The following is a 906620-nucleotide window of genomic DNA, read 5'->3' on the forward strand; positions in this document are numbered from 1 at the left end:
GCGGTGTGAGCAACGGCGGCGTGGACAACTTCAGCCGCTGCCAAGGCGGTGCGGGCAACCCCAACCACGCCGGGCCGTATCGACAACCTCGGCCATGCGGGCAGCGTCGAAAACCGCAGCGGAGCCGGGCAGTGCCGACAATCTCAGCCGCGCAGGCGGTTCAAGATGTGGTCCCGATCGTTGATGTACAAGCAATCCTTCACCGGCAAGTCGAAGGAGTTCAGCAGCTTTTCGAAGTCCGACAGCTCGTCCGGGGTCAGTGGCAGTTCGGCGACGGTGATGTGGGCCGCCAGTGCATCTGTCAGTTCTTCCCACTCACCCGACCACTGGAGGCTGCGGTAGTGGGTCAGCTCGGGCGGGGCGAGACGGTCGGCGAGCAGGCTCAGGAGGCTGTCGATGAAGTAGCTGATGCGGTTCTCGGCGGCGTCGGCGACGGTGGGGTTCGCCGGGTCGCGCGCGGCGTCCGGGTTGCGGACCACACCGAGGCCCGCGATCGGGTATCCCGTGTGGACAAAACCTTCGCCGTCGACCAGCACCACGACCTGGACGCCGTAGCGTTCGCCGGCGCAGCGCCAGCGGCCGTTGTACTGGCGGGCCCTCGGCTCGCCCGGGTCGTTCGCGACGTCCTTGACGACCGCGATGATCTGCTCGTCGCTCCAGCCGGGCGGGAACTCGCTGGTCGCCCTGCGCCCGGTGCCCGGTGCGTGTCCGCCGCCCACCTGAGCTCCTCTCGTCCGGGAGGAGCGTAACGCCCCGCGCCCGGCTCAGCCGATCAGCGAGAGCACCACGATCCCGGCCGCCAGCAGGTCCGGGCCCCGGAACAGCTGCCGCGCCAGGTTCGCGGGCAGGGGACCGGCCGGGGTGTCCACGAAACCCGCGCTGCTGTAGTCAACCGGCTTGCGCGTCACCGTCCGCAGCACCGCCAGCACGGCCACCGGCACCATCACCCACGCCAGCCCCGACACGGACGTGCCCAGCGCCAGCAGCCCCGCCCCGAGCAGCGCGGACCAGACCACGGCGACCACCACCAGCGCCACGCCGTGCGTCAGCACCAGCTCCAGGTCGGACGAGCCCAGCCACCGCCGACGGCCCGGGTTGCGCCACAGCACGCCCAGCCCGGCGCCGAACGGCGTCAGCGCGACGTACGCGCCGAGCCCCACCAGCACCGCGCCCGGCAGCGTCGGCACCGCGACGTGGCCGACCGACACGGCGAGCGCCACCAGCAGCAGCGCACCCAGGTACCGCGACCGGCCGACGACGCCCGCCCAGGCCAGCCGCAACGCCGACGGGTGGCGCAGCGACCACGAGCCCGCCGGCGCCGACTCCGGCAGCATCATCATCGGGTCGAGGAAGGTGACCGCGACCGAGCGCAGCACCCGCGCGTTCCAGCCGTCGAGCAGCACCGCGCGGCCCACCCGCGTCACCGGCCCGCCGCCGAACGCCAGCGCCACCGCGCACAGCAGCACCGCGCCGCCGACGTACTGCACCGGCGACGGCCCGAGGCGCGCCGCCGCGATCGCGACCCCCGCGACCGCCAGCACCAGCGGGCCCGCCGTGTCGACCCGCAACGCGGTGCGCCGCGCCGTCGCGAAGACCAGCACCGCGCTCCCCACGATCAACGCGAACCCCGCGCGCCACAGGTCCGCCCCGCCGCCGCCGACGGCCAGCATCAGCGCGGCCAGGTAGGCGACCACCGCGACGAACCCGGTCAGCGCGCCCGCGAACCGCGCCGCCACCACGCGGCGGCGGTCGACGCGGGCGAAGTCCATCCAAGTCAGCTCGGCCGGCTCGGCCCACACGAAGCCGCGGCGAAGCAGGCTGCGCCAGCCCACCGCGCAGCACAGCAGGACCAGGCCCAGCACCGCCGGATAGTCCACAGGGGACTGTCCGAAGAGGACCCGATGCCACGACGCCGTGCGGAAGAACGCGGTGAACAGGAAGCCGCCACCGAAGATCAGCACAAACGTGGCGCTGTCGCCGCTGAACACCCCGCCGAACCGCTTGCGGCCGGGCACCCGCTGGCGGACGCCGAGGCTCACCACAGTTCGAGCACGCTGTCGGCCGCGTCCAGCAACGGCTGGTGGTGCGTGGCCACCACCACGGCCGCGCCCGCCGCGGTCGACCGGCCGATCAGGTCCACCAGCCACTCCTTGCCCGCCGTGTCCAGCGCGCGCTCCGGCTCGTCGAGCAGGAGCACCCGGTGTGGACGCGCGGTGACGCCAAGCAGGAGCAGCCGCCGCCGCTGGCCCGCGGAAAAGTGCCCGGCCGTGACGCGGGCGCGCTCGCCGAGGCCGGCGTCGGCCAGCAGCGCGTCGAAGTCGCCGAGGTCCTCGCCGAACGAGCCGGCCAGCAGCTCCAGGTGCTGCACCGGGGTCAGCTCGGCGAAGAAGTCCGAGTCGTCGAACAGCACGGACACCTTGCGGCGGAAGTCGAGACTGCGCTCGTCCGGCTTCCGGCCGTCGATCCGCACTCGCCCGCGCTGCGGCTCCTGCATGCCGTACAGGCACCGCATCAACGTCGACTTGCCGACGCCGTTGGGCCCGACGAGCACCGCGCACTCACCGGGGTCGACCGAGAAGTCGAGGTCGTCGAGCAGCCAGAGGTCACCCGCCTTCACACCGATGCCGCGAGCGTCGATCATCGGCCGCGCAGCAGCTCGACGACGGGCGCGAACGCCTCCAGATGGGGCTCCAGCACCGTGTAGTACGAGATCCCGAACCGCTCGCGGTGCGCCACCAACAGGTCCGCGATCTCCTCCGCGGTGCCGATCAGCACCGTCGGCGAGCCGGCCAGCTCCGCCACGCCCGGCGCGCCGGGGATGCGCTCGTGCAGCTCTTCCAGCGCCCGCTGCCGGTCGTCCCGCACGTCCACGAAGTGCACGAGGAGGTTGAACTCCACCTGGCCCGCCCGGTCGCCCAGCTTGGCGGTGACGAAGCGGACCCGCTCCTCGACCTCGTCCGGGGTCGCCGGCACGAACACCCCGTCGGCCGGGGGCTTCGTGGTGCCGGTGAACGCGACGATGTCGGCGTGCTCGGCGGCGAGGGTGAGCATCCGGTCGCCGTTGCCGCCGATCAGCAGCGGCGGGCCGCCCGGGTTCACGGGCGCGGGCTGGTGCCCGGGGTCGGCGTAGAGCCGCTTCAGCTCCTTGATCGTGTGCTCGAGGTGGTCGACGCGCCGGCCGGGGCTGGGGAACTCCAGGCCGGCCGCCTCGAACTCCGCCTGCACGTACCCCGCGCCGAGGCCCAGCTCCAGCCGTCCGCCGACGAACCGGTCGGTGCCCGTGACCTCGCGCGCGAGCAGCGCCGGCCGGTGGAAGCCGACGTTGAGCACAAAGGTGTTCAACCGGACCCGGCTGGTCGCCTCGCCGGCGAGCACCAGCGCCGGGAACGGCGGCGCCATGCCCAGGTGGTCGGCCACACTCAGCACGTCGTAGCCGAGCTCTTCGACGCGGCGGCACTTCGCCACCCAAGCGTCACGCGAGTCCGGCAGCAGCATGTTCACGCCGAACCTGAACGGTTTAGCCCCCGAAGCAGTCATGACCCCACGCTACCGACCAGGTCCGAGGAGTTTCCCGCCCGGCGCACCAAGCTGATCCGAAAGCCGTCAAGGCCTCCTTACCCGCGTCGGACGCGGGTAAGGAGGCCTTAACGGACTTTCTCGGCCCGGAGTCAGCCCAGACGCTGGGCCAGCGCGTCGAGCTCGTCGCGCAGCGAGGTCGGGACCTCGCCGATCTTCTCGAACCACTCCTCGATCAGCGGCAGCTCCTCGCGCCACTCGGCCGGGTCCACGGCCAGCGCGGCCTGGATGTCCTCGGCCGGCTCGGTCAGGCCCTCGGTGTCGAGGTCGGCGGCGGTCGGCACGAAGCCGATCGGCGTCTCGACCGCGTTGCCGCGGCCCTCGACCCGGTCGATGACCCACTTGAGCACGCGCGAGTTCTCGCCGAAGCCCGGCCACAGGAACCGGCCGTCGTCGCCGCGGCGGAACCAGTTGACGTAGAAGATCTTCGGCAGCTTGTTCGCGTCGGCGTTCTTGCCCAGCGTCAGCCAGTGCTTGAAGTAGTCACCGGCGTGGTAGCCGAGGAACGGCAGCATGGCCATCGGGTCGCGGCGCACGTTGCCGACGGCGCCGGCCGCGGCCGCCGTGGTCTCCGACGACATCGTGGCGCCCATGAACACGCCGTGCTGCCAGTCGCGGGCCTCGTTCACCAGCGGCACGGTGGTCTTGCGGCGGCCGCCGAACAGGATCGCCGAGATCGGCACGCCCTTCGGGTCGTCCCACTCCGGCGCGAGGATCGGGCACTGCGACATCGGCGTGCAGTAGCGCGAGTTCGGGTGCGCCGCCTTCTCCGCGGAGTCCGGCGTCCAGTCCTGGTGCTTCCACGAGATGGCGTGCTCGGGCTTGTTCTCCATGCCCTCCCACCAGATGTCCCCGTCGTCGGTCAGCGCGACGTTGGTGAACACGGTGTTGCCCTGCTCGATGGTGCGCATGGCGTTCGGGTTGGTGTGCCAGTCGGTGCCCGGCGCAACGCCGAAGAAGCCGAACTCGGGGTTGACCGCGTACAGCCGGCCGTCTTCGCCGAAACGCATCCACGCGATGTCGTCGCCGAGGGTTTCGGCGCGCCAGCCCGGAATGGTCGGCTGCAGCATCGCGAGGTTGGTCTTGCCGCAGGCGCTCGGGAACGCCGCCGCGACGTAGTGGACCTCGTCCTGCGGCGAGATCAGCTTGAGGATCAGCATGTGCTCGGCGAGCCAGCCCTCGTCGCGCGCCATCACCGAGGCGATGCGCAGCGAGTAGCACTTCTTGCCCAGCAACGAGTTTCCGCCGTAACCCGAGCCGTAGCTCCAGATCGCGCGCTCTTCGGGGAAGTGCGAAATGTACTTCGTCTCGTTGCACGGCCAGGCGACGTCCTTCTGGCCCGGCTCGAGCGGCGCGCCGACGGAATGCAGCGCGGGCACGAATTCGCGCTCGGCGCCGTCCGGTCCGACGAACTTTTCGAGCGCGGCCCGGCCGGCGCGCGTCATCACACGCATCGACGCCACGACGTAGGCGAAATCGGTGATTTCCACACCCAGCTTGGGATTCTCATCGCTGAGCGGGCCCATGCAGAACGGGATCACGTACATCGTGCGGCCCCGCATCGAGCCGCGGTACAGCTCGGTCATGGTGGCCTTCATCTCGGCCGGGTCGGTCCAGTTGTTCGTCGGGCCAGCGTCCTCCGGCCGCGCCGAACAGATGAAGGTGCGGTCCTCGACCCTGGCGACGTCACCGGGGTCGGAAGTGGCCCAGTAGGAGTTCGGCTTGGCCTTCAGCTGCACGAAGGTGCCGGCCTCGACCAGTTCGTCGTTGATCCTGGCGGCCTCTTCGTCGGACCCGTCGACCCACACCACGCGGTCCGGGGTGGTCAGATCGGCGACCTCCCGGACCCAGGACAGCACGCCACTGTGCGTCGTCGGCGCGGTGTCCAGTCCGGGGATGGCGACTGCGGTCATCTCTACTCCTGACTTCCGACGACAAAAGAGCCCACACCTCGAACGACTGTGTTCAGGTGCGGGCTTCATTGCCGGCGACCGAATGGCTTCGCACACCGGCGGCGGACCGGTGTGCGGGTTTTTGGGATTCCTCGACTGTAGCCGGATGACCGGCAGGTAACCGAGAGCTGACCTGTCGGTTCTCTCACAAGAACGATAAGGGAATCGATTCAGTTGTCACTGGATCGGCCCATAACCGAAAATCTTTTCGAGTGGCCTGAGTCGCAATCGTGGCCGAAGGGCGTCTCGCCGGAAACGCGAAGGGGCCCGGCGACGCTGACGCGTGCCGGGCCCGGTGTGATGCAGGTTACTGATGGGTCAGTTGGGGCTGATCCACTGGCCGGTGCCGGAGTCGATCTTCGCGACGCCGTTGAGCAGCTGGGTGCCGTCGCCGCCCCAGGCGTGGTCGCCCGCGGGGTCGGCGGCCACCGGGTCGGGGGCCGTGGCGCCGTTGCCGCCGTCGGCCTCGGTCCACTGGCCGGTGCCGGTGTGGTCGAACGTGGTGGTGGTGCCGTCGGCGTCGATCTGCACCGCGATGTCGGCCTCGCCGTCGCCGTTGGTGTCGGTGAACGCGATCGTGCCGCCGGACTTGGTGTCGACGACCGCGGTGTCGTTGTGGCCGTCGTGGTCGGTGTCGATGGTGGCGACGCCGGCGTCGACCTCGCCGTCGGGCAGGTCGGCGTGGATGTGGCCGCTCGTCGAGTCGTCCTGGCCGTGCGAGTCGGTGCCGCCGGGGTGGCCGCCACCCGACTCGACCCACGAGCCGCTCGCCTCGTCGTACACGGCCTGGTCCACGACGTGGCCGGTCGAGTCGAGCACCGCGTAGTGGTCGGCGGTGCCGTCGTGGTCGCTGTCGATGAACGCCTGCGCGGTGCCGTCGTCGTGCTCGACGATCGCGGTGTCGGACACCCCGTCCTGGTCGGTGTCGTAGTTGACCTCGGCCTGGTACTCCTGGCCGTCGACGTGGACCGTCATCGCGTCGGTGCCGCCGGCGTCGGTGTCGGTGCCGCCACTCTCGTCGACCCACATGGGAAAAGCCCCCTTTTACGACCGGGTCTCACCGGCTGCTTCGTTGTCGAACGGTATGACTCACGTTAGGCCGGTTCGGTTCCCGACCACAACCTGATCACGCCGTTGCCGAAGCCGCGTCACGCAGCGCGCGGATGCGGCTGAGCAGGGATTCGGCCCGGTCGCGGCCCTCGGTGGCGTCCCGGAGCCGCTTGGCGACGACGGCGATCTTCTTGGCCCGCTCCTGCGCGCCCATCTTGATCGTCTTGTCGACCTCTTTCAGCTCGGCCTCGATGGATTCGATGCGCCGGGTGAGGGCCTCGTCGAGCGCCATGGACAGCTGCTGTTCCGCCTCGATGAGCTGTTCGGCGACGAGCTGGTCGAGCGTCGAGCGGGCGTCGGCGATGGCCTCGACCAGCCATTGCTTCATGTGCTGCTTGTCGGCCGCGTGTTTGCGGGTGCGGGCCATCCACCAGCCCGCGCCGAGGCCGATGATGATCGTCGCGGGCAGCACCACCGGGTTGAGGATGGCGACGCCGGCCAGCGGGAGCGCGGCGATCTTGGCCCCGCCGACGCCACCCGAGATGCCCATGAAAACGAGCAGTTTGTCCTCGGCCGTCGGCGGCTTCTTGTCCGGCGGGCGCAGCACCACGGGCGGTCCGCCGGCCCGCGCGAACTGCGCGCGGATCACGTCCAGCTCCTCGGCGGAAAACAGCTCCGACAACGCCACGTTCGTGACGTGGTTGAGGCGCTGGGAAAGCAGCATGGAGATCCGCTGCGACGTCGTCTGCAGCGCGATGTCCACCTGCTGCGGCAACGCGGCCAGCTCGTCCCGCTTCGCGGCATCGATGCGCTGGCGGAAGTGCGTCTGCGCGTCCCGCATCTCGCGGCTGCTCTCGTGGCCGACCTCGACCCGGGTGCGCTGCACCTCGCCGCGCAGCTTGAGCTGCCAGCCGCGGGTCGACGTGCGGCGCTCGGCCTGCAGCTGGTCACGGCGTTCGCGCAGCTGCTCCGCCTCGGCCTCGCCCGCGGACAGCGCGCGGCTCTCCGCCTGCAGCTTCGCCTTGATCCCGCCGAGCGCGCTGGAGAGCGCCCGCAGCGTGTTGGCCTCGGCGAGCATGGCCGAACGGCCGACGAGCAGCTCCTGCAGCGCGACCTGCACCGTCGCGATGCCGGACTTCTCCCGCAGCATCGCGGCCACCTGCTCGTTCGGCGCCTTCGCGGCCGTCTCGAACACGCGGGCCGACACGGGGTGGAAGACGGCGTCGGCGAACCTCGGCGCGTGCTGGGCCAGCAGCTGCTTGTCGGCCTCCAGGATCTCCCGCCAGCCGCGGAACATGTCCACCTTGGCCAGCACGAACACCACGGTTTCGACGCGGTCGCCGACGTCGCGGAGGAACTGCAGCTCGGTGGAGGTGAACGGCGCCGACGCGTCGACCACGAACACCAGCGCCGTCGCGCCTGCCGCAGCTTCCTTGGCCAGCTCGCCGTGCAGCGAGTCCAGCCCGCCGACACCCGGTGTGTCGACGACCGTCACGCGCTCCAGCAGCGGCACCGGGCCGCTGACCTCGACGTAACGCGGCGGGATCTGCCCGGCCGGCAGCTCGTGCGTCGCGGAAACCCAGTTCACCAGCTCACGCAGGTCGATCGGCACGGACGCGAGCTGGCCGGGGTAACAGGCCGACGCGCCCCAGGCCCCGGCGTGCTCGAACACCAGGTACGTGGCGGTGGCGACGTCAGCGTCCACAGGGGACAGTCCCGGCATCCCGAGCAGGGCGTTGACCAGTGAGCTCTTGCCCCGGTTGGTCTCGCCGACCACCACCACGGACGGCTTCTTCGGCCGCGCCCGGCGGACCTCGTCGACCCATTTGGCGGCCTGCGGATCGGCCTCGCGGACGACGGTCGTCAGCTGCTCACGCGCGGCCTGGACCTGCGCGGGCAGGGTGGGCGCGGTCATGAGACGCGCTTCGCGTAGACAGTGACGATCGGCGCGCGCAGCAGGCGCTCGTGATCGGCGAACCCGGTCACCTCGGTCTCGGCGACGACGCCGTCGAGCGCCGGGTCTTCGGTCGTGACCGCGCCGCCCGCCTCGTGCCGGGCCGGGTCGAAGCGCTCGCCGTCCGGGCGCAGCGCGGTGACGCCGATGCCGGCCAGCCCGTGCTCCAGCCGCTCGACCACTCCACCGCTGCGGGCGCGGTCCAGCGCGTAGAGGCAGAGCTGGATGAGGGCCTGGCGGTCGGCCAACGCTCGCTTGAGTTCGTCACTCGGGGCAGCTACGACATCCACACCGGTGTTCGACGCAGCCTCCTCGGCCCGGGTTCCCTCGGCGTCGACAGCGTCAGTGTCGTCGGCGGAATCGACTTCCTTGTTGCGAAACCAAGCCAAAACCCTCACCCCTGGTCGTCCACTGAGCCGCCCGGACGGCCCGGCGGGATTCCACCAGTCTGGGGCAGATCGCCGCCACTCGGGGGCGAAACGGGACAAAGGAGCCGCTCCAGCAGCAGCCGCAGCACCGTCTGCTCGTGGTCGACGTCGAGCCCGGGGTCGAGGCTGGCCCGCGACAGCAGCGCGTCGACGAGCGCGAAGATCCAGTTGCCCGCATCCTCGGACGCCAGCACCGGGTCGAGCCGTCCAGCCGCGACCCCGCGGGCCACGAGTTCGGTGAGCCCGACGCGCATCTGGTCGTCGTTGGCCCGGATCAGCGCCGCGAACTCGGGGTCACGCGCGGCCTGGGCGGCCGCTTCGAGCACGAGCCGGACGATGCCGGGGACGACCAGCGGCTCGGCCAGCCGCTCGACCACCAAACGCACGGCCGCCCACGGGTCGTCGAGCGCGGCCGCGGCGGCGAGCAGCTCGGCGTTGTCCTGGGTGTCCTCGGTGAAGATGCCGACGAACACGGCTCGCTTGGTGGGGAAGTAGTGGAACAGGCTGCCCGAGCTGATCCCGGCCGCGCGGCAGATGGCCGCGGTGGAGGTCTTCTCGAAGCCTTCGCGTGCGAAGCAGCCCGCGGCCGCGTCGAGGATGGCGCGGCGCTTCGCGGCGTGCTTCGCCGGGTCGACCGTCCTCATCGCTCGGGCGGGGGCTCGTCGAGCCACGGGTGGCCGTGACCGGTGAACGCCGCCGCCAGCTCACCGCGGTCGAGGTCGGTGCTCTCGCGGGCGATCTCGCGCTCGCCGGTGCCGAGCAGCACGAGCTTCTTGCCGTCGAGGAAAACGGCCGTCAGCTCCGCGTCGATCCGGCGGCGGTGCCCGGCGCGCTCCAGCGTGACGCGGGTGGGCGAGACCGTGACCACCAGCCGGTCGCGCGCCCAGACCACGGCGAACGCCATGCCCAGCACGACGCCGACGGCCAGCGCGCCGAGCAGTCGCCACGGCTGTTCCGCACCCGCGAGCAGCCGGAACGGCCCCTGCACCGGGAACCAGGCGAGCGACGCCACCCAGCCGGACAGCGCCTGCACCAGCCAGCCGAGCAGTGCGCCGGCCACGGGGCAGACGATCCAGGACCCGCGGCGCACCCAGGTCGGCTCGTCGAGCACGGTTTCCATGGCCACCATTATTAGACCGTGTGCTCGGTTTATCAAAAAACGACCAAGGAATCCCCAGGTGCAAGCGTTTGCGGGAAGCTCAGGCGAGCTCGCGGATCACCGCGCGCATGGCCGCTTCAAGCGCCGGCGGGTCCTCGGCGAAGCGGGACGAAACGAGGATCTGGTCCTCGGCCGTGCGGGTCCAGATCCGGCCCGCGACGGAGATCTCGATGACCGACAGCCGGAACGGGTGAGCGCGGCGGCCGAGGTCCACCTCCGTCTCGCGGACGAGCTGGCCCATCCGGTCACCGGCCAGGATGTGGCGGCGGTAGAAGCCGGGCGCGGACAGCGGCGCGCCGTCTCGCAGTCCCGAGCCGCGCGCGGCGGCGAAGTGCCGCGACGCCGCGGGAGCGAAGTGCTGGACGGCGAGGTCGATCGCCGAACCGTCGCCCGGCACGGGACGGCGTAAGCGGGTTCGCGGCGTGCGGGGACCGGGCTCGCTCCGCCCGCGCAGCGCCGTCAGGAGGTCGGTCCACCAGCCGGACCACTGCGCCTGCACCTCGGCCCGGTTGATGGCGGGCGGGATGTGCACCGGCACCGCGGGCTCCACCGGAGGCAGCACCTGGCCGTCGTCGACCGAGAGCGCGAGCACATCGCGGAGGTACAACGCGAGGTCGATCTGATGCTCGCTCCCCCAGGACGCCCGCCACGAAGTGGTGTTCTCCAGTTGCACGAAATCCACCCTACGCCGAAAACGGCCGGGGCTTCGTCGGCTCGGCTACTCGCGGATCTGTTGCCAGATCAGGAAATAAGCCCGGTGGACGACGTGCGCGACGCGGCTCTGCGCGGGCGTCGCGCCGAACGACGCGAAGGATCGCCACCAGCCGGCTCGCTCCAGCGCGTGCGCGGCGAGCTCCGTCCGCGCCGCGCCCGGAAGGCCGAGCTGCGCGCCGATGTCGGCGTTGCTGCCGACACGCAGCACCTCCTCCGACAGGTCCTCCGGCATGTCGACGGCGCCGGAAGCGACGAGCGTCAGCGCCTCCAGCAGCCGCAGCGCGTGCGCCTCCGGCTTGGCGAGCAGGACCTCGATGGCGTCGTGCACCCGTTGCCGCTCGCCCGCGTCGCCGGACGCGTGCGCCAGCGCGGTCACGGACGCGAGCGCGGCCGCGGCCTTGATCCCGTCGGCGCGCGCGGCGAAGACGATGGAGAGCCGCTGGCGCACGGCGTCCAGGCCGGACGCGTCGAGCAGCGTCCGCCGCAGCGCGCCCGCGGTGATGGCCGACTCGGCGCGGATCGCGTCGACCGCGCACCGGACGCCGAACAGGTCCAGCTTCTCCAGCAGCCGCAACCGGATGCCGGAGGGCACGTCGCACTCCCAGCTGGTGAAGATGTCGGCCGAGATCAGCATCGTTTCGAGGACGTCGTCGTCCAGTTCGGAGAGCTGGCGCAGCGCCTCGGCGTCGGCGGAGGTGAAGCCGCCGGACTCCGCGGACTCGGCCATCAGGCCGATCACCGGCAGCACGTCGGCCACCCGCGGCTTGAGCGTGCTGGCCTGCTTCTCCGCGAGCATCGTCGCGGCCTTCCAGACGTCGCCGCCGGAGCCCTCCACGGACTCCGCGACGATCGTGTCCGCCTTGTTCAGCACGGCGATCGCGTTGACCGGGCCCGCTTCGCGGCTCGCGGTGGCGGCGGTGAACGCGGCGAGCGCCTGCTGGTCGTCGGCGCGCACGCCCTGCGTCACGACGTATAAGACGGCCTCCGCGCCCGCGACGGCGTTTCGCGAGGTGTCGTCCAGCTCGTTGGAATCCTCGCCGTCACCGCCCTGTTTGGCGGCGCCCAGCAACAGCTCGGTGCGCGAGACGGACGCGGCGTCGAGCGAGCCGAGGCCCGGGGTGTCGATCACCGTCATGCCCTGCAGCACGGCGTTGGTCAGGTACGCCTCGAGGTGCGAGACCTCGCTGATGTCCACGCCCAGCTCGGCCGGGATCGACCCGTCGGCGGCGAAGGGCAGCACCTGCTTGCGGCCGTCGGTGAAAACGACCTCGACGCGGTCCACCGTGCCGTACTGGAACCGGGTGACGAGCCGGGTGCACTCGCCGACGTCGGTGGGCGCGACCCGGCGCCCGATCAGCGCGTTGACCAGCGTCGACTTACCCGACTTGATCCGCCCGGCGACGGCCACCTGCAACGGCGCGCCCAGCCGGCGCAGCACCTCGGCGAACCCCGCGGCCGTGCGCGGGGAGACCTGCGACTGCAGCCGGTGGCACAGGTTGGCCACCGACATCGACAGCGGGCCCGCGAGGCGCCCCTGCTCCGCCGCTGCCGTCACGGCCCCCTCCAGACTGGTCTTTTCGGTAAGTCCGCCGACGAATCGTGCCATGCCGGTCATCCTCGGGTCGCACCGAAGGTGCTACCGGCGGGCGACGCGCCGTGGCCCCGCGCCGACTTAGGGTTGAAGCGTGCGAAGGCTGAGTTTGTGGATGCGTGCCCACCCGATAGCGGGGGACACGCTGCTCGCCGTGATCTTGGGCCTGATCGACTTCCTCCTCTTCCTGAGCGGCGCGCTGTCCGAGGGCGGCTTGCAGCCGCAGCCGTGGTTCGTCGTGATCCCGGTCGACGCGCTGATGGTGGCGCCGCTGGCGTTCCGCCGGAAGAGCCCGTTGTGGTCGGCGTACGCGATCCTGCTGATCAGCGTCGCGCACACCACGCTTCAGCTCGGCATCTCGGGCGTCGCGGCGCTGGCGATGAGCCTGTACACGATCGTCGTGTACGTCGGGCGCAAGCAGGGGCTGATCTACCTCGGCGCGCTCATCGTGCTGAACACCGTGCAGATGCTCACCGACCAGAGCAGCACGTGGTTCGGCGAGACGCTGTTCACGCTCTTCGGCCTCGCGCTGTGCTGGACGCTCGGCGAGTTCGTCGGCGCGCGGCGGGCGTACGACGAAGAGGTGGAAGCGCGCCTGCACCTGCTGGAGACCGAGCGTGACCAGGCCACGCGGATCGCCGTCGCCGAGGAACGGGGCCGGATCGCGCGCGAGCTGCACGACGTCGTCGCGCACTCGGTGAGCGTGATGGTGGTGCAGGCCGACGGCGCTTCGCTCGCGCTGCCCACGAACCCCGACCTGGCCGGCCGCGCACTGCAGACGATCTCCGAGACCGGCCGCGGCGCGCTGGGCGAGCTGCGGCGGCTGCTCGACGTGCTGCGCAACGACGACGGCGACGGCGAGCCCCGCGTCCCGCAGCCGGACGCGAGCGCGCTCGCCGAGCTGACCGAGCGGATGCGCGCGGCCGGCGTGCCGGTGGAGCTGGAAGTGGACGACGACCTGGCCGACCTGCCCGCCGGCGTTTCGCTCGGGCTGTACCGGATCGTCCAGGAATCGCTGACGAACACGCTCAAGCACGCGGGCACGGGCGCGCGCGCCGAGGTGCGCGTGCGCCGAAACGGCGAGACGGTGGAGGTGCTCGTCCTCGACGACGGCGCCGGGCGGGCGAAACAGCTTGAGGGGGCCTCGGCCCATGCCGGGTCGTCGAAGAAGACACCGCGGCTGGCCGTCGCGGGAGGGAATGGGCTGATCGGGATGCGGGAGCGCGCGAACGTGTACGGCGGAACGCTGGAGGTGGGCCCCGCGCCCGCCGGTGGGTGGCAGGTCCGGGCGGTCCTGCCGGTTAGGTTGGCGCCGTGATCCGGGTAGTGGTCGTCGACGACCAGGAACTGATGCGCGTCGGGTTCCGGATGGTGCTGGGCGCGCAGGCCGACATCGACGTGGTGGGCGAGGCCGGCGACGGCGCGCAGGCCATCCGGATGGCCGCGGAGCTGCGCCCGGACGTCGTGCTGATGGACGTCCGCATGCCTGTGCTCGACGGGGTGGAGGCGACGAAGCAGATCGTCGCGGCCGGCACCGCGCGGGTGCTGGTGATGACGACGTTCGACCTGGACGAGTACGTCTATTCGGCGCTGCAGGGCGGCGCGTCGGGGTTCCTGCTCAAGGACACGCAGCCGGACCACCTGGTGTCGGCCCTGCGCGCGGTGGCTTCCGGCGACGCCGTGGTCTCGCCGTCGGTCACGCGCCGCCTGCTGGACCGCTTCGTCGGCACGGGCGGTTCCCCGGTCCGCGACGCGCGCGAGCTGGACGTGCTGACCGACCGCGAACGCGAAGTCCTCGTGCTGATCGCGAAGGGCATGTCGAACCTGGAGATCGCCGAGTCCCTGTTCCTTTCGGAAGCCACGGTGAAAACGCACGTCGGCCGTATTCTGGCGAAGCTCGACCTGCGGGACCGGGTGCAGGCCGTGGTGCTGGCGTACGAGACCGGGCTGGCCCGGCCGGGGCTCGCCTGAGCGCAGGCGGTCCACATCGGACGACCGTGGTTCGTCAATCGGGAACCAGGGAGATTTCAGGGTCGGCTCAGGGGTTTCACCGATCGCGCGGGCACCGTCGACACGATTGGGTACTACTCAAGTCGGGTGCCTGGTTAGACCCACAGGATGACGCCAAGACCGGTCCCGCTGAGTCACGATGGTCACGGTAAGAGAGCACCAGGGTGAACGGCAACCGGCCGTTACAGAGGGAGCAGGGATGATCGAGGCATCAGGTCTCACCAAGCGCTACGGCAACACAGTCGCGGTGAACAACCTGTCGTTCGGGGTGGCTACGGGGAAGGTCACCGGCTTCCTTGGCCCGAACGGCGCCGGCAAGTCCACCACCATGCGCATGATCCTGGGCCTGGACAACCCGACCTCGGGCCAGGTCACCATCGGCGGCAAGCGCTACCACGAGCTGAAGGACCCGTTGCGGACCGTCGGCGCGCTGCTGGACGCGAAGTGGGTGCACCCGAACCGCTCCGCCCGCTCGCACCTGGCGTGGATGGCGAAGTCCAACCGGATCCCGACGTCGCGCGTGGAAGAAGTGCTCGACACCGTCGGCCTCACCAGCGTCGCGGACAAGCGCGCCGGCGGGTTCTCGCTCGGCATGTCGCAGCGCCTCGGCATCGCCGCCGCGCTGCTGGGCGACCCCGAGGTGCTGCTGTTCGACGAGCCGGTGAACGGCCTGGACCCCGAGGGCATCCTCTGGATCCGCAAGTTCATGCACCGGCTGGCCGAAGACGGCCGCACGGTCTTCGTCTCCAGCCACCTGCTGTCGGAGATGGCGCTGACCGCGAGCGACCTCATCGTGATCGGCAAGGGGCAGCTGATCGCGCAGTCCACCACGGAGGAATTCGTGGCGCGCGCCGCCGAAAACACCGTGAAGGTGCGGTCGCCGCAGCTTCCGGCGCTGCGCGAGCAGCTCGTCCGCGCCAGCGCACAGGTCACCGACTCCGGCAACGCGCTCATCGTGTCCGGAATGGACAGTGACAAGATCGGCGAGGTCGCGGCGTCGGCGAACATCGTGCTCCACGAGCTGAGCCCGCAGACGGGCTCGCTGGAGCAGGCCTTCATGCAGATCACCGGCGACTCCGTCGAGTACCACACCGGGCTCGAGGCCGAAGCGCAGCAAGCCTTCCAGCCCAACGCCCGCTGACCACTCTTTCTCCTAGGAATCAGACCCATGACTCTGCTCGCGGTTGAACGCATCAAGCTCTTCACCACCCGCTCGCCGTGGTGGTGCGCCCTCATCGCCATCGTCCTCACCGCCGGCTTCTCCGCGCTCATCGCGAGCGCCGCGCCGGCGAGCGAGGCGATCGACGTGTCCACCACCCAGGCCGGCTACCAGTTCGGCGTCGCCGTGATCATGGTGCTGGCCGCGCTGTCGGTGACCACGGAGTACCGCTTCGGCACCATCCGCACCACGTTCCAGGCCGTGCCGCACCGCGGTTCGGTGCTCACCGCCAAGGCCGCCGTCGTCGGGCTGCTCGCACTGGTGATCGGCGAGGTCGGCGCGTTCGGCGCCTGGGCACTCGGCTACGCCATCCGCCCGTCGTCCGAGCTCGTGCTCGACAGCGGCGGCAAGTGGATCAACGTGGCCGGCGTCGGTGTGCTGTTCGCGCTGGCCGCGGTGATCGCGGTGGCCGTCGGCATCCTGATCCGGCACAGCGCCGGCGCCATCGCGCTGCTGCTGATCTACGTGCTGGCCGTGGAGAACCTGGTCACGCTGATCCCGACCATCGGCCCGAAGATCCACCACTGGCTGCCGTTCAACGTCGCCGACAAGTTCCTCCACGGCGCGGCGGCGTCGGGGCAGCCGGGCGGGGCGTCCTCGGACGCGGTGCTCTCGCAGGGCTGGTCGCTCGCCTACTTCGCCGCCTTCGCGGTGGTGCTGATGGCCATCGCCATCGGAGTCGCGAAGAAGCGCGACGCCTGAAGACCCACCACTCAGTAGACCCACACAGGGAGGTTCGCACCCGGGCCAGGCGGGGGCCGGGAGCCGGTGCGAACAGGGGAAAAAGGGGATAAAGGAAAATCCGGGTCGCCGATTTCGGGGGGCGACCCGGATTTCCTTCATACCGGTAGAGTTCGCGCGAAGCGGGAGGGGAGCGCGCGTGCTCGAAGCGAGAGGGCTCACGAAGTCCTACGGCGACACCATGGCGGTGAACGATCTGACGTTCACCGCCGAGACCGGCCGGGTGACCGGGTTCCTCGGCCCGAACGGCGCCGGCAAGTCCACCACGATGCGGCTGCTGCTCGGCCTCGACACCCCGACGGCGGGCACCGCGCACATCGACGGCCGGCCGTACCGGGAGTTGCGTGATCCACTCCGGACGGTCGGCGCGCTGCTCGACGCCACCTGGCGCCACCCCGGCCGCACCGCGCGCTCGCACCTGCGCTGGCTCGCGGCCACCAACGGCCTGCCGGACCGCCGCGCGGACGAGGTGCTGGCGCTGGTCGGGCTCGATTCGGTGGCCAAGAAGCGCGCGGGGGAGTTCTCCCTCGGCATGCTCCAGCGGCTCGGCATCGCGACCACCCTGCTCGGCGACCCGAAGGTGCTGCTGTTCGACGAGCCGGTGAACGGCCTCGACCCCGAGGGCGTCCAGTGGATCCGGCAGCTGATGCACGCGCTCGCCGCCGAGGGCCGCACCGTGTTCGTCTCCAGCCACCTGCTGCCGGAGATGGAGCAGACGGCGCAGGACCTCGTGGTGATCGGCCGCGGCCGGCTGATCTTCCAGGGCACGATGAAGGACTTCGTGGCGCGCGCCGGCTCCCGCGGCGTGCGCGTGCGCACCCCGCACGCCGACGCCCTGCGGACCGCGCTGCGTGAGCGCGGCGCGGAGTTCACCGAGGAGCCCGGCTCCTTCACCGTGTCCACATTGGACAGTGACGCGCTGGGCGAGCTGGCCTTCAAGGCCGGCGCCACCCTGCACGAGCTGAGCCCGCTCACCGGATCGCTGGAGCAGGCGTACCTGGAGCTGACCGGCGACGCGACCGAGTTCACCACCGGGGGACCGCGATGAACGTCCTGCGCGCCGAGCGCATCAAGCTCTTCAGCACCCGCGCGCCGTGGTGGTGCAGCCTGCTCGCGGTGGCCGCGCCACTGGGCTTCACCCTGCTGTTCTTCCTGCTGACCGGCGCGGAGATCACCGCGAACGTCGGCAACACCCAGCTCGCCACCGGCATCGGCCGCACGGTCGCGCTGGTGCTGGCGGTGCTCGCCGCGACGTCGGACTCCAGCTGGGGCACGCTGCGGCTGACGTTCCAGGCCGTGCCGAAGCGCGTGCCGGCGCTGCTCGCCAAGGGCGCGGTGGTCTTCCTGCTGTGCGCGCTGCTCGGGCTGCTCGCCGGGGCCGGCTCGTGGGGACTGGCCGCGCTCGCGCGCCCGGACGCCGACCTGGCGCTGCACAGCGCGGAAGACTGGCGGCTGGTGCTCGGCCAGACGGTGACCTTCGCGCTCACCGGCCTGCTCGGCGTCGGCGTCGGACTGCTGTTGCGGAGCACGGCACTCGCGCTGACGCTCGTGCTCGTGTGGACCCAGCTCGTCGAAGGGCTGGTGCTGCTGATCCCGAAGGTCGGCGTCGACATCTACCAGTGGCTGCCGTTCTACGCGGCTTCGCAGTTCGCCGGTGGGGATTTCACGCGATCCGCGCTCAAGCTGTCCCCGCCTCTCGGACCTTGGGGCTATCTCGCGTATTTCGCCGCGATCTGCGTGGTTTTCTTCGCGGCCGGGGTGATCACCACGGATCGCCGCGACGCCTGATCATGCGGCATGCACGTGCAATCCGCTTGTACATCCGGCAAACGGATTAAGACCACGTTAAGAGGCTGTGGCTTCTCTCACAGGAAGCAGACATAATGTCAAAGTCCCCAGGATATTCAGAAGTAGAGCGCGAACCCGTCTCAGCTCCCCGGAGGTGAACCTTGACGGTGGACGCTGGTCAGGGACTGGTGAGTCCCATCCCGTCGGCCCGCAACGAAGCGGCACCCCAACCCCGGCTCGAGCCGATGCTGGACCTTGAGTGGTCGCAGGCGATCGAGCTGCCGCGATTCGCCCTGCCGGCAGACCGGCCCGGCGATCTTCGCCAGGCGTGGGTGCATCGTGCGGCCGAGGACGTCGTACTGGCGCTGTACCGCAGAGCGAGCGGCCTCGAAGGCCCGCTGCCCGCTCCGTGGTGGCTACGCGCCGTCGCAAGCGGCCGGCTCGAATCGCGGGAGCTGGGCTTCCGCATCGAGGACCGCATCGCGCAGCTGCTCGGCCGGCGGCCGGGCTGGGAGTTCGTCCCGTGGGCCGCCGACGGTGAGTCCGGGTACTGGGAGTTCATGCCGTCCGAACGCGGCAAGTCCGGCCACTCGATCCCGACGACCGTGGTGAACACCGACCGCCACGGCGGCTGGATCGACGTGCTGCCCGCGCACTCCGGCACCACGCCGGAGCCGATCCCGGTCGCCGGCCTGGCCGGTCTGCGCTCCCGGCTCGGGGAGTTCGAAGCGGTCCGCTAGTCGCCTCCGCCTGTACCAATCCGGCCGAAAAGCAGGCACCGGCCAACCGTCAGCCGACAGCGCAGGCCGGTTGCCGTGACTGTCGGGCGGATTGGTACCGACCAGCACCGTATCTTGGTGCGGGTGGAGAACCAAGACCAGCCACGACTGCGCAGCGTGGTCAGTTACGTCAAACGCGGCGGTCGGATGACCGTCGGCCAGCAGCGCGCCTGGGACGAGCTCTGGCCGCGGCTGGGCCGCACGGTCACCGACCTGACGCCGGGACCGGTGGACTTCGGCGCGTGGTTCGGCCGTGCGGCGCCGGTGCTGCTGGAGATCGGCTCGGGCATGGGCGAGACCACGTCGCAGCTCGCGGCCGCCGCGCCGGAGCTGAACTACGTGGCCGCCGAGGTGTACGAGCCGGGGCTCGGCCAGCTGATGCTGCGCGCGGAGAAGCTCGGGCTGGAGAACCTGCGCCTGATGCACGGCGACGCGGTGATCCTGCTGACCGAGCACGTCGAGCCGGGCACACTCGACGGCGTCCGGCTGTTCTTCCCCGATCCCTGGCCGAAGAAGAAGCACCACAAGCGACGGATCGTGCAGCCCGCGTTCGTCGCTCTCGTCGCGTCGCGGCTCAAGCCCGGCGGCACCTTCCACCTGGCGACGGACTGGGAGAACTACGCCGAGCAGATGCGCGAGGTGTGCTCCGGCGAGCCCGCGCTGCGCAACCGGCACGCCGCCGAGCCGGGCGGCTGGGCCCCGCGGCCGGACTGGCGGCCGGTGACCAAGTTCGAGCAGCGCGCCGACGTCGAGGGCCGCGAATCACACGACCTGATCTTCGAGAAGCGCTGACGGTTCTCCGGAAACAGGCAGAGGGCCGTCGCCGGGTTCCCCAACCCGGCGACGGCCCTCTGCCCTGACACCCCCGTCCGCCCCGGCCCCGAACCGGCGGCGGACCCCTTTCCCCTGTACCCCCGCGCCCGCCCCGGCCCGAACCCGGACGGACGACGTCTCCTACTCGTCGGCCAGCGGTTCCGCCTGCACCCGCTTGAGCGCCGGCGTGCAGACCGAGGCCCCGAGCAGGGCCACCCCGATCCCGAGCACCACCGGGGCGAGGAGCCACGGGCTGAGCACCACCTCGTTGGGCCTGACCGTGCTGAACAGCCCCATCCCGACCAGCACGCCGACCACCCCGGCGCCGATCGTGGCGACCAGCGCGGGCAGCGCGGCCTCCATCCGCAGGGCCCGTGACAGCACCCGCACCGGCGTGCCCGCCGCGATCAGCGCGCCGAACGTCCGGCGCCGGTCCATCACCGAGCCCGCCGTGGCGACCGCGGCACTGCAGCCCGCGAGCACCCCCGCGGCGATCAGGCCGATCACGGTGACCCGGCGCAGGTCGTCCAGCTGGGTCTGCTGACCGCCGAGGTGCAGGTTCCGGCTGCCGATGTCGATGCCGACCGCGGCCGACGCCAGTGCGGTGCGCACGATCTCGCGGTTCGCGTCCGTGGTCGGCGCGATCACCGAGGTGAACTTGGGCGTCACCCCGGCCGGCAGTGAGGACGGGTCGAGCACGTACGATCCGTCGGTGGACTTGTTCTCGTCGTAGGCCTTCATCGGCACGGTGCCGAGCGGCCGGCCGGGCCCGTCCGGCTCACCGACCACGGTGAAACCGGAAGTGTCCATTTTGTACGGTGCGTACAGGCCGGTGCCCTCGGCGCAGTCGGCCGCGGTGATCCCGAGCCGGGTGAGCCGCGAGGCGTCCGAGCAGGTCATCACGAAGGCCCGTTCCGCGGTCTGGTTCCGGCCGGAGCCCTGCGTGAGGTACACGGTGTCGACCGCCAGCGCGCGCTCCTGCTGGCCGTACCGGGCCAGCGAGGCGTTCGCCTGGTCCACCACGGTCCTCGCCTGCTCCGAGGTGGTGTCGGCGTACAGCACGGAGTCGGCGAACGGCCGCCCGCCGCCGGCGAGGGAGTCGAACGAGGGCAGCAGCGTCAGCGCCATCGAGCCGGTGAACACCGCGAGCACGATCCCGGCCGAAGCGCGGTACGCGCCCTTCGGGTCGTCCCGCAGCCGGCGCCCGGCCAGCAGCGACGAGGGCCGTCGCCAGATCCGCACGAACGTGCCGCCGACCGCCGAAGTCACCCACGGGCCGACCACCATCGCGGAGCCGACCAGCAGCAGCAGGCCGAACAGCACCATGGTGGTGCCGCTGTCGCTGCTTCCCGCGTTCATCACCGCGTAGAGGAAGAACGCGCCCGCGATCGGCAGGGCGAGCAGCCGCCACCAGCGCAGTGGCTTGACCTCGTGGCCGCCGGTGGCGAACAGCGGGTTGCGCAGCACCCGGCGCAGGCCGAGCACGCCGGCGAGCACCACCAAGGCCGGGATGGCGAGCACGATGAACACGGTCAGCCCGATCGGCAGGCTGAAGTCCGCGGCCAGCCAGGTGCCGCCGGCCCATGGGACGAAGGTCGCCAGCCCGTGCAGCGCCGGGCTGATCCCCAGCCCGAGCACCGCGCCGATCCCGGCCGACAGCACGGTCTCGCCCGCGACCATCGACATCACCTGGCCCGGCGTCGCGCCGGCGAGGCGGAGCGCGGCGAGGCGTCGTTCACGCCGGGCCGCGGTGAGCCGCGCCGAGGACGCGACCAGCACCAGGCTCGGCACGAGCAGCACGATGATGCCGACCCAGGACAGCAGCGTCAGCAGTCCGTCGGGCTGCGCCTGCCGGGTGGGGAAGGCGCTGACCGGCCGCATGCTGTTCTTGCCCGCGCCGTCCGCGCCGGCGCCCGGGTTGTGCCCGACAAACGCGACGAGCTGTTCCGGGTACTTCAGGGCCTGCTCGCCGAGCGCGGCGACCGGGCGGCCGAAGCGGTCGCCGAGCTGGTCGGCCGGAGTGGTGTTGAGCAGCCGGCCCAGCTGGGGCGAGACGAGCACCTCGCCCGGCCCCGGCAGCTGCGGGATCCCCGGCGGCAGCTTCAGGCCCGCGGTGTCGCCGGCGGGCGCGACGTCGACGCGGGTGATTTCCTTGCCGTTGAAGTAATCCGTGGTGTTGCCGACCGACAGGACCGGCTTGCCGTCGGGGTTGTACTGGTAGGCGTTCTGCCATTCGGCGCGCTGTTCACGGATCTGCGTCGCGTACGGCAGCGAGGCGAGCAGCAGCACGAGCCCGGTCGCGACCGCGACGCCGAGTGCGGTGAGGATCGCCGAGGTGCGGGTCCGCCGGTCGACGCGGAGCACGCGCAGGGCGAGCTGGAGGGAGTTCATGCCACGAGCCCGCCGTTGGTCTGCAGAGCGGCGATCAGGCCGTCGCGGATGGCCACGGTCTTGGGCATCGACTCGGCCAGCTCACGGTCGTGCGTCACCACCAGCACGGCCGCGCCGGACTCACGGGCGGCGCCGAGCAGGGCGTTCATGGTCTCGTGGCCGGTCCGGCTGTCGAGCGCGCCGGTCGGCTCGTCGGCGAAGATCACCTTCGGCCGGTGCGTGAGCGCCCTGGCGATGGCGACGCGCTGGGCCTCGCCGCCGGACAGCTCGCCGGGGCGGCGGCCCTCCTTGCCGCCCAGGCCGAGGCGGGCCAGCCACTCGCGGCCGGCCTCGATCGACTCGCGCCGTCCGCGGCCCGCGAGCAGCGACGGCAGCGCCACGTTCTCCTCCGCCGTCAGCTCGGCGACGAGCATGCCGGACTGGAACACGAAGCCGAACTCGGTGCGCCGCAGCTCGCTGCGCTTCTTCTCGCCGAGCTGGTCGATCCGCTGGCCGGCCAGGTGGATCTCACCGCTGTCGGCACGCAGGATGCCGGCCAGCACGTGCAGCAGCGAGGTCTTGCCGGAGCCGGACGGGCCCACGATGGCGACCGCGTCCCCGGCCATGATGTCGATGTCGACACCGGCCAGCGCGTACTGGCCGCCGTACCGCTTCACCAGACCGCGGCCCGACAACACCGGGCCGGAAGTCCACTGTGGATTGCTCATCCGGGGCTCTCCTCGTGACAGCTTCGAGTTCGTTGCGATGAGCTTCACGGATCGGCCCCGGTGTCCACTTCGGGCAGACGGCCAGTCCGGCCGCCCCCGGCATCGGCCGATCGGCCGATGCGGCTCGAACCACCTGGCCAAGGTGCGGGTGCCCCCGGATCCTCTACCGTTCTGCTGTGTCCGAAGACCCGTCTCGCAGCCAAGCCCTCTACGCGCGCGCCGTCGAACTGGTGCGCCGGCTCGGCATGCCCGTGGTCGTGCTGCTCTGCGCGCTGGTCTTCGACCTGCTGTTCCTGACGAACGCGGCCCTCGACTACTCCGGCCCGCGCGGCGTGGACTTCGAGCTGCTGCCCGGCATCTTCGCGATGGCGGCCTGCGCGCTGTGGGCCCGGCGGCGCGCGGCCGTCGCGGCGGCGGCCGGCTCGGTCGCGCTGGTGTTCTTCACCTTCTTCATCCATTACCTGCACGCGCCGGCGTACTCGAGCGTGCTGCCGTACCTGTCCATCACCGAGGTGGTGGCCGGGGTCGAGCTGGTCTACTACGCCGCCCGCCGCGCCCGCCCCGGCGTCGCGTTCGCCATGATCACCGCCCTTGTGGTGGGCGCGCTGACCTCGGTCTTCGGCCGCTCCCCGTACGGCCACCTGACCGACACGTCGCTGGTGCAGGCGATGCTGTTCGGCGTGGTGCTGCTGGGCACGGCCGTGCTCATCGGCACCGCCGGCCGGACCCGCACCGGGCCACGCGAACAACGGTTGCGCCGGATCCGGCGGCTCAACGAACTGGTCCGGGGCCAGTGGCCGATGATCGGCCTGCTCGCGTTCGCGCTGCTGGTCGAGTTCGCCTTCACCTACGGCAGCGGGGCCCGCGGCTTCCCGATCCTGCTCTGCTCGCTCGCGGCCGCGGTGATCGCCGTGCTCTCCCCGCGGCGTCCGGCCGCGGCGGTGCTCGGCGTGGCCGGCGTGCTGATGCTGTCCACCCTGGTCACCCCGTTCCTCCGGCTGGGCACGGACTACCAACTGCTGGGCGGGGTGGCGGCGGCCCAGGTCGTGGCCGGCCTCGGGGTGGTGATCAACCTGGTCCGGGCCGTCCCGCTGGCTCGGGCGTGGACCCGGATCGCGACGCTGTCCGCGGTGGTCGCGGTCGCGGCGGTGGTGAACTCGGTCCGCACCCATACCCCCCAGCTGCAGATGAGGCCCGAGGCGCTGTCGCCCTTGGCCATCATCGCGGTGCTGCTGCTGGGCATCGCCATCGCGATCGGCCTGTTCCTGCGCTCCCGCGACTCCGAGCGCAGCCAGGTGATGAAGTCCGCCGTCACCGATGCGCAGACGGCCGAGCGGATGGCGCTGGCGCGTGAGCTGCACGACGTGGTCGCCCACCACGTGACCGGCATCGTGGTGCAGGCGCAGGCCGCGCGGATGGTCGGGGAGAAGACCCCCCAGCTCGCGGTCGACGCGATGGGCCGGATCGAGGACGCCGGCGTCGAGGCGCTCGCGGCGATGCGGCGGCTGGTGCGCAGCATGCGCGGGGACGCCCCGTCCGGCTCGACCGAGTTCAGCGAGCAGGCCACCACCGACCTGGCCGCCGACCTGAAGCGACTGGTCGAGAGCGGCAGCCACGGCGTGCCCACGTCGCTGAGCCTCGACCTGCCGCCGGACCTGCCGCACGAGGTCGGCCGCTCGGCGCTGCGGCTGATCCAGGAGTCGCTGACGAACGTCGGCAAACACGCGGCCGGCGTCACGGAGGCGCTGGTGCGGGCCGAGGTCGTCGGCAAGGAGCTGCATATCCGGGTGATGGACGACGGCCGGGAGCAGGTGGACCGACCGGCCGGCGGGTCGGGCGGCTACGGTCTGGTCGGCATGCGCGAGCGCGTCGCCCTGTTGCACGGGCGGCTCACCACGGGGCGCGGGCCGGACGGCGGCTGGCGCGTGGAGGCGTGGCTGCCACTCGAGGCGAACGGGGATGAGGACGAGTGATCCGGGTACTGATCGCGGACGACCAGGAGATGGTGCGGATGGGCTTCCGCATGATCCTGGACGCCCAGGACGACATCGAGGTGGTGGCGGACGTCGCCGACGGGGTGTCGGCGGTGTCCCGGGCCCGCGAGCTGCGACCGGACGTCTGCCTGCTCGACATCCGCATGCCCGGCCTCGACGGCCTGGAGGTGACGCGCCAGCTCGCCGGCCCGGACGTCACCGACCCGCTGAAGGTCGTCGTTGTGACGACCTTCGACCTCGACGAGTACGTGCACACCGCGCTGCGCAACGGCGCGAGCGGCTTCCTGCTCAAGGACGCGGGCCCGGCGCTGCTGATCGAGGCGATCCGCGCGGCCGAGCGCGGCGACGCGCTGGTGTCGCCGCAGATCACCGTCCGGCTGCTGAAGCACTTCGACGGCGGGACCAGACGACGCGACATCGCGCCGCCGTCGGAACCGCTGACCGCGCGGGAGCTGGACGTGGTCAAGGCCGCGGCGCGGGGCCTGACCAACACCGAGATCGGCGCCGAGCTGTACCTGTCGCTCTCGACGGTGAAAACGCACCTGGCCTCGGTGCAGGGCAAGGTCGGCGCGCGCAACCGGGTCGAGATCGCCGCCTGGGCCTGGCGTAGCGGAGTGGCCGACTGAAGGCGTCGCGGGTGTTAATTCCGGCGGGAAGCGACGTAAACACTCACCGGCCTTGTTGCCGAGGGTGAGTGGGACGTCCGTACTATCTTCGCATGTCTAGCCGTTTCCTCGCCCCCGTCGTCCTGCCCGCCGACCCCGCCTGCTCCATGCTGCGTGACGCCGTTGTCGACGTCGACGACAGCGGCCGGATCACGCACGTGGGCCCGGAGTCCTCGGCGCCGGAGTTCACCGGCGAGGTGACCCGGCTGAGCGGAATCCTGCTGCCCGGCTTGGTGAACACCCACGCGCACAGCCCGATGACGCTGCTGCGCGGGATGGGCGGCGACCTGCCGCTGCTGCGCTGGCTGCGCGAGATCATCTGGCCGACCGAGGCGAAGCTGCGCCCGGAGAACGTGCGCACCGGCATGCTGCTGGGCTCGGTGGAGATGCTGCGCCACGGCGTCACCACCAGCGCGGAGATGTACTTCGAGAGCGAGCAGCTCGTCGACGCGGTGCTCACCACCGGCGGGCGCGTGCTCGTCGCGCCGGCGGTGATGGAGCTGCCGGGCATGGACTGGCGGGCCTCGCTGACGGCGATCGAGCGCTGGATCGACGCCGACGGCCTGCGTTTCGGCCCGGGCGAGCGGATCGAGCTCGGCTACGGCCCGCACTCGGCCTACATGCTGAGCCCCGAGGGGCTGCGCGCCACCGCGGAGTCGGCCGCCGCGCGCGGCGCGCTCGTGCAGATCCACGTGGCGGAGGCCGCGTCGGAGGACCTCGAGCAGCGCAAGGAGTACGGCTCCGTGCCGAAGCTGCTCGACTCGCTGGGCCTGCTGAACGGGCGGACGCTCGCCGCGCACGCCATCCACCTGTCCGACGAGGACATCGCCCTGTTCGCCGCCCGCGGCACCGGCATGGCGCACTGCCCCGGCTCGAACGCGAAGCTGGCGTCCGGCATCGCGCGGATCAAGGAGCTGCGCGACGCGGGTGTCGCCGTCGGCCTCGGCACGGACGGCCCGGCCTCCAACGACGACATCGACCTGTGGGAGGAGCTGCAGCTCACGGCGATGCTCGCCCGCCTGGCCACCGGCGACTCCACGGTGCTGACCTCCGCCGACGCCTTCCTGCTGGCCACCCGCGGCGGCGCGGACGCGCTGGGCCGCGACGACATCGGCGTGCTGGAGCCGGGCCGCTGGGCCGACCTGGTCCACGTCGACCTGGACGACCCGGCCTTCGCCGCCGGCCTCGACGTGCCCGACGAGCAGCTGCTGTCCAACCTGGTGTGGGCCGCGGGGTCGCGGCGGGTCCGCGACGTCTGGGTCGCGGGCGAGCAGGTGGTCGCCGACGCCGAGCCGACCCGCGTGGACCGCGCGAAGGTCCAGGCCGACGTCGCCGAGACCGCCGCGCGGCTGCGCGCCTGAGCCACGCCTCCCGCCTCGCGCGCCGTGCCCTGAAGGCCACCATGAGGGACCTACATGCCCTCAAGGTGGCCTTCAGGGCCGGCCACTGACGCGGAACAGGGATCAGCGGGGGCGGAGGACCAGCTCGGTGAGGTGCGCGTCCGGGCTGGCCGAAACGGCCGTCACCACGGCGGTCGCCACGGAATCCGGGCGGAGGTACTTCGCCGGGTCGTACTCGCCGCCCTCGTGCGCGACGACGCCCTGCTGCATCTCCGTGTCGGTGCGCCCGGGGTAGATCGAGGTGACGCGCAGGCCGTTCGGGCCCTCCTCCTCGCGCAGGGTGTCGGCGAAGGCGCGCGCGGCGAATTTGCTTGCGGCGTAAGGGCCCCAGCCCGCGCGGGCGCTGCGGCCGGCACCTGAGTTGATCACCACGACGTGGCCGCGGGCGGCGCGCAGCGCGGGCAGCAGCAGCCGCGTCAGCTCGGCCACCGCGACGACGTTGACCTCGAAGTTCGCCCGCCAGACGTCCGCGGGCGAGTCCGCGACCGCGCCCAGTTGCGCGGCGCCGGCGGAGTGGACGAGCACGTCCAGCCCGACGATCCGGCTCGTGGCCTCGGCCAGCGCGCCGGGGTCGGTGAGGTCGACGGGCCACGGCTGCGCGCCCGGCAGCTCGGCGGCCACCTTCGCGAGCGCCACCTCGTCGCGGCCGCCGAGCAGCAGCCGGTGGGTGGGCGCGAGCTGGTGGGCGACGGCCGCGCCGATGCCGCGGGAAGCGCCCGTGACCAGGGCGAGCGGAAGATCGGTCATACCGCCACGGTATGCGTCAGCAGGCGGCCGCCGCGCGGGGGTCGCGGTCGAAGCGGATCTGCGTGCGTCCGGCCGCGCCGGTGAAATTGTCGACAAAGCGACTGAACGTCAGCGGGGTGCGGGTCGAGGCGAGCACGTCCTGGACGTCCGGGCAGCGCAGCGCCGTTCGCGCGGCATCGATTTCGGCCGGGTCGAAGACGTGCGGCTGCCCGTCGGTGGCGACGTCGCCGCGGCCCGCGTCGGCGATCTCCCACGACGCGACCAGCCACTTCGAGTGCCCCGGCCGGCCGCCGGGGATCGAGACGGAGTGGGCGGCGAGATCGCTGGCGAGGCCGTAGCCGTCGTGGATGCGCACGTCGAGGGATACGAGGTTGCTGATCGCGCCCATGCTGTCCGCGGCCATGGTCACGTACGGGCGATCGGTCGGGAAGGCGTACCAGCGCTTCTCGTCGTAGCTGTACACGAGCACGGCCGGCGCGCGCGTGGCGTCGACGGTCCCCACCGCAGCGCGCATCACCGGCTGGCCGAGGAAGTCCGACGCGAGCACGGGGTGCGCGTTGCCGGTGTCCCAGGACCAGTACGCGCGCTCGTCGGTGACGCCGGTGGAGAGGTGCTCGTTCGCGTAAGGCACCCGCAGCCACCCCGCCGCGGCCACGGCCCAGACGGCGACGGCGGTCAGCAGCGCCGCCGTCTGCCGGGTGAGGGGGACCGCCATTACGGGCAGCAGCAAGGAAAAGAGGGCGGGCAGCAGCATGCGGCCGTGCATGAAGTCCCCGCCGACGCGGACGACGTACACGGTCAGCAGCACCGCCGCGAGCACGGGCGCGAGCGTGAGGATCCGAGACCTGCGTGTCAGTGCCGCCGCGACCGCGAGCAGGACCAGCGGCAGCCAGAGGTAGTACGGGGTGACCAGGTCGAGCAGGTAGTCGAAGCCGCGCGCCCAGTTGGCGTTGCCGGCTTCCTTGGCGAGCGCGGTGTTCGGGACGAGCAGGCCGTAGTAGCCCATCCGGAAGACCTCGTACGCGAGCGGCAGCACCAGCCCGGCGCCGAGCCAGGCCGCGCCCCGCCGCACTCCCGGCCGCCGCAGCAGCATCAGCGCGGCGAACGCGACGATGCTGAACAACGCCAGGTCCGGCCGCACCAGCGGGCCGAGCCCGAGCACCACCGCGGTCGCGACGGGCGCCTTGCCCCGCACCAGCAGCCACCAGGTCAGCCCGATCCACAGCAGCGCCAGCCCGGTTTCCAGGCCCGACGTGGCGAAGTCCCGGAACGGCGGCAGCGCGCAGACCACCAGTCCGCCGGCCGGCACCACGGTCGCGCCGCCGTACAGCCGGCGCGCGCCGTCCAGTCCGAAGAACAGCCCGCCGACCGCGCAGACCAGCCCGAGCACAACGGCCAGCCATTCCAGTGCGCCGCCGGTGATCCCGCCCGCCCCGGCGAGCAGCCATGTCCACAGTGGACTGGTGCTGGCCTCGACCCGCTCGCCGACGTTGAACACCGGCCCGTGGCCGGCCAGGATCTGCCGCACGGTCCGCAGCACCAGCAGCCCGTCGTCGCTCATCCAGCGTCGGCGCCACGCCAGCGCGGCGTACAGCGCGAGGGTGGCGACGATGGCGACCCAGACCCAGGTCGACGGACGGCGGTAGCGGGGAACGGACGGCTCCGCGGCGGACGTGTCGACCGTTGATGCCGCGGTCATCGGTTCCGCCGGCCCCCTCCTGCGCCCTGGTCCCGCCGCAGGTGGGCGGGGTGCGTCCAGGCTCAGTCTAAGGCGACGGCGTCGGTGGCGGCACCGCCGTTGACGACGGCGGGGGAGGCGGCGGAGGCGTGGACGACGACGGTGGCGGCGGGGCCGGGGGCTCCGGCGGGGCCAGGCCCAGGTCGACGTCCGGGTCCTCCCGGTGCTCGCCGCCCAGGGTGAACGCCGCGGTACAGCCGGTGGCCGGGTCGGCGTCGGAGTCCTTCGCCGGGTCGCCCGCGGCGCGGGTGGTCACCGTGAGGCCGTCCGGGAGCTGGCTGACGTCGAAGCAGACCTGGTACGTGCCGTCCTTGAGCTTGTCGAACAGGTAACTGCCGTCGTCGGCGCTCTTGCCGCTGGCCACCGTGCCGCCGGCGCCGTCCTTGAGGGTGACCGGAATGCCGCCGACGCCCGGCTCGCCGTCGTCCTGCAGGCCGTTGCGGTTCAGGTCGCGCCAGACGCGGTCGCCGATCTTGTCGATCAGCGGCAGCGGGGTGACGGTGATGGTGGCCGTGGCCTTCTGGTCGCCCAGCTTGCCGCCGGCCGACATGACACCCGAGACCGTGGCGGTGCTGACGTGGCCGTTGTCGTTCTCCGCGAGGTTCGGGTGGTCGCAGGCCAGCACCTTGGACGCGCCCGCGTCGAGGCCGAACGCCGGCGGCAGCCCGGTGCACCACGGGTCCTTCACCAGCAGGCCGGTGAGCGCCACGCTGCCGCTGTTCGCCACCGTGACGCGGTAGTGCGCGGTGGACCCGGCGGGCACGGTCGCGGACGGGCCCCACTCGCCGTTCGCCGGGTTCTGCACCTCTTCCTTCACGGTGTACGCCGCGAGCTGCACGTTCACGCAGTCCCACATCACCCAGTTGCGGTTCGTGGTGGCGAAGAAGGCGACCGACGCCGTGCCGTCCGGCGCCGCCGTGGCCGGGAAGTCCTGGCGCGCCAGCTTGTTGTCGGACGCGACGTCGTGCGTGACGTCCTGCGCCTTCTCCAGCACGGTGCGCCCGGCCGAGTCGCTGAAGCGCAGACCGGTCGACTGCTCGTTGCCGCGATCGGCCAGCGCGGTGGCGACGGTGCCGGTCCAGACGGACAGCGAATACAGCCCGCCCGGCGTGTACGGAACCTTCTGGCCGGCCGAGCTGACGCGTCCGTCCGGTGTCTGGATCTGCGCCTTCAGGTGCCCGTCGACCGCGAGCGTGCCGTCCGTGACGAGTTTCGGCAGTTTGTCCGGCGGGGTGCTGCGCGGCACCGGCGCGGCGGGCGTGAACAGGTAGTCCTGCGGCGCGCCGCCGGGCGCGGAAACCTGCTCCACGCTGGGGTTCGGCGCGATCCCGCCGCAGGCCGGGGACCCCGCGGCCGGCGCCGAGCCGGGGAGGAACACGACGAGCGCCCCGGCCAGCACCACCGTGCTGGCCGAAGCGCCCGCCGACCGTCCGATCACGACCTTTTGTGCCCGCCTCATCCCGCGAAGCTATTACCCGGCGCCGACCGCGGCCGACCCGCGGAGCTGGGCTTCACTCCAAAGAGTCAGCGCACGTCAAAGAGATCAGCGCACGCCGATCCGCCCGACGAGGCCGAAGCGGCCCTTCTTCCACACCGAGACGATCGCGGGCCGGGGCTGCGCGGTGCCGCCGTCGGGCCAGTGCGAAGCCGGGTTCGCCGAGCTGGCCGCGTTCTCACCCGGGTGCTGCACGGCGACGAGCACCAGGTGGTCGGTCACCACCGGGCCGCACGTCTCCGCGCCGACCGGCACGGACAGGAACTGCTTGACGTGCCCGCGTTCCGGGCCCTCGACGGGCACGGAGAACAGGCCGTCGTTCGCACCGAGGGTGTTGCCGTCGGTGGAGATCCACAGGTTGCCGTGACGGTCGAACGCGACGTTGTCCGGGCAGGAGATCGGGCTGACCTGGTCCTTCGGGAAGCCGCCGAAGTAGGTGTCGGCGGTCGCCGGGTCGCCGCAGACCAGCAGCAGCCGCCAGGAGAACCGCGTGGACGCCGCGTCCCCGCGCGCCTCCTCCCACTCCAGCACGTGGCCGTTTTTGTTGGCGTTGCGGGGATTCACCTCGTCGGCCGCTGCCTTGCCCGCCGCGCCGCGGTCGGTGTTGTTGGTCAGCGCGGCGTAGATCCGGCCGTTGACGGGGTTGGGCTCGATGTCCTCGGGCCGGTCCATCTTCGTCGCGCCCGCCTTGTCCGCGGCCTGCCGCGTGAAGACGTACACCTCCTCGGCCGTGAACCCGTCCACAAAGGACCTGTCGCCGGCGGCGAGCGGGATCCACTCGCCCGCGCCGTCGAACTCGTCGTCGTCGGGGAGCCGGCCGGTGCCGTCGATCTGGCCCGGGCTGTCGCCGGTGAACTTGGCGACGTAGAGCGTGCCGTCGTCCAGCAGCGCCGAGTTGTGCCGTCGGGCCAGCGCGCTCGAGCCCTTCTTGTACTTGCCCTTGGAGACGAACTTGTAGATGTACTCGAACCGCTCGTCGTCGCCGGAGTAGACGGCGACGCGGCCGTCGGCGGTGATCTTGACGTTCGCGGCCTCGTGTTTGAACCGGCCGAGCGCGGTGTGCTTGACCGGCGTCGAATGGGGGTCGTGCGGGTCGATCTCCACGACCCAGCCGAAGCGGTTGGGCTCGTTCGGCTCACGCGGGACGTCCCAGCGCCGGTCGAACCGCTCCCACTTGCGGGTGCTCTCGCCGGTGCCGATCAGGTAGCGCTTGAGCCGCGTGGCCTGTTCCGGGTCGGTCACCCGGTCCGCGTTGGCGAAGTACTGGTGGAAGTTCTCCTCGCCGGAAAGCACGGTGCCCCAAGGAGTCACGCCGCCGGAGCAGTTGTTCTGCGTGCCGCGCACCTTCCGCCCCGACGGGTCCGCCGACGTCTTCAGGTACTTCGACCCGGCCGCCGGGCCGCGGACCTCGAAGACGGTGTCGAGCGTGATGCGCCGGTTCAGCGGGCTCGGCGTGGTCCGCAGCGCGCCGCCGATCGGGTCGCGCTGCGTCTGGACGACGGACAGTCCGTGCGCCGCCCAGGCGATCTTCACCTGCTCCTCGGTCGGGTTCGCCGGGTCGTACTGGTCGGCCGGGAACAGGTGCACCTCGGTGGTGTACTCGTGGTTGACCACCAGCAGGTTCCGCAGCCCCAGCGGGTCCTGCGGGATCAGGCCGACGAAGTCGTTGTTGTAGCCGAACTGCTTCGCCTGCGCGGCCGCGGTCTGCCCGCGGTAGTCGAACTTCGGCGCGCCCGGCACGACGGCGTCGCCCCAGCGGATCACCACGTGCTGGTCGTAACCCTCGGGCACGCTCACCCGGTCCAGCTTGTTCGGCGGCACGGGCGTGAAGTCGGTGCCGGGCACCGGGCGTCCGCCTCGGGACGGCGACAGCGGGGTCGGAGCCGAGGGCGCGGCGGCGGCCGTCCCGGACAGCGCGGCGAACCCGCCGGCCGCGGCCGCCATCACCGCGCCCGCCTTGAACACCCCACGGCGCGAGACCACGTTCTTCACGACGTCGCCGAAGTACTCGTTGCCCGTGGGGTTCGGCGCCTCATGGGCACAGGCGTTGCCGCAGCGGTACTCGCAGGTGATGGGGGAACGGCCGCCGTCGTGCGCGGCGAAAAGGGGCAGCAGCCGCCCGGGCTCCAGGGACACAGGGCCTCCAGGTCAGTGTGGTGGGAACGAAGCGACCGTAAACGGCGAAACCCGACCAAACCGGACCAGAAGGTGAACAGAAGGTGTATTAACGGCAATCAGGACGAATACGAAGATCGCCCCCGGACGGACAGTCCAGGGGCGATCGCCGAGCGTCAGCGCCAGGTCAGAACTCCTCGTCGCCGACGAGCGCGGCCTCCTTCGGCACCACGTGCGGGTCGGCCTTCTTCTCCCGCAGCGAGAGCAGCACCGCGGCGATCACGCAGAGCACCGCCGCGACGACAAACGGGCCCTGCTCCCAGCCGAGCCAGTCGGCGATGTGCCCGACGAGCGTGGCCGCGACCGCGCCGCCGAACCAGCGGCAGAAGTTGTACCCCGCGCTGGCGACCGGGCGCGGCGCGTCGCTGATGGACATCGCGGTGCCGGTGAACAGCGTGTTCAGCAGGCCGGAGACCAGCCCGGACAGGATGATCCCGACCACGGCCACCGTCTTGTCCGGGATGGCCAGCACCAGCATCAGCACCGTGTAGCCGACCACGGCGAGCGCGGCCGCGTGCCGTTCGCCGAACCGCGCGGCGAGCTTCGGCGCCAGCGCCACGCCGGCGACCGCGACGCACAGGCCCCAGCCGCAGAAGATCAGCCCGATGGCGATCGCGCTCCAGCCCAGCACGAACGGCGACCAGGCCAGCACCGTGAAGAACGCCGCGGTGTACAGCGCCGACGCCAGCGAGGTCCGGAGCAGGCCCGGGTGCTTCAGCGCGCGGATCGGGTCGAGCAGCTTGATCGGCGGCCGCTTCTCGTGCGAGTCGCTCTTCAGGAAGATCGAGCACAGCACGAGCGCGCCGGCCATCAGCACGGCGGTGCCGACAAACGGGCCGCGCCACGAGATCGTGCCGAGCAGGGCGCCCAGCAGCGGGCCGACGGAGAGGCCGACGCCGAGCGCCGCCTCGTACAACAGGATCGCGCCGCCCTGGCCACCCGTCGCCGCGCCGACGATCACCGAGAGCGCGGTGGCGATGAAGAAAGCGTTGCCAAGGCCCCAAACCGCGCGCAGCCCGACGAGCTGCTCGATCGAGCCCGCGGCCGCGCACAGGGCGGTGGCCGCGACGATCAGCGTCAGGCCGACCAGCACGGTGCGCTTGGCGCCGAAGCGCGCGGACATCGAGCCGGTGAACAGCATCGCGATCACCTGCACGCCCAGATACGACGTGAACAGCAGCGTGACCTGGGACGGCGTCGCGTCCAGCCCCTTGGCGATGGACAGCAGGATGGGGTCGACCAGACCGATGCCCATGAACGCGATGACCGCGGCGAACGCGGTGATCCACACCTGCTTGGGCTGGCCCTTGACCGCGTCCAGCAGGCTCGAGTGGTGCTCAGCGCTCATCGCGGATCAGTTCCTCCTTCGGGTTTTCACGGTGGAAGTCGCGGATCAGCTTCGTGAGGGCGGGGAGGGCGGCTTCGATCGCGGCGCGGTCCGCGTCGTCCAGGCCGAGCAGGCGCTCACGCAACTGCTCCTCACGAGCGGCGACCAGCTCGGCGTAGAACCGCCGGCCCTCGTCGGTGGCCTCCGCGAGCACGGCCCGCCCGTCGTCCGGGTCCGGACGGCGGCTCACCATGCCGAGCCGCTCGAGCCGTCCGACGACGTCGGTCATCGACGGCATCCGCACGCCTTCGAGCCGCGCCAGGCGGCTCATCCGGCTGGGCCCGCCGCCGACCAGCTCGGCCAGCACCGAACCCTGTGTCAGGGTCAGCACCTGCGGCGTCTCGCGGCGGACCAGGTAGTACAGCCGGAAGACGACCGGGCGGAGCCGTCGCGCGAGGTCGACGATCGGGGAAGTCACTTAGCTATGCTAACAAATTTAGTTAGGGTGGCGAAGTAATTCCACTCACAGGCTAGGCTGCCGCCCATGGACGCGGTGATCTTCGACCTCGACGGCGTGCTGGTGGACTCCGAGCGGACCTGGGACGAGGTGCGCCGCGCGGTCGTCGCCGAGCACGGCGGCACCTGGCTTCCCGAGGCGACGCGGGCGCAGCAGGGCATGAGCACGCCGGAGTGGGCTTCGTACCTGGTGGACTCGCTCGGCGCGCGGCTGACGCCGGAAGAGATCGCTCGCGTGGTGGTCGAGGAGATGGCCAAGCGGTACGCCTCAGGCCCGCCGGTCATCAACGGCGCGGCGGACGCCGTCCGCGCGGTCGCCGCACGCCGGCCGGTCGCGATCGCCAGCTCGTCGCCGCCCGTGCTGATCCGCGCCTTCGTGGACGCGTGCGACCTGGCGGAGCTGGTCCCGGTCGCGGTGTCGAGCGAAGAAGTCGGCGCTGGAAAACCCGCGCCAGATGTCTATTTGCGCGCCGCGTCGCTGCTGGGCGTCGCCCCGGAAACCTGCGCCGCCGTGGAGGACACGACAAACGGCCTGCGTTCCGCCCTCGCGGCGGGCATGGCCGTGTACGCGGTGCCGAACCCGCACTTCCCGCCGGACCCGGCGGTGCTCGCGAAAGCGACCGCGGTGGTCACCGACATCCGGGACCTACCTGCCACCCTCGGCGGCTGAACGCAAAGCAGCAAAGCCCTGAAGGCCACCATGAGGGACGTATATGCCCTCATGGTGGCCTTCAGGGACCAAAAGCAGCGGAGCGTCAGCGCTCCAGCTCACCGCTGATGAACTTGTCCACGGCGTCGCGGGCGGTGGAGTCGTCGTACTGCTCCGGCGGCGACTTCATGAAGTACGAGGAAGCCGACAGGATCGGGCCGCCGATGCCGCGGTCCAGCGCGATCTTCGCGGCGCGCACGGCGTCGATGATGATGCCCGCGGAGTTCGGCGAGTCCCAGACCTCGAGCTTGTACTCCAGGTTCAGCGGGACGTCACCGAAGGCGCGGCCCTCGAGGCGGACGTAGGCCCACTTGCGGTCGTCGAGCCACTGCACGTAGTCCGACGGTCCGATGTGGACATTGCCCTTGCCGAGCTCGCGGTCGATCTGCGACGTGACGGACTGGGTCTTCGAGATCTTCTTCGACTCGAGCCGCTCCAGCTCCTTCATGTTCAGGAAGTCCATGTTCCCGCCCACGTTGAGCTGCATCGTGCGGTCGAGCTGCACGCCGCGGTCCTCGAACAGCTTCGCCAGCACGCGGTGCGTGATGGTGGCGCCGACCTGGGACTTGATGTCGTCGCCGACGATCGGGACGCCCGCGTCGGTGAACTTCTTCGCCCACTCCGGGTCCGAAGCGATGAAGACCGGCAGCGCGTTCACGAACGCCACACCGGCGTCGATCGCGGCCTGCGCGTAGAACTTGTCGGCCTCTTCGGAGCCGACGGGCAGGTAAGAGACGAGCACGTCGACGCGCGCCTCGCGCAGCGCCGCGACGAAGTCGACCGGCGTCTCGTCGGACTCCTCGATCGTCTCGCGGTAGAAGCGGCCGAGGCCGTCGTAGGTGTGCCCGCGCTGCACCGTGACGCCCAGCGGCGGCACGTCGGCGATCTTGATCGTGTTGTTCTCGCTGGCGAAGATGGCCTCCGAGAGGTCGCGGCCGACCTTCTTCGCGTCCACGTCGAACGCGGCGACGAACTCGATGTCACGCACGTGGTACTCGCCGAACTGGACGTGCATCAAACCGGGCACGCGCGTGCCGGGATCCGCTTCGCGGTAGTACTGAACACCCTGGACCAGCGACGAGGCGCAGTTGCCGACGCCCACGATGGCCACCCGAACGCGGCGGTTCTCGCCCATGCCGGTTTCTCCTTAATCCGTTCCTTCAATGCAGGTCTGCCGCCACGCTGCGGCCCGATCGGCGCGCCCTACTCCTGCGGGTCACGCTGCTCGGCTTGTTCGTGCGCGATCAGCTCGTTGAGCCAGCGCACCTCCCGCTCGCTGGTCTCCAGCCCCAGCCGGTGCAGCTCGCGGGTGTAGCGGTCGATCTTCTCCTCGGCTCGGCCCAGCGCGTCGCGCAAACCCTCACGACGCTCCTCCACGCGGCGGCGCCGGCCCTCCAGGATGCGCATCCTGACGTCAGCCGGTGTCCGCGAGAAGAACGCGAGGTGGACGCCGAACCCCTCGTCGTCCCAGGTCGTCGGACCCGCGTCGCCGAGCAGCTCCGCGAACCGCTCCTTGCCCTCGGCGGTGAGCTTGTAGACGCGGCGGCCGCGCCGGGACCAGGCCCGGTCGTCCGCCTCGTCCAGCTCCTCGACGAGGTAGCCGGCCCGCAGCAACCGACGCAGGGTCGGGTACAGCGAGCCGTACGAGAACGTCCGGAGTGTCCCGAGCGTCTCGTGCAAACGCTTGCGCAGCACGTACCCGTGCATGGGCGCCTCGTGCAGCAACCCGAGGATCGCGAGCTCGAGCACTCCGCACCCCCTCACGGGAACAAACCACGACCGCCGACGTTGGCCTCAACGTCGATCGGCTCGGTAAACCTACTGGGCAACTATATCGCGCCGATACATCGAAGTGGCGGAACTAACCCCCGTTCGAGGTCAGAGCGGGGCGAAATTCATCAGACAGTTATGGAATCACCGGCGTGTCCGACCGATCGCCGACGGTGGCCTCGTGCAGGGGGCACCACGCACACAGCAAGAGCCCGTACTCTGTCCTTCGTGCGAAACCAGCGGCAGGTCGTGGACTACGCCTTACAGCGCAGAGCGCTGCTGGCCGGCGTCCGCTCCGGGCGCGTCGGCGACCATGAGGTGTGCGACGCGACCCCGTACCTGCTCCGCGCGGCGAAGTTCCACGGCAGGCCGGAAGAGCGGGCCTGCCCGATGTGCCGCCGGACGCCGCTGACCCTGGTGTCCTGGGTCTACGGCGACGAGCTCAAGCACGTCTCGGGATCGGCGAGGACACCCGACGAGCTGACCCGCATGGCGGGGATGTTCGGCGAGTTCACCGTCTACGACGTGGAAGTGTGCCGGACGTGCCACTGGAATCACCTGGTCCTGTCCTACGTCCTCGGCACGGCTGAGCCCCAGCCCACCCGGCCGCGAAGGACCGCGGGCCAGTGACGAGTACCACAACCGCTGCAGAGCGCAGGGCGGCGTGTCCCCGGACGCCGGCCTGGGAGGCCCATTCGTGACCGACGATCGCAACCGCTCCTGGCCCGGCCAGGAGCCAGATGCACCTCGCCGTGCCCAATGGCCGGGCGAAGACCCCGGTCCCGCCTGGCCGGGCGAGGACGCCCCCCGTCGTCCCCGGGCCCCCCAGAACCCGCCCCGCGGCAACGGCGCTCCCCGCCGTCCGGCCGCGAACGGCGGCGGTCCCGACTGGCCGAACGGCGACGAACCGCAGTGGCCCGGGTCCGACGAGGCCCCGCGCCGCCAGCCGCCGCAGCGTCCCCCGGCCCCGCCGGACGGGCGGACCCAGTCCGGCATGCCCGCGCGCCGCCAGCCGCCGCCACCCCCTGGCAACCGCCCGCCGGGCCCGAACGGCCAGACGCAGGGCTTCCGCCAGGCGCCACCGCCGGGTCAGGGCCCCGGCGGCCCGGGTGGTCAGGGCCCCGGCGGCCCGTCCGGCCCGCACCGCCGTCCGCCGCAGGGGGGACGGCCCGCGCCGCTGCCGCCCCCACCGGCCTACCAGGACCCGGCCTACCCGGACCGCGAGCCGCAGCTGATCACGCACGCGGTGCACGACGGCACCAACGACGCCTTCGGCTACGACCCGTACGACGATCGCTATGACGACCGGTACGACGAAGACCACCAGTACGCGCAGTACGCCGACGACGAGGACTTCGAGGACGAGCCGGAGCTCGACGAGGACGGCAACCCGATCAAGCCGCCGCTGACGCCGAAGCAGCGCAAGAAACGCCGCTGGAAGATCATCCGGCGCGTCCTCTACGCCATGTTCGGCCTGTTCGTGGTGGTTCCGGCGATCGCGTTCGTCATCACGTACTTCTCGGTGAAGGTTCCTTCCCCGCAGGACGTCAAGGCGTTGCAGAGCCAGCCGATCACCTTCCTGTACGCCAACAACACGGTGATGGGCCGCAACATCCCCGAGGGCGGCGACCGCGAGCTGCTGCAGCCGAACCAGGTGCCGGACGTGGTGAAGCACGCTGTGTACTCGGCGGAGGACGCCACCTTCGAGACCAACTCCGGGTTCAACGTCATGGCCATCGCGCGGTCGGCGTTCAACCAGGTCACCGGCGGCACCGGCGGTGGCTCGACGATCTCGCAGCAGTACATCAAGCAGGCCACGGCGAACGACGCGCCCACGCTGACCCGTAAGTGGACCGAGCTGGCGAAGTCGTTCAAGCTCAACAACACGACGTCCAAGTCGGACATCATCACCGGCTACCTCAACATCGTCTACTTCGGACGCGGCGCGAACGGCATCGCCGCGGCGTCGAAGGCGTACTACGGCAAGGACGTCGCCCAGCTCAACCCGTCGGAGGCCGCGCTGCTCGCGGGCCTGATCCAGGGGCCGAGCAAGTCGGAGGACCAGACCTACGCCAAGAAGCGCTGGACCTATGTGCTCGACCAGATGGTGCAGAACCACTGGCTCTCGCAGGCCGACCGCGCCGCCGCGACCTTCCCGACGCTGATCCCGAAGGGCTCGCAGAAGGAGAAGGACAACGCCACGCTGGACTACCACATCCAGCAGCGGATCCTGGCCGAGCTGGCGGCCAAGGGCTACGACGAGGACAAGCTGTACGCCTCGGGCGCGAAGATCTACACCACGATCGACCCGGCCGCGCAGAACCTGGCGGCCCAGTCCGTGCAGGACAACATGAAGGGCCAGACCGACCCGGACTTGCTGGGAGCGCTGGTCGCCGTCGACCCGAGAACGGGCGGGGTGATCGCCTACTACGGCGGCCCGTCCACGGTGAAGGACAGCAACGGCAAGGACCAGGTGGCCACGGACTGGGCGAACACGCCACAGAACCCGGGTTCGTCGATGAAGCCCTACGACCTCACCGCGTTCCTCAAGATGGGCAAGGGCCTCGGCGAGGTGTTCGACGGGACCAACTACCGGACGCTCGGCGGCCGCGTCGTCCGCAACGCGGGTGAGAGTTCCAGCTGCGGCCCGCAGTGCACGGTCAAGAAGGCCATGGAGGTCTCGGCCAACACCGTGTTCTACGACATGGTGCTGAACGTGACCCACCCGGCGCCGGTCGCGGCGGCCGCGAAGGAGGCCGGCGTCCAGGCGGCCCCGAACGGCAAGGCCCGGCTGGGCATCAACGACGCCAACATCGCGCTCGGCGGTGGTGAGACGGCTCTGACCCCGGAGGACCAGGCCGCGGGCTACTCGAGCTTCGCCTCCGGCGGCGTCCGGCACCAGCAGCACTTCGTCGCGAAGCTGACGAACGCCCAGGACGAGGTGGAGTTCGACGAGACCACCGACCAGGGCAAGCCGGCGTTCGACTCCGACGCGCAGAAGAGCCAGCAGATCGCGGGCAACGTCACCGACGCGCTCGGCCCCGTGATCAAGGAGTCGAACCTGAAGTGCCCGACGGGGCACGAGTGCGCCGGCAAGACCGGTACGCAGCAGTTCGACCCGACCGGGAAGAACGTGCCGAAGTCGTACAACGAGCGCAACGCCCAGACCTGGATGGTGGGCTACACACCGTCCATCTCGGTCGCGGTGTGGGTCGGCGGTGACGGCAACAAGCCGTTGCACGACAAGAACGACAAGCCGATCTTCGGTAAGACGATCGCCGGTCCGACGTGGCAGGACTTCATGACGGACTACCTCAAGGACAAGCCGGCGGAGAAGTTCGACAAGGTCCAGCCGATCGGCAAGGACGCGGACACGGTGGTCCCGTCGACCACGCAGAGCAGCCGGGTGGCGACGACCACCGACTCCCCGCCGCCGAGCGAACCCTCGACGTCCACCTCGGCGCCCTCGACGTCCGCGACCAAGAGCGAGACCACGTCCCCGACCCGTCCGACGTGGTTCGGCGGTGGTGGCAATCCCGTCCCGCCGGGCGGCGGCGGCAACGGACTCGGGGCCGGTGGCAAGCCACCGAGAGGCCCGACCGGGTAGCGCCCGGGCTTTGACCTGCGAAGGCTCCCCCTCTTCTCGTTGGAGGGGGAGCCTTCGCACGTCCGGGGCCGGTGACGCCGCAGTGTGTGCGATCGGGCACACATCGGAAGAGTCGCGCGGGTGAGTGAACCTGCCCCCATCGACGCGCGTCCTCTCCAGGAGAGGGGCACTGCGCCCGCAGCACGCCCGAATCCTGACGGAGGATCCGCACGTGAACGACGACCGCACCCGATCGTGGCCCGACCGGGATCCGGACCCGCGGCGTCAGCCCCCCGCCGGAGGCCAGGGAACGCCGCCCTGGGCCCGTAATCCGGGCGGGCACCCCCAGAACCCGCCGCCGCGGAACCCGGGCCCCCGGCCGCCGCGGGCGCAGCCGAACCGGCCCGAAGCGCAGCCGAACCGGCCCGGCACCCCGCCGCCCGGCTTCCGGCAGCCGCCGCCGGGCGGCCGCCGTCCCGGGCCGCCGCCGCAGGGGCCGCGCCGCGAGCCCGAGCTGATGACCCACCACGTGCACAACGGCACGGTGGACTACAACCGGGACTACAACGGCGCGGCGGACTACGACCCGCTGGACCCCGACGACGTCTACCCCGAAGAGCCGGAACTCGACGCCAAGGGCAGACCGGTCCTCACGCCCGCGCAGCGCAAGAAGCGCCGCTGGAAGATCATCCGGCGCTCGCTGTACGCGTTTGTCGGCCTGTTCATCGTGATCCCGGCGATCGCGTTCGTGATCACCTACTTCGCCGTCGACGTGCCATCGCCGCAAAGCGTTGCCCAGACGCAGAACCAGGCCGTGACCTACCTCTACGCCGACGGCAGCGCGATGGGCAAGGACGTGCCCTCCGGCGGCAACCGGCAGATCCTTACCCCGCAACAGATCCCGGACGTCGTGAAGCACGCGGTGATCGCGACGGAGGACTCGTCGTTCGAGACCAACTCCGGCTTCGACGTCACGGGCATCCTGCGCGCGGTCTACAACCAGGTGACCGCCGGCACCGGTGGTGGCTCCACGATCTCGCAGCAGTACATCAAGAAGGCCACGGACAACGACGCGCCCACGCTCACCCGCAAGTGGACCGAGCTGGCCAAGTCCTTCAAGATGAACCAGACGTACGAAAAACAGGACATCATCACCGCGTACCTGAACATCATCTACTTCGGACGCGGGGCGTACGGGATCGGCGCGGCGTCTCAGGCCTTCTTCCACAAGGACGTCAGCCAGCTCGACTACTCCCAGGCGGCGCTGCTCGCGGGCCTGATCCAGCAGCCCGGCCGAGCGGATAACCCGAAGGTGGCCACCGCCCGCTGGAACACGGCGCTCGACCGCATGCTGGAGAACCACTACATCACCCAGGCGCAGCGCTCGAGCGCGCAGTTCCCGACGCCGATCCCGCTGGCGGACTCGAAGGGCGACTCCGGCGCGCCGTACCAGTTCATCTCCGACCAGGTGAAGGACGAGATGGCCCAGCACGGGATCCCGCCCGAGAAGTACTACTCCGGCGGCTACACCGTGCAGACCACGATCGACAAGAAGGCGCAGGACGCGGCCCAGCAGGCGGCGACCGACGCGTTGAAGGACCAGGTGGACGACCGCCTGCTCGACGCGCTGGTGGCGATCGACCCGAAGACCGGCGGCGTGCTGGCCTACTACGGCGGCCCGGTGACCATCGACGTGAACGGCCAGAAGCAGGCCGCGCGAGACTGGGCGGACACCCCGCAGAACCCGGGCTCGTCGATGAAGGCGTACGACCTCACCGCGTTCCTCAAGATGGGCAGGGGAATCAACTCGACGTTCGACGGGACGAACAACCGGGTGTTCGACGGCCGCAAGGTCCGCAACGCCGGCCCGAGCAGCAGCTGTTCGGACCACTGCACGGTCTCCGAGGCGATGATGCGCTCGGCGAACACGGTGTTCTACGACATGGTCCTGAACGTCACCCACCAGGTCCCGGTGCAGCAAGCCGCGCAGGAGGCCGGCGTCCGCCTCACCAGTGACGGCGGCAAGTCCGAGATCTCCACCAAGGACAACAACATCTCCCTCGGCGGTGGCGACACCCGGATCACCCCGGCCGACATGGCGGCGGGCTACTCGACGTTCGCGGCGAACGGCGTCCAGCGCGACCGGCACTTCGTGCTCAAGGTGACGAACGCGCAGAACGAGATCGCCTACGAAGCCGCTCCGAGCGCGGGCAAGCCGGCGTTCGCGAGCAACGATGCGGGTCTGAGCAAGCAGATCGCGGGCAACGTGACCAAGGCGTTGAAGCCGGTGATCGACTTCTCGCACCTGAAGTGCCCGTCGGGCCACGAGTGCGCCGGCAAGACCGGCACGCAGCAGCACACGAAGCGCGCGAGCGAGCCGGCCTGGTCCGCCGACGCGAACGCGCAGACCTGGATGGTCGGCTACACCCCGTCGGTCTCGGTGGCGGCCTGGGTCGGCGCGGACGGCGACCAGAACCTGCACGGCAAGGGCAACTCGCCGATCTTCGGCTCCACGATCGCGGGCCCGATGTGGCAGAAGTTCATGAACACCTACCTCGCGGGCAAACCGAGCGAGAAGTTCGACGACGTGCCCCTCATCGGAGACGCCGCGCCGCCGTCCGAGGGCGCGTCCGACACCGCCACCCCGCCGCCGGACGAGGGCGACGGGAACGGACCGACCGGCAACCCGGACAGCCCGGACAACCACTCCACGGGTGACCCGAACGAGAGCAACAACCCGTCCCAGCCCGCGCACACCCCGAAGCCCCCGAAACACAGCCAGACCAACGGCCCGCCCGACACGGGAGGACCGCCTGACCCCGGCAACGAATAGGCAGAAAGGCGCCCCCACCGGAATTTCCGGTGGGGGCGCCTTTCTGCGAGGAAGCCGTGGTCCCGGCGCTGGGGGTGGGTCACCAGGACCACGGCCGGTACTGGGTCAGCCGTCGGACAGGCTGATCACGCGGGCCTCCGCGGCCGAGCGGTGCGCGGCCTCGATCACGCGCAGGGTCGCGACGGCGCTCGCCGGGTCGACCGGGAAGGCCGCCTCGCCGCGCAGGGCGTCTCGGACCTGGGCGTAGAAATCCTGGTAGCGGCCGACCTCGGTGGGCACGGTTTCGGTGCCGTCGTCGACGCCGAGCGTGCCCGCGTCGGCGGCCGGTTCGACGCCCCAGCCCTCGTCGCCGGGGCGGAGGCCGGCCTTGATCTGGGGCTCCTGCACGTCGAGGCCGTACTTGGTGAACGTCGCGTGGTCGCCCAGCAGGCGGAAGCGCGGGTTGCGCGTCGCGGCGAGCGCGGAGGCCCACAGGTGCGAGCGGACGCCGTTGGTGTGGTGCAGCGCGACGAACACGTCGTCGTCCACGGCCACGCCGGGGCGGCGGCGGTCGGCCTCCGCGTACACCTCGGCGACCGGCCCGAACAGCTGCACCGCCTGGTCGACGATGTGCGCGCCCAGGTCGTAGAGCAGGCCACCGGCTTCGGCGGGGTCGCCGAACTCGCGCCAGTTGTCCTTGACCTTCGGCACCCAGCGGTCGTAACGCGACTCGAAGCGGAAGACGTCGCCGAGGCGGCCGGACTCGATCACCTTGCGCACGGTCAGGAAGTCCGAGTCCCAGCGGCGGTTCTGGAACACCGTCAGCCCGACGCCCTTGGCCTTCGCCGCGGCGACGACCTGCGACGCCTCGGCGGCGGTCGGCGCGAACGGCTTGTCCACCACCACGGGCAGGCCCAGCTCGATCGCGCGCAGGGCGAGCGGCACGTGCGTCCGGTTCGGGGTGCTGACCACCACCAGGTCCAGCTCACCCGCGCGGGCGAAAAACTCGTCCGGGCCGGGAATCACCTCGGCCCGCGGGTACTCGGCCTGGGCCTGCGCGGCCCGTTCCGGGTTCGAGGTGACGATCGCCGCCGGCGCCAAACCCGGGGTCGCCGCCACGAGCGGCGCGTGGAAGACGCGGCCGCCGATGCCGTAGCCGAGGATCCCCACTCGTAAGTCATCAGCCATGCCGCCTATTAAACAACACTGTTGCGAAACTAGCCACCTCTGCGAAGATCACCGCATGACGGAAACCGGGGTCAACCTGCGCGGGCTGCGCCAGCTCAACAGAACGTTGCTGCTCGGCCACATTCTGCGCTCCGGCGGCCTCAGCCGGGTGGAACTCGCCGAACGCAGTGGGCTGACTCAGCAGGCCGTGTCGAAAATCGTCGCCGACCTGCTCGAGACGGAGCTGCTGGACGTCGAGCGCCAGCCGTCCACGCGCGTCGGCAAGCCGCGCACGCTGCTGCGCATCCGGCCGTCGGCGCGGTGCGCCCTCGGCGCCCAGCTGGACCGCGACGAGTTCCGCATGCTGCGCACCGACCTGGCCGGTGGCGTCGAGGACGTCGTGGAGGGCCCGCTGCCCGTCGGCTTCACCCCCGAGCAGGCCGTCACCGCGCTCGCCGGCGCGGCGCGCGAGCTGCTCGCCGACGTCGACCCGGCGCGGGTGCTGGGCCTCGGCGTCGGCGCGGTTGGCCCCCTCGACCACCTCGAGGGCCGCGTCCGCGACGCGACGAACATGCCCGGCTGGCACGACGTTCCCCTGCGTGACCTGCTGGCCGAGCGCACCGGCCTGCCCGTGACGCTCGACAAGAACACCAATTCCGCGGCCTTCGCCCACGCCTGGCCGGAAAACGCTCCGAGCACCACGGCCGTGGTGCTCGTGGGCACCGGCATCGGCGTCGGGCTGCTGGTCGACGGGCGCGTCTACCGCGGGCCGCGCACGAACGCCGGTGAGTTCGGCCACACCACGATTTCCTACGAAGGCCCGCGCTGCGCGTGCGGCCGGCGCGGCTGCGTCGAGGTCATGCACAACTCGGCGGCCACCACGGAGGAGGCCGCGCGGCTGCTCGGCATCGGGCTCGCCGACCTGGTCCAGGTGCTCGACCTGGAGCGCATCGTGCTGTTCGGCCGCGCCGTGCGCGCCGCCCCGGAGGTCTACCGCGACACCGTCGCCGGTGAGCTGCGCGAACTGCTGCCGGTGCCGCACTGGCAGCGGATCGACGTCGAGCTGAGCACCTTGAGCGAGGACGCCGTGGCCCTGGGTGGGGCATTCGAGGTGCTTGCCGGGTTCTACGAAACGCCGAAATGACAGGCTGCTGACCTGCATACCGATAACATCCGCGGCGTGCCCGACCAAGCCACCGACGAAGAGCCGGACGCGGCTCCCCGCACGCTGACCCCAGCCGAGCGGATAGTGCCCAGCTGGACCGACCCGCTGGCGGCCGCGGCGACGAGACCCCTGGGCGGCCCGCTCGGCGAGCACGCCGCGGTCGGCAGGCACTGGTTCTGGTCACCACAGCGCGTCGGCCTCGCGGTCGCGATGCTGGCGCTGGTGATCTGCTGGTTCGGCAAGGCCTCGTGCATCCAGCAGTACACCGACTCCAGCGGCGCCAACCAGCTCGACTGGCGGGCCGGGCGCCCGTTCGTCGCGATGTGCTACTCCGACATCGTCCCGCTCTACAGCTCCGAGCGGCTGAACGACCCGCACACGTTCCCGTACGTCTCCTCGTGGAAAGAGGACACGCAGACGGCGGAGAACCAGACCCGGTACATGGAGTACCCGGTGGTCAGCGGGCTCTTCCAATGGGTCAACGCGAAGCTGGCGGCGGGCTGGCTCTCGGTCGCCGACTCCGGCTGGCTGCCGGGCGCGCTGCCGGTGGCGATCTACTTCAACATCTCCGCGTTCTGGCTCGCGCTCGCCTGGCTGGTCACGGTGTGGGCGACGGGCCGCACGATGAAACGCCGGCCGTGGGACGCGTTGCTGGTGGCGGCCTCACCGCTGGTGTTCGTGCACGCGTTCACGAACTTCGACGCCATCGCCACGGCCTTCACCGCCGCCGGCCTGCTCGCCTGGTCGCGCAGACGCCCGGAGGTGGCCGGCGTGCTGCTCGGCCTCGGCGCGGCCACGAAGCTGTACCCGCTGCTGTTGCTCGGGGTCCTCTTCGTGCTCTGCCTACGCGCGGGGAAGCTGCGCGCGTGGGGTAAAACGGCGCTGTTCACCGTGCTCGCCTGGCTGGTCGTGAACGTCCCGTTCATCCTCGTCGCGACCCGCGGCTGGTGGGAGTTCTTCCGGCTCAACACGCTGCGGCCGATGGACCCGGACTCGCTCTACAACGCCTTCTCCTACGCCACCGGCTGGACCGGCTTCGACGGCTTGCTCCAAAAAGGACAGACGCCGGTGTGGCTCGACGCCGTGGTCGCGGCGCTGTTCCTGGCCTGCTGCGCGGGAATCGCGTACATCGGCCTGACCGCCCCGCGGCGGCCGCGGCTCGGGCAGCTCGCGTTCCTCGTGGTGGCGGCGTTCCTGCTGACGAACAAGGTGTGGAGCCCGCAGTACTCGCTGTGGCTGGTGCCGCTGGCGGTGCTCGCGATCCCGCGCTGGCGCCTGCTGCTCGGCTGGATGGTGATCGACGCGCTGGTCTGGGCGCCGCGGATGTTCTACTACCTCGGCACCGACCACAAGGGACTGCCGGAGGGCTGGTTCCTGGGCACGGTGGTCGTGCGCGACCTCGCCGTCATCGGCCTGTGCGTGCTGGTGATCCGCGAGGTCTACCGCCCCCGCACCGACCTCGTCCGCCTCTCCGGCGACGACGACCCGGCCGGCGGCGTCCTGGAACGCACCCGCGACCGCGTACGGCTGCCGGGGTTCCGCAGCCCCTCACGCGCCGCGCACGCCGCACCCCCGCGAACCTGAAAGGCCGTTAAGGCCTCCTTACCCGCGTCCCACGCGGGTAAGGAGGCCTTAACGGCCTTTGCCTCAGCTGGCGTGTTTGCGCAGGTAGGCGATGTCCGCGGCCTGCCCGTCGCCCGGGGTCTCGACCACCACGGGGGCGCCGGCCTGGCGCGCGACCTCCGCGAGCAGCTCGGGTTCGATCGTGCCGTCGCCGTCGACCACGTTGGCGTGACGGTCGCGGTTGGAGCCGAACTCGTCGCGGGAGTTGTTGAGGTGCACCAGGTCGATGCGGCCGGTGATGGCCTTGACCTTCTCGACGGCGTCGGCCAGGTCCCAGCCCGCGGCGTAGGCGTGGCAGGTGTCGAAGCAGAAGCCCGCGCCGAACTCGCCGACCTGGTCCCAGAGCCGCGCGATCACGTCGAGCTCGCGGGTCATCGCGTTGTCGCCGCCCGCGGTGTTCTCGATCAGGATCGGCACGGCGAAGCCGCCCTTTTCGGCCTCGCGCTCGAACAGCTTGCGCCAGTTGGCCAAACCCGCCTCGACGTCGTCCCCGGCGGTGACGTGACCGCCGTGCACGATGAGCCCCTTCGCGCCGATCTCGGCCGCGCCGGAAGCGTGCTGCGTGACGTTCTTACGGGATGGGATGCGAATGCGGTTGTTCAGCGACGCGACGTTGATCAGATAGGGCGCGTGGATGAACACCTCGACGGGCGCCGCCTTGATCGCCTCGCCGTGCGGATGCGGCTTCGGCGCCTTCCATCCTTGCGGGTCAGAGAGGAAAAACTGGACGACCTCGGCTTCTCGCTCGGCGACGGCGGTGAGCGGATCGTCGTCACGGACATGGGCGCCAATCTTCATGCGAGCACGCTACCCCCGAGTGAATCCTCACCTGACGCCCCAGTTCGTCACGCTCGTGGAGTAGCGTGAGCGCGTTCCGTGATCCAGCTCGGGCCGACGGAGGGCTTGTATGGGGAAGAACGCCGCCCGGATCACCGCGTTGGGGATCGCCGCCGCGGTACCGGTCCTGTCCGCCGCGATCGCACTGCCGGGGACGGCAGCCGCGGACACCAGCCCCACGGTCGGCGGCGACTGCCCGGCCACCCTGCAGAACGGCAAGCCCGGCCAGGGCCTGACCGTCGATGCGGGCGCCCCGCTCAACGCGCCGAACCGGCTCACCGTCGGCCTCGACTCGAAGTCGAAGCAGGCCGACGGCCAGAACAACCTGCTGAACCTGCCGGTCGGTGACACCGTCCGCGCGCTGGGCGTCGGCGAGGTCCCGGTCGTGGGCGACGCGGCGAGCAACACCGTCTGCCCGCTGGTGCAGGGCGCGGCCAACGGCGTCGGCAACACCACGCAGGGGCTGCTCGGCAATGTCCAGGGCACGCCCCCCGGTGGCACCCCGCCGGGCACACCCCCGGGTGGTTCACCCCCCGGCACGCCGCCGGGCGGTTCACCGGGCAACCCGAACCCCGGGGGCAGCAGCCTCGACCCGGTGGCCACCGGCCCCGGCGACGTGCTGTCCGGCCTCGACTCCATCTCGGGTGTCTTCACCAACGCCGCGATGCTGCCCGCCAGCTTCGTCCAGGCGCCGGTGATCACCCAGGTCATCCCCGGCAAGGTGCCGGACCAGCCGCCGACGGTCGACGAGAAGAAGTCCGGCAGCGCGCAGGCCCTGCCCGCCGTGGCGCCGCCGGCGCGGCTGCCGATGCTGATCGCGGTGCTCGCGCTGGCGATCGTCGCCGCGGCGCTGGTGCGCGCGTGGCTGCGCCGCAAGCCCGCCTGATCCAGCTTTCCCGTTCACCACGAGTGACGCCCGCTTCCACCCGAATGCCTGACATCGGTGGCTGAGCGGGCGTCACTCGTTTTCGTTACCGTCGTTGTCCTGGGAAGAGAGTTCGGCGGGATGCGGCGAAGGGGTCGACGACCATGCAGCATCGAACACGGAGGGCCACCGCGGTGGGGGCCGCCGCCTTCGTACTGGCGGGCTCGGCCGTTTTCGCCGCTCCCGGCACCGCTTCAGCGGACACCGTCACCGCGAAATGCGGGGACACCGTCACGGTCAAGCCCGGCGACGTCGTTTCCACACCCTTCGGCTTGAAGACCGTGACGGACGGACTGACCAGCCTCGTCGGCGGACTGCTCGGCGGGCTGTGCCAGGTCACCGTGAAGGTGGTCGACACCGTGGTCGCGCCGGTTCCGGTGCTCGGCGCCCCGGCCGCGAGCGCGGTCAACCAGGCGGTCCAGGGCACCACCAACGGACTCAGCAAGTCCACCGGCGACCTCGGCAACGCGCTCAGCGGCGGCAAGGCCGCGCCGCAGAACCCCGGCCCCGGCGGCAGCCCGCAGCAGCCGCCGAACGGTGGCGCTCCGCAGGGTGGCGCACCCGCGGGTCAGAGCCCGATTCCGGGAGTGAACAGCCCGCTGCTGCCGTCGTCCGGCGGCGGCGGCGGGGCCGGCCCGCTCTCGACGCTGTTCCCGAACTTCACCAGCCTGCCCTTCGGCTACAGCACCGGTTACGCGCCGATGCGCGACTACAGCAACATCCCGATGGCGATGGCCGGCCTGTTCAGCCCGTCGCCCGCGCTGCGGTACGGCAGCCAGATCCCGGGTTACCAGCCGCAGTACGGCCTCTCGAATCCGGCCGGCCCGGCGTCGGGCAGCGCGGGTGTGCAGAACGCCGGGCAGGCCGAGGCGTTACCGACCGACGGCAACTCTCACACGAACGGGTTGGACTGGCCCATGCTGGTGGCCGTTCTGGCACTCTCCGGAGTCAGCGCCGGCCTGGTCCGGACCTGGGTACTCCGCCGAATGGCCGCTTCTGCTTAGGCCGACCCGCCAGTATCTTTTGCAGGTCCCGGTCGTTATTCCTGTGACAATGGCCGACGCCCCGGACCTTGGAGGACCAAGCTCGTGAGAACACGGCTCGTGCGGAAGACCCCCACCTGGCAGAGAACCCGTCGAGCACTGACTGTCACCGCTCTGGCCGCCCTGGTGACCGGCGGCGCGTTCCTCGGCTCCGGCACCGCCTCGGCGGCGACCACGCTGGCCGGCACCTGCAAGGGTTCGGTGAGCGGCAGCATGGGCGACAGCGTCGCGCTGCCGGGCGCTGCCGTGAAGGACGTCGTCCGCCAGGCCGCGCAGGAGCAGGTCAGCCTCTTCAACTTCCTCACCGTGTGGCCGGACGCGCTGGCGAACACCATCGCCGGCAAGGGAAACCTCGACGTCGGCCAGATCCCGGACTCCGCGGGCGGCACCATCGGCGGCGACGCGATCGGCACGGCCGTGTCCACCGCGTTGAAGGGCTCTAGCGGCCTCGGCATCACCAGCGGCACCCAGAACCAGGTGCTGACCGCGATCAAGAACAAGGTCGCGTCGGCCTGCACACTGACCACGCTCGCCACGAACTACACGGCGCCGTCGTCCTCGACGCCGACCAGCGGCCCGTCGAACGGCTCGTCCTCGAACCCGGGCACCGGCGGCGCCCCGCTCGCCAACCTCGTCCCGGGCAGCAACGGCGGCACCGCGCCGCAGCGCGACTACAACGGCATCCCCACCGCGACGCCGGGCACGGCGATCGCCCCCGGCATCCGCTACCCGGCCAACGGCACCCTGCCCGGTGACGCCTCGGCCCCGCAGCAGCAGATGAACAGCCAGGGCCAGGGCCCGGACATCCGCAACGCCGGGAACGCCCAGTCGCTCGCGACGCCGGGCAGCGCGAGCGAAGTCCAGCTGCCGATGCTGCTCGCGGTGATCGTGCTCGCCGGCGTGACGGCGGGGCTGGTGCGCACCTGGGTGCTGCGCCGGGCCTCCTGACGCCGCCTGGCCCACCCGCCGCGCGGGACTGTCGGTACCCCCGCGTACGCTTACCTGCGGCAAACCCTCCTGCTACGGACAGTCCGTGGCCGCGAGCCCATAGGAGGTGAGTGGTTATGTCACGCCATTACGAGGTAATGGTCATCCTGGACCCCACGCTCGACGAGCGCACGGTGGCCCCCACGCTGGACAACTTCCTCAACGTGATCCGCACTTCGGGCGGAAGCGTCGAGAAGGTTGACGTCTGGGGCCGTCGGCGCCTTTCGTACGAGATCAAGAAGCACGCCGAGGGCATCTACGCGCTGCTGGACCTGAACTCCGACGCGGACGCCGTCAAGGAGCTCGACCGTCAGCTGTCGCTGCAGGAAACCGTCCTGCGCACCAAGGTCATGCGCCGCGAGGTCAAGCGCGCCGCGGCCAAGCCTGTTGCTGCTGCCGCGGCCCCCGCTGCCGCTGCCCCTGCTGCCGCCAAGGCCTGATCCGAAGGGACGCCATCCGTGGCTGGAGACACCGTCATCACGGTGATCGGGAACCTGACTTCCGACCCGGAACTGCGCTTCACCCCGTCCGGTGCGGCGGTCGCGAACTTCACCGTCGCGTCCACCCCGCGCACCCTCGACCGCCAGTCGGGCGAGTGGAAGGACGGCGAGGCGCTGTTCCTGCGCTGCAACATCTGGCGCCAGGCGGCTGAGAACGTCGCCGAGTCGCTGACCCGTGGTGCCCGCGTGGTCGTGCAGGGCCGGCTCAAGCAGCGGTCCTTCGAGACCAAGGAAGGCGAGAAGCGCACCGTCGTCGAGCTCGAAGTCGACGAAATCGGGCCCTCGCTGCGCTACGCCACGGCGAAGGTCAACAAGGTCAGCCGCGGTGGCGGTGGCGGCGGTGACTTCGGCGGTGGCGGCGGCGGCAACCGCGGTGGCGGAGGCGGCGCGCCCGCCGACGACCCGTGGGGCTCCGCTCCTCCCGCAGGTGGCGGCGGCGGCGGTTTCGCCGACGAGCCCCCGTTCTGATCTCGTATTCATTACCCCAAGATTTGATTCCAGGAGTAGACAGTGGCCAAGCCACCCATCCGTAAGCCCAAGAAGAAGGTCTGCGTTTTCTGCAAGGCCGAGAAGAAGGGCCGCCCGGAGCTGATCGACTACAAGGACACCAACCTGCTGCGGAAGTACATCTCCGACCGCGGCAAGATCCGTGCCCGTCGCGTCACCGGCAACTGCAGCCAGCACCAGCGGGACATCGCCATCGCGGTGAAGAACTCGCGCGAGATGGCCCTGCTTCCCTACACCTCGACTGCCCGCTGAGGAGGCTCGTCATGGCGAAGATCATTCTCACCACGGACGTGGCGAACCTCGGCGGCCCCGGCGACATCGTCGAGGTCAAGGACGGCTACGCCCGCAACTACCTGCTGCCCCGCGGCTACGCGATCGCGTCCAGCAAGGGTGCCGAGAAGAACGTGCGCACCATCAAGCGCGCACAGGAGTCCCGGCGCATCCGCGACCTCGACCACGCCAAGGAAATCAAGGCGACGCTCGAGGGTCTCGGCGCGATCCCGCTGACCGGCAAGGCGGCGGAGGGCTCGAAGAAGCTCTTCGGCTCCATCACGGCCGGCGAGATCGTCGACGCGATCAAGGCCGCCGGCGGCCCGCTGCTCGACAAGCGCGTCCTGGAGCTGCGCGACCACATCAAGACGGTCGGCAAGCACTCCGTCGGCGCCCGCCTCCACCCGGACGTCAAGGTCGACGTCCGCCTCGAGGTCAAGGCCGTCGCTAACTGACGCCTGCTCCACGGTTCGAAAGCGGGGCGCTCCCCAACTACAGGGGGCGCCCCGCTTTCGCGTTTCGGCTGGTCCACCATCACAGCAGGAGAACAGGGGATTCCCCGTGCGCATTTCCCGCACCGTGCAGCTGACCGGCTCCGCACTCGGCGCCCTCTGCCTGCTCACCGCCTGCGGCGGCTCGTCGAACCCTTCGCCGTCCCCAAGCCCGAGCAGCACTTCGTCGGCCGACGGACCGAAGGTGCCCGCCCCTCTGCCCACCCAGGCCCTGCTCACCGACCCGTGCAGCATCCTGACCAGCGCGGAAGCAACCCAGGTCGGCCTTCGCTCGCCCGGCAAGAAAGACGACACGAGCAACCTGGTCAGCTGCACCTGGAAGGCCACGCAGACAGAACAGAACCAAATCGCGCTGACGCCTCTGCCGCAGAACACCGGCGGCATCAGCGACATCTACACCAAGAAGACCGGCGCTGCGTACTTCGAGCCCGTCGACATCAACGGCTACCCGGCCGTATACACCGACATCCAGGACGCGCGCGCCGACGGCAGCTGCACGCTCTGGGTCGGCATCACCGACCAACTCGCGGTCTCCGTGATCCCGAACATCGGGGTCGGCGCGAACAAAACTGACCCGTGCGGTGTCGCGAAAAGGTTCGCGACCGCGATGATCACGCACCTGAAGTCGTGATCACCACGAGCCCACGAACCTCGAGAGAAGCGCACGTCCTGGGGAATGGCGCCAACACCGTCGACATCGACACCCAGGCCGTCGCGAACTGACGCCGTTCCGCCGTCGAAAGCGGGGCGCTCCCTCTTCAGGGCGCCCCGCTTTTGTTGCTCCCCGGAGCTCCCAAACCGGCAGCGGGGCCAGCCACGCTGGGTTAGCATCCGAGTCGCTTCAGTACAGAATGAGGGGATTCCCCGTGCGCATTTCCCGCACCGTACAGCTCACCAGCGCCGCACTCGGCGCCCTGTGCCTGCTCACCGCCTGCGGCAGCAAGACCGACAGCGCCAACAAGCCGTCCGCGGCGCCCGCTCCGTCAAGCGCCGACGTGGCCGCGAACCTCAAGGTCCCAGCCCCACTGCCCACCGGCGATCTGCTCTCGAATCCTTGCGCGGTCATTGCACCCAGCCAGTTCGAGGCGCTCGGATTCGCCGGCGCGGGGACGAAGTCGGACAGCGCCGGCAACCCGAGCGTCGGACCGGACTGCCGTTGGGTATCCAAGAAGAACGACGGCAACCTCCTTTTCGCCGGCTCGTTGCCGGGGAACAAGAACGGCATCAGCGACATCTACGCCGGCAAGGCGCACGCCGCGTACTTCGAGCCCGTGACTGTTGCCGGGTATCCGGGCGTCTTCAGCGATATCCGCGACGGGCGTCCCTCGGGGAACTGCACGATCTTCGTCGGGATCACCGACCAGCTCGCCGCATCGGTCAACGCCCAGATCGCCTCGGAGGACGCCAAGTCGAACACCTGCGCTATCGCGCAGAACGTCGCGGAAGCGATGATCCAACATCTGAAGGGCGCAGCATGACCATCGCCCGGGAGTCGCACTGCTTCCGCGTTCACCCGTTCGGGTGCTTAACCAAGCGGCCGACCCTGGCTTTCCGTACTTTCCGAACCGCCAGCGGGAACCAACCGCGTTGAGTTACCATCCAAGTTGCTGATCTCGCCAATTGGGGAGCGGGAAGTAGCTAAGGGGGTCTTGGACCATGGCCGAAGTGCCACCACCAGCACCGATCCAGGTCGGCGGTTACGGCCCGGCCGGCGGGTACAAGTTCAGTGCGGACGAGGTCGACTCGGTCATCACGAAGTGGCAGGACCTTCTCGACAACCTCAATGATGACCTCGCGAACGCCCGGGTCATCGCCACTGTCAAGCGGCCGGCCGACGAGCCCGCCAGCAACGACTTCATCGACAAGGGTGCCAACCCGTCCGGGCAGACCCTGCTCGACCAGCACCACAAGATGGTTCAGTACGTGAACAACTACATCACCGCTCTCAAGGCTGCCAAGAACAAGATCACCGTGACCGAACAAGAGAACCGCGATTCCCTCGGCAAAAAAGGTTAAGGAGCCTGAGCTACCTCATGTTGCCCCGCACCGTCCGGCTCACTGCTGCGACCGTCGCTGCCCTCGGCCTGCTTACCGCCTGCGGTGGCGGCAACGGCGGCTCCGAGAGCCCTTCGCCGTCCCAGAGCCCGAGCAGCAGCTCGTCGGGCGCCGGGCCGAAGGTACCGGCGCCGCTACCCACCCAGGCTCTGCTCACCGACCCGTGCAGCACCCTGACCGCCGCGGAAGCGGCCCAGATCAGCCTTCGCTCGCCCGGCACTAATCGCAGCACGAGCGCCATACCCGGCTGCACCTGGAAGTACACACAGACAGAGCAGGACCAGATCGCGCTGAAAGCACTGCCGCAGAACACCGGTGGCATCAGCGACATCTACAGCAACAAGCCAAACTCCGTGTACTTCGAGCCCGTCGACATCAACGGCTACCCGGGCGTGTTCACCGACATCCAGGACGCCCGCACCGAAGGAAGTTGCACGCTCTGGGTCGGCGTCACCGATCAGCTGGCGGTCTCCGTGATCCCGAGCATCGGGGTCGGCAAGAGCGACCCGTGCGGGATCGCGAAGAATTTCGCGATCGCGATGATCGCACACCTGAAGTCGTGATCACCATGAGCCCAAGAGCCTCGGAAGGAGTGGCACATCATGGGGAATGATGCCAACACCGTCGGCAAGGAACTGAAGTACGCCGCGGCTGGTGCAGGGGTTGGTGCCGCCGTGGGGTCGGTCGTTCCGGTCCTCGGCACTGCGGTCGGCGCCGGCGTAGGCGCCCTCGCCGGCAGCCTGGTCGGTCTGTTCAGCGGCGGTCCGGAAGCGCAGAACGCCGAAGCGAACGTCGGCGGGCGGTCGATTGACGCCAGGACGATCTGGGAGAAGATCAATCCCGGCAACTCGCAGTCCCTCGACCAGGGTGTGGCCGCGGCCGGCACGCTGCAGCAGGTGCATGCCGACCGCGTCACACAGATCGACCAGCTCAACAAGAACATGGACGCCGCCTGGCAGGGTGGTGGTGCGACCGCCGCACAGGCTGGCGCGCACCCGCTCGGTATCTGGCTGGACGCCTCGGCCGGCAACCTTCAGAAGAGCCACACGTACCTGAACACGCAGGTCGAGAGCTTCGGCACCGTGCACAAGAGCGTGCAGGAGATCGCGAAGGACCCGCCGTCCGCGGGGTTCCTGGACGGGGTCAACCCGTTCAGCGACAAGGACGACCAGATCAACAAGTACAACGAGGTCGGCAAGGCCAACGTCCAGGCCTACACGAACTACTACAACGCCAGCGGCACCAACGCCGGCGGGCTGCCGCAGTACCAAGCGTGGACAGGCAACAACCTGTCGAACCCCCCGGGTGGCGGCGGCAAGTTCCCCGGCGGCCCCGGCAGCGGCGGTGGCGGTGGGTTCAACGGGGCCGGCGGCGGAGGTGGCGGCGGGAGCTTCACCCCGCCCAACATCGGGAACACGCCGCCGAAGTTCGACACCAAGGTGCCGACCGGCAACCTGCCCAACGGGCCGGGCCACATCGGTGACCCGACCTCGAACCTGCCCACCGGTTACACCCCGGGATCGGACACCACGTCGGCGTCGAGCTACGTGCCTCCGTCCCTTGACCCGAGCAGCTTCGGCCCCGGTGGCGGCTCGAGCTTCGGGCCGGGCGGTGGCGGCGGCGGTGGCTTCGGCCCCGGTGGCGGCGGAGCCGGCTCGGGCTCGGGCATCGGCGGAATGGCCGGCTTCGGGCCAGGCGGGTTCGGCGGCGGCGGTGCGATGACCGGGGCCGGCGGTGGCGCCGGAGTCGGTGAGGGCGGAGCCGGTGGCATCCGTGGCGGTGCCGCGGGCGGCGGCACGGCCGGCCGGGCCGGTGCGTCCGGCATGGGCGGCATGGGCGGCGGCGGCAAGGGCGGCAAGGGCCCCGGCGACGAGGACCACGAGACCAAGTACCTCGTCGAGGAAGACCCCAACGAGCTGTTCGGCTCCGATGAGCTGACCGTTCCTCCTGTCATCGGTGAATGAGGCCTGGAAACGTGATCACTCTGGACCGCCCCACCAAGTTCACCGTCCCGACGCTGCTCAACCTGATCAAGCGCCGGGGCGGTGAAGCGCACCAGACGTTCTCCGACGTGCCGACCTTCTACGACGAGACCGCCGAGCGCGCGCTCGACCAGCAGGTCAACGCCGTCCTGACCGAGAACGGCCTGATGGGCGCGCGCGGGATGGACCGGGACCTGCTGAGCCTCGTCGAGTCGATCTCGCACCCGCAGCTGGAGTACTACGGCTGGTTCGACGGGGAGTTCGAGGACGGCAGCCCGGCGAACTACTCCGTGCTCGTCGGCAGTGGCAGCGGCGGCGGGTTCGGCCTGATCAAGATCGCGGGCGAGGACACCGTGACGGTCCAGCGGCAGCGTCCCGACCTGCTGCTGCAGACCTTCCTCGACATGATCCCGCAGGGCCGGGGCGCCACCGGGCAGCCGCTGGTGACCAGCAAGGCCGAGTTCGAGAGCGGCCGGGCCGCGTCCGCGGAGGACGAGACCCAGCGCTCGATCATGCGGTCCGCGCCGGGGCGGGGCGAGCAGCTCTCGCCGCTCAAGGAGATGCAGCGCATCCTCAAGGCGCCGCGGACCGGGGCCGGCAGCCTGTACGTCGCGGCGCGGCCGAACGGGGGCCGGCGGCGCCGGAGCCCGCGGCCGCTCAACTTCATCGACGTGAGCGAAGGCCGCTGGCTGATGGAGGAACGCCCGGGGCGGGACGACTCGCTCGTGGTGTTCACGCCGGGCACCCCGCAGGTGATCGGGGAGCGGATCCGGAACGCGCAGAGCGCGTTGGGCTGACCTGACAGCACTACGCCGGGTGGGGTTTCCGCCGTGCCAAGTCAAAATGGCCGGCGGGTGAACCCCACCCGGTTTTCGTGCCCGGCGCCCCCTGCGGGGTTCCTACCTGCGGCTTCTCACTCAGCGGTTACGCAGCGCAGCGGGACGGCCGGTGCTGCCGCCCCCCGTCGTCCGTTCAGCCCACCGTGTCATGGCTCTACGCTCCGTAGCATTCATCCACAGGCGGCTGAACCGGGTCAGTCGCGACACGCCGAACGACGCGCCGGGCGCGACACGCCGGACGAGTTTCGACAAAGTTCTCCACAGTCTCTGCACAGGGCTTGACCTGCGGTTCTGTTCAAGCCGATCAGCCTTGTCCCCAACTTGTCCACAGCACATCGGCTACCTGTGACTGGTTGCCCCCAGTCATCCACAAGTTGTCCACAGGACGGTCAACACCCGGAATTGCATTGCTCCTAATGAGGGATCTAGCGTTCGCTGTCGCCCAGTACTCACGGTGGCGCCCGGCGTGGCAGTCCATCGGCGAGAGGGACGCCGTACATCATCAGGAGGGGTTCGGCGGACGACTGGGAAAGCCGGGGAGGATCCGGCATAATCGAACTGGTGTTCGCATGACTCGGGTTTCGACGCGCGGGTCGGTGCAGGGCGGTTCGACACATGACCTGTTCGAGAAGTGACGTGTGAGCCGGCCGGGTTGCGGTCGGCCGAGGAGGTGTCCGGGGCGGTGGCGGTGACCGACGACCGCGGTCCGGCGTACGCGGAGTCCGACCCGGGTCCGAGCGACCCCGGGTCCGGCGGCTTCGACCGCCAGCCGCCGCAGGACCTCGCGGCCGAGCAGTCGGTGCTGGGCGGCATGCTGCTGTCGAAGGACGCGATCGCCGACGTCATCGAGGCGCTCGGCCCCGGCGACTTCTACCGGCCCGCGCACCAGGCGGTGTACGACTGCATCCTCGACCTCTACGGCCGCGGCGAGCCCGCCGACCCGATCACGGTGTCGGCTGAGCTGGAACGGCGGGGCGAGCTCGGCCGCGTCGGCGGCGCGCCGTACCTGCACACGCTGATCGCGACTGTCCCCACCGCGGCCAACGCCGGTTACTACGCCGAGATCGTCTCCGAGAAGGCGGTGCTGCGCCGGCTCGTCGAGGCTGGCACGCGGATCGTGCAGTACGGCTACGGCGCGGCGGCCGCCGACGGCGCCAACATCGACGAGGTCGTCGACCGCGCGCAGGCCGCGATCTACGACGTCACCGAGCGGCGCACGAGTGAGGACTACGTCGCGCTCGAAGACCTGCTGCAGCCGACCATGGACGAGATCGACGCGATCGCCTCCCGCGGCGGCCAGTCACAGGGCATCCCGACCGGGTTCGCCGACTTCGACGAGCTGACGAACGGCCTGCACCCCGGCCAGATGATCATCGTCGCGGCCCGTCCCGGTGTCGGCAAGTCGACACTGGGCCTGGACTTCGTCCGCTCGGCGTCCATCAAGCACGGCCTGACCAGCGTCATCTTCTCGCTGGAAATGAGCCGGACCGAGATCGTCATGCGCATGCTCTCGGCCGAGGCCAAGATCCGCCTCGCCGACATGCGCGGTGGCAAGATGTCCGACGACGACTGGACCCGGCTGGCCCGGCGGATGAGCGAGGTCTCCGAGGCGCCGCTGTTCGTCGACGACTCGCCGAACATGACGATGATGGAGATCCGCGCGAAGGCCCGGCGGCTCAAGCAGCGGCACGACCTCAAGCTCGTGATCGTCGACTACCTGCAGCTGATGACGTCGGGCAAGCGCGTCGAGTCGCGGCAGCAGGAGGTCTCGGAGTTCTCGCGGCAGCTCAAGCTGCTGGCGAAGGAGATCGAGGTACCGGTGATCGCGATCTCCCAGCTGAACCGTGGTCCGGAACAGCGCACCGACAAGAAGCCGATGCTGTCCGACCTGCGTGAGTCCGGCTCGCTGGAGCAGGACGCGGACATCGTCATCCTGATCAACCGCCCGGACGCCTGGGAGCGCGACGACCCCCGCGCCGGCGAGGCGGACCTGATCCTGGCGAAGCACCGTGCCGGCCCGACCAGCACGATCGTCGTCGCGCACCAGCTGCACTACAGCCGCTTCGTCGACCTCGCGCACGACTAACTCGATCAGCACCGGCCCGAGGGCCAGGCCCATCCCCACGTCTTCAACCGCGATGAGCCGCAGGCGCCGCCACAGGTGCTGGGCGACGTCCGCCGAGGTTGTGTACATCTCGTAGGCGGCGACGGCGAGGGCGGGCAACCATTCCAGTGCCGCCGTGAATCAGGCCTTCTCGAGTTGATCGGCGAGGTCGGCCAGGCCGTCGGCGTGCCAGTCGAATCGGTCCGAGGAGGTAGGTGGGTCGCCGATGGGGCGGGCGACGTAGGCGGTGCGGAGGCCGAGGCCCTGCGCGCCACGCAGGTCCCAGGCGTGGGCGGCGACCATCAACAGCCGTTCCGGCGGCCTTCCGGAGACGGTGACGGCCAGTTGGTAGACCGCCGGGTCCGGCTTGTAGGTCTGGGCCTCTTCCGCGGAAAGGGCCTGGTGCCAGCGCAGTCCGGCGTGGGCGTTGAGTCCCAGTAGCGCGGTCCGGCTCGCGTTGGAGAGGCCGATCAGCGGGAACCGCTCGGCGAGCCGGGCGAGCCCGGCCACGGTGTCGGGCCACGGCGGGAGCCGGCGGCCGGACCGGGCCAGCGCCGCCACCGCGGCCGGATCGTCGGCCCCGGCCGCGTCGGCGATTAGCCGGGCCGCTTCCTCTTCGAGGACGTCGCTGGGGAGGTAGGGCCGGTCGCCGCCGAGGATGCGCTGTTGTTCGCGGTCGATGTGCCGCTGCCACACCAGCAAAAGCTGCTCGACCCGGGCGTCGTCGAGTGACGGGTCCAGGTTCCGGATGCCGGCGCGGATCCCGGCAGGCTCGTCGACGAGCGTGCCGAGCACGTCGAACACAACGGCATCGATGTCCGGCATGGCGAGGTCTCCCGAACGGCGCAGGGGGCTCACTTCGGCCGAGTGAGAGCTAAAGCGACTGTCAGCCGAACGTAGGGGAGGGCTCTCGAACGGCGCAAGCGCGGCGCGACCACCGGCCGGGGAATATCCCGGACCCGGCCGATGTCGCGTACTCTGATAGTTGAAGTTTCAAATATTGGAGGCAACGATGGCGACAACGCCGGTCCTATACCTCAGCCACGGTGCGCCGCCACTCGCCGACGACACGACGTGGACCCGGCAGCTGGCGAGCTGGTCCGCGAACCTGCAGCGGCCGAAGGCGATCCTCGTTGTTTCGGCGCACTGGGAAGAGGCGCCGCTGACGCTCGGGGCGACCACCACCGTCCCGCTGGTCTACGACTTCGGGGGCTTCCCCGAGCGCTACTACCAGGTCAAGTACGCCGCGCCCGGCGCGCCCGAGCTGGCCGTCCAGGTCCGGAAGCTGTTGCACTCCACCACAACGCCGGTGCACGACGCGCCGGAGCGCGGGCTGGACCACGGCGCGTACGTGCCGCTCGTCGAGATGTACCCCGGCGCCGACATCCCGGTGCTGCAGATCTCGATGCCCTCGCTCGACCCGCAGGTGCTCTTCGACGTCGGCCGCAAGCTCGCGCCGCTGCGTGACGAGGGCGTGCTGATCATCGGCAGCGGCTTCTTCACGCACAACCTCAGCGCCCTGCGCCAGGTCGACGGCACCGGCGGCACGCCGCCGCAGTGGTCCGCCGAGTTCGACCAATGGGGCGACGAAGTGGTGCGCGCCGGCGACGTCGACGCGCTGCTCGACTTCCGGCACAAGGCCCCGGCCGCCGCCGTCGCGCACCCGCGGATCGAGCACTTCGCGCCGCTCTTCGTCTCGCTCGGCGCCAGTTCCACCGAGGGCTCGGGCCGCACCGTGATCGACGGGTTCTGGTACGGCCTCGCGAAGCGCTCACTCGAATTTTCCTGAGCGGACAAGGAAACAGGCCCAGAAGCTGGCTGCTTCTGGGCCCGTTCCGGGTCTAGCTAGTTGTTCACTTCTTGAAGAAGCCGGTCACCTTCGCGGCCAGCTTCTGGATCGCGCCCAGGGGCGACGAGTCCATGCCGGCCAGCGCCGGAACCTGCGCGGCCGGCAGGGCCGGGACGCCGGGCAGGGCCGGGAGACCCGCGGTCGGCAGCGCGGGCAGGCCCGCGGCCGGCAGGGCCGGGACACCGGGCAGAGCCGGCAGCGCGGGCAGACCGGCGGCCGGCACCTGGGCCGGCATCGTGGTCGGCACGCCCGGCAGGGCCGGGAGCGCCGTCACGGCGGGCAGCTGGCTCAGCGTCGGCAGCGAGGCCTTCACCGGCAGCTGAGCCGGGACCGCCGGCAGGGTCGGCAGGGTCGAGGCGTCGGACCGCCCGGGGGTGCCGGGCAGGGCCGGAACACCCGGCAGGCCCGGCAGCGCCGGCGCGTGCACGCCGTTGCCCAGACCGGTCAGCGACGGGAGCGCACCCGCACCCTTGAGCTGCTGCAGCTGCTCCAGCGCGGAAAGCCCGCTGACCTGCGGCAGGTCGGCGCGCTCCGCACCCGGGATGGGCAGCATGGACATCGCCGGCAGCTGCGGCATCGCGGAACCGCCGGACAGCGCCGGGAGGCCCTGCGACAGGTTCGGCAGCGCCGGGAGCTGGTCAACGGCCATCTCGTCGCCGAGCGGCGCGTCGAGCGAAGGCTCCGTCAGATCGGTGGAGTCGGTCCCCTCCGAGGTCGCGGTGCCCAGCAGCGCCAGCGGAACACCGAAGACGGGCACGTCGACCGGCAGGGCGTGGTAGAAGTCGTAGCCGGACAGCGCACTGCCGTCACCATCGGTGGTGGGGGTGCCCCCGTTGGTGGCGGTGATCATGTTGTCGCCTACAGCGTGCGACACACCGGCCGCGCTGACCGCGTCGTCCGTCACGTAAGGCACCGCGGTGATCGGGAAGTCGATGAGGTCGCCCGAAACGGCGCCTTCGACGCCCGACGTGGTGTCGTCACCGGCGGTCGTCGCCGAGGTGCTGTTGGTGGCGTCCGAAGAGGACACCCCCGCGGCCGAAACCGAGTCACCGATGACCTGCGCCACCGGCTCCGCGTCCGCACCGACGATGTTGCCGGCGACCGCGCCTGCGTCACCGTTGGTCAGGGAGCTGCCGCCCGCGGTCGAGGTGATGTCGTTGGTGCCGCCACCGTGGCCCAGCGCCGCACCCGCGATGCCGGCACCGAACGGGGTGACTGCGCCGCCGATCGGCGCCTTCACGATGTTGCCGGCGATGCCGCCGCCCTTACCGTCGGTGCTGGCGTCGCCGCCGGCCTTCGAGTCGGTCAGGTTGTCGGCCCAGCCGGTGCCGATGCCGCCGACGGCGCCACCGATGCCGTGGCCCTGCACGGGCAGCGAGACCGGGGCCTCGACGATGTTGCCCGCGCCGGCGCCGTTCGGGCCGCTCGCGTGCACGTCGCCGCCGGCGCCCGAGGTGGTGTCGGTCGAGGCCTTGCCGTGGCCCTGGCCCAGCAGCGCGGCACCGGTGCCGAACACCTGCACCGGGAGCGACGCCGGGACGGTGCCCAGGTTCGAGCTCAGGAAGCCGTTGTCGTCGGCGGTGTTCCCGCCGCCGCCGCCCTGGACGACCTTGGTCTCGTGCGCCTCGGCCGAGCCCTGGCCGATGAACGAGCCACCGACGCCGAACACCTCGGCGGGCACGCCGACCGGCACCTGGACGATGTTGCCCGACCCGGAGGAGTCGTTGCCCTGGCTGCCGTCGTAACCGCCGGCCGTGACGGTCTTGTCCTCGTTGGCCGTGCCCGACGCGTTGCCGATGTGGCTGGCGCCGATGCCGTAGACCTCGGGCGCGCCCGCGGCCTGGGTGTTGACGACGTTGGCGCCGAGCACGGAGCCGTTGCCGCGGGTGTAGCTGCCGTTGCCGGCGTTCGCGTCGACGGTGTTGTCGCACGCGGCGTGGGAGTTGCCGATGTAGGTCGCGCCGACACCGCAGACGTCGACCGGGAGGGCGACGGCGGGGTCGACCACGTTGGCCGAGCCGGCCGCGTTGTCACCGGAGGTCTTGACGAAGCCGCCCGAGTCCACCGTGCTGGAGGTCGCGCCGACCGTGCTGTCGCGGTCGATGGCCTGGCCGGTGGTGGCGTTGCCGATCCACGAGGCGGCCACGTCGGCGACGTTGGCGACCGGGCTGAGCTGCGCCGCGGCGGCGGTGCCGGCCAGGAACGAGTTGTCCCCGTCGGTCTCGATGTAGGTCGGCGTGCCGGCCAGGCTGCCCGGCCGCTTGTCGCCGGCCTTCGCGTCGGCCGAGGAGTTCGACGCCGTGTCGGCGTCCGAGCCCCACACGCCACCGGCGTTGCCGTTGAACTTCACCGGCAGCGCGATGGGGGCGCCCACCACGTTGCCCGTGCCGGCGCCGCCCTTGCCATTGCTCTTGATCGAGCCACCGGAAGTGGCGGAGGTGTCAGCGGCGTACGAGCTGTACGCGTTGCCGAGCAGGTACGAGATCGCGTTGCCGGTCACCTGGACCGGGGTGGCGAACTGGCCCGCGACGACGTTGCCGGACAGGCCGGAGCCCTTGCCGGTGGTGTCGATGTTGCCGGTCTCGGACGCGCTCTGGGTGGCCGAGCCGCCGTGCACCGCGCCGCTGCCGCCGGCCACGCCGACGCCGTTGCCGGCGAGCTGCACGGGCAGGGCCCAGTCCAGCGCCACGACGTTGCCCGCGAGGCCGGAGTTCTTACCGTCGGTCGCGATGTCCTGGTTGTGCGACCAGCTCTGGTCGTGCGAGGTGCCGTCGACGTGCGCGTCGCCGATCACGCCGACCGCGTTGTCCACGACCTGGATCGGGACGACGACGTCGCCGGAGACCTTGTTGCCCTTGAGGGCGTCGTTGGTCGGCGTGAGCTGCCGCGGCGCGTCGGCCTTCGGCAGGCTGTCCGTCAGGTTGGCCGCGCCTGCGGGCGACTTCGCCGAAGCGAGCGCGTCCTTGACGGCGGAGGTGACCGGCTTGGTGCTGATCACACTGTGGTAGCTGGGGACGTTCAGCTGCCCGAGGGGGGTGCCGATCGCGTTGTTAGCCGCATCGAGAGGAACGGTGGCGTTCAGGTCGAGCGGGGAGGCCGGGGTGTCAGGGTTGACGTTCTCGTCGGCCGAGGCGATGCCGGTGCCCAGCATCAACAACCCACCCGTGACCAACGCGGTCTGGAGTCCGCGCTTTGCCCAGGTCTGCATGGGGTTTTTCTCCTTCATTTCGGGTTCCCTTGCGGGCTTATGGGGGTGCGCTCGTGCGATCTCGCACAGTGAGCAGCGCACCGGAGGGGGTGGTGCGGCGGCGGGCGCGGAAAGTGCGCACGCGAGAAACCCGCGGGTTCAGTCGGTGACGCCGGGCCGGCACGCGAAAAGGTGCCTGGCTTCAGGGCGCGTCAACGACCCCGCGGGTGAGGTGAATCAGTCAGGAGTGACGCCGGGCTGGTTGCCCGGGCTGAGCGGCGTGTGCCGCACACCGGCGCGGGTCGAACCCGCCACGGCGCTGTCGACGGCCGCGGTGACCCACGAGGGGACACCGAAGTTCAGGACGTCGAGGTGGCCACCGGGGGCGGTGCTGCCGCCGCCGGGGACAGTCGGGATGCTCGGGGGAGCCATCGGAAGCTGCCCCGGGGACAGCGGCGCCGGCGGCAGGTTGTGGTGGTCCCCGTGCGAGGAGGCACCAGTGCTGTCGACCGGGACGTCGAAACGCGGGAGGCCCGAGAGCGGGAACATCGCGCGAACGGCGTCGGTGGTGGAAACCGCGGCTGCGCCGAGGTTCTGCGCCGGGTCACCGGTGATCCCGGTGGCGGCGGAGTCGGGGGCCGCGGGCTCGACCGGCGGGACCGGGAGCGCGGGCAGGTCGACCAGCTTGCCGTTCTGGCCCGGCTCGAGCAGGTCCAGGACCTTGCGGCCGAAGTCCTGCGTCTCGGGCGACGGGGTGACGGCCTGCTCGATGACCTGGCGGGTGTCCTCCGGCTTGCGCGCGATGTGCTCGGCCGCGCCGAGGGTGCGCTGCACCGGGTGGAGGACGGCCTCCTGGCCGAGGTCGGTGACGGCGTCGCTGACGCGGCCGGACACCTCGTGGTCGGCGGCGGTCCGGACCTGGTCGGTGTGCGGGCCGCCGATGTGGTCACGCGGGTCGAGCGGGCAGATCGGGCGCGAGGTGCCGGGCTCGGACCACGTGGTGGCGTCCTGCTCGCAGGCACTCACGGAGTTGACCGCGCCGACCGCGGCACCGGCGACCTCGCCGGTGAAGTCCGAAACGCCGTGGGTGACGTCGCCGAGGTTCGCGACCGTGGCGTCGGTGACCGGCGTGACGCTGGCGCTGACCCCGCCGGCTTCGATGCTGTTGGTGTCGGCGGACGCGGCGGCGGAGGAGACGGCCCACGCGGCGGCGGTCGCTGCCACGGCACCACCGAGCACGAGGAGCGCACGCGAAGCGAGACGGCCGACGCGCATCGCGTCCCGTCCCTCGTTCGCCGCGTTCATCACTCGTGCTTCTCCTCAACTGGGTCCCACCGGTGGTTGCGGAACCGAGACAACCAGCAGCTACCGCCGCCGCGCACCCTTGACACGGCTTGATGCCACCATCGTGTGAACAACACAGAGTGTGTTCGACTCTCACGAAAAGTGATCGGCACTGGCGGGGCCGGGTTACTCCGGAGTCGGTCTGTCAAGCGTCCTATCGGGCGAAGCGCGGAACGCGCCGATGCCCGGACGTCGCCGTTTCGCCCGGAATTGTCGGTGGGACCGATACGGTTGATCTCGTGAGCCAGACTGGGCGCGAACGGCGCGAACAACCGTTTCTCACCGAAGAGACCGACGTCACCGGACTGATCCCGCGCGGCCTGCGCGTCGGGGCGGCGCTGGCGTGGCGGTTCATCGTCGTGATCGCCGCGTTGTACGCGGTCGTCTGGCTGATGGGCTACCTCTCCGCGGTGGTCATCCCGGTCTCGATCGCGCTGCTGCTCTCGGCGCTGATGGCGCCGGCCGTGTCGAAGCTCGTGGCCTGGCGGTTCCCGCGCGGGCTCGCGACGGGGATCGTGCTGATCGCCGGCCTGGCCGTGCTGGGCGGGCTGCTCACGTTTGTCATCACGCAGTTCTCCAGCGGCCTCCCGCAGCTGCAGGAGCAGCTCAACAACAGCCTGAACCAGATCAAGGACTGGCTGATCAACGGGCCGCTGCACCTGCGCCAGGAGCAGATCCAGGACTTCATCAACCAGGCGATCGGCTTCATCCAGAACAACCAGTCGTCGCTCACCACCACGGCGCTGACCACGGCCGGCACGATCGGCGAGATCCTCACCGGCTTCGTGCTCGTACTGTTCGTCACGATCTTCTTCCTGGCCGGCGGCGAGCACATCTACTCGTTCCTGGTGCGCGGCGTGCCGGCGCGCGTGCGCAAGCGCGTCGACGTCGCCGGGCGGCGCGGGTTCGCGTCGCTGGTCAGCTACATCCGCGCGACGGCCGCGGTGGCGGTGGTCGACGCGGTCGGCATCGGCATCGGCCTGTGGATCGTCGGCGTGCCGCTGGTGATCCCGCTGGCGACGCTGGTGTTCCTCGGCGCGTTCATCCCGATCATCGGCGCCGTGCTCGCCGGCGGGGTCGCGGTGCTGATCGCGCTGGTCACCAAGAGCTTCATCGGCGCGGTCATCGTGCTGGCCATCGTGATCGGCGTGATGCAGCTGGAGAGCCACATCCTGCAGCCGCTGCTGCTCGGGCGCGCCGTGCGGCTGCACCCGCTGGCCGTGGTGCTGGCGATCGCCACCGGGCTGGTGGCCGCGGGGATCGCGGGCGCGCTGCTCGCCGTGCCGCTGCTCGCCGTGCTCAACGCCGGCATCCGCTCGCTGCTGCACGAGCACGACCCGGATCCGGCGACCGTCGACGCGCTGCACTCCCAGGCCGCTCAGCCCAACGACGCCAAACCTGGCCCGGACGACAAGGCCGAGGCGACGGCCCGCGGCGAAAAGGACAACGAGAAGAAGTGACCTCGCCGGCCACCCGTGACCCGGCGACCCCGCTGTGGCGCGCGGTCGTGCTGCTGCGGGTGCTCACCTGGTTCTTCGCGCTGGCCGTGGTCATCGGGCACCGCGCCGAGTTCGAACGGCCCTGGCTCGCGTGGGCGGTGGTCGCCGCGATGGGCGTCTGGTCGCTGGCCACCAGCGTCGCGTACTGGCGCGCGTCGAGCCGGTGGACCTGGCTCGTGGTGCTGGACGTCGTGGTCACCACGGCGCTGATGCTCACCTCGCCGCTGATCCTGTCCCCCGCGCAGTACGCGGCGGCGACCCCGCTGATCACCACGGTATGGGCGGCCGCCGGGCCGCTGGCGGCGGCGACGCGGTTCGGGGCGGGCGGCGGTGTGCTGGCCGGGCTCGTGGTCACCGTCGGCACCGGCTTCGCGCGGGAAAAGCTGGACCTCGACGTCGCCCGCGACGGTGTGCTGCTGTGCGCGAGCGGGCTGCTGATCGGCATGGCGGCCACGACGGCACGGCGTTCGGCGGAAGCGCTCGCGCGCGCGTTGCGCACCGAAGCCGCCACGGCGGAGCGAGAACGGCTCGCGCGCTCGATCCACGACAGCGTGCTCCAGGTCCTCGCGCGTGTACGGCGGCGCGGCCTCGAGGTCGGCGGCGAAGCGGCGGAGCTGGCGAAACTGGCTGGGGAGCAAGAGATCGCGTTGCGCGCGCTCGTCACGACGGAGCCGACGTGGGCGAGCGCGGGCGGTGGCGGCGGCTTCTCGGACCTGCGGTCGGCGCTGCAGCTGCTGGCCACGTCGTCGGTACAGGTTTCGACGCCCGCGGGCACCGTCGACCTGGCGACACACGTCACCGAGGAGCTGGTGGCCGTCACGCGCGAGGCACTGTCCAATGTGGAGAAACACGCGGGGCCGGACGCGCACGCCTGGGTCCTGCTGGAGGACCTCGGCACGGAGGTGGTCGTGAGCATCCGCGACGACGGCCCCGGAATTCCCGCCGGACGGTTGGAACGCGCGGCCGGGCTGGGGCATCTGGGTGTGGTGGAGTCCATCAGGGGGAGGGTGCGCGATCTCGGCGGGACCGCGGCCCTGGAGACCGCTCCGGGCAACGGCACGGAGTGGGAAGTGCGGGTGCCGAGCACAACGAGGGGCGAACGATGACGGACGGCACGATCACGGTGATGGTCGTCGACGACCACCCGATCTGGCGCGACGGCGTGGCGCGCGACCTGGCCGAAAACGGCTTCGACGTGCGGGCCACCGCGGCCGACGCGCCCGCGGCCGTCCGGATCGCGCGCACGGTGCGGCCGTCGGTGGTGCTGATGGACCTCAACCTCGGCGGGACGTCCGGGGTCGCGGCGACGCGCGAGATCACGACGGCGCTGCCGGAGACGAAGGTGCTTGTGCTCTCGGCCAGCGGCGAGCACAGCGACGTGCTGGAGGCGGTGAAGGCGGGCGCGTCCGGCTACCTGGTGAAGTCGGCGTCGGTGGCGGAGCTGGTGGACGCCGTCCACCGCACGGCCGCCGGCGACCCGGTGTTCACGGCGGGGCTGGCCGGCCTGGTGCTGGGCGAGTACCGGCGGATGGCCGACGCGCCCGATGGCGGCGCCGAGCCGCCGCGCCTGACCGAGCGCGAGACGGACGTGCTGCGGCTCGTCGCGAAGGGGCTCACCGCGCGCCAGATCGCGGAGCGACTGGTCCTCTCGCACCGGACGGTGGAGAACCACGTGCAGTCGACGCTGCGGAAGCTCCAGCTGCACAACCGCGTCGAGCTGGCGCGGTACGCGATCGAGCACGGGCTCGACGAAGACTGAAGTTCAGGACGTTTCAGGAAGTCGAGACGCCCGGGAACTGCTGGGCGTCGGGGATCTTCGCCGCGCCCAGCCGCCACGCGGGCTCGCCGGGGTGCCAGGCCGCGACAACACCGTCGTCCAGGATCAGGTCGCCGTTCGGGGACCAGTCGAGGCCGGACTTCTTGAGGTGCGTAGTCGTGTAAGGCATCGACGGCGCCTGCAGCCAGGTGAGGTCGCCGAGGTCGAGCAGCCACAGGTCGCGGGTCTGGATGTCGGTGCTGTGCCAGGAGGGCGTGCCGAAGTCGACGGCGGCGAGGGTGCCGTCGCGGTTCGGCAGCACGTACGGCGTCGACTGCACCAGCGGCGGCGCGACTTTGGCGCTGTGGCCGTCGCGCAGGTCGACGACGGTGAGTTCGGTGAGGCCGTCGAGGATGAGCCGGTCGCCGGTGGCCGCGAGGATCCGCGGGGCCTGCTGCACGGAACGGCCGGTGGCGGGGTCGATCAGCACGTCGACCGTCTCGGCGGTGCCGTTGTCCACGGTGATCAGCAGCCCGTGCGAGGTCTCCTGCCGGACGATCGTGCGGCAGCTGGCCACGGTGCCGGGGCCGAGCGCGCCGCCGGCGAGCGAAACGTGCTGGAGACGGCAGTTGCCGGGGCTGTCCTGGCGGATCAGCCACACGCTGTCGCTGTCCGCGCCGGGGGCGACGCTGAACGCCCGGCCGAGCGAAACCGGCGTGGTGGCCGGGCCGGTGTAGGCGTAGACCTCGTCGGGGTCGCAGGTGTTGCCCTGGCACTCGGGCGCGGTCTGGATGACGGGTGTGTGGCCGACGCGCTGCACGCCGACCAGCCGATTCCCGCCGGGGAGGCCGGGCACGCTGCCCTTCGCGCCGGTGTCGCCGTCGAACACGGTCGGCGGGGACGTCGCGAGCAGCAGCTGCACGTCGATCCGGGCAGGCCCGCCGTCCAGGCCGGTGGGCGGGGGCTCGGTGGGCCTGGTCGGCTCGGTCGACGAGCTCGGGGCCGGGGCGGGTGCGGGAGTCCCGTTCGTGCAGGCGGCCAGGAGGAGGCCCGCCGCGGCGAGGGCGGCGCCGGCACGAATTACGGGTCTGTTCAGGGTTTTTCCCCGATCTGGCTGGCGAATTCGAGTTCTACCATCAAGACCATGGGTGAGGAAGAGACAACTACCGCGGAGACGGCGACCGAGACCAAGCCGTTGACCGCGCGCGACATCCGGGTCTCCGACGACGAGCGCGAGCACGTCGTCGGCGTGCTCCAGAAGGCGATCGGGCTCGGCATGCTCAACCTCGACGAGTTCACCGAGCGCACCGACCGCGCGCTGGCGTCCCGCACCCGTGGCGAGCTGAACGCCGTGCTGGCCGACCTGCCCGGCCTCACGCACCCGGAGGCCGCGCCGCCTCCGTACGCGGCGCCGGACATGCCCTCGTACACCCGCTCGTACGCGCCGGGCCAGCGGATGGAGCTGAACGCGAAGTACTCGTCGCTGCACCGCGCCGGCCCGTGGGAGGTCCCGGCGGCGCTGCTGGTGCGCAACAAGTACGGCAGCACGAAGCTGGACTTCACGGAGGCCCGCACGTCGACCCCGGTGGTCGAAATCGAGCTGGACTCGAAGTGGGGCTCGGTGGAGATCGTCATCCCGCCCACCGCCGCCGTCGACTACAACTCGATCACCGAGATCAAGTTCGGCTCCCTCGACGACAAAACCGGCAGCAACGGCCGCGCGGGCACCCCGCGTTACGTCCTCACCGGCCGCGTCCACGGAGGCGCGCTGGTCATCCGGAACCCTAGGCGGGGCTTCTTCGGCTGATCAGCGTCGCGGTGCCGGGCCCGCCTCCATCCGTCGGGCGGGTCCGGCTCCGTTCTCAGCTGATCGCGTCGGCCACCGCTGCGCGCGCCGCGGCCGGGGTGGCGGCGGACAGGGCCGCGGCAGCCAGTGACTGGGCTTCGGCCAGGGTCACGGACGCCAGGCTCGCGCCGACGGACCTGATCGCCGGGGCGTTCATCGACACGCTGGTCAGGCCGAGGCCGGCCAGTACCAAGGCCAGGCGCGGGTCGCCGGCCGCCTCGCCGCAGACGCCGGCCGGCTTGGCCGTGGCGGTGGCCGCGTCGCCGATCAGCTTCAGCAGGCGGAGCAGGGCCGGCTGCCACGGGTCGTTCAGCTTGGCCACCGCGCCGAGCTGACGGTCGGCCGCGAAGGTGTACTGGGCCAGGTCGTTGGTGCCGACGGACACGAAGTCCACGGCGTCCAGGATTTCCCGCGCCGCCAACGCCGCGGCCGGGATCTCGATCATCACGCCCGCGCGGGTGAGGCCGGCGGCGCGGGCGCGCTCGGCGAACCAGGCCGCCTCGTCCGCCGTCGCGACCATCGGGGCCATCACCGAAACCACCGCGCCCGAGTCCTCGGCCGCGCCGGCGATCGCCGCCAGCTGACGGTCCAGCACCTCCGGCCGGTCGAACGCCACCCGCAGGCCGCGGACGCCCAGCGCCGGGTTCGGCTCGACCTCCGGCGACAGGAACGCGAGCGGCTTGTCCGCGCCGGCGTCCAGCGTGCGGACGATGACGGGCTTGCCGCGGAACGGCGAAAGCACCGCGGTGTAGGCCTTGCGCTGCTCGTCGACGGTCGGCTCGGCCGAGGCGTCGAGGTAGCAGAACTCCGTGCGGAACAGGCCGACGCCCTCGGCGCCCGCGTCCGCGGCGGCCTGCGCGTCGGCAGGGGAGCCGACGTTGCCGTAGACCTTTACGACGTGGCCGTCGGCGGTCGCGCCCGTGCCGTTCCACTCCGCCGGGCCCGCGGCGACGGCGGTGACCACGGGCGCCTTCGGGTCGGCGACCTCGACGACGCCGGTGTCACCGTCGACGGCGAGCGCCGGCGCGTCCAGCTCCAGCAGCCCGCGGACGGCGACCACGGCCGGGATGCCGAGCGCGCGGGCCAGGATCGCGGTGTGGCTCGTCGGCCCGCCCTCCTCGGTGACCAGCGCGAGCACCTTCGCCGGGTTGAGGCCCGCGGTGTCGGCGGGCGCCAGGTCACGGGCGACGAGCACGCTCGGCGACGTCAGCTCCGGCACGCCCGGCGGGGCGATGCCGAGCAGCTCGGCCACGAGCCGGTCACGCACGTCGCGGACGTCGCGCACCCGCTCGGCCATGTAGCCGCCCGCCGCGGCGAGCGCTTCGGCGAACCCTTCGGCGGCCTGGTAGACGGCGCGAGCCGCGGGCAGGTTCTGCGCCGTCACCAGCTGTTGGGCCTGCGTGGCCAGCGCCGGGTCGGCGGCCATCGCGGCGGTCGTGATGAGGATCGTGGCGGCCTCGCCCTCGGCGGTCTCAGCCTGTGCCTCCAGTCGCGCGGCGACGGCCGCGGCAGCGGGCTCGATCCGCGCGGCCTCCGCGGCCGGGTCAGCCGGCGCGGGAGTGCTCGCGGGTTCGCCGAGCGGCTCGGCGACACGCACGACGGGACCGCTCGCGCGCCCCGGGCTCACAGCGACCCCGGTCAGCGACGAAACGGCGGGGTTGTTGGTCACGGTGACTCCGGCTGACTCGGTGGTCGCGGCGGGCTGGCCCGAGGCGGCGGTGCCCGTGAGGGTCTCAGACATGGTCTAGACCATAGCTCAGATACGTCTCGATATCTCGCGGCGCCGCACACAACCCGCGTGACCGCACCCGCTCCAGCACCGGACGCACCTCCTCGTGCCACCACGCCTCGGCCAGCTGTTCCCGGCTGGACAGCGGGCGGCCGTGCAGAGTCTGCCGGAATCCCCAGGCCTCCGCCGAGTCCGCGAGGCGGAACCAATCGGCCGGGTCGTCGAGCCAGAGGCCGAGGCGAAGGTCGTCGGCGAGCGGCACGCGTTCGAGGAACAGCCGCTCGGCCGTCTTCGACGGCAAGTCCGCCACCGTGAGGCAGCGCAGCGCCCAGGCCACGGTGCAGATCCGGCGCACGCTGGCGCGCACCGTCGTCGATCCCCGGGCGCGGGCCAGCGCCACGCGATGGTGGCCGTCCTCCACGAAGTACATGTCGCCCAGCCGCACGAGCCGCACCGGCGGCAGGTCCGCCGACGTGCGCGCCAGCGCCTCCCACCGCTCCCGCAGCGCGCGGTTGCGCGGCCGGAACTGGCGGTCGAAGTCGCCGCCGCGGGCGACGGTGCCGACCACGCCCTCCAGCGGGGCGTCGCACACGCCCTCGTCGGACTCGGACTGCCGGCCCAGCGCCGCCAGCGTCTCCGACAACGACATGATGGCCAGCGCGTCGGGACGCCGTGCGTCCGCGACCGCCTTCAGCTGGGCGGCGTACCCCCGCCACCAGGCCGAACCGAACGAATCGCCCACGTGAACGACAACACGGGGCCGCCGTGGGTCATTCCAGCTCGTCGGGAGTCGGGTACGACGGCTGCGCGCCGTGTCGCGTGACGCTCACGGCCGCGACCTTCACCGCCCGCTTCGCCGCGTCGACGAGCGTCGCGCCCTCCGCAAGCGACGCGGCCAGCGCGCCCGCGAAGGCGTCCCCGGCGCCCGTGGTGTCGACGGCATTGACCTTCGGCGACGCGACCTCCGTCGAGCTGTCCGCCTCGACGACCACCGCGCCCTTCGCGCCGAGGGTCACGACGGCCGCCCGCGGCCCCAGCTCAAGCAGCTTGCGCGGGTCGGCCCCCTCGGTACCGAGCAGGTACGCGGCCTCGTGCTCGTTGACGAGCAGAACGTCCAGCGCGCCCAACGTTTCGCGCGAGACCTCGGCGGCGGGCGACAGGTTGAGCAGCACGCGGACGCCCTTCGCGCTCGCGCGCGCGACGGCGTGCTCGACAGTCGGCAACGGCACCTCGAGCGAGGTGACCATGACGCGCACGCCATCGAGGGCGTCGTCGGTGATGTCGCCGGGCTCCAGCGCGGAATTGGCGCCAGGGGAGACGAGGATGGAGTTCTCGCCGTCGGGGGTCACGGTGATGTAGGCGATGCCGGTCGGCCGCCCGACGGTGCGGACGTGCTCGGTCGCGACGCCCGCGCCGGCGAGCGAATCACGCAGCAGCCGGCCGTACGGGTCGTCGCCGACGGCGCCCAGCAACGCGACGTCCGCGCCCAGCCGCCCGGCCGCGACGGCCGTGTTCGCGCCCTTTCCACCGGCCGACAGCGCGGTGTCGCCGCCCAGCACCGTCTCGCCGCCTCCGGGGCGGCGGTCGACCGGCACGACCAGGTCGGCGTTGGCGGATCCCACGACCAGAACGGCGGCACTCATGGCGGTTACTCTCCCACGGACGCCTGGTCACGCTGGTCAAGGCCGGTGCGTCGGCAAAAGTGAAGGTTTTTGTAACTTATCTCGCGCCGGGTGCGACAATCAGGCGAGCAGCGGACAACCCGTCACTCGATCGGGGGATAGAACTCCCCCAGGCGTCACTTCTGACACGGGCTCCGCTCTTGTGGTGCGTCACTGTCCTCGAGACCAGTGGCGTTGCCCCGACCGGAAGCGCACCGGAGAGGGCATCGGGTCGCCGGCGCCGATCACGTAGCCCCCCGAGTGATCGGCGTCGGCGGCGCCCCGTTTCCCTGGGTCGCCGCCCGGCCGCGGCACAAGCCGGGCAGTTCTCCGGCCGCGTTGGTACCGAAATGAGTGTTCCGACCACCTAGAATGTCCGGATGAGCAGCCCCACGCGAAGGGGCCGCGCGCGAGCGGCTACCGAGCAGGACATCCGCCGCACCGCCCGTAAGCTCCTGGTGGACCACGGCCCGGACGCGGTCACCCTGCGCGCTATCGCCCGCGAGCTGGGCATCACCGCGCCGGCTCTCTACCGCTACTACGAGTCCCGCGACGACCTGGTGGAGAGCCTCCGCCTCGACGTCTGCGCCGACCTGGCGGCCGAGCTGGCCGTGGACATCGCCGACCTGCCGGACGACGGCATGCTGCAGCTGTTCGCCATCTGCAAGGGCTTCCGGCGCTGGGCGCTGACGCACACCAAGGAGTTCACGCTGGTGTTCGCGTCGCCGACGGGCGGGGTCGGCACCACCGCGGGCAGCGCGCTGCACCGCCTCGACGAGCCGTTCGGCCGGATCTTCCTCGCCGCCGCCGGGCAGGTGCTGGCCATCCACGACCTGGTGATGCCGCCGAACGACGTGGTCCCGCCCGAGCTCCGCGACGACCTCACCGCGTTCCAGGGGGAGCTGCTCACGGTGCTGGCGGAGTCCGGGCGGGCCATCGCGCCGGAGAAGCTGGACCTGGGCCTGACCTACCTGATGATCCAGTTCTGGGCTCGGCTCTACGGGCACGTCACGCTCGAGGTGTTCGGCAACTACCCGATCCCCGTTTCGAAGCCGGACGTGCTGTTCGAGGCGATGCTGGCCGACCTCGCCCGCGACGTCGGCCTCGACGCGGGTTAGGCCGCGTGCCCGCCGTCGACCGAAAGGGTCGCGGCGGTGACGTACGCGCTGGCCGGGTCCGCGAGGTACGCGACGGCCGCCGCGACCTCCTCGGGTGAGCCGTAACGGCCGACGGCGGTGAAGGACCCCTGGTCGGCCGCGTATGGGCCGTCGGCTGGGTTCAGGTCCGTGTCGATCGGGCCGGGGTGCACGAGGTTGACCGTGACGCCGCGGGGCGCCAGCTCGCGCGCGAGCGCCTTGGTCAGCCCGATCATCGCCGACTTGCTCACCGCGTACAGCACCATCCCCGGCCCGGGCACGCGGTCGGTGACGCAGCTGCCGATCGTGATCACGCGCCCGCCCTCGCCGAGGTGCGCGGCGGCGGCCTTCGACGCGGCGAACACCCCGCGGACGTTCACCGCCAGCACGCGGTCGACGTCGTCCTGCGTGGTTTCTTCGCGGGGCGCGACGAAGCCCACCCCGGCGTTGTTGACCAGCACGTCAAGCCGCCCGAACTCGGCGACGGTGGCCGCCACCGCCGCCTCCACGGCCGCCGTGTCGGCGTTGTCCGCCTGGATGGCGAGTGCCCTTTGGCCGCGGCTCTTGATCCGTTCGACCACGTCGGCCGCTCGCCGCTCGTTGGCGGTGTACGTGAGCACCACGTCGGCCCCGTCCTCGGCGAGCCGCACCGCCGTGGCCGCACCGATGCCCCGGCTGCCGCCCGTCACCAGAGCCACCTTGCCGTCGAGGGTCATCTGCAGTTCTCCTTCGCTGAAGCCGTTTTCCTGATGGCTCCATCGAATCGGCCTGGATGCGGCGACGCTGGCGTCTTTCCGTCTTGGCATTGGCCGGGGTGCCCCGGGGGGTTCCCGGGTTGGGGGGTGCGGAGGTGTGTCGGGATCAGCCGACGGGCCGGTCAGCGGTGACGGAACGGGCTTGTGATCGAGGCCGCCGGGAGGGAAGCTGATCGGCGGCCTCCCGCCCGGGCGGCTACCGCTCGGACTGCGCCAGCACACGCAGTCCCCGGCCTAGAACCGGCGAACTCGCGGCGAACCTGGGTTGCGGGCGCTGGTGCAGGGCATGCCCGATGCGAAGCACAGCCCCGCCAGACAGCCCCCGCCAGACAGCCCCCGCCAGACAGCCCCCGCCCTCCTCGGGGGGCGTCCCATGCCCAGTCTATCGGCGGGGCCCGACGGGGCCGGGGAAAAGCGGAGCGGGAGCGGTAGTTGTCCACAACGGAGGGTGGCTGTGGACAGCTGGCTGGCAGCGTTGGCGGAAGGCCCGAAAACAGCGAAGGCGGCCCGGAGACGGCGAAGGCCGCCCCGGGGAGTTCCCGGGACGGCCTTCGGCGCAGGTACCGCGTTACAGCACGATGTTGACCAGGCGACCCGGCACGACGATCACCTTGCGCGGCGTCTTGTCGCCGACCAGTGCGGCGACCTTCTCGTCGGCCAGTGCGGCGGACTGGACGGCCTCGTTCGTGGCGTCGGCGGGCACCGTGACGCGCGAGCGGACCTTGCCGTTGACCTGGATCGGGTACTCGACCGAGTCCTCGACCAGGTACTTCTCCTCCACCACCGGGAACGGGCCGTGCACCAGCGAGTCGACGTGGCCCAGCCGGTGCCACAGCTCCTCGGCGATGTGCGGGGCCAGCGGGGCCAGCAGCAGCACCAGCGGCTCCGCCACCTCGCGCGGGGTCGCCGCCGCCGAGCCGTACACCTTGGTCAGGTGGTTGTTCAGCTCGATCAGCTTCGCGCCCGCCGTGTTGAAGCGCATCTCCGCGTAGTCCTCGCGGACGCCGGCGATGGTGCGGTGCAACAGCTTGCGGTCGGCCTCCGACGCATCGTCCGCGGTGACCCGCAGCTCGCCCGTCTGCTCGTCGACCACCAGCCGCCACAGCCGCTGCAGGAACCGCTGCGCGCCGACGACGTCCTTGGTCGCCCAGGGGCGGGACATGTCCATCGGGCCCATGGACATCTCGTACATCCGGAAGGTGTCCGCGCCGTAGTTGTCCGAAATCTCGTCGGGCGTGACGGCGTTCTTCAGGCTCTTGCCCATCTTCCCGTACTCCTGGTTGACCTCCTCGTCACCCAGGAAGAACTTGCCGTCGCGCTCCACGACCTCCTCGGCCGGCACGTAGACGCCGCGCTGGTCGGTGTAGGCGTACGCCTCGATGTAGCCCTGGTTGAACAGGCGGCGGTACGGCTCCTTCGACGACACGTGGCCCAGGTCGTACAGCACCTTGTGCCAGAAGCGGGAGTACAGCAGGTGCAGCACCGCGTGCTCGACGCCGCCGACGTACAGGTCGACGCCGCCCGGGTCGTCGACGCCGTGCTCGGCCGGGCGCGGGCCCATCCAGTAGGCCTCGTTCTCCGGCGCGCAGAACACGTCCTTGCTGTCCGGGTCGACGTAGCGCAGCTGGTACCAGCACGAGCCCGCCCACTGCGGCATCACGTTGGTGTCGCGGCGGTACTTCTTCGGGCCGTCGCCCAGGTCCAGCGTGACGTCGACCCAGTCGGTGGCGCGCGACAGCGGCGGCGACGGCTCGGAGTCGGCGTCGTCCGGGTCGAAGGTCTTCGGCGAGTAGTCGTCGACCTCCGGCAGCACCACGGGCAGCTGGTCCTCGGGCAGCGCGATCGGCAGGCCGGACTCGTCGTAGACGATCGGGAACGGCTCACCCCAGTAGCGCTGGCGGGCGAACAGCCAGTCGCGCAGCTTGTACTGCACGGTGCCCTCGCCGTGGCCGTGCTCCTCCAGCCAGGCGATGATCGTCTTCTTGGCGTCGGCCACGCCCATGCCGTCCAGGCTGACCGTGTCGTTCGCCGAGTTGATCGCCGCGCCGTCGCCGGTGAACGCCTCGCCGTCGAAACCGGGGCCGGGGTCGACGGTGCGGACGATCTCCAGCTCGAACTTCTTGGCGAAGTCGTAGTCGCGCTGGTCCTGCGCGGGCACGGCCATGATCGCGCCGGTGCCGTAGCCCATCAGCACGTAGTCGCCGACGAAGACCGGGATTTCCTTGCCGTTCACCGGGTTCACCGCGTACGTGCCGGTGAAGACGCCCGTCTTGTCCTTGTTCTCCTGGCGGTCCAGGTCGGACTTGCGGGCGGTGGCCGCGCGGTACCCGGCGATGGCGTCGGCCGGCGTCTTGGCGCCGCCGGTCCAGCTCTCCGGGTGCTCGCCCGGCCACTCGGCGGCGGTCAGCTTGCCGACCAGCGGGTGCTCGGGCGCGATCACCATGTAGGTGGCGCCGAACAGCGTGTCCGGCCGGGTGGTGAAGACCTCGATCTTCTCGTCACCGGCGGCGAACGCGACGCGGGCGCCCTGCGAGCGGCCGACCCAGTTGCGCTGCATGGACTTGACCTTGTCCGGCCAGTCCAGCAGGTCCAGGTCGTCGACCAGGCGGTCGGAGTACGCGGTGATCCGCATCATCCACTGGCGCAGGCTCTTGCGGAACACCGGGAAGTTGCCGCGGTCGCTGCGGCCGTCCGCGGTCACCTCCTCGTTCGCGACGACGGTGCCCAGGCCAGGGGCCCAGTTCACCGGCGCCTCGGAGATGTAGACCAGGCGGTGGTCGTCGATCACCTTGCGCCGCTCGACGTCGCTCAGCTCGGCCCACGGCCGGCCGTCCGGCGTCGGGCGCTCGCCGGACGCGAACGCCTTCTCCAGCTCCTCGATCGGCCGCGCCTTCCGGGCGTCGGTGTCGTAGTAGGAGTTGAAGATCTGCAGGAAGATCCACTGGGTCCACTTGTAGTAGTCCGGGTCGATCGTCTCGATCGACCGGCGCTCGTCGTGGCCCAGGCCCAGCCGCTTCAGCTGGCGCCGCATCGTGACGATGTTCGCCTCGGTGGTGGTGCGCGGGTGCGTGCCGGTCTGCACGGCGTACTGCTCCGCGGGCAGGCCGAACGCGTCGTAGCCCAGCGTGTGCAGGACGTTGCGCCCGATCATCCGGTGGTAGCGGGCGTAGACGTCGGTGCCGATGTAGCCCAGCGGGTGCCCGACGTGCAGGCCCGAGCCGGACGGGTACGGGAACATGTCCTGCACGAACAGCTTGTCCGACGGCACCGGCTCGCCCTCGGCCGCGAGCGGGCCGGTGGGGTTCGGCGCGTGGTAGGTGCCGTGGTCGGACCAGTAGTCCTGCCAGCGCTGCTCGATCTGCCCGGCCAGCTCCGCGGTGTAGCGGTGCGGCGGGGCCTTCTCGGTGCCGGGCACAGCGTCTGCCGGCGCCGGCGTTTCCGCCGCGCCGGCCGCCGGGGCCGGAGTTTCCGTGGACCCTGTCATCGCCGTTTTCCTCCGTGTCGAGCCACTCCAGAAACAACTCGACCCCCCAAGCCCGAAGGCGTGAGGGGTCGCCGCGCCGGCCGTGGCCTTGGTGGCCTGGTCAGCGCGGCAGGCTAAGGAGCAGCCGAGCCGTGTTCATACACATATCTTAACGCCCTGGTCAAAGCCGTTCTGACGGGACCGCCAAAGCGATCACCTGCGTCACCTGCGTGTCGGAGAAGTTGTTGTCGCTCACCATGACCAGGCTGCGCTCGCCGTCCGGCAGCGCCGGGCCCCAGGTCATGCCCTCCACGTTGTCCACAGTGGACAGCGGATAGTCGGCCAGGTCGAGCAGCAGCTTCTTATTCACCGGCTGGACGCCCTTGGCCGAGGCCAGCGACTTGACGTTCAGGATGTTCGTCGCGCCGCGGGTGTCGATCTCGTAGATCCGGATCTTGTTCCCGACACCGGTGACGAACGAGCGCTCCATCATCAGGTACTTCGTCGGGTCGGCCTGGTTCACCGCGAGCATCGAGGAGACGCCGGTGGTGGCGAACGCGGTGGGTGGCACCGGGCCGGCGAACAGCTTTTCCTGCGGGTACGCGTACTGCGCGAGCACCGGGCCGGTGCGGGCCTGCAGCGTGATCCGCGAAAGCGCGCCGGACGTGGTGGTCGGCTCCGGGCCGTCCTGCAGCAGCGGGCCCTCGACCTCGCTGGCGAGCAGGGTGCCGAACGCGGCGTAGCTCAGGCCCTCGAGCACCAGGTTCTGCCGCGGCCCGGCGCCGGGGGTCATCTTCTCGTTCGCGGGGATCGGCAGGTCGCGGACGTATTTCCCGTCCCGGCGCGCCTGGCGGATCGACGGGTCGATCAGCGTCGGCGGGGTGGTCGCGGTGCGCTCGCCCTCCTGCGACCACACGTAGTCGCCGGTCCACGGGTCGACGCGCAGCTCTTCGGGGTCGATCGTCTGCTCGTTCTGCGGCGCGGCGGGGTCGTTCTTCGCGAGCGGCGGGTACGGCGTGCCGTCCGGGCGCAGCAGCGGGTGAGTGGCGGTGAAGGTGACGGGCCCGAGGTGGTGGGCATCGACGTCGAACTTCGCCGTGTAGAACCGCGCCGGGTTGATAGCCGAGCGGTCGTCGCAGATCAGGGCGTAACCGCCGGTCCTCGGGTCGTAGTCGACCGAGGACAGGCCGCCGACCGTGGTGCCCTGGAACGGCAGCGCGTTCGGCACGATCTGCTCGCCGATCAGGCGGATGGGCCGAGCGTGACTCTCCGTGGCGCCCGCGGACGGGGCCGCGGCCAGCAGGGAGAGCGGGAGTCCCCCGATCAGGGCAGCGGTGAGCACTCGGCGTCGCGTAGGTGAAGACATGGCCTGTAGCACAGCGGATGAGGGTATCCGCCAGGTTGCCAGGACGTCACGCTTATCCTCGTGGGGTGTTCGCTATCGCGCTCGTCCCGATCGTGCTGGGTGTTGTCGTCGGCTGGGGTGGCTTCCTCGGCTTCCGCGAGCGGCTGACCCGGGAAAGCGGTACCGGTGTCCGCACGGCGGCCTCGCTGCGCAGTGAGGCCGCGTTCAAGCTGGCCAACCGCATCGCCGGGCTGCCGACGCTGGCCGGCGGCGCGGTGGCTGTCGTCGCCGGGCTCGCGGGGCTCGCGATGCCGACCACGGCCGGGCTGATCGCCGCCGCGTTCGTCGGCGTGCTGGGCCTGCTCGCGATGGTGGTCGGCGGCGGGGTGCTCGGCGCCCGCGCGGCGCTGACCGTGCCGGCCCCGGCTCCGGCCGCGCCCGCCGGCTGCAGCGGTTGTGCCTGCGGCGCCGGTGGCTGTGGGGTGTTCAAGAAGGACTCGTGAGTGTTTATGACGGTTAGAACCGTCATAAACACTCACGAGTCAGTTCCGCTGCAGGTCGCCCGGGTGGGTGGCCAGCAACGCGATCGGCACGCCCTGGCGGCGCAGCACCTGGCCCCACAGGTCACGGTTCGGCGAGGCCAGGATGTCGCTCGGCAGTGCGGGCACGATGACCCAGTCGTCCCGCTCGATCTCGCCCGCGAGCTGCCCCGAGTCCCAGCCCGCGTACCCGGCGAACACGCGCACGCCGCGCACCTTCGGCACGAGCACCTCGGGATCGGTGTCGAGGTCGACCAGCGCCACCGGCCCTCGGACGGCGATCACGCCGGGCACGCTCGCCGCCGTCTCGCCCGTGCGCAGCGCCGCCAGGCACAGCGCGGTCTTCTTCTCCACCGGCCCGCCGACGAAAACCGACTGCGGTTCCGCGACGTGCCCGCCCCAAGTGGGCAGCACGTCGTGCACGGGCACGTCGCTCGGGCGGTTCAGCACCACCCCGAGCGTGCCTTCGTCGCGGTGGTCGATGACGAACACCACGGTGCGCTTGAAGTTCGGGTCGAACATCGTGGGGGCGGCGACCAGGAGCGTTCCCGGTTCTACCTCGGCGTCCGCTGGCACGCCCGCCATGATCCCACCTCCGGCTCGGAGAAAACCCGGCGGCTGGGGAACACCAGTCCCACCCGCCCCGTTGAACACAGTGGCCGGCGCACTCCGTGTCCCCCGGGCTCACTGAAGAACCGCCTTTGTGGAATACCGTTCGGCTGGAGCCACACTGCGCCAAGCCGCCGAGAGGCGACCAAGTGCGCCGGCCGCCACCTGCTCGCGGAGCACCGCTTCGCCGCAGTCGCACTTGGTGTGTCAACCGGGGGCCGGACCCCCACCGGTGCGCCGGCCGCTTACCTGTTCGCGGACTTACTCGCGGACCCCCCAAAGCACCTTCTGAGCAGCATGCCCGGATGACTACGCTGACCGCGTGACGATCAGCGGCGGGGCGACGACGGAGCGGATCGGGCCGAGGCTCCTGCTCCGCGACCCCGAATTCCGCCGTCTGCTGTACACGCGCTTCGCCGCGCAGTGGGGGGACGGGGTTTACCGCGCCGGGCTGGCGGGGGCCGTGCTGTTCAACCCCGAGCGCGGCGCCGACCCGCTGGCCATCGCCGAGGGGTTCGCGGCGCTGCTGCTGCCGTACTCGATCGTCGGGCCGTTCGCGGGGGCCCTGCTCGATCGCTGGGACCGGCGGAAAGTACTGGTGTTCGCGAACGTGCTGCGCGCCGTCGCGATCCTGGCGTCGGCCGCCGCGGTCGGGACGGGCCTCAGCGGCACCGGGCTGTTCTCACTCGCCCTGCTGGCCGAGGGCACGTCACGCTTCATCGGCTCCGGTCTGTCGGCCTCGCTGCCGCACGTCGTGCCCGCTTCGAGCGTGGTTTCGGCGAACGCCTTCGTAACGACGCTGGGCTCCGGGATGGCCGTGGTCGGCGGCGGCTGCGCCATCCTGCTGCGCTCCGTGTTCGGCGCGGGTGACGTCGGCTCGGCCGAGACGACGGCGTTCGCCGTGCTGGGCGCGCTGGTGTCCGCGCTGATCGCCCGGAGGTTCGGCCGCGGCGTGCTCGGGCCGACGGTGGTCGACGAGCCGCCGAACCCGTTCCTCGCCGTCGCCCGCGGCCTCGCGGACGGTGCGCGGCACGCCTGGCGCGCACCGAGCGTGACGGCCGGCTTCATCGCGCTCTTCGCCCACCGCGCGGCTTACGGCATCTCGCTGCTGGTCACCGTGCTGCTGATGCGCAACTACTTCGTGGACGACGGGGTCTTCCGGGCCGGCCTGCCCGGGCTCGGCCAGATGGTGGCGCTCGCCGGGGTGGGCATCCTCGTCGCCGGGCTGTGCACGGCGCGGCTGATCCGCGGGCTCGGCCGGCTCCGCGCGATCCTCGGCGCACTGGTCGTGGCGGCGATCGCGCAGTCCGCGCTCGGCCTGCCGATGCTGCTGCCGCTCGCGCTCATCGCGTCGTTCCTGATCACGGGCGCGGGCCAGGTGCTGAAGCTCGGTGTCGACTCGTCGATCCAGCTCGACGTCGCCGACGAGGCCCGCGGCCGCGTCTTCGCCCTCTACGACACGCTCTTCAACATCACGCAGGTGGCGGCCGTGGCGGTCGGCGCGGTGTTCGTGCCGGTCACCGGGTACTCGCCGGGCTTGATGGTGGCGGCCACGATTTGCTACGTGCTGGGCGGCGCCGGTTACGTCCTCGCGCGGCGGCGCGCCACGCCGAGCTGATTCGCTGCCGCAAACCGTTGGGCCGAACGGGGACTGTCATCAGTCCATTGGCATTAGGGTGACGCATGACCCGGCCGGGTGAACTCCGGCGAGTTCAACCACCACGGGGGGGCCACCGTGAGCACCACCGGCGACGATCGCGCCCGCCTCGAAGTCGCTCCTGCCGTGCTGACGTCGCCGGACGGGCTGGTCCGGGCCACCGTCGGCGCGGGCGGCACGCTCGGGAAGCTCGAGTTCGCCCCCGACGCCTTCGAGCGCACCTCTCCGGCGCAGCTCGCGTACACCGTCCAGGCCTTGGTGCAGCAGCTCGCCGAGGCCCCGCTCACCGAAGCGTTGCCGCACCAGACGCCGGCCCCGCGACCCACGCCGCGGCGCGTGCGTCCGCGTGGCGCCGTGCCCCAGAACCGCCGCCGCGGCTTCTGAGCCCGCATGTCCCGGATGCGTTGATTCACGTGGAACAAACCCTCGCCGCGGACGAGCAGCGGGCCCTGCTCGTCGAGATCGGCAAGCTGATCCGCGCCCACCAGCCCGACCCCGCCGGTCCGGCCGGAGTCGGGTTCGCACAGGTCGGCGCCCACACCGAGGTACGGCTGCGCAACACGACGGCCGGGCCGGAGCTGACCGAACGGTTCAGCGCGCTGCGCACCGGGATGTACCAGCAGGGCCGCGGCACCTGGCTGCAGTCGCGCTTCGTCCTCGCACCCGACGCGACCTTCGATTTCGACTTCTTCACCGACGACGACCCCCAGTGGACGACGCCGCCCGACGCCGAGGCGTACGCCGACGAGCTGGCCACGTTCCCCCGCGACGACGCGCACATCCCCGACTGGTGGCGGCTGCGCGCGGGGCTCCCGCTCGGCGTCGCGTTCCGCCGCGCCCGTCCGGCCGAGGCGGGGGAGGAGCGAGAGCCGCTGCCGGACGACGAGCTGCCGCTGGTGCTGCAGTACCTCGAACGCGAGCCGCTCGTCGGCGACGAGCACCGCACGGACGGCACGTGGCTCTGGCCCGAGACCGTGCCCCAGCAGCTTCGCGCCGGCGTCGCGCCCGAGGCCGCGCTGGTCGCGCACATCCGGTCGCTGGGCTTCCAGCCGCCGTACGTGGAGCACCTGGTCCGCCGCACCGCCGAGGCCGACCTGCTCGGGAATCCACGGCCCCGGCCGGGGCCCGCCGACGTGCGGCGGACCGGCGGCGACGACGCGGCCGAGCTGGAGACCGTCGCGGACCCCGAACTGACCGACGACCAGCTGCTCGAGGTGCTGGTACGGCGGCTCGACTCGTTCGGCGTCTGGCCGCAGGCCTACCGGATCGGCCCCCGTGAGCCGGGGAAGTGGTGCCTCGAATCGGCCGGCCACGGCTGGACGGTGACGTCCGCGACCGGCGTCGAACAGCGCTTCGCGCACCTGGCCAGCGCCGCCCAGCAGCTGCTCGGCGGCCTGCTGCTGCACCCCGCCCGCATGACCGCCGGGCGGGAGACGCCGCTGGAGACCGCCCGCGTGCTCGACGACTGGCCGATCCAGGCCGCCCCGGGTGACCCTCCCCTCACCCTGCTCCGCAACAAGAGACTCACCCGGTTGGCGGAAGGTACCGTCGTGCTGCGTTTCGGTGAGGAACCCGGGAACCTGGTACATCACGGCGAGGTACGGTTCGTTACGACGTCACTGCCACTCGAACGAGAGCGAGTGGCCCGCACTTATCGGCTCCGGCGATCACTCCACGTGATCACCGGGGTCACTGTGCCCTGGGCGAACCTGCCGGGCGGGGCCGTGGCGTACGTGCTGCCGAAGCCGATCTCGGAGCACGAGTCCGACGGAAGCCTGGAGAGGATCGAGTAGGTGGAAGCGGCGGAAGCGATGGAGAAGGTCGGGAACTGGCTGCGCGCTGTGCACGGTCCCGAAGTCGTGGGCCCCGGCGGACTCCGGGTGGACCACGACCAAGTGCTGCGTATCCCCGAAGGCTGGTCGATCCCCTACAACACCGTCGCGTTCCTCGACGACGGCCGCCCGGAGAAGGAGCTGTTCCCGCCGCCGTCGGTGGTCGTGCGCGAGCCGGACGGCGAGCTGCGCCAGGCGCACCCGCACCCGGGCGGGCTGAGCATCCCGGTCGCGTTCCCCGGCCAGGAGAGCTGGCGCGAGGTCGTGGACCCGGAGTACGTGAAGGCCGGGCTGGGTGAGCTGGGCGTGCCGCTGCAGGCCGTCGCGGGCTGGGTGAAGGTCGACAACGAGGGCCACCAGACCGGCGACGAGCGCGAGAACCCCGAGTACAAGGCCGGCCCGATCCGCCGTGGCTACCCGAAGCCGGAGAACACGCTGGAGACGCTGCTGGCGTTCGCGAGCGTCGGCTGGCTGACGCGCGAGCAGCTGCTGATCGGGCTGCTGCGCTGCGAGGTCTTCGTGCCGCTCGACCCCGAAAGCGGCTCCACCGACCGCTTCTACTTCTCCGAGGAGCGCAACGAGCTCAAGGTGTTCAGCGCGACCCGGCACTTCCCGCCGCGCGAGCACGCCTGGTGGCGCGTGGACCTGGCCACGCTGGCCGAGTTCGAGCACCCGCCGAACCTGGTGATCAACGGCGGCCCGGCGACGTTCGAGGACGTCACGGGTGACGAGCTGGCCGCGATCGCGAAGCGGTTCCCTCGCCACGAGCCGCGGATCGACCGCAACGGCCGCTGCCCGGAGGCCGAGGAGGACCTGGAGCGGCTGGCCCGCGACACGGCGACGCGGATGGGCCTCGAAGAGCCCGTGCCGCCGCCGCTGGGCGCCGCGGAGCGGGCACGGAGACATGGCTTCGAGCTGACCGCCGAAGAGTGCCAGAAGACCGTGCTCGGCGAATCGTGGCTGCGGCGGATGGCCCAGCCGGAAGCGCCCCGGAGCAAGCCGAACGACCTGCGCGCCAACGGCCTCGCGCCGTCCTGGGACAACACCGGGCAGCTGGTGCCGCGGCTGGACACGTTCGGCAAATACCACGAGCAAGAGCTCGAAGACTTCCGCTTCGGCTGGCAGCGCGTCACGGGCGCGTACGTCGGCTTCGCGCTCGGCGAGGCGCTGGGCATGGCCGTCGACCGGCTGCGGCTGGACGAGATCGTCACCCAGTTCGGCCCCGACGGCGTCGACGACCTGCCGGTGGCCTTCGACCAGCCGGGCCGCGTCGGCTCGCTGACGCAACGGCTGCTGTTCTACACCGAGGCCGTGATCCGCAGCCCGCACCGCGAGCAGCCCGAGTCGCGTGACGTCGAAAAGCTCTTCCCGGGAGTGGTGCGCGGCGCGCTGATGCGCTGGCTGCACACGCAGGGCGCGCCCTACGAAGAACCCGACGGCTGGCTGGTGAAGGTGCCGGAGCTGCACGTCCGCCGCACGGCCGAGGACACCGAGCTGAACGCGTACCACGCGCTGGTGACCGGATCGCCGGGCGCGGTGCCGATGTCGGGCCCGATGGCGCTGATCGCCGCGCTGCCCGCGGTGCTCACCATGGCCGGCCCGGGAACCGGCTTCAGCGGCGGCGTCCAGCAGGCCGTGCGCGACCTCGTCGGCGTCACGCACCCGCACGACGAAGACCTCACCGTGGCGACGTACCTGGCGTGGCTGTTCGAGTCGGCGCTGACGAAAGAGGCGTTCAGCTACCCCGTCTGGAACCTCTCGCGCGAGATCCTGACCGAGCACAACACCACGTTCGTCAACGGCCCGGAATGGGCGCCGGTGAAGGCGATGGTCGCGGAGTCGGTCCCGTTCTTCGGCGAGCACGGCCTCCCGGACCTGCGCATGCCCGAGCTGATCGGCGACGGCCAGGGCACGCTGTCGGTGCTCGGCCGCGCGTTCGCCGCGCTGTCCGGCTTCGAGAACTACCCGGAGCAGGCGATGCTGCGCGCGGTCAACCACTCCGGCCGCAGCGCGCTGACCGGCGCGATCGCCGGCGCGCTGCTCGGCGCCAGGGCCGGTGTGCCCGGGCTGCCGCAGAAGTGGGTCGACCAGCTGGAGCTGCGCCACCTGATCGAGCAGATCTCGTCCGACGCGCTGTGGCACTTCGACCGCGATTCGGCACTGAGCCGGCTCGGCGACCAGTGGGTGCAGCGGTATCCGCGTCACTGACCGGCCCGGGAATCGCACGGTCCCCGAGACGCCGGCGGTGACACTGAGCAAGATGGGCGGCATGGAGGCACACCGGCTGCGTGGCAGCCTGCTCGCCGGGGCGATCGGCGACGCGCTCGGCGCGCGCGTCGAGTTCGACTCGATGGACCGGATCCGGGAGATCGCCGGGCCGGCCGGGATCACCGGCTTCCTCTCCGCGTACGGCGGCGAAGGGCGCTTCACCGACGACACGCAGATGACGCTGTTCACGCTCGAAGCCCTGGTCCGCGCCCACGCGCAGCGGCGCCGGGCGCCCGGGCTGACCTGCTTCGGCGAGCTGGAGGCGTACGGCCGGTCCGGCATTCGCGGCGGCGTCGACCGGCCGGTGAACAACTCCAAGGGCTGCGGCGCCGCTGCTAATCCGACCGAAAGTAGGCGGACACGGGCTGCAGCCGGCCCGCTCGTAGCAACCCGTTTCCGCCGTGGCTGCGGTCGGATTAGCAGCGAACAGCACAGTATGCGTGTCGCGCCCGTCGCTCTGTGGTCCGACGACTTGTCGGAGGTGTTCGGGCTCGCGGCCGAGGCCGCGGCGCTGACCCACGGTCACCCAAGCGGGTATTTGTCGGCCGGCACCTTCGCGGTGATCGTGCACGAACTGCTGCTGGGCAAGCCATTGCTCGACGCCGTGGGGACCGCGCGCGCCGAGCTGGTGCGCCACCCCGGCCACGAGGAGGCCGACGCCGCGCTGGAGCAGGCACTGGCGGCGCCGGGACCCGACACCGCGGCCCCCGCCGAGCCGGAGCGGCTCGAAGCGCTGGGGCGGGGCGACTCCGGGGAAACGGCGCTCGCGATGTCCGTCTACGTGGCCCTGACCACCGAAGACGCCGAATCCGCCTTGCTCGCGGCCGTGAACCACGGCGGCGACAGCGATTCCACGGGCTCGGTCTGCGGCAACCTCGTCGGCGCGATGTACGGCGAGGACGCGCTGCCGCCCGGCTGGCTGGACCGGCTGGAGCTGCGCGAGGTCATCACGGAGCTGGCGGACGACGCCGTCGCCGAGTTCGGGCCGGACGCGCCGTCCGATGACCGATGGTCCAGTCTTTACCCGGTCGACTAAATTCTTTCCGGGTGACCGAAGGGGATGGGGAGGAACCGACGTGCGCTACCGGGTCGAAGCGGCGGAACGCCCGGACGGGTTGTACGCGACGCTGGAGGGCCGCACGCTCGCGGCGGAGCGGTCGACCACCGACGGCACGCTGCTGCTGTCGCTGCTGCCGGACGACGAGGACACGCCCGAGGGCTTCGACCGGGAGCACGAAGGCCGTCCGGCCCGGGTGGTCCTCGCGAGCGAGGTCCCGGCGACGTTCAGCTTGACGACGTACTGCGAGTACGACGACGAGCTGTTCGAGGTCGCCCCGGGTGACCAGACCGAGCTGACGCTGCGGTGGACGCAGCACGATCCCGTGCGCGCCGCCCAGCTCGGCCTCACCGACTTCTCGGTGACCGTGCCCGCGAAGCAGCTCACGGCGCTCTGGCAGACCCGCCGGGATTACAGCACCGAGGCACGCCACGAAGCCGAAAGCGACCAGAGCAAGCTGCTGCGCGCCATCGGCCGCACACTGCGCGCGGTGCCTGGCGGCTGGACGCGCGTCGGCGCGCAGTTCCGTCAGGTCGGGGACTACTCGGAGCTGGAGGTCCGCGCCATCGGCGACGAGAACGGGCCGGTGTCCGTGTCGCTGCCCGCGCCGCCGCGGCTGACGGCGCTGTTCGCCCAGCTGCGCGCCGCGATGTACCTGCCGGACAGCGGCACCTGGTTCCAGGGCACGTTCACGCTGGACACGGAGGCGCAGTTCGACTTCGACTTCGACGCCGACCAGGAGCCCGTGTGGCGCCTCCCGCCGAACAACAGCGGCCTTCCGACGTCCCAGCCGTACGCGTTGGAGCTGGCGAACTTCCCGCGCCCGCCGAAGCAGCTGCCCGAGTGGCTGGCCGCGAAGGCCGAGACGCCGCTTGACCTCACCTTCCGCCAGGCCCGGGTGGTCGACGCCCACAACGAGGGCGAGCGGCCCGTGGTCAACCGCCCGCCGGTGCCGCCGGACCAGGTCCGCGGTGTGCTCGACTACCTGTTCCGCGCGCCTGTCGCGATGCACCGGCCGGCGCCGCAGCCGGACATCTTCGCGCCCGGCGCACCGCCGGACGTGCCGCAGGCCTTCCACACCGACGGCGCCTGGATCTGGCCCGCCGCCGTGCCGCACTACCTGCGCAAGTACGGCGTGCCGCCGGAGCCGGAGCTGGTGGAGCACATCCGCGCGGCCGGGTTCCGGCCGCCGTTCGTGCGTGAGCTGGTGCGCGCCACGGCGGAGGCCGACGTGCTCGGCCAGCCGCGGCCCCACCGCTCCGAAGCCGACCTGCCCGACGACACGGCGCTGGCCCGCGCGGCGCGTGACGGCGACCCGGGCCGTCCGCTGCGCGCCGCCGAGACGCTCACGCTGCTGCAGCAACGGCTGATGGAGCACGGCGTGCCCGCGTCCGCCTACCGCATCGGCGCGAACGAGGTGCCCGCCGACGACGTCTGGACGCTGCGCCGAGCCGACGACCGCTGGGAGATCTCGCGCCCGCCGTCGACGGAGCCGGTGGCCTTTCCGAACCTGGCCGAAGCCGCGCGGTACCTGCTCGGCACGCTGCTGATGCTGCCGCCGCGCGCGGCCGACGAGTCCGACCAGCCGGCGGACTGGCCGATCCTCCCGCTGCGGGGCGAGCCGCCGTTGAACTTCTACCGCGGCAAGCGGCTGATCGTGCTCCCCGCGGGCACGACCGTGCAGCGCTACGGCGACGAGACCGGCAACCTCGTGCACTCGGAGTCCGCGCGGTTCGAGGAGACCTCGCTGACCCCCGCACGGGAGCGGGAACGGCAGCAGTACCGGGTTCAGCGGGCGCTGCGTGTGCTCACCGGCGTCACCACGCCGTGGGGCCCGATGCCCGGCGGCGCCGTCGCGTACCTGCTGCCGCGCCCGATCGCGCAGCACGTGGAGGCCGGGGCGCTATCCCGCGTGTGAACCGCTGGCGGTGATCAGGACCGCGGGCGACCACCAGTAGTCGGCGAGGGGTTCGACGGTGACGTCGGTGAAGCCGGCGTCGGTGAGCTGCGCCGACCAGCCCGCGGCGGGCTGCTCCCAGTTCGTGCGCTGCGCACCGGCGGCGACGCCGAGCAGCACGGGCATGAGAAAGCCTTGTGCGACAAGGGAAGCGTCCTCGCCGTATTCCGCGACGCCGCGTTCGTACCGCGCGGCCAGCGAGCTGAGGTGTTCCGGCGAACCTTCGACCAGCTCCGGGACGTCGAACTCCGCCAGCAGCAGCGTCCCGGTGCGGGGGCGCAGCGTGCGGAGGACCTCGGCGCGGTCGGCCGGCGGGATGGACTGCAGCGCGAACGTCGACTGCGCAAGGTTCCACGTGGAACCACGCGCGGCCAGGAAGTCCTGGGCCGTCGCCTCGAACCGGTTGACGCCGGGAACGTCCACAGCGGACAGCAGCCCGGCCGACGGCTCCACCAGGTCGACCCGCGACGGCCGGAACGACGCCTGCGCCAGCGCCGCGACCACGGCCAGGCCGTCACCACAACCCAAGTCCAGCAAGGATTCCGGGCGCAGCTTGTCGTACCGCGTGGCCAGCTCGGCGCTCAGCCGCCGGTACAGCCCGACGTTGCCGCCGCCCCGGATGAACGTGGTGAAGGCGCGCGGCTGGTCGTACACCGGGCCGGAGCCGTCGGTGGCGAGGTACGCGGAAAGCTCAGCGCCCAGCGGGGAATCGGCGCGGGCGGCCAGGGTCGCGGCGCGGGCGTGGTCCCCGGCGCGGTAGGCGGCCAGTGCGTCGGCGAGGAAGTCGGTCACACCGCCGTGTTTAGCAGGTCAGGGTTGAGAATGGCCAGGGCTAGAAGGGCACCCACAACGTCACCCGAGTGCCGTTGCCGGGGGTCGACTCCACCAGCGACGTGCCGCCGACCTCGGCCAGCCGCGCGGTGATCGACTCGCTGATGCCGAAGCCCGCCGGGCGCGTCTCGGTGCTGAAGCCGGTGCCGTGGTCGCGCGTGATCACGGCGATGCCGCCGTCGCGCTCCTCCACCCGGACCACGACTTTGTCGGTCTCCGCGTGTTTCATCGTGTTGCGCAGGGCCTCGCGCACGGCGTCGCGGATCGCGATCTGCCGGACCTCCGACAGCGTGTCGTCGTCCAGCTCGGAGATCACCAGCTGGGCGCGCAGGCCGTCGCGCGCCATCTCCGCGGCCAGCGAGGCGAGCTTCTCACCCAACGGCCGCGCGCCCTCCTCGGCCCGCTGTGCGGCGGCCGTCTCGATGGTCTGCCGCAGCTCCATCGCCTGCGCGCGGGCCAGCCGCTGCACCTCGACGAGCCGCTCCCGGGAGTCACCGGCCCCGCCGAGCGAGATCGCCTCCAGCGTCTGCAACACGGTGTCGTGCAGCATCCGGTGCTGCTGCGCGCGCTCGGCGAGCCGTCCGTTGCGGATGCCGTACGCCAGCGCGAGCCGCGTGCCGAGGCCCAGCAGGATCAGCCCGCCGATCCCGGTGAACAGGACGCCGAACATCGTCGGGTAGAGCGACCAGGCCTGCGTGAAGTCGGCCGAGCCGCTGTTCAGCCAGTCCGACAGCAGCCGGACGGGCAGGCTCAGCACGGCCAGGCCGATGCCCGCCGGGATGCCGACGGCGAGCGTGAGCAGCGCGATGTCCCCGAGCAGGTGTTTCTCGGCGACACCGAGCGCGTCGTGGAACACCGCCGACGGCACGCTCAGGCCGATGACCAGCTGGAACGCCACCGTGATGACCAGGTCGGCGATCAGCAGCCGCGCCGCCTGGCCGCCGCGGAACGGGGCCCGGCGCAGCATCCAGAACATGCCGAACGCGCTCATCACCACCGAGCACAGCGCGACCAGCCCCACCGGCAGCGCGCCCTGGGACCCGTGCGCCACCACGAAGGCGCCGAACGCGCCGGGCACCGCGACGATCCGGTAGGCCAGCGGCACCAGCACCACGTACCGCGCGGCCCGCAGCAGCAGGCCGTCGTTGTACCTCGCGTCGATCGGGCCGGCCATGCGGGAAATCCGCTTCAGCGCCCGGACCGGGGTGGGGTCGGCGATCTCGTCGGTGAGCCCGGTGGTCGCCGTCGCCAGCGCGGGCGTGCCGCGTCGCAGCAGGGTGACGAGAAAGCTCGCACTGCGTTCCGACCGGCCTTCGGACGCCTGCGCCGCCATCGATCTCCCCCGATCGGAGCGCGCCCCCGACGGCACACCCGGGGCAGCGAGTATTCCCCGTCACCGGGCATCCCATCCAGGGGCCGAACGGGGAAACCGGCCAATTCGCGATCACGAATTCGACTCGTGTTCCCCGAGGGCGCGCTCCGGCCACCCCAGGGTGATCAGCCGTGTCCGGAGCGCGAGATCAGTCCCCGGCGGTGAGCCCCTCGGCGGCGGCCCAGCGCTTCAGCTCGGCCACGGCCTCGTCGTGGTCCAGCGGGCCGCGGTCGAGGCGCAGCTCCTTGAGGAACTTCCACGCGCGGCCGACGTCCGGGCCCGGCTTGAGGCCGAGCAGCCGCATGATCTCGTTGCCGTCGAGGTCGGGGCGGACCCGGTCCAGGTCCTCCTGCTCCTTCAGCCGCGCGATGCGCACCTCGAGGTCGTCGTACGTCGCCTGCAGCGCGGCCGCCTTCTTGCGGTTGCGCGTGGTCGAGTCGGCGCGGACGAGCTTGTGCAGCCGGGTCAGCAGGTCGCCGGCGTCGGTGACGTAGCGGCGCACGGCCGAATCGGTCCACTCGCCGTTCGCGTAACCGTGGAACCGCAGGTGGAGGAACACGAGCTGGGAAACCGCCTCGACGATCTCCTTGGAGTACTTCAGCGCGCGCAAACGCTTGCGCGCCATCCGCGCGCCGACCACCTCGTGGTGGTGGAAGGTCACGCCGCCACCCGGCTGGAACTCGCGGGTGTCCGGCTTGCCCGCGTCGTGCAGCAGCGCCGCGAGCCGCAGCACCAGGTCCGGCTCCGACTTCGGCTCGTGGGTCTTCTCCAGCTCGATCGCCTGCGCGAGCACGGTGAGCGAGTGCTGGTAGACGTCCTTGTGCTGGTGGTGCTCGTCGATCGTCAGCCGCATACCGGGCAGCTCGGGCAGCACGTGGTCGGCCAGGCCGGTGTCCACCAGCAGCTCCAGGCCGGGGCGCGGGTCGTCGGCGAGCAGCAGCTTCGACAGCTCCGCCTGCACCCGCTCGGCCGTGATCCGGGTGATCTCGCTCGCCATCGACGTCATCGCCTCGACCACCCGCGGTGCGGGAACGAAGCCCAGCTGTGCGGAGAACCGGGCCGCGCGCAGCATCCGCAGCGGGTCGTCGGCGAACGACTCCTGCGGCGTCGCGGGGGTGTCCAGCACCTTCAGCCGCAACGCGTCGAGGCCGCCGTGCGGGTCGATGAACGTCTTGGCGGCCAGGTCGATCGCCATCGCGTTGACGGTGAAATCGCGCCTGAGCAGGTCACCCTCGATGCTGTCGCCGAAGGTGACCTGGGGGTTTCGGCCCACGCGGTCGTAACTGTCGGCGCGGAACGTGGTGATCTCGAGCGTCATGCCCTTCTTCGTCACCCCGACGGTGCCGAAGGCGATGCCGACGTCCCACACCGCGTCGCCCCACTCGCTGACGATCTGCAGCACGCGGTCGGGCCGCGCGTCGGTGGTGAAGTCGAGGTCGGCCGACAGCCGGCCGAGCATCGCGTCACGCACGCTGCCGCCGACCAGGTACAGCCGGTGGCCGGCGCGGGCGAAGCGCTCCGCCAGCTCATCGGCCAAGGGGGACACACGCATCAGTTCCGTCACCGCGTTCTGCTGGGCGACCAGGTTGTTCACTTCGATCCCACCACGGACGTGGCGCCACTACTACGGGCACCGTCGGACACGGACACGGAGAGCCAGCGTACCTGGGCAACCGTTTGCTCTAGCATCGCAGCATGCCTGGATCTGCCGGCCGCGCCGGAGCGCCCAAGCCGCGTCGGCGGCGGCGGCGCCAGCGCGGCAGGCGGCTGACCACCGTCGACGAGACTTCGGCCGGCGGACTGGTCGTCGACCCGGACCGTGAGCATGCCGCGCTGATCGGGCGGCTCGACCGGCACGGCAAACTGCTCTGGTCGTTGCCGAAGGGCCACATCGAGGACGGTGAGACGGTGGAGCAGACCGCGATGCGCGAGGTGAAGGAAGAAACGGGCATCTCCGCGCGGGTCCTGCGTCCGCTGGGCACCATCGACTACTGGTTCGTGGCCGAACGACGCCGGGTGCACAAGACCGTGCACCACTTCCTGCTCGAGTCGACGGGTGGTGAGCTCTCGGACGAGGACGTCGAGGTCACCGAGGTCGCCTGGGTCCCGCTGGCCGAGCTGGAGCACACTCTCGCCTATTCGGACGAGCGCAAGCTGGTCCGCAAGGCCAAAGAACTTTTCGCGCACGACGACCGCGCTTGAGAGGGAGCACCCGAGTGAAGCGGCCGGCCGCCTTCTTCCTGTCCCTGCTGTTCCTCGCAGTGGCCGCCCTGTACGGCGCGCCCGCGCAGGCGCAGGACGAGCCGAGCCCGGAGCCCCCGCGGCTGCGGATCGACCTCGCCCAGCTGAACCCCCGCGTCGTCACCAGTGCCTCGACGACGCTCTCGGTGTCCGGCACCGTGACCAACATCGGCGACCGCCGGATCTCGCGCCCGCAGGCGCGGCTGCAGGTCGGCGAGCGGCTGGCCAGCGACCGCGCGATGTCGGGCGTGCTGGCGGGCGAGCCGATCCAGGACACCCCGCTGACGGACTTCAGCACGCTCGCCGACTCGCTCGAGCCGGGCCAGAACGCCCGCTTCGACATCCAGGTCCCGCTCACCGGCAAGCTGGCCCGTCCCGGTGTGTACCCGATGCTGGTGAACGTCAACGGCACCCCGGAGTTCGGCGGCGCCGCGCGGCTCGCCGCCGTCAGCCTGCTGATGCCGGTGCTCTCGGCGCCGGGGGGAAAATCGGCTCCGCCGGTGTCCAAGCACGCGAACGTCAGCGTGCTCTGGCCGATCACCGACAGCTCGCCGCACGTCCTCTCGCAGCCCTACGGCGGCCAGCTGACTCTCTCCGACGACACGCTGGAGAGGGAGCTGAAGCCGAACGGGCGGCTGTACTCCCTGGTCTCCGCCGCGCGGGCGGCCCAGGAGAACGACCCCCACGTCCGTGACTCGCTGTGCTTCGCGATCGACCCGGACCTGCTGCGGACCGTCGACGCGATGACCCGCGGCTACCTCGTCGGCGGCGCGCAGGGCCAGAACGCCGCCGCGGCGAGTGACTGGCTGTCGTCGCTGCGTGCGCTGGTCAAGGACCGCTGCGTGGTCACCCTGCCGTTCGCCGACGCCGACCTCACCACCCTCGGCAAGGTGCACTCCGCCACCGGGGCCGACCCGAACCTGCTCCAGGCCGCGCTGGGCGGCGCCGCGACGATCCGGCAGCTGCTCAGCGTCCAGCCGCAGGAGGGCGTGCTGTGGCCGGACGGGACGCCGGACGCGCAGGCGCTCACCGCGATGGCCGGCGCCGGCTTCAGCACGGTGCTCGCGGACGGCTCGAAGCTGCAGTCCAAGACCCCGGTCACCGGCGCCGTCACCCTGTCGCCCGGTGGGCTGCGCGCCCAGCCGATCGACGGGCTGATCGCGAGCGCGATGACCGGCGCCCCGCCGAACCCGCAGGCCCCGACCACGGTCGGCGCGGCCTCCCAGCCCGCGATCTCCGGGCAGAACGGCCTGGCCGCGATCGCGTACGAAGCGGGGCTGGGCCGAGCGGACGCGAAGGCGAACGCCCGGCTGCTGGTCGCGCCGCCGCGCCGCTGGGCCGCGCCGGTGTCCGAGCTGACCACGTTCCTGGGCCAGCTCGGCACCTTCCTCGGCGACGGGATAGCCACGGGCACGCCGCTGACGTCGCAGCTGCAGGCCGACCCGACGGGCACCGCCTCGCTGTCGACCGGCAACCGGGACCAGCCCGCCGCGACCGGCGACTCGGACACGCTGGCGGCCCTCGACACGCAGGCCTCCGGGCTGCTGTCGGCCATGCAGATGGACACCCGGTCGCGGGTGCAGCCGCAGGACATCGTGGCGCCGGTGCGTGACGCGATCGTGCGCGGCGCGTCGACGGCGTGGCAGTCGGCCGCGCCCGGCGCCGCGGTGGCGAACGCGAACGCCGAACTCGGCGCGATCCGCGGCCAGGTGACCGTGGAGCAGCCGAAGCAGACGATCGCGCTGGCGTCGGGCTCGTCGCCGCTGCCGGTGTCCGTGAGCAACGACCTGCCGGTGGGCATCACCGCGCAGATCGCGCTGCAGAACAACATCGGCATCCGGCCGCCGGCCGCGCAGAACCGGTTCTTCCCGGCCAAGGGCAGCACGAACGAGTACCTGCAGATCGAGGCCCTGCGCGCCGGCCTGCTCAGCGTCGATGTGTCGTTGACCACTCCCGCGGGCACCTCGTTCGGCTCGACCGCTCGGTTCGAGCTGACCTCGACGGAGTACGGCCCGATCACGATCATCATCACCGTCGTGGCCGGGTGCGCGCTGCTGCTGCTGGCGTCGCGCCGCATCTACCGGCGGATCAAGGAGAGCCGCAAGGAGAACAACGAGGCGGCCTGAGTTTCCGGGCCTTGTCTTCGGGGGACCGAGTGCTTCCGCCCGTTCCCGATTACCCTGGGTCGACCGCTGCCACAATGGCAGGGACCCCGAGTACCGAGGATTGGGCACGCGTTGGACAAAGAGCCGGGCTTACCACCCGAGCGTGCGAGCCGTCCCCGGCGCGAGGGTGCGCCACCGCGGCGCGACGAGCGGGGTGAACCGCCGCGCCGCCGTCGCCAGCCGCCGCCACAGGGCCAGCCGCCGCCGGAACGCAGGCAGCCGCCACCCGCCAACGGGCGGACGCGGCGGATGCCCGTGCCCGACGAGCGGCCGCAGCGCCGGGTCCCGCCACCGCCACCACCGCCGCAGGGCCGTCAGGGCGCGCCGCCGCGCAAGCCGGCCGGACCGCCGCCCACCCGTCGCCAGCAAGTACCCCCGCCGCCCCCGCCTCAGCAGGGGCGGCCGCCGTTGCCGCAGCCGTCCGGGCCGATGCCGTCGGGTCCGCTGCCACAGCCGTCCGGGCCGATGCCGTCCGGTCCGATCCCGCAGCAGCCGCCGGTCTCGGGGCCGCCGTCCGGACCTCAGCAGATCCCGCCCGGCCCGATGCCGCCGACGCACCGCGGCCGCGGCCCGCGCCCGGGCACGCCGATCCGGCCGTGGCAGGAAGAGGCCCTTCGCGACCCGGAGGCGACGCGGTTCATCCCGCGCACCGCCGGCGTCCCGATGGCCGCCTCGCGCTGGCCGACCGCCGACCCGGACGTGTTGCGCCCGTACGACGCGCTGGCCACGCAGGTCATGCCGCGGATCAAGGACGCGCCGCTGGTGCGTCCGTCCGGGCCCGCGACGACCGGCGAACAGCCGGTCGCCCCGGCGAAGGCGCCGTCACTCGCGAAGGCGAGTGGGCGGATGGCGATCGCCTCGCTGATCAGCCGCATCACCGGCTTCCTGTGGAAGCTGCTGCTGGTGGCGGCGATCGGCGCCGGCATCTCGAACGACTCGTTCAACGTCGCGAACACGATGCCGAACATCATCTTCGAGCTGCTCATGGGCGGTGTGCTCGCCAGCGTGGTGGTGCCGCTGCTGGTGCGCTCGCAGGACGACGAAGACGGCGGTGAGGCCTACACCCAGCGGCTGCTCACGGTCGCGGTCTCGCTGCTGCTGATCGGCACGGTGGTCGCGGTGATCGCCGCGCCGGCGTTCACCTCGCTGTACGTCGACTCCTCCGGCAAGGCCAGCCCGCAGCTGACCACGGCGTTCGCCTACCTGCTGCTGCCCGAGATCTTCTTCTACGGGGTGTTCGCGCTGCTGTCGGCGGTGCTGAACGCGAAGCAGATCTTCGGCCCCACGGCGTGGGCGCCGGTGGTCAACAACATGGTGGTCATCTTCACGATCCTGGTCGTGTGGATCATGCCGGGGCAGATCGACGAGGCACACCCGTCGATCACCGACCCGAAGGTGCTCACGCTGGGCCTCGGCGTGACCGCGGGCATCGTGGCGCAGGCGTTCATGCTGATCCCGCCGCTGCTGCGGTCCGGCTTCCGGCCGAGGTGGCGCTGGGGTATCGACCGGCGGATGAAGGAGTTCGGCGGGCTGGCGCTGTGGATCGTCGGCTACGTCGCGGTGAGCCAGGTCGGCTACACCATCACCACCCGGGTCCTGACCAGGGGCACGCCCGGCGGTGTCACCGCGTACAGCAACGCGTGGCTGCTGTTCCAGCTGCCCTACGGCGTCATCGGCGTCTCGCTGCTCACGGCGATCATGCCGCGGATGAGCCGCGCGGCCGCCGACGGCGACACCAAGAAGCTGATCGGCGACCTGTCCTACGCGTCGCGGATCTCCACGGTGATGCTCGTGCCGATCTCGGCGGTGATGACCATCGTCGGCTCGTCGATCGGCGTGGCGCTGTTCACCTTCGGCAAGGGCTCGCTGGAGAGCGCGGAGCGGCTCGGCGAGGCGCTGGCCATCTCGGCGTTCGCGCTGCTGCCGTACGCGCTGGTGATGCTGCAGATGCGCGTGTTCTACGCGATGAAGGACGCCCGCACACCGACGTTGATCATGATCGTGATGACGCTGGTCAAGGTGCCGCTGCTGTACCTGTGCCCGGTCGTGCTGTCGCCGGACAACATCGTGCTGGGCGTGATGATGGTCAACGCGCTGACGTTCGTGGTCGGCGCGGTCCTCGGCCAGGTGTGGCTGTGGGTGACGCTGGGCAACCTGCGGAGCAAGCGGGTGATCGGGGTGATCCTCTTCACGGTCGTCGCGAGTGTGCTCGGCGTGGCCGCGGCGTGGCTCGTGGGGCAGATCGTGCCCGACTCGATGGGGGTGACTTTGCACGCCTGGATCAAGTTGTTGCTGCAAGGGATCGTCGGCATCGGCGTCTCGTTCGGCGTGCTCATGGCGCTGAAGGTCGAGGAGCTGGTACCCGCCTCGTCCAGAATCACCCGTTTGATCAAGCGCGGGTAACGATTGATTCACGAATGACGACGCTTCCCCCAGACCTGATCCGGGTACCCTCGGTCCGGGAGCGCGACGCGGGAGAGAAGCGGTGGACACGAGACGGAGCGAACAGGCAGGGGAGGCCAGCCGGTCGGGCATACGTGCCCAGGGCGGCTCGCTGGCCCCGGGCCGGGTCGTCGGCGACGGCCGGTACCGCCTGCTCGCGCAGTTCGGGGTGGACGAACGAGCCGCCGCGCACCTGTGGCGGGCACGCGATGGACAGCTGAAACGAGACGTCGCGCTGACCTTGCTGGTCGGCGACCCGGCGGACCCGGAGGCCGCGAGGCTGGCCCGGCGGACGCTGGAGCGCGCGGCGCACGCGTCGAAGTTCGGCCACGGCGGGGTCGCCAGGGTCCTCGACGTGCTGAGCCTCGGCAGCGGGGTCACCTCGAGCGAAGGGCTGCTCGGCGTCGTCGTGGCGGAGTGGACCAAGGGCAGTGACCTGGTCGACCTCGTCGCGCAGCGGCCGGTGGCGCCCGCCGCGGCCGCGCGGATGGTGCAGGCGCTCGCCGAAGCGGTGGAGCACGCGCACCAGAACGGCCTGGTCCTCGGCCTCGACCACCCCCAGCGCCTGCGGCTCACGCCGAACGGCGCGTTGAAGCTCGCGTTCCCCGGCCCGCTGCCGGAGGCGACGCTGCGCGACGACGTCAAGGCGCTCGGCGCGGTCCTTTACCTGCTGCTCACCGGCCGTTGGGCATTGCCGGGCGGGCCGCCCGCGATCCCCGCGGCGCCGCTGACCCCGCAGGGCCTGGTCGTGCCGCCGCGCACGCTGGTGCCCGCGGTGCCGCCGGAGCTGTCCTCGCTGGCCGTCCGCACGATCGAGGACGGTGGCAACGGCGGCATCCGGACCAGCTCGGCGATCCTGCGCGTACTCGGTCAGGTCGCCGACGAGGAGGAGCGCACCCAGCTGATCAAGGCGGTCGGTGACGGCGACGAAGCGCCGGCCGACGGCACGCTCTGGACCACGAAGAAGCCGGTGAAGGACGTCGCACGGCGGCGGAAGCTGGCGTTCGGCGTCACCGTGCTGGTGGTCGCCACCGTGGTGATCCTGGCCTGGGGCGGGCTGATGCTGATCAACCTGTTCCAGGGCGACTCGAAGGCCACCGGCCCGACGATCAACGTGGCGGCGCCGCCGACCAGCCAGAGCGCCGCGCCACCGGCGAACTCGGGCGCCCCGCCGTCCTCGCCGGCCCAGCCGAAGATCGGCGACCCGGTCACCCCGAAGTCGGCCACCGTCTACAACCCCGAAGGCTCGGGCGACAACCCCGGGCGGGCGAAGAACACCATCGACGGCGATCCCGGCACGACCTGGCGCACGGACCAGTACCAGCAGCAGCTGCCGGTGCTGAAGCCCGGCGTCGGCATCGTGGTCTCGTTCGACGACGCGGTGAACCTGGCGCAGGTGAAGATCACCGCCGACAGCCCGGGCACGAAGGTCGAGATCCGGTCCGCGGACAGCAAGAACCCGAAGCTCGAGGACACCAAGGTGGTCGGCTCCGGCGATCTGAACGGGACCGACACCACCATCACGCTCCAGCAGCCGACGCAGGGCCAGTACTTCGTCGTCTGGATCACCCAGCTGGGTGACGACAGCGACGGCGGCTTCATCAGCCAGATCGGGGACCTGAGCTTCCTGCCTGCGGGGTGACGCTCCTTACCCACTCAGTAGGCTCTCCCGGGTGACGGCTGCAGCTCCCACGGATGCTGATCTCATAGCGGCGCACGCCGCCGGGGATCCGCATGCGTTCAGTGAACTGGTCCGGCGACATCGGGACCGCCTCTGGGCGGTCGCGCTGCGGACGCTGCGGGATCCGGAAGAGGCCTCGGACGCGCTGCAGGAGGCGTTCATCTCGGCCTTCCGCGCGGCGGGCAACTTCCGCGCCGAGTCCCAGGTGACCACCTGGCTGCACCGGATCGTCGTCAACGCCTGCCTCGACCGCATCCGGCGACGGCAGGCCCGGCCCACCGTCCCGCTGCCCGAAACCGGCTTCAACGAGCCGGCGTCACCGCGCGACTCGATGGCGGAGAAGGAGACGAGCCTGCTCGTCCGCGCCGCGCTGGAGCAACTGCCCGAGGACCAGCGCGCACCGATCCTGCTCGTCGACGTCGAGGGTTATTCGGTGGCCGAGACGGCGAAGATGCTCGGCATCGCCGAGGGCACCGTGAAGAGCCGATGTGCCAGGGGGCGCGGGAAACTCGCGAAGGTTCTCGGGCATCTGCGGAACCCCGATGCGCACGAAGGCGTCCCAACTAACGAAAGCAAACGCAAGCGCGCCACTTCGGAGGGGTCCCGGAGTGCCGGGCGGGCCAACGGCTCGCCGGGGAACGGGGAGGGACGATGACGGACGAAAGTCGGGGGGTCGGCGGAGCCGCCGGCCCGCCCTGGTCTGTCGACCTGCTCGCCGACCTCCACGCGGGCGTCCTGACCGAGCCCGAGGCCGCCGAGCTGTGGCCCCGGGTGAACAACGACCCCGAAGCGCTCGCGGTCATCGAGGCGCTGGAGGCCACCACGGCCGACCTGGCGTCGCTCACGCTGGAGCCCGCCCCGCCGATGCCCGCCGAGTACGCGGCCCGGCTGGACGCGGCGCTGGCGGCGGAGGCCTCCGCCCGGCAGGCCGCCTCGTTTCCCGTCGCCACCCCGATCCCGGCGGCGGCACCGGCAGCTCCGGCGGCAGGCGACGCGCCCGTGGTGGACCTCGCGGCCGCACGGCGGAAGCGCAACCGGCGGCTCGGCTGGGGCGCCGGGGTGCTGACCGCGGCCGCTGCGGCGATCGTCGTGGTAGCGGTCACGGTGCCCGGCACCTCGCAGGAAACCGGGACCGGCGTGGCGGCACCCGCGCCGTCCGGGCCGTCCGTCAGCGGCGACGGCAACGGCGCTGAGGCCCTGCTGGGCGGCGCCATGGGCGTCCGCGACTTCGGCCCGCTCCAGGACGAGAAGCGGCTCGACGCGTGTGTCTCCGCGGCCGGGCTGGACCCGAACGTGCGCCCGGCGGGCATCCGGCCGGTGAACGTCGACGGCAAGGCCGGCGTGCTCGTCTTCTACACCACGGGCAAGATCGCGCAGTACCGGATCGTGGCCTTCGGCGCCGACTGCGGACCCGGCAGTCCCGACAAGCTGTTCGACAAGATCGTCGGGAAGAAATAGCCGCTGGTCGGGGCCGGTAATGGTTCGGTAAGTAGTGGGCGTCACCGTCGGGAACACCGCCACCTACGATCGTGTTGAGCCTGATGCATAGGTCACTACGAGCGGAGGTCCACGGGTGGTTGCCGAGGAAATCAGGAACCTGATCGTCGTCGGGTCTGGTCCTGCCGGTTACACCGCCGCGGTCTACGCGGCACGCGCACAGCTCGAACCGCTGGTCTTCGAGGGCACGCAGTTCGGCGGCGCGCTGATGACCACCACGGAGGTCGAGAACTTCCCCGGCTTCCGCGAAGGCATCCAGGGGCCGGACCTGATGGAGGAAATGCGCAAGCAGGCCGAGCGCTTCGGCGCCGAGCTGCGCGCGGAGGACGTCGAGTCGCTGGAGCTGACGGGTGACGTCAAGTACGTCGTCGCGAACGGCAAGCGCTACGCGGCCCGCGCGGTGGTCCTCGCCATGGGTGCGGCCGCGCGCTACCTCAACGTGCCGGGTGAGCAGGACCTGCTCGGCCGCGGTGTGTCGGCCTGTGCGACGTGCGACGGCTTCTTCTTCCGTGACCACGACATCGTGGTGGCCGGCGGCGGCGACTCCGCGATGGAGGAGGCGACCTTCCTGACGAAGTTCGCCAAGTCCGTCACCATCGTGCACCGCCGCGACGAGTTCCGGGCGTCGAAGATCATGCTCGAGCGCGCCCGCGCGAACGAGAAGATCAAGTGGCAGCTGAACTCCCAGGTCACCGGCGTCGAGGGTGACGGCAAGGTCCAGGGCGTCACGGTCAAGGACACCAGGACCGGCGACGAGCGGACGCTGGACGTCACCGGCTTCTTCGTCGCGATCGGCCACGATCCGCGCAGCGCGCTGGTGCAGGGCCAGGTCGACGTCGACGAGGACGGCTACGTCGTCACGCAGGGGCGTACTTCTTACACGAACGTGCCCGGCGTGTTCGCGGCCGGCGACCTGGTGGACCGCACCTACCGGCAGGCCATCACAGCGGCCGGCTCCGGCTGCAGCGCCGCCATCGACGCGGAACGATGGCTGGCGGAGCACGGTGACGCCGACGCCCACGAGGCCCCTGAACTGGTCGGCGGCGGCTACGGCCCCGGCGCCCACTGACTTTTCCCGACCACTCGAAGGAGAACCCGATGACCAACACGGTGAAGGTGACGGACAAGTCGTTCGTCGACGACGTCCTGACCAGCGACAAGCCGGTCCTGGTGGACTTCTGGGCCACCTGGTGCGGCCCGTGCAAGATGGTCGCCCCGGTGCTCGAGGAGATCGCGGCCGAGAACGGCGAGAAGATCACCGTCGCCAAGCTCGACATCGACGAGAACCCGAACACGGCGCGTGACTACCAGGTGATGTCGATCCCGACGCTGATCCTGTTCCAGGGCGGCAAGCCGGTGAAGCAGATCGTCGGCGCCAAGCCGAAGGCCGCGCTGCTGTCGGACCTGTCGGACGTGCTCTGAACAAGCGCACGCTGTCCAGTCGCTGAGAACCCGGGCCTGCGGTGATTCACCCGCGGGCCCGGGTTCTCGCACGTTCGGGCAAGGTGTCCGTGGCCATGATCACGCAGGTGCACGGCGTGTCCCCGGGCGTGAACCACGTTCGGGGGCTTGCCGCACAGACTGGGCCTGCGCGCTCACCGAGAGTTCACAGGGCACAATAGGTGCCTGGGCTTACCACCCATCCAGGTTTCTGTTTCGCATCGAGCTGGTTTCGGTGCCCTAGGAAGAGCGAGGAGTGCATGCGGGTACTCCGCCGCGGTGACACCGGTCCGGACGTCGCCGAGATCAGGGCGATCTTCGCCGGGATGGAACTGCTCCCTGCGGTCACCGAGACCGAGCAGTACGAGACCTTCGACGTGGCTGTCGAGCAGGCCGTTCGGGCCTTCCAGCAGCGGCGTGGGCTGATCACCGACGGTGTCGTGGGCCCCGCGACGTTCCAGGCGCTCAAGGGCGCCAGCTATCACCTCGGGAGCCGTCCGCTGGCGCACATGATGTCCTCGCCCGTGCAGGGTGACGACGTCTTCGCGCTGCAGGAGCGGCTCACCGAGCTGGGCTTCGACGCCGGCCGCCCGGACGGGCACTTCGGCCCGCAGACGGAGCGCGCACTGAAGACGTTCCAGCGCGACATGCGCCTGAACTCCGACGGAATCTGCGGCCCGGCCACGATCCGTGAGCTGCACCGCCTGTCGTCGCCGCGCGCCCGCGGTGGCCGCCCGGTCTTCCTGCGCGAGCAGGAGCAGGTCCGCCGCGCCGGCCCCCGGCTGCGCGGCAAGCGCATCGTGATCGACCCCGGCCACGGCGGCGAGGACCTCGGCGTGGTCGCCGGCGGCCTGCGTGAGGCGGACATCGCGTGGGACCTCGCGCGCCGGCTCGAAGGACGCATGCAGGCGACGGGCATGGAGGCGCTGATCTCCCGCGGCCCGAACCACAGCCCCACGGACTTCGAACGCGCCCGCTTCGCCAACGACGCCGGCGCGGACCTGTTCCTGTCCCTGCACAACGACGGCAACCCGTCGCCGCGCGCGCAGGGTGTGGCCAGCTTCCACTTCGGCACGGGCAACGGCACCACCTCCACGGTGGGTGAGCTGCTGGCGGGCTTCATCCAGCGCGAGGTCGCGGCCCGCACGGGCCTGCGCGACTGCCGCACGCACTACAAGACGTGGGAGATCTTCACCCGCACCCGCTGCCCGGCCGTCCGCGTGGAAATCGGCTACCTCACCAACCCGGACGACGCCCGCAACCTGGGCGACCCCGCCTTCCGCGACATCGTCGCCGAGGGCATCCTCATCGCGGTGAAACGCCTGTACCTCCTGGGTGAAGGCGACCAGCCCACGGGCACCTTCACCTTCGCCGACGTCCTGGCCCACGAACTCGCCAAGGCCGAGTAGCGGCTGTTCCTCGCCCGTTCGGTCGGCTTCGGCTTCGGCTTCGGCTTCGGCTTCGGCCAACCCTGCTGCTTGGCTCTTTGCGTCGGGTGCCCTCGGCCAAGATCTGCCGACACAGTTTGACCATGCGCCGCGCGGCCAGCCTCCTGTCCGAGCATGTCCTGCTACTGGTCCGGGCTTCTGCCCGGCCAGTGCGGTCCTGACCTGGGCTGCCCGACTCAGCCGCCCGAGCGGTCCGGCACCCGGAACCTGCTCCGACCGCCTGCCCCCGCGATCCGATCGGTTAGGCGGACGTTGACACCCCGCTGAGACTGCCGTTCGCACGTCGCTTGAACTTGCCCGTTCGCCTCCGCACTTGAACAGTCGTTCGCACCTCACTTGGCAGACGCACGCTCCGCGTACAGAAGTGCGTCCCTCCGCCGCGCGATCCCGCCGCCGTACAAGACCTCCGCCATCGGATCCGCTCCGGTGTGCGACCCGCTCCAGCTTGATCCGGTCCTCCAGCGGTACCCGGGAATCTCCCGCCACCCCTCCGCCAAGCCCGTGGACGTCCTGCCCGCTCCCAAACTCCCCGGCACTCCGAGCCGGACATCGTCGCAGCCGCTCAACCCCCTGACACCCAACCCGGCTCTCCTACTACCTCAGCCACCACCCACCCGGCTCGCCTGACCGCCCCGCCTAACCAGCCGCCCTCGCCCAACCAGCATCACCGGTCACCTAGCCGCACCGGTCACCCAGCGTCACACCCACAACCGGCCCCACCAACGATCCACCGCCCACCAAACCCCCAGCCGGCCACCACTCCACGAGAGCAACCCGCCGCCCCACCCTCTCGCCCCATCCCAACGCCACGCGACCTCACCTCACCCCACCCCCAGCAGACAACCCACCTACGCCCCACCAGTCACACACGCCACTCCACAACCAGAGTCCCCGGTCCGTTTCCGTCGCCCTCAGCGCCGCCACAACCCGTTGCGCTCGCTCCCCACCAGACCCACCACACCTTGGGGCAGCCCCCGCCCTCCTCGGGGGGCGTCCCCAGATCCAGTCTAGTCATCCACAGGTTTTCCACGGCCTCTATCAGCAATCTGTGGATAACTCGGCACTTCTTCCACAGTTGTGCACAGCGTCCGGAATCGGATCTTTCCGGCAGGGGCGGGCGTGCTAGAGAGGGTGGGGGTGCTGGTCGGAGGAGGGTGGCGGCGGGTGTCGAAATGGGGGAGGTGGTGTCGACGTCCTGTGTGTGCAGGAGACAGGAGGAGGCGTGATGGGCGGGACGAAGCTGACCTCGGGCGAGGCCGTGCGGAAGGCGACCGGGCTGAGCTGGGACGAGTGGGGCGAGGTGCTCGACGCCTGGGGCGCGCGAGAGCGAAGCCACGGCGAGATCGTGAAATGGCTCATGACCGAGCGTGGTCTCGGCAGCTGGTGGGCGCAGACAGTGACCGTCGAGTACGAGCGGGCGCGGGGATTGCGGACGCCCGGCAGTGGGCGCGACGGCCTCTACACCGTGAGCGCGAGCAAGACGGTCGGCGCGTCCGTCGAGGAGCTGTTCCGGGCCGTCACCGACCCCGGGCTGCGCGAGGGCTGGCTGCCGGACGGTCTGCTCACCGAGCGGACCACACAACCGCACCGCTCAGCCCGGTTCGACTGGGGTGACGGCACCACCAGAGTCAACATCGGATTTGTCGACAAAGGGACACGGGCGCAGATCGCCCTCGCCCACGAGCGCCTCCCTGACCAGGAGACGGCCGACCAGACCAAGCAGTACTGGCGGGACCGCCTCACCCGGCTCAAGCAGCTGCTCGAAGGCTGATCAGGCGCGCCCGAGGCTCGGCTCGGCCGTGGTGATCGTCACCTGGCCGAGCAGCCGCTCCAGCGCCGCCTCGACGTCTTCCTTCCAGCTGATCGCCGAGCGCAGCTCGAGGCGCAGCCGCGGCCACTTCGAGTGCGGGCGGACGGTCTTGAAGCCCACGCTCTGCAGGAACGCCGCCGGCAGCACGCACGTGTGCTGGTCCATCGGGTCGGCTTCATCCGGCCTCGCGTCGCCGAAGGCCTCGATCGCGCGGACGCCGCGTTTGGTCAGGTCCTTCGCAACGGCCTGGACCAGCATGCGGCCGAGTCCGCCGCCGCGGAACTCGGGGAGCACCTGGAACGCCGTGAGGAGCACGGCGTCGGCGCTGGGCGGCGACGTGGGGAAGGCCAGTGAACGCGGGACGGCGTTCGGCGGCGCGTACAGCACGAACCCGACCGGCAGCGTGTCGCTGTAGACGATGCGGCCGCAGGAGCCCCACTCCAGCAGCACGCTGGAGACCCAGGCCTCCTTCTCGACCTCCGTGGAGCCGAACTCCTCGGCCTGCGCCTTCAGATGCGGCGCCAGCTCCCAGTACACGCACTGACGGCAGCCCTTGGGCAGGTGCTCCAGGTTGTCCAGGGTGACGCCCACGACGCGACGCGACACCTGAAACCTCCTGAAAGCCTCACCCGACAACTCACCACCGGCCTCTTCACCCGCGCGAGCGCAGGCAGTACCGGAAGAGCCTCACCGAGGATAAGCCGATGTGACGAGCGCCGGAAGAGCGGGGACCGCGAAGAGGCCGCGGTTACACTCGATGGATCTACCAGCAGGTACCACCGAGCCCTCCAGGTTGCCGTCGATGACCGAGAATCGCCCCGCCAAGCCGCAAGCCGGCCGCCACAACCTCGACCCGCACCTCGACCGGTACGCCGCGCGCACCGCGGGGATGACCGCTTCGGAGATCCGAGCGCTCTTCGCGGTGGCCAGCCGGCCCGAGGTGGTCTCCCTGGCCGGCGGGATGCCGAACCTCGCGGCGCTTCCGCTGGACACGCTGTCGACGCAGGTCGGCGAGATCATCGCCGAAGAGGGGCTCGTCGCGCTCCAGTACGGCTCCGCGCACGGCGTGCCGGCGTTGCGGGACCAGATCTGCGAAGTGATGGCGATCGAGGGCATCAAGGCGCACCCGGACGACGTCGTCGTTACCGTCGGCTCCCAGATGGGCCTGGACATGGTGACGCGGCTGTTCTGCGACCCGGGCGACGTCGTGATCGCGGAAGGCCCGTCGTACGTCGGCGCGCTCGGCTCGTTCTCCGCGTACCAGGCGAAGGTCGTGCACGTCGCGATGGACGACCAAGGGCTCGTGCCCGAGGGGCTGCGCGAGGCTCTGCAGCACGCCGAGAAGGTCGGCCAGCGCGTCAAGTTCCTTTACACCATCCCGAATTTCCACAATCCCGCCGGCGTCACGCTCGCGCTGGAGCGGCGCGCGGAGATCGTGGAGATCTGCCGCGAGCACGGCGTGCTGATCGTCGAGGACAACCCGTACGGCCTGCTCGGCTTCGACGGCCAGACCTACCCGGCGCTGCGCTCGATCGACCCCGACAACGTCGTGTACCTCGGTTCGTTCTCGAAGACGTTCGCCTCCGGCCTGCGCGTCGGCTGGGTCCTCGCGCCGCACGCGGTGCGCGAAAAGCTCGTGCTGGCAGCGGAATCCGCGACACTGTGCCCGCCGACGTTCAACCAGATGATCGTCTCGCGCTACCTCGCGACGCACGACTGGAAGGGCCAGGTCAAGAAGTTCCGGGAGAACTACCGCGAGCGGCGCGACGCGATGCTGTCCGCGCTGCACCAGTACCTGCCCCCCGGCTGCTCCTGGACGAACCCCGACGGCGGCTTCTACGTGTGGGTCACCGTGCCTGAAGGTGTTGACACCAAAGCAATGTTGCCCCGCGCTGTCACCGCGCGCGTGGCGTACGCGTCGGGCACCGGCTTCTACGCGGACGGCTTCGGCTCGCGCCAGATGCGGCTGTCGTACTGCTACCCGACGCCGGAGCGCATCCGCGAGGGCGTGCGGCGGCTCGCCGCGGTGCTGGAGTCCGAAATGGACCTCGGCCGCACTTTCGGTAGCGTGAAGGCGCGCACCATCCCGGGGTCAGAAACCCCGTCTCCGGACACGGTCTGACCGACCGCAGGTCCACCCACAGCTAAGGAGTTCCCACGGTGGTCGACCGTACCGTTGCCGTGCTCGCCGGCGGGCTTTCCCACGAACGCGACGTCTCCCTCCGCTCCGGCCGCCGGCTTTCGGCCGCGCTGCGCACCGAGGGGCTGACGGTCGAGGAGTGGGACACCGACGCCGGGCTGCTGGAGCGGCTGCGGACGCAGCGGCCCGACGCCGTGGTCGTCGCGCTGCACGGCGGCGAGGGCGAGAACGGCTCGGTGCAGACCGTGCTGGAGATGCTCGACGTGCCGTTCGTCGGCACCAGCTCCCAGGGCTGCCGCCGCGCGTGGGACAAGCCCACCGCCAAGGCCTTCGTGCAGCAGGCCGGCTTCTCGACGCCGGACTGGATCGTCCTGCCGCACAGCACTTTCCGCGAGCTCGGCGCGCAGTCGGTGCTCGACGCGATGGTGGAGCGGCTCGGCCTGCCCCTGATCCTCAAGCCGGACCAGGGCGGCTCGGCGCTCGGCACCCAGGTGGTCCGCGAGGCGGCGGAACTGCCTGCGGCGATGGTCGGCTGCTTCGCTTACGGCGACACCGTGCTCGCGGAACGGTTGGTGGACGGCGTCGAGGTGGCCGTGACGGTCGTCGAGGGGGAGAACGGGGCCGAGGCCCTGCCCGCGGTCGAGATCGTGCCAGAGAGCGGCGTCTACGACTACACCGCGCGCTACACGGCGGGGCTGACGGACTTCTTCACGCCGGCGCGGATCTCCGACGAAGCCTCGAAGGCAGTCAGCGAACTCGCGGTCGCCGCGCACCAGTGGCTCGGCCTCCGGGACATCTCACGCACCGACGCCGTGGTCATGTCCGACGGCACGGTGCAGTTCCTCGAAGTGAACCTGTCGCCGGGGCTCACCGAGACCTCGACCGTGCCGATGGCGGTGGAGGCCGCGGGGAAGTCGCTCGGCTCGGTGTTCGCCGAACTCATCACCCGCGCCGTCACCCGCGCCAGCTGACTCCCGGCCGTCGCCGCCCGCCCAGAGCGGCGGCGAACCGACCGGCTCTCGATGATCACCCAGGGTGCTGTCGGACGTCCCGGTAAGCAATCATCACCGTGACGAAACGACCCTGGGTGATCCCTAGTCGGTTTCCTCTGTCCGATTCGCCGTTTTTTCACCCGCGTCCGCATCGATCAGCGCGACGATGCGTTCGAGGTCGTCCACCGAGCCGAACTCGAGCACGATGCGTCCCTTGCGCCGGCCGAGGTCCACTTTCACGCGGGTGTCGAACCGGTCGGACAGCCGGTTGGCGAGTTCCTGCAACCCCGGCGCCTGGATCGGCTTGCGGGCAGCGGGCTTGGGCTTGGCCGGCTTCTCGCTCTTCTTCAGCGTGACGGCTTCCTCGGTCGCGCGGACCGACATGCCCTCCGCGATGATCCGCGCCGCCAGCTCTTCCTGACTCTCGGGATCCTCGAGGGAGAGCAGCGCCCGCGCGTGCCCGGCCGACAGCACACCCGCGGCGACGCGACGCTGGACAGGGAGGGGCAGCTTGAGGAGCCGGATCGTGTTGGTGATGACGGGGCGGCTCCGGCCGATCCGTCCGGCCAGCTCCTCGTGCGTCACCGCGAACTCGTCGAGCAGCTGCTGGTACGCGGCCGCCTCCTCGAGCGGGTTCAGCTGGACGCGGTGGATGTTCTCCAGCAACGCGTCGCGCAGCATGGACTCGTCGGCGGTCTGCCGGACGATCGCCGGGATCGCCTCCAGCTCGGCCTGCTGCGACGCGCGCAGGCGCCGCTCACCCATGACGAGCTCGTACTCGTTCTCACCGAGCTCGCGCACGACGATCGGCTGCATGAGCCCGAACTCGCGGATGGAGTGCTCGAGCTCGCTCAGCGCTTCTTCGTCGAAGACCTGACGGGGCTGCTTCGGGTTCGGCTTGATCGAGCCCACGGGGATCTCTCGATACACCGCACCGGCGACCTCGCCACCGACGGGCGTCACCGCTTCGTTCGCCGGGAACCAACCCTTGTCGTCGCGCCCCGCCTTCTCGGCCGGGGCACCGCCTTCGCCGGCGGAGGGCGCCGACGGGCCGGCCGTGGTGGCCGGCCCGGTCGGGATCAGGGCCGCGAGCCCGCGCCCCAGCCCTCCTCTGCGCTCAGTCATGCGCTATTGCTCCTTCCTTCGCTCGCACCACGTTCCGCGATCTCCTTCGCCGCGTCGAGGTAGCTCATCGCGCCACGTGAACCGGGGTCGTAGGAGAGCACGGTCTGGCCGTACCCGGGCGCCTCCGACACCTTCACGCTGCGGGGGATGACGGTCTTCAGCACAGTGTCGCCGAAGTGGTTCCGGACCTCGTTGGTCACCTGGTCGGCCAGCTTGGTGCGGCCGTCGTACATGGTGAGCAGGATCGTGGACACGAGGAGCTCGCGGTTGAGGTGCTGCTGCACGAGCTCGATGTTGCTCAGCAGCTGCCCCAGACCTTCCAGCGCGTAGTACTCGCACTGGATCGGGATGAGCACCTCCTGCGCGGCGACCATCGCGTTGACGGTGAGGAGGCCGAGCGACGGCGGGCAGTCGATGAAGACGTAGTCGACGCCGATCTGGTCGAGCACCTCGTCCGACAGCGCCTCCTTCAGACGTGTCTCGCGGCTCGCCATGGAGACGAGCTCGATCTCCGCACCGGCGAGGTCGATGGTCGCGGGGACGCAGAAGAGGTTGGGCGACTGCTCGCTGGTGGCGGCCGCCTCCGCGAGCGACACCTCGCCGATGAGCACCTCGTAGATCGACGGCGTCCCGGAACGGTGCTCGATGTCGAGCGCCGTGCTGGCGTTGCCCTGGGGGTCGAGGTCGATCACCAACGTCTTGAGTCCGTGCACAGCGAGCGCGGCGGCGAGGTTCACCGTGCTCGTGGTCTTGCCGACGCCGCCCTTCTGGTTGGCGACCGTCAGCACGCGTCGCCGGGTGGGTCGGGGGAGTGAGCCTTCCTTCGGGTGCAGGACGCTGGCGGCTCGGACGGCTTCTTCGGCGATCGGCGTCCAGCCCAACTCGTGGCCGGTGCTCGCAGGGTCGGACGGTGGGGGATTCACCTGTCTCGACACCTCCTCTGTGTAGACGATTCGGTGGCGTTCGAACCGCGTTGTTTCACGTGGAACGCCGCGGCTGGTTCTCGTGCGCTAGCTCCGCCTGCCTCGTGACCGGGACGGCTTCGATGGCAGGCGGCGGATCATCACGACCGTGCTGGGGACCTCGAGTACTGCTTTGCCGCACTCAGCGAGTTCCGGATCGGCACCGCCCGCCTTACGTACGGCGTCGCGATCCCGCTCGATCTCCTCTCCCGCGCTGGCGCCCTTGAGCGCGACCAGACGGCCCTCGGGACGAACCAACGGAAGACACCAGCCCGCGAGGCGAGCGAGGGGAGCAACTGCGCGAGCGGTGACGATGTCGGCGCCACCCAGCTGTTCGCGCACGGACCGCTCCTCCGCCCGTCCACGGACGACGGTGATCGGGAGTTCCAGCTTCTCGGCGACCTCGGCCAGCCAGTCAACCCGGCGGGCCATCGGTTCAAGGAGAACGATAGCGAGGTCCGGTCGGGCGATCGCCAGCGGCACGCCTGGAAGGCCGGCCCCCGATCCGACGTCGACCACGCTGGCGCCTTCGGGGATCTGCTCGCCGATGACGGCGGAGTTCAGCACGTGCCGATCCCACAGCCGTTCGACCTCGCGCGGCCCGATCAACCCACGCTCGACTCCGTGGGTCGTCAGCAGATCGACATAGCCGGCGGCTTGGTCGACGCGATCTCCGAACACTGCCGCCGCCGCGGTCCGCACCGTCCCGGTGGCGCCGTCCAAGCTCACTACACCCACTCCTCGATCCGCGCGTTTCACGTGAAACGCGCTCGTTTGATTGTCCCCGATGCCGAGCCCAAATCGAGCCGACAGACCGCAACTGTGGACAACTCCACTCAGGTGCTCCGCCCTGTGGGCAACCGGGCGCCGGTTTCACGTGAAACGCGGTCGGCGACGGCGAGACCGGATGGGCGCGTTTCACGTGAAACGCCACGCTTGTAATTCGCTCAGCGACGCCGACCTCGCGAACGGTCCGGGCGTCTACTTCCGAGGGGCAGCGTTGCGGAGACGCTCCGGCGGCCCGAGCGGCGAGACAGCGCCCGTAAACACGTGGGCATGAGACTTGGGGGAGTCGTACGGTGTGAACGCATCGGCGGGCAGTCGGTAGGCGAAGAGGTGAACCGCGCGCATCCTGTCGAGCCAGGCGTACTCGATCGCGTGCATCCGCGTCGCACCACCCGGACCGAGGATGCTCGCCATCAACGGCCCGGGCGCATGCCTCAGTTCCAGTCGCGTCACCCGCTGAGGGGTCGGCGTTCCAGCACAGCCGGACACAAACGAAGCGGCCCGCCGGACGAGTGTCCAGCGGGCCGCTTCGGCTCAGTGCTCAGTTCTCAGTGAAACAGGAAGGCGTCAGCCCTCCGGGAAGATCACCACACGACGCTTCGGGTCCTCGCCCTCGCTCTCGCTCGTGACGCCCTCGACGGTCGCGACCGCGTCGTGCACCACCTTGCGCTCGAACGGGCTCATGGGCTGCAACCGCACGCGCTCGCCGCTCGAGAGCACCGACTCGGCCGTGGAGCGGCCGAGCTCGCGGAGCTCCTCGCGACGGTCCGCGCGCCAGCCCGCGATGTCCAGCATGAGGCGGCTACGCGAGCCGGTCTCCTGCTGGACGGCGAGGCGGGTCAGCTCCTGCAGCGACTCGAGCACGGTGCCGCGCGGCCCGACGAGCTTCTCCAGGTCCTCACCGCCGTCGATGCTCACGATCGCGCGACCGGCCTCGACGTCGAGGTCGATGTCCCCGTCGTAGTCGAGCAGGTCCAGCAGGCGCTCCAGGTAGTCGCCGGCGATGTCACCCTCCTGTACGAGGGAGTCGTCGGCACCTCCCTGCTTCTCCGCGGGGGCGGCGGCAGTCTCGGCCACGCCCGCGTCATCCTGATCGGCTTCGATCGTGTCGACCGTCTCCGACATCATTCGTCTCCTCTCCGAACCGGATCGACGTCAGCGACGCTTCCGGCCCGACTTCCTGTTCGAGTCCTTGAGGAGCCCCGGCACCCCGGTGCCGTTCTCCTTCGATCCGTTCTGAGCCGGCTGCTTCTCCGGCTCGGACGGGGTGGTCGTGTTCTCCGGTGTGGCGGACGGCTTGCTCTCGACGCCGCCGGAGGACGAGGACGTCTGCGCGAAACCGTGGGCAGAGCCCGCCTTGGTCACCTTGCCCTGCTGCCCGCTGCCGGACGACTGGTTCTTCTTCTGCTGGACCGGCTTCTGCCCGACCTTCGGCGCGGTCGGCTTCTGGCCCGGCTTCGGGCCGAGCGACGCGCGCTTCTCGGCGGCTTCCTCCTTGCGAGCCTTCTCTTCCTTGTCGATCTTCGTGTAGACGAGGCGCTGCTGCATCAGGGTCCAGCCGTTGTTCGCCAGCCAGTAGAAGAGCAGGCCGAGCGGGAACAGCGCACCGAACACGAGCACACCGAGCGGGAAGACGTACATGGTCAGCTTGTTCATGATCGCGGTCTGCGAGGTGGCCGACGCGGCGTTCTGCCGGGCGACCGAGTGCCGCGCAGTGAGGTGCGTGGCGATGGCCGCGACGATCATCAGGGGCAGCGCGACCGGCAGCACGTTCCAGTGCCAGCCGCTGCCGGCGACTCCACCGCTCACGACGCCGACGCCGTTGTTCACGGCCTCGCCGAGGTTGACCCCGAACAGCTTCGCGCTGACGTAGGAGTGGACGTCGGACTGGCTGAAGAAGTAGTTCTCCGTCTTCGCGCCACCGCCGGCGGGCGGGATGGTGAACGCGCGGAGCACGTGGTTCAGGCCGATGAACACCGGGATCTGGAGAAGCATCGGAAGGCAGCTGCCGAGCGGGTTGACGCCGTGCTCGCGCTGGAGCTTCTGCATCTCCTGCGCCTGGCGCTGCCGGTCGTTCGCGTACTTCTTCTGGACCTTCTTCATCTCCGGCGCGAAGTCCTGCATCTTCTTCATCGACCGGACCTGGTTCACGAACGGCTTGAACATGATGCCGCGGACGGTGAACGTCAGGAAGATGATGCCGAGGATCCAGGAGATGGCCGAGGCGTCGCCGAACGCGAAGCCGAAGACCTTGTGCCAACACCACAAGATGAAGGACACGGGGTAGTAGATGAAATCGAGCACTGAGCTACTCCTCGATCGGTGTTTCAGGCATGCGGTGTCGCCACGAGAACTTCTCGGGGACCGGGTCGCGGCCGGGTGGCGTCCACGGGCCGCAGCGGAGCAGCCGGCGCAGCGCGAGGTAGGAGCCGCGGCCGGCGCCGTGCCGGGTCAGGGCTTCGACTGCGTACGCGCTGCAGCTCGGGTAGAAGCGACAGGCCGGCGGCAAGAAGGGGGAGATCGCCTTGCGATAGAACTTGATGGGAAGGAGCAGCACCCAGGCGACCGGGCCGGGGCGGGCCTCCGGGGCCCGCACCTCGGGTTCCTCGGGTGCCTCGCTGGCGTCGTGCTCGGGAGTGGCTTGCATTGCCGTTACACCGCTGATCCGTGGTCGGGGGCCGTGTCCTGCTGACGCGGCTGCCGGGGAGCACCGTCCCCGGCCGGACGACGGTGCGGCGCGAGACCGAGCCGGCGCAACGCCGCGTCGAGGTCGGCGCCGAGCTCCGCACTGGAAGCGGACGCCGCCGGAGGTAATGCCCGTACCACCAACGAGCTGCCGGGGGGCAGTGTTCCGAGCCGCGCGGAAACGAGATGCCGCAGCCGCCGGGAGACGCGGTGGCGGACCACCGAGTTCCCGACGGCCTTGCTCACCACAAAACCCGCCCTGACCGCATCGGGTGCGGCCTCGGACGGGTCCGTGGTCAACGCATGGACGACGAGATGACGCCTGCCTGCCCGGGACCCCCGGCGAAGGACGACCCGGAAGTCCTCACTCCGCCGCAGACGTGCGGCAACGGGCAGCACGGCGCGCCTCGACGAGCCGGATCAGGCGGACAGAGCGCCGCGGCCCTTGCGACGGCGGGCCGCCAGGATGGACCGGCCCGCACGAGTCCGCATGCGGAGGCGGAAACCGTGGACCCGGGCGCGTCGGCGGTTGTTCGGCTGGAAGGTGCGCTTACCCTTGCTCACTGCTTCTCCTGATGTGTCGGCCGTCGGGCGACGGATTTTCGGCCGTCTACCGGCATGTCGTGCGGTCGCACGGCAGTCTCTGGTGTCTCCTACCAACGTGTGGCCTCGTCACGACGAGCGACGACGTACGTGGGCACGCGAAACGCGCCCGTCGCTTACGGGAGACCTTACGAGGGTACGCACCCCGGTCGAGAGCCGTGAAGGCACCCCTCCGCCACGCACCGCGACCAGGCCTGGCCCGGGCCTTCCAGCACGCCCCGGCACCGAATGGCAACACGCCGTACAGCGTGAAATGCTTGCGCGCGACGACGCCTTGTGGCAGCGAGCGGGGCTTGTTAGCGTGCCTCTCTCGGGTCACCGGACGAGGTGGCGGCGGGATCACTGCCAGGGTGTGGAGGCACCCGGGGCGAACGTCGAACCCGCACGTGGCGTGGCCGCGGGCCGCCGTACATTAGTGCACAGCTGTGGACAACTATGTGGATATTCGCTGTGCCCGCGCGCAGGTCGGTCCAAGATGACGTCCGAGGGAGAGTTCCGGGCGTGTTTGGGGTGACTTCGCCGTCCACGCCGCCGAGGGGAGGGGAGCCAGACAGGTGTCCGAGCACCAGCACAATCTAGGTGTCATCTGGGAGCAGGTGGTGCGGGAGCTGTCGAACGGCACCCTGTCGCCGCAGCAGCGGGCCTGGATGCGCGTCACCCGGCCGATCGGCCTGCTCGACGGCACCGCTCTGCTGGCCGCCCCCAGCGACTTCGCGAAGGAAGCGATCGAACGCGGACTGCGCGGCGCGATCACCGACGCGCTGTCCCGCCGCCTCGGCCGCACCGTCTCACTCGCAGTGAAGGTCGACAGCACCGAAGCCGTCGCTCCGGCGCCCGCGCCCCGGTACGCCCCGTCACCCGCGAGAGTGGAAAACGGCCGGCCCGAGAACGGCAACGGCCACCTCGAGAACAGCAGGCACGAGAACCGCGCCGGGCAGCTGGCCGAGCCGTCGCGCCCGGCCTTCGACGGCAACGGCATGATGCCCGCGGCCGGCGCCGCGCGGCCCGCGCCGCCGCAGCAGATGTCCGCCGGGCAGCAGCTGTCCGCCGAGGACTCCGACGACACGGATGAAGAAGTGGACGAAGAGGGCGACGCCCTCGCCGCCGTGCACGAGATCTGGCCGTCCTTCTCCGGGCAGCCGACCGCCGGGCAGCCGTACACCGCGCCCGCGCAGCCGCAGACGTCGAAGACGAAGCTGAACGAGAAGTACACCTTCGACACGTTTGTCATCGGCGCGTCGAACCGCTTCGCGCACGCCGCCGCGTTCGCCGTCGCCGAAGCGCCGGCCCGCGCGTACAACCCGCTGTTCATCTGGGGCGAGTCCGGGCTCGGCAAGACGCACCTGCTGCACGCCGTCGGGCACTACGCGCAGCGGCTGTTCCCCGGCATGCGCGTGCGGTACGTGTCGACCGAAGAGTTCACGAACGACTTCATCAACTCGCTGCGAGACGACCGCAAGGTCGCCTTCCAGCGCCGCTACCGCGACATCGACATCCTGCTCGTGGACGACATCCAGTTCCTGGAGGGCAAGGAAGGCACCCAGGAGGAGTTCTTCCACACCTTCAACACGCTGCACAACGCGAACAAGCAGATCGTCGTCTCCTCCGACCGGCCGCCCAAGCGGCTGGAGACGCTGGAGGACCGGCTGCGGACGCGGTTCGAGTGGGGCCTGATCACCGACATCCAGCCGCCGGAGCTCGAAACCCGCATCGCCATCCTGCGCAAGAAGGCCGCGCAGGACCGGCTCGCGGTGCCCGGCGAGGTGCTGGAGTTCATCGCGTCGCGGGTCGAGGCGAACATCCGCGAGCTGGAGGGCGCGCTGATCCGCGTCACGGCGTTCGCCTCGCTGAACCAGCAGGCAGTCGACATCGGCCTGGCCGAGATCGTGCTGCGCGACCTGATCCCGGACTCCCACGCCCCGGAGATCACGGCGCCGACCATCATGGGCGTCACGGCGGAGTTCTTCGATGTCACGCTCGACGACCTCTGCGGCCCGGGCAAGACGAAGGCGCTCGCCACCGCCCGCCAGATCTCGATGTACCTCTGCCGCGAGCTGACCGACATGTCGCTGCCGAAGATCGGCCAGACCTTCGGCGGCCGCGACCACACCACCGTGATGCACGCGGACAAGAAGATCCGCAAGGAGATGGCGGAGCGCCGCCGTATCTACGACCAGGTGCAGGAGCTGACGTCGCGCATCAAGCAGCGCGCCCGCCAGTAGCCGCTTTCCCGAATCTCCGCTGAGCCGCGCGCGAGGCGTCACCGTCCACTGGGGCGGGGACGGCATGCGCGCGGCTTTGTCGTTTCGGCCCCAGTCGTTTCGGCCCCAGTCTCTTAGGCCAGTCCCTCGCGAGCCGGTGTCTCTTCAGGTCGTCGCCTCTTCAGTCCGGTGTCGTTTCCCTTACCAAACAACACTTCGCCGCGTACGCGGGTCCCACGTGGACGAAGGCGCCCGAAGCAGCGAAGCAAACGGCTGTGCTGTCGGCCACGTACACCCGCGTACGCAGGAATCCTCAAACCCATTGATACACAAGGGGTTTTCCCCACCCTGTGTGCAGTTTGCCCACAGCCCCAACGAGTTCTCAGCCTGCGACGACGCCGAATCCGTCCACACCCCGCCCACACTGAATCCACAGACTGTCCACAGGGTTGTCCACGTTGATTCCACAGGTTGCCCACACGTGATCCACATGCACCGCCCGTCACTCGCCAGAGCGAATCGGAGGGCCGCCGAGACCCACAGAGCCTGGGTACAACTCGGCTCACAGCTGGGGATAACCATGGGGACAACTAGGCCCGATTGTGGACAGATCGGCCATCGCCCGAAACCATCCACGGGTGGCCCGAGCTGTCCACGGATCCACCACCAGGGCTCTCCACACCCCCGCGCGTACCCCGACCTGCGCGAACGAGCTCCATCCACACAATCCACAGCCCCTATTACTGTCACTGCCCTTAGATCTTTTTAAGAAGAGAACAGAACAAAAACAGGCGATGGACGAAGTTGGGGACAACCGGCGAACGCTGTCGTCTTGTCGACAAACGCAAGGGGAGGCCGAGGTGACGGCAACCCCGGCGACGGCCTAACGTGGATGTCTGCACCTGGTCCGAACCCCGCGCCGACCCCGGTACGGGATCCGGGCCAGACCGGTGGGGACCCGGTCGCGCGGTACTCATGGGCCGGTACCCCGTCGACCCTTCACGAGCCGAGGGGCTCGGCTGTCGAAAGGATGCGCGCATGAAGATCCGCGTCGAGCGCGACGGGCTCGCCGACGCCGTCGCCTGGGTGGCCAGAAGCCTCCCGTCCCGGCCTCCGGTGCCGGTCCTGGGCGGTGTGCTGCTCGACGCAGGCGCGGACGGGGAGAGCGACGCGCTCACGGTGTCCGGCTTCGACTACGAGGTGTCCGCCACGGTGGGCGTCCCGGCGACGATCGCCGACGGCGGCCGCCTGCTGGTGTCCGGCCGGCTGCTGGCCGACATCACCAAGGCGCTGCCCGCGCAGCCGGTGGAGATCTCCGTCGACGGCTCCCGCGCGACGATCACCTGTGGCAGCGCCCGCTTCAGCCTCCCGACCATGCCGGTCGAGGACTACCCGCAGCTGCCGGCCCAGCCCGCGTTCGCCGGTGAGCTCACCGGCGACGTCTTCGGCCAGGCCGTGACGCAGGTGGTCACCGCGGCGGGCAAGGACGACACGCTCCCGATGCTGACCGGCATGCGGCTGGAGATCTCCGGCAGCACGCTGACGCTGGTGGCCACCGACCGCTTCCGCCTCGCCATGCGCGAGTTCACCTGGAAGCCCACCGAGGGCCTGGCCGACGCCGCGGTGCTTGTCCCGGCGCGCACGCTGGCCGAGGCCGCGAAGACGCTCGGCAGCGCCGGCAGCACGGTCAAGCTCGCGCTCGCCAGTGGCGAGGGCCTGCTCGGCCTGTCCGGCAACGGCCGGTACACGACCACCCGCCTGCTCGACGCGGAGTTCCCGCCGTACCGGCAGCTGCTGCCGGCCAGCCACACCTCCCGCGCGGTCATCGACGTCTCCGCGCTCGCCGAGTCGATCAAGCGCGTGTCGCTGGTCGCCGAGCGCGGCACGCAGGTGCGGCTCGAATTCGCCGACGGCTCGCTGCGGCTGTCCGCCGGCGGCGACGACGAGGGCAGCGCCGAAGAGGAGCTGCAGGTCGACTACGAGGGCGAGCCGGTGACCATCGCCTTCAACCCGGGTTACCTCGTCGACGGCCTCGGCGCGCTGCACAGCGATCGCGCCGAGCTGACGTTCACCACCCCGAACCGGCCGGCGCTGATCAAGCCCGCCGACGCCGAGGGCAACGTCGTCCCCGGCTACCTGTACCTGCTGATGCCGGTCCGGCTGCCCGGCTGACCCGGGCGTCCACACCGCGGATTTTCGTTACTACCTAAGGGGATCTCATGGTTCAGCTCGGTCTCGTCGGCCTGGGCAAGATGGGCTTCAACATGCGCGAGCGGCTGCGTGCCGCCGGGCACGAGGTGGTCGGCTACGACCGCAACCCGGACGTCAGCGACTCCGACTCGCTCGCCGACCTGGTGTCCAAACTGGACGGTCCGAGGACAGTCTGGATCATGGTCCCCGCGGGTGACGCGACCCGGCAGACCATCGTCGAGCTCGGCGCGCTGCTGTCCGAGGGCGACATGGTGATCGACGGCGGCAACTCGAAGTTCACCGACGACAAGCTGAACGCCGACCTGCTCGCGGCCAAGAACATCGGCTACCTCGACTGCGGCGTCTCCGGCGGTGTCTGGGGCAAGGACAACGGTTACGGCCTGATGGTGGGCGGCGCCGCGACCGAGGTCACCCGCGCGATGCCGATCTTCGACGCGCTCCGCCCGGAGGGCCCGCGCGAGGAAGGCTTCTCGCACGCCGGCTCCGTCGGCGCCGGCCACTACGCGAAGATGATCCACAACGGCATCGAGTACGGCATCATGCAGGCCTATGCCGAGGGCTTCGAGCTGCTGGAGGCCTCGAACGTCGTCGACGACGTGCCGGCCGTGATCAAGGGCTGGCAGCGCGGCACCGTGGTCCGCTCCTGGCTGCTCGACCTGCTGGTCCGCGCGCTGGACGAGGACCCGGACCTGGATGACCTCGAGGGCTACGTCGAGGACTCCGGCGAGGGCCGCTGGACGCTGGAGGAGGCCGTGAACCACGCGGTGCCGGCGCCGGTGCTCTCCGCCGCGCTGTTCGCCCGGTTCTCCTCGCGGCAGAAGGACTCCGCGGCGATGCGCGCCGTCGCCGCGCTGCGCAACCAGTTCGGCGGCCACGCGGTGAAGAAGGCCGGGAGCTAGCTCCCGGCCCGGTCCCCGCTCGTGTATCTGCGACATCTCCAGGTCACCGACTTCCGGTCCTGGCCGCAGGCCGACCTCGCCCTCGAACCGGGGCCGGTTGTGCTCGTCGGCCAGAACGGCCGGGGGAAGACGAACCTGCTCGAGGCGATCGGCTACGTCGCGACCCTGGGCTCGCACCGGGTCGCGACGGACGCGCCGCTCATCCGGCACGGCTGTGAACGCGCGCTCGTCCGGGTCGCCGTGGTCAACGAAGACCGCGAGCTGACGGTCGAGCTCGAGATCACGCCGGGCCGGGCCAACCGCGCGCGCGTCAACCGCGGCGCGGTCGGCAAGCCGCGTGACGTGCTCGGGATCCTGCGCACGGTGCTGTTCTCCCCGGAGGACCTGGCGCTCGTGCGCGGCGACCCGGGTGAGCGGCGGCGGTTCATGGACGAGCTGCTGGTGCTGCGCGCGCCGCGGTACGCCGGCGTCCGCGCCGACTACGAGAAGGTGCTGAAGCAGCGCAACGCCCTGCTCAAGACCGCCGGCAAGCGCCGGACCGGCCGCGAGGACCCGTACGCGCTGTCGACGCTCGAGGTCTGGGACGACCACCTCTCGGTGGCCGGCGCCGCGCTGCTCGCGGCGCGGCTGAACCTGATCGCCGACCTCGGCCCGTACGCGGCCGACGCCTACATGGGCGTCGCGCCGGACTCTCGGCCCGCGAAGATCGCGTACAAGTCTTCGCTCGGCGAAGCGCTGCCGCCGTCGTACGGCGTGGCCGGCGGCGAGCGGGCCGACCAGGAGGTGCTGCGGGAGCTGCTGCTCAAGGCGTTGGCCGACGTCCGGAAGAACGAGCTGGAACGCGGGATCAGCCTGGTCGGGCCGCACCGTGACGAGCTGGACCTGATCCTCGGCGACATGCCGGCGAAGGGTTACGCGAGCCACGGCGAGTCCTGGTCGTTCGCGCTAGCGCTGCGGCTCGGGAGTTACGAGCTCCTGCGTGGCGAAGCCGGCGAACCGGTGCTTCTGCTGGATGATGTGTTCGCGGAGCTGGACCGCAAGCGGCGGGCCCGGCTCGCGGAGGTCGCGGCGGGCGCCGAGCAGGTGCTCATCACGGCGGCGGTCGACGAGGACGTGCCCACCGAACTGGCCGGATGCCGGTTCGTCGTGGCTGATGGCGAGGTCACCCGTGCCTGAAGGACCCGTCGGCAAGATCAAACTGGCGACGCGGAGTGACCGCGGCCACAGCAGTTACCCACCAATCTGGGGACAAACCTGTGGACAGTGTGGATAAACCCGTGAACGGGTTATCGCCGCGCGTGACCAACCGGCCAGATGGGGGCCTTGACACCCCCCACGCGGGCAGTCACCCACGTGGGGAGGCGACCTCTGCCACGGAGCGTGACAACGGCGCTGGGCCGAACGAGCGGGGGCCTGCGACGGGGCGGTCGGCATCGGGGGAACAGTCCACAGGTTCGGTGGGCGGGGGCCCGGCAGACGGGGGTGCGGACGGGGGCCCGGCGGGGCTGTTCGCGCTCGACTTGCCCGCGACTGTCGACCGGCTCGGGGCACTCGACCGGCCCGGGACTCCTGACTTGCCCGGGACCGGCCGGACATCCGCGGCTTCGGCAACACCGTCGACAGAACTTCCGACGCCGCCTTCGGCCGGTGCCGCCGCGTGGCCGCGTTCGATCGGCCGGGCTCGCGGTGGTCCGGCCCAGGGTGGTCAAGGGCAGGGTGGTCAGGCTGAGCGTGGCCAGAAGTGGGGCGGCCGGTCTTCCGGTACGCGGTCACGGACCAGCGGTCAGGCGGGCAACAGCCAGGCGTCCGACGGCCGGACGGGCTACGGGCGATCCGCGGCCAACCGGAGCGCAAGCAGCTGGAACGCGCGCGGCCAGAGCCGGGCGAACGGGGCCGCCGCCAACCCCGGCCCGAACGGCCAGAACACCGCCAGCCCGAACGGTCAGAATGCAGGCGGCCAGGGGTCGGCTGGTCAGGGCCCGGCCAGCGAGCGTCGGGCCAACCGCGGTGCGGCCGACCAGCCCACCACCAACAACCAGCCCACCGCCGATGAGCCGGCCACCGGCCGGACCTCCGGCCGGGACCTCGCGCACGCCGCGCTCGAGGCGGCCAAGGCGAAGGCCAAGGAGCGGGGCGCCCCGCCGAACCTGCGCCGTGGGCGGATCACCGGCGGCGGTGGTGGCCAGAACCCGCGCCGGCGACGGTGGTCCGGCTCGGGTGCGGACGCGCGCGACCCGCAGCCGCTCGGCCGGCTCGTCTCGCGGCTGATCTCCGACAGCGGCTGGCAGGACACCATGACGAACGCGCGGGTGTTCGGCCAGTGGGCCCGGCTCGTCGGGGAGGACGTCGCCGAGCACGCCCAGCCGGTGGCGCTCACGGACGGCGAGCTGACCGTGCGCGCGAGTTCCACGGCGTGGGCCACGCAGCTGCGTTTGCTACAGGGGAAGTTGTTGGCGAAGATCGCTGCGGGCGTCGGCCACGGCGTCGTCAAGCGCATGCGGATCCAGGGCCCGACCGCTCCGAGCTGGCGGAAAGGGCCCCGTCACGTGCCGGGGCGCGGGCCTCGTGACACGTACGGCTGACCCGGGTTGCGAGTCGGCGGGTGAGTTCCCCGAGAACCGCGTCAAGCCGGTCCGGATACGAGATGACTCGCCTTCGGGCGATTTCGCGCGTCTGTGACGCACTGAGGGGTGTCCTTGCCGCATGTCAGCGTACGTGGCCAAGTACACTGGACGGGTAGCGAGCGTCCGCTCGGGCGAGACGAGGAGAAACAACGCCGGTGACCGAGAACAAGAGCGAGTACAACGCGTCGTCCATCACCGTGCTCGAAGGCCTCGAAGCGGTCCGCAAACGTCCTGGCATGTACATCGGTTCCACCGGTGAACGCGGTCTCCACCACCTGGTCCAGGAGGTGGTGGACAACTCCGTGGACGAGGCGATGGCGGGTTACGCCACCAAGGTCGAGGTTACCCTCCTGGCCGACGGCGGGGTGCGGGTCGTCGACGACGGCCGCGGCATCCCGGTGGACATGCACCCCAAGGAGAAGAAGCCGACCCTCGAGGTCGTGCTCACCATCCTGCACGCGGGCGGCAAGTTCGACAGCGACTCCTACGCGGTGTCCGGCGGCCTGCACGGCGTCGGCGTCTCGGTGGTGAACGCGCTGTCGACGAGGCTTCTCGCGGAGATCAAGGTCGGCGGCCGGAGCTGGCGCCAGCTCTACACCGACCAGATCGCCGGTGAGCTGGAGGACCTCGGCCCCGCCGAGGGCACCGGCACCACGATCACCTTCTGGGCCGACTCGGGCATCTTCGAGACGACCACGTACAACTTCGAGACGATCTCCCGTCGGCTGCAGGAGATGGCGTTCCTGAACAAGGGCCTCACCCTGTCGCTGCGCGACGAGCGTGTCGCCGACGAGGAGACCGAGCAGGACGCCCAGGGCAAGCAGGCCCGCGTCAAGGAGAAGGTCTACTGCTACCCCGGCGGACTCGAGGACTTCGTCCGGCACATCAACGCCAGCAAGGACCCGATCCACGAGAGCGTGATCTCCTTCGACGCCAAGGGCCCCGGCCTCGAGGTCGAGGTCGCGATGCAGTGGAACAACGGGTTCACGCCGTCGGTGTACACGTTCGCCAACACGATCAACACGATCGAGGGCGGCACGCACGAGGAGGGCTTCCGCGCGGCGCTCACGCGCGTGGTCAACTCCTACGCGCGCGACAAGAAGCTGCTCAAGGAGAAGGACGCGAACCTCACCGGTGACGACGTCCGCGAGGGCCTCGCCGCGATCGTCTCCATCAAGCTGGCCGAGCCGCAGTTCGAGGGGCAGACCAAGACCAAGCTGGGCAACAGCGAGGCCAAGACGTTCGTGCAGCAGCAGTCGAACGAGTGGCTCGCCGACTGGTTCGAGCGCAATCCGTCCGAGTCGAAGACGATCATCAACAAGTCGATCTCCTCGGCGCAGGCGCGGATGGCCGCGCGCAAGGCCCGTGACCTGGTCCGCCGCAAGGGCGCGCTGGAGATCGGCGGCCTGCCCGGCAAGCTGAAGGACTGCCGCTCCACCAACCCGGCCGAGTGCGAGCTCTACATCGTGGAGGGCGACTCGGCCGGCGGCTCCGCCAAGGAAGGCCGCGACTCGATGTACCAGGCGATCCTGCCGATCCGCGGCAAGATCATCAACGTCGAGAAGGCCCGCATCGACCGCGTCCTCAAGAACACCGAGGTCCAGTCGCTGATCACCGCGCTGGGCACCGGCATCCACGACGACTTCGACCTGGCGAAGCTGCGCTACCACAAGATCGTGCTGATGGCGGACGCCGACGTCGACGGCCAGCACATCACCACGCTGCTGCTCACGCTGCTGTTCCGCTTCATGACGCCGCTGATCGAGCACGGCCACGTCTTCCTCTCGCGGCCGCCGCTGTACAAGATCAAGTGGCCGCGCCAGGAGCCGGAGTACGCCTACTCCGACAAGGAGCGCGACGCCGTCATCCAGGCCGGGGTCGAGGCCGGCCGCCGGCTGCCGAAGGACGACGCGATCCAGCGTTACAAGGGTCTCGGCGAGATGAACGCCGAGGAGCTGTGGGAGACCACGATGGACCCGGCCAACCGTCTGCTGGGCCAGGTCACCCTCGACGACGCGGCGCAGGCCGACGAGCTGTTCTCCGTGCTGATGGGCGAGGACGTCGAAGCGCGCCGCTCGTTCATCACCCGCAACGCCAAGGACGTTCGCTTCCTGGACGTGTAGCCGTCCGCCTCAACCGCCACCCCAGGACTTTCCACCGAGAAGGAACCCATGACGGAAACCTTGCCGCCGGCGCCGGACCACGACCGGATCGAGCCGGTCGACATCCAGCACGAGATGCAGCGGTCCTACATCGACTACGCGATGAGCGTGATCGTGTCGCGGGCGCTGCCGGACGTGCGAGACGGTCTCAAGCCGGTGCACCGCCGGGTGCTCTACTCCATGTTCGACTCCGGCTTCCGCCCGGACCGCGGGTACAACAAGTGCTCGCGCGTGGTCGGCGACGTCATGGGCAACTACCACCCGCACGGTGACTCGGCGATCTACGACGCGCTGGTGCGCCTGGCGCAGCCGTGGTCGATGCGCTACCCGCTGATCGACGGGCAGGGCAACTTCGGTTCGCCGGGCAACGACCCCGCCGCCGCCATGCGGTACACGGAGTCGCGCCTCGCGCCGTTGGCGATGCAGATGCTGGCGGACATCGAAGAAGACACCGTCGACTTCTCCGACAACTACGACGGCCGTACGCAGGAGCCGGACGTGCTGCCGGCGCGGTTCCCGAACCTGCTGGTCAACGGCGGTTCCGGGATCGCGGTCGGCATGGCGACCAACATCCCGCCGCACAACCTGCGCGAGGTCGCTTCCGGCGTCGTGTGGGCGCTGGAGAACTACGAGTCCTCCGACGACGAGCTGCTGGCCGCGTTGCTCGTGCGCATCAAGGGCCCGGACTTCCCGACCAAGGCGATGATCCTGGGCACCTCCGGCATCGAGGACGCCTACCGCACCGGCCGCGGCTCGGTGCGCATGCGCGCCGTGGTCGAGGTCGAGGAGGACGCGAAGGGGCGCACCACGCTCGTCGTGTCCGAGCTGCCGTACCAGGTGAACCCGGACAACCTCGTCGAGAACATCGCGCACCTGGTGCGCGACGGCAAGCTCACGGGCATCGCCGACATCGCGGACGAGTCCAACAGCCGGTCCGGCATGCGGATCGTGATCACGCTCAAGCGCGACGCGGTGGCGAAGGTCGTGCTGAACAACCTGTTCAAGCACACCCAGCTGCAGCAGAACTTCGGCGTGAACATGCTGGCGCTGGTCGACCAGGTGCCGCGCACGCTGCGGCTGGACCAGATGATCCGGCACTACGTGACGCACCAGGTCGAGGTCATCGTCCGGCGGACCCGGTTCCGCCTGCGCAAGGCCGAGGAGCGGGCCCACATCCTGCGTGGCCTGGTCAAGGCGCTGGACCTGCTCGACGAGGTGATCGCCCTGATCCGGCGCTCGCCCTCGGCCGACGAGGCCCGGCCGGCCCTGATGGAGCTGCTGGACGTCGACGAGATCCAGGCCACCGCGATCCTCGACATGCAGCTGCGCCGCCTGGCCGCCCTCGAGCGCCAGCGCATCATCGACCAGCTGGCCGAGATCGAGCTGGAGATCGCGGACCTCAAGGACATCCTGGAGAAGCCGGAGCGCCAGCGCTCGATCATCCGCGAAGAGCTGATGGAGATCGTCGACAAGTACGGCGACGACCGGCGCACGAAGATCATCCCGTTCGACGGCGAGGTGTCGGTCGAGGACCTGATCGCGGTCGAAGACGTGGTGGTCACCATCACCCGCACCGGCTACGCCAAGCGCACCAAGACCGACCTCTACCGCTCGCAGAAGCGCGGCGGCAAGGGTGTGCAGGGCGCCACGCTGAAACAGGACGACATCGTCCAGCACTTCTTCGTCTGCTCCACGCACGACTGGATCCTGTTCTTCACGAACAAGGGCCGCGTCTACCGCACCAAGGCCTACGACCTGCCCGAGGCGAACCGGAACGCGCGCGGCCAGCATGTGGCCAACCTCATGGCGTTCCAGCCGGACGAGAAGATCGCCCAGGTCATCGAGATCCCGAACTACGAGGTGGCGCCGTACCTGGTGCTCGCCACGAAGCGCGGCCTGGTGAAGAAGACCAAGCTCACCGACTTCGACTCCAACCGCGCCGGCGGCCTCATCGCCGTCAACCTGCGCGAGGGCGACGAGCTGATGGGCGCGGTGCTGGCGGCGGCGGAGGACGACCTGCTGCTGGTTTCGGCGGAAGGCCAGTCGATCCGCTTCCACGCCACCGACGAGGCGCTGCGGCCGATGGGCCGGGCGACGTCCGGCGTGCTCGGCATGCGCTTCAACGACGGTGACGAACTGCTCGGCATCAGCGTCGTCAAGCCGGACAAGTTCCTGCTCGTCGCGACCGACGGCGGGTACGCCAAGCGGACGCCGATCGAGGACTACCCGGTGCAGGGCCGCGGCGGCAAGGGTGTGCTCACCATTCAGCACGACCGCAAACGTGGCAGGCTGGTGGGGGCACTCATCGTCGACTTCGACGACGAGCTGTACGCCATCACGTCGAGCGGCGGGGTCATCCGCACGCCGGCGCGCGACGTGCGGAAGGCCGGTCGGCAGACCAAGGGGGTGCGCCTGATGAATCTGGGCGACGGAACCACTCTTCTCGCGGTCGCACGCAACGCCGACGAGGGTTCGGACGTCGCCAGTGATGGCGAGGAATCCGCGGACGTGGAGACCCCCGACGTCATCGACGGCGAGGTGGTCACCACGCCCGAGGAGACCGAGGCAGAAGACGGCACGGCGCCGGAGCAGTGAGCGGCGCCCCACGCACGGGTAAGGACTGACTCTTCGTGACACCATCCGAGAAGGCCGACGGCGCGTCGGCAACCCCTCCGTGGCAGCGGACCGCCAAGGACGGTGGCGGTGACTCCGAGGCCACGGTCTCGACCGGGATCGCCACCGAGGGTGTGGTCTACTCGGATCATGAGCAGGACGGACCGCGCGTGAGCGAGAGCGAATACCCGGTGGTGACCGGCACGGCGGCGCCCCGCCTGTTCGGCGGGGCTTCGGGTCCGGTGCAGCCCGAGCCGGCGGAGGACATCCCGTCGGCCGGGCGCAGCCGTCCCACCCCCAGCGCGCTGCGCCGCCCGGGCCGCGGCCCCCGGCGCGCCAGCCTGCAGATCAAGCGCTTCGACCCCTGGTCGGTGCTGAAGCTGGCGCTGGTGCTCGGCGTCGCGATGTTCTTCGTGTGGATGGTCGCCGTCGGCGTCCTCTACACGGTGCTCGACGGCATGGGCGTGTGGGACAAGCTGAACGGCACCTACTCGTCCCTGGTCGGCGGCGAGGGCGCCAACGCGTCCTCGGAGCCGCTGATCAGCGCCAGCCGCGTGTTCGGCATCGCCGCCATCCTCGGCGCGATCAACATCGTGCTGGTGTCCGCGCTGGCCACCGTGAGCGCCTTCATCTACAACGTGTCGGCGGACCTCGCGGGCGGCCTCGAGGTAACCCTGTCGGAGCGGGAGTAACCCGGTTACCGGACCCGAAAACGGGTCCGGTAAAGTTCTCCCCGTTCGACGGGCCCATAGCTCAGGTGGTTAGAGCGCTTCGCTGATAACGAAGAGGTCCCAGGTTCAAGTCCTGGTGGGCCCACCCGGTTGACCCGGTCATGTTTGCTGAGAAGCGCAAACGTGACCGGGTGTTTTTCGTTTCTGGGGGCCGAGCCCCCAGACCCCCACGGTGCGGTCGGTGACGGGACCAGCGTGGGCGGCATGGGGCGCGGAGTGTCGGTGCCTGAGGTGAGGGCATGGGGCGCGGAGTGTCGGTGCCTGAGGTGAGGGCATGGGGCGCGGAGTGTCGGTGCCTGAGGTGAGGGCATGGGGCGCGGAGCGCCTGCGCCCTGGCTAGGTGGGCTGGGTCGGCATAGGGCGCGGAGCGCCTTGGCCTGATGGACGGGGGGCGGATCAGTGGCGTCATCGACTGGTCCGACTTGTGCGTCGGCGGGCGAGAGCGGGCGTGGCATCGGCTGGGGCCGTGGTTCGAGGTGGTTTACGGCGTCGCGACGGGCCGGGCCGAGTTGGTCGCTTCGGGGCTCGAGGGGTGCGGAAACGGCTGTAGGTATGGGTCAGCCCTGCCGGGAAGAGAAGTGCCGGCAGGGCTGAGTTGTGCACGGTCGGCGCGCGCACGGTCGCCTCTCGGCGGAGGGCGCGACGCGGTTCCAGCCGAACGGAACTCCGCGAAGGCAAAGGTGTGAGCCCGGGGGACACGGTGGGCGCACCGACCAGGGGGTTCAACTATCCGGCCGGTGCCGGTATTCCAGTCTCGGAGTGACGCGCGTCGCCCTTGGTTCCACGTGGAACCAAGGGGCTGGGAACCGGCGGGTCCGGCGCTCGGCGAGTGCAGTAGCATCGTGGGGTAACTAAGCAAGTCGGAGAAGGGGGCTTCAGGTGAAGAAGCTGTTGGCACTCGCGGTCGTCGCGGGCGGCGTTCTGTTTGTCGTCAAGCGCAACAAGGCGGCCAAGGCCGAGGCTGACCTGTGGCGTGAAGCCACGGCTCCCACGGGCCCGATCTCGGCGAACGGCACCACGCCGGCCAAGGCCACGGACGCCTCGCGTAACTGATCTTCGGACGGGCGGCATCCCGCCGCCCGTACCCGGGGCTGTAGCTCAATTGGTAGAGCACCGCCTTTGCAAGGCGGGGGTCAGGGGTTCGATTCCCCTCAGCTCCACCCCAGGGTTGTCACTAGAACCCTTGCCCGTGTGAACGCCGGTGAGCACGAGCGCAACGTCGGAAGTTAAAAGGCCATCCGCCGAGCGGGTGGCCTTTTTGCTGCGTCCACGCGGGGACTGGACACTCCCTCGTGCTCACCGGCAACCGCTCAACCGTCGGCCGGCCGCTGTTCTGACGACCGGTCATGGCCTTGGGGGTGGTGATCTGGCGCAAGGAACTGCGAACGCACTATACGGTCCCACTATCGCTGGGATCATTTCTCGATGATGGTGGGCGACGCTGTATATCGGCGGATGATCAAGGCGCCTTTTTGGTCGTTGTCCCAGGTCAGCGGCTTGATATACCTGCCATCGCGGCCCTCGGATTCGGTACTGGAAGGCATTTGAACGGTCGGTCTGGGTGGTATGTTCGTTATCTGGAGGTCGTGTTGTTGCTACCTTCTCGTCTTTTATTCTTAGGATTCGAAATGGCGCGGCTACCCTCTCGCAGGGTTGACAAACGCGCGATCTTATTGTAACATCCATTATGCGAGGGGGAGTCGCTTGAGTTAAATGCTTCAGGCAGCGCGCGACTCTGGGGAGTCTTGGGGGATTCTGAATGGGAATCGACACGTATCTCGAGTGCCATGTGATCTTCTCCGGCCAGGTATCTGGTCGCCGGGAATGACGAGAATTGTGCACTGAGGCTTAGTCGATCACTGCGCCGACCGTCGTCTATGGCGGGGCGCAAGGGAAATCCGATGGCGGCTGTCCACCGTGAAGACGTTGTCAGCACGGGACATTCGCTGCGGTAAGCGGCCGCCTCGATGATTTGTGCTGTGGACACATCGGCCAGGCCGCGAGGCCTTATTTCGCGCTGGCCGCGATGAGTAACCCGTGATGCGCCGTCACCAGGGAGTTCGAGCAATCCTCCCGGTGCGGCGGTCTGGATCCGACACACATTGACAATGCGAAGGTCGGTAACACACATGCCAAGAAAACTCCGACGTCCTGCCGGCGCCGGTCTACGGCTGCCCGGCGCGCGTACACCGGGAGGCCGGCCGTGACCGGCGACGCGATCGACACCTGGCTTCGGCCGATGCGCCCGGTTCTCGATCCCGCCGGCGAGGCCGACTGGGACCAGCTGGCCGCTATGGCGACCGAGCTGGACTCGGTGCTCGCCGCACACCCCATTGACCTGCCGGACGGGGTCGAGCGCTCCCGTCGGCTCAAGGCCGTCCGGCTGGCGATGGTCGAACGCGGCTTCCTGGACACGATGACCCACTCGCCGCTGTACGGGGTTCTGGCGCAGTTCGTCTGCGGCTACCGGGACATCGACCTGCGCGACGCGGTGACCCTCGGCCACGGCCGGCTGATCGACCAGCACGGACACCCCGCGCTTCGCGACCGCTGGGGATCGCGCATGGCGGCCGGTGAGCTCGTCGGCCTCGCCACGACCGAACCGCACGGCGGTTCCCGTACCGTCGCAGCGCGCACCCGCGCCACGGTCGGCCCGGACGGGACCTGGCTGGTCAGCGGCCGCAAGAAGTGGATCAGCCGGCTCACCGAGGCCGCGGTGTTCGTCGTGTTCTTCCAGGACCCGGACGGCAACCTGGTCGCCGCGGCGATCGACGCCGCCGATCCGGGCGTGTCTCGCGAGCAGCTGTCGCCGGCGGGCCTCGCCGGGTGGACCTGGGGCGTTCTCGACCTCGACGCCGTGCCGGTCGATCCGGACCGGGATGTCCTGCTCGGTCACGGAATGTCCTTGCTGCGCAAGCATTTCACCGCCTACCGGCCACTGGTGACCGCCACCGCGCTCGGCGGTGCCGCAGCCGTGTTCGACACCGCCAACGCCCATCTCAGGCACCGGCAGGCCAGCGGGGACTTCGCCCGGCTGCGCGACACCGCCCTGGTCACCTTCGGCCGGACCCACGCCCAGCTGACGACCGCGCTGCTGGGCACCGCCGTGGCCGCGCAGCTGGCCGGCACCGGGTTCGACCGGGCCGAGCAGTGGGGCTGGGAGCTGAAGGCGCACGGCGTCGACACCGCCCACCAGGCGGCCACCGAGCTCGCGCAACTGCTCGGGGCCTTCGGGTACCAGGCCGACTCGCCGATCGCCAAAGCCCGCCGTGACCTGGGCGCGCTGCTGATCGCCGACGGAATCCACGACACCCTCTACCGCAGCGCCGGCAAACACCACACGACTCGGCCGCCGGCGATAACCGAGCCCCGGCAACAGCCGGTGGCCATGCCGGTGTGACCACCCGCGACAGCCGGATTCACGCGATCACGTTCTCATCACCCAAGGAGATCAAGGGCACCATGCACCAGTTCCTCAACATCAAGAAGTCCGTGAGCATCTGTACCGACTTCTGGGACGTCACCAAGGAGTCAGGCCTGTTCGGCATCCCCGTCGCCGGACTCGGCGACGGCAGGCACCGCGTGCTCGCCGACGGCCACGAGTTCGTCAACATGTCGTCCTACTCCTACCTCGGGCTCGACACGCACCCACGACTGGTCCGGGCCGCGGCCGACGCAGTGCTCGCCGAAGGAGCTCTCAACACCTCGTCCTCACGCATGCGGCTCCGGTTCGGCGTGCTCGAGGACGCCGAGGCCGCGTTGTCGGAGCTGTTCGATGTCGAGGCAGTCACCGTCAACTCCTGTGCCACCGCGGCCTGGACGGCCTTGCCGCTGGTCGCCTCGGGCCTGTTCACCGACGGCGTCCCGCCGCTGATGGTGTTCGACAAGCACGCGCACTTCTGCCTGAACGCGATGAAGCCGAATGTGGCGGACGAGGCCGAGATCGTCACGATCCGGCACAACGACGTCGAAGCACTGGAAGACCTGTGCAAGCAGCACCGGCAGGTCGCGTACGTGACCGACGGCGTGTACAGCACCGGCGGCCAGGCCCCGATCGCCGAATTGCTGCGCCTGCAGGAGAAGTACGGCCTGTTCCTGCTCCTCGACGAGGCGCACAGCATCTCGACCGTCGGGAAGCACGGGCGCGGCGTCGTGCTGGAGGCGATGGGTGAGATCAACGACCGCACGGTGATCATCACGTCGTTGAACAAGGGTTTCGGCGCCTCCGGCGGGGCGATTTTCCTCGGTCGCCGCGGTTCGAAGGAGCGGGTCGACATCGCCCAGCGCAGCGCCGCCCCGCTGATGTGGTCGCAGCGGATCAACACCGCGGGCCTCGGCGCCGTGCTCGCGTCGGCCGAACTGCACCGCTCCGCCGAGCTGATCGAGCTGCAGAACCGGCTGCAGGCCAACATCACCCTGTTCGACAGCCTGGTCGAGACCGGTGAGCGCGGTGACGGCCTGCCGATCCGGTTCGTGGAGGTGGGCTCCGAGGCCGGGACCGTCACGCTCGCTCAGGACCTGCAGCGCGCCGGCTTCTTCGTGCCGCCGATCTTCTTCCCGATCATCGGCCGTGGCAAGGCGGGCTTGCGGGTGATGCTGCGCGCGAACATGTCGACCACGGAGATCGAGGAGTTCTGCCAGCTGGTCAACACTCTGCGCGATCGCGAGCCGGTCGCCGCGGGTACGGGGGAATGAAGCCGACCCTGATGCTCGTCGGTGGCGCCCGCCCACTCCTGGCCTTCAGCGTGGACCTGACCGAGGCGGTGCTCGCGCAAGCTGCCGCCCGCGGGGTCCGCACGCTGGTCACCAGCACCGCCTCGGACCTCGCGGCCATGCCGTCGATCGTGGCCTCGGCCGACGAGGCCGCGGCCGTGGGGTTCACCGAGCCGGGAGAGACCGCGGAGTGGGCGCGGCGTCGCGTCGCGGCGGGCGAGCACATCGTGGCGGTGCTCGCCCAGCTGGAGATGGCCCAGGTCGCGGCGGCCGAGACGGCGGAGGCCGTCGGGGCACCGGGCAACGCCCCGGAGGTGATCCGCCGGATCCGCACCAAGGACGCCTGCCGGGCGGCGCTGGCCGCGGCGGGATTCGCCCAGCCCGCCGTCCGGCTGTGCGCGAGCGCGGCCGACGCGGCGGGCTTCCTGCGGGAGACCGCGGGACCGTGGATCGTCAAACCACGCGACGCCATGGGCAGCACCGGCGTCAGCCAGATCTCCTCGGCCGACGACCTGCCCGCGGCGCTGGCGCTGCTGCCCGACGCCGGCACGTTCCTGGTCGAGGAGTTCGTGTCCGGGCCGGAGTTCAGCGTCGAGGGGATCTTCCAGCGCGGCCGGCCCAGGATCCTGGCCGTCACCGCGAAGGAGACGGTCCCACCGCCGTTCTTCGTCGAAACCGCGCACACCCTGCCCGCGGATCTACCCGAGCCCCGGCGCCGGGAGATCGACGAAACGGTGTCCGCCGCGCTGCTCGCCCTCGGGCTGCGCAGCGGTGCCTTCCACGCCGAGATCTGGCTGACGCCGACCGGCGTCGTGCTCGGCGAGGTGCACAGCCGTTTCGGCGGCGACTGGATCCACAAGATGCTCGAGTACGCCATTCCCGGTATCGAGCTCTTCGGGCTGATCATCGACGACCTGCTCGGCCTGCCGCAGACACCCGGCCCGCTCGAGCCGACCCGCGGCGCGGCGGTGCGCTACCTGACCCCGCCGCCGGGCCAGGTCGTCACGATCGAGGGCTGGGACGAGGTCCTCGCTCACCCGGCAGTACTGCACGCGGAGCTCTCGGCCGGGCCCGGCACCGATATCCCGCCGCTGCACCGCTCCGGCGACCGGGTCGGGCTGATCGTCGTCGGTGCGCGGACCTCGACGCTGGCGCGCGAACTCGCCGAGGAGCTGGCTTCCTCGGTCCGGTTCGTCACCACGTCCGATGAAGCCATGGTCAAGGGTTCGGCAGGCGCATGATCCTGGACACCCGCCTGCGCCGATGGACCGCGCACGTACTCCCGAAGAGCGGTGGCCGCCCGGCCCGGTTGCTCGCGTTCGCCACGTTGGTGAGCACAACCGGTTACGGCGTCTACCTCACCGCGGGAGTTCTGTACTTCACCAACGCGGTGCATCTGCCGACGGCCCAGGTGGGTATCGGCCTGACCATCGCGGGGGCGGTGTCGCTGGCGGCGGGGATACCGTTCGGTCACCTGGCCGACCGGCGCAGCGCGACCACGGTCTACTCGGTGACGCTGGGGCTGGGCATGGTGTCGATGGCCGGCCTGTGCCTCGCGCACGACTTCTGGACATTCCTGGCTTTCGCGAGCCTCGGCGCCGTCGCGCAGACCGCGGGACAGGCCGCGCGCGGCCCGCTCGTGCAGGAGTACGGCGGGGAGCGGCCCGCCGAATTCCGCGGATACCTGCGCGCGATCACCAACGTCGGCGTCTCGCTCGGGGCGCTGCTCGCGGGCTGGGGGGTCGCGGTCGACACCAGCTACGCGTACCTGCTGCTGATCGGGGGCAGCGCGGTTTCGTATGCGGCATCGGCGATGCTCGTGCTGTTCCTGCCCCGCATCACGCCGAAGCCCGTGCGCACCGGAGCGCGATGGGTGGCATTGCGGGACCGTCCCTACCTCGTGCTGACCTTGCTGGACGGCTTGATGGCGATCCAGTACCGCGTGCTGACCGCGGCCGTGCCGCTGTGGCTGGTGGACCGGATCCTGGCGCCGAAGTGGTCGGTCTCGGTGGTGATGCTGGTCAACACCGCCATTGTCATTCTTTTCCAAGTGCGGGCCAGCCGCGGCGTCACCACCCCGGTACTGGGCGGCCGGGCGTTCCGCCGCGCGGGCTTCGCCTTCCTGATCGCCGCCGTGATGATCTCCTTCATGGCGGAAACTCCCGTATGGCTCGCCATGGTGCTGCTGCCGATCGCGGTGATCATCCATACCGTCGGCGAGATCTGGCAGGCCGCGGGCGGCTTCGAGCTGTCCTTCGCGTTGGCTCCGCGACATGCGGTCGGCCAGTATCAGGGGCTGTTCGGCATGGGCCTCGGTCTGGGCGTCACTCTTGGTCCCGCCCTGCTGATCACCTTGTGCATCGGGTGGGGCGTCCCGGGATGGTGGGTCGTCGGCGCCCTCTTCGCGCTGACCGGTCTGGCCGTTCCCCCGGTCATCCGGTGGGCCGAACGCGACCGCCCACACCTGCGAGCCGGGACCGGGGAGGTCAGCGGAACAGCCTGAACGCCGCCCTGACCTCCTCGACGAACGCGGCCGGTTGTTCCAGTGCGGGAAAGTGCCCGCCCTGGTCGAGTTCGTGCCAGTAACGCAGATCCGGAAATTGCGGCTCCGCCAGCCGCCGCGACGGCTGGTAGTAGTCCGCCGGGAAAACCGAACACCCGACCGGTACCGGGACCGGCGTCTCCTTGCCGGCGCCGGCAAAGCTTTCCCAGTAGAGCCGCGCGGCCGAAGCGCCGGTCGCGGGCAGCCAGTACATCAGGAGGTTGTCGATGAGCTCGTCGTTGGTGAACGCGGTGCCCGGGTCACCGCCGCAGTCGCTCCACGCCTCGAACTTGTCGGTGAGCCAGGCGGCGAGCGCGGCCGGCGAGTCGGTCAGGCCGTAGCCGATGCTCTGCGGCCGGGTCGTGTGCACGGCGGCGTATGCCGATCCCTCGGCACGGTGCCGGGACAGTCGTTCCAGCGCCGAACGCTCCCGGTCGGTGAGATCGTCGGTGTTGTCCGGTACCGGGAACGGCACCATGTTCAGGTGGATGCCGATGAGGTTGTCCGGATGCCGCCGGCCCAGCGTCATGGTGATCCGGGCACCCCAGTCGCCGCCCTGTGCGCCGTAACGCGGGTAGCCGAGTTTGCGGATCAGCTCATCCCAGGTGTCCGCGATCCGCTCGGTGCCCCAACCGGTCCGCGTGGGTTTTCCGCTGAACCCGTATCCCGGCAGGGACGGGCACACCACGTGGAACGCGTCTGCCGCGCTGCCGCCGAACGCGACCGGGTCGGTGAGCGGGCCGACGACCTTGTGGAACTCGCGCACCGAGCCGGGCCAGCCGTGCGTGATCAGCAGCGGCACCGCGTCCGGGTGCGGTGAGCGGACGTGCAGGAAATGGATGCGCAGCCCGTTGAGCTCGGTGGTGAACTGCGGGAAGCGGTTCAGCCTTTCCTGTGCGGCCGGCCAGTCGTATTCGGTCAGCCAGTACTTGCACAGCTCACGAACGTAGGCCAGCGGTGTGCCCTGTGACCAGTCGTCGACGGTTTCCGTTTCGGGCCATCGAGTCAGGCGCAGCCGATCGCGGGTGTCGGCCACTGCTGTTTCCGGGATGTTCACCCGGAACGGGACGATGTCGCCGGGCGGTGCGGTCATGGGCTCAAAGCTACTTGATGCGAATGGTGGGCGCGAGCACAAAAACGAACATGGACACTTCGCCGGAACCCGCTATACAGTCGGGAAAATGCGAACAGCGAGACTGCACGGGATCGTGGACCTGCGGGTCGGGGACGAACCGGCGCCGACCGCGGGCGCGGGGGAAAGCTTGGTACGGGTGGCCGCGGTGGGGATCTGCGGGTCGGATCTGCACTGGTACGAAGACGGTGCGATCGGCGACGCCGAACTCGAAATACCGGTCGTCCCAGGACATGAAGGGGCGGGCGAGATCGTGTCCGGGCCGCGCCGGGGGGAGCGGGTCGCGATCGATCCGGCGATCCCCTGCGAGAAGTGCCGGGCGTGCCGCGACGGTGCGCAGAACCTCTGCTACGAAATAGTGTTCTCCGGGCACGGCCGGACCGACGGAATGCTGCGCGAAGTCATGCCGTGGCCATCGAATCGGCTGCATCCGTTGCCCGACAGCGTATCCGACGCGGCCGGCGCGATGTTGGAGCCGCTCGGCGTCGCACTGTGGTCGGTGGACATCGGCCGCCTTCCCTTCGGTGGCTCGGCCGCGGTCGTCGGCTGCGGACCGGTCGGCCTGCTGCTGATCCAGTTGCTGCGTGCCGCCGGCGCGTCCAGGCTGATCGCGGTCGAGCCACTGCCGCACCGACGGGACGCCGCGGCCACCTGGGGCGCCGACGAAGTCCTCGACCCGGCCGAGGATTTTTCCGCGTGCGGGGTGGATGTGGCGTTCGAGATGGCCGGCAACGACGACGCCGTGCGCATCGCGATGGAGTCGGTACGACCGGGTGGGCGGGTGGTGCTCGGCGGTATTCCCGGCTCGGACACGACCACGTTCCGTGCTTCGGTCGCCCGCGGAAAAGAGTTGACAATCGCGATGGTGCGCCGAATGGGTGAGGTCTACCCGCGCACCATCGACTTGGCCGCACGCGGCGTTATCGCGTTGGATCCATTGGTGTCTTTCCGGTTCTCAATGGCGCAAGCACCGGAGGCGTTCGAGGTCGCGCAACAGCGTACTGGTCTGAAAGTCCTCATCACCCCTTGATTTCCGGGGCAGATGGGACAATTCGCCGACGGCGGCGGGAGTTTTACCGTCACGCGGTCTTGACCTTCGGGAGTACCGGCCCTAGCCTCGAATTACCACTGATCCGCGTTCGCGGCGAGAAACACGGCAACGGAGCCGAGCACCTTTCCGTCATCCACTTCAGATCATCCGGAAGCCGCCGCGGCTGAGTGGTGTTTCAGCCTGTCCGCATCGGCGTTGAGGGACGCCGGCCCAGATGGACGTGGGGTCGTCCGCTGGGCGCGAGATTCAGGTAGTCGGCAGCCCGGCCAGGGTTGCCTCGACTTGGGGGAAGCATGTCCACGTTGGTGGCGAGCGACAAAACGGCGGAACCGATAGCGATCATCGGCATGGCGTGCCGGTACCCGGGAGGACTGGCATCGCCCGAGGAACTCTGGGAATTCCTCGCGACCGGCTCGACCGCCATCACCGATTTTCCCGACGACCGGGGCTGGGATCTCGACCGGCTCCGCTCGGATCCCGGTCAGGCCGGGTCCAGTTCGGTGCAGCGCGGCGGCTTCCTGGAGGCGGCCGAATTCGATGCCGGGTTCTTCGGCATCTCGCCGCGCGAGGCCCGGGCCATGCATCCTGAGCAGCGCGTCCTGCTCGAGGTGTCGTGGGAGGCGTGCGAACGCGCCATGCTGGACCCGCGCTCGTTGACCGGCACGAACACCGGCGTTTTCGCGGCCCGGCTGTCGACCGACTACGGGCCGCCGATGCATCTGGCGCCGGAAGGCTCGGCGGGGCTGATGCTCACCGGGAACATCCCCAGCGCGATCAGCGGCCGGATCGCGTACACGCTGGGTGTGGTCGGGCCCGCGATCACGGTCGACACCGCGTCCTCCGGTTCGCTGGTCGCGATTCACCTTGCCGTGCAAGCACTTCGCGCCGGCGACTGTGATCTCGCGCTGGCCGGCGGCGTCTCGATCATGCCCACTCCAGGGTTCTTCACCGAATTCACCAGGCAGCACGGGCTCAGCCCGGACGGCCGGGCGAAGCCGTTTTCCGCGGACGCGGACGGCACGGTCTGGTCCGAAGGCGCGGGCATGATCATGCTGGCCCGGCTGTCGGACGCGCACGCGAACGGGCATCGGGTGCTCGCGGTGATCCGCGGTTCGGCGATCAATTCCGATGGCGCGACCGAAGGTCTCACGGTGCCCAGCGCGGCCGCGCAGGAACGGCTGATCGTGCGCGCGCTGGCCAACTCCGGTCTGTCCGCGGCCGAGGTCGACGCGGTGGAAGCGCACGGATCGGGGACGACGGCCGGTGACCGGGCCGAGGCGTCGGCACTGGTCGCGACCTACGGGGCCGACCGGCCGGCCGGACGGCCGTTGCTGGTCGGCAGCGCGAAGTCGAACCTCGGCCACGCACAGGCCGCCGCCGGGGTGGCCGGCGTGATCAAGACGGTCATGGCGTTGCGGCACGCGGTGCTGCCCGGATTGGCGAACTTCTCCTCGCCCTCGACCGAAGTGGATTGGGCCGCGGGCGGGGTGTCGCCGCTGGCGAAGGCAGCGGCCTGGCCGCGTGGGAACCGGCCGCGCCGCGCCGGAGTGTCCTCGTTCGGCGTGGCCGGCACGAACGCGCACGTGATCATCGAAGAAGCCGGCGAACAAGCATCGGCGGCGGACGGTTCCGGGGTGGCCGGTGTGCTGCCCTTCGTGGTGTCCGCGCGCAGCGAAGCCGGATTACGGGCGCAGGCAACCGGATTGGTCGCGGTCGCCGAGGCGGAGCGGCCGGAGAACGTCGGGTTCTCGCTGGCGGTGACCCGGTCGCGGTTCGATCACCGGGCCGTGGTGCTGGGGCGCGGGCGGGCCGAACTGGTGCCCGGCCTGATCCGGCTGTCCCGGGGGGAATCGTCGCCGCAGGTGGTGCGCGGGACGGCCTGGGCGGAGGCCAAACCGGTCTTCGTGTTTCCCGGTCAGGGCGGGCAATGGCCGGCCATGGCGGCGGAGCTGGCGCGGTCGTCGCCGGTGTTCGCCAAATGCCTTGCCGAATGCGGCGAGGCGCTCGCGCCGTACGTGCCGTGGTCGCTGGAGGACGTGCTGGCGGGGGTGCCGGGCGCGCCCGGGCTCGACCGGGTGGACGTGGTGCAGCCGGTGCTGTGGGCGGTGATGGTGTCGCTGGCGCAGGTGTGGCGCGATTTCGGCGTCGAGCCGGCCGCGGTGGTGGGCCATTCGCAGGGTGAGATCGCGGCGGCGTGCGTGGCCGGTGCGTTGTCGTTGAACGACGGCGCGCGGGTGGTCGCCCGACGCAGCCAGGCGGTGGTGCCGCTGTCCGGCAGCGGAGCCATGCTGTCGCTGGGGCTGGACGCCGAGCAGGCGCGCACGCGGATGGCGCGCTGGGGCAGCCGGCTGTCGGTCGCCGCGGTCAACGGGCCCGGCTCGGTGGTGGTGTCCGGGCAACCGGATGCGATCGCCGAGTTGCAGGCCGAGTGCGAGGCCGCGGACATCCGGGCCCGCACCGTCAACGCGGACTACGCGTCGCACAGCAGCCAGGTCGAACCGGTCAAGGACGAGCTGCTGGACGCGTTGGCCCCGGTGGGGCCGCGGTCCGGCGTGGTGCCGATGATCTCGACGGTGACCGGTGAATTCATCCGTCACGAACAGCTCGACGCCGGGTACTGGTGGCGCAATCTGCGTCAGACGGTCGAGTTCGAGGCGGCCTCGCGCACCCTGCTGGCCACTGGCCACCACGTGTTCATCGAGATCAGCCCGCATCCGGTCCTGGCCTTCGGGCTGGAAGGAACGATCGAGGCCGCGGACGCGAGTGCCGTGGTGGTCGGCACCTTGCGGCGCGACGACGGCGGCCTCGACCGCATGCTGACCTCCGTGGCCCAGGCGCACGTGCACGGTGTTCCGGTCGAGTGGGGTGGCTGTTTCACCCCGGCCTCGGCGCACCGGGTCGCGTTGCCGACGTATCCGTTCGAGCGCAAGCGCTACTGGCTCACCGCACCCGGCCTGCCGGCGGTCGACGAAGCTCCTGAGCTGCCGGCCGCGAGCAGTGAGCCGATCACGGCCCCGGCCGATGTGCGGGAGCTGCTCTCCGGCGAGATCGCCGTCGTGCTCGGCCTGGAATCGTCGATCCCGATCGCGGCCGACCTTTCCTTCAAGGCACTGGGATTCGAGTCGATGACCAGTGTCGAACTGCGCAACCGGCTGCGCGCCGCGACCGGGCTCCGGCTGCCGGCCACCCTGCTCTACGACTATCCGTCACCGCGTGCGCTCACGGACTACCTGCTCGCCGAGCTGGACCCGGACCAGCCCGGCCCGGCCGACCACGACGAGGCCGTCGTGCCCGCCGCGCGCTCGTTCGACGACATGGACGGCGCTGAACTCGTCCGGATGGCGTTGCGTACCAAGCGTTCGAACAACCTCGGCTGACCGGCGCGCTCAGCCCGCGCCCGCGCAGTCCTGCCATGAACACCTGTTGGGGGAACAGTGAACACGTCTGTTGACGAGCTGGTCGAGGCACTACGCGAGTCGTTGAAGGAGAACGAGCGGCTCAACGCGCAGCTCACCGAGCCGATCGCGATCATCGGGATGGCCTGCCGATTCCCCGGTGGGGTGCGCTCGCCGCAGGACCTGTGGGACCTGGTGGCGGCCGAGGGCGACGCGATCGGGCCCTTCCCGGTCGACCGCGGCTGGGACATCGATCGCCTCTACCACCCCGATCCGGACCACCCCGGCACCACCTACGTGCGCGAGGGCGGCTTCCTGCACGACGCCGCCGACTTCGACGCCGCGTTCTTCGGGATCACGCCGCGCGAGGCGGCCGCGATCAACCCGCAGCAGCGGCTGCTGCTGGAATGCGCGTGGGAGTCCTGCGAGCGGGCCGGGATCGACCCGGCCACGCTGGCCGGCAGCCGCACCGGTGTGTTCGCCGGGGTGATCTACCAGGACTACAGCCTCCCGTTGTCCTCCCCGCCGGACGACGCCGAGGGGTACCTGCTGACCGGGGAGCTGGGCAGCGTCGCGTCCGGCCGGATCGCCTACACCCTCGGCTTGCAGGGACCGGCGATCACCCTCGACACGGCCTGCTCCTCGTCGCTGGTCGCGCTGCACTCGGCGGCCGACTCGCTGCGCCGCGGCGAGTGTTCGCTCGCGTTCGCGGGCGGCGCGACCGTGATGTGCCGGCCGCGGGTGATCACCGAGATGTCCAAGCAGGGCGGGCTGGCCCCGGACGGCCGCTCCAAACCGTTCTCCGACACCGCGGACGGCGCGGGCTGGGGCGAGGGCGTCGGCATGCTCATGCTGGAGCGGCTCTCCGACGCCAAGGCGAACGGGCACCGGGTGCTCGCCGTGGTCCGTGGCTCCGCGGTCAACTCCGATGGCGCGAGCAACGGCCTGACCGCGCCCAACGGGCCCTCGCAGCAACGGGTCATCCGCGACGCGTTGCGCGCGGCCGGCCTCGCGCCCGCCGACGTGGACGCGGTCGAGGCGCACGGCACCGGCACCACACTGGGCGACCCGATCGAAGCAGGCGCGCTCATCGCGACCTATGGCGTCGATCGCCCCGCGGACGCTCCGCTGTGGGTGGGCAGCGTCAAGTCGAACATCGGTCATCCGCAGGCCGCGGCGGGCGTGGCCGGGGTGATCAAGATGGTGCTCGCGCTGCACCACGAAACCCTGCCCGCGCTGGTGCACTTCTCCGCGCCGTCACGGCATGTGGACTGGGCGGCGAGCGGGGTCGAGCCGCTGGCGAAGCAGCGGGCCTGGCCGCGCGGCGACCGGCCACGGCGGTGCGGGGTCTCCTCGTTCGGGATCAGCGGGACCAACGCGCACGTGATCGTGGAAGAGGCGCCGGGGGAAACGCCGGAGACCGAGGACGCGGGCGAGATCGGCGTGCTGCCCTGGGTGCTCTCCGCGCGTAGCGAGGCCGGCCTGCGCGACCAGGCGACGCAGCTGATCCCGTACGCGGAAACCGCGCGACCGCAGGACATCGGGTTCTCGCTCGCGGCCACCCGGTCGCGGTTCGACCACCGTGCGGTGATCGTGGGTTCGGGGCGGGACGAGCTGATCTCCGGGCTGGCCACGCTCGCGCAGGGCGAATCGGCCGCACAACTGGTGCGCGGGACCGCGTGGGCCGAGCCACGGCCGGTGTTCGTGTTCCCCGGCCAAGGCGGCCAGTGGCTGGGCATGGCAACGGCTCTGGCCGAATCGTCCCCGGTGTTCGCGCAATCGCTTGCGGAGTGCGGTGAAGCACTGGCCCCGCACGTGTCCTGGTCGCTGTCGGAGGTACTGGCGGGCGCGCCGAGCCTGGACCGGGTCGACGTGGTGCAACCGGTGCTGTGGGCGGTGATGGTGTCGTTGGCCCGGGTGTGGCAGGACCACGGCGTGACGCCGGCCGCCGTCGTGGGCCACTCGCAGGGCGAGATCGCTGCGGCCTGTGTCGCGGGCTCGCTGTCGCTTGTGGACGGAGCGCGGATCGTCGCGGTGCGCAGCCGGATGCTGCTGCCGTTGTCGGGCAGTGGCGCCATGATCGGGCTGGGACTGGGCGCGGCGGCGGCCCGTGAACGGATCGCGCGCTGGGGCAGCCGGCTGTCGGTGGCCGCGGTCAACGGCGCGGAGTCGGTGACCGTGTCCGGTGCGCCGCAGGCGGTCGCCGAGCTGGCGGCCGAGTGCGAGGCAGCGGGTATCCGCGCCCGCGTCATCAACGTCGACTACGCGTCGCACAGCGACCGGGTGGACCCGATCGAACTCGAACTGCTCGACGCGCTCGGTGAGCTCCGGCCGCGGCCGGGATCGGTGCCGATGATCTCGACGGTCACCGGCGAACTCGTCGACCACCGGGAACTCGACGCGCGGTACTGGTGGCGCAATCTGCGCAGCCCGGTCGAATTCGAAGCGGCGACGGCCACCCTGCTCGGCTCCGGCCACCACGTGTTCATCGAGATCAGTCCGCACCCGGTGCTCGCGTTCGGCCTGGAAGGCACCATCGAGGCGACCGGTGCCGCCGCCACGGTCGTGCCGACGCTGCGCCGCGACGACGGCGGCCTCGACCGGCTGACGGTTTCACTGGCCCAGGCACACGTGCACGGCGTGCCGGTCGACTGGAACGCCGGTTTCGCCCCGGCCCGGCCGCGGCCCGTCGCGCTGCCCACCTACCCGTTCCAGGGCCGGCGGTACTGGCTGGACGAGGCGCCGCGCACCGAGCCTGCCGATCTCGCCGCGGCCGGGCTGGAACGCCCGGCGCATCCGCTGATCGGTGCCGGTGTGCAGCTCGCGGACGTGGACGGGCACCTGTTCACCGCCCGCCTTTCGCTGGACGCCTTGCCGTGGCTGGCCGATCACGCGGTCGGCGACGAGGTGGTGCTGCCCGGCACCGCCATCCTGGAACTGGCGTTGCGGGCCGGGGAGCAGGTGGGCGCCGAATGGGTGGACGAGCTGGTGCTCGAAGCCCCGCTGGTGCTGCCCGCCGACGACCCCGTCCAGGTCCAGGTGACCGTGGGCGCCGTTGACGAGCAGGGCACCCGCCGGGTCAGCGTGCACTCCCGCCTCGGTGGCATCGGCGACTGGACCCGGCATGCGACCGGCGTGCTGTCCCCTTCGTGGGAGCCGCCGGAGGACGAGTTCGCCGTCGAATGGCCGCCGCCGGGCGCCGAGCCGGTGGACGTCGACGCCGTCTACGACCTGGCCGAGCGGGCCGGGCTGAACTACGGCCCGGTCTTCCGCGGCCTGCGGCGGTTGTGGCGGCGCGGAGCGGAATTCTTCGCGGAAGCCCGCCTGCCCGAACCGGCCGCCTCGGATGCCGCGGACTACGGCCTGCATCCCGCCCTCACCGACGCGGTCTTGCACGGCTGCCTCGCCGCCATGGCGAGCAAGGACGCGGTGCTCCCGTTCACCTGGACCGGCGTCGGGCTCTACGAACTCGGTGCCGGCGCGGTCCGCGCGCACATCAAGCCCATCGGTGACGCCGAATTCAGCGTCGAACTGGCCGACGAGCACGGCATCGCGGTCGGCCGGATCGGCGCGCTGGCCTTCCGGCCGGCCGGGTCGCTGCTGCGCGGGACCACGCAGTCGCTGTTCGCGGTTCGCTGGACCTCGCTCGCCCTGCCCGCCGACGCCCGGCCCGGCCGGCAGCCGGACCTGCTGGACGTCCCGCCGTCCGCCGGTACCGACCTGGCCCGGTCCACTGTCGGCAACGTCCGCCAGGTGCTCTCCCGGATCAGGGAGTGGCTGGGCGCCAACGCGGACGCGTCGACTCGGCTCGCGGTGATCACGCACCGCGCGGTCGGCACCATGCCCGAGGAGGACGTCGCCGATCTGGCCGGCGCCTCGGTGTGGGGCCTGGTGCGGACCGCTCAGGCCGAGTACCCGGGCCGGTTCGTCCTGGTCGACACCGACGACGAAGCGTCCTCGGTCGCCGTGCTGCCGCTGGCGTTGGCGACCGCGGAGGACCAGATCGCCATCCGTGACGGTCACCTGAGCACACCGAGGATCGGCCCGCTGCGCACGGAGCAGGCAAGCGTGCCGCCGGCCGGCCCGGACCGGACCGTGCTGATCACCGGTGGCACCGGCGGACTCGGCGGCCGGCTCGCCCGGCATCTCGTCGCCGAGCACGGCATCCGGCACCTGGTGCTGGCCGGCCGGCGCGGCGAGAGCGCGCCAGGCGCCCGTGAACTCGTCGCCGAGCTGGCCGGACTCGGGGCGTCCGCGCGGATCGAGGCCTGCGACGTCGCCGACTACGACGCGGTTTCCGCACTGCTGAACAGCATTCCCGCCGACCGGCCGCTCGGCGCGGTCGTGCACGCGGCCGGCGTGCTGGACGACGGGACCATCGAAACGCTCACCGACGCGCAGATCGAACGCGTCCTGCGCGCCAAAGTGGACGGTGCGGTGAACCTGCACCGGCTGACCGGCGATCGCGAGCTGTCCGCGTTCATCGTGTATTCGTCGGTGGCGGGTGTGCTCGGCACGCCTGGCCAGGCCAACTACGCCGCGGGCAACGCCTTCCTGGACGCGCTGGTGCACCACCGCCGGGCGCACGGCCGGCCGGGCAGCTCGCTGGCCTGGGGGCCGTGGGAGGTCGAGACCGGCATGACCGAGGGCCTGACCGACGTGGACCACGCCCGGCTCGGCCGGTGGGGGCTGCTGCCGCTGGACGCTCAGGACGGCAACGCGCTGTTCGACGCGGCCACCGCGGCCGGCAGCGCACTGGCGATTCTCTGCCGGATCCAGCCGGCCAGGGCACTGGACGCCGCGCTGGTGCCGGCGATGTTGCGCGACATGGCCCGGGACGCGGGACGCTTGCGCAAGGCCAAGAGCACGGTGAAGGCGGACGACAGCGGGCAGGAACGCGAGCGGCTGCGCGCGTTGCTCATCGGCCTGCCCACCGAGCAGCGCGAGGCCGAACTGGTCCGGATCATCGCCCAGCACGCGGCCCAGGTGGCGAACCTCGCCTCGGCCGAGGAGGTCGCCCCGGATCTGCCGCTGATGTCGCTCGGCTTCGACTCACTGGCATCGCTGGAGCTGCGCAACCGGCTCGTGCACCAGCTCGGGTTGACCGGGCTGCTGTCCACCAACGCCGTCTACCAGACCCCGACGCCCAACGGGCTCGCCGCCCGGATCGCCGCGATCCTGGTCGATGAGGGCGAAACACCGGTGCCGGCCGAGGAAACGCCGTCCGCGCAGGTCCGGCTGGCCGAGGACATCGTGCCCGCCGCGGTGCTCGCCCCGGCCGGGCTGGCCGGGGCCGAGCATCTGTTCGTCATCGGCGCGACCGGCTTCTTCGGCGCGTTCCTGCTGCGCGAACTGCTCGACCGGACCTCGGCCACCGTGCACTGCCTGGTCACCGAAACCGAAGGCGTGGAACAGCTGCGCGACACCCTGCGCCGCTACCGGCTCCGGGACGACGACGTGCCCGGTCGCCTTGTCGCGGTGCCCGGCGATCCGGCCGCGCCCCGGCTCGGCCTGACCGAGCCGGCGTTCGACGCGTTGGCCCGCACCGCCGAGGGCGTCTTCGACTGTGGCGCGGACGGTGGCCGGACCGAGGACGTGCTGCGGCTGGCCGCACTGCACCGGACGGTGCCGCTGCACCAGGTCGCGGCGCCACTCGGGGAGGGGCCGGCCGAGCTTGCCCGTGAACGCGGACTGCCCGTTTCGACCTACCGGCTCGCCCGGTTGTTCGGCCACCGCGAGAGCGGCGCCTGCCGGACCGACGAGCTGCTCTGGCAGGTCGTGCGGGGCTGCGTCCAAGCCGGATCGGCACCACTGACCGAGCTGACCAGCAACGTCATCCCGATCGACTACGCGGCGGCGGCCGTTGCCGCACTGGCTTGCGACGGGCGGTCGGCCGTCGGCGAGTTCCGGCTGTCCCATCCGGACCGGGTGGCGTTCGCCTCGGTCGTCGCCGCCCTCACCGACCGCGGCTACGGGCTGGCGGAGCTGCCCGAGGGCCTGTGGGCCGACATCGTGGGCAGCGACCCGGACAACGCCGCTTACCCGGTGCTCGACGCGTTCACCGAGCTCACCGGCACCCCCGACGACAGCGACGACAGCTCGGCGACCCGGGAGGCACTCGCCTCGGTCGGCGTGTCCTGCCCACCGGTCACCGCCGGGATGCTCGCCGCGACCGTCGACTACTTCATCGAGACCGGCTACCTGCCGGCTCCCTAGGAGGCTGCCAACCGATGACCGGCAACTACCACCTCGCCCAGGCCAACATCCTCTACGCGGTCGACTCGCTGAAGTCGGAGACCCTGGCCAGCTTCCACGAGCTGGCCCTGGTCGTCGACAAACTGGCCCGCGAGTCACCGGGATTCGTCTTCCGCCTCGAGTCCCTCTTCGACCTGCCCGTGGACCCGTACATGCTCAACGTCTCGGTGTGGGAGAGCCTGGAAGCGTTGCGCGAGTTTACCTATCGAGGCGAGCACGCCGATTCCCTCAAGACCCGCAGGCAATGGTTCAAGCCGCCGCGCGGTGCCCCTTCGGTGCTGTGGTGGTTGCCCGCGGGCCACCTGCCCGACGTCGACGAGAGCATGGCCCGGCTCGGCCTGCTCAACGCCAAGGGCGCGACCGCGGACGCCTTCACCTTCCGGCGCTCCTTCCCGCCTCCACTGTCCTGAAAGGACTATCGATGCCTGCTGACGAGGCGCTGAGCGCGTTCCGCGAGTTCGCCCGCGCCACGCTGCTCGGCCACGACGCCGAGTTCGACTCCGGCGCGGAACCGCCGTTGGCGCTGTACCGGCCGTTGCACGAGCAGGGGCTGCTGAACTGGTGGCTGCCCGCAGAATACGGGGGAGCGGGCCTGAGCCTGGCCGACAGCGTCGACATCGTTTCCGAGCTGGCCTACGCGGACGCCGGCTCGGCCTTCACGCTGCTGATCTCCATCCTCGGCAGCTCCATGGTGTCGCTCTACGGCTCGCCGGAACTGAAGAAGGAGTTCCTCACCGCGATGACCCGCGACGGCGGTTATGCCGCGGCGCTGGGCAGCGAGCGGGACGCGGGCAGCGAGCTGATCAACCTCACCACCAAGCTGACCCGGCGCGGCGACGACGTGGTGCTCACCGGCGAGAAGATGTTCTCCACCAACTCCGGTTTCGCCGATTACCTGGTCGTGTTCGCCAAGTCCGAGGGGGAGGGCGAGCGGGCCGCCGGCTACCACGCCGTCCTGGTCCCCCGCGACACACCGGGCGCTCGCGTGGTCAAGCGGTGGGACATGATCGGCCTGCGCTCGGCCGGCACCTATCAGGTGTCCTTCACCGACTGCGTGGTGCCCGCCGGCAACGTGCTGAACGGTCCCGGCCTCAAGATCATCGAGGTCGGCCTCAACTCCAGCCGGATCCTGATCGGCGCCATCGCGCTCGGCGTGTCAAGGCGGATCCGCGACGTCTGCCTCGATTACGCGATCCGGAAACCGCTGGCCGGCCACAAGCTCGTCGAGAACGCGGTTTTCGCGAGCAAGCTGGGCCAGATGGAGATGCAGATCGAGGTCATGCGCAACCAGTGCCTCGCGGCCGCGCGCGACTACGACGACGTCATGGCGACGCCGGACCCGCCTGCCGAGTTCCTCCGGCGCGGCGCGCTGCGCTCCTCGTTGACCACCAAGATGTTCTGCGGCCAGACCGGCTGGCAGATCGCGACCGTGGGCTCGGAGATGTTCGGCGGCCTCGGCTACACCACCGAGCTGCCCATCGCCAAGTACCTGCGCGACATCCGGGCGGTGACCATCGTCGAGGCCGGCGATGACGTCCTGCGTGAATTGGTTTTCCGGCGGTTCGTACTCCCGCCCAATCGACGAATCTGAGGTGGGGAGCATGGGACAGCGATCGCTGAAGAAACCGTCGCCGTGGCTGCAGCACGCGGTCGGCACCCAGCCGGCCAAGGCCTGCCTGGTCTGCGTCCCGCCGGCGGGTGGCGCCGCCAGCGCGTACTGGACCTGGACGCAATGGCTGCCGGACAACGTGGATCTGCTCGTGGTGCAACCGCCGGGCCGGGAAGACCGCTACGCCGAGCCGGCCGGCTGGACGCTCGACCAGCTGCGTGAGGCGTTCACGCACGCGCTGCCCGAACTGCCGGACCTGCCCTACGTGGTGCTGGGCCACAGCATGGGCAGCTTGATCGGCACGCACATCGCGACCTGGCTGGCGCCGCAGCGGGAGGTGCGGCGCCTGATCGTCAGCTCGTACCGGCCCGACCCGAGCGAGAGCCGCTTCTCCCGGGTCTTCCCCCAAGGCACGATCGAGGCGATCGACCTGGCCCAGTTCGCCGAGCTGAGCGGGATCGGCGTGCCGGAATGGCAGGGCCTCCCCGAGGATTTCCGGGCACCGCTGATCCAGCGGTGGTTCGCGGACCTGGCGCTGTCCGCGGAACTGCCGGTCCCGGCCGGGCCGGTGCTGGACTGTCCGGTGACCGCGTGGTGCGGCGACCGCGATCTGATGGCCGAAGGCGAACTGGCGGCCTGGTCGGACCTGACCGCGGGCGATTGCGAGATCCAGTCGTGGACCGGCGGCCACGACTACATCTTCGCCCGGCCGTCGCCGGTGCGGGGCCGGCTGGTCGAGCTCGTCGCATGAGGTCAGCGGGCGGCGAGCGAGGGGTGGTAGCCGCGCCGGTACTGGGTGGGCGAGAGCCCGAACTCCCGGGCGAAATGCACGCGGAGGTTGGGGGCCGAGCCCAGCCCGCTCTGCGCGGCGACCAGGTCGATCGGCAGCTCGGTGCTCTCCAGCAGTTCGCACGCCCGCGCCAGCCGCTGGACGATGAGCCAGCGGCCGGGTGTGCTGCCCAGCTCCGCCTGGAACCGGCGGATCAGGGTGCGGACCGAAACCCCCGCCCGGGCCGCGATGTCGCCGACACCGATCGGCTGGTCCAGCCGCGCCGTCACCCAGTCCAGCACTTCGCCGAGGCCAGAACCGCTGCGCGGCAACGACATCGGCAGTTCCCGGTACTGCGCCTGCCCACCGGCCCGATGCGGCGGCATGATCATCCGGCGCGCCACGGCATTGGCGGCGCCCGCACCGAGATCCTCGCGCAGCAGGTGCAGGCACAGGTCGATGCCTGCCATCAGCCCCGCGCTGGTGAGCACGTCCGGATCGTGCGTGTAGAGGATGTTCGGGTCCACCGTCACCGCGGGGAACCGGCCGGCCAGGATGGCCGCGTGCTCCCAATGGCAGGTGGCTGTCCGGCCGTCGAGCACCCCGGCCGCGGCGAGCACAAAAGCGCCCGAGCACAACGAGACCATCCGGGCGCCGCGGGCGTGGGCGGCACGCACCGCGGCCAGTGCCGCGGCCGGTGGATCGCCGTGCACGTCTCCTGTTCCCGGGACGACAACGGTGTCCGCGGTCACCAGATCGTCGAGCCCGTGGGTGGCGCGCGAGCCGAAAACCCCGGCCGGGTCGTGGTGGTCGAACCAGGCCCGCAGACCCACCACGGCGCCCGCGCCGTCGATGGCGCACAGCCGCAGGTCGTACCAGTCGGCCGCATGCCGCTCCGGCGGGGTGCCGAACGCCTGGCAGGCGATCGCGACCTCGATCGCGGCCTGCCGGTCCAGCAGCAACACGGCCACGGTGCCCGGAACTCTGCTCATGGCACAAAATTATCGAATGACGGCGAACGCGCCACTCGTTGTGCTCAGCGCGGCTCGGTACGGTGATCGAACATGACAGCCCACCTCCCGGAGTCGTCCGCCCTCGCCCCGGCCGACCCCAGACGATGGCGGATCCTCGCGGTCGCGTCGGCCGCGCAGTTCCTCGCCATCCTGGACCTGTTCGCGGTCAACGTCGCCTTCCCCGCGCTGGAAAGAACCTTCACCGGCGCCAACTTCGCCGACGTGTCCTGGGTGCTCAACGCTTACACGATCGTGCTCGCGGCCGTGCTGGTCCCGGCAGGCCGGCTGGCCGACGACATCGGCCGCAAACGCGCGTTCCTGGTCGGCATGACGTTGTTCGGGCTGGCCTCGCTGGGCTGCGCCGTCGCCCCGACGCTGCCCGTGCTGATCGCGGCGCGGGTGGTGCAGGCAGTGGCCGGCGCGATCCTCATCCCGACCTCGCTGGGTCTCGCGCTGCCCGCGTTCCCGAAGCACGAACACGCCAAGGTGATGGGCGTCTGGACCGCGGTCGCCGCGGCCGGCGCCGGATCCGGCCCGGTGGTCGGCGGGCTGCTGCTGGCCGCGGGCTGGCGGTGGATCTTCCTGATCAACATTCCGGTCGTCGTGGTCGCGGTGCTGGCCGGCCGCCGGGTGCTGCCGCCGTCCCCGCGCGGCGTCCGCAAACGCCTTGACCTGCTCGGCGCGGCGCTGGTCCTGTTCACCACCGCCGGCCTGACCACCGTGTTCACCCAGGCCTCGGTGTGGGGATACGGATCCCCGGCGGTCCTCGGGTGCGCGCTGGCGACCGTCGTACTGGCTGTGCTGACCGTGCGCCACCTGCGCCGCGCCCCCGATCCGGTGATCAGCTTCGAACTGTTCCGGCATCGCCGCTTCAGCGTCGCCATCAGCGGTATTTTCCTGTACTACCTGGCGTTCGCCGCGATGATCCTGGCCGCCACCCTGTTCCTCACCGGCCGCTGGCACTACTCGGTGGTGGCCGCCGCGTTGAGCATCGCCCCGATGCCGGCCAGCACCATGCTGACCGCGCTGTTCTCCGGCCGGATCGTCGCCCGCTTCGGCGCCCGGACCTCGGCCGCGCTGGGCGGCCTCGCCCTCGCGGCGGGCTGCGGCTGGTGGGCGCTCACCGCCACGGACCGCCCGCAGTACCTCGTCGTTTTCCTGCCCGGCGCGATCCTCGCCGGGATCAGCACCGCGCTGTTGCAGCCGCCGCTGTTCGGTGCGGCGGCCACTCTGCCGCCGAACCGGACCTCGCTGGCCACTGCCGCGCTGATGATGTCCCGGCAAATCTCTTCAGCGCTGGGGATCGCGGTGCTCACCGCGATCCTCGGCGCGCAGGCACTGCCCGGCTTCCGGACCGCCTGGCTGGCCATGTCCGGAGCGGCGTTGGCCAGCGCGGTCCTCAGCACCCGATTCCGCGACAGCCCGGGCGGCGCGGTGTCGTCACCATGACGACGCTCAGAATTCGATCCGCACCACCGAGGCGGGCTTGACGATCCCGGCCGGGTTCGGCGGCGCGGACGCCGTTGACCCCCGGGTACGGGATGGAGAACGTCTGCGTCAGGTGGACTGCCTGCTCCGGGTCCGTGCCGGGCGTCATCGATTCGTGCCGTAGCCAGACCTTGGCCGTCCCCGCCAGGCCGTCCTCACTCAGGTCGACCCGCCAGATCAGGCCGGCCGCGCAGTCGGCGATCAGGATGACGCCGGGCGCGAGGAGGCAGCTGCCGTTGAGGCCGGCCGCGTGGGATTCGAAGGTCAGCACCCGGGTCCGGTTCACCGGCGCACCGGGAGTCCAGCCGCGTTCGGTCGGTCATTCTCACCTGTCACCTTTCCAGGTTGGGCCGGACGCGGCGCCAAGTCCAACGAAGGTTTCCGATAGCGCGGATCTGTCTCGAAGATGAGTGGCGGCCTCAGCCGTTCGACGCCAGGTGCCGCTCGACCAGGTGCTGGAACGCCTGAGCCGCGGCCCCGGGAGCGGGCTCCGCGGGCGTCGCGAGTGAGATGGGCCAGTCGAAGTCGGCGCCGGTAACGGACAGCGTGGCCAGGTCGTCGTCCGGCGGCAGGACCACGCGGCGCTGAACGCTCGATCAGTCACGGCGCGGTTGCCATAGCCGAGCGGGAATTCGACAAAAGATTCGTCGGTCAGCTCGGCGATTTCCACTTCATTTCGGCCGGCGAGTGGATGATCGCGCGGAACAACAAGATCCAATGGGGTGGAGGCGAGATTCCACAGGCGCACGCCGGCCGGCTGCGGTCCGGGAATCGAAACGAACGCCAGGTCGAGCCGGCCCTCGGTCAGTGCCGCGACGAGCCCTGGCGATCCACTACCGACAATTGCGAGCCGGACGGACACTGCGGGGTGCTCGCGGTGGAACTGTCCCACCAAAGCGGGCAGGTCGATCAGACCGAGTGAGCTCATGGTCGATGCGCAGCGTGCCACGAATCCCACCGGTGACTTCGTGCACGGCCTCACGCGCGTCCCGGGCGGCCTCCAATGTCGCGCGTGCCTTCGGCAGCAATTGCTGCCCGGCGTCGGTGAGCCTGATCTGCCGGGTGGTGCGCAGCAGGAGTGGCGTTTCCAACTCCCGTTCCAACGACGCGATCGTCGCCGGCACCGCGGACTGGACGATGTGCAACCGGGCTGCGGCGCGGGTGAAGCTGGATTCCTCCACGACGGCGACGAAGCACTCCAACTGGCGCAGCTCCATGCGCCGATTGTCGCAGAAGGCATCGCCGTCGCCCGGGTAGAAGCCGAGGACGGGCTCGTGCGGGTGAAGCAGCCCGGATGACCGAACTGTTCAAGACACCCGCCCCGCCTGCGTGTCACCGTGAACCCGTGACTGTGAACCTGAACGCCGCCGCCTCCTTCCTCGCCACGCACGCCCGGGTGCTCGACCGGCGGCGGTTCCAACTGCTGACCGGGGAAGCGAAGCCGCAGGCCGTGCTCGCGGCCGTCGAGGGATATCGGAACGCCGACGGCGGGTACGGCTGGGGGCTCGAGCCCGATCTGCGCGCGCCGGAGAGCCAGCCGGGTGGGGCGCTGCACGCGTTGGAGGTCTTCGAGGAGGTCGCGCCGACGGCCACGCCGCTCGCGGCCGAGCTGTGCGACTGGCTGGAGTCCGTTTCGCTGCCGGGCGGCGGGCTGCCGTTCGCGTTCCCCGTGGCCGACCCCGCCGGGTGTGCTCCGTTCTGGACGCAGTCGGCGCCGACGTTCTCCTTGCAGAGCACGGCTTTTGTCGCCGGCACGGCACTGCGGGTCGGCGCGCGCGACCAGGCCGTCGCGAAGCACCCGTGGCTGACCGCGGCGACGGACACCTGCCTCGAAGCCATCCGGCGGGTGGACAGCGCGCCGCACGCCATCGAGCTGTCGTTCGCGATCCGGTTCCTCGACGCGGCCCACGCCACCCGCCCGGAGGCGGACGAACTGCTCGACCACCTCGGCAAGTTCCTGCCCGACAGCGGAATCCTCCACGTCGCGGGCGGGGCGGACGACGAGTTCATGCGCCCACTCGACTTCGCCCCGGCGCCCGGACCGGCCCGGAAGCTCTTCGACCGCAAAGCCGTCGAAAGCGAGCTCGACGACCTCGAAGCGCGGCAACAGGACGACGGCGGCTGGCCCGTCGTGTTCGCCAGCTACTCACCCGCGGCCACGCTCGAATGGCGCGGCTACGCCACCGTCAGCGCGATCTCGGTGCTCAGGGCCAACTCCCGCGTCAACTGGTGAATCTGGCTTAGGCTGGGCGCATGGGCTGGCCGATAAAGCGGGTCGACCTGGGCGTCGTCGAGTACGAGCGGGCGGCCCGGGACATGCGGGAGTGGGTCGCGGAGCGGCAGGACGGCCGGGTGGACGACCGGCTGTTCCTGCTCAGCCATCCACCGGTGGTGACGTACGGGCCGCAGACCCGGCCCGAAGAGCTGCCGCCGGAGACGGCCGGACTGCCGGCCATCGCCGTCGACCGCGGTGGGTACGCCACCTACCACGGGCCTGGCCAGCTCGTCGGCTACCTGGTGCTCGACGTGCGCGAGCGCGGGCCCGTCGACATCGTGCGCTGGCTGGAGAACGGGCTGGTCGACGCGCTCGCGGACCTCGGGTTCGCGACCGTCCGCCGGGACACGCCGAAGGGCGGGGCCAGTCTCGTCGGCGTGTGGACGCCGGACGGGCGCAAGCTGGTGTCCATCGGCATGCGCATCCGCGGCGGCGTGACGAGCCACGGGTTCGCGCTGAACGTGGACCCGGACATGGCGGCGTTCCACGCGTTCACCGCCTGCCGGCTCGCCGACGTCACCATGGTGTCGCTGCGGGAAATCGCGCTGGAGCAAGGAAAACCGGTGCCCCGTGACGCCGAGGTGCGCGACGCCGTGGCGGCCGCGCTGTGCTGAGGCCGCTGCCGCAGGACGGCCACGTGCACACCGAGTGGTCCTGGGACACCGTCACCGGCTCGATGGCGCGCTCGTGCGAGCGGGCGCTGGAACTCGGCCTGCCGTCGCTGGCCTTCACCGAGCACGCCGACCTCACGCCGTGGCTGATCCCCGAGCCGATCCGGCCGCACCTGCCTGAGCACTTCCACGTGCGGCTGCGGCCCGACGGCGTGCTGGAGCCGCCGGACCTCGACGTCGAGGGCTACCTGGCGTGTGTGCAGGAGTGCCGCGAACGGTTTCCTGACCTGCGGATTCTGTCCGGCGTTGAGCTGAGCGAGCCGCACTGGCACCGCGACCGCGCCGACGCGCTCCTGGCGGCGCACGACTTCGAGCGGGTGCTCGGCTCGGTGCACTCACTGCCGGACGGCGAGCACCACCACGAGCTGAGCGTGATCTCCGAGCGCCCGCCCGCCGACGTGATGCGCGCGTACCTCACCGAGGTGCTCGACCTCGTCGAGTCCACGGCGGACTTCGCCGTGCTGGCCCACATCGACTACGGAGTGCGTTCGTGGCCCGCCGAAAAGCCGCCGTTCGCGGCGGCGGACTTCGAGGAGGAGTTCCGCACCGTGCTGCGTGCCCTCGCCGACAGCGGGCGAGTGCTGGAGGTCAACACGAAGGTCCCGCTGCCACGGGAAATCGTGCGCTGGTGGTTCGACCTCGGCGGTGGGGCCGTGGCGTTCGGCAGCGACGCGCACGAGCCGGGCCTGGTGGGCCACGGTTTCGCGGACGCGGCCGCCCTCGTCGAGTCGTGCGGTTTCCACCCGGGACGCACCCCGCACGACTTCTGGAGCCGGCGCGGCTGAAGCGTCACGGCCAGAGGCGCTCGCGCGTCCAGCCTCCGTCTTCGCGCCGGTAGCGGAGACGGAGGTGACGGCGGTCGTGGCTCGCTTGCCAGAACTCGACGACGGCGGGCACGACGAGGTAACGCGTCCACGCTTCCGGTGCGACGCCCGGGTTTTCCTCGACCCAGCGCTCGGCCGCGGCGGCCGCCTCGGTGAGCTTCGCCGGGTCGGTGAGGACCTCCGACTGGTGACCGATGAAGGCCTCGACGCGCGAAGCGGGCGGGCGCGCGAGGAAGTCTTCGTCGGAGACTTCGCGCGTGGCCGGTGTGACGGTGCCGCGCACGCGAACCTGGCGGCCGCGGCCCGGCCAGAAGAACGTCAGCGCGGCGCGGGGGTTTTCGGTGAGCTGGTGGCCTTTCGGGCTTTCCGAGCTGGTCGCGACGGCCCAGCCGTCCGGGCCGACGTCCTTGAGGATGACCACGCGCGCGTCCGGCGCACCGTCGTCATCCACTGTGGACAGCGTGACGGCGTGCGGGGCCAGCACGTGTTCGCCGGCCTCGGTGAGCCAGGCCAGGAAGAGGTCTTCCGGGGTGTCCGGCGCCGTGTCCGGGTCGAACCCGGGGAGTTCGGCCGGGAAGGACTGCCAGCCGCGCAACGAAACCATGTCACTGACCGTACGGGGGACGCCCCGGCGGCGGGTAGTGCGGCGGCTGCGGCCCGGGCGGCCCCGCGGCCGGCGGCGGCGCGGTCTGCGGCTGCTCGCCGGACGGGATCGACTGGCCGGGGAAACCACCGGGGCCAGGCTGCGGACCGCCGGGCTGGCCGGGCGGAACCTGCTGCTGCCCCGCGTAACCCCCCGGCGCCCCAGCCTGTGCCGGATACCCGCCGGGCATCTGACTCGCCTGCCACTGCAGCTGCTGGTAGGCCTCCATCGGCTCCGGGAAACAGAACTGCAGCTTCGCGTTCACCGCGCCGTGCATGGCGGCGCCCCACAGCTTGCCGCCGATCCAGGCGTAGCGCGGGCCGGTGGGGTCGATCGCGACCATGCGGGTCTCGCCGCCGAACTGGTTGGTCGTCTTGGCCGCGGCGAGCTGGGCGGCGTCCGGGTACACGCGGCCGACGAGGCCGGCGATGACCACCGAGGCGGCCGTCCAGCCGACGGTGCCCTGCACGTTCGCGCGGGCGTGCTGGGTGGCCAGCCCGGTGAACTGGAGCAGCGTCTGCGCGGTGATCTCCGGGTACGCGGCGGCCACCACGCAGTAGTTCATCGTGGAGAGCATGATCGACTCGGTGAAGAGCCCGACCACGGCCGTGGCCGGGCCGATCTGGACGGTGTTCAGCCACCCGCCGCTGCGCTGGACGCGCTCGGCCACCACCTGCAGGTACTGCTCCGGCGTGAGCAACTCTCCCGACCTCCCGAAATGGCGTCACCGCCCGGATATCGTCGCACGGTCCGCGCCGGACGCGTCCTGGACCTCTTCGGCCTTCACTCCCGTGTGACCGGACATGATTGACTGTGCCCGCCATGCGACGAATCCTCGTTCTCGCGCCCGCCCTGGTGCTCTTCGCCGGCTGCGGAGCGTCGACCCAGATTTCGGGCACGCCCGCGCCCGCTCCCGCCGCGGCGACCGGCTCGTCGGCGGCGGGCCTGCCGCCCGACCCGAAGCCCGCGAAGACGGCCGATTGCCCGTACCTGGACAGCCTGGCGGTGGAGGACGCGAACGGCCAGCACGTGTCGAAGGTCCGGGTGTCGGACGACGAGCCTCACCCCGCGTGCTTCTTCTACCGGCCCGACGGGAACCTGCAGCTCACCGTGCAGGTGTACGTCGGCAAGGCGGACGTGGCGACGGCGCTGGTCAACAAGGTCGCGCCGATCGACTCGTCCAACCCGGCTTCCGACCCCGCGGGGTGGAAGGGCGGCTACCAGCCCTCCGGTGACGGGGTGGTGTACGCGGTCTCGAAAGGGGACGCCGCTGTCATCGTGACGAGTAACCAGAAGCAGAGCATCAAGGCACGCAAAGTGGCGAAAAATGCTATCGCTGCCCTGAAGCTCTGAGTAGTGGCCTCCACACGGGTGAGTGAAGTTGATCTTGTATTACCCTGTGCGTCACGCGCAGGCCTGGAGCACTCGCGCGGGCGGGTGCCCGTCCGGCACCACATGCACTTCGCCATTCGACGACAAGGACAAGATTCGTGGCTGACACCCTCAAGGAAATCCTGCTCGACTCCAGCCGTCGCCCGACGGTCGTGACCGACCTCGAAGGCCTCGTGGACGCCGAGGTGTCCGACAAGGGCGGGGTCTCCGGCGCTGTTGTGAAGACCGGCTTCGCCGCGGTCAAGAAGATCAAGCCGGGCATCATCCCCGCCGCGGTCAACACGCTGCTGGACGACTTCGCCGGTGCGCTCGAGCCCTTCTACGGCGACTTCAAGGCCAAGGGCGGCAACGACTTCGGTGCCTACCTGACCAGCCGCTCGGACGAGGCCTCCGACGCGCTGCTGACCGTCACGGACAGCCGTGCGGACAGCAGCAGCCGCGACAGCATCAAGAAGGTCTACTCGAAGCTGCGCCCGAACGGCAAGAAGAACGTCGAGGAGGCGCTGCCCCGCCTCGGCCAGCTGATCGACAAGCACGCCGCCGCGGTCTGATCGACCTGAGCGAACGCGAGAAGGCCCCGGGAGCGATCCCGGGGCCTTCTTCGCGGGTGGGTCAGTTCTTCTTCTCGGCCGGGGTGCTCGGCGCCTTGCCGTTCGCCGCCGGGGACGGCTTGGCCTCGGCGGCGGGCTTGGCGACCGGCTTGGCCGGGGGTGCCGGCGGCGTCGCCTTCGGCGGTGCCGGGGCGACCGGCGGCTCCTGCTGACGCGACTTCAGCACGACCGCGGTGCCGACGGCGACCGCGCCGAGGCCGAGCAGCCACGGCCAGCGACGACGCTTGCGGGTGCCCTTGGCCGCGGACTTCGCCTCGACCAGTGCCGCGCGGAAGTCCTTCTTCGCGCTCTTGAAGTCCTTCTTGCCGCGGCGCTTCGACTCGCCCGCGGACTTGGCCGCCTTGATGGCCGCCTTCTTCGCCTTGCGACCGGGCTTCTTCAGCTCGGCGACGCGGGCCAGCGCCTCCTTGCGTGCCGCGGCGGAGCTCTTCTTGAGCTCCTTGCGGGTCAGCTCGGTCTTCTTCGCCAGCTTCTTGCGTGCCCGGCGGCTCTGCTTCGCGAACTCCTCGGCACCGGCTTCCGCGGCCTTCGCGGCCGCCTCTGCCCCCGCCTTGCCCGCTTCGGTGGCTCGCTTGCGCAGGCCGAGCGCGCCGGACTTCACCGACTCGCCCACCGAATCTGCGGCCCGGGTCATGGCCTTCACCTCATCAATCGTTGTGGTACTGCTCTGTTGCCTGCAACCTATCGTGCCCTTTTTCCCGGCGTAACGCTGTGTCTTCCCCGTTCGGGAATCGCCGAAACCTCGGAAAAGGGCCTCTTCCTGCAGTCGGACGCGTCACACCGGCCGGGCGAGTACCCCTGAACCCCCCAAATGTGCGAAGGGGTGGCACCATGGCGGCGTGACTGAAAGCGCCCGTAAGGCCACCCTGCACACCAATCAGGGTGACATCCACGTGAACCTGCTCCCCGACCACGCGCCGAAGACGGTCGCGAACTTCGTGGGGCTGGCTGACGGCTCCAAGGAGTACACGCAGCCGAACGCGCAGGGGACGAACTCCGGCCCCTTCTACGACGGCTCGATCTTCCACCGGGTCATCGACGGCTTCATGCTCCAGGGCGGGGACCCGACCGGCACCGGCCGCGGCGGCCCCGGCTACAAGTTCGGCGACGAGTTCCACCCGGAGCTGCAGTTCAACAAGCCGTACCTGCTGGCGATGGCGAACGCCGGGCCCGGCACCAACGGCTCGCAGTTCTTCATCACCGTCGCGCCGACGACGCACCTGAACTTCAAGCACACGATCTTCGGCGAGGTGGCGGACCAGGAGTCCCGCAACGTCGTCGACGCGATCGGGCGCGCGGCGACCGGCCCGGCGGACCGTCCGCTGTCCGACATCGTCATCGAGAAGATCACCGTCGAGGCCTGAGGCCCGGCCCGGAGGGATTTCGGTAGGTTGGTGGCATCGTGAACCAACCGCCGAATCCCTCCGCCTACCCCCAGGCGCCGCAGCCCGGGTGCTGGTGGCACCCGAACCGCCCGACCGGCTTGAGCTGCTCGCGCTGCGGGCGTCCGGCCTGCCCGGACTGCCTGCGCGAGGCCGCCGTCGGCTTCCAGTGCACCGACTGCGTGCAGACGGGCACCCAGCAGCAGCGTCAGCAGCACCGCTCGTACCAGGACTCCGGCATGAGCGCCCGCACCATCGCGGGCGCGCGCCCGTCGAACTCCGTGGTGGTCACCACCACGCTGCTCGCGGTGAACGTGCTGATCTTCCTGATCACCGTGGTCCAGGCGAAGAGCCTGTTCGACAACGGCAACTCCCAGCTGTCCGCGCTCGGTGAACTCTGGACCTACCCCACGCTCGGCGGCGGCGAGTGGTGGCGGATCTTCGCTTCCGGCTTCCTGCACTACGGGCCCATCCACATCGCGGCGAACATGTTTTCGCTGTGGATGATGGGCCGCGCGCTGGAGCAGGTGTTCGGCCGGACGCGCTATATCGCGCTGTACTTCATCTCGATGCTCGGCGCGTCCACTTCAGTGCTGTTGTTCGACGCGCCCAACCGGCCGTCCGCAGGCGCTTCGGGCGCGCTGTTCGGGCTGATGGGCTGCTACGCGGTCATCGTGCTGAAGCTCAAGCTGAACCCGTCCGGCCTGCTGATCACGCTGGCGCTCAACGCCTACATCACGTTCTCGATCCCGAACATCTCGATCCTCGCCCACGTCGGCGGCCTGGTCACGGGTGCGCTGGTCGCCGTCGCGTTCCTGTACGCGCCGGCCCGCAACCGCACGCGCTGGCAGGTGACCGGGGCGGTGATCCTGGTGGTCGCGTTCATCGGCCTGCTGGTCTACCGCGGCGCGCAGATACCGTCGCTCGACTGCCAGCTCTCGATGGTGCGCGGCGTCCAGTCGTACGTCTGCGGCTAGAGCTCGCCGCGCAGGGCGCTGAGGACGTCCATCACGTCACGGGGGTCCTCGCCGAGGTCGAGGCGCCCGAAGATGTACAGCTGGTCGCCGTGCTCCAGCTCCAGCGTCACGCCGTCGCGGCCCATCCGGCGGGTGGTGCGCAGCCGGGTCGTGGTCTGGGCCCAGGGCAGCCGGTGCGTGCCGCCGAGCGTGCGGGCCACCAGGCCCTCGGCGTCGACGGCCAGGCGCGGCCGCACGAGGCTCCAGTGCCCGGCGAACCCGCCGACGGCCAGCACCGCGACGCCCATGAGCACCGCGCCCTTGCCGTCGCCGAAGACAGCGTCCGTCGCCGCGCCCACCAGAAGGAGGGCGGCGACGGCCCAGGCCAGTACCACAAGAGCCCGACGCGGCGCCCACGAGGTGGGGTAGTTATCCACAGAGGTTATCCACACTGGGGATGAGTCACACCGGTGTAATTCGGTGTCAAGCCGCCGTCCGGAGTAATGGTCAGCGCCACCGCATCGTCATGAGCAGGCCGACGATCATCGCGGCGAAGCCGATCGCGAAGTTCCAGTTGCCCAGGTCGTTGAGAAACGGAATCTTGGGACCGGCGATGTAGTTCACGATGAGCCAGAGCAGCCCGATCACCATGAGGCCGAACATGACGATCTTGTAGAACAGGTTCGACGGGCCCGCAGCCTTGACCTTCACCGGCGTACGGCGATCGGCAGGCGGGGTGTACGCGGTCTTCTTGCGGACCTTGGACTTCGGCATCGTGTTCCTCGCGTGCTGTTCGGGCTCTCCTGGTGGCGGTGCCTGATCCGCGGGGTTCCCCGCTGTCGGGTTGCGCAACCAGCGCCACGTGGACACGTTAACGTAAACGACGGCTCCAGAGCACTGGGCGGGAGCGGTCGGATTTCCGGACTGTGACAATAGCGCCACCTAGCGTTCCGCGCGGGGTGCGGCGCTGGGTGCGAGAGGAGCTTGCGTGGGAACGCAGGATTGGCCGGGCGAAGATCGGCGTCGGCACTCCGGGCCCGGGCCCGAAGGCCAGGGACGACGCCGGCCGCCCAGCCCCGACGGCGCCGGCAGACCCCGCAGGCAGCCCCCCGGTGAACCACCGCCGAGAACCCCGCCGTCCGGCTCACGGCAGCCGGGGGCCCAGCGGCCCGGTGCGCCCGGCGAGCCCCCGCGCCGGCAGCCCGATCCGCGGAGATCACCCGATCAGACCAGGGGTGGCCGGCCCGTCGACCCGAACCGGCCGCGGCCGGTGAGCGGTTCGAACCAGGCGCGACCAGGTGATGACCCCGACCGGACCCGGTCGATCGACGACCCGAACCGGGCGCGGCCGACCGAGCAGCTGCGCCGTCCCGGCACCGGCCCGGACCCGCGCCGCCGCCCGTCGCGGCCCAGCCTGGCGAACCAGGAGACCGAGGTCTTCGAGGCCGTCAAGCCCGGCGGCACGGCGTTGAAGGAGAAGCCGGAGCCCACGCCGCTCGGCAAGGGCGGCGTCGCGATCCGGACCGCGGGCGAGGTGCTGATCACCCTCGGCCTGATCGTCCTGTTGTTCATGGTTTACGAGGTTTACGTCACCGACCTGTTCTCGGCGGAGAAGCAGTCGGTCGCCAGCGACCAGCTCCAGGGCGACTGGGCGAAGGACCGCACGCTGCACCCCGAGCTGGTGGACGGCAAGGCGTTCGCCCGGATCCACATCCCCAGCTTCGGCGCGGACTTCAACTTCACCATCCAGGAGGGCACCGGCGAGGACTCGCTCGCCGTCGGCCCCGGCCACTACAAGGGCACGGCGCTGCCCGGCGAGCCCGGCAACTTCGGCATCGCCGGCCACCGCGTCGGCAAGGGCGCGCCGTTCAACGACCTGGACAACCTGAGCTCGTGCGACCAGATCGTGATCGAGACGGCGACCGACTTCTTCATCTACAAGGTGCTGCCCTACGACGACGAGATGAGCGGCTGGACCAGCGGCAAGGGTGCGCAGCCCGAGTGCAAGGGCGTCCCGACGCTGCGCGACTCCAGCATCGCGGGCGGCGGCGCGTACGACGAGACGTTCGGCCGCAAGGTGGTGCTGCCCAGCCAGGGTGACGCCGTGAACCCGGTGCCGTACAAGCCGTCCGACGTGCTGCCCAAGGCGCAGGAGGCCTCGCTGCTCACGCTCACCACGTGCCACCCGCAGTTCTCGGCGAAGCAGCGGCTGATCATCACGTCCGTGCTCACCCAGCAGGTGCCGAAGTCGCAGGTCTCGGACTACACGAAGCTGCTCGAGAAGATCGGCGGTGCCTCCTGATGTACGGCTGGATCTGGCGGCACCTGCCCGGCCCGTTCGCGGCGAAGCTGACGCTCGCCGTGGTGCTGGTGCTGGGCGTGGTCGCGTTGCTGATGTTCGTGATCTTCCCGTGGATCGACCCGCTGCTGTGGTTCAACGAAGTAGCGGTCAACAACTGAGGTTCGGCGTCTTCCTGGTCTCCGGGCGGTTCCCGGGGCAGGAGGACGCCGACGTGCTGCGCCGGACCGTCCGCGCCGCGGAGGCCGCCGAGGCGGCGGGGTTCGACGACGTGTGGCTCGCGGAGCACCACTTCATGCCTTACGGCGTCTGCCCGTCGGCCGTCACGCTCGCCGGGCACGTGCTGGGCCGGACGTCGCGCATCGACGTCGGCACGGCGGTGAGCGTGCTGTCCACGACGCACCCGGTGGCGCTGGCGGAGCAGTGGTCGATGCTCGACGCCGTCTCCGGCGGGCGGCTGCGCGTCGGCGTCGGGCGCGGTGGGCCGTGGCAGGACCTGGAGGTGTTCGGCACCGGGCTGGCGCGGTACGAGACCGGCTTCGCCGAGTCGCTGGACCTGCTGCTGTCGGCGATGGCCGGCGGTGACGTGCGCGCGGATGGCGAGCACTTCGCGTTCCGGGAGGTGCCGTTCGTGCCACGGCCCGAGCGTCGGCCGCGGCTGGTCGTCGCCTGCGGCGGCCCGGGCTCCGACGCGGTGCGGCTGGCCGCCGAGCGCGGGCTGCCGATGCTGCTGGGCCTGCACGCGGACGACGCGGAGAAGGTCGCCACGGTCGAGGCTTACGGCGCGCCCGCGGAACACGTCTCGACGGTGCTGTGCCAGGTCGGCGAGGACGCCGCCGACGTGGTGCGGCGGACGCTGCCCGGCTGGCTCGAAGACGGCCTCGGCGCGCACGTGACGGTGGACGGCAGGCCCGGCCCGTCGCGCGACCCCGGCGCGTACACCGAGCGGCTGTGCGCGATTCATCCCGTCGGCGACCCGGGTCACTGCGTGGAGACGCTGGAAACGAGCCTCCGGCGCACCGGCGTCTCCCACGTGGTGATGTTCGTGGAGGCGTCCGGCACGCCGGAGGGCACGTGCGAAAACATCGCGCGGATCGGCGCCGAGGTGCTGCCCGCGCTACGGCGTCAGCCGCCCGTCAGCAGTCCCGGAGCTCCGGGCTCTGATTGAGCAGCTGGCCGCGGGCCGAGACGAACGCGCGGTAGCGGTCGCCGTCCAGCTCGGACGAGCGGAACACGGCCACGCGGTGGCAGTTCTGGAAGGCCAGCTTGACGCCGAAGTGCCGCTCCAAGCCGCCGCGGATGGCGTCGGAGGCCAGTGCCCGCAGCAGTTGCCCGCGAGCGGTCTCGTCCGGTGGCGGCGTCTCGTTGTCGGCGAACCCGTCCGCGGCGCCGTCGGCCTCGGCGATCACGCCGGTGATCACCTCCCACGCGTAGGGCAGGGACTCCCGCACGCAGGCCACGAACTCCGCGTCGGAGACCTCCCCGCGCTCGGCCTTTTCCAGCAGCGCGGGCGATACGTCCAAAGACAAGAGAACCTCCATGGTCAGTGGGTCCTTCTCTGGCTACCGCCCGGGGTGTCCACGCCACAAGAGAAAACGATGTTCATCACCACTTCGGTGGACTACTCCCACCGGAACAGCCGTACCGCCAGCGCCGTTCCGCCGAGCGCGAACAGGGCCAGCACGGCGAACTGCAGCGGCTGAACGCCGTTGCCCACCCACGCGTCCTGCAGCGGCTGCGTGCCCGGCGGGACGTACGCGCCGATCCGCTGGACCACGGCGGGCAGCAGCGGCCGGGGCAGGTAGACGCCGCCGAGGAACATGATCGGGAAGTACACGAGCATCGCGAGCCCGCCGGCGCCCTTGCTCGTGCGGGCGATCGACGCGGCGACCAGGCCGAGCGCGAACACCGAGACGAGCCCGAGCACCAGCGTGACGAGGAAGGTCAGCGGGTGGCGCGGCATCGGCACGGCGTACACGGCGTGGCCGGCCACCAGCAGGACCAAGATGCCCGCGAGCGCCACCACGGCGTGGATGACGAGCTGGGCGAGCAGCAGGTACGACGGTGGCACGGGTGTGGTGGCGAGCCGGCGCAGCACGCCCTGCTCGCGGTAGGCGGCGACGGCGCCGGGGATGACCTGCAGCCCGAGCATCGCGATCGAGATGACCACGAGCGAAGGCACCCACAGGTCGACGAAGCGGTAGCCGCCGGTCACGGCGCTCGGCTGCGTGAAGCCGGGGATGAGTCCGACAGCCAGCAGCACCACGGTGGGCAGCAGCACACCGAGGATCGCCCACATCGGCGTGCGGAGGAACAGCTTCGTCTCGGTGGTGACGAGCCTGGTGAACGTGCGCATGATCAGCTCCTGGTTCTCAGTCGCGGCCGGTGAGGGTGACGAACGCGTCGTCCAAAGTGGACTTGCCGGTGGTGCCGCGAAGCTCGGCGGGCGTGCCGGTGGCGACCACCCGGCCGGCGTCGAAGACCGCGACGCGGTCGCACAGCCGCTCGGCCTCGTCCATGAAGTGGGTGACGAGCAGGACGGTCACGCCGCTGTCGCGCACTCCTTCGACGAGCTTCCAGGTGTCGCGGCGGGCGTGCGGGTCGAGGCCCGTGGTGAGCTCGTCGAGGATGGCGACCTCGGGCTCGCCGATCAGCGCGAGCGCGATGGACACCCGCTGCTTGAGCCCGCCGGACAGCCGGCCGAAGTACGTGCGCTGGTGGTCCTCCAGCGCGAGCCGCCGCAGCAGGCCGTCGACGTCCGCGGGGTGCGGGTAGAACGACGCGAACAGCTCAAGCGCCTCGCGTACCCGCAGCTTCTCGGGCAGCCGGCTTTCCTGCAGCTGGACGCCCACGCGCCGGCGCAGCTCGTCGCGATCGTGCGCCGGGTCGAGGCCGAGCACCGAGATCGTGCCGGCGTCGGCGGTGCGCAATCCCTGCAGGCATTCGACGGTGGTGGTCTTCCCGGCGCCGTTGGTGCCGAGGATCCCGAAGACCTCGCCGCGCTCGACGGTGAACGAAACCCCGTCGACCGCGACCCGGTCCCCGTACCGCTTGGTCAGCTCGGTGACTTCGATGAGTGGCATGCGGAAAACGCTAGAAGCGCGCGGCGGCAGGCAGAATGGCCGTGAAACCCCAGCTTGGGTGGGGTTTCGGTGCCTTGGGGGTGGGGCTGGGCCCACCCCGGCCAGGCGGCTCGGGCTACTGCGCTTCGCCTCCCCGGGCGGTCAGACTGAACCCGTGGGAGGAGGGGCGCCGATGACGTATCCGACGGCGGTGCGGCGGGCGTTCGCGCTGGCCGGGCTCGCGCTGATGAGCTGGTTCGACGTGCTGGTGGAGCTGCTCGCGTTCGCGCTGCTGTGCGTCGGCCTGGTCTTCTTCCTGCCCTCGGCCATCCTGTGGGCGCGCGGGCGGTCTCGGCGGACCCGGGCGCTGGCCGGGTCGTGGTGCGGAGTCGAGGTCCCGGACCCTTACCGGCCGGAGCCGCCGGAGCCGGTGCGGGAGCGCGACGGCTGGTACCGCGACGGGAACCAGCTGTTCAAACGGTCGTGGTGGATCCGGGTGAACCGGCGGATCAACTGGGTGATGGACGACGCCGCGGTCGGGCGGGAACTGCAGTGGCAGCTGGTCAACCCGGTCGCCGGGCTGGTGCTCGTGGTGGCCACGGTGCTGTCCGGCCCACGCGCGCTGCGGGGTTACGGCCGGTGGACGCGCTGGTGGCTGGGGCCCCGCGCGGCGCGGCTGCGGGCCGGGTGGCGCCACCGGCACTCCGAGTCGCTCGGCCACCAGATCGGGATCTTCGTGCTGGGCCTGATCCACCTCGTGCTGGCGTGCGCGCAGCTCGTGGCGCTGGTGCTGCCGTTCTTCCCGGCGCTGGTGGTGGCGAGCCGGACGGTGCCTGACACCGCCCGCCGGGAAATCCACAACTGGACGGGTGTGCGGATCCCCCGGCCGTACCTGCCGCCCCCGCCACTGCCTGTCCCGCGGGCCGACGGGCTGTTCCAGGTGGGGAAACAGCTGTACGAGGAGCCGTGGTGGCCGGTGCAGCGGGCGCGGTTCCGGTGGATCACGCGCGACCCCGCGACCTGGCGTGACCTCGCCGCGGCGGTGCTGGTGCCGGTCGTTTCGGCGGTGCTGCTGATTCCCACGGTGGTGCTGACGTTCTGGGGGATCGGCGGACTGGCGGCGCTGTGGGCGGGCCGGTTCATCAGCGGCTGGCCGGCGGCGCAGCAGGCGTCGGCGCACTACTTCGAGGTGATCGGCCTCCCGGTGGTCACGAGCCTGGGTCCGGCGCTCGCGGTCACCCCGGTGGCGTTGGCAGCACTGGTGCTCGGCCTGGCGCCGACGACCTGGCTCGCGCGGCAGCAAGCGAGGTTCGCCCGGCTGGTGCTCGGCCCGACGGAGGCGATCCGGCTGGCGCAGCGCGTACGGCGGCTGGACCAGACCCGCTCCGACGTCACCGTGGCGCAGGCCGCCGAGCTGCGGCGGATCGAGCGAGACCTGCACGACGGGATCCAGTCGCGGCTCGTGGCGATGGGCATGAAGCTGGGCGCGGTGGAGGCGCTGATCGACAGTGACCCGGCGGCGGCGAAGAAGCTGGCGGCCGACCTGCGGGCCGCGTCGGCGGAGGCGTTGACGGAGCTGCGGGTGCTGGTGCGCGGGATCCACCCGCCCGTGCTTTCGGAGCGAGGCCTGCTGGACGCCGTGCGCGCGGTGGCGCTGGACAGCCCGTTGAAAGCCGAGGTCACGGGCTCGCTGGCGGGCCGCGTCGAGGAGCCGGTGGAGGCGTGCGCGTACTTCGCGGTGTGCGAACTCCTTGGCAACGCGGCGAAACACGGGGCGGCCCGGCGGGTCACGATCTCGCTGGAGCACGGCGACGGGCTGCTGCGCGTCACGGTCACCGACGACGGCAAGGGCGGCGCGGACGCCGCGCGCGGCTCGGGACTGCGGGGAATCGAGCGCCGGCTGGGTGCATTCGACGGTACGTTGACGCTCACCAGCCCGCTGGGCGGCCCGACCGAGGCGATCGTGGAGGTTCCGTGTCAGCTCGACCCCGAACCGTCGTCGCCGAAGACCAGTACCTCCTCCGAGACGGCCTGACGCACCTGCTCACCGCGCACGGCTTCGACGTCGTCGCCGCGGTGGGCTCGGGCCCGGAACTGGCGGCCGCGCTCCGGGAGCACCGGCCGGATGTGTCTATTGTGGACGTCCGCATGCCGCCGACGAACACCGACGAGGGACTGCAGGTGGCGCTGGCGGCCCGGCGCGAGAGCCCGGGCCTGCCGATCCTGGTGCTGTCGCAGCACGTCGAGCAGCTGTACGCGCGCGAACTGCTGGCCGACGGCACCGGCGCCGTCGGCTACCTGCTGAAGGACCGGGTGTTCAACGCCGCCGACTTCATCGACGCGGTCCGCCGCGTCGCCGCCGGCGGCACGGCCATGGACCCCGAGGTGATCGCCAAACTGGTGGCGGGCAACGCTTCCGACCCACTGGCCGCGCTGACCCCGCGCGAACGCGAGGTGCTCGCGCTGATGGCGGAGGGCTGCTCCAACGCCGCCGTCGCCGCCCGCCTCCACTTCAGCGAAGGCGCGGTCGGCAAACACACGGCGAACATCTTCGCGAAGCTCGGCATCGCCGCCTCGGACGACACCAACCGCCGGGTGCTGGCCGTGCTCGCCTACCTCTCGGCCGGCTGAGACTCGTGAGTGTTTATGACGGTTCTAACCGTCATAAACACTCACGAGCAGGTCAGTCCCGCGAGACTCGGATCATCTCGTCGCGCTCCACGACCTTGATGCGCTCGCGGCCGTGGGGCTCGCCGAGTGACTTCTCGTGCGCGTCCAGCTTCGCCCAGCCGTCCCAGGTGGTGAACGGGATGCCGCGGGTGGCGAGGAAGTCGAGGATCGCGTCGGGGGAGCTGTACTTCGGGGTCGCCAGGGTGTCGGCGTCGGCCAGCAGGCTGGCGACGGTCTCGGCGGCGTCGCCCTTCGTGTGGCCGATCAGGCCGATCGGGCCGCGCTTGATCCAGCCCGTGACGTAGACGCCCGGCAGCTGGTTCTCGTCCAGGTCCAGCACCCGGCCGGCCTGGTTCGGCACCACGCCGGCGACGTGGTCGAACGGGACCTCCGGCAGGTGCGTCGACAGGTAGCCCACCGCGCGGTACACGGCCTGCACGTCCCAGTCGTGGAATTCGCCGGTGCCGCGGACGCCGCCGTCGCCGGTGTACTCCGTGCGCTCGGTGCGGAGGCCGGTCACGCGGCCGTCCTCGCCGAGCACCTCGGCCGGCGAGTGGAAGAAGTGCAGGTGCAGCCGCTTCGGCCGGGTGCCTTCGTCGCGGATTGCCCACTCCTGCAACGTTTTCACCACCATGTCGATCTGCTTCGACGCGCGCAGTGCCGCGACGCTGCCCTCGTCGAACTCGATGTCCTCGGGGTGGACGATCACCTCGACGTTCGGCGAGTGGTCCAGCTCGCGCAGCTCCAGCGGGGTGAACTTCGCCTGCGCCGGGCCGCGGCGGCCGAACACGTGCACGTCGGTGACCGGGCTGGCCTTGAGGCCCTCGTAGACGTTCGCCGGGATGTCGGTGGTCAGCAGCTCGTCGGCGGTCTTCGCGAGGATGCGGGCGACGTCCAGCGCCACGTTGCCGACGCCGAGCACCGCGACCGAGGTCGCCTCCAGCGGCCAGGTGCGGGGCACGTCGGGGTGGCCGTCGTACCAGGAGACGAAGTCGGCGGCGCCGTGGCTGCCGTCGAGGTCGACGCCGGGGATGTCCAGTTGACGGTCGGCCATCGCGCCGGTGGAGAAGATCACCGCGTCGTAGAACTCGCGCAGCTCGTCGAGCTTGATGTCGGTGCCGTAGTCGATGTTGCCGAGCAGGCGGATGTTCGGGCGGTCCAGCACCTTGTGCAGCGCGGTCACGATGCCCTTGATCCGCGGGTGGTCGGGGGCCACGCCGTAGCGGATCAGTCCGAACGGCGCGGGCATGCGTTCGAACAGGTCGATCGTTACAGATCCTGCGCTGTCGGAGGACTTGTCCAGGATGTCGGCGGCGTAGATGCCGGCGGGACCAGCGCCCACCACGGCCACGCGAAGAGATCGGCTCACGTTGGCCACGGTAAGTTAGGTTGCCCTAACTTTCACTGTGATCTGGCGTACGGTCCAGCAGGTGGGAGCCGCTAAGCTGGGGCGCATGCGTGTACTCGTCGTCGACAACTACGACAGCTTCGTCTACAACCTCGTGCAGTACCTGGCCCAGCTCGGCGCCGACTGCACGGTGTGGCGTAACGACGTGGTCGACCTCGAGCGCGTCCCCGAGTTCGACGCGGTGCTCGTCTCGCCCGGCCCGGGCACGCCCGAGCGCGCCGGCCAGAGCATCGACGTGATCGCGAAGTGCGCCGAGACGCGCACGCCCATGCTCGGCGTCTGCCTCGGTCACCAGGCCCTCGGTGTGCACTTCGGCGCCACTGTGGACCGTGCGCCGGAGCTGTTGCACGGCAAGACCAGCCAGGTCCACCACACCGGCGCCGGCGTGCTCGCCGGGCTGCCGGACGGGTTCACGGCCACCCGCTACCACTCGCTCACCGTGCTGCCGGAGACGATCCCCGAGGACGTCTTCGAGATCACCGGCCGCACCGAGTCCGGTGTGGTGATGGGCATGCGCCACCGCTCGCTGCCGCTGGAGGGGGTGCAGTTCCACCCCGAGTCCGTGCTCACCCAGGGCGGGCACCGGATGCTCGCCACCTGGCTGGCTTCGGTCGGGCACCCGGTCGAGCCTGCGCTGGTCGACGACCTGGAGCGCGCCACCCAGGCGTTGCAGAAGGCCGCCGCTGCGTGATGACCCCGCTGCTCCGGCTCGCTGGGGTCGGCAAGCGGTACGGCGGCGGCGAGCCGGTGCTCGACGGTGTCGACCTGGCGGTGCCCGCGGGCCGGGTGATCGGGATCCTCGGCGCGAACGGGTCGGGCAAGTCCACCCTGCTGCGGATCATGGCGGGCGTCTCGCGCGCGAGCACCGGCGTCGTCGAGGGCCGGCCGTCCATCGGCTACCTGCCGGACCGGTTCCCGGGCGGGCAGCGGCTCAGCGCGCGGGCGTACCTGCGGCACATGGCGCGGATCCGCGGACTGGCCGACTTGTCGGCAATCGACCCGCTGCTGGAGCGGCTCGCGCTGGTCGGCGGCCCGGACGCGCAGCTGCGCACGCTGTCGAAGGGCAACGCGCAGAAGGTCGGCCTCGCCCAGGCGGTGCTGCCACGGCCGGACCTGCTGATCCTCGACGAGCCGTGGTCCGGGCTCGACGTCAGCACCCACGCGGTGCTGGGCGAGCTGGTGGCGGAGACGCGGGCGCGCGGCGCGAGCGTCGTGTTCACCGATCACCGGCCGGACGTGGTGCGTGAGTACGCCGACGACGTGCACCGGATCGAGCGCGGCCGGCTCACCCCGGTGGTCGCCGCTTCCGCCGGGCCGGCGACTCGGATCGTGCTGTCCGGCCCCGGCGGCGACTGGGCCGGCGAGCCGGGGGTGCTGCACGCCGTCTCGGACGGGGCGCAGGTGGTGCTGACCGTGGACGCGACCAGTGCCGACGCCCTGTTGCTGCGCGCGCTTTCGGACGGCTGGTCGGTTCGGGAGGTGGCGCCGTGCTCGCCGTGAGCCGCTACTACCTGGCACTGCTGGGGCATTCGCAGCGTTACCTGCCGGCGCTGCTGGCGTACCTCGCGCTGTGCGTGATCCTCTACTCCGACCCGAGCTCCCCGGTCCTGCCGCTGTACGGCGTCAGCGGCGGCGCGCTGGTGGTGGTGGCCTGCTGGCTGACGATCGCATTGCTGGACATCGAGGACCCGGTGCAGGTTCTCGTCACGCTGAGCAACGCCGGCGGCCGCCGGGCGACCATCGGCGGCGCGCTGCTGGCGGTGTCCGGCTGTTCGGCGGTGCTCACGCTGATCACGCTCGCCTGGTCGGTGGTCAAGCCGTGGCAGCTGCACTGGGGAGCGCTGGGCGCCGGCCTGCTGACCCACCTGGCCTGCGCGTTGCTGGGCATCGCGATCGGGCTGCCGTGCTCGCGGCTGCTGGTGTCGCGGATCGGCTGGACGGTGCTCGCGGCCGTCCTCGTGCTCGGCCTGGTGCTGCTCGGCAAGTGGGTGCCGCTGGTGCACCCCTTGCTGCACGCGCTCACCGACGGTGAGGCCTACGGCGGCCCGCTCGCGTTGGCCGTCGTCACGTCGGTGGTGGCGGTGCTGGTCAGCGCGACGGTGGTCGGCCGGCTCGCGACCCATCGGGCCTGAACCGGGCACTCCCCATTCCGGTGAATCTGCAAATTGCAGCTGGCAATATCCGGTTTGCATGTTTCCTTCGAGAGGTCATCAGGGCTACTGTCGCTGACCTCATGCCACCGAAACCAGCAGCAGTCTCCTGCTGCGGAAAGAACCCGCGGCGCCGGCGGAGGCAAGTGCCGGCGCCGCGGGTGATCCCTGAACCACCGGCTCCCACCGATCCCCGTGACGCGCCCTCGGGTTCGGTGGGGGCCGGTGCCCCGGCCGCGTGGCGCGATCGCCCGGCCCGGCTCAAGCCGGTCCCACCAGGGAGTAATCTGCAATTTGCAGCCAGCAATCGAGTGCTGAAGTCTTCCTCACAGGCGGCGGGTCGGTTACCCTCGCGCCGTCTGTTCGGGCCCGTGAGGGGAGAGCCGTGACGGCTGGGATCGCCGCGATCACCGTGGGCGGATCAGGGGACGAGCTGCAACAGCTGGCGTCCTGGTTGCGCACCGAGGACGAGCTGAGAGATCGGGTACGGCTGGCCGAACGGCCCGTCGCGGCCGACGGCGACGCCGTGGTGGTGCTGGTGAGCAGCCGCTCCGTGGCGACGCTGTGCCGGTCCCTGTTCGGCTGGGTGCGCAGGCGGCGCGGGGACCAGCAGGTCTGGCTCAAGGTGAAACGCTCCGGCGCCGTCGAGGAGCTCGACCTCGACTGCGGCACCGGCAGCGACGCCGACGCGGTGCTCGCCAGCGTTCGCGGGTTTCTCGACCAGCCGTAGCCGACAACCGGCGGGCCGGCCGTGGCCCGGTCTGGAAGTCCTTACCCACCAACGAAAAAGGGGCCCGCACGGCGAACCGTGCGGGCCCCTTCACGTTACGGACGGCCCGGCGGCCATCCCGGCGGGCTGCCGTTGCCGGTCGGGATCAGCGGCGTGGTCGAAGGGCTGCTGCCGCCGTTGTCGGCCTTGATGGACAGCACGACGGACTGGTCGGCCGCGATGGTCGAGCCGGCCGTCGGGTTCGTCTTCACCACCGTGTTCGGGTCGCCGCTGCCGGAGTTGACCGTCTGGGTCTGGACGGTGCCGTGCCAGCCAAGGCCCTGCAGGGTCTGGGTGGCCTGGTCCTCGGTCTGGCCCTTCAGGTCCGGCATCTTGAGCTGCTGCACGCCCCTGGACACGGTGAGGGCGACCGTGCTGTTCGCCGGCAGGTTGCCGCCATTGGGCTGCTGGCCGATGACCTGGTCCTTCGGCTGGGTCGAATCCTGGTCCGTCCTGGTGACCTTGAAACCGGCGTTCTGGAGCTGGGTCCTGGCCGAGTCGTAGGTCTGGCCGACCACGTTCGGCACCTGCTTCTGGGCCTGCTGCGTGCCGATCGTGATCGACACCGAGCTGCCCTTCGGAGCCGAGGAGTTCGCGGTCGGCGTCTGCAGCACGACCTTGTCGACGTCGTTCGGGTCGGTGACGGGCTGGGTGTTGGTGTCCCCCAGCGTGAGGCCGCTGTCCTTGAGCTTCTGCTCGGCGTCCGCCTTGGACAGGCCCTTCAGGTCGGGCACCGGCGTGGACCCGGGGCTGACGCCGACCGTCAGCTTGATCGGCGTGCTGGTCGACACGCTCGCGCCGACCGCCGGGTCGATCGCGAGGACCTGGCCGACCTGGTCGTCGGTGCAGCTCAGCTGGCCGGGCTGCGCCGGGAGCCCGCAGGGGACCTGGGTCTGCGGGCCGTACGTCTGGAAGCCCTGGTCGGTCAGCGAGCTCTTCGCCGCGAGCACCGTCTGGTGCAGCACCGGGGGGATGGTGGCGGTCTTGTTGGTGTCCTTGAAGGCATCGTTCAGCCACAGGATCAGCAGCACCACGCCCACCAGGAGCACCGCCGCGACCACGCCGAAGATGATGCGGCGACGGCGCTTGGCGCGCGGGTCCTCGTCCGGATCGTCGGCGTACTCCTCGTAACGCTGGGGCTGGCGCCGGTCGGTGTTCATCACCTGGGTGCGCTCGTCCTCGGACATCACCATCGGCGCCGACGGGCGCTGGCCCGAGAGCGTGCGCACGAGGTCGGAGCGCATCTCGGCGGCCGACTGGTACCGGTTGGCCGGGCCCTTGGCCAGTGCCTTCAGCACCACCGCGTCCAGCTCGGGCGTCACCGCCGGGTTGACCGACGACGGCGGGTTCGGGTCCTCCCGCACGTGCTGGTATGCCACCGCGACCGGGGAGTCGCCCGTGAACGGCGGCTCGCCGGTGATCAGCTCGTACAGCACGCAGCCGGCCGCGTAGACGTCCGAACGGGCGTCCACCGCTTCGCCGCGCGCCTGTTCCGGGGAGAGGTACTGCGCGGTGCCGATCACGGCCGCGGTCTGCGTCATGGCCGACTGGCCGTCGTGCATGGCGCGCGCGATGCCGAAGTCCATCACCTTGACGGCGCCGTTCTTCGTGATCATCACGTTCGCCGGCTTGACGTCGCGGTGGACGATGCCGTGGCGATGGGAGAAGTCCAGCGCGGCGCAGACGTCGGCCATGACCTCCATCGCCCGCTTCTGCGACATCGGGCCCTCGGTCTTGACGATGTCGCGCAGCGTCCGGCCTTCGACGAACTCCATCACGATGTAGGGCAGCGCCCCGACGTCGGTGCTCGCCTCGCCCGTGTCGTAGACGGCGACGATCGCCGGGTGGTTCAGCGCGGCCGCGTTCTGCGCCTCACGACGGAACCGCTCCTGGAACTGCGGGTCGCGAGCCAGGTCCGCGCGTAGGACCTTGATCGCCACTTCCCGGCCCAGACGCACGTCGTGTCCGTGATGGACCTCGGACATACCTCCGTAGCCGAGCGTGTCGCCCAGCTCGTACCTATTGGAGAGCAGTCTGGGTGTGCTCATCTCTGTGTGCCGTTCCATTCCGTCCAAGGTGTGGTCATGATGCCTTGTTGGCTCTGCTTCTCGCCCGGCCCCGCGCCGACTGTGGTCGATCCCGCGGGACCGCCGGTCGGCTGAAGCGCGGCCGGCGCCGGTCTGCCTGGCGACGGTTCACTCGTGTCCACGCTTCCCGCCGACTGACCGTTGCCCCGGCTCACCACTCTCGCGATGAAGAAGGCCCCGGCCGCCAGCACCGCGATGACCAGCACCGCGAGCAGAACCCACCAGCCCCACTGACTCCGCCGCCGCGGCACGTGCTGCTGTTGCGGCGGCGCGCCCGGCGTCAGTGGCGGGAGCGCGGGGTGGGAACCAGGACCGATGGGTGTCATGGGGGCCGCGAGGTTCACGGGGTTCGGCCCGGATCCCGGCGCGGCGTGCGGCGGCAGGCCCGGCAGCACCTGGCCGGCCGCGTACGCGGCGTTCACCAGCCCCACCGGCGTCGGCAGGGGGCGCCCGCCACGGACGGCGGCGACCGCGTTCGCGAACTCGCCGCCACTGGCGTACCGCTGCCTCGGGTCCTTCACCAGGGTCGCCTCGATCAGCGCGCGCGTGCCCGGCGGGACGTCCGGCGGCAGCGGCGGCGCGAGGTCGCGGATGTGCATCATCGCGACGGTCACGGCGTTCTCGGACAGGAACGGCCGGTGCCCGGAAAGGCATTCGTACCCGCACACGGCGAGGGAGTAGACGTCGCTGGCCGGCTCGGCGTCGTGGCCGAGCGCCTGCTCCGGGGCGATGTAGTGGGCGGTGCCCATCACCATGCCCGACCGCGTGACGGGTGCGGCGTCGGCCGCCTTGGCCACGCCGAAGTCGGTGATCTTCACCTGCCCGGCCGGGGTGACCAGGATGTTGCCCGGCTTGACATCGCGGTGCACCAAGCCTTGTTCGTGCGCGGCCTGCAGCGCGTTACCGGCCTGCTCGAGGAGGTCGAGGGTGTAGTCGGCGGAGAGGCGGCCGTGCTTGGCCAGAATGCCCGCGAGCGGGTCGCCCTCCACGAACTCCATCACCAGGTACGCGATGGAGAGGTCTTCGTCGACCGTCTCGCCGTAGTCGTGCACCGCGGCGATACCGGAGTGGTTGAGCGATGCCGTCATCCGTGCTTCGGTGCGGAAACGGTGCAGGAACTCGGCGTCGCCGGAGAGCTCGGCCTTCAGCACCTTCACCGCGACGACCCGGTCGAGCCGGGTGTCGCTGGCCTGCCAGACCTCGCCCATCCCGCCGACGGCGATCCGGTTCGTCAGCTTGTAGCGCTCGGCCAGCAGCTGACCCGAGGACAGCATCCGCTATCCACCCCCGAGGTGTGCGGCGATCGCGGCCCGGCCGATTTCGGCGGCGACGGAGCCACCGGTGGCGGCGAGGCCGCGGTTGCCACCGCTCTCGACGATGACGGAGACGGCGATCTGCGGGTTGTCCGACGGCGCGAACGCGGTGTACCAGGCGTGCGGCGGGGTGTTCTTCGAGTCGGTGCCGTGCTCGGCGGTGCCGGTCTTCGACGCGATCTTCAGCGCCGGGTCCTTGCCGCCGCCGGCGGTGAAGCTCTCCGAGTCGATCATCATGTCGGTCATGATCTTGGCGTTCGCCGCGGTCAGGGCGGGCGTGCCGGTCAGCTCCTCCGGATCCGTGTCCTCGATCGTGGACAGGTCCGGTGCCAGGATCGACTGCACGAGCTGCGGCTTCATCGCCATGCCGCCGTTGGCCACGGTGGCGGAGAGGATGCAGTCCTGCAGCGGGGTGATCCGGACGTCGCGCTGGCCGATGCCGCTCTGGTAGAGCGCGCCCTGCGAGTCGAGCGCGCCGACGGTGGACGTCGCCACCTTCATCGGCACGGTCAGGCCGGTCTGGCCGATGCCGAAGTTGGCCGCGGTCGCCTTCATCTTGTCCGCGCCCAGCTGGCCGGCGAACGTCGCGAACGGCACGTTGCACGAGTGCGCCAGCGCCGCCTTGAACGTGTTGCCGGGGCAGGTCTCGCCGCCGTAGTTCTCCAGCGTGGTGCTGGTGCCGGGCAGCGTCACGTTCGGCGCGTTGGACACCGGGGTGTCCGGGCCGATCCCGTCCGCCAGCGCGGCCGAGCCGGTGACCAGCTTGAACGTCGACCCCGGCGGGTAGGTCTCCGAGATCGCCCGGTTCAGCATCGGGTTCTTGGGGTCCTTGGAGTACTGCTCGTACGCCGTGGTCTGGTCCTGCGTGTGCACCGCGAGCTTGTTCGGGTCGTACGACGGCGTGGACACCATGGCGAGGATGCGGCCGGTCTTCGGCTCCATCGCGACGACGGCACCGGTGTAGTTGTGCTGCGTCATCAGGTCGTAGGCGGCCTTCTGCACCTTCGGGTCGATGGTCAGCTTCACGTTGCCGCCGCGCGGGTCGCGGCCGGTGATCATGTCGGACAGCCGGCGCACGAACAGCCGCGGGTCGGAGCCGTTGAGCACGTCGTCCTCGGTGCGCTCCAGGCCGCCCGCGCCGTAGTTGATCGAGTAGAACCCGGTGACCGGCGCGTACATCGGGCCGTCGGTGTAGGTGCGGGTGAACTTGAACTTGTCGTTCGAGGCCTGCACACCGGCGAGCACGGTGCCGTCCGGCGCCACGATCTGGCCGCGCTGGCGCGAGTACTCGTCGTAGAGCACGCGCTGGTTGCGGGAGTCGGTGCGGTAGTCGTCCGCCTTGACCACCTGGATGTAGGTGTCGTTGGCCAGGAGCAGGACGATCATCACGAGCATCGCCATGCCGACCTTGCGCAGCGGCGTGTTCACGACTTGCTCCCGTCACCGTTGATGAGGCCGTCGGCCGTCGGGCGCTGCACCATCACGGTGTGCGCCTCGGCGAGCGGGGCCTGGGGCTGCGGCTGCGGTTTCGGGCGTGCGGCCGGACGGCGCGCCGCGTCCGAGATCCGTAACAGCAGGGCGACGAGGATGTAGTTCGCCAGCAGCGAAGAACCGCCCTGGGACAGGAAGGGCGCGGTGATGCCGGTCTCCGGGATCAGGGCCGTGACGCCGCCGACGACCACGAAGATCTGCATGACCATGGTGAAGGCGAGGCCGCCGCCGAGCAGCTTGCCGAACGTGTCCCGCACGGCCAGCGCGCTGCGCATGCCCCGCATCGCGAGCAGCAAGTACAGCATCAGCACCGCGGCGAGGCCGATGAAGCCCAGCTCCTCGCCGATCGACGCGGTGATGAAGTCGCTGTTCGCCTCCGGCACGATGTCCGGGCGGCCGGCGCCGAGCCCGGTGCCGCCGACCCCGCCCGTGCCGAGGCCGAACAAGCCCTGCGCCAGCTGGTACGAGCCGCCCTTGGCGTCGTACCGCGGGCCCAGCGGGTCCAAGAAGTTCTCCACCCGCTGCTGCACGTGGGTGAAGAGGTTGTAGGCGATCACACAGCCCGCCGCGAAGAAGCTCAGGCCGACCACGACCCAGATCACGCGCTCGGTCGCGACGTAGAGCATGACCAGGATGACGCAGAAGTACAGCAGCGAGGTGCCGAGATCCTTTTCGAACACCAGGATGCCGACGCTGGCCACCGCCGCGATGAGGATCGGGCCGAGGTCACGCGCGCGCGGCAGCTCCACCCCGAGGAACTTCTTGCCCGCCACCATGAACAGATCGCGTTTCGACACCAGGAACGAGGCGAAGAAGATCATCAGCAGGATCTTCGCGAACTCACCGGGCTGGATCGAGAACAGGCCGGGGAGCAGGATCCACACCTTCGCGCCGTTGACCTCGGAGAGACTGGCGGGCAGCAGCGCGGGCAGCGCCAGCGCGAAGATGCCGAGCAGACCCGCGGTGTAGCCGTACCGGGTCAGGGTGCGGTGGTCCCTGACCACGATCAGCACGACCACGAACAGCACCAGCGAGATGACCGTGTACAGCACCTGGTTGCTGACCGCCGGGCTGAAGGGTTTGCCCGCCTGCAGCGCCTTCTCGGCCTGGGCCAGGTCGATGCGGTGGATCATCACCAGCCCGATGCCGTTCAGCAGCGCGACGCACGGCAGCAGCACCGGGTCGGCGTAGGGCGCCCAACGGCGCACGGCGAGGTGCGCGACGGTCAGGATGGCGAGGTAGGAGAGCCCGAGCCACAGGATCGAGAGCGTCAGCTCCTGCTCCTGGTTGGCCTCCACGATCACCAGGGCGAGGGTGACGATGAAAACGGCGAAGGCCAGCAGCAGCAACTCGGTGCCGCGCCGCGTCGGCAGTTCCCGCGGCGGGTTCGTCATGAACTGGGCGGACATCGGGTCGGCCACCGGCTGGCCCATCAGTTACCGCCCCCTGTCGGCGCCGTACTCGACGTCGAGCAGTCCCTCCCCGCAGGCTGGTTCGCCGACGCCGACGTGCTGCCGGCCGGGGCCGACGCGGAGGTGCTCGGCGAGGGCGGGCCGCCGGGTGCCGTCGGCACCCCCGAGGTCGAGCCGCCCGGCGTGACCGGCTTGCAGTCGGTCAGCTGTTTGTTCAGGCGCAGGAAGTCGTCGATGTACTTGCGCGCGTCGTCCAGGCTCTCGCGCTTGACGCCGTTGCGCACCGCGATGCGCGCGTCCTCCTGCAGGGCCGGGACGCGCAGCTTGTCCGTGCACAGCTGGCCCGGCGGGCACGAGCCCTGCTCGAACGTGTGCAGCTGGATGCCGAGGATGCTGCCGGGGACGCCGCGGTAGATCACGACCTCCTCGTCCTGTCCTTCGCCGACGTAGTACTGGCTCAGCACGAAGTACCGGGTCGCGATCGCGGCCGCGGCCAGCACGACCAGCACCACGACCACGCCGACCAGCCAGCGGAACCGCTTGCGGCGCTTGGCCTTCGGGTCCTCTTCGAGCTGCTGCGGCTCGGTCCGCTGCGGCGGGGGCGGCTGGGTCAGCGCCCGTGCGCGTGCGGCGGGCGAGTCGCCCTGGTGCCGCTCGTCGCTGCCGTCGCCCGCGGCGCCGCCCACGATCGGGGCGTCGTCGCCGAAGTCGACGTCGACCACGTCGGCGATGATCACGGTGACGTTGTCCGTGCCACCGCCTTTGAGCGCGAGCTCGATCATCCGGTCCGCGCAGTCCTGCGGGTCCTTGATCTGCACGGCCTCGGCCATGGTCTCGTCGGAGACCATGCCGGACAGGCCGTCGGAGCAGATGAGGTACCGGTCACCGGCGCGCGCCTCGCGCACGGTCAGGCTCGGTTCCACCTCGTGGCCGGTCAGCGCCTTGAGCAGCAGCGACCGCTGGGGGTGCACCGCCGCCTCTTCTGGCGTGATGCGGCCCTGTTCCAGCAGCTCGTTCACGAAGCTGTCGTCACGGGTTATCTGCGCGAATTGCCCCCCGCGCAGCAGATAAGCGCGGGAGTCGCCGACGTGCACCACCCCGAGGCGGGTGCCGGCGAACAGGACGGCGGTGAGCGTGGTGCCCATGCCGTCCAGGTCTGGGTCCTGGGAGACGAGTTCGGCGATGGCGCCATTGCCGTTCGACACCGCCTCCCGGAGCTGGGCGAGCAGGTCGTCGCCCGGCTCGTCGTCGTCGAGGGGGGCGAGCGAGGCGATGACGACCTTGCTGGCCACCTCACCGGCCGCGTGGCCGCCCATTCCATCGGCGAGCGCGAGCAGGCGGGGGCCGGCGTACACGGAGTCCTGGTTGTTCGAACGAACCAGGCCACGGTCGCTGCGGGCTGCGTAGCGGAGGACGAGAGTCATGGGCGAAGCTCGATCACCGTCTTGCCGATCCGGATGGGGACTCCGAGCGGGACCCGGAGGGGTGCAGTGACCTTAGCCCGGTCGAGGTAGGTCCCGTTCGTCGAGCCCAGATCTTCCACGTACCAATCCTCACCGCGCAGGGCGATCCGGGCATGCCGGGTCGACGCGTAGTCGTCGTCGAGCACCAGCGTCGAGTCGTCAGCACGGCCGATCAGGATCGGCCGCCCGTCGAGCGCGATGCGGGTGCCGGTCAGCGCGCCGTGGGTCACGAGCAGCTGTTGCGGGGCCTTGCTGCCCCGCGGCTTCTTCTCTTTGTTGCGGCGAAAAGTCGGCACCTGGACCCGCAGGCCCGAAGCGGCGTACAGGTCCGAGCGGACGACCCGCAGTGCGGCGAACACGAAGAGCCAGAGCAGCACGAGAAAGCCCACTCTGGTGAGTTGAACGACCAGCTCTGGCACTTGTTGTGTCCGCTCCCGACTCTGCCTGCAAGCCGCGGTGCGCGCGCACCGCGGATCCCCCCGCAAGACAATTCTGCGGGAACCCCGTCACCGTCCTGTGGTCAGCCCTGGGTTCGGAACACCAGGGACGAGTGGCCTACTCGGATCACGTCGCCGTCGGCGAGCTGCCAGGTCTGCACCGGAGTGCCGTTCACCGTGGTCCCGTTGGTGGAACCGATGTCGGCGAGCGTGGCGCTCTGGCCGTCCCAGGTGATCTCCAGATGACGGCGCGAAACCCCGGTGTCAGGCAGCCGGAAGTCCGCGTCCTGGCCCCGGCCCACCACGTTCCCGCCCTGCTTGAGCGAGTAGGTGCGGTTGGAGCCGTCGTCGAGCTGCAGGCTCGCCGCCAGTGCGCGGCCCGCCGCGGGAGCACCCGGCTGGCCGTAGCCGCCCTGCTGGGCGTACGGGTCCGCGGCCGGCTGGCCGTACGCCGCCTGCTGGCCGTACTGGTCGTAGCCGCCCTGCTGGGGCTGGCCGTACTGGTCGTAACCGGGCTGCTGCTGGCCGTAACCCTGCTGGTCATAACCGCCCTGCTGGGGCTGGCCGTAACCCTGCTGGTCGTAGCCGCCGCCCTGGGGCTGCTGGCCGTAACCTTGCTGGTCGTAGCCGGGCTGCTGCTGGCCATAGCCCTGGTCGTAGCCGCCCTGCTGGGGCTGCTGGCCGTAACCCTGGTCGTAACCGGGCTGCTGCTGACCGCCCGTCTGGGGCTGGCCGTACTGGTCATAGCCGGGCTGCTGCTGGCCGTAACCCTGCTGGTCATAGCCGCCCTGCTGGCCGTAACCCTGGTCGTACCCGGGCTGCTGGCCACCCTGCTGTCCGTAGCCGTACTGGCCCTGCTGGCCGTACGGGTCACCCTGGTCGTGTTGGCCGTAGCCGGGGGGCTGGCTCATTGCTGGGTCTCCTGCGTTGCTGGGTCGTGCCGACCGTGACGAGCCACCGGCCCCACTCGCGCGGGCGTCGGGATCGACGGACGAACGGGTCTTGAACTGTCCAGTATGCAGCGCCTCGTTGCGCTCAAGTGATACGACGACGTCACCATAGGTGTCCCAGCCGTGCTCGGCGAGGTGTTCCGCCACGGCTTTCGCGAGAACCCCGGTGACCCGCTGCTCGTCTCCGGCCATGCGTTCATGGTCAGCTTGCCCCAAGGACACGATGTAGTGATTCGGGGCGAGCTGCCGACCGCCTGCCAGCTCACGAACGTTCTCCTCGCCTTCTCTCTCGAGCGCGACCGCCACTTCCTGCGTGACGACGTTGCCACCGAACATGCGCGCGAAGGTATTCCCCACGAGGTTCTCGAGTCGCCTGTCGAAGCGCTCTACGCGACCCACCGGGGACTACCTCCTCACACGTGTGCTTCCGCCCCGATCCTATCCGGGGGAGGAAGCCTCGACACGGCCCCCGCTGAAACCCGTGAAAACCGGCTGCTAAGCTTTGCTGGCTGTCAGAGAGAAGCAACTCGGGCGAGTGGCGGAATGGCAGACGCGCACGGTTCAGGTCCGTGTGTCCGAAAGGACGTGAGGGTTCAACTCCCTCCTCGCCCACTTGTGGTCAGAGGCCCCTTCCGCTAGCGCGGAGGGGGCCTCTTCCGTGTGGGAGGGAGTTCATTGCTTCCGGGGGCGAGTTACTGGGCTCCGCCAAGCTGGGGGCGCTGAACCTGCGCGGTGACCGGGGTCACTTTTGGTTCTTAGCTTCTGGCTTGAGATCGGGGCTTAAGGGCTTCAGAGGGTGACCGCGGGCGGTAGGGTCGTCGTCACTCATTGGTGACGAGGGGGTTTTGTGGGCGAGGGGACGCACAACCAGATCGAGAGGGTTGAGGGTGGCGTCGTCGTGCAAGCGGGGACGGTCAGGGACCTCTACTTCAACCTGCCGTTGCCGCCGCCGGTCGTTACACCGCATGAGTTGCCGCCGGTTGTTCGGCAGCTTGTCGGGCGGGACCCGGAGATCGCCTGGTGTGTTGAGCGGCGTGACGCACCCGTGCTTCTGGTGACCGGGTTGTCTGGGGTCGGACGCCGCGCGCTGGTCCGCCATCGCGCTGCGGAGCTTGAGGTACAGCACACGGGTGGCGCGCTGTACCTCGACTACAACTCGGTTCGCTCCGGCGGGGAAGAGCTCGTGTCCTCGGCGTTGCGTCGGCTGCTGCGTGGCCTGGGCGTGCAGGACGACGTGATGCCCCGTGACGATGAGCTGCCGGCCTGGTACCGGAGCACGACCGCCGGACGTCCCAAGCTGCTGGTAGTGATCGAGAACGCGCGTGAGGCCGAACAGATAGTCAAAGCGTTGCCCGCCGGCCGGGGCAGCACGGTCCTCGTCGCCGGCGCTGTCGAGACGCTCGTCGACGTGACCGAGCTCGGCGGCGAGGTGATCAGGCTGAAGCCGCTGGACGACGACCACGCGGCGGAGCTTTTCCGATCCCGCGCTGGCCTGGACGTCGCCATTGACGACGAGTCCTTGCGCGAGGTGCTCGCGCACTGCGGCGGACTGCCTCTGGCCCTGAAACAGGCGGCGAACCTCCTGGCGGCAGGGCGGGTCCTGACGTCGGCCGAACTCGTGGAGAGGCTGGGACAGTCTCGTGCGGAACTGACGCGGCGCGATGAGGGTTTCGCCAAGGGGGAGTCGGTGTTCGAGACCAGTTACCAGGAATTGCCCGAGCCGGGGCGGCGGGTCTACCGGTTGCTCGGGATCTATCCTCTGCTCGACTTCGACGTCCGGGCGGTCGGCCTGCTCGCGGGACTGGATCAGGACGGGGCCAGGAGGCTGCTCGGGGACCTGGTCTCTGCCCAGGTCCTGGACCGTGATGGCGAGCGTTACCGCATGCATCCCCTGGTCCACGACCACGCCGAGGTGTGCGCACGGCAATCCGGTGTCGAAGAGGAAACGGCTGCGCTGCGGCGCGTCATCCTCGGGTTGCGGGACCTCGCGTACCACGCCGACGTGGCCGTGCTGGGTCAGAATCGCCTACGTTTCACCACCGTCCCGACGACCACCGGTCCGTTCTCGGACAAAGGCGAGGCGCTCGCGTGGTTCGAGACCGAGCAGCAGACCCTTCGCGAGCTGCAGGCGAAAGCGGTCGAACTCGGCCTGCTCGATGCCGCCTGGCAGATCGCCGAGGCGTCCACCGCTTACTACTTCAACCGGCGCCGGTACCTGGAGTGGATGGAGATCGGGGAACGAGGGATCGCCGCCGCCCGCCTCACCGGGCACATCGAGGCCGAGGCGCGGCTGCTGAGCACTGGCTCCCGTGCACAGTGCGACCTGGGGCTCCTCGACGCGGCCCGCGAGGCGGTTACGCGGGCAGCAGAGCTCGCCGACCGGTCAGGGCATCCGGTGCTCCGCGCTTCGGTCCGTGAGTTCGTCGGCCGGTTTCACGACCGGGCCGGGGAGCCGGTACTCGCGCAGGAGGCCTACCGCCGGTCGATCGAGCTCAATGACCAGGCGGTCGAACCGCGGGGCACGGCGCTGGCGCGGATGTTCCTCGGCCTGTCGCTGTCGGGAAGAAACGGGTTGGTCGAGCTGGAACGGGCTCATCGGTGGTTCGAGGAAAACAATGACTCCCGGATGGCCGTTCGGGCGCTGGCCGCCATCGGCTTGACCCGGGTCCGGCTCGGACTGCCGCAGGGGATCGACGCCCTGTCGGCTGCGGCGGACGCGATGGCGGTGGCGGGTTACTTCTCGTACGAGGCCGAGGTGCGCGAGCAACTGCGTGAGTTCCTGGCCGAGGCGGACCCGGAACGTGCCCGGCGGGAACTCGGCCGAGCTGTGGAGCTCTACCGGCGGCTGGGCAGCCCGAAGGCCGATGCCCTGGAAGCTGAACTGGACTGATCTGGTCAGTACTGGAGCTCTACAGCGGCTGTTGCGGCGCCGAGGTGTAGTTGGACAGTTCGGTTACTGCACGGTCCGGAGCGCAGGATGGCGTACGCAGTCGATGCGAGCGCCGGGACATCTGCGGATCCGGTGACGGCCAGCCCCACCCCGTCCGCTGTCACGGCCACACAGCCACCGGGGACTGCGGCCGCGGCGAGAACACATCCCGGGTGGCGGCGAAGCGCCTCGGCGCACCAGCCCGACGGGTCGTCGCCGTTCGCCGACCGGGTCAGCACGGTCGCGATGCCGAGCCGGCCGATATCCCGCTCGCCTTCGTCGACTACGAGGTGGCGTAGGTCTGCCGCTGCGCGCTCCGCTTCGGGCCGCCAGCGCTCGACTGACCGGGCGAACCGTTGGAGAGTCAGGGAATCCTGCCCGTTGAACACGGGGTAGGCGGTGAACGCGGTGACGGGTGTCTTCTGGCTGGCCGGGTCGGCCGCGCGGAACGTGGTCACAGGACCGAGCTCCAAGTCGAGCAGCCGGTAGACCAAGGTGTGCAGCGCTGCTGTGGCGCCGTCAGTGTTCTCAAACGTCCTCGATGCCAGTTCTTTCTGCCACGGTGCAGTTTCCGCGGCGTCGAGCTGGGTGCGTAGTGGTTCGCTGCGGTGGAGGCGCTGGGCGCGTTCTCCGAGCATCGCGGCACTCGTCCCGGGTACGCTTTCTTCGCCGAAGGTCCCGAGCAGTACTGGTTTTTCGCTGGCTGCAGCCAGGAACGTGACCGACCCGTGGTCGCCGATGACCAGGTCGGCGGCGACCAGCGCCGCCTGCCAGCCGAGTTCGGGCGGCAGCAGGAGCAGGCCCGCGTCCTCCGCGGCGGCGAACCACGCATGCAACTGGAACGGTCGGTACCGGGCCCAGATGTTGGGGTGCAGCACGAGCCCGCCTGCGTACTCGTCGTGGGGAAGGGCGGCGAGCAGCTCCGCGGGAAGCCGCGGCCGGCGGGCGATCAGGGACTGGGTGCCCCAGGTCGAGGTCACCAGGGCGAACCGTCGGTCGCCGATGCCGAGCACTCGACGGTAATGCTCGCGGTGCCCTGCGCTGGCCAGCAACTGCTCGAACTGTGGGTCGCCGATCACCACGGTGCGCCCGGCCGCGGCCGGACTGGCCGCGAGCAGCTGGTTCTCCTGGTTAGAGTGCGATACCGCCATCAGCACCCGCCCGGTCCTCAGAGCGTGTTCGGGAACCAGACCTGAGATTCGCATACCGGACGTCGAGGAATCGGGCACGTATTTGTGGAACCCGACTCCGTGCGGCAACACGAGGACAGGTCCGTCGATGTGCTCGAAATTTATGTTCTCACTGGCAGATACGGCGAGTGTGTAACGAGTTCCGGGCAATTCCCGCCACGGGATAACGTGTGCACCCGCGAGTATCAGCAACTCCTCGGTGCCTCGGCTGAACTGTGAGCCGGGATCGACAGTGAACACGAAGCGCAACCGCAGGTCATCGCGAAACGAAGCGAAAACGTCGAGCAGTCGAATCGCCGAAGTCCAGGTTCTCGCCACCCCGAGAACGACTGTGGAACCAAAGGTCTCCCATTTGCTGCTTTGCTGCTTTGCTGCTTTGCTGCTTTGCTGCTTTGCTGCTTTGCTGCTTTGCTGCTTTGCTGCTTTGCTGCTTTGCTGCTTTGCTGCTTTGCTGCTCAAATCATTTTACCATTTATCGATCCGGCGAAGGGTGTCGAGTGCATGTTATCTGGTCGGTTCGGGTGAACATACCTGCACGGAGGGTGATCTAGCCGATAGACTGGTCAGTCGGGGTAGGGAGGCGATGTCATGGACGAAGTGGGGCACCACAACTCCTTCGACGGGGAAGCCGACATGGTGTTTCAGGCTCGTGACGTCCAGAATGTCCACAACAACTGGATGACGCCGGTCCGAGCCGTGCCGCCGCCCCATCAGGTCCCGGCTCCGCGGCCGCACTGCTACGGGCACGAGCGCCAGATGCGCGAGGTCACACAGTATGCGGACACGGGGGACGCCTCGCCGGTGATCGCCGTCATACGTGGTGAGCCGGGTAGCGGTCGATCGACGTTTTGTCACCGATGGGTGCATGAGCACCGCGACCGTTTTCCGGACGGCGACTATCTGGTGACGCTCGGAGGCCAGGACGTTACCGGGGTGCTCGCCGGTTTGTTGGAGTCCGTGGGGTACGACTCCGAACGTCTGCCTGCCGGTCTGGAGGCACGCTCGGCGATGTGGCGCAGCCGGAGCCACGGTAAGCGCCTCGCCCTCGTGATCGACGATGCGCTTACCGCGGACGAGGTTGAGGCGTTGCTTCCCGGCGCTGGTGGATCCGTGGTCCTTGTGGTCGAGGCCGGGCGAGTGGCCCGGCTGGTCGCTCAGCACGCGGCGCGGATGGTTCTGCTGACCCCGCTGAGCACTGAGGCTGTGTACGCGATGCTGGCGGAACAGATCGGGGTGACCCGGATCGCTGCCGAGCCCGATGCGGCAGCTGAGTTCGTTCGGATCTGCGATGGTTCGGTCGGCGCATTGACTGTGCTCGGCACGACGTTCGCGGACTTCCCGGACCGGAGCCTGCGTAGGCTGGTGCGCTGGCTTGAAACCCACACTGACCTGCTAACTCTCCGACACGAGGTCGCCTACGGCCGTTTCACGGAGGATGCTCAGGCCTGTTATCGCGTGTTGGGTGCTCACACCGGTGACGGCGACGTCGCGGTGAAGACTCTCGCGATCGTGCTGGGAATGTCGGAGGAGTCCGCGCAAGAGGCGGTGGAGTGCCTGCAGCGGGCGGGGCTCGTGCGGGAAAGTCGTGAGGGACGTGTCCTGATGACTGGCCTGGCGGCCAGACACGCGTGTTCAAAAGCCGGCGGCGTGTGGAGGCCGCTGGTCGCGTTCTACGCCACGAGAGGTCTTGCCGCCGCGGAGCGGGTGCTGCCGCGTGGGTGGGCGGCGCAGCTCTGGTCGGGACGAGGCGCTGACATGGTCGAATTGACCGCCGCCGAGGCGTTGGAATGGCTAATAGTCGAACACCACAACCTGGTGGCAGCGTCCGACGTGGCGTTCCGTGCCGAGTGGCACGAAGAGGTGTGCCGGTTGGCGCTCGCGATGTGGCCGATGCGCCTGCGCGGTGCTCGACCAGCCGAGATGGCGCTTGTAAGTGAACATGCAGCCGTTGCTGCGCGGGAGTGGTCCTCGAAGCTGGCAATGGCGGTTACCGGGATGCAGCAGGGTTTCAGCGCCATGCAGCTGCGGAACTGGCCACTTGCCACGGAGCTGTTCCTGAAAGCCGCGGAGGATGCGAAGTCGGCCGGCTCGGACCAGGCTTACGCATCCGCTGTTGAATCGCTTGGGTTGGCGCTTGTCGAGCAAGGTCGCATGACCGAGGCGGTCGTCTTCCTCAAGGAGAACCTCGAACTCGCCGAGCGACTCTCTGATTCCCGCCGTCTTGCCTTGGCAAGGTTCCACCTCGCCAAGGTGTCGTCACCCGCCCTGGCGTTCAAGCTGTTGGACAGCGCTGCCGACGGCCTTGGTCACGAGCCGGGTAATCGCGTGAAGATCACTCTGTGGCGGGGAAAGAAAGCGATCGAGGCGGGAGAACTCGACACAGCGATGTCGGCGTTGATCGAGGTCTCGGCACTCGCGGTCGGCGACTGGCATTCCGAACGCATCGCCGCCAGCTGGGCCATGGCCGAGGTCGCGTGGCTTCGCGGGGACGTGGTCGCGGCCCGGGCACACGCCCAGGACGCGTTAAGTGTCTGCGTGCTCCGCGGGTTCGAAGCGGAAGCCGAAGAGATCAGGCGGTGGCTGGCGACGCTGCCCTGAGCCGGTGTGCCGGTTCAGCGGAGAGCGCGGCCGGGGTCGACCACGGTGACTTTTACCGAACTGCTGGTCTTTGACGTCGTGAGGAGGAAGTCCTCCAGCGAAGCCGCTGCCCCATTGGAGGCGCGGTGGTGCAGTACTGATGGAACTGCTTCTGCGGGGCCATCCGTGAGGTACTGAACGAGCGTGCCGCCACGGTTGCCCGCGAGCCAGCCGTGCTGAACGGGGCACACGGCCCAGAGCGCGCCGGGTAGCGCCCGCAGGGTCGCGGCGATCCACTGCTCAGGGGCTAGGGTCGCCGGACCGACCACGACGTGCGCCCGTTCGAGGAGCGTCAGATCTGAGTCGAGCACCGAAACGACCAGGTGCGCATCGTCCGGGTAGCTGTGGCTCCCTGCCGCGCTGCGCTCTACGTGGGTACCGGTCACGCGGATCCGCTGCGCGCTCGGGTTCCCTATCTGGACCTGCGGTATGGGCAAGGCGTTCGTGGTCGAGGGATGCGGTGGGGGAGGGAAACCGAGGACCTCATAGCCGATGTCGCGAAGCAATTCCGCGGATTTGCCGGGGGCGCTCGAGGCCAGTGCGGTGATATGGCTGTAGTCCTGGCCTCTTGTGATCACCTGCTCTATCTGGTCGGCCAGGTTGTCGGGCGAGAGGCGTGGCGCGCTGTGAAGGAGACCGGCTATCGGCGATGCCGGATCGACAGTGTCCTCGGGGGCTGCGGCGAGGAGAATCGGCGTGCCGAGACAGGCGGAGTAGAAGGTCACGGAGCCGTGGTCGCCGATCGTCACGTCGGCTGCGACCAGGGCCGGCTGCCAGAGCTTCTCGTCGGGCAGAACCAGTACTCCGGCGCGCCGGCTTTCTGCGAGCCACGTCTCCAACTGCCAGCGGAAGTGGCCTTGCCCGATGTTGGGGTGCAATGCCAGGACGATTCGATACGCGTCCGGATCGAGAGTGCTCCCGATCCTCCGAGGTAGGTCGGGGTCATGTCCGAAGAGCGACTCCGGGCCCCAGGTCGAAGACAGGACGACCAGTCGTTGGCCTGGCTGGACGCCGAACGCCTGCCGATAGGTTTCCCGAAGGGGCAGGTTGGCTTGCAGCCGATCGAGAATCGGGTCTCCCGCGACCACGGCACGCTCCGCCGCAGGTGGGCAGGCAAGCCGAAGGCGGTGGAGTTGCTCTTCGTGTGAGAGCACCACGTGGGTCGGCACGACCTGACCCTCGTGCATCAACCACGGGGTAGAGAGACCGAATACCACATTCTGATTTTCGGCGGCCAGATATTTATTGTAACCCATTCCGTGCGGCACCACCGTCAACGGCGCGCGCAATTCATGCAAGTCCCCGCCGTAACTCGCGGCCAGAGCCCAGTCGAATTCGGTCCGGATCGCTTCCGGCCAGGGTAGGAGGGGGATGCCGCGGGCGGAGAGGAATTCCTCGGTGCCGCGGGTGAAGGCGCTGGAGCCCGGGCAGGTGAACACGGTCTGGATCCGCGGGTCACCGGCGAAGAGGCTCAGCACGTCGAGCAGGCGGGTGGCGGCGGTGACGTTGTGGACGACCGCCAGCAGGGTCCGTTCCGTGGATACGGTGCGCCAGCGCGGCGGCACGGGGATCGACGGAGAGGGCACGGAGAGCAATCCTAGCGATTGCTCTCCGTGCGGCTCACAAACTGATGTTGCCGTGTACGTCACGTAGCTGGACGACCTTGGCCCCTTCGGCCACGGTGCCGACATGGTTGTTCACACTGCCGCCGCGAGCGTCCTGGTGGACCTCGAACTCGGCGTGCAGGGCGGTTCCGAACGCCGGGTCCGCGCGGGTTTCCACGTCCAGGCGTTCGGCGAGGGCCGCGATCGTCGCCGGGTCCTCGGGCTTGGCCGCTTCCAGGGTCGCGACCGCCTTCTTGTCACCGGAGAACTTGCGCTTGACCAGTTCGTACAGGCCAGTCGCGGCCTTCGTCGCCAACGTCGTGGCGATGGCGGTCAAGATCGGCTCGGGCATCTGCGCTCCTCGGGTCGACGGCTCCCGTCCACGGTACTCACTTCGTGTGGTCGGCGATCCAGTCCGCGATGACGTCGACGCGGCCGGTGAGCTCCGCGCTGGCGTGCGGGCAGTCGGGGCCGGTGATCTCGACGGCGAAGAGCTGCCCGCCCGAGCCCGACGGGACGAAGTAGGGCGCGCCGGCGTCGTAGGTGCACGCGCTGGTCGTGGTGGCCGGGCTGACCCCCTTGACGCCGACGGTGGTCGGGGCGACGTTGGCGACCTGGACCGTGCCCTGCTGCAGCTTCGTCGACGGCGCCGGGTTCTTCGCCGTGGTGCTGCCCCAGCCGGCCAGGGTGAGGCTCTGCCCGACGCCCGGGACCAGGCGGTTCACCGTGAGCGGGGTGACGCCGGTGGCCGGGCTGTCGAGGTGGGCCAGCGCGGTGTCGTTGACGCTGGACTGCAGGACCTCGGTCACCTTGCGCGTGACACCCGGCTCCTTCGCCTCGTCGACCAGCCCGAGCGTCACGTTCGTGGGATAGGGCACCGGGCCGGACACGCGGTTGTGGTTCACGTCGTGGAAGCAGTGGCCGTTGGTGAGGATCCACTGCGGGGCGACGAGCGAGCCGGAGCAGAAGCTCGAGTAGGTGCTGCCGTCCGGGCGCGGGATGCTCGGCATGGCCAGCTTCGCGGTGAAGCCGAACTGGCCGGGCGGGACGTCGGAGCCGTTCGCGACGGCCAGCGCCGGCGCGGCGGTGAGGAGGGGCAGGAGGGCTGCTGCGGTGACTGCGGCGCGAACGCGCATTAGGTCCCTTCGTCCGGGCCACCGGCGGGACGCCGATGATCGGCCCTCCACGCTAACCATGTCCGGCGAAGTGAGGAATTCCCTTGTCGGGCGAAAGAAAACGGGCCTCGCGGAATACGCGAGGCCCGTTCGTGTACTTGACTTTCACGCCGTGTGCGCGGCGATCCAATCGGCGATCACGTCGGCGCGAGCCGTCGTCTCCGGGGTCGAGTGGGGGCAGTCCGGGCCGTCCGACTCGACCGACACGAGCTGGCCGCTGGTCTCGTTGGGGACGAAGTACGGCGCGCCCGAGTCGTACAGGCAGGCGCTGGTCGTGTTCTTCGGCGCGACGCCGATCACGCCGATCGTGGTGGCGTCGACCTGGCTGACCGCCATCGAGCCCTGCTGCATCTTCGTGGACGGCTTCGCGTCCGTCGAGCTCAGGCTGCCCCAGCCCGCGAGCGTCACGCTCTGCCCGGCCGTCGGCGCGTCGCGCTGGACGGTCAGCGGGGTGATGCCGGTGACCGGGCTGTCGAGCTTCGCGAGCGAAATGTCGTTGGTGCCGGCCTGAAGCACGTCGGTGACGTTGCGCGTGACGCCGAGCCCGTCGCCCTGCACGGTGGTGCCGAGCAACACCGACGTCGCGTACGGGACCGGCCCGGAGATCGGCTTGCGGTTGACATCGTGGAAGCAGTGCCCGGCCGTGATGATCCACTGAGGAGCGATCAGGGCGCCGGAGCACGCGCTGTCGTAGTGGGATCCGTCCGGCTTCGGGATGTTCGTCATCGTCAGCTTCGCCGCGAACTGGAACTGACCCTGTGGCACGTCGGAACCGTCGGCCACCGCCGACGCCGGCAGTGCGGTGGCGAGGGCGCCCGCGGTACACGCGAGCGCCATGACGGCTGCGGAAAGCACAGCACGAACGCGCATTTATTCCCCTACAAGTGGTATGGCCGGTGTTTACCGGGACCTTAGCGGGAAAGCGCGTTCACCCGAAAGTGTTCGGCCGCCGGGTTGCCCGATTGGCCATCCCGGCGGCCGGTGAAGCGGTCGGCAGTGCTCAGTTGACGTCGACGAGGTCGACCACGAAGACCAGGGTCTCGTTGGGCTTGATGACGCCGCCCGCGCCGCGTTCGCCATAGGCGAGGTGCGGGGGGATCACGAGCCGGCGGCGGCCGCCGATCTTCATCCCGGCCACCCCCTGGTCCCAGCCGGGGATGACCTGGCCGGCGCCGAGCGCGAAACGCAGCGGCTCGCCGCGGTTCCACGAAGCGTCGAATTCAGCGCCAGTGGAGTGCGAGACGCCGACGTAGTGGACGCTCACCGCACTGCCGGGCTGGGCTTCGGTGCCGTCGCCGACGGTGAGGTCGGTGATCTCGAGTTCGGCCGGCGCGGGGCCGTCCGGGCGGTCGATTTCGGGCTTTTCCAAGGTCATGGCGATCACCGTACCTACGGGCTGTGAGCTGCGCCGATCGGACTACGCCCAAAGGTTGGTTAAACGCGAAAAGTCTTCACAAATGTGTCTACCCGCCGGTAGCGTGCGCCGGGTCACCCTGGGGGATCCTCGTGGACGGAGTACGGGCATGCGACGACGCATCCGCATCCTGACCGTGGCGGCTCTGGCCGTCCTCACGGCAGGTCTGACCCAGGCGGTGGCCGGCGTCCCGCCCGCCACCGCGGCGCTACCGGGCAACGACTACTGCGCCGGCCAGTGCAACGACATCCTGCCGCCCGGTGAGAACGGCAGCGCGACGCTCGCGGAGATCCTCGCCAACAAGGCGCTGGGCACCCAGCCGGGCCACGCCGACGACCAGCTCGGCAAGTACGCCGACCTGGCCGGCGGCTACAAGACGCTGACCACGGACACGATCGGCAAGTTCTTCAACGACTCGTCGTTCGGCGTCCCCGCCGACCAGGTGGCCAGCACGCTGCAGCCGCGCTCCGACGTGACCATCACGCGGGACAAGGCCACCGGCGTCCCCCACATCCAGGGCACCACACGCTCCGGCACGGAGTTCGGCGCCGGGTACGCGGCCGGGCAGGACCGCTTGTGGCTGATGGACATCATGCGCCGCGTCGGCCGCGGCCAGCTGACCTCGTACGCCGGGGGAGCGCCCGCGAACCGCGAGCTCGAGCAGTCCTTCTTCTCCGCCGCGCCGTACACGGAGCCGGAGCTGCAGGCGCAGATCGACGCCGCCGCTGCCAGCGGCCCGCGCGGCAAGCAGGGGCTGGCCGATGCGCAGGCGTACATCGACGGGATCAACAAGTACATCACCGACTCCCACAATGGCCGCTACTTCCCGGGTGAGTACGTGCTCACCGGGCACGTCGACGCGATCACCAACGCCGGCACCATCGACCCGTTCAAGCTGACCGACCTGGTCGTGCTCGCGTCCGTGGTCGGCGCCCAGTTCGGCGCCGGCGGCGGCGGCGAGGTGCAGAACGCGGTCGCGAAGCTCGCGCTGCAGGAGAAGTACGGCGTCGAGCAGGGCGAAAAGGTGTGGCAGAGCCTGCGCGCGGCGGACGACCCCGAGGCCGTCAAGACGCTGCACGACGGGCAGACCTTCGACTACGGCATGACACCCGCGAACCCGCAGGGCTCCGCGCTGCCGGACAAGGGCTCGGTGACGAACCAGCAGCTCGTGTACGACCCCACCGGCTCGGCCTCCTCGGCGACGCCGGCGAAGGTCGACGTCCCCGCGCCGAAGGACCAGGAAGCCGCGCGCGGGATGTTCGACAACGGCGTGCTGCCGGGCGACATGATGACGGACAAGCACGGCATGTCCAACGCGCTCGTGGTGTCGGGTTCGAAGACGGCGAGCGGGCACCCGGTGGCCGTGTTCGGCCCGCAGACCGGGTACTTCGCGCCGCAGCTGCTCATGCTGCAGGAACTGCAGGGCCCGGGGATCAGCGCGCGCGGCGCCTCGTTCGCCGGCATCAGCATGTACGTGCTGCTCGGCCGTGGCCAGGACTACTCGTGGAGCGCGACCACGTCGGCGCAGGACATCATCGACACGTTCGCGCTGCCGCTGTGCGACCCGAGCGGCAAACCGGCCACAAAGGACTCGAACTACTACGTCTACCAGGGCCAGTGCCTGCCGATGGACACCGTGGAGCGTAAGAACTCCTGGACGCCGACGCTGGCCGACGGCACCGCGGCCGGTTCGTACACCTTGCGCAGCTATCGCACGAAGTACGGTCCGGTGACCAGCCGCGCGACGGTCGGCGGCAAACCGGTGGCGTACACGTCGCTGCGGTCCTCGTACTTCCACGAGGTGGACTCGCTGATCGGCTTCCAGGAGTTCAACGACCCGGACTTCATCCACTCCGCGTCGGACTTCGAGAAGGCCGCGAACGACGTGAACTTCACCTTCAACTGGTTCTACGCCGACTCGAAGGACGTCGCGTACTTCAACTCGGGCGCGAACCCGGTGCGCAATCCCACGGTGGACCCGATGATGCCGGTGTGGGGTGACAAGGGCTACGACTGGCAGGGCTGGAAGCCGGACGGCAACGTCGCGAACTACACGCCGATGGCGCAGCACCCGCAGTCGATCAACCAGGACTACTACATCAGCTGGAACAACGCGCAGGCCAAGGGCTACGCGTCCGGCGGCGCCGACAAGTCCGCCGTGTACCGCGCCGATCTGCTCGACTCGCGGGTGAAGGGGCTGATCTCCAGCGGCACCAAGGTGACGCGGACGAACCTGACCCAGGCCATGGAGGACGCGGCGCTGGCCGACCTGCGGGCGGAGAAGGTCCTGCCGTTGCTGCTGCAGGTGCTCGACAAGGCGCCGCTCACCGGCGCGTCGGCCGACGCCGAGGCGAAGCTGAAAACCTGGATGGCCAACGGGCATCAGCGCGTCGAGTCGTCGCCGGGCAGCAAGGCCTACACCGACGCCGACGCGATCCGGATCATGGACGCGTGGTGGCCGCTGCTGGTCACGAACGAGTTCAAGCCCGCCATGGGCGACGACGCGTTCACCGCGATGACCAACGTGCTGCAGATCAACGAAAGCCCGTCCGGGTTCCAGAACGAGACGCCGGGCAAGCACGTCGGGCAGCCGCACCAGGGCTCGTCGTTCCAGCACGGCTGGTGGGGCTACGTCAGCAAGGACATCCGCACGGTGCTCGGCCAGCCGGTCGCCGGTCCGCTGGGCGCGACCTTCTGCGGCGGCGGGAACCTGGACGCCTGCCGCACCGCGCTCGTCGACTCGCTGACGGCGGCCGCGGCGCAGCCCGCGAACACCGTCTACCCGGGTGACGCGGACTGCTCGGCCGGCGACCAGTGGTGCGCCGACAGTGTCATCCAGCGTCCGCTGGGCGGCATCACGCACGGCAAGATCAGCACGCAGAACCGCCCGACGTTCCAGCAGGTCGTCGAGTACCCGGCCCACCGCGGCGACAACGTGTCGAACCTCGCCGCGGGCAAGCCGGTCTCCGCGACCAGCGCCGAAACGGGCTTCTACAGCTCGCCCGCCTCGAACGCCGTCGACGGCAACCCCGCCACCCGCTGGGCCAGCGACTGGAGCGACAACCAGTCGATCACCGTCGACCTCGGTTCGGTGCAGCAGGTGTCGCGGGTGGTGCTGTCGTGGGAATCGGCCTACGCGAAGGGCTACAAGGTGCAGCTCTCCGCGGACGGCGAGTCCTGGCGTGACGCCGCGGCCGTGACGGACGGCAACGGCGGCGCGGACAACGTGTCCTTCGCGCCGTCGGACGCCCGCTTCGTCCGCCTCGCGGGCGTGCAGCGGGGGACCAAGTACGGGTACTCGCTGTACGAATTCGAGGTCTACGCACACTGAATCGCCGTTAAGGACTCCTTGCCTACCTTGAAGGTAGGTAAGGAGTCCTTAACGGCGTCACTGGAGAGCTAGGCGCGGGTGGACCAGAACGGATCGCGGCCGATGAAGGCGATCATCCTGGTCTGGACGTCGCTGTCCGCCGGCACCTCGACGCGGGGGCCGTACTGGCCCGACGAGCGCAGGACGTCCTCCATCTCGGCCATCCCGCCGAGGATGGCGGCGCAGAAGTCCGGGTCGAGCCGGTCGTCCTGGCCGGTCGCGCGGGCCAGGTCCCAGGTGTGCATGAAGACGTCGGTTGTGTAGAACTGGTCGATCGCGCCGGGCAGCGGCAGAGCGCCGATGTGCGGGTTGACGAGCTTGCGGCCGGCCGACCCGGGGTCGTCCAGCAACGCCTGCACGCCCTCGCTGTGCACCCGCCACGCGGCGACCGGGTCCTCGTCCACCGGCGGGCCCTTGGGCAGTTCGATTCCCGCACCCGCCGAGAGGAACGCGGGGAACCACTCGACCAGGTGCCGCACGACATCACGCGCCGCCCAGCCGTCGACCGGCGATGGCGCGTCCCAGGTCCGCGCGCCGCGGACGCGATCGGTGAAGCGGCCGGCCACCTGACGGTGCCGTTCGGCCGGCTGGTCGGACAGTGCTCTCTCAGACCGTGCCATCTCAGACTGTGCCATCGCTCAACATCCCGTCCAGCTTCGCGTAACCCTCGTTGATGCCGACCTCCATGCCGGAGCGCAGGATCCCGTCACGGCCCTCGATACTGTCCACAAGGGACTGCGTGCGCAGGCGGGTGTGCCCGTCGCCGAGGTCCTCGAACCACATCGTCTCCAGCGCGACGCCCTCGGGCTCGCCCTCGTACGTGAAGGTCTGCACGATCCGGTCCGGCCGCACGTCGTGGAAGCAGCCGTGGAAGCCGTACTCCCCACCGCGGACGATCGAGACGTAACGCCAGCTGCCGCCGGTGCGAGCGTCCCACTTCTCGATCAGCGTGGTCGTGTTGTCGGGGCCGACCCACTTCGCGAACAACTCGGGGTCCGTGTGGGCACGGAAGAGGCGCTCAGGCGTCGTCGCGAAGTCGCGCGCCATCCGGATCACCGGCAGGCTCGGGTCGGCCTCGATCCGGGCTTCGACGATCTTGTTCATGGTGGTCTCCTTCCAGTTCCGCCAGTACGGCGTCGAGGCGGCGGTAGCGCTGTTCGAACCGCCGGCGGTAGCGCTCGACCCAGCGGTCCATCAGGTCGAACACCTGGGCTTCAAGGCGCACCGGCCGGGGCTGTGGGCCCGGTGGCCTGCTGACGAGCCCGGCGTCCTCGAGCACCCGCAGGTGCTTGTAGACCGCCTGCAGCGAGATCCGGTACGGCTCGGCCAGCTGGCTCACGGTCGCGTCGCCGTCGGCCAGCCGGGCCACCATGTCGCGCCTCGTCGGGTCCGCCAGCGCGGCGAAGGTCTGGGACAGCGGATCCGCGGTCATCTTCGATCTCTTTCAACTCATCGGTTGAAACGACCCTAGACGGTCGGCGCCCGAGTTTCAATCTCCTGGTTGAAAGTTACGGTGAGCGTCATGGACGACTGGACCCCGCGCACCCTCGCGATCGCGGCCGGGCGGCCGCACGGCCCCGGCGAGCCGCTGAACACGCCGATCGTCGCGACCAGCACGTTTCAGGCCGGCGGTGACTCCGTGTACGCGCGGTCGGACGGGACCGCGACGTGGGCGGCGCTCGAGGAGGCCGTCGGCGCGCTTGAAGGCGGGCGCGCGTTCGCGTTCGCGTCCGGGGTGGCGACGTTGTCCGCGGTGCTGGACGCCCTGCCCGTCGGGGCGCGCGTGGTGGTCCCGACCTTCAGCTACGCCGTCACGCGCGGGGCCCTGCAGCACGCGCAGAAACTCGGCCGGCTCACCGTCACCGAGCTCGAGCCCACCGACACCCAGGCGTGGATCGACTCCGGCGCCGACCTGTTGTGGCTCGAATCGCCGACAAACCCGACGCTCGACGTGATGGACATCGAGGCCATCGCGAAGGCGGCGCGGGGGCGGGTTGTCGTCGACAACACCTTCGCGACGCCGTTGCACCAGCAGCCGTTGAAGCTGGGCGCGGACATCGTGGTGCACAGCGCCACGAAGCTGATCGGCGGGCACAGCGACCTGCTTCTCGGCATCGCCGTGGCGAAGGAAGACGCCGTGGCCGAAGAGCTGCACGGTGCTCGTACACGCGGCGGCTCCACGCCGGGCGCGCTGGAGGCGTGGCTCGCGTTGCGCGGTCTGCGGACGCTGCACGTGCGGCTCGCCGAGCAGGAGAAAACCGCCGCGCTGCTGGTGTCCCGGCTCGCGGAACACCCTGTTGTCACCAAGGTCCGCTATCCCGGCTTCGGGATGATGGCCGCGTTCGAGCTGGCCGACGCCGAGGCCGCCGGCCGGGTGTGCGCGTCGGTCCGGCTGATCCGCTCCGCGACGAGTCTCGGCGGGGTGGAAAGCCTGGTGGAACGACGCGCGTGGCTGCCAGGCGAGGAACGCGTGCCCGCCGGGCTGATCCGGTTGAGCGTCGGGCTGGAGGACCCGGAAGACCTCTGGCGCGATCTACTGTCGGCGCTGGGCTGAATTCCGCCAACAATTCACCGCTATTCGCCGATAGCCCGGAAACTGTTACAGTAGAGGTACGTAAGCGGGTTTTTCCCCGCACCGGACCAGTTCATCGGCAGGTCGACGGCGTTCGTTACCGGCTTTTACGGTGCGTTTAATCACTGGTCTAAACGTTTCCTCTGGGGCCCGTTCCTCCGGCAGGATCAGCGGGCGCGGTGGGGGTCATCGCGCATTCTTCCAGGGGAGACCATCTTGAAGAAGACGCTGGGCAGACTCGCGGGCGCCGTGCTCGCGGGCGCCCTGATCAGCCTTGCAGTCACGCCTTCGGCGCTGGCGCAGGACAACCCGACGACGGTGTCGACGACCTCCGAGGCCGCCCCGCCGACGTCGGACGCGCCGGCCACGGGCGCGCCGGCTTCCGGCTCGCCGGCCACCGGCCAGTCCACTTCGGACACCCCGACCAGCGCGGGACAGCCGACGGACACCGGCACGCCGACGGGCAAGCCGACCGGCAGCACCGGGCCCACCGGCACCGGTGAGCCCACGAAGCCGACCACCTCGTCTCCGGAGACCACCACGCCGGAGGAGCCTTACGAGGACGACATCGCCTACGGCATCGACCTCGACGGCGGCCAGGGCATCTTCGTGATCGCCTGCGCCGCGGGCGAGCCGACCGGCGTTTCGTCGCACGACTTCGACCTCGTCGAGGGCCCGCACCAGGACGAGACCGACGGCCGTTACTGGGCGTGGCTGGTGAAGCGCCACGACGGTGCTTCGTTCGACGCCGGCAACATCACCGCGTTCTGGACCTGCGGTGGCGACAAGGGCGGCGAGCAGCCGGTCCCGCCGGCGGGCGGCGCCGGCGCGGGTTCCGCGGGCACCACGGGTGGCCACGGTGACTCGCAGGTCAAGTACGCCCCCAAGGGCGGCATCGAGACCGGCTTCGGCGGCACGGCCGCCTGATGACCAGGAAGTACGGGCAGGGCGTCGCGATCGCGGGCGCCCTGCTCCTTTCCCTCACGCTGAGCGGCTGTGGCTCGGACGACCCGGCGCCCGCCGCGAAGCCCGCGGCGTCGGTGCCGGTGACCAAGCCGTTCGTCGGGCTGCGGCCGACTTCGGTCGAGATCCCGAAGATCGGCGCGAAGTCGTCGCTGATCACCGTGCTGCCCAACAAGGACGGGCAGATCTCGGTGCCGTCGGTGAAGACGCCGATGCAGGCTGCCTGGTACCGCCTCTCGCCCGTGCCGGGTGAGGTCGGGCCCGCGATCGTGCTCGGGCACGTCGACGGCAACCACCAGCCGGGCATCTTCTACAAGCTCAAGGACGTCAACCCCGGGGACGAGGTCGACGTCGAGCGCAGCGACGGCAAGAAGCTGAAGTTCGTGGTGGACCACAAGGACGAGGTCCCCAAGGACACCTTCCCGACGCAGGCGGTGTTCGGCAACGCCGACAAGCCGCAGCTGCGCCTGATCACCTGCGGCGGCGTGTTCGACCACGCCGAGCACAGCTACAAGGACAACATCGTGGTCTACGCGAACCTCGTCTCCTAAGTGCTCGTGAGTGTTTATGACGGTTAGAACCGTCATAAACACTCACGAGTCAGAGCAGGGGCGTGAGCAGGACGCGCCGGTCTTCCGGCACGTACTCCACGTAGTTGTCGTACAGAGCCTGACGCGCGAGCCGCGCCGCCGACGCACCGTCGGCGGCGCGGACCGCTTCCAGCACCTCCGCGTGGTGCCGCAGCCAGGTGTCCATCAGCGACGTCCGGTCGGGCGCGTGGGAGAGCTTGTCCTCGATCAGCTCCAGCACCACCCCGCGCACCACCTCGCCGCTCACCACCAGCAGCGGGTTGCGTGACGTGCGGGCGATGGCGTCGTGGAACGCGACGTCCGCGCGGCTGAACTCCGCGTAGCCGTCGGCCGCGGCCATCGCCGCCAGCGCTTCATCCAAAGTGGACAGATCGGCGTCCGTGCGCAGCTGGGCCGCGAGCAGGTGCGAGGAACCGTCCAGCACCATGCGGAACTGCAGCAGCTCCGCCAGCCCGACGTGCTCGGCGCGCGCGAGCCGGTGCATCGACCGCTGCAGCGCGCCCGGCGAGGCCGCCAGCACCTCCGGCCCGCGCGGATCGCCGGGCCGCGACCGGATCAGCTCGGCCGCCTGCAGCACCCGCAGTGCCTCCCGCACCGTCGACCGCCCGACGCCGAACTGTGTCATCAGTTCGCGCTCACCGGGCAGCCGCTCACCGGGTTTGAGGCGCCCGCTGTACACGGCCTCCTCGATCTGCGCCACGATCCGCTCATACGCGTGAACGGGCGCTACCGGCTCGAACTGCATCCCTTGACCTCGGCGTCGTCTGGTGCGAACCTCTGGGCTACTGGTCAGACCAGTGTACTTTGCGGGAGGCGGAATGAAAGCCCGGATTCCGGTGGTGGCCCTGGCGCTGCTGCTAGTGGCGTCCGGCTGCTCGGCCGGGTCCAGCGCGAGTGTGGCGAGCGGCCCCGACACGCTGTCGGTCGGCTTCACGGCCGAGCCCGCGAGCTTCGACTTCACCCACGCGGACGGCGCCGCCATCCCGCAAGCCCTGCTCTACAACGTCTACGAAGGCCTGGTGAAGCTCGACGCGAGTGGTCACGTCGTGCCGCTGCTCGCGAAGTCGTGGACCATCAGCCCGGACCGGAAGACCTACGACTTCCAGCTCCAGCCCGGGGTGAAGTTCAGCAACGGCGCGCCGTTCACCGCCTCGGACGTCAAGTTCTCGCTGCAACGCGTGAAGACCGACTGGACGATCTCGGTCAAGTCCGCGATGGACGTGGTCGACCACGTGGACGCCGTCTCGCCCGACCACGCGCGGGTGGTGCTCTCGAAACCCAGCAACGGCTGGCTGTTCAGCCTGACCAGCCGGATCGGCGCGATGTTCAGCCCCACCGGCGTCGGCGACCTGGCGAACAAGCCGGTCGGCACCGGGCCGTACGAGGTGGCCGCCCGGCGGCGCGGCGACTCCATCGTGCTGCAGGAGAACCCGGCGTACTGGGGCCGGAAACCCGCGTACCGCACGGTGGTGCTCAAGTACATCGCCGACCCGACCGCGCTCGACAACGCGCTGCTCAGCAACGGCATCGACGTGATCTCCTCGCTCACCTCGGCCGACTCGATCCCGCAGTTCCAGGGCGACAACCGGTTCACCGTCGTGCAGGGCACCACGAACAGCGAGGTCACGCTGGCGTTCAACAACAAGCGCGCGCCGCTGAACGACACCCGCGTGCGCCAGGCGCTGACCTACGCGATCGACCGGAAAGCCGTGCTGGACCTGGTCTTCAGCGGCCGCGGCACGCTGATCGGCAGCATGGTCCCGCCGACCGACCCGTGGTACGAGGACCTGTCGAAGGTCTACCCGTACGACCCGGCGAAGGCGAGGCAGCTGCTCGCGCAGGCCGGCGTGAAGAACCTCGACCTGCGGCTGCGGATCCCGAACCTGCCGTACGCGGTGTCGGCCGCGCAGGTCGTCCAGTCGCAGCTGACCGAGGTCGGCGTGCGGACCACGATCGAGACGCTCGACTTCCCGGCCGTGTGGCTCAAGCAGGTGTTCACCGACCACGACTACGACCTGTCGATCGTCCAGCACGTCGAGGCCCGCGACATCACCACGTTCGGCAAGCCGTCGTACTACTGGGGCTACGACAGCAGACGTGTCCAGCAGCTGCTCGCCGAGGCCGACAGCGGCACGACGGAACAGCAGGTCGCTGACATGAAGCAGGTGGCGCGCCAGCTCAACACGGACGCCGCGGCGGACTGGCTTTTCCTCTACCCCAACGTGATCGTCGCGAAGGACAAGGTGACGGGCTTCGCGCAGAACCAGGTCAGCGAGTCCTTCGACCTCACCGGATTGAGGCCGCGATGACCGTGAAGGTGCTCCGGCGCGTGGCGATCCTCGTGGTCAGCCTCTTCGTCGCGTCGATCGTGGTGTTCCTGTTCATGGCCGTGCTGCCCGGCGACCCCGCGCAGGTGGCGCTCGGCGTCAACGCGACGCCGGAGCTGCTGGCGAAGACGCGCGCGGAGTTCGGCATCGACCAGCCGCTGGTCACGCAGTACCTGCGCTGGATCGGCGGGGTGCTGCACGGCGACTTCGGCCGCTCGTACGTGACGCGCGATGCGATCGGGCCGCAGCTGCTCGACCGCCTCGGCGTGACGCTGTGGCTGGTCGGCGCGGGCATGCTGGTGGCGCTGGTGATCGCCGTCCCGGCGGGCACGTTCGCGGCCGTCCGGCACCGGAAGCCCAGCGGCGCGGGCGTTTCCGGGCTGTCACAGATCGGCGTGGCGATCCCCGCGTTCCTCGCCGGGATCATCCTGGTGCAGATCTTCGCCGTGCAGCTGCGCTGGCTGCCGAGCGGCGGGTGGACGCCGCCGGACCAGGACGTCGGCGAGTTCCTGCGCGGGCTCGTGCTGCCCGCGTTGTCGCTCGGCCTGGTGCAGGGCGCGGTGCTCACGCGGTACGTCCGCTCGGCCGTGCTCGACACGCTCGGCCAGGACTACCTGCGCACCGCGCGGTCCAAGGGCCTGCTGCCGGGGCAGGCGCTGTTCCGGCACGGGCTGCGCAACGCGTCGGTCCCGGTCGTCACGGTGCTCGGCCTGCAGCTGGCGACGCTGCTGATCGGCGCGGTGGTGGTGGAGCGCGTGTTCGTGCTGCCGGGGCTGGGCAGCCTGCTGCTCGACGCCGTCTCCTCGCGCGACCTGCTCACCGTGCAGGGGATCGTGCTGGTGCTCGTGGCCGGGGTGCTGCTGGTGAACTTCGTGGTGGACGTCCTCTACACGGTGCTCGACCCGAGGCTGCGGGGCTCGTGATGAAAACACGCAACGGGAACCTGGTGGTCGGCGGCGTGCTGGTGGCGCTGGTGGTGCTGGCCGCGCTGGTGTCGTTCGCCTGGACGCCGTACGACCCGGTGCAGGTCGACGCGCCGGACCGGCTGCTCGGCTTCAGCGGCTCGCACCTGTTCGGCACCGACAAGTTCGGCCGGGACGTGTTCAGCCAGCTCATGGTCGGCGCGCGCACCACGCTGTACGTCGGGGTGGTGGCGGTCGGCATCGCCGCGGTGATCGGGACGCCGCTGGGCGTGCTGGCGGGCTTGGCGCCGCGCTGGCTCGGCGAGTTCGTGATGCGCGTGAACGACCTGGTGCTCGCGTTTCCCGCGCTGCTGCTGGCGATCATGTTCGGCGCGGTGTTCGGCGCCGACACGCTCACGGCCATGGTGGCGATCGGCATCGCGACCATCCCCTCGTTCGCCCGGATCGCGCGGTCCGGGACGCTGCAGGTGGGCAGTAGCGAGTACGTGCTGGCGGCGCGCTCGGCCGGCCGGTCGCGGCTGAACATCGCCGTGCGCCACGTGCTGCCGAACATCTCCGGGCTGCTGATCGTGCAGGCGTCGGTGTCGTTCGCGATCGCCGTGCTGGCCGAGGCGGCGCTGTCGTTCCTCGGCTTCGGCACCCGGCCGCCGACGCCGTCGTGGGGCCGGATGCTGCAGGAGTCGCAGGAGCTGCTCACCGTGCACCCGCGGCTCGCGCTCGTGCCCGGTATCGCGATCGCGGTCGCCGTGCTGGGGTTCAACCTCCTCGGCGACGGCCTGCGCGACCGCCTCGACCCGCGATTGGCGGTCCGGGCATGACGCTGGCGGTGGAGCACCTGCGGGTCGCGGACCTGGTGCGCGACGTGTCGTTCGAGATCGGCGCCGGCGAGCGCGTCGGGCTGATCGGCGAGTCCGGCTCCGGGAAGTCGCTCACCGCGCTGTCGGTGATGGGGCTGCTGCCGGACGAGCTGGCCGCGTCCGGTTCGGTGCGGCTGAACGGGAAAGAGCTGCTGGGAGCGTCCGAAAAGGATCTTTCCCGGCTGCGCGGCAACGGGCTGTCGATGGTCTTCCAGGAGCCGATGACGGCGCTGAACCCGGTGATGCGCGTCGGACGGCAGGTCACCGAGCCGTTCCGGGTGCACGGCCGCCGCGGCCGGTCCGCCGAGGAGCTGCTGGCCGCCGTCGGGCTGCCCGGCACCGCACGCGCGTACCCGCACCAGCTCTCCGGCGGGCAGCGGCAGCGGGTGGTGCTCGCGATGGCGCTGGCCACCGACCCGTCGCTGCTGATCTGCGACGAGCCGACCACGGCGCTCGACGTCACCGTGCAGGCCCAGATCCTTGCCCTGATCCGGAGTTCGCTGCCCGCCGAGAGCGCGCTGCTGTTCATCACGCACGACCTCGCGGTGGTCGCGTCGGTCTGCGAGCGGGTGCTGGTGATGCTGGACGGCGAGATCGTCGAGCACGGTTCCACGCGCTCGGTGTTGACGGCGCCTCAACACGAGTACACGCGGCGACTGCTGGCTGCTTCGGACCTGGAGGCACGGCGATGAGCGTGTTGATCGAGGTCCGTGACCTGGAACGGCGGTATGCCCGCCGCGACGTCCACGCGTTGCGCGGGGTGAGCTTCGACGTCGAGGCCGGTCAACGGTTCGGCGTCGTCGGCGAGTCGGGCTCGGGGAAGTCCACCCTGGTCCGGCTGCTGGCCGCGCTGGACCGGCCGACCGCGGGCACGGTGTCGTTCCAGGGCCGCCGGATCGACGACCAGCCCGAGCGACGGCTGGGGTTTCTGCGGTCGGAGCTGCAGATCGTCTTCCAGGACCCGATGGGCTCGCTGGACCCGCGGATGCGGATCCGCGACATCGTCTCCGAGCCGCTCGGCCGTCGTGACCCCGCGCGCGTCGCGGAGCTGCTCGACGCCGTCGGCCTGCCTGCCGACGCGGCCATGCGGTACCCGCACCAGTTCTCCGGCGGGCAGCGGCAGCGGATCTCGATCGCCCGCGCGCTCGCGCCGAGCCCGCGCGTGCTGGTCGCGGACGAGCCGGTGAGCGCGCTGGACGTCTCCGTGCGCGCGCAGATCCTCGACCTGCTGGCGCGGCTGGTGGCGGAGTACTCGCTGACGCTGGTGTTCGTGTCCCACGACCTCGGCGTGGTGCGGCACGTGTGCGACCGCGTGGCGGTGATGCGCCGCGGCGAAATCGTCGAGATCGGCGACGTGGAGGAGGTCTACGAAGCGCCGAAGCACGAGTACACCCGCGAGCTGCTGGCGGCCGCGCCGAACCTGCGCGCCGAGCTGGCCCGGCTGAGAGGAGACAACGATGTCTGAGTACCCCGAAGGCCTGCCGATCGGCTCCGGCTGGGTGTCCACAGTGGATCATGCGGACGTCGTGTTCCCTTATGACGGCAGCGTGATCGGCTCCGCGCCCGTCGGCACGGTTTCGTTGGCCTCGAAGGCGATCGACGAGGCGGTGGCGGTGAAGCGGGAGGTGGCGGCGTTGCCGTCGCGGACCCGGAGGGCGCTGCTGAACGACGTCGCTCTTGCGTTGCGCTCCCGTAGTGAAGAGTTCGAACAGCTGCTGGTCCTGGAGACCGGGAAGCCGCTGGTGGACTGCCGGGTCGAGGTCGCGCGCACGATCGTCACGTGGGAGGCCGCGGCCGAAGAGGTGTCGCGGCTGCACGGCGAGACGGTGCCGCTGGACCTGCTGCCGTCGGGCGACGGACTGGTCGGGTTCTGGAAGCGCAAGCCGATCGGCGTGGTCGTCGGGATCGCCGGGTTCAACTACCCGCTGCTGCTGGCGTCGCACAAGATCGCGCCGGCCATCGCGGCCGGCTGCCCGGTGGTCGTCAAGCCGGCGCCGCAGACGCCGCTCGCCACGCTCTGGCTGGTGCACCTGGTCCGGTGCGCGAGCCCGGTGCCGTCGATGGTGCAGCTGGTGACCGGTGACGCGGCGGTCGGCTCCGCGCTGGTGACCGACCGGCGGGTCGGCGCGGTGTCGTTCACCGGCTCGGCGGCCGTGGGGCACCGGATCGCGCGCGACGCGGCGCCCACGAAAACGCTGCTGGAGCTGGGCTCCAACGCCGCGCTGGTGGTCGCGGAGGACGCGGATCTCGACGCGGCGGCGGACGCCGTGTTACGCGGCGGGTTCTACGCGTCCGGCCAGGCCTGCATCTCGGTGCAGCGGGTGCTGGTGGTGTCGTCGGTCGCCGAGGAGTTCACCGCGAAGGTGCTCGCGCGGCTCGGCGAGGTGGTCACCGGCGATCCGCGGCTGTCCGACACGCGGGTGTCCGCGCTGATCGACCGCCGCTCGACCGAGCGGGCGCTGGAGTGGGTCGACAAAGCGACCGCCGCGGGCGCGCGCGTGCTGGCCGGCGGTTCTGTGGCCGACGGGGTGCTGGCGCCGACTGTGCTCGCGGACGTGCCCGACGGCGTCGAGTGCTGGGACGAGGAAGTCTTCGCCCCGGTGGTCTGCCTGCGCACGGTGTCCGATGTGGACGAAGCGTTCGCGGCCGTCAACGCGTCGCGCTACGGGCTGCACGCCGCCGTTTTCAGCCGTTCGCTTCGCACTGCTTTCCGAGCACTGGACGAGCTGGAGGTGGGTGGGGTGATCGTGAACGAGGTGCCGGGGTTCCGGTCCGACACGATGCCGTACGGCGGGGTCAAGGACTCCGGCATCGGGCGTGAGGGGCCGCGGTTCGCGGTCGAAGAGCTGACCGTGACGCGGATGGCGGTGCTGCGGCCGTGACGGACTACACGAACCTGTTCCGGCTGGACGGCCGCCGGGCCGTGGTGCTGGGCGGCGGCAGCGGGATCGGCCGCGAGGCCGCGCGGGCGCTGGCGGCGCACGGCGCTCACGTGGTCTGCGCGGACCGTGATGTCGAGGCCGCCCGCGAGACCGGCGTCGCCGAGGCGTACGAGATCGACCTGCTGGACCCCGGCGCGGTGGCGCGGGCAGCGTCGGATCTGGGCGAGCTGGACATCGTGGTGCTGACGGCCGCGATGAACGTGCGCAAGCGGTTGCTGGACTACACCCGCGAGGAGTTCGACCGCGTCCTGGCGCTGAATCTTGGGGCGACGTTCGAGGTCGTCCGCGCGTTCGGCGCGGGGATGGTGCGGCGCGGGCGAGGGAGCATCATCGGCTTTTCCTCGATCCGCGGCACCACCGTCGAGCCGGGCCAGGGACCGTACGCGGCGACGAAGGCCGGTCTCGTGCAGCTGTTCCGGACGGCCGCGGCGGAATTCGGGCCGTCGGGCGTGCGCGTGAACGCGATCGCGCCGGGTGTCGTCGAGACGCCGCTGACCGCGCAGATCAAGGCGAGCCCGGACTGGTACGACGCGTACGCGACGAAGGGCGCGCTCGGCCGCTGGGCGCGCGCGGACGAGCTGGCCGGCGCCGTCGTGTACCTCGCTTCGGACGCTTCGACGTTTGTCACGGGCTCAGTTCTGGCTGTCGACGGGGGCTGGACCGCGGTCGACGGCCGCTTCGACCCGCCCGCTTCCTGAATGTTTCGTGTAATCGGAGGTTTGCCTGATGACCGAGTTGGCTGATCTGACCGCTGTCGAGCTGGTGGCGGGCTACCGCGCCGGGACGCTGTCGCCAGTTGAGGTGACTGAAGCCGTCCTCGCGCGTGTCGAGGCGCGAGAGCCGGAGCTGCGCGCGTTGTACGCGTACGACGCTTCGTCGGCGCGCGAAGCCGCGAAGGCGTCCGAGGCGCGTTGGCAGGCGGGCGAGCCGCTGGGCCCGATCGACGGCGTTCCGTTGACACTGAAGGAAAACATCGCGACCCGCGGCACCGCCGTGCCGTTGGGGACGGCCGCGACCACGTTGACGCCGGCGCCGGCAGACGCCCCGGCGGCGGCGCGCGTGCGCGAGTCCGGCGGCGTCCTGCTGGCCAAGACGACCATGCCGGACTTCGGGATGCTGACGTCCGGCCTGTCGAGCTTCCACCCGGCGACGCGGAACCCGTGGGACCTCTCGCGCACGCCGGGCGGCTCCAGCGCGGGCGCCGCCGCCGCGGCCGCCGCGGGCTACGGGCCGCTGCACGTCGGCACGGACATCGGCGGCTCGATCCGCCTGCCCGCCGGCTGGTGCGGCCTGGTCGGGCTGAAGCCGAGCTTCGGCCGGGTGCCGGTGGCCCCGCCGTTCCTCGGCCGGGTGGCCGGGCCGCTGACCAGGACTGTCGCGGACACCGCGCTGCTGATGGGCGTGCTGTCGGCGCCGGACCCGCGTGATCACCTGAGCCTGCCATTCGAGCCGCTCGACTGGTCGGTAGCGGATTCACGGCTCGACGGCCTGCGCGTCGGCCTGCAGCTGGACCCGGGCGTCGGCCTGCCGGTGGAGCCGGACATCCTCGAGGCGGTGACGGCCGCCGCGCACGTGTTCGAGGCCGCGGGCGCCGTCGTCGAGCCGGTGGCGCCGTTCCTGCGCCGCGAACTGCTGGACGGCCTGGACACGTTCTTGCGCGTGCGGGCTTGGTCGGACATGTCGGCGTTGCCGGAGTCCCGACGCGCTCAGGTCTTGCCTTACATCGCGCAGTGGGCGGCCGGCGGCGCGGAGGTGTCCGGAGTGGACACTTACCGCGGCTTCGCCTGCATCGACGCGACCAGCGTCGAAACCCTGCGCGCCACCGCCCCGTACGACCTCGTGCTGTCCCCGGTCTGCGCCGTCTCGGCCCCACCGTCGGACTGGGCCTCGCCGACCAACGACCCGGCGCGGCCGTTCGAGCACATCTCGTTCACCGTGCCGTACAACATGTCGGGCCAGCCCGCGGTGTCCCTGAACTGCGGTTATACCCGCGAGGGGCAGCCCATCGGACTCCAGATCGCAGGGCCCCGCTTCGCCGACGTGGCGGTTCTGCGGGCGGCTGCGGCGTTTGAGGGGCTGCGGCCGGCGCAGCGGGAGTGGCCGGTCAGCTGATCTGCTCAGCTCGCCTGTCGAGGTGGACGAGCCACTCGTCCAGGTGCGGACACTCGGCGCGAAGCGCTTCGATGCCGAGATCGGCGAGGGCGAGCGGGCCGTCGTTCGTCTTCGAGTAGACCTCGCAGTACTTCAACAGCCGCTTCGACGGTGCGGTGTCCGGGCTGTCGTTCACCAGCTCGGGTCCGCCCGCGGCGCGGACGTCGTCTCGTAGGCGCTCGGTCAGGCCGGGCACCGGCAGGATCCAGCCGAGTTGCTCGGCCGCCGCGAAAACCCAGGTTTCGAGTTCGTGCAGGATCAGATGCGGGACGAACCGGGGGTCCGCGATCGTGGCCGACAACGCGGCCTCGACGTGTTCCACGCGCCGGCTCGCAGTGCCTTCCGGCCGGGAGGCCATGCCCGGGCTGTCGGCCGGGAACGCGTAGTAGTCGAACAGGGTCGTCAGCACGTGCAGATCGGTGTTGCCCAGCAAGAGCTTGATGTCCCGCTCGAGTTTCGCCCAGCTGCTCACGCCGCCTTTGTGGCTGGCGCCGGAGGCCGGTCGTTTGGTGGCCACGATCGACTGCGTCACCGTCCAGCCGCGATCCCGTAGATGCGGCTCCAGCACATTGTTGACGACGATCTCCTCGGTCTGCCCTTCGACGAGGAGATGCAGCCGGCGGTACCCGGTGTTCATGCCCGGCCGGAGTCCTCTCGGGTCGGACGGCCGCCGAGCAGGTTCTTCTCCCACAGCTCACCGAGCGAGTACTCGGACAGCCAGGTCTGCAGGGTGTCGAGGTCCGGCCGGCTGAACTCCGACGCCCCGTCCTTGCGTTCGACGACGATCAGCTGGTCCACATCGAACTGGTTCATCAGGGTCACGGACTGGGTCGCGATCAGGACCTGACTCCGCGCGGCCGCCTGCGTGAGCAGCCCGGCCAGCTGCACGATCGCGAACGGGTGGAGGCCGAGCTCCGGCTCGTCGAGCACGACCAGGGCGGGCAGGTCGGGCTGCAGCAGCAGGGTCGCCAGGCAGATGAACCGGAGTGTGCCGTCGGAGAGCTGGTTGGCGGAGAAGACGGCGTCGGAGTCCTGCTGGCGCCAACGGAGCCGGACCCGATCCGACTTCTCGGGCTGTAGCACGAATTCCCGGAAGAACGGGGCCACCAGTTTGACGGCGCCCACGATCCGCCGATAGGCGGCCTGCTCGGCGGGCTCGTCGCTGTCCTGGAGCCGGAGCAGGTACGCGGCCAAATTGCCCGCGTCCTTGCCGAGGGCGAGGTTGTCCGCCGTCGGGACCAGCCGCTTGACCGGGGCGTCGGCGCTGGTGTCGTGGAAGTGGAAGACCTTGCAACCTTCGAGCAACTCGATGACGTGGGAGGCGATCCGCCCGGGCTGCTCCGCCGCTTCGGCCGAGAGCTTCGATTCCCGGTGTCCCCGCCCGAGCACGTGGTTGTAGGGACGGTCGTAGCCCTCCGCTTGGAAGTAGGTCACTTCCTGCTCGAAGATCAGCTCGTCGTTCGCCGCGGGAACCAGGCTGGCCTCGTACGAATTCGGGTCCGCGTCCAGTTCGAGGTGGATCCGGGCGGCGGAGTCGCCATTGTTGAGCAAGGCCGAGGCGCCGCCGTTGAGCCCGACGAACAGCCCCAGCTCACTGTCCACGATCCGGCCCAGCAGTTCGAGCGCCTGCACGAAGTTGCTCTTACCGGCGCCGTTCGCGCCGACCAGGATGTTGAGCCGGCCGAGGTCGACGGTCGCCGAACGGATCGAGGTGAACCCCTCGATCCGGATCTGCTTGAGCGGCTGTCTGGCCATGGCCCCACCTTACGGCGGACCACCGACATCCGCGTCGCACCAGGACTCGTGAGTGTTTATGACGGTTAGAACCGTCATAAACACTCACGAGTCAGTAGGGCCGACCGCCTCCGCCAGTGCGAGCACCCGCCGAGCGTTCTCCACATGGAGGTTCTCGATCATCCGCCCGTCCACGGTCACCACGCCGCGGCCGGCGGCGCGGGCTTCGTCGAAGGCCGCGATGATGCGCTGGGACCGGTCGATCTCCTCGGCGGACGGGGCGAACACCCGGTTGCACGGTTCGAGCTGCGACGGGTGGATCAGGGTCTTGCCGTCGAAGCCGTACTCGCGGCCCTGCCGGCATTCGGCCTCGAAGCCGGCCAGGTCCTTCACGTCGTTGTAGACGCCGTCGAGGATCACCTTGCCGGTGGCGCGCGCGGCGAGCAGGCACAGCGAAAGTCCCCCCAGCAGCGGGCCGCGGCCGGGGACGAACTCGGCGTGCAGCTCCTTCGCCAGGTCGTTCGTGCCCATCACCAGCACGGTCAGCCGCTCCGAGGCCGCCGCGATCTCCGCGGCGCGCAGCATCGCGACGGGGGTCTCGAGCATCGCCCAGATCTTCGTGTGGTCCGGGGCGCCGCCGAGTTCCAGCGCGCGCTCGATGTTGTGCACCTCGCTCGCCGAGTTCACCTTCGGCACCACCACGGCGGCCGGTCCGGCGGCGGCCGCGGCGCGCAGGTCCGCGTCGTGCCACTCGGTTTCCAGGCCGTTGACGCGGATGGTCACCTCGCGCTTGCCATAGTCACCGGAAGCCGCGGCCGCGCACACACGGGAACGCGCCGCTTCCTTGGCGTCCGGGGCGACGGCGTCCTCGAGATCGAGGATCAGCGCGTCGGCGGGCAGCGTCTTGGCCTTCTCCAGCGCGCGCTCGTTCGCGCCCGGCATGTAGAGCACGGACCGCCGGGGCTGCAGGGACGTCATGACTGGGACTCCTTCGTTGCGGCGTCGTACGCGGCGGCCAGCTCGGGGTCGTCGGCCGCCAGTTCGTCGGCCAGCTCCGAGACCACGCGGCACTGCTTCACCGAGGCGTCGTCCTGCATCTTGCCGTCGATCATCACCGCGCCCGTGCCGTCGCCCATCTCGGCGATCACGCGCCGGGCCCAGGCCACATCGGACGGAGACGGCGAGAACACCCGCTTCGCGATGTCGATCTGCACCGGGTGCAGGCTCCACGCGCCGACGCAGCCGAGCAGGAACGCGTTGCGGAACTGGTCCTCGCACGCCACCACGTCGCGGATGTCCCCGAACGGCCCGTAGTACGGCAGGATCCCGTGCATCGCGCACGCGTCGACCATCCGTGCGACGGTGTAGTGCCACAGGTCCTGCTGGTAGGTCGTGCGGCCCGCGGTCAGGTCCTCGCCCACCGGGTCCGTGCGCACCAGGTAGCCGGGGTGGCCGCCGCCGACGCGCGTGGTCTTCATCCGGCGGCTGGCCGCCAGGTCGGCCGGGCCCAGCGAGATGCCCTGCATGCGGGGGCTGGCGCCGGCGATCTCCTCGACGCATCCCACGCCGCTCGCCGTCTCCAGGATCGCGTGCACCAGCAGCGGCTTCGTCAGCCCCGCGCGCGCCTCCAGCTGGGCCAGCAGCCGGTCGACGTAGTGGATGTCCTGCGCGCCCTCGACCTTCGGCACCATGATCACGTCGAGCTTGTCGCCGATCTCGCCGACCAGCGTGACCAGGTCGTCGAGCACCCACGGCGAGTCGAGGCTGTTCACGCGCGTCCACAGCTGCGTGCGGCCGAAGTCGGTGGCCTTCGCGATCGAGACGAGCCCGGCGCGCGCGGCCTCCTTGCGGTCGGCGCGCACGGCGTCCTCGAGATTGCCGAGCAGGACGTCGACCTTCTTCGCGAGGTCCGGCACCTTCGCGGCCATCTTCTCGTTGCCGGGATCGAAGAAGTGGATCATGCGCGACGGGCGGACCGGGATCTGCCGCGGCGGTTCGGGCGCCCCGAGGGCGAGCGGGGCGAAGAAGTCCTTCGGCGAGCGCATCGTTGGTCCTCCCGGGCCGTAACTTGACCGACGGGTAACCCTAAACCCGGGCACCCGGAGCGCGCTGCGGCGAAGCTCACCGTCGATCGGGTGGCAACCGCGCTACCTGCGGCGTCCACTGTGGAACCGCTCTCGGTTGGGCCGAACGGTCTAACCCGCTGGACCCTTTGCCACGCTGGGGAACTCCACCACTGGTAGCCGCTCGGCGGCGGTCCGTAACGCCACTCACCTTCGTCTCACTCGGTTGGCCGCACGGTCGGGCTGAAGTCGGACGACCGCCCGCCGACCGGTCACCGACCGCTGAGCGCCGCCGATCGCAGTCACTACCGCTACCCGAAGACCCCGCGCCGCCGCACTGGTAGTCAGGTCATGTGCCGGTTTCACCAGGCACGCAGGGGTACAGGTTGTTGAAGGAGGCGGACTCGTGGCGGCTACACCTCAGAACACCGAGAGCTCGACGGTCGCCGGTGGCGCGAAGCGCAGCCGGTCGATGCCGAGCCGGGTGGTGCCGCCGATCGAGCTCCCCGCGAGCGTCGAGGAGCTGGCGCACAAGGCCGCGGCCCTGCTGGGCTGGAACGGCGTGGTGCTGCCGGCGACGACACTGCTCGGCCGCAAGGTCAGCATCGTCGCCAAGCTCCGTACCGACGTGCACGCGGAGCGGATCGCGATGGGTGTCGGTCCCGTCTCGGACCGCGCCACCGTCGACACCTGGACCTGGCCAGAGCTGGCCGCGACCGCACCCGCGCCGGCCGCCGAGATCATCGGTGTCCTCGCGGTCGCACGGCACTGGCGGACCGCGATGGCCTCAGCGGTTCCGTTCGCACGTTACGGCGAGGCCGCGATGGTTCTGCCATCGCCAGCCGTACTGACGGAGGACTACGTCGCGAACTGCCTGCCGCGTTCCCGCGCGTACGGCCTCGCGATCGTGACCGCCGACCCCAATGCCATGATCGACCTCGACCTCGAGGGCCACAACGAGCGCATGCTGCTCGACGAGGACCCGGTGTCGCGCTGGGTCAACGAGATGGCCTACGACCAGCTGTTGCGCGTCTCCGAGACGGCTCCGGCCGCCGAATGAGCTGTCCGGCGGCTGGGTCCTGATCGGACTAGTCTCGGGATCATGCGAGTCGTCATTGCCGGTGGACACGGTCAGATCGCCCTTCGCCTCGAAAAGCTGCTGAGCGAACGGGGTGATCGGGCCGCCGGGATCGTCCGCAACCCGGACCACGAGCCCGACCTGACCGCGGTCGGCGCCGAGACCGTGGTGCTCGACCTCGAGAAGTCCGATGTGGACGCCGTGGCCGCGGTGCTCGACGGGGCCGACGCGGCGGTGTTCGCCGCCGGCGCCGGTCCGGGCAGCGGCGAGGCGCGCAAGGACACCGTCGACCGTGGCGCTGCGGCGCTTTTCGCGGAGGCCGCCGAGCGCGCGGGCGTCCGCCGGTTCATCCAGGTCGGCTCCATGGGCGCGGACAACGCCGACGCCCCCGGCCTCGACCCGACATTCGCCACCTACCTCCGGGCCAAGAAGGCCGCCGAGGACGACCTGCGCGGCCGTGACCTCGACTGGACCATCCTGCGTCCCGGCGGGCTCACCAACGAATCGGGCACCGGGCTGGTCAAGATCGCCGACCACACCGGCCGGGGCAGCGTGCCGCGAGAGGACGTCGCCGCCACGCTGGTCGGCCTGCTCGACGCACCCGCCACCGCGCGCCGGACGCTGGAGCTGATCTCCGGCGAGGCCTCCGTCGCCGAGGCGATCTCGGCCGTATGACCTGGTCCTCCTAGGATGACCTCGGCATCGGCGGACAACGCGAAACGGGGAAAGTCCTTGCGGGACATCGCGGTTTTCAGTGGTAGCGCCCATCCCGAGCTGGCGGCGGAGATCTGCACCCACCTGGGCGTGCCGCTGTACCCCGTCCAGGTCGACCGGTTCGCCAACGACTGTCTCCAGGTCCAGCTGCAGGCCAACTGCCGGGAGCGGGACGTCTTCCTGATCCAGCCGCTGGTCACGCCGGTGCAGGAGAACCTCGTCGAGCTGATGCTGATGCTCGACGCCGCGCGGGGCGCTTCGGCCGCGCGCACCACCGTCGTCATGCCGCACTACGCGTACGCGCGTTCCGACAAGAAGGACGCGCCGCGGATCTCCATCGGCGGCCGGCTCGTCGCCGACCTGATGGTCACGGCGGGGGCGAACCGCGTGCTGGCGATGACCCTGCACTCGCCGCAGGTCCACGGCTTCTTCAGCGTGCCCGTCGACCACTTGCACGCGCTGAACGAGCTGGCGCGGCACTTCCGCCAGTACGACCTCTCCAACACCACCGTCGTGTCGCCCGACCTGGGCAACGCCAAGGAGGCGGCGCACTTCGCGCGGCTGCTCGGCGTGCAGGTCGCGGCCGGGGCGAAGCAGCGTTACGCCGACGACCGCGTCCAGATCACGTCGGTGATCGGCGAGATCACCGGCCGGGACCTGATCGTGCTCGACGACGAGATCGCGCGGGGCAGCACCGTGCTGGAGCTGCTCGACCGGCTGCGGGAGCTGAAGCCGCGCTCGATCCGCGTCGCCTGCACCCACGGGCTGTTCGCCGACAAGGCGCTGGACCGGATCGGCAGCCAGGAGGACGTGCTCGAGATCGTCTGCACCAACACGGTGCCGGTGCCGGTCGAGGAGCGCACCGACAAGCTGCGGATCCTCTCGATCGCGCCGGCCATGGCCGAGGCGATGCGGCGGATCCACAACGGCGAGTCGGTCAGCTCGCTGTTCGAGCCCGTCTGATCAGCGGCCCAGCACCCGGTCCAGGTAGGTGTTGGTGAAGGTCCCGGTCGGGTCGGTTTCCTTGCGCACGGCCAGGAAATCGTCGAAGCGCGGGTAACGCGTGCGCAGCGCGGCGGCGTCGAGGTCGTGCATCTTGCCCCAGTGCGGGCGGCCGCCGACCTGGGCGACGATCGCCGCGAAGCCGTCGAAGTACTCGCGGTAGGGCATGCCGAGGAACTGGTGGATGGCGATGTAGGCGGAGTCGCGGCCGTTCGCCGTGGAGAGCCAGATGTCGTCGGCGGCGGCGACCCGCACCTCCACCGGGAACATCACGGGATTCTCCAGCCGCGGCACGAGCGCGCGCAGCTCGGCGAGCACGTCGTGCAGTGACTCGCGCGGGATCGCGTACTCGGACTCCACGAACCGCACGCCGCGGTGCGTCACGAAGACGCGGTGCGAGAGGTCGCTGTAATCGCGCGCCGAAAGCACCTGCGCCGCGAACCCGCCGAGCGGCTGCACGAGCTTGGGCACGGCGCGGCCGAGCCGGCAGATGCCGCCGAACGCGATGTTCTCCGTCAGTTCGTAGTCCACGAACTGCTTGAGCCTCGACAACGGCTTGCGCTCGGCGTCCAGCGGCAGCCGGTTGTTGCGCTTGACCAGCGCGTTCTTGCCGTAGGGGAACCAGTAGAACTCGAAGTGGTCGTTCGCCTCGGCGAACTCGTCGAAGCCTTCGAGCACCTGCTCCAGCGGCTCCGGCCGCTCCTGCGCGGATAACACGAACGAGGGTTCACACTGCAGGGTGACGCTGGTGATCACGCCGAGGGCGCCGAGACCGACACGGGCGGCGTTGAAGAGGTCCGGCCGCTCGTCCGCGGAGCAGGTGACGACGGAGCCGTCGGCGAGCACCAGCTGGAGCGCGGTGATCTGCGTCGAGATGCCGCCGAAGCGCGCGCCGGTGCCGTGGGTGCCGGTCGAAATCGCGCCGGCGACGGTCTGCGCGTCGATGTCGCCGAGGTTCGTCATGGCGAGGCCGAGCGCGTCGAGTTCGGCGTTGAGCTGCTTGAGCGTGGTGCCGGCGCGGACCGTGACGCGGTGCGTGGCGAGGTCGGCCTGCTCGATCCCGGTCAGGTGCCGGAGGTCGAGCGCGTCGTGCTCGGCGACGGCGATCGCCGTGAAGGAGTGGCCGCTGCCCCACGGGCGGACGCGGCGGCCGGCGTCGGTGACGCCGCTGACGACGTCGGCGACCTCGGTTGTGCTGCGGGGCTGATGCACCCGCTGCGGAGAGGCCTTCGCCGTGCCGGCCCAGTTGCTCCACGGAGTCATCTGCGCACCTGTTCGTCCGGAGGTGTGTGCCCATACGGTAGTTGCCGAAACAGTAAGTGAATAGTATTCGCGTTTCAAGCCTTATTGTCGTACCGTAAGGAGGGTGACCACCTCTCCCAACGGGTACGACCTCGCGACGAAGGACCTCGATCCGCCGTTCGCGATCGTCGACCTGGACGCGTTCGACGCGAACGCCGATGACCTGCTGCGCCGCGCGGCCGGCAAGCCGATCCGGGTGGTCAGCAAGTCGGTGCGCTGCCGGGCCCTGCTCGACCGGGTGCTCGCGCGCGACGGCTTCGAGGGCCTGATGTGCTACTCGCTGGCCGAGGCCGTGTGGCACGCGGAGCAGGGCACGACGGACGACATCGTCGTCGCGTACCCGACGGCGGACCACGGTGCGCTGCGCCGCCTCGCCGCGAACGACGCGGCCCGCGCGGCGATCACGATCATGGTCGACTCGGCCGCGCACCTGGACCTGGTCGACGCGGCGCTCGGCCACGGGCACCCGGACATCCGCGTGTGCCTGGAGCTGGACGCGTCGTGGCGGCCCCTGCCCGGCGTGCACGTCGGGACCCGGCGCTCGCCGTTGTTCACCGTGAAACAAGCGGTCGCGTTCGCGCGTGAAGTGGTGAAGCGGCCGGGTTTTGTGCTCGCGGGCGTGATGGCGTACGAGGGTCAGATCGCGGGCCTGGGCGACAACGCGGGCAGCAGCCTGAACAACGCGGTGATCGCGTGGATGCATCGCCACTCGGCCGCCGAGCTGGCGCGTCGTCGTGGCGCCGTGGTGCGCGCGGTGCGTGAGGTCGCGGACATCGAGTTCGTCAACGGCGGCGGCACCGGCAGCATCGAGACGACGGGCGCGGAGGACGTCGTCACGGAGATCGCCGCGGGCTCGGGCCTGCTGGCCCCCACGCTGTTCGACGGGTACTCCCGCTTCCACCCGCGCCCCTCGGCGCTGTTCGCGCTGCCGGTGGTCCGCCGCCCCGCGCGCGACGTCGCCACGCTGTTTTCGGGCGGCTACATCGCTTCCGGCCCGACGGGCCCTTCGCGCGTGCCGTCGCCGTACCTGCCGGCCGGCCTGAAGCTGCTGGGCTTCGAGGGCGCCGGCGAGGTCCAGACCCCGGTCTCGGGAGCGGCCGCGCGCACTCTGCGCCTGGGCGACCGGGTGTGGCTACGCCACGCGAAGGCGGGCGAGCTGGCGGAGCGCTTCACGCACTACCACCTGGTGACGGACAACCAGGTCGACCAGACCGTGCCGACCTACCGGGGCGAGCAGCAGAACTTCGGCTGAGGAACATACGGCCGGGATAAGGAAATCTCCTTACGCCGCCAGAAAGACCGATCCGGCTTACTGATCATGACCGCGGACGGCGGTCAGCGCAGTCAGACGGAAAGGAACTTCCCATGTCTTCGGCTCTTCGCAGGATGGCCCTCATCGTCGCCGGCACGGCCGTGATGGTCGGTATCGGCACCGGCTCGGCCTTCGCCGCCACCGGTGGCCACCCCACCGGCGGTCCCACTGGCGGCCACCCCACCGGCCGTCCGCCGGTGGCCTGCTCGATCACCGAGCCGGTTCCCCCGGGCACGCCGGGCGTTCCGGCTCAGCCGATCCAGACCGCTCCGACCAAGCCGGTTCCCCCGGGCACGCCGGGCATTCCGGCTCAGCCGGTCGACTGCTGGATCATCACCACGCCGGTCCTGCCCGGCGCTCCGAGCGGGCCGGCCACGCCGATCGGCCGGCACAAGTAGGAAAACCGGCATGGCTCAGGGGTACCGGGATCATTCCGGTACCCCTGAGCCATGCGTTGTCACTCCCCGAACTTGCTCGCCAGGTAGCCCTTCACCACGTCCTTGGCCTCGGCCACGATCCGCTCGTCGCCCTGGGGGTCGCGGCGGAAGGCGAGTTTCAGGAGGGCGTCCGCGGTCTCGTTGGCGATCGCGATGGCGAACCGCAGCTCTTCGGGCGAGCTGTCGACCTGCACGCTGAGGATTTCCACCAGCGAGTCGACGATCACGGAGTTGTTGTCCCGCTCCTCGTCGAGCAGCTGGAGGTCGATCACGTCACCGAAGTGGACCTTCGAAAACCCGGGGATCTCCCGGTGCATCTGCAGGTAGATGTCCAGCACGGAGTCGACGATGTTCCACCAGTGCTCCGGGCTCAGCTCCTTGAGCCGCTCGTTCACGGCGGCCACGAAACGCTCCAGGTTCCGCTGCGTGAGCGCCTGCACGACTGCCCGTTTGTCGGGGAAGAACTGGTACAGCGAACCGACCGCGACGCTGGCACGCTTCGCGATGAGGGTGGTCGTCAGCGCGTCGTAGCCGAGCTCGTCGATGAGCTCCGCGCTGGCGTCCAGCATCTGCTCCACTCGCTTGGCGCTGCGCTGCTGCACGGGCTTGCGCCGCAGCGGTGTGGGCTCCGCCTGAGTCTCGGACACTGTCGTTCCTCGGTCTTTCTCGCTCTGCTGACGCTCCCCGTTCCGCCAGCGGCGGCGGAACCACTCGTCTGATCTGGGACTTTAGCGCCCTTGCGGGCTTCCCTCTTGACGAGTGACGACCTAACATATGAGAACTTTTCATGTTCACCCGGCCAGGTGGCCGGACGAGAAAGGTGCGTGTGCCGGTGGACTACCCGACCTTCCCGCCCGACTTCCTATGGGGTGTTTCGACCTCGGCGTTCCAGATCGAGGGGGCCACGGCCGAAGGCGGCCGCGGACCGTCCATCTGGGACACCTTCACCGCGACCGACGGCAAGATCGCGCGCGGTGAGGACGCCAAGGTAGCGGCGGACCACTATCACCGCTACTCCGAAGACATCGCGCTGATGGGCGAACTCGGCGTCGGCGCCTACCGGCTGTCCATCGCGTGGCCGCGGATCCAGCCCGAGGGCACCGGGAAGCCGAACGCGGAGGGCCTCGCCTTCTACGACAAGCTCCTCGACGAGGTCTGCGCGGCCGGTGTCGCCCCCGTTGTCACGCTGTACCACTGGGACACCCCACAACCCATCGAGGACGCCGGCGGCTGGCTCGCGCGCGACACGGCCGAGCGCTTCGGCGAGTACGCCGCGATCGTGGGCGAGCGTTTCGCCGATCGCGTGAAGCTGTGGATCCCGCTCAACGAGCCGATGGTCATGTCGATCTACGGCTACGGCATCGGCGAGTACGCGCCCGGCCAGTTCCTGCTGCTCGACGCGTTGCCCACCGCGCACCACCAGAACCTTGCCCACGGCCGCGCCGTGCAGGCACTCCGGGCCGCCGGCGCCACGGGCATCGGCACGGCCAACAACCACTCGCCCGTCTGGACCGTCACCGAAGGCGCCGAAACCGAGGCCGACCGCGAGGCCGCCGTCTGGCTCGACGCGCTGCTGAACCGCACCTTCGCCGACCCCGTGCTGCTCGGCAGTTACCCCGAGCAGGTCCACCCGCACCTGCCCGCGAACTTCGCCGACGACCTGGCCGACATCGCCCAGCCGCTCGACTTCTACGGCGTCAACTACTACGAGCCGCAGGGCGTCGCGGCACCCGGCGAGGGGAATCCCCTTCCCTTCGAACTCCGCCCGGTCGAGGGTTACCCGATGACCACCAACGACTCGCCGATCGTCCCGCAGGGACTGCGCGAGCTGCTGGTGTCCTTCCAGGACCGGTACCAGCAGCAGCTCCCGCCGATCCACATCACGGAGAACGGCTGCAGCTTCGACGACGAGCCCGGTGCGGACGGACTGGTCCACGACGCCGAGCGCATCGAATTCCTGGACAACCACCTGCGCGCCGTCCGCGAGGCGATGGACGCCGGCGTCGACGTCCGCGGGTACTTCGTCTGGTCCCTGCTCGACAACTTCGAGTGGTCCAAGGGGTACGCGCCCCGCTTCGGCCTGGTGCACGTGGACTACGAGACCCAGCGCCGCACCCCGAAGGACTCCTTCGCCTGGTACCGAAAGCTGGTCCGACATGAGTGACACGACCGCCGCCACCGGGGTCCCCGAGGCGCTCGCCGAGCCGGTCGTGCGCGTCCGCCCCGGCTGGATGAGCCTGCTGTTCTTCGCGAACATCGCGCTGTGGCTCGGCGTCTACGCGCCGATCCAGGTCTTGCTGCCGCAGCAGGCGGAGCTGCTCGACGCGGCGAACAAGGAGGCCGTGTTCGGCATCGTGACCGGCATCGGCGCGCTGATGGCGCTGATCGCGAACCCGGCCATCGGGCTGCTGTCCGACCGCACGTGCTCACGCTTCGGCCGGCGCCACCCGTGGACCGTGGCCGGCGCCGTGATCGCCGCGGCCGGGCTGCTCGTGCTCGCGGTGGCGCCGAACATCGCGCTGATGACCGTCGGCTGGTGCCTGGTGCAGGCGGGGCTCAACGGCATGCTCGCGACGCTCATGTCCGGCATCGCCGACCGCGTGCCGGTGGGCCAGCGCGCGCAGGTGGGCGGCCTGGTCGGCATCGCGCAGATGCTCGGCACGGTGCTGGGCGCCGTGGTCGTCGTCGTGATGCTGGACCTCGCCGGGCTGCCGCTCGGGTACTCCGCCTGCGCCGTGATCGTGCTCGGCGGCGCGGCGGTCTTTGTGCTCCGGACGCCGGACGCGCGCCTGCCCGTCGCGTACCGGCCCAGCGGGAACGTCAAAGAGATCATGGCGAACCTCTGGGTCTCGCCGCGCCGTCACCCGGACTTCGCGTGGGCGTGGGCCTGCCACTTCATGATCAACCTCGGCAACGCGTTCGGGACGCTCTACCTGCTGTTCTTCCTCAAGGACGCGGTGCACTACCCGGACCCGGACAGCGGGCTGCTGATCATGATGGGCCTCTACGGCGCCGCGCTGGTGGTCGGCGCCGTGCTCGCCGGGCACTTCTCCGACAAGTCCGGGCGCCGCAAGCCGTACGTGCTGGTGTCCTCGGGCGTGATGGCCGTCGCGGCGCTGCTGCTGGTGGTGTGGCAGACCTGGCCGGTGGCGCTCATCGCGTCGCCGCTGCTCGGCGTCGGGTTCGGCATCTACATGGCGGTGGCGCTGGCGATGCTGACTCAGGTGCTGCCGACCGCGCAGGACCGCGCGAAGGACCTGGGCGTGGTGAACATCGCGAACGCGCTGCCGCAGGTGGTGGCGCCGCTTCTGACCACGCTGATCCTGGAGTGGCTCGGCGGCTATCCGGCTCTGTTCGCGGCGGCGGCCCTCGCGACGCTGCTGGCCGGGGCGCTCGTCACGCGGGTGAGAGCGGTTCAGTAATCACCAATTGGGGAAATGACGGAAGTGGAACCGCGGACCGGTGCCGGTCGGGGGAGGGGAGTGCAACGGCACCGGTCCGCGGAGTCGGGGGTCGCAGCCAGCGGCTTCGCCAGGCTTCGATGATCTTCAACCTAGCGGCGGTTTACGCCGTTCGCTAGAGCCTGCGGAGATAATTTTCGATTAATCGCGCAGAGTTTGGGGTACCGGGGACTGGTTCGTCACGCTCGGGGGGACGGACGAACCAGCCCTCGGTTGGGCGAGAGTGCCGCGGCGGCCGGCTCGATGGGGCAATCGGCCTGGCCACGCGCTCGCCGGTCTTGGGGGTCAGGCCGTGACGGCCCGCGGGTTGACCAGAGCGTGCCTGCCGGTGGTCTCGGCGGGGCTCGGCTGGCCGGCCCGGCGCGTCTGGCCGGGCAGGGGGCTGGTGCGACGGGCGGCCCGCCGGTCGTCTGCGGACATCGCGGCCTGCTGCGGGGCGAGGCCGCCGGCCACCAGGTGCTCGTGGGCGACCTGCCAGACCGAGCACGGCGCCTTGCAGCGGTGCCAGCGGGTGGAGCAGGTCGGGCAGTCGCCGCGCTCGTCCGGATCGTGCGCCTGCAGCATCGAGCGCCAGGCTTCGGTCAGGCGGGGGAGTTCGGAGCGGGCCACCGAGACGAGCGACTGGGCGTCGGCGCGGGTGGCCAGGTCGGACAGCATGTCGAGGCGTTCCCAGACCGCATTGCGGAGGACCTGCCCGAGTACCTGATCCATGGAGAGCTCACCGTTACCTTTCCGCCATTTTGGCGGCTTCGTTGAGTGCGGCCCTGAGCTGGCCGAGCTGACCGGACGTGAGCCGGGCCGTCTCGCCGGGGGGCGAGACGACGACGACCTGGTTGTCCTCGACGAACACCGTCACCGCGCGCTCGCGGCTGATGAGGTCGCCGCACTGCACGCGCCACACCAGCTGTCCGCCCTCGTAGTGACGGACGCCCACGGTGCGGGGGTCGGCCGCGGCGGACGGGGTGACCGGACGGGTCACCGTGGCGACTCCCTGGCCTCCCGCGGGGCCGGGCCGCACGGGGCGCATCGCGGTCCCGGCATGTCCTCCTGCGAGCGAGTCCACGAACTCCACTGGCCCTCCACCGCTCTCTCGTCCGTGTGCACCTTGCGGGATGCACATCCACGTCGTCGCTGTAGCTCGGTTTCCGTAGCTCTCCGTGATCGCGGCCGGTATCCGGTCGGTCACGGAGATCTGACAACTACAGTGAGGTGAAAGCGAGTGCGATAGAAGGTCGAAACCGCGTCATAGCGGTGACCGGGCGGGGTTCCACGGTAAGCGGTCAGCGGACTTCGGCCCTGCCGATCAGACCCTCTGACCGCTCGTTTCCCATGGTTCTCACGGTGTGCTTAGGCTGTTTTCGACGCCCGACGGATGGTGAGGGGTCGCAATGGACGCCAGTACTGGCGGCAACGGATCCGGTGCCGGCAACCCGGTGCCCCCGGATGCCTGGGAGCAGGCCGATATGCGCGCAGCGCTGGCCGCCCGGGAGGTCAGCGCCGTGTACCGGCTGTTGCGCAAGCACGGTGTTTCGCAGCGGCAGATCGCCGCGATGACCGGCCAATCGCAGTCCGAGGTGTCGGAGATCCTCAAGGGTCGGCAGGTCATGGCCTACGACGTGCTCACGAGAATCGCCGACGGCCTGGGTGTCCCCCGTGGATACATGGGTCTCGCGTACGACGAGACCACGGCGATACGGGTCGTCGGTTCGTCCGGCGGCCGGCAGGCTGAGGAGGACGAGTCCGTGAAGCGACGGAGGTTCCTCGCGCACGCCGCCCAGGTCACGATGGGTGCGGCGGTGTTCGGTCCGGAATCAGGGACGTGGTCGTCGGGCCCGGCGCGGACGCCGGCTCCCGGGCGCATCGGCATGACCGACGTGCGCCAGGTGGAGGCGGCGACCAGAGCGTTGCGCGCCCTCGATTACCAGTACGGCGGCGGTTTCTGCCGTGACGCCGTGGTGGCGCAGCTGTCCTGGGGACAGCAGATGCTGGAGTCGAATTCGACCGAGCTGGTGAAGTCCCGCCTGTTCGTCGCGCTCGCCGACCTGCACAGCCTGGCCGGCTGGACCTCGTTCGACACCGGGCTGATGGACTCCGCCCGCGGGCACTTCGCGAACGCGCTCGACCTGGCCAAACAGGGCGACAGCCACCCGCTGGTGGCCAACGTGCTGTACCGGATGGGCCGCGTCTACCTGCACCAGGACGCGGCGAACGACGCGCTGAAGCTGTTCCAGCTCGGCCAGATCGCGGCGCAGGAGTCGGGTTCGGAGCTGGCCGTCGCCGTGCTCTGTGCCAACGAGGCCTGGGCCTACGCGATGATGGGCAACGAGGATCAGGCGATGAAGCTGCTCGGCCGGAGCAAGGACGAGTTCGCCCGCGCCGACACCGTGAACGCCGAGTCCTGGGTCAAGTTCTTCAACGAGACCGACGTCTACGCGATGACCGGCACCGTGCACACCGTGCTGGCGCAGAAGAACGTCGAGCACACGAAGTACGCGATCCCGGCACTGACCAGGGCCGTCGAGTCCTACACCGACGACATGGCCCGCAGCAAGGCGTTCATGCTGAGCGCGCTCGCCACGAACCACCTGCTGGACGGCGACATCGACCACGGCGTCAAGGTCGGCGGCAAGGCCATCGACTGCGCGGAGAGCATCAAGTCGGAGCGGGTCAAGGACCGGATGCGCCCGCTGCAGGCGGAGGCCGAGCGGCGACGCAACAACGTCGACGCCCGTGACCTGGCCGACCGGCTCAAGATCTTCTACGCCGCCTGAGGCCGACGAGTCCCACCGAGCCCTTTGTGGACGGCCGGTTCACCTCAGCCAAGCTGCGCGAAGTGCTGGCCGAAACGTGTGCCCTGCTCGGGCTCGACCCGGCTGGCGCGCGGCTGCTGCGGTTCACCAACAACGCGGTGTACGCGCTGGTCACGGCCCCGGTGGTGGTCCGGATCGTCGGCTCGACGCGGCTGCGGCACCGGGTGCACACGGTCGTCCGCGTCGCCGAGCACTTCGCCCGCCACGGCATCCCCGCGATCCGGCTGCTGGACGACGTCGATCAGCCGCTGCACGTCGGCGAACACCTGGTCACGGTGTGGCGGGAGGTGCCGTCGGTGGGGCGGCCGGCCTCGCCCGCGGACCTCGCCGACCTGCTGCGCCGGGTCCACGCGCTGCCGCCGCCCGAAGGCCTCGCCGAGTGGGCGCCGTTCGACGCGGTGCGGGCGCGGGTGTCCGACGCGGAGGAGCTGTCCGACGGCGACCGGCGGTTCCTGCTGGAGCGCTGCGCCGAGGTCGAGGCGGCCCTTGACGACCTGGACTTCCCGCTGGACAGCGGCTTCGTCCACGGTGACGCGTACCCCGGCAACGTCATCCCCGGCCCGGACGGCCCGGTGCTGTGCGACTTCGACTCCTCGTGCGTCGGCCCGCCCGAGTGGGACCTGACGCCGCTGGCCGTCGGCCGCGAGCGGTTCGGGGACCCGCCGAGCGGTTACCAGGAGTTCTCCCGGGCCTACGGCTTCGACGTGACGGCCTGGCCGGGGTTCTCCGTACTGCGCGCCGTGCGGGAGCTGAAACTGACCACCAGCGTGCTGCCGATCCTGCGCAGTCACCCGCAGGTCGCCGCGGAGCTGCACCGGCGCCTGGACGACCTCCGCCACGGCCGGACGGACGTCCGGTGGTCCCGCTACCGCTGAGCGGTACCGGGGCTCGACCTGGGCGTCGGCCGTGCCCCGATGATCGGGATCGAGTGACCTGAGACACATGCCTGGGATTTTGCACGTGCATTCGCCGCCTGCAGTTGACCGCTTGTCGCATGCCTGGTGACCGCTGACCAGGTGCGTCTCCGAGTAGAAAATTCGGCCCAACGGGTCGCCTCGGATGGATTACTGCTAATCCCACAGTGCAAATTGCAGCTACACGACGTCACTACCAGCCGTTTTGTCACCCGGCGACGACCGGCGAATCACTTGAAGGAATTCAGGAGACGGTGACGGGGGCCCGCGTCAGTACCACCGCGAAGCCGAACGCCAGGCCCATCACCGTCACCTCGAGCGTCGCCCAGGAAGCGATCGCCGTGCGGTTGTGGCGCAGGATCTGCGGCATCAGCCGCCAGCGCAGGTGCGCGCCGAGCAGCGCGATCACGCCCGTGCACAGCAGCTTGAGCAGCATCAGCTGGCCGTACGGCGTGGTGAAGACGCCGGCCCAGAAGCCGATGGTGGGGTTCGCGAGGATCTCGACGATGCCGTTGAACAGGCCGGTGACGGCCGAGATGACCAGGCAGAGCGTGGCCAGCTTCGAGAACCGGGGGAGCGCGTACGCGAGGAGCGTGCGGTTCGAAGCGAGCAGCACGGTCATCGCGGCGAGGCCGCCGCACCAGGCGACCGCGCTCATCACGTGCAGCTCCATCGAGATCATCGTGTAGTCGTGGTAGCTCCAGTTCGACGCGTGGCCGGTCACGGGCAGCGGCAGCAGCGCGAACATGCCGACGCCGACGCGCACCTCGGCCGGCACCTTTTCGCCGTGGCGCAGCGCGACGAAACCGAGCACGGCGTGCAGCAGCGCCAGCACCGCGACGATCACCAGCGCCTTCCCGGCGCCGACCTCGGCGATGTACGTGCCGATGTCGGCCGCCGTCAGCGTCGGCGAGCCGGGCTTGTACTCGGCGGTCTGGAGGATGAGCGCCACCACCGCGCTGGCCGACCAGACCAGCGCGGCGGCGACGGCGGCGGGACGCGCCCGCCGCATCACCGGTTCGGTGAGGTTCGGCCGGTCGTAGCCGACCAGCACGGACAGCAGCGCCAGCCCGATCGTGGCGACCGCCGCCAGGTCCAGCAGCACCCGCACGATCGGGATGGCGGTCGAGACCACCGCGCTGGGCTCCACCACACCCGGGATGGGCGCGGAAGCCGTCAGCGCGACGCCGATCAGGGCGCCCAGCAGCCCCGCCGTGACCACGCAGAGCAGCGTGATCCAGCGGACGTTCGTGGTGGTCTCAGCCTGTGTCACTGCTTCGTCTTCTCCTGACCCGGCTCCCGCCCGCCCGTGCGGAGCGCGACGGTGAGGCCGATCGCGAGCAGGACCACCGCGCCGGCGATCCAGACCCAGATCGGGATTCCCGTCGATGAGGAGGCCGTCGACGAGGACGAGCCGGCGGCCGCGGGCGCGCCGGCGGCCTTCGCCGCGTCGACGCTCGCCGGGGTGCCGGTGCCCGCGGCGGTGAGCGTGAACGGGATCTCGCCCGAGACCGGGTGCCCGTCGGCCGACAGGATCCGGTAGCCGACGGTGTACTTGCCCGCCGGGCCGAGCGGCCGCAGCGGAGCGCTGATCACGTTGTTCTGCACGGTCACCGGACCCTCGGCCCACTGGCCGCCGCTGGGACCGGTCACCGCGATCTGGTTGACGTCGGCGTTCTGCACGTACTGGTCGAAGGTCAGCGTGATCTTCGACGGCCCGGTGGCGACGGACGCGCCGTTCGCCGGGTCCGAGCTGATCAGCACGTTGTGCGCCAGCGCCGGGGTGGCCGTGCCCAGCAGGGCCACCCCGGTGATCGCCAGCGCGAGGAGCGCTTTCCGCATTACTCGTTTCCCTCGGTCTTTCCGGGCGCCGCGGCGGCGGGCCGGCGCGAGCGCAGGACCGCGCCCGCCCCGACACCGAGCCCGAGCGCCCCGACGATGAGTCCGGCGCCGCCGAGCCAGCGGGCCGTGGTGTCCGAAGTGGACGGTGCCGCTTCGGCGTCATTGGTGGTGGCCGTCATGGCGGCGTGGTCACCTTCGCCGCTCGCCGCGGCGAGCTTGACGACCGGTGCCGGGTGTTCGGGCTCCTCGCCGTTCGCGGGCGTCGGCTGGTTCCACTGGACCACCTTGCCGTCTTCGTAGGTCTGGATGGCGGGGAACTCGAGCTGGTCGACGTTCGACGGCAGCGGCCCGGCGCTGATCTCGAACTCCTGGAACTCGGCGGAGCCCGCGGCGATCTTGCTGCCGGGCTGCGCGGTCCAGACCACCTTGGTGACGGCCTTGGTGATCTTCGTGCCGGACGCCGTGGTCACCGGCTGCGCCAGCGGCGACGAGGTGACCTCCGCGGTCCAGCCGGGGATCGGCTTGGTGCGCAGGCTGCCGATGCCGTACTCCGGCTTGAGGTCGACCTCGACCTTGATGGTGCCGGCGTTGGCCTCTTCGTTGGGGACGCGGAAGAAGATCGCGCCGTAACCGCCCTTGGTGGGCTGCGCGCCGTAGACGTTCGCGGTGACGTGGGCCGACGCGATGCCCGCGCCGAGCAGGCCGGCGGCGCCGACGGTGGCGGCGAGCACTCCGGCGCGCTTGAAGACGTGGTGACGGGACACAACTGCTCCTGAACAGGATCATCCGGCGGACAACGGGGGTCCGCCGTGAAAAGGGTTGGGGGATCTGGGGTTCAGGAGAAGACGGGCGGGCCGCGACGGCCGTGGACACGCCTCAGCTCGAGGCGCGGCAACGCGACGGCCCGGGCGGGCCGCGGCGGAAGCGGGGCCGGCGCCGCGGCGGGCACCGGGAGCGCCCGCGCGAGCAGCGGCAGGAACGCGCGCACGACGTGCAGCACGGTGAGCAGCATCCGGTCGGCCCGCGCCAGCAGCAGTGCGGTGAGCAGGGTGGCGACGGCGTGGGACGCGGTCATCGCCCAGCCGCCCGACCAGCCGGTGGCCGGCGGCATTTCGTGGGCGGCGAGGACGGTGAGCACGAGGTGCATCACCAGCTGCCCGGCGCCGAGGACCACGACGGTGGCGACCGGGCCGCGGGCCTTGCCGGCGACCGCGGTGGCCGTCCAGCCGAGCAGGCCGGTCAGCAGCAGGGTCAGCGCGGCGTCCGGGACGCCGCCGTCGGCGACCGCGTGCGCGGTCACGGCGAGTGTGCCGGAGCTGACCGCGAGCAGCCCACCACGGACAGCGGCGAGCGCGCCGCGGGGCCGGGTCGGTGAGCTCACCGGGGCAGCTTATCGACACGACACCTGGTGATCGAGCGCTCTCGCCAGGTGAGCAGTGGCCGGGCCAAACTGTGACCGTGAGTGCGCGAATGCCTTCGCAGGATTACGAATTTCGGTGAGATGGCCGGTCATCTCAAATCGTTGCCCTTTTCGAACGAAAAGACCTTCACGATCCGGAGAAACCCGTGGAAAACGGTGGTGGCGGGTGTCGAAAACCGGCCCCACGAACGCGTGGAAACCGATTTCGATCAGGTAAAACACCCCGGCCAGGGCTGTTGCGCCGGTTGCCGATCGTCTCGGGATGCGGAACGGTGGTCGGACCAACAGCACAAGGGAGGTTTCAACCGCATTCGTTTCGGGTAGTCACCCAGCCGGTTGATGAGCTACTCCGAACGGGTGATTTCGGGGGTCCTCACATGCGGCAGGAGAACGAATACGGATGAACCTCTTCGAGTACATCTCGGACCGGGCGAGCAAGCTGTGGCTGGAGGCCTACCTCCACACCAGCATGGTGGTGCAGTGCACGATTCTCGCCGCGATCCTCGGCGTGCTGATCGGCATCGCCGTGTACCGCAGCCCGATCGGCGCGGCGCTGGCCACGGCGCTGGCCAGCACGATCCTCACGGTCCCTTCTTTCGCCCTCCTGGGGCTGCTGATCCCGCTCTCCGGGCTCGGCTCCACCACCGCGGTCATCGCGCTGGTGCTCTACGGCCTGCTGCCGATCGTGCGGAACACGATCGTCGGGCTCGACGGCGTCGACCCCGCGATCACCGATGCCGCCCGCGGCATCGGCATGGGCCGGATCAGCGTGCTGACGCGCGTCGAGCTGCGGCTCGCCTGGCCCGCGATCCTCACCGGCATGCGGGTTTCCACCCAGATGCTGATGGGCATCGCGGTGATCGCCGCGTACGCGAAGGGCCCCGGCCTCGGTGCCGAGGTCTTCTCCGGGCTGACCAACGCGGGCAGCGCGAACTCTCTGAACCAGGCCCTCACCGGCACCGTCGGCGTTGTGATCCTCGCGCTCATCCTCGACGGCATCTATGTCCTGATCAAGCGATTCACCATCTCGAGGGGTGTCCGTGGCTGAGCACGATGAGGTTTCCGGCGTCGAGATCGAACTCGAACACGTCACCAAGAGGTACCCCGGCACCCGCGAGGCGGCCGTTGATGACTTCTCGATGGTCGTGCCCGCGGGCAAGATCGTGGTCTTCGTCGGCCCGTCCGGCTGTGGCAAGACCACCACGATGCGGATGATCAACCGGCTGATCGAGCCGACGTCCGGGCGCATCACCATCGGCGGTGACGACGCGCTGAAGCTCGACGTCGACACGCTGCGCCGCCGGATCGGCTACGCGATCCAGCAGGCCGGGCTGTTCCCGCACTTCACCGTCGCGCAGAACATCGGCGTGGTGCCGGGTCTGCTGGGCTGGGACAAGAAGAAGGTCACCAGCCGGGTCGAGGAGATGATGGACCTGGTCGGGCTCGACCCGGCCGACTTCCGCGACCGCTTCCCGCGCCAGCTCTCCGGCGGGCAGCAGCAGCGGGTCGGGGTCGCCCGCGCGCTCGCGGCGGACCCGCCGGTGCTGCTGATGGACGAGCCGTTCGGCGCCGTCGACCCGATCACCCGCGGCAACCTGCAGGACGAGCTGCTGCGCCTGCAGACCGAGCTGAAGAAGACGATCGTGTTCGTCACGCACGACTTCGACGAGGCCGTGAAGCTCGGCGACAAGATCGCGGTGCTCGGCAACCAGTCGACGATCCTGCAGTACGACACCCCGGACGCGATCCTGGCCAACCCGGCCGACGACACCGTGGCCGGCTTCGTCGGCGCGGGCGCCTCGCTCAAGCAGCTGACGCTGCTGCGGGTCCGCGACGTCGAGCTGAAGCAGGACGCGCTGACGGCGGGCCTCGACGAGTCGCCGGCGGAAGTCGCGAAGCAGCTCGACGCGCAGCGCAGGCACTTCGTGCTGGTCCTCGACGCGCGCCGTCGTCCGACCCGCTGGGTGCACCGCCGCCAGCTGGCGGCGGCCACCTCGCTGGCCACCGCGGGCAAGCCGCTGCGCGACATCGTCAGCCTGCAGTCCACGCTCCAGGACGCGCTCGAGGCGATGCTCGCCGAAGGCGGCTCGGTGCCGGTCACCGGCGCGCGGGGCGAGTTCGCCGGCACGATCGAGCTGGACACCGTCATCTCGACGATCCAGCAGCTGCGCGAGGAGCACGCCGACGACCACACCGAGGAGGCTTCGGTATGACGGCAGTCGTCGACACGGGCTTCAGCACCGAATCCGGCTCGCGCCGCGCTGAGCGGATCCGGTTGCTCGCCCAGCCGATCGCCGTCCTCGTGATCGTCGCGGTGACGCTGATCTGGGTGTTCGCGAGCGGGCTCACCGCCACCGAGAAGGAGACGCTGAACGCGTCTTCGCTGTTCACCGCGCTGGGCGACCACCTGCTGATGACGATCGTCGTCACGGCGATCGTGGTGCTGGTGGCGGTGCCGCTCGGGGTCATGGTGACGCGGCCGTGGGCGAAGTGGCTGGCGCCGTTCTTCCTGGCCATCGCGAACATCGGCCAGGCCGCGCCCGCGCTGGGTGTGCTGGTGCTGTGGTTCATCTTCACCGGCGCGGTCGGCGGGCTGTGGGTCGCGGCGCTGCCGCTGGCCTTCTACTCGCTGCTGCCGGTGCTGCGGAACACGATGGTGGGCCTGCAGCAGGTGGACCCGTCGCTGGTCGACGCCGGCCGCGGCATCGGCATGTCGGCCTCGAAGGTGCTGTGGCGCGTCGAGTTCCCGCTGGCGATCCCGCTGATCCTGGCCGGCCTGCGCACCGCGCTCGTGCTGGCGGTGGGCACCGCGACGTTCGGCATGTTCGTCAACGCCGGCGGCTTCGGCCTGCTGATCGACACCGGCTACAAGCTGAACCTCACCAAGGTGCTGATCACCGGTTCGGTGCTGGCCGTCGCGCTGGCGCTGCTGGTCGACTGGCTGGGCGCGGTGGCGGAACAGTACTTCGGACCGAAGGGACTCCGCTGATGCACGTCCTCAAGAAGGCGGGCGCGCTGGCCGGGGCCGCCTTGCTCGCCGGGACGCTCTCGGCGTGCGGCCTCGACATCAACACGTCGGTGCCTTACACGATCGAGCCCGGTTCGATCCAGCCCATCCCGGCGCTGGCCGGCCAGCGGGTGGTGGTGGGGTCGAAGGACTTCACCGAGAACATCATCCTCGGCTACATGGCGGAGATGGCGCTCAGCGCGGCCGGCGCGGACATCGTCGACCTGACCGACATCAAGGGGTCGAACTCGTCGCGGCAGGCGCTGCTCAACGGGCAGACCGACGTGACGTGGGAGTACACCGGCACCGGCTGGATCAACTACCAGGGCAACGAGCTGCCGGTGCCCGGCGGGGAGAAGGCGCAGTACGAGGCGACCGCGAAGGCGGACGCGGAGAAGAACGGCGTCACCTGGCTGAACTACTCGCCGCTGAACGACCAGTACGCCTTCGCCACCACTGCGGCGTACGCCGCGAAGAACAACCTGAAGACCACCAGCGACCTGGCGAACTTCCTGAAGCAGAAGCCGGACCAGGCCCGGTTCTGCCTGGAGACGGAGTTCACCAGCCGCCAGGACGGCTTCCCGGCCGCGGTCAAGGCATACGGCTTCCAGAACCCGAAGATCGAGAACTTCGGCATCGGCACCATCTACTCGGCCGTGTCCAACGGGACCTGCCCGGTCGGCGAGGTGTTCACCACCGACGGCCGGATCTCCGGGCTCAACCTGAAGGTGCTGGAGGACGACAAGAAGGCGTTCCCGCAGTACAACGCCGCCGTGACGATGCGGACCGACTTCCTCAACGCGCACCCGGAGATCCGGGGCCCGCTGGAGAAGGTGACCGCGGCGATCGACAACGTGCAGATGGTCGAGCTGTGCAAGCAGGTGGACGTGGACGGCAAGGACGCCGGCACGGTCGCGCACGACTGGATGCTCAAGAAGGGCTTCATCAAGTAGCCGCGCCCGCCTCCCGGCGCCCGGCCGGCCCGATTACTGAGCAATGCTAAGTTGTTGGGGAGATCAAATCCGGGACGCTGGGAGGCGCGAGCGTGACCAAGCTGGAGATCATCGTGGCGAGCACTCGCCCGGGGCGGGTGGGCCTGCCCGTGGCGAAGTGGTTCGAGGGCGAGGCGAAGACCCACGGTGGTTTCGACGAGGTCGAGATCGTCGACCTGGCCGAGGTGAACCTGCCGTTCTTCAACGAGGCCAAGCACCCGCGCCTGCGTGAGTACGAGCACCAGCACACCAAGGACTGGAGCGCGAAGGTCGCCGAGGCGGACGCGTTCGCGTTCGTGATGCCGGAGTACAACCACGGCTTCAACGCCGAGCTGAAGAACGCGCTCGACTACCTGCACCACGAGTGGCTGTACAAGGCCGCCGGGCTGGTCAGCTACGGCGGCGTCGCGGCGGGCACGCGGGCCACTCAGATGATCAAGCCGGTGCTCGCCGTGCTGCGGATGACCACCGTCGCCGAGGCCGTGTCGATCCCGTTCGTGCAGCAGTTCCTCGAAGACGGCGTGATCGTGCCGAACGACGTGATGACCACGGCGGTGAAGGCGATGCTGGACGAGCTGGTGCGGGTGGCGGAGACGCTGAAGCCGCTGCGCAAGGACTCCTGAGACAGTGCGCCCCAATGTGGCGTTCGGTGCGTCCAACGCACCGAACGCCACATTGGGTGCGTTGAGCGCAACCAACGCCACATTGGGGCGCTTCGACGGTCCGGCCCTCGCGCGTCAGACGCCGAGCCGGTGCAGCAGCTGTTCCTCCAGCCGGTCCAGCTCGCCGGCGACCGCGTGGTGCGCCGCCTTGCGCCGGGCCGCGGGCATGCGCTCGGCCGCCCGGACCGTGGCGGACAGCTGTTCCAGCGTGCCCTGGGTCTCGTCGGCGAACTTCGTGTCCGCGGCCGAGGACTTCGACGACTTCCGCAGCTCGGCCAGCCCCTGCACGAGCCCGGCGATCCGGGCGTGCAGCGCGGCCCCCCGGCCGGTGTACTCGCCGAGCTGGTCGACGGCGACGCCGAGCTTGCGCGCCTGGTACCGGTCGTACAGCTCCCGGGCCGCGCCCGCCGCGCGAACGGCATACGGCGCCACCACCGGCAGCACCGCCGGGCCCAGCACCTTGGCCACCGCGATCGCGTTCTTCGCCTTCTTCGGGGTGACTCGAGCTTCACCCGCGTCCTGCTTGGCCTTGCGCGCCATGGCCCACCTCCTGCGACTCGTCGGGCTTGAACTTACTGGTCCCCGTGGTGGCGGGCATGTCGGCTCGCAGGAGTGCGGGCAGGTCGGCTCGGGACAGCGGAACTAGAGTGATCAGTATGGGTAACGAGGTGCTGCTCGACGCGGGCGCCGTCAGCCGGTGCCGGCGCCGCGTGCACCTGGAGCACGACCCGGCCATGCGGGAGGTCCCGCTGCCGCCGCCGGATCCGACCGCGCAGCAGCGGATCGACGACGCCACGGCGCACCGCGAGGAGATCCTGCGCCGGCTCGTCGAGGCCACCGGGCCGGACGCGACGTGGGCCCGTATCGCGCGGGACCGGCCGGCCGCCGAGCGGGTGCGGCTCACCGAGCAGGCGTTCGCCGACGGCGTCCAGTACATCTGGGGCGGGCTGCTGCCCGCCGACTCGATCGAGCACCGGCGCGGTGGCGTCGACCTGCTCGTGCGCGCCGGCACCGGGTACGTGCCGGTGCTGGTGGTGCGGCACCGGATCACCGACCGCGGCTCCGGCGCGCCGACCACCGTGATGACCGACCTCGACCCGGCGCACCGCGGGCCGGACGACGCGCGCAAGGTCCGCTCGCAGCCGCGTGACCAGCTGCGGCTCGCGCACCTGCGCCGGATGCTGCAGACCCACGGCCGCGCCGAGGCCGGCCGCGCGATGGGCGGCGTGATCGGGCTCGACGCCGACGTTGTCGTCTGGCACGACCTCACCGCGGGCACCTGGCCGGGCGGGCGCAGCGCGATGAACGAGTACGACGCCCGGTTCGCCGACCGCCTCGCCGTCGCCACCGCGGCCGCGACCGGCGACGAGCCGCTGGCCATGCCGTCGCGCGTGCTGGAGTGCCGGCGCTGCCCGTACTGGCCGACGTGCGAGGTGCTGCTCACCGAGACCCGCGACGTCAGCCTCGTCGTCCGCGGCGAGGACGCCACCGAGCTGCGCAAGGCCGGCGTGTCCACTGTGGACAACCTGGCCGCGCTGGACCCGGTCGACGACGCGCCGCCGATGAACTGGACCGGCGGCACCTTCGCCGACGCCATCATGCTGGCGCGCGCTTGGCTCGCCGACCTCACCATGGTCCGCCGCACGCCCGAGGTCGAAGTGGCGCGCGCGGACGTCGAGGTCGACGTCGACATGGAGAGCTTCGGCGACGCGGGCGCGTACCTGTGGGGCACGCTGCTGTCCGGCGCCGACATCGGGCTGCCGCGCGGCTACCGCGCCTTCGCGACCTGGGACCCGCTGCCGACGACGGACGAGGCGCGCTCGTTCGCGGAGTTCTGGGCGTGGTTCACCGACGTCCGCGAGCGCACGCTGGCGGCCGGGCTGACCTTCCGCGCGTACTGCTACAACGCGCTGGCGGAGAACCGCTGGCTGTTCGGCTCGGTGGAGCGCTTCGGGGATCACCCCGGCGTCCCGTCGCGCAAGGCGGTTCAGTCCTTTGTGGATTCTGACGAGTGGGTGGACCTGTTCCGCAGCGTCACCGACCAGTTCCTGTGCTCGCGCGGTAAGGGCCTCAAGGTGGTCGCGCCCGTCGCGGGCTTCACCTGGCGCGACCCGGAGGCCGGCGGTGAGGCGTCGATGCGCTGGTACCGCGACGCCGTCGGCATGGACGGCGAGCTGCCCGACGACGCCCAGCGCGAGCGGCTGCTGCGCTACAACGAGGACGACGTCCTGGCCACGAAGGCGCTGCGCGAGTGGATGTCGGACCGCGCGCAGGCTGAAGTGCCGTACATGCTCGACCTGTAGGCCTCGTTTGCGTATACTCGTGGACGAGTACTCGTCTACGAGGAATGGTGCTGGTGAAACGACGCAAGGTCGGCAACATGCTGGGCCTCGCCGTGTTGTCCGCCCTGCTCGAGCGGCCGATGCACCCGTACGAAATGGCCACCGTGCTGCGGGAACGCGGCAAGGACGGCGATATGAAGATCAAGTGGGGCTCGCTCTACACGGTGGTCGGCAACCTGGAGAAGCACGGTTTCGTCGAGGCCGTGGAGAGCGTGCGCGAAGGTGCGCGGCCCGAGCGCACGATCTACCGGCTCACCGACGCCGGCCGGGCCGAGCTGGAGGACTGGGTCCGCGAGCTGCTGGGCGAGCCCGACTTCGAGCCGCCGAAGTTCCGGGCCGGGCTGTCGCTGTTGCCCGCGCTCGGGCCGGACACGGTGGCGGAGCTGCTGGGCACCCGGCTGGGCGCGCTGGAGGAGCGGCTGCTCACCCGCGCCGAGGCGCTCGACGGCTACCGCGCCGAGGTGCCCCGGCTGATGCTGGTGGAGGCCGAGTACGAGCTGGCCCTGCTGCGCGCGGAGGCGGACTGGGTCCGCGCGCTGCTGCACGACCTGACCACCGGCGCGATGCCGGGGATCGACGCGTGGCGGCACTTCCGGGAGACGGGGCAGCTGCCGGAAGACTTGGGCGCCTTCGCTGAAGGGGGCCGGGAGTGAATCTGGCTGCTTGTGCCGAAGGGGACCGGGAGTAGCTGGAAGGCTCGGCCGACTTCATCGAGGGGCCGGGAGTAGCCAGAAGACCTGGCCACCTTCTCTGAAGGGGCGGGAGTAGCCGGAAAGCCCGGCCGCCTTCGTCGAGGGGCCCGGAGTAGCTGGAAGGTCTGTCCGCCCTCGCAGGGTGGGCCAGGCGTAGCCGGAAGGCCCGGCCGCCCTCGCAGAGAGGCGGCGAGCTGCTGGAAGACCGCCCCCTTCGCTGAAGGAGGCGCGAGTAGCCAGAAGACCTGTCCGCCTCAGCCGAAGGGGCCAGGCGTAGCCGGAACACCTGCCCGCCTTCGCAGAGCGGCCAAGGCGTAGCCGGAAGACCTGTCCGCCTTCACCGAAGGAGGCGGGGAGTAAAGGCCGGCCCCGGCGGCGATGCTGGCACATCGTCACCGGGACCGGGAAACCCTCGAACCGTTCCGCGCGAGCGAACCCGGCCCTGGGGCTGCACACACAGGATACGGGGGGCACCTCGCGGGGACCGGTTCGCACCGATCACCGAAACGGGGAGTCACCCATGGGGAACACCGGAGTCAGACACCACCGCACCAAACTGCTGCCGGAGATGGAAGGGCCGGTCGCGCGGGCGTACGCGCGCGGCCGCAACACTGCTCCGCAGCTCGCGTTCTGCCGCCGCGTGGCTGGCGAGATCACCACCGGCCTGCCCGACGGCGCCGCCGTGCTCGAAGTGGCGCCGGGGCCGGGCTACTTCGCCGTGGAGATGGCGCGGCTGGGCTTCGCCGTCACGGGGCTCGACGTGAGCCGCACGTTTGTCGGGCTGGCGCGGGAGTACGCGCGGGCCGAGGGGGTGGCCGTCGAGTTCCGTCAGGGTGACGTGGCCGCGATGCCCTTCGCTGACGGCTCGTTCGACTTCCTGATCTGCCAGGCCGCGTTCAAGAACTTCGCGCGGCCCGTGGCGGCGCTCGACGAGATGCACCGCGTGCTGCGTCCCGGCGGCGTCGCGGTGGTGCAGGACATGAGCAAGGAGGCGACGCACGCCCAGATCGAGGCCGAGGTCGCGGCCATGGCGCTGGGCAAGGTGGCCGCGTTCACCACCCGGCAAACGCTCGGCGGGCTGCGGCGGCGGGCCTACACGCCCGCACAGTTCACGGCGACGGTGGCCGAAAGCGCCTTCCGGACGTGCACCGTGATCACCGAGGGCATGGGCCTCGAGGTCCGGCTGACCCGGGCGGCCTGACCCCGCGAGGGGATCGCGACACACGCGGTCCCCTCGCGGGCGGGTCAGCGCGGGGCCATGCGCAGCGAGCCGTCCATGCGGACGACCTCGCCGTTGAGGTAGTCGTGGTCGATCAGCGAGAGGGCGAGCTGGGCGTACTCGTCCGGGCGGGCGAGGCGCTTCGGGAAGGGCACGCCCGCGGACAGCGTCGCGCGGAACTCGTCGCTCACCGTCGCCAGCATGGGGGTGTCGACGATGCCCGGCGCGATCGTCAGCACCCGGATGCCGGACGTCGACAGGTCGCGCGCCGCCGGGAGGGTCAGGCCGACCACCCCGCCCTTGGACGAGGAGTACGCGACCTGGCCGATCTGGCCGTCGAAGGCCGCGATGGAGGCGGTGTTGATGATGACGCCGCGCGCGTCGTCGGCCAGCGGCTCGGTCGCGGCGACGGCCTCGGCGGCGATGGTCAGCACGTTGAACGTGCCGATCAGGTTGATCTGGATGACCTTCGCGTACAGCGCCAGGTCGTGGCGGCCCTTCTTCGACAGGATCCGCGCGGACGGCCCGATCCCGGCGCAGTTGACCACGATCCGCAGCGGCACGCCCGAGCCCGCCGCGGTGTCCACCGCGGCCTGGACCTGCTCGGGGTCGGTCACGTCGGCCTCGACGTAGGTGACGCCCTCGACCGGCTCGGCCTTCTCGATCGAGCCCGCGAGGTCCAGCGCGAACACCCGCGCGCCCTTCGCGGCGAGGGCCTTGGCGGTCGCGCCGCCCAGGCCGGAGGCACCGCCCGTGACGAGCGCTGCGGTGTCGGTGATCTGCATCTTCTGCCCTTCTCCTGACTCACGGGCGCGGCCGGCGCACCGTCCGGCCCAGGTTAACGCTCGTTCGCATCGGGGGCGCGTGTGCTGCCTCACCCGGCCTGCTTCCGCACTGTCGCGCGGAGTATTCGGCAGCGCCCACTTCCGTTAGCGCGGTCGTCAACTCCGGCTGTCACCTTCGGCAGCATGAGCGCAGCTCGGATCGTGGTGGTGGGGACGGGGTACGTCGGATTGACCACGGGGGCATGTCTCGCGAGCCTGGGGCATCGCGTCACCTGCGTGGACGTGGACGAGGCGAAGATCTCGCGCCTGTCCGCCGGCAGAGTGGACATTCTCGAACCGGGGCTGGCCGACCTGGTCGTCCGGGGGATCAGTACCGGACGGCTGTCGTTCGTGGTCGGCGCGCGGGCCGCCGTGCGCGAGGCCGACGGGGTTTTCCTTTGTGTGCCAACGCCGATGGGCGCGGGCGGCTCGGCCGACCTGCGCGCGGTGGAGGCGGTGACGAACGAGATCGGCGACGTGCTGCCGCCCGGCTGCGCGCTGATCACCAAGTCGACCGTGCCGGTGGGCACGTCGAAGCGGATCCGCGCGATGCTGGGCCGCGCGGACGTGCCCGTGGTGTCGAACCCGGAGTTCCTGCGCGAGGGCACGGCGGTGGCCGACTTCCTCGGCCCGGACCGGATCGTCGTCGGCTCCGACGACCGCGCCGCCGCCCGCTGGGTCGGCGACCTCTACGGCGACCTCGCCGCGCCCGTTGTCGTCTCCGACGCGGCGAGCGCCGAGCTGGTGAAGTACGCGGCCAACTGCTTCCTCGCGCTGAAACTGTCCTATGTGAACTCGATCGCCGAGCTGTGCGAGCGGCTCGGCGCGGACATCGACCTCGTCACCGAGGGCATGGGCTACGACCGGCGCATCGGCCGCTCGTTCCTCAAGCCCGGCCCCGGCTGGGGCGGCTCGTGCCTGCCGAAGGACACCAGCGCGCTGGTGAAGGTGGCCGAGTCCGTGAACTACGACTTCCGGATGCTCACCTCGGCCATCGACGAGAACATCGCCCAGCGCGACCGGATCGTCGCGAAGATCGCCGGCGCCTGCGGCGGAAACCTGGCCGGCGCCCGGATCGGACTGCTGGGCCTGGCGTTCAAGGCCGGCACCAACGACCTGCGCGACTCGCCCGCGCTGGCCGTCGCGTCCGTGCTCGGCGCGCTCGGCGCGGAGCTCACGGCGTTCGACCCGGCCGTCGACACCGGCATCGACGGGATGACCGTGGTCGACGACCCGTACCAGGTCGCGAAGGACGCCGACGTGATCGTGGTGCTCACCGAATGGGACGAGTTCCGCCGGCTCGACTGGAGCGTGATGGCGGACGCGATGGAGGGCGACGACGTCGTCGACACCCGCAACCTGCTGGACCCGCAACGGATCCTGGACGCCGGGCTGTCCTGGCAGGGTGTCGGCCGCCCGCGCGCGACGCGGCCGAAATCCCTGGCGAAGTCGGGGCGGCGCTGACTAGGCTCCAGGGGCGGCATCGCGTGTCGGTCACCGGCTGGGTGAGACATGGAGGTGCCGAGATGCCTTGTGGAGGCATTGTTCGTGTCAGTTTCCGTCGAGTTGAACCATCTGATCGTCCCGTCCCGTGACAACCGGGAGTCCGCCGAATTCCTCGCCCGTCTGCTGGGGCTCGAGACCGGTGAGGAATGGGGGCCCTTCATCCCCGTCCACGTCGGCAACGGCGTGCGGCTGGACTTCGCGTCCGTCCCGCCGGAGGACCTGCGCCTGCAGCACTACTGCTTCCTGATCCCGGAGGCCGATTTCGACGCGTTTTTCGCGCGGCTGAAGGAAACCGGCGTGACCTACCACGCCGATCCGCATGGGCAGCAGCCCAGCGAGATCAACCACAACTACGGTGGCCACGGCGTCTACTTCCTGGATCCGGGCGGTAACGGTTTGGAAGTGATCACGCAGCCGTACGAGCCGGAGCGGAAGCGGCCCGAGCGCTGGTAAACGCTCGTGAGTGTTTATGCCGGTTAGAACCGTCATAAACACTCACGAGTCCTGCAGTGAAGCCCACCCGCCGCCGGCGGCGAGCAGGGACCGGACCCCCGTCACGTGGTCGGCGAAACCCGCCAGGTCGGCGTGCAGCAGGGCGGCCCGTTCGGCGTCCAGCGGCGTCGTGTCGTCGCGCCAGAGCTCCAGCGTCCAGTTCGACGCCAGGAAGATCGAGCGGACCAGGCCGGCGACGCCGGAGTCGGTCGGGCCGCCGGCGCGCTGGTACGTCGCGAGGATTTCGTCGCAGGTGCCGAAGAGGCGGTCCAGGCCGCGGACGGCGTCGGCGGGGGTGCCGTCCCAGTCGGGGCCCGGCCAGCTGCCCGAGCCGAGTTCCAGCCACAGCCGCCATCCGGCGGTGAGCTCGGCGTCGTCGCTTGGCGTCCAGTGCCCGGCCATGGACCGAGTGTGCGCCCCGGCGGCGCGGAAATCCCCCGGGGCGAGGTTCATCTCACTCGCTTGGCTGCTCCCACAGCCCGAACTCGATGCCCTGGTTGTCGACGCAGTCCGCGCTCAACCCGTACGGCTGCCGCGCCGCCTCGCCCGCGGTCCCGCCGTGCTCGCGGACGCGGGTGAGCGCGGCGGCCAGGTCGTCCACGGCGTACATCACCTTCCAGCCCGTCTGGCGCCCCGGGCCGCCCCAGAGCCCGCCCATCAGGCCGGCACCTTGGACGCCCCAGCCGCCTTCGACCCGGCCCGGCGAGAACTGCCAGCCGAGCACGGCGCCGTAGAACTCCTTCGCTGGCTCGGCCGCCGGGACCTGGAAGGTGAAGTAACCCGCTTCGCCGTGGCGTACGGGCGGCGAAGCGGCGTGAGTGGCCGGCGCGGCCTGCCCGAGGAGCCATCGCTGGCCGTACGGGTCCTTGATCGTCCCGCCGAGGCCGTAACCGCGGTCCTCGACCGGGCGCAGCAGCTCCGCGCCCCGCTCGACGGCCAGGCGCGCGGACTCCCGCACGTTCGCCACCTCGACGCGGATCAGCGGCCCGCCGACCGGTGCGACGACGTTGCCCAGCTCGGGGAACTCCTCGGCCAGCATCAGCACGCTGTCGCCGATGGCCAGCTCGGCGTGCCCGACCCGGCCGTCGTCCATCAGGATCGGGTCGGACCGCCGTCGCGCGCCGAAGACCTCGACGTAGAAGTCGAGCGCGGCCCGGGCGTCGGTCACGACGAGGTACGGCGCGAGCGCGTGGACCTTGGCGTCGGCGGGGGTTTCGGTGGTGGTCATCTCGGCTCCGTTCAGGATCAGGCGACTGAGGTGGTCGCGCAGTTCCGCGGCGAACGCCGGATCGGGGCCGACCGGCGCCGAGGGCCGGCGAAGCGCGTCGAACGGCTCAGGCATCGCGACCCTCCTTCTCCTGGTAGCCGCGCCGGAACGCGGCCTTGGCGCGGGTCAGCAGCCCTTCCGTGGCGTGGACCGTGCGGCCGAGGTGCTCGGCGACACCCGCGACCGGCAGGCCGTCGACGTAACGGAGGGTCAACGCCGCCCGGTGGGGCACGGCGAGCGACTCGAGCACCTGCCGCGCGCGCAGGGCGTCGAGCCGCTCGTCCCACGGGTCGCTGACGTCGGGCTCGGAGTCGTGCACCAGCCGCAGTCCCCGGTCCTCGCGCTCCCGGCGCCGCCAGTGGTCGGCGAGCTTGTGCCGGGCCACGCCGATCAGCCACGCGACGCTCACCGCGGGCGCGTCGTCCTTGCGACAGGCGGCGACCGCGCCGAGGAACGTCTCGGACGTCAGCTCCTCGGCCAGCGTGCGGTCGCCGCACCTCGAGAGCAGGTACCCGTAGACCTCCGGCAGCGCGGTCTCGTAGAGCCCGAGCAGCGCGAAGGCCGGGTCCGGTCGCACCCGAGGTTCCGTCACACCCTCATCGTCGTCCGGCGGCCGGGTTTTCCGCCGGGTGAGTTTTCAGCGCGGGTCGGGCAGCTTGCGCGCCAGCGCCGTGACCACGATCGCCAGCACCGCCAGCAGGCCGATGACCAGCACGAACGCGCCTTCGAAGCCGAACGACCCGGACGTGCTCAGCCCGGCGAACAGGCTGCCGAACACCGCCACGCCCAGTGCCAGCGAGGTCTGCTGGGTCGTGGTCAGCACGCCGCCGCCGACGCCCGCCAGGTCGGTGGGCACGCGAGACAGCACGATGCGGAACAGCGTGGTCGACGCCATGCCGTTGCCCACACCGATCAGCACCATCGCGGGCGCCAGGTCCCAGACGGACAGGTCCGGCCAGGCCAGCAGCGCCGAGCCCGCCAGCACCAGCAGGCCGAGCGTCAGCACCGCGCCGCCGATGGCCACCATCTTCTGCCCGTACCGGGTCACCAGGCGGCTGCTGACCAGCGACGTCGTGAAGTACGCGACGGCCATCGGGGTCAGTGCCAGCCCGGAGCCGAGCGGGCCGAGGTGCAGGCCGTCCTGCAGCGTCATCGCGTAGACGAACATGAACGAGCCGAAGCCGCAGAAGAACGGCACCGCGACCATCAGCCCGTGGCGCACGCTCGCCGTCCGCACCAGCGAAGGCGGCAGCAGCGGCATCCCGCCGCGCCGCTGGAGCCGCATCTCGACGCGGACGAACGCGAAGGCGGCGAACGGGAACAGCACCAGCAGCGCGATCGTCCACCACGGCCAGCCGAGCGCGCGGCCCTCCATGATCGGGATCAGCAACGACAGCAGGGAAACGGCCAGCAGCGCGGTGCCCCAGCGGTCGATGCCCAGCGGGTTCGCGGCGCGGCTGTCCGGCACCGTGCGCCGGGCGATGATCAGCCCGACGATGCCGATCGGCACGTTCACCAGGAAGATCGGCCGCCAGCTCGTGCCCCACAGGTCCGCGGCCACGAGCGCGCCGCCGAACAGCTGGCCGACCACGGTGGAGATGCCGCCCGTCGCGCCGAACAGGCCGAGCGCGCGCGAGCGGCGTTCGCCCTTGGTGCCCGCCTGGATGATCGACAGGACCTGCGGCAGCAGCAGCGCCGACGCCGCACCCTGCGCGGCGCGGGCGAGCACCAGCGTCGTCGCGTTCGGGGCGATGCCGCAGACCAGCGAGGTGATGGTGAACAGCGTGAGGCCGAGCAGGAAGAGCCGGCGCCGGCCGAAGGTGTCGCCCAGCCGTCCGCCGAGGACCAGCAGCACGGCGTACGCGATGCCGTACGCCGCCACCACCAGCTCCAGCGTGGAGGCGGACGTGTGCAGGTCCTCGTTGATGGTCGGCAGGGCGACGTTGACGATGAAGAAGTCGATGATCGGGAGCGCTGCCCCCAGCAGCACGGTGACCAGGCCGGCAGGGGTGAGGCCCGGCCTGGCAGGGGCGCCGGCGGCGACGGTGGTCGTTGCCGGCACGGTGGTTGTCGCGGTCATGAGTACCACGATCCGGCCGTTTCCAACCTGGTACCAGGTGCGGTCTTATCCTGGTAGTGCGACTACCTGGTAATAGGCTACGGGCTGTGCTTACCTAGTACCATGACCAGCGCCGTAGAAGAACGCCTGCGCCGGGACGAGCTCGGCGCGTTCCTGCGCAGCCGCCGCGCGCGCATCACCCCCGAGCAGGTCGGGCTGCCCCTCGGCGGCCGCCGCCGGACGCCGGGACTGCGCCGCGAGGAGGTCGCGCAGCTCGCCGGGGTCGGGGTCACCTGGTACACGTGGCTGGAGCAGGGCCGCGACATCAACGCGTCCGAGCAGGTGCTCGCCGCCATCTCCCGCACGCTGCGCCTCGACCCACACGAGCACCTGCACCTGTTCACGCTGGCCGGCGCGCCGGAGCCGCCGTCGGAGAAGCACTGCAACGCCGTCACCCCGGCGATGCGGATGATGATGGCGAAGCTGGAGCCGTACCCGGTGGTCGTGCGCAACGCGCGCTGCGACCTGCTGGGCTACAACCGCGGCTACACCTGGCTGATGGGCGAGGTCGACGACATCCCGTTCGAGGACCGCAACACGATGGTCCAGTGCCTGCTGAACCCGCGGTGGCGTGAGCGGATGCTCGACTGGGAGACGAACGTGCCGCGCGTGATCGCGTCGTTCCGCGCCGTGATGGCCGAGCACGTGGCCGAGAACTCGTGGAAGAGCCTGGTCAAGCGGCTGAAGGCGGAGTCGCCGATGTTCGCGCGGCTGTGGGACCGGCACGACGTGAACCCGGAGCCCATCCGCACCAAGCGGTACCTGCACCCCGAGGCGGGCCTGCTGAAGTTCAACTTCACCTACCTCTACCTCGGCCGCCGCTCGGAGATCACCATGTCGACCTACACCCCGGCCGACGAGGAGACGGCGGCGAAGCTCCCGCTGTTCTTCGACTGAAGTACCGCGCACGGCGGCCACCGGGAAGCCGCTTGCGAACGGACGCGCCCAGCGGCCGGGCCCGGTAGTTTTCTGCAGCATGAGGCAGGACCGGTGGCGGGCGCGGAACCCGTGGTTCGGACGGGTGTTCCGGACCGCGCTGGTGCTCGCCGTGGTGCTGGGCGCCAGCAGCGCCGCCGCCCGCTGGCAGCCGGGCGCGCCCCGGCTGGGCCCCGCCGGCTTCGCCTGGCTGGCCGCGACGGCGCTGACCTTGCTGCTGGTCCACAAGTTCCCGTTGACGCTGTTCGTGGCCACCTCCGCCTCGGTGTACGCGTACTACGCGGTGGGCGAGCCCAACGGGCCGGTGCTCGTGGTTCCGGCGATCGCGCTGTTCATGCTCACGCGCAAGCGCGGGCCGATGACCGCCGGGATCACCGCGGCGGTCGTGCTGCTCGCCGCGTACGCCGCGTTCGCGATCACCCACCGGACTTTCGCCGTCAACGCGGGCGCCGGGATCGCCGTGCTGTGGTCGGCCGCGGTGATCGGCGTCGGCACGGCTGTGCGCTACCAGTTCGCGGTGATCACGGCGCGGCGCGCGCAGGCCGACGAGCACCGGCACCGGATGGCCGAGCAGGAGCGGCTGCTGATCGCGCGCGAGGTGCACGACGTCGTCGCGCACAGCCTGGCGATGATCAACGTGCAGGCGGGCGTCGCGGCGCACGTCGCCGACCGTCGCCCGGAGCAGGCGAAAGAGGCGCTGCTCAACATCAAGGCGGCCAGCGCTTCGGCGCTCAACGACCTGCGGGCGACGCTGGCTGTGCTGCGTTCAGGGGAGGACAAGGCGCCCGCGCCCAGCCTCGCGCAGATCGACGAGCTGCTGGACCACGCGCGCGCCGCGGGCCTGCAGGTCGAGCTGCACGGCGAGGCCGGGGAGCTGCCCGCACCGGTCGACGGCGCCGCGTACCGGATCCTGCAGGAGTCGCTGACCAACGTCGTCCGGCACGCCGAGAACGCCGGGCGGGTCGACGTCCGCCTGGAGCGGCGGCCCGGGGCGCTGGCGCTGACCGTGCGGGACGACGGCCGCGGCACCGCGGAGCCGACGCCCGGCCACGGGCTGCGCGGGATGCGCGAGCGCGCGGCGGCGCTGGGCGGAAAAGTCGAAGCCGGGGTCACCGGCGACGGGTTCGAGGTGCGGGCCGAGCTGCCCGTCGAGGGGGACGGATGACGATCCGCGTGCTGCTGGCCGACGACCAGGTCCTGGTCCGGGCCGGGTTCCGGGTGCTGCTGGAGACCGAGGACGGGTTCGAGGTCGTCGGCGAGGCCGGTGACGGCGAGCAGGCCGTCGCGCTCGCCGCCGAGCACCGGCCGGACATCGTGGTGATGGACGTCCGGATGCCCGGCACCGACGGCCTCGCCGCCACCCGCCGGATCACCGCCGACCCGGAGCTGGCCGGGGTGAAAGTGCTGGTGCTGACCACGTTCGACGTCGACGAGTACGTCTACGAGGCCCTGCGCTCCGGCGCCAGCGGGTTCCTGCTGAAGGACACCGAGCCGGTCGAGCTGCTGCGCGCGTTGCACGTGATCGCCAAGGGCGAGGCGCTGCTGGCGCCGACCGTGACGCGCCGCCTGATCGCCGAGTTCGTCGGACGGCCGGAGCACCGGCGCGTCGACCCGTCCGCCGTCCGCGAGGTCACCGACCGCGAACGCGAGGTGCTGGCGCTGGTCGCGGGCGGCCTCTCGAACGATGAGATCGCCGCCCACCTGGTGATTTCCACCGCGACCGCGCGCACCCACGTGAGCCGGATCATGACGAAGATCGGGGCGCGGGACCGGGCTCAGCTGGTCGTGCTGGCGTACGAATCGGGTCTGGTCACGCCCAGGGGCCACTAGCCCGAAGGTGTGAGTTACGCCGTGTCAGTGAACGCCGTCCCACCTTCGGACGCCTTAACGGCAGAGCATCGGTTACTCACCGAGGCGTTCGGCGGAAGGAGCTCCCATGGCGTGGGAGATCGTCGTGGTCGCCGCGCTGGCCGTGGTCTTCCTGGTCAGAGTGGTGCTGCAGCTCAAGCGGGGCTGAGCGGCGCCGCGGCGCGGGACGCCGGACGCGCGGTTCCGCGGGGCGGTCCTCATCCGGCTCCCGGGGCGGCCGCGGCGGGGCGACCGCCTTGATGATCGCGGTGTGCTGCTCGTCGTTCTGCGGCCTCGGCCTGGGCTTCGGGGCCGGACGGCTGCCGGTGCCCGGGGCGTCCAGCAGACTGCCCGTGACCGAGCCGTCGGTGCCCGAACCACCGGACCGCGGCGGCTGCGGCGGCGGGGACGGCTTGGCCGGCGGGGACGTGGGCCGCCGGTCCGAGGCGAGCGGGCGCTCGTCGACGCGCGGGATCTCGATGGTGATCTCGCTGCTCACCTTGATCGGCGCGGGCTTCGATCGGTGCGACAGCTTCCGCGCCAGCGTGTGACTCGGCCGCTCCACGAACCGGTAGCTCAGCTCGACCACGCCGAACACCGCCGGGATCACGATCACCAGCGCGAGCGGCAGCGGCATCAGGGGCCGCAGCAGCTGCAGCAGCACGAAGGACACGAGCATGTGCAGCAGGTAGATCGAGTAGCTGCGCTCCGACACCAGCGTCCAGAACTTCCGCTGCTTCAGCTTCGGCTCGGCGAACATGCCCATCAGGAAGCACAGCACGGCGAAGGCCATCGACAGGTTGTACGAGTCGTCGATCCGCCCGACGTTGATGATGTCCGCCAGCACGTACAGCGACCACGCGGCGGCGCCGTACGCCGCGCCCGTCCACAGCGGGATCTTCTTCGACGTGGTGGCCCAGATGATCTGGCCGATCACCATCACCGGCAGGTACGAGACGTTGACCCCGAACAGCGAGTACGACGGGCCGAGCTGCGAGCGGCTCATCATCACCACGAAGATGAACGTGAGCTCCACCGCGATCGCCAGCCACACCCACCGGCGCAGCAGCGGCAGCATCGCCATCAGCAGCAGGTAGAAGATGACCTCGACGATCATCGTCCACGCCACCGGCACCAGCACGATCTGCGGGTAGATGATGTAGTTGATCAGCGTGGTGTTGGTCAGGATGGTGAGCGGGGTCAGCTCCTGCGACTGCCCGGTGGACGGCGGGTGCAGGTTCACGGCCAGCAGCAGCGCGGTCAGCAGCACCACGAACAGCATGGGCGCGTACACGCGGATGAAGCGGTTCAGGGCGAACCGCGCCTGGCCCTGGCGCAGGGCGATCGGCGTCACGACGAATCCGCTGACCAGGAAGAAGAACGGCACCGCGATCTGGCCGATGCCCTGCTTCGCCATGTGCATCGGGTCGCTCGTGAGCGCCTCGATGAAGCTGACGTAAGGCGCGTTCTCACCCTTGGCGATCACCCAGGGGTGAGCGATGTGGCTGTAGAACACGAGCAGGGCGCCGAGGCCACGGCCGATGTCGATGAAGACGATGCGGGTCTTCTTCTGTTCAGCAGGTGGCTGCTCAACCAGCGCGACCACCCCCGTCTGCTCGGCCGACTACCCCGACAAGGGTAGCGCCCTGCTCCGGACGCGGTGGCCGGTCCCCGAAATATCCCGGAATCGGCAAATGGCCCACGACGACGGTCTGGCCTCGGGTTATGTGCCGTCCAGGTACGATCGGGAGGAGTTTCGTCCGCTTTCACCCGAGCAGTTCAGGAGTCCGGCGAGCGTGCAGCCGTCCACCCTCGACGTCACCGTCGAGCGCCCCACGATCGCCACCGTTGTCCGGCCGGCACTCCCCGCCATCGGGTTGTACGTGCTTTTCCAACTGCTCGCGTTCGGCGTGCTGTGGCTGCTGAGCTGGAAGGCGGGGGTCTCGCCCGGGCGCTTCGTCGGCGCGTTCGACGGCAACTGGTTCCTATCTGTGGCCGAGCACGGTTACACCCAGCCCGTGACGCTCGGCGTGGACGGCGTGCCGGTGGAGAACAGCCTGGCGTTCTTCCCGCTGTACCCGGCATTGGTGGCATTGCTCGCGCTGGTCGGGATTCCGGCGGTGGCCGGCGCGCTGATCGTCACGCTGCTCGCCGGCTGCGCGGCAGCGTGGGGACTGTTCGTGCTGGGTCGCGACCTGGCCGGCCTGCGCGTGGGCACGCTGCTGGCCGTGCTGTGGTCGATCGGGCCCGGCTCGACCGTGCTGCACCTGGCGTACTCGGAGTCGCTGCTGGTCGCCTTCGTGGCGTGGACACTGGTGGCGGTGTCCCGGCGGCAATGGCTGCTCACGGGCGGGCTGGCGAGCTTCGCCGGACTCACCCGCGCCGGTGCCGGCGCGCTGCTGGTGGCCGTCGGTATTGCGGCGATCGTTGCGATCGTCCGCCGTCAGGACAGCTGGCGCCCCTGGGCCGGCGCCTTGCTGGCACCGCTCGGACTGGTTGGCTACCTCGCGTACATCGCCGTGCGCACCGGCCGCGTCGACGGTTGGTTCTGGCTCCAGCAGGCCTGGCACATGAGCTTCGACTTCGGAAGTTTCACGTGGATCCAAGCCTGGGAGGGCCTGACCGCCAACACGTCGAGCTGGATCACCGTGACCGCGCTCATCGTGCTGGGCGCGGTCGCCCTCCAGCTGTGGACCTGGTGCACCCGGATGCCCCTGCCGTGGCAGGTCTACGGCACGATCACGGTGCTCATCGCGCTCGGCTCGTCCAACTTCTTCCAGACCCGGGCCCGGTACCTATTGCCGGCGTTTGTGCTCACGGTCCCGCTCGCACTGCTGCTCGCGAAGCTGCCGAACCGCGCGCTCGCGGTGGTGCTGCCCGCCGGAGCACTGGTCAGCGCCTGGTACGGCGCCTTCCTGATGGCGATCGTGCACCTGAACCCGTAGGGCTCAGGCCCCCGGCGAGAGCCACAGCGTGGCAAAGGCCTTCTCGTCGGCACGGGCGGCCGCGATCAGGTCCACATCGGACAGTCCTTCGACGGACACGCCCGAATCGCCGACGATCTTCGGCGTGTAGCCCAGCGCGCGGTAGCCCGCCAGCACGGTCATCGGGTCGTCGCCGAGTTCCGTGATGGCCGACGGGTCGAACTCGCACACGACGTGCGGGCGGTCGCGGCGCAGCACCGAGTCCAGGCCGGCCAGCGCGCGGTGGTCGCGGCCCTGCAGGTCGACCTTCACCAGGCCGATCCGCTGCGCCGTCACCTCCGGCAGGGAATCCAGCCGCACGGCCGGGACCGCGATGCCGGGGCCGTCCGCGCTGACCCGGTTGTCGCCGCTGTTGCCGGCGGTGGCCTGCGTCAGGTGCACCGTGCCGGGTGCGTCCCAGGCGGCCGACTCGACGACGGTCACCAGCTCGGCCGCGCTGCTCGGCAGGTTGGCCGCGACGTTGCGGCGCAGGTACTCGGCGTTCACCGGGTCCGCCTCGACGGCGACCACCCTGGTCAGCTCCGGCGTCGCGCGCAGCAGGCGCAGCGTGTGGTATCCGACGTGCGCGCCGACGTCCAAGAACGCGCCCGAAGCCAGCGACGCCATCAGCCGCGCCTCGCTGTCTTCCCAGGACCGGTGGAAGACGATCCACGGCAGCATGACCTCGTCGACCGGCATGAGCAGCGCGCCGACGTCGCACGGGACCACGTCGGCACCGCGCGGCACCGGGGCGTGCGCGAGCCGGGCGGCGTCACGCATCGCGCCGACGTCGAGGGCCACCCGTTGGATGGCCTTCTCGTCGGCGTCCAGGCGCTCGTCGCGTGAGCTGAACATCTTGTGCACCGACGCGGTGGTCGCCTCGAGGTCCGCGCCGAAGCCGCCGTAGCCCTCGGAAAGCTTCACGATGTCGCCTTCGAGGTTGCGCAGCGCCAGCTCGGTGTCCGGGCCGCGGCGGCGAAGGTCCTCGACGGTGTCGCGCATCGCGTCGACCCGATCGCCGAGCTTCTCGCCATGGCCGCGGGACACGTCGGCCACGCGGCGGGAGTCGGCGAGGCCGCTCTCCAGCGCCTCGATCCGGGCCAGCAGCCGCTGGTTGCTCTCCTCGGCGCCGGCCAGCAGCGCGCCCATCACCTTGCGCTGGTGCACGTCGTAGTGGTCGATCGCGCGCAGCACGGCCTTGCGCAGCGCGGGCGCCAGCGGCAGTCGCGACGGCGCGGCCGCCTCCGGCCGCCAGTGCAGGGCCTGCGCGGCCTCGTGCAGCGGGGCGATCGGGTGCGGCGGCGCGGGCTGGCCGGCGTGCTTGCCCGCCTGCCACGCGTGGTGCGCGTTCTCCAGCTCGGCCCGCATCCACTCGGCCGCGGTGGCCATCGAGCGTTCGCGCAGGATGTACTCGCGCGCCTGCTTTCCGCGCTTCGCGGCCTCGGCCGGGTTGTCCGCGACCTCGCGCATCGCGGTGGCTGCCGCGTCGAGATCGGGCTCCGCCCACACCGCGGTTTCGTGGTACGGGTAGTTGCCCTTGCCCACCGGCACCAGCTGGTACGGCACGGGCCAGCCCGTGGTGGCGTCGAGGAATTCGCGGGTGCTCGAGTAGTCCGTGGAGATCACCGGCATCGCGCGCGCCATCGCCTCCGCGACGGTCAGGCCGAAGCCCTCGCTGCGGTGCAGGGACACGTAACAGGTGCTGCGCTCGTAGAGGTCGTGCAGCTCGGCCACGGTCAGGTAGGTCTCGATCAGCTCCACCCGGTCGTCGCCCACCACGGCGGCGCGCAGCCGCTCGGCGGCCGACGGGTGCATCTTCGCGTTGATCGCCTTGACCGTCAGCCGCACGTCGTCCCGGCCGGGGAACGCGCGCTGGAACGCTTCGACGGCGCCCCAAGGGTTCTTCCGCTCCGCGACGCTGTTGAAGTCGAACGCGAACAGGAACCGCACCGGCTCGCCCTGCTCCCGCGCGGGCGGCGACGGCTCACCCGGGTCGCGCACCGGCACCGGGATGGTCTTCACCGGGATCGGCGAGTGCTCGGCGATGGCGCGGCGGCAGAAGTCGCTGACCGTCCAGACCTCGTCGAGCATGCCGAACGCCTCGTGCTGCCACTCGGGGAAGTCCTCGAGCTCCCACGCCCACAGCCCGATCCGGTAGCGCCCGGCGCCGACCTCGGGGTGGTTGGTCAGGATCACGCGCGTCTGGTCGGCGTTCACGGCCAGGATGCTGAGCGGGAACCGCGGGTCGCCGACGGTCGCGGGCCGCTCGATGCCCGTGCGGTTCGACACCGCCTTCTCTTCGAGGACCGAGACCACCGGCACGCCGCCGTCCTCGATCGCCTCGAGCACGATCCGGCCCATCTCGCCGAGGCCCAGCTCCGCGGTCAGGTAGCCGAGCAGGTTCACGCCGAACTCGTCGGACGGCGGGCGGGTCGCCGCGCGCTCGCCGGGCAGCGCCCACTCGGGCAGCCCGGCCTCGTTGACGCCGGAGCCCGCGCACCAGAAGCGGAAGTTCTCCGCGTCGGCGCCGTACGGGTGCGGGAACGCCATCTGCAGGTCGATCCGCGACGCCCAGATCGCGTGCGTCAGCCGGTTCAGCCCCGCGGCGGCCTGCGCCTGGTCTTCGGGCGTGGCCAGCCACTCGCGCAGGGCGAGGCCGCCGTCTTCGCCGTACGCGTGCGGCGGGAGGGGCTTGTCCTTGCGTTCGGCCTTGATCCAGCCCTCGCGGAACAGCCGGCGGGCGAGCTTCGGCACCTCGGTGCCGTCGCGGAAGTTCTTGAAGCCGTAAGGGATCGAGTCCAGCGACTCGGCGTAACCCGCTTCGCGCAGCTTGGCGCCGTAGGAGTCGCAGACGGCGCGCAGCTCGGCGTTGTGCGAGAGCAGCACCCGCGGCTTGCGCGCGCAGTGGAAGCTGAGCAGCCACGGCTTCTCCGGCCGGTAGCCGCTGAAGTGGAAGAAGCGCAGCTTCGCGCCGCCCGCGGTGAGCGTGCCGTCGGCCTCGCGGGCGATCGGGCGCTCGTGCAGGTTCCAGTAGGCGACGTCGTAGCCCGGGTCGGTGAGCACGTGGTTGCGGAACAGCGCCGGGACCTGGTCCACCCAGCGCTGGTCGGTGAACAGCTGAAGCTCGGGCGCCACGATCGCGTCGTGGCGCAGGCGGCCGGCCCAGAAGTCCAGGAACGGCCCGGCGCCCGGCCCCACCCCGATGAACCCGAGGTTGAAGATGCCGGTGCCCATGATCACCGCGTCGTCCGGCTCCAGCCCGTCCTGCGGCAGCGGGTTCAGGAAGTGCGGCGCGAGCACGATGTCGTGCGCCAGCGCCAGCTCCGCGACCTCGGGGATCGGCGCGAACAGCTCGATGTCCGGGTCGAGGTAGATCGCGACCTCGGTCTGCTCGAGCAGCTCGCGCAGCAGATACGGCTTGACCGAGGTGGCCAGCTCGGTGACCGAGTACGCCGTGGCCATGCGCAGGTAGTCGGCCTCGTCGATGCCGAACGCGGCCGGCCCGACCACCCGCGTGCCGTCGTCGAGGACGGTCACCTCGTCCCGCGGCGCGTCGATCACCGCGATCACGAACCGGCCGTCCGGGTGCTGCGCCAGGTACGACTTGGCCAGCACGCGCGCCGCGGGAACGTAGTTCCGCGCGACGATCGTGCAGGCGGTGCTGCCCGGCTCAGCCATTGGCGGGCAGGGCGGTGAGCTGCGCGTTCAGTGCCGAGATGAAGTCCGTCTTGGCCTGGCTGAGGCTGCCGGGGCCGGACGCCTCGATACGGACGATCACCTTGTCATGCGCGTAGTGCCCACGGGCCTGGGCCGACTGGCCGTCCTTCTGGTCGATCGTGGTGGCGTACACCCCGTCCGGCGCGGTGGAGTCGCGCTTCGCGCCGTTGGTCACCTGGATCTGCTCCAGCTTCTCGGCCGCGGTCTTCGCCGCGTTCGCGCTGCTGGCCTGGGCGAGGAACAGCGTGATGCGGTCGCCGTTGTCCAGGTGGTAGACGACGAACTTGACCTTGCTCGCGCCCGCCGACTGGTAGGCCGCCAGCTCCTGCGGGTTCAGGTACTTCAGGCCGTCGACCTGGCTGAACGAGGTGATGTCGTCGTGCGTCTCGGCCCGGCCGGGCATGGCTCCGAGGGCCATCGGGTCCGGCGGCTTCGGCGCGCTGGACGAGGCCGGCTGCTGCGTCGGGCCGGCGGTGGGCTGCCCGCCGCCGCTCCCGCTGTCCCGGCCCCAGAGCCAGTAGGCGCCGAACGCGATCGCGGCCAGCACCACCACAACGCCGACGATCGCGCCGACCTTCTTGCCGTTGCCGCCCTTTTTGGGCTTGTCGCTGAAGAACTCCGGGCCCTGGCGGACTCCCCAGTCGGAGTCACTGCCGCCGCCACCCAGGTCGTTGCCGCCGCCCCACGGGGGGCTCTGGTCGCCTTCGGGCGCGTTCCACGGAGCCTGCTGCGACTGCGGGAACCCGGCGGGCGGCGACTGCGGCGGGGTCTGCGGGAAACCACCCGCCGGCGAGTACTGCGGCTGCGGCGGCTGCTGCTGCGGCTGCACGTACTCGGTGCGGTTCACGTCGGCGTGCGGCGTCTGTTGCTGCTGCTGTTGCCACGAGACGGCCTGCGTGCGCTCCGCGCTCTGGTCACCGACCGGCTGCGGGGGCATGGGGGGCTGCTGGGCGGGCGGCTGCGGAATCCCGTGCGGCGGGCTGACCGGTGCGATCACCTGGGTCGAGTCCGCGCTCGTGGGTCCCTGCTGCTGCGGCGGTGGGTCCTGCTGGCCGACGGCCGAGGACAGCACTTGGTCACGCCGGATCCGGTAATCGTCCGCGGACAGCCGCCCCGACGCGAGCTCCTCGTCCAGCCGGCGCAGCTCCTCCTGCCAGGACACCAGGGCCCCCCTTATCTGTCGGCAAGGCGACGTCAGTGCGTCACCGCGACCCGATGTGTGTGACGACGTGGACATTGTGCACGGCAGCGGCCTCGCGCGACCCCGCGGGTCGCCTTCCGGCCCGGCCGCGAGCTGCGGTTCGTCAGCCGGCGGGCAGGGCCGCGGCCACCTTCGAGCGGATCTGCTCGATCCGGGACCGGAGGGCCACCGCGTCACCGGCCAGTGGCTGGGACGCGCCGATGCCGATCGCGACCGGGCCGGAGGTGTACCAGAACGCGAGCACCCGGCCGGCCGGGCTGCTGCCGGAGTAGAGGAGGTCGGTCGCGGCGGGCCCGAGCGAGGCGCTGTCGAAGCCGCCCGCGACCAGGTTTCCCTGCAGGCCCTTCACGAGCTGTTCGGCCTGCGCCGACGACCCGGTGGGCACCGCGAGCAGGACCGTCCCGTTGTCGGCCTGCTCGGCGTCGGCGTACGAGCGGTAGACGACCTCGGTGGCGCTCGCGGTCTTCATCAGGTCGGCGTCGGCCTGCGAGACGGCCTTCAGCTCGACGGCCTTGTCGAGCGACATCGTGGAGTTGTCCTGGCTCGGCTTCCCGGGCAGCGCCGGCAGCTTGTCCTCCAGCGTGGCCGACGGGTCAGCGGAGCCCGACGGCGAAGGCACGGGCGGCGCCGAAACGGAGTCCGCGCTGCCCCGCTGGTCCGGCTTGCTGCCGATGTACCAGGTGAGCCCGACGATCAGCGCCAGCGCGAGCAGCACCCCGAGCGAGAGGAACAGCCACGTCGGCTTTTTCCGCCGCGGCGGCGCTTCCTCCCACAGCTGGCGCAGCTCGGGCGTCGGCTGCTTGTCGAGGTGGTCGCCGGAGATGTTGAGGTAGTCGGTGGGGTTCACGTCGGCCGGGCTGGGCGCCGTGGTCCGCCGGCTGGTGTGGAAGTCGCCGACCGCCTTGGGCTCCCAGCCCGGGGTCTGGCCGGCCGATCCCTTCGACGCCCGGAACCCCTTGGCGGGCTTGGGCGGCTTCGGCGGCTTGGCCGCCTTTGACGACTTGGCCGGCTTCCCGTCGTCCGACGGCTGCTCCCCGGCTGCTTCCCCGGCGCCCGGTTGCACGGGATGCCAGGTCGGTTGCTGGCCATACGGTTGTTGCACAGTTGGTTGCTGCACAGTTGGTTGCTGCACAGTCGGTTGCTGCACAGTCGGTTGCTGCGCGGTCGGCTGCGGGGTTGCCGATTGCGGGATGGCCGGCAGCTGCGTGGTCTGCTCCTGTGCGGACGGTTGTGCGGCGGCCGGTGGCCAGACGGCCGGTTGCTGGGTGGCGGGGTTGGCGCTGGACCAGGTCCCCGGGGTGGTCGCGCTGCTCGCGCCTGCCGCGCCCGCGGTGCCGAACGCACCCGCCGCATTCGCAGCACCCGCGGCCCCAAATGCACCTTGCCCACCCGTGGAACCTGCCGCACCTGCCGCACCCGCCGCACCTGTTGCGCCGGACGTGCTGGTCGGGACGGTGGTACCGGACGCATCCGCCGCGCCCGCCGCACCGGACGTGTCCGCGTTGGCCGTGGCGGAGCCATCGGTCGCGCCGGCGGTGCCTTCCGCTCCGGTCATGTGGTCCGCCTCGTTTCGGGCTGCAGTGGTCGCAGTGGTCATGGTGACCGTCGGGTCCGAGCTCTCGGCCCAGCGGGCCGTCTCGGCGGGGACAGTCGCGGCCGAGCCCTGCCCAGCAGGACCACTCTGCCCAGCAGGACCACTCTGCCCAGCAGGACCACTCTGCCCAGCAGGACCACTCTGCCCGGCTGGACCACTCTGCCCGGCTGGACCAGCGGAACCGTTCGCAGCACTCGGGCCACTCGTCCACCGGACCGGCGCCTCGCCCTTCCACCGGCCCGCGGCCGGCCCGGCGATGGGCCACACGCCGGCGTTGCCGGGGCCTGTGGGCCGCAGCGGGGAGGCGACCGGGGAGGCCGCGCCGCCGCCGGAGGCCTCCGCCAGCAGCTCTTCCCGCTTGCGACGGTGTTCGGCATGGCCGATCCGGCCGGCGGACAGATCGGCGTCCAGTCGGCGGAGCTCTTCCTGCCAGCTCATCAAGCAACCCCCTGCCACCGGTTCGGGCGATAGTGTTTCATGTCGCTGGGCCTGCGGAGGTTCCGGTTTGATCGACTTCCCGGGCGAGATCATTACGCGCGGATCGCGCCACGTCCAGGGTGGGGTCCGCTCCGTAGGATCGGTGTATGTCGTCCGCCCGCGGTGAGCTCGCCGCTCTGGCCGTTGACCGGCTCGCCGGCCGGGCCGTGAAGTCCGGTGACCTGGTCGACGCCGGGCACCGCGCGCTGGTCGAGGGCGTGGACTCGCCGTCGCTGCCGGAGCTGGCCCGGCTCGGCCACGACGACGACGGCGCGCCGGACGTGTTCGCCCGCGTCGTCCACGAGCTGGGCATCGAGCTGCCGGCCGACGCGACAGCGGCGCGCTGGCAGCTGCTCGGCGAAGGCCTCGGCGCGATGGTGCGCGGCGAGGCGACACCGTCGAAGACCAGCCGTCCCTTCGCGGAGTTCGACCGCCTGTTGGGCCATCCGGGTGTACTTCGTGAACTCGTCCGCTGGTTCGCGATGCTCGACTCCTGGATCGCCACCGACGTCACGCCGGTCAGCTTCTGTGAGCAGCAGATCCTCGAACAGGCCCGGCTCGTGCTCGCGGGACCGTGGCCGCCCGTCACCCGTTGAGACGCAAAAACTGTCGTACGTATGTTCTAAAATGGGCAGTGTCCAGGGGAGATGCGCCCGAGCCACGGGCGTCATCGAGGAGTACCGAGGAGTTCGGAGTCCGACGAGCTCGGACCGGAAGGCGGCTGCCATGCCTGTTGCAGGATCGGCCTACATCACCCTGCCCACGTTCGTCGGGTACAGCGCGAGTTCGGGTCCCTCGCGCTCGTCGTTCGTGCGTCGCCAGCGGAAGTTGTACGAGGACCCGGCGCGGGCCGCGTTCAACTACTACCGGCGGGCGGCGAACGCGGTCCGCGCCGGCCGCGCCGCGAGGCAGGACGAGGTGGCGATGCGCTCGCTCGTCCACAACGCCGACGACCGCACGCGCCCGCACTACACCGCCATCGCCGAGGGCTGGCTGCGTTACCTCGGCCGCCGCGACCCGAAGCTGATCGAGGTCGGGCGGGCGCGGATCCCGCTCGGCGAGCTGGAGGTGGGCGTCAGCCCGCAGCTCGGCCTGCGCAAGAGCAACGGCCACCGGTACGCCACCTGGCTGTACTTCAAGGAGGAGCCGCTGAGCCGGGACGCTGCGCAGCTCGCGCTGTGGCTGCTGGCCCAGGGCATGCCGGACATCCTGCCGGGCGGCGAGCCGCTGGTCGTGGACGTCCGCCGGGCCAAGGAGTTCACGCTCACGGCGCGCGACCGCGAGCGGCTGCGGCCGTGGGCGCGCAGCGAGGCGTCGGCGTTCATGACGCTGTGGGAGGCGGCCTGAGGTTGATCGACAACGACAGTCGGTTCGTGCCGCCGACCGGCCGCGCCCATGCGGGACACCCGCGCCCGGGGGTGCGCCAGGAGGCCGTGTGAGCTGATCTTCGCCCGGGGCGTGCGGGGGTTTTCCCGTGCGCCCCGGGTGCCCGCCGGGGCCGTCACGGAGCGCGACCACGTACCGTCACTGTTCGAACGCGCCGTGGCGAAGATCGGCTGCACACGGCCACTGCGAAAGAACGCACCCGGTCGGGTGACGGATTCGCGGTGGGCCCGGCTGGACTGGACATTCGGGGCGTCGGACACGAAGCTTTCCCGCAGTCTTCATCCCGGCCGATAACCCCGAGGTCGCACAAGTGAACGCAGCAGCCTGGGAGCCGCTCTCGCGAGTGGCCGACGAGCCCGCCTGGTACTGGGTCTACAACAAGCTCGGCTTCTGGCCGAGCACCTTCGCACACGACTGGCCCGGCTTCCGCGAGCCCGCGCCGTCCCGGACCTGGGACCTTTCGGCGGGCGACTACGACCGCGGGTCGGCGGAGTTCCGGCTCGGCCCGTACACGGTCGACGAGCCGGAGATCGCCAGGATCGTGCTGGCGGCGCTGAAGGACTCCGTCGGGCCGGACGACTGGCTGTGGGTCCTGCACTGGCAGCACCAGTCGTTCAAGTTCTGGCCGCACCGCATGGCAGAGGGCGCCGCCTGGCCGGTCCCGGTCTTCCCGCGCGGCGACTACCACCTGTTCCTCGCCGAGGACTTCAGTTACGGCACCCTCGGCCACCCGTGGGAACGCACCCTCTGCGCGTTTGGCGAAAAGCTCCTCCCCGCCGTCGAACGCCATGGCGAGGGCGTGTTGACCAACGTCCTGCGCCGTGACGGCTCGCCCAGCGCGCTGGCCCGCTGACGACCCGGCCGACGGCGCGAAGATCAAGTGCGCCGGCCCGGCGAGGCCACCGGCCGGGCGCGGTGCACCGGAGCATTGGCGCAGCTAGCGGCGCTGCTACCTTCTGCGGGTGTTCGAATACCACGGCTGGGTGACCATCGCCGCCACCACAAGCGGCGACGACGACGCGGCGCTGCTCGAACGTCTCATCGAGCGGGTCCACCGGGCCATCCGCGACAGCGACGCACTCGACCTCGTCGACCTGCGCTGGAGCGCCGGCCTGCCGATGCTCCACCTCGGCGGCTTCGACAAGCACGGTGGCGGCATCGCCCCCGAACTGCTCAAGACCTTCTCCCGCGTCGGCGAACTCGCGCCGGGCTCCTACGGCCTCCTCCACGTCTGGGACGACCAGGATCCCGACCACGACAACGAGTTCCGCGTCTACCGCATGGCCCGCGGCCAGGTCACCGAGCACCCCGACACGCACCTGACCCCGGTCGCGCCCACGGTCCTGGACGTCTACGAACTCTGACCTGAACGCCGTCAAGGACTCCTTACCCGCGTACAACGCAGGTAAGGAGTCCTTGACGGAATCGGCTGGAGCTAGTGGTGCTTCGGCGTCTGCGGCCGGTGGCCGGGCTCCTGGCGCGGCGGCTTCTGGCCCGTGCCGGGGAAGGTCGGGGCCGGCAGGTTCGCCGCCTCGTAGCGGGAAAGCGTGAGCGGGCCGCTCGTGTCCGGCAGCGTCGGCGGCTGGGCCTTGTGGTCGTCGAAGCGGAAGGCCGACGTGAGGTCGCCGAAGGTGTGGCGGCGCCAGTCCGAGATGTTGGGCTCGGCCACGCCCGTCACCTTCTCCAGGAACTGCAGGGTCGACGTGTGGTCGAACGTCTCGCTGCACACCCAGCCGCCTGCGGTCCACGGCGAGATGACGATCGCCGGGACGCGGTAGCCCCCGCCGACGGAGAGGCCGTTGCCCTTCGTGCCGCCCGGCGAGGTCTTGGTGACGAACTCGTGCGGCGTGCCCGGCGCCGGGACCGGCGGGATGACGTGGTCGAACAGGCCGTCGTTCTCGTCGTAGTTGAGGATGAACGCCGTCTTCGCCCAGACATCCGGGTTGGACGCGATCGCGTCGATCTTCGACGCCACGAACGCCGCGCCCTCGGCGGGTGTGTAGTCCGGGTGCTCCGACGCCGTCGAGGTGCAGATGATCCACGACACCGTCGGCAGCTTGTCGTTGCGCGCGTCGTATTCGAACTGGCCCTCGGGACGGTGGGTGAGGCCGTTGACCGCGAGCGGCGAGTCCGCCGGGGCGTTCTTGAAGTTCGCGAAGTTCTCCAGCATGTTGCAGCCGTAGGTGTCGCTCTGCTCGTACACCTTCCAGCTCACGCCGGCCGCCTGCAGCCGCTCCGCGTAGGTGGTCCAGGTGTAGCCGCCGGCCGGGGCGTTGTTGTCCAGGATCGGGCCGCCGTGCTCGCCGTCCGGGTCGACCGTGCCGGTCATCCACATCATCCGGTTCGGCCAGGTCGGGCCGAGCACCGAGCAGTGGTAGGCGTCGCAGATCGTGAACGCCTCCGCCAGCGCGAACTGGAACGGCAGGTCGGCGCGGGTGTGGTAGCCCATCACGTACGGGCCGTTCTTGCCGTCGGCCTTGCGGTGCGCCGGCAGCCAGCTGTCCATCTTGCCGCCGTTGAGCGCGTCGTGCTGCACCTGCCAGGCGTGCGAGGTGGACGGGATCTTCTGCGCGCTGGTGGCGTGGGTGTCGAGGTGGAACGGCAGCGCGTAGCCGGCCGGGTTCTGGCTGTCCGGCTGGTAGAAGACGGGCTTGCCGTTCGGCAGCTTGGCGGCGTGCGGGTCGTTGAACCCGCGGACGCCGGACAGCGTCCCGAAGTAGTGGTCGAACGACCGGTTCTCCTGCATCAGCAGCACGACGTGCTCGATGTCCTTGAGCGATCCGTGCTTGGGGGCGCCCTGGGCCAGTGCTTTCTGGACGCTGGGCGGGAGCAGCGTGGCCGCGGCGGCTGTGGCGGCGGCCCCGGCGGCAGAGCCGAGAAGACGGCGGCGAGTCAGTTCGGTCATGGCTGTCACCCTCGTTGCGCTCCGGTCATTCGGAAAGGGCTGTCGGGGGGAACGAACAGGGAACACACGGTGAAAACCTCGGCCGAACCGGCCGATCCCGGAGGAACCGGCCGGTCCGGTGCGGGCGGCTCGGTCAGAACGTGACGTCCGCGCACTGGTAGAAGGCGTTACCGGTGTCCGCGATGTCCCAGACCCCGACGATCATGTGCCGCCCCGACTTGCCCGAAGGCAGCGTTCCGGTGTGCGCCACGCTCGTCGGCGGCTGCTTCCCGTTGTAGGGCACGCTGAGGAACGGGGTGAGGTCGAGCTGCGCCCGGGTCAGCGGCGCGGTCGGGTCCCAGCCGTCCTTCGTGACGAAGTAGCGGAAGGACGTCGTGGCGTGGGCGGCGGTGAGCGTCCACTTGAAGGTGTAAGTGCCGCCGCTGGTCAGCTGGACGGTCGGCCAGGTGCCGCCGCGCATGTCGTCGAGCTGCGCGAATCTGTCGATGCCGGCGGAGCAGATCTGGCCGTCCGCGGGCCCGGCGTCGGGGAAGCCCTTGGGCCCCTCCGTGCTCTGCGGCTCGTACTGGATGTCGCCGCAGTCGCTGACGACGTCGATCGAACAGTTGTACGCGCGGCTCGGTGGCGCCGTCGTATAGCCGTGCCCCCACGCGACACCGGTCCACACCAGCGGAAGGGCGAGGGCGCCGACCATGGCCACCAGAACCTTCTTCGTACGCATGTGACTCCTCTCACAGAGTGTGTCACAGAGTGTGAACCCATCCAGCAATGGTTCAGACCACTAAACGCCGCAACCCGAGACGCAATCCGCTACCCCCACCCGGCCCCATCCACTACCCCAACCGCCACCCCAGCGGGACAACTCACCCAAACCGGCTCAACACTTCGCGCGCTGCAGGAAAGAGGAGGGCGAGGGCGAGGATGACAACACCCACCCACGCTGGTTCGGACACCGCTCGCACCGTGGGGGCCGGGGCTACGACACTCACCCGTGCTGGTTCGGCACCGTCCGCACCGTGGGGGTCCGGGGGCTCGGCCCCCGGGAGATATGGCGAAGGGGACCATGTTCGCGCTTTTTGCGAACATGGTCCCCTCTACCCCGAGCGGATGACGGGATTCGAACCCGCGACCCTCACCTTGGCAAGGTGATGCGCTACCAGCTGCGCTACATCCGCGTGCACCGCTGCTTGCTCAGTGCGTGAGAACACTCTATACGGCGGGTCTTCTGCCACTTTCAGGGGGCCCGGCCTGCGGATCGGTGTGACTCGACCCGGTGCTTCGGTGTCACATCGGGCGTACAAGGGGTGACGACGGGCTTTTCCCTCCGTATGGTGTCCCCATTCGACCGAACGGTGATTCCTTCGGGGGAGGAGGTGCCTTGCCGGATGACCGAGCTGGGCACGGCGCCGCCACCAGCGGCCTCGGAATCCGACGAGCAGGCACTGTTGCAGCGGCTCCGCAGCGGCGAGGACGCCGCGTTCGGGGAGTTGTTCGAGCTGCACGCGGCCGCGGTACGCAGACTCGCGCAGAGTCTCGCCTCCGACCGGTCCGAGGCCGAAGACATCACGGCCGAGACTTTCTTCCGGGTGCTGCAGGCGTTGCGCCGTGGCGCGGGTCCGCGCGACTACGTGCGGGCGTACCTGCTGACCGTCGCCCGGCGGGTGTCGTGGGAGTGGCATGGTGCGCGCCGCGACGTCCCGGTCACTGACGACGAGCTGACTTTCCGCGCCGGCGCTGGTGCGGACACGCACGCGCGCACCGCGGAGCACAGCCTGATCACCACGGCGTTCACCAGCTTGCCCGAGCGGTGGCGGACGGTGCTGTGGCAGACCGAGGTCGAGGGCGAGCAGCCCGCCATGGTCGCCCCGCACTTCGGCCTGAGCGCGAACGCGACGGCGGCGCTGGCCCGCCGCGCCCGGCAGGGGCTGCGTGCCGCGTACCTGCAGGCGCACCTTTCCGTGAACCAGGGGCCGGATTCGTGCCGCGCCGTCGTGGAGAAGCTGGGCGGGTTCACCGCCGGCAGTGTCACCGGCGCCGAGGCCGAGCGGATCAAGGCCCACCTGCTGGGCTGTCCTTCCTGCCGTTCGACGCAGGACGAGCTGCGTGACGTCTGTTCTTCGCTGCGCGCGCACGCCGGGGTGCTGGTGCTCGCCCTGCCCGCGCTGGCCGGCGGGCTCGGCGGCGCGACCGGGCTGGCCGCGACCGTGAAGAGCGTGTTGTTCGGTTCCAAGGTGAAGGTCGGCCTCGCGCTGGTCTCGGCGGCTGCCGCCGGGGTAGTCGGGGTGACCGCGGGGCCGGTGGTCTTCGGCACGCACCCGATGCAGAACGTCGGGCTGGGCGGTGGCGCGCCGGAGCTGGCGCTGCAGCCGCCCGCGTCGCGCGTCCAGCCGCCGCCGCAGGTCCAGCAGGGTCCGCGCATCGTCACCGGCGAGCTGCAGGGCACGGCCCGGCCGCAGCACCAGCATCTGGCCGGCTACCACGGCGAGACCGGGGCCGAGCTGGGCGCCAACGCCGTGCCGAACGCGCCAGCCGGGATCGGGTCGTCGGTTCCCGGCCAGTCATCGTCCGACGGCTCGCCGCGTGACGACTTGCCCGGCGGCACGCACTCGACCGTGAACTCGACGATGAGCACCGAGAGCTCGACCGACCCGCGCGTGGACACCCAGACGGATCAGCCCAGCTCGAGCGACACGGGCTGCGACGGCGAGCCGACGCTCCACAGCACGTGGGCGCCGCCGCCGGCGGACTACCTGCCGCCGAGCTACGAGCCGCCGTCGGTGACGACCACGCCGACGCCTACGGGCACCTCGACGTCAGCGGAGGACTCGACGCCGGCGAAGTCCACGCAGTCCTCGGATTCCTCGTCGGATTCGTCGGATTCTTCGGGCACCGAGAAGAAGTCGACGTGGCACTCGGAGGCCGTGAGTTCCCAGACCTCGGGAAGCACTACCTCGGAAGATGTCACCGGTTCGGCCGATTCCGATTCGTCCGCAACTCCCTGAGCAGCGGAAACCGGGCAAACCTCTCGCCACGCTACGTGACCACCTCGCGCCGCGGGGCCCCGTCACGGTAGCGTTGCCTTAGTTCGAGCGTCGCCCGGGAGGCAACAGGATGAACCGGCTGGTGCGCGGCGAGGACGGCCGCGACTGGGTGGTCCGTGCCCAGATGGAATGGCGTGCGCCGGTCACGGCGGACGATTTCGAACACGATGTCGCGGGGACTTACGGCCCGGGGATCGCGATGATCGTGGTGACCGCGTTCCTCGCGGTGGTGCTCGTGGTGTGGACGCCGGAACAGGTCCGGGTCCCCGCGTGGGTGTTCCTGGCCCTGGTGCTGATCCTGCTGTTCTTCCCGCTGCGCTGGATCCTGCGGCGGCCGTGGACGGTGGTCGCCGAGACCGAGGGCGACGTCACCGGTGACCGGCCGTCGGAGCGCTGGGTCGGCACGATCCGGGGCATGTTCACGGTGACCGGCGAGGTCAAGCGGATCTCGAAGACGATCCAGAAGCACTCGCTGCCGGACTTCGAAGGACCGCTGCACCCGGTCGAATAGCACCTGGCTCGAACGGCCGCCGCGGGAGAGACTGGTGGCATGCCCGAGTTGCCCGAGGTCGAAGCACTGGCTCATCACCTGCGCGAGAACGCCGTGGGCGCCACCGTGTTCCGGCTCGACGTCGCCTCGCTCAGCGTCCTGAAGACGGCGATGCCGCCGTACACCGACCTGCACGGCCGTGAGATCACCGGCGCGACGCGGCACGGCAAGCACCTCGACGTGGTCCTCGGCGACCTGCACCTGGTCGTCCACCTGGCGCGCGCGGGCTGGCTGCGCTGGTCGGACCAGCTGGCGCCGGCGCCGTTGAAGCCGGGCAAGGGGCCGATCTCGCTGCGGGTGCACCTGGAGTCCGCGACCGGCCCGGGGTTCGACCTCACCGAGGCCGGCACGAAAAAGGGCCTCGCCGTGTGGGTGGTGAAGGACCCGGGCGAGGTGGCGAGCGTCGCGCGCCTCGGCCCGGACGCGCTGGCGCTCGACGCGTCCCAGCTGCGTGAGCTGTTCGCGGGCAAGGGCACGCGGCTGAAGTGGGCGCTCACCGACCAGTCGCTCATCGCGGGCATCGGCAACGCCTACTCCGACGAGATCATGCACAAGGCCAAGCTCTCCCCGTACGCCACGGTCGGCAAGCTCGACGAGGGCACGCTGGAGACGCTGGCCGCCGCCATCCACGACATCGAGAGCGACGCCGTCGAACGCTCGGTGGGCCAGAAGGCGGCCCGGCTCAAGGGCGAGAAGCGCTCGGGCCTGCGGGTGCACGCCCGCACCGGCCTGCCCTGCCCGGTCTGCGGCGACACCATCCGCGAGATCTCCTTCGCCGACAAGTCCTTCCAGTACTGCGCGACCTGCCAGACGGGCGGGAAGCCGCTCGCGGACCGCCGGATGTCGCGGCTGCTGAAGTAACACCGGGCCGGCCGCCGCCGAATCCCCGCACGAGATCACCGGCCGCGAGGGACCCGTCATGCCCGAAACGATCACCTGCCACTGCTGCGGTCAGACCCTGCCCGCCGACAACCTGGCCTGGAACTTCGCCTGGCCCGACCCGATCGCGGAGCTGTCGGAGGCCGGGCGGAAGCGCACGCTGAAGTTCAGCTCCGACGCGTTCCTCTTCAGCCAGGACCACGGCGCGGCCGTCCGCGTCATCCTGCCGATCGGCCTGGAGGACGGCCGCACGTCGACCCTCGGCGTCTGGCTCGGCCTCGCCCCCGAAGACGGCCAGCGCGTGAACGACGCCGCGCGCGCCGGCGGCGACGCCTGGGTCGGCTTCACGTTCGGCGGCCACCTGCTCAACGAGGTGCGGCCGTGGGACACCTACTTCGCGGAGCTCACCGTCGTCGCGTTCGAGAACTGGGGCGTTCCGCGCGTCACGGAGAGCACCAGCCCGGTCGTGCGGCGCCTGCTCGCCGAGCCGCAGCCCGTGGAGCCGTTCCTGCGTGAACGCATCCACGACTCGGCGCCGAGGCCGAAGCGGCCGTGGTGGAAACGAGCTGGTCACCGCCAGTGACCGTGCGCTACCCGGCCGGGGATCGGTAGGGTTTGCCCACCCTCGGTCGTCAGATCCGGACAGAAAGTGGGGGAGCAGGCCTTGCACCCGGTCGGTCGAGCGCAGAGCATGGACGTCGTGTCCGCCTTCCCGTACGCGCAGGTCGTCCCGTGGGTCTTCGTCGGCCTGCTGACGGCCGCGGTCCTCGTGCTGCTCTTCCGCGTGCGCCGGCCCAAGGGCGTGATCCAGGACGCTGTGCTGCAGGCCGTGCACCGGATGTCGAAAGCGACGCCGAACCTGCGCGCCGGGCTCGACGAAGAGGCCGCGAACCGGATGACGGCGGAGCTGCTCGAGGTGCTCGACTGCCTCGCCGTCGGCATCACCGACAGTGAGGGCACGTTGCTCTCCTGGGCGGGCGAGGCCACCGAGCACTACTTCGACCTCGTCGAGGACATCGGCACCGCGCTGCGCAAGCACCGCCGCGCCGTCGCCGACCACAACCGGATGCCGTGCAACCACCGCGGCACCTGCAAGATGAAAACCGCCGCGATCGTGCCGATACTGGTCGAAGGCGAGGCCGAGGCGACGCTGATCGTCGTCGGGCGCACGCGGGGCAAGCTCGTGCAGATGGCCGAGGCCGTCGGGCAGTTCGTCTGCACGCAGTTCGAGCTGGCGCGGCTCGAAGAGTCCCGGAACCAGTTGCAGCAGGCCGAGATCAAGGCCCTGCGCGCGCAGATCTCGCCGCACTTCGTCTACAACGCGCTGAACACGATCTCCGCGCTGATCCGCACCGACCCGGAAGAAGCCCGGGAGCTGCTGCAGGACTTCGCGGACTTCACGCGCTATTCGTTCCGCACCTCCGGCATGTACACCACGCTGGCCGAGGAGCTGCGCAACATCGACCGCTACCTGACCATCGAGAACGCCCGCTTCGGCGGCCGGCTCGAGGTCCGGATGAAGATCGCGCCCGAGGTGCTGAGCGTGGTCGTGCCGTTCCTGATCATCCAGCCGCTGGTGGAGAACGCCGTGAAGCACGGGCTCGCCAGCAAGCCGAGCGGCGGCTGCGTCACCGTGATCGCGCACGACCACGGCATGGAGGCGCTGATCAGCGTCGAGGACGACGGCATCGGCATGGACCCGCGCCAGCTCACCGACCTGAAGAACGCGCACCGCACCGGCGCCCACGTCGGCCTCGGCAACATCAACCAGCGCATGCGCCAGGTCTTCGGCGAGGACTACGCGCTCACCGTCGACACCGCGCCCGGCGCGGGCATGAAGGTGACGCTGCGGGTGCCGAAGTTCAAGCTCGGCGTCCGCCCGAACATGCCGGACTACTCGGCCGACGTGCCGCAGCAGGGCGGCGCCGACGAGGACGACTCCGTCGAGCACAACGGTGTGAACGGATCGCGCTCGGGCATGCTGCCCGCCCTCTGACCCAGCCCGCTCGTGAGTGTTGAGGACGGTTCTAACCGTCCTCAACACTCACGAGGTGGCTAGCCTGGCGGGATGAGCGTTACCGACAAGCTGACCTCCCGCCTGCCCGTGCTCGGTGACCGGGGTGAGCGCAAGGACGTGGTCGCCGTGGTGAAGCTGCACGGTGTGATCACGCCTTCGCCCTCGCCGCTGGCGCGTGGCTCGATCAACCTCGCCACCGTCGAGACGGCGCTGACCAGGGCGTTCGGCTACGACCGGCTCAAGGCCGTGGCGCTGCTGATCAACTCGCCGGGTGGCGCGCCGACGCAGTCCGGGCTGGTCGCGGAGCGGATCCGCCAGCTCGCGGACGAGAAGAACGTGCCCGTGCTCGCCTTCGCCGAGGACGTCGCGGCGTCCGGCGGCTACTGGCTGGCCTGCGCGGCCGACGAGATTTTCGCGCACCGCACGTCGATGGTCGGCTCCATCGGCGTGATCAGCGGCGGGTTCGGCTTCACCGGCCTGCTCGAGCGCTTCGGCATCGAGCGGCGGCTGCACACGGCGGGCGCGAACAAGTCGCGGCTCGACCCGTTCAGCCCGGAGAAGCCCGAGGACGTCGAGTGGCTGAAGAAGATGCACGGCCAGCTCCACGACCTGTTCGTCGACTGGGTCAAGGAGCGCCGCGGCGACCGGCTGGACGCCGCCGAGGACCTGTTCACCGGTGACGTCTGGCTCGGGCAGAAGGCGCTGGACCTCGGCCTGATCGACGGGCTCGGCTCGCTGCGCCAGATCATCGGCGAGCGGTACCCGGACGCCGAGATCTCCGTGGCGGAGCCGAAGAAGCCGCTGCTCGCGCGGCTCGGCATCGGCGCGCCCGCGGCGGCGACCGCGCTGCTGGACGCCGTGACCACCAAGGCCGCCTGGTCCCGGTTCGGCCTCTGAGGCGACTGCCACTCCGGTTCCCCCGGCCTCCCGTTCCCCGGTTTGCGCGAGGCCGGGGAGCCGTTGGCCCTTGCCTGCTTAAGTGAATTGGCGCTAGCTTATGTGAATCAACGCTAGGGAGGCGCCGTGAACCAGCAGGCACGCGTCGTCGGGGCCGGGATGGTCCCGTTCACCACGCCGCGCCACAGCGAGCCGTACGACGTGCTGGGGGAGCGGGCCGTCCGCGCCGCCCTCGACGACGCCGGCCTGGAGTACGAGCAGCTGCAGCAGGCGTACACCGGTTACGTCTACGGGGATTCGACGTCCGGGCAGGCCGCGCTCTACCGCGTCGGCCAGACCGGGCTGCCCGTGGTGAACGTGAACAACAACTGCTCGACCGGCTCGACCGCGCTGTGGCTCGCGCGCCAGGCGATCGAGTCCGGCGCCGCGGATTGCGTGCTGGCGCTGGGTTTCGAGCAGATGCAGCGCGGCGCGCTCACGGCCCAGTACACCGACCGCCCGACGCTTTTCGACCGGTTCGACGCGCTCGCCGCCCGCGTCCGCCCGCTGGAGCCGGACGCGCCGAAGGCCGCGCAGTACTTCGGCGCCGCGGGCGCGGAGTACGCCGAGCGGTACGGCACCGCGCCCGAGACGTTCGCGAAGATCACCGTGAAGTCCCGCGCGCACGCCGCCGCGAACCCGTACGCCGTGTTCCGCGAGCCGCTGACCATCGAGGAAGTGCTGGCGTCGCCGCACATCGCCGGGCCGCTGACCCGCCTGCAGTGCTGCCCGCCGACCTGCGGGGCCGCCGCCGTGGTCCTGACCAGCGCGGACTTCGCGCGCCGGAACGGGCTCGACGCGTCGGTCGCCGTCCGCGCGCAGGCGATGGCCACCGACCTGCCGTCGACGAACGCCGCGGAGAGCATGTTCGCGATCGTCGGCTACGAGATGACCAAGGCGGCCGCGGCGCAGGTGTACGAGGACGCCGGCGTCGACCCGGGCGACGTGCGGGTGGTGGAGCTGCACGACTGCTTCACCGCCAACGAGCTGCTGTCGTACGAGGCGCTCGGCCTCACTCCCGAGGGCACGGCCGAGAAGTTCGTGCTGGCCGGCGACAACACTTACGGCGGTCGTGTGGTGACGAACCCGTCCGGCGGCCTGCTGTCGAAGGGCCACCCGCTCGGCGCGACCGGCCTGGCGCAGGCTGTCGAGCTGGTCTGGCAGCTGCGCGGGCAGGCCGGCGATCGCCAGGTGGACGGCGTGAATCTCGCGCTGCAGCACAACATCGGCCTCGGCGGCGCGGCCGTCGTCACGCTGTACGAAAAGGCCGGCCGGTGATCGACGCCGCGGCCGTGGGCCGCGAGCTGCCGCCGGTCACCGTCACGGTCGACGCCGGGCGGCTGCGGTTCTTCGCTGAGGCGACCGGCGGCGAGGCGACAGAGACCGTGCCGCCGACGTTCCTTTTCGGTCTCGAACTGGAGCGGCCCGACCCGTTCGACTGGCTCGCCGACCTCGGCGTCGACCTGCGCAACGTGCTGCACGGCGAGCAGAAGTTCGTCTACCACTCGCCGGCCCGCGCGGGCGACACCCTCGTGCTGAGCCCGCGGATCACCGATATCTACGCCAAAAAGGGCGGCGCGCTGCAGTTCGTCGTCAAGGAGACGGCCGTGACGCGCGCGGACGGCGGCGCCGTCGCGGACCTCACCAGCGTGATCGTGGTGCGGGAGGCGCGGTGAACGTCGGCACGCAGCTTCCACCGCTCAAAGCCTCGCCCATCTCCCGGACCACACTCGCGCTGTTCGCGGGCGCCTCCGGGGACCACAACCCGATCCACCTCGACCTCGACGTCGCGCGCTCCGCCGGCCTCGAAGACGTCTTCGCCCACGGCATGCTCTCCATGGCCTACCTCGGGCGGCTGCTCACGGACTGGGTGCCGCAGGAGCGGATCCGGTCGTTCGCCGTGCGGTTCGCCGCGATCACGCCGGTGCACGGCGAGCCCGTGTGCACCGGCGTCGTCACGGCGGTGCGCGACGGCGAGGCCACGGTCGAGCTGACCGTCCGGCTCGCGGACGGCACCACCACGTTGACCGGCGAAGCGGTCATCGCGACGGAAGGGCACTGATGGGCAAGCTGGACGGGAAGGTCGCGCTGGTCTCCGGCTCGGGCCGCGGCATCGGCCGGGAGATCGCGCTCAAGCTGGCCGGCGACGGCGCGGCCGTGGTGGTGAACGACCTCGACGACGGCCCGGCGAAGGAAACCGTTGCCGCCATTGAGGAATCCGGCGGCCGCGCGCTCGCCTGCACCGGCAGCGTCACCGAGACGGGCTTCGCCGAGCGCTTCGTGCAGACGGCCGTCGACGGCTTCGGCGGCCTCGACGTGATCGTCAACAACGCCGGCTACACCTGGGATTCGGTGGTCCAGAAGATGACCGACGAGCAGTGGGACGCGATCCTCGACGTGCACCTCAAGGCGCCGTTCCGCATCCTGCGCGCGGCCCAGCCGGTGATCTCGGCGGCGGTGAAGCGCGCGAAGTCCGACGGCGGGCCCGTGCCGTGCCGCAAGGTCGTGAACATCTCCTCGATCGCCGGGCTCGACGGCAACGCCGGCCAGGCGAACTACGCGGCCGCCAAGGCGGGCGTCACGGGGCTGACGAAAACGCTGGCCAAGGAGTGGGGCCGCTACAACGTCACCGTCAACACTGTCGCGTTCGGACTGATCCGCACGCGGCTCACCGAGACCAGCGCAGACACCGGCGGCACGATCGACGTCCAGGGCCGGGAGATCCGCGTCGGCGTGAACCCGGACCTGCTGGCTCAGCTGGAGCAGTCCGTCCCGCTCGGCCGCGCGGGCACGCCCGCCGAGGCGGCCGGCGCGGTCTACCTGTTGTGCCAACCCGAATCCGACTACGTCAGCGGCCAGACGCTCGTCTGTGCCGGAGGGTTCTGAACCGCAAAGGAGCGGCCATGTACCTCACGCAGACGTTGCACCAGGCCCTGCAGCAGCGCCCGGACCAGCCGATGACGGTGTTCGGCGACCGCGTGCGCACGGTCGCCGAGGTGGCGGACCGCGTGGCCCGGCTGGCCGGCGCGCTGCGCGGGCTGGGCATCGATTCCGGCGACCGCGTCGCCATCCTCTCCCTCAACTCGGACCGCTACCACGAGTACCTGCTGGCCACGCCGTGGGCGGACGCGGTGCTGAACCCGGTCAACGTCCGGTGGAGCGCCGCGGAGATCGCGTACGCGCTGGAGGAGTCCGAGACGCGGATCCTGCTCGTGGACGACACCTTCGTCCCGATGGTCCCGCAGCTGCGGGAGAAGTTCCCCGGACTGTCCACAGTGGTCCATCTCGGCGACGGCGCCGCGCCCGGCGGGATGCTCTCCTACGAGGAGCTGATCGCCGCCGCCGAGCCCATCGAGGACGCCCGGCGCGGCGGCGACGAGCTGCTCGGCCTCTACTACACCGGCGGCACCACGGGCACCCCCAAGGGCGTGATGCTCAGCCACCGCAACCTGTTCACGTCCGCGATCGGCAGCCTCGCCACCGGCACGTTCCACACGCCGGGCGGACGGTTGCTGCACTCCGCGCCGATGTTCCACCTGGCCGACGGCGCGTCGTGGGCCTCGGGCCAGCTGGTCGGCGCGACGCAGGTGATGGTCCCGTCGTTCACGCCGATCGGCGTGCTCGAAGCCATCAGCCGCGAGCAGATCACCGACGCGCTGCTGGTGCCCACCATGATCCAGCTGCTCGTGGACCACCCCGACGCGCCGAAGTACGACCTGTCTTCGATGAAACACGTGGTCTACGGCGCGTCGCCGATCTCCGAGGCGGTGCTGGAACGCGCGCGCAAGACGTTCCCGGACGCGGAGTTCACCCAGGCGTACGGGATGACGGAGCTTTCGCCCGTCGCCACGCTGCTGCTGCCAGCCGACCACGAGAACCCGTCGCTGCGCCGTTCCGCCGGACGGGCCGCGCCGCACTCCGAAGTGCGGATCGTCGACCCGGACGACAACGAGGTGCCGCGCCACACCGTCGGCGAGGTGGTCAGCCGCGGCGACCACGTGATGCTCGGCTACTGGAACCGCCCCGAGGAGACGGCGACCGTGTTGCGCGGCGGCTGGATGCACACCGGCGACGGCGGCTACATGGACGAGAACGGCTACGTCTTCGTGGTCGACCGGATCAAGGACATGATCGTCTCCGGCGGCGAGAACGTGTACTCCGCCGAGGTGGAGAACGCGCTGGCCAAGCATCCGGCGGTGGCCGCGTGCGCGGTGATCGGCGTGCCCGACGACCGGTGGGGCGAGCGCGTGCACGCCGTGGTCGTGCTGCTGGACGGGCAGCGGGCCGACGACGCCGAGCTGCGTGACTTCTGCCGGGAGGCGATCGCCGGGTACAAGGTGCCGCGTAGTTTCGAGTTCGCCGAGGCGCTGCCCATGTCGGGCGCGGGCAAGATCCTCAAGCGGGAGCTGCGCCGGCAGCACTGGGGCGAGCGCAAGCAGGTGAACTGAGGACTCGTGAGTGTTTATGACGGTTCTAACCGTCATAAACACTCACGAGTCCGGAGCGCTGGAGGAGAACCATGGCCGTGCCGACCTCGCCCCCGAGGGGGACCAGGCCGCGCAACCGCCGCGCGCTGATCGTCGCGGCGGCCGGGGACCTGTTCGTGCGCGACGGCTATTCGCGGGTGGCGATGAGCGACATCGCCGAGGCCGTCGCGATCGGGCCGTCCGCGCTGTACCGGCACTTCCGGGGTAAGCAGGAGCTGCTCGGGGCCGTGGTGCTCGACGCGTTCACCACCATCCGCGAGGCGGTCGACGGCTCGGCCGACGTCTGCGGCACGCTCGCCGACACCGTCCTCGACCACCGCGGCCTCGGCGTGCTGTGGCAGCGCGAATGCCGGCACCTGGACCCGGACGAGCGGGAGAAGCTGGTCGCGCCGCTCGTCGGCCTGGCCTCCTGGCTCGCGGGCGTGCTGCGCGACCGGCGGCGCGAGCTGACGGCCGAGGAGTCGGGCCTGCTGGCGTGGACCGTGCTCGGCGCGTTGATGAGCGTCTCGTTCCAGCGCGTGGAGCTGCCGCGTGAGGAGTACGTGGGCCTGCTGCGGGAGGTGGTCACGGCCGTGGTCGACGTGGACCTGTCCGGAGCGCCGGCCGCGGTGGCTTCAGCGGCTGTGGTCTCGGCGAGCTCCGGCCCTGATTCGGACTCCCGCCGCGAGGTGCTGCTCGACGCCGCGATCCGGCTGTTCGCCGAGCGCGGGTTCGACGGCGTCGCGATCGAGGAGATCGGCGCGGCCGCGGGCATCGCCGGCCCGAGCATCTACCACCACTTCGCGAGCAAGCACGAGCTGCTGCTCACCGCGATGCTCGACGGCGCCGAGCAGCTCAACCTCGGGCTGGCGAAGGCGCTCGAACAGCCTTCGCCGGACGCCGCGCTACGGGAGCTGCTCGGCTCGTACGTCGGCTACTCCCTGACACACCACGCTGTCGTCGAGGTGCTCGTGGCGGAGGTGGCGCACGCGCCCGAGCGTCACCGGATGCGGCAGGCACAGCACGACTACATCGCCGCGTGGGTGCGGCTGCTGCGCGAAACCCGTCCTGACATGGGGCCGCAGGAGGCGCGCGTACGCGTGCAGGCCGTGCTGACGGTGGTCAACGACGTGAGCCGGACCCCGCACCTGCGCGCACTGCCCGGGATCGACGGGCGCCTGCGCACACTCGGGGTAACTCTGTTGGCCCTGTGAACCGTGCTGAGCGCGTGACCGTGCTTCGGGCAAAGGGGTCGTTCGCGGACCACTTCGGGGCAGATGCCCGGGGCGGGACTGGACATTGCACTCGGCAATGGGCAGGATGCGATTCACTGTGAGTGCTCACGACGACACCCGGAAGCTCATCGTCCTGGCGGTGGACGACGAGCCGAACGGCCTGGCCATGCTGACCGAACGTCTCGAGAACAACCCGTACGTCGCCCGGGTCTTCAAGGCGCTGGACGCCTCCGACGCGCTGCGCCTGTTCTCGCACGACGACCCGGAACTGGTGGCCCGGCGCGCCCAGGGCCGCCCGACCGTCGACGCTGTGTTCGCCGACATCGATATGCCCGGTCTGTCCGGGATGGAGATGTCGCGCGTGATCACGGCGATGACCCCGTCGCCGGTGCTGGTGTTCGTCACCGGCCACGCCGAGGAGGCCGTGAACGCGTTCGACCTCGGCGCCGTCGACTACGTGCTCAAGCCGTTCCAGCAGGACCGGCTCGACCGCGCGGTCGCCCGCGTGCGCGAGAAGCTGACCGTGGCCGCCGGCCCGCCGCCCGGGCAGGGGCCGGGCGAGCCGGTGAAGAACGACGACGAGGTGATCCCCGTCGAGCTCGCGGGCACCACGAAGCTGATCCCGCGCTCGTCGGTCCGCTGGGTGGAGGCGCAGGGCGACTACGCCCGGCTGTTCACCACCGAGGGCAGCCACCTGGTCCGCATCCCGCTCGCCCAGCTCGAGGAACGCTGGGAGAAAGCCGGGTTCGTCCGGATCCACCGGTCGTTCCTGGTCGCGCTGCCGCTGATCACGGAGCTGCGCATGGGGCAGGGCGGCTACCAGGTCGTGATCGGCAACGAGGAGAAGGTGCTGCCGGTCAGCCGGCGGCACACCCGCGCGCTGAAGGACCGGCTGGTCGGCTCCGGCCGGGGCGGCTAGCCCCCGATCGTGGCCCCGTCCGAAGACCCCTACCACCGGCTCGCGAACGGCGTCCGCAAACCGGACCCGACGCTGGGCCGGAAGCCGGACGACCGCGCCGTCGTCGAGTCGGTGCCGCCCGCGCCCGAGCCGTTGCGCCCGGCCGAGCCCGCCCACGAACGGCCGAAACGCCAGCGCGTGGTCCTCGCGGACTCCCGCGCCTCGTCCGGCCGGATGCAGGCGCGGATGGAGCTGGAGGAGCAGACCAGCTGGGGAAAGCTGCTGGTCCGCGACCTGGTGAAGGTGCAGCTGCGGACGTCGGTGCTGCTCGCGCTGTTCGTGGTCGCGGCGCTCGGCGCGCTGCCGGTGCTGTTCTACGCGCTGCCGTCGTTCTCGCGGTTCACGGTCATCGGCATCCCGATCCCGTGGCTGCTGCTGGGCGTCCTGCCGTTCCCGTTCCTCTTCGCCGTCGGCCTCTGGTACAACCGGTTGGCCGAACGGCACGAACGCGACTTCGTCGACATGATCGAAAACTGAGCGCAGGGACCGGAAAGCCCCGGTAGCGGGCATGACCGGACCACGCGCACGTGCGAGGATTCGAGCCGTGCAGCTGAACCCGTGGGCCTTGACCGGCGTAGTGCTGGTCGCTTTGGCGACCTACTACCTCGGGCACCGCTCCTCGCGTTCGGCCACCACCACCCACGACTTCCTCGTCGCCCGCCGCACGGTGCGCTCGCGCCGCAACGCCGCCGCCATCTCGGGCGAGTACCTGTCCGCGGCGTCGTTCCTCGGCGTCGCCGGGATCGTGCTCAAGGAGGGCGTCGACGCGACCTGGTACCCGATCGGCTTCACCGCCGGGTACCTCGCGCTGATGCTGTTCGTCGCCGCGCCGCTGCGCCGCTCGGGCGCGTACACGCTGCCGGACTTCGTCGAGGCGCGGCTGGGCTCGATCGGGCTGCGCCGGTTCTCGACGGCGTTCGTGGTGTTCATCGGGATCCTGTACATGGTCCCGCAGCTGCAGGGCGCCGGGCTGACGCTCGCCTCGATCCTGCCCGTGCCGATGTGGGCCGGCGCGGTCGTGGTGACGGTGCTGGTCGCGGTCAACGTGATGGCGGGCGGCATGCGCGCGATCACCGTCGTGCAGGCGTTCCAGTACTGGCTCAAGCTGTTCGCGATCTCGGTGCCGACGTTCGTGCTGTGCCTGGTCTTCTTCACCGGCGGCGGCCCCGCCGGCGTGCGCTCGCTGGGCGCGCCCGCGCCGCCGGTGTTCACCGCGGACACCAAGGTCTCGGTGCAGGCCGACGTCACCGTGAAGGTGACCACGGAGACGTACTTCCACGCCTACGGCCGCATCGACGACGGCCCGGCGGGCGGGGTGGCGCGCTGGTCGCCGCTGGTCCCGCACAAGGTCTCCGAGGGCACCACGCTGGAGTTCGCGGCGGGCACCCCGGTGCCGGTGATCAGCGACGCGGCCGCGTCGAACGACGCCTGGCTGCACCCGGCGTCCGGCAACCTCACCGACCTGCTGCAGACGTACTCGCTGATCTTCGCGCTGTTCCTCGGCACCATGGGCCTGCCGCACGTGCTGGTCCGCTTCTACACCAACCCGGACGGCAAGGCCGCGCGCCGCACCACCGTGCACGTGCTGCTGTTGCTGGGCCTGTTCTACCTCTTTCCGACGATGCTGGGCGCGCTGTCGCGGATGTACGTGCCGCAGCTGCTGGTCACCGGCAACGCCGACGCGGCGGTGCTGATGCTGCCCACGGCGCTGTTGCCCGGCGTGTCCGGGCAGATCCTCGCGGCGGTCGTGGCGGCGGGCGCGTTCGCGGCGTTCCTGTCCAGCTCCTCGGGGCTGCTGGTGAGCGTGTCCGGCGTGGTGTCGACGGACCTGCTTCCCGGGCGGGTCAAGGACTTCCGGGTCGGCACGGCGATCGTCGCGGTGTGCCCGCTGGCGCTGGTGTTCCTGCTGCGCACGGAGGACATCTCGCTGTCGATCGGGATGACGTTCGCGCTCGCCGCGTCGACGTTCAGCCCGCTGCTGCTGCTCGGCGTCTGGTGGCGCAAGCTCAGCTGGCCGGGCGCGCTCGCCGGGATGGTGGTCGGCGGCGGGCTGGTGCTGGCCGCGCTGGGCATCAACATCGCGAGCGAGTACACCGGCAACTGGGCGCCCTGGTACACGATCCAGCCGGCGCTGATCACCGTGCCGGCGGCGTTCCTGACAACGTACGTGGTGAGCCGGCTGACCCGGTACGGGCGGCCGGAGCTGGTCAACGACATCATGCTGCGGCTGCACGCGCCGGACCCGCTCGGCCTGATGCAGGACCGCGCCGTCGCCCGGTTCGGCCAGGCGGACGACAAGGCGAGGGCCGCGCGCGGGCGTCACCGCAAGTAGTGGTTTTCGTGATTCACCTGATGCGACCAGGCGGGGTAGGCCTTCCGGGGCGGAAAATCTCCTCATGCCGGATGAGGACACCGAGCCGGAGCCGGACTGGGAGCAGATCCAGGCCAGTCCGGAGTTCGCCCTGCTCCGCCGTCAGGTGCGCGCGTTCGTGTTCCCGATGGCGGCGCTGTTCCTCGGCTGGTACCTGCTGTATGTGCTGCTGGCGGCGTATGCGCACGGGTTCATGAGCATCCGGTTGTGGGGCCAGGTGACGGTCGGGCTGGTGATGGGGCTGCTGCAGTTCGTGTCGACGTTCCTGATCACCTGGCTGTACGTCCGCTACGCCGCTCGCCGCCTGGACCCGCTGGCCGGCCGCATCCGCGCCGACGCCGAGCTGCACTGATCCGGTTCCTCACACGCGCGCAACGCCTGGACATGGCAGCATGGAACCGTGGTGAGCCCTGCTGAACTGCCGACCGCCGAGGTCCGTGACCTGCCGAAGGACGTCGTGACCCTGCTGGACGTCCGCGAGGACGACGAATGGGCCGCCGGCCACGCCCCCGGCGCCAAACACATCCCGCTCGGCGAGCTCCCCACCCGAGTCGCCGAACTCGCCGAACTCCCCGACGACCAGCCCGTGTACGTCATCTGCCACACCGGCGTCCGCTCCGCCCGCGCGGCCGCCTGGCTGAACGCCACCGGCTGGGACGCGGTCAACGTCGCCGGCGGCATGGACTCCTGGGCCCGCGAAGGCCGCCCCATGACCACCGACCTCCCCGACACGACCCCCAAAGTCCTCTGACGTATGCACCCAGGCCAGCCCCCCCACCCCGACCACGCGCCCGCGCCGGACCCCGCCCGCCAGGACCCCCGGCCGGGTTCGCGGGGGACCGGCAGTTCGGCTGCTGGTGATGGTGGGGCTGTTGGCGGCGTTGGGGCTGCCGGCGGCGCCGATGGTGCTGGGGCCGGTTTGCCGGAGCAGTCCGCTTCGGCGGGTGGTGGCTTTGTTGCCGTTGGTTCAGCTCCTGCCGGTTCTCCCGGTCCACCTGCTCCGGCTGCCGCCCCCCGCTCAGCCCCGCGACCCACCCAGCCCGACTCCGACCCGCATGGCTGGGTCCCAGGCTTCACCCAGCACCCAGCGGCGCCGAACGGCTACCCAGCCACCCCGGTCGCCCCGGTCGCCCCGGTTGCTCCAGGTCAGCCGGGTCCGTCCGGCCAGTACCCGGGCGCCTTCCCGACGATGCACCCCGCACAGGTCGCCGCCGCATCCGGCTATACCTCGGCGCCCGGTCACCCTGCGCACCCCGGTAACTCGGCTGCGTCTGCCTACAACCCCGCATCGCCCCAAAACCACTCCGGCGACCCCACCGCCGCGCCCGGCTACGCCCCCGCGCCCGGCTACCCCGCGTACTCCGGCGCCCCCGCCGCGCAGCCGGTCCCGTTCACCTCGGCGCCGCACCAGCCCGTCTACCGCCAGCCGGCGCAGCCGCCCGCCCGGCCGCGGGCCGATCCGTTCTCCCCCGGCCACCCGTCGGCGAGGCCGCCGCGGGCGCGCTTGCGCTGGGTCGCGTCGCCGCCGCCGGGGGCGTGGCCGCGGCGGCGGGCGGTGGCCGTCGAGCCGTACAGCGGGCCGCCGTCGTACCCCGTGCCCCCGCGCTGGGGCTTCCCGAACCTCGTGTGGCGCCGCCCGACGGCCGTGCCCGGCACAGCGTCCAGCGAGGTGCGGCCCATCGACCGCATCCCGGTCCTCGCACGGAGCCTTGGCACGATCCTGTGGACGTTCGCGGTGCTGGCCGTCGTGGCCGCGGGCTCGGAGATCTGGCGGTACGTCCTGCTGGTCCAGAGCCGTGATTCCGCGTTGAACACGTCCGTCGTCGCGTACTCCGACGCCGTCGTCGTCACCGCGGGGCTGCTCACCACGATCCTGTCGCTGCTGCCGGCGGGCCTGTCGGTGTGGTGGCTGCTCGTCGCACGCCACGCCGCCGCCGACGAATCCGGCGACGACCCGCCGCGGCCCGTCTGGCAGGTACTCGTGGGGGTGCTGGTGCCGGTGGCGAACCTGCCGCTCGCGCTCTCCGTGGTCGGCGAACTGGAGCACGCCGTGCTGCGCCGTCCGCGAGACGCCCGCCCGAAACCGTCGCGGCTCGTGCTCGCCTGGTGGGGCGCCTGGCTGGTGAACTGGATCTTGCTCGCCGTGACGATCGTCTGGCGGCTCCGCCCGGGCGTCCAGGCGATGGCCGACAGCGTCGTCCTCGTCGCGATCACCGATCTCACCGCCGCTGGGCTGGCGATCATCACGTGGCTGCTGGTCCGCCGCTTCTCCCACCTCTTGATGCCCATCGCGCCAGACCGCCTCCGCAACCTGCGCGTTCTCAAGATCGACGGCGCCCCGGAGCCCGAGCTGCACACCACCCGCCCGGTCGGCGCAGCTCGCTAGGTCGGACCTAGTCCGGGTCCGCGCTTCTCCACAGTTTTCCCGACGTTCGCCCCTTTGAGCTGTGCACTATCCGCTTGGGCTGACCCGTTAGGTCGGACCCAACCCGTCCACCCGGAGCTGTTGTTGGGTCGGACCCAACTTCCGCCTACGTGGCGCTGTCGGCTGGGTTGGACCCAAACCCACCCATGCCGCGCTGCCGGTTGGGTCGGACCTAAGCCCGCCCACGCGGTGCCGTCCGCTGGGTCGCACCCACCTCCTGCCGTGCACTGACCGGCCGCCACAGTGTCCGAGCAGCTGGCCGTGAGTAGGTCAGACCGCCCCCAGCGCGGGCTCCAGCTGGTCGAACGCCTTCTTCGCCGACTTCCGCACCCGCGCCACGAGGTCCGCGGCGTCCGCAAAGGTCAGGTCCCAGACGTCGTCGAACAGCAGCCGCAGCACCGACGTCAGGTGCGCCGCCGCCGCGCGCGGCAGGATGTCGCCGCGCGGATCGCGGTCCAGTAGGGCGGCGGAGAGTTCCCGTTCGCGGTCGAGGTGCATCTCCGCGAGCGCCGACACCAGCCGCTCGCTGTCCCGGATCATCCGCACGAATGCGACGTCCGCGAAGCCCAACAGCGCGCTTCGCTCGTCGAGCGCCGCGAAAAACCCGTCGCGAATCGCCTCGAACGCCGTCCCCGACGGCCGCTGCCGCACCAGCTCGGCCGGCCACACCACGAACTCCGCACGGATGTCGAAGACCAGGTCCTCCTTCCTCGCGAAGTGGTTGGTCACCGTCATCTTGGCGACGCGCGCCGCCTCCGCGACCTCGGCGATCGTCACCACGTCGAACCCGCGATCGATGAACAGCCGCGTCGCCACGTGCGAGATGTTCTGCCTGGTCTCTTGCTTCTTCTGCTCTCTGAGTCCTGTGCTCATGCCGCCATCTTACTAGGTTCGACCTAATTTTGTGCTTGACCTAGTAAATGGGTTCGACCTAATCTCAGGTCCGACCTAATGAACTGGGGGTTCAGATGACCACTCGTCGCGCCGACGCTCACCTGTGGCGCCTGGGCGGTGTGCTGATCATGGGCGCGGTGCTGTCGATCCTCGACGCGACGATCGTCTCCGTCGGGATCGGCTCGATCGCCCACGACCTGGGTAGCTCGATCACCACGGTGCAGTGGGTTTCGAGCGCCTACCTGCTGGCCGCGTCGCTCACGATCCCGCTGTCCGGTTGGCTCACGGACCGCTTCGGCGGCAAGAACGTCTGGGTCGGTGCGGTCGCGTTGTTCACCGCGGGCACGTTGTTGTGCGGTTTCGCGTGGTCGGCGCCGGCGCTGATCCTGTTCCGCGTCCTGCACGGGCTGGGCGGCGGGCTGATGCAGCCGGTCGGCCAGGCACTGTTCGCGCAGGCCGCGGGGCCGAAGCTGGGCCGGATGATCGGCGTAATCACGTTGCCGGCCACCGTGGCGCCCGTCCTCGGCCCGCTACTCGGCGGCGTGCTGGTGCAGGGCCTCGGCTGGCGGTGGCTGTTCTTCGGCATCGTGCCGCTCGGCGTCGCCACGCTCGTCCTCGCGCTCCGTCTCCTGCCATCGGCCGAACCGATCGAGACTCACGAGCTGGCCCGCGTCGGCGCTCGCGATCCGGCTGTACCGGCGGGATCGGCTGTGGATGTGCACGCGGGGCGGGCAGTGTCGGCGGCATCGGCTGTGGATGTGAAACCGGGACAGGTGGCGTCGGCGGGATCGGCCGTTCAGACGGGATCGGCTGCGTCGGCGGGCTCGGCTGTGACTGTGGGACCGGCTGTGCAGGTGAGACCGGCCATGTCGGCGGGGCCGGATGCGACCCAATGCGAGGTCAGGCGCGATCCGCTCGACGTCCGTGGCCTGCTGCTCCTCTCGCCCGGCCTCGGCGCACTCGGCTACGGCCTGGGTGACGGTAGCGGCGTCTTCGCGATCGTTGGTGCCGTTCTCCTCGTTGCATACGGTCTGTATGCGCGAACCGCCCGTGCCCCGCTGCTTGACCTGAAGTTGTTTTCCCACAAGGAATTCGCCGTCGCGAGTGCGAGCACGTTCCTGCTCGGCGCGTCGCTGTACAGCTCGATGCTGCTGCTCCCGCTGTACTACGAGCAGGTCGAGCACACGAGCGCCCTCACTGCCGGGCTGCTGCTCGCACCGCAGGCGTTCGGTTCGGCTGTGGTGTTGCTCGCGGGTGGCAAGCTGCTCGTTAGGTTCGGCCCACGCACGATGATGCTGGCTGGTGTCGGGCTGTCGCTGCTGGGGACGATCGCGTTCACACAGCTCGGAGATGGGCCGAGCCCACTGTTACTCGCGATGTCACTGCTGGTCCGTGGGCTGGGCCTCGGCGCGACGACCACGCCCGGCATGACGATGCTCTACAGCTCCCTCGACCGCAGCCGCATCCCACGCGCGGCGAGCGCGATCAACGTCGTCAACCGCATCGGCGGGTCGTTGGGGACCGCGCTCCTTGTCGCGGTCCTGCACTCCGAGCCGGGCGGCGCCGGCGCGTTCGGCACCACGTTCACCTGGGCGCTCGGGCTCTCCGTGCTGAGCCTCGTGCCCGCCGTCTTCTTCCCGAAGGGAGTGCGGAAATGACCCTCCGCCTGTTGTCCGTCCACGCCCATCCCGACGACGAGTCCAGCAAGGGCGCGGCCACCCTGGCCCGCTACGCCGCCGAGGGCGTCGACGTACTGGTCGCCACCTGTACCGGCGGTGAACGCGGCGATGTGCTCAACCCAGCGTTGGACCGGCCCGAGGTGTGGGCGGACCTGACTGCCGTCCGCCGCCGCGAGATGGCCGCGGCGGCGGAGATTCTCGGTGTGCGCCAACGGTTCCTCGGCCATGTCGACTCCGGCCTCCGCGAGCCGCTTCCGGACGGCTGCTTCGCGCGACTGTCCATTGAGGACGCGATGCGGCCGTTGGTGGAATTGATGCGCGAGTTCCGTCCACAGGTGGTGATCACTTATGACGAAACGGGAGGTTATCCACACCCCGACCACATCCGGACCCACGAGGTCACGCGCGCGGCCTTCGAGGCTGTGGGCAACGGCGAGCCGCGCAAGCTGTACTACCAGGCCACCCTCAGCCGCGCGTGGTTCCAGGCGATGCACGACGCGACGCTGGCGGCAGGCCAGGAGTCCCTGATGGGCCCGGTCCTCGAGGAACTACCGCCGACCGACGGGCTGGCGGTCACGACGAAGATCCGTTGCGAGCAGTACTTCGACGTCCGTGACCAGGCCCTGCGCGCCCACGTCAGCCAGTCCGACCCGGCTCACCCGTTCTTCGCCCACTCCCGGGATGTCGAACGCGCCACCTGGCCTTTCGAGGACTACCACCTGGCGGCCACGAACGTCCCCACCACACCGGGCATCGAGGACGACCTGTTCGACGGAATCCGCTGACCCACACCTCGGTGCCGGGGACGGTGCCCGCACGTCCCCGACAGCCAGGTGAACGGCAGCCGCGGGCTGTGACGGCTGTGGGCAGGGCCGCCGCGGATCTAGCTGATGCAGGGCCTGGTGCTGTGGGTCCGAGCGACCGGACAGCTGCACGCCTAACTGTCGTGAGCCGAGTTGTCATGGACTGAGCTGCTCCGGACTGAGCTGCTTCGGACCGAGCTGTCACGGGCTGAGCTGCCGCGGACTGATCCGGGGCGGATCGAGCTGTCCCCACCCAACTGCCGCGGCCCCCACAGCCGCACGCCCGACACCCGCGGAAGCTTGTCGTCTCAGATGGTTACCGGCAGGGTTCGCAGGCCGCGGATGACGAATTCCGGGCGGAGCTCAGGGGTGGACGCCAGGCGAAGGCCCGGGAGCCGCGTGGTCAGGGCCGTCAGCGCGGCCGCGATCTCCACCCGGGCCAGTGGGGCGCCGATGCAGTAGTGGATGCCCATCCCGAAGCCGAGGTGGGCGTTGGGCGTGCGGCCGATGTCCAGGACGTCCGGCTCGTCGAACACCTTCGGGTCGCGCGCGGCCGCGCCCAGGAGCGCGCCGATCTTCCGGCCGCGCGGCACGCGGAAGCCGGCGATCTCGACGTCCTCCGTCGCGGTGCGTTCGAAGAGTTGCAGTGGCGCGTCGAAGCGGATCAGTTCCTCGACGCAGGTGTCCAGCAGCGTCGGGTCGTCCAGCAGCCGCTCCCACTGCGCGCGGTGGGTGAGGAGTGCGGTGACGCCGTTGCCGATCACATTGACCGTCGCCTCGTGGCCCGCCATGAGCAGCAGGACGGCGGTGGCCACGACTTCGTCCGGGCTCAGTTCGCTGGCCATCAGGTCGGCGACGATGCCGCGCGGCGTGCCTCGGACCACGTCGCGCAGGTACTCGACGAAGTCGGCGGCGGCCTGCTCCGCGGCGTCACGGCCGGGCTCGGGCAGGCCGTATTCGTACATCTTGACGATGGCGTTGCTCCAGGCCACCAGCCGCGGCCCGTCGTCCGCCGGGATGCCGAGCAGCTCCGCAATCACCGCGACCGGCAGGGGCTGGGCGAGGTGTTCGAGCAGGTCAGCCTCGCCGTCGGCGGCGATTTTGCCCGCCAGCTCCTCCACCATCGCCTCCGCGACGCGCGCCACCATCGGCCGCAGCCGCTGAACGTGGCCGCGGCCGAACTCGCCGGCGATCACGCGCCGTAGCCGCGTGTGGGCGGGGGGCTCGTTCTCCAGCAGGGAGTTGCGATGCAGGAGGTTGAAGGACGCGAAGCGCTCCAGCGGCTGCGCGTCCGTCCAGATCCGGCCCAGCCCGCGGTGCCGCAACACGGCGGAGGACGCGGTGTGCGACACCGTGATCGCTATGTCGAGCCCATCGTGCCGGTGCACCTCGCCCTCGGCGCGCAGCGCGGCGAACGCGGGGTACGGGTCGGCGAGGAACGCGGGATCGCGGGGGTCGAACACCAGCCGACTCTAACCCGGACGCCCCGCCGGGCCGCCGCTTCGATAGCGTCTGGCACCGAGCTTTTAGGAGGCTGAAGTGGGCAAGGGCGCGCGTAAGAAGGGTCCCAAGCAGGACCGCGTTCCGAAGGTGCGCGACGTCTTCGTCGGGCAGCCCTTCGAGGGACTGGCCGCGGAGCCGGAGCTGATCGCGCTGCGCGAGTTTGTCCCGTCGGCCACGGCGAAGCTGACGCTCGCCGACGGCGGCGACGTCACGCTCGGCACGGTGCTCCCGATGGCGGCCGCGGCGTTCGTCCGCTCCGACGGTGAGCGATTCCTCGGCCTCCAGGTGCAGACGCGCTCGTCGGACATCAGCCGTGACCTCGGCCGTTCGCTGCGCTGGCTGCTCTCCGCCGAGCCGGGTGACGTGCTGTCCGTCCCGGACACGACGACGCCCACCGACCCGGACGAGCACAACCGCCTCCAGGACCTCCTCACCCCCAGCGCCGAGCTCGAGGTGACTATCCACAGCGACTTCGCGTGGTGGCTGCCGGAGGACGCGGACGCCACGGGTGACGTCGCGGTCTCGCTGGAGCGCGCGAACGCCGCCATCATGCCCACCGACCGCCTCGGCGCCGGCGCCTACTGGGTGCTCGCCGGCGAGAAGGCGCACCTGCGCTGGGTCCGTCCCGAGCCGGAGAACCTACTGCTGCAAGCGCTTGCGCGCCTCTCGGCCGCGGGCACGCTGGGCCTTGGTGAGGGCACCCGGTACGCCGGTTCGTTCCGCGCCCACGGCCTGCTCGTCCCGGTCTGGGACCTCGACCCCGAGGCGCACGCCCGTGAGTGGAACGAGCCCAAGGACCAGCTCGGCGCACGGCTGGACGAGTCCCTCAAGTCGCTCGACGCCGAGCCCCTGAACGCCACCGAGCGCCGCGCCCGCGACGGCCTGATCGGGCGGCAGCTCACCATTCGCTGACCTTGTCGCCGAGGTTTTGTCGCCGAACCGCCGCCCGCTGACCATCGGGCGGCGGTTCGGTCGCCTGGACGGCAGGCCAGCATCCTGCACACGGGAGCGTGCGGTTGGCCGGGGCCGGTCGGGTCTGTGGGCTGGATGGCTCGCCAGCGGTGGCCGGATCAGGTGTCGAACAGCCCGGCAGCGCGGCGGCCCGGCAGCCCGGTTGGCTGGGCACCGCGGTGGGATGCGATTAGGCCCGACCTAACGACCCGCGCGGCCTGTGGAAGCTCGGCATCAAATCCTGGGTCCGTCCTAACGAAACGACCGGACCACCACCAACCCATGACCGTCTAGTAGGTCGGTCCTAACGAGCCCGCGGTGCCATCCACAGCTGTGGAAGTTCCGGTCGCGAACTTCCCCAAGCCACCCGGGCGAACGCTGGGCGGGAATCACGTTCCGTCGAGGGACTCGGCGGTGGCACGATCGGTGGCGTGATCCTGCACATCTGCTCCCGCGACGAGTGGGCCGCCGTTCCCGAGGGTGGCCTGTACACCGCGCCCTCACTCGACGAAGTGGGCTTCATCCACTGCTCCGACCTCGGCACGGTCGGCCTGCCGGCCAACGCGATCTACCGCGGCCGCACCGACCTCCTGCTGCTGGAGGTCGACCCGGCGAAGGTCGGTGCGCCCGTCCGATGGGAGGACGGGGTCCCGCCGCACCCCGAGGGGATCTTGTTCCCGCACGTCTACGGGCCCCTCCCGAGAAACGCTGTGGTCTCGGTACACGATTACCCACCCGATGGGGACGGAACACTGAAGCTGCCCAAGTCGCTCGCTGTGCGCTGATCCGGCTTCGCTCTTCACCTCGGCCGTCGCCCCGCGAAGCGGTGACGGCGGCCGGACAACCTGTTGGGGGAGCCATGCGTGTTGGGGAAGACGAGGACTCGACGCGCTGCGAGGCTTTCCCTGGAGGTGGCGATACGGTGACGGCAGCGGCACCTGCCATCTCGGGGGCAGAGACGACGTGGGCGGCCGGCAGTCGAGGGAGTCCTGTGGCCGTGCCTGTGGAATTCACCGACTTCGGTGAGTTCGTGCAGGCCACCCTCCCTGGTCTGCTCCGCTACGGCCACGCGCTCACCGGTAACCCGCACGACGCGGCGGACCTGGTGCAGACGGTGCTGGAGAAGATCGGCGCGCGCTGGTCGTACGTTCAGCAGAAGACGGGCGACCCGCTCGCGTACGTCCGGCGTTCGATGGCGAACGCGCACGTCAGCCGATGGAGACGGACGCGGCGCGAGAACCTCGTCGCCGACCTGCCGGAGACCGCGCCGCACCCGGCCGCGGACCCGTTCGAGCACGAGCCGCTCTGGCAGGCGTTGCGAAATCTGCCGCCGAGGCAACGCGCGGTGATGGTGCTGCGTTACTACGAGGGGCTCTCCGAAGTGGAGATCGCCGAGGCACTGGGCGTCAGCCAGGGCACGGTGAAGAGCCAGGCCAGCAAGGCCATCGCGTCACTGCGGGTGAAACTCAAGCAAGGGGAAGGGAGCGAAGCGGGTTGAACGAGTCCGAGGACGAGCTGGAGCAGCGGCTTCGCGCCCTGTTCGCCGACGAGCGGCTGGGCGTCGAGCCCACGGCCGACGCCGGCCCCGCCATCGTCGCGGGCGCCCGGCGGCGCCGGCAGCGGCAGCGCGTGCTGATGGCGTCGACCGGCGCGGTCTGCGCGCTGGGGCTCGTGGCGGGCGGGCTGACCGTGTTCCGCCTCCACGCCCAGGACAACACGGCCCAGATAGTCGCGTCACAGCCGACGGTCGGCGACGCGCCGGTGTTGACGCCGACGCCAGAGTCCCCATCGAGCACGCCGATTGCCGCCGACCCGCCGCCGCCCGCGCCGCCGTCGGAGGAGATCCACACGTCGACCAAGGCGAGGCAGCCGTCGCGGCCCGGGGCGCCGACCCACGCCGACCCGCCCGCGAAAGTCACCACCGGCTCGCTGCTGACCGCCGACGGGCTCGGCGGCCTCAAGCTCGGGATGACCGAGACCCAGCTCGCTGATCAAGGCATCACGCTCACCAACGCGAAGCAGACCTCCAACTGCACGTACTACGACGTCCAGGGCGCGGGGGTCCCCGCGGCCACTGCGCTGGTCTCGCCGTCGAGCGGCGTGGTCGTGGTCAAGCCCGACGGCGCCGCGCACACCCCCGAGGGGGTCGGCTCCGGCTCGTCCAAGGACGACGTCCTCGCCAGCTACCCCGGAACATCCGTGCAGTCCGGTGGGTTGGTCTCACCGGTAGGTGGCGACGGTTCGTACGTCTTCACATTGAGTGACGACGGCGCCGTAGCGAGCATCGACCTCCGCAGTGCGAACCAGGACTGCGCCGGCTGATCCCGGCGCTGAAGACGAACCCGGGCTGTCCACAGGGGGAGAGCCCGGGTTCTTTCTGTCCACAGGTGGACAACAAGAAGCCCGGGTTGTCCACAGATGGGGACAACCCGGGCTTCTCGGGTGCTCGGGCTGGTTACAGCGCGCCGCCTGCGACCGGGGGCATGCCCGCGTCCGCGCCGGCGTCGCCGACGGACTCGCGGTGCAGGAACTTCTCGATTTCGTACACGTTGTCACCCGCGCGCCGCGCGACGGTGAGCAGCGTGGACATCTGCGAGATCTCCTCGACCTGCTCCTTGAGGAACCACTGCGTGAACTGCTCGCTGATGTAGTCCTCTTCGGCTCGCGCGGCCTTCGCCAGCGCGGAGATGTCGGCCGCGACCTCCTTCTCCTGCGCCAGTGCGAGCTCGATCAGCTCGATGGGCGAGGAGAAATCGTTGCGGACGTCGCCGGTGCCGGGGATCTCGAGGTGGTGGTCCCGGTCCAGCATGTACTGGACGAGCGCCATCGCGTGGTTCCGCTCTTCGACCGACTGCTTGTAGAAGTGCTTCGCGAGCTGCGGCAGGTCCTCGTTGTCGAACCAGACCGCGAGCGCGATGTACTGCTGGGAGGCGTTGAACTCGTTGTGGATTTGCGCCTGGAGCAGTTCGTAGAACTTCGAGCGCGGTTCTTTCTTCGTGACGGCCATGGCTACGACGGTACGACAGATCACTAATTATTTCCACTTTTCCCTGGTGATCTCCACCCTATTAGGGTTACCATTCCTAAAGAAAGACAGACTTATTTTGGTTAGCCTTCCCTTAATAAGTTTTCATCATTTAGGGAAGGCTAACTTCGCCTTTATATCGTGTCGCGCAGTACTGGGCAGGACATGCATCGCGGCCCGCCGCGACCGGAGCCCAGCTCGGACCCGGCGATCGGCAGCACCTCGATTCCCGCGGCCATCAGGCGTTCGTTCGTCTCGGCGTTGCGCTCGTATCCGACGACCACGCCGGGTGCCAGCGCGAGCGTGTTGTTGCCGTCGTCCCATTGTTCGCGTTCCGCGGTCACTGGGTCGAGCCCAGTGTCGATGACGCGCAGCCGGTCGATGCCCATCGCCTCCGCGGCCGCGCTGAGGAACGGTGCGGGGCCGGCCACCTTCACGCCGCCGTCGCCGGTCGGGCGCAGGGTGAACGCCTTGAGCGAGTCGCGTGCCAGCGGGTACATCACCACCGCGTCGGCGGCGACCATCGTGCACACCGTGTCCAGGTGCATCGTCGCGCGCGACTGCTCGATCGGCACCGCCAGCACGGTGTGCGCGATGCCGTCCGCGAACACCGACCGTGCGAGCGATTCCGCGCCCGCGGCCGTCGTCCGCTCGCCGACGCCGATGGCGAGCACGCCGGGGGCCAGCAGCATCACGTCGCCGCCCTCGATGGGCGCCGAGTGCGCGCCGTACGCGCGGGCCGCGTGCCGGAAGCGCGGGTGGTAGGCGTAGACGAGGTCGAGCACGGCCGTTTCGCGGCGCCGCGCCGGCATGGTCAGCGACGAGATCGCCACGCGGTCGCCGATCCACGCCGACGAGTCGCGCGTGAACAGCAGGTTCGGCAGCGGGTCGACGGCGAAGTCGCGCGGGTCGTGCATCATCCGCACCAGCGACGCGCCCTCGGCGGACGGCAGTTCCTCGAACGTCATGCCGGCCATCAGCACCTCGGCGAGGGTGTCCGCGTCGACACTCGTTAGGTGCGACCTAACGGAATCCGCGAGGTCGCCGCCCAGCCGGCGGTCATCCACAGCCGCGTGCACACCCGCGGTGTGCGCGCGCTGGTCCTCCAGCGCCGTGCGCAGCGAGTCGGCGAGAAGCAGCACTTCGACGCCGCGGCCGCGCAGCACCTCCGCGAACGCGTCGTGCTCCTGTTGTGCGCGATCCACCCACGGGATGGAGTCGAAGAGGAGCTGGTCATTGTTGCGGGGCGTCAGCCTTTTGAGCTCGTTTCCCGGCCGGTGCAGCAGAACCGCACGGAGAGGTCCGACTTCGCTGTCCACCCTGGGTGGTGCCGTTTCGTCGATCACCAGCCGAGCCTAATGAGCGCGGGTCAGGGGAGCCAGGAGATGTGGCCCTTCAGCAGCGAATACCCGACGAACGACACCACGTCGAAAAGCGTGTGCGCGGCGACGAGCGGCCACAGCCGGTTCGTCTTCTGCCACACGCGGCCGAACACCAGGCCCATGACGAGGTTCCCGACGAACCCGCCGAAGCCCTGGTACAGGTGGTACGAACCGCGCAGCACGGCGGCGCCGAACAGGGAGGCGTTCTCGCGGACGCCGAGCTGGCGCAGCCGCGTCAACAGGTAGCCGATCACGAGCACCTCCTCGGCGAAGGCGTTGCCGAACGCGGAAAGCGTCAGCGCGATCGGGCGCCACCACGTGTCGCCCAAAGTGGACGGTTGGACCGCGAGGCTGAAACCCAGGTGGTAGGAGAGGAAGTACAGGCCCAGACCGGGAATCCCGATCACGGCGGCGATCCCGAGCGTCACGAGCGTGTCGAAGCCGGGTGAGCGCCGGTCGAGGCCGAGGTCGCGGACCTTCAGCCCGGCGCGCCACAGCAGGTACAGGCCGAGCCCGCCCCAGCCGATGAGCTGCAGGGCGTTCAGCAACTGCTGGAGCAGGTCCAACAGACTCGCGGCGGCCTGTGGGACGTTGAGCTGAGCCTGCTGCTGCGCGAGTGGCGTGGGCCGCAGCAGAGAGTCCACAAGGGACAGCAGGCTGCGCGCACCGGAGAGGCCGAGCGTGATGCCGAAGACGAGCACCAGCTCGAACTTGACTGTGCGGCGTTCCTTCGCGTCCGTGATCGGCTTCGGGAACGCCGGCGCCACGGGCAGCAGCCAGGATCGCAGGCCCGATCGCTCTGTGGTGCTCATGCGCGCACGCTACCTTCGGGGTATGCCGAGGACTATCGCCACCAACACGAAAGTCGACCGCGACGCGCTGGTCGAGTTCCTGAAGACGCGCCACCACGCGATCCTGACGACCCGGCGAGCCGACGGGAGCCCCCAGCTCTCGCCCCTCACCTGCGGCGTCGACGACCAGGGCCGGCTCGTGGTCGCGACCTACCCGAAGCGGGCCAAAGTGGTCAACATCCGCCGCGAGCCCCAGGTCTCCGTCTGTGTGCTCTCCGACGAGTGGAACGGTCCTTGGGTCCAGCTCGACGGCACCGCCGAGGTGATCGACCTGCCCGACGCCGTCGAGCCACTCGTCGACTACTTCCGCAGCATTTCGGGCGAGCACCCGAACTGGGACGAGTACCGCGAAGCCATGCGCAAACAGGGCAAGAGCCTCATCCGCGTCACGATCGACCGGTGGGGCCCCATCGCGACGGGCGGTTTCCCGCCCGAGCTGGCTGACGACTGATCCGGCGCCGGCCGGGTCGGCGCCGTGGCCGGGGTCGGCACCTCCTGTACGCGGGAGCGTGCCGTATGTGGACCGGCGCTCGCTGCAGGTGCCTGGGTGCGGCCCCACTCGGATGCCTGGATGTGGCCCGACGCGGAACTGGAGTCAGCGTCGATGGGTCCGGGCTACTGACCCAGTGTCCGTTGTCCACCTGTGGATGGCCCAGCCGCGTCCCCAAATGGACAACTCAGACTGGTCCACAGGTGGACAACTCCAGGCGGGCAACTCACGGTCATCCCCATGTGGATCGGTTGCGGTGATCCCCATGTGGATGGTTCAGAGCTGTCCACCTGTTGATGGCTCGTGACTGTCCACAAGTGGACAAGTCGGCCGTTCGATCCTGACCGCTCGGCTGCAGTTGGTAGTGCGGCGGGCCGTGGTTGGCGAAGCGGCTGGTGTCAGTCGCCGCGTTGTTGCCGGAGGAACGGGCAGCCGACCAGGCGGCGGAGCTCGGCCGCCAGCTGGGGTGGGCTGTCGACGGACTTGGAGAACGCCAGCCGGACGTCGTGGTCGCCGGTGTCGGCCTCGATGCGGAGGCGCAGGCCGAAACGGTCCAGGCCGAGTGGCCGGATGCGACCGCCGCGCAGGCCGGCGGGCAGGTGCTGGGCGAGCTGCTCGACGACGTCGGAGTGGTCGCTCTCCAGGTGGCGCAGCCAGTCGGCCTCGTAGTCGTGGAACGGGTCCGGCGGGGCGGCGCTGAACATGTGCGGCCGCAGCGAGTGCGTGCCCTCCGCGTCGGCCAGTACCAGGGAGGCCGGTGTGAGTCGCAGCAACGTCATGCCGTGGCCGACGTCTAGTAGCCGGTGGTCCGGCCGCTGCTCGGCGATCGAGACGGCGCGGGCGCGCGCCGAGACCGCCGTCAGAGGCCGGAGCCACCCGGTTATCCACAGCAGTCCGCGGATCGGCTCCCGCAGGTCCACCGGGGCGTGGTCGGCGAGCTCGACCATGACGGCGAGCTCGCCGCGCTGAGCCTGCCGGGACGTGCGCACCATGGGGTGCTCGTCCGGCAGAAGAATGCTGACGCTGCCGCTGTGGTGCACGTGGTGCAGCACGGGGACGACGCGTTCGGCCTCGCAGTCGGAGCGGTGCTGGGTCGGCATGATCGTCGCCGGCCCGTTCCGCGTCGCGATCGTCTTGGCCCGTTCCGCGGGGTTGGGCGCGGGTGGACGGCGGACGGATGTCGGAGCCTCGGTCACAGGGTCACCTCCTACTTAGGTGAGCCTAACCTGAATTCTGCCGTGTTGGGAAGGGGCGCGCGGTAACGCCACCCTCGCATCGGCCGAATAGAGGGTGACCTGCGCCAACGCTGAGGGGGAGCCGTGACCGTCAGGCCGGAATCGGAACGTGTCCACGCCTGGGAGCCCGACCCGGCGGTGCCGGCCGGAGCGCTGCCGTTGTTCGGCGAATTCATGGTGAAGGTCCGCCGGCGCGCGGTCGGGGAGACAGTCTTCGCGGCGCTGCTCACGCTCGGCGGGGTCGCACTGTTCTTCGGCGACGTCGGGATCGTCACGCCGATCTTCGTTGTCGTCATCTTCGGTGCTTACCTGGCACTCGGTGTGTACAACCTCGTGGTCTCCCTGTGGATGAAGCCGCTCCTCAAGGCGCGGTTCGAACTCGTCGAGTGCACGCCGGATGCCGCGTTCGCCGCCGGGAGCACGATCGGGGTACGCCTGCCCGACGGCCGCTGGCTCCGGACCAAACTCCCCGAGGGGATGCGCCTTCAGCTCTTCGGCCAGCGCCGGCTGTGGCTGCTGCGCCTCGGGGACCGGGCAGTGGTGACGGTGCCAGGTGTCCTGCTCGTGCGATCGGGGCGGATCCAGGATGAGCCCATCCCCGATGCACAGCCTCTGCCCGTCGCGTCGGTGGAGCCGACTTCGCCACGGCTCGACCCAGTGCTGGCCGCACACCGGCGGGACGCCGCTCGTTTGATGGCGTGGTTCGCCGTGGCGATCCTCGTCGTCTTCGTGTGGGCAGCCTGGTCCGGCGTGGGCTTCGCCCTCGACACGCCCTTGGCCGCCATCCCGGCCGGGGTGGTCTTGATCGGCCTTGCCCTGGCCGCGCTGCCGATCGTCGGCTCCATCATCCTGATGCGCCGGCCGTTGCCGCACGACACGTGGACCGAGCTGAGGGTGGTCCTCGACGGTCCGATCCAGGTCAGCGGCCGTGGCGTGGCTCGCTTCCGGGGACACACCACGCTGCCCGACGGTCGGCCGATCGCCTTCCGGGGGCCCAGGGTTCCCCTGTCGGTGGTCGTCAACGTCGCCGCCACGGGACAGCTGTGGACAGCTGGGTTGCCCCGACCCGGCAAGGGCGCGGTGGCCGGCGTGCCCGGCCACGCGGTTTACGGCGTCGTCCGGTTCGGCTGACACGATCGGTTCGGCTGACAGGACTGGGTTGGCTGACAGGACTGGGTTGGCTGACGGGATCGGGTTGGTCGACGGGATCGGGTCGGCGAGGTGTGCTGGGCCTGTGGATGGCTCGCTGGGTTGGACCTAGCGAATCGTTGAGCCCGCTCGGCACTTCGGAGTGATCAGTAACGGCGATTCAGCTCAGCGAACGCCAGACCTTGCCCGCCCGCGGCCGCTGGCCGTGCGACTTCAGCCTGCTCGCCCGGCCCGTCTGCGGGCCTCAGCCCGAGTGTCTTGAAGCGCCGCGGCTTCAGCGGCTGGTTCGGCGCGAGCGCGCCACGGTCCTCCGGCACCGCCGTGGCGTCGACGATGGCCATCGGCAGGCCCCGTGGTTCAGCAGCAGCAGCGCGGAGTCGGCCGAGAAGCCCTCGAACGCCCGTCAGCTCCTCGGCGTAGAGGCTGGTGGAAGGCAGTGTGCCGCTTCTGCTGGATCTCGCCGTCAGTACGGCATCCGCACCTCCCGGAGGAGAGATCAAGGAGCGCCGAAAAGTGTCCGCAGAGCGAACGATTTTGTCCTGTTGTCGTACGCTACTAGCGTGTCAGTCGTGTCAAGCGCTGTGGAACTCACGCCCCCCGGCCCCCGTGGAATTCCTCCCCTGTTCGCGCGGCTAGTCGACGACTCGGCGCTCTTCCCGCCCGCCGACTCCGCCATGCCTGAAGCCCTCCGCGCGCACTTCGCGTCGAGGACCGGTGAACATGCTGGTGTACTGGGGGTTTTCCTCTGTCAGGCCTCGCGGCTGCCGGAGCTGATCACCGAGCTGATCAAGATCAAGCCGAAGGAGCCGCTGCCACTGTCGCTGATCATCGACACCGGGCTCGGCGGCGTCCCGAAGGCCCTCTCGATCGTCGAATCGCGCGACGAGCTGCTGTCCCTGCGGATGGTGGAGATGCCCGCGCCGTCGGACGTCGACGAGGTGTGGCTGGAGCGGGTCTCCGAGTTCGTGCCCGAGGACGTGATCCGCGTCGTCGAGCCACGGCGCGGCGTCGGCTGGCTGGACGGCGTGCGCAAGGTGATCGAGCACGGCAGCTGGCCGAAGATCCGCTGCGGCGGCCAGGCGGGCGAGAACTTCCCGAGCGTCGACGAGGTCGCGGACTTCCTGTCCGTGGTCAGCAGCGCGCCCGGCGCGTCGTTCAAGGCCACGAACAGCCTGCACCGCGCCGTCCGGCACACGGACCCGGACAGCGGCTTCACGCATCACGGCTTCCTGAACCTGATCGTCGCGTCCGGGCGCTGCCTCTCGGGTGGTGACGTCCGCGCGGCGCTGGAGTCGACGGACGGGCAGGCGCTGGCGGACGAGGCGCGTGGGCTTTCCGAGCCGGCCGCGAAGGCCGTGCGAGAGCTCTTCGCGTCCTACGCGGCGGCTTCGTTCGACGAGCCGGTCGCCGACCTGGGTGAGCTCGAACTGCTGTGACCTTCGAGCTGCTGTGACGAGGGAGGGGTCGCTGACCCTCGACCGTGGGCTGGCGCTGCTGCAGGCAGTGGCCGACGCGGGCGAGGAGGCGGCGACCATCTCCGAGCTGGCCGTGTCGATCGGTGCCAGCCGCGCGGCCGTCTACCGGCTGCTGGTGCCGTTGTCCGAGCGCGGCCTGATCTGGCGTGACGGCACGAAGGTGCGGCTCGGCGTCGGCCTGCTGCGGCTGGCCGGGCAGGTGCTGCCGCAGCTGCGCGAGGCGGCGCGGCCCGTGCTGCGCGAGCTGGCGGAGAAGGTGGGCGCCACCGCGCACCTGACCGTGGCGCAGGGCGATCTGGCGCAGGCCGTGGCCGTGGTGGAGCCGTCGTGGACCAGCTACCACGTCGCGTACCGCGTGGGCAGCAGGCACGCGCTCAACGCGGGTGCGGCGGGCCGGGCGATGGGGCTGCGGCCGGGCGGCGACGGCTGGGTCAGCTCCACGGGTGAGCTGCAGGCCGGCGCGTCCGGCGTCGCGGCGCCGGTGCGCGGCGTGCCGGGGCTGCGGGCGAGCATCGGCGTGGTGTCGTTGGAGCCGCTGGCCGCCGCTGAGGTGGGCCCGCAGGTGCTCGCGGCGGCCGGAACACTGGCCGCGGTGCTCCGGACGGACGCTTAGCTTTTGCGCGCTGAAGCAGGGGGTTGTGGTGAAGGTGCCGAGTGAACTTGTCGGGTGCGAGGTGCGCCGGACGTCGTTCGACTACCAGGTCCGGCTCATGCTGGTCGACCAGCCGGAGCCGGCCGGCGAGCCGCGGGTCGACGCGGAGCTGGTGATCGAGACGGCGTTCGTGCTGCGTGACGCCGACGGCGTGAGCCACGAGCTGGAGCCGGGCAGCGGTCCGGCGCTGGCACCGGTGCTGGCGCTGTTCGGCCAGACCGTGAGCGAGCTGGCGGTGCCCGAGGAGGGCACGCTGACGATCACGTTCGACGGCGGGGCGCGGCTGAGCGTCGGGCCGGACCGGCAGTACGAGTCGTGGGGGCTGACCGGGCGCGGCGTCGACCCGATCCTGGTGGGACCGGCCTAACGCTTCGACGCCGCCAGCAGCGGCCGCACCATCGTGACCAGCAGCGCGAGGTCCACGGTGAACAGCAGCCGCTCGAACAGCCCGAGCGTCACTTCCTGCCGTGCCGGGCCGGTGATCAGCGTGAACACGAAGCCGCCGAGCACGATCAGCACGCTGGCGAAGCTCGCGACGGCGAGGCGCCGGATCGTCGTGCGCCGCGGCTCCCACGGGCAGGTTTCGCGCGCGGGCCGCGTGAGCAGCCACGCGGCCGCCGGCAGCGCGATGAACGCGATGAGCGCGGCGACGTTGTGCAGCTGGCCGTCGAACGAGCGCGCCTGGCCGTCGGGATCGACGGGGACAGTCGCGCAGATCGTCAGGCCCGCGCACCACACGCCGAGCAGCGCGACGACGGCCGGGGACCGGCGGGCCTTCACCAGGCCGACCAGCAGCGCCAGCGAGCCCAGCGCGAGCGCGAGGCACATCGCGCTGAACAGCGGCGCGGCCGAGCGTCCGCCGAGGTGGCCGTAGACGTACTCCGACAGCGTCTGCCACACCGGGCTGACCTGCGCGGACAGCCTCAGGTGCAGGTCGGTCGCGATCACCACCGCGACGGCGATCCCGGCGACCGCGAGCCGGCCGTGCACGGGGGACACGGTGGCGCGGGCGGTCGCGGAAGTCGCGGCGGTCGCGGGGTTCGGCATCGGGCTGGCTCCGGGTGCTCATGGCGAAGCCAGAGGCCGTTAACCTCGTGCTCGCTTGGTGGTTCCCGGAAGGCTACCTGGACGCCCTGTGAAGTGGCTGTGGTCGTTCGCCGGTCAGAAGGCCAGCTGCGCGACGGCGAACAGCGCGAAACCGGCGAACACGAACCCGGCGACGCGCTGGATCAGCTTGGGCCGGATGCGGTCGCGGATCTTCGCGCCGATGAACACGGCGAGCCCGGCCACGGAGACCAGCGCGACGAACGCGCCCACGCCCACGGCGAACGGGTTGCCCAGCCGCGCGGCGAGGCCCGCGGTGGCCAGCTGCGACGCGTCGCCCCACTCGGCGGCGAAGAGCACGCCGAACGACGTCAGCGCGGAGCGGAGGAAGGACAGCTGCGGGCCCTTGCGCGAAGCGTCGCTGCCCGCTTCGTCGGCTTCGCTGAATCCCTCACGCAGGAGCATGAAGGACCCGATGCCGAACATCCCGGCCACCAGCAACGAAACCGCGAGGTCCGGGAGAAGCGTCAGAACGCTGCCGAACGCGACGGCGATCACGCATTGCAGCGCGAACGCCACGCACACCCCGGCGAACACCGGCCAGGCGCGGAAACGGGTGGTGAGCACCAGCGTCGCGACAAGGGTCTTGTCCGGCAGCTCCACTGCCAGGACCAGGCCAAACGCGCTGAGCAACGCTACAAGAGCGGGAGACATAGTTGGTGTGCACCCCTTTCACTGCAACGATAAAGGAGCGTTCAGGAAAGGCGCAATCTTATGGGTTTCGCGAATTGCCCGGTAAGGGCTGCTGAATAGTGGTTGCCGGGGTTCCTGATTATTTTTTTCGGCATGCCGAATTTCGGTTAGGGCTGCGGTACGGTGCGGGTCATGCCTGCAGACCACGTGGTCGTCGTGACCACCGTCGACTCCGAAGCCGCCGCCCGGACGCTCGCCGCGAGCGCCGTCGAAGCCCGCCTCGCCGCCTGTGCACAGATCGTCGGCCCCATCACGAGCGTCTTCCGCTGGGAGGGTGAGGTGCGCACCGAGGCGGAGTGGCGCGTCGAGTGCAAGACCGCGGGCGACCGCGCGGGCGCGCTGGAGGAGTTCCTGAACGTGCGGCACACCTACGACGTCCCGGAGATCGTCGTGACGCCCGTCGTCGGCGGCAGCCCGGCCTACCTGTCCTGGCTGGTCGAAGGTACCCGATGACCCGTTCGGGTACTAAGTGGACACTTCCGCCGCTGGGCCGGGGTGGCCGGCGTTTCCGGCCGGGAACCGCTGGCGCTGCGGGAATTCGACGGGCCGAGGCGCACGTCACGTCCGCGGTGGCCTGGTTCAGGACGTAGGTCCCGGATTGTTCGGGACGTGGTGAACTGGCCGCCGCCGGAGCGCGGGAGTTAGCTCGGATACGTGGATGTCCTTGAGCTCGCGCGGTGGCAGTTCGGCATCACCACCGTCTATCACTTCCTGATGGTCCCGCTGACCATCGGCCTCTCGGTGCTCGTCGCGGCGATGCAGACCGCGTGGGTGCGTACCGGCGAACTGCGGCACCTGAAGATGACGAAGTTCTGGGGGAAGCTGCTGCTGGTCAACTTCGCCATGGGCGTGGTGACCGGCATCGTGCAGGAGTTCCAGTTCGGGATGAGCTGGAGCGCCTACTCCCGCTTCGTCGGCGACGTGTTCGGCGCGCCGCTGGCGATGGAGGGGCTGGTCGCGTTCTTCGTGGAGTCGACCTTCCTCGGCCTGTGGATATTCGGGTGGGACCGGCTGCCGAAGAAGGTCCACCTGGCGTGCGCGTGGGCGTTCTCGCTCGCGACGATGGCCTCGGCCTACTTCATCCTGGCCGCCAACTCGTGGATGCAGCACCCCGTCGGCGTCGAGTTCGTCAACGGCAAGCCGACGATGAACTCCATCGGCGCGGTGCTGACGAACAACACGGCGCTGGCCGCGATCCCGCACACGCTGGCGGGCGCGTTCTCGGTGGCGGCGGCGTTCCTGGTCGGTGTCGCGGGCTGGCACCTGTGGCGGCGTCGCGATTCGTCGGACGAGCACCGCGCGGTCTGGCGCTCGTCGCTGCGGCTCGGCGGCTGGATCGGCGTGGTGGCGTTCGCGGTCCTGGCCATCACCGGGGACACACAGGGCAAGCTGATGTTCGAGCAGCAGCCGATGAAGATGGCGTCGGCCGAGGCGTTGTGCCACACCGAGGCTCCGGCGAGCTTCTCGATCCTGGCGATCGGCGACGTCGCGGGCGCGAACTGCGAGGACGTCAAGACGTTCACCGTGCCGGCGCTGCTGTCGTTCCTCGCCCACAACGACTTCTCCACCGAGGTCAAGGGTGTGGAAAACCTGGTGGGCGAGTACCAGGCGAAGTACGGGGCCAACTACCCGGACGACCCGGACCTGGGCCCGCTGGCCGGCAAGCCGATCGACTACGTCCCCAACCTGCCCGTCACGTACTGGGGTTTCCGCGCCATGATCGGCTTCGGCGCGATCTCCGCTGGCATCGGCCTGCTGGCCCTGTGGCTCACCCGCCGCGGCCGGATCCCGGGCGGGCGCTGGTTCCCGCTCATGGTGCTGGGCGGCATCGCGACGCCGTTCATCGGCAACAGCGCGGGCTGGATCTTCACGGAGATGGGCCGCCAGCCGTTTGTCGTCGCCCCCAACCCGAGCGGCGTCGAGGGCATGTGGATGTTCACGGCGGAGGCGGTTTCGAAGCTTTCGGTGGGCGAGGTGTGGACGTCGCTGATCTCGCTGACCGCCCTCTACCTGGTCCTTGGCGTCGTCGAGCTCTACCTGATGCGCAAGTACGTCCGGGGCGGCGTCGACGCCGTGATGCCCCCGCCCCGGCCACCCGATCAGGACGCGGACTCCGATGACGACACCCTTTCGTTCGCGTACTGAGGCGGTGAACCGGATGTGGACGACCGATCGGGGCGACGGACGAGTCGGCCCCGCGCAAGCCGCCAAATGGTCAACCCAGCGTGTTCGGACAGTCACCTTCCCGAGTTACCCACAGTCGGTCTGTGGACAACTCGGCCAGGTGTGGATAACTCAGGGCCACCGTCATGGGTCCGTGCTAACGGGAGGTGAACAGCGATGACACTCGAGACGGTCTGGTTCGCGGTCATCGCCGCGTTCTGGCTGGGGTACCTGTTCCTCGAGGGGTTCGACTTCGGCGTCGGGATGCTGCTGCCGGTGCTCGGGCGGGACAACACCGAGCGGCGGGTCATGGTCAACACCATCGGGCCGGTGTGGGACGGCAACGAGGTCTGGCTGATCGTCGCCGCGGGAGCCACCTTCGCGGCGTTCCCCGGGTGGTACGCGTCGCTGTTCTCGGGGGCCTACCTGCCCCTTCTCCTCGTGCTGCTCGCGCTCATCGGCCGTGGCGTGGCGTTCGAGTACCGCGGCAAGGTCGACTCCGAGCGCTGGCGCCGCACCTGGGACCGCGTGATCATGATCGGTTCGTGGGTCCCGCCGCTCGGCGTCGGGCTGCTGCTCTCGACGACTGTGCTCGGCCTACCGCTCGACGCGGCCGGCAACCGCGTCGGCACACCGTTCGAGTCGGTTCGCTGGGACACGGTGCTGGGCGCGCTCGCCGTCGCCGGGTTCTCGCTGGTGCACGGCGCCACGTTCCTCTCCCTCAAGACGTCCGGTGAGCTGCGCGAACGCGCCCGCCTGCTGGCGATGAAGATGCTGCCGGTCGCGTTGCTGCCGATGGTCGCCTTCCTGGTGGTCGTCCAATTGCGCGAGGGCTCGCTGTGGACACTGCTGACGCTTGTGGTCAGCGTCCTGGCCACAATCGTCGCGTGGCTGCGGCTGCGCGCCGACCGTGACGGGCAGGCGTTCGCCGCGCTCGGCGTGGTCATCGCGGCGGCCGCGGTGACGTTCTTCGGCGCGCTCTACCCGGACGTCCTGCCTTCCACCCTCGACCCGGCGAACTCGCTGACCGTCGCCAACGCGTCGGCGAGCCCGTACGCGCTGACGGTGATCAGCTGGGTCGCCGCCTTCGGCGCGCCGGCCGTGCTGATCTACCAAGGCTGGACCTACTGGGTCTTCCGCAAGCGCATCGGCGTCGAGCACATCCCGGCGGTGCACGCACCATGACCAGGCTTCCCGGCCGCGCACCCCTTTCCGCCACGCGGTCCACAATGGACCCGGTGCGGCCGGGCAAGGGTCCGCTCGGCGCGCTCCCGGCTCTCGGGCCGGCCGCGCGCCGAGCACTGATCCTGGTCGCGGTCCTGTCTCTGGTCAACGCTGCTTTCCTGGTGGCGCAAGCGTTCCTGCTGGCGGACGTCTTGGCGTCCGTTGTCTCCACCGGGATCGGGGGCCGCACCGTCCAGCTGGCCGTCCTGTTCGCGCTGGTCGCGGGCCGGGCGCTGACCGGCTGGGCGGTGCGGGTGGTCTCCGCGCGGGCGGCCGCCACCGCGCAGCAGGACCTGCGCGCCCGCGTCGTCGACCACGCGTTGCGGCTCGGCCCGGAATGGCTCGCCCGGAGCGGCCATGGCGAACTCACCACCCTCGTCACCCGTGGCCTGGACGCGCTCGACGCGTACTTCCGCGAGTACCTGCCGGCCCTGGTCACCGCCGCGGTGGTCCCGCTCGCGGCGGGTGCGGCGATCCTGTGGACAGACTGGCCGTCGGCGCTGATCGTCGCTGGGACCGTCCCACTTTTGCCGATGTTCGCGATCCTGGTGGGCAAATACACCGCCGACCGGGTGGCGGGCGCGACCGACGCGGTCCACCGGATGTCCGGGCGGCTGCTCGAACTCGTGCGCGCGCTGCCGGTGCTGGCCGCGTTCCGCCGGGCGGAGGCGCAGGCCGAGACCGTGCGCAAACTGTCCGAACGGCACCGTCGCGCCACACTGAAGACGCTGCGGGTCGCGTTCTCCTCGGCGTTTGTGCTGGAGCTGGCTGCGACGCTCTCGGTCGCGCTCGTCGCGGTGGTGATCGGCGTCCGGCTGGTGTCGGGCTCGCTGCCGCTGGCCATCGGGCTGGGTGTGCTGATCCTTGTGCCCGAGTGCTACCAGCCGTTGCGGGCCGTCGGCGCGGCGTTCCACTCCAGCGAGGACGGGGTGGAGGCGGTGCGCCGGGTCACGGCCGTGCTCGCCGAACCTGTCCACAGCCAGGGGAACCAGATTGCACCCTGTGGATCACTCGTTGTGTCGGACCTAAGCGTCGCGCGCCGGGGTGGGTTCGCACCCGACGGCGAAACGTTCTCGGTGCGCCGTGGCGAAACGGTCTGGCTGCGCGCACCGAGCGGCGGCGGCAAGTCGACGACACTGGCCACGCTGCTGGGTTTTGTGCCTGCGTATGACGGATCCGTGGCGATCGGCGGCGCTGGACTGGGCGTTGGTGAGTTGGGTGCCGCTGAGCTGCGCACTGGTGAGCCGGGCGCTGTCGAGCTGGCGGATGCCGACCTTGAGCGCTGGCGTCGTGACGTCGCGTGGGTGCCGCAGTCGCCCGTGTTCAGTGGCGGCACGGTGCGGGAGGAGCTGGCCGCAGCCGGGGCGGAGATCGACGGCGTGCTCGGTGAGCTGGGGCTCGACGGCCTCGCGGACCGCCCCGTCGACCGGCTTTCCCTGGGACAGCGGCAGCGGGTGGCGGTCGCGCGGGCGCTGCTGAAGGTCCGTTCGGGAGCGTGGCTGCTCCTGCTCGACGAGCCGACAGCGCACCTCGACGAGGCGAACGCCGCGCGGGTTCTGGACGCTGTCCAGCGCGCGGTGGACGGCGGGGCGGCGGCGGTCATCGCGGCGCACGAGCGGACGGCGGCGCTGGACGTCGTCGAAGAAGCCTTGCCGCGCAACGAATCTCCGGCCGTTCGAGACTCTTCGCGCCGGCCCCTCGCCTGGCGCCTCCTGCTGGACCGGCGGTTGTTCACCGGCGCGGCGCTCGGCGCGGTCGCGTTGCTGGCGGGGGTCGCGCTGACGGCGACGTCCGGCTGGCTGATCGCGACGGCGTCGCTGCAGCCGCCGATCCTCACGCTGACCGTGGCCGTGGTCGGGGTGCGCGCGTTCGGGCTCGGCCGCGCCGGGCTGCGGTACGCGGAGCGGCTCGTCACGCATGACGCGGCGTTCCGGATCGCCGGGCGGCTGCGTGTGCGGTTGTGGGAGTCGCTCGTCCGGCTCGGTCCGGCGCGTGGCCTCGGCGCGGGCGAGGGTCAGCGGCGGCTGGTGGCGGACGTCGACACGGTCCGCGACCTGCTGCCGCGCGTGGTGTCGCCGCCGATCGTCGTCGGGCTGGTGGCCGTGGGTGCGATCGTGGTGCAGACGTGGGTGCTGCCGTCGGCGGGGCTGGTGCTGGCGGGGGCCGTGGTGCTGGGGCTGTTGGCGCCGGCGGTCGCGCTGCGCGTTGAGCGGCGGGCGACTTCGGCACTCGCGGCGGGCCGTCGTGACGTGGCCGCGCGGGTGCTGGTGCTGTTCTCGTCGGCGGCCGAGCAACTGGCGTACGGCACGGCGTCCGCGCGCCGCCGGGACCTGGCTTCCCTCGACGAGCGCCTTGCGTCGGACACCCGGCGGCAGGCTTTCGGCGCGGGCGCGGGCGACGCTGTCATCGTCCTGGCCACGGGCGCGGCGGCGGTGGTGAGCACGATGCTGGCCGGCCAGGCCGTCGCGACGGGGCGGCTGCCGGGCGTGCTGGCGCCGCTGCTGGCGTTGGTGCCGTTGGCGCTCGCGGAGGTTCTCGCGCTGCTTCCCCCCGCTGCCGCCCATTGGGACACCTTGCGCCGGGCGCGTTTGCGGCTCGCGGAGGTGGTGGCCGCTGACTCGCTGGACTCGTCGGGTGTGGCTTTGCCGGGGGTTTCGGGGTCTGTGGGTGGTGGGCTGCGTTCGGTGGGGGCTTCGGCGGTTGGGGTTGTGGCTGCTGGCTCGCCGGATGTGGCTTTGCTGGGCGGTGGGGTTTCGGGGTCTGTGGGTGGTGGGCTGCGCTCGGATGGGGCTTTGACGGCCGGGGTGGTGGCCGCTGACTCGTCGGATGTGGCTTTGCTGCGAGGTGAGGGTTCGAAGCCGGGAGACTGCGGGCTGTGCACGGATGCGGCCACGACGGCCGGGGTCGCGGTCGGTGTTCGGGTGCGGGGAGCGGCGTTCGGGTGGCCTGGTGGGGATGCGGTGCTTCGCGGGGTCGACCTGGAGGTCGCGGCGGGGGGTTACGTGGCGGTGGTCGGGGCCAGTGGGGCGGGGAAGTCGACGTTGGTGGCGGCTCTGCTCGGGTTTTTGGCGCCGCGTGAGGGAGACGTTGTGGTGCCGGAGCGGGTGGCGTGGGCGCCGCAGGAGCCGATGCTTGTTTCGACGACCGTCGCGGAAAACCTGCGGCTCGCGGATCCCATCGCGACGGAGGCGGAGCTGCGTCGTGTGCTGGAGCTGGCCGAGCTGGGTGACCTCGACCCCTCGACGATGCTCGACAGTGCCGGCGCCGGGTTGTCCGGCGGGCAGGCACAGCGCGTCGCGCTGGCGCGGGCGTTGCTGGCGGCTCCCGCGGCGGACCTCGTCCTGCTCGACGAGCCCACCGCGCACCTCGACGAGCCGACCGCCCGCGCGCTGCGCACCACCCTGCGCACGGAGCTTGCCGGCCGCACCGTCGTGCACGTCACGCACACCGCGGAGGAGGCTCGCACCGCCGACGTCGTCTACGAAGTCCGCGACGGCCGGGTCATCCGCCGCGACACGGACGCGATCGGTGCCGCCGGTCGGGATGCCGATGGGGCTCGGGAGGGTCGACTCGGCACCGATGGTGAACGTGGTGCTGATCCGGCTGCCGACGTGACTGGTGTTGCCGGTCGGGATGCCGGTGAGGTTCGGGAGGGTCGGCGCGGCACGGATGGTGAACGTGGTGTCGATCTGGCCGCCGATGCGACTGGTGTTGCTGCTCGGGAGGTCGGTGAGGTTCTGGAGGGTCGGCGCGGCACCGATGACGAACGTGGTGCTGATCCGGCTGCCGACGTGACTGGTGTTGCCGGTCAGGATGTCAGTGAGGCTCGGGATGACCGGCGTGGGACCGAGGGGGACCGCGGCGCTGGCCGGATTGCCGATGCAGCCCGCGGCACTGGGGCTCACGACACCCGAAGCGGTGCCGATGAGGAACGTGGCACCGGACGGGATGGGGCCCAGGTTGCCGAGAATGCCGGGGTGGGTTGGTGACCATCACGATTCCGGGTCGCGGGGCGGGCCTCACGCTAGGGTCGGTACTGCTCATGGACCCGACTCTTGCCGCGCGCGCACTGTCCGCCGCCACCGAGATCACCAGCACCGCGCTTTCCGGGGACGACCCCGAGGCGGTGCTGGACACCGTCGTGGCGCGAGCCGCCGAACTCGCGGACGCTGACCTCGGCCTTGCCATGGTCAGCGCCGATGACGGCCGCGTGGTGGTCGAGGCCGCGCACGACGTCAGCGGTGCCGAAGACGCGCTGCGCGGACTGACCCTGCCCGCCGACTCCGCCGCCGGCCGCGTCGCGCGTGGGGGCGAGCCCGTGGCCAGCGACAACTTCCTCGTCGACCCGCGGACCGCGCCGTACGTGCCCGACGAACTCCGCGGATACGGCCCGTTTGCCGCCGCGCCCTTCGGCTCCGGCGGACGCGTGCTGGGCGCGCTCACCGTGTACCGGCGGCAGGGGCGTGAACCGTTTTCCGCGGGCACCGTCGAGATGCTTGCGGCGTTCGCCGCGCAGGCGGGCGTGGTGCTCGCGCTCGCGGAGGGCGCCAACGCACGCCATCGCGTCACGCTCTACCAGGAACGTGAGCGCATCGCCCGCGAGCTGCACGACGTGATCGTGCAGCGGCTTTACGGCGCCGGCATGCAGCTCGACCGCGTCCGCCGGAACATGCGCAAGCGCTTCGCCCAGGCCGACGGCGCGCGGCTTTCGGACGCCATCGATCAGCTGGACCAGACCATCGAGGAGATCCGCGGCACCGTCCGCGCGCTCCGTTCGCCCGAGCCACGGCACGACACCGGCACACCCGCCGATCTCGCCGAGTCAGCGCGGGGCGAAGTCCGGATCGCCGGTGAGCTGCTCGGCTACCCGCCGACCCTCGAGCTCTCCGGCGAGTTCGCGGACGTCCCCGCTGTTCCCGCCGATCACATCCGCGCGGCTCTGCGCGAGGCACTGTCCAATGTGGTCAGACATTCGGGCGCGAGCGAGACGCGCGTTTCCCTCACGCGCGACGCCGAGGGTGTGAAGCTCCGCGTGCGCGACAACGGCTCCGGCGTTCCTCAGGGCGTCGCCACCCGAGGTCTGCGACACCTCGCCGAGCGCGCCGACGCAGCGGGCGGGAAGTTCTTCATCAACTCCTCGCCGAGCCTGGGCACACTCGTCGCCTTTGATCTTCCCTTGGACTAAGCCGTGCCCGGCATGGCCACAACGTTTCCGGCTCGCGCTTCCAACGGCTCTAGCCTTCACGCGTCATGTGAGGCGCTCCTTTCTCTTCGACGGTCGGCGCCAGCGTCCCGTGGTTTCGAACCGATCCCCAGTACGGCGAGCGGGGAGGCCCGCCGTTCATCTGGTGAAGATGATATCGGGAAATCGAACATGTATTCGACTCTCGAACGAGTGAAGTTGGGGCCTCCGACCGGCCCGAACCGTGGCGGTCGGTGACGGAGGACGGTCGTCGATCGGCCACTCGGTCGGTTTCGCGGCCGACGTTCACGGACCGTGACGCCCCTCACCTTCGCTGCTAGCGTGGGCGGCACGACTCGGGAGGGGGCCGTCCGTGGCTGACGACACACTGCAGGCAGAACTCGTCAAGCAGAGTGTCGCGCTGGCGTTCACCGTCGGCGGCAAGGTGGCCGAGTACCTGTGGGCCAAGGTGACCAAGCGTTTCCGGGACGACCCGGTGGCGCTGGAGAAGGCCGTCCGGCGGCTGTTGGAGAAGAACCCCGACGCCGCCCGTGAGCTGCGGGAACTCATTGACGCCGAGCTGCCGAACGACCGTGCCAAGCCGCGGATCGCCGTGTACTCACCGCACTTCGTCGACCGGGTCGCGACGTGGCAGCAACTGCGCGGCACCACCGGAACCGCCGTGCTCTCCGGCCCGCCCGGCATCGGGAAAACCGCGCTGGCACAGCACTTCGCGCAACACACCGGCACGTCGTACCCGGACGGCGCGCTCCTCGTCGACCTCGCCGACTTCCGCGATGGGCCCGGAATGCCGTTGGGGCGCAACCGGATCAAGGCCGCGGTGCTGGTGCGGCTGGGCGTCGACCTGATCAGCGCGTCCGACGAGGACCTCGCCGCCCAGTACGAAACGGTGCTCGCGTCGATGCGGCTGCTGCTCGTTTTCGACAACGCCGAGGGCGTCGAGGACCTCCGCGGACTCGTCCCGCCGGCGCCGATGAGCCTGGTGCTGGCGCTGACCGCGGGTCCGGCCGACGATTTCGTGTTCGAGTTCGCCCAGCACGTTCCGCTCGGGCAACTGGAGCCCGGTAGCGACCGGCAGCTGCTCGAGGCGCTCTGCGGGACCGAGGTCGTGCGGCCGGATCCTGAAGGCGCGCAAGAACTTCTGGCCCACTGTGATCGTTTTCCGGCAGTGCTCGTCGCGGCGGCGCATCTGGTTCGCAGGCGGGCGGGGCTCGTCGCGGAGCCGCTGCGGGCCGTCGCCGCGGAGCTGCGTGACGGTGGGTCGCTCGGCAAGGTGAGCCAGGGTTTCGACGAGGTGTTCGCCGGGCTTCCCGCGGAGTCGGCGGAACTCTGCCGATTGCTCACGGTGTTTCCCGGCCCGAGCTTCACGCCCGCGACAGCCGCGGCGATCGCCGGACGGCCGGAAGTCCTGTCGGAGCTTGCCGACCTGCGGGCGCAGGTCCTCTTGACTACTGACCCGGACGGTCGGCTGCGGCTCGGGAACCAGGCGCGCCAGGCCGTGCAACGGGCCGGGGACACGAGCGGTACCGAGGACGCGTTCGCGCGGCTCGTCGACTTCTACCGCGACTGGGCGGTGCAGGCTGACGTCAAGCCGCGGTTGTGGCTGTATGAGCGTCAGTTGCCGCCGAACGCGGCGAAGGCCGTCTTCCCCGGACAGCCGGTGGACTGGCTCGCCGCGGAGCTGCCGACGTTGCGGGCGTTGGCGCGGCCGGCGTTCGAGCGTGGTTTGCACGTCCAGCTCACGCAGGTCTGCGGGGCGTTGGAGATCGTCGGGCTGCACCGCGGGTTTCACCGCGAGTTGCTCGAAATCGAGGAGCAGGGCGCGTTAGCGGCGGAAGCGATGCAGGACCATGCGCTGTTGGCGCGGATCCTCAGCCAGCGGGCGCGGCTGTTCTCGCTGATGGGTGAGTTCGAGCGGGCCGCGCCCGAGTTCGACCGCGCTGAGGCGGCGCTGGCGAAAGTCGCCGAGCCGGGCTCGGTGGTCAACCGGCAACTGCGGGCTTCGGTGTCCGAGTTCCGCGGGCTGTTCCATCGTGAGCAGGGGCAGTTCGACGCGTCGGCGCGGTGGTTCGGCGAGGCGCTCGTGATCAGCCGCGGCCTCGGTGAGCCTGGGCGGCGAGGGCGTGGCCTGCACGCGCGGATGCTGGCGAACGTGCTGCTGCTGCTGCGGGGCGGCGACGTGGCTGAGGTCCGGGGCCTGCTGACCGAGGCCGAAGAGTGTGCGGATCGTGACCGTGACCTCGCGCAGGTTCGGCTCGTCCAGGCGAAGCTGCTGATCCGCGAGGGCCGGCCGCAGCAGGCGGTGGACCTCCTCCACGAGGCTTGGCGGCTGGCCAACGCGGCCGGCAGCAACCAGTACGACCTCGAGATCGCCGAAGCCCTCGGCGACGCCGAATGGCGCTCGGCCCGGCCGGAGGCGGCGCGGCAGCACTGGCTCGGCGTGTGGCAGCGGTACTCGGCGGCCGGGCATCCGGCGCGGGGGCGGGTTTACGGGAAGCTGCTTTACGGGGTTCGGTGAGGTTTTCGGGGTGGCTGCTGGGGTTGGTGGCGGGGCTGGTGGGGTTGGCGGGGTTGGTCGGCTGCGAGATTCGGTGGCCGGTTGACCGGTTGCGCTGGGCCGAGGGGCGACTGGGGTAGCTGCCGCTGTGCTGGGTTGAGAGTCGGCTGGGTGGCGCGGTTGGTGCTCGGCTGACAGCTGGCTGGGCGCATGGCTGCATCGGGGCAGGAGTCGATCGGGTGGCGGGTCGCTGTGCTGGCCCGGTCAAGCGATGGCTGCAGTTGCGGCGGGTTCGAATCGGCTGCGCGGAATTGCGCTGGCTGCTGGGCGGGGGCGTGGTGCCGCGACTGTGTTGGCCGCGTGGCGAGGTGGTGGTGATGCAGGCTGCATCGGTTGCTGGGCGGAGGCGCGGGACGTGGCTGTGTTAGCGGCAACGGCGTTGAGTGGAACGGCGTGGTGGTGGCGGTCCACGTAGGCGGCGGCTGGGCTGGGGTGAGTGAGGTCGGTCGGCGGAGACAGGGCGCGCGGCAGTCGAGGAGCGGGGCGTCGGCGGCCGGAGAGCAGGGTGTCGGCAGCCGGAGAGCGGGACGTCAGCGGGTGGAGAGCGGGACATCGGCGGGCGGGGAGCGGGACATCGGCGGGCGGGGAGCGGGACGTCGGCGGGCGGAGAGCAGGCGCCGGCGTGCGGGCGTTGGCGGGTGGGGATGGTGGTCGGCCAGGGGAGGCACGGCTCCCGCGCGTGGGAGTGGCGTTAGGTGGCTTCGGCGGTGATCAGGCGGTTGCCGAGGCGGAAGTGCAGGTTTGTCAGGGGGAGTTTTCGCATCGCGTGCCAGTAGGCGGCTGAGGCGACGGTCAGTGGGTCGACGTCGGGGGGAGCGCTGAGGGTTGTCGTGGTGCCGTCTTCTGTGCGGACTAGGCAGCGGCCTGGGGCGGTGGCGGCGATCAGGCGGGCGTTCGGGCGGCGGCGGGCTGTCTCGGCCGCCCAGGTGGGGAAGTCGTCCGTCCGGTCCCTGTGGATGACGGCGGCGCCTTCCAAATCGGCGAGTGTGGACAACTCGGCATGCGCGACCACGTGAGCACCGGGCAGGGGGTCACCGTTGTGGGGGACCGCGGCCGGGAAGCGGGTGATGGCCAGTGTGGTGCCCTCGTTGTGGATACTTACGCGGAACGTCGCCGGCCGCTGGACCTGTGGAGCGGGGTCTTCCACAGGTGGAAAAACGGCCGGCCGTGCCGGTTCCGATAGGCCGAGCATGGTGTACAGCAGCGGCCTGAGAATCTCCGCGCACTTGCCCGGGTACTCCACAGCCTGTTCGGCGACGCCGGGGACAGGGCCGGCCGCGATTGCGGCGCTGATCTGGCTCATTAGGTCGGACCTAACCAGCCGCGGGGCCTTCGTGAGCAGTTCCGCGAGCGGAGAGCCGGTCACCACGGTGTCCGAGACCGGGCTGCCGATGATCACCGGGACGCCGGCCGCCGTCGCGTAGAGGGGCATCGAGCCGCAGTCGGAGACCACGCAGTCGGCGGAGAGCAGCGTCGCCTGCCAGCCGTGCTGGGGCGGGATCACTGTGAGGCCGCCGCGGATCGCCGCGGCCAGGGCGGCCCGGACCTGGAACGGGCTGTGCGCCGACCAGACCGCAGGGTGCAGCACCAGGCTCACGCGGTACTCGTCCAGCGGCAGCTCGGCCAGAAAACGTTGTGGCACAAGGTGATCGGCGCCGATCAGGGAGTCCGGGCCCCACGTCGACGCGAGCACCACGTGGGTGCGCGAGTCCACGCCGAGCAGCCGCCGGAAGTGCGGTACTCGATGGGCGCTGGCCAGCATGCGGTCGTGGCACGGGTCGCCGATGACAACGGTGGGCGGGGCGTTCCCGTCGAGGTGGCGCAGCTGGTTGCCGTGCGAGAGCCCGAGCCGCAAGCGCTCGCCGCGTAACCGCGACGGGTTCAGGCCGGACACGATCTCCGTGCGCGGGTAGTACTTCTGGTGCCCGATCCCGTGCGGGATCAGCAGCACCGGCGACGGCAGCTTGGCGAGGTCGTCGTTCTCACTCGCCGCGATCGCTAGGTCGAACCCAGGTTTGACGGCCTGCGCCCACGGCACGATGTTTGTCCCCAGGCTGTGGAGGAATTCCGGCAGCCCGGCGCTGAAAATCGCTGGGTTCCGCCCATCGAAGGTGAAGGAGGGCTGGACGCGAGGGTCGTCCTCGAACAGCGACAGCACGTCCAGCAAGCGCGTCACGGTGGTGACTGTCCGCGCGACCACCAGCACGCGTCGCTCGACACCGAAGGTCTGCCAGGCCGGATCCATCGAAAACGACGGGGGGGGGGTGCGTATCTCCGGCATCACTTGCCGCGGCGGGCGATCCAGGCGGCGGCCTGGGTACGACGTTGCATGCCGAGCTTGGCGAGGACCGAGGTGACGTAGTTCTTGACCGTCTTCTCGGCCAGGAAGAGGCGCTCGGCGATCTCGCGGTTGGACATGCCCTGCCCGATGAGCTCCAGCACGTCGCGCTCGCGGTCGGTGAGGGCGGCGAGGTCGTCCGTGGGCGGGTGGCGGAGCTTGTCCAGCACGCGGGCGGTGCTGAGCGGGTCGAGCAGGGAGCGGCCGGCGGCGACCTCGCGCACGGCGTTGACCACGTCCTGGCCCCGCACCTGCTTGAGCAGGTAACCCGACGCGCCCGCCATGATCGCGCCGACCATGGCCTCCTCGTCGTCGAACGCGGTGAGCATGAGGCAGGCCGGCGGGCTGGGCTTGGACCGCAGCTCGCGGCACAGGGTGATGCCGTCGCCGTCGCCGAGGCGGACGTCCACCACGGCCACGTCCGGCTCGACGTGCATCGCCACCGCCAGCGCCTCTTCGACGCTGCCAGCCTCGGCGACGACCTCGATGTCGGTCTCGTCGCCGAGGAGGTCGCGCAGGCCGCGGCGGACCAGTTCGTGGTCGTCGACGAGCAGCACCTGGATCGGCATACCGCCAGGTTACGGGGTGTGCGAGCGGCGCGGCCGCCCTCCGTGCCCGACGCCACGGGCGCGCGGCGTCGGGCACCCGGCGGGCGTGGGTGAAAAATCACCGGATATACCCGATCGGGTGGACGGATCGCCATTTCCGGGAACGGTGAGCATTTTCCGGGAAATCGCCCGTAACGGTCTCCTGGGAATCGCGATATGAACCACGCATCGCCTCCATTTTCCCTCGAAAGGACCACTCCGTTGTCCTCATTTCGTCGTGCCTGCGGCATGGCTGCCGTCGTCGCCGGGCTCACTTTGATCGCGCCGGTCCAGGTGGCATTCGCGCAGGTGGGAGACAAGAACTGCAGCGACTTCGACTACCAGGAGGACGCGCAGGCCGTGCTCGACCAGGACAAGTCCGACCCGAACGGCCTGGATTCCGACCACGACGGCGTGGCGTGTGAATCGCTGCCGCACCGGCCCGCTCAGAGCACTACGCCGACGTCTTCGCAGAATCCGTCGCAGGGCGGTACCAGCACTTCGGTGACAATTCCGGAAACGTCCACGACCACTTCCACCCGGGCCCCGGTGGAGACTGCGCCTCAGGTGAAGGTGAAGCCCGTCGGCGGGGTCGCGACCGGCGGCGGAGAGCCGGACGAGGGTGACGGCGGCTTCCTCATCGGGGCCGGTGTCCTGCTCGCGGCGAGCGCATCCGGCGCGATGGTGCTGTACCTGCGCCGCCGTCCGAGCTGATGCGGGTCCGCGCGCTCCTGGTGGGCGCCTTCCTCGCCGTGGCGGTGGCGGCGCTGCTGATCGTCGCGTTCCTCCAGGCGCCGTCCCCGACGGACGGTGTGCAGCCGGTCCTCGCGACGGGCGGGCCGCCGACGTCCGTGACCGCGCCGACGCCGTCGGCCACGCGGCTGCCGGTCGCGAAAGTGCAGACGCCGTCGGAACCGGCGGCGCTCGAGATCCCGGCGATCGGCGTGCGCGTCGACCATCTCGTCGAGCTGGGCCTGACCTCCGACGGCGCCCTCGAGGTGCCGAAGGACGCGCTGACCGCCGGCTGGTTCACCGGCGGCCCCGCGCCCGGCCAGGTCGGCCCCGCGGTGGTGGCGGCGCACGTCGACTACCGCAAGGTGCCCGGGGTTTTCTTCCGCCTCAAGGACATGCGCTCCGGCGAGCAGGTCGTGGTCAACCGCGAGGACCGCACGAGCGCCGTGTTCACCGTGTACCGCGTCGACCGCTACCCGAAGTCGCAGTTCCCGACCGACCGCGTCTACGGCGACACCCCGACCCCCGAACTGCGCCTGATCACCTGCGGCGGCGACTTCGACCACTCGACCGGGAACTACCGCGACAATGTCGTGGTTTACGCGCGGCTCGCGCAGGCTTATCTCACTACCTCGTGACCGGAAAATGCGTTTCCGGATCGAGATCAACAGCCTCCGAATGGGTGGTTACTCTCGCGTACCCGAGACAAAGCAGCCTGAGGTGACGATCTTCGAACCCGGTGATGGGTGAGGGTGGCATCCAGCGATCCTCTTCCGTCCAGCTCGCCTTTCTGGCATGCTGCAAGGCTCGTCGCAGAACGGCGGGCCCTGCGCTGCAGGTCCGAAAACCGTTCTGTCGAGGGGAAAATGCGGTATGACCGCGCACATCGATCCGCTGCGACTCCAGCTGGTCGCGGCCCAGGCCGATAAGTGGCGAAATCGGCTGATCGACGTCAGCCCGACCAATACCATGGTGGTCTTCAAGAACACCAAAACCGGCAGTCTAGATCTGGCTGGGGCCGAGGAAGGTCCGCTTGCCGCGTTGACCGGCGGCGGCAAGGCAACGTTGCGCACCCTGTTCACCGATCCCGATCGGCACCGGGCCGCGTGCGCCAGTGCGCAGAGCCTCGCCCGACGGCTGCTGCTGTTCGAGGAGGAGCAGGGGGTCGAGGTCGGCCGGATCGCGCTGGGGTTCGTGCTGACCAGTCCGCGGCAGCACAAGGGGACCAAACCGCTGCCGGCACTGCGTGCCCCCCTTCTGCTCCGGCCCATGACCTTGAAACCGCGGACGGCGGCCGAGAGCGACTTCACCGTCGAAGCGGGAGAGGACGTCGAGGTCAACCCGGTGTTGCTCTTCGTCCTCAACGAGTACTACGGCGTCTCGGTGGACCCGGATGAGTTCGCCGCGCACGTCGAGACCGTGCTGGCCACCGAGAGCGGGCACGCCGCCCGGGTCGAGGCCGTGTTCCAGCAGCTCACCGCCGTCGCGGCCGCGCAGAACGTGGAACTCGCCTTGGAACCCGCTGTGGTGCTGGGTGCGTTCAACTACGTAAAGCTGCCGATGGTCGAAGACCTGGCCAATGCGACTGAGCTGCTGGCCGAACACGACCTCATCGCCGCGATCGCCGGGTTCGCGCCGGCTTCGGAGGCACTCGCGGGCGAGGGAAACGGCTTCGTGCCTCCGTCGGTGGACGAGCTGCGCCCCGTCGACGAGTTCCTCGTGCAGGACGCGGACTCTTCGCAACACAGGGCGGTCATGACCGCGCTCTCCGGCCAGCACGTGTTCATCGAAGGACCGCCGGGTACCGGCAAGAGCCAGACGATCGCCAATATCATCGCCGGGGCAGCGGCCACGGGTAAAAAGGTCCTGTTCGTCGCCGAGAAACGGGCCGCCATCGAGGCGGTGCTGAATCGTCTCGCCGACGTCCAGCTCGATGGCCTTGTCCTCGATCTACACCAGCGGAAGATCAGCAAACGCGACGTGGCGAAGCAACTTGCTGACAGCCTTGACACGCTCTCGAAGCAGCCGCCGGTCGAAGTGGAGCAGTTGCACGCCCGCCTTACCGGGGCCCGGCAGCGGCTGCTGGACCAGTCGCGTGAGCTGCACGCCGTGCGCGAGCCGTGGGGGCTCAGCGCCTTCCAGGTTCGTGACCGCCTGCTGGCGCTCCCTCCTGGCCCCCGGATCAAGAGCCCCTTCCGCAACCGGCACCTGCGGGCCCTTGACCGGAACGTGGTTGGACGGCTGGAGCAGGAGTTACGTGACTTCTTCGAGCTCGGCGGTCCGCGACTGTTGCGTGACGAGACGCCGTGGTCCAAGGCCGACGTCCGGACCGAGGACGATGTCCGCCGGGTGCTGCACGAGCTGGACCAGCTTGCGGACAAGACCCTGAAGCAGGGGCAGGACGGGATGCACGGGCTGCTGAACCAAACCGGCCTCGCCGCTCCGCGCGACATCGCCGGCTGGCAGGACGTGCTGGAACTGCTGGACCACGTCTCGTCCAGCGTGCGGGCTTTCGGGCCGGACATCTTCGGTGAGCAGCTGAACAAGTTCTGTTACGCGACCGCCGACCGGGGGATCCGCGCCCACTACCCGCAGCAGCTGCCATGGAAAGAGCGACGCGCGCTGGTCAAACAAGTGCGCGCGATGTCGACGAACGGTGTCAAGAAGAAGCCCGAGCTGTACGCGCATCTCATGAGGATTGCCGCTCAGCGTGACCAATGGCGGCATCTCGGCGGATACCAGACGCAACCGTCCCACGTGATGGGGCTGGACAAGGTGATGGCGGACTACGCCGAGCTGCGGCGGCAGCTGGCGGCTGTCGCGCTCTCGGCGCGTCGGCCGGAGCTGGAGAACGGCTCGGCGCTGGAGGTTGGGCAGCGGCTGGAAGAGCTGCGTGATGACCAGGACATGTTGTTCCGGATGCCAGGGCTGATCAGCCTGCTCGACGGATTCCGCCGGCTGGGGTTGGAAGAGCTGCTCCAGAAGATGGCCGATGACGGGTTTACCTCTGCCCAGGCGTGGGCCGTTTTCGAGTGGAACTGGCTCTCGTCGATCGAAGACGAGCTGAAGACGACCGTGCCCGAGCTCGCGCAGTTCGTGGCCGAACGGCAGGCTCGCGCGGCGGAGGAGTTCCGGGCGGGTGACGTCGAGCATCGGCGGACTTCGGCCGCGCGAGTGCGCCGTGCCGTCGCCCGCCAAGTGAAGGCCGCCAAGGACAGCTACCCCGACCAAGCACAGATCCTCAAGAAGCAGGCGAGCCTCAAGACCCGGCACATGCCGACGCGAAAACTCGTCGAGCAGGCTTCTGACGTTCTGCTGGCACTGCGGCCGTGCTGGGCGATGTCCCCGTTGGTGGTGAGCAGGATGCTGCCGGCCGAGCGGCTCTTCGACGTGGTCGTCTTCGACGAGGCGAGCCAGATCCGCCCGCACGACGCGATCACCTCGATCATGCGGGGCGACAAGCTCGTCGTCGCCGGCGACGAGAAACAGCTGCCGCCGTCGAACTTCTTCGACCGGGCAGTGACAGACGACGACGAGGATCAGGAATTCGACGGGGAACTGTCGGACTTCGAGTCCATCTTGACCGCGTTGCGCTCGCTCATGCCCCAGCCCGTGATGCTGAGCTGGCACTACCGCAGTGCCGACGAACGGCTGATCGCGTTCTCCAACCGGGAGATCTACCGCAATGGCCTGGTCACCTTTCCCGGCGCTCGTCAGGAGAGCCCGGTGACTCTGGAGGTGGTCCACGGTGAGGCGTCGCCCGGGCAGAACGGGTCGTCGCCGGCCGAGGTCGACCGGGTGGTCGAGCTGATCCTCCAGCACGCGCGGGAGCGGCCGGAGGAAAGCCTCGGAGTGATCACGCCCAGCATGAAACACCAGGCACGGCTGGACCGCGCTCTGCGTGAGGCGCGAAAGTCGAATTCCGACCTTGACCGGTTCTTCTCCAGCGAGGTCGAGCTGGGACGGCGGTTCTTCGTGAAGAATCTGGAGAACGTACAGGGCGACGAGCGGGACGCGATCATCTTGAGCGTCGGGGTCGCCCGGGACGCGGCCGGGAAGATCAACTACACGGCTTTCGGCATTTTGAACCACCAGGGCAGTGAGCGCCGCCTGAACGTCGCCGTGACCCGGGCGAAGCGCCGGATGACGGTGGTGGCCTCGTTCACGGCGGCCGACCTCAGGCCGTCCGACCGGGTGACAGGTACCGAGCTGCTGCGCAGGTACCTGGACTTCGCCGAGCAGCACGGTTCGATCGACGTGGTCGGCCACTCTGTCCAAACCGAGCTGAACGGCTTCGAGCGCGCGATCGAAGCTGCGCTGCGAGGGCGTGGTGTGCCAGTCCATCCGCAGTGGGGCTTCTCCGGCTACCGGATCGACTTCGCGCTGGCGCATCGTGACGACCCTGGCCGGATGGTGCTCGCCGTCGAGGCGGACGGGCACAGCTACCACAGTTCGCAGAGCGCACGTGATCGTGACCGCCTTCGACAGGCGCACCTGGAGAAGCTGGGGTGGCGGTTCCACCGGCTGTGGTCCTCGGCGTGGTTCGCCGACCCCATGGGCGAGACCGATCGGATCGTCTCGGCGTGGGAGAAGGCGATGGCCGATGCCGACGCCGAGCCGACGCTCCCAGTTCCAGCCGCACCGGCTCCCGCCCTCGCCCCCGCTGCGACGGCCGCGGTGGAGCGAGGGCCGAGGCCCCGCGTTCCGTACGGGCTGGGGATCCAGGAGTACACGGAGCGGCAGCTCATCGAGACCTGCCGGTGGCTGATGACCGACGGTCTACTGCTCGACCAGGACGAGCGCCTGCACCAAGCCATGGCCGAGCTCGGCTTCCAGCGCAAGGGGCCGGTGATCGTCAGGCAGCTCACCCGGGCGATCGAAATCGCTCAGGACCTCGCGGACAAGGAGGAGGACTGATGTTCCAGCTGGATTCCCGGACGGCCGAGCGGCTGGCCGAGGTGATAGTCGACATGGGCGGTCCATATGAGCGCAAGGGCTACCAGCTCACGCAGCTGTTGACGAGCGCCGGATGGACTGATCCGCCCGAGTACGACGGTTCCCCGCGAATCCCGTGGCTGTGCGAGCAGTTGGAGGAGCGGCGGGAGAACCGCGTGGAGATCGAGCGGCTCCTGTGCCGGGTGTGTGATCCGATCGAGTACGACGAAGGACCTGTTGTAGCCGAGGAATTCCGCCTCGTGGTGAACGAAAAGATCGCGCCGGAAGGCCTGGTCGTCACCTACGTGTCCGGTCGGCCGGTGATCGGCCGCCTCGGGCCGGACGGGAAGCAGCCGACGTTCTCCGAGCCCGCGGACTTCCGCCGGCGGCTGGAAGGGCTGCTGTCGGACTCGTCGACCGTCGACCTGCTGATGGGCAGGGTCGAGGAGACCCGCATCTGCGAGACCGGCGGCGCCTACACGATGGCGGTCATCGGGATCGGCAGTATCGTCGAAGGCCTTCTGCTCGAGCTGCTCCTGGAACGGGACGATGAGCTGAGGACGAAGGGATTCCCGGACAACCGGGACCCGGCCGGGCAGCGCCGGAAGAACGCCAGCCGGGTCACCTTGGAGCAGTTGATCGACACAGCCCATGGGAAGGACTGGATTCAGCTGGACGCCGCAACCTTCGTCCACAACGTCCGCGATTTTCGCAACTTCGTGCATCCGCGTAAAGAGCTGGCGGAGCGACCACGATTCGACCGCGACAGTGTGATGTTGTGCTGGGCGCCGGTCCATGCGCTGCTGAACGATCTTGAAGAGAACGTGCCCGCGAGATCCTGAGAATCAGCGAGGTGGTGCGACCGGATTTCCGATCGCACCACCTAGCATCGTCACTTTTCGCAAGCCACGCCGTCGCCGTCGCGGTCCAGTTTTCGGCTGTAGCCGGGTTGTCCGGCGTAGAGCGGATCGGCATGTGCTGCTCGGACCGCGGTGCAGTTCTTGTAGTAGACGGACGAGGAATTGTCGGGCGCCGGGGCCTGCTCTTCGGTGGGGGCTGGGGCGGGCGCCGCCTTCTCGGGTGCGGGGGCGGGTGCGGGTGCTGGGGCAGCCGGGGGCGCGGGCGGGGCGGGCGTCGGCGCGTCGATCGTGCCGTTGCAGGGCGCGGCCCAGAGGCCGACGGCGGTCTGGCTGGCGGTGTTTTGCAGCGCTTGCAGTGACGTCGAGACGGCGTCGGCGGCGTACTTGGCGAAGCCGCCGGAGATCGCCGCGGTCGCGTAGTCGGAGCCGTCGAGCAGGGCCAACGCCACGCCGGAAGCGGTGTCGGTGGTCAGCTTGACCGGAGCGCCGACGAGTTTTGCGGTCGCCCAGGTCAGCGTCTCCGCTGCGTAACAGTTGTTCCCGGTCGCGACGGTGACACCGAGGACGTGCACCGTGCGGTGGGTCCCGTCGCTGGCCGCGAGTTCGACGGTGGCGCCGTCGGTCACCTTGTCGACGGTGAACGTGACCGGTGGCGGCGGGGCGGCCGGCGAGGACGAGGTCGTGGCCGGCGCTTGCGGGGCCGCGAGCGGCTGCGTCGGCGTTTGGGGGGCCTTGCCGAAGATCGCGCCGAGGACGAACAGGACCACGAAAACGCCGAGAGTGGCCATCAGCCACTTCGGAAAACGCCGCCAGGGGCGGGCCGCGGGAGCAGGGGTCGGGTGCATTCGGGAATTCCTCGTTCCTCAATTTCGATCTTGTGAGGATATTTTCGCGGGAAAACCCCGCCGCGTTACGGCGATGACGTGCAGCTGACGTGAAACTGTCCACTGTCACTCGAACGGTCCTGGTTTATCGTCACAGGAGCGTCACGGATTTCGAAACCGGTGGAAATGATGTCACATTCGCCGGGCCGCAGACGATCTTCATCCGAACCCCCTCCGGCAGAAAGTGCGCAGGTCATGGCCGAGTTGATCGAATTATTGCCGCTCACGCGAGACGGACGGGTGTCTGCGCGCGAAGCCGACTTCACCGCGATCGACGTGAAGACCACGGGCCTGCACACGGGCCGCGTCGTCGAACTCGGGGTGGTGCGCGTCCGCGCCGACGGGACGGTGCGCGGCGAGCTGTCGACGCTCGTCTCGCCGGGGTGCGCGCTGCCGCCCGGGCCGCACCGGATCAATGGGGACGAGCTGGCCATGGCGCCGTCGTTCGGTGACGTGCTCGGACCGTTGCTCGACCTGTGCCGCGGCGCCGTGATCGTGGCGCACGACCTCCCGTCGACGTTGGGGTTCCTCGCCGCGGAAGGCGCGCGGCTGGGTGTCCGGCTGCCGGTGCTGCCTGGGGTTTCGACGATGCGCGCGGCGCAGGAGGTGGTGCGCCTGCCGAACTACCGGCTGGGCACGATCGCGCGGGCGCTCGGCATCGGCGACTACCCGCCGTACCTCGCGTTGGCGTCGGCTCGGGTCTGCGCGCGGGTGGTGACCGCGCTCGTCGGCGCGCACGGTCTGGGCTTCACGGCGCCGCCGAAGTTCCCGGAGCTGCCGCGGTTCGCGGCCGGCGGCCGGATTCTCGGCCGCCCGGACGTCGATGTCGTCGAGAACGGCTGGATGTCCGGGGTGGTCGACCGGGTCGTCGCCGAGCCTTCGGACTCGACGGTGGCGCAGGCGTATCTGGACTTGCTCGCGGAGTCCGTCGGCGACCAGCACCTGTCGGGCGAGGAGGTGTGGGCGCTGGCCGGACTCGCGGCCGACGCCGGGATGAGCGAGCCGGACGTCCGGCGCATCCACCACGGTTTTGTGTCCGCCCTCCGCGCGGTCGCGGAGGCGGACGGCGTGGTGACGACGGCGGAGGACCGCGAGCTGCACCAGGTCGCGGCGGCACTCGGCGTCCCGGAGGTCGTCGACGGCCTCCGCCCCACGGCTTCCGGGAGGGTGACGCGCGTGCTGGTCCTCGGCACGACGGCGGCGGCGGACCGGCTGCGCGCTCGCGTGCTCGCCGAGGGGGTGCAGCTGGCGAAGAAGCTGACGGCCTCGGTTACGCACCTCGCGCACGACGACAGCGTGTCGCCGGCTGAGCCGCGGTTGGCGCGGGCTGTCGGGCTGGGGGCTGAGGTGGTGGCGGTCGGGGCGGCGACGGTCGCGCTGGGGTTTGAGCCGGGGGCTGGGACTTGGGCGGCGCGGGATTTGCGGGGCGAGCCTGAGTTGGGAGCGGCGGGAGTCCTGGGGGCTGAGCCGGTGGTGGCGCGGGCTTCGGAGGGCGGACCGGTGTGGCCGGTGGCGGATCCGACGGAGGCGGCGCGACGGGCGGATTCGATGGAGGTGACACGGTCGGAGGAGGAGATGCTGCCGTGGGAGGAGGCACGGCCGTGGGAAGAGATGCGGCCGCGGGAGGTGACACGGCCGGAGGAGGAGATGCGGCCGCGGGAGGAAATGCGGCCGCAGGAGGAGGCACGGCCGCGGGAGGAAACGCGACCTCAGGAGGAGACGCGCCAGTTCGCCCCAGTGGCTGTTCCCGCGCCCCGCGGCGAGCCCGTTCCTGGCGAGGTCGCCGGCGCCGCGGTCCCACGTCCGGCACCGCGCAGCACCGCACCGCGTTCCAACGGACCGGTGGCCGCTGATCCTCCGCCCGCCGGTCTCGCGGCCGTGCCGGCGAAGGGCCCAGCGCAGGTGGCGTCGACGGTGGCCGGCCGGGTCATGATGGGAATCGGGCTGCTGCTGATGTTCATCACCGTCGCCGCGATGTTCGGTGGGGCGGCGGTGGGTGCGGGGATCTTCCTTGCCGTCATCGGGATCGGCCTGCTGGTCGGGGGCTGGCTGGTGGGGGAGAAGGGGCAGCGGCCGTCCGTGGGCGCCTGAACGCCGGTCACTTCTCCAGCGGCGGGAAACGGGTCTCGTTGCGGTCGATCTTCGCGTTGGCCGCGGCGAGGAGGTCGATGCCCAGCGAGTCGGCGAGGCTGACCAGGTAGAGGGTGACGTCGGCGATTTCGTCCTGGACGTTGAACTCCATGGCCGGGTCGGTGCGCCAGGCGGCGGCCTCTTCCGGCGTCAGCCACTGGAACAGGGAGATCAGCTCACCCACTTCGCCGGACAGCGCCATGACGAGATTCTTCGGGGTGTGGAACGATTCCCAGTCGCGGGCGGCGGCGAAGTCGCGCAGGCGCTGGATGAGGTCTTCGAGGTTCACCGGGACTGACTATCACGCCGGTCACGCACCGCTGCCGGCCGCATATCCGCAGGCCCGGCGCTGGTCACCCGCGGTGCGCGGCTACTCCGGAAAGAGCACGCAGTTGGCCCACACGCACGACAGAGGCCATACGGCAGACTGGTCCGCGTGACTGCTCCCCCGGATCTGCGCCCCTACCTGCGTACCTTGGACGCGGAGACGCTGGCGGAGCTGCTCTACGACCAGGCTCAGCGTGACCCTGAGTTACGGCATTCACTCGAACTGCGAGCCGCCACCCAATCCGGTGACGTCACGGAGGCGCACCGCCTGCTCGACACCGCGGTGTCCGACGGCAACATGGAGTACACCGCGAAGGTCGGCGCAGTGCTGGACACGCTGCAACGGCTGCTCGACGCCGGCAGCCGCGCGGACCTGGCCCCGCTGGCGCGCCGCACGGTCGACGACATCGGCGAGATGCTGGAGCAGTCCGGGGACCCGTCGGGCGATCTCGGCGACCGGCTGGAGCGCGCCGTCGAGTTGTACGCCCGCGCGTGCGTCGCGCGGCCGCCGGATCCCGACCAGCTGGCCGACTGGATCCTCGAGGCGGAGTTCGACGGCCTCGGCCGCCCGGCGATCGAGCTGGCCGAATTCGCGAAAGCGTTGGGAGACCGTGGACTCGACCGGATCAAGTCCACTGTGGACGATGTCGTCGCGGTCGGCGCCACCGGATACCGACGCGACGTCGCGGAGCGGCTGCTGGAGGAGCTGGCCGAGGTTCGCGGGGACGTCGACGGGCTCGTCGCCATCTTGTCCGCGAAGCCGCCGCGGGTGGACGTCAGCCTGAAGATCGTGCGTGTGCTTCGCGCGGCCGGACGGCATAGCGAGGCCATCGCTCACGCCGCGCGAGCGCTCACGCCGCACAAGGCGCCCGCGCCGCCGGAGCCCGAGGACGAGACGGTTGCCTTGCGCCGCAAGGAGTTCAACGCCGAGCCGGGGCAGGTCACGTACATCGCGTTGCGGGACGCGTCGGTCGAGGCCGGTGTCTGGTCCGTACAGCGTGTCGGCGCGTTGAAGCAGCTTCGCGAGCGCGCGGGCGAGAACGATGAAGGCGCCGAAGAGCTGGCGCGCGCTCTGCTCGCCGAAGGACGGCCGGACGAGGCGTGGCGCGCGTGCGTCCGCTTCGGCGGCTCGCTGGACCTGCGCGTCGAGCTGGCCGCGCTGCGCGAAGCCGAGCACCCGGCCGAGACGATCCCTGTCTACCGGACCCAGGTCGAGCGGCTGATCGAGCAGAAGGACCCACAGTCCTACCGCGAAGCGGCGAAGCACCTGAAGAAGCTGCGGACGCTCCACAAGCGTGCCGGGACGGCGGAGGAGTTCACCGGGTACCTGGCCGATCTGGTGGCCGTGCACCGGCGTAAGACGCGGCTGATCGCCGAGGTGCGCGCGGCCCGGATCGCGCTGCCCAAGCCCCGTAGCCAGCCCGCCGCGGACTCGCTGACCAGCTGAAACCCCGGGCTCGCGCCGATCGCCCGTGCGGAACCACATGCGGGCCCGCCGCGACCAAGCTCCCGCGAGTCCGCGCCGGTGCCCTCGATGCAACGATGTTCGGCATGAGCCCGGTGAGTCGCGCCCGCAAGAAGAACCCGCAGCCCGCAGCGCACAGCGTGAACGGCCTGTTCAAGGACGTCCTCCGGGACTTCTCCGGACTGGCGGCCGAGCCCGGCCCGTTCGACGTCGAGCTGCTCGCGTCCGAGGTGCTCGGGCAGTGGTGGGACCTGGCGATCGAGGGTGACGCCGAGGGCGGCGAGCAGCTGGGGCTGGAGCTGATCGCGTTCGCGCAGCGCAAGATCACGCCCGGGGCGGCGGCGCTGCTGGCCGCGTTGAAGGTCGTCGCGGAGACCGATGAGGAGCGCACGGCGGCGGCCGACGCGCTCGGCGTGGTGCTGGGCCGCGGCATTCCGGAGCCGGAGTGGGCGGCGTCGGTCGGCCAGGTGACGGTCGGCGAGTGCTGGCTCACCGGCGACGTCTACGGCGACGAGTCCTCGCTGCTGTGCGTGTTCTCTCGTGGCGACGCGACGCTGGGGCTGTTGGCGCTGCTGGACTTCACCGAACGCGGCCGCGTGCGCGACCTCGTGGTCATCGACGCGCCGATCGAGGTGCTGACCGAGATGCGCGCGCAGGCCGCGGAGGACGCGGAGCTGGTGGTGCTGGAGAAGATCGAGCCCGCGGACGCGCACCGCCTGCTCGTCGACGGCATCGCCGAGACCGACGGGATGGAGGAGCCCGAGGTCGGCGCGGACTACGCGCGGTTCCACGCCATCGCGCTGACCTGGTGCCGGGCGCTGCCCGAGCCGTCGGCGTCGCCGTCGGTGGAGGAGTGGACTCCCGAGCAGCGTGAGGCGGCCGTGGACGAGTTCCTCGCGGCGTCCGGGCTGGAGGAGCGGGAGATCGCGCGGCTGCTCGTGGACCACGGGTGCGGCACCGAGCCCGCGAACCCACTGCGCGTCGGGCCGGAGAAGCTGGCGCGGTTCCTCGAGGCGCTGCTCGGCGGCGAGTACGAGCTGGAGGACGAGGACGCACTGGCGCCGGTGGTGCTGGCGTGGGCCGCGTGGGCGGGCGCGCGGGACGGGCGGTCGGAGGTCGCGGTGGCGGCGCTGGTCGCGGACGTCACCGAGTATCTGGAGGAGTACCTCGCCGAGGAGCCGGACGAGGACGAGCCGAACGACTACCTCGACGGCACCGAGTCCCCGGAGGAGGTGCTGGCCGTTGTCGAGCGTCGCCGCTTCGCGGTGCCTTCGCTGGACACAGTGATCGGCGACGAGGAGCTGACCGACCTCGACCCTGGCGACCCGGAGCAGCGCCGTCTGCTGGTGATCGGCGAGCACCCGGAGTACCACGAGTCACTGGCGGACGACTCCTTCGACGGCGAGCCGCGGCTGCACCTGGCGCTGAAGACGACGCTGGTGGACCAGCTCTGGGACGACTCCCCCGAGGAGGTCTGGCCGGCGGCGCTGCGGCTGGCCGAGCGGGGCCTGTCGCGCGACGAGGTGCTGGGGGAACTGGTCGCGGTCCTGGAAGGACAGCTGGAGGAGACCGGGGAAGACCGGCTGGACTACGACCTGGACGGGTACCGGGAGGCGTTGGAGCAGGTCTGACTCGTGAGTGGCGATGACGGTTAGAACCGTCATCGCCACTCACGAGTCCTTCACGGACTCGGCCGGACGGGGGCGGCGGCCTTGGAGCGGCGCTCTTGCAGGGCCTCGTCGAAGTCGACTACGAGGGTGCCGGCCGCCATGGCCACCAGCAGGGTCAGGCCGAGTACTGCGCCGATCCAAGTCAGGACGATGGTGAGCATTGTGGCCTCCTCCCCAGGTCAGAGTGGATTACTGGTGAGTTCAGGGTCGCTTTCGCGAGGCTGTGCCGGTATCGGCCAACCGGTTAGGAAAGCCCTGGCCGATCGGCCGATCGGCCAGCCCAGGGTGACCCGGCGACGGCCGTGTGAGTGAACCGAGGGCTTCAGAGCTTGCGGAGCCGGACGCGGTTGATGGTGTGGTCCGCGTCCTTGCGCAGCACCAAAGTCGCCCGGGGACGGGTCGGCTTGATGTTCTCCATCAGGTTCGGCTCGTTGATCGTGCTCCACAGGTGCCGGGCCTCTTCGCGGGCCTCGTCGTCGGGCAGGCCGGCGAAGTGGTGGAAGTGCGACGCCGGGTCCGAGAACGCCGTGTGGCGCAGCTTCAGGAAGCGCTCCACGTACCAGCGCTCGATGTCATCGGTGTGGGCGTCGACGTAGATGGAGAAGTCGAACAGGTCCGAAACGGTCAGCCGCGGGCCGGGCTGCAGGACGTTCAGGCCCTCGATGATCAGGATGTCCGGACGCTCCACCACCTGCTCCTGACCAGGCAGGATGTCGTACGCGAGGTGCGAGTACACCGGTGCCGACACGTGCTCGGCGCCAGACTTCACCTCGGTGACGAACCGCAGCAGCGCGCGCCGGTCGTAGCTCTCCGGGAAGCCCTTGCGGTGCATGATGCCGCGCCGGGTCAGCTCGGTGCGCGGGTACAGGAAGCCGTCCGTGGTCACCAGGTCCACGCGCGGGTGATCCGGCCAGCGGGCGAGCAGCGTGCGCAGGATGCGGGCCGTGGTCGACTTGCCGACCGCGACGCTGCCCGCGATGCCGATCACGAACGGGACCTTCGTGCCGCGGCAGTCCTCGCCGAGGAACGTGGTGGTGGCTTCGTACAGTTGCTGGCGCGCCTTCACCTGCAGGTTGATCAGCCTCGAAAGCGGCAGGTAGACCTCCGCGACCTCGGCCAGGTCGACCTGCTCGCCGAGCCCGCGCAATCGCACGAGCTCGTCGGCGGTCAGCGGCAGTGGCGTCGAACTGCGCAGCTCACGCCACTGCTCCCGGTGAAGCTCGACGTAAGGGCTGAGTTCACGGACCCGGGTCATCGCACACTCCTCGGCCGTCGCCTGCGCTGGCTCCGTTAAATGCTCTTCCAACGGTAGGGCCAACCGCACGTGAAAGCGCTGTGATGTGATGCACGCGCCCCTATCCTGCGGCCAGCGAAGATCACTGAACGTGACGACGACGGCCGAAGGCTTCCTCCCACGCCGCGGCCACCTGGCGCGCGCACGCGGCCGGTGAGACGCCGCCGAAGCCGGTGCCGAGGCCCGGCATCGCGATGGTGGTGACGTGGTCGCGGACGGGCCCGGTATCGAGCTGCCCGTGGCGCCACTGGAGGAACACCGCGCGTGCCGCCAGGTAGGGGTGGACGGTGTCGGCGGGCAGCGTCTCGCCGGGCTCGCGCATCGTCGGCGCGCTGATCAGCCAGGCCGGCTCGGCCTCGCCGGTCGGGACGATCACGGACTCGCCGATCGGCAGTTCCCCGCCGTACGAAGCCAGAACCGCGCTGCGGACGCTCTGCTCCACACCGGGGAACGCCCGCGCGTAGACCGCGTCGATCCCGCCGCGCATCCAGCCGTACGAGTTCGCCGGGCTGACCACGGCCTGGGCGACGACGTCGAGCACCGAGCCGCGGTGCACCCGGACCCGGCCGCCATGGTCGGCGACGGTGGAGAGGGCCTCGGTCCACGCGGCGGCAAGCGGTTCATCGACGGCGCACAACACCAGTTCCGGCGCCCGCGGCGAGGCCGGCGGACCGAAGTCCTCGCGCCCGGTGTGTGTGCCCGATTCGGCGGTCACGCTTCTAGCATGGCAAAAAACGCCACCCGGCGTAACCGGTTGGCGTACCGGCTGTCCGAGTGAAAGTCGCCACGTGCGGGGTAAGTAGCCTGACGGGGTGTTGCGGATCGCGTACTTCGGCCCCCAGGGCACATTCACGGAACAGGCCGCTCGGGCGCTCGCGCCCGGTGAGGACCTGGCCCCCTACGAGACGGTCCGGCTCGCGCTCGCGGCCGTGCGCGAAGGCGCCGCCGACGCGGCCTGCGTGCCGATCGAGAACTCCGTCGAGGGCGTCGTGCCGACGACGCTCGACGGGCTCAGCGACGGCGAGCCGCTGGTCGCGGTGGCCGAGACGATCCTGCCCATCCACTTCAGCGTGCTGACCCGGCCGGGCGGCGGCGAGGTCAAGACCGTCGCCAGCCACCCGCACGCGCTCGCGCAGGTGCGCGACTGGCTGGAGGCGAACCTGCCGGGCGCGACTGCGGTGGCGTCGTCCTCCACGGCGGGCGCGGCCGTCGGCGTGGTGAACGGCGACTTCGACGCGGCCGTCTGCGCGCCCGTCGCCGCCGAGCACTACCCGCTGGAGGTGCTGGCCACGGGCGTCGCGGACGTCCAGGACGCGCAGACGCGTTTCCTCATGGTCCGCCGGCCCGGCGAGCTGCCCGCCCCGACCGGCGCGGACCGGACGTCGATCGTCGCGGCGGCCGTGAACCGCACCGGCACGCTGGCCGAGCTGCTCGCGGAGCTGGCCGGCCGCAGCATCAACCTCACCCGCCTCGACGCGCGCCCGACGCGTAACAACTTCGGCGAGTACCGCTTCTTCATCGACTTCGAGGGCCACGTCGCCGAGCCTCGGATCGTCGACGCGATGGCCGCCCTGCGCCGTCGCTGCCACGTGCGGTTCCTCGGTTCGCACCCGCGTGCCGACGAGGTTGTGGCGACCATCGAGCCGGGTGCCGGCAACCAGGATTTCGTCGACGCGCAGGCCTGGGCCGACGCTGTGGTGAAGGGAGAGGGCGCGTGAGGCTGCTGCTGGTCCGTCATGGTCAGACGTCCGGGAACACGCGGGGCGCGCTGGACACGGCGTTGCCCGGTCCGCCGCTCACCGAGCTGGGGCAGGAGCAGGCGCGGGTGCTCGCCGAACGGCTGGGCGGCGAGCCGATCGTGGCCGTGTACGCGTCGCAGGCCACGCGCGCGCAGCAGACGGCCGCGCCGCTGGCCGAGGTGCTGGGCCTGGAAGTGCAGGTGATCGAGGGCGTCAAGGAGGTCGCCGCCGGTGACCTCGAGGACCACACCGACCGCGAGTCGATCGAGCTGTACATGAAGACCGTCCGCCGCTGGACGCTCGGTGACCTGGACGCGCGGATCCCCGGCGGCGAGTCGGGCGCGGAGGTCCGCAACCGCATGCTCCACGCGGCCGGCGAGCTGCGCGCGAAGCACGAAGACGGCGACCCGGACGCCATCGTCGTCCTGGTCAGCCACGGCGGGGCGATCCGGCTGGGCTCGGAGTGGCTCGCGTCGAACGTGCCGGCCGACCTCGCGAACAGCGCGCTGATCCCGAACACCGCCTTCGTCGAGCTGCTCGCCGAGCCGGACGGTGGCTGGCGCTGCCTGAGCTGGGTCGACACGCCGCTGTAAGGGCTCGTGAGTGGCGATGACGGTTCTAACCGTCATTCCCACTCACGAGTCATTGAACGGGTGGGCCGCCACCGCCTGTTGTAAATTCGCCGTGTGCTGCCACGCTCAGTCAGAAAATCCCGCCCTGACCGGCTTCCGTCATGTGACGAATTCACGGTCCCGGCGCAACCCGGCGCCGTGGCCACACGTCCACTGAACAGTGGTCACCCAGCACAGGGAGGCGAGTGAAATGGCAAGCATCAAGAAACCACGGATTTCCCTGGTTTTCCTTTCCGCGGCAGGCGCGTCCGCCGCACTACTGCTCTCCGCTTGTGGTGGCGGCACGACAACCGCGTCCAGCAACACGACCAGCTCCGAGCCGTCGTCGAGCGCTTCGCCCGCCACCACGGCCAGTTCGAGCCCGTCCACTCCGGGCAGCTCGTCCGGCACGCCGGCGCCGAATCCGGGCCCGGCCCCGGACAACGGCCTGTGCAAGGCCGGCGACGTCTCGCTTTCGCTCGGCCAGGGCGACGCGGGCGCCGGTTCCAGCTACCGGCCGCTGGACATCAAGAACACCAGCGGCAAGCCGTGCACCATCCAGGGTTTCCCCGGCATCTCCTACGTCGGCGGCGAAAACGGGCAGCAGATCGGCCCGCCGGCGTTCCGCGCCGGTGAGAAGGGCGAGGCGATCAAGCTGAACCCTGGCCAGTCCGCGGCCGCCGACATCCAGTTCGTCAACGTGCAGAACTTCGATCCGGCGACGTGCAAGCCGACCCCGGTCAAGGGCCTGCGCGTGTACCTGCCGCAGGAGACCGCGTCGAAGTTCCTGGCCGACCCCGGCACGGGCTGCGCCGCCGCCAAACTGCCCGGCGACCAGCTCAGCGTGAAGACGGTCCACCGCGCCTGAGGCTCAGCCGCGCGCGCAGAGCTGCTGCACGGTGACGATGGCGGCCTGCCCGGCGACGCTGTCGAACCGGCTGGTCAGCACCATCCGGTTCACGGTGCCGAGGCTCTGCGCCAGCGGCTGGTACCGGCCGTCGGAGTCGGCGGCCGCCTGCGCGAGTTCGAAGGCGGCCGTGACCCGGTGGACGGAGTCGTCGGAGACGCGGGTGAAGGCGGCGGCGTCGTAACCGCCGGTCGTGTCGGGCAGCCGGCCCGCCCGGTGCAGGCTCTGGCAGGCCGCCAGCGCGTCGTCGTTCGCGCCGCCGCGCTGGCCGGACAGGGCCCAGAGCAGGCCGAGCACGCAGCAGCCGAGGATGAAGCCGGCGACGGCGGCCAGCACCAGCGGCCGACGCGTCCGGGAGGCTTCCCGCTCGAGGTCTTCGGCCGGTCTGTCGTCGTTCGGCAGCGGTGGGGTGTCGAGTGTGGTCATCGCGTACCTCCGCCGGCCGGGTGATGTGCTATTCCAGCACCAAAGCCGGTCGAATTCACTGGTCGAGCGCTATTACCGGCCGCGATGAGGCCGTTTCGTCATCGATCGGGAACCGGCGCAGCGAAGCCGCCGCGAAGACCGTGACGGCCAGCAGCGCGACGCCGGACGCGGTGAAGGTCCGGCCCGCCGAGCCGAGCGCCTCCGTGAGCAGGCCGCCGAGCAGGGCGCCGACCGGGATCACGCCCCAGACGACCGTCCGCCACACCCCGAGCACGCGGCCCAGCAGCTCACCGGGGACCAGCGTGTGGCGCGCCGTCGCGAGCACGACGTTCACCGCCACCATCGCGGCCGCGAACAGCCCGAACAGCAACGCGGCAGCCACCGGCTGCCGCGTCAGGCCCATCCCGCCGAAGCCGGCGGCGCAGCACAGCACCCCGCCGACCAGCACCGCCCGCCGGCTGGAGCGGCGGACCAGTCTCGGGGCGAAGGCGGCCCCGCCCAGCCCGCCGATGCCGCCCACGAAGGCGAACAGCCCGAAGGTCGCGTCGGACAGCCGGAGGTCATCGAGCGCGTACAGGACGAGCTGCGCCTGTGCCAGTTCGCTGAGCAGGCTGAGCAGCCCGGCGACCGCGAGCAGCCGCAGCATCAGCGGGCTCCCCCGTAGCCAGCGGATGCCGTCCGCGAGGTCGCTGCGGAAGCGCGTCGGCTCGGCCTGCCTCGGCCGGTAGGTCCCGCCGAGGCCGAGCAGCACGGCGGCGGCGATCGCGAAGCCGGCCGAGTTGAGCAGGAACGGGAAGGTGGCGAAGAGCGCGAAGGCGGTGCTGCCGACCGGCCCCCCGAGGAACGTCTGGCCGACGATCTCGCACGCCTGGAGCTTGCTGTTGGCGCCCTCCAGGTCGCCGTCGCCGACGACGGCGGGGATGAGCGCGTTCGCCGCGCTGTCGGCGACCGTCTCGGCCGTCCCGATGAGCAGGGCGGCGACGTAGACGAGCCAGATGCTGACCGTGCCCGCCGCGACGAGCACCGCGACCGAGCCGCCGATCGCCGCGCGCGCGACGTTCGCGATCACCATCGCCCGCCGCCGGTCGACCCGGTCCACCAGCGCCCCCGCGACCACGGCGAACAGCAGCCACGGCAGGAACTGCACGGCCGACAGCCCGGCGATCAGCACCGGGTCGTGGGTCAGCGTGGTGGCGAGCAGGGGGAACGCGACCTTGCCGACGCCGTCCCCGAGGTTGGACACCGCGCTCGACGACAGCAGCCACCTCAGCCTGATATCAGCGCGCGCTCGGCCCATGGCGGTACCTCACTGGAGTCAGGTCATGACTGCTAGTGAGATTGTAAGCCGTATTTCACCGTTCAGTGATCGACTAGTCACGATTGGTGATAAATCTGTGCCCGGACGGCCACGAGCCGGCGGAAAGCGGAAATCCCGCGTTCCGTAGTGAGGGTTCCTCAGCCCCAGCCGAGGTCGTGGAGGCGCTGGTCGTCGATGCCGAAGTGGTGGCCCAGCTCGTGCATCACGGTGATGAGGACCTCTTCGACGACCTCGGGCTCCGAGTCGCACATGCCCAGTATCGGGCGGCGGTAGATGGAGATGCGGTCCGGGAGGACGCCGCCGTAGTCGGAGGTCCGCTCGGTCAGCGCGATGCCGTGGTACAGCCCGAGGATGTCCGGCGCTTCGTCGTTGTACTCCTCGACCAGCACGACCACGTTGTCCATCGCCTCGGCGAACTGGGCGGGCACCTGGTCCAGCGCCTCCGAGACCAGCTCCTCGAAGCGGGCCCGGGTCATCTCGACGGGCACCGGCTATCCGTTCCCGGTGGGGCTGGGCGGCGCCGACGGCGAGCCCGACGAGGCCGGCGCCTTCGAAGCGTCCTTGACGCTGCCGGTCACCGCCTGGAAGCCGCTGTTGTCGGCCAGGGTGGCCGCGGCCTTGCAGTTCACCTTCGTGGAACCGGCGTCCCAGCTCTCCTGCTCACGCAGGTCCCAGCCGAGGATCAGCTTCTTCTGGCTGAGGTCGGCGCCGCCGGTGTAGTCCTTCGCGGCGTCGGCGCACGCGGTGTCGAGCCAGGCGGTCTGGTCCTTCTGGCTCGGGTAGCCGTCCTTGAACTTCGAGGCCAGGTCCAGCGTCGCGATGATCTCGTACGAGTGCGGGCGGCTGCAGTCGATCGGGTCGCCGATGCCCTTGCCGGCCAGCGCCAGGCAGGTGCCCGGCGCCCAGACCAGCGACTGGTCCTGGTCCTTGGCCGCCCCGGTGGTCGGCTGCAGGCCGCCGCCAGGGCCCGTCCACTGCAGGCCGCAGCGCAGCTGACGGTCGCCCTCGCCCCACTGGTCGGAGGTCGGGCGCAACAGGTTCGTGGTGAGCTTGCCGTACGGGTCGAGCCCGTGGCCGAGGTACGGGCGGACGTCGGCGTTGCACTTCTCCTGCGCGATCTGCTGCCACTGGTCGAGGCTCGGGAACGGCGCTTCGGCGTTGAACTGCGCGCCGATGTCGATCGAGCTCGTCACCTCGAACAGGTGCGGCTGGGCGCAGGGCACCGTGTGTGCGTCCGACGCGTCGGACGCGGTCCAGGTCAGGCAGTTGCCAGGCGGCGCGTGGAAGGCCTCTTCGGCCGCGGCGTTGAGCTTGCCCTCGCCCCCGCCGGCCCCCCCGGCGAGCCCGTCGCTCCAGGAGAACGTGACACTGAGGGCGAGCGCGATGATGGCGCCCAGGAACACCCCGGCCATGACCACACGAGTGCTCAAGGTCTGCAGGGGCGGACGGAACCGCTGGGCGTCGGGAGGCATCGGTACCCATGATGCCCGCGCCGCACGAGCCGTGCGCGTCCCGGGTCGATAGTCTGGACATGGTTTCGCGGTGCGGGGGATTACGGAGCGCAGATGACGCAGGACGACAACGTGGGGCAGCAGCCACCCGAAGAGCCGGCTCAGCGCGGCTCGATGAGGTTCCAGGACGGGAGCACGCAGCCGCGTGAGCCGTCGCTGGCCGAGCAACGCGCCCGTCGGCAGGCCATCGCCGACCAGGAGCGCGAGGAACAGGAAGCGCAGGTCGCGGCCGTCGCCGCCGGCCGCAAGGCGGCGACCAAGCGCAAGATCCTGATCGGCAGCGGCGTCACCGTCGGCCTGGTCGGGCTCGTGGCCACCTTCTACACGGTCGCGAAGCCGAGCGAGACCACCGCGGTCTGCACCGACGCGAGCGGGGTTGTCGTCCAGAACGACGACCTCTGCGACGAGAACTACGTCACCAGCCACGGCGGCCACGTCAGCGGCGGGTTCATGTTCATCCCGATCTATGGCGGCGGCTTCTCCCAGTACCGCTACAACTACGGCGGCAGCGGCACCGTCGGCCAGCACGTGTCCGGCGGCTCGTTCAGCGCGCCGTCCGGCAACACCAACGTCTCGACCAAGTCGGGCAAGTCCGTGCAGCGCGGCGGCTTCGGCATCAGCGGCAAGAGCGGTACGTCCGGCGGCACGGGTGGCACGGGCGGCACCGGCAAGAGCGGGGGCTCGTAGGTGTACCGGGATCGCAGCGAACCGCGCCGGGACTGGCAGCGGACCGTCGAGGACCAGGGGCTGGTCTACGGCACCCCGGCCAGGGACGGGGCCGGCAAGGCGCGCCCGTACTGGGACGAGTCCGTGCACTACGTGTTCGACATGGACGAGGTCCTCTCGCTGGAGGCCGACGTCGAGCTGCTGCACTCCATGTGCCTGGAGGCCGTGGACACCGTCGTGACCACCGAGGGCTACCAGCGGTTCGGCATCCCGGAGTGGGTCTGGCCGCACATCGCCGAGTCGTGGAAGCGGCAGGACCCGCACGTCTACGGCCGCTTCGACCTGCGTTACGACGGCAAGTCGCCGGCCAAGCTGCTGGAGTACAACGCGGACACGCCCACCACGCTGCTCGAGGCTTCGGTGCTGCAGTGGCACTGGAAGACCGACGTGTTCGCGGCCGACGACCAGTGGAACTCCATCCACGAGAAGCTGGTCGACCGCTGGCGCGTGATCGGCGACAAGCTGCCGTCGAACGAGCTGCACTTCACCTGGTCCTCGGCCGACCCGAGCGGCGAGGACCACGTCACCACCGCGTACCTGCAGGAGACCGCCGCCGAGGCCGGGCTCGACACCGTGGGGCTGTCGATCGAGGAGATCGGCTGGGACCCGGTGCTCAAGCGCTTCGTGGACCTCGCGGAGGCGCAGATGTCCACGGTCGTGAAGCTCTACCCGTGGGAGTGGGTGGTCGACGAGGAGTTCGGCCGCTTCGCCGTGGAGACGATGCCGCGGACGCTGTGGGTCGAGCCGCTGTGGAAGATGCTGCTGTCGAACAAGGCGCTGCTGGCGGTCCTGTGGGAGAACTACCCCGGGCACCCGAACCTGCTGCCCGCGTTCACCGACGACCCCGGCCTGCTCACGGAGTACGTGCGCAAGCCGAAGCTGGGCCGTGAGGGCGCGAACGTGCAGATCGTCGCCACCGGCTACGAGACCCAGACCGACGGCGTCTACGGCGCCGAAGGCTACGTCTACCAGGCGTTCGACCCGCTGCCGGAGTTCGACGGCTACCGGCCGGCGCTGGGCGCGTGGATCGTCGGGGACGAATCGGCCGGGCTGGGCATCCGCGAGACGAGCGGGCTGGTGACGGACGACGGTGCGGCATTTGTCCCGCATCGCATCCCGGAGTCGTGATAGAACCCTGCGTGAGCGGGCTTCCTGCCTGATCTGCACGTTTCGTTCCGACCGCTTCGGGAGATCCTGTGACCGCGACCCTTGCGCTGTCCGACACGTTCGGCTCCGACCTCGTGCGGGGGATCGGCGCGATCCTGCTGTACGGCGTCGTCGGCCTGCTGCTGATGTTCGCCGGCTTCTACGCGATCGACTGGACCACGCCGGGCAAGCTGTCGCAGCTGGTCACGCGCGGCCTGCCGAACGCGGTGATCGTGACCGCGTCCGGGCTGCTCTCGATGGCGTTCATCGTGGTGGTGGCGATCTTCAACTCCGCCAGCGACCTCACCGAGGGCCTGATCACCTCGCTGGTCTACGGCCTGATCGGCATCGTCGTCCAGGTGGTCGCCGTGCGGCTGCTGGAGTGGGCGACGCGGATCGACGTGGGCTCGACCATCGAGAGCGAGAAGTTCGCGCCCGCGAGCATCGTGGTGGCGGCCGCGCACATCGGCCTCGGCCTCGTGGTCGCCGTCGGTATCTCCTGAGCGTGGCCGGGCGGTCCCGTTCCCACTAGCGTGGACACGTGCGACTGCTCAGGACACCGGAAGACCGGTTCACGGACCTGCCCGAGTTCCCCTACGAGCCGCAGTACACGGAGCTGGCCGACCCGCACGGCGGGCTGATCAGAGTGGGCCACGTCGAGGCGGGGCCGGCCGACGGTCCGCCGGTGCTCCTCCTGCACGGCGAGCCGAGCTGGTCGTACCTGTACCGGAAGATGCTGCCGGTGCTGGCCGACGCCGGGCTGCGCGCGATCGCGCCGGACCTGGTCGGCTTCGGCCGGTCCGACAAGCCCGGTGACATCGTTGACCACAGCTACGCGCGGCACGTCGGCTGGATGCGCGCGTTCGCGTTCGAGGCCCTGGACCTGCACGACGTCACGCTCGTCGGGCAGGACTGGGGCGGGCTGATCGGCCTGCGGCTGCTGGCCGAGCACCCGGACCGGTTCGCCGGGTTCGTCGCCGCCAACACCGGCCTGCCCACGGGCGACACGGACATGCCCGAGGTGTGGCACTCGTTCCGGCTGGCCGTGGAGAACGCGCAGGTCTTCGACACCGGCCGGTTCATCCAGTCCGGCTCCCGCACGAAGCTGACGGACGAGGTGAAGGCCGCCTACGACGCGCCGTTCCCGAACGAGATGTACAAGGCCGGCCCGCGCGCGATGCCCGGGCTGGTGCCGACCCGTCCGGACGACCCGGCGTCGGAGGCCAACCGCGCGGCTTGGCAGAAGCTGACCGAGCTGGATGTGCCGTTCCTGTGCGCGTTTTCGGACTCGGATCCGATCACCGGTGCGATGGCGCCGATTCTGCAGCGCGCCATGCCGGGGGCGGCGGGGCTGTCGCATCCGACGATCGTTGGGGCTGGGCACTTTTTGCAGGAGGACGCGGGCGAGGAGCTGGCGGAGCACGTGGCTCGGTTCGTGCGGCGGTGAGCTGAGCAGCCCCCGTTTTCCACGCTACCGGGGTGGGGTGACAGTTCTCGGTGGTCGGCGCTGGTGAATGCCGTTAAGGCCTCCTTACCCGCGTCGGACGCGGGTAAGGAGGCCTTAACGGCAACTCGGGTCAGGCCAGGGCGGCGTGGGTGGCGGCCAGCGAGTCGACCAGGATGTCGAGGCCTTCCTGGGCCTCGGCTTCGGTGAGGGTCATCGGCGGGCCGAGGCGCAGGACGTTGCCGTGCAGGCCGCCCTTGCCGATGAGCAGGCCGCGCTGGCGGGTTTCCTCCAGCATTCGCGACGCCGCGCGCACGCTCGGCGTGGTGGTGCCCGGCTCGACCAGTTCGACGCCGATCATCAGGCCCTTGCCGCGGACGTCGCCGACGATGGGGTTCGCCGTCGCGCGCAGGCCGGACAGCAGCTGGTCGCCGCGGGCGGCGCAGTTGGCCTGCAGGTCGTGGTCGCTGATGTAGTCCAGCACGGCGGTCGCGCCCGCCATCGAGACCGGGTTGCCGCCGAACGTCGAGAACGACTGGGCCTGGAAGCAGTCCATCACGTCGCCGCGCGCCACCACGCCGCCGATCGCGAGCCCGTTGCCGAGGCCCTTGGCGAACGTCATCATGTCCGGCACCACGTCGTGCGCCTGGATGCCCCAGAAGTGCTCGCCGGTGCGGCCCCAGCCGGTCTGGACCTCGTCCGAGATGAAGAGGATGCCGTACGAGTCCAGCACCTCCTTCATGGCCTTGAACAGCCCGTCCGGCGGCAGGCTGAACCCGCCGACGCCCTGGATCGGCTCGGCGATCAGGCACGCGACGTCGCCGGCCGTGGCGATCTGCAGCACATCAACGAGATCGGCCACGCACGCGTCGATGTAGGCGGAGTCGGAGAGGTCCTTGAACGGGCTGCGGTAGCGGTAGCCGCCGTGCACGTAGTTCACCTTCACCGGGCTCAGCGCCGACGCCGACCAGCCGCGGTTGCCGGTGATCGCGACGGTGCCGAACGAGCGGCCGTGGTAGGAGTTGCGCATCGCCAGCACCTGGTTGCTGCGGCGGAACTGCGTGGCGAGCATCAGCGCGGTGTCGTTGGCCTCGCTGCCGGAGCTGGTGAAGAACACCTTGGCGTCGGGGATGCCCGAGAGCTTCGCGATCCGCTCGGCCAGCTCCACCTGCGAGCGGATCAGGTACAGCGTGGACGTGTGCAGCACGCCGGTGTCGAGCTGCTTGCGCACGGCGTCGCCGATCTCCGCGACGTCGTAGCCCATCGAGTTGGTCAGGACGCCGGCGAAGAAGTCGAGGTAGGTGCGGCCGTTCGAATCGGTCATCCGGCGGTCCTGCGCGTGCACGATCTCGAGCGGCTCTTCGTAGAGCAGCGACATCCACGACGGCAGTACCGCCTGGTGGCGCGCGAGCAGGTCGTCGGTCATGTCGTTCTCTCCGTCCGTTGCGGCCTCTGGCGAGTATGCGGAGCCGGGGAAACGGGCGACAACGATCAGACTGTCGGCTTGTGCGGAGGCGCCCGCACAGTGTGTACGGGAAACTGCGTCGAAGGGGCAGCTGGCCTGCGACTACCCTCATGCCCGTGATTGATCCCAGGACTCTGCGTGAAGACCCGGAAGGCGTGCGCGCGTCGCAGCGTGCCCGTGGCGAGGACGAAGGGGTGGTCGACAAGCTGCTCGGCTTCGACTCCCGGCGCCGCTCCGCGATCGCGAACGCCGACAAGCTGCGGGCCGAGCAGAAGTCCGTGAGCAAGCTCGTGCCGAAGGCGCCGCCGGAAGAGAAGGCCGAGCTGCTCACGCGCGCGAAGGACCTATCGGCCCAGGTGAAGGCCGCCGAGGTCGAGCAGAACGAGGCGTCGGAGGAGTTCGACCAGCTCTTCCGGACGGTGCCGAACCTGGTGCACCCGGAGGCGCCGATCGGCGGCGAGGACGACTTCACCGTGCTGAAGACCGTCGGCGAGCCGAGGAAGTTCGACTTCACCCCGCTGGACCACCTCGAGTTGATGGAGGGCCTCGGCGCCGTCGACATGGAGCGCGGCGCGAAGGTGTCGGGCTCGCGGTTCTACTTCCTCTCGGGCGTCGGCGCGCAGCTGCAGCTCGGGCTGCTGAACATGGCCATCGCGCAGGCGCTGGAAAACGGCTTCACGCCGATGATCACGCCCTCGCTGGTGCGCCCGGAGATCATGGCCGGCACCGGTTTCCTGGGCGCGCACGCGTCGGAGGTCTACCGCCTGCGCGACGACGACCTGTACCTCGTCGGCACCTCGGAGGTCCCGCTCGCGGGCTTCCACGCCGACGAGATCCTCGACCTCGGCGACGGCGCGCGCCGCTACGCCGGCTGGTCGTCCTGCTACCGGCGCGAGGCCGGCTCGTACGGCAAGGACACCCGCGGCATCATCCGCGTGCACCAGTTCGACAAGGTGGAGATGTTCGTCTACACCAAGCCGGAGGACGCGGAGGCCGAGCACGCCCGGCTGCTCGGCTGGGAGGAGCAGATGCTGGCCAAGATCGACGTCCCGTACCGGGTCATCGACACGGCCACCGGCGACCTCGGCACGTCCGCCCACCGCAAGTTCGACTGCGAGGCCTGGGTCCCGACGCAGGAGACCTACCGCGAGCTGACGTCGACCTCGAACTGCACCACCTTCCAGGCCCGCCGCCTCTCCGTCCGCTACCGCGGCGAGAACGGCAAGCCCCAGATCGCGGCCACGCTGAACGGCACCCTCGCGACCACCCGCTGGATCGTGGCGATCATGGAGAACCACCAGCAGCAGGACGGTTCCGTGCTGGTGCCGGAGGCGCTGCGCCCGTTCGTCGGCGGGCGTGAGGTGCTGGAGCCGGTGAAGAAGCGCTAGCTCGTTGGACTTGAGCTTCGGCTTCGGCCGGGGGAAGGGGCCTGCTCGGCTTTGTGCGCACGGAGCGCGCTTTGGCCTGAGCGGGCCCCTTCTTCAGTTTTGCCCGGCAGACGGCCCGAGTGCTCGAGCTGGAGTGACGAGTCGAGCAGGAAGACCCGATAGCGAACTCCCTCGCGCGACATCACGCCGAGAGTGTCGGCGACTACGAGATCGATGTCCGACCACTGGTCCTCGACTACACCGGTATTGCTATTTGGGCTGAGCCGCGCAGAACTGGTCGTGGGCCGGCAGTTGCCCGTTGACGAGATAGCCGGTCACCGCGTCGCTCGCGCAGGTGTTGTCCGGCCCGACCAGGTAGACGCCGTGGCCGCCGGCGTCGACGGTGACCATGCGGGCCCGGTTGCCGAAGGCCGCGCGGGTCTTCAGGGCCCCGGCCAGTGGCGTGGCCGGATCGCGCAGGTTCTGCATCATCAGGACGTTCGACGGGCCGTGGCCGGTGATCCGCACCTTCGGCTCGACCGGCTTCGACGGCCAGTAGGCGCACGGCCCGACGTTGGACCCGACCGCGCCGAACATCGGGTAGAGCGCTCGGTCGACGGCGACGTTGAGCTGGTATTCGGGCAGTGACGTCGGCCAGCTCGAGTCACCACAGGTCACGTAGAAGTTGCTGGAAATGGTGTTGTCGTTGCCCACGGCCGGCGCGGCCGGCGCGTCACTCGGCTGCTCCGGCGCCGGAGGCTGCGTCGGATCAACTCCCACCAGGAAGTTCACCATGCGGCCGAAGGCCTTGTTGTTGTACAGCAGGCTGAAGCTGACCAGGCGGAAGGCCGCCCCGTCCAGTCCGGGCACCGGATGGCGGTCGTACAGGTCCGCCAGCTGGTTGAACTTCGCGGTCACCTGAGCCGGCGTGGAGCCGAGCTGGTGGCCGGGCTGCGCGGCGGCGTACTCGGCGAAGTCCGGGAACCGCTGCTGGAAACCGGGGCCCCACAGCCGCATGGCGTCGTAGTCCATGCCGCCCGGGCCGAGGCTGCTGTCGAGGATGATCCGGTCGCTGCGCTGGGGGAACAGCGTGGTGTACACCGCGCCCAGGTAGGTGCCGTAGGAGTAGCCGTCGTAGGAGATCTTCGGCTCGCCCAGCGCTTCGCGGATCTGGTCCAGGTCGCGCGCGGTGTTCGCCGTTGTCACGTACGGGAGCATCCAGGCCGAGGATGAGGTCGCGCACTGCTGGGCGATGGCCTTGGCGTCCCCGGACTGCTTGACGACGTCCGCCGCGTCGCGTGCGTACGGCGGGATGTTTCCTCTTACCTGCTGCGCCTGGGTCAGGTCGCAGGTCACCGGCGTGCTGTGGCCGACACCGCGCGGGTCGAACCCGATGATGTCGTAGGAGTCGAGCACGCTCTGCGGCAGTTTCGCGCCCCCGGTCGGGCCGTCGCGCAGGTCGGCCGGCCACTCCAGCCCGGTTTCGCCCGGCCCGCCCTGGTTGACCAGCAGCACGCCGTGGCGTTTCGCCGGGGTTTTGCTCGCCAGGAGGGAGATCGCGACGTCGATCTGCTGCCCGTCCGGATGGCGGTAGTCGAGCGGAACCTCGATGGTCGAGCACATCAAGCCGGGTTTGGTGACGTCGGCGGGGCACGCGCCCCACCGCACCGGCGCCGGGTCCGGCGTGGCGGCGCTCGCCACACCCGCCGTCGCCGAGACCACCGCCATGGCGGCCAGGGTCATGGACAGAACTGTTCGCAAAGGAATCTTCTCCTCGAATCCGATCAGGCCGGATGCCTGCGTCTCACCAGACCACCGCGGAACCGGGCCGCCCCCTGCCATCTGTCACGGGGCGTGATCCACAGCGGTGGTTTCCGCTGATGAGCCGGTGCGCCGCCGTTCGGCCCAGTAGGGTGCGGGCCGAACGGGAGGAACATCGATGGGGTTCAGGGGAGTCCGCGCGGGTTTGACGGTGGCGGCCGCGGCCGTGCTGCTCGCGGGGTGCACGGTGACGGTCGGGGGCACGGCCGCGCCGTTGCCGGGGCAGGGGCCGGTCAAGCGGGTCGTCGACCCGTGCACGCTGCTGGACCCGCAGCAGGTCGACGCGCTCGGCTACCAGGCGCCCGGCCACGGCGTCCCCGCGAGCGAGGCGCAGCGCGCGCCCGCGATGTGCCTGTGGCACAACAAGGACGACGCCCCGGAATCGGTGATCCTGAACGTCGGCTGGGCGGTCGACCAGACCCTCGACAACTACCTGCAGGGCGCCGTCGTCAAGGCCCCGCCGGTCAAGCTGGGCGGGCTCGACTGGACGCGTTACGGCGCGTTCATCCCCGGCAGCTGCGACCTGTACACCACGCTCGGCGCGAAGTCGTTCGCCTTCGTGAGCGTCTCGTTCAAGGACGAGGACAAGGCCTGCGACCTGGCGAAGCTCGCGGTCCCGCAGATCGCCGCGCGGCTGCCGGGCGGGCAGCCGGCCCCGCCGATCAGCCCGGCGTCACCGTCCACATCGGCCGCGCCGAGCGGGCCGCTCGCGACGCTCGACCCGTGCACCCTGCTCAAGCCCGAGCAGGCCGCGCAGCTGAAAATGGAGACGACGGGCCAGAAGGACACCTCCGAGACCCCCACCCCCAACGTCACCTACTGCCTCTGGAAGGACACCGACGGGGACCGCGGCCAGAAGGCGTTCGAGGTCTGGCTCGGCCCCGACGTCCCCGTGTCGAAGTGGGTCGGCATGGACGTGCCGCCCGTCGAGCAGGTCGACGCCGGCGGCCGCAAGTGGTCGGTCTTCGGCAACTTCAACGACTCCGGCGGCGTGAACTGCGCCGCCGGGCTGGCCCTCACGGACACCACGTCGATCCAGATCGTCAGCGGTTACCTGGACGACCCCGGCAAGTCCTGCGACGCCGTCAAGGCGGGCATTCCGCTGGTCACCGCGAACCTGCCCGCCTGACGCGTCAGCCGGCGAGCGCGACGCTCCGGCGCGGCGCCGGCGGCACGTAACGCGCGGCCGGGATGTTCGGCGGCGCGGTCCGGACGGGCTGCGGAGCCGGAACCGCGGAACGAGCCGGGGCCGGGGCCGGGGCCAAAGCCGGGGCCGAAACCCGGACGGGAGCCGAAACCGGGACCCGCGCCGGAGCCGGGCGCTGGAGGTCGACATCGACCGCGACCTCCTCGCCGCCGATCTCGCGGGTGATCCAGGGACCGGACTCCACCAGCACGGCGAGGGTCTTCGTGTCGAGCCCGTTGATCCGGGCGCGGTACCAGCCGTCGTCGGGCAGGTTCCCCATCCGGCCCGCCAGCCGGTCCTTGATCGACTTGAGCCGCGCGAACAGCGTCTCGGTGAGGGCCTGGCGGTCGTGCCCGCCGGCCAGCCCGGCGCGGACGCGGTCCTCGATGCCGCGCGGCACGCCGTTCTCGTCGGGCATCAGCATGGTGGTCCAGGCGCGCGACTTCTCGCGGTACTGCAGCTGCTGCATCAGGCCCTCGTGCGCGGCGAAGTCCGCGGCGCGGAACGAGCGGCCGGACCAGCGGGCCTTGAGGTTCGCGGCCAGCGACTGCACGCTCTTGACCCCGGTGTTGAGGCCGCGGCCGGGCCAGAAGTGCAGCGAGTTGGCGGCGTCGCCGAGCAGGAAGCCGAACGTGGTGGGCGCGAGCTGCGCGGTGAACTTCGGGTTCTGCGTCATGCCCAGCTTGAACGTTGTGATGCCCACGACGTCCGCCAGCCCGACACCGAAGAACTTGATGCCGTCGGCGATCCGCGGCCACAGGAACGAGAGCGTGTCCACCGACGGCTTGAACACGGACTTGTGCCGGTCGCAGACGAACTTGTCGCCGTCCGGGCGCATGGTGCAGCCGAACTTGCCGATGCACTCGACCGGGCCGTTCTCGCCGTAGGCCACGAGTTCGGAGGCCTCCTCGGCGGTGAGGCGCATGTTGATGAAGCCGCCGCCGAGCGAGTTGAACAGGAAGCGGTTCTGGCACACCGTCAGCGGCACGGTGAACTCGTCCGGCAGCTTCGCCTTCACGCGGATGCCGAGCACGGTCTCGTCCAGCGGCGCGCCGTTCACGGAGTAGAGGTCGCGGCTCGACGAGCCGAACGCCTCCTTGAGGTCATCGCGGGTCTTGGAGCGGGCGCCGTCGCAGATGGCGAGCACGTCGACGTCGCTCCAGGAACCGGGCTGGGCGTAGGGCTCGGGGACGAGCTCGATGCCGTAGACGTCCTGCGCCATCTCCAGCAGGCAGTCCTCGATCCAGCGGATCTTGATGTTGCGCGGGCGGCCGCGGTGCGCGGGGGAGTCGGGGCCCAGCGGCCACATCTCGGAGAAGTTGCCGGCGGTGAACAGGCGCTGCCGCATCAGCTGCGGCAGCTGGCCCCACACGTTGCTCTGCAGCGTGACGACCTGCTCGCGGCGGTTGTTGCCCTCTTCCTGGCCGCGCCAGACGACGCGGTTGCCGCGCCGGGTCCAGCGCCGGTCGAAGACGCGGATCTTGGCCTGCTCGCCCATCAGCGAGCGCAGCGTGCACGCGAAGATCAGCCCGACCGGCCCGCCGCCGGCGACGTCGACCCGCAGCGGCTTCGTCGCGCCGGCCCGCTGGACCAGCTTCACCACACGGCCCATGTCCTGTCCGGGCAACGACTTCACCGACTGCCGGTTCTGCTGCGGCAGAACAAGCTTCATCGTCGCGTCGAAGTGTGAGCCGTTGTGGTTCATGTCCCCGGACCTCCCGTGTGCTTCCTCGCCTCGGCCATCACACGGGGCCGGGTGCGCGGGCGGTTCACCGTTTCCCGGAAAAAACTTGGAAAGATCTTTTTGCGCAGGTAGCAGGCCTAAGCCGAGACCTGGTCCGCGATGTGCCGGGCGATTTCGAGCGCGCTCGTCGCCGCCGGGGACGGGGCGTTGAGGACGTGCACCTGGTCCCGGGCGGTCTCGATGAGGAAGTCGTCGACGAGGGAGCCGTCGGGGCGCAGGGCCTGGGCTCGCACGCCCGAGCCGTGGCGGACGATGTCGTGTTCGGTGACCGCGGGGACGAGGCGCGCGAGGCTGGCGGCGAAGCGCTTCTTCGAGAACGAGCGCAACACTTCCTCCAGCCCGGTCGGGTACGCGTACTTCTTCGCGAGCCGCCAGGCGCCGGGGAAACGGGCGACGTCGGCGAGGTCCTTCGGGGAGACGTCGGCCCAGCGGTAGCCCTCGCGCCGCAGGGCGAGGACGGCGTTCGGGCCCGCGTGCACGCTGCCGTCGAGCATCCGCGTGAGGTGGACGCCGAGGAACGGCAGCGTCGGGTCCGGCACCGGGTAGATCAGGCCGCGCACGAGGTGCCGGCGCTCGGGCTTGAGCTCGTAGTACTCGCCGCGGAACGGCACGATACGGGCGCTGGGCGTCAGGCCGGCCAGCTCGGCGACGCGGTCGGACTGCAGGCCCGCGCAGTTCACCAGCGCGTCGGCGTGCAGCACCTCGGTGCCGGTGGCGACCTCGACCCCGCCGTGGCGGCCGGGGCGGATGCCGAGCGCGGGGGTGTTCAGCCGCAGGTCGGCGTCGGCCTCGTCGAGCAGGCGGACGAGCGCGGCGCAGACGCCCGCGTAGTCGATGATTCCCGTCGACTCCACGCGCAGCGCGCCGACGCACGCCACCTCGGGCTCGTACTCACGGGCTTCGGCGGGCGACACCTGCTTGGCCGGAACGCCGTTGGCCTCCGCGCGTTCGGCAAGCGTGGCCAACGCCGGCAGCTCGGCGGCTTCGGTGGCCACCACGAGCTTCCCGCAGACCTCGACGGGCACGCCGTACTGCCGGGCGAAGTCCACAATGGACCGGTTGCCGGCCACGGACATGCGCGCCTTGAACGAGCCGGGCTTGTAGTACAGGCCGGCGTGGACGACGTTCGAGTTGTGCCCGGTCTGGTGCGCCGCCCAGCGGCTCTCCTTTTCGAGCACCGTGACGTCCTGCCCGCGTTTCGACAGCTCCCAGGCCACGGCCAGGCCGACGATTCCCCCACCGATCACCACGACGTTCCGCACGGTCGGAAAGGCTACGCGACGGGGTCCGCGGGCGCGTAACCTAACGATTGTCAGGTTGATCTGGTAGCGTACCTAACCGATGTCAGGTAAGCGGTTGACCAGGGAAGAACGCCGGGCGCGCATCCTCACGGCGGCGGCCGGCGTGTTCGCCTCGACGGGGTACGCGGCGGCGGGGATGCGTGAGGTCGCGGCCGCCGCCGGCATCAGCACACCGGTGCTGTACGACCATTTCCCGGCGAAGGCCGACCTCTACGCGAGCCTGCTGGAGTCCGAAGTGGACAGCCTGCTGGCCGGCTGGGCGGAGCTGCCGTCGGCCGCCGGCGCGGAGGAACTGCTGCACACCCGCGTCGCCGCGATCTTCGCCTGGATCGAGGCACACGAGCAGGGCTGGCGGATGGTCTTCGCGGAGACTCCGGCCGACCCGGCCGTCGCGGAGGTGCACCGCCAAGGCCAGCAGCGGGCGACCGAGCAGCTCACCACGGTGTTCCGCCTGGTCCCGCGCCTGGACCTGACCGCGCGCCTGTCCCGCGAGCGCGCCGACGCCGTGCTGGCCGAAGCGTGCAAGAGCGCACTGAACGCCATCGCGCGCTGGTGGTGGTCGAACCGCGACGTGTCCCGTGAGGACGTCGTGGCCCTGACCGTCGACCTCCTCTGGCGCGGCCTGCGAGACCTGATCCGGGAGGACGTATGAAGGTCACCGAGCGCTACCGCCAGGCCGCCGAAACCGGCGACGTGGACCTGGCCATGACCACCTTCGCCCCCGACGCCGTGCTGCACTCCCCGCTGACGGGCCGAGTGCGCTTCACCGGCCACGCGGAACTGCGCCCGTTGATCGAAGTCGCTTACAGCCACCTGAAAAACGTGCGCTTCCACACCGATCTGGGCGACGAAGAGACCCGTGTGGTCATCTACACCGCCCAGATCGGCGACGAGCCGGTCGAGGAAGCCGCACTCCTGCGCCTGGCAAACGACCGGATCACCGAAGCCACCCTCTACGTCCGCCCGCTCCCCGGCCTGGTCACCCTCATGTCCGCCTTCGGCCCCGACATCGCCCGCCGTAACCGCCGCCCCGCCGCCGCCCGTTTCCTGGCCTTGGCGACAAAACCGTTACGCGCCATGGTCCGCGCCGGCGACCGGCACGCGGTCCCCCTGGCCGCGCCCCGCCGCTGACCCCTACACCAGCGCCGGCTCTTCAACGGCGACGTCGGGGTCTTCGAGCACCTTCGGCACCCCTCGCAACGTCACCCAGGCCACGCCCGCCACCACGACCATCAACGCGGCCGCCCCCAGCATCGTCACCTGCATCCCGCCGAGAAACGCCTCCCGCGCGCTCTGCAGCAGCGCATCTCCACCGGGCACCTGAGCCGCGATCTGCACCGCCCCGCCCAGCGTCTCCCTGGCCGAGTCCGCCGCCGTCGAAGAAAGCCCGCCCGGCAGCACCAGGTCCTGCCGGTACAGCGAGCCCAGCACACTCCCCAGCACCGCGATCCCCAGCGCGCCACCGAGTTCCGTGGCCGTCTCGGAAATCGCCGACGCCGCGCCGGCCCGCTCCTTGGACACCACCCCCAGCACCGTGTCCGTGGCGACGGTCAGCACCAGCGCGAGCCCGACCCCGAAGACCGCCATCGTCACGACCAGGTACGGATATCCGGTGCCGGCGTCCACCTGGCTGTACAGCGCGAAGCCGAGCGCGGAGGCGGCACAGCCGAGCGTGACCGTGCCGGCGCGGCCGAGCACCTTGATCAGCACCCCGCCGAGCACTCCGCCGACCATCGCGCCGCCCATGCCGGGCAGCCCCGCGAGCCCGGACTTCAACGGGGGCCAGCCGAGGACGAGCTGGAAGTACTGCGTGATCATCACCGAAACGGCCAGCTGCGCGAACATCGCCAGCATGGTGGTCCCGATCGTCGCGGAGAACGCGCGGTTGCCGAACAGCTTGAGGTCCATCAGCGGCTCGCGCAGCCGCGGCTGCCGCAGCAGGAACGCCAGCAGACAGCCGATGCCGACGACAGCGGCGGCGTAGACGTCCCAGTGGTCCAGGCCCTTGTACGCGATTTCCTTGATCGTGTAGACGACGCCGAGGATCCCGACGAGCGACAGCCCGACGCTGAGCGGGTCGATCCGCCCCGGCCGCGGGTTGCGCGACTCCGGCAGCACGGCCAGCCCCGCGACGATCAGCACGATGACCACGGGCACGTTGACCAGGAACACCGAGCCCCACCAGAAGTGGTCCAGCAGCGCGCCGCCGACCAGCGGCCCGAGCCCGAAGCCGAGGATCGTCAGCCCGCTGGACACGCCGATCGCGGCGGTGCGCTCCTTGCCGGTGAAGGTGTTGCGCAGGATCGAGAGCGTGGACGGCATCAGCGTCGCCGCGCTCATGCCGAGCAGCACGCGCAACGCGATGAGCATTTCGGCGTTCGGCGCGTACGCGGTGGCCACCGAGACGAGCCCGAACACCGCCGCGCCGCCCAGCAGCAACCGCTTGCGCCCGATCCGGTCCCCGACGTTGCCCATCGTGATCAGCAGCCCGGCCAGCGCGAACCCGTAGCCGTCGGCGATCCACAGCGCCTGCGTCGTGCTGGGGTGCAGCGCCTCCGACAGCGCCGGGATGGCCAGGTGCAGCACCGTCATGTCAACGGCGATGAGGATCTGCGTGAGGATGCAGACGCCGATGATGCCGGCTTTCCGTCCCCTGGTGAGTGTGGTCATGGCCCCTCCGTAGGTCGTGATGGCCACGACACTGGCGGGCCCCGCTGACGGCCGGCGCACGGTTCACGCACAGCGGCGCTTACAACAGAGGCGCCTACGACAGCGGCATTCGCGTCACGGAGCCGGTTCGATGCCGGCCGCGGCCAGGGCCATCTGCGCGGTCAGCGCCCGCCCGGCCGCGTACTTCGCCGCGAAGTCCGGGCCCAGCTGAGCCCGTGCGGCGGCGGTGACCTGCGCGACGTCGGGCTGGCCGACCATCTCCGTGCCGCGCACGGCAACCGCCGCGCCCAGCAGCAACGCGGTCTCCTCGGGCCGGCCCTCCAGCAGTACCGCGCCGGCGACGCCCTCCAGCGCCGCGGCCAGCACCATGCTGTCGCGCCACTGGCTGGCCGCCGCCACGGCGTCACGCATCAGGGCCCTGGCCTGGGCCGGGTGGCCGTCCGCCATGGCGATCCAGCCGAGCTCGACCGTCGCCGCCGCGCGGGTCGCGGCCACCGAGTACGAGCCGCTGGTGCACTCCGCCAGCGCGCGGTCGGCCAGCGAGCGCGCCGTCGCCAGGTCGCCGGTGCGGCGGGCGAGACCGGCCAGCCCGACGTACGCCGACGCGCGCGTCTCGGGCATGCCGGAACGGCGCGCGAGCGAGATCGTCAGCTCGTAGTCCGCGCGGGCGCCCGCGACGTCACCGCGCAGCGACCGGCTGTCGGCGCGGCGGCAGAGCAGGTCGGCGTAGTCGTCGGCGGCGCCGAGCTGCTGCATCAGGCCCATCGACTCGGTCATGGCCACCAGTGCCTCGTCGTGCCGGCCGCTCCAGGTGAGCATCTGCGAGAGGTGGTCGAGCGTCATCGAAAGTCCCCATCGCTCGCCCAGCTCGCGGTAGCGCGCCTCGCCTTCGCGCAGGCTCCGCTCGGCCGTCTCGAGGTCGCCCATGAGCATCGAGCGCAGGCCGAGGCCCATCGGCAGCAGCGCGTTGCTCCACGGGTCGCCGTGCGCCATCAGCCGGCTGCGCACGTACAGCTCCGAGTCGTCGGCGGGCGGGCCGACCACCACGCCCATCAGCATGCTCAGCATCGGATGCCTTGGCGCCCAGGACATATTCGCCGCGTAATCCTCCACAAGGGACAGATACGGTGCGGTCGTGTCCGGACCGGGCCCGCCGGACATGGCGTTCAGCACGCACAAGAGGAACTCCTCGGCGTACTCCCGCGGCGGCTCCGGCCCACAGCGCTTCACGATCTCCAGCGACAGCATCGCGCCCTCGTAGCGCCGCCCCCGCATCCACCAGTACGTCGCCAGCGCGGCCGTGAGCCGGAACGCCGTGGGCAGGTCCTCCTCGGTCGCCCAGCGCAGGGCGGCGACGAGGTTGTCGTACTCGGCGTCGAGCCGCTCCAGCCAGTCCAGCTGCTCGGCCGTGCGCAGCTTCGGGTCCGCCTCCTCGGCCAGCCGCAGGAACACGAGCGCGTGGGCCCGGTGCAGCTGCGCGGTTTCGCCCGCGCCGGTGAGCTTTTCGGCGCAGAACGCGCGGATCGTCTCCAGCATCCGGTACCGGTTGCCGGACGCCTCCACCAGCGACTTGTCCGCCAGGCCCGGCAACAGGTCGACGGCGTCGGGCACCCCGCACACCTCCTCGGCCGCGGCCAGTGTCGCGCCGCCGGGGAACACGGTGAGCCGGCGCGCGAGGCGGCGTTCGTCGTCGTCCAGCAGCTCCCAGCTCCACTCGACGACGCCGCGCAGCGAGCGGTGCCGTGCCTCCGCCGTCCGGCTGCCGCGCGCGAGCAGGCGGAACCGGTCGTCGAGGCGGGCGGCGATCTCGCCGACGGGCAGCGTCCGGACCCGCGCGGCGGCCAGCTCCAGCGCCAGCGGGAGGCCGTCGAGCGCGGCGCAGATGTGCTGGACGTCGCCGATCGTGCCGTCGTCAACGCGGAACGCTGGGTCGCTCGCTGCGGCCCGGTCCGCGAACAGCCGCACGGCCGGGTAACCGAGCGATTCCGCCGCCGGAGTGCCCGGCGGCGGCACGGCGAGCCGGGGCACGGGCGCCAGCTGCTCACCGGTGATGCCGAGCGGCTCCCGGCTCGTCGTGAGCACCCGCAGGCCCGGGCACGCGGGCAGCAGGCGCGCGAGCAGCCGGGCGGCGGCGTCGACGACGTGCTCGCAGTTGTCGAGCACCAGCAGCGGGGCGCGGTCGCGCAGGGCCGCGACCAGCCGGTCCACCGGGTCCTGGCCGACCGTGCCACGCAGTGGTGACGCGCCTTCGCGCAGGCCGAGCGCGCTGAGTACGGCCTGGACCACGTCACCCGCGACGTGCGGCGCCAGCGCCACGAACGTCACCGGCACCGCGCCGGTCGCCGCGACCTCCACGGCCAGCCGCGTCTTGCCGGTGCCGCCGGGGCCCAGCAGCGTGACGAGCCGGGCGTGCCGCAGCAGCTCGGTGACCTGCTGCAGCTCGCCGTCGCGGCCGACGAAGCTGGTCAGCTGCGCGGGCAGCGCCGACTCGGTTTTCACCGGCTCGCTCCGCAGGGCGGCCAGGTGCGCCTCGGCCAGCTCGGGCCCGGGGTCGGCGCCGAGTTCGTCGGCCAGCGTCCGGCGGGCGTCCTCGAACGCGGCCAGCGCCTCCGCGGACCGGCCCGCCGCCTGCAGGGCCCGCACGAGCTGTGCGCGCGGCCGCTCCCTCAACGGCTGCTCGGCGACGGTGGTGCGCAGCTCATCGAGCACGCCCGCCGCCCGGCCGAGCGCGATCTCGGCGTCCACGCGGTCGGCGGCGACGTCCGCGCGCAGCTCTTCGAGCCGCGTCGCCTGCGTCGCCGCGAAGGGCGCTTCGGTGACGTCGGCGAACGCGGGCCCGCGCCACAGCGCGAGCGCTTCGCCGAGCAGGTCACTCGCGCGAGTGGCGTCACCCGCGGCCAGCTCGCGCCGCCCGTCGACGGCCAGCCGCTCGAACCGGTGAACGTCGACGTCCTCGGGATCCACCACCAGCCGGTAGCCGGCGGCGGTGAACTCGACCGGCGCCACGGTCTTCAGCGCGCCCCGCAGCCGCGAGACCTGCGACTGCAGCGCGTTGGCCGCGCCGTCCGGCGGGTCCTCGCCGTACATGCCGTCGATCAGCCGCTCGGCGGCCACGAACCGCCCCGCGTCCACGGCGAGCAGGGCCAGCAGCGCCCGCACCCGCGGCCCGCCGACGGAGACCGCGCCACCCGGCGGCTCCCAGGCCGTGACCGCCCCCAGCACCCCGATCCGCATGCGGCCCACCCTAGGCCGGGCCCCGCCGCCAGCGCCCCAATGTGGCGTTGGTTGCGCTCAACGCACCCAATGTGGCGTTCGGTGCGTCAGACGCACCGAACGCCACATTGGGGCGCTGGTTACCGGCAGGTTTCGTCCCCGGCCCATGGCCGCGATCGCGCCTATATACACTTCGGCGCGACTCGACGCAACGGAGGGGAACGGGGCGCTGCCTCCTTCACCCCACCGGCGCAGCGGCCCGCAAGGCTCAGGAGAGGTATGTCTGACGTCCAGGAACCCGTGCTGCTCGGCAAGCCGACGGTCGGCGAAGAGGAGCTGGCCGCGGTCGCCGAGGTCTTCCGGTCGGGCTGGCTCGCCGGTGCCGGGCCCGCCTGCCGCCGGTTCGAGAAGCGGTTCGCCCAGCTCACCGGCACCGCGCACGCGCTGACCACCAGCAACTGCGGCTCGGCCCTGTTCCTCGGCCTCAAGGTGCTCGGCGTGCAGCCCGGCGACGAGGTGATCGTCGGCGACTACACGTTCCCCGCGACCGGCCACGCCGTGCTGCAGGCCGGCGCGAAGCCGGTGTTCGCCGACGTCCGCCCGGACGTCTGGAGCGCCGACCCGGCCGCCGTCGAAGCGCTGGTCACGCCGCGGACGGTCGGCATTCTCGCGGTCGACGTGGCCGGCCAACCGGGGGACTTCGACGAGTACCGGGCCATCGCCGACAAGCACGGCCTCTGGCTGTTCGAGGACGCCGCCTGCGCGGCCGGCGCCACCTACCGGACGCGCCCGGCCGGCAGCCTCGCCGACCTCGCCGCGTTCTCCTTCCACGGCCGCAAGGGCATCACCGCGGGGGAGGGCGGCGCGCTCGTCTCGAACCGCGAGGACCTGATCGCCCACGCCCGCAAGCTGCACACCTACGGCATCGAGCCCGCCATCACCCGCGAAGGCTCCGGCGCGCTGCCGATCCCGGAGTTCCACGAGCTGGGGTACAACTTCCGGCTCTCGGACATCCAGGCCGCGATCATGGGCGTCCAGCTCGACCGCCTGCCGGACCTGCTGGCCGCCCGCCGTTCCGTGGCCAAGCGGTACCACGAGGCGTTCGCCGACCTCGGCGCGCTGACCGTGCCCGTCGAGCTGCCCGACCGCGAGCACCCGTGGCAGGCGTACCTGCTCACGGTCGCGCCGGAGGTCAGCCGGGACGCACTGGCGCTCCGCATTCGCGAGCAGGGCGTGCAGTGCAACTTCGGCACGTACGCCTCCCACCTGCAGCCGGTGTACGGCTCCCAGCCGCCGCTGCCCGTGTCCGCCGACGCCTTCCGGCGCCAGCTGGCCGTCCCGATGCACGCCGAGCTGACCGACGCCGAGGTCGAGCGCGTCGTGACGACCGTCCGCGAAGCCGTGCTGGCACTGTCGTGAACAAGGCAGCCGTGAACGCCGAAGACACCGCCGAACAAGGAGAGACCGCGACCATGTCCGAGAAAAAGGTGTTCTTCACCGGCGGCGGCGGGTTCATCGCCGCGCACGTCATCCCGCTGCTGCTGGACGGCGGTTACACCGTCCGGATCTTCGACAACATGACCCGTGGCGACCGCGCGCGCGTCAACGAGTTCGTCGCCACCGGCAAGGTCGAGCTGGTCGAGAAGGACGTTCGCTACGGCGGCGCCGTGCGTGAGGCCATCCGCGGCTGCACCCACGTGGTCCACTTCGCCACGGTGTCGATCAACAAGTCGATCGCCGACCCGCACGAGTCGGTCGACATCAACATGTCCGGCAACCACAACGTGTTCGCCGCGGCCGCCGAGGAGGGCGTCGAGCGCCTCGTGTTCGCGTCCACCGCCTCGGTCTACGGCGAGCCGAAGCGGCTGCCGATGCACGAGGACGACGAGCTGCGCCCGCTCACGCCGTACTGCATCACCAAGCGCGCGGGCGAGGACCTGCTCGGCTTCTACGAGCGCACCAAGGGCCTGTCCTGGAACGCGCTGCGCTTCTTCAACGTGTACGGCCCCGGCCAGAAGATCGAGGCCTACTACACGTCCGTGATCAACCACTTCATCCAGCGCCTGCGCGCGGGCCGGCCGCCGGTGATCGACGGCCGCGGCGACCAGTCGATGGACTTCGTGCACGTCACCGACCTGGCGCGCTCGGTCGTCGCCGCGCTCGAGTCGGAGCAGGCCAACCTGCCGATCAACATCGGCACGGGCATCGACACCTCCGTCGCCACGCTGGCGAAGATCCTGATCGAGGCCGTCGGCGTCGAGGTGGAGCCGCAGTTCAACGAGCGTGACGTGCTGGTGTCGCGCCGGGCCGCGGACATCACCCGGGCCCGAGAGGTGCTCGGCTGGGAGCCGCAGATCACCGTTGAAGAGGGCATGCGCGCCTTGGTGAGGGACTCCGAGTGAGTGCCACCGCGGGCCCTGCCCAAGGACGTGCGATGCGCATCGCGGTGGTGAACAACTTCTTCCCGCCCCGCGTGGGCGGGAGCGCGCACATGTCGGCCTCGCTGGCCGGCGAGTTCGCGGCGGCCGGGCACGAGGTGCTGGCCATCACGGCGGCGTACGGCGACGCGCCGGCCGACGAGGAGTGCGACGGCTATCGCGTGGTCCGGCTGCCGGCCGTGAAGATGCCGCAGCTGGGCCTTTCGATCGACTTCGACATGAGCTTCGCGTCGCTGCGGCCGGGCAACTGGCGGCGGCTGTTCCGGCTGCTCGACGAGTTCAAGCCGGACGCGATCCACCTGCACGGCCAGTTCTTCGACCTGTCCTGGCTGGCCGGGGTCTACGCGCGCCGCCGCGGCCTGCCTGTGCTGCTGACCATCCACACGCTGCTGATCAGCGACAACAAGGCGTACGGCGGCGTTTTCCGCGCTTTGGACGCGCTGCTGGTCAAGCCGGTGCTCCGCTACATTCGGCCGCGTTACGTCATCCTCGACAAGCTGGGCGTCGACTATTGCGTCGAGCGGTACGGCACCAGCGACGAGAACTCCGAGTACTTCCCGATCGCCGTCGACACCGGGCACTTCGCGAAGCCGGTGACGAAGGACGTGCGCGCGGAACTGGAGGTCGGGGACGCGCCGCTGATCGTCTCGCTCGGGCACGTGATCCCGCTGCGCAACCGGCTGCCGCTGGTCGAGGCGCTGCCGGCGGTCGTGGCCAAGCACCCGGACGTGCGCGTGGTCGTGGTCGGGCGGGTGTACCACGACGCGTTCCTGAAGCGGGCGGAAGAGCTGGGCGTGGCCGACCGGCTGATCGTCACCGGCGCCGTGCCGAAGGAAGACGTGCCGGCGTACTTCGCGGCCGCGGACATCGTGACGCACGACCTCAACGGCGGCTGTGGCACGGCTTCGCTGGAGGCGATGCTGTCCGGCACGGCCACGATCGCGTCGGTCACCGAGGACAACTACCCCGGCATCGAGCTGCGCAACGGCGAGAACATCCTGCTCGTGCGCCCGGATGATGCCGAGGCCGTGGCGGAGACCGTGATCGGCCTGCTGGACGACCCGGCCGCCCGCGCGGCGATCGCGGCCCGCGAGAGCGCGATGGTGCGGGCGAACTTCGGCCTGGACGTGGTCGCGGAGGAACACCTGCGGGTGTTCACGAAACTGGTGGCGGACAACGATGTTCTTCGATGACGAGCGCAGCGCCCGGCTGCGCCCGCAGATCCTCAACGAGGTCGTTTCGCAGTACCTGAACGACTCCGAGCGGGCGGCGTTCTACGGCCTGCCGGAATCGACCAGGATCCGCGAGCGGGCCAAGATCATCAGCCAGGAGAACCTGAAGCTGGGCGAGCACTGCTGGATCGGCGAGGGCGCGGTCCTCGACGCCAGCGGCGGCCTGGAGATCGGCGAGCACACCAGCATCGGGCTGAACACGCTGATCTTCACCCACTCCAGCTGGCTGTCGAACATGACGCTGCAGAACCACTCGGGCAGCGACCTGATCGAGCGCAAGCCCGTGAAGATCGGGAAGGGCTGCTTCATCGGCGGCCTGGTGGTGATCATGGCCGGCGTGACGATCGGCGACTTCGCGACCGTGCAGCCGAACTCGGTGGTGGCGAAGGACGTCCCGCCGCGCACCCTGGTCGCCGGCAACCCCGCGCGGGTGTTCCAGCGGTACGACGAGGAGTACATCCAGTCCGAAGTGGAGCGTGTCCGCGCGGAGAACGCCCGCCGCCGCGCCCTTTCCGACGACCCATCCGGCTGGGGCTCACCGTCGGGAGACTTCTCGGACTAGCGGTTGCGGATGGCGACACCGACGCTGTGGCCGGTCGCTGGAAGCGAGGAGGGGTTCGATGAAGGTCCTCGAATGGCCACGCCGGCTCCTGACGTTGGAGGACTGGGCGGAGCTGCCGGAGACCTCGGAGTTCCACATCGAGGTCCTTGAAGGAGTGCTCTCGGTGGCGCCGCGGCCGCCGGTGCTGCACCAGAGAGTCGCCGTGCGGCTCGCGTACCTGCTCGACCGGCAGTCGCCGGACGAGTGGGCCGCGTTCCACGGGGTCGAGATGCTGGTGTCGGCCGTGCCACTGACGGTTCGGGTGCCCGACGTGCTCGTGGTTCCGGCCGCGGTCATCCAGGACAACCTCGCGCGCTTCGACGCCGCCGACGTTCTCCTGGTCATCGAGGTGCTCTCCGAAGGCACTAAGCGCACCGACCGCGTCACCAAGCTCTTCGAGTACGCCGAAGCGGGTATCGAGCACTACTGGATCGTCGACCTCGACCCGCCGGTCCGCCTGATCACCTATCGTCTTGTCGACGGTGAATACCACGCCAGTTCCGGGCCGTCCTACCGGACGTCGAGATCGGGGGTAAGCGGGTGGCCCGCAGCGACGACGAGTTCGTCGAGTTCGTCCAGGCCTCTTCGTCGCGGCTGACGCATGCCGCGTACCTGATCACCGGGGATCGGCACCAGGCGGAGGACGCCGCGCAGACCGCGTTCGCCCGGACGTACGCCGCGTGGGGGCGGGTGCGGCGCAAGGATGCCTACGCGTACGCGCGCACCGTGCTGGTCAACCACGTCATCGACGGGTGGCGGCGGCCGTTGAAGGAGTACGCCGCCGAGGAGGTGCCCGAGCGGCCGGGCGCGCAGGACGTCGCGCAGACCGTCACGCAGCGGGCCTGGCTCACCGCCGCGCTGGCGCGGCTCACCGCCCGCGAACGCGCCGTGGTGGTGCTCCGGCACTTCTTCGACCTTTCGGAGGCCGACGTCGCCTCGGAACTGGGCGTTTCGGTAGGTACCGTCAAGAGCACGAACTCGCGCGCGCTCGCCAAGCTGCGCGTCGACGACGGGCCGGCGGACGCGCTGATCGGAGGGAACGGGCGGTGAACGATCTCGACCGGCTGAAGTCGGCACTGAACGAGGCCCCGCCGGAGCCGTTCGCCGCCCCGGACCTCACCCGCATCATGGCCGACGGCACGCGCATCCGGCGGCGACGGCGCCTGCTCACCGGCGCCGGGGCGGCCGCCGCGGTGGTGGCCGTGGTCGCGGTGGTCTTCGGGGCCGTCCAGCTGCGCTCGGGCCCGCAACCGCAGCCGGCGCCGGTGGCCGCCGCGCCCAGCACCGTGGGCCCGGCCAGCACCGTCCCGCCCACCACTGCCCCGGAGAAGGCGCAGGTCACGCCGCTCGGCGACATCGTCTCGCTCGGCGTCAAGCAGGGGACCGGCGAGCTGGTCCTCTACGCCATCAAGATCGACGAGCCGCAGGCGCTGCCCGGGGTCGGCTTCGGGCTCATGCTCGCGATCCGCGACGGCAGCGGCCTGCACCCGGTGTACGACGCCAACGAGGTCAACGGCGCCGACCGCTCGTTCGGCTTCCACGCGACGTCCGGCGGCCTCATCGCCGGTGCCGACGTGGCGCAGGTGGCGGTGCCGGTGCTCGGCTACTTCGCCGGCCCCGCGGGGCGCATCACCAGCACCGTCCGCGGAAAGCCGGTGGAGGCGCACCTGGCCAAGTGGAGCGAGGACCCGAACGTGGTGTTCTTCTGGTTCGACCCGGTGCAGGTGCCGTCCGCCGATGTGCTGACCCCGTTGGTCGCCTACACCGCCGGCGGCACCCGCCTCACCAAGTGATCAGGCCGCGGCCTGCGTGAGCACCTGCGCCACCACGTGGTGCGACGGCAGGATCAGCTCCCGCTCGACCTCGGCGTCGACCTTGCCCTCGAGCAGGTCCACGAAGCGGTCCAGCTGCGTGGCCAGCGGCTCGCGCGCGGTGATCAGCTCGGGGATCTCGATCACGGTCTGCTGCCGGTAGCCGAGGCCGTCCGGCGTGACGGAGTCGTGCGAGATGTGCCGGTAGATCGTCACGTCCCGGCGGAGCAGGTCGACCTCGATCAGCCGGTCCAGTTCGGACACCACGACCGAGCGCACCTTCCGCTGCCCCAGCCGCGAGGCCGACACGGTGGCCAGTCCGGTGGGGAAGGACAGCACCGTCTCGATGGTGTCCTCCGCACCTTCCACGGACTGCGGGTGGAAGTAGCCGGCGCCGGACGTGACGCGCGAAGGCGTCGCGCCGCCGAAGAACTGGATGGCCAGGTCGACGTCGTGCACCAGCAGGTCCCACGCCACGCCGGTCTTGATGCGCGGGGCGTACGGGCCGTGCCGGCGCGCCATCAGGTGGATCGGCTCGTTCACCAGCGCCCGCGCGGTCATCACCGCGGGGTTGTAGCGCTCCAGCAGCCCGCACATCAGCGGGACGTCCTGCTTCGCCGACAGCGCCACGATCTCGCGTGAGAGCTCCAGGCTGTTGCACACCGGCTTCTCGACCAGCAGCGGCTTGCCCTGGCCCAGGATCTCCTGCGCCAGCTCGTAATGCGCCTCGGTGGCCGACGCCAGCACCACAGCGTCCACATCGGACAGTGAGCCGATCTCGGGCGTCCACTGCGTCTCATAGCGCTCGGCGACGGCGCGGCCCGCCTCCTCGCGCGGGTCGATCACGCGGGTCAGCTCCACGCGTTCGTTCCCGGCGAGCACGCGCGCGTGCAGCGAGCCCATGTTGCCCGTGCCGATGAGGGCGATGCGGTGGGTCATGCGCCGAGTACCTCGCGAACCGTTTCGATGACCTTGTCCACGTCGGACTCGGTCAGGTGGGGGTGGACCGGCAGGGAGAGCGCCTGTGCGGCGACCGCGCCGGCCACCGGGAAGTCCTCGACCCGCGCGTCCGGGACCAGAGGGTGACCCTGGTAGCACTCGTAGTCGAAGACGATCTTCGGGTAGTACACGCCGTTGCCGATGCCACGCGCGGTCAGCGCGGCGGCGAGCTCGTCGCGCGAGAGCATCGCGTGCGGGCCGACCAGCACGGTGTACTGGTGCCACACGTGCTCGCGGCCCGGCAGCACCCGCGGGGTGTCGAGGCCCGGCGTTCCGGCGAGGCCTTCCGAGAGCCGCTTCGCGTTCGCCTGACGGGCGGCGGTCAGCTGGTCGAGCTTCTCCAGCTGCGGGATGCCGACGGCCGCGTGCAGGTCCGTCATCCGGTAGTTGTGCCCGGCCATCTCGTACTGATAGCGGGCGCGCATGCCCTGGTTGCGCAGCACGCGCAGCTTGTCGGCGAGCTCGTCGTCGTCGGTGGTGATCACGCCGCCCTCGGCGGTGGTCACGTTCTTCGTCGCGTACAGCGAGAAGCAGCCGATGCCGTACGAGCCGGCGGCGCGGCCCTCGAACGAGGCGCCGACGGCCTGGGCCGAGTCCTCGATGATCTTCAGGTGCCGCTCGGCCGCGATCGGGGCGAGCTTGCCCATGTCGGCGGTCTGGCCGTAGAGGTGCACCGGCATGAGCACCTTGGTCCGGTCGGTGACGGCGGCCGTCACGGCGTCCGGGTCCAGCGCGAAGTCGTCGCGGCGGATGTCGGCGAACCGCACGGTGGCGCCGGCTTCCAGAATGGCGTTCAGCGTGGCGACGAACGTGAACGGCGAGGTGATCACCTCGTCCCCCGGCTCCAGGTCCAGCGCCTGCAGCGACGCGACCAGAGCGGTGGTGCCGTTGTTCACGGCGATGGCGTGCTTCGTGCCCGCGACGTGCGCGAAGGCGTCTTCGAAGCGTTTGACCATCGGCCCCTGTGCGATGGCGCCGGATCGCAGCACCTCGACGACGAGGTCCTCCGCGTCACGGACGTCGACCACGGTAATGGGGATCATCGGCAGTCTCTCCCGGCAGGTGATTTCGGTGCGTCCGGTACAGTGAGCCGCCGGTTCTGCGTCCGGCCGCCCTGCATGAACGCGGGCCACACGTTACCGGGCGCGCCAGCACGCCCAATACCCAGCCGTCGACGAATGGATACCCGCCCGTGGTCAACCGGATCCACCCCACCGCGGTGATCGGCGAAGGCGTCGAAATCGGCGACGACAACGTGATCGGGCCGTACACGGTGATCGTCGGGCCGACCCGCGTCGGCGACGGCAACTGGATCGGCCCGCACGTCACGATCGGCACCCCCGGCGAGGACCGCGGCCGCGAGCACCCGGCCGGCTGGGAGCAGGCGCCGGTCGGCGACCCGGAGCGCGACGGCCACGGCGTCGTGATCGGCAGCCGCAACCGGATCCGCGAGTACTCCACCGTCCACCAGGGCACCTGGCGCACCACCACGCTCGGCAACGACGGGTACTACCTGCGCGGTAGCCACATCGCGCACGACTGCCTGGTCGGCGACGCCGTGACGATCGCGTCCAACGTGATCACCGGCGGGCACTGCCACATCTGGGACGGCGCGAACCTCGGCATGGGCACGGTGCTGCACCAGCGGGTGGTGATCGGCCCCGGCGCGATGGTCGGCATGAGCTCGGCCGTGCGGCGCGAGGTGGGCGCGTTCACGATCGCCGTCGGCAACCCGGCGCGCGTCACCGGCGTCAACGTGGTGGGGCTGTCCCGCCGCGGCCTGGACGAGGCCACCATCGAGGCTCTCGGGCCGTGGCTCAAGGGTAAGGCGGGTCTCCCGGAGGACGGGCTGGCCGACCGGCTGCCCGGCGACCTCTCTACCTTGGTCAAGGCGTGGGACGCCCGCCCGCGCGAAGAGCATTAGGAGCTGTAGTTATGTCGGATGTGGCCCCCAAGCTGCGCGCGGTCTTCGTAGAGGCACTGGACCTCGACGGTGACGTGGATGTCGAGAACCTCAAGTACCGCGACATCGAGGCGTGGGACTCCGTCGGCCACATGGCGCTGATCGCGGCCGTCGAGGACGAGTTCGACGTCGAGTTCGACACCGACCAGGTGATCGACATGTCGAGCTTCAAGGTCGCCGTCGACATGGTGATCGAGCTGCAGTCGAAGAATGACTGATCTGGCCGGACGCGTCGCGCTCGTCACCGGCGGCACGCGCGGGATCGGCCTGGCCACCGTGCGCGCGCTGGTCGAAGCGGGCGCGACGGTCGTGCTGACCGGCCGCGACGAGGCCCGCGCGAAGGAGGCCGCCACCGCGGCCGGCGCGGCGGCCGGGCTGGCCCTCGACGTCACGGACGCGAAGGCCGTCTCCACTGTGGTCCGCGGCGTCGCCAAGGAGCACGGCCGGCTGGACGTCGTGGTGGCGAACGCCGGGATCATGGACGACGCGCTGCTCGGCATGATCCGCGAGGACGCCGTCTCCGCGACTTTGGACACCAACGTCGCCGGCACGCTGCACACCGTCCAGGCCGCGGCGCGGGCGATGATGCGGAAGAAAACCGGCTCCATTGTGGTCCTCGCCTCCATCGTCGGCGAGTACGGAAGCTCCGGTCAGACCCTGTACGCGGCGTCGAAGGCCGCGGTGGCGAACATCGCGCGCTCGGCCGCGAAGGAACTCGGCCGCTCGGGGATCCGCGTGAACGCGGTGGCGCCCGGCGTGATCGAGACCGATCTCACGGCGGGCCTCTCCGAAGAGGCCGTCGCCGACAACGTGAAGAAGACCCCGCTCGGGCGGCTCGGCCGGCCCGAGGACGTGGCGAAGACGATCCGGTTCCTGGTGAGCGACGAGGCGTCGTTCGTCACCGGCCAGGTGCTGGGCATCGACGGAGGCTTGGTGCTGTGAAGGACTCGTGAGTGTTTAGGACGGTTAGAACCGGCATAAACACTCACAAGGCTTTCGGCGAGGAGATGGTGTGACGTTGTTGGCAGAGGGTGCGCGGCTGGTCGAGGCGGCCGGGGGCCGCACGCTGGCGGGCCTGGAGCTGGACCAGGAAGTCAAGCGCGCCGGCGAGGCGCTGGCCGAGCTGCCCGCCGGGGTGCTGTTCGCGCGGATGTCGGTGGACCTCGACAGCGTGCTGACCTACCTCGGCGCGTTCGAGGCGGGCCGCGCGATCGCCCTGATCGACCCGGCGCTCGACGCCGACGTGCTCGCCGGGCTGATCACCCGCTTCCGGCCCGGCGCCGTGCTGTCCGCGCCCGAAACGCCCGCGCCGTCCGGCTACACGGCGTCCGGCGCGCACTGGGTGCGTGACTCCGCCGAGGGCGTCGAGCCGCACCCCGACCTGGCCGTGCTGCTCCCGACCAGCGGGTCGACCGGGAACCCGAAGCTCGTCCGGCTTTCGCGGAACGCGATGCTGGCCAACGCCGAGGCCATCGCCGAGGTGCTGGACATCACCGCCGACGAGGTCGCGCCGACCTGCCTGCCGCTGCACTACAGCTACGGCCTGTCGGTGCTGAACTCGCACCTGGTGCGTGGCGCGACCGTGGTGGTCGAGGCCTCCGGCGTGCTGGGCCGCGGGTTCTGGGACGCGGTGACCACGTACGGCGTCACGTCGCTGGCCGGTGTGCCCTACCACTACGAAATGCTGCGGCGGCTCAAGTTCGACCCCGCGAAGTACCCGACGCTGCGCACGCTGACGCAGGCCGGCGGCAAGCTGCGCGACGAGCTGGTGGCCGAGTTCAACGACAAGATGCGCGCGGTCGGCGGCCGGATGTACGTGATGTACGGCCAGACCGAGGCCGCCCCCCGGATGACCACGGTGCCCGCCGAGCGGCTCGCCGAAAAGCTCGGCTCCGCCGGTCCCGCCCTGCCCGGCGGCGCGTTCTCCGTGCGCCGCGACGACGGCGTCGAGACCCGGCACCCGAAGATCGTCGGCGAGGTCGTCTACCGCGGGCCCAACGTGATGATGGGCTACGCCGAGGACGAGTCCGGGCTGGCCGCGGGCGACGAGTACGGCGGCGTGCTGGCCACCGGCGACCTCGGTTACCTCGACGCGGACGGTTACCTGTTCATCACCGGCCGGCTCAAGCGCATCGGCAAGGTGTTCGGCAACCGGGTCAGCCTGGACGACCTCGAGCAGGCCGTCCGCTCGGCCTCGGTGGGCATCGACGTGGTCGCCGCCGTGCCCGGGGGCGACAAGGTCGTGCTGTTCGCCGAGCTGCCGGAGGGTGACGGCGCAAAGGCGATCTGCAAGGACGCGTCGCGCGCGCTTTCGGACCGGCTGCACCTGCACACGAGCGGGTTCGACGTGCGGCCGATCGACACCGTGCCGCTGCTGGCCAGCGGCAAGATCGACTACCGGTCGCTGGAGGGACGGATATGAGTGTGTTCACGCGCTCGCAGCCGGAGCGCGAGGCGCTGCTGCTGCCCGAGCTGGCCGAGCTGACCGCCCACCACCGGGCCGGCAGCACCGGGTACGACCGGATCCTGTCGTCGCTCGGCCTCGCGCCGGACGCGCGGTTCGACACGATCGCCGACCTGCCGTGGCTGCCCGTGCGGATGTTCAAGACCCACGACCTCAAGTCCGTCCCGGACGACGAGGTGTTCAAGACGCTCACGTCCTCGGGCACCACCGGCGCCGGCGCGTCGCGCATCTACCTGGACAAGGCCGCGGCGGCCGCGCAGACCCGCCAGCTCGGCACCACGCTGCAGGAGGTGCTGGGCGGCGAGCGGCTGCCGATGCTGATGGTCGACACCATCGGCATCATCAAGAACCGCCGCTCGTTCTCCGCGCGCGGCGCGGGGGTGCTGGGCATGGCCAACTTCGGCCGCAAGCACACCTACGTGCTCGACGAGAACGACCAGCCGGACGTCGAGGCGGTGAAGAAGTTCCTGGCGGAGTACGGGGACAAGCCGTTCCTGATCTTCGGGTTCACCTTCATGGTGTGGCTCTACCTGTACGAGGTGGCGCGGGACAACGGCCTCGACCTGTCCAACGGCATCCTGATCCACTCCGGCGGCTGGAAGAAGCTGATCGACCGCGCGGTGGACAACACCGAGTTCCGCCGCCGGTTCAAAGAGGACACCGGGCTCACCCGGATCCACAACTACTACGGGATGATCGAGCAGATCGGCACCGTGTTCCTCGAAGGACCGTCCGGGAACTCCTTGTACTGCCCGGACTTCGCCGACGTGGTGATCCGGAACCCGGAGACGTGGGCGGAGCAGCCGGTCGGCGAGCCGGGGGTGATCGAGGTGGTCAGCACGCTGCCGCGCTCGTACCCGGGGCACGTCCTGCTCACCGAGGACCTCGGTGTGTGCAACGGGATCGACGACGGCGACTGGCCCGGCAAGCACTTCTCCGTGCTCGGCCGGCTGCCGAAGGCCGAGGCCCGCGGCTGCTCGGACACCTTCTCGGGGGCGGCCGCATGAGCGCGTTGACGCAGCGGTTCCCTGTAGCGGAGCCGATCGCTGTCGGCCAGCTGGTCGACCAGCTGCGCGTCGAGCCGCCGGGCGGACGGCTGACGGTGGGCGACCCGCGGGTGATCGAGTTCGTCACCAAGTTCGCGCGCAAGCTGCTCGCGCCCGCACTCGCGCGCCGTTTCCCGGAGCTGGCCTCGCTGGGTTTCTTCCTGCGCAAGGGCGAGCTGGCCAAGGCACTGTCCACTTTGGAGACTTCCGGCGACTCGCTGCGGTTCCCGCGCGGGCTGGTGTTCCACGTGCCGCCGGCCAACGTCGACACGATCTTCGTGTACTCGTGGGCGCTGTCCGCGCTGGCGGGCAACCACAACGTCGTGCGTGTGTCCTCGCGCTCGGCCGGTGCCGCGGAGGCGGTGCTGGACGCGCTGAACGCGGCACTGTCCGATGTGGACCCGGCGACGGCGGCCGCGATCACCGCGACCCAGCGGATGGTCACCTACGACCGCAGCGACGAGATCAGCGGCGCCCTGTCGCTGGCCGCCGACCTGCGCGTGATCTGGGGCGGCGACACTTCCGTGGCCGCGCTGCGGAAGTACGCGCTGGCGCCGCACGCGCGGGACCTGACGTTCCCGGACCGTTCCTCGTTCGCCATCGCTTCGGTGCGCGGCTGGCAGGCGGCTTCGGCGGCCGAGCGGCGCACCGCGGCCGAGGGCTTTTACAACGACTCGTACTGGTTCGACCAGGCCGCCTGCTCGTCACCGCGCGCGGTGTTCTGGGTGGGCGACGCCGAGGGCGCCATGGCGTCCGGGCGCGAGTTCCGGGAGCTGCTGGCCGCGGTGATCGAGGCGAAACAGCACGTCACGGAGCCGGCGATGGCCGTGCAGAAGCGCGTTTCGGCCTACGGCGCGGCGGCGGACGGGCTGGTGTCGTCGATCGCGTTCGACGGCAACGGACTGGCCACATTGGAGCTGACCGACGCGACGGTGATGCCGCGCGAGTGGCTCGGCGCGGGCACGTTCGCGAACGCGCGAGTGGACTCGCTCGCGGAGCTGGTGCCGACCGTCCTGCGCAAGGACCAGACCGTGAGCCAGTTCGGTTTCGCGCGCGAGGAGCTGACGGAGTTCGTCACCGCGCTCGCGGGCCGCGGCGTCGACCGGGTCGTGCCGTTCGGCTCGGCCCTCACGTTCGCGGGCGTCTGGGACGGTTACGATCTGCTGGCCGAGTTCAGCCGGCTGGTCACGGTGCAGGCCTGACCAGCGGTTGTCGTGAGGAGAATGGTCAGTGACGACCGTGCGGACGTCTGAGGAGGACGTGCCGGCTTCGAAGCCGAAGCCGGCAAAGTCCACCAAGGCCAAGATCCTCGACGTCGTGCGCTGGGTCGCGATCCTGCTCGTCGTCGGCTTCGCCGCGAAGCAGCTCGCAGCCAACTGGGGCGAGTTCTGGCACACGCTGTCGGACGTCGCGTGGCAGTCCTCTGTGCTCAGCCTGCTCGCGCTGGTCGCGTCCATCATGGTCTCCACCTGGGGCTGGCAGACGATGGTCGACGACCTCGGCGAGCCGATCGGTTACGCGCGCGGCGCGCAGATCTGCCTGGTCGGCTCGCTCGGCAAGTACGTGCCGGGCTCGGTGTGGGCGTACCTGCTGCAGATGGAGCTGGGCCGCAAGGCCGGCCTCGCCCGCGCCCGGATCTTCACCGGCTCGCTGATCCAGCTCGGCGTCGGCGTGGTCTCGGCGCTGGTGGTTTCGCTGCTCGCGGCGCCGGCGGTGTTCAGCCACAGCCCACGCGCGATGTGGCTGTTCGCGGCTATCCCGGTCGGCCTCGCGCTGCTGCACCCGCGGATCCTGACCTGGGGCACGTCGCTGGTGCTGCGGATCCTGCGCCGCCCGCCGCTGGCGCACCCGCTGGGCTGGGCGGTCGTCGGCAAGGTCTTCGGCGCGTCGACGCTGGCCTGGGCCCTGCAGGGGGTGCACCTGTGGCTGCTGGCGAACTCCGTCGGCGCCCCGGGTTTCAGCGGTTTTGTCTTGTGCGTCGGCGCCATGGCGGTGGCGATGACGGTCGGGACTTTCGCGTTCATCCTGCCCAGCGGGGTGGGCGTCCGCGAGGTCGCCCAGGTCGCGGTGCTGACAGCCAGCGGGCTGACGGTGGGCCAGGCCGCCGCGTTCGCCGTGGCGTCCCGCGTGATGTTCACCGTGGCGGACCTGTTGACCGCGGGCTTCGCGGCCGGCGCCGCCCGCGTCGCTTCACGGCTCGCCACTGCGGCTTAGGTTCGAAGCGCCCCAATGTGGCATTGGTTGCGTTGAACGCACCCAATGTGGCGTTCGGTGCGTTGAGCGCACCGAACGCCACATTGGGGCGCAAAAGTTCGCGGCTCGGCGCGGGTCGGTCAGGAGCCGGCCGGGAGGCTGGACTGACGGTCGACCTCGGCCTTGCTGTAGAAGTCGTCGTTGGTCAGGATCTTGCCGCCGCGCGTCTTGATGACGGTGACGACGGGGACGGAGAACGCGTGGGGCGCGCCCGTGGCCTGGCCGCTGAAGTTCCAGAAGATGATCTCGCTGTTGTTGACGCCGATCGCGTTGGTGACCGTGACCTTCCCGTTCGGGACGGCCCACTTGGTGTTGCCGAACCACTGGGCGACCCCGGCGCTGCCGGTGAAGGTCTCGTTGTAGGCGTGGTCGGTGTAGCGGGAGCCGTCCTTGACGAACAGGTTGGCCAGGTCCTGCGGGTTGCTGCTGTTCCACCCGGCGGCCCACTTGACGGCGAGCGGGGTCAGGTGCGGCTTGGGGGCGTGGTTCGCGGCTTCGGCCGCCGCTGCGGCCGGCTGGGCGACGGTGCTCGCGGCCGCCATGGACGTGCCGGCGAGGGTGACGGCGGCGGCGGCGAGCAGGCCGGTGACGGCGACGCGGACGTTGATCATTGAAACTCCTTGGGGACAACGGGTTCTTGGTGGTCTGGCCTGGCGGTGAGGCAGTTGTTATTGATCAGTCACTAAGTATGTAACTACACACTCACAACCTTGTCAATAATCTTTCGGGCAAGGTGGCGGGGCCTGGCGGCTTCAGCCCTTCAGCTGGTAGATCACCGCGTCGTCGTTCCGGTAGACCTGCCGAAGGAACGGCAGCCCGTCGAGGCCGACGAGGCCCGCGGACTGGTAGGCAGGCTCCGGCGGGGCCGCCGGACGGCCGAGGATCACCCAGTGCACGTTCAGCCTCGCGACGGCGGCGCGCACGGCCGGGTTCGTCGGGTACTCCTTGAAGTGGGCGGCCAGCAGCACGGCGTCGGACGGGGGCGCGGTGCCGTCGTCGTGGGCGGCGACCGTGCGGGTGCCGGTGAGGGCGTAGGTCCAGACCGTGCCGTCGTAGCGGTCGTTCATGGCCCACTCGCCCGGCTTGGCGAGCTTGCCCAGCTCGACCATCGCGCGTTCCTCGTCCGGGGTGATGTTGAGGGTGCGCGGGTCGGCGGCGCGGTAGCCGGCGGCGAGGCGGCCGCCGTTGGACTGCGCGTACAGGCCGTTCGTGACCACCACGAAACCCAGCAGCACCACCGTGCCCACGGCGGCCGCGGGCACCCGGGCGGGCAGCCGCTCGGCGATCCAGGCCTGCAGCGACGCGACGCCGTGGCCGGCGATGAACGCCAGCGGCACGATCGCCATCGAGATGAACCGGTACGGGTCGTCCCACCACGGCCGGGAAAGCGCCATCACCAGCGACGAGTTCGACGACGCGACGGCCATATACGCGAGCCCGCTCACCAGCGCGCTCAGCCCGATCCACCGCAAACGGCCCAGCCGGCCGAAGAAGACGAACCCCAGCAGCAGCGCCACCGAAAGCCACAACTGCGGCTGCGGCTCCCAGTGCTGGAACCCGAGCAGCGCGCCGAGCGCCGTCGTCGCGCGGTATTCGATCGGCCAGCCCAGGTACGGCAGGGTGCTGCTCGCCAGCCCCAGCGCGCCGAACAGCTGCAGCCACGCCACGAGCACCGAAACCACCGCGATCGGCAGCAGCGCCAGCAGGTCACGGCCGATCCGCTTCAGCCGCGCGCCCGGCTCCGCCCACCGCTGCACCAGCATCGGCCCGGCGAACAGGACCGCGCCGAACAGCGTCGAGGAGTGCACGCACAGCAGCCCGACGGCGCCCAGCACCAGCACGAACGCCGTGTCGGGCGCGGCCCGGCCGAGGTATCGGCGCAGCGCGACCGCGGCCAGCGGCGTCAGCGCGAGCCCCAGCAGGAACGGGTACAGCGGCCCGCGGCTCATCGACTCGTACGTGCTCATCACCGGCGCCGCCGACGCGAGCGCGACCGCCCCGGCCAGCACCGCCCGGCCGCGGAACTCCCGCACCAGCACCACGAGCGACAGCGCCAGCAGTCCCGGCAGCAGCATGGTGTTCACGTCGAGCGTCAGCGGGATCGACGCCCCGCTCAGCTGGTACTGCAGTGCGGCCAGCAGGTGGTAGGCGTTGGGGTAGAACGGCGGCGTGGCGTCGCCGTACCAGTTCAGCGTGCCCATGCCGGTGAGGCTGCCGTCGCCGGTCGAAGCGACGTAGCGGACGCCGTTCGCCGCGTACGGCGCGTCGCCGCCCTGCGCGATGGCGCCGAGGTGGCCCATGCCGTAGATCGCCGCGTAACCGCCGATCACGGCCGTGACGACAACACACGCGATCACCGCGAAGTGCCCGCGCCGCGCCCACAGCCCGGGCTCCGGCTCGGGCGGCCACCGGCGCAGCGTCAGCCGCCGCAGTCCGAACGCGACGGCGGCGAAGACCAGTGTGGTCAGTGCGAAGGTGAGCGGGTTGTACGGCAGGCCCAGCGCGTGCGTCCACGGTCCGGCGAGGCCGCCGATCGCGTAGCTCAGCAGTGGCGCCAGCCCGGCGAGCGCCCAGCCGCGCAGGCCCGCCGCGAGTCCCGTGAGCAGGCCGGGCAGCCCGAGCACGAGCAGCATCACGGCTACGCCGGCCACATCGGACAGCAGCGTGGGTTCACTCGGCAACAGACATCCTCGGCTGGTGACGGATCCGCTCGGCGCCCCAGGGAGAGCGGAAGAGAAGGGGGAGCACAGATTAGCGGGCACCCACATACACCCGAACGGCTTATGTCCGCGGAGCGTAATACCGCGATTGACTGGACTCGGTGAGGTGATCGTCGAGGGGCGTGTTTTCCGGCGAATCTCTCACGGGGTAGTCGCTGTGGCGGTGCACGGCGAACGGCGGCCGGACGGGGACGGCCGCGGCGGGGTGAGGCGAGGGGGATCGGGTGGGCTACGCGGTCGTGGCGTGCTGGCTGCTGCTGGCCGCGCTGGTCGTCGCCACCTGGGCCCGGATCGCCGCCGACCGCCGCTGGCGCGGGTTCGTGCTGGTGCTCACCCTGGGCTTTTCCTTGGTGCACCAGCTGGTGTTCGCCACCGTGACCGACGCCGCGCTCGTCACCTTCCGGTACGCGCAGAACATCGCGGACGGCAACGGGCCGGTGTTCAATCCCGGTGACCGGTCCGAGGGGTACGCGAATTTCCTCTGGCTCGTGGTGGTCTCACTGCCGAAAGCCGCATTCGGCGCGGATATCGCGACTTCCGCGGTTGTCCTCGGGGTCGTCTCGGCGTTCGGCTGTGTTCTCGTCTCGTACTTCCTGGTGAATCGCGTCACCACGCTCGCGCTGCCCGAAGGCGGGGAGCGGCGCCCGGCGGTCGGCGTCGCCGCCGCGGTGCTGACGGCGGGCGCGAGCGGCCTCGCGGTGTACGGGCCCTCCGGCACCGAGACGCCGTTGTTCGTGCTGCTGGTCCTCGCCGTCGCGTACGCGCTCGTCGCGTCCCGGCCGGTGGTGGCGGGCGTGCTCGTGGCGGCCGCGGTGATGACCCGGCCGGAGGGGGTGGTGCCGGCCGTCGTGGCCGGGGTCTGGCTCGTCGTGGCCGCCGCGCGCGGCCGCCACACCTGGTGGGCGCCGGTCGGGTACGGGCTGGGCGCGCTGGTGTTCCTGGTGCCGTGGACGGCGTGGCGCGCCACCTTCTACCACCACTTCCTGCCCAACCGGGCGCTGCGCCCGCATGGCCCGGACTGGTCGTACCTGGCCGGGTTTTCCTTGGCGCACCTGGGTTTCCTGGCGATCGGCCTGGCCGCGGTCGTGACGCTGGCGGCCTGTCGCACCCACGGCCGCGCGGCGGAAGCGCGGGCGGCGCTGTGGCTGCTGTTCGCGCTCGTGGCCGGGCTGACGGCGTTCGTGGCCATTCTGGACGATGACCAGGGGACGTCGTGGCGGCTGCTCACGCCGGTGCCGCCGCTGCTGGCCGTCGCGGCGGTCGGGACGTACGGCGCGCTCACGGCCGCGAACCCGTCGCCGCGGCCGCGGACCGTCTCCCGGCTGGTGCCGGTGGCGGCCGCCGCGTTGACCGGCTTGGCCGTGCTGGCGTCGCTGCTCAGCCCGGACCTGCTCGCCCGGGTGCGCGACTGGCGCACGCACAGCGCGCAGCTCGCCGAGGTCGGCGAGTGGCTGGGCGACTACCTGCCGGCGGGTTCCGTGGTGAGCGCGGCGTCGCCGGGCGCGATCGCGAGCCGCGTGGGCTCGCAGCTGCTGGTGATCGGCGCCGGCGCCAAGCGCGCGACGGTCGCCGTGCCGGACGGAGACGGCTACGCCCAGCGACAGGACTGCGCCGCCGGCCCGGACTCGTCGCCGGCCGCGACGTTCCGCCGCATCGGCACGCCGTTCTGGATCACCGTGTACCCGCGCGCCGACGAGGCGGGCCGGCTCATCGACGACCTCGACCGGGCGCCGGGCTTCCAGTACGTATCCTGCCCGTGATGACGACCGTGGCCGAGAGGGTGAGGACGCGTCCGTCCTCGGCCCTCGGGTACGGCGTGTTCGGCGCGTCGCTGGTCGCGCTGCTCGTCCGGTTCCTCGTGCCGCGGCCGGTGTCCATGTCCGACAACGGTGACGGCTTCCGCGTGCTGTGCGGCGCCGGGATCACCTGGAAGAGCCTGCCGCAGCCGTACATCCGGCTCGAGTACGCGGCGACGCCTGGTGGCTGCGAACCGAGCTACCAGCTGAGCCAGAGCTGGCTCGCGCACCTGGCCGTCGACGCCGGGAACCTGTTCGGGCTGCACTCGGCGCTCAGCCTGGTGGTGCTGGGCGTGCTGGGCTGTGTGGTCGCGGCGGCGGCCGTGACGCTGGTCGTGCTCGGCCTGCCGTACGGCCCGCGCGTCCGCCTGCTCGTGGCGCTCGGGCTGCTGCTGGTGGTCGCGGACTCGGCGTTCTTCGGTTATTTCTCCTCGATCCTCGGCGAGGGCACGGCGTTCCTGGGACTGCTGCTGGCCGTGGGCGGGCTGCTGCTCACCGCGCGTCCCGGCTGGTGGGGCCACGCGGGACTGGCCGTGACGGCCGTCGGCGGGCTGGTGGCGGTGAACGCCAAGGTGCAGACGCTGATGATCCTGCCGCTGCTGGCCGTCGCCGTGCTGCTGGTCCGGCCCGGCACCCGAAGACGGTGGCTGCCGGGGCTGCTCGTCGTCGCCGCGCTGGCCGGCGGGACGTGGTGGGCGCAGACCAGCGTCGACCCGGCCCCCGCGCCGGACGGCACCTGGTCCTCGGTCCCGGGCGGGGACTCCCGCGAGATCAACATGGTCAACACCATCTTCCTGAACATCGTGGACGGCAGGCACGACACGGCCGCCGACCTCGCGGAGCTGGGCCTGCCCTCGTCGTTCGCGCAGTACGCGGGCAACGGCTGGTGGGGCCCGCACCCGGTCATCTCGGACCCGCTGTACCCGCGGTACCGGGACCGGATGAGCCGCCGGAACGCCGTCACCTTCTTCGCCACCCACCCGTCCCGCACGCTGGCGGTGCTGAACCGCGCGGCGGGCGACCTGCTGGCCGCGCGGCCGGACTACCTGGGCAGCTTCACGGCGTCGGCGGGCTTCGCGCCGCACGCGCAGGAGTACCGCGTGCCGGTCGTCTCGGGCCTGACCGGGCTGCTCGCGCCGTTCGGCCTGTTCGCCCTCGTCCCGCTCTGGCTGTTCGTCGCCTGGCGCGGCTGGCGGCACCGCCGCACGGCGCTGGGCGTGGTGCTGGGCCTGCTGCTGACCGTCGCGCTGGGGCAGTTCGTCCTCGCGGCCCTCGGCGACGGCATCGAAAACATCAAGCACCAGGCAGTCGCGCTGTTCGCCACGCTCATCGCGCTGGTGCTGGCCGGAGTGGTGTGGCACCCAAAACCTACGCAAGCGTAGGTTTTGCCGGTCCGGCTCCCGTAGCCTGGTTTCATGGCTGACCTCGTGTACCCGCCCGTGCTCGTCGCGGCCCAGTTGATGTTCCGGCTGCTGGACAACCGCATCCGGATCGAGGGCGCGGAACACGTGCCGTCGACCGGTGGCGCGGTGATCGCGTGCACCCACGTCAGCTATCTGGACTTCATCTACTGCGGCCTCGGCGCGCGCCCGTCGAAGCGGCTGGTGCGGTTCATGGCGAAGAAGGAGATCTTCTCCCACGGCGTCGGCGGGCCGCTGATGCGCGGGATGCACCACATCCCCGTCGACCGCGCCGCCGGCCAGGCCTCCTACGACGAGGCGGTCAAACGGCTGCGCGCGGGCGAGGTCGTCGGTGTCTTCCCGGAGGCGACGATCAGCCGGTCGTTCACCGTGAAGGACATCAAGACGGGCGCCGCGCGCATGGCCGCCGAGGCCGGTGTGCCGGTGATCCCGATGGCGCTGTGGGGCACGCAGCGGCTGTGGACCAAGGGCCACCCGAAGGACCTGACCCACCGCCACGTGCCCATCTCGATCGTCATGGGCGCCCCGATGCACCCGGCCGCCGACGACGACTTCGAGGTGCTGACCAAGGACCTGCGCGCCCGGATGTCCGAGCTGCTCGACCAGGCCCAGGCGTCCTACCCGGACAGCCCCACCGCCGACGACGACCGCTGGTGGCTGCCCGCCCACCTCGGCGGCACCGCCCCCACCCCGGAGGCCGCCGCGGACCTGGACCGCCGCCCGGCCGAGCGCGACTGACCCTCGCCGCTCCCCCCGCCGCAGGCCCTGAAGGCCACCTTCAGGGTCGGATACGCCCTCATGGTGGCCTTCAGGGACCAGCATGCCCTCATGGTGGCCTTCAGGGACCAGCATGCCCTCATGGTGGCCTTCAGGGACCAGCATGCCCTCATGGTGGCCTTCAGGGACTCAGCGACGGGCGGGTCAGAACCAGCGTTCCAGGACCTCGGCCACGCCGTCCTCACCGGCCGGCCCGGTCACCTCGTCCGCGACCTCCAGCACGGCCGGGTGGCCGTTCGCCATCGCGACGCCGTGGCCGGCCCATTCGAGCATCTCGACGTCGTTCGGCATGTCGCCGAAGGCGATGACCTGGTCCGCGGTCACCGAGAAGCGCTCGGCGACTTCCGCGAGCCCGGTGGCCTTCGTGACCCCGTGGGCGGACACCTCGATCAGGCCGCCGGACGAGGAGTACGTCACGTCCACCGCGTTGCCGAAGACCGCGCGCGCCGCCTGGGCCATCTCCTCCGAGCGCATGCCGCGGTGGCTGATCAGGAGCTTGATCGCGGTGTGGCCGAGCACTTCGGCGCGCATGGTCGTGCGGCCTTCGCCGTCGCCCCACGGGTTGTGGTACTCGGGCTCGATCACGAAGTTGCGCATGTCGTGGTCGACCTCGCCGGTGCCGATGCGCTCGGCCGCCAGCCGGCAGCCGGGCAGGGCCTTCTCGAGGGCGCTCGCGAGGTCGTGCAGCAGCTCCGGGGCCAGCTCGCCGTGCACGGCGGTCACCTTGTCGGCGCCGATGTCGAGCAGCACGGCGCCGTTCGCGCACACCGCGTAGCCGGTCAGCCCCAGCGGCCGGGCGATCGGCGCGATCCAGCGCGGCGGCCGGCCGGTGCACAGGACGAACGGCACGTCGTCGTCCTGAATCCGCCGCACCACCGCGACGGTGCGGTCGGAGACGATCTCGGTCGGGCCGAGCAGGGTGCCGTCGACGTCGGAAGCGATAAGGCGGGGTTTGTCCACTCGGCCATTGTCCCCGAACGGGGCGCGGGCGCCGCCCGTTCGAACGAATGTCGGTGGTGGGCGCTACCGTCCACCCTCGTGCGAGCAGGCATCGTGATCCTTCCGGAAGATCGTTGGTGGGCGGCCGAGCCGAAATGGCGGGCCGCCGAGGAGTACGGCTTCGACCACGCGTGGACGTACGACCACTTGGGCTGGCGGTCGCTGGTCGACGGGCCGTGGTTCTCCGCCGTGCCCACGTTGACGGCGGCGGCGATGGTGACGTCGCGCATCCGCCTCGGCACCTTCGTGGCGTCCCCGGTCGCGCGGCATCCCGTGCCGTTCGCGCGTGAGCTGATCACCCTCGACGACGTCTCAGACGGCCGTTTCGTGCTCGGCGTCGGGGCCGGCGTCGACAGCACCAACTACGACGCCCAGGTCCTCGACGCCCCCGACCTCACGCCGCGGCAGCGCGCCGACCGCTTCACCGAGTTCGTCGAATCACTCGACGGCCTGCTGATGACCGACCGGTTCGACTTCGAGGGCGAGTACTACACCGCGAAGGCCGCGCGGAACCTGCCCGGCACGGTGCAGCGGCCGCGGCTGCCGTTTGTCGTCGCCGCGAACGGCCCGCGCACCATGACGCTCGCCGCCCGCTTCGGCGCCGGCTGGGCCACCACCGGCCGCGGCGGCACCACGCTGGACGAGTGGTGGCAGGGCATCGCCGAGCTGTGCCGCGTCTTCGACGAGCGCCTCGACGCCGCCGGCCGCGAGCGCGCGAGCATCCATCGGTACCTGAGCCTCGACGCCGCGCCGGTGTTCTCGCTGAGCAGCCTCGACGCGTTCCGCGACGCCGTGGACCGCGCCGCCGCACTGGGCTTCACCGACGTCATCGTGCACTGGCCCCGCTCCAGCGGCCCGTACGAGGGCCGGGAGTCCGTGCTGGAGAAGGTCGTCGAGGACGTCCTGCCCACCCTCCCCGAGGCCTGAGCCGTCTCTCGGGCTGGGCCGATCGGGTGACATTCGCGCGGCCGGGAAACCGATTTCCGGCATGAGGCGTCGAGAGTTTCGAGAAGAAGAGGGGGAGCCGGCTGGGGGCCGGCCTTCTCTCCCGGAGAACCCCGGGGGGTCGGGGGACGGGAGATCCTCGTGGTCGCAGTCGGGGAGCTGCGGCCACGAGGCTCCTGGACTCGAGGTCTGGGGACTCGAGGCTCTGGGGGACTTGAGGCTCTGGGGACTTGCCGCCGCTACTTGACGATCGTGTAGATCGCGGCGCCCGGGTTGCGGTAGTCGAGTTTCAGGAAGTCCAGCCCGTCGAGCCCGCGCAGGCCGGGGGCGATGGGCGTGTCCTTGCGGATCGTGCCGCTGCCGATCAGGACGTGGTGCACGTCGAGCCGGTGGACGGCGTCGCGCACGCGCGGGTCGGTGTCGTAGTCGCGGAAGTGCAGGGCCAGGTAGACGGCGTCGGGGTCGACATGGCCGCCGCCGTCGTAGTGGCCGGCGACGGGGTGGACGCCGGCGATGGCGTACATCCAGGCGGTGCCGTCCATCCGGTCGTTCAGCACCTTCTCCTGCGCCGGGATCCCCATGGCGCCCAGCCGTTCCATGGCCGTGATCTCGTTCGCGCTCACCGGCGGCGTGACCTCGCCCTCGGGGCCGTTGTAGTACAGGAACGAGACGGCCGTCGCGTTCGCCGTGCGGTAGAAGCCGCCGGTCAGCACGGCCGTCGCGACGACCACCAGCACCGCCGTGCCCACGCCGACGCGCGCCAGCACCCGTGGCCGCGACTGCGCCCAGGCGCCGCTGCCGGCCAGCCGCGCGAACCAGCGTTGCAGCTCCGCCATGCCGTGCCCGGCGAGCAGGCACAGCGGGATCGCGGCCAGCGCCATCAGCCGGTAGCGGTCGTTCCACCACGGCCGGGACAGCGAGATCACCCACGGCAGGTAGCCGTAGCAGGTCACCAGCACGAAAAACGCCGAAAGGCCGAGCGCCGAGAGCAGCACCCAGCGCATCCGGCCGAGCGTGAAGAAACTCAGCGCGCCCACCGCGAGCAGCACCGTCAGCCAGATCTGCGGACGGCTCAGCACCTGCTGGAACGTCACGAGCAGCTTCAGCGCGAGCGGGACCGACAGGTCCGAGTTCCACGCCTGGTACGGGTACGAGCCCGCCGTGAAGCCGATCGCGCCGAGGATCTGCGGCGCCGCCAGCACACCGCTGACGAGCATCACCGGGACCATCCGCAGCACGTCGCCGCCGATCACGCGCCACGCGGGCCGCCCGTCCGGGACGCCGTCGACGGCCTTGCGCCGCAGCGACCGGTACCAGCGCTGGACGATCACCGGCAGCGCGAACAGCACGGCGCCGAACAGCGCGCTCGAGTGCGCCGCCAGCAGCCCCACCGAGGCCAGCGCCACGATCAGCCCGGTGTCGACGCCCGGCCGCACCAGGAACCGCTGCAGCGCGACCACCGCCAGCGGCGTCAGCACGATGCCCAGCGCGTACGGCAGCAGGCCGCTCGAAACCGACTCGTACGCGCCTGTGGTGGCGCCCGCCGCGACCAGCGCCGTGCAGCCCGCGTACACCGCGCGCCCGCCCAGCTGGCGGATCAGCGCGACCATCGCCAGCGCGAAGATGCCCGCGACCGGCATCGTGATGGCGTTCAGCGTGACCGGGACGCTCGTGCCCGAGATCTCGTACACCAGCGCGCCGACCAGGTGGTAGCCGTTCGGGTAGAACGAGCCGTCCGGGTACCAGTTGATCTTGCCCATGCCCATCAGCGAGCCGTCGCCGGTGTCGGCGATGTAGCGGATGCCGTTCGCGTGGAACACGGTGTCCCAGCGCTGGAACACCGCCGTCGTCCCGCCGCGCGCGGAGAGCACCACGGCGATCGAAAGCCCGACCGCGACGACCACGCAGGCCGCCACCGCCCAGTGCGCCCGCCGCGTCCACCGCACCGGCGGCTCCTCAGCGCCGGGCTTCAGCCAGCCGCGGGCGATGCACAGCCGCCGCGAGCCGTACGCGAGGCCGGCGAACAGCAGCGTGCAGGCGGCCGCCGTCAGCACGTTGTACGGCAGGCCCACGATGCCGAGCCACGGCCCGGCGAGACCGGTGACGGCGTAGCTCAGCAGCGGGGCCAGCCCGGCCAGCGCCCAGCCGCGGACGCCGGCGGCCCGGCCGATCAGGCCGCCCGGCACCGCGAGCACGGCCAGGTAGGTCAGGACCGCGCTGAAATAGCTCCAGAAGGTGTCCGGTGCAGGCATGCTTCCCAGGTCTGTCGGAGGTGAACTGCCGGTGAAGGCTGAGGTCGGTGCGGGCCACGGCTCGGGGGCTGCGTACCCTGGGCGCCCGTGAGCGAGCACACGAACCCCGCCAAGATTACTGAAGACGACTTCGCCGGTTACGACCTCGTCGTCGTCGGGTCCGGTTTCTTCGGGCTGACCGTCGCCGAGAGGGCCGCTGCCGAGCTCGGCAAGAAGGTCCTCGTGCTCGAGCGGCGGAGCCACCTCGGCGGAAACGCCTACTCGGAGCCGGAGCCCGAGACCGGGATCGAGGTGCACCGTTACGGTGCGCACCTGTTCCACACCTCGAACAAGCGCGTGTGGGAGTACGTCAACCGCTTCACCGAGTTCACCGGCTACCAGCACCGGGTCTTCGCCCGGGTCAAGGACCAGGTCTACTCGTTCCCGATGAACCTGGGCCTGATCAACCAGTTCTTCGGCAAGTCGCACACGCCGGACGAGGCGCGCGAGCTGATCGCCAAGCAGTCGTCCGAGTTCGAGACCGCGAGCGCGCAGAACCTCGAAGAGAAGGCGATCTCGCTGATCGGCCGCCCGCTGTACGAGGCGTTCATCCGCGGCTACACCGCGAAGCAGTGGGAGAACGACCCCAAGAACCTGGGCGAGAACATCATCACCCGCCTGCCGGTTCGCTACACGTTCGACAACCGGTACTTCAACGACACCTACGAGGGGCTGCCCGTCAACGGGTACACCGCGTGGCTCGAGAAGATGGCCGACCACGAGAACATCGAGATCCGGCTGAACGTCGACTACTTCGACGTGCGCCAGCACATCCCGGCGGGCACGCCGACCGTCTACACCGGTCCGCTGGACCGCTACTTCGACTACTCCGCGGGCCGGTTCACCTGGCGCACCGTGGACTTCGAGTCCGAGGTCGCGGAGACCGGTGACTTCCAGGGCACCTCGGTCGTCAACTACAACGACCAGGAAGTCCCGTACACCCGCATCATCGAGTTCCGCCACTTCCACCCGGAGCGGGACTACCCGAAGGACAAGACGGTCATCTTCCGTGAGTTCTCCCGCTTCGCCGGGGAGAACGACGAGCCGTACTACCCGATCAACACGCCGGAGAACCGCGAGAAGCTCGAGGCTTACCGCGAGCTGGCCAAGACCGAGGCGCGCGAGCACAACGTGCTGTTCGGCGGCCGTCTTGGCACGTACAAGTACCTCGACATGCACATGGCGATCGGTTCGGCGCTGTCGGCGTTCGACAACAAGATCGGCCCGCACCTCACTGACGGCGCGCCGCTGGATGGGTCGATCGATGCTTGAGACCGCTGAGACCCTCGTGAGTGGCGATGCCGGTTCTAACCGTCATGAACACTCACGAGGCATGGGTGAGGTCGCGGTCCTGTCGAAGGCCCAGGCGTTCCTGAAGAAGCCGGGCGCGGTGAAGGCTGCGCGCGGCATGTCGCACTTCGGCGAGCACGCGATCGGCTGGTTCGCGATCGGCCTGGTCGGCGCCGTTGCCGACAAGGAGCGGCGCAAGGACTGGCTGATCGCGTCGGCCGGCGTGGTGGGCGCGCACGCCGCGTCGATCGCGGTGAAACGGGTGGTCCGCCGCCCGCGCCCGGACCACCCGAGCGTCGAGGTGCTGGTGGGCACACCGAGCAAGCTGAGCTTCCCGTCGTCGCACGCGACGTCCACGACGGCGGCGGCGGTGCTCTACTCCGGATTGACCGGGCGTAACCTGGTGCCCGCCCTCGTACCGCCGATGCTGGCCTCGCGGCTGGTCCTCGGCGTCCACTACCCGACCGACGTACTGGCCGGTGCGGCCCTGGGAGGCCTCGTCGGTGGTCTGATCCGACGGAAGCTGAAGAGACGATGAGCGAAACGACCGACGAGCGGACCCCGGACTCCGGCGAGTCCGGGACCGAGTCCGTGGCCGCCAAACCGGCCGAGACCGCCGCGGAGGCCGAGGCCGCCCCAGCCGTCCCGGCCGTGACCGAAGCCGCTGCCGACCCCGCCGCGCCGAAGAAGAGCCCGCTGGGCCTGGTCGGCGGCGTCATCAAGACGGCCCGGCCGCGGCAGTGGGTGAAGAACGTCCTGGTCTTCGCGGCCCCGTTCTTCGCCTTCTCCAAGGCGACCAACCGCACCGAGCTGGTCATCGACGCGCTGATCGCGTTCGTGGCCTTCTCGCTCACGGCCTCGTCGGTCTACCTCATCAACGACGCTGTCGACGTCGAGGCCGACCGCGCCCACCCGACCAAGCGCAACCGGCCCATCGCGGCCGGGATCGTGCCGGTGCCGGTGGCCTACGGCGCGGCGGTGGTGTTCCTCCTGGCCGGCCTGGCCGTGTCGTTCGCGGCGAGCTGGCAGCTGGCCGTGGTGCTGGCGGTGTACGAGGCCGTGCAGATCGCCTACTGCTTCGGGCTCAAGCACCAGCCGGTGGTGGACCTCGCGATCGTCGGCTCGGGCTTCCTGATGCGCTCGATCGCCGGTGGTGTGGCGGGCGGCATCGCGATGTCGCAGTGGTTCCTGCTGGTCACCGCGTTCGGCTCGCTGTTCATGGTGGCGGGCAAGCGGTACGCGGAGATCATGCTGTTCGAGCGGACGGGCGCGAAGATCCGCTCGTCGCTGAAGAAGTACTCGGCGAGCTACCTGCGCTTCGTCTGGGCCACCTCGGCGGCGATCCTGATCATGTCGTACTGCATGTGGGCGTTCGAGATCCGCCAGGTCGAGCACGACTCGGTGTGGGCGGTCGTCTCGATGGTCCCGTTCGTGGTCTCCGTGCTGCGCTACGCCGTCGACGTCGACGGCGGCAAGGCGGGCGAGCCGGAAGAGATCGCCCTGAACGACCGAGTCCTCCAGGTCCTCGGCGCGACTTGGGTCGTGACCCTGTTCCTGTCGTTCTACCTGTGAAAAGCGCGCGGATTTAAACAGCTGGCCTTCAGGCGCAGCACAGACTCGACGGTCATCCTCGGAGGTGGGGGCGGGCAGCACGCCCGTTCCCATCTCAGCCCTCTGAGGAGCCCGAAGATGACCGACCAGGATCCCCACCCCGCCGCGTCACCCGATGACGGCCGACCGGCCCCTGGCGACCAGCCGACCACCCCGAACCCGATCGAGCCGCCCAACGCGGCGGCTGACCAGCCGGGTCCTGCGGAGCAGACCACCGAGCAGACCACGGAGCTGGGCGCGGCCGGATTGCCGGCCGCGGGTGAACAGCCGCAGGTTACGGCCCAGAACCAGCAGCAAGGCGCGGTACCTTCGTCGGCTGGCGCGGGTGCAGTGCCGCCGGGCGCGGTGCCTCCGCAAGGTCAGGCTGCTCCGGGCGCGGTGCCGCCACAAGGCCAAGCTGACGCGGGTGCAGTACCTCCGCAGGGCCAGGCCGGAGCGGGCGCGGTGCCTCCGCAGGGTCAAGCTGGAGCGGGCGCGGTGCCGCCGTACGGCCAGCAGCCGCCACCGGGAGCCGTGCCGTGGGGCGCGGCGCAACCGGCGGGCGCTCGGCAGCCAGGCGGTTTCCGCCGGTTCGCCAGCCACCGGGCGACGCAACTGGTCGCGGTGGGCATCCTCGGCTTGGTGATCGGCGGCGGCGTCGTGGGCGGCGTCATGGCCGCCACCGACCACAACACGAGGCCAGGCATGTCCCGCCTCCGCGACGGCGGCCCCGGCGGCTACCACCGCGGCGGCCAGGGCTTCGGCGGCCAGGGCCCGAACGGCCAAGGTTTCGGCGGCCAAGGCCAGAACGGCCAGAACACCCCGAACAGCCAGAACGGCACCACCGGCTTCGGCACCGACGACAACACCGGCACCGGCGACGGCATCTGACCGGCCCGAACACCGGCACCGGCGATCGCATCTGACCGGCCTGGACTCCAGCACCGGCGGTCGCATCTGACCAGCGCCAGTGCCAGCACCTGGGCACCGGCTTTCGTTCGACCAGCACCAGCACCTCGACACCGGCTTTTATCTGACCAGCGCCAGTACCTGGGTACCGGTGCTGGTCTGACCAGGACCGGCATCGGGACTTGGGGCACCGGCGATCGCACCAGTGCCAGCGCCAGGGCACCGGCTCTCATCTGACCAGAATCAGGACCAGGACCAGGACCAGCATCGGTACCTGGCGCACCGGTGATCGCGCCAGCGCCCGCACCAGGCACCGGCTCTCATCTGACCGGGACCAGCATCAGCACCTGGCGCACAGGTGATCGTGCTAGCGCCAGCACCCGGGCACCGGCACTTACTCGACCAGGACCGGCATCGGCACCTGAGGCACCGGCGATCGCACCAAGGCCAGCACCAAGGCACTGGCGCTTACCTGACCTGGCCTGACCTGACCTGACCTGACCGGCATCGGCACCGGGGCACCGGGGTGCCAGGGCGCGGCAATCGCACCAGTGCCGGCGGCGGTGGCCAACCGAGGTGCGGCCGCGGACTCGGCGGCGGCGCGTCCCGTCAGAGCAGGCCGGCGTGGGTGTCGTTCAGGGTTTTGACCACGGTGCGCGGGGTGCCGGACGTCAGGGTGATGCGGTCGTCCTCGGTCAGGTAGGTCAGGACGCGGCCCTCGTTCGTCAGGTCGAGGGCCGTGATGGGGAGGCTGCGCGAGCGCCGTCCCGACTCGTCGCGGCGGGCGGTGTACAGCTGGTGCACCGCGTCCTGCGGTCGGGACAGGACGTCGTCCAGGTGGTCGCGGTCGCGGTTGTCCGACGGTTCGGCCAGTGGGTCCGGGGGCTCGTCGTCGGGGGTGTGGGGGACGGTGACCGTCCGGATCGGCGCGCCCGCGACGTTCGGCAGCGTGTCGAACAGGCTGGTCGCCGGCCACTTCACGCGCACCGGCCGTACCTCGACCGTCGCGTCGCGGGACAGGACGCACACGCCCTCGTCGTCGCGGAGTGCGATCAGTGACGCGCGTTGGGTCCCGTCGCGCAGGCCGGACCAGGCGTAGAACTCGCGATCCGGGGCGCTGATGACACGGAGCGTGGCGCGCCACAGCGGATTGAGCCGGTCGCGCCGGGCCAGACCGTGCTCGGCGAGCAGCGTGATCGTCTCCTCGTGCAGGTCACGGCGGACGTCGTCGCTCATCCAGTGGTGGATGTCCGTGCCGAGGACCGGGTGCGGATCACCCAGGTCGAGCATGGCCCACGCCGTGGTGAACGCCAGCTTCGGCAGCACGACCGCCCGGTCGAGCACGTTCACCCGCCGATGGTCGGCGGCACGACCGGCAGCCCCGTCACGGGATCGACGGTCCGGCCTTCCTCGCCGAAGAGGGCGTCGGTGTCGAGCACGAACTTGCGCTGGTGCTCGTCGTCCTCCTCTTTTTTGCCACGCCCGCCCGGCGCCATCCCGCCGGGCCCGCCGGTGCCCCGCGCGGCGGCGGTCCGTTCCGCCTCGGTGAGCGCGCCCGCGGAACGGCCCGGGCCGAGCGCCCCGCCGGTCTGCTTTCCCGGCGCGCCACCGGTTTGCTTTCCGGGCGCGCCACCGCGCCCCTCGGCCTCGCCGGCTCCCGCGCCACTGCCCGGACGCCCAGCGCCACTGCCAGGGCTGCCGAATCGGCCGTTGCCGTACGGTCCGACGCCACCGGTGCCGTTGCCGCCCAGCCCATCCGGCCCGCCGAAGATGCCAACTCCGGCGCCGCCGCCTGTCCCGGTCCCGGGGTTGGCGCCGACGTTCCCGGCTCCCGCCCCGCCCGCCCCGGACGACGGCAGCGAGCCCAGCGGTGGCGGGGTGAAGCCCGCCGTGGTGGTTCCGTTCTCACCAGCACCAGCACCAGCACCAGCACCAGCACCAGCACCAGCACCAGCACCGGGTGCGCGGGGACCATTCGCGCCAGGCGCGCCAGGCGTGCCGGCCGCCGGGCCGTCGTGCGGCCGAGCCCCAGCGCCCGCGGGAGCGGGGTCGTGTGGACTCCCCGACGGTCGGCCGTCGGGCCCTCCGGTGTCCGGGGTGGGCGCCAGGCTGACGTCGCCGCCGTCGTAGGTGCCGATCTGGCCGTAGTCGTACTGGAGCCGGCCGGTGTTGGCCTGGGTCTGGCCGACGTAGCCGTTGTAGATGTCGAGGTTGCGCTTCGCGGTGTCGTTGTACGCCGTGACCGAGGACTCCATGTCCTGGTCCCACCAGGCCGCGCCCTGCCCAGGGGCGAGATTCGGCCGCGACGGCATGGGCGTGAGCTGGTTCTTCATGCCCTCGTACAGCGAGGCGGCGTTGCCGATTTCGTTGCCGTTGTGCACAAACGTCTGGTTGGCCGCGACCGCGGACGACCGGATCCGCTGGATCCGCGCGGCCGCCCCGTCCGCGCCCGCCCCGGTCCAGGCGGACTCGAGCCGGCCCAGGATCTGCGTGAGGTCCTGCCCCACGGCGTCCTGGTCCGCGGCGATCCGGTTCGCCGTCCCGACGCCCTCGTGCCAGCTCGCGGAACTCCCGGCGAGCACGGCGCTCACGACGTCCGGCACGGGCACGAGCTGCTGCCCCTGCTTGAGCACCGCGTCCACCTGGTCGAAGCTCACGAGCCGGCCTTCTGCTTCAACGTCGTGACCACGTCATTGGCGGTCTCGGGGGCGATTGTGCAGGCGTCAATCTTGCCTGCTTTCTGATCGCTGAGATCGACGTGTACGTCGATCGAAAGGGTGTCGGTGATGCCAACGCTCACCGCGCAGTAGCTCGGATTGGGTTTCCCGTTGTCGGAGTAGGCCACGGCCGGGAAGCCCTGGATGAGGGGAAGTTCCTTCCAGACCGCCATCTGCGGCCGGGTGTTGGCGTAGTTGCCGCTGAGCCCGGTCTTGGGTTCGGTCACGTAGAACACGGCGATCTGGCCACCGCTCTGCGGATTCGCCCAGGTGCACTTCTGCCCGATGCCGGGCAGGTGATCGGGTTCGCCCGCCACTGTCATGCCGATATTGACCTTGACCTGGTCTGGGGTGAGCGCGTCGCAGGCGCTGCCGGAGAGCACCGTGCTGGGCAACGGGGAGGCGACCTTGGGCGCGCCTGCGTATGGAGGCGTTTGACTCGCCGGTGGTGCGGAGCTTGACGGAGCCTGCGACGCCGGAGAAGGAACCCCAGGCGTGTCCGAGCCCGAGCAGCCCGCAACCAAGAAGACCGCCGAAACGATGACAGCCATGGTGACAGTTCTGGGGGCCATCAAATTCGTCCCTCGGCTTTCTGGCCGACTTCGCTCACTGTGCCGGCTTGCGCTTCGTCGCTCGCTTCGGTCATGCCCAGGGCGGTTTCCAGTCGGACGATCAATTCTGTCACATAGCTCAGCTGAAGATCGATGTGACCGCCGCCGTAGGAGAGGGCGGCGGGTTGTCCAGCTGCATTGACTGTTAGCGCTTGTTGGTAAGTCATTGTGCCGGGATCACCCGACGGCGGCGTGATAGCGCAGAGGGTCACGGCATCGACGTGCATGGCTCTCAACTGTTTCCGCACGTCCTGCAGTCGCTCGACCAGCTGTGTCGCCTCGTCGCGTTGTAGGGCGAAGCCGCCCGAAGGGGGTGCGCCCGAGTCCATGACCGTGAACGAAATGCTGTCCCAAAGGCCCATGTAACCCGTTCTCCCCTTGGCGTTTACAACGGCCGACAGTTAGCACGGTAGCTGATCGGTCACCCTCCGCGTGACCATTCGCAAAGAATGCCCGACAACTAGACATAAAGGCTATAGACACAAATCATCTAGACATTCATTCTCTGGCGTTGAATGACCTGGACACCTGTAATTAATCCACCATGGCGAAAGACCCCCTTTCCGAGGCGACGCGGCTTCTCGGCGTGCGCGTTCGGTCGCGGCGGCAGGAGCTGGGGGTCAGCCAGGAGAAGCTCGCCGACGCCGCCGGGGTGCACTGGACGTTCGTCAGTCAGGTGGAGCGCGGGCTGCGCAACGTGAACCTGCACAACCTGCTCAAGTTCGCCGCCGGCCTCGACATCGACGCCGGTGAGCTGGTCTCCGGGCTGAAGGCGCCGGTCGTCGAGTAGCCGGGCCCCGGTGGGTGCTCCGGTCCGGCCACCGCACAGGTCACGGGAAGATCACGGACGTTGTGTACGGTGTTCGTGATGCGAGGCGCCTCCGCAGAACTTCCGCTCGCCACCGGTGCGCTGCCGGTGGTGCTGGAGCGTGCCCGTCAGCGTGTTGGTCAGCGGGTTGGCCAGAGCGTCCGTCAACTTGCCCGTCCGTGGGTGGCGCCGGTGGCGGCCGCCGTGGCGTCGGCGCTGGTGTTTTCGCTGGCCAGCAGCCATCTGATCGACGACACGTACATCACGCTCTCCTACGCGAAGAACCTCGCCTTCCACGGTCACTGGGGGCTGATCGAGCAAGGCACGGCGAACACCGCGACGTCGCCGCTGAACGTGCTCGCGCTCGCGGCCGTCACGTTTCTCCTGCGGGACCCCGTCACGGCGGCCGGGGTGGTCTTCGTGGCCGCGCAGGTGATGCTCGTGCTCGGCCTGCGCCGGCTGGCCGCGCGCGCCGGGCTGCCCGCCGTCTTCGCCCCGCTCGCGTTCGCGCTGCTGCTGGTGAACCCGCTGCTGATCTCGTCCGTCGGGCTCGAAGTGGCGCTGGGCGCGGCCGGGTCGGTGTGGGTGATGGTCTACGCGATCGAACGCCGTCCGGCCGCGCTCGGCCTCGCCGCCGGGCTGCTCACGCTCGTGCGGATCGACCTGCTGCTCGTGGCGCTGGTGGTGTTCGCCGCGCGCCGGACGTTCTGGGACGGCATCTGGCGCACCGCCTTCGCCGCGCTCGCCGTGACGCTGCCGTGGTTCGCGTTCAGCTGGTACGCGCTGGGCTCGGCGCTGCCGGACACAGTGGTCATCAAGATGACGCAACGCCCATGGGGGCCGTTCGGCTTCGCCGGCGGCCCGCTGCTGTACTGGCGCAACTTTCCCGCTGCCACAGCGATTTCCTTCCTACCGCTGTTGCTCGCCCTCGTCGCGGGTCTCGTGTGGACGGTCCAGTTCCGCCGCGGTTCCCCGGCGGCCAGGAAGCTCGCGCCGTTCGCCGCGCTGGCCGTGGCGGGCGCGCTGCACTACGCGGCGTACTCCTGGCTCGGCGTCCCGCCCTATCACTGGTACTACGCGCCGAGCATCATCAGCGCGACGATCTTCCTGGCGGCCTGCGCATGTGTGGTCCCGCAACGGTTTCGCGTCGGCGCCGGCGTGGCCGCGGGGCTGGTTTTCGCCGCCGCCGTCACGGTGTACGTGCAGCCTGGCCTGCCCCGCCGTTTCGCCCCGATCACCAGCAATCACGCGGCGTCGGACGAGTACCGCCGGATCGGCAGTCAGCTCTCAAGCCTGGTCAAGGACCGCACCGTGGAGAGCCCGGGGGAGGCCGGCGCGCTCGCCTACGCGTGCGGCTGCCGCCTGGTCGACCAGTTCTCCGACCGCGGCGCCGTCGACCCGGCGATCACCGAGACCAAGCGCCGCAGCGGTGAGCTGGGCCGCGCCCTGCTCGAGGCCAACTTCCACAACTTCGACCACAGCGTCGCGCCGACCAGCCCCGACCTCGTGCTGGCCACCACCCGCCAGGCGCCGCCGCCGTCCGCGCTGGCGAGCTGGACGATCGACTCGCCGTGGGTGGGCACCCAGCGGCTCTACCTGGTCCCCGCCTCACCCGCGAGCTGACGCCTGGCGAGCTGACGGCCGCCGGACGAGCCCGGCGAGCGTTCCCTCCCGGAACAGCACGACCTGCGTGACGACCTGCAGCAGCACAAAACACCCGATCCCCAGCACGGTGTCCAGCGCCGGCACGTCGTCCACCGGCAGCGAGTACGCCATGGTGACGCTCACGCCGCTGTGCGCCAGCCCGCCGACGCCCCAGACCACGGCGAGCACCCGCCACGCGCGGCGGAACGACGGCCGCGACTCCCACGCCTCGTCGAGCTTCTCGCCCCGGCCGGGCAGCAGGGCGCGGGCCATGTCGAACGTCACCGGGCGGCGGCCGACGAACAGGCTCGCCAACAGCCACAAGCCGCCCAGCGTGCTGAACCACGCGTTGCGCACCAGGAGCAGCCGGGCGTCGCCGGTCATCAGCGTCGTGACCAGCCCGACGGCGACGATCGCCAGCACGAACAGCCCCATGCCGTCCACTTTCCGCCGCACGACGGCGGTGTACAGCACCCGCAGCGCGGGCGGCAGGCCGCTCAGCACCAGCGCCCAGACGGACGGCACACCGAACGCCCGCAGCAGGTAGTACCCGCCGACGGGCGCCCCGACGTCGACGAGCAGTGCGAACGCTGAGGACCGGAAGTCTTTGCCCATGCGTCCAGTCTTCGACCGACGGCGCCCCGGAACCATCCGCAGCTCGGTCAACTGGCATCCACCGATCGGTTGACTACCAGCGCAAAAAAAGACTCGTGAGTGTTTATGACGGTTCTAACCGTCATAAACACTCACGAGTCAGTGGAGGTGGTGAGCTCAGATCGGCAGCTTCCGGAAGATCGGGCGCGGCACGTGCCGCAGCGCCGACATCACGAGCCGGAACTGCGCCGGGGCCCAGACCAGGTCCTTGCCGCAGCGGGCGGCGTCCACGGCGATGTCCGCCACCTGCTCGGCGGTCTGCGCCAGGGGGGCGTCCTTGAGCCCGGCCGTCATCTTGGTCTTCACGTGGCCCGGACGGACCACGGTGACCTGCACGCCGTGCGGCGCGAGCGCCTCGCCGAGGCCCAGGTAGAACCCGTCGAAGCCGGCCTTGGTGGAGCCGTAGACGAAGTTCGAGCGGCGGACGCGCTCACCGGCGACCGAGGACAGCGCCACGATCGTGCCGTGGCCCTGCGTCTTGAGCTTCGCGGCCAGCGCCACGCCCACCGACACGGCGGAGGCGTAGTTCACCGTGGCCGCCTCGACGGCCTTGGCGTGGTCCTGCCAGAGCTCCTCGGGGTCGCCGAGCAGGCCGAACGCGACCACGGCCACGTCGATGTCGCCACCGGCGAAGGCCTTCTCCAGCACGGCGGGGTGCGAGGCGGTGTCCTTGGCGTCGAACTCGACGGTCGACACCTCGGCGCCGCGGTCCTTGAGCCGCTGCACCGCCGCGTCGAGCCGCGGCGAGGGCCGCGCGGCCAGCACGACCCGCAGCGGCTTCTCCGCGAGGTACTTCTCCGCGATCGCCAGCGCGATGTCGGAGGTGCCGCCGAGCAGCAGCAGGGACTGGGGGTTGCCAACGGCGTCGATCACAGTGCGAGCCTCCGGCTCATGTCAGAGGCGAAAACGCCTTCGGGGTCAACGGAAGCGCGGACCTTGCGCCATTCCTCGAGCCGCGGGTACATCTTCGCGAACGTCTCCGCCGAGGTCCGCGAGTCCTTCGCGGTGTAGAGGCGCCCGCCCGCGGCGAGCACGTCGTCGTCCAGCTCCAGGCAGAACCGGCTCAGGTCGCCCTTGATCGGGAAGTCCACGCTGAGCATCCAGCCCGGCGAGGGCCACGACATGGGTGCCGGGTTGGCGTCGCCCATGCGCTTGAACACGTTGAGGAACGAGTAGTGCCCCGACTTCGAGATCTTCCGGCAGATGGCCTTGAGCTGCTCCTCCGCGCCGAACGGCACCGAGAACTGGTACTGCAGGAAGCCCTTGGCGCCGTAGCCGCGGTTCCACTCGCTGAGCATGTCCAGCGGGTGGTAGAACTGCGTCAGGTTCTGGATCTTGCCCCGGGCGCCCTTCTTGGGCACCGTCTGCTGCCACAGGTTGCCCATCATGGTCGAGGTCAGCTTGTTGACCAGCCCGCTCGGGAACACGTCGGGCAGCGTGAGCAGCTGCGGCGCGTCGAACTTCAACGGCTGGCTGCGCAGCTTCGGCGGCAGTTCGTCCAGCTTGGCGAGCGAGCCGCGGGAGAACGTGGCTCGGCCGAGGCGGCTGTCCGACGAGATCAGGTCCGGCACCGACATCGAGTAGTCGTAGGTCAGGTCCGAGCCGTCGGTGAACAGCGCGAGCGTCTCGTCGAGGTTCGCCGTGCGGTCGGCGTCCACCAGGAAGTACGCGGTCTCGGTCTTCTTCATCCGCACCGTGGCGCGGGTGATGATGCCGGTCAGGCCGATGCCCGCCACGGTCGCCCAGAACAGCTCCGCCTCGGGGCCTTCCGGGGTCAGCGTGTGCACCGTGCCGTCGGCGGTCAGCAGGTCCATCGACACCACGTGGTTGCCGAAGCTGCCCGCGGAGTGGTGGTTCTTGCCGTGGATGTCGTTGGCGATCGCGCCGCCGATCGTCACCTGGCGGGTGCCCGGCAGGACCGGCACCCACAGGCCGTGCGGCAGCGCTTCGCGCATCAGCTTGTCGAGGCTGACGCCGGCGTCGAGGTCGACCAGCCCGGAGTCGGGGTCGATCGAGTGGATGCGGTCCAGCACGGTCATGTCGACGACCAGGCCGCCGGCGTTCTGCGCGGGGTCGCCGTACGAGCGGCCGAGGCCGCGCGCGATGACCCCGCGGGGTCCGGCCGACGCGACCGCCTTGGCGATGGCTTCGACGTCGCGCGTGCTCAGGACGTCGGCGACGGTCCCGGCGGTGCGGCCCCAACCGGTGAGCGTGCGTCGCTGTGTCTCGGGTGCATGGGTCACCCACCCAGTAAACACAGTGGTGCGGCGCACCGCCGTTGAGGGTGGTGGTGGGGAGGTCGGACTGGGGGGTAGCCACGCCGAACACCGCCCGGAACGTCGCCCTGAAGTGACCGCTTCTACACTTTGCGAATCAAGGCACAAGCGTCCGAGCGTCAAAGTCGACACGGACTTGGACATCCAGAGACAACGACGCACCAAGCCGACGAGGTATTCCAGTGGTGGCTACAGAACCGCAGAGTGAGACGACGGTGCCCGCACCGTCGGGTCCCGGTCTGCTCGGGCAGCTCATCCGCTTCGGCCTGATCGGCGGCTTCTGCGCCCTCCTGGACCTGGGCACGTACTCGCTGCTCAGGGCCGTCGGGATGGACGCCGTCCCGTGGGTCACGGTCGCCCGTGCGATCAGCTTCATCGTGGGCACGACCACGGCGTTTTTCCTCAACCGCCGGTTCACCTTCTCCGGCGGGCGCCGCGAGGGCGGCACGCAGGTCGGCAGCTTCGTGCTGCTGTACGCGGTGACCTTCTTCGTCGCCGTCGGGATGAACCAGTGGATGCTGCACCTGCTTCCGGAGTCGGCGTGGAAGGCCACGCTCGGCTGGGTCGTGTCACAGGCGACGGCGACCGTGATCAATTTCGTCATGCTCAAGTGGGTCGTGTTTCGTGAGCGGCCGGTAAAGGAGAACTGAGTTCTATGCCCGGTAAAGCAGCCCCGGTCGCCGAGGCGGCCCCCGCAGGCGAGACCCGGTTCGCGGAGCACGCACCCGAAGGCCGGCTGACGGCCCAGCGCGGCCTGTACGCAGGCCCGGCGCCGATCGTCAGCAAGGACCTCTACGCCGAGCTCGAGTGGGGCTCCGCGGTGCGGGACCGCGGAGGGATCACCGTCGAGCCGTCGTCCAAGGTCTCCGGGAACACCTACTTCGGCCGGTTCCCGGCCAGCTACTGGCAGCGCTGGACCTCGGTGACCGAGGTTTCCGTCGAGGCCGTGGTGACCGGCGACGGGCTGCTGACCGTCGGCGCGTCCGACCTCGAGGGTGACGCCCGCGTGGCGAACGCCGAGGTCGTCACGGGCGCCAAGGCCAAGAAGGTGACGCTGAGCGCGAAGCTGGACAAGTTCCACGACGGTGGCGGTCTGTGGCTCGACCTGGAGACCGAGGCCGGCCAGTCGCTGCGCGTCGAGCAGGTCCGCTGGACCGTCGACGCCCCGGCGAAGATCCGCCCGACCGCCGTCACCATCTGCACCATGAACCGCGCCGACGACTGCCTGAAGAACCTCCAGGCGCTCGCCGCGGACGTCTCGTCGCTGGACACGCTCGACGCCATCTACGTCGCCGACCAGGGCACCGACCTGGTCGAGTCGCGCGACGGCTTCGCGCAGGTCGCGAAGGACCTCGGCGACAAGCTGCACTACATCAAGCAGCCCAACCTCGGCGGCGCCGGCGGCTTCACCCGCGGCCTGTTCGAGGTGGCCGGCCACACCGCCACCGAGCACGCGAACGTCCTGTTCATGGACGACGACGTGCTGCTGGAGCCGGACCTGGTCGTCCGGATGACCGCGTTCTCCAACCGCGCGGCCAACCCGATCATCGTCGGCGGCCAGATGCTGAACCTGCTGCACCCGAACCAGCTGCACGTCGGCGCCGAGTACGCCCGGCTGAACACGCTGGAGCCGGGCCAGCCGGTGCAGCACTCGCTGTCCACGGCCGACCTGCTGGGCGTCGACGAGGAGAGCCTCAAGCCCAACCGCCAGGAGCGCCGCCTCGACGCCGGGTACAACGGCTGGTGGTCGTGCCTGATCCCGTACGAGGTGGTCAAGGCCATCGGCTACCCGCTGCCGTTCTTCTTCCAGTGGGACGACGCCGAGTACTCCTACCGGGCCCGCGAGTACGGCTTCCCGACCGTCACGCTGCCGGGCGCCGGCGTGTGGCACGCGGACTTCCACTGGAAGGACTGGGACGAGTGGCACCGGTACTTCAACCTGCGCAACTCGATCATCACCGCCGCGCTGCACTCGCCGTTCAACCTGAACCTGCTCTCGCGCGTGCTGCTCGCGCAGCTGGTCCGCTACCTGCTGGGCATGCAGTACGGCCTGTCGGCCACGCTGATCAAGGCCGTCGAGGACTTCCTCGAGGGGCCGGAGGTCCTGCGTGACGGCGGCGTCGCGGCGATGAAGGAGATCCGCCGGATCCGCGAGCAGTACCCGGAGACCAAGCGGCACAAGGCCACCGACGTCCCGGGCATCGCGTCCAACGACATCGGCATCATCAACAGCGCGCCGCGGCCCAGCATGCAGCGGCTCGTGCTGATCAAGCGCGTGCTCGACCGCGTGCTCGGCCGCAGCCGCTTCGGCCTCGGCGCGGTGCCGATCGACGAGGCGCACTGGTGGCACATCGCGCTGTTCGACACGGCCGTGGTCACGGACGCTTCGCAGGAAGGCGTGCGCGTGCGCACGTACGACAAGGTGAAGATGTTCGAACTCGCCAAGCGCGGCGCGAAGACGATCCAGCGGCTGCGCAAGGAAGGCGCGGGGGTGCAGGAGCAGTACAAGCGCGCCATGCCCGAGCTGACCTCGCGGGACAACTGGAAGCGGCTCTACGAGCTGTAACCAAGCCTCGTGCTGAAGGCCACCCGCTCTCGTGGGTGGCCTTCAGTGCGTTCCGGCCAGGTTCGCGGAACTTAGGGTAGCCTAATTCCCGTGACGGATCTGGTGACTCAAGCCCGCGCCCTGGCCGACGACGTGCTGTTCCCGGCCGTGACCGAGGTGGACCGGACGGGCGTCGTGCCGCGCTCGCACTTCGCCGCGCTCGCCGCGGCTGGTCTCTACGGCCTGGCCGCCCCGGCCGAAGCGGGCGGCCCCGGCGCGTCGCTGCCCGAACTGGTCGGGGTGATCGAGGCACTGGCCGGCGGCTGCCTGAGCACGACGTTCACCTGGCTCCAGCACCACGGCCTCGTCTTCGGCCTGGCCGGGACCTCAAACGCCGGGCTGCGCGCGAAGTACCTGCCCGCCCTGATCGCGGGTGACCTGCGCGCGGGCGTCGCGTACGCCGGCGTGATCCCGACGCCGCCGCGCGTCCGCTCCGAACCTGTCGACGGCGGCTACCGCTTCCACGGCGAAGCCCCCTTCGTCAGCGGCTGGGGTGGCATCGACCTGCTGCAGCTCTCCGGCCGTGACGGCGACACGGTGGTGCACACCGTGGTGGAGCCGGTCGACGGCCCTGGGCTCACGGCCCACCCGCTGGCCCTGACGGCCGCCCAAGGCACCGCGACGGTCCGGCTCCAGCTGGATGGCTACTTCGTCCCCACCGAGCAGGTGCTCGCGGAAGTGCCGTACGCCGACTTCGTCAAGTCCAACACCTTCGCGTCCCGCCTGAACGGCTGCGCGCCCCTGGGCCTGGCCGAACGCTGCGCCCGCCTGCTCGTGGACGCGGGCGACCAGGAGTCGGCCGACGCGTTGCGCGCCGAGCAGCACCTGATCCGCACCCGCCTCGACGCCGCCCTCACCGACCCTCCGACGCTCCCGTCGGCCCGCGCCGCGGCGAGCGAGCTGGCCTACCGCAGCGCCGGCGCCCTCATCGCGGCCACCGGCAGCCGCGCCGTCCTGACCGGCTCCCACGCCGCCCGACTCGTCCGTGAAGCGACGTTCCTCCTGGTGGCCGGCAGCCGTCCGGAAATCCGCGCCGATCTGCTGGGCCTGGCCCTCCGGTAGCGGGCGTCGCCGGACTTCCGCAGGCCAGAACCACTGTCCGGCACAGCGAGTGTCCACCCGCGACGGTCACCCGGTCAGGCCGAACCTGCTCTTCCGGCTGAGGTCGTCGACGTACGCGGCGGCGACGTGGGCGAAGTTCACCGACACCGTGTTGCCGTCCTTCGTCTGTACAGAGTGGACGCCGCCGTGCTTGAGCAGGTCTGGGATCTTCTCTTGCACGGCAACGGATTCCTCGGCCGTCAGTGGGAACAGCAGCGGCTCTCCACCGGCGGCGAGGTGGAGGACGAGCGCGGACTTGGGATCTGCCATACCCCCATGGCACCAGCGTGTGATCACTGCGGCAAGCGGGTTCGCTGAGGGCGGAGCAGTTGGTCCTGTCCGCGTGCGCCGCACGGCGGGCGTCGGATACCGTTCCCTCCGCAACCGGACCTAGGGATGGGCGATGCCGTATTCGTTCTCGCTGTCGCTGGCGGCGGTGGACCTTCTGCTCGAGCAGTTTTCGCTCGGCCGGGCGCCGGTGCCGTTCGTGGTCCCGCACGTGGGCACCACCACCGAGCAGCGGCAGCAGGTCCGCGAGGCCGTGCTCCGCGACCTCGACGGCCGTGGCCTGCTCCGCCGCGGCCGCGTTGACGACGACGTGGAGCTGGCGCTGGCCACGTTCGCCCGCTCCGACCTCGCCGTGACCGCCGCCGCCCAGCTGGACGGCGAGCGGCTCTTCGCGCGGGTGGCGTCGAACGGCGCGTACGCGGTGCTGGTCAAGCAGGACGGCAACATGCTCGTCTTCGAGGAGACCCGTCCGACGGGCATCGTGCCCGCGATCGTCGACCTGCTCCCGCTGACACCCGCCGCGCCCGGCCAGTCCGTGACCATCGCGCGCCCCGCGAAGCAGGCCCGTCGCAGCGGAGGGTACGACCCGTTCGCGGGCGTCGAGGCGCCCCGCTCGCACAACCCGCAGCTACGCGCCGTCGAGCGGATCTTCGAGAAGCCGCGCACGCGCGTAGGCGAGTTCACCGTGCACATCCGGAACGGCAACGGCCGGGAAGCGACCTTCCCGCCGCTCGCCTGGTTCGACACCGAGGCCGGCCGCTACCTGCTCAGCACCCGCGACGCCAACGACGGCCAGCGCTGGCTCACCTACGCCCCCGCCGACAACGCGCGCCTCGCCCAGCAGCTGTATACGCAGCTCGAGGGCTATTCCTGAAACGACTGCCCCGGGCGTGGAAGGTCAGTAGACTGCCGACCATGAGCTTTGTGGCTGACCCTGGACAGGCGACCAACGCGCTCGCGGCCGGCGGGCTGAACACGCAGGCCATCGCGGCGGTCACGGCCGAAACCAGGAAACTGGTGGACGCCGCGAAGTCCGGTGGCTTCACCATCTCGGGCGAGGCGCTGAACGACCTGCGCAAGGCGCTCACGGACATGGGCACCCGCCTGGACGGCCTGAGGTCGGAGACGCAGGTCCTCGCCTCGGCGCCGCAGCTGGGCAGCCACCCGTACGGCCACACCGTCGCCGCGCACGACCAGAAGGGCGGCGCCGACACCACCGGCTCGGCCACCGTGGTGCTGGAGCAGTTCCGCCAGGTCCTCAAGGACGCCGACGAGGCGCTCGCCCGCGCCGCCGGGGTCTACACCGAGAACGAGGGCCAGGCCTTCGACGCCTCGAAGACCAAGGCCTGACGAGATGCCGGACCTGAGCGCCACCAAGCTGCCCGAGGGATGAGGGAATCCGCATGACCACGAACACACCGGGCCTGGCCCAGCAGCAGGCCGGCGCCCAGCACGTCACCCCGGTCGGCGACGTCGAGTACGTCAAGGGCCTGAATCCCTCCGACGCCGACTACCTCGGCCACGACCACGAGCAGCTGAAGGGCTTCGTCGAGACGAACCTCGACGCCAAGCAGGTCGCCGGCGTCTCCACCGCCTACTTCGACCTGCACAAGGCCTTCGAGGACTTCGCCACGCAGCTGAACGAGGCCGTCGCCAAGTCGAAGGGCTCCTGGGAGGGCGAGGCGGCCACGAACGCGCAGGCCTACTTCACCAGCCTCGGCAAGTGGGCCGACGCCAACTCGCAGAACGCGAAGCTCGCGTCGGAGACCATCGACGACCAGGGCACGGCGGCGCAGAACGCCAAGAACGCGATGACGGAGCCGGTCCCGTTCAACTGGGACGAAGAGTTCAACTCCTGGGCCACGGCGAACCCGCTCACCATGGGCGACACCATCGACAAGTCGCTGCAGAAGCAGAAGGACAGCCAGTCCGCGCACGAGCAGGCCGCCGAGACGATGTCCGGCTACGACAAGTCGCTCTACGCGGCCGCGTCCAAGCAGCCGGTGTTCGCGGACCCGCCGAAGTTCGGCGTCAGCGCGTCCACGAAGCCCGACGTCGTCCTGCCGTCGAGCAACGTTTCCGTCGACCAGCACCACGGCAGCGGCGGCGACACAGGCAGCAGCGTGAGCGTCCCGGGCGGCGGCGGTGCGGCCGCCGGCGGCGGATCGGCGCACCAGAGCAGTGGGGCGCTGACCGCCGGGCCCGGCCAGATGACGGGCTCCGGCCACCTGCCCGTCGCGGACAACAGCACCATGACGTCCAGCGCCGCCCCCGTGGCCAGCCAGCAGGGTGGCGGCCAGGGCGGCTCCGCGGCCGGCGGCATGGGCATGGGCCCGATGCCGATGGGCGGCGGCGGGTTCGGTGGCGGCGGCTTCGGCGGCGAGTCGGAGCACGAGACCAAGGTCGGCCGGGGCAGCGGCTCCTTCGGCCCCGGCCAGGGCGTCCCGGAAAACCCGAGCGCCGGCTCGGGTGGCGCGGCCCGGCCGGGCGGCATGGGCGCCGCCGAGGCGGCCGACGGTCGTGGCATGGGCGGCGCACCCGCCCGCCCCGGTCGTGGCATGGGCGCGGCGGCCTGGCGGAGCGAGGGCGACGACGGCGCCGATCGGGATGGTTCGGCGTTCCTCGAAGAGGTCGACCCGGACGACCTCTTCGGTTCCGACCTGCGGACCGCGCCGCCGGTCATAGGTGAGTAGCGGGGGCCCTACGCGTTTTTGCCTCGCCTTGTAGTGGTTTCTTTGGGAAACCACTACAAGGCGAGGCTGTTTGACGTAGGGCCGCCGGAGGGAGAAGTGCCCCGCCGTTTCGAGAACGGCGGGGCGGCCTGGCCGGGAGCGGGGTCGGAGCAGGGTCAGAGCGGCGTCAGTAGCGGTAGAACTTCTCCGCGCGTCCCTGCCGCACCAGCTTCAACCACTGCATGAACGCCTTCGGGTCCCGCTTCACACCCACGAAGTACAGCCCGAACCGCAGCACCTCGAGCGCGCCGATCTTGCGCATCCCGGGCTGGGACAGCAGGTAGCCGCGGTTGCGGTAGGTGTAGTAGCGCTTGACCTCGTTCTCCGGGTCCTGCGCGTGGAACTTGCCGCCCAGCATCGGCTTGAACTCGTCCGAGCCGTCCGGGTGCAGGTAGGTGGTGCGCAGCGAGGTGCCGAACGGCAGGCCCGAGCGGACGAGCCGGCGGTGCAGCTCCACCTCGTCGCCGCGGAAGAACAGGCGCAGGTCAGGCACGCCGGTGACGTCCAAAGTGGACGCACGGAACAGCGCGCCGTTCATCAGCGACGCGATGCCGGGCAGGAAGTCCGTGCCCAGCTCGGCCGACGAGCGCTTCCAGGTCAGGCCGCGGCGCAGCGGGAAGGCCAGCTGGGCCGGCGCGTCGATGTTCGCCACCACGGGCGAAACCTCCGCCAGGCCGCGCTTTTCGGCTTCCTCCAACAGGATCGCGAGCACGTTCTCGTCGGCGGGACGGCCGTCGTCGTCGGCGAGCCAGACCCATTCCGCGCCCATCGACAGCGCGTGCAGCATGCCCAGCGCGAACCCGCCGGCGCCACCGAGGTTCCGGTGCGACGGCAGGTACGTGCAGGGCAGCGGATACGACTCGACGACGTCGCGGGCCGACTGGTCCGGCCCGTTGTCGACCACGACGAGGTGGTCGACCGGGCGCGTCTGGGCCGCGATGATCTTCAGCGAGTCCGCGAGCAGCTCCCGCCGATGGCGGGTGACCACGACACCGACGACGGCGCCCTCGGGCAGCTGCTGCGTCTCGCTGGCCATCACACGCCGCCGTTCTTGACGGCCGCGGGCTCGATGCCGAGCCGCTCCAGGCCTTCCTGGCTCATGTTCTCGAACGGGTCGCGGCCCTTGTACGCGGTGAGCACCTCACGCAGCGAGCCCTGCTGCTTCACGTGCCCCTCGTCCATCCAGATGGCGGTGTCGCACAGCTCCATCAGGAACTCGTCGGAGTGGTTGGCGAAGACCAGGATGCCAGAGCGCTTCACCAGGTCCTTGAGCCGGTCGCGGGCCTTGTTCAGGAACGCCGCGTCGACGGCGCCGATGCCCTCGTCGAGGATCAGGATCTCCGGGTCGATCGAGGTGACCACGCCCAGCGCCAGCCGCACGCGCATACCCGTGGAGTACGTGCGCAGCGGCATCTGCAGGTAGTCGCCGAGTTCGGTGAACTCCGCGATGTCGTCGACCCGCTTCTCCATCTGCTTGGCGGACATACCGAGGAACAGGCCGCGGATGAGGATGTTCTCGATCCCGGAGATCTCCGGGTCCATGCCGATGCCCAGGTCGAACACCGGCGCGATGCGGCCGGTGATCCGGGAGGAGCCGCGGGTGGGCTCGTAGATCCCGGCGAGCAGCCGCAGCAGCGTGGACTTGCCCGCGCCGTTGTGGCCGACCAGGCCGACGCGGTCGCCGTCCTTGAGCGAGATCGACACGTCGTGCAGCGCCTCGATGATCGGCACCTTCTGGTCGGTGCCGATCTTGCCGCCGACCTTGCCGAGCACCCGCTTTTTCATCGACCGCGTCTTGGCGTCGAAAATCGGGAAGTCGACGTACGCGTTGTGGACGTCAATGCTGACCATGTGTCACACCCAATACGAGACGCGGGAGCGGTAATTGCGCATGGCGACCAGCGCCAGTGCCCAGCCGACGATCGTGAGCCCGCCGACGATGGCCCAGCTGGTCCAGCCGACGGCTTGCCCGATCAGCGGGGCCCGGGTCACCTGCATGTAGTGGTACAGCGGGTTGGCCTTGATGACCGGCAGGATCCAGTCGAGCTTCTGGCGCGAGCCGCCGGTCATCAGCTGGTCGACCGGCCAGACGATCGGCGTGCCGTAGAACATCAGCTGGATCAGCGAGTTGATCACCTGCGGGATGTCGCGGAAGCGGGTCGAGATGATGCCAAGCAGCAGCGCGGCCCAGCCCGCGGTCAGCGCCAGCAGGATGAAGCCCGGGATGGCGAGCAGGATGTTCCAGCTCAGGCCCGGGTGGCAGAACAGGCCCGGTGCGCACGCCCCGGGCGGGAAGCCTTCCTTGCTGCCCAGCGAGTACGGCTTGTCGAGGGCGCTGAAGAAGATGACCATCAGCACGACGTAGACGATCAGGTTGTGCGCCAGAAGCAGGATCTGGCGCCAGACCGTGCGCAGCACGTAAACGCTCAGCGGCGCGGGGAGTTGTTTGATCATCCCCTCGTTCGCGATGAACGTCTCCATGCCTTCGCTCAGGCAGCCCTGGATGAAGCCCCAGATGATGAAGCCGGTGGAGAGGTAGGGCAGGAACACCTGGATGGGCGTGTTGAACAGCTGTGAATACAGCAGGCCGAGGCCCAGCGCGATGACGCCCTGGCTGATGGTGATCCAGAACGGACCGATCACCGAGCGGCGGTAGCGCTGCTTGATGTCCTGCCAGCCCAGGTGGGTCCACAGCTCGCGGGCGGCGAGACCCTCCCTGATGTCGGCGATCGCCTTGGAGAACGTTTTGCGGTCCGACGCAGGCGGTACCGGTGTCGGAACCTCGGTTTCGGCTACGTGAACCGTGCTGGTCGCATGCACGAGGACGAGGGTACCGATGGGATGTGACGCCGTCGGGCCGCCCCGGCCCAGCCGCTGCGCGAACCGGGCGATACGGCACTGGGCGCAACGTGTGTCCTGGTAGTTTCTTGCCTTATGACTGCTGCTCTCAGTGCGGCGAGCTTGATGGTCGATCTTCTCGCGGCGTACGCCGACCGGTCCGACCCGCAGTCGGTGGCAGTGGTGGGCAACCAGCCGCTGCCGCCGGATCCGGCGCGGGCCAAGGCCGTGGACGACTGTGACCTCGTGATCCGGGTGAACGGCTTCATTGTCGACGAGCCGGACGGGCCCGAGACCACGGGCCGCAAGGTGCACGCGGTGGTTTTCAACCGCGCGCTGCGCGCCACCCCCCACGTCTTCCGCGACTACCGCAGGCGGCTCTACCTGCTGGTCGAGCCGGGGCGGCTGCACTGGGAGCCCGAGGCGGTCCCTGGCTGGTGGCCCGCGGACCTCGGCCCGGTGCCGGTGTCGAACCGCGACGTGGTGCTGCCGCTGTCCGACGAGCTCGGCCTGCCCTCGCGCACGGAGCCGACCTGGTCGACGACCGGCACGCTGGCCGCCTGGATCGCGCGGACCTCGTTCCCCGACGCGCAGCTGGTGCTCACCGGGTTCTCCTTCATCGACAACCCGGAGCAGACCTCGTGGGAGCACGCGGCGGGCGACTCCTGCATCGTGGGCCCCGAACACCAGATCGCCGCGGAGGGCAGGCTGCTGGACTCGTGGACGAAGACCGGAAACACCGTTCTCCTGCGCTGAGCGCACTCTGCCCAATTAACTCCAGGGCCCAATCGACTTCAGTGCCCAATTGACTTCAGTGCCCAATTGACTTCAGGGCCCAATGGACTTCAGTGCCCAATCCTTCAGGTACACCGCTAAGGAACCGTTCCCCATGGCAGTTCAGAAGATCCGCTCCGGCTTGATCGGCCGGTTCGCCCGGCTCATCGACTTCCGCATCGAAGAGCGGACGCGCGACGTCATCCGTGAGCTCAACCACCGCGTCAACGAGCTCGAGCACGCCACGGCCGACCACCGGCGCCGGCTCGACGGGGCCGAAAAGGGCCTCGGCGACGCGCAGGGCGACCTGCGCTGGACGCGTGCCGAGCTCGACCGGATCATCCCGCACATCGCCGCGCAGGAAGCGCAGCTGGAGACGCTGCGGGAGTCGCTGGTGCTGGTGCCGCGCGCCGATTCCGCCGAGACGGCGGACGCGCGTTCGCTGGTCGAAGAGATCCAGCGCCAGCACGCGCAGATCCGCATCCGGCTCGCCGGGATCTCCCGGTACGAGGACCGGCTGCGCCGCCTCGAAGAGGACCACCTGGCGCCGTCGGCTCAGTGACGCCGGACCTGCTCGCCCGCGACGCCACGGAGGCGGACGCGGAGCTGCTGCTGGCCTGGCGCAACGATCCGCGTACGCGGTTGGCTTCGCGCACGTCGGACGTGATTGCGCTGGAAGACCACGTGCGCTGGCTGCGCGGGGTGCTGGCGTCGCCGGACCGGCTTTTGCTGGTGGTCGAGGCGGCTGGCGAGCCGGTCGGCACGGTGCGGTTCGACGCCGTGCCTTTCGACACCGCGCGTTTCGACACCTCGCAGTTCGACACCTCTCAGTTCGACGCCGCGCGGTTCGACCGGGAGCGGCCGGGTGAGTGGGAGGTCAGCATCACCCTCGCACCGGAGAGCCGCGGTCGTGGCCTGGCGCGCGCTGTCCTTACCAAAGGTGAGCGGGTGCTGGCCGAACGTCAGGATGTGCGCGCGATTCTCGCCTCGGTGCATCGGGACAACGCGGCGTCGGCGGCGTTGTTCGAGCGCGCGGGCTACCGGGAGTCGGCGCCCGCCGGGGACGGCTTCCGGTGGCTGCGTAAGACTCATACGTGACCAGCACGCGCACCACCGGGAGGACGTCACCCATGTCCGAAGTCCGCATCGGCGCCCACCTCATCGGCCCGGACCGTCCGCCGTTCGTGATCGCCGAGATGTCCGGCAACCACAACGGGGACCTCGACCGCGCGCTGGCGATCGTGGACGCGATCGCCGACGCCGGCGCGCAGGCGGTCAAGTTGCAGACCTACCGGCCGGACACGATCACCATCGACGTCGACGGCCCGGCGTTCCGGATCGGCGACTCGCATTCCCTGTGGGGCGGGGAAAACCTGTACAAACTGTACGAAAAGGCGCACACCCCGTGGGAGTGGCACGAGCCGATCTTCGCCCGCGCCCGCTCGCGCGGCCTGGAGGTGTTCTCCAGCCCGTTCGACCCGACGGCCGTGGAGCTGCTGGAGTCGCTGGACGCGCCCGCGTACAAGATCGCGTCCTCGGAGATCGTCGACCTGCCGCTGATCGACCTGTGCGCGCGCACCGGGAAGCCGCTGATCATCTCGACCGGCATGGCGAGCGTCGCGGAGATCGACGCGGCCGTGCGCACGGCGCGCGACGCGGGCAACGACCAGCTGATCGTGCTCGGCTGCACGGCGAGCTACCCGGCGTCGCCGTCGGAGAGCAACCTGCGCGGCCTGCCGGTGCTGGCGGGCGTGACGGGGACCCTCGTCGGCCTCTCGGACCACACGCCGGGCATCGGGGCTCCGTTGGCGGCCGTCGCGATGGGCGCGGTCGCGATCGAGAAGCACGTGACGCTGGCGCGCGCGGACGGCGGCGTCGACTCGGAGTTCTCGCTGGAGCCCGCCGAGCTGGCGTCGCTGGTGGTGGAGAGCCACCGCGCGTGGGAGGCGCTGGGCCGTGCCGTGATCGGCCCGCGTGAGAGCGAGAAGGAGGGCCTGCGCCTGCGCCGCTCGCTCTACGTCGTCGAGGACGTGCGTGCGGGCGATCCGGTGACGAACGACAACGTCCGCTCGATCCGCCCCGCGGGCGGACTCGCCCCGGCCGAGATCACCACGGTGCTGGGCCGGGCGTTCCGCGTGGACGCCGCCAGGGGCACGGCGCTGACCTGGGACCTGATCTAGGACTCGTGAGTGTTCATGACGGTTCTAACCGTCATGAACACTCACGAGCTCTGTGGAGTCAGGCGCCGAAGAAGGCGCGCACTCCGTCCACGACCCGGTCGACGTCCGCGTCTGTCAGCGCCGGGAACAGCGGCAGTGACAACTCCTGCTCGTAGTACTGCTCGGCGTTCGGGCACAGGCCGCGGCGGTAGCCGAGGTCTTCGAACACCGGGTGCCAGTACACGGGGATGTAGTTGACCTGCACGCCGATGCCGAGGCCGCGCAGGTGGTCGAACAGCTCGCGACGGCGGCCGTCCAGCACCCGCAGCGGGTACAGGTGCCACACGGGGTCCGCGCCGTCGCGGGACGGCGGGGTCAGGACGCCATCGACGTCCGCCAGCGCGGCGTTGTAGCGCGCGTGGATCTCGGCGCGGCGCTTCTTGAACTCCGCCAAGCGCTTGAGCTGGCTGCTGCCCAGCGCGCACAACACGTCCGGCAGCCGGTAGTTCAGGCCGAACTCGTGCACCTCCTGGTGCCAGCCGCCCTCGTCCGGGGTGCGCTGCCGGGCCTTGTCCCGGACCAGGCCGTGGTTGCGGAAGCCCTGTGCCCTGGCCAGCAGCTCCGGCGAGGCCGTGACGACCGCGCCGCCCTCGGCCGTGGTGAGGTTCTTGGTGGGGAAGAAGGAGAACGTGGTCAGGTCGGCGATCGAGCCGACCAGACGGCCCTGCCATGCGCCGCCGACGGAGTGCGCGGCGTCCTCCAGCAGTAGCGCGCCCGCGTCGTGCGCGACACGGGCCAGCGCGTCCAGCTCCGCGGGGTGCCCGGCGTAGTCGACGGCGGCGACGACCTTCGTCCGCCCGGTCACGGCGGCCGCGGCGGCGTCCACCGCGAGGTTGCCGGTGTCCGGCTCGACGTCGGCGAACACGACCTTCGCGCCGTGCAGTGCGGCGGTGGCCGCGGTGGCGACGAACGTCATCGGTGACGTCACCACCTCGTCACCGGGCTTGATCGCGGCCGCGGCGTACGCGACGTGCAGCGCCGCCGTGCCCGAGGTGACCGCGACGGCCGGCGTGCCGCCGGTGTGCTCCGCCAGGTCGGCCTCGAACCGGGTCACGGCGGGCCCGGTGGTCAGCCAGTCGCCGCGCAGCACCTCGGTGACGGCGGCGATGTCCTCGTCGGTGACGGACTGGCGGCCGTAGGGCAGGAACGCGTTCCCGTCAGGCATATTGCTCGACCAGCTCGCGCAGTTCGTCCGCTTCGAGCCACAGGTCGTTGCTGTCCGAGCGGTAGGCGAAGCCCTCCGGCATGGGCTTGCCGTCGGCCGGCGGCTCGTAGCCCCAGCCCGCGAGGTGCGGCTGGACCACGTAGCGGTCGGGCAGCTGCACCGTCCGGCGCGCGTCGTCGGGGGCGATCATCTCCTCGTGCAGCTTCTCGCCCGGCCGCACGCCGACCTCGTGCATCGCCGAGCCCGGCGCGATGGCCTGGGCCAGGTCGACGAGCCGCATGCTCGGGATGCGCGGCACGTACAGCTCGCCGCCGTGCATCTGGTCGAACGAGTCGACCACGAACCGCACGGCCTGCGGCAGCGTGATCCAGAACCGCGTCATGTCCTTGTGCGTGATCGGCAGCGACTCGCCCTGCTCGGCGAGCTTGCGGAAGAACGGGATCACGCTGCCGCGCGAGCCCATCACGTTGCCGTAGCGCACCACGGAGAACCGCGTGGGGTGCGCGGCCGCGTAGTGGTTGCCGCTGATGAACATGCGGTCGGCGCACAGCTTCGTGGCGCCGTAGAGGTTGATCGGGCTGGAGGCCTTGTCGGTCGACAGCGCGACGACCTTCTTCACCCCGGTGTCGATCGCGGCCTCGATGACGTTCTGCGAGCCCATCACGTTGGTCTGGACGAATTCGAACGGGTTGTACTCACCGGTGTCCACCTGCTTGAGCGCGGCGGCGTGCACGACGTAGTCGACGCCGTGCATGGCGCGCTCGAGGCGGCGGCGGTCGCGCACGTCGCCGATGAACCAGCGCAGCCGCGGGTCGTCGTCGAAGAGCTGGCGCGCTTCGTACTGCTTGAGCTCGTCGCGGGAGAGCACGACCAGCCGGCTGGGGTTCAGTTCGGCCAGGGCATAGGCGATGAACGCCTTGCCGAAGGAGCCGGTCCCGCCGGTGAGCAGGATGCTGGAGCCATCCAGCTCGGACATCGGTGACCTCCGCGTTTCGGGGCTGTTGCCGCAGGCCATCATGTCACCCATGCGTGAAGGCCTCGGCGTCAACGCCGTGATCCAGGCCCGGTCCTCGTCCACCCGGCTGCCGGGCAAGGTGCTGCGGCCGCTCGCCGGGCGCAGTGTGCTCGGCTGGGTGGTGCGCGCGGCGGCGTCGGCACCCGGCGTCGACCAGGTCGTGGTGGCCACTTCGGACGCCGCGGACGACGACGCGGTGGCGGCCGAGGCCGAGCGGTGCGGGGCGCTCGTGGCGCGCGGACCGCTCGACGACGTGGTCGCGCGCTTCGGCGTGGCTTTGGACCGGTACCCGGCTGACGCCGTGATCAGGCTCACCGCCGACTGCCCGCTGGTGGACCCGGCCCTGATCGGCAGGCTGGCCGCTGTGTGGCGCGCGGAGCCGTCGCTCGACTACGTCAGCACGACGCTGGTCCGGACCCTGCCGCGCGGCTTCGACGCGGAGCTGGTGCGCGCGGAGGTGCTGACCGAGCAGGTCTCGTCCGCGGCGGGGCCGGACCGCGAGCACGTGACGTCCGCGATCTACCGGCAGCCCTCGCCGTACTCGTGCACCGGCGTGGTGGTGAGCCCGCCGGCCGACGACCTGCGGGTGACCCTCGACACGGCCGAGGACTGGGAGCTGATCTCAGCGGTCGTCGCGGAGCTGGGCGACCGGCCGGGGGAGTGGCGTTCCGTGGTGTCGCTGCTGCGCTCGCGGCCGGATCTGGTGGCGCTGAACGCGCACGTCGAGCAGAAGAAGGTCGGCCAGTGAGGCTGCTGCTTCGCGCCGACGCCTCTCCGACAATCGGCGCGGGCCACATCTCGCGGGTTGTCGCGTACGCGGAGCGCGCGGTGTCTCGCGGCTGGGAGGTGGCCTTCGCCGGAGACACGGACAACGCGGAGTGGCTGGCTTCGCGCCTCTCCGAGCTGTCGGTGTCGCGGCTGCCGGTGTCCTCGTGGGCGTCGCTGGCTTCCGGATTCGACGCTGTCCTGGTGGACCACTACGGGCTGGGTGACGTGCGGGCCGAGGTCAACGCCGCCGGCGCCGTGCTGGTGTCCATCGAGGACGACACCTTCGGCCGGCGGTCGGCGGACGTGGTCGTCGACAGCGGGTTCACGCCGTCGTCGCGGCCTGCGGACGGTTCGGGTGTTCTGCTGCGCGGTGTCGAGTTCACGGCGCTTCGCGACGTCGTGCTGCGTACGCGCGCTCTGCGTGCTTCGCGGACTCCTGGCTCGCCCCCGCACGTCACCGTCGTCCTGGGCGGGGGCGCCGAGTGGGCGTCGACGGTGTCCTCACTGCTACGCGCGCTTCGCGACACGTCGTTGCCCTTCACCGCCGACGCCCTCGTCCGCGGCGAGCCCTCGGTGCCGTCCTTGGTGGATGGCCAGTCGATCCGCGTCGCCGCCCCGCACTCGGGCCTACTGGACCTGCTGGCGACGACGGACGTCGCGATCAGCGCCGCGGGTGTCACCTTCCTGGAGCTGTGCTGCCTCGGCGTCCCGACGGCGGCGCTGCAACTCGTGGACAACCAGGCGCCGGGTTACCGCGCCGCCCTCTCCTTGGGCCTCGCCACGGGCGTGGGCGACGCGGCCACGCTGGACGCCCGCCTTCCGTCGGTGACCGATGCCTTGCGGGAGCTGCTGTCGGACGCCTCGCTGCGGGCTGCTTTGACTAAGTCCGCTATGTCTACTGTGGACGGTTTGGGTGCGGACCGCGTGCTCGACGTCGTCGCCTCGTTGTAAGGGACGCCCATGGACTTGGCGGAGATCTTCGGCACCGAATGCGCCGAGCCGCAGACGATCGACTGGGCGGAGGTCGAAGCCGCCTACGGCGCCCCGCTGCCCGCCGACTACCGCGCCTACGCCGACGCCTACCCGGCGTTGGAGCTGGACTCGCAGTTCGTCATCCGCCACCCGTTGAGCAAGAACACGACGTCGAAGCTCGTCGAGTGCGGGAAGGACGTGCTCGAGGCGTTCGCTGGAGGGCGTCGCGAGTTCCCGGAAGCGGTGCCCTACCCGTTGTTCCCCGAGCCCGGTGGCCTGCTGCCCTGGGGCTCCGACTACGACGGCGCGGACTACTTCTGGCGCACCGCCGGGCGGCCGGGCGAATGGACGATCGCCGTGTTCGAGAGCGCGGAGTGGTGGGAGTTCCCCGGGGGTTTCGGCGCGTTCTGGACCGAGCTGGCAGCCGGGCGGATCGACAGCCCGGTGATCGCGGAGGGCTACCTCAGGCCCGGGTACTCCGTGCGGTGCGTAGGCGACTGAAAAGTCCGCGATCGAGGACCGTAACCGTCCTCGACCCGCCCTAGCGTGAGCGGCATGAGCAACGACCTCACGCCCTTCCTCGTAGCCGTCCCGCAAGCTGACCTCGACGAACTCGGGCGGCGGCTCGCGAGCACGCGGTGGCCCGACCAGATCGACGACCCGGGCTGGGAGCTGGGGATCCCCGTCGACGCGGTGCGGGAGCTGGCGGAGTACTGGCGGCTGGGCTTCGACTGGCGGGCGCAGGAGGAGCGGATCAACGCGTTTCCCCAGTTCACCACTGCCATCGACGGCGCGAACATCCACTTCCTGCACGTTCGCTCGCCCGAGCCGGAGGCCACGCCGCTGGTGCTGACGCACGGGTGGCCCGGCTCGATCGTCGAGTTCCTGGACGTCATCGGGCCGCTCACGGACCCCCGCGCGTACGGCGGGGACCCGGCGGACGCGTTCCACGTCGTGGCGCCGTCGATTCCCGGGTTCGCGTTCTCGGGGCCGACGAAGGACCGGGGGTGGGGGCCGTCGCGGGGCGCGCGGGCGTGGGCGGAGCTGATGACGCGCCTCGGGTACGAGCGGTTCGGCACCCACGGCGGCGACTGGGGCGCCCTGATCTCACGCGAGCTCGCCGTCCAGTTCCCGGAGCGGGTGCTCGGCGCGCACGTGACGATGCTGCCGACGGCCGTCACGCGGAGTGAGGCCGACTTGGAGGGCCTCTCCGGCGCCGAGCTGGCCAAGGCGGAGCGGTCGCTGGGGAAGTCGCGGGCGTTCCAGTACACCGGCACGGGTTACGCGATGATCCAGTCCACCAAGCCGCAAACGCTTGCGTACGGCCTCACCGACTCACCCGCGGGCCAGCTGGCGTGGATCGCGGAGAAGTTCCGCTCGTTCTCGAACGCCGACCACGACGTGATCGACCGCGACGACCTGCTCGCCGACGTCTCGATCTACTGGTTCACCGGCACGGCCAACTCGTCCGCCCGGATCTACGCCGACCTCGAAGGCGCGTGGGGCGCGCCGGTCCCGCCCAGCACCGTGCCCACCGGCGTCGCCGTGTTCCCCGACGACATCGGCCTGCCGCTGCGCCACCTCGCCGAGCGCGCGGACAAGATCGTCCACTGGACGGAGTTCGACCGCGGCGGCCACTTCCCGGCGCTCGAACAGCCCGACTTCCTGATCGGCGACCTGCGGAAGTTCTTCGCCGCCTTGTGACGCCTCAGCTGAGCCGCCCTGAAGGCCACCATACGGACGGGTATAGCCGCTGACCTGGTCAGACACGGCTATTGCTTCGGCGTGGCGCCACCCTCGATCCTCATCGCCCGTGTACCGGTACGCACCGGGTACGCGGGAGGGTGACTAGAGCCGACAGGCGCTGTCAGCCACAGTCAGACGTTTTGCCTGGTTAACGGGGGGGGGTGACACCCCGCGCCCAGGCCAGCGACCGGTGCCGCCCTGAAGGCCACCATGAGGGTCGTACCTGCCCTCATGGTGGCCTTCAGGGCACGAAAATCAGAGATCAGAGGTACTGCCCGGTCCCGGTGATCCCCGGCCCGTGGCCTTCGGAGCCCGGCCGCCCCGGCATGGCCGCCGGCGAAGAACCCGCCGGCAGGCCCCGGCGCATCTGCTCCAGCTGGACCCGCGCGGCCATCTGCTGGGCGAACAGCGCCGTCTGGATGCCGTGGAACAGGCCTTCCAGCCAGCCGACCAGCTGGGCCTGCGCGATCCGCAGCTCGGCGTCCGAGGGGGTCGAGTTCTCGTTGAACGGGTGGACGAGGCGTTCCAGCTCGTCCTTCAGCTCCGGGGCCAGCGCCTGCTGCAGCTCGCGGACGGAGGTCTGGTGGATCTCGCGGACGCGGTTGCGGCTCGCGTCGTCCAGCGGCGCGGCGCGGACCTCCTCCAGCAGCTGCTTGATCATGGTGCCGATGCGCATGACCTTGGCCGGTTCTTCGACCAGGTCGCCCATGCCCTCGACTTCTTCGCCCTCGAGCGGCAGCTGCGCGGCGCCGACCGGGACCCCGTCCGGCCCGACGACCATTACGTGGGGTGAAGAATCGGCTCCCGCGTTACCGGCTGTGCCCGATTCCCGGTAGTTCGGCTCGCTCATGTGCTCCATCCCCGTTGCTGACTCGTGGTGCAGGTCCGAGGGTAGCGGCAATCCGGCGGCGGGGTCGGCTCCCACCCAACCCCGAGGAAACCGCGAAACCGCACGTCCGTACGGTGTCCACATGGCGTTTGACGTCGCTCGCATCCGTGGGTTGTTCCCCGCGCTGGGTGACGGCTGGATTCACTTCGACGGCGCCGCCGGAATGCTGGTCCCGGAACAGGTCGCCTCGGCCGTGTCCACGGCGATGCGTGCCCCGGTGTCCGGGCCGGGCGGAGCGTTTCCGGCCTCACAGCGTGCGGAGAGCATTGTCACCGCGGCTCGGCGGGCCGTGGCAGATCTGGTCGGGGCGGAACCGGCCTCCGTTGTGCTCGGTCCCAGCGCGCCCGTCATGCTGCGCCGGCTCGTCGACGCGCTCGCCGAGCGCTGGACGATCGGCGACGAGGTCGTCGTGTCCCGCCTCGACGAGCAGGCGAACCTCGCGCCGTGGCAGCGCGCCGCGAAGCGCGTGGGCGCCGTGGTGCGCTGGGGCGAGATCGACATCGAGACATGCGAGCTGCCCGCGTGGCAGTACGAGAACCTGGTGTCCGCGCGGACGAAGGCGGTCACCGTGACGCTGGCGTCAGGGTCCGTCGGGACCCGGCCGGACGTGCCGACGGTGATCGAGTTCGCCAAGCGCGTCGGCGCGCTGGTGGTGGTGGACGCGACGTACGCGGCGCCGTTCGTGCCGCTCGACCTCGCCGAGCTGGGCGCGGACGTGATGGTCGTGTCCGCGCAGGCGTGGGGCGGGCCGTCGGTGGGCGCGCTGGTGTTCCGCGACCCGGAGATGCTTGAACGGATCTCGTCGGTTTCGCTCGACCCGGGCGCGCGCGGCCCGGCCCGGCTGGAGCTGGGGCCGCACGCGCACCCGCTGCTCGCGGGCCTCGTCGCGTCGATCGACTACCTCGCCGGCCTCGACGACGCGGCCTCCGGCTCCCGGCGCGAGCGGCTCGTGACGTCGCTGGGCTCGGCCAAGTCGTACCACGCCGGGCTGCTGGCCCAGCTGTCCACGGAGCTGCGCTCGCTGCGGCACATCATGGTGATCGGCGACGCGATGCGCCGTATCCCCGCGCTCGCCTTCGCCGTCGCCGGCAAGAAGTCGCCGGAGGTCGCGGAGTACCTGGCGTCGCAGGGCTTGTGCGCCTTCGCCGACGACGGTTCCAGCGGCGTCTTCGCGTCGCTGGGCGTCGGCGAGGTGGGCGGGGCGGTGCGCATCGGGCTCGCGCACTACTCCAACGTCTTCGAGATCAACCAGCTGGTGCGGGTACTCGAAGAACTCCGCTGACTACCGCTCGTTTGCGGCGGGCCGGTTCCGGCGACATGTCCCTGAAGGCCACCTTCAGGGACATATCCGCCCTCATGGTGGCCTTCAGGGAACAGGCTCAGGTCAGGACTTGGCCGCCAGCAGCACTTTCCCGAACACGGAGCCCTCTTCGAGCATCCGGTGCGCGGACGCGGCCTCGGCCATCGGCACGACCTGGCCGACGATCGGCTTCACCGAGCCCTGCTCCACCAGCGGCCACAGCCGCTGGCGGACGTCGGCGACGATCGCGGCCTTCTGGTCCAGTGGCCGCGCGCGCAGGCCGGCGCCGAACACGCTGGCGCGCTTGCCCATCAGCTTGCCGAGGTTCAGCTCGCCCTTCACCCCGCCCTGCATGCCGATCACGATCAGGCGGCCGTCCATGGTCAGGGTGTCGACGTTGCGCTCGAGGTACTTCGCGCCCATGTTGTCCAGGATGACGTTCGCGCCGCCGGTCTCCTTCGCCAGCACCTCGACGAAGTCCTGCTCCTTGTAGTTGATCGTGATGTCGGCGCCGAGCTGGCGGCAGCTCTCCAGCCGCTCGGCCGAGCCCGCGGTCACGGCGACGGTGGCGCCCAGCGCCTTGCCGACCTGGATCGCGTGCGTGCCGATGCCGCCCGCGCCGCCGTGCACCAGCAGCACCTGGCCCTCGTGCAGGCCGGCGTGCATCACGACGTTCGCCCACACCGTGCAGGCGACCTCGGGCAGCCCGGCGGCGGCGAGGGTCTCCACCTCGGCCGGGACCGGGAGGACCTGGCCGGCCGGGACGGTGACCTTCTCGGCGTAGCCGCCGCCCGCGAGCAGCGCGCAGACCTCGTCGCCGACGTTCCAGCCTTCGACGCCCTCGCCCAGTTCGGCGATCACGCCGGAGCACTCGAGGCCGAGGACCTCGCTCGCCCCGCGCGGCGGCGGGTAGTTGCCCTGGCGCTGCAGGAGGTCGGCGCGGTTGACCGCGCTCGCGGCGACGTCGATGAGGACTTCCCCAGGTCCGGGCCGGGGGTCGGGGACCTCGGTCCATTCGAGTACGTCGGGCCCACCTGGCTCACGGATCGTGATCGCGTACATGCCGCCGACTGTATCCCCCGGGCGCGGCGATCCGCCGAATGCCGCATTGACGGACCGGACACAGCACATAAAGGTGAGCAACCATGTCATTAAGCCGAAAGAGACTCATTCCGCCGGTGGTGCTGGCCGCGTGCGTGACCCTCGCGCTCGGCGCGGCCCCCGCCACGGCGGCGAAGGGCGACGACCTCGCGCTCGCGAAGCAGCTGACCAAGAAGGTCGGGCTGGACGGCGTGAACCGGCACCTCATCGCGTTGCAGCGGTTCGCCGACACCAACGGCGGCACGCGCGCGGCGAGCACTGAGGGGCACAAGAAGTCCGCGGAGTACATCGCGGGCAAGCTGGAGGCCGCGGGCTACACCGTCACGCGGCAGGAGTTTCCCTTCACCTACAACGAAACCCTGGCGGAGAAGCTCGTCGTGGCCGGCACCGACGTGCCCGTGACCGCGATGGAGTACAGCCCGTCGACGCCGGTCGGCGGGGTCACGGCGCCGCTCGCGGTGGTCCCGGTCGACGCCACCCCGGGCTGCGAGGCCGCCGACTACGGCGACGTCACCGGCAAGATCGCGCTGGTGCAACGCGGTTCCTGCTCGTTCGCGCAGAAGCAGCAGGCGGCCGCCGACGCGGGCGCGATCGGCGCGATCGTCGCCAACAACGAGCCTGGCCCCCTCAACGGCACCCTCGGCGACCCGGCGGGCGCGCGCATCCCCACCGGCGGTGTCTCGCAGGCCGACGGGCAGGCGCTCGCGGCCAAGGACGGTGCGAGCGTGACGCTGGAGCTGCGGACGTTCCAGGAGGCGCGTACCAGCTACAACGTGATCGCCGAGACGAAGACCGGGCGCAAGGACAACGTCGTGATGCTCGGCTCGCACCTCGACAGCGTCCCGGCCGGCCCGGGCATCAACGACAACGGCACGGGCTCCGCGGCGCTGCTGGAGACCGCGCTGCAGCTGGGCGGCAAGCCGAAGGTGAACAACGCCGTGCGCTTCGGGTTCTGGAGCGCCGAGGAGTTCGGCCTGGTGGGCTCGACGTACTACGTGGACTCGCTGCCCTTCGAGCAGCAGCTGGACATCGCGCTGTACCTGAACTTCGACATGATCGGCTCGCCCAACGCCGGCTACTTCGCCTACGACGGCGACAACTCGGACGGCGTCGGCTCCGGCCCCGGCCCGTACGGCTCGGGCCAGATCGAGAAGACCTTCGTCGACTACCTGGCCTCGCGCGGCGTTTCGGCGGAGGGCACCGACTTCACCGGCCGCTCGGACTACGGCGAGTTCATCGCCGCCGGCATCCCGGCGGGCGGCCTGGACACCGGCGCGGAGGTGCTGAAGACCCCAGCGCAGGCCGCCAAGTGGGGCGGCACGGCGGGCGTCGCGTTCGACCCGTGTTACCACCAGGCGTGCGACAACCTGGGCAACATCGACCGCGTCGCCCTGGAACGCAACGCCGACGGTGTGGCCTGGGCGCTTGGTGTCTACGCGACCAGCACGGAGAGCGTGAACGGCGTCGCCTCGGGGAAGGCCGGGAAGGCGAAGAAGCAGCGTCCGGCGGCTCGGCACCAGGCCGCCGCGGGTGACGCGTTGGCCGCGTAGCCCGCCCTTGTCCTGAAGCGCCCCAATGGGGTTGTTTCATCGTGGTTGTGGCTGGTGGCGGTGGTGAGGCGAGGTCGTTTCGGTTGGTCTGGCAGGAAGTGGTGGCGGGACGGTGTGGCGTCCCGGGCATGAGTGAAGCCCTCGGCAAGATCGAGATGTGAGTCAACAACCCGCCGAGGGCTTCGACCCCATTTCCTATCAGGTCACCCTTCCCCTGTCGCGACAGACCCTGCAGATGGTCGCCGAGTTGATCCGCACCCGTCGCCGGCAGATGCGGTCGCGGTGGCGTAAAGCCGGCCCTGCCGGGCAGGCGCTGGTGGTGCTGGCGGTGCTGCGCCACGACCAGCGCCTGGCCGACATCAGCGGTGGTAACGGTGTCTCAGCGAGCACGGTGCGGCGCTGGGTGCTGGAAGTCATCACGCTGCTCGCCGCCCGGGCCCGACGGCTGGGACGGGTCCTGCGGCGGCTGGCCGCCCAGGCAGCGGTGGTGGTGCTGGTGGACGGGACGCTGATCCGGACCCGTCGCCGCGCCGGCACCGCCAACCGACCCAATTACAGCGGTAAACACAAACAACACGGGCTGGTGGTGCTCGGGCTGAGCGATGAACAGGGCCGGTTGCTGTGGGTGTCGGCGGTCCTGGCGGGTAAGACCGCCGATATCACCGCTGCACGTCGGTTGCGGGTCCGTGACCGGTTGCATGAGCACGATCTGACCCCGGCCGGCGACAAGGGTTTCCATGGCTGGCACAAAGACGTCCGCGACACCCGCGACTGCTTTCGGTGTGGTGGGTTGTGTGAGCAGATCGTGCTTACGCCGTACAAAGCTCAGGCCAACCGGCCGTTGACGACGGGGCAGAAGCAGGCGAACGCGGCGTTCAGCGGGATGCGCTGTGCGGTGGAGGGTGGCTTCGCCGCCCTGAAAGCTTGGCGGATTTTGACCAAGGTTCGGATGGATGCCCGTCATGTCACGACGTTGGTGCGGGCTCTGCTCGTGCTTGTGGAGCACGAGCAGAGCGTCCGCGACACTGCCCGGCCCGCCGCGGTTTGACGGTTACCACGATCAGTCAACCCAGCCTGACCAGCACAAACCACGATGAAACAACCCCAATGTGGCGTTGGTTGCGTTGAACGCACCGAACGCCACATTGGGTGCGTCTGACGCACCGAACGCCACATTGGGGCGCTCCGGGCGGTGGTCAGCCGAGGTTGTTGGTCCCGAAGGTGTCGCAGCGGGCGGGCAGCCCGGTCTGGAAGCCCGTGGTGAACCATTTCTCGCGTTGCGCTGAGGTGCCGTGGGTGAAGCTGGACGGGTTGGCCTGGCCGCTGCCGAGCTTGGTCTGGATGTAGTCGTCGCCGATGCGGGAGGCGGTGTCCAGCGCGCGGGAGATGTCGTCCTGCGTGATGTCCTGAACCAGCGGTTTCCCGCTTTCCGTGGGGGTCGTCGTGGCGTGGTTGGCCCAGACGCCGGCGTAGCAGTCGGCCTGCAGCTCCAGCCGGACGGAGCCCGACTTCGGGCCGGTGCCCGTGCCCTGCTTCGACGTGCCGTTGAGGTTCTGCACGTGGTGGCCGTACTCGTGCGCGAGCACGTACGACTCCGTGAACAGGCCGCCCTGCGCGCCGAAGCGGGACTTCAGCTCGTCGAAGAAGGACAGGTCGATGTAGACGTCCGAGTCGGCGGGGCAGTAGAACGGCCCGGTGTCCGACGTCGCGCTGCCGCAGCCGGTCCGGACGCCGCCGCTGAAGAAGCGGGTGGGCGCCTTCTTGTAGGTCCGGCCGGAGCGAGCGAACTCCTGTGTCCAGTAGTCCTGGACGGAGTTGACCACGGCGACGATCGCGCAGTCGTGGTCGCGGTTGGCGTCCGCGCCGGTGTGGCACTTCTGCGCCAGGGTGGTGCTGTCCACCTGCTGCCCGGACCCGAGGTTGCCCAGCCCCAGCCCGCTCGCGGCGCTCGGGCCGAGGCTCGTCCCGCCGAGTTGTGACATCAGGAAGTAGATGACGAGGCCGACCAGGCCGATCCCGCCACCGCCGATCGCCACCCGGCCGCCGATCCCACCGCCGCCGCCACCGCTGCCCCGCATGTCCTGGACCTCGGAGGTGTCCAGCCCCGCGTTGTCGTCGAATCGCACGAGCCGAAGCGTAACGGGCGGGGCGGACACAAGCCTGGGTGCGGCCCTTTGCGCTGCGGGCCGCACCCAGGTACTCACGAGATTTTCAATTACCGGGCGGTTGGCCACCAGCCGGGCCGGCGTCCGGCGCTGCCGTCGCGGTGCCGAGGCCGCGAGGAGATACAACGCCACTGGCGACGTCGGATGCGCGAGGAAGAAACCGAGCGCACCGTAGAAGCCCACTCCTGCTGTTCACCATCGCGACCGAACCGGAACAGTGCCGTGCCGGCCGCGGGATACAGCGGGCGGTCAACCGCGGAAATCACCTGCCACGCCACCACCTGGCCTCTCCCGGGTGGGAAACCGGTTCCGGCGCGCCACTGGCGGCTCGCCTCGATACCTGATCAACCCATCCGCTGACAAGCAGAATGCGCTTCTTCGGCGCGAGTCTCAACCGTTTCGTGATCCCCCTTCGGGCGATTCTGCCCCGGGCTTTTCACTGAACGCCGTAAAGGACTCCGCGCCGAGCGCCCTCAGGACGTGCCTTCTACCCTTCGTAGATGACCGACGACCAGGGCGTGCGCTGGCTGAACGGCGTCGAGCAGGACGCTTGGCAGGCTTACATCGTCGCGACGCTCCGGCTGCGCCAGCGCCTGCACCGCGAGCTGACCGAGGGCCACGCGGTGTCACTCGCGGACTACGAGGTGTTCGTCTGCCTGAGCATGGCGCCGGGCGGGCAGGCGCGGATGTCGGAGCTGGCGGACCAGCTCGGGTCGACCAAGAGCAGGCTCTCGCACCAGATCAGCAAACTGGAGGTGGCCGGCCTCGTCCGCCGCGCCCCGGACCCGGACGACAAGCGCGGCGTACTGACCCAGCTGACGGAAGCCGGCCAGGCCCTCCTGGACGCGGCCGCCCCCACCCACGTCCGCGGCGCCCGGGAACACCTCATCGACCTGCTGACCCCCGAGGAGCAGTCCGTGGTCGGCGCGGTCTTCACCCGCGTCCTCGAACACCTGCACGACCCGGACAACGGCCGTGCTTTCCCTCCCGGCTCGCCTGGTGCCACCACGAGACCAGGTTGGTGAGCTGAGGACGACTACGCGCCCGGCGAGTGGGGAACGCTCAGGCGCGAGTGGCGGCGATGGCTGGTGGACGAAGAAGTCGCGCATGCCCACCCAAGGCGTCCGGGCAATCGTCGCTCGGCGCGCACCGCTCCGCAGTGCCCGCTCCCGGCGGAAGCGGTAGTGACCAGCTACTTTGCGCCGGCCACCGAAGTTTGGCGGTAGCGGCGGGATTCGAACCCGCGGAGGGCAGAACCCTCGCATGTTTTCAAGACATGATCCTTCGGCCGCTCGGACACGCTACCGCCTGCCAGGGTAGCCGATCCCAACTCGCCGTCAGGCATGCGGCAAGCGCAGTTGCCGACGCGAGCGCGAGTGCTGCGCGACGCTGCGAAGCGGGTTGTTCGCCGTAGCATCTACCCCGTGGCGCCGGAACCCGACGGGCAAGAGTTGACGCGCTGGAAGATCCACGGTGAGCGGCTGGTCGACGACACGCGTCGTGACCGCGTGAGTATCGCGTCGGTCGAGCTGCCCGATGGGGTGAAGTTCGAGCAGTGGGTGTTCCGGATTCGCCCGGCCGCGATGATGGCCGTTCTTGATGATCGAGACCGGGTGCTCATGCTGTGGCGGCACCGTTTCATCATCGATCGGTGGGTGTGGGAGCTGCCCGGCGGCTATGTCAACCCGGACGAGGATCCGGCCGTGACCGCGGCGCGTGAGGTCGAGGAAGAGACCGGCTGGCGGCCGCTCGATGTCGAGCCGCTCGGCTCGTTGCAACCCATCGTCGGCAGTGCCGACGCCGAGAACCGGCTGTACGTGGCTCGACGGTCCGAGTACATCGGTGCGCCGGCGGACATCAACGAGGCCGAGCGGGTCGAGTGGATTCCGCTCGACACGGTCCGCGATCGCATTGCCAAAGGCGAGATCGTCGGCGCGGCGTCTCAGGTGGCGCTACTTCACGTCCTCGCGTTCCACCGCTGAGGAGCAGGCCGGCGCCGATTTCCGTCCACGAGGCGCCGGGCCTGGTCCGCGAAGGGGCCGATCAGGTGGTCGGTCGGCTCGCCCAGCTGACCGGCGTACACCGCGTCAGACAGCTGGGCGAGCGCGTCTTTGCCGTTGATGAGGTCGTCGAGCTTCACGGGGATCGACCTGCTGCGCGCCAGCTCAGGGCTGACGCGCAGCAGTCGGTCGGCTTATTCCTCTCCGCCGGTGATCAGGCCCATGAGCTCCTGGGGAGACACGTTCCTGGCCGAGGGAACCCCGTCCTCGATCATCGGTTCGGTGTCCTTCACCGGGGACGCCGGAGCTTCCTCCTCCGGTGCCTTCGCCCCGGACCGCTCGCCTTCTTCGGACGCGCCTCGCTCGCGTTCCTCGGCTGCGGCCGGGGTTTCCTCCTCGGCCGCTTTCCCGGCCCCGGTTGCGGCCCGGGCGCCTGGCCGGGCGAGGGCCGCGGCCTCCGCTTGCTGCTCCGCCTGCAGCCGGGCCGCTGATTCGGCCGCGGTCCGCTGCTCGGCGGCCGCGTTGTCCGCCTGGGTTTGCGCCTGCTGCGCAAGAGCCTGCTGCCGGCTCTCGGTGGCGACTTCCTGCGCCTGCCGGGTTTTCTCCAGCTGCTGCGCCTGGGTGTTCTGCCGCTGCATCTCGGCGACATTCGCCTGCTGCCGCTGCGCACTCTCGGCCTGCGCGGCCTTCAGGCTGGCGGACTGCGCGTTCAGATTCGCGCTTTTCTGCGCCGCCGCGGCCGCGTTCGCCTGCGCCGCGGCCTCTTCCTCAGCCGCCGACGGTTTGGCTTGCGGCTGCTGCGAAGGCTGCTGCTGCCCAGCCGATTCCGGCGCACGACCGTAGTTCTGCTGCCGCTGCTGCTGTTCCCGCAGCTGCTGCTGCTGTCGCAACTGCTCGACACTGAGGCCCATCTGCCGGTCCGACAATCCCAGCGACTTCGTGAGTTCGTCGGTGGCCGTGCGGTTCGCCTTGGCGACGTCCGACGCCGACGGCTCCGGGGGCCGGCCGACCATCCGCAAGTAGCCGGCCTTGCCGAGTTCCGCGGCCCGCTGGGCCAGCAGACTGGCGCCGATCGCGCCGATGACCGCCTTCGAGCTCACCGGCCCGGTCACCGGCGGGTTCGGCGCCTCGGCCGGAGTGCTGGTGATCGCGCTGGGCTTGATGTTGTTTCCCGCCGTGCCCACCGCGTTCGCGATTCCCTCGCCCCGACGGGCGGCGACCTCGCGAAGAGTTTCCCCGGACCCGCCGGGCATGTTCGACTTCCCGTCGAACTCATCGGTGTTCTTGGTGTCCTGCGGACCCGAGAGCGGCCGGCCGGCGCCGCGGCCCCGATCATCGGACGGCAACGTCCAGTGGATTCGCTGCCGGGCCGGTCCGCCGTGCGGCCGAGGCGCCCGGCCGTGCGAGGAATGTGCGCCGTTGCCCGGATTGTCGCTGTTGTCGCTTGTGGCCGCGGCGGCGGTCTGCGTGGTCAGGCCGGCAGTGGTGACCGCGAGGACCGTGGCGACCGCCAGTGGCAGCGCGACCTGCCGCTGGCGGCGGGCCGGGTTCTGCAGGGCCGGGGGTGGGGTCATCTCCCTGTCCAACCCCTCTGGGCGAGTGCTGGTCATGGGTATTTGTCCTTCCGCATCCGGTTTGGCGTCCGAAAACGCCAGTACGCAAGGCATTCAAGCGCGCTGCCTCGGGACCGGTCCCCGAATCCGTTACGGCTCAAGCGAACGGCAGTCCGGTGTGGATACCCGGGCTCTTCACCTCGATCGCGGCCTGCCACCGGCACGACCGGCTCGCCCCGCGTCCCGGGACGGCGCATCCGGTGTCCGGGATGCTGCTCGACGAATGCGCGCGCGATCGGGTGGCCCGGCGTCTCCACCGCAGGACAACGTTGTCGTCAGCCACGCCCGTGGCGGTGGCCGTAGACCCAGATCAAACCCAACGGGCCCGCCCGGAGGACTGCCGGCGGTGGCGGGTGGTCACCGTTGCTCAGGGCTTTTTGAGTTCCTTCAGCGCCATCCGCGCGCGGACTTCCGGGCGGCGCAGCGGCGGGACGGTCGGCGGGGGCTGGCGGCGCTCGGGGAGGTCGGCCAGGAGCCGGGCGGTGATGGTGGCGATCTCGGCGACCGCTGACTCGAACGGGGCGCGGGTGGCGTCCGAAACCGACTGCACGCCGGTCACCTTGCGGACGTACTGGCGCGCCGCCGCTTCGATCTCCTCCGTGGTCGCAGCGGGATCGAGTCCGCGCAACGTGGTGATGTTTCGGCACATGGGCCTCAGGGTACGTCGCTCCGGAGGGCTCAAGGCCTCATCACACAGTCGGGCCAACCTCGTTGACGTCGCGAGACGGCCTTGGGCAGTCTCGATGAAGTGCCCCTCAGACCACGTTCGTTGCGTCATGCCCGCCCCGCCGCCGCCGAAATCCCCGAAGACACCCCGATTCCCGAACAGGTCTGGCAGCGTGTTCCGGCCGACGAACTGGTCACGCTCGTCTCGCTCGTCCTGATGGCGCACGACTTTCCCGAGCCCCGCGCCCGTATGGCCGCCGAAGCGCTGTGCCACGGCGACCTCACCGGCTCGTCCGACTCCGGCGTCTCCGAACTCACCAGCGTCCACCTGCCCGCCGTGGAAAGCGGTTACGTGCGCCCGCGCGCCGAGCCGCTGATGATCGCCGACCGTGGCGCCGCCGCGTTGCTCGACTACCGGCGCGCGCCGGGGCTCTGGGCCGTGGGTGACGCGATGGACCGCGCCATCGTGCGGGCCGGGCGGTTCGGCGTCGGGCTGGTTTCGCTGCGCGGGGTCGGGCCGTTCGGCCGGGTCGGGCACCACGCCGCCCGGGCGCTGCCGCACGGGATGATCGGCCTGGTGATGGCCGCGGGCGGGGCGGAGGAGCACCCCGCGCACCCGCTGGGCATGGCCGCGCCCGCCGGCGCGTACCCGGAGTTCGTGCTCGACGTCGACATCGCCGACGCCGCCCGCAATCCCGCGTTCGCCGGCTTCGCCCTGCTCGTGGACGTGCTGGCCGGCGTGCTCTCCGGCGTCGCCGACCACGACCACGACACGGGCCTGCTGGTGATGGCGATCGCGCCGACCACGTTGCGCAGCGCCGACGGTTTCTACCGGACGGCCAGCGCGTTGTTCGGCAGCATGCTCGGCTGGGAGGGCGGCGCGCCCATCCGCTACCCGGGCTGGCGCGAGGCCCAGTACCTCGAACAGTGCCGCGCGCTGGGCGTCCCGCTCAGCGCACCGGTCCGCCGTCAGCTGGACTCGCTGGCGGCTGGGTTGGGGCTGCCGCCGTTGACCAGCGTCGAGTGATGCGCTCCGGCCGCCGCTCAATGCGCCCCAATGCGGCGTTGGTTGCGTTGGACGCACCGAACGCCACATTGGGTGCGTTGGACGCACCGAACGCCACATTGGGGCGCTGGAGAGCCGGGCGCGCCGGGCTCAGCTGACCAGCGTGACCCGGCCGCGCTCGGGGCCGACCGCCACCACGTCGCCGTCGGAGAGCTGGCGGCCGCGGCGGGTCTCCAGCTCGCCGTTGACCGTGACCTCCTCGGCGTCGAGCAGGTCCTTGGCGTGGGAGCCGTCCTCGGCGAGGCCGGCCAGCTTCAGGAACTGGCCGAGCCGGATCGGCTCACCGGTGATGGGCACGTCGCGCACGGGCTCGCTCATCCGCCGATCATCCGCCATCGGCGGTCACGGCCGTGAGGTGGCTTGCCGGTAGAGCTCGGCGACGTCGTCGCCGAAGTAGCTGGAGTAGGAGACGTCGTCGGTGTCGCCGCCGTACTCGTAACCGCCGACCACGCCGATCACCGTGCCCAGCTTCGTGTCCGGGTCCCGGTCCGTCACCCACGGCCCGCCGCTGGTCCCGGTGGCGAAGCCGGGGCAGTCCACGCGCAGCTGGCGATCGTCCTGCTGGGTCGAGGTCGTGGTGCAGACGGCGGGCGCCTCCTCGGTTTCCGGGTAGCCGGTCACGCTCACGGGCCGCTCGTACGGCCCGCCGGTACCGAGCCGGTTCGCGCCGGTGACCGCCTCGAGCGGGCGGGTCTCGCCGGTCTGGTGGGCGGTGGCGAAGCCGACGTCGAGGTTGGGGTCGGACACGGTCGTCCAGCCCGGCGACACCAGCTCGTCGGCGACGTCCCAGAAGCCGAGCGGCGCGACGCCGTCGCGGTAGCCGGGCGCGAACTTGACGCCGGAGATGTAGTCGCCGCCCTCGCCGTCGTGCAGGCAGTGCGCGGCCGTGAGCAGCTCGTCGCCCCGGCCGCTGTGCACGACGCTGGCGGTGCAGTAGTGCGTTCCGTCGAGGAACAGCGCTCCGACGGCGTCGGCGGACAGCGGCCTGGCCGTCGCCGAATCCGCAGGTGAGAGCCGGTTGCCGGCCCCGGCCACGACGGTCCCGGTCGCGCTCAGCGCCACCACAGTGCCGATCGTGACCACCACACGTGCGCGTCGCACTTCCGGCCTCCCAGTTGATCGTGACCCCACTAGTATCCAAATTCCTGGACCCGACGTGGGGAGTGGCCGATGAAGAACTTCGCGCACAAGGTCGCGGTGATCACCGGAGCGGGCTCGGGCATCGGCCGGGCACTGGCCCTCGAGCTGTCCCTGCGCGGCGCCCGCCTGGCACTGTCCGATGTGGACGCCGGAGCGCTCGCCGAGACGGTGACCTCGGCGAACGAGCGGGGCGCGGAGGCGCGCGGGTACGCACTGGACGTCGCGGACCGCGCGGCCGTGCTCGCGCACGCCGACGAGGTCGTCGCCGACTTCGGCCAGGTGAACCTCGTGGTCAACAACGCCGGCGTCGCGCTGGGCGCCACCGTCGAGGAGATGAGCTTCGAGGACTTCGACTGGCTGCTCGGCATCAATCTGGGCGGTGTGGTGAACGGCACAAAGGCGTTCCTGCCGCATCTCATCGCTTCCCGCGACGGGCACCTGGTGAATATCTCCAGCGTGTTCGGATTCATCGGAGTGCCGTCACAGAGCGCTTACAACGCGGCGAAGTTCGCCGTTCGCGGATTCACCGAGGCGTTGCGCGAAGAAATGCTGGCGGCCCGGCGTCCGGTGGGCGTCAGCTGCGTGCACCCGGGCGGGATCAAGACCAACATCGTGCGGCACTCGCGCGGCGGGGCCGACGACGACAAGGAGTCCGCGGCGGTGGGCTTCGAGAAAATAGCCATGACCACACCGGAGAAGGCCGCGCGGACGATCCTGCGCGGGGTCGAACGGCGCTCCGCCCGGATCCTCATCGGCCCGGACGCGTACGTGCTGGACGCGATCCCGCGGGTGCTGGGCTCGGCGTACCAGCGCCCCCTCGCGACTTTGGCGCGGTTCGGCCTCAAGCGGGCCGGGATGGACTGAAACGGCGGTTTTTCCAGGTCGACGTGCGGAAGCCCGAACCCGGCCGGATGCGCAGCGGAATGGCCCTGTCACCCAATGGAGTTGAGTTCCTGACAACCTCGTCGGAAATGCATCAGAATGCTGACGTCTAGCCGCGTGCCCGTCCCCCGGAGGTTCCCCGATGCTCCGCACCGCTGACCGCCGTGCGACGCCGAACGCCGACCGCGCCGCCGCGGACCTGCTCGACCGGACCGGCATCATCGCGGCCAGCCTGCCCCGCGGGCGGCGCAGCCCCGAGGACACCGACATCGACGCCACCCAGCCGATCCCGGTCGTGCCCGGCGGCGTGACGTTGCGCCCGGGCCCCGGCGCGGCGGCCGCGGGTGCCGCCGGTGCCGCGCTGGCCGGCGAGACCCTGGTCGGCTCGAGGCCGCGAGCCGTCGTGGTCCGCCGCCGGAAGCGCGCGTGGGTCGGCGGCAGCGCGGCGCTGGCCCTGGTCGCCCTCGGCTGGCTGGCCGGCGGTCTCTTCGGCGGCGGCCTGCTGACCAGTTCGGCCGACGACGCCGTCGCGCAGGCCGACCAGCGCACCTCGGTGGCCCAGCAGCCCGCGCCCCAGCCGGCGCCCGCGCCCGTCGCGGTCCCGGCTGCCGCTCCGGCGGCCGCGCCGGTGACGGTCTACGTCCCGGTGCCGTCCCCGTCGAAGCCGGTCAAGCACAACCCGGTGAAGCCGCCGACGTCGCGGGCGTCGTCCTCGCAGGACGACGAGGACACCGCGCGCGTCGACACCAAGCCCGCCCCGTCGTCGGCCAGCCCGACGTCGGCGAACGCGTTCCAGCAGTACATGGACCAGTGGGCCGACCTGGCGAACCGCATGGCCGGCGGTCGCTGACCCCGAGCCGCCGCTCCTGCCGCTCCTGAGTTCCGTTAAGGCCTCCTTACCCGCGTCGGACGCGGGTAAGGAGGCCTTAACGGACTTCGGGCCGGGAACCCTCGGCTTCAGCCGGCCCAGAGGTACTCGTGCTCCGGGCGTCCGGTGGCGCCGTAACGCAGCCGCATCTCGACCGCGCCTGATTCGGCCAGCGCGGTGAGGTAACGCTGGGCCGTGGCCCGCGCCATGCCCAGCTCGCCGGCGATCTCGGCGGCCGACAAGGGAACCGGGGAGTTGCGCAGCTGCTCCGACACCAGCCGGGACGTCGCGCTGGACTGGCCCTTCGGGGCGGCGGTCCGGTCCTGGTCGTGCAGCGCCCGGTAAGCGCGGTCGACGTCGTCCTGTGTCAGCGGGCGGTCGTTGTCCAGCAGGCCCCGGTACCGGGCGTACGAGGTGAGCCGCTCGGAGAGCTGGCGGGTCGTGAAAGGCTTGATCAGGTAGTTCAGCGCGCCCGCGCGGATGGCGGCGCCGATGGAGCGCGTGTCCGTGGCCGCCGACAGGACGATGGTGTCGGTCTGCAGGTCCGGCAGCACGGACAGGCCGGGCTCGTCCGGCAGGTAGACGTCCAGCAGCACCAGGTCCGGGGACAGCTCGCGGACGCGGGCGCGTGCCTCGGCCGCTGTGTGGGCGATGCCCGCGACCGCGAAGCCCGGTACCTCCGTCACGAAGGCCGCGTGCACACCGGCCACGCGGAAGTCGTCGTCCACGATGAGGGTGCGGATCATTCGGCGGCCTCCACGAGCAGCTCCGGCAGTTTCGCGACGAACAGGGCCCCGGACGACGGCCCGCCGGGGTCGGCCAGCCACACGTCGCCGCCGCGGGCGCGGGCGGCCTGACGCGCCAGTGCGAGCCCGAGACCGTGGCCGGGGGCGATCTTGGATGACACGCCCTCGTCGAACAGCGTCGCCCGCAGCTCCTCGGCCACGCCGGACCCACTGTCCACAACGGACACATGCAGCGTCGTGCCGTCGGCCAGCAGCGCGACTTCCACCGACGCCGGGCGCCGCGGGCTCATCCGCGCCGCGTGCAGGGCGTTGTCCACCAGGTTGCCGATCACGGTGCCCGCCGCGATCGGGTCGGTCACCGCGGTGGGCACCCACGAGTCGTCGGCCAGCTTCAGTTCCATGCCTTTTTCTTGCGCCTGCTCGGTTTTCGCCACGAGCAGGGCCTGCAGGTACGGGTCCGCGACGCTGTCGCCGAGCGCGTGCGGCCGTCCGGACGTCGTCTCGGTGAGCGTCTGCAGGTACTCCTCCGCCTCGGCGTGGTGGCCGAGCTGCAGCAGCCCGGACAGCGTGTGCAGCCGGTTCGCGAACTCGTGCCGCTGCGCCCGCAGACCGTCCGAAAGGGAACGGATGCCGTCCAGCTCGCGGGTGAGCGTGTCGAGGTCGGTGCGGTCGCGGAAGGTCAGCACGGTGCCGAGCGGCCGGTCGTCCCGGCGGACGGCGCGCGAGTTGACCACCAGCACCCGATTTCCGGCCACCGCCAGCAGATTGTCCACCGGCACGCCCTCCGCGACGGCCTTGTGCACCCGCGGCGACAGCTCGAGTTCGGCCATGGGGGCGCCGACCGGCAGCTCGGTGCCCAGCAGCCGCTCGGCCTCGTCGTTGCGCACGGACACCCGCTGCTGCCCGTCCAGCGCCAGCACGCCCTCGCCGATGCCGTGCAGCACGGCCTCGCGCTCGTAGAGCAGCTCGGTCAGCTCGTGCGGTTCGAGGCCGTGGGTGACGCGCCGAAGCCGGCGGTTGAGCAGGGCGGACGCGCCGACGCCGAGTACCAGCGCGCCGCCCGCGAAGGTCAAGGTGAGTACGAGGAGGCGGTTGAAGTCCCCGGTCAGCTCACCGATCTTGTAGCCGACGCTGACCTCGCCGACGACCCGGTTTCCTTGCCAGATCGGCGTTTTGCTCCGGACCGACGCCCCGAGGGTCCCGTCGTCGTATTCGCTGACGACGTCGTTGCCCGCCAGCGCTTCCGTGGCCGGTGTGCTCACCGGCTGGCCGATCGCGTCGGGCGTGGGATGCGCGAGCCGGATGCCGTGGTCGTCGGTGATCACCACGAATAGCGCGTCGGTCCTCATCTGCACCGCCTGCGCCCGCTTTTGCAGCGGCCCGTCCTGCTGTCGCGCGGCTGCGCCTTCGATCACCACCGGGTCCGACGCCACCGACTTGGCGATGGCCAGCGCCCGTTCGCCGTACTGCTCGCCGAGCGTGGTCCGCAGCAGCCAGCTGACCAGACCGACGCCCAGACCCACCACCAGCGCCACCACACCGATCTGCAGCAGCAGGACCTGGCGGGTGAACCGCATGCGCGGAAAGAGCGCCGACTTTGGCATGCACGGGAACATACCCCCAGCTCAGGGCCGTGCGCTAAACGAGCAAAACGTGGAGAACGCGCAGAGCGCACGCAGAACGTCGACAAGCTTCCCGGCGGCGAAACACGCTCTTAACCTGCCAGACAGCTGTGACGCGCCCCACCTCCCCGCCGTGACGAAGGAGTCACCTCGATGGCCCCACCACTCATCGAACTCATCGGAGCCACCAAAAGGTTCCCCAGCGGATCCGGTTCCGTGCACACCGCGGTCCGCGAACTGTCCATGACGGTGGACCCGGGGGAGTTCGTCGCCGTCGTGGGACCGACCGGCTGCGGCAAGTCGACCACGTTGTCGCTCGTCTCCGGCCTGCAGCCCGCCTCCGCGGGGCGGGTGCGGGTGAACGGCGAGGACGTCACGTCGATCCCGGACGGGGTCGGCTACATGTTCCAGACCGACGCCGTGATGCCGTGGCGCTCGGTGCTCGACAACGTCGCGTCCGGCCCGCGGTTCCGCGGTGAGTCCAAAGCGGACGCTCGCGCGAAGGCGGCCGACTGGATCGGCCGCGTCGGCCTCGCCGGGTTCGAGAAGTACTACCCGCACCAGCTCTCCGGCGGCATGCGCAAGCGCGTCGCGCTGGCCCAGACGCTGGTCACCGACCCGAAGATCCTGCTGATGGACGAGCCGTTCTCCGCGCTCGACGTGCAGACCCGCGCCCTGATGCAGGACGAGCTGCTGCGCCTGTGGTCCGGGTCCGGCGCGGCCGTCATCTTCGTGACGCACGACCTCGACGAGGCCATCGCGCTCGCCGACAAGGTCGTGGTGCTGACCACCAGCCCGGCCACGGTGAAGGACGTCTTCGAGGTCCCGCTGGAGCGCCCGCGCAAGGTCGAGGACCTGCGGCTGACCGAGGACTTCCGCAAGATCTACTCCGACATCTGGGAATCGCTGCGCGGCGAGGTCGACAAGGCCCGCCAGAAGGGAGCGACCAGTGTCGCTTGATATCGGCCTCCCCGGGCCGACGAACCCCAATCCCCGCATCGAGGACGAGGCGAGCATCATCGCCCGCCAGAAGCTGAAGACCAACGCGCGCCGCCGCAACATCTGGCTGCTGCGCCTGGCCATCGTCGTGGTGTGGCTGGGCAGCTGGGAGCTGGCCGGCCGGTACTGGATCGACCCGTTCTTCTACTCGATGCCGTCGAAGATCTGGGAACGGCTCGTCGAGTGGTTCTCCGCCGGCACCGACTTCGGCTCCATCTGGTACCAGATCCTGGTCACCGTCGAGGAGGCCGTGATCGGCTTCGTGCTCGGCGCGATCCTGGGTGTGGTGCTCGGTGTGATACTCGGCCGCAGCCAGTACCTGGCCGACGTGCTGGCCCCGTTCATCAAGGCCGCCAACGCCCTCCCGCGTATCGTGCTCGCCGCGCTGTTCGTGATCTGGTTCGGCCTCGGCATGTCGTCGAAGGTCGCGACGGTGGTGGTGCTGGTGTTCTTCGCGGTGTTCTTCAACGCCTTCACCGGCGCCCGCGAGGTGGACCGCAACCTGATCGACAACGCGCGCATCCTCGGCGCGTCGAGGTGGGCCGTGCTGAAGTCGATCGTGCTGCCGAGCGCGACGTCGTGGATCCTCTCGTCGCTGCACGTGGCGTTCGGCTTCGCGCTGATCGGCGCGGTCGTCGGCGAGTACACCGGGGCCAAGGCGGGCATGGGCTTCCTGATCTCCAACGCGCAGGGCACCTTCGACACCGCCGGGGTGTACGCCGGGATGCTGATCATCACCGTCGTCGCGATCCTGGCGGAGTGGGCCATCGGCACCGCGGAGTCGCGGCTCCTGCGCTGGCGCCCGCAGATGAACTCCTCCCAGTCCGGCCAAGGGATCTGAGATGCGTCTGAAAAGGACAGTCGCGGTCGCCGCCGCGCTGCTGGTCACCATGGCGGGGGTCACCGCGTGCCGCGACTCGCGCCAGATCGACCTCGGCAGCGGCGGCAAGCCGCACATCAAGATCATGATCGGCGGCCTGTCGAAGGTCATCTACCTGCCCGGTCAGCTCGCGCAGCAGATCGGCGCGTACGAGAAGCAGGGGCTGGACGTCGAGCTGTTCGACCAGCCCTCGGGCGCCAACGCCGAGACGTCGCTGCTCGCCGGCGAGGTGCAGGCCGTGGTCGGGTTCTACGACCACACCATCGACCTGCAGGCCAAGGAGCAGTGCATCACCAGCGTCGTCCAGTTCTCGAACGTGCCGGGCGAGGCGGAGATGGTGTCCACCGCGAAGGCGGGTGAGATCCGGTCCGGCCAGGACTTCCGCGGCAAGAACCTCGGTGTGACCTCACTGGGCTCGTCCACGGACTTCCTCACGAAGGCGCTCGCCGCCCGCGGCGGCGTCAGCAGCAAGGACTACACGCCGGTCAAGGTCGGCGCCGGGCAGACGTTCATCTCGGCGCTGCAGCAGGGCTCGATCGACGGCGGCATGACCACCGACCCGACGATCGCGCAGCTGACGAACACCGGCCAGGCCAAGATCCTGTACGACATGCGGACGGTCGCGGGCACCCAGGCCGCGCTCGGCGGGCTGTACCCGGCCAGCTCGCTGTACATGAGCTGCGAGATCGTGCACCGCTACCCGGACATCGTGCAGAAGCTGGCCAACGCGTACGTCGAGTCGCTGCAGTGGCTTTCGAAGCACACGCCGGAGCAGGTCGCGGACGTCATGCCGCAGTCGTTCGCGGGCGGGGACAAGGCGTTGTACGTCAAGTCGCTCAAGGACAGCCTGCCGATGTTCACCAAGGACGGCCGGATGGACCCGGCCGGCGCGAAGAACGTGCTGAACGTGCTGGGCTCGTCGTCGAGCAACGTCAAGCCGAAGAAGGACAAGATCGACCTTTCGCAGACCTACACCACCCAGTTCGTGGACGCCGCGCACGCGCGTTCGGCGCAGTAGTCCAGGGGTGCCCGCCCGTCCGGGCGGTGGGCGGGCATCCCCCGAAAGTCCGTGAAAGCCGCATAACCATCCCCCATGCGGCTTTCACGGACTTCTGTGTATACAAAGGAGAATCGGGACATTTGGTGAATTGTTCCCGAGATATGAAGACCCTTCGAAAGTAGCTACCTATCAGCGCGTGTGAATCCAACACTGTTACCGGTGCGCACCACCTGCGACTCCCCGAGTCCCCATCGGTGATCAGATTGGACCCCGCATGAACCTCTCTTCACGGACCGTCCGGGCGCTGGCGGTCGCCGCCGTCGCGGCGGCGAGCCTCTCGGCCGCGGCCGGCACGGCGAGCGCGACGCCGATGTTCGGCGCGCACTTCCACGGGCAAGCCTTCTCGGGCGGTAACTGGGGCGGTTACGCCAGCAAGGGCAGCTTCACCACCGCGACGGCGAGCTGGAAGGAGCCTTCGGTCACCTGCAACTCCAGCAACGACCTGTTCGCCCCGTGGGTGGGCATCGACGGTGACGGATCGTCCACTGTGGAGCAGACGGGCGTGGCCACCGACTGCTCGAGCGGCAGCGCGGTCTACCAGGCCTGGTACGAGATGTACCCGGCCGCGCCGGTGTACTACTCCGAGTCGGAGGCGCCGGTCAAGGCGGGTGACAGCTTCACCGCGACCGTGACGCGCTCGGGGAACTCCTACAAGCTGGACATCAGCGACACCACCGCGGGCTGGTCGAAGACGACCACCCAGTCGCTGAACGCAGAGCACTCCACGGCGGAGGCCATCATCGAGTCGCCCACCGACTCGTACCCCTCGATCAACGGCGGCATCTCGTTCAGCGGGGTGAAGTTCGACGGCAAGAACCTTGCTGACACCAGCCCCGAGGGCCTCGACGCGGACGACGGCGGCAGCAAGACCTACAGCCCGGGCGCGATCGGCTCGGACGGCCAGAGCTTCACGATGACGGAGCACTGACCGAAGTTTGCTGACGGGGGCGCCTTCCTGGTGGGGGCGCCCCCCGCTTCAGTGTTCGGGCTCGCGCTCGAACCCGTAGGACCGCTCGACGCGCGCGACGCGGAGGTCGTACTCCTCGTACCACTCCGCGCGGCCCCGGCGCCGGCTCTCGGTGTGCTCGACATTCCTGCGCCACCCGGCGATGGCCGCCTCGTCCGTCCAGTAGGACACCGTGATGCCCAGGCCGGACGCATCGCGCACGGCCGTCTCGCCGAGGTAGCCCGGCTGCGTTGCGGCGAGGGCCGACATCCGGCTCGCGCGCTCGGCGTAACCGTGGTCGCCCTCGGTTCGCCGGGACGTGAAGATCACGGCGTAGTACGGGGGTTCTGGTCTCTGCATGCTCGGTGTATACAACGTTGGCCGGTCCGTTCGCCAGCGATTTCCCTCAGTTCTGCAGCGCCCCGACGGCCCAGGCGACGACCATGACCCCGACCAGCAACGCGATCACGGCCTGCAGCATCATCGTCATCTTCGCCCAGATCTTCAGCGGCATCACGTCGGTGGGGCTGAACGCGGTGGCGTTGGTGAAGGCCAGGTAGAGGTAGTCCAGGTAGCGGGGCTCCCAGTCGTCGTGGGTCAGCTCGGGGCTGCCCATCTGGGGGAACTGCAGGTCCGCGTACTGGGCCAGCCCGTCGGCCCGCCGCGCCGAGCCGCCGCGGTCGAACTCCCAGTACCAGAGCGAGAACACGACGATGTTCGTCCAGTAGACGATGCCGCCGCTGGCCAGCACCTGGACCGCGTGCCCGCCGAACGACCCGTCCGCGATGCCCAGCACCAGCCGCACGGCCGACCCGCCGTTCGCGACGCTCACCACCGCCACCATGGCCAGCGACACGATCCGCTCGACGGTGCTGAACTCGCCCATCTTCCCGGGGTTGATCAGCAGCAACGCGACGATCAACAGCACCGACAGCGAAGGCAGCAGCCACCACGGCGCCAGCACCACCTCGTGCGGCAGCACGAGCTGCAACGCGAGCGTCGCCACCACCACGCCGGTCGCCGGCCACCGCGTCTCGCCATCGGTGGTCCGTCGCCACGCCGGCAGCTGGGTGCTGTTGTCCTGCGGATCCGGTGAAGTCACCAGCTCACGGTAGGGCCGGAGCGGGCGGTGCGCTCAGGTGCCGCGCCGGAGCGGCCCGCCGTCACAGGGCGGCGGCGAAAACGTCGTAGGCGGCCTGGTCGAAGAGGACGAAGCGGACCGTTTTGATTTCCGGCGCGAGTGTCTCGTGGACGGTCGCCACCGCGATGCGGGCCGCGTCGGGCAGCGGCCAGCGGTAGACGCCCGTCGAGATCGCGGGGAACGCCACGCTCTGGGCGCCCAGCTCCTCGGCGACTCGGAGGGAGTTGCGGTGGCAGTCGGCCAGCAGGGACGAGCGGTCCTCCTCCGCGGACCAGACCGGGCCGACCGTGTGCACGACCCAGCGGGCCGGCAGCCGTCCCGCCGTCGTGGCCACCGCCTGTCCCGTCTTCAGGCCCTTGCCGTAGTGGCCGGCGCGCAGGTCCCGGCAGGCGGCCAGGATCTCCGGGCCGCCCTTGCGGTGGATGGCGCCGTCGACCCCGCCACCGCCGAGCAGCGACGAGTTCGCCGCGTTGACCACCACGTCCACCTCCTGGGCCGTGATGTCGCCGAGAACCAGCTCGATAACGCTCATGTCACCCATTGTGGTCTGGTCAGCGGGTTTCACCGGGCGCGCCGGGGTCAGGCCGGCATCTTCCGGGCCACGTCCGTTCGCGACCGGGCGCCCAGCTTGCGCAGGACTTTCGCCACGTGCTGCTCGACCGTCCGCGGGGAAAGGAACAGCCCGTCGGCGATCTCGCGGTTCGTGCGGCCCTCCGCGAGCATCCGGGCGACCTCGTGTTCCCGCGGCGAAAGCTCCTGTCCGTAACCCCGGCGCCCGCGCTGCGAAGGGGCCCACGCGCCGTGTTCGCGCAGGTGGTGGCGACAGCGGCCGGCGTCCCGCGTCGCGCCCAAGCTCTCGTACGCCGTGGCCGCGGCGGACAGTGACTCGACGGCCGCGCGTTGCCCCGCGGCCAGCCGCAGCATCGCGGCGCGCTCGTGCATCGACGTCGCCAGGTACGGCATCGGCAGGCGCGCGTACGCCTCGGCCGCCTCGTCGAACAGCGCGGCCGCGGCCAGGTGCTTGCCGCGCGCGCCCGTCAGCACGGCGTGGCCGGCGTGCAGCGCGGCGGCCGCGACCGGCGCGTCCCGGCCCGCGGTGCCGCGCGCGAACTCCTCGACCAGTACATCGGCGTCCGGCCAGCGGCCCGCTCGCGCGTACGCCTCCGCCGCGGCCGGCACCAGCGACGCCGCCCAGACCCAGACTCCCTTGCGCCGCGCGGCATCCGCGGCGACGTCGGCGGTCGCGCAGGCGCCTTCGACGTCGTCCGCCGCCAGCTGCACGCCGATCAGCACCGAGGCCGCCGAGAGCACCACCGGGATCGGGCCGGCGGCGGGCGAGTGCACCGACGCGGCGGCCAGGAACCGTTGTGCCGCAGCGAATTCACCCCGTACCGCGGCGAGGCCGCCGAGCACCAGCGACGTCTCCATCACGATCGGGCCCAGCTCGGGGTAGCCGGCGCGCACGTCCTCCGCTGTCTCGGCCAGGCCGTCCCACGAACCGCGGAACCACGCGAGCCGCGCCTGCGTGCCGCGGATCAGGCCCATCGTGTACAGCGCGCCTGTCTCCGTCGCGCGGCGCGCGCCCTCCGTGACCAGGCGATCCGCGCGGTCGAGGCGCCCGGACCACGACTGCGCGTCCGCCAGGTTGCACCAGAGCCTCGCCAGCTGGACCCGCTCCGCGACACTCGCCGCGGTCTCCGGCAGCGCCTCGAACTCCGCCCACGCCGAGCCGTCGCCGATGTGCGACGCGTTGGTGATGCGGTCCACCGTGAGCGCCAGCCGCAGCTCCGGGTCGGTCAGCTTCGCGTGCACGTCCCGAGCGCGGCGCATCCAGCTCTCGTGCCAGGACAACGGTGTCAGCCCGTCGATCGGCTGCGCCAGCAGGTTGATCCCGCGCGCGGCCGGCTCCGGCGCGTCCACCAGTTCGCCGACGGCCTTCTCCACCTCGACCCGCCCGCGTTCGAGCCGGCCGATCGTGCGGACCAGCAGCATGCCGAGGGAGAGGCGGATCGTCCCGCGGACCGTCTGCGGCAGCGGCCGGTCTTCGAGCACGCGCTCCAGCGTCTCGATCACGTCGGGCCGGAAGCCGCGCAACGCGACCTGGCTCAGCTTCGTCGCCAGCCGACCGACGTCGTCGGCGTCCGCCGCCGCGAGCACCGACTGCAGCAGGTTGATCGCGCGGGAGGTCTCACCGAGGACGATCGCCTCGTCGGCCGCCGCTTCCGCGTAGTGGCGCCATTTCTCCATCCGTCCGGCCGCCCGCGCGTGATGGGCCAGCAGGGGGAGCGGCGGGTCCGGCGCGTCGGCCAGGACGCGAATCGCCTCGGCGTGCAGCAGCGTCCGCTCGGGCCCGCTCACGGTGTCGTACACGGCCTTGCGTGCGAGCGGATGCCGGAAGCCGTAACGGTTTTCGCCCACCTCGGCCAGCAGTCCACCGGCCAGCGCGGCGAGCAGCGCCGTCCGCAGCGACTCCTCGCCCAGCCCCGCGACGTCGCCGAGCATCGTGGGCTCCGCGGCGAAGTCCAGCACCGCCGCGGCCCGCGTGAGCTGCGCCGCCTGCTCGGGCAGCGCGTTCAGCCGCTCGGTGACGGACTCGCGCAGCGGCGCCGGGACCTCGAGGCTTTCGAGGAGCCGGTCCGACAGCACCTCGCCCGCGTCCCGCAGCGCGCGCAGCGTTTCCTCGGCCACAAAAGGAATCCCGGCCGTGCACTCATGCAGCTTCACGGCGAACTCGTCCGTGACGCGGGGCAGTTCGAGGAGGCCGGCGGCCATCGTGCGCACCGCCGTCACGTCGAGCGGCCCGAGCGCGACGCGTGCCGTGTGGACGGTCGGCGCCGTGCGCACCAGCGGCCCCGGCCACCCCGTGCGGTAGCCCACCACCACGGCGAGCTCCGGCGGCAGGTCCGCGGCCAGGAACCGGATCAGGTCGAGGGTGTCGTCGTCGGCCCACTGCAGGTCGTCGACCAGCAGCAACGTCGGCCCACAGGCGACGAGCAACTCCCGGAACGCGCGGAACACCCGATGCCGCCGCACCCCTGGCTCCACCGGCGACTCGGGTGTCGGCGGCAGACGGTCGGCCAGCTCCGGCAGCAACGGGCGGAGCACTCCGGCGACCGGGCTGAGCGGGCCGAGGGGGTGGCCGGTTGTGATGGTGGGCGGGATTTGCCGGTCGTGCGGGTCTGACGAGCTGGGCGGACCGGGCGGGTTGGGCGGGTTGGGCGACTCAGGCACGCTGCGCAGGTCGGCCACGCCACCGCCACCCGAGCCGGCTGTGTCGAACCGTTCACCCACGGAGCGCAGGGCTTCCAGCACCGGTCCGTACGGGAAGGGCTCGCGAAGCTGCTGGCACCGGCCGGTCAGCACGCGGCCGTCCGCGAATTCGGGCCGTCGCGCGAGTTCGGCCAGCAGCCGGCTACGGCCCATGCCCGGCTCGCCCTCGATCAGCACCGCGGCGGGCCGGTGGCCGAGCACCTCGACCACGGCGGCGAGTTCCCGTTCCCGGCCAGCGAACGCGGTGGGCCCGGTACGCACCGAAACCGACGTCGGGCGTGAGACGGCTTGCCACATCACGACCTCCTCGGCCGGTGTCCGTTTCGTCGGAAGTTCGTCGGGAGCGTAAGCAGCGCGTCCGGGGCCGTAAACCGGCCGTCGAACTGCGGGTGCGCACGCCGCTCACACATCTGCGTACGCACGGTCACCGGTTGGCAGGCGAATGTTCGGCCGGAAATAACCATGAGTGCGAAACTTCGGCCGTTCGCCCGGTTCTGGGCTGGTTACCACTTTCCAGTCCTGCTCGCGGCTACCGAAAGTAGTTGCCGGAATCCCTACTTAAGGACGGTCCCCGACCCCGGTTAGGACGTCCGGAGCAGGGGATTGGCCCAGCGGGAATGCGTATACCTATCCGCACTGCACCCCTATTGCAGCGGCTTGGGGCACGAAGCAGGCTCTCACCCCGGGGGGAGCGCCGCGTGGCCGATCAGGTGCCGCGCGTAATCACGAGGAGACCCATGAAGATCATCAGATTCCTCGGTATCGCCGCAGCCGCCGCCGCGACGGCGGGAACGCTGGCCGGGGTCACCACCCCGGCGGCGGGTGCCACCACGTTGTTGAACCCCGACATGGTGCCGGCGATGCAGCGCGACCTGGGGCTGACCCACGATCAGGCGATCGCGCGGCTGGCGAGCGAGGACGCCGCGTCGAAGGTCGGCCAGTCGCTGGAAGCCGCGCTCGGCGACAGCTTCGGCGGGCTGACCTACGACGCCGCGACGGGCAAGGCCCGGGTGGCCGTCACCAGCCCGGCGCTGGTGGAGCGGGTCCGCGCGGCCGGCGCGGAGGCCCAGGTGGTTCGGTACAGCGTCCGCCAGCTCGACTCCGCCGTCACCAAGCTGAACGCCGGCGAGCAGACCGCGGCGAAGGCGGTCACGAGCTGGGGTGTCGACCCGGCGAGCAACCGCGTCACGGTGACTGTCCTCAATGGACAGCGAGCCGCGGCGGAGTCCTTTGTGAACTCCTCCGGTGTGGACGCTTCCTCGGTGCAGTTCGTCGAGGCCGCGCAGGCGCCGAAACTGCACTACAACGTGCTCGGTGGTGATGCCTACTACATCGGCGGCTCGTCCCGTTGCTCCGTGGGCTTCTCGGTGAGCGGCGGTTTCCTGACCGCCGGCCACTGCGCCGCGCTCACCGGCGGCGGCGCGCTGACCGGGTACAACCGCGTGTCGATGGGCTCGTTCTCCAGCTACCGGTTCCCGGGCAGCGACTACGCGTTCGCGCGGGTCAACAGCAACTGGACGCCGGTCGGCCAGATCAACAACGGCACCCGCGTGTCCGGCTCGACGGCCGCCGCGGTGGGCGCCTCGGTCTGCAAGTCCGGCTCCACCACGGGCTGGACCTGCGGCACCATCCGCGCGAAGAACCAGACCGTGCGCTACGCCGAGGGCACCGTCACGGGCATGGTCCTGACGAACGCGCACTCGGACTCCGGCGGCTCGTTCATCAGCGGCAACCAGGCGCAGGGCCTGCTTTCCGGCGGTGACACCGTGAACACCTACTACTTCCCGGTGACCACCGCGCTGTCCGCGACCGGCACCACGCTGGTCCGCGGCTGAACCTCGCCGGTGAAACGGAGAAGGGCGGGTTGAGTGCCTCCAGAGCACTCAATCCGCCCTTCTCCCACTGTGCCGCGGGATCGGCAGGTCTCACACGTTGCTGATCTCTTCGATCAGCGCGTCGACGTCGAAGCTCTCGCTCTCGACGCCGAGCGGGACGAGTTCGTAGGAGGAGTCGAGGAACGTCTGAACGTCCTCGCGCTCGAGCTCGAACGACGCGTACCCGTCGGGCGACTCGATCTCGAGGGTCAGCATCGCCTCGTCCTCGGACAGGTCCGGGCGGACGCGGACGTCGCCGAGGCCGGAGGGCTCGTTGAGCCCGGTCACGAGAAGGTCACGTGCGAACGTCCACTCGATCCACCGGCCGCGCTCGGTCCGGAAGGCCACGGTGACCGCGAAGGGCTCGGCGGCGTGGTAGGACAGGCGGGACAGCACCGGCGTGGTGCTCTCGTTCAGCAACACGAACTGGGTCTGGTGTACGGCGTCGGTGTGCACGGCTGCTCCTGGTGTGTTCCTCCGGTGGTTCGCGTCTTGCGAACTGTCGGCAAGGAGATGATCAACCGAGGGCGTCGTGACGCCGGAACCCCGACGTTCACGCGATCGGCTGCATCCGTCCTCTTAGGCGTAACACGGGACACACACCCCTTGCGTTCACCTTGCAACCTTGGGTCACGTTTTTTGGCCCGCAAGGGCAACTGCGGAGGGACTTTTGCGCAACTGCCGCGATCGCTGGTGCTTGGTGGCGGCCCCTCGGCGCTCGACGACCCGAACAACGCCTCGACGAGGCCGAAGCCACACACATCGTGAGAATCAGCGCCGTCGCGACGGCCGGCGGCTGGAGTAGGCCGGGGCGGCATGCGCAGTCCACCGTCCACCGTCCACCGTCCACCGCCCACCGCCCACCGCCCACCGCCCGCCCCCGTCGCCCGCTGCTCGCCCCCCGCCTGCATGACGCCGCCCGCTGCTTGCCACAGCTGCTGCCGCACGATGCCTCGCCGCCACCGCCGCGTGACGCCGCCCGCTGCTTGCTTGCCGCTGCCGCATGACGTCGCCCGCCGCCACCACCGCTCGCCCGCCGCCGACCGAGCCGCCACACGACTACGCCGCCGACCAGTCCACCGCCCGACTCCCGCCCGAAGATCACCACCGGCACCCCGATCGGCCAAGATCACAAACGTGCCCGTACCGCTGACCGTGAAACGCCATGCGGGCCCGCCAACGCGACGCGCGCCCGGTTAGCAAAAACCGGTCCGTCCGTCCCAGATGGACCGTCCGAAGTAGACCGTCCCCGCTCGACCCTCGCGACCGCCCCAGACCGAGCATTCCTGCAAGCCCCATGCGAAGCCGTTTTCGAAGCTCCCCGCCAGACATGCCCCCGCCACTCCCTTGGGGGGCGTCCCCGCTCCAGTCTACCGGTGGGGGCCGACAGAACGGGCCGCGCGAGATGGTTATCCACAGGGGGCGACGGTTGTGGATGAATGACCGGCAGACGATCTCTGGGTGGTGGTGAGGGCGGCAGCTGTCACGTCATCGGCGGCGTGGCCACGCAACCGGCACGTCACCAGCAGATGGTCACGTCGCTGGAGAGTAGGGGTGGGCAGCCGGGGTCGCGGCGCTGGAAGGCGAGGGCGCCGTGGCGGCAGGCGGGATCATGTCGCTGGAAGGCAGGGGCGTCGTGGTGGCAGCCGGTTGCGGTGCCGGAGGGTGGTGGCGCCGGGTGGCCGGGTTACGTCGCTGGAGGGCAGAGGCGAGTGCAGCAACCGGTCACGTAGGCCCGGTCACGTAAGCCGGTCACGACAGCCGCTCACAACAACCGGTCACGTAAGCCGGTCAAGTGAGCGGCAGTGTCAGCCCGACCTTCACCCGGTCCATGGCCACGCTCGTGGTGAAGTGCCGGACGTTCGGGTTGTCGAAGAACATCCGGCGGGTGAAGGCTTCGAAGGCGGTCATGTCGGGGCAGGTCACCACTAGGACGAAGTCGGCCTGGCCGGTGACGTAGTAGCACTGCTGCACGTAGTCGTCGGCCTGGACCTGGCGGCGGAAGACGTCCAGCACGGTGAGGTTCTCGCGCTCCATCTCCACCATGACCAGGAACGTCATGGACAGGCCGAGTGCCCGCGGGGACAGCACGGCGACCTCCTTCTCGATCACCCCCGACTCGCGCAGCCGCTTGATGCGGCGCTGGACGGCAGCGGCGGAGAGGCCGACCTTCGCGCCGATGACCTCGGCGATCGTGCGCGAGTCGGCCTGCAGGCAGGCGAGGATGGCGAGGTCCAGCCGGTCGAGGTCGGGAGTGAGCACGCCTCAGGCTAACCGGGGACACCGACAGGATGCCTCGTCTTTACCGACGCTCACCCGTCGGCCTGGGGCCACTGTGGCCAATACCTCCTAATGAGCGAACCTGGAAGAGGTTTTCCAGTGACCTGGAACACAACTGACCGGTCTACCCAGGGGTAGCCCATACAAGTGGACGCAAGCCGCCGGCAACCGCCAACCGTCGGCTGGGAGGGTTGGTCGTGAGTGTGCAAGGGTTTCCGTCCGGTCGTGCCGCCGTGCTGACGGGACTGGGCGCGGCCTTGCCCGATCGAGTGGTGGACAACCACGAGCTCGCCGGCCGGCTGGACACCTCCGACGAGTGGATCCGCACCCGCACCGGCATCCGCGAGCGCCGGGTCGCCGCGCCGGGCGAGTCCACTGTGGATCTGGCCGTCGCCGCGGGACGTCAGGCGCTGGACGGGACGGGCGCCGGGGCCGACGCCGTGGTGCTCGCGACCTCGACCGCCGACCAGCTCTGCCCCGCGAGCGCGCCGCAGGTCGCCGCGCGGCTCGGGCTCGGCACCGCCGCGGCGTTCGACGTGAACGCCGTGTGCAGCGGCTTCATCTACGCCCTCGCCACCGCGCAGGGCCTCATCGCGGGCGGCATCGCGAAGCGGGTGCTCGTGATCGGCGCCGACGTCTTCACCTCGCTGCTCGACCCCGAGGACCGCACCACCGTGCCGATCTTCGGCGACGGCGCGGGCGCGGTCGTGCTGCGCGGCGGCGACGCCGACGAGCCCGGCGCGCTCGGCCCGTTCGACCTGCACAGCGAGGGCGAGCTGGCCGACCTGCTGTGGGTCGAGGCCGGCGGCTCGCGCCACCGGTTCTCCGACGACCCGCGCGACCACTACCTCCGCATGCAGGGCACGGCCGTCTTCCGGCACGCCTGCGCGCGCATGGCCGAGTCCTCCCGCGCGGTGCTGGAGAAGGCCGGCTGGATGGTCGGCGACGTCGACCGGTTCGTCGGGCACCAGGCCAACATCCGCATCCTCCAGGCCGCCGCCAAGCACCTCGGCCTGCCCGCCGACGCGGTCGTCGCGAACATCGACCGCGTCGGCAACACCAGCGCCGCGTCGATCCCGCTGGCCCTCGCGGACGCCGCCGCCGACGGCACGATCGTGCCCGGCCACCGGGTCCTCCTGACGGCCTTCGGCGCCGGCCTCACCTGGGGCTCGACCCTGCTGACCTGGCCCGACGTCCTCTAACCCGGCCCGTGAACCCGGCCCGCGTCAGGCGGTGGGCAGGGTGTCGTCCAGCCAGTCGAACATCGTCTGGTGGGCGCGGGACATCGCGCCCATGTGGCAGTGCTCGCCGGCGCCCTCGGCCTCGGTCAGGGTGACCAGCGTGGTGGGCGCGTTGACCAGCGCCTGCTCGACCTTCTGCGGCTGGCCCGCGAAGAACTGGTCGTTTTCCGCGTCCATGATCAGCGTCGGCGCGGTGATGCGGTCCGCGATCCCGGTGAGGGTGTAGTCGCGGCTGCGGCGGACCAGCGCGGCGGCGGAGTCCACGCCCATCGTCCACTTGCCGTTGTTCAGTGCCCAGCGGACCTGCGTGTTCGCGCTCGCGATCAGGCCCAGCACGGGGTTCGCCACGTCGTCACGCTGCTCGTCGATCCAGCCGGTCAACGCGGGCGGCAGGCTGCGGTAGAAGGCCGCGTGGAGGTCGTGCACGCCGTCGTCGAGGATCAGCGCCGCGATCCGGTGCTCGAACGCCGCCGCGCGGGCCACGAGGTAGCCGCCCATGCTGTAGCCGAACACGGCGATCCGGTCGTCGTCGATCTCCGGACGGCTCACCGCGTAGTCGAGCACCGGCGTGGTGACGGCCTCCCAGTCCGGCCGGAAGACGAGCTGCTGCCGACGCAGCGCCGCGCCCTGGCCGGGGCCGTCGAAGGCCAGCACGTTGTAGCCGCGACGCAGGGCCCCCGCGGCCAGGGCGAAGTAGGCCTCTTCGAGCGTGGAGTCGAACCCGCTGGTGTAGACCACCGTGGGCCGGGGCGCGCCGGAGTCGTCGACCCGGAAGAGGTAACCGGGCAGCGTGGTGTCCTCGTAGGGGATCTCCACCGCCTCGACCGGGCTGTCGAACAGCGCCGCTGCCTGCGCGAAGGTGTCGTGGGACCGGGTGGAGAGCTCGGTGACCTCCGGGTCCGTCGCCGGGTGCTCGCGCAGGAAGAACTCGGCCGTCCGGTAGTAGTTCGACGCGCGCAGCAGCGCCTCGCGCGCGCTCACCTCGTGCCCGGCGGCCAGCGCCGTCCGGCCGAGGTCCTCGACCCGCTCGGCCGTCGCCTTCCACGCGGCGTGCCAGGCGGCCTCGTCGCCGTCGCCGATCTTGGCCGCGGTGACCAGCACTTCGCCCAGTTCAGCACCGTCGTACGCGGCGAAGCCGGCGGCACGCAGCGCCTCGAACGAGAACGACTCGTCGTCGAACAAGAACTTCACGATGACCTCCGATTGACCGATACGGACCCGTTCCGTCTCGCTCAATCATTCGAGCACAGGTTTCACCGAGACGCAAGCGTTCCGTTCGAGTGTTAGAGTCCCGGCATGGCTGCTGAAACCGCGTCCACCCGCCGCGCGCCGGGAGGTTCGGAGTTGCGCGACGACGTGACCGAGGCCCTGGCCGCCGCGTTCTTCGAGGAACTCTCCGCCGTCGGCTACGGCCGGCTGTCGCTGGAGGCCGTGGCCAAGCGGGCCGGCGCGGGCAAGGCGGCGATCTACCGGCGCTGGCCGTCCAAACGGGACATGACGGTGGCACTCCTGTCCCGGGTCGCGATCGCGGCGATCGCCCCCGCGGACACCGGGACGCTGCGCGGCGACCTGGAGCACTACCTCCACGACGCCGTCCGCGCGCTGACCCACCCGCTGGCCTCGCGGATCATTCCCGACCTGATGGCCGAGGCGACCCGTGACCCGGAGCTCGCGGAAGAGCTGATGGACAGCCTCCGCGGGCCCCGGCGCGAGAACGCCGCGAAGATCCTGCGTGCCGCGATCGACCGCGGCGAGGTGCCCGCCGACGTGGACTTGGAGCTGAGCCTCGACTTCCTCGCCGGACCCCTCTATTGGCGGCTGGCCGTCGTGCACCTGCCAGCCGACGACGACTACGTCGACCGGCTTGTCACCCAGCTCGTCCGGTTCCTGGCGCTCCCTGGTCCGTCCACGTGACGGTGGCCTGCTCACGGCCGCGCAGCAGCAGTTCGCCGTGAGTGGACCAGTGTTCCCGCTCCCCGCCGAGGGCCGCCTTGATCGTCGCCTCGCTCGCGAGAATGCGTGACGGCGCGGATTTCGCGTGCTCAGTCAGCCGCGCGGCCTCGTTCACGGCGTCGCCGATCACCGTGTACTCCAGCCGGCTCGACGCGCCCAGCTGACCCGCGAACACCGGCCCGTACGCGACGCCGATGCCCAGGTCCAGCTCGCCGTCCGAGAGCACGGCGTCACGGATCGCGCGCGCGGCGGCGAGCGCCATGGTGGGCCCGTCGGACAGCCGCGTCGGCGCGCCGAAAACGCACAGCGCGGCGTCACCCTGGAACTTGTTGACCAGCCCGCCGCGAGCGTCCACAGCGGACACCACGCTGGCGAAGAACCGGTTCAGCTTCGCCACCAGCTCCTGCGGCGGCGTGCGCTGGGCCAGCGCGGTGGAGTCGACGACGTCGACGAACAGGGCCGCCACCTCGCGCACGTCGCCGGACAGCGACGCGCCGTACTCCAGCGCGTGCCGCGCCACGTCCGTGCCCACGTGCCGGCCGAACAGGTCCCGCATCCGCTCCTGCTCGCGCAGGCCGGACGCCAGGTCGTTCACCGACGTCTGCAGCATGCCGATCTCGCTGGAATCGTCGACGTCCACCGTGACGTCGGTGGAGCCGCGCGCGATCCGGTCCAGCGCGATGCGCAGCCGGTGCAGCGGCGACGCGACGGCGCGGGCCAGCAGCGCCGTGCCGATCGCGCCGGTGACGAGGCCGATCACGGACAGCATGATCAGGCTCGCCGTCGGGTTCGCGCGGCCGAGGTCGGGCGGCGTCGCGACGAGCAGCACGCCGACGAGCGGGACGCCGCTGGCCAGCGCCCAGGTGACGATCAGCCTGGTCAGCACGGTCACCGGCAGTGAGCCCTGCGGCGGTGTGACGTCGAGCGCCATCGTCATCACCGGCCGCGCCACCCACTCCGCGGCGAGGTAGGTGAGGCCGACGGTGGTGAGCCCGCCGAGCCCGATCGTCAGCGCCATGCCGGACGCGTCCGCGAACGAGCCGAGCCAGCCCGCAAGCGCGCCGAGGATGACCGTTCCGATCAGCCACAATGTGCCGCTGACCACGGCCATGTCGACGGGCAGCCGCAGCGCCCGCTGGGCCTCGGCCTTCGTCGGCGGCCGGCCGATCGTGAACCAGACGACGGTGCGACGCTGCAGGTAAGCGGTCCAGACGGTGCCGGCGACGAGGCTCACGGCCACGATCCCGGCCGCGGTCAGCCCGAAGACCCAGCCGAGGTCGCCGGCGTCACCCGGCAGGCCCTGCAGGACCAGCAGCAGCGCCACCACGGCGGACCCGGCGACGCTGGACCCGAGGCCCAGCGCGGCGAAGCCCAGGCTGGTGCGCAGAACCAGCCGGAACCGACCCGCCGTCTTCCTGCGCACGCCGCCGATCGTATGGGCTCGGCGCCGCGGCGGCGAGAAAAGGCGTGGTCCGTGGCGTCACTGCTGGTTACCGCGGCGGTGTGCAGCCGCTCGACCCGGACGAAATCCGTGCCTCATTCGTCAACTGTTCCCGCGGCGAAGCCAAGTCCGTGACGGTCCCCGGTGACGTGCCCTGGGCCGACCGCGACTTCCTGGGCTGGCGTGACCCGAAGGCGCCGGCGCGCGCCTACCTGGTGCTGCCGTATGAAGGCGAGGTCGTCGGCCGCGAGGGCAACACGCTCGGCACGTACGCGTGGCGCGGGTGCTCGAATCGCGCTAGAACTCCCAGCGCGCGATGCGGCCCATCCGCCGTACGGCCGGGATCAGGCCGGTCACCCGCAGCGCCAGCTTGGACGCCGCGGGCATCCGGGCGAGGGTCTCCCCGGAAGCCCAGTCGGTAGCGTCCAAAGAGGACACCAGGCGGACGCCGTAGTGCTCCAGCTGGTGCGGGTCGTCGATGCCCCAGTGCAGCGTCGCCTTCGCGCGGCGCACCACGGGGTTCAGCTTCTGCGCCTTGATGCCCAGCGTGCTGAAGATGTCGAAGACGAGCTGCCCCTCGGGGAACTTGCCGACGATCCGCCGCACCAGCTCCGCGCCGTCGGCCGGGGTCAGGTACATCGTGAGGCCCTCGGCGACGACCAGCACGGGCCGGTCTGACGGAACCTGGTCCAGCCAGGCGAAGTCCGTCACCGAAGAGCCGATCGCGGTGCGGTTTTCGTGCGGTGGGTAGATCTCGCGGCGCAGCTCGACCACCTCGGGGTAGTCGACGTCGAACCACGAGACGGTCGGCGGCGGGTCCAGCCGGTCGGCGCGGGTGTCCATGCCGCAGCCGAGGTGCAGCACGATCGCGTCCGGGTGCGCGCTCAGGTACTCGGCGGCCAGGCCGTCGATCGCCTTCGCGCGGATCGCCACCGAGACCGAGGAATCCCGCGTGATGCCCAGCTTCGTGAAGTCGTAGTCGATCCGCCGGACCGCGTCGTCGGCCGCGGTGTCGCCGAGCAGGGGCTGGTCACGGCGGGCGTCGAGCGCGCGGCCGTACAGCGTGGCCAGCATGGTGGCCTTTTCTTCGGTGAAGTGGACTTGCGCCACGATCGCCCCCCAGGGATCACAGTTTTCAGAAACTTGTGAAAACTGTACTCTGGTCAGGAGGTGGCTGCGTAGTCGTGCGCGTAAGTTTTCGCGTCGAGCAGGTGCTTCAGCGTGATCTCGCGCGCCGCGGCCGCGTCGGAACGGCGGACGGCTTCCAGGATCGCGCGGTGCTCGTCGACGGCCTTGCGGATCTGGCCGGGCAGCCGCAGGGCCGCGCGACGCTCTTCGCCGACCAGCGCGAGCACGGAACGCAGCAGGTCGGCGACGTCGTCGTTGCCCGCGTTGCCGGCGATCACGCGGTGGAACTCGGCGTCGGTGGCGATCACGCGGAGCATGTCGCCGGCCGCGGCGGCGGCCTCCATCTCGGCCACGTTGTCGGCCAGCCGCTGCACGATCCGCGGCGAGTGGTGCAGCGCGAGCCGCTCGGCCAGCGTCGGCTCGACGGTCGCGCGCAGGTCGAACAGCTTCTCCACCAGCTGCTCGTGCTCGGAGAACCAGCTGCTCAACGGGCCGTCGGCGCTCTTCTGCTCGCGGACGTAGGTGCCGGAGCCCGCGCGGATCTGCACGTAGCCGATCGAATCCAGCACCCGCAACGCCTGCCGCAGCGAGCCGCGGCTGATGCCGAGCTGCTCGCACAGGGCGCGTTCGGCGGGCAGGCGCGAGCCGGGCGCGAGCTCACCGGTGTCGATCATCGTGCGCAGATGGTCGACGGTGGCGCTCCAGACCTGTTCGGATTCGTGGGCCACCCGCCCATCCTGTCAGGCCCGCGCGCGGTTCGCGTCGCCTTCGCGTGGCGTCGAAATTGTCGGTGGCGCGTGTCACGATGATCTCGTTCGACAAGATGGGGGAGGGACCCGTGACCGCGAAGTTCAAGGACCTGGCGATCGACGCGCTTGACCACCAGGCGCTCGCCGACTGGTGGTGCGCGGCGTTCGGTTACGTGCGCCGAGACTCGCTGACCGGCGACGAGCGGCCACCGGACTGGCCGGTGCCGATCGTCGACCCGACGGGCTCGGCGCCGCTGTTCTGGATCTGCCCGGTGCCCGAGGCGAAGACCGTCAAGAACCGCATGCACCTGGACGTCTGGGGCGACCCGGACGAGCTTGTGGCCGCCGGCGCCACCCTGATCCGCGCGAAGGGCGGTGACATCGAGTGGCACGTGCTTGCTGATCCGGAGGGGAATGAGTTCTGTGTGTTCGAGCCGCGGGAGTGAGTCCGGCGGTTGACTCTCAGCCCGGCACTGCGCGGGCTGACGCCAAGGCGAGATGCCATCTGACAACGGTGTCTCGCCTTGCGCTTATGGCAGACTTTGCAGCGTGGTGAATAGGCGGGCGTCCCGGGTGGCGATCTATCGCCGTGCGGCCCTTGCCGCGTGCTCGGCAGCGGTGGCCATTGCCTCAGCCTCGGCCGGGTTCCACGAACTGCCCAACCTCTTCCAGCTTCTGAGTACCCTGCTCGCCGCATGTCTCGCGGCGCTCCTCGCCTGGGAGCCTGATTTTAAAAAAAATCTCATGAGTTGACAATTTCAGTGGGACAGTCGGAAGTTCTTGACGTAACTGGAATTTCATGCTAATGCAGGATAATGCTGGCGAACGTCGGCGGGGCGCGACCTGTTCGTGGAACGGTGTCGCTCCTCGGCACTTGCGAGGGGAACGAGTTCTGCGTGTTCCAACCGTGGTGATCTGAATAGGACTTAGGGATGCGGTCCTATTGTGACGATGGTGATCTGTTCGTTTCCGGGCCCGTATATCCACCACACGCGCCATGCCGACGGAGTCTTGTTCTCGATGTAGGACTCCCACAAAGTGGCACCGCTTGGCCCAGGGATTGACTGGTAGTCATGAGAGTGCAGCCCCGGGTGCCGCGGACCTGCCTGCTCCAACAGGCGTAGCGCTTTGCGGACCTTCTTCAGCTTGGCGCGGTATTGCTGCTGGGCTTTGAGGCCTTCAAGGACCTTCTCGGCTTCCCTGGTGTAGAGCAGTTGGAATGGCGGAGCGCTCACTCTTCGTCGTCATCCTCGTCGTCATCCGCGGTCACCCAGTTCAAGGAACGCGTGTTTCCTTCGGCGGCGTCAGCGAGCCCACGAAAGAGCGATGCACGCAGTTCGTCGTTCTCCCACACGAGTAGCTCACGCTTGGGGATGCTGGCCAATGGAGTGAGCAGGATGGCGCCCTCGCTGTTCATCGACACAGCGTAACGATCATTCTTGTGTGCTCCGGCCTTGCCAACCGGGACCCGGGCGCGGTCGTCGGCGGTTACCTCGGCGACCGGTCGGAAGTCCTCCAAGGCCGTCATCGCGTCCTCCCTGCTTGCCGACTGTATGACTAGATCATATGACAGAGTGGGTAAATGGGCAATGCCCACTCTATCGCTCGGCCAAGTCGAGTATCAACGGTGCCCCACCTCGGTGCTTGCCGAGGGGCACGAGTTCGGCCGTGTTCGGATCGCGGCGGTGCGTGACTTCGGCGGTGTTCGTCCAGACACATCTGCGTCGCGGGGGCGGCTCGGGATGCCTATCGTCCCGGTGTGAGCGCTTTATGACGTGGTGGCACGCGGTGATCATCTTCGTCGCGGGGGTCTGGGCGGGCACCATCAACGCGGTGGTGGGGTCCGGCACGCTGGTGACGTTCCCGGTGCTCGTCGCGCTTGGGTACTCGCCGCTGACGGCGACCACGTCGAACGCCGTCGGCTTGGCTCCCGGCACGATCAGCGGCGCGTACGGCTACCGCCACGAGCTTGCGGGTTACTGGCCGCAGGTGATCCGTTTCGCGGTGGCGTCGTTCTTCGGCGCGATCGGCGGCACGGTGCTTCTGCTGACTCTGCCGAAGGACGCGTTCGAGACGATCGTGCCGGTGCTCGTCGGGCTGGCTGTCGTGTTGGTGATCGTGCAGCCGTGGGTGTCGAAATGGGTCCAGAAACGTCGGGCGGCCGGTGCCGGGGCAGGAGGCGTTGCTGGAACCGCTGGTGCTGACGCTGGTTCCGGCGATGCCGGCGCCGAAAGCGTGGCTGGCGGCGATGCTGAAGGCGCAGCCACGACCGGTGGCTCGGCGGGCCTCGGTGGACACCTGGCCGCTGCCCGCGATGGCGGCGCGGCCGATGCGAGCGGCCGCTCGGTCGCGGCGTCGGCTGGGAGTGGCGCGGCAGCAGGGAGCGGGGCGGCGGGGGTCACCGTGGCGGTGAGCGGCGCCGCGCGTCGGGGTGGGCCGTTGCTGATGGGGCTGCTGTTCCTGATCGGCATCTACGGCGGCTACTTCACCGCTGCGCAGGGCGTGATGATGATGGCCGTGATGGGAATGCTGCTGGCGGAGCCGATGCAGCGCCTCAACGGAGTCAAGAACTCGCTCTCGGCCGTCATCAACGTCGTCGCCGGGCTGATCTACGCGATCGTCGCCCCGGTGAGCTGGCCGGTGATCGGGCTGCTCGCCGTCGGGTCGACCATCGGTGGTCAGCTGGGTGCGAAGATCGGCCGCCGGCTCTCGCCGACGGTGTTGCGTGGGGTGATCGTGGTGATCGGGGTCGCCGCTGTGGTGCAGCTTCTGCTCAAGTAGCCGGTACCGGACGTGCTACGGCCGGCCAGTGCGGCCCGCAAGCGCCTGATCCCGTTGCCGGACAACGGGATCAGACACTCGTGGCGGACTGTGTGCCCGACGGTAGGCAGTGAGCGACTCCAGGACGTGGTCGGCAACGCCGGTTCACCACAGCAGCGGCCCGCCGCTGTGGTGCCGTCACCGCAGTGATGAGCCGCCGCTGTGGTGCCGCCACCACAGCGATGCGCCACTACAGCGATGCGCCACCACGGCGATGCGCCGCCGCCGCTGTGGCGCCGCTGTCACCAGGAGTCGAGCCGGGGTGCTTCCTTCGCCCCCTGTTCGCGTCCGACCTGGAACGCCTCGGGAATCAGGCCCATGTCCATCAGCCGCGTGCCGTGGCCGCTCAGTGCGAGGAATTCCGGACCGGGTTCGATGACTGCGAGCGACCCGCCGGCCGCCCTGATGGCGTCGAGTTCCGCGGCCTGGTCCTCATAGGGGGCGGCCAGCGCCGGGTCGAGGCCCTCGGGCGGCGTGAGAGCGGTGCACGACACCACGATCACCGACCGGGCGCCGGCGACCAGGTCCGCGTTGAGCGAGCTGCGTGCGCCGCCGTCCATGTACCGGTCCCCGTGCATCGTCACCGGTGGGGTGAAGCCGGGCACGGACGAACTCGACGCGACCGCCTTGGCCAGATCGACCCCGGAATCCGCTGACCACACCACCAACCGACCCGTGGTGGCGCTGACCGCGGTCGCGCGGAAGGCCGGCGGCCACACCTGCCCGGCCAACGACGCGTACCCGGGCCCGGCCAGGAATTCCTCCTCGGTCATGGTCTTCGCGGCCAGCGCCGTGGCGCCGATGGCCGCGCGCGCCTGATCCGGATCGGCTGCGCGAGCCGCGCCGGCGAAGATCGAGAGCAGATCGCCGATGCCGCCGGTGGCGGCGGACTCGTAGGGGCTCGGCTCGGATCGCCGGTTCAGCTCGGTCGACAGGCCGGCGGCCACGTCCACGCCGAGAGCGAATTGCGCGCCGGCGATGGCGCCCGCCGAGGTGCCGACAATGCGTTCGGCTCGGCGGAGGTCCCGGCCGGCGTCGACCAGGCCGGACAGCAGACCGGCGGTCCAGGCGTAACCGACCGGGCCGCCGCCGCCGAGGACCAGCGCTCGCTCGACGCCTGCCGCGTCGTTCGCTTCATGTGAGTGCGTTGTCATGCGAGTTCCTTCGGCGTAGTGGTTTTGCACGAGGTCGGGGCGAGGTGACCGTCATGACAGCTTGTGTCATGGATACTACCCCCGCATAACACAAGCTGTCATCACCTAGAATCAGCCGGGCACGAGCGGACAGAGGGGAGGGAGGAGCCGGGTCCCGCGGGACGCCGGGTCCGGACTGACATGGGGCGATGGGCGCCGGACGCACGTGGTCGCCTGGAACAGGCGGCGCTGGAGCTGTACGCCGAGCGCGGGTTCGACCAGACCACGGTGGCCGAGATCGCCGACCGGGCCGGCCTCAAACAGCGCTCGTTCTTCCGCTACTTCGCCGACAAACGCGACGTGCTGTTCTGGAGCCAGACCGCGCTCCGCGAGCTCTGTGTGGCCGCGATCATGGACGCACCCGAGATCGTGAGCCCGATCGACGGGGTGGCTCTGGCGCTCGACCATGCCGCCGTTGTCATCGAGGAACGCAGCGAACTGGTCCGCAAGCGGAAGATCGTGATCGCGGCGAACCCGGAACTGCGCGAGCGTGAACTGCTCAAACTGGTCAACCTGGCGGACGCGGTGGCCGAGGCGCTCGGGCGGCGCGGCGTTGATGCAGTGCTGGCGAACGTCGCCGCGGAAGCCGGGGTCACGGTCTTCCGGATCGCCTACGCCCGCTGGGCCGACCAACCCGGCGAGGTGGACCTGCGTCAGCTCCTTGTGGACGTCATGAGCCAACTGCACGCGGTGACCGCGCGCGGCTCAAACCGCACCTGAAACGGAAGGCGGGAGCGGCGGGCGGGGCTGTCGTGTCCAGGCCAGCCCCGCCCGATCCGCCGTGAAAACCCCTGTCAGGAAAGGAATTCGCGGGCCGCGGCCAGGAACAGGTCGTTCTCTTCCGGAGTGCCGATCGTGACGCGGGCGCCGTCGCCGGGGAAGGGGCGGACGATCAGTTTGCGGTCGAGCATGTGCTCGGAGAAGGCGACCGTCCGCTCGGCGAGCGGGAACCAGACGAAGTTGGCCTGCGTGGGCGGGATGTCGTAACCCATGTCCAGCAACGAATTCCGCACGCGCTCGCGCTCGGTGATGATTTCCTGGCAGCGCTCGAGCAGCTCGCCGGCGGCGTCGAGGGACGCCATGGCCGCCACCTGCGCGATGGAGTTCACCGAGAAGGCGACGTAGACCTGTCGCAGCGCTTCGGCGATCGGGACGGACGCCACGGCGTAACCGACGCGGAGGCCGGCGAGGCCGTACGCCTTCGAGAAGGTCCGCAGCACGGCCACGTTGTTGTGCGTGCGCGTGAACTCGATGCCGTCCGGCACCTCGGAGTCGGTGACGAACTCCTTGTACGCCTCGTCCAGCACCACGAGCACGTGCGCCGGGACGGCGTCGAGGAAGCGCTCGATCTCGTCGCGGTGCAGCACGGTGCCGGTCGGATTGTTGGGGTTGCAGACGAAGATCAGCTTCGTCCGGTCGGTGATGGCCGCCAGCATGGCGTCGAGGTCGAGGCCGTATCCGTCGGTCAGTGGGATTTTCACCCCGACGGCGTGCGCCACCTGCGTGACGATCGGGTACGCCTCGAAGGAGCGCCACGCGAACATCGCCTCGTCGCCGGGCCCGCACACGGCCTGGATCAGCTGCTGGCACAGGGAAACCGAGCCGCAGCCGACGGCGAGCCGGTCGATCGGCACGTCCAGCTCCGTCGCGAGCCGCTCGCGCAGGGCCTGCGAACCGCTGTCCGGGTAACGGTTGACGTCGCCCATCGCCGCGGTGATCGCGGCCCGCACGCTGGGCAGCGGGCCACCGGGGACCTCGTTGCTCGCCAGCTTGATCGCGCCGTGGATCGTCCGGCCAGGGACGTACTTCGGCAACGATTCGAGATCCGGGCGGGGGGCGAGGGACGGCATCGTCGGTTCTCCTCGGTTCTGGCGGACAACTTCGCCACCGTATCTCGCCGCGGCCGATCCAGAAAGGTTTCCAATGTTCACCTGGAGGTGATTGAGTGAGGTGATGACGTCGACGAGCACCGTGGATTACCAGCGTACCGACGGCCGCACGCTGCGCTTGACTTTCGCGGAGCCCGAGCGCGCCTTGCGTGGCGGCCTCGTTGTCCTGCACGAAGGCAACGGCGTCACCGACGGCGTGGTGCTGCTCGTCGCGAGCCTCGCCGGCGAAGGCTGGCTCACCGTCACGCCGCACATCGACGGCGGCGAAGAGCTGACACAGCAGGATCTCCTCGACGCGACGGACATCACACTCGAATGGCTGCTCGAACGCGGCGTCGAAGCGGATCTTCGCGGCGTCGTCGGGTTCGATCTCGGCGGGACGGCGGCGTTGCTCGTCGCTTCGCACCGGCGGCTGGGGGCGGCGGTGAGCGTCGGCGGTCAGCGCGTCACGGAACTGCCGCGGCTGCTGGAGATCGCCGGTCGCGTCACGAGTCCGTGGCTCGGCATGTACGGCGACGCCGGTGACGACGCGGGCGGCGCCGAGGTCGAGCAGCTGCGCGATGCCGCGGCATCGGCGAAGGTGGCCACCAACGTCGTCCGCTACGCGGGCGCCAACCACCGCTTCGACGCCGACCCCGGCGCGGCGGAAGAGGCCTGGCAGCGCACCCTCGACTGGTTCGACGCCCACCTGCGCTGAGGCCCGTAACCCCTCGTGAATGCTCGCCGGTTTCGACCGGTGAGCACCCTGTTGCGCCCTTCTCCACGACAAGTACCTGATCGGATCGCCGTGGCGGCTCAGGTTCCCCGTACGTTGAAGGATAAGAAAGTGTGAGGTACCGGTGAAGAAGATACTCTCCGGGGAGTGACGAAGACGGGGGAAGCATGGTTCGGCCGTACGTGTTGCAAGCGTGGTGACGGGGACACGCGCGCAGCACACCTGGCAGGTGGCGGGTGTCACGTCCGTCGTCGCGATCACGTGGGTGACCAGGCTGACCGGCCTGCTGACCATCCTCTCCGTGGTGGTGCCCTCCGGCCGTAGCCTGCGCGGGCACCTGGCGGAATGGCTGGAGCTGCCGCAGGAGGCGACGGTGGCGGCGGCGACGGTCTCGATCGTCACCGGGGTGCTGCTGATCCTGCTGGCCGCGGGGCTGCGTCGGCGCAAGCGCCGGGCGTGGCAGCTGGCCGTGGGCTTCGCGGTGCTGCTGACCCTTTCGCACCTGGGGCTCAAGCACGTTTTCGGCGCCGGTGTGGTGTCGGTGGTCCTGCTCGTCGGCCTGATCGCCACGCGCCGCTACTTCGTCGCGGAGCCGGACCCGACCACGGGCCGCTGGCGCGCCGCGCGGGTGTTCGTGCAGCTGCTGCTGGCGGGGTTTGTGATCAACGTCCTGCTGCTCTCGGTGGCGTCGGGGAAGATGCTCGACCCGCTGGGTTTCCCGGACCGGCTCGCGCAGTCGGGGCTGGCGCTGGTGGGCGTGAGCGGGCCCGCGGTGTTCCACGGGCTGTGGCTGGAGGACCTCTCGGCGGCCATCGGGCTGCTGTTCAGCATCGCGGCGGTGCTGGTTTCCGCGTACTTCCTGCTGCGCTCCGCGGAGCCGGCGCCACGCCTTTCGGACGGCGAGCTGGCGCGGCTGCAGGCGTTGCTGCAGGAGCACGGCGAGCGCGATTCGCTGGGCTACTTCGCGTTGCGGCGGGACAAGTTCGCGGTGTTCTCGAAGTCGGGCAAGGCGGCCGTGACCTACCGCGTGATCGCGGGCGTCGCCCTGACCTCGGCCGATCCGCTGGGCGACCACGAGGCCTGGCCGGGCGCGATCGAGGAGTACCTGGAGATCTGCAAGCGCAACGCCTGGGTGCCGGCCGCGATGGGCGCGTCCGAGCTGGGCGCGACCGTGTGGGCGCGCTTCGGCCTGGAGGTACTGGAGATCGGCGACGAGGCCGTTGTCGACGCCGGGGACTTCACCATGGACGGCCGGATCATGCGCGGCGTCCGGCAGGCGGCGTCGCGGACCAAGCGCGCCGGTTACAAGGTGCTGGTGCGCCGGAGCGAGGACCTGCGCCAGGGCGAGCTGGACGAGCTGGTGGTGCTGGCCGCGAACTGGCGCGGCACGGAGACCGAGCGCGGGTTCTCGATGGCGCTGGGCCGCATGGGCGACCCCGGCTCGGTGATCGTGACGGCCGAGCAGGGCGGGCGCGTGCGCGGGGTGCTGCAGTTCGTGCCGTGGGGTGCCCACGGCCTCTCGCTGGACGTCATGCGCCGCGACCGGACCGCCGACAACGGCGTGAACGAGCTGATGATCTCCGAGCTGCTGCTCTACTCGCGGGAGCACGGCATCACGCAGGTGTCACTGAACTTCGCCGCCTTCCGCTCCCTGATGGAGCAGGGCCAGCGCATCGGCGCGGGCCCGGTCGCGCGCGTCTCGGCGAAGGTCCTGCACTTCTTCTCACGCTGGATCCAGATCGAGAGCCTGTACCGGTTCAACGCCAAGTTCCAGCCGCGCTGGGTGCCGCGCTACCTCGTCTACCCGAGCGTCCGGGAACTCCCGCGCGTCGGCATCGCCACCTTCGAGGCCGAGGGCCTCGGCGGCCGTTCCCCCTGGCTGCGACGGTTGCTGCAGCGGTGATCCCTGGTTGCGGGGGGTGCCTTCGCGGGGGTTACGGGGGGTGTGTAACCTATCTGGGCAGTGGTCGTTTCGGCCCAGGAGGCTTCGCCTAGTCTGGTCTATGGCGCCGCACTGCTAATGCGGTTGGGGGTAACCCCCCCTCCCGGGTTCAAATCCCGGAGCCTCCGCTGGTGCCTGTTCCGGCAGGTGCTAGGTTAACAACTGAACACGCGCCCGTAGCTCAGCTGGATAGAGCATCTGACTACGGATCAGAAGGTCAGGGGTTCGAATCCCTTCGGGCGCACGTCTGGTTGAGACAGCAGTACCAAGAAGCCCCCTGTTCGCAGGGGGTTTCTTGCTTTTCATGTCACGACCCCTAGGCGGGTAAGGTCGGCCGACCGTAGCCGAGTTCTCACTTAACTGCCAGTTTCCTTGAGTGGCAGGAAATCGGGCGGGTCGGCGCTCGTGCGGACCGCAGATGTCTTGCCGAACAAAGGAAATGTCCTTGCCGGATGGACACGTCTCCGGGTCGACGGGGATGGACGAAGGGCCCTGGGCGAGGTGCCTGCGTTCGGCGACGAAGGTGTCGTCTGGACGTGTGATAGTTACCTGAAGCCCTAGAAATCTACCTAGAATTCTGGGTAGACTTCTAGTGTGACGGGAAGGGTGAGGCCATGAAGGTGGACGTGAACGACCTGATCAGTGTGACCGAAGCCAGCAGCAAGGGCGTATCAAAGCTGGTCAGCGAGGCCAGCGGTGGTCGCGAGATTGTGGTCATCAAGAACAACAAGCCGGCCGCCGCCATCGTCGGGATCGAGAAGCTTGAACGCCTTCAGCGCCTCGAGGAGATCGAGGACGACATGAAGCTTGTGGCCATGGCGATGGTCAGGTCGGTAACCGACTCCGGCCAGCGCATACGCCTCGAAGACGCTGCCGCTTCATTCGGTATCGACCTCGACAGCCTTGATGACGAGGACGTCTGATCCGTCATGGTCGAGGTGTTGCTGCTTCCTGAAGCAAAGGACGACATTGCCGAACTCGACGGTTCGGCACGCTTGGTGGTCTTCAAGGCTCTCAAGAAGCTCCAGGAGGATCCGCAGAATCGAGGAGTCGCTCTTGGGAGTAGCCTCGCCACTTTCCGTAAACTGGTTGTAGGTAATCGGCAGTATCGGGTTGTGTTCCGCGTAGAGCAGGACGGAACGATCGTTGTGGTCTGGGTCGTCGCGACGCGGGTCGACAGCGAATGCTACGAACTGGCCATGTCTCGGCTCGCTCTGTACGGCAATGCGAACGTGTCCACGGTGCTGGGTGGTCTTGTGCAAGACGTCTTCGGGCGTAGAAACACGTGACTCGGGTGGGTTCTGACGACCTGCAAAGGGCGATGGGTCTTGACAAGCCTCGACGTCGGACGGTAACCGCCGATGAGTTGAAGACGTTGTCCGTTGTCATTCCCGCGTACAACGAAGAGGCGACCATCGCTCAAGCCGTGCAGGCTGCGCGGCAGGGTGTGGCGAAGCTCGGCGTTGACGGGGAAGTCCTTGTCAGTGCCAGTGGTTGCACGGACCACACGGCGGAAGTCGCGCGCGAGGCGGGTGCGGGGGTTGTTGTCGCGGGGCGGGGTAAAGGCGAGGCGATCACGTGCGGGGTCGAGTCGGCAAAGGGGGATGTCATTTGCCTCATGGACGCCGATCTGGAGTATTACGGCGACGTTCCGCTGGTTGAATTACTCGCCGGGCCGATTTTTCAGGGAATCGCGGACGCGACCATCGCCAATCTCTACTGGCGGCCGATTTATCCCGACCATTGGCTGAATGGATTCTTCGCGCCGCTGGCCGGATTGCTGTTTCCCGAGATGCTGCCCAAAGTCGGGTCCACGCCGTGGTCCGGGCAACGGGCGGCGGTACGCGCGTTGTGGCCGGAGACGCTGCCGGGCGGGTTCACCTCGGACCTGGCCATCACGCTGCACTGGAACGATCACGCCGACCTGCTCCGGCCGGTCCTCACCGACGACTGGTTCAACCCGGTACGCCCGAAGCCCGAGATCCTGGGCCAGGACTTCGCCCTGCTGATGCACCATGCCGACAAACAAGGCCGTATCCAGCCCAGCCTGACCGGGCCCATCGAGGCCTGGTTCCGGGGCGTCGAACGGCTGATCACCGACTACGACGAGAGCCACCCGGATCCGATGGGCTATCAGCAACAGCTCTTCGAACAGTCCCATCGCGAGTTGCTCCGACAGATCACTGCGCCGGAATGATGCGGTAGCCGACGCCCCGGACCGTCTGGATCATCGGCGGCTCGTGGAGTTTGCGGCGGAGCTGGCGGATCAGCACGTCGAGGACGTTGGACGCGGGGTTGACCAGGTCGTCCCAGCCGTGGCGGATCAGGTCCTGGCGGGGGACCGGCTCGGGGTACCTCGTCAACAACAGTTCCAGCACCGCGAACTCCGTGCGGGTCACCGTGAGCAGGATGCCCGCGCGGCGGACTTCGTGGCGGCCGGCGTCCAGCTCCAGGTCACCGCAACGAAGCACGGCCGGGGCCGACGGCGCCGGGGAGCGGCGGCACAGGCTCAGCACCCGGCCGACCAGCTCGGCCATCTCGAACGGCTTCACCAGGTAGTCGTCGCCGACGCCGAGGCCCGCCAGGATGTCGGCGGGAGTGCCGCGGGCGGTCAGGAACAGGACCGGCACGCCCCAGCCCGCGCGTCGCCGGTGACCCACGTACGGCAGGGCGTCGCCGGCGGGCAGCATCCGGTCGAACACCGCGCAGTCGTAGGCGTTGACCGAGATCGCCAGGTCCGCGTCCGTCAGGTCGGCCGCGGTGTCGACGGCCAGGCCCGCGCCCCGCAGCGACGTGCTGACCGCGAGCCGCAGGTCGCCGTCGTCTTCGGTGAGAAGTACCCGCACGACCACCGAGCGTAGTGTCTCGGGTCAGCTGGTGGCAGTCCGGACGTCCGAGGCCGTCAACGTGCGCAGCTCGGCCGTCTCCGGCATCCGGCCGAGGGCGCGCAGGCGCTGCGACTGCGCCTTGCGGGCGCCTTCGAACGACCGCCGCGCGTCGCGGGCGTTGCCGAAGCCGGGCGAGCCCGCGATCCGGTCGAAATGGCTCAACAGCAAGGGTTCCGTGTCCGCTTCCAGCCGGTAGTCACCCTCGGCGGCCATCCGCTGGACGATCTCGAGCAGGTCCGCCGGGGTGTAGTCCTCGAACTCGATGGTCTTCGCGAACCGTGAGGCCAGGCCCGGGTTCGCGGCCAGGAACCCGGCCATCTCGCCGGTGTAGCCCGCGACGATCACCGCCACCTGGTCCCGGTGGTCCTCCATCAGCTTCACCAGGGTGTCGATCGCCTCCTGCCCGAAGTCGCCGCCACCGCCGGTCGGCCGCGACAGGGTGTACGCCTCGTCGATGAACAGCACGCCGCCGAGGCATTCTTCGAAGACGACCGACGTCTTTTCCGCGGTGTGGCCGATGTACTGCCCGACCAGGTCGCGCCGGGAGACCTCGCGGAACTGCCCGCCGTCGAGCACGCCGAGTTCGCGCAGCAGGCTGCCGTAGGTCCGGGCCACGGTTGTCTTACCGGTGCCGGGGGCGCCGGTGAAGATCAGGTGGTGGCTCACGGTGCCGACCGCCAGGCCCGCGTTGCGCCGCCATTCGTCGACCTGGATCTCGTCGACGACCGCGCGCACCTCGGCCTTGACCGCCTGGAGGCCGACCATCTCGTCGAGCCGGCTGAGCAGTCCGTCCAGCCCGTCCGCCGCGCTCGCCGACTCGGACGGGGCGACGACCGTCGGCGTCGCGCCCTCGGCGAGGTCCAGCGCGGGCTCGGCGGTGTTCTCGAGCGGGCAGGCCTCGACCAGCCCGCCGCAGTCCGGGCCGAACGACATCCCGGCGCCGGTCACGTCGTGCACCTTCGTCCGCCGGATCGTCGGCACACTGCGGTGCGCGACGGCGATGCCCGCCCCGGTCGTCCGCGAGACGTCGCAGCCTTCGACCACCGGGCGCGCGTACTGGTAGAGGTACATCCCCCGGTGCCCGCAGCCGGTGATCGTGCAGCCGACGACCTCGGGGTCCGCGCCGAGCCCGATGACCAGGCCGTCGCCGGTGACGTCGTGGATGTCGCAGTTCTCGATCCGCCCGGACGAGCTTTCCACGACCACGCCCTGCTCGGCGCCGGTGATCGTGCACCGGCCGAGGGCGAACTTGCGGCAGCCGCGCACGCTCACCGCCGGGCCGCCGCGCGCGGACACCGTGCACCGCTCCATGGTCAGCTCGACGTCCTCGGCCTGTACCGCCGTGACCTCCGCGGCCACCTCGATCCCTTGCAGCGTAAGGAAACCGCCGCGGACGTGGAGCGTGGCCCAGCCCGCGCCGGTGCCGTCGAGGCGGACCGTCGCCCCGGCCGCGGCACGCACCGTCAACCGGCGCTCGACGAGTTCGAACGTCTCCTCGTAGCTGCCACTCGCGACGGAGATGGTGGCGTCGTCCGGCGCCGCGCGGACCGCGTCGCCGATCGTCGCGTAGGCGCCCTGTTGCCCGGGTGCCACGAGCAGGGTCCGGCTCGTCGCAGCGGTCATCAGCTGGCCCGCTCGGCGAGCCAGCCGCGGTCGGCCGCCTTGGCACCGGCCTGGAAACGGCTGCGCGCGCCCAGCCGGTTCATCAGGTCGGCGACGGTCCGCCGGACGGTCCGCACCGAGATGCCCAGCTGCGCGGCGGCGGCCGCGTCGGTGTGGCCCGCCACGAGCAGCTTCAGCAGCTCCCGTTCCCGCTGGTCGCCCTCGGCGTCGCCGGGGAGGCAGGTCGCGGACAGCGGGACGGCGGTCGGCCACACCCGTTCGAACAGCTCGACCGCCGAGGTCACCACGCCGGGCAGGTGGAACGCCGCGGCGCCGGTGCGCCCGGCCGGCAGCACGACCACCGTGGCGTCGATGACCAGCGCGTCCAGCGGCACCCGGGGCACGGTGCGGGTCGCCGCGCCGGCCAGCGTTAGCTCGGCGAGCCGGGTGGACAGCCGCGGCGCGGTGCGGGCGGTGTCGGGCGCGAGCACGCGGTAACGCACGCCGCGCCTCAGGTTGTCGAAATCGCCCGGGCGGACCAGGCCGATCGGATCCGGTCCGAGGACCGACTGGGTGCTCATCACCAGCACCTCGAACGACGCCTGCGCGAGCAGGTCTTGGATCCCGTTGCCCGGCGCGCCCGAAAGCGGGCGGGGCTGGTCGAATGCGAGGGTCATCGCGGGAAACCTCCGATCGGGAGCGACGCGGCCACGGCGAGGAAGTGGCCGCCGTCGAGGCGGGACAGCCGGATGCCGGCCGGGGTGAGGAGCTGGGTGAGCCGCGCCGCGGTCACGTCGACCGCCGCTTCGGTGGTGGCCGCGAGCCGCAGCACCGCGGACCGGCGGCCACCGGTCCGGGCGGCGAGGGTGAGCGTCACCGCGACCCCGGCGACCGGGGTGAGCAGCCGGACGGTGAGCGCGGTGACCACCGGATCGGCGAGCCCGGCCCAGCCGTCGAGCGTGAAACAGGCTTGGGAGACCGGGCCGGTCCGCCAGAACCGCCAGTCTTCACGCAGCTCGTTGCGGCCGCCGGTGACGTGCGCGAGCGCGGTCAGGGCGGCGAACGCGGTGTCCTCGGCCGGGGGCCCGGCGGTGATCCCGGCGCGGTTCAGCGCCCGTCGGATCCGCCGTACCGCGTTGCGCAGCGCCAGTTCCAGCTCGGGGTCGCCCGGCACGTCGGCGGTGCGCACGGCGTGCACCCCCAGCCACAGCCGGGGCGGCGCGTCCGGCCGGGTCCCGGCGTGGAACGCGGCCTGCACGACGAACTCCGGGTCGTCGTCGGTCGCGGGCGGCAGCAGGTCGGCCGGGCTGGGGAACGCACGGGGGTCGACGGCCTTCTCCGGGCAGACCATGGCGGTCAGGCCGTGGGCGTGGCTGATCGCCGGGGTCGCGCCCTGCGCGGTCTCCAGCGTGCCGACGGCCGAACCGGGCAGCAGCAGCCCGATCAGGGCCTCGGCCTTCGCGGGCGAGTCCGGCAGGTCGTGCCGGCGGCCACGCAGGGTGAACCGGCAGGCGAGGCCCGCGAGCTGGTACAGCCACCGGCCGTCGACGCGGATGGCGGTCAGCGCGAGTACCACGGCCGCGCCGATGGAGACCGCGGTCAGCACCGGCCACGGCCGGTCGAGGCAGGCCAGCACGGCGACCACGGAAACCTGCCAGCAGACCATCTGGGCCGGCTCGATCCGCGCGGCCGGGTGGGCCGTTTTGGTCTTCGGTGCCGCCGTCCGGACCGGGGCGGACGGCGCCGGGGCCGGGGGTGGCGGCGGCGGAAGCATCGGGGGCGGGGCCAGCGCCCGGGGCGCTGCCGGGGCGTAAGTGCGAGGCGGGGCGGGGGTCCGGGCGTAGGCCGGGGCCGCGGTCGCCGCCGCCGAGACGACCAGCACCGGAGTGCCCGCCGCCCGCGTCGCGCCGCTTGCGTCCCCCAACGGCCGGGCCAGCGCGCCCGCCTGCTCACGACCGTCCACAGTGCACCCCCCGAGCCGGGGTGGCCGCTTGTGGCCACCTTGTCGTCTTCGGGTGATCCGGACGGGCGGGCACGCTAGCGTACGGGCACACCGCCTGGTCCGATCCGGGGAAGATCACCGAGCCACCTCCTCGTTGCCGTCCTGGACTCGCCGTGGGCGAATACGATCACCCGTTACATGAGGTTTCGATGACATGAGGCAGCCGGTGCGAGTACTGCTCGTCGAGGACGACGAGAACCTGCGGGCCGCGGTGCGCGCCGAACTGGGCGCGGCCGGGTTCGACGTCGTGGTGGCCGCGGACCTGGCCGGGGCCGACGCCGAGCTGCGGTCCGACGGTTTCGCCTGCGTGGTGCTCGACCGGATGCTCCCGGACGGCGACGGGCTCGACTACGTGCGCCGGCGCCGCCTCGAAGGGTGGGATGCGCGGGTGCTGTTCATGACGGCGCGTGACCGCGCGTCCGACCGGATCGACGGGTTCACTCACGGGGGTGACGACTACGTGGTCAAGCCGTTCTCGGTGGCCGAGCTGACCGCCAGGGTGCGGTCGCTGGCCCGTCCGGGCGCCAGCCGCCCGCCGGTGCTGCGCTTCGCCGACCTCGAGATCGACTGCGCGCGACGGGAGACCCGGCGCGCCGGCGCGTTGCTCACGCTCTCCGGGCGCGAGTTCGCGGTGCTGGAGTACCTGGCCGTGCACCACGAGCAGGCGGTTTCGCGCAGCGACCTGATCGACCACTGCTGGGACGAAAGCGCGGACCCGATGTCCAATGTGGTCGACGCCGTGGTGAAACGGCTGCGGCGCAAGCTGCGTGAGCCGAGCCTGATCCACACCGTGCGCGGCCGCGGCTACCGGTTCGGCTTCGCGGACCCGGCGCCGTGAGCCGGTCCGCGGCCGACCGGCTGCGCGGCCTGCGCCGTCTGCTCACCGTGGTCTTCACCGGGATCAACGCGATCGGCCTGATCGTGTTCGCCTGGCTGCTGGTCACCAACGACGACCGGCAGGGCGACCAGCAGCTCGACGCCCAGCTGGAGCGGGTCACCGCCGTGGTCGCCCGGCTGCTCCAGTTCGACGCCACGAACGGCACCCTGACCACCGGGTTCGTCGCGCGCGACCAGCTCAACGACGAATGCCCGCAGTTCGCCGTCCTGCCCGGCGCGTCCGGGGACTTCCCGGCTTACACGAGCGCGCAGCAGTGCGTGCAGGTCGACCTGCCGCTGCTCGGCGGGTTCGCCGACGAGGCGGCCCGCAGCGGGAAGATCGAGTACGGGCAGATCCGCGGCGCGGGCGACCGGCGGCTGCGGATGCGGGCCGAGCCCGTGCGCAGCACCTCCGGCCAGTACATCGGCGCCGTCGTCGCGGTCACCGACGGGCAGGCCGCCTACGACGACCACGTGCGCTACACGTTCATCGTGTTCGGCGGCTGCCTGGTGCTCATCGCCGGGCTGGCGCTGGCCGGTCACTTCTTCGCGGGCCGGGCGATCCGTCCCGCGGCGGCCGCGCTGGAACAGCAGGAGATCCTGCTCGCCGAGACCGCGCACGACCTGCGCACCCCGGTCGCGGCCCTGCGCGCGCTCGCCGAGACGTCGCTGCGCCACCCTGACCAGACCCGGGAGCTGCTGCCGCGCACGGTCCAGCTGGCGTCGCGGATGGGCGGGATCATCGACAGCCTGCTCGTCCGCGCGCGGCTCGCGGCGGGCGTCGACGACCTGGCGATCCAGCCCGTCTGGCTGGACCAGCTGGTCACCGGGCTGGTCGAGGACACCCCGGCCGGCGGCGCCAGCGTCACCGTGACCGCCGCCCCGTCGCTGGTCCAGGTCGATCCCGGGCTCATCCAGCGGGCGATCGGGAACCTGCTGGACAACGCGCTGCGCTACGGCCGTCAGCCCGATCAGCCCGCGATCGTCCACATCACCGTCGCCGGCGGCCGGGTCACGGTCGCCGACCACGGGCCCGGGGTCGAGGACGCCGTCGCCGACGGCACCCTCGACCGGTTCACCAGCGGCAGCGGCTCGACCGGCCTCGGCCTGTCGATCGTCCGATGGGTCGCCCAGGCCCACGGCGGCTCGCTCACGGTGTACAACGCCGACGAGGGCGGGGCGATCTTCGAACTCGTGCTGCCCGTGGCCAGCCCCCGCGCCTGACCGGTTGCGCCCCAATGTGGCGTTCGGTGCGCTCAACGCAACCAATGTGGCGTTCGGTGCGTTGGACGCAACCAACGCCACATTGGGGCGCTCGGGTGTAACGGGACGGCGGCGGAGAGTGGCCCTTTCCGGCCATAGCCGGGACCCCTCCCCGCCAACGCGGCTAACCTCCCGTCCCGTGAGCGAGAACACTCGGCGCAACCCGTCAAGAAAGACCGTGTCTTGGCGGACCCGGCTGCCCGTGATCGCCGTTGTGGTGGTCGCGGCCGCCGCCGTGACCGCGGCGGTGACCGGTGCGGCGAAGCCGCTGCCAGGGATGCGGGTGGTGCCCGGCGGCCACTGGGTCTACAACTCCGTGCTGCAGGCCGCCTTCCACCTGGACGGCGGCACCGCGGGGATCGACGCCCAGGCGGCCGTGCCGGGTGACCAGGGCAGCCAGGTGGTGCAGGGCGACACCAACGGCTACGTCGTGGGCGACTCGCGGATCAGCCGGTTCGGCAAGTCGGACCTGACGGCGGGCCCGGCGGTCGCGCCGCCGTCGAAGGAGGTCCCGCTGGGCCTGGAGACGGCAGGCGGCCCGTACCTGGTCTACCGCCAGGCCGGGCAGGTCGTCCGGCTCGGCGACCCGTCCGCCACGATGTCGGCGGGCGGCCCGATCAGCGACGCGGTCGCCACCGCCGACGGCACGGTCTGGCTGCTGCGCACCAGCTCCGGCCTGCTCTGCCGGCTGGACCAGGGCGCGGACCGCGTCACGTCCTGCCCGGTCGTGCTCCCGGCCGGCCACACCGGCTCGCTGACCGTCGTCGGCGACCAGCCCCACTTCGTGGACACCACCGACGGCACCTTGCGCTCCGTCGGAACCGGCGGGCTCGGCGACGCGGTACCAATGGGCCTGTCCCCGTCGGCCGGGCTGCGTCCGGCGGCGAACGACGTGTCCGGCCGGGTGCCGCTGCTCGACCAGCAGACGAACCGGCTCTACCTCGTCGACCCCGCGCCGAAGCCGCAGAAGCCGGTGACCGTGCAGCTCCCCGCCGGGCAGTACGACGGACCGGTGGCGGGCGGCTCGGTCGTCGCGCTGGTGGACCGCTCGTCGGGCACTTTGCTCACCTTCGACGGCACCGGCAAACAGTCCGACGCCAAGCCGATCCCGCCCGGCGCCGGCACTTCGCGGCTGGACCGCGGTGAGGACTCCCAGGTCTACGTCGACGGCGGGCAGGGCACCCACGTACTGGTCGTCGGCAAGGACGGCAAGGTCACGGACGTCCCGGTCGTGCCGCCGCCCACCGGCAAGCCCGACCAGCCGGCCCCGGGCCAGCCCCCCGCGCCGCCGCAGCCGGGCACACTGCCCCCGGCCGAGCAGCGGGGAACCGGCGACGCCATCCCGCAGCCGCCGGACACCAACGCGGGCAACAAGCCCAGCCCGCCGGCCCGTACCCAGGACAAGCCCGCCAAACCGGCCAAGCCCCCGGCACCGCCCGCGGTACCGGCGAGCCCGCCGGGAGCGCCGCCTTCGGTGTCGGCCACCGGCGGCGCCGGATCGGCGACGGTCAGCTGGGGAGCCGCGGCGGAGAACCGCGCGGCCGTGACGTCCTACCGGATCAGCTGGTCCGGCGGCTCGAAAACGGTCGCCGGCGGCACCCGTCAGGCCAGCATCCCCGGCCTGACCGACGGAACCCGCTACACCTTCACCGTGGTCGCGGTGAACAAGGCGGGCACCGGACCGGGCGCGTCGGCCTCGGCCACCCCGGCCTCGGCAGCGTCCGCGCCCGGGCTCACGGCGACCTACAAGGGCGGCGGCGCGTCGCTCTCGTGGACGCAGCCGGACCTCGGTGGCGGCCAGCTGGTGAACTACCTGGTGACCGGGACCGGACAGGCGCAGCAGACCGTTTCCGGTACTACGGCGACGTATTCCGGTCTCGCTGCGGGGAAGTCGTACACGTTCACGGTGCGCGCGGTGACCAAGACCCCGGACGGTGAGACTCGTAATGGGGCGACGGCGTCGAAGTCGATCACGGTTCCGGCGCAGTCGGTCACCATCAGCCGCGGTGCCGACACCAGCTCATCCAACTGCAGTGACGACTGCGCCTTCGTGAACGTCTCCATGAAGGGCTTCGCGCCGAACACGAAGTACCAGATCAGGCTCAGCTCGTCCAGCAACAACAACGTCCAGACCGAATCCGGCACCACCAACGCGAGTGGCTCGCTGAACTACAACGAACTCGACTACGACGTGGCGGGCGAGACGATCTTCGTTCAGGTCATCGCGCCGGACGGCACTATCGTCAGGTCCAAATCGATCGTTTGGAAATGAACCGATGACTCCAGAAATCGCGCCCGGCGCCGTTTACGAGCGCATCGCCGCCAATGTCCACAGTGTACTGCGCGGGAAGCCGCAGCTGGTGCGCCTGGCGATCGCCGCCGTGTTCGCCGAGGGACACCTGCTGGTCGAGGACGTGCCGGGCGTCGGCAAGACGACGCTGGCCCGCTGCCTGGCGCGCAGCATTGGCGGGTCGTGGAACCGCATCCAGTTCACGCCCGACCTGCTGCCCGGCGACATCACCGGGGTGCCGGTGTACCACCAGCGCGCCGAGCGGTTCGAGTTCCACCCCGGCGGGATCTTCGCGAACGTGGTCGTCGCCGACGAGATCAACCGCGGTACGCCGAAGACCCAGTCGGCGCTGCTGGAGGTGATGGGCGAGCGGACGGTCACGGTGGACGCCGTCCGGCACGAGGTGCCGCGGCCGTTCCTGGTCGTGGCCACCCAGAACCCGATCGAGATGGCGGGCACCTACCGGCTGCCCGAGGCGCAGCTGGACCGGTTCCTGATGCGGCTGGAGGTCGGCTACCCCGACCTCGCGTCCGAGGTGAAGGTGATCATGGGCGACTGCGCCGGGATCGGCCCGGACGAGCTGTCGCCGGTGGTCGACATCCCGACCCTGCAGCAGGCCATCGCGCAGGTCCGCGCGGCGCACGTGGACGGCGCGGTCTGCGAGTACGCCGCCCGGCTCGCCGGGGCCACCCGCACCCACGCCGCCCTGCGTTACGGCGCCAGCCCGCGCGGCAGCATCGCGCTCATCCGCGCGGCGCAAGGACTCGCGGCCACCTACGGCCGCGGCTTCGTGACTCCGGACGACGTCAAGGAAATCGCCCAGCCGGTACTGGCGCACCGGCTGATCCTCACCACCGACGCGGAGCTGAACAACCGCCGTCCCGCCGACGTCGTCGACGAGGTGCTCGCCACGACCCCGGCCCCGGCCGGCACGGGAGCGAGGGCCTGATGCTCCGGCCGACCCGGCGCGGCCTCGGTGTCCTGGTGACGACGGTGGTCCTGTTCGCCTTCGGTCAGCTGGCCGGATATCCGCTGTTCCTCGCGATTTCCGGCGCCGGGGCCGGGGCGCTCGTCGCGGCGGCCGCGGTCACGGGACGGCGCCCCCGGGTGGCCGTCAGCCGCGAGGTCTACCCCGACCGGGTCGAACGCGGCCGTCCGGCGTTCGCCAAGCTGCGCGTGCACAACCCGACCGGCCGTCGCCAGGGCGCGTTCAGCGCGGGCGACCGGGTCGGCGCCGGGTTCCACTCCGTCAGCGTGCGCGCGCTGGCAGCCGGGGCCGAGGCCGTGCACCACTACGACCTGCCCACCGAACGCCGGGGCAAGCACCAGGTCGGACCGCTCACCCTCGACCGCGGCGACCCGCTTGGCCTCGGCCGCCGCCGGTTGACGACCGGCGAGACCGCGACCCTGTGGGTGCACCCGCGGATCCACGTGATGCGCGCGCCCGCCGGCGGCCGTCCGCGTCACCACCACGAGGGCGCGGCCGTCGACGAACGGCTGCGCGGCTCGTTCGACCTGCGCGAGGTCCGGGAGTACGTGCCCGGGGACGAGGTCCGCCACCTGCACTGGAAGGCGACCGCGCGGACCGGGCAGCTGATGGTCCGCGACTACGTCGACCCCGACCAGCCGCGGTTCACGGCGCTGCTCGACACCCGCGTCCAGGGCCCGTTGCTGGAGGAGGCGGTGGACCTGGCGGCGTCGCTGGTCGCGTCCGCCGCACGGGCGGACCAGCCGGCCCGGCTGGTCACCGCCGGCGGCCTCGACGTCGACACCGGCGGGGGCCCCGCGGCGTTACGGCGGCTGCTGGACGCGCTGACCGTGCTGGAGCCGTCCGGGGATTCCGCGCTGGTGCCCGAAGACCTGGTCCGCTCCGGGGTCGGCGGGCTGGCCGTGGTCACCGCCGGCGGCACGGCCGCGGACCGGGCCGCGCTGGCCGCCCTGCGGGGCCGGTACTCCCACGTGGTCGTGTTCGTCCTCGGCGACGCCGGGTCGCTGCGCGGGCTCCCGGACACCACGGTGCTGCCGGTGTCGGGCGCCGCCGACGCCGCCCGTCGCTGGAATGCGATCGCGCGATGAGTCCACAGTGGATGGACAACTTGGCGGACCGGCTGCGCTCGAAGCCACCCTCCGCGCGCGACGATGCCCTGAAGGCCACCTTCAGGGACCCAGATGCCCTCAAGGTGGCCTTCAGGGACCCAGATGCCCTCAAGGTGGCCTTCAGGGACCCAGATGCCCTGAAGGCCACCTTCAGGGACCCAGATGCCCTCAAGGTGGCCTTCAGGGCGCGCAGCGGGGCGACGGCGCTGGTACTGCTCACCACGGGGCTGGCGGGGATGTTGTTCGCGCCGGTGTTCGGGGTGAAGGCGCTGGTCCTCCCGATCGTCGTGGTGGTGGCGGTGTGCTTCGGTGTCACCGAGCTGTGCACCCGGGTGGCCGCGCTGACGCCGTGGCGGCCGGTGCTGGTGCTCCTCGTCGGGCTGCTGGCGCTGGGGGAGCTCGAGTTCGGGCCGGGGCTGCCGGACGCGACGATGGTGGGCGGCCTGCTCGACGGCGTCACCCAGTCCTGGCAGCTGACCCTGCAGTCGACCTGGCCGGCCCGGCCGGACCCCGAGCTGCTCCTGTTCGTCCCCCTCGCCGTGCTGGTCGCCGCGATGCTGAGCGTGGAACTGTTGCGCCGTCCGGCTTTCGCGCTGATCCCCGGCTTGGTGGTCGCCGGGCTGAGCCAGGCGTACGTCCCGCTGACCGGGCCGGCCGCGACGGCGGCCGGACTCGCGTACGCCGTGGTCGCCGGGGCGCTGCTGATGCTCACCCGCCGCCACGGCGCCCGGGCGGTGTTCCTCGTCCCGACCGCGGTGCTGGCGGTGGCCGTCTCGGTCGGCGTCACCGCGGTCGACCAGGGCTCGCAGCCGTCGCTGGCGATCCAGCACGAAGCCGCGCCGCTGCCGCCGCTGCGGATCAGCGACCCGCTCGACGGGATCGCGGACCGGCTCACGCACCCGGCCGTGCCCGTGTTCAGCTACACCGGCGCGGCCCCGGTCGACCGCTGGCGGCTGGCGGTGCTCGACGACTTCGACGGCGTCACCTGGCGCTCCGACACGGGTTACCGGCGGCTGGGCGCCTCCCTTGGCGACGCCGCGCACCAGGTGCGGATCACCGTGCCGGCGGCGACCGACGGGCCGTGGCTGCCGAGCCAGCCCGAACCGGTCGCGGTCGCCGGCGTGGCGCCGCTGGTCGACCAGGGCAGCGGTGTGCTGCTGCTGCCGGATCGGACCGGGCCGGTCAGCTACGACCTCGGCTGGCGGGAGCCCGCCACCTCGAATGACCTGCTGGACGCCGGGATCGACCCGGCCGCGGTGACCGGCGGCGTCGGCCAGGTGCCGGCCGGGGTCGCCGAGCTGGCCCGGACCGCGACCGGTGGGCTGCGGCCGTCGTTCCGCGCCGCGCTGGTGCTGGAGCGCTACCTCGCCGAGCACTACCAGCGCGCGACCGGGCCGACGCTGCCCACCGGGAGCGGCTGGACGCAGCTACGGACGTTCTTGTTCGGTACCAAGGCCGGCACGAGCGAGCAGTTCGCGGCCGCGTACGTGGCGCTGGCCCGGATCACCGGCATCCCGGCCCGGCTCGCGGTCGGCTTCCGCACGCCCGCGGGGGCTGCCGGGACCACAACTGTCCACAATGGAGACGCGTTCGCCTGGCCCGAGGTGGCGGTCGCGGGGGTCGGCTGGGTGCCGCTGGACCCGGCCGGCGGCGCGGCCGGCGGTTCCGGTGAGAACCAGGCCGGGCTGGCCCGGGCGACCGCGCAGGCCAGGGCCGAGCTGCCGCCGCCGCCCCAGCTGCGTGACCCGGACGTGCCGAAGGGGGACCAGGCCGAGGCCGGGGCCGGGTCGTCCGGTGGCTGGCTGCCGGTCCCGCCGGGCTGGCTCTTCGCCGGGCTCGCCGCGCTGGTGCTGCTGCTGGTGGCCGCGATCCCGGTGCTGCGCAAAGTCCGGACCGCCCGACGGCTCCGCCGGACCGGGGCGGACGCCGTCGTCGCGGCTTGGCGGGAAGCCAGAGATCTGCTTCGTGCGCACGGTATCGCGGTCCCACGCGGCGCCACTGTCCGTGACCTGGCCGGTCTTCTACCCTCCACAATGGACAATTCGGTGGCGGAAGGCCTGGAGTGGCTGGCCCGTCAGGTGGACGTCGCCCTCTGGTCCGGCGGCGCCGCGGACGACGGAACGGTGTCGCAGGCGTGGTCGGCGGTCCGGGCCATCCGCAAGGGCCTGGCCGGGACGCCGGTGCGCACCCGGCTGCGGGCCGCGTTCGAGGTCCGCAGCCTGATCGCCGAGCCGGCTGGCAGCTAGCGGCCAGCCGGGGCCGGGCCGGGATTCCGGCGGCGAAACTGGCTCCATGACCGACGCCGAGCAGATCCGCCGCGTGCGCGACGAACTCGCCGCGCTGGAGGAGCCCGCCGAGTCCCCGGACGGACTGGTGGAGGTGACCGTGGGCGCGCAGGGACAGCTGCGGTCGCTGTGGCTCGACCCGCGCGTCTACCGGAATCAGGACGCCGCGGCGCTGGCCGAGGACATCGTCGAGGCCGTCCGCGAGGCAGCCGAGTCCGCCGAAGCGCGCGCCCTCGCCATCGCCGAACCCGTGCTGGCGCCCGGCGACACCGACCCGTTCCTCGGTCCGGCGCTCGCCGAACTCGGCCGGCTCACCCAGCAGGAGGCCTAGATGACCCAGGGCATGCACATGGACACCGGGGGCACCACCGGGGCGATGAGTTCGCTCGCCTCCGCGGACGCCGCCGTCGAGCAGGCCTGGTCGAGCGCCCGCGGCCAGATCGACGGGATCGGCGGGCAGCTGGGGCAGGGCCCGCTCGGCCAGGCCTTCATGGCCGGCTACCGCCCGGCCGTCACCCAGATCGATCAGACGGTGCAGACGACGGTCACCGCCGGGATGAAGCTCGCCCAGGCGGGCCGGCAGTCCATCGCGGACTACGTGCGCGCGGACAACCAGGCCGCCTCTTCGTTCACCATGCTCGGGCACTGAGGAAGAAAGCCGAGGGGGAGACATGCCGGTCGCCGAACCCACCGATCCGTTGTACGTCGCCGCGAAGGGCTGGTACGACGGCTGGCCGAAGGACAACGAGGACGCCGCCTGGCAGCTGGGCCTGGCCTGGGCCCAGACCGGGGAGAAGATGGCCGCCGCGGGCGCCACGCTCGGCCAGGTCGGGCAGACGGTGACCACGGCGTGGGCCGACCCGGCGGGCGCCGCCGCGGCGGGCAAGGTCCGCGAGCACGCGCAGCAGGTCGCCGGCCTGCCGGACAAGCTGCAGACGGTCGGGATGCTGGTGAACACGTACGCGACCGCGTTGATGAACACGAAGAACGCGATCGTCCAGACCATCCAGGCCAACTCGCCCCTCTACGCCGCCCTGCCCAATGACCAGCTGAAGTCCGCGTTCGCCATGAACGTCTCCACCTCCATCCGGACGACGGTGGAGAAGGAGGCGGGCGAGCTGCAGAAGGTCAAGGTCCAGGGGCTGAACGCGTCCGCGAAGCCGTCGATCGCCAAGGACGGCAAGGAGATCAGCTACAAGGGCGAGGCCAACCTGGAGAAGGCCACCGGCCAGGGCCAGGTCTTGGGCGGCACGGGCTCGTGGGAGCTGACCACCGGCGCCAACGCGCAGGCTTCGGCCGGGGCCAACACCGAAAAGGGGCTGTACGCCAAGGCCGAGGCCGGGGCCGGGGTCAGCGGGAACCTCGCCCTCACCGGGACGGCGGGACCGGTCGGTCTCGGTGGCAAGCTCGACGGCTTCTACGGGCTCAAGGGCAGCGCCGGCGGGTATGCCGGCCTCCAGGGTGTCCAAGGCAAGGCCGACGTCCTGCTGGGTGGCAAGGTTTCCGCACGGGGCCAGGCCTCCTACGGTGGGGTCACCGTCGGCGGTTACGTCGAAGGCTCGGCCGGCATCGGCGGCAAGGCGGAGTGGGGGCTCGGGAAGGGCGAGGACGGCAAGTACCACTTCGGCGGCGGCGGGAACCTGACCGTGGGACCCGGTGGCGGAGGCGGCTTCGACATCGCGGTCGACCCGGCGGAGTTCGGCAAGTCCGTGGACAAGGTCGAGGACGACCTCGGCAACTTCGGCAAGCGCCTGGCCGACGGCGGCTTCTAGGAACAGGAGACCCTGAGATGAATACGACGGTGCCACTGGAGTTCATCGTGCCGACCGGATGGGTGCAGGTGGCCGCCGACACGGTCGGTGCACCGGAGGGCTCGGCGGTCCTGCTCGACGCGGCCACCCGGGGCTCGGGTTTCACCACGAACATCACCGTCGGCGGCGAGGAGGAACCCGCCGGCCGCCGGCTGGCCGACGTGGCCGACGACGTCCTGCGCGACCTGGAGGCGGCCGCGACGGATGTCGTGGCCGACGGGCGTGACGTCCTCGAAGACCCCGACGGCCAGGAAGGCCTGGTGCAGCAGGTCCGGCTGACCGCCGAGATCGACGGGGCGCGGTACCGGCTCGTGCAGTCACAGGTCTTCCGGCCCCTGCCGGGCGCGGTGCTGAGGATCGTGCTCACCGCGACCGAGGACCGGTTTCCCGTACTGGTCAAGGACTTCGAGGCGTTTGTCGGCACGGTGCGGCAGCGTCGCTGACCGGGCTCAGACGCCGGTCGACGGCGTGAGCAGCTTGCCCCCGATGCGCGCGATCTCGGCCTCCGCCGCTTCGGCCGCGGCCCGCACGGTGTCGGTGATCGCCGTGGTCAGGGCCTGGGAGTCGGTGGTGCGGTAGATCCGCGGGTCGAGTTCGAGTTCCAGCAGCCGGCCGTGGCCGTCGGTGGTCGCGCGGATCAGCCCGTCCGGCGAATCCGCGATGCTCCTGATCTCGGCGAGGGCGTCACGGATTTCCCGCAGTGCCGAAGCGAGTTCGCGGTACCGCAGCTGTCCGTCCACAGTGGCCTCCAGTAGGTCGTCTCCGGACAGCCTGCCCGCCGGTCCACCGCAACGGGCCGGGGGTGACCGCTTCCGGCCAGTGGCCGCCGCGGCAGTGCCGGCCGGGGGACCATCACGGGACTATGAAACGAATCGTCGCCCTGCTCGCGCTCGTACCGGCGCTGCTGGCCCTGACGACGTCGCCCGCACAGGCGGCGCCGCCACCGGCCGGCGCCTGCAGCAACGCCGATCCCGCGCACGCCGTGATCGCCCAGCAGCCGTGGGCGCAGCAGCTGCTCGACCCGAAACGGGTGTGGCCGCACAGCACCGGTGCCGGAGTGCTGGTCGCGGTCGTCGACTCCGGTGTCGACTCGGACCACCCGCAGCTGAGCGCGCCGGGGAAAGTGCTGCCCGGCCGTGACTTCTTCTACGCCGGAAGCCTGCCGGGGAACTACGACTGCGTTTCCCACGGCACGGCGGTCGCCTCGATCATCGCGGCCGACCCGGTGGCCGGGGTGGGTTTCGCCGGGATCGCGCCGGGCGCGCAGATCCTGCCGGTGCGGGTCACCGACCGCTCGCTCAACGACAGCGGTGAGCCGCAGCCGATCGACCCCGACGCCGTCGGCAAGGGCATCCGCTACGCCGCGGACCAGGGCGCGAAGGTGATCAACCTGTCGCTTTCGGGGTACAGCGACCTGCCCGCCGTGCGGGACGCGGTCAGCTACGCCGAGTCGAAGGACGTGCTGATCGTTGCGGCGGTGGGCAACCGTGAGCAGAACGCCGCGGGCACCGCGTCCTTCCCGGCCGGTTACGACGGTGTGCTGGGCGTCGGTTCGATCGACATCGCGGGCGCGCGCGACGACAGCTCGCAGATCGGCTCGTACGTCGACCTGATGGCGCCGGGCAAGGGTGTGGTCGCGGCGACCCGGGTCGCCGGGCACGACTACTGGGAGGGCACCAGCTTCGCCGCCCCGTTCGTCGCGGGCGCGGCGGCGCTGGTGCGGGCCGCCTGGCCGGGGCTGACCGCGCCGCAAGTGGCGCAACGGCTGATCGCCACCGCGAGCATGGCCCGCGGCGGGGCGGGCAGCCAGGAGTACGGCGCCGGCGTCGTCGACCCGTACCGCGCCGTGACCGAGGGCCTGACCGGCGCGCCCGCGGTGATGCCCGCCGTCGCTCCGCAGGCCGTCGACGTCGCCGCCGAGCGGGAACACGCGTGGTGGGCGCGGGCCGGGGCCAAGGCGGAACTTCTCGCCGGTGTACTGGTGCTGGTGTTGGTGCTGGCCTTGATCTTCGCGCTGGTGGCGCGCCGTGGCCGCGGTCGCCGCTGGCGCGCCGGACGGTCGGCGCCGCGGCTGATCACCGTCACGCGGGAGGAACCGCCGGAGCAGATGTTCCTGTTCCCGCCGCCCGCGGTGGAGCGGCCGCCGTCTTGATTCCCGCGGTCCTGTTCTCAGTTGCTCCCGACCAGGTTCAGGATCGCGATGATCAGCACGCAGGCGATGCCCACGCCCTGCATGACCTTGGCCGACGCGGGAGCCGGGTTCCCGGCCTTCACCGCCGAGCGGGTCTTGACCAGGGCGGCTATCAGCAGAATGCAGCCGATCGGCGCGAGCACGATGCTCAGCCAGTCGATCATCACCGGGTTCATCGGGGCACCTGTTTTCCTTGCGGGGACGGCTGTCCGGCCCATTGTCGTGACGCTGACCGGGACCGGTCCCGGTCACCGGCGAAACGCCGTCAAGGACTCCTTGCCTACCTTCAAAGTAGGCAAGGAGTCCTTGACGGCCGCTGAGAACGCAGGACTAGATGGTCACACTGCCCACCCGGGCCTTGGCCGAGGAAAGAGCCTGCTGCAGCTCCCCGTTGGCCTTGACCACGCCGCCGCGCAGTGCGGTCAGCATGTCCTGCTGGGCGGTCGAGACCTGCTGCCAGGCCTGGTTCACCTCGGAGAACTGGCCACCGGCCTGGTCCAGCCAGTCGTTGGCGGTGGCGCCGGACGCGGTGCGCCAGGTGTCCATCTCCTGCTGCACCTTGCCGACCGTGCCCATGATCTGCGAGGCCAGCGAGTCGAGCTGGCCGAAGTTGCCCTTGATCAGCATGTCAGGCTCCCGCTGTGTTGAGCGCGCCACCGAACGGGGACATCCCGCCGGCCGCGTGCAGGCCGGACGCGCTGGCCTGGTCGGCCATGTCGTAGGTGTTCGAGGAGTACTTCGTGTTCTCGCCGAGGTGGTTCAGCGCCGCGGTGAGCCGGGTGATGCCCTGCTCCCAGTTCGCGTGCGCGGCGTCGAACGCCGGGCGCGCCGTGCCTTCCCACTGGCCCTTGAGCGCTTCCACGGTCGGCCGCAGCGCAGCCTGGTGCGACTGGATGTTCGTGGACACCGTGCCTGCCATCTGCGCGCCGCGCTGGAGGCTTTCTGTGACGCCGTGAAGCTGGTCGCCGTTCGGCATGGGCTTGCTCCTTCCCAACGAATTCCCACTGGATGGGTGCACCGGCGGTCGGTGCCCGCGATCCGAAGCTAGGCCCGCGCCCCCGCGTCCGGGGCGGTCGAGGCCTGTTCCTGCCACGGCCGCCCGATGGCCCGGACCGGCGGTGATGATCCCCGGGAGACACATGGAGGAGGCAGACGTGGCGACAGTCGTGGTGCGCAGGCCGGCCCGCCGCCCGGCGCCGGAGATGCCGTCGGGCGAGCTGGTGCTGGACGCGCCGCCGGAGCTGCCGACGGCGCCCGGCCGCGGGTGGACGCAGGTGCTCACGGTGCTGCCGATGGTGGCCATGATGGGCGCGATGGTGCTGATGTTCAGCGGCTCCGGCAGCTTCGGCGGCGGCAACAACACCATGCGGTACGTCGTGTTCGGGCTCTTCGGCGTCGCGATCGTCGGCATGCTCCTGCTGTCGTTCCTCAACGGCGGGGGCGCGTCCAAGCGGGAGATGGGCTACGCGCGGCGGATGTACCTGCGCGAGCTGGCCCAGCACCGGATGCGCGTCGCCCGCACGGCCCGGCGCCAGAGTGACGCGCTGTGGTACCTGCACCCCGAGCCCGACGCGCTGTGGTCGGTCGCGGCGAGCCACCGGCTGTGGGAGCGCCGCCGCACGGACCCCGACTTCGGCGCGGTCCGGATCGGCCTCGGCCGCCAAAGCCTGGCCACCCCGCTCGTCGCGCCCGACACGAAGCCGCTGGAACAGCTGGAACCGTTGTCCGCCTTGGCTTTGCGCCGGTTCATCACCACCTACTCGGCCATCGACGGGCTGCCGCTCGCACTCGCGATCGACGGCTTCGCCCGGATCCACCTCGGCGGCGACCAGGAGCGGGCGACCGGGCTGGTGCGGGCGATGCTCGCGCAGCTGGCCACCCTGCAGTCGCCGGACGACCTGCGGTTCGCGGTGTGCGTGTCGCCGGAGCGGCTGCCCGACTGGGAGTGGGTCAAGTGGCTGCCGCACGCGCTGCACCCCGAGCGCACCGACGCGGTCGGCCCGCTCCGGCTGGTCGCCACCGCGATCACCACGCTCGAGGTGATGCTGGAGGACGTGCTCGCGAACCGGCCGCGGTTCGACCCGATGTCCTCGTCCCGGGTGTCCGGGCCGCACCTGGTGGTGGTGCTCGACGGCGGCTCGTTCGCCGGCTCGGACCACCTGATGACCGTCGGCGGCGTCGAGGGCGTCACCATGGTCGACCTCACCACCGTGCCGCCGAACACCCCGGAGCCGACCACGCTGGTGCTGGACGTCGGGCCGGACGGCACGCTGACCAACCTCGCCGGCACCGACGAGACCGAGCTGGGCGAGGCCGACCGGCTGCCGTTGCCGATGGCCGAAGCGCTCGCGCGGCAGCTGGCCCCGCTGAGGCTGACCGCCGCCTCCCGCGGCGAGCAGCCGTTGAGCGCCGAACTCGGCCTGGACGGTCTGCTGGACCTCGGCGACCCGTTCGCCTTCGACCCGGCCGACACCTGGCTGCCCCGGCCGAGCCGCGACCGGCTGCGCGTCAAGTTCGGCATCCGGCCCGACGGCACCCCGATCGAGCTGGACCTCAAGGAGTCCGCGCAGGACGGGATGGGCCCGCACGGCCTGCTGATCGGCGCGACCGGCTCGGGCAAGAGCGAGCTGCTGCGCACCCTGGTCCTCGCGCTGGCGATCACGCACTCGCCGAACACACTCAACTTCGCGCTGATCGACTTCAAGGGCGGCGCGACGTTCACCCGGCTGGACAAGCTGCCGCACACCAGCGCGGTGATCACCAACCTCGCCGAGGAGCTGCCGCTGGTCGACCGGATGACCGAGGCGATCAACGGCGAGCTGATCCGGCGTCAGGAACTCCTGCGCGCGGCCGGGAACTTCTCGTCCCTGCGCGACTACGAAAAGGCGCGCAGCTCCGGCGCGCCGCTGCCCGAGGTCCCGACGCTGCTGGTGGTGTGCGACGAGTTCAGCGAGCTGCTCTCGGCCCGCCCGGACTTCATCGACATGTTCGTCCAGATCGGCCGGGTCGGCCGGTCGCTCGGTGTGCACCTGCTGCTCGCTTCGCAGCGGTTGGAAGAGGGGCGCCTGCGCGGGCTCGACACGCACCTGTCGTACCGCATCGGCCTGCGGACGTTCTCCGAGATCGACAGCCGCGTGGTGCTCGGGGTGACCGACGCGTTCACCCTGCCCCGCGCGCCCGGGCACGGCTTCCTGAAGTTCGGCGACGAGCCGATGGTCCGGTTCCGCTCGGCCTACGTCTCCGGTGTGCACACCGCGGGCGCGGTCACCGGCGGCACCGGCCCGGCCCAGCTGCCCGGCATGCAGGCCTATTCCACGGCCTACGTCGCGCCGCCGGTCGAGGAGGACGAGCAGGCCCGCCCGGCCGGCGACCCGGACGAGGCGATCGGCGAGAGCCTGATGGACATCCTGGTCGACCGGTTCGCCGGCCGCGGGGTGCCCGCCCACCAGATCTGGCTGCCGCCGCTGGCGGATCCCTCCACTGTGGACGGTCTGCTCGGGCCGGCCGTCGTCGACCCCGTGCGGGGGCTGCAGGCGGGCGACGCCGGCCTGCGGGGCAGCCTCAAGGCGGTCGCGGGAGTCGTCGACCGGCCGTTGGACCAGCGGCGTGACCCGCTGGTGCTGGACCTGTCCGCGGCGGCCGGGCACCTGGTCGTCACCGGGGCGCCGCGCTCGGGCAAGAGCACCGCGCTGCGGGCCGTGATCACCTCCCTGTCGCTCACCCATACCCCGCGTGAGGTGCAGTTCTACTGCCTCGACTTCGGCGGTGGCGGGCTGGCGTCGCTGCGCGGGCTGCCGCACGTCGGCGGGGTCGCGGGACGCCAGAGCGCCGGCGCGGTCCGGCGCACGGTCGCCGAAGTGTCCACTGTGCTCGCCGAGCGGGAACGCCGGTTCGCCGAGGAAGAGGTCGACGGGATGGCCGCCTACCGCGAGCTGCGCCCGGACGACGACCCGTACGGCGACGTGTTCCTCGTGGTCGACGGCTGGCCCACGCTGCGCAAGGACTACGAAGACCTGGAGGACGTCGTCGGCGCGATCGCCGCCCGCGGACTCGCGTACGGCGTGCACGTGATGGCGTCCTGCTCACGCTCGTTCGACATCCGCCCGACCGTGCGCGACCTGTTCGGCAGCCGGATCGAGCTGCGGCTCGGCGACCCGGTGGACACCATGGTGGACCGGATGAGCGCGCTGAACGTGCCGGAGAACTCGCCCGGGCGCGGCATCACGAGCACCGGGCACCAGCTGCTGATGGCGCTGCCGCGGATCGACGGCCGCGAGAGCGTCGACGACCTGCCGCGCGGAGTGTCCACAATGGTCACCGCGGTGGCCGGGGCATGGCCGGCCGAGCCCGCGCCGAACGTCCGGCTGCTCCCGGCGAAGCTCGCGTTCGAGGCCCTGCCGCCGCGCGACGACCCGGCCGCGCACCGGCTTTCGATCGGCATCGCGGAGAAGGACCTGGCGCCCGTCCAGCTCGACTTCTCCGCGGACGCGCACCTGCTGCTGCTCGGCGACGCCGACTCCGGCAAGACCGCGTTCCTGCGCACGCTGGCCCGGCGCATCACCGACTCCTACACCCCGGAACAGGCGCGGGTGCTGCTGGTGGACCACCGCCGCGGCCTGCTCGGCGAAGTCGGCCAGGACCACCTGCTCGGCTACGGCACCGACCTCGCCACCACCACCCGGCTGATGAACGACGCGGCGCGGGCGATGGCCGAGCGGCTGCCGGGACCGGACGTCACGCCGGAGCAGCTCCGCGCGCGCAACTGGTGGCAGGGGCCGGAGCTGTTCGTGCTCGTCGACGACTACGACCTGGTCGCGTCGGTGATGGAGAACCCGTTCCTGCCGTTGATGGAGTACCTGGCGCAGGGCCGCGACATCGGGCTGCACGTCGTGCTGACCCGGCGCTCGGGCGGTGCCGGACGGGCGTTGTTCGAACAGTTCCTCGCGCGCGTGCGCGACGTCGGGTCGCCGGGGCTGATGCTCTCCGGCGACCGCGAGGAGGGCCCGCTGCTCGGTGGGCTCAAACCCGAGTCCCTGCCGCCAGGACGCGGCAGGTTGATCACCCGGCGTGAGGGTGCCCGGCTGCTTCAGCTGGCCTGGCTGCCGCCGCGCGAGTGACGCGAAGTGACGGCTAATCGAGTGCGAAGGAGGGCGAAATGGCAGAAGGACTGAGCGGGCTCAGCGAGTCGATGATGAAGTTCAGCCCGCAGATGGATTCGGGTGGGCTCAACCGGCAGGGTGGAGCCGCGGCGGGCGGGGGCATGCAGGAAGGGACGGCGTTCGCGCAGGCGGAAGAGGCGTCCGCGCAGAAACTCCAGCAGTTCATGGAACAGGTGAAGCAGGGTTTCGGCGCGTACGCCGGGATCGCCCGTGCCTCCGCCTCGGACTACCTGAACGCCGACCAGTCGGGGCAGCAGACCATCGCGAAGACGCAGGATCTGTCTCCGTTGAAGTCCTCGGCCCCGGTGCACCCGTCGTTGCTGTTCCCCTCTGCGGGAGGTAACTGATGAGCTACACCGGAATGGCGTTCCCCCAGCAGGTCCAGGTCATGAACGCCACCAAGCCGCTGGCCCAGGTGGCCTCGCAGGCGGCCCAGATGTGGCAGCAGGCCGGGACCCAGCTCTCCGGCGCGTCCTCGTCGCTGCAGGGCCAGCTCCAGGCGCTGGAGCCGGACTGGACCGACGAGGCCGGCGCCCAGATGCAGCAGCGCGGCGGGCAGAGCAAGGCGGACATCGATTCGTGGACGGCCGGGATCAGCCAGACCGTCAGCGCGCTCACCGGGCTCTCGTCGGCGATCACCAGCACCGGTCAGCAGATCGACCAGCTGGTCGCGATGCTGCAGGCGAACCCGCTGATGGCGGCGCTGATGATGCCGATCCTGCAGCAGCAGGCCGGCGGGCTGATGGACCAGCTCGCCCAGCAGTTCACCTCCGCCACCCAGGCGGTCTCGGGCGCCCAGGGCAACGAGTGGAGCGGCCCGACCGGCAGCTCCGGCGGCGGTGGTTCCGCCGGCGGCTCGTCCGGGGGCTCGTCCGGCGGCGGCCAGTCGGCGAGCGCGTCGAGCGGGGGTGACGGCGGTGCGAGTTCCTCGTCTTCGGCGTCGGGTGACCAGGCGTCGGCCTCCGGCGGTGATGACGCTGCGGCCGGGGACGACGCGTCGCAGCAGGACCCGGCGACCGGCGACGACGGAAGCCAGGATCCGGGCCTCAGCGGCGACCCGTCGCTGTCCGGGCTGGGCGGCACGGTGGCCCCGATCGCGCCGCCGACCCTGCCTCCGCTGCCGCCGATGACGTCCGTGCCGCCGCCGTCGTTGCCCGGCGGGTTCGCGATGCCGATGGGTGGACTTGGCGGGCTGGGCGGGCTGGGCGGCGGTGGTGGCCGCGGCTTCGGCGGGCCGTCGGTGCCCGGCGTCCGGCTGGGCGGTGGCGGGCTGAAACCGTTGCCGCAGGCGGCTTTCCCGGTGGCCCAGCAGGTCACGCCGACCACGACCGGGCAGGCTCCGGCGGTCCCCGAGGCCGAGCCGGTCCAGCCGTCGGGCGGCAGCGGTGGCGGCGGCGGGATGCCGATGGCGCCGATGTCCGGCCTCGCCGGGGCCGGTGGCGCCGGTAGCGGTGGTGGCACGCCGGGTTCCGGTGCCCTGCAACGGCCGTCGCAGGGTCGCGGCCCCCGCCGCACGAACCCGCCCGGCCTGCCCGCCGCGTTGCGCGGGAAAGCGGGCCGGACCGACCCGGCGGCGTTCGCGCCACTCGCCCGCACCGTCCGCCGTGACCGGGCCGACGACCCGACCACGGTAGAGCTGCTGGACGAGGACCTCTGGCAGGTCGGCGACCAGGGCGCCCCGAGGCTCGAGCCGCCCGCACCGCCGCGTCGCCTGGCTCGCTGAGCCAGGGCACCCGGCCTGAACAGCTCGTGAGTGTTTATGACGGTTAGTGCCTGTTTGTGATCCCGGTTTCGGGTATGGGTCGGGCCTCTGCTAGTGATCTTGACACCACATCTCGATCTCTAGCAGAGGCCCGGTTTCCCTTTGTACCTTGCCGTGGATCGGCCCACGTCAGTGGGCTGTCGTTCCCGTCGCTACCCGTCGGGCACCACCGATGCCGAGTGGGCGTTGCTGGAGCCGTTGCTGCCCAGGCCTGCATGTGCGACCGAGCTGGGTGGCCGGCCGGAGAAACATCACCGGCGCGCGGTCGTGGACGCGCTGCGCTACGTGACCGACAACGGCATCAAATGGCGGGCGTTACCAGCGGACTTCCCGCCATGGCAGACGGTGCACGGATTCTTCACCCGCTGGAGCAAAGCCGGGGTGTTCGACAAGATCCGCGACCGGTTGCGCGAGAAGATCCGGTCGCGAGCGGGGCGGAATCCGGCGCCGTCCGCAGCGGTGATCGACTCCCAGTCGGTCAAGGCCGCCGAGACCGTCGGCCGCCCGTCGCGCGGCTATGACGGCGGGAAGAAGATCGACGGCCGCAAACGCCACATCGCCACCGACACCCAAGGACTGCTGCTGGTGGTCCTGATCACCGCAGCCAGCGTGCAGGACCGCGCCGCAGCCCGCGACCTGCTCTCGGCGCTGCACACCGCCTACCGCGGCATCACCTGGGTCTGGGCCGACGGCGGCTACACCAGCAAAGCACTGGTCGACTGGGCACAAGACACACTGCATCTCACCTTCGACATCGTGAAGAAAATCGTCGGCCAGACCACCTTCATCATCCTGCCCCGGCGCTGGGTCGTCGAACGCACCTTCTCCTGGATCACCCAAGCACGCCGCAACGCCCGCGACTACGAACGACTACCCGACCACTCCGCCGCATTCGTCAACAACGCCATGATCACTATGATGACCAGACGCCTCACCCGCCCAACAAAGCGGGCCAGAACCACCTAACCAAGTTCCAAGACAGGCACTTAGAACCGTCATAAACACTCACGAGTCTTACCGCCGACGGTCATGGCGAGCGGGGCGGAGGCGAGCTCACCCACGCCGGTCGTTGTCGCGGCCGTCACCTGGGCCTGTCCGTTGCGCTGCGCGAGCGCGTTCCCGTCCGGCAGGATCCGCACGACGCCGGGACGGCTGCTGCGGTAGCTGACCGGCCCCAGCACCGGGAGCACGTGGTCGGCGTTCACCGTGGTGGCGTCGTGGTCGACCGCGACCGACTGGGCGGGCATGTCGACGGTGTCCGCCCGCGCGTTCAGGCCGTTGTCGTACCGGTTCCGCGCGATCCGCACGTCCGAGGAACCCCGGAAGACGAACAGCGAAGTCCGGTACTCCGTGCCCGTGGCCACCGTCTGCAACGGGGTGCGCTCGCCCACGGCCGGGCACCGGTTCTGCGCCTGCACCTGGAGAAGCGACGCGCGATCGAGCCGCCGCACGGTGTTGCCGGTGAAGCTGAACCCGCCGACGCTCTTGGCGTCGACCAGGTTGACGTCACCGATGTCGAAGGTGTTGTCCTCGACCTTGATGTTGTGGTGCACCGGATGCGCCGCGTCGAGCACCTGGTTGGTCGGCTCGACGAAGATGACGCGGCTCGACGGCCGGGTGAAGACGTTCCGGCGGATGGTGACGTCGTCGACCGGACCGGACTCGTACCACTGGTAGGCGTCCGCGGAGATGTAGACGCTGGACATGGTCATGCCGTCGAAGAGGTTGTCCTCGATCACCACCGGCTTACGGGTGGTGACCAGGATGCCGCGGGTCGGCACGTTGCGGAAAGTGTTGCCGGACACCAGGACCGACGGGGTGTAGGTGACGTTCTCCACCACGCTGCCGCCGATCGTCACGGCGTCGGGCACCGGCCGGTCGAGGGTGATCGTCATGTCCGTCAACGATTTCGTGTGGTCCATCCCGCTGGGGCCGTCGACGGCGGTGACGACCGCCTGGCCGCCGTCCGCTCGCATCGTCTGCTTCGTGGTCAGCTCGACCGTGTCGCCGACGTGGAACTGCGGGAACCCGGCGGTCTCGGGGTGTTTGTAGCTGACGGTGAGGCTGTTCGGCGTGGGCTTGCCGGTGACCTCGAGGTAGGTGCCGTGGATGTTGATCGGGTCGTCCTGCGGCCCGTCGAAGACGTTGCCCGTGATCGACACCTTGCCCTTGACCCCGGACATCTGCAGGAAGTCCGCGGAGGACGCCGTCGAGCGCCCGGAGGCCGGGTCCGGCCGGAAGTTGTTCCGGTCGATGGTGACGTTCTCGCTGAACTGGGCGACCAGGCCGAACGTCTGCATGTAGTAGGCGTTGAGCCCGCGCACGACGACGTCCTTGGAGTTCCAGATGAACGCGCCCGGCTGCTCGCGGGTGGTCTGCCGCATCTCGTAGACGAGCCCCCGGTCGGTGGACGCCGCCGGGCTCGCGTAGTCGATGCGGATCTTCCGGCCGCCGAGGTCGGTGATGGCCTGAACGCCGGTGAACAGCGGATTGTCGGCCCGCCAGGCCGTGTTCGCCACGGGGTCGTGGATCTGGAGGTACTGCATCCCGTCGACCCCGGACCAGTACGGCTGCCCGGTGGCCGGGCTCGTCTCGCCGAGCCAGGTGATGTGGTTGTCCGCCACGCGATAGGGACTTCCGGCGGGCAGGGTCAGTACGCGGTACCCGTGCCCGTCCGCGGTGCCGGTTTCGCTGACCGTGGCGTCGATGACCTTGGGCGCGACGTAATCGAAGGCGAAGTTCGTGAAGGTGACGCCGGTCGACCGGATCGAGGCGAACGCCGTCTGGAGGCCGTGGTAGTTCAGCTTGGAGCCTTGGCCGTCGATGGTGACGTCGCGCATGTCCTCGACGAGCACCCCGATCTTCTTGTCCCGGTAGGCCTGATCGGCGCCGACGGTGTTCGAGACGTACAGCTCGCGCGTCTCCGCCTGCTCGGGGTACAGCTGGTAGACGCCCTTGGGGAACACCACCCGGACGGGCCGGGAGAGCGTCTTCGCGTACTTCAGCGCCGCCTTCACGGCCGGCGCCGAATCGGCGACGCCTGTCCGATCGGCGCCGAACGAGGTCACGTCGACCACCTTCGCGGCCGCCGCTGGGTCCGCGTTCGCTGGCGCTTGTCCACAGCCGAGGAGAACGAGTACCGCGCCGGCGAAGATTCCCGCCGCGCGCCGAGCCGGGCCGTGAGCCATCGATCCTCCGAACCTCTGGGTCGCCGGCGGCCGGGAGGCCAGACATCCAACGAATATCTGCCTGAACCCTCGGTAGACGGACGCGATCGCCACTGATGCTGCCGAGATTGTGGAATACATCCGACTTCTGTGCAAGCCCCGCTACTCACCGCAGTGCTTGCCTGGCGATCACGTCGACGTCGAAATTGTTCTCGCCGGTGCGGCCACGCCGGCCATCGCAGGGGACCCACCCGGCCGCCGCAGTCAGCGTGAACTGACCCGGCGTTACGTCACCACTGCCGTAACGCCGAAGCGTGGTCCAGTCCAGGCCCCTGCGGCACCCGGGCCATCAGCCCGGCGGGGATCCGGACCGGCGGGATGCCGCGGTAGCCGAGGGAGTCGAGGAGGTCCGGGCTGCTCAGCGGGTACGCCCGGCCCAGGTCGGTGACCACGGCATAGGTGCCGGCCGGGGCCTGGTCGCTCGGCATCACCTCGACGACCGCCGCCGTCCCCGGCGGCACGAGCACCTGGTCGGCCAGCGCGACACCGCCGGCGGTCCGGCCCGGCGTGGTGTTCGCCGGGGGCGGCAGCTCGTCGCCCACGCTCACGCTCGGGACGGACGCGGCCGGCGCGAAGGTCAGGCAGACGCGGTCCGACCCGGCGGCGAACACCGGCCGGGCCGCGGGCGGGTCGGTGTCGGCCGCCGCCGGACGGGCGGCCACCGTCGCCCCGCTCACCTCGATCGGGCTCAGCCGCACCGGGAACGGCTCCGCGCCACCGTAGGCGCCGGTCGTCGGCCGGTACGCGCGCTGGATTTCGTACTCCAGCGGGGTGATCGGCCGCAGCTGCCCGGTTTCGGCGAGGTAGTACTGGTTTTCCATGGTCAGGAGCTGGCCGGCGAGCAGGTCCGGGCGGCCGGGCACCGCGTGGGACGGCTTTCCGGCGTCCGGCACCGGGATCGGCGTGAGCGGGGCGCCCACGGGCAGGACGTCCACGACCGCGGCGCCGACCCGGGTGCGCGGCGCCGAGCCGAGCGCCAGCTCGACCGTGACCGCGTCCGCGGCGGCGATCTTGTGCCGGTAACCGCCGGCCACCAGGTACTCGTCGCCGGTTTCCGGGGTCTGCACGAGCAGCGCGCGGTCGCCGAGCGGAGTGCCGCCGGGCGCCTGGTGCCCGACGAGCAGGGCCGAGCGGTACGTCGTGGCGCCGGTGAGGTCGGTGCCCGGCTGCGAGCACAGCGTCCAGCCGTCGCGCAGCACCTGGTCGGGCCCGGGCAGCGCGTCCGGCGCGTCCTGGATGCCGATCCGCGGGCCACGGGGGACGCCGGTGAGGGAGTTCGCCGAAACCGACGTCGTCGCCGCGTGGCTGCCGAGTGCGAGCAGCGCGGACGCGTAGTTCGTCACCGGGTCGAGTTTCCCGTTGAGGTAAACGAATCGGGTGCCGGTCTCCTTCTCGACGATCACCGACTTGCCGTCCTGCCAGCTGTGGTCGCCGCCGGGGGAGAGCAGGCCGTACACGCCGGCCGCGGCGAGCGCGATGACGGAGACCACGATCCCGGCGACGGCGGCGCCCGCGGGGAGCCTGAAGGGCGGCTGTTCGGGGTCGGTCTCACGGGTCACCAGCGCGGAAACCGTGCGCTGCAAGAGGAACTGGTGGGCTTGGAGCCGATCGCGCGAGGTTGCCATGTCAGCCGCCCAGCCCGCGCAGGTAGCCGTACAACCCGAGCACCGCGCACACCACGGGCACGACGGCCAGCACGATCGCCACTTCGAGCAGCTCGGCGTAACGGCCCCAGCGAGGGCTCGAAGCCCGGGTACTGCGCCGTAGCCCGATGACGATGACCAAAGAGGACAGTCCTAACAGGACTGGCCCGGCCACGGTCAACGGCCCGGCGGCGAGCAGGGGACCGAGCGTCAGCACCGTCACCCCGGATCCGGCGGCGAGCAGCCAGGCGACCCGTTGGGCCAGCACGGGGTGCAGCCGCGCGCGCAGGGTGAAGCCGACGGTGAGCAGGATGGCCAGCACCAGGGCGGAGGTTCCGCCGTCGCGGACCAGCAGCAGGAGCGACGGCACGGCCGCGATGACCGCGCCGCACACCAGCCCGGTGAGCAGACCGTCCGCGCGGACGACGGTGGCGTACACCGCGGACCGGGACGGCAACGGCTCGTCGCGGAGCAGATCGGCGGTGCCACGCGGGAGCACCGGGATCGGCATCCGCGCGGCCCGGATCGACAGGGGCGCGAGCAGCGGCGAGAAGGCGAGCGCGCTCCCCGCGACGACCGCCGCGGCACCGGCGGTGCCGAACGTGTCCATCGTCGCGAGCCAGCCGCCGATCACGGCCAGCAGCCCGCTGGTCGACCCGGCGATGAACAGCGCCGGCCGGTCGACGACGCCGAGCAAGCCGAGTACGGCCGCCAGCAACAGGGCCGCCCCGGCCGCGATCAGCTGCGGCGCACCGAGCCCGGTCAACGGCCGGTCCCCCGCGAACAGCAGGCCGCCGCCGGCGAACGCGAACGGCAACGCGGCCGCGGCGAGGACCGAGCCGGCCCCGGCGTCCCCCGCGGCTCGGGCCAATGCCGTCCCCGCGACCAGCAACAACAGCGCAGCACCGAGCGCCCACGCGGCGGGCCATGGCCACGGCGGCCCGGCGAACGCCACCGCGGCCAGCGCCAGCAGCGCGATCGCGGAGCCCGCCACGAGCCCGGCCCGCCGGGTGTGCCGCGGGTCCCAGGCGCTGCTGGCGCGTTCCGCCCCGGCGGCGATCGCGGCGACGAGGTCGTCGTACTCCAGCTCGGGCCATTCGGTACGGGCCGGGACGAGGTTCAGCACCTCGCCGTCGAGCACCCGGTGCGTGGCGAGGGTGCTCGCGCCGCCGAGCACGGTGCCGTCGGGGCGGCGGAGCACCCAGCCGCCGTTCGGCACGCCCTGGTCGGCCAGGTGCTCCCCGGCGTGCTGCAGCAGGCCGGGCAGCAGTTCGGCGATCGGGGACCGTTCGGGCAGGGTGAGATCGACGCGGCGGGCCGGAGCCGCCACGGTGACCCGGACTAGGCCGATGGTGGGCATGCGGGTCTTCCTTTCGCAAGGGGCGCCGCGGCGGCAGCAACCTGCCGGGACGGCCGCGGGTGGCTCGGACCTCTCCTACGATGGGGGCACGGCACCTGCGGTGGAACAGGGTCGGCAGCTAGCGGACACGGAGGTCAGGCGTGTGGGGCGACTCGGCGGTTTACGGCGAGCGGACGGGGCGGTGACCGCGGTGGCGACGACCCTGCCCGGCGGCGACTGGACCCTGGTCGGCCCCGGGCCGATCGCAACCACCTACGCGAGTCATTCGGGTGGCGTCCCGGTGGCGCTGAAGGTGTTCCCGGCCCGGTTCGACCGCGTGACGCTCTCCGCGGTGGAACGGGAGCGGACCCGCCTGCGCGGCGTCGCCTCGGTGCTGCCGGTGGACGGGGTCGAGCAACTGCCGGACGGCAGGCACGTCCTGCGGATGGAACTGTGCGCCCAATCGCTGGCGACGCTCCTGCCCCGCGTCGGGCAACTCTCGCCGTCCGACACCGTGGTGCTCGGCCACGCGCTGGCGACCGCGCTCGCCGGCGCCCACGCCGCCGGGGTGGTGCACGGCGGGGTGACGCCGTCGAACGTGCTGTTCCGGACGTCCGGACAGCCGGTTTTGGCGGACTTCGGGGTGGCACTGAGACTGGCCTTCCCGCGCGACCCGGTGCGGGTGCTGGAGTACCTCGCCCCGGAGACGCTGCGCACGGAAACCCTGGACGAGCGAACGGATCTCTACGGCCTCGGCGCACTTTTGCACGTCGCCCTCACCGGCAGGCACCCCTTGCCCGGCCAACTGGGCGAGCCGGTGGGGGAGCGCGTGCTCCGCGTCTTGCGTACCCCCGTCCCGGCGATCCACCAGCCTGGTGTCCCGACGGAACTGTCCACTGTGGTCGGACGGTTACTGGCTCCGGACCCGGCGCATCGGCCTCCGGGTGCGGCTTGGGTGGTGGATCAGCTGGCGGAGATGATTTCTCGGTTGGCTGCGCCTGCCCCGCCTGCACCCGCAGCTGCCTATGGCTCTGCCTCCGCTCCGGCGCCCATTCATGCGCCCGTGCCCGCTGCTGGGTTTGTACCTGCCTCCGCGCCCGCTGCCGGGTCCGCAACGGGCCCTGCCGTTGCGCCCGCTCCTGCTGACCCTGCCACTGCTCCCGCGCCAGCGCCTGCATCCGATACTGGCCCTGCTGTCGCGCCCGCACCTGGAACCGGCCCTGCGCCCGTCCCCGCCGCTGGCCCTGCACCCGCTGGCCTTGCGCCCGCTGCCGGACCTGCGCCCGTTCCCTCGCCTGGCAATGACCCGGCGTTCGCCCCATCTGCGCCGACGGGAGCCCCTTCTCCTGGGGCCAGCGGCTACCCGAATCCCCAGTACCCCAGCGCCCCGACGCCCACCGGGCCGGTCGCGCCACCTCCCGTGGCGCCGGATCCTCTCCGCCCCACCGCAGCCGAGCCGGAGCAGCCCGCATCGTCCATCGCCGGAGAGCCGGAGCCAGAGACCTGGCAAGGCGAGTTCGACGATTTCGGGGCACCAGAAGGCTCCAGCATGAACGGCTCCGGCATGAACGACCCAGGCGTGGACGGCTTTGACGACCCGTCGCCGGTCGAGTTGCCGCCTTCGGTTGTCGCGGAGTTGCCGTCCAGTCCGGTTTTGCCTGGCGTTCCGCAGGCTGCGGAGCCGGCGGAGCGGAAGCGGCGGGTGCGCTGGGACGTGGTCGTCGGCGGGCTGGTCGCGGTGTGCGTCGTCGCTGCCGGGCTGGTGTTGCTGCTCGGGGGTGGATCGGACGACCTCACCACGGTGGCGCGGACGCCGCCGCCCGCGCCGCCGTCCGGGGCGCCGGCCGCGGTCACCCTGGAGCTGGCCGAGCCCGCCGACCACGGCAACCAGGTCACGCTCAGCTGGAGCAGCAGCTCCGACAGCGTCGACTACGCGGTGATCGTCGCGCCCGAGGGCGAGCCGAACCGCGCGATCCTGGCCCAGCGACTGCACACGCTCACCGTCCCGGTCGACCCGCTGCGCCGGTACTGCTTCGAGGTGCAGGCCACCGACAGCCGCAGCGTCTACAAGAGCGCGCCCCAGTCGATCCGCGGCGCGACCTGCCACCGTTAGGGAAACCGCTGGCCCCTCCTGGGACAATGGTCGACATGACTGCTTGTCGAAAGGTCGATGCCGCGTAGACGGCCCGGCGCGATGCGCGCCGACGTGCGATGCAGCGTTGGGCGGTACGGCGCCGAGGGCGAACCGCCGCCCAGGCCGATGTGGGGGTTGTCGGCTCGGGCGGCGGCTGCGATCCGGCAGGTCGATCGAAGGTGCTTCTGGCCGCGGGCGACCGAGACGGCCCTGAGTCGCTACCGCGCGTTCCTCACGTCGGGGCGGTGGCCGCTCTACCCACAGCGCGAGGACTGCCCCTGCGACGGTTGCTCCCTCGACGACGTCCGGGTAGCGCGCGACGTCCTCGAGGAAGTCCTCTGTCGGCTGCCGCCGCGTGAGCGGGTGGAGCTGCGGCGGCTCGTCTCGCCGTTGGACCAGCGGTACCTATCGTTGACGCCACCGGATCCGTTCGCGCGCAACGGTTCGTGGTGGCACCAGCGGCTCGCCGCCGAGGACCGGGGCGCGTCTTGACAGTCCATTGTGGTCAGCCCGGCGGGGCGTCCGCGATCGCGTTGAGGGCGGTTACCACGGTGCGTTCCTCGTGGGCGAAGTGGACGTCCAGCTCGGCGGCCAGACGGTCCAGCTCGGCGACATCGACGGCCGTCCGCAGTTCGCGCTGGATGCGGGCCACCGTGGCGTGCTGCGCCGTGAGTTTTGCCAGTTCCGTTGCGAGGGCAGGGAAACGCAGAGCGAGCATCGGAAAGGTGGCGGCGTCCTCACCACCGTGGTGACGGTCCAGCGCGGTGCAGAAACCGGCGCAGTGGGCGCGCAGGTCAGGCGGCGAAAGCGTCACATCACCTTGCATGGCCTGGGCACGCAGGGACGCCAGCTCGTCGCGCAGCCAGCGGTGGACCTCGACGAGCCAGTCACCCATGCCCTTCACGCGGTCGAGCCGGTGGAGGACGACCACGGGAATCACGCGAGTGGTCTTCGCCTGGTACTCGGCGTATCCCGGTGCAACCTCGATGACACGCGCGAAGAGGCTGTCGCGCTCTGGCGCCGGTGGGATGCCCGCGTACGCGTCGTACGTGCTGTCGCCGGTCTCGACGGTGACACGCGGGTTGCCGCGGACGTTGTGGAACCAGTCCGGGTTCCGCGCCGCCCCGCCGGCCGACGCGATGACGACACCGGTGCCGTCCAGCTCGACGTAGCCGAGCAGACTTTCCCGGCGTAGCCCCGTTTTCGCGCCGGTAGTGGTGAGCAATGCCAGGCCCGGCATCCGCTCGGGGTTCTCGCGAAAAGTGGTGATCAGATCCATGTGGTCCTTTCCCTGCTGGTGACGGGAGGTGGGAACCACGGCGAACGGGTACACGAAAGCCCGCAGGCTGCCTACCTGGAGGAGGGCGCGCTGAAACCCGGAAACCCTTGGGTGACAACGACTGCGGGAAATCCGGGAATCCGGACTCCGTGGTGGCTGAGTAGCCGGTACCTCCATGCGTAGGCCCATCCGGGGCGCACGGCGAAATTAGCACGGAATCCGGAACGCGGGCAAGGCGGCGAAGAAAGACCGCGCACTCAGGGCCGGTGCTCAAGACCGTCGAGGATGCGGTTCAGGCCGTAGGTGAAGTTGTCCTCGCGGGTGGCGTCCGGAGTGTCGTCCGCGCGGTCCAGCAGGGTGCGCAGGCGCGGGTACGGCTCGGCGGCGGCCAGCGCGGCCGGGCGGAGGCCGGCGATCCACTCGGCCTCCGCCCGGCCGCTGCGGGCGAGCGCGGTCAGCCACGCGGCCTCGGTGGTGCTCACGCCGATCACGTACGCGACCACGGCGCTGACGGCCTGGTCCGCGTCCTCCAGCGTGAAGCCGTCGGCCTCCAGCGCGGTCAGCAGGTTTTCGTTGAGGCGCATGACATTCGGGCCCAGGTACGACAGCCCGACCTGGCCCAGTACCGATGCCATCCACGGGTGGCGCAGGACCATTGCCCGCACGCTGTGGGCGGCGGCCGTCAGCGTGCCGCGCCAGCCTTCGGCGGCCGGGTTCTCCAACTCGCCGTACGCCTCGTCGACGACCAGCTCGATGAGCTCGTCCTTGTTCGCCACGTGGCGGTAGAGCGAGGTCGCGCCGGCGCCGAGGCGGGTGCCGAGATTGCGCATGCTCAGCGTGTCGAGCCCGTCGGCATCCAGCAGGCGGATGGCCTCCGCGACGATCTGCGCCCTGGTCAGCGCCGGTTGTTCCTTGCCTCGCCGCGGGCGGGTCCAGACGGATTCAGCCATGGCCCCACCCTAGCGCACGACGTACGCACTTGACGAACACTCCACCCGTATGAGTACAGTGTGCGCAGAAACGGAACACTGTGCGCAAGGAGACGAAGATGACGGCGACGTTGAGCGATCCGGGAACCGCGGTCCAGCGGAACCCCCGGCGCTGGCTGATCCTGGTAGTGCTCTGCCTCAGCACGCTGGTGCTGGTGATCGACAACATGGCGCTGACGGTCGCGGTGCCGTCGCTGACCGAAGACCTCGGCGCCACCGCGTCGGACACGCAGTGGATCCTCGACTCGTACCTGCTGGTCTTCGCGGGGCTGCTGCTCACGTCGGGCAGCCTGGCCGACCGGTTCGGGCGGCGCCGGGTGATGATCATCGGGCTCGCGCTGTTCGGCTGCGCGTCGCTGGTGGCGACGCTCGCGTCGAGCCCCGGTGAGCTGGTCGCCGCGCGGGTGGTGATGGGCGTCGGCGGCGCGTTGATCATGCCGAGCACACTGTCGATCCTGATCACGGTGTTCGACGAAGAAGAGCGCCGCAAGGCGATGGCCGCCTGGAGCGCGGTCGCGATGGTGGGCTTCATCGGCGGGCCGGTGCTGGGCGGCGTGCTGATCGCGTGGTTCTGGTGGGGCGCGGTCTTCTTGATCAACGTGCCGATCGCGGTGCTCGCCATCGTCGCGGCCGTGGTGCTGATGCCGGAGTCGAAGGGCCCGTGGCGCAAAGCCGACCCGCTGGGCGCGGTGCTCTCGGCCGTCGGGATGACGGCGCTGGTGTGGATGATCATCGAGCTGCCGCACGGCTCGGCCGGCTCGACGCTCGGCGCGCTCGTGGTGGCCGTGCTCGCGCTGGGCGGGTTCGTGGTGTGGGAGCTGCGGACGCCGTCACCGATGGTGCCGCTCGGCCTGTTCCGGGCCCGCAACTTCACCGGCGGCTCCCTGTCGCTCACGCTGGTCCAGGTCGGAAACGGCGGCCTGCTGCTGGTGTTCACGCAGTTCCTGCAGTTCGTGCTCGGCTACTCGCCGACGCAGGCGGGGCTGGCGTTCCTGCCGATGGCCGTCTCGTCGCTGCTGTTCAACACTCTCGGCGCGACGCTGGGGCAGAAGTTCGGCAACCGGGTGCTGACGGTGTCCGGGTTGCTCGTCGCGGCGGCCGGGTTCGGCCTGCTGGCGACGGCGTCGTCGAGCTTCCTGGTGGTGGGCCTCGGTTTGTTCGTGCTCGGCGCCGGCGGCGGCCTGGCGATGCCCGCGGCGATCGCCGCCCTGATGGGGACGGTGCCGGAGGAGCACGCCGGCGTCGGGTCCGCCCTCAACGACACCATCCAGCAGCTGGGCGCCGCTCTCGGCGTCGCGGCGCTGGGCAGCGTCCTGTCGAGCGGGTTCCGCTCCACCATGCCGGACGCCACTCCGCTGGCCGACGCCGTCCGGGTGCCGGCGCTGGCGGACACCGCGCGCTCCGCGTTCACCTCGGCGATGTCGACGACGTTCCTGGTGAGCGCGGTCGGTGTGGTCGTCGCGGCGGTGCTGGCCGCAGTGGTACTGAAGGACAAGCGATGAACTTCTCCGTTACGCACTGGCAGAAGCGGCTCGACGACCTGCGCGTCGCCCACCACGTTCCCGGGGCGTCGCTGGCGGTGCTGGCCGACGGCGAGATCCACGAACTGGCGAGCGGGCTGCTGCACCGCGGCACCGGCGTCGAGGCGAGCACGGGGTCGGTGTTCCAGGTCGGGTCCATCACCAAGATCCACACGGCGACGCTGGTGATGCGGCTCGTCGACGCCGGCGAGCTGGACCTCGACGCGCGGGTGGTCGACGTGCTGCCGAGCTTCGCGACCGCCGACCCCGCCGCCACCGGCCGCATCACCGTGCGGCAGCTGCTGTCCCATACGAGCGGCCTGACCTGCGACTTCACCCACGACACCGGCCGTGGGGACGACTGCCTGGCGCGCTACGTCGAGGCCGCCGCGGGTGTGGCCCTCGACTGTCCACCCGGGACGGCCATCTCCTACAGCAGCGTGGGTTACAACGTGCTCGGCCGGATCGTCGAGGTGCTCACCGGCAAGACCTGGGACGAAGCGGTGCGGGACCTGCTCTGCGCGCCGCTCGGCTTGACGCACACGGTGACGCTGCCGGAGGACGTGCTCGCCTTCCGTGCGTCGATGGGCCACCTGGGCGAGCCGGGCGAGTGGCCGGACCCGGCGCCGTCGTGGAACCCGCTGCCGCGGTCGTCCGCGCCCTACGGCGGACAGCTGTGCGCCACGGCCGCGGACATCGTCCGGCTGGCGCGCCTGCACCTGGACGATGGTGTGGCGCCGGACGGGACGCGACTGCTCGGCGCCTCGTCCGTCGCGGCGATGCAGCGGCCTGAGACGGACACGCCGGACCACTGGACGGTTTCCTCCGACGGCTGGGGCCTGGGCTGGACGTTGTACGACTGGGGCGGAATCAGCGGTTTCGGCCACGACGGCGCGACGATCGGCCACTACGCCTACCTGCGCGTCGTGCCGGCGGCCGGCGTCGTGGTGGCGCTGCTGACGAACGGCGGCGACGCGCGCCACCTGTACGAGTCCCTGGTCGGCGAACTGCTGTCCACGCTGGCGGGGGTGGAGCTGCCGCCTCCGTTCGCACCACCGGCTGTTCCCTCCACTGTGGACATCGGGTCCGTCGCGGGCCGGTACCGGCGGGAGGGGGTCGCGATCACGGTGGAGGGACGGGCCGAGGTGCCGTGGTTGCGGTACGAGTTCGTCGACGGCATGGCCGGGCTGGCGCCGGCGATCGAGGCGGAGCTGGTCCCGGTATCGGGGACGGTCTTCGCCGCCCGCGTCGCCGGGCCCTTCAGCGGCGATTGGATGCCGGTGGTGTTCGCGACGCTGAGCACGGGGACGCCGTGTGTCTACATCGGACTGCGGGCTGCGCCGAGGGTTGTGGGGTGACTCCGTGTGTGGCTGGGGTCGGTGTGGTGGGTTGGTTTCCGGTGTGTCTCGACTGCGGGGGTGGCTGTCAGGGTTGGTGCGGGGGTGGGGGGCGTGGCGCCTGGCTTTGTCTGGGGGGAGTGGTGGCTGGCGGGGTTGGTGTGGTGGTGGCGGTGGGGCGAGCGTGACGGCTGGGTTTGTCTGGGTGGGTGGTGGCGGTTGCCGGGGTTGGTGTGGTGGGGCGGGGCGGGCGTGGCGGCTGGGCCTGTCTGGGTGGGTAGTGGTGGCTGGCGGGGTTGGTGTGGTGGTGGCGGCGGGGCGGGCGTGACGCCTGGATCTGGCCGGGTGGTCCGCGGCGCCACTGTTCGCGCCGGTCGCTTCCGCTCGGGTCCGCCGGGGCGCAGACTGGGCTGATGGACCGGCGGGTGCGGGTCGCGGTGCGGGTGGGCGGGGTGGTGCAGGGGGTGGGGTTCCGGCCCTTCGCCCACGGGCTCGCGCGGCGGCTGCGGCTGTCCGGCTTCGTCGGCAACGACGCGGCCGGCGTGTTCGCCGAGGTGGAGGGGACATCGGCGGACGTCGACGCGTTTGTCGTCGCACTGCGGGAAGAAGCGCCGCCACTCGCGGTGGTCGACTACGTGCGGGTGACCCCGATGGCCCTGGTCGACGGCGGGCAGGCGGACGGTGAGCCGGTCTTCACCATCGTCGCCAGTTCGGCTGGTGGGGAGGTCGCGACGCTCGTCTCCGCGGATAGTGCGACCTGCGCCGACTGCCTTGCCGAACTGCGCGACCCCGGTGATCGGCGGTACCGCTACCCGTTCATCAACTGCACGAACTGCGGGCCCCGCTTCACGATTGTGCGCGGGGTGCCGTATGACCGGCCGTTCACGACCATGGCCGGCTTCCCGATGTGCGACGACTGCCGACGGGAGTACGAAGACCCCGGTGACCGGCGGTTCCACGCACAGCCGGTGTGCTGCCCCGCCTGCGGGCCGAAGCTGTGGTTCCACGAAACGCGCCACGAAACGCGCCACGAAACGCGTCACGAATCGCGACAGGAACCGCAGCAACCCAAGCCAGCCGGAACAACCCCGCTTAAGTCCACAATAGACGCGCTGCAGGAGGGCGCTGTAGTTGCGATCAAAGGACTGGGCGGATACCACCTCGCTGTAGACGCGGAAAACGAGAGTGCCGTCGCCGCGTTGCGCGGGCGGAAGCACCGGGAGGACAAACCGTTTGCGATCATGGTCCCCGATCTCGCGGCCGCCCGGAAGGTCGCGGAGCTGGGCGAGATCGGCGAGCAGCTCCTGACCAGCCGCCGTAGCCCGATCGTGTTACTCCCGCGCGTCGCGAATGGTCCCCTCGCGACATCCGTCGCGCCCGGGAACCGGCGGATCGGCCTGCTGCTGCCCTACACCCCGCTGCATCACCTGCTGCTCGGCGACCTCGGCCGCCCGATCGTGCTGACCAGCGCGAACGTCTCCGACGAGCCCATCGTCTACCGCGACGAGGACGCCCGGAGCCGCCTCAAGAACATCGCCGACGCCTTCCTCACCCACGACCGGGCCATCCACACGCGCACCGACGATTCCGTGGTCCGCCCCGTCCGCGGGCGCGTGCAGCTGCAGCGCCGGTCTCGGGGGTACGCGCCCGAGCCCGTCACGCTCCACCGGAAAGTCCCGCGGCACGTGCTGGGCTGCGGCGCCGAGCTGAAGAACACCTTCTGCCTGGCGAAAGACGACCACGCGTTCGTCTCGCACCACATCGGCGACCTCGAGAACTACGAGACGCTCAAGTCCTACACCGAGGGCATCCGGCACTGGCGGGAGCTGTTCGACGTCACCCCCACCGTCGTCGCGCACGACCTGCATCCCGAGTACCTGTCCACGAAGTACGCGCTCGACCTCGAAGGCGTCGAGCCCGTCGGCGTCCAGCACCACCACGCGCACATCGCCTCGTGCCTGGCCGACAACGGCGAGGACGGCCCGGTCCTCGGCGTCGCCTTCGACGGCACCGGCTACGGCACCGACGGCACGATCTGGGGCGGCGAGTTCCTGCTCGCCGATCTGGCCGGGTTCCAGCGCGTCGGCCACCTCCAGGCCGTCCCGATGCCCGGCGGCGCCGCGGCCGTCCGCGAGCCCTGGCGCATGGCGGCGGCCCACCTCGACGCCGCCGGCATCACCGCGGAAGAACTCAAAACCAGGCACGAGGAACACTGGGACGACGTCGTCAGGCTGGCCCGCAGCGGACTGAACTCACCGCTGACGTCCAGCGCGGGAAGGCTGTTCGACGCCGTCGCCGCCCTGCTCGGCGTGCGCGACAGCGTGAACTACGAGGGCCAGGCCGCCGTGGAGCTGGAACAACTGGCCGACCCCCGAGAACGCGGCACCTACCCCGTCAGCACAGCACGAAACCAGGTGTCCACAGTAGACATAATCCGCGCCGTCGTCGAGGACCGGAAAAACCACACCCCCAAGCCGATCATCGCCGCGAGGTTCCACAACACCGTCGCGGACGTCGTCGCCCGCGTCTGCGAGCAGCTCCGAAAAGCCGAAACCGTCGCCCTCTCCGGCGGCGTCTTCCAGAACGCCCTGCTCCTCGACCGAACCACAGAATCCCTTCAGCACAAGGGTTTCCGGGTCCTCACCCACTCCCGCGTGCCGGCGAACGACGGCGGGATCAGCTTGGGACAGATCGCAGTGGCAGCCGCGCGCGAAGCCACGAGTACCACGAGTCCAGCCCGTCACCCCGGGTAGCGCTCAGCTCCAGTACCCGCGCCCGGGGATTGACGTGCCCCAGGTCGTGGTTGAACTCCGCGACGTCGAAGTCCACGTACGGCAGCAGGTCGACCTTGTTGAGCAGCACGAGGTCCGTTGACGCGAACATGTGCGGGTACTTCAGCGGCTTGCCCGGCCCCTCGGTGACGGACAGGATCACCACCCGCGCGGCCTCGCCGAGGTCGAACAGTGCCGGGCAGACCAGGTTGCCGACGTTCTCCACGAACAGCACCGAACCGGGCGCGACGGCGAGCGTGCCGAGCGCGCTGTCCAGCATCGTCGCGTCGAGGTGGCAGCCGGCGCCGGTGTTGATCTGCACGACGGGCGCGCCGGTCGCCTCGATCCGCGACGCGTCCAGCTGCGTCTCCTGGTCGCCCTCCACCACCGCGAACGGAAGTTCGTCGCCCAGCGCGCGCACGGTGCGTTCCAGCAGGGTGGTCTTCCCGGCGCCGGGGGAGCTCATCAGGTTAATCGCGAACACGTCCCGGTCACGCAGCCGTTGCCGCGTGTGCCCGGCCAAGTGGTCGTTCTTCGCCAGCACGTCCTGTTCCAGCACCACGGTGTGGCTGTGCCCTTCGTGGTGGACGACCGCGTCGTCCGAACAGCCGCAGGTCTCGCACATGTCAGGCCACCTCCACGGACTTGATGCGCAGCTGGCGTCCGGCCAGCACTTCGACGTCCGCACTGCCGCAGGGGCAGAGCAGGATCGGGTAGTCGATGCCGAACTCACGGCCGCAGTCACGGCACGCGGCGCGGCCCGGCGGCTCGTCGATCTCCAGCGCCGCGCCCTCCAGCGCCGTCCCCGTGCAGAGCACGTCGAAGCAGAAGCGGACGCTGTCCGGCACCACGCCGGACAGCCGCCCGATCTCCAGCCGCACGCTCAGCACCGCGGTGTCGCCGAGCCGCGAGACGATGGCGTCGACAACGCTCTGGGTGATCGACATCTCGTGCACTAGCAGATCCTCGGCAGCGGGTCGCCCACCAGCATGTCGACGATCCGCGTGCCGCCGAACGCCGTGTTCAGCAGCACCAGCCCGGGCGGGTCGTCGGCGACCCGCCCGATCACCGCCGCGTCCGCGCCCAATGGGTGCGAACGCAGCGCGGCCAACGCCTCCGAGGCCTGGGCGCCGTCGACGATGACCACGATCCGGCCCTCGCAGGCGACGTACAACGGGTCGATGCCGAGCAGCTCCGACGCGCCGCGGACCTCGGTGCGGACCGGGATCGCGTTCTCGTCGATCACCACCGCCACCTCCGCCGCGCGAGTCACCTCGTTGAGGATCGTCGCGACGCCGCCGCGGGTCGCGTCACGCATCGCGCGCACGCCCGGCACGGACGCCAACAGCCCGGCCACCAGCTCGTGCACCGGCGCGGTGTCCGACTCCAGGTCGGCGTCGATGTCCAGCTCGCCGCGCGCCAGCATGATGGTGACGCCGTGGTCGCCGATCGGGCCGGAGACCAGCACCGCGTCGCCCGGCTTCACCGTGGCGACGCCCAGCCCGGAGCGGATGGACACACCGACGCCGGCGGTGTTGATGTACACGCCGTCGGCTTTCCCGCGCTGCACCACCTTCGTGTCGCCGGTGACGATCTGCACGTCAGCCGCCAGGGCCGCGGACTTCATCGATTCGACGATCTTCAACAGGTCCTCGACGGGGAAGCCCTCTTCGAGGATGAAGCCCGCCGTCAGGTACAGCGGCCGGGCGCCGGAGACGGCGAGGTCGTTCACCGTGCCGTTCACGGCCAGGTCGCCGATGTCTCCGCCGGGGAAGAACAGCGGCGACACCACGTACGAGTCCGTGGTCAGCGCCAGCTGCGCTCCGCCGATGGTGAGCGCGGCGGCGTCCTCCATCGGCTCCAGCAGCGGATTGCGGAACGCGTCGAGGAACACGGCCTCGATCAACGTGTGCGTCGCCTTCCCGCCGGAGCCGTGCGACAGCGTGATGCGCTCCTCGCGGACCTTCGCGCGCCGCCGCCGGGCACGCTCGATCCGGTCGAGCACCTGCTGCTCGCGTTCCGTGGTAGTCATACTGTGCCCTCCGCCACTGATCCGACGTCAGCCACGGCGGAAACGGGTTCCTGTGAGTGGGCCGGCTGCAGTCCGTGTCCGCCTACTTCCGGTCGGATCAGTGTCGAGCTCGCTTCCCGCACCCGCTTGCGGCTGAACCGGCCGAAGTTGTAGTACGCGGCGCAAGCGCCCTCCGGCGAGACCATGCAGGTGCCGATCGGCGTCTCCGGGGTGCACGCGGTGCCGAACACCTTGCACTCCCAAGGTTTCAGCACGCCCTTGAGCACTTCGCCGCACTGGCACGCCTTCGGGTCGGCGACCCGGATGCCGGGCACCTCGAAGATCCGCTCGGCGTCAAAGGCCGCGTACTTCTCGCGCACACGCATCGCCGAGTGCGTGATGAAGCCGAGCCCGCGCCATTCGAAGAACGGCCGCAGCTCCATCACCTCGTTGATCGCCTTGAGCGCCACCTGGTTCCCGTCCCACGGCACCACGCGCGAGTACTGGTTCTCGACCTCGGAGCGGCGTTCGGACAGCTGCACCATCAGCATGTAGATGGACTGCAGGATGTCCAACGGCTCGAAGCCGGCCACCACCACGGGCTTGCCGTAGTCGCGCGCGATGAACTCGTACGGCCGGCAGCCGATCACCGTCGACACGTGGCCCGGGCCGATGAAGCCGTCGAGCCGCAGGTCGGGGGAGTCGAGGATGGCCTTGATCGCCGGGATGATGGTCACGTGGTTGCCGAACACGGAGAAGTTCTCCAGGCCCTCGGCCGCCGCGCGCAGCAGCGTCATCGCGGTGGACGGCGTGGTCGTCTCGAACCCGATGGCCATGAACACCACCCGCAGGTCCGGGTTCTGCCGCGCGATCTTCAGCGAGTCCAGCGGCGAATAGACCATCCGGATGTTGGTGCCCTCGGCGTTGGAGTCGAAGAAGTTCCCACCCGAGCCGGGCACCCGCATCATGTCGCCGAACGAGGTCATCAGCACCCCGGGCTGGCGGGCGATGTGGATGGCGTCGTCGATCCGGCCCATCGGGATCACGCACACCGGGCAGCCAGGGCCGTGCACCAGCTGCACGCTCTCGGGCAGGTAGTCCTCCAGGCCGTGTTTGTAGATGGTGTGCGTGTGCCCGCCGCACACCTCCATGAACTTGTACACGCGCCCCGGTTCGCACAGCGCGGTGATCTTCGCGGACAGCGCACGCGCCTTGTCCGCGTCCCGGAACTCGTCGACGAAACGCATCAGGGGGCTCCTATTCGATCCGGGATTCGAGTAAGGCGGCTATCTCGTCCTCGTAGGCCTTCCCGATGCTCTCCAGGAACTCCATCGCCGCGGCGGCCTCGGCCTCGTCTATTTTGGACAGTGCGAAGCCGACGTGGATGAGGATCCACTCGCCCGGCACCGGCGGGTCGTCGGTGAGCAGGCCGATGTTGATGGTCCGCTTCACCCCACTGACCGAGACTTTCGCGAGGTCCGGCCGCTCCTCGCTGATCTCGATGATCTCGCCCGGAATCCCGAGGCACACGGCTACATCCGGCTCATCTCGAGGTACCGCCGGATGTCCGGTTCGACCAGCCGGGCGAACCAGGCCGCCCCGCCCACCAGCACGATCAGCAGCAGTAAACGCTTGAACATCTCAGACCTCCGTCTTCTGTTCGTCCGGCAGCCGCGAGGCGGTGCCCCACGCCAGTTCCGCCACCGCGCGCACCGCCGCCGGCACGGCCGCCTGGACTTCCTCGGAGAGCCCGATCCCGGACTCCACGCTCCCCGGCTCGCAGCCGACGATCAGCACCCGCCCGGCGTCGCCGCCGAGCAGCCGCAGCAGCCGGAACACGGCCTCGGGCTGCATCCCGTGCGCGTCGATCGACGGCGCCTTCGCCAGGTCGTCCACGTCCGCTTCGATCAGCGACAACGTGCCGGGCGGCTGGCCGTGCGGCGTCGCGTCGAGCAGGATCGTGGTGTCGTAGCCGCCGAGCAGGTCGTACGCCAGGTGCATGCCGGCGATGCCGTAGTCGGCGATCTGCACCCAGTCCGGCAGCTCGGCCTGCTCCAGCCGCTTGATCACCTCGACGCCGAACCCGTCGTCGCCGAGGAAGATGTTGCCGATGCCGGCCACCAGCACGCGGGGTCTCATAACGGCTCCAGGTCTCATAACGGCTCCAGCTCGTCGGGGGAGAAGTAGCGGAACCGGCCGTGCGCGTTCTGCATTTCCGCGGCGGGGTCGGAGTCCACGGTCACGGCCACGTGCGTCGATCCGTCCACATCGGACAATACGGCGCGCACGGTGGCGACGAGGCCGGTGAGGAACATGTCCTGCGCGTCGCTGCCGCGCAGGTTCGGCCGCAGCCGCACGCGTGAACCGGCCGCGACGCGCGCCCCGGCGACGACCACGCTGTCGGTCTCCGGCGACACGGACGCGTCGGCTCCCGGGTCCCACCACGGGACCACCGGGTCCGGCCGCGGTTCCCCGGTCACCGAACGCAGGTAGCGGACGGTGCCGTGCAGCCGGTCGAGCAGCTCCTGCGGCATCTCGTCGACCCGGTCCACGATCGACGCCGCCCGTGGGTCGGTGGCCCTGGCCTCGCGTTTCTCCTCGTCGGTGAGGGTCATCGTGCGCAGGGTGAGGATCTCGTCGATCTCGGTGCCGTCGAACAGGTCACCCGCGCTTTCGGCGGCGATCGCCGGGTCGTCGTACAGGATGATCGGCGACGCGAGGATCACCGGGCTCTGGGTGGTGCTCCCGATCAGGACCGGCCAGACCCGCTCGTTCACGCAGGCCTCGACGGCCGGCTTCGCCCACTCCGGCGGGTCGAGCATCGACAGGAAGTGCCCGGAGTCGACCGAAAGGATCAGGTGCGCGGCCAGCAACGCGTGGCGCAGCGCCGTCTCCCGGGTCGGCTCCGTGGCGGTCCACGGGCTGGTGTTGCGCAGGCCCAGCTGCAGCCGGGCGCCGCCGAACGGTCCGTCGAGCGAGTCGAGGCGCGCGGTCAGCACCCCGGTCAGCTCCTGCGAACGCCGGACGAGCGAGCAGCCGCCCCCGACGTCCTCGGACTCCTCCCAGCCCGGCACGGCGAACGGCGCCTCGACGGGCTGCGCGAGCAGTTCGGCCGCGGGCAGCACGAAGTCGACCTCACGCTCCACGGCCTCGTCCCAGGTCGTGTACTCGGTGCCGGCGACGGTCATCGTCGCGACGAACTCCTCGCCGTCGTGCGCCATTCGTTGCTGCGCCTGAAGAAATCGCAGTTTGACGTGCAACACCGTGTGCGAGCGCGGTTCCAGCAGGCACTCCGTGTGCGAGGTCGCGTACTCGCCGCGCGCGTCGTCGGCGTAGGACGGCGGCATCAGCACACCCCACTGCCAGCGCACGCGGTTCTTGCCCGCCGACGCGCGGTACGGGTAGAGCAGGTAGCCCTCGTACAGCACCGCGTCGCCGACGGCGCGGGCCTGGTCCCCGACGGCGGTCACGGGGGATCACCGGCCGAACCGAGCAGCTTCTCCATCGCCGCGTCCCAGGTCGGGATGGCGTGGCGCGCCTTGTACTTCAGCAGCTCGTCGATGATGTCCCGGTGCAGCTTGATCCACGCGACGTGCGGGAAGTACCGGTTCATCAGCTCGTCCCACGCGGTGATCGGCATCCGGACCTCGGCCTCGACGTGCCACGGCACCGGCTCGACCCAGAAACCGGGGCCGCCCTTGCCGAACACGGTGCCGCTGAACAGCAGCACGAGCGGGACGACACCGTCGGCCAGCGCGTGGAAGTACTTGCCCGCGGCCACTTCCAGGTCGTAGCTGCACGGCACCTCGAGCACGAACTCGGTGGTGCCGGTGAACCCCGGCACGACCGCGGAGACGGCGGCGAACTGGAACGGCTTCAGCGTTTCGCCCCAGCGCGACGGGTCGCCGAACAGGTCCGTCAGCAGCTCGGACTCCCCGTCGGAGTACCGCCGCCGCTGCGGCTCGATCCGCAGCTGCACCCGCAGCACCAGCGCGTACACCGGTTGCGCGGTCAGTTCGCTGACCCGCAGCGTGAACGCCAGCGTCGGCGAGGCCGCGTACTTCAACGGCTGCACGTCGACGCAGTCGAAGGTGAGTTCAGCCATCGGTCACGACCTCGCTGCGCTCGCGCAGGTCCGCGAAGAACCCGTCGATCGCCTCGTGGGCCGCGCTGCCGCCGTCGAAGCCGCGCCAGTGCAGCCGGACCAGGCCGACCAGCTCGTAACAGGTGTCGATCGGCACCAGGAAGCACTCGTAGCCGACGTCGTGCTTGCTGATCAACAGCGCCTCGACGTCGGGCGCGATCGACGCGAAGGCGGGCTGGGTGTCGAGCAGCTCGGTCCAGGTGTCCAGCGGTAGCAAGGATTCCGTCGCACCGGCCGGGCTCGGGTAGAACGCGACGGTGCGCTCCTGCACCGAATTGTGGAACAGGAACGCCATCCGCACCGGCACCCCAGCCGACTCCCACAGCGCCGAGCCTGCCGGGAAGTACGGCGAGTGCAGGTACCGCGTCGGCACCGCGCGGTGCCGCTTGCCGCCCGCGCCGGTGTGCGTGAACAGCAGGTAGCAGCCCCGGCAGGTGCACATGATCGCCCGCGACTCCAGGTCGATCACGTGCCCGTGGCCGGCGCCGACCGGCTCCGTGCACAGCTCGCACCGCTCGCCGGGCGCGGGCCGCACGGCGGGCTGGAGGAACCGGCGCAGGCCGCCCGTCATGCCTGCTCCGCGGGGACCGGGCACTCCAGCGCTTCGAGCGGCAGCAGCGGCCGCCCGCCGGGACCGGTCTGCACGGGCGCCGTGCCCTCGGGTACGACGCCTTCGACGACCACGTCGGAGATCTCCGGCGCCGCCTCGCGGACCACCCGCTCGATGGCGTACTTGGCGGTGACGGTCGACGACGGGCAGCCGTCGCACGTCCCCATCAGCTGCAGCTGGAGCACGCCTTCCCCGGTGATGCCGACGATGTCGACGTCGCCGGCGTGCGAGCCGAGGTACGGCCGCACCTTGTCGAGCGCTTCGGTGACGCGCTCCAGCGTCGTCTTCGGGTGCAGGTCGTGCAGTACCAGCAGGCCGCGCACGTGCTCGTCGTCGGCGAGGCGCCCGAGCAGCGCCTCACCGCCGTCGGACTCGCGCACGACGGCCAGCACCCGTTCGAGGCCGGCGCCGTAGAACTCGAGCAGTGTGTGGACGAGGTCCTCGGCCAGCTCGACGGTCGGCTGGTCCGCCCGCTCGGCCAGCTCGCCCAGCAGCCCCTCGATGCGTTCGCCGACCTGGCCGACGTCGGACTCCGCCATGGTCAGAGCACCTCTCCGCCGAACGCGTGCGGGGTGTGGATGCGTTCCAGCGTCTTGCCCTTGCCGGTGTACATGTGCACGCCGCAGGGCAGGCACGGGTCGAAGCTGCGGACCGCGCGCATGATGTCGATGCCCTTGAAGTTCTCCTGCGTGTTCTCCTCGAAGATCGGCGTGTTCTGCACGGCGTCCTCGTACGGGCCGGGGGTGCCGAAGGAGTCGCGGACACTGCCGTTCCACGGCGTCGGCGGGTACGGGTGGTAGTTCGCGATCTTGCCGCCCTTGATCACCATGTGGTGCGAGAGAACGCCGCGCACGGCCTCGGTGAACCCGCACGAGACGCCCTCGTCGGGCACCTTGAACGGCTCCCACGTCTTGGTGTTGCCACCGCGGACCTCGGCCAGCGCGCGCTCGGCGAAGTGCAGGGCGATCGCGGCGGAGTACGCCTGGAAGTAGGTCCGCGCGCGGTTGCGCTCCAGCGCGTTGCTCCACTTCGGGATCTTCCACTCGAAGCTGACCTCGGGCTTCAGCGCCGTGCGCGGCAGGTTGATCACCACGCTGTGCCCGGTGGACTTCACGTAGTCGGTGTCGACCAGGCCGGCCAGCGCCGTGGTCCACAGCCGGGCGAGCGGGCCGCCGCCGGTGTCCAGCGCCAGGTGGTCCTTGCCGTCGAACCAGCGCGGCGACATCGTCCACGAGTACTTGTCGTCGAAGTCGCGCTTCTGCGGCCGCGGGATGGTGTGCTGGTTCCACGGGTGCCGCGAGTCGACCGGGTTGCCCAGCGGGTCGTGCGTGACGAACTTGTCCATGCCCTCCCAGTCCTCGTAGAAGGACGAGCCGAGCAGGATGCGGATGCCGAGGTTGATGTCGAGCAGGCTGGTGGTGACCAGCTTGCCGTCGACGACCACCCCGGGCGTGACGAACATCTTCCGGCCCCAGGACTCCATGTTCTCGTAGGTGAAGTCGCAGTACTCCGGGTTGTTCAGGCTGCCCCAGCAGCCGAGCAGGATGCGGCGGCGGCCGACCTCCTCGTAGCCGGGCAGGGCCTCGTAGAAGAAGTCGAACAGGTCGTCGTGCATCGGCAGGCAGCGCTTCATGAACTCGACGTAGCGCATCAGCCGGGACAGGTAGTCGGTGAACAGCTGCACCGTCGCGATGGTCCCGACGCCGCCGGGGTACAAAGTGGACGGATGCACGTGCCTGCCCTCCATCAGGCAGAACATCTCCCGGGTGGACCGGCTGACCTGCAGCGCCTCGCGGTAGAACTCGCCCTCCAGCGGGTTCAGCGAGCGCATGATGTCGCCGATGGTGCGGTAGCCGTGCTGCTCGGCGTGCGGCGACTCGGTGCGGTTGGCCAGCTCCAGCACCCCGGGGTTGGTCTCGGCGACCATCTTCTCGCAGTAGTCGACGCCGACCAGGTTCTCCTGGAAGATGTTGTGGTCGAACATGTACTCGGCGGCCTCACCGAGGTTGATGATCCACTCGCCGAGGTGCGGCGGGCGCACGCCGTAGGCCATGTTCTGGTTGTAGACCGAGCAGGTGGCGTGGTTGTCACCGCAGATGCCGCAGATGCGGCTGGTGATGAAGTGCGCGTCGCGCGGGTCCTTGCCCTTCATGAAGATGCTGTAGCCGCGGAAGACCGAGGACGTGCTGTGGCACTCCACGACCTTCTTCTGCGCCCAGTCGATCTTCGTGTAGATGCCGAGACTGCCGACGATGCGCGTGATCGGGTCCCAGGCCATCTCGACGAGCTCGGTCTTGCCCTTGGTGCTGATGCCCTTGCCGCTTTCCGTCTGCGTCATGTCCCCAGTCCTTTCAGCGCCAGGTCGAGCGGTAGCCGGTCTCGAGCTGCTTGCCCTTTTGCCGCCACTTCGGCTCCAGGTCGACCTTGCGCTCGGTGATCTTGCGCAGCCGCCGGATCACCGAGCCGTACGCGCCGCTCGCCATCGCGGACACGTGCGCGCCCGGCGGCTCGTCCATGAACGGCATGAACTTGTCCGGGAAGCCCGGCATGGTGCAGCCGATGCAGATGCCGCCGACGTTCGGGCAGCCGCCCACGCCGTTGATCCAGCCGCGCTTGGGCACGTTGCACTTCACCACCGGGCCCCAGCAGCCCAGCTTGACCAGGCACTTCGGCGAGTCGTAGGTCTCGGCGAACTGGCCCTGCTCGTAGTAGCCGGCTCGATCGCACCCCTCGTGCACGGTCGCGCCGAACAGCCACTGTGGACGGAGGTGGTCGTCGAGCGGGATCATCGGGGCCTGGCCCGCCGCCTGGTAGAGCAGGTAGGTCAGGGTTTCGGAGAAGTTGTCCGGGTGCGTCGGGCAGCCGGGGATGCAGACGATCGGGATGCCGGCGCCGGACTTCCAGTCCCAGCCGAGGTAATCGGGCACGCCCATGGCGCCGGTCGGGTTGCCCTCCATGGCGTGGATGCCGCCGTAGGCCGCGCAGGTCCCGGCCGCGACGACGGCGAGGGCCTTGGGCGTCAACCGGTCCAGCCACTCGCTGGTGGTCATCGGCTGGCCGGTCTCCGGGTTGTTGCCGAAGCCGCACCAGTAGCCCTCGGACTTGATCGCCTCGTTGGGGATCGAGCCCTCGATGACCAGCACGAACGGTTCCAGCTCACCGCGATCGGCCTTGTAGAACCATTCGATGAACGTGTCCGCGCCCTTGTCCGGCCCGCACTCGAAGTCGATCAGCGGCCAGTGGACCGCGATCTTCGGCAGACCGGGCAGCGCGCCGAGGACGATCTCCTCGATGCTGGGCTGCGTGGCCGCGGTCAGCGCGACGGAATCGCCGTCGCACGACAGTCCGGCGTTGATCCACAGGATGTGGATGGGTTTCTCGTCTTCCTGGGTATGCGTCACGGCTGTTGCCCCTGGAGGTCGTCGAGCGCGCCGAGGGTCAGCTCCCACAGCGCGTGGTAAAGGGTGGTCTGGGCTTCCTGGATGCGGTGCACCGAAGGCGACGGCACGACGAAGAGGTGGTCGATGCTGTCCAGCTCGGCCATCCGCCCGCCGTCGTAACCGGCGATGCCGACGGTGACCAGGCCGCGGCGGGCGGCCTCGTCGAATGCGGCCAGCAGGTTCGTGGAGTTCCCGCTGGTGGAGAGGCCGACCGCGATGTCACCGGCGCGGCCGAACGCGGCGACCTGCCGGGCGAACACGACGTCGAACCCGATGTCGTTGCTCAGGGCGGTGACCACGGCGATGTCGTTGGTGAGGCCGAACGCGGGCAGTGGCCGCGCGTCCCCGGCCGGGGAGAGGAACAGGCTGGCGAGGTCCTGCGCGTCGGTGGAGCTGCCGCCGTTGCCGAACGCCAGCAGCCTGCCGCCGCCGGCGAACGCACGGGCCAGGTCCTGGGCGCAGGCGCACAGCCGCTCGCCGTCCGACTCGAGCACGCTGGCGCGCAGCTCGATGATCTCGCGGGTCTTGTCTACTGTGGACTGACGGACCTGGGTGAGCACGGCCTCGACGTCACTCGTACCCGAGTACAGGAACGGGTACAGCTCCTCGAGGCCACTGGCGCCCACGGGGTCTCCCCGTGTCATGGCGCTCATCTCCTAGCGGACTGTCGGTTCTCCAGGCGAGGGGTTCTCCAGACGCGCTATGGCTTCGCCGGCATGTACCAGGATTCGGTCGCCGACACTGGCCGAAACCAGTGCCACGCTCACCTCTTCCCGGCCGGAGCCGGTATCCACGACAGCGAACCCGAGGTCCAGGAGTTCGACTACGGTCACTTCGACCGCGGTGTCCGAGCAGGTGACGCACACCCCGTCGTGACAGGCGGGGGCCGGTGCTCTGTCGGCGTCACGGGCGTTCAAGACGCCACCCCCGGTGCGAGCACGCCGGGGTGCTCGAAGAAGACGTGCACCAGTTCCCACAGGATGTGGTAGGTCGTCACGTGTACTTCCTTGACCACCAGCGGGTCGGCGGACCGCGCGACGAGCACGTGGCCGATCCCGGGCGTGGTGGCGATGGCGCCGCCGTCGCCACCGGTCAGCGCGATGGTCAGCAGGCCGAGGTCGCGGGCGGCTTCGAGGCCGCGGCGGACGTTCTCGCACTCGCCGTCGGCGGAGATGCCGAGCGCGATGTCCGCGGGCTCGGCGAGGAACCGGATCTGGTGCGCGAAGACCTCGGCCAGCCCGACGCGGTTGGCCACGCCGGTGAGCGTGGCGACGTCGGCGGTCAGCGAGATCGCGGGCAGCGCCCGCTTGCCGACGATCACCGGGTGCACGAACTCCACGGCCACGTGCTGCGCGTCGGTGCTGGGCCCGCCGTTGCCGAAGACCACCAGCTTCCCGCCACGGTGGAAGCGCAGGGCCATCCCGTGACACGCGTCCGCCACGGCGCCGGCCTGTTCGGCCAGGTCGTGCACGGGGGCGACACGGCGTTCGAACAACGACGCCACAGCGTCCGCGCTCTTCGGAGACCACGACATCGCGGCTCTTCCCTGTGCGCTCAGTGGTGGGAGCAAGACCTCTAGGGTAGATCTGTGAAGTGGGTCACACAATAGGATCACGTGATAGATCGGGAGACTCGTGAGTGGCGATGACGGTTAGAACCGGCATAGCCACTCACGAGTCCTTGCTGGCGCGGCGCCGGCCTCACGTCCGGTCGCGTTCGCCCCGGGCTTCGTCCTTGGCTTCCTCGGCGCGGGCGATCCAGGTGCCGGCCTCGTTGACGGAGCCGCGGCCGTGCAGCATCCGGGCCAGGCTCAGCATGCCCTGCACGTCGCCCGTTTCCGCCGCGGCGCGGAAGAACTTCTCGGCCTGCGCGAGGTCTTCGCGCGCCTCGGCGAGGTGACCGAGGTTCGTCATCGCCGGGACGCTGCCGTTCTCGGCCGCCTTCCGGTACCAGGCCGCGGCCTCACCCTCGTCGCCGCGGTTGCGGGCCAGCACGCCGAGGTTCGTCATCGCCGCGGTGTCACCCGCCTCCGCCGCGTCGAGGTACCAGGCCTCGGCTTCGTCGACGTCGCCGCGACGGTGCAGCAGCAGCCCCAGCCGGACGGCCGCCTCGACGTTGCCGCCCGTCGCGCCCTGGCGGTACCACGTTTCCGCGTCCTTGGCCCGGCCGAAGCGCTCCGCCTGACGGCCGAGCAGGCACGTGCCCGCGAGGTCACCCGCATCAACGGCTTCACGCCACCAGCGCGCGGCGTCGCTCTGCCGGCCTTGTTTGCTCAGCACCATGCCGACGTCGAGCATCGCGGCGGTGTTGCCCGTGCTCGCCGCGCGACGGCACCAGTCCTCGGCTTCGTCGCCGCGCCCGCGTTCGGCGAGCAGGTGGCCGAGCGCGCCCATCGCCTCGGCGTCACCGGTCTCGGCGGCCGCGCGCAGCCAGTACTCCGCGTCCTCGAACCGGCCGCGGCGTTCGGCGGAACGGCCCAGCCCGACCATTCCGCGTGGATCACCGGCCAGCGCGGCTTCGTGGTACCAGCGTTCGGCCTCGTCGTGGGCGCCCCGGTCGGCGAGCAGGTGGGCCAGCACGGTCATCGCGACGCGGTCGCCGCCCAGCGCCGCCCGGCGGTACCAGGACTCGGCCTCGGCCAGCTCGCCGCGCTCGCGCAGGGCCGCGCCGACACGGGTCATGGCGACGATGTTCCCGCCTTCGGCGGCCTTCAGCTGCAGGTAGTCGTCGACCCGCGTGTTCCACTTCCGTAGCCGCCCGGACATCGGCGACGCTCCCTTCGAGCTGGTTCCCCACCCCGTAGTCGCTCGCCGCCCGGTTTGCGTGACACGTGGCCCCGGACACGTTCGGCGGCGGCCGAGAGTTTCTGCGCGGATACCGCCGCGGAGCCCGGCATACTGCCGCTCCCGCCCCTGCCGAGAGGACCGTCGCGCGCCATGGCCCGGAAGTTCCCCACCCAGCGGATCCTGTTGCTCGCCGTGGTTCTCGTCGTCGCGATCGCGGGTTTCTGGTACGCCGGAAGGGGCGTGGACGCGGAGCCCTCCTCGCCGCCGCCCGCCAGCGCCGGCGACGCGACAAAACAGTTGTCGGAGCTGAAGATCGCCGAGCGCGGCTCGATGACCGGCTACTCCCGTGAGAAATTCCCGCACTGGGACAACCAGGGGCACAACTGCAACACGCGCGAGCTGGTCCTCAAGCGCGACGGCAAGGACGTCAAGGCGGGCACCGACTGCAACCCGACGGCCGGCACCTGGTTCAGCGTCTACGACGGCGAGACGTGGACCAAGCCCGGCGACGTCGACATCGACCACATGGTCCCGCTCGGCCAGGCCTGGGCGAGCGGCGCGCGCGACTGGCCGCAGGACAAGCGCGAGCAGTTCGCGAACGACCTGACTCGCCCGCAGCTGTTCGCCGTCACGGACAACCTGAACCAGCAGAAGAGCGACAAGGCGCCGGACCAGTGGAAGCCGCCGCTGGTCTCGTTCTGGTGCACCTACGCGACGGACTGGATCACGGTCAAGCACTACTACGGCCTCACCGTGACCACCGGGGAGAAGACCACGCTGACCGACATGCTCGGACGCTGCCCGGCCTAGGCTGGCCCGATGGCGACATTCGTCCTGATCCACGGAGGCGGCGGCAGCGGCTGGGACTGGCACCTGGCCGGGGCCGAACTACGGCGGCGGGGGCACGACGTCGTCGCGCCGGACCTGCCGATCGACGACCCCGCGGCGAAGCTGGCCGACTTCGCGGACGCCGTCATCGCGGCCGTCGGCGAGCGGACGGACGACATCGTCGTGGCCGGGCACTCCTACGGCGGCTTCACCGCCCCGCTGGTGGCCGAGCGCCTGAACGCGAGGCTGCTCGTCTTCGTCGCCGGCATGGTGCCCGCGCCGGGGGAGACGCCGGGCCAGTGGTGGGGCAACACCGGCTACACCTCGTCGGAAGGGCTGAGCGTCGTCGAGCAGTTCCTCGCCGACGTGCCGGCCGAGCTGACGGCGGAGAACATCGCGCGCGGCCGGGACCAGGTGAGCGCCGAGTGGGACGACCCGTGGCCGCTCGCCGCGCTCCCCGAAATCCCCACGCGCGTGCTGCTCTGCCGCGAAGACCGGCTCTTCACGCCGGAGCTGCAACGGCGCGTCGCCAAGGAACGCCTGGGGATCACGGCCGACGAGATCAACGGCTCCCACATGGTCCTGCTGAGCCGTCCGGTGGAGCTGGCCGAACGGCTTGAGGGGTACCTGACCACCCTGCGGTGAGCCCGAGCCGTGAACAGCCAAATGGTCCAGACCGGTTGACGGGCCGGGCGCGGGCTGCCTACCGTCGAGTCCCCGCCGCGTGTTTCCTCCAACCCGCTCACCCTGGAGGTTTCCCCGTCATGCCTCAGAGATCCCGGATCGCCAGAGTCCTCGGTGCCGTCGCGCTCACGCTCGGCGCGCTCGTCACCGTCCCGGTCGCCACGGCGCAGGCCGCCGACCTCCCCGCGTGCCAGCACTTCTACACCGGCCCGATCCCCGAGCGGCCGGTCACCGGCGGCCACGGGCCCGGCCCGCTCGTCGACCCCGTGGACGTGAGCGGACGGCTGCCCGCGCCCGGCGGAGTGAGCGGCGGGCTGGGCGCGGACGGCAAGGTCACGTTCACCTTCGCCCGCGTGCCCGGCGCGGTGGCCTACCGCGCGTTCCGCAACGGCCAGGCCCTGCAGTGGATCAGCGACTGGGGGCAGGCGAGCTTCCTCGTCACCGACGCCAGCCCGTGCCAGAACGCGAACTACCAGCTCTACGCGATGACCGCGGAGGACAACACCCCCGGCTCGCTCGGCCAGATCTCCACGTCCTACCGCGTGGACGGCTCGAACCAGCTCGCGCCGTACGCCATCGCCAAGGGCACCACGCTGAACTACAAGGTGACCTCGTACAACGACGTCGCCCAGACCGCGCTCGGGTACAGCGCCGGTCCCGGCTTCTGCGCCGTCGACGCGCGCAACATCCCTTGGGGGACAAGGATTTTCGTCCCCGGCTACGGGCACTGCTACGCGGCCGACATCGGCAGCTGGATCAAAGACGACATCGTGGACGTCTGGCTGCCCGGCTCGCAGGCCAACGACTGGGGCGTGCAGGGCCTGACGCTGACCGTCGAGTGAGCCCTGAAGGCCACCTTGAGGGCATATAGGTCCCTGAAGGTGGCCTTCAGGGCGAGTGATCACCACCGGTCGACGTGCAGGACCTCCGAAAGGGGACGGCGCGCGGCCGGCTTGAAGGTGTCGCCGGTGTAGTAGGCCGTGGGGATCAGCGCGGCCTGGTGGACGTCGTCCGGCAGGCCGAGGATCTCCGCGGCCTCCTTCTCGTAGCCCAGGTGCAGCGTGGTCCACGCCGTGCCGAGCCCCAGCGAGCGCGCGGCCAGCATGTAGCTCCACACCGCGGGCAGCAGCGACGCCCACATCCCGGCCTGGTTCCCGTCCGGGAGGGTTGTGGAGCCCGTTTTCAGGCACGGGATCAGCAGCACCGGCACGTCGCCCATGTGGTCGGCGAGGTACTCGATGCTGCCGCCGGTGCGCTGCTGCACGGGCGCGCGCCGCGGGTCGTCGGCGAACAGCTTGCCCGCGAAGCCCGAGGACGCCATGTACTCGTACGTCGCGCGCCGGTACAGGTCGCCGATGGCCGCGCGCTGCTCGGCGTCGGTGACCACGATCCACTGCCATTCCTGGCGGTTCGAGCCGCTGGGCGCCTGCAGCGCGATGGTCAGCGCCTGCTCGATCAGCGCCATCGGCACCGGTCGTTCGAGGTCGAGCCGCTTGCGGACGGTACGGGTGGTGGTCAGCAGTTCTTCAGGGTTCACCGGTTCACCACTTGTCGTGTACGAGAGGACGGATGAGTTCTTCGTAGGTCGCGCGGACGCCGGCGGCGGCTTCCTCCGACAGCGGCGCAAGCCCGGCCGCGACGGTATTGCCGCGTGCCTGCTCCGGGTTGCGCGCGCCCGGGATGACGACGCTGACGCCCAGCTGGTCGAGGATCCAGCGCAGCGCGAACTGCGCCACCGTCTGACCTTCCGGCACCAGCCCGCGCAGCCGTTCGACGGCCTCCAGCCCGACGTCGAACGGAACACCCGAGAATGTCTCGCCGACGTCGAACGCCTCGCCGTGGCGGTTGAAGGTGCGGTGGTCGTCGCTGCCGAACGTGGTGCTCGCGGAGTAGCGGCCGGACAGCAGGCCCGAAGCGAGCGGCACCCGCGCGATGATCCCGGCGCCGGCCTCCACCGCGGCGGGCAGCACCCGCTCCAGCGGCTTGAGCCGCAGACAGTTCAGGATGATCTGGACGGACGCCACGTTCGGCCGGGCGAGCGCGGCCAGCGCCTCGTCGCAGGTCTCGACACTGACGCCGTAAGCCTTGATCCGGCCCTCGTCGACCAGCTCGTCCAGCGCGTCGTAGACCGCGTCCGAGGAGTACACCGGCGTCGGCGGGCAGTGCAGCTGGACCAGGTCGAGGGTGTCCATGCCGAGGTTGCGGCGGGACCGGTCGTTCCATTCGCGGAAGTTCTTCTCGACGTAGTTCTCCGGCACCTGGTCGAGCCGCCGGCCCATCTTCGTGGCGACGAAGACGCTGTCACCGCGTTCCGCCCGGAACCGGCCGACCAGCGTCTCGCTGCGCCCGTCGCCGTAGACGTCGGCGGTGTCGAAGAACGTCACGCCCTCGTCGGCGGCCGCGTGCAGCACGGCCATCGCGTCGGCTTCGTCCACGGCGCCCCAGTCGGCGCCCAGCTGCCAGCAGCCCAGCCCCACGGCGGAAACCTCACGCCCGAGCCGGGTGATCTTGCGCGTCTCCATGGCGGCGATCCTAGGCTGACCGACCGCCCGCCTACTCGTGAGTGTTCAGGCCGGTTCTAACCGGCGCTGCCACTCACAAGCTCGGGATGGCGAACGTCGCCCACACGTACTTGCCCCCATCGCAGGGCTCGTAGCCCCACATCTGCGACAGCGCGTGCACCAGCTGCAGGCCACGGCTGCGCGCGGCCGCCGGCGACGGCTCCTTGAGCTGCGGCACCTCGGTGCCCGCGTCGAACACGGACACCACCAGCTGCCCGTCCGTGAAGCGCAGTTCGAGCCGCTCCGGCCGCTCGCCGTGCTCGAACGCGTTGGTCACCAGCTCGGACGTCGCCAGCAGCACGTCGTCCCGCGAGTTCTCGTCCACACCGAGGTCCGTGAGGGCTTCGCGGACGACGCTGCGGGCGATGGCGGGCGCGGTGATGTCGTCCGGGAGCGCCAGGCGCACGGTGATGGGTGCCGCCGTGGCTCGCGTCCGCATCCTCGACATCGTCATGGGCGTCCACACCTCCCGACCTGTCCGTCAGTTTCTCGCACCGGCTAACTACCCAACCGGGTGGCCGCCGAATCAGGTGCCTTCGGTGATGTCAGTCTCGACCAGTCCCGTCCGCAGTTTCTTCAGGGTCGCCGCCAGCAGGCGCGAGACCTGCATCTGCGAAACCCCCACGCGGCGGGCGATGTCCGACTGGCTCATCCCCGAGCCGAAGCGCAGCGCGACGATCTTGCGCTCCCGCTCCGGCAGGCTCTCCAGCATGGGCCGCAGGGCTTCCCGCAGCTCCGCCTGCCCGAGGTTCGAGTCCGGCGCGCCGAAGCGCGTGTGGGCCGAGTTCTCCAGGAGGTTGTCCAGCGAGGCGCCGTAGCGGCCCTGCCCCGCGCGCAGGCCCTCGTAGACGTCCTCCATCGGGACGCCGAGGTGGTACGCGATCTCACTCGGGCGCGGCGCGCGCGAGAGCCGCACGGTCAGCTCCTCGCGGGCGGCCGAGATGTTCGCGTTCAGCTCCTTGAGCCGCCGCGGCACCCGCACCGACCAGCTGTTGTCGCGGAAGTGGTGGCGCAGCTCGCCGGAGATCGTCGGCACGGCGAACGCCAGGAAGTCGGTGCCCTGCGAGGGGTCGTACCGGTCGACGGCGTGGATCAGCCCGACGGTCGCGATCTGCACGAGGTCGTCCATCGCCTCGTCGCGGTTGCGGAACTTCCGGGCCAGGTTGCGCGCCAGCTCCAGGTGCTCGCGCACGAGCTGGTCCCTGATCTCCTCACGGCGCGGCGAGCCGTCCGGCAGCCCGGCCAGCTCGTCGAACAGCGACGCCACATCGGTGGACCCGTCGCCTTCGGCGGGGTTCGTCACGAGCGGGCCGCCTCGCTCTCCCGCACGAGCTGGACCCGGGAGAGGTAACCGCCGTCGGCCGGCGTCACGGTGCGGCGGGCCGAGGTGGCCAGCGCGGTGAGCAGCTGCCAGGACAGACCGGTCTCGTCCGCGTGGTCCGGCGCGTCGGAAAGCACCGAGACGGTGACCTCGATACGGCCCTCGATCCACGAGAACACGCAGGTCAGCTTGCCGTCGGCGGCCGACGGGAGCAGCATCGAGCACGCTTCGTCCACCGCCATCCGCAGGTCCTCGACCGCGTCCAGGTCGAAGTCCTGCCGCATCGCGATGTCGGCCACGATGGTGCGCAGAGTGGGCACCACGTGCGGAATCGCCGCCGTCCGGACCTCGATGAGCTGGGCGTCTTCCCGATCGAGCGGGGCGTTCTCCTCCACGTGCTGTCCTCTCTCCGGCTCACAAGGGCCGTGTCCTGCGCTTGCCCGGTCCACGAGATGCCCGGGGTGTGAGCAAACCAAACCCGCGTTTGATTCGCGCGACCGGCGGGCATGTAGCGGTCGGAGAAAGTGATCCCGGGGAAGGTGGGGACGAGATGGCTGACGTGAGCCGGCTGCCCAATGTGGTGTCGGAAGAGTGGGAGTGGCAGCTGCAAGGGTCCTGCCGCGGCGCGGACAGCAGCCTCTTCTTCCACACCGACAACGAGCGCGGGTCCGCCCGCGAGCGCCGCGAGTCGCGCGCGAAGGCGATCTGCCAGACCTGCCCCGTGCTGGCGCAGTGCCGCCGGCACGCGATGACCGTCCAGGAGCCGTACGGCATCTGGGGCGGCCTCGGTGAGATCGAGCGCCGTGAGCTGTTCCTGCGGCAGCGCCGCGCGAAGCGCAAGACGGTCTCCACGCACTAGACCACCCCCATGGCTTGACGTCCCGCGTGCCGGCACCGGCACGCGGGCGGACGTGTGTCACGCCCCAGGCCAGTGCCGTCGCCCGGCCCGGATACCCCCGTCCGGCGCTTGACGCCGGGCCCGGGCGTGCCGGTCCCCGGGACAGGTGGCGGCCGTCGCGGGCACGGCTGCCCGCTGGGTTAGGGTTGGGTTTCCAGATGCCTGGAACCGTGACACGGTTGCCGCTTGAGACAACAGGCGCGTACCGGCGCAGCAGCAGCGCCTGACGAGGAGAAACTGCATGCCCGCAGCCGACCAGAACGCCACCCCGCCCGGGTTCGGCATCACGCTGGACACCAGGGCCGCCGAGCCCAGGGTGGTGGTCACCGGTGAGCTCGACCTGCTCACCAGCCCGCAGCTGCAGGAAGCCCTGGCCGGGTTGATCGCGGACAAGAGCTCGCAGCGCGTGGTGGCCGATCTGACCGGGGTCACCTTCTTCGACTCCTCGGCACTGAACGTGGTCCTGCACGCCCAGCGGCAGGCCCGTGAGCAGGACGTCGAGCTCGCGGTGGTGCCCAGCTCCGCGGTGAGCCGCGTCATCGAACTCACGGGCGTGGCCGAACACCTGAGCGTGTCGGAGGAACCGCCCGCCTGATCCCCGATACGGTCGCGCGGACCTGAATTCCGTCGTCGACCTGGGGGACAAGCACGATGATGGGGCGCACACACGCCCTGACCGGCTGGTGCGCGGGCCTGGCCCTCGCACCCGCCGTCGGAGCGGGCACGGTGCACCAAGCGGTGGTCTTCGGGGCCACCACGGCCGGGTTCGCCCTGCTGCCGGACCTCGACCACCCCAGCGCCAGCGCGTCACGCCTCTTGGGCTGGCTGACCGGCGCGCTGTCCTGGCTCCTGCGTCGCGTCTCGGCGGCGGTGTACGCGCTGACCAAGGGACCTCGCGACGAGAAGGTGACCGGTACGCACCGCCACCTTTCGCACACCGTGCTGTTCGCCGCGGGCCTCGGCGCCGCGACGGCGGCGGGCACGGCGGCCGGCGGGCCGTGGGCCGTGTTCGGGGTGGTGGTCTTCGGGCTCCTGCTGGCCGAAGGCGCGCTGGGCGACTGGCTGCTGCCGGTGAGCGGCGCGGCCGTGGCGTGGTGGTACTTCACCGCGCCGCCGGACCACGCCGCCCAGCTCGAGCAGATCTCCGGCTGGCTGGGCTTTGCCGTCGCCGCCGGCTGTTTTGTGCACTGCCTCGGCGACTCGCTCACCGAGTCGGGCTGCCCGTTCCTCTTCCCCCTGCCGATCGCCGGCGAGACCTGGTACGAGATCCGCCCGCCGAAGGCGATGCGGATCCGCACCGGCAAGAAGGTCGAGACGCGGCTGGTCTTCCCGGTGTTCGTGGTGGTGGGCGTGTTGCTGGTGCCCGGCGTGTGGCAGTGGACGACGGCCACGGCCGAGCGGTTGTTCAGCCCTCCGGTGTCCCAGTCCGCGACGCCCTGAAGCGAGAGCTCTTCGGGCAGAGTCAGTTCACCGTCCGGCGGATTCCGCCTGGCCGGCACCACCGCCTGGGAGCAGGTGAAGGCCGGGATCAGCTGGGTGACGCCGGACGAGTTCGAAGCCGACGTGACCTACGTCGACGACCAGGCGTTCGCCGGCCTGACCGCGGCCGACCTGCTGGAGCGCCTGCCGGAGCGCGGTGAGCACGCGTTGCTCCTGGTCGTCGACGAGACGACGATCCGCTCCCCGAGCACCCGGTCCTGATCGTGGACCTCGGCTCGGAGCCCGACACCGTCCAGGAGATCGAAAACAACCTCTCGATCGCCAACATGGACTGGGAGGATTTCGCCGACGGCGTCGACGAGGACGGCGTGCGCCGGGACCACCTGCTCTACGGCCGTGCCGAGGACCTGCCAGACCGCATAGCCAGACCGCATAGCCGCGGCGCCGAAAGTCGTTGCCCAGTCAGCGATCCCGGCCCTCCGACGCCGCGGCCCGCGACGCCGTGAACCGCGCGATCCGCTCGGCCGCCGCCGCGGTGTCGGAGTAGTCGCGAGAGTGGACGATCTTGCCGTCGCGGACGGTCAGGACCATGGCGTAGGTCGAGGTGAACGGCTCGCCGTCGAACTCGCCGTGCAGGTCGAACTCGGTCACCAGCACCTCGGGGTCGGCGGTTTCGTGCACCACGACGTTCCCGGCCTTGGTCATCCGCCGCACCTGCGCGGCCGCGCGGAAGCGCTCGCGCAGCTCCTCGCGGCCCTGGGTCAGCCGCGGCACGCCCGCGGGCGTGAACGGCATCTCGATCACCACGTCCTCGGCGTAGAGGTCGGCGAGGTCGTCCCAGCGGTTCTCCACGGAGGCGTCGAGGAAGCGCTGGAAGACGGTCTTCGCGCCGATCATGGTCTTCGCGGCGTCGGTGTTGGGGAAGTCACGGTAGACGGTGACCTCGCCGTCCCGGACGGTCAGCAGCCCGACCGACGACGGGAAGCGGTAGTCCTCGCCGGTGTGCGGGTTGTGGCCCTCCGCCACGAGTTCGACGACGAAGCCGTCGGCGCTCTCCCACGTGGTGACCTGTACCTTCTCCAGGCCGAGGGCACGGGCGCGCTCGCCGCCGGCGGCCAGCGCGGCGAGGATCGCGGCGCGGCCTTCGACGCGGTGGCCCAGGAAGGGGAGTTCGTAGACGGCATCGGCGGCGAAGACGTCGGCCATCGGCGTGACGTCGAAGGACTGCATGCCTTGGGCGACGAGCTGCGAGATTTCGGACACGGTCCGGGTCATCAGGACTTCTCCAGGGAAGAATGGGGTTGAATCGGAACGGTGCACCCGCTTCCGACGATACGGAGTGAGCGTTCCGCTTGTCAACAAGATCGAGGAGGACACCCGTGACCAAGCCAGTGCTGCGCGCCGACGCGCGCCGGAACCGGGCCCGGGTGCTGGCCGCCGCCGAGGAGGCCTTCGCGGCCGACGGGCTGGCCGTCCCGCTCGACGACATCGCGCGCCTCGCGGGTGTCGGCGCGGGCACCGTCTACCGGCATTTCCCCAGCAAGGAAGCGCTGTTCCAGGCCGTTGTGCTGGAACGGCTGGAGCAGTTCGCCGTCGAGGCGCGCGAACTCGCGGACGCCGAAAACCCGGGCGAGGCGTTTTTCGACTACTTCACCCGCGTGATCAAGCAGGCCTCGCTCAACCGCGCGATCTGCGAAGCGCTCGGCGAGACCGGCGGGTCGGCGTACAAGGCCGAGGCGGGCTCCGAGTTCCGCACGAACCTGGCCGCGCTGCTGGAGCGGGCCCAGGCCGTCGGCGCCGTCCGCAAGGACATCGACGGCGAGGACCTGCGGGCACTGATCGTGGGCGCGCTGGCGGTCGAGCGCTACTCGCCGGACAGCCGGCACCTGGTGCGGGTGCTGGTGGACGGGCTGCGCTGCGTCTAGACCGGCAGGTCGCGGTGCTTGCGCAGCGGTGAGACCAGCAGGATCGCCGACGCGGCCAGCGTTCCGGCGCCCGCCACGAACAGCGCCGTGCGCATGCCCGCGGCCTCGGCGACCAGCCCGCCGAGCAGGCTGCCGACCGGCGCGGCGCCGAAGATCAGCGTCTGCGAGACCGAGCTGACCCGGCCGAGCAGCCGCCGCGGGGTGACGGCCTGGCGGAAGCTCACGCAGAACACGTTCATCGTGATGATCCCGAAGCCGGAGCCGAATCCCCCGGCGAAGTACCAGAGCAGCCCCCAGCCCGGCCCGGTCAGGCCGACGAGCGGGAGCGAACCGCCGTAGAGCACCGCGGCCGCGCACAGGACCCGCGCGCCGCCGAACCGGTCGCCGAGCCCGCGCGCGGTGAAGCCGGCGAGGATCGCGCCGGTGAGCATGGCGCTGCTGAGCAGGCCGATCATCCCCGGCGAAAGGCCGATCTCGCGGTTGAGGAACACCACCGTGATCGCCATCTGCATGGACTGGAACGTGCTGGAGACGGCGCCGTGGACCGTGATCGCGAGCAGGATCCGGTTGCCCGCCACGGCTTTCAGGCCTTCGGCGATCTCACGGCGCAGGTGGCGTTCGGCCGGTTCCGGGTGCACGTCGGGGGTCTGGATCCGGCGTAGCCACAGCGCGGACCACAGGTAGGACAGGGCATCGACGGCCATCGCGCCCGCGCTGCCGGCGACCTGCACCACGACGCCGCCGACGCCGGGCCCCGTGACGGCGGCGACGGACATGTTCGTCTGCAGGCGCGCGTTGGCTTCCGGGAGCCGGTCGGGCTCGACCAGGTGGGGCACGTACGTCTGGTGCGCGACGTCGAAGAACACGCTCAGCGCACCGGCCAGCAGGACCACGGTGAACAGCTGCCCGAGCGTCAGCACCCCGCACAACGCGGCGACCGGGATCGAGCCGAACAGCGCGGCGCGGCCGAGGTCGGCGGCGATCAGCACCGGCCGGTGCCGCATCCGGTCGCACCACGCGCCGACCTGCAAACCCAGCAGCAGGTACGGCAGCGTCGCCAACGTGCGCAGCAGCGACACCTCCAGCACGGACGCGGACAGCGTCGTCGCCGCGAGCAGCGGGATCGCGAGGAAGTCGATCCGGCTGCCGACCTGGCTCAGCGCGTCGGCGAGCCAGAGCCGCCGGAAGTCGGGAATCCGCAACACGCCGCCCTTGGCGGCCACCCCAGGTTCAGCCACTTCCGCACCTTGGCAGAGCTGCTAGCTGTTGGGCAAGAAACTTGCGTAGGTTGAACTCAACTTGCACGGTCGGTAACGGAGCATAAGATCAACGCGACTAGTCCTCGTACCTGTGCTTCGTCACGGCGAGGGAGGTGCCGCGTGTCGAATACGGTCCCGACCTGGGGTTCGGTGGTAGTGACCGGGCTGGCCGGGTTCGCGATGGGCCTGCTGGTCGCCGCGTTGCTCGTCGCGGGCAACAGCCCACATCCGTCCGAGTCTTCGGACAGCACGCCGTCTCTTCCGTCCACTTCGCCGCCCGCCCAACCCGTCACGGTCACCGTCACGGGCGCCGCGCCGCCGCCGGTCACCGTCACCACGCAGCTCCCGCCGGACCCGCCGAGCACAACGACGTCAACGGTCTCGGTCACCCAGCCGCCGCCGATCCCGGTCTCCGGCCCGCCCACCTCACTCGGCCCGTCTTCGGCGTTTATGCCGGGTGGGATCTCTTCGCGGTGGTGACGCGACTCGGCCGGTCACCGCAGTTGTGGTGACCGGCCGAGTCCTGTTTCGGGCGGCGGGGGCTCAGCCGACGTCGCGGCGGCGCCAGCCGGCCAGGCCCGCGGCGAGCGCCGCGGCGGCGACCACCAGCAGCCAGACCAGCGGCGTCGCCGTGAACTCCTGGCCCGGCAGCTTCGGCGGGTGCTGGAACGGCGAGACGTCCAGCACCGCCTGCGGCGCGTTCACCACCGGCCCGAACAGGCTGATCAGCAGCGCCAGCGCGCCCACTGCCCACGACGCGCCGGTGAACTTCGGGAACAGCCCGAAGATCAGCGTCGCCAGCCCGATCACCACCCACGCGGCGGGCACCTGCACGAGGACCGCCAGCAGCATGTCGCCGACCGAGCCGCCGACGTCGCCGGAGCGCAGGCCGTTCGCCAGGCCGAGCACGACGCCGCCGACCAGCACCAGCAGCGCGGTGCCGAGGAAGGCGAACACCAGGTGGCTCGCGGCCCAGCGCAGCCGGCCGACCCGCGTCGCGAGCAGCGGCTCCAGCCGGACGGCCGTCTCCTCGGTGCGCATCCGCAGCGTCGCCTGGACGCCGTAGAGCGACGCCAGCATCGCGAACAGCCCGACCATCGTGCTGAGGAAGGCGTCGACGATCGCGTCGGTGCCGCCGAGGCGCTCGAAGATCTCCTTCGTCTGCTCGGTCTGGCCGACCAGCCCGGTGATGCCGCTGGCGATCGAGCCGAAGACCGCGCCGCCGACGGCGAGCCCGATCACCCAGCCGAGCAGCGGGCCGCGCTGCAGCCGCCAGGCCAGCGCGAACGGCGAGCGCAGCGACGGCGCGGCTTCGGCCGGGCCAGGGCGCGGCGGGATCAGGCCGACGCCGAAGTCTCGGCGCGGCAGCAGCGCGTACCCCACGGCGCCGACCACGAGCGTCGCCGCGACCGGCAGCACGAGCACCCACCAGCGTTCGCCCGCGAACGGCCGCAGCTGCTGCGACCAGCCGAGCGGCGAGAGCCAGGAGAGCCAGTGCGCGTCCGAGGTCGAGTCACCCGCGCCGCGCAGCAGGAAGGCGACGCCGACCACGGCCGTCCCGATGCCGTTTGCGGTGCGCGAGTATTCCGCCAGCTGCACGGCGACGGCGGCGACGGCCGTGAAGACCAGGCCCGACAGCGCGATGCCCGCGCCGAACGCCAGCGCGCCCGCCGCCGGCAGCTTCGCCCCGATCAGCGTGACCACCTGGATCACGCCGATCACCAGGCTCGCCCCGGCCGAGACGACGACCGCCGAGGTCAGCGCCGCGTACCGACCGACCACAGTGGACGCCAGCAGCTCGGCGCGGCCGGAGTCCTCCTCCGCGCGGGTGTGCCGGGTGACCGTGAACACCACCATCAGCCCGATGATCAGCGCGAGGATCCCGCCCATCCGCCAGGCGATGAACCCGCCCGCGGTGTTGAGGTCGAACGCCGGGCCGTAGAGCAGTCCGAACGACGGGTTCGCGGCGGCGCCGGCGGCGAGCGCGGCCCGGCTCGCGGCCGTCGGGTAGAACTGGGCATAGGTGCCGACGGTGCTCGCCGGCACGATGCTGAGCAGGACGATCCAGATCGGCAGGATCACGCGGTCGCGGCGCAGCGCGAGGCGGGTCAGGTGCCAGGTGCCCACCAGCGAGTGGGCGCGCGCGGCGACCGGCGCCGGGCGGCTGAGGGTGGCGGTCACTTCCCCGCCTCGACGGTCTCTTCGGTGTAGTGGCGGAGAAAAAGCTCCTCGAGCGTCGGCGGCTGGCTCACCAGACTGCGCACGCCGACCTGAGTGAGCTGGCGCAACGCGTCGTCCAGCGAGCGCGTTTCGACGTCGAAGCGGACGCGGTTGCCGTCGACCTTGAGGTCGTGCACGTCGGCCAGCTTCGCCAGCCCGTTCGGCGGCCCGGCCAGCTCCGCGGTGATGGACGTGCGGGTGAGGTGGCGCAGCTCGGCGAGCGTCCCGGACTCGACCGTGCGGCCGTTGCGGATGATGCTCACCTTGTCGCACAAGGCTTCCACCTCGGCGAGGATGTGGCTGGAGAGCAGCACGGTGCGGCCCTGGGCGCGCTCTTCCTGGATGGCCTCCTGGAAGGTGGCCTCCATCAGCGGGTCGAGGCCGGACGTCGGCTCGTCGAGCAGCAGAAGGTCCACATTGGACGCCAGCGCGGCGACGATGGCGACCTTCTGCCGGTTGCCCTTCGAGTAGGCGCGGCCCTTCTTGCGCGGGTCGAGGTCGAACCGGTCGATGAGATCCTTGCGGCGGCGCTGGTCGAGCCCGCCGCGCAGGCGGCCGAGCAGGTCGATCACCTCGCCGCCGGAGAGGTTGGGCCAGAGGCTGACGTCGCCGGGCACGTAGGCCAGCCGGCGGTGCAGGCTCGCGGCGTCCTGCCACGGGTCGCCGTCGAGCAGCCGGACCTCGCCGGCGTCGGCGTGCAGCAGCCCGAGCAGGACGCGGACGGTGGTGGACTTCCCGGCGCCGTTCGGGCCGAGGAAACCGTGTACTTCCCCCACGGGAACCTGGAGATCGAGGCCATCGAGGGCCTGCGTCCGGCCGAACGACTTGCGAAGGCCGGAGATGGAGATGGCGTTTCCCATGCCTCGGAAGCTACACTGATTTCATGAAGTTGTGAAGTTAAGAAAATGTCTGGATAGACTGATCTTGCTGGGGCGATACGAGAGGATGGTCGAATGACGACGCCTGAGACGAAACGCGACGAGGACGCCGTCCGTCGGTATGTCGAGAGCCTGGGCCTGGTCCTGTCGCAGATCGGCATGCAGCGCATGGCCGCGCGCGTGTTCGCGGCCCTGATGACGACCGACGAGGGCCAGCTGACCGCGTCCGACCTGGCCGCACAACTGTCGGTCAGCCCGGCGGCCGTCTCCGGCGCGGTCCGCTACCTGGAACAGGTCGGCCTGGTCACGAAGGTCCGCGAACCAGGCGAACGCCGCGACCACTACCGCCTGTACGACGACCTCTGGTACGCCACCTTCCTCAAGCGCGACCGCTTCCTGCTCATGTGGCGCGACGCCGCGGAGGAGGGCATCGGCGCCCTCGGCGCGGATACCCCTGCGGGCAAGCGTTTGGCTGAGATGCAGGACTTCTTGTCGTTTGCCCTCAAGGAGATCACCGGTTTGTACGACCGGTGGCACGCGGAGCGGCAGAAGGGGAAGTAGGGCCCGGCGCCTTCGTCTTCGTGCGTTGGATTGGCGCCTGGGCTGGACGACCTTCACGAGGCGCTGCGGGATCCGGTGCCTTCCGTCGGGCGCCGGCCGGGTTCGCTTGGCCCCGGCCCCGGCCCCGGCCCCGGCCCCTGCCCTGGCGCCTTCGTCTTCGCGTGCTGCCCTCGTGTGCTGCCTTTGCCCGGCGCTTTCGCTTTCGCCTGGTCCTTTCGTCTGGTTCCGCCGACGTTCGCTAGTCGCCACGAGGTTCGGTGACTAGCGCCCGGCGCCACGGGCGGCGACCCTCACCCCGGTGCGGTGCGGTGCGGTGCGGTGCGGTGCGGTGCGGTGCGGTGCGGTGCGGTGCGGTGCGGTGCGGTGACCCTTGCCCGGCGATCCGAGTTCGGCGCCCCTCGCCCCTCGCCCGGTGCCCGCGGGACCCTGCGACTCTCACCCGGTGCTGCCGGGTCCCGCCGACGTTCGCCCATCGCTGCTGGCGCTCGGCAATGTTCACCGGCCGCCGCTGGCCCGGCCACCTGCTGCCCGACTATCAGCCCTGCAGCCTGCTCGGCCGCGGTCCGATCATTCGCCTCGCCTCGCCCGGCCCCGTCGCTTGTCCGGTCGCTTGTCCGGTCGCCTGCCCATTCGCGTCTGTCCGGCCGCGCCTACCCGCTCCCGTCTCCCGTCTCCCGTCTCCCGTCTCCCGTCTCCCGTCCAGCGTTGCCCGTGCCCACACCGTCCGAACCGTTTCCACCCCGGCCCGTGCACCCACCCAGAAGTCTCCCTCACCCGCGGCCGGCGGCGGCACGGAAACGGTCCCCGCGAGGCCGTTTATCCACATCGGACCACCCCTGTGGACAACTCCGATCGAGCGGCCGGAAGTGACCGGCCCCGCGGTTAGGGTCGACGACATGGCACTCCTTCCGTTTCTCCTGGCCGCGCCACTGCTGGTGGTGCAGGCGGTGCGGGTCCGGCGCAGCACGCCGAGGCTGCCCGGCGCCGCCGGTCCGTCGAGGGCGTCGTCGAGGGCGTCGTCGGTGGTGGCGCGGTCCTTCGGCTCGCCGTCCTGGGCGAGTCCACGGTGGACGGGGTCGGCGCGGCGACCCACGAAGAGGCACTCACCGGGCAGCTCGCCCGGCAGCTGGCCGGGCGGCTGGGCCGTCGGGTGCAGTGGCAGGCGCTCGGGCGCACGGGCGCGAACGCGCGAGTAGTCCGCCAGGACCTCGTCCCCCGGCTGAAACCCGCCGACCTCCTCGTGGTCGTCCTCGGCGTCAACGACACCATCGAGCTGCACTCCGCCGCCCGGTTCCGGCGAGACCTCCTGGACGTCGTCGTCGAGGCGCGCCGGCGGATCGGGCCGGTGCCCGTCCTCGTGGCCGGGGTGCCGCCGATGGCGCGGTTCCCCGCGTTGCCACGGCCGTTGCGAGACGTGCTCGCCGCGCGGTCGGGCGAGCTGGACCGCGCGGCGGCCGAGCTGGCGAAGCTGCCATGGGTCGGCTACGCCGAGATGGACCCGGCGCTGCTGCACGAGGGGACCTTCGCCGACGACCGGTTCCATCTCGGGCCGGTGGGCTACCGGGACTGGGCCGAGGCGCTCGCGGACGTCGCGGAGAGTTTACTGACCGTCACAGATCGTCGGCATCCGTAGTAACGCGCCACCCATCTGACCAGCGATTTCGAAAAGTTTCGGGAAAAAGGCTCCTCTCCGTGTATCTGGGTGCACCCTGGATGCGTCTTATGGAGCAGCCGAGGAAAAAGGGGAGAGCACGATGCCTACCGAAACGAACGAAGAGATCAAACCGATCGCCACTGTTCCGCCGGTGACCACCGAGGCGGCGCCGCACCTGCCCGAGCGGAAGGGCCTCGACCCGGACGGCAACCACGAGCCGATGGACGAGCCCGCGAAGGTCGGTTAGCTCTGGGGGGAGACGGGCGGTGTCCGGGAGCCGAGGGGGCTGCCGGACGCCGTCTGCCGGGTGGGACTCGGGGGAGGAACCCATCCGGCGGGGCCTGCGGGGGCAGGCCCGAAGTAGTGGGAGGGGATATCGGCCGGCGCGGGGTCACCCGCGCCGGCCGGTGAAAACAGCCGAATTGATCGAACAAGTAAGCGACCAGATGTATCCCAGCGCACTCTGCACGCTCCTTCCCCCTGAAGGACCCACGACACCGCCGATGACGTCAAGAGACTTCCGCAGCGAGACAGATACGGTGACCGACGTGCAAACCACCGAGGTAGACCCGCCATGGGAAGGCCTGACCGGCGCCGAGCTGCACGCTGCCTGCATGGAGGCGGCCCGAGCCGGTGACCGGCAGGCGATGGCGAAACTCGTCGACGAGCTGACGCCGCTCGTCTGGCACGTCGCGCGTGCGAACGGCCTCGACCGCCAGGTCGCCGAAGACGTCGTGCAGACCGTGTGGCTCGCGCTGTTCAGCCAGCTGGACAAGCTGCGGGACCCGCGCGCGCTGGCCGCGTGGCTGATCACCACCACCCGCCGCGAGGCGACCCACCCGTTCGGCCGCCGGATCCAGCCGGTGCCGCTGAGCGACGAGTTCGCCGAGAACCTGCCGAGCACCCAACCCGCACCCGAGGAGGAAGCGATCCGCGCCGACCGAGACCGTCGTGTCTGGCGCGCCTTCCTCAGGCTGCCCACCCGCTGTCAGGAGTTGCTCCGGCTGACCGTGCTGGCCGGGCGCGCCGAGTACCGCGCGGTCGCCGAAGCCATGCGCATGCCACGTGGCAGCGTCGGACCCACCAGGGGTCGTTGCCTCGACTCGATGCGCGATCTCCTCGCAGGAGAAGGGGGCGGTCGATGAGCGACATCGGCACGCCGGGAGGAGGCAGAGCGATGCCGGACGACGATGAAATCCTGCTCGCGGACATCGGTCGTTTCCTCGACGAGATAGACCCGCCACCGGATGATCTGGTGCAGCGGGTCCAATTCGCGCTGGAACTGGAGAACCTCGACGTCGAGGTCGCGCGCTGGGAACGGCTCGACGAGCTCGCCGGCGTCCGCAGCACGGCCACGGGCACGATCACCTTCACAGTCAGCGACCTGACGGTGATGATCAACCTGACCAAGATCGGCAAAACGCACCGGATCGACGGCTGGCTGGTGCCCGCCGGCGAGTACGAAGTGGAGGTGCGCGTGGCCGAACAGGGCACGTTCGCCACCGTCGCCGACGAGGGCGGCCGGTTCGTGCTGGAGAGCGTGCCGCAGGGCACGACCCAGATCCTGGTTCATATCGGTGCGGGCCCGCACCGCCGGACGGTGGTGACTCCGACGGTTGTGCTCTAGAAGCCGGAGAACCCGGACGGGTGTTATGGCGTGTGACGGGGGTGTGCTCCCATAGAGCGCGTGTCCGCGCCGCTGCCCGTTCTCGATCGTGTGACCGCTGCGGCGACCGATCTCGTCAGGCGAGGGCGCGCGGCCGCTTCCGATCAGCGTCCGGCGGTCGCGGTGCGGCTGCTCCGGCAGTCGCTGTCGCTGATCACGCGGACAGCCGAGCCGGGGCCCGAGCTGCTGGTGCTGCACACCCGAGCGCTCATCAGCCTGGCCGCGGCCGAGGCGGAGGTGACCTCCACCGAGGCCGGGCTGGCGCACCTGCAGGCGGCCGAGACGGCCCGGCTGCGGCTGCCCGAGGGCGGACTCCGGGGTGAGCTGCGGCTGATCGTCATCATCCAGCGAGGCGTCATCTTCATGCGCGCCGGCAGGTTCCGGGAATCGCTGGCGGCCTATGACACCGTGCTGCCGGGCATCGAGGCCGAAATCCACGACAACGGGTTCATCCTGGTCTCGGTGCTCAACAACCGGGCGCTGGTGCACATGGCGATGAACAACCCGGACGCCGCGCAAGCCGACCTGAACCACGCGCTCGCGCTGGCCGTCGACCACGGTCACCCCCGGCTCGAGGGCAAGACCCGGCAGAACCTGGGTGACCACGCGCAGCTCGTCGGCGACGTTCCCCAGGCGCTGTCCAGTTACGAGCAGGCCGCCCGCATCCTCACCACGGAATCGCCCGGCTCGCTGCCGCTGATCCGGCTCGACCAGGCCCGTGCGCTGCTCACCGCGGGCCTCGGCGAGGAGGCGGCGCGTCACCTCGACGAGGCGTTGCCCGCGTTGCGGGACAACGGGTCCGGCCAGCACATCGCCGAGGCCGAGGTCGCCCGCGCGGCCGCCGCGCTGCTCGAAGGCGACTTCGCGCTGGCCCGCAAGTTCGCCTCGGACGCCCGCCGGCGCTTCCTGCGCCGCGGCAACCGGACGTGGGCCGAGATCGCGGGCCTCGCCCGGCTTCGCGCCGACGTCCACAAGATCCTCTCCGGCGACGGCGCGAAGTCGTCGCCGCGGCTGCCCAAGGAACTGGTGTCGCTGGCGGAGCGGCTGGCCGGCCTCGGTCTGCGCGACGAGGCCGCCGTCGCACGCCTGCTGGCCGTCCGGCTTCTGTTGCGGCGCAACGAAGTCGAGGAGGCCACCGCCGTGCTCGCCCGCGTGCCGAAGCCGCGCGCGACAACGCCGGTCGACCACCGGATGCTGCTCCGGCTGTGCCGCGCCGAGCTCGCCGTGGCCACGGACCGGCCGCGCTCGGCGTTGGCCCAGGCACGCGCGGGCCTGCGTGAGCTGGGCATGATCCGCGACCGGATGGGCGGGCTCGACCTGGTCTGCGGCACCGCCGTGCACGGTGAGGAACTGGGCCGGCTCGCGATGCGCCTGGTGCTCCGGCGCGCGCGGCGCAACGCGGCGGGCGCGCGCCGGATGTTCGCCTGGCTGGAGCGAACCCGCGCGCAGGTGTACCGGTACGAGCCGCTGCCGGTGATCGAAGACCCGGTGCTGGCGCGCAACATCACCGAGATGCGCCACATCCAGCGCATGATCCAGCGCGCCCGGCTCGAGGGCGAGCCCGTCAAGGCGTTGGAGCAGCGCTACACCCACCTTCAGCAGGAGGCGAGCCGGCTCGGCTGGTACACGAGCCAGTGGGGCCGCCCGCGTCCGGTCGCGACGCCCGACGAGGTCGTGGAGCAGCTCGGCGAGCGCGTGCTCGTCAGCCTCGTGCCCTACAACAGCCAGCTGTATTCGGTGGTCGTCGACCGCGGCACGTTCCGGCTGCTCAAGCTCGGCCCGCTCGCCGACATCGTCGAGACGGCGACCCAGCTGCACGCGGACCTCGACGCCCTCGCACCCGACCTGCTGCCACTGCCGCTGGCGGAGGCGGTGGGCGCGTCCGCGCGCGTCCGCGCGGACAAGCTGGACCGGCTGATTTCCGCGTCGCTGGTCAAAACGCTGGACGACCGTGAGCTTGTGATCGTCCCCATTGGACAGTTGTACGCGCTGCCGTGGGGCGCGCTGCCGTCGCTGCGGGGGCGCGCGGTGTCGATCGCGCCCTCGGCGACCGCGTGGATCACGGCGAAGCGCCGGACCACTGAGGGCCCGGTGCTGCTGGCCGGCGGGCCAGGGGTGCCGGGTTCCGTCGGCGAGGTGAGCAAACTGCGCTCGGTGTACCCGGACGCGCGGCTGGTCGACGGCGACGACGCCACCAGCCAGGCCGTGCTCGCCGCCCTCGACGGCACCCGGTTGGCCCACCTGGTCGCGCACGGCGCGCACGAGCCCGCGAACGCACTGTTCTCCCGGCTGGAACTCGTGGACGGTCCACTGTTCGCCCACGAGACGGCGCGGCTGGCCCGGCCGCCGGAAAGTGTGGTGCTCGCCGCCTGCGAACTCGCGATGAGCCACATCCGCCCCGGTGAGGAAGCCCTCGGCTTCGCGGGCACGCTGCTGGCCGGCGGCTCGCGCACGGTGATCGGCGCCGTCGCACGGGTCGGCGACCGCGCGGCCGCGGACACGATGGCCGACTTGCACCGCCGCCTCTCCACCGGCACGCCCCCCGCGCTCGCACTGGCCGAAGCCATCGCCATCGACCCGCTCCGACGGCCCTTCGTCTGCCTCGGCGCGGGTTGATCGCGTGGGTTGATCGCGCTGGTTGATCGACTGCACGGGGTACCCGGCGTGCGGGCTGGTCGGCCGGGAGCCTGCCCAGCGCGGCCTGGTGAACTGCGCTCGCCAGCCCGCGCTGACCGGCCACGTCATCGATGGGGGTTGTGGGCCGAGCCGACCACCGGCCGGCCCGGCCCGTAAACCCGTCGATGAACGCGGCCGGTCCGGCTGGTCGAGGGGAGCCTCAGCCGAGGAAGTCCGCGAGCGGCACCGGCGTCAGGCCGTCCTTTTTGGCCTGCGCGAGGAAAGCCTCGTAGTCCTCTTTGAAGGTCTTGCGGAAGTGCATCAGGACGATGTCGCCGGGGCGGAGCTTGTCGCCGACCTGGAACTGGACCACGCCGTCGTTCACCGAGGCGGACCAGAGGACCGCGACGCGCATGCCGCAGTTCGCCGCGGCTTGCAGGGTGTTCTGGTCGTAGTTGCCGAACGGCGGGCGGAAGAGCGTGGGGCGGACGCCGAGCCCGGTCTTGAAGGCGTCGGCGTCGTCGCAGATCTCCTTCTGCTGGAAGGCGAGCGGCTTGCCCTTGAGGTTCGGGTGGTTGACGGTGTGGTCCCCGAGCACCGCGCCGGTGGTGTCCAAGATGGACTTGAAGTACGCCTCGTGTCCCTTGACGTAACGCTGGTTCAGGAACAGCACCGGGTGACCGCCCGAGTGCTGGATCTCCTCGAGTGCGGACGGGTCCTTCACCGCGCCGTCGTCCATGGTGATGAAGACGTACGGCTTGTCCGTGGTGATGCGGCGGACCACGCCGACCTTGCCGTCCTTGACAGCCGGTGCTTTCGCCTGCACGGTGCCGAACGGGTAGGGCCCGCCGGGCGCCGGCGTGGGGGCCGCGGCCGCCGCGGGATTCGGCTGACTGGGCTGGCCCGCCTGCTCGGCGGGTGACGAACAGGCCGTCAGTCCTAAAAGGCCCACCACCGCCACAACCAGACAACGCCGCACCATTCCGGATTCCCTCCCGTAGAACACGTTCGGAGGACGCCCGGTTGGGATCGGGGTTGTTTGGTGTGGTTCAGCGCACTCGCGTCAACGCCCGTTCTCGGCCGCTTTGACCAGTTGTGCCGAGAGGATCCTGATCAAGCCGCTCAGCGCGGCGCGCGCGATCGGGCCGGCGCCGGGCACCGACTCGGTGAACGAGCCCGTCCAGCGCAGGTCCGTGCCGCCCGCGGCGTTCGGGGTGAAGAGCACCTCCGCGCGGTAGTCCTTGAACGGCGCCGGGCCGGCCAGGGTGTAGACGTGCCGCCGGTCGGGCTCGTACTCCAACGTCTCCTCGCGCACCAGCAACGGCCACAGCCCGAGTTCACGGATCGCGCCGACGCCGCCCGCGTCCTCGGCGCCGCGACTGGCCCAGCGGGACTGGACGATCAGCGGGCGGGCCCAGGTCGACCACAGTGAACCGTCGCTCTCCAGCCGGAACAGCGCGGCCGGGGTGGCTTTGCTCACCCGGTTGACCTCGAACGAATAGCGGCGACCCGGCATCAACGACCTCCAGCGGCTTGTTGACGGAAAGATAATTAAGCCCTTCGATCAGCGTAGGTCAAGATGGGTGCGTGACGCGCCCCGACTTCGCCGCACCCCACTGGCTGGTCCAGCTCCTGCGCCCGAAACCGGTGCCCATTCCCTGGAACATGGTGGCCCGCGCGGTGATCGCACTGGCGACGCCGCTGGCTGTCGCGTACGCGGCGGGGGACATCGCCGTCGGCGCGCTGATTTCGACGGGTGCCCTGCCGGCGGTGCTGTCCGAGGCCGCCGGCCCCTACCGCTACCGCGCCCGGCGGCTGGGCGGCGCGACGCTCGCGGCCGTCGCGGGGTACTTCGTCGGCCTGCTGACGGGCGGCTCACCGGCCTGGTCGATCCCGGCGGTCGTGCTGGTCGCGGCCGTCTCGGCGCTGATCAGCGCGGCCGGCAGCAACGCGTCGGTGGCGGCGCTGCAGATGTTCGTGTTCTGCGTGCTCGGCACCGCCCAGCACGCGACCGGCCTGCGGGTGGAGGTGCTGTTCGGCTACTTCTGCGCGGGCGCGGCGTGGAGCCTGCTGGTCGCGCTGGTGACGTGGACCGTGCGCGCCACCAGCTCCGAGCGCACGGCCGTCGCGCACGTGTACATCGAGCTCGCCGCCATGCTGTCGGCCACCGACGAGCCGACCTCGCGCGCCGCCCGCAACCAGCTCACGACGGCCATGAACACGGCGTACGACCGCCTGCTGACGGCCCGCTCGTGGCTCTCCGGCCGCGACGCCGCGTACCGGCAGCTGCTGAACCAGCTGTCCGCCACCACCCCCGCCGTGGAGGCCTCGGTCGCGCTGGTGAATGCGGGCCGCCGCCCGCCCGGCGACGTCATCGAGTACCTCACCGGCGCCGCGGCGTCGGTGCTGGCGACCCAGCCGTTGCCTCCTCCGCCGCCCGCGCCGGAGGAGGGCGCCGACCCGGTGCTGAAGGCGTTGTACGCGGGCCTCGCGCGGATCGAGAAGGGCGACGACCGGCAGCGCCGCGCGACTGTGTCGCCGTACCGCCGGGTGCGGGAGTGGGCGGGCTCGCTGGTGTCCGGCCCGCTGACCTGGGTCGCCGCACTGCGGCTGACGGTGTGCGTCGCGGTGGCCGAAGTGGTGGCGCTGCTGGTGCCGTTCGAGCGGACGTACTGGATCACGCTGACCGTCGGTGTCGTGCTGAAGCCGGACTTCGGCTCGGTCTTCGGCCGCGCGGTACTGCGCGGGCTGGGCACGGTGGCGGGCGTCGGCCTCGGGGCGGTGGTGCTCGCGGTGGGGGCGCGCGGCTGGCTGCTGGTGGTGCTGATCGCGCTCTTCGCGGGCGGCGCCGCGGTGGGGAAGGTGCGCAACTACGGCATGCTCGGCACCTTCGTGACGCCGCTGATCATCCTGCAGATGGACCTCGCGAACACCGGCAGCTGGACGGTGGTGCTCGCGCGGCTGGTCGACACGGTCTCGGGCTGCCTGATCGTGCTCGTGATCGGTTACCTGCTCTGGCCGGGCTCACGGCGGCCGCAGGTCGGCGGACGGCTCGCGGACAGCTTCGACACGGTCGCGTCCTACGTCCGCTGCGCGCTGGTGGTCGCGTCGTCGGGGGAGGCGCGACTGGCCCGTTCGCGCGCCCGCCGCGCCGCCTACCGCGCGCTTTCGGACCTGCGGACGGCGTTCCAGCAGGTGATCGTGGAGCCCTCGCAGGCGGGACGGCAGGCCGTGGCGTGGTGGCCGGTGATCGCGGGGCTGGAACGCGTGGCGGACGCTGTCACGGAGGTCGCGGTAACCCTGGGCCGCGACGTGCCCCCACCGCCGCCCGAGGACGTCTCCCTGCTGACGGCCGCCTTGGCCGAGCTGGGCGCGGCCGTCCGCGAACAACGCGAGCCGGCGTCGGTCCCCCTGCCGGACGGCGACCAGCTTTCCGGCGTCGTCGACCAGCTGAGCACGACCTTCGACGCGGTCCGCGGCCCGGACCTGGTGGAACGCACTCCGTCCCGCCTGGTGCGGCGATTCCTCCCGTACCACCGGCGCACCTGAGCCGCGCGGAAAGCGTTTGACGCCAGACGCTGTCCGACGATCGGATGGCGCCCCATGAGCACAGGGCAGCCGCACGCCGACGGCGGTCGGCCGACCGCCGTGATCGACTTCGGGTGCCTGGGAACGGGCGATCCGGCCTGCGATCTGTTCCCGGCCTGGAACCTGCTGTCGGCCGACGCGCGGAAGGTCTTCCGTGAGGCGCTCGGCGTGGACGACGCGACCTGGAACCGCGGCCGGGCCCGGACGCTCTCCCAGGCGCTGATCGCCCTGCCGTACTACCGCAAGACGAACCCGGCGATGGCGGACAACGCGCGGCACGTGATCCGGGCGGTGCTGGGCGAGGGCTGAGGCTTCCGGGGTTCCGGCCGTCGGCGGTGGCACCAGGCGGCGGTTCTGGCCGGGTGGGACTGGGTTTTCCTGGCCCCGTCCCACCCTGCCGGACCTTTGGCCGGTGCGGCGGCCGGAACGCGACTGCGGTTGGCGCGGGCCTGGGGCCGCGGGCTGCAGTTGGTGCGGCCGCCGGGCCGCGGGCTGCAGTTGGTGCGGCCCTCAGACCGCGGGCTGCAGCTGTTGTGGTCCGCCGGACCGTGACTACGGCTGCTGTGGCGGACCGGGCTCGGCCCGATCCCGGCCCGCCCGGCTGGTCTCGCGCGGACTACGGCTGCTGCGGCGGAGCGGCAGGCGGCTGCTCACCCTCGTCGGGCTTGCCGCTGAACTTGTCCAGGAAGCCCTTGGCCTTCTCGACCCCGCCGTCGATCTTGGAATCGTGCCCGTCGACCTTGGACTTCGCGAAGCCGGCGGCCTTGTCGAGGCCCTCCTCGATCTTGTCGCCGTGCTCGCGCAGGGCGTCCTGGGCCTTGTTCTTGATCTCGTCGAAGTTGATGCCCATCGCTCGCTCCCCAATCCGGATCCAGAGGATCCTTATCGTCACACAGGCCCGTCGCCAGGCAAGTCGGAGACGACGGGTGGGTCAGTTGACTTCGCCGACGGCGACGTCCTCGTCCAGGGCCGTGATGTGCCCGCCGCGCTCGCCGAGGGCGATGAGGCCGTCGCGGGCGTCCGGGGCGGTCAGGCTGATGCGGACGCCGGAGCGCGCGGCGTCGCGGGCGGCCGAGAGGGCCAGGGCGCCCTCGTGGCCCGCGTTGATCGTCGCGGCCAGGCCGCCGGTCGAGGCGAGGGAGCCGCGCGCCGCGCCGAGGCGGCCGAGGGCCTCGTCGACGACCGGGAGCAGGGCGTCGCGGTTGCCTTCCGTCATGGCGCGGACCAGGTCGGGCGCCGAGCCCGCCACGCGGGTGCCGTCGCGGTACGAGCCCGCGGCCAGCGACATCGCCAGCGGGCCGCCCTGCGCGCCGACCGTCGCGAGGATCGCGGCGAACAGGTGCGGCAGGTGCGAGATCCGGGCGATCGTCTCGTCGTGCGAGTCCGCGGGCAACGGCACGGCGAACGCGCCGACGTCCAGCACCAGCCGCGCGACCTCCGCCCACGCCTCGAGGTCCGTGTCCTCCTCGACGCCGACCACCCACGCCGCGCCCTGGAACAGCGACTCTTCGCCGGCCAGCCAGCCCGACTCGGCCGTCCCGGTCATCGGGTGCCCGCCCACGTAACGCGTGTACGGCGCCCGCCGCCGCACGGCGTCCAGCATCGGGCCCTTCACGCTGACGACGTCGGTCAGAAGGCAGTGCGCCGCGTGCTGCGCGACCAGCCGCAGCAGGTTCTCGACCGCGGGCAGCGGCACGGCCAGCACGACCAGCGCGTCGGCCGCCGCGGCCCGGTGCAGCGCGGCCTCCACGTCGGTGGTCACGTCGTAGCCGGCGCGGCTCGCGGCGTCGGCGTCCCCTTCGGACACCGCCGCGCCCCACGTCGTCCTGCCGCTCGCCGCCGAGGCCCGCAGGAGCGACCCGCCGATGAGCCCGAGCCCGATCACGCATACGTCTCGCACGGGGGTCATCCTGCCAGTGCGCGCAACCCGGTCACAGCGTGGCCGCGAGCCGTGTCCCCTGGTCGATGGCGCGTTTCGCGTCCAGCTCCACCGCCACGTCGGCCCCGCCGACCAGGTGCACGGGCACGCCGTCCAGCCCGGCCACCAGGTCCCGCACGGGCTCCTGACCGGCGCAGACCACCACGGTGTCCACCTCCAGCAGCCGCGGCGCCCCGTCGACGGTGATGTGCAGCCCGGCGTCGTCGACCCGCTCGTAGGCGACACCCGAAATCCGCTCGACGCCCTTCGCCTTCAGCGCCGCCCGGTGCACCCAGCCGGACGTCTTGCCCAGGCTCGCGCCGATCGGCCCCTTCTTGCGTTGCAGCAGGTAGACCTGCCGTGGCGACGGCTCGGGCCGTGCCGTACCGAGCCCGCCCGCGGCCAGCTCCGGGTCGGTGACGCCCCATTCGGCCATCCACGCGTCGCGGTCGAGCGCGGGCGACGACGCGTGCGTGAGGAACTCGCTCACGTCCACCCCGATCCCGCCCGCGCCGATCACCGCGACCCGCTCGCCGACGGGCCTGCCGTGCCGGACGACGTCCACATAGGACAGCACTTTCGGGTGATCGATGCCCGGCAGCGACGGCACCCGCGGCGTGACGCCCGTGGCGAGCACGACCTCGTCGAACCCGGTCAGGTCCGCCGCGGTCACCCGCGTGCCGAGGTGCACCTTCACACCGGTGACCTCCAGCCGCCGCGTGTAGTAGCGGATGGTCTCGGCGAACTCCTCCTTGCCCGGGATCAGCCGCGCGATGCCGAACTGGCCGCCGACCTGGTTGTCGGCCTCGAACAGCTCGACGCTGTGGCCCCGCTCGCCCAGCGCCGTCGCCGCCGCGAGCCCGGCCGGTCCGGCGCCGACCACCGCGACGTGCTTGGCCCGCCGCGCCGGCGCCAGCGTCAACGTGGTCTCGTGGCCCGCGCGCGGGTTGACCATGCAGGACACCGGCTTGCGGCCGAACGCGTGGTCCAGGCAGGCCTGGTTGCACGCGATGCAGGTGTTGATCTCGTCCTCGCGCCCGGTCTCGGCCTTGCGGATCCACTCGGGGTCGGCGAGGAACGGCCGGGCCATCGACACCAGGTCGGCGTCACCACCGGCCAGCGCCTCCTCGGCGACCTGCGGCATGTTGATCCGGTTCGAGGTGACGACCGGGATCGACACGTGCGGCTTCAGCTTCCCGGTCACCCAGGTGAACGCCGCGCGTGGCACCGACGTGACGATCGTCGGCACCCGCGCCTCGTGCCAGCCGATGCCGGTGTTGATGATCGTGGCGCCCGCGGCCTCGACGTCCTTCGCCAGCGCGACCACGTCGTCCCAGCTCTGGCCGCCCGGCACCAGGTCGAGCATGGACAGCCGGTAGATGATGATGAAGTCGGGGCCCACCGCCTCGCGCGTCCGCCGCACGACCTCGACCGCGAACCGCCGCCGCTTCTCCGGCGTGCCGCCCCAGCCGTCGGTGCGTTTGTTGGTCCGCTCGGCCAGGAACTGGTTGATCAGGTAGCCCTCGCTGCCCATGATCTCGACGCCGTCGTACCCGGCTTCACGCGCGAGCGCGGCACTGTCCGCGAAGGCGCGGATCTGGCGGTGCACGCCGTAACCGGTCAGCGAACGCGGCCGGAACGGGTTGATCGGCGCCTTGATGCTCGACGCCGAAACGCTCAGCGGGTTGTACGAGTACCGGCCCGCGTGCAGGATCTGCAGCGCGATCTTGCCCCCGGCCTCGTGCACGGGCGCGGTCAGCTGCCGGTGCTGCCGGGCCTCCGCCGGCGTCGACAGCTTCGAGGCGAACGGCAGCAGCCAGCCCGTCCGGTTCGGCGCGAACCCGCCGGTGACGATCAGCCCGACGCCGCCGCGCGCACGTTCCGCGTAGTACTCCGCCAGCTCGGGGAAATGCTTCGCGCGGTCCTCCAGCCCGGTGTGCATCGAGCCCATGAGCACGCGGTTGCGCAGCGTCGTGAAGCCCAGGTCGAGCGGGGCGAGCAGGTGCGGGTACGGCGTCATGAGCGGTCCTTGTCTTGATGAGACGCGGTGTGGTGGGACGCGGTGTGGTGGGACGCGCTGTGAGGGGACGCAGCGTCGTTCAACGCGGTCAGGATCTCCTCGAACCACTCCACCTGGCCCTCTTCCACGCGGATGCCGCCGCGCAGCACGAGGTACTGGTGCAGCGGCTGCCCGCGCAGACCGGCGGGCGCGGGAAAGTCGCGCTTCTCGATCTGGCGGTAGACGTCGAGGCGTTCGGCGTGCACGTCGCGGTGACGGGTGATCTCGGCGGCGACGGCGTGCGCGTCGCCGAAGGACGCGCCGCGGATCTTCACGGCCAGCTCTTGCGGCCCCGAAGACGGGTCGGGCTCGGCCAGCCAGCGCCGCAGCTCGGCCCGCCCGGCCGCGCCGACGGTGTAGACCTTCTTGTCCGGTCGGCCTTCCTGCGCGACGACGTCCACGGCCACCCAGCCGGCCTCCTCCATCCGCTTCAGCACGCGGTAGATCTGCTGGTGGGTGGCGCTCCAGAACAGGCCGATGGACTTCTCGAAGCGGCGCGCCAGCTCGTAACCCGAGCCCGAGCGTTCGGACAGCGAGACGAGGATCGCGTGCTCCAGTGCCATGCCGTCCAGGATGATATGCAACTAGTTGCAGTGCAACCGAGTGCAACCCACGTCACCCGGCCGGGTGGGGCAAAACGGGTCGACGAATCGCGCGAAACGACCAGGATGGGAACGTGCACCCGGTACTCGAACTGATCACCGAACGGCTTGCGACGGGCAGTGTTCCGGGACAGCGGACGGATTCGCGCCGCCTCGTGCTCGCGATCGAGGGCGGCAGCAGCCGCGGCACCTACTCCAGCGGCATGGTGCTGGCGCTCGACGAACTGGGCGCGACCCCCGCGTTCGACGCCGTCTACGGCTCCTCGGCCGGCGCGCTCAACGGCGCCTGGCTGCTCTGCGGCCGGTCCCAGACGGGCGTGCGGACCTGGTGGAACCCGACGGTCATGCGGCGGATCATCAACCCGCTGCACACCCTGCGCGGGCGCGCGGTGATCGACCTGGAGTACCTCGTGCACCAGGTCTACTCGGTGCTGGAGCCGATGGACTTCCCGGCGATCCTCGCCAACCCCGTCACGTTCCACCCGCTGGCCACCGACGCGGACACCGGCGAGTCCACCGACCTGTACCCGTTCATCGACGACGTCGATGGGATCAAGACGGCGCTCGCCGCCTCCTCCTGCATGCCCGTGCTGGCCGGCCCGCCGATCGCGATGGGCGGGCGCCGGTTCGTCGACGCGGGCGTCGCGGAGCCGCTGCCGTTCCGGACCGCGCTGGCCCAGGGCGCGACCGACGTGCTGGTGCTGCGGACCCGCCGCGAGGACGAGGTCCCGGTGCCGCCCCCGCGCGTGCAGGACGTTGTCGTGCCCCGGTTCCTGCGCCGCCAGGCGCCCGGCACGATCACCGCGTGGCACGAGCAGTACGAACGCGATCTCGAAGACGAGCGTTTGCTCCGCGAGGACCCGCGCCTGGTGAGCGTCCGCCCCCCGGCGGGCTCCCCGGACGTCGGCGCCCTGGAGCGCGATCCCGCCGTGCTGCGCCGCGCGGTCGAGCTGGGTCACGAAGCTGTGTACGCGGCGCTTGAGTTGCTGCGTAAGGCTTCTTAGCGGCGTCTCGGGCGGGTCTTGTACGCGCGCCGGTGCGCTCGGTGCGCTTCGTGCGGCCGCGGGATTTTGCGTGCCCAGGGCGCGCTCTCGTGCTTGGCGCGGCTCACAAGGCGGCGTGCTCGCCGTACACCGGGCACGCTCCAGTACTCGCGGCTCTGGCGCCCGCAGCCGTCCTGGGCGACGGCGCCTTCCCGTCCTGCCGCGCCCAAACCCAACTAGCCCTGTCGTTGCCCTATGCGTTATTTACTCCGCTTGTAGTGGTCTGATTTCAAACCACTACAAGCGGAGTAAATAGACCATAGGGTGCGCGGAGGCGTCACACGGTTTGCGGCTGGCGGTTCGCGCGCTGCTGCACCACCAGCCGCTGCGCGCCGAGGGTGACGGCGAGGTACAGCAGGATCGACGCGTTGCCCAGGCCCTTGACCGGGCTGTTGGCGTCGATCACGAAGTCGAGGCCGAGGTGGATGGCGATGGCGGCGATCCACAGCACGACGGTCAGCCACGTGCCCTGGCGCCAGAGCTGGCCGTCGGCGCGCCAGAGCCGCACCGTGTAGGCCCGCACGACGCCGAAGAGCACGGCGACCAGGAGACTTCCGGCCAGCAGGGCGATCGCCGTGCCCGAAGGGCTGCCGCCCTTGAAGAACGCCGCCAGCGAGACCACCCCGAGCACCCCGAGGATCAGCACCACGGTCGGCTTGCGGTCCTCGCGCACCAGCCGCTTCTGCACCTGCCGCGACAGCAGCCAAGCCAGTACGACGAGCCCGATGACGATGTTGACGGAGTTGTTCACCCGCGTGCCCCTCCCGCGATCCGGTTTCGGACACCAAAGTGCCAGCTCGCGGGGCGGCGCGCGTCAACCCCAGGATTGAACCGGGGTCACGTCAGAGCGACGGTTTCCGAGCCACTCCGCCGATCACGCGGGACTCCGAAGGGACCTTCGCGAACACTGTCGCCTTGTCCGGGTGCCACGCCGGCGCGTAAACCAGCCCGGGCTTCAGCAGCGGCCAGCCGCCGAAGAAGCGTTCGAAGTCGGCCATCGTGCGCAGCACACCGGGGTTGGTGGTGGACTCGTAGTACTCCAGCAGGTCGGCCAGTGCCTGGCGCTCGTCGTCGTCGACCGGGTTCTCGTTGGTCATCTGCGACAGCACCAGCAGCGAGCCGGGGGCGAGGCGGTGGCGGTAGTACTCCAGCAGGCCGTCCGGGTCCTGGTCGTCCTTGATGAAGTGCAGCACGGCGTTGACGATCAGGGCGACCGGGCGGCGGACGTCGATCACGTCGGAGTCCATCACGCGGTCCCACAGCTCTTCGGGCTGCAGCAGGTCCGCGGCGATCGCCTGGTGCCGCTCCGGGTCGGCGGTGTCAGCGAGCAGGATCTGGGAGTGGGCCAGCGCGACGGGCTCGTTGTCGATGTAGAGCACGTGCACGTCGTGTTCCGGGCGTTCCTCGTCGGCGACCTCGTGGACGTTGCCCGCCGTCGGCAGGCCGGAGCCGATGTCGACGAACTGGTGGACGCCGTGCCGCACGCACTCGCGCACGGCGCGGCCGAGGAACTGCCGGCTGGTCATGCAGTAGTCGCCCATCAGCGGCAGCCGCGTGCGCACCTTCTCGGCGAACGCGCGGTCGATCGCCCAGTTCGTCGAGCCGCCGATGAAGTAGTCGTAGACCCGGGCCGCCGACGGCCGGTCGAGGCTGTTTTCCACGGCCCGAAGGGCTTCGTCTCGTTCGATCATGACTGTCCTCACCACTCGCGTCTCAGCTCATGCTAGCCACGGCGCGCGAGGGGCGGATCAGGCCGGGCTGAACGATTCCCGGTAGGCGTTGACGGAGGCGGTCAGCTGGTCCATCGAGGCGCGCATCCGGCCCAGCGTCTTGTCGTCGAAGCCCATCGCGGCACCGATGTGCGACGGGATCCGCTCGGCCTTCGCACGCAGGGCGACGCCGTCGTCGGTGAGGGTGATGCGGACGGAACGCTCGTCGTCGGCCTGGCGGTCACGGCGTACGAGGCCCGCTTTCTCCAGTCGCTTGAGCAGCGGCGAGAGGGTGCCGGAGTCGAGGTTCAACGCGGCTCCGAGCTCCTTGACCTGTTGCTTGTCGTGCTCCCACAGCGCCAGCATCACCAGGTACTGCGGGTACGTGAGGTCAAGCGGTTCGAGCAGGACGCGGTAGAGCGACGTCACAGCACGCGACGCGGAGTACAGCCCGAAGCAGAGCTGGTCGTCGAGTAGCAGCGAACCGGTTTCGCCGTGGTCCTGGTCGGTCATGTGAGCCTCCGTTCCCCGCTGGAACGCTCCATCCTCCCCGCAGTATGCCTACGAGAGCAACTCAAGTGCCTTAGATCTCATTGGGTCAATTTCAATTGTGCACAACTGAGTTGCGAGCTATGTTCGTGGCATCACCCGTTCCTGAGGAGGCAGAAATGACCGCCAACCCGAAGAACCTGATTCTGGAGCCGGCCGCGCAGGCGTTCGCCGAGGCGACCGACCAGCCCCCGTACCTCTTCCAGCTCCCGCCCGCCGAGGGGCGCAACGCCGTGGACGGGGTGCAGGATGGCGACGTCGCCATGGCGCCCGCCGACATCGAGGTGCTGACCGTCCCGGGTGGACCGAACGGTGACGTCGAGGTCCGCATCGTGAAGCCCGAAGGCGTGACCGGCGAGCTGCCCGTGCTCGTCTACATCCACGGCGCCGGCTGGGTTTTCGGCGACTTCCACACCCACGAGCGGCTGGTCCGCGAGCTTGCCGCCGGCACCGGCGCGGCCGTGGTCTTCCCCGAGTACAGCCGTTCGCCCGAGGCGCGCTACCCGGTTGCCATCGAGGAGAGCTACGCCGCGGTCAAGTGGGTCGTGCGGCACGGCGCGGAAAAGGGACTCGACACCACGCGCATCGCGATCGCGGGTGACTCGGTCGGCGGGAACATGACGGCGGCCCTGACCCTGATGGCCAAGGAGCGCGGCGACGTCAGCTTCCTGCAGCAGGTGCTCTTCTACCCGGTCACCGACGCGAGCTTCGACACCGAGTCCTACCACGAGTTCGCCGAGGGCTACTTCCTCGCGCGTGAGGGCATGAAGTGGTTCTGGGACCAGTACACGACGGACGAGGCGCAGCGCGCGGAGATCACCGCGTCGCCGCTGCGGGCGTCGTTGGAGCAACTCGCCGGGCTGCCGCCGGCACTCGTGATCACCGGTGAAGCGGACGTGCTCCGTGACGAGGGCGAGGCATACGCCGCTAAGCTTCGCGCGGCCGGCGTCGCGGTGACGGCGGTTCGGTACCAGGCCATCATCCACGACTTCGTGATGGTCAACGCGCTGCGCGGGACGCACGCCGCGGAGGCCGCCATCACTCAGGCGATCACCGTGCTGCGTCGCGCTTTCGGCAGCTGAAAACCGCAGTTCAACGCCCGGCGGGACCCCTTTCGTTTTCTTGTGACGCGAGTCACCTGATCACAACGAGGGGGGCCCGCCAAACGTGTATTAGTACAGCGGGTCCCGCCTTTCGGACACGCGTCCTGGAGGTTTCCCGTGCACTTGAGCAGCATCCGGCTGGACTCGCCGGTCGAGCTTGGCGTTGTCGCCGCCTTGGCCGTGCTGGCGGTGATCGCCGTGCCGTGGTTCTGGGACCGCTGGCGCAAGCGCAAACAGATCGGTCGCAGTGCGACGATGCTCACGGCCGTGGTGCTCGTGGTGGTCAGCGTCGCGATGGCGGGCAACCTGATCGGCGGCTTCTTCCCGACGCTCGGCGCGCTGCTCGGCACCGGTGCGTACTCCTCTGACGGCGTTGACGCCGAGGGCGGCGACAACGGCACGGACCTCGACCAGCTGCGTGACGCCGGCGCGATGCACGCGAAGGCCGGCAAGGGGACCGTCGTGCACATGAAGGTCACCGGCCGCCGGACCGGGCTGAGCCGCGACTCCGTGGTCTACCTGCCGCCGCAGTACTTCGAACCGGCTTACCGCACGCTGCGGTTCCCCGCGATCGAGTGGATCCCGAACTACCCGTCCGGGCCCGAGGTGGCCGCCATCTACAAGCTGCCGGACCAGCTCGACGCGGCGATCAAGAAGCACGCGCTGCCGCCCACCGTCGTGGTCATCCCGGACCCCACGGGCCAGCCGAAGATCGGGCACGACACCGAATGCGTCGACGAGGTCAACGGCACGCCCAACGACACCTACCTCTCCGCGGACGTGCGCGAGTGGGCCATCCAGCGCCTCGGCCTCAACCCCGACCGACGGGCGTGGACCATCGCGGGCTGGTCGTCCGGCGGTTACTGCGCGATGAACATGGTGACGCGCCATCCGCAGTGGTTCGGCCAGGCAGTGAGCGTCGGCGGGTACGACAAGGCCCAGGACAACGACGGCCAGACGGAGGACCTCTTCCACGGCCGTCGCGACATCGACGACGCGAACAACGTGCGCGTGAACGTCCGCCTGCACCCGTCCCCCGTGGACATCCTGGCGGTCGCGGGGAGCCAGGAGAAGTACGAGAGCTTTGCGATCGGCCAGATCCACCAGGCCGCGCAGTCGCCGGTCCGGTTCTACTCGTGGGAGATCCCGGACGCTGGCCACAACATGAACACGTTCAAGTCCCAGCTGCCCGACCTGCTGGCGTGGATCGGCGAGCGGATCCCGGCGCCCGCGGTGGTCGGCAGGCACGTCGATGTCAGCGGCGGGGTGCGGCCGTGGCCGTTGCCGTCCTCGGGCGCGCGCGGCGGGCTGTCGGCGATGGAGCAGTGAGCCGGTTCTGCGGTTTGTAAATACTCGCAGTGAGTCAGTTTCGCAGTAGTGGGACGAGATTCTTGACCACATTCGTGATCTGCTGCTTGGCGGCGTCGTAGCCGACGGACTGCGGTTGCTCGGTCAGCACGACGACCACGAACTGGTTTTTCCCGACCAGCCCGGACGTGTGGAGCATCATCGTCGGGCGGCAGCAGGACCAGCCCTGCTTGACGGCCCACGGCAGGTCGCCCACGGCGTCGGGGATGCCGAAGTACTGGCGGAAGCCGTCGGCGCCGTTCGCGGTGGCGTTGCGCAGCGCGGTCAGGATGGTGTCGCGGGCGGGCGCGGGGGCTTCGTCGAGCAGGTAGCGGTAGATGCGCACGATGTCGTTGGCGGTGATTTCCGTGTCGCCCCAACGGCCCGGGTTCGACGGCGGCTGAGTCCCGGTGAGTCCCATGCGCCGGACCGCGTTGGTGACGATCGACGTCTCGCCGCCGTCGACCCAGAGCCGGCTGGCGATGGTGTCGTCGCTGCGGGAGAGCATCTGGCTGATGAGTTCGGGCGATTGCCCGGTCTCCAGCGCGTTGAGGGCGATGAGGAGCTTGACGAGCGACGCCGACGTGTAGCCGCGGTCCGCGTTCACGGAGAGCGCGAAGGTCCCCTTCGCGCGGTCGAACACGACGGCGCTGACGTGGCCGTCCGGTAGCAGCGCCTCCAGCGAGCCCGCCACGCCGTTGTCCGACGGGTTCGGCTTTTGCTGCTTTTCCGGGGTGGTAATTGGCTTTTCCGAAGTGGCGCTGCCGACCGCGGCCACGGGGATCGGTAACGGCGTGTGTCTCAGCGGCGTCGTCACCACGACGGTCAGCGTGACCAGCGCCCCTACACACAGCCCCACGAGGAAGAGCAGATTTACCTTGCGCATGACCGGACTTGTCCGATCGCACCGGCAGGGTTCGCTGGATCGGGTGACTTTGTGGGATAGCTCTCGGATCAGGGCGAATCCGGTGACGCTCCGGGTGGCTGCGGGCAAGCACCGGCGGTTCGCGCTGAGTTGGTCTGCACTGAGTTGGTTCGCGCTGTGTCGTTTCGCACTGGGTGAAGGCGGGGTATCCCTCCGGAGTGACCATCGCCGTCACTTCACCATTGGGAAGGACTGGAGTCATGGTTCATGCGCATGGAGCCCGGATCCGGGTGGAGGGCCTGCAGCCCGCGCAGGTTCTGGCCGCCCTCGTGGGTGTGGTGTTCCTGGTCTTCGGCATCGTGGGGTTCACCAGGACCGGGTTCGGCGACTTCGCCGGCCACCACGACGCCGGCTTCTGGCGGTTCTCCGCCAACCCGATGAACAACCTCGTGCACGTGGTGACCGGTCTGCTCGGCTTGGCGCTCGCGTTCGGCTCCGGCCGCGCGCGCGTCTTCGGCTGGCTGCTGTTCCTCGGGTACGGCGTGCTGTTCGTCTGGGGCCTGATGATCACCGGGACGATCACGGCCAACCCGTTCGCCAACGCGGGCAACCCGCTCGACGTGACGGCCGCGGACAACTGGCTGCACCTCGGCATCGCCGCGCTCGGCCTGTTCATCGCCGTGTTGCCGGCGCGCCGCCGCGTCCGAATCCCGGAGCAGACCGCCGCCACACCCGAGGGCGCCGACGACGTGACGACCGTGGACCGGGTCGCCCCGGCCACCGCAGCCGGCCCGGCCGAGGGCCAGGCCGCGACTGCCCGGGATCGCGACCCTGTTGTCCAGGGCGCTGGAACTGCCCGGAACTCCGGCGTTGTCAATGACCCTGCCGGTGTGCAGAACCCTGGTGCGGTCAATGCCCCTGGTGCTGTCCACAACTCGGGCGCTGTCAACGATCCTGGCGCGACCGTCCGCGGTCCCGCCGTCACTCCCACCCCGCGTGAGAAGCGCGGGCCGGGCCTGGCGCACTAGGGGTCCGCAAAGCCACATGACGGGGGTGGCCAGGTCGATCATTCCTCGACAAGACCGGGCTGTTTTGTCGTAGCGGGTGTCGATGGCGCGGTACTGCCTGAGCCGTTGGAAGCAGCGTTCGATGACGGTGCGCGCTATCGGCAGCGGTCGTCCCCAGTGGTCGGTCACGAGGTGGGTCTTGGTGATGGGTCCACCTCGCGACCGGCCGACAGCATGATCAACCCGGTTGCCGCTGTCCGCCGGAGGATCTGTCCGCCCCCGTGCGCACGGTGCTGGGGCCCCGGCAGGGTGCTGGTGGACGCCCACGATCGAGGAACCGACCGAGATTTTCCGGCCCAGTTCCTCGATTGCCTCGGCGATGGCCCAAGCCCCGCCGACCAGCGCGGTCAGGGTGCCGTTACGAGCCCAAATGCCAGAATCGGTTGGTGATCCACGCTCCGTAGCGTTCTGACCGGTCGCGCCAGGCGACACCGGTCTCGCACTTGTTGAGCAGGCCGTTGATCACCCGCCGGTCATCGAGCCGCCGGCAGCACTTGAGGACACTCCCTAGAGGCAGCCGTGGTTGCGTACGCGATGCGCGCACGTCCTCCGGTCGTTTCGCCCGCCGTGGGCGCCGCCATCACCTGCTGCGGCCTGCTTACGCGATGAACGCCAGCTTCGCCGCCACGGTCGATCAGTCAGTACTGGTTGCCGTTGTAGTTGTGGTCGCGATTCGCTGCCGCGACCTGAGCCTCCACCACGGTGAAACCTTGGCGCAGCAGCCTCCCGAGGTCGGCACCGGATCAGGCGCTTATGGGGACCCGCCCATGCCGCCGATGGTCCGTTTTCGAGCGCACGCAAGGTCATGACCCAGCATGAACATCGGTCCCGCGCAGCCGCCGTGAACCTTGAAGTCCCTGGCATAACTGCCCGGCACCAACCGGAGGGGTTGCCATGCCGACGGGTGCAGTGCTCTCGGGTCCAGGCCCGGAAGGACCTTCGGGCAACGTTGCGCCCCGCCGCAACGCCGCCCGACACCAGGCGTCTCTCTGAGTAAAGCTTCACCAATTGTCGCAGAGGGGCGCCGAAATGGGATTCACCGCGAAGAAGACGATTCGTCTGGCGATGATCGGCGGGGCGATCGCTGCCACCGCAGTCCTTTCCGCGTGCAGCGGAAACACCGCCGGAAACAGTTCTCCGGTGAAGAACGCGGCGGACACCGCGGCCATCCAGCACTCGCCGCAGGGCGCGGCCACCGGCGGATCCGGCGGATCCGGCAAGGCGAACGGCGGCGACTTCACCGACGCGGACGGCAACGTCAACTGCAGCAAACTGGATGGCAAACACGTCAGCCCTCCCGGCGGCCCGCAGATGGACGTGATCGCCAACACGGCGACCACCGGCACCAACCCGGGCTGCGACACCGCGTTCAACGTGATCAACGAGTACTACAAGGAAATCCCGGCCAAGGGCGAAGGCCCCGGCAAACGCGTGCTCGACATCTTCGGCCACTGGACCTGCGCCGGGCAAGCGGACGACGCCAACCCCAACGGCACCGTCTGCGGCAAGGACGGCCGTTCCGACTACATGATCGAGACCCGCCCGGCCAGCCAGGACAACGGACCGGCGCCTCATGCGCAGCCACAGCCACAGCCACAGCCGCAGGACCAGCCCCAGCCGCAGGACCAGCCCCAGCCGCAGCAGCGCCGGTTCCCGAACACCACCCAGAACGTGCAGTTCACCGGCTTCGACACCAGCGTCAACATGGCCACCTTCCAGCTGGTCAGCTTCCAGCCCGGCGGCTCCGACGGCGGCCATTACGACCGGGTCGACGAAAAGATCTACCGTCTCCCGCTGGTCAGCGACGCCATCGTGTGGAGCGCGGCCACCCTGTGCCAGAACGACAACCAGGTCACCATCGACGACCAAGGCCTCGGCAACCTGCGGTGCGACGCTGACCAGCTGCGCCAAACCCTGCTCAGCGGCACCGCCACCCCAGCCCTCGCCCAGATCCTGGTGAGCGGCGACGACCAGATCGCGCAGGTCAAGGAGATCTATCACCCCTGACCAGCACAACCTCCCCTGAAAGGGCGGCCGGGAATCTCCCGGCCGCCCTTTTCGTGAAATCACCTCCCTCGCCCGGCCGCCTGCCGAAACATTGCGCTACCAATTTCTGGCGCGGCCTCTCACAATTTCAGGTTCTCCACGATGTTTTCCCTTCTCCCCGGACAGACGGCGTATTCGGATTTCCCTCGCGATAGCCACGAGCCGGGCGGCGGTATTTCGTCAGCCTCATCTGGGGCGAAGAGATGGCTGGAAAGCGAGACCCGAGGTCGACCGGCAGGGCCAGCACACGTTTCCGAGTGCGGAGACCCTCGCCCGGTTCGCGGAGGGAACCGTCTCCCTGCCCCTGCCCCTGCCCCTGCCCCTGCCCCCGGTCGGCCGGGTGGTGCCTCGGTTCCCCCGCGCGGCGGTCGCCGAACGGCTGAGCGAAGCCGAACCGGAGCCGGCCACCTCCGTCCGATCCGCCTCCACCGTGCCTCCTGTACGCGGAGCGTGCGGTCGAGCGGATGGCCGGACCGCGGCAACCGGACCACAGCGCGATCGGCCGCACCGGCACCCGATTCCCCGGTCCCGCTGATGCGGACCGGCTGAGCAGCGAGACCAGACCCGAGCCGGCAGAGCCGGACCTGGATCTCGCTGAGCAGGCTCCGGGACCGAGCCCCGCGGAGCTGGACCCAGATCTCGCCGAGCACGATCCGGTCAGAGTCCTTGCTGAGCAGGAGCCGGATCTTGCCGAGCACGATCCGGGGCAGAGCCGGCGGAGCAGGATCCGGATCTCGTCGAGCACGATCTGGGACCGAGCCCGGCGGAGCAGGACCCGGATCTTGCCGAACACGATCCGGGGCAGAGTCCTGCGGAGCAGGAGCCCGCCATCGCACCCGGCCTCGCCGCCTGGCCGGATCCGAAGCCAGCACACTCCGCATCTAGGAGCGGCATGCCGAAGCGCTCTTCCACACGTGCGTCCGCAGTCGTCATCACACGGCGGGATCCCAGCCGTAGCCACATGGAAGACCGGGAAGAGCGGCTCAGCGGAACCGTCGACTACCTTCAGTCATCTTCCAGGGCGCGATCAACCATTCGCCCGGCGGCGCCCGTGTATTGCGTGGGATCGAGCAGATCAGCGAGCTTCGAGGCGTCCAGCACGGCGGTGATCTCGGGCGATTCGGCGAGGACGGCGCCCAGCGGGCGGTTTTCCTCGATCGCGCGTGCGGACGCGTCGCCGAGTACCTCCTTCGCGCGTGTCTTGCCGAGCAGTGGCGCGAGCGTGGCGGAGAGTCGTTCGGAGACGATCAGCCCGTGCGTGATCTCGAGGTTCGCCGCCATGCGGTTTGGGTGCACGACGAGGCCGCGCGCCAGTTCGACGGCCGTGTGCGCCGCGCCGCCGGTCAGCCGCAGGCATTCGCGCAGCAGTTGCCACTCGGCCTGCCAGACGCCGGCGGACCGTTCGTCCTCGGCCAGCCCGGCCTGCGTCACGCCCGCTGCTAGCACCGGCACCTGCAGCGCGGCGGAGCGGATCAGCGCGGACAGCACAGGGTTTCGTTTGTGCGGCATGGCGGACGAGCCGCCGCCGGCCGGTTCGGTGACCTCGCCCAGTTCGGTGCGCGTGAGCGCGAGAACGTCGACGGCGAACTTGCCCAGCGCGACGGCGGCCATTGCCAAGACGCTGGCGACGTCGGCGACGGGCGTCCGGTTCGCGTGCCACGGCAGCGTCGGCGCGGCGAGGCCGGTCTCTTCGACGAAGGCGTTGACCAGACGTTCGGCGTAGTCGTCGGTGCCGTCGCCGTACTCGGCGTACGCGGCGAGCGTCCCGGCTGCGCCACCGAGTGACACGGGCAGCCCACCGTCGAGCACGCGCCGCACCCGGCTGGCGGCGTCGAGCACGCCCTGCCGCCACGTCGCGGCTTTGAGCCCGAACGTGGTGGGCACGGCGTGCGCGGTGAGCGTGCGTCCGGGCATGGTCGTGTCGCGGTGCACGCGCGCCAATTCGCCGAGCGCGTGAGCCGTGGCGTCGAGATCGTCGGCGAGCAACCGCAACGTCCGCTGGGCGACCAGCATCATGGCCGTGTCGACGATGTCCTGACTCGTCGACCCGCGGTGCACGTGATCCGCCGCGGCCGCGTCCACCCGCCCGACCGCCGCGGCCAGCACCTTGACCAGCCCGACCACGGGATTCGCCGTCGCCCGCGCCTCTCGGGCCAACGCAGTGACGTCGATGCCCGGGGGAGTGGCGGCGTGTGTCGGCTCTGGGTTGCTGCGCCCGGTGTGATTGGTGGGCGCAGGGTTGCTGCGCGCGGTGGGATTGGCGGACGCTGGATTGCTGACTCCGGCGGGGGAAGCTGGTGCTGGGTCGCCGAGTCCGGCGGTGGGGGTTGGTGCTGGGCTGCCGAGTCCGGCGGTGGGGGTTGATGGGGAGGTACTGGGTCCGGCGGTGGTGGGCGCTGGGCTGCGGCGTTCGGTGGCGGTGGCGGACGCTGGGTCGCTTACTCCGGTGGGAATGGCTGGTTCCTGGCCGCCGATCTCCGCCGCCGTTGGTGTCTGGCCGCCGAGTTGCCTGGCGACCGCGGTGATCACCTCCGCCGCTTCGGCCGGGACAGTGCCCAGCCGTGCCTGGGCCCGGGCGAGCGCGGACTCGGCGTCCAGCATGGCTCGCAGCCAAGCGCAGTCCCCGGTGCTCGCTTCGGCCGGCGTCCCGGCCCGTACCGGCGACAACAACCCGGAATCAGGATCGGCGGTCATACGTCCAGCATCGCACGCGGCCGCTGTCTCGGCCCGGGCGCGCGAGAACGCCTCTGATTACGCTCATCGCCGCGGCCGTTCGCGCGAAGTGCCTGTGCCCTTCGCATCACATCGACACCGTGCGCTGGAACGGGCGAGAGTGCCTTCGTCGTGCCCCGGAGGCGCGTAAGGGACGCACGAAGGTGCCGTTCGCTCCGTCCCGCCGACCGCGCCTCAGATGCGAGAGGGCTTTCGGGCCATCCCGCTAGACCATCCCGTCGACTAGCTCGCCGTGCGTGTTTTCACCAGTTCAGTGGCCCACCGTCCCGTCGATGGCCTCGCGGAGGAGGTCGGCGTGGCCGTTGTGGCGGGCGTACTCCGCGATGAGCGACATCAGCATCCAGCGGAGCGTGAACGGCTCACCGGTCCGCAGCGATGTGCCGCGCTGTTCCAGCGACTCCGCCGCCGCCACGATCTCGCGCGAGCGGTCGCATTCCGAGCGCCACACGGCCAACGCCTCCTGGGCGTCGCCGTCGAGGGAGTCCATGTCCTGGTTCGGATCGTCGTCGGAGTAGTACAGGATGGGGACGTCCTCGCCGGCGAACTGCTGGCGGAACCACCACCGCTCGCACCCGGCCAGGTGCCGCGCCAGCCCGTGCAGCGAAAGGGTGGACGGCGCCACAGTGCGCGACGACAGCTCCTCTTGTCCGAGCCCGTCGCATTTCAGCTCGAACGTCCGGCGGTGCCACTCCAGGAAGGCCTCCAGCGATTCACGTTCCCCGGCCAGCCGGGGGATGGGCGCCCGGTCGCCGGGAACGGCGGCCGGGAGATGATCGGGTGCGTTCGTCATGTCCAGCAGCCTCTCACCCAGCACCGACAATTTCGGCACCTCGACGGCGGCCGACCCTCCCCTGTGCATAAGGGAGAGCCGCTGACCGTAGTTATCCACAGGTGTCGCCAACTGTGGAAAGTCCTGTGGATACCTGGGGTGGACGGCCGCCCTGTAAGTGGGGCTGCCGATGTCGGATCGGCTGTCATGTGCCGTCGGCCTTCTGCGGCAACGGTTCGTGGCGTCGGAAATCCTTATTGGACACTCGTAAGGGTGAGCCACGGTCCTCGCAGTGAGGCGGTGGATCGCCGCGCCGCGAAAAATAGTTGTCGCGAGGGGACCTTTCGCGACACCGGAAACTGGCGCCCGGCGCTCGGGTGCGGTGAGAATCGGAGATGGTTCCCGTCCGTCTCCGAAAGGGCAGTGAAATGCCGGAAGCCACCTCTGATCACAGCGGACCGTCTGCCGTTTCCGGGATCGGCCGACGCGAGCTGGAGTCGTTGCTGAAGTTCGTCGACGCGCGGATCTGCGCGGAAGGGTGTGACAACACGGTGAAACACACCGAGCACTGGGCCGAGGCCAACGACGTCGGCTGGGCACAGCTTTTGGCCGGCCTGACGGAGTACGGGGCCTACTGCGACTGCGAGATCGTGGCGCGGATCGCCCCGTTCTTCGACGCGGCATGAGCTCAGCCCGCGTGGGCCTCGGGAACCGGCTCCGTCCAGGCCTGCATGAGTTCCGCGTACCGCCGGGAGCGCCGGAGCAGCTCCGTGTGGTGCCCGAGCGCCGTCTCGTGGCCGTCCAGCACCAGGACGCGGCCGGCGCGCAGCGCGGAAGAAAGACGGTGCGCGATCACGATGAGCGTGCCTCCGCGGGCGGCGAAGGCGCGTTCCGCGTGGGCTTCGATGATCGGGTCTACGTGCGACGTCGCTTCGTCGAGGATGACGATGCGGGCGCGGCACGCGTACACGCGGGCGAGCGCGATGAGCTGGGCTTCGCCGGCGGAGAGCCCTTCCTTGTCATGGCCCAGCTCGCCGTCCAGACCGCCGAGGCGAGCGACGAGCGCGCCCGCGCCGACGATCTCCGCGGCGGCTCTGAGCTGGGCGTCGGTCGCGGTGGGGGCGAAGAGGCCGAGGTTGTCGCGGACGGTGCCGGCGAACACGTAGGCCTCTTGCGGGATCAAGGCGACCAGCTCGTGTCTCTTGTGGACGCTCCGGACGGGCTGGCCGCCCAGCAGCACCTGGCCGGCCTGGGGTTCGAGCAGTCCCGTGAGCAGTCCGGCGAGGGTCGACTTGCCGATGCCGCTCGGGCCGACCACAGCGAGGTGCTCGCCGGGCCGCAGGTCCAGGTCCAGGCCGCGGACCACGGGTTCCGGCGCGGCGCCCCAGCGGAAGGTGAGGCCGCGGACGGTGAGATCAGTGCCGCGGGGCTCGGCGGTGCCGGCCACTTCGCCGGGCACCTCGGCGGTCTCGGCCAGCCGGCGCAACGCGACGAGCAGGCGGAGCACGACGGTGCCGGCGGTGGCGGCGAGACCGCGGAGCGCGGGCTGCATCGTGGTGGCCAGATAGACGAGCGCGCCGAGCGCCCCGCCGGCCGTCAACTCGCCGCGGGCGACCATGGCCGGGGCGAGGGAGAGCGCGAGCAGAAGGGGGACGAAACCGCCGAGCGAGATCACCAGCGAACGCGCCGCGCCGGACCATGCGACGCGAACGGCGGCGCTCGCCTGACGGTCCACGGCGTCGTAGATGCCCAGTGCGGCAACGGGTTCCGCGCCGCATGCGACGACGTCGCGCATGCCGGAGAGCGCGGTGCCGACCGTTTCGGCGGTGTGTTCGTCGGCCAGCGCCAGCGCGCGCTGACGCCGGGCGAGCGAAGGCAGCAGGCAGGCGAACACCGCGACGGAGAGCACCACGGGGACCGCGACGGGCAGCACGAGTTGCCCGGCCACCGTCACGAGCCCCGCGATGGCGGCGATGGTGGTCACGACCATCGCGCGGGCCTGCACCAGCAGCCCGGCCGTGGCGTCCCGGACCACCTCGACGTGCTGGGTGATCCGCGCGACGCCGCTCGCGTCCGGCCGGTTCCGCGGCGGCGCGGGGTCGTGCAGCACGCCCCGGACCACGGCCGTCACCAGCGCGTCGCGCAGCGGCTCGACCACCTTGCCGAGCTGGTGCCACACCAGCCGCGAGCCGAACGCGCCCAGCAGCGCCGCGGCGCCGAACAGCGCCAGCCAGGCGACGCCGACGCCCGGCCGTCCCGCGGCGAATCCCTGGTCCACGGCCAGCTCCACGAGCCGTCCGGAGAAGAACGCGGGCGCGCCCTCGAGCACGGAGCAGCCCAGCAGCACGAGCCCGCCGCGCCACTGCCTGCCGAGCGCCGACCAATAGAGCTGCCGGACGCTCATGCCGGCCCCTTGCCGCGGCGGACGGGGGCCTGCCGTGGCGTCGCAGGTCGGAGGGAGGTGTGGCCGATTGGCATCACGGTTGGCATCACAGTGAGCTGACGGCGGGCCGCGGTCATGCGGGTTCCTCGGTGAACACGGCTTCCTCGGTGAACACGGCGCGGTATTCGGGCAGCCGCCACAGCCGGGCGTGCGGTGCGACGGCGCGGACGCGGCCGTTGTCCAGCCACACCACGGCGTCGGCGCGGGAGGCGGTGGTGGTGCGGTGGGTGACGACCACACGGGTCCGGCCAGGCAGCACCGCGGAGATCGCGTGCTCCACGGCGGCTTCGGTGACCGTGTCGAGGCTCGCGGTGGCGTCGTCGAGGAGGAGCACGCGGGGGTTGTGCACGATCGCGCGCGCCAGGCCGAGGCGCTGGGCTTCGCCGCCGGAGAGCGGGGTTTCGGTGAGCGGGGTTTGGTAGCCGTGCGGGAGACGCGCGACGACGTCGTGGATCTGCGCGGTCCGGCAGGCGCCGCGGACGGCGGTGTCGCCGGCCCACGAGCCGTAGCCCACGGCATCGGCGACGGTGGCGCCCAGCAGGGACGGGCGCTCGAAGCCGTAACCGATGACGGCGCGCAGTTCCTCGGGACGGAGGTGGTGCAGGCCGCGGCCGTCCAGGAGGGCTTCGCCGGCGTCGGGCGCGCGCAGGCCGCCGAGGACACTGACCAAAGTGGACTTTCCGGAGCCGGAGTGGCCGACGATGGCGGTGAACGTGCCGGCGGGGACCACGAGGTCGACGTCGGTGAGCGCGGTGCCGACGGTGACCCCGCGCAGCTCCAGCGCGCCGTTGCCGGGCAGCAGGCCGAGGCGGCCGCGGTCCGGGGCGTCGGCGTCGAGCACCTCGGCGAGCCGTTGTGCGCACGAACGCGCGCGGGAAAGCGTGATGAGCAAGGGAATCTGCGTGACGAGACCCATCCCGAGGGCCACGTAGCCGAGTGCGGCCAGCACGTCGCCGATGGTCAGGCGGCCGTCCAGCACGCCGAAGCCCGCGGCGGTCAGCGCGACCAGCTCAACGGCCGGCAGCAGCAGCGCGGCGCGCCAGACCATCCGGGCCTGGGTGCGCCACATGCCGCGGCCGGCGAGGGTGAGGCGCGGCAGCGGACGGAGCACGCGCTCCGCCTCGCGGTCGGCCGTCCCGGACGCGGCGATCGTGCGCAGCCCGGCGACGGCGTCGAGCAGCCGCGCCGCGAGCTCGCCGGACACGCGCTGGTAGGCGAGGACGTCGTCGGCGGTGTTGCGCAGGTGCGTGCGCGCGAGCAGCAGCGCGAACGGGATGCTGCCGAGGAACACGAGCGCTAGGCGCCAGTCGAGCAGGGCCAGCAGCACGACGGCGCCGGTGGAGATCACCGTCGCCGAGCCCAGCTGGACGACGATCGGGACGATCCCGCCGGCGCCCACGCAGTCGCCGGTCAGCCGGCTGATCGCGTCGCCCTCCGCGAACGGCGACCGCGTGCCGAGCGCGAACAGCCGGTCCGCGACCCGTCGCCGCAGCCAGGCGCTCGCGGAACTGGTGAGGCGCGCGATGAGGACCCCGCCCACGACGTCGGCCGCGATTTCCACCCCGCCGACCAGCAGCAACCAGAGCACGGGCCGCCACCCGGAGTGCCCGCCGATCACGGCGTCGGCGGCCGCGGCGAGCGCGCTGGGCAGCAGCAGGCTCGCGGCCGTCGCGGCCAATGCGGTGACGACCACGGCCGCCAGACGCGGCCGGTCCAGCCGGGCGACCCGGCGGAGCAGCCGGTCAGCGGACTGGTGACGTGGGGCGGGCTGCTCGGCCGGAGGCTGGGTGGGTGGCTGGCCGGTGGACTGCTCGGCCGGAGGCTGGGCGAGTGGCAGGTCGGCGGACTGGCGGTTCGTGGGCGCCGGGTGGGCAGCTTGGTGATCGGCGGGCGGCTGGTCGGCGTGGTGGCCGGTGGGTGGCTGGCCAGGGCGGCGGTGGCTGGCGGATGGTTGGTCAGGGGAGTGGCGGTTCGTGGGCGCCGGGTCTGCGGCTTGGTGATCGGTGGGCGGCTGGTCAGCGTCGCGGCCGGTGAGCGGCTGACCGGGGTGGCGACGGTCGGTGGGTGTCTGGTCAGGGTGGCGGCGGCCGGCGCGGGGCTGGTTGGCGTGGTGGTGGCCGGTGGGTGGCTGGCCAGCCTGCTGGTGGTTGGTGGGCGGCTGGTCAGTGCCGCGGTGATCAGCAGCTTGGCGATCGGCGGTGTGGCGATCGGGGGTGTGGCGATCAGCGGACTGGTGATCAGGGGAGTGGCGATCGGGGGATCGGCGGCTGGTCGTCAGGTGGGGCTCTTCGGCTTGGTGGTTCATGGCAGTGTGCGACGGGCCGTGGTCGGTGGCGGGCGGCGGTGGGTCGGTGGCGGAGCGCGCCATCTCACTCCCTCGATCACGTCGAAACACCTCGTACCTCGGAAACCCCGGGGGTAAGCCCGACGGAGGCTCGCTGAACCCGAGCAGGACCCAGCCAGGTGAACCCGAGCCGCCGAACTCAGCTCGGTGAACCCGAGCCGGCGAACCCAGCCCAGCGAACCCAGCCCAGCGAACCCAGCCCGGAACCCAACCCGGCGAACCCAACCCAGCGAACTCGGCCCGCCGAACCCAGCCCGATGAGCCCAAGCTGGTGAACTCGACCCGGCTGATCCAATCCGGCGAACCCAACCCGGTGACCAGAGGCGCGAGGCGGGGCAGAATGAAAGGTGCGGGAGCGGCGCACTTGGCCTGTGCCGCTCCCGCACCTCCTCACGGGGTCAAACGCAGGTGGTTCAGTGGCAGGTCAGCAGGCTGAGCGTGCTGTTGGTGCACGAGGCCAGCAGGCTCAGGTTGCTCGGCGCGCCGCCCCCGCCGCCGCCGTGGCCGTCGAGTGCCTCAGGGGCTTCAAGGGCCTGCAGCTCCAGAACCAGTTCCATGGTGTTCCCTTCTCTTGTTCCGCCGGTCTTAGTGACCGGAGGTGTGGGGGGACGGCGTGCCGCCGAGGAATGGCAGCACCTCTTTGCCGTCCAGGAGTGCCGACAGGGCGAGCAGGATTCCCGCGCCGCCGGTGGTGACGTCCATCGACAGCCTCAGCAGCTGGTTTCCCGGGAAGGCGAGGCCGCCGCGGAACGGGACCGCGTGCCAGGCCAGGCGGGACAGGTGCAGGTCGATGGCTTCGCGGATCGGCGGGGCCGGGTCCGCGTCGAACGACAGCGCGGTCGCGAGCCCGCAGCGGCCGTAGAGCAGGCCGGGGTGGATCACGAACTCGCCGCGGCACGATTCGCGCAGGCCGGGCAGGCTTTCGCCGGCCTTGGCGCCCGGTTCGTGGCGTACGAGCTGCTCCGCGACCATCAGGATGCCCGCGCTGCCGATGCCGGCGTACGGGAGCGTGCGCCGTTCGCCGTCGCGGACCTGCAGTGACGCGTCGTCGGCCAGGACGCATTCCTCGAGGTCGCGCTGCAAGGCCTGGTCGGCGAACGAAAGCCACGCGCGTTCGCCCGTCCGCTCGAACAGCCGGATGAACAGCAGCGCCGGGCCCGTCCACCCGCTGAGCAGCCCCGCCCGCGCGAACTTGCCGGGCGGCGCCGCCGTCTCCAGTCCCTCGCCGAGGCGGACGGCGGTGTTCAGGGCTTGCCGGCCGAACTCGTTGTCGCCGCGGCTGACGGCGAAGTGCAGCTGCGTCAGGCCGATCCCGGCCAGCCCGCCCTCGAGCGCGTGGTCCGTGGTCTGCTCGACCAGCGGGCGTGACGCCGTGAGCAGCGCCGTCGCCGCCTTGTGGTGGCCGAAGTTCTCCAGCACGTACGCGATTCCGTGGCTGCCGTCGTAGAACCCGGGCCGCGTGGGTGGTTCGCGGCGTACGGCGTCGAGCAGCCACTGCTCGTGCTCGGGATGACGGCCGGCGCCCGCGACGTCGAGCGCGTGCAGCACTCCCGCCGCTCCGACGCCGAAGCAGGCGCCGCCCACCCGGAACTGCTCGATGTCGCCGGGGAACAGCCGGTCGGTGCGCTCCGGCGTCGCCGTCGCCAGCACGGCCTCGGCGATCTGCTTGCGGACCAGCGACCAGTCGGGCCGGTCCTCGTCGAGCTCGGTGTGCGTCGACGCCGGCGGCATCGGCTTCTCCCGCGGGCCGAGGACGTCGACCAGCTCGTCGGCGTACCCGGCGGGCAGCGCGAAGCGGCGTTCGACGAACTCCGCCGCACCGCGAAGCTTCGCCGGCGCCAGCTCCAGCAGCGTCGACAGCGGCAGGAAGATCCACAGCTTCAGCGCGGCCATCGCGTGCCGGTCGATGTCGAAGCCGTGCCGGTCGGCCGGGGCGCGGAAGCCGGGGGCGCCGAGCGCGGGCCGCTCGCCGGACTCGACGTCGGCGGCCATCTCGAAGTCGATCAGGGAGACCTGGTCGTCGTCGTCCACCAGGATGTTGAGCGCGTGCAGGTCGCCGAACACGATGCCGCGTCCGTGCAGGTCATCGACGATCCGCTCGACCTCGGCGAGCACGTCCAGCGCGCGGTCGCGGTAGGCGTGCAGGTCGGCCTCGGTGCTGTCGCGGCGGGTGAGCGGGTAGTTCAGCGCGAGCCAGTTGCCGAGCGACGTGCCCGGCATCTGCTCCATGGCCAGGTAGTGGTGCTCCCAGACGGTGAAACGCTCGTGGACGTCCGGAACGCCGGGAATGCCCGCCAGCCGCTCCAGCACCTCGTGCTCCCGCTGCAGCCGGGCGACGGCGTCGACCAGCGCGCGGTCCAGCCCGGCGTGCGGCCGGGCTTCCTTCAGCACGACGGTCTCGCCGTCCGCCTCGCGTTCGGCCAGGTAGACGCCGCCGCCATTGGAAAAATGCAAGGAGCTGGTCACCCGGTACGGGAACTCGGCCGGGTCGCCCGCCTTGCGGGCCGCGAGGCTTTTTTCCAGGCAGATTGGAATATTCACCCAGTCCGGTACTGAAAAAGTGGGCTCCCGGCGGTCCGGAACGAACGTGCCATCGGGCTTGCGGATCGCCAGCACCCGGTTGCCGTCGTGTTCGACCCACCGCTCGGTGAAGCCGCCGTAACGCGTGTAAAGTGGCCCGTCGCCGTATCGGAGATCACTGAGAATGTAAGCCCCGTGTTCGCCGCGCAGCCGCTCGGAAAGATCTTCGAGCACCCGGGTCAGCTCGTTGTTGTCGGTCGGATAAATAGTGATGAGCTTGCCGCTGCCGTCGCGTGGTGCGTATTTCGAGTTCCGGGCCAGCAGGATCGCGCGGGAGCGGAGGTGCTTGTACGAGATCCGGTGGCTGACGCAGTACTCGTGCACCGTGGCCAGCACGCGGGCGGCGTTGCCCATCCCGGCCGAGACGTGGATTTTCCAGCCCTGATCAGGAAGTTCGACGCTGCGGGGGTGCAGTACTCGCCAGATCCCGCGGGTGCCGGTGGTCCACCCGGCGCCGGCGTCGGGCAGGTCGGCGGCGAAATCATCGGCGGGCTCTCCGGTTTCCCGCTGTTCGTCGAAGAACAGCGGATCGGCGAAGCAGAACGCTTCATACCGGATGTCCATGGAACTGGCCCCCTATGCGCACTTTTCCCGATACGCAGCTCGTTGTTGTGACAAGAAATATTCCCGCACGCCGGAGGTGTCACGGCCAATCCGCCAACCCGGGGGTTCAACTGGGCTGATCAGGGGGGACAAAAGTACCGTCCACCCCCGTTGAGGGGGACCCAGCGTGATTTTCCGGATCCGGGAAACCACCCAGACGAGGTGTAACACAAGGCCGTTCTGTCGTCCGTGCAGGTAGCCCGCTCGGTCCCCCAAATGTACCCCGGAATTGGCGGATTGCCATCAGGTGGATCCGGTGATCTATTTTCCTGCGCCGGCCCCCGGAAAGTGTCGAGTCCACACGGGACACCCGGTTCGTGGCCTGGGCCACGTCGGCGGGCCTCCGGCGGACAGGGGTGATCGGACCGGCGGGTAGTTTGGGCCGGGCGTGGCATGAGGAGGAACGGGTGATTTTCGGTTTCGCGGTCGTGGTGGCGGTGGTCGCGCTGCTGGTCGCGCTGTGGAGCTTCGTGCAGTCGTTGCGCGACCGGCTCCCGGACACCCTCCTGCTCGTCGCGCTCGGCGTGGTGGAGCTGCTGCTCGTCGCCCAGCTGGTGGTCGGCATCGTGCTGCTCGCGAGCGGCGAGAAGCCGGGCAGCGTCGCCACGTACCTGGCCTACCTGATCGGCTCTCTGGTGGTGCTGCCGGTCGGCGCGATGTGGGCGCTGGCCGAGCGGAGCCGGTCGAGCACGGTGGTGCTCGGCATCGCCTGCCTGGCCATCCCGGTGATGGTGCTGCGACTGAACGAGGTGTGGAGTGGAGCAAGCGCGTAGGACGGCCACGGGGCCCGGACGGGTCCTAGTCGCGGTGTACGCCATCTTCGCGCTGGCCGCGACGTCGCGCGCCGGCGTCCAGATCGGCACGAAGTTCCACGAAGCGCCCCTGGCGTACGCGCTGTCGGCGTTCGCGGCGGTGGTCTACGTCCTCGCGACGTTCGCGCTCGCCCGCGGCGGCGAGCGGTGGTGGCGGGTCGCGCTGGTCTCGTGCTCGGTCGAGCTGCTCGGCGTGCTGACCGTCGGCACGCTCAGCATCTTCGACAAAGCCGCGTTCCCGGACGCCACGGTGTGGTCGGTGTACGGCGAGGGCTACCTGTTCATCCCGCTGGTGCTGCCGGTGATCGGCCTGTACTGGCTCCGGCGGACGGCGCCCCGGCGGGTCACGGCCGGCTGAGCTGGGGCTGGCCGGGGTCGACGCCTTGCCCAGCGTGTTGGCCGGTTCGGGGCCCGGTGCGTCGTGCGACGGCTGTTTTTGTCGGTGGTCGCGCCTACGGTGGGAAGAGTCTGCGGCGGTGGCGGGTTGGTACCTGTGCCGGCGGCAGACCTCCGGCCTTGGCGTTCGCGGAAGAGGAGACCATGTCCCAGGCTATGCAGAAGAAGATCCCCGGCCCGGACCACCCGATCACGGTCGAGCCGAACCCGTCGCGCGTGGTGGTGAAGGTCGGCGGCCAGGTCGTCGCGGACACCACCCGCGCCCAGGCCCTGTCCGAGGCCGGCTACCCCGCGGTGCAGTACATCCCGCGCGAGGACGTCGACCTGTCGGGTTTCGCCCGCACCGAGCACGAGACGTACTGCCCGTACAAGGGCAGCGCGTCGTACTACAGCATCACGTCCCTCGGCGCGGACGGCGAGAACGTGGTGTGGACGTACGAAGAGCCGTACGACGCGGTCGCGGACATCAAGGACCACCTCGCGTTCTACCCGAACCGGGTCACCGTTGAGGAGGTGGCCGCCGACTGACGGCTGGTTGCTGAATCGGCCGGTTGCCGGATCGGCCGGCTCGGCTGGTTGCTGAATCGGCAGCGGCAGAGCGGGCGGTCAGCGCAGGTCGGCGGCCGCCCGCCACCGCTGTCTGGTTCAACCTCGCCGGCCGCGTCGCCGCCGGGCGATGTGAGGTGGGCGTCCGCCGGTGGTTACCGCCGGGCGATGCGACGTGGGTGCTGGCCGGTGGTTGCCGCGGAGCGCTGCGACGTGGGCGTACGCCGGTGCCGAGGGACACCCGGGTCCTCCCCGGGGATGACCCGGGTCGTCTCGGTGGACGACCTGGTGCGGCCGTCGATCGGACGTTTTCGCCGCCGCTCGGGGGCACTGTGGGAGTCACGCTGCGACTCCCACGGAGGGCCCATGATCGAGGTAGTGAACCTGAGCAAGCACTACGGCGACACCACCGCGGTGGACGACCTGTCGTTCACCGTCCGGGCCGGCCGGGTCACTGGTTTCCTCGGGCCGAACGGCGCCGGGAAGTCCACCACGATGCGGATGATCCTCGGGTTGGACAACCCGTCGTCGGGCCGCGCGCTGATCGGCGGCCGGCCCTACCGGGAGCTGAAGAATCCACTTCGGACGGTCGGGGCGCTGCTGGACGCGAAGTGGGTGCACCCGCAGCGTTCGGCACGGAAACACCTGACGTGGATCGCCGCCATGAACGGGATTTCCCGCGCGCGGGTGGGTGAGGTGCTCGACGTCGTCGGGCTCGCGGAGGTCGCCGGACGGCGGGCGGGCGGGTTCTCACTCGGGATGGCCCAGCGGCTCGGCATCGCCACCACCCTGCTCGGCGACCCCCAAGTGTTGCTGTTCGACGAGCCGGTGAACGGCCTCGACCCGGAGGGCATCCACTGGATCCGCGGGCTGCTGCACCGGCTCGCGGAAGAGGGCAGGACGGTGCTGGTGTCCAGCCACCTGCTTTCGGAAATGGCGTTGACCGCGCAGGACCTGGTCGTGATCGGGCGGGGGAAGCTGATCGCGGAATGCGGGGTCGACGAGTTCGTCGACCGGGCCGGGGACAAGACCGTCCGCGTCCGCACCCCGCGCGGCGCCGAGCTGCGCGGACTGCTGGAACGGCGGCAGGCCATGTTCGCCGACGACGGCGACGCCATCGTCGTGTCCGGAATGGACACCGCGAGCATCGCCGAACTGGCCGCTGCCAACGGAATCGTCCTGCACGAGCTGAGCCAAGTCCGCGGCTCGCTCGAAGAGGCGTTCATGCGCCTCACCAGCGACGCTGTCGAGTACCACGCCGACGCCCACTGAATCCACCGAGGAAACCGTCATGAACCTGCTGATCGCGGAACGCGTCAAACTGCTCTCCACCCGCGCACCTTGGTACTGCCTGATCGGCGCGCTCCTCGTGCTGGTCGGGTCCGCGGTCTACACCGCGCTCGACGCCACCGCGCCGTTGACCATGGACGACACGGACAACGGCCTCGTCCTGCGGCTGGGCCTGGTGATCGTGATGGTCCTGGCCACACTCTCGGTCACCACCGAGTACCGCTTCGGGACCATCCGGACGACGTTCCAGGCTGCCCCCACACGTGTGCCGGCGCTGATCGCCAAGGCCGTTGTGGTCGCGCTGGGCGCCGGCGCGGTGGGTTTGCTGGGCAGGGCCGGCTCCTGGGCGGCGCTCGCCACACTGGGCCCGGCGGGCAGCAATGTCGTCCTGCGCAACGGTTCTGACTGGCGGCTGGTGTTCGGGGTGAGCCTGTTCTTCGCGATCGGCGCGGTGATCGCGGTCGCGGTGGGGATCCTGGTCCGGCACACCGCGGGCGCGGTCGCGATCGTGGTCGGCTACCCGATGATGGGCGAACTGCTGCTCAACCCCGTGCTCGAGGACAAGGCGCAGTACCTGCCGTTCAACCTGGGGCAGAGCTTCCTCGCGAACGACTCGGGGCCGTGGACCGGGCTGCTGGGGTACGCCGTGATCGCGCTCGTCCTCTTCGGGATCGCCGTCGAGGTCGCGAAGCGGCGGGACGCGTAGTTAGGTGGTAGGGGTGCACAAGCTGTTCGACCGGTCGCTGATCATCGACTTGCTGCTCGTCGCGGTGCTCGGCGCGGGCTCGCTGCCGAGCATCCTCGCGTCCGGCCGGTCCTGGAACGTGGTGCTGGCGATCACCGTGGCCCTGCTCGTACCGATCTTCGCGCGTCGCCAGTTTCCCGCGCGGGCAATGGTGTTCGTGGTCGCCGTCTCGATCGTGCAGGCCCTGCTGCCGCTGCCATACGCGGGCCGGCTGCTCGTCGCGAACCTGGCACTGGCCGTCCTGATGTACTCGGTGGTCGTCCACGGCCGCCGGCGCGGCCGCTGGTGGTTGTTGTTCGCGGCCGAGTTCCTGTTCCTGGTCTGGGCCGTCTACGTCGGTGGGTTCGCCGGGGCCGTCGCGTTCGTGATGGTGACCGCCGTCATGGTGGCCGCGGTGACCACCGCCGAGCTGAACGTCAACCGGCGGCGACAGCTGGCCGACGCGCAGGAGCGGGCTCTCGAAGCCGAAGAGCGCCGTGACGCGCTGGCGAGGACCGCCGTCGTCGAGGAACGCGCGCGGATCGCCCGCGAAATGCACGACATCGTCGCGCACGCGGTCAGCACCATGGTCATGCAGTCGGAGGGGGCCCGGTTGCTGGGCATGCGGAATCCCGCCGCCGTGGACGAAGCGCTGCGGACGATCGGTGTGACCGGGCGGGAGGCCGTCGGCGAGTTGCGGCGGATTCTCGGCCTGCTGCGCGAATCCGAGGCGGACACGGAACCCCAGCCGGGGGTCGGCGCGCTCGGTGAGCTGGTCGGGAAGGTGCGTTCCGCCGGGCTGGAAACCCGCCTCGTGGTCGAAGGCGACGCCGAGGGGATCCCACCCGGCGCCGCGCTCACCGCGCACCGGATCGTCCAGGAAGCACTGACCAATGTGGTCAAACACGCGCCGACGGGCGCCCGGTGCACGGTGACCGTCGGCTACGGGACGCCGGGCGAGTCGCGCCGGACGGTTACGATCGAGGTCGTCAACGACGGCGGCCAAGGCCCGCGCGTCCACCTCGCGGAGCCGGGCGCGGACGGCTACGGCATCCGCGGCATGCGGGAGCGAGTCTCGATGTACGGCGGGGAGCTGATCGCCGAACCGCAGCCGGACGGGGGTTTCCGGGTCGCCGCCCGGCTTCCGCTCACGATGTCCTCGGAGGAACTGTGACGTACCGCGTGCTCGTCTGCGACGACCAGGCGCTCATGCGCGGGGGCCTGCGCATGATCATCGAGAGCGCGGACGACCTGGTGCTGGCCGGGGAAGCGGAGAACGGCGGCCAGGCGGTGGACCTGGCCGCGGCGGTCCGGCCGGACCTGGTGCTGATGGACGTCCGCATGCCGGTGCTCGACGGCGTCCAGGCCACCGAGCGGATCTGCGCGCGGGACCCGGCGGTCAAGGTGCTCATGCTGACCACCTTCGACCTCGACGAGTACGTCCTCGCCGCAACCCGGGCGGGCGCGGGCGGGTTCCTGCTCAAGGACGCGAGCGGCGAGGACATGCTGCTCGCGATGCGGGCGGTGCTGCGCGGCGACCGCGTGCTCGCGCCGACGGTGGTCGACCGGATGATGGAGCGTTACCTCGCCGCGCACCCCGAGCCCTCGGACGACCGCCGCCTCACCCGGCTCACCGACCGCGAACGCGACGTACTGGTGCTGGTCGCGCGAGGGCTCAACAACACCGAGATCGCCGAACGGCTGTTCATCGGCGTGACCACGGTGAAGACCCACCTCGGCCGGGTGCTCGACAAACTGGAGCTGCGCGACCGGCTGCAGGCCGTGGTGTTCGCCTACGAGCACGGGCTGGTCACGCCTTCGCCGTGACGGCTGACGCTGTGAGACGGGCCCGCCGACGGTCACCGGCGGGCCCGCGTGGTCACGGGGCGGGTACCGGCAGCGGCAGGCCGGGGACGCTCTGGTCCGGGGGGACGACGCCGTCCACCAGGTAGTCGTCCACGATCTTGTCCACGGCCTTGTTGCCGCCGAGCGCGTAGATGCCGTGGTCACCCTCGCCGGTGACGGTGACCATCCGCGAGTTCGCGAAGGCGGCGTGGGCCTTCCGCGCGCCTTCGATCGGCGTGGCCGGGTCGTGCTCGGACTGGACCATCAGGACCGGCGGGACGCCCTTGCCGTCCACCACCGGCAGCGGCCGCGGCTGGCTCTTCCAGAAGGCGCAGACCTGCAACGGCATCCAGGCCGAGTTGTACAGCGTCACGCCGCGGTCGATGTACTGCTGGGACTGACGGATCAGCGACTGGCGATCGCCCGTCCACGGCCCGTCGTTGCACAGGGTGGTGAGCAGCGTGGCCAGCATCGAGTCGGAGGCGTCGGCCGCGTCCCGCAGCGGGCCGGGCGCCTTCGGCTCCGACAACGCGGCTTTGAGCGCCGTCCGGGCGTCGCCCTTGGCCTGCTCCGACGCGCGGTTGCCGGTCAGCGTCTTGGCCATGACCAGGATGTCGGCCACCTGCGGGAAGGTGCTCTTGGCCTTGAGCGAGCCGATCAGGTAGTTGTCCAGCGTGGTCGGGCCGAACCGGGTGCCGTTCACGTCGATCGGGCCGCGGGTCAGCGCGTACCGGAGGTTCTCGTAGGTCTGCCGGGCCGCCTCGCCGCTGGTGCCGAAGTGGTACTTGGCGTCGTAGCGGGCGATCCAGGGGAGGAAGTCCTGGCGCCAGCGGCGTTCGTACGCGACCGGCTGCAGGTTGAACGAGTTCTGCCAGCTGGTGGTGAACTCGGTCGAGGAGTCCAGCACGAACCGGCCGGTGCGTTGCGGGAACTGCTGGGCGTAGTGCGCCCCGAGCCAGGTGCCCGCCGAATACCCGATCCAGTTCACCTGCTCCTGGCCGAGCAGGACGCGCAGCAGGTCCAGGTCCCTGACGTTCTGGAACGTGCTGATCAACGAGCCCAGCTCGCCGGCGGCCTGCCGGCAGGAGCTCGCGACGTACTGGACCGCGTCCACGATCAGGTTCAGGTTGTGCGGATCGCGGTTGCGCGGGTCCAGGTCCTGGCCGGTGCTGCCCGCACCGTCGCAGGTGACGTTGGTGCTCTTGCCGGTGCCGCGGGTGTCGATGCCGATGATCTCCTGGTGCTCACGCAGCCGGTCCTGGCCGCGCAACGCGACCGGGAACCAGCGCCCGGGCCCGCCGGGGCCGCCCGGGTTGGTCAGCACCGACGCCGTGGTCGCGCCGGTGGCCTTGAGCCGGCTGACCGCGATGGTCAGGTCCTGCCGCTCGTCCGGACGGTCCCAGTCGCGCGGCGTGCGGAACGCGCCGCACTCGAGGCCCTCGATGCCGGTGCCCGGCGGCAGATCGGTCAGCTCACCGGTGGCGCAGGGATGCCAGCCCAGCGACTGCCCGGTGTAGCGGCCGGGGATGTTCGTGGTGTTCAGCGGGGCTGGCCCGGCCAGCGCCGGTGTCATCCCGGCGAGCAACCCGCCCACCGCCAACGGGACCACCAAAGTAAAACGCAGTCTCCTCATTTTCTCCCTTTCCTCAATTCTTCGCGGAAACCGTAGAACGTGCTGGCCGGCGAGCGCATCAACCGCAGGTCTCATACTCGATGAAACTGAGGGATGAGGTGAAACGATGACGTGAATACGCGTTTTACGTCATGCTTTTATCTCGAATTCCGGAAGCAATTCCGCCCGAATTGCGGGCCGGGCAAGGTCTTTCGGCCTGGTTTGGTGCCCGTTTCGGTGCTCGGGGTGGCTCCTCGCGGTAGCACGTGTTACTGATGGAGCGACGATCTTGGTCCTGACACCTCCCGGAAGGGGAAGCATGACTGTCCGAGGGGTGTGCCTGGCCGTGGTGGCCGGTGTGGGCGCCGCAATGCTGGCCGCGGCGCCCGTGTCGGCGGCACCGGCGGCGGCACCGGCGGCGGCACCGGCGGCCGGGATCAAGTGGGCGGAGTGCCCGCCGGATCTGGGCGCACCGCGGGGAACCGGCTGCGCCAACCTCGACGTGCCGCTCGACTATGCCAAGGCGTCCGGCAAGCAGATCAGCCTCACGCTGGCCGCGGCCGGCGTGCTCGACGCGCCGAACGTCCTGGTGGTCAACCCCGGTGGCCCCGGTGAGTCCGGGATCGGCACGGCGCAGCTCGTCTGGTCGTCGCTGCCGCCCGAACTCTCGGGGCAGTACCTGGTCGTCAGCTTCGACCCGCGCGGTGTCGGCGCCAGCTCGCCGGTGAACTGCGGTGACACCTCGGGCATCTTCCCGCGCCCGCTGCCGCCCTACCGGCCTTCGACCGCGGCGCAGGAAGAACAGCGTCAGGGCATCGCCAAGAAGATCGCCGACGCGTGCGCGCAGCACGCGGGCGACCTGCTGCCCCACATCACCACGCAGAACGCGGCGCGGGACATGGACCGGATCCGGCTCGCGCTCGGCAAGGACAAGCTGGACTACCTGGGCTACTCGTACGGCACGAAGCTCGGCGCGACGTACGCGACGATGTTCCCGGCCACCAGCGGCCGGATCGTGCTGGACAGCGTCGTCGATCCGACGCTCACCGGTTACCAGGCGGGATTCCAGCAGGACCCGGCCCTGCAGCGGCGCGCGAGCCAGTTCTTCGCGTGGGCCGGGGCGAACGACGCGAAGTACCACCTCGGCACCACCGGCGACGCCGTCGGCAGTATCTGGAACACCACCCGCGACGCGCTCGCCGCCCACCCCGCCGAGGACAAGGTGGGCAGCGCCGAGCTGGACGACATGCTGGCCTCGACCATGTACGTCGACGCGTCCTGGCCGACCCTTGCCGCGGCGGTTTCGCAGTACCGGGCCGGAGATCCCGGCGGACTCGTTTCGGCCGCGGGCGACCTGGCCCTGGACCCGGTGAACGGGGCCCAGCTCGCGTACAACTGCGCCGACGACAAGTGGCCTGCGGATTGGCGAACCTGGCACGCCGACACCGCGCGGGCCGACCGGAAGGCCCCGCTGTTCGCCTGGCAGAACAGCTGGTACTCGGCCCCGTGCGCGTTCTGGAAGGCACCGACCGCGCCGCCGATCAAGATCGGGTCCGGGAAAGCGCCGTCGGTGCTGCTGGTGCAGGCGAAGGACGATCCGGCCACCCCGGTCGAAGGCGCGTTGCACATGCAGCAGGCCATGCGCGGCTCCCGGCTGGTCCTTTCCGCGGGCGGCAACCACGGGCAGTTCCTGTTCGACCAGAACGCCTGCGTCGACAAGCCCGTCGTCGACTACCTGCTCACCGGCCGGCTCCCCGCCGCCGATGTGAAGTGCGCGGCCTCGCCGCCGCCGACCCCGGCGTCGTCGCCCCGTCCGTCATTGTGACGCTGGGGCACGGTCACACCGGCGACGCCATCAGTTCGTGGCACGACGCGATGAGCGGGTGCGTGTCGCGGTGCCGCTGTTGCTGTTCGAGCGCGGCGATGGTGACCGAGGTGTTCACCAGGACCGCGCACCGCTCGCGGCGGCGTCCGACGAACGCGTCGAGGGCGCTGCCTGTGTCGTCGTGATCGGCCAGTTCTTCCGCCAGGACAAGGCCGTCCTCGATGGCGAGTGCCGCGCCGCTGGCCATCTGCGGCGACGGCGCGTGCGCGGCATCGCCGATCACGACGCTGCTGCCCCGCGACCAGGGCGCGTCCACCAGCGCGGTCTGCACCGGCCGTCGGACCACCGACGTCGACCTGGCGACGAGGCGACGTATCTCGGCGACGCGGTCAGGCCCCGGCCCGAGCAGGTCCCGCATCCGGCCGGCGAGTTCGGCGTCGGGGACCACGTCCGGCTCCGCCTTGGACTCGACGAGGAACACGTAGGCCCCGCTCGAGGAGATCGGGACGATCCCGCACTGCTGGCCGGCGCCGAAAAAGGTGACGATGCCCGTGGCCCAGCCGGGGCGGGGGACGAGGGCGCGCCACACCATCTGGCCGTGATAGCGAATCGGGGCGGGCCGGCCGATGAGGTCCCGGACGACCGAACGAATACCGTCGGCACCCACGAGAAGATCGACGACGCGGGCCGTGCCGTCGGTCAGCTCGACCCGCACTGGACCGGTCTCCTGACGCACCGCGGCGACGCTGATCCCGTTGCTGACCACCACATCGAGCCGTCGCGCCTCGTCGAGCAGGATGCGGTGGAGCTCCGGCCGCGCGATGCCCACCATGGCCGGACGGTCCGGGCCCATCAGCCGTGGGAGATCGATCCGGCCCTCGCTGTCGTCGGCGTCGACATTGGTGATCACGCTCATCCCGAAGCCGGCGGACAGGCAACGGTCAGCCAATCCGAGGGAGCCGAGCGCTCGCAGCGACGGGCCGCTCAAGGTCAGCCCCCACCCGGCCGTGCTGCCCGCGGCGCCGATCTCGACGATCTCGACCGCCCAGCCGCGTTGCGCCAGCGCGCTCGCCGTCGCCAGACCGCCGATGCCGGCGCCGGCGATCAACGCCGAACGCGCGTGATCGATAGTGCTCATGAATTCCTCCCGTACGCCGCTCTCCAGGCACATTAGGGCGACGCCGCGGGACGGAATGTCCAGTCGTGGACGAGACTATCCGGATCCGGCAACGAGAAGACCCGAACCGACGAGGGAGCCGACCGATGCGGTTGAGTCCGCTCCGCGATTTCGTCCTCACCAAGAACGAGAACCCGGTCGATCTGCTCCGGTCCACGACCCGGCTCTTCGGTGACGCCGTCACCACCGCCCCGCTCGGCCCTCTTGTCGCCGGTGAGCACGAACTACGCGGGGTCGCCGCGTCGGGATTCGCGGTGGGGTACTTCGCTTCTCCGATGGGTGTGCGCGTCAGCACCCGGCCGAGCCACTCCTACTTCATCAACTTCGGCGTCGTCGGGGAGATCTCCGCCGGCCACGTTGTCCTCAGCCGCTCGACGGCCGGAGTGTTCAACCCTGGTGATGCCCACGAACTCCGCCCGGCCCACACCGGGACGAGGTTCCTCGGCCTTCGTGTCGACGCCGAATTCCTGGGCCGGGAACTCGCCGCGCTGACCGGCCGCCCGGCCGACCGTCTCGTGCGCTTCGAACTCCCACTCGACCTGACCGAGCCGAAGGGCCGGACGATCGGCCTGCTCGTCGATGCCCTGATCGAGCAGTTCGACTCCGGCGACCCGCTGTTGCAGCGGGCCGAACTGCAACAGATCCAGCTGCGCGGCATCGTCACCGCACTCCTGCTGGCTCAGCCGCACAGCCACACCGCCGCGCTGTGGGACGCCCCCGCGACACCGCATCCGCGAGCGCTCCGGGCCGCGGTGGCCTTCGTCGAAGCGAATCTTTCCGGCCACCTCACCCTCGGCGACATCGCGCAGTCGGCCGGCTGCAGCGCGCGGACCATCAGCAACGCCTTCCGGGACAAGCTCGGCACGACCCCCATGGCCTACGTGCGGAGTCTCCGGCTCGAGCGCGTCCGCGACGACATCGCGTCAACCGACGACCGCGTCGGCGACGTCGCCTACCGTTGGGGCGTCACGCATCTCGGCCGCTTCTCGCAGGAGTACCGCGCGCGGTTCGGTGAACTTCCCTCGGAGACGGCCGCTCGGAGGTGACGAGCGCGCCGTGACGCTCCCCTGGTTGCGAGGCCGGCGGAGATCGTGCCCTTGCGGTCAGTCCCGGGCAGGCAGGAGGGCAACCTTCCGCCCGGCCGGAGTCCCACAGCAACGTGTCGCATGGCCTCACGTCTCTTCCCATAGAGGTTCACCGCAGATGCGAAAGGGGCACAAAAATGCGAGTCACCGCGATTAAGCCGATGAAGCTGGTAATGGTGGGCGGGGCGGTCGCCATGGCTGCATTCCTTTCTGCCTGCAGTGGAAACGGCGCGGCCGGAAATGCTTCTCAGGTGAAGAACGCGGCGGTTGTTCAGCCGCAAGCCAAGGCCGGTGGGGCGGCCGGGAGTTCCGCCGGAGGCTCGGCCGGCGACGTCAACTGCAGCACGAACGGCGGGCAGGTCGGCCCGGCCGGCGGCCCGATGGTGGACCTGATCGCGGTGTCGACCGAGGAAGGCACCCCGGGCTGCACCGAGGCGTTCAACGTCATCAGCGAGTACTACGCGAAGGCGCCGAACGGCGAGGGTCCGGGCCGCCGCGTGCTCGACATCGCGGGGCATTGGGACTGTGCCAAGGCCGCGGAACCGGAGGGCAGCCAGGGCGTTGTGCTCTGCGGGAAGGACGGCGGCACGGGTTTCCGCATCGAGACCGCGCCGAGCAAGGACAGCGCACCGTCGAACCAGGTGACGCAGCGGTTCCCGAACACCACGCAGACCGTGCAGTTCACCGGTTACGACACCACCGCGAACATGGCCCGGTTCCAGCTGGTGACCTGGCAGGCGGGCGGCCCGGACAACGGCCACTACGTGCCGGTCGCCGGCGACACCAAGACCTACCGGCTGCCGCTGGAGAACCACGAGCAGGTGTTCAGCGCGAGCACCGTGTGCCCCGGTGATTCGGTCACTGTGGACGGTCAGGGGCGCGGCACCAAGGCGTGCACCCCGCAGGACCTGATGCAGGCGCTGACCGGAGACACCCCGCCGCTCGCCGAAATCCAGGTCGACGGAAATGACCACATTGCCGTGGTCAAGGAGCTTTACCAGCCGTGACGGAAGTTTCGGCCGCTCGGAAATGAGGGGGATGGGCCGGTGACCGGATTCCGGTCACCGGCCCATTTCATTCAACGGGACTGGTCCGGCTCAGCCGGGGAGTTCGGCGGGCTTCGGCTCTGGGAATGCGTAGAACCGCACCGAAAGGGCGCGTGCTTCTTCGGCCGCTGCGGGTTTGCGGGCGGCGTAGCGGTGCACCAGTTCCAGGTATTCGGCCTCGAATTCTTTCAAGTCTTTGAAGCTCAGCCGCATCCCGGCGCGGCTTCCGGCGGTCCAGCCGTCGAACGTTTCGCGGCGCTCGGCGGCCCAGGCCAGCAGTCGTACCTCGCGGTCGTACTTCGCGTCCAGGTAGGCGGCCAGCGTGGGCCGGTCGGCTTCGGGGAAGTCTTCCGGTTTCGCTTCGTTCGTGCTCTGCGGGACAGGGTGCCAGCGGCCGTCGCGGGTGCGGCGGGTGTAGCCGGCGTGGGTGAGGGTGAGCAGCGCGGCCGGGACGTCGATCGACGGGACCTGTGCGCTCAGTTCGGCCGAGGTGGCGGGCATGAGGCGAAGCAGCTGCTGGTGGTTCGGGTTTGTGTGCACGGCGATGTCGCGCATGGTCAGCGGCCTCGGCCGCGCGTTGCCGGCGAGCAGGGCACGGGCCCGGAACAGCAGGAACACCGCGATGGGCACCTCGGCCAGCAGCGCGGTGCCCAGGCTTGCCCACTGGTCGGGACCACCCCAGTCGAGGACGACGTCGAACCAGGCGTCGCAGAACAGCAGCGTCGCTGTCGCGGCCAGCATTGGCACGGAGGCGCGGCTGCGGCGCATCCCGAGCACGACGGTCGAGGCGAAACACAGCAGCAGGACGATGTCGAAGCCGACCCACGCCAACCGCCACTGGCTCGTGTCGAAGCGCTCGGGCAGGGTCAGGCCGAGGTAGACGGTCCACGGCACCAGGAAGATCGCGATACCGGCAAGGATGGCGAGAAGCACGCGTCGGAACACTCGAGCAACGCTAGCCACGCCGGTGCCGGGGAACATCCGGGATGATCCCCGAGATCGACCCCGAGACCCGGGCCCGGACCAGGTAAGTGAAGAACCCTCCCCCCGGGCGCGGGCCAACGTTCCGGGAGGAGGCCTGGGCGTGGCGCGACATCGAACGAGAATTCGCCGGGGAACTGATCGGGCACGACGAGTACGACGGCAGCGGGCACCCCAAGGCCTACAGCGAACTGGAACCCTGCCCCACGCCACCGGCGTGGCGACATCCAGGTCTGGTGTCTCGGCGTCACGCAGACCCTCTGCGGTGACATCCTGACCGTCGCCGTCATCGAGCCGGATCACTACGACACCTTGTTCGCCGGTGCCGGGGTTTTATTGAGACGCCTCCTGGTACGGAGCAGCTCAGAATGAACCAGTGGACCTTGACGTGGAGGGCTTCGTTCGTGACGGCTATGTTGCTGTCCGCGGTGCTTTTGATGCGGCGACGGCGGCGGCGTGCCGGGAAGTGATCTGGGCGGCGCTGCGGGCGCGTGGCGTGCGCGAAGACGACCCCGCCGGCTGGCCGGCGTTCATGCCCGTCGATGGCCTTGGTGGTGGCCCGTTTTCCGCCGCGGGCACCTCTTCGACCCTGGTCACTGCCTATGACAGGCTGATCGGCCCTGGGCGATGGACGTCGCCGGTGGATGCCGGTGACGCTGTGGCGGTCCGCTTCCCCTCCGAGGGCCGGGCCAATGCCGGTTATCACATCGAGGGCAGCTACGAGGGGCTCGGTGGGTACTGGGTCAATGTCCGGTCCCGGGCGCGCGGGCTGCTGGCGCTGCTGCTGTTCACTGACGTCGGCCCGGATGACGCGCCGACCCGGCTGGTCAGCGGATCGCATCTGTACGTCCCGGAATTCCTGGCGCCACATGGTGAGGCGGGAACTCCCTCGGATGGCGAGTTCTGGCGGCCGTCGGTGCTGTGCAGGCCGGTCGCGCACGCGACTGGCAAGGCCGGGGATGTCTTTCTGTGCCATCCGTTCGTCGTGCACACCGCGACCTGGCCGCACCGGGGCAGCGGGCCTCGGATGATCGCCCAGCCCGCAGTGCATGTCCGCGACGGGTTCATGCTGGACGGGTCTGACCCTTCGCCGGTAGCCCAGGCGATCGTGGCCGGGCTGGCAATGGCGGACCAGGACTGATCGCACGCCGGGACGATCAGCGGACGCGGGCGACGGCCGTTCATGGCCGGCGGCCGATCGGGGCAGGCCGGCTGCCACATGCGACTGAGGCGGCGTACCCGTTGCTGTGCACGGGCGACCACCACTGCCCGCGTACGGCTTCGGCCGTGCGAGACCGGTTCAGCGCTGCAGCAGCAGTGAGAAGCCCAGGCGGGTGAGGTGGTGGTGTACGGCCTGGCCGAGGCGGTGACTGGTGACCAGGCCGGCGTTGCGCAGGGCAGTGGTGTGCTCGGAGGCGGACGAGACACTGATCCCGGCCAGGCCGGCGAGGTCGCTGGTGGTCCTCGGCTGGGCGAGGGTGCGGAGCACGGCGGCGCGGGTGCTGCCGACCAGCACGGCCAGCGCGTCGCCCTTCGACGGGCCCGGCCCGGCGCTCCGGCGGCCGGGGCGGGCGGGGTAGATGAGCACGTGCTGCGACTGGTCCTGCGGGTCCCAGGTGACGAGGGGATGGCCGGTCCAGAACGCGGAGGGCATCAGGACCAGCCCACGGCCGTGGAGGTGGACGTCCCGCTCCCACGGGTAGCGGCCGACGAGCGTCGAGCCGGTCAGGCACAGGTCGGGGCTCAGCGCGTTGAGCAGGGCGGCGAGTCCGTGCGTGCCGAGTGCGTTCACGCGGTGTGCGATGTCGTCGTGGAACCGTGCGGTCACCGACGGCCATTGCTGTGCGAGGCAGGTGGCGTGGAAGGTGCGTAACGCCCGGTCCAGCGCGTCGAGGGTGTCGGTGTCGCCTTCGGCGTAGCGGTTCAGCCAGGTGGGGATGGGGACGACGTTCATCCGCGCGATCCGGGTCAGGTTCTCGGCGTGCACCGAGGTGGCGGTGTCGCGGACGACATGGAACGCCTGTTCCGCATCGTTGGTCAGGACGTCGAGGTAAAGCGCGCGGTGCGGGGAGGGCGCCAGCTGCACCAGCGGCCGGGCGCCGGACGACAGGGCCGAATGCGCCCGAATGCGCCAGTCCGGTCGGTCATCTCCGGGCGGATACGGCCGATTCCGCAGTTCCAGCACCATCAACACCGTTTCCAGTACCGGTGCCGGCGCGCCGGCGAAACGGATGTGCGCCAGGTCCTCGGCGTCCAGATGCACTCGTAGCACGGCCAGCCCCTAAGCATTGACGATGCGACCGGAATATCGTCGACGGAGATAACGACGTTACCCTGTCGCCGGCTACAGCCGGGCATTGTCAAGACTTTTCGGGCAGCTCCGAACTGCTCGCGCCGCACAGGTTCCGTCCAGCACGATGAGCATCATCGGGACAAAATGGAGGAGTTGTCATGCGATTGAGAACAAGTTCATTGCTGGGCGCGGCTTTGTTGTCACTGCTCGCTGCCGCGACGGTCGCGAGCCCGGCGGACGCGTCCCCCGCCGCCGCGCCGTCGAGCTTTGCCGCGCAGGTAAGAGCCGCAGGCTTCTCCGCGGCCCAGGCCCGGCAGTTGCAAGGTGCGATGGATCGCGACCTGGCGACACTGGGAGGGAGGCAGGTCGCGGCCAACCGGATCATCACCGCCGACCGTTCCACGATCACCTATCCCCTCCCGGGCGAAAAGTACGCCCATGTGCTCGGTGACGGGTTGAACGGCAATGATCCCCGCACTCCGTTGGTCCTCTGCTCGTACGGCGCTTTCTGCGGATGGCCGGGTTACAACTACTCGGGTACCGGGTTCACCCACGCGAGCTGCGGTGATTTATACGAAATCCCCGACAACTTCAAAACCGGCGGATCGTGGATCAACAATCAGACGCACAATTACACGACGACATTCTGGGGTAAGGGAAATGTCTACTTGTCCATTTCGCACGCGGCGTATTTCCGTGAGCCGCACGCAAACTGGTATCCCGTGTGGTACATCTCGAACAACTGCTGATCGACCGCATCGGCCTGCGTGAGGCCACGATGAAGCCCGCGGGCGGGCGGAGGTTTGTGGGTAGACCCGAATGTCGTGCCGCTGGGTGAGCGCATTCTGCGGTCCGTTCTGGATCACGTAGTTTGCGATAGGTGATATGGATGCTCCGGGTTCGCTTTCGGACTAATGGGTTGCTCCGAAGAGTGTCGGCGGGCCGGGCGGTGGTTCTTCCAGATGTAGCGCGTCAGTTCCAGGACCAGGCCGGTTGTGCGCGCGAGGAGCCGCCACCCGTAGTGGCGGGGCCGCACCGTGCGATGAACGCGCCGGTCGGGAAGCGGCTGATCATCGAGCCACGGCCGCAGGCTCACAGCTTGACTGACTGACCGGGTCAGTCAATACTCGTCGTATGCGCGGACGGGTACCGCCGCGGCCGTTGAGCGAGATAGCCACGGCCGCGGCGCGGGTGTTCACCGAGAAGGGCTACAAGGCGGCCGGGATTTCCGATGTGGCTGCCGTGCTCGGCCTGAGCCATGGTGCCCTCTACACCTACGCGGACAGCAAAGAAACCTTGCTGTCCTTGGCAATCCGGTACCTCGCCGAGCCGGAAACACTGGACACGATGACCATCCCGGTGTCGATGCCGGGCCGGGCCGGGATCGCCGGCATCGGCGCGCGGCCGGCGGCGCCCCCCAGCGTCCCGGCGCTGGCCGCCGCGCTCCGCCGACGCACCAGGCCGGCGGCCGAGGAACTCGGCGGGATCATCGATCAGCTGTACGGGTACGTCGAGAGCAACCAGCGACTGCTCGCGCTGGTCGAGAGCTGCGCGCGGGACGTTCCGGAACTGGCAGAGCTGCACTTCGTGCGGGGCCGGCGCGGACTGCTGGACCAGCTGGGCGATTACCTGCGGAGGCGCATCAAGTCCGGGCACCTGCGCCCGGTCCCGGACATTCCGACCTCGGCCCGGTTCATCGTGGAAACCATCGCCTGGTTCGCCTGGCACCGGCACGGCGACCCGGACTCGCTGATGCTCAACGACGACGACTGCCGGCGCACCGTGCGTCATCTGCTGCTGGCCGCATTCCGGCCGTCCGGTCCTTCACTGTCGGGATCTGCTGGGGGAAAGGAAAACCGTGGCACAGACGGTAACGCTGACCGAGGAAGCTGAACCCGGCAGAGCTTGCCCACGCGTGGCGTGGCGGCAGGTCCTGCTGATCGCCGGCGTGGTCGCGGTGGTCCACCTGGCCGTGGCCGCCCGCTACGGCTGGCATCGCGACGAGTTCTACTATGTGATCACCGGTCGCCACCCGGCCTGGGGCTATGTCGACCAGCCGCCGCTGACCCCGGTGCTGGCCCGGCTGGCCGCCGCGCTGCCCGGCGGCGTGCTGCCGCTGCGCATCCTGGCCATCGCGGCGGCGGCCGGCTGCGTGCTGCTGGCCGCGAAACTCGCCGCCGAACTCGGCGGGCGGCGGCGGGCTCAGCTCATCTCGGCCGCCGCGGTGGCGGCGTGCCCGGCATACGTGGCCGCCTCGGCGCTGTTCGGGACCACCGGCACCGACCAGGTGTTCTGGCTCGCGGTGATGGTCGCGACCGCGCGGGCGCTGCGGGTCGGCACGATCCCGGCCTGGCTGCTCGCCGGCCTGCTCGCCGGACTGGGCCTGGAAAACAAGGACACCATCGCCGCGCTGCTCATCGGCATCGCGCTCGGCCTGGTCATCACCCGGCGCGCGGTGCTGCGCACCCCCGGGCCGTGGCTGGCCGCGGTGCCGGCCTTGCTGATCGCGCTGCCGAACATCCTGTGGAACGCCTCCTACGGCTGGCCGTGGCCGAACGTCCGGATGGCCGCGGTGCTGGCCGGACGGCAGGGCAGCGCCCTCACCCAGGTGCCCGAACTGCTGCTCCTGCTGACCGGCCCGCCGATGCTCCTGCTGCTGATGCTCGGTGTGCGCCAGTTGTGCGCCACGACCGGACGGCCGCACCGGTGGCTGCTGGTGGTCGCGATCACCGCGGTGACGCTCGTCGCCGTCACCGCCGGCAAGAGCTACTACGCGGCCCCGGCGCTGCCTGGCCTGTTCGCGGCCGGCGCGGTGCGGGTGGAGGCCGCGAACACGCGGCACGGCCGGCGGCGATGGCCCATCGCCATCGGCCTCACCGGAGTGCTCGCGATCCTGATCGGACTGCCCGTGCTCCCGCCGAAAATCGCGAGCATCGCGACCGGCTCGGCCAGCCCGGTGCTGGAGACCTACGGCTGGACCGATTACGTGCACCAGATCGTCACGGTCGCGGACCGTTATCCGGCCGGCACGACGATCTTCACCAGCAACTACGGCGAGGCCGGCGCGCTGACCATCCTCGGACCCTCCGCGGGCCTGCGCAATCCAGTGGGCAGCGGCCACAACGCCTACGGATTCTGGGGCCCACCCCCGGGCAGCGACGCCACCGTGTTGTGCGTCGGCGAGTTCACGCCGGCCTACCTGCACCAGTACTGGTCACAGGTGACGGAGATCGCCCCGCTCACCATGCCGGACGGCCTGTCGAACGAGGAGACCCGGCTGGGCGCGGCCATCTACCTGTGCCGGCAGCCGCACGGCACCTGGACGCAACTCTGGCCCAGCCTGAAACAACTGCGCTGAGGAGCTTCAACGACACCGTCCGCTCAGCGGCATGAGCGGATGCTCGATGGTCAACTGACCGGTCAGGTGGTTCCCTCCGGACCGGCCATCACGATGTAGCCCGCGTTGGCAGGAGGCGCCGGCTCGGCTCGGCGCAAGCGAGTGGCGCCGAGACCGGCGAGGTGCTCGCACAGGTCCGGTAAAAGCCGGTAACCACGGACATCTGCCGTGACACGGTCCGGCCGGTGGTGCCCGACGAGCCGCCCACGCTCGGCTTGTCGCACCTCGACCTCCACGCGAGCCAGCCCCAGTGGCGCGAGTCGCCGATCAGCGCGCCCCTTCGGCCCGATTGAGCTTTCCATCGGGCGAGGTTGTGGCGAGCGGTCTGGGTGCAGGGCGCCACCGGTTCGCCGGGTGTGCGCGTGACGTCTTACCAGGGCACGGTCCCGGCGGCGTCGAAGAGTCCTCCGGTCGGCCCGTCGTCCGGCAGCGTGGCGAGCCGGATGGCGGCCTTGGCGCCCTCCGCGGGTGTGCTGGTTCCGTGGAACGCGTTGAGGTCGGTCGCGACGTAACCGGGGCAGACATTGTTGATCTTGATGGTGTCGCCGAATTCCTTGGCGTACTGGACGGTGACCGCGTTGAGGAACGTCTTCGACGGCGAGTAGGCCCCGCTGGCCCCGCCGAAGTCGACGTCCGGGGCGGTCTGCAGGGCCAGCGACGCGACGTGGCTGGACTGGTTGACGATGCGCGGGTGCCCGGAGCGGCGCAGCAGCGGCAGCATGGTGTTGATGACCCGGACGACGCCGATCACGTTGGTCTCCACCACGGCCCGCAGGTTCTCGGGGGTCACGGCCGAGGGCTGGTCCGGCCACGCCCCGGCGATGCCGGCGTTGTTGACCAGCACGTCGAGCCGTCCCGCACGTTCCTCGACGAGGGCCGCGGCGGCGGCGACACTCGCGTCGTCGGTCACGTCGATCGGCACGCCGAACGCGTCGGCGCCGGCCGCGCGCAGCTTCGCCACGGCGTCCTCCCGGCGTTGCTCGTCACGGGCCCCGACACCGACGCTCCAGCCCAGCGCGCCGAGACCGGCGGCGATCTCGTAGCCGATGCCCTTGTTCGCACCGGTGACCAGTGCAATCGTCTGTTCGCTCATGCCATCGATCGTGGCGGGGGACCGGCCGGGAACCAACACCACTTCCGGACCCGCAACGATACCCGGGCGACATGGATCGGGCGGTAGCCTGAGCCGGTGGAGACGCGGGAGCTGCAATGCTTCGTCGCGGTCGCCGAGGAACTGCACTTCGGCCGGGCCGCCGAGCGGCTGGGCATCGCCCAGCCGCCGCTGTCGCGCACGATCGCCCGGCTCGAGCGGCGGCTCGGCGTCGCGTTGCTGGAACGCACCAGCCGCAAGGTCTCGCTCACCGAAGCCGGGTCGGTGCTGCTGGCCGAAGGCCGCGTGATCCTCGGCGCGGTGGCCGCGGCCGAGCGGCACACCCAGCGCGCCGCGACGAGCCGGCCCACCCTCGTCCTGGCCGCGAAGGCCGGAGCGGGCGGCGAACTGCTGGCGAAACTGCTCGACGCGTACGCCGCCGAACCGGACGCCGCCGCCGTCGACCTGTTGCTCTGCGAATCCCAGCCGCACCAGCCCCTGCACGACGGCCGGGCCGACGTGGCACTGCTGCACCAGCCCTTCGACCCGACGGCCGGGCTCGACACGGAAGTCCTGATCGCCGAAGGCCAGATCGCCATCCTGCCCACGTCACATCCACTGGCGGTCCGGCCGCACGTCCGGCTGGCGGAGGTCACCGCGTTGCCGGATCTCCCGCTCGCCCGCTGGCCCGGACCCGATGGCACCTACCCCGAGGGCCCCGGCGCGGAAGTGCACAACCAGACGCAGCTGTTCCAGCTGATCGCGCTCGGCCGCACCACCGTGGTCATGCCCGAGTCCACCCGCGCCAACCTGCTCGAAGGCCTGGCCGCCGTGCCGGTCCTGGACGCACCGACCGTGACGACGGTCATCGCCTGGCCGCCACACAGCCGCTCTCAAGCACTCGCCGCATTGGTCCGGGTGGCCACCCGCCTCTGAGCTTTCGTTCCCGTACCCTCTGCCAGCTGCGAACGCATATCACCGTCAGCCGCCAGATCCGCTCGGCCGCGCTGGTCGCCACCGGGATCCTGCGGCTCTTGCGTGAGTTCGACGACGACCCCAACGCAGACCGCCGGTTCCGCGCCCCGCTATGCGGGGGATCCGCAACCCATCCGGATGTCTCCAGCAACCCCAGGATGGAACGGTAGAAGGCAGGTCCGGCGACGCCCAGCGTCTCCGGGTGACAAGCCCGGCAAAAATCGCCGCTGACCTGCATGCCCTGCGGGCCGGTCTCACCGGTCATCTTCGCCAGGGGCCAGCCGTTTTGAGCTGACGGGAGCGCGGCGGACGATGGCCCGCATGCTGTGACCCCGCTCAGCCAGGCCGGTTGAGCGGGGCGATGTACGGCCTGTTCAGACGCCGAGGCGGCTGTAGAGGCGGCTGGCGAGGGTGGCGGCGAGCTGGTTGAGGTGCGCGGTGGGGTCGAGCTGGGCGTACTGGCCCAGCAATTCCGCCACGGCGCGCGCCTCGCTCTCCGAGAGCAGCGTGATCCACCGTTCGCGATGTCCCTGCTCGACCAGCCTGGCGAGGACGCGGGCGTAGTCCTGGTGGTCGTGTACACCGTCGAGGCCGAACGGGTCCTGGGGTGCGAACGGGTCCTGTGGCGCGATGGAGTCGGTCATCCCGCATCACCCTTCAGTGTGTCGTCCTCCGCAGGCGGTCCGCGCTGACCTGCGATTCTCTGGTTCCGGCGGTCTTCTACGCCGGAGTCGGGAGCAAATCTATGACGACGGAGGTAGACATTCAACCTCAGGCGTGTGTAGTGTTCTGCTCATACCGAGAGAGACAACGTCAAGCAGGCGCGGGAGATGACGAACTACCCGCGAAGTGAGACAAGGCGGTCAGGCAGGACGAAGCCAATCTGTGGACAGGCTTCGGCTGGTGGCCGGGGAAGTACCGGGATCGGGCAGTGAAGAAGTGAATGGCAAGGCCGGTCCCGGCGCAGTAGCGCAAGTGCAGTAACGCAATGGCAAGACAGGTAGTGGCAGGAACGGTCAGGTGGCCGGAGCCGATCGTTGACGGGGCTCCGGGCAGTGGCCAGCGGCGTGACGCGTGCTGGGGCCGATCAGTGGAAGGGCTCCAGCCGGTGACGCTCGCAGCAGTCGCAGTACACGAAGTGATGCAAGGTAAGGGAACACTGGAAGGAAGGGAAAGGGCACATCATTGGATCGCCCGCTGCGGCCGGGTAGCTGTGCCGCGCGGGTACCGCAGTCCCATCAGATTGGAAGGTGGTTCTCGGTTACGAGTAAGCGATCTCCGTATCGTCCGCCTCTCGGGCGGACACCGCGGATACCGGAAACTGGCCTCACGGCCGGTTGACAATGGTGAAACCCAACCCCTGGGACCCCGGGTGCCGAATAGGCATCCGGGGTCCCTTGTGATGTGGAGGTGGAATGATTCCTGACCCACGCGAGACCCCCGCTCCCGGTTCGGGCGGGGCCGACAAGTTCGACGACGACCAATACCCCGCCTACACGATGGGCCGGGCCGCCGAGATGATCGGCGCGACGCAGGGGTTCCTGCGCAGCCTCGACGAGGCCGGGTTCCTGGCGCCGCAGCGCTCCGCCGGCGGGCACCGGCGCTACTCCCGCCACCAGCTCCGCCTCGCCGCGCGCGTGCGGGAACTGGTCGACCACGGCACCGGCCTCGACGCCGCCTGCCGCATCGTCACCCTCGAAGACCAGCTCCACGACGCCCAGCGCGAGAACACCGAACTCCGCTCCGCCGACTGACCTACCGGGTGTGCCGCCGAACCGCGCGGCACACCCCACCGGGCCGGCCCCGCTGTCCAGTGCCGTTGGGCGAGGTGAGCAGTTACTCGTCCTCATCCGCGTCCTCAGCTGACAGCGGCCTCGACGACGGCCCGGGCAGCCAGTCCGACGCCCGAACCACGGCCAAGGAATCCGCCCGAGTGCCTGATGGACGATATATGTCGGATCCGAGCCGCCCGACGACGTCGTCATCCTACGATCGGATTACGCCTCGCGAATCCACGAAGGCTGCGGTACGGGCCGCGTAACCACAGAACGAGGACGACGTTCGGGCCTCCCGTCCACCGCCTTCGCGCCCGCATCACCCAGGCTCGACGTCGGCTCGGTCCCAGCCACCGGCACCGTCGCCACCAGCACCTCGGCCCCACCGAACTGCATCGGCACAGCCTGACCAGTCGCCAGAACTCCCTCCATCAGCCCAGATGACGTCCGCTCATCGGCATGTGCGCGCGTTCGGTTAACGCGCGCGATGCGGCAGAGGATGTTCGATCGGGGGCGTTGTGGAGGTTTAGCCTCTGCAGGGCCGTTGGACGCTCAGCACCAGGGCAGGCGTAGGGCTTCCAGTTCGGCTGCTGCTTGGAGTGCCCCGACCAGCGAGGTCGGGCCGGCCACTTTGGTGCCGCAGAGATCCCAATCAGACCAGGTGATCCAGGAGTGATCGGCTGCCCACATGTTCGACGGTGAGCCGGCTCCGCTGGGGTGGTCGTAGAGGTCGACGGCGTCGCCGAGCAGGCCCGAGACGGTGACTCCGGTGTCGAACTCCCCGCTGACGCCGGGGCCGAAGTAGGCCACGCACGGGGTGTCGCTCCCGTTCCGGCACCATGCGAGCAGGACGTCGATCAGTGCTCGCCACGACTCCCGGTCGAGGGAGCCCTCGGCGGGCGGGCGGACACTCACCGGCCAACTCCCACTGGTGCGCGCGCCGCCCAGACTGCGATAGCTCGGGTAGTCGCCCTCGATCACCACCGGCTGATCCAGCCGAGCAGCCAGCTCGGCCCAGCGCAATCTCTCCCACCCCACACCGGGATGCTCGGAGCGGCCCAGGCCGGCCCCGGTGAGCACCGCCCCGGCATCGAGGTCGACCCCATCAACGAAGGTCGGCCGCTCGAGACCTTCGGCCAGCCGCTGCCGCCAGCGTTGATCATAGGTGAGTTCGACCGCGTCCGACCCACGCTCGTACATCGCGTGCAGCAGCCACACCGCATCCGGTCGCGAACCGACCTCGTACCCACACCACCCGACATCAGTCTCCGGCGTGCCGAGCCACGAGACCAGCTCCCGACCAGCGGCATCCCAACTCACAGCGAGATTCTAACCAACGCCGAGCAACGTGACCGACCACGCAAACGCCCACCCATCAGCCAACCCCGCTCTACTGAGGGGATTCGCGAATTACGGTGTCAAGATCCCCCGGTCTCCCGAGCCCGTGTGCCGCGGTGGGCCTCGCCGCGGGGAGCACTATCTTCACCAGCCGCAGGCCACCGACAGAAGTGCAGAAGTGCAGAAGGTTATCGCGCTGGCAACTGGCGAACGCCGCGTTCCCGAATGACCGCTCAGCGGCAGACGGGGATGTGTGACTGCGATCGGAATCAGCGGGTGCCAACTGTGTCCACCGGATCGCCACGGCACCATTCGATTCCGCTTGGATTCGCCCCAGCTCCGCAGCTGGTCAGTCGAGGTGACGATATGACCACCGGGGTCGCTTCCGTCACGGCCTCGTTCTTCGGCCACTCACTCGGCCTGGTTGGGTTGGTCGGGTGCGCAGCTGATCAGCAGCTGGGCGGTGTGTGCGATGTGGTCGCGCAGCAGGTTCTGCGCTTGGCCGGCATCGCGCGCGAGCACGGCGTCGAGTAGCGCTCGATGCTCGGCGGCGACGTCGCGGCCGGGTTCGTTGCCCAAAGACACCGACCACTGCCGGTACAGCTCGGCCTCCTGCCGCAACGACCGTGCCGCGTCGAGCAGCCGCTGGTTGCGGCAGCCGGCCAGCAGCGCGTGGTGGAAGGCCGCGTGCGCCTGCGACCACTCGTCGGACAGGTGGTCCGGATCGGCCGGGTCGCGATACGGCGCGCGTTCCAGAAGGTGGTGCGCGGCAACGGCATCGGCCTCCCAGCGCATGTCGCCTTCCCGCACCGACAGCCCCAATACCAGGGATTCGATCTCCGCCCGCGCCTGTGTCAGCTCGGCTAGATCGTGATGGGACAGCGGCCGGACCAGGTAACCCTGACGCGGCCTGGCCATCACCAGCCCTTCGGCGACCAGTCTCGTCAGCGCCTCGCGGGTGGCACCGACGCTCACTTGGTAGCGGTCGGCCAGGTCCGGGAACTTGAGCCGGTCGCCCGGTACCAGGCGACCGGCGAGGATGTCGGCGCGCAACGCCTGGTGGATGCCGTCGGTGCGGGTCGCTCCGCCGCTCTTGGTCATGCCCTCCACCCTAGCACTTTACGAATCCGGGTTGAACTTTCGAAAGTTTAGGTCTAGTTTCGAATTCAGCCCCACGGGCCCACCAGCCGCACGAGGAGTCATTGATGCCCACGAACACCCTTCGACGTCCGACCGTCCTCCGTGGCGGGACGGTCCTCACCATGGATTCCGGCCGCACTGTGCTGGAAGGGCACGACGTGCTTGTGGTCGACGGCCGGATCGCCGCTATCGGTGTTGGCCTCGTCGTTCCTGACGGCACCGACGAGATCGACGCCCGCGGTGGCGTGGTGATGCCCGGGATGGTCGACACCCACCGGCACATGTGGCAGACCACGACCCGCGGCTACGGCGCGGACTGGACCCTCACCCAGTACTTCGTGTGGTACTACCTGAACTGGGGCACGAAGTTCCGGCCCGAGGACATCCACGCCGGCAACGTCCTCGGCGCGCTGGAGGCGCTCGACGCCGGGGTCACCACCAGCGTGGACTGGTCGCACGGGCTGCAGACCATCGACCACGCCGACGCCGCGGTCGACGCGCTCGCCTCGGTACCGGGGAAGTTCGTGCTGGCCTACGGCAACATCCAGGACGCACCCGCGAACTGGACCGGCACACCCGAGTTCCGCACGTTCTTCGACCGCCGGTCCGGCGACCTCGAAGGCTTCCAGATCGCCTTCGACGTCACCGGCGACCCGAGCTTCCCCGAACAGCCCGCGTTCGAGGTCGCCCGAGACCTCGACCTGGCGGTGACCACCCACGCCGGAATCCGGGGCGCATCAGGCGACGACGCCCTGCGACTGATCCACGAGCACGGCTACAGCGAGGCCAGGACCGTGTACGTGCACGCCTCCACGTTCTCCGCGGACTCCTACGCCCGCATCGCGGCGACCGGCGGATCGGTATCAGTGGCCACCGAAAGCGAGCAGAACGCCGGACAAGGCTATCCCGCGACCGCCGCACTGCGCGCCCACGGCATCCCGATCTCGCTGTCACAAGACAGCTGCGTACTCGGCAGCAGCGACCTGTTCTCCGCCATGCGCTCGACACTCGGCGCCGACCGCGCCTACGAGCACCTGCAAGCACACGCCCGCGACGAAACCGTCACCCACGTCTCCCTGCACGCCGACCAGGTCGTCGAATGGGCCACCCGAGGAGGAGCACGAGCACTCGGACGGGACAGCGAGATCGGCAGCATCGAGGTCGGCAAAAAAGCGGACCTCGTACTCGTCCGCAACGACAACTCGCCGGCGATGACACCGATACTGCACCCGCACGGACACATCGTCATGCAGGCTCAGCGCGCCGACGTCGACACAGTCCTGGTCGACGGCCGGATCGTGAAGCGCGACCACCGCCTGGTCGGCGTCGACCTGGCCAGCGCCCGCCGCGCAGTCAACGCCACCGTCGACCACCTGCGCGCCGAACTCGGCGAGCAAGCCTGGCGCGACGGCATGAACCCCGAAATCCCCGACACCAAAGTCCTCGACAACCCCTACACCTACACCGACTACCGGCCAGCAGCCACCCACGGGTAACCCTGCCGAATGTCCGACCGAATCCCGGAAAGGAAAAACAATGAAACTGGCCAATGTGGACGGTCGCGCGGTGCTGCTGACCGCCGACGACACCGGAATCGACGTCGAAACGGCGTCGGGCGGCAAGTTCGGCCCCGATCTCGCCTCCGTCTACGAGGACTGGGACGGGTTCCGGGCCTGGGCGGAGCAGCCGCCCGCTGAACCCGACGTCGTCTTCACCCGCGCGCAGCTCGGCTCGCCCTCACCCGCCCCGCGGCAGATCGTCGCGATCGGCCTGAACTACGACGCCCACGCCGCCGAGTCCGGCTTCGCCGCACCGGACGGACTTCCCCCGACGTTCACCAAGTTCGTCTCCTCGCTGACCGGCCCCGACGCGGAAGTCGTGCTGCCCGCCGACGGGAACGTGGACTGGGAGGTGGAACTCGTCGCCGTCATCGGCCGGACCGCCACCCGGGTCGCGGAATCCGACGCGTGGGACCACGTCGCCGGGGTGACGATCGGGCAGGACCTGTCCGAACGCGTCGCGCAACTGGCCGGTCCCGCCCCGCAGTTCAGCCTGGGCAAGTCGTTCCCGAACTTCGCACCGGTCGGGCCCTGGCTGGTCACACCGGACGAGCTGGCGGACCGGGACGACCTGGCGCTCGGCTGCGCGGTCGACGGCGAGACCATGCAGGACGGCCGCACCGGGCAGCTGATCTTCCCGGTCGCCAGGCTGATTTCCGCGCTGTCGCGGACCATCACCCTGTACCCGGGCGACCTCCTCTTCACCGGAACCCCGGCCGGCGTGGGCATGGGCCGCACACCGCAACGGTTCCTGCGGGCCGGCGAGCACCTCGTCAGCCGGATCGAAGGCATCGGTGAGATGCACCAGACATTCGTTGCCGCACAGGAGAACTGACATGAGCATGCACCGCCTCACCCGGGTCACGATGGGTGTCCCGAACGTCGCGGAAACCATCGCCTACTACGCCGATTTCGGGCTCACCCACCTCGGTGACGGGGCCTTCACCACCCGCGAAGGCGGCGAGCAGCTGCGTGTCCGGCACGCCGCATCCCGTCGGTTGCTCGAACTCGGAGTGGGCGTCGACGACCTCGACGACCTCGCGCGGACCGCGTCACGGCTGAACGACCTCGGCGTGGCCGGTGGCGCGGACGGCACCGCGGTCACCGCGATCGAGCCGGTTTCCGGGTTCACCGTCCGCGTCGAGATCGCGCCGAGAATCGTGCAGCAGCCCGTCCCGGCCACCCCCTACAACGGGCCCGGCCGCATCGAGCGGTTCGGCCGCGCGCCCGGAGTGCTGCGCGAGGACCCGATCCGGCCCAAGAAACTCGGCCACTGCGTGGTGGGCACGACCGACCTCGACGCCACCATGCGGTTCTTCACCGAGGGACTCGGCTTCAAGGTCAGCGACTACATCGGGGACAAAGGCGCCTTCATGCGCTGCTCGGTCGATCACCACAACGTGCTGGCGCTCGCGGCACCGGTGAACTTCCTGCACCACACGTCCTGGCAGGTCGACGACATCGACGACGTCGGACGAGGCGCGGCGGCGATGCTGGCCGGCAACCCCGACCGCCACGTCTGGGGCCTCGGCAGGCACCACGCGGGATCCAACTTCTTCTGGTACCTCAAGGATCCGGCGGGAAACTTCAGCGAGTACTACGCCGACATGGACTGCATCCCCGAGGACGAGATCTGGACCCCGGAAGTCTTCGAAGGCGCCCAGGGACTGTTCAGCTGGGGCCCGCCCCCACCGCCGTCGTTCCTGGAACCCGACGACCTCGCCGCGCTCATGACCGGACAACACGCACCCTCCCGGTGACCACGGCCGGCCGCTTTTCCCAGTCCCACCATCGAAACAAGGAGAGATCATGACAACCGCCCTGTACGCGCCCCAGATCCCGGACAACCTGAACATCCGGTTCGTCGAAAACCGCATCGTCATCAACCGCCCGGCACAGGACGTGTACGACTGGGTGACCACCTGGTCGAACCTGCCGAAATGGCTGCCGATGGCCATCGGCACCGAGGTGCAACGCGGCAAGGAGGATGTCCCCGCCGAACTGGGCGACGTACTACTCGAAACCATCCAGCCGGAACTGAACGAAAAGCCGAAGCTCTACACCGTGGTCGCACGCGTCCCCGGCAAACTGTGGACGGTAGTCGGCCGGGACGTGCTCGACGACGGCACCCTGGCCCCGGCGATGCACGCCATCGCCACCTTCACCACCTTCGACCTCGGCGACGGGACAACCCTGTTCTGCCGCCTGTTCGAACGACTGATCCCGGACACCGAACCCGCCGGCCCGCACCCGGTCGAAGACCCGGCACGCATCCAGCCCGGCCTGGAACTGATCAAGGCACACCTCGAAGGCACAGCCGGATAACCGCGCCTACTGGCCGGCTTGCGCCTGTCCGTACCTTCATCCGGAGGCGATGGCCGAGGAGATCCAGCAGCTCGACGCCATCCCGGTGACCGATGACGATCACCGGGACGACAAGCTCGTGTTCCTGCTTGATCATCCGGTTCCCGCCGGCTCCAGGGTTCTCGCGACCGTCACGACCGCGCAAGAGGCAACTACCGCGCAGGGAAGACCGAGGGCGACGCGCTCATCGTGCCGGGCTCCAGGGCAGCCGACCTCGGTCCGCCCGTGCGCGGGCCTTTCTTCAGGAGACGAAAGTGACTGATCAATCACACGCAATAGCCGGGTCGCTCACCTCGAATCACCGGCGCGCGGGCCGCCAGGGGCTCGCGCTCGCCGCGCTGGCCGCGGCCCAGTTCATGGTCGTGCTGGATTCGTCGATCGTGAACGTCGCGCTGCCGTCCATCCGCGCCGGTCTCGGCCTCGGTCCGGCCGAGCTGTCCTGGGTGGTGGACGGCTACCTCGTCGCGTTCGGCGGTTTGCTGTTGCTGGGCGGTCGGCTCGCCGACGTGTTCCGTCGCCGCCGGGTGTTCGTCGCGGGTCTCGCCGTATTCGTGGCGGCGTCGGCCTCATGTGCGCTCGCTCCGACCGGGCCGGTCCTGATCGGCGCGCGGCTGGCGCAGGGAGCCGGCGGGGCGGTCATGGCGCCGGCGGCGCTGTCCATCGTGATGGCCTTGTTTCCCGACGGCGCCGGGCGCGCCAGGGCGATGGGCATCTGGGGCGGGGTGTCCGGTGCGGGCGGCATCGCGGGTGTCCTGCTCGGTGGCGTGCTGAGCCAGACCCTGGGCTGGCCGTGGATCTTCCTGATCAACGCACCGATGGGACTGCTGGTCGCCGCGGTGGTGCTGTGGACGGTGCGCCCGTTCCCGGCCGCGGGTGGCACGTTCGACGTCGGCGGCGCGGCCACCGTCACGCTCGCCATGGCGAGCATCGCCTACGGCCTGGTCAGCGGTGCGCAGGCCGGTTGGACGGCCGGCGTCACCCTCGGCGCGCTCGTCCTCGGTGTGATCGCGTTGGCCGCTTTCGTCTCCGTCGAGCGGCGCGTCGCCCGGCCGCTGGTGCCGCTACGGGTGTTCACCCGCGCTCCGCTGGTCACGGCCAACGCGATCATGACACTGCTCGGCGCCGTCAGCGTCGGCATGTTCTACTTCCTGCCCCAGTACCAGCAGATCGTGCTGGGCATGAGCCCGTTAGCGACCAGCGTCGCCCAGGTGCCGATCGCGGCGGCGATCACCGCCGGCGGGCTGCTGGCGCCGAGGATCGCCGCGGTCGTGGGCTCCCGCACCGCGCTCGCCGGCGGCCTCGTGTCCTTGACCGTCGGGCTCGCGTGGCTGGCACTGGGGCCCGGCCCCGCCTATGCCGCGCTGGTGGGGCCGTTCCTGTTGATCGGCGCGGGAATCGGGGTCGGTCTCGTGTACGTCACCACCCTCGCGGTAGCCGACTCCGCTCCGGGCGAAGCCGGACTCGTCAGCGGCCTGGTCAACACCACGCGCCAGATGGGCGGTGCGCTCGGTCTGGCGACACTGGTCGCCGTCGCGACCGGCACCGGTCCCGTTCCGCACTTCGCCGCCGCCTTCGCCACCGCGGCCGGACTCGCCGGCCTGGCGTTGCTGCTGTCGTGGGCACCAGCCCTTCGCAAGCACTGAAACCGTTGCCGTAAAAGGAGATCATCATGACGACCAAGCCCTACCTGACCGGGCACTACACCCCTGTCCCGGACGAGACCACCGCGGTCGATCTGCCAGTCACCGGCGCACTGCCGCCGGAACTGAACGGCGAATACCTCCGCAACGGCCACAACCCGAAGCCCGGCATCACCCCCAGCCACTGGTTCAAGGGTTCCGGCATGCTGCACGGCGTCCGCCTGGAGAACGGGCGCGCCCAGTGGTACCGCAACCGCTGGGTCAAAACCCCGGCTCTCGACGGTGCACCGCTCGTGCGCGAAGACGGCAGCATCGATCTCACCGCCAGCGTCGCGGGCACCCACATCGTCGAGCACGGCGGCCGGCTCCTCGCACTCCAAGAAGCCAACCTGCCCTACGAGGTCACGCCCGAACTCGACACTGTCGGCCCGTTCGACTTCCACGGCAAGCTCACCTCGGCGATGACCGCGCACCCGAAGCACGACCCGGCGACGGGCGAGTTGCACTTCTTCAGCTATTCGCCGTTCCCGCCGCACCTGACCTACTACGTCGCCTCGCCCGAGGGCCACATCACTCGCAGCCAGGTGGTCGACGGCAGCGGCCCGAGCCTGATGCACGACTTCGCCATCACCGCGACCAAAGCCGTGTTCCTCGACCTGCCAGTCGTTTTCGACCCCGAGGAGACCTCGGGCATCCCCTACCGCTGGCATGACGACTACCCGGCCCGCATCGGCGTCCTCGACCGCGTCGGTGCGCCGCACGTGACCTGGATCCCGGTCAGCCAGCGCGCCCTGCTGCACGTCACCAACGCCTACGACACGCCGGACGGCAAGATCGTGCTCGAAGGACCCGCCTACGACCAGGCGTCCTGGGCGACCTCGTGGAAGTGGTGGATCGGCGCGCCCGGCTACCCGACCACCCCGGTCACCGGGGCGATCGCGACCCGGTGGCTGCTGGACCCGGCGACCGGGACCGCGACCGAACAGCAACTCGACGACCTGGTGACGGACTTCCCCAGCATCAACGACGACCGCACCGGCCTGCCCTCCGCGATCAGCTACTCGGTCGCCTTCCCAGGATCGGGGCTCGACGAATTCGCCATCGTCAAACTGAACACGACCACCGGCGAGCGGCACCTGCACCGGCCGGGGCCCGACCGGCATGCCGGGGAAGCCGTCTTCGTCCCCGCCGCAGGCGCCACCGGCGAGGACGACGGCTACCTGCTGACGATCGTCAGCGACCTGCGCGCCAACGCGTCCCAGCTACTCGTCCTCGACGCACACGACCTGAGCACCACCGCCACGGTCGACCTGCCCCGGCGCGTGCCCAGTGGAATCCACGGCTCATGGATCCCGGACACGCACCTCACCTCGTGATCACCACACCGACGCACCCAGGACCGGCACCGGGTGGCCGAGACGCGGATCTCGCACCGGGCCGGGCCGGTGCCCCGGACTCTCGGTCACCGGCTCACCCCGAGCGCTCGGGCGGCAGATCGCGATGATCAAGGCTGACCCGGGCAAACACTCAACGCGGTCGAGGAAATGCTGCGGCACTTCACGATCATCAGAAAAACCATGAACCAGGCCCGTAGACCGTCCACAGCGGACAGATCGCGAGACCTCGAGTAGCACACGTCCTGGGTGACACCCTCGGCGTCGGCCACACTGCCCACCAGCCGGGTAGACGACCCGAAGACCGGTCTGATGGAGCAAGGCAAGAGCGATCAGCTGCGTCATCACCGCCATCCATGACACCATCACCAGAAACCCCTGGCTACCGGCAAACACCACAACAATGGCCTGAACAGTTGCCAGCGTGACGGGACAGCTCCGCGAAACGCCGCACGCGACTCGAAGCGGCGTGCGGCGTTCGTTCCCTGTGCCGAAGCGGCGCTCAGCTCGCCGCCGGTTGGTTGTGCACGGTGATGTTCGCGAAGTTCCGGTCGAGCACCGCGTTCGCCGGGGCGGCTACCAAGACCTTGTAGGCCGTGTCCGCCGGGGGCGGGCTGGTCGTTCCGGCGGCCACCGGGACGACCACGGTGGCGCTGGTCCGCCCCGGCGGGATCTCCACGCGCCACGCCGCGGCGGCGATCTGCGCTCCGGCCAGTGTCTGCACGTTCGCTACCACCGGGACCCGGCTCGGCCGAGACAGCGTGAGCCGAACCGCCGCGGTCGTGGCGGTCGTGCCGACGTCGACCGTCGTGTCCTCGATCGAGATCCGGGGCAGCGCGCTCGGACCGCCTGCGCCCGCCGCCGCGGTCTGGAACGCCAGATCGGACAGGAACACCCCGCCGGACGGCGTCGCGGTCGACAGCACCACGCTCCGGAGATCGTGCACGTCGACCTGCGTCAGGTCCGACATCGGCCAGCGCACCGATTCCAGCCAAGTCTTGGGCAGGCGGGTGCCGGCACCGGGCAGCGGGGTCATCGCCCCGGACAGCGCGGACAGTGTCGTCGACTGCGACCGGCCGGCCCCGTCGGTCACGGTGAGCTTCAGGTCGGCGGACGGGCTGGTGTCATCGATCGCGGCCCGGATCGTCAGCGCCGCGTAACGCGAAACGTCGTGCTCCGCCACGGCGGCCGTCATCGCTCCCGCTCCGGTCCAGCTCAGGTGCAGCATCGGGGACGCCGTCACGTTGCTCGCGAGACTGGCCGGCGCGAACGACGGGAACTTGCCGATAAGGGCGGACTCCGTACACGAGGGCAGGCCACTCTGCGGCGATCGGCCGGCCATGCTTGCGCAGTACGCACCCGTCACCGAGCCGGCAAACTGCACGTCGCGTGCCCGCCCCTGCAGCGGTGCCACGTCGAGCCGACCAGAAGCGGGCGATTGGCTCTCCTGCAGGACTGTGGCGGCGCCGACGGTGACGGCGCTGCCGCTGTTTCCGGCGAACATCGGCAGGAACGCATTTTCCCGGCCGAGCACCAGCCGGAAGAAGCCGGCGATGTAGGACGCGCCGACCTGGTGCTGCTGGGCGGCGGTGAGGCGGATCGTGGTCGGTGCATCGAGACCGCACGTGGGGTCGTTCTCGTCTTGCCAGTCGTCGCCCTCCGGTGCCGCCGCGTCCCCTGGTGTCCACTGGGTGTTGAAGAAGTTGTGATCCGCGCCCATCACCAACAGCGAGGCCCGCAGGACGTTGTCCGGGCCGGCGTAGCGAGTGTCCTCGTAGTAGTGCTGGCCCTCCTGGTCGAACACGTCACCGTCGCAATACGGCAGCACCACGGCCATCGGCACGTCCGGCAGCGTTTCCCGGTCGAAGTCGGTCGGTGCGAGCGGCAGCACAGCCCTGATGCCGTAGGGATGCGGCAGCGCCGCGTTCAGCAGCGCCGCCTTCACCACACCCGCACCGCCACGCGAATGCCCCATCAGGCCGACGTTGTCCAGGGCGAGTTTGTCCCGCAGCGACGGGCTCAAGCCGGGTGCGCGGCCGCCGTTCGCCTTGGCCAGCAGGTCCAGGTGGTCGAGCACGAGCTGACCGCGGGCCAACGTGCCGAAGTCGTCGCTGTCCTGGTTGTCTTGCGCGTTGACGCCGTTGGCACTGATCGACACCACGACATAGCCGTGGCTCGCCAGCACTTCGGCAGCCTGGTCGAAGCCGTGGTAACTGGGGATCGGGGCGAACCCGGCCAGGCACGGCCAGTGCGCCTCGTCCACGTTGCCAGTGCTCGCGTCATAGCAGGGCGTGTAGCGACCGTGCAGGAAGATCGCGACAGGTCGCTTGCCGGGCGCGTCCGGCACCCACACGGCGGCCCGTTCCTCTACGGCCTTGCCGCGCAGCCCCGGCAACGTCAGGGCGGCGTCACCGAGGTTGTAGTCGGCGCGGGTGCTGTGGTACTGACCGGCGGTTGTCGGGTCGGGCGTCGGCTTGCCGGGTGCCGGCATCATGCTGCGCTGCGTGGTCGGTGGCGCGCTGCCGCCGACAGCGCCGCTCCACGCCAGCTGCACAGTGCTCGGGTGGGCGGCAGCGGGGTCAGCGGTGACGACGGTCAGCGTCCTGCGGTCCGGCGATTCGTGTGCCACGCCGACCGATTTGCCGTTCACCGCGATCTCCGGTGCCGCGGCACGGGTATCGAGCTGCCGGGGAAGGCGCAGGGTGACCTGGTAGCCGGCACCTGCCCGTACCACCGACCACGAGGTGCCGTCCGGCTCGGACGGAGACGCGGCTGCCGGTGTCGTGCTCACCATCGTGACGGCTGCTGCCGCGGCGACGGCGGCCTGCAGTGATCTCACCCATCGGTGCATTCGTCCTCCATATCGAGTTGTTCTCGTTCGGTGCGGAGAAGGCCACACCACGCCCGTGACGGGCGGGCTCAGAGGCTCCTCAAGTTCAGAAGCCACAGGGCGTTCCCGTCGCCGTCCGTGCGGCTTCCCGTCCCGGCCGATCGGAGAAGCCGGTGTGCACCAGGAAGTCACGCCGGACTGCGGCAAGTTCTTCACCTGATCATCTTGATGTGGCCCCTCGGCACACCATGTCCGAGAGAACTGTCTGCCCGACGATCCCCTTTTCAGGCACGAAAGTCCTTTCGTCTGCTCGCTGCGCGACCGTTTGGTGTCGAAACCAAAATCGCGGAAGCGGGGAACTGGAGCCACGACGACATGCCGGGGTGCATGCGTCAAGTTCAGGTAGTGCGCAACTGACGAACCTCCTCGGCAGCATCGGGGTTCGCCGGGCCGGGCTCCGGAATCGAGGTGAACGAGTCATCGATGCCCGGCTCGACGTGGCGGTGATTCGGCCAGTCGTGCCGGGCGATTTCCGTCGCCGTGTCGGATCGCCGAGGCGCCGCTCCCACAGTCGGCCTTTCTGGCCCGTGGGCAGGCGCGTGCGCCGTGACGGCGTGACCAGCGGCATAAATGCTGGTAGATCGCCGTCTTGCCAGCTGACACCACAGCCTCGATCAGACGCCCCGCAGAACGGTGAGGGCGAGGGTTCTCGCGGTCGACACCGCCGAGCCACAAAGCTATGCCTCAAGCCGGGGCAAATATCGGCACTGAAAAGTGGGCACAGTGGTCGAGCAGCCCGATACCAGTGAGCACTGTCGCTTGCACCCTGCTCATCACTTTGAGCTTCTCTTAATTCCAGCGGAGGGTTCAGCGGTTAACGCCCGGATTCAGGCCAAGGTCGGTCGCCGGGACGTCTCCGATGACAAGCTGTTCCAGGAGTGCCTCAGCTCCAATCTGCCGTCACCAGGGAAGCCGCGCCTGAGGGTTCCGGGTGATCAAGCGGACCAGACCGTGCAAAGCCGCCAACGGGGCGCTCTTGATGACGCAGGGGTGCGTGTGGTTCATCCGCAACCCGGCTGCGCACCTGGCGGCACATGACTCGGGGGAAGTAGACGAGCAGGAAGCATTCGAGCAGTTGACCACGCTGAGCATGGTGGCGCGCATGCTGGACGAATGCCTTGTAATGATGCCGGAGGTGACCCCAAATGAAGGTTAATGACATTCGCTATGGCTTGGACCTCGACGACCTCGAAGCGCCGGTGGCATACCGCGGCACCGCCACCTCCGACAGTGTCACTCGACCCAGGCTTTCGGCCTGGACAGACATCCGCACATCGGCAATAGCGGACGTTTGGTTGCCGTCGTGATGGTCGGCCTGCGAGGCGGGCCTGGAGCATCCGCGCGATGACGGCATCAGCCGTAGTGCCGAGTCTTCCCGACCGGGACGCACCTGATCGCCGGCCGCCGGGCCAGGTCCCACCCGGCGCTCGCGGCGGGAGTGGTCTGGGCGCTCGCGGCGCGTTGCGACGACGGCAGACCATGTCACTTGCGGCGTCCTGTAGGCGAGGCCACCGCCATGGGCCGCAAGCTGGGCTTTTTGTGGGCATTGTGTTTCACTCACTGCATGCCCACAAAAAGCCCAGCCGAGGATGAGGTGGTCGCCGCGATTGGGCGGCTGTTGCGCCGCGGGCTGCCGGTCACCCCGGCGACCGCGGATCCGGTGTTGCTCGAGTTGCGCGGGATCGGGGCGCGGGCGGTGGATCCCGCCGACGAGGCCAGCCGCATGGCGGCGCTGGACGGCACGTTGCGCGGCCTGCTCGCCCGGTTTCCGGACACCCGTTACGCCCCGGCGGCGCGGGTGCTGTTCGGGCTGCCCCCGGCCGCGCCCGGGCAGAACCTGACGGTCCGCCGTGAGCTGGCCGCCGGTCAGGCCGGGCACGAGGTGCACCACTTCCGCAAACGGGTCGAGCCCAGGCTGGTCGAGCAGGTCGCCTGGGAGCTGCTGGCGGATGCCGATCGGTTCACCCGCTCTCCGCTGATCGCGCCCAGGCTGGCGCCGGTGACCGAGCGGCAGCCGGTGCAGGCGGACCCGTTCGTGTGGGAGGTCGCCGAGCAGGAGGAGCACCTGTCCCGGTTGTGGTCGGCGATCTACGCCGCCCGCGCCGAGCTGCTGGGCCTCGAACGGGTGATCAGTCTGGCCGGCGACCGGATCGATATCGGTCACCAGGCGGTGACCGCGGCGTGGCGGTGGGCCTGCGCCCGCGCCGAGGCGATCGGCTACACCACCGCGTTCGCGCCCGACCTGGCGCTGAACGACGTGGTCGCGCTCGCGGGCTGGACTCCGGCGCTGACCGAGGCGCAGGCCTCGCGGCTGACCGAGGCCGCCGGCGGCGGCGCCGGCCGTGAGCAGTTCGTGCACGCCCTGCACGGCGAGACTGGCCTGGGCAACGCCTGGACCGAGGGCTTCGCAGCCCGCACCCCATGCCCCGGAAATACCCTTGAGAAGAACGGACCGATGTTGTGACCAGCACCAATCCAGCCCTGGCCGCCGCGTTGGAGGCCGTCGCGGCCGGTGAGCCCCGCCGCTACGTCATCACCGGTGGTCCCTCGTCCGGCAAGGACGACCTGGTCGAGGCGGTGCATGCCGCCGGAATCCCGTGCATGGAAGAGGAACCGGGTCGCGAGATCTACCGCAAGCACCGCGAGCGCCTGGGCCGGCACCTGCTGCGCGAGGACCGGCGCGCGTATTCGCTGGAAGTCCTGGAGGCGTTCATCACCGAGTACACCGCCCACCGGCACGGAATCCGGTTCTACAACCGGGGCATCCCCGACGGCTACGGCTGGGAGGGTTTCTTCGGCCTGAAGCCGACCACCGAACTGGAGGACGCCACCGCGCGGTACCGCTACGACGCGGTTTTCGTGCTCGATCCGCTGGACACCTTCGAGGATCCCGACGACATCGTGTGGGCCAAGGAGCGGGAGATCCGCCGGGTGCACGAGCTGATCGTGCAGGGCTACTACGACGCCGGCTACGAGCCGGTGTTCGTCGCCCCCGACGCCGCCGCGGCGCGGCTGGATTTCATCTGCGCCAACCTGCGCCTGCCCAAACCCAGCCGGGGCGTGTGAACACCGTGTCCCGCAACGGGAAGTCCTCACTGCTGATCTCGCCGAACAGCGTGCTGGCCAACGCGCTGCTGCGCACGATCGACATCCTCCGCCCGCGGGTGCTTGCCGCCCGGCCGGTGCGGATCGAGTTCGTGGTCGGTACCCAGATCAACGGCGCCCCGCACCTCGGGACGAACCTGGTGCAGGCCGCGGCGTTCCTGCTCGCCAAGACCGCGCGGCGGGAGTTCTCGATCGACACCACCGTCCGCTTCGGCGCGCTGGACAACGCCCCGCACGACGTCGTGCTGGACCCCGAGACCCACCACGCGTTCCAGCAGACCTATGTCCACGCCCTGGGCAAGGACGGCATCGGCGAGCTGATCGAGCGCTACTACCGTGCGTTCTTCGACTCGCTCTCGGAGGCCACCGACACCGACTACGCGGTCGAGACCTACACCGACCAGCAGGCCAGCCCCGGCTTCCGGGCTGAGTTCCTCCGCACCCTGGAACGGCTGGAGGACATCCGCTGGTGGATGGCCCCCAGCCACGGCGTCGTCCACGTCCGCATCCCCTGCCCGGAGTGCGGGTGGGCGGAGAAACGTGGCGACCGCACCAAGCTCGCGCACCTGGACGAGGACGGCGCCACCTTCACTGCGGCCTCCTTCGACCACGGCCCCTACGAGGCGCACATCGACCCCGAGGACGACGCTCCCTACCTGGATCTCGCGACGCTGTACCGGAACCTGGTCAAGGAGCGTGCGTTCGGCCGCGACGAGCGCACGCTGCACGTGATGATGAAGGGCGGCGACTGGACCTTCGGCTGCCAGCTCGTCGACGGCGCCCTCGGCGTCCTGGACACCCCGCCGGCGCACATGCCGAGCCGGATCTTCACCCCGCAGGTGCTCGCCCCGACCGGGGCGAAACTGTCCAAGTCGCTGCTGCGCGAACGCGGCATCGACGCGCTCCCGGCCGACGTCGAGCCGTGGATGCTCGACACCACCGCCTGGCCCGGCAGCGTCGACGACTACGTCGACGCGCTGGTCTGGCTGGTCGGCGAGCTGCTGACCGATCCGAAGCACTTCTTCCGCTCGTTCACCGTCAAGGAACTGGGCCGCCTGATGACCGCACGCCCCACCGGTACCGTCGTGCGCGCCCACGAGATGGGCATCTACAAGCGCTACTTCGACCTGATCGCCACCGGCCGCAAGACCACCGAGATCCGGGTCAACGACTCCAGCCGCCGCAAGATCAAGGCCGGATCGCTGATCCGGTTCCGCTGCCAGGGTGACCAGGTCCTCACCCGCGTCACCACGGTCAACCGGTACGCCGGCTTCGAGGAGATGTTCGACCACCAGGACGTCGCCGCGGTCAACCCGACCGCCACCCGCGCCGAGCAGCTGGCCAACATCCGCCAGATCTACCCGCCCGAACGCGAAGCCCTCGGCGTCGTCGCCATCGGCATCGAACTGGTCGACCCGCCCCGGCCCGCCTGACCCTGCGACGGCAGGTCCCCGGCGGCTCGGGCCGAGACTCGCCGGCGTCACCTTGGTGGACGCGCTCTCGCACGGTTGCCGAGGTTACCTGGCCTCGGCCTTGTTGCGATCCTCGCTGGCCGCGGACGGCCAGCGCTGCGGCTCTGCTGGGAAACGAGCATGACCACGGAACCGAGTTGCGATCCTCGCTCGCCGGACGGCGCGGGTGTGCTCTCGGTCGGTGGCGACCTTGGTGCCGCTGGCGTTCGGTGTCATTGAGTGTGTCTTGCGGCCCCCGGTGCGACGTGCCGCCGCGATGAAGGGGGCGAGTCCGTCGCGCAGGCGCGCTGCGTTGCCGTCGGACAGGTCGATCTCGTAGGTGACCCCGTCCAACGCGAACGGAACGGTCTGCGCGGCATCACTTCCGTCGATATCGTCGACCAAGTCGACTCGGACTTTCTGCGCTATGGATATCATCCACCCTTTCTTTTGTTCTCCGAACATAATTCCCCTGCGGGAAACAATTCACAGTAGCTCCGGTCGATCAATACTCTCGACGCGGGTCGCCAAGGTGTCCGGGCTGCAGGGGGAAACTGAGTCTTCGTCAGCCGCGCCGCGGCGGCGGGAGTCGGCGCGAGACGCAGGACAGCGCGTGCTTCGAGGCTGGCCAGATTGGTCACGGTGCTCTTGGCGAACGGCTAGGAAACCGGGGTAGTACTCGCGCAGCACCGCCCGCAATTCCTGGACGGCCTGGGTGCGCCGCCACGGTCCGGACGAGGTTGCTGTCGGCGGTAACGGCCGGTGGACGTGGGCGTCGTCCGCAGGACGTTCGCCGGCGTCGTGGCGTCGTGGCGTCGATGTGGTCGGACTTCTTGCGCGCAACGGAGTGGCGCTCGAGGTAGCGGGCCATCGCCATCGGGTTGATCGCGTAGAACCGGCGACCGGTCTGGCGCAATGCTGCCACGAGCAGGCCGGGGGGAGTTTCGATCGCGACGGGGATCGGGTCGGCGTTGTCGCCGGCGAACGTGAGTGGGGCCTGCCGCGCGTTGTCCGCGGCAGGCCCCACTCACGTCTCCAGGGCTGTGGCCCAGGCGCTCCCTACGCGGGGACCTGGGTGAAGCCGAACTCGCGCAGCACGCGCCCGTTCTGCGCGTCGTGCCACGCGGGCCCGATGAACTCGAGCGCGTCGGCGGGCAGCTGCTCCGGGTCGGCCCAGGCGAGTTCGGTGCATTTGTGCGGTTCGCGGATCTCCGGGGTGCCGTTCCAGGAGCGGGTGGTGAAGAAGATGTCGACCCGCGGTTCCTGGGAGTTGCGGAACATCGTGCCGCCCGGTCGCAGGTCGGCCGGGTCCAGGACGACGCCCAGTTCTTCGGCGACTTCGCGGACCGCGCACGCGGTCGGGGTCTCGCCCAAATCGACGTGTCCTGCCGGGAGCCCGAGCTGCCCGTCGGCGTAGCCGCTGCCGGCCCGGCGCATGAGCAAGATTTTTCCTTGCTGGACAAGGAAGACGTGCACGGCGAGGGGGTAGCGGTCGTGCTTGGTGTCGAACACGTACTGCGGGGCGGCCATGGGTCTCCTCAGCGGGCGGTCGCGGGTGCGGTGGCGAGGGCTTGCGGCTGGACGGAGCGTGATCCGTCGACATACACGGTAATGCCCTTGCAGCCCAGCTCGAACGCGGTGGCGTACGTGTCGTACACGTCAGTCGGGGACGCCGTGCCGGGCAGGTTGACCGTCTTGGACACGGCCTCGTCCACGCAGGCCTGCACGGCGGCGGCCATCGCGAGGTGCCCGGACGGGCTGATCTGCGTCGCGGTCGCCAGCACGCCCCGCAGCCGCTCGGGCAGCGTCGGATCGGCCGGGAGCCGGCCGTGCGTGGCCACGAACCCGAGCACGTCGGTCCGGCCGGCGGCCGTGAGCGCGGCGACGACGTCGGCCCGCTGGTGGCCGGGCAGGTCGTCGGAGAGCCGGAACAGCGGCTCGATCCCGGTCGAGGCGTGCACGACCGGCGCCGAGCGGCCGGTCGGCGGCACCGCGATCGTGGAGGAGTTACGCAGCAAGCCGGTGGTGGCGATGTCATCGGCGAGGGCGGCCCAGTCGCCGCGGGTCACGCTGTCGACCTCCAGCGAGGCGAAGCGGCGCAGGAACGCCGGGTCGGCGTAGCGGGACCGGCCGCCGGCCACGGGGGGCAGCCGCCGCGGGTGCGGGCGAGCTCGACGGAGGCGAGTTTGGAGGTGTAGTTGACCAGCGCCAGCACCTCCTGAGCCAGCCGCCGTCCCTCGACGCTGTCGTACGGATGCCCGGCGGCGAGCAGCAGGTCCGCCAGCCCGCACACCCCGACACCGATCTTGCGTTTGACGCCCATGACCTGCGCCGACAGCGGCGATGGGTAGTGGGCGAGGCTGGCCTCGATCGCGTCGTCCAGCGCCCGCACCAGCGTGCGGGTGGTGGATGCGAGCGCGTCGAGGTCAACCGGGACGAGGGCGTCGCCGGTGTGGAAGCGGCCGAGGTTGAGGTACCCGAACTGGCAGGTCTCCCCGGCGACCAGGCCGACCTCCGCACACGGTGCGGTCGAGACGTAGGCGCCGGCCTCCGGGGTCGGGTTGGCCTCGTTCATCCGGTCGGCGAACAGCAGCCCCGGATCCGCGCAGACGTGCGCGGCCTGCGCCGCGGCGGTCAGCAGGTTCCGCTCCCGGCCGGGCCCGCCGAGTGCGGCCCGCATCTGCGCGTCGGTGACGTGCAGCGAGATGTTGAATTTCCAGTGCTCGCCGCGGGCGTCGGCGCCGACCTTGCAGCCGATGAACTCCCCGGCGGCCGGGTGGTCGAGCGACAGGATGGCCATGTTCCCGACCGGCCGGTCCTCGCCGCCGGACGCGGCACCGGTGACGGCGACGTCGTTGAGGTAGCGCAGCACCCCGACCGGGTCGTCCAGCTCATCGAGGGAGAACCCGGTGCCCATCCCGGCCCGGTGGTAGCCGTCCACGATCGTCTTCACCGCGGCGAGGTCTCCGCGCAGGTCCACCGGCGGGACCGCGCACGCGGCCAGCGGCCGGTCGAAGTACCGGCCGGCGTTGGTCATGATCGGGGTGGAGAACACGATCCGTTCCGTGTCCAGGGCCCAGCCGAGCCGTTCGCTGAACGCCTCGGCGCCGGCCGGGTCGAAGCGGGCGTCGGCGTGCTCCAGCGTGGCGACGATGCGGGTCACCATGTCCTGCGCGGTCTCGTGCTCGGAGATCATCCGGCCGGAGCGCAGATAGGCCTCCAGGTGTGGGCTGGTGGGGAATGTCGAGCGATACACGATGGTTCCTCGTCTCCCGTGAGCTGCAGGGCTGGCGCCGGTGGGCGCCGGGAGATCTGAGAACACCGCGACCCGCGGGTGGGCAACTAGGCTGAGGGGCGACTCACGGTGCGTTCACGCACACTCACGGTCCCTAGCTGGCGGAGGCGGCGATGACGACGGGCACGACCAGCACCACCGGCACCGGCGGGCCGGATGCCGAGGCGAACGTGTTCGCCGTCGAGCTCGAACGCTGGCGCGACGTGCGCGGCTTTTCCCGCGCCGCGCTGGCCAAGGCGATGGGCTACGACCGCTCCTACGTCTCGAAGGTGCTCTCCGGCGCCGAACGGCCGTCGGAGGCGTTCGCCGGGCACGCCGAGGCCGCGCTGCGCGCCGGCGGCGCCCTGCATACCGCGTTCCGCGACTTCGAGGCCCACCGCCCCGCCAAGCTCCGCCCGGTGGCGCCGCCGGTCGCCGACCTGGCCGTGGGGACGGGCAGCCTGGTCGTCGACCACGACGACGCGACCCTGCGCTACGAGGACGGGGTCTACCGGCTCACCCAGCGCCGCCACCTGGTCAACCGGGGCACCGAGCCGATCAGCCGCTACCTGATCCGCATCTCCGTCGACCGCTACCCGGGCGATCCGGAGCGCTCGAACCAGCTCTACAGCGAGAACCCGCTCGCCTGGGATGAGATCGACCTGCGCGCCTGGCACGGCCGCGCCCGCGCGAACCCGATGGACTGGACCGCCCACCACGACCGCGACGCCTTCAAGGAAGTCTGGCTGCTCTTCGCTGGTGAGCACGGGCACTTTCCCTTGTATCCCGGCGAATCCTGCTGGATCGAGTACGAGTACACCGTGAGCGAGGTGCACTGGGGCAACTGGTTCCAGCGCGCTGTCCGGCTCCCGACCCGCACCCTGTCGGTGTGCCTGGACTTCCCCGCCGACCTGTCGGCCGCGGTGTGGGGGCTGCACACCTCGATGACCGCGCAGGCCATGCCGTTCGCCACCGCCATCGGCCGCGACGACACCGGCGACCGGCACGTCTTCTCCTGGTCCTGCGAAGACCCGCCGCTGCACGCCCGCTACCGGCTCGAATGGGACTTCCGCGGCCGTGCCGCCGCCCCGGACGGTCCGCCCCCGGCGCCGAGCACGGTGATGGCCTCGCTCGGCGTCGTGCAGGACACCGACCCGGCACTGCGCCACGTCGCCCGCCGGTTCGACCTCCCGGCCGAGGCCGAGGACGCCCGCAGGGTGGTGACCGAGCTGAACTCGGCGTGCGAGCGGGTCGCCCAGGCCCACACGTTCGGCAAGGGCATGGGCATCGCCGCCCCGCAGATCGGCATCGACCGCGCGGCCGCGATCGTGCGGACCCCGGACGGCGAAGCGATCACCCTGTTCAACCCGGCCATCATCGAGTCCGCCGGCGACGTCGACGAACAGTACGAAGGCTGCCTGTCCTTCTTCGACGTCCGCGGCCAGGTCCCGCGCGCCCACGTGATCCACGTCGAGCACACGACCATCGACGGCCAGACGAAGATCACCGTGTTCGAGCGCGGCGTCGCCCGCCTCGTCGCCCACGAGGTCGACCACTTGCACGGAATGCTCTACACCGACCGGATGCGCGACGGCGTCGACCCGATCCCGGTCGAGCAGTACCGCGGCACCGGGTCGAGCTGGAAATACTGATGGACAACGCTGGATCGGGCATCCCGGCCAGTGTCGGGGTCGCACGGTCGCGTTGTTACCGGTTGTCTCCGGGTTCGGCGGCGGCAATGCGGCGCAGGGGGCCAAGCCAGGTAGGTAAGCGACCTGCGGCCCCGGCCGCTTCTGCTGAGGTCATGCCCCGGGTGTGTCGCCTCGTCGGCTCCGGTCTGCTTCGCTCATGTCCGCAACTTGTCCGGGTTGCTTCCGCGGTGCGGCCACGACGGCGAATCCTCCGGGCGCTCGCTGTCTCCAGCAACCCCAGGATGGAACGGCAGAAGGCAGGCTCGGCGGCGCTCAGCGTGTCTCCGATTGGGCTCCGTTGCTCGTGAACCCGCCCGATGTCTCCGAACGTCTCCGGGTGACAAGATCGGCAAAAGACGCGGCTGAGCTGCGGATATGTAGTGGGCCGCCAGGGGCTCGAACCCTGGACCCGAGGATTAAAAGTCCTCTGCTCTACCAACTGAGCTAGCGGCCCGTGAGGAGAGTTTAGCGGGAGGTCGTCGGGCGCTGTGCGCCCTGGTGCGCAGTTAATCCTCAGGCACCGTGACCGTCGCGGTTTGTGACGCGTCGTTTGGTGCCGACAGGTCGTCCGTCCGGCCTGGGAACCCGCCTGTGGGTGCCGTTGTGCTGGCACGTCGATGGCACCTGGCGCGGAGCTGAGCCGAGCGTCCGGTGGGATATGGGTACGGCGTGATGCTGGAGCCCATGTTGGTAGCGCAGCCGCGTCATCCACGCACCCGGGTTGCCCGGCACGGTCATTCGTCAACTGGAGCCCACCCGGCGTCCGACGAACATCAACGGAAGCTCACGACCCCGAGGCTCTGGTGCGCAACGCCACGTATCAGGTCCGCACTGGCCTCGACGCGACTCAATGACCCGGCGGCGCCATGGACGCCGACGCCGGTGGACTGAGCCTGATCGCCGGTCACCGGGGGCTGCCGGGATGGGGGATTTGGGCGCGGGTCGGCAGTTCGTCGCGGAGCATGGCGGGAGCCGGGACGGCGGCCCGGGTGGACCGGATCGTGCGCGATGAGCGCGGCAGGATGATTTTCTTCGACGCGAGCAACCTTTGCGGGCTGCTGGAGGCTCTTGAGGGAGTCGGGGCGTGGAAAGGGGAGGGTGTGCGGGAGGCGGACGAGCGGTTCACCGTGTTCGTGGAGCGGCATTACGAGCAGTTGCTGGGTTACGCGGTGGTACTGACCGGTGATCGTGGTGAGGCCGGGGACGTGGTGCACGATGCGTTGCTGAAGCTGGCCAAGCACATCGGCCGGGGCAGCATCGCCGACGAGGCGGCCTACGCGCGTACCACCTTGTTCCGGGTGTTCCTGCGCCGCCGCGGCCGTCGCCGGGAGTTGCTTCTGCCCGACGCCGGAAACCAGACGGCGTCCGGCGTGGACGGTGTGGCGGTGGCCGAGGGGCGCACGGACATGCTGGCCCTGCTGGCCCAGCTGCCGCAGCGGATGCGTGCGGTGCTCGCGGCGCGTTTCTACCTTGACCTGAGCGAGGCGGAGACAGCGCGGCTGCTCGGCTGCAGCGCGGGCACGGTGAAGTCCTCGACGTCACGAGGCCTGGCGAAGCTGCGGCAGCTGTGGGAGAGCGCCACTCCACCGGGCGGGCCGGGCGCGGCCCTGCCCGCGGAAGAGATGCGAGATGGGTCGTTGGTATGGGAGGGAGAACGACGATGATGCCGTCGCAGAAGTTCGAGGACACCGTCCGCCAGGAGCTCGCGGCTACACCATTGCCCGCCACGCAGCCGGACGAGAGTGCTCAGATGGCCCGGGCGGTGCTGGCCACCCGGGCCCGGCGCCGGCGACGCGGTGTGGTGGCGGCCGCTGTCACTGCGGTTGCGGTGGCCGCAGGTGGGTCCGCGGTGATCGGCACCGTGAATGGCTCCGGAGCCCCGGCACAGGTGCAGACGGCGGCGGTGACGCAGTGGCCCGCGCGTGGCCCGCTGTCCGGCGACACGGGGCTCGCGCAGCGGGCACGTCAGGTGTGGTCGCAGGCCGCACCGGACGCCGTGAGTTCCGGCCTGCCCGCCGCGCTGCTCTACGCCGGAGCCACCCCCGCCGGCAGCGCGGTAGCCGAGACCGTCGTCGTGCTGCGTGGACAGGACCACGACGGCGGTACCCGCCTGGCGTTCCTCACCGGCTCTGACCAGCAGCATCTGCAGGTGCGCGCCCAGCTCGAGGTCCCCGACGGGCAGCTCGGCGCCCCGGCCTACGGGTTCGTCGGCACCCAGCCGCGCACCGGCGGCACCACAGCACCGGTGAGCCTGGCGGTCGCGATCACCGCGCCCGGAGTGACGTCGGCCTGGTTCACCACCAGTGCGGTCGACGCCGAGATGAGCGATTCCGTCAGCCGCCCTGCCGACGGATTGCTCACCACCGCGCTGCCCCCGGCCGCAGCCGCCTGGAACACCCGCATCGCCACCGGTGGCCCCAAAAACCCTGCCTTCGGCACCCTGACCGGCACCACCGTCGACCCCGTCACTTCGCCCGGCGTCCTCACCGGCGGCGGCGCCCGCCTGCAGGGCAGCACCGGCGCGGCACGGGGCGACATCGTCACCACCACCGCCGGGTTCGCGGGCGTCGTCACCGCCGTGTCCGCCACCGGCGAAGCCGTGGTGGACGCCGACCTCGCGCAGCTGCCCGTTGCCAGCGGGCTGCGCGTGGTCACCGCGGTCACCGGCCACCCGGTCACCCTCAGCGCCACCGGCGGGCAGGCCACGGTCACCGCCGGCCCGGAGGTGCTGCGCGAGGGCAACCGGATCGTGCTGACCGGGTTCGGCATCTCGGCGGGTGAGGTCAACCTCGGCACGGTGCACCCCGGTCCCGGCGGAACCTGGCTGCTGCAGCGCACCACCCGCCCTGCCGACGGCCCAGCGGCGCTGATCCACCGGTAAACCGCGTACAGCGCCACGAAAGAGGCGGGTGCTGGGTGTGCGCACACCCAGCACCCGCCTCGTCCACACCCGGGCGGCCGCCGCTCAGATCAGCGGCGCGGGCGGGAAAGGCCAGATCAGCCCGTCACACTGCCGTAGCCCGACACAGCGGGCCCGCCGGACACGTGCGTGATGCGGAAGTAGTAGTCCTCGCCGTTGTCCAGCCCAGTGAAGCAGTACTGCTGCACACTGCCGTTCGTGTTCCAGTTGACGGTCGGGCCCTTCTGCAGGAAGTCGTACAGCTCGACCGACATCTTCTCGCCCTGCCCACCGGTGACGGCCGCATTCACGCACGCCCGGCCGTTCGCGGGGAAGAAGTCCCTCGAGTTGAGGCTGTACTGGACGTCGAAGGTGAAGTCGAACGGCAGGTTCACCGCCGCCGGCGCGAACACCTGCTGTGCGCCCGCCGCGTCGCTGTAGTGGTCGGTCGGCGCGCCCGCCACGGTCCCAGGCCCGGCGACCGCGTAGGACGAGACGACCTCACCGGCGTCACCGGGCGGTTGTGCCGTGACAGCCGATGCCGTGCCTGCGAGCGACACCAGCATCGCCGCCGACGCGACCGCAGCACTCATCACCTGTACGCGAGACATTGAGTTCTCCCCACTCTGTTCAACCAGCTCGGGCCTGGGGTTCCAGGCGCCGAGGAAGATCCAGTGAACAGGTCCTTGACCCGGACAAGCAGCCGCCAAGCGCAGGAGAGGGACTTCACGGACATTCAATCCGTCGCCGGTTAACGCTCACCTGCTGTGGCGTGCAAAACGGCAGATTGTCCGGTCCTACGGCGACGCACCTAGCCCGGAAACAGGCAGGTCGGTCCCTACCAGAGCCGCGGCCGACGGATAATTTCTGTCCGGCTATCCGAGCTGGCGCAGGCTCGGCGACCGGCTGATCCAATACGGTAAATCTTGATCAATGCACCCTCGGTTCGGCTGCGTACTGTGTAGGGCCGCCGGGCTGAACTCGAAGCCGGGAACATCACACCCAGGCGCAGGCGCACGCGGAGCCGGTTCGCGAGTTCGGGGGCTTCGCGCCGCGTGTGACTCCGGTCGCCGCGCCCTGCGCGCCGACCCCCTCCGTCGTCAGCCCGACCGCCGAGGCGCCCACCTCGGAATCATCGCTAAGAGAAGATCCAAAGTGGACGCCTCGCGCCGGGAGATCAGCGACGCCGCCGCGGGTACCGGTTACCGGTGTTTCACTCGGCGGCAGTGGGGCAGACGAGTGTCGCGCGGGCGATTGTGTGGCTGCCGATGGTGAAGCCCAGCAGGGCACCGCTGGTTGTCGGGCCGGTGCCTGATGTGGCGATGTCCAGTGCGGTGACCGTCAGGTAGTAGTTGTGCGTGCCGGAGCCTTTCGGTGGTGCGCCGCCGATGTAGCGGAACGCGCCCGCGTCGCCGGCGAGTTGGAATGCGCCGGTGGGCAGGGTGGTGCTGTCGTGGGCGCCGGCGTTCTCCGGCAGGGACGTGGTGGTCGCCGGGATGTCGGCCACCACCCAGTGCCAGAAGCCGCTTCCGGTGGGGGCCTGCGGGTCGTACATCGAGACGACGAAGCTCTTCGTCCGGGCGGGGAAGCCGGACCAGGAAAGCTGCGGAGAGATGTCTTTTCCGCCTGGCGCACCGAAAATGCCGGACAGCTGGGGCGTCGGCAGCGGTCGGTGGTTGCGTACGGTCTGGCTGGTGAGACCGAACGAGGGCACCTTCGGGAGGTACTCGTACGGGTTCGGGCCCCACCAGCTGAGCTGGTCGACGTGGGCTGCCGGCCGGCTGCTCGCGGACGCGACGCCGAGGGAAGCCCCGAGGGTGATGGCGACGGCCGCGATGGTCAAGAGGGTGCGTTTCATGGGGCGACGACTCCTGTCTGGTCAAGGGGGTTGCGGGCGGCCATCTCGTTGAGGAATCCCGTGACCGCCTCGCGGACCGGCGGCGTGCCGTCGACGACGTGACCGCCGGAATGCTCGAGGACGATCGGTGCGGCGAACTGGCCGGCGAGCGTCCGGGAATCGGCGGGCGCCACGATCGGGTCGGATCGGGACATCATGTGCAGTGATGGCAACGAAAAGCTGTCCTTCGCGGCGAAGAGCCCGGCGTGCGCGGGGGAGTCGCTGCGGAATCCGCTCGCCATCATGGCGAATTCGAACGACAGTGGCCGCTCCTGGGTGACGTGCCCGTCCGGAGCACGCAGGCCGACCAGGAGTGCGGCCAGGGCGGCGCCCTGGCTGAACCCGAAAACACCGTCGAAATGCGGCTCTCGCTCGAACAGGTCCACGGCCCAGTCGCGAGTCCGCTCCCAGCCCCGGAAGTTCAGGTGCCACCACCCGAAATCCCCGTGTGCCAGCGATGGCGCGTCCACGTAGACGAACTCGACCGGAACCTCCAGGTCGCGGACCAGGGGCTGCATCTGTCTGTGGAGCGTGTCGGCGCTGCCGTGGTACCCGTGCAGACAGAGCACTCGGATGGTGTGCATGTTCCACTCCAGTTCGGACGGAAATGACCTGAAAACGATCGTGCCCGCGCCAGAACTACAAGTCCAACAAATAGTAAGTCTCATGCCGATAAGCAGGATGCATGGCAATTAGGCCGCGCTCACTGCGGGAAACGCTGCGGCGCGATCGTGGCCTGGTCGGCGATGGCCGTCACGAAGGCGGCGGTGACCGGGTCCGGGCGGACTCGGGTGTACACGCACAGCTCGCGGTTGACCGGCGGGTCGGGCCGGAGCACCAGGCCGTCGAAACCGGGCGGGATGATGTTGCTGGGCACGAGGGTGAGCCCGAGTCCGGCGCGGGCCATGTTGATGGCCGACGGGCCCTGTTCGGTCCGCAGCGAGACCTTGGGCTGGAAACCGGCCGTCGCGCAGGCTTGATCCAGGTAGTCCGACAGGCCGCTGGGCATGGTGAAGTGCACGAACTCGCGGTCGGCGAGGTCGGCGAGCCGCACGCGGGACTGGCCGCCGAGCGCGTCGCCGGCGGGGCCGACCACAACGAACTCCTCGACGCCGATGGGCTGGATCGGCCCCTCCCACTCCAGCGGGACGGGGCCGACCGCGAGGTCGGCCAGCCCGGCGTCCATGGCGGCGATCAGGTCGTGCGTGTGCCGGAACTCGACCAGCTGCGCCCGGATCTCCGGATAGTCGCGGCGCAGGGCGGCCAGGGCGGACGGCAGCACGCCGACGCTGATGGAGAACAACGTGCCGATGTGCAGCTCGCCGGCGACGATGCCGGAGGCGCGCTGGGCCGCGCTGCTGACCCGCTGCGCGTGGGCCAGGCTGGCCCGGGCGTGCGGGAGCACCGTTCGCCCGGCCGGGGTGAGGCGGACCTTCCGGGGCAGGCGTTCCAGCAGCGGGCCGCCCAGCTGACGTTCCAGCGCGAGGATCTGGTGGGACAGGCCCGGCTGGCTGACGTGCAGCACGTCCGCGGCGCGGGTGAACGAGCCCTCGTCGACCACGGTCACGAAGTACTCGAGCTGGCGCAGGGAGATCGTCATGCATGGAACTTATCAAAACCAGATTAGCTACTTGTTGGACACATGAGAAGATTTCCGGGAAGCTCTTGTTCATCGCAACGGCAATGGGCTGGGAGATCCTGTGCGCACAGACGAGTTCATGCCGACGTCGGTGGGCGAAGCGCGCGTGGCCTGGTACCCGGGGCAGGGCAAGCCACGGGCCGTCCTGGCCGTCGGGCACGGGACGGCCACCGGCATCGAGGCCCCGGACCTGCAAGCGCTGGCGAAAACGTTGCCAGCGCAGGGGATCACCGTCGCGCTCGTTGAACAGCCTTATCGCGTGGTGGGTGATCCGAGCCTGTCCGGGCCGACGATTCTCGACGCCGTGTGGCGGGAACTGTGGCCACGGTTCGAATCCGCGCGGCTGCCGGTGATCGCCGGCGGCCGTAGCGCGGGTTCGCAGGTCGCCTGCCGGACGGCCCGGGACCTGAAAGCCCTTGCGGTGCTTGCGCTTTCCTACCCGCTCAACGGTCCCGGCCAGGCCAGGGAGCTACTCGACACCGGTCGGCCGACGCTGATCGTGCAAGGCGGACACGACCCGTTCGGCCGCCCGGCGCAGTTCCCCGCGCTGCCCAGCACCATGGAGCTGGTCGAAATCCCCCAGGCCGACCACGTGTTCCACGTCCCCTACGGCCGGCAGGCCGCGCTCGACCGGCTGACCACCGCGGTCGGCGGCTGGCTGGACCGGCAACTGCCCCCGGCCGCCTGATCGCGGGGATGAAGACCTACAGGTGTGTCCGCAGGAAACTATCGATCTTCTCGACGGCGGGCTCGACGAATTCCGGCTTGTCGTAGAAGTCGAAGTGGGTGCCTCCCTCGACGAGGTAGAGCTCCTTGGGCTCGTTGGCCTTTTCGTAGGCCGCCTGGCTCTGCGGGAGCGTTTCGGCTCGGGAGCCGGCGATCAGGAGCAGAGGCGTGGGCGCCAGCAACGGGATGATGTCCAGCGCGGAGAACTGCAGCATCTTGTCGAACGACCACACCAGGGTCTCGTTCTTCCAGTGGGGATCGGGGTTGCGGTCGGTCAGGTAGTACTGCTTGCCGTTCTCCACCCATTCACTCTGCTCGCCCGGCGGCATGAACGGCACGTACTGCGCATCGCCACCCGCGGCGTACGCCTCGCGGGCGCTTTGCGCGAAGGCCATCAGGTCGTGCCAATCACCGGCGAATCCGTCGGTGAGGGTGCTGCGCAGGTCCGGGAGTCCGCTGACCGTGGCCACCGCCTTGATCCGCCGGTCCGCGACGGCCGTGTAAGGCACGAAGCCGCCGCCACCGCAGATGCCCAGGGCCGCGATCCGGCTTCGGTCGACCTCCTCGCGACTGGTGAGGAAGGTGACTGCGTTCTTGATGTCTTCGGATTTGGCGAAGGGGTTCTCGTCGCTGCGTGGTGTGCCTTCGCTCTCGCCGTAGGTGGAGTGGTCGAAAGCCAGCGCGACGTAACCCAGCCGCACCAGGCGCCGGGCGTACGCCGCCGGGGTCTGCTCCTTCGTTCCGGAGGAGGCTCCGACCACCGCCACGGCCGGTCGCCGTTGATCGGCGGAGCGGCCGTCCGGCAGGTACAGGTGGCCAGCGAGCTTGCGTCCGTCGCTGAGGAAGGTGATGTCCTGGCGCATGGAAATGTCTCTCATTCAGGTGAACGGCGATGGATTCGGCCTGTTCTCACCGTCGGCCCCGACCGGGGAAACGAGCCAGGGCCGAACGGTTCCTGGGAAAGTTTTGTCCCTGGCAAGCCGCCGGCCGCATGCGACGATGTGACTATGAGCGCTACCAGCGGGGAACTCGGCGCGTTCCTGCGGACCCGCCGGGCGGAACTGAACCCCGAGCAGATGGGGCTGCCCGCGGTCGGTGGCCGACGCCGCGTGCCCGGTCTGCGGCGCGAGGAGGTCGCCCAGCTCGCCATGATCAGCACCGATTACTACACGCGGTTGGAGCAGGGGCGGCTGACCGGAGCGTCCACCGCGGTGCTGGACGCCCTCGCCGACGCCCTGCGCCTCGACGACAACGAGAGAAGCTACCTGTACCAGCTCACGAACAAGAAGGTGAGGCGGCGGACCGCTCCGGTCGAGCACGTGTGGCCGCAGACGCAACTCCTGCTCGACAACCTGGTCGACACTCCGGCGATGGTGCTCGGCCGGTGCTTCGACGTGCTCGCCTGGAATACCTTGGCGGCCGCGTTGTTCATCGATTTCGATCAGGTGCCGCAGCACCACCGCAATTATCTGCGACTGCTGTTCCTCCATTCCGACGTCCGCAGCCGCTACGAAGACTGGCGCGGCATCGCCCGCACGTGCGTGGCCTTCCTCCGCATGGCCGTCGTGGAACGCCCGGCTGACCCGCGGCTGGCCGAGGTGGTCGCCGACCTGTCCGTCCACGACCCGGACTTCCGGACCTGGTGGGCCGAACGCAACGTCGACTACCAGACCTTCGGAACCAAGTCGCTACGGCACCCGCTCGCCGGTGCGTTCACCCTGGACTGGCAGCTGCTGCGGTCAGCGCACGACGACGGCCAGACCATCTTCGTCATGACGGCGCCGGCGGAGACCCGGTCCCAGGAGGCGATCCGGTTTCTCGCCGCATGGACCGACCCGTCACCCGCCAATCCCCTTGCCGCACGGTGAAACGGTCGGTGCTCGGCGAGTTTTCGGGCATCGGGACCCGTGCGTGGAAAAACATCTGCTCGATCTCCGGGCGCAGGGCGATCTTGGCGATGGGGAGGATCCACGGGTAGTTCGCGTACCTGTCGCGGGTGGCGACACCTGTCCCGTCACTAGACTGGGGCGATGCCACGATGGGAGCCTGATGCACGCCAGCGGCTGGTCACGGCCGCGCTGCAGCTGTTCTCCGAGCAGACCTACGACAAGACCACCGTCGGGGAGATCGCCGATCGGGCGGGGCTGACCAAGAGCACGTTCTTCCGGCATTTCCCCGACAAGCGCGAAGTGCTCACCGCCGGGCAGGAGACCCTCGCCAGGCTTTTCACGGCCGGGATCGCCGCGGCGCCGGCGGAAGCGACACCGCTGACGGCCGTCGAACAGGGGCTCGCGGAGGCGGCCGCGGCGATGACGCCGTTCAACCGGGAACTCGGGCCGCGTCTGGAAGCTGTCATCGCGACCAGCGCCGAGCTGCGGGAACGCGACCAGCTCAAGCACGTCGGCCTCGCCGCGTCGATGGCCGAGGCGCTGCGGGCCCGTGGCGTCTCGGAAACCGTCGCGGCCCTCGCGGCCGAAGTGGGCATGCTCGCGTTCAAGGAGGCCTATGCCGAGTGGGTTCGGGCCGAAAACCACGAAGGTCTCGCCGAACTCCTGCGCGCGGTGATGTCACGACTCCGGCGGGCGATCACCGAACTCGGCTGAACCTTCGGGCGCCTGCGAAGGTGACGTCCGCGCACAGCCGGTCCTGCGCAAACGCCTCGGCGCCCGATTCACCGAATCGGGCGCCGAGGCGGAAAACCGGGGTCAGGACGGGGATCAGGCAGCGCCGCCGGTGAGCTGGCCGATCTCGACCGGGCCGTTGATGTCGGTGGGCCACGCGATGCTGAACGGGATGCCGGTGGTGGAGTTGGCCATCGTGAAGGTCGCCTGGATGGACGGCGCACCGGAGTCCTGCGCGACCGGCGAGTGCAGGTCGACCTGGGCCGGGTGGGTGTCGTCGAGCAGCACCTGGTGGTTCTGCGAACCGGTGGTGTAGTTGCTCAGGCCGAGGTCCGAGCCGCCGGCGTCGTGGAACACCAGATCCTGCGGCAGGCCGGTGAGCAGGCACTGCGTGCCCGGCGTGGTCGTGCGGAACTCGATGACGAAGTTGGCGGTGTCCGCGGAGTTCGACGGAACCTCCTTGGCGAACGCCGAGACCTGGCCCGGCTGGCAGGTGTTGGTGTCCGACGGGTTCGCCGAGGCCGCCCCGGCGCCCATCAGCAGCCCGCTCGCCGCGATGGCCGCGGTGGCGCCCGCCATGGTCAGAACCTTGGTGTACTTCAGCATGTCGTTCTCCTCGTTGAGTCTCGTCTGGTTAAACGATCATCTCGTTTGCCTTCACCGTGTTAGATGTTTACCGGGCCGGTGAAGATGCGTGCGGATGGAATCAATCACCCCGACGCAACCTTGATCGAACTCGGTTTTTCGGTCTGTCCTAAGCGAACAGCCGGTCGTTACCGGTGGCCAGCCGGTGGGTGGAGCCGTGCCGGCTCACCCAGTCGCGGACGAGGCCGATGGCCTTGGCGCACTCCGGGGTGTCGGCGTAGTCCTTCAGCCCGGTGCTTTCGCCGTACCCGGCGATGATGCCGTCCACCTGGCCCGCGTCGAGCAACTGGTCCACATAGGACTTGTCGTTGAGGGTGGAGGTCCAGGAGAACGTCGCACGGAGCTTGCCGGCGGCCCGGTCCTTGGCGCCCAGCTTCAGTTCCGCGCAGGTGTTGTAACCGGCCTCGGCGCAGTTGCCGAAACCCTTCCCGATGTTCGAGTCCCCGTAGTCCATCGCCCGCTGACGCTCGGGGAAACCCTTGGCGTAGGCGTCCTCGACGGTCTTGAGCGAGCCGGTCACCGTCATGCCCTCCATCGGGCCGAGCTTGCCCTGCAGGCTCTGCCAGCCCCGACCGCCGATCTCACCCGGCTTGTAACCGAAGAACCCGTACATCACCTGGATGCCGGCCCTGGTCAGCCGCTGCGCCTGGTCGTGCAGACCGGCCACGCTGCACGCGCGGTTCTGCTGCTCGGCGCAGTAGTCCGGGTCCTTGATGTCCAGCCAGACCAGGCTCAGCTTGTGGCCGGGCCCGGACTGGGCGATGGCGCGATCGATCCAGCTGCTCAGGGCCGGGCCTTCCCGGTTGGTGCCGGCGCAGTCGTGGTGCGCCCGCCATTCGTCCGGCTTCGACCAGCCGCACAGGTCCACTTCGATGCCGTTGGCCCCGTGCTTGATCGCCGCGTTCACCCCGTCGAGGGTGTCCACCCGGTGCGCGATCGCGTACACCGGCCGTTGCCCGGCGGCCTCCGATGCGTCCGCTGTGGACACGTTCGCGGCGCCGACGAGGCCGATTCCGGCCAGCGCCACACAAGATCATCTGCTTCGCCTGTCCTGCCGCCGCATTGTGGCGGGAGAAAAGAAGTTCTGCCCGAACGTCTCGGATCGGGAACCTGGCGCGGGGCCGTCGCTCAGCCCGCCGTGACGTTTCGGCGGGTGCGCTCGTGCAGGGCGATGCCGGCGGAAACGGAGACGTTCAGCGACTCCGCCGAGGTGATCATCGGGATCGACACCGAGGTGGACGGGATGCCGCGGAAGCCGTCCGAGGTGCCGGTCTTCTCGCTGCCGAAGAGCAGGGCCAGTCGCTCGTCCTGCTTACCGAGGTCGTCGACGGCCAGGTCGCCGTCCGCGTCGAAGATCATCAGCGACAGGCCGCTGTCACGGATGTGCTCGATCGCCTCTTCGCGCGTGGCGAGCACGATGGGCAGGGAGAACACGTAACCGCGGCTGGCCCTGATCAGCCGCCGGTCGGCGATGCTGCCCAGGTCGCTGTCGACCAGGACGATTCCCGCGGCGCCGAGCGCGAAAGAAGTCCGCACGATGGCGCCGATGTTGCCGACGATCTTCACACCGTCGAGGACGACGACGTCGCCCGCCCGCTTCTTGACGTCCTCGAAATTGCCCGGCCGGGGAACACGCGCGATACCGAAGATCTTCGGTTTCCGCTCGCCTTTGAACAGGTGGTTGACGACCGTGCTGTCCATCAGCCGGACCGGGATGTCCCGCTCCGCGCAGGCCGCCAGCAGATCGGCCGGCACGGGGACGCTTTCGGTCCCGTACACCTCGATGAACCCCAGCCCCGCGCCGATGCACTGCAGGAGCGGCTCGGCGTCCTCGATCAGCGTCGTCTTGATGCTGGACCGCGACGGCTTGGTGACGTCGAGAATCCGCTGCACCGCGGGGTCGGACTTCTCCGTGATGATTTCCAGCTCGGTCATGACCGGCAGTGTATTCGCGCTGACCGCCGCCTCCTTTCGCGGCGCGAGCGGCCGGCGGCCGTCCCGGGCGCTCCGGTCGAGACCAGGACCACACGATCGGGTCGTGACGATCTCGCGTCGCCTGGGTCTATCCGGTGTGGAGGAAGGCAAGGCCTCCCGCCGACAGCCAGACCGGACCTGAGGAGAAGTCATGACCGACACGGCCACGAAGAGCACGATTTCCGCTGGTGAGATGGAGAAGTCGGGCACCGGCGCGCTGACCTCGTCGCACGGTGCGACGACCATCGCCGACACCGTTGTGCAGAAGGTCGCCGGCCTGGCCACGCGCGAGGTCCCCGGCGTGTACGACCTGGGTGGCGGCGCCGCCCGCGCGTTCAGCGCCATCCGTGAGCGCATCCCGGGCGCGTCCGCCTCGGCCGGCCAGGGCGTCTCCGTCGAGGTGGGGGAGAAGCAGGCCGCGGTCGACCTGCAGATCCTGGTGGAGTACGGCGTCTCCATCGCCGACCTCTCACGCTCGGTTCGCCGCAACGTGATCGGCGCCGTCGAGCAGATGACCGGGCTCGAGGTCGTCGAGGTCAACATCAACGTCTCCGACGTGCACATCCCCGGTGAGGGCGACGACGCCGAGGAGTCCGGCTCGCCCGCCACCGGCCGGGTGCAGTGAGCACCGGCGTCCTCGTGGATGCCGACCACCTCGCCACCGCCGTGCTGGCCCTGCCCGGGGTCGCCGGCCTGCACGGCGGCCGGTTCGGCGAGATCTCGACGTTCCTGCCCGGCCGCCGTGTGCGCGGCGTCCGGATCCGCGACGACGTGGTCACGATCGGCGTCGTCGCCCGTGACGCCGCCGCGGTGCCACGGCTCGGGGACGAGGTCCGCGCGGCGCTCGGCCCGCTCGGGCGACCCGTGGACGTGTGGGTCGGCGACATCGCCGTCCCGGCGGTCCCCGCCGCTTCGCTTCGGCACACCACCCGTGAGGAGAAAAAGTCGTGAACTCGACCCAACTGGGGCTGCTGACCGGCCTCGCGCTCGGCCTCGCCGCCGCGTTCGGCGGCTTCGGCGCCTTCCTGCTCGTGCTCGTCCTCGGCGCGCTCGGCCTGCTGGCCGGCCGGTTCCTCGACGGCAAGCTCGACCTGTCCCACCTGACCGGCCGCGACAGGGGCTGACCCGTGACCACCACGACCTTGCCCACCGCAAGCATGGTCGACGACCGCGGCGCGCTCCTGATCAGCGACCGCACGGTGGAGCGCATCGCCACGCAGGCGGTGACCGAAATCGACGGCGTCGGGGGCTCCGCAGCGCGGATGCTGGGCGTCGCCGTCGGCGGTGAGGACCTTGACCAGCCGGCCAAGGTGACCGCGCAGGTCCGCGACGGCACCGTGACGCTCGACGTCCGGCTCTCCATCAGCTACCCGCTGTCGGTCGCGAAGACCACGGAGGCCGCGCGCGAGCACCTGCGGCGCCGGACCACGGAGCTGACCGGGCTCGCGGTGTCCCACGTCGACATCACCGTCACCGCGCTCCACACCAGCGCCGCCGAACCGAGGAGGGTGTTGTGAAACGTCGCCCCCGGCGCAGTGCGCCGGCCACGCTGGCCGCGCTGGTGATCCTGGCCGTGTGCGTGCTCGCCGCGGCCGTCTCGATCCAGCTCATCGTCGGCGAGAAGCCGTGGATCAGCTACGCGGCGGTGACCGGCTGGCTGCACGGCCAGCGCTGGACCGACCAGATCCCGGCCATCGTGGGCGGGGTGGCGGCGCTGCTCGGCCTGGTCCTGCTGCTCGCCGCGGTCCTGCCGGGGCGGGCGACCGTGCTGCCGCTGCGCGGTGACCTCGACTCCGGGGCCTCGCGGCGCAGCTACCGGTCCACGCTGCGCGTTGCGGCGTCCACTGTGGACGGTGTCAGTGGCGCGAAGCTGAAGCTCGGGGGACGCCGGGTGAAGGCCGTGGTGACGACGGCCCGCGGCAACACCGACGGGCTCACCGACGCCGTGCGCACCGCTGTCGAGCAGCGCGTCGGCCAGATCGACCCCGCCACCCCGCCGGCCGTGAAGGTCCGGCTCAAGACCTCCGGGAGCGCGTCGTGACCGACCTCAACCGCCCGGCCCGGCTCAACCGCGGCCTGCTCGTGGTGCTGGGACTGGTGCTGCTCGCCGCCGGCGGGTTCGCCGTCGCGACGCACTTCCGGAAGCTCACGCTGCTGCGGCCGGACTCGCCGCTGATCCCCGGCACCGGCCTGCCGCCCACCTGGGTGCTGTACGTGGTGGCCGCGGCCGCGATCGTGCTCGGGCTGCTGACGCTGCGGTGGCTCGCCGCCCAGCTCACCCGCAAGCCCCGTTCGCAGGTGTGGCGCTTCGAGACCGACCCGGCCGAGGGAACGACGGCGCTCGCGGCGAGCGTGGCCGTCGAGCCGTTCGTCGCGGAACTCGCCGCCTGCCCCGGGGTGCACGACGCCCACGCGACGCTGGCCGGTCCGCTCACCGCGCCGCGCCTGGCGGCGGTGCTGAGCGTCGACCAGGACGGCGACCTGCCGGAGATCCGCCGGGAACTCGAGTCGACGGTGCTGCCGCGCCTGCGTCAGGCCCTCGACCTGGACGAACTGCCGGTGACGCTGGAGTTCCGGTTCTCGACGAAGACCCGTACCGCTCGTATCGCCTGAACGGCTCGTGAGTGTTTATGACGGTTAGAACCGTCATAAACACTCACGAGTCTTTTGTCAGTGGACGCGCGGCGGGCGGCGGCGCTTGCGGCGGCGCGTCGATACGGCGTCCACGATCCGGCCGAGGCCCCGGCGCTTGGTGACGAAGACGATGTCGTCGCGCGGGGCCTCTCGGCGCGCGTGGAACCGCGCCAGCTCGGCCGCGAACGTGTCCGGGTCGCCGCCGAAGTCCGGGTGGTGGGCGCGCACGAGGCGGCGGTAGGCCGACTTCTCGGCCGCCGACCAGTCCCGGCCGGGCCCTTCCTCGCTCATCACGTCCCCCTGCGTTCCACCGGCCTTCGATGGTAAGCGCTCAGCGGCCGCGACGGTGCCGGCAGTCCGAAAAGTCCGTCAAGGCCTCCTTACCCGCGTCCGACGCGGGTAAGGAGGCCTTGACGGACTACGCCCGGAGCGCGTCACTCGAAAGTGGTCGAAGACTTGACCCATCCACCCCGCCGGCAGTGCCGAATCCCTGCCGAGAGAACACCGCGGCGTCGGAAGAACTGCGATGTCCCAAGCGCTTCACCCCCGAGTCTGTCCACTGTGAACGGAGAATTCCCGTGAAGTCCCTGCGTATCGCTGGTCTTGGCGTCACCGCTGTCGCCGCCCTTGCCCTGTCCGCCTGCGGTAGCGGCACCGACAGCGGGTCGTCGGCGAGCAGCAGCGCCCCGGCCCCGTCCTCCTCGATGCAGGCCCCGATGCCGGGCGCCTCCGACGCGTCCGGTGGCGTGACCACCAACGCCGACGTGTTCGGCCCGGCCTGCTCGCAGCTGCCGCAGGGCAGCGCCGCCGGCTCGCTGGACTCGATGGGCCCGCAGCCGGTCGCGTCCGCCGCCTCGACCAACCCGCTGCTGACCAAGCTGGTCGCCGCGGTCAAGGCCACCGACCTGGTCGACACGCTCAACAGCCAGCCCGCCATCACCGTCTTCGCCCCGGCTGACCCCGCGTTCGCGGCTCTGGGCGACGCGAAGTTCACCGAGCTGGCCCAGAACCCGACCCAGCTGGCGCCGATCCTGCAGTACCACGTCCTGGCCAAGCGCTACGACGCCAAGGGCCTGGCCGCGGCCGGCGGCTCGGTCACCTCGCTCGACACCGCGGGCGGCCCGCTCAAGATCGAGGGCACCGGCGAGAACATGACCGTCAACGGCGCCAAGATCCTCTGCGGCAACATCCCCACCAAGAACGCCACCGTTTTTGTCATCGACAAGGTCCTCACCCCGGGAACCAACAAGAACTGAACAACCCCCGGTACCAAGCCCGCCGCCTGGCCTCACCAGCCACGCGGCGGGCTTTTCCCTTTCTGGGTGGTGAATTCGGCGATTCGGTCACGCCTTGTCGTGGCGCGTGCGACCAAGCCGGTGAGTGTGTTGCTCTGATCGGGGGGAAATGGCGGGCGAATAACCGTCCCCATCGACGACTGCGAGTCGAACCCGTTGTCGCACAACGTAATTATCAGTGGTGGCGTGGTATGCGGCCGCTTTGGCGGTAGGCGGTGCTCCTCACCGGGGGAGTTGTCGGTGGGGCTAATATCCTGGTCCCGTCATCGAGACTTTGGAGCGGCGAGTACGACCAGTGCCGGACCGAGAGGCGAAAACGCGTTTTTCGTACTGTCTCCCCACCTATCGGACGCGAGGACTTGAAGCCATGTCGGAACTACTGCCCGCACACCACGCGCAGCCGCGCAGGACCGCCGCACCGGCCGCGCTCGCGGTGCCGGTGACGGCGGTTGCCGTCGGTGCGCTGTGGGTGTGGGTGACGCTCGCGGTGCCCGGGGGCGTGCGGGTGCTCGTCGCGATCGCGGGCGCCGTGACCTGGCTTTTGCTGTGCGGCGCGGTTTTCTTCGCGACGCGCGGCGCGGCCCGGCTCGAGCAGGCCGAGGACCGCGTCCGCCGGGCCGAGGAGGACGCGCGGGCGGCGCAGGCCCGGGCCGGCCTGTCCGACGCCGACCTGTCCCACCTGGTGGACCAGACCATGCCCGCCGTCGTCGCCCGGCTGCGCGACGGCGCGACGGCCGCCACCGTGTTCGGCTCGATGCCGCGGCCCGAGCACGACGCGCACGAGCGGATCGTGCGGATGCTGGTCGAGGAGGTCGCGATCGGCGAACGGCGCCGGGCGGCGGCCACCGCGGCCTGCGCGAACGCCGCCGGCCGGGTGCAGGCGCTGACCACCAGCATCCTCGCCGACCTGCGCGAGATCGAGAACCACTGCGCCGAGAACATGCTCGGTGACGTGCTGAAGGTCGACCACAGCACGGCGCAGGCCGGACGGCTCGCCGACTCGATCGCGGTGCTCACCGGGGCCCGCTCCGGCCGCCGCTGGGCCAAGCCGATCCGGATGGAGAGCATCCTGCGCGGCGCGATGGGCCGGATCGGCGCGTACCAGCGGGTCCGCGTCCACTCCACCAGCGGCGCGGCGATCGCCGGCTACGCGGCCGAGGACGTCATGCACGCGCTGGCCGAGCTGATGGACAACGCGACCAAGTTCTCCGCGCCGTCGGAGGAGGTCCACGTGTACGTCGAGGACCTGCACAACGGCGCCGTGATCACCATCGAAGACGGCGGGCTCGGCATGAAGCCGCAGGCGCTGGTCCGCGCCGAGAAGGCCGTCGCGTTGCACGAGCCGCTGGACCTGACGTCGCTGTCGGGCACCCGGCTCGGCCTCGCCGTCGTCGGCCAGCTCGGCCGCAAGCACCAGCTGCACGTGTTCTTCCGGCCGTCGTCCCGTGGCGGGATCGGCGTGGTCATGCGGATCCCGAACCACCTGATCACGCAGCCGCGGCCGGAGCCGCTGCCCGAGCTCACGCCGCGGCGCGAGGAGCTGGTGGCCGCCGGCGCGAGCCGCACCGTCTGGCCGGAGGAGCCGCTGCCCATCGAGTCCGGCGCGCTGCCGAAGCGCCCGCGCGGCCAGACGCTGGCCGCGTCGTCACGTCCGCCGCTCACGCCTTCGCCCGGCCCGCGGCAGTCGCGCCCGAACGGCGACAGCGGCGCGCGGTTCGGCGCCTTCCAGCAGAGCCGCACCCGCAAGGCCGCTCCCGATTCCCCCACTCCCGATTCCCCAGAGCAGCAGCCCGGCGCGGAAGACGGCGACTGATGCCCGTCTCCCCACTGCCGAACCGGATCCCCCAGATTGGAGTGAGGGGGCAGGAGCCGACCGGCACCGCCCCCGGATTCTCGATGAACGCCCAGAACCCGAACCTCGAATGGCTGCTGGAGAACCTCGTCGGCAACACCCACGGCGCGGTGCACGCGCTGGTGCTGTCCAAGGACGGCCTGAAGCTCTGCCACACCGCCGGGCTCACCGTCGACAAGGCCGACCAGCTGGCCGCGATCGCCGCCGGCGTGCAGGCCCTGTCCCACGGCGCGTCCGCGGAGTTCGGTGACGGCAGCGGCGGCGTCCGCAACTCGATGACGGAGTTCCACGGCGGGATCCTGTTCATCGTCGAGGCCGGCGTCGGCGCGCACCTCGCGGTGATCGCCGCCGAGGACGCCGACGTCGGCCTGGTCGGGCACAACATGGACGAGCTGGTCGAGCAGATCGGCGCCTTCCTCACCGCCGCGCCCCGTTACGCCCCGGCCGGTCCGACGGCATGATCCGCCGCGCAGTCGAGGAGGAGGACCCCGACCGGCTCTACACGGTCACCGGCGGCCGCAGCCGCGCCGACGACGTCGAGCTGGACCTGGTCACGCTCATCGTGACCGAGTCCGCGCCGTCGGCCGGGATGCAGTCCGAGCACGTGCGGATCCTGCGGATCGCCGAACGGCCGACGTCGGTCGTGGAGATCTCCTCCGAGCTCGCGCTGCCGGTGAGCGTGGTCAAGATCCTGCTCACGGACCTGCTCGACAGCGGCCGCGTCTCGGCCCGGCACCCGTCGTCGGCCACGGCGGGCGTTTCCATCCCCGACTCCGAATTCCTCAAGAAGGTGCTCGTTGGACTCCGCAATCTCTGAACGCACGGCCCGCACCCCGCTGGCCGCCACGGCGGCGGACGGCCTCAAGATCGTGATCGTCGGCGGGTTCGGTGTCGGCAAGACGACGATGGTCCGCTCGGTCAGCGAGATCCGGCCGCTGAGCACCGAGGAGACGATGACGCAGGCCGGCATCGGCATCGACCATCCCGGGGCCCGGCCGGCGAAGACCACCACCACCGTCGCGTTCGACTTCGGCCGGATCAGCCTCGACGAGCGGATGGTGCTGTACCTGTTCGGCGCGCCGGGGCAGGAGCGGTTCTGGTTCCTCTGGGACCGGCTGTTCTCCGGCACGCTCGGCGCCGTGGTGCTCGTCGACACCCGCCGGCTCGAGGACTCCTGGTACGCGATCGACCGGCTCGAGCACCACGGCACGCCGTTCATCGTGGCGCGCAACAACTTCGAGCGCCCGACCCACGACCTCAACGACGTCCGCGGCGCGCTGGACCTGTCCGCCGACGTTCCGCTGATCGACTGCGACGCGCGCCGCCGCGACTCCTCGAAGAACGTGCTGATCGCGCTCGTCGACCACCTCTACTCGCTGTCCACCGCCCGGGAGAACCAGCCGTGACCGATTTCCAGCCCGTGACCGGTTTCCAGCACAACCCCGTGGCCGACCTGGCGTCCACGGACGACTTCGTGAAGCTGTACGGGACGCAGTTCCAGGAGGACCCGGCGACCCTGTACGCGCAGATCCGGCAGCAGCACGGCGGCGTCGCCCCGGTGCTGCTCGACGGCGACGTGCCCGCGTGGCTGGTCATCGGCTACCGCGAGATCCACCAGGTGACCAGCGACAACCTGCTCTACCAGCGCGACACCCGGCGCTGGAACCAGTGGGACAACGTGCCCGAGGACTGGCCGCTGCTGCCTTACGTCGCCTACAACCCGTCGGTCATGTTCACCGAGGCGCTGGAGCACCGCCGCCGCGCGGGCGCGATCGGTGACGCGCTTTCGGCGGTGGACCAGTTCGACCTGCGCTCGCACTGCGAGCGGATCGCGGACCGGCTGATCGACACCTTCGCCGGCAGCGGCGAGGCGGACCTGATCGCGCAGTTCGCCATGCAGATCCCGCTGCTCGCGATCGCCAAGATGTACGGCATGCCGGAGGCGGACACCCCGGCGCTGGTGCGCGACGTCGCGATCTCGCTCGACGTCGGCCCGGACGCGATCCCCGCGTACGTCCGCGTGCAGGAGGCGATGGGACGGCTGCTGGCCGGCAAGCACCAGCAGCCCGGCGCGGACGTGCCGTCGCACATGATGCAGCACCCGGCGCAGCTCACCGACGCGGAGATCATCCAGGACCTGCTGGTGGTCACGGCCGCGGCGCAGCAGCCGACCGCGAACTGGATCGGCAACACGATCCGGCTGATGCTGACCGACGACCGGTTCGCGATGACGCTGTCGGGCGGGCGCGGGAGCGTCGGCGAGGCCCTCAACGAGGTGCTCTGGCACGACACCCCGACGCAGAACTTCATCGGCCGCTTCGCGACGCGCGACACCCAGCTCGGCGGCCGCCGCGTCCGCGCGGGCGACCTGCTGGTGCTCGGCCTGGCCGCCGCGAACGCCGACCCGCACGTGCGCCCGGACCTGGCCGGCGGCGCGCTGGGCAACCACGCGCACATGTCGTTCGGGCACGGCGAGCACGGCTGCCCGCACCCCGCGCCCGAGGTCGCCGAGGTGATCGCCAGGACCACCGTCGAGGTGCTGCTGGACCGGCTGCCCGACCTCTCGCTGTCCGTGCCGGTGGAAAGCCTGGTGTGGCGGCCGTCGATGTGGATGCGCGGGCTGGAGTCCCTGCCGGTCACCTTCACACCGACTTACGTGGCCAGCCCGGCGTAAGGACTCGTGAGTGTTTATGACGGTTAGAACCGTCATAAACACTCACGAGGGTTTCAGTTGGCGGTGAACCGGACCGGCAGCGAAGCCGGGCCACGGGTGAACACACCCTTTTCGACCGGCGCGGCGCCCTCGTCCAGGCGCAGGTCGGGCATGGCGTCGAGCAGCTGCGCGACACCCACCTCGATCTCCGACTTGGCCAGCAGCGCGCCGACGCAGAAGTGCCGTCCCAGCGCGAAGGACAGGTGGCTCGCCGCCGCGGAGAACGCCGTCTCGGTCGGCAGGTCGCCGCGGAAGATGTCGAACGCGTCCGGGTTCGAGAACCGCCGCGGGTCGCGGTTGGCCGCGCCGATCAGGCAGGTCACGGTGCTGCCCGCGCGGATCGGCTGCCCGGCGATCTCGATGTCCTCGGCCGGCTGGCGCATGATCATGTGCACCGGCGGCGTGTGGCGCAGCGTCTCGGCGAACGCCTTCGGGATCAGGCTGTGGTCGCCCCGGACCGCGTCCAGCTGGTCGGGGTGGGCGAGCAGGTTCCGGAACAGGCTGGCGATGGCCTTGTCGGTCGTCTCGCCGCCGGCGGCGAGCAGCAGGCTGCAGAACGCCTTGATGTCCTCGTCGCTCATCGAGGTGCCGTCGACCTCGGCCGCGCAGAGCGTGGAAAGCAGGTCTTCGCCGAGGTTTTCCCGCCGCTGCCGGATGATCGGGATCAGGTAGGCGGACAGCTCCTCGCGCGTGCGCACCCCGGCCGCGGCGACTTCGGGGTCCTGGCTGAGGTTTCCGAGGAAGCCGATGATCGACGTGTACCAAATCTGAAAACGCTCGTGGTCGCTCTGGTCGAGGCCCAGCATGTCGACGATCACGTTGATCGGGAAGTGCCGCGCGTAGTCCGCGACCAGGTCGGCGTGCCCGCGGTGGCGGAACCCGTCGATCAGCTGCTGCGAGTTGCGCTTGATCACCGGCAGGAACTTCTGCTCCAGCTCGTTGCCGCGGAACGCGGGGACGACCAGCGCCCGGCGGATCGAGTGCTCGCGCCCGCTCATCTGCAGGATCGTGCGCCCGTGCGCGGGCTCCAGCTGCCAGCCGTAGTTGTCGGTGGTGAAAACGGGTTCGCGGAACGCCCTGGCCACGTCGTCGTACCGGGAAACGATGTAGCTCTGCATGCCTTCGTGCCAGATCAGCGGCTCGTCCTCGAGCATGATGTCGTACGCGGCATACGGATCGGCTGCGAATTCTGGGGAAAGAATGTCCGGCGCGTGACGGGCCGTGGTCATGGAGCTCCCTCGCTCGGGCGGTGGAGCAGCCAGGTTATCGATGGGGGTTGCTGCCGCGGGAGAAGTTCAAGCCATCGGACCAACACACTGGTCCAGGTGGATTACGGGGTTCGGGGCCGGGGTTTGCCGTCAGTGGTCGCCGGGGCGCCGACGCTCACCCGAGCGGGGGCAGGTCACGTACCGGCGTCGAGCGAGTGACGGTCCGACGCCAAGGTGGGCGGGAGGATAACAGCAGGCCCGGTCCTGACGACTTGCCGACATCAGCGAACGAGAGCGAGGCCGTTGATGTCGATCTATCTGCGGACCAGCGTGCGGCTCGGACCGTTGCGAGTGCGGGTCTCCCCGGCGGGAATCGGTGCCACCGCGAGGATTCCGGGCTTGCGGGTGGGCGCGGGGCCGCGCGGTGGATTCGTGCGGGTGGAAACCGCGGGGACGCGTTACCGGGCCACGACCGCCGGCGGCCGGCAGCCGGTGCTGGTGGGGCTGGGTCAACGCACCGAAGTGCCGATCGTGATGACGGACATGACCGGGGTGCGCGCGGAGGCGTTGTCCGACGCCGACCCGGGCACGCTCGTCGGCCAGCTCAACACGGCTTCGCACGCCCATCGGCTGTGGCCGTGGGCGCTGTTCGGTTCGCTGCTGCTCGCGGCGGCGACGCCGTGGCTGCTGATCCCGGGCGCGTTGCTCACGGTCTGGTTCTTCTGGCGGGACCAGGTGCGCCGCGCCGTGGTGGTGTTCTACGAGGTCGACGGCCCGACCCTCGCCCGGTTTCAGGCGCTGCTGGACGAGTTCGGCCTGGTGTGCCAGGCATTGGGGGCCTGGCAGGTGCTCGCGCGCGGTGCCCTGCGTGTCACCCACCAGCGCAAAGTCCACGGCGGCGCGGGTCATCTGGTCCGGCGCCACTCGCTGCGACGCGACGTGCGGGGCCCGGTCCACCTGCGGACCAACGTCGCCGTCCCGTCGCTGCATTCGGCCGCGCGTTCGGTGTTCTTCCTGCCGGACCGGATCCTTGTGCGCGACGGCACCACCTACGCCGACCTGCCCTACGACGCCGTCACCGCGTCGTGGTCCGAGCAGTGGTTCATCGAGGACGGCGCCATTCCCGGCGACGCGCAACGCGTGGGCACCACCTGGAAGTTCGCGAACATGAACGGCGGTCCCGACCGGCGGTTCAAGAACAACCGCAGGCTGCCGATCCTGCGCTACGCCGACGTCCGGCTCACCGGCGCCGGCGGGTTCACCGTCCTGTGGTCGTTCTCCACCTGCGCGGCGGCCGAGGCACTGGCCGACGCGGTCAGCCGGCTGCGGTGGTGAGTTCCGCCAGGGACTCCCGCAGCTTCCCCGCCACCTCGACCGGGCGCCGGGACTCCCGGTCGACGAACACGTGCACGAAGTGGCCCTCGGCGACCAGCAGGTCTTCGGCCGAGTCCGAGTACATGCCGATCTCGTACCGCACGCTGGAGCGGCCGAGGTGCGCGACGCGCAGCCCGATCCGCAGCGATTCCGGGAAGGCGACCGACGCGTGGTACGCGCAGTGCGACTCCACGCAGAGCCCGATCACGTCGCCGGCGGTGATGTCCAGGCCGCCGCGGGTGATCAGCCAGGTGTTGATCACCGTGTCCATCAGGGAGTAGTGGACGACGTTGTTCACGTGCCCGTAGACGTCGTTGTCCTTCCAGCGCAACGGAACCGTCTGCCAGTGCGGGTAGCTCACCACAGTTCTACCGAGTCGCGCAGGATCGTGGCCAGGTCCTCCTCGGTGGCGTCGCGCGGGGCGATCGCCAGGAGGCGTTGCTGCTTAAGGGTCCCCGACACCAGAGAGTCCACATCGGACTCCGTATAGCCGACGGCGCCGATGCCGGAGGGGATGCCGATCTCCCGCATCAGGTTGATCAGCACCGCGGGCAGGTGGCCGGCGGCGTCGCCGTCCCACACGAAGTCCGGGGCGAGCAGGCGGGCGACGCGCAGGTGCCGCTCGGGCGCCGCGTCGAAGGTGAAGCGGAACGCCGCCGGCGCCGTCAGCGAAACCGCCATGCCGTGCGGGACCATGGCTTCGTCGCTCGGATAGCCCTCGGGGTGAAAGTCGCGGACCTGGCCCGCGATGGGGTAGGCGTTGGCGTGCGGGATGTGCACGCCGGAGTTGCCGAAGCCGAGGCCCGCGAACGTCGCGGCCATCGCCATCGCCTCGCGCGCCTTCAGGTCCGACCCGTCGCGGACGGCCGCGGGCAGCGCCCAGGACAGCAGTTCCAGCGACTTCTCCGCGAACATGTCCGCCAGCGGGTTCGCGCCGCAGTAGGGCACGCGCTCCTCGGGGCGCTTGCGCGTGAAGTCCGTGTACGCCTTGGCGGTGTAGCTCTCCGCCGCGTGGCACAGGATGTCCATGCCGCTCGCGGCCGTCACGCCGGCGGGCTGCGACACCGTCAGCAGCGGGTCCACGACGGCCAGCGTCGGGCGCAGCCGCAGGTGGCTGATCCCGCTCTTCACGCGCATCGACAGCACGTCCAGCACGCACACGGTGGTGCTCTCGGCGCCGGTTCCGGTGGTGGTCGGCACCGCGACCAGCGGCTTCAGCGGATGGGCGGGCGCGCGGCCGCCGCCGACGGGCACGTTGACGTAGTCCATCAGCTCGCCGTCGTTGCTGGTCAGCAGGTTCGCGGCCTTCGCCGTGTCGATGCTGGAGCCGCCGCCGACCGCGACGAACGCGTCGTACGGCCCGGTGCCGCGCGCGAAGTCGACGGCCTTCTGCATGCTGACGTCGGTGGGCTCGACGTGGACGCCGTCGAAGACCTCGGCCTCGATGCCGTACCCGGCGATCCCCTCGGCGATCCGCGCCGGCCAGCCCGTGGCCGCGACCACCGGGTCGGTCACGACGAGCACGCGCCGGGCGCCGTACACCGTGAGGTCGTAGCCGATCTCCTCGCTGGCGCCGGTGCCGTACTTCAGCGCCGGGGCGCCATACGTGAATACGGTTTCGTGTTCCGGTGACGTCAAGACAGCGGTCCTCGCTTCCCTGCGGGGGCGGTCAAAGCGGACATTCGGCCGATTCTCGTGGTCATTACCGGAAGATCACTTGACTACGGTGAACGGTGCCGCCCTAAGCTCTCCCCATTAGATACCAAGCAGGGGCGACCGTCGCCCAGACGGCCGTGCGCATCCTGATCGAGGCACAAGTGCGCCGGGTGTACGCCGTGGTCGGCGAGTCGTTCCTGCCGTTGCTCGACGCGCTGCAGCGCGAGCGCGAGATCACGCTGGTAGCGGCCCGGCACGACTCCGGTGCCGCCTTCATGGCCGAGGCCGAGGGCAAGCTCACCGAGCGCCCCGCCGTGTTGCTCGCGAGCCGCGGCCCGGGCGCGGCGAGCCTCGCCATCGGCGTCCAGACGGCCTACCAGGACGAGACCCCGGTGGTCGTGCTGCTGGAGACGCCGGCGCTCGACCGCGTGACCACCGGCGAGCTGCCGACTTCCGACCTCACGGCGATGTTCGAGTCCATCTCGAAGTGGTGCGTGCGCGCCGAGGACCCGGACAGCGTGCCCGGCCTGGTGGCCGAGGCGCTGACCCGTTCCCGCGAAGGACGGCCGGGGCCGGTGGTGATCGGTGTGCCCAGTGACGCGTGGGGGGTGCCGTACGACTCGGCCAAACCGGTCGCGACCATACGCCCGCCTGCCACCGGGACACTGGGCCGTTCGGCCGAAGCCGTGGCCGGTCTGGTCGACGAGGCGCGCTACCCGGTGGTGATCGTCGGCGGCCGGGCGCGCTCGGCGCGGGACGAGCTGATCGCCGTCGCCGACGAGCTGTCCCTGCCGGTTTACAACGCTTTCCGCAGGCAGGACGCCTTCCCGGAAACGCACGAGCGGTACGCCGGGCACCTCGGGCTCGGCATCCCGGCGCGGCAGCTGGACGCGCTGGAGCGCGCGGACGTCGTGCTCGCGCTCGGCACCCAGCTCGACGAGGTCACCACACAGGGCTACCGCTACCCGACTTCGCAGCAGACGCTGGTGCTGGTCGGCACCGGCATCGACGCCCAGCGCCGCCGCGGGCTGACCTTCCGCGTCGACGCGGAAGTGGAGCCGTTCCTGCGGGAGCTGCGCGCGGTCGCCACCCCGCGCACGCGCCGCGCCTCGGCGGCCAACGCGGCCGTGCACACGTTCATGACACCCCCGGACACCAGCGGAAACTCCCGCGTCCACCCCGTGGACGTGGTCCGCGCGCTGCGTAAACTGGCGCCTGAGGACACCATCGTGACCAGCGACGCGGGCAACTTCGCGCAGTTCATGCACCGCTACTGGTGCTTCACCGCGCCGCGCAGCCAGCTCGGGCCCAGCAACGCGGCCATGGGCTACGCCGTGCCCGCGGCGGTGGCGGCCAAGCTGGCGGAGCCGCGCCGGTCCGTCGTCGCGATGGTCGGCGAGGCGGGCGCGCTGATGACCGGGCAGGAGATCGAGACCGCCGTCCGTTACCGGGCGCCGGTGATGGTGGTGGTGTTCCAGAACGGGCTCCACGGCCCGCTCGCGATGCACCAGGCCCGCACGCAGGGGCGGCTTTCGGGCGTGACGATCCCGTTGACCGACTTCGCGTCCTGGGCGCGGGGCCTCGGCGCGGCGGGGTACACGGTGGACGATCGTGAGGAGCTGGAGCCCATCATCGCCAGCGCGCTGGTCCGGCAGCGGCCGTGTGTGATCGACGTACGGACCGATCCGGACGTGGTGACGCCGGACGTCCGGCTCAGCGGCCTGCTCGGCGCCGTCCGCCCACCTCAGCCGGGACAGTGATTCTTCTTTCGTGGCATATGAAGAAACGCCGGAGGACTTCGGTAGCCGACGCGGGATGGCTCAGGTAACCTGGCGGTGTTCCGGGAGTTCGTGAGAGAACTCGACTGGGGCGTCTACTTTTGGCTGTTGTGGTCCTGGCCGATCCAGGCGGGAACGCCGGTTTCTGTCGGTGCCCGATGGCATCATCGCGGTCATCGCCCCGCCCCAGTGCGGGTCGGGAACGAGGGGAGTTTCGATATGGCCGACAAGAAGCACGCGCGCGAACAGGCGGGCGAGGTCTCCGGTGTCGTGCCGGTGCTGTTCAGCGCCGTCGCGGAAGCCCACGACGTCGCCGTCGTGGCCGCGGACGAGAGCCCGAGCTGGCGCTCACCGTTCGGCGCCGACGGCGAGTTGCGGCCGGCCAGCGGGGAGTAGCGGGTCCGGCCCGGCTTCGCGGCTTGCGGGCGAACAGCCCGGTCCCGGAGCTGGTGGCTGGCGGCCTTGTGGTGACCGGTGTGGTCTCCCGGCTGGCGGCAGGTGATCCGGTTCGGATGCACTGGTTCGGATGTACTGGGCCGGATGGTCTGGTCCGTAGTGGGTGTGGAAGTTGCCCGCTCTGCACGTTCGGTGGCGCATGCATAAGTGCGCATTGCGACTGGCTCGGCGAAAGATCCTTCCGGGTCCGCGGCTGGCGCGAGACTCCGACCGGCGTGACCTGTTCACCGCGCTGCCCGGCGAATGCCTTGGCCTGCGCCGAAAAGCCGTGGCCGGGGCTACGGGCCGCAGCCGATGAGCGCTTGGCGCGGTGAAAGGCGCCGTCCAGGTAGGGGTCGGCGCGGCGGAAACCCCGGCCCAGCGCCATCTTCGCAGCTCGGCCGTCCAGAGTGGCCGGTGTGGCGAATGGCTCAACCCCTGGTTCCGGTGAGCCGGGTTGTCCGCCCCGCCAGTGCTGTGCTTTACTTTAACCGGTCTCGATTTTGTGTACGTGATGATTCACGCTCGCAGAACGTCAGCGGGCGTAGTGTCTCCTCGCCGAGGAAGCAAACCGTCCCGCCTGTGACCCGGGATGCTGATGTGGCTTCCTGTTTTTTTGGTGTTATGTATGGAGATTTTTGATGACTCAGGGCACTGTGAAGTGGTTCAACTCCGAGAAGGGGTTCGGCTTCATCACCCCCGACAACGGTGGCGGCGACGTCTTCGTGCACTACAGCGAGATCCAGGGTAACGGCTTCCGTTCCCTCGAGGAGAACGCGCGCGTCGAGTTCGAGATCGGCCAGGGCGCGAAGGGTCCGCAGGCCACGTCGGTCAGCCTTATCTGACCCACGTACTTCGGGAAGGGGCCGTCACCCAGCACGGGTGGCGGCCCTTTTCGTGTCCGGTCCATCCGTGTCCCACGATGCGGATCTCCTTGCGGCGCAACGGTTTTTGTGCGTCGCGGCCGATGGCCTATCACCCGATCGTGGGGCGCGCGCGTTTCGTAGGCTGCACCCCATGATCGTGAACGGATACACCGTCTCCGGAATGTCCTGTGGCCACTGTGCACAGTCGGTCACCGAAGAGCTGACCGCGCTGCCCGGGGTCACGGACGTCTCCGTCGACGTCGAGACGGGCCGCGTCACCGTGAAGAGTGCTGAGGCTCTTGCCGAGGACGCCGTACGCGGCGCCGTCGAAGAGGCCGGATACACCTACGAGGGCACCATCGCCCTCGTTTCCTGAAACTTTCCGTAAATTCTCAAACGGGGCCCGCGTTTACCCCGGGTGCTGGGCCGTCTGGGTGAGAGCCCGGCGTGCAACCTGCTGCAACCCTTCCCTCACACTTCAGCACAGGGTCTGCTGAACCGGCACAAGCCGGACGACAGGAGCAAGTGGTGGGCGAAGCCGTGGCGGGCATTGTCGCGAACCCGGCATCGGGGCGGGACATTCGGCGGCTGGTGGCACACGCCTCGGTGTTCCCGACGGCCGAGAAGGCGAACATGGTCCAGCGGCTGCTGGCCGCGTTCGCCGTGACCGGGGTCGGGCGCGCGCTCGTGTCCACGGACCTCGGCGGCATCTCCGCCGCCGTGCTGCTCGCGCTCGGGCGGGGCGGGCAGTGGCCGGACGTCGAGTTCTGCGACAGCGACCCGCTCACGGGCACCGCGCAGGACACCGCGAACGCCGTGCGCCGCATGGTCGACGCGGGGGCGAGCGTGATCGTCTGCCTCGGCGGCGACGGGACCGCGCGCGTCGCCGCGCAGGCCTGCGGCGACGTGCCGCTGCTCGCGCTGTCCACGGGCACCAACAACGCGTTCCCGCAGATGCGCGAGGCCACCGTCGCCGGGCTCGCGGCCGGGCTCCTCGCGACCGGGCAGGTGGACGCGGACCTCGTCACGACGCGGGTCAGCAAGCTCGAGGTGGTCACGAAGGCGCGCCGGGAGATCGCGCTCGTCGACGTCGCCGTGACGATGAGCAAACACGTCGGCGCGCGGGCGCTCTGGGACCCGGCCGCGCTGACCGAGCTGTACTGCGTTTTCGCCGAGCCCGACGGCATCGGCCTCTCCAGCATCGCGGGCCAGCTGTGCCCGAGCCCCCGCTCCAGCGCCGACGGCGTGGCCCTGAAGCTCGGCCCCGTCGGCGTCACGCCGCACGTCGTCCACGCGCCGATCGCGCCCGGCCTGGTCAAGCCGGTCGGCGTGCGCGGCTGGGGCGTGCTGCGGCCGGGCGTGCGGGTCGACCTCGCGGCGGCCGGCGGGGTGATCGCCGTGGACGGCGAGCGCGAGATGGAGCTCAAGCACGGGGAGAGCGCTTACGTGGAGCTGCGGTCCGACGGGCCGTGGTGCGTCGACGTGCGCTCGGTGATGGCCGAAGCGGCACGGCGGGGTTTGCTGCGCAGCACGTCCGAGAGCGAGCCGGGTCCCGAACGCCGGGGTTGACGGGATCCGGCAGTCACCGAAGTCACGGAAGCTTCCGATCACCCGGCGCGCACGGGCACACTGACCGCGGGGCGGGAGCGGCCAGTGGACTAGGAGCGGTGGGGTTGGACCAGGTGCACCTCGAGGCAGCGTTGCCGATCGGGGCGGACCCTCGGCAGCACGCGCGCGTCCTCGCCCGGCTGCACGAGGCCGCGATGGCCGGCGAGGCGCTGCCCAGCCGTCCCCGGTCCGTGATCGGCGCCTCCTGGCAACGGATGCGCCGCCTCGGCGTCGACCCGGACCGCGGCGCGCCCATCACCGTGCTCCGCCCCGAACAGCTGGAGGAACGGCGGCGCGAAAGCGGGCTGGCGCCGCTGCTGCCGTTGTTGCGTGGTGGCCTGATCAGCCTCGCCGAGCAGGCCGCGCACATCATGGTCGTGGTCGACGCCGGTGGGCACATGCTCTGGCGTGACGGCAGTGTCGCGGTCCGGCGCCGCGCCGACGGGATCGGCTTCGTGGAGGGCGTCGACCTGCAGGAGCAGTCCGTGGGCACCAACGCGCCCGGCACGGCGCTGGTCGCGCGGCGGCCGGTCCAGGTCTACTCCGCCGAGCACTACGCCCGCGCCCAGCACAACTGGACCTGCGCCGCCGCACCGCTGCGCGATCCGCGTGACGGCCGGCTGCTCGGCGCCGTCGACCTCTCCGGCCCCGCCTCCACGGTGCACCCGAACACCCTCGCGCTCGTCGACGCCGTCACCCGGCTGGCGGAGTCGCAGCTGCGGACCGAGCACCTCGGTGAGCTGCAACGGTTGCGCGGCTTCGCCGTGCCGGCGCTGGCGAAGGTCTCCGGCCGCGCGCTCGTGACGGACGCGCACGGCTGGATCGCCGCCGCGACGGGGCTCGCGCCGGCGGACCGCGTCGCGCTGCCGTCGTCCACCGGGCCCGGCCGGACCTGGTTGCCCGCCTACGGTTCGTGCTTGCTGGAGCCGTTACCGGGCGGCTGGCTGATCCGGTTGGTGGACGACGAAGAGCCGGCGGCCGCGCGAGTGGAGCTTGACGTGCGCGCCCCCGGTGCACCGGTGCTGACGGTGTGCGGCGCGTCCGGCGAGTGGACCTGCCGAGTGTCGCCGCGGCACGCGGAACTGTTGTACGTCTTGGCTTCCCACCGAAACGGCCGCACCGCTTCGCAGCTTTCGCTGGCCCTGTTCGGCGACGCGGGCCGCGCGGGCACTGTGCGTGCGGAGATTTCGCGGCTGCGCCGGATCGTCGGCGGAATCGTCGTCGGCCGGCCATACCGCTTCGCGGACAACCTGGAGGTCCTGGTACTGCACTCCTCAGCGGCGGGCTGATCCGCCGCCGGTGGAGATCACGTGCTGATGACACCTGGCGGGTGAGGTGGGCTGCCGTCGGGGTGACCGGCTACCTTCACCGGGTGGCGTACGGGGAGGAACGGGGATGACCAGCACTGTGGCGCGGCCGGACACGGCAGCGGGTTCTCCAGGGCCGGGGGCACCCCCGCCGGACGAGCCGGGGGGCCGCAGCGGGGTAGCCGGGCTGCTGGACCTGCCGGGCCAGGCGGTGCGCGCGGTGGTCAAGTCCGCGGCGACGACCCCGGGCCGGCTTTCGGTGATCGCCGTGGGGCTGGTGCTGCTGTCGCTCGTGGCCGGGCTGGTGGCGACGTTGTCCGCGCAGAACAAGGACAACACCATCAGCGGCCTGATCGACCACCGCGAACCGCTGGCCGTGGCGGCGCAGCAGGTGTTCCGCTCACTGTCGGACGCGGACGCGACGGCGGCGAGCGCGTTCCTCTCGGTCGGCACCGAGCCGCCCGCACTGCGCCAGAAGTACGAACAGGACATCGCGGAGGCCGGCTCGGCGCTGGCGAAGTCGGCGTCGGACACCGCGGGCGTCGGCGACGCGGCGAAGCAGGTCGACATCCTGAACCAGAAGATCCCCGTCTACACCGGGATCGTCGAGACCGCGCGGGCGAACAACCGGCAGGGCTTCCCGTCGGGCGCTTCGTACCTGCGCGAGGCTTCGCAGCTGATGCGCACGACGATCCTCCCGGCCGCGCAGGCGCTCTACACCGCCGACACCACGAAGCTCGCCGACGAGCAGGACGACAGCACCAGCTTCCCGTGGGCGGCCGTGGCGCTGCTCCTGGCGCTGGTGGCGGCGCTGGTCCTCACGCAGATCTATCTCACGCGCCGGACCAACCGCGTGCTCAACATCGGCTTGCTGGTCGCGACCGGGGCCGTGGTCCTGTCGCTGCTGTGGGGCGCGGTCGCGCTGGTCATCCAGGGCACCCTCGTCGCGAGCGGGCAGACGGACGGCACCTCGCAGGTGGACGTGCTCGTGCGGGCGCGCATCTCCGCGCTGCAGGCGCGCGCCGACGAGACCCTCACCCTCGTCGCGCGCGGTGACGGCGCCGCGTACGAGAAGCAGTTCATCAACCTCGCCGTCCAGCTCGTCGGCCCGGACGGGAAGAGCGGGCTGCTCGGCAAGGCGCGTGACCTCGCCATCGGCACACCGGGGCAGCAGAAGATCGAGGCGGCCGAGCAGGCCGCGCGCGACTGGTCGCTGGCCCACATCCAGGTGCGCAAACTCGACGACAGCGGCCAGTACCAGGAAGCCGTCGATTTCGCCACCAGCGTGAGCAAAGACAGCGCGGGCGCGGCTTTCCAGCGCCTCGATGCCAACCTGCAGGACGCCATCGACGTCTGTAGGCAGGAGTTCCTCGATGACACCCGGGGCGGCGAACGCGCGTTGACCGCGCTCGCGCCCGGGGTCGGCGTCCTCGCGGTGCTCGCCGCCGCCGGGGTGACCGTCGGGGTCAGAGAGAGATTGAGGGAGTACCGGTGAGCAGGTCGCGTCACTTCGTCCGGGCGGCCGTGCTGGCCGTGGTCGCGGTTCTGGCCACAGCCTGTGGGGGAGCGGCGCAGACGCCGGTGAACCCGGCCCCGGTGAGTGACGCGGCCTGGCCGCAGCCCGCGGACGTCGGCGGCCCCGACGCCAGCGCCGGCGGCGACGCGGACACCAGCTGCGACCCGCTGAAGAGCCTCGCGCCGTCGGGGATGAACCCCAACACGGGCACGATGGCGAAGATCCTGGCCCGCGGGAAGCTGATCGCCGGCGTGGACCAGACCACGTACCTGTTCGGCTTCCGGAACACCAAGACGGGCAACCTCGAGGGCTTCGACATCGACATGGTCAACCAGATCGCGGCCGCGATCTTCGGTGAGGCCGAGGGACACGTGCAGTTCCGCGCGATCCCGTCGTCGCAGCGCGAGCAGGTGCTCAAGGACCACCAGGTGGACGTGGTGGTCCGGACCTACAGCATCACCTGTGAGCGCAAGAAGTCCGTGCAGTTCTCGTCGGTGTACTACGTGGCGGGGCAGAAGATCCTGGTGCCGAAGACGTCGACGGCCACCTCGCTGGCCGACCTCGCGGGCAAGCGGGTGTGCGCGGCCAAGCAGTCGACGTCGCTGGCGAAGATCGCGACCGACCCGGCCAAGCCGGTGGCCGTGTCGGTGGACAACTGGTCGGATTGCCTGGTGATGCTCCAGCAGGGCCAGGTCGACGCGGTCTCGACGGACGACACCATCCTCGCCGGCATGGCCGCCCAGGACCCGACCGTGAAGGTCGTCGGCGACCCGATGACGCAGGAGAACTACGGCATCGGCATCCCCAAGGACCAGGACGACATGGTGCGGTTCGTCAACGCCGTGCTCGACCAGGTCCGCGGGGGCTCCTGGCAGACGAGCTACCAGCGCTGGGTCGGCGACCGCCTCGGCCCGGCCCAGCCGCCGACGCCGCAGTACCAGTAATGGCGGTGTGACGGCCCCGCGCGGCACACCAGACTAGGATCATTGACGGACTTTGCCGCGGGGGATCTCGGGAGGTAGTTGTGTCGGAGGAGCCGCGCCGTCCTCGGCACGCAGCGCCGGACGAGAACGGAGGCGCCGAGCCATCGTCGTCCTCCCCCTCGTCTCCGCAGCCGCCATCGACGCCGCCGACACCACCGTCGCCGCCGTCCTGGACGCCGCCGCCCCCGGTCCACTGGGCGACGCCCGAGCCGTCCTCATCAGGCCGCCTGACGCCACCCGAACCGGACCCGTCCTTCCCCGACTCGCCGACGTTGTTCCACGGCGTGGTCCAGCGGCCGGCCGGTGGGGCACCGCAGCCGCCGGGGCAGGGGCCGCAGGGTGCTTCCGGGCAGGGCGGTTCTGGTCAGGCTGGTGCGGGTCAGCAGGGCGGTCAGGGCCAAGGCGGTTCCGGGCAGGCCGGTGTGGGTCAGGGCGGCCAGGCTGGTTCAGGTAGCCAAGGCAGTGCGGGGCAGGGCGGTCCTGGCCACGGCCAGCCGCCGCATGGTGGCCCGGGTCAGGGACAGCCGTCGCAGGGTGGCCCGGGTCAGGGACAGCCGTCGCAGGGCGGTCAGGGCTACTCGCCGCAACAGCCGGGCCAGCCGCAGAGTGGGCAAGGCCAGCCGCAGGGCGGGCCGGGCCAGCCGCAGCAGGGCGGGGCCGGACAGTGGCAGCAGGGACAGGCGCCTTGGACGCGGTCTCAGCAGCAGGTGCCGCCGTACGCGCAGCAGCCGCCTTCTCAGAGCCAGCCGTACCCGCCGCATCCGCAGTCGCCGCCGTCCCAGTCGCAGGGGTATCCGCAGCAGAGCCGGACCGGTCAGCAGCGGCACCCGAACCAGGGCGCACCCGGTCAGGGCGCACCCGGTCAGGGCGCACCCGGTCAAGGCGCATCCGGTCAGGGCGCACCCGGCCAGGGTGGTCCGAACCCGGGCCAGCCCGGTCACCCGAATCAGGGGCCCGCCGTGGGCCAGTCACCCGGCACCAACCGTGGTCAGGCTCCGAGCCAGGGCGCAGGACAGTCGCAGGGTGCCGGGCAGTCGGCGGCTTCCGGCCAGCCGGGGACCCCGAGCCAGCCAGGGACCCAGAGCCAGCCGTCGGCGGCTGAGCCGGGGAAGTCCGGGACCGCGGGGCAGGGCGCGTCGCCCAGCCGGCCGTTGGCGGGAAGCCAGCCGAGCCAGTCGAACCAGCCCGGCCAGTCCCAGCCCGGTCAGAACCAGCCCGGTCAGTCCGGTCAGAACCAGCCCGGCCAACCGAGCCAGCAGAACCAGGGCCAGCCAGGCCAGCAGAACCAGGGCCAGCCAAGCCAGCCAGGTCAGCAAAACCGGCCCAACCAGCAGCGAGGCCAAACCGTCGCCGGGGCGGAGGATCCCACCCGGCCGCCGGGGGATCTGGCGCCGGTGATCCTGCCGCAGTCGCAGCAGCCGGTCGCGCCCGTGGATCCGTCGGCGCCCATGCCGACCAGCGTGCTCGCCAGCCCGGCGCCCGCGACGCAGAGCATCATGCCGCCCGCGCCGCGCGTCGCGCCCGGGACCGGGGAGCCGTTGCCGAATCCCGGCACCGACAGCGTTCTGCCGCAGCAGGACAGCGAGGGGCACGGCACCGGGTCACGCAGCGTCGGGACGGGGTCGGGCACAGGGACCGGCAGCGGCAGTGGCACCGGGTCGTTCCCCGGCACGTCGCGGCGCACGGGCACCCGCGGGTCCCGCCGGTCGCGGCGCGGGCGGCTCGGCGCGGGGCTCATCGACGTCCCGCCCGTGCCCTATCGCGACCCGTCGACGGCGGTGCTCTCGAACCCCGTCGTCTCCGAGGAGAAGCGGTACTGCAGCAACTGCAGCGCGAAAGTCGGCCGGGCCAAGGGCGACAAGCCCGCCTCGCCCGAGGGCACCTGCGAGAAGTGCGGCACCGCGTTCTCCTTCCTGCCGAAGCTGCAGCCCAACGAGCTGGTCGGCGGCCAGTACGAGGTGCTCGGCGCGCTCGCGTACGGCGGCCTCGGCTGGATTTACCTGGCGCAGGACCACAACGTCAGCGACCGCTGGGTCGTCCTCAAGGGCCTGATCGACACGGGCGACGCGACCGCGATGGCCGCCGCCGCCAACGAGATGCGGTTCCTCGCCGAGGTCGAGCACCCGAACATCGTCAAGATCCACAACTTCGTGCAGCACCCGGACGCGCAGACCGGCACCTCCGTCGGCTACATCGTGATGGAGTACGTCGGCGGCCAGTCGCTGCGTCAGCTCGCCCTGCAGCACCACCGCGAGAGCAAGCGGCCGGAGCCGTTGCCGATCGGCCAGGTCATCGCGTACGGCCTGGAGATCCTGCCCGCGCTCGGCTACCTGCACGGCCAGAGCCTGCTCTACTGCGACCTCAAGCCCGACAACGTGATCCAGACCCACGAGCAGCTCAAGCTGATCGACCTCGGCGCCGTCCGCCGGGTCGACGACTACGAGAGCCCGCTCTTCTTCACCACCGGCTACAGCGCGCCGGAGCTGGCGAAGCAGGGCGCGTCGATCTCCTCGGACCTCTACACCGTCGGCCGCACGCTCGCGGTGCTGAGCTTCGAATTCTCCGGCTACACCACGAAGTACAAGTCCTCGATCCCCGGACCCGACGTGGTGCCGCTGTTCGCGCTGTTCGGCTCGTACTACCGGTTCCTCAAGCGCGCGACGCACGCGGACCCGGACCGCCGGTTCATCGCGGCCGAGGACATGGCCGACCAGCTGACCGGCGTGCTGCGCGAGATCATGGCGCTCGGCACGAACAAGCCGCGGCCGGCGGCGTCGACGGTCTTCGGGCCGGAGAGCCGGACGTTCGGCGTGCACCTGGTGGTGCCGGAGACGGGCGCGAGCGTGCCGCTGCCGGACCCCGCCGAGGTGGTGGCCGGCCTGCCGATTCCGCAGATCGACACCGACGACCCCGCCGCGGGTGTGCTCGCCACGACCACGAACCTCGACCCGCGCGAGGCCATCGAGGCGCTCGCGACCGCGCCGCGCGAGTCCATCGAGGTGCGGCTGCGGATCGTGCGCGCGCGGATCGAGCTGGGCGAGTTCGTGGAGGCGCAGCGGCAGCTGCAGGCCGCGCAGTACCTGGCCATCCGCCACGGCTTCCCGCACGACTGGCGCATCGACTGGTACCGCGGCCTGATCGAGCTGGCCGGCGGACGGCCGCGCGTCGCGCACGTGGCGTTCGACTCCGTCTACGACGACCTGCCCGGCGAGATCGCGCCGAAGCTGGCGCTCGCCGTCAGCGCGGAAGGCGTGGGCGACTACTTCGGCGCCGCGCGGTTCTACGAGCTGGTGTGGCGGACCGACCGGACGTACGTGAGCGCCGCCTTCGGCCTCGCCCGCGTCTACCTGGCGCAGGGCGCGCGGGCGAGCGCCGTGGAGGTGCTGGAAGCCGTGCCGTCGACGTCCACGCACTACGTCGACGCGCAGGTCGCCGCCATCAAGATCAAGTCCCGCGCCCAGGGCAACGGCACCGAGCAGGGCCGGGTGTCCGAGAGCGACCTGGTCGACGCGTCGGGCCGGCTGGAGCGGCTGAACCTCGACGCGGAACGGCGCACGCGCCTGAGCGCGGAGGTGCTCGAAGCCGCGTACGAGTGGCTTCGCGCGCCGGGCCAGCCGACGCCGTCGGGATCGTCGAAGGTGCTGGGCTACGAGCTGGAGGAGCGTGACGTGCGCTTCGGCCTGGAGCGCTGCTACCGCTCGCTCGCGCGCCTGGCCGGGACGACGGCGGACCGCGTCGAGCTGGTGGACCGCGCGAACGCGATCCGCCCGCGCACCCTCACCTGACCGGACAAGCTCGTGAGTGTTTATGACGGTTCTAACCGTCATAAACACTCACGAGCTGTTCAGGGGTTGATCTCCCAGTCCTGGCCTTCGCGGACGCGCTTGGCCTTTTCCTGCGCGTCGGCCAGCTTCTTCAGCGCCGCGGGGTCGCCGTGGGTGGTGAAGTGCTCGAAGCCCACGGCGACGAACAGGGCGCGTGCCGAGACGGCGACGGGCCCGTCCGGGGCGTCGAGGTGGCCGTCCGCGCTCGCGTAGATCTTCCGGCCCGCCGTGCCGTCCAGCCGGGCCTCGATGTACAGCGTCGAGCCGACCGGGACCGGACGGCGGAAGTCCGTCTCCAGCTTGCCGGTGACGGCCGGTCGCCGGAGCAGGTTGCCCACTGTGGAGCCGAGCGCCTCGTCGAACGCACAGGCCAGCAGCCCGCCGTGGGCGAGCCCTGGCGCGCCCTGGTGGGCGGCTGTGACGGTGAACTCCGAGTACACCGTCTGCTCCTCGCCGACCCGGGACCGCAGGCGGAGGCCCCCGTCGACCTCGTCGCCGCAGCCGAAACACTCGTCGAAGTGGATGCCGAGCTCGGTGCCGGGCGCGGGCGCCTTCGGGTGGGCGGCGGGCGGCTCGACGTCCACCGGCGGCCACGGTCCTGAAACACGACTCATGCGCCTGACGTTAACCCGCGGTGAGCATTCCCGGACACGCGGCCTGACCTGCGATGCCGCTTTTCCGCACCCCACAGTAGTCGGAAAATTCCGGACGGTAGAAAGTTCGCGGCTCACTCTGCCGATTAATCCCACTCACGCAAGACTGGGCGGATGAGCTCCACCGGAACGAGTGGGACGTGTACGAGGAGGTCGTCGCGGGCATGAGTGAGGAAACGGCGGAGAAACCACCGGTCGACGAGAGAACTGTCCGGCGCGCGGTGCTCGCGTCCGCGATGGGTAACGCGACCGAGTGGTACGACTACGGCGTCTTCACCTCCGGGGCCATCGCGACCGCGATCGGCACCGTGTTCTTCCCCGGCGAGGGCAACGCGGTGCTGAAATCGCTCGCGCTGGTCGCGGTCGGGTTCATCGTGCGGCCGTTCGGCGGGGCCTTCTTCGGCCCGCTGGGGGACAAGCTGGGCCGGCAGAAGGTACTGGCGATCACGATCCTGCTGATGTCGGGCTGCACCTTCCTGGTCGGCTGCCTGCCGACGTACGCGGGCGGGTACAGCATCGGCATCGGCGCGCCGATCGCCATCCTGTTGCTGAGGCTGATCCAGGGCTTCTCCACCGGCGGTGAGTACGGCGGCGCGGCCACCTTCATCGCCGAGTACGCGCCGACCAAGCGCCGGGGCTTCTTCGGCAGCTTCCTGGAGCTGGGCACGCTGGCCGGCTACGTGCTGGGCAACGTCGTGGTGCTCGCGGTGACGCTGTCGCTGTCCTCGGACCAGGTCGAGTCCTGGGGCTGGCGGATCCCGTTCTTCATCGCGCTGCCGCTGGGCATGGTCGGGCTCTACCTGCGGTCGAAGCTGGAGGACACGCCGGAGTTCCGTCGTCTGGAGGCGTCCGGGAACAAGCCGGCGAAGGCACCGTTGAAGGAGATCTTCACCCGCAACTGGCGGATGGTGATGAACCTGATCGGCATCGTGCTGCTGCTGAACATCGCGGACTACATGCTGCTGACCACGATGCCGACGTACTTCACGAACACGTTGAAGATCAACGACAACACCTCGACGTTGATCATCATCGGCGTGGAGATCGTGCAGATGGCGATCATCCTGCCGCTGGGCGCGCTGTCCGACCGGATCGGGCGAAAACCGTTGCTGCTCACGGCTGCCATCGGGTTCATCGTGCTGAGCTGGCCGTCGATCAAGCTGATGCAGTCGGGCAGCATCCTGTGGCTGATCATCGGCTTCCTGATCGTCGCGATCCTGCTGGTGCTGATGCTCGCGGTGATCGGCTCGACGTTCCCGGCGATGTTCCCGACGCGGGTGCGTTACGGCTCGTTCGCGATCGGCTACAACATCTCGACGTCGCTGTTCGGCGGCACCTGCGGTGTGGTCGTGACGGCCCTGATCCAGAGCACGGGCAACAAGGATTGGCCGGCGTACTACCTGATAGCCGCCGCGCTGATCGCGATCATCCCGATCATCAAGATCCCGGAGACCTCACAGGTCCCGATCGAGGACATCGACACCGCGGACACCGGCGGCAAGCTGACCGGCGCCGCCCGCTGAGTCCGTCCTTTCACAGTACGGAAATGCCCCCGTCCACAGTGGACGGGGGCATTTCCGTGAGTGCTCTTGTGCTGGCGTCGCTGTGGGTCAGCGGGCCTCGGCGACCTCGGCCCGAGGAGTGAAGCGCTTACGGGACCAAGCTGCCAGGCCGCCAGCGATCACAAGGGCGACTACGGTTTCGAGCATCAGTGCGGCGAACACCATTGGTGCTTCCTCCTCAGGTTCTAGGGCCGGCAACGAGCGCCGGCTGAGCTAGGGGCTTCGGGAGTCTGACTGACTCCTCACCCGGTACATCGCCACGAACCGCCCGGATATTTCGGGGGTAAGCCACTCGATTCGGGTGACGTCCGACACGTTGTTTCCGGCAGGTAACGCGACGCGCGAAGCGAGGGTTTCGCCAGGTCAGCGGCTGATCGCGGTGGGGGCCGTGACGGTACCCACGCTCGTGCCCGGCTTGCGGGAGGCGGACGGCGGCGGCGGAGTGCCGGGGGTCGGCTTCGAGCGCGGCGGGTTGCCCAGGGTGGTGGTCGGCTCGGGCCGGTCCTGACCGGGGGCGGCTTGGCTCTGGGGCGGCGAAGCCGGGGCGATCGAGGGGTCGGCCGGAAGCTGGACACCCGGCGCCGGGGAGGACGACGGGGCGGGGGCGACGGTGGACAGCCCCGGCCGGGCGGGCTCCACCGGTGCCGGTCCGGCGCGGTGGCCGACCGCGAGACCGGCCACCACGAGGACCGCCGCCGTCGCCGCGGAGCTGCCCGCGACGGCCCAGCGCTTGCGCCGTCGCCGGACGCGGCCGCCGTGGGCGATCACGTCCGTGGCGTCCAGCTGCATCGGCGGGCCATCCGTGACCTGCGAAAACATGACACGAACGTCGTCGTCGGGATCCATCTCGTCACCTCCCTTCCGCGCGGTCGAGCGCCGAGGCGCTGAAATGCGGGCCGAGCCGTTGCCGCAGGGTCTTCAGGCCTCGCGACGCCTGGCTCTTCACCGTGCCGGTGCTGCAGCGGAGTGCCTCCGCCGTCTCGTCGACGGAAAGATCCTCGAAGTACCGCAGCACCAGCACGGCGCGTTGCCTTGGCGCCAGCACGGCGAGGGCCTGCCGTACCAGCATGTCGTGTTCGGTCTCGGCGTCGGCCGCCGGGACTTCGGGTGGTTCGTCGGTGAGGCGCTCCCGCTTCCACCGGCTCCGCCGGTTCTCGGCGAGGAAGGTGCGCAGCACGACCTTGCGGGCGTAGGCGTCCAGCGCGTCGTGCCGGGACAGCCGTGGCCACGCGAGGTAGAGCTTGAGCATCGCGGCCTGTGTGATGTCCTCGGCCCGGTGCCAGTCCCCGCAGAGCAGGTAGGCGGTGGCCCGCAGGCTGTGCGCGCGCTCGCCGAAGTACCGGGCGAACTCGCCGTCCCACGGCGAGCCCGGCCCGGACGTCGGACGGGAGCGGGAATTCACCTGCCCGTTGCTAATCCGACCGAAAGCAGGCGGATACGGGCCGCAGCCGACCTGCTCAGAGAAACCTGTTCCGCCGTGACTGCCGTCGGATTAGTAACGAATGACACTGTTAGCCCCAGATCGCCGGGAGGTGCAGGTCGCCGGTCGGGCCGGCCGGGATGGCGGTGGGCACGCGCGCGGCCCGCGGCTTTCCGGGCGTGGCAACGGCCGGCTTCTGGCGCGGCGCGGCCTCCGGCTTCTGCATGTCCGTCGGTGCCTCCGGGGCGGGCTTGCTGGAGGCCGACGGCGCGGGCGCCGTGGTGACCTGCTGCGGGGCGGTCGGCGACGGCGCGGCGGACGCGACGCCGCCGGCGATCGCACCCCCGGCGAGCAGCAGGGCACCCAGGCTCAGAGCGAAACGAATACGCAAGACATCTCCTCGGTCACGGGCGCCGCGTCCGTTCGGCGGCGCCTCTCTGCGTTAGTCATGCGGTCGCCCGGCCACGGGGTTGCATCGAGTTTCCCGCCGGTCTCCGGACCGGAACGCGAACGGCCGGGAAGCACGTGGCTTCCCGGCCGCCCGGTCTCCCGCATGACGTTCAGCCGGCGAGGGCCGAGAGCTTGCTCCACGACGCCCAGTCGTACGTCCAGTCGTTGTAGTCGCCGTCCTTCGAGGACAGCTGCTGGGTGCTGCCGGTGATCTCCACCGGGTCACCCGGCAGGACGCTGTCGTAGTAGATCTTCGCGTTGGCCGGCGACAGGTTCAGGCAGCCGTGCGAGACGTTCCGCTTGCCCTGCTGCGAGATCGTGCCGGCCAGGCCGTGGATGAACTCGCCGTTGTTGGAGATGCGCACGGCCCACGGCACGTTGACGTCCGAGTAGTGGTACTTCGGGTTGTTCATCGAGTACGTCGCGTGCTTCGACATGACCACGTGCGTGCCGCTGTGCGTGACGCGGCCCGGGTCGGAGTCGAGGCCGTAGCTGACCGGGAAGTCCTCGACCTGCTGGCCGTCGCGGATCACCTGCATGCGGTGCTCCTGGGTGTTGCCCTTGACGATCTGCGAGCGCCCGATGGTGAAGCTGGACGAGAGGTCCTGGCGGCCGTAGGTGCCGCCGCCCATGTCGACGCCGTAGATCTTGGCGTTGACCTTCACCGTGGTGTTCGGCTGGAAGTACTCCTTCGGCCGCCAGTGCACGGAGGTGTCGCCGTCCAGCCAGGCCCAGGAGCCCTCGGTCTTCGGCGTGGTCTCTACCGACAGCGCCTTCTCCACCGACGCCTTGTCGGTGACCTTGCTCGGGAACGTGAGCGCGATCGGCATCGCGATGCCGTACGTCTGCCCGTCACCGACGTTCAGGCTGCCCGCCATCTGCCGCCGCGGCTTGACGGTGGTGAAGGAACCGCTGATCTGGACCGGCTTGCCGTCACTGCCGGCCGCCTGGCCGGCCCACGTGTAAGTCTTGTCGTAGCCGAGTTCTTCGGTGACGCTCCAGCTCTTCTTGTCCGCCGCGGTCTGGCCCTGCACCTGCTTGCCGTCGGGGTTCGTCAGCGTGACCGACGAGATCGTGCCGTCCGCGACGGTCGCCGTGATCGGGCTGCCCGGCGCCACGTCCTTGGCGCCGGCCGCGGGAGAGGTCGTGACGGCGGCCGGTTTCGCCGCCGGCGGCGGTGCCTGGGTGGGCCCACCGCCCGACGTCCCGCTCGCGCTCACCGTCGGTTCGCTGCTGCACGCCCCGAGCGTCAGCGCCGCCACCAACCCCAGCACCGCGACGCCGGCCCGGCGCCGCGTGAAGTTTCCGAAAGTCACACTCGTCCCCATTCGCCCCTTGTAGCCCCACTAACCCAGACGTGCCGCAAGGTCCGAACGTTGACCGAAAGTGTGGTGACTAGGGTCACACTTGTTCCCTCGAAGTTGACACTGGGAGCGCGACCGACTCCGTGCCGTGATCAGGATTCGCGGCGCCGGCCCGCTGAGCCCAGCTTAGTCGGGGGCACCGACAGCGCTGCGTAGGCAGCGATACGACGTTCCGGTGACGTGCGAGTCTGTGAACTGATCGCGTCGATCACGGGGTTCAGATTTGGCCAGATCCCGGTACTCTGCTCCCAGGCCGTCGTTTTGCGTGTTCGTGGCTTCACACTCGCGGAACTTCTGACGCGAGCCGTGGGGCCCAACAGCTCTCAGCTCGACTCGTTGGAACCGCCCGGGACGGCCTGGGGTGTCGTTTCGGCGGCATTCGAAGCGGATCTGTTACGAGGAGTACAGCGGTGGCGCAAGGCACTGTGAAGTGGTTCAACGCGGAGAAGGGCTTCGGCTTCATCGCGCAGGATGGCGGCGAAGGCGACGTGTTCGTCCACTACTCGGAGATCGAGGGGCGTGGTTTCCGCACTCTCGAAGAGAACCAGCGAGTGGAGTTCGAGGTCGGCCAGGGACAGAAGGGCCCGCAGGCCCAGAAGGTCCGCGCGATCTGAGTCAGGCCCGCGCGTTTTCTCAGGCCTGAATGAAGGGCCTCGGCGATGGGAATCGCCGGGGCCCTTTCTCGTGCCTGGGCTGGGTTTGGGGCTGGGGTCAGGCTGGATTTGGGGCTGGATCCGGGTTCGGGCTGAGGTGGGGTTGGATCTGGGTGGGGCCAGGCCAGGCCGGGCCGGACTGGGCTGTGTTTGGGGGCGGGCCCGGATTTGGGGCTGGATCTGGGTTCGGGCTGGGCTGGGCTCGCTTTGGGCCAGGCCAGACCAAGTCGGGCCAGGCCGGGCCCCGGGCCGGACTGGGGCTGGATTTGGGGCTGGGTCTGGGTTGCTGGCCGGTGGTCAAGCCGGTCGCCGGTCGCTGGGCGGCGTGGCTGGTGACCGGGTGTCTGGTGTTCGACCGGGCGGCGTGGCTGATGGCCGGGTGTTCGGGCGGCCGTCGCTCGGCGGCTCGGGCCGGTGGGGTATTGCTGTGGCCGCAGTAACTGTTGTGGTTCCTGGTTTCCCGGTGGGTGACATTCCCGGTGAGTGACAACTGTGACGACCTCGCGCACCGGACCGGTGGCCGAATTGGTCCGCGGTTGCCCTCTACGCAATGCGTGCGGCTCGCGAGAACGGGTGAGTTGCCGACAAGCTCGAGCCCCGTGCGGGAGCGTGCGGTGGTTCGGTTCCGCCGTTCGGGCGCATCGCGTGTTGCGACTGGCGCAACATTTCCCTTGCGGGCAAAGGACTTGCGGACAAGGGGTCGGCGGGCAAAGAGAAAGCCCCCGGCGGACTGCTTCGCCGGGGGCTCGGAATGGTCGCGGGGCGCTGGGGTCAGCGGTGGCCGGCGAGGGGCTCGTCGAAGGATTCGGACGGGAACTGGAACTCGTCGGTCATCGCGTCGGAGTGGCGGCGGTCCTGCGCGGACGCGGCCTGGCCCTCCCAGGAGAGGCGCTCGAGGATCCACTCCTGCGCCAGCGCCTGCGGGGAGATGTCCCGCTCGTTCGCGATGTCCTTGAGCTGCTGGCTCGCGATGAGGTTCATGCGCAGCTGGTAGACCTGCGCCTCACCGAAGCGCTTGCCGGTCCCGGTGCTGCCGGGGTCGGCGTCGGCGTCAGGGGCCAGTGCGGCGAGGTAGCTGGTGAGCTCCTTGTCCTCGACGACTTCGTCGTCAGCCGCCTTGACGGCATTGCGGTGCCGCCCGGGGGAGACGGCCTTCAGGTTCGTACGGCTGCCGAGGCGGCCGAGGGAGGGAAGAGGCACTCCGACACGATAACGGTTGGGTCTCGGCAAACAAACCACTGTGAGCCACGACACAAGCATTTCCTCGCTCGTTAGGCCTATTCGATCACCTGAACAGCCCAGAAGGTAAACGCCATTACGTGACGGGGGGTTGACTTGCTGTGCCGTCAGTAGATCACCAGGTAGCCGGCGAAAAGTCGCAGAAATGGAGAGACCCCCGCGCCAGGGGGAGGAACGCGGGGGTCGGAGGGGATCTCCACAGGCGCTGACCGGGGGTGTGTCAGCACCATCGATTGTTGCACGAGTTCCGGGGTTCGGCGAGTGGAAGAGGGAGAAAACCGTTGCCTGGTTCACATTCACGATCTCGTGAAACTGTTCGGTGATTGCGCTGAGTTGTGCGGAGAGTGGCGCCAGGTTCACTCTCCGGGGGGCTGTGTGTTCCGCCCGGCGCTGGTTAGCCTCGCGGCCAGTTGTTGTGAACCGGGCGGAGGAGCCATGAGCGGGTCTGTGGAAGTTCGACAGTTCCTCCTTCGGTACGAAGGTGCCGATGGGGGTAGCACGACACTGCCCGGCGGAGTGCCGGCGCAGCGCGGGGCGTCCGACAGTCAGCGTGTGTCCAACGATCAAGTGCGCCGGGCTCGGCTCGCGGTCGCCAACGGGGCGCTCGGGGTCGAGGACTGTGCGCAGCTGCTGGACATGCTCGGCCTGTCCCTCGACGACGACGGCCAGGCCCCGGTCCAGCGCTGACCCGGCCCTGGCTCGGCGCCGGCGCCGGATCGGTGGCGGGCCGGTGGCTCGGACACTCCTGGACGTCCTCGGGTGCGCCGCGCGATCGGTGTCGGGCGGCCGGGCGTCCCGGCGCGGTATTCTCGGCTGCGGTGCCTGGTCGACGCGTCTGCCTGGTGTCGTCGCAGGTCCCAGCCCTGCTGAGCGTTAAGGAACCCCCCGGTGCGCGGCCGACTCCGGGTGTCCTATGCTTGTAATCGCTCCCGGGGGAACCTGAGAGCGCGGTCGGTCGGTCAGCCGAAACCGACCGGGCTCCCATCGTTCAGTGGCCTAGGACTCCGCCCTTTCAAGGCGGCAACGCGGGTTCGAATCCCGTTGGGAGTACGCTTCACCAGCAAGACAAGCAGTACGCAAGGCCCTGTGGCGCAGTTGGTTAGCGCGTCGCCCTGTCACGGCGAAGGTCGCGGGTTCGAGTCCCGTCAGGGTCGCAAGATCGTTCGGCTCTTGGCCGGCGTTCCCGGCCAGGTAGCTCAGTTGGTACGAGCGTCCGCCTGAAAAGCGGAAGGTCGCCGGTTCGACCCCGGCCCTGGCCACTTTCAGCAGAGAACCGCCCCCGACCGAGTCGGGGCGGTTTTTTCGTGCCCTGACTCGCCAAGCGATGGTGGCGCCCGCAGTGCCAGCATTGAGGCCATGGAAACCGTTGCCGTTCCGCGGCCCGTTGTCAGCGCGCTGAGGCAAGCCAGCGTCACCGGGACCGCCACCGAGCTGATCGACCGGTTCCGCACCACCGGCCGGGACGGGGTCGCGCGGCCGCCGGATGCGTTCGGGGAGGTCTTGGCCTGGTTGTGGCAGGACGACGCCAACGCCGCCGTGATCCACATCGCCGAGCTGATGAAGCAGCTGCGCGAACGCCACCCGCTCGCGCACACCGTGGCGCCGCCGGTCGGGTTCGGTGAGCTGCTCGACGGCGTGCGCGATTGCCTGCCTGTCGGCTTTGAGCAGGCTGACCTGCTGATCTCCTACACCCGTACCGCGCTCGGCGACTTCTACGGTGGCCAACCCGGCTGACTCACTTCACGTACGTGGTCCACGTCAGGGCGGACCAGGTCGACGCGTCGACCGGCTTCAGGGGGCCGCGCGGCATTGCCGGCTTCGTCGGGCGCACGGCCTTCACCGGGTTGATCGGCATCGGCTCGTGGGGCGGCTTCGAGGGTGCGCTGTGCGAAGCCTCGGTCCAAGCGACGACCGCGCCGACGTGGTCGCGGAAGGTGCCCGCGCGGTACCAGCCCTTGTGCACCGAACCCGGGCTCACGACGCTGCCCGAGTGCAGCCAGGCCGTGACCCGGCCGCCGAGGTCGCGCAGGGCGTCTTCGTCGAGCCAGGCGCAGATCTGGCCGCGGCGGTCGTAAATCGGTTCCATCTTCGGATGTTAGGGCGATCCGCGGGGAAGCTGGGAAAAAAGTTCGTAAAGTCCGGATGGGCGCCGGCCGGCGGACCGTCCACAGGGGACGAACAAAGACCTTGACCTCCAGCGGGCTGGAGGTCACACACTGGACCCATGACAACGGGACTGGCCAAGGTACGGAACAGCGGTGGCTGGGGCGTCGAAACGGTGGACGTCGACGCCTACCTCGCGCGGATCGGGCAGCCGCGGCGGGAGCCGTCGGCGGCGGCGCTCATCGCGCTGACCAGGGCACACGTCGAGACGTTCCCGTTCGAGAACGTCGACGTGGTGCTCGAACAGCACCAGGGGATCGGGCTGGACGTCGTCGCCGGGAAGCTCGTCGGACGGCCGCGCGGCGGCTACTGCTACGAGCAGGCCGGGCTGTTCGCCGCCGTCGCCGAGCGGCTGGGCTACGAGGTCCAGCGCACGGTCGCGCGCGTGCAGCCGCGCAAGGACGGCCCGTACACCCACATGGCGCTGCTGGTCACGGTCGAGGGCACGCGGCACCTCGTCGACGTCGGCTTCGGGGCCGGGATACTGGTGCCGATGCCGCTGGTGGACGGCGCCGTCGTCGACCAGGCCGGGTGGCCGCACCGGCTGGTCGAGAAGGACGGCTGGTGGGTGCTGCAGAAGCAGGACGGCGACGGCTGGGACGACCTGCACGAGCTGGACGACCGGGTCCGCAGCCGCCCGGTCGACTACGAGGTCTACCACCACTACACCTCGACGCACCCGCGCTCGCCGTTCACCGGGCGGCTGGTGGTGATGCGGCTGGCCGAGGGCCGGTTCCGCCGGCTGATCGGCCGCGAGCTGACCGAAACCCGCCCCGACGGCACCGCCGAGACCCGGACCGTCGCGCCGGACCAGCTCGGCGAAGTCCTCGAAGGGCTCGACATCGTGCTCACCGCGGAGGAGCTGGAAGCGCTGTTGCGCGTCTACTGAAACAGCTCGGCAGCCGAGGCCGGCCGGCCCAGGTGGTAACCCTGGGCCTGGTCGCAGTCCAGCTCACGCAGCAGCGCCAGCTCTTCGGCGGTCTCGACGCCCTCGGCGACCACGGTCAGGTCCACCGCGTGCGCCATCGCGATGATGCTCGTGACGATCGCCGCCGCGTCGCGGGATTCGGCGATGCCGGTGATGAACGAGCGGTCGATCTTGAGCGTGTCCAGCGTCAGCCGGCGCAGCTGCGCCAGCGACGAGTAGCCGGTGCCGAAGTCGTCGATCGCCAGCAGGACGCCGAGTGCGCGCAGCGACGCGAGCACCTCGGCGGCCGCGGCCTCGTCACGCATCAGCGCGCTTTCGGTGATCTCCAGGCACAACGAGCCCGGCGGCAGACCCGTGGTGGCGAGCACGTCGCGGACCGCGGGCACCAGGCCGGGGTCGTCGAGCTGGCGGACGGACAGGTTGACCTTCAGGTTCAGGTCGAGCCCGCGCTCGGCGCGCAGCCGGGCCAGCTCACGCGTGGTGCACCGCAGCACGAACTTGCCGATCACGTTGATCAGCTCGCTCTCCTCGGCGAGCGGGATGAACTCCACCGGTGAGATCTCGCCGTGTTTCGGGTGCGTCCAGCGCAGCAGCGCCTCGACCGCCACCATCTCGCCCGTGCGCAGGTCCACCACCGGCTGGTACGCGGGCCACAGCTGTCCATTGTGGACGGCGTCGCGCAGGTCCTGCTCCAGCCGCAGCCGCCGTTGCATGCGCTCGCGCAGCGCGACGTCGAACAGCTCGAACCGGCCGCCGCCGAGCGCTTTCGCCTGGTACATCGCGACATCCGCGTCACGCAGCAGGTCTTCCGCGCTGCGCTGGTCGTCCGGGCCGACCAGCACGACGCCGATGCTCGCGTCGAGGTGCAGCTGGCGGCCGTGCACGACGATCGGCTCGGCCAGCACCGCGCGCACGTGCCCGGCCAGCGCCCGCACCTCGCCGTCTTCCGTCGCCGCCTGCGTGACGACCACGAACTCGTCGCCGCCGAGGCGGCCCACCACGTCGTCGGCGCCCGCGGCGCGCCGCAGCCGCTCGCCGATGATGCGCAGCACCTGGTCGCCGACGGAGTGGCCGAGGGAGTCGTTGATGACCTTGAACTTGTCGAGGTCGAGGAACAGCACCGTGGACGCCTGGCAGTGGCTGCGCCGGTCCAGCCGGTCGAGCACCAGCGTCCGGTTCGCCAGGCGGGTCAACGGGTCGTGCGTCGCGTCGTGCGCGAGGCGCGCGCTGATCGCGCGGCGCTCGGTGATGTCGGTGAACGAGACGACCGCCGTCGCGCCCGTCGCGTCCACCGGGTCGAGCAGGCGGGAGGTCACCGAGATCCAGACGTCGCGGCCGTCGGGCCGGCGCCAGCGCGCGACGCGGCCGTTCTGCGTGGCGCCGGTGCGCCGGGTGCGCACGGACGGCAGGTCCTCGTCCGGGATCTGCGCGCCCGCCTCGTCGAAGAGGATGAGCATGGTGCTCGGGACACCGATCATGTCCGCCGGGGTCAGGCCGAGGATGCGGCTGGCCGCCGGGTTGGCCGACTCGAGCCGCCCGGTCGGGCCCATGACCATCACGCCCTCGTCGAGCGCCCCGACGACCGTGCGGTAGCGCTCCTCGGCGCGGCGGCGGGCCGTCTCGTCGGCGCAGACGAGAACGTAGCCGTCATTCATCTCAGCTGCGGAAACGCGGACCGAGAGGACCGTGCCGACGCGGTTTCGGTGCGCCTGCTCGACCACGCCGCCCGCGCTCAGCACGGCTTCGGGGTCGAGCTCGGCGCCTACCAGCTCGGCGGCGGGCCGCCCGGTGGCCTCGGCCGCGGACCAGCCGTACACGGACTCGGCGGCCGGGTTCCAGCTGGTCACGACCCCCGAGCCGGTGGTGGCGATGATGGCGTCGCTGACGTGGGTCACCAGCGCGGCCTGCGTGCGCAGCGCGTCGGCCGCGGCCCGGCGGCCCGTCACGTCGCGGACCACGACCTGGAACGACGGCGTGCGCTCGTCGCTGGTCCGCACGGTGACCGTCTCCACGGCGAGCTTGCTGCCGTCGACGCGCTTGAGCACGGCCTCGACCGGCCCGGTCCCGGCGCCCGGCTCGGTGAGCGCCAGTGCCCCGCCGAGCAGCCGCTCGGCCGAGCCGTCGGCGAGGAAGTCGGTGAACGGGCGCCCGACGACCTCCGCCGCCGAACCCGCGCCGAGCAGGTCGAGCGCCGCGCGGTTCAGGTAGTTGACGAACCCGCCCTCGTGCACGCAGATCGCGTCCGGGCTCAGCTCCACGAGCACGCGGTACCGGTCGGCCAGTTCGGCCAGCTCCGACTTGCCCGGCGGCTCGTCCGGCACCGCGTAGGCGACGCCCAGCAGGCCGGTGGTGCGGGAGTGCTCGCCGACGGTGCGCGCCCGCAGCCGGATCCGGCGCGGCTGCCCGACGGCGGTCTCCAGCGATTGCTCCAGCTCGAAGTCCCGGCCGGGGACGACGGCGGGCAGGTTCGCGGTGAGCGGGCGGAGCAGGGCGAGCAGCTGTTCGCACAGGTCTTCGCCGGGGGAGCCGGGCATGCCCAGCACGGTGTCGAGGCCGGGCAGCCAGGTGAGGGTGGTGCTGGTGGCGTCGAAGGAGAAGATCACGCCGGTGTCGTCCACCGGGGCCAGCCCGGCCAGCCGCGCCCGCAAAGCCGTTGCCGCGGCGTCACCCGCCGGTTCGCCCGCGGTGGCGGCTTCGGCCTCCATGTGCGTCCCGGTCCCCCCGTATCGGCGTGTGGCCCGTCGATTACACCACCCGGGGATCTCGCTGTATACGCACAGATACGACAGGACTTCCCATGGTCAGCCGCATTGGTGAATTGACCTCATGTTTCCGCGCCGGCCCCGACCAGCTCGGGCCGGGCGACGGGCGGGGCGGGCGGGCTGGGCCGTCGGCCGCGGCGCAGCCGGGTGCCCCAGAAGAAGAAACCGAAGTGGGCCGCGCAGAGATGGCCGAGCACCGTCACGATGGATTCCAGGCTGCTCGGGTCGTCGGTGACGTAGATCAGCGCGATGAACAGCTCCAGCACCACCAGCGCGGCGATCCGCAGCCGGCCGCGCAGCAGGAAGACGAGCGCGCCCGCCGTGGTGAAGAAGCCGTAGCTGACGCCGATGTCGAGCCAGTTGCCCGCGGACCTCGGCAGCGCCCCGCTGCTGATCAGGGCCATCACCGGCAGCTCGGTGGCGAGCGTGGCCAGTACGTGGCCACTGAAGAACACCAGCGCGGTCCGGCCCGCGCCGAAACGGCGTTCGAGCGGCGCGACGAGGACGGTGAAGATGGCGGCGTAGGTGAGCCAGCCGCCGTCGGCCAGCCACAACGCGCTGGTCAGCAGCGAGGTCAGCGGACGGCGCCACAGGTTGTGCGCGTCGGTGCTGGAGAGCAGCAGGAGCTTGTCGATCAGGGTCGGGTCGGCGAAGCGCATCAGGAGCGTGGTGCCGAGCAGGACCACCAGGTAGCCGAAAGTGAACGGGGTGCTGCGCGGAGTGGGCACCCACTGGAACCAGACGGACCAGCGCGTTCGCAGGGGAACCGGCTGGGGGGCGCGCAGCAGCATGGTTCCAGGCTCGCTGGTCATGCTGGGATTTTTACTAAGGGCAGCTGTGAAAGTGCTGTGACTCTCACCCGGTAGGGTGACATACGCTGTGTAGGAATTTCTGTCAGTCTTCACCCGTTCGGTGGCCAATTGCGGTAAGAATGGCTCACTCTGGTGAAAGGTCCGCTGGTGAACGAAGAGGTTTCGGTCGCCGATCTGCTGGTGCGCGAAGGCTGGGGCGAGCGCGTTCCGCCCCCGTCGAGGTCGCGCTGGCGCATGGTCGCCGTGATGCTCGCCGTCGTGGTCGGCTGTGGCGCCGCGGCGGTTCTCGTGGGATTCGGGACGACGGCGAACGACGAGGCCGCGCACGTCACCGAGATGAAGGTGATCGAGATGCCGGACCGCACCGGGGGTGCGGGCGGCGTCAGCGAGAGCAACCCGGCCACCGTCGCCGGCACCAGCGGCGGCGAGGGGCACCAGTCGTCCTCGAGCGGCGACACCAGTGACCAGCCGCGCTCCTCCGACGTCACCTCCACCTTGGACCCGCTGAACCCGCGCGGCGGTGCGGCTCCCGACAGCCCGTCGGCGCACGACCCGGCGCCGCCGAAGCACAGCGACTCCTCGACTCCCACGGGCGATCCGTCCACACCGGGCCCGTCCACCTCTGCGCAGCCGCCGCCTCCGGCGCATTCGTCGGACCCGCAGCTGCCCCCGCCGTGCCTGCTGGGCATCCTCTTCTGCTGAGTTTCACGGCGCCGCCAGCAGGTCCGGCTCCGAGCGCCGGCCGAGGTGGTTGAAGAGCAGGTTCAGCACGAAGGCCAGCACCGCCGTCACCGTGATCGGGCTGCCGCAGATCGTCTGCAGCCACGCGGGGAAGTGCTGGAAGAAGACCGAGTTGCCGAAGCGGTCCAGCCCGAACGCCGGCAGCAGCCCGACACCCAGCGCCACGGCGACGACAAAAGTGTTGTGGTTGCCCGAGAACTCGACCCGCTTCAGGTTCTGCACGCCGACCGCGGCGACCGTCGCGAACATCACCACCGCGACGCCGCCGACCACCGGCTCCGGAATGGCCGCGATGAACGCGCCGACCTTCGGCACCAGCCCCATCACCACGAGCAGGCCGCCGGTCACCGCGACCACCCAGCGGCTGCGTACGCCGGTCATCTGCACCAGGCCGACGTTCTGCGCGAAAGCCGTGTCGGGGAACGAGTTCATGAAGCCGCCGAGGATCGCGGACAGGCCGTCGGTGGCCAGGCCGCGCGCGACGTCGGAGTCGGTCGCCGGCCGCCCGGTGATCTCGCCGACGGCGATCAGGTCCGCGGTGGACTCGGTGAACGTCACCAGCATCACCACGCACATCGACAGCACCGCGGCGATCGGGAACGTCGGCGCGCCGAAGTGGAACGGCGACCCGAGCCCGAACCAGCTCGCCTGCGCGACGCCGCCGAAGTGCGTCAGCCCCAGCGGAATCGCGGCCAGCAGCCCGATCACGAGCGCGATCAGCGGGCCGAGCTGGTTGCCGAACCCGCGCAGCACCCGCGTGCACAGCACCACCAGCGCCACCACGCCGAACGCCAGCCCGATGTGCGAGGGCGAGCCGTAGTCGGGGGATCCGGTGTCGTGCCCGGCGATCATCGCCGTGCCCGGGCCGAGCAGCGAGATACCGATGACCAGCAGCAACGTGCCGGACACGAGCGGCGGGAAGAACCGGATCATCTTCGCGAACGGCTTCGCGATCACCAGCCCGAACACCCCGGAGACGAGCATCGCGCCGTAAACCGCGGTGAGCCCGTACTGCGAGGCGATCAGGATCATCGGGTTCACGACGGTGAACGTCGCGCCCGCCACCACCGGCAGCCGGATGCCGAGCAGCCTGCCGATCCCGATGGACTGGACCAGCGTCGCGAGGCCGGCCACGAACAGGTCGGCGTTCACGAGCAGGGCGACGGTCGCGGCGTCGAGCTTCAGCGCGCTGCCGACGATCAACGGCACGGCGACGGAGCCGGCGTACATGATCGCCATGTGCTGCAGGCCGAGCAGGAGCAGCTTCCCGGTGGGCAGCCGCTGGTCCACCGGGTGCGGGACGGATTCGGTCATGGGTGGCCCTTTCGCGCGATTTCCGGGCAACAGCCAACGCGTCGCGGATGACAGTGGCAAGTCCCCGGCGTGATCATCCTGTTTCCCTGGTGACCGGTCTGGGTCACTAACCTGGCTCCGTGAAAGCTCAGCGTGGGTTGTTGTGGTGCGGTGTCGTGGGATCGGCGTTGTTCATCGTGGTCTTCCTGATCAACGACGTGGTCAAGCCGGACTACGACCCGGTGAGCGCCGCGGTCAGCGAGGCCGAGCTCGGCAGCGGCGGATGGTTGCAGATCGCGAACTTCATCGTGTCCGGGCTGCTCATCACCGCGTCCGCCGTCGCGGTGGCGAAAACGGTGAACCGGGCGACGGGCGTGCTGGTCGCCCTGGTCGGGGCCGGGCTGGCGCTGGCCGGCGTCTTCCTGTCCGATCCGGTGCCGACCGACCACGCGACCTGGCACGGCATGATCCACAACGTGGTGGGGACGATCAGCTCCGCCGCGCTGATCGTCGCCTGTTTCGTGGCCGCTCGCTGGCAGGCCACCGCGCGCTGGCGCTGGTACTCCATCGCGGTCGGCGTCGCCATGCCGTTGACCTTCGCCGTCGCCCTCGTGGCGGCCGAAACCCTCGGCATCTGGCAGCGCCTGACCAATGTGATCGGGTGGACCTGGCTCATCGTGCTGGCGCTGCGCGCGATGCGCGTGGCCGCGACCAGCGCCCGGGCCGAATCGGCGATCGGCACGGGTCACCAGTCTGTGTGACGATGCCGGGCATGACCCCACGTCCCCCGTTCCGCGCCGACCACGTCGGGAGCCTGCTGCGACCAGCTGTCCTGCGCGAGGCGCGGCGACGGCGTAACGACGGCGAGATCACCGCCGAACAACTCGGCGCGGTCGAGGACGACACGATCCGCGACGTGGTGAAGATGCAGCGGGCCGCGGGCCTGCCCTCGGCCACGGACGGCGAGTTCCGGCGGTCCTCGTGGCACATGGACTTCATCTACGCGCTCGGCGGCGTCTCGCGCAGTGACGAGCGGCTGCACGTGAAATTCCACAACCTCGCCGGGGACCTCGAGTTCAGCCCGCCGGGGCTCCAAGTGGACGGGAAGGTGCGCCTCGACGAGCCGGTTTTCGCCCGGCACTTCGAGTTCCTGAAGGCGCACGTCGACGCGGGCGTGACGCCGAAGCTGACGATCCCGTCGCCGAGCATGGTCTATTACCGCGGCGGCCGGGCGGCGGTGAGCGACACCGTGTACCCGGATCTGGAGGACTTCTTCACCGACCTCAGCTCGGCGTACGCGGCGCAGCTGACGGCGATGGGCGAACTCGGCTGCACGTACCTGCAGCTCGACGACACCAGCCTCGCTTACCTGAACGACCCGGCGCAGCGCGAGCTCGTCGCCCGCATGGGCGGTGACCCGGACACCCAGCACCTGCGCAACATCAACCAGATCAACGCCGCGCTCGCCGGGAAGCCCGACGGCATGACCGTCACGACCCACCTGTGCCGCGGCAACTTCCGCTCCTCGTGGGCGGCCGAAGGCAGTTACGAGTTCGTCGCCGAGGCGTTGTTCGGCGAGCTGGGCGTGGACGGCTTCTTCCTGGAGTTCGACGACGAGCGCTCCGGCGGCTTCGAGCCGTTGCGCTTCGTGCCGCGTGACAAGCGCGTGGTGCTCGGCCTGGTCACCACGAAGCGGCCCGAGCTGGAGGACCCGGACGCGCTGGTGCGGCGGATCGAGGAGGCCTCGCGGTTCGTCGACGTCGACCAGCTCTGCCTGTCCCCGCAGTGCGGTTTCTCCTCGACGGAGGAGGGCAACGAGCTGACCGTGGACGACCAGCTGCGGAAGCTGGAGCTGGTCGTCTCGACGGCCGAGCGGGTGTGGGGCCGCGAATGATCACCTGCGTCGTCGACTACGTGATCGACCCGGCGAAGATCGCCGACTTCGAACGCTTCGCCGCCGAGTGGATGCGGCTGGTGGAACGCGAGGGCGGCGTCCACCACGGTTACTTCCTGCCCGCGGAGGGCGCCAGCGACGAGGCCCGCGCGTTGTTCAGCTTCGAGAGCCTCGCGGCCTACGAGCGTTACCGGACGCTGTTCGGCGTGGACCCGGAATTCGTTGCGGCCGACCAGATCCGTGAGGAGTCCGGCTGCGTGCTGCGCTACCGGCGCACGTTCATGCGGCCGCTCCTGCCGGACTGGCAAGACGGCGAGGCGGAACCGGGCTGACGGCCGCGGTCCGGCCGCGCCGGATCCCGCTCGATGCGCTTGACTGGCCCCCATGCGGCACAACGCGCGGCGGCCGCCGTCGGTGGCGGGGCGGGTGCTGGACGTGCTGGGCGCGTTCACCTCCGAGCGCCCCGTGCTCACGCTGTCCGAGCTGAGCCGGCGCACCGGGCTGCCGCTGTCGACCACGCACCGGCTCGCGGCGGAGCTGGTGGGCCGCGGGGCGCTGCAGCGGGACGGCGACGGGAAGTTCCGCGTCGGGCTTTGGCTGTGGGAAGTGGCCTCCCTCGCGCCGCATGGGGCGCAGCTGCGGGAGAGCGCGATGCCGTTCCTGGAGGACCTCTACGAGGCCACGCACCAGAACGTGCAGCTGGCCGTGCTCGACGGCGCCGAGGTCGTGTACATCGAACGCCTCTCCGGCCGGCACGCGGTGAACGTGATCTCCCGCGTCGGCGGCCGGCTGCCGGTCCACGCGACGGCGGTGGGGCTGGTGCTGCTGGCCCACGCGCCCGCCGACGTCCAGGAACAGATCCTCGCCCGCCCGCTCAAACGGTTCACGGACCGGACCATCACCTCGTCCGAACGGCTTCGCCGTGTGCTCGCCGACGTGCGCCGCGAGGGTTACGCGGTCAGCGACGGCCAGATCGAGCTGATCGCGCTGTCGGTCGGCGCCCCGGTGCACGGACCGGACGACACCGTCGTCGCCGCGGTCTCCGTGGTCGTGCCGGCGGAGGGGACGGACCCTCGCACGCTGGTCCCCGCCGTGCGGGCCGCGGCGCGCGGGATCTCGCGGGTGCTGGGCGCCCCGCGCGCACTGCGGCTTTCCGAAGACGCCCATCGCGAGACTCATGAAGGCTTCCACTGAGTGGAAGTACGCACGCGCCGGGCCACCCGGATCCCGCAGTCTGACGGGGAAACCCAGGCCGCGGAGGTGGTGTGCGTCCCGTCACGTCGGCGCCGGACGCCGAGCGCCTCGACGATCTTGGGTCGTTGTGCTCAGATGAAGGGGAGAAGTTGGACTGCATGGCCAGCCCGCGGGAGGCCACCAGCAGGCTGTCGTGTCCGTTACCGGCGACCGAGGTGACCGGCGGTCCGGTCGTGCGCTTGCCGGAGGAGCAGCGATGAGCACCGTGGGTACCGGATCCGAGACCGTGCTGGTGGTCGGAGGCGGGCAGAGTGGCTTCCAGGCCGTGGCGTCCTTGCGTGACAAGGGGTTCGCCGGCCGCGTGGTCCTGGTCGGGGACGAGCCGGGGGTGCCGTACCAGCGACCTCCGTTGTCGAAGGCGTACCTGAAGGGCACGGCGGGCGACGAGGCGCTGCGGCTGCGGCCGGAGGACTTCTTCGCCGAGAAGGACATCCAGCTCGTGGCCGGCCGCGTGAGCTCGCTCGACCGGGGCGCGGCGCAGGCCGTGCTCGAAGACGGTTCGAAGCTCAACTACGACCACCTCGTGCTGGCCACCGGCGCGCGCAACCGGACGCTGCCCGTGCCCGGCGCGGACCTCGACGGCGTGCTCATGCTCCGCACCCGGGAAGACGCCGACCGGCTGCGCAGCGAGCTGGAGGGCGCCCGTGACGTCGTGGTCATCGGCGGCGGGTTCATCGGGCTGGAGTTCGCGTCGCACGCCGGGCGGCCGGTGACGGTCGTCGAGGCGCAGGACCGGCTGTTGGCGCGCGTGGCTTCGCCCGAGGTGTCGGAGTTCTTCGCCCGGCTGCACCGCGACGCCGGGCACACCGTGCTGCTCGGCACCGGCGTCACCGCGCTGCACGGCGAGGGCCGGGTCGAGTCGGTGGAGCTGTCCGACGGCCGGCGGCTGCCCGCCGACCTGGTGGTGGTCGCCGTGGGCGTGGTGCCGGAGACCGGGCTGGCCGCGGCCGCCGGGCTGCCCGTGACCAACGGCGTGGTCGTCGACGAGCACCTGCGCACCGAGGACCCGAAGATCTTCGCGATCGGCGACTGCGCCAACTTCCCGTGTGTGCAGGCCGGCTCCGCGACCCGGCTGGAGTCCGTGCAGAACGCCGTGGACCAGGCCCGTTCCGTCGCCGCTTCGATCACCGGCGGTTCCGCGCCGTACGACAGCCTGCCGTGGTTCTGGACCGACCAGACCTCCGCGAAGCTGCAGATCGTCGGCATCCTGGTGAACGCCGACCAGACCGTGGTCACCGGCGACATCACCGAGGGCAAGTTCTCCGTGCTGTCGTTCCGCGACGGCGTGCTCATCGCGGTCGAGTCGGTGAACCGGCCCGCCGACCACATCGCCGCCCGGCGGCTGTTCACCGCCGAGCAGCGTCCGTCCTATGTGGATCTGAAGGCCAGCGCGTTCGACCTGAAAGCCCATGTGAAGTCGCGCTCCGCGGCTTGAGACCCCACCTCGGAGGTACCCCCGTTGCGCACCCAGGTCGCCGTGATCGGCGCCGGCCCCGCCGGACTGCTGCTGTCCTACCTGCTCCACCAGGCCGGGGTCGACGCAGTGGTGCTGGAGGCCCGCGACCGCGAGTACGTGCGGCAGCGGGTGCGCGCGGGGGTGTGCGAGCAGCCGACGGTGGAGCTGCTCACCGAGATCGGGCTCGGCGACCGGCTGGCGCGGGAGGGCCTGCCGCACGAAGGTTTTTCCCTGCGCTTCGACGGCGCCGACCACCGCATCGCGCTGACCGAGCTGACCGGCCGGGCGATCACGGTGTACGGCCAGCAGGAGATCGTCAAGGACCTCGTGGACGCACACGAGGAGCGCGGGCTGCCCCTGCACTTCGAGGTATCCGACGTCTCGCTGTCTGATGTGGACACGGAACGGCCGGTGGTTCGCTACCGTGACGCGTCGGGCTCACTGCAAACCCTGGAGTGTATGGCGATCGCGGGCTGCGACGGGTTCCACGGCGTCGCTCGTCCGTCCATTCCGGACGGTGTGCTGAGCTTCTTCGAGCGTGAGTACCCCTTCGCGTGGCTCGGCGTGCTGGCGAAGACGCCGCCCTCGCACGAGGAGCTGATCTACACCCACCACGAGCGCGGGTTCGCGCTGCACAGCATGCGTTCGCCGGAGATCACGCGGCTGTACCTGCAGGTGGACCCGGCCGAGGACCTGGCCGCCTGGTCCGACGACCGGATCTGGTCCGAGCTGGCCGAGCGCCTCGCCGTCGACGGCGAGTTCACCCTGCGCGAAGGCCCGATCCTGGACAAGGGCATCACGCCGATGCGCAGCTTCGTCGCCGAGCCGATGCGCCACGGCCGGCTGTTCCTCGCGGGCGACGCCGCGCACATCGTGCCGCCGACCGGCGCCAAGGGCATGAACCTCGCGGTGGCCGACGTCCGGGTGCTCTCCCGCGCGCTTGTCGCGCTGTCCAAGGGAGACGCCTCGCTCACGGAGTCCTATTCGGACACTTGCCTGCGTCGCGTGTGGCGGGCGGAGCACTTCTCCTGGTTCATGACCACGATGCTGCACACCGACCCGCACGCGGACCCCTTCGCCCGCCGGCTGCAGCTCTCGCAGCTGCGCTACACCGCCACGTCGAGGGCGGCGGCGACCAGCTTGGCCGAGAACTACGTCGGGCTTCCGTTCGCCTAGCGGTCTGTTTGGCCGTTTCGAGGGCGGCGACCGTCAACCCAGGGTTGACGACGCCGGATCGTCAACCTACAGTTGACGGCATGACCTACCCGGTGAAGCTCGACGACCTCATCACCGCCATCAAGTCCAACCAGGACCACGACGCGCTCGGGCAGCTGTCCGACGCCGTTTACCTCGGCGAGCACCTCGGTGAACTCGCCGATCACCTGATCGGCCACTTCGTCGACCAGGCCCGCCGGTCCGGCGCGTCCTGGACCGAAATCGGCGCCAGCATGGGCGTTTCCAAACAAGCGGTGCAGAAGCGGTTCGTGCCGAAGGTCGATCCCGGCGGCGATCCAGGGGGGATGATCCAACGGCTCTACGGCCGCTACACCGACCGCGCGCGGCACGTGATCGTCGCGGCCCAGCAGGCGGCGATCCAGGCCAAGAGCCCCGGCATCGACACCGCGCACCTGGTGCTGGGCCTGCTTTCCGAGCCGGCCGCGCTGGCGGCGGGGGTGATCGTGTTCCAGGGCGTCTCGCTCGACGCCGTCCGCGAGGCGGCCGAGGCCCGGCTGCCCGAGCCGGTGGACGACGCGCCGGACCCGATGCCGTTCACCGCGGCGGGGAAGAAGGCGCTGGAGCTGACCCTGCGGGAAGGACTGCGCCTCGGGCACAACTACATCGGCACCGAGCACATCCTCCTGGCCCTGCTGGAACAGGGCGAGGGCGCGGGTTACGAGGTGCTCTCCGGCCTCGGCGTCACGAAGGAGCCGGCGGAGGCGAAGATCAAGGAAGCTCTCGCCGAGATCGTGGCCGCCCGGCAGCTGTAACCCGCTCCCGGCGGATGCCCTGAAGGCCACCATGAGGGCATATCCGACCCTCATGGTGGCCTTCAGGGACTCGGCCCGGAAAGCCCGGAAATGCCGTCAAGGCCTCCTTACCCGCGTCGGACGCGGGTAAGGAGGCCTTGACGGACTTCGTCTTGATCAGGCCGGGGACTCGGTCCGGTCCTCGGTGGCCCAGGCCGTGTGGAACGAGCCTTCGCGGTCCACCCGGCGGTAGGTGTGCGCGCCGAAGTAGTCACGCTGGCCCTGGACCAGCGCGGCCGGCAGGCGGTCGGCGCGCAGGCCGTCGTAGTAGGCCAGTGCGGTGGAGAAGCCCGGCGTCGGGATGCCGAGCTGGACGGCGGTGGAGATGACCGAGCGCCAGGAGTCCTGGGCGTCCTCGACGGCCTTGCGGAAGCCGCCGGAGGTGAGCAGGGTCGGCAGGCCCGGCTCGTCGGCGTAGGCCGCGGTGATGTCGTTGAGGAACTTCGCCCGGATGATGCAGCCGCCACGCCAGATGGAGGCGACGCGGCCGAGGTCGATGTCCCAGCCGTACTCGCTCGCGCCGGCCTGGATCTGGTTGAAGCCCTGGGCGTACGCGACGACCTTGGACGCGTACAGCGCCTGCTCGACGTCGTCCGCGAAAGTCTCCAGCGCGGCGCCGGTCAGCGGCGTACGCGAAGGCCCGCCGAGACCACGGGCCGCCGAGCGCAGCGGCTTCGAGCCCGAGAGCGAGCGGGCGAACACGGCTTCGGCGATCCCGCTGATCGGCACCCCGAGGTCGAGTCCGATCTGGACGGTCCAGCGGCCGGTGCCCTTCTGCTCGGCGGCGTCCTCGACGACGTCGACGAACGGCTTGCCGGTGGCGCTGTCCACGTGCTTGAGCACGTCCGCGGTGATCTCGATCAGGTAGGAGTCGAGCCGGCCGGTGTTCCAGGTCTTGAACACGTCGGCGATCTCGGCCGGCCCGTAGCCCGCGGCGCCGCGCAGCAGGTCGAACGACTCGGCGATCAGCTGCATGTCGGCGTACTCGATGCCGTTGTGCACCATCTTCACGAAGTGGCCCGCGCCGTCGGCGCCGATGTGGGTGCAGCAGGGCTCGCCGTCGACCTTCGCGGAGATGTCCTCGAACAGCGGGCCGAGCGACTCGTACGACTCCTTGGAGCCGCCGGGCATGATGCTCGGGCCGTTGAGCGCGCCCTCCTCGCCGCCGGAGACGCCGGTGCCGACGAAGTGCAGCCCGCGCTCGCGCAGCGCCTGCTCGCGGCGGCGGGTGTCGGCGAAGTGCGCGTTGCCGGCGTCGACGATCACGTCGCCCGGCTCCAGCAGCGGCGCGAACTCCTCGATGACGGCGTCGGTGGGCCCGCCCGCCTTGACCATGATCACGATCTGCCGCGGCCGTTCGAGTGCGTCGACGAACTGCTGCGCGGAGTACGCGGGGATGAAGTCGCCCTCGTCGCCGAACTGCTCCACGAGCGAGCGGGTGCGCTCCTCCGAGCGGTTGTGCAGGGCGACCGTGTGCCCGTGCCGGGCGAGGTTCCTGGCCAGGTTGCGGCCCATGACCGCCAGGCCGGTGACCCCGATGCTCGCCTTCTTGCTCATCCGAACCCTTTCCGAAGTCTCTGCCGGAGTACGACACTAGTCCGCGCGCCCGCCCGTGACGCCCGAGAGAACACTCACCTGCCAAGCGGGAATGATCTGGGGGCGGATCGATTCAGGAGAAGCAGCGGATCGGCGCCCCGTTGTAGGCGACCATGTCGGTGATGGCCGCGCCGAGGTCGAGCGGCGCGCCCCACTCGGCGCCGTCCAGTTCGGCGTACGCGCGGTGGAGGTTGCCGGCCAGCCGCTCCTGCTCGGACAGCTTCTCGAACGCGCCGAGGTCCGTCTCCTTCGCCAGCTCCAGCGGCGACAGCTTGGCCGCCTTGCCCCGCGACGCCGTGTCCTGCACGAAACCCAGGTACGCGTCCACGGTGTCCACCACGTCCAGCCCGCACGCCGGGCCGTGGCCGGGCAGGATCACGGCCGGCTCCAGCTCGCGGATCACGTCGAGCGAGGCGCGCCAGCCCGCGACCGAGCCCATCAGCGCGAACGGGCTGCCGCCGTTGAACACCAGGTCGCCGGCATAGAGCACGCGCTGCTCGGGCAGCCAGGCGAGCACGTCGTTGGTGGTGTGCGCGGCGTGGCCGGAGTGGATCAGCTCGATGCGGGTCTCGCCGGCGTACACGGTCAGCCGGTCCTCGAAGACGACCTCCGGCGCGCGCAGCTCCAGGTGGCCCCAGTCGTTGCCGGGGAAGATGCTCTCGTACAGCTGGATGCCCTCGGCGAGCATCACGTCGCGCGTCTTGCGCTGGCCGACGATGGTGGCGCCCTCGACGAGGTAGTTGCCGTTGGTGTGGTCGCCGTGGTGGTGGGTGTTGATCAGCGTCGTGACCGGACCGGTCGCCGCGGTGACCGTCTCCAGCAGCGCGCGGGTGCGGCGTTCCGTGGAGCAGGTGTCGATCAGGACGGTGTGGTCGCCCGCGTCGACGAAGCCGCAGTTGTTGATGAACCAGGAGCCGTCGGGCTGCACGTAGCCGAAGACGCCATCGGCCAGGCGTTCGACGCCGGCCGCGCTGGGGGAGCGATCGATCATGCGGTCGACTATGCCCTATTCGGAGCAACGGCGAGGTCCGGATTGTCGGCTAACGGCTGGTCCGGCCGAGTGACAACAAGTGACAACGGGGGTGACTGGCGTTTCCCGTCATTTCCTGGAACGCTGCGCAGTGTCATCATCGAACCCCGTTGGGTCAAGTACTAACCTGGGTGGTTCGAACGTTCGTGCGCCGGCGGGGCTTCAGGGCAGCTGCCGGCGATTTAGTGGTCCGGGAGAGCAAGGCTGATGGCGAGCACCGTCACCTCGCGCCGGAAGCAGCTCGGCAACGAGCTCCGGCATGCCCGCAACGCCGCGCGGATGACACAGCAGCAAGTCGCCGAGGTTCTCGGCTGCACCCAGGGCAAGGTCAACAAGATCGAGTCCGGTGCCGTCGGTGTCAAGCTCGGGGATGTGCGCTCCATGCTGAACGCGTTCGGGATCAACGGCGAAGAGGCCGACACCCTGATGAACCTGGCGCGGGCCGCCGCCGGGCAGCGCGGCCATTGGTCGGGCTACCGGTCCGTGGTGCCGCACTGGTTCCGGACCTTCACGGACCTGGAGCCCGCCGCCGCGGAGATCCTCACCTGGCACGGCGAGCGCGTGCCGGGGCCGCTGCAGTCCGAGCACTACATGCTCAAGCAGTTCACCGAGGCGGGCGCCACGGACGTCACGGCGCTGGTGCGCAACCGGCTCGACCGCAAGGCCGTGTTCGAGCAGCAGCAGCCGCCGTACTACCGGTTCATCATCAGCGAGGGCGCGCTGCGGCGGGCCCCCGGCGGCTTCGCGCCCGCGGTGATGCTGGACCAGGTGGAGCACCTGCTCGCGCTCGACCGGCACCCGCGGGTGTACGTGCACGTGCTGCCGTTCGGCGCCCGGCTCGCGGCCGTGCCCAACGACTTCACGATCATGCGCTTCCCGGACCGCACCCGTGACTTCGTCTACATCGAGCACTCGGCCGGCGGGCTGTACCTCGACGACGTCAAGGACTTCAACATCTTCGTCGACTCCTGGGACCGCCTGCGCGGCGCCGCGCTGGAGCGGCAGGAGACCCGGCAGTTCCTCAAGGAGCTGGCCGAGGGGTACCGGGCGCAGATGCAGTGACGAGCCGTTCCAGGATCGGCACGGCCGCTTCCGGCCCGGGCAGCGCGTTGATCTCCGCCTGAAGCTTGAGAACGGCCGCGCGCGGGGACGCGAGCAGTTCCACCGCCGCGTCGCGGATCTCGGCTGGCGTGGCCCGTTCGGGGTCCAGTGCCTTCGCCGTGTGAGACGACGAGGTCGGTGTCCGGCAGCAGTTCGGCTTGGGGCACAAAGCGTTCGACGCGCACGTGGCCCGGCTGCGGTCCGAAGACGGCCGGGTCGATCTGGGCGCCGACGGTCACCGTCACCCTCGCGTCCAGCTGGGCCAGCCCGGCGATGCCGCGTTCGAACAGGTCGCCGGATTCGAGGTTGAAGTTCGTGCCGAGCGTGAAGTAGACCCCCGGCGGCTCGTGCGCCGGGCGCGGTGCCAGCGGCGGGCCCGGCCGGAAGAGGAACGCCGTCCCGCGGTCGCGCAGGCCCGGCGGGAAGGACGACAGGACGAGGTCGCCGTCGAGCATCGTCAGCGCCGGGTCCGGCGGCAGGCCGTGCTCGGCCCGCAGCTCGTGCAGCGGCTCGGCGACGAGCTCGCGGCGCAGGAAGGCGCCGGCCGCCAGGACGAGCACCGTCGCGCAGGGCAGGCCGAGCCGCTCGGCCGCGATGGCGGAGCCGAAGTCCGCCTCGTCCCGCACCACGACGTCCGGCCGCCACTCGCGGGCGATGTCCAGCAGGGCGCCCGCGCGCGCCCGGCCGCCCCGCCGCGCGAACAGCTCCTTCAGCTCCCAGTCGTCCCGCGCCGGGTCGACGGGCGGCAGCGGCACCCGGACCGGCGCGCCCGGGTCCACGTCCGGGACGGGACTCGTGGCGATCGCCGTGAACCCGGCCCGTTCGATCGCCGGGACCTCCCGCCCCGCCCCCGCGACGGCCACGGCGTGCCCGGCCGCCGCCACGGCCCGCGCGACGGGCGCCATCGGGTCGAAGTGCCCACGGCCGCCGGCGAAGGTGAAGAGAAAGCGCATTCCCGGCAAGGTAGTGGGCGGCGGAGTGATGTGCCGCACCCTTTTCCCCGCCCCGGATGTCACCCGTACGGGGGCCGGTCGGCAGACTGGTACCCCACACGCGCCCCGGGCGAAAGGGAGAACAGCTGATGACGCAGGTACCGGACCCCGAAGCCCCCGAGGGCGTCGACCTCGAACGGCCCAACGCGGCCCGGATCTACGACTGGTTCCTCGGCGGCACGGCGAACTGGGCGATCGACCGCGAGTTCGGCGAGCGGGCCGTCAAGACGTTCCCGACGATCAAGAGCATCGCGAAGCTCGGCCGCCAGTTCCTCGGGCGCGGGGTGCAGTACATGGCGAACCAGGGCATCGACCAGTTCCTCGACCTCGGGTCGGGGGTGCCGACCGTCGGCAACGTGCACGAGATCGCCGTGTCGGTGAACCCCAACGCGCGCTGCGTGTACGTCGACAACGAGCCCGTCGCCGTCGCGCACTCGCAGATCCTGCTGGAGCGCGAGGGCGTCGCCGACCGGCACGCGGTGATCCACGGCGACCTGCGGTACCCGGGCGACATCTGGCCGCGGGCGCTGGACACCGGCGTGCTCGACCCGAAGCGGCCGATCGGGCTGATCATGTGCGGCGTCCTGTACTTCGTCGGCCCGGAAGAGGGCGCGCTCGAGATCGTGCGCAAGTACCTGTCGCTGGTCCCGTCCGGGTCGTACTTCCTCGCTTCGCACCTGACGAACGACGGTGTCAAGGCGCCCGACGGGGAGAGCCGGGACGAGATCCAGGAGCAGTACAAGCAGTCCAGCACGCCGTTCCACCACCGCACCCGCGAGGAGTTCGCGGAGTTCTTCGAGGGGCTGGAGCTGGTCAAGCCCGGCATCACCTGGGTTCCGGACTGGCACCCGGACGAGGCCGCGGAGAGGCTGATCAACCGGATCGCGGACGACCCGTCCTTCAGCGGTGCCCTCGGTGCGATGGGGCGCAAGCCCTGAATACAGGCGCGCCCCGGGGAAGTGGCCCGGGGCGCGTGTGTGGTGGGAGCGGTGGAAAGTCAGACCCGGGACGAGCCCAGGCCGTGCAGCAGCGGGGTCAGGTCGACCCTCGCTTCGAGCGGTCGCGTCGCGCGGACCAGGTCCGGCTGGCGCGGCGTGGGCAGGTCGACGTCGGTGTCCCATCGCATGGGCGTGCGCAGCGGCGCCTGGATCAGGCTGCGACCGAAGCGGCTGCGCAGTTCGTGACCGATCCCACGCCGGACGCGAGTGTGTTCGTCCTCACGGCGAAAGAGCGTGGTGAGCCGGACGGCCATGGGATCACACCCCCAGTTCGGGTTGCGGGTACCGGGGCTGGTCAGCACCGGTCAGACCGAGGCAGCGCTCGCACGGCATTCCCGTGCCCGGCGCCACCCACTCCACGTCGGCGGGGAGAAGCTTCTCCCCGCACCGCGCGAGCACCCGGGCGCCGGAACTCCCGGCGTCCACCTCGAAGACATGCGTGACGCGGCGGGATTCGCCCGTGGTGCCGGGCGCGAGCCTGCCGGTCACCAGCAGTTTCGCCGTCATGTCGTCTTGGATGAGCACTCTGTCCCTCTCCCGAGGTCCGCGAGTTGGCCGGTTGTCGATGAGGGTTGGGCCGAATGCAGCAAGCCATTCACCCACCATCACTGCCCCGATCGGTACGATTAATCCTACTCCTGGAATAATCTTCATGTCGAGATCGGGCCGAGTTGATCACCCGCTTGGCCCTGCGGTTTGCTCCGTAGTGACAGAAAGAAGCCGGGGACGTGCGCCGCGACCGCACGCCGTGGCCGAAGACTCGGAGGTACGACCCATGGCGGATTATCCGTCGTCCCCGGATTACGACCCGAACACCACAAAGTCGCTGTTCGAGGACGCCGCCTGGGAGAAGTCGTTCGCCAGCGAGCCCAACGGCGGCAACTGCGTCGAGATCAACCTGGGCCGCAACGGCTTGGTCGGCGTCCGCGACACCAAGCTCACGCAGAGCCCGGTGCTGGTCTTCGACGCGGGCGAGTGGGAGGCCTTCCTGGTGGCGGTGAAAGCGGGACAGTTCGACCTGCCGCCCAGCACCTGAATTCGGCCACCTCGTGAGACCTTCACCAAATGTCACTCGATGGGGTGAGCCCCGTTGACCCAGGGTGGCGATCGCGCCTGATGTGGCCTGCTCTGTGCGGCTGCTCTCGTTCAACGCCCTGAAGGCCACCTTCAGGGTCGTAGATGCCCTCAAGGTGGCCTTCAGGGGCAGCCGGGCCGGGTGATGGCGGCCCGGCTGCCCTTCAGGCGGCGGCCGGGATCCCGCCGCCGCGGAGGCGGGACCGGGTGCGCCGCCAGGCGAGGACCACCAGTACCACCAGCACGATCAGCGGCAGGGTGCTGATCGCCCAGCTGAGGCCCATCGGCGGGCCCGGCTGTTCCAGCACGGTCAGGTTCTTCAGCTCCCCGACGCCCTGGCCCTGCGGCCCGTCGACGGCGAACTTGAACGTCCACGCGCCCTCCGCCGCCAGCGACCGGATGTCCAGGCCCCACACGTCGCGCTTGCGCGGGTGGCGGGCCAGTGGCTGGGGCCGGGTGAAGTGGTTGCTCTCCGGGTTGAACATGGAGAGCGTGCCGGTCTTGGTGCCGATGCCGCCGTCCGGGATGAAGGTGAAGTCCAGCGACTGCATCGCGCGCAGCGGCCACGTCGAGAAGCCGATGGTCAGCCCGTACGGCCCGGCCTGCACCCGCTCGGTGTGGACGATGTTGACCGGTTCGTACGCGTTCGCGGGCGCGGCGGAGATGAACAGCAGTCCCACCACGGCGCACAACGCCAGCAAGGTCTTACGCATCGGTGTTCTCCTTAGGCGAGTTACGCGAGGCGGGGGCCAGCAGCCGCAGCATCCCGCCGAACCGCCACCCGGCGAACCCGCCGAGCAGCCCCAGCGCGCCCGCCACGAACCCGGTGGCCAGCACCGTCGGCAGGTCGACGACCCGGAGCGAATAGATCCAGACGTCCTGCAACGGCATGCTCAGCCCGATCAGCAGCCCGCCGATCCCGCCGGCCACCACCGACACCCGGCCCGGCTGCCAGCTCCGCTGCCGCGACAGGACGAACAACAGCTCCAGCACCGCGGCCACCGGCAGCAGCAGCATCGGCATCAGCGCGGGCATGTCCGGCACGCCGCTCACGTAGTCGCGCACCGGCAGCCCGACGAGGTCCGCGTACGCCCGCGCCGCCCAGGGCGAGAACCACCAGAACAGGGCCTGGATCACGGCGAGGATCGCGGCCGTCGCCACCGCGCCGCCCGGACGGCGCTGGAAGCTCGCGCCCGCGGTGACCATCAGCACCGCGAGCAGCGCCGTGCCCACCGACGTGGCCGACACCGGCTCGATGTTGACCTGCTGCAGCCCCAGCACCGTGACCGCGCTGAACGCGATCAGCACGGCCAGCGAGCCGAACACCCCGGCCCGGCCCCAGCGGTGCTCCCGCGCCGCGGCGAAGACCATGGTGGTGCCGATGATCGACAGCGTGATCGAGAGCAGCAGCCCGATGTGCGGCGGCGAGTCGATCACGGCGTCGAAGCCGTACAACCCGTGCCACCACTGGTCCCACAGCCCGTAGAGCAGGAAGGCCGCGGCGCCGACGCCGGACACGAGGTAGCCGGCCGGCGCGGCGAACGTCCGGCCGAACACGTTGACGGCGCGCCCGCCGATCCGCGGGTCCACCGGCCGTCCGGCGCGCTGGGCCGCCGTGGTCAGCAGCACCACGGCGAGGCTGGCCAGCCCGACGATCGCGCTGCCCGCGTACAGGAACAGGTGTGGCAGCGTGAAAAACGTGTCCGGGCCGACGTCGCTGTGCCACTGCACGTCCCAGGTGAGCCCGATCATCGAGATCACCGAGCCCCCGAGCACGGTGCTCGCGGGCACGAGCCCCGGGCGTGCCCTTCTTGTCGTGACGGCCACTCGGGCCCCCGACGCGGTGAGATCCATCCCCGTCCCCTCCTTTACTGGTTGACCTACTGGTTGACCAACACGGGAAAAACGACCTGGGCGGCGCCGGCGGGCCCGCGCAGGGAGACCGTGATCTCCCACTGCCCGGACATCGGCAGGCCGACGTCGGCGGCGCGGAAGCGGCCGGGGCCGTCGGCCGTCGCGGGCACCGGCGTGATCGCGTGGCCCATCTGCGGCATCACCGGCTCCACGGTGACGCCCTCGGGCGCCGCGCCGGTGACGTCGAAGGCGAACGTGTTGCCGCCGACGCGCGGCGAGTCCGTGGACAGCTGCACGGTGTACGGCCCGGACGTCGAGCGTTGCACCGTCGGGCCGCTCGCGCCGCCACCGCCCCAGAGCAGCCAGCCGAGCAGCACGGCCGCCACCACGACGACCACGGCGATCAGCACCACCGGACGACGTCTTTGGCTTGGCACCGCTGGGATTTCGGCGGTCACTGTCCCCCTCCTTCCGCGGCCGGCACGTCGAGCACCACCGGGACGGTGACGACGGACCAGCCGCGCTCGGCCTGCAGCCACAGCCGGTACCGGCCGGGCGTGGCGAACGTGTAGGTGAACGGCACGTCGGGCCCGTAGGCGGCGACGGTCTCGTCCGGGATCCCGGTCAGCCCGGGGACGTACGGCGGCATCGCGTGCGCGTGGGCCCAGGTCGGCGCCGTCGCCGCGGCCGCGCCCACGCGGTCGGCCGAGGGCAGCGGGCCGACCACGATCAGGTGCCCCAGCATGCCGAGCCACGGCTGCAGGTCGCCCTCCGGGAAGTGCGCGGTGACCGTGACCGGCACGCCGGCCGTGACGGCCGTGGTGGTGACGTCCACGGGAACCCCGTCGACCACGCGTTTCCCCGGCCCCGCGGGCAGTGCGGCCGGGCCCGGCGCTCCGGGGACGGCGGTGATGTCCACAGTGGACCGGGCCAGCTGCACCCCGCCGCCGCGGCGTTCCAGCTCCGCGGACACCGCGTACGTGCCGGATTCCGGTGGCACGAGCCGCACTCGGTACTCGCCGGGCGCGACGCGCACCGGGTGCAGGTGCCACAGCCGCCCCGAGGGCGAGACGACGACCAGGTGCACCAGCGCGTCGTCGTGGATCACCAGGTCGTCGGCCGGGCGGCCGGTGGAGCCGTCGGTGAAGCGCAGGTCCAGCTCGGCCGGTTTTCCGGTGGTGGTAAGGGTTTTCGCGGTGAAGTTGACCGGCGGGCGCGAGTAGTCCGTGACCGGCAGCCGGGACAGCGCGTACGGGTCGGTGACGTTGTCGACGGTCGGGTCCAGCTGGCTGCCGGGCGCGGGCGGCGGGGGCGTGCTCGCCGAGAGCAGCGCGCCGGTGACCGCGACGGCCAGCGCCGCGACCATCCCGCCCGCCGGTACCAGCGCGTACGCCGTCCTTCGCGAGCGAAGCGCGACGCCGAGCGCGAGAAGCAGGAAGACGCCCGCCGCGACGAAGCCGCCGTACGTCGCCTTCTCCCACGGCGGCACCACGCGCGCCGGGATGACAAACGGGATCGTCGCGGTGGGCCCGCCGGCGGCGTCGGTCAGCCCCAGCTCCCATGGCCCGGGCTGGTCGACCTGCAGCGTCCCGGAGTAGATGCCGGGCGCCGCGCCGAGCGTGACGTCGCCGCGCGAGACGACCACGCCGGCGGCCGCGACCTGCAGGTGGATCGTGCCCGGGGTGGTCCCGGCGTGCGTGACGACGTCGACGTGCAGCGGCCCCGGCGTCACGTCGATCCGCCGGATGATCACGGTCAGCTCGCGTGCGCCGAGGGTCTGCGCCACCTGGATGTCATTGCCGACCGGCGCGCCGTCGGCGTGCGCGGTACCGCCGCCGAGCGCGATTCCCAGTGCGCACAGCAGTCCCAGCAGCGCCGCGCGCCGCCCCCTCGTTGTAGTCCCCATCAAAACTGAAACTAGCGGCGCGGCGGGCCCGGAATCGTCACGGCGGCGGGGGAAGAACCGTCCCCAACACGGGGGAGGGGGACCCTTAGGTACCCAGGAACTCGCGCAGCCGGCCGACGACGGCGTCCGGCTGTTCCTCGGGCAGGAAGTGGCCGCACTCGGCCAGGCCGACGCCGGTCACCTGCTCGGCGTACTCGCGCCAGATGTCGAGCGTCGGGAGCTTGCCGAGCAGGCCGTTCTTGCCCCAGAGGACGAGCAACGGCTGCGTGACGCGGCGGCCCGCGGCGAAGTCGGCGTTGTCGAGGTCCGCGTCGTGCGGGAAGGACGCGCGGTAGTCGTCGAAGCCGGCGCGCAGCGCTCCCGGGGCGGAGAAGGCGCGGACGTACTCGGCGATGTCGTCGGCGGCCAGGCCCTGGCGCTGGAAGGTCCAGCGCTCGAAGAAGTAACCCAGGTACGCGGCGATGTTCTGGCCCGCGAGCAGCTCCGGCAGGTCGGGCTGCAGGTGGAAGAGCCAGTGCCAGTAGCCGTTCGCGATGTCGCCGTCGAGGCGGCGCCACATCTCGCGCGTCGGCGCGATGTCCAGTACGGCCAGGCGTTCGACCTGGTCGGGGCGGTCCAGCGCCCAGCGGTGGCTGACGCGCCCGCCGCGGTCGTGCCCGACGACGGCCACCCGTTCGAAGCCGAGCTGCTCCGCGAGCCCCGCGACGTCGGCGGCCATCGTGCGCTTGTCATAGCCGCCAAGGGGTTTGTCGGTGCGGCCGTACCCGCGCAGGTCGGGCGCGATCACCGTGTGCGTCTCGGCGAGCTGCCCGCCGACGCGGTGCCAGCAGTGCGACGTCTGCGGCCAGCCGTGCAGCAGGAAGACCGGCGGGCCGTCGCCGCCGCGGAGGTAGTGCATCCGGAGGTCGCCGACTTGGGCGGTGGAAGATTCTAACTGGCTCATAGGGTTAGACGGTAGCCGCTCGACTAACCGGCGGCAACGGTTAGAATCAGCCGCATGGACTGGGTCTTCGACGGCGGGCGGCCGTGCCTCGACCTCGTCAACACGCTCCGCTCGCGGCACCTCGCCGAGAACGTGGAGCTGCTGACGTCGCCGGAGGCGCTCGCCGAATGGCTGAGGCTGGCGGGTTTCGCCGTCGGCCGCGCGCCCGTGACCAGCGAGAACGTGACCGCGGCGAAGGCGCTGCGCGAGGCCGTCAACCGGCTGCTCACATCGCCGCCACCGCGCGCGGCCGACGTGCTGATCGTCAACAACGCCGCGGTGTCACCGCCTCCCGCGCGCCTGCGCCTCGACGACGGTGCCCTGCGTCGCGAGGTCGCCACCCCGCCGGACTGGGTGGCGACGGCCTTCGGCGCCATCGCCTCGGACGCCGTCGAGCTGGTCACCTCGGGCACGCTCGTCCGGATCTGCGCGGCGGACGACTGCGGTCTGCGTTTCCGCGACGCGTCACCGCGCCGGACGCGGCAGTGGTGCTCCATGTCCCGCTGCGGGAACCGGGCGAAGGCGCGGGCGCACTACGCCCGGGCTCAGGGCAGGAACCGGTAGGCCCACGGGTGCGCGCGCAGCCAGACGTTCAGCTTCCCGATCCAGCGCATGTGCGCGGTGCGCAGCGGTGGCGGGACGAGTGCGCCCAGGATCCTTGCCACGCGGCGGAAACGCGTGAACCGACGCTGGTCTTTGGAGGTCCACTGTAGACCAATCCGGGCGCGGAACTCCGGTGGCAGCGTCGCGCGGAGGAGGAACAGCTGGGCTTGGGCTTGACGCCGTTGCAGCGGCCGCCACCAGCGGTCCGGCAGCCACCGGGCGGGTTTGCGGACGGTGCGGATGGTGTGCAGGAGCGTGGTGATGGTGTCGTTCGGCTCGAAGCCCGCGACCATCCCGGCGTAGTACTCCTCGAACGCGGCCCAGTCCGGCGGCAGGTCCCGCTCGCGGACGCCGAGCGTCCGGCCGATGTCGCACATCTGCGCGTAGTACTCGTCCAGCTCCGATGTGGACAGTGGACGGCCGAAGAATCGTTGTACGTCAACGGGAACCTTGACCAGCGTAGCGTGCACCCAGGCGTAGGCGGCCGGGTCGAGCGCGCTGTAGCGGCGGCCGTCGTCGGTGCGGCCGGTGAACGTCCGGTGCAGCTTCCGCAGCCGGTCGGCCTCGACGCGGGCGCCGTCCGCGCCGCCGTAGACGTAGATCGACAGCGAGGCGCCGGTCCGCATCAGCCGGGTCCACGGGTCCTCGGTGTAGTCCGAGTGGTCGCGCACGCCGGCCGCGACCACGGGGTGCGCGACCTGCAGCACCAGCACCTGACCGGCGAGCAGCACGTCACGGAAGTCGCCGAAGTACCGCCACGCGGCGGTCCCCCTCACGACCGGCGGCGCCACGTCACACCTGCGCGCCGCGCAGCAGCATCATCAGCGGCTCGGCGGCCGGCACGTCGACACCGGTCGAGAACCGGCGCAGCTGCAGCCCGGCGATCAGCGCGACCACGGGCCCGGCCAGCCGCTCCGGCTCCGTGACGCCGAGCGCGCGCAGGATCGCGGTGGCCAGATCGTCGTACGCGGCGAAGCAGCGCGAGGACGCTTCGCGCAGCGCGGGATCACGCGCGGCCTGGAGGTACAACTCGTGCGGCGCCAGCTCGTCCGTGCCGAAGGGCAGCTGCTCGATGACCTGCTCGACCACGGCGGCGCCCTGTTCGAGGCTGAGGCCCTTGGCGCGGTGCGCGTCGACGATCGCCGTGAGCTTCGCCGTTTCCTCCTCGGCGAACAGCAGCATGGCCTCGCGCAGCAGCTCGGTCTGGCTGGGGAAGTGGTAGGTCAGCGTGCCGAGGGAGACGCCGGCGGCGGCCACGATCCGCCGGTTGGTCAGGCCGCCGACCCCGACCTCGCCGACCACTTTCAGCGTCGCGCGCAGGATCGAGTCGCGGGTGCTCACCACACCGTCGCGGGCTGTCGCTCCTGCCATCGTTCGACCTCTTCCAGTTGCGCGGCAACGGAGATCAGCCGCTCTTCGGCGTGTGACGGGCCGAGCAGCTGCGCGCCGAGCGGCAGCCCGTCCGCGGTCCGCCCGGCCGGGACGTTGACCCCCGGCCAGCCCAGCACGTTCCACGGCCAAGCGTAGGGGCACGCGGCGATCATCGTCTGGTCGGTGCGCCAGCCGGTGAGGCCGTCGAACGTGCCGACGGCGGGCGGCGGGGTCGCGGTGGTCGGGGTCAGCAGCACGTCGACGCGGCCGAACACCGAGCCGATCCGGCGCTGCAGCGCGGGTTCCGCGGCCCGCGCGAGCTTCAGCGCCGGCCCGGCGAGCAGGCGGCCCTGCTGGGCGTTGCTGCGGGTGCGCGGGTCGAGCGCGGCCACGGCGGGGACACGGCGGGTCCAGTCGCGTACGCCGGTGAGCGAGCGCGGCAGGAAGGTCAGGCCGACCAGGCCGTAGTCCGGCTCGATCTCGACGATCTCGTGGCCCAGCGCGGCGAGCTTCTCGGCGGTGTCGCGCACAGCGGCCTCGACCACCGGGTCGAGCCGGGTTTTTGTTGCGGTGAAAGCGATCCTGGTGGACAGGCCGATGCGCAGCCGTCCCGGTTCCCGCTTCGCGGCGGTCTGGAACGCCGTGCCCGTGCCCGCGGTGACGTCGAGCAGCAGCGCGGCGTCGCCGACCGTGCGGGCCAGCGGGCCGAGCACGGTCAGGCCGTAGAACAGCTCGCCGTCGGTGGGGATGCGGCCGCGCTGGGGCTTGATCCCGACGAGGCCGGTCCACGCGGCGGGGATGCGCACGGAGCCCGCGCCGTCGGAGCCGAGCGCGGCCGCCACGATCCCCGCGGCGACGGCGGCGGCCGACCCGCCGGAGGAGCCGCCGGGCGTGTGGTCAGGCTGCCACGGGTTGCGCGTCGCGCCGAACGCCTGGCCTTCCGTGAACGGCCATTGGCCCAGCTCAGGGGTGTTCGTCTTGCCGACGATCACCGCGCCGGCCTGCTTAAGCCGGGCGACCGCGGGCGCGTCGGCGATCGCGACGGGGAAGTCGCCGGGGCAGCCGAACGCCGTGGGCAGGCCGGTGATGTCCACGTCGTCCTTGATCGCGACGGGCACGCCGAGCAGTGGGGCGCGGTCGCCGTTCGCGAGCCGGCGGTCGGCCTCGACGGCTTCGGCGACCGCGTCCTCGTCGCGGATCCGGCGGAACGCGTTGAGCACCGGCTGGCTCGCGTTCGCCCGCTCCAGCGCGGCGGCGGTGAGCTCCGCGGACGTGACGGCGCCACTCGCGAGCGCGGCGGCCTGCGTGGCCAGACCGGCGAACGCGGTCGTTTCGGGGCTGACGGTCATCAGCTGCTCCCGTCTCTCGTTCGTTCGAACGAACGTTACCACGCCTAGCTGGGGCAGCCGGCTCAGAAGAACAGGTCGACCAGCTCCTGGGGTGGGTTGTCGCCGAAGAGGTGCAGGAAGAACTCACTGCCGTCGGTGGGGGTGGCGTTGCGTGTGAACATCGCCATTTCGAACTCGCTGAGCGCGGCTTCGACGTCGCCGGGGTGCGCGGCGATGGCCCGGCCGAGTTCGGCGCCGTCGAGCATCGCGTTGTTGGCGCCCTCACCGTCCGGGGGTGCGAGGTGGGCGGCGTCGCCGATGAGGGTCACCCCGGGAAGCCGGTCCCACCGGCGCCCGATCGGCAGCGTGAAGAGCGGCCGCAGGACCGGCGGGGTGTCGCCGTCGGTGATCAGCGAGGTGAGTTCCGGGGCCCAGCCGTCGAACTCGCCCGCGATCCGGGCGGTGGCCGCGGCCGCGTCGGTGAAGTCGATCGCGGCGAACCAGTCCTGGGGCTTGGTGAGGATCACGTAGGTGTGCAGGGTCGCGCCGCGCTCCCGGTGAGCGTTGATCGACCGGCTCTCCGCGGTCGCGGTCAGTGATCCGCCGCCGACGGCCTTCGCGGCCGCCGGGTGGCGCTCGTCGGCGTCGTACAGCCAGGTCTCGACGAACGACTCGCCGGTGTACTCGGGCATCGCGTCGGACAGCAGCGGCCGGACGCGGGACCAGGCTCCGTCGGCGCCGACCAGAAGGCTGGTGACGGTGGTGGTGCCGTCGGTGAAGGCCACCTCGTGGCGGCTTTCGCCGAGGCCGCGGACGTCGCTGACCTTGCGGCCCCAGCGGACGGTGCCGGGTGGGAGCGAGTCGAGCAGCAGCCGGCGCAGCTCGCCGCGCTGCACCTCGGGGCGGCCGCCGGTGCCGTCGTCGGCCTTCTCGAACAGCACCGCGGCGTTCTGGTCCAGGATCCGCATCGCCTGGCGGCCCTCCAGCGCCAGGCCGCGGAACTCGTCCATGAGGCCGGTGGCCTCGACGGCGAGCTGGCCGTTGTAGTCGTGGATGTCGAGCATCCCGCCCTGGGCGCGGGCCGTCGGGGAGGGCTCGGCTTCGTAGACGGCGGCCGGGAAACCGTGCCGGTGCAGGACCCGCGCCAGGGTGAGGCCGGCGAGGCCCGCGCCGATGATGGTGACCGGAGTGGACATGTTCGCTCTTCTCGTGATCGTCGCCGTTGTGCTTGCCTGCTCAGGCTGGCGGCCGCCGCTGTCGGGGCGCGCACGCGCGGCTGGCATGGACCTGGCAGCCCCGCACGGACCGTGTCAGCCATCGCGCTCTCGCGGCCCGACAACGGTTACGGTGAACCCAGAACCGCTTCAGCCCACGGAGGATCGATGACGTTCGACTTCGGCCGTTTTCCCGCTCTCGAAGCGTTTCCGCGGGCCGGGCTGGGCGGCTGGCCGACGCCGCTGGTCCCGGCGCCGCGGCTCGGCGAGGCGCTGGGCCTGTCGAACCTGCTGCTCAAGCGCGACGACGTGCACCCGCTCGGCGTCGGCGGCAACAAGCTGCGCAAGCTCGACTTCCACCTCGGCGCGGCGCTGGCTTCGGGCGCCGACACCGTGATCACGTTCGGCGCGCTGCAGACCAACCACGGCCGTCAGACGGCCGCCGCGTGCGCGCGCCTCGGCCTGCGGTGCGAGCTGGTGCTCACCGCGAAGGTCCCGCGCTCGGGCGAGGCGTACGAGCGCTCCGGCAACATCCCGCTCGACCTGCTGTTCGGCGCCCGCGTGCACGTGTGCGCCGACGACGAGGAGACCGGGCGGCGGTATGACGAGCTGGTGACCGAGGCCGTCGCGGAGGGCCGGAAGGTCGCGACGATCCCGGTCGGCGGCTCGGACGCCTTGGGCTCGCTGGGTTACCTGGACGCCACGCGCGAGCTGGCCCACCAGCTGTCGGACTCGGGCATCAGCCAGGCCCGCATCGTCGCCCCGCACGCGAGCGGCGGCACGGCGGCGGGCATCGCGCTCGGGACGGCGCTGCTGGGCTCGCTGGGCGCGGACTTCGCGTGCGTGAGCCATCCGATCGGCGAGTCCACGGAGAACCTGACGCACCTGGTCACGTCGGCCGCGCAGCTCATCGGCATCGACACCCCTTCGCTGGACCACGTGTGGATGAGCGACTCCACCATCGGCGAGGGCTACGGCATCCCGGCGCCGGAGACCTGGGGCGCGCTGCGGCTGTTCGGCCGCACCGAGGGCGTCGTCCTGGATCCGGTCTACTCGGGCAAAGCCGCGGCCGCGCTGGTGGAGTGGTCGGCGGCCGGCCGCTTCGACCCGGACGAGACGGTGGTCTTCGTCCACACCGGAGGCCTGCCCGGGTTGTACGGCTACGCCCCGGAATTCGCGGACGCCGTGGCGGACTGAGGTCCCTGAAGGCCACCTTCAGGGACCTCAGTGCCCTGAAGGTGGCCTTCAGGGCACGCGGTTGTCAGCTTCGCTCGGCTTTGAGCTGCGAAGCGGCGGGCGCCAAAGCCGTCGCCCGGGCGGCGTCCGTCCGGACCGCGATGCGGACCAGGCCCAGCAGCAGGACGACGTCGGAGACCAGCATCAGCCGCTGCGTCACCCCGATCGGCAGGGCGTCCGCGAGCACGTGGAACGGGGCGATGCCCGCTTCGTCCAGCCGGACGAACAGGAAGCTCAGCCCGAACAGCGCCAGCACCACCACGCCGAGCCGCAGCCAGCGCACCACAGTGGCGCGGTGCGGGCTGTCGCGCAGCGGGTCGAGCAGGGTGATGGCCGCGCCCGGCAGGCTGGTGAACGCCACCAGGCACGAGTACATGTGGATGTCGCCGCTCAGCGGGTTCGGGTTCTGCGGGTAGCTGGCCGGGAAGACCGCCGCCGTCGCCAGGCCCAGTGACCACAGCGTGAGCAGCACCCGCGTGGTCCGCGGCAGCGGCACGCCCGCCGCCACCAGCGTGCCGAGCACGGCGAGCGAGCCGATGGCCAGCGAGAGCACGCTCGCGCCGAGCATGCCCTGGCCGCGGTCGGTGATGATATAGCTGGAAAGCGTGTCGTACACCGGATCGCGTGAGCTGATCACGTGCAGGACGGTGATCGTGAACATTCCCCACGCGATCGCCGCCAGTGCGGCCAGCCGCCAGATCCGGAGCCCCCGTGAATTCCCCATGCTCCCAGGGTTCCGGGCCAGGGCCGTTCCGTGATCCGGGAAAACCCTGAATTCACCCCTAGTCCTGCCTAGTCCTGACAGGGGTTGAACTCGGCGACGACAAGTGCTTGGTCGTCGTGCCGCTTCGCGCGCGGCCAGCGTTCGCCTGACGGGTCCTGCTTTTCCGCTGTGCGGACGGCGTCCAGCACCGCGTCCGGGCCGCTCGCCCGCGCCAGCCGCAGCACGTCCGGCCAGCCGAAGAGGCGGTACTCGTCGACGCCGATGGAGACGCCGTCGGTGGCCAGCAGCACCGCGTCGACCTCCGCGCGCGGCCACGTGCGCCGCACGGCCTTCTCCGCCGCGGCCGGGTCGGCCTCCGCGACCCAGAAACCGCCCTCGGCGTTGCGTCGGCGGCGGACGTCGGCGCCGGTCTGCAGCAGGCCGCCGTCGCGCAGGGAGAGCAGCCGGTCGTCGGAGACGACGTCGGTGCCGAACTGTCCGAACGCGACGATCGGACTGTCCGCCAGCACAAAGGCTTCCACGCGCTCGGCGTCCCAGCGCACCATCGACACGGTGCTCGACGGCGAGCGTCCCGGTGCCAGTCCCTGCGCCGCCGCTACACCGGCGATGGCCGACGCCAGCGCGGCACCCAGGTCGGCCGTGGGCCGCGCGCGCAGCTCGGCCGCCAGCTTCCGCACGAGTAGCTCCGCGTACCAGCCGCCGGGCGGCAGGTCCGGGCTCGGCGACGTGGCTCCGTCCAGCAGCAGCACGGCGTTGTCCAGCACGACGACGTGGTCTTCGGTGGGCCGGGGCAGGCCGTCCGCGCCGACCCCCGCCCGCTCGGCGATCGCGATCTCGGGCATCAGCCGACTCTAACCCGGGACCCACGGCCTTCCTCAACCCTTGTGAGTGGCGATGACGGTTCTAACCGTCATAAACACTCACGAGCCCTATTGTCAACCAAGGTTGACATGCCCGGTGTTGTCAACCTAGATTGACAGCATGACGGAAGCAATAGACCTGGCCGCACGGGCCGGCGATCGGGATCCCCGCGTGGGGCTTCGCGCGGTCGCGGCGCTCCGTCGGCTGGTGGAACAACTCGAGGCCGTGCAGGTGCGCAGCGCGCGGATGCACGGCTGGTCCTGGCAGGGGATCGCCGCCGAGCTGGGGGTCAGCCGGCAGGCGGTCCACAAGAAGCACGGGAGGAACTGATGTTCGAACGGTTCACTGTCGACGCGCGGATGGCCGTGGTCGAAGCCCAGCTCGTGGCGCGGGAGCTGGGCTCGCGGGAGATCTCGCCGCAGGACGTGTTCGCGGGCCTCGCTAGAACGGAGAACGGTGACGCGCAACGGCTGCTGGAGCAGCTGGGCGTCTCCCGCGACGAGGTGCTGGCCGAGCTGGAGCGCATCCGGCGCCGTGGCGGGATCAGCGACGCCGACGTCGAGGCGCTCACGGAGTTCGGCATCGACGTCGAGCAGATCGTCGAGCGCGTCGAGCAGACCCACGGCCCCGGCGCGCTGGCGAGCAGCGGCAAACGCACGCGGCGCGGCCACATCCCGTTCACCGTCGAGGCCAAGAAGACGCTGGAGCTGAGCCTGCGCGAGGCCGTGAAGCTCGGCGACAAGCACCTGGGCCAGGAGCACATGCTGCTGGCGCTGGTGCAGCAGAAGGGCGCGGTCGCCGACCTGCTGGCCGCGCGCGGCGTCGACTACCCGACCGTCCGCCGGGCGGTCGGTCAGCGCGAGGCGGGCTGATGCTGTTCCTGCTGGCGGCGCCCCGTCCGCCACGTGACGAGCGGCAGGAGCGCGTGCGTGAGGGGGCCGATCGACGCCGCGTAGAGCACGGTCCCGACGCCGACACTGCCGCCGAGCAGCCAGCCGAAGGCCAGCACCGTCACCTCGATCCCGGTGCGGACCAGCCGCACCGACCGGCCGGTGCGCGCGGTGAGCCCGGTCATCAGCCCGTCGCGCGGGCCGGGGCCGAGGCGGGTGCCGACGTAGACGGCGGTCGCGACGGCGTTGAGGACCACCCCGCCGGCCAGCAGCACGATCTGCCACGCGAGCACGTGCTGGTCGGGCAGCACGGCGCGGACGGCGTCGACGGTCACGGAGATCACCGCGATGTTCGCGGCCGTCCCGACGCCGGGGCGCTGGCGTAGCGGGATCCAGAGCAGCAGCACGAACACCGACACGATGGCGGTGACCGTGCCGAAGCTCAGCCCGGTGATCTTCGTGAGGCCGTCGTTGAGCACGTCCCACGGGTCGAGGCCGAGGCCCGCGCGGGTGAGCATCGCCATGCTGGCGCCGTAGAGCGAGAGCCCGCCGATGAGCTGGAGGCCGCGGAGCACGGGGGCCCGGCGGAGACTGAGCGGACTGAGATCGGTAACTGCCACTTCTGCACTATCGGGCACCACTGGTCTGGTAAACCATGGCCAATTGCGGATAATTGGCCTTATGGAACCGCACATCCCACTGGGTAGCCGGATCTCCGGCGAGAGATTGGCCGTGTTACTGGGGGAGTGGCGACGCCGGGGTTCCCGCCAGGGCGCGGCCGATCTCGCCGCGGCCGTCGAGCTGCAGGTGCTCGACGGCCAGCTCCCCATCGGCACCCGGCTGCCCGCGGAGCGGGAGCTGGCCGAGGCACTCGCTGTCAGCCGCACGCTCATCGGCGCGGCCCTCGACCGGCTGCGCGAGGACGGCCTGGTCGCCAGCCGCCGCGGCGCCGGCTCGTGGATCGCCGGCACGGGACGGCGCGGGCACGAACGGGCGCTGCCGTCCGGCGAGGGCCTGCTCGACCTGGCGCGCGCCGCGCCGTCCGCGCTGCCCGGGCTGATGTCCGCGGTCGACGACGCGCGGCGAGCCCTCACCGAGTACGTCACCGGCAACGGCTACCTCACCGGCGGCCTGCCGCTGCTGCGTGAGCGGATCGCCGAGCGCTACACCGCGCGCGGCCTGCCGACGTCGCCGGACCAGGTGGTGGTGACCGGCGGCGCGTACTCGGCTTTTGTGCTCTGCCTGCGGATGCTCGCCGGGCCGGGCGACCGGGTGCTCGTCGAGCAGCCGACGTATCCCAATGCGCTCGACGCCATCCGCGCCGCCCACGCCCTGCCCGTGCCGGTGGCGCTCGACCCGGTGCGCGGCTGGGACCTGGCGGGGATCGAGGCCGCGCTGCGCCAGGCGTCGCCGCGGTTCGGCTACCTCGTGGTCGACTTCCAGAACCCCACCGGCCTGCGCCTCGACGCGGCGGGCCGCGAGCGGCTCGGTGGCCTGCTGGCCCGCTCGCGGACCCCGGTGGTCGTCGACGAATCCTTGGTGGAGCTGGATTACGAGGGCGATCCGCTCGACGCGCCCCCGCCGCTGGCCGCGTTCGCCGGTGATCTGACGCTGATGGTCGGCTCCGCCGCGAAGTCCCACTGGGGCGGCCTGCGGCTGGGCTGGATCCGGGCGTCCGCGGACCTGGTGGACCGGCTGGGCTCGTCGCGGTTCGCGGTGGACCTCGGCGCGCCCGTCTTCGAGCAGCTGGTGCTGGCGTCCCTGCTGGAGCCGGCGGGCTACGAGGCGCTGGCGCGTCGCCGGGCGGAGCTCCAGGGCCAGCGGGACGCACTGGTCGGGGCGCTGAAGTGGTACTGCCCGGAGTGGACGTTCGAGGTTCCGTCCGGCGGGCTTTCGCTGTGGTGCCGGCTGCCGGAGCCGATGAGCACCCGGCTGGCGGTCTCGGCCGCCAACCACGGCGTCCAGCTGGCGCCGGGCTCGCGGTTCGGCGTGCACGGGGGTTTGGAGCGGTGGCTGCGGGTGCCGTTCGGGCTGCCGCCGGACCAGCTCTTCGAGGCCGTCCGGCGGCTGAGCATGGCGGCCGCGTCGGTGCGCGGGCTGGCGGCGGTGCCGGCGGTGAATGTGCCGGTCACGTAAGGCTTCCAACGATAAACAGCCGGTGCACCGGATGGTCCGGCCACTCCAGGGAGGGTGGCGGTCGCATCCGGCGCACCGGCTGTTCGTCACCCGCTCCGCGAACGGAACGGGCACCGTGGCGGCTTCCTGGCACAGCCCCTCGACGTGCCGGGAAGCGCCGACGGCTCAGGCGGGCTTCGGTTGGCGCAGGTTCACGCTCGGCGCGGTGAGCGAGAACCTCCGGAGCACGCCCGTTGTGGGTCCCGGCGCCGCAGGGGCAGCGCGGCGCCGGGACCAGGACCCGATCCGGCCGGGCGCGGTCGGCCGGTCGGGAAGCAGGAAGGTGTGCATGGACTTGCCCCTGTTGTCTTCAGAGCTGTTTCAACGGGCTACAGCGACTTCAGGGGAGGGCGCGGCGCAGCCGAACGGGCGCGCGAGCAAGAAGTTGATCTTGTTTTGGACGCGGCTCTCCCCGGAGGACCAGGTGCCGGTCAGTCCGGGGAGGTGGTGGGCAGGGCGGCTTCCCTGCCCGCGCCGTCGACCTCGTGGTCGCGGCTGACACCGATCAGCTTCAGCTGAGTGGTGGTGGCGCTGTCGCCGGAGACGGCGAACGTCTGCCGCGCGCCGCCGGAGCTGTCGTGCCCCGGGGTGGCGGTGGTGGTCGGCGCCATCGGCGCGCTGGGCGTGGCCGGGAGCCCGCCGCCGCCACCGCTGCCGCCGCCACCGGTGCCCGCGTGGGTGTTGGAGTCCTGCTGCTGGTGCTGGTGTGCCAGCGCGCTGCCGTCGCGCGCGGGCAGCTCGGTGAGGCTGCTGCGCGTGCCGGAAGCCGTGGTGACGGTGGTCGTGGTGAGCGCCCCGGCCGGCGCCGGTGCGGTCGCCGGGACAGTGGCGCCCGCAGGCGCGACGGTCGCCCCGATCAGCGTCGGCACGGTCGCGGTGACGCCCCCGCTGACGGACCCACCGGAGAGCACCGGCCCGAGCACCCCGCCGATCGGCACCAGCGGCGGCGGGTAGTCCCCGTCCCCGGGCGTCGACGGCGGCAGCACGGTCTGCCCGACGGTGCCCACGGTCCCGACCACCCCGGTGACGGTGTGGATGGCGGTGTTCAGCGTCGTGTCGACCACATCGACGAGACCACCGACCAGGCCGCCCACGAGACCGCCGAGGAGGCCGCCGCTGTTCTGGTTTTGCTGGTTTTCCGGGGCCGGTTGGTCTGGCTGGGTCAGCCGGTCCGGCTGAACCGCGGGCTGCTGAACAACCATCGACGGCCGGACGACGGCGGTGGTGCCGCTGCTGTTGTCGGCACTGTCATCGGCGCTGTTGTCGGTACCGGCTGGTTGGTCGGCGCTGGCCGGTTGGTCGGCCGAACTGCTACCGCTTGACGGTCGTGAGCCGGACCCGTCGGCTGAACCGTTGCCGCCGGAGGGTCGCGAGGCGGACCCGTCGGCCGAACCGCTGCCGCTGGCCGGTCCCGCTCCGCAGCCGCCAGCCGAGTTGCTGCCGGTGGGCAGCCCTGCGCCCGACCCATCGGTCGAGGCACTGCCCGGCGAGGCGGTTCCGGTGTTCGGCTCGCTCGATCCAGCGGGGGTGCCCGTTGCCGGGGTGCTGGCTCCGGCGGTCGTGCCGGTGTCCGGGGTGCTGGCCGTGACCGGGTCGCTGCTCGCCGCGGCGGCGTTGTCCGAGGTGCTGCTCGAAGCCGTGCCATCCGGCGTGGTGGCCGAAGCCGTGCTGCCCGGGGCGCTGGCCGAGACGGTGCTCGAAGCCGTGCTGCCCGTCGTGGCCGAGACGGTGCTGCCCGTCGAGGTGTCCGTTGCTGTGGTCGCCGACGCCGTCGAGGCGGTGTGGCTGGGTCTGCTCCAGCCGGAGGTGCCCGTGGCCGAGCCGCGGCTGGTCGCTTCGCGGTCGCCAGGGTTGCCCGCTTCGCGGTCGCCGGGTGTGGCTGAGCCGCGGGGGCCGTCCGCTGCCTGGTGGTGCCGGGCGGGTGAAGAGTCTGAGGCGTGTTTCCCGGCGTGGGCGGAGGCGGTGGCGACGGTGTCGCCGGAAGGGGCGTCCGTGGCGTTCCGCTCGTCGGCCGACGCGCTGGTGTTCGCCAGCACCGCCCCGAGCAGCCACCCGGCCAGCGCAAGCCCGCCAGCCAGCGCGATCCGCGCGGTCGGCCGAGCAAGAGGACCAGCCCAAGCCCTCGGACGGTGCGCCCTCGCCCCACCCGCCGTCGAAGCGGCCACCGGACCAGACATCGGCGAGCCGCCCACACCGCTGACAGCAGCAGCGAGGCCGGAGCCTGCGGAATCAGCCACAGCCAGGCTGTCCAACGCGCGATCGGGCGTCGCGGAATCAGCTGCGATCCGGTCGTGGATCGCGGGACCTGAGCCAGCGGAACCAGCCGTCGCGGAACCAGCCGTCGTGGGGTCAAGCGCAGCGGAAGCAAGCGTCCCGGGAGCCGAAGGAAGCGTCGGGCGGGCAGCCGTAGCGGGGTGCACGGGAATCGTGCCAATCACGCCACCACCACCGTCCGCGCCTGAAGCTCATGCGGTCACCGCACGAAGCTGATCTTGCTGGGGTTCTCTTCCGGCCAGGTCGCAGTTACCCCGGGGCTGCACTCTTTCTAGCACCGCTCGCGAGTGTTTCATCTCTCCCGCGTTCGATCCACCCCGTACGGCGGAACAGCCCTACCGGCTCCGGTGTCCAAACGGCCGAAGTTGATCACCGTCCGTACCCCCGGACGCCCGCGCCAGGGCCATCTGGGCGCCCCCGGTAGCCGTCCCCGCAGGCGTTTGACCTGATGTTTCACGTCGGACAGCCACTCAGAGTATCGCTTGATCAACGCTGGGTGCGCACCGCGTGCGGGCCCACGACTGTACTGAAAGGACAGCCCGGCATGTGGGACGCAAAGTGATCAGACGAGTGACCGCAATCGCTTGACGGCCTCGTCGATGACTTCGTTGCGCTTGCAGAACGCGAAGCGCAGCAGGTGTTTCCACTCTTCCGGGTGATCGGTGAACACCTTTACGGGCACGGCCGCGACACCCACGCGCTCGGGCAGCTCCCACGCCAGCTCGGCGGCGTCGGTGAAGCCGAGCGGCCGGACGTCGACGCACACGAAGTACGTGCCCTCGCTCGGCCGCACCTCGAAACCGGCGTCCGCCAGGCCCGCGGAGAGCCGGTCGCGCTTGTCCTGCAGGCTCGTGCGCAGGCCTTCGACCCACTCCAGCTCGTTGTCCAGCGCGTACGCCACCGCCGGTTGCAGCGGCCCGCCCGAGACGAACGTGATGAACTGCTTCGCCGCCTTCACGGCCGCGACCAGCTCCGGCGTCGAGCAGACCCAGCCGATCTTCCAGCCGGTGCAGTTGAACGTCTTGCCGGCGCTGGAGATCGACACCGTCCGCTCGCGCATGCTCGGCAGCGTCGCCAGCGGGACGTGCTCATTGCCGTCGAAGACGAGGTGCTCGTAGACCTCGTCGGTGATCGCGATCAGGTCGTGCTCGACGCACAACGCGGCGACGGCCTCCAGCTGCGCGCGCGTGAACACCGTCCCGGTCGGGTTGTGCGGCGAGTTCAGCAGTACCGCGCGCGTGCGCGGCGTGATGGCGGCGCGCAGGGCGTCGAGGTCCAGCTCCAGACGCCCGTCGGGGTTCTCGACGAGGCCGATCACCCGCCGCTCGGCGCCGGCCATGGCGACCGCCGCGGCGTACGAGTCGTAGTACGGCTCGACGACGATGACCTCGTCGCCGCGCTCCGTCAGCGCGATGAGCGCGGCGGTGATGGCCTCGGTGGCACCCGCGGTGACCAGGATCTCCGTGTCCGGGTCGTACTCGGTGCCGTAGCGCAGCCGGTGCCGGGCGATCGCCGCGCGCAGCTCGGGCCGCCCCGGGCCGGGCGGGTACTGGTTGGCGCCGCCGAACAGCGCGTTCTTCGCGGCTTCGAGCATCCCGGCGGGCCCGTCGGTGTCGGGGAAGCCCTGGCCGAGGTTCACGGCGTTGTGCTTCACGGCGAGTGCCGTCATCTCCGCGAAGATGGTCGCGGTGAACGGGCGGAGGCGGGGGACAAGAGCTGGTTCGCGCACGAAAACGCATCCTCACGGACAATGGCGTCGTGGAGCAACTCACGCCAGCCAAGGTCACCCCGGCGGACCCACCCGGCGGCGCCGCCGGGGAAGAGCAGAAACGGCGTGCCCTGCGCAGGATGAAGCTGGTCGCGCTGGCTTTCCTGCTCGGCGCGACGGTCGTCTTCCTCCTCACGAGCTGGGCGGAGTCGGCCGGATGGCCGGGCTGGGTCGGGTATGTCCGCGCGGCCGCCGAGGCGGGCATGGTCGGCGCGCTCGCCGACTGGTTCGCCGTCACGGCGCTGTTCCGGCACCCGCTGGGCCTGCGGATCCCGCACACGGCGATCATCCCGAACAAGAAGGACCAGCTCGGCAACAGCCTGGGCGACTTCGTCGGGTCCAACTTCCTCTCCGAGGACGTCATCCGCGACAAGCTGCGGCGCGTCGAGATCGCGCGGCGCCTCGGCGGCTGGCTCTCGCAGCCGGCGAACGCGGAGCGCGTGACGTCCGAGCTGGCCACGGTCGTCCGTGGCGCCGTCACGGTCCTGCGTGACGAGGACGTGCAGGCGATCATGGAGCAGGCCGTGGTCAAGCGCGTGATCGACCGCCCGTGGGGCCCGCCGCTGGGCAAGATCCTGGCCGGCGTCTTCGAGGACGGTGCACACCACAAGCTCGTGGACCTCATGTGCGACCGCGGTTACGAGTGGGTCCGTGACAACCACAACACGATGCTGCGCGTGGTCTCGGACCGCGCGCCGAGCTGGTCGCCGAAGTTCGTCGACGAGATGCTGGCGGACAAGGTGTACGGCGAAGTCCTGTCCTTCACCTGGGCAGTGAAGACGGACGTCAACCACCCGATGCGCCTCGCGCTGGACAAGTTCCTCGGCGAGTTCGCGCAGGACCTGCAGAACGACCCGCAGACGATGGAGCGCGCCGAGCAGGTCAAGGGCCAGATCATCAGCCACGACGAGGTGCAGAAGCTGATCGGCTCAGCCTGGGCGACGGCGAAGGAGATGCTGCTCAACGCCGCGGAGGACCCGTCGAGCGAACTGCGCCGCCGCGTCCGCGCGGGCCTGGAGTCCCTGGGCTCCCGCCTGATCACGGACGAGACCCTGGCGAGCAAGGTCGACGGCTGGGTCGAGAGCTCGGCGGTGTACCTGGTGGCCAACTACTCCAAGGAGATCACCACGATCATCACGGACACCGTGGAGCGCTGGGACGCGGACGAGACGTCGCGGAAGATCGAACTGCAGGTGGGCCGGGACCTCCAGTTCATCCGGATCAACGGGACCGTGGTGGGGGCGTTGGCCGGGCTGGTTATTTACGCGGTGGCGCAGTTGTTGTTCTGACGTTTTTGCTGGTGTTGCTGGGATTGTTGGGCTGCTTGGAGCTTGGACCGCTGGACGGTTGGGAGCTCGGGTTGCTGGGCCGCTGGGAGCTTGGGTTGCTGGATTGCCGCGGCTCAGCCCCGCCCTGCCCAGCTCAGCCCCGCCCGCCCCGCCCCGCCCGGCCGAATCAGTCCGGCGTCGGTGCGGACTGACCGCTCAGGGTTTGCCGCCTGGGTCGCCCCGCGTCTGGTGTCCCCGACCGGTGTGGGTGGCTTGTCCACAGGGGCTCATCCCCAGGTGGAAGGGGGCGAAAAACATGAGCGAGCCGCTATACCACACCTCGGGGAGGCTCAAACCAGTTGTCCACAGGAAGCTGAGTTATCCCCGGGGTTATCCACAGTTTTTCACGGTGATGGCCTAACGGGTGTCCACAAGTTGTGGGGATCCAGTGCGTCTGCACGTGCACATGTGGTGGCTGTGCACTAGTTGTCCACAGGGGTCTGGTTGTGCACACCTGCTGCGCGGGCTCGCCAGGAGCGGGCCTTTTCGCGGTTGCCGCAGACGCGCATGGAGCACCAGGTGCGGGAGCGGTTGCGGGATTCGTCGTAGAAGGCCCACAGGCAGTCGTCCGCGGGGCAGATCTTCAGGCGGACCCAGTCGCCGCGGATGGTGAGGCGGGTGGTGGCCGTCAGGACTGCGGTGATGGCGTTGGGGGTCAGCAGGGTCGGGCCGTCGGTGGTCAGGGCGAAGTGGAGCGGGACGTCCAGCGGCCGGGGTGGCAGGCGGGGATCGCCGATGGCGGCGCGGAGGGCGTCACGCGCGGCGCGCGCATCGGCGGGCTCGCTGGGGGCGACGTTGTGCTCGGCGGACCAGCGGTGCCAGAGCTCCGGGTCGTCCAGCAGGTCCTCGTTCCGCTCGACGTCGACGGTATTGAGGAAGGCGACCACCAGGGAAGCGTCGGTGTGCACACAACCAGTGTACGGGGAATGCTGGTTGCGAACCGCCCCACTAACTTCCATACTCGCCACAGCGGTTACCCGACTGGAGGGATGTTGACGAAGATGGGTGCGATACCGACGTTCGGCAGTGTGTGCCTCGACTGCCCCGACCCGGCGGCCCTCGCCGGCTTCTACCGGGCGCTGCTTGACTGGGACGAACCCAAGATCGAAGACGGCTGGGTCACGCTCATCAATCCACAGGGTGGTGCGCGCCTGGAGTTCCAGCGTGTGGATGACTACCGCGCGCCCGAGTGGCCGTCGCCGGACAAACCGCAGCAGGCGCACCTCGACCTGGATGTCACCGACCTCGAAGCGGCGCACGAGCGCGCGCTGGGCCTCGGCGCGAGGCTGCTCGACGACTCGCCGAAGACCTTCCGGGTGTACGCCGATCCGGTGGGTCACCCGTTCTGTCTGTGCGCCTGCTGACGCTGGCGGCGAAAAATGCGTAGGCTCTGATACGTGATTTGTCCGAAGTGTCAGAATCAGATGCGGACCGTCGACAAGAACGGGATCCACATCGACCAGTGCGACGGCTGCCGCGGCATCTTCCTCGACCGGGGCGAGTTGGAGCAGATCGTCGGGGCCGAAAGCTCCTATTACGGTCGGCAGCAGCAACCGCCGCCGCCGTACGGAGCCGGCGGGTCCCACGGGCGGCCTGACTCGCCGCAGCCGTACCGCGGCGGCGGTTACGCCGATTCGCCACGGCCTCACCGCGGGTACTCGGATTCACCCCGGCCCTACGGCGGCCACGGCTACTCCGACTCCCCGCGACCGTACGGCGGCGGCAACCACGGCGTCCGCCGCAAGCGCAGCTTCCTCGAGAACCTCTTCGACTGAGCCGGCTCGGGATCCGAGCCAGGGCGAGTTCGAGCCTGGGCCGACTCGAGTCGGCCTGGAGCTGAGCCGAGCCGCTTGTGGACTGGGCGGGCTGGACCGCGGGCGGCCCGAGTGTGAGCTGGTCCGAGGTTGTGCGAGTGCGAGCCGAACTCGGGTCGAGCCGCCGTGGGCTGGGCTGGGTCGAGTCCAAGCTGGCTCGGGTTGGTCCGGCGCCGAGTCCGAGTCCGAGTGTGAGCTGGTCTGAGTTGGTTCTCGATCTCAGGATCTGTCCCGCCTGTGGCGATCGCGCCGAACGGCCGATCGCTGAGGGCTCGACGTTGTCGTGTGGGCGGTGTGGGCATCGGTGGCCGTTCAGGCGGTTGCCGTTGTTCGCGCTTACTGGGCCGAGCGGGGCGGGCAAGTCGACCGTGGGGCCGGCGTTGGCTGCTCGGATGTGCGGTGACGTGGTGGTTCTGGAGCAGGACGTCCTCTGGACGGGCGCCCTGCGCGACGACGTTCCCGGCCACCCGGCCTTCCGCGCGGCCTGGCTGCGGATGGCGGCGATGCTGCACCAGAACGGCCGCCCGGTCGTGCTGTGCGGCACCGTCGCGCCGCCGGAGTTGGAGGCGTTGCCGGAGCGCGTTTTCTTCTCCGACGTTCACTATCTGGCGCTTGTCGCCGATCCGGCGGTGCTTCGGCGTCGTCTGCGGGCGCGGCCTGCCTGGCGTGAGTGGGATGAGGAGCGGATCGACGAGATGCTCGGCTTCACCGCCTGGATCCGCGGTCAGGTCGACCACTTCGACACGACCGACGTGCCGTTGGACGAGACTGTCGCTTACGTCGAGAAGTGGGTTCGCGCCGGGCTGGCTTGAATCCCGCCGCAGCCAAGAAGCCCAAGAAGTCCAGAAACCTCAAGCAACCAGCGGCCACCGCAGCCCGTCCGGCTCGTCGAGCCAGAACTCCTGGTGCGAGCCGTCCACGGTCAGGCCGAAGCGGTCACGCTCGGGCTTGCCCAGCGACTTCCACAGCACGTACGCGCGTTCGGCCAGGTCCCACAGCGCGCGCGGGCCGCCTTGGGCGACCTCGAACGTCTCGCCCGCCTTGCGGCAGCGGACCCACGAGCCGTCGGGGTGGGTCAGCGCTATCGGGCCCGGGTCGGCGCGGGTCAGGACCACAGACGTGCCGCTGGACGGTTTTTCGCGGACCGGGTGCACGTCCGGCAGTTCCAGCGACGCGAAGAACTCGAACTTGCGCTCCGGCTTCACCAGCCGCGACATCGGCAGACGCGTGGGGCGCCAGTCCGCGTCGTCGGGAGCCGGCAGTGCTGCGGGTTCGGCGCGGCGGTGGGCGCGTAGCGGCATGAACCGGCCGTCGCGGGCCAGTACGCGGCCGGTGCCCTTCGCGCCTTCGCCCGCGACCAGGCGCACCAGGCCCGCGCCCAGCGGCCGGTTCAACGTCGTCACCACCAGACCGCCCGGCACGGTCTGCTCCAGCCACGCCGGCGGGATCGCCGAGACCGACGCCGTGCACAGCACCCGGTCGAACAGCACGCCTGCCGGGAAGCCGAGCGCGCCGTCGCCCACCGCGCACGACGGCGCGTAGCCGCACGCTTGCAGGTGTTCGCGCGCTGCCGTCACCAGCTCGGCATCGATGTCCACAGTGGACACCTGGCCGGAGCCGCAGCGGTGGCTCAGCAGCCCCGCGTTGTACCCCGTGCCGGTGCCGATCTCCAGCACGCGCTGCCCGTCGCCCACGCGCAGCTCTTCGAGCATGATCGCCATGATCGCGGGCATGCTCGACGAGCTGCTGGGTATCCCGGGGACGGGGCCCCGGCGGGCCTCGTCCCAGAGCGACGGGTCGTCGTCCAGCTGGGTGACCAGTACTTCCGGCGAGTAGACCTGCTCCAGCCAGCCGGGGTCGCCGGCGTCCATCGCGGTCCAGCCGCGGTCGGACGGCAGGAAGAACCGCGGCAGGAACACGTGCCGTGGCACCGAACGGAAGGCCTCGACCCAGTGCGCGTCGTGCAGCACGTCCTGTTCGACGAGGTGCTTGACCAGCCGACGGCGCAGCCGTTGCGTGCCCATGGGCTCCACCGTAGCCGGGTGAGCGGCAACACACCCGATCGTTGCAAGCAGAGTGCTTGCAACAGCTAGCACTCACGCGTAGTGTCGATGGAGTCGCGAGGAGGTGACCGGATGACAGAACCCGGCGGAGCCCAGGGCCCGATGGAGAAGGTCGCGGACATCGCTTCCGACATCGGCGAGTACATCCGCCAGCAGCGGAGCAGCGCGAAGATCTCGTTGCGGCAGCTGTCGAAACTCGCCGGAGTGTCCAATCCGTACCTGAGCCAGATCGAGCGCGGGGTCCGCAAGCCCAGCGCGGAGATCCTGCAGCAGATCGCCAAGGGCCTGCGCATCTCGGCCGAGGCGCTCTACGTGCAGGCGGGAATCCTCGACCTGCCTACGGGCGGCCCGGTGGGCGACTCGATCCGAGCCGACACCGAGCTGACCGAGCGGCAGAAACAGGTCCTGCTCGACGTCTACGAGTCCTTCCGACGCGAGAACGCCGCGGCCCGTCCAGCCGCGGAGGCACCCACAGCACAGACCACTACTGAAGACATCACTGAGGAGTCGGCATGACCACGCCCACCACCAAGGACGTCCGCAAGGCCGTCGACAGCGCCCTCGAGCAGGTCCGCACCCCGCTGCTCGCCGCGCTCGGCGCCGGCAACCTGGCCAGCCAGGCCGTCGTGGACGCCGTCGCCAAGGCCCGCGAGAACGTGACCAAGAGCGGCGAGGCCGCCCGCAAGAACCTCGAGGAGATCCCGGCCGACGTCGAGGGCCTCCGCGAGAAGCTCGACCCGGCCGAGCTGCGCAAGGTCATCGACGAGTACACCGAGGCCGCGCTCAAGCTGTACAACAAGCTGGCCGCGTCCGGCGAGCAGGCCTGGGACAAGATCGCGGCGCAGCCGCAGGTCAAGAAGGCCATCGACCAGCTGGAGGACGCGCTGTCCACGGCGCAGGAGCGCGTGGACGAGCTGACCGGCGAGACCCGTGAGCGCGTGGACGGCGTGCTGGCCAAGGTGACCAAGCGCACCCGCTCGGCCGGCGAGAAGGCCGCCCGCAAGGTGACCGAGGTCGCCGGCGAGACCGCGGACGCCGTCGAGGAGCTGGGCGGCGAGCTCGCCCACGAGACCCGCTCGGTCACCCGCAAGGCCGCCAACCGCACGGCGCCGAAGAGCACCAGCCCGGCGGCGCGGCGCACCACCACCAGCACCACCACGGCCACCAGCAGCACCGCGGCCAAGAAGCCGGCCGCGCCGAAGACCGACAAGTAAGTACTGCTGCGGGAGAGGCCGGTGAGAACCGGACCCGGCCCGCACCAGGGTTCACTGGCCCCGGCACCCCGCGAGGTGTGCCGGGGCCAGTGTCGTCCGGGTGGCCTGCCGTAAGCTGGAAATCGTGTTGGTTAGCGTTTGGGTCCTCGCGGTCATCCACTGGGGCAGCGCCTTGGTCGGGCTCTTCGCCTTCCTGCACGCGCTGTTCCAGCGATCGGACGCCTACCCGGCCGCTGATCGCAAGACCAAGCCGATCTGGGCGCTCATCACCTTCGGCGCCACGCTCGCGTTGGCGCTCTTCTGGCTCCAGGACGCCGGGTTCATCTTCTGGGTGCCCGCGATGGCCGCCGTGCTCGTCTACCTGGTCGACGTGCGGCCGCGGCTGAACGAGGTCCAGCGCGGCAAGCGCAACTGGTAAAGCCCTAGTCTGGCGAAGTGACCACCTGGAACATCGCCGGGACCCTCACGGTCGTTCCCGCGCCCACCCGTACCGACCTGCTCGCCGAACCCGTCGCGAAGGCGCTTGCCGCGCTCGCTTCGCCGGACGGCGTCGGCGTCACGGAGATCGATCCCGAGCTGGCCGACACCGCCGCGTTCTGCGAGGCGTACGGCTCTCCGCTCGACGCGTCCGCGAACTGCGTGGTCGTGGCCGGCAAGCGCGCCGGCGAGGTCCGCTTCGCCGCCGCGATGGTGCTCGCCACCACCCGCGCCGACGTCAACGGTGTGATCAAGCGCCGCCTCGACGTGCGCAAGGCGTCGTTCGCGCCGATGGACGAGGCCGTTTCGCTCACCGGCATGGAGTACGGCGGCATCACGCCCGTCGGACTGCCTGCGGAGTGGCCGATCCTGATCGACGCCGCGGTCGCCGCCGCGCCGGAACTGGTGATCGGCAGCGGGATCCGCGGCAGCAAGCTGCTGATCTCCGGCGCCGCGCTCGCGTCGCTGCCGAACGCGGAGGTCATCGAGGGCCTCGCCCGGTGACGTCCGTCTGGATGCGGTACCTGTCCGGCGCGGACATCGACTCGCTCGGTGTCACGCACGCGGACATCGTCGGTGCGGTCGAGGACGTGCTGGTCGATCACGGGCACGGCGACGTCGTCTTCGAGCCGCGCACACACTTGGTGCCGGACAACGGCGGCAAGGGGCACTTCAACATTTTGCGCGGCCACCTGTCGGCGAAGCAGGTCAGCGGCGTGAAGGTGGTCGGCGACTTCGTCTCGAACTTCGAGCGCGGGCTGCCCAGCGAGATGGCGCTGATCCTGCTGCTCGACCCGGAGACGGGCATGCCGCGCGCGATCGTCGACGGCACCATGATCACCGAGGCCCGCACCGGCGCGATGACGGCGGTGGGCGCGAAGTACCTGGCGCGGCCCGGTTCCAAGGTGCTCGGCCACGTCGGCGCGCGCGGCACGGCCTGGTGGAACGTGGTGCTGCTGGACTCGATCTTCGACTTCGACGAGATCCGGGTGACGAGCAAGCGGCCCGAATCGCGGGAGGACTTCGGGCGACGGTTGTCGGAGGAGCTCGGCAAGGAGGTCCGCGTCTGCGCTGACGCCGCCTCGACGCTCGACGGCGCCGACGTGCTCGTGGAGGCTTCGCGGCTGAACGAGCCGGAAGCATTGGTGCGCAAGGAGTTCCTGCGTCCGGGAACGTTCCTCGTCCCGTACGGCACGATCAGCGCGTTGGAGCTGACGCTGCTCGACGCCGTGGACAAGCTCGTGGTCGACAACTGGCGTGAGTCGCAGTCCGGCAACCCCCGGTTCGGCGCGCTGCGGCCGCAGCTGAACGCGGGCCTGCTCACCGAAGATGGGGTGTACGCGGAGATCGGCGACATCGTGGCGGGTAGCAAACCCGGCCGTGAGAACGACGACGAGCGCATCCTGTTCTGGCACCGCGGACTGTCCACAACGGACGTCGCCGTGGCGCACATGATCCTGCAGCGGGCCGAAGCGGCGGACGCCGGCACGATGCTGCCGTACCGATGATCGTCCAGGAGCCGCGCGACGTGGTGCGCGGCGACATCGAGCGGATCGAGCTGGACCCGGAACTGCTGGCGTCCGTGCGCGCCAACCGTTCCGCGATGCTGGCCGCGCTGAACGCCGCCGAAGGCCCCATCTACGGCGTGAACACCGGCATGGGACGGCTCGCGGGCGTGCGGCTGTCCGCCGCGCAGCAGGCCGAGCACCAGCGGAACCTGTTGGTGGGCCGGGCCGTCGGGGGACCGCCGTGGCTTTCGCCGGAGCTGACGCGCGCGTTGCTGATCATGCGCCTGCACAGCTTTCTGCGCCCGGAGCCGGCGGTGAGCGCCGAGCTGGTTTCGTTCCTGGTGGACCGGCTGAATGACGGCTTCATCCCGGCCGTCCCGAGGGGCGGGCTGGGCAGCTCCGGCGAGATCATCCCGCTGGCGCACGCGTTCCAGACCTTCCTCGGCCTCGGCTCGGTGCTGGAGGACGGGGCTGTGGTGCCCGCGGCCGAGGCGCTGCGCTGCCGCGGGGTTAAGCCGTTCGAGCTGGGCCCGAAGGAGGGCGCGAGCCTGATCCAGGGCTCGCCGCTGGCGCAGGCGTACGCGTGGACGAACAGCGGCTCCGTGCACCAGCTCGTCGACCTGCAGACGCTGTGCGCCGCGATCGCCGTGGACGTGCTGGGCGCGCCACGCTCGGTCTACGAGTACTCGATCCCGAACCCGCACGTCACGGCCGTGCTCGCGGACGTGACCACGCTGACCTGGCGCGGGGCTGTGCGGCCGGATCTGGTGCAGGCGCCGGTATCGGTTCGCGTGGGCCCGCGTGTGATCGGCTTCCTGGACCAGGTGTGCGCGAACCTCATGGACACGCTGCGCGAGTCATGGGACACACCGGGCGACTCACCGTCGTTTGTGGACGGTGCCTTCGTGCCGACCACGGGGTACCACGCGGCCGACCTCGGGCTGCGGATGGACGCGGTGAAGGCCGCGCTGGTGCACGTCGGCGAGGTCTCGGTGCAGCGGATGCACCGGCTGCTGGACCCGCAGTTCAGCGGGCTGCCGGCGCAGCTGGCCGTGGACCCGGGGCCGCAGGCCGGGCTGACGCCGCTGCACAAACGCGCGGTGGGCGAGCTGCATTCGTTGCGCCGCTTGGCCTCGCCGGCCACCATCGGCTCGCTCGACACGTCGGCGGGGCAGGAGGACGTGCAGGCGTTCGCGTGGGCGGCCGGGGCCGAGCTGAGGACGGCGATCGGGCACCTGTTCACCATCACGGCGTGCGAGCTGATCGCCGGTGCGCAGGCCCGGTACCTCGCCCCGGGTGACGGTGCCAAGCGCCTGGCCGGGCCGTATCGATGGATCGCCGCCACCGTTCCGCCGGTGCTGGTGGACCGGCCGCTGGGCCCGGACGTCGACCGGCTGGTGGCCGTCTGCCGGGAGACCTACATCGACGACCTGACCGAGCTGGCCTGAAACGCCGTTAAGGCCTCCTTACCCGCGTCGGACGCGGGTAAGGAGGCCTTAACGGACTTCAGGAGTCGCGGCGCGCGTTCTGCAGCGCCAGGCCCTTCGGGGTGGCCCAGCGCGTCAGCAGCGAGAAAACGCCCTCGCACACCAGCGCCAGGATGATCACCGCGATGCCGCCGCCGAAGATCTCGCCGTAGCCCTGCGCGCCTTCGGCGAAGCCGTCGACGATGTACCGGCCGAGGCCGCCGCCGTCGTTGACGATGGCGCCGATCGCGACGGTGGCCACGAGTTGCAGGAACGCCACGCGCGCGCCCGCCACGATCACCGGTGACGCCAGCGGCAGCTCCAGCTTCAGCATGATCTGCCATTCGCGGTAACCGGTGCCGCGCGCGGCGTCCACCGTCTCCTGCTCCAGCTGGACGACCCCCGCGTACGTGTTCGTGAACAGCGGCGGCAGTGCCAGGCCCACCAGCGCCAGCAGCAGCGGCCAGAAGTTCGTGTCCGCGCCCCATCGGCTGGCCAGGAACCAGAACAGGATGATCAGCCCGAAACTCGGGATCGCGCGCCCGATGTTCACGGCGCTGCTCGCCAGGAACGCGCCGCGCCGGTAGTGCGCGAGCCACACCGCCACCGGGATCGTCAGCACGGCCGCGACGAGCAGCGACAGCACGGAGAACCAGAGGTGCTCGACCGTCCGGTAGGGAATGCCCGCCGGGTCCGTCCAGCTCCACCGGTCCGGGTCGGACAGCCACTGGCCCAGCTGCGTGAAGACGTTCATCGGGCCCGCACCTTCCGCGCCCACGGGGCGAGCGCGCGTTCGCTCAGCCAGAGGAGCAGGTCGACGACCACCGCGAGCACCACCGACAGCACGATGCCGACGATGATCGGGCTCGGGTTCGGGGTGGTGGTCTGGATGCCGGCGCGGATGAAGTAGCCGAGGCCGCCCATGCCGAGCAGCGAGGTCACCGTCACCAGCCCGATCGTCGTCACCGCGGCCACGCGCAGGCCCGCGATCACCACCGGCAGCGCCAGCGGCAGCTCGACCTGCCAGAGCAGCCGCCGCCGGGTGAAGCCCATGCCGATCGCGGCTTCGCGGACCTCGGTGGGCACCTGCTGGACGCCGGTGACGATGTTGCGGATCAGGATCAGCAGCGTGTACGTCGCCAGCGGGATCACCGCCGTGGTGAACGAAAGCCCGAAGAACGGCACCAGCAGCGCGAACGCCCCGAGGCTCGGGACCACGTACAGCGCGCCCGCCGTGCCGAGCACCAGCGGGTAGAACCAGCGGTAGCGCAAGCACAACGTGGACAGGACCAGCGAGATGACCAGCCCGATGCCGAGCGCCGTCGCGGTGAGGGCGATGTGCTCGCCGAGCCGCTGGACGATGGCGTCGGAGTTGCGCTCGACCCACCGCCACTCGAAGATCGGCCGGCTGCTCTCGGCGAGCAGCGGGGTCACCGAAGGCGCATGCACTGTCTGACCTTACCCCGTTCGGGGTGCGGGTTTCCGGTTGTTGAGATCAGGTAGCGGTTGTATCCCATTCCGTGGTTTCTGTCGTGGCTCACGGTTAGGGTCCAATCCTCTGTTCGTGGAAAGAGGAGTGTGGGGACGTGCGCTGGACCCGGAACATCCGAGCGGCTGCGCTGGTGGCGGTCGCCGCCATCGGCCTGACCGCCTGCGGGGGTGGCAGCGGGGGCTCGGACCAGCCCGCCGCCCCGAGCAAGGGCGGTGCGCCGATCGTCGTCGCCTCGTTCAACTTCACCGACAGCCAGATCCTGGCCGAGATCTACGCGGCCGCGCTGGAGGCCAAGGGCTACCCGGTCACCCGCAGCCTCAACCTGGGCTCGCGGGAGCTGATCTACCCGTCGCTGAAGTCCGGCGAGCTGCAGTTCCTGCCCGAATACCAGGGCGCGGCCATCACCACCGGCTTCGGCAAGGACGCGGTGAAGGACGCCGCCGGCGAGCACGACCAGCTGGCCAAGCTGTTCGAGCCGTCCGGCATCTCGCTGCTGAACTACGCGGCGGCCGAGGACAAGAACACCTACATCGTGAAGTCCGACCTGGCCAAGTCCAAGGGCCTGACCAGTATCAGCGACCTGAAGAAGCTCGACAAGGTCGTCATGGCCGGCCCGCCGGAGTGCGAGAAGCGGCTGCCGTGCTTCCAGGGCTTCAAGGAGGTCTACAAGCTCACCAACGCGACGTTCCAGACTGTGCAGGAGGCCGGGCCGCGGGTACAGCAGCTCGACTCCGGCGCCGTCACGGTGATCCCGGTCGACTCGGTGAGCCCGCTGGTCGGCGACCCGCAGTACGTGGCGCTGAAGGACGACCTCGCCATCGTGCCCACCGAGAACGTGGTGCCCGCGGTGAACAAGAAGGTGCTCGACGAGCGCGGCGCCGATTTCGCGACGGTGGTCAACGCGGTCAGCGCGAAACTGACCACCGATGGGATGCGCGAGCTGAACAAACGTGTCGATTCCGGCGGCGAAGGGGCCGCGGACGTGGCGAAGGACTGGCTGAAGGAGCAGGGCCTCGCCTGACGTTCGTCCTGGTCAAATGGGCCGCTCGGGGTTCTCCCGGGCGGCCCGTTCGCTGTGTGTGCGAAGGTAGCGGCGGCGGAACACGAGGAGAAGCTGAGGAGCGAGATGGGAAAGGTCACGGCCACCGCGGAGCGCACGATCGACGCGCCGGTGGACAAGGTTCGCGAGCTGGTCGCCGACTACGCCGAGACCCGGCCGAAGCTGCTCACCGAGCACTACCGCGACTACGAGGTGACCGCGGGCGGCCACGGCGCCGGCACCGAGGCGAGCTGGAAGCTGCAGGCGACGTCGAAGCGCGTGCGCGACGTGGCGGCCACCGTGAGCGAGCCCTCCCCGGGCACCCTCGTCGAGACCGACGCGAACTCCAGCATGGTCACCACCTGGACGGTCGCGTCCGCCGGAGAGCGCTCGCTGGTGCGCATCGAGACCAGCTGGGACGGCGCCGGCGGCATCGGCGGCTTCTTCGAGAAGACGTTCGCGCCGGGCGGGCTGAAGAAGATCTACGACGGCGTGCTCGTCAAGCTCGAAGAGATCGTGTAGCGCTCACCACAGGTCCCCGGTGAATCGGAATGATCGCCCCGGTTGCCTCGTTGGGCCGGGTATATGCGGGGCGAACGCCCCGGTTGACTCAGTCCCACGAAACGGAGTTCAGCGGTGAACGCACCGACCCAGGCCACGGAGATCCGGCTCGCCTCCCGTCCGCACGGCGTCCCGACGCAGGACAACTTCGACATCGTCGACACCGAGATCCCCACGCCCGGCGCGGGGCAGATCCTGGTGCGCAACCTCTTCATGAGCGTCGACCCGGCCATGCGCGGCCGGATGAGCGACGCGAAGTCGTACGCGCCGCCGTTCGCGGTGGGCGAGGTCATGCACGGCGGCGCGCTCGGCGAGGTCATCGAGTCCACTGTGGACGACTTCAAGCCGGGTGACCACGTGCTGCACCAGGCGGGCTGGCGCACGCACGTCGTGCTCGACGCGGCGAGGAGCGTGAAGGTGGACGCCTCGGCGGCGCCGCTTTCGACCTACCTTGGTGTGCTTGGCATGCCGGGCCTCACGGCGTACGCGGGGCTGCTGGAGAGCGCGGAGTTCAAGCCGGGCGACACGGTGTTCGTGTCCGGCGCCGCGGGCGCGGTCGGCTCCCTGGTCGGGCAGCTGGCCAAGCTGAAGGGCGCCAAGCGCGTGATCGGCAGCGCCGGTTCGGCGGAGAAGGTCCGGCACCTGATCGACGACCTCGGCTTCGACGCGGCGTTCAACTACAAGGACGGCCCCGTTGCCGCGCAGCTGGCGGAGGCCGCGCCGGAGGGCATCGACGTCTACTTCGACAACGTCGGCGGCGAGCACCTCGAGGCCGCCATCGCGTCGATGAACCTGCACGGCCGCATCGCCGTCTGCGGGATGATCTCGGTGTACAACGCCACCGAGCCGACCCCGGCGCCGCGCAACCTCCCGCAGATCATCGCCAAGCGCCTCACCATCCGCGGCCTGCTGGTGATCGACCACTGGGGCCTGCGCGAGCAGTTCATCACCGAGGTGGCGCCGCTGGTGGCTTCGGGCGAGATCAAGTACTCGGAGACGTTCGTCGACGGCATCCGCAACGCGCCCGAGGCGTTCCTCGGCCTGCTCGGCGGCGCCAACACCGGCAAGATGCTCGTGCGTCTCTGACCCTCAGCCGAAAGACAGTCCGGGCAGGCTCGCCGCCGTGTAGTCGGCGGCGGGCGTGCCCGGCAACGGCCGGACGCCGGGCCGCGTGAGCAGCGCGGTCCGCAGCCCGGCCGCCTGCGCGCCCGCGATGTCCCACCCGTGCGCGGCGACCATCACGGCCTGCCCGGGTTCGACGGCGTAGGCGTCGAGCACCTGCCGGTACGGCTCGGGCGCGGGCTTGAGCCGGCTGACCTGCTGTGCGGAGAAGATCCGGTCGAGCGCCGTCGCGATCCCCGCGTGCTGCAGCTGTGTCTCGACGGTGGCGAGTGGCGAGTTCGTCAGCGCGACGACGGTGTGCCCGGCCTGCTTGAGTTTTTTCAGCCCTGGCAACACATCCGCGTGCGCGGACAGCGACAGCAGCGCGCCGCGGAACCGGGCCAGCTCGGCTTCGGTGAGATCACGGCCGTACCGCGCCACCGTGTCGACGGCCGCCGCGCCGGCGATCTCCGCGAAGTCCCGGTAGCCCCCGGTCGCCGTGGTGGTGAGCGCGGTGTGGATGGCGAGGTCGAACCACTCCCGCCGCGCCCGCGCCGTCCCGGTCAGCTCGGTGAACAACGGGTCGAGGCCCGCGAGGTCGAGCAGGGTTTCGTTGACGTCAAAGACGCACAGCACGGTTTCTCCCTCGGCAGGGTCAGTACTGATGCCCTGAAGGCCACCATGAGGGACGTAGATGCCCTCAAGGTGGCCTTCAGGGTCAGTACTGGCAGGTGGCGGCGCGGTGGTCGAGGTCGGCGTCGAGCTGGTCCGCGGGCACGCCGAGGTTCAGCTGGTCACGCATGATCCGGCCGAGGGTGGGCAGCTCCGAGCGCTCCGGCCAGGTCTCCGGCCGCCACAGCGACGAGCGCAGGAAAGCCTTGGCGCAGTGCATGTACAGCTCCCGCACCTCGATCACGATCGCGAGCTGCGGGCGCTTTCCCTTGACCATCAGGTCGTCGAAGAAGGGCGCGTCGGAGACGATCGTGGCGCGGCCGTTGACCCGCAGAGTTTCGTTCATGCCGGGGACGATGAACAACAGGCCGGCGTGCGGGTTGTCGAGGATGTTGCGGAAGCTGTCCACGAGCTTGTTGCCCGGCCGGTCCGCGAGCACGAGGGTCTTGTCGTCCAGCACGAGCACGGAGCCGGCGGGGTCGCCGCGCGGGGAGACGTCGCAGCTTCCGTCGGGCGCGGACGTCGCCAGCAGGCAGAACGGCGAGTGCGCGATCAGCGTCCGCGCGTGCTCGTCGAGGTGGCCCAGGATCTTCTTGCTCACCATCTCGCCCGCTTCACCGACCACGTCGCGCAGGGCTTCGTGCGTGCTGATCACCGTTGTCGCCATGACACCAGTGAACCGCGCCGGGAAGGGCCGGCGACAGGGTTTTTCCCGAGCGGCTACTGCTGGGCCGGGCCGTGGCCGTCGCGGTGGGCTTCGATGACGATGCGGGCCGCGGTGGTGGACTTGGCGGTCACCTGGGCGGCCGTGTAGTCCAGGCGGCGGTAGTGGCCGTTGAGGAAGAGCTCGCCGTAGCCGTGGCCCTGGGCGTGGACCTGCTCCATCAGCTCCAGCGCGGCCGGCGGGTACGGGCAGACGGCGAGGCACAGCGTCAGATACGTGTCGATCAGGGCGCGGCGGGTGTCGTGCAGCTCGGTGTACTTCGGGTCTTCGAGGCCGTCGGCGAAGATCACCTGGAAGCCGATGCGGCGGTCGATCAGGAAGCACGTGTAGGCGCCGGACGCGGTGGCCAGCTGGGCGACCGCGTCCGGCCCGGCCTCCGCGACGGCCGCCGTCACCCGCTCATGCAGCTGGCAGGCCGTGCTGGTCGCGACTGCCGCCAGCAGGCCGGCGCGGTCCGGGAAGTGCCGGTACGGCGCGGCGGGCGAGACCTTCGCGCGTTTCGCCACCTGCGCCACCGAGAAGCCGTCCATCCCCAGCTCCGCGATCAGGTCCACCGACACCCGGACGAGTTCGTCGCGCAGATCGCCGTGGTGGTACTTGCCGCCCATGTGGTGAATCACATCCGATCACGCTCGCGCATATGTAAGAGACCTCTTACTATAGTCATGTGAGGGCGGTCTTACATCTAAAGCCCGGGTGGCTGCCCGGGATTGTCTGGAGGGTTTCATGACCACGACCACGCACGCCATCGCCGCACCGGCGCCGGGCGCCCCGCTCGAGCCGACGACGATCGAGCGCCGGGACCTGCGCCCGGACGACGTGCTGATCGACATCGCGTTCGCGGGCATCTGCCACAGCGACCTCCACCAGGCGAAGGAGGACTGGGGCTCCGCGACCTTCCCCATGGTCCCCGGCCACGAGATCGCCGGCGTTGTCGCCGCGGTCGGCTCCGGCGTGACGAAGTACCAGGTCGGCGACCGGGTGGGCGTCGGCTGCATGGTCGACTCGTGCGGCGAGTGCGAGTACTGCCTGGCCGGCACCGAGCAGTTCTGCCTGAAGGGCAACGTCCAGACCTACAACAGCGTCGGCTTCGACGGCGAGGTCACCTACGGCGGGTACAGCCGCCAGGTCGTCGTGAGGGACGCGTTCGTCTGCCGGATCCCGGAGGGCATCGACCTGGACGTCGCCGCGCCGCTGCTCTGCGCGGGCATCACCACCTACTCGCCGCTGCGCCACTGGGGCGCCGGGCCGGGCAAGAAGGTCGCCGTCGTCGGCCTCGGCGGGCTCGGGCACATGGCGGTCAAGCTCGCGGTGGCCATGGGCGCCGAGGTCACGGTGCTCAGCCAGAGCCTGAAGAAGCAGGAGGACGGCCTGAAACTCGGCGCGAAAGACTACTTCGCGACCGGCGACGAGGCCACCTTCGACGTGCTTCGGGGCCGCTTCGACGTCATCATCAACACCGTCTCGGCGAAGCTCCCGATCGACGCCTACCTCGGCATGCTGCGCGTCGGCGGCGCGATGGTGAACGTCGGCGCGCCGCCCGAGTCCTTGGACTACAACGCCTTCTCGCTGCTGGGCGGCAACAAGGTGCTGGCCGGCTCGATGATCGGCGGCATCGCCGAGACGCAGGAGATGCTCGAGTTCTGCGCCGAGCACGGCCTCGGCGCCGAGATCGAGACGATCTCCGGGGACCAGGTGAACGCGGCCTACGAGCGCGTCGAGAACAGCGACGTGCGGTACCGCTTCGTGATCGACGCCTCGACCATCGGCGCCTGACCCACTAGCGGCGTTGCTCGCCCTGAAGGCCACCTTGAGGGACATAGATGCCCTCAAGGTGGCCTTCAGGGCGTCCGCCTAGAAGACGACGGTTCGGTTGCCGTGCACGAGAACGCGGCCTTCGAGGTGCCAGCGCAGGCCGCGCGCCAGCGTCACCTTCTCGATGTCGCGGCCCTTGCGCACCATGTCCTCCACGGAGTCGCCGTGGTCGACGCGGATCACGTCCTGCTCGATGATCGGCCCGGCGTCGAGGTCGGCCGTCACGTAGTGGCAGGTGGCACCGACCAGCTTGACGCCGCGGGTGTGGGCCTGGTGGTACGGCTTCGCGCCGGCGAACGACGGCAGGAAGCTGTGGTGGATGTTGATCGCCCGTCCGGCCCACTCCGCGCACAGCTCGGCGGGCAGCACCTGCATGAACCGGGCCAGCACCACGGCGTCCGGATGGTGCTCGTCGACGAGTTTCCGGACCTGCGCAAACGCTTGCGTCTTGCCTTCGGGGTCCCCGGCCGGGAACGGCACGTGGTGGAACGGGATGCCGTGCGCGCGGGTGATGTCCGCGAGCGACGTGTGGTTGCCGATCACTGCGGCGACGTCGACGTCCAGCTCACCCGACGCGACGCGGCCCAGCAGGTCGTACAGGCAGTGCCCGGCCTTCGACACCAGCACCACCGCGCGCGGCCGCTCGCCGGTGTCGCGCACCGCCCAGCTGGACTCCGCCGACAGCTCCGCCGCCACCGCGCCGAACCGCTCGCGCAGTCCCGCGGCGTCGAACGGCAGCGAGTCGGCTCGGACCACCTGGCGCGTGAAGAACCAGCCCGTGTCCGGGTCGGTGTGATAGGCCGCTTCGACGATCATCCCGCCGTGCTCGGCCAGGAATCCGGAGATGCGGGCGATGATGCCGGTGCGGTCGGGGCAGCCGAAGGTGAGGACGTAACGCTGGGGATCAGGCACGCCGCCCATTGTCGCCGGTGCTGGTCAGGGCGCCGCGAGGGGCTCCAGGAGGCAACCGTCGCCGGTGATGGCGGCGTGGTGCGGGCGGCCCCAGAGGGCGCGGTAGACGTCGTCGGCGGGGCCGCTGAGCGTGACGTCCGGGCGGCCTTCGTCAACTGGCTCGCCTTCACGGAGGGCGATGGTCCACGAACGGCCTTCGGTCTCGACGCGGGCGACCCCGTCGCGGCTTGAGGGCGGGGATCGCCGGGGCATCAGGAAGGTGAGGAACTCGTCGACGCCGTCGGTGGCGAACGCGGCGGCGTAACGGGTCGGTGGTGGCTCGGGCAACGCGCTTTCGGCGTCCAGCCGGTGGATCGCCATCTCGTGCGCCATCCGCCGGGCCAAGTCGCCCGTGGTCACGGTGCCGCCGCGCGGGAATGGAGAGCGGACGGGGCTTTCGGCGGGACGGCGCAGGGCCTCGCGCGCGGCGAGCCGCTGGCCGTCCCAGTAGCCGAGCAGGTCCGTCCAGCCGGTGGGCGGCGACTGTTCAGCTGCCCGGTCCGTGATCACCGCCACGCTGGAGGAGAGCACCCTCGCCAGGTGGGTCACCAGGTCGTGGACCGTCCATTTCGGACAGTTCTGGACCGGTGCCGCCGGGCCCGCCGCCAGCGCGGCCGCCTTCAGCCGGTCGCTGTGGATGTCGATCGTCTCCAGCAGGTGCGGGGTGCCCATCCGTTCCATGCGCTGAACGTAGCGCGCGCAGCCGGAGCCGCCGTCCCGATTCGATCAGGCTGACGAGCAGCAGCCCTAGCCCGAACGACAGCAGCAGGCCCTTCACCGGCTCGTCCGCGAAGGCGGCGCCGCCGGCCAGCCCGATCAGCACGCTGTAGCACGCCCAGAGCGCGGCGCCCGCGGCGTCGAGCGGCACGAACCGGCGCGGCGGGTAACCGAGGCTGCCGCACGCCAGCGCGCTGGCCACGCGCCCGCCGGGCAGGTACCGCGCGGCGACGATCAGCAACGGCGCCTGCCGCCGCACTTGCACGCGGGCCCACTCGTACCGCTGCCGCCCCGACGGGCCCCGCTGCAATCGCGAGAGGGCCCGCGGCCCCGCCGCCCGGCCGACGGAGTAGGCCAGGCAGTCCCCGGCCCACGCCCCGGCGGCCGCGACCACGGCCAGCGTCGCCAGCCACCGCGGGTCCGGCCCGAGCAGCACCGCGACGATCACCACGGTCGTCTCGCTCGGCATGAACGGCAGCAGCGCGTCGAGCCCCGCCACGGCGAACACGAGCACCCACAGCCACGGCGAGCCCAGCGCGTCGCGCAGCAGCCCGGTGACGTGCCCCAGCAGTTCCACCCGCTTATGGTGATCACCGCAGGTCGACGGTGGGTGACGTGCCGGCGTTCGGCCGGTGAACAGGTGGGTTTCGTACCTGGATGCCGGTATTCCGGCGGGGATGGTGACGGCGGGTCACTTCGGGGCGACAGCGGCCCACGGGACGGTCAGCTCGCCGAGCCGCGGCCGGTCCGGGCGGCCGAGCAGGGGCCAGCCGCGGGCGGCGAGCTGGCGCACCGTTTCCGTCCAGCGCGCGCGGACGCCGAACGAGCGCTGCGGCGCCGCGGCCGCCCAGCAGGAATCCATAGTGGACAGCAGGTTGTGGATTCGCTCACCGGGAACGTTGCGGTGGATGAGGATCTTCGGCAGTCGTTCGGCCACAGTGGACGGACGGTCCAGGTCGGCCAGCCGCATCGAGAGCGTGAGCGACACCGGGCCGGGCGCCGCGACGGTGACCCAGGTGGACAGCCGGCCGATCTCGTCGCAGGTGCCCTCCACGAGCAGGCCGTCGGCGGGCATGTTCGCCAGCATCAGCGCCCACGCGCCCGCCACCTCGTGCTCGGCGTACTGCCGCAGCACGTTGAACGCGCGCACCAGCACCGGCCGGGTGCCGGCGAGTTCGAAGCCGCCGCGCCGGAAGTCGAGGCGCGGCGGGTCGGCGGCGGGGCGGGCGTACGCGACGCGTTCCGGGTCCAGCTCGAGCCCGAGCACCCGGACGTCGGCGCGCACCCGGCTCAGCCACCGGGCCAGCTCGACGGTGGTGACCGGCGAGGCGCCGTACCCGAGGTCGACCACCAGCGGGTCCGCGGCCCGGCGCAGGAGCCGGGTGACGGCCGCGTCCCCGGCCAGCCAGCGGTCGACCCGCCGGAGCCGGTTCGGGTTGGTGGTGCCCCGCGTCGGGGCGCCCACCGGGCTCAGGCGTGCTCGGCCAGCCATCGCGCGGTGAACTCGGCCTCGCGCCGCAGCAGGGTGGTCACCTGCTCCGCCACCACGCTCTCGATTTTGCCGCCGAACAGCGGGATCCGGACCGTCACCTCGCCGTCGGTGAGGGACCGCACGTGCTCGCCTTCCGGCTTCAACGAGGTCCGCGCGGCGATCTCACCGGGCACCCCGCTGACGTTGACGTCGATGGTGCCCACGTAACCGTCGCCGGAAGACCGCCATTCCTCGTTGCGCCGGACGATCAGGTCGCCCTTGTGCAGCGCGCGCACGGCTTGCGGCAGCCGCGCCGCGTTGATGCCGTGCTGCAGTTCGAACCGCACGACGTCGCCGTTCGCGGTGTACGAGAGGAGCTTGGCGTTGTCCCCGCCCAGCTCTTCGAGGCGCGCCTGCAGGGCTTCCTCGCCCGACACCGCGGCCACGACGGCCGCGAGTCCGGCGGAGAACTCTGTGCGGTGCTCGATCCGGGATCCCATGCGCCGGACAGTACCGGCAGGCCCGATTGGCTCGTGAGTGTTGAGGACGGTTAGAACCGTCATAAACACTCACAAGTATCTTGGCCAGCGTGAACCCCGCCGATCCGCTCACCCAGCCCGGTCTGACCCAGCCCCGCCTCGCCGAGTTCACGACGCTGCGGCTCGGCGGGCCCGCCCGTCGTTTCGTGCGGGCCGAGACCAGCGCAGACCTCGTCGCCGCCGTGCGGGCGGCCGACGAAGCCGGGGAGCCGGTGCTGCTGCTCGGCGGCGGGTCGAACCTGGTCGTGGCCGACGAGGGTTTCGCGGGCACGCTCGTCCAGGTCGCGAACACCGGCTGGACTCACGACGGCGACGTGGTCGAGGTGGCTGCCGGGCAGGGCTGGGACGAGTTCGTCGCGGATCTGGTCGAAGCGGGCCTCGGCGGGCTCGAATGCCTGTCCGGCATCCCCGGCTCAGTCGGCGCGACGCCGATCCAGAACGTCGGCGCGTACGGCTGCGAGGTGGCCGAGTCCCTCGTCTCGCTGGAGCTCTACGACCGCGCCGCGCGCGAGGTCCGCACGGTCAAGGCGGACGAGCTGGGCTTCGCCTACCGCACCAGTGTGCTGAAGGGCACGGACGCCGGCGTCGTGCTGAGCGTCCGGTTCCGGGTGGACCCCGACGGTGCGTCCGCGCCCGTCCGGTACGCCGAGCTGGCGCGCACGCTGGGGGTCGAGACCGGGGCGAAGGTCCCCACCGCGACCGTGCGGGAGGCCGTCCTCGGCCTGCGCCGCGGCAAGGGCATGGTGCTCGACCCGGCCGATCACGACACGTGGAGCGCGGGCTCGTTCTTCACTAATCCGATCGTGCCCTCCGCGAATGTCGAGGCGGTGCTGGCGCGCATCGGCGACGCGGTGGGCGCGGACGTCGCGATCCCGCAGTACCCGGCCGAAGGCGGCGCGAAGCTGTCCGCGGCCTGGTTGATCGAGCGCGCGGGCTTCGGGAAGGGCCACCCCGGCCCGGGCGGCCGCGTTTCGCTGTCGACGAAGCACACGCTCGCCCTCACGAACCGTGGCGACGCCACGACGGCGGACCTGCTCGCGCTGGCCCGCGAAGTCCGCGACGGCGTCGAGGCGCGCTTCGGCGTCACGCTGCGCCCCGAGCCGCTGTTGATCGGCTGCGCGCTCTAACCCCTGAAAGCTCCAATGCCGTGAAATCCGCCTGAAATCCGGCATCGGCGGCAACCCGGGCAACTGCCGAGGCGTCTTGTCGACAAGGGCAGGGGCGGGTGATCTTCCGGCCTGCGGGTAACGTCGAATCGCTCACCGGCGCTGATCAGCGTGGAAGCATCGGCCGGTGCGGGGGTTATGGGAGGTTCTACGGTGATCGAACGTCGCTCGGTGTTCAAGGCCGCGCTCGCCGCGGGGGCGGCCGCGCTGGTCGCGGCGTGTTCGGGCAACAACGGCGGCACCGCGGTGCCCCAGGGCGGCAGCGGGGAGGACGGCGGCAAGCCGGTCGCGCCGGTGGCGAAGATCACCGCGACCCCGGCCGTCGACGCGAAGGACGCGAGCGTGCGCGAGCCGGTCGTGGTCAAGGTGGCTGAAGGCAAGCTCACCGAGGTGAAGGTCACCAACTCCGACGGCAAGGACGTCAAGGGCGACATGACCTCCGACGGCCTGAGCTGGACCAGTTCCGAGCAGCTCGGCTACGACGAGACCTACACGTACGCGGCCAAGGCGACCGGCACCGACAACCGCCCGGCCGAGTTCAAGGGCTCGTTCAAGACCGTCGCGCCGGCCAAGGAGCTGCGCGCCACGCTGAACCCGGCCGACAACGCGCACGTGGGCGTCGCGATGCCGATCAGCGTGAAGTTCGCTTCGGCGCCGAAGGACCGCGCGGTCGTCGAGAAGGCGCTGAAGGTGACCACGGACTCCAAGGTCGAGGGCTCGTGGGGCTGGATCTCCGCGACGCAGGTCGACTGGCGCCCCAAGGAGTACTGGCCGCAGAACATCACCGTGAAGGTCGAGGCGAACCTCTACGGCGTCGACCTCGGCGGCGGCGTGTACGGCAAGGCCGACGTCACCACGGAGTTCAAGATCGGCCGCAACCAGGTGGTCAAGGTGAACACCCCGGACCACACGATGAAGGTCTACCGCGGCGGCGCCGAGCACAAGAGCTACCCGTGCAGCAACGGCCTGGACAGCGATGTGAACCGCAACACCCCCAACGGCACGTTCATCGTGATGTCGAAGGAGCCCACCGCGCGGTTCGACAACGCGCGTTACGGCTACACGAACGTCAACAAGAAGTGGGCCTGCCGGTTCTCCAACCACGGCGAGTACATCCACGAGAACCAGGACAACGCCGCCGCCATCGGCAAGACCAACAACTCCCACGGCTGCGTCAACCTGCTCGACGCGGACGCCAAGGACTTCTTCGACTCGGCCCTGGTCGGCGACCCGGTGGAGGTCACCGGCTCGCGGCTGTCCAGCCCGACCGGCTCCGACGTCAAGGACTGGTTCTACGACTGGTCCACCTGGAAGGGTTTGTCTGCTAACAAGTAAGGCGTGAACACCGAAGTCGTCGGCACCAGCGGGGTGCGCATCGCCCTGCGCGTCGAAGGTGCCCAGAACTCGCGTCCCCTCGTTTTCGTGCACGGCTGGGCGCAGTCGTCCCGGGCGTGGGCCGCGCAGTTCGCGGATCCCGCGCTCACCGAGCGGTTCCGCCTGGTCGCGATGGACCTGCGCGGCCACGGCGCGTCCGACGTGCCGGCCGCGGGCTACGACGACCCGCGGCAGTGGGCCGACGACCTCGCCGCGGTCCTCGACTTCGCGGGCCCCGGCGCGATCGTCGTCGGCTGGTCCTACGGCGGCCTGGTGCTCGCCGACTACCTGCGGGTGCACGGGTCCGCCCGGCTGAGCGGGATCGTGCTGGTCGGCGCGGTCACGGAGATCGGCCGTGGCCGGGCCGGCGGGAAGACCGGCGCCGTGATGCGGGCCGCGCTGCCCGACGCGCTGTCCGACGACCCCGAGGTCGCGGTGCCCGCGCTGGTCGAGTTCACCCGGTCCATGGCCACCGGCCAGGTGCCCGGCACCTACGCGCAGGCCATGCTCGCCGCGGCGCTGGCCGTGCCGCCCGCCGTCCGCGCCGCGCTGTTCAAGCGGGACGTCGAGAGCGCCGGGGTGCTCCAGGCAGTGGACAAACCGGCGCTGGTCATCCACGGTACGGCGGACGCCGTCGTGGACCCGTCGGCGGCGGAGTACGCGGCCGGGAAGATTCCGGGGGCGGTTCAGCGTTGGTTCGTTGACGCCGGGCATCTGCCGTTCGTGGAGGACGCGGGGGGTTTCAACTCCGCGCTGCGGCAGTTCGCCGGCGAAACAGGCCAATAGCCGCACAGCCGCACAGGAAAGTAGTGACCAGGTGACCATCTCCCTTCAGGGATATCGTCGTGCGCCGCGCCGGATCGCGGTGCTGTCGGTGCACACCTCGCCGTTGGAACAGCCCGGGACGGGCGACGCCGGCGGGATGAACGTGTACGTCAGCCAGACCGCACAGGAGATGGCGCGCCGCGGCGTCGAGGTCGAGGTGTTCACCCGGGCGACGTCCTCGGACCAGCCGCCGCTGGCGGAGCTGGCGCCGGGCGTGACCGTGCGGCACGTGCAGGCCGGGCCGTTCGAGCCGCTGGGCCGGGACGAGCTGCCGGCGCAGCTGTGCGCGTTCACCTCCGGCGTGCTGCGCGCCGAGGCGTTCCACGAGCCGGGCTACTACGACCTGATCCACTCGCATTACTGGCTGTCCGGCCAGGTCGGCTGGCTCGCGCGCGACCGCTGGGGCGTGCCGCTGGTGCACACCGCGCACACGCTGGCGAAGGTCAAGAACGCCGCGCTCGCCGGCGGGGACAAGCCGGAGCCGCGCACCCGCGTGATGGGCGAGGAGCAGGTCGTCGCCGAGGCCGACTGCCTGGTGGCGAACACCCCGGTGGAGGCCCGCCAGCTCGTCGAGATGTACGGCGCCGAGCCGCACGCCGTGCACGCCGTCCCGCCGGGGGTGGACCTCGAACGGTTCACGCCGGGTTCGCAGGCGCTCGCGCGGCAGGCGCTCGGGCTGCCGCAGGACGCCGTCGTGCTCGCGTTCGCCGGCCGGATCCAGCCGCTGAAGGCGCCGGACGTGCTGCTCCACGCGGCCGCCGAGCTGTTGCGCAAACGGCCGGAGCTGGCGCCGCGGCTGGTGGTGCTGGTGGTCGGCGGGCCGTCCGGCACCGGGCTGGAGCAGCCGCAGGCGCTGCGCGAGCTGGCCGTTTCGCTGGGCATCCGGGACCAGGTGCGGTTCCTGCCGCCGCAGCCGGGGGCGGCGCTGGTGGACGTCTACCGCGCGGCCGACCTCGTCGCGGTGCCGAGTTACAACGAGTCGTTCGGCCTGGTCGCGCTGGAGGCGCAGGCGTGCGGCACGCCGGTGGTCGCCGCCGAGGTCGGCGGGCTGCCGGTCGCCGTGGTGCACGGCGTCTCCGGACTGCTGGTGCCGTCGCACGGCGCGGTCGAGTGGGCGGACGCGCTGGCCGCGCTCGCGCTGCGCCCGGACCGGCGTCGCGAGCTGGCGGCGAACGCCGTCGAGCACGCGCGGCGGTTCTCCTGGAGCCGGACCACGGATTCGCTGCTGGACATCTATGCTCAGGCCACCATGGCGTTCCGCAACGCCCTTGACCTGCGCACGGAGGTGGCGGTGTGAGCCTTGACGCGACGATCAAGTCCACTTTGGACGATTCGGGGCTGAAGTACGACCGTCGCGGTGAGGGAAAGTACTTCGTCACGTTGCCCGGCACCAAGAAGCTGCAGACCAACTGCTGGCTGGTCGACGGCGACCACGCGTTCTCCGTGGAGGCGTTCGTCTGCCGCCGTCCGGACGAGGAACACGAGGCCGTGTACCGGTTCCTGTTGCAGCGCAACGCCAGGCTCTACGGCGTTCACTACACAGTGGACAGTATGGGCGACATCTACCTGGTGGGCCGCTTCGGCAAGGAGACCGTGACCGAGTCCGAACTGGACAAGATCCTCGGCCAGGTGCTGGAGGCCGCCGACGGCGACTTCAACACGATCCTGGAGATCGGCTTCGCCACCTCCATCAAGCGCGAGTGGGACTGGCGGGTGTCGCGCGGCGAGTCGCTGGCGAACCTGCAGGCGTTCAAGCACCTGGTGGAGCCCGCGACCCCGCACGAGCCCGGCTTGACCGAGTCGTGACCACCGGCGTGCAACGGCGCTGAACCGCGGCACCGTCCCACTCCCGCCTACTGGAGGGAGAGACGGATGAGAAGCCGATGGAGACGTTCGCTGGTGGTCGCCGGCGCCGGGCTGGCGCTGGTGCTCGCCGGGTGCAGCGCGAGTGAGGACTCGCCGCAGAGCGCGAGTAACGGGATGCCGGCGAACGGCGGGGTCTCCGCCAACGAGGGCGCGGCGCCGGCCGTGCCGAAGCCGGGTGCCTCGAAGGCCCCGAGCCAGGGCGGGCCTGCGGTCGGCCAGCCCGGGACCACCGACCGCAAGCTCGCCCACAGCGCGCGGCTCGACGTCAAGACCCCGAAGCTCGACGACGTCGTCCGTCAGGCGCGGACGATCGCGGCGGGCGCCGGGGGTTACACGGGGCAGGAGAGCACCGTCGAGTCCTCGGCGACGCTGAGCCTCGCCGTGCCGGCCGAGAAGCTCGACGGGGTGCTCGACCAGCTCGCGTCGCTGGCGACCGTGACCCGGCGTGAGCTGAGCTCACAGGACGTCACCGCCCAGGCCGTGGACACCGACGCGCGGCTGGCGACGCAGCGCGAGAGCGTCGAGCGGATCCGGGCGCTGCTGGCGAAGGCGACGTCGGTCTCGGAGATCGCCTCCGTGGAGAGCGAGCTGACCGAGCGCGAGGCGACGCTGGAATCACTCGAACAGCAGCAGAAGTCCCTCGCCGGCAGCGTCGCGATGGCGACGGTCGCCCTGTCCGTGACGGCCGAGACCGCGGGGGCTCCCACGACGTCCGGCGACGATTCGAGCGGGTTCCTCGGCGGGCTCGCCGGTGGCTGGGACGCGTTCCTGGGGTTCGGCGGCGGGCTGCTGACCGTGCTCGGCGCCGTGGCCCCGTTCGCCGTGCTGATCGGCCTGCCGCTCGGGCTGCTCGGGTGGTGGCTGCGCAAGCGGCGGCGGGCGGGAGCTGAGGAGTACACGCCGGAACCCGTTGAGTGAACGGGAAAGGCGGAGCGGCTCGAGGGAGGGGGGAGTCGCGATCTCGAGCCGCTCCGCTGAAGTTCCCGCCGATGGACCCGGTGACGAGGGGGATGCCAACGGGGCCGGCGGGCCGCGGCTCGGCAGGGGGGGAGACGAGCCGCGGTCGTAGCCCGCCGTCAGCCGGGGAGTGCGTGGAATCCGGCTGAGCGGGACATGTCAAACCTGTCAGATGTCCACCTGTAATCACAAGACTACTGGTTACGCCGTTCGAGTGAACTTTGCGCGGAGGGATAACGGTGTGCATCGCGTTGCACCCATTTGCCGAGTTGTTGGCGGGCTGACTTCTCCATGGGTAAGGTGTTACCCGCGGGTAACGCACTCTGCGTAGAACATCGTTCAACCGACTCGCCAGTCGGGGCACTGGTCCGCTCTGGCAGGCTGTGGGCTATGGCCGAACTTGGGACGTTGGTGCTGCTGCGTCACGGGCAGAGCACGTGGAACGCGGAAAACCTGTTCACCGGCTGGGTGGACGTGCCGCTTTCGGAGACGGGCGAACGCGAAGCCCGCCAGGGCGGGCAGCTGCTCGCCGAGGCGGGGCTGCTGCCGGACGTCGTCCACACCTCGCTGCTGCGCCGGGCGATCAGCACGTCGAACATCGCGCTGGACGCCGCCGACCGCCACTGGATCCCGGTGAAACGGGACTGGCGGCTCAACGAGCGGCACTACGGCGCGCTGCAGGGCAAGAACAAGAAGCAGACGCTGGACGAGTTCGGCGAGGAGCAGTTCATGCTCTGGCGCCGCTCGTACGACACCCCGCCGCCGCCGATCGACCCGGCCGACGAGTTCAGCCAGGCCGGCGACCCGCGGTACGCCGGCCTCGGCGACACGGCCCCGCTGACGGAGTGCCTGAAGGACGTCGTCACGCGCCTGCTGCCGTACTGGGAGTCCGCGATCGTGCCGGACCTGCGCGCCGGCAAGAACGTGCTGGTCGCGGCCCACGGCAACTCGCTGCGCGCCCTGGTCAAGCACCTCGACGGCATCTCCGACGCCGACATCGCGGCGCTGAACATCCCGACCGGCATCCCGCTGCGCTACGACCTGACCGACGAGCTGAAGCCGGTCAAGCCGGGCGGTCTGTACCTCGACCCGGAAGCCGCCGAGGAGGCCGCCGCGGCGGTCGCCAACCAGGGCCGCTGAAAAGCTCGTGAGTGTTTATGACGGTTAGAACCGTCATAAACACTCACGAGCTTTTGCACTACGAGCCAGGCGCCACGGTGGTGATGCCGGAGACCTTCCAGGCCGGGCCCTGCTTGACCATCGTCAGCTTCGCCGGGATCTGGCGCTGCTGCTCACCGCCCTGCTGCTGGGTGTTGACGATGCCGCCGAGCAGCACCTCCGCCTTGGTGCCGTCGGCGCTCAGCGACGTGAGGGCGGCGACGGACTGCGGGTCGAGCGAAGCCTTCGCCCCGCTCTGCTTCATCCCGTCGACGGTGTGCGCGCGGGTGTCGCGGAACTGCGAGAGCAGCGGGTCGGCGGCGACGGACTCGTAGCTGTCGAACACGGCGTCGGCGTTCTTCGCGTCGACCGTGAGCAGGACGACGGCGGCCTTGCGCGCCGCCGCGAGCACCGCGTCGCGCGTGGCCGCCGGGGTGCCCACCAGACCGCTCGCCGGCTCGGCGGCCGCCTTGGGCGAGACCTCGATCTGGGACAACTGCCAGTGCCCGCCCGCCGAGGTCGCGGTGAGCAGCATGATCGCGGTGGCGGAGTTCTTCTGCCCGTTCTGCCCGGTGCTCTGCTGCCCGGCGATGGTGAGCACCTTCGCGCTGGTCGGGGTCAGGTCGAGCACGCCGGAGTCGAGCACCTGGGTCTGGGTCTGCACCGGGGTGGTCTTGACCTGCTGGAACGTCTTGTCGAAGTCCGTACGGGCCGTGCCGGTGAGGTACTGCTGCTCGTTCTGCGCGACGGCGGCGGCCTGGGTGGAGTCGTAGCTGAAGACGGTCTCGACGGCCTTCTTGACCCCGGCCGCGGCGTCGGTGGTCGCCTTGGTGTCGACGTACGCGAGGTTCACCGGGGCCGGTGGGTTCGCCGGGGTGTTCGCGGACCCGCTCACGGGGCCGCCGCAGCCCGCGAGGGCCAGCACCGCGGCGCCCACGGCCAGCGTCGCGACGGCCTTGGCCGGTCGGGTGTTCGGGTGCTGCCGGGGACTGGTGCCGTCGGTCGGCTGGGTCATGACTGGTGGGGCTCCGGTCGTCGGTGTCAGGTCGGGGCGGGCTCGGCAGCGCCGGTCAAAGCAGGCCGGTCAAACCGTGCCGGTCAAAGCAGGCCAGTCACAGCAGACCGGCTTCCCGGGCGCGGGCGCCCGCCTGGAAGCGCGACGTCGCGCCGAGCACGGCCATCAGCTCCGCCACCCGCCGACGGTACGTGCGCAGCCCGACGCCCATCGTCCGGGCCGCCGTCTCGTCCGTGCAGCCGGAGGAGAGCAGGTCCAGGATCTGCGGCGTGAACTGCCGCAGCTCGGCGAAGCGCACCTCGTACGTGGCGAGGTCGGTCGCGGAGCGCCACGCCGCTTCGAACAGCGACTGGATGCCGTTGACCAGGTCCGGCCGGCTCAGCACGGTGTAGCTCCGCCCGTCCGGCGTCGTCTCGGCCGCGAGGATGGCGATGCGCTGGTCGAGCAGGATCGTCTCGTTGATCTCGCGCTCGGTGACGCGGACCTGCGCGCCCAGGGCGGTGATCTCACGCAGGTGGGCCGCGCTGCCGGGGTCGAGCAGCACGCGGGGCAGGTAGACCTTGCGCACTTTGCGGCCGCGCACGTTCTCGGCCCGCGTCGTCGGCCGGGTGGCCGACCAGGTGTGCAGGTCGTTCGCCGCGCAGGAGATCTCGGTGGCGGCGGCGAACAGGTGCGCGGTGCGCTCGAACAGCTCCCGCTCTCCGCGCAGCGTCACGACGTCCTCGACCTTGGTCACGTCCTCCAGTGTCCGCCACCCGGCGGTCGCGGTGCCACCGCCCTGCGCCACCCGGTTGGCAGCTTGTTGCCAAAACGGGCGGCGCCGGGTGCGGCTGGCGAGGCTGGAGGCATGACACAGACCGCACTTCCCGCCGCCGCGGCGGGCACCTGGCAGCTCGGCTCGCTGACCGTGAACCGGATCGGCTTCGGCGCGATGCGCCTGGCGACCTCGATCCCCGGCGGCCCGTCCCGGGACCGCGCCACCTCGCTCGCCGTGCTCCGCCGGGCCATCGAGCTCGGGGTGAACCACATCGACACCGCCGCGTTCTACTTCAGCCCGCTCCGCTCGGCGAACGAGCTGATCACCAGCGCCCTCGCCCCGTACGGCGACGACCTCGTGCTCACCACCAAGGTCGGCCCCGGCCGTGACGCCTCCGGCGAGTGGCTGCCGTACGCCCGGCCGGAGCAGCTGCGCGGGCAGGTCGAGGAGAACCTGCGCCAGCTCGGGCGTGACCACATCGACGTCGTCAACCTGCGGATCGGCGGCGGGCTGGAGCGCGGCACCGGCCCGATCTCCGACCACTTCGGCGCGCTCGCCGAGCTGCGGGAGGCCGGGATGATTCGTGAGCTGGGCATCTCCAACGTCGGCCCCGAGCACCTGGCCGAGGCACGGGCGATCGCGCCGGTCGTCTGCGTCCAGAACCAGTACGGCCTCAACGCGCGCCGCGAGGACGACGAGCTGCTGCGGCTCTGCGGCGCCCAAGGCGTGGCGTTCGTGCCGTTCTTCGCCGTGGCCAGCGGGCAGAACAGCGTCGACGAGCAGGTGGCGAAGGTCGCCGGGCGCCACGGCGTGACGTCGGCCCAGGTCCGGCTCGCGTGGACGCTCGCGCAGGGTGACCACGTGCTCGCCATCCCGGGCACGGGCGACGTCGGGCACCTGGAGCAGAACGTCGCCGCCGGCGCCGTGGCACTCACCGACGAGGACCTGACCGATCTCGCGGCCGGCTGAAAGATCGCCGGGTGAAGATCGGCAGCCAAGGTCTCGATCGGGTGAACGGGGTCTGACACCAGGGCGAACATGTCGCCCACAGGTGTCACGAGCCTCACGACGGGGCTTCCAGGACTAGGCCGGAAGGCTACCGGGATGCTTACGATTCCCCCGTGACCACGCCTGTTGCCCTTCTGTTGGCCGTCGGCGCACTCGTCGTCGGCGCGGTCGCCGGTTTCCTGGTGGCCAGGGCGCGCGCCCGGCGGGAGGCGGCCCAGCCGACCGGGCCGACCGTCGCCGAGCTGATCGAGCGCCTCATCCGCTCGTCCAACAGCGGCATCCTCGTGCTGAATCGCTTCGGCGACATGGTGCTGCACAACCCGCGCGCCTACGAGCTGGGCCTGGTGCGCGTCAACCAGGCCGACCCGCGGGCGCGCAAGGCCGCCGAGCAGGTGGTCGAGACCGACGAGCCGATGGAGGTCGACCTCTCGCCGCTGGAGAACCGCGCCCGCCGCCAGCCGGAGGCCGTGCTCGGCGAGGTCCGGCCGCTGGGCGACGGGTTCACCGTGGTCGAGGCCGTCGACCACTCCGAGGCCATCCGGCTGGAGGCCGTGCGGCGGGACTTCGTCGCCAACGTCAGCCACGAGCTCAAGACCCCGGTCGGCGCGATCGCGCTGCTCACCGAGGCCGTGCTCGACGCCGCCGAGGACGTCGAGGAGGTCCGCCGCTTCGGCAGCAAGATCCTGCGCGAGTCGACCCGGCTCGGCCAGCTCGTCACCGAGCTGATCGCCCTTTCACGGCTCCAAGGCGCGGAGCGGCTCCCGGACCTGAACGTCGTCGAGGTCGACGCCGTGGTCCGGGAGGCGCTCGGCCGGACCACGCTGTCGGCGGAGTCCGCCGAAATCACCATCACCACCGACCCGGCCAGCGGCCTGCTCTTCGAGGGCGACCGCACGCTGCTGGTCACGGCGCTGTCGAACCTGCTGGAGAACGCCGTCGCGTACTCGCAGGCGGGCAGCCCTGTGTCCATCTCCCGCCGCCTCGCCGACGGGATGGTCGAGATCGCCGTGACCGACCGCGGCATCGGCATCGCCGAGGACGAGCAGCAGCGCGTCTTCGAGCGGTTCTACCGCGCGGACAAGGCGCGCTCCCGCGCCACCGGCGGCACCGGACTCGGCCTCGCGATCGTGAAGCACGTCGCGGCCAACCACGGCGGCTCCGTCGGGCTGTGGAGCCGGCAGGGCACCGGGTCGACGTTCACGCTGCGCATCCCCGCGCACGTCCGCCCCGAGCCCGACGGCGAGCCACAGCGCAGCGCCACGGGCAAACAGATCCCGCCGGCCGCGCCCGCGCGGCCGGACAAGACCCCCGAGCGGACACCCCGACTCGTGGCAACCGGGCAGGAAGTCACCGGCCCAGACCATGGAGGAAACCTGTGACGAGGGTTCTCATTGTCGAGGACGAAGAGTCCTTCGCCGACCCGCTCGCCTTCTTGCTGCGTAAGGAGGGCTTCACCGCCGCCGTCGCCGGTACCGGTCAGCAGGCGCTGGAGGAGTTCGACCGCAACGGCGCCGACATCGTCCTGCTCGACCTCATGCTCCCCGGGATGAGCGGCACCGACGTCTGCAAGCAGCTCCGCCAGCGCTCCGCGGTCCCGGTGATCATGGTGACCGCCCGCGACAGCGAGATCGACAAGGTCGTGGGCCTGGAACTCGGCGCCGACGACTACGTCACGAAGCCGTACTCGGCCCGCGAGCTGATCGCGCGCGTCCGTGCCGTCCTCCGTCGCGGCGGCGAGCCCGGCGCCGAGGGCGAGCTGGCCCCGCTGGTCCTCTCGGCCGGCCCGGTCCGGATGGACGTCGAACGCCACGTGGTGACCGTGGACGGCGGCGAGGTTTCCTTGCCGCTCAAGGAGTTCGACCTGCTGGAGTACCTGTTGCGGAACGTGGGCCGGGTGCTCACGCGCGGTCAGCTGATCGACCGGGTGTGGGGCGCGGACTACGTCGGCGACACGAAGACCCTGGACGTCCACGTGAAGCGCCTGCGGTCGAAGATCGAGCCGGACCCGGGCTCGCCCCGGCACCTGGTGACGGTGCGAGGCCTCGGCTACAAGTTCGAGACCTGAGCAAAAGGCTCGTGAGTGTTTATGACGGTTCTAACCGTCCTAAACACTCACGAGTCCTTCGCGGCAAAACCGCTTATTCTTCACGCACCGCGTCAGTTCAGGCACTCAGAGTTGATCCCTGAACGAGTGGTGTTGGTTACAGTTTCGAGACCTGGCTGTGGGACCGGTACGCTGGATCCTCGTGCGCCTAGGGGTACTCGACGTCGGTTCCAATACCGTCCACTTGCTCGTGGTCGACGCCCACCGTGGCGCCCACCCGACCCCGATGCATTCCGAAAAGTCCGTGCTGCGGCTGGCCGAGCAGATCACGCGGTCCGGGGACCTCGGCCGGACCGGGTCCGACGAGCTGGTCCGGGCCGTCGAATCGGCCAAGGGCGCGGCCCTGCGGCTGGGGTGCGAGGAGGTCATGGCCTTCGCGACCTCGGCCGTCCGTGAGGCGAAGAACTCGGCGAAAGTGCTGGCCAGGGTTGCCGACGAGACCGGCGTGGAGCTCAAAGTGCTCTCCGGCGTCGACGAGGCGCGGCTGACCTTCCTCGCCGTGCGCCGGTGGTTCGGCTGGTCGGCCGGGCAGCTGCTGGTGCTCGACATCGGCGGCGGCTCGCTGGAGATCGCGATGGGCCGGGACGAGGAACCGGTGCTCGCCGAATCCCTGCCGCTCGGCGCAGGACGGACCACCCGCACCCGCTTCCAGCACGACCCGCCCACCCGGTCCGAGGTGGTGGCGACGTCGGCGTGGCTGGAGGAGCAGCTCAGCGCGCTGGCCAAGAAGGTCGCCAAATGGGGTGAACCCGATCGGGTGGTGGCCACCTCGAAGACGTTCCGGTCGCTGGCCCGGCTGACCGGCGCCGCCCCCTCGGCGGCGGGACCCCGGGTGCGCCGTACCCTCACGGACACCGCATTGCGCCAGCTCATCGCCTTCATCTCACGGATGCCCTCGGCGGAACTGGCGCACCTCGAGGGTGTGAGCTCGAGCCGGTCGCACCAGCTGGTGGCCGGGGCGCTGGTGGCGCAGGCAGCCATGCGGGCACTTTCGCTCCAAGAACTCGAGATCTGCCCATGGGCGCTGCGAGAGGGTGTCATCCTGCGACGGCTGGACCATTCCAACGGCGCGGACGACACTGGGGCCGCCCTCACCGGCGTTTCGGCGAACGGGGAGGACCGGTGACAGCAGCGGACTGGACTTCGTTGACGGACAACAGGCACGGTGAAGAGGTGACGGACATGTACAGCACGGTGGTCAGCGCGCGCGGCGCCGTCTGCGTCCAGTCGCAGGCACGTGTCACAGCCAACCCCGAGCGCGCTTTGGACAGCACGGTATGACGGACCAGACCGGTAGCGACCAGCCCCAGAAGACCGTGGCCGAACTGCTCGCCCAGCACGGGCAGCAGGTCGACGGCGGGCGACGGCGCAGGCGCCGGGCCGCGGACGACGACGAAGCACCCGAGACGACGCCCCCGGCCGGCCCCCGCCGCGCCGCGAACGTCAGCGACACGGCGCCCCAGGCGATCATCGACCGGGTGGCCTCGGACGGGGGCACGCCGCCCCCGCCGTCGCGGGCGCCCGGCAGCCGCCGCCGTCCGGACGGCCCGCCGCCCTCGCCGCGCGCGGTCCCGCAGGAGTCGCAGCCGCTGCCGCGCCCCCAGGTGCCGCCCGGCCGGCCGGTGAACGGCCAGCAGGACTCCGGTTACGTGCGCCCCCCGGCGCCCCCGCAGGAGTCCGGCCAGTTCGTGCGCCCGCCCGCTCCGCCCCAGGAGTCGGGGCAGTTCGTACGTCCGCCGGCGCCGCCGCAGGAATCGGGCCAGTTCGCCCGTCCGCCCGCTCCGCCGCAGGAGTCGGGGCAGTTCGCCCGTCCGCCCGCTCCGCCGCAGGAGTCGGGGCAGTTCGTGCGCCCGCCGGCGCCGCCGCAGGAGTCGGGCCAGTTCGCCCGGCCCCCGCAGGAATCCGCGCAGCTGCCGGTGCCGCCGCGTGGCCGGGCGCCGCGCCAGCAGCCGCCGGGCCCGCCGCCCGCCGCGCCGCCGCAGGCCCCGCCCCTGTCCGCCGATGAGACCCGCGACCAGGTGCAGCCGGTCCGGCGCCGTCCCGGCCCGCCGCCGCCCGCGGCGCCGCCCGGGCCGCCGAACGGCTCGCTGACCGCGCGGCTCGACGGGCTCGACGGCACCCCGGACGCCGACATCCCCGAGCCGCCCGCCGGCCCGGGCGCGATGGCCAGCGGCGCCTTCCCCGCCGGCGCGCCCCAGCGTCCGCGACGGGCTCCGGCCCGCCGTCCGGCGCCGAAGCAGGAACCGCACACCGAGCAGTTCGACGCGGTGGCCGATCGGCTCGAGCCCGAGCCGCCCGCCGGCGCGCCCCAGGGACCCGGTCCGGCGCAGCCCGCCGGGCTGGCCGGCTGGCGCAAGCGCCGTCAGCAGGAACAGCTGGAGGACACCGAGATCGGCGTCATGCCGGTGGTCCCCGGCGAGGCCGGCGCGGACGACGACTACGCCGATGACGACTATGCCGACGACGGTTACCAGAACGACGGCTACCAGGACGAAGACGACGGCTACCCGGCCGCCGACAACGGCTACCCGGCCGCCGACAACGGCTACGCGCCCGCCGAGGACTACGACGCCGGCCCGCCCACTTCGGGCTACCCGCCGCCGATGCCGTTCGCGCCCGGTCGCAAGGACGACCGCCAGCCGCTCGACGACGACCTGTCCGAGTACGAGCGCGAGTTCGAGCAGCCGGCCTACGCCGACGGCCCGGACTTCGAGCGTGACGACTACGGCTACGAGCAGCCCGGCGAGTACGAAGACGACTACGACGACGAAGACGCCGCCGAGGCGCCCGCCGAGGAGCCGGCCCCGGAAGGTTCGCCGGGCAAGCAGTGGCTCACGCTGGCCGGCCAGCTCGCGCTGGGCGTGGTCGGCGGGGCCGGAGTCTGGCTCGGCTTCAACTGGCTGTGGGTCAACCTCGCGCCGGCCGCCCTCGTGGGGGCGCTGCTGGTGATCGTGGCGCTGGTCTGGATCGTGCGGAAGATCCGCCGTGCCGAGGACCTGCAGACCACGGTGCTGGCGTTGCTGGTCGGGCTGGTGGTGACGGTGTCGCCGGCTGCACTGCTGCTCGTCGCCCGATAAGCCGCCCGGTGACCTGAGGTCGGTCCCGGGGAACGGGAACGGTGCCGCCGGGGGAGTGCCGCCCCGGCGCACACGGCAGGATGGGCGGCGTGAGCGCAGCCGAGAAACCCGTGCCGGTGGGGTTGAGCACCGCCTCGGTGTGGCCGTTGCGGGCCGGGGCGGGCTTCGAGCTCGCGGCCGACCTCGGGTACGACGGCGTCGAGGTGATGGTGTGGGCCGACCCGATCAGCCAGGACGTCGCGGCGGTGCGGCGGTGGTCGCGCCGGACCGGCGTGCCCGTGCTGTCCGTGCACTCCCCGTCGTTGCTGATCACCCAGCGGGTGTGGTCGCCGGACCCGGTGGTGCGGCTGCGGATGTCCGTGGACGCCGCCGTGGAACTCGGGGCGCGCACGGTGGTCGTGCACCCGCCGTTCCGGTGGCAGCGGCGTTATGGCGACGCGTTCGGCGACCTCGTGGACGAGCTGGAGGAGTCCAGCGGCGTCGAGATCGCCGTGGAGAACATGTTCAAGGTGCGCCCGCCCGGCGGCTCGAAGAACTCGCGCGTCTCGGCGTTCCGGCCCTCGATCGACCCGACCGACGTCGGTTTCCGGCACTACACACTTGATCTGTCCCACACTGCCGCCGCGGGGATGGACGCGTTGGAGCTCGCCGAGCGGATGGGCGAAGGGCTCACTCACGTCCACCTCGCCGACGGCACCGGGCTGCCCAAAGACGAGCACCTGATCCCCGGACACGGCGGGCAGCCGTGCGCGGAACTGGTGGAACGGCTGGTCAGCAACGGTTTCAGCGGCCAGATCGTGCTCGAGGTCAACACCCGGCACGCCGCCGGCTCGGCCGAACGGGCCCGCGCGCTCGCCGAAGCGCTGCTTTTTGCCCGTCTGCACCTTGGACAGTGACCTGGTCGTCATCAAGATCGGCTGTACGGGCGGAGAACGGGCCTACAGCATGCTCGACCAGGCGGTGAACACGTAAAGTGCCGACCGTGAACTCGTTGCGATCGTTGAACTTCACCGCCGCCGGAACCGGTCGGCCAGGCCCTTCGCACTGCACGGCAGTGGCCGGCCGTCGGTGAGCGCGGCCGACGACACCACGACCGCGTTCGAGGCCGCCACCGCGGTCCGCTCACTCGGCGACGGCACGTTCACCGCGACGTTGCGCGCGGAATGGTCGATCGCCAGCCACCCGCACGGCGGCTTCCTCGTCGCGTTGCTCGCGAAGACCGCCACGGCCATCCTGCACGAGCGTGACGAGGCCACGGCGGAACCGCTTGTGGTGAGCGTCGAATTCCTGCACGCGCCCGCCTTGGGGCCTGTGCTGCTGCGTACCGAAGTCCGCAAGGTCGGCCGCCGCGCGACGGTTGTCGCCGTCCGGCTGGAACAGCGCGGGCGCAGCTGCGTGGAGGCGCGCGTGACCACCGGCCGGCTGCCGATGCGGCGCGCGGAGTGGTCCGACCTGCCGCAGATGCCCGCGGAGCCGCCGTCCGGCGCGCTGCAGCTGACGGCGGAGACGTCCGAGGGCCGGTTCAACCTGTCCAAGAGCTGCGAGGTCCGGATCGACCCGGCGACGGCGGGCTACCTGGCCGGGCGCGCGGGCGACCCGCCGCGGATGCGCCTGTGGGCCCGGCCGCGCCAGGGGGTCGTGGACGTCTACTTCGCGCTGCTGGCCGGCGACATCAACCCGCCGGTGGTCGCGAACCTCGGCCGGCTGGGCTGGGCGCCGACGGTGCAGCTCACCGCGCTGGTGCGCACGCGCCCGGCGCCGGGCTGGCTGCGGGTGATCGTCGAGTCCCGTTCGGTGCACGAGGCCTGGTTCGACTCCGACGCGACGGTCGTCGACGCGCAGGGCCGGCTCGTCGCCCAGGTGCGCCAGCTGGCCCTCGCCCCGGCCCCGGGGCCCTGACCGCGGTTTGGCACGCTTGGCGCCATGACTGTGATCGCGGTGCTGGGAGCCGGAAAGATCGGGGAAGCCCTGCTGTCGGGGCTGCTGCACGGGGGGCACGCGCCCGGGGACCTGCTCTTCATGGAGCGTTACCCGGCGCGGGCCGAGGAGCTGACGCAGCGGTACCCGGGGATGCGGTCGGTCACCGTCGCCGAAGCCGCCAAGCGCGCCGACATCCTGGTGGTCGCCGTCAAGCCGCAGGACATCGACCCGGTGCTGGACGTGCTGGCGCCGCTGCTCGGGCCGTCCTCGCTGGTGGTCTCGCTGTGCGCGGGGCTGCCGACGTCGCTGTACGAGCGGCGGCTGGCCGAGGGCGTCCCGGTGGTCCGGGTCATGCCGAACACGCCGATGCTGGTCGGCGAGGCCATGAGCGCGATCTCCGCGGGCCGGCACGCGACGGCCGGGCACCTGGCCGCGGTGAAGGACCTGCTCTCGCACGTCGGCCAGGTCGTCGAGGTGCCCGAGGGCCAGCAGGACGCCGTCACGGCGCTGTCCGGCTCCGGCCCCGCGTACTTCTTCTTCCTGGTCGAGGCCATGATCGACGCCGGCATCCTGCTCGGCCTGCCGCGGGCACTGGCGGGCCAGCTGATCATCCAGTCGGCCGTCGGGGCGGCCAAGATGCTGGCCGAGTCGGACGAGCACCCGGCGCTGCTGCGCGAGGCCGTCACGTCCCCCGCCGGCACGACCATCAACGCCATCCGCGAGCTGGAGAAGCACGGCGTCCGCGCCGCCCTGCTCGACGCGATCGAAGCCGCCCGCGACCGGTCCCAGGAACTCGGCCGCGCCCACGACGAGCACTGACCCCCGACTCGCCGAAACGGATTTATGGCACCTATCGCCCGAATGACCCAGCCGAGGTGCGCGTTACCGCCCTGGTGAGGGCCCATCCCGGTGACAGGCGTCGCACTAGTCCCACCTGTCCCGCTACTCTCGTGAAGAGCACGTGCGTGTCGATACCACAGGTGGGGAAGCCTCGTGGCGCGACACGTGTCGAAGGACGCGGTGAACATGTCGCCTAACAAGAAGGAGGATTTGCCCGCAGTAGGGCAGGTCCAGTTTTTGACAGTCGCCGAGGTGGCCACGCTGATGCGGGTCTCGAAGATGACCGTCTACCGCTTGGTGCACTCGGGTGAGCTGCCCGCCGTACGCGTCGGGAAGTCGTTCCGGGTGCCCGAGAAGGCAGTGCACGAGTATCTGCAGGGTGCCTACTTCGACGTGGGCTGATCGCGGGCTGATCGGTCGCCGGGCATTTGTTGCCAATCCGGCCAAAAGCAGGCGGTCATGTGGTGACCGCCGGGTGCGGCCGATTCGCCGTGGCTGTGGTCGGATTGGCAACGGCCGGCACCGCTCAGCCATGCCCGCCGACCGGCCCGCGTGAGCACGCGGGTAACCTGGTAAACCGCTCGTGCCTGTGCGCTCCACCCGTTGGACGCTGCGCCGGGCAGCGTGACCGACGACGACCTAAGGAGCGCCCATGGGCTCTGTGATCAAGAAGCGCCGTAAGCGCATGTCGAAGAAGAAGCACCGCAAGTTGCTTCGCCGCACGCGAGTGCAGCGTCGTAAGGCCGGTAAGTGAGCCTTACGCTCTACTGACTGTCGTGGCCCGTCCAGCTTCTGGACGGGCCACGTCCATTTGCTGGGTCTCTTCCCCCGTTCGAGTGAGGCGTGTGCCGCATTCCGGGCCTCCGGCGTTAATACCAGGTAAGACCTGGTCAGGGCACCCCTCATGGCCGGTAACATGGCCGGTGCGTCCGCGCGATGCTTCCAGTGAGTGCAGGTTCGCGCGCTCCGGGTGACCGCCCACCCCCACGCCCCAGCCGCCCTTCAGGGAGTCTCATGCCGTCGAACATCGTGCTCGTCACCGGGGTCGCCGGCGACCTGGGCGGAAAGCTGCTCGCCCGGCTCGGCAACAACCCCGAGTTCGAGCGGGTGATCGGCGTCGACACCGCCCCTCCGTCGAAGTCCGTGCTGCAGCGCATGGGGCACGCCGAGTTCGTCCGCGCCGACATCCGGAACCCGTTGATCGCCAAGGTGATCAGCACCGCCGAGGTGGACACGGTGGTGCACACCTCGTGCACCGCGCACCCGGCCGGGCCGAGCCGTCGCGCGGCGGTCAAGGAAGTCAACGTCATCGGCACCATGCGGCTGCTGGCCGCGTGCCAGCGCTCGCCGCTGGTGCGCAAGCTGGTGGTGAAGTCCACGGCCGCCGTCTACGGCGCCGGCGCGCGCTCGCAGGCCGTCTTCACCGAGGACTCGGAGCTGATCCCGGCGTCGTCCAGCGGTTACGCGAAGGACGCCGTGGAGATGGAGGGGTATGTGCGCGGCCTGGCGCGGCGCCGTCCCGACATCACGGTCACGCTCTGCCGGTTCGCCAACATCATCGGCCCCGAAGTGGACACCGTGCTCTCGCGCTACTTCGCGCTGCCGGTGATCCCTACCGTCTTCGGCTACGACGCGCGGCTGCAGCTGCTGCACGCGTCGGACGCGTTGTCGGTGCTGGAGCAGTCGACGCTGGAGGACCATCCCGGCGTCTTCAACGTGGCGTCCGAGGGGGTGCTCACGCTGTCGCAGGCGATCCGCCGGGCGGGCCGGGTCGGGTTGCCCATGCCGAGCGCCGTGGTGCCGTCCGTGGGGAAGGTGCTGCGCGGCGCCCGCGTGGTCGACTTCTCCGCCGACCAGGTCCGGCTGCTGAACTTCGGCCGGGTCGTGGACATCACGAAGCTCAAGAAGGAGTTCGGCTACACGCCGCGCTGGACCACGCGTGAGGCGTTCGACGACTACGTCGCGGGCCGTGGCCTGCGCCCGGTGCTCGACGGCGGCAGGCTCGCCGGGCTGGCCGGCAAGGTGCTCGTGGCCGCGGCGACCGGGCAGGCGGGCCGATGAGCCGCGCGAGGGCCGAAAGTGAGGCGCACTCCGTGAACGGTGCCGAGGCACAGGTGATCCCCCTGCACGGTCCCGGCCGGGAGAAGCCGGTGGCCGGCGAGCCCGAGGCCACCCCGTCGGACGCCGAGCGCCGCGCGGACGCGCCCGTGGTGGCGTTCCCCTCGGCGCCTTCGCCCGCCGCCGCGCCCGAGGAGCCGCTGCCGGAAGCCCTGCTGACGGCGTTGAAGTTCCTGCGCCACCGGCTGACCGGCGACTACTCCGTGGACGAGTTCGGCTTCGACGCCGAGCTGACCGAGACCCTCGTGCTGCCGCCGCTGCGCGCGCTGTACGAGAAGTGGTTCCGCGTCGACACGTACGGCGTCGAGAACCTGCCGAAGGCCGGCGGCGCGCTGCTGGTGTCGAACCACTCCGGCACGGTGCCGCTCGACGCGCTGATGACCGCCGTCGCCGTGCACGACGAGACGGGCGGGCGGCACCTGCGCGGCCTCGGCGCCGACCTGGTGTTCAAGCTGCCGCTGGTGGGCTCGTTCGCACGGAAGTCGGGCCAGACGCTGGCCTGCAACGCCGACGCCGAGCGCCTGCTGACCGGCGGCGAGCTGGTGGGCGTGTGGCCGGAGGGCTTCAAGGGCGTCGGCAAGCCGTTCTCCGCGCGCTACAAGCTGCAGCGCTTCGGCCGCGGCGGCTTCGTGTCCGCGGCGATGCGCGCCGGCGTGCCGATCATCCCGGTGTCGGTCGTCGGCGCGGAGGAGACCTACCCGAAGCTGGGCGACATCCGGCTCCTCGCGCGGGTGCTCGGGCTCCCGTACTTCCCGGTGACGCCATTCTTCCCACTGCTGGGCCCGCTCGGCGCCGTCCCGCTGCCCACGAAGTGGAGCATCGAGTTCGGCGAGCCCATCCGCACCGACGAGTACGGCCCGGACGCCGTCGACGACCCGATGCTGGTCTTCACCGTCACCGACCAGGTGCGGGAGTCGATCCAGCAGACGTTGTACCGGCGGCTTTCCCAGCGCAAGAGCGTGTTCCGGGGCTGAGTAGAACTGCGCACCGGTCGTCGGGTAGTCCTCCGGACGTGCAATGGAGGCCCGCCGGGCACAGTCAAGTTTGTGCTGGACGATCCGATCGCGGCCACGCCACGCCCGCCGGGCTGGCGTGGCTTCGCGCTGACCGTGACCCTGCTTTCCTTGCTGGGAGCGGTGTTCTCGCTGTTTCTCGGCTTCGTGTGCGTGATGGCCAGCGATGGGTGCTTCAGCGGCGACACCCGCTTCATCTGCACCGCCGACGGTCAGAACACGGTGTTCTGGCTGCCGTGGATCGGCTGGGCGGCGGCGATCGTGGGCTCCTTGATCACCGCGGGCTTGACGTCGCGGAAGGGGTGGGGGCCGTGGGCGGGTCTGTTCGCGGGCGCCCTGCTTTATGGCGGTCCCGCGCTGGCCGCGTACTCCATCGCAGCTGGCTGAAAAGGCTTGTGAGTGTTTATGACGGTTAGAACCGTCATAAACACTCACAAGCCTTTGAGCGAGGCGAACGAGGCGTCAGCGCCGCCGGTAAGCCATCCCCGCGGCGACCGCGCCGGCCAGTGCGCCCGCGCCCAGCACGGACGGGACGCCGATCTTCGCGGCCTTGCGGCCGGTGCGGAAGTCGCGGATTTCCCAGCCGCGGGCGCGGGCGACGTCGCGGAGGCCGCTGTCCGGGTTGACCGCCACGGCGGTGCCCACGACCGACAGCATCGGGACGTCGTTCTGCGAGTCGGAGTACGCCGAGCAGCGCTTGAGGTTCAGGCCCTCCCGCGAGGCGAGCGCGCGCACGGCGTGGGCCTTCGCGCGGCCGTGCAGCATGTCGCCCACCAGGCGGCCGGTGTAGACGCCGTCCTTGGACTCCGCGACGGTGCCGAGCGCGCCCGTCAGGCCCAGGCGGCGGGAGATGATGGCGGCCAGCTCGATCGGGGTGGCGGTGACGAGCCAGACGCGCTGGCCGGCGTCCATGTGCATCTGGGCCAGCGCGCGGGTGCCGGACCAGATCTTGTCCGCCATCAGCTCGTCGTAGATCTCCTCGCTGATGGTGGTCAGCTCCTCCACCGTGCGACCGGCCACAAAGGACAGTGCGCGCTCGCGGTGGGACTTGATGTCCTCCTTGTTCTCCCGCCCGCCGAGGCGGAACTTCACCTGCTGCCAGACGAAACCGGCCAGGTCGGAGGACGTGAAGAACTTGCGGGCCGCGAGGCCGCGCGCGAAGTAGAAGATCGACGCGCCCATCATCATCGTGTTGTCCACGTCGAAGAAGGCGGCCGCGGTGAGGTCCGGTGGGGCGGGCGGCACCGCCGGCTCCAGGTTGGCCGTGATGGTGGCGGCCTCGGCCGACGCCTCGCCCGCGATCGTGGCGAGCCGTTCCAGCTCCTGACTCTTATCCTTGCCACGCCAAGCTGACACGCACACCGCCTCCACGTTCGGGCACGTCCCGGCGGCCGGAAACGGCCGGGTCCTGCTGCACAGGGTAGCGACCGGGCGACTCACCCGGTCGAGGTGTGGCGAGGCCCTCGATCAGGGGTTGACGAGCGGGCCGCTTCAGCCGATCACGATCGGGGGCAGGCCCGGCAGCAGGGGCGGGAACGAGAGCAGCGGCGGGGGCGGCGAGGTGGGCGTCAGCCTCGGCGAGGACGGCGTCGGGATCGGCGGGGCGAACACCTGCGGCGGCGCGGTGCCGCCCGTGGGCGTCGGCGTCGGGGCGGTCGGGACGGCCAGGTCCGGGTCGCTCGGCGTCGAGGTGCCCGTGGTCGGCGGCACGGTCTTCGAAGACGAAGGCGGGGGCGACGACGGGGCCGGAGACGGCGCCGGGACAAGGCGCGACGGCTGCTGGGTGCACGCGCCCTTGGCGGGCAGCAGGCCGAGCTCGTCGAAGCTGCCCGTGGTGATCTCGTAGCAGTTCAGCCGCGAAACGAGCGCCGTCGTGCGCTCCTGGACGCGCGTGAGCAGCCCGCGCGCGCCGTTCAGGTCCAGGGCCGCCGCGGCCGGGACGCGCGACTGCTCGGCGGCCAGCAGGTTCGACTGGTCGTGCGCCCACGACTCCAGGCCCGCGAGCTGGCCGTGGTCGTTGCCGCCGGTGGCGGCCGCGGTGAGCTGGGCGACGCCGGCGCGGACGTCGGTGCCAAAGTCGTCGAGCGCCGTGCGGTAGGCGGCGGGGGAGGCGTCCGTCATCCGGCCCAGCTCGGTCACCCGGTCGGCCGCGAACTCCAGGTGCTTCTGGGCCTTGGCCTCGTCGCCGAAGGTGAACGCGAGCGACGTCGCCTCGCCGGCCCGCTTGACGTCGTACAGCGTGTCGCCCGGCACGGCGTTCTTCGACAGCAGCAGCGTCAGGCCGACGAGGCCCAGCGCCAGCGCGATGCCGGCGGCGACGAGGTCGGCCATCCGCGGCCGCCACCGCCTGCGGGCGACGGGCTCGCCGAGCCTGCCTTCGATCTCCGCACGGATGCGCTCGCGCGTCTCCGGGTCGGGAGCGCCGGTCGGGCCCAGCTCGCGCAGCGCGGTGACCACGGCCAGCTCGTCCGCGAACTCGCCGTGCGACTGGCCTGGCGACGGTTCGAGCGCGCGGTCGAACCGCTCGACCTCACCCCGTTCCCGCGAAAATCGCCCGGGCACGCCCACGGTGCTGCTCCGTCTCCCACGCCGCCGGCCCTGACCGCCGGTCTGCGTGGAGAAACGATTAAGAAGAGGCGAAAGTTACGGCTTCGTCAGGGTATGAAAAAAGTCAGCGCAACCCGGATGGCAGAAGTTGGGCCAGACGGCGGACGGCGCGGTGCTGCAGGGCCTTGATCGCGCCCTCGTTGCGATGCATCACCTTGGCCGTCTCCGCCACGGACAATCCCTGCAGGAACCGCAGCACGATGCACTCGCGCTGGTCCTCGCCCAGCTCGGCGACGCAGCGCAGCAGCTCGGTGCGCGTGGCGCCCGCGATGGCCTGCTGCTCCGGGCCGGCCTGGGCCGTGGGGCCGACGCTCGCGCCCGCCGTTCCGCCCGGCTCGGTGACCTCGCCGGTCACCACCTCGAGCCGGAACCGGCTGGACTTCACGTGGTCGAGGATCAGGTTGCGGGCGATCGTGACGAACCAGGCGCCGACGTCACGGCCCTGGTAGCTGACCGACGTGATCCGCCGCAGCGCGCGCAGGAAGGTCTCGCTGGTGACGTCCTCGGCCAGGTCGCGGTCGCCGAGGCGGAACAGGGCGTAGCGGTAGACGACGTCGACGTACCGGTCGTAGAGGCTGCCGAACGCGGACGAGTCGCCCTCCTGGGCGGCGCGGACCAGCTCCCAGGCCTCGGCCTTGGCCACCTCGGCCGGGTCCGGCTCGTCGGCCGGACGGGTCAGCGGGACGGCCGGCGGGCGGCCGAACACGCGTTCGGTGAACATCACGGCAGGCCCGCGCTGGGCGGTGGTCGGCAACGTCATCGGGCGGCACCTCCGGCGGTCCCGGCGGCCCGTGGCGGACCGGCCGGGCGAGCACAACCCCCGAACCCCGAGCGAGCAGGAGCGTGCCGCCTCGCGTGTGCCACGACCCCGTGGACCAGCAAGTTCGTCACGACGACTCCCTCTCTCGCGTCGCCCGGCAGTGATCAACGCCACCCGGCGACGCAGTGCAGCATACGTGTAGTTACCGCGAAGTAGGTAGAGGTCCCGGGCCACTGGAGGTGCGACGATCGCGCCGCGTCCCCATTACGGGTGACAAGATGACAAAAGAGCAACGGCACGAGAGGGGTCACGGGTGACCAACCAGAGCGGGGTCGCGCAGCTGCTCACGCAGGCCGCTGAGCGGTGGGCCGGCGAGACCGCCGTCGTCGAGACGGGGACGGGCGCCACGCTCACCTGGCAGCAGCTCGACGAGGCGGCCCACGCGTTGGCCCGGCGGCTGGTCGAGGCGGGGATCGAGCCGGGTGACCGGGTCGCGGTGCGGCTGCCGACGTCGGCGGACTTCGCGGTGTCCCTCTACGCCGGGCTGCGGGCGGGCGCGATCGTCGTGCCGGTCTCGCCGCAGGCGCCCGAGCCGGAGCTGCGGCAGCTGCTCGAGCACTGCGGCGCGCGGCTCGTCGTTCAGCGCGACGCCGACGCCGACCTGCCCGACGGCGTGACCGGTCTCACGCCGCACGGTGACTCGCCGGGTGACCCGGTCGGCCGTGAGAAGGCGGGTGAGGAGATCGCCGTCGTCTCCTACACCTCGGGGACGACCGGGCCGCCGCGCGGCGTGATGCTTTCGCACCGCGCGCTGCTGGCCAACCTGGAGCAGCTCGCGCAGGTCGAGGGCGTGCCCGGGCACGGCGACCGCGTGCTGGTCACCATCCCGCTCTTCCACGTCTACGGCCTCGGCCCCGGCCTGCTGCAGGCGACGTCCGCCGGCGCCACCCTGGTGCTGTCCGAGCGCTTCGAGCCGCAGCGGACGCTGGACGACTGCGCCGAGCACCGCGTGACGGCCATCGCCGGCGTGCCCACGATGTACACCGAATTCGCCGCGCTGGGTCCCGACGAGCTGAAGCGCGGGCTCACGACCGTGCGGCGGATGACGTCCGGCGCCGCGCCGCTGCACCCGAGGGTGCTGACCGCGATCCGCGAGGCGACCGGGCTCGACGTCTACGAGGGCTACGGCCTCACCGAGTGCGCGCCCGTGGTCACGTCGACGCTGGTCACGGGCTACCCGAAGCCCGGCTCGGTCGGCCGCCCGCTGCCCGGCGTCGAGCTGCGGCTGGTCGACAGCGATGGCACGGCCGCCGAGGTCCCGCTCGACCCGGAGGACGCCGCCGACGTGTTCGAGGTGATCGGCGAGACCGGGCTGGTCTCGATCCGCGGCGCGAACCTGTTCTCCGGCTACTGGCCCGACGGCCACCACGGCCCGGACGACGAGGGCTGGTTCCGCACCGGCGACGTCGGCTACCTCGACTCCGACGGCGACCTGCACCTGGTCGACCGGGCCAACGACCTGATCATCGTCAACGGCTTCAACGTCTTCCCGCACGAGGTCGAGGAGGTGGTCTCGCTGCTGCCCGAGGTGGCGGAGGTCGCCGTGGTCGGCGTCGTCGACGAGCGCAGCGGCGAGGCGGTGAAGGCCGTGGTGGTGCCGGCGCCGGGCGCTTCGCTGTCCGAGCAGCAGGTGGTGGACCAGTGCGCGGCGCACCTCGCCGGGTACAAGGTGCCGCACTCGGTGGAGTTCGCCGAGACGCTGCCGCACTCGGCCACCGGGAAGCTGCGGCGGCTCAAGCTCCGCTGAGTGGTGCCTCGGCTGCAGGCGAAGTCCCTGAAGGCCACCATGAGGGCAAATAGGTCCCTCATGGTGGCCTTCAGGGCCGCAGGAGTCCTTCACTGCCGTCCTAGACTCGGGGTTGTGCACCAGGTGACCGTGATGACCCGCGCCGGCTGCCACCTGTGCGAGGTGGCGGAGGCGGACGTCGCGCGTATCTGCGGGGAGCTGGGCGTGGCGTGGGAGACCGCGGACGTCGACAGCGACCCGGAGTGGCGCGCCGAGTACGGCGACCAGGTGCCGGTGATCCTGGTCGACGGTGCCGAGCACGGCTATTGGCGCGTCGAGGAAGATCGGTTCCGCCGGGCGCTGGACCACTCGTGAGTGGCGATGACGGTTAGAACCGGCATAGCCACTCACGAGTACTGACCGGCGCGGTAATCAAGCCGTAAGAGTTCGGGGCCACATGGACACCGCGACCCTGCCGAAGATGGTGGGGTGAGCGCGTTGAAGGAAATTCCGGTCCCGGTGAAGCCCCCCGAGCCGCGACAGCTGTCGTTGCCGGTGGCCACACTGATCGGGCTGGCCGCCCTCGTCACGGCCTTGGGCGTGGGGCATCTCATCGCCGGCTTCGTCGGCTACAACGCGTCGCCCTTCGTGGCGGTCGCGGACTTCGTCATCGCGCACAGCCCGCACCCCGTGGTGGTGTGGGCGGAGCAGACGCTGGGGACCGCGGACAAGACCGTGCTGAAGATCGGCCTGGCCGTGGTGCTGGTGCTGTTCGCGGTGCTCGCGGGCCAGCTGTCGCGGCGCAAGCCGCTCGCCGGGCAGGTGCTCGTCGGGCTGCTCGGCGTCGCCGGGGTCGCCGCCGTCTACGAGCGCACGGACGTCGGGCAGCTCGCGCTGCTGGCCCCGGTCGTGGCGCTGGCCGCTTCGCTGCTGGTGTTCAGCTGGCTGCACCGGTACGCGCTGCCGCCGGCGTTCGACGACTCGCGGGCGCCGGAAGGGCCGACCCGACGGCAGGTGCTGGTGCGCGGCGCCGGCGTCGCGGCGGGCGCGGGGGTCGCCGCCATCGCCGGGCAGGTCATCTCGGGCGCGGGCGACGCCGAGGCTTCGCGCGCCGCGGTCGGCCCGCTGATCCCGTCGCGGAAGCTCCCGCCGCTGCCGGCGGACGCGGACTTCCAGAAGCTCGGCTCACCGCCGTTCATCACGCCGAACGCGGACTTCTACCGGATCGACACGGCGTTCGTGGTGCCGCAGGTGCGCACCGAGGACTGGAGCCTGAAGATCCACGGGATGGTCGACCGGGAGGTCACGTTCTCCTACGCCGACATCCGCACGCGCCCGCTGGTGGAGCGCGAGATCACGATGACCTGCGTGTCCAACGAGGTGGGCGGCGACCTGATCTCGACGGCCAGGTTCATCGGCGTCGACCTGGCCGACCTGCTCGACCGGGCGGGGGTGCGCGCGGGCGCGGAGCAGATGTACGCGACCAGCGTGGACGGCTTCACCTGCAGCACTCCGGCGAACGTCGCCCTCGACCCGAAGCGCGGCGCCATGCTGGCCATCGGCATGAACGGCGAGCCGCTGCCCGTCGAGCACGGCTTCCCGGCGCGGGTGGTGATCCCCGGCCTGTACGGCTACGTCTCCGCGACGAAGTGGGTCACCGACCTGGAGTTCGCGAAGTGGGACGCGCGCCAGTCGTACTGGCTGGAGCGCGGCTGGGCCGAGCAGGCGCCGATCAAGACCGAGTCGCGGATCGACACGCCCAGCGGCTTCGCCTCGGTGACCGCGGGCAAGGTCCGGGTCGCGGGCACGGCGTGGGCGCAGCACATCGGCATCGCCACCGTCGAAGTGCGCGTCGACCAGGGCCGGTGGCAGCCGGCGATGCTGTCGGCCGAGGTGAACAAGGACACCTGGCGGATGTGGTGGGCCGAGGTGGACGTGCCCTCGGGCACGCACTCGGTGACCGTCCGCGCGACCGACCAGTCGGGCTATACGCAGACCGATCAGCTCGCGGACCCGGTGCCGAACGGCGCGTCCGGCTGGCACTCGGTTTCGCTCAACGCCCACTGACCCCGCTCAGCAGCGGCAGCAGCTGTTCGAGCTCCGCGAGCGCCGGGTCGATGCGCTGCGGGTCGAACCGGCCGGACTCCCACGTTTCGAGTACCCCGCCGATCACCCGGATCGGCCGGCCGTGGTGGTTCAGCCACTGCTGCATCGCGGGGCTGACCCACCCGCGGGTCACCCATTGCTGGTCGAAGCCTTCGCCGCCGGTGCCGGCGCGCTTGAAGCCGAGGTCACGCGCGAACTGGCCGATGACGTCGCGCGGCTCGGCGTAGACGGCGGGGGCCGGGAAGGGCAGCTGGATCCCGGTCACCTGCATGAACACGCGCCGCGACTGGCTGCGCCGGCGGCGGACCCAGCTGTACTCGAACGACCGGACGCGGAGATAACCCCGCTGCCCCTCGACGGAGTGCCACGTCCGCGGCCGGGTGGGGGGAAGCAGCGGGAACGGTTCCCCGTTGCAGTGGCCCAGCAGCTCGAGGGCCCGCTCGTTGTAGAACCACCCGCGCTCGGCCGCGAACGCCGCGTAGGACGCCCGGTTACGCAGGTAGCGGCGCACGTACCAGAAGGCGTAACCGCCGACGAGCAGCGGTCCGAGGATGTACCAGATCCAGTGGGTGGCCATGGGGCGCGGATACCTCCGGGTCGTCAGTGGGGCCCGGACGATCTTGCCCGCCGGCCTCGCCGGTTGTCCGGACCTTCGCCCGCGTCACCTGATCGGACGCCCGCGGCATTCACGGCATTCGCGGCTCGGACCGTTCGACGCGGGGAATGTGCCCCTCGTCATGTCGGTGACCAGTGACTTTGTGCGTGCGTTCACAAGTGGACTACCGTAGGGACATCGCCCCCGCGTGGCCCGGACATCGAACCGGACTCGAGCCGTGGGGTCAAGAGTTTGTTCGTACGGGCCTAGGCCTGTGCTCCAAGAGATGTGCAGAGCAGCCGACGAGGAGTGGCCAGCGTGGTGACAGAGCGGGGCAGGCGCAGCGGTGCCGAGCCGGCAGCCACGCCGCCCCGCAGGGCCCCCCGTCGCAGTGCCGGGAGCGATGCCGCCGGAGCCGCGGACGAAGCCGCCGGGAACGGCAATGGACGTGCTGCTGCCGAAGAATCCCTTGGCGCACATGGCAATTCCGGGAACGGGACCGGTGCTCGTGGCACCGCTGCCGGCAACGGAACCGGCCGCGCCGCCGCCGGCAACGGCACAGGGAACGGCACCGCTCGCACCGGCACCCGTCGCACCGCGGCCCGTAACGGCGCCGCCCGCAACGGCCGTGCCCCCGACGCCGACAACGCCCCGACCGCCGAGATACCCGCCGTGCCCGCCGAGGGCGGCGAGGACACCGTGGTCCGCGCGAAGTCGATCCCCGAAGCCGCCGTGGCGCGGCTCGCGGTCTACCTGCGGGTGCTGTCCGGGATGGCTGAGCAGGGGCTGACCACCGTCTCCAGCGAAGAACTGTCCGCGGCCGCCGGGGTCAACTCCGCGAAGCTGCGCAAAGACCTGTCCTACCTGGGCTCCTACGGCACCCGCGGCGTCGGCTACGAGGTGCAGGTGCTGGTCAGCCAGATCGAGCGCATCCTCGGCCTGACCCGCCAGCACAAGGTCGCCGTGGTCGGCATCGGCAACCTGGGCCACGCGCTGGCCAACTACGGCGGGTTCCCCGGCCGGGGCTTCCCCGTCGAGGCGCTGTTCGACCTCGACCCGGACCTGATCGGCGTACCCGTAGGGGGTCTCCCGGTCTCGCACCTCGAGGACATCCCCCGGGTCTGCGCCGAACGCCAGATCTCGATCGGGATCATCGCCACGCCGCCCACCGCCGCGCAGTCGGTGTGCGACCGGCTGGTGGCGGGCGGGGTCCAGTGCATTCTCAACTTCGCGCCGGTGGTGCTCCAGGTGCCCGCGTACATCGAGGTCCGCAAGGTCGACCTGGCGGTCGAGCTGCAGATCCTCTCGTTCCACGTGGCTCGCCGGGCCGACGACGCCGAGGCGGCCCGGGAAAACCAGGGTAAAGCCGGGTTACCCGGCACCGGCCTGCCGGTCGACAATGGCAATGGCACGGGTAATGGACGCAAGGGCGCCGGAACAGACGGCGGTCGCGGAATGGTGGTGCGCTGATGAGCGTGTTGGCGGTCGGGCTCTCCCATCGCAGCGCGGAGCTGAGCACGCTCGAGCGGGCCGCCGTGCCCGCCGACGAGCTGGTGAAGCTGCTGCACGAGCTGCAGCAAGCCGAGCACGTCAGCGAAGCGATGCTGGTGTCCACGTGCAACCGCATCGAGGTCTACGCGGTGGTCGAGACCTTCCACGGCGGCGTCAACGACGTCTCCGACGTGCTCGCCCGCCAGGCCGGCATGGAGCCGGCGGAGCTGTACGACAGCCTGTACGTGCACTACGCGGGCGCGGCCGTGGAGCACCTGTTCTCCGTCACCTCGGGCCTGGACTCGATGGTGGTCGGCGAGACGCAGATCCTCGGCCAGGTCCGCGCGGCGTACGCCACCGCGCGTGAGGCCGGCACCGTCGGCCGCACGCTGCACGAGCTGATCCAGACCACGCTGCGCGTCGGCAAGCGCGTGCACTCGGAGACCGGCCTGGACAAGCTGGGCGCGTCCGTCGTGTCCGAGGCGCTGGCCGCCGCGGGCGAGCTGGCCGGGAAGCACGCGCTGATCGTGGGCGCGGGCTCGATGGGCGCGCTCACCGCTTCGCACCTGCGCAAGGCGGGCATCGGCCGGATCACCGTCGCCAACCGCACCGAGGCGAACGCCGCGCGGCTCGCCGCCAAGGTCACCGAGCAGGGCGTGCCCGCCCGGTCGGTGCCGCTGTCCGAGGTGGCCTCGGCGGTCGCCGAGGCCGACCTCGTCATGTGCTGCACCGGCGCGCAGAACGCCGTCTTCACCCCCGGGCACGTGCCCGCCCGTGCGGGCCGCCCGCTGGTGGTGTGCGACCTGGGCCTGCCCAAGGACGTCGACGCCGAGGTCGCCCACCTGGCCGACGTCACCGTCGTCGACCTGGAGACGATCCAGCGCCGCATGCGCGAGGCCGGCGCGCCGACCAGCGAGCGGCAGAAGGCCAAGGCCGACGGCGTCGTGCTGGACGAGGTGCGCGCCTACCTCGCCGGCCAGCGCCGCGCCGAGGTCACCCCCACCGTCACCGCGCTGCGCCGCCGCGCGGCCGACGTGGTGGACGCGGAGCTGCTCCGTCTGGACAACCGGCTGCCGGACCTCGACTCCGGTGTCCGCGAAGAACTCGGCCGCACGGTCCGCCGTGTGGTCGACAAGCTGCTGCACGCACCGACCGTGCGGGTCAAGCAGCTGGCCGCCGAGACGGCCGATACCGACTACGCCAACGCGTTGCGTGAGCTGTTCTGTCTCGACCCGCAGGCCCCCGCGGCCATGGCGAGTCCCACCGCGCCGCCCGAGAACGAGAAGAAGTAGTACGTGAGCAGAGTCATTCGCATCGGCACGCGGGGCAGCAAGCTCGCCCTCGCGCAGACCGGGACCGTCGCCGACGCTCTTCGCGCGGCCGGCGCCGAGGTCGAGATCGTCACCATCAGCACCCCGGGGGACCGCTCCGACAAGCCGATCCCGCAGATCGGCGTGGGCGTGTTCACCTCCTCGCTGCGGGAAGCCTTGCAGCGCAAGGAGATCGACGTCATCGTCCACTCCTTGAAGGACCTGCCGACGACGCCGGAGCCCGGTCTCGTGGTGGCGGCCATCCCGCTGCGGGCGGACCCGCGCGACGCGTTGATCGCGCGCGACGGCCTCACCCTGGGCGAGCTGCCGGCGGGCTCCACGGTGGGCACGGGCTCGCTGCGGCGCACCGCTCAGCTGCGCGCGCTGGGCCTCGGTTTGGAAATCGTGCCGATCCGAGGCAATATCGACACCCGCATGCGCAAGGTGACCGACGGAGTGCTCGACGCCGTCGTGCTCGCGCGTGCCGGACTGGCCCGGATCGGCCGGGACGGGGAGATCACCGAGACCCTCGACCCGATCCAGATGCTGCCCGCCCCCGCGCAGGGGGCGCTGGCGCTGGAGTGCCGGGCCGCCGACGTGGACGTCGAGCACCTGCTCGCGTCCACTTTGGACGACGAGGGCACGCGGGCCGCGGTGACGGCCGAACGGGCCATGATGGCCGCGCTCGAGGCGGGGTGCAGCTCGCCCGTCGGCGCGCTCGCCGAGATCGTCGAGGACTTCGACGCCGAGGGCGCGGTCGTGGAACGCATCTCGCTGCGCGGCACCGCGGCCGCCGAGGGCGAGAACGGTGAGGTCGACATGGTGCGGGCCATCGCACTCGCCGACCGCGCTGATGCCGAGCAGCTGGGCCGGACACTGGCCGCCGAGCTGCTCGACCTGGGAGCCGGAGCCCTGTCCGGCCCCGCCCAGTGACGCCCGCGTCACCGACCCGAACGACCAGCACCACACACCTGCGGCCAACGACGCACCCGGCCGTCTACGAGGAGAACTGCCAGAAATGACCCCCGCTCGCAAGACCACAGGGCGTGTCGCCTTCGTGGGCTCGGGCCCCGGTGACGCCGGACTGCTCACCGTCCGCGCCCAGGAGCTGCTCGCCAAGGCCGAGGTCGTGGTGACCGACCCCGACGTGCCGGCAGGCGTGCTCGCGTTCGCCGCGCCCGGCGCCGAGGTACGGCCCGCCGTCGGCGAGCCCGCCGACGTCGCCAAGGACCTGACCGCCGAGGCCAAGGCCGGCCGGCTCGCGCTGCGCCTGGTCGCCGGCGACCCGCTGACCAGCGCCGCCGTCGTGGCCGAGGTGCAGGCCGTTGCCCGCACCTCCGCCGTGTTCGACGTCGTCCCCGGCGTCTCGCCCGGCGCCGCAGTGCCGGCGTACGCGGGGGTCGCCCTCGGTGGCACGCACACCGAGGTCGACGTCCGCGGCGAGGTCGACTGGGGCGCGCTCGCCGTCGTCCCCGGCCCGCTCGTGCTGCACGCGACGTCGCAGCACCTCGCCGAGGCCGCCAGCCGGCTGACCGAGAAGGGCCTGCCGCCCGGCACCCCGGTCGCCGTCACCGCGAACGGCACCATCAACACCCAGCGCACGCTCGACACCACGCTGAGCTCGCTCGCGAACGACGCCGGCGAGCTGGTCGGCCCGCTGATCGTGACCGTCGGCCAGGCCGCCGGGCAGCGCTCGAAGCTCTCCTGGTGGGAGTCGCGCGCGCTGTACGGCTGGAAGGTGCTGGTGCCGCGCACCAAGGAGCAGGCCGGCGAGATGGCCGAGCGCCTGCGCGGCCACGGCGCGACCTCACACGAGGTGCCCACCATCTCCGTCGAGCCGCCGCGCAGCCCGGCGCAGATGGAGCGCTCGGTGAAGGGCCTCGTCGACGGCCGTTACCAGTGGATCGTGTTCACCTCCACCAACGCGGTGCGCGCGGTGTGGGAGAAGTTCGAGGAGTTCGGCCTCGACGCGCGGGCCTTCTCGGGCGTGAAGATCGCCTGTGTCGGCCAGTCGACGGCGGAGAAGGTGCGCTCGTTCGGCATCATCCCCGAGCTGGTGCCCGAGGGTGAGCAGTCTTCGGAGGGCTTGCTGGCCGAGTTCCCGCCGTACGACGACGTGCTCGACCCGGTGGACCGCGTGCTGCTGCCGCGCGCCGACATCGCCACCGAGACCCTGTCGGCCGGCCTGCGCGACCGCGGCTGGGAGATCGACGACGTGACGGCGTACCGGACCGTCCGCGCCGCCCCGCCGCCAGCCGACACCCGCGAGATGATCAAGACCGGCGGTTTCGACGCGGTCTGCTTCACCTCGTCCTCGACCGTGCGGAACCTCGTCGGCATCGCCGGCAAGCCGCACACCCGCACGCTGGTCGCGTGCATCGGCCCGAAGACCGCGGAGACCGCCGTGGAGTTCGGGCTGCGGGTCGACGTCCAGCCGGAGAAGGCCGACGTCCCGCACCTGGTCGACGCCCTCGCCGAGCACGCCGCCCGGCTCCGCGCGGAAGGCGCCCTGCCGCCGCCGCGCAAGGCGAAGCGCGCTCGTCGCAGTTGACCGCTTTTTGTTGTCCCTGAAGGCCACCATGAGGGTCGGATATGCCCTCATGGTGGCCTTCAGGGCATTCCGGGCCCGGGGGTGCGGCAGGCGGATCATGAGGAGGGGACCTCGCCCAGGGTCCAGGTGACCCGGGTCTTGCCGTTTTGTGGACGGCTTTCGCGGGCGGGGCCAGCATGACCACGCTGCCGTACCGGTTGTTGGTCTCGGTCGTCTGGTCGACGCCGGGAGATCCCGGGTCGACGTCCTTGTCGCAGTAGGGCTGTGCGTCCTGGCCGGGATCGTCGATCAGGTAGATCTCGCTGCCGTCCCGCAGGTACATCTTCATCGACTCGGAGAAGCCGTCGGTGTGCGACGGCCCGGTGCCGACGTTCTCGACCTTCAGGTGCAGGCAGTACGGCCAGTTCTGCGGCATCGTCCCGCCGGTGGTGTTCCAGCGCGTGGCTTCGACGACGGTGACCCGCAGTTTGCTGACCCTGGGCGGCGCGTCCGTCGCCGGGTAGAGCACGGTGGCCGGCTGGGACCCCTCCCGGGCTCACGCCGAGTCACGGCGGAAGCGCAGGGCGAGAGAAACCGGCGTGGAGCTGCCGGAGTACCGTGGACGGGGTGTTCCCCGAGCATCGACCCCGCAGGCTCCGTACCACGCCGGCAATGCGCAGGCTGGTCGGTGAAACGACGCTTCGCCCGCGTCAGCTGATCCTCCCCATGTTCGTGGCCGAGGGCCTCGACGCGCCGCGGCCGATTTCGAGCATGCCCGGCGTTGTGCAGCACACGCGGGACACGCTGCGGAAGGCGGCGGTCGAGGCCGTCAACGCGGGCGTCGGCGGGCTCATGCTGTTCGGCATTCCCCAGGAGCGCGACGCCGAGGGCTCCGGCGCGGTGGACGAGAACGGCATCCTCAACGTCGCCCTGCGCGATCTGCGCAAGGAACTCGGCGACTCCACCGTCCTGATGGCCGACACCTGCCTCGACGAGTTCACCGACCACGGCCACTGCGGCGTGCTCGACGCCGACGGCGGCGTGGACAACGACGCCACCCTGCGCGTGTACGCCGAGATGGCCGTCGCGCAGGTGGAAGCGGGCGCGCACGTGCTCGGGCCCAGCGGGATGATGGACGGGCAGGTCGGCGTCATCCGCCGTGCGCTCGACCAGGTGGGCCACACCGAGGCCTCGATCCTGGCGTACACGGTGAAGTACGCGAGCGCGTTCTTCGGCCCGTTCCGCGAGGCCGTCAACTCCCAGCTCAAGGGCGACCGCAAGACCTACCAGCAGGATCCCGGCAACGCGCGCGAGGCGCTGCGGGAGATCGAGCTGGACCTCGCCGAGGGCGCGGACATGATCATGGTCAAGCCCGCTCTGTCCTATTTGGACGTTGTCAGGGCGGCGGCCGACGCCTCGCCGGTTCCGGTTGCGGCGTACAACATCTCGGGCGAGTACGCGATGGTCGAGGCGGCCGCCGCGAACGGCTGGCTGGACCGCGAGCGGACCGTGCTCGAGGTGCTCACGTCCATCCGCCGCGCGGGTGCCGACATGATCCTCACCTACTGGGCCACCGAGGCCGCGGCCTGGCTCGACTGAGCCTCCCGCCGGGCCCCGAGGACCAGGCGGCTGACCTGCGTCGCAGGCTGGGCTAGAGTCCTCGGGTGGCCGAGAAGGACGACAACACCGCCAGCTCCGAAGAGGTTTCCGGACTGACCTCCGACCGGGACTCCGCGCCTGAACTGGCCAAGCCCGGTGACGGGCCCGCGCCTGATGGGGCACCGGCCGAGTCCGGCAACGGGGTCAAGCCCAGTGTCGCGCCCCAGCAAGCCGTGTCCAAACAAGCAGAGACACCCGGTCTGACCTCCGACCGGCTACGGGTCAAGGGCCGGTCGCCCGACCCGGTGCTGCCGGGGCAGACCGCGCCCGTGGTGAACCCGCCCACGCCGGTCAAGTTCTCCTTCTGGCTGTGGATCGCGGCCGGGGTGGTGGTCATCGTCGGCCAGGCCTACACCCTGCTGATCAAGGACCAGCTGATCACCGAGCTGGTCAAGCAGAACCAGCAGGGCACCGGCCAGAAGGTCGCGCCGGACCAGATCGCGTCGGGCACCAACACGCTGGTGTGGCTGCTGCTGATCGGCGGCGTGGTGTTCGCGGTGCTGCTGGGGCTGTTCGCGTGGAAGGCGCGGGAGGGCACGCGTTCGGCGCGTTCGGTGCTCACCGGGCTGGCCATCGTCTGCGTGCTGTTCCAGATCGTCATCTTCTACAACTTCTTCACGCTCATCGCGGCGTTCCTGCTGCTGATCGCGCTGGTGCTGATGTACCTGCCGGGCGTCGCGGAGTACTTCCCGAAGGTCGGCAAGAAGCTCCCGTGAGCCGGACGTTGTACGCCGAGCCGGGCGTCGGCTGGCTGGCGCTGGTCTGGGGTCCGCTGTTCGCGCTGCTGGGTGCGGTGGCGGAGCTGGCCACGGGCGGCCCGGTGCACACCGTCGCGTGGGTCATGGTCGCGATCGGCCTGTGCGCGCTGACCTTGCCGTGGGTTTACGCGCGGCGGCGGTTCCTCTCGCTCGAGGTGACCACGCAGGGCTTGCGGCAGGGCCGGGAACAGCTGGAGGCGGCGCGTATCGCCGACGTGACCGGCGTCGGCACCCCCGTCGGCGCGCGGGTGCTCGGCGGCGGCTGGACGGTGCCGCGCAAGTACGACGAGCTGCCCGTGAAACTCGACGACGGCACGGTGGTGCTGGCCTGGGCCCGTGACGTCGAGGCGCTGCAGGCCGCGCTGTCCGAGCTGGCCAGTGCCAACCAACCGGAGAAGGACTCGTGAGTGTTTATGACGGTTAGAACCGTCATGAACACTCACGAGTCATGAGAGGCTTGGACGCGTGATCGACCTACCCCAGCCGACCGGCCGAGAACTCTGGCCGCCCGAGGAGCCGGAATCGCCCGCGCGGCTCAACGAGCCGTGGCGCGCGTTCGTCGCGCTCGGCGAAGTGGTGGTGGCGGCTTTGCTGCTGTGGGCGGCGTTCGCGCTGTGGCACGCGGGAGTCGTCACGGTCGTCACCACGGCCGGGGACGGGGCGCGGCTGGCCTCGCAGCGGGTTTTCGGCGGGCCCATCGCGGGCGCGCTCGGCGTCGGCACGGTGGCCGCCGTGGTGGTGCTGGACGCGGTTCGTCAGCTGTTGCTCGCGGTGCGTGCGCGCCGCCGCAAGAAGAAGGACTGACTTCGCAACTCGAGGCGGCCGATACACAGCTCGCCCACAGGGAACCAACAGCTGACTGCTAACCACCGGCACCAGTGTTTCCCGCATGACACGTACCCGGACATGGGTGATCAACGGTGCGCTGGTGGTACTGCTCGGCGGTGCCGCCTTCGGGATCTACCAGGCCTTCACGCCCGCGGCCAACACCGCGCAGGCGCAGAGCCGGACCACCCCGGTGCGGCGGGCGACCGTCACACAGACCGTGTCGGCCGCCGGGACGGTGGCCAGCAATTACACCGGCGCGGCGAACTTCGCGACGTCCGGCAAGGTCACCAGCATCGGCGTGAAGGTCGGCGACGTGGTGAGCGCCGGGCAGCAGCTCGCCACCCTCGACGCCACGCAGGCGGACAAACAGCTCCAGGTCGCGAAGGCGAACCTCGGCGTGGCGGAGGACAGCCTCACCGCCGGTGAGGACGCCCCGGCGACCACGTCCACGTCCACCGGCCAGGGGCAGGGGCAGAGCCAAAGCCAGAGCCAGGCGAGCAGCCAGGACACCGTCGCTTCGTTGCAGGCCAAGGTGGACCAGGCCCAGCTCGACGTCGACACCGCGCAGGCGGCGGTCGACGCCACCGTGCTCACCGCGCCCGGCGCGGGCACGGTCACCGCGGTCAACGGCACCGTCGGCCAGCAGGCCGGCAGCGGCTCGTCCGGTAGCGGGCAGTCTTCGTCCAGCGGCGCGCAGTCCGGGTCCGGCAGTGGGCAGCAGTCCGGCGCGGCCAGCTCGTCGGCGTCCTCGTCTTCCTCGTCGTCGAGCAGCGGGTTCATCGACATCACGGACATGAGCAATCTGGTGGTGGACACCTCCATCGCCGAGATCGACGTCAGCAAGGTGAAGGCGGGCCAGAAGGCCACGGTGACGCTGAACGCGACGCCGGACCAGCCCGTGCAGGCCACCGTGGCGAGCGTCGACCTCACGCCGACCACCAGCGGCAGCGTCGTCTCCTACGGCGCCCGGCTCACGCTGACCAGCCCGCCGGACGGGCTGCGGCCCGGGCAGTCGGCGAGCGTGGTGGTCACCGTCGCCGAGGCCGACAACGTGCTCAGCGTGCCCGCCGCCGCCGTGACCACCGCCGGCTCCACCAACGTCGTCACGGTGGTGCAGAACGGGCAGGACGTCGCGCGCCAGGTGGAGATCGGCGTACGCGGTGAGTCCACTGTGGAGATCAAGTCCGGGCTCGACGAGGGTGACAGCGTGGTGCTGACCGCCGCTTCGCCCACCGCCACCACCGGCGCGGGCGGACAGCGAGGTGGTACCGGTGCGACCGGTGGCTTCGGCGGGACCGGCGGATTCGGTGGCACCGGTGGCACGGGCGGGCTCGGCGGCACCGGCGGAGCCAGGGGACGCGGATGAAGCCCGTGATCGCGGTCTCCGGACTGCGTAAGACTTACGGCTCCGGCGAGACGGCGGTGCACGCGCTGCGCGGCGTCGACCTCGTGGTGCAGCCGGGGGAGTACGTGGCCATCATGGGCGCGTCCGGCTCCGGCAAGTCCACGCTGCTGAACATGCTCGGCTGCCTCGACATGCCGACGTCCGGCGGGTACCGGCTCGACGGCTTCAGCGTCGCCGACCTCAACGAACGCCAGCTTGCCTTGCTGCGCAACCGAAAGATCGGGTTCATCTTCCAGTCGTTCAACCTCGTGCCGCGCACGAACGCGCTGTCCAATGTGGAGCTCCCGTTGGTCTACAGCGGACTGCGACGCGGCCCGCGCCGCCATCGCGCGCTCGCCGCGCTGGAGCTGGTGGGGCTGTCCGACCGCGCGAAGCACCTGCCGAACGAGCTGTCCGGCGGCCAGCAGCAGCGCGTCGCCGTCGCGCGGGCGCTGGTCACCGGGCCCGCGCTGCTGCTCGCCGACGAGCCCACCGGCAACCTCGACCGCGCCAGCACCGCGGACGTGCTCGGGGTGTTCGACCGGATCAACGCCCAGGGCCGCACCATCGTCGTGATCACGCACGAGGACGAGGTCGCCGCACACGCGCACCGCGTGGTGCGGGTGAGTGACGGGCTGATCGTCTCGGACGAGGTCCGCCGCAGTGTCGGAGTGGTCGCGTGAACGTGTTCGAGGTGCTGCGGTTCGCCGTCCGCGGCCTGACCGCCAACAAGCTGCGCTCGACGCTGACCACCCTCGGCATCACGATCGGCGTCGCGTCGGTGATCCTGCTGGTGGCCGTGGGCAACGGCGCGTCGGCCGCGATCGCGGCGAGCATCCAGGGCCTGGGCACCGACGTGGTCAACGTGTCGCCGTCACGTGGCGGCGGGCAGGGCAGTGAGGCTCGGCCGCTGACGGTGCAGGACGCGCACGCGCTCGTCGACCCGGTCGGCGCGCCCGACGTGAAGGCCGCTTCGCCGGTCGTGAACACCACGGCGACCGCGACGTACGGGCAGACGTCGTACGACATTTCCAGCGTCACCGGCACCGAGCCGGCCTACTTCACCACGACGAACCGCGCTGTCGCCGACGGCTCGCTGTTCACCGCCGACGACGTCACGCAGGCGCGCAAGGTGGTGGTGCTGGGGCCGACCACCGCGCAGTCGATCTTCGGCACCGCTGAGCCGGTCGGGAAGAACGTGCTGCTCAACAGCATCCAGTTCACCGTGGTGGGGGTGCTGCAGTCGAAGGGCAGCACCGGGCTGCAGAACGCCGACGACGTCGCCATCGCGCCGATCAGCGCCGTGCAGAACTCGCTGGCGGGGTACGGCAGCCTGAGCCAGATCGCGGTGCAGGCCGCCTCGGCCGACTCCGTCTCGCTGGCGCAGGCCGAGATCACGGCGATCCTCAACGCGCGCCACGGCATCCAGCTCGGTGGCACGGCGGACTACCAGATCCAGAACTCCGAGCAGCTGCTCGCGACACGGACCTCGGCCACGGAGACGTTCACCGTGCTGCTCGGCGCGGTCGCCGCGATCTCGCTGCTGGTGGGCGGCATCGGCGTCACGAACATCATGCTGGTCACGGTGACCGAGCGGATCCGCGAGATCGGCATCCGCAAGGCGATCGGCGCACCGCGGTCGGCGATCCTCGGCCAGTTCCTCGCCGAGGCGACCATGCTGAGCCTGTTCGGCGGGCTGCTGGGCGTGGTGATCGGCGTGGTCGGCAGCCAGTTCAGCTTCGCGGGCATCAACCCCGTGGTGGTGCCCTCGTCGATCGTGCTCGCCTTCGCCGTGTCGGCGCTGATCGGCCTCTTCTTCGGCAGTTTCCCGGCGAACCGGGCCTCGCGCTTGCGGCCCATCGACGCCCTCCGGCACGAGTAGGAGCTCCCAGGATGTCTTCGTCCACCCAGTCCTCACCACCACCGGCCGCCGACGGGCCCGCCACCGAGCCCACCGACGAGCCCACGGCGGAGTTCCTGCCGGTGACGGCCGAGCTGTCCCCCGAGGAGATCGTGGCGACCCCCGCCGTGGAAGGCGACCTGAACCAGGAGATGAAGCGGGTCGCGAAGCCGTTCGGCAAGGCGACGCTGGTTCTGGCCGGGCTGCTGGTGATCGCGCTGTCCTTCGCCGGCGGTGCGTGGACGCACGCGGCGCTCGGCTCGTCTTCCGGTAGCGGTGGGACCGCTCGCGCCGGGGGCACAGCCGGTGGTGCGCGCGGCTTCGGCACCGGTGCGGGAACGGGCACGGGTACCGAAACCGGCACCGGTCAGCCGGGCACGGGCACCGGCGCGGGCGGCGCCCGCGGCGCGGCCGGACGCGGCACGGTCGGCACCGTCGAGAAGGTCGACGGCACCACCGTGACGCTGAAAACCGCGCAGGGCGGTGACGTCACGGTGTCCACTTCGGACTCCACGACCGTCGGGCTGACCCAGCCGGGCAAGCTCAGCGACCTCAAGCCGGGCGCGACGGTGACCGTCCAGGGCCGCGCGGGCACCGACGGCACGGTGGCCGCCCAGGCGATCGTGCAGCAGCCGGCGCGTTAGCGGCCGTCGTTGAGCGCGACGATCGCGACGTTCAGTGCGGTGGCGTAGAAGAGCCAGATCAGGTACGGCAGGAGGATGACCGCGCCCAGCTTCGAGCGGCGGTAGAACAGGCCGATCGTCATCAGCACCGTGAAGTCCAGCAGGGTGATGTCGACGAGTGCGAGACGGCTGGAGCCGCCGGCGAAGAACAGCGGGGTCCAGAGCAGGTTGAGCAGCAGGCCGATGCCGTACGCGGCGAAGCCCTGCGTCTCGCCGTCGGTGCGCCAGTACGTCCAGCCGGCGAGGGCGATCATCAGGTACAGCACTGTCCACACCGGACCGAACACGCTCGCCGGCGCGGCCCAGGACGGCTGGACGAGCCGGTTGTAGACCTCCGTCGCCGAGGTCGCGGCGAGCCCGGCGACGACGGCGACCACGGCGACCATCCCGAGGAACACCAGCAGGACCAGCCACGGGTTGCGCTGGGGAGTGGGCGCGGTCACGTCTCCTCCTCGGTGCCGCTGCGCGATGCGGCCATCCTAGGGGGCCAGGCCAGCCCCCGCCCGGTCGTGAGCACCGGATTTGCGAGACTGGACGGGTGAGCACTGGCACCGAGCAGTCCAAGGTTTGGTTCGAACGCGCGAAGGCGGCCGTCCCGGGCGGGGTGAACTCGCCGGTGCGGGCGTTCACCTCGGTCGGCGGCACCCCGCGGTTCATGGTCCGCGGCGAAGGCCCCCACCTGTGGGATGCCGACGGCAACCGCTACGTCGACCTCGTCTCGTCCTGGGGCCCGATGATCCTCGGGCACGCCCACCCGCAGGTGGTCGAAGCCGCGCGCGCGGCCGCCGCCGGCGGGCTCTCCTTCGGCACGCCGACCATCGGCGAGGTCGAGCTGGCCGAGGAGATCATCGGCCGGGTCGAGCCCGTCGAGCAGGTGCGGCTGGTGAACTCCGGCACCGAGGCGACGATGAGCGCCATCCGGCTGGCGCGCGGCTTCACCGGGCGGCCGAAGATCGTGAAGTTCGCCGGCTGTTACCACGGTCACGTCGACGCGCTGCTCGCCCAGGCCGGCTCCGGCGTCGCCACGCTCGGGCTGCCGACCTCGCCCGGCGTCACCGGCGCGCAGGCCGCGGACACGCTGGTGCTGCCGTACAACGACCTCGACGCGGTCCGGAAGTCCTTTGTGGAGAACGAGGGGCAGATCGCCGCGGTGATCACCGAGGCGGCCGCGGGCAATATGGGCGCGATCGCCCCGGACGCCGGGTTCAACGCGGGCCTGCGGGAGATCACCCGCGAGCACGGCGCGCTGCTCATCATGGACGAGGTGATGACGGGCTTCCGCGTCTCGCGCGCGGGCTGGTACGGCCTCGAAGGCGTGGCCGGCGACCTGTACACCTTCGGCAAGGTGATGTCCGGCGGGCTGCCCGCCGCGGCGTTCGGCGGCCGCACCGACGTGATGTCGAAGCTCGCCCCCGGCGGCCCCGTCTACCAGGCCGGGACGCTCTCCGGGAACCCTGTGGCCGTCGCCGCTGGGCTCACCACGCTGCGCCTGGCGGACGACGCCGTGTACGCGAAGCTGGACGCCAACGCGAAGCGGCTCGGCGGGCTCTTCGACGCGGCGCTGACCGAAGCGGGCGTCAAGCACGTTGTGCAGTACGCGGGCAACCTGGTCAGCGTGTTCTTCGCCGACGCCCCGGTGCGCGACTACCCGGGCGCGCAGGCCACCGAGACCTGGCGTTTCCCGGGCTTCTTCCACGCTCTGCTCGACGGAGGCGTGTACGCCCCGCCCAGCGCGTACGAGTCGTGGTTCGTGAACGCGGCGATGGACGACGACGCGTTCGGCGTCATCGAGGCGGCGCTCCCGGCCGCGGCCCGCGCGGCGGCCGAGGCGGTACAGCCGTGACCACCGTCGTCCACGTGCTGCGGCACGGTGAAGTGCACAACCCGGACAAGATCCTCTACGGCCGGCTGCCGAACTTCCGGCTGTCGGAACGCGGGCAGCGTCAGGCGCTGACCGTCGCGGAGGCCGTGGCGGGCCACGACCTGGCGTACGTCGTCGCGTCGCCGCTGCAGCGCGCGCAGGAGACCGCCACGCCGATCGCCGCCGCACACCGGCTCGACATCGCGACCGACAGCGAACTGATCGAAGCGGGCAACGTCTTCGAGGGCCAGCGCGTGGCCGTCGGCGACGGCGCGCTGCGGCAGCCGAAGGCGTGGCCGCACCTGGTCAACCCGTTCCGGCCGTCGTGGGGCGAGCCGTACGTGGAGATCGCGCACCGGATGCTCGGCGCCGTTTACCGCGCGCGCGACGCGGCGGAGGGCCGCGAGGCGCTGTGCGTTTCGCACCAGCTGCCGATCTGGACGCTGCGACGGTTCCTCGAAGGCAAGCGGCTGTGGCACGACCCGCGCCAGCGGCAGTGCTCGCTGGCGTCGCTGACCAGCCTGGTCTTCGACGGCGAGGCGCTGGTGGAGATCGTCTACAGCGAGCCGGCGGGCACTACCGACCCGAAGGTGACGGGGGCATGAGCGAGCCCGCGAGTGAATCATTCACACTGCGGCGCCGGGTGTCCGCGCTGCTGGTGGCGGCCGCGTTGCTGCTGACGGGTTGCTCGGGCGGCAAGGACGCGGTGGTCACCGGCGGGACGTTCACCTTCGTCTCGCCGGGCGGCCAGATCGACATCACCTACCCGGAAGCCGAGCGGCAGAAGGCGCCCACGCTCTCCGGTGACGACCTGATGAACGAGGGCAAGCAGCTCTCGCTGGACGACTTCCCCGGCCAGCCGATGGTGATCAACCTGTGGGGCCAGTGGTGCGGCCCGTGCCGCGCGGAGGCGCCCGAGCTGGAGAACGCCAGCAAGCAGATGGAGCCGCTCGGCGCGAAGCTGATCGGCCTCGACGTCCGCGACCCGTCGCGCCAGGCGGCCCAGGACTTCGTGCGGGACCGGCGGATCACCTACCCGTCCATCTGGGACCCGTCCGGCCGCGTCCTGCTGCAGCTCGCCGGGTACCCGCGCAACATCATCCCGTCGACGATCGTGCTGGACAAACAGCATCGGGTCGCCGCGGTGTTCCTGCGCGAGGTGCTGGCCACCGACCTGATGCCGACGGTGCGGCGGCTGCTCGCCGAGAAGTGACTCGTGAGTGGCGATGACGGTTCTAACCGGCATAAACACTCACGAGTCCTGTGAACCGGCCCCGCCCGTCTCACCGGAAGCTCACTGCCTACTCTCAACACCGTGAACTCCGTGTCCGAGCTGGCGATCTCCGGACCGCTGCTGCTCGCCGCGGGGGTGGCGCTGGTGGCGGGCGCGATCTCGTTCGCGTCGCCCTGCGTGGTGCCGCTCGTGCCCGGGTACCTGGCGTACCTCGCGGCGCTCGTCGGTGCCGACGCCCCCGCGGTGCGCGCCGACGAGGAACGCAAGAAGGGCCGCTACGCCGTGCTCGGCGCCGCCGGCCTGTTCGTGCTCGGGTTCACCGTGGTGTTCGTCGCGACGCTCGGCACGCTCGTCTGGCTCGCCGACACCTTGCTGATCAACCAGGACCTCCTCCAGCGCATCGGCGGAGTGCTGACGATCGCGATGGCGCTCGTCTTCCTCGGCTGGATTCCCGGACTGCAGCGGGAAGTCCGCTCGCACCGCGTGCCGGGCGGCGGGCTCTGGGGCGCGCCGGTGCTGGGCGCCGTCTTCGGGCTCGGCTGGACGCCCTGCATCGGGCCGACGCTCTCGGCCGTGACCAGCCTGGCCAGCGCGACGGGCGGCGCGGCCGCGCGCGGGTACCTGCTGGTGTTCGTCTACTGCATCGGGCTCGGCGTGCCGTTCCTGCTGATCGCGCTCGGCGCCCGCTGGGCCGTGCGCGCCACCGACTGGCTCCGCCGCAACGGCCGCCGCGTGCAGGTGGTCGGCGGGGCACTGCTCCTGGCCGTCGGAATCCTCCTGGTCACCGGGCTCTGGGGAGACGTCATGGGCTGGCTCCGCAATTCCTTCGCCTCCAACCTCGAGCTGCCACTGTGACCACCACCGAAGCACCGCCCACCAACCCCCAGCGCCCGTACCGGCCGTCGGCCGGCAAACAGGTGCTCGCCTTCCTGCGCAACACCTGGCGCGGACTGACCTCCATGCGTACCGCGCTGGTGCTGCTGTTCCTGCTCGCGCTGGCCGCTTTGCCCGGCGCGCTGCTGCCCCAGCGCCGGCTCAACGTCGGCAAGGTCGAGGACTACATCTCCGCCCACGGCTGGTGGGGCACGCTGCTGGACAAGCTGGAGTTCTACGACGTCTACTCCAGCGTCTGGTTCTCGGCGATCTACATCCTGCTGATGATCTCGCTGATCGGCTGCCTCACGCCGCGCAGCTTCGACTACATCCGGCAGATGCGCGCCCGGCCGGTGCTCACCCCGAAGAACCTCGCGCGCATGCCGCACCACCGCATCGCGCGCACGGCGCGGAAGCCGGAAGAGATCCGCGAAGACGTCCGCAAGCAGCTCTCCGGCTGGCGCCGGATCGAGCGCGAAGAGGAAGACGGCGGGTTCAGCATCTCCGCCGAGCGCGGCTACCTGCGCGAGACCGGCAACCTGCTGTTCCACTTCGGCATGCTGGGCCTGATCATCTTCTTCGCGCTCGGCAAGCTCTACATGTACGAGGGCCAGGTCATCGTCCAGGCCGACGGCAGCCAGTTCTGCAACTCCGGCATCTACAACTACGACTCGTTCGAGGCCGGCCTGCGCATCGACGGCACCGACCTCGACCCGTTCTGCGTGAAGGTGAACGACTTCACCGCGCGCTACACGGCGACCGGCGAGGCCGACTACTACCACTCGAACGTCCAGTACCAGGCGGGCGCGGACCTGCAGTCCGGCACCTGGCGGCCGTACAACCTCCAGGTCAACGACCCGCTGCGGATCGTGGGCGACCGCGTTTACCTGCTGGGCAACGGTTATTCGCCGAAGTTCACCATCACCTTCCCCGACGGCCAGACGCGCACGCAGAACACGCAGTGGCGGCCCACCGAGGGGACCACGATGCTGTCCGAGGGCGCGACGAAGTTCGACCAGCCGGGCATCACCGACGAGGCCCAGCGCCGCACGCGCCAGATCGCCGTGACCGGGGTGCTCGCGCCGACGTCGTTCATCCACGGCGGGGTGCTCACCTCCACCGCGCCGCAGCTGAACAACCCGATGGTCGCCGTCGACGTGCTGCGCGGCGACCTCGGCCTCGACGCGGGCCGCGGCCAGTCGGTGTTCGAAGTGGACTCCTCGAGGGTGGCCGACGGCCGGCTCAAGCAGGTCGCGCGGCAGAACTTGGCCGTGGGCCAGGAGATCAAGCTCGACGACGGCACCCGCGTCCGCTTCGACGGGGTCGGGACCTGGGTCAACCTCCAGGTCTCGCACGACCCGACGCAGGTCTACGTGCTCGCGTTCGCGATCGTGATGTTCGCCGGGCTGGGCGGATCGCTGCTGGTCAAGCGGCGCCGCGTGTGGGTCCGGGTGCGGCCGGGCGACGACGGCGCGCCGGGTACCGTCATCGAGGTCGCCGGGCTGGCCCGCACCGACCAGGCCGGGTACGGCGAAGAATTCCAGCGGATCGGCGAACGGCTGGTCACAGGCAGGAAGGGCAGCTGAGGCATGCAGGTCAACGAGACTTTGTCGCAGTACAGCGACTGGTTGTACACCACCACGGTGGCGATCTACGTCCTCGCGCTGTGCTTCTCGCTGTTCGAGCAGGCCTTCGGGGCGAAGGGCCGCCGCGCCGCCGAGCGCAGCGCGCAGCGGTCGCTGGTCGGCGCGGGCGCGCCGGTGATCGAGGACGCCGACGTCCCCGCCACGCCGGAGGCGCCGCGCGAGATCGGCCGCGCCGAGCGGATCGGCCGCATGGGCGCGGCGCTGCTGGTGCTGGGCGCCCTGCTCCAGCTGACGGCCATCGTGCTGCGCGGGTTCGCGGTGCACCGCGCGCCGTGGGGCAACATGTACGAGTACGGCATGACGGTCACCTTCGTGACCGTGGTCGCCTGGCTCGTGGTGATCCGGAAGTTCCCGGTCCGCCACCTCACCGGCTTCCTGCTGCTGCCCGTCGTGATCCTGATGTTCATCAACGGCACGCTGCTGTACACGGTCGCCGCCCCGGTCGTGCCCGCGCTGCAGTCGTACTGGCTCTACATCCACGTTTCGGCAGCGATCATCGGCTCCGGCGTGTTCCTGGTGCCGGGCGTCGCGAGCGTGCTCTACCTGTTCCGCACGGCCTACGACAAGAACCCGCAGCGGTTCCCGAAGTTCGGGCCGAAGCTGCCGGCCGCCGACGTGCTCGACCGGATCGCCTACCGCGCGACGATCATCGCGTTCCCCGTCTTCACCTTCGGCGTGCTGTGCGGCGCGGTGTGGGCCGAGGCGGCGTGGGGCCGGTTCTGGGGCTGGGACCCGAAGGAGACGGTCGCCTTCATCGCGTGGGTCGTCTACGCGGCATACCTGCACTCCCGCGCCACCGCGGGCTGGCGCGGGCAGCGCGCGGCGGTGATCAACGTGCTCGGCTTCGCCGTGACGATCTTCAACCTGTTCTTCATCAACCTGGTTACTGCCGGACTGCACTCCTACGCCGGGGTGAACTGAGCGGGGGTCCGCGCGTTTCGCTGCGGTAGCGGCGACTAACGTCGACACTGGGGACAGCAGGTAGTCGGCGTACGCGGGAGGTTTTCAGCGGTGACCGGACCCAGTGAAGAGGCTGCCACCGGGCAGTCCGACCAGGCCCAGGAGCCCGCGGCCGAGCTGTTCTCCGAAGAACGCACGGACTCGACGCCGCACCCGAATTCGGACGCGTTCGACGTGCAGCCCACGCAGGTGGTCGCCTCGCCGAACCCCAACTCGGGTCCTTACACGACACCGCAGCAGCCCACGGCGCAGCCGGGTTACGCGCCGGGCCAGTACGACCAGAACCTGCCGCCGCTCCAGCCGCAGCAGCAGTATTCGGGGTATCCGCAGGCCCAGCCGCAGGCCGGGGCCCCGCAGCAGCCCGGCGCGCAACCGCCTGGTCCTGGCCCGCAGCAGCCCGGCGGCCCTGGCCCTGGCCCCGGTCCGCAACCGCCTGGTTCCGGCCTGCCCCAGCCGGGCGGCCGTCCGGGCGCGACCGGCCCCGACGACCTGGCCACCGCCCACCTGGTGAAGCAGGCGAAGCGGACCCCGCAGTCGGGCTGGCGCAAGGTGCTCTACCTGGGCACCGGCAAGCTGGTGAACCCGGGGGAGAGCCCAGCCGACCGGCGTCGCCGGGAGCTGATCGCGCGGGTCAACCAGCCGCTGCGCGGGTGCTACAAGATCGCGATGCTGAGCCTCAAGGGCGGCGTCGGCAAGACCACGACGACCACCACGCTGGGCTCGACGTTCGCCTCGCTGCGCGGCGACCGCGTGGTGGCCGTGGACGCGAACCCGGACCGCGGCACGCTGTCGCAGAAGATCGCCATCGAGACCACCGCGACGGTGCGCCACCTGCTGCGTGACGCCGGGAAGATCACCCGCTACAGCGACGTGCGCTCGTACACCTCACAGGGCTCGAGCCGGCTGGAGATCCTGGCCAGCGAGCAGGACCCGGCCGTGTCGGAGGCCTTCTCGGAGGACGACTACCGGCGCACGGTGAACCTGCTGGAGCACTTCTACAACATCGTGCTCACCGACTGCGGCACCGGCCTGATGCACTCGGCGATGAAGGGTGTCCTGGACGCCGCGGACGCGCTGGTGGTCGTTTCGTCCGGCTCCGTCGACGGGGCCCGCAGCGCCTCGGCCACGCTCGACTGGCTCGAGGCCCACGGCTACGGCGACCTGGTGAAACGCTCCGTGGTCGTGATCAACTCCGTGCGCCCGAAGGGCAGCTCGGTCGACCTGGACAAGCTTTCGGCCCACTTCGGGGCGAAGGTCAGGGCCGTCTGCCGGGTGCCGTTCGACCCGCACCTGGAAGAGGGCGCGGAGATCGAACTGGAGCGCCTGGCCGGCGGCACGCGCCTTTCGCTGCTGGAGCTGGCTGCCACCGTCGCGGACGGGTTCGGCGGGCAGCAGTACCGCTGACCTGGGGTTTGTAGGTGACCGGCGGTACGCGGCCGGCTCTACCTGGCCGGGATCAGCCCTCGTCCTCGTCAGTGGGGCGCTTGCGCTGCTGCTCGCCGAGCTTGCGCAGGAAGTCCGGGTCGTCGTCCGGGGCGAGGGTGGGGCGGCGCTGGGGCACGCCGATGCGTTGCGCCCCGAAGGCCCGCCACAACAGAACGGCGATGGTGATCGCGCCTACCGCTGCGAGCAGAGGAATCATGCCCGGGTCCTTCCGTCGCAAGGCCTTGCCGGGCCCCAGGTTAGCCCCAATTTCGAAATCAGGGGCGAACCCGGGTGTGACGAAGGGTCGTGACCGGTAGAAGGTGCCGGAAGACACCGCCTGCCACTCACGACCCTTCAGCCCGTGGTCGTTCAGACCTTGCGGGCGGGTTCACTCGCATCGGTGGTGAGCTCGGCCAGCAGCTCGTTCACCTCCGACTCACGGAACCTGCGGTGCCCGCCCGGGGTCCGGATCGAGCCGATCCGGCCCGCGGTGGCCCACCGGGTGACCGTTTTCGGGTCCACTCGGAACAGAGCGGCCACCTCACCGGGGGTGAGCAACCTTCCGCCCATGGTCGCGGTCATTTTCCGCCTCCTTAACGACCTACTTGCTATACCGGAGGCATCGGGCCTTTCGCCCGTCGCGCCGGGTAAGCCAACACGGCAATCGTGGCACTTCACCCGTCGGGTACTCGAACGGTTGTCCACGAGTAAAGAGCCCTTAAAGTGCAAAAGGGACATAACCTCGGACCTCGTTCGGCGACTCGTGAATCTTTAACGGTGCCGTTGACCTGCGCTTTTGTGTCTCGGTCCCGGCGCGAAAGGGTAAAGCCGGACCAAAGGCGCCGCGGCGAGGTCACCAGTCGCCGCCGCGGCTGTGACGCACGAGACATCCGGGGCTTTACCGCGGCTGAGGGCCGCGCGGGCGGCGCAGCATAATGAGCCGGTGGATCAGCTGGACCGAAAGATCATCGCGGCGTTGCGGGTCAACGGCCGGGCCACCTACGCCGACCTGGGCCGATCCGTGGGCCTGTCCGCGTCGTCGGTGCACGAGCGCGTCGGCAAGCTGGAGGCGGCGGGGGTGATCACCGGCTATCACGCCACGGTCGACCCGAGCACCGTCGGCCTCGGCGTGACCGCGCTGGTGGGCATCCATCCCACCGACACCGCCACCGACGAGGACGTCGCCACCGCGCTCGGCGAGCTCGCCGAGGTGGAGAGCTGTTACGCCGTGGCCGGGGACGAGGCGTTCGTGGTCAAGGTGCGGGTGTCGACGGTGGACGAGCTGGAGCACACGCTCGGCCGGCTGCGCCGCATCCCCGGCGTCGGGCGCACCAACACCACCGTGGTGCTTTCGACCCGTTTCGAGAGCCGGCCGAACAACGCGGGCCTGGACGAGGGCGCCGCGCCAGGGGCGTAGCCTGCCTTGATGTGAGCGAAATGCAGGAACGCGCTGATCATCTGCCTCGTGACCTGACGATCTACATTGTCGCGCGCTTCGCGCTCGTGGCGATCGTCGCCTGGGTGTTGTCGCTGGTCGGGGTGCCGCTGCTGGTCGCCCTGCTGATCGGGCTCGTCGTGGGCCTGCCGGTCGGGCTGCTGGTGTTCCGCTCGCTCAACGCGCGCGTGACCGCCGGCCTGGCCAAGCGCAACGAGTCCCGCGCCCGGGCCCGCGCCGCACTGCGCGCCCAGCTGCGTGGCGACGTCACCGCCGAGTCCGAGCACCGGACCGCATGAGCAGGCTCCATAGTCGCGCTTGGGTGCGTGAGGCCGTCCGGATCATCGAGGCCGACGCGAACCGCAGTGCCGACACACACCTGCACGTCTTCCCGCTGCCCCCGGAGTGGGGCGTGGACCTCTACCTCAAGGACGAGTCCGTTCACCCCACCGGCTCGCTCAAACACCGGCTGGCGCGCTCCCTGCTGCTGTACGGGCTGGTCAACGGCCAGATCGGCCAGAACACCGTGCTGATCGAGGCGTCCAGCGGCTCGACGGCCGTCTCGGAGGCGTACTTCGCCCGGATGCTCGGCCTGCGGTTCGTGACCGTGGTGCCGCGGCGGACGAGCAAGGAGAAGATCGCGCTCATCGAGTTCTACGGCGGCGAGTGCCACTACGTCGACCGCGCGCCGGACATGTACTCCGAGGCCGAGCGACTGGCCGCCGAGTGCGGCGGGCACTACCTCGACCAGTTCACCTACGCCGAGCGCGCGACGGACTGGCGTGGCAACAACAACATCGCCGAGTCGGTGTACGCGCAGATGCGCGCCGAGCGGCACCCGGTGCCGAGCTGGATCGTCGTCGGCGCGGGCACGGGCGGCACGAGCGCGACCTTCGGCCGGTACGTCCGCTACAAGCGGCACACCACCAAGATCGGCGTGGTGGACCCGGAGAACTCGTCGTTCTTCGGCGCGTGGGAAACCGGCGCGCTGGACTACGCGACGGGCATGCCGTCGCGGATCGAGGGCATCGGGCGGCCGCGGGTGGAGCCGTCGTTCGTGCCCGGCGTGATCGACGAGATGTTCCAGGTCCCCGACGCGGGCTCACTCGCCGCGATCCGGCTGCTGCGCGACCACACCGGCCACTGGGCGGGCGGCTCGACCGGCACCAACCTGTACGGCGCGTTCCTGCTCATCTCGCGCATGCTCGCCGAGGGCCAGGCCGGCTCGGTCGTCACGCTCCTGTGCGACGGCGGCGAGCGCTACGCGAACACGTACTACTCCGACGAGTGGCTCGCCGAGCAGGAAATCGACATCGCGCCGTACCGCGCGAAGTTCGACGAGTTCCTGCTCAGCGGGAAGTTCGCGGGCTAAAGCCGTCAAGGCCTCCTTACCCGCGTCGCACGCGGGTAAGGAGGCCTTGACGGCAGTCGGCTAGAAGCTCAGCGCGACGGCGCTCAGCACGGACCACGCGAGCATCGCCAGCCCGGTGTCGCGCAGGGCCGGGATCAGGGCGCGGCCGTGCTGCCCGCCGCCGACGGCCTTGGCGGACTTGATCAACATCGGCGCGGTGACCAGCGCGATCAGCGACAGCGGGTGCCAGATGCCGAGCAGCACGGTGACCACGTACGGCACGGCCACCAGCGTCAGGTACATCCGGCGCGTGCCCTTGTCGCCGAGGCGGGTGGCGAGGGTGCGCTTGCCCGACTCGATGTCGGTCGGGATGTCGCGCAGGTTGTTGGCCGTGAGGACGCCCATGGAGAAGCAGCCGACGGCGACGGCGCAGCCCAGCGCGGCCCAGCTGACGCGACCGGCCTGCACGTACGTGGTGCCGAGCACCGCCGCGAGGCCGAAGAAGACGAAGACGGCGATCTCACCGAAGCCGTAGTAGCCGTAAGGCTTCTTGCCGCCGGTGTAGAACCAGGCGCCGAGGATGCAGAGCGCGCCCACGACGAGCAGCCACCAGTAGCCCGTGAGCGCCACCAGAAGCAGGCCCAGCACCCCGGCCAGGCCGAGGCAGCCCAGCGCGGCCCGGAGCACGGCCTTCGGGTCGGCCGTGCCGGACCCGACCAGCCGCAGCGGGCCGACGCGGTGCTCGTCGGTGCCGCGGACGCCGTCGGAGTAGTCGTTGGAGAAGTTCACGCCGATGATCAAGGACAGTGCGACCAGCAGCGCGAGCAGCGAGCGCCACCAGGAGAACGCGTCCAGCGCGATCGCAGCCCCCACACCGGCGACCACGGGGGCAATCGCGTTGGGCAGCGTCCGCGGGCGGGCGCCTTCGATCCATTCACTCACTGTCGCCATGGGCGTTATTCAACTCCACGACGATCTTCACCCGGTCAATAACCCGGGCCTACCTGCCACGTGAGGGTGCCGCTGAACGGCTCGTCCGCCGACGCGGCTCCCGCGGCCACCACCAGGGCCAACACGACGCCGACGGTGGCGACAACCGCTTTCGTCCATCTCGTCATGCCAGCCAGCCAAACGCGAGCACAACGCGCTGTCAACGATTGACCGGGATTTCAGGACGTCAGTAGTGCTTTGACGGCACCGCGGTCGATCTTGCCGGGCCCGCGCAGGGGCAGTTCCGCCGTGAACTCCAGGCGTTTCGGCGTCGCGGCGGGGCCCAGCTCGGCCCGGACGGCGGCGCGCAGGCCGGAGCCGTCGGCCGCGCCGTCGGTGACGACCAGCGCGACCACCGCCTCGCCCCACTCCGGGTCCGGGAGGCCGACGACGCAGGCGTCGCGTACCCCCGGCTGGCCGCCGAGCACCCGTTCGACCTCGGCGGCCGACACCTTCACGCCGCCGGTGTTGATCACGTCGTCCGCGCGGCCCAGCACCTCCACCCGGCCGTCGGCGTGGATCCGGCCGCGGTCGGAGGTGCGGAACCAGCCGTCACCGAACGACTCGGCGGTCAGCTCCGGCGCGAGCCGGTAGCCGTGGGCCAGCACGTCGCCGGCGATGCGGATGCGGTCGTCGGCGTCGAGTTCCACGCGGACGCCGTCGAGGGGGACGCCGTCGTACACGCAGCCGCTGGCCGTCTCGCTCATGCCGTACGCGGGCATGATCCGGACGCCCGCTTCAGCCGCTCGTGTACGCAGCTTCGGCGACGTCGCCGCCGCGCCCAGCACAATCGCGTCGAAGGCGCGCGCGGCTTCGAGACCGGCGCCGCCGTCGTCGAGCAGCCGGACGAGCTGGGTCGGGACCAACGCGGTGTAGCTCGGACCGGCCGCGGCCAGCACCGGCGCGGCGGCCGCGGCGAAGTCGTCCGGGCGGAAGCCGTTGCCGACGAGGTACGCCGCTCGCGTGCCCGCCAACCGCGCGCGGACGAGTACCTGCAGGCCGCCGATGTAGTGCGCGGGCGTCGCGAGCAGCCAGTGGCCGGGGCCGCCGAGCCGGTCGTGCGTCGCGCGCGCCGACGCGGTCAGCGCGGACGGCGACAGCAGCACGCCCTTCGGCGCCCCGGTGGACCCGGAGGTGGCGATGACCACCGCCGTCCCTGGCTCCGCCGGAGTGCCGGGGACCATGCCTTCCAGCAGCGCGGGCGCCGACGGGTCGGCGGCGTTCAGCGGCAGCACCGCCTCGCCGCCGTCCAGCGCCGACGCCACCGCGGCGTCCAGCGCGGCGACCGCGTCCGCGCTCCCGTCGAGCCACACCACACGCACGAGCGAACCTCCAGCCACGTCAAGGCTCGTGAGTGTTTATGACGGTTCTAACCGGCATAAACACTCACGAGGGGGTCAGTAGTAGTACGGGTAGTCGGCCCAGTCTGGGTCCCGCTTCTGCAGGAACGCGTCGCGGCCCTCCACGGCCTCGTCCTGCATGTACGCCAGACGGGTGGTTTCCCCGGCGAAGAGCTGCTGGCCGACCAGGCCGTCGTCGATCGCGTTGAAGGCGTACTTCAGCATCCGCTGCGCGGTCGGCGACTTGCCGAGGATCGCCCAGCCCCACTCCAGTGCCTCGGCCTCCAGCGAGGCGTGCGGGACGACGGCGTTCACCGCGCCCATCGCCTGCATCTGCTCGGCGGTGTAGTCGCGGCCCAGGAAGAAGATCTCGCGCGCGAACTTCTGCCCGACCTGCCGCGCGAGGTAGGCCGAGCCGAATCCGCCGTCGAACGAGCCGACGTCGGCGTCGGTCTGCTTGAACCGCGCGTGCTCGGCCGAGGCCAGGGTGAGATCGCACACCACGTGCAGCGAGTGCCCGCCGCCCGCGGCCCAGCCGGGCACGACGGCGACGACCGGTTTCGGCATGAACCGGATCAGCCGCTGGACCTCGAGGATGTGCAGCCGGCCCGCCCGCGCCGGGTCGACCGTGTCGGAGGTCTCCCCGCTCGCGTACTGATACCCGGACCTTCCGCGAATACGCTGGTCACCGCCGGAACAGAAGGCCCACCCGCCGTCCTTGGGCGACGGGCCGTTCCCGGTGAGCAGGACACAGCCGACGTCCGAGCCCATCCGCGCGTGGTCGAGGGCGCGGTAGAGCTCGTCGACGGTGTGGGGCCGGAAGGCGTTACGGACCTCGGGGCGGTCGAACGCGACCCGGACCACCCGTTTGCCGGAGCGGCTTTCGGTCGAGCGGTGGTAGGTGATGTCGGTGAAGGCGAAACCTTCGACCTCGGTCCATGCGGCCGGATCGAACAGCTCGGAAACTCGGGCGTCATCCACGTTTGGGAGAATAGGACCTGTGGACACTTTTGCTGTGCTTGATGCCGCCTCCGCGGGAGGGAGTGCGTCGGCGCTGCCTGATGCCGCCGCCGCTGGGGCGTGCCGGTGAACCCGTCCACCGCGCAGGCCCGGGTGATCGTCGACGAGCTCGTCCGCAACACCGTCTCCCACGTGGTCCTCTGCCCCGGCTCGCGTAACGCGCCGTTGTCGATCGCGCTGTACGACGCGGCCGCGGCCGGGCGGCTGCAGCTGCACGTCCGCATCGACGAGCGCGGCGCCGCGTTTCTCGCCCTCGGCATCGCCGCGCGCACCGGGCGGCCCGCGGCCGTGGTGTGCACGTCCGGCACCGCGGCGGCGAACTTCCACCCCGCCGTGCTGGAGGCCGACCGCGCCGGCGTGCCGCTGATCGTGCTGACCGCCGACCGGCCGCCGGAGCTGCGCGCGGCCGGCGCGAGCCAGGTGATCGACCAGTACCAGCTCTACGGCAACGCCGTGCGCTACTTCGACGAGCTGGCCGTGGCCGAGCGACGGCCCGGCCAGAACTCGTACTGGCGCAGCCAGATCTGCCGCGCGTGGAACGCCGCGTACGGCGAGTGGCGCTGCGGGCCGGTGCACCTGAACATCCCGTTCCGCGACCCGCTGGTGCCGGACTTCGACGACGAGGCGTGGTACGAGTCACTCGAGGGCCGCCCGGACGGCGAGCGCTGGACGGAGCTGCCGGACTTCGGCGCGCTGCCCTCGTTCGTGGTCCCGTCGGCGCGGCACGGCCTGGTGATCGCGTGTGACACCGGCGTGCAGGCGGCCAGCGAGTGGGCCGAGCAGCACGGCTGGCCGGTGGTGTCGGAGACCGGCGGCCTCGGCCTGTCCGGCTCGACCGCGATCCCGGCCGGCGCGTGGCTGCTGGGCGTCGAGGAGTTCATCAGCAAGCACCGGCCGGAGCAGGTGCTCTGCCTCGGCCGTCCGACGGTGTTCCGGCAGGTCCAGCAGGTGCTCTCCGACCCGGCGGTCGAGGTGCTGCTGGTGCGCCCGGACTCCGACTGGCCCGCGCCCGCGCACAACGTCCGGCAGGTCGGCCAGTGGTTCGCCGAGCCGACGAAGCCCGCCGACCCGGAGTGGCTCGCGAGCTGGCAGCGCGCCGACGCGGCCGCCACCGGCGCCGTCACGGAGGCACTGGCCGGCGAGCCGTGGCCGAGCGGCCTGCGGGTGGCGACCGAGTTGGTGGACGCGCTGCCCGACGGCGCGCTGCTGGTGGTCGGCTCGTCGAACCCGACGCGGGACGTCGCGCTGGCCGGGCGGCTGCGCCCGGACGTGCTGGTGCACCGCAACCGCGGCGTCGCGGGCATCGACGGCACGGTGTCCACGGCCATCGGCGCGGCCATGGTGCACCGCGCGCCGTCGTATGCGCTGCTGGGCGACCTGACGTTCCTGCACGACGCGAGCGGCCTGCTCACCGGCCCCACGGAACAGCGCCCGGACCTGACGATCGTGGTGCTCAACGACGACGGTGGCGGCATCTTCTCCCTACTGGAACAGGGCGCGCCCGAGTACAGCGCGAGCTTCGAGCGCGTGTTCGGCACCCCGCACGGCGCCGACCTGGGCGCGCTGTGCGCGGGCTACCGCGTGCCGCACGTCGTCGCCGAGACGATCACGGAGTTCCGCGCCGCGCTGAAGCCCAAGCCGGGGCTGCGGGTGGTCGAGGTCCGCGTCGACCGGACCCGGCACCGTGACCTGCACGCGCGGCTTCGTTCGGCGGTGGCGGCCGCGGTGGGGTCCGCCTGAGCCCTGACCTCCTGTATCGAGGGTCACATCCGGCAGCGGATTAAACTCCGTACTACGTACATTGTACGATGTACGTAGTTTAATCCGCTGGGAGGCAGTATGAAGATCACCGGAACCGCGTTGTCGCTGAACGTGGAGGACGTCGCCGCTTCGGCGGCCTTCCTCGTCGAGCATTTCGGCTTCACTGAGCGAATGGCCGCCGACGGGTTCGCCGGCCTCGGCCGTGACGACGCCGGTGTGAACGTGGTCTTCCTGCGCCGGGGCCTGCCCACTCTGCCCGCTGATCAGCGCGACGACGTCGCCCAAGGGCTGATCCTCGCCTTCGAAGTCGATGACCTCGAAGGCGAACTGGCTCGTCTGCAGGCCGCGGGAGTGACCATCACGATGCCGTTGACCAGCGAGGAGTGGGGCGAGCGCGCGTTTCAGGTCCGCGACCCCAACGGGGTGATCGTTCAGCTGGTGGACTGGAAGGCGCCGACGGGCGGCTGACGAACTCCCGCCGGGAACTCGCCGGAAACTCGCCGAACAGACCGGAAATTCCCCAGCTCGCCACCGTTCCCAGCGGGTAAGAACCTTCCTTCGGCTGTATCTCGGGCATCGTGAGCTGGCTAAGTTCGAGCGCGCTGATCACCTTTGGAGGAATCACATGCGTGTCAGAATTCGCGCCGGGCTCGGTGTGCTCGCCGCAGGCGTGGCCTCGGTGCTGCTGGCGAACGTCGCGGGCGCGGCTCCCGCGCCGGGCGCACCGGGCGTCGGCGACCCGTACTATCCGAACGCCGGCAACGGCGGCACCGACGTGCTGCACTACGACATCCGGCTGAGCTACCAGCCGGCCACCGATGTGCTGTCCGGCACGACCACGCTGCTGCTCACCGCGACCCAGGACCTTTCCCGGTTCGACCTGGACTTCGCGCTCAAGGCCTCCAGCGTGCTGGTGGGCAACCGGCCCGCGCAGTTCACCAACCAGAACGGCGACGGCGAGCTGGTGGTCACCCCCGCGGTGCCGCTCGCCAAGGGGCAGACCACCACCGTGGTCGTCGCCTACTCCGACACCCCGTCCACGGCGAAGATCGGCACGCTCAACGCGTGGAAGAAGGGTTCGTTCGGCGCGCTCGGCGTCGACGAGCCGCAGAGCGCCGCGTGGTGGTTCCCGTCCAACGACCACCCCACCGACAAGGCGACCTACGACGTCTCGGTCGAGGCGCCGGACGGCAACTCCGTGGTGTCGAACGGGAATCTCGTGCGCAAGACCCAGAGCCGCGCCGGCTGGACGCGCTGGAACTGGCGCAGCACCAAGCCGCAGGCCACCTACCTCACCTCGCTGGTGATCGGCCCGTACGAGGTGAACCAGTCGACGACGCCGGACGGCAAGCCGTTCATCACCGCCTACGGCTCGGACCTCGGCGACTCGCTGTACGCCGCGAAGGCCAGCGTCGAGCGCACGCCGGAGGTCGACGCGTTCCTGGCGACGCAGTTCGGCCCGTTCCCGTTCGAGGCCGAGGGCGGCGTGGTGACCAGCGGGATCACGTTCTCGCTGGAGAACCAGACGCGGCCCACCTACGGCCTGAAGAACTTCCTGGCGGGCGCCAACACCACGCTGATCGCGCACGAGAACGCCCACCAGTGGTTCGGCGACAACGTCTCGCTCGGCAAGTGGAGCGACATCTGGCTGAACGAGGGCTTCGCCTCCTACGCCGAGTTCCTCTGGTCCGAGCACGAGGGCGAGGGCACCACGGCGGAGCTGGCCCAGTACACGTACGACAAGTACGCCGCCGACTCCCCGTTCTGGCAGGTCCTGCCGGGCGACCCGGGCGCGGCGAACCAGTTCGACGCGGCGGTTTACGACCGTGGCGCGATGGCTCTGCAGGCCCTGCGCACCACCGTCGGTGACGACGCGTTCTTCTCGATCCTGAAGCAGTGGCAGGTCCTGAAGGCCGGGAAGACCGGCGTGATCCCGGAGTTCGAGGCGCTCGCCGAGAAGGTCTCGGGCAAGCCGCTGCAGGACTTCTTCCAGACCTGGCTGTTCACCAAGGGCAAGCCGGCGACCGGCCCGAACGGGACCGCGGCGAAGGCCTTCGCGAGCAAGATCACGCAGGTCAAGCCGAAGTCGTACGACCAGATCCAGGCCAACCACCAGGCACTGGCCACGGCCGGCGAACGCTGACTCGTGAGTGGCTGTGCCGGTGAGCCCCGGCGCAGCCACTCATCCGGGTTAAACTCCCGGCGTGACGGCTAGGAGCGAACGGGCGAGGCGCATCGGGTGGTTCACCGTCCTCAGCGTCGCCTCGCTGCTCACCGTGATGTGCGTGGGCCTGCTCTTCGCGGCGATCCGCAACGACAACTCGATCCAGGCGCACCTCGGCACGGCCAACGCCACCGTCGAGTCCGTCGCCTTCGACCGCACGATCATCCAGTACGAGACGCCCGACGGGATCGTGCACAGCCCGGCGAACGGCGTCCTCTACCCGTCCGGGCTGTCGGCGGGCCAGCTCGTGCTGATCGAGTACGACGCTACGGACCCGGACCTCGCCAGGGTCGCCGGCCGCTCGGCCACCCTGACGCTGCTGCCGCTGGGCACGACGATCCTGTTCACCTGGCTGATCGCGGCCCCGCTGCTGTGGTGGCTGCGCCGCCTGATCAAGCGCGACCGTGCCGCCCACCCGGCTCCTGAGCCCACCGAGGCGCCGGTCTCCTGAACCGGGGCATGCCCTGAAGGCCACCTTCAGGGACCTAGATGCCCTCATGGTGGCCTTCAGGGACGGGGCGGGGCTCGGCTCAGGCGACTGTCGCTGTCTCCTGCCACCAGCCGAGGACCTCGTCGGCGACGCCGGGGGCGGCGACCAGCAGGCCGTCCGTCGGCAGTGCGGTGTCCTCGCCGTGTTTGTCGAGCACCACGGCGCCCGCCTCGATGGCCAGCGCGACGGAGCCCGCGACGTCCCACTCGTGGTAGCTGTGCAGCACGGCCGCGGCCGCGTGGCCCAGCGCGACCTGCGCGATCGACAGCGCGGCCGAGCCCAGCACCCGGACGCCCGCGTGCGCGGCCGCCGCGCGTTCGATGAACCCGCCCATGCCCGGCCACGGTCCCTTGCGCGCCAGCTCGGTGCAGACGATCGCGCCCGCCGTCACGCACCGGTCGGCCAGCTTGATCGGCTTGCCGTTCGCGCGGGCGCCACGGCCGCGGGCGGCGGCGTAGATCTGCGCGCGGTACGGGTCGGCGACCACGCCGACGACCGGGCCGGACGCGTCGACCAGCGCGAGGCTGTAGGCGCACCACGGCACGCCCGCGACGTAGTTGGCGGTGCCGTCCACGGAGTCGACGACCCAGCGGTACTCGGCCACGTCCGCGCCGTGGTCGGCGCCGAACTCGTGGCCGACCACCGGGATCCCGGGGAACTCGGCGGTCAGCACCCGGCGGGTGTGCCGTTCGAGGATGCGGTCGGTGTCGGTGACCCAGTCGAAGGGGGAGTCCAGGGTCGAGGGGTGGGCGCCGCGGCCTGCCGTCGCCGTGATCACGTCGGTGGCGTCGTTGGCCAGCCGGCCAGCCACCTCGAGTGCCCTCGAGAGCAGCCCCGGCTCCACGGGCTGCGACGGCCTGGAGGACAAGAGGGTCATGCTTGCTCAGTCTGGGCGGCGCTGGTTTCCGGGACACGACCTTGAGATGACATGTGGTGTCTGATCTGCCGACGGCGCGGCGCCCTGGCCCGGCGTTCGGAGTGTTCGGACACCGTTGGCTCATGTGTCACGCGGGATTGGCCCGGCTCGCGCGCTCCGGTGCGACAGTGGCCGGGTGCGAGTCGCCATAGTCACCGAAAGTTTCCTGCCCCAGGTGAACGGCGTGACGAATTCCGTGCTGCGGGTCGTCGAGCACCTGGCCGACCGTGCCCACGACGTGCTCGTGGTGGCGCCCGGTCCTGGCCCGGAGTCCTACCGCGGCGCCCCCGTGGTCCGCATCCCCGCCTTCGACGTGCCCGGCGTGCACTCGCTGCCGATCGGCCTGCCGACGCGCACGGTGCTCACGGCGCTGGCCGGCTTCGCGCCGGACGTGGTGCACCTGGCGTCGCCGTTCGTGGTCGGCGCGCGCGGGCTGGCCGCCGCGAGACGGCTGCGGGTGCCGACGGTCGCCGTCTACCAGACCGACATCGCCGGGTTCGCCGCCGCGTACGGCTTCGGCATCGGCGCCCGCGCGGCCTGGCGCTGGGTCCGCCGCGTGCACTCGCGGGCCGACCGGACGCTCGCGCCGTCGTCCGACGCGGTGGAACAGCTGGAACTGCACGGGGTTCCGCGGGTGCACCGGTGGGCCCGCGGCGTCGACATCGAACGGTTCTCGCCGTCGCACGCCGACCCCGCGCTGCGCGCCGAGCTGGCCCCGAACGGCGAGCTGCTGGTCGGCTTCGTCGGCAGGCTCGCGCCGGAGAAGGAGGTCGACCGGCTGATCGCGCTGGCCGACGTGCCGGGCGTGCGGCTGGTCGTGGTCGGCGACGGCCCGGAGCTGCCCGCGTTGCGCGAGCGCCTGCCGCGCGCGGCCTTCCTCGGCGCCAAGTACGGCGACGACCTCTCGGCCGCGTACGCCAGCCTGGACGTGTTCGTCCACACTGGACCGCACGAGACGTTCTGCCAGGCGGTGCAGGAGGCAATGGCGTCCGGCCTGCCGGTGCTCGCGCCCGCCGCGGGGGGCCCGAAGGACCTGGTGCTGCCCGGCCGCACGGGTTACCTGCTGCCGGCGGACCGTGCCGGTTTCGGGCCCGCGCTGGTCGAAAAGGTGGACGCTCTGCGCGACCCGGCGCTGCGGGCGCGGCTGGGGGAGAAGGCACGGAAAGTGGTGCTGGGCCGCACGTGGCCGGCGGTCTGCCGCGAGCTCGTCGGGCACTACGAGCAGGTGCGGGGCCAAGTCGCGCGCGCGGCTTGAGCCGTGCACATCGTCCAGCTGGCGAACTTCTACGGACCGCGCTCCGGCGGGCTGCGCACCGCGCTGCACCACCTCGGCGCGGGGTACGTCGCCAGCGGGCACCGGGTCACGCTGGTCGTGCCGGGCACGCGGTACTCCGTCGAGAGCCTGCCCACGGGGGTGTGCCGGTACTCGCTGCCCGCGCCGCGCATCCCCGGCACCGGCGGTTACCGGGCCGTCGACCCGCACCGTGTCCGGGCCGTGCTGCGGCGGCTGGAGCCGGACCGGCTGGAGGTCTCGGACCGGCTGACGCTGCGGGGGATGGGCACCTGGGCGCGGCGCCACGGCGTGCCCAGCACGGTCATCTCGCACGAGCGCCTCGACCGCCTGCTGGAGCAGTTCCTGCTGCCGCAGCCGATGGCGCGCGCGGTCGCGGACGCCGCCAACCGGCGGATGGCGGCCAGTTACGACACGGTCGTCTGCACCACCGCGTTCGCCCGCGCGGAGTTCGACCGGATCGCCGTGCCGAACGTCCGCCGCGTGCCGCTGGGCGTCGACCTGGCCACCTTCGCACCGTCCATGCGGGACGACGGCTGGCGGCTTTCCTTGACCGGTAAGGCAGACGCGCTATTGGTCCACTGTGGACGGCTGTCGCCGGAGAAGCACGTGGAACGCAGCGTCGACACGGTGGCCGAGCTGACCGAGTCGGGCGCGCGAGTCCGCCTGGTCATCGCCGGTGACGGGCCGCGTCGGCGGGCGCTGGAACGCCGGGCCCGCGGCCTGCCGGTGACGTTTGTCGGTTTCCTGTCCGGCCGGAGTGAAGTCGCGCGGCTGCTGGCCAGCGCGGACGTGTCGCTGGCGCCGGGGCCGCACGAGACGTTCGGGCTGGCCGCGCTGGAGGCACTGGCCTCGGGGACGCCGGTGGTGGTGTCGGCGTCGTCCGCGCTGCGCGAGATCGTCGCCCCTGGTTGTGGCGCCGCTGTCGACGACCACGCGCCCGCGTTCGCCTCCGCCGTGACGGGCCTGCTGGACAGCCCCGAGGACCAACGGCGCGCGGCGGCCAGAGCCCGGGCCGAGGAGTTCGCGTGGCCGGAGTCGGTGCGCGGCATGCTCGCCGCGCACGGCTGAGTGCCTACGGACTCGTGAGTGTTTATGACGGTTAGAACCGTCATAGCCACTCACGAGCCTTGTGCGGGCTCGGGATGCTGCTGGCGCAGGTCAACGTCTTCGTCACCCGGACGTTGACCTGCGCGCCGCGCTGTGGGAGCCGGAGGCCAAGCTCGTGCAGCTGCGGGAAGCACTTTCGCTCTGGCGCGGCCCACCGTACGGCGGGCTCGACGTGCTCCCGCTGGCCGACGAGGCGCATCGGCTGTCCGAACGGCGGATGGGGCTGGTCGAGCAGCTGCACCAGGCCGAGCTGGAACTCGGCCGGCACGCCGCGGCCGCGGCCGCGCTGGTGCGGCGCCACCCGCTGCGCGAACGCCTGCACCACCTGCTGATGGCCGCGCTCGCCGCCGACGGCCGCCGGGCCGAGGCACTGGCCGTTTACCGCCGGGCGCGCGGGCTGCTCGCCGGGCAGCTCGGCCTCGAACCCGGCGAGCCCCTGCGTGAGCTGGAACGCCGGATCCTGGCCGGCGAGCCGGGCCGGATTTGCCTCGCGTAAACCTCAGACGACGCGCAGGTGCAGGCTGACCGACGAGCCCTTGTGCGTCTTGCCGAAATCTTGCCGTCGTCGCAGCTGAGGGTCCACCAGGCCGAGCCGCCGCGGACCGACGGGGAGAACGTGTCCCCGCAGGTGCCCTGGATGGTCACCACGCCGTCGGTCGCCGCCATCGACGGTGTGGCGGCCAGCCCATTCTCCGCTCGGCGGACGGGTCGCCCGCCGTTGCCCTCCATCCTGCTGATGCCCGATTTGCCGGGTCTTTGCGTCGGCTTTGCCCGGTCACGGCCGGCCACGGCGTCCGAGGCCGGGCCGCCCGGGGCCACGCCCCACCACCACCCTCGACGGGCACGCCGCGCGTGAGTGTCTACATTCGAGTCATGCCACGCGCCAGCTTGGACAAGGATCCGCACGAGGTCGCCGCGATGTTCGACGGCGTCGCGTCCGGCTACGACCGGGCCAACTCCTTCATGACGTTCGGCTTCGACCGGCGCTGGCGCACCACCACCGCGCGGGTGCTGGACGCCAAGCGCGGGGAGAAGGTGCTCGACCTCGCCGCCGGCACCGGGGTCTCCACCGTGGAGTACGCCCGCGGCGGCGCCTGGTGCCTGGCCGCGGACTTCTCCGTCGGCATGCTGCGGGCGGGCCTGCACCGCAAGGTCCCGATGGTCGCGGCCGACGCGCTGCACCTGCCGTTCGCCGACGAGTCCTTCGACGCCGTCACGATTTCGCTGGCGCTGCGCAACTTCGTCGACACGAAGGCCGCGCTGGTCGAGATCGCCCGCGTGGTCAAGCCGGGCGGGCGGCTGGTGATCTGCGAGGTGTCGACGCCCACATTCGCGCCGATCCGGTTCTTCTACCGCCGGTTCGTGCTCAAGCTGCTCACCTGGGTCGGCAGCCGGTCCTCGACGAACCCCGAGGCCTACTCCTACCTGGCCGAATCCATGCTCGCCTGGCCCGACCAGCGGGCGCTGGGCGAGATCATCGCGAGCGCGGGCTGGACCGAGGTGGAGTGGCTGAACCTCACATTCGGCGTCGTCGCCATTCATCGGGCGAAGAAGCCGCCCTTCCAACCTTCCTCCCCACCACCGCCCTCAACCGAGTAGCTTCGCTACGCCCGTAAACTCCGGGGCATGACCTCTCGTCGTAACCCGGACCACGATGCCGAAGTGATCGTGGTCGGCGCCGGACCGGCCGGATCCACCGCGGCCACCTACCTCGCGCGCGCGGGTGTCGACGTGCTGCTGCTGGAGAAGACCGAGTTCCCGCGGGAGAAGGTCTGCGGCGACGGGCTGACCCCGCGCGGCGTCAAGCAGCTGATCGACCTGGGCATCGATACGAGCGAGGACGCGGGCTGGGTGCACAGCCGCGGCCTGCGGATCCTCACCGGCGACCTGACGCTGGAACTCGACTGGCCGGACCTCACCAGCTACCCGCCCTACGGCGTCGCCCGCACCCGTCAGGACTTCGACGACCTGCTCGCGAAGACCGCGGTGAAGGCCGGCGCGCGGCTGTACGAGCGCACCACCGTCACCAGCGCGATCACCAACTCCTCCGGGCGCGTGGTCGGCGTCGAGGCGAAGGTGGGCCCCGAGAAGACGCCGGTCAACTACCGGGCGCCGCTGGTGCTGGCCTGCGACGGCGTCTCCGCGCGGCTCGCGCTGAGCGTCGGCATCGACAAGAACGAGAAGCGCCCGATGGGCGTCGCCGTGCGCCGGTACTACAAGAGCCCGCGCCACGACGACCCGTTCATCGAGGGCCACCTCGAGCTGTGGGACCGCTCGGACCCGCGTGACCCGAAGCTGCTGCCCGGCTACGGCTGGGCGTTCCCGCTCGGCGACGGCACGGTCAACGTCGGGCTCGGCATGCTGTCGACGTCCGCCTCGTTCCGCAACACCGACTACCGCGCGCTGCTGCGGCAGTGGCTCGACGGCACGCCCGAGGAATGGGGCTACCGCGAGGAGAACGCCATCGGCAAGGTCGGCGGCGCCGGGCTGCCGATGGGCTTCAACCGCACCCCGCACTACCGCGACGGCCTGCTGCTGCTCGGCGACGCCGGCGGCATGGTGAGCCCGTTCAACGGCGAGGGCATCTCCGCGGCGATGGAGTCGGCGCAGCTCGCGTCGGAGTTCGTGGTGCAGGCGCTGGCACGCGCCGAAGGGCCTTCGCGTGAGCGCGCGCTGGAGGGCTACCCTCGCGCCGTCGGCGAGCTGATGGGCGGCTACTACCGCCTCGGCAACGTGTTCGCGAAGCTGATCGGAAAGCCGAAGATCATGCACGCCGCGACGAAGTACGGATTGCGGATCAACAAGATCCTTCCGTTGGTGTACAAGGGACTCTCCGGCTGCTACGACGCCAAGGGCGGCGACGGCGTCGACCGTCTGATCGCCGCTCTCGCGCGCGCCACGCCCAGTCCCCGCTGACCCTCGCTTGATGCGCCCCAATGTGGCGTTCGGTGCGTCAGACGCACCGAACGCCACATTGGGTGCGTTCAACGCAACCAACGCCACATTGGGGCGGATGACCCGGCTGGAGCAGTGGTTGCCCGGCCGGTCAGGTGGGATACGTCACAAGATCAGGTCCGGTATGTCCGCCGCCGAGGCACTCGGCCGGCCCCTTCTCGCTGGTCCCGAGATCGCACCCGGGCGAGTCCCGGGTTGGCCGCTTGGTCAAGTTAGGTAAGCCTTATACCACGGCCCCTAGGGACAACCGTGTGAGTCGCGTCCTACACTCCCCCCATGCTTGTGAACCGCTTCACATCCACGGCGAGTGGCTTGTGAACTATTTCACAAGCAGCCCCCGGTCCGGCCACGGGCCGTAAGGGTGCCCTGACCCTCGGCGGTGTGACCCAGCTCCCTTAGGGTGCCGTCGAGGAAGCGGACCACCACCCGTAGAAGAACCCCGCAGCGGCGCGGAAAGGATGGCGAAAACCCCGTGCTGATGTTGCCAGTGCTGGCGCAGGCGGAAACCGCAGGAGCGGCTGCGGCCGCGCCTGGCCTGAAGGTGTACCTGCCGCTCGTCCTGTTGTTCGTCCTCGCGGCGGCGTTCGCGCTGCTGTCCGTGCTGCTGGGCCCGATGGTCGGCCCGAGCCGGTACAACAAGGCCAAGACCTCGGCCTACGAGTGCGGGATCGAGCCCTCGCCCCAGCCGCTCGTCGGCGGCGGGCGGATGCCGGTGGCGTACTACATCACGGCGATGCTCTTCATCCTGTTCGACATCGAGATGGTGTTCCTCTACCCGTTCGCGGTGAACGCGAACGCGCTCGGTGTGTTCGGCCTGGTGGAGATCGTGCTGTTCATCGTTACGGTCGGGTTCGCGTACGCCTATGTGTGGCGGCGCGGCGGCCTGGATTGGAACTGAAGCCATGGGCCTCGAAGAGAAACTCCCCAACGGCATCCTGCTGGCCAGCCTCGAGGGCCTGGTCAACTGGGCGCGCAAGAACTCGCTCTGGCCCGCCACGTTCGGCCTCGCGTGCTGCGCGATCGAGATGATGACCGTCGGCGGCTCCCGCTACGACATCGCCCGGTTCGGCATGGAGCGGTTCAGCGCCACCCCGCGCCAGGCCGACCTGATGATCGTCGCCGGCCGGGTGACCCAGAAGATGGCTCCCGTCCTGCGGCAGATCTACGACCAGATGGCCGAGCCGCGCTGGGTGCTCGCGATGGGCGTCTGCGCCTCCTCCGGCGGCATGTTCAACAACTACGCGGTGGTGCAGGGCGTCGACCACGTCGTGCCGGTCGACATGTACCTGCCCGGCTGCCCGCCCCGGCCCGAGATGCTGCTCGACGCGATCCTCAAGCTGCACGCCAAGATCCAGGACGAGCCGCTGAACGCCCGCCGCGCCGCGATCCGCGCCGCCAGCGGTGCGCGCACCGAGCTGATCCCGTCGTCGATCAAGTACGCGAAGAAGTGAGCGACGTGCCCGAAACCCCAGAAACCGGTGGCGAGCAGTCCAGCGCCGAGCGCCCGGAAGGCGGGCTCGAGCCCCAGGGCGCGAACCCGGCCGCCCCCGCCGAGCCCGTGGTCTCCGGCCGCGCCCGCAAGGGCATGTTCGGCGTCTCCGGCAGCGGTGACACCTCCGGCTACGGCGGCGTGCGCCTGCCCGCGTACAGCCCGGCCCCGGCGGAGCGCCCGTACGGCGGCTGGTTCGACGAGTTCGCCGACGAGTTCCTCGCCGCGCTGGCGGACAACAACGTGCCGGCGTCGGCGATCCTGCAGACCACGGTGCACCGCGGCGAGATCACCTTCTACGTCGACCGCGAGCACCTGGTGGCCATCGCCCGCACCCTGCGCGACGACCCGGGCCTGCGCTTCGAGCTGCTCAGCTCGGTGTCCGGCGTGGACTACGGCGTGGACGTGCCGCAGCGGCTGCACTCCGTCTACCACATGACATCGATGACCTACCGGCGCCGGATCCGGCTGGAGGTCACCCTCGACATCGAGGACGCGCACGTGCCGTCGCTGGTCGGGCTCTACCCGACGGCCGACTGGCAGGAGCGCGAAACCTGGGACATGTTCGGCATCGTCTATGACGGCCACCCGGCGCTGACCCGGATCCTCATGCCGGACGACTGGGACGGCCACCCCCAGCGCAAGGACTACCCGCTCGGCGGGATCCCGGTCGAATACAAGGGCGCGGAAATCCCGCCGCCGGACCAGCGGAGGTCGTACTCGTGAGCATCGAAGAAGGCATCGAAGCCAACGCGGTCCCCGAGGCCGACTCCCGCGACACCACCGAAGGCCGCGTCTACACGGTTTCCGGCGGTGACTGGGACGACGTCGTCGCCGACGCGCAGCACGACGAGCGCATGGTCATCAACATGGGCCCGCAGCACCCGTCGACGCACGGCGTGCTCCGGCTCGTGCTGGAGATGGAGGGCGAGACCGTCACGCAGCTGCGGTCGGTCATCGGCTACCTGCACACCGGCATCGAGAAGAACTGCGAGTACCGGACCTGGACCCAGGGCGTCACGTTCGTGACGCGGATGGACTACCTGGCGCCGCTGTCCACGGAGATGGCGTACTGCCTCGGCGTGGAGAAGCTGCTGGGCATCCAGGCCCCGCCGCGCGCGGAGCTGCTGCGCGTGATGCTGCTGGAGATCAACCGGATCGGCTCGCACCTGGTCTACATCGCGACCGGCGGCATGGAGCTCGGCGCCACCACCGCGATGACGCTCGGCTTCCGTGAGCGCGAAGAGGTGCTGCACCTGCTGGAGCACCTGACCGGCCTGCGGATGAACCACGCGTTCATCCGCCCCGGCGGGCTCGCGCAGGACATGCCGGCGGACTTCGAGGAGAAGGTCACCGAGTTCTGCAAGGTGATGGACAAGCGCCTTCCCTTGTACGACAAGCTGTTCACCGGTCAGCCGATCTGGCGCAACCGGCTCAAGGGCGTGGGTTACCTGCCGGTCGACGCGTGCCTCGCGCTCGGCGTCACCGGCCCGATCCTGCGCTCGGCCGGCCTGCCGTGGGACCTGCGCAAGACCGAGCCGTACTCGCGCTACGACGAGTTCGAGTTCGACATCCCGACGTCCAACGACGCGGACTGCTGGGCGCGGTACCTGATCCGCGTCGAGGAGATGCACCAGAGCCTGCGGATCATCAAGCAGGTGCTGAAGAAGCTCGAGCCGGGCCCGGTCATGGTCGAGGACAAGAAGGTCGCCTGGCCGGCGCAGCTGTCGATCGGCAGCGACGGCATGGGCAACTCGCTCGAGCACGTCAAGAAGATCATGGGCCAGTCGATGGAATCGCTGATCCACCACTTCAAGCTCGTCACCGAGGGCTTCCACGTGCCGGCCGGCCAGGTCTACTCGCCGGTGGAGTCGCCGCGTGGCGAACTCGGCGCGCACCTGGTGTCCGACGGCGGCACCCGGCCGCTGCGCGTGCACGTACGGGAGCCGAGTTTCGTGAACCTGCAGTCGATGCCCGCGATGGCCGAGGGCGGGCTGGTGGCCGACGTGATCGCCGCGGTCGCGTCGATCGACCCGGTGATGGGGGGAGTGGACCGATGACGAGTTCGACAGCGACGCCCGAGCCGGGGCCGCACGCCGCGAAGACGACGCACGCCGCCGCGGGCGGTGACACCGATGTCGTCGCCATCGCGCCGGATTCGGCCGTGGCCGAGGGCATCCTCGCGGACACGCCGCTCGAGGAGATCTTCGGCGCCGACACCGAGACCAAGGCGAAGGACCTGATCGCCCGCTACCCGATGTCGCGCTCGGCACTGCTGCCGCTGCTGCACCTCGTGCAGTCGGTGCAGGGTTACGTCAGCCAGGAGGGCATCGCCTTCTGCGCCAGGCAGCTGGAGCTGTCCGACGCCGAGGTCAGCGCGGTCGCGACGTTCTACACCATGTACAAGCGCCGCCCGTGCGGCGAGCACCTGGTGAGCGTCTGCACCAACACGCTGTGCGCGGCGCTGGGCGGCGACGCCATCTACAAAAAGCTGCAGACGCACCTCGGCTCGGCGGACGCGCCGCTGGGCCACGAGGAGACGGCGGGCACGCCGGGCGAGCCGGGCTCGATCACGCTGGAGCACGCCGAGTGCCTCGCCGCCTGCGACCTCGCCCCGGTGCTGCAGGTCAACTACGAGTACTTCGACAACCAGACGCCGGAGCAGGCCGTGGCGCTGGTCGACGCGCTGCAGGCGGGCAAGAAGCCGGCCCCCACGCGCGGCGCCCCGCTTTCGGACTTCAAGGGCGCGGAGCTGCAGCTCGCCGGGTTCTTCCCGGAGGACGCGAGCACTTACCGCGGTGACGTCGATGGCCCTTCGCAGGCCGTTGAAACGCTGCGCGGCGCGCAGATCGCGAACGAGCGTGGCTGGACCGCCCCGGCGACGCAGGACGTCCCGCTTCCTGTGCTGCCCGCCAAAGAAGGGGAGAAGAAGTAATGCCTGATCCCATTACTCCGGTCCTCACGAAGCGCTGGCTGTCGCCGAACTCCTGGCGCATCGAGACCTACGAGCAGCTGGAGGGTTACACCGCGGCGCGCAAGGCGCTGGCCGGCACGCCCGAGCAGCTCGTCCAGGTGGTCAAGGACTCCGGCCTGCGCGGCCGCGGCGGCGCGGGCTTCCCGGCCGGCGTCAAGTGGTCGTTCATGCCGCCGAACTTCGACAAGCCGCACTACCTGGTGATCAACGCCGACGAGGGCGAGCCGGGCACCTGCAAGGACATCCCGCTGATGATGGCGGACCCGCACTCGCTGATCGAGGGCTGCATCATCGCTTCGTACGCGATGCGCTCGAACCACTGCTTCATCTACGTCCGCGGCGAGGCGCTGCACTGCATCCGCCGGCTCAACGCGGCGGCGCGCGAGGCGTACGAGGCCGGGTACCTGGGCAAGGACATCTTCGGCTCCGGCTACGACCTCGAGCTGACCGTGCACGCCGGCGCCGGCGCGTACATCTGCGGCGAGGAGACGGCGCTGCTCGACTCGCTCGAAGGCCGTCGCGGCCAGCCCCGGCTCAAGCCGCCGTTCCCGGCGGCCGCGGGCCTGTACGCCGCCCCGACCACGGTGAACAACGTCGAGACGATCGCCTCCGCGCCGTACATCGTGAACGCCGGCTCGGCCTGGTTCCGCGAGATGGGCCGCGAGAAGTCGCCCGGCCCGAAGATCTACTCGATCTCCGGCCACGTCGAGAAGCCCGGCCAGTACGAGTGCCCGCTCGGCACCACGCTGCGCGAGCTGCTGGAGCTGGCGGGCGGCATGAAGGACGGCATCCCGCTCAAGTTCTGGACCCCGGGCGGCTCGTCCACGCCGATGTTCACCGCCGAGCACCTCGACACCCCGCTCGACTTCGAGGGGGCGGCCGAGGCCGGCTCGATGCTCGGCACCACCGCGGTGCAGGTCTTCAACGAGACCGTTTCCGTGCCGTGGGCCGTGATGAAGTGGACGCAGTTCTACGAGCACGAGTCCTGCGGCAAGTGCACGCCGTGCCGCGAGGGCACGTACTGGCTCGCGCAGATCCTGGAGCGCATGGTGGAGGGCCACGGCACCGCCGAGGACATCGACACCCTGCTGGACGTCTGCGACAACATCCTCGGCCGCTCGTTCTGCGCGCTGGGTGACGGCGCGGTGTCGCCCATCCAGAGCGGGATCAAGTACTTCCGCGAGGAATTCCTCGCGCTGTGCGAGAAGAACAAGGCCGCCCAGCCCGAACTGGTGGGAGCACAGGCATGACGATCGCACCCGGCAAGCCCGCGACCCAGGAGACCCCGGTCCCCGAAGGCCACGTCAAGCTGATCATCGACGGTGAAGAGGTCATCGCGCCCAAGGGCGAGCTGCTGATCCGCACCGCCGAGCGGCTCGGCACGGTCATCCCGCGGTTCTGCGACCACCCCCTGCTCGACCCGGCCGGCGCCTGCCGCCAGTGCCTCGTCGAGGTGGAGATGGGCGGACGGCCGATGCCGAAGCCGCAGGCCTCCTGCACGATGACGGTCGCAGACGGCATGGTGGTCAAGACCCAGCTGACCTCGGCCGTCGCGGACAAGGCGCAGCAGGGCGTGATGGAGCTGCTGCTCATCAACCACCCGCTGGACTGCCCGATCTGCGACAAGGGCGGTGAGTGCCCGCTGCAGAACCAGGCGCTGGCCCACGGCCGCACGGAATCGCGGTTCGTCGACACCAAGCGCACGTTCCCGAAGCCGCTGCCGATCTCGTCGCAGGTGCTGCTGGACCGGGAACGCTGCGTGCTGTGCCAGCGCTGCACGCGGTTCTCCGCGCAGGTCGCGGGTGACCCGTTCATCGAGCTGCTCGAACGCGGCGCGCACCAGCAGATCGGCACCGCCGAGACCGCGGACGTGCTGGACCTGGCCTCGCGCACGACGTCCGGCCAGCCGTTCCAGAGCTACTTCTCCGGCAACGTCATCCAGATCTGCCCGGTGGGCGCGCTGACCAGCGCGGCGTACCGGTTCCGGTCGCGCCCGTTCGACCTGGTGTCGGCGCCGGGCGTGTGCGAGCACTGCTCGTCCGGCTGCGCCGAGCGCACCGACTTCCGCCGCGGCAAGGTGCAGCGCAAGCTGGCCGGCGACGACCCGGAAGTCAACGAGGAGTGGCTCTGCGACAAGGGCCGCTTCGGTTTCCGCTACGTGCAGGCCGGCGACCGCATCCGCCGCCCGCTGGTCCGCAACGCGGCCGGCGAGCTGGAGGAGACCTCCTGGACCGACGCGCTGCAAATCGCCGCCGAGGGCCTTGCCAAGGCCCGTGACGGCAAGGGCGCGGGCGTGCTGACCGGTGGCCGGCTGACGGTCGAGGACGCGTACGCGTACGCCAAGTTCGCCCGGATCGCGTTGCGCACCAACGACATCGACTTCCGCGCCCGCGCGCACTCGGCCGAGGAGCTGGCGTTCCTCACGTCGAACGTGCTGGGCACCACGCCCGAGGACGGCGTCACCTTCGGCGAGATCGAGAAGGCCCGCACGGTCCTGTGCGTGGCCTTCGAGCCGGAGGACGAGGCGCCGATCGTGTTCCTGCGGCTGCGCAAGGCGGCCCGCAAGAACCGCACGCGCGTGCTCCACTTGGGACAGTGGACGACCTCCTCGGTGCGCAAGACCTTCGGTGAGCTGCTGGCCTGCGTGCCGGGTGGCGAGGCCGCGGCGGTCGACGGCATCGCGCAGCACGCGGCCGACGTCGACGCCGCGCTGAGCGCCGAGGGCGCCGTGATCCTGGTCGGCGAGCGCGCCGCCGAGGTCCCGGGCCTGTTCTCCGCACTGGGCCGGCTCACCGCGCGCACCGGCGCCCGGCTCGCGTGGATCCCGCGCCGGGCCGGCGACCGCGGCGCGCTGGAGGCCGGCTGCGTGCCGACGCTCCTGCCGGGCGGCCGCGTGGTCGCCGACGCCGGTGCCCGCGCCGAGGTCGAAAAGCTTTGGGGCGTCACGCTTCCCGCCGAGCCGGGCCGCGACGCCACGGGCATCCTCGAGGCCGCGTCCGCGCAGCAGCTCGACGCCCTGCTCGTCGGCGGTGTCGACCCGGACGACCTGCCCGATCCCGACCTGGCCCGGCGCGCGCTGGACAACGCCGGCTTCGTGGTCAGCCTGGAACTGCGGGCGGGCGAGGTGACCGAGCGGGCCGACGTGGTCCTGCCGGTCGCGCCGTCGGTGGAGAAGGCGGGCAGCTACCTCAACTGGGAGGGCCGCCGCCGCGCCTTCGACATCACGCTCGAAGGCACCGGCGCACTGGCCGACGGCCGGGTGCTCGACACCCTCGCCGTCGAGATGGACGCGGACCTGTTCACCCAGACCCCGGCCGCCGCGGCGGCCGACTTCGCCAAGCTCGGAGAGTCCCTGAAGGCCACCTTCAGGGACCCAGATGCCCTCAAGGTGGCCTTCAGGGCAAGTCAGGCGGGTCAGCCGGGGCAGGGGCAGGCGTTGCTGTCCACCTGGCGGCAGCTGATCGACAACGGCTCGCTGCAGGACGACGAGCCGCACCTCAAGGGCACGCAGCGCAAGCCCGTCGCGCGGCTGTCCGCGAAGACCGCCGAAGACCACGGCATCACCGCGCACGGCACGGTCCACGTGTCGACCGAGCGAGGCTCGATCACGCTGCCGGTCGAGGTCGCCGACCTGCCCGCCGGCGTCGTGTGGCTGCCGGCCAACTCCGACGGCTCCGCCGTCCGCGCCCGTCTGGGCGCCGGACACGGCGCGCTGGTGCAGATCTCCGGAGGTGAACAGTGAGCCCACAGCTCACGCCGTTCCTGGACCAGATGCCGGACGCGGCCGAGCGAGCCCGCCTGCTCGCCGACGACCCGTGGTGGCTGATCCTGATCAAGGCCGTCGTCATCCTGCTGATCGGGCCGATCCTGACGATCTTCCTGATCGTCTGGGAGCGCAAGGCGGTCGGCCGGATGCAGAACCGGCCCGGCCCCAACCGGGTCGGCCCCAACGGGTACCTGCAGTCGCTGGCCGACGCGATCAAGCTCCCGTTCAAGGAGCAGATCATCCCGGACACCGCCGACCGCAAGGTGTACTTCCTCGCGCCGGTGCTCGCCGCCGTTCCCGCGCTGATCGCGCTGGCCGCGATCCCGTTCGGGCCGGTGGTGTCGATCTTCGGTGAGCAGACCACGCTGCAGCTGGTCGACCTGCCGGTGGGCGTCCTGGTGATCCTCGCCTGCTCGTCGATCGGCGTTTACGGCATCGTGCTGGCCGGCTGGGCCTCCGGCTCGCCGTACCCGCTGCTGGGCGCGCTGCGCTCGACCGCGCAGGTGATCTCCTACGAGATCGCGATGGGCCTCTCGATCGTCGCGGTGATCCTCTACTCGGGCACGCTGTCCACGTCCGGGATCGTCGACGCGCAGGCCCACGGCTGGTACTTCTACATGCTCATCCCGAGCTTCGTGATCTACCTGATCTCGATGGTCGGCGAGACCAACCGCGCGCCGTTCGACCTCGCCGAGGCCGAGTCGGAGCTGGTCGGCGGCTTCCACACCGAGTACAGCTCGATGAAGTTCGCGATGTTCTTCCTCGCCGAGTACGTCAACATGGTGATCGTCTCGGCGTTCTGCACCACGCTGTTCCTCGGCGGCTGGCGCTTCCCGTTCGTCGGTGAAGACTCGGCGCTGAACCAGAACTGGTGGCCGATGCTCTGGTTCTTCGCGAAGACCTTCGTCCTCCTGTTCTGCTTCATCTGGCTGCGCGGCACGCTCCCGCGCATGCGCTACGACCAGTTCATGCGCCTGGGCTGGAAGGTGCTGGTGCCGGTCAACCTGGTCTGGATCGTCGTGGTGGTCGCCATCAAGACCGTCCAGTGGAGCTGGCCGCAGATCCTCGTCGGGGTCGGCATCGTCCTGGTCGTGCTGGTGCTGCTGAGCCTGGCGCTGCCGGAGAAGAAGGTGCCGAACGACGACTACGTGCCGATCACCGGCGGCGGGCACCCGCTGCCGCCGCTGGACCTGAAGGTCCCCGAGAGCACTCCGCGCCAGAAGGCGCTGGCCAAGGCGGAGGCGAGGGCCGCACGACGGGCCCCGGCCGCCGTCGGCACCGCAGCACAGGAAGGGGCAGAAGATGGCCGCGACTGACTTCCTCAATCCCATCAAGGGTTTCGGCGTCACCTTCGCGATGATGTTCAAGAAGGTCGCCACCGAGGAGTACCCGGAGGCCGGTGCCCCGGCCGCGCCGCGGTACCACGGACGCCACCAGCTCAACCGGCACCCGGACGGGCTGGAGAAGTGCGTCGGCTGCGAGCTGTGCGCCTGGGCGTGCCCGGCCGACGCGATCTTCGTCGAGGGCGGCGACAACACCGAGGAGGCGCGGTTCTCCCCGGGCGAGCGGTACGGCGCGGACTACCAGATCAACTACCTGCGCTGCATCGGCTGTGGCCTGTGCATCGAGGCCTGCCCGACCCGGTCCCTGACGATGATCAACTTCTACGAGATGGCCGACGACGACCGTCAGCGGCTGATCTACACCAAGGAAGACCTGCTCGCCCCGCTGCTGCCCGGCATGGAGCAGCCGCCGCACCCGATGCGGCTCGGGGAGAACGAGCAGGACTACTACGTGAACGGCCCTGAGCTCTCCAAGGCGCAGGAGGGCAAGGAATGATCTCGGCCCTCCTCGCGCAGGCCCCCGCCGCGGCCGACGGTTCGGTCTCGGTCGGCGAGGCCATCGCGTTCTGGATCCTCGGCCCGGTCTGCCTGCTCGGCGCGCTGGGCATGATCTTCTCCCGCAACGCCGTGCACTCGGCGTTGTGGCTGGTGCTCACCATGCTGAGCCTCGGCGCGCTCTACATGACGCAGTCCGCGCCGTTCCTCGGGTTCACGCAGATCATCGTCTACACCGGCGCGATCATGATGCTGTTCCTGTTCGTGCTGATGCTGGTCGGCCGCGAGAGCTCCGACTCGGTCGTCGAGGTGCTGCGCGGACAGCGGCTCGCCGCGACACTGCTGGGCATCGGGCTCGCCGCGCTGATCGCGGCCGGCCTGTTCCGCGCGCTGGTGAACGTGACCCCGGCCGCGCCACTCGACCCGTACACCCCCGCCGGCGGCGCCGCGGGCGGGCTCGGCCGGCTCATCTTCACGAAGTACCTGTTCCCGTTCGAGCTGACCTCGGCGTTGCTGATCACCGCCGCGCTCGGCGCGATGGTGCTCGCGTTCACCGACCGGCATGCCAAGGGCGGCAAGCTTTCCCAGCGCGAGCTGGTGGTGCTGCGCTTCCGCGGCGAGCACGACCGCCCGTCGCCGCTGCCCGGCCCGGGTGTGTTCGCCACGGCCAACTCGGTGGCCACCCCGGCGCTGCTGCCGGACGGCTCGATCGCGCCGGAGTCGCTCTCGGCGATCATCGAGTCCACCTCGGCCGTGCAGCTCCTGCGCGACCGCAAGCTCGTCGCCGACGAGGGCCCGAAGCCGGACGCGCACGCGCTGGTCGGCGCCGAGCCCGAAGCCGGTGCGGAAGAGGAAGGGGAAGGCAAGTGACCCCGACCTACTACCTGCTGCTGTCGGCGTTGCTGTTCGCCATCGGCGCCGTGGGCGTCCTGGTCCGCCGGAACGCGATCGTGGTGTTCATGTGCATCGAGCTGATGCTGAACTCGGTGAACCTCACCCTGGTCACGTTCGCCCGCATCAACGGCGGGCTCGACGGCCAGGTGATGGCGTTCTTCGTGATGGTCGTGGCCGCCGCCGAAGTCGTGGTGGGCCTGGCGATCATCATGTCGATCTTCCGCACCCGGCGCTCGGCCTCGGTCGACGACACCAACCTGCTGAAGTACTGAGAGGGCGAGTGTGACCGCATCATCGTGGCTGCTGGTGGCCCTGCCGGCCCTCGGCGCTCTGATCCTGCTGCTGGCCGGGAAGCGTTCGAAGGCGTGGGGGCACCTGCTCGGCACCGCCATCATCGTCGCCGCCTTCGTCTACGGCCTGATCCTGTTCTTCGGCTTCGACGGCAAATCCACTGTGGACACCAAGCTGTTCTCGTGGATCCCGGTCGGGCAGCTCCAGGTGGACTTCGGGCTGCGCATCGACGCGCTGTCGCTGACGTTCGTGCTGCTGATCACCGGCGTCGGCATGCTGATCCACTTCTACTCGATCGGCTACATGGCCGACGACGAGGGCAGGCACCGCTTCTTCGCGTACCTGAACCTCTTCATCGCCTCGATGCTGGTCCTGGTGCTGGGGAACAGCTTCGTGACGCTATACCTCGGCTGGGAGGGTGTGGGCCTCGCGTCGTACCTGCTCATCGGCTGGTACCAGGACCGCCCGTCCGCGGCCACCGCGGCGAAGAAGGCGTTCCTGATGAACCGCGTCGGTGACATCGGGCTGGCACTGGCGATCTTCCTGATGTTCAAGTACGTCGGGTCCACCGGCTACGCGCAGGTCTTCGACGGCGTCGCGAGCGGCAAGATCCCGTCCGGGGCGATCACCGCGATCGCGATCCTGCTGCTGCTGGGGGCCTGCGGTAAGTCCGGCCAGTTCCCGCTGCAGTCGTGGCTGCCGGACGCGATGGAGGGCCCGACCCCGGTGTCGGCCCTGATCCACGCGGCGACGATGGTCACCGCCGGCGTCTACCTGGTGGCCCGCTCCAACGTCATCTTCAGCCAGACGCCGGACGGCCGCCTGGTCGTGACGCTGGTCGGGGCGGTGACCCTGCTGCTCGGGTGCATCGTCGGCTGTGCCTACGACGACATCAAGAAAGTGCTCGCGTACTCCACGGTCAGCCAGATCGGCTACATGATGCTGGCCGTGGGCCTCGGCCCCGGCATCTACGCGCTGGGCATCATGCACCTGGTCGCGCACGGCTTCTTCAAGGCCGGGCTCTTCCTCGGGGCCGGCTCGGTCATGCACGGCATGAACGACGAGGTCGACATGCGCAAGTTCGGCGGCCTGGCCAAGAAGATGCCGATCACCTTCGTCACCTTCGGCCTCGGCTACCTCGCGCTGATCGGCTTCCCGTTCCTCTCGGGCTACTACACCAAGGACGCGATCATCGAGGCGGCGTTCGGCCAGGAGGCCTGGCGCGGCTGGGTGTTCGGGCTCGCGACGATCATCGGCGCCGGGCTCACCGCGTTCTACATGACGCGCCTGATGATGATGACGTTCTTCGGCAAGCCCCGCTGGAAGACGATCAAGAGCACCGACGGGCGCGACTTCCACCCGCACGAGTCCAAGCCGATCATGTGGGTCCCGATGGTGATCCTGGCGATCGGCTCGGTCGGCGCGGGCGCGTTCTTCGCGATCGGCAACCGGTTCACCAACTGGCTGTCTCCGACCGTCGGCGAGTTCCACGAAGCGGAGCACGCGCCGATCCCGGCGTCGCTGATCCCGTGGCTGACGATCGCGCTGGCCCTGATCGGCGCCGTGATCGCGATCCTGGTCTTCCGGCCCAGCGCGGACATCCCGGTCGAACGCCCCGAGCGCGTCTCGTGGCCCGTCCGGGCGGCGCGCAAGGACCTGTACGGCAACGCCATCAACGAGACGCTGGTCGCCCGCCCGGGCACCTGGCTCGCGCGGGCGCTGGTGTACGTCGACAACCGGGGGGTGGACGGGGCGGTCAACGGCCTCGCCGCGGCCCTCGGCGGCGGGTCCGGGCGGCTGCGGCGCATGCAGACCGGGTTCGTCCGGTCGTACGCGCTGTCCATGCTCGGCGGCACGTTCCTGCTTCTCGCGGCCCTTCTGCTGGTGAGGTTCTCCTGACATGACTTGGCTTCTGGCGCTCATCCTGCTGCCGCTGGCCGGCTCGCTGGTGCTGGCGTTCCTGAAGGGGAACGACCGCGCCGCGATGGCGACCGCGCTGGTCGTGTCCATTGTGGAGTTCTTGCTGATCATCCCGTTCTGGGCGAGCTACTCGCCCTCGGGGGACCGGATCCAGCAGGCGACCACGATGGACTGGATCCCCAGCTTCGGCATCCACATCTCGTTCGGCACCGACGGCATCTCGCTGATCATGATCGCGGTGATCGCCCTGCTGGTGCCGATCGTGGTCGGCGGCCTCGGGCTCACCGACAAGCTCCCGGCCGGCCGCAGCGCCGGCGGGTTCCTGTCGCTGATCCTGCTGCAGGAGGCCATCACCATCGGCGTCTTCGCGGCGACCGACGTGTTCCTGTTCTACGTGCTGTTCGAGATCATGCTGATCCCGATGTACTTCCTGATCGGCGGCTACGGCGGCGCGAACCGGCAGTACGCGGCGGTGAAGTTCTTCCTGTACTCGTTCCTCGGCGGCCTGATCATGCTGGCCTCGGCGATCGGCGCGTACTCGCTCGCGTCGGACAAGCTGGGCAAGGGCACGTTCGACTGGGCCACCCTGGTCACCGTGGTGCGGGACGCGCCGACCGGCACGCAGGTCTGGCTGTTCCTCGGCTTCTTCCTCGCGTTCGCGATCAAGGCGCCGCTGGTGCCGTTCCACACCTGGCTCCCGGACGCGGCGGGGCAGGCGCCGATCGGCGTCGCCGTGCTGCTGGTGGGTGTGCTGGACAAGGTCGGCACGTTCGGCTTCCTGCGCTACCTGCTGCCGATGTTCCCCGCGGCGAGCAAAACGCTGGCGCCGCTGGTGCTGGTCCTCTCGGTGATCGGCGTGGTCTACGGCTCGATCCTCGCCGCCGGGCAGTCGGACATGAAGCGGTTCCTCGCCTACGTCTCGATCGCCCACTTCGGCTTCATCGCGCTGGGCATCTTCACCTTCAACGAGCAGGCGATGGTCGGCTCGGTGTCGTACATGCTCAACCACAGCCTCTCCACCGGCATGCTGATCGTGGTGGTCGGCCTGATCGTGCGGCGCGGCGGCTCCACCCGGATCTCGGACTACGGCGGGATGGCGAAGCTGACCCCGCTGCTCGGCGGGATGCTGCTGATCGCCGGCCTCTCCGCGCTGTCGCTGCCGGGCACCAACTCGTTCGTGAGCGAGTTCCTGGTGCTGCTGGGGTCCTTTGTGGACCACCCGGTGTACACGATCATCGCGACGGTGGGCATGGTGCTGGCCGCGGCCTACGTGCTCTGGCTCTACCAGCGGATCATGCAGGGCCCGGTGCGCGGCGACGCGTTGCTGTCGCCGGCCCCGGCGGGGTCTTCCAGCTCGGCCGGCGTGGAGTCGGGCGGCGCTGTCGCCACGGCGGTCGAGCCGGAGCTGGGTGCCAAGAAGGCCATCAAGGACCTCGGGGCGCGGGAGATCGCGATCCTCGCCCCGCTGGTCATCCTGATCATCGCGCTGGGCTTCTACCCCAAGCCGGTGCTCGACACGATCACCCCGTCGGTGCAGGCGACGCTGTCTGCCGTGCAGGGAGGCAAGTAAACCGTGCTCGACATGTTCCTGGCGCAAGCGCCTGAGCCGTTGCAGACGCCTTCGATCGACTACGCGGCCGTGCTGCCGATGCTGATCGTCTTAGGCGTGGCCTGCGTGGGCGTGCTGGTGGAGGCGTTCGCGCCGAAGGCGGTCCGGTGGGGGATCCAGGTGACGATCTCCGTCATCGCGATCCTCGCGGCCGGGGTCTCGCTGATCCTGTACGTCACCGGAAGCTCGACGAAGGCGGGCCTGACGACGTTCGCCGGCGCCATCTCGGTGGACCGGCCGTCGCTGTTCCTCTGGGGCACGCTGCTGCTGCTCTCGCTCGGCGCGGTGTTCCTGATCGCGGACCGGAGGGTGGAGCCGGGCGGCGCGTTCGTCGCGCAGGCGGCGATCAGCCCCGGCACCGTGCAGGACCGCGCGCAGGCGGGCGCCACCACGGCGTCGCAGACCGAGGTGTTCCCGCTGACGCTGTTCGCCCTCGGCGGCATGATGGCGTTCTGCGCGGCCAACGACCTGCTGACCATGTTCATCGCCCTCGAGGTGCTGAGCCTGCCGCTGTACCTGATGTGCGGCCTGGCCCGGCGGCGCCGGCTGATCTCGCAGGAGTCGGCGGTCAAGTACTTCCTGCTCGGCGCGTTCTCCTCGGCGTTTTTCCTCTACGGCCTCGCGCTGCTGTACGGCTACGCGAACTCCGTGAAGCTCGCCGACATCGCCAACGCCGCGGCCGGCTCGGACCGCTCGGACACGCTGCTGTTCGCCGGCCTCGGCCTGCTGGTGGTGGGCCTGCTGTTCAAGGGCTCGGTCGGCCCGTTCCACACCTGGACGCCGGACGTCTACCAGGGCGCCCCGACGCCGGTCACGGCGTTCATGGCGGCCTGCACGAAGGTGGCCGCGTTCGGCGGGATCCTGCGGGTGCTGTCGGTCGCGTTCTCCTCGACCAGCTGGGAATGGCGCGGCGTGCTGTGGGCCGTGGCGATCATCTCGATGCTGATCGGCGCGATCCTCGGCCTGACCCAGACCGACGTGAAGCGCATGATCGCGTACTCCTCGATCGCGCACGCGGGCTTCCTGCTCGTCGGCGCCATCGCGATGACCGAGAACGGCCTCTCCAGCACCCTGTTCTACCTGCTGGCGTACGGCTTCACGACGCTCGCGGCGTTCGGCGTGATCAGCCTGGTCCGCGACGGCAGCGGGGAGGCCACGCACCTGTCCGCGTGGGCGGGCCTCGCCAAACGCTCGCCGTTGCTGGCGGGGGTGTTCACGTTCCTGTTGCTGGCGCTGGCGGGCATCCCGTTGACCAGTGGGTTCGTCGGCAAGTTCGTGGTCTTCTCGGCCGCGCTGTCGGACGGCATGGCCCCGCTGGTGGTGGTGGCACTGGTGTTCAGCGCGGTGGCCGCGTTCTTCTACCTGCGCGTGATCGTGCTGATGTACTTCTCGGAGCCGGCTACGGACGGGCCCACGGTTACGGTCCCTGGTGGGTTTACCACGGCGGCCATCACGCTGGGTGTGGTGGTGACGCTGGTGCTCGGGGTGGTTCCGTCGTTCGCGCTGAACTGGGCTTCTTCGGGCGGGTTTGCTTCTTAGTTCTTTGCATGAAGGCCGCCACGAAGGTTCGTGGCGGCCTTCATGTGCATGAGGGTTACGTCTGCCGAGTTGAAACTGCCTCTAGACTGACCTCATGTACCTCGAGCGAGTACGCCTGACCGACATCCGTGGGTTCCACGGCGCGCGGGTGGTCGACCTGGAGTTGACCGCTCCCGGTTGGACTGTGCTGGCGGGGCGTAATGGATCAGGTAAGAGCACGCTGCTCAAAGCTATGGCGCTGGCTGTTGTCGGTGATGGGGCGAGAACCCACGATCGGACCCTCAGTTGGATTTCCGTCGGGTCCGCAACTGCGGAGATCGAAGGGTTTATCTCGAACGGCCTTAGGACGAAATTTTATTTCGAACGGGAAGAAAATGTAGACTTCAGTTCCCCTTCAGGGCGATCACATGACCGAAATGGGCTGTTCTGTATCGGTTACGGTCCGTTCCGCAGGCTTAATGGTGGTCGCTCCTCTGAGGTTGGCGAAGTGGAGAGCCTCTTCAGCGAAGAGGCCGCGCTGGTCGAGGGGGTTCAATGGCTGGTGTATCAGCATCTTCGTGCTCTCGAGGGCCGGAAAGGCGCGCGCAGCTTGAGGGACGCCACTCTTCGTCTTCTGGACGACGGTCTGCTGCCGGACGATTTCCGGGTTAAAGACGTCGATTCCGATGGTCTTTGGGTGGAGCGAGACGGAGGCCGATACGCACTGGAGGAAATGAGCGACGGGTATCGTGCTGTCACTGCTCTGGTCCTCGATATTATCAGGCGTCTCGACGAAGCTGGGATGGGTGCCGAGGATCCGGGAATTGTTCTTATCGACGAAGTTGATGCGCATTTGCATGTTTCGTGGCAGAAACGGATCGGGCCGTGGCTGAAGGAGCATTTTCCGCGAATCCAGTTCGTGGTTAGTACGCACAGTCCGTATGTGTGTCAGGCGGCCGATCCTGGTGGTTTGATCCGCCTGCCGGCGCCTGACGAACCGGCGCCGCCGCGGGTGGTGTCGGACGAGTTGTACCAGCGAGTGGTCTATGGTACCGGCGATGACGCAGTGCTGTCTGATCTTTTCGGCTTGGATAGCCCGTATTCGCCTCTTGCGGTGGAGTTGCGAGAGCGCTTGGCTGAACTGGAAATGCGTGTCGCTGGTGGTCTGGCTGACGTCGATGAGGTACGTCAATGGGAAAAATTGCGTAATCGTTTGAGTACATCGGCGTCGAGTCGCGTTGACGATGTCGCGCGGGAACTGGGTCTCGGCGAGCGATGATCGCACTGCAGCGAGCGTCCTTGCCGCCCGCCGTTGTCACGGAGCTGACCAGGCTTACATCACGAATCCCGCACGGTGACAGTGACACTGCTCGCAAGCTGTGGAGGTCTTCGCGTGACACGCGAAGATTCATTCGCGACCGGCTGGGCCTGATGGCTGCGGGCCGCGGGTACTGCATGTACTGCGGCGACGGCCTCGGTACCTCGGTGGATCACTTCGAACCCATAGCCCGAAATCCGCGACGAGCGTTCGACTGGCTGAACCATCTTCTGGCCTGTGAATTCTGTAACAGCCATTTCAAGCGTGATCGGTTCCCGCTCGACGCTGACGGCCATCCGCTGCTGATCGATCCGACTGCGGAGGATCCCCTTGACCACCTGTTCCTGGTCATCTCCCTCGGCACCTATCTGCCCCAGACTGAAAAGGGTCGTACTACGATCGCAGTATGTGGCCTGAACAGGCCTTTGCTGGAACGTGGTCGCGCCGCCGCGGTGGATCAGGTCGCGGCATTGATCTTTCGTTGGCGCACGGGTGTGCCGGAGACTCGTGATCGCGCAGTGTGGACGCTGCGTGACCAGCCGCATGCCGACGTTTTGCAGGCGATGCTGCGCCAGGCGTCGATGCCCGGTGCTTCGCGCGTCTTTGGTGACAATGAGCTGCTGGATCTGCTTCGTGACGAAGAACTTCGGCGCGCACTCGCGACGTGGTGAAGGTTCCTCGTCAGCCTGACGAGGAACCTTCACACACGACTGCTCTCTGGGCCTTACGGCGTCGGTGAGCAGGCGGTGCGGCCCACGGTCACCGAGCCCGTGATGCCGGACGCCGGGAGGAAGTCGAAGCGCAGCATGGTGAGGCTGATGCTGCCGTCGCCGGGGAGGGTCTGGGTGTTGAAGACCGCGTTGGCGAGCACGGTGCCGTTCGACTTGGTCAGGGGCTTGGTGTAGTTCGCGGGCATCGGCGAGGGCAGGCCCGTGATGCCGCCGAGGCCGCTGAACGTCCAGTTCGCGTTGGTCTGCGTGTGCGTCCCGGTGCAGGTGACGGTGTACGACGTCAGCCGGACCCGCGGGCCGCCCGCGCTGACGAGGGCGGAGAGCTCGAAGTTCTTGCCGTTGGCCGTCGACGTGGTGGTGGTGAGGTCGTTGCTCGGATCCGTCACCTTGGTCTCGCAGGTGGTGGTGCCGCCGCCGAAGGTCAGGCCGCTCTTGGCGACCGGCGACGCCGTCGCGCTCGTCGGGCCTTCGACCGCGCACGGCGCGAGCGTGGGGACCGTGACTGTGGTCGAGCCCTTGGTGAAGTCGGCTTCGCCGAGGTCCGCGGTGCCCGCTTCGGTGGCCGGTGTGGCTGCCGAAGCGCCCACCGGCGCGCCCGTCGCTGCCGCACCTACCGACGCTGGGCCTGCCGCCTGAGCCGTCCCCACGCCGGCGAAGACCCCGCCGGCCACCAGCAACGCACCGACGAGCCCGGCCCGCCTGACGATGGTGTTACGCATGCCTGTTCCTCCTTGCTGCCCGGGAGACCTGTCGGGAACGGCAGCTCCTCCTGAGTGAATATCCGCGCGCCCGATTCGCCCGTTGCGCCGCGCCGCGCCGATCACTCGTCTGTGCGCGGTGATCAACCCGTTCGTGGGTCCGGTGGCCGTCCGGCCTGCTTCCGCCGGCGCCGGCGGGACACGGCTGGCCGGGACGGCCCTGGCCGGTCCCGGTTGAAATCGCGGCCGATGTCATGTTCATCACCGTTTCCCCTGGACAGCGGGTAAACGGGGCGCCTGGGGTAACCACTACCCTGAAAGCGGAAAACCCGACCGGCGCATGAGAGAGCGGAGCCGACGTGTCTGTGTCTTCACCACCCCCGGGGGCGGGACCCGCCGCTGCTCGGGATGGCGCTGTCGAGGACCTGCGCGCGACCGTCGGGCTGCAGATCGAGGACGAGCCGCTGCTCAGGGCCATCGCGGGTGGGCTCGCGGAGGTGGAGACGATCCTGCGCGACGTCGTGAAGAGCGACGTGCCGGCGGTCCACGACGCGGCGTTGCACCTGGTCGAGGCGGGGGGCAAACGTTTTCGTCCCCTGTTCACGCTGCTGTCCTCGCAGTTCGGGCCCAAGCAGGGTGACCAGGTGCTCGTGGCGGCGGCCGCGGTGGAGCTGGTGCACCTCGCGACGCTGTACCACGACGACGTGATGGACGAGGCGACCATGCGGCGCGGCGCGGAGAGCGTCAACGCCCGCTGGGACAACACCGTCGCCATCCTGACCGGCGACTTCCTGTTCGCGCACGCCTCGCGGCTCGTCGCGGACCTCGGGACCGACGCGGCGCGGATCATCGCCGAGACGTTCGGCGAGCTGGTCACCGGGCAGATGCGCGAGACGGTCGGCCCCGGCCCCGGCGACGACCCGGTCGAGCACTACCTCACCGTGATCGCGCAGAAGACCGGCTCGCTGATCGCGACGTCCGGCCGGTTCGGCGGCATGATGTCCGGCGCCGAGGAGGACCACATCCAGGCGCTGCGCCGGTTCGGCGACATCGTGGGCACGGCGTTCCAGATCTCCGACGACATCATCGACATCGCGTCGCCGTCGGACGAGCTGGGCAAGGCGCAGGGCACGGACCTGCGCGAAGGCGTCCGGACCCTGCCGATGCTGTACGCGCTGGCCGACCCGGACACCGACCCGCGCCTGATCGAGCTGCTGGCGGGCCCCATCACCGAAGACTCGCTGGTCGAGGAGGCACTGGAGCTGCTGCGCCGTTCCAGTGGCCTCGAACGCGCGCGCGTCACCCTTTCCGACTACGCTTCGCGAGCACGTTCCGAGCTCGCAGCGCTGCCCGCTTCCCCCGCGCGGAATGCCTGCGAGTCGGTCGCCGACTACATGGTCGCGCGCACGCACTAAAGGGGCAGGGAAGATGTCCATTTTCGGACAGGTTTGGCTGTGGAGCCTGTTGGCGTTTTTCGTCGGGGTGCTCCTCACGTGGCTGGTGCTGGTACTGCCCGCACGCAAGCGCACCCGCGAGCTGGAGACGGCGCTGACCGCGGCCCACGCCGAGTCGGCGCGGACGCCGGCCAACGCCGGGGCGCTCGCTGGCGGCACGGCGCTGCTTTCGCCGGTGGACGAGGACGACTTCTCGCCGGCCGAGCCGGCCGTGGCCCCCTCGTGGGCCCGTGAGCAGACGCCTACCGAACTGATCCACCGCGCCGAGCCGGAGCGTGAGCCCGCCGTCGCCGATGGCCAGCTCGGTGCGCTCGCCGGGTTCGAGCCGGAAGCGGAGTACGAGGCGGAGTACCGCACCGCGGCCGAGCCGGTCGCCAGTGAGACCGATGTGGACGATGACCTCACGCGGGAACGGGACCACGAAAGGGAATCCGGTCCCGTCACGCAGCAGATCGACGGGTCCGTCTACCGCGCCGCCGCCACCGAGTACCTCAGCCCGGTCTCCCACAGCCTGGAGCCGGATTACGCCGAAACGGGCAACGGCTACGAAGCCGACCACCTCGACGACTTCGAGGACACCGGCCGCGGCAGCTTCCAGGAGGTCGGACAGCGGGCCGGCGAAAGCAGCTACCGCGAGGAGAGCGCCTTCGCGGGTTCCGACAGCGGCCGCCACACGGAGTCCGAGGGCAGCCACCACGCCGCCGAGACGACCTCCCTGTTCACCCGGCCCGAGCCGGAGCCCGAGGAATCGTCCTTCTCGAACCGGTTGGAGCCGGAAGCCGACGCTGCTTCGTCGTTCGGCCGGACGGCAGAGCCCGCGGCCCACACGGGTTCGCCGTTCGGGCAGTTCGGCAGCGACGCCGAGGCCGGTTCGTCGTTCGGGCACCTGGAGTCGGAAACCGAGGCGGGCTCGTCGTTCGGGCAGCTGGGATCGGAAACCGAAGCGGGCACGTCGTTCGGGCACCTGGAGCCAGAAGCTGAGGCGGGGTCGTCGTTCGGGCGGCTGGAGCCGGAAACCGAAGCGGGAGCGTCGTTCGGGCGGCTCGAGCCGGAGCCCGAAGCGGACTTCGGACGGTTGCCGGAGTCGGATTTTGGTCGGCAGCAGGAGTCCGAATCGGACTTCGGCCGGCGGCAGGAGCCCGAGGAAGAGCCGGTTTCGCTGTTCCAGCCCGCGAAGCACACCGACCCGCAGCCCGAGCCGACCTGGTTCGAGCGTGGGAACGAGACGGCGGACCGCTCGCCGTTCGAGGAGCCGGCCGACGGCGGGGACTTCCTCGACGAGCAGCCGGCCACCGAGCATCTGACCCCTTCGGCCGAGCACGCCGCGGAGCCTTCCGAACACTTTGGCGGTGACCTCGTGGCCGGGGACGAGCCGATCGACTCCACTCAGATGCTGCCGAAGCGCCAGCCGCGGGAGTCACCGCGGGGCGGGTTCGAGCCGCCGCGGCCGATCCAGCCGTCGATGCGGCCGGTCGAGCGCCGTGAGCCCGAGCTGGCGGGCACGCAGAGCGGTTCGCTGTTCGAGCCTTCCGTGCAGCCGAACCAGGGGGCGGCGGCCGCGCCGCTGAACGCGCCCGAGCCGCCGCCCGCGCGCCAGGTGACCGGGGATGCCGTGCCACCAGGGCCGTTCGGTCCCGGCTCGGCCATGCCCCGGCCTGGCGGCGGACGTCCGTCGGATGGCTTCGCGGTTAAGGCGAGCGTCACGGCGCTGCGCTACTGCACCGAGGAATCCCCGCAGTTCCCGCGTATGGTCGCCGAGGTCTGGTTCCGCACCTCGGCCGACGCCGAGCGCGTCGGGTTCCGCCCGCTCTCCTGAATCAGGGCTTGCGGTGCTCAACCCAGACGTTGGGCTCGGTGTAAACGGCGAAGTCCTGCGACGTCGACACGAGGACCGGGTTCAGCGCGCCTTCCACGATCACCGGGCCGTCGGTGTCGAACGGCAGCCCGGTCCACTCCCGCCACTGCGCGAGCGTGCCGGGGATGGTCATCGACAGCGGGCAGACTTTCAGAATCCGCCCGCCTGCCCGCACGTGCACGCGTAACCACGCGTCATAGGGCAGGCCGTCGTCACGCACCCGGAAGGCGTATTCGCTCATCGGCGTCTCGGGTTCATCCGATTTCTGTGACGGTCGCACCGGGGCGTAGAGCACGTCGTGTCCGAGACGGAAAGCGTTGTCCCGCAGAGCTTTCACCATCGCCGAGGCGATTCCGGCGCCTTGGCGCTCCTTCAGGACGATGATCTCCAGAGCGGTCACCGCGTTGCGTTCCCGGCCGGCCAGCCGGTCGTCGTGCTGCCACCTGATCACCTCGTCCCAACCGGCGTCGGGCAGGTTCTCGCGCCCTTTGCCCCCGAAGGCGAAGGGCGTTGAGTAGGCCTTCGCGACCGGCTCGTCTCCGTCCGTGGCGAGCAGCACGTAGTCGGCGACGGTGTCGAGCTCGCCGTAATAAAGCCGCCCGTTCGGGTCCTGCTGCATGAAGATCGGCCACGACCGGGCGAAGTCGGCATGGTTGGTCGCCTTGAAGATCTCCGGGTCCTGGCCGCGGTTGTGCATTGTCAGCGCCACATCCGCAAGTCTCACCGGCTTGTCAAACGCTTATCCGGCATAGAGAAAGGGCCACCGCTCGCGAGCGGTGGCCCTTTCTCCGTCCATTCAGGTCAGACGACGGTCCAGGTGTCCTTGCCGCGCAACAGGCCCTGCAGGTCCGGCTTGCGGGCCGCGCGGGCCTCCTCGACCTGGGCGCGGGCGCCGTCGTCGTAGGTGGGCCGCTCGACCTGGCGCAGGATGCCGATCGGGGTGTGCGTCAGGTTCTGGTCGCCGAGCCGCGACAGCGCGAACGAGTAGGTGGTGTCCGCGATCGACGGGTCGTGGACGACGAGGTTGTCCTCGCCGATCTCGCTGACCTTGCCGATGTCCAGGCCGCCCCAGTCGCCGCGGCGGACGCCGAACTCGCTCTCGGCGCCGAACCGGATCGGCTCGCCGGCCTTCAGCGGGATCAGCCGCTGGGCCGCCTCGTCCTTGTCCTTCAGCACGTCGAACGCACCGTCGTTGAAGATCGGGCAGTTCTGGTAGATCTCGACCAGCGCCGAGCCGCGGTGCTCCGCGGCGGCCTGCAGGACCTCGGTGAGGCCCTTGCGGTCGGAGTCCAGCGCGCGCCCGACGAACGAGGCCTCGGCGCCGATCGCGAGCGAGAGCGGGTTGAACGGCGCGTCCAGCGAGCCCATCGGGGTCGACTTGGTGACCATGCCCTGCCCGGAGGTGGGCGAGTACTGGCCCTTGGTGAGCCCGTAGATCCGGTTGTTGAACAGCAGGATCTTGATGTTCACGTTGCGGCGCAGCGCGTGGATCAGGTGGTTGCCGCCGATGGACAGTGCGTCGCCGTCACCCGTCACGACCCACACCGACAGGTCCGGGCGGGTGGTGGCGAGCCCGGTCGCGATCGACGGCGCGCGGCCGTGGATCGAGTGCATGCCGTAGGTGTTCAGGTAGTACGGGAACCGCGACGAGCAGCCGATGCCCGAGACGAACACGATGTTCTCGCGCTTGAGCCCGAGCGTCGGCAGGAACGACTGCACGGCGTTGAGCACCACGTAGTCGCCGCAGCCGGGGCACCAGCGGACTTCCTGGTCGGACTTGTAGTCCTTGGCCTTCTGCGGCTCGTCGGTGGTCGGCACAAGGTCCAGGCCGCTTGGCTGCGGAAGCCCATTGGGCTGGGGCAGCCCGAGGTCGATGGCAGTCACTTGACGCCCTCCGGGGTAACGCTCGTGATGATCTCGCGGAACAGGTTCTGCAGTTCCTCGGCCTTGAACGGCAGGCCGGCGACCTTGGTGTGCGAGTGGACGTCCACCAGGTACTTGGCCCGCAGCAGCAGGGAGAGCTGGCCGAGGTTCATCTCCGGCACCACGACCTTGTCGTAGGAGCGGAGGATGTCGCCGAGGTTGCCGGGCAACGGGTTGAGGTGGCGCAGGTGCGCCTGCGCCACCGGCAGGCCCAGCTTCCGCACCCGGCGGCAGGCCGCGCCGATCGGACCGTAGGACGAGCCCCAGCCGAGCGCGAGTACCCGAGCCTTGCCGCCGGACGGGTCGTCGACCACGACGTCGGGGACGTCGATGCCGTCGATCTTCGCCTGGCGCAGCCGGACCATCTTGTCGTGGTTGTCCGGGTCGTAGGAGATGTGCCCGGTCCGGTCGGCCTTCTCCAGCCCGCCGATGCGGTGCTGCAGGCCGGGCGTGCCCGGCACGGCCCACGCGCGGGCCAGCGTCTCGGGATCGCGCACGTACGGCCAGAACTCGCCGGAACCGTCGTCCGCGTTGGGCTCGGTGGCGAACTCGACCCGCAGGTCCGGCAGGTCCTCGACGTTCGGGACCAGCCACGGCTCGGAGCCGTTCGCGATCGCGCCGTCGGACAGCAGCAGCACCGGGGTCCGGTACTTCAGCGCGATCCGGGTCGCCTCCATCGCCGCGTCGAAGCAGTCCGCGGGCGAGAGCGGCGCCACGATCGGCACCGGGGACTCGCCGTTGCGGCCGAACATCGCCTGCAGCAGGTCGGCCTGCTCGGTCTTGGTCGGCAGGCCGGTGGACGGCCCGCCGCGCTGCACGTCGACGACCACCAGCGGCAGCTCGGTCATCACGCCGAGGCCCACGGCCTCCGACTTCAGCGCCACGCCCGGCCCGGAGGTCGAGGTGACGCCCAGCGCGCCGCCGTAGGAAGCGCCCAGCGCCGCCCCGATGCCGGCGATCTCGTCCTCGGCCTGGAAGGTGATGATGCCGTAGTTCTTGTGCTTGGACAGCTCGTGCAGGATGTCCGAGGCCGGCGTGATCGGGTACGTGCCGAGCAGGATCTGCAGCCCGGACTGCTGCCCGGCGGCGATCAGGCCGTACGCCAGCGCGGTGTTCCCGGTGATCTGCCGGTAGGTGCCCTGGTTCAGCTTCGCGGGCGCGACCTGGAACGTCGTCGCGAACGACTCGGTGGTCTCCCCGTAGTTCCAGCCCGCGCGGAAGGCCAGGATGTTCGCCTCGGCGATTTCCGGCTTCTTGGCGAACTTCTCCTTGAGGAACCGCTCCGTGCCCTCGGTCGGCCGGTGGTACATCCACGACAGCAGCCCGAGCGCGAACATGTTCTTGCACCGCTCGGCGTCCTTCTTGCCGAGCCCGGTTTCGGCCAGCGCGCCCTGGGTCAGGGTCGACATGGCGACGCGGTGCACCTGGAACGACGACAGCGAGTCGTCGTCCAGCGGGTCGTTCTCGTACCCGACCTTGACCAGGTTGCGCTTGGTGAACTCGTCGGTGTTCAGGATGATCGTGCCGCCCTTGGGCACGTCGCTCTGGTTCGCCTTCAGCGCCGCCGGGTTCATCGCCACCAGCACGTCCGGCCGGTCGCCGGGGGTGAGGATGTCGTAGTCGGCGAAGTGCACCTGGAACGAGGAAACACCGGGGATGGTGCCCTGTGGGGCGCGGATCTCGGCCGGGAAGTTCGGCATTGTCGACAGGTCGTTGCCGAACGCCGCCGCTTCGGAGGTGAAGCGGTCGCCGGTCAGCTGCATACCGTCGCCGGAGTCGCCCGCGAACCGGATGACCACCCGGTCCAGCTTGCTGACTTCGGTGGACCTGGTTGCGGTCAGGGAGCTGGGACCGTCACCGGTCTCGCTGCCGTTCGCACTCGTGCTCATAGGTCAGGGAATCCCTCTCTCCCGACGAACTGCGGCCCCGGGTCGGCCCCCGGGATTAACGCCCGCCCGGCGATGTCGGCTGGATCACCAGGCCTACCCCCGAGGCTACTCGTCGAAGGCTCGGGTATTCCCGAAGTGTGGGGTACCCGGACCGGAAGGACTCCGGGCCCGGCCACGGTGACGGACGCTGGGTGTTACCTGTGACCGATGGTAACGGGAGTACTGGGCGAAACGCAGTGACGCGCGTCTCCCACTGATGGCCCTGCTCAACCACTGGCTCAGTGCGCTGCCAGCGACTCAGCGCCCGCTGATCCGGGCCTTCATCGCCGCCAGCCGCTCGGCGAACGCGGGGGAGGCCAGCGATTCCAGCTGCGGCCCGATTTCGGCGTCGACCGCGGCCGCGTGCTGGGTCAGGCCGCCGGTGTGGCGCAGCGTCCGCTTGGTGGACAAGACCACTTCGCGGGGCGCGGCGACGGTCGGCGCGGCGAGGTCGCGGGCGGCCTGGACCAATGCGTCGTGGTCGCCTTCGACCAGCCGGAGGACGAGGCCGGCGCGCACCGCGGCCTCGGCGTCGAGCGCTTCGCCGAACAGCGTCATCGCGGCGGCCTGCTGCGGGCCGACGGCGCGCTGCGACATCCAGGTCATCCCGCCGCCCGGGTGGAGGCCGAGTTCGAGGAACCGCGGGATGAACTTCGCGCGCGGGCCGGCCAGCCGGACGTCCGCGGCCAGCGCGAGGTTCAGCCCGGCGCCGACGGCCGCGCCCCCTACCGCGGCGATCGTCGGCAGGGTGCAGCGCGCGACAGCGAGGAACCCGTCGTACACCGCGCGCAGGCCTTGTTCTCCCGCGGCGCCGAGCGCGGTCAGGTCCGCACCCGCGCAGAAGGCGGGCGGGGCGCCGGTGACGACCACGGCGTGCACGGACTCGTCGGCCTCGGCGCGCGCCACGGCCGCGGCGAGTTCGGCGGACAGGTCGAGGGTGAGGGCGTTGCGGCTCTTCGGCGCGTCGACGGTGAGGAGCGCGACGCCCTGGTCGTGCTCGCTGTGGATGCGGTCGGTCATGGCCCCCACCTTCTCAGCCGGGCTCGTGAGTGTTGATGACGGTTCTAACCGTCATCAACACTCACGAGTCTTTGGGGTTGGGCGGCCGCTCCAGAAGCCGCGACAGCACGACCGTGGACACGGTGCGGTCGATGATCTCCAAGCCGCGCAGCCGTTCCAGCGCCGTCTCCAGGTGGTGGATGTCGCCGGCGCGCAGGTGGACGATGGCGTCCGCCGCGCCGGAGACGGTGTACGCGGCGACGACCTCCGGCAGCGGTTCGAGCCGGGCCCTGATACGCGCGGGCGTCACGTTGCCCTGGCAGTGGACCTCGACGAAAGCCTCCGTGCCCCAGCCGAGCGCCTCCGGGTCGACCACCGCGGTGAAGCCGCGCAGGACACCCGTTTCGAGCAGCCGGTCCACGCGCCGCTTCACCGCGGGCGCGGAGAGACCGACGACTTTGCCGATCTCCGCGTAGCTGGAACGCGCGTTGGCCACCAGACAGGAAACGATTCGCTGGTCGATGCTGTTCACACGCAATGTTTAGCAGGTATACGCGCAGCAAACAGCGATTGATTGTGATATTAGGTCAACCTTAGTCTTCAGGTATGCAGGGATCAGCTGAGCAGCGAGTGCCCACCACCCGCCGTTACCTCATGTGCCCGCCGCGGTTCTTCGCGGTCGACTACGTGATCAACCCCTGGATGGACCCCACCAAGCCGGTCAGCGCCGACGTCGCCGTCGCGCAGTGGACCGAGCTGCGCGACACCTACCGCCGCCTCGGCCACACCGTCCAGGAGATCGACCCGCAGCCGGGGCTGCCGGACATGGTCTTCGCCGCGAACTCCGGCACCGTCGTGGACGGGCGCGTGCTCGGGTCGCGGTTCCGGGCGCCGCAGCGGACCGCCGAGGCCGAGCACTTCCGCCGCTGGTTCGTCGAGCACGGCTACCGCGACATCACCATGCCGGAGAAGGTCAACGAGGCCGAGGGCGACTTCGCCTGGACCGGGCGGCTGCTGCTGGCCGGCACCGGCTTCCGCACCGACCCCGCCGCGCACGCGGAGGCGCAGGAGGCGCTGGGGGTCCCGGTCGTCTCGCTGAGCCTGATCGACCCGCGGTACTACCACCTGGACACGGCGCTGTTCGTGCTCACCGAGGCGACGGACGCCGGCCCCGCGCAGATCGCGTACTACCCGGAGGCCTTCTCGCCCGGCTCCCGGCGGGTGCTGGCGCGGCTCTTCCCGGACGCGGTAATCGCGACGGCGGCCGACGCGGAGTGCTTCGGCCTCAACGGCGTCTCCGACGGGCGCAACGTCGTCCTGCCCCTGGAAGCGACCGAACTGGCCGCCCGGCTGGCGGCCCGCGGGTACGACCCGGTGCACGTCGACATCTCCGAGTTGCGCAAGGCCGGAGGCGGTCCGAAGTGCTGCACTTTGGAGATTCGTAAATAACTTTGTGTCAACAGTGTAACTACTCCATTTGCCAATCCGATTAATCGTGAAACGGAGGTCAGTGCGGTAGCCGGAGGGAGCGTGATGGTCAACATCGCGGTGCACGGGGTGGGCCGTCCGGAGCGCGCGCTCGATCCGGGCGAGGACGAACGCTGGATCACCGTCGAGCAGTTCGACCGGCTGCTCGAGGCCGTCGCCGACCACGAGGACGCCCACCTGACCTTCGACGACGGCAACGCCTCCGACGTGGAGGTCGCGCTGCCCCGGCTCGTCTCTCGGGGGTTGCGCGCGGAGTTCTTCCCGCTGGCCGGCCGCGTCGGCGAGCGGGGGTATGTCGATTCGGACGGGCTGCGGCAGCTGGTCGACGCCGGGATGGACGTCGGCTCCCACGGGTGGGAGCGGCGGGACTGGCGGCGGCTGGACGACCGGCAGGCGCGGCGCGAGCTGGAGGCGGCGCCCCAGCTGCTGACGGAGCTGAGCGGGCGGGCGGTCTGCCGGTATTCGCTGCCTTCGGGACGGTTGGACCGGCGGGTGCTGGGGCGGCTGCGGGCGGCGGGGGCCACGCGGGTCTATTCGAGTTCGCGGTCGTTGGGGAGCGGGTCCGGCGGGTGGTTGCAGCCTCGGGTCCAGGTGCATCGGGAGATGGACTCGGCGTGGGTGGACGGGGTGCTGGGGGCCGGCGGGTTCCGGCGGGGGCTGGGCGGATGGTGGTGGGGCTGAGGCGCGCGGGGCCGGTTTGAGGCCTCGGGTCGCTTGCGCAGGCCCTGAAGGCCACCTTGAGGGCATCCTGGTCCCTGAAGGTGGCCTTCAGGGCATCTCGGGTGGGGCGTCTCGGGTGGGGCGTTTCGGGTGGGGTGTTTCGGTGGTGGGGAAGGTGTTCCGGTGGTGGGGAAGTCTGCCGTGCCGAGTTGAAACGGGCCGGGGGCCGGGGCATTCTGTTGCTACGCCGCGAATCTGTAAGGAAGTTTTCCTGACCGGAGGAGTGTGCGTATGAGGAAGCTGATCCTGTTCGTGACCGTGGTGCTGGCCGCCGCCGTGATGCCGTCGGCGGTCGCTTCGGCGGCGGTGCCGGTGGGGCATGGGGTGGCCGCCGCGCCCACCGCGGCCGAGTTGCTCGCGAAGACAACAGGGTGCCAGCAGGTGTCCAACGGCAAGTACAAGACCGACGAGGACGCCTCGTCCGACACCGTCGCCGTTTGTGACGCCAACGGGGCCGTGTTCTGGAAAGCCGACATGGACATCGACTGCGACGGCCAGCGGACGACGCAGTGCAACGAGGACACCGACTGCTGCTTCCAGTCCGACACGGCGTTCCACCAGTCCGACGACCAGCCGCTCGACGCCGCCAAGCTGCCCTACATCGTTGTGCCCAGTGCGTCCGGCAAGTGGAACTACGAGTCTTCGCAGTTGAAGGGCGGCGGGGCCTGCGCGGTCATCTACGGCGACAAGGTCGAGTACGCGGTCATCGGCGACACCGGGCCGACCGGGATCATCGGCGAGGCCTCCTACGCGACGGCCAACGACCTCGGCATCAACCCCGACCCGTCCAACGGCGGGACCGACTCCGGCGTCACCTACATCTGCTTCAAGAACTCCGAGGTTTCGCCGATCGAAAACCACGGGAACGCCACGAGCACGGGGCAGGACCTCGCCACGACGTTCGTGAACAACAACTGACGCCACCATCTTCATGAACAACAACTGACACCGAGCTCGGCGAAGCGCCGGGGGAAGCTTTCGCGGCTTCCCTCGGCGCTTCGTCGCTTCTTGGCCGGAAATGGCCCAACGGCAACGAAAACTGCCGCTCACCAGGCAAAAAAAGCGAAATCGATACCTGGATTCTGTAACGATTTCGGGTGTGGCCTGAACAGGTAACGAACCGTCCCCGCCCGGCGACCAATCGGTCAGCTGACGCGGGCGGAGGTTCAAGCGTGAAGATCAGTGTCTTCGGGCTGGGTTACGTGGGATGTGTGTCCGCGGCCTGTCTGGCGGGACGTGGGCACGAGGTCATCGGTGTCGACGTGAACCCGGTGAAGGTCGACTTGGTGACGTCCGGCCACGCGCCGGTGGTCGAGGAGCGGATCGGTGAGCTGACGGCGGCGGTCGTGGCGTCCGGGGCGCTGCGCGCGACCACCGACGTGGCCAAGGCCCTGGCGGAGAGCGACGTGTCGCTCGTGTGCGTGGGCACGCCGTCGGCGGCCAACGGCAGCCTGTCCACCGAGTACCTGGAACGGGTCGCCGACCAGATCGGCGAAGCGTTGGCGCGCAAGGGGACCCGGCACACGGTCGTGTTCCGCAGCACCATGCTGCCGGGCACCTGCCTCGACCTGCTGGTGCCGATCCTGGAGAAGTCCAGCGGCGGCACGGCTGGCGTCGACTTCGGCGTCGCGGTGAACCCCGAGTTCCTGCGTGAGGGCAGCAGCGTCCGCGACTTCTTCGACCCGCCCAAGACCGTGATCGGCGAGATCGACCCGGCCAGCGGCGACGTGGTGGCCCAGCTCTACGAGGGACTGCCCGGCGACGTCTTCCGCGTGCCGATCCCGGTCGCGGAGATGACGAAGTACGCCGACAACGCCTTCCACGGCCTCAAGATCGGCTTCGCGAACGAACTCGGCTCCATCTGCCGGGCGCTCGGCCTCGACTCGCACAAGGTGATGGACGTCTTCCTCGCCGACCGCAAGCTCAACGTGAGCCCCGCGTACCTGCGGCCCGGCTTCGCGTTCGGCGGCTCGTGCCTGCCGAAGGACCTGCGCGGGCTCGTGTACGCGGCGCACCGCGCGGACGTTTCCGTGCCGATCCTCGCGCACGTGCTGCCGTCCAACGACGATCACCTGCAGCGCGCGTTCGACCTGGTCGCGCGCACCGGCAAGCGCAAGGTCGGGCTGTTCGGGCTGTCGTTCAAGCCCGGCACCGACGACCTGCGCGAGAGCCCGCTCGTCGAGCTGGCCGAGCGGCTGCTGGGCAAGGGCTACGACCTCAAGATCTACGACGCCAACGTCAGCCTCTCGCGGCTGATGGGCGCGAACCGCGAGTACATCGAGGGCCGGCTGCCGCATCTCGGCCAGCTGCTCGCCGGCTCCGTCGAAGAGGTGCTGGAGCACGCCGACGTCTGCCTGATCGGCACGGCCGACCCCGCGGTGCTGGCCGCGCTCCCGCACGGCGGCGGGCAGACGCTCGTCGACCTGGTCCGCATCCCCGACGCCGAGGCGCGCCGGGCCGAAGAGGGATACGTCGGACTTGCCTGGTGACAAGAGAAGAGCGCTGATCCTGGTCGAGAACCTCTCGGTCCCCTTCGACCGCCGCGTGTGGCAGGAGTGCACGACGCTGCGCGACGCCGGCTGGGAGGTGCACGTGATCTGCCCGCAGGGCACCAAACGTGACACCGAGTCCGAGGCCGTGATCGACGAGGTCCACATCCACCGTTACCCGCTCACGGCGGCCACCGGCGGCCCGGCCGGGTACCTGCAGGAGTACGGCACCGCGCTGTGGCACACGTTCCGGCTCGCGCGCCGGATCGGCCCGGTCGACGTCGTGCACGCCTGCAACCCGCCGGACCTGCTGTTCCTCGTCGCCCGGATGCTCAAGCGCCAGGGCGCGAAGTTCGTCTTCGACCAGCACGACCTCGTGCCGGAGCTGTACCTCTCGCGGTTCGACCGCGGCCAGGACCGGCTCTACCGCGGTGTCTGCGCGCTGGAGCGCTCGACCTACCGGGCGGCCGACGTCGTGATCTCCACCAACGAGAGCTACCGCCAGGTCGCGCTCATCCGTGGCGGCAAACGGCCCGAGGACGTGTTCGTGGTCCGCAGCGCGCCCGTGGTCGAGCGGTTCCACGAGGTGCCGGTGGAGCCGGAACTCAAGCGCGGCAAGCCCCATCTGCTCTGCTACCTCGGCGTGATGGGTCCGCAGGACGGCGTCGACTACGCGTTGCGCGCCCTGGCTTCACTGCGGGACGAGGTGGGCCGGGATGACTGGCACGCCGTGTTCCTCGGCGCCGGCGACACGTTCGACGAGATGGTGGCGCTGTCGAAGCGGCTGGGCCTGGACGATCAGGTCGAGTTCACCGGCCGCGTCTCCGACGCCGACCTGCTGCGCTACCTGTCCGCGGCCGACGTGTGCCTTTCGCCCGACCCGCTCAACCCGCTCAACGACGTGTCGACCATGAACAAGATCATGGAGTACATGGCGATGAGCAAGCCCATCGTCTCGTTCGAGCTGCGTGAGGCCCGCGTTTCGGCGGGCGACGCCGCGCTCTACGCGCCGCCGAACGACGTCGCCGAGTTCGCCCGTCTGGTCGGCGTGCTGCTCGACTCCCCGGAGGAGCGGGCCCGCATGGGCAAGCTCGGCCAGGAGCGGGTCAGCGGGCCGTTGGCCTGGGGGAATTCGCAGAAGGCGCTGCTGGCCGCGTATGAGCGGGCCGTCCGGTCTTGATCGCGGTTTGAACAAGGTTGCGACGACCGGTGTAACCAACACCTGCAGCCCGACGACGGGGTTACTGACCGGCACGCCACTGGTGAGATCGGATGCGGGAGGAGACCCCGGTTTGAGTGACGACACGGTTCGGCTTTCCACGGTGGGGGTGCTCCTCCGGCGGCGGTGGCGGGCATTGCTGCTCTTGGTGGTGGTCGGCGCGGGCGTCGGCGCCGCCGCTTCGGTGGTGTTCTCGCCGGGGTACGAGACGTCGGCGAGCGTGCTGCTGCAAGGCCCGCGTCAGGCCGACGAATTGCTGACGCAGGCGCAGGTCGCGACCAGCTCTGTGGTGCTGGACCGGGCGTCGGCCACCCTCGGCCTGCGGGTCAGCGGCACGGACCTGCAGAAGTCGGTGACCGCTTCGGTGGCCCAGGGCAACGTCGTGACGATCACGACCAAGGGCGACAGCCCGCTGGCCGCGCAGCAGCTCGCGGACGAGGTGGCGAAGGAGTTCGTCAAGTACTCCACCCAGCTGCTCAGCAATTCGGCGGACACCGCGGCCCAGCTCGCGCAGGAGCAGCGCGAAGCCCTGCGCCAGCAGGTGACCCAGACCAACCAGCGGATCCTCGACCTGTCCCGCTCGGTGCAGGACGGCCAGACCGTCGAGGCCGTGCAGGTCCAGACCGAGCTGCAGGGCCTGCGCACCTCGCTCGAGCAGGCGATGAACAACCTCAACGCGGCCGACGCGGCCACCGGCACGGGCAACATGGTCGTGATGGGCCCGGCCGAACGGCCGACGTCACCCGCCGCGCCCACGATGCCGCAGCTGGTCGCCGGCGGCGCCGTCCTCTTCTTCCTCGTCGGCCTCCTCGGTCACCTCTTCGGCTCGCGCAACGATCGACGGCTGCGCGGCGAGGAGGAGATCGGCTCGGCGCTCGGCGCGCCCGTACTGGCCGCTGTCGACGTGCCCGAGTCCGCCCAGCGCGTCAAGGCCGCCGGTCTGCGGGGACGGCTGCGCCGGCTCATCGGCAGCGACCGGCCGTGGAACCTGCCCCCGGTGCCGGCCTCGGCCGACCGGGCCAGCCGCGACCTGCGTTACCGGCGGGTGCTCGCCCGGCTGACCGCCGAAAAGGGCGTCCGGCGGCTGCTCGTGCTGGTCGCCGAGGGCGACACCGCGGCGAAGCAGGCCGTTGCCCAGTTCACCGCGCTGGCGGATTCCGAGCGGCCGCGCGTGGAGCTGACCGTCGCCGAAGTGACGGCGGCGCAACCGGTTGTGCCGGACGGCGCCACTGGCGTGCTTGTAGTGCTCTCCCTCGGCTCGCGCAGCGCGTGGGAGCTGGTCGCCATCGCGGAAGCCTGCGCCGACGCCGGGCACGAGGTGCTGGGCGCCGTGCTCACCCGCGCGGTCCGGGTCAAGGGCAAGCCGCGCAAGGAACCCGCCGACGCGGGTCCACCCCAGGTCCCGGCGGGCCGTGACGTGATGGTTGGTTCGGCGTGACGAGTCCGCAGAGTTCCTCCCCGCCGTTGGTCGACCTGCACCGCTTGGCCGTGGCCCTGCGCCGTCGACGCCGGTTGTGGCTCGGCTTCGCGCTGGCCGGACTGGTCCTCGGCGGGGCCGCGGCGATCGCCCTGCCCGCGGCGCCGACCGCCGTCACCAAGATCATCGTGGTCCACCCCGACGACTCGCCGACCGACAGCGGCACGCTGATGCGCACCGACGTCGCGGTGCTGGAGACGGCGAAGATCGCGTCCGCGGCGTTGAAGAAGGCCGGCAGCACCGAAGCGCCGGCGGACTTCCTCAAGGACTACACCGGCCTCGGGCTGACCAACAACGTCATGCAGGTTTCGGTCAAGGCCAAGACGAAGGCCGACGCCCTCGCCAAGGCGCAGGCACTCGCCGACGTTTTCGTCGCCGACCACGTGCAGCGCAACCAGGCCGCCGCGACCGCGCAGTCCAAGGCCCTGCTCGACCAGCGCTCGCAGGCCCAGCAGCAGCTGGCGGACATCGACGCGCAGGCCGCGACGGAGAACGCCAAGGGCAGCAAGTCGAACGCGGGCACGCTCGCCCAGCTCTACACCCAGCGCGCCGACCTCGTGTCGAAGATCGCGGACCTGCAGAACCAGGCGCAACAGGCGGGCATCGGCACGCCGCAGGTCGCCGCGGGCACGCAGATCGTGGACGCGCCGGCCGTGCTGCCGGCGTCGCTGCTGAAGACGGGCGCCACGAACGGCGCCATCGGCCTCGCGCTGGGGCTGGCGCTCGGCCTCGCGTTCGCCGCGGTCACGGCGCTGGTGCGCGACCGGCCGGTGCTGCGCCGTGAGATCGCCGAGCACCTCGGCGCCTCGGTGATCGCGCAGCTGCCGTCGAAACTGCCCGGCCCGGCCCGGTTCTGGTCCCGCGGCCCGGGGGTGTCGGAGCGCAAGCGGGTGGCCGTCACGCTCGCCCGCGCCACGCGGTCGGAACGGGGGCCGCTCGCGCTGCTGGAGCTGGGCGCGCCCGGCGTCGCCGCGGAGCTGGCGCTGAACCTGGCGAAGGAGCTGGCCGAAGACGGCCCGGTGGTGGTCGTCGACGACCTGCCGCGCCGCGACGTCGGCAAGCTGCCGGTCGCGGGCGACGTGCGGGTCGTCGAGGCCGGTGACCCGGCCGTGGACGCGGCATCGCGGCGCATCGGCGTCGGCACGGTCGCGCCGGGCACCGCGTGGACGGACCTCGAATACCTGGGCACGGAGGCGGTGCTCGTCGTCCGCGCCGGGCATGCGAACACGCTGTGGCTGCACACGGTCGCGCGCCAGCTCGCCGACTGCCGGATCCCGATCGCCGGCGTGGTGCTCGTCGACCCGGACCCGAAGGACCACACAGACGGCACGCTCTGGGACGGCCTGCACACGGCGTTGCGGGGCCGGGCGTCGGCCGTCGTGGCCAAGCAGGCCGAACAGGTCACAGGGGAACCGGCCGTGCACGCCACGGCCGAGCGGGTCGCGGTCGAGGGGACCTCAGCGGACCGGATTTCGGGCGGGACCGGGCCGCGCAAGTTCGTCGAGCAGCGGCCGGAGCGGCCGATCGACTGGCCGATGGAGCCGGCGGGCGAGCGCGCGGCCGTGGCCCCGCGTGAGACCGACTCGTTCGACGCGCCGACCCGCCGGTTCCGGCCGGTCGTCCCGCAGCACTCGACCACCGCCGTCAACGGCAACGGCCACCAAACCTGACTTGTGAGTGTTTATGACGGTTCTAACCGTCATAAACACTCACAAGTCCTGATCTGCAGAGAGGCGAACGCCGATGTGCGGCATCGCAGGTGCTTACCACTGGCCGGACGGCGGCCCGCTGACCGACCGGCTCACCAAGTGCCTCACGCACCGCGGGCCGGACGGCTCGGGTCACTACGACCACCGTGCCGGGGCCGGTGAAGTCCACTTAGGACACCGCAGGCTGTCGATCATCGACCTGTCCGAGACGGGCGCGCAGCCGATGGTGGCCGAAGGCCTCGCGCTGACCTACAACGGCGAGCTGTACAACGCGCCCGAGCTGCGCGTCGAGCTGGAAGCGAAAGGCGTGAAGTTCCGGGGCACGTCCGATACCGAGGTGCTGCTGCGCGCTTGGCGCGAGTGGGGCACGGACTGCCTGCCGCGGCTGCGCGGCATGTTCGCGTTCGGCGTCTTCGACGAGCGCACCGGCGAGCTCGTGCTGGTGCGCGACCAGCTGGGCATCAAGCCGCTGTTCTTCGTACGGCGCGGCGGGGGCGTCGTCTTCTCTTCGGAGCTGAAGGCGCTGGCGGGCGAGCTGGGCGGCACGCTCCAGGTGGACGAGGCCGCGCTCATCGCGTCGCTGCTCTACTACTGGGTGCCGGACAGCCGGTGCGCCTACCGCGAGGCGGAAAAACTACAGCCCGGCACGTGGGCGCGGTTCCGGCCGGACGGCACGTGCGAGCGCGGCGCGTACTGGTCGCTGCGCCAGGTGGCCGAGGAGGGCGCGGCCTACACCGGCGACGTCGACCTGCACGCCGTGATCACCGACTCCACCAGCAAGCACCTGCTCTCCGACGTGCCGGTGGCTACCTTCCTCTCGGGTGGCCTCGACTCCAGCTACCTGACCGCGCTGGCCGCACGGCAGACACCCGGGATTTCCGCCTACACCATCGGTTTCCGCGCCGAAGACGCCAAGTTCGAGGCGATGCCGGACGACCTGAAGTACGCCCGGATCGCGGCCGCCAAGTTCGGCGTGGACCTGCACGAGATCGAGATCGCGCCGCAGGTGCTCGACCTGCTGCCGCGGATGACCTACCACCTCGACGAGCCGATCGGCGATCCCGCGGCGATCAACTCGTTCCTGATCTGCTCGGCCGCGCGCGAGGCCGGCGTCAAGGTGCTGCTCTCCGGCATGGGCGCCGACGAGCTGTTCGCCGGGTACCGCAAGCACTTCGCGAACCAGCTGGCCCTGCGTTACCAGCGGGTGCCGGGCCTGGTGCGCCGGCCGATCGGGTCGGTGGTGGACCGGCTGCCGGTCGCCTCGGCCACGCGCGGCTACCGCAGTGTGCGGTTCGCCAAGCGCTTCCTGTCGTTCGCGGACCTGCCGGAGGAGACGGCGTTCCGGCGCAGCTACACCATGTACGACCGCGGCGAGCTGCTCGACCTGGTGAACCCGGACCTGGCCGCGGAGGTGGACGACGTGCTCACCGAGCACTCCGACACCTACAACGACAACGCGCTGACCGACTACGTCAACCGCATGTGCCTCGCCGACTCCCGGATGTTCCTGCCCGGCCTGAACCTCGCCTACACCGACCGCTCGACGATGGCCGCGTCCACCGAGGTGCGCACGCCGTTTGTCGACGTCGAGGTCGTCAAGGCCGCGTTCCGGGTGCCGGGTAACAAGAAGATCGTCGGACGCCAGGGCAAGGCGGCGCTCAAGGAAGCCGCGCTGGCGATCCTGCCGAAGGAGATCGTCTACCGGCCGAAGGGCCTGTTCAGCGCCCCGCTGCGGGCCTGGATGAGCCGTGACCTCGCGCCGCTGGTGCGGGAGGTCGTGAACGAGGGCGTGCTCGTCGAATCCGGGTTCCTGCGGCGTGATGCGCTGCAGAAGCTCGTGGCCGAGGACGCCGCCGGGCAGCAGGACCGCGCCAAGCACCTCTGGCACATCTTGACCCTCGAGTACTGGTACCGCGGCGCCAAGTCCGCCGCGGCGTCGAGCAGCTAGGAGCGTTGTGAAGCAGGTAGTGCAGAACTACAAGAGCGGGGAGCTGGCGCTTCTCGACGTCCCGGTGCCCGCGTGCAAGCCGGGCGGCGTGCTCGTGCGCACGACGTACTCGCTGATCTCGACCGGCACCGAGATGATGAAGGTGTCCGAGGCGAGCATGTCCATGCTCGGCAAGGCGCGCTCGCGGCCGGACCAGGTGGCGAAGGTGATGCAGAGCGTCGCGGCCAACGGGCTGCCGGCGACCTACCGCAAGGTGACCAACAAGCTCGACTCGTACACGCCGCTCGGCTACTCGCTGTGCGGTGTGGTCGAGGAGGTCGGCGCGGGGATCGACGACGTCTCCGTTGGCGATCTCGTCGCGTGCGCCGGCAACGAGCACGCGCTGCACGCCGAGCTGAACTGGGTGCCGAAGAACCTCTACGCGAAGGTGCCCGCCGGGCTTTCCGCGCGGCACGCGGCGTTCGGCACCGTCGGCTCGATCGCGATGCAGGGCGTCCGCCGCGGTGAGCCGCAGCTCGGCGACCTCGCGCTGGTGATCGGGCTCGGCCTGATCGGGCAGCTCGTGGTGCAGCTGCTGGTGGCGTCCGGCGCGCGGGTGGTCGGCGTCGACCCCGACCCGGCCCGGTGCGAGCTGGCCGCGGGGCTCGGCGCATTGGCCTGCGGCCACCCGGGTTCCGGGCTGATCGGCAACGCGGTGGCCGAGCTGTCCGGCGGCCACGGCGCCGACCAGGTCTACCTCGCCGCGGGCGGCAGCACGAACGACCCGGTGGAGCTGGCCGCGAAGCTCGCGCGCGACCGCGGGCGCGTGGTCGACATCGGCAAGATCTCGCTGAACCTGCCGTGGAACGCGTACTACGAGAAGGAGCTGGACGTCCGGTTCTCGCGCTCGTACGGGCCCGGCCGCTACGACCCGTCGTACGAGCTGGAGGGCCGCGATTACCCGATCGGCTACGTGCGCTGGACCGAGCGGCGCAACATCGAGTGCTTCCTCGACCTGGCGGCGCGCGGCAAGCTGGACGTCGAGCCGCTGGTCACGCACGTCGCGGACTTCTCCTCGGCGGTGGAGACCTACAAATCGCTCAACGACGGCGAGTTGAAGGCCGTCGCGGTGCTGTTCCGCTACCCGGACGCTGTGCTCACCCCCTCCTCGCCGGATGCCCTGAAGGCCACCTTCAGGGACCCGGATGCCCTGAAGGTGGCCTTCAGGGACGCAGATGCCCTCAAGGTGGCCTTCAGGGCACGTCCGGAACCGCGCAGCGGCGGGCTGCGGATCGGGTTTGTGGGTGCGGGGAACTACGCGTCGTCGATGCTGCTGCCGCATCTGGTCGAGCAGGACCGCGTCAGCCTGGCCGAGGTCGTCACCACCTCGGCGCTCTCGGGCGCGAACGCCAAGCGCAAGTTCGGCTTCGCCCGCGCGTCGACCGACCTCGACCAGCTGCTCGCGAACGACACCGTCGACACGCTGTTCATCGTGACCCGGCACAGCTCGCACGCCGAGCTGACCCGGCGCGCGCTGCTCGCGGGCAAGGCCGTGTTCGTGGAGAAGCCGCTGGCACTGTCCGAAAAGGAGCTTCGCGGCATCGTCGAGGCGATCGGGGAGTCGGGCAACAACCGGCTGCAGGTCGGCTTCAACCGCCGGTTCGCGCCGCTGCTGAACGAGGCGCGGGTCCAGTTCGGCCCGCGCGTCGGCCCGGCGTCGGTGCGCTACCTGGTGAACGCGGGCCGGCTCGACTCCGGCAGCTGGTACAACCAGGCCGGCTCCGAGGGCACCCGCTTCGCCGGCGAGGGCGGGCACTTCATCGACACCGTCAGCTGGTTCCTCGGCAGCGACCCGGTTTCGGTGTACGCCACCGCCACGCCGGGCAACAACGACCTGCAGGTGCTCCTGCGGTACGCCGACGGCTCGACCGCCGCGATCAGCTACGTCACCAGCGGCTCCACCGCGTTCCAGAAGGAGACGCTGGACGTGCTGGCCGACGGCCGGGTGCTGAAGTTCGACGACTTCGCCCGGGCGTCCGTCTACGGCAAGAAACGCTGGTCCAGCTCCCGCATCCCGAAGGGCCGCGACAAGGGGCAGCGCGCCGAGGTCGAGGCCTTCGTGACCGCGCTGACCACCGGCGTCGCGATGCCGATCAGCGTCAGCTCGCTGGTGGCGACCACGCTGGCGACGCTCGCCGTGAGCCGCAGCCTCGAAACCGGCGCGCCGGTGCGGCTGGAGCCGTCGGCGGTGCTCGGGTGATGGACCCCGCCTGGTACCTGCGAAGACTTTCGGCGATGGGGCCGGCCGAGATCGCCGGCCGGGCCACCGACGCGCTGCGCAAGCAGCAGTGGCGGGGCGTCTCGCGGCAGAAGGCCACCTGGCTGCCGCACCGCGCGTTCGCCCCGCTCAGCCCGCTGGCCGAAGTTTCGGACGACGCCCGCCGCGAGCTGCTGGCCACGGCCGAGCGGCTGATGGACGGGCACGCCGAGTACTTCGGCGTCGAACGCGGTGACCTCGTCGCGCCCGACTGGGCCTTCGACCCGAAGACCGGCCGTCACGCGCCGGGCGACGCCTACTCGTTCGACATCGCCTACCGCAGCGAAGACACGGTCGGTGACATCAAGCAGATCTGGGAGCCCTCGCGCCACCAGCACCTCACCGTGCTGGCCGCCGCGTACGCGCTGACCGGCGACGACCGGTACGCCCACCGCGTGGCCGACCACCTGAAGTCCTGGTGGGTGGCGAACCCGCCGATGCGCGGCGTGCACTGGCTGAGCGGGATCGAGCTGGGCATCCGGCTGCTGTCCTGGGTGTGGGTGCGGCGGCTGCTCGACGGCTGGGCCGGCGCGCCCGGCCTGTTCGAGGACAATCCCGAGGCGCTGCACCAGGTCTGGCACCACCAGCGCTGGCTCGCCGCCTTCCCGAGCCGCGGCTCGTCGGCCAACAACCACGTGATCGCCGAGGACGCCGGGCAGCTCGCGGCCGCCTGCGCGTTCGACTGGTTCCCGGAATCGGCCGGCTGGCGTGACACGGCGGTGCGATCGCTGGACACGCAGCTGCAGGCCAACACGTTCGCCTCCGGGCTCAACCGCGAGCTGGCCACCGAGTACCACGGGCTGGTGCTGGAGCTGGGGCTCGCGGCCGCGCTGGAGGCGGGCGACGCCGTGCCCCAGTCGACCTGGCTGGTGCTGCGCCGGATGTGCGACGCCCTGGCGTCCATTGTGGACGTCAAACTGCGGCCGCCGAGGCAGGGCGACGCCGACGACGGTTACGGGCTGGTCGTCGACGGCGCCGGCGTGAGCCGCTGGGCCTCGCTGCTCGCGACGGGCGACGCGCTGTTCGGCCGCCGCGACTGGTGGCCCGAGGTGCCGGGCGGCGACGTGCGGACCGCGTTGTTCTCGGCGCTGGCCAAGGTGCCCGAGCTGGAGGGGATGCGGCCGCCGCGCCGGCCCGACGACCTGTTCGACGCGGGCATGACGATCCTGCGCACCCCTGCGAACCAGCCGGCCGCGCCGGAGATCTGGTGCCGCTGCGACGGCGGGCCGCACGGCTTCCTGGCCATCGCCGCCCACGCGCACGCCGACGCGTTGTCGCTGGAGGTCCGCCACGACGGCGTCGACATCCTCGCCGACCCCGGCACGTACTGCTACCACGGCGAGCCGGAGTGGCGCTCGTACTTCCGTTCCACGTTGGGCCACAACAGTTTGGAGCTCGGCGGGACGGACCAGTCGACGTCCGGCGGGCCGTTCCTCTGGACCCGGCACGCGAGCACGCGGACGCTGGCCGTCGGGCCGGTGCGCTGGCGCGCGGAGCACGACGGGTACGCACCGGCGGTGCATCGCCGATGCGTCGAACTGACCGGCCGCACGCTGACCGTGGTCGACGAGGTCGAGGCCGTGACGTCGGTGCCCGCGCGGCTCGCGTTCCACTTCGGCCCGCTCGTCGAGGTGACCTTGGACAGCAGCACGGCGAAGCTGGCCTGGCCGGGGCACACGGCGACGCTGGAACTGCCTGCCGGGCTCGCCTGGACCGCGCATCGCGGCGAAACGAACCCGCCGCTCGGCTGGTACTCGTCCGGCTTCGGCCGACGTGAACCGGCGACCACCTTGGTGGGCAGTGGTTTCGCCGGTGCCGCCGACGAACCGCTGACCACCGTGCTCCGCTTCCCCTGACCGTCTCGCCGAGAGGAACGATGTGCGACTGACCAGCAGGCTGGCTCTGCTCCTGGGTGCGCTGTGCCCGCTGGTCCTGGCCGGGTGCTCCAGCGCACCCGAGGAAGACCCGGCGTCGAGCCAGGTCGCCGCGACTTCGGCCGCGCCGTCCGGGCCCGTCGCCGCGCTGTGCGACAAGATGCCGCCCGGTCCCGTCACCGCCCCGGCGGGCGCGGTGACCGTGGACCCGGCGGTGCCCGACGACCTCGCGACGAAGACGAAGGACTCCCCGCCCGGCACCACGTTCTGGCTCAAACCCGGCGCCCACCACCTCGGCGACGACCGGTTCGACCAGGTGCAGCCGAAGGACGGCGACGTCTACGTCGGCGCGCCCGGCGCGGTGCTCGACGGGCGCCGGCTCAACCAGTACGCGTTCACCGGGCACGCGAAGAACGTCAAGATCCAGTCGCTGACCGTGCAGGGCTTCGTCGCGCCGCGCGACGAGGGCGTGGTCAACCACGACTCCGGCGACGGCTGGCTGATCCAGCACACCACCGTCCAGGACAACGACGGCGCCGGGCTGATGGCCGGCGCGAAGCAGCAGGTGCTGGACAACTGCCTGCGGCGCAACGGCCAGTACGGCATGAACGCGTTCTCCGGCGACGGCGACATCACCGGGCTGGTGGTGCGCGGCAACGAGATCACCGGCAACAACACCGGTGACTGGGAGGCCAAGGTCGACGGCTGCGGCTGCACCGGCGGGATCAAGTTCTGGTCCGTGAACGGCGCGGACGTCGTCGGCAACTGGGTGCACGACAACCGTGGCACCGGGCTGTGGGCCGACACGAACGACAACGACTTCCTGATCGAGGGCAACCTGATCGAGGGCAACGACAGCTCCGCGATCACGTACGAGACCAGCTACAACGCCGTGATCCGGAACAACACGCTGCGCCGCAACAACCTCGTCGACGGCCGCAAGTACACCGACCGCGGCGACACCTTCCCGGTGTCGACGATCTACGTCTCCGAGTCCGGCGGCGAGCCGCGGGTGCAGGCGCGGACGTCGAAGCTGGAGATCTACGGCAACGTGTTCGAGAACAACTGGAACGGCATCACCCTGTGGGAGAACGCGGACCGCTTCTGCAACAGCCCGGCCAACACCTCCAGCGGCGTCTGCACGAAGCTCGTGCCGGACGTGACCAAGTGCGCCGCGCCGGCGATCGCGCAGAAGCCGCTGTACGACGACTGCCGCTGGAAGACCCAGCGCGTCGACGTGCACAACAACCGCTTCGTGCTCGACCCGGACGCGATCGGCTGCCAGGAGACCTGTGCGCGGATGGGGCTGCTGTCGAACTTCGGCACCTACCCGGACTGGTCGCCGTACCAGGGCGACGTGGTGCAGGACGCGATCACCCACAGCCAGGGCAACACCTGGCACGACAACGCCTACGCCGGGCCGTGGACGTTCATCGCGGGCGACCAGAGCCACATCCTCGGCATCGGCGAATGGGAGGGCGCGCCGTACAACCAGGACGCCCGCACCACCTACCAGCGCGGCGGGGGTGGCTGATTTGGCGAGGTCAGGACTCGTGAGTGTTGAGGACGGTTCTAACCGTCATAAACACTCACGAGCTTTTCAGCAGCCGACGCCCGCAGAGGGTGAGCCGACGCCGAAGCTCGTCGGCGCGTCGTGGGCGCTGCTGATCCTCAACACGCTGGGCTCCACCGGCGCGCAGACCGTGATCCCGCTGCCCCGGTCGGTCATCCAGATCGTCACCATGGGCGCGCTGATGTCGGCGTTCGCGCTGGCGCTGGTGCTCAACCCGCGGATCAAGGTCCGGCCCAGCGCCTACCTGATGCTGCTCAGCCTGCTGCTCATCACGAGCATCGTGGCCAGCCTGGACCTGCAGAGCGGCCTCGGGGCGCTGTTCCGGTGCTTCCGGTTCGGTGTTTTCGTGGTGACGCTGTGGCTGCTCACGCCGTGGTGGAACGGGTCGTTCACCTTTGTGCGCCACCACATCCGGATGTTCGGCGCGGTGCTCGTCTCGGTCGCCATCGGGCTGGTCGTGTCACCCGGCAAGTCGATGCCCGAGACGTACGGCGGGCGGCTCGCGGGCGCGGTGTGGCCGCTGACGCCGCCGCAGGTCGGGCAGTACGCGGCCGTCATCGCGGGCCTCGCGGCGCTGTTGTGGCTCGGCAAGCGGCTGGAGTACAAGACGGCGCTGGCGGTGATCGTCCCGTCGATGGCCCTGCTCCTGCTTTCGCACACCCGCACGGCGACGCTCGGGCTGGTCGCCGGACTGGTGGTCGCGCTGCTCTCACTGGCGCTGACCAGCGCCCGCGCGCGCAAGGTGTTCGCCGCGGTCGTGGTGATCAGCGGGTTTTCGGCGGTGGTGCTCGGCGGGCTGCTGCAGGCGTGGTTCCTGCGCGGGCAGAGCGAGGACAACTTCTCCAGCCTCACCGGCCGGGCGAAGGTGTGGGACGCGCTGCTTTCGGCCCCGCGCACGATCAACGAGTATATCTTCGGCGTGGGGCTCACCGACAAGTCCTACGACGGGCTCCCGATCGACAACAGCTGGCTCGCCGTCTACCACGAGCAGGGCTTCGTGGGGATCGCCATCGTCGCGTCGTTCCTGCTGGTGCTGGTCGCGGTGGCGGTGCTGCGGCCGCCGTCGCTGGCCCGCGCCTGCGCGATCTTCCTGATCACCTACTGCATTTCCGCGTCCTACACCGAAGCCGGGCTCGGCGACGCTTCGCCGTACCTGCTGCACCTGGCGCTGGCCGCGACGCTGCTCGCGCAAGGCGGCGGGCGGGTGCGCGAGGACGACTTCATCCCGAAAGGCCGGCCCGCATGAGGGTGCTCGTCGTCCACAACCGCTACCGCTCCGAGCAGCCGAGCGGGGAGAACAACGTCGTCGACGCCGAGGTGGCGCTCCTGCACCGCGGCGGCGTGAAGGTCGGCCGGTTCGAGCGGCAGAGCGACGACATCGTGTCGATGTCCTTGCCGCACAAGGCTTTGGTGCCGTTGCGGGTGCCGTGGAACCGGGCCGTGCGCGCCGAGCTGGCCACGCGGCTGCGGGTCGAGCGGCCGGACGTGGTGCACGTCCACAACACGTTCCCGCTGCTGTCGCCCTCGGTGCTGGCGGCGTGCGCGGACGCGCGGGTGCCGGTGGTGGCGACGCTGCACAACTACGGCCTGGTCTGTCCGCCCGGCACGCTGTACCGCGACGGCCACGTGTGCACGGACTGCGTCGGCCGCGGGCCGGTGCCCGCGGTGCGGCACGGGTGCTACCGCGGGTCCGCCGTCGCGACGCTGCCGATGGCCGTCAACCTCGTCGCGAACCGCCACCGCTGGCAGACGGGGGTCACGCGGTTCTTCTGCATCTCCGACGCCCAGCGGCGGCTGCTGGTGGACGCGGGCCTGCCGTCGGCGCGGATGACGGTGAAGCACAACTTCGTCACCGACCCCGGCGTGCGCCGGACCGGCGGCGGTGAGCACGTGCTTTTCCTCGGCCGGCTGACCGAGGAAAAGGGTGTGCCGCTGCTGATGGCGGCGTGGCACCGGCTGGGTGGTTCGCTCGGGCTGCCGCTGGTGATCGCCGGGACCGGGCCGCTGTCGGACGAGGTGGCCGCGTGGGCCGCGGGGCGGGACGACGTGTCGTACGTCGGGCTCCAGAGCGCCGCGGAGTGCCGTGACCTGGCGGCGCGGGCGGCGGTGATGGTCGCGCCGTCGGCCTGGCTGGAGGCGTTCGGGCTGGTGGTGGTGGAGGCGATGGCCGCGGGGGTGCCGACGGTCGCGCCCGCGCACGGCGCGTTCGAGGAGCTGATTTCCGACGGCGTGACGGGCCTGCTGCACACGCCCGGCTCGGCGCCGTCACTGGCGGACGCGCTGCGCGACGCCGTCGCGGACCCGGAGCGCAATCGCAAGATGGGGGAGGCCGCGCGGGAGCGGTACGAGCAGGACTTCACCCCGGAGGTCGGCCTACGCCGGCTGGTCTCCGGCTATGAGGCAGCGATCGCGGCGTACGGTTCGGCTCGATGAGGAACGCGGTCCGCACAGCGCCGACGGCGCTGCCCGCTCCGGTGCGCGCGCCTTCGCTGGTCCTCGCCGCCCTGGGGCTCGTGGTGCTGGTGGTTTTGGGCGCGGTGTTCGCGGGCCACTCGGCACCGAGCGGTTTCGACGCCGGTCTACTGCCAGGCCCGGACGGTTTGCCCGACCCGTGGTGGTACTTCGCCAACGCCATCGACTTCTGCGGCGAGCCGGTGGGTTCGGCGATCCTGATCGTGCTGTTCGTGGGCGGCTCGCTGCTCGCGGGCCGGTCGCGTACGGCTGTGCTCACGCTGGTGGGGTGCGGCGTCACGGTGGCCTTGACGTCGGTGCTGAAGCCGCTGACCGGGCGCACGATCCACGGCAGCTTCTTGTCTTATCCGAGCGGGCACACGGCGTTTGCCACGGCGTTGGCTCTTATCGGGGCCTTTGTGCTGGTGGACCGGTTGAAGCTGGGTCGCGCTTTTGCTGTGGCGGTGGTGCTGGGTGTCGCTTTGGTCTGCGGTTTGCTGATGGCGTGGGCGGAAGTGGGCCTCGGCGCGCACTACCCGACGGACACGATCGGCGGCTTCGCCACGGCGTTCGCGGTGATCCCGGCTACGGCATGGGCGGTGGACCGGGTGGCGGCGCGGCTTTAGGGCTTGTGAGTGTTGATGACGGTTAGAACCGTCATCAACACTCACAAGCTTGAGAAGCTGCTCCCCGCATCCTGCCCATACGGCGCCGCCTGCCACTGGGCCGGAGTCAGTGCCCGGCTGGTGTCATGGGCGACGAACGTCCAAGGCCCGCTGTACGTGTTGGCCGTGAAGTGGTTGTCCTGCGCGAAAGTGATGGCCTGCCCGACGACGTCGCCCTTGTACGGTGACCAGTCCGGGTAAGTGCCGTAGTTCGAGAGGATCGCCATGCGGCCGCAGAAAACGCTGCATCCGAGGTGCGCGGGGTCGAAGGTGAACTGGTTGTCGTGCACCGTGACGTGCTGCGTTTTCCAGCGGCAGTCGTCATACAGCGGTTTCTGCGCGATCGAAGGCGCCGTGCACTGGGCCTTCGTAGCGAACGGCGTGCAGTAGCCGGTGGAAGTGTTGGCCGGGCTGTTGCAGAAGCGGTCCGCGTTCTCCCACAACGTGATGCCGCCCCAGTTGTCCTCGAAGGTGTTGTCGCCGATGTCGATCTGGTGCGTGCGTGCTGTGAGGCGGGGCTCGCCGCCGGACTCGGAGAGGTAGATCGTCGCGACGGGGAAGTTGTCGCCCTTCGTGGCTTTCGCGAGGCCCGCGACGATGCCGTTGCGCCGGAACACGTTGCCGCGGACGGTGAGGTTGTGGCTGATTTCGTAGAATAGCGCCTCGGCCTCGTTGTCCTCGAAGAGGTTGTCCTGCACCAGGAAGTCGTTGTCGTTCGTGTCGGCCCAGAGGCCGGGGCCGTGGTTGCCGTGGACCCAGTTGCCGCGCACGTCGGCGCCGTTCACCGCCCAGAACTTGACGCCGCCGCTGCACCCGCAGCCGGGCGCCTTGGCCTCCCAGTTGTCGGTGTTGTTGCCGGTGATCTCGTTGTCTTCGAGGACAAGGCCGGTGATGCCGTCGCCGGCGCGGTAGGCGTTCATGCCGTACTGGCCGTTGTCGCGCAGGCAGCTGTGCCGGACCTCCTGCCGGTCGCCGGCCATCAGCGCCGCGCCGCGGTTGTCCTCGACGGTGGCGTTCTCGATCACCCAATGGCTGCCGGAATCGTGGTTGACCACACCCTGGTCCTGGGGCGCGGCGAAGTTCCGCACGGTCAGGTTGCGGATCACCACGTCGCTTGCCGTCCCGGCGAAGGCGAACAGGTTGGCGCCGCGCCCATCGAGGACCGCGCCGGGCGCGACGAGGTAAACGTCGCCGTCCTTGGGGCGGACCTGGCCGTACTGGTCGCCGCCGAGGGTGTGCGTGCCGGGCTTGAGCCAGAACGTCGTCCCGCCCGGCGCCGCCTGCGTTTTCAGCTCCAGGTCGTTGTCGACGCCGGGGTCGGCGACCACGGCGCCCGCGGGGGCGGCCGGGTAACTGTCCGGCTGGTTCCCGCACGCGTGCCCCGTTGTTTCGGCGGCCTGAGCGGTGCTCACCCCGCCCAGTAGCAGCACAAATCCGAGCACCGAAGCCACCGCTCTACCCATCGGGCCAAGCTACGTCCGCGTGACTTCCCCGTCTCGGCACCGACGGGTGAACTTGAAATTCGCGCGACGCGGCCCGGGCGGGCTTGCCATGCTGCCCCGCGTGATCGACGACTACGCGCTCGTGCGGCGGGCGAAAATGCGCTGGAACACCCCGCTGGACGAGGCACACGCGGAGTTGCTTCTCCAGCGCCTCGACGTCCAGGGCGGGACCGTTGTGGACCTCGGCTGCGGCTGGGGTGAGCTGCTGATCCGCGCGGTCGACGGCACGGCGGCGCGGGGGATCGGCATCGACGTCGACGAGGTCGCGCTCGACCGCGGCCGAAAGGCGGCGACCGAACGGGGCGCTGCGGTCGAGTTCGTGGAGCAGGCCGCCGCCGAGTGGCGCGGCACGGCCGATCGGGCCATCTGCATCGGCGCCTTGCACACCGAAGCCGCGCGGGAGATCTTCGGCGACGAGTAGCCGTCGCCGTAGGCAGCCGACCGGTTGTCGTGGCGCGGGCTTCGAGGGCCGGCCGGGTACCGCCGATCAACGCGAGCGGGAGTACGTGTCCGTCTACCGGGGTGTGTTCGGGCTCGGCTACCTGGTGCTGGTCCGCGATCCCGCGTGAATCCTGTGTTCCGCGCTGACAGGATCCTGAAACATTCTTCCTAGGCTCCCAAGACATGAGGTACGTGCCGGCAGGCTGTTTGGCGGTCACCATGGTGTTGCTGTCCGCCGTGACGGCGCAGGCGGGCGAGCCGCCCAGAACCGTCGTCCCGACCATGGACTACCGGCCGGGCAACGCGGTCGACGCCGGGCCGACGGACCCGGCCGAGGCGGTTGACGTCGAGGTGTTCCTAATCGGTAGTGGGGGTAGTTCTTCCGGCTCGTGACCGGGTCGGTTGGTGCTGGTTCACCGGTAGGCGACGCCTGGGGGTTCCGGTCGTTCGACGACTTAGGAAAGAACGGCGCGTCTGCCGGTGAACCGGTGATCGTGGTGGTGGGATGTCGTTGCTCGAGTCCGCCGCAGGAGGTGACCTCTCGATGTGTTCCCGGGCTGTGAGCTCTTCGACAGAACGAGGTGCCTGCGGTGTGCTGGAGTCACGAACGGCTACTGAGATGACGGACCGCCGAGTCCCGCGATTAGGGCGCTGCGTGACCCTGCCTGGACCCGTGACCTGCGTGAATATTGAAGGAGGCGTGACGGTTTGACACTGTTCTGCGGCATCGACTGGGCTGAGTCCCACCATGATGTCGCGATCATCGACGACACCGGAACCGTCGTGGCGAAGGCCCGGATCGGTGACGACGCGGCCGGGTTCGCCCGGCTGCTGGACCTGCTGGTCGGGGCCGGTGACACCGCCGAGGCGCCGGTCCCTGTGGGCATTGAGACCGATCACGGTCTGCTCGTCTCCGCGCTGCGCGTCACCGGCCGCACGATCTATGCGATCAACCCGCTCTCGGCATCGCGTTACCGGGCCCGGTACCAGGTTTCCGGGGCGAAGTCCGACGCCGCGGACGCGGTGCTGCTGGCCAACATCGTGCGCACCGACGCGGCCGCGCACCGCCCGTTGCCGGTCGACACCGACCTCGCCCAGGCGGTGCGGGTGCTGGCGCGGGCCCAGCAGGACGCGGTCTGGGGCCGCCAGCAGCTGGGCAACCAGCTTCGCTCGCTGCTCAAGGAGTTCTACCCGGCCGCGCTCGACGCGTTCGCCGGGCTGCCCGAGGGCGGCCTGGCCCGACGCGACGCCCGCACCGTCCTCGCCGCGGCACCTACACCCGCGCTCGCAGCGAAGCTGACCCGAGCACGTCTGCGGACCCTGCTGGCGAAGGCCGGGCGCCGCCGCAACGTCGACCATGACGTTGATCGGCTCTATGGGATCTTCCGGTCGGAGCGGTTGCGGCAGCCACCGATGGTGGAGAACGCGATGGGCATCCAGTTCTCGGCTCTGCTGAGCCAATTCGAGGCCGCCTGCGCTGCCGCTGACAGCCTCGCGGAGGCGACCCGGACACATTTTGAGCAGCACCCGGATGCCAGGATCATCACCAGCTTCCCCGGCCTGGGGCTGCTGGCCGGCGCCCGGGTGCTCGCCGAAATCGGAGACGACCGCGCCCGCTTCACCGACCCGCGTGGGCTGAAGGCCTACGCCGGCTCGGCGCCGATCACTCGTGCCAGCGGCCGAAAAACCGTGGTCTCGCACCGGCACATCAAAAACCGGCGCTTGGCCGCGGTCGGCCCGATCTGGGCGCTGAGCTCGCTCAAAGCCAGCCCCGGCGCGCGTCGCCACTTCGACGCCCGCCGCGCCGCCGGCGACTGGAACCACCAAGCCCAACGCCACCTGTTCAACAAATTCCTCGGCCAGCTTCACCACTGCCTGCAGACAGACTGCCGCTACGACGAACATCAAGCCTTTCCACCTCCACTCACTGCCGCAGCTTGACTTCCAACAACCTGAGATGTCTTTCCGGTGACGCGACGGCACTGGCCGCGTATGCCCGGTCGGTGTCCGATCCAGCCGGCCCGGATCACGGCCGTTACCTCACCCCGGCCCAGGAACGGGCCCGCTTCGGCCCAGACCGCCGCGGTGACCGGCTGGTTGCGCGTGAACGGGCTGTCCGTCACCGACGTCAACCCGCGCACGGCCACCGCGCACGGCACCGCGGCCCAGATGGCCACGACGTTCGGCACCCAGCTGGAGAACTACCGCATCGGCACGGCGACCTACCACGCCCAGACCACCACGGTCACGGCCCCGGCCGCGGTGGCACCGGACATCCTCACGGTGAACGGCCTGGACAACCTCCCGGCGAAGGCCGGGAAGCCCGGCACCGCCAAGGATGTCGCGACGGCAGGCGCCACCAAAGCCAGCGCGCCCAAAGCTGTTGCGACCAAAGCTGTTCCAGCCAAACCCGGCACCACAGCCACCCCGCCGGCCAACCCCTGCCCCGCCTACCTCGGCCAGACCCCGGCCACCGATCTGCCCGCCGCCTATGGCCGTCCGGTGCAGTGGGCGCCCTGCGGCTACACCCCACAGGCGGTGCGGGACGCGTACGGCGTCACCGGAACCGGCCTGAACGGCAAGGGGGTGACCGTCGGCATCATCGGCGTCAGCTACGAGACGAAGGCGATGGCGGACGCGGACCGGTTCTCCGCGGAGCACGGTGAACCGCAGTTCGCGCCGGGCCAGTTCACCGCGTATGTCCCGGACAACGCGGGGACCAGCCCTTCCGGCGGTGAGTTCACTATGGACATCGAGGCCGCGCACGCGATGGCCCCGGCGGCGGACATCGCGTACGTGGTCGCCCCCGGCAATCACGACGGGCACCCCGTGCTGGACGCGATGACCCGGATCGTGGATGAGCACCTGGCCGACGTCGTGTCCGGTTCGGTCCTCCTCGGCAAGGGCCTGCCCGGCCTGACCGCCGGGTCGATCGCGCCGTACGAGCAGGCGTTCCAGCAGGCGGCGGTCGAGGGCATCACGGTGAACTTCGCGTCCGGTGATTCCGGCAGCGAGTCCTACGACGGTGCCCTGCACGTCGCCTATCCCGCCGCGAGCCCGTGGGTGACGGCGGTCGGCGGCACGACGCTGGCCACCGGTCCGGGCAACCAGTACGCGTGGGAGACCGGCTGGGCCACCGACGCCGCGACGCTGTCCGACGACGGCACCCAGTGGACCCCGGCCCCGCCCGGCGACCCGAGCGGGGCCTCGGGCGGCGGGAACAGCAGCGGGTTCACACAACCCGGCTACCAGCGTGGCATCGTGCCGCCGGTCATGGCCGGCAGCACACCGGCCCGCACCGTGCCGGACGTCGCCGCGCTCGCCGACCCGAGCCTCGGCCTGCTGTACGGCCACACCGCGGTCGACATCAAGGGAAACCTGGCCTACACCACGGAAAACGGCGGCGGCACCAGCCTCTCCTCCCCGCTGTTCGCCGGCGTCGAAGCGCTGATCGTGCAGGCGCACCACGGCCCGATCGGGTTCGCCAACCCGGCTCTGTACGCGCGCTACCGGGCCGGGGACTTCCGCCCCATCCTGGACAACCCGGCGAGCACACCGGACACGAAGTCCTTCGCCACGGTGGAGCAGGCCGTGGTCGGCGGGGGCACCTGGGTCCAGCTGACCACCCCGGGGCAGTACGCCGATTCCGACCTGACTTTCGGCCCCGGCTACAACCTGGTCACCGGCCTCGGCTCACCGACCCGCGGGCTGATCGACTCGTTCCGGTTCTAAGCCCTCCGCCGAAACACCGGCTTCACCGCCCGCCCGCCCAGCCACGGCGACGGATCCCCAGCGTCGAGTGCCTTGCGGTAAACCACACAGGCCGCCGCCACGGCGTCCAAGGTCTGCTGCAGGTCCGCGTCCGTCAGTGCGGCGCTGACGACAAACGACGGACCCAGCACGCCGCCCGTCACGAGCTGGCGCAGGAACAGCGTCCGGTAGTCCTGCGAAGGGCGACCGTCGGCGTCAAGAGTGCCGAAGACCAGATTGCTGTTGCGGCCGCGCACAACCACGTGGTCCGCCAAGCCATGGCCGGCCGCGATCTCGCGGACACCGACGGCCAGGCGGGAGCCGATGGCGTGCAATCGCTTCGTGATCTCTTCGGTCTCGTAAACGTCCATCACAGCCATCGCGGCGGCCAGCGAGTGCGTCTCCGCGCCGTGTGTGGTGGAGAGCAGGAAAACCCGGTCCTGGCCGGAATTCAAGCCGCCCAGCTCCATCAGCTCGCGCTTGCCCGCCAGCGCGGACACCGCGAAGCCGTTGCCCAGCGCCTTGCCGAACGTCGACAGATCCGGCGTGACGCCGTACAGCCCCTGCGCGCCGTGTTCGGAAAACCGGAAGCCGGTGATCATCTCGTCGAACACCAGCACCGCGCCGTGCCGGTGGGCCAGGTCGCGCAGGCCCGCCAGGTAGCCCTCGGGCGGGTCGGCCTGCGTCGCCGCCTCCAGGATCAGGCAGGCGACCTGGCCCTCGTGCTCCTGCAGCATCGCCTCGGTGGCCGCGAGGTCGCCGTACGGGAAGCTCACAGTCAGGTCCGTGATCTCACCCGGGATGCCGGCCGCCATCACCGTGGTGCCGATGAACCAGTCGTCGGTGGAGAAGAACGCGTGGTCGGCGCACAGGGCCACCAGCGGCCGCCCGGTGGCGGCGCGGGCGAGGCGCACGGCGGCGGTGGTCGCGTCGGAGCCGTTCTTGGTGAACTTCACCATGTCCGCGGTCGGCACGGTCGCCAGGAACCGTTCCGCCGCTTCGGCTTCCAGAATGGACGGACGCGAGAAGTTGCTGCCCCGCCCAATTTCCCGCTGCACCGCCTCGGTCACCCGCGGGTGCGCGTGGCCGAGGCTCACCGAGCGCAGCCCCGACCCGTACTCGACGTAGGAGTTCCCGTCGACGTCCCAGACGCGCGCGCCCAGCCCGTGCGAGATGACCGGCGCGAGGTTCTCCGGGTACTGGTCCGAGCCCTTCGCGTAGGTGTGCGCGCCGCCGGGAATCACCCGGTGCAGCCGCTCGTTCGCCGCGTGGGAGGCGGGCAGTTCCATCGTCTTCACCCCAACGGTTTGAGTGCCTCGGCCAAGGAGCCCGCGGCTGAATCCCGCTCGGAAACCAGCGCGGCCGGCAGCGGCCACGGGATCGCGAGTTCAGGATCATTATAGGCGATTGCGACGTCTTCGTCCGGATTGTGCACCCGGTCGATCCGATATGAGACATCAGCGATATCGGACAGCGCCTGGAAACCGTGCGCGCAGCCCGCCGGGATGTAAACGCTCTCCTGAGTATCGCCGGAAAGCCGGAAGATCTCGCGGTTGCGGAACGTCGGCGATTCCGGCCGCAGGTCCACGACCACATCGAAGACCTCGCCGAACGAGCAGCGCACGAGCTTCGCCTCACCATCGCCCGAGCGCAGGTGCATGCCGCGCAGCACCCCGCGGTACGAGCGGGAAACGCTGTCCTGCACAAACGTTTCCGGTTCGATTCCCACCGACCGGGCCACGTCCGCGTCGAAAGTGCGCGAAAAGAAGCCGCGGTCGTCGCGGTGCGGCGTCGGCTGGAACAGGTACGCGCCCGCGATGGTCGGCACGGGAATGGCTTTCATCGGACCTCCGAAACAGGGAACAGCGAAGCGGACAGCGCGGCGAACTGGTGCTTCAGCCGTTGCTCGTTCTCCTCGTTGTGCTCGGCCAGCGTCTGCCGCAGCTCCGGCGCGCGCCGGTCCAGCTCCGCGAACTGCGTGACCAGCCGGTCGACGTCGATCGCGCGGGCCTCCTGGCAGAAGCCGTCCAGGCCCATCTCGGCCATCAGCACGTCGTTCTTCTTCGCGTACCCGATCGCGAGCGTCGGCTTCCCGAGCTTCAGCGCGCACAACACGTTGTGGTACCGCGTCGCGACAACCGTGCCGACGCCGGCCATCGACCGCATCAGCTCGTCCAGCGTCTCCAGTGGGGTGGCGGTGACCAGCGGCGACGGCACGGCCGCCCGGATCTCGTCGACCACCGCGGTGTCGATCTGGTCGCCGATGAACAGCCGCACCGGCCGGTCCTGGTCGACCAGGTGCCGCACGAAGCGCGTCATAGCGTCCACATAGGACCGATAGATCCGCTCGCCGTCGGCCCGGTCGTCGTTGCCGCCGTAGTACGCCATCACGCCGACGCCGACCGCGCGCGGGTCCTCGGCCACGGTGGGCACCGGCAGCGAGAACGCGAGGTCGGGGTACACGGCGTCGCCATCCACCGGCACGCCCATCGAGCGCATCGCCGTCCGCGAAAGCTCGTCGCGGTACGAGCGGTACGCCGCCAGCCGCGCCGTCTGCCGGACCAGGAACCGTGTGGCCGGCACCGTGATCCGGTCGGCGCCGACGCTCACCAGCGCCACCTTCGTGCCGAACAGCCGCCCGGCCGCGCTCAGCAGGAACAGCGCGTACGGGAAACCCCACGGCCGCAACGGAAGCGTCGCCTCGAGCACGCCCATGCCGGGCACGAAGACCACGTCCTGGCGCCGCACCCACGCGGCCGTGCGCACGACGTCGACCAGCTTCCCGAACGCCTTCATGGCGATGGACCGCGGGCCCGAGGCCGTTTGGTACTCGTCGGTGTACCAGTTCAGCCGCGTCGCCGGGATGCCGTAGCGGGCCGAAACCACGTCGGGCCCGCCGCAGAAGGCGGACACGGTGGCGTCCGGGTGCTCGGCGCGCAGATAGCCGAGCACCGCCTCCAGGGAGCCGTCGTTGCCGAGGTTGCCCGAGCCGAGCAACCCGAACACGCCGACGCGTGCGCTCACGAAACCCGCCCTTCGCGGCCGGCCACAACCTGGTCGACGGTCAGGGAAAGCTCGTCCGCGGCCACCGGCGCGCGGTCCTCCACGCGCTCACCGGCGCTGCCCGGCTTGGCCCGGCTGGTGAACCACTCGGCCAGCGCGAGGTAACAGGCCCGCCGCTCGCGCGAGGACAGCGGCGTGACGCGGATGCCGTGCACGTAGCCCCAGACGTACTCGGCCAGCAGCCGCGCGGTCGGGTTCGTGATCGGGTTGCCGCGCTTGGGGTCCAGGTTCGCGCATCGCGCGCGTTTGCTGGGGTTCGCGCGCTCGGCGCGGTCCGGGTGGTCGCGACGGAAGTACAGCAGCTCCGGGACCTGGTGGAACGGGCCGTGCAGCGCCAGCTCGGCGACGTACGTGCGGTCGGCGTGGTGGTAGCTGCCCATCGGCGTGACGCGGCGCAGCACGTCGGTGCGCACGACGCCGTAGAAGTCGTCGCCGCCGGGCTCGAACAGCAGGCTCTTGAACCGGACCGAAGGACGTGCCGCGTCCGTCTTGTGCACGTAGTCCAGCGGCACGGTGACCGCGCCCTGGCCGTCGATGATCGCCTGCCACGAGTGCGCGAGGATCACTTCGGGCCGTTCGTCGAGCGCTTCGACGCAGCGGCGCAGCAGGTCGCGGCCGTACAGGTCGTCGTGCGAGGCCCACTTGAACAGCTCGCCGCGCGCCATGTCCAGCAGGACGTTGTGGTTCGGCGTCGCCCCGACGTTGCGGGCCTGGCGCCGGTAGCGGATGCGCGAGTCCTTTTCCGCGTACTGACGGCAGATCTCCTCGGTGCCGTCGGCGGAGGCGTTGTCGGAGATGATCAGCTCGAAGTCCTCGTACGTCTGCCCGAGCAGCGCGTCGAGCGCCTCGGCCAGGAACTCCTCGCCGTTGTAAACGGGCAGGCCGATGCTCAGCCGGGGGACGGTCCTCATCGCGTTCTCATTTCCTCATGACCGACGGATGATTCGACGGATGACTCGACAGGCGAGGCGTCGCGTGGCGCCGGGGTGACTGGCGCCGCGAAGTAGTCACGCAAGGCGAAGTGCAGCTGCACCCACCACACTCCCGAGCCGGCCAGCGTGGCCGCCGCGACGCCCCACGCGGAGCCGAGCGCGCCGCCCATCGCGGCGCCGGTGAGCCCGAAGGTGACGTACATGGCCGAGGCGATCAGCTGCGAGCGAAGGCTCCTTCGCGCGACGCCGAGCGCGCGCAGCCCGGCCGCCGCGCCCGTGGTGAAGCTGGCGCCGACCACGGCGAGCGTGACCGGCAGGATCAGCTTCGACGACGTGTCCCACAGCGAGCCGAGCACGAACCGGCCGGCGCTGTCGGGCACGAGCAGCAGCAGGGCGAGGCCCCAGGTCAGCGCGGCGGCCGCCTGCGCGCCGCCCAGGATCAGGCAGAAGTGCCGAAGCCGGTGCGGCGACCGTTGCAGCACCCGCGCGCCTTCGGCCACGGTGACCAGCGAAAGCCCCATCAACAGCGCGAGGAACGGCCCGAGCAGCTGTTCCGCGCCGCGCACCGTGCCGACCGCGGCGAGCCCGGCGATCGCGCCCAGTCCGTACGCGCGCAGCTGTGACGCCCCGCTGTTGCTCACGTTCTCGACCAGGTAGCGCACGCCCAGCTCGCGGTGGTCCCGCACCCAGTGGCGCACCGCGCCCAGGTTCGGCAGCACACTCGTCTGCACCCAGCCGTACAGCGCCGCGACGCCCGCGGACGCGCCCCAGGCGAGCAGGAACCCGACCACGGTGCCGTGCCGTGCGGCCAGCACCATCGCCGGGAACAGCGCGACGCCCCAGATCGCGTCGTTCAGGAACGCCTTCTGCCCGGCGCCCGCGGCGAAGAAGCCGAACCGCCACGCGTCCTGCAGCAGCAGCGCGGGCATCACCACGCCGAGCGCGACAAACGCCCCGCCGACGGGCCCGCCCACCAGGAGTCCGAAAAGGACACTCAACGCGCCCGCGAGCAGCCCGACCGTCAGTGCCGTGCCCGCGGCCCGGCCGAGCGCTTCGCGCCACCGCCGCCTTGCGACGCCGGAGAAACGCACCATCAGCGGGTCCGTCGCCAGGCCGCGCGAGACGTTGAGGATCACGCCGTAGGTCACCCAGGCGATGCTGAACACGCCGAAGGCCGTCGCCCCCAGCGAGCGCGCGACGTACAGGCCGACGACGAAGTTGGTCAGGCTGGAGACGGCCTGGTCGCCCAGGCCCCAGCTGAGCCGTCCGGCCATCGCGCGGACGGCCCGCGACCGCAGGATCGAGGGCACCGCCCTCACTCCTTGAGCAGGCCGGCGGCCTGCAGGGCCCGCGCGGCGCCGTCCACCGCGTCGAACGGCAGGCCGGCGCGCTCGGCGATGTCGAGCAGGCTGTTGGCGCCGTCGGAGTAGCTGAGCACCCAGAGCATCGCGAGCTGGGCGTCCTTGGCGTCGCTGCGCCCGCCGAGCGAGTCGTACAGCCCGCGCTTGCCCAGCTGCGGCTCGCCGTACGGGCTGAGGTTGACGAAGCGGCGGTTGCGGTCGAGCACGGAGAACGCGGTGCGCAGCGTGTCGAGCGTGTCCTCCATTGACGCCGGCGAGACGAAGGCCGGGTTGTCCGCGGACGTGTGGTACTCCGGGTAACCCGCGTACGGCGTCCGCGTCAGGGACCCGACGCCGAGGTTGAAGCCCGGTGAGCAGAACTGCCGCTCGTCGTAGCCGTACGGGGAGAAGTCGCGGATCTCGTGCGGCTTGTCCTTGAGCACGTGGGCCATCACGCGGTCGATGTCCGCGTCGCTGCGGCGGCTGCGCTTGTAAGTGAGCGAGCCGCGGTCGCCGGCGCAGGCCAGCACCACGCCGTGCTTCACGCGGTCGACGCGCTCGGAATTGCGGGCCAGCCACGTGATCGCGCCGATCGTGCCCGGCATGAACAGGAACCGGTAGGTGTGGAACGGTTTCTCGGCCGCCAGCGCCTGCGCGAGCGAGACGGCCACCGCGATGCCCGCGAGGTTGTCGTTCGCCAGCGACGGGTGGCAGACGTGGCAGGAGACGATGACCTCGTCGTCGATCAGGCCTGTCACTGTGTGCTCGCCATACGTCAGCGAGCCGTCGGCCAGCGTCGAGTCGATCTTCACGCGGTAGTCGCCGTCCGGCAGCGCGTCGAGCACGTCCTGGGCGAGGCAGAACCCCCAGGCCGGCGAGTAGTAGCTGGTCCGGTACGGCACCCACGACGGGGTTTCGGGCAGCGTGTGCAGGTGGCCGCGCAGCTCGGCGAGGCTCATCGTCTCGTCGACCGGCACGCTGTAGCCGACCACGTGCAGGTTCGACTCGCGGAAGTCGATCACGCGGCGGCCGGCCGCGTCCGCCACGTAGGCGTCGCGGATGTTCCACTCCTGCGGCACGGTCCAGTCCAGCACCGAGGTACCGGTCGGCACCTCGTGCCGCCGGAGCGGGATGTGCTCACCGACGACGGCGAGCGTCTCGCGCACACCGTCGCCCGTGATGCTCCGGCAGAGCGGGTACATCCGCTCCACCAGAGCGTGCATCTCGGCCCCCGTCAGCATCAGGCGTGCCGCAGCGTTTCGTCGACGACGCCCGCGGACTGGCGGTCGTTCAGCCAGTTCAGCCGGGTGAACCGGCGCTCGAACTGCGCCTTGGTCAGGCCGTAGTCGCGGTAGGCGTCGATCAGCTGGAGCGCGCCGTCCTTGACCGACCACTCGCAGTCGAAGCCCGGGATCGCCTCGCGGAAGCGTGCGAAGTCCACGCGGTACGAGCGCGGGTCCGCCCCGGCCTCGCCGGTGATCCGCAGCTTCGACCCCGGCACGGCCTCGACGACCTCCTGCGCGATCTCCGCGACCGTCACGTTGTTGCGCTCGGTGCCGATGTTGAACGCGCGGTTGTGCACGACTTCGCGCGGCGCGGACAGCGCGGCGGTGAAGGCGTGCGCGATGTCCTTCGCGTGCACCAGCGGACGCCACGGCGTGCCGTCGGAGAGCACCAGCACCTCGCCGGAGAGGAAGGCGTGGGCGGTGAGGTTGTTGAGCACGATGTCGGCGCGCAGCCGCGGCGAGAAGCCGAACGCGGTGGCGTTGCGCATGTACACCGGCGTAAAGCTGTCGTTGGCGAGCTTGGAGACGTCGTCCTCCACGCGCACCTTCGACTCCGCGTACGGCGTCACCGGGCGAAGCGGGGCGTCCTCGTCCACAAGGCCACCGCCGCCCGAAGCGCCGTACACCGAGCAGGTGGACGCGTACAGATAGCGCCCGACACCGGCGTCCTTCGCCAGCTGCGCGAGCCGGACCGACGCGTGGTGGTTGATGTCGTAGGTGAGCTCCGGCGCGAGCGAGCCCAGCGGGTCGTTCGACAGCGCCGCCAGGTGGATCACGGCGTCGAACCCGGTCAGGTGCTCGGGCCGCACGTCGCGCAGGTCGACGGTGATGCCGGCCGGGTCGGCGGGCGCCGGTCCCAGCAGGCAGTCCGCGAACAGGCCCGAGTCCAGGCCGGTCACCTCGTGGCCGGCCTCGGCCAGCACCGGCGCCATCACCGTGCCCAGGTAGCCCGTGTGGCCGGTCAGCAACACCCGCATGTCCGTCAGCCCCTCAAGTCGAGAACGAGTTTGTTCAGTTCGAACGCTTCCGCGTAGCGCTCCTGGCACTCGATGCCGCGGATCCGCGCGAGGCCGAGGAAGGCCTCGCGGTCGTACCAGGGACGGCCCCGCTGGGAGGCGTAGTGCTCCTGCAGCAGCTCCACTTTCCGTTCGGCCAGCTTGGTGGTGAGCGGCACGTACGCCGGCAGCCGGCCGAGGTCGCCGTCCCACTTGACGATCTCGTAGCCCAGCGTCAGGAACCCGCGCCAGACGGTCGGGACCAGCGTGGCGAGGCCGCGGTGGTCCTGGTGCGCGTCGGCGGTCCGGGGCGCGAGGACCACGCCGGGGTCGGTGCGCCCGCGCAGCTCTTCGAGCGCGTTCTTGGCCTCGTCCCAGTGCGCCGGGAGACGGCCGTCGGGCAGCTTCAGCACGGTGACCTCGAGGTCGGCGCCCGGGCAGAACGCGGCGAGCGCGGCCCGCTCCTCGGCCTCCCGCTCGGTGCCGCCGCCGGAGAGCACCAGCGCGTCGACCCGGATGCCGGGCCGCAGCGCGCAGACCGTCAGCAGGGTCCCGCCGGCGCCGATCGCGATGTCGTCGCAGTGCGCGCCGAGCGCGACGATGCTGTCCAGCCGCTCCGCCGCCAGCCGGATCACGCGTGCACTCGCTGTCCCTGTTCCCAGAGCGCCCACGGCCGGTCGCCGTGGGTGTACGCGTCGTCCAGCGCGTAGCGCTCCTTCACGGTGTCGGTCGGCTTCCAGAACCCGCGGTACGGGTACGCCAGCAGCCGGCCGCGCTTCGCGAGCTCACCACAGCCGTCGGCGACCAGGTCGCCGTTCTCCGGGATGTGGTCGAACACCTCCTGCCGCAGCACGAAGTACCCGCCGTTCTCCCACAGCGGCATGTCGCTGACCGGCGTGATGGCGCCGATCCGGCCGCCCTCGTCCATTTCGACGCAGTGGAACGAGGACTGCGGCGGCACCACCATCATCGACGCGCCGGCGTCGGTCTGCTCGAACCGCTCGACCATCTGGTCCAGCGGCGCGTCGGTGAGCACGTCGGCGTAGTTGGCGAGGAACATCTCGTCACCGTCGAGGTGGTCGCGCACGCGGCGCAGGCGCTCGCCGATCGGCGACTCGATGCCGGTCTGCACGAAGGAGATCGTCCAGTCGGCGATGTCGGTGGAGAGCAGCTCGGTCCGGCCGCCGCGGAGCACGAAGTCGTTGGACGTCGTCTCGCGGTAGTTGAGGAAGAACTCCTTGATGTGGTGGGCGCCGTAGCCCAGGCACAGGACGAACTCGGTGTGGCCGAAGTGCGCGTAGTAGCGCATCACGTGCCAGATCAGCGGACGCGGGCCCACCATGGCCATCGGCTTCGGCACGTCGGAGGCGTCTCCGTTACGCATCCGCATCCCGTAGCCGCCGCAGAAGAGGACAACCTTCACTGCTTCACCTCGACGATCTCCAGACGGGGGATCGGGAACACGAGCCGCCCGCCCCATTCGTCTACATAGGACAATTGCTCGGTCAGCTCGGCCCGCAGGTTCCAGGGGAGCACGAGCACGTAGTCGGGCCGGTCGGCGGCGATGCGGTCGGTCTCCAGTACCGGCACGCGGGTGCCGGGAGTGAACCGGCCGTGCTTGTACGGGTTGCGGTCGACGGTGTAGGCGAGCAGGTCGGGCCGGATGCCGCAGTGGTTCAGCAGCGTGTTGCCCTTGCCGGGCGCGCCGTAGCCGACCACGGTCTTGCCGTCCTTGGCCGCCTTGACCAGGAACTCCAGCAGGTCGAGGCGCACGCGCGTGACCCGCTCGGCGAACTCGGTGTAGCCGGACAGCTCGTGCAGGCCCGCCGCCTTCTCGCGCGCCAGCACGTCGACCATCCGCGCGCTCGGCTCGCCGGCGACCTCGGCGGGCCGGGCCCACAGCCGGATCGAGCCGCCGTGCGTCGGCAGCAGTTCGACGTCCACAACGGACAGTCCGCCGACGGCGAGCGCCCGGCGCGCGGACTCCACGGTGTAGTACTGGAAGTGCTCGTGGTAGATCGTGTCGTACTGGTTGTCCTGGATCAGCGTGAGCAGGTGCTGCACCTCGATGCTGACCCAGCCGTCGTCGGCCACCAGCGCCCGCAGGCCATGGGTGAAGCCGATGATGTCGGGGATGTGCGCGTAGACGTTGTTTGCCGCCACCAGGTTCGCGGAGCCGTGTTCCTCACGGACTTCGCGCGCCGTCTCCGGGTTGAGGAACGCCGTTTTCGTCGGCACGCCCTTGTCACGCGCCGCTTGCCCGACGTTCACCGAAGGTTCGATGCCGAGACAGCGGATCCCCTGCGCCACAACGTGTTGCAGCAGGTAACCGTCATTGCTGGCCACCTCGACCACCAGCGAATCCGGGCCGAGTCCGAGGCGCTCGACCGACTCGGCCACGTACGTCCGTGCGTGCTCGACCCAGGAGGTCGAGTACGAAGAGAAGTACGCGTAGTCGGTGAACGTGTCCTCGGGCGTGATCAGCGGCGGGATCTGCGCCAGCCAGCATTCGGTGCAGACCTGCAGGTGGAGCGGGTAGGTCGGCTCCGGCTCGGCCAGCTGCCCGGCGGTCAGGAACCGCTCACAGGGCGGGGTCGCCCCGAGGTCGACGACGCTCGCCAGAGCTGTCGATCCGCAGAGTCGGCATGTGGTCATCAACGGGCTCCTCGGCTCGCGGCGTGCGTGCTAGACACGTCGAGGACCAGCGGAGGGTCGTTACAGGGAGCGGCCGAGGGCGCGGGCACCGTGTTCTGAATGAGACATGCTTCCAGCGCCGAAGTCCGTTAAGGCCTCCTTACCCGCGTGCGACGCGGGTAAGGAGGCCTTAACGGACTCTCCGGCAAAACAGTCAGAGCTTCGCGGCGGCCGGAATGATGTCGGTCGCGAACTTCTCCAGGAGCTCGAGGCTGGGGACGCCGGGGGCCCAGCCCATGGTGGCCTGGACACCCTGTGTGCTCAGTTTTCCCAGTTCGTCCAGGAGCTGGTTGCTTTTTTCGCCGTTTTCGCCGACGTCCAGCCACAGGGCGACGGTTTTGGTGATGTCGTCGTAGTCGCGGCCCACGTCTTCGCAGTGCTGTTTGAGCACCGCCAGCTTGTGTTCCAGCTCCGGGCCGGGGAAGAGGTTGCAGGCGTCGCCGTACTGGGCGACGTAGCGGAGGGTCTTCTTCTCCCCGCTGCCGCCGATCATGATCGGCGGGTGGGGCGACTGGAGGGTCTGCGGGACGTTCAGCAGCCGTTCGGCGGAGACGTGGGTGCCGGTGAACGGGGCATCCTCGTCCGACCACATCTGGCGGATGTACCGGAGGGCGTCTTCGAGCTGCTCGAAGCGCTCCTTCATGGGCGGGAACCGGAAGCCGAGGCCTCGAGCCTCTTCCTCGTTCCAGCCGGCGCCGATGCCGAGGATCGCGCGGCCGCCGGAGAGCACGTCCAGCGTGGTGACGGCCTTCGCGAGCAGGCCGGGATGGCGGTAGATAACGCCGGTGACCAGCGTGAGCAGCTTGATCCGCTCGGTGTGCCCGGCCAGGTAGCCCAGCGTGGTGTAGGCCTCCAGCATCTCGTGCTCGGGCGGGCCGTAGCGCTCGATCTGGAAGAAGTGGTCCATCACCGACAGGTACTCGAACCCGGCCTGGTCGGCGGCCTTCGCCACCGCCGCCAGGTCGGGGCCGAGCGCGGCCGGGCCGTTCGGCCAGGTCAGCTGCGAGAGGTGCAGCCCCAATTTCATCCGATCTTCTCCGCGGCCGGGATCACGTCCGTGGCGAACTTCTCGATCACGCCCAGGTCCGGCACGCCCGGCGCGGCGCCGATCGCGGCGTCGACGCCGAGGCCGTGCAGCCGCTCCAGCTCGCCGACCAGCTCACCGGCCTTCTCGCCCTTCGGGCCGACGTCCAGCACGTGGTAGACGGTCTTGGTGATCTCGTTGTAGTCGCGGCCCTCGTTCTCGCAGTGCTGCTTGAGCACGTCGAGCTTGTGCTCCAGCTCGGGCGAGTTGAAGAGGTTGCACGCGTCGCCGTACTTCGCGACGAAGCGGAGCGTCTTCTTCTCCCCGCCGCCGCCGACCATGATCGGCGGACGCGGCGACTGGAGCGCCTGCGGCACGTTCAGCAGCCGCTCTGCTTCGAAGTGCTTGCTCGTGAACGGCGCGTCGCCGTCGCCCCACATCTGCAGGATGTACTGGAGGTTCTCCTCCAGCAGTTCGAAGCGCTCCGCGGTGGGCGGGAACGGGAAGCCGAGGCCCTTCGACTCCTCCTCGTTCCAGCCGGCGCCGATGCCGAGGATCGCGCGGCCGCCGGAGAGCACGTCGAGCGTCGTGACGGCCTTCGCGAGCAGACCCGGGTGGCGGTAGAGCACACCGGTGATCACGGTGAGCAGCTTGGCGCGCTCGGTGTGCGCGGCCAGGAAGCCCAGCGTCGTGTAGGCCTCGAGCATGTCGTTTTCGGTCGGCCCGACATTGCGGATCTGGAAGAAGTGGTCCATCACGGCGAGGTACTCGAACCCGGCCTGATCGGCCGCGCGGGCCACGGCGGCGAGGTCGGCACCCAGCTTCGGGGCGCCGCCCGCCCAGGTGAAGTCAGGAATCTGCAGTCCAAGTTTCATGTCATCAACCGTATACCTGGAGTTACACCATCTGACCGAATCAGAAATCGCGCACGATGGAAACGGTGCCGTGTAAGGGATCCGTCACGTAGACGGCGCGCGAGCGCTGGTCCACCGCGACGTCTCCGGGGTTCACGCCGAGGTTCAGTTCACCGTTCAGCACGCCGGCTTTGCCGTCTACGCGCGACAACCCGTTCTGCCCGCCGTTGGTGTACACGGTTTCCGTGCCCTGGTACACGGTGACCGACGAGGCCTCGCTGCCCAGCAGGACGGTCTTGCTCTGCACCCGCGTCATTCCGTCCACAATGGACATGTTGTGGATCGCCGAGTTGGCCACGAACACCGTGCCGCTCGCCTCGTGCACGGCGACGCCGGTGGGGGACTGGCCGACGGCGGTGCTGCCGGTGAACTTCCCGGAGTCGAGGTCGAACACCTCGACCGAGTTCGTGCCGGGGCTGGTGCAGTAGGCGATCCGCCGCCCGGTGTCGAGCGCGATGCCGCCCAGGCCCGGCTTCGGCGCGGGCACGATCGTCTGCGTGGTGAGGCTGACCCCGTCGAGGATCGCGAGCGTGCCGGTGGCGCCGCTGACCGCGTAGACCTTGTTGGCCCGCGAGTCCACCGCCAGGCTGGACGCCCCGGCGCCCGCGCCGACGACGCTCACGGTCGCGTGGCTCTGCGCGTCGATCGCGAGGACGGTGCCGCCCGGCGGGTTGGCGACGTACACGCGGTTCGTGGCCGGGTCCACGGCGACGTCGCTGGGCGCGCCGCCCACCGGGATGGCGGCGATCAGCCGCGCACTGCCCGGGTCGAGCACGGCGACCGAGCCGGACGTCGCGTCCGTGACGTACACCAGCCCCGTGACCGGGTTCACCGCCACGGCCGAGGGCGCGCCCCCGACGTCGACCACCCGCACCTGCTCCGCCCACGCGGGCCTGGCCAGCACGGCCGTGGCCGCACCCGCCGTGACCAGCGCGAACAGTCCACGCCGGGTCAGCCGCCCGGTCGATTCCGGACCCCGCATCGCCCACCTCCGCCGGAGGATGATCGGTTGGGATAGCGGCTCGACCCTAACCCGGGCGACGATCATGTGAAGGAACTTCGAGTCCCCCGATGGCGTTGTTTCCGGTGGGAAACCACCATTGATAGCGGACGGAGGCGAGACGCGCGTGCACAAGCACCAGAACGGGTTGAAGACGGCACTGCTGCTCGGCCTGCTGTCGGCGATCATCATCGTGATCAGCGGGTTCTTCGGCCGCGGCGCGCTGGTCATCGGCCTGCTGCTGGCGCTCGGCGTGAACGGCTTCGCCTACTTCAACTCCGACAAGATGGCTCTGCGCGCGATGCACGCGCGGCCCGTTTCGGAGGTCGAGCAGCCCGCGATGTACCGGATCGTGCGCGAGCTGGCGACGCACGCGCGCCAGCCGATGCCGGCGTTGTACATCAGCCCGACGGTCGCGCCGAACGCGTTCGCCACCGGCCGCAGCCCCCAGCACGCGGCCGTCTGCTGCACCACGGGCATCCTCGACCTGCTGGACGAGCGCGAGCTGCGCGCGGTGCTGGGCCACGAGCTGTCACACGTCTACAACCGCGACATCCTGATCTCCTGCGTCGCCGGCGCGCTGGCCGGCGTGATCACCGTGCTGGCGAACGTGGCGATGTTCTTCGGCGGCTTCGGCGGCGGCAACAGCCGCGAGGGCAACCCCTTGGTCTCGCTCCTGCTGATCCTGGTGGGCCCCATCGCGGCGGCGGTGGTCAAGATGGCCGTCAGCCGCTCCCGCGAGTACCAGGCGGACGCGTCGGGCGCCCAGCTGACCGGCGACCCGCTCGGCCTGGCGTCCGCGCTGCGCAAGCTGGAGCGCGGCACGCGCGCGGCCCCGCTGATGCCGGAGCCCGCGGTCGTCTCCCAGTCCCACCTGATGATCGCGAACCCGTTCCGCCCGGGCGAAGGCCTGTCGAAGCTGTTCTCCACCCACCCGCCGATCGAAGACCGGATCCGCCGGCTGGAGGAGATGGCGCGGGGCCGCTCGTGAGTCCGGCACTGCCGCCGAGTCCCTGAAGGCCACCATGAGGGCAGATCCGACCCTCATGGTGGCCTTCAGGGCGCATCAGTCAGCCGAGGGCGCCCGCGGACCGCGCCACGGACATCACGTACTCGCCGTAACCGGACTTGGCCAGCTTCGTGCCCAGCGCGTAACACTCGTCCGGGCTGATGAACCCCATCCGGAGCGCGATCTCCTCCAGGCAGGCGATCCGCACGCCCGTCCGGTGCTCCAGCACCTGCACGAACTGCCCGGCCTCCAGCAGGGAGTCGTGCGTGCCCGTGTCGAGCCAGGCGAAGCCACGGCTCAGCTCGATCAGGTTCGCGCGATTCTGGCGCAGGTAAGTGAGGTTGACGTCGGTGATCTCGAGCTCGCCGCGCTTCGACGGCTTGAGGTTGCGCGAGATGTCGACGACCTCGTTGTCGTAGAAGTACAGCCCGGTGATCGCGTTGTTGGAGCGCGGCTTCTCGGGCTTCTCCTCAATGGACAGCAGGCGCCCGTTCTCGTCGACCTCGCCGACGCCGTAGCGCTCGGGGTCCTTCACCTGGTAGCCGAACAGCACGCAGCCGTCGAGGTCGGTGGCCGCGCTCCCCAGCGTGGTGGAGAAGCCCTGGCCGTAGAAGATGTTGTCGCCGAGGACCAGCGCCACGGACTCGTCGCCGACGAAGTCCGCGCCGATCACGAACGCCTCCGCCAGCCCGTTGGGGCTGGGCTGCTCGGCGAACGAGAACGACAGCCCGTACTGGCTGCCGTCACCGAGCAGCCGGCGGAAGTTCGGCAGGTCGGACGGCGTCGAGATGATCAGGATCTCCCGGATCCCGGCCAGCATCAGCACCGAGATCGGGTAGTAGATCATCGGCTTGTCGTAGACCGGGAGCAGCTGCTTCGACACGGCCTGGGTGATCGGGTGCAGGCGCGTCCCGCTGCCCCCGGCCAGCACGATGCCCTTCATTCCCGCTCCTCGCCTCGTCCGTATTTCACCGTACCGAGTGAGTGTGCCGTGACCCGCTCGAGCCTGGGCACAGGGGGCGCGAACAGCGGGTTCAGGGCATCGGGCCCTTGCCGAAGTACGCCTTGCAGCCGGAGTCGTACTGCGTGGCGACTTCCAGCACGCCCTTCCCGTCGTCCACCGGCAGCAGCGTGGACGAGTAGTTGGGGCAGAAGTTGTTGTAGATGCCGGTGATGAGGATGGGGGCGGGCGCCTCGTACCAGTTGCCCGCGCCGAGGTTGTCGTTCACCAGCAGGACCTGGCCGTTCTTCGCGGCCACCGGCGTGCCGCCCGCGTCGGTGTAGATCTGGCCGACCATCACCAGCCGCACGCCGTGGGGGCCGCCGGGGAAGAGCGTGACCGTCTGGGCGTGCTGGAAGTAGTCGCCGTTCGCGGTGGTCACGCGGGTGCCCGGATCGGCCGGATCGCCCCAGTTCGCGCCGTCCGAGGAGATCTTGTAGTACGGGTCGCAGTAGCGGTCGCCGTAGTTGCAGATCTCGTAGCTGAACCAGTAGCGGCCGTCGGGCAGCCGCCGGACGATCGGCATGCCGGGGCGCACCCGGTCCGGCGGGATGGCCAGGGTGACCTGCTTGGTGCCCCAGTGGACGCCGTCGGTGGTCGCGACGCGGTTGATCACCTGCGCGTACTTCGGCGCCTGCGTTTCGTCGGCGTAGTTCACCCAGAGCGTGCCGCCCGCGTCGACGTTGAACTCCGGTTCCCAGATGCCGTCGTGGTTGTGTGAGCGGGCGGCCTCGGAGAGGAACGTCCAGGTGTGGCCGCCGTCGCGGCTCGCCCAGACCTTGATGCCGATGCGCCGCTGCGCGCCCGCGTCCTGGCGGTAGCTGGCGCCCCAGAGCAGCGTCCCGGGCCGGAGCGCGCCGACGCGCTGGGGCAGCTCGTAGAGCGTTCCGCAGCATTCGCCGAGCTTGCCGTCGGGGTCGCGGACCTCGCCGATCTTGTGGAAGCTCGCGCCCTCGTCGGTGCTCTCCATGATCGGCGTGAACTTGCCGCCGCCGTCCTCGCTGGTCAGCGCCGCGAGGATGTGGCCGCGGCCGAACGCCGAGTACTGCAGCCGCACCAGCCGCGGGTACGAGCCGAAGCCGTCCACCAGTGGCTGTTTGTCGACCACGGCGGACGCGGGCGTGAGGCTCGCGGCGACCACCACCAGCGAGGTGAGGAACGCGATCAAGGGGGTGGCACGGCGCATCCTGAACCTTTCTCACAACGGCGGCGCGATTACACCACGCACACGGCGGCGAATCGGGTCTCGCCGCCACGCCTCCGCAGGTCGGCGCCGGGATTCCACTCTTCCGAGGGGTTTGAGCGGCGCCACCGGGTGAGCGATTCGGTAACGCGCGGTCAAAGGGTGACGAAAGATCGCTTGAGGGCCGGTGCCTCGGCCCACGAGGGGAATTGAGTGATGACTGGTTTCGTCGGGCGCGTCGCGCTCGGGCTGACGGGCGCCCTGGCGGCGGCCGCGCTGGTGGGCTGCTCCGTCCAGCCGTCCGGCTGGGGCGTGATCATGGACCAGGCCCACGCGCCGGTGTCCGCGCCGTCGTCGTCGGCCCCGCCGCCGCGCCCGGTGGAGGCGCCGACGGAGACGCACCAGGGCAAGGGCAACGGCAGCATCACGCTGACCTGGCCCGCGGAGGTGGCCGGCTATCTGACGTTCGACTGCCCGCACTGCTCGTCCAACGTCGTCGTCAACACCGACGGTGACGAGGGCCTGCTGATCAACGCCATCGGCAAGTACCACGGCACGGTGTGGTTCAACGTCTCCGACCGCGGCAAGCCGTCGCGCACCTTCACCGTGAGCGCGAACTCCTCGTGGACGGCCACGATCACCGACCACCGCGCCCTCCCGACCGCCGAGGCGGCCACCCCGTACGAGGGCAAGGGCGATGCCGTACTGAAGGTGCCCGCGGGCGTCACCCACGGCACCTTCAAGACCGACTCGGACGGCCACTCCGCGGTCTGGGTCCAGGGCGGCGGCACGATGGACTTGGCGGTCAACCAGATCGGCGCGACGACGGTGACCTTCGACGTTCCCGGTCCGACCCTGGTGGCGGTGGAGGCTTACGACGCGAAGTGGACTTTCACGGCGTCGTGAGGTCAGGCTTGGGTTTCACGCGTCGCGGACAACCGTGGCGTGAGCCGCGACGACCTTCCACCCGTTGTGCCCATCAGGAATCCAGGTCCGGGTGTACCGCATCCGCGCGGCCAACGGCTGCCCGTCGATGGTCGCTTCGAGCGTCCCGAGAAACCAGGTGACGCCAACGTGCGCGGTGGCGAACACCTGAAGCTCCTCTTCCTCGACCCGGCTCACCACCTGCCGCCCGCTCGCGTGCGCGCGCAGGTCGTCCTGCTTGGAGGAGAGGCTCCCGTCGGGCCCGGTGAACCGCATGGAGTCGTCGATCAGCTCACCCAGCACCCCGACATCGGAGGCAAGCTGCGCGGCTTGCAGACGCCGCTCGGCCACGCGGAGGCTTTCTTCTGTCATATGCCCGACCCTCGCAGCCGGCCCCCGGTGGCGTCACGGGATTCCGCTCTCGGCGGACCTGCTGGAAGCGAACCCGTCGTCACCGGTACCGGATTTCCACCGGCCACCCTCGACCTCGTTCGCTCAGCCGTCTCCGTGCTTCACGGTGTGGATATCGCCCTCTGACATCGTGTTCTTCGTGCGTTGTACCAATTGCTCAAGGAGCCGTTGCGGCGCGACATTTTGCAACGTTTCGTCTGAAAGAAGTGGTCCGGCAATGGAAAGTTTTTCGATCGAGGCAATCAGGACCTCTTCGATGCCGGACACGCGCTCTTCGAGGCTGCTACTGGTAGCGGCATCGGCGGCCGGTTGCTGTGTAAGTGCGCTCTCGACGAGGCGTCGGATCCAAGCGGTCGGCTTGACTTTGTCCAACTCCGCGGCGCGCCGCACCTGATCCATCACTGACTTCGGAAGCCGGATGGAGGTGGAGATCATCGGATCTTCGACGACGTCAGTCTCCCACTGCCCTGCCGCCATCTCGTCGGCGAAATCGTGCGATTCGGCGTACTGTGCCATCTCATTGATCTTGTTGGACATCTGTTTCACCTCGCCCTTTTGCGGAAGTTGCGTCGTTCCTGATCTGACATGTCCCGTGCTGTGACCACGTACATGCGGCCATCGAGTGCTTCTGCCGGCACCACGAGCAAGTGTCGACGACCTGCTCAACCTCGTCCGGCACGATGCCGTGACGTGAGATGTGCTCCTCGTTGTCGTCTGTCCAACAGATCTCTCTCACGTTCGATCGTAGCACGTTGTGGCACGATGTGTTCACTGAGAGGCTCTGCCGGTTGTACCGACGTCGCACCCACGGGCACCCGACAACGGATACCCGCAGGTCAACGTCCAACGATCAGCGGTAGTTAGTGAACTGCAGCGCGATCTCGAAGTCCTCGCCCTTCAGCAGGGCGATCACGTCCTGCAGCTGGTCCTTCTTCTTGCCGGACACGCGCAGCTGGTCGCCCTGGATCTGGGCCTGGACGCCCTTCGGGCCTTCGTCGCGGATGAACTTCGCGATCTGCTTGGCCTTGTCGGAGGCGATGCCCTGGAGGATCTTGCCGCCGACCTTGTAGATCTTGCCCGACAGTGCGGGCTCGTCCGCCTCGAAGGCCTTCAGGGAGATGCCGCGTTTGATCAGCTTCTCCCGGAAGACCTCGATCGCCGCGAGCGCGCGCTCCTCGGTCTCCGATTCGAAGGTGACGGCCTCCTCGCCGGCCCAGCTGATGGTGGTGCCGGTGCCCCGGAAGTCGAACCGGGTGCCGAGTTCCTTGCTCGCCTGGTTCAGGGCGTTGTCCACCTCCTGGCGGTCGACCTTGCTCACCACGTCGAAAGACGGATCCGCCACGTGTCCTCACACCTCGTACTCGCTCGTCAGGGGCCACCAGCCTAGCCCCTGCCCCAGGCGCGGGTATCCCGGTTGACCCCCGCCGGGGCCGGTTGGGTATCCTTCTCCATGGCTGGTTCGTCCGGCCATGGCGAGTTGCCCGAGCGGCCAAAGGGATCTGACTGTAAATCAGACGGCTCAGCCTTCGGGGGTTCGAATCCCTCACTCGCCACACCAGCGGGAAAGCCCCGGTGACCAGTACGAACAGGTCGCCGGGGCTTTCTTGTGCCGCCTGGAGGTGTCCGGGTGTTCCCGGACCGGATGGCCCTCCACGCCGTGTCTCATGTGGACAGTAAGAAGCCCCGTTCGCGTAGCGTGTGCCGCGGTCACGAAAGCCGCCCCGGAGGTTCACGAAATGCATGCGACGGTCCGCACGCCCGCCGGTGTCACGCTCGGGGTCGAGCGCTTCGGCGACGCGGCGGCGCCCCTCGTGCTGCTCGCGGGCGGCACGACCATGCTCTCCTGGCCCGACGCGCTCTGCGAGGCGCTCGCGCGCGGCGGACGTCACGTGGTGCGCTACGACCTGCGTGACTCCGGCACATCGACGACCGTCGACCCCGAGGCGCCGGAGTACACGTTGCGCGCCCTCGCCGCCGACGCCGCCGCGCTCGTCCGCGAACTCGGCGACGGGCCGGCGCACCTGGCGGGCATCGGCGTCGGCGGGATGGTCGCCCAGGTCGCCGCGCTTGATCACCCGGACGCGTTCTCGGCCCTCACCCTCGCCGGGACGCGGCCCGTCGCACCGGGACCGGTCGACGACGATCTGCCCGAACACGACGCGGCGACGATGGCGCGGCGGTTCGCGCTCCCGATGCCCGAGTGGTCCGATCGCGCTGCCGTGGCGGAGTACGCCGCCGCCGGCGCGGAGGTCCTCGGCAACGACCCGGCCACGGCACGCGCGACGGCCGGGCGCGTCTTCGACCGCACACCGGGCACGGATCCCGCGGTCCAGATGGCCAACCAGCTGGGCATGGTGTTCTCCAAGCTCGACTGCAAGCCGCGCTGGCGCGAGCGCTTGCCCGAAATAACCACACCGGCGCTCGTGGTGCACGGCCGTCGCGACCCCTTCTTCCCGGTCGGCAACGGCGAAGCACTCGCGCGCGAGATCCCCGGCGCGCGGCTGCTCGTCCTCGAACAGGCCTCGACCGCGATCCCCGACGCGGCCGCCGACGAGGTCGCCGAGGCGATGCTCGCGCTATAAGGAAGAGGCCCCCGCTCCGGAGAACGGGGGCCTCGAAACCGAACAGCTCACGCAGCCTGGCGCACCGCCGTGGAGGCCGGGCTCAGCGCCAGGTCCAGCACCTCACGGACGTTCGCCACGGCGTGGACGTCCAGCTGCGACAGGACTTCGGCCGGGACGTCGTCCAGGTCGGGCTCGTTGCGCTGCGGGATGATGACCGTCTTCATGCCCGCGCGGTGGGCCGCCAGCAGCTTCTGCTTCACGCCGCCGATCGGGAGGACGCGCCCGGTCAGGGAGACCTCGCCGGTCATCGCCACGTCGGCGCGGACCACGCGGCCCGACAGCAGCGACGCGAGCGCCGTTGTCATCGTCACGCCGGCCGAGGGGCCGTCCTTCGGCACCGCGCCCGCGGGGACGTGGACGTGGATGCCGCGGTCCTTCAGGTCACTCACCGGCAGCTCCAGCTCCGCGCCGTGCGAACGCAGGTAGGACAGCGCGATCTGCACCGACTCCTTCATCACTTCGCCGAGCTGGCCCGTCAGCTGCAGGCCCGTCGCGCCGCTTTCCGGATCGGACAGCGAGGCCTCGATGTAGAGGACGTCACCACCAGCACCCGTCACCGCGAGACCCGTCGCGACGCCCGGCAACGCTGTGCGCTGCGTCGACGCCGGCAGCGACGACTCCGGCACGTGCCGCGGGCGGCCCAGGTATGCCTCCAAATCGTTGGCGTCCAAGGAAACCGGCAGCAAAAGCTCGTCGAGCGCCACCTTCGTCGCGATCTTGCGCAGCACCTTCGCGATGGTCCGGTTCACGTCGCGCACGCCCGCCTCGCGGGTGTACTCGGCGGCGATCCGGCTGTACGCCTCGTCGGTCAGCACCACTTCGCCCGGCTTGATGCCGGCGCGCTCCAGCTCACGCGGCAGCAGGTGGTCGCGTGCGATGGTCACCTTCTCGTGCTCGGTGTAGCCGTCCAGCGTGACCAGCTCCATGCGGTCGAGCAACGGGCCGGGGATGGTCTCCAGCGCGTTCGCCGTCGCCAGGAACACGACGTCGGACAGGTCCAGCTCCACCTCGAGGTAGTGGTCGCGGAACGTGTGGTTCTGCTCCGGGTCCAGCACCTCCAGCAGGGCGGCCGTCGGGTCGCCGCGGTAGTCGGCGCCGACCTTGTCGATCTCGTCGAGCAGCACGACCGGGTTCATCGAGCCGGCCTCCTTGATGGCCCGCACGATGCGGCCGGGCAGCGCGCCGACGTACGTGCGCCGGTGGCCGCGGATCTCTGCCTCGTCCCGGATTCCGCCGAGGGCGACCCGGACGAACTTGCGGCCCATGGCCCGCGCGACGGACTCGCCCAGCGACGTCTTGCCGACCCCGGGAGGACCGGCGAGTGCGAGCACGGCGCCCGAACGCCGTCCACCCACCGGGCCGAGACCGGACTCCGCGCGGCGCTTGCGCACGGCCAAGTACTCGATGATGCGTTCCTTGACGTCGTCGAGGCCCGCGTGGTCCGCGTCGAGCACGGCGCGCGCGGCGGCGATGTCGTAGACGTCCTCCGTGCGCTCGTTCCACGGCAGCTCCAGCACCGTGTCGAGCCACGTGCGGATCCAGCCGCCCTCGGGCGACTGCTCGGAGGTGCGCTCCAGCTTGTCGACCTCGGCCAGCGCGGCCTTCTTCACGTTGTCGGGCAGTTCGGCGGCCTCGACGCGGGCGCGGTAGTCGTCGTCCTCGGCGGTGCCGTCGAGCTCGCCCAGCTCCTTGCGGATCGCTTCGAGCTGGCGGCGCAGCAGGAATTCCTTCTGCTGCTTCTCCATGCCATCGGCGACGTCCTTGCGGATGGTGTCGGTGACCTCCAGCTCAGCGAGGTACTCGCGGCTCCATTCAAGGGCCTTCTCGAGCCGGGCGCTGACGTCGAGCGCGTTCAGCAGCTCGATTTTCTGGTCGGTGTTCAGGTACGGCGCGTTGCCGGACAGGTCGGCGACCGCGGACGGCTCCTCGATCTGCTGGACGGCGTCGATCATCTGCCAGCCGCCGCGCTGCTGCAGCACGGAGATCACCACGGCCTTGTACTCGGCGGCGAGCTTGGCGGAACGGTCGTCGGTGGTCTCGGCCGCGTCGTCGGCGTGGACCCAGCGGGCCGCGCCGGGACCGTCGGCGATGCGGCCGACGACCGCGCGGCCGGTGCCGCGCAGCAGGACGGCGGCCTTGCCACCGGGGACCCGGCCCACACGCTCGACGGTCGCGACGGTGCCGAGCCCGGCGTACTCGCCGTGGACACGCGGCACGATCAGGACCTCGGCCTTGGCGGCCGCGCCGGAGTGGATGCCGGGGAAGGACGCCGTCGCGGGCGTCTTGGCCTGGGCGGACTCCACCGCGGCCCGGGTCTCGGCGTCGGTGAGGTCGAGCGGGACCACCATGCCCGGCAGCACGACGTCGTCATCGAGCGGGAGCACGGGCAGGAGGCGGGTGTCGGTCATGTGCACTCCTCGGGTAGTTGAGTCTGCTCTGCTCAACTCTCCGATGGGCCGGTTTGTTTCCGAAGGAGTGTTCGCTGGGAGCGATCGGAGGAAGGTCGCTGCGCGCCTGCGTACCGATCAGGCCGGCCGCCGCGCGACCGCGCACCAGGCGAACGGCCGGGTCTCGGCTTCCACCGCCGAGACCGACTGCTCCGGGCGCCAGTCCGGCAGCGCCGTCATCCCCGGCTCCAGCAGGGGCCAGCCGCCGAACCACGGCAGGATCTCCCCGGCCGAGCGGAGGTACGCGGGGTTCGAGGTGTCGCGGTAGGCGTCGACGAAACGGCGGACTTCCGCGGCGCGCTCGGGCGGCGCGTCTTCGGTGCAGGTGCCGTGCGTCACGGCCAGCCAGGACCCCGGCGCGAGCTTCGCGCGGTAGGTGGCCATCAGGCCGTCGGGGTCGTCGTCCGGGCCGATGAAGTGCAGGACGGTGATCATCAGCAGGCAGACGGGCTCCGACCAGTCGATCAGCCGCTGCGTGGTCTCGTCGGCGAACACCGCCGCCGGGTCGCGGATGTCGCGCTGCGCCAGGCCGGCCCAGTCCGTGGCCTCCTCGCGCTCGAGGATGAGGGTCGAGTGCGCGGCCGCCACGGCCTCGTAGTCCACGTAGACGACCGCGGCGGGCTCGTCGGCGGGCAGCCGGTCGGAGACGATCTCGTGCACGTTGCCCGCGGTCGGCACGCCGGAGCCGAGGTCGACGAACTGCCGGATGCCCGCGTCCAGCGCGGCCTCGACCACGCGGTTCATGAACGCCCGGTTCTGCCGCGAAATCGGCCGGATCAGCGGCCAGACCTTCTCCACCCGGCGGCCGAACTCGCGGTCGACGGCCCAGTTCTGCGAACCGCCCAGGTACCAGTCGTAGACCCGGGCCGCGGACGGCTTGTCGATGTCGACGCCGGCCGGGACCTCGTCCGCGGTCATGCCGACGGCTTCTCCGCGACCGCGCACCAGGCGAACGGCCGGGCCTCGGCCTCGACCGCGTTCAGCTCTCGCTCCGGGCGCCAGTCCGGCAGGTGCGTGATGCCCGGGTCCAGCAGCGGCCAGCCGCCGAACAGCGGCTCGATCTCGTCGCGGTCGCGCAGCCACATCGGGTTGCTGGTCTTGCGGTACTGCTCGACGAGCCAGCGCAGGCCGTCCAGCGCCGGGCCGCTGCCGTCGCCCTCGCTCATCTGCGAAATGGCGAGCCAGCTGCCGGGCGCGAGCGCGTCACGGTAGGCCTTGACCATGCCCTCCGGGTCGTCGTCCGGGCCGACGAAGTGCAGCACCGCCATCATCATCAGGCAGACCGGCTGGTCGAAGTCGATCAGCTCGCGGGTGGTCTCGGCGCGCAGCACCGTCCGGGGCTTGCGCATGTCCGCCTGGAGGACGCCGGCCCAGTCGGTGGCCGCCGCATCTTCGAGGATCAGCGTGGCGTGCGCGACGGCGACCGGCTCGTAGTCGACGTACACCACGGTCGCGTGGTCCTCGTCGCCCAGCTCGGCCTCGATCACCTCGTGCACGTTGCCCGCCGTCGGCACGCCGGAGCCGAGGTCGACGAACTGCCGGATGCCGGCCGCGAGCGCCGCCTGCACCACGCGGTTCATGAACTCGCGGTTCTGCTTCGCCCCCGGCTTCACCAGCGACCACTGCCGCTCGGCCTTCCGGCCGAACTCGCGGTCGACGGCCCAGTTCTGCTTGCCCCCGAGGAACCAGTCGTAGATCCGGGCCGCCGACGGCTTCTCGGTGTCCACGCCCTCCGGCGCTCTCGGTGCGGCATCCGGCTGCTCGGTCACGTCGACGACTCCCCTCGTCCGGCCACTACAGCCAGCCTAGTCAGGGGAGCCGTCACGGTCAGCCGCCAGGCGCGCCGGGGGAACCGCTCGTCGCGGGCGTCTTCAGCGGGCCGCGGGCCGCCGCTGCCAGCCCGTCCACAGCGGACGGTAGCCCTGGGCGTACCAGAACGGCGTCGAGCGCGGGTTGGCCAGCGCGTGGTGCAGGAGGACGACGTCGGCGCCCGCCTCGTCGAAGACCTGGTGCGCGTGGGCCGCCAGCGCGGTGCCGACGCCGGCCGAACGCGCCGCCTCGGCGACCGCAAGAGAAGAGAGGTACCCGACGCGCGAGGCGGCGACGCGGTGCTTGATCCACGAAGTCTCGTCCGGCATCTGCAGCACGGCCATGCCCAGCGGCTGGCCGTAGAGCTCCGCGATCCACACCTGCGGCTCCGGCCGTTCCAGCTGGCGCAGCAGCTCCTTCGACACCACTTCCTCGGCGCCGGGCCGCACCGTGACCCGGCCGAACTGCGCGTCGTAGCGCTGCAGTTCCAGCATCAGGCCGACGGCCGTGTCCAGGTCGTCCGGAGTCGCGTGGCGGATGCAGACGCCGGGGGTCGCGGCCGGGCCGGGGGCGGCCATGCGCTGGGCCGGGCGGACCGCGATCACGCCGGCCGGCGCGAAGCCGTGGCGCAGGAGTTCGGCGGTGCCGGCGGTGTCTCGGCTGGGCCGGGAGAGCACCGCTGCGCATTCGGGGTCCCCCGGGCGGGCGAGGGTCCGCAGGTGTTCATCCCATTGAGTGAGCAGGACGTCCAGCGCGGCCGCGGGGGCGGGTCCGGCGAGCTGGATCTCGAGCCGGTGCTCGGCCAGCGCGCGCCAGATGGACTGGGGGCTGTCGGCGCCCAGCTCGGTGTGCGTGGCCAGTCCGGCCGCGCTGGTGTCGCCGACCTGGGCGGACAGGAGAGTGGTGTCCCCATTGACCTCGAAGGGGAGTGGCGCGGGAAGCAAGGCGTCCACCGTGGCGATCCGCGCCGCGTGTCCGGTGGCAGTCACGTCGTTGTGCATGACTTCTATTGTCGCCCTGCTCGTCCCGGCAGAACCCCTGAACACACCCCACAGCGCCCGAAGGGCCCGGATCAGAGCCGAACGGGGCGTTTCACTCCTTGGTCCACGCAGGTCAGCGCCACAACCCCATTGTTAACCCTGGGGTGATCTCCTACTGTCTCGAAAGGGACACGGGTACGCCCTACGGGGTACGGTATTGCCCTTGTCCACACCTGACGTCACTGATCGAGCGCGACCGGTTGGGCAGCCGGGAAGGAAGGTCGGATGCCGGACACGAACGGCAGGCCCGATGCCGCCACCGGAGCGGGGCAGGGCAGGGGCGGCGCCGGTTCGCCGACCTTGACCGAGGCCCGGACGGACGAGCGCCGGTTCCGCGTCTACACCTTCGCCGTGCTGAGCCTCGGGCTCGTCGCCGCGCTCGCGGTCAGCACGTGGCTCCCGTTCCACGGCTCGGCCAAGCTGTGGTGGATCGGCCCGGTCCTCGCGCTCGCCTTCCTGCTCGCCGAGCAGCTGGGCATCAACGTCGACGTGCGCAGCGGCATCTCGTGGACGATCTCGTTCACCGAAATTCCGCTGGTAATCGGTTTCTTCGTGGCGCCGTTCGAGGTCGTGCTGGCCGCGCACCTGGTCGCGGGCATCGGCACGCTGCTGGCCCGCAAGGTGTCCGGCCGTGTCCTCTACAACGCGGGCGCGTTCCTGCTGGAGATCACCGGCGCCTTCGCCGTGGCCGGGCTGGTGAAGCAGGCGATCGGCGGCGGCGAGACCATGCCGTGGGTCGCCGCGCTCGCCGGCACGCTGACCGCGCCGCTGGTCAGCACGCTGCTGGCGCTCGCCGCCGTGCGCGTGCTGCGCCGCCGGATGCGCGTGAGCACGGCGATCCGGCTCACCGGCCGCATCCTGGTGGTCGGCTTCGTGAACGCGTCGGTGGGCCTGTCCGGCTACCTCGTCATCTCGAACACCCCGCAGGCCTGGCCGCTGGTGCTGGCCGTCTTCCTCGGCCTGACCGCGCTGTACTGGGCTTATTCCGACCTGCTGCGCGAGCAGCGGGACATGGAGGCGCTGTCCGACGTGAGCCTGATGGTCGCGCGCTCGGGCCAGCAGGCCGCCGCGCGCCCGGCCAGCCGTGCCGACGAACTCGTGGGCGGCGTCGACGTGCGCGAGTGGGCCACCATCGCCGAGCGGATCAAGGACCAGCTCGCCGCCGGGCGGGTGGTCCTGCGGCTGCGGCTGGAGGCTAAGGACACGATGCGCGTGGTCGTGGCCGGCGACGAGCTGCCGGTCCCCGACCCGGCCGCCGAGGACCCGCTGCTGCGCCTGCCCGGCGCGCACGTCCGCCACTTCCGCATCACCGAGGCCAATCCCGACGTCCGGGCCGCGCTGCTCGACCGCGGCGCGCAGGAGGCGCTCGTGGTGCCGCTGCGCACCGGGAACCAGCTGCTCGGCGTCGTCGAGGCGCACGACCGGCTGTCGCGCTGGCGGGGCTTCGGCAAGTACGACGTGCAGCTGCTCGGCACGATGGCCAGCCACCTCGCGACCTCGCTCGACAACCGCAGGCTGCTCGCCACGCTGCGCCACGACGCGTACCACGACCCGCTCACCGGGCACCTGAACCGGCCGGGCTTCCAGCAGATCGCGAAGGAGCCGCTGCGCGACTTCGCCGACGCCGTGGTGCTGCGCATCGACCTCGACGTCTTCTCCACTGTCAGTGACGCCCTCGGCTACTCGTGGGCGGACCGGATGGTGATCGCGGCCGGCCGCCGGATCCGCGACGCGCTGGGCCCGGACGTCCCGCTCGCGCGGCTGGAAGGCGCGTCCTTCGCGGCCCTGCTCGTCGGCTGCACGCCGGAGAACGCCCACGCCTCGGCCGAGCGCCTGCGCGTCCAGCTCTCCGCGCCATACCCCGTCGACCGCCTCTCGGTCGAGGCGAACGCCATGATCGGTTACGCCGCCACAACCGCCGAGGAGACCGGCGAGCAGGTCGACGTGGACGGGCTGCTGCAGCGCGCCGACGTCGCCGTCCGCGCCACCCGCGGCGGCGAGGAGGTCCGCGGCTACGCGCCGAGCATGGGCCAGATCTTCCTGCGCCGCTTCCAGCTCGTCACGCAGTTCCGGCAGTCGCTGGAGGACGGGCACGTGTCCGTGCACTACCAGCCGAAGATCTCGCTGCCGAACCGTCAGGTGCAGGGCGTCGAGGCGCTGGTGCGCTGGGTGCACCCGGAGTTCGGCCGGCTCGGGCCGGACGAGTTCGTGCCCGCCATCGAGGCGGCGGGCCTGATCGGGGTGCTGACGTCGTTCGTGCTGGAGGAGTCGCTCAAGCGCGTGCGCAAGTGGCTCGACGAGGGCCTGCGCATCTCCGCGGCGGTGAACCTGTCCGTGCGGAACCTGGCCGACGAGGACTTCCCGGCGAAGGTCCAGCGCGAGCTGGAGCGCTTCGGCATCCCGCCGGAGCTGCTCACGTTCGAGCTGACCGAGTCCGGGGTGATGTCCGACCCGCAGAAGGCGCTGCCGATCCTGCGCGAGCTGCACTCGCTGGGCATCGAGCTGGCCGTGGACGACTTCGGCACGGGCTACTCGTCGCTGGCGTACCTGCGGCAGCTGCCGGTGGACCAGGTCAAGATCGACAAGAGCTTCGTGCTCGGCATGGGCACGGACCTCGGCGACCTCGCCGTGGTGCGCTCGATCGTCGAGCTGGGCCACTCGCTGGGGCTGACGGTGGTCGCCGAGGGCGTCGAGGAGGACGTCGCACGCGACCAGCTGGAGGCGATGGGGTGTGACGTTGCCCAGGGCTACCTGATCTCGCGCCCGCTGCCCGAAGACCGCCTGGAGGCCTGGCTGCAGGCCCGCACGGCGCGGTCGCCGGGACGCCACTCCGAGACCGTCCTGACCCTCCTGACCTGAGGTTTTGACGGTTTCGAGACCCCGGGTGCACGGCCGGGTGAAGCCCCTTGTAATCTTTTCTAGGCTTCAACGAGGCAGGCCCCTTTAGCTCAGTCGGCAGAGCGTCTCCATGGTAAGGAGAAGGTCTACGGTTCGATTCCGTAAAGGGGCTCGTAAGCCTAAGCCGCGATACGTTACTGTGTCGCGGCTTGGGTCGTGTAGGGCGGTGTAGCTCAGTTGGCAGAGCAAGCGGCTCATAATCGCTGTGTCGCCGGTTCAAGTCCGGCCACCGCTACGCGGTAACACTGGGGCTGTTGTCCCCGGACCTAGAGAGAAGGAAACGCTGTGGCTGCCACCGACGTGCGACCCAAGATCACGCTGGCGTGCGAGGAGTGCAAGCACCGCAACTACATCACCAAGAAGAACCGGCGCAACGACCCGGATCGCCTGGAGATGAAGAAGTTCTGCCCGAACTGCGGTACGCACCGGACTCACAAAGAGACCCGCTGACGCGAGCGCGGTTCTTTCCAGCTTGAAGAAGCCGTCCCGGGTGTCCCGGGGCGGCTTCTTGCTGTCCGGCAACGCCCGCCGCGCGCTCCTGCGTGCCGCGACGCCCGTCGGATAGCCTCACCGGGTGCCTTTGGACCAGTCGTTCGCCGGGCGGAGCTATCCGCCCGCCAGCAAGTACGAAGTGAGCCGGGAGAAGATCCGGGAGTTCGCCGACGCGATCGGTGACGACAACCCGTTCTACCGCGACCCCGGGACGGCCCGCGCGGCCGGCTACCCGGACGTGATCGCGCCCCCGACGTTCCTCACCATCCTCAACCTGCCGAAGATCAACGGGATCGTCAGCGACCCGGAGCTCGGCCTGGACTACTCGCGGATGGTCCACGGCGACCAGCGGTTCAGCTACGAGCGCCCGGTGCACGCGGGCGACGTGCTGGAGATCGCGGCGCACATCGACACGATCATGGCCCGCGCCGGCAACGACTTCATCAACCTGCGCTCGGAGATCACCGACGCGGACGGCAAGCTCGTCTGCACCACCCGGGCCCAGCTCGTGGTCCGAGGGGAGGACGCGTGAACGTCGGAGACGAACTGCCCCCGCTCGAGGTCCGCGTCACGCGGGACCAGCTCGTCCGGTACGCGGGCGCCTCGCTGGACTTCAACGCGATCCACTGGAACCAGCGCTTCGCCACCGAGGTCGGCCTCCCGGACGTGATCGCGCACGGCATGCTCACCATGGCGCTGGCCGGCCGCGTGGCCACGGACTGGCTCGGCGACCCGGGCCGGCTGGTGGACTTCAGCGCCCGCTTCACCCGCCCCGTGGTCGTCCCGGACGACGCCGACGGCGCGCTGGTCGAGCTGAGCGGCAAGATCGGCGCGATCTCCGAGGACGGCATCGCGCGCCTCGACCTCGTGGTCAAGTTCGACGGGAAAACGGTGCTGGGCAAGCCCCAGGCGCTAGTCCGCGTCTGAGGCTCAGCTCGCTCCGCCGCCGCCGCCGCCGCACGCCCCGCACGCTCGCCCCGCCGCCGCCGCCGCACACTCGCCCCGCCAACCGGACTCCGCGCCCGGTCGCCGAATGCGCCCCAATGTGGCGTTGGTTGCGTTCAACGCACCGAACGCCACATTGGTTGCGCTGGACGCACCGAACGCCACATTGGGGCGCTTCAGCTCGACCCGACCAGCGACTCGACGACGTCGGCCATGCCCGCTTCACCCCGCGCGTTGGGGTGGAGCGGGGCGGCCGGCGAGACCGGGATGAGGCCTTCGACCCAGCGGGTGCCCGAGCTGGTGCAGACGTCGTGGCCCTTGCTCGGGGCGGCGGTGTCGGCGTAACCCGCCTCGTGGGACTTGGCCTGGTCCTTGAGCATGTCGTTCATCTTGCCGAGTTCGTCGCGCAGGTACGCCACGTCGCCGGAGCCCAGCGGGACCGCGGGCCAGCAGCCGTCCCCGTCCGGGAGCACCGTGGGGTAGCCGACGACCACCACGCGCGCCTTCGGGGCCTTCTCGTGGATCCGGTCGAGCACCGCGCCGACCTTGTCCGCGGTGGCCGCGATCCGGTCGGCGAGCTGGTCGTGGCCGCCGGCGGTGAGCTTGTCGCGGCACGGCTCGCCGCCGGAGTGCGAGGTCACGCAGCTCGGCGCGAGGGCGATGAAGCCGACGTCGTTGCCGCCGATGCCGAGGGTGACCAGCGTGGTGGCCGACGTGACGGCGTCCAGCTGCGCCGGGTTCGTGCCGTTGTGCGTGCCCTGCGAGCCGGCCATGTCCGCCGTCGTCGCGCCGCTGCAGCTGACGTCCACGAACTGCGCGGGCTTCACCTTCGCCGCCACGAGGTGCGGGTAGTTGTTGTCCGAGCGGTCGCAGCCGGCCGGGCTGCCCGCCTGCTTCCCGGTCCGTGGCGCCGAGGTGTAGGAGTCGCCGAGCGCGACGTACCGGCCGGTGCCGCCGCCGGTGCCGGAGCCGGACGGCGGCGCGGTCGAGGAGTCGTGCTTGGACTTGTAGTAGCCGTACCCGAGCAGCCCCGCGACGATCATCAGGACCAGGAGCCCGCAGCCGCCGTTCTTTTTCCCCGCCACTCGTTCGTTTCTACTGGACCCGGCTCCGGGTTACGACCAGTATCCGGGTGATCACGGCCCTTATTTCGGTGCTGGCGAACGATGGCGGAGCAGGTCGTTGACGAGCCCGGCGCCCGTGGCCGCGTCGCGGACGCTGATGGCGACCTTGCGGCCGTTGTCGAGCTTCAGCACCAGTGCGCTGCCGCCGCGGACTTTGTACGCCGTGGTGCCCGTGAGGGCGTTGAACCGCACGCCGAGGCCGCCGTCCCCGATGGCGCTCAGCTCGGCGGGCTCCGCCTCGGTGATCCGTGCCAGCGGGACGTGCCGGCGCGGCAGGCCGAACGCGCCCATCCGGATCGTCACGCCGCTCGCGTCGACCCGGGCCTGCACCCGGTGGGTCATCGCGCCGACGAGCGTGAACAGCACCGTGATCAGCGCGGCCATGGTCCAGCTGAACGAGGTCGTGGTGGCCAGCACGATGGTGATCACGGCGGCGGCGAGCGGCGGCGCCACGAGCATCACGGCGTTCGACGCGTGGCCCACCCACACCGCGCGCTGGCCCGGCCGCAGCCCGATCGTCGCGTCGGACGGCGACGGCCCGCCGGCCGCCGCGACGGCGCTCTCGCCGACCAGACCGCCGACGACGCCGAGCACCACCGCGCCCGCCAGCGCGAGGAACACCGGCAGCGGGCCGCCGGCGTGCTGCGAGTCCGGCGCGTCGAGGTTCGCGAGCAGCACCCCGATCAGCGTTGCGGCGGGGAGCGCCGCGATCGTCGTGGCCACGCCCGCCCCGAGCCGGGGGAGCGGCTCGCCCTTGCGCAGCAACACGATGGCGAGTGCGGTGAGGGCGAGCGTCAGCACCGCTCCGACCAGCGTCATCACCAGTGTGATCGAGCTGGGCGAGCCGGTGTTGTTCACGCTGTCGCCGTTCCAGTGCGTGGCGATCGGGTCCGGCAGCCGGCTCGCCCACGTGCCGGCGAGCACCGCGGCGACGGCAGTCGCGGCGCCGGGCAGGACCAGCGTCGAGAACAGGACGCGGGTGAGACGGACGCGGTTCATGAGTACCTCTCCTTGAGCATCGAAGCCAGTTCCTCCGGGCCGACGCCGGACCGGCGCGCCTCGTCCACCAGCGCCGCCACCAGCTCCCCGAGCCGGGCGAGCGGCTGGGCCCCGCCGATGACCACCGCGCCTCGGCGCCTTCGCAGGTCGATGAGGCCTTCGTCGCGAAGCAGCGCGTACGCACGCAGGACGGTGTGGACGTTGATCTCCAGTGACCCCGCCAGCTCCCGCGCGGGCGGCAGCTGTTCGCCTGGGGTGAGCGTCCCCTCGGCGACGGCGCGCCGCAGCGAGGCCGCCACCTGTTCGAACAGCGGGGCGGTCGAGCCGGGATCGATACGGACGAGCATAGTTCTAACTGTACTAGAACTAACAGACATTGACCAGCGCCGCGAAAAGCCCCCGTGAGCGAGGCTCACGGGGGCCTTGGCGGTGCGGTTGGCGCAGGTCAGCGCCCGACGGCGGCGTACAGCTCCTCGGCCAGCTCCAGCGCGTGTGCGATGTTGTCGGCGACGTAGTGCAGGTCCACGAAGGCCTCGGTGTAACCCTCGTCCCCGATCTTCTTGAGCTGCCCGGCGACGTCGGTCATCGTCGCGCCGGGGTGCGGGTTGGTACGCAGGACGCGGCGCAGCGACGCCGGGTCACGGCCGGCCTCGGTGGCGGCCGCCGAGATCACCGACCACATCTCGCGGAGGCGCTTCGCGGGGATCAGGGTCGGGAGCCAGCCGTCGGCCACCTGGCCGACTCGGCGCAGCGCGCGCTCCGACATGCCGCCCAGCAGGATCGGCGGGTGTGGCCGCTGAGCGGGACGCAGGCCGATCCGCGCGTCCGGGATCTGCCAGCGCTCGCTGTCATGCCCGGCCGGGTCGGCGGTCCAGAGCGTGCGCAGGACGTCGATCAGCTCGCCCAGTCGCGCGCCCCGGCCGGCCCACGGGACGCCGGTGGCGGTGTACTCGTCGCGCAGCCAGCCGAGGCCGAGGCCGACGTCGAGGCGGCCGTCGGAGATCAGGTCCAGCGACGTGAGCGAGCGGGCCAGCAGCACGGGCGGGTAGACGGGCCCGACCAGCGTGCTCGTGCCGAGGCGGGCCGTGCTCGTGGCGCCCGCGGCGGCCGTGAGCGTGACGATCGGGTCGACGAAGCGGACGAACTCCGGCGGGTACGGCTGCTCGGCCGTCCCGCCGCCGGGGTAGTAGTCCGACGGGTCGACCGGGGTGAGCACCCGGTCACCGGCCCACAGCGAGGAGTAGCCGATCCGCTCGGCCGCGGCCGCGAATCCGGCGACGGCGGCGGGGTCGGCGAGCTGGCCGTACTGCGGCAGGGCGAGTCCGAGTCGTAACGCGGTCACCGGGCCTCCTTGAAGGTGGCTTTCCTTGTGGGGGAAGGGAGATTCGGCCGTGGTCGAGGGTCGCGTGGCGAGGTGCCGGGCCCCGTGGTCCGTAGCCGTGGTTCGCTTGCCCTGGCGTTTCCCGATTAATCGCGAAACGGGCATGCGGTCATCCTGGCACGGCCGCGCCGAGGGTGCCGCGCACGGCCGGGAACGGCGCGCAGCGCTCTGGAGGGGCGCGGTTGCGAGACTCCATACGGCTTGCCGTAGACTTCTGAACTCGGAACGCACTACGGTCAGCCCCGCTGGAAGGTGGGGATGATGGAATGCGTCCTCCGGAGCCCGGGTGACCGGGTTCCACAGGGGTGTAGCTCAATTGGCAGAGCAGCGGTCTCCAAAACCGCAGGTTGCAGGTTCAAGTCCTGTCACCCCTGCGTACGGGTACTGGTGGAGCGGAGGAGTGGTCGTGAGCGACAGCGACGCCAGCGGCGAGCACGAGCAGGACGAGTCGGGCAAAGAGCCCGGGATCGAATCCCGCCCGGTGAGCGCCGCGGCTCGGCGTGAGCGCCGCGCTTCCGCCCGCCCGTCCGGCAAGTCCGAGGCGCGGTCGGAAAGCAAGAACCGGCCGGCAGGCAAGGCGGGCGACAAGGTCGCGAAGCCCGCCGAGGCCAAGGGCGCGCCGACCCCGAAGCGGGACCAGAAGGTCAAGAAGGCCTCGGTCTTCTCCCGGATCATGCGCTTCATCCGCGAGGTCTGGGCGGAGCTGCGCAAGGTCATCTGGCCCAACCGCAAGCAGATGGTCACCTACACCGCGGTCGTGCTGGTGTTCGTGGTGTTCATGGTGGCCCTGGTGAGCGGCCTCGACCTGGGCTTCAAGCAGGTCATCGGGCTGGTCTTCGGCTGACGCCGAAAGTGCGCGCCACCGTGCGCCGCGCGGGCCGGCCTGCCCGGACCCGGCAAGTGATCAACTGAGAGGACGGAACGTGACCTCCGACAACGGCACAGGAGCCGGTCGCGACCTGACCGAGCTTTCCGACGAGCAGGTGCACGCGGCCCTCGGCGACGAGGAGTCCGCCCACCTCGAGCCCGTCGAGGTGCCCGACGCCGACGAGGTCGACGGAACCGCCGACGAAGACACCGCGGCCGACGACACGACGGACGAGGCCGGTCTCGAGAACACCGAGGCCGACGCCGAGGCCCCTGAGGCGGAGACCGCCGAAGCGGAGGTGGCCGAGCCGGCCGCCGAAGCCGACGACCCCGTCGCCGCGCTGCGCGCCGAGCTGATGGCCGCGCCGGGCGAGTGGTACGTGGTGCACTCCTACGCCGGGTACGAGAACAAGGTGAAGACCAACCTCGAGACCCGGACCACGACGCTGGACGTCGAGGACTTCATCTTCCAGATCGAGGTGCCGACCGAAGAGGTCACCGAGATCAAGAACGGCCAGCGCAAGCTGGTGCAGCGCAAGGTGCTGCCCGGCTACATCCTGGTCCGGATGGACTTGAACGACGCCTCGTGGAGCGCGGTGCGCAACACGCCGGGCGTCACCGGGTTCGTCGGCGCCACGTCCCGCCCGTCGCCGCTGACCGTGGACGAGGTGCTCAAGTTCCTCGCCCCGCAGGTCGAGAAGGAGGCCCCGGCCAAGGCCGGCAAGGGCGACTCCTCGGCGGCTTCCTCGCCGCTCGGCGGCGGTACCGTGGAGGTCGACTTCGAGGTCGGCGAGTCGGTCACCGTCATGGACGGCCCGTTCGCGACGCTGCCCGCGACGATCTCCGAGGTCAATGTCGACGGACAGAAGCTGAAGGTCCTGGTGTCGATCTTCGGCCGGGAAACCCCGGTCGAGCTGTCGTTCACCCAGGTCTCCAAGATCTGACGGCCGGGAATACGGCCGGCAGTCCCCGCGTACTGGCAGGTGTGCGGGGGACTCAAGTCAGTTAGAAGGACACAAGGTAATGCCACCCAAGAAGAAGAAGCTTGCGGCGATCATCAAGCTGCAGATCAAGGCCGGTGCGGCCAACCCCGCGCCGCCGGTCGGCCCCGCGCTGGGCCAGCACGGCGTCAACATCATGGAGTTCTGCAAGCAGTACAACGCGGCGACCGAGTCGCAGCGTGGGGACGTCGTCCCGGTTGAGATCTCCGTGTATGAAGACCGGTCGTTCGACTTCAAGCTGAAGACGCCGCCGGCCGCCAAGCTGCTGCTCAAGGCCGCGGGCGTCGACAAGGGCTCGGCCGAGCCCCACAAGACGAAGGTCGCCAAGGTCACCTGGGATCAGGTTCGCCAGATCGCCAAGACCAAGGAGACCGACCTCAACGCCCAGGACATCGACCAGGCCGCGAAGATCATCGCCGGCACTGCCCGTTCCATGGGCATCACGGTCACGGACTGACGTTCCGCAGTAGCTCCACCAGTGGGAGAGCCAGTGCTGGCTCGGACCACACTGATCCGTTTTCTTAGGTAAGGACAGAAGCATGACCAAGCACAGCAAGGCCTACCGCCAGGCTGCCGAGCTGATCGACAAGGCGCACCTGTACGCGCCGCTCGAGGCCGCGAAGCTGGCGAAGGAGACTTCCAAGACCAAGATGGACGCGACCGTCGAGGTTGCGATGCGTCTCGGTGTGGACCCCCGCAAGGCTGACCAGATGGTCCGCGGCACCGTGAACCTGCCGCACGGCACCGGCAAGACCGCACGCGTCATCGTCTTCGCCGTCGGCGACAAGGCCGCCGAGGCCGAGGCCGCCGGCGCGGACGCGGTCGGCACCGACGAGCTGATCGAGCGCATCCAGGGTGGCTGGCTCGACTTCGACGCCGCGATCGCGACGCCGGACCAGATGGCCAAGGTGGGCCGCATCGCCCGCATCCTCGGCCCGCGTGGCCTGATGCCGAACCCGAAGACCGGCACCGTGACCCCCGCGGTCGCGAAGGCCGTCTCGGACATCAAGGGCGGTAAGATCAACTTCCGCGTCGACAAGCAGGCCAACCTGCACCTGGTGATCGGCAAGGCGTCGTTCGACACCGAGAAGCTGGTGGAGAACTACGCGGCCGCGCTGGACGAGATCCTGCGCGCCAAGCCGTCGTCGGCCAAGGGTCGTTACGTCAAGAAGATCACCTTCACCACCACGATGGGCCCGGGCATCCCGGTCGACCCGGCGCGGACCCGCAACCTCCTCTCCGAGGAAGCGGCTGTCTGAGTCGGACATCACGCGAAAGGGCGGTCACGCATCGTGCGTGGCCGCCCTTTTTTCGTGTCTGATGGAGCCATGCCGACCTTCACGTCGTTCGACGGGCTCCAGCTGAGCTACACGGTGTGGGAAGGCGACGGCCGGCATCGTCGCCCGGTGCTGCTTCAGCACGGCTTCGCCGCGGATTCCCAGGCCAACTGGGTCGGCCCCGGTGTCGTCGAGGCGCTGCTGGACGCCGGCTTCACCGTGGTGGCCCTCGACGCGCGCGGCCACGGCGGGTCCGAGAAGCCGCACGACGAGTCCCGCTACGGCGTGGAAACCATGGCCCGTGACGTCTCCGTCCTGCTCGACGAGCTGGGCTACGACGAGGTGTCGCTGGCCGGCTATTCGCTGGGCGCGATCGTCGCGCTGACCGTCGCGGCGAACGACAAGCGCGTCCGCTGCCTGGCCACGGGCGGCGTCGGCTCCGGGGTTGTGGACTTCGGCGGCGTCGACGTGCGGGTGGGGTCACCTGAGCAGGTCGCGGCCGGTCTGCTGGCCGAGGACCGCGCGGACGTGCCGACGGCGGTGCTGCCGTTCCGGCGGCTGGTCCGGCGGGTCGGCGGTGACGTCGAGGCGCTGGCGGCGGTGCTGCGCTCTTCGCAGCTCACGCGGGTCGACCTGAGCGCGATCACCGTCCCGACGCTGGTGCTGGCGGGGGAGTCCGACCGGCTCGCGTCCGAGCCCGAGCGGCTCGCGGCGGCCATCGCGGGCGCTCGGCTGGTGCGGGTGCCGGGTGACCACATGTCGGCCGTGGCCGACCCGGCGTTCGTCGCCGCGCTGGCCGGCTTCTTCGCCTACTCCGACACCGGCGACACCAGGCTGGCGATTTCCTCGCCCGCGTAACCGAGTTCGGCCAGCACCTCGGCGGTGTGCTCGCCCTGCGCGGGCGTGTGCCGCCGGACCGAGGCGGGCGTGTCGGAGAGGATCATCGGCGGCCCGACCTGGCGGTACGTGCCCTCGGTGGGGTGCTCGACCAGTGAGACGAGGCCGCTGCCGGTGTAGTACGGGTCGGTCTCGGCGTCCTCGAGTTCCAGCACCGGCGCGAACGGGATGGACAGCCCGGCGCAGATCTCCTGCCACTGCGCGGTGGTCTTCTCGACCGAGACGCGGCCGATCTCGTCGTACAGCTCGCCGTAGTGCTTCGCGCGGCTGGCGGGATCGCCGAAACGCGGGTCGTCGGCCAGGTCCTCGCGACCGGCGGCGAGGAAGAAGTCGTGGATGTTCTTTTCGGTGTAGGGCAGGATGCACGCCCAGCCGTCGGCCGTCTTGACCGCCTGGTGGCCCTCGGTCATCGAGCGGTTGAAGCCCATCGGGCCCACGGAGGGCTCGAAGGTGTGGCCCGCGAGGTGCTCGACCAGGTTGAACGCCAGCATCGTGTCGGCCATCGGCACCTCGACCCGCTGGCCGCGGCCGGTGGTGCGCTGGTGGACCACGGCGGCGAGCACCGAGTAGACGATGGTGAGCGCGCACAGTTTGTCGGCCAGGATGGTCGGCGCGTAGGTGGGCTTGCCGGTGGCGCGGCGCATCAGGTCGGCCATGCCGGAGGAGGCCTGCACGATCTCGTCGTAGGCGGCCAGCCCGGCGCGGTCGGAATCGGTGCGGAAACCCTGGGCGTTGCAATAGATCAGGCGCGGGTTCTCGCTCGCCAGCCGCTCGTAGTCGAGGCCGAGGCGCTGCAGCGCGCCGGGACGCATGTTGGTGACCAGCACGTCCGCGGACTTCACCAGCCGCAGGAACGCCTCGTGCCCCGCCGCCGACTTGAGGTCGAGCTGGACGCTGCGCTTGTTGCGGTTGACGTTGAGCGCGAGCGCGCCCATGCCGTCGTGCCGCTGCGGGTGCGTGCGCCGGGTGCTGTCACCGGCCGGCGACTCGACCTTGACCACGTCGGCCCCGAGGTCGCCCATGATCTGGGTGGCGTAGGGGCCCATGACCACGGACGACAGGTCGATCACCCGGATGCCGTGCAGGGCGCCTTGTTCCACGGTTGCTCCTCCTTCTGATTTTCTTCCTGCCCCTAAACTTAGACAGGCTAAGTAATCTACGCAATGTGATATCTTGGTATCTATATGGGGAATTCTCGGCAGCACCACCGCACGGTCGACCGGGTGGCGGCGATCCTGGAGGCGGTGGCGAACAGCGCGTCGGGGCTGACGTTGACGCAGCTCGCGGCCCGGCTGGACGCGCCGGTGTCCTCCGTGCAGAAGCTGGTGAACGGCCTGGCGGCGGTCGGCTACCTCGATGAGGAGGACCGCCGTTTCGTGCTGGGCCCGGCGCCGCACGTGCTGACCGTGCGCTCGGGCCGGGTGCCGGTGCGGTCGGTCCCGCACGCGTCGCTGGCGGCGCTCGCTTCGGCGTCGGGCTGCGCCGCCTTGCTCGCGGTGCAGGTCGGCGACAGCGCGGTGTACGTCGATTGGGCCGGCACGGACGAGCCCTTCGACTACGCGCTTTCGCGCACCCTTCGCTCGGCCCTGCCACGCACGGCGGCGGGCCGGGTCCTGCTCGCGTCGCTCCCCGAGGCCTCGCGCCGTGTCGCTGTGGCGCACGAGTTCGGCCCCGACACCCGCGCGGCCGTCGACCTGCTGACCACCCTGTCCACGATCCGCACCGAGGGCTACGCCCTGGTCGACTCGGGCCACGTACTGGAGACGATGGCGGCGGTCGCCGTCCCGGTCGTCGAGTCGGACCGCGTTGTGGCGGCTTTGGCTTTGTCGGCACCGTCGGGGGTTGTGACGGGGCGGCTTTCGGAACTGGTGGCGTTGCTCAGGAAGTCGGCGTCGTCGAGGGCTGCGATGGGGAGCACTTCTCCGGACCGGGCGAGTGGCCGGTGATGAGCCACTGGCCCTTGTCGACCTCGGTCACCTGGAAGACGCCGAGCGCGGGCCCGCCCGAGACGGCGAAGGTGCAGGAGTCGATGGTCGTGACGTCGGCGGGCGGCGGACCGGACACATAGGACGGGAGCGATTCGGCGTAGTCGTTCATGTTGGTGACCTGCTTGTGCAGGGCCTGAACGGCCACCCGGCAGTCCGGCTGCCCGACGTCCTGGGCGAACTTGGTCTGCACGTCCTCACGGAACCGGCCGCAAGCATCGTCGACGCGGCCCTGCGCGATGTTGTGGTAAACGAAGCGCACGGCCTCGTACGGGTTCGTCGAGAAGATGTGGTTGGTGTGGTAAGTCCCGCCGCCCTCGGCGGCGATCTGGGCCGAGGACTTGCCGTCGTCGCTGGGGAAGAAGTGGCGGTAGGCCCAGGTGGCGGCGATGCCGATCAGCAGGAGCACGATGACCCAGCCCAGCACCTTGCCGCCGAGGCGCTTCAGCCATCGCGGGGCACCGCGGCGCGGGCGGCGGGGCTCTTCGTACGGCGCCAACGCTCCCGGCGGGCCCGGTGGGACGGGCGGCTGGCCGCCCTGCTGCGTCGCCAATTGGTGCGACGCCTGCTGGTATGGCGCCGTGGGCATCAGCCCGGCGTCGGGTGATGGGGCGGGCTGGTTGCCCTGCTGGGCTTGGGTGAACCGCAGGTAGTCCTGGAACTGCTGGAATTGCTGGAACTGGCGCAGTTGCTCGGGATCGAGCGCGGGCTGCGCGTCAGAAGGCTGCGGCAGAGCCGGGAGCTGCTGACCCGATTCGGCCGGATTCTGTTGCGGCGCAGGCGTTTGCGCGGCTGAGTCTTGCTGCGGAGTCGACGGCTGCGGCAGGCCGGGCTGCGGCGACGCGGCCGAACCCTCCGGCGGAACCGGCTGCGTGCCGTCGGCAGGGGTGGGACCCGGGCCGGGGTTGTCGGCCCGCTCGCTGTGATCACGCTGCTCCGCCACGTCACCATGATGCCCGCTCCGGTGTGAATTCCGGAGTCTGGGCGTCTTGTCGCTGGTCAGGAGGGGGTGGCGAGATGCCTCAGGAAAGCGTGTCGTATGCTTGTCCACGGTTCTACCGAAGACCGCTGGTTTTCCGAGCGCCCCATGGCGTGAAGAACGAAGGTCCCGCACTAAACGAGCGGGCGGCCCGCGCAGGAGGAACGAGGCTCGCCCGCGACTGTGTCGCGTGCCATCAAACGCCCCGCGCCTGTTGCGCTGGGGCGTTTTGTCGTTTCGATGGGGCTCTCGTGCCAGTGGAAACACTAGCCAAGAGAGGAGGCGACCATGGCGAAGCCCGACAAGGTGGCGGCCGTCGCCGAGATCGCGGAGAGCTTCCGCAGCAGCTCGGCCACCGTCGTTACCCAGTACACCGGCCTCTCCGTGTCCCAGCTGTCCCAGCTGCGCCGCGCTCTCGGCACCAGTGCCAAGTACCGGGTCGCGAAGAACACCCTCGTCGAGCGTGCCGCCAAGGACGCCGGCGTCGAGGGTCTCGAGGACCTGTTCGTGGGCGCGACCGCGATCGCCTTCATCGAGGGTGAGCCGGTCAACGCCGCGAAGGCCCTTCGCGACTTCGCGAAGGAACACAACGCGCTTGTCATCAAGGGCGGCTACATGGACGGCAAGCCGCTGTCCGTGGACGAGATCACCAAGATCGCCGATCTCGACAGCCGTGAGGTCCTGCTCTCCAAGGCAGCGGGCGCGTTCAAGGCGAAGCTTTCCCAGGCCGCTGCGCTGTTCCAGGCGCCGGCGTCCCAGGTCGCCCGCCTGGCTGCCGCGCTGGAGGAGAAGCAGCGCAGCGCCACCGGTACCGAAGCAGCCGAAGCACCCGCCGAGAGCTGAACACCCCCCACCCCGAACGTTCCCGTTCGTTTTTCTGAGAGGAAGCCATCATGGCGAAGCTGAGCACCGCCGAGCTGATCGACGCTTTCAAGGAGCTCACCCTTCTTGAGCTGTCCGAGTTCGTGAAGGAGTTCGAGGACACCTTCGACGTCACCGCTGCCGCCCCGGCCGCCGTCGTGGCCGCCGCCCCGGGTGCCGCTGCCCCGGCCGCCGCCGAGGAGCAGGACGAGTTCGACGTCGTCCTCGAGGGCGCCGGCGACAAGAAGATCCAGGTCATCAAGGTCGTCCGCGAGGTCGTCTCGGGCCTGGGCCTGAAGGAGGCCAAGGAGCTGGTCGAGGCCGCCCCCAAGGCGCTGCTGGAGAAGGTCGACAAGGAGGCCGCCGAGGCCGCCAAGGAGAAGCTCGAGGCCGCTGGCGCCAAGATCTCCATCAAGTGATCTCGGGCGCGTGAGCGCCTGCTGCACCACCTCGTGAAGGGGCGGGCATCCCATGTGGATGCCCGCCCCTTCCGTTTTTGTCACGCCGCTCTGCCCCGCCGCCGCTCGTTGGCCGGCCGAGGTCGATCGGCGACAGAAGACTCATCGAGGTGCTGGCTCAGCAGGTCGCCACGCGGCGTTATCTCCTCGGGCTCACGGTCATCGCCGTGCTCGGCGTTGTCGCGTCCGTGATCTGCGGGATCGTCATCGCCGTGCGGACGGTCAAGGCCAACCACGTCACAGCCGGTAGCGAGTCGATCTGTTCCGCTTACTCCTGTTAGTCCGAACGAGTGCGAATCGTTGCGCCGCCTGGCTCTGCGTCCGGGGGTGACTTGCACTACCGTGCTGCCAGCGGTCACCCGATCTCGTCTCGACCGGGTGAGGTGCCCACGGGGCTGGCCAGAAAAGAAAACTGGTGAGTAACCTATGCGCATTCAGCTCGTTGCACCTGGTTGACGCGGGGATCGCGGCGCGCATTCGGCGCGGGCTCCGCGGCCGGCCGGTGCCGCGGGGCGGCGGTGCGCGACGACGCGGAACAGCTCCTGGAGGTGCGATGGGTGCCGAGGTGGTCATCGAAGGTCTTACGAAGTCCTTCGGCAGGCAGGCCATCTGGCGGGACGTGACGCTGACCCTGCCGCCCGGCGAGGTGTCCGCGATGCTCGGCCCGTCCGGAACCGGCAAGTCCGTGTTCCTGAAGTCGATGATCGGCCTGCTCAAGCCCGACCGCGGGCGCTGCGTGATCAACGGGGTCGACATCGTCACGTGCTCCGAGCACAAGCTGTACGAGATCCGGAAGCTCTTCGGCGTCCTGTTCCAGGACGGCGCGCTGTTCGGCTCCATGAACCTCTACGACAACGTCGCCTTCCCGCTGCGCGAGCACACCAAGAAGTCCGAGACCGAGATCCGCCGCATCGTCAGTGAGAAGCTGGAGATGACGGGGCTCGCCGGCGCGGACAAGAAGCTCCCCGGCGAGATCTCCGGCGGTATGCGCAAGCGCGCCGGCCTCGCGCGGGCGCTGGTGCTCGACCCGCAGATCATCCTCGTCGACGAGCCGGACTCCGGCCTCGACCCGGTGCGCACCGCGTACATCTCGCAGCTGCTGATCGACCTGAACACGCAGATCGACGCGACGATCCTGATCGTCACCCACAACATCAACCTGGCCCGCACCGTGCCGGACAACCTGGGCATGCTGTTCCGCAAGGAGCTGGTCATGTTCGGCCCGCGCGAGGTGCTGCTGACCAGCGACGAGCCGGTCGTCGAGCAGTTCCTCAACGGCCGTAAGCGCGGTCCCATCGGCATGTCCGAGGAGAAGGACTCCGCCACGATGGAGCGGGAGGAGGCCGAGGCCGCGGCCGGGCACTCCGACGGCTCCCCGGACGAGGACGTGCGCGGCGTCGTCCCGCAGATGCAGCCCAGCCCCGGCCTGCCGGAGCGCGCGGGCGCCCGCCATCGGATGGACCGCGTGATGCGGATCCTCCACACGCTCCCGGCCGCCGCGCAGGAAGGGATCATCGGGTCCCTCTCGCCGGAGGAGCAGCGGCACTACAACGTGCGCCCGAGCCACGGCGTGCCCGTGGCGGCGGCGCCCGCCCGGCACGGCCTCGAGGACACCCAGCAGATCCCGCGGCACACCGGACCCGTGGCCAACCAGCACCAGGGCGAGCTGCCCGCCGACCAGGTCGCCCGGATCCCGGGCGGCTGGAGCGGCAACGCGGGTGACGCCCCGAGACCCGGCGCGGGCTACTTCGACCCACCAAGGAACGGGCCAGGTGGCGCGTGAGCTCCAACGCGACGCAGGCGAAGAAGATCCCCGGTTACGGCATGCTCCGTGAGACCGGGAACCTGTTCGCCCTCGGCCTCGACATCATCCGGGGCCTGTTCCAGCGCCCGTTCCAGCTGCGGGAGTTCATCCAGCAGTCGTGGTTCATCGCGAGCGTGACGATCCTGCCGACGGCACTCGTCGCGATCCCGTTCGGCGCGGTCATCTCGTTGCAGTTCGGCTCGCTCGCGCGCCAGCTCGGCGCGCAGTCCTACACCGGCGCGGGCTCGGTGCTCGCCACCGTGCAGCAGGCCAGCCCGCTGGTCACCGCGCTGCTGGTGGCCGGCGCCGGCGGCAGCGCGGTCTGCGCGGACATCGGCGCCCGCACCATCCGCGAGGAGATCGACGCGATGGAGGTGCTGGGCGTCTCCGCGGTCCAGCGCCTGATCGTGCCCCGCGCGCTGGCGATGATGCTGATCGCGTTGCTGCTCAACGGCATGGTCAGTGTCATCGGCGTGCTCGGCGGCTACTTCTTCAACGTCGTCCTCCAGGGCGGCACGCCGGGCGCCTACCTGGCGAGCTTCTCCGCGCTGGCGCAGCTGCCCGACCTCTGGGTCGGCGAGCTGAAGGCGCTGATCTTCGGGTTCATCGCCGCGGTCGTGGCCGCCTACCGGGGCCTGCACCCGAGCGGCGGCCCGAAGGGCGTCGGCGACGCCGTGAACCAGTCCGTCGTCATCACCTTCCTGCTGCTGTTCGTCGTGAACTTCGTGATCACGCTGATCTACCTGCAGATCGTGCCCGGAAAGCTGGACTAGTCATGACGTTCATCGCGGGGGCCAAGCGGATCGCGAACCGCCCGCTCCAGACCCTGGACACGCTCGGCGACCAGATGTCGTTCTACGGCCGCGCGCTGCTCTGGACGCCGCGGACGCTGCGCCGCTACATGAAGGAAGTGCTGCGGCTGCTGGCCGAGGTCAGCTTCGGCTCCGGCTCGCTCGCCGTCATCGGCGGCACGGTCGGCGTGATGGTCGGCCTGACGCTGTTCACCGGTGTCCTGGTGGGCCTGCAGGGCTACTCGGCCCTGAACTCGATCGGCACCTCGGCGTTCACCGGCTTCCTGACGGCGTTCTTCAACACCCGCGAGATCGCGCCGCTGGTCGCCGGGCTTGCCTTGAGCGCGACGGTCGGCGCCGGGTTCACCGCGCAGCTCGGCGCGATGCGGATCTCCGAGGAGATCGACGCGCTCGAGGTCATGGGCGTGCCGAGCCTGCCGTACCTGGTGACCACGCGGATCATCGCCGGCTTCGTCGCCGTGATCCCGCTGTACATCATCGGCCTGCTCAGCTCGTATCTCGCCTCGCGGCTGGTCGTTATCTACATCTACAACCAGTCCGCCGGGACCTACGACCACTACTTCGACCTCTTCCTACCTCCACAGGACGTGTTGTACTCGTTCATCAAGGTGCTGATCTTCAGCGTCTTGATCATTCTTTCGCACTGCTACTTCGGCTACCGGGCCTCCGGCGGGCCCGCCGGGGTCGGCGTGGCCGTCGGCAAGGCCGTGCGGCTGAGCATTGTCACGGTTTCGATCGTGAACTTCTTCATCGGTTTCGCTATCTGGGGAACCGACGTCACGGTGAGGATTGCGGGATGATCACACTGCGGCGCAGGCTGCTCGGCCTGCTGCTCGTGGCCCTGCTGGTGGGGGGCATCGCGCTGAGTATCGCGTTGTACAACAAGTCGTTCACCAGCTTCGTCACCGTGAAGCTCGAGGCCGACAGCATCGGCAACCAGCTGCTCAAGCAGTCGGACGTGAAGGTGCGCGGGTTGATCGTCGGCTCGGTCGACGACATCGAGGTGACCAACGACGGCGCCGAGCTGACCCTGCGGCTCGACCCGGCGTCGGCGAAGCTGATCCCGCAGAACGTCTCGGCGCGGTTCCTGCCGAAGACGCTGTTCGGCGAGCGGTACGTCTCGCTGGAGATCCCGAAGGACCCGGCCACCCGGACGCTGGCCACCGGCGACGTGATCCCGCAGGACCGCACGTCGAGCGCGATCGACCTGGAGCAGGCGTTCGAGCACCTGCTGCCGGTGCTGCAGGCCGTGCAGCCGCAGAAGCTTTCGAGCACGCTCACCGCGATCTCGACCGCGCTGCAGGGCCGCGGCAAGCCGCTCGGCGACACGCTTTCCCAGCTGGGCGACTACATCGGCCAGCTGAACCCGCACGAGCCGCAGCTGCAGCACGACCTCAAGGCGCTCGCGCAGTTCTCCGGCAACCTGAGCAACTCCGCGCCGGACCTGGTGCAGAGCCTCGACAACCTGAGCACCACCACCCGCACCGTGGCGGACGAGCAGCAGAACCTGTCGAGCCTCTACGGCAACCTGACCACGGCGTCGCAGGACCTGCAGACGTTCCTGGAGAACAACTCCCAGAACATCATCAGCCTCGCCGGCACCGCGCGGCCGACGGCCGAGCTGCTGGCCAAGTACGCGCCCGAGTACCCGTGCGTGATCGGGCAGATGGCGAAGATGGTGCCGGTGATCGACAAGGCGCTGGGCAAGGGCACCGGCCAGCCGGGCCTGCACGCGACCCTCGAAGTGGTGGTCAACCGCGGGCCGTACAAGGCGGGCCAGGACGAGCCGCGGTTCGACGACAAGCGCGGCCCCCGTTGTTACGACCTGAACCCGGCGCCGAACCCGTTCCCGCAGGAGCCGCCGGACGGCGCGTTCAAGGACGGCACGAGCCACACGCCCGCCCCCAAGACCGTCGGCGAGGGCCTGAACCCGGCCAACTTCAAGGCCGACGCGGCCGGGCTGAACGGCAGCGGCGCCACGGGCGGCGACCCGGCCTACTCGACCGGTGAGAACGAGTTCCTGTCCCAGCTCATCGGCCCCCAGGTCGGTATGGCGGCGAGCGACTTCCCCGGCTGGGGCTCGCTGCTCGTCGGCCCGCTCTACCGAGGCACGGAGGTGACGGTCAAGTGAGGGGCTTGCTCGCACCGCTCATCAAGCTGCTGGTCTTCGTCGTGGTCACCGTGCTGTTCACCACGGTCCTCGGCATCAGCATCGCGAACATCAACACCACCAGCACCAACGAGTACTCGGCGCGGTTCACCGACGCGACGCTGGTGCTGCCCAACGACGACGTCCGCATCGCCGGCGTCCGCGTGGGGCAGGTCAAGGACGTCAAGATCGTGGACAAGCGCCAGGCGCAGGTGGACTTCGAGGTGGACACCGGGCTCAGGCTGCCCGCCGGCGTCACCGCGCAGATCAAGTTCCGCAACCTGGTCGGCCAGCGTTACGTCTCGCTCGGCGAAGGCAGCAACACCACCGGCGCGATGCTCCAGCCCGGCGGCACCATCCCGCTGGAGCGGACCACGCCGGCGCTGGACCTCACCGAGCTGTTCAACGGGTTCAAGCCGCTGTTCACCGCGCTGAACCCGGACGACGTCAACAAGCTCTCCTACGAGGTCATCCAGGTCCTGCAGGGCGAGGGCGGCACCGTGGAGAGCCTGCTGTCGCACACCGCTTCGCTGACCACCGCGATCGCCGGCAAGGACCAGGTCATCGGCGAGGTCATCGACAACCTCAACTCGGTGCTCGACACGGTGAACGCGCACACGCCGCAGCTGTCCGACCTGATCGTGAAGCTGCAGCAGCTGGTGTCCGGCCTGGCCGCCGACCGCAAGCCGATCGGCGACGCGATCGAAGGCCTCGGCAATCTCGCCCAGACGACCGCCGGCCTGCTCGGCGACGCCAGGGCGCCGCTGAAGGACGACATCAGCGCGCTCGGCACGCTCACCAGCAGGCTCGACCAGAACGAGCCGGACCTCGAGCACTTCATCCAGTTCCTGCCGCAGAAGGTCAGCGCGCTGACGCGCACCGCGGACTACGGCTCGTGGTTCAACTTCTACGCGTGCGAGATGAAGGGGAGCATCGCCCTGCCTCCGCTGATCAACCAGCCGATCGACGTCCCGCTCCTGCCCTCCAACCGGGAGAGGTGCAGCGGATGAAGTCGTTCCAGAAACGCAATCCCGTGCCGATCGCGCTGGTCGGCATCGCGGTGCTCGCGCTCGGCTTCATCGCCGCGCTGAACTCCGACGACCTGCCGGTGATCGGCGGCGGCACCACCTACAGCGCCGAGTTCTCCGAAGCCGCCGGGCTGACGACGGACAACGACGTGCGCGTGGCCGGCGTCAAGGTCGGCAAGGTGTCCGCGATCAAGATCGACGGCGCGAGCGTCAAGGTGTCGTTCAAGGTCAAGGACGCCTGGCTCGGCGACAAGACCACGGCGGCGATCAAGATCAAGACGCTGCTCGGCCAGAAGTACCTGGTGCTGGACCCGCAGGGCGTGGGCACGCTGAACCCGGACCAGCCGATCCCGCGGGACCGCACGATGTCGCCGTTCGACGTGCTCGACGCCTTCCGCGGCCTGTCCCAGACGGTCGACGACATCAACACCGACCAGCTCGCGCAGAGCTTCGACGCCATCACGCAGACCTTCGCGAACACCCCGGCGGACGTGAAGGGCGCGCTCTCGGGCCTGTCGAAGCTCTCGGACACCATCGCGAAGCGCGACTCGCAGCTGTCGAACCTGCTGGCCAACACCCGTGAGGTGTCGCAGACGCTGGTCGACCGCGACTCCGAGGTGACGAAGCTGATCACCGACGGCAACCAGCTGCTGGACGAGGTGTCGAAGCGCGAGCAGGCGATCAGCGCCCTGCTCGACGGCTCGCGCCAGCTGGCCACGCAGCTGCAGGGCCTGGTCGACGACAACGACAAGCAGCTGGACCCGGTGCTCACGAACCTCGACCAGCTGACCTCGATGCTGCAGCGCAATCAGGACTCGCTCGCCCAGGGCATCGCGAAGTTCGCCCCGTTCATCCGGGTGTTCACCAACACCATCGGCACCGGGCACTGGTTCGACAACTACATCTGCGGCCTGGTGCTGCCGTCGGTCGGGCCGCTCAACCAAGAGGGGTGTTACTCGAAATGACCGACACCCGCTTCGGCCAGTCCCTCACCCGCGGCTTCACCATCGCGATCGTGCTCGCGCTGGCGGTCGCCGGCGGGCTCTGGTGGACACTCAAGGACGCCGGGCGCACCCACCTGACCGCGTACTTCTCCGGCGCCGTCGGCCTTTACGAGGGCAACAGCGTCCGGATGCTCGGCGTGGACATGGGCACCGTCACCAAGATCCAGCCGATGGGCAACCAGGTCCGCGTCGACCTCGAGTACGACCGCTCGATCCCGGTGCCCGCCGACGCGAAGGCGCTGATCGTGGCGCCGTCGCTGGTCAGCGACCGCTACGTGCAGCTGGCCCCGGCCTACACCGGCGGCCCGCAGATCTCCGACGGCGCCGTGATCCCGCTCGACCGCACCGAGGTGCCGCTGGAGGTCGACCAGCTCGCCGCCAGCCTCGCGAAGGTGAGCGAGACGCTCGGCCCGAACGGCGCCAACAAGAACGGCTCGCTCTCGGACCTGCTGAACACCGCGGCGAAGAACCTCGACGGCAACGGCCAGGCCCTGCACGACACGATCACCAAGCTGGGCCAGGCCTCCGGCACGTTGGCGGGCAACAAGGACGACCTGTTCCAGACTGTGCAGAACCTCGGCCAGTTCTCCCAGACGCTGGTGAACAGCGACGGCCAGGTGCGCCAGTTCGAGAGCCAGCTGGCCGACGTCAGCGGCTACCTGGCGGGGGAGAAGGACAATCTCGCCGCCACGGTGCAGCAGCTGGGCACCACGCTGACCTCGGTGCAGAGCTTCATCGAGCAGAACCGCGGCCGGCTTAAGTCCAATGTGGACAAGCTCGCCAGCGTCACCAAGGTGCTGGTCGACCAGCGCAGCGCGCTCGCCGAAATCCTCGACGTCGCGCCCGTCGGCCTGTCGAACCTGGTGAATGTCTACAACGGCTCGTCCGGCACGCTCGACGCCCGGCCGAACCTCAACGAGCTGACCGCGCCGCCGCTGGTGATGGTCTGCAACCTGCTCAAGCAGACCGACGCGACCAAGGCGCTGCTCGGCAGCGCGTGCGACGGGATCGCCGGCGTGGTCGACGGGCTGGTGCCGCTGCCGTCGACGGCACAGGTGCTGCAGTCGCTGGAGAACGGCAAGCTGCCGCCACTCCCGCTCCCGCTCGCGGGCCAGGTCTACGGGACGGGGAGCTGATCGTGAAGCGACTCACGAAGTTCGCCGGCGCCGGGGTGGTCACCACGGTGTCCGCGCTGGTGCTGAGCGGCTGCGGGTTCAGCGGCATCTACGACGTGCCGCTGCCCGGCGGCGCCGACCTCGGCAGCCACCCGTACACGGTGAAGGTGCAGTTCCAGGACGTGCTCGACCTCGTGCCGCAGGCCGGCGTGAAGGTGAACGAGGTGCCGGTCGGCCGCGTCGAGTCGATCGGGCTCACCCCGGACCACTGGCACGCCGAGGTGACCGTCGCGGTCAACGGCGACGTGAAGCTCCCGGCCAACGCGCTGGCGAACGTGAAGCAGTCGAGCCTGCTCGGCGAGAAGTACGTGGAGCTGTCCTCACCCGGTGACGGCGAGGCGCAGGGTCAGCTGGCGAACAACGCCACCATCCCGCTCGCCCGAACCGGCCGCGACGTCGAGGTGGAAGAGGTGCTCGGCGCGCTGTCACTGCTGCTCAACGGCGGTGGCGTCGCCCAGCTGAACACCATCACCAAGGAGCTGAACAACGCGACGGCCGGCAAGGAGCCGGACATCAAGGCGCTGCTGGACAACGCCAACGAGCTGGTGACCAACCTCGACGAGCAGTCGTCGAACATCACGCGCGCGCTCGACGGGCTGAACCGGCTGTCGATGACGCTCAGGGACCAGAAGGACAAGCTGGTCGGCGCCGTCGACAACCTCGGCCCCGGCCTCGGCGTGCTGGAGCAGCAGCGGGGCCAGCTCGTGACGATGCTGAACGCGCTGAACAACCTCTCCGGCGTCGCGACCGACACGGTGAACAAGAGCAAGGCGGACCTCGTGGCCGACCTCAAGGCCCTCACCCCGACGCTGCAGAAGCTCGGCGAGGCGGGCAACGACCTGCCGAAGGCGTTGCAGATCCTGCTGACCTTCCCGTTCAGCGACCAGGCCTACGACGACGTGAAGGGCGACTACTTCAACCTCTTCGCGAAGGTCGACCTGAACCTGAAGGACATCATCGACAACCTCGGCAACAGCAGGCAGAACCCGCTGTCGGGGATCCTCCCGGTGCCCGGCCTGACCGGCGGCGTCAGCGGCACGCCCGGCGACCAGGCGCCGCCGCTGCCGATCCCCGGCCAGACCGGCTCGGGTTCGCAGCAGCCGAACTCCGCCGGTGGCCAGGGTGGCGCGCAGCCTCCGCAGAGCGGCCTCTCCGGCCTCTTCGGCCTGCTTTCGGGAGGTGCGGGCTGATGTTGCTGCGCAAGACGAAGTTCCAGCTGGTGGCGTTCGCGATCATCTCGATCGTGGCGCTGGTGTACGCGCTGATCCGGTTCGCCGGGCTCGGCACGGTGTTCGGCAGCAGCGGCTACACGGTGAAACTCGAGCTCAACGAGTCGGGCGGCATCTTCACCAACGCCGAGGTGACCTACCGCGGGTTCAACATCGGGCGCGTCGGGCCGCTTCGGCTGACCCAGACCGGGCTCGAGGCGGACCTGGACATCGACCCGTCGGCCCCGCAGGTGCCCTCGAACCTCGCCGTGGTGGTGGCGAACCGGTCCGCGGTCGGCGAGCAGTACGTGGACCTGCAGCCGAAGGTGGACAGCGGCCCGTATCTGGCGTCGGGCTCGGTGATCCCGGCGGCGAAGACGTCCACCCCGGTCAGCACCGACCGGCTGCTCTCGGACCTCGACTCGCTCGCCGCGTCGGTGCCCACCGACTCGCTGCGCACCGTCGTCGACGAGTCCTACGACGCGTTCCGCGGCACCGGCGGCGACCTGCAGACGTTGCTGGACACCGCGCGCAGCTTCACCACCACGGCCCAGCAGTACCTGCCGCAGACCGTCAGCCTGCTGGACGCCGGCGGCCAGGTGCTGGACACGCAGAACCACGAGGCCGCCAACTTCGCCGACTTCTCGAAGAGCCTCAACGAGCTCACCGGCACGCTGAAGAACTCGGACCCGCAGCTGCGCAAGCTGATCGGCATCACGCCGCAGGTGGCGAGCCAGATCAGCCAGGTGATCACGGAGACCGGGCCCGGTCTGGGCGCGCTCGTGGCGAACCTGCTGACCACGGCGAACCTCACCGTGACCCGCCTGGACGGCATCGAGCAGGGCCTGGTGACCTACCCGGCGCTGGCGGCCGCGGGGCCCAGCGTCGCGCCCGGTGACGGCACGGCGCACCTCGGGCTGGTGATCAACCTGTTCAACCCGCCCTCGTGCACCAAGGGTTATCTGCCCTACAGCCAGTACCGCACCGGTGCGGACCTCGTGACGCGGCCGGCGGACGAGAACGCCTACTGCGCCGAGCCGAAGGGCAGCCCGATCAACGTCCGCGGGTCTCAGAACGCGCCGTACAACGGCGTCCCGGTCGCGCCGTCGCCGCAGGACGTGAGCAACAACGCCGGGCGGCCCGCGCAGGAGCTGCAGGACGAGCGCGACGCGCAGGTGCCGGGCGTTGCCGGGAGCCCGGGTGTCTCGTTGAACAGCCTGGGAGCGTTGCTCGGGCTCGGCTGACGTGGATTTGATGACCGTTACCTACTCTGGAGTGTTATGAGCACCAACCCAGCCACCACCGAGGAAGCCGAGGAAGAGGTGACCCCCTCGGCCTCGACGGCCGCCGCGTCCCCCCGGACGCTGCCGGGGTCGCCGCGCATCTGGCTGCTCGGCGCCGGCGCCTTCGCGCTCGCCGCGCTGGTGGTGGCGGTCGTGTTCGGCATCATGTGGTGGGTGGCGGCCACGGGCACCAACGCCGACCTGGCGAAGTCGCGCGACGACGTGGTCAAGCAGGGCACCGCCGCGGTGAAGGCCTACACCGAGGTCGACTACACCCACCTCGACGACTACTTCGCCAACCAGAAGGCCGTGTCGAACGACGACATGTCCAAGCAGATCGACGCGGCGCGGCCCAACTACTCGAAGGCGCTGACCGACCAGAAGGTGACGGTCAAGACCACCGTCCAGGACATCGCCGTCGAAGAGCTCGACGACCACGAGGGCAAGGCGAGCTTCCTGGCCGCGATCACCACGATGAACAGCGCGGGCGGCCAGACCGCTTCGAAGGCCATCCGCCTCGAGGTCTCGATGGTCCGCGTCGGAAGCGACTGGAAGCTGTCCGGCATCGACAACGTCCCCCTCGTCGCCGCCGGCCAGTAGCTTCACCCAGAACGGAGTCCCGTAGTGCCCCCCTCTCGCCGCCAGCCGCCCCGCAGCAGCACACCGCCGGCCCGCCGGCCGAAGGTGGCCGGGCTGCGCAAGCCGCCGAGCGCGGACGCGGCACCAGCGCCCGTCGAGTCGCCCGAGTCCCAGACTGAGGCTCGGCCTGAGTCCCAGCCCGAGCCTCGGCCTGAGTCCTCGGCCGCTTCGCCCTCGAAGCCCCGGCCGCGTCCGGTGCCCCGGCCCGGGCCGTTGACCAGCGCGGCCCCGTCGGCCGCCGAAACCACGCAGGAGATCCGGTTCCCCGGCGGCGGCATCAGCCGGTCGAAGGCGGTCACCGAGCCCGAGCCGGTCGAGGACACGACGGTCGAGCCTGAGCCGGCCGAGGTCGACGCGCTCACGGGCGAGGAGGTCAAGGAGGAGACGGCCGACGCCGCCGACGCTCCGGCCCGCCCCCGTCGCAAGCGCCGCGACGAGGGCACGGCGAAGCCGGTCGACCTGGACGAGGCGGAAGTCTCCGACGCTCCGGACGCCGGCGTCCCGGCGCCGCGCGCGGACCGTCGGATCGGCCAGACGCTGACCATCGGCCTGGTGATCGTCGGCCTGGTGCTGGCGGGTCTGGCGGTGTTCTTCAAGCTGCAGTACGACACCGCCGAGGGCGCCACGAGCAACACCGCGCTGCTGGACGTGGCGAAGACCGCGCAGGTCAAGGACCAGGTCTCCCAGGCGACCGAGTCCCTGTTCTCCTACGACTTCAACAACATCAAGAAGACCGAGGACGCCGCCAGCAACCTGCTGGCGAACGACGACGTCAAGGCGAAGTACAACTCGCTGATGGGCGAGGTGAAGCGCCTGGCGCCGCAGCAGAAAATGGTGGTGACCTGCAAGGTCACCCGCAGCGCCGTGATCATGCTCGACGGCGACCGCGCACGGGTCATGGTGTTCGTCGACCAGACCTCCACCCGCGCCGACACCAAGCAGACCACCGCCGGCAGCGCCCAGCTCCACGTCGACGCCCAGCTCCAGGGCAACACGTGGAAGATCACGGACCTCGACACGTACAAGGCGCCTCCGGCTCCGTCCGGCCAGGCTCCCGCTCCGTCGGGCCAGGCCCCGGCGTCGTCGGCCCCGGCCTCGCCGCCGCCTTCGAAGTAGGTTTCTCCTCCTGATGCCCCGTCCGGAATCGTCCGGGCGGGGCATCAGTCGTAGGAGCGGGTGCGGCGGCTGTAGGGCTGGGGCGCTCGGACACAGCTTCGGCTCAAAGAGCGCGAAGCTTCTCTCCGGCGGTTCGTGCCTGCGCCCGCAGCGCTTCCTCCTCGCGAGCGCGGTCGTCCGTTGGAGCATCCGGCGGCACGAAGTCGGTCTCGAATCGCTCGGCGTGGATCTCCCGGCCGACGAACCGGTCGATCAACCCGACGTAGCCGACCAGGTCGCTTCGAACTGCCCCGGAACTCATCTCACCCTCCACCAGCGATCCCCGCTCGACCGGCCCGTCCTGGGCGCTCACCCGTAGTTGTGGGTCACGCGCCGATACGGCTCCGGCAGCTCTGCCAGCCGCTCCGGCACGTCCAACCCCGTGAGGATCGCATCGTCCGAGAGCCGCTCCAGCATCCGCGCACTGAGGCGGACGACGTCGTCCATCTGCTCGTTGATCGCGTCGTGCTTGTAGGCCCGCGTCCAAGCTTTGCGCGCGGTCACGGCCCCGTCAGTGGTGATCAGTTCTGGCGTCACCGAGCCGTCGAACATTCCTGAAACGGCCCCGAGGCCGAGCACCTCGCGGGCGAACTCTTCCGGTGACAGCGCGGTCGCCAGATTGAAGCGGTAGTCCAGTGACATGCAGGCCCTCGATCAGTGGTCTTCTCTATGCCCGTTTTTCAGCAAACAGACCGCGAAGCCACCCGCAAAGCGTTCCGGTGCAAGGCATCCAGCCGGTCGACGACGATGGCCGACAGCTGGGCCGCCGTGACCTCCACGCGGCAGGTGATCCCCGGCCGCCGAACCCCGTCGGTGGCGACGAGTTGCCCCAGCAGCGAGGTGGTCAGCTGGTCGAGTTCGGCGCGGATCTCGTTCAGGTCCGGGCGTGTGGTGGGCGCCTCGTCCGGGTGCGCGGTCCAGCGGTCGAACAGGCCGCGCTGGACGACCTTGCTCGCGGCGATCTGGTCCTGGAAGAAGCTGACCGTGCGGTCCGGGTCGATGCCGAGGGTGGCGGCCCGTTCACGGACCTCGGCCAGCTCCTGCCGCTCGCGCACCGGGTCGTCGATGGGCTTGCCGGTGCCGAACTTCGCGGCCGCGACCTGGTCGCTCACCTGGAGCCGCTGGACCACCAGCTCGGTCAGCGGGCCCAGCCGGCCGGCGGCGTTGTCGGATGCGGCCATGGCCTTGGTGCCTCCGAGGGTGAGTACCGCAAGGACGACGGCGATGGTCGCGGAGAACCGCCGCACCGATTTCCGCACGGACACGAGTTTTCTCCTCCGGCTGCCGGTCACCCCAGGATCACGGGTGATCTTACCGGCGGCGGAAACGCGGGACCCCCGGAATTCCCGCCGGGTGGACACGAATTCGTGCCCAGATTCCTCCACAGTGGACTCCCGATGGGCTCAGAGGTCCATCCCGGCCTCGACCAGGTGGATGCTGTCCGTGGTCACCCGGTGATGCTGGGCCCAGCCGCCGACGACGTGGTTCCAGCTCGTCACCGAGAGTTCGTGCCCGGTCAGCTCGATGCCGAAACCGCCGTACTGGCCGGGGATCGGGAACCACAGGCGCGGCCGCGTCAGCTCGGTCAGCGGGCCCAGCTGCGGCAGCCGCAGCTCGTGGCGGACGACGAGTTCCGCGGACCGGCCCCGGATCAGCAGGTGGAGCTGCGCGCTGAGGCCGTCCAGGACGTCCTCCGGCACGTCGTGGCGCGGGGACGGCGCCAGCAGCTCCGCGGTCTCCCCGTGACCGCGCTCGGCGGCGACGTCGGTGGCGCGCTGGCCGTACAGCCCGGTCCGCAGCGTCCGCCACGCGCCAAGGTCCAGCAGTTCCTCGACGACGTCGCGAGGGGCGCCGTGCCACGCCGCCTGGTGCAGCGGCGAGTAACCCCGCCTGCTGCCCAGCCGCGAGGCGTTGACCAGGTGCGACGCCGTGTCCAGGGTCGTGAGCACCGTCGTCCAGTCGGCCGCCGAGGCGGCGTCGGCGAGCCGGTCGCGGACGGCCACGTCGCGTGGGTCGTGCCGGTCCCGGCTCGTCACGCCGTCCCACTCGGTCTGCTCCACGAAGCGACCGTAGCCCGGCGCCGTAGGGGCCGGGGCCGTGACGGAGAACACCGTTTGCGGGCCCCGTTCCGGCTGTCCGAAACGGCCGCCGCGGCCCGATTCCGCAGGTACCCGGGGGTAACCGGGATGATCATCCCGGTTGTCACCCTCCGCACCCCCTGTTCAACGCTGCGCCAACCGGCGGGACCCCCGTGTGGCATCTTGACTCTCGCGCGTCGTGGGTTCAGGCTTACTGCCAACGGCGACAGCCGGGGAACGCGAACCTTGCGGGAGGGGCGCGAAACCGGGTAAGCCGGAGGCATTGTCGGAAGTGTTGCTGGAAGCGTTGCGCAGCAGGCTGGGCCCCATCTGGAGTGCCCCCTGGACAGACCGCGACGCTCGGGCTAGACTGGCTCTTTGCGCTGCCCTCTTTCAGGCTGCCCGGAGCCGGTAGTTAGAGTAGTGGGCACACGGCACCCTTGACAGTCCGCGACAGCTGTTGCTATCGCGGCTGCTCACCGCTCATTGTCCCCGGAAGGACGCATCTTGGCAGTCTCTCCCGCGAACCAGGCCACTGCTGCGACCACCTCGGCTGTATCTCGCTCGGAGTCCACAGGTATCCCCGGCGCACCCAAGCGAGTCTCTTTCGCAAAGATTCGCGAGCCTCTGAACACCCCCAACCTGCTGGACGTGCAGCTTCAGTCGTTCCAGTGGTTCACCGGAGCCGAGGCGTGGTTCGAGCGCCGCGTCAACGAAGGTGAAGAAAGCCCGGTCGGCGGCCTGGAGGAGGTCCTCAACGAGATCTCCCCGATCGAGGACTTCTCCGGTTCCATGTCGCTGTCCTTCTCCGCCCCGCGCTTCGACGAGGTCAAGGCCTCGATCGAGGAGTGCAAGGACAAGGACATGACCTACGCGGCCCCGCTGTTCGTCACCGCGGAGTTCGTCAACAACAACACCGGCGAGATCAAGAGCCAGACGGTCTTCCTCGGCGACTTCCCGGTGATGACGGACAAGGGCACGTTCATCATCAACGGCACCGAGCGGGTCGTCGTGTCCCAGCTGGTGCGTTCTCCGGGCGTGTACTTCGACAGCAGTGTCGACAAGACGACCGACAAGGACGTCTTCAGCGTGCGCGTGATCCCGAGCCGCGGTGCGTGGCTCGAGTTCGACGTCGACAAGCGCGACACCGTCGGCGTCCGCATCGACCGCAAGCGCCGCCAGCCGGTCACCGTGCTGCTGAAGGCGCTCGGCTGGACCACCGAGGCGATCCGCGAGCGCTTCTCGTTCTCCGAGACGCTGCTCGCCACCCTCGAGAAGGACCACACGGCCGGCACCGACGAGGCGCTGCTCGACATCTACCGCAAGCTGCGCCCGGGCGAGCCCCCCACCAAGGAGAGCGCGCAGACGCTGCTGGAGAACCTGTTCTTCAAGCCGAAGCGCTACGACCTGGCCAAGGTCGGCCGGTACAAGGTCAACAAGAAGCTCGGCCTGACCACCCCGTACGACACGGGCACGCTGACCGAAGAGGACATCGTCAGCGCCATCGAGTACCTGGTCCGGCTGCACGCCGGCGAGGACAAGATGACCAGCGTGAACGACGTCGAGGTGCCGGTCGAGACCGACGACATCGACCACTTCGGCAACCGTCGCCTGCGCACGGTCGGCGAGCTGATCCAGAACCAGATCCGGGTCGGCCTCTCCCGTACCGAGCGCGTCGTGCGTGAGCGCATGACCACGCAGGACGTCGAGGCGATCACGCCGCAGACCCTGATCAACATCCGCCCGATCGGCGCGGCGATCAAGGAGTTCTTCGGCACCTCGCAGCTGTCGCAGTTCATGGACCAGAACAACCCGCTGTCGGGCCTGACGCACAAGCGGCGTCTGTCGGCGCTCGGCCCCGGTGGTCTGTCCCGTGAGCGCGCCGGCATGGAGGTCCGTGACGTCCACCCGTCGCACTACGGCCGCATGTGCCCGATCGAGACGCCGGAAGGCCCGAACATCGGCCTGATCGGCTCGCTCTGCTCGTACGCGCGGGTCAACCCGTTCGGCTTCATCGAGACGCCGTACCGCAAGGTCGTCGAGGGCCGGGTCACCGACCAGGTCGACTACCTGACCGCGGACGAAGAGGACCGCTTCGTCAAGGCGCAGGCCAACGCGCCGCTGACCGAGGACAGCCACTTCGTCGAGAACAAGGTCCTTGGTCGCCGTAAGGGCGGCGAGGTCGAGCTGATCGACCCGCTCGACATCGACTACATGGACGTCTCGCCGCGGCAGATGGTCTCCGTCGCGACGGCGATGATCCCGTTCCTCGAGCACGACGACGCGAACCGCGCGCTGATGGGCGCGAACATGCAGCGTCAGGCGGTGCCGCTGCTGCGCAACCAGGCGCCGTACGTGGGCACCGGCGTGGAGCTGCGCGCCGCGGTCGACGCCGGCGACGTGCTCGTGGCCGAGCAGGCCGGCGTGGTCGAGGAGCTGTCCGCGGACATCATCACGATCATGCACGACGACGGCACGCGGAAGAGCTACGGACTGTACAAGTTCCGCCGCTCCAACCACGGCACCTGCTTCAACCACCGCCCGATCGTCAACGAGGGCGACCGGGTGGAGCAGGGGCAGGTCATCGCCGACGGCCCGTCCACCGAGAACGGTGAGATGGCGCTGGGCAAGAACCTGCTCGTGGCGGTCATGCCGTGGGAGGGCCACAACTACGAGGACGCGATCATCCTCTCCGAGCGCCTGGTGCAGGACGACGTGCTCACGTCGATCCACATCGAGGAGCACGAGATCGACGCCCGCGACACCAAGCTGGGCGCCGAGGAGATCACCCGGGACATCCCGAACGTCTCCGAGGAGGTGCTCGCCGACCTCGACGAGCGCGGCATCATCCGCATCGGCGCCGAGGTCCGCGACGGCGACATCCTGGTCGGCAAGGTCACGCCCAAGGGCGAGACCGAGCTGACCCCGGAAGAGCGCCTGCTCCGCGCGATCTTCGGCGAGAAGGCCCGCGAAGTCCGCGACACCTCGCTGAAGGTGCCGCACGGCGAGACCGGCAAGGTCATCGGCATCCGCGTGTTCTCGCGCGAGGACGACGACGAGCTGCCCCCGGGCGTCAACGAGCTGGTCCGCGTCTACGTGGCCCAGAAGCGCAAGATCCAGCCGGGCGACAAGCTCGCCGGCCGGCACGGCAACAAGGGTGTCATCGGCAAGATCCTGCCGGTCGAGGACATGCCGTTCATGGAGGACGGCACCCCGGTCGACATCATCCTGAACACCCACGGTGTGCCGCGACGGATGAACATCGGCCAGATCCTCGAGCTGCACCTCGGCTGGCTGGCCTCGCAGGGCTGGACGATCGAGGGCGACCCGAGCTGGGCCGCGAACCTCAACGAGGAGCTCTACGACGTCGCGCCGAACACGAACACCGCCACCCCGGTGTTCGACGGCGCGAAGGAAGAGGAGCTCACCGGGCTGCTCGGCTCGACCAAGCCGAACCGCGACGGCGAGCGCATGGTCAAGGAGAACGGCAAGGCCACGCTGCTCGACGGCCGCTCCGGCGAGCCGTACCCGTACCCGGTGTCGGTCGGCTACATGTACATCCTGAAGCTGCACCACCTGGTCGACGACAAGATCCACGCCCGCTCCACCGGCCCGTACTCGATGATCACGCAGCAGCCGCTGGGTGGTAAGGCGCAGTTCGGTGGCCAGCGCTTCGGTGAGATGGAGTGCTGGGCGATGCAGGCGTACGGCGCTGCCTACACGCTGCAGGAGCTGCTGACGATCAAGTCGGACGACGTGGTCGGCCGCGTCAAGGTGTACGAGGCGATCGTCAAGGGGGAGAACATCCCCGAGCCGGGCATCCCGGAGTCGTTCAAGGTGCTCCTCAAGGAGCTCCAGTCGCTGTGCCTGAACGTCGAGGTGCTCTCCAGCGACGGTGCGGCGATCGAGATGCGCGACTCCGACGACGAGGACCTCGAGCGCGCCGCGGCGAACCTCGGCATCAACCTGTCCCGCAACGAGTCGCCCTCGGTGGACGACGTCGTGCACTGATCGCGAGCTGAGGCGGGGCCTGCCTCCCGTGGGCCCCGCCTCGCCCGCCAATCCCTACTGTCGATACAACCCCAAGGGGATGCAAAGACGTGCTGGACGTCAATTTCTTCGATGAGCTCCGCATCGGCCTCGCCACCGCCGACGACATCCGTCAGTGGTCCTTCGGCGAGGTCAAGAAGCCGGAGACCATCAACTACCGCACGCTCAAGCCCGAGAAGGACGGCCTCTTCTGCGAGAAGATCTTCGGCCCGACCCGGGACTGGGAGTGCTACTGCGGCAAGTACAAGCGGGTCCGCTTCAAGGGCATCATCTGTGAGCGCTGCGGCGTCGAGGTGACTCGCGCCAAGGTGCGCCGTGAGCGGATGGGCCACATCGAGCTGGCCGCTCCGGTCACCCACATCTGGTACTTCAAGGGTGTTCCGTCCCGTCTGGGCTACCTGCTGGACCTGGCGCCCAAGGACCTCGAGAAGATCATCTACTTCGCTGCTTACGTCATCACCGGCGTGAACACCGAACTGCGCCACACCGACCTGCCGACCCTCGAGAACGAGATCGGCGTCGAGCGCAAGAACCTCGAGACCAAGCGTGACTCGGACATCGAGGCCCGCGCGCAGAAGCTGGAAGCCGACCTGGCCGAGCTGGAGGCGGAGGGCGCCAAGTCCGACGTGCGCCGCAAGGTCAAGGAGGGCGGCGAGCGTGAGATGCGCCAGCTGCGCGACCGCGCCGGCCGCGAGCTGGACCGCCTCGAGGAGGTCTGGACGACCTTCACGAAGCTGGACACCCGCCAGCTGATCGCCGACGAGCTGCTCTACCGCGAGCTGGTCGACCGCTACGGCGAGTACTTCACCGGCGGCATGGGCGCGGAGGCCATCCAGAAGCTGGCCACCGAGTTCGACGTCGCGGCGGAGGCCGACAACCTGCGCGACACCATCCGCAACGGCAAGGGGCAGAAGAAGCTCCGCGCGCTGAAGCGGCTCAAGGTCGTCGCCGCGTTCCAGGCGACCGGCAACGACCCGCGCGGCATGGTGCTCGACGCCGTCCCGGTCATCCCGCCGGACCTGCGCCCGATGGTGCAGCTCGACGGTGGCCGGTTCGCCACGTCGGACCTGAACGACCTGTACCGCCGCGTGATCAACCGCAACAACCGCCTCAAGCGGCTGATCGACCTCGGCGCGCCCGAGATCATCGTCAACAACGAGAAGCGGATGCTGCAGGAGGCCGTCGACGCGCTGTTCGACAACGGCCGCCGCGGCCGCCCGGTGACCGGTCCCGGTAACCGCCCGCTGAAGTCGCTGTCCGACCTGCTCAAGGGCAAGCAGGGCCGGTTCCGCCAGAACCTGCTCGGCAAGCGCGTGGACTACTCGGGCCGTTCGGTCATCATCGTCGGCCCGCAGCTGAAGCTGCACCAGTGCGGTCTGCCGAAGGACATGGCGCTCGAGCTGTTCAAGCCGTTCGTGATGAAGCGGCTGGTCGACCTGAACCACGCGCAGAACATCAAGTCCGCCAAGCGGATGGTGGAGCGCTCGCGCCCGCAGGTGTGGGACGTGCTCGAAGAGGTCATCACCGGCCACCCGGTGATGCTGAACCGGGCGCCGACCCTGCACCGCCTGGGCATCCAGGCCTTCGAGCCGCAGCTGGTCGAGGGCAAGGCCATCCAGCTGCACCCGCTGGTCTGCGAGGCGTTCAACGCGGACTTCGACGGTGACCAGATGGCGGTGCACCTGCCGCTGTCGGCCGAGGCGCAGGCCGAGGCCCGGATCCTGATGCTGTCGGCGAACAACATCCTGTCGCCGGCGTCGGGCCGTCCGCTCGCCATGCCGCGACTGGACATGGTGACCGGCCTGTACCACCTGACCCGGCTGAACGAGAAGGCCGACGGCGCGGGCGGCGCGTACTCCTCGCCGGCCGAGGCCATCATGGCCTACGACCTCAAGGCGCTGAGCCTGCACGCCCCGATCAAGATCCGCGTGTCCGACCGTCAGCCGGCGAAGGCCGACGAGGCGCGGCTCGCGGAGAAGGGCTGGGAGCCGGGCAAGGTCTGGCTGGCCGAGACCACCCTGGGCCGCGTGCTGTTCAACGAGCTGCTGCCGGCGGACTACCCGTTCATCAACGAGCCGATGCCGAAGAAGCGTCAGGCCGCGATCGTGAACGACCTCGCCGAGCGGTACTCGATGACGCAGGTCGCGCAGACCCTGGACCGGCTGAAGGACGCCGGCTTCTACTGGGCGACGCGCTCCGGCGTCACGGTGGCCATCTCGGACGTGCTGACCCCGGTCGGCAAGAAGGCCATCCTCGACGAGTACGAGGGCAAGGCCGACCAGGTCGAGAAGCGGTACCAGCGTGGTCAGCTGTCGCACACCGAGCGCAACAACGAGCTCGTCAAGGTGTGGACGCAGGCCACCGAAGAGGTCCACAAGATCATGGAGACGGCGCTGCCGGACGACAACCCGATCGCGATCATCGTGAAGTCGGGTGCGGCGGGCAACATGACGCAGGTCCGGTCGCTGGCCGGTATGCGTGGCCTGGTGTCGAACCCGAAGGGCGAGTACATCCCGCGTCCGATCAAGGCCAACTTCCGTGAAGGCCTGTCGGTGGCGGAGTACTTCATCGCGACGCACGGTGCCCGTAAGGGCCTGGCGGACACCGCCCTGCGGACCGCCGACTCGGGTTACCTGACCCGTCGTCTGGTGGACGTCTCGCAGGACGTCATCGTCCGCGAGGTCGACTGCGGCACCACCCGCGGCATCAACATGCCGATCGGCGAGGACATCGACGGCAAGGTCGCGCGCGACCAGCACGTCGAGACCAGTGTGTACGCGCGGAACCTCGCGACGGACGCGGTGGACGCCAAGGGCAACGTCGTGCTCAACGCCGGTGACGACGTCGGCGACCCGGCGCTGGACAAGCTCATCTCCAGCGGCATCACCAAGGTCAAGGTGCGCTCCGTGCTCACCTGCGAGTCGGCGGTCGGCGTGTGCGCGACCTGCTACGGCCGTTCGATGGCGACGGGCGAGCTCGTCGATGTCGGCGAGGCCGTCGGCATCGTCGCGGCCCAGTCGATCGGTGAGCCGGGCACGCAGCTGACGATGCGTACGTTCCACCAGGGTGGTGTCGCCGGTGACGACATCACGACCGGTCTGCCCCGTGTCACCGAGCTGTTCGAGGCCCGGGTGCCGAAGGGCAAGGCGCCGATCGCCGACGTCGACGGCCGCGTGCGGATCGAGGAGAGCGAGCGGTTCTGGAAGATCACCCTGATCCCGGACGACGGGTCGGAGGAGATCGTCTTCGACAAGCTGTCCAAGCGGCAGCGGCTCGCCAACACCCCGAACGGCCCGCTGGGCGACGGCGACCACGTGCTGGTCGGCCAGCAGCTGCTCGAGGGCACGCCGGACCCGCACGAGGTCCTGCGGGTCATGGGGCCGCGCGAGGCGCAGATGCACCTCGTGGACGAGGTGCAGAAGGTGTACCGCGCCCAGGGTGTGTCGATCCACGACAAGCACATCGAGGTCATCGTGCGGCAGATGCTCCGCCGCGTGACGATCATCGACTCCGGTGCCACGGACTTCCTGCCGGGCGAGCTGCCCGAGCGGACCAAGTTCGAGGCGTGGAACCGTTCGACGGTTTCCGAGGGCGGCGAGCCGGCTTCGGGTCGTCCGGTGCTGATGGGGATCACGAAGGCGTCGCTCACCACGGACTCGTGGCTGTCGGCGGCGTCGTTCCAGGAGACCACTCGCGTGCTGACCGACGCGGCCATCAACGGCCGCTCGGACAAGCTCGTGGGCCTCAAGGAGAACGTGATCATCGGTAAGCTGATCCCGGCCGGTACGGGCATCAACCGCTACCGGAACATCCAGGTGCAGCCGACCGAGGAGGCGCGGGTCGCCGCTTACGCGATCCCGTCCTACGACGACGGCTACTACACCCCGGACGTGTTCGGTTCGGGCACCGGTGCCGCGGTTCCGCTGGACGACTACGACTTCGGTCGCGACTTCCGCTGATCCGCTAGCTGACGAGAAGAGCCCCCATCCCGGGGGCGGATTCTCGGGGTCCTCGCAACACCTGATGGTCTAGATGGCTGTCAGTAGATCACGCAGACGCTCGGCTGGGGTTTTCCAGCCGAGCGTTTTGCGTGGGCGGCGGTTGAGTTTCTGGGCGACGTGCTCGAGGTCTTCGGATCCGTAGACGCTCAGGTCGGTGCCCTTGGGGAAGTACTGCCGCAGCAGGCCGTTGGTGTTCTCGTTCGATCCGCGTTGCCAGGGCGAGTGCGGGTCGCAGAAGTAGACCGGTACTCCGGTGGTCACGGTGAACTGCTTGTGTGCGGCCATTTCGCAGCCTTGGTCCCAGGTCAGCGAGCCGCGTAGGTGTTCGGGCAGGGACCCGATCAACGGCACGAGCACATCGCGGACTTCCTCGGCGGTGTGTCCGCCGGGCAGGTGCCCGAGCAGGACGTAGCGGGTGGAGCGCTCGACCAGGGTCACGATCGCGCTGTCGCTGCGGGTGCCGACGATCAGGTCACCTTCCCAGTGGCCGGGCACGGCTCGGTCCTCGATCTCGGCGGGACGGTCGGAGATCATCACCATCTCGTCGACGAACCGCTGAGTGCGCTGATCAGGACGCCGGTGGGGCTTGCGCCTGGTGCGCCCAGTGCGCAGCGCCGTAGCGACCTCGCGCCGCAGCCCGCCACGGGCCTGGACATAGATCGCCTGGTAGATCGTCTCCGTACTCACCCGTATGCTCTCGTCGTCCGGGAACTCGGTCACCAGAGCGTGGCAGATCTGCTCAGGCGACCACTCCTCCCGCAGCTTGCTGGTGACGTAGTCCCGCAGCGGTCCGTCGTGAGCCAGCTTGGATGCCTTGTGCCGCACACGGCTCTTCGCCCACGCCCGCTGGGCCCGGTATGGCCGGTAGACGCCTCCCACGGCGTAAGCGTCGATCTCACGCTTGATCGTGGACGCAGGCCGGCCCAGTTCGCGCCCGATCGCCCGCAGCGAAGCGCCCTGACGGTGCAGGTCGGCGATCGTCTCGCGCTCGACCAGGGTCAGGAACCGGGGATGCAGCCCGGCCTCCAAGGACCTCACCGTGGGCGGCTGCGTCGCCGTGACCATCGTGGTCACGCCCGTCCGGTAGTCCACCTTGCGCCCGCCGGGATAGACGCGGGTCGGGCCAATTGATCGCACCCCGTGATCCCAGTCCTGCGCCGTGCGCACGTTGACCCCGACACGCCGGGCGGCCTCCTTACGGCTGACCCCTTCTCCGCGCAGCCGGTCGTACTCCCCACGACCGGGGTGACCACCCTGGCTGGTGCTCCCACGCCCTCGAAGGCCAGCCCGCCGGACCCACCCGAAGGCCGTGTTCAGGTTCACCCCGACCGCCCGCGACGCGACCGAGACGTTGCCGTCCTCCCGCTCCAGCGCCTCGAAGAACCTCTTCCGCAACTCCGGTGACAGCACGATCCCCGCAACTCCCTGAAATCCAGGGTGTTGCGGGGATCGCTAGAATCCGCCGGGTCCGCCGGGGTGGGGGCTCTTTCGTGGGCCCGGCTAGGGTGAGCCCATGCTGCGACAAGGTGTAACCAGGTCGATCGGGATCGCGGCGCGACCGGCGGACGTGGTGGCGTTCGTCGCGGACCCGGAGACGATTCCGCGTTACGCGCCGGGGTTCGCGAAGTCCGTGACGCCGTCCGGAGGAGCGTGGGTGGCGGAGACCAGCCGCGGCACGCTTCAGCTTTCGCCGGTGGTCGCGGCCGCCGCGGGGACCGTGGACTTCCACCTGACGGCCGGGGACGGCTCGGTCACCGTGGCCCACAGCCGCACGTTCGCGAACGGCGACGGCGCCGAGTTCGTCTTCACGCTGTTGCTGCTGCCGGAGTCCGCGCCGGCGGACGCCGTTGCCGAGCAGGGGCTGGTCCTCGAGGGTGATCTGGCGCGGTTGAAGGAGCTGCTGGAGGCGCACTGAGCTGCGAATATAGGCTCAGATGAACGGACCGTAGTCGGGCCGTTGTCGGCACTTGTACGGTCTCCGGGACCGCCCGCCGATTCGTAGATTCTCCCCGTGGCTGACGCGGTGCCCTTCACGGACAACTTCTCCGACCTCTCCAACACCCAGGGGTACCAGTTCGAGTTCCGCTGCGAGCGGTGCGGCAACGGGTTCCGTTCCGCCTTCCAGCGCGACACCGCCGAAACCGGTCGCAGCGTGCTGCGGGCCGTGGGGTCGTTCTTCGGTGGGAAGCTGCAGGACCTGAGCTACTCGGCCGACCAGTGGCGCTACAACCAGGCCACCAACTCCGCCGCCAAGGACAAGGCGCTCACGGCCGCCGTCCAGGAGATCACGCCGAGCTTCCGGCAGTGCCGCGGCTGCAGCGACTGGATGTGCTCGGACCAGTGCTGGAACGAGGAGATCGGCCAGTGCCTGCGGTGCTCGCCGAGCGTCGCCGAGGAGGTGTCGCGCGCGCAGGCGTCGGCGCAGCGCGACCAGATCTGGGACAAGGCGCGCACGAAGGACTGGACCCAGGACGTCGACCTCGACACCCGCGCCAAGCTCACCTGCCCCAGCTGCGGGGTCAAGGCCGACGGCGGCAAGTTCTGCGCCTCCTGCGGCGGTTCCCTCGCCCCGGTCGTGCACTGCACGGAGTGCGGCAGCCAGTCCAAGGTGGGCGCGATGTTCTGCGGGGACTGCGGCACCCGGCTCTGACGCCTCAGCCGACGGGCGTGGCCCGCTTTTGCTTGCGCAGCTTGCGAATGCGGCGCGGCGGCCGCGGCCGGTAGGTCGCCTTCGCCAGACCGGCGCCGAGGACCAGGGGGATCAGGCCGTACAAGAGGGTGATCACCGACGCGCGGTTGTTCTCGAGCACGGGGTGCCACCACAGCGGGCCGATCGAGACGTCGATGACCTCGTCCTTGTCGGGCAGCGTGCCGTACCAGTCGGTGGTGACCTCGTGCGTGGTGCCGCCGAGTTCGTACGTGCCGTGGACGCGGGGAGCACTGTCGGCGCAGCTGCTGTTGCGCCGGCAGGTGGTGTCGACGTGGCCCTCGAAGGATTCGATCACCGACAGCCGCGCCTCGGGAGCCAGGCCGCTGAGGGCCGTCACCGAGTTGGCGATCGGCAGCAGGCCGCCGACCAGCAGGCCCAGTGCGATCAGCGAGCGCATGGTCAGCGAAACCGACGTCACCGGCTGCCGGTCCGCGGCCTCGCGGCGGCGGTTCACCGGCGTGCGCAGGAGGCCACCGCGCTTGCCGAACCAGGCGGTGTAACCCGTATCGGAGCCGGCGGCCACCGAGCTGAACGCCGGATCGCCGCCCCACACCTCCCACACCGGGGCCGGCACGGCCGCGGCCAGGATGGCGAGCCGGCGGGAGTTGCCGAACATCCGGTCCTCGGTCAGCCCGCCCGAATCGGTGGTCCACAACGCGTCCCCGTGGAACGCGACCTGGTGCACGCGGAACCAGAGGCCGCCCATGATCAGCGCGCGGACCTCTTCGGTGAGCACGGCCGCGGCGAACTCCGGGTCGGAAGTGGTGACGGAGAACCGGCGGTCGAACTCGGCGTCGACCTCGAAATCGTCCAACGCCGTGTCGGGCCTCAGCCAGCCGAACCCGTTGCGGGTGATCCGGGCGTCTTCCAGCGGGGTGAAGTGCTCCGGCTCGAACGCCCCGGTCCTCGGCGAGATCACCAGCGCCGGTACGACCGGGATCCGCAGCTCGACCACGGCGTAAATCGAGTCGATCTGCTCGGCCACCTTGGCCAGCTCGGCGAACCCCTCCTCGCCGGGCGGGCTGGTCGAGTACTCGATGCCCAGCAGCCGGTGACCCTGGTGCTCGAACTCGACCGCGGTGCGCCGGGGCCCGGGATCCGGGTGGTCGAGGGCCACGCCGCGCCCGCGATGGGGCAGGACCCCGAACGTCGGTTCCGCGACCGCGTCGAGGCGGCCGGCCCAGGTCCGTTGCCGCCAGCCCCGCCAGGCCACCAGCGCCGCGAAGGCCAGCGGGAAGACGAACCACAGCAGCTGCGGCACAGAGCTGCCGGTGCCGGCCGAAAGCCAGTACAGCGACGTCTCGGAAAACGCGATCCCGCAGAGCGCGTAACCGACAGCGGCCGCGACCGCGTTGCGCTTCTCGAGCCAGTTTGCCAGCCACAGCAAGGCAAACCCCGCCGCGTAACCGCCGACGACGAACCAGGGGCCGAGCAGGTCGTCCATTTACCGGTCCATATCGAGGTTCTCGCGGGTCTCCTGGTCAGACTCGCCGTTGTCCGCCTTGCCCGCGGCGTACACGTCCTTGGTGGTTTCGTACATCTTGCTCGCGCCGTCGAGCACGGCCTTGCCGGCGTAGGCCGAGCCCTTGCTGAGCACGTCGTCGGGGTTGAAGCCGGCGACCGCCTTGAACGCTTCCTTCGGGGCGCCCTTGAGCGTCTCCAGCGCCACGTCGCCGGTCGCCTTCAGCCGGAAGCCGACGCCTTCGGACTTGCCGAGCATGCCGGAGATCGCCTTCTCCTCGCCGGGCATGATCCGGGTCCCGCCCGCGGTGAGCTTCGAACCCTGCTTGACCAGGTCGTCGGTCCACTTCAACAGGAAGCCCATGAACTTGTCGAGCAGCTTGCCCAGCTTCCCGAGGTGGGCGGTGATCTTGCCGAACACGCTCGCGGCCTTCGCGACCGACGCGGCCATCGCGCCGGCGACCGACGAACCGAGGCTCACGATGGAGGCGGCGAGCGCGGGCAGCCAGAGGTAGATCAGCCAGCTGACCAGCTCGGTGATGATGGCCTTGATGACCTCTTCGATCACGGTCATGACCATCGACCACATCTGCAGCGTCTCGGCGACCGACGCCGAGCTGGAGCCGATGCCCTTGATGCCCTGGGCGAAATCGCCGAGCGCCTTCTTGGCCGCCTCCCCGCCGTTGCCCTCCCAGCCCTTGAGCGCCTCGTCGCCGGCCTGGACGAAGTCGTCGGCCAGGCTGACGAAGCCCGCGCCGATCGTGCCGAAGTTGCCGGCCGCGTCCTTCAGCGCGGGGCCGTCGCCGGTCACGAAGTGCAGGGCGTCCTGCATCGGCTGGACCAGCTCCAGGAGCATGTTCAGGCCGTTGCTGACCAGCCAGCCGACCGGGTCGAGCGCGAAGCTCGCCATGTCCATGCCGGCCCCGGCGACGAAGCCGGCGCCGTCCTTGAGCAGGTCGCCGCTGGCCAGCGCGACGTCTCCGGCGCTGTCGGCCCCGCTGAAGTTCTTGTAGGCGCTGGTGACAGTGCCGATCCCCTTGCCGACGATCGGCGCCTTCTTGGCCGCCTCCATGGCGTCGTGGCCGAAGCTGTTGTCTTCCCGCGTCAGCTTGATGCCGTCGGCGACGCTCTTCTCGCTCATGCTTCCCCCTTGCTCAGAGCGGTCCGTCGATCTCGGCCTTGTACTTGCCGAGGACCATCGTGACGTCCTTCTCGTGCCCGTCGTAGATCTCCGCGGCCTGGTTGAGCTTGCCGGAGTACGCGTCCACGCCGGTCTTCAGCAGTTCGAGCAGCTCGCGCAGGTCACCGAGCTTGCTGGTGTAGGTCTGCTTCACCGCGAGGCCGATCAGGCCCCACGACTTGTCGGTCACGTCGGCCTGGTTCACCAGGTTGCCGAACTTGGCCGCCTCGTCCTTGTAGTGGCCGAGGCCGGTGGCGTAGGTCCGCAGTGCCTTGGGATCGACCGCGTGGCCGCTGCCGTCGGTGGTCATCGGTGGTCCTCCTCGTCGAACAGGTTCCGGAGGAACTGGTCCCCGGCCGAACTCCCGCCGGACGGCCGCGGACCGGCTGACGGGTCGTCCTCCTTGCGCAGCACGCTCGCCTGGTCGAAGTCCTCTTCCTCGTCCCGCGCGGGGCGGGCGGGCTCCTCCTCCGGCAGTTGTGACTTCAACTCGGCCGCCGTGGTTCCCAGCGCTTCGGCCTGCGCCTCGAAAACCTGCTCGGAGACGTCGAGGTTGAACGCCGCGCCCACGTGCGCGTCGACGATGCCCGCCTGCTGCCGGGTGGCCTCGGCGACGGCCTGGTGCAGGGTCGCCAGGATGGCGTCGGCGAGCTGCTGCGGCTGCTGGCGCATGGCGTCGGCGGTGAGCCGGATGCCCTTGACGGACCCGCTCGGGCCGGCGACCACCGTGATCGACCGGTCCGCCGAGACGGCCTGCGCTTCCAGCGCGGCCAGCTCTTCCTGCATCCCGCCGACCTGCGCGAACTTGGTTTCGGCCGCCTTGACCTTGGACTGGAACTTGTCGAACTCCGCGACCAGACGGTCCATCTCTGCGGACACGGCGCCCCCTAACTCTTCGCCCACCTGTCTTCTGATGTGCGGATTATGCCGCTTACCTCCCCTTCGCGCTGCAAGAGTGGTCAATCCGCTTCGGCTGCCGATCGAGGTCAGCGGCCTGAGTTCCCGAACTTCGGTAACGAAAAGGTCACGAACATAATGGGCAAACGGTCGGCCGAACGGCGTCATTGTGACTACTCGTGACACCGCCGAACGGCCTATCGCAGGTCGCGAATACGTACGCACCCGTTCGGCGTAACGGGGCCGCGCAAGTCAGTCCAGGTCGTGGGATATTCACCCTTTTGACGGACGTTCCATCTATTGATCACGAGATTGACAGTAAGTCCGGTTCGCAAGACTATTTCGCGCATGCCCTCTCCTGTCGCCTTGGTGTGGCGCCGGCACGTCGACCTGCGCCAGCAGGCCAGCGCGCTGTGTAGGGATTTCTGAATCAATTCCCGTCGACCGGACGCGACTCTTTCCCTTGTGCGGTAACGCTTCAAGCGTGTGCTGAGCTCCTCGGCACTCGCGAGTTCGTCGTGTCCTCTCGACATTTTCGCATTACTGAGAACAGGGAGACACAATGCGATTCAGCTCCTCCTCGGGCGCCCCGCCCCGATGGCGGAAAGCGCTGACGGGCACTCTCGCGCTGGCGCTCGCCATCGCCGCGGTGACCTACACCGGAGCCACCACCAGCGCGTACGCCGACGTCCAGGTCCTCACCGATTCGAAGGCCGGCGCCGACGGCAAGCAGTACTGGGTGCAGAACCACCTGGTCACCAAGGACCTGGCCGCGCAGTCCCGCGCGGGCGGCACCCCGAAGAAGTGGCTGCTGGTGTGGGCCGGTGACGAGAACATCGCCGACACCGTGGTCAAGGACGTCAAGAACCTGCCCGGTTCGCTCGGCGGCGGCCTGAACAAGGTGAAGAACGCGCTGCCCGGCCCGGACTTCCTCGCCGTGATCGACGCGACGCAGGGCTCGGCGACGTACGGCAAGGTCGTGAACACCGCCACTGTCGGCCCGCTGGTCGAGAACGAGCCGCACCACATGCAGTACGTGTGGCACAAGGGCGACACGATCTACGCCGGCGCGCTGTTCGCCGCGGCGACGTACGCGTTCGACGTCAGCGCGCTGCCGCAGCTGAAGCTCAAGGGCGTCAGCCTGCCGACGCAGACGCTCGGCGGCTCGGTCCCGGACGCCTACTGGGTGCTCAAGGACGGTTCGGCGTACGGCACGTACATGGGCGGCCCGGTCGTCCCGGGGCCGTACACCTACCAGGACGGCTCCACGCAGGTCGGCAACGGTTTCGCCGGCAGCCCCGGCGAGGTCGTGCACTTCGACCAGAACGCGCAGGTGCTTTCGCAGAACCCGGCGGCGACCCCGCAGGGCGACAACCCGAAGCTGTGCGACAACCTCCCGCAGCTGGGCAAACCCTCCTGCGCCAACCCGCACGGCGTCCAGGCCCGCGAGGACCTGAACACGCTCGTCACCAGTGACTACGCCGAGCCGCGCAACATCATCCTCGACCCGGTGAAGCAGCCGTCGCCGTACCTGCGGCGGCCGACCATCCGCACGTGGGACATCTCCGACCGCAACCACCCGAAGCTGAAGACGGTGTCGTATCTGCCGGACGGCCCGCGCGCAGACCCGGCCGACCCGCTGCACTCGGAAAGCCGCGCGGCCATGGAGACCACGGTGACGAACCAGCCCGGCCACAAGGGCGCGTTCGCCGAGACCATGCAGGGCGGGGCCGTGTACTACACGCCGGACATCACGGCGAAGGAGCCGCACTGGATCGAGGTGTTCGACGACGGCGCCGCGAACAAGGCGATGTACCCGCAGAACGACTCGAACGGCGCCAGCTCCAACGGCGGCTGGATCCAGACGAGCCCGGACGACAAGTACCTGTACCGCGCCATCGTCGGCCGGCAGAAGGGCACCCTCTCGGCGGACGACCCCGGCACCACCGGCGGCGTCTACGTGCTGGACATCCAGAAGCTGCTGGCCGCCGGCGACAACGTCGACGACATCAAGGGCCGCATCGACACGAAGGAGAAGGCACAGCAGGGCGGCGGGGACGACCTGCCCACCGTCGTCGGCGCCGCGCCGATCAACCCGGGCACCGCGGCGGCCGGCCCGCACTGGGGCGCGTACGACAACTTCGCGCTCGGCAGCGACGGTTTCTACCACGAAACCACGCAGCCGCAGCACCTCGCGGTGTCGAACTACTTCGTCGCCCGGTCCGGTTTGGACGGTGACCACAAGGTCAACCTGCTGAACCTCTCCCCGGACGGCAAGGTCGCGGTGGACCAGAACTTCCGTGACGAGTTCACCGGCCAGGTCGGCATCAACTTCAACCGCAAGTCCTGGCCCCACGGGGACTTCGGCAACGCGAAGCCGCACTCGGAGCTGTTCGTGGTCGCGGACCAGAACGTGAAGTGACCCATCCCGTGGCCGGCCGGCGGTAGTCCCCGGCCGGCCGGCCACGGGTTCCCCTCGCTTGTCCCGATAACCGGTACCCGGGTCCGTCGCTGTGATGCCGGGCCACTCGCCTCATCGCCCGGTTCGCTCGAACGACCGGGCACCCCATTCCCGGACTCTCCCCGGAAGGTCTCCATGGATCACCACGTCACGCCGGTGAGCACCGGTTCGTCCGGAGTGGACATAACCGCGCTCGTGCTGCGGCTCGTGCTGCTGCTGGCCACCGCGTTCCTCGCCGGCACCGGGATTCTCCGCCCGCTCGTCGGCGAGCTGCCGAGGAAGCTGTGGCTCACCGTCGGCGGTCTGGGCGCGCTGTCCGCGGTCCTCGCGGCGGTTTCGGCGGCCACGGTCGAGGTGAACC

The 906620-nt window shown here is 70.5% G+C and carries 852 protein-coding genes, 15 tRNA genes and 10 pseudogenes (1 of these 877 cut by a window edge); 520 read left to right on the plus strand and 357 right to left on the minus strand.

All coding sequences use genetic code 11. The annotated features are described in order from the left end of the window. Positions 1–143: 143 nt before the first annotated feature. The 12 genes from OG943_RS36140 to OG943_RS36195 form a co-directional block, all read right to left on the minus strand. A complete protein-coding gene (locus OG943_RS36140; RefSeq protein ID WP_328605404.1) occupies positions 144–719 on the minus strand; it encodes an EndoU domain-containing protein in 576 nt (191 codons plus the stop codon). A 45-nt stretch (positions 720–764) separates the two neighbouring features. Beyond that, the gene (locus OG943_RS36145) at positions 765–2042 is read right to left on the minus strand and encodes a DUF6297 family protein (protein ID WP_328605405.1); all 1278 of its coding nucleotides are present in this window, start codon (positions 2040–2042) and stop codon (positions 765–767) included. After that, entirely contained in the window at positions 2036–2641 is a 606-nt protein-coding gene (locus OG943_RS36150) for an ABC transporter ATP-binding protein (RefSeq protein ID WP_328605406.1), read from the minus strand. Before OG943_RS36150 ends, OG943_RS36145 begins: the two co-directional genes overlap by 7 nt. Continuing rightward, positions 2638–3537, minus strand: a complete 900-nt coding sequence (locus OG943_RS36155) for an LLM class F420-dependent oxidoreductase (RefSeq protein ID WP_328605407.1) — start codon at positions 3535–3537, stop codon at positions 2638–2640. The genes OG943_RS36150 and OG943_RS36155 overlap by 4 nt, the downstream gene beginning before the upstream one ends. Before the next feature lie 131 nt (positions 3538–3668). After that, positions 3669–5489 (minus strand): phosphoenolpyruvate carboxykinase (GTP), encoded by a 1821-nt coding sequence (locus tag OG943_RS36160; RefSeq protein ID WP_328605408.1) that lies wholly within the window; start codon positions 5487–5489, stop codon positions 3669–3671. A 357-nt stretch (positions 5490–5846) separates the two neighbouring features. Next, on the minus strand, positions 5847–6557 hold the full coding sequence (locus tag OG943_RS36165) for a hypothetical protein (protein WP_328605409.1): 711 nt from the start codon (positions 6555–6557) through the stop codon (positions 5847–5849). 97 nt (positions 6558–6654) lie between these two features. Further along, positions 6655–8493 (minus strand): dynamin family protein, encoded by a 1839-nt coding sequence (locus OG943_RS36170; protein ID WP_328605410.1) that lies wholly within the window; start codon positions 8491–8493, stop codon positions 6655–6657. Then, positions 8490–8921, minus strand: a complete 432-nt coding sequence (grpE, locus tag OG943_RS36175) for a nucleotide exchange factor GrpE (RefSeq protein ID WP_442874617.1) — start codon at positions 8919–8921, stop codon at positions 8490–8492. Before grpE ends, OG943_RS36170 begins: the two co-directional genes overlap by 4 nt. 5 nt (positions 8922–8926) lie before the next feature. Further along, positions 8927–9604, minus strand: coding sequence for a TetR/AcrR family transcriptional regulator (locus OG943_RS36180; protein WP_328605411.1), 678 nt, complete (start codon positions 9602–9604; stop codon positions 8927–8929). Further along, a complete protein-coding gene (locus tag OG943_RS36185; RefSeq protein WP_328605412.1) occupies positions 9601–10080 on the minus strand; it encodes a YqeB family protein in 480 nt (159 codons plus the stop codon). Before OG943_RS36185 ends, OG943_RS36180 begins: the two co-directional genes overlap by 4 nt. Positions 10081–10159: 79 nt before the next feature. Beyond that, positions 10160–10792, minus strand: coding sequence for a hypothetical protein (locus tag OG943_RS36190; RefSeq protein ID WP_328605413.1), 633 nt, complete (start codon positions 10790–10792; stop codon positions 10160–10162). A gap of 45 nt (positions 10793–10837) precedes the next feature. Further along, complete coding sequence (locus OG943_RS36195; protein WP_328612242.1) at positions 10838–12343, minus strand: dynamin family protein; 1506 nt, start codon at positions 12341–12343, stop codon at positions 10838–10840. 211 nt (positions 12344–12554) lie between these two features. Here OG943_RS36195 and OG943_RS36200 point away from each other — a divergent pair, with 211 nt between their 5' ends. From OG943_RS36200 to trmB, 8 genes are all read left to right on the plus strand, one after another. After that, the gene (locus tag OG943_RS36200) at positions 12555–13742 is read left to right on the plus strand and encodes a sensor histidine kinase (RefSeq protein WP_328612243.1); all 1188 of its coding nucleotides are present in this window, start codon (positions 12555–12557) and stop codon (positions 13740–13742) included. Then, entirely contained in the window at positions 13739–14395 is a 657-nt protein-coding gene (locus OG943_RS36205; protein ID WP_328605414.1) for a response regulator transcription factor, read from the plus strand. Before OG943_RS36200 ends, OG943_RS36205 begins: the two co-directional genes overlap by 4 nt. A gap of 238 nt (positions 14396–14633) precedes the next feature. Further along, entirely contained in the window at positions 14634–15575 is a 942-nt protein-coding gene (locus OG943_RS36210) for an ABC transporter ATP-binding protein (RefSeq protein WP_328605415.1), read from the plus strand. A 27-nt stretch (positions 15576–15602) separates the two neighbouring features. Beyond that, entirely contained in the window at positions 15603–16355 is a 753-nt protein-coding gene (locus OG943_RS36215; RefSeq protein ID WP_328605416.1) for an ABC transporter permease, read from the plus strand. A gap of 178 nt (positions 16356–16533) precedes the next feature. Next, on the plus strand, positions 16534–17442 hold the full coding sequence (locus OG943_RS36220) for an ABC transporter ATP-binding protein (RefSeq protein WP_328605417.1): 909 nt from the start codon (positions 16534–16536) through the stop codon (positions 17440–17442). After that, entirely contained in the window at positions 17439–18182 is a 744-nt protein-coding gene (locus OG943_RS36225; RefSeq protein ID WP_328605418.1) for a hypothetical protein, read from the plus strand. The genes OG943_RS36220 and OG943_RS36225 overlap by 4 nt, the downstream gene beginning before the upstream one ends. Positions 18183–18427: 245 nt before the next feature. Next, a complete protein-coding gene (locus tag OG943_RS36230; RefSeq protein WP_328605419.1) occupies positions 18428–18922 on the plus strand; it encodes a hypothetical protein in 495 nt (164 codons plus the stop codon). Positions 18923–19045: 123 nt separating this feature from the next. Continuing rightward, a complete protein-coding gene (trmB, locus tag OG943_RS36235) occupies positions 19046–19753 on the plus strand; it encodes a tRNA (guanosine(46)-N7)-methyltransferase TrmB (RefSeq protein WP_328605420.1) in 708 nt (235 codons plus the stop codon). A gap of 162 nt (positions 19754–19915) precedes the next feature. Here the strand turns inward: trmB and OG943_RS36240 are convergent, their stop codons facing one another. Both OG943_RS36240 and OG943_RS36245 read right to left on the minus strand, forming a co-directional pair. Then, positions 19916–22165, minus strand: a complete 2250-nt coding sequence (locus tag OG943_RS36240) for an ABC transporter permease (protein WP_328605421.1) — start codon at positions 22163–22165, stop codon at positions 19916–19918. Beyond that, positions 22162–22872 (minus strand): ABC transporter ATP-binding protein, encoded by a 711-nt coding sequence (locus OG943_RS36245; protein WP_328605422.1) that lies wholly within the window; start codon positions 22870–22872, stop codon positions 22162–22164. The genes OG943_RS36240 and OG943_RS36245 overlap by 4 nt, the downstream gene beginning before the upstream one ends. 245 nt (positions 22873–23117) lie before the next feature. On the opposite strand from OG943_RS36245, the gene OG943_RS36250 reads away from it, so the two are divergent. From OG943_RS36250 to OG943_RS36260, 3 genes are all read left to right on the plus strand, one after another. Next, a complete protein-coding gene (locus tag OG943_RS36250; RefSeq protein ID WP_328612244.1) occupies positions 23118–24845 on the plus strand; it encodes a sensor histidine kinase in 1728 nt (575 codons plus the stop codon). Next, the gene (locus OG943_RS36255) at positions 24842–25492 is read left to right on the plus strand and encodes a response regulator transcription factor (protein ID WP_328605423.1); all 651 of its coding nucleotides are present in this window, start codon (positions 24842–24844) and stop codon (positions 25490–25492) included. The genes OG943_RS36250 and OG943_RS36255 overlap by 4 nt, the downstream gene beginning before the upstream one ends. A 92-nt stretch (positions 25493–25584) precedes the next feature. After that, positions 25585–26892, plus strand: a complete 1308-nt coding sequence (locus OG943_RS36260; RefSeq protein WP_328605424.1) for an amidohydrolase family protein — start codon at positions 25585–25587, stop codon at positions 26890–26892. Positions 26893–26994: 102 nt separating this feature from the next. Here the strand turns inward: OG943_RS36260 and OG943_RS36265 are convergent, their stop codons facing one another. From OG943_RS36265 to OG943_RS36290, 6 genes are all read right to left on the minus strand, one after another. After that, positions 26995–27678 carry an SDR family oxidoreductase gene (locus OG943_RS36265; protein ID WP_328605425.1) on the minus strand — a complete coding sequence of 228 codons (684 nt, stop codon included), beginning with the start codon at positions 27676–27678 and terminating at the stop codon, positions 26995–26997. Positions 27679–27694: 16 nt separating this feature from the next. Continuing rightward, entirely contained in the window at positions 27695–29377 is a 1683-nt protein-coding gene (locus tag OG943_RS36270) for a hypothetical protein (protein ID WP_328605426.1), read from the minus strand. 67 nt (positions 29378–29444) lie between these two features. Next, positions 29445–30875 (minus strand): DUF7850 domain-containing protein, encoded by a 1431-nt coding sequence (locus tag OG943_RS36275; protein WP_328605427.1) that lies wholly within the window; start codon positions 30873–30875, stop codon positions 29445–29447. Between the two features lie 84 nt (positions 30876–30959). Then, on the minus strand, positions 30960–33047 hold the full coding sequence (locus OG943_RS36280; RefSeq protein ID WP_328605428.1) for a PhoX family protein: 2088 nt from the start codon (positions 33045–33047) through the stop codon (positions 30960–30962). 166 nt (positions 33048–33213) lie between these two features. Beyond that, on the minus strand, positions 33214–34434 hold the full coding sequence (locus tag OG943_RS36285) for an MFS transporter (RefSeq protein ID WP_328605429.1): 1221 nt from the start codon (positions 34432–34434) through the stop codon (positions 33214–33216). Then, on the minus strand, positions 34424–34891 hold the full coding sequence (locus tag OG943_RS36290) for a MarR family winged helix-turn-helix transcriptional regulator (protein WP_328605430.1): 468 nt from the start codon (positions 34889–34891) through the stop codon (positions 34424–34426). Before OG943_RS36290 ends, OG943_RS36285 begins: the two co-directional genes overlap by 11 nt. A 66-nt stretch (positions 34892–34957) precedes the next feature. Here OG943_RS36290 and OG943_RS36295 point away from each other — a divergent pair, with 66 nt between their 5' ends. Next, positions 34958–35599, plus strand: a complete 642-nt coding sequence (locus tag OG943_RS36295; RefSeq protein ID WP_328605431.1) for an HAD family hydrolase — start codon at positions 34958–34960, stop codon at positions 35597–35599. Positions 35600–35684: 85 nt separating this feature from the next. On the opposite strand, the gene OG943_RS36300 is transcribed toward OG943_RS36295, so the two are convergent. Together OG943_RS36300 and OG943_RS36305 are read right to left on the minus strand one after the other, a co-directional pair. Beyond that, positions 35685–36773, minus strand: a complete 1089-nt coding sequence (locus OG943_RS36300) for an inositol-3-phosphate synthase (protein ID WP_328605432.1) — start codon at positions 36771–36773, stop codon at positions 35685–35687. A 68-nt stretch (positions 36774–36841) separates the two neighbouring features. Continuing rightward, positions 36842–37387, minus strand: coding sequence for a PadR family transcriptional regulator (locus OG943_RS36305; protein WP_328605433.1), 546 nt, complete (start codon positions 37385–37387; stop codon positions 36842–36844). Positions 37388–37636: 249 nt separating this feature from the next. Here OG943_RS36305 and OG943_RS36310 point away from each other — a divergent pair, with 249 nt between their 5' ends. The 3 genes from OG943_RS36310 (at position 37637) to OG943_RS36320 (ending at position 43827) form a co-directional block, all read left to right on the plus strand. After that, a complete protein-coding gene (locus tag OG943_RS36310) occupies positions 37637–38038 on the plus strand; it encodes a DUF5318 domain-containing protein (protein ID WP_328605434.1) in 402 nt (133 codons plus the stop codon). Between the two features lie 364 nt (positions 38039–38402). Continuing rightward, complete coding sequence (locus tag OG943_RS36315; protein ID WP_442874829.1) at positions 38403–41015, plus strand: transglycosylase domain-containing protein; 2613 nt, start codon at positions 38403–38405, stop codon at positions 41013–41015. A 211-nt stretch (positions 41016–41226) separates the two neighbouring features. After that, positions 41227–43827: a transglycosylase domain-containing protein gene (locus tag OG943_RS36320; RefSeq protein ID WP_328605436.1), complete on the plus strand. Its 2601-nt coding sequence runs from the start codon at positions 41227–41229 to the stop codon at positions 43825–43827. Positions 43828–43932: 105 nt separating this feature from the next. Here the strand turns inward: OG943_RS36320 and OG943_RS36325 are convergent, their stop codons facing one another. Next, the gene (locus OG943_RS36325; protein ID WP_328605437.1) at positions 43933–44994 is read right to left on the minus strand and encodes a Gfo/Idh/MocA family oxidoreductase; all 1062 of its coding nucleotides are present in this window, start codon (positions 44992–44994) and stop codon (positions 43933–43935) included. A 55-nt stretch (positions 44995–45049) separates the two neighbouring features. Between OG943_RS36325 and OG943_RS36330 the strand changes: the two genes are divergently transcribed. Both OG943_RS36330 and OG943_RS36335 read left to right on the plus strand, forming a co-directional pair. After that, positions 45050–46117: an ROK family transcriptional regulator gene (locus OG943_RS36330; protein WP_328605438.1), complete on the plus strand. Its 1068-nt coding sequence runs from the start codon at positions 45050–45052 to the stop codon at positions 46115–46117. A 36-nt stretch (positions 46118–46153) separates the two neighbouring features. Then, positions 46154–47722 (plus strand): glycosyltransferase family 87 protein, encoded by a 1569-nt coding sequence (locus OG943_RS36335; RefSeq protein WP_328605439.1) that lies wholly within the window; start codon positions 46154–46156, stop codon positions 47720–47722. Positions 47723–47785: 63 nt separating this feature from the next. On the opposite strand, the gene OG943_RS36340 is transcribed toward OG943_RS36335, so the two are convergent. Beyond that, positions 47786–48559 (minus strand): deoxyribonuclease IV, encoded by a 774-nt coding sequence (locus OG943_RS36340; protein ID WP_328605440.1) that lies wholly within the window; start codon positions 48557–48559, stop codon positions 47786–47788. A 109-nt stretch (positions 48560–48668) separates the two neighbouring features. Between OG943_RS36340 and OG943_RS36345 the strand changes: the two genes are divergently transcribed. The 14 genes from OG943_RS36345 (at position 48669) to dnaB (ending at position 60304) form a co-directional block, all read left to right on the plus strand. Next, positions 48669–49484 (plus strand): hypothetical protein, encoded by an 816-nt coding sequence (locus OG943_RS36345; RefSeq protein WP_328605441.1) that lies wholly within the window; start codon positions 48669–48671, stop codon positions 49482–49484. Between the two features lie 143 nt (positions 49485–49627). Further along, complete coding sequence (locus OG943_RS36350; protein ID WP_328605442.1) at positions 49628–50527, plus strand: hypothetical protein; 900 nt, start codon at positions 49628–49630, stop codon at positions 50525–50527. A gap of 84 nt (positions 50528–50611) precedes the next feature. Then, positions 50612–51514 (plus strand): hypothetical protein, encoded by a 903-nt coding sequence (locus OG943_RS36355; RefSeq protein ID WP_328605443.1) that lies wholly within the window; start codon positions 50612–50614, stop codon positions 51512–51514. 116 nt (positions 51515–51630) lie between these two features. Next, the gene (gene rpsF / locus OG943_RS36360; RefSeq protein WP_328605444.1) at positions 51631–51993 is read left to right on the plus strand and encodes a 30S ribosomal protein S6; all 363 of its coding nucleotides are present in this window, start codon (positions 51631–51633) and stop codon (positions 51991–51993) included. 18 nt (positions 51994–52011) lie between these two features. Then, positions 52012–52521 carry a single-stranded DNA-binding protein gene (locus OG943_RS36365; RefSeq protein ID WP_328605445.1) on the plus strand — a complete coding sequence of 170 codons (510 nt, stop codon included), beginning with the start codon at positions 52012–52014 and terminating at the stop codon, positions 52519–52521. 42 nt (positions 52522–52563) lie between these two features. Then, positions 52564–52812, plus strand: coding sequence for a 30S ribosomal protein S18 (gene rpsR / locus OG943_RS36370; protein WP_003098744.1), 249 nt, complete (start codon positions 52564–52566; stop codon positions 52810–52812). A gap of 11 nt (positions 52813–52823) precedes the next feature. Beyond that, positions 52824–53285: a 50S ribosomal protein L9 gene (gene rplI, locus OG943_RS36375; RefSeq protein ID WP_091624600.1), complete on the plus strand. Its 462-nt coding sequence runs from the start codon at positions 52824–52826 to the stop codon at positions 53283–53285. Between the two features lie 106 nt (positions 53286–53391). After that, a complete protein-coding gene (locus tag OG943_RS36380) occupies positions 53392–53973 on the plus strand; it encodes a DUF3558 domain-containing protein (RefSeq protein ID WP_328605446.1) in 582 nt (193 codons plus the stop codon). A 235-nt stretch (positions 53974–54208) separates the two neighbouring features. Further along, the gene (locus tag OG943_RS36385) at positions 54209–54820 is read left to right on the plus strand and encodes a DUF3558 domain-containing protein (RefSeq protein WP_328605447.1); all 612 of its coding nucleotides are present in this window, start codon (positions 54209–54211) and stop codon (positions 54818–54820) included. Positions 54821–54998: 178 nt separating this feature from the next. After that, positions 54999–55358 carry a hypothetical protein gene (locus tag OG943_RS36390; RefSeq protein WP_328605448.1) on the plus strand — a complete coding sequence of 120 codons (360 nt, stop codon included), beginning with the start codon at positions 54999–55001 and terminating at the stop codon, positions 55356–55358. A gap of 17 nt (positions 55359–55375) precedes the next feature. Next, positions 55376–55960, plus strand: coding sequence for a DUF3558 domain-containing protein (locus tag OG943_RS36395; RefSeq protein WP_328605449.1), 585 nt, complete (start codon positions 55376–55378; stop codon positions 55958–55960). Positions 55961–55999: 39 nt separating this feature from the next. Then, entirely contained in the window at positions 56000–57361 is a 1362-nt protein-coding gene (locus tag OG943_RS36400) for a hypothetical protein (protein ID WP_328605450.1), read from the plus strand. A gap of 11 nt (positions 57362–57372) precedes the next feature. Next, entirely contained in the window at positions 57373–58176 is an 804-nt protein-coding gene (locus OG943_RS36405) for an ESX secretion-associated protein EspG (protein ID WP_328605451.1), read from the plus strand. Between the two features lie 724 nt (positions 58177–58900). Next, positions 58901–60304, plus strand: a complete 1404-nt coding sequence (dnaB, locus tag OG943_RS36410; RefSeq protein WP_328605452.1) for a replicative DNA helicase — start codon at positions 58901–58903, stop codon at positions 60302–60304. Between the two features lie 159 nt (positions 60305–60463). On the opposite strand, the gene OG943_RS36415 is transcribed toward dnaB, so the two are convergent. After that, complete coding sequence (locus OG943_RS36415) at positions 60464–61147, minus strand: haloacid dehalogenase type II (protein ID WP_328605453.1); 684 nt, start codon at positions 61145–61147, stop codon at positions 60464–60466. 187 nt (positions 61148–61334) lie between these two features. Between OG943_RS36415 and OG943_RS36420 the strand changes: the two genes are divergently transcribed. Further along, positions 61335–62111, plus strand: a complete 777-nt coding sequence (locus OG943_RS36420; protein WP_328605454.1) for a dioxygenase family protein — start codon at positions 61335–61337, stop codon at positions 62109–62111. Positions 62112–62175: 64 nt separating this feature from the next. On the opposite strand, the gene OG943_RS36425 is transcribed toward OG943_RS36420, so the two are convergent. Both OG943_RS36425 and OG943_RS36430 read right to left on the minus strand, forming a co-directional pair. After that, positions 62176–65379 (minus strand): beta strand repeat-containing protein, encoded by a 3204-nt coding sequence (locus tag OG943_RS36425; protein ID WP_328605455.1) that lies wholly within the window; start codon positions 65377–65379, stop codon positions 62176–62178. 216 nt (positions 65380–65595) lie between these two features. Then, the gene (locus OG943_RS36430) at positions 65596–66663 is read right to left on the minus strand and encodes a hypothetical protein (protein ID WP_328605456.1); all 1068 of its coding nucleotides are present in this window, start codon (positions 66661–66663) and stop codon (positions 65596–65598) included. A gap of 278 nt (positions 66664–66941) precedes the next feature. Between OG943_RS36430 and OG943_RS36435 the strand changes: the two genes are divergently transcribed. From OG943_RS36435 to OG943_RS36445, 3 genes are read left to right on the plus strand one after another with little or no spacing between them, the layout of a single operon-like run. After that, on the plus strand, positions 66942–68162 hold the full coding sequence (locus OG943_RS36435) for an AI-2E family transporter (RefSeq protein WP_328605457.1): 1221 nt from the start codon (positions 66942–66944) through the stop codon (positions 68160–68162). Continuing rightward, positions 68159–69307 carry a MacS family sensor histidine kinase gene (gene macS / locus OG943_RS36440; RefSeq protein ID WP_328605458.1) on the plus strand — a complete coding sequence of 383 codons (1149 nt, stop codon included), beginning with the start codon at positions 68159–68161 and terminating at the stop codon, positions 69305–69307. Before OG943_RS36435 ends, macS begins: the two co-directional genes overlap by 4 nt. Beyond that, positions 69304–69960 carry a response regulator transcription factor gene (locus OG943_RS36445; protein WP_328605459.1) on the plus strand — a complete coding sequence of 219 codons (657 nt, stop codon included), beginning with the start codon at positions 69304–69306 and terminating at the stop codon, positions 69958–69960. The genes macS and OG943_RS36445 overlap by 4 nt, the downstream gene beginning before the upstream one ends. 13 nt (positions 69961–69973) lie before the next feature. Here OG943_RS36445 and OG943_RS36450 read toward each other — a convergent pair whose 3' ends face one another. Further along, positions 69974–70879, minus strand: a complete 906-nt coding sequence (locus OG943_RS36450) for a hypothetical protein (RefSeq protein ID WP_328605460.1) — start codon at positions 70877–70879, stop codon at positions 69974–69976. A gap of 222 nt (positions 70880–71101) precedes the next feature. Between OG943_RS36450 and OG943_RS36455 the strand changes: the two genes are divergently transcribed. Continuing rightward, positions 71102–71764 (plus strand): DUF1707 SHOCT-like domain-containing protein, encoded by a 663-nt coding sequence (locus tag OG943_RS36455; protein WP_328605461.1) that lies wholly within the window; start codon positions 71102–71104, stop codon positions 71762–71764. A gap of 55 nt (positions 71765–71819) precedes the next feature. Here OG943_RS36455 and ptsP read toward each other — a convergent pair whose 3' ends face one another. From ptsP to OG943_RS36470, 3 genes are read right to left on the minus strand one after another with little or no spacing between them, the layout of a single operon-like run. After that, positions 71820–73544 (minus strand): phosphoenolpyruvate--protein phosphotransferase, encoded by a 1725-nt coding sequence (gene ptsP, locus OG943_RS36460; protein WP_328605462.1) that lies wholly within the window; start codon positions 73542–73544, stop codon positions 71820–71822. Next, positions 73537–74274, minus strand: a complete 738-nt coding sequence (locus OG943_RS36465) for a hypothetical protein (RefSeq protein WP_328605463.1) — start codon at positions 74272–74274, stop codon at positions 73537–73539. The genes ptsP and OG943_RS36465 overlap by 8 nt, the downstream gene beginning before the upstream one ends. Positions 74275–74302: 28 nt before the next feature. Next, on the minus strand, positions 74303–75175 hold the full coding sequence (locus OG943_RS36470) for a ribokinase (protein WP_328605464.1): 873 nt from the start codon (positions 75173–75175) through the stop codon (positions 74303–74305). A gap of 398 nt (positions 75176–75573) precedes the next feature. On the opposite strand from OG943_RS36470, the gene OG943_RS36475 reads away from it, so the two are divergent. Next, entirely contained in the window at positions 75574–76311 is a 738-nt protein-coding gene (locus tag OG943_RS36475; protein WP_328605465.1) for a TetR/AcrR family transcriptional regulator, read from the plus strand. On the opposite strand, the gene OG943_RS36480 is transcribed toward OG943_RS36475, so the two are convergent. The 3 genes from OG943_RS36480 to OG943_RS36490 all read right to left on the minus strand — a co-directional run bounded on the left by OG943_RS36480 (position 76308) and on the right by OG943_RS36490 (position 81913). Beyond that, a complete protein-coding gene (locus tag OG943_RS36480; protein ID WP_328605466.1) occupies positions 76308–77045 on the minus strand; it encodes an SDR family oxidoreductase in 738 nt (245 codons plus the stop codon). The genes OG943_RS36475 and OG943_RS36480 overlap by 4 nt on opposite strands. 607 nt (positions 77046–77652) lie before the next feature. Continuing rightward, on the minus strand, positions 77653–80568 hold the full coding sequence (gene leuS, locus OG943_RS36485) for a leucine--tRNA ligase (protein WP_328605467.1): 2916 nt from the start codon (positions 80566–80568) through the stop codon (positions 77653–77655). Positions 80569–80728: 160 nt separating this feature from the next. After that, positions 80729–81913: an esterase-like activity of phytase family protein gene (locus OG943_RS36490; protein ID WP_328605468.1), complete on the minus strand. Its 1185-nt coding sequence runs from the start codon at positions 81911–81913 to the stop codon at positions 80729–80731. Positions 81914–81978: 65 nt separating this feature from the next. On the opposite strand from OG943_RS36490, the gene OG943_RS36495 reads away from it, so the two are divergent. Continuing rightward, positions 81979–82395 carry an SdpI family protein gene (locus OG943_RS36495; protein ID WP_328605469.1) on the plus strand — a complete coding sequence of 139 codons (417 nt, stop codon included), beginning with the start codon at positions 81979–81981 and terminating at the stop codon, positions 82393–82395. Between the two features lie 39 nt (positions 82396–82434). Here the strand turns inward: OG943_RS36495 and OG943_RS36500 are convergent, their stop codons facing one another. Then, complete coding sequence (locus OG943_RS36500; protein WP_328605470.1) at positions 82435–83016, minus strand: YqgE/AlgH family protein; 582 nt, start codon at positions 83014–83016, stop codon at positions 82435–82437. Between the two features lie 346 nt (positions 83017–83362). Between OG943_RS36500 and OG943_RS36505 the strand changes: the two genes are divergently transcribed. The 6 genes from OG943_RS36505 to OG943_RS36530 all read left to right on the plus strand — a co-directional run bounded on the left by OG943_RS36505 (position 83363) and on the right by OG943_RS36530 (position 91772). Further along, positions 83363–84658, plus strand: coding sequence for an MFS transporter (locus tag OG943_RS36505; protein ID WP_328605471.1), 1296 nt, complete (start codon positions 83363–83365; stop codon positions 84656–84658). Positions 84659–84775: 117 nt separating this feature from the next. Further along, positions 84776–85081, plus strand: coding sequence for a hypothetical protein (locus tag OG943_RS36510; protein ID WP_328605472.1), 306 nt, complete (start codon positions 84776–84778; stop codon positions 85079–85081). Positions 85082–85110: 29 nt separating this feature from the next. Next, entirely contained in the window at positions 85111–86490 is a 1380-nt protein-coding gene (locus OG943_RS36515) for a TNT domain-containing protein (protein WP_328605473.1), read from the plus strand. Next, on the plus strand, positions 86491–88737 hold the full coding sequence (locus OG943_RS36520; RefSeq protein WP_328605474.1) for an ADP-ribosylglycohydrolase family protein: 2247 nt from the start codon (positions 86491–86493) through the stop codon (positions 88735–88737). 52 nt (positions 88738–88789) lie between these two features. Beyond that, on the plus strand, positions 88790–89833 hold the full coding sequence (locus OG943_RS36525) for an ADP-ribosylglycohydrolase family protein (RefSeq protein ID WP_442874830.1): 1044 nt from the start codon (positions 88790–88792) through the stop codon (positions 89831–89833). A 40-nt stretch (positions 89834–89873) separates the two neighbouring features. After that, complete coding sequence (locus tag OG943_RS36530; protein ID WP_328605476.1) at positions 89874–91772, plus strand: glycohydrolase toxin TNT-related protein; 1899 nt, start codon at positions 89874–89876, stop codon at positions 91770–91772. On the opposite strand, the gene OG943_RS36535 is transcribed toward OG943_RS36530, so the two are convergent. The 3 genes from OG943_RS36535 to OG943_RS36545 form a co-directional block, all read right to left on the minus strand. Then, the gene (locus tag OG943_RS36535) at positions 91758–92603 is read right to left on the minus strand and encodes a class I SAM-dependent methyltransferase (protein ID WP_328605477.1); all 846 of its coding nucleotides are present in this window, start codon (positions 92601–92603) and stop codon (positions 91758–91760) included. The two genes, OG943_RS36530 and OG943_RS36535, sit on opposite strands and share 15 nt — an antisense overlap. Before the next feature lie 40 nt (positions 92604–92643). Then, complete coding sequence (locus OG943_RS36540) at positions 92644–93975, minus strand: sensor histidine kinase (RefSeq protein ID WP_328605478.1); 1332 nt, start codon at positions 93973–93975, stop codon at positions 92644–92646. A 187-nt stretch (positions 93976–94162) separates the two neighbouring features. Continuing rightward, entirely contained in the window at positions 94163–95608 is a 1446-nt protein-coding gene (locus OG943_RS36545; protein WP_328605479.1) for a CCA tRNA nucleotidyltransferase, read from the minus strand. A 101-nt stretch (positions 95609–95709) separates the two neighbouring features. Between OG943_RS36545 and OG943_RS36550 the strand changes: the two genes are divergently transcribed. From OG943_RS36550 to OG943_RS36595, 10 genes are all read left to right on the plus strand, one after another. Further along, entirely contained in the window at positions 95710–96216 is a 507-nt protein-coding gene (locus tag OG943_RS36550) for an NUDIX hydrolase (protein ID WP_328605480.1), read from the plus strand. A 14-nt stretch (positions 96217–96230) separates the two neighbouring features. After that, positions 96231–98381 carry a DUF6049 family protein gene (locus OG943_RS36555; protein ID WP_328605481.1) on the plus strand — a complete coding sequence of 717 codons (2151 nt, stop codon included), beginning with the start codon at positions 96231–96233 and terminating at the stop codon, positions 98379–98381. A gap of 582 nt (positions 98382–98963) precedes the next feature. Further along, entirely contained in the window at positions 98964–100823 is a 1860-nt protein-coding gene (gene murJ / locus OG943_RS36560; RefSeq protein ID WP_328612245.1) for a murein biosynthesis integral membrane protein MurJ, read from the plus strand. An 82-nt stretch (positions 100824–100905) separates the two neighbouring features. Beyond that, a complete protein-coding gene (locus OG943_RS36565) occupies positions 100906–102504 on the plus strand; it encodes a protein kinase family protein (RefSeq protein WP_328605482.1) in 1599 nt (532 codons plus the stop codon). Between the two features lie 31 nt (positions 102505–102535). Next, positions 102536–103198 (plus strand): RNA polymerase sigma factor SigM, encoded by a 663-nt coding sequence (gene sigM / locus OG943_RS36570; RefSeq protein ID WP_328605483.1) that lies wholly within the window; start codon positions 102536–102538, stop codon positions 103196–103198. Then, entirely contained in the window at positions 103195–104001 is an 807-nt protein-coding gene (locus OG943_RS36575) for a hypothetical protein (RefSeq protein ID WP_328605484.1), read from the plus strand. The genes sigM and OG943_RS36575 overlap by 4 nt, the downstream gene beginning before the upstream one ends. 115 nt (positions 104002–104116) lie before the next feature. Next, positions 104117–105109 (plus strand): thioredoxin-disulfide reductase, encoded by a 993-nt coding sequence (gene trxB / locus OG943_RS36580; RefSeq protein ID WP_328605485.1) that lies wholly within the window; start codon positions 104117–104119, stop codon positions 105107–105109. A 29-nt stretch (positions 105110–105138) separates the two neighbouring features. Beyond that, positions 105139–105462, plus strand: coding sequence for a thioredoxin (gene trxA / locus OG943_RS36585; RefSeq protein ID WP_091624505.1), 324 nt, complete (start codon positions 105139–105141; stop codon positions 105460–105462). 278 nt (positions 105463–105740) lie between these two features. After that, positions 105741–106889, plus strand: coding sequence for an N-acetylmuramoyl-L-alanine amidase (locus OG943_RS36590; protein WP_328605486.1), 1149 nt, complete (start codon positions 105741–105743; stop codon positions 106887–106889). A 1264-nt stretch (positions 106890–108153) separates the two neighbouring features. After that, positions 108154–108699: a DUF4287 domain-containing protein gene (locus OG943_RS36595; protein ID WP_328605487.1), complete on the plus strand. Its 546-nt coding sequence runs from the start codon at positions 108154–108156 to the stop codon at positions 108697–108699. Here OG943_RS36595 and OG943_RS36600 read toward each other — a convergent pair whose 3' ends face one another. Beyond that, a complete protein-coding gene (locus tag OG943_RS36600; protein ID WP_328605488.1) occupies positions 108700–109344 on the minus strand; it encodes a GNAT family N-acetyltransferase in 645 nt (214 codons plus the stop codon). Positions 109345–109540: 196 nt separating this feature from the next. On the opposite strand from OG943_RS36600, the gene OG943_RS36605 reads away from it, so the two are divergent. Both OG943_RS36605 and OG943_RS36610 read left to right on the plus strand, forming a co-directional pair. Next, on the plus strand, positions 109541–110860 hold the full coding sequence (locus tag OG943_RS36605) for an aminotransferase-like domain-containing protein (RefSeq protein WP_328605489.1): 1320 nt from the start codon (positions 109541–109543) through the stop codon (positions 110858–110860). 38 nt (positions 110861–110898) lie between these two features. Further along, a complete protein-coding gene (locus tag OG943_RS36610; RefSeq protein ID WP_328605490.1) occupies positions 110899–111849 on the plus strand; it encodes a D-alanine--D-alanine ligase family protein in 951 nt (316 codons plus the stop codon). Between the two features lie 123 nt (positions 111850–111972). Here the strand turns inward: OG943_RS36610 and OG943_RS36615 are convergent, their stop codons facing one another. The 9 genes from OG943_RS36615 to rpmH all read right to left on the minus strand — a co-directional run bounded on the left by OG943_RS36615 (position 111973) and on the right by rpmH (position 117992). Further along, positions 111973–112995, minus strand: a complete 1023-nt coding sequence (locus OG943_RS36615; protein ID WP_328605491.1) for a ParB/RepB/Spo0J family partition protein — start codon at positions 112993–112995, stop codon at positions 111973–111975. After that, positions 112992–113918: a ParA family protein gene (locus tag OG943_RS36620; RefSeq protein ID WP_328612246.1), complete on the minus strand. Its 927-nt coding sequence runs from the start codon at positions 113916–113918 to the stop codon at positions 112992–112994. The genes OG943_RS36615 and OG943_RS36620 overlap by 4 nt, the downstream gene beginning before the upstream one ends. Before the next feature lie 87 nt (positions 113919–114005). Next, on the minus strand, positions 114006–114686 hold the full coding sequence (gene rsmG, locus OG943_RS36625; RefSeq protein WP_328605492.1) for a 16S rRNA (guanine(527)-N(7))-methyltransferase RsmG: 681 nt from the start codon (positions 114684–114686) through the stop codon (positions 114006–114008). 252 nt (positions 114687–114938) lie between these two features. Beyond that, the gene (locus OG943_RS36630) at positions 114939–115157 is read right to left on the minus strand and encodes a DUF6886 family protein (RefSeq protein ID WP_328612247.1); all 219 of its coding nucleotides are present in this window, start codon (positions 115155–115157) and stop codon (positions 114939–114941) included. Positions 115158–115310: 153 nt separating this feature from the next. Further along, complete coding sequence (locus OG943_RS36635) at positions 115311–115868, minus strand: Jag family protein (protein ID WP_328605493.1); 558 nt, start codon at positions 115866–115868, stop codon at positions 115311–115313. Between the two features lie 30 nt (positions 115869–115898). Then, the gene (yidC, locus tag OG943_RS36640) at positions 115899–117047 is read right to left on the minus strand and encodes a membrane protein insertase YidC (protein WP_328605494.1); all 1149 of its coding nucleotides are present in this window, start codon (positions 117045–117047) and stop codon (positions 115899–115901) included. Positions 117048–117051: 4 nt separating this feature from the next. After that, a complete protein-coding gene (yidD, locus tag OG943_RS36645) occupies positions 117052–117390 on the minus strand; it encodes a membrane protein insertion efficiency factor YidD (RefSeq protein ID WP_328605495.1) in 339 nt (112 codons plus the stop codon). Positions 117391–117395: 5 nt separating this feature from the next. Next, positions 117396–117827, minus strand: a complete 432-nt coding sequence (gene rnpA / locus OG943_RS36650) for a ribonuclease P protein component (RefSeq protein WP_328605496.1) — start codon at positions 117825–117827, stop codon at positions 117396–117398. 21 nt (positions 117828–117848) lie between these two features. Further along, positions 117849–117992, minus strand: a complete 144-nt coding sequence (gene rpmH / locus OG943_RS36655) for a 50S ribosomal protein L34 (RefSeq protein ID WP_091624469.1) — start codon at positions 117990–117992, stop codon at positions 117849–117851. Positions 117993–118585: 593 nt separating this feature from the next. On the opposite strand from rpmH, the gene dnaA reads away from it, so the two are divergent. The 15 genes from dnaA to OG943_RS36730 all read left to right on the plus strand — a co-directional run bounded on the left by dnaA (position 118586) and on the right by OG943_RS36730 (position 138688). Next, on the plus strand, positions 118586–120253 hold the full coding sequence (gene dnaA, locus OG943_RS36660; protein ID WP_328605497.1) for a chromosomal replication initiator protein DnaA: 1668 nt from the start codon (positions 118586–118588) through the stop codon (positions 120251–120253). A gap of 1017 nt (positions 120254–121270) precedes the next feature. Beyond that, a complete protein-coding gene (dnaN, locus tag OG943_RS36665) occupies positions 121271–122404 on the plus strand; it encodes a DNA polymerase III subunit beta (protein ID WP_328605498.1) in 1134 nt (377 codons plus the stop codon). A 47-nt stretch (positions 122405–122451) separates the two neighbouring features. Then, positions 122452–123342, plus strand: a complete 891-nt coding sequence (gene gnd / locus OG943_RS36670) for a phosphogluconate dehydrogenase (NAD(+)-dependent, decarboxylating) (RefSeq protein ID WP_328605499.1) — start codon at positions 122452–122454, stop codon at positions 123340–123342. Positions 123343–123363: 21 nt separating this feature from the next. Further along, positions 123364–124518, plus strand: coding sequence for a DNA replication/repair protein RecF (gene recF, locus OG943_RS36675; protein ID WP_328605500.1), 1155 nt, complete (start codon positions 123364–123366; stop codon positions 124516–124518). Positions 124519–124916: 398 nt separating this feature from the next. After that, a complete protein-coding gene (locus tag OG943_RS48525) occupies positions 124917–125924 on the plus strand; it encodes a DciA family protein (RefSeq protein WP_442874619.1) in 1008 nt (335 codons plus the stop codon). Between the two features lie 197 nt (positions 125925–126121). After that, positions 126122–128089: a DNA topoisomerase (ATP-hydrolyzing) subunit B gene (gene gyrB / locus OG943_RS36685; protein WP_328605501.1), complete on the plus strand. Its 1968-nt coding sequence runs from the start codon at positions 126122–126124 to the stop codon at positions 128087–128089. A gap of 48 nt (positions 128090–128137) precedes the next feature. Next, on the plus strand, positions 128138–130723 hold the full coding sequence (gyrA, locus tag OG943_RS36690; protein WP_328605502.1) for a DNA gyrase subunit A: 2586 nt from the start codon (positions 128138–128140) through the stop codon (positions 130721–130723). A 35-nt stretch (positions 130724–130758) separates the two neighbouring features. Continuing rightward, a complete protein-coding gene (locus OG943_RS36695; protein ID WP_328605503.1) occupies positions 130759–131433 on the plus strand; it encodes a DUF3566 domain-containing protein in 675 nt (224 codons plus the stop codon). Positions 131434–131483: 50 nt separating this feature from the next. Beyond that, a tRNA-Ile gene (locus OG943_RS36700) sits at positions 131484–131557 on the plus strand. 794 nt (positions 131558–132351) lie between these two features. Beyond that, on the plus strand, positions 132352–132525 hold the full coding sequence (locus OG943_RS36705; RefSeq protein ID WP_328605504.1) for a DLW-39 family protein: 174 nt from the start codon (positions 132352–132354) through the stop codon (positions 132523–132525). 34 nt (positions 132526–132559) lie between these two features. Continuing rightward, positions 132560–132632: transfer RNA gene (locus OG943_RS36710), tRNA-Ala, on the plus strand. A gap of 1043 nt (positions 132633–133675) precedes the next feature. Beyond that, the gene (locus OG943_RS36715) at positions 133676–134872 is read left to right on the plus strand and encodes an acyl-CoA dehydrogenase family protein (protein ID WP_328605505.1); all 1197 of its coding nucleotides are present in this window, start codon (positions 133676–133678) and stop codon (positions 134870–134872) included. Then, the gene (locus OG943_RS36720; protein WP_328605506.1) at positions 134869–136167 is read left to right on the plus strand and encodes an 8-amino-7-oxononanoate synthase family protein; all 1299 of its coding nucleotides are present in this window, start codon (positions 134869–134871) and stop codon (positions 136165–136167) included. The genes OG943_RS36715 and OG943_RS36720 overlap by 4 nt, the downstream gene beginning before the upstream one ends. Next, positions 136164–137426, plus strand: coding sequence for an ATP-grasp domain-containing protein (locus OG943_RS36725; protein ID WP_328605507.1), 1263 nt, complete (start codon positions 136164–136166; stop codon positions 137424–137426). The genes OG943_RS36720 and OG943_RS36725 overlap by 4 nt, the downstream gene beginning before the upstream one ends. Further along, positions 137423–138688, plus strand: coding sequence for an MFS transporter (locus OG943_RS36730; RefSeq protein WP_328605508.1), 1266 nt, complete (start codon positions 137423–137425; stop codon positions 138686–138688). The genes OG943_RS36725 and OG943_RS36730 overlap by 4 nt, the downstream gene beginning before the upstream one ends. Here the strand turns inward: OG943_RS36730 and OG943_RS36735 are convergent. Further along, positions 138672–139820: an epoxide hydrolase family protein gene (locus tag OG943_RS36735; RefSeq protein WP_328605509.1), complete on the minus strand. Its 1149-nt coding sequence runs from the start codon at positions 139818–139820 to the stop codon at positions 138672–138674. The genes OG943_RS36730 and OG943_RS36735 overlap by 17 nt on opposite strands. Positions 139821–139908: 88 nt before the next feature. Between OG943_RS36735 and OG943_RS36740 the strand changes: the two genes are divergently transcribed. From OG943_RS36740 to OG943_RS36765, 6 genes and pseudogenes are all read left to right on the plus strand, one after another. Beyond that, positions 139909–140889, plus strand: coding sequence for a zinc-dependent alcohol dehydrogenase (locus OG943_RS36740; RefSeq protein WP_328605510.1), 981 nt, complete (start codon positions 139909–139911; stop codon positions 140887–140889). A 314-nt stretch (positions 140890–141203) separates the two neighbouring features. Next, complete coding sequence (locus OG943_RS36745) at positions 141204–144287, plus strand: type I polyketide synthase (RefSeq protein WP_328605511.1); 3084 nt, start codon at positions 141204–141206, stop codon at positions 144285–144287. Positions 144288–144380: 93 nt separating this feature from the next. Then, positions 144381–150521, plus strand: a pseudogene (locus OG943_RS36750) (SDR family NAD(P)-dependent oxidoreductase); the annotation flags it as partial. Between the two features lie 14 nt (positions 150522–150535). Continuing rightward, positions 150536–150970: a DUF3291 domain-containing protein gene (locus OG943_RS36755; protein ID WP_328605513.1), complete on the plus strand. Its 435-nt coding sequence runs from the start codon at positions 150536–150538 to the stop codon at positions 150968–150970. An 11-nt stretch (positions 150971–150981) separates the two neighbouring features. Continuing rightward, positions 150982–152151: an acyl-CoA dehydrogenase family protein gene (locus tag OG943_RS36760; RefSeq protein ID WP_328605514.1), complete on the plus strand. Its 1170-nt coding sequence runs from the start codon at positions 150982–150984 to the stop codon at positions 152149–152151. A gap of 10 nt (positions 152152–152161) precedes the next feature. Beyond that, a complete protein-coding gene (locus OG943_RS36765) occupies positions 152162–152920 on the plus strand; it encodes a thioesterase II family protein (protein WP_328605515.1) in 759 nt (252 codons plus the stop codon). A 2-nt stretch (positions 152921–152922) separates the two neighbouring features. Here the strand turns inward: OG943_RS36765 and OG943_RS36770 are convergent, their stop codons facing one another. After that, positions 152923–153930, minus strand: a complete 1008-nt coding sequence (locus tag OG943_RS36770; RefSeq protein ID WP_328605516.1) for a GlxA family transcriptional regulator — start codon at positions 153928–153930, stop codon at positions 152923–152925. A 72-nt stretch (positions 153931–154002) separates the two neighbouring features. Between OG943_RS36770 and OG943_RS36775 the strand changes: the two genes are divergently transcribed. Further along, on the plus strand, positions 154003–155400 hold the full coding sequence (locus OG943_RS36775; protein ID WP_328605517.1) for an MFS transporter: 1398 nt from the start codon (positions 154003–154005) through the stop codon (positions 155398–155400). Here OG943_RS36775 and OG943_RS36780 read toward each other — a convergent pair. The 4 genes and pseudogenes from OG943_RS36780 to OG943_RS36790 form a co-directional block, all read right to left on the minus strand. Beyond that, the gene (locus OG943_RS36780; RefSeq protein ID WP_328605518.1) at positions 155351–155725 is read right to left on the minus strand and encodes a hypothetical protein; all 375 of its coding nucleotides are present in this window, start codon (positions 155723–155725) and stop codon (positions 155351–155353) included. The two genes, OG943_RS36775 and OG943_RS36780, sit on opposite strands and share 50 nt — an antisense overlap. A gap of 133 nt (positions 155726–155858) precedes the next feature. Beyond that, positions 155859–156017: a hypothetical protein gene (locus tag OG943_RS36785; RefSeq protein ID WP_328605519.1), complete on the minus strand. Its 159-nt coding sequence runs from the start codon at positions 156015–156017 to the stop codon at positions 155859–155861. A gap of 59 nt (positions 156018–156076) precedes the next feature. Continuing rightward, positions 156077–156367, minus strand: a pseudogene (locus OG943_RS48530) (LysR substrate-binding domain-containing protein); the annotation flags it as partial. Further along, complete coding sequence (locus OG943_RS36790; protein ID WP_328605520.1) at positions 156273–156656, minus strand: LysR family transcriptional regulator; 384 nt, start codon at positions 156654–156656, stop codon at positions 156273–156275. The gene OG943_RS36790 and the pseudogene OG943_RS48530, both read right to left, overlap by 95 nt. Before the next feature lie 128 nt (positions 156657–156784). Between OG943_RS36790 and OG943_RS36795 the strand changes: the two genes are divergently transcribed. The 3 genes from OG943_RS36795 to OG943_RS36805 are packed head-to-tail and all read left to right on the plus strand — an operon-like array spanning position 156785 to position 159170. After that, the gene (locus OG943_RS36795; RefSeq protein WP_328605521.1) at positions 156785–157672 is read left to right on the plus strand and encodes a hypothetical protein; all 888 of its coding nucleotides are present in this window, start codon (positions 156785–156787) and stop codon (positions 157670–157672) included. Between the two features lie 20 nt (positions 157673–157692). Next, positions 157693–158328, plus strand: a complete 636-nt coding sequence (gene lipB / locus OG943_RS36800) for a lipoyl(octanoyl) transferase LipB (protein WP_328605522.1) — start codon at positions 157693–157695, stop codon at positions 158326–158328. Further along, positions 158322–159170 carry a PHP domain-containing protein gene (locus OG943_RS36805; RefSeq protein WP_328605523.1) on the plus strand — a complete coding sequence of 283 codons (849 nt, stop codon included), beginning with the start codon at positions 158322–158324 and terminating at the stop codon, positions 159168–159170. The genes lipB and OG943_RS36805 overlap by 7 nt, the downstream gene beginning before the upstream one ends. 4 nt (positions 159171–159174) lie before the next feature. Here the strand turns inward: OG943_RS36805 and OG943_RS36810 are convergent, their stop codons facing one another. Then, positions 159175–159813 carry a pyridoxine/pyridoxamine 5'-phosphate oxidase gene (locus OG943_RS36810; RefSeq protein ID WP_328605524.1) on the minus strand — a complete coding sequence of 213 codons (639 nt, stop codon included), beginning with the start codon at positions 159811–159813 and terminating at the stop codon, positions 159175–159177. 1 nt (position 159814) lies between these two features. Beyond that, positions 159815–160552, minus strand: coding sequence for a hypothetical protein (locus OG943_RS36815; RefSeq protein ID WP_328605525.1), 738 nt, complete (start codon positions 160550–160552; stop codon positions 159815–159817). 122 nt (positions 160553–160674) lie between these two features. On the opposite strand from OG943_RS36815, the gene OG943_RS36820 reads away from it, so the two are divergent. Beyond that, positions 160675–161205 carry a DUF2020 domain-containing protein gene (locus OG943_RS36820; protein ID WP_328605526.1) on the plus strand — a complete coding sequence of 177 codons (531 nt, stop codon included), beginning with the start codon at positions 160675–160677 and terminating at the stop codon, positions 161203–161205. Between the two features lie 137 nt (positions 161206–161342). Next, positions 161343–161795 carry a DUF6918 family protein gene (locus OG943_RS36825; RefSeq protein ID WP_328605527.1) on the plus strand — a complete coding sequence of 151 codons (453 nt, stop codon included), beginning with the start codon at positions 161343–161345 and terminating at the stop codon, positions 161793–161795. 61 nt (positions 161796–161856) lie between these two features. On the opposite strand, the gene OG943_RS36830 is transcribed toward OG943_RS36825, so the two are convergent. Next, complete coding sequence (locus OG943_RS36830; protein ID WP_328605528.1) at positions 161857–162489, minus strand: hypothetical protein; 633 nt, start codon at positions 162487–162489, stop codon at positions 161857–161859. A gap of 205 nt (positions 162490–162694) precedes the next feature. Here OG943_RS36830 and OG943_RS36835 point away from each other — a divergent pair, with 205 nt between their 5' ends. Then, a complete protein-coding gene (locus OG943_RS36835) occupies positions 162695–163219 on the plus strand; it encodes a peptidylprolyl isomerase (RefSeq protein WP_328605529.1) in 525 nt (174 codons plus the stop codon). Between the two features lie 38 nt (positions 163220–163257). Continuing rightward, positions 163258–164214, plus strand: coding sequence for a rhomboid family intramembrane serine protease (locus OG943_RS36840; protein ID WP_328605530.1), 957 nt, complete (start codon positions 163258–163260; stop codon positions 164212–164214). Here OG943_RS36840 and OG943_RS36845 read toward each other — a convergent pair. Both OG943_RS36845 and crgA read right to left on the minus strand, forming a co-directional pair. Further along, on the minus strand, positions 164211–164630 hold the full coding sequence (locus OG943_RS36845) for a PH domain-containing protein (protein ID WP_328605531.1): 420 nt from the start codon (positions 164628–164630) through the stop codon (positions 164211–164213). The genes OG943_RS36840 and OG943_RS36845 overlap by 4 nt on opposite strands. A 70-nt stretch (positions 164631–164700) precedes the next feature. Continuing rightward, complete coding sequence (crgA, locus tag OG943_RS36850) at positions 164701–164967, minus strand: cell division protein CrgA (RefSeq protein ID WP_091624426.1); 267 nt, start codon at positions 164965–164967, stop codon at positions 164701–164703. A gap of 640 nt (positions 164968–165607) precedes the next feature. Here crgA and OG943_RS36855 point away from each other — a divergent pair. Genes OG943_RS36855 through OG943_RS36865 form a run of 3 tightly spaced genes read left to right on the plus strand, consistent with a single transcriptional unit; the run spans position 165608 to position 167660 of the window. Continuing rightward, positions 165608–166495, plus strand: a complete 888-nt coding sequence (locus OG943_RS36855; protein ID WP_442874831.1) for a class E sortase — start codon at positions 165608–165610, stop codon at positions 166493–166495. Continuing rightward, complete coding sequence (locus OG943_RS36860) at positions 166495–166653, plus strand: hypothetical protein (RefSeq protein ID WP_328605532.1); 159 nt, start codon at positions 166495–166497, stop codon at positions 166651–166653. The genes OG943_RS36855 and OG943_RS36860 overlap by 1 nt, the downstream gene beginning before the upstream one ends. Continuing rightward, positions 166623–167660 (plus strand): LLM class flavin-dependent oxidoreductase, encoded by a 1038-nt coding sequence (locus OG943_RS36865; protein ID WP_442874621.1) that lies wholly within the window; start codon positions 166623–166625, stop codon positions 167658–167660. The genes OG943_RS36860 and OG943_RS36865 overlap by 31 nt, the downstream gene beginning before the upstream one ends. On the opposite strand, the gene OG943_RS36870 is transcribed toward OG943_RS36865, so the two are convergent. From OG943_RS36870 to OG943_RS36880, 3 genes are all read right to left on the minus strand, one after another. After that, complete coding sequence (locus OG943_RS36870; protein WP_328605533.1) at positions 167629–168021, minus strand: SCO5389 family protein; 393 nt, start codon at positions 168019–168021, stop codon at positions 167629–167631. The two genes, OG943_RS36865 and OG943_RS36870, sit on opposite strands and share 32 nt — an antisense overlap. Positions 168022–168113: 92 nt before the next feature. Then, positions 168114–168848, minus strand: a complete 735-nt coding sequence (locus tag OG943_RS36875) for an ABC transporter permease (protein ID WP_328605534.1) — start codon at positions 168846–168848, stop codon at positions 168114–168116. A 16-nt stretch (positions 168849–168864) separates the two neighbouring features. Further along, complete coding sequence (locus OG943_RS36880; protein WP_328605535.1) at positions 168865–169575, minus strand: ABC transporter ATP-binding protein; 711 nt, start codon at positions 169573–169575, stop codon at positions 168865–168867. Between the two features lie 172 nt (positions 169576–169747). Between OG943_RS36880 and OG943_RS36885 the strand changes: the two genes are divergently transcribed. Next, positions 169748–171589 carry a sensor histidine kinase gene (locus OG943_RS36885; protein ID WP_328605536.1) on the plus strand — a complete coding sequence of 614 codons (1842 nt, stop codon included), beginning with the start codon at positions 169748–169750 and terminating at the stop codon, positions 171587–171589. Beyond that, a complete protein-coding gene (locus OG943_RS36890; protein ID WP_328605537.1) occupies positions 171529–172185 on the plus strand; it encodes a response regulator transcription factor in 657 nt (218 codons plus the stop codon). Before OG943_RS36885 ends, OG943_RS36890 begins: the two co-directional genes overlap by 61 nt. Before the next feature lie 52 nt (positions 172186–172237). Here the strand turns inward: OG943_RS36890 and OG943_RS36895 are convergent, their stop codons facing one another. Further along, positions 172238–173566 (minus strand): pyridine nucleotide-disulfide oxidoreductase, encoded by a 1329-nt coding sequence (locus tag OG943_RS36895; protein ID WP_328612250.1) that lies wholly within the window; start codon positions 173564–173566, stop codon positions 172238–172240. A 112-nt stretch (positions 173567–173678) separates the two neighbouring features. Between OG943_RS36895 and OG943_RS36900 the strand changes: the two genes are divergently transcribed. The 4 genes from OG943_RS36900 to OG943_RS36915 all read left to right on the plus strand — a co-directional run bounded on the left by OG943_RS36900 (position 173679) and on the right by OG943_RS36915 (position 176512). Next, positions 173679–174323: an aminodeoxychorismate/anthranilate synthase component II gene (locus tag OG943_RS36900; RefSeq protein ID WP_328605538.1), complete on the plus strand. Its 645-nt coding sequence runs from the start codon at positions 173679–173681 to the stop codon at positions 174321–174323. After that, positions 174323–175132, plus strand: a complete 810-nt coding sequence (locus tag OG943_RS36905; protein WP_328605539.1) for an ABC transporter ATP-binding protein — start codon at positions 174323–174325, stop codon at positions 175130–175132. Before OG943_RS36900 ends, OG943_RS36905 begins: the two co-directional genes overlap by 1 nt. Further along, a complete protein-coding gene (locus OG943_RS36910) occupies positions 175120–175764 on the plus strand; it encodes a hypothetical protein (RefSeq protein WP_328605540.1) in 645 nt (214 codons plus the stop codon). The genes OG943_RS36905 and OG943_RS36910 overlap by 13 nt, the downstream gene beginning before the upstream one ends. Before the next feature lie 403 nt (positions 175765–176167). Beyond that, the gene (locus OG943_RS36915; protein WP_328605541.1) at positions 176168–176512 is read left to right on the plus strand and encodes an effector-associated constant component EACC1; all 345 of its coding nucleotides are present in this window, start codon (positions 176168–176170) and stop codon (positions 176510–176512) included. Between the two features lie 95 nt (positions 176513–176607). Here OG943_RS36915 and pknB read toward each other — a convergent pair whose 3' ends face one another. The 7 genes from pknB to OG943_RS36950 all read right to left on the minus strand — a co-directional run bounded on the left by pknB (position 176608) and on the right by OG943_RS36950 (position 186103). Continuing rightward, positions 176608–178599, minus strand: coding sequence for a Stk1 family PASTA domain-containing Ser/Thr kinase (pknB, locus tag OG943_RS36920; RefSeq protein WP_328605542.1), 1992 nt, complete (start codon positions 178597–178599; stop codon positions 176608–176610). Further along, positions 178596–179912, minus strand: coding sequence for a protein kinase domain-containing protein (locus OG943_RS36925; protein WP_328605543.1), 1317 nt, complete (start codon positions 179910–179912; stop codon positions 178596–178598). Before OG943_RS36925 ends, pknB begins: the two co-directional genes overlap by 4 nt. 3 nt (positions 179913–179915) lie before the next feature. Beyond that, a complete protein-coding gene (locus OG943_RS36930) occupies positions 179916–181379 on the minus strand; it encodes a peptidoglycan D,D-transpeptidase FtsI family protein (RefSeq protein ID WP_328605544.1) in 1464 nt (487 codons plus the stop codon). Then, the gene (locus OG943_RS36935; RefSeq protein WP_328605545.1) at positions 181376–182875 is read right to left on the minus strand and encodes an FtsW/RodA/SpoVE family cell cycle protein; all 1500 of its coding nucleotides are present in this window, start codon (positions 182873–182875) and stop codon (positions 181376–181378) included. Before OG943_RS36935 ends, OG943_RS36930 begins: the two co-directional genes overlap by 4 nt. Then, positions 182875–184278, minus strand: a complete 1404-nt coding sequence (locus OG943_RS36940) for a PP2C family protein-serine/threonine phosphatase (protein WP_328605546.1) — start codon at positions 184276–184278, stop codon at positions 182875–182877. The genes OG943_RS36935 and OG943_RS36940 overlap by 1 nt, the downstream gene beginning before the upstream one ends. Continuing rightward, positions 184275–184736, minus strand: coding sequence for an FHA domain-containing protein FhaB/FipA (locus tag OG943_RS36945; protein WP_091624391.1), 462 nt, complete (start codon positions 184734–184736; stop codon positions 184275–184277). The genes OG943_RS36940 and OG943_RS36945 overlap by 4 nt, the downstream gene beginning before the upstream one ends. Before the next feature lie 101 nt (positions 184737–184837). Then, entirely contained in the window at positions 184838–186103 is a 1266-nt protein-coding gene (locus tag OG943_RS36950; RefSeq protein WP_328605547.1) for a DUF3662 and FHA domain-containing protein, read from the minus strand. 130 nt (positions 186104–186233) lie between these two features. On the opposite strand from OG943_RS36950, the gene OG943_RS36955 reads away from it, so the two are divergent. Together OG943_RS36955 and OG943_RS36960 are read left to right on the plus strand one after the other, a co-directional pair. Next, a tRNA-Leu gene (locus tag OG943_RS36955) sits at positions 186234–186316 on the plus strand. Positions 186317–186551: 235 nt separating this feature from the next. After that, entirely contained in the window at positions 186552–188594 is a 2043-nt protein-coding gene (locus OG943_RS36960) for a hypothetical protein (RefSeq protein WP_328605548.1), read from the plus strand. Positions 188595–188599: 5 nt separating this feature from the next. Here the strand turns inward: OG943_RS36960 and OG943_RS36965 are convergent, their stop codons facing one another. Next, on the minus strand, positions 188600–190282 hold the full coding sequence (locus tag OG943_RS36965) for a hypothetical protein (RefSeq protein WP_328605549.1): 1683 nt from the start codon (positions 190280–190282) through the stop codon (positions 188600–188602). Positions 190283–190411: 129 nt separating this feature from the next. Here OG943_RS36965 and OG943_RS36970 point away from each other — a divergent pair, with 129 nt between their 5' ends. Next, complete coding sequence (locus OG943_RS36970; RefSeq protein ID WP_328605550.1) at positions 190412–192421, plus strand: ATP-binding protein; 2010 nt, start codon at positions 190412–190414, stop codon at positions 192419–192421. A gap of 14 nt (positions 192422–192435) precedes the next feature. Here OG943_RS36970 and OG943_RS36975 read toward each other — a convergent pair whose 3' ends face one another. The 5 genes from OG943_RS36975 to OG943_RS36995 all read right to left on the minus strand — a co-directional run bounded on the left by OG943_RS36975 (position 192436) and on the right by OG943_RS36995 (position 196614). Further along, on the minus strand, positions 192436–194046 hold the full coding sequence (locus tag OG943_RS36975) for a hypothetical protein (protein WP_328605551.1): 1611 nt from the start codon (positions 194044–194046) through the stop codon (positions 192436–192438). Positions 194047–194080: 34 nt separating this feature from the next. Then, positions 194081–194416, minus strand: a complete 336-nt coding sequence (locus OG943_RS36980) for a hypothetical protein (RefSeq protein ID WP_328605552.1) — start codon at positions 194414–194416, stop codon at positions 194081–194083. A gap of 37 nt (positions 194417–194453) precedes the next feature. Then, positions 194454–195200, minus strand: a complete 747-nt coding sequence (locus OG943_RS36985) for a S1 family peptidase (RefSeq protein WP_328605553.1) — start codon at positions 195198–195200, stop codon at positions 194454–194456. 144 nt (positions 195201–195344) lie between these two features. Then, positions 195345–196109 carry a S1 family peptidase gene (locus OG943_RS36990; protein WP_328605554.1) on the minus strand — a complete coding sequence of 255 codons (765 nt, stop codon included), beginning with the start codon at positions 196107–196109 and terminating at the stop codon, positions 195345–195347. Positions 196110–196239: 130 nt separating this feature from the next. Continuing rightward, positions 196240–196614, minus strand: coding sequence for an FKBP-type peptidyl-prolyl cis-trans isomerase (locus OG943_RS36995; protein WP_328605555.1), 375 nt, complete (start codon positions 196612–196614; stop codon positions 196240–196242). Between the two features lie 148 nt (positions 196615–196762). Between OG943_RS36995 and OG943_RS37000 the strand changes: the two genes are divergently transcribed. Then, positions 196763–199984, plus strand: coding sequence for a penicillin acylase family protein (locus OG943_RS37000; RefSeq protein WP_328605556.1), 3222 nt, complete (start codon positions 196763–196765; stop codon positions 199982–199984). Between the two features lie 68 nt (positions 199985–200052). On the opposite strand, the gene OG943_RS37005 is transcribed toward OG943_RS37000, so the two are convergent. Genes OG943_RS37005 through OG943_RS37015 form a run of 3 tightly spaced genes read right to left on the minus strand, consistent with a single transcriptional unit; the run spans position 200053 to position 201455 of the window. Next, positions 200053–200643 (minus strand): TIGR03086 family metal-binding protein, encoded by a 591-nt coding sequence (locus OG943_RS37005; RefSeq protein WP_328605557.1) that lies wholly within the window; start codon positions 200641–200643, stop codon positions 200053–200055. 1 nt (position 200644) lies between these two features. Then, a complete protein-coding gene (locus OG943_RS37010) occupies positions 200645–201127 on the minus strand; it encodes an SRPBCC family protein (RefSeq protein WP_328605558.1) in 483 nt (160 codons plus the stop codon). Then, complete coding sequence (locus tag OG943_RS37015) at positions 201042–201455, minus strand: ArsR/SmtB family transcription factor (protein ID WP_328605559.1); 414 nt, start codon at positions 201453–201455, stop codon at positions 201042–201044. The genes OG943_RS37010 and OG943_RS37015 overlap by 86 nt, the downstream gene beginning before the upstream one ends. A 90-nt stretch (positions 201456–201545) precedes the next feature. On the opposite strand from OG943_RS37015, the gene OG943_RS37020 reads away from it, so the two are divergent. The 3 genes from OG943_RS37020 (at position 201546) to OG943_RS37030 (ending at position 204109) form a co-directional block, all read left to right on the plus strand. Beyond that, positions 201546–202577, plus strand: coding sequence for a trans-sulfuration enzyme family protein (locus tag OG943_RS37020; RefSeq protein ID WP_328605560.1), 1032 nt, complete (start codon positions 201546–201548; stop codon positions 202575–202577). A gap of 234 nt (positions 202578–202811) precedes the next feature. Continuing rightward, complete coding sequence (locus OG943_RS37025; protein ID WP_328605561.1) at positions 202812–203522, plus strand: hypothetical protein; 711 nt, start codon at positions 202812–202814, stop codon at positions 203520–203522. After that, the gene (locus tag OG943_RS37030) at positions 203522–204109 is read left to right on the plus strand and encodes a class F sortase (RefSeq protein ID WP_328605562.1); all 588 of its coding nucleotides are present in this window, start codon (positions 203522–203524) and stop codon (positions 204107–204109) included. The genes OG943_RS37025 and OG943_RS37030 overlap by 1 nt, the downstream gene beginning before the upstream one ends. A gap of 49 nt (positions 204110–204158) precedes the next feature. Here OG943_RS37030 and OG943_RS37035 read toward each other — a convergent pair whose 3' ends face one another. Continuing rightward, positions 204159–204893 carry a FadR/GntR family transcriptional regulator gene (locus OG943_RS37035; RefSeq protein ID WP_328605563.1) on the minus strand — a complete coding sequence of 245 codons (735 nt, stop codon included), beginning with the start codon at positions 204891–204893 and terminating at the stop codon, positions 204159–204161. Between the two features lie 73 nt (positions 204894–204966). Between OG943_RS37035 and OG943_RS37040 the strand changes: the two genes are divergently transcribed. Genes OG943_RS37040 through OG943_RS37075 form a run of 8 tightly spaced genes read left to right on the plus strand, consistent with a single transcriptional unit; the run spans position 204967 to position 213309 of the window. After that, on the plus strand, positions 204967–206457 hold the full coding sequence (locus OG943_RS37040) for an ABC transporter substrate-binding protein (protein WP_328605564.1): 1491 nt from the start codon (positions 204967–204969) through the stop codon (positions 206455–206457). After that, positions 206454–207398: an ABC transporter permease gene (locus OG943_RS37045; RefSeq protein ID WP_328605565.1), complete on the plus strand. Its 945-nt coding sequence runs from the start codon at positions 206454–206456 to the stop codon at positions 207396–207398. The genes OG943_RS37040 and OG943_RS37045 overlap by 4 nt, the downstream gene beginning before the upstream one ends. Further along, on the plus strand, positions 207398–208216 hold the full coding sequence (locus tag OG943_RS37050) for an ABC transporter permease (protein WP_328605566.1): 819 nt from the start codon (positions 207398–207400) through the stop codon (positions 208214–208216). Before OG943_RS37045 ends, OG943_RS37050 begins: the two co-directional genes overlap by 1 nt. Continuing rightward, positions 208213–208947 carry an ABC transporter ATP-binding protein gene (locus tag OG943_RS37055; protein ID WP_328605567.1) on the plus strand — a complete coding sequence of 245 codons (735 nt, stop codon included), beginning with the start codon at positions 208213–208215 and terminating at the stop codon, positions 208945–208947. The genes OG943_RS37050 and OG943_RS37055 overlap by 4 nt, the downstream gene beginning before the upstream one ends. After that, complete coding sequence (locus tag OG943_RS37060; RefSeq protein ID WP_328605568.1) at positions 208944–209720, plus strand: ATP-binding cassette domain-containing protein; 777 nt, start codon at positions 208944–208946, stop codon at positions 209718–209720. The genes OG943_RS37055 and OG943_RS37060 overlap by 4 nt, the downstream gene beginning before the upstream one ends. After that, on the plus strand, positions 209713–211137 hold the full coding sequence (locus OG943_RS37065; protein WP_328605569.1) for an aldehyde dehydrogenase family protein: 1425 nt from the start codon (positions 209713–209715) through the stop codon (positions 211135–211137). The genes OG943_RS37060 and OG943_RS37065 overlap by 8 nt, the downstream gene beginning before the upstream one ends. After that, positions 211134–211895, plus strand: coding sequence for an SDR family NAD(P)-dependent oxidoreductase (locus OG943_RS37070; protein WP_328605570.1), 762 nt, complete (start codon positions 211134–211136; stop codon positions 211893–211895). The genes OG943_RS37065 and OG943_RS37070 overlap by 4 nt, the downstream gene beginning before the upstream one ends. Before the next feature lie 28 nt (positions 211896–211923). Beyond that, positions 211924–213309, plus strand: coding sequence for an amidase (locus tag OG943_RS37075; protein ID WP_328605571.1), 1386 nt, complete (start codon positions 211924–211926; stop codon positions 213307–213309). On the opposite strand, the gene OG943_RS37080 is transcribed toward OG943_RS37075, so the two are convergent. The 4 genes from OG943_RS37080 to OG943_RS37095 all read right to left on the minus strand — a co-directional run bounded on the left by OG943_RS37080 (position 213302) and on the right by OG943_RS37095 (position 217127). Then, a complete protein-coding gene (locus OG943_RS37080; protein WP_328605572.1) occupies positions 213302–213985 on the minus strand; it encodes a DUF4276 family protein in 684 nt (227 codons plus the stop codon). The two genes, OG943_RS37075 and OG943_RS37080, sit on opposite strands and share 8 nt — an antisense overlap. Continuing rightward, positions 213982–215103 carry an AAA family ATPase gene (locus OG943_RS37085; protein ID WP_328605573.1) on the minus strand — a complete coding sequence of 374 codons (1122 nt, stop codon included), beginning with the start codon at positions 215101–215103 and terminating at the stop codon, positions 213982–213984. The genes OG943_RS37080 and OG943_RS37085 overlap by 4 nt, the downstream gene beginning before the upstream one ends. A gap of 84 nt (positions 215104–215187) precedes the next feature. Further along, positions 215188–216060: an HpcH/HpaI aldolase/citrate lyase family protein gene (locus tag OG943_RS37090; RefSeq protein ID WP_328605574.1), complete on the minus strand. Its 873-nt coding sequence runs from the start codon at positions 216058–216060 to the stop codon at positions 215188–215190. Continuing rightward, complete coding sequence (locus OG943_RS37095; RefSeq protein ID WP_328605575.1) at positions 216057–217127, minus strand: HpcH/HpaI aldolase/citrate lyase family protein; 1071 nt, start codon at positions 217125–217127, stop codon at positions 216057–216059. Before OG943_RS37095 ends, OG943_RS37090 begins: the two co-directional genes overlap by 4 nt. A 424-nt stretch (positions 217128–217551) precedes the next feature. On the opposite strand from OG943_RS37095, the gene OG943_RS37100 reads away from it, so the two are divergent. The 3 genes from OG943_RS37100 to OG943_RS37110 are packed head-to-tail and all read left to right on the plus strand — an operon-like array spanning position 217552 to position 219900. Beyond that, complete coding sequence (locus OG943_RS37100; protein WP_328605576.1) at positions 217552–218205, plus strand: hypothetical protein; 654 nt, start codon at positions 217552–217554, stop codon at positions 218203–218205. 42 nt (positions 218206–218247) lie between these two features. Then, entirely contained in the window at positions 218248–218898 is a 651-nt protein-coding gene (locus tag OG943_RS37105; RefSeq protein ID WP_328605577.1) for an NAD(P)H-binding protein, read from the plus strand. A gap of 15 nt (positions 218899–218913) precedes the next feature. Next, positions 218914–219900, plus strand: coding sequence for a ribose-phosphate diphosphokinase (locus OG943_RS37110; protein ID WP_328605578.1), 987 nt, complete (start codon positions 218914–218916; stop codon positions 219898–219900). On the opposite strand, the gene OG943_RS37115 is transcribed toward OG943_RS37110, so the two are convergent. Continuing rightward, a complete protein-coding gene (locus tag OG943_RS37115; protein ID WP_328605579.1) occupies positions 219901–221202 on the minus strand; it encodes a D-arabinono-1,4-lactone oxidase in 1302 nt (433 codons plus the stop codon). Between the two features lie 103 nt (positions 221203–221305). On the opposite strand from OG943_RS37115, the gene OG943_RS37120 reads away from it, so the two are divergent. Then, complete coding sequence (locus tag OG943_RS37120) at positions 221306–222493, plus strand: amino acid deaminase/aldolase (protein WP_328605580.1); 1188 nt, start codon at positions 221306–221308, stop codon at positions 222491–222493. A 113-nt stretch (positions 222494–222606) separates the two neighbouring features. Continuing rightward, complete coding sequence (locus OG943_RS37125) at positions 222607–222951, plus strand: hypothetical protein (protein WP_328605581.1); 345 nt, start codon at positions 222607–222609, stop codon at positions 222949–222951. A 59-nt stretch (positions 222952–223010) separates the two neighbouring features. Here OG943_RS37125 and OG943_RS37130 read toward each other — a convergent pair whose 3' ends face one another. Next, positions 223011–223637 (minus strand): TetR/AcrR family transcriptional regulator, encoded by a 627-nt coding sequence (locus tag OG943_RS37130; RefSeq protein WP_328605582.1) that lies wholly within the window; start codon positions 223635–223637, stop codon positions 223011–223013. 185 nt (positions 223638–223822) lie between these two features. Here OG943_RS37130 and OG943_RS37135 point away from each other — a divergent pair, with 185 nt between their 5' ends. Then, on the plus strand, positions 223823–225154 hold the full coding sequence (locus OG943_RS37135) for a GH1 family beta-glucosidase (RefSeq protein WP_328605583.1): 1332 nt from the start codon (positions 223823–223825) through the stop codon (positions 225152–225154). Beyond that, on the plus strand, positions 225147–226412 hold the full coding sequence (locus OG943_RS37140; RefSeq protein ID WP_328605584.1) for an MFS transporter: 1266 nt from the start codon (positions 225147–225149) through the stop codon (positions 226410–226412). Before OG943_RS37135 ends, OG943_RS37140 begins: the two co-directional genes overlap by 8 nt. Positions 226413–226736: 324 nt before the next feature. Here OG943_RS37140 and OG943_RS37145 read toward each other — a convergent pair whose 3' ends face one another. After that, a complete protein-coding gene (locus OG943_RS37145; protein WP_328605585.1) occupies positions 226737–227162 on the minus strand; it encodes a hypothetical protein in 426 nt (141 codons plus the stop codon). A gap of 13 nt (positions 227163–227175) precedes the next feature. Next, the gene (locus tag OG943_RS37150) at positions 227176–227523 is read right to left on the minus strand and encodes a hypothetical protein (protein ID WP_091628760.1); all 348 of its coding nucleotides are present in this window, start codon (positions 227521–227523) and stop codon (positions 227176–227178) included. A 316-nt stretch (positions 227524–227839) separates the two neighbouring features. On the opposite strand from OG943_RS37150, the gene OG943_RS37155 reads away from it, so the two are divergent. Both OG943_RS37155 and OG943_RS37160 read left to right on the plus strand, forming a co-directional pair. Further along, the gene (locus OG943_RS37155) at positions 227840–229222 is read left to right on the plus strand and encodes a helix-turn-helix transcriptional regulator (RefSeq protein ID WP_328605586.1); all 1383 of its coding nucleotides are present in this window, start codon (positions 227840–227842) and stop codon (positions 229220–229222) included. A gap of 26 nt (positions 229223–229248) precedes the next feature. Further along, complete coding sequence (locus tag OG943_RS37160) at positions 229249–230136, plus strand: phosphotransferase family protein (RefSeq protein ID WP_328605587.1); 888 nt, start codon at positions 229249–229251, stop codon at positions 230134–230136. 283 nt (positions 230137–230419) lie between these two features. Here the strand turns inward: OG943_RS37160 and OG943_RS37165 are convergent, their stop codons facing one another. From OG943_RS37165 to OG943_RS37180, 4 genes are all read right to left on the minus strand, one after another. Then, on the minus strand, positions 230420–231448 hold the full coding sequence (locus tag OG943_RS37165) for a copper resistance D family protein (RefSeq protein WP_328605588.1): 1029 nt from the start codon (positions 231446–231448) through the stop codon (positions 230420–230422). After that, positions 231445–232017, minus strand: coding sequence for a copper resistance CopC family protein (locus OG943_RS37170; protein WP_328605589.1), 573 nt, complete (start codon positions 232015–232017; stop codon positions 231445–231447). Before OG943_RS37170 ends, OG943_RS37165 begins: the two co-directional genes overlap by 4 nt. Then, on the minus strand, positions 232017–232781 hold the full coding sequence (locus tag OG943_RS37175; protein ID WP_328605590.1) for a YcnI family copper-binding membrane protein: 765 nt from the start codon (positions 232779–232781) through the stop codon (positions 232017–232019). The genes OG943_RS37170 and OG943_RS37175 overlap by 1 nt, the downstream gene beginning before the upstream one ends. A 71-nt stretch (positions 232782–232852) precedes the next feature. Beyond that, positions 232853–233347 (minus strand): hypothetical protein, encoded by a 495-nt coding sequence (locus OG943_RS37180; protein ID WP_442874832.1) that lies wholly within the window; start codon positions 233345–233347, stop codon positions 232853–232855. 490 nt (positions 233348–233837) lie between these two features. On the opposite strand from OG943_RS37180, the gene OG943_RS37185 reads away from it, so the two are divergent. The 5 genes from OG943_RS37185 (at position 233838) to OG943_RS37205 (ending at position 238059) form a co-directional block, all read left to right on the plus strand. Further along, positions 233838–234485, plus strand: a complete 648-nt coding sequence (locus tag OG943_RS37185; RefSeq protein WP_328605592.1) for an ABC transporter permease — start codon at positions 233838–233840, stop codon at positions 234483–234485. Then, a complete protein-coding gene (locus tag OG943_RS37190; RefSeq protein ID WP_328605593.1) occupies positions 234478–235650 on the plus strand; it encodes an ABC transporter ATP-binding protein in 1173 nt (390 codons plus the stop codon). Before OG943_RS37185 ends, OG943_RS37190 begins: the two co-directional genes overlap by 8 nt. Beyond that, positions 235647–236426 (plus strand): ABC transporter permease, encoded by a 780-nt coding sequence (locus OG943_RS37195; RefSeq protein WP_328605594.1) that lies wholly within the window; start codon positions 235647–235649, stop codon positions 236424–236426. Before OG943_RS37190 ends, OG943_RS37195 begins: the two co-directional genes overlap by 4 nt. Next, positions 236426–237397 carry a glycine betaine ABC transporter substrate-binding protein gene (locus tag OG943_RS37200; RefSeq protein WP_328605595.1) on the plus strand — a complete coding sequence of 324 codons (972 nt, stop codon included), beginning with the start codon at positions 236426–236428 and terminating at the stop codon, positions 237395–237397. The genes OG943_RS37195 and OG943_RS37200 overlap by 1 nt, the downstream gene beginning before the upstream one ends. Positions 237398–237489: 92 nt before the next feature. Continuing rightward, on the plus strand, positions 237490–238059 hold the full coding sequence (locus OG943_RS37205; protein WP_328605596.1) for an NADPH-dependent FMN reductase: 570 nt from the start codon (positions 237490–237492) through the stop codon (positions 238057–238059). Positions 238060–238173: 114 nt separating this feature from the next. Here OG943_RS37205 and OG943_RS37210 read toward each other — a convergent pair whose 3' ends face one another. After that, a complete protein-coding gene (locus OG943_RS37210) occupies positions 238174–238638 on the minus strand; it encodes a DUF6474 family protein (protein ID WP_328605597.1) in 465 nt (154 codons plus the stop codon). Between the two features lie 116 nt (positions 238639–238754). Here OG943_RS37210 and OG943_RS37215 point away from each other — a divergent pair, with 116 nt between their 5' ends. The 3 genes from OG943_RS37215 to OG943_RS37225 all read left to right on the plus strand — a co-directional run bounded on the left by OG943_RS37215 (position 238755) and on the right by OG943_RS37225 (position 242333). Further along, positions 238755–240401: a TM0106 family RecB-like putative nuclease gene (locus OG943_RS37215; RefSeq protein WP_328605598.1), complete on the plus strand. Its 1647-nt coding sequence runs from the start codon at positions 238755–238757 to the stop codon at positions 240399–240401. 53 nt (positions 240402–240454) lie between these two features. Beyond that, positions 240455–241093 carry a PadR family transcriptional regulator gene (locus tag OG943_RS37220; protein WP_328605599.1) on the plus strand — a complete coding sequence of 213 codons (639 nt, stop codon included), beginning with the start codon at positions 240455–240457 and terminating at the stop codon, positions 241091–241093. Between the two features lie 559 nt (positions 241094–241652). Beyond that, complete coding sequence (locus tag OG943_RS37225) at positions 241653–242333, plus strand: class I SAM-dependent methyltransferase (protein ID WP_328605600.1); 681 nt, start codon at positions 241653–241655, stop codon at positions 242331–242333. A 44-nt stretch (positions 242334–242377) separates the two neighbouring features. Here OG943_RS37225 and OG943_RS37230 read toward each other — a convergent pair whose 3' ends face one another. Beyond that, positions 242378–243136 carry an SDR family NAD(P)-dependent oxidoreductase gene (locus OG943_RS37230; RefSeq protein ID WP_328605601.1) on the minus strand — a complete coding sequence of 253 codons (759 nt, stop codon included), beginning with the start codon at positions 243134–243136 and terminating at the stop codon, positions 242378–242380. Between the two features lie 183 nt (positions 243137–243319). Here OG943_RS37230 and OG943_RS37235 point away from each other — a divergent pair, with 183 nt between their 5' ends. Both OG943_RS37235 and OG943_RS37240 read left to right on the plus strand, forming a co-directional pair. Beyond that, positions 243320–244639: a UDP-glucose dehydrogenase family protein gene (locus OG943_RS37235; RefSeq protein WP_328605602.1), complete on the plus strand. Its 1320-nt coding sequence runs from the start codon at positions 243320–243322 to the stop codon at positions 244637–244639. A gap of 84 nt (positions 244640–244723) precedes the next feature. Continuing rightward, positions 244724–245134 (plus strand): VOC family protein, encoded by a 411-nt coding sequence (locus tag OG943_RS37240; protein ID WP_328605603.1) that lies wholly within the window; start codon positions 244724–244726, stop codon positions 245132–245134. 42 nt (positions 245135–245176) lie between these two features. On the opposite strand, the gene OG943_RS37245 is transcribed toward OG943_RS37240, so the two are convergent. The 4 genes from OG943_RS37245 to OG943_RS37260 are packed head-to-tail and all read right to left on the minus strand — an operon-like array spanning position 245177 to position 248520. After that, entirely contained in the window at positions 245177–245575 is a 399-nt protein-coding gene (locus tag OG943_RS37245) for a hypothetical protein (RefSeq protein WP_328605604.1), read from the minus strand. A gap of 52 nt (positions 245576–245627) precedes the next feature. Further along, the gene (locus OG943_RS37250) at positions 245628–246515 is read right to left on the minus strand and encodes a VOC family protein (protein ID WP_328605605.1); all 888 of its coding nucleotides are present in this window, start codon (positions 246513–246515) and stop codon (positions 245628–245630) included. Continuing rightward, positions 246508–247032, minus strand: a complete 525-nt coding sequence (locus OG943_RS37255; RefSeq protein ID WP_328605606.1) for an RNA polymerase sigma factor — start codon at positions 247030–247032, stop codon at positions 246508–246510. The genes OG943_RS37250 and OG943_RS37255 overlap by 8 nt, the downstream gene beginning before the upstream one ends. A 45-nt stretch (positions 247033–247077) precedes the next feature. After that, complete coding sequence (locus OG943_RS37260; protein WP_328605607.1) at positions 247078–248520, minus strand: MFS transporter; 1443 nt, start codon at positions 248518–248520, stop codon at positions 247078–247080. Positions 248521–248622: 102 nt separating this feature from the next. Between OG943_RS37260 and OG943_RS37265 the strand changes: the two genes are divergently transcribed. The 3 genes from OG943_RS37265 (at position 248623) to OG943_RS37275 (ending at position 251325) form a co-directional block, all read left to right on the plus strand. Beyond that, complete coding sequence (locus OG943_RS37265; protein WP_328605608.1) at positions 248623–249456, plus strand: helix-turn-helix transcriptional regulator; 834 nt, start codon at positions 248623–248625, stop codon at positions 249454–249456. Positions 249457–249535: 79 nt separating this feature from the next. After that, positions 249536–250660: a sensor histidine kinase gene (locus tag OG943_RS37270; RefSeq protein ID WP_328605609.1), complete on the plus strand. Its 1125-nt coding sequence runs from the start codon at positions 249536–249538 to the stop codon at positions 250658–250660. Next, the gene (locus OG943_RS37275; protein WP_328605610.1) at positions 250657–251325 is read left to right on the plus strand and encodes a response regulator transcription factor; all 669 of its coding nucleotides are present in this window, start codon (positions 250657–250659) and stop codon (positions 251323–251325) included. Before OG943_RS37270 ends, OG943_RS37275 begins: the two co-directional genes overlap by 4 nt. Before the next feature lie 76 nt (positions 251326–251401). Here the strand turns inward: OG943_RS37275 and OG943_RS37280 are convergent, their stop codons facing one another. Next, positions 251402–252949, minus strand: a complete 1548-nt coding sequence (locus OG943_RS37280; protein WP_328605611.1) for an acyltransferase family protein — start codon at positions 252947–252949, stop codon at positions 251402–251404. Between the two features lie 88 nt (positions 252950–253037). Between OG943_RS37280 and OG943_RS37285 the strand changes: the two genes are divergently transcribed. Beyond that, a complete protein-coding gene (locus OG943_RS37285; RefSeq protein ID WP_328605612.1) occupies positions 253038–254288 on the plus strand; it encodes a hypothetical protein in 1251 nt (416 codons plus the stop codon). 3 nt (positions 254289–254291) lie between these two features. Here the strand turns inward: OG943_RS37285 and OG943_RS37290 are convergent, their stop codons facing one another. From OG943_RS37290 to OG943_RS37300, 3 genes are all read right to left on the minus strand, one after another. Continuing rightward, entirely contained in the window at positions 254292–257984 is a 3693-nt protein-coding gene (locus OG943_RS37290) for an FkbM family methyltransferase (RefSeq protein ID WP_328605613.1), read from the minus strand. Continuing rightward, positions 257977–259185 (minus strand): hypothetical protein, encoded by a 1209-nt coding sequence (locus OG943_RS37295; RefSeq protein WP_328605614.1) that lies wholly within the window; start codon positions 259183–259185, stop codon positions 257977–257979. Before OG943_RS37295 ends, OG943_RS37290 begins: the two co-directional genes overlap by 8 nt. 142 nt (positions 259186–259327) lie before the next feature. Beyond that, positions 259328–260326, minus strand: coding sequence for a hypothetical protein (locus OG943_RS37300; protein WP_328605615.1), 999 nt, complete (start codon positions 260324–260326; stop codon positions 259328–259330). Between the two features lie 1076 nt (positions 260327–261402). Here OG943_RS37300 and OG943_RS37305 point away from each other — a divergent pair. The 4 genes from OG943_RS37305 to OG943_RS37320 all read left to right on the plus strand — a co-directional run bounded on the left by OG943_RS37305 (position 261403) and on the right by OG943_RS37320 (position 264045). Beyond that, positions 261403–261891 (plus strand): hypothetical protein, encoded by a 489-nt coding sequence (locus OG943_RS37305; RefSeq protein ID WP_328605616.1) that lies wholly within the window; start codon positions 261403–261405, stop codon positions 261889–261891. A gap of 130 nt (positions 261892–262021) precedes the next feature. Then, positions 262022–262642: a hypothetical protein gene (locus OG943_RS37310; RefSeq protein ID WP_328605617.1), complete on the plus strand. Its 621-nt coding sequence runs from the start codon at positions 262022–262024 to the stop codon at positions 262640–262642. Positions 262643–262991: 349 nt separating this feature from the next. Further along, on the plus strand, positions 262992–263534 hold the full coding sequence (locus OG943_RS37315) for a DUF2716 domain-containing protein (protein ID WP_177231562.1): 543 nt from the start codon (positions 262992–262994) through the stop codon (positions 263532–263534). Between the two features lie 109 nt (positions 263535–263643). After that, a complete protein-coding gene (locus OG943_RS37320) occupies positions 263644–264045 on the plus strand; it encodes an immunity 7 family protein (RefSeq protein ID WP_328605618.1) in 402 nt (133 codons plus the stop codon). A gap of 71 nt (positions 264046–264116) precedes the next feature. On the opposite strand, the gene OG943_RS37325 is transcribed toward OG943_RS37320, so the two are convergent. The 3 genes from OG943_RS37325 to OG943_RS37335 form a co-directional block, all read right to left on the minus strand. After that, positions 264117–265586: a phosphocholine-specific phospholipase C gene (locus OG943_RS37325; protein WP_328605619.1), complete on the minus strand. Its 1470-nt coding sequence runs from the start codon at positions 265584–265586 to the stop codon at positions 264117–264119. A 133-nt stretch (positions 265587–265719) separates the two neighbouring features. Continuing rightward, positions 265720–266307, minus strand: coding sequence for a lytic polysaccharide monooxygenase auxiliary activity family 9 protein (locus tag OG943_RS37330; protein WP_328605620.1), 588 nt, complete (start codon positions 266305–266307; stop codon positions 265720–265722). A gap of 381 nt (positions 266308–266688) precedes the next feature. Beyond that, positions 266689–266761: transfer RNA gene (locus OG943_RS37335), tRNA-Gly, on the minus strand. Positions 266762–266971: 210 nt separating this feature from the next. On the opposite strand from OG943_RS37335, the gene OG943_RS37340 reads away from it, so the two are divergent. The 18 genes from OG943_RS37340 to OG943_RS37425 all read left to right on the plus strand — a co-directional run bounded on the left by OG943_RS37340 (position 266972) and on the right by OG943_RS37425 (position 284425). Continuing rightward, entirely contained in the window at positions 266972–268588 is a 1617-nt protein-coding gene (locus OG943_RS37340; protein ID WP_328605621.1) for a sigma-70 family RNA polymerase sigma factor, read from the plus strand. 109 nt (positions 268589–268697) lie between these two features. Further along, positions 268698–269138: a DUF983 domain-containing protein gene (locus OG943_RS37345; protein WP_328605622.1), complete on the plus strand. Its 441-nt coding sequence runs from the start codon at positions 268698–268700 to the stop codon at positions 269136–269138. Positions 269139–269177: 39 nt separating this feature from the next. Beyond that, on the plus strand, positions 269178–270038 hold the full coding sequence (locus OG943_RS37350; RefSeq protein ID WP_328605623.1) for a DNA-formamidopyrimidine glycosylase family protein: 861 nt from the start codon (positions 269178–269180) through the stop codon (positions 270036–270038). Positions 270039–270096: 58 nt separating this feature from the next. Then, positions 270097–270639, plus strand: a complete 543-nt coding sequence (locus OG943_RS37355; protein ID WP_328605624.1) for a DUF2199 domain-containing protein — start codon at positions 270097–270099, stop codon at positions 270637–270639. Positions 270640–270747: 108 nt separating this feature from the next. After that, positions 270748–272052, plus strand: a complete 1305-nt coding sequence (locus tag OG943_RS37360) for a sensor histidine kinase (protein WP_328605625.1) — start codon at positions 270748–270750, stop codon at positions 272050–272052. A gap of 72 nt (positions 272053–272124) precedes the next feature. Continuing rightward, on the plus strand, positions 272125–272970 hold the full coding sequence (locus tag OG943_RS37365; protein WP_328605626.1) for a S49 family peptidase: 846 nt from the start codon (positions 272125–272127) through the stop codon (positions 272968–272970). A 126-nt stretch (positions 272971–273096) separates the two neighbouring features. Continuing rightward, positions 273097–274287 (plus strand): lipid-transfer protein, encoded by a 1191-nt coding sequence (locus OG943_RS37370; RefSeq protein ID WP_328605627.1) that lies wholly within the window; start codon positions 273097–273099, stop codon positions 274285–274287. Next, entirely contained in the window at positions 274284–274685 is a 402-nt protein-coding gene (locus OG943_RS37375; RefSeq protein WP_328605628.1) for a MaoC family dehydratase N-terminal domain-containing protein, read from the plus strand. Before OG943_RS37370 ends, OG943_RS37375 begins: the two co-directional genes overlap by 4 nt. Then, positions 274682–275071 (plus strand): MaoC/PaaZ C-terminal domain-containing protein, encoded by a 390-nt coding sequence (locus OG943_RS37380; protein ID WP_328605629.1) that lies wholly within the window; start codon positions 274682–274684, stop codon positions 275069–275071. The genes OG943_RS37375 and OG943_RS37380 overlap by 4 nt, the downstream gene beginning before the upstream one ends. Further along, positions 275071–275895 carry an SDR family NAD(P)-dependent oxidoreductase gene (locus OG943_RS37385; protein ID WP_328605630.1) on the plus strand — a complete coding sequence of 275 codons (825 nt, stop codon included), beginning with the start codon at positions 275071–275073 and terminating at the stop codon, positions 275893–275895. Before OG943_RS37380 ends, OG943_RS37385 begins: the two co-directional genes overlap by 1 nt. Positions 275896–275912: 17 nt before the next feature. Beyond that, complete coding sequence (locus OG943_RS37390) at positions 275913–277457, plus strand: long-chain-fatty-acid--CoA ligase (protein ID WP_328605631.1); 1545 nt, start codon at positions 275913–275915, stop codon at positions 277455–277457. Between the two features lie 71 nt (positions 277458–277528). Then, positions 277529–278689 carry a TetR/AcrR family transcriptional regulator gene (locus OG943_RS37395; RefSeq protein ID WP_328605632.1) on the plus strand — a complete coding sequence of 387 codons (1161 nt, stop codon included), beginning with the start codon at positions 277529–277531 and terminating at the stop codon, positions 278687–278689. A 106-nt stretch (positions 278690–278795) separates the two neighbouring features. Beyond that, entirely contained in the window at positions 278796–279629 is an 834-nt protein-coding gene (locus OG943_RS37400) for a LytR/AlgR family response regulator transcription factor (RefSeq protein ID WP_328605633.1), read from the plus strand. A gap of 6 nt (positions 279630–279635) precedes the next feature. Next, positions 279636–280145 (plus strand): hypothetical protein, encoded by a 510-nt coding sequence (locus OG943_RS37405; RefSeq protein WP_328612251.1) that lies wholly within the window; start codon positions 279636–279638, stop codon positions 280143–280145. 67 nt (positions 280146–280212) lie between these two features. Further along, complete coding sequence (locus OG943_RS37410; RefSeq protein WP_328605634.1) at positions 280213–282000, plus strand: sodium/solute symporter; 1788 nt, start codon at positions 280213–280215, stop codon at positions 281998–282000. Between the two features lie 64 nt (positions 282001–282064). Further along, on the plus strand, positions 282065–282391 hold the full coding sequence (locus tag OG943_RS37415; protein WP_328605635.1) for a DUF485 domain-containing protein: 327 nt from the start codon (positions 282065–282067) through the stop codon (positions 282389–282391). 48 nt (positions 282392–282439) lie between these two features. Further along, the gene (locus tag OG943_RS37420; protein WP_328605636.1) at positions 282440–282790 is read left to right on the plus strand and encodes a rhodanese-like domain-containing protein; all 351 of its coding nucleotides are present in this window, start codon (positions 282440–282442) and stop codon (positions 282788–282790) included. A 753-nt stretch (positions 282791–283543) separates the two neighbouring features. Further along, positions 283544–284425: a DUF4328 domain-containing protein gene (locus OG943_RS37425; RefSeq protein ID WP_328612252.1), complete on the plus strand. Its 882-nt coding sequence runs from the start codon at positions 283544–283546 to the stop codon at positions 284423–284425. 309 nt (positions 284426–284734) lie between these two features. Here OG943_RS37425 and OG943_RS37430 read toward each other — a convergent pair whose 3' ends face one another. Next, positions 284735–285337, minus strand: a complete 603-nt coding sequence (locus OG943_RS37430) for a TetR/AcrR family transcriptional regulator (RefSeq protein WP_328605637.1) — start codon at positions 285335–285337, stop codon at positions 284735–284737. Positions 285338–285432: 95 nt separating this feature from the next. Here OG943_RS37430 and OG943_RS37435 point away from each other — a divergent pair, with 95 nt between their 5' ends. Together OG943_RS37435 and mca are read left to right on the plus strand one after the other, a co-directional pair. Beyond that, positions 285433–287016: an MFS transporter gene (locus OG943_RS37435; protein ID WP_328605638.1), complete on the plus strand. Its 1584-nt coding sequence runs from the start codon at positions 285433–285435 to the stop codon at positions 287014–287016. Further along, positions 287013–287822, plus strand: coding sequence for a mycothiol conjugate amidase Mca (gene mca, locus OG943_RS37440; RefSeq protein ID WP_328605639.1), 810 nt, complete (start codon positions 287013–287015; stop codon positions 287820–287822). Before OG943_RS37435 ends, mca begins: the two co-directional genes overlap by 4 nt. Before the next feature lie 326 nt (positions 287823–288148). On the opposite strand, the gene OG943_RS37445 is transcribed toward mca, so the two are convergent. Next, on the minus strand, positions 288149–289303 hold the full coding sequence (locus tag OG943_RS37445) for a cytochrome P450 (protein WP_328605640.1): 1155 nt from the start codon (positions 289301–289303) through the stop codon (positions 288149–288151). Positions 289304–289379: 76 nt separating this feature from the next. Between OG943_RS37445 and OG943_RS37450 the strand changes: the two genes are divergently transcribed. The 4 genes from OG943_RS37450 to OG943_RS37465 all read left to right on the plus strand — a co-directional run bounded on the left by OG943_RS37450 (position 289380) and on the right by OG943_RS37465 (position 292616). Beyond that, complete coding sequence (locus OG943_RS37450; protein WP_328605641.1) at positions 289380–290255, plus strand: DUF5926 family protein; 876 nt, start codon at positions 289380–289382, stop codon at positions 290253–290255. A 470-nt stretch (positions 290256–290725) separates the two neighbouring features. Beyond that, on the plus strand, positions 290726–291079 hold the full coding sequence (locus OG943_RS37455) for a DUF952 domain-containing protein (protein WP_328605642.1): 354 nt from the start codon (positions 290726–290728) through the stop codon (positions 291077–291079). A gap of 212 nt (positions 291080–291291) precedes the next feature. Then, positions 291292–291792 carry a SigE family RNA polymerase sigma factor gene (locus OG943_RS37460; protein WP_328605643.1) on the plus strand — a complete coding sequence of 167 codons (501 nt, stop codon included), beginning with the start codon at positions 291292–291294 and terminating at the stop codon, positions 291790–291792. Continuing rightward, complete coding sequence (locus OG943_RS37465; RefSeq protein ID WP_328605644.1) at positions 291789–292616, plus strand: hypothetical protein; 828 nt, start codon at positions 291789–291791, stop codon at positions 292614–292616. The genes OG943_RS37460 and OG943_RS37465 overlap by 4 nt, the downstream gene beginning before the upstream one ends. Positions 292617–292749: 133 nt before the next feature. Here OG943_RS37465 and OG943_RS37470 read toward each other — a convergent pair whose 3' ends face one another. The 3 genes from OG943_RS37470 to OG943_RS37480 all read right to left on the minus strand — a co-directional run bounded on the left by OG943_RS37470 (position 292750) and on the right by OG943_RS37480 (position 295513). Then, positions 292750–293301 (minus strand): ferritin, encoded by a 552-nt coding sequence (locus tag OG943_RS37470; protein WP_328605645.1) that lies wholly within the window; start codon positions 293299–293301, stop codon positions 292750–292752. A gap of 152 nt (positions 293302–293453) precedes the next feature. Continuing rightward, positions 293454–294638: an arginine deiminase gene (locus OG943_RS37475; RefSeq protein WP_328612253.1), complete on the minus strand. Its 1185-nt coding sequence runs from the start codon at positions 294636–294638 to the stop codon at positions 293454–293456. 50 nt (positions 294639–294688) lie between these two features. Next, positions 294689–295513: a CPBP family intramembrane glutamic endopeptidase gene (locus tag OG943_RS37480; RefSeq protein WP_328605646.1), complete on the minus strand. Its 825-nt coding sequence runs from the start codon at positions 295511–295513 to the stop codon at positions 294689–294691. Between the two features lie 22 nt (positions 295514–295535). Here OG943_RS37480 and OG943_RS37485 point away from each other — a divergent pair, with 22 nt between their 5' ends. Further along, positions 295536–296003 carry a PPOX class F420-dependent oxidoreductase gene (locus tag OG943_RS37485; protein ID WP_328605647.1) on the plus strand — a complete coding sequence of 156 codons (468 nt, stop codon included), beginning with the start codon at positions 295536–295538 and terminating at the stop codon, positions 296001–296003. 437 nt (positions 296004–296440) lie between these two features. On the opposite strand, the gene OG943_RS37490 is transcribed toward OG943_RS37485, so the two are convergent. Then, the gene (locus OG943_RS37490; protein ID WP_328605648.1) at positions 296441–297238 is read right to left on the minus strand and encodes a DUF2470 domain-containing protein; all 798 of its coding nucleotides are present in this window, start codon (positions 297236–297238) and stop codon (positions 296441–296443) included. A 123-nt stretch (positions 297239–297361) separates the two neighbouring features. Here OG943_RS37490 and OG943_RS37495 point away from each other — a divergent pair, with 123 nt between their 5' ends. Continuing rightward, on the plus strand, positions 297362–298408 hold the full coding sequence (locus OG943_RS37495) for a hypothetical protein (protein ID WP_328605649.1): 1047 nt from the start codon (positions 297362–297364) through the stop codon (positions 298406–298408). Positions 298409–298668: 260 nt separating this feature from the next. Here OG943_RS37495 and OG943_RS48535 read toward each other — a convergent pair. Next, positions 298669–298882, minus strand: a pseudogene (locus tag OG943_RS48535) (homogentisate 1,2-dioxygenase); the annotation flags it as partial. Positions 298883–299007: 125 nt separating this feature from the next. On the opposite strand from OG943_RS48535, the gene OG943_RS37505 reads away from it, so the two are divergent. Genes OG943_RS37505 through OG943_RS37515 form a run of 3 tightly spaced genes read left to right on the plus strand, consistent with a single transcriptional unit; the run spans position 299008 to position 300920 of the window. Continuing rightward, positions 299008–299862: a hypothetical protein gene (locus OG943_RS37505; RefSeq protein WP_328612254.1), complete on the plus strand. Its 855-nt coding sequence runs from the start codon at positions 299008–299010 to the stop codon at positions 299860–299862. A gap of 13 nt (positions 299863–299875) precedes the next feature. After that, entirely contained in the window at positions 299876–300514 is a 639-nt protein-coding gene (locus OG943_RS37510; protein WP_328605651.1) for an IclR family transcriptional regulator, read from the plus strand. A gap of 34 nt (positions 300515–300548) precedes the next feature. Next, positions 300549–300920 carry a DUF6188 family protein gene (locus OG943_RS37515; RefSeq protein WP_328605652.1) on the plus strand — a complete coding sequence of 124 codons (372 nt, stop codon included), beginning with the start codon at positions 300549–300551 and terminating at the stop codon, positions 300918–300920. Here the strand turns inward: OG943_RS37515 and OG943_RS37520 are convergent. Then, positions 300917–301600, minus strand: coding sequence for a DUF998 domain-containing protein (locus tag OG943_RS37520; RefSeq protein WP_328605653.1), 684 nt, complete (start codon positions 301598–301600; stop codon positions 300917–300919). The two genes, OG943_RS37515 and OG943_RS37520, sit on opposite strands and share 4 nt — an antisense overlap. A gap of 114 nt (positions 301601–301714) precedes the next feature. Beyond that, positions 301715–302311 carry a TMEM165/GDT1 family protein gene (locus tag OG943_RS37525; protein ID WP_328605654.1) on the minus strand — a complete coding sequence of 199 codons (597 nt, stop codon included), beginning with the start codon at positions 302309–302311 and terminating at the stop codon, positions 301715–301717. Positions 302312–302482: 171 nt separating this feature from the next. Here OG943_RS37525 and cutA point away from each other — a divergent pair, with 171 nt between their 5' ends. The 6 genes and pseudogenes from cutA to OG943_RS37555 all read left to right on the plus strand — a co-directional run bounded on the left by cutA (position 302483) and on the right by OG943_RS37555 (position 313458). Continuing rightward, a complete protein-coding gene (gene cutA, locus OG943_RS37530; protein WP_328605655.1) occupies positions 302483–302803 on the plus strand; it encodes a divalent-cation tolerance protein CutA in 321 nt (106 codons plus the stop codon). Between the two features lie 201 nt (positions 302804–303004). Further along, a complete protein-coding gene (locus OG943_RS37535; RefSeq protein WP_328605656.1) occupies positions 303005–304495 on the plus strand; it encodes a cytochrome ubiquinol oxidase subunit I in 1491 nt (496 codons plus the stop codon). 195 nt (positions 304496–304690) lie between these two features. Beyond that, a complete protein-coding gene (cydB, locus tag OG943_RS37540; RefSeq protein ID WP_328605657.1) occupies positions 304691–305698 on the plus strand; it encodes a cytochrome d ubiquinol oxidase subunit II in 1008 nt (335 codons plus the stop codon). A gap of 44 nt (positions 305699–305742) precedes the next feature. Continuing rightward, a pseudogene (gene cydD, locus OG943_RS37545) lies at positions 305743–309249 on the plus strand (thiol reductant ABC exporter subunit CydD); the annotation flags it as partial. Positions 309250–309779: 530 nt separating this feature from the next. Beyond that, positions 309780–310922: a GAF domain-containing sensor histidine kinase gene (locus OG943_RS37550; protein ID WP_328605658.1), complete on the plus strand. Its 1143-nt coding sequence runs from the start codon at positions 309780–309782 to the stop codon at positions 310920–310922. A gap of 370 nt (positions 310923–311292) precedes the next feature. Next, the gene (locus OG943_RS37555; protein ID WP_328605659.1) at positions 311293–313458 is read left to right on the plus strand and encodes a hypothetical protein; all 2166 of its coding nucleotides are present in this window, start codon (positions 311293–311295) and stop codon (positions 313456–313458) included. Between the two features lie 730 nt (positions 313459–314188). Here OG943_RS37555 and OG943_RS37560 read toward each other — a convergent pair. Continuing rightward, positions 314189–315742 carry a hypothetical protein gene (locus OG943_RS37560; protein ID WP_328605660.1) on the minus strand — a complete coding sequence of 518 codons (1554 nt, stop codon included), beginning with the start codon at positions 315740–315742 and terminating at the stop codon, positions 314189–314191. 35 nt (positions 315743–315777) lie between these two features. Continuing rightward, complete coding sequence (locus tag OG943_RS37565; RefSeq protein ID WP_091621367.1) at positions 315778–316404, minus strand: response regulator; 627 nt, start codon at positions 316402–316404, stop codon at positions 315778–315780. A gap of 267 nt (positions 316405–316671) precedes the next feature. On the opposite strand from OG943_RS37565, the gene OG943_RS37570 reads away from it, so the two are divergent. From OG943_RS37570 to OG943_RS37585, 4 genes are all read left to right on the plus strand, one after another. Further along, complete coding sequence (locus tag OG943_RS37570) at positions 316672–317136, plus strand: excalibur calcium-binding domain-containing protein (protein WP_328605661.1); 465 nt, start codon at positions 316672–316674, stop codon at positions 317134–317136. Beyond that, positions 317136–317792, plus strand: a complete 657-nt coding sequence (locus OG943_RS37575) for a class F sortase (RefSeq protein ID WP_328605662.1) — start codon at positions 317136–317138, stop codon at positions 317790–317792. Before OG943_RS37570 ends, OG943_RS37575 begins: the two co-directional genes overlap by 1 nt. 235 nt (positions 317793–318027) lie before the next feature. Continuing rightward, complete coding sequence (locus OG943_RS37580; RefSeq protein ID WP_328605663.1) at positions 318028–322071, plus strand: AAA domain-containing protein; 4044 nt, start codon at positions 318028–318030, stop codon at positions 322069–322071. Further along, the gene (locus OG943_RS37585; protein WP_328605664.1) at positions 322071–322931 is read left to right on the plus strand and encodes a hypothetical protein; all 861 of its coding nucleotides are present in this window, start codon (positions 322071–322073) and stop codon (positions 322929–322931) included. Before OG943_RS37580 ends, OG943_RS37585 begins: the two co-directional genes overlap by 1 nt. 50 nt (positions 322932–322981) lie before the next feature. Here OG943_RS37585 and OG943_RS37590 read toward each other — a convergent pair whose 3' ends face one another. After that, positions 322982–323737, minus strand: coding sequence for a thermonuclease family protein (locus tag OG943_RS37590; protein ID WP_328605665.1), 756 nt, complete (start codon positions 323735–323737; stop codon positions 322982–322984). Between the two features lie 336 nt (positions 323738–324073). Between OG943_RS37590 and OG943_RS37595 the strand changes: the two genes are divergently transcribed. After that, positions 324074–325924 (plus strand): hypothetical protein, encoded by a 1851-nt coding sequence (locus OG943_RS37595; RefSeq protein WP_328605666.1) that lies wholly within the window; start codon positions 324074–324076, stop codon positions 325922–325924. A gap of 7 nt (positions 325925–325931) precedes the next feature. Here OG943_RS37595 and OG943_RS37600 read toward each other — a convergent pair whose 3' ends face one another. After that, positions 325932–326252, minus strand: coding sequence for a nucleotide pyrophosphohydrolase (locus tag OG943_RS37600; RefSeq protein ID WP_328605667.1), 321 nt, complete (start codon positions 326250–326252; stop codon positions 325932–325934). 147 nt (positions 326253–326399) lie between these two features. On the opposite strand from OG943_RS37600, the gene OG943_RS37605 reads away from it, so the two are divergent. Next, positions 326400–327737, plus strand: coding sequence for a hypothetical protein (locus OG943_RS37605; protein WP_442874624.1), 1338 nt, complete (start codon positions 326400–326402; stop codon positions 327735–327737). A 104-nt stretch (positions 327738–327841) separates the two neighbouring features. Beyond that, positions 327842–329386: a hypothetical protein gene (locus OG943_RS37610; RefSeq protein ID WP_328605668.1), complete on the plus strand. Its 1545-nt coding sequence runs from the start codon at positions 327842–327844 to the stop codon at positions 329384–329386. A 50-nt stretch (positions 329387–329436) separates the two neighbouring features. Here OG943_RS37610 and OG943_RS37615 read toward each other — a convergent pair whose 3' ends face one another. The 3 genes from OG943_RS37615 to OG943_RS37625 form a co-directional block, all read right to left on the minus strand. Beyond that, complete coding sequence (locus OG943_RS37615; protein ID WP_328605669.1) at positions 329437–329586, minus strand: hypothetical protein; 150 nt, start codon at positions 329584–329586, stop codon at positions 329437–329439. Positions 329587–329747: 161 nt separating this feature from the next. Next, positions 329748–330680 (minus strand): type I pantothenate kinase, encoded by a 933-nt coding sequence (gene coaA, locus OG943_RS37620; RefSeq protein ID WP_328605670.1) that lies wholly within the window; start codon positions 330678–330680, stop codon positions 329748–329750. A 121-nt stretch (positions 330681–330801) separates the two neighbouring features. Continuing rightward, positions 330802–331434 carry a macro domain-containing protein gene (locus OG943_RS37625; RefSeq protein ID WP_328605671.1) on the minus strand — a complete coding sequence of 211 codons (633 nt, stop codon included), beginning with the start codon at positions 331432–331434 and terminating at the stop codon, positions 330802–330804. A gap of 97 nt (positions 331435–331531) precedes the next feature. Between OG943_RS37625 and pheA the strand changes: the two genes are divergently transcribed. The 3 genes from pheA to OG943_RS37640 all read left to right on the plus strand — a co-directional run bounded on the left by pheA (position 331532) and on the right by OG943_RS37640 (position 333937). Further along, positions 331532–332437, plus strand: a complete 906-nt coding sequence (pheA, locus tag OG943_RS37630) for a prephenate dehydratase (protein ID WP_328605672.1) — start codon at positions 331532–331534, stop codon at positions 332435–332437. Next, complete coding sequence (locus OG943_RS37635) at positions 332434–333051, plus strand: histidine phosphatase family protein (protein ID WP_328605673.1); 618 nt, start codon at positions 332434–332436, stop codon at positions 333049–333051. The genes pheA and OG943_RS37635 overlap by 4 nt, the downstream gene beginning before the upstream one ends. A gap of 229 nt (positions 333052–333280) precedes the next feature. Next, positions 333281–333937, plus strand: coding sequence for a DUF4232 domain-containing protein (locus tag OG943_RS37640; protein ID WP_328605674.1), 657 nt, complete (start codon positions 333281–333283; stop codon positions 333935–333937). 3 nt (positions 333938–333940) lie between these two features. Here OG943_RS37640 and OG943_RS37645 read toward each other — a convergent pair whose 3' ends face one another. From OG943_RS37645 to OG943_RS37660, 4 genes are all read right to left on the minus strand, one after another. Next, complete coding sequence (locus tag OG943_RS37645) at positions 333941–334402, minus strand: hypothetical protein (RefSeq protein WP_328605675.1); 462 nt, start codon at positions 334400–334402, stop codon at positions 333941–333943. A gap of 55 nt (positions 334403–334457) precedes the next feature. Then, on the minus strand, positions 334458–335699 hold the full coding sequence (locus OG943_RS37650; RefSeq protein WP_328605676.1) for an MFS transporter: 1242 nt from the start codon (positions 335697–335699) through the stop codon (positions 334458–334460). A gap of 158 nt (positions 335700–335857) precedes the next feature. Further along, positions 335858–336208, minus strand: a complete 351-nt coding sequence (locus OG943_RS37655) for a metallopeptidase family protein (RefSeq protein ID WP_328605677.1) — start codon at positions 336206–336208, stop codon at positions 335858–335860. A gap of 3 nt (positions 336209–336211) precedes the next feature. Beyond that, the gene (locus OG943_RS37660; RefSeq protein WP_328605678.1) at positions 336212–337192 is read right to left on the minus strand and encodes a septum formation family protein; all 981 of its coding nucleotides are present in this window, start codon (positions 337190–337192) and stop codon (positions 336212–336214) included. Positions 337193–337285: 93 nt separating this feature from the next. On the opposite strand from OG943_RS37660, the gene OG943_RS37665 reads away from it, so the two are divergent. The 4 genes from OG943_RS37665 to OG943_RS37680 all read left to right on the plus strand — a co-directional run bounded on the left by OG943_RS37665 (position 337286) and on the right by OG943_RS37680 (position 340550). After that, positions 337286–337918, plus strand: coding sequence for a hypothetical protein (locus tag OG943_RS37665; protein ID WP_328605679.1), 633 nt, complete (start codon positions 337286–337288; stop codon positions 337916–337918). After that, complete coding sequence (locus tag OG943_RS37670) at positions 337919–339085, plus strand: glutathionylspermidine synthase family protein (RefSeq protein WP_328605680.1); 1167 nt, start codon at positions 337919–337921, stop codon at positions 339083–339085. 68 nt (positions 339086–339153) lie between these two features. Continuing rightward, positions 339154–339606 (plus strand): DUF350 domain-containing protein, encoded by a 453-nt coding sequence (locus OG943_RS37675; RefSeq protein ID WP_328605681.1) that lies wholly within the window; start codon positions 339154–339156, stop codon positions 339604–339606. A gap of 38 nt (positions 339607–339644) precedes the next feature. After that, the gene (locus OG943_RS37680; protein ID WP_328605682.1) at positions 339645–340550 is read left to right on the plus strand and encodes a haloalkane dehalogenase; all 906 of its coding nucleotides are present in this window, start codon (positions 339645–339647) and stop codon (positions 340548–340550) included. A 130-nt stretch (positions 340551–340680) separates the two neighbouring features. On the opposite strand, the gene OG943_RS37685 is transcribed toward OG943_RS37680, so the two are convergent. Then, positions 340681–341973 carry an aspartate aminotransferase family protein gene (locus tag OG943_RS37685; protein ID WP_328605683.1) on the minus strand — a complete coding sequence of 431 codons (1293 nt, stop codon included), beginning with the start codon at positions 341971–341973 and terminating at the stop codon, positions 340681–340683. 155 nt (positions 341974–342128) lie between these two features. Here OG943_RS37685 and serS point away from each other — a divergent pair, with 155 nt between their 5' ends. After that, the gene (gene serS, locus OG943_RS37690; protein WP_328605684.1) at positions 342129–343400 is read left to right on the plus strand and encodes a serine--tRNA ligase; all 1272 of its coding nucleotides are present in this window, start codon (positions 342129–342131) and stop codon (positions 343398–343400) included. Positions 343401–343649: 249 nt separating this feature from the next. Here serS and OG943_RS37695 read toward each other — a convergent pair whose 3' ends face one another. Then, the gene (locus OG943_RS37695) at positions 343650–345122 is read right to left on the minus strand and encodes an alpha/beta hydrolase (RefSeq protein WP_328605685.1); all 1473 of its coding nucleotides are present in this window, start codon (positions 345120–345122) and stop codon (positions 343650–343652) included. Between the two features lie 196 nt (positions 345123–345318). On the opposite strand from OG943_RS37695, the gene OG943_RS37700 reads away from it, so the two are divergent. Further along, the gene (locus tag OG943_RS37700; RefSeq protein ID WP_328605686.1) at positions 345319–346329 is read left to right on the plus strand and encodes a DUF3558 family protein; all 1011 of its coding nucleotides are present in this window, start codon (positions 345319–345321) and stop codon (positions 346327–346329) included. Between the two features lie 4 nt (positions 346330–346333). On the opposite strand, the gene OG943_RS37705 is transcribed toward OG943_RS37700, so the two are convergent. Beyond that, entirely contained in the window at positions 346334–348091 is a 1758-nt protein-coding gene (locus OG943_RS37705) for a hypothetical protein (RefSeq protein WP_328605687.1), read from the minus strand. A gap of 116 nt (positions 348092–348207) precedes the next feature. Further along, complete coding sequence (gene lhgO / locus OG943_RS37710) at positions 348208–349392, minus strand: L-2-hydroxyglutarate oxidase (protein WP_328605688.1); 1185 nt, start codon at positions 349390–349392, stop codon at positions 348208–348210. Positions 349393–349486: 94 nt separating this feature from the next. Here lhgO and OG943_RS37715 point away from each other — a divergent pair, with 94 nt between their 5' ends. Next, positions 349487–350083, plus strand: coding sequence for a TetR/AcrR family transcriptional regulator (locus OG943_RS37715; protein WP_328605689.1), 597 nt, complete (start codon positions 349487–349489; stop codon positions 350081–350083). Further along, on the plus strand, positions 350080–350562 hold the full coding sequence (locus tag OG943_RS37720; protein WP_328605690.1) for a nuclear transport factor 2 family protein: 483 nt from the start codon (positions 350080–350082) through the stop codon (positions 350560–350562). The genes OG943_RS37715 and OG943_RS37720 overlap by 4 nt, the downstream gene beginning before the upstream one ends. Positions 350563–350565: 3 nt before the next feature. Here the strand turns inward: OG943_RS37720 and OG943_RS37725 are convergent, their stop codons facing one another. Both OG943_RS37725 and OG943_RS37730 read right to left on the minus strand, forming a co-directional pair. Further along, a complete protein-coding gene (locus OG943_RS37725) occupies positions 350566–352101 on the minus strand; it encodes an MFS transporter (protein ID WP_328605691.1) in 1536 nt (511 codons plus the stop codon). 114 nt (positions 352102–352215) lie between these two features. After that, the gene (locus OG943_RS37730; RefSeq protein ID WP_328605692.1) at positions 352216–355335 is read right to left on the minus strand and encodes an ATP-binding protein; all 3120 of its coding nucleotides are present in this window, start codon (positions 355333–355335) and stop codon (positions 352216–352218) included. Positions 355336–355593: 258 nt separating this feature from the next. Between OG943_RS37730 and OG943_RS37735 the strand changes: the two genes are divergently transcribed. Genes OG943_RS37735 through OG943_RS37765 form a run of 7 tightly spaced genes read left to right on the plus strand, consistent with a single transcriptional unit; the run spans position 355594 to position 361378 of the window. Then, complete coding sequence (locus OG943_RS37735; protein ID WP_328605693.1) at positions 355594–356733, plus strand: DegT/DnrJ/EryC1/StrS family aminotransferase; 1140 nt, start codon at positions 355594–355596, stop codon at positions 356731–356733. A gap of 53 nt (positions 356734–356786) precedes the next feature. Continuing rightward, a complete protein-coding gene (locus OG943_RS37740; protein WP_328605694.1) occupies positions 356787–357716 on the plus strand; it encodes an NAD-dependent epimerase/dehydratase family protein in 930 nt (309 codons plus the stop codon). Between the two features lie 32 nt (positions 357717–357748). After that, positions 357749–358945 carry a glycosyltransferase family 4 protein gene (locus tag OG943_RS37745; RefSeq protein WP_328605695.1) on the plus strand — a complete coding sequence of 399 codons (1197 nt, stop codon included), beginning with the start codon at positions 357749–357751 and terminating at the stop codon, positions 358943–358945. Then, positions 358932–359546 (plus strand): acyltransferase, encoded by a 615-nt coding sequence (locus tag OG943_RS37750; RefSeq protein WP_328605696.1) that lies wholly within the window; start codon positions 358932–358934, stop codon positions 359544–359546. Before OG943_RS37745 ends, OG943_RS37750 begins: the two co-directional genes overlap by 14 nt. 58 nt (positions 359547–359604) lie before the next feature. Next, positions 359605–360183, plus strand: a complete 579-nt coding sequence (locus OG943_RS37755) for a Uma2 family endonuclease (protein ID WP_328605697.1) — start codon at positions 359605–359607, stop codon at positions 360181–360183. Beyond that, positions 360126–360635: a SigE family RNA polymerase sigma factor gene (locus OG943_RS37760; protein WP_328605698.1), complete on the plus strand. Its 510-nt coding sequence runs from the start codon at positions 360126–360128 to the stop codon at positions 360633–360635. Before OG943_RS37755 ends, OG943_RS37760 begins: the two co-directional genes overlap by 58 nt. Beyond that, positions 360632–361378 (plus strand): hypothetical protein, encoded by a 747-nt coding sequence (locus tag OG943_RS37765; RefSeq protein ID WP_328605699.1) that lies wholly within the window; start codon positions 360632–360634, stop codon positions 361376–361378. The genes OG943_RS37760 and OG943_RS37765 overlap by 4 nt, the downstream gene beginning before the upstream one ends. On the opposite strand, the gene OG943_RS37770 is transcribed toward OG943_RS37765, so the two are convergent. Next, positions 361379–362335 (minus strand): Gfo/Idh/MocA family protein, encoded by a 957-nt coding sequence (locus OG943_RS37770; protein WP_328605700.1) that lies wholly within the window; start codon positions 362333–362335, stop codon positions 361379–361381. Continuing rightward, positions 362332–363438 carry a DegT/DnrJ/EryC1/StrS family aminotransferase gene (locus tag OG943_RS37775; RefSeq protein WP_328605701.1) on the minus strand — a complete coding sequence of 369 codons (1107 nt, stop codon included), beginning with the start codon at positions 363436–363438 and terminating at the stop codon, positions 362332–362334. Before OG943_RS37775 ends, OG943_RS37770 begins: the two co-directional genes overlap by 4 nt. 149 nt (positions 363439–363587) lie before the next feature. On the opposite strand from OG943_RS37775, the gene OG943_RS37780 reads away from it, so the two are divergent. The 7 genes from OG943_RS37780 (at position 363588) to OG943_RS37810 (ending at position 370082) form a co-directional block, all read left to right on the plus strand. Next, on the plus strand, positions 363588–364319 hold the full coding sequence (locus tag OG943_RS37780) for a UDP-N-acetylglucosamine acyltransferase (protein ID WP_328605702.1): 732 nt from the start codon (positions 363588–363590) through the stop codon (positions 364317–364319). An 11-nt stretch (positions 364320–364330) separates the two neighbouring features. Then, positions 364331–364576, plus strand: a complete 246-nt coding sequence (locus OG943_RS37785; protein ID WP_328605703.1) for an acyl carrier protein — start codon at positions 364331–364333, stop codon at positions 364574–364576. Continuing rightward, positions 364569–365300 carry an SDR family NAD(P)-dependent oxidoreductase gene (locus OG943_RS37790; RefSeq protein WP_328605704.1) on the plus strand — a complete coding sequence of 244 codons (732 nt, stop codon included), beginning with the start codon at positions 364569–364571 and terminating at the stop codon, positions 365298–365300. The genes OG943_RS37785 and OG943_RS37790 overlap by 8 nt, the downstream gene beginning before the upstream one ends. 70 nt (positions 365301–365370) lie before the next feature. Further along, on the plus strand, positions 365371–366780 hold the full coding sequence (locus tag OG943_RS37795; RefSeq protein WP_328605705.1) for an AMP-binding protein: 1410 nt from the start codon (positions 365371–365373) through the stop codon (positions 366778–366780). Further along, on the plus strand, positions 366777–367829 hold the full coding sequence (locus OG943_RS37800) for a LuxE/PaaK family acyltransferase (protein ID WP_328605706.1): 1053 nt from the start codon (positions 366777–366779) through the stop codon (positions 367827–367829). Before OG943_RS37795 ends, OG943_RS37800 begins: the two co-directional genes overlap by 4 nt. After that, positions 367826–369070, plus strand: a complete 1245-nt coding sequence (locus OG943_RS37805; RefSeq protein WP_328605707.1) for an acyl-CoA reductase — start codon at positions 367826–367828, stop codon at positions 369068–369070. Before OG943_RS37800 ends, OG943_RS37805 begins: the two co-directional genes overlap by 4 nt. A gap of 28 nt (positions 369071–369098) precedes the next feature. Beyond that, positions 369099–370082, plus strand: a complete 984-nt coding sequence (locus OG943_RS37810; RefSeq protein ID WP_328605708.1) for a lysylphosphatidylglycerol synthase transmembrane domain-containing protein — start codon at positions 369099–369101, stop codon at positions 370080–370082. 119 nt (positions 370083–370201) lie between these two features. On the opposite strand, the gene OG943_RS37815 is transcribed toward OG943_RS37810, so the two are convergent. Together OG943_RS37815 and OG943_RS37820 are read right to left on the minus strand one after the other, a co-directional pair. After that, positions 370202–370732, minus strand: coding sequence for a nuclear transport factor 2 family protein (locus OG943_RS37815; protein ID WP_328605709.1), 531 nt, complete (start codon positions 370730–370732; stop codon positions 370202–370204). A gap of 141 nt (positions 370733–370873) precedes the next feature. Continuing rightward, complete coding sequence (locus tag OG943_RS37820; RefSeq protein ID WP_328605710.1) at positions 370874–372802, minus strand: DUF6541 family protein; 1929 nt, start codon at positions 372800–372802, stop codon at positions 370874–370876. 263 nt (positions 372803–373065) lie between these two features. Between OG943_RS37820 and OG943_RS37825 the strand changes: the two genes are divergently transcribed. Genes OG943_RS37825 through OG943_RS37835 form a run of 3 tightly spaced genes read left to right on the plus strand, consistent with a single transcriptional unit; the run spans position 373066 to position 376796 of the window. Next, entirely contained in the window at positions 373066–374601 is a 1536-nt protein-coding gene (locus OG943_RS37825) for a hypothetical protein (protein WP_328605711.1), read from the plus strand. Further along, entirely contained in the window at positions 374601–376019 is a 1419-nt protein-coding gene (wsfD, locus tag OG943_RS37830; RefSeq protein ID WP_328605712.1) for a glycan biosynthesis hexose transferase WsfD, read from the plus strand. Before OG943_RS37825 ends, wsfD begins: the two co-directional genes overlap by 1 nt. A 33-nt stretch (positions 376020–376052) precedes the next feature. Beyond that, positions 376053–376796: a lysophospholipid acyltransferase family protein gene (locus OG943_RS37835; RefSeq protein ID WP_328605713.1), complete on the plus strand. Its 744-nt coding sequence runs from the start codon at positions 376053–376055 to the stop codon at positions 376794–376796. Positions 376797–376979: 183 nt separating this feature from the next. On the opposite strand, the gene OG943_RS37840 is transcribed toward OG943_RS37835, so the two are convergent. Beyond that, the gene (locus tag OG943_RS37840; protein ID WP_328605714.1) at positions 376980–377795 is read right to left on the minus strand and encodes an HAD family hydrolase; all 816 of its coding nucleotides are present in this window, start codon (positions 377793–377795) and stop codon (positions 376980–376982) included. Between the two features lie 78 nt (positions 377796–377873). Between OG943_RS37840 and OG943_RS37845 the strand changes: the two genes are divergently transcribed. Beyond that, positions 377874–378761 carry an LLM class flavin-dependent oxidoreductase gene (locus OG943_RS37845; protein ID WP_328605715.1) on the plus strand — a complete coding sequence of 296 codons (888 nt, stop codon included), beginning with the start codon at positions 377874–377876 and terminating at the stop codon, positions 378759–378761. A gap of 257 nt (positions 378762–379018) precedes the next feature. On the opposite strand, the gene OG943_RS37850 is transcribed toward OG943_RS37845, so the two are convergent. Continuing rightward, positions 379019–381031 (minus strand): DUF6541 family protein, encoded by a 2013-nt coding sequence (locus tag OG943_RS37850; protein ID WP_328605716.1) that lies wholly within the window; start codon positions 381029–381031, stop codon positions 379019–379021. A gap of 87 nt (positions 381032–381118) precedes the next feature. On the opposite strand from OG943_RS37850, the gene glf reads away from it, so the two are divergent. The 4 genes from glf to OG943_RS37870 all read left to right on the plus strand — a co-directional run bounded on the left by glf (position 381119) and on the right by OG943_RS37870 (position 384841). After that, positions 381119–382342: a UDP-galactopyranose mutase gene (glf, locus tag OG943_RS37855; protein WP_328605717.1), complete on the plus strand. Its 1224-nt coding sequence runs from the start codon at positions 381119–381121 to the stop codon at positions 382340–382342. A 61-nt stretch (positions 382343–382403) separates the two neighbouring features. Next, positions 382404–382898, plus strand: a complete 495-nt coding sequence (locus OG943_RS37860) for a phosphatase PAP2 family protein (RefSeq protein WP_328605718.1) — start codon at positions 382404–382406, stop codon at positions 382896–382898. After that, on the plus strand, positions 382895–383932 hold the full coding sequence (locus OG943_RS37865; protein ID WP_328605719.1) for a decaprenyl-phosphate phosphoribosyltransferase: 1038 nt from the start codon (positions 382895–382897) through the stop codon (positions 383930–383932). The genes OG943_RS37860 and OG943_RS37865 overlap by 4 nt, the downstream gene beginning before the upstream one ends. 117 nt (positions 383933–384049) lie before the next feature. Further along, positions 384050–384841: a hypothetical protein gene (locus OG943_RS37870; protein WP_328605720.1), complete on the plus strand. Its 792-nt coding sequence runs from the start codon at positions 384050–384052 to the stop codon at positions 384839–384841. A 627-nt stretch (positions 384842–385468) separates the two neighbouring features. Here OG943_RS37870 and OG943_RS37875 read toward each other — a convergent pair. Genes OG943_RS37875 through OG943_RS37890 form a run of 4 tightly spaced genes read right to left on the minus strand, consistent with a single transcriptional unit; the run spans position 385469 to position 388549 of the window. Continuing rightward, the gene (locus OG943_RS37875; protein WP_328605721.1) at positions 385469–386209 is read right to left on the minus strand and encodes an ESX secretion-associated protein EspG; all 741 of its coding nucleotides are present in this window, start codon (positions 386207–386209) and stop codon (positions 385469–385471) included. After that, the gene (locus tag OG943_RS37880) at positions 386206–387516 is read right to left on the minus strand and encodes a hypothetical protein (RefSeq protein ID WP_328605722.1); all 1311 of its coding nucleotides are present in this window, start codon (positions 387514–387516) and stop codon (positions 386206–386208) included. The genes OG943_RS37875 and OG943_RS37880 overlap by 4 nt, the downstream gene beginning before the upstream one ends. Next, positions 387513–388148 (minus strand): DUF3558 domain-containing protein, encoded by a 636-nt coding sequence (locus tag OG943_RS37885; protein WP_328605723.1) that lies wholly within the window; start codon positions 388146–388148, stop codon positions 387513–387515. The genes OG943_RS37880 and OG943_RS37885 overlap by 4 nt, the downstream gene beginning before the upstream one ends. Further along, on the minus strand, positions 388148–388549 hold the full coding sequence (locus OG943_RS37890; protein ID WP_328605724.1) for a hypothetical protein: 402 nt from the start codon (positions 388547–388549) through the stop codon (positions 388148–388150). Before OG943_RS37890 ends, OG943_RS37885 begins: the two co-directional genes overlap by 1 nt. A gap of 182 nt (positions 388550–388731) precedes the next feature. Here OG943_RS37890 and OG943_RS37895 point away from each other — a divergent pair, with 182 nt between their 5' ends. Both OG943_RS37895 and OG943_RS37900 read left to right on the plus strand, forming a co-directional pair. Further along, positions 388732–388977, plus strand: a complete 246-nt coding sequence (locus OG943_RS37895) for a helix-turn-helix domain-containing protein (RefSeq protein WP_328605725.1) — start codon at positions 388732–388734, stop codon at positions 388975–388977. 78 nt (positions 388978–389055) lie between these two features. Beyond that, on the plus strand, positions 389056–390618 hold the full coding sequence (locus OG943_RS37900; protein WP_442874626.1) for a hypothetical protein: 1563 nt from the start codon (positions 389056–389058) through the stop codon (positions 390616–390618). Here the strand turns inward: OG943_RS37900 and OG943_RS37905 are convergent. The 3 genes from OG943_RS37905 to OG943_RS37915 form a co-directional block, all read right to left on the minus strand. After that, on the minus strand, positions 390604–391254 hold the full coding sequence (locus OG943_RS37905; RefSeq protein WP_328605727.1) for a VC0807 family protein: 651 nt from the start codon (positions 391252–391254) through the stop codon (positions 390604–390606). The genes OG943_RS37900 and OG943_RS37905 overlap by 15 nt on opposite strands. A gap of 156 nt (positions 391255–391410) precedes the next feature. After that, the gene (locus OG943_RS37910) at positions 391411–392166 is read right to left on the minus strand and encodes a decaprenylphospho-beta-D-erythro-pentofuranosid-2-ulose 2-reductase (protein WP_328605728.1); all 756 of its coding nucleotides are present in this window, start codon (positions 392164–392166) and stop codon (positions 391411–391413) included. Continuing rightward, positions 392163–393536: an FAD-binding oxidoreductase gene (locus tag OG943_RS37915; protein ID WP_328605729.1), complete on the minus strand. Its 1374-nt coding sequence runs from the start codon at positions 393534–393536 to the stop codon at positions 392163–392165. The genes OG943_RS37910 and OG943_RS37915 overlap by 4 nt, the downstream gene beginning before the upstream one ends. Positions 393537–393751: 215 nt before the next feature. Between OG943_RS37915 and OG943_RS37920 the strand changes: the two genes are divergently transcribed. From OG943_RS37920 to OG943_RS37930, 3 genes are all read left to right on the plus strand, one after another. Next, entirely contained in the window at positions 393752–394219 is a 468-nt protein-coding gene (locus OG943_RS37920; RefSeq protein WP_328605730.1) for a GtrA family protein, read from the plus strand. Positions 394220–394224: 5 nt separating this feature from the next. Further along, positions 394225–396135 (plus strand): glycosyltransferase, encoded by a 1911-nt coding sequence (locus OG943_RS37925; RefSeq protein WP_328605731.1) that lies wholly within the window; start codon positions 394225–394227, stop codon positions 396133–396135. A gap of 90 nt (positions 396136–396225) precedes the next feature. Continuing rightward, positions 396226–397236: an acyl-CoA dehydrogenase family protein gene (locus OG943_RS37930; RefSeq protein WP_328605732.1), complete on the plus strand. Its 1011-nt coding sequence runs from the start codon at positions 396226–396228 to the stop codon at positions 397234–397236. A 66-nt stretch (positions 397237–397302) separates the two neighbouring features. Here OG943_RS37930 and OG943_RS37935 read toward each other — a convergent pair whose 3' ends face one another. Beyond that, the gene (locus OG943_RS37935) at positions 397303–397545 is read right to left on the minus strand and encodes a hypothetical protein (protein ID WP_328605733.1); all 243 of its coding nucleotides are present in this window, start codon (positions 397543–397545) and stop codon (positions 397303–397305) included. 133 nt (positions 397546–397678) lie between these two features. On the opposite strand from OG943_RS37935, the gene OG943_RS37940 reads away from it, so the two are divergent. The 3 genes from OG943_RS37940 to OG943_RS37950 are packed head-to-tail and all read left to right on the plus strand — an operon-like array spanning position 397679 to position 400256. Further along, positions 397679–398437 carry an ESX secretion-associated protein EspG gene (locus OG943_RS37940; protein ID WP_328605734.1) on the plus strand — a complete coding sequence of 253 codons (759 nt, stop codon included), beginning with the start codon at positions 397679–397681 and terminating at the stop codon, positions 398435–398437. Between the two features lie 41 nt (positions 398438–398478). After that, positions 398479–398913, plus strand: a complete 435-nt coding sequence (locus OG943_RS37945; protein ID WP_328605735.1) for a hypothetical protein — start codon at positions 398479–398481, stop codon at positions 398911–398913. Positions 398914–398966: 53 nt separating this feature from the next. After that, entirely contained in the window at positions 398967–400256 is a 1290-nt protein-coding gene (locus tag OG943_RS37950; protein ID WP_328605736.1) for a hypothetical protein, read from the plus strand. A 166-nt stretch (positions 400257–400422) separates the two neighbouring features. On the opposite strand, the gene glfT1 is transcribed toward OG943_RS37950, so the two are convergent. From glfT1 to wzm, 3 genes are read right to left on the minus strand one after another with little or no spacing between them, the layout of a single operon-like run. Next, positions 400423–401331, minus strand: a complete 909-nt coding sequence (gene glfT1 / locus OG943_RS37955) for a galactofuranosyltransferase GlfT1 (protein ID WP_328605737.1) — start codon at positions 401329–401331, stop codon at positions 400423–400425. Next, entirely contained in the window at positions 401331–402146 is an 816-nt protein-coding gene (gene wzt / locus OG943_RS37960) for a galactan export ABC transporter ATP-binding subunit Wzt/RfbE (protein ID WP_328605738.1), read from the minus strand. Before wzt ends, glfT1 begins: the two co-directional genes overlap by 1 nt. 3 nt (positions 402147–402149) lie before the next feature. Next, positions 402150–403115: a galactan export ABC transporter permease subunit Wzm/RfbD gene (gene wzm / locus OG943_RS37965; RefSeq protein WP_328605739.1), complete on the minus strand. Its 966-nt coding sequence runs from the start codon at positions 403113–403115 to the stop codon at positions 402150–402152. 144 nt (positions 403116–403259) lie between these two features. On the opposite strand from wzm, the gene OG943_RS37970 reads away from it, so the two are divergent. The 4 genes from OG943_RS37970 to pseI all read left to right on the plus strand — a co-directional run bounded on the left by OG943_RS37970 (position 403260) and on the right by pseI (position 406087). Beyond that, complete coding sequence (locus tag OG943_RS37970) at positions 403260–403889, plus strand: hypothetical protein (protein ID WP_328612257.1); 630 nt, start codon at positions 403260–403262, stop codon at positions 403887–403889. A 133-nt stretch (positions 403890–404022) separates the two neighbouring features. Beyond that, positions 404023–404469, plus strand: a complete 447-nt coding sequence (locus OG943_RS37975; protein ID WP_328605740.1) for a hypothetical protein — start codon at positions 404023–404025, stop codon at positions 404467–404469. Beyond that, entirely contained in the window at positions 404466–405005 is a 540-nt protein-coding gene (locus tag OG943_RS37980; RefSeq protein WP_328605741.1) for a GNAT family N-acetyltransferase, read from the plus strand. The genes OG943_RS37975 and OG943_RS37980 overlap by 4 nt, the downstream gene beginning before the upstream one ends. A gap of 32 nt (positions 405006–405037) precedes the next feature. Continuing rightward, positions 405038–406087, plus strand: a complete 1050-nt coding sequence (pseI, locus tag OG943_RS37985) for a pseudaminic acid synthase (RefSeq protein WP_328605742.1) — start codon at positions 405038–405040, stop codon at positions 406085–406087. A gap of 58 nt (positions 406088–406145) precedes the next feature. On the opposite strand, the gene OG943_RS37990 is transcribed toward pseI, so the two are convergent. Together OG943_RS37990 and pseB are read right to left on the minus strand one after the other, a co-directional pair. Further along, a complete protein-coding gene (locus OG943_RS37990) occupies positions 406146–407291 on the minus strand; it encodes a DegT/DnrJ/EryC1/StrS family aminotransferase (protein ID WP_328605743.1) in 1146 nt (381 codons plus the stop codon). Next, entirely contained in the window at positions 407284–408267 is a 984-nt protein-coding gene (pseB, locus tag OG943_RS37995) for a UDP-N-acetylglucosamine 4,6-dehydratase (inverting) (RefSeq protein ID WP_328605744.1), read from the minus strand. The genes OG943_RS37990 and pseB overlap by 8 nt, the downstream gene beginning before the upstream one ends. Before the next feature lie 40 nt (positions 408268–408307). Between pseB and OG943_RS38000 the strand changes: the two genes are divergently transcribed. Genes OG943_RS38000 through OG943_RS38015 form a run of 4 tightly spaced genes read left to right on the plus strand, consistent with a single transcriptional unit; the run spans position 408308 to position 411750 of the window. After that, positions 408308–409054 carry a cytidylyltransferase domain-containing protein gene (locus tag OG943_RS38000; protein ID WP_442874833.1) on the plus strand — a complete coding sequence of 249 codons (747 nt, stop codon included), beginning with the start codon at positions 408308–408310 and terminating at the stop codon, positions 409052–409054. After that, complete coding sequence (locus OG943_RS38005) at positions 409051–410025, plus strand: PseG/SpsG family protein (protein WP_328605746.1); 975 nt, start codon at positions 409051–409053, stop codon at positions 410023–410025. Before OG943_RS38000 ends, OG943_RS38005 begins: the two co-directional genes overlap by 4 nt. 9 nt (positions 410026–410034) lie before the next feature. Further along, complete coding sequence (locus OG943_RS38010; protein ID WP_328605747.1) at positions 410035–410547, plus strand: hypothetical protein; 513 nt, start codon at positions 410035–410037, stop codon at positions 410545–410547. A 54-nt stretch (positions 410548–410601) separates the two neighbouring features. Then, positions 410602–411750, plus strand: a complete 1149-nt coding sequence (locus OG943_RS38015) for an epoxide hydrolase family protein (RefSeq protein WP_328605748.1) — start codon at positions 410602–410604, stop codon at positions 411748–411750. A 304-nt stretch (positions 411751–412054) separates the two neighbouring features. Here the strand turns inward: OG943_RS38015 and OG943_RS38020 are convergent, their stop codons facing one another. Beyond that, positions 412055–412651: a bacterial proteasome activator family protein gene (locus OG943_RS38020; protein ID WP_328605749.1), complete on the minus strand. Its 597-nt coding sequence runs from the start codon at positions 412649–412651 to the stop codon at positions 412055–412057. 112 nt (positions 412652–412763) lie between these two features. Between OG943_RS38020 and OG943_RS38025 the strand changes: the two genes are divergently transcribed. Continuing rightward, positions 412764–413963, plus strand: a complete 1200-nt coding sequence (locus OG943_RS38025; protein ID WP_328605750.1) for a cysteine desulfurase-like protein — start codon at positions 412764–412766, stop codon at positions 413961–413963. Between the two features lie 102 nt (positions 413964–414065). Here OG943_RS38025 and OG943_RS38030 read toward each other — a convergent pair whose 3' ends face one another. Then, positions 414066–415043, minus strand: coding sequence for an NAD(P)H-quinone oxidoreductase (locus OG943_RS38030; protein ID WP_328605751.1), 978 nt, complete (start codon positions 415041–415043; stop codon positions 414066–414068). An 83-nt stretch (positions 415044–415126) separates the two neighbouring features. Here OG943_RS38030 and OG943_RS38035 point away from each other — a divergent pair, with 83 nt between their 5' ends. Both OG943_RS38035 and OG943_RS38040 read left to right on the plus strand, forming a co-directional pair. Next, complete coding sequence (locus tag OG943_RS38035) at positions 415127–416632, plus strand: M28 family metallopeptidase (RefSeq protein WP_328605752.1); 1506 nt, start codon at positions 415127–415129, stop codon at positions 416630–416632. A 157-nt stretch (positions 416633–416789) separates the two neighbouring features. Next, on the plus strand, positions 416790–417680 hold the full coding sequence (locus OG943_RS38040; RefSeq protein ID WP_328603197.1) for a transposase family protein: 891 nt from the start codon (positions 416790–416792) through the stop codon (positions 417678–417680). Between the two features lie 148 nt (positions 417681–417828). Here OG943_RS38040 and ypfJ read toward each other — a convergent pair whose 3' ends face one another. Continuing rightward, complete coding sequence (gene ypfJ, locus OG943_RS38045) at positions 417829–418758, minus strand: KPN_02809 family neutral zinc metallopeptidase (protein ID WP_328605753.1); 930 nt, start codon at positions 418756–418758, stop codon at positions 417829–417831. Positions 418759–419297: 539 nt separating this feature from the next. Here ypfJ and OG943_RS38050 point away from each other — a divergent pair. Beyond that, a complete protein-coding gene (locus OG943_RS38050) occupies positions 419298–419822 on the plus strand; it encodes a MarR family winged helix-turn-helix transcriptional regulator (RefSeq protein ID WP_328605754.1) in 525 nt (174 codons plus the stop codon). 192 nt (positions 419823–420014) lie between these two features. Here OG943_RS38050 and OG943_RS38055 read toward each other — a convergent pair. Next, positions 420015–420103 (minus strand) — tRNA-Ser (locus OG943_RS38055). Between the two features lie 118 nt (positions 420104–420221). Between OG943_RS38055 and OG943_RS38060 the strand changes: the two genes are divergently transcribed. Then, positions 420222–420779, plus strand: a complete 558-nt coding sequence (locus OG943_RS38060) for an NUDIX hydrolase (protein ID WP_328605755.1) — start codon at positions 420222–420224, stop codon at positions 420777–420779. Here OG943_RS38060 and OG943_RS38065 read toward each other — a convergent pair. The 3 genes from OG943_RS38065 to OG943_RS38075 all read right to left on the minus strand — a co-directional run bounded on the left by OG943_RS38065 (position 420755) and on the right by OG943_RS38075 (position 423059). Next, positions 420755–420937, minus strand: coding sequence for a hypothetical protein (locus OG943_RS38065; RefSeq protein WP_328612374.1), 183 nt, complete (start codon positions 420935–420937; stop codon positions 420755–420757). The two genes, OG943_RS38060 and OG943_RS38065, sit on opposite strands and share 25 nt — an antisense overlap. Before the next feature lie 54 nt (positions 420938–420991). After that, complete coding sequence (locus OG943_RS38070; RefSeq protein ID WP_328605756.1) at positions 420992–422371, minus strand: hypothetical protein; 1380 nt, start codon at positions 422369–422371, stop codon at positions 420992–420994. 406 nt (positions 422372–422777) lie between these two features. Next, a complete protein-coding gene (locus OG943_RS38075; RefSeq protein ID WP_328605757.1) occupies positions 422778–423059 on the minus strand; it encodes a DUF2277 domain-containing protein in 282 nt (93 codons plus the stop codon). A 99-nt stretch (positions 423060–423158) separates the two neighbouring features. On the opposite strand from OG943_RS38075, the gene OG943_RS38080 reads away from it, so the two are divergent. Further along, a complete protein-coding gene (locus tag OG943_RS38080) occupies positions 423159–424103 on the plus strand; it encodes an Ldh family oxidoreductase (RefSeq protein WP_328605758.1) in 945 nt (314 codons plus the stop codon). Positions 424104–424232: 129 nt separating this feature from the next. Here the strand turns inward: OG943_RS38080 and OG943_RS38085 are convergent, their stop codons facing one another. Together OG943_RS38085 and OG943_RS38090 are read right to left on the minus strand one after the other, a co-directional pair. Beyond that, a complete protein-coding gene (locus tag OG943_RS38085) occupies positions 424233–424460 on the minus strand; it encodes an RNA-binding S4 domain-containing protein (protein ID WP_328605759.1) in 228 nt (75 codons plus the stop codon). A 24-nt stretch (positions 424461–424484) separates the two neighbouring features. Continuing rightward, a complete protein-coding gene (locus tag OG943_RS38090) occupies positions 424485–425243 on the minus strand; it encodes a trypsin-like serine peptidase (RefSeq protein WP_328605760.1) in 759 nt (252 codons plus the stop codon). Positions 425244–425312: 69 nt separating this feature from the next. On the opposite strand from OG943_RS38090, the gene OG943_RS38095 reads away from it, so the two are divergent. Both OG943_RS38095 and OG943_RS38100 read left to right on the plus strand, forming a co-directional pair. Then, positions 425313–426146 (plus strand): SDR family NAD(P)-dependent oxidoreductase, encoded by an 834-nt coding sequence (locus OG943_RS38095; protein ID WP_328605761.1) that lies wholly within the window; start codon positions 425313–425315, stop codon positions 426144–426146. A gap of 160 nt (positions 426147–426306) precedes the next feature. Beyond that, positions 426307–427014, plus strand: a complete 708-nt coding sequence (locus tag OG943_RS38100; protein WP_328605762.1) for a hypothetical protein — start codon at positions 426307–426309, stop codon at positions 427012–427014. Positions 427015–427121: 107 nt separating this feature from the next. Here OG943_RS38100 and OG943_RS38105 read toward each other — a convergent pair whose 3' ends face one another. Together OG943_RS38105 and OG943_RS38110 are read right to left on the minus strand one after the other, a co-directional pair. Next, positions 427122–427778 carry a response regulator gene (locus OG943_RS38105; protein WP_328605763.1) on the minus strand — a complete coding sequence of 219 codons (657 nt, stop codon included), beginning with the start codon at positions 427776–427778 and terminating at the stop codon, positions 427122–427124. Next, a complete protein-coding gene (locus tag OG943_RS38110) occupies positions 427775–429355 on the minus strand; it encodes a sensor histidine kinase (RefSeq protein ID WP_328612258.1) in 1581 nt (526 codons plus the stop codon). Before OG943_RS38110 ends, OG943_RS38105 begins: the two co-directional genes overlap by 4 nt. 198 nt (positions 429356–429553) lie before the next feature. Here OG943_RS38110 and OG943_RS38115 point away from each other — a divergent pair, with 198 nt between their 5' ends. The 4 genes from OG943_RS38115 (at position 429554) to OG943_RS38130 (ending at position 433267) form a co-directional block, all read left to right on the plus strand. Further along, entirely contained in the window at positions 429554–430360 is an 807-nt protein-coding gene (locus OG943_RS38115; protein WP_328605764.1) for an ABC transporter ATP-binding protein, read from the plus strand. After that, positions 430350–431240 carry an ABC transporter permease gene (locus OG943_RS38120; protein WP_442874629.1) on the plus strand — a complete coding sequence of 297 codons (891 nt, stop codon included), beginning with the start codon at positions 430350–430352 and terminating at the stop codon, positions 431238–431240. Before OG943_RS38115 ends, OG943_RS38120 begins: the two co-directional genes overlap by 11 nt. A gap of 1 nt (position 431241) precedes the next feature. After that, positions 431242–432297: an ABC transporter substrate-binding protein gene (locus OG943_RS38125; protein ID WP_328605765.1), complete on the plus strand. Its 1056-nt coding sequence runs from the start codon at positions 431242–431244 to the stop codon at positions 432295–432297. A 256-nt stretch (positions 432298–432553) separates the two neighbouring features. Beyond that, positions 432554–433267, plus strand: a complete 714-nt coding sequence (locus tag OG943_RS38130; RefSeq protein ID WP_328605766.1) for a G1 family glutamic endopeptidase — start codon at positions 432554–432556, stop codon at positions 433265–433267. 48 nt (positions 433268–433315) lie between these two features. On the opposite strand, the gene OG943_RS38135 is transcribed toward OG943_RS38130, so the two are convergent. The 4 genes from OG943_RS38135 to OG943_RS38150 all read right to left on the minus strand — a co-directional run bounded on the left by OG943_RS38135 (position 433316) and on the right by OG943_RS38150 (position 437993). Further along, entirely contained in the window at positions 433316–433645 is a 330-nt protein-coding gene (locus tag OG943_RS38135; RefSeq protein WP_328605767.1) for an antibiotic biosynthesis monooxygenase family protein, read from the minus strand. 46 nt (positions 433646–433691) lie between these two features. Continuing rightward, positions 433692–434387, minus strand: a complete 696-nt coding sequence (locus OG943_RS38140) for a hypothetical protein (RefSeq protein WP_442874630.1) — start codon at positions 434385–434387, stop codon at positions 433692–433694. 61 nt (positions 434388–434448) lie between these two features. Beyond that, a complete protein-coding gene (locus tag OG943_RS38145; protein ID WP_328605768.1) occupies positions 434449–434967 on the minus strand; it encodes an O-acetyl-ADP-ribose deacetylase in 519 nt (172 codons plus the stop codon). Positions 434968–435005: 38 nt separating this feature from the next. Next, positions 435006–437993, minus strand: coding sequence for an ATP-binding protein (locus OG943_RS38150; RefSeq protein ID WP_328605769.1), 2988 nt, complete (start codon positions 437991–437993; stop codon positions 435006–435008). 440 nt (positions 437994–438433) lie between these two features. Here OG943_RS38150 and OG943_RS38155 point away from each other — a divergent pair, with 440 nt between their 5' ends. Then, positions 438434–439531 carry a S1 family peptidase gene (locus tag OG943_RS38155; RefSeq protein ID WP_328605770.1) on the plus strand — a complete coding sequence of 366 codons (1098 nt, stop codon included), beginning with the start codon at positions 438434–438436 and terminating at the stop codon, positions 439529–439531. A gap of 90 nt (positions 439532–439621) precedes the next feature. Here the strand turns inward: OG943_RS38155 and OG943_RS38160 are convergent, their stop codons facing one another. Next, on the minus strand, positions 439622–440026 hold the full coding sequence (locus OG943_RS38160) for an SsgA family sporulation/cell division regulator (RefSeq protein WP_328605771.1): 405 nt from the start codon (positions 440024–440026) through the stop codon (positions 439622–439624). 1335 nt (positions 440027–441361) lie between these two features. Then, positions 441362–441832 (minus strand): Lrp/AsnC family transcriptional regulator, encoded by a 471-nt coding sequence (locus OG943_RS38165; protein ID WP_328605772.1) that lies wholly within the window; start codon positions 441830–441832, stop codon positions 441362–441364. A 215-nt stretch (positions 441833–442047) separates the two neighbouring features. On the opposite strand from OG943_RS38165, the gene OG943_RS38170 reads away from it, so the two are divergent. Next, positions 442048–443052, plus strand: a complete 1005-nt coding sequence (locus OG943_RS38170) for a beta-ketoacyl-ACP synthase III (protein ID WP_328605773.1) — start codon at positions 442048–442050, stop codon at positions 443050–443052. 24 nt (positions 443053–443076) lie between these two features. Here OG943_RS38170 and OG943_RS38175 read toward each other — a convergent pair whose 3' ends face one another. Then, entirely contained in the window at positions 443077–444282 is a 1206-nt protein-coding gene (locus OG943_RS38175) for an alpha/beta hydrolase family protein (protein WP_328605774.1), read from the minus strand. 105 nt (positions 444283–444387) lie between these two features. Between OG943_RS38175 and OG943_RS38180 the strand changes: the two genes are divergently transcribed. After that, on the plus strand, positions 444388–445005 hold the full coding sequence (locus OG943_RS38180; protein ID WP_328605775.1) for a TetR-like C-terminal domain-containing protein: 618 nt from the start codon (positions 444388–444390) through the stop codon (positions 445003–445005). Here the strand turns inward: OG943_RS38180 and OG943_RS38185 are convergent. Beyond that, positions 444959–446467, minus strand: a complete 1509-nt coding sequence (locus OG943_RS38185; RefSeq protein ID WP_328605776.1) for an adenylate/guanylate cyclase domain-containing protein — start codon at positions 446465–446467, stop codon at positions 444959–444961. The genes OG943_RS38180 and OG943_RS38185 overlap by 47 nt on opposite strands. Positions 446468–446547: 80 nt before the next feature. Here OG943_RS38185 and OG943_RS38190 point away from each other — a divergent pair. Beyond that, positions 446548–446730, plus strand: a pseudogene (locus tag OG943_RS38190) (FBP domain-containing protein); the annotation flags it as partial. Positions 446731–446782: 52 nt separating this feature from the next. On the opposite strand, the gene OG943_RS38195 reads toward OG943_RS38190, so the two are convergent. Together OG943_RS38195 and OG943_RS38200 are read right to left on the minus strand one after the other, a co-directional pair. After that, the gene (locus OG943_RS38195) at positions 446783–447595 is read right to left on the minus strand and encodes a class I SAM-dependent methyltransferase (RefSeq protein WP_328605777.1); all 813 of its coding nucleotides are present in this window, start codon (positions 447593–447595) and stop codon (positions 446783–446785) included. Between the two features lie 53 nt (positions 447596–447648). Beyond that, complete coding sequence (locus OG943_RS38200; RefSeq protein WP_328605778.1) at positions 447649–448341, minus strand: FadR/GntR family transcriptional regulator; 693 nt, start codon at positions 448339–448341, stop codon at positions 447649–447651. Between the two features lie 110 nt (positions 448342–448451). Between OG943_RS38200 and OG943_RS38205 the strand changes: the two genes are divergently transcribed. After that, on the plus strand, positions 448452–448808 hold the full coding sequence (locus OG943_RS38205; protein WP_328605779.1) for a VOC family protein: 357 nt from the start codon (positions 448452–448454) through the stop codon (positions 448806–448808). Between the two features lie 127 nt (positions 448809–448935). Next, positions 448936–449115, plus strand: coding sequence for a hypothetical protein (locus OG943_RS38210; RefSeq protein ID WP_328605780.1), 180 nt, complete (start codon positions 448936–448938; stop codon positions 449113–449115). A 478-nt stretch (positions 449116–449593) separates the two neighbouring features. Here OG943_RS38210 and OG943_RS38215 read toward each other — a convergent pair whose 3' ends face one another. Next, a complete protein-coding gene (locus OG943_RS38215; protein ID WP_328605781.1) occupies positions 449594–449890 on the minus strand; it encodes a hypothetical protein in 297 nt (98 codons plus the stop codon). A 260-nt stretch (positions 449891–450150) separates the two neighbouring features. Between OG943_RS38215 and OG943_RS38220 the strand changes: the two genes are divergently transcribed. After that, complete coding sequence (locus OG943_RS38220) at positions 450151–451143, plus strand: sulfite exporter TauE/SafE family protein (RefSeq protein ID WP_328605782.1); 993 nt, start codon at positions 450151–450153, stop codon at positions 451141–451143. A 281-nt stretch (positions 451144–451424) separates the two neighbouring features. Here the strand turns inward: OG943_RS38220 and OG943_RS38225 are convergent, their stop codons facing one another. Next, positions 451425–452336 (minus strand): patatin-like phospholipase family protein, encoded by a 912-nt coding sequence (locus OG943_RS38225; protein ID WP_328605783.1) that lies wholly within the window; start codon positions 452334–452336, stop codon positions 451425–451427. 180 nt (positions 452337–452516) lie between these two features. Between OG943_RS38225 and OG943_RS38230 the strand changes: the two genes are divergently transcribed. Continuing rightward, entirely contained in the window at positions 452517–453095 is a 579-nt protein-coding gene (locus OG943_RS38230; RefSeq protein ID WP_328605784.1) for a TetR family transcriptional regulator, read from the plus strand. Positions 453096–453169: 74 nt separating this feature from the next. On the opposite strand, the gene hisC is transcribed toward OG943_RS38230, so the two are convergent. Next, on the minus strand, positions 453170–454225 hold the full coding sequence (gene hisC / locus OG943_RS38235) for a histidinol-phosphate transaminase (protein WP_328605785.1): 1056 nt from the start codon (positions 454223–454225) through the stop codon (positions 453170–453172). 103 nt (positions 454226–454328) lie between these two features. On the opposite strand from hisC, the gene OG943_RS38240 reads away from it, so the two are divergent. The 7 genes from OG943_RS38240 (at position 454329) to OG943_RS38270 (ending at position 459118) form a co-directional block, all read left to right on the plus strand. Further along, positions 454329–454961, plus strand: a complete 633-nt coding sequence (locus tag OG943_RS38240) for a dienelactone hydrolase family protein (RefSeq protein ID WP_328605786.1) — start codon at positions 454329–454331, stop codon at positions 454959–454961. Positions 454962–455172: 211 nt separating this feature from the next. Further along, positions 455173–456882, plus strand: coding sequence for a phosphatidylglycerol lysyltransferase domain-containing protein (locus OG943_RS38245; RefSeq protein WP_328605787.1), 1710 nt, complete (start codon positions 455173–455175; stop codon positions 456880–456882). Positions 456883–456959: 77 nt separating this feature from the next. Further along, positions 456960–457049 (plus strand) — tRNA-Ser (locus tag OG943_RS38250). Between the two features lie 42 nt (positions 457050–457091). Next, positions 457092–457165 (plus strand) — tRNA-Arg (locus OG943_RS38255). A gap of 370 nt (positions 457166–457535) precedes the next feature. Continuing rightward, positions 457536–457844: a type II toxin-antitoxin system prevent-host-death family antitoxin gene (locus OG943_RS38260; RefSeq protein ID WP_328605788.1), complete on the plus strand. Its 309-nt coding sequence runs from the start codon at positions 457536–457538 to the stop codon at positions 457842–457844. A 6-nt stretch (positions 457845–457850) separates the two neighbouring features. After that, entirely contained in the window at positions 457851–458210 is a 360-nt protein-coding gene (locus OG943_RS38265) for a type II toxin-antitoxin system RelE family toxin (RefSeq protein ID WP_328605789.1), read from the plus strand. A 5-nt stretch (positions 458211–458215) separates the two neighbouring features. After that, a complete protein-coding gene (locus OG943_RS38270; protein WP_328605790.1) occupies positions 458216–459118 on the plus strand; it encodes a glycosyltransferase family 2 protein in 903 nt (300 codons plus the stop codon). Here the strand turns inward: OG943_RS38270 and OG943_RS38275 are convergent. Genes OG943_RS38275 through OG943_RS38290 form a run of 4 tightly spaced genes read right to left on the minus strand, consistent with a single transcriptional unit; the run spans position 459102 to position 463374 of the window. After that, positions 459102–459767, minus strand: a complete 666-nt coding sequence (locus tag OG943_RS38275; RefSeq protein WP_328605791.1) for a response regulator transcription factor — start codon at positions 459765–459767, stop codon at positions 459102–459104. The two genes, OG943_RS38270 and OG943_RS38275, sit on opposite strands and share 17 nt — an antisense overlap. A 24-nt stretch (positions 459768–459791) precedes the next feature. After that, on the minus strand, positions 459792–461432 hold the full coding sequence (locus tag OG943_RS38280; RefSeq protein WP_328605792.1) for a right-handed parallel beta-helix repeat-containing protein: 1641 nt from the start codon (positions 461430–461432) through the stop codon (positions 459792–459794). After that, positions 461432–462088, minus strand: coding sequence for a helix-turn-helix transcriptional regulator (locus OG943_RS38285; RefSeq protein ID WP_328605793.1), 657 nt, complete (start codon positions 462086–462088; stop codon positions 461432–461434). Before OG943_RS38285 ends, OG943_RS38280 begins: the two co-directional genes overlap by 1 nt. Next, entirely contained in the window at positions 462085–463374 is a 1290-nt protein-coding gene (locus OG943_RS38290; RefSeq protein WP_328605794.1) for a hypothetical protein, read from the minus strand. The genes OG943_RS38285 and OG943_RS38290 overlap by 4 nt, the downstream gene beginning before the upstream one ends. A 193-nt stretch (positions 463375–463567) precedes the next feature. Between OG943_RS38290 and OG943_RS38295 the strand changes: the two genes are divergently transcribed. From OG943_RS38295 to OG943_RS38340, 10 genes are all read left to right on the plus strand, one after another. Then, positions 463568–464251, plus strand: a complete 684-nt coding sequence (locus tag OG943_RS38295; RefSeq protein ID WP_328605795.1) for a response regulator transcription factor — start codon at positions 463568–463570, stop codon at positions 464249–464251. Continuing rightward, on the plus strand, positions 464248–465513 hold the full coding sequence (locus tag OG943_RS38300) for a sensor histidine kinase (protein WP_328605796.1): 1266 nt from the start codon (positions 464248–464250) through the stop codon (positions 465511–465513). Before OG943_RS38295 ends, OG943_RS38300 begins: the two co-directional genes overlap by 4 nt. A gap of 178 nt (positions 465514–465691) precedes the next feature. Next, positions 465692–467824, plus strand: coding sequence for a fibronectin type III domain-containing protein (locus tag OG943_RS38305; protein WP_328605797.1), 2133 nt, complete (start codon positions 465692–465694; stop codon positions 467822–467824). A gap of 4 nt (positions 467825–467828) precedes the next feature. Then, positions 467829–468791 (plus strand): AAA family ATPase, encoded by a 963-nt coding sequence (locus OG943_RS38310; protein WP_328605798.1) that lies wholly within the window; start codon positions 467829–467831, stop codon positions 468789–468791. Continuing rightward, complete coding sequence (locus OG943_RS38315) at positions 468791–469918, plus strand: DUF58 domain-containing protein (protein ID WP_328605799.1); 1128 nt, start codon at positions 468791–468793, stop codon at positions 469916–469918. The genes OG943_RS38310 and OG943_RS38315 overlap by 1 nt, the downstream gene beginning before the upstream one ends. A 194-nt stretch (positions 469919–470112) precedes the next feature. Beyond that, complete coding sequence (locus tag OG943_RS38320) at positions 470113–472185, plus strand: transglutaminase family protein (protein WP_328605800.1); 2073 nt, start codon at positions 470113–470115, stop codon at positions 472183–472185. Between the two features lie 46 nt (positions 472186–472231). Further along, positions 472232–472555, plus strand: coding sequence for a YbaB/EbfC family nucleoid-associated protein (locus OG943_RS38325; RefSeq protein WP_328605801.1), 324 nt, complete (start codon positions 472232–472234; stop codon positions 472553–472555). Beyond that, a complete protein-coding gene (locus OG943_RS38330) occupies positions 472556–472873 on the plus strand; it encodes a hypothetical protein (RefSeq protein WP_328605802.1) in 318 nt (105 codons plus the stop codon). Positions 472874–472895: 22 nt separating this feature from the next. After that, positions 472896–473996 (plus strand): WXG100-like domain-containing protein, encoded by a 1101-nt coding sequence (locus tag OG943_RS38335; protein WP_328605803.1) that lies wholly within the window; start codon positions 472896–472898, stop codon positions 473994–473996. A 17-nt stretch (positions 473997–474013) separates the two neighbouring features. Next, complete coding sequence (locus OG943_RS38340) at positions 474014–474478, plus strand: hypothetical protein (protein ID WP_328605804.1); 465 nt, start codon at positions 474014–474016, stop codon at positions 474476–474478. A gap of 6 nt (positions 474479–474484) precedes the next feature. Here OG943_RS38340 and OG943_RS38345 read toward each other — a convergent pair whose 3' ends face one another. Next, complete coding sequence (locus tag OG943_RS38345) at positions 474485–474775, minus strand: YbaB/EbfC family nucleoid-associated protein (protein WP_328605805.1); 291 nt, start codon at positions 474773–474775, stop codon at positions 474485–474487. 122 nt (positions 474776–474897) lie between these two features. On the opposite strand from OG943_RS38345, the gene mycP reads away from it, so the two are divergent. Then, on the plus strand, positions 474898–476187 hold the full coding sequence (gene mycP / locus OG943_RS38350) for a type VII secretion-associated serine protease mycosin (protein ID WP_328605806.1): 1290 nt from the start codon (positions 474898–474900) through the stop codon (positions 476185–476187). A gap of 17 nt (positions 476188–476204) precedes the next feature. Here mycP and OG943_RS38355 read toward each other — a convergent pair whose 3' ends face one another. The 3 genes from OG943_RS38355 to OG943_RS38365 form a co-directional block, all read right to left on the minus strand. Continuing rightward, positions 476205–476402 (minus strand): hypothetical protein, encoded by a 198-nt coding sequence (locus tag OG943_RS38355; protein WP_328605807.1) that lies wholly within the window; start codon positions 476400–476402, stop codon positions 476205–476207. 154 nt (positions 476403–476556) lie between these two features. Continuing rightward, positions 476557–476853: a WXG100 family type VII secretion target gene (locus OG943_RS38360; protein ID WP_328605808.1), complete on the minus strand. Its 297-nt coding sequence runs from the start codon at positions 476851–476853 to the stop codon at positions 476557–476559. 1 nt (position 476854) lies between these two features. Next, complete coding sequence (locus tag OG943_RS38365; RefSeq protein ID WP_328605809.1) at positions 476855–477202, minus strand: WXG100 family type VII secretion target; 348 nt, start codon at positions 477200–477202, stop codon at positions 476855–476857. Positions 477203–477380: 178 nt separating this feature from the next. Between OG943_RS38365 and eccCa the strand changes: the two genes are divergently transcribed. From eccCa to OG943_RS38385, 4 genes are all read left to right on the plus strand, one after another. Further along, on the plus strand, positions 477381–481343 hold the full coding sequence (eccCa, locus tag OG943_RS38370) for a type VII secretion protein EccCa (protein WP_328605810.1): 3963 nt from the start codon (positions 477381–477383) through the stop codon (positions 481341–481343). Between the two features lie 38 nt (positions 481344–481381). Then, positions 481382–481732, plus strand: coding sequence for a hypothetical protein (locus tag OG943_RS38375; RefSeq protein WP_328605811.1), 351 nt, complete (start codon positions 481382–481384; stop codon positions 481730–481732). After that, the gene (locus tag OG943_RS38380) at positions 481732–483108 is read left to right on the plus strand and encodes a WXG100 family type VII secretion target (RefSeq protein ID WP_328605812.1); all 1377 of its coding nucleotides are present in this window, start codon (positions 481732–481734) and stop codon (positions 483106–483108) included. The genes OG943_RS38375 and OG943_RS38380 overlap by 1 nt, the downstream gene beginning before the upstream one ends. A gap of 171 nt (positions 483109–483279) precedes the next feature. Continuing rightward, positions 483280–484113, plus strand: a complete 834-nt coding sequence (locus OG943_RS38385) for an IS5 family transposase (protein WP_328612261.1) — start codon at positions 483280–483282, stop codon at positions 484111–484113. A 29-nt stretch (positions 484114–484142) separates the two neighbouring features. On the opposite strand, the gene OG943_RS38390 is transcribed toward OG943_RS38385, so the two are convergent. The 3 genes from OG943_RS38390 to eccD form a co-directional block, all read right to left on the minus strand. After that, a complete protein-coding gene (locus tag OG943_RS38390; RefSeq protein ID WP_328605813.1) occupies positions 484143–486215 on the minus strand; it encodes a hypothetical protein in 2073 nt (690 codons plus the stop codon). A gap of 389 nt (positions 486216–486604) precedes the next feature. Then, positions 486605–487999, minus strand: a complete 1395-nt coding sequence (eccB, locus tag OG943_RS38395; RefSeq protein ID WP_328605814.1) for a type VII secretion protein EccB — start codon at positions 487997–487999, stop codon at positions 486605–486607. A gap of 1 nt (position 488000) precedes the next feature. Beyond that, positions 488001–489377 carry a type VII secretion integral membrane protein EccD gene (gene eccD, locus OG943_RS38400; RefSeq protein ID WP_328605815.1) on the minus strand — a complete coding sequence of 459 codons (1377 nt, stop codon included), beginning with the start codon at positions 489375–489377 and terminating at the stop codon, positions 488001–488003. Between the two features lie 190 nt (positions 489378–489567). On the opposite strand from eccD, the gene OG943_RS38405 reads away from it, so the two are divergent. Next, positions 489568–491469 (plus strand): serine/threonine protein kinase, encoded by a 1902-nt coding sequence (locus OG943_RS38405; protein ID WP_328605816.1) that lies wholly within the window; start codon positions 489568–489570, stop codon positions 491467–491469. Between the two features lie 526 nt (positions 491470–491995). Here OG943_RS38405 and OG943_RS38410 read toward each other — a convergent pair. Together OG943_RS38410 and OG943_RS38415 are read right to left on the minus strand one after the other, a co-directional pair. After that, positions 491996–492823, minus strand: a complete 828-nt coding sequence (locus tag OG943_RS38410) for a nitroreductase/quinone reductase family protein (RefSeq protein WP_328605817.1) — start codon at positions 492821–492823, stop codon at positions 491996–491998. Between the two features lie 203 nt (positions 492824–493026). Continuing rightward, a complete protein-coding gene (locus OG943_RS38415; protein WP_328605818.1) occupies positions 493027–493719 on the minus strand; it encodes a TetR/AcrR family transcriptional regulator in 693 nt (230 codons plus the stop codon). A gap of 98 nt (positions 493720–493817) precedes the next feature. Here OG943_RS38415 and OG943_RS38420 point away from each other — a divergent pair, with 98 nt between their 5' ends. From OG943_RS38420 to hypF, 3 genes are all read left to right on the plus strand, one after another. Continuing rightward, complete coding sequence (locus OG943_RS38420; RefSeq protein WP_442874631.1) at positions 493818–495260, plus strand: MFS transporter; 1443 nt, start codon at positions 493818–493820, stop codon at positions 495258–495260. After that, positions 495257–496636, plus strand: a complete 1380-nt coding sequence (locus OG943_RS38425) for a serine hydrolase domain-containing protein (RefSeq protein WP_328605820.1) — start codon at positions 495257–495259, stop codon at positions 496634–496636. The genes OG943_RS38420 and OG943_RS38425 overlap by 4 nt, the downstream gene beginning before the upstream one ends. A gap of 392 nt (positions 496637–497028) precedes the next feature. After that, positions 497029–499368 carry a carbamoyltransferase HypF gene (gene hypF, locus OG943_RS38430; RefSeq protein ID WP_328605821.1) on the plus strand — a complete coding sequence of 780 codons (2340 nt, stop codon included), beginning with the start codon at positions 497029–497031 and terminating at the stop codon, positions 499366–499368. Here the strand turns inward: hypF and hypB are convergent. From hypB to OG943_RS38510, 17 genes are all read right to left on the minus strand, one after another. Then, positions 499292–500011, minus strand: a complete 720-nt coding sequence (gene hypB, locus OG943_RS38435; protein WP_328605822.1) for a hydrogenase nickel incorporation protein HypB — start codon at positions 500009–500011, stop codon at positions 499292–499294. The two genes, hypF and hypB, sit on opposite strands and share 77 nt — an antisense overlap. 1 nt (position 500012) lies before the next feature. After that, complete coding sequence (locus tag OG943_RS38440; protein ID WP_328605823.1) at positions 500013–500342, minus strand: hydrogenase maturation nickel metallochaperone HypA/HybF; 330 nt, start codon at positions 500340–500342, stop codon at positions 500013–500015. Further along, positions 500342–501418 (minus strand): hydrogenase expression/formation protein HypE, encoded by a 1077-nt coding sequence (hypE, locus tag OG943_RS38445; RefSeq protein WP_328605824.1) that lies wholly within the window; start codon positions 501416–501418, stop codon positions 500342–500344. Before hypE ends, OG943_RS38440 begins: the two co-directional genes overlap by 1 nt. Continuing rightward, on the minus strand, positions 501415–502644 hold the full coding sequence (gene hypD, locus OG943_RS38450) for a hydrogenase formation protein HypD (RefSeq protein ID WP_328605825.1): 1230 nt from the start codon (positions 502642–502644) through the stop codon (positions 501415–501417). Before hypD ends, hypE begins: the two co-directional genes overlap by 4 nt. 10 nt (positions 502645–502654) lie before the next feature. Further along, the gene (locus OG943_RS38455) at positions 502655–502927 is read right to left on the minus strand and encodes a HypC/HybG/HupF family hydrogenase formation chaperone (RefSeq protein WP_091621771.1); all 273 of its coding nucleotides are present in this window, start codon (positions 502925–502927) and stop codon (positions 502655–502657) included. A gap of 2 nt (positions 502928–502929) precedes the next feature. Further along, positions 502930–503037, minus strand: coding sequence for a DUF6893 family small protein (locus tag OG943_RS48540; RefSeq protein ID WP_442874632.1), 108 nt, complete (start codon positions 503035–503037; stop codon positions 502930–502932). 1 nt (position 503038) lies between these two features. Then, positions 503039–503536 carry a hydrogenase maturation protease gene (locus OG943_RS38460; RefSeq protein ID WP_328605826.1) on the minus strand — a complete coding sequence of 166 codons (498 nt, stop codon included), beginning with the start codon at positions 503534–503536 and terminating at the stop codon, positions 503039–503041. A gap of 14 nt (positions 503537–503550) precedes the next feature. Then, the gene (locus OG943_RS38465; protein ID WP_328605827.1) at positions 503551–504867 is read right to left on the minus strand and encodes a hypothetical protein; all 1317 of its coding nucleotides are present in this window, start codon (positions 504865–504867) and stop codon (positions 503551–503553) included. Then, the gene (locus OG943_RS38470) at positions 504864–505502 is read right to left on the minus strand and encodes a DUF6084 family protein (RefSeq protein ID WP_328605828.1); all 639 of its coding nucleotides are present in this window, start codon (positions 505500–505502) and stop codon (positions 504864–504866) included. The genes OG943_RS38465 and OG943_RS38470 overlap by 4 nt, the downstream gene beginning before the upstream one ends. Continuing rightward, positions 505495–506112: a DUF5947 family protein gene (locus OG943_RS38475; RefSeq protein ID WP_328605829.1), complete on the minus strand. Its 618-nt coding sequence runs from the start codon at positions 506110–506112 to the stop codon at positions 505495–505497. Before OG943_RS38475 ends, OG943_RS38470 begins: the two co-directional genes overlap by 8 nt. Then, positions 506109–506690 (minus strand): NifU family protein, encoded by a 582-nt coding sequence (locus OG943_RS38480; protein ID WP_328605830.1) that lies wholly within the window; start codon positions 506688–506690, stop codon positions 506109–506111. The genes OG943_RS38475 and OG943_RS38480 overlap by 4 nt, the downstream gene beginning before the upstream one ends. Positions 506691–506692: 2 nt before the next feature. Further along, the gene (locus OG943_RS38485) at positions 506693–508489 is read right to left on the minus strand and encodes a nickel-dependent hydrogenase large subunit (protein WP_328605831.1); all 1797 of its coding nucleotides are present in this window, start codon (positions 508487–508489) and stop codon (positions 506693–506695) included. 13 nt (positions 508490–508502) lie between these two features. Then, entirely contained in the window at positions 508503–509552 is a 1050-nt protein-coding gene (locus tag OG943_RS38490) for a hydrogenase expression protein HypE (protein ID WP_328605832.1), read from the minus strand. Then, the gene (locus tag OG943_RS38495) at positions 509549–510235 is read right to left on the minus strand and encodes a D-sedoheptulose-7-phosphate isomerase (protein ID WP_328605833.1); all 687 of its coding nucleotides are present in this window, start codon (positions 510233–510235) and stop codon (positions 509549–509551) included. The genes OG943_RS38490 and OG943_RS38495 overlap by 4 nt, the downstream gene beginning before the upstream one ends. A gap of 12 nt (positions 510236–510247) precedes the next feature. Beyond that, a complete protein-coding gene (locus OG943_RS38500) occupies positions 510248–510568 on the minus strand; it encodes a HypC/HybG/HupF family hydrogenase formation chaperone (RefSeq protein WP_442874633.1) in 321 nt (106 codons plus the stop codon). Then, positions 510505–511125: a D-sedoheptulose-7-phosphate isomerase gene (locus tag OG943_RS38505; RefSeq protein WP_328605834.1), complete on the minus strand. Its 621-nt coding sequence runs from the start codon at positions 511123–511125 to the stop codon at positions 510505–510507. The genes OG943_RS38500 and OG943_RS38505 overlap by 64 nt, the downstream gene beginning before the upstream one ends. A gap of 166 nt (positions 511126–511291) precedes the next feature. Beyond that, positions 511292–512356 (minus strand): tetratricopeptide repeat protein, encoded by a 1065-nt coding sequence (locus OG943_RS38510; protein ID WP_328605835.1) that lies wholly within the window; start codon positions 512354–512356, stop codon positions 511292–511294. A 171-nt stretch (positions 512357–512527) separates the two neighbouring features. On the opposite strand from OG943_RS38510, the gene OG943_RS38515 reads away from it, so the two are divergent. From OG943_RS38515 to OG943_RS38525, 3 genes are all read left to right on the plus strand, one after another. Next, positions 512528–513187, plus strand: a complete 660-nt coding sequence (locus OG943_RS38515; RefSeq protein ID WP_328605836.1) for an HNH endonuclease family protein — start codon at positions 512528–512530, stop codon at positions 513185–513187. 9 nt (positions 513188–513196) lie between these two features. Continuing rightward, positions 513197–513850 carry an alpha/beta fold hydrolase gene (locus tag OG943_RS38520; protein ID WP_328605837.1) on the plus strand — a complete coding sequence of 218 codons (654 nt, stop codon included), beginning with the start codon at positions 513197–513199 and terminating at the stop codon, positions 513848–513850. A 119-nt stretch (positions 513851–513969) separates the two neighbouring features. Next, positions 513970–514731, plus strand: coding sequence for a 3D domain-containing protein (locus tag OG943_RS38525; protein WP_328605838.1), 762 nt, complete (start codon positions 513970–513972; stop codon positions 514729–514731). A gap of 59 nt (positions 514732–514790) precedes the next feature. Here OG943_RS38525 and OG943_RS38530 read toward each other — a convergent pair whose 3' ends face one another. The 5 genes from OG943_RS38530 to OG943_RS38550 all read right to left on the minus strand — a co-directional run bounded on the left by OG943_RS38530 (position 514791) and on the right by OG943_RS38550 (position 518166). Beyond that, positions 514791–515426 (minus strand): nitroreductase family protein, encoded by a 636-nt coding sequence (locus OG943_RS38530; protein WP_328605839.1) that lies wholly within the window; start codon positions 515424–515426, stop codon positions 514791–514793. Between the two features lie 4 nt (positions 515427–515430). Further along, entirely contained in the window at positions 515431–516411 is a 981-nt protein-coding gene (locus OG943_RS38535) for an aldo/keto reductase (RefSeq protein WP_328605840.1), read from the minus strand. A gap of 73 nt (positions 516412–516484) precedes the next feature. Next, positions 516485–516904, minus strand: coding sequence for an ATP-binding protein (locus tag OG943_RS38540; RefSeq protein ID WP_328605841.1), 420 nt, complete (start codon positions 516902–516904; stop codon positions 516485–516487). A 72-nt stretch (positions 516905–516976) separates the two neighbouring features. After that, positions 516977–517753 (minus strand): SigB/SigF/SigG family RNA polymerase sigma factor, encoded by a 777-nt coding sequence (locus OG943_RS38545; RefSeq protein ID WP_328605842.1) that lies wholly within the window; start codon positions 517751–517753, stop codon positions 516977–516979. After that, positions 517750–518166: an anti-sigma factor gene (locus tag OG943_RS38550; protein WP_328605843.1), complete on the minus strand. Its 417-nt coding sequence runs from the start codon at positions 518164–518166 to the stop codon at positions 517750–517752. The genes OG943_RS38545 and OG943_RS38550 overlap by 4 nt, the downstream gene beginning before the upstream one ends. Before the next feature lie 155 nt (positions 518167–518321). On the opposite strand from OG943_RS38550, the gene OG943_RS38555 reads away from it, so the two are divergent. From OG943_RS38555 to OG943_RS48545, 4 genes and pseudogenes are all read left to right on the plus strand, one after another. After that, the gene (locus OG943_RS38555; protein WP_091621823.1) at positions 518322–518630 is read left to right on the plus strand and encodes a WhiB family transcriptional regulator; all 309 of its coding nucleotides are present in this window, start codon (positions 518322–518324) and stop codon (positions 518628–518630) included. A gap of 280 nt (positions 518631–518910) precedes the next feature. After that, complete coding sequence (locus OG943_RS38560; protein WP_328605844.1) at positions 518911–519264, plus strand: STAS domain-containing protein; 354 nt, start codon at positions 518911–518913, stop codon at positions 519262–519264. A gap of 59 nt (positions 519265–519323) precedes the next feature. After that, complete coding sequence (locus OG943_RS38565; protein ID WP_328612263.1) at positions 519324–520109, plus strand: metal-dependent hydrolase; 786 nt, start codon at positions 519324–519326, stop codon at positions 520107–520109. A gap of 96 nt (positions 520110–520205) precedes the next feature. After that, a pseudogene (locus OG943_RS48545) lies at positions 520206–520615 on the plus strand (DUF6924 domain-containing protein). Here the strand turns inward: OG943_RS48545 and OG943_RS38580 are convergent. Further along, positions 520572–521384, minus strand: a complete 813-nt coding sequence (locus OG943_RS38580) for a nuclear transport factor 2 family protein (RefSeq protein ID WP_328605847.1) — start codon at positions 521382–521384, stop codon at positions 520572–520574. The pseudogene OG943_RS48545 and the gene OG943_RS38580 sit on opposite strands and share 44 nt — an antisense overlap. Before the next feature lie 104 nt (positions 521385–521488). Here OG943_RS38580 and OG943_RS38585 point away from each other — a divergent pair, with 104 nt between their 5' ends. Next, a complete protein-coding gene (locus tag OG943_RS38585; protein WP_328605848.1) occupies positions 521489–522034 on the plus strand; it encodes a TetR/AcrR family transcriptional regulator in 546 nt (181 codons plus the stop codon). Here OG943_RS38585 and OG943_RS38590 read toward each other — a convergent pair. Next, on the minus strand, positions 522031–523272 hold the full coding sequence (locus OG943_RS38590; RefSeq protein WP_328605849.1) for an MFS transporter: 1242 nt from the start codon (positions 523270–523272) through the stop codon (positions 522031–522033). The genes OG943_RS38585 and OG943_RS38590 overlap by 4 nt on opposite strands. Positions 523273–523413: 141 nt before the next feature. Between OG943_RS38590 and OG943_RS38595 the strand changes: the two genes are divergently transcribed. Beyond that, the gene (locus OG943_RS38595) at positions 523414–523773 is read left to right on the plus strand and encodes a hypothetical protein (RefSeq protein WP_328605850.1); all 360 of its coding nucleotides are present in this window, start codon (positions 523414–523416) and stop codon (positions 523771–523773) included. Between the two features lie 63 nt (positions 523774–523836). On the opposite strand, the gene OG943_RS38600 is transcribed toward OG943_RS38595, so the two are convergent. Together OG943_RS38600 and OG943_RS38605 are read right to left on the minus strand one after the other, a co-directional pair. Continuing rightward, on the minus strand, positions 523837–525474 hold the full coding sequence (locus tag OG943_RS38600; protein WP_328605851.1) for an ABC transporter permease: 1638 nt from the start codon (positions 525472–525474) through the stop codon (positions 523837–523839). Then, positions 525471–526373 (minus strand): ABC transporter ATP-binding protein, encoded by a 903-nt coding sequence (locus OG943_RS38605; protein WP_328605852.1) that lies wholly within the window; start codon positions 526371–526373, stop codon positions 525471–525473. Before OG943_RS38605 ends, OG943_RS38600 begins: the two co-directional genes overlap by 4 nt. A gap of 93 nt (positions 526374–526466) precedes the next feature. Here OG943_RS38605 and OG943_RS38610 point away from each other — a divergent pair, with 93 nt between their 5' ends. From OG943_RS38610 to OG943_RS38635, 6 genes are all read left to right on the plus strand, one after another. Further along, entirely contained in the window at positions 526467–526952 is a 486-nt protein-coding gene (locus OG943_RS38610; protein WP_328605853.1) for a GbsR/MarR family transcriptional regulator, read from the plus strand. 1066 nt (positions 526953–528018) lie between these two features. Further along, entirely contained in the window at positions 528019–528585 is a 567-nt protein-coding gene (locus OG943_RS38615; protein ID WP_328605854.1) for an SGNH/GDSL hydrolase family protein, read from the plus strand. 121 nt (positions 528586–528706) lie between these two features. Beyond that, positions 528707–528853, plus strand: a complete 147-nt coding sequence (locus OG943_RS38620) for a hypothetical protein (protein ID WP_328605855.1) — start codon at positions 528707–528709, stop codon at positions 528851–528853. Positions 528854–529145: 292 nt separating this feature from the next. Further along, positions 529146–529751 carry an RNA polymerase sigma factor gene (locus tag OG943_RS38625; protein WP_328605856.1) on the plus strand — a complete coding sequence of 202 codons (606 nt, stop codon included), beginning with the start codon at positions 529146–529148 and terminating at the stop codon, positions 529749–529751. Continuing rightward, positions 529748–530233 (plus strand): carboxypeptidase regulatory-like domain-containing protein, encoded by a 486-nt coding sequence (locus OG943_RS38630; protein WP_328605857.1) that lies wholly within the window; start codon positions 529748–529750, stop codon positions 530231–530233. The genes OG943_RS38625 and OG943_RS38630 overlap by 4 nt, the downstream gene beginning before the upstream one ends. Positions 530234–530293: 60 nt before the next feature. Continuing rightward, the gene (locus tag OG943_RS38635; RefSeq protein ID WP_328605858.1) at positions 530294–532888 is read left to right on the plus strand and encodes a CHAT domain-containing protein; all 2595 of its coding nucleotides are present in this window, start codon (positions 530294–530296) and stop codon (positions 532886–532888) included. A 220-nt stretch (positions 532889–533108) separates the two neighbouring features. On the opposite strand, the gene OG943_RS38640 is transcribed toward OG943_RS38635, so the two are convergent. Further along, positions 533109–533870 carry a polysaccharide deacetylase family protein gene (locus OG943_RS38640; protein ID WP_328605859.1) on the minus strand — a complete coding sequence of 254 codons (762 nt, stop codon included), beginning with the start codon at positions 533868–533870 and terminating at the stop codon, positions 533109–533111. Positions 533871–533951: 81 nt separating this feature from the next. Continuing rightward, positions 533952–534404, minus strand: coding sequence for an SRPBCC family protein (locus OG943_RS38645; RefSeq protein ID WP_328605860.1), 453 nt, complete (start codon positions 534402–534404; stop codon positions 533952–533954). Positions 534405–534475: 71 nt separating this feature from the next. Here OG943_RS38645 and OG943_RS38650 point away from each other — a divergent pair, with 71 nt between their 5' ends. Both OG943_RS38650 and OG943_RS38655 read left to right on the plus strand, forming a co-directional pair. Continuing rightward, positions 534476–536437 carry an FUSC family protein gene (locus OG943_RS38650; RefSeq protein ID WP_328605861.1) on the plus strand — a complete coding sequence of 654 codons (1962 nt, stop codon included), beginning with the start codon at positions 534476–534478 and terminating at the stop codon, positions 536435–536437. A gap of 78 nt (positions 536438–536515) precedes the next feature. After that, a pseudogene (locus OG943_RS38655) lies at positions 536516–536785 on the plus strand (phosphotransferase); the annotation flags it as partial. 307 nt (positions 536786–537092) lie between these two features. Here the strand turns inward: OG943_RS38655 and OG943_RS38660 are convergent. The 4 genes from OG943_RS38660 to OG943_RS38675 all read right to left on the minus strand — a co-directional run bounded on the left by OG943_RS38660 (position 537093) and on the right by OG943_RS38675 (position 541016). Beyond that, positions 537093–537326, minus strand: coding sequence for an antitoxin (locus OG943_RS38660; RefSeq protein ID WP_328605862.1), 234 nt, complete (start codon positions 537324–537326; stop codon positions 537093–537095). A gap of 81 nt (positions 537327–537407) precedes the next feature. After that, positions 537408–538385, minus strand: coding sequence for a prephenate dehydrogenase (locus OG943_RS38665; protein WP_328605863.1), 978 nt, complete (start codon positions 538383–538385; stop codon positions 537408–537410). A 22-nt stretch (positions 538386–538407) separates the two neighbouring features. Beyond that, a complete protein-coding gene (locus OG943_RS38670; protein ID WP_328605864.1) occupies positions 538408–540414 on the minus strand; it encodes an NADPH-dependent 2,4-dienoyl-CoA reductase in 2007 nt (668 codons plus the stop codon). Further along, positions 540411–541016 (minus strand): PadR family transcriptional regulator, encoded by a 606-nt coding sequence (locus OG943_RS38675; RefSeq protein WP_328605865.1) that lies wholly within the window; start codon positions 541014–541016, stop codon positions 540411–540413. Before OG943_RS38675 ends, OG943_RS38670 begins: the two co-directional genes overlap by 4 nt. A 113-nt stretch (positions 541017–541129) precedes the next feature. Here OG943_RS38675 and OG943_RS38680 point away from each other — a divergent pair, with 113 nt between their 5' ends. Further along, positions 541130–542059, plus strand: a complete 930-nt coding sequence (locus OG943_RS38680; protein ID WP_328605866.1) for a patatin-like phospholipase family protein — start codon at positions 541130–541132, stop codon at positions 542057–542059. A gap of 316 nt (positions 542060–542375) precedes the next feature. Here the strand turns inward: OG943_RS38680 and OG943_RS38685 are convergent, their stop codons facing one another. The 3 genes from OG943_RS38685 to OG943_RS38695 form a co-directional block, all read right to left on the minus strand. Beyond that, the gene (locus tag OG943_RS38685) at positions 542376–542849 is read right to left on the minus strand and encodes a hypothetical protein (protein WP_328605867.1); all 474 of its coding nucleotides are present in this window, start codon (positions 542847–542849) and stop codon (positions 542376–542378) included. 91 nt (positions 542850–542940) lie between these two features. Next, positions 542941–543789 (minus strand): SAM-dependent methyltransferase, encoded by an 849-nt coding sequence (locus OG943_RS38690; RefSeq protein WP_328605868.1) that lies wholly within the window; start codon positions 543787–543789, stop codon positions 542941–542943. A 57-nt stretch (positions 543790–543846) separates the two neighbouring features. Continuing rightward, entirely contained in the window at positions 543847–544320 is a 474-nt protein-coding gene (locus OG943_RS38695; RefSeq protein WP_328605869.1) for a MarR family winged helix-turn-helix transcriptional regulator, read from the minus strand. Between the two features lie 155 nt (positions 544321–544475). Here OG943_RS38695 and OG943_RS38700 point away from each other — a divergent pair, with 155 nt between their 5' ends. Both OG943_RS38700 and OG943_RS38705 read left to right on the plus strand, forming a co-directional pair. Beyond that, the gene (locus tag OG943_RS38700) at positions 544476–545438 is read left to right on the plus strand and encodes an alpha/beta hydrolase (protein WP_328605870.1); all 963 of its coding nucleotides are present in this window, start codon (positions 544476–544478) and stop codon (positions 545436–545438) included. A 138-nt stretch (positions 545439–545576) separates the two neighbouring features. Then, a complete protein-coding gene (locus OG943_RS38705; protein ID WP_328605871.1) occupies positions 545577–546788 on the plus strand; it encodes an alpha/beta hydrolase in 1212 nt (403 codons plus the stop codon). A gap of 34 nt (positions 546789–546822) precedes the next feature. Here the strand turns inward: OG943_RS38705 and OG943_RS38710 are convergent, their stop codons facing one another. Then, on the minus strand, positions 546823–547692 hold the full coding sequence (locus OG943_RS38710; RefSeq protein WP_328605872.1) for a hypothetical protein: 870 nt from the start codon (positions 547690–547692) through the stop codon (positions 546823–546825). Positions 547693–547931: 239 nt separating this feature from the next. Between OG943_RS38710 and OG943_RS38715 the strand changes: the two genes are divergently transcribed. Continuing rightward, positions 547932–548699 (plus strand): DUF4383 domain-containing protein, encoded by a 768-nt coding sequence (locus tag OG943_RS38715; protein WP_328605873.1) that lies wholly within the window; start codon positions 547932–547934, stop codon positions 548697–548699. A 30-nt stretch (positions 548700–548729) separates the two neighbouring features. On the opposite strand, the pseudogene OG943_RS48550 reads toward OG943_RS38715, so the two are convergent. Beyond that, positions 548730–548831: pseudogene (locus tag OG943_RS48550) on the minus strand (IS5/IS1182 family transposase); the annotation flags it as partial. Positions 548832–549739: 908 nt separating this feature from the next. Next, positions 549740–549898, minus strand: coding sequence for a hypothetical protein (locus tag OG943_RS38720; protein WP_328605874.1), 159 nt, complete (start codon positions 549896–549898; stop codon positions 549740–549742). Between OG943_RS38720 and OG943_RS38725 the strand changes: the two genes are divergently transcribed. Further along, positions 549879–550745 (plus strand): hypothetical protein, encoded by an 867-nt coding sequence (locus OG943_RS38725; RefSeq protein WP_328605875.1) that lies wholly within the window; start codon positions 549879–549881, stop codon positions 550743–550745. The two genes, OG943_RS38720 and OG943_RS38725, sit on opposite strands and share 20 nt — an antisense overlap. Positions 550746–551789: 1044 nt before the next feature. Here the strand turns inward: OG943_RS38725 and OG943_RS38730 are convergent. Both OG943_RS38730 and OG943_RS38735 read right to left on the minus strand, forming a co-directional pair. Then, entirely contained in the window at positions 551790–553385 is a 1596-nt protein-coding gene (locus OG943_RS38730) for a lyase family protein (RefSeq protein ID WP_442874634.1), read from the minus strand. A 382-nt stretch (positions 553386–553767) separates the two neighbouring features. After that, positions 553768–554307, minus strand: coding sequence for a DinB family protein (locus tag OG943_RS38735; protein ID WP_328605877.1), 540 nt, complete (start codon positions 554305–554307; stop codon positions 553768–553770). Positions 554308–554714: 407 nt separating this feature from the next. Between OG943_RS38735 and OG943_RS38740 the strand changes: the two genes are divergently transcribed. Continuing rightward, positions 554715–554972, plus strand: a complete 258-nt coding sequence (locus OG943_RS38740; RefSeq protein ID WP_328605878.1) for a DUF2695 domain-containing protein — start codon at positions 554715–554717, stop codon at positions 554970–554972. 2 nt (positions 554973–554974) lie between these two features. On the opposite strand, the gene OG943_RS38745 is transcribed toward OG943_RS38740, so the two are convergent. Both OG943_RS38745 and OG943_RS38750 read right to left on the minus strand, forming a co-directional pair. Next, positions 554975–556690: an ABC transporter ATP-binding protein gene (locus OG943_RS38745; RefSeq protein ID WP_328605879.1), complete on the minus strand. Its 1716-nt coding sequence runs from the start codon at positions 556688–556690 to the stop codon at positions 554975–554977. A gap of 112 nt (positions 556691–556802) precedes the next feature. Further along, the gene (locus tag OG943_RS38750; protein ID WP_328605880.1) at positions 556803–558422 is read right to left on the minus strand and encodes an ABC transporter ATP-binding protein; all 1620 of its coding nucleotides are present in this window, start codon (positions 558420–558422) and stop codon (positions 556803–556805) included. Between the two features lie 183 nt (positions 558423–558605). On the opposite strand from OG943_RS38750, the gene OG943_RS38755 reads away from it, so the two are divergent. After that, the gene (locus OG943_RS38755; protein ID WP_328605881.1) at positions 558606–559151 is read left to right on the plus strand and encodes a hypothetical protein; all 546 of its coding nucleotides are present in this window, start codon (positions 558606–558608) and stop codon (positions 559149–559151) included. Between the two features lie 335 nt (positions 559152–559486). Here the strand turns inward: OG943_RS38755 and OG943_RS38760 are convergent, their stop codons facing one another. Next, complete coding sequence (locus tag OG943_RS38760) at positions 559487–559630, minus strand: SapB/AmfS family lanthipeptide (protein ID WP_091629618.1); 144 nt, start codon at positions 559628–559630, stop codon at positions 559487–559489. A 28-nt stretch (positions 559631–559658) separates the two neighbouring features. Continuing rightward, on the minus strand, positions 559659–562217 hold the full coding sequence (lanKC, locus tag OG943_RS38765; protein WP_328605882.1) for a class III lanthionine synthetase LanKC: 2559 nt from the start codon (positions 562215–562217) through the stop codon (positions 559659–559661). Positions 562218–562663: 446 nt separating this feature from the next. Here lanKC and OG943_RS38770 point away from each other — a divergent pair, with 446 nt between their 5' ends. From OG943_RS38770 to OG943_RS38800, 7 genes are all read left to right on the plus strand, one after another. Next, positions 562664–563029: a hypothetical protein gene (locus OG943_RS38770; protein ID WP_328605883.1), complete on the plus strand. Its 366-nt coding sequence runs from the start codon at positions 562664–562666 to the stop codon at positions 563027–563029. Next, positions 563013–563426, plus strand: coding sequence for a hypothetical protein (locus tag OG943_RS38775; RefSeq protein ID WP_328605884.1), 414 nt, complete (start codon positions 563013–563015; stop codon positions 563424–563426). Before OG943_RS38770 ends, OG943_RS38775 begins: the two co-directional genes overlap by 17 nt. Before the next feature lie 182 nt (positions 563427–563608). After that, entirely contained in the window at positions 563609–563992 is a 384-nt protein-coding gene (locus tag OG943_RS38780) for a DUF427 domain-containing protein (RefSeq protein ID WP_328605885.1), read from the plus strand. A 384-nt stretch (positions 563993–564376) separates the two neighbouring features. Continuing rightward, entirely contained in the window at positions 564377–565282 is a 906-nt protein-coding gene (locus OG943_RS38785; protein WP_328605886.1) for an ATP-binding cassette domain-containing protein, read from the plus strand. A gap of 19 nt (positions 565283–565301) precedes the next feature. Then, positions 565302–566006 carry a hypothetical protein gene (locus OG943_RS38790; RefSeq protein WP_328605887.1) on the plus strand — a complete coding sequence of 235 codons (705 nt, stop codon included), beginning with the start codon at positions 565302–565304 and terminating at the stop codon, positions 566004–566006. A 13-nt stretch (positions 566007–566019) separates the two neighbouring features. Next, entirely contained in the window at positions 566020–567198 is a 1179-nt protein-coding gene (locus OG943_RS38795) for a sensor histidine kinase (protein WP_328605888.1), read from the plus strand. Then, on the plus strand, positions 567195–567851 hold the full coding sequence (locus OG943_RS38800) for a response regulator transcription factor (protein ID WP_328605889.1): 657 nt from the start codon (positions 567195–567197) through the stop codon (positions 567849–567851). Before OG943_RS38795 ends, OG943_RS38800 begins: the two co-directional genes overlap by 4 nt. A 52-nt stretch (positions 567852–567903) precedes the next feature. Here OG943_RS38800 and OG943_RS38805 read toward each other — a convergent pair whose 3' ends face one another. After that, the gene (locus OG943_RS38805) at positions 567904–569502 is read right to left on the minus strand and encodes an alpha/beta hydrolase (RefSeq protein WP_328605890.1); all 1599 of its coding nucleotides are present in this window, start codon (positions 569500–569502) and stop codon (positions 567904–567906) included. Positions 569503–569800: 298 nt separating this feature from the next. Between OG943_RS38805 and OG943_RS38810 the strand changes: the two genes are divergently transcribed. Beyond that, positions 569801–571306, plus strand: a complete 1506-nt coding sequence (locus tag OG943_RS38810) for an alpha/beta hydrolase (RefSeq protein ID WP_328605891.1) — start codon at positions 569801–569803, stop codon at positions 571304–571306. A gap of 13 nt (positions 571307–571319) precedes the next feature. Here the strand turns inward: OG943_RS38810 and OG943_RS38815 are convergent, their stop codons facing one another. Continuing rightward, a complete protein-coding gene (locus OG943_RS38815; RefSeq protein WP_328605892.1) occupies positions 571320–572444 on the minus strand; it encodes an FAD-dependent monooxygenase in 1125 nt (374 codons plus the stop codon). Between the two features lie 125 nt (positions 572445–572569). On the opposite strand from OG943_RS38815, the gene OG943_RS38820 reads away from it, so the two are divergent. After that, entirely contained in the window at positions 572570–573529 is a 960-nt protein-coding gene (locus tag OG943_RS38820; protein WP_328605893.1) for a helix-turn-helix transcriptional regulator, read from the plus strand. 290 nt (positions 573530–573819) lie between these two features. Continuing rightward, complete coding sequence (locus tag OG943_RS38825; protein ID WP_328605894.1) at positions 573820–574575, plus strand: hypothetical protein; 756 nt, start codon at positions 573820–573822, stop codon at positions 574573–574575. A gap of 90 nt (positions 574576–574665) precedes the next feature. On the opposite strand, the gene OG943_RS38830 is transcribed toward OG943_RS38825, so the two are convergent. Next, positions 574666–575595, minus strand: coding sequence for a hypothetical protein (locus OG943_RS38830; protein ID WP_328605895.1), 930 nt, complete (start codon positions 575593–575595; stop codon positions 574666–574668). 376 nt (positions 575596–575971) lie between these two features. On the opposite strand from OG943_RS38830, the gene OG943_RS38835 reads away from it, so the two are divergent. Next, the gene (locus OG943_RS38835; protein ID WP_328605896.1) at positions 575972–576736 is read left to right on the plus strand and encodes a phytanoyl-CoA dioxygenase family protein; all 765 of its coding nucleotides are present in this window, start codon (positions 575972–575974) and stop codon (positions 576734–576736) included. A 159-nt stretch (positions 576737–576895) separates the two neighbouring features. Here OG943_RS38835 and OG943_RS38840 read toward each other — a convergent pair whose 3' ends face one another. Further along, complete coding sequence (locus OG943_RS38840; protein ID WP_328605897.1) at positions 576896–577867, minus strand: ArsR/SmtB family transcription factor; 972 nt, start codon at positions 577865–577867, stop codon at positions 576896–576898. Positions 577868–578046: 179 nt separating this feature from the next. On the opposite strand from OG943_RS38840, the gene OG943_RS38845 reads away from it, so the two are divergent. The 3 genes from OG943_RS38845 to OG943_RS38855 all read left to right on the plus strand — a co-directional run bounded on the left by OG943_RS38845 (position 578047) and on the right by OG943_RS38855 (position 581246). After that, positions 578047–578637 (plus strand): hypothetical protein, encoded by a 591-nt coding sequence (locus tag OG943_RS38845; protein ID WP_328605898.1) that lies wholly within the window; start codon positions 578047–578049, stop codon positions 578635–578637. A gap of 385 nt (positions 578638–579022) precedes the next feature. After that, positions 579023–579781 carry a TetR/AcrR family transcriptional regulator gene (locus tag OG943_RS38850; RefSeq protein WP_328605899.1) on the plus strand — a complete coding sequence of 253 codons (759 nt, stop codon included), beginning with the start codon at positions 579023–579025 and terminating at the stop codon, positions 579779–579781. Then, the gene (locus OG943_RS38855; RefSeq protein ID WP_328605900.1) at positions 579747–581246 is read left to right on the plus strand and encodes a glycosyltransferase family 39 protein; all 1500 of its coding nucleotides are present in this window, start codon (positions 579747–579749) and stop codon (positions 581244–581246) included. The genes OG943_RS38850 and OG943_RS38855 overlap by 35 nt, the downstream gene beginning before the upstream one ends. A 409-nt stretch (positions 581247–581655) precedes the next feature. Here OG943_RS38855 and OG943_RS38860 read toward each other — a convergent pair whose 3' ends face one another. Then, positions 581656–582378, minus strand: a complete 723-nt coding sequence (locus tag OG943_RS38860) for an SDR family NAD(P)-dependent oxidoreductase (protein ID WP_328605901.1) — start codon at positions 582376–582378, stop codon at positions 581656–581658. Positions 582379–582474: 96 nt separating this feature from the next. Here OG943_RS38860 and OG943_RS38865 point away from each other — a divergent pair, with 96 nt between their 5' ends. Further along, on the plus strand, positions 582475–583311 hold the full coding sequence (locus OG943_RS38865; protein WP_328605902.1) for a LysR family transcriptional regulator: 837 nt from the start codon (positions 582475–582477) through the stop codon (positions 583309–583311). A gap of 413 nt (positions 583312–583724) precedes the next feature. Here the strand turns inward: OG943_RS38865 and OG943_RS38870 are convergent, their stop codons facing one another. Next, entirely contained in the window at positions 583725–583994 is a 270-nt protein-coding gene (locus OG943_RS38870) for a hypothetical protein (protein ID WP_328605903.1), read from the minus strand. Positions 583995–584765: 771 nt separating this feature from the next. Between OG943_RS38870 and OG943_RS38875 the strand changes: the two genes are divergently transcribed. After that, on the plus strand, positions 584766–585104 hold the full coding sequence (locus tag OG943_RS38875; protein WP_328605904.1) for a MerR family transcriptional regulator: 339 nt from the start codon (positions 584766–584768) through the stop codon (positions 585102–585104). Between the two features lie 573 nt (positions 585105–585677). On the opposite strand, the gene OG943_RS38880 is transcribed toward OG943_RS38875, so the two are convergent. Together OG943_RS38880 and OG943_RS38885 are read right to left on the minus strand one after the other, a co-directional pair. Next, the gene (locus OG943_RS38880) at positions 585678–586445 is read right to left on the minus strand and encodes a hypothetical protein (RefSeq protein ID WP_328605905.1); all 768 of its coding nucleotides are present in this window, start codon (positions 586443–586445) and stop codon (positions 585678–585680) included. A gap of 429 nt (positions 586446–586874) precedes the next feature. Next, complete coding sequence (locus OG943_RS38885) at positions 586875–587564, minus strand: GntR family transcriptional regulator (RefSeq protein WP_328605906.1); 690 nt, start codon at positions 587562–587564, stop codon at positions 586875–586877. A 104-nt stretch (positions 587565–587668) separates the two neighbouring features. Between OG943_RS38885 and OG943_RS38890 the strand changes: the two genes are divergently transcribed. The 7 genes from OG943_RS38890 to OG943_RS38920 are packed head-to-tail and all read left to right on the plus strand — an operon-like array spanning position 587669 to position 594542. Continuing rightward, complete coding sequence (locus tag OG943_RS38890) at positions 587669–589099, plus strand: amidohydrolase family protein (protein WP_328605907.1); 1431 nt, start codon at positions 587669–587671, stop codon at positions 589097–589099. 40 nt (positions 589100–589139) lie between these two features. After that, a complete protein-coding gene (locus OG943_RS38895; protein ID WP_328605908.1) occupies positions 589140–589997 on the plus strand; it encodes a fumarylacetoacetate hydrolase family protein in 858 nt (285 codons plus the stop codon). A 1-nt stretch (position 589998) separates the two neighbouring features. Beyond that, a complete protein-coding gene (locus OG943_RS38900; RefSeq protein WP_328605909.1) occupies positions 589999–590922 on the plus strand; it encodes a VOC family protein in 924 nt (307 codons plus the stop codon). A gap of 49 nt (positions 590923–590971) precedes the next feature. Next, positions 590972–591487, plus strand: a complete 516-nt coding sequence (locus tag OG943_RS38905) for an SRPBCC family protein (RefSeq protein ID WP_328605910.1) — start codon at positions 590972–590974, stop codon at positions 591485–591487. Between the two features lie 49 nt (positions 591488–591536). Next, the gene (locus OG943_RS38910; RefSeq protein ID WP_328605911.1) at positions 591537–591788 is read left to right on the plus strand and encodes a hypothetical protein; all 252 of its coding nucleotides are present in this window, start codon (positions 591537–591539) and stop codon (positions 591786–591788) included. After that, positions 591781–593169 (plus strand): MFS transporter, encoded by a 1389-nt coding sequence (locus tag OG943_RS38915; RefSeq protein WP_328605912.1) that lies wholly within the window; start codon positions 591781–591783, stop codon positions 593167–593169. Before OG943_RS38910 ends, OG943_RS38915 begins: the two co-directional genes overlap by 8 nt. A gap of 26 nt (positions 593170–593195) precedes the next feature. Further along, on the plus strand, positions 593196–594542 hold the full coding sequence (locus OG943_RS38920; protein WP_328605913.1) for a carotenoid oxygenase family protein: 1347 nt from the start codon (positions 593196–593198) through the stop codon (positions 594540–594542). A gap of 520 nt (positions 594543–595062) precedes the next feature. Here OG943_RS38920 and OG943_RS38925 read toward each other — a convergent pair. Continuing rightward, a complete protein-coding gene (locus OG943_RS38925) occupies positions 595063–597411 on the minus strand; it encodes a hypothetical protein (RefSeq protein ID WP_328605914.1) in 2349 nt (782 codons plus the stop codon). A gap of 970 nt (positions 597412–598381) precedes the next feature. Here OG943_RS38925 and OG943_RS38930 point away from each other — a divergent pair. The 4 genes from OG943_RS38930 (at position 598382) to OG943_RS38945 (ending at position 601988) form a co-directional block, all read left to right on the plus strand. Further along, positions 598382–598606, plus strand: a complete 225-nt coding sequence (locus OG943_RS38930) for a TIGR02391 family protein (RefSeq protein WP_328605915.1) — start codon at positions 598382–598384, stop codon at positions 598604–598606. A 408-nt stretch (positions 598607–599014) separates the two neighbouring features. Next, positions 599015–599914, plus strand: a complete 900-nt coding sequence (locus tag OG943_RS38935) for a hypothetical protein (RefSeq protein ID WP_328605916.1) — start codon at positions 599015–599017, stop codon at positions 599912–599914. Then, complete coding sequence (locus tag OG943_RS38940) at positions 599911–600516, plus strand: ATP-binding protein (protein ID WP_328605917.1); 606 nt, start codon at positions 599911–599913, stop codon at positions 600514–600516. Before OG943_RS38935 ends, OG943_RS38940 begins: the two co-directional genes overlap by 4 nt. Next, positions 600513–601988 carry an ASCH domain-containing protein gene (locus OG943_RS38945; protein WP_328605918.1) on the plus strand — a complete coding sequence of 492 codons (1476 nt, stop codon included), beginning with the start codon at positions 600513–600515 and terminating at the stop codon, positions 601986–601988. Before OG943_RS38940 ends, OG943_RS38945 begins: the two co-directional genes overlap by 4 nt. 84 nt (positions 601989–602072) lie before the next feature. Here OG943_RS38945 and OG943_RS38950 read toward each other — a convergent pair whose 3' ends face one another. From OG943_RS38950 to OG943_RS38965, 4 genes are all read right to left on the minus strand, one after another. Beyond that, positions 602073–602435: a histone-like nucleoid-structuring protein Lsr2 gene (locus tag OG943_RS38950; RefSeq protein WP_328612264.1), complete on the minus strand. Its 363-nt coding sequence runs from the start codon at positions 602433–602435 to the stop codon at positions 602073–602075. Between the two features lie 630 nt (positions 602436–603065). Next, the gene (locus tag OG943_RS38955; protein WP_328605919.1) at positions 603066–603536 is read right to left on the minus strand and encodes an NUDIX hydrolase; all 471 of its coding nucleotides are present in this window, start codon (positions 603534–603536) and stop codon (positions 603066–603068) included. A gap of 8 nt (positions 603537–603544) precedes the next feature. Continuing rightward, a complete protein-coding gene (locus tag OG943_RS38960) occupies positions 603545–604147 on the minus strand; it encodes a hypothetical protein (RefSeq protein WP_328605920.1) in 603 nt (200 codons plus the stop codon). After that, entirely contained in the window at positions 604072–605262 is a 1191-nt protein-coding gene (locus tag OG943_RS38965; RefSeq protein ID WP_328605921.1) for a hypothetical protein, read from the minus strand. Before OG943_RS38965 ends, OG943_RS38960 begins: the two co-directional genes overlap by 76 nt. A 152-nt stretch (positions 605263–605414) precedes the next feature. Between OG943_RS38965 and OG943_RS38970 the strand changes: the two genes are divergently transcribed. Beyond that, positions 605415–606932, plus strand: coding sequence for a peptide deformylase (locus OG943_RS38970; protein ID WP_328605922.1), 1518 nt, complete (start codon positions 605415–605417; stop codon positions 606930–606932). Between the two features lie 420 nt (positions 606933–607352). On the opposite strand, the gene OG943_RS38975 is transcribed toward OG943_RS38970, so the two are convergent. Then, positions 607353–607425: transfer RNA gene (locus OG943_RS38975), tRNA-Lys, on the minus strand. A 412-nt stretch (positions 607426–607837) separates the two neighbouring features. Between OG943_RS38975 and OG943_RS38980 the strand changes: the two genes are divergently transcribed. Both OG943_RS38980 and OG943_RS38985 read left to right on the plus strand, forming a co-directional pair. Further along, entirely contained in the window at positions 607838–608635 is a 798-nt protein-coding gene (locus OG943_RS38980; protein WP_328605923.1) for a sigma-70 family RNA polymerase sigma factor, read from the plus strand. Then, complete coding sequence (locus OG943_RS38985; RefSeq protein WP_328605924.1) at positions 608632–609852, plus strand: hypothetical protein; 1221 nt, start codon at positions 608632–608634, stop codon at positions 609850–609852. The genes OG943_RS38980 and OG943_RS38985 overlap by 4 nt, the downstream gene beginning before the upstream one ends. Positions 609853–609968: 116 nt before the next feature. On the opposite strand, the gene OG943_RS38990 is transcribed toward OG943_RS38985, so the two are convergent. The 4 genes from OG943_RS38990 to OG943_RS39005 form a co-directional block, all read right to left on the minus strand. Further along, positions 609969–610481: a hypothetical protein gene (locus tag OG943_RS38990; RefSeq protein ID WP_328605925.1), complete on the minus strand. Its 513-nt coding sequence runs from the start codon at positions 610479–610481 to the stop codon at positions 609969–609971. Between the two features lie 602 nt (positions 610482–611083). Further along, positions 611084–611728 (minus strand): YbhB/YbcL family Raf kinase inhibitor-like protein, encoded by a 645-nt coding sequence (locus OG943_RS38995; RefSeq protein WP_328605926.1) that lies wholly within the window; start codon positions 611726–611728, stop codon positions 611084–611086. After that, positions 611725–612351: a hypothetical protein gene (locus OG943_RS39000; protein WP_328605927.1), complete on the minus strand. Its 627-nt coding sequence runs from the start codon at positions 612349–612351 to the stop codon at positions 611725–611727. Before OG943_RS39000 ends, OG943_RS38995 begins: the two co-directional genes overlap by 4 nt. A gap of 119 nt (positions 612352–612470) precedes the next feature. Further along, a complete protein-coding gene (locus OG943_RS39005) occupies positions 612471–613367 on the minus strand; it encodes a LysR family transcriptional regulator (protein ID WP_328605928.1) in 897 nt (298 codons plus the stop codon). A 100-nt stretch (positions 613368–613467) separates the two neighbouring features. On the opposite strand from OG943_RS39005, the gene OG943_RS39010 reads away from it, so the two are divergent. Next, positions 613468–614094 (plus strand): alpha/beta hydrolase family protein, encoded by a 627-nt coding sequence (locus tag OG943_RS39010; RefSeq protein WP_328605929.1) that lies wholly within the window; start codon positions 613468–613470, stop codon positions 614092–614094. Positions 614095–614110: 16 nt separating this feature from the next. Here OG943_RS39010 and OG943_RS39015 read toward each other — a convergent pair whose 3' ends face one another. Next, complete coding sequence (locus tag OG943_RS39015) at positions 614111–615010, minus strand: alpha/beta hydrolase (protein WP_328605930.1); 900 nt, start codon at positions 615008–615010, stop codon at positions 614111–614113. 129 nt (positions 615011–615139) lie between these two features. On the opposite strand from OG943_RS39015, the gene OG943_RS39020 reads away from it, so the two are divergent. Next, positions 615140–616000, plus strand: a complete 861-nt coding sequence (locus OG943_RS39020; RefSeq protein ID WP_328605931.1) for a helix-turn-helix transcriptional regulator — start codon at positions 615140–615142, stop codon at positions 615998–616000. A 162-nt stretch (positions 616001–616162) separates the two neighbouring features. After that, positions 616163–616735, plus strand: a complete 573-nt coding sequence (locus OG943_RS39025) for a TetR/AcrR family transcriptional regulator (RefSeq protein ID WP_328605932.1) — start codon at positions 616163–616165, stop codon at positions 616733–616735. 114 nt (positions 616736–616849) lie between these two features. On the opposite strand, the gene OG943_RS39030 is transcribed toward OG943_RS39025, so the two are convergent. The 3 genes from OG943_RS39030 to nshR form a co-directional block, all read right to left on the minus strand. Next, positions 616850–617359: a hypothetical protein gene (locus OG943_RS39030; RefSeq protein WP_328605933.1), complete on the minus strand. Its 510-nt coding sequence runs from the start codon at positions 617357–617359 to the stop codon at positions 616850–616852. Positions 617360–617507: 148 nt separating this feature from the next. Next, positions 617508–618425, minus strand: coding sequence for a hypothetical protein (locus OG943_RS39035; RefSeq protein ID WP_328605934.1), 918 nt, complete (start codon positions 618423–618425; stop codon positions 617508–617510). Between the two features lie 101 nt (positions 618426–618526). Then, entirely contained in the window at positions 618527–619333 is an 807-nt protein-coding gene (gene nshR / locus OG943_RS39040; protein WP_328605935.1) for an NshR/TsnR family 23S rRNA methyltransferase, read from the minus strand. A 190-nt stretch (positions 619334–619523) separates the two neighbouring features. Here nshR and OG943_RS39045 point away from each other — a divergent pair, with 190 nt between their 5' ends. From OG943_RS39045 to OG943_RS39070, 6 genes are read left to right on the plus strand one after another with little or no spacing between them, the layout of a single operon-like run. Next, a complete protein-coding gene (locus tag OG943_RS39045; protein WP_328605936.1) occupies positions 619524–619997 on the plus strand; it encodes an Asp23/Gls24 family envelope stress response protein in 474 nt (157 codons plus the stop codon). After that, positions 619994–620323, plus strand: coding sequence for a hypothetical protein (locus OG943_RS39050; protein ID WP_328605937.1), 330 nt, complete (start codon positions 619994–619996; stop codon positions 620321–620323). The genes OG943_RS39045 and OG943_RS39050 overlap by 4 nt, the downstream gene beginning before the upstream one ends. Further along, positions 620320–620496, plus strand: coding sequence for a hypothetical protein (locus tag OG943_RS39055; RefSeq protein WP_091629582.1), 177 nt, complete (start codon positions 620320–620322; stop codon positions 620494–620496). The genes OG943_RS39050 and OG943_RS39055 overlap by 4 nt, the downstream gene beginning before the upstream one ends. Positions 620497–620529: 33 nt before the next feature. After that, entirely contained in the window at positions 620530–620889 is a 360-nt protein-coding gene (locus OG943_RS39060; protein WP_328612265.1) for an Asp23/Gls24 family envelope stress response protein, read from the plus strand. Beyond that, the gene (locus tag OG943_RS39065) at positions 620886–621413 is read left to right on the plus strand and encodes a DUF6286 domain-containing protein (protein WP_328605938.1); all 528 of its coding nucleotides are present in this window, start codon (positions 620886–620888) and stop codon (positions 621411–621413) included. The genes OG943_RS39060 and OG943_RS39065 overlap by 4 nt, the downstream gene beginning before the upstream one ends. Beyond that, positions 621410–621985 carry an alkaline shock response membrane anchor protein AmaP gene (locus OG943_RS39070; RefSeq protein ID WP_328605939.1) on the plus strand — a complete coding sequence of 192 codons (576 nt, stop codon included), beginning with the start codon at positions 621410–621412 and terminating at the stop codon, positions 621983–621985. Before OG943_RS39065 ends, OG943_RS39070 begins: the two co-directional genes overlap by 4 nt. Positions 621986–622042: 57 nt before the next feature. On the opposite strand, the gene OG943_RS39075 is transcribed toward OG943_RS39070, so the two are convergent. After that, positions 622043–622297 carry a hypothetical protein gene (locus OG943_RS39075; protein ID WP_328605940.1) on the minus strand — a complete coding sequence of 85 codons (255 nt, stop codon included), beginning with the start codon at positions 622295–622297 and terminating at the stop codon, positions 622043–622045. Between the two features lie 287 nt (positions 622298–622584). Here OG943_RS39075 and OG943_RS39080 point away from each other — a divergent pair, with 287 nt between their 5' ends. The 6 genes from OG943_RS39080 to OG943_RS39105 all read left to right on the plus strand — a co-directional run bounded on the left by OG943_RS39080 (position 622585) and on the right by OG943_RS39105 (position 627827). Continuing rightward, on the plus strand, positions 622585–623262 hold the full coding sequence (locus tag OG943_RS39080; protein ID WP_328605941.1) for a fasciclin domain-containing protein: 678 nt from the start codon (positions 622585–622587) through the stop codon (positions 623260–623262). 406 nt (positions 623263–623668) lie between these two features. Continuing rightward, positions 623669–625114: an ATP-binding protein gene (locus tag OG943_RS39085; RefSeq protein WP_328605942.1), complete on the plus strand. Its 1446-nt coding sequence runs from the start codon at positions 623669–623671 to the stop codon at positions 625112–625114. Positions 625115–625197: 83 nt separating this feature from the next. Further along, entirely contained in the window at positions 625198–625614 is a 417-nt protein-coding gene (locus OG943_RS39090) for a roadblock/LC7 domain-containing protein (protein WP_328605943.1), read from the plus strand. Next, positions 625611–625970 carry a DUF742 domain-containing protein gene (locus tag OG943_RS39095; RefSeq protein WP_328605944.1) on the plus strand — a complete coding sequence of 120 codons (360 nt, stop codon included), beginning with the start codon at positions 625611–625613 and terminating at the stop codon, positions 625968–625970. The genes OG943_RS39090 and OG943_RS39095 overlap by 4 nt, the downstream gene beginning before the upstream one ends. Positions 625971–626022: 52 nt before the next feature. Further along, the gene (locus OG943_RS39100) at positions 626023–626559 is read left to right on the plus strand and encodes a GTP-binding protein (protein ID WP_328612266.1); all 537 of its coding nucleotides are present in this window, start codon (positions 626023–626025) and stop codon (positions 626557–626559) included. Between the two features lie 38 nt (positions 626560–626597). Beyond that, positions 626598–627827 (plus strand): cytochrome P450, encoded by a 1230-nt coding sequence (locus OG943_RS39105; protein WP_328612267.1) that lies wholly within the window; start codon positions 626598–626600, stop codon positions 627825–627827. A gap of 53 nt (positions 627828–627880) precedes the next feature. Here OG943_RS39105 and OG943_RS39110 read toward each other — a convergent pair whose 3' ends face one another. Continuing rightward, on the minus strand, positions 627881–629095 hold the full coding sequence (locus OG943_RS39110) for a cytochrome P450 (RefSeq protein ID WP_328605945.1): 1215 nt from the start codon (positions 629093–629095) through the stop codon (positions 627881–627883). A 285-nt stretch (positions 629096–629380) separates the two neighbouring features. Here OG943_RS39110 and OG943_RS39115 point away from each other — a divergent pair, with 285 nt between their 5' ends. Next, positions 629381–630409 carry a hypothetical protein gene (locus OG943_RS39115; RefSeq protein WP_328605946.1) on the plus strand — a complete coding sequence of 343 codons (1029 nt, stop codon included), beginning with the start codon at positions 629381–629383 and terminating at the stop codon, positions 630407–630409. Here OG943_RS39115 and OG943_RS39120 read toward each other — a convergent pair. Together OG943_RS39120 and OG943_RS39125 are read right to left on the minus strand one after the other, a co-directional pair. Further along, positions 630390–630812 (minus strand): acyl-CoA thioesterase, encoded by a 423-nt coding sequence (locus OG943_RS39120; protein ID WP_328605947.1) that lies wholly within the window; start codon positions 630810–630812, stop codon positions 630390–630392. The genes OG943_RS39115 and OG943_RS39120 overlap by 20 nt on opposite strands. Beyond that, positions 630806–632086: a hydroxyacid-oxoacid transhydrogenase gene (locus tag OG943_RS39125; protein WP_328605948.1), complete on the minus strand. Its 1281-nt coding sequence runs from the start codon at positions 632084–632086 to the stop codon at positions 630806–630808. Before OG943_RS39125 ends, OG943_RS39120 begins: the two co-directional genes overlap by 7 nt. Before the next feature lie 116 nt (positions 632087–632202). On the opposite strand from OG943_RS39125, the gene OG943_RS39130 reads away from it, so the two are divergent. The 8 genes from OG943_RS39130 (at position 632203) to OG943_RS39165 (ending at position 640558) form a co-directional block, all read left to right on the plus strand. Continuing rightward, the gene (locus tag OG943_RS39130; RefSeq protein ID WP_328612268.1) at positions 632203–633864 is read left to right on the plus strand and encodes a thiamine pyrophosphate-binding protein; all 1662 of its coding nucleotides are present in this window, start codon (positions 632203–632205) and stop codon (positions 633862–633864) included. A gap of 237 nt (positions 633865–634101) precedes the next feature. Continuing rightward, positions 634102–634278: a hypothetical protein gene (locus OG943_RS39135; protein ID WP_328605949.1), complete on the plus strand. Its 177-nt coding sequence runs from the start codon at positions 634102–634104 to the stop codon at positions 634276–634278. Positions 634279–634958: 680 nt separating this feature from the next. Then, a complete protein-coding gene (locus OG943_RS39140; RefSeq protein WP_328605950.1) occupies positions 634959–635162 on the plus strand; it encodes a cold-shock protein in 204 nt (67 codons plus the stop codon). 172 nt (positions 635163–635334) lie between these two features. Next, positions 635335–635559: a heavy-metal-associated domain-containing protein gene (locus OG943_RS39145; protein ID WP_328605951.1), complete on the plus strand. Its 225-nt coding sequence runs from the start codon at positions 635335–635337 to the stop codon at positions 635557–635559. Between the two features lie 152 nt (positions 635560–635711). Continuing rightward, positions 635712–636752: an ATP-NAD kinase family protein gene (locus OG943_RS39150; RefSeq protein WP_328605952.1), complete on the plus strand. Its 1041-nt coding sequence runs from the start codon at positions 635712–635714 to the stop codon at positions 636750–636752. Positions 636753–636856: 104 nt separating this feature from the next. Next, positions 636857–638080: a helix-turn-helix domain-containing protein gene (locus OG943_RS39155; RefSeq protein WP_328612269.1), complete on the plus strand. Its 1224-nt coding sequence runs from the start codon at positions 636857–636859 to the stop codon at positions 638078–638080. Between the two features lie 106 nt (positions 638081–638186). Continuing rightward, entirely contained in the window at positions 638187–639593 is a 1407-nt protein-coding gene (locus OG943_RS39160) for a hypothetical protein (protein WP_328605953.1), read from the plus strand. Continuing rightward, the gene (locus OG943_RS39165) at positions 639590–640558 is read left to right on the plus strand and encodes a glutamate ABC transporter substrate-binding protein (protein WP_328605954.1); all 969 of its coding nucleotides are present in this window, start codon (positions 639590–639592) and stop codon (positions 640556–640558) included. The genes OG943_RS39160 and OG943_RS39165 overlap by 4 nt, the downstream gene beginning before the upstream one ends. A 485-nt stretch (positions 640559–641043) precedes the next feature. Here the strand turns inward: OG943_RS39165 and OG943_RS39170 are convergent, their stop codons facing one another. Beyond that, complete coding sequence (locus tag OG943_RS39170; RefSeq protein WP_328605955.1) at positions 641044–641424, minus strand: hypothetical protein; 381 nt, start codon at positions 641422–641424, stop codon at positions 641044–641046. 18 nt (positions 641425–641442) lie between these two features. Then, positions 641443–641538, minus strand: a pseudogene (locus OG943_RS48555) (hypothetical protein); the annotation flags it as partial. A 507-nt stretch (positions 641539–642045) separates the two neighbouring features. Between OG943_RS48555 and OG943_RS39175 the strand changes: the two are divergent. Beyond that, positions 642046–644382: a serine/threonine-protein kinase gene (locus OG943_RS39175; protein WP_328612270.1), complete on the plus strand. Its 2337-nt coding sequence runs from the start codon at positions 642046–642048 to the stop codon at positions 644380–644382. A 59-nt stretch (positions 644383–644441) separates the two neighbouring features. On the opposite strand, the gene OG943_RS39180 is transcribed toward OG943_RS39175, so the two are convergent. Then, complete coding sequence (locus OG943_RS39180; RefSeq protein ID WP_328605956.1) at positions 644442–645035, minus strand: PaaI family thioesterase; 594 nt, start codon at positions 645033–645035, stop codon at positions 644442–644444. 203 nt (positions 645036–645238) lie between these two features. Here OG943_RS39180 and OG943_RS39185 point away from each other — a divergent pair, with 203 nt between their 5' ends. Next, positions 645239–646597 carry an MFS transporter gene (locus OG943_RS39185; RefSeq protein WP_328605957.1) on the plus strand — a complete coding sequence of 453 codons (1359 nt, stop codon included), beginning with the start codon at positions 645239–645241 and terminating at the stop codon, positions 646595–646597. Between the two features lie 402 nt (positions 646598–646999). On the opposite strand, the gene OG943_RS39190 is transcribed toward OG943_RS39185, so the two are convergent. The 4 genes from OG943_RS39190 to OG943_RS39205 form a co-directional block, all read right to left on the minus strand. Beyond that, positions 647000–647482 (minus strand): hypothetical protein, encoded by a 483-nt coding sequence (locus OG943_RS39190; RefSeq protein WP_328605958.1) that lies wholly within the window; start codon positions 647480–647482, stop codon positions 647000–647002. A 4-nt stretch (positions 647483–647486) separates the two neighbouring features. Further along, a complete protein-coding gene (locus tag OG943_RS39195) occupies positions 647487–648038 on the minus strand; it encodes a SigE family RNA polymerase sigma factor (RefSeq protein ID WP_328605959.1) in 552 nt (183 codons plus the stop codon). 109 nt (positions 648039–648147) lie between these two features. Then, complete coding sequence (locus tag OG943_RS39200) at positions 648148–648447, minus strand: hypothetical protein (RefSeq protein WP_328605960.1); 300 nt, start codon at positions 648445–648447, stop codon at positions 648148–648150. A gap of 169 nt (positions 648448–648616) precedes the next feature. After that, positions 648617–649834, minus strand: coding sequence for a L,D-transpeptidase (locus OG943_RS39205; protein ID WP_442874635.1), 1218 nt, complete (start codon positions 649832–649834; stop codon positions 648617–648619). A gap of 446 nt (positions 649835–650280) precedes the next feature. On the opposite strand from OG943_RS39205, the gene OG943_RS39210 reads away from it, so the two are divergent. Continuing rightward, positions 650281–650484 carry a cold-shock protein gene (locus tag OG943_RS39210; RefSeq protein WP_003097368.1) on the plus strand — a complete coding sequence of 68 codons (204 nt, stop codon included), beginning with the start codon at positions 650281–650283 and terminating at the stop codon, positions 650482–650484. Between the two features lie 810 nt (positions 650485–651294). Here the strand turns inward: OG943_RS39210 and OG943_RS39215 are convergent. Further along, positions 651295–651723, minus strand: a complete 429-nt coding sequence (locus OG943_RS39215; protein ID WP_328605962.1) for a hypothetical protein — start codon at positions 651721–651723, stop codon at positions 651295–651297. A 474-nt stretch (positions 651724–652197) separates the two neighbouring features. Between OG943_RS39215 and OG943_RS39220 the strand changes: the two genes are divergently transcribed. From OG943_RS39220 to OG943_RS39240, 5 genes are all read left to right on the plus strand, one after another. Then, complete coding sequence (locus OG943_RS39220; RefSeq protein ID WP_328605963.1) at positions 652198–652449, plus strand: hypothetical protein; 252 nt, start codon at positions 652198–652200, stop codon at positions 652447–652449. A gap of 290 nt (positions 652450–652739) precedes the next feature. Continuing rightward, positions 652740–652812 (plus strand) — tRNA-Glu (locus OG943_RS39225). A gap of 30 nt (positions 652813–652842) precedes the next feature. Then, a tRNA-Asp gene (locus tag OG943_RS39230) sits at positions 652843–652916 on the plus strand. Between the two features lie 31 nt (positions 652917–652947). Next, positions 652948–653021, plus strand: a tRNA-Phe gene (locus OG943_RS39235). Positions 653022–653118: 97 nt separating this feature from the next. Further along, positions 653119–653496 carry a hypothetical protein gene (locus tag OG943_RS39240; RefSeq protein WP_328605964.1) on the plus strand — a complete coding sequence of 126 codons (378 nt, stop codon included), beginning with the start codon at positions 653119–653121 and terminating at the stop codon, positions 653494–653496. A gap of 1 nt (position 653497) precedes the next feature. Here OG943_RS39240 and OG943_RS39245 read toward each other — a convergent pair whose 3' ends face one another. After that, on the minus strand, positions 653498–653848 hold the full coding sequence (locus tag OG943_RS39245; RefSeq protein WP_328605965.1) for a 4-fold beta flower protein: 351 nt from the start codon (positions 653846–653848) through the stop codon (positions 653498–653500). A 138-nt stretch (positions 653849–653986) separates the two neighbouring features. On the opposite strand from OG943_RS39245, the gene OG943_RS39250 reads away from it, so the two are divergent. After that, positions 653987–654814, plus strand: a complete 828-nt coding sequence (locus OG943_RS39250) for an arylamine N-acetyltransferase family protein (protein ID WP_328605966.1) — start codon at positions 653987–653989, stop codon at positions 654812–654814. On the opposite strand, the gene OG943_RS39255 is transcribed toward OG943_RS39250, so the two are convergent. Then, on the minus strand, positions 654808–657558 hold the full coding sequence (locus tag OG943_RS39255; protein WP_328605967.1) for a sensor domain-containing protein: 2751 nt from the start codon (positions 657556–657558) through the stop codon (positions 654808–654810). The two genes, OG943_RS39250 and OG943_RS39255, sit on opposite strands and share 7 nt — an antisense overlap. A 119-nt stretch (positions 657559–657677) precedes the next feature. Beyond that, positions 657678–658427 carry a rhomboid-like protein gene (locus OG943_RS39260; RefSeq protein WP_328605968.1) on the minus strand — a complete coding sequence of 250 codons (750 nt, stop codon included), beginning with the start codon at positions 658425–658427 and terminating at the stop codon, positions 657678–657680. 147 nt (positions 658428–658574) lie between these two features. Between OG943_RS39260 and OG943_RS39265 the strand changes: the two genes are divergently transcribed. Continuing rightward, a complete protein-coding gene (locus tag OG943_RS39265) occupies positions 658575–659129 on the plus strand; it encodes a hypothetical protein (RefSeq protein ID WP_328605969.1) in 555 nt (184 codons plus the stop codon). Between the two features lie 3 nt (positions 659130–659132). Here OG943_RS39265 and OG943_RS39270 read toward each other — a convergent pair whose 3' ends face one another. Next, positions 659133–660482 (minus strand): nucleobase:cation symporter-2 family protein, encoded by a 1350-nt coding sequence (locus OG943_RS39270; protein ID WP_328605970.1) that lies wholly within the window; start codon positions 660480–660482, stop codon positions 659133–659135. Positions 660483–660601: 119 nt separating this feature from the next. Between OG943_RS39270 and OG943_RS39275 the strand changes: the two genes are divergently transcribed. The 7 genes from OG943_RS39275 to OG943_RS39305 all read left to right on the plus strand — a co-directional run bounded on the left by OG943_RS39275 (position 660602) and on the right by OG943_RS39305 (position 667053). Then, on the plus strand, positions 660602–661222 hold the full coding sequence (locus OG943_RS39275) for a DUF998 domain-containing protein (protein WP_328605971.1): 621 nt from the start codon (positions 660602–660604) through the stop codon (positions 661220–661222). Positions 661223–661233: 11 nt separating this feature from the next. After that, positions 661234–662355 (plus strand): 5-methyltetrahydropteroyltriglutamate--homocysteine S-methyltransferase, encoded by a 1122-nt coding sequence (locus OG943_RS39280; RefSeq protein WP_328605972.1) that lies wholly within the window; start codon positions 661234–661236, stop codon positions 662353–662355. After that, the gene (locus tag OG943_RS39285; RefSeq protein ID WP_328605973.1) at positions 662352–662687 is read left to right on the plus strand and encodes an NIPSNAP family protein; all 336 of its coding nucleotides are present in this window, start codon (positions 662352–662354) and stop codon (positions 662685–662687) included. The genes OG943_RS39280 and OG943_RS39285 overlap by 4 nt, the downstream gene beginning before the upstream one ends. 52 nt (positions 662688–662739) lie before the next feature. Further along, the gene (locus tag OG943_RS39290) at positions 662740–663549 is read left to right on the plus strand and encodes an IclR family transcriptional regulator (protein ID WP_328605974.1); all 810 of its coding nucleotides are present in this window, start codon (positions 662740–662742) and stop codon (positions 663547–663549) included. 256 nt (positions 663550–663805) lie between these two features. Further along, positions 663806–665044 (plus strand): NAD(P)/FAD-dependent oxidoreductase, encoded by a 1239-nt coding sequence (locus tag OG943_RS39295; RefSeq protein ID WP_328605975.1) that lies wholly within the window; start codon positions 663806–663808, stop codon positions 665042–665044. 24 nt (positions 665045–665068) lie between these two features. After that, entirely contained in the window at positions 665069–666241 is a 1173-nt protein-coding gene (locus OG943_RS39300; protein ID WP_328605976.1) for a 4-hydroxybenzoate 3-monooxygenase, read from the plus strand. An 80-nt stretch (positions 666242–666321) separates the two neighbouring features. Then, a complete protein-coding gene (locus OG943_RS39305) occupies positions 666322–667053 on the plus strand; it encodes a Clp protease N-terminal domain-containing protein (RefSeq protein ID WP_328605977.1) in 732 nt (243 codons plus the stop codon). 156 nt (positions 667054–667209) lie between these two features. Here OG943_RS39305 and gndA read toward each other — a convergent pair whose 3' ends face one another. Both gndA and OG943_RS39315 read right to left on the minus strand, forming a co-directional pair. Continuing rightward, positions 667210–668649 (minus strand): NADP-dependent phosphogluconate dehydrogenase, encoded by a 1440-nt coding sequence (gene gndA / locus OG943_RS39310; protein ID WP_328605978.1) that lies wholly within the window; start codon positions 668647–668649, stop codon positions 667210–667212. A gap of 112 nt (positions 668650–668761) precedes the next feature. After that, the gene (locus tag OG943_RS39315; protein ID WP_328605979.1) at positions 668762–669679 is read right to left on the minus strand and encodes an MBL fold metallo-hydrolase; all 918 of its coding nucleotides are present in this window, start codon (positions 669677–669679) and stop codon (positions 668762–668764) included. Positions 669680–669925: 246 nt separating this feature from the next. Between OG943_RS39315 and OG943_RS39320 the strand changes: the two genes are divergently transcribed. Both OG943_RS39320 and OG943_RS39330 read left to right on the plus strand, forming a co-directional pair. Continuing rightward, positions 669926–670780 carry a helix-turn-helix domain-containing protein gene (locus tag OG943_RS39320; protein ID WP_091618280.1) on the plus strand — a complete coding sequence of 285 codons (855 nt, stop codon included), beginning with the start codon at positions 669926–669928 and terminating at the stop codon, positions 670778–670780. Between the two features lie 1120 nt (positions 670781–671900). Then, positions 671901–672749, plus strand: coding sequence for an SAM-dependent methyltransferase (locus OG943_RS39330; protein WP_328605980.1), 849 nt, complete (start codon positions 671901–671903; stop codon positions 672747–672749). A gap of 59 nt (positions 672750–672808) precedes the next feature. Here the strand turns inward: OG943_RS39330 and OG943_RS39335 are convergent, their stop codons facing one another. Together OG943_RS39335 and OG943_RS39340 are read right to left on the minus strand one after the other, a co-directional pair. Then, complete coding sequence (locus OG943_RS39335) at positions 672809–673063, minus strand: hypothetical protein (RefSeq protein ID WP_091618282.1); 255 nt, start codon at positions 673061–673063, stop codon at positions 672809–672811. Between the two features lie 4 nt (positions 673064–673067). After that, complete coding sequence (locus OG943_RS39340) at positions 673068–673334, minus strand: hypothetical protein (RefSeq protein WP_328605981.1); 267 nt, start codon at positions 673332–673334, stop codon at positions 673068–673070. Between the two features lie 250 nt (positions 673335–673584). On the opposite strand from OG943_RS39340, the gene OG943_RS39345 reads away from it, so the two are divergent. Continuing rightward, entirely contained in the window at positions 673585–673845 is a 261-nt protein-coding gene (locus OG943_RS39345; RefSeq protein ID WP_328605982.1) for a DUF397 domain-containing protein, read from the plus strand. 202 nt (positions 673846–674047) lie between these two features. Here OG943_RS39345 and OG943_RS39350 read toward each other — a convergent pair whose 3' ends face one another. The 5 genes from OG943_RS39350 to OG943_RS39370 all read right to left on the minus strand — a co-directional run bounded on the left by OG943_RS39350 (position 674048) and on the right by OG943_RS39370 (position 678586). Continuing rightward, entirely contained in the window at positions 674048–674596 is a 549-nt protein-coding gene (locus OG943_RS39350) for a hypothetical protein (RefSeq protein WP_328605983.1), read from the minus strand. After that, positions 674589–675737 carry a hypothetical protein gene (locus OG943_RS39355; RefSeq protein ID WP_328605984.1) on the minus strand — a complete coding sequence of 383 codons (1149 nt, stop codon included), beginning with the start codon at positions 675735–675737 and terminating at the stop codon, positions 674589–674591. Before OG943_RS39355 ends, OG943_RS39350 begins: the two co-directional genes overlap by 8 nt. 26 nt (positions 675738–675763) lie before the next feature. Next, positions 675764–676195, minus strand: coding sequence for a FixH family protein (locus tag OG943_RS39360; protein ID WP_328605985.1), 432 nt, complete (start codon positions 676193–676195; stop codon positions 675764–675766). Continuing rightward, positions 676192–677643 carry a hypothetical protein gene (locus OG943_RS39365; RefSeq protein ID WP_328605986.1) on the minus strand — a complete coding sequence of 484 codons (1452 nt, stop codon included), beginning with the start codon at positions 677641–677643 and terminating at the stop codon, positions 676192–676194. Before OG943_RS39365 ends, OG943_RS39360 begins: the two co-directional genes overlap by 4 nt. A gap of 85 nt (positions 677644–677728) precedes the next feature. Next, complete coding sequence (locus tag OG943_RS39370) at positions 677729–678586, minus strand: alpha/beta fold hydrolase (protein WP_328605987.1); 858 nt, start codon at positions 678584–678586, stop codon at positions 677729–677731. 54 nt (positions 678587–678640) lie between these two features. On the opposite strand from OG943_RS39370, the gene OG943_RS39375 reads away from it, so the two are divergent. Continuing rightward, positions 678641–679189, plus strand: a complete 549-nt coding sequence (locus OG943_RS39375) for a CGNR zinc finger domain-containing protein (protein WP_328605988.1) — start codon at positions 678641–678643, stop codon at positions 679187–679189. On the opposite strand, the gene OG943_RS39380 is transcribed toward OG943_RS39375, so the two are convergent. The 4 genes from OG943_RS39380 to OG943_RS39395 all read right to left on the minus strand — a co-directional run bounded on the left by OG943_RS39380 (position 679171) and on the right by OG943_RS39395 (position 683123). Further along, positions 679171–680019, minus strand: a complete 849-nt coding sequence (locus OG943_RS39380) for an oxygenase MpaB family protein (RefSeq protein ID WP_328605989.1) — start codon at positions 680017–680019, stop codon at positions 679171–679173. The genes OG943_RS39375 and OG943_RS39380 overlap by 19 nt on opposite strands. 1 nt (position 680020) lies before the next feature. Then, positions 680021–680599 carry a TetR/AcrR family transcriptional regulator gene (locus OG943_RS39385; RefSeq protein WP_328605990.1) on the minus strand — a complete coding sequence of 193 codons (579 nt, stop codon included), beginning with the start codon at positions 680597–680599 and terminating at the stop codon, positions 680021–680023. Then, positions 680566–681948 (minus strand): amidase, encoded by a 1383-nt coding sequence (locus OG943_RS39390; RefSeq protein WP_328605991.1) that lies wholly within the window; start codon positions 681946–681948, stop codon positions 680566–680568. The genes OG943_RS39385 and OG943_RS39390 overlap by 34 nt, the downstream gene beginning before the upstream one ends. A gap of 62 nt (positions 681949–682010) precedes the next feature. Continuing rightward, complete coding sequence (locus tag OG943_RS39395; protein WP_328605992.1) at positions 682011–683123, minus strand: FAD-dependent oxidoreductase; 1113 nt, start codon at positions 683121–683123, stop codon at positions 682011–682013. Positions 683124–683309: 186 nt separating this feature from the next. Between OG943_RS39395 and OG943_RS39400 the strand changes: the two genes are divergently transcribed. Further along, on the plus strand, positions 683310–684338 hold the full coding sequence (locus OG943_RS39400) for a D-cysteine desulfhydrase family protein (protein ID WP_328605993.1): 1029 nt from the start codon (positions 683310–683312) through the stop codon (positions 684336–684338). A gap of 64 nt (positions 684339–684402) precedes the next feature. On the opposite strand, the gene OG943_RS39405 is transcribed toward OG943_RS39400, so the two are convergent. Then, positions 684403–685101 (minus strand): DUF998 domain-containing protein, encoded by a 699-nt coding sequence (locus OG943_RS39405; protein ID WP_328605994.1) that lies wholly within the window; start codon positions 685099–685101, stop codon positions 684403–684405. 68 nt (positions 685102–685169) lie between these two features. Beyond that, the gene (locus OG943_RS39410) at positions 685170–685943 is read right to left on the minus strand and encodes a hypothetical protein (protein WP_328605995.1); all 774 of its coding nucleotides are present in this window, start codon (positions 685941–685943) and stop codon (positions 685170–685172) included. Between the two features lie 139 nt (positions 685944–686082). Here OG943_RS39410 and OG943_RS39415 point away from each other — a divergent pair, with 139 nt between their 5' ends. Further along, complete coding sequence (locus OG943_RS39415) at positions 686083–686292, plus strand: helix-turn-helix domain-containing protein (RefSeq protein ID WP_328605996.1); 210 nt, start codon at positions 686083–686085, stop codon at positions 686290–686292. Then, positions 686292–686834 carry a Clp protease N-terminal domain-containing protein gene (locus OG943_RS39420; protein WP_328605997.1) on the plus strand — a complete coding sequence of 181 codons (543 nt, stop codon included), beginning with the start codon at positions 686292–686294 and terminating at the stop codon, positions 686832–686834. Before OG943_RS39415 ends, OG943_RS39420 begins: the two co-directional genes overlap by 1 nt. Here OG943_RS39420 and yczE read toward each other — a convergent pair. After that, on the minus strand, positions 686816–687472 hold the full coding sequence (gene yczE, locus OG943_RS39425; RefSeq protein WP_328605998.1) for a membrane protein YczE: 657 nt from the start codon (positions 687470–687472) through the stop codon (positions 686816–686818). The genes OG943_RS39420 and yczE overlap by 19 nt on opposite strands. A 61-nt stretch (positions 687473–687533) precedes the next feature. Between yczE and yczR the strand changes: the two genes are divergently transcribed. Next, on the plus strand, positions 687534–688988 hold the full coding sequence (gene yczR / locus OG943_RS39430) for a MocR-like transcription factor YczR (protein ID WP_328605999.1): 1455 nt from the start codon (positions 687534–687536) through the stop codon (positions 688986–688988). A gap of 470 nt (positions 688989–689458) precedes the next feature. Here the strand turns inward: yczR and OG943_RS39435 are convergent, their stop codons facing one another. Next, entirely contained in the window at positions 689459–690046 is a 588-nt protein-coding gene (locus tag OG943_RS39435) for a hypothetical protein (protein WP_328606000.1), read from the minus strand. Between the two features lie 12 nt (positions 690047–690058). Here OG943_RS39435 and OG943_RS39440 point away from each other — a divergent pair, with 12 nt between their 5' ends. Both OG943_RS39440 and OG943_RS39445 read left to right on the plus strand, forming a co-directional pair. Beyond that, positions 690059–690349: a hypothetical protein gene (locus OG943_RS39440; RefSeq protein ID WP_328606001.1), complete on the plus strand. Its 291-nt coding sequence runs from the start codon at positions 690059–690061 to the stop codon at positions 690347–690349. A 31-nt stretch (positions 690350–690380) separates the two neighbouring features. Further along, positions 690381–691517, plus strand: a complete 1137-nt coding sequence (locus tag OG943_RS39445; RefSeq protein ID WP_328606002.1) for a hypothetical protein — start codon at positions 690381–690383, stop codon at positions 691515–691517. A 346-nt stretch (positions 691518–691863) separates the two neighbouring features. On the opposite strand, the gene OG943_RS39450 is transcribed toward OG943_RS39445, so the two are convergent. Beyond that, a complete protein-coding gene (locus OG943_RS39450) occupies positions 691864–693030 on the minus strand; it encodes a pyridoxal phosphate-dependent aminotransferase (RefSeq protein ID WP_328606003.1) in 1167 nt (388 codons plus the stop codon). 29 nt (positions 693031–693059) lie between these two features. Between OG943_RS39450 and OG943_RS39455 the strand changes: the two genes are divergently transcribed. After that, positions 693060–694358, plus strand: coding sequence for a DUF445 domain-containing protein (locus tag OG943_RS39455; RefSeq protein ID WP_328606004.1), 1299 nt, complete (start codon positions 693060–693062; stop codon positions 694356–694358). A 461-nt stretch (positions 694359–694819) separates the two neighbouring features. Here OG943_RS39455 and OG943_RS39460 read toward each other — a convergent pair whose 3' ends face one another. Further along, positions 694820–695305 carry a CGNR zinc finger domain-containing protein gene (locus tag OG943_RS39460; protein ID WP_328606005.1) on the minus strand — a complete coding sequence of 162 codons (486 nt, stop codon included), beginning with the start codon at positions 695303–695305 and terminating at the stop codon, positions 694820–694822. Between the two features lie 93 nt (positions 695306–695398). Here OG943_RS39460 and OG943_RS39465 point away from each other — a divergent pair, with 93 nt between their 5' ends. The 3 genes from OG943_RS39465 (at position 695399) to OG943_RS39475 (ending at position 697023) form a co-directional block, all read left to right on the plus strand. Next, entirely contained in the window at positions 695399–695761 is a 363-nt protein-coding gene (locus OG943_RS39465) for a VOC family protein (RefSeq protein ID WP_328606006.1), read from the plus strand. Positions 695762–695794: 33 nt separating this feature from the next. Then, positions 695795–696172, plus strand: coding sequence for a TFIIB-type zinc ribbon-containing protein (locus OG943_RS39470; protein ID WP_328606007.1), 378 nt, complete (start codon positions 695795–695797; stop codon positions 696170–696172). Between the two features lie 245 nt (positions 696173–696417). After that, positions 696418–697023: an AAA family ATPase gene (locus tag OG943_RS39475; RefSeq protein WP_328612271.1), complete on the plus strand. Its 606-nt coding sequence runs from the start codon at positions 696418–696420 to the stop codon at positions 697021–697023. Positions 697024–697062: 39 nt separating this feature from the next. Here the strand turns inward: OG943_RS39475 and OG943_RS39480 are convergent, their stop codons facing one another. Continuing rightward, the gene (locus OG943_RS39480; RefSeq protein ID WP_328606008.1) at positions 697063–698235 is read right to left on the minus strand and encodes a methyltransferase domain-containing protein; all 1173 of its coding nucleotides are present in this window, start codon (positions 698233–698235) and stop codon (positions 697063–697065) included. 141 nt (positions 698236–698376) lie between these two features. Here OG943_RS39480 and OG943_RS39485 point away from each other — a divergent pair, with 141 nt between their 5' ends. The 6 genes from OG943_RS39485 (at position 698377) to OG943_RS39510 (ending at position 702921) form a co-directional block, all read left to right on the plus strand. Then, positions 698377–698790, plus strand: coding sequence for a helix-turn-helix domain-containing protein (locus tag OG943_RS39485; RefSeq protein ID WP_328612272.1), 414 nt, complete (start codon positions 698377–698379; stop codon positions 698788–698790). Continuing rightward, the gene (locus tag OG943_RS39490; protein WP_328606009.1) at positions 698787–699488 is read left to right on the plus strand and encodes a hypothetical protein; all 702 of its coding nucleotides are present in this window, start codon (positions 698787–698789) and stop codon (positions 699486–699488) included. The genes OG943_RS39485 and OG943_RS39490 overlap by 4 nt, the downstream gene beginning before the upstream one ends. Before the next feature lie 124 nt (positions 699489–699612). Continuing rightward, entirely contained in the window at positions 699613–699906 is a 294-nt protein-coding gene (locus OG943_RS39495) for a DUF2516 family protein (protein WP_328606010.1), read from the plus strand. A 17-nt stretch (positions 699907–699923) separates the two neighbouring features. Further along, entirely contained in the window at positions 699924–700469 is a 546-nt protein-coding gene (locus tag OG943_RS39500) for a YbaK/EbsC family protein (protein WP_328606011.1), read from the plus strand. Next, positions 700466–701473 carry an ornithine cyclodeaminase family protein gene (locus OG943_RS39505; RefSeq protein WP_328606012.1) on the plus strand — a complete coding sequence of 336 codons (1008 nt, stop codon included), beginning with the start codon at positions 700466–700468 and terminating at the stop codon, positions 701471–701473. The genes OG943_RS39500 and OG943_RS39505 overlap by 4 nt, the downstream gene beginning before the upstream one ends. Continuing rightward, positions 701470–702921 (plus strand): aromatic amino acid lyase, encoded by a 1452-nt coding sequence (locus OG943_RS39510; RefSeq protein WP_328606013.1) that lies wholly within the window; start codon positions 701470–701472, stop codon positions 702919–702921. Before OG943_RS39505 ends, OG943_RS39510 begins: the two co-directional genes overlap by 4 nt. 58 nt (positions 702922–702979) lie before the next feature. On the opposite strand, the gene OG943_RS39515 is transcribed toward OG943_RS39510, so the two are convergent. Next, a complete protein-coding gene (locus OG943_RS39515; RefSeq protein WP_328606014.1) occupies positions 702980–703693 on the minus strand; it encodes an ABC transporter permease in 714 nt (237 codons plus the stop codon). Further along, a complete protein-coding gene (locus tag OG943_RS39520) occupies positions 703690–704388 on the minus strand; it encodes an ABC transporter permease (protein ID WP_328606015.1) in 699 nt (232 codons plus the stop codon). The genes OG943_RS39515 and OG943_RS39520 overlap by 4 nt, the downstream gene beginning before the upstream one ends. 137 nt (positions 704389–704525) lie before the next feature. On the opposite strand from OG943_RS39520, the gene OG943_RS39525 reads away from it, so the two are divergent. The 3 genes from OG943_RS39525 to OG943_RS39535 all read left to right on the plus strand — a co-directional run bounded on the left by OG943_RS39525 (position 704526) and on the right by OG943_RS39535 (position 707117). Continuing rightward, complete coding sequence (locus OG943_RS39525; RefSeq protein WP_328606016.1) at positions 704526–705452, plus strand: ABC transporter substrate-binding protein; 927 nt, start codon at positions 704526–704528, stop codon at positions 705450–705452. Between the two features lie 105 nt (positions 705453–705557). Beyond that, a complete protein-coding gene (locus OG943_RS39530; protein ID WP_328606017.1) occupies positions 705558–705992 on the plus strand; it encodes an SRPBCC family protein in 435 nt (144 codons plus the stop codon). 114 nt (positions 705993–706106) lie between these two features. After that, on the plus strand, positions 706107–707117 hold the full coding sequence (locus OG943_RS39535) for an NADP-dependent oxidoreductase (protein WP_328606018.1): 1011 nt from the start codon (positions 706107–706109) through the stop codon (positions 707115–707117). A 3-nt stretch (positions 707118–707120) separates the two neighbouring features. Here the strand turns inward: OG943_RS39535 and OG943_RS39540 are convergent, their stop codons facing one another. From OG943_RS39540 to OG943_RS39550, 3 genes are all read right to left on the minus strand, one after another. Next, a complete protein-coding gene (locus OG943_RS39540; protein ID WP_328606019.1) occupies positions 707121–707768 on the minus strand; it encodes a haloacid dehalogenase type II in 648 nt (215 codons plus the stop codon). 82 nt (positions 707769–707850) lie between these two features. Beyond that, positions 707851–708471, minus strand: coding sequence for a pyridoxamine 5'-phosphate oxidase family protein (locus OG943_RS39545; protein WP_328606020.1), 621 nt, complete (start codon positions 708469–708471; stop codon positions 707851–707853). 53 nt (positions 708472–708524) lie between these two features. Continuing rightward, positions 708525–709136 carry a TetR/AcrR family transcriptional regulator gene (locus OG943_RS39550; RefSeq protein ID WP_328606021.1) on the minus strand — a complete coding sequence of 204 codons (612 nt, stop codon included), beginning with the start codon at positions 709134–709136 and terminating at the stop codon, positions 708525–708527. A 118-nt stretch (positions 709137–709254) separates the two neighbouring features. On the opposite strand from OG943_RS39550, the gene OG943_RS39555 reads away from it, so the two are divergent. Further along, positions 709255–710304 carry an NAD(P)-dependent alcohol dehydrogenase gene (locus OG943_RS39555; protein WP_328606022.1) on the plus strand — a complete coding sequence of 350 codons (1050 nt, stop codon included), beginning with the start codon at positions 709255–709257 and terminating at the stop codon, positions 710302–710304. A gap of 78 nt (positions 710305–710382) precedes the next feature. Here OG943_RS39555 and purU read toward each other — a convergent pair whose 3' ends face one another. The 5 genes and pseudogenes from purU to OG943_RS39580 form a co-directional block, all read right to left on the minus strand. Beyond that, positions 710383–711264: a formyltetrahydrofolate deformylase gene (gene purU / locus OG943_RS39560; protein WP_328606023.1), complete on the minus strand. Its 882-nt coding sequence runs from the start codon at positions 711262–711264 to the stop codon at positions 710383–710385. Positions 711265–711279: 15 nt separating this feature from the next. Then, positions 711280–711864 (minus strand): annotated as a pseudogene (locus tag OG943_RS39565) (maleylpyruvate isomerase family mycothiol-dependent enzyme); the annotation flags it as partial. Then, the gene (locus OG943_RS39570) at positions 711782–712588 is read right to left on the minus strand and encodes a DedA family protein (protein ID WP_328606024.1); all 807 of its coding nucleotides are present in this window, start codon (positions 712586–712588) and stop codon (positions 711782–711784) included. The gene OG943_RS39570 and the pseudogene OG943_RS39565, both read right to left, overlap by 83 nt. A 114-nt stretch (positions 712589–712702) precedes the next feature. Next, positions 712703–713503, minus strand: a complete 801-nt coding sequence (locus OG943_RS39575) for a class I SAM-dependent methyltransferase (protein WP_328606025.1) — start codon at positions 713501–713503, stop codon at positions 712703–712705. Next, complete coding sequence (locus OG943_RS39580; RefSeq protein ID WP_328606026.1) at positions 713482–713982, minus strand: DUF2505 domain-containing protein; 501 nt, start codon at positions 713980–713982, stop codon at positions 713482–713484. Before OG943_RS39580 ends, OG943_RS39575 begins: the two co-directional genes overlap by 22 nt. An 89-nt stretch (positions 713983–714071) precedes the next feature. Between OG943_RS39580 and OG943_RS39585 the strand changes: the two genes are divergently transcribed. The 7 genes from OG943_RS39585 to OG943_RS39615 all read left to right on the plus strand — a co-directional run bounded on the left by OG943_RS39585 (position 714072) and on the right by OG943_RS39615 (position 721349). Continuing rightward, positions 714072–715148 (plus strand): UDP-N-acetylmuramate dehydrogenase, encoded by a 1077-nt coding sequence (locus tag OG943_RS39585; protein ID WP_328606027.1) that lies wholly within the window; start codon positions 714072–714074, stop codon positions 715146–715148. A gap of 192 nt (positions 715149–715340) precedes the next feature. Continuing rightward, the gene (locus tag OG943_RS39590; RefSeq protein WP_328606028.1) at positions 715341–716522 is read left to right on the plus strand and encodes a L,D-transpeptidase; all 1182 of its coding nucleotides are present in this window, start codon (positions 715341–715343) and stop codon (positions 716520–716522) included. 3 nt (positions 716523–716525) lie between these two features. Further along, on the plus strand, positions 716526–717347 hold the full coding sequence (locus OG943_RS39595; RefSeq protein WP_328606029.1) for an alpha/beta fold hydrolase: 822 nt from the start codon (positions 716526–716528) through the stop codon (positions 717345–717347). A gap of 31 nt (positions 717348–717378) precedes the next feature. Beyond that, a complete protein-coding gene (gene mshA / locus OG943_RS39600) occupies positions 717379–718683 on the plus strand; it encodes a D-inositol-3-phosphate glycosyltransferase (protein WP_328606030.1) in 1305 nt (434 codons plus the stop codon). Further along, on the plus strand, positions 718680–719192 hold the full coding sequence (locus OG943_RS39605) for a YbjN domain-containing protein (protein ID WP_328606031.1): 513 nt from the start codon (positions 718680–718682) through the stop codon (positions 719190–719192). Before mshA ends, OG943_RS39605 begins: the two co-directional genes overlap by 4 nt. Before the next feature lie 66 nt (positions 719193–719258). Continuing rightward, on the plus strand, positions 719259–720170 hold the full coding sequence (locus OG943_RS39610; RefSeq protein WP_328606032.1) for a DUF4349 domain-containing protein: 912 nt from the start codon (positions 719259–719261) through the stop codon (positions 720168–720170). 429 nt (positions 720171–720599) lie between these two features. Further along, the gene (locus tag OG943_RS39615; RefSeq protein WP_328606033.1) at positions 720600–721349 is read left to right on the plus strand and encodes a phosphoglyceromutase; all 750 of its coding nucleotides are present in this window, start codon (positions 720600–720602) and stop codon (positions 721347–721349) included. 58 nt (positions 721350–721407) lie between these two features. Here the strand turns inward: OG943_RS39615 and OG943_RS39620 are convergent, their stop codons facing one another. Further along, positions 721408–722382, minus strand: a complete 975-nt coding sequence (locus tag OG943_RS39620) for a hypothetical protein (RefSeq protein ID WP_328606034.1) — start codon at positions 722380–722382, stop codon at positions 721408–721410. Between the two features lie 97 nt (positions 722383–722479). Next, on the minus strand, positions 722480–723118 hold the full coding sequence (locus tag OG943_RS39625) for a DNA-binding response regulator (RefSeq protein ID WP_328606035.1): 639 nt from the start codon (positions 723116–723118) through the stop codon (positions 722480–722482). A gap of 111 nt (positions 723119–723229) precedes the next feature. Here OG943_RS39625 and OG943_RS39630 point away from each other — a divergent pair, with 111 nt between their 5' ends. From OG943_RS39630 to OG943_RS39690, 13 genes are all read left to right on the plus strand, one after another. Further along, positions 723230–724108, plus strand: coding sequence for an oxidoreductase (locus tag OG943_RS39630; protein WP_328606036.1), 879 nt, complete (start codon positions 723230–723232; stop codon positions 724106–724108). Positions 724109–724260: 152 nt separating this feature from the next. Further along, complete coding sequence (locus OG943_RS39635) at positions 724261–725526, plus strand: sensor histidine kinase (RefSeq protein WP_328606037.1); 1266 nt, start codon at positions 724261–724263, stop codon at positions 725524–725526. Further along, the gene (locus tag OG943_RS39640) at positions 725523–726212 is read left to right on the plus strand and encodes a response regulator transcription factor (RefSeq protein WP_091618351.1); all 690 of its coding nucleotides are present in this window, start codon (positions 725523–725525) and stop codon (positions 726210–726212) included. Before OG943_RS39635 ends, OG943_RS39640 begins: the two co-directional genes overlap by 4 nt. A gap of 181 nt (positions 726213–726393) precedes the next feature. Then, positions 726394–727377, plus strand: a complete 984-nt coding sequence (locus tag OG943_RS39645; protein WP_328606038.1) for a Ppx/GppA phosphatase family protein — start codon at positions 726394–726396, stop codon at positions 727375–727377. Between the two features lie 151 nt (positions 727378–727528). After that, positions 727529–729328 carry a hypothetical protein gene (locus tag OG943_RS39650; protein WP_328606039.1) on the plus strand — a complete coding sequence of 600 codons (1800 nt, stop codon included), beginning with the start codon at positions 727529–727531 and terminating at the stop codon, positions 729326–729328. Between the two features lie 80 nt (positions 729329–729408). Further along, a complete protein-coding gene (locus OG943_RS39655) occupies positions 729409–730224 on the plus strand; it encodes a sugar phosphate isomerase/epimerase family protein (RefSeq protein WP_328606040.1) in 816 nt (271 codons plus the stop codon). 172 nt (positions 730225–730396) lie between these two features. Next, entirely contained in the window at positions 730397–731227 is an 831-nt protein-coding gene (locus tag OG943_RS39660; RefSeq protein WP_328606041.1) for a thioesterase family protein, read from the plus strand. Between the two features lie 24 nt (positions 731228–731251). After that, positions 731252–732067 carry a pyrroline-5-carboxylate reductase gene (proC, locus tag OG943_RS39665; protein WP_328606042.1) on the plus strand — a complete coding sequence of 272 codons (816 nt, stop codon included), beginning with the start codon at positions 731252–731254 and terminating at the stop codon, positions 732065–732067. 207 nt (positions 732068–732274) lie between these two features. Beyond that, positions 732275–732490, plus strand: coding sequence for a helix-turn-helix domain-containing protein (locus OG943_RS39670; RefSeq protein WP_037353555.1), 216 nt, complete (start codon positions 732275–732277; stop codon positions 732488–732490). A gap of 250 nt (positions 732491–732740) precedes the next feature. After that, entirely contained in the window at positions 732741–732842 is a 102-nt protein-coding gene (locus tag OG943_RS39675) for a 30S ribosomal protein bS22 (protein ID WP_007030867.1), read from the plus strand. Positions 732843–733102: 260 nt separating this feature from the next. Then, complete coding sequence (locus OG943_RS39680; protein WP_328606043.1) at positions 733103–734149, plus strand: NAD-dependent epimerase/dehydratase family protein; 1047 nt, start codon at positions 733103–733105, stop codon at positions 734147–734149. Beyond that, complete coding sequence (locus tag OG943_RS39685; RefSeq protein WP_328606044.1) at positions 734146–735180, plus strand: lysophospholipid acyltransferase family protein; 1035 nt, start codon at positions 734146–734148, stop codon at positions 735178–735180. The genes OG943_RS39680 and OG943_RS39685 overlap by 4 nt, the downstream gene beginning before the upstream one ends. A 72-nt stretch (positions 735181–735252) precedes the next feature. After that, positions 735253–735606 carry a hypothetical protein gene (locus OG943_RS39690; protein ID WP_328606045.1) on the plus strand — a complete coding sequence of 118 codons (354 nt, stop codon included), beginning with the start codon at positions 735253–735255 and terminating at the stop codon, positions 735604–735606. A 75-nt stretch (positions 735607–735681) separates the two neighbouring features. Here the strand turns inward: OG943_RS39690 and OG943_RS39695 are convergent, their stop codons facing one another. From OG943_RS39695 to OG943_RS39705, 3 genes are all read right to left on the minus strand, one after another. Beyond that, complete coding sequence (locus OG943_RS39695) at positions 735682–736590, minus strand: HAD family hydrolase (protein WP_328606046.1); 909 nt, start codon at positions 736588–736590, stop codon at positions 735682–735684. Between the two features lie 120 nt (positions 736591–736710). After that, positions 736711–737787, minus strand: coding sequence for a DUF5667 domain-containing protein (locus OG943_RS39700; protein ID WP_328606047.1), 1077 nt, complete (start codon positions 737785–737787; stop codon positions 736711–736713). A 103-nt stretch (positions 737788–737890) separates the two neighbouring features. Beyond that, on the minus strand, positions 737891–738586 hold the full coding sequence (locus OG943_RS39705; RefSeq protein WP_328606048.1) for a sigma-70 family RNA polymerase sigma factor: 696 nt from the start codon (positions 738584–738586) through the stop codon (positions 737891–737893). Between the two features lie 313 nt (positions 738587–738899). On the opposite strand from OG943_RS39705, the gene OG943_RS39710 reads away from it, so the two are divergent. The 3 genes from OG943_RS39710 to OG943_RS39720 all read left to right on the plus strand — a co-directional run bounded on the left by OG943_RS39710 (position 738900) and on the right by OG943_RS39720 (position 742439). Then, positions 738900–740393 carry an AMP-binding protein gene (locus OG943_RS39710; protein ID WP_328606049.1) on the plus strand — a complete coding sequence of 498 codons (1494 nt, stop codon included), beginning with the start codon at positions 738900–738902 and terminating at the stop codon, positions 740391–740393. Between the two features lie 60 nt (positions 740394–740453). After that, positions 740454–740747: a glutaredoxin family protein gene (locus tag OG943_RS39715; RefSeq protein WP_328612273.1), complete on the plus strand. Its 294-nt coding sequence runs from the start codon at positions 740454–740456 to the stop codon at positions 740745–740747. Between the two features lie 123 nt (positions 740748–740870). Then, complete coding sequence (locus OG943_RS39720) at positions 740871–742439, plus strand: molybdopterin-dependent oxidoreductase (RefSeq protein ID WP_442874834.1); 1569 nt, start codon at positions 740871–740873, stop codon at positions 742437–742439. On the opposite strand, the gene OG943_RS39725 is transcribed toward OG943_RS39720, so the two are convergent. After that, positions 742426–743055 (minus strand): hypothetical protein, encoded by a 630-nt coding sequence (locus OG943_RS39725; protein WP_328606051.1) that lies wholly within the window; start codon positions 743053–743055, stop codon positions 742426–742428. The two genes, OG943_RS39720 and OG943_RS39725, sit on opposite strands and share 14 nt — an antisense overlap. A 681-nt stretch (positions 743056–743736) precedes the next feature. Between OG943_RS39725 and OG943_RS39730 the strand changes: the two genes are divergently transcribed. From OG943_RS39730 to OG943_RS39790, 13 genes are all read left to right on the plus strand, one after another. Then, positions 743737–744543: a redox-sensing transcriptional repressor Rex gene (locus OG943_RS39730; RefSeq protein WP_328612274.1), complete on the plus strand. Its 807-nt coding sequence runs from the start codon at positions 743737–743739 to the stop codon at positions 744541–744543. Then, the gene (locus tag OG943_RS39735; protein ID WP_328606052.1) at positions 744543–745856 is read left to right on the plus strand and encodes a glutamyl-tRNA reductase; all 1314 of its coding nucleotides are present in this window, start codon (positions 744543–744545) and stop codon (positions 745854–745856) included. Before OG943_RS39730 ends, OG943_RS39735 begins: the two co-directional genes overlap by 1 nt. 3 nt (positions 745857–745859) lie before the next feature. Continuing rightward, complete coding sequence (gene hemC, locus OG943_RS39740; RefSeq protein WP_328606053.1) at positions 745860–746807, plus strand: hydroxymethylbilane synthase; 948 nt, start codon at positions 745860–745862, stop codon at positions 746805–746807. An 85-nt stretch (positions 746808–746892) separates the two neighbouring features. Next, the gene (locus tag OG943_RS39745) at positions 746893–748425 is read left to right on the plus strand and encodes a bifunctional uroporphyrinogen-III C-methyltransferase/uroporphyrinogen-III synthase (RefSeq protein ID WP_328606054.1); all 1533 of its coding nucleotides are present in this window, start codon (positions 746893–746895) and stop codon (positions 748423–748425) included. 347 nt (positions 748426–748772) lie between these two features. Further along, complete coding sequence (locus OG943_RS39750) at positions 748773–748928, plus strand: hypothetical protein (protein WP_328606055.1); 156 nt, start codon at positions 748773–748775, stop codon at positions 748926–748928. Between the two features lie 103 nt (positions 748929–749031). Further along, positions 749032–750003, plus strand: coding sequence for a porphobilinogen synthase (gene hemB, locus OG943_RS39755; RefSeq protein ID WP_328606056.1), 972 nt, complete (start codon positions 749032–749034; stop codon positions 750001–750003). A 65-nt stretch (positions 750004–750068) separates the two neighbouring features. Next, positions 750069–750779, plus strand: a complete 711-nt coding sequence (locus OG943_RS39760) for a hypothetical protein (RefSeq protein WP_328606057.1) — start codon at positions 750069–750071, stop codon at positions 750777–750779. Then, the gene (locus tag OG943_RS39765; protein ID WP_328606058.1) at positions 750776–751228 is read left to right on the plus strand and encodes a hypothetical protein; all 453 of its coding nucleotides are present in this window, start codon (positions 750776–750778) and stop codon (positions 751226–751228) included. The genes OG943_RS39760 and OG943_RS39765 overlap by 4 nt, the downstream gene beginning before the upstream one ends. Before the next feature lie 58 nt (positions 751229–751286). Next, the gene (locus OG943_RS39770; RefSeq protein WP_328606059.1) at positions 751287–751625 is read left to right on the plus strand and encodes a hypothetical protein; all 339 of its coding nucleotides are present in this window, start codon (positions 751287–751289) and stop codon (positions 751623–751625) included. 85 nt (positions 751626–751710) lie between these two features. Further along, positions 751711–753015 carry an efflux RND transporter periplasmic adaptor subunit gene (locus OG943_RS39775; protein ID WP_328606060.1) on the plus strand — a complete coding sequence of 435 codons (1305 nt, stop codon included), beginning with the start codon at positions 751711–751713 and terminating at the stop codon, positions 753013–753015. Further along, on the plus strand, positions 753012–753716 hold the full coding sequence (locus tag OG943_RS39780) for an ABC transporter ATP-binding protein (RefSeq protein ID WP_328606061.1): 705 nt from the start codon (positions 753012–753014) through the stop codon (positions 753714–753716). Before OG943_RS39775 ends, OG943_RS39780 begins: the two co-directional genes overlap by 4 nt. Continuing rightward, the gene (locus tag OG943_RS39785; protein WP_328606062.1) at positions 753713–754915 is read left to right on the plus strand and encodes an ABC transporter permease; all 1203 of its coding nucleotides are present in this window, start codon (positions 753713–753715) and stop codon (positions 754913–754915) included. Before OG943_RS39780 ends, OG943_RS39785 begins: the two co-directional genes overlap by 4 nt. 11 nt (positions 754916–754926) lie before the next feature. Further along, positions 754927–755577: a hypothetical protein gene (locus OG943_RS39790; protein WP_328606063.1), complete on the plus strand. Its 651-nt coding sequence runs from the start codon at positions 754927–754929 to the stop codon at positions 755575–755577. Here the strand turns inward: OG943_RS39790 and OG943_RS39795 are convergent. Further along, on the minus strand, positions 755574–756002 hold the full coding sequence (locus OG943_RS39795; RefSeq protein WP_442874835.1) for a TspO/MBR family protein: 429 nt from the start codon (positions 756000–756002) through the stop codon (positions 755574–755576). The genes OG943_RS39790 and OG943_RS39795 overlap by 4 nt on opposite strands. A 152-nt stretch (positions 756003–756154) precedes the next feature. On the opposite strand from OG943_RS39795, the gene hemL reads away from it, so the two are divergent. The 7 genes from hemL (at position 756155) to OG943_RS39830 (ending at position 763594) form a co-directional block, all read left to right on the plus strand. Next, on the plus strand, positions 756155–757459 hold the full coding sequence (gene hemL, locus OG943_RS39800; RefSeq protein WP_328606065.1) for a glutamate-1-semialdehyde 2,1-aminomutase: 1305 nt from the start codon (positions 756155–756157) through the stop codon (positions 757457–757459). Then, entirely contained in the window at positions 757456–758082 is a 627-nt protein-coding gene (locus tag OG943_RS39805; RefSeq protein ID WP_328606066.1) for a histidine phosphatase family protein, read from the plus strand. Before hemL ends, OG943_RS39805 begins: the two co-directional genes overlap by 4 nt. Continuing rightward, positions 758079–758690 (plus strand): TlpA family protein disulfide reductase, encoded by a 612-nt coding sequence (locus tag OG943_RS39810; RefSeq protein ID WP_328606067.1) that lies wholly within the window; start codon positions 758079–758081, stop codon positions 758688–758690. Before OG943_RS39805 ends, OG943_RS39810 begins: the two co-directional genes overlap by 4 nt. A 102-nt stretch (positions 758691–758792) precedes the next feature. Continuing rightward, complete coding sequence (locus OG943_RS39815) at positions 758793–759566, plus strand: cytochrome c biogenesis CcdA family protein (protein ID WP_328606068.1); 774 nt, start codon at positions 758793–758795, stop codon at positions 759564–759566. Continuing rightward, entirely contained in the window at positions 759563–761170 is a 1608-nt protein-coding gene (resB, locus tag OG943_RS39820) for a cytochrome c biogenesis protein ResB (RefSeq protein ID WP_328606069.1), read from the plus strand. Before OG943_RS39815 ends, resB begins: the two co-directional genes overlap by 4 nt. A gap of 3 nt (positions 761171–761173) precedes the next feature. After that, positions 761174–762151 carry a c-type cytochrome biogenesis protein CcsB gene (gene ccsB / locus OG943_RS39825; protein ID WP_328606070.1) on the plus strand — a complete coding sequence of 326 codons (978 nt, stop codon included), beginning with the start codon at positions 761174–761176 and terminating at the stop codon, positions 762149–762151. 90 nt (positions 762152–762241) lie between these two features. Next, positions 762242–763594, plus strand: coding sequence for a MinD/ParA family ATP-binding protein (locus tag OG943_RS39830; RefSeq protein WP_328606071.1), 1353 nt, complete (start codon positions 762242–762244; stop codon positions 763592–763594). 52 nt (positions 763595–763646) lie between these two features. Here the strand turns inward: OG943_RS39830 and OG943_RS39835 are convergent, their stop codons facing one another. Together OG943_RS39835 and OG943_RS39840 are read right to left on the minus strand one after the other, a co-directional pair. Next, a complete protein-coding gene (locus OG943_RS39835) occupies positions 763647–763832 on the minus strand; it encodes a hypothetical protein (protein WP_328606072.1) in 186 nt (61 codons plus the stop codon). A gap of 152 nt (positions 763833–763984) precedes the next feature. Then, entirely contained in the window at positions 763985–764197 is a 213-nt protein-coding gene (locus OG943_RS39840; protein WP_033291096.1) for a BldC family transcriptional regulator, read from the minus strand. A gap of 361 nt (positions 764198–764558) precedes the next feature. Between OG943_RS39840 and OG943_RS39845 the strand changes: the two genes are divergently transcribed. Genes OG943_RS39845 through OG943_RS39855 form a run of 3 tightly spaced genes read left to right on the plus strand, consistent with a single transcriptional unit; the run spans position 764559 to position 766422 of the window. Further along, positions 764559–765032: an Lrp/AsnC family transcriptional regulator gene (locus OG943_RS39845; protein WP_328606073.1), complete on the plus strand. Its 474-nt coding sequence runs from the start codon at positions 764559–764561 to the stop codon at positions 765030–765032. A 20-nt stretch (positions 765033–765052) separates the two neighbouring features. After that, complete coding sequence (locus OG943_RS39850; protein WP_328612275.1) at positions 765053–765349, plus strand: DUF4229 domain-containing protein; 297 nt, start codon at positions 765053–765055, stop codon at positions 765347–765349. Further along, positions 765346–766422, plus strand: a complete 1077-nt coding sequence (locus tag OG943_RS39855; protein ID WP_328606074.1) for a PLP-dependent cysteine synthase family protein — start codon at positions 765346–765348, stop codon at positions 766420–766422. Before OG943_RS39850 ends, OG943_RS39855 begins: the two co-directional genes overlap by 4 nt. A gap of 60 nt (positions 766423–766482) precedes the next feature. Here the strand turns inward: OG943_RS39855 and OG943_RS39860 are convergent, their stop codons facing one another. The 4 genes from OG943_RS39860 to OG943_RS39875 form a co-directional block, all read right to left on the minus strand. Beyond that, complete coding sequence (locus OG943_RS39860; protein WP_328606075.1) at positions 766483–767352, minus strand: 1,4-dihydroxy-2-naphthoate polyprenyltransferase; 870 nt, start codon at positions 767350–767352, stop codon at positions 766483–766485. Between the two features lie 35 nt (positions 767353–767387). Then, positions 767388–767519 (minus strand): hypothetical protein, encoded by a 132-nt coding sequence (locus OG943_RS39865; protein ID WP_328606076.1) that lies wholly within the window; start codon positions 767517–767519, stop codon positions 767388–767390. A gap of 51 nt (positions 767520–767570) precedes the next feature. Further along, complete coding sequence (gene menE / locus OG943_RS39870; RefSeq protein ID WP_328606077.1) at positions 767571–768713, minus strand: o-succinylbenzoate--CoA ligase; 1143 nt, start codon at positions 768711–768713, stop codon at positions 767571–767573. Between the two features lie 75 nt (positions 768714–768788). Beyond that, entirely contained in the window at positions 768789–769712 is a 924-nt protein-coding gene (locus OG943_RS39875; protein WP_328606078.1) for a 1,4-dihydroxy-2-naphthoyl-CoA synthase, read from the minus strand. A 105-nt stretch (positions 769713–769817) separates the two neighbouring features. Between OG943_RS39875 and menD the strand changes: the two genes are divergently transcribed. The 4 genes from menD to OG943_RS39895 all read left to right on the plus strand — a co-directional run bounded on the left by menD (position 769818) and on the right by OG943_RS39895 (position 774187). After that, a complete protein-coding gene (menD, locus tag OG943_RS39880) occupies positions 769818–771491 on the plus strand; it encodes a 2-succinyl-5-enolpyruvyl-6-hydroxy-3-cyclohexene-1-carboxylic-acid synthase (protein WP_328606079.1) in 1674 nt (557 codons plus the stop codon). Between the two features lie 99 nt (positions 771492–771590). Beyond that, the gene (locus tag OG943_RS39885; protein ID WP_328606080.1) at positions 771591–771980 is read left to right on the plus strand and encodes a VOC family protein; all 390 of its coding nucleotides are present in this window, start codon (positions 771591–771593) and stop codon (positions 771978–771980) included. A gap of 157 nt (positions 771981–772137) precedes the next feature. Further along, the gene (locus OG943_RS39890; protein WP_328606081.1) at positions 772138–773655 is read left to right on the plus strand and encodes a M1 family metallopeptidase; all 1518 of its coding nucleotides are present in this window, start codon (positions 772138–772140) and stop codon (positions 773653–773655) included. 61 nt (positions 773656–773716) lie between these two features. After that, complete coding sequence (locus OG943_RS39895; RefSeq protein WP_328606082.1) at positions 773717–774187, plus strand: DUF3592 domain-containing protein; 471 nt, start codon at positions 773717–773719, stop codon at positions 774185–774187. 79 nt (positions 774188–774266) lie between these two features. Here the strand turns inward: OG943_RS39895 and OG943_RS39900 are convergent, their stop codons facing one another. Continuing rightward, on the minus strand, positions 774267–775103 hold the full coding sequence (locus OG943_RS39900) for an inositol monophosphatase family protein (RefSeq protein ID WP_091618389.1): 837 nt from the start codon (positions 775101–775103) through the stop codon (positions 774267–774269). A gap of 223 nt (positions 775104–775326) precedes the next feature. On the opposite strand from OG943_RS39900, the gene OG943_RS39905 reads away from it, so the two are divergent. The 21 genes from OG943_RS39905 (at position 775327) to OG943_RS40005 (ending at position 798786) form a co-directional block, all read left to right on the plus strand. Next, the gene (locus tag OG943_RS39905) at positions 775327–776397 is read left to right on the plus strand and encodes a glycosyltransferase family 4 protein (RefSeq protein WP_328606083.1); all 1071 of its coding nucleotides are present in this window, start codon (positions 775327–775329) and stop codon (positions 776395–776397) included. Positions 776398–776400: 3 nt separating this feature from the next. After that, on the plus strand, positions 776401–777504 hold the full coding sequence (locus OG943_RS39910; protein ID WP_328606084.1) for a glycosyltransferase family 4 protein: 1104 nt from the start codon (positions 776401–776403) through the stop codon (positions 777502–777504). A gap of 61 nt (positions 777505–777565) precedes the next feature. After that, the gene (locus tag OG943_RS39915) at positions 777566–778039 is read left to right on the plus strand and encodes an AfsR/SARP family transcriptional regulator (protein ID WP_328606085.1); all 474 of its coding nucleotides are present in this window, start codon (positions 777566–777568) and stop codon (positions 778037–778039) included. Positions 778040–778416: 377 nt separating this feature from the next. Beyond that, the gene (locus OG943_RS39920; protein WP_328606086.1) at positions 778417–779142 is read left to right on the plus strand and encodes a class I SAM-dependent methyltransferase; all 726 of its coding nucleotides are present in this window, start codon (positions 778417–778419) and stop codon (positions 779140–779142) included. A 27-nt stretch (positions 779143–779169) separates the two neighbouring features. Then, positions 779170–780459: a geranylgeranyl reductase family protein gene (locus OG943_RS39925; protein ID WP_328606087.1), complete on the plus strand. Its 1290-nt coding sequence runs from the start codon at positions 779170–779172 to the stop codon at positions 780457–780459. Between the two features lie 517 nt (positions 780460–780976). After that, positions 780977–781396 (plus strand): NADH-quinone oxidoreductase subunit A, encoded by a 420-nt coding sequence (locus OG943_RS39930; protein WP_328612276.1) that lies wholly within the window; start codon positions 780977–780979, stop codon positions 781394–781396. A gap of 4 nt (positions 781397–781400) precedes the next feature. Beyond that, a complete protein-coding gene (locus OG943_RS39935) occupies positions 781401–781949 on the plus strand; it encodes a NuoB/complex I 20 kDa subunit family protein (protein ID WP_091618395.1) in 549 nt (182 codons plus the stop codon). 5 nt (positions 781950–781954) lie between these two features. Beyond that, positions 781955–782713 (plus strand): NADH-quinone oxidoreductase subunit C, encoded by a 759-nt coding sequence (locus OG943_RS39940; protein WP_328606088.1) that lies wholly within the window; start codon positions 781955–781957, stop codon positions 782711–782713. Continuing rightward, positions 782710–784047: an NADH-quinone oxidoreductase subunit D gene (locus OG943_RS39945; RefSeq protein WP_328606089.1), complete on the plus strand. Its 1338-nt coding sequence runs from the start codon at positions 782710–782712 to the stop codon at positions 784045–784047. Before OG943_RS39940 ends, OG943_RS39945 begins: the two co-directional genes overlap by 4 nt. Continuing rightward, on the plus strand, positions 784044–784922 hold the full coding sequence (nuoE, locus tag OG943_RS39950) for an NADH-quinone oxidoreductase subunit NuoE (RefSeq protein ID WP_328606090.1): 879 nt from the start codon (positions 784044–784046) through the stop codon (positions 784920–784922). The genes OG943_RS39945 and nuoE overlap by 4 nt, the downstream gene beginning before the upstream one ends. Then, positions 784922–786211: an NADH-quinone oxidoreductase subunit NuoF gene (nuoF, locus tag OG943_RS39955; RefSeq protein ID WP_328606091.1), complete on the plus strand. Its 1290-nt coding sequence runs from the start codon at positions 784922–784924 to the stop codon at positions 786209–786211. The genes nuoE and nuoF overlap by 1 nt, the downstream gene beginning before the upstream one ends. Next, entirely contained in the window at positions 786208–788703 is a 2496-nt protein-coding gene (locus OG943_RS39960) for an NADH-quinone oxidoreductase subunit G (RefSeq protein WP_328606092.1), read from the plus strand. The genes nuoF and OG943_RS39960 overlap by 4 nt, the downstream gene beginning before the upstream one ends. 29 nt (positions 788704–788732) lie before the next feature. Then, entirely contained in the window at positions 788733–790043 is a 1311-nt protein-coding gene (gene nuoH / locus OG943_RS39965; protein WP_328612277.1) for an NADH-quinone oxidoreductase subunit NuoH, read from the plus strand. Next, positions 790030–790566, plus strand: a complete 537-nt coding sequence (nuoI, locus tag OG943_RS39970; RefSeq protein WP_328606093.1) for an NADH-quinone oxidoreductase subunit NuoI — start codon at positions 790030–790032, stop codon at positions 790564–790566. Before nuoH ends, nuoI begins: the two co-directional genes overlap by 14 nt. Further along, the gene (locus tag OG943_RS39975) at positions 790563–791435 is read left to right on the plus strand and encodes an NADH-quinone oxidoreductase subunit J (RefSeq protein ID WP_328606094.1); all 873 of its coding nucleotides are present in this window, start codon (positions 790563–790565) and stop codon (positions 791433–791435) included. The genes nuoI and OG943_RS39975 overlap by 4 nt, the downstream gene beginning before the upstream one ends. After that, entirely contained in the window at positions 791432–791731 is a 300-nt protein-coding gene (nuoK, locus tag OG943_RS39980) for an NADH-quinone oxidoreductase subunit NuoK (RefSeq protein ID WP_315653920.1), read from the plus strand. The genes OG943_RS39975 and nuoK overlap by 4 nt, the downstream gene beginning before the upstream one ends. 10 nt (positions 791732–791741) lie before the next feature. After that, positions 791742–793649: an NADH-quinone oxidoreductase subunit L gene (gene nuoL, locus OG943_RS39985; protein ID WP_328606095.1), complete on the plus strand. Its 1908-nt coding sequence runs from the start codon at positions 791742–791744 to the stop codon at positions 793647–793649. A gap of 1 nt (position 793650) precedes the next feature. Further along, positions 793651–795240 (plus strand): complex I subunit 4 family protein, encoded by a 1590-nt coding sequence (locus tag OG943_RS39990; protein ID WP_328606096.1) that lies wholly within the window; start codon positions 793651–793653, stop codon positions 795238–795240. A 12-nt stretch (positions 795241–795252) separates the two neighbouring features. Further along, a complete protein-coding gene (gene nuoN, locus OG943_RS39995; RefSeq protein WP_442874836.1) occupies positions 795253–796818 on the plus strand; it encodes an NADH-quinone oxidoreductase subunit NuoN in 1566 nt (521 codons plus the stop codon). A 94-nt stretch (positions 796819–796912) separates the two neighbouring features. After that, positions 796913–798076 (plus strand): AAA family ATPase, encoded by a 1164-nt coding sequence (locus OG943_RS40000; protein ID WP_328606098.1) that lies wholly within the window; start codon positions 796913–796915, stop codon positions 798074–798076. After that, positions 798073–798786, plus strand: a complete 714-nt coding sequence (locus OG943_RS40005) for an HNH endonuclease (protein ID WP_328606099.1) — start codon at positions 798073–798075, stop codon at positions 798784–798786. The genes OG943_RS40000 and OG943_RS40005 overlap by 4 nt, the downstream gene beginning before the upstream one ends. Positions 798787–798839: 53 nt before the next feature. Here the strand turns inward: OG943_RS40005 and OG943_RS40010 are convergent, their stop codons facing one another. Further along, a complete protein-coding gene (locus OG943_RS40010; RefSeq protein ID WP_328606100.1) occupies positions 798840–799565 on the minus strand; it encodes a hypothetical protein in 726 nt (241 codons plus the stop codon). Between the two features lie 344 nt (positions 799566–799909). Between OG943_RS40010 and OG943_RS40015 the strand changes: the two genes are divergently transcribed. Together OG943_RS40015 and OG943_RS40020 are read left to right on the plus strand one after the other, a co-directional pair. Then, positions 799910–800959, plus strand: coding sequence for a polyprenyl synthetase family protein (locus OG943_RS40015; protein WP_328612278.1), 1050 nt, complete (start codon positions 799910–799912; stop codon positions 800957–800959). Positions 800960–800972: 13 nt separating this feature from the next. Further along, positions 800973–802814: a sunset domain-containing protein gene (locus OG943_RS40020; RefSeq protein ID WP_328606101.1), complete on the plus strand. Its 1842-nt coding sequence runs from the start codon at positions 800973–800975 to the stop codon at positions 802812–802814. A 1-nt stretch (position 802815) separates the two neighbouring features. Here the strand turns inward: OG943_RS40020 and OG943_RS40025 are convergent, their stop codons facing one another. From OG943_RS40025 to OG943_RS40045, 5 genes are all read right to left on the minus strand, one after another. Continuing rightward, positions 802816–803550 (minus strand): N-acetyltransferase, encoded by a 735-nt coding sequence (locus tag OG943_RS40025; RefSeq protein WP_328606102.1) that lies wholly within the window; start codon positions 803548–803550, stop codon positions 802816–802818. 104 nt (positions 803551–803654) lie between these two features. Next, complete coding sequence (locus OG943_RS40030) at positions 803655–804737, minus strand: 2-oxoacid:ferredoxin oxidoreductase subunit beta (protein WP_328606103.1); 1083 nt, start codon at positions 804735–804737, stop codon at positions 803655–803657. Continuing rightward, positions 804734–806665: a 2-oxoacid:acceptor oxidoreductase subunit alpha gene (locus OG943_RS40035; protein ID WP_328606104.1), complete on the minus strand. Its 1932-nt coding sequence runs from the start codon at positions 806663–806665 to the stop codon at positions 804734–804736. Before OG943_RS40035 ends, OG943_RS40030 begins: the two co-directional genes overlap by 4 nt. 297 nt (positions 806666–806962) lie before the next feature. Further along, positions 806963–807724, minus strand: a complete 762-nt coding sequence (locus OG943_RS40040) for an enoyl-CoA hydratase (RefSeq protein ID WP_328606105.1) — start codon at positions 807722–807724, stop codon at positions 806963–806965. A gap of 61 nt (positions 807725–807785) precedes the next feature. Beyond that, positions 807786–808235 carry an Lrp/AsnC family transcriptional regulator gene (locus OG943_RS40045; RefSeq protein ID WP_328606106.1) on the minus strand — a complete coding sequence of 150 codons (450 nt, stop codon included), beginning with the start codon at positions 808233–808235 and terminating at the stop codon, positions 807786–807788. A 74-nt stretch (positions 808236–808309) separates the two neighbouring features. On the opposite strand from OG943_RS40045, the gene ddaH reads away from it, so the two are divergent. From ddaH to OG943_RS40115, 14 genes are all read left to right on the plus strand, one after another. Further along, positions 808310–809152 carry a dimethylargininase gene (ddaH, locus tag OG943_RS40050; protein ID WP_328606107.1) on the plus strand — a complete coding sequence of 281 codons (843 nt, stop codon included), beginning with the start codon at positions 808310–808312 and terminating at the stop codon, positions 809150–809152. A gap of 84 nt (positions 809153–809236) precedes the next feature. Beyond that, entirely contained in the window at positions 809237–809872 is a 636-nt protein-coding gene (locus OG943_RS40055) for a polysaccharide deacetylase family protein (protein ID WP_328606108.1), read from the plus strand. 270 nt (positions 809873–810142) lie between these two features. Beyond that, a complete protein-coding gene (locus tag OG943_RS40060) occupies positions 810143–810829 on the plus strand; it encodes a glycoside hydrolase family 75 protein (protein WP_328606109.1) in 687 nt (228 codons plus the stop codon). 254 nt (positions 810830–811083) lie between these two features. Next, the gene (locus tag OG943_RS40065) at positions 811084–812400 is read left to right on the plus strand and encodes a nucleotide sugar dehydrogenase (RefSeq protein WP_328606110.1); all 1317 of its coding nucleotides are present in this window, start codon (positions 811084–811086) and stop codon (positions 812398–812400) included. Beyond that, on the plus strand, positions 812390–813580 hold the full coding sequence (locus OG943_RS40070; protein ID WP_328606111.1) for a glycosyltransferase family 4 protein: 1191 nt from the start codon (positions 812390–812392) through the stop codon (positions 813578–813580). The genes OG943_RS40065 and OG943_RS40070 overlap by 11 nt, the downstream gene beginning before the upstream one ends. Positions 813581–813692: 112 nt before the next feature. Continuing rightward, positions 813693–815057: an exopolysaccharide biosynthesis protein gene (locus OG943_RS40075; RefSeq protein ID WP_328606112.1), complete on the plus strand. Its 1365-nt coding sequence runs from the start codon at positions 813693–813695 to the stop codon at positions 815055–815057. Then, the gene (locus OG943_RS40080) at positions 815054–816766 is read left to right on the plus strand and encodes a Wzz/FepE/Etk N-terminal domain-containing protein (RefSeq protein ID WP_328606113.1); all 1713 of its coding nucleotides are present in this window, start codon (positions 815054–815056) and stop codon (positions 816764–816766) included. Before OG943_RS40075 ends, OG943_RS40080 begins: the two co-directional genes overlap by 4 nt. Before the next feature lie 73 nt (positions 816767–816839). After that, complete coding sequence (gene asnB, locus OG943_RS40085; protein WP_328606114.1) at positions 816840–818753, plus strand: asparagine synthase (glutamine-hydrolyzing); 1914 nt, start codon at positions 816840–816842, stop codon at positions 818751–818753. Positions 818754–818760: 7 nt separating this feature from the next. Then, a complete protein-coding gene (locus OG943_RS40090) occupies positions 818761–820992 on the plus strand; it encodes a bi-domain-containing oxidoreductase (RefSeq protein ID WP_328606115.1) in 2232 nt (743 codons plus the stop codon). Then, positions 820992–822905 (plus strand): alginate lyase family protein, encoded by a 1914-nt coding sequence (locus tag OG943_RS40095; RefSeq protein ID WP_328606116.1) that lies wholly within the window; start codon positions 820992–820994, stop codon positions 822903–822905. Before OG943_RS40090 ends, OG943_RS40095 begins: the two co-directional genes overlap by 1 nt. A 22-nt stretch (positions 822906–822927) precedes the next feature. Continuing rightward, positions 822928–824457 carry a right-handed parallel beta-helix repeat-containing protein gene (locus OG943_RS40100; protein WP_328606117.1) on the plus strand — a complete coding sequence of 510 codons (1530 nt, stop codon included), beginning with the start codon at positions 822928–822930 and terminating at the stop codon, positions 824455–824457. Positions 824458–824584: 127 nt separating this feature from the next. Then, on the plus strand, positions 824585–825742 hold the full coding sequence (locus OG943_RS40105; protein ID WP_328612279.1) for an O-antigen ligase family protein: 1158 nt from the start codon (positions 824585–824587) through the stop codon (positions 825740–825742). Beyond that, positions 825739–826929 carry a glycosyltransferase gene (locus OG943_RS40110; protein WP_328606118.1) on the plus strand — a complete coding sequence of 397 codons (1191 nt, stop codon included), beginning with the start codon at positions 825739–825741 and terminating at the stop codon, positions 826927–826929. The genes OG943_RS40105 and OG943_RS40110 overlap by 4 nt, the downstream gene beginning before the upstream one ends. Beyond that, positions 826926–827573, plus strand: a complete 648-nt coding sequence (locus OG943_RS40115; RefSeq protein ID WP_328606119.1) for a phosphatase PAP2 family protein — start codon at positions 826926–826928, stop codon at positions 827571–827573. Before OG943_RS40110 ends, OG943_RS40115 begins: the two co-directional genes overlap by 4 nt. 41 nt (positions 827574–827614) lie before the next feature. On the opposite strand, the gene OG943_RS40120 is transcribed toward OG943_RS40115, so the two are convergent. Beyond that, positions 827615–829075 carry a right-handed parallel beta-helix repeat-containing protein gene (locus OG943_RS40120; RefSeq protein ID WP_328606120.1) on the minus strand — a complete coding sequence of 487 codons (1461 nt, stop codon included), beginning with the start codon at positions 829073–829075 and terminating at the stop codon, positions 827615–827617. Between the two features lie 100 nt (positions 829076–829175). On the opposite strand from OG943_RS40120, the gene OG943_RS40125 reads away from it, so the two are divergent. The 4 genes from OG943_RS40125 (at position 829176) to OG943_RS40140 (ending at position 833287) form a co-directional block, all read left to right on the plus strand. Further along, positions 829176–829535 carry an SAM-dependent methyltransferase gene (locus OG943_RS40125; protein ID WP_328606121.1) on the plus strand — a complete coding sequence of 120 codons (360 nt, stop codon included), beginning with the start codon at positions 829176–829178 and terminating at the stop codon, positions 829533–829535. A gap of 203 nt (positions 829536–829738) precedes the next feature. Beyond that, positions 829739–829948, plus strand: a complete 210-nt coding sequence (locus OG943_RS40130; RefSeq protein WP_328606122.1) for a hypothetical protein — start codon at positions 829739–829741, stop codon at positions 829946–829948. A gap of 315 nt (positions 829949–830263) precedes the next feature. Beyond that, positions 830264–831496 (plus strand): IS110 family transposase, encoded by a 1233-nt coding sequence (locus OG943_RS40135; RefSeq protein ID WP_328606123.1) that lies wholly within the window; start codon positions 830264–830266, stop codon positions 831494–831496. A gap of 144 nt (positions 831497–831640) precedes the next feature. Then, positions 831641–833287, plus strand: a complete 1647-nt coding sequence (locus OG943_RS40140) for a S53 family peptidase (RefSeq protein WP_328606124.1) — start codon at positions 831641–831643, stop codon at positions 833285–833287. Here the strand turns inward: OG943_RS40140 and OG943_RS40145 are convergent. The 13 genes from OG943_RS40145 to OG943_RS40205 all read right to left on the minus strand — a co-directional run bounded on the left by OG943_RS40145 (position 833284) and on the right by OG943_RS40205 (position 846535). Then, positions 833284–834594, minus strand: coding sequence for a glutamate-1-semialdehyde 2,1-aminomutase (locus tag OG943_RS40145; protein ID WP_328606125.1), 1311 nt, complete (start codon positions 834592–834594; stop codon positions 833284–833286). The genes OG943_RS40140 and OG943_RS40145 overlap by 4 nt on opposite strands. Positions 834595–834599: 5 nt before the next feature. Next, the gene (rfbC, locus tag OG943_RS40150; RefSeq protein ID WP_328606126.1) at positions 834600–835148 is read right to left on the minus strand and encodes a dTDP-4-dehydrorhamnose 3,5-epimerase; all 549 of its coding nucleotides are present in this window, start codon (positions 835146–835148) and stop codon (positions 834600–834602) included. Beyond that, positions 835145–836329 (minus strand): polysaccharide pyruvyl transferase family protein, encoded by a 1185-nt coding sequence (locus tag OG943_RS40155; RefSeq protein WP_328606127.1) that lies wholly within the window; start codon positions 836327–836329, stop codon positions 835145–835147. Before OG943_RS40155 ends, rfbC begins: the two co-directional genes overlap by 4 nt. After that, positions 836326–837279 (minus strand): glycosyltransferase family 2 protein, encoded by a 954-nt coding sequence (locus OG943_RS40160; protein ID WP_328606128.1) that lies wholly within the window; start codon positions 837277–837279, stop codon positions 836326–836328. The genes OG943_RS40155 and OG943_RS40160 overlap by 4 nt, the downstream gene beginning before the upstream one ends. After that, complete coding sequence (locus OG943_RS40165) at positions 837276–838574, minus strand: hypothetical protein (RefSeq protein ID WP_328612280.1); 1299 nt, start codon at positions 838572–838574, stop codon at positions 837276–837278. The genes OG943_RS40160 and OG943_RS40165 overlap by 4 nt, the downstream gene beginning before the upstream one ends. Before the next feature lie 41 nt (positions 838575–838615). After that, positions 838616–839881 (minus strand): DUF4910 domain-containing protein, encoded by a 1266-nt coding sequence (locus OG943_RS40170; RefSeq protein ID WP_328606129.1) that lies wholly within the window; start codon positions 839879–839881, stop codon positions 838616–838618. Next, entirely contained in the window at positions 839881–840903 is a 1023-nt protein-coding gene (locus tag OG943_RS40175) for an NAD-dependent epimerase/dehydratase family protein (RefSeq protein WP_328606130.1), read from the minus strand. Before OG943_RS40175 ends, OG943_RS40170 begins: the two co-directional genes overlap by 1 nt. Positions 840904–840908: 5 nt before the next feature. Next, the gene (locus tag OG943_RS40180) at positions 840909–841556 is read right to left on the minus strand and encodes a PIG-L deacetylase family protein (RefSeq protein ID WP_328606131.1); all 648 of its coding nucleotides are present in this window, start codon (positions 841554–841556) and stop codon (positions 840909–840911) included. After that, positions 841553–842344, minus strand: a complete 792-nt coding sequence (locus OG943_RS40185) for a sugar phosphate nucleotidyltransferase (protein ID WP_328606132.1) — start codon at positions 842342–842344, stop codon at positions 841553–841555. The genes OG943_RS40180 and OG943_RS40185 overlap by 4 nt, the downstream gene beginning before the upstream one ends. After that, entirely contained in the window at positions 842341–843576 is a 1236-nt protein-coding gene (locus tag OG943_RS40190; protein WP_328606133.1) for a class I SAM-dependent methyltransferase, read from the minus strand. Before OG943_RS40190 ends, OG943_RS40185 begins: the two co-directional genes overlap by 4 nt. A gap of 193 nt (positions 843577–843769) precedes the next feature. Next, positions 843770–844642 (minus strand): LLM class F420-dependent oxidoreductase, encoded by an 873-nt coding sequence (locus OG943_RS40195; protein WP_328606134.1) that lies wholly within the window; start codon positions 844640–844642, stop codon positions 843770–843772. Continuing rightward, positions 844639–845514, minus strand: coding sequence for an LLM class F420-dependent oxidoreductase (locus tag OG943_RS40200; RefSeq protein ID WP_328606135.1), 876 nt, complete (start codon positions 845512–845514; stop codon positions 844639–844641). Before OG943_RS40200 ends, OG943_RS40195 begins: the two co-directional genes overlap by 4 nt. 40 nt (positions 845515–845554) lie before the next feature. Next, the gene (locus OG943_RS40205; protein WP_328606136.1) at positions 845555–846535 is read right to left on the minus strand and encodes a YncE family protein; all 981 of its coding nucleotides are present in this window, start codon (positions 846533–846535) and stop codon (positions 845555–845557) included. Positions 846536–846680: 145 nt separating this feature from the next. On the opposite strand from OG943_RS40205, the gene htpX reads away from it, so the two are divergent. Next, a complete protein-coding gene (gene htpX / locus OG943_RS40210; protein WP_328606137.1) occupies positions 846681–847544 on the plus strand; it encodes a zinc metalloprotease HtpX in 864 nt (287 codons plus the stop codon). A 79-nt stretch (positions 847545–847623) separates the two neighbouring features. Here htpX and rfbA read toward each other — a convergent pair whose 3' ends face one another. Further along, positions 847624–848505, minus strand: a complete 882-nt coding sequence (gene rfbA / locus OG943_RS40215) for a glucose-1-phosphate thymidylyltransferase RfbA (protein ID WP_328606138.1) — start codon at positions 848503–848505, stop codon at positions 847624–847626. A 91-nt stretch (positions 848506–848596) separates the two neighbouring features. Beyond that, a complete protein-coding gene (locus tag OG943_RS40220) occupies positions 848597–849748 on the minus strand; it encodes a sialidase family protein (protein WP_328606139.1) in 1152 nt (383 codons plus the stop codon). Between the two features lie 213 nt (positions 849749–849961). Here OG943_RS40220 and OG943_RS40225 point away from each other — a divergent pair, with 213 nt between their 5' ends. After that, positions 849962–850651, plus strand: a complete 690-nt coding sequence (locus tag OG943_RS40225) for a hypothetical protein (RefSeq protein ID WP_328606140.1) — start codon at positions 849962–849964, stop codon at positions 850649–850651. A 15-nt stretch (positions 850652–850666) separates the two neighbouring features. On the opposite strand, the gene OG943_RS40230 is transcribed toward OG943_RS40225, so the two are convergent. The 3 genes from OG943_RS40230 to OG943_RS40240 form a co-directional block, all read right to left on the minus strand. Beyond that, positions 850667–851041, minus strand: coding sequence for a nuclear transport factor 2 family protein (locus tag OG943_RS40230; protein WP_328606141.1), 375 nt, complete (start codon positions 851039–851041; stop codon positions 850667–850669). 123 nt (positions 851042–851164) lie between these two features. Further along, positions 851165–851617, minus strand: a complete 453-nt coding sequence (locus OG943_RS40235) for a hypothetical protein (protein ID WP_328606142.1) — start codon at positions 851615–851617, stop codon at positions 851165–851167. 313 nt (positions 851618–851930) lie between these two features. Next, positions 851931–852422 carry a YajQ family cyclic di-GMP-binding protein gene (locus OG943_RS40240; protein WP_091618448.1) on the minus strand — a complete coding sequence of 164 codons (492 nt, stop codon included), beginning with the start codon at positions 852420–852422 and terminating at the stop codon, positions 851931–851933. A gap of 129 nt (positions 852423–852551) precedes the next feature. On the opposite strand from OG943_RS40240, the gene OG943_RS40245 reads away from it, so the two are divergent. Together OG943_RS40245 and OG943_RS40250 are read left to right on the plus strand one after the other, a co-directional pair. Next, positions 852552–852633 (plus strand) — tRNA-Tyr (locus tag OG943_RS40245). Between the two features lie 183 nt (positions 852634–852816). Beyond that, positions 852817–853662, plus strand: a complete 846-nt coding sequence (locus OG943_RS40250) for an alpha/beta fold hydrolase (RefSeq protein WP_328606143.1) — start codon at positions 852817–852819, stop codon at positions 853660–853662. Positions 853663–853709: 47 nt separating this feature from the next. Here OG943_RS40250 and lon read toward each other — a convergent pair whose 3' ends face one another. The 4 genes from lon to OG943_RS40270 all read right to left on the minus strand — a co-directional run bounded on the left by lon (position 853710) and on the right by OG943_RS40270 (position 858961). Next, positions 853710–856112, minus strand: a complete 2403-nt coding sequence (gene lon / locus OG943_RS40255) for an endopeptidase La (RefSeq protein WP_328606144.1) — start codon at positions 856110–856112, stop codon at positions 853710–853712. A gap of 117 nt (positions 856113–856229) precedes the next feature. Further along, the gene (locus tag OG943_RS40260; protein ID WP_328606145.1) at positions 856230–857069 is read right to left on the minus strand and encodes an SAM-dependent methyltransferase; all 840 of its coding nucleotides are present in this window, start codon (positions 857067–857069) and stop codon (positions 856230–856232) included. After that, positions 857066–857920, minus strand: a complete 855-nt coding sequence (locus OG943_RS40265; protein ID WP_328606146.1) for an SAM-dependent methyltransferase — start codon at positions 857918–857920, stop codon at positions 857066–857068. Before OG943_RS40265 ends, OG943_RS40260 begins: the two co-directional genes overlap by 4 nt. Before the next feature lie 102 nt (positions 857921–858022). Then, positions 858023–858961 carry a GNAT family N-acetyltransferase gene (locus OG943_RS40270; RefSeq protein ID WP_328606147.1) on the minus strand — a complete coding sequence of 313 codons (939 nt, stop codon included), beginning with the start codon at positions 858959–858961 and terminating at the stop codon, positions 858023–858025. A gap of 264 nt (positions 858962–859225) precedes the next feature. Between OG943_RS40270 and OG943_RS40275 the strand changes: the two genes are divergently transcribed. The 6 genes from OG943_RS40275 (at position 859226) to OG943_RS40300 (ending at position 863317) form a co-directional block, all read left to right on the plus strand. Then, the gene (locus OG943_RS40275) at positions 859226–861859 is read left to right on the plus strand and encodes a putative bifunctional diguanylate cyclase/phosphodiesterase (RefSeq protein WP_328606148.1); all 2634 of its coding nucleotides are present in this window, start codon (positions 859226–859228) and stop codon (positions 861857–861859) included. A 78-nt stretch (positions 861860–861937) separates the two neighbouring features. After that, positions 861938–862010: transfer RNA gene (locus OG943_RS40280), tRNA-Thr, on the plus strand. Between the two features lie 50 nt (positions 862011–862060). Continuing rightward, positions 862061–862133: transfer RNA gene (locus OG943_RS40285), tRNA-Met, on the plus strand. Between the two features lie 50 nt (positions 862134–862183). Further along, positions 862184–862348: a 50S ribosomal protein L33 gene (gene rpmG / locus OG943_RS40290; protein ID WP_020668467.1), complete on the plus strand. Its 165-nt coding sequence runs from the start codon at positions 862184–862186 to the stop codon at positions 862346–862348. 124 nt (positions 862349–862472) lie between these two features. Next, positions 862473–862922, plus strand: coding sequence for a MaoC family dehydratase N-terminal domain-containing protein (locus tag OG943_RS40295; protein ID WP_328606149.1), 450 nt, complete (start codon positions 862473–862475; stop codon positions 862920–862922). Further along, entirely contained in the window at positions 862919–863317 is a 399-nt protein-coding gene (locus OG943_RS40300) for a MaoC family dehydratase (RefSeq protein WP_328606150.1), read from the plus strand. Before OG943_RS40295 ends, OG943_RS40300 begins: the two co-directional genes overlap by 4 nt. Positions 863318–863511: 194 nt before the next feature. On the opposite strand, the gene OG943_RS40305 is transcribed toward OG943_RS40300, so the two are convergent. From OG943_RS40305 to OG943_RS40320, 4 genes are all read right to left on the minus strand, one after another. After that, positions 863512–864378 (minus strand): SGNH/GDSL hydrolase family protein, encoded by an 867-nt coding sequence (locus tag OG943_RS40305; protein WP_328612281.1) that lies wholly within the window; start codon positions 864376–864378, stop codon positions 863512–863514. A gap of 102 nt (positions 864379–864480) precedes the next feature. Further along, entirely contained in the window at positions 864481–865458 is a 978-nt protein-coding gene (locus tag OG943_RS40310; RefSeq protein ID WP_328606151.1) for a hypothetical protein, read from the minus strand. Then, positions 865455–865805, minus strand: coding sequence for a GntR family transcriptional regulator (locus OG943_RS40315; protein ID WP_328606152.1), 351 nt, complete (start codon positions 865803–865805; stop codon positions 865455–865457). Before OG943_RS40315 ends, OG943_RS40310 begins: the two co-directional genes overlap by 4 nt. A 98-nt stretch (positions 865806–865903) precedes the next feature. Continuing rightward, positions 865904–866800 carry a TIGR03619 family F420-dependent LLM class oxidoreductase gene (locus OG943_RS40320; RefSeq protein ID WP_328606153.1) on the minus strand — a complete coding sequence of 299 codons (897 nt, stop codon included), beginning with the start codon at positions 866798–866800 and terminating at the stop codon, positions 865904–865906. Between the two features lie 340 nt (positions 866801–867140). Between OG943_RS40320 and OG943_RS40325 the strand changes: the two genes are divergently transcribed. The 6 genes from OG943_RS40325 to OG943_RS40350 all read left to right on the plus strand — a co-directional run bounded on the left by OG943_RS40325 (position 867141) and on the right by OG943_RS40350 (position 870842). After that, positions 867141–867213: transfer RNA gene (locus OG943_RS40325), tRNA-Trp, on the plus strand. Positions 867214–867245: 32 nt separating this feature from the next. After that, entirely contained in the window at positions 867246–867683 is a 438-nt protein-coding gene (secE, locus tag OG943_RS40330) for a preprotein translocase subunit SecE (RefSeq protein ID WP_328606154.1), read from the plus strand. A 79-nt stretch (positions 867684–867762) separates the two neighbouring features. Beyond that, complete coding sequence (gene nusG, locus OG943_RS40335) at positions 867763–868650, plus strand: transcription termination/antitermination protein NusG (RefSeq protein ID WP_328606155.1); 888 nt, start codon at positions 867763–867765, stop codon at positions 868648–868650. Between the two features lie 79 nt (positions 868651–868729). Continuing rightward, positions 868730–869164, plus strand: a complete 435-nt coding sequence (rplK, locus tag OG943_RS40340) for a 50S ribosomal protein L11 (protein ID WP_091618458.1) — start codon at positions 868730–868732, stop codon at positions 869162–869164. Positions 869165–869246: 82 nt separating this feature from the next. Continuing rightward, positions 869247–869966 (plus strand): 50S ribosomal protein L1, encoded by a 720-nt coding sequence (rplA, locus tag OG943_RS40345; protein WP_328606156.1) that lies wholly within the window; start codon positions 869247–869249, stop codon positions 869964–869966. Between the two features lie 69 nt (positions 869967–870035). After that, positions 870036–870842, plus strand: coding sequence for an alpha/beta fold hydrolase (locus tag OG943_RS40350; protein ID WP_328606157.1), 807 nt, complete (start codon positions 870036–870038; stop codon positions 870840–870842). Here OG943_RS40350 and OG943_RS40355 read toward each other — a convergent pair. Then, positions 870794–871981: a CaiB/BaiF CoA transferase family protein gene (locus tag OG943_RS40355; RefSeq protein WP_328606158.1), complete on the minus strand. Its 1188-nt coding sequence runs from the start codon at positions 871979–871981 to the stop codon at positions 870794–870796. The genes OG943_RS40350 and OG943_RS40355 overlap by 49 nt on opposite strands. A gap of 84 nt (positions 871982–872065) precedes the next feature. Between OG943_RS40355 and OG943_RS40360 the strand changes: the two genes are divergently transcribed. After that, positions 872066–872827, plus strand: coding sequence for an IclR family transcriptional regulator (locus OG943_RS40360; RefSeq protein WP_328606159.1), 762 nt, complete (start codon positions 872066–872068; stop codon positions 872825–872827). On the opposite strand, the gene OG943_RS40365 is transcribed toward OG943_RS40360, so the two are convergent. Continuing rightward, complete coding sequence (locus tag OG943_RS40365; RefSeq protein ID WP_328606160.1) at positions 872760–873809, minus strand: hypothetical protein; 1050 nt, start codon at positions 873807–873809, stop codon at positions 872760–872762. The two genes, OG943_RS40360 and OG943_RS40365, sit on opposite strands and share 68 nt — an antisense overlap. A gap of 324 nt (positions 873810–874133) precedes the next feature. On the opposite strand from OG943_RS40365, the gene rplJ reads away from it, so the two are divergent. From rplJ to OG943_RS40435, 14 genes are all read left to right on the plus strand, one after another. Further along, positions 874134–874688 carry a 50S ribosomal protein L10 gene (rplJ, locus tag OG943_RS40370; protein ID WP_328606161.1) on the plus strand — a complete coding sequence of 185 codons (555 nt, stop codon included), beginning with the start codon at positions 874134–874136 and terminating at the stop codon, positions 874686–874688. 50 nt (positions 874689–874738) lie between these two features. After that, positions 874739–875125 carry a 50S ribosomal protein L7/L12 gene (rplL, locus tag OG943_RS40375; protein WP_328606162.1) on the plus strand — a complete coding sequence of 129 codons (387 nt, stop codon included), beginning with the start codon at positions 874739–874741 and terminating at the stop codon, positions 875123–875125. 149 nt (positions 875126–875274) lie between these two features. Then, complete coding sequence (locus OG943_RS40380; RefSeq protein ID WP_328606163.1) at positions 875275–875445, plus strand: hypothetical protein; 171 nt, start codon at positions 875275–875277, stop codon at positions 875443–875445. A gap of 272 nt (positions 875446–875717) precedes the next feature. After that, positions 875718–876947 carry an ABC transporter ATP-binding protein gene (locus OG943_RS40385; RefSeq protein ID WP_328606164.1) on the plus strand — a complete coding sequence of 410 codons (1230 nt, stop codon included), beginning with the start codon at positions 875718–875720 and terminating at the stop codon, positions 876945–876947. 41 nt (positions 876948–876988) lie between these two features. Further along, positions 876989–877741: an MlaE family ABC transporter permease gene (locus tag OG943_RS40390; protein WP_328612282.1), complete on the plus strand. Its 753-nt coding sequence runs from the start codon at positions 876989–876991 to the stop codon at positions 877739–877741. Positions 877742–877743: 2 nt separating this feature from the next. Next, positions 877744–878580, plus strand: a complete 837-nt coding sequence (locus tag OG943_RS40395; protein WP_328606165.1) for an MlaE family ABC transporter permease — start codon at positions 877744–877746, stop codon at positions 878578–878580. Continuing rightward, positions 878577–879911: an MCE family protein gene (locus OG943_RS40400; RefSeq protein WP_328606166.1), complete on the plus strand. Its 1335-nt coding sequence runs from the start codon at positions 878577–878579 to the stop codon at positions 879909–879911. The genes OG943_RS40395 and OG943_RS40400 overlap by 4 nt, the downstream gene beginning before the upstream one ends. After that, entirely contained in the window at positions 879908–880939 is a 1032-nt protein-coding gene (locus tag OG943_RS40405; protein ID WP_328606167.1) for an MCE family protein, read from the plus strand. The genes OG943_RS40400 and OG943_RS40405 overlap by 4 nt, the downstream gene beginning before the upstream one ends. Further along, positions 880936–881922, plus strand: a complete 987-nt coding sequence (locus OG943_RS40410; protein WP_328606168.1) for an MCE family protein — start codon at positions 880936–880938, stop codon at positions 881920–881922. Before OG943_RS40405 ends, OG943_RS40410 begins: the two co-directional genes overlap by 4 nt. Further along, complete coding sequence (locus tag OG943_RS40415; protein WP_328606169.1) at positions 881919–883097, plus strand: MCE family protein; 1179 nt, start codon at positions 881919–881921, stop codon at positions 883095–883097. Before OG943_RS40410 ends, OG943_RS40415 begins: the two co-directional genes overlap by 4 nt. A gap of 2 nt (positions 883098–883099) precedes the next feature. Beyond that, entirely contained in the window at positions 883100–884326 is a 1227-nt protein-coding gene (locus tag OG943_RS40420; RefSeq protein WP_328606170.1) for an MCE family protein, read from the plus strand. Next, positions 884326–885588, plus strand: a complete 1263-nt coding sequence (locus OG943_RS40425; RefSeq protein WP_328606171.1) for an MlaD family protein — start codon at positions 884326–884328, stop codon at positions 885586–885588. Before OG943_RS40420 ends, OG943_RS40425 begins: the two co-directional genes overlap by 1 nt. 36 nt (positions 885589–885624) lie before the next feature. Further along, a complete protein-coding gene (locus OG943_RS40430) occupies positions 885625–886227 on the plus strand; it encodes a hypothetical protein (RefSeq protein ID WP_328606172.1) in 603 nt (200 codons plus the stop codon). A 252-nt stretch (positions 886228–886479) separates the two neighbouring features. Continuing rightward, positions 886480–887382: a hypothetical protein gene (locus OG943_RS40435; RefSeq protein ID WP_328606173.1), complete on the plus strand. Its 903-nt coding sequence runs from the start codon at positions 886480–886482 to the stop codon at positions 887380–887382. Between the two features lie 103 nt (positions 887383–887485). Here OG943_RS40435 and OG943_RS40440 read toward each other — a convergent pair whose 3' ends face one another. The 4 genes from OG943_RS40440 to OG943_RS40455 form a co-directional block, all read right to left on the minus strand. After that, positions 887486–887734, minus strand: coding sequence for a hypothetical protein (locus OG943_RS40440; protein WP_328606174.1), 249 nt, complete (start codon positions 887732–887734; stop codon positions 887486–887488). After that, a complete protein-coding gene (locus OG943_RS40445) occupies positions 887731–888063 on the minus strand; it encodes a hypothetical protein (RefSeq protein WP_328606175.1) in 333 nt (110 codons plus the stop codon). The genes OG943_RS40440 and OG943_RS40445 overlap by 4 nt, the downstream gene beginning before the upstream one ends. A 38-nt stretch (positions 888064–888101) precedes the next feature. Continuing rightward, entirely contained in the window at positions 888102–888686 is a 585-nt protein-coding gene (locus OG943_RS40450; RefSeq protein ID WP_328606176.1) for a chorismate mutase, read from the minus strand. Positions 888687–888824: 138 nt separating this feature from the next. Further along, entirely contained in the window at positions 888825–889481 is a 657-nt protein-coding gene (locus tag OG943_RS40455; protein WP_328606177.1) for a hypothetical protein, read from the minus strand. A gap of 525 nt (positions 889482–890006) precedes the next feature. On the opposite strand from OG943_RS40455, the gene rpoB reads away from it, so the two are divergent. Continuing rightward, positions 890007–893510 (plus strand): DNA-directed RNA polymerase subunit beta, encoded by a 3504-nt coding sequence (gene rpoB, locus OG943_RS40460; protein WP_328606178.1) that lies wholly within the window; start codon positions 890007–890009, stop codon positions 893508–893510. 89 nt (positions 893511–893599) lie between these two features. Then, positions 893600–897508, plus strand: coding sequence for a DNA-directed RNA polymerase subunit beta' (locus OG943_RS40465; RefSeq protein ID WP_328606179.1), 3909 nt, complete (start codon positions 893600–893602; stop codon positions 897506–897508). 69 nt (positions 897509–897577) lie between these two features. On the opposite strand, the gene OG943_RS40470 is transcribed toward OG943_RS40465, so the two are convergent. Further along, positions 897578–898771, minus strand: a complete 1194-nt coding sequence (locus OG943_RS40470) for an IS30 family transposase (RefSeq protein WP_442874837.1) — start codon at positions 898769–898771, stop codon at positions 897578–897580. 292 nt (positions 898772–899063) lie between these two features. Here OG943_RS40470 and OG943_RS40475 point away from each other — a divergent pair, with 292 nt between their 5' ends. Together OG943_RS40475 and OG943_RS40480 are read left to right on the plus strand one after the other, a co-directional pair. Next, the gene (locus OG943_RS40475; protein ID WP_328606180.1) at positions 899064–899465 is read left to right on the plus strand and encodes an SRPBCC family protein; all 402 of its coding nucleotides are present in this window, start codon (positions 899064–899066) and stop codon (positions 899463–899465) included. Positions 899466–899561: 96 nt separating this feature from the next. Continuing rightward, the gene (locus OG943_RS40480; protein ID WP_328606181.1) at positions 899562–900200 is read left to right on the plus strand and encodes a zinc ribbon domain-containing protein; all 639 of its coding nucleotides are present in this window, start codon (positions 899562–899564) and stop codon (positions 900198–900200) included. 4 nt (positions 900201–900204) lie between these two features. On the opposite strand, the gene OG943_RS40485 is transcribed toward OG943_RS40480, so the two are convergent. Genes OG943_RS40485 through OG943_RS40500 form a run of 4 tightly spaced genes read right to left on the minus strand, consistent with a single transcriptional unit; the run spans position 900205 to position 903780 of the window. Next, a complete protein-coding gene (locus OG943_RS40485; protein ID WP_328606182.1) occupies positions 900205–901704 on the minus strand; it encodes a hypothetical protein in 1500 nt (499 codons plus the stop codon). Further along, a complete protein-coding gene (locus tag OG943_RS40490; RefSeq protein WP_328606183.1) occupies positions 901705–902862 on the minus strand; it encodes a hypothetical protein in 1158 nt (385 codons plus the stop codon). It abuts the gene before it with no gap. Positions 902863–902875: 13 nt separating this feature from the next. After that, positions 902876–903211 carry a type VII secretion target gene (locus tag OG943_RS40495; protein ID WP_328606184.1) on the minus strand — a complete coding sequence of 112 codons (336 nt, stop codon included), beginning with the start codon at positions 903209–903211 and terminating at the stop codon, positions 902876–902878. Beyond that, on the minus strand, positions 903208–903780 hold the full coding sequence (locus OG943_RS40500) for a YbaB/EbfC family nucleoid-associated protein (RefSeq protein WP_328606185.1): 573 nt from the start codon (positions 903778–903780) through the stop codon (positions 903208–903210). The genes OG943_RS40495 and OG943_RS40500 overlap by 4 nt, the downstream gene beginning before the upstream one ends. Before the next feature lie 580 nt (positions 903781–904360). Between OG943_RS40500 and OG943_RS40505 the strand changes: the two genes are divergently transcribed. Then, complete coding sequence (locus OG943_RS40505; protein WP_328606186.1) at positions 904361–906220, plus strand: hypothetical protein; 1860 nt, start codon at positions 904361–904363, stop codon at positions 906218–906220. Between the two features lie 174 nt (positions 906221–906394). Beyond that, positions 906395–906620, plus strand: the beginning of a protein-coding gene (locus tag OG943_RS40510) for a hypothetical protein (RefSeq protein WP_328606187.1). Its footprint extends 1535 nt past the window's final position; 226 of the gene's 1761 nt are visible here — the first part of the coding sequence; its start codon is at positions 906395–906397; its stop codon lies beyond the right edge, outside the window.

It is taken from the genome of Amycolatopsis sp. NBC_00345 (genome assembly GCF_036116635.1).
Taxonomy (GTDB): Bacteria; Actinomycetota; Actinomycetes; order Mycobacteriales; family Pseudonocardiaceae; genus Amycolatopsis.

What these genes read in the sequence shown, in the direction of transcription:
- OG943_RS36150 (WP_328605406.1), bottom strand. Translation starts at nt 2,641, where the DNA reads ATGATCGACGCTCGCGGCATCGGTGTGAAGGCGGGTGACCTCTGGCTG.
- OG943_RS36155 (WP_328605407.1), bottom strand. Translation starts at nt 3,537, where the DNA reads ATGACTGCTTCGGGGGCTAAACCGTTCAGGTTCGGCGTGAACATGCTG.
- OG943_RS36160 (WP_328605408.1), bottom strand. Translation starts at nt 5,489, where the DNA reads ATGACCGCAGTCGCCATCCCCGGACTGGACACCGCGCCGACGACGCAC.
- OG943_RS36165 (WP_328605409.1), bottom strand. Translation starts at nt 6,557, where the DNA reads ATGTGGGTCGACGAGAGTGGCGGCACCGACACCGACGCCGGCGGCACC.
- OG943_RS36170 (WP_328605410.1), bottom strand. Translation starts at nt 8,493, where the DNA reads ATGACCGCGCCCACCCTGCCCGCGCAGGTCCAGGCCGCGCGTGAGCAG.
- OG943_RS36180 (WP_328605411.1), bottom strand. Translation starts at nt 9,604, where the DNA reads ATGAGGACGGTCGACCCGGCGAAGCACGCCGCGAAGCGCCGCGCCATC.
- OG943_RS36185 (WP_328605412.1), bottom strand. Translation starts at nt 10,080, where the DNA reads ATGGAAACCGTGCTCGACGAGCCGACCTGGGTGCGCCGCGGGTCCTGG.
- OG943_RS36195 (WP_328612242.1), bottom strand. Translation starts at nt 12,343, where the DNA reads ATGTCGGTGGCCAACCTGTGCCACCGGCTGCAGTCGCAGGTCTCCCCG.
- OG943_RS36210 (WP_328605415.1), top strand. Translation starts at nt 14,634, where the DNA reads ATGATCGAGGCATCAGGTCTCACCAAGCGCTACGGCAACACAGTCGCG.
- OG943_RS36215 (WP_328605416.1), top strand. Translation starts at nt 15,603, where the DNA reads ATGACTCTGCTCGCGGTTGAACGCATCAAGCTCTTCACCACCCGCTCG.
- OG943_RS36225 (WP_328605418.1), top strand. Translation starts at nt 17,439, where the DNA reads ATGAACGTCCTGCGCGCCGAGCGCATCAAGCTCTTCAGCACCCGCGCG.
- OG943_RS36230 (WP_328605419.1), top strand. Translation starts at nt 18,428, where the DNA reads ATGCTGGACCTTGAGTGGTCGCAGGCGATCGAGCTGCCGCGATTCGCC.
- OG943_RS36240 (WP_328605421.1), bottom strand. Translation starts at nt 22,165, where the DNA reads ATGAACTCCCTCCAGCTCGCCCTGCGCGTGCTCCGCGTCGACCGGCGG.
- OG943_RS36245 (WP_328605422.1), bottom strand. Translation starts at nt 22,872, where the DNA reads ATGAGCAATCCACAGTGGACTTCCGGCCCGGTGTTGTCGGGCCGCGGT.
- OG943_RS36250 (WP_328612244.1), top strand. Translation starts at nt 23,118, where the DNA reads ATGCCCGTGGTCGTGCTGCTCTGCGCGCTGGTCTTCGACCTGCTGTTC.
- OG943_RS36260 (WP_328605424.1), top strand. Translation starts at nt 25,585, where the DNA reads ATGTCTAGCCGTTTCCTCGCCCCCGTCGTCCTGCCCGCCGACCCCGCC.
- OG943_RS36265 (WP_328605425.1), bottom strand. Translation starts at nt 27,678, where the DNA reads ATGACCGATCTTCCGCTCGCCCTGGTCACGGGCGCTTCCCGCGGCATC.
- OG943_RS36270 (WP_328605426.1), bottom strand. Translation starts at nt 29,377, where the DNA reads ATGACCGCGGCATCAACGGTCGACACGTCCGCCGCGGAGCCGTCCGTT.
- OG943_RS36275 (WP_328605427.1), bottom strand. Translation starts at nt 30,875, where the DNA reads ATGAGGCGGGCACAAAAGGTCGTGATCGGACGGTCGGCGGGCGCTTCG.
- OG943_RS36285 (WP_328605429.1), bottom strand. Translation starts at nt 34,434, where the DNA reads ATGAGCGCTGAGCACCACTCGAGCCTGCTGGACGCGGTCAAGGGCCAG.
- OG943_RS36295 (WP_328605431.1), top strand. Translation starts at nt 34,958, where the DNA reads ATGGACGCGGTGATCTTCGACCTCGACGGCGTGCTGGTGGACTCCGAG.
- OG943_RS36300 (WP_328605432.1), bottom strand. Translation starts at nt 36,773, where the DNA reads ATGGGCGAGAACCGCCGCGTTCGGGTGGCCATCGTGGGCGTCGGCAAC.
- OG943_RS36315 (WP_442874829.1), top strand. Translation starts at nt 38,403, where the DNA reads ATGCCCGCGCGCCGCCAGCCGCCGCCACCCCCTGGCAACCGCCCGCCG.
- OG943_RS36325 (WP_328605437.1), bottom strand. Translation starts at nt 44,994, where the DNA reads ATGGCTGATGACTTACGAGTGGGGATCCTCGGCTACGGCATCGGCGGC.
- OG943_RS36330 (WP_328605438.1), top strand. Translation starts at nt 45,050, where the DNA reads ATGACGGAAACCGGGGTCAACCTGCGCGGGCTGCGCCAGCTCAACAGA.
- OG943_RS36340 (WP_328605440.1), bottom strand. Translation starts at nt 48,559, where the DNA reads ATGAAGATTGGCGCCCATGTCCGTGACGACGATCCGCTCACCGCCGTC.
- OG943_RS36345 (WP_328605441.1), top strand. Translation starts at nt 48,669, where the DNA reads ATGGGGAAGAACGCCGCCCGGATCACCGCGTTGGGGATCGCCGCCGCG.
- OG943_RS36350 (WP_328605442.1), top strand. Translation starts at nt 49,628, where the DNA reads ATGCAGCATCGAACACGGAGGGCCACCGCGGTGGGGGCCGCCGCCTTC.
- rpsF (WP_328605444.1), top strand. Translation starts at nt 51,631, where the DNA reads ATGTCACGCCATTACGAGGTAATGGTCATCCTGGACCCCACGCTCGAC.
- rplI (WP_091624600.1), top strand. Translation starts at nt 52,824, where the DNA reads ATGGCGAAGATCATTCTCACCACGGACGTGGCGAACCTCGGCGGCCCC.
- OG943_RS36390 (WP_328605448.1), top strand. Translation starts at nt 54,999, where the DNA reads ATGGCCGAAGTGCCACCACCAGCACCGATCCAGGTCGGCGGTTACGGC.
- OG943_RS36395 (WP_328605449.1), top strand. Translation starts at nt 55,376, where the DNA reads ATGTTGCCCCGCACCGTCCGGCTCACTGCTGCGACCGTCGCTGCCCTC.
- OG943_RS36400 (WP_328605450.1), top strand. Translation starts at nt 56,000, where the DNA reads ATGGGGAATGATGCCAACACCGTCGGCAAGGAACTGAAGTACGCCGCG.
- OG943_RS36415 (WP_328605453.1), bottom strand. Translation starts at nt 61,147, where the DNA reads ATGCCGGACATCGATGCCGTTGTGTTCGACGTGCTCGGCACGCTCGTC.
- OG943_RS36420 (WP_328605454.1), top strand. Translation starts at nt 61,335, where the DNA reads ATGGCGACAACGCCGGTCCTATACCTCAGCCACGGTGCGCCGCCACTC.
- OG943_RS36425 (WP_328605455.1), bottom strand. Translation starts at nt 65,379, where the DNA reads ATGCAGACCTGGGCAAAGCGCGGACTCCAGACCGCGTTGGTCACGGGT.
- OG943_RS36430 (WP_328605456.1), bottom strand. Translation starts at nt 66,663, where the DNA reads ATGAACGCGGCGAACGAGGGACGGGACGCGATGCGCGTCGGCCGTCTC.
- OG943_RS36445 (WP_328605459.1), top strand. Translation starts at nt 69,304, where the DNA reads ATGACGGACGGCACGATCACGGTGATGGTCGTCGACGACCACCCGATC.
- OG943_RS36455 (WP_328605461.1), top strand. Translation starts at nt 71,102, where the DNA reads ATGGGTGAGGAAGAGACAACTACCGCGGAGACGGCGACCGAGACCAAG.
- ptsP (WP_328605462.1), bottom strand. Translation starts at nt 73,544, where the DNA reads ATGTCTGAGACCCTCACGGGCACCGCCGCCTCGGGCCAGCCCGCCGCG.
- OG943_RS36470 (WP_328605464.1), bottom strand. Translation starts at nt 75,175, where the DNA reads ATGAGTGCCGCCGTTCTGGTCGTGGGATCCGCCAACGCCGACCTGGTC.
- OG943_RS36475 (WP_328605465.1), top strand. Translation starts at nt 75,574, where the DNA reads ATGAGCAGCCCCACGCGAAGGGGCCGCGCGCGAGCGGCTACCGAGCAG.
- OG943_RS36480 (WP_328605466.1), bottom strand. Translation starts at nt 77,045, where the DNA reads ATGACCCTCGACGGCAAGGTGGCTCTGGTGACGGGCGGCAGCCGGGGC.
- leuS (WP_328605467.1), bottom strand. Translation starts at nt 80,568, where the DNA reads ATGACAGGGTCCACGGAAACTCCGGCCCCGGCGGCCGGCGCGGCGGAA.
- OG943_RS36490 (WP_328605468.1), bottom strand. Translation starts at nt 81,913, where the DNA reads ATGTCTTCACCTACGCGACGCCGAGTGCTCACCGCTGCCCTGATCGGG.
- OG943_RS36500 (WP_328605470.1), bottom strand. Translation starts at nt 83,016, where the DNA reads ATGGCGGGCGTGCCAGCGGACGCCGAGGTAGAACCGGGAACGCTCCTG.
- OG943_RS36525 (WP_442874830.1), top strand. Translation starts at nt 88,790, where the DNA reads ATGGGCGGCATGGAGGCACACCGGCTGCGTGGCAGCCTGCTCGCCGGG.
- OG943_RS36540 (WP_328605478.1), bottom strand. Translation starts at nt 93,975, where the DNA reads ATGGCGGCGCAGGCGTCCGAAGGCCGGTCGGAACGCAGTGCGAGCTTT.
- OG943_RS36550 (WP_328605480.1), top strand. Translation starts at nt 95,710, where the DNA reads ATGCCTGGATCTGCCGGCCGCGCCGGAGCGCCCAAGCCGCGTCGGCGG.
- murJ (WP_328612245.1), top strand. Translation starts at nt 98,964, where the DNA reads ATGCCGCCGACGCACCGCGGCCGCGGCCCGCGCCCGGGCACGCCGATC.
- OG943_RS36575 (WP_328605484.1), top strand. Translation starts at nt 103,195, where the DNA reads ATGACGGACGAAAGTCGGGGGGTCGGCGGAGCCGCCGGCCCGCCCTGG.
- trxA (WP_091624505.1), top strand. Translation starts at nt 105,139, where the DNA reads ATGACCAACACGGTGAAGGTGACGGACAAGTCGTTCGTCGACGACGTC.
- OG943_RS36590 (WP_328605486.1), top strand. Translation starts at nt 105,741, where the DNA reads ATGCGGGTACTCCGCCGCGGTGACACCGGTCCGGACGTCGCCGAGATC.
- OG943_RS36595 (WP_328605487.1), top strand. Translation starts at nt 108,154, where the DNA reads ATGGGCGGGACGAAGCTGACCTCGGGCGAGGCCGTGCGGAAGGCGACC.
- OG943_RS36605 (WP_328605489.1), top strand. Translation starts at nt 109,541, where the DNA reads ATGACCGAGAATCGCCCCGCCAAGCCGCAAGCCGGCCGCCACAACCTC.
- OG943_RS36615 (WP_328605491.1), bottom strand. Translation starts at nt 112,995, where the DNA reads ATGACTGAGCGCAGAGGAGGGCTGGGGCGCGGGCTCGCGGCCCTGATC.
- OG943_RS36630 (WP_328612247.1), bottom strand. Translation starts at nt 115,157, where the DNA reads ATGGCGAGCATCCTCGGTCCGGGTGGTGCGACGCGGATGCACGCGATC.
- OG943_RS36635 (WP_328605493.1), bottom strand. Translation starts at nt 115,868, where the DNA reads ATGTCGGAGACGGTCGACACGATCGAAGCCGATCAGGATGACGCGGGC.
- yidD (WP_328605495.1), bottom strand. Translation starts at nt 117,390, where the DNA reads ATGCAAGCCACTCCCGAGCACGACGCCAGCGAGGCACCCGAGGAACCC.
- dnaN (WP_328605498.1), top strand. Translation starts at nt 121,271, where the DNA reads ATGAAGATCCGCGTCGAGCGCGACGGGCTCGCCGACGCCGTCGCCTGG.
- gnd (WP_328605499.1), top strand. Translation starts at nt 122,452, where the DNA reads ATGGTTCAGCTCGGTCTCGTCGGCCTGGGCAAGATGGGCTTCAACATG.
- gyrA (WP_328605502.1), top strand. Translation starts at nt 128,138, where the DNA reads ATGACGGAAACCTTGCCGCCGGCGCCGGACCACGACCGGATCGAGCCG.
- OG943_RS36725 (WP_328605507.1), top strand. Translation starts at nt 136,164, where the DNA reads ATGAAGCCGACCCTGATGCTCGTCGGTGGCGCCCGCCCACTCCTGGCC.
- OG943_RS36730 (WP_328605508.1), top strand. Translation starts at nt 137,423, where the DNA reads ATGATCCTGGACACCCGCCTGCGCCGATGGACCGCGCACGTACTCCCG.
- OG943_RS36735 (WP_328605509.1), bottom strand. Translation starts at nt 139,820, where the DNA reads ATGACCGCACCGCCCGGCGACATCGTCCCGTTCCGGGTGAACATCCCG.
- OG943_RS36740 (WP_328605510.1), top strand. Translation starts at nt 139,909, where the DNA reads ATGCGAACAGCGAGACTGCACGGGATCGTGGACCTGCGGGTCGGGGAC.
- OG943_RS36745 (WP_328605511.1), top strand. Translation starts at nt 141,204, where the DNA reads ATGTCCACGTTGGTGGCGAGCGACAAAACGGCGGAACCGATAGCGATC.
- OG943_RS36755 (WP_328605513.1), top strand. Translation starts at nt 150,536, where the DNA reads ATGACCGGCAACTACCACCTCGCCCAGGCCAACATCCTCTACGCGGTC.
- OG943_RS36760 (WP_328605514.1), top strand. Translation starts at nt 150,982, where the DNA reads ATGCCTGCTGACGAGGCGCTGAGCGCGTTCCGCGAGTTCGCCCGCGCC.
- OG943_RS36765 (WP_328605515.1), top strand. Translation starts at nt 152,162, where the DNA reads ATGGGACAGCGATCGCTGAAGAAACCGTCGCCGTGGCTGCAGCACGCG.
- OG943_RS36770 (WP_328605516.1), bottom strand. Translation starts at nt 153,930, where the DNA reads ATGAGCAGAGTTCCGGGCACCGTGGCCGTGTTGCTGCTGGACCGGCAG.
- OG943_RS36775 (WP_328605517.1), top strand. Translation starts at nt 154,003, where the DNA reads ATGACAGCCCACCTCCCGGAGTCGTCCGCCCTCGCCCCGGCCGACCCC.
- OG943_RS36790 (WP_328605520.1), bottom strand. Translation starts at nt 156,656, where the DNA reads ATGGAGCTGCGCCAGTTGGAGTGCTTCGTCGCCGTCGTGGAGGAATCC.
- lipB (WP_328605522.1), top strand. Translation starts at nt 157,693, where the DNA reads ATGGGCTGGCCGATAAAGCGGGTCGACCTGGGCGTCGTCGAGTACGAG.
- OG943_RS36810 (WP_328605524.1), bottom strand. Translation starts at nt 159,813, where the DNA reads ATGGTTTCGTTGCGCGGCTGGCAGTCCTTCCCGGCCGAACTCCCCGGG.
- OG943_RS36820 (WP_328605526.1), top strand. Translation starts at nt 160,675, where the DNA reads ATGCGACGAATCCTCGTTCTCGCGCCCGCCCTGGTGCTCTTCGCCGGC.
- OG943_RS36830 (WP_328605528.1), bottom strand. Translation starts at nt 162,489, where the DNA reads ATGACCCGGGCCGCAGATTCGGTGGGCGAGTCGGTGAAGTCCGGCGCG.
- crgA (WP_091624426.1), bottom strand. Translation starts at nt 164,967, where the DNA reads ATGCCGAAGTCCAAGGTCCGCAAGAAGACCGCGTACACCCCGCCTGCC.
- OG943_RS36860 (WP_328605532.1), top strand. Translation starts at nt 166,495, where the DNA reads ATGTACGGCTGGATCTGGCGGCACCTGCCCGGCCCGTTCGCGGCGAAG.
- OG943_RS36875 (WP_328605534.1), bottom strand. Translation starts at nt 168,848, where the DNA reads ATGCGCACGTTCACCAGGCTCGTCACCACCGAGACGAAGCTGTTCCTC.
- OG943_RS36880 (WP_328605535.1), bottom strand. Translation starts at nt 169,575, where the DNA reads ATGCCACTCATCGAAGTCACCGAGCTGACCAAGCGGTACGGGGACCGG.
- OG943_RS36885 (WP_328605536.1), top strand. Translation starts at nt 169,748, where the DNA reads ATGACGTATCCGACGGCGGTGCGGCGGGCGTTCGCGCTGGCCGGGCTC.
- OG943_RS36900 (WP_328605538.1), top strand. Translation starts at nt 173,679, where the DNA reads ATGCGTGTACTCGTCGTCGACAACTACGACAGCTTCGTCTACAACCTC.
- OG943_RS36905 (WP_328605539.1), top strand. Translation starts at nt 174,323, where the DNA reads ATGACCCCGCTGCTCCGGCTCGCTGGGGTCGGCAAGCGGTACGGCGGC.
- pknB (WP_328605542.1), bottom strand. Translation starts at nt 178,599, where the DNA reads ATGAGCACACCCAGACTGCTCTCCAATAGGTACGAGCTGGGCGACACG.
- OG943_RS36925 (WP_328605543.1), bottom strand. Translation starts at nt 179,912, where the DNA reads ATGCTGTCCTCGGGTCAGCTGCTGGCCGAGCGCTACAAGCTGACGAAC.
- OG943_RS36935 (WP_328605545.1), bottom strand. Translation starts at nt 182,875, where the DNA reads ATGGGCCAGCCGGTGGCCGACCCGATGTCCGCCCAGTTCATGACGAAC.
- OG943_RS36940 (WP_328605546.1), bottom strand. Translation starts at nt 184,278, where the DNA reads ATGACTCTCGTCCTCCGCTACGCAGCCCGCAGCGACCGTGGCCTGGTT.
- OG943_RS36970 (WP_328605550.1), top strand. Translation starts at nt 190,412, where the DNA reads ATGGACGAAGTGGGGCACCACAACTCCTTCGACGGGGAAGCCGACATG.
- OG943_RS36980 (WP_328605552.1), bottom strand. Translation starts at nt 194,416, where the DNA reads ATGCCCGAGCCGATCTTGACCGCCATCGCCACGACGTTGGCGACGAAG.
- OG943_RS36985 (WP_328605553.1), bottom strand. Translation starts at nt 195,200, where the DNA reads ATGCGCGTTCGCGCCGCAGTCACCGCAGCAGCCCTCCTGCCCCTCCTC.
- OG943_RS36990 (WP_328605554.1), bottom strand. Translation starts at nt 196,109, where the DNA reads ATGCGCGTTCGTGCTGTGCTTTCCGCAGCCGTCATGGCGCTCGCGTGT.
- OG943_RS36995 (WP_328605555.1), bottom strand. Translation starts at nt 196,614, where the DNA reads ATGACCTTGGAAAAGCCCGAAATCGACCGCCCGGACGGCCCCGCGCCG.
- OG943_RS37000 (WP_328605556.1), top strand. Translation starts at nt 196,763, where the DNA reads ATGCGACGACGCATCCGCATCCTGACCGTGGCGGCTCTGGCCGTCCTC.
- OG943_RS37005 (WP_328605557.1), bottom strand. Translation starts at nt 200,643, where the DNA reads ATGGCACGGTCTGAGAGAGCACTGTCCGACCAGCCGGCCGAACGGCAC.
- OG943_RS37010 (WP_328605558.1), bottom strand. Translation starts at nt 201,127, where the DNA reads ATGAACAAGATCGTCGAAGCCCGGATCGAGGCCGACCCGAGCCTGCCG.
- OG943_RS37015 (WP_328605559.1), bottom strand. Translation starts at nt 201,455, where the DNA reads ATGACCGCGGATCCGCTGTCCCAGACCTTCGCCGCGCTGGCGGACCCG.
- OG943_RS37020 (WP_328605560.1), top strand. Translation starts at nt 201,546, where the DNA reads ATGGACGACTGGACCCCGCGCACCCTCGCGATCGCGGCCGGGCGGCCG.
- OG943_RS37030 (WP_328605562.1), top strand. Translation starts at nt 203,522, where the DNA reads ATGACCAGGAAGTACGGGCAGGGCGTCGCGATCGCGGGCGCCCTGCTC.
- OG943_RS37035 (WP_328605563.1), bottom strand. Translation starts at nt 204,893, where the DNA reads ATGCAGTTCGAGCCGGTAGCGCCCGTTCACGCGTATGAGCGGATCGTG.
- OG943_RS37040 (WP_328605564.1), top strand. Translation starts at nt 204,967, where the DNA reads ATGAAAGCCCGGATTCCGGTGGTGGCCCTGGCGCTGCTGCTAGTGGCG.
- OG943_RS37045 (WP_328605565.1), top strand. Translation starts at nt 206,454, where the DNA reads ATGACCGTGAAGGTGCTCCGGCGCGTGGCGATCCTCGTGGTCAGCCTC.
- OG943_RS37050 (WP_328605566.1), top strand. Translation starts at nt 207,398, where the DNA reads ATGAAAACACGCAACGGGAACCTGGTGGTCGGCGGCGTGCTGGTGGCG.
- OG943_RS37055 (WP_328605567.1), top strand. Translation starts at nt 208,213, where the DNA reads ATGACGCTGGCGGTGGAGCACCTGCGGGTCGCGGACCTGGTGCGCGAC.
- OG943_RS37060 (WP_328605568.1), top strand. Translation starts at nt 208,944, where the DNA reads ATGAGCGTGTTGATCGAGGTCCGTGACCTGGAACGGCGGTATGCCCGC.
- OG943_RS37065 (WP_328605569.1), top strand. Translation starts at nt 209,713, where the DNA reads ATGTCTGAGTACCCCGAAGGCCTGCCGATCGGCTCCGGCTGGGTGTCC.
- OG943_RS37075 (WP_328605571.1), top strand. Translation starts at nt 211,924, where the DNA reads ATGACCGAGTTGGCTGATCTGACCGCTGTCGAGCTGGTGGCGGGCTAC.
- OG943_RS37080 (WP_328605572.1), bottom strand. Translation starts at nt 213,985, where the DNA reads ATGAACACCGGGTACCGCCGGCTGCATCTCCTCGTCGAAGGGCAGACC.
- OG943_RS37085 (WP_328605573.1), bottom strand. Translation starts at nt 215,103, where the DNA reads ATGGCCAGACAGCCGCTCAAGCAGATCCGGATCGAGGGGTTCACCTCG.
- OG943_RS37090 (WP_328605574.1), bottom strand. Translation starts at nt 216,060, where the DNA reads ATGACGTCCCTGCAGCCCCGGCGGTCCGTGCTCTACATGCCGGGCGCG.
- OG943_RS37095 (WP_328605575.1), bottom strand. Translation starts at nt 217,127, where the DNA reads ATGCGCTCGCCGAAGGACTTCTTCGCCCCGCTCGCCCTCGGGGCGCCC.
- OG943_RS37105 (WP_328605577.1), top strand. Translation starts at nt 218,248, where the DNA reads ATGCGAGTCGTCATTGCCGGTGGACACGGTCAGATCGCCCTTCGCCTC.
- OG943_RS37110 (WP_328605578.1), top strand. Translation starts at nt 218,914, where the DNA reads ATGACCTCGGCATCGGCGGACAACGCGAAACGGGGAAAGTCCTTGCGG.
- OG943_RS37115 (WP_328605579.1), bottom strand. Translation starts at nt 221,202, where the DNA reads ATGACTCCGTGGAGCAACTGGGCCGGCACGGCGAAGGCCTCTCCGCAG.
- OG943_RS37125 (WP_328605581.1), top strand. Translation starts at nt 222,607, where the DNA reads ATGTCTTCGGCTCTTCGCAGGATGGCCCTCATCGTCGCCGGCACGGCC.
- OG943_RS37140 (WP_328605584.1), top strand. Translation starts at nt 225,147, where the DNA reads ATGAGTGACACGACCGCCGCCACCGGGGTCCCCGAGGCGCTCGCCGAG.
- OG943_RS37145 (WP_328605585.1), bottom strand. Translation starts at nt 227,162, where the DNA reads ATGGATCAGGTACTCGGGCAGGTCCTCCGCAATGCGGTCTGGGAACGC.
- OG943_RS37155 (WP_328605586.1), top strand. Translation starts at nt 227,840, where the DNA reads ATGGACGCCAGTACTGGCGGCAACGGATCCGGTGCCGGCAACCCGGTG.
- OG943_RS37170 (WP_328605589.1), bottom strand. Translation starts at nt 232,017, where the DNA reads ATGCGGAAAGCGCTCCTCGCGCTGGCGATCACCGGGGTGGCCCTGCTG.
- OG943_RS37185 (WP_328605592.1), top strand. Translation starts at nt 233,838, where the DNA reads ATGAACCTCTTCGAGTACATCTCGGACCGGGCGAGCAAGCTGTGGCTG.
- OG943_RS37195 (WP_328605594.1), top strand. Translation starts at nt 235,647, where the DNA reads ATGACGGCAGTCGTCGACACGGGCTTCAGCACCGAATCCGGCTCGCGC.
- OG943_RS37200 (WP_328605595.1), top strand. Translation starts at nt 236,426, where the DNA reads ATGCACGTCCTCAAGAAGGCGGGCGCGCTGGCCGGGGCCGCCTTGCTC.
- OG943_RS37210 (WP_328605597.1), bottom strand. Translation starts at nt 238,638, where the DNA reads ATGGCGCGCAAGGCCAAGCAGGACGCGGGTGAAGCTCGAGTCACCCCG.
- OG943_RS37215 (WP_328605598.1), top strand. Translation starts at nt 238,755, where the DNA reads ATGGGTAACGAGGTGCTGCTCGACGCGGGCGCCGTCAGCCGGTGCCGG.
- OG943_RS37225 (WP_328605600.1), top strand. Translation starts at nt 241,653, where the DNA reads ATGGGGAACACCGGAGTCAGACACCACCGCACCAAACTGCTGCCGGAG.
- OG943_RS37230 (WP_328605601.1), bottom strand. Translation starts at nt 243,136, where the DNA reads ATGCAGATCACCGACACCGCAGCGCTCGTCACGGGCGGTGCCTCCGGC.
- OG943_RS37235 (WP_328605602.1), top strand. Translation starts at nt 243,320, where the DNA reads ATGAGCGCAGCTCGGATCGTGGTGGTGGGGACGGGGTACGTCGGATTG.
- OG943_RS37245 (WP_328605604.1), bottom strand. Translation starts at nt 245,575, where the DNA reads ATGGCCGGGCACTGGACGCCAAGCGACGACGCCGAGCTCACCGCCGGA.
- OG943_RS37250 (WP_328605605.1), bottom strand. Translation starts at nt 246,515, where the DNA reads ATGCCTGAGCCGTTCGACGCGCTTCGCCGGCCCTCGGCGCCGGTCGGC.
- OG943_RS37260 (WP_328605607.1), bottom strand. Translation starts at nt 248,520, where the DNA reads ATGACCGCGACAACCACCGTGCCGGCAACGACCACCGTCGCCGCCGGC.
- OG943_RS37265 (WP_328605608.1), top strand. Translation starts at nt 248,623, where the DNA reads ATGACCAGCGCCGTAGAAGAACGCCTGCGCCGGGACGAGCTCGGCGCG.
- OG943_RS37270 (WP_328605609.1), top strand. Translation starts at nt 249,536, where the DNA reads ATGAGGCAGGACCGGTGGCGGGCGCGGAACCCGTGGTTCGGACGGGTG.
- OG943_RS37275 (WP_328605610.1), top strand. Translation starts at nt 250,657, where the DNA reads ATGACGATCCGCGTGCTGCTGGCCGACGACCAGGTCCTGGTCCGGGCC.
- OG943_RS37285 (WP_328605612.1), top strand. Translation starts at nt 253,038, where the DNA reads ATGGCCCACGACGACGGTCTGGCCTCGGGTTATGTGCCGTCCAGGTAC.
- OG943_RS37290 (WP_328605613.1), bottom strand. Translation starts at nt 257,984, where the DNA reads ATGGCTGAGCCGGGCAGCACCGCCTGCACGATCGTCGCGCGGAACTAC.
- OG943_RS37305 (WP_328605616.1), top strand. Translation starts at nt 261,403, where the DNA reads ATGTCGTCCGCCCGCGGTGAGCTCGCCGCTCTGGCCGTTGACCGGCTC.
- OG943_RS37310 (WP_328605617.1), top strand. Translation starts at nt 262,022, where the DNA reads ATGCCTGTTGCAGGATCGGCCTACATCACCCTGCCCACGTTCGTCGGG.
- OG943_RS37325 (WP_328605619.1), bottom strand. Translation starts at nt 265,586, where the DNA reads ATGACCGAACTGACTCGCCGCCGTCTTCTCGGCTCTGCCGCCGGGGCC.
- OG943_RS37330 (WP_328605620.1), bottom strand. Translation starts at nt 266,307, where the DNA reads ATGCGTACGAAGAAGGTTCTGGTGGCCATGGTCGGCGCCCTCGCCCTT.
- OG943_RS37340 (WP_328605621.1), top strand. Translation starts at nt 266,972, where the DNA reads ATGACCGAGCTGGGCACGGCGCCGCCACCAGCGGCCTCGGAATCCGAC.
- OG943_RS37345 (WP_328605622.1), top strand. Translation starts at nt 268,698, where the DNA reads ATGAACCGGCTGGTGCGCGGCGAGGACGGCCGCGACTGGGTGGTCCGT.
- OG943_RS37350 (WP_328605623.1), top strand. Translation starts at nt 269,178, where the DNA reads ATGCCCGAGTTGCCCGAGGTCGAAGCACTGGCTCATCACCTGCGCGAG.
- OG943_RS37355 (WP_328605624.1), top strand. Translation starts at nt 270,097, where the DNA reads ATGCCCGAAACGATCACCTGCCACTGCTGCGGTCAGACCCTGCCCGCC.
- OG943_RS37360 (WP_328605625.1), top strand. Translation starts at nt 270,748, where the DNA reads ATGGACGTCGTGTCCGCCTTCCCGTACGCGCAGGTCGTCCCGTGGGTC.
- OG943_RS37365 (WP_328605626.1), top strand. Translation starts at nt 272,125, where the DNA reads ATGAGCGTTACCGACAAGCTGACCTCCCGCCTGCCCGTGCTCGGTGAC.
- OG943_RS37385 (WP_328605630.1), top strand. Translation starts at nt 275,071, where the DNA reads ATGGGCAAGCTGGACGGGAAGGTCGCGCTGGTCTCCGGCTCGGGCCGC.
- OG943_RS37390 (WP_328605631.1), top strand. Translation starts at nt 275,913, where the DNA reads ATGTACCTCACGCAGACGTTGCACCAGGCCCTGCAGCAGCGCCCGGAC.
- OG943_RS37395 (WP_328605632.1), top strand. Translation starts at nt 277,529, where the DNA reads ATGGCCGTGCCGACCTCGCCCCCGAGGGGGACCAGGCCGCGCAACCGC.
- OG943_RS37400 (WP_328605633.1), top strand. Translation starts at nt 278,796, where the DNA reads ATGCGATTCACTGTGAGTGCTCACGACGACACCCGGAAGCTCATCGTC.
- OG943_RS37415 (WP_328605635.1), top strand. Translation starts at nt 282,065, where the DNA reads ATGCCGGATGAGGACACCGAGCCGGAGCCGGACTGGGAGCAGATCCAG.
- OG943_RS37430 (WP_328605637.1), bottom strand. Translation starts at nt 285,337, where the DNA reads ATGAGCACAGGACTCAGAGAGCAGAAGAAGCAAGAGACCAGGCAGAAC.
- OG943_RS37435 (WP_328605638.1), top strand. Translation starts at nt 285,433, where the DNA reads ATGACCACTCGTCGCGCCGACGCTCACCTGTGGCGCCTGGGCGGTGTG.
- mca (WP_328605639.1), top strand. Translation starts at nt 287,013, where the DNA reads ATGACCCTCCGCCTGTTGTCCGTCCACGCCCATCCCGACGACGAGTCC.
- OG943_RS37470 (WP_328605645.1), bottom strand. Translation starts at nt 293,301, where the DNA reads ATGGCCGTCACGAAGAAAGAACCGCGCTCGAAGTTCTACGAACTGCTC.
- OG943_RS37480 (WP_328605646.1), bottom strand. Translation starts at nt 295,513, where the DNA reads ATGAGCACCACAGAGCGATCGGGCCTGCGATCCTGGCTGCTGCCCGTG.
- OG943_RS37485 (WP_328605647.1), top strand. Translation starts at nt 295,536, where the DNA reads ATGCCGAGGACTATCGCCACCAACACGAAAGTCGACCGCGACGCGCTG.
- OG943_RS37520 (WP_328605653.1), bottom strand. Translation starts at nt 301,600, where the DNA reads ATGCCGAACCCCGCGACCGCCGCGACTTCCGCGACCGCCCGCGCCACC.
- OG943_RS37525 (WP_328605654.1), bottom strand. Translation starts at nt 302,311, where the DNA reads ATGTCTCCCGCTCTTGTAGCGTTGCTCAGCGCGTTTGGCCTGGTCCTG.
- cutA (WP_328605655.1), top strand. Translation starts at nt 302,483, where the DNA reads ATGCCTGCAGACCACGTGGTCGTCGTGACCACCGTCGACTCCGAAGCC.
- cydB (WP_328605657.1), top strand. Translation starts at nt 304,691, where the DNA reads ATGACACTCGAGACGGTCTGGTTCGCGGTCATCGCCGCGTTCTGGCTG.
- OG943_RS37550 (WP_328605658.1), top strand. Translation starts at nt 309,780, where the DNA reads ATGGACCCGACTCTTGCCGCGCGCGCACTGTCCGCCGCCACCGAGATC.
- OG943_RS37560 (WP_328605660.1), bottom strand. Translation starts at nt 315,742, where the DNA reads ATGGATCCGGCCTGGCAGACCTTCGGTGTCGAGCGACGCGTGCTGGTG.
- OG943_RS37565 (WP_091621367.1), bottom strand. Translation starts at nt 316,404, where the DNA reads ATGCCGATCCAGGTGCTGCTCGTCGACGACCACGAACTGGTCCGCCGC.
- OG943_RS37570 (WP_328605661.1), top strand. Translation starts at nt 316,672, where the DNA reads ATGGCTGCCGTCGTCGCCGGGCTCACTTTGATCGCGCCGGTCCAGGTG.
- OG943_RS37575 (WP_328605662.1), top strand. Translation starts at nt 317,136, where the DNA reads ATGCGGGTCCGCGCGCTCCTGGTGGGCGCCTTCCTCGCCGTGGCGGTG.
- OG943_RS37580 (WP_328605663.1), top strand. Translation starts at nt 318,028, where the DNA reads ATGACCGCGCACATCGATCCGCTGCGACTCCAGCTGGTCGCGGCCCAG.
- OG943_RS37585 (WP_328605664.1), top strand. Translation starts at nt 322,071, where the DNA reads ATGTTCCAGCTGGATTCCCGGACGGCCGAGCGGCTGGCCGAGGTGATA.
- OG943_RS37590 (WP_328605665.1), bottom strand. Translation starts at nt 323,737, where the DNA reads ATGGCCACTCTCGGCGTTTTCGTGGTCCTGTTCGTCCTCGGCGCGATC.
- OG943_RS37610 (WP_328605668.1), top strand. Translation starts at nt 327,842, where the DNA reads ATGAGCCCGGTGAGTCGCGCCCGCAAGAAGAACCCGCAGCCCGCAGCG.
- OG943_RS37615 (WP_328605669.1), bottom strand. Translation starts at nt 329,586, where the DNA reads ATGCTCACCATCGTCCTGACTTGGATCGGCGCAGTACTCGGCCTGACC.
- coaA (WP_328605670.1), bottom strand. Translation starts at nt 330,680, where the DNA reads ATGACCCGGGTCCGTGAACTCAGCCCTTACGTCGAGCTTCACCGGGAG.
- OG943_RS37640 (WP_328605674.1), top strand. Translation starts at nt 333,281, where the DNA reads ATGGCAAGCATCAAGAAACCACGGATTTCCCTGGTTTTCCTTTCCGCG.
- OG943_RS37645 (WP_328605675.1), bottom strand. Translation starts at nt 334,402, where the DNA reads ATGACCACACTCGACACCCCACCGCTGCCGAACGACGACAGACCGGCC.
- OG943_RS37650 (WP_328605676.1), bottom strand. Translation starts at nt 335,699, where the DNA reads ATGGGCCGAGCGCGCGCTGATATCAGGCTGAGGTGGCTGCTGTCGTCG.
- OG943_RS37660 (WP_328605678.1), bottom strand. Translation starts at nt 337,192, where the DNA reads ATGCCTCCCGACGCCCAGCGGTTCCGTCCGCCCCTGCAGACCTTGAGC.
- OG943_RS37665 (WP_328605679.1), top strand. Translation starts at nt 337,286, where the DNA reads ATGACGCAGGACGACAACGTGGGGCAGCAGCCACCCGAAGAGCCGGCT.
- OG943_RS37685 (WP_328605683.1), bottom strand. Translation starts at nt 341,973, where the DNA reads ATGACCGACGACCTGCTCGCGCGCCACCAGGCGGTACTGCCGTCGTGG.
- OG943_RS37695 (WP_328605685.1), bottom strand. Translation starts at nt 345,122, where the DNA reads ATGACCCTGGCCGCCATGGCGGTGGTCTCGGCGACGGCGGGTGTGGCG.
- OG943_RS37700 (WP_328605686.1), top strand. Translation starts at nt 345,319, where the DNA reads ATGGGGTTCAGGGGAGTCCGCGCGGGTTTGACGGTGGCGGCCGCGGCC.
- OG943_RS37705 (WP_328605687.1), bottom strand. Translation starts at nt 348,091, where the DNA reads ATGAACCACAACGGCTCACACTTCGACGCGACGATGAAGCTTGTTCTG.
- OG943_RS37720 (WP_328605690.1), top strand. Translation starts at nt 350,080, where the DNA reads ATGAAGGTCACCGAGCGCTACCGCCAGGCCGCCGAAACCGGCGACGTG.
- OG943_RS37725 (WP_328605691.1), bottom strand. Translation starts at nt 352,101, where the DNA reads ATGACCACACTCACCAGGGGACGGAAAGCCGGCATCATCGGCGTCTGC.
- OG943_RS37730 (WP_328605692.1), bottom strand. Translation starts at nt 355,335, where the DNA reads ATGCGGATCGGGGTGCTGGGGGCGGTCACGGCCTGGGAGCCGCCGGGT.
- OG943_RS37735 (WP_328605693.1), top strand. Translation starts at nt 355,594, where the DNA reads ATGTCTGACGTCCAGGAACCCGTGCTGCTCGGCAAGCCGACGGTCGGC.
- OG943_RS37740 (WP_328605694.1), top strand. Translation starts at nt 356,787, where the DNA reads ATGTCCGAGAAAAAGGTGTTCTTCACCGGCGGCGGCGGGTTCATCGCC.
- OG943_RS37745 (WP_328605695.1), top strand. Translation starts at nt 357,749, where the DNA reads ATGCGCATCGCGGTGGTGAACAACTTCTTCCCGCCCCGCGTGGGCGGG.
- OG943_RS37750 (WP_328605696.1), top strand. Translation starts at nt 358,932, where the DNA reads ATGTTCTTCGATGACGAGCGCAGCGCCCGGCTGCGCCCGCAGATCCTC.
- OG943_RS37755 (WP_328605697.1), top strand. Translation starts at nt 359,605, where the DNA reads ATGAAGGTCCTCGAATGGCCACGCCGGCTCCTGACGTTGGAGGACTGG.
- OG943_RS37770 (WP_328605700.1), bottom strand. Translation starts at nt 362,335, where the DNA reads ATGACCCACCGCATCGCCCTCATCGGCACGGGCAACATGGGCTCGCTG.
- OG943_RS37775 (WP_328605701.1), bottom strand. Translation starts at nt 363,438, where the DNA reads ATGATCCCCATTACCGTGGTCGACGTCCGTGACGCGGAGGACCTCGTC.
- OG943_RS37785 (WP_328605703.1), top strand. Translation starts at nt 364,331, where the DNA reads ATGTCGGATGTGGCCCCCAAGCTGCGCGCGGTCTTCGTAGAGGCACTG.
- OG943_RS37790 (WP_328605704.1), top strand. Translation starts at nt 364,569, where the DNA reads ATGACTGATCTGGCCGGACGCGTCGCGCTCGTCACCGGCGGCACGCGC.
- OG943_RS37800 (WP_328605706.1), top strand. Translation starts at nt 366,777, where the DNA reads ATGAGTGTGTTCACGCGCTCGCAGCCGGAGCGCGAGGCGCTGCTGCTG.
- OG943_RS37805 (WP_328605707.1), top strand. Translation starts at nt 367,826, where the DNA reads ATGAGCGCGTTGACGCAGCGGTTCCCTGTAGCGGAGCCGATCGCTGTC.
- OG943_RS37815 (WP_328605709.1), bottom strand. Translation starts at nt 370,732, where the DNA reads ATGATCAACGTCCGCGTCGCCGTCACCGGCCTGCTCGCCGCCGCCGCC.
- wsfD (WP_328605712.1), top strand. Translation starts at nt 374,601, where the DNA reads ATGACGACCGTGGCCGAGAGGGTGAGGACGCGTCCGTCCTCGGCCCTC.
- OG943_RS37835 (WP_328605713.1), top strand. Translation starts at nt 376,053, where the DNA reads ATGGCTGACCTCGTGTACCCGCCCGTGCTCGTCGCGGCCCAGTTGATG.
- OG943_RS37850 (WP_328605716.1), bottom strand. Translation starts at nt 381,031, where the DNA reads ATGCCTGCACCGGACACCTTCTGGAGCTATTTCAGCGCGGTCCTGACC.
- OG943_RS37860 (WP_328605718.1), top strand. Translation starts at nt 382,404, where the DNA reads ATGGGTGAGGTCGCGGTCCTGTCGAAGGCCCAGGCGTTCCTGAAGAAG.
- OG943_RS37865 (WP_328605719.1), top strand. Translation starts at nt 382,895, where the DNA reads ATGAGCGAAACGACCGACGAGCGGACCCCGGACTCCGGCGAGTCCGGG.
- OG943_RS37870 (WP_328605720.1), top strand. Translation starts at nt 384,050, where the DNA reads ATGACCGACCAGGATCCCCACCCCGCCGCGTCACCCGATGACGGCCGA.
- OG943_RS37885 (WP_328605723.1), bottom strand. Translation starts at nt 388,148, where the DNA reads ATGGCCCCCAGAACTGTCACCATGGCTGTCATCGTTTCGGCGGTCTTC.
- OG943_RS37890 (WP_328605724.1), bottom strand. Translation starts at nt 388,549, where the DNA reads ATGGGCCTTTGGGACAGCATTTCGTTCACGGTCATGGACTCGGGCGCA.
- OG943_RS37895 (WP_328605725.1), top strand. Translation starts at nt 388,732, where the DNA reads ATGGCGAAAGACCCCCTTTCCGAGGCGACGCGGCTTCTCGGCGTGCGC.
- OG943_RS37900 (WP_442874626.1), top strand. Translation starts at nt 389,056, where the DNA reads ATGCGAGGCGCCTCCGCAGAACTTCCGCTCGCCACCGGTGCGCTGCCG.
- OG943_RS37905 (WP_328605727.1), bottom strand. Translation starts at nt 391,254, where the DNA reads ATGGGCAAAGACTTCCGGTCCTCAGCGTTCGCACTGCTCGTCGACGTC.
- OG943_RS37925 (WP_328605731.1), top strand. Translation starts at nt 394,225, where the DNA reads ATGCCCGGTAAAGCAGCCCCGGTCGCCGAGGCGGCCCCCGCAGGCGAG.
- OG943_RS37935 (WP_328605733.1), bottom strand. Translation starts at nt 397,545, where the DNA reads ATGGCAGATCCCAAGTCCGCGCTCGTCCTCCACCTCGCCGCCGGTGGA.
- OG943_RS37940 (WP_328605734.1), top strand. Translation starts at nt 397,679, where the DNA reads ATGCCGTATTCGTTCTCGCTGTCGCTGGCGGCGGTGGACCTTCTGCTC.
- OG943_RS37945 (WP_328605735.1), top strand. Translation starts at nt 398,479, where the DNA reads ATGAGCTTTGTGGCTGACCCTGGACAGGCGACCAACGCGCTCGCGGCC.
- OG943_RS37950 (WP_328605736.1), top strand. Translation starts at nt 398,967, where the DNA reads ATGACCACGAACACACCGGGCCTGGCCCAGCAGCAGGCCGGCGCCCAG.
- glfT1 (WP_328605737.1), bottom strand. Translation starts at nt 401,331, where the DNA reads ATGGCCAGCGAGACGCAGCAGCTGCCCGAGGGCGCCGTCGTCGGTGTC.
- wzt (WP_328605738.1), bottom strand. Translation starts at nt 402,146, where the DNA reads ATGGTCAGCATTGACGTCCACAACGCGTACGTCGACTTCCCGATTTTC.
- OG943_RS37970 (WP_328612257.1), top strand. Translation starts at nt 403,260, where the DNA reads ATGGTCGATCTTCTCGCGGCGTACGCCGACCGGTCCGACCCGCAGTCG.
- OG943_RS37975 (WP_328605740.1), top strand. Translation starts at nt 404,023, where the DNA reads ATGGCAGTTCAGAAGATCCGCTCCGGCTTGATCGGCCGGTTCGCCCGG.
- pseI (WP_328605742.1), top strand. Translation starts at nt 405,038, where the DNA reads ATGTCCGAAGTCCGCATCGGCGCCCACCTCATCGGCCCGGACCGTCCG.
- OG943_RS37990 (WP_328605743.1), bottom strand. Translation starts at nt 407,291, where the DNA reads ATGCCTGACGGGAACGCGTTCCTGCCCTACGGCCGCCAGTCCGTCACC.
- pseB (WP_328605744.1), bottom strand. Translation starts at nt 408,267, where the DNA reads ATGTCCGAGCTGGATGGCTCCAGCATCCTGCTCACCGGCGGGACCGGC.
- OG943_RS38000 (WP_442874833.1), top strand. Translation starts at nt 408,308, where the DNA reads ATGTCACCCATGCGTGAAGGCCTCGGCGTCAACGCCGTGATCCAGGCC.
- OG943_RS38010 (WP_328605747.1), top strand. Translation starts at nt 410,035, where the DNA reads ATGGACTTGGCGGAGATCTTCGGCACCGAATGCGCCGAGCCGCAGACG.
- OG943_RS38015 (WP_328605748.1), top strand. Translation starts at nt 410,602, where the DNA reads ATGAGCAACGACCTCACGCCCTTCCTCGTAGCCGTCCCGCAAGCTGAC.
- OG943_RS38020 (WP_328605749.1), bottom strand. Translation starts at nt 412,651, where the DNA reads ATGGAGCACATGAGCGAGCCGAACTACCGGGAATCGGGCACAGCCGGT.
- OG943_RS38025 (WP_328605750.1), top strand. Translation starts at nt 412,764, where the DNA reads ATGGCGTTTGACGTCGCTCGCATCCGTGGGTTGTTCCCCGCGCTGGGT.
- OG943_RS38030 (WP_328605751.1), bottom strand. Translation starts at nt 415,043, where the DNA reads ATGTACGCGATCACGATCCGTGAGCCAGGTGGGCCCGACGTACTCGAA.
- OG943_RS38035 (WP_328605752.1), top strand. Translation starts at nt 415,127, where the DNA reads ATGTCATTAAGCCGAAAGAGACTCATTCCGCCGGTGGTGCTGGCCGCG.
- OG943_RS38050 (WP_328605754.1), top strand. Translation starts at nt 419,298, where the DNA reads ATGACCGACGACCAGGGCGTGCGCTGGCTGAACGGCGTCGAGCAGGAC.
- OG943_RS38070 (WP_328605756.1), bottom strand. Translation starts at nt 422,371, where the DNA reads ATGACCCCACCCCCGGCCCTGCAGAACCCGGCCCGCCGCCAGCGGCAG.
- OG943_RS38075 (WP_328605757.1), bottom strand. Translation starts at nt 423,059, where the DNA reads ATGTGCCGAAACATCACCACGTTGCGCGGACTCGATCCCGCTGCGACC.
- OG943_RS38085 (WP_328605759.1), bottom strand. Translation starts at nt 424,460, where the DNA reads ATGAGCGAGCCCGTGCGCGACGTGCCCATCACCGGTGAGCCGATCCGG.
- OG943_RS38095 (WP_328605761.1), top strand. Translation starts at nt 425,313, where the DNA reads ATGAAGAACTTCGCGCACAAGGTCGCGGTGATCACCGGAGCGGGCTCG.
- OG943_RS38100 (WP_328605762.1), top strand. Translation starts at nt 426,307, where the DNA reads ATGCTCCGCACCGCTGACCGCCGTGCGACGCCGAACGCCGACCGCGCC.
- OG943_RS38105 (WP_328605763.1), bottom strand. Translation starts at nt 427,778, where the DNA reads ATGATCCGCACCCTCATCGTGGACGACGACTTCCGCGTGGCCGGTGTG.
- OG943_RS38110 (WP_328612258.1), bottom strand. Translation starts at nt 429,355, where the DNA reads ATGCGGTTCACCCGCCAGGTCCTGCTGCTGCAGATCGGTGTGGTGGCG.
- OG943_RS38115 (WP_328605764.1), top strand. Translation starts at nt 429,554, where the DNA reads ATGGCCCCACCACTCATCGAACTCATCGGAGCCACCAAAAGGTTCCCC.
- OG943_RS38125 (WP_328605765.1), top strand. Translation starts at nt 431,242, where the DNA reads ATGCGTCTGAAAAGGACAGTCGCGGTCGCCGCCGCGCTGCTGGTCACC.
- OG943_RS38130 (WP_328605766.1), top strand. Translation starts at nt 432,554, where the DNA reads ATGAACCTCTCTTCACGGACCGTCCGGGCGCTGGCGGTCGCCGCCGTC.
- OG943_RS38135 (WP_328605767.1), bottom strand. Translation starts at nt 433,645, where the DNA reads ATGCAGAGACCAGAACCCCCGTACTACGCCGTGATCTTCACGTCCCGG.
- OG943_RS38145 (WP_328605768.1), bottom strand. Translation starts at nt 434,967, where the DNA reads ATGGGTGACATGAGCGTTATCGAGCTGGTTCTCGGCGACATCACGGCC.
- OG943_RS38150 (WP_328605769.1), bottom strand. Translation starts at nt 437,993, where the DNA reads ATGTGGCAAGCCGTCTCACGCCCGACGTCGGTTTCGGTGCGTACCGGG.
- OG943_RS38155 (WP_328605770.1), top strand. Translation starts at nt 438,434, where the DNA reads ATGAAGATCATCAGATTCCTCGGTATCGCCGCAGCCGCCGCCGCGACG.
- OG943_RS38180 (WP_328605775.1), top strand. Translation starts at nt 444,388, where the DNA reads ATGGCTGCTGAAACCGCGTCCACCCGCCGCGCGCCGGGAGGTTCGGAG.
- OG943_RS38215 (WP_328605781.1), bottom strand. Translation starts at nt 449,890, where the DNA reads ATGACGGCCTTGGAGGACTTCCGACCGGTCGCCGAGGTAACCGCCGAC.
- OG943_RS38225 (WP_328605783.1), bottom strand. Translation starts at nt 452,336, where the DNA reads ATGACAACGCACTCACATGAAGCGAACGACGCGGCAGGCGTCGAGCGA.
- OG943_RS38230 (WP_328605784.1), top strand. Translation starts at nt 452,517, where the DNA reads ATGGGGCGATGGGCGCCGGACGCACGTGGTCGCCTGGAACAGGCGGCG.
- hisC (WP_328605785.1), bottom strand. Translation starts at nt 454,225, where the DNA reads ATGCCGTCCCTCGCCCCCCGCCCGGATCTCGAATCGTTGCCGAAGTAC.
- OG943_RS38240 (WP_328605786.1), top strand. Translation starts at nt 454,329, where the DNA reads ATGACGTCGACGAGCACCGTGGATTACCAGCGTACCGACGGCCGCACG.
- OG943_RS38260 (WP_328605788.1), top strand. Translation starts at nt 457,536, where the DNA reads ATGAAGGTGGACGTGAACGACCTGATCAGTGTGACCGAAGCCAGCAGC.
- OG943_RS38265 (WP_328605789.1), top strand. Translation starts at nt 457,851, where the DNA reads ATGGTCGAGGTGTTGCTGCTTCCTGAAGCAAAGGACGACATTGCCGAA.
- OG943_RS38280 (WP_328605792.1), bottom strand. Translation starts at nt 461,432, where the DNA reads ATGACCGCTGCGACGAGCCGGACCCTGCTCGTGGCACCCGGGCAACAG.
- OG943_RS38285 (WP_328605793.1), bottom strand. Translation starts at nt 462,088, where the DNA reads ATGACCCTCGCATTCGACCAGCCCCGCCCGCTTTCGGGCGCGCCGGGC.
- OG943_RS38295 (WP_328605795.1), top strand. Translation starts at nt 463,568, where the DNA reads ATGAGGCAGCCGGTGCGAGTACTGCTCGTCGAGGACGACGAGAACCTG.
- OG943_RS38310 (WP_328605798.1), top strand. Translation starts at nt 467,829, where the DNA reads ATGACTCCAGAAATCGCGCCCGGCGCCGTTTACGAGCGCATCGCCGCC.
- OG943_RS38315 (WP_328605799.1), top strand. Translation starts at nt 468,791, where the DNA reads ATGCTCCGGCCGACCCGGCGCGGCCTCGGTGTCCTGGTGACGACGGTG.
- OG943_RS38325 (WP_328605801.1), top strand. Translation starts at nt 472,232, where the DNA reads ATGACCGACGCCGAGCAGATCCGCCGCGTGCGCGACGAACTCGCCGCG.
- OG943_RS38330 (WP_328605802.1), top strand. Translation starts at nt 472,556, where the DNA reads ATGACCCAGGGCATGCACATGGACACCGGGGGCACCACCGGGGCGATG.
- OG943_RS38335 (WP_328605803.1), top strand. Translation starts at nt 472,896, where the DNA reads ATGCCGGTCGCCGAACCCACCGATCCGTTGTACGTCGCCGCGAAGGGC.
- OG943_RS38340 (WP_328605804.1), top strand. Translation starts at nt 474,014, where the DNA reads ATGAATACGACGGTGCCACTGGAGTTCATCGTGCCGACCGGATGGGTG.
- mycP (WP_328605806.1), top strand. Translation starts at nt 474,898, where the DNA reads ATGAAACGAATCGTCGCCCTGCTCGCGCTCGTACCGGCGCTGCTGGCC.
- OG943_RS38355 (WP_328605807.1), bottom strand. Translation starts at nt 476,402, where the DNA reads ATGAACCCGGTGATGATCGACTGGCTGAGCATCGTGCTCGCGCCGATC.
- OG943_RS38360 (WP_328605808.1), bottom strand. Translation starts at nt 476,853, where the DNA reads ATGCTGATCAAGGGCAACTTCGGCCAGCTCGACTCGCTGGCCTCGCAG.
- OG943_RS38365 (WP_328605809.1), bottom strand. Translation starts at nt 477,202, where the DNA reads ATGCCGAACGGCGACCAGCTTCACGGCGTCACAGAAAGCCTCCAGCGC.
- OG943_RS38375 (WP_328605811.1), top strand. Translation starts at nt 481,382, where the DNA reads ATGGCAGAAGGACTGAGCGGGCTCAGCGAGTCGATGATGAAGTTCAGC.
- OG943_RS38380 (WP_328605812.1), top strand. Translation starts at nt 481,732, where the DNA reads ATGAGCTACACCGGAATGGCGTTCCCCCAGCAGGTCCAGGTCATGAAC.
- eccB (WP_328605814.1), bottom strand. Translation starts at nt 487,999, where the DNA reads ATGGCAACCTCGCGCGATCGGCTCCAAGCCCACCAGTTCCTCTTGCAG.
- eccD (WP_328605815.1), bottom strand. Translation starts at nt 489,377, where the DNA reads ATGCCCACCATCGGCCTAGTCCGGGTCACCGTGGCGGCTCCGGCCCGC.
- OG943_RS38415 (WP_328605818.1), bottom strand. Translation starts at nt 493,719, where the DNA reads ATGGCTGAATCCGTCTGGACCCGCCCGCGGCGAGGCAAGGAACAACCG.
- OG943_RS38420 (WP_442874631.1), top strand. Translation starts at nt 493,818, where the DNA reads ATGACGGCGACGTTGAGCGATCCGGGAACCGCGGTCCAGCGGAACCCC.
- OG943_RS38425 (WP_328605820.1), top strand. Translation starts at nt 495,257, where the DNA reads ATGAACTTCTCCGTTACGCACTGGCAGAAGCGGCTCGACGACCTGCGC.
- hypF (WP_328605821.1), top strand. Translation starts at nt 497,029, where the DNA reads ATGGACCGGCGGGTGCGGGTCGCGGTGCGGGTGGGCGGGGTGGTGCAG.
- hypB (WP_328605822.1), bottom strand. Translation starts at nt 500,011, where the DNA reads ATGTGCGAGACCTGCGGCTGTTCGGACGACGCGGTCGTCCACCACGAA.
- hypE (WP_328605824.1), bottom strand. Translation starts at nt 501,418, where the DNA reads ATGACTACCACGGAACGCGAGCAGCAGGTGCTCGACCGGATCGAGCGT.
- hypD (WP_328605825.1), bottom strand. Translation starts at nt 502,644, where the DNA reads ATGCGTTTCGTCGACGAGTTCCGGGACGCGGACAAGGCGCGTGCGCTG.
- OG943_RS48540 (WP_442874632.1), bottom strand. Translation starts at nt 503,037, where the DNA reads ATGTTCAAGCGTTTACTGCTGCTGATCGTGCTGGTGGGCGGGGCGGCC.
- OG943_RS38460 (WP_328605826.1), bottom strand. Translation starts at nt 503,536, where the DNA reads ATGAGACCCCGCGTGCTGGTGGCCGGCATCGGCAACATCTTCCTCGGC.
- OG943_RS38470 (WP_328605828.1), bottom strand. Translation starts at nt 505,502, where the DNA reads ATGGCTGAACTCACCTTCGACTGCGTCGACGTGCAGCCGTTGAAGTAC.
- OG943_RS38475 (WP_328605829.1), bottom strand. Translation starts at nt 506,112, where the DNA reads ATGACGGGCGGCCTGCGCCGGTTCCTCCAGCCCGCCGTGCGGCCCGCG.
- OG943_RS38480 (WP_328605830.1), bottom strand. Translation starts at nt 506,690, where the DNA reads ATGGCGGAGTCCGACGTCGGCCAGGTCGGCGAACGCATCGAGGGGCTG.
- OG943_RS38485 (WP_328605831.1), bottom strand. Translation starts at nt 508,489, where the DNA reads ATGACGCAGACGGAAAGCGGCAAGGGCATCAGCACCAAGGGCAAGACC.
- OG943_RS38495 (WP_328605833.1), bottom strand. Translation starts at nt 510,235, where the DNA reads ATGACACGGGGAGACCCCGTGGGCGCCAGTGGCCTCGAGGAGCTGTAC.
- OG943_RS38505 (WP_328605834.1), bottom strand. Translation starts at nt 511,125, where the DNA reads ATGTCGTGGTCTCCGAAGAGCGCGGACGCTGTGGCGTCGTTGTTCGAA.
- OG943_RS38510 (WP_328605835.1), bottom strand. Translation starts at nt 512,356, where the DNA reads ATGTCCGGGCGGCTACGGAAGTGGAACACGCGGGTCGACGACTACCTG.
- OG943_RS38515 (WP_328605836.1), top strand. Translation starts at nt 512,528, where the DNA reads ATGGCCCGGAAGTTCCCCACCCAGCGGATCCTGTTGCTCGCCGTGGTT.
- OG943_RS38520 (WP_328605837.1), top strand. Translation starts at nt 513,197, where the DNA reads ATGGCGACATTCGTCCTGATCCACGGAGGCGGCGGCAGCGGCTGGGAC.
- OG943_RS38525 (WP_328605838.1), top strand. Translation starts at nt 513,970, where the DNA reads ATGCCTCAGAGATCCCGGATCGCCAGAGTCCTCGGTGCCGTCGCGCTC.
- OG943_RS38535 (WP_328605840.1), bottom strand. Translation starts at nt 516,411, where the DNA reads ATGGAGACGCGCAAGATCACCCGGCTCGGGCGTGAGGTTTCCGCCGTG.
- OG943_RS38540 (WP_328605841.1), bottom strand. Translation starts at nt 516,904, where the DNA reads ATGACGATGTCGAGGATGCGGACGCGAGCCACGGCGGCACCCATCACC.
- OG943_RS38555 (WP_091621823.1), top strand. Translation starts at nt 518,322, where the DNA reads ATGGCTGACGTGAGCCGGCTGCCCAATGTGGTGTCGGAAGAGTGGGAG.
- OG943_RS38560 (WP_328605844.1), top strand. Translation starts at nt 518,911, where the DNA reads ATGCCCGCAGCCGACCAGAACGCCACCCCGCCCGGGTTCGGCATCACG.
- OG943_RS38565 (WP_328612263.1), top strand. Translation starts at nt 519,324, where the DNA reads ATGGGGCGCACACACGCCCTGACCGGCTGGTGCGCGGGCCTGGCCCTC.
- OG943_RS38580 (WP_328605847.1), bottom strand. Translation starts at nt 521,384, where the DNA reads ATGACCCGGACCGTGTCCGAAATCTCGCAGCTCGTCGCCCAAGGCATG.
- OG943_RS38605 (WP_328605852.1), bottom strand. Translation starts at nt 526,373, where the DNA reads ATGGGAAACGCCATCTCCATCTCCGGCCTTCGCAAGTCGTTCGGCCGG.
- OG943_RS38610 (WP_328605853.1), top strand. Translation starts at nt 526,467, where the DNA reads ATGACGACGCCTGAGACGAAACGCGACGAGGACGCCGTCCGTCGGTAT.
- OG943_RS38620 (WP_328605855.1), top strand. Translation starts at nt 528,707, where the DNA reads ATGCCTACCGAAACGAACGAAGAGATCAAACCGATCGCCACTGTTCCG.
- OG943_RS38630 (WP_328605857.1), top strand. Translation starts at nt 529,748, where the DNA reads ATGAGCGACATCGGCACGCCGGGAGGAGGCAGAGCGATGCCGGACGAC.
- OG943_RS38640 (WP_328605859.1), bottom strand. Translation starts at nt 533,870, where the DNA reads ATGGTGCGGCGTTGTCTGGTTGTGGCGGTGGTGGGCCTTTTAGGACTG.
- OG943_RS38645 (WP_328605860.1), bottom strand. Translation starts at nt 534,404, where the DNA reads ATGCCGGGTCGCCGCTATTCGTTCGAGGTCAACCGGGTGAGCAAAGCC.
- OG943_RS38660 (WP_328605862.1), bottom strand. Translation starts at nt 537,326, where the DNA reads ATGGGCATCAACTTCGACGAGATCAAGAACAAGGCCCAGGACGCCCTG.
- OG943_RS38665 (WP_328605863.1), bottom strand. Translation starts at nt 538,385, where the DNA reads ATGACCCCCGTGCGAGACGTATGCGTGATCGGGCTCGGGCTCATCGGC.
- OG943_RS38670 (WP_328605864.1), bottom strand. Translation starts at nt 540,414, where the DNA reads ATGACGCCGTACCCGCACCTGCTCGCCCCGCTCGACCTGGGCTTCACG.
- OG943_RS38675 (WP_328605865.1), bottom strand. Translation starts at nt 541,016, where the DNA reads ATGGCACTGGAGCACGCGATCCTCGTCTCGCTGTCCGAACGCTCGGGC.
- OG943_RS38690 (WP_328605868.1), bottom strand. Translation starts at nt 543,789, where the DNA reads ATGATCGAACGAGACGAAGCCCTTCGGGCCGTGGAAAACAGCCTCGAC.
- OG943_RS38695 (WP_328605869.1), bottom strand. Translation starts at nt 544,320, where the DNA reads ATGACCGACCAGGACCACGGCGAAACCGGTTCGCTGCTACTCGACGAC.
- OG943_RS38700 (WP_328605870.1), top strand. Translation starts at nt 544,476, where the DNA reads ATGACCGCCAACCCGAAGAACCTGATTCTGGAGCCGGCCGCGCAGGCG.
- OG943_RS38710 (WP_328605872.1), bottom strand. Translation starts at nt 547,692, where the DNA reads ATGCGCAAGGTAAATCTGCTCTTCCTCGTGGGGCTGTGTGTAGGGGCG.
- OG943_RS38715 (WP_328605873.1), top strand. Translation starts at nt 547,932, where the DNA reads ATGGTTCATGCGCATGGAGCCCGGATCCGGGTGGAGGGCCTGCAGCCC.
- OG943_RS38730 (WP_442874634.1), bottom strand. Translation starts at nt 553,385, where the DNA reads ATGCTGGACGCCGAGTCCGCGCTCGCCCGGGCCCAGGCACGGCTGGGC.
- OG943_RS38735 (WP_328605877.1), bottom strand. Translation starts at nt 554,307, where the DNA reads ATGACGAACGCACCCGATCATCTCCCGGCCGCCGTTCCCGGCGACCGG.
- OG943_RS38740 (WP_328605878.1), top strand. Translation starts at nt 554,715, where the DNA reads ATGCCGGAAGCCACCTCTGATCACAGCGGACCGTCTGCCGTTTCCGGG.
- OG943_RS38745 (WP_328605879.1), bottom strand. Translation starts at nt 556,690, where the DNA reads ATGAGCGTCCGGCAGCTCTATTGGTCGGCGCTCGGCAGGCAGTGGCGC.
- OG943_RS38760 (WP_091629618.1), bottom strand. Translation starts at nt 559,630, where the DNA reads ATGGAACTGGTTCTGGAGCTGCAGGCCCTTGAAGCCCCTGAGGCACTC.
- lanKC (WP_328605882.1), bottom strand. Translation starts at nt 562,217, where the DNA reads ATGGACATCCGGTATGAAGCGTTCTGCTTCGCCGATCCGCTGTTCTTC.
- OG943_RS38780 (WP_328605885.1), top strand. Translation starts at nt 563,609, where the DNA reads ATGTCCCAGGCTATGCAGAAGAAGATCCCCGGCCCGGACCACCCGATC.
- OG943_RS38785 (WP_328605886.1), top strand. Translation starts at nt 564,377, where the DNA reads ATGATCGAGGTAGTGAACCTGAGCAAGCACTACGGCGACACCACCGCG.
- OG943_RS38790 (WP_328605887.1), top strand. Translation starts at nt 565,302, where the DNA reads ATGAACCTGCTGATCGCGGAACGCGTCAAACTGCTCTCCACCCGCGCA.
- OG943_RS38805 (WP_328605890.1), bottom strand. Translation starts at nt 569,502, where the DNA reads ATGAGGAGACTGCGTTTTACTTTGGTGGTCCCGTTGGCGGTGGGCGGG.
- OG943_RS38810 (WP_328605891.1), top strand. Translation starts at nt 569,801, where the DNA reads ATGACTGTCCGAGGGGTGTGCCTGGCCGTGGTGGCCGGTGTGGGCGCC.
- OG943_RS38815 (WP_328605892.1), bottom strand. Translation starts at nt 572,444, where the DNA reads ATGAGCACTATCGATCACGCGCGTTCGGCGTTGATCGCCGGCGCCGGC.
- OG943_RS38820 (WP_328605893.1), top strand. Translation starts at nt 572,570, where the DNA reads ATGCGGTTGAGTCCGCTCCGCGATTTCGTCCTCACCAAGAACGAGAAC.
- OG943_RS38830 (WP_328605895.1), bottom strand. Translation starts at nt 575,595, where the DNA reads ATGTTCCCCGGCACCGGCGTGGCTAGCGTTGCTCGAGTGTTCCGACGC.
- OG943_RS38845 (WP_328605898.1), top strand. Translation starts at nt 578,047, where the DNA reads ATGCGATTGAGAACAAGTTCATTGCTGGGCGCGGCTTTGTTGTCACTG.
- OG943_RS38850 (WP_328605899.1), top strand. Translation starts at nt 579,023, where the DNA reads ATGCGCGGACGGGTACCGCCGCGGCCGTTGAGCGAGATAGCCACGGCC.
- OG943_RS38860 (WP_328605901.1), bottom strand. Translation starts at nt 582,378, where the DNA reads ATGAGCGAACAGACGATTGCACTGGTCACCGGTGCGAACAAGGGCATC.
- OG943_RS38870 (WP_328605903.1), bottom strand. Translation starts at nt 583,994, where the DNA reads ATGACCGACTCCATCGCGCCACAGGACCCGTTCGCACCCCAGGACCCG.
- OG943_RS38875 (WP_328605904.1), top strand. Translation starts at nt 584,766, where the DNA reads ATGATTCCTGACCCACGCGAGACCCCCGCTCCCGGTTCGGGCGGGGCC.
- OG943_RS38885 (WP_328605906.1), bottom strand. Translation starts at nt 587,564, where the DNA reads ATGACCAAGAGCGGCGGAGCGACCCGCACCGACGGCATCCACCAGGCG.
- OG943_RS38890 (WP_328605907.1), top strand. Translation starts at nt 587,669, where the DNA reads ATGCCCACGAACACCCTTCGACGTCCGACCGTCCTCCGTGGCGGGACG.
- OG943_RS38895 (WP_328605908.1), top strand. Translation starts at nt 589,140, where the DNA reads ATGAAACTGGCCAATGTGGACGGTCGCGCGGTGCTGCTGACCGCCGAC.
- OG943_RS38900 (WP_328605909.1), top strand. Translation starts at nt 589,999, where the DNA reads ATGAGCATGCACCGCCTCACCCGGGTCACGATGGGTGTCCCGAACGTC.
- OG943_RS38905 (WP_328605910.1), top strand. Translation starts at nt 590,972, where the DNA reads ATGACAACCGCCCTGTACGCGCCCCAGATCCCGGACAACCTGAACATC.
- OG943_RS38910 (WP_328605911.1), top strand. Translation starts at nt 591,537, where the DNA reads ATGGCCGAGGAGATCCAGCAGCTCGACGCCATCCCGGTGACCGATGAC.
- OG943_RS38920 (WP_328605913.1), top strand. Translation starts at nt 593,196, where the DNA reads ATGACGACCAAGCCCTACCTGACCGGGCACTACACCCCTGTCCCGGAC.
- OG943_RS38925 (WP_328605914.1), bottom strand. Translation starts at nt 597,411, where the DNA reads ATGCACCGATGGGTGAGATCACTGCAGGCCGCCGTCGCCGCGGCAGCA.
- OG943_RS38935 (WP_328605916.1), top strand. Translation starts at nt 599,015, where the DNA reads ATGCCCACAAAAAGCCCAGCCGAGGATGAGGTGGTCGCCGCGATTGGG.
- OG943_RS38955 (WP_328605919.1), bottom strand. Translation starts at nt 603,536, where the DNA reads ATGGCCGCCCCGCAGTACGTGTTCGACACCAAGCACGACCGCTACCCC.
- OG943_RS38970 (WP_328605922.1), top strand. Translation starts at nt 605,415, where the DNA reads ATGACGACGGGCACGACCAGCACCACCGGCACCGGCGGGCCGGATGCC.
- OG943_RS38980 (WP_328605923.1), top strand. Translation starts at nt 607,838, where the DNA reads ATGGACGCCGACGCCGGTGGACTGAGCCTGATCGCCGGTCACCGGGGG.
- OG943_RS38985 (WP_328605924.1), top strand. Translation starts at nt 608,632, where the DNA reads ATGATGCCGTCGCAGAAGTTCGAGGACACCGTCCGCCAGGAGCTCGCG.
- OG943_RS38990 (WP_328605925.1), bottom strand. Translation starts at nt 610,481, where the DNA reads ATGTCTCGCGTACAGGTGATGAGTGCTGCGGTCGCGTCGGCGGCGATG.
- OG943_RS38995 (WP_328605926.1), bottom strand. Translation starts at nt 611,728, where the DNA reads ATGAAACGCACCCTCTTGACCATCGCGGCCGTCGCCATCACCCTCGGG.
- OG943_RS39000 (WP_328605927.1), bottom strand. Translation starts at nt 612,351, where the DNA reads ATGCACACCATCCGAGTGCTCTGTCTGCACGGGTACCACGGCAGCGCC.
- OG943_RS39005 (WP_328605928.1), bottom strand. Translation starts at nt 613,367, where the DNA reads ATGACGATCTCCCTGCGCCAGCTCGAGTACTTCGTGACCGTGGTCGAC.
- OG943_RS39015 (WP_328605930.1), bottom strand. Translation starts at nt 615,010, where the DNA reads ATGAGAGACATTTCCATGCGCCAGGACATCACCTTCCTCAGCGACGGA.
- OG943_RS39020 (WP_328605931.1), top strand. Translation starts at nt 615,140, where the DNA reads ATGAGCGCTACCAGCGGGGAACTCGGCGCGTTCCTGCGGACCCGCCGG.
- OG943_RS39025 (WP_328605932.1), top strand. Translation starts at nt 616,163, where the DNA reads ATGCCACGATGGGAGCCTGATGCACGCCAGCGGCTGGTCACGGCCGCG.
- OG943_RS39030 (WP_328605933.1), bottom strand. Translation starts at nt 617,359, where the DNA reads ATGCTGAAGTACACCAAGGTTCTGACCATGGCGGGCGCCACCGCGGCC.
- nshR (WP_328605935.1), bottom strand. Translation starts at nt 619,333, where the DNA reads ATGACCGAGCTGGAAATCATCACGGAGAAGTCCGACCCCGCGGTGCAG.
- OG943_RS39045 (WP_328605936.1), top strand. Translation starts at nt 619,524, where the DNA reads ATGACCGACACGGCCACGAAGAGCACGATTTCCGCTGGTGAGATGGAG.
- OG943_RS39060 (WP_328612265.1), top strand. Translation starts at nt 620,530, where the DNA reads ATGGTCGACGACCGCGGCGCGCTCCTGATCAGCGACCGCACGGTGGAG.
- OG943_RS39075 (WP_328605940.1), bottom strand. Translation starts at nt 622,297, where the DNA reads ATGAGCGAGGAAGGGCCCGGCCGGGACTGGTCGGCGGCCGAGAAGTCG.
- OG943_RS39085 (WP_328605942.1), top strand. Translation starts at nt 623,669, where the DNA reads ATGTCGGAACTACTGCCCGCACACCACGCGCAGCCGCGCAGGACCGCC.
- OG943_RS39090 (WP_328605943.1), top strand. Translation starts at nt 625,198, where the DNA reads ATGAACGCCCAGAACCCGAACCTCGAATGGCTGCTGGAGAACCTCGTC.
- OG943_RS39095 (WP_328605944.1), top strand. Translation starts at nt 625,611, where the DNA reads ATGATCCGCCGCGCAGTCGAGGAGGAGGACCCCGACCGGCTCTACACG.
- OG943_RS39110 (WP_328605945.1), bottom strand. Translation starts at nt 629,095, where the DNA reads ATGACCACGGCCCGTCACGCGCCGGACATTCTTTCCCCAGAATTCGCA.
- OG943_RS39115 (WP_328605946.1), top strand. Translation starts at nt 629,381, where the DNA reads ATGTCGATCTATCTGCGGACCAGCGTGCGGCTCGGACCGTTGCGAGTG.
- OG943_RS39135 (WP_328605949.1), top strand. Translation starts at nt 634,102, where the DNA reads ATGGCCGACAAGAAGCACGCGCGCGAACAGGCGGGCGAGGTCTCCGGT.
- OG943_RS39140 (WP_328605950.1), top strand. Translation starts at nt 634,959, where the DNA reads ATGACTCAGGGCACTGTGAAGTGGTTCAACTCCGAGAAGGGGTTCGGC.
- OG943_RS39145 (WP_328605951.1), top strand. Translation starts at nt 635,335, where the DNA reads ATGATCGTGAACGGATACACCGTCTCCGGAATGTCCTGTGGCCACTGT.
- OG943_RS39160 (WP_328605953.1), top strand. Translation starts at nt 638,187, where the DNA reads ATGACCAGCACTGTGGCGCGGCCGGACACGGCAGCGGGTTCTCCAGGG.
- OG943_RS39175 (WP_328612270.1), top strand. Translation starts at nt 642,046, where the DNA reads ATGCCGACCAGCGTGCTCGCCAGCCCGGCGCCCGCGACGCAGAGCATC.
- OG943_RS39180 (WP_328605956.1), bottom strand. Translation starts at nt 645,035, where the DNA reads ATGAGTCGTGTTTCAGGACCGTGGCCGCCGGTGGACGTCGAGCCGCCC.
- OG943_RS39185 (WP_328605957.1), top strand. Translation starts at nt 645,239, where the DNA reads ATGAGTGAGGAAACGGCGGAGAAACCACCGGTCGACGAGAGAACTGTC.
- OG943_RS39190 (WP_328605958.1), bottom strand. Translation starts at nt 647,482, where the DNA reads ATGGATCCCGACGACGACGTTCGTGTCATGTTTTCGCAGGTCACGGAT.
- OG943_RS39205 (WP_442874635.1), bottom strand. Translation starts at nt 649,834, where the DNA reads ATGGGGACGAGTGTGACTTTCGGAAACTTCACGCGGCGCCGGGCCGGC.
- OG943_RS39220 (WP_328605963.1), top strand. Translation starts at nt 652,198, where the DNA reads ATGAGCGGGTCTGTGGAAGTTCGACAGTTCCTCCTTCGGTACGAAGGT.
- OG943_RS39240 (WP_328605964.1), top strand. Translation starts at nt 653,119, where the DNA reads ATGGAAACCGTTGCCGTTCCGCGGCCCGTTGTCAGCGCGCTGAGGCAA.
- OG943_RS39245 (WP_328605965.1), bottom strand. Translation starts at nt 653,848, where the DNA reads ATGGAACCGATTTACGACCGCCGCGGCCAGATCTGCGCCTGGCTCGAC.
- OG943_RS39250 (WP_328605966.1), top strand. Translation starts at nt 653,987, where the DNA reads ATGACAACGGGACTGGCCAAGGTACGGAACAGCGGTGGCTGGGGCGTC.
- OG943_RS39255 (WP_328605967.1), bottom strand. Translation starts at nt 657,558, where the DNA reads ATGGAGGCCGAAGCCGCCACCGCGGGCGAACCGGCGGGTGACGCCGCG.
- OG943_RS39260 (WP_328605968.1), bottom strand. Translation starts at nt 658,427, where the DNA reads ATGACCAGCGAGCCTGGAACCATGCTGCTGCGCGCCCCCCAGCCGGTT.
- OG943_RS39270 (WP_328605970.1), bottom strand. Translation starts at nt 660,482, where the DNA reads ATGACCGAATCCGTCCCGCACCCGGTGGACCAGCGGCTGCCCACCGGG.
- OG943_RS39280 (WP_328605972.1), top strand. Translation starts at nt 661,234, where the DNA reads ATGACCCCACGTCCCCCGTTCCGCGCCGACCACGTCGGGAGCCTGCTG.
- OG943_RS39285 (WP_328605973.1), top strand. Translation starts at nt 662,352, where the DNA reads ATGATCACCTGCGTCGTCGACTACGTGATCGACCCGGCGAAGATCGCC.
- OG943_RS39290 (WP_328605974.1), top strand. Translation starts at nt 662,740, where the DNA reads ATGCGGCACAACGCGCGGCGGCCGCCGTCGGTGGCGGGGCGGGTGCTG.
- OG943_RS39295 (WP_328605975.1), top strand. Translation starts at nt 663,806, where the DNA reads ATGAGCACCGTGGGTACCGGATCCGAGACCGTGCTGGTGGTCGGAGGC.
- OG943_RS39305 (WP_328605977.1), top strand. Translation starts at nt 666,322, where the DNA reads ATGACCTACCCGGTGAAGCTCGACGACCTCATCACCGCCATCAAGTCC.
- gndA (WP_328605978.1), bottom strand. Translation starts at nt 668,649, where the DNA reads ATGAGCAAGAAGGCGAGCATCGGGGTCACCGGCCTGGCGGTCATGGGC.
- OG943_RS39315 (WP_328605979.1), bottom strand. Translation starts at nt 669,679, where the DNA reads ATGATCGATCGCTCCCCCAGCGCGGCCGGCGTCGAACGCCTGGCCGAT.
- OG943_RS39320 (WP_091618280.1), top strand. Translation starts at nt 669,926, where the DNA reads ATGGCGAGCACCGTCACCTCGCGCCGGAAGCAGCTCGGCAACGAGCTC.
- OG943_RS39330 (WP_328605980.1), top strand. Translation starts at nt 671,901, where the DNA reads ATGACGCAGGTACCGGACCCCGAAGCCCCCGAGGGCGTCGACCTCGAA.
- OG943_RS39335 (WP_091618282.1), bottom strand. Translation starts at nt 673,063, where the DNA reads ATGGCCGTCCGGCTCACCACGCTCTTTCGCCGTGAGGACGAACACACT.
- OG943_RS39345 (WP_328605982.1), top strand. Translation starts at nt 673,585, where the DNA reads ATGGCGGATTATCCGTCGTCCCCGGATTACGACCCGAACACCACAAAG.
- OG943_RS39350 (WP_328605983.1), bottom strand. Translation starts at nt 674,596, where the DNA reads ATGCGTAAGACCTTGCTGGCGTTGTGCGCCGTGGTGGGACTGCTGTTC.
- OG943_RS39355 (WP_328605984.1), bottom strand. Translation starts at nt 675,737, where the DNA reads ATGGATCTCACCGCGTCGGGGGCCCGAGTGGCCGTCACGACAAGAAGG.
- OG943_RS39365 (WP_328605986.1), bottom strand. Translation starts at nt 677,643, where the DNA reads ATGGGGACTACAACGAGGGGGCGGCGCGCGGCGCTGCTGGGACTGCTG.
- OG943_RS39370 (WP_328605987.1), bottom strand. Translation starts at nt 678,586, where the DNA reads ATGAGCCAGTTAGAATCTTCCACCGCCCAAGTCGGCGACCTCCGGATG.
- OG943_RS39375 (WP_328605988.1), top strand. Translation starts at nt 678,641, where the DNA reads ATGGACTGGGTCTTCGACGGCGGGCGGCCGTGCCTCGACCTCGTCAAC.
- OG943_RS39385 (WP_328605990.1), bottom strand. Translation starts at nt 680,599, where the DNA reads ATGGCAGGAGCGACAGCCCGCGACGGTGTGGTGAGCACCCGCGACTCG.
- OG943_RS39390 (WP_328605991.1), bottom strand. Translation starts at nt 681,948, where the DNA reads ATGACCGTCAGCCCCGAAACGACCGCGTTCGCCGGTCTGGCCACGCAG.
- OG943_RS39395 (WP_328605992.1), bottom strand. Translation starts at nt 683,123, where the DNA reads ATGTCCACTCCGGTCACCATCATCGGCGCGGGCCTCGCCGGCCTCACC.
- OG943_RS39400 (WP_328605993.1), top strand. Translation starts at nt 683,310, where the DNA reads ATGACGTTCGACTTCGGCCGTTTTCCCGCTCTCGAAGCGTTTCCGCGG.
- OG943_RS39405 (WP_328605994.1), bottom strand. Translation starts at nt 685,101, where the DNA reads ATGGGGAATTCACGGGGGCTCCGGATCTGGCGGCTGGCCGCACTGGCG.
- OG943_RS39410 (WP_328605995.1), bottom strand. Translation starts at nt 685,943, where the DNA reads ATGCCCGAGATCGCGATCGCCGAGCGGGCGGGGGTCGGCGCGGACGGC.
- OG943_RS39415 (WP_328605996.1), top strand. Translation starts at nt 686,083, where the DNA reads ATGACGGAAGCAATAGACCTGGCCGCACGGGCCGGCGATCGGGATCCC.
- OG943_RS39420 (WP_328605997.1), top strand. Translation starts at nt 686,292, where the DNA reads ATGTTCGAACGGTTCACTGTCGACGCGCGGATGGCCGTGGTCGAAGCC.
- yczR (WP_328605999.1), top strand. Translation starts at nt 687,534, where the DNA reads ATGGAACCGCACATCCCACTGGGTAGCCGGATCTCCGGCGAGAGATTG.
- OG943_RS39465 (WP_328606006.1), top strand. Translation starts at nt 695,399, where the DNA reads ATGGGTGCGATACCGACGTTCGGCAGTGTGTGCCTCGACTGCCCCGAC.
- OG943_RS39480 (WP_328606008.1), bottom strand. Translation starts at nt 698,235, where the DNA reads ATGGGCACGCAACGGCTGCGCCGTCGGCTGGTCAAGCACCTCGTCGAA.
- OG943_RS39485 (WP_328612272.1), top strand. Translation starts at nt 698,377, where the DNA reads ATGGAGAAGGTCGCGGACATCGCTTCCGACATCGGCGAGTACATCCGC.
- OG943_RS39490 (WP_328606009.1), top strand. Translation starts at nt 698,787, where the DNA reads ATGACCACGCCCACCACCAAGGACGTCCGCAAGGCCGTCGACAGCGCC.
- OG943_RS39510 (WP_328606013.1), top strand. Translation starts at nt 701,470, where the DNA reads ATGATCGTCCAGGAGCCGCGCGACGTGGTGCGCGGCGACATCGAGCGG.
- OG943_RS39515 (WP_328606014.1), bottom strand. Translation starts at nt 703,693, where the DNA reads ATGAACGTCTTCACGCAGCTGGGCCAGTGGCTGTCCGACCCGGACCGG.
- OG943_RS39530 (WP_328606017.1), top strand. Translation starts at nt 705,558, where the DNA reads ATGGGAAAGGTCACGGCCACCGCGGAGCGCACGATCGACGCGCCGGTG.
- OG943_RS39545 (WP_328606020.1), bottom strand. Translation starts at nt 708,471, where the DNA reads ATGGCGACAACGGTGATCAGCACGCACGAAGCCCTGCGCGACGTGGTC.
- OG943_RS39550 (WP_328606021.1), bottom strand. Translation starts at nt 709,136, where the DNA reads ATGGGCGGCAAGTACCACCACGGCGATCTGCGCGACGAACTCGTCCGG.
- OG943_RS39555 (WP_328606022.1), top strand. Translation starts at nt 709,255, where the DNA reads ATGACCACGACCACGCACGCCATCGCCGCACCGGCGCCGGGCGCCCCG.
- purU (WP_328606023.1), bottom strand. Translation starts at nt 711,264, where the DNA reads ATGGGCGGCGTGCCTGATCCCCAGCGTTACGTCCTCACCTTCGGCTGC.
- OG943_RS39575 (WP_328606025.1), bottom strand. Translation starts at nt 713,503, where the DNA reads ATGGCTGGCCGAGCACGCCTGAGCCCGGTGGGCGCCCCGACGCGGGGC.
- OG943_RS39580 (WP_328606026.1), bottom strand. Translation starts at nt 713,982, where the DNA reads ATGGGATCCCGGATCGAGCACCGCACAGAGTTCTCCGCCGGACTCGCG.
- OG943_RS39610 (WP_328606032.1), top strand. Translation starts at nt 719,259, where the DNA reads ATGAGAAGCCGATGGAGACGTTCGCTGGTGGTCGCCGGCGCCGGGCTG.
- OG943_RS39615 (WP_328606033.1), top strand. Translation starts at nt 720,600, where the DNA reads ATGGCCGAACTTGGGACGTTGGTGCTGCTGCGTCACGGGCAGAGCACG.
- OG943_RS39620 (WP_328606034.1), bottom strand. Translation starts at nt 722,382, where the DNA reads ATGACCCAGCCGACCGACGGCACCAGTCCCCGGCAGCACCCGAACACC.
- OG943_RS39630 (WP_328606036.1), top strand. Translation starts at nt 723,230, where the DNA reads ATGACACAGACCGCACTTCCCGCCGCCGCGGCGGGCACCTGGCAGCTC.
- OG943_RS39650 (WP_328606039.1), top strand. Translation starts at nt 727,529, where the DNA reads ATGACGGACCAGACCGGTAGCGACCAGCCCCAGAAGACCGTGGCCGAA.
- OG943_RS39655 (WP_328606040.1), top strand. Translation starts at nt 729,409, where the DNA reads ATGGGCGGCGTGAGCGCAGCCGAGAAACCCGTGCCGGTGGGGTTGAGC.
- proC (WP_328606042.1), top strand. Translation starts at nt 731,252, where the DNA reads ATGACTGTGATCGCGGTGCTGGGAGCCGGAAAGATCGGGGAAGCCCTG.
- OG943_RS39670 (WP_037353555.1), top strand. Translation starts at nt 732,275, where the DNA reads ATGTCGCCTAACAAGAAGGAGGATTTGCCCGCAGTAGGGCAGGTCCAG.
- OG943_RS39675 (WP_007030867.1), top strand. Translation starts at nt 732,741, where the DNA reads ATGGGCTCTGTGATCAAGAAGCGCCGTAAGCGCATGTCGAAGAAGAAG.
- OG943_RS39680 (WP_328606043.1), top strand. Translation starts at nt 733,103, where the DNA reads ATGCCGTCGAACATCGTGCTCGTCACCGGGGTCGCCGGCGACCTGGGC.
- OG943_RS39685 (WP_328606044.1), top strand. Translation starts at nt 734,146, where the DNA reads ATGAGCCGCGCGAGGGCCGAAAGTGAGGCGCACTCCGTGAACGGTGCC.
- OG943_RS39705 (WP_328606048.1), bottom strand. Translation starts at nt 738,586, where the DNA reads ATGACGTTGCCGACCACCGCCCAGCGCGGGCCTGCCGTGATGTTCACC.
- OG943_RS39715 (WP_328612273.1), top strand. Translation starts at nt 740,454, where the DNA reads ATGGTGGCCTTCAGGGCCGCAGGAGTCCTTCACTGCCGTCCTAGACTC.
- OG943_RS39725 (WP_328606051.1), bottom strand. Translation starts at nt 743,055, where the DNA reads ATGGCCACCCACTGGATCTGGTACATCCTCGGACCGCTGCTCGTCGGC.
- OG943_RS39735 (WP_328606052.1), top strand. Translation starts at nt 744,543, where the DNA reads ATGAGCGTGTTGGCGGTCGGGCTCTCCCATCGCAGCGCGGAGCTGAGC.
- OG943_RS39745 (WP_328606054.1), top strand. Translation starts at nt 746,893, where the DNA reads ATGACCCCCGCTCGCAAGACCACAGGGCGTGTCGCCTTCGTGGGCTCG.
- OG943_RS39775 (WP_328606060.1), top strand. Translation starts at nt 751,711, where the DNA reads ATGACACGTACCCGGACATGGGTGATCAACGGTGCGCTGGTGGTACTG.
- OG943_RS39780 (WP_328606061.1), top strand. Translation starts at nt 753,012, where the DNA reads ATGAAGCCCGTGATCGCGGTCTCCGGACTGCGTAAGACTTACGGCTCC.
- OG943_RS39790 (WP_328606063.1), top strand. Translation starts at nt 754,927, where the DNA reads ATGTCTTCGTCCACCCAGTCCTCACCACCACCGGCCGCCGACGGGCCC.
- OG943_RS39795 (WP_442874835.1), bottom strand. Translation starts at nt 756,002, where the DNA reads ATGGTCGCCGTGGTCGCCGTCGTCGCCGGGCTCGCCGCGACCTCGGCG.
- OG943_RS39810 (WP_328606067.1), top strand. Translation starts at nt 758,079, where the DNA reads ATGAGCGAGCCCGCGAGTGAATCATTCACACTGCGGCGCCGGGTGTCC.
- ccsB (WP_328606070.1), top strand. Translation starts at nt 761,174, where the DNA reads ATGCAGGTCAACGAGACTTTGTCGCAGTACAGCGACTGGTTGTACACC.
- OG943_RS39835 (WP_328606072.1), bottom strand. Translation starts at nt 763,832, where the DNA reads ATGATTCCTCTGCTCGCAGCGGTAGGCGCGATCACCATCGCCGTTCTG.
- OG943_RS39840 (WP_033291096.1), bottom strand. Translation starts at nt 764,197, where the DNA reads ATGACCGCGACCATGGGCGGAAGGTTGCTCACCCCCGGTGAGGTGGCC.
- OG943_RS39850 (WP_328612275.1), top strand. Translation starts at nt 765,053, where the DNA reads ATGCAGGAACGCGCTGATCATCTGCCTCGTGACCTGACGATCTACATT.
- OG943_RS39855 (WP_328606074.1), top strand. Translation starts at nt 765,346, where the DNA reads ATGAGCAGGCTCCATAGTCGCGCTTGGGTGCGTGAGGCCGTCCGGATC.
- OG943_RS39860 (WP_328606075.1), bottom strand. Translation starts at nt 767,352, where the DNA reads ATGGCGACAGTGAGTGAATGGATCGAAGGCGCCCGCCCGCGGACGCTG.
- OG943_RS39865 (WP_328606076.1), bottom strand. Translation starts at nt 767,519, where the DNA reads ATGACGAGATGGACGAAAGCGGTTGTCGCCACCGTCGGCGTCGTGTTG.
- OG943_RS39885 (WP_328606080.1), top strand. Translation starts at nt 771,591, where the DNA reads ATGAAGATCACCGGAACCGCGTTGTCGCTGAACGTGGAGGACGTCGCC.
- OG943_RS39890 (WP_328606081.1), top strand. Translation starts at nt 772,138, where the DNA reads ATGCGTGTCAGAATTCGCGCCGGGCTCGGTGTGCTCGCCGCAGGCGTG.
- OG943_RS39900 (WP_091618389.1), bottom strand. Translation starts at nt 775,103, where the DNA reads ATGACCCTCTTGTCCTCCAGGCCGTCGCAGCCCGTGGAGCCGGGGCTG.
- OG943_RS39920 (WP_328606086.1), top strand. Translation starts at nt 778,417, where the DNA reads ATGCCACGCGCCAGCTTGGACAAGGATCCGCACGAGGTCGCCGCGATG.
- OG943_RS39925 (WP_328606087.1), top strand. Translation starts at nt 779,170, where the DNA reads ATGACCTCTCGTCGTAACCCGGACCACGATGCCGAAGTGATCGTGGTC.
- OG943_RS39930 (WP_328612276.1), top strand. Translation starts at nt 780,977, where the DNA reads ATGTTGCCAGTGCTGGCGCAGGCGGAAACCGCAGGAGCGGCTGCGGCC.
- OG943_RS39935 (WP_091618395.1), top strand. Translation starts at nt 781,401, where the DNA reads ATGGGCCTCGAAGAGAAACTCCCCAACGGCATCCTGCTGGCCAGCCTC.
- nuoE (WP_328606090.1), top strand. Translation starts at nt 784,044, where the DNA reads ATGACGAGTTCGACAGCGACGCCCGAGCCGGGGCCGCACGCCGCGAAG.
- nuoF (WP_328606091.1), top strand. Translation starts at nt 784,922, where the DNA reads ATGCCTGATCCCATTACTCCGGTCCTCACGAAGCGCTGGCTGTCGCCG.
- OG943_RS39960 (WP_328606092.1), top strand. Translation starts at nt 786,208, where the DNA reads ATGACGATCGCACCCGGCAAGCCCGCGACCCAGGAGACCCCGGTCCCC.
- nuoH (WP_328612277.1), top strand. Translation starts at nt 788,733, where the DNA reads ATGCCGGACGCGGCCGAGCGAGCCCGCCTGCTCGCCGACGACCCGTGG.
- nuoI (WP_328606093.1), top strand. Translation starts at nt 790,030, where the DNA reads ATGGCCGCGACTGACTTCCTCAATCCCATCAAGGGTTTCGGCGTCACC.
- OG943_RS39975 (WP_328606094.1), top strand. Translation starts at nt 790,563, where the DNA reads ATGATCTCGGCCCTCCTCGCGCAGGCCCCCGCCGCGGCCGACGGTTCG.
- OG943_RS39990 (WP_328606096.1), top strand. Translation starts at nt 793,651, where the DNA reads ATGACTTGGCTTCTGGCGCTCATCCTGCTGCCGCTGGCCGGCTCGCTG.
- nuoN (WP_442874836.1), top strand. Translation starts at nt 795,253, where the DNA reads ATGTTCCTGGCGCAAGCGCCTGAGCCGTTGCAGACGCCTTCGATCGAC.
- OG943_RS40000 (WP_328606098.1), top strand. Translation starts at nt 796,913, where the DNA reads ATGTACCTCGAGCGAGTACGCCTGACCGACATCCGTGGGTTCCACGGC.
- OG943_RS40005 (WP_328606099.1), top strand. Translation starts at nt 798,073, where the DNA reads ATGATCGCACTGCAGCGAGCGTCCTTGCCGCCCGCCGTTGTCACGGAG.
- OG943_RS40010 (WP_328606100.1), bottom strand. Translation starts at nt 799,565, where the DNA reads ATGCGTAACACCATCGTCAGGCGGGCCGGGCTCGTCGGTGCGTTGCTG.
- OG943_RS40020 (WP_328606101.1), top strand. Translation starts at nt 800,973, where the DNA reads ATGTCCATTTTCGGACAGGTTTGGCTGTGGAGCCTGTTGGCGTTTTTC.
- OG943_RS40025 (WP_328606102.1), bottom strand. Translation starts at nt 803,550, where the DNA reads ATGCACAACCGCGGCCAGGACCCGGAGATCTTCAAGGCGACCAACCAT.
- OG943_RS40035 (WP_328606104.1), bottom strand. Translation starts at nt 806,665, where the DNA reads ATGAGCACGAGTGCGAACGGCAGCGAGACCGGTGACGGTCCCAGCTCC.
- OG943_RS40040 (WP_328606105.1), bottom strand. Translation starts at nt 807,724, where the DNA reads ATGACCGACCGCATCCACAGCGAGCACGACCAGGGCGTCGCGCTCCTC.
- ddaH (WP_328606107.1), top strand. Translation starts at nt 808,310, where the DNA reads ATGCAGGGATCAGCTGAGCAGCGAGTGCCCACCACCCGCCGTTACCTC.
- OG943_RS40055 (WP_328606108.1), top strand. Translation starts at nt 809,237, where the DNA reads ATGGTCAACATCGCGGTGCACGGGGTGGGCCGTCCGGAGCGCGCGCTC.
- OG943_RS40060 (WP_328606109.1), top strand. Translation starts at nt 810,143, where the DNA reads ATGAGGAAGCTGATCCTGTTCGTGACCGTGGTGCTGGCCGCCGCCGTG.
- asnB (WP_328606114.1), top strand. Translation starts at nt 816,840, where the DNA reads ATGTGCGGCATCGCAGGTGCTTACCACTGGCCGGACGGCGGCCCGCTG.
- OG943_RS40095 (WP_328606116.1), top strand. Translation starts at nt 820,992, where the DNA reads ATGGACCCCGCCTGGTACCTGCGAAGACTTTCGGCGATGGGGCCGGCC.
- OG943_RS40110 (WP_328606118.1), top strand. Translation starts at nt 825,739, where the DNA reads ATGAGGGTGCTCGTCGTCCACAACCGCTACCGCTCCGAGCAGCCGAGC.
- OG943_RS40115 (WP_328606119.1), top strand. Translation starts at nt 826,926, where the DNA reads ATGAGGAACGCGGTCCGCACAGCGCCGACGGCGCTGCCCGCTCCGGTG.
- OG943_RS40120 (WP_328606120.1), bottom strand. Translation starts at nt 829,075, where the DNA reads ATGGGTAGAGCGGTGGCTTCGGTGCTCGGATTTGTGCTGCTACTGGGC.
- OG943_RS40130 (WP_328606122.1), top strand. Translation starts at nt 829,739, where the DNA reads ATGAGGTACGTGCCGGCAGGCTGTTTGGCGGTCACCATGGTGTTGCTG.
- OG943_RS40145 (WP_328606125.1), bottom strand. Translation starts at nt 834,594, where the DNA reads ATGGAACTGCCCGCCTCCCACGCGGCGAACGAGCGGCTGCACCGGGTG.
- rfbC (WP_328606126.1), bottom strand. Translation starts at nt 835,148, where the DNA reads ATGAAAGCCATTCCCGTGCCGACCATCGCGGGCGCGTACCTGTTCCAG.
- OG943_RS40160 (WP_328606128.1), bottom strand. Translation starts at nt 837,279, where the DNA reads ATGAGGACCGTCCCCCGGCTGAGCATCGGCCTGCCCGTTTACAACGGC.
- OG943_RS40165 (WP_328612280.1), bottom strand. Translation starts at nt 838,574, where the DNA reads ATGGCCGGACGGCTCAGCTGGGGCCTGGGCGACCAGGCCGTCTCCAGC.
- OG943_RS40170 (WP_328606129.1), bottom strand. Translation starts at nt 839,881, where the DNA reads ATGCTGACGGGGGCCGAGATGCACGCTCTGGTGGAGCGGATGTACCCG.
- OG943_RS40175 (WP_328606130.1), bottom strand. Translation starts at nt 840,903, where the DNA reads ATGCGGGTGTTGCTGACCGGCCACACGGGCTACCTGGGCACGGTGATG.
- OG943_RS40190 (WP_328606133.1), bottom strand. Translation starts at nt 843,576, where the DNA reads ATGACCACATGCCGACTCTGCGGATCGACAGCTCTGGCGAGCGTCGTC.
- OG943_RS40195 (WP_328606134.1), bottom strand. Translation starts at nt 844,642, where the DNA reads ATGAAATTGGGGCTGCACCTCTCGCAGCTGACCTGGCCGAACGGCCCG.
- OG943_RS40200 (WP_328606135.1), bottom strand. Translation starts at nt 845,514, where the DNA reads ATGAAACTTGGACTGCAGATTCCTGACTTCACCTGGGCGGGCGGCGCC.
- OG943_RS40205 (WP_328606136.1), bottom strand. Translation starts at nt 846,535, where the DNA reads ATGCGGGGTCCGGAATCGACCGGGCGGCTGACCCGGCGTGGACTGTTC.
- rfbA (WP_328606138.1), bottom strand. Translation starts at nt 848,505, where the DNA reads ATGAAGGGCATCGTGCTGGCCGGGGGCAGCGGGACGCGCCTGCACCCG.
- OG943_RS40220 (WP_328606139.1), bottom strand. Translation starts at nt 849,748, where the DNA reads ATGCGCCGTGCCACCCCCTTGATCGCGTTCCTCACCTCGCTGGTGGTG.
- OG943_RS40225 (WP_328606140.1), top strand. Translation starts at nt 849,962, where the DNA reads ATGACTGGTTTCGTCGGGCGCGTCGCGCTCGGGCTGACGGGCGCCCTG.
- OG943_RS40230 (WP_328606141.1), bottom strand. Translation starts at nt 851,041, where the DNA reads ATGACAGAAGAAAGCCTCCGCGTGGCCGAGCGGCGTCTGCAAGCCGCG.
- OG943_RS40235 (WP_328606142.1), bottom strand. Translation starts at nt 851,617, where the DNA reads ATGTCCAACAAGATCAATGAGATGGCACAGTACGCCGAATCGCACGAT.
- OG943_RS40250 (WP_328606143.1), top strand. Translation starts at nt 852,817, where the DNA reads ATGCATGCGACGGTCCGCACGCCCGCCGGTGTCACGCTCGGGGTCGAG.
- lon (WP_328606144.1), bottom strand. Translation starts at nt 856,112, where the DNA reads ATGACCGACACCCGCCTCCTGCCCGTGCTCCCGCTCGATGACGACGTC.
- OG943_RS40260 (WP_328606145.1), bottom strand. Translation starts at nt 857,069, where the DNA reads ATGACCGCGGACGAGGTCCCGGCCGGCGTCGACATCGACAAGCCGTCC.
- OG943_RS40270 (WP_328606147.1), bottom strand. Translation starts at nt 858,961, where the DNA reads ATGCACAACGACGTGACTGCCACCGGACACGCGGCGCGGATCGCCACG.
- OG943_RS40275 (WP_328606148.1), top strand. Translation starts at nt 859,226, where the DNA reads ATGCCGGACACGAACGGCAGGCCCGATGCCGCCACCGGAGCGGGGCAG.
- OG943_RS40305 (WP_328612281.1), bottom strand. Translation starts at nt 864,378, where the DNA reads ATGATCGTCGCGGGGCTGCTCGGGTACGGCTACTACAAGTCCAAGCAC.
- OG943_RS40310 (WP_328606151.1), bottom strand. Translation starts at nt 865,458, where the DNA reads ATGAACCGCGTCCGTCTCACCCGCGTCCTGTTCTCGACGCTGGTCCTG.
- OG943_RS40315 (WP_328606152.1), bottom strand. Translation starts at nt 865,805, where the DNA reads ATGCTCGTCCGTATCGATCCCGGCTCGACCGCCCCGCTGTTCGAACAG.
- rplK (WP_091618458.1), top strand. Translation starts at nt 868,730, where the DNA reads ATGCCACCCAAGAAGAAGAAGCTTGCGGCGATCATCAAGCTGCAGATC.
- rplA (WP_328606156.1), top strand. Translation starts at nt 869,247, where the DNA reads ATGACCAAGCACAGCAAGGCCTACCGCCAGGCTGCCGAGCTGATCGAC.
- OG943_RS40350 (WP_328606157.1), top strand. Translation starts at nt 870,036, where the DNA reads ATGCCGACCTTCACGTCGTTCGACGGGCTCCAGCTGAGCTACACGGTG.
- OG943_RS40360 (WP_328606159.1), top strand. Translation starts at nt 872,066, where the DNA reads ATGGGGAATTCTCGGCAGCACCACCGCACGGTCGACCGGGTGGCGGCG.
- rplJ (WP_328606161.1), top strand. Translation starts at nt 874,134, where the DNA reads ATGGCGAAGCCCGACAAGGTGGCGGCCGTCGCCGAGATCGCGGAGAGC.
- rplL (WP_328606162.1), top strand. Translation starts at nt 874,739, where the DNA reads ATGGCGAAGCTGAGCACCGCCGAGCTGATCGACGCTTTCAAGGAGCTC.
- OG943_RS40385 (WP_328606164.1), top strand. Translation starts at nt 875,718, where the DNA reads ATGGGTGCCGAGGTGGTCATCGAAGGTCTTACGAAGTCCTTCGGCAGG.
- OG943_RS40390 (WP_328612282.1), top strand. Translation starts at nt 876,989, where the DNA reads ATGCTCCGTGAGACCGGGAACCTGTTCGCCCTCGGCCTCGACATCATC.
- OG943_RS40395 (WP_328606165.1), top strand. Translation starts at nt 877,744, where the DNA reads ATGACGTTCATCGCGGGGGCCAAGCGGATCGCGAACCGCCCGCTCCAG.
- OG943_RS40400 (WP_328606166.1), top strand. Translation starts at nt 878,577, where the DNA reads ATGATCACACTGCGGCGCAGGCTGCTCGGCCTGCTGCTCGTGGCCCTG.
- OG943_RS40410 (WP_328606168.1), top strand. Translation starts at nt 880,936, where the DNA reads ATGAAGTCGTTCCAGAAACGCAATCCCGTGCCGATCGCGCTGGTCGGC.
- OG943_RS40415 (WP_328606169.1), top strand. Translation starts at nt 881,919, where the DNA reads ATGACCGACACCCGCTTCGGCCAGTCCCTCACCCGCGGCTTCACCATC.
- OG943_RS40425 (WP_328606171.1), top strand. Translation starts at nt 884,326, where the DNA reads ATGTTGCTGCGCAAGACGAAGTTCCAGCTGGTGGCGTTCGCGATCATC.
- OG943_RS40430 (WP_328606172.1), top strand. Translation starts at nt 885,625, where the DNA reads ATGAGCACCAACCCAGCCACCACCGAGGAAGCCGAGGAAGAGGTGACC.
- OG943_RS40445 (WP_328606175.1), bottom strand. Translation starts at nt 888,063, where the DNA reads ATGTCACTGGACTACCGCTTCAATCTGGCGACCGCGCTGTCACCGGAA.
- OG943_RS40475 (WP_328606180.1), top strand. Translation starts at nt 899,064, where the DNA reads ATGCTGCGACAAGGTGTAACCAGGTCGATCGGGATCGCGGCGCGACCG.
- OG943_RS40485 (WP_328606182.1), bottom strand. Translation starts at nt 901,704, where the DNA reads ATGGACGACCTGCTCGGCCCCTGGTTCGTCGTCGGCGGTTACGCGGCG.
- OG943_RS40490 (WP_328606183.1), bottom strand. Translation starts at nt 902,862, where the DNA reads ATGAGCGAGAAGAGCGTCGCCGACGGCATCAAGCTGACGCGGGAAGAC.
- OG943_RS40495 (WP_328606184.1), bottom strand. Translation starts at nt 903,211, where the DNA reads ATGACCACCGACGGCAGCGGCCACGCGGTCGATCCCAAGGCACTGCGG.
- OG943_RS40505 (WP_328606186.1), top strand. Translation starts at nt 904,361, where the DNA reads ATGCGATTCAGCTCCTCCTCGGGCGCCCCGCCCCGATGGCGGAAAGCG.